General features: G+C 72.0%; 811 protein-coding genes, 1 tRNA gene and 22 pseudogenes (2 of these 834 running past the window's edge). 376 read left to right on the top strand and 458 right to left on the bottom strand.

Annotated features, from left to right (window positions below; all coding sequences use genetic code 11):
* Window positions 1-767 carry the 5' portion of a BTAD domain-containing putative transcriptional regulator gene (locus tag AB5J51_RS37905; protein ID WP_369779842.1) on the bottom strand. 2,668 nt of this gene lie to the left of the window's left edge, so only the first 767 of its 3,435 coding nucleotides appear in the window; the start codon lies at window positions 765-767; its stop codon lies beyond the left edge, outside the window.
* 299 nt (window positions 768-1,066) lie between these two features.
* Complete coding sequence (locus AB5J51_RS37900; RefSeq protein ID WP_369779841.1) at window positions 1,067-2,002, bottom strand: pyridoxamine 5'-phosphate oxidase family protein; 936 nt, start codon at window positions 2,000-2,002, stop codon at window positions 1,067-1,069.
* 796 nt (window positions 2,003-2,798) lie between these two features.
* On the opposite strand from AB5J51_RS37900, the gene AB5J51_RS37895 reads away from it, so the two are divergent.
* The 4 genes from AB5J51_RS37895 to AB5J51_RS37880 all read left to right on the top strand — a co-directional run bounded on the left by AB5J51_RS37895 (window position 2,799) and on the right by AB5J51_RS37880 (window position 6,589).
* Complete coding sequence (locus AB5J51_RS37895; RefSeq protein ID WP_369779840.1) at window positions 2,799-3,581, top strand: hypothetical protein; 783 nt, start codon at window positions 2,799-2,801, stop codon at window positions 3,579-3,581.
* Window positions 3,582-4,469: 888 nt separating this feature from the next.
* Window positions 4,470-4,832 carry a MarR family winged helix-turn-helix transcriptional regulator gene (locus tag AB5J51_RS37890; protein ID WP_014173936.1) on the top strand — a complete coding sequence of 121 codons (363 nt, stop codon included), beginning with the start codon at window positions 4,470-4,472 and terminating at the stop codon, window positions 4,830-4,832.
* Window positions 4,829-6,262, top strand: coding sequence for an MFS transporter (locus AB5J51_RS37885; RefSeq protein ID WP_369779839.1), 1,434 nt, complete (start codon window positions 4,829-4,831; stop codon window positions 6,260-6,262). Before AB5J51_RS37890 ends, AB5J51_RS37885 begins: the two co-directional genes overlap by 4 nt.
* 33 nt (window positions 6,263-6,295) lie before the next feature.
* Window positions 6,296-6,589 carry a DUF1330 domain-containing protein gene (locus tag AB5J51_RS37880; RefSeq protein WP_136224094.1) on the top strand — a complete coding sequence of 98 codons (294 nt, stop codon included), beginning with the start codon at window positions 6,296-6,298 and terminating at the stop codon, window positions 6,587-6,589.
* 134 nt (window positions 6,590-6,723) lie between these two features.
* On the opposite strand, the gene AB5J51_RS37875 is transcribed toward AB5J51_RS37880, so the two are convergent.
* The 3 genes from AB5J51_RS37875 to AB5J51_RS37865 form a co-directional block, all read right to left on the bottom strand.
* A protein-coding gene (locus AB5J51_RS37875; protein ID WP_369779838.1) for an IS5 family transposase occupies window positions 6,724-7,655 on the bottom strand; the annotation gives its coding sequence in 2 pieces (ribosomal slippage) (window positions 6,724-7,308 and window positions 7,311-7,655; 930 coding nt in all).
* Between the two features lie 53 nt (window positions 7,656-7,708).
* Window positions 7,709-7,861 (bottom strand): hypothetical protein, encoded by a 153-nt coding sequence (locus AB5J51_RS37870; RefSeq protein WP_369779837.1) that lies wholly within the window; start codon window positions 7,859-7,861, stop codon window positions 7,709-7,711.
* Between the two features lie 933 nt (window positions 7,862-8,794).
* Complete coding sequence (locus AB5J51_RS37865; protein WP_369779836.1) at window positions 8,795-9,802, bottom strand: helix-turn-helix domain-containing protein; 1,008 nt, start codon at window positions 9,800-9,802, stop codon at window positions 8,795-8,797.
* A gap of 479 nt (window positions 9,803-10,281) precedes the next feature.
* Here AB5J51_RS37865 and AB5J51_RS37860 point away from each other — a divergent pair.
* A pseudogene (locus tag AB5J51_RS37860) lies at window positions 10,282-10,521 on the top strand (hypothetical protein); the annotation flags it as partial.
* Window positions 10,522-10,792: 271 nt separating this feature from the next.
* On the opposite strand, the gene AB5J51_RS37855 reads toward AB5J51_RS37860, so the two are convergent.
* The gene (locus AB5J51_RS37855) at window positions 10,793-11,527 is read right to left on the bottom strand and encodes an SDR family oxidoreductase (RefSeq protein WP_369779835.1); all 735 of its coding nucleotides are present in this window, start codon (window positions 11,525-11,527) and stop codon (window positions 10,793-10,795) included.
* 71 nt (window positions 11,528-11,598) lie between these two features.
* Between AB5J51_RS37855 and AB5J51_RS37850 the strand changes: the two genes are divergently transcribed.
* Window positions 11,599-12,543, top strand: a complete 945-nt coding sequence (locus AB5J51_RS37850) for a LysR family transcriptional regulator (protein ID WP_369779834.1) — start codon at window positions 11,599-11,601, stop codon at window positions 12,541-12,543.
* A gap of 910 nt (window positions 12,544-13,453) precedes the next feature.
* On the opposite strand, the gene AB5J51_RS37845 is transcribed toward AB5J51_RS37850, so the two are convergent.
* Complete coding sequence (locus AB5J51_RS37845; RefSeq protein ID WP_369779833.1) at window positions 13,454-15,250, bottom strand: FG-GAP repeat domain-containing protein; 1,797 nt, start codon at window positions 15,248-15,250, stop codon at window positions 13,454-13,456.
* 483 nt (window positions 15,251-15,733) lie between these two features.
* On the opposite strand from AB5J51_RS37845, the gene AB5J51_RS37840 reads away from it, so the two are divergent.
* Window positions 15,734-16,036 carry a hypothetical protein gene (locus AB5J51_RS37840; protein ID WP_369779832.1) on the top strand — a complete coding sequence of 101 codons (303 nt, stop codon included), beginning with the start codon at window positions 15,734-15,736 and terminating at the stop codon, window positions 16,034-16,036.
* A 38-nt stretch (window positions 16,037-16,074) separates the two neighbouring features.
* Here the strand turns inward: AB5J51_RS37840 and AB5J51_RS37835 are convergent, their stop codons facing one another.
* On the bottom strand, window positions 16,075-17,280 hold the full coding sequence (locus AB5J51_RS37835) for a hypothetical protein (protein WP_369779831.1): 1,206 nt from the start codon (window positions 17,278-17,280) through the stop codon (window positions 16,075-16,077).
* A gap of 757 nt (window positions 17,281-18,037) precedes the next feature.
* Window positions 18,038-18,586 (bottom strand): YciI family protein, encoded by a 549-nt coding sequence (locus AB5J51_RS37830; protein ID WP_136224087.1) that lies wholly within the window; start codon window positions 18,584-18,586, stop codon window positions 18,038-18,040.
* Window positions 18,587-18,930: 344 nt separating this feature from the next.
* Between AB5J51_RS37830 and AB5J51_RS37825 the strand changes: the two genes are divergently transcribed.
* The gene (locus tag AB5J51_RS37825; RefSeq protein WP_369779830.1) at window positions 18,931-19,455 is read left to right on the top strand and encodes an AAA family ATPase; all 525 of its coding nucleotides are present in this window, start codon (window positions 18,931-18,933) and stop codon (window positions 19,453-19,455) included.
* Between the two features lie 320 nt (window positions 19,456-19,775).
* On the opposite strand, the gene AB5J51_RS37820 is transcribed toward AB5J51_RS37825, so the two are convergent.
* Window positions 19,776-20,438, bottom strand: a complete 663-nt coding sequence (locus tag AB5J51_RS37820) for a TetR/AcrR family transcriptional regulator (protein ID WP_136224085.1) — start codon at window positions 20,436-20,438, stop codon at window positions 19,776-19,778.
* Between the two features lie 87 nt (window positions 20,439-20,525).
* On the opposite strand from AB5J51_RS37820, the gene AB5J51_RS37815 reads away from it, so the two are divergent.
* On the top strand, window positions 20,526-21,689 hold the full coding sequence (locus AB5J51_RS37815) for an FAD-dependent monooxygenase (protein WP_369779829.1): 1,164 nt from the start codon (window positions 20,526-20,528) through the stop codon (window positions 21,687-21,689).
* On the opposite strand, the gene AB5J51_RS37810 is transcribed toward AB5J51_RS37815, so the two are convergent.
* From AB5J51_RS37810 to AB5J51_RS37785, 6 genes are all read right to left on the bottom strand, one after another.
* Entirely contained in the window at window positions 21,662-22,003 is a 342-nt protein-coding gene (locus AB5J51_RS37810) for a hypothetical protein (RefSeq protein ID WP_369779828.1), read from the bottom strand. The two genes, AB5J51_RS37815 and AB5J51_RS37810, sit on opposite strands and share 28 nt — an antisense overlap.
* A gap of 428 nt (window positions 22,004-22,431) precedes the next feature.
* Window positions 22,432-22,716 carry a hypothetical protein gene (locus AB5J51_RS37805; protein ID WP_369779827.1) on the bottom strand — a complete coding sequence of 95 codons (285 nt, stop codon included), beginning with the start codon at window positions 22,714-22,716 and terminating at the stop codon, window positions 22,432-22,434.
* 575 nt (window positions 22,717-23,291) lie between these two features.
* Window positions 23,292-23,747 (bottom strand): hypothetical protein, encoded by a 456-nt coding sequence (locus tag AB5J51_RS37800; RefSeq protein WP_369779826.1) that lies wholly within the window; start codon window positions 23,745-23,747, stop codon window positions 23,292-23,294.
* Window positions 23,748-24,278: 531 nt separating this feature from the next.
* Complete coding sequence (locus AB5J51_RS37795; RefSeq protein ID WP_369780379.1) at window positions 24,279-25,472, bottom strand: transposase; 1,194 nt, start codon at window positions 25,470-25,472, stop codon at window positions 24,279-24,281.
* An 83-nt stretch (window positions 25,473-25,555) separates the two neighbouring features.
* Window positions 25,556-26,113: a hypothetical protein gene (locus AB5J51_RS37790; protein WP_136224082.1), complete on the bottom strand. Its 558-nt coding sequence runs from the start codon at window positions 26,111-26,113 to the stop codon at window positions 25,556-25,558.
* 154 nt (window positions 26,114-26,267) lie between these two features.
* Complete coding sequence (locus AB5J51_RS37785) at window positions 26,268-26,441, bottom strand: hypothetical protein (protein WP_369779825.1); 174 nt, start codon at window positions 26,439-26,441, stop codon at window positions 26,268-26,270.
* 234 nt (window positions 26,442-26,675) lie between these two features.
* Here AB5J51_RS37785 and AB5J51_RS37780 point away from each other — a divergent pair, with 234 nt between their 5' ends.
* The 4 genes and pseudogenes from AB5J51_RS37780 (at window position 26,676) to AB5J51_RS37765 (ending at window position 28,870) form a co-directional block, all read left to right on the top strand.
* On the top strand, window positions 26,676-27,059 hold the full coding sequence (locus tag AB5J51_RS37780; protein WP_136224080.1) for a hypothetical protein: 384 nt from the start codon (window positions 26,676-26,678) through the stop codon (window positions 27,057-27,059).
* 128 nt (window positions 27,060-27,187) lie between these two features.
* The gene (locus tag AB5J51_RS37775; protein WP_369779824.1) at window positions 27,188-27,841 is read left to right on the top strand and encodes a hypothetical protein; all 654 of its coding nucleotides are present in this window, start codon (window positions 27,188-27,190) and stop codon (window positions 27,839-27,841) included.
* Between the two features lie 77 nt (window positions 27,842-27,918).
* Window positions 27,919-28,269 (top strand): annotated as a pseudogene (locus tag AB5J51_RS37770) (transposase); the annotation flags it as partial.
* A 64-nt stretch (window positions 28,270-28,333) separates the two neighbouring features.
* A complete protein-coding gene (locus AB5J51_RS37765) occupies window positions 28,334-28,870 on the top strand; it encodes a hypothetical protein (protein WP_369779823.1) in 537 nt (178 codons plus the stop codon).
* Window positions 28,871-29,007: 137 nt separating this feature from the next.
* Here AB5J51_RS37765 and AB5J51_RS37760 read toward each other — a convergent pair.
* The 3 genes and pseudogenes from AB5J51_RS37760 to AB5J51_RS37750 form a co-directional block, all read right to left on the bottom strand.
* Window positions 29,008-29,565: pseudogene (locus AB5J51_RS37760) on the bottom strand (IS701 family transposase); the annotation flags it as partial.
* 22 nt (window positions 29,566-29,587) lie between these two features.
* Window positions 29,588-30,435, bottom strand: a protein-coding gene (locus AB5J51_RS37755) for an IS5 family transposase (protein WP_369777147.1) whose coding sequence is annotated in 2 segments (ribosomal slippage) — window positions 29,588-30,060 and window positions 30,060-30,435 — 849 coding nt in all. Because the reading frame shifts where the segments join, the coding sequence is not laid out codon by codon here.
* Between the two features lie 33 nt (window positions 30,436-30,468).
* Window positions 30,469-31,083: pseudogene (locus AB5J51_RS37750) on the bottom strand (IS701 family transposase); the annotation flags it as partial.
* A gap of 62 nt (window positions 31,084-31,145) precedes the next feature.
* Here AB5J51_RS37750 and AB5J51_RS37745 point away from each other — a divergent pair.
* Window positions 31,146-31,493: a hypothetical protein gene (locus tag AB5J51_RS37745; protein ID WP_369780378.1), complete on the top strand. Its 348-nt coding sequence runs from the start codon at window positions 31,146-31,148 to the stop codon at window positions 31,491-31,493.
* 127 nt (window positions 31,494-31,620) lie between these two features.
* On the opposite strand, the gene AB5J51_RS37740 is transcribed toward AB5J51_RS37745, so the two are convergent.
* Together AB5J51_RS37740 and AB5J51_RS37735 are read right to left on the bottom strand one after the other, a co-directional pair.
* Window positions 31,621-32,040 (bottom strand): hypothetical protein, encoded by a 420-nt coding sequence (locus AB5J51_RS37740; protein ID WP_369779822.1) that lies wholly within the window; start codon window positions 32,038-32,040, stop codon window positions 31,621-31,623.
* Window positions 32,041-33,076: 1,036 nt separating this feature from the next.
* Complete coding sequence (locus AB5J51_RS37735; protein WP_369779821.1) at window positions 33,077-34,024, bottom strand: AraC family transcriptional regulator; 948 nt, start codon at window positions 34,022-34,024, stop codon at window positions 33,077-33,079.
* A 143-nt stretch (window positions 34,025-34,167) separates the two neighbouring features.
* On the opposite strand from AB5J51_RS37735, the gene AB5J51_RS37730 reads away from it, so the two are divergent.
* Window positions 34,168-34,884 carry an SDR family oxidoreductase gene (locus tag AB5J51_RS37730; protein ID WP_369779820.1) on the top strand — a complete coding sequence of 239 codons (717 nt, stop codon included), beginning with the start codon at window positions 34,168-34,170 and terminating at the stop codon, window positions 34,882-34,884.
* Between the two features lie 162 nt (window positions 34,885-35,046).
* On the opposite strand, the gene AB5J51_RS37725 is transcribed toward AB5J51_RS37730, so the two are convergent.
* From AB5J51_RS37725 to AB5J51_RS37715, 3 genes are read right to left on the bottom strand one after another with little or no spacing between them, the layout of a single operon-like run.
* Complete coding sequence (locus AB5J51_RS37725) at window positions 35,047-36,117, bottom strand: tetratricopeptide repeat protein (RefSeq protein WP_369779819.1); 1,071 nt, start codon at window positions 36,115-36,117, stop codon at window positions 35,047-35,049.
* Window positions 36,117-37,178: a tetratricopeptide repeat protein gene (locus AB5J51_RS37720; protein WP_240805257.1), complete on the bottom strand. Its 1,062-nt coding sequence runs from the start codon at window positions 37,176-37,178 to the stop codon at window positions 36,117-36,119. Before AB5J51_RS37720 ends, AB5J51_RS37725 begins: the two co-directional genes overlap by 1 nt.
* A complete protein-coding gene (locus AB5J51_RS37715) occupies window positions 37,175-38,539 on the bottom strand; it encodes an AAA family ATPase (RefSeq protein ID WP_369779818.1) in 1,365 nt (454 codons plus the stop codon). Before AB5J51_RS37715 ends, AB5J51_RS37720 begins: the two co-directional genes overlap by 4 nt.
* Window positions 38,540-38,764: 225 nt before the next feature.
* Here AB5J51_RS37715 and AB5J51_RS37710 point away from each other — a divergent pair, with 225 nt between their 5' ends.
* The 5 genes and pseudogenes from AB5J51_RS37710 to AB5J51_RS37690 all read left to right on the top strand — a co-directional run bounded on the left by AB5J51_RS37710 (window position 38,765) and on the right by AB5J51_RS37690 (window position 43,969).
* Window positions 38,765-39,115, top strand: a complete 351-nt coding sequence (locus AB5J51_RS37710; RefSeq protein ID WP_053790627.1) for a hypothetical protein — start codon at window positions 38,765-38,767, stop codon at window positions 39,113-39,115.
* On the top strand, window positions 39,112-40,656 hold the full coding sequence (locus tag AB5J51_RS37705; protein ID WP_369779817.1) for a caspase domain-containing protein: 1,545 nt from the start codon (window positions 39,112-39,114) through the stop codon (window positions 40,654-40,656). The genes AB5J51_RS37710 and AB5J51_RS37705 overlap by 4 nt, the downstream gene beginning before the upstream one ends.
* A 125-nt stretch (window positions 40,657-40,781) precedes the next feature.
* Window positions 40,782-41,136 (top strand): annotated as a pseudogene (locus tag AB5J51_RS37700) (ISL3 family transposase); the annotation flags it as partial.
* A 353-nt stretch (window positions 41,137-41,489) separates the two neighbouring features.
* Window positions 41,490-42,212: a TetR family transcriptional regulator gene (locus AB5J51_RS37695; RefSeq protein WP_369779816.1), complete on the top strand. Its 723-nt coding sequence runs from the start codon at window positions 41,490-41,492 to the stop codon at window positions 42,210-42,212.
* Window positions 42,213-42,697: 485 nt separating this feature from the next.
* Window positions 42,698-43,969: an IS256 family transposase gene (locus AB5J51_RS37690; RefSeq protein WP_369779815.1), complete on the top strand. Its 1,272-nt coding sequence runs from the start codon at window positions 42,698-42,700 to the stop codon at window positions 43,967-43,969.
* A gap of 1,353 nt (window positions 43,970-45,322) precedes the next feature.
* Here AB5J51_RS37690 and AB5J51_RS37685 read toward each other — a convergent pair.
* From AB5J51_RS37685 to AB5J51_RS37675, 3 genes are all read right to left on the bottom strand, one after another.
* Window positions 45,323-45,826 (bottom strand): N-acetyltransferase, encoded by a 504-nt coding sequence (locus AB5J51_RS37685; RefSeq protein WP_136224069.1) that lies wholly within the window; start codon window positions 45,824-45,826, stop codon window positions 45,323-45,325.
* A gap of 305 nt (window positions 45,827-46,131) precedes the next feature.
* On the bottom strand, window positions 46,132-47,004 hold the full coding sequence (locus AB5J51_RS37680) for a hypothetical protein (protein WP_369779814.1): 873 nt from the start codon (window positions 47,002-47,004) through the stop codon (window positions 46,132-46,134).
* 10 nt (window positions 47,005-47,014) lie between these two features.
* Window positions 47,015-47,578: a papain-like cysteine protease family protein gene (locus AB5J51_RS37675; RefSeq protein WP_136224067.1), complete on the bottom strand. Its 564-nt coding sequence runs from the start codon at window positions 47,576-47,578 to the stop codon at window positions 47,015-47,017.
* Window positions 47,579-48,159: 581 nt separating this feature from the next.
* Between AB5J51_RS37675 and AB5J51_RS37670 the strand changes: the two genes are divergently transcribed.
* Window positions 48,160-49,272: a C40 family peptidase gene (locus tag AB5J51_RS37670; protein ID WP_369779813.1), complete on the top strand. Its 1,113-nt coding sequence runs from the start codon at window positions 48,160-48,162 to the stop codon at window positions 49,270-49,272.
* Between the two features lie 521 nt (window positions 49,273-49,793).
* Here the strand turns inward: AB5J51_RS37670 and AB5J51_RS37665 are convergent.
* The 4 genes from AB5J51_RS37665 to AB5J51_RS37650 all read right to left on the bottom strand — a co-directional run bounded on the left by AB5J51_RS37665 (window position 49,794) and on the right by AB5J51_RS37650 (window position 52,156).
* On the bottom strand, window positions 49,794-50,051 hold the full coding sequence (locus AB5J51_RS37665) for a hypothetical protein (protein WP_053790636.1): 258 nt from the start codon (window positions 50,049-50,051) through the stop codon (window positions 49,794-49,796).
* A complete protein-coding gene (locus AB5J51_RS37660; RefSeq protein WP_369779812.1) occupies window positions 50,041-50,277 on the bottom strand; it encodes a hypothetical protein in 237 nt (78 codons plus the stop codon). The genes AB5J51_RS37665 and AB5J51_RS37660 overlap by 11 nt, the downstream gene beginning before the upstream one ends.
* A gap of 391 nt (window positions 50,278-50,668) precedes the next feature.
* On the bottom strand, window positions 50,669-51,106 hold the full coding sequence (locus AB5J51_RS37655; RefSeq protein WP_166663248.1) for a DUF3592 domain-containing protein: 438 nt from the start codon (window positions 51,104-51,106) through the stop codon (window positions 50,669-50,671).
* A gap of 726 nt (window positions 51,107-51,832) precedes the next feature.
* Window positions 51,833-52,156 carry a hypothetical protein gene (locus AB5J51_RS37650; protein ID WP_369779811.1) on the bottom strand — a complete coding sequence of 108 codons (324 nt, stop codon included), beginning with the start codon at window positions 52,154-52,156 and terminating at the stop codon, window positions 51,833-51,835.
* Window positions 52,157-52,329: 173 nt separating this feature from the next.
* Here AB5J51_RS37650 and AB5J51_RS37645 point away from each other — a divergent pair.
* Window positions 52,330-52,403, top strand: a tRNA-Met gene (locus AB5J51_RS37645).
* A 277-nt stretch (window positions 52,404-52,680) separates the two neighbouring features.
* Here the strand turns inward: AB5J51_RS37645 and AB5J51_RS37640 are convergent.
* Entirely contained in the window at window positions 52,681-53,262 is a 582-nt protein-coding gene (locus tag AB5J51_RS37640; protein WP_369779810.1) for a TetR/AcrR family transcriptional regulator, read from the bottom strand.
* Between the two features lie 57 nt (window positions 53,263-53,319).
* On the opposite strand from AB5J51_RS37640, the gene AB5J51_RS37635 reads away from it, so the two are divergent.
* Complete coding sequence (locus tag AB5J51_RS37635; RefSeq protein ID WP_369779809.1) at window positions 53,320-53,799, top strand: SRPBCC family protein; 480 nt, start codon at window positions 53,320-53,322, stop codon at window positions 53,797-53,799.
* Between the two features lie 512 nt (window positions 53,800-54,311).
* A complete protein-coding gene (locus AB5J51_RS37630) occupies window positions 54,312-54,740 on the top strand; it encodes a hypothetical protein (protein ID WP_369779808.1) in 429 nt (142 codons plus the stop codon).
* A 390-nt stretch (window positions 54,741-55,130) separates the two neighbouring features.
* On the opposite strand, the pseudogene AB5J51_RS37625 reads toward AB5J51_RS37630, so the two are convergent.
* Window positions 55,131-55,502 (bottom strand): annotated as a pseudogene (locus tag AB5J51_RS37625) (ATP-binding protein); the annotation flags it as partial.
* A gap of 402 nt (window positions 55,503-55,904) precedes the next feature.
* On the opposite strand from AB5J51_RS37625, the gene AB5J51_RS37620 reads away from it, so the two are divergent.
* From AB5J51_RS37620 to AB5J51_RS37600, 5 genes are all read left to right on the top strand, one after another.
* Window positions 55,905-56,120, top strand: a complete 216-nt coding sequence (locus AB5J51_RS37620; RefSeq protein WP_199828193.1) for a DUF6243 family protein — start codon at window positions 55,905-55,907, stop codon at window positions 56,118-56,120.
* A 202-nt stretch (window positions 56,121-56,322) separates the two neighbouring features.
* Window positions 56,323-57,138 carry a TIGR01458 family HAD-type hydrolase gene (locus AB5J51_RS37615; RefSeq protein WP_369779807.1) on the top strand — a complete coding sequence of 272 codons (816 nt, stop codon included), beginning with the start codon at window positions 56,323-56,325 and terminating at the stop codon, window positions 57,136-57,138.
* 509 nt (window positions 57,139-57,647) lie between these two features.
* Window positions 57,648-57,911, top strand: coding sequence for a DUF6233 domain-containing protein (locus AB5J51_RS37610; protein ID WP_369779806.1), 264 nt, complete (start codon window positions 57,648-57,650; stop codon window positions 57,909-57,911).
* A gap of 23 nt (window positions 57,912-57,934) precedes the next feature.
* Complete coding sequence (locus AB5J51_RS37605; RefSeq protein WP_369779805.1) at window positions 57,935-58,144, top strand: hypothetical protein; 210 nt, start codon at window positions 57,935-57,937, stop codon at window positions 58,142-58,144.
* A 44-nt stretch (window positions 58,145-58,188) separates the two neighbouring features.
* Complete coding sequence (locus tag AB5J51_RS37600) at window positions 58,189-58,425, top strand: hypothetical protein (protein WP_136224060.1); 237 nt, start codon at window positions 58,189-58,191, stop codon at window positions 58,423-58,425.
* A 399-nt stretch (window positions 58,426-58,824) separates the two neighbouring features.
* Here AB5J51_RS37600 and AB5J51_RS37595 read toward each other — a convergent pair whose 3' ends face one another.
* The 3 genes and pseudogenes from AB5J51_RS37595 to AB5J51_RS37585 form a co-directional block, all read right to left on the bottom strand.
* Window positions 58,825-58,986: a hypothetical protein gene (locus AB5J51_RS37595; protein WP_159047393.1), complete on the bottom strand. Its 162-nt coding sequence runs from the start codon at window positions 58,984-58,986 to the stop codon at window positions 58,825-58,827.
* Window positions 58,987-59,506: 520 nt separating this feature from the next.
* Entirely contained in the window at window positions 59,507-60,742 is a 1,236-nt protein-coding gene (locus tag AB5J51_RS37590) for a cytochrome P450 (protein WP_369779804.1), read from the bottom strand.
* A 161-nt stretch (window positions 60,743-60,903) separates the two neighbouring features.
* Window positions 60,904-61,050 (bottom strand): annotated as a pseudogene (locus AB5J51_RS37585) (XRE family transcriptional regulator); the annotation flags it as partial.
* An 87-nt stretch (window positions 61,051-61,137) separates the two neighbouring features.
* On the opposite strand from AB5J51_RS37585, the gene AB5J51_RS37580 reads away from it, so the two are divergent.
* Entirely contained in the window at window positions 61,138-62,502 is a 1,365-nt protein-coding gene (locus AB5J51_RS37580; RefSeq protein WP_369780377.1) for a glutamate decarboxylase, read from the top strand.
* Between the two features lie 61 nt (window positions 62,503-62,563).
* Here the strand turns inward: AB5J51_RS37580 and AB5J51_RS37575 are convergent, their stop codons facing one another.
* The 3 genes from AB5J51_RS37575 to AB5J51_RS37565 form a co-directional block, all read right to left on the bottom strand.
* Window positions 62,564-62,707: a hypothetical protein gene (locus AB5J51_RS37575; protein ID WP_369779803.1), complete on the bottom strand. Its 144-nt coding sequence runs from the start codon at window positions 62,705-62,707 to the stop codon at window positions 62,564-62,566.
* A gap of 320 nt (window positions 62,708-63,027) precedes the next feature.
* Window positions 63,028-63,432 carry a cupin domain-containing protein gene (locus tag AB5J51_RS37570; protein ID WP_369779802.1) on the bottom strand — a complete coding sequence of 135 codons (405 nt, stop codon included), beginning with the start codon at window positions 63,430-63,432 and terminating at the stop codon, window positions 63,028-63,030.
* Window positions 63,433-63,896: 464 nt separating this feature from the next.
* A complete protein-coding gene (locus AB5J51_RS37565) occupies window positions 63,897-64,748 on the bottom strand; it encodes an SDR family NAD(P)-dependent oxidoreductase (RefSeq protein ID WP_369779801.1) in 852 nt (283 codons plus the stop codon).
* Between the two features lie 104 nt (window positions 64,749-64,852).
* Between AB5J51_RS37565 and AB5J51_RS37560 the strand changes: the two genes are divergently transcribed.
* Together AB5J51_RS37560 and AB5J51_RS37555 are read left to right on the top strand one after the other, a co-directional pair.
* Entirely contained in the window at window positions 64,853-65,464 is a 612-nt protein-coding gene (locus AB5J51_RS37560; RefSeq protein WP_053790649.1) for a CGNR zinc finger domain-containing protein, read from the top strand.
* 1,328 nt (window positions 65,465-66,792) lie between these two features.
* Complete coding sequence (locus AB5J51_RS37555) at window positions 66,793-67,344, top strand: hypothetical protein (protein WP_369779800.1); 552 nt, start codon at window positions 66,793-66,795, stop codon at window positions 67,342-67,344.
* 239 nt (window positions 67,345-67,583) lie between these two features.
* On the opposite strand, the gene AB5J51_RS37550 is transcribed toward AB5J51_RS37555, so the two are convergent.
* Together AB5J51_RS37550 and AB5J51_RS37545 are read right to left on the bottom strand one after the other, a co-directional pair.
* The gene (locus tag AB5J51_RS37550) at window positions 67,584-68,321 is read right to left on the bottom strand and encodes a VOC family protein (protein WP_369779799.1); all 738 of its coding nucleotides are present in this window, start codon (window positions 68,319-68,321) and stop codon (window positions 67,584-67,586) included.
* Window positions 68,322-68,485: 164 nt separating this feature from the next.
* A complete protein-coding gene (locus AB5J51_RS37545) occupies window positions 68,486-69,538 on the bottom strand; it encodes a YncE family protein (protein WP_369779798.1) in 1,053 nt (350 codons plus the stop codon).
* Between the two features lie 142 nt (window positions 69,539-69,680).
* Between AB5J51_RS37545 and AB5J51_RS37540 the strand changes: the two genes are divergently transcribed.
* Window positions 69,681-70,604, top strand: a complete 924-nt coding sequence (locus tag AB5J51_RS37540) for a LysR family transcriptional regulator (protein WP_136224052.1) — start codon at window positions 69,681-69,683, stop codon at window positions 70,602-70,604.
* Window positions 70,605-70,783: 179 nt separating this feature from the next.
* Here the strand turns inward: AB5J51_RS37540 and AB5J51_RS37535 are convergent, their stop codons facing one another.
* Window positions 70,784-72,364 carry an FAD-dependent monooxygenase gene (locus AB5J51_RS37535; RefSeq protein WP_369779797.1) on the bottom strand — a complete coding sequence of 527 codons (1,581 nt, stop codon included), beginning with the start codon at window positions 72,362-72,364 and terminating at the stop codon, window positions 70,784-70,786.
* Between the two features lie 56 nt (window positions 72,365-72,420).
* Between AB5J51_RS37535 and AB5J51_RS37530 the strand changes: the two genes are divergently transcribed.
* Complete coding sequence (locus tag AB5J51_RS37530) at window positions 72,421-73,125, top strand: TetR/AcrR family transcriptional regulator C-terminal domain-containing protein (protein WP_369779796.1); 705 nt, start codon at window positions 72,421-72,423, stop codon at window positions 73,123-73,125.
* A gap of 179 nt (window positions 73,126-73,304) precedes the next feature.
* Window positions 73,305-74,333 (top strand): hypothetical protein, encoded by a 1,029-nt coding sequence (locus tag AB5J51_RS37525; RefSeq protein WP_136224050.1) that lies wholly within the window; start codon window positions 73,305-73,307, stop codon window positions 74,331-74,333.
* Between the two features lie 87 nt (window positions 74,334-74,420).
* Here the strand turns inward: AB5J51_RS37525 and AB5J51_RS37520 are convergent, their stop codons facing one another.
* Together AB5J51_RS37520 and AB5J51_RS37515 are read right to left on the bottom strand one after the other, a co-directional pair.
* Window positions 74,421-75,230 (bottom strand): alpha/beta fold hydrolase, encoded by an 810-nt coding sequence (locus AB5J51_RS37520; RefSeq protein ID WP_369779795.1) that lies wholly within the window; start codon window positions 75,228-75,230, stop codon window positions 74,421-74,423.
* A 72-nt stretch (window positions 75,231-75,302) separates the two neighbouring features.
* On the bottom strand, window positions 75,303-75,974 hold the full coding sequence (locus AB5J51_RS37515; RefSeq protein WP_369779794.1) for a DUF4097 family beta strand repeat-containing protein: 672 nt from the start codon (window positions 75,972-75,974) through the stop codon (window positions 75,303-75,305).
* A 344-nt stretch (window positions 75,975-76,318) separates the two neighbouring features.
* On the opposite strand from AB5J51_RS37515, the gene AB5J51_RS37510 reads away from it, so the two are divergent.
* Window positions 76,319-76,726, top strand: a complete 408-nt coding sequence (locus AB5J51_RS37510; RefSeq protein WP_369779793.1) for a hypothetical protein — start codon at window positions 76,319-76,321, stop codon at window positions 76,724-76,726.
* A gap of 30 nt (window positions 76,727-76,756) precedes the next feature.
* Here the strand turns inward: AB5J51_RS37510 and AB5J51_RS37505 are convergent, their stop codons facing one another.
* From AB5J51_RS37505 to AB5J51_RS37480, 6 genes are all read right to left on the bottom strand, one after another.
* The gene (locus AB5J51_RS37505) at window positions 76,757-77,494 is read right to left on the bottom strand and encodes a hypothetical protein (protein WP_369779792.1); all 738 of its coding nucleotides are present in this window, start codon (window positions 77,492-77,494) and stop codon (window positions 76,757-76,759) included.
* Window positions 77,495-78,379: 885 nt separating this feature from the next.
* Window positions 78,380-78,544, bottom strand: coding sequence for a hypothetical protein (locus AB5J51_RS37500; protein WP_369779791.1), 165 nt, complete (start codon window positions 78,542-78,544; stop codon window positions 78,380-78,382).
* A gap of 122 nt (window positions 78,545-78,666) precedes the next feature.
* The gene (locus AB5J51_RS37495) at window positions 78,667-78,906 is read right to left on the bottom strand and encodes a hypothetical protein (protein ID WP_369779790.1); all 240 of its coding nucleotides are present in this window, start codon (window positions 78,904-78,906) and stop codon (window positions 78,667-78,669) included.
* Window positions 78,907-78,923: 17 nt separating this feature from the next.
* Window positions 78,924-79,121 (bottom strand): DUF6247 family protein, encoded by a 198-nt coding sequence (locus AB5J51_RS37490; protein ID WP_369779789.1) that lies wholly within the window; start codon window positions 79,119-79,121, stop codon window positions 78,924-78,926.
* A gap of 856 nt (window positions 79,122-79,977) precedes the next feature.
* Window positions 79,978-80,214, bottom strand: a complete 237-nt coding sequence (locus AB5J51_RS37485) for a hypothetical protein (RefSeq protein WP_369779788.1) — start codon at window positions 80,212-80,214, stop codon at window positions 79,978-79,980.
* A gap of 326 nt (window positions 80,215-80,540) precedes the next feature.
* Window positions 80,541-80,948, bottom strand: coding sequence for a RidA family protein (locus AB5J51_RS37480; protein ID WP_369779787.1), 408 nt, complete (start codon window positions 80,946-80,948; stop codon window positions 80,541-80,543).
* Window positions 80,949-81,091: 143 nt separating this feature from the next.
* Between AB5J51_RS37480 and AB5J51_RS37475 the strand changes: the two genes are divergently transcribed.
* The gene (locus tag AB5J51_RS37475; protein WP_053786772.1) at window positions 81,092-81,472 is read left to right on the top strand and encodes a helix-turn-helix domain-containing protein; all 381 of its coding nucleotides are present in this window, start codon (window positions 81,092-81,094) and stop codon (window positions 81,470-81,472) included.
* A gap of 552 nt (window positions 81,473-82,024) precedes the next feature.
* Here the strand turns inward: AB5J51_RS37475 and AB5J51_RS37470 are convergent.
* Together AB5J51_RS37470 and AB5J51_RS37465 are read right to left on the bottom strand one after the other, a co-directional pair.
* Complete coding sequence (locus AB5J51_RS37470; protein ID WP_369779786.1) at window positions 82,025-82,606, bottom strand: hypothetical protein; 582 nt, start codon at window positions 82,604-82,606, stop codon at window positions 82,025-82,027.
* Between the two features lie 168 nt (window positions 82,607-82,774).
* Complete coding sequence (locus AB5J51_RS37465; RefSeq protein WP_369779785.1) at window positions 82,775-83,659, bottom strand: MBL fold metallo-hydrolase; 885 nt, start codon at window positions 83,657-83,659, stop codon at window positions 82,775-82,777.
* Window positions 83,660-84,078: 419 nt separating this feature from the next.
* Between AB5J51_RS37465 and AB5J51_RS37460 the strand changes: the two genes are divergently transcribed.
* Window positions 84,079-85,473, top strand: a complete 1,395-nt coding sequence (locus AB5J51_RS37460) for an alpha/beta hydrolase family protein (RefSeq protein WP_369779784.1) — start codon at window positions 84,079-84,081, stop codon at window positions 85,471-85,473.
* Window positions 85,474-85,498: 25 nt separating this feature from the next.
* Here AB5J51_RS37460 and AB5J51_RS37455 read toward each other — a convergent pair whose 3' ends face one another.
* Both AB5J51_RS37455 and AB5J51_RS37450 read right to left on the bottom strand, forming a co-directional pair.
* On the bottom strand, window positions 85,499-85,936 hold the full coding sequence (locus AB5J51_RS37455) for a VOC family protein (protein WP_369779783.1): 438 nt from the start codon (window positions 85,934-85,936) through the stop codon (window positions 85,499-85,501).
* Window positions 85,937-86,087: 151 nt separating this feature from the next.
* Window positions 86,088-86,735, bottom strand: coding sequence for a hypothetical protein (locus tag AB5J51_RS37450; RefSeq protein WP_136224042.1), 648 nt, complete (start codon window positions 86,733-86,735; stop codon window positions 86,088-86,090).
* 351 nt (window positions 86,736-87,086) lie between these two features.
* On the opposite strand from AB5J51_RS37450, the gene AB5J51_RS37445 reads away from it, so the two are divergent.
* Window positions 87,087-88,319, top strand: coding sequence for a GNAT family N-acetyltransferase (locus tag AB5J51_RS37445; RefSeq protein ID WP_369779782.1), 1,233 nt, complete (start codon window positions 87,087-87,089; stop codon window positions 88,317-88,319).
* 138 nt (window positions 88,320-88,457) lie between these two features.
* Window positions 88,458-89,006, top strand: a complete 549-nt coding sequence (locus tag AB5J51_RS37440) for a YcxB family protein (RefSeq protein WP_369779781.1) — start codon at window positions 88,458-88,460, stop codon at window positions 89,004-89,006.
* A 90-nt stretch (window positions 89,007-89,096) separates the two neighbouring features.
* Here AB5J51_RS37440 and AB5J51_RS37435 read toward each other — a convergent pair whose 3' ends face one another.
* The 3 genes from AB5J51_RS37435 to AB5J51_RS37425 all read right to left on the bottom strand — a co-directional run bounded on the left by AB5J51_RS37435 (window position 89,097) and on the right by AB5J51_RS37425 (window position 90,509).
* Window positions 89,097-89,414, bottom strand: a complete 318-nt coding sequence (locus tag AB5J51_RS37435) for a hypothetical protein (protein ID WP_369779780.1) — start codon at window positions 89,412-89,414, stop codon at window positions 89,097-89,099.
* 211 nt (window positions 89,415-89,625) lie between these two features.
* Window positions 89,626-90,054 (bottom strand): hypothetical protein, encoded by a 429-nt coding sequence (locus AB5J51_RS37430; RefSeq protein ID WP_053786763.1) that lies wholly within the window; start codon window positions 90,052-90,054, stop codon window positions 89,626-89,628.
* Between the two features lie 113 nt (window positions 90,055-90,167).
* Complete coding sequence (locus tag AB5J51_RS37425; RefSeq protein WP_346766460.1) at window positions 90,168-90,509, bottom strand: hypothetical protein; 342 nt, start codon at window positions 90,507-90,509, stop codon at window positions 90,168-90,170.
* A 93-nt stretch (window positions 90,510-90,602) separates the two neighbouring features.
* Between AB5J51_RS37425 and AB5J51_RS37420 the strand changes: the two genes are divergently transcribed.
* A complete protein-coding gene (locus AB5J51_RS37420) occupies window positions 90,603-91,577 on the top strand; it encodes a helix-turn-helix transcriptional regulator (RefSeq protein ID WP_369779779.1) in 975 nt (324 codons plus the stop codon).
* A gap of 145 nt (window positions 91,578-91,722) precedes the next feature.
* Here the strand turns inward: AB5J51_RS37420 and AB5J51_RS37415 are convergent, their stop codons facing one another.
* The 15 genes from AB5J51_RS37415 to AB5J51_RS37345 all read right to left on the bottom strand — a co-directional run bounded on the left by AB5J51_RS37415 (window position 91,723) and on the right by AB5J51_RS37345 (window position 102,834).
* On the bottom strand, window positions 91,723-93,555 hold the full coding sequence (locus AB5J51_RS37415) for a glycoside hydrolase family 15 protein (RefSeq protein ID WP_369779778.1): 1,833 nt from the start codon (window positions 93,553-93,555) through the stop codon (window positions 91,723-91,725).
* Between the two features lie 553 nt (window positions 93,556-94,108).
* Window positions 94,109-94,489, bottom strand: a complete 381-nt coding sequence (locus tag AB5J51_RS37410; protein WP_053786760.1) for a hypothetical protein — start codon at window positions 94,487-94,489, stop codon at window positions 94,109-94,111.
* Window positions 94,490-94,525: 36 nt separating this feature from the next.
* Window positions 94,526-94,798, bottom strand: a complete 273-nt coding sequence (locus tag AB5J51_RS37405) for a gas vesicle protein K (RefSeq protein ID WP_053786759.1) — start codon at window positions 94,796-94,798, stop codon at window positions 94,526-94,528.
* The gene (locus tag AB5J51_RS37400) at window positions 94,795-94,980 is read right to left on the bottom strand and encodes a gas vesicle protein (RefSeq protein WP_030294959.1); all 186 of its coding nucleotides are present in this window, start codon (window positions 94,978-94,980) and stop codon (window positions 94,795-94,797) included. The genes AB5J51_RS37405 and AB5J51_RS37400 overlap by 4 nt, the downstream gene beginning before the upstream one ends.
* Complete coding sequence (locus AB5J51_RS37395; protein ID WP_133899277.1) at window positions 94,977-95,834, bottom strand: GvpL/GvpF family gas vesicle protein; 858 nt, start codon at window positions 95,832-95,834, stop codon at window positions 94,977-94,979. Before AB5J51_RS37395 ends, AB5J51_RS37400 begins: the two co-directional genes overlap by 4 nt.
* Window positions 95,831-96,157: a gas vesicle protein gene (locus AB5J51_RS37390; protein WP_053786757.1), complete on the bottom strand. Its 327-nt coding sequence runs from the start codon at window positions 96,155-96,157 to the stop codon at window positions 95,831-95,833. Before AB5J51_RS37390 ends, AB5J51_RS37395 begins: the two co-directional genes overlap by 4 nt.
* Entirely contained in the window at window positions 96,154-97,023 is an 870-nt protein-coding gene (locus tag AB5J51_RS37385; RefSeq protein WP_369779777.1) for a cyclase, read from the bottom strand. Before AB5J51_RS37385 ends, AB5J51_RS37390 begins: the two co-directional genes overlap by 4 nt.
* Window positions 97,016-97,540, bottom strand: a complete 525-nt coding sequence (locus AB5J51_RS37380; protein WP_369779776.1) for a DNA primase — start codon at window positions 97,538-97,540, stop codon at window positions 97,016-97,018. The genes AB5J51_RS37385 and AB5J51_RS37380 overlap by 8 nt, the downstream gene beginning before the upstream one ends.
* Window positions 97,537-97,773, bottom strand: coding sequence for a gas vesicle protein GvpG (locus AB5J51_RS37375; RefSeq protein WP_053786754.1), 237 nt, complete (start codon window positions 97,771-97,773; stop codon window positions 97,537-97,539). The genes AB5J51_RS37380 and AB5J51_RS37375 overlap by 4 nt, the downstream gene beginning before the upstream one ends.
* Before the next feature lie 8 nt (window positions 97,774-97,781).
* A complete protein-coding gene (locus AB5J51_RS37370; protein WP_369779775.1) occupies window positions 97,782-98,501 on the bottom strand; it encodes a GvpL/GvpF family gas vesicle protein in 720 nt (239 codons plus the stop codon).
* Window positions 98,498-98,926 (bottom strand): gas vesicle structural protein GvpA, encoded by a 429-nt coding sequence (locus AB5J51_RS37365; RefSeq protein WP_030294972.1) that lies wholly within the window; start codon window positions 98,924-98,926, stop codon window positions 98,498-98,500. Before AB5J51_RS37365 ends, AB5J51_RS37370 begins: the two co-directional genes overlap by 4 nt.
* A 37-nt stretch (window positions 98,927-98,963) precedes the next feature.
* Window positions 98,964-99,275, bottom strand: coding sequence for a gas vesicle protein GvpO (gene gvpO / locus AB5J51_RS37360; protein WP_133899273.1), 312 nt, complete (start codon window positions 99,273-99,275; stop codon window positions 98,964-98,966).
* Window positions 99,276-99,483: 208 nt separating this feature from the next.
* Window positions 99,484-100,107 (bottom strand): pyridoxamine 5'-phosphate oxidase family protein, encoded by a 624-nt coding sequence (locus AB5J51_RS37355; protein WP_369779774.1) that lies wholly within the window; start codon window positions 100,105-100,107, stop codon window positions 99,484-99,486.
* Window positions 100,108-100,141: 34 nt separating this feature from the next.
* Window positions 100,142-101,365 (bottom strand): globin domain-containing protein, encoded by a 1,224-nt coding sequence (locus AB5J51_RS37350; protein WP_369779773.1) that lies wholly within the window; start codon window positions 101,363-101,365, stop codon window positions 100,142-100,144.
* 410 nt (window positions 101,366-101,775) lie between these two features.
* On the bottom strand, window positions 101,776-102,834 hold the full coding sequence (locus AB5J51_RS37345) for a YihY/virulence factor BrkB family protein (protein WP_136224030.1): 1,059 nt from the start codon (window positions 102,832-102,834) through the stop codon (window positions 101,776-101,778).
* A 249-nt stretch (window positions 102,835-103,083) separates the two neighbouring features.
* On the opposite strand from AB5J51_RS37345, the gene AB5J51_RS37340 reads away from it, so the two are divergent.
* Window positions 103,084-103,215, top strand: coding sequence for a hypothetical protein (locus AB5J51_RS37340; protein ID WP_267887486.1), 132 nt, complete (start codon window positions 103,084-103,086; stop codon window positions 103,213-103,215).
* 135 nt (window positions 103,216-103,350) lie between these two features.
* A complete protein-coding gene (locus tag AB5J51_RS37335; protein ID WP_369779772.1) occupies window positions 103,351-104,115 on the top strand; it encodes a cyclopropane-fatty-acyl-phospholipid synthase family protein in 765 nt (254 codons plus the stop codon).
* 130 nt (window positions 104,116-104,245) lie between these two features.
* Here AB5J51_RS37335 and AB5J51_RS37330 read toward each other — a convergent pair whose 3' ends face one another.
* Window positions 104,246-104,764: a hypothetical protein gene (locus AB5J51_RS37330; protein ID WP_133899268.1), complete on the bottom strand. Its 519-nt coding sequence runs from the start codon at window positions 104,762-104,764 to the stop codon at window positions 104,246-104,248.
* Between the two features lie 149 nt (window positions 104,765-104,913).
* On the bottom strand, window positions 104,914-105,228 hold the full coding sequence (locus AB5J51_RS37325; RefSeq protein WP_136224028.1) for a hypothetical protein: 315 nt from the start codon (window positions 105,226-105,228) through the stop codon (window positions 104,914-104,916).
* A gap of 196 nt (window positions 105,229-105,424) precedes the next feature.
* Between AB5J51_RS37325 and AB5J51_RS37320 the strand changes: the two genes are divergently transcribed.
* Both AB5J51_RS37320 and ppk2 (AB5J51_RS37315) read left to right on the top strand, forming a co-directional pair.
* Window positions 105,425-105,667, top strand: a complete 243-nt coding sequence (locus AB5J51_RS37320) for a hypothetical protein (RefSeq protein ID WP_369779771.1) — start codon at window positions 105,425-105,427, stop codon at window positions 105,665-105,667.
* A 58-nt stretch (window positions 105,668-105,725) separates the two neighbouring features.
* A complete protein-coding gene (gene ppk2, locus AB5J51_RS37315) occupies window positions 105,726-106,766 on the top strand; it encodes a polyphosphate kinase 2 (RefSeq protein ID WP_369779770.1) in 1,041 nt (346 codons plus the stop codon).
* A 137-nt stretch (window positions 106,767-106,903) separates the two neighbouring features.
* Here ppk2 (AB5J51_RS37315) and AB5J51_RS37310 read toward each other — a convergent pair whose 3' ends face one another.
* Complete coding sequence (locus tag AB5J51_RS37310) at window positions 106,904-108,172, bottom strand: cytochrome P450 (protein WP_369779769.1); 1,269 nt, start codon at window positions 108,170-108,172, stop codon at window positions 106,904-106,906.
* A gap of 207 nt (window positions 108,173-108,379) precedes the next feature.
* Window positions 108,380-108,625: a DUF6480 family protein gene (locus AB5J51_RS37305; RefSeq protein ID WP_133899266.1), complete on the bottom strand. Its 246-nt coding sequence runs from the start codon at window positions 108,623-108,625 to the stop codon at window positions 108,380-108,382.
* 369 nt (window positions 108,626-108,994) lie between these two features.
* On the opposite strand from AB5J51_RS37305, the gene AB5J51_RS37300 reads away from it, so the two are divergent.
* The gene (locus AB5J51_RS37300) at window positions 108,995-109,261 is read left to right on the top strand and encodes a protealysin inhibitor emfourin (protein ID WP_053786744.1); all 267 of its coding nucleotides are present in this window, start codon (window positions 108,995-108,997) and stop codon (window positions 109,259-109,261) included.
* Between the two features lie 119 nt (window positions 109,262-109,380).
* Here the strand turns inward: AB5J51_RS37300 and AB5J51_RS37295 are convergent, their stop codons facing one another.
* From AB5J51_RS37295 to AB5J51_RS37265, 7 genes are all read right to left on the bottom strand, one after another.
* A complete protein-coding gene (locus AB5J51_RS37295) occupies window positions 109,381-109,614 on the bottom strand; it encodes a DUF5133 domain-containing protein (protein WP_053786743.1) in 234 nt (77 codons plus the stop codon).
* A gap of 166 nt (window positions 109,615-109,780) precedes the next feature.
* On the bottom strand, window positions 109,781-110,047 hold the full coding sequence (locus AB5J51_RS37290) for a DUF4235 domain-containing protein (protein WP_136224026.1): 267 nt from the start codon (window positions 110,045-110,047) through the stop codon (window positions 109,781-109,783).
* Window positions 110,048-110,143: 96 nt separating this feature from the next.
* Window positions 110,144-110,338, bottom strand: a complete 195-nt coding sequence (locus tag AB5J51_RS37285) for a hypothetical protein (RefSeq protein ID WP_078987337.1) — start codon at window positions 110,336-110,338, stop codon at window positions 110,144-110,146.
* 53 nt (window positions 110,339-110,391) lie between these two features.
* Window positions 110,392-110,760, bottom strand: coding sequence for a PRC-barrel domain-containing protein (locus tag AB5J51_RS37280; RefSeq protein ID WP_053786741.1), 369 nt, complete (start codon window positions 110,758-110,760; stop codon window positions 110,392-110,394).
* 250 nt (window positions 110,761-111,010) lie between these two features.
* Window positions 111,011-112,036 (bottom strand): iron-containing redox enzyme family protein, encoded by a 1,026-nt coding sequence (locus AB5J51_RS37275; RefSeq protein ID WP_053786740.1) that lies wholly within the window; start codon window positions 112,034-112,036, stop codon window positions 111,011-111,013.
* Entirely contained in the window at window positions 112,033-112,311 is a 279-nt protein-coding gene (locus AB5J51_RS37270; protein WP_369779768.1) for a CDGSH iron-sulfur domain-containing protein, read from the bottom strand. The genes AB5J51_RS37275 and AB5J51_RS37270 overlap by 4 nt, the downstream gene beginning before the upstream one ends.
* A complete protein-coding gene (locus tag AB5J51_RS37265) occupies window positions 112,295-112,984 on the bottom strand; it encodes a HemK2/MTQ2 family protein methyltransferase (protein WP_136224025.1) in 690 nt (229 codons plus the stop codon). The genes AB5J51_RS37270 and AB5J51_RS37265 overlap by 17 nt, the downstream gene beginning before the upstream one ends.
* A gap of 361 nt (window positions 112,985-113,345) precedes the next feature.
* Here AB5J51_RS37265 and AB5J51_RS37260 point away from each other — a divergent pair, with 361 nt between their 5' ends.
* The gene (locus tag AB5J51_RS37260) at window positions 113,346-113,753 is read left to right on the top strand and encodes an STAS domain-containing protein (protein WP_369779767.1); all 408 of its coding nucleotides are present in this window, start codon (window positions 113,346-113,348) and stop codon (window positions 113,751-113,753) included.
* 518 nt (window positions 113,754-114,271) lie between these two features.
* Here AB5J51_RS37260 and AB5J51_RS37255 read toward each other — a convergent pair.
* Window positions 114,272-114,700 (bottom strand): RICIN domain-containing protein, encoded by a 429-nt coding sequence (locus AB5J51_RS37255; protein ID WP_369779766.1) that lies wholly within the window; start codon window positions 114,698-114,700, stop codon window positions 114,272-114,274.
* Between the two features lie 234 nt (window positions 114,701-114,934).
* On the opposite strand from AB5J51_RS37255, the gene AB5J51_RS37250 reads away from it, so the two are divergent.
* Window positions 114,935-115,267 carry a hypothetical protein gene (locus tag AB5J51_RS37250; protein WP_053786735.1) on the top strand — a complete coding sequence of 111 codons (333 nt, stop codon included), beginning with the start codon at window positions 114,935-114,937 and terminating at the stop codon, window positions 115,265-115,267.
* 609 nt (window positions 115,268-115,876) lie between these two features.
* Window positions 115,877-116,194 (top strand): isoamylase early set domain-containing protein, encoded by a 318-nt coding sequence (locus AB5J51_RS37245; RefSeq protein WP_240805253.1) that lies wholly within the window; start codon window positions 115,877-115,879, stop codon window positions 116,192-116,194.
* 197 nt (window positions 116,195-116,391) lie between these two features.
* On the opposite strand, the gene AB5J51_RS37240 is transcribed toward AB5J51_RS37245, so the two are convergent.
* The 6 genes from AB5J51_RS37240 to AB5J51_RS37215 all read right to left on the bottom strand — a co-directional run bounded on the left by AB5J51_RS37240 (window position 116,392) and on the right by AB5J51_RS37215 (window position 121,401).
* Window positions 116,392-116,913, bottom strand: a complete 522-nt coding sequence (locus tag AB5J51_RS37240; protein ID WP_369779765.1) for an SMI1/KNR4 family protein — start codon at window positions 116,911-116,913, stop codon at window positions 116,392-116,394.
* An 87-nt stretch (window positions 116,914-117,000) separates the two neighbouring features.
* Window positions 117,001-117,549, bottom strand: a complete 549-nt coding sequence (locus AB5J51_RS37235; RefSeq protein WP_133899257.1) for a putative immunity protein — start codon at window positions 117,547-117,549, stop codon at window positions 117,001-117,003.
* Window positions 117,550-117,682: 133 nt separating this feature from the next.
* Window positions 117,683-118,255, bottom strand: a complete 573-nt coding sequence (locus AB5J51_RS37230; protein WP_369779764.1) for a hypothetical protein — start codon at window positions 118,253-118,255, stop codon at window positions 117,683-117,685.
* 181 nt (window positions 118,256-118,436) lie between these two features.
* A complete protein-coding gene (locus AB5J51_RS37225; RefSeq protein ID WP_136224021.1) occupies window positions 118,437-119,264 on the bottom strand; it encodes an ABC transporter ATP-binding protein in 828 nt (275 codons plus the stop codon).
* Between the two features lie 2 nt (window positions 119,265-119,266).
* Window positions 119,267-120,331 (bottom strand): iron chelate uptake ABC transporter family permease subunit, encoded by a 1,065-nt coding sequence (locus tag AB5J51_RS37220; RefSeq protein WP_136224020.1) that lies wholly within the window; start codon window positions 120,329-120,331, stop codon window positions 119,267-119,269.
* Window positions 120,328-121,401 carry an iron ABC transporter permease gene (locus AB5J51_RS37215; RefSeq protein WP_166663239.1) on the bottom strand — a complete coding sequence of 358 codons (1,074 nt, stop codon included), beginning with the start codon at window positions 121,399-121,401 and terminating at the stop codon, window positions 120,328-120,330. The genes AB5J51_RS37220 and AB5J51_RS37215 overlap by 4 nt, the downstream gene beginning before the upstream one ends.
* A gap of 198 nt (window positions 121,402-121,599) precedes the next feature.
* Between AB5J51_RS37215 and AB5J51_RS37210 the strand changes: the two genes are divergently transcribed.
* Window positions 121,600-122,619: an ABC transporter substrate-binding protein gene (locus AB5J51_RS37210; protein ID WP_136224019.1), complete on the top strand. Its 1,020-nt coding sequence runs from the start codon at window positions 121,600-121,602 to the stop codon at window positions 122,617-122,619.
* A 109-nt stretch (window positions 122,620-122,728) separates the two neighbouring features.
* On the opposite strand, the gene AB5J51_RS37205 is transcribed toward AB5J51_RS37210, so the two are convergent.
* The gene (locus AB5J51_RS37205) at window positions 122,729-123,643 is read right to left on the bottom strand and encodes an iron-sulfur protein (protein WP_369779763.1); all 915 of its coding nucleotides are present in this window, start codon (window positions 123,641-123,643) and stop codon (window positions 122,729-122,731) included.
* Window positions 123,644-123,889: 246 nt separating this feature from the next.
* Here AB5J51_RS37205 and AB5J51_RS37200 point away from each other — a divergent pair, with 246 nt between their 5' ends.
* The 8 genes from AB5J51_RS37200 (at window position 123,890) to AB5J51_RS37165 (ending at window position 135,435) form a co-directional block, all read left to right on the top strand.
* Window positions 123,890-125,074, top strand: a complete 1,185-nt coding sequence (locus AB5J51_RS37200; protein WP_053786729.1) for an acetyl-CoA carboxylase biotin carboxylase subunit family protein — start codon at window positions 123,890-123,892, stop codon at window positions 125,072-125,074.
* On the top strand, window positions 125,071-126,876 hold the full coding sequence (locus AB5J51_RS37195; protein ID WP_369779762.1) for an IucA/IucC family protein: 1,806 nt from the start codon (window positions 125,071-125,073) through the stop codon (window positions 126,874-126,876). Before AB5J51_RS37200 ends, AB5J51_RS37195 begins: the two co-directional genes overlap by 4 nt.
* The gene (locus AB5J51_RS37190) at window positions 126,873-128,219 is read left to right on the top strand and encodes an MFS transporter (protein ID WP_369779761.1); all 1,347 of its coding nucleotides are present in this window, start codon (window positions 126,873-126,875) and stop codon (window positions 128,217-128,219) included. The genes AB5J51_RS37195 and AB5J51_RS37190 overlap by 4 nt, the downstream gene beginning before the upstream one ends.
* Entirely contained in the window at window positions 128,219-130,018 is a 1,800-nt protein-coding gene (locus AB5J51_RS37185) for an IucA/IucC family siderophore biosynthesis protein (RefSeq protein ID WP_136224015.1), read from the top strand. Before AB5J51_RS37190 ends, AB5J51_RS37185 begins: the two co-directional genes overlap by 1 nt.
* Window positions 130,015-131,226 (top strand): type III PLP-dependent enzyme, encoded by a 1,212-nt coding sequence (locus tag AB5J51_RS37180; protein WP_369779760.1) that lies wholly within the window; start codon window positions 130,015-130,017, stop codon window positions 131,224-131,226. Before AB5J51_RS37185 ends, AB5J51_RS37180 begins: the two co-directional genes overlap by 4 nt.
* 279 nt (window positions 131,227-131,505) lie before the next feature.
* Window positions 131,506-131,799 (top strand): trypco2 family protein, encoded by a 294-nt coding sequence (locus AB5J51_RS37175; protein ID WP_369779759.1) that lies wholly within the window; start codon window positions 131,506-131,508, stop codon window positions 131,797-131,799.
* Window positions 131,789-134,761 carry a tetratricopeptide repeat protein gene (locus tag AB5J51_RS37170; protein ID WP_369779758.1) on the top strand — a complete coding sequence of 991 codons (2,973 nt, stop codon included), beginning with the start codon at window positions 131,789-131,791 and terminating at the stop codon, window positions 134,759-134,761. Before AB5J51_RS37175 ends, AB5J51_RS37170 begins: the two co-directional genes overlap by 11 nt.
* A 149-nt stretch (window positions 134,762-134,910) precedes the next feature.
* Window positions 134,911-135,435 carry a VOC family protein gene (locus AB5J51_RS37165; RefSeq protein ID WP_369779757.1) on the top strand — a complete coding sequence of 175 codons (525 nt, stop codon included), beginning with the start codon at window positions 134,911-134,913 and terminating at the stop codon, window positions 135,433-135,435.
* 64 nt (window positions 135,436-135,499) lie between these two features.
* On the opposite strand, the gene AB5J51_RS37160 is transcribed toward AB5J51_RS37165, so the two are convergent.
* The 4 genes from AB5J51_RS37160 to AB5J51_RS37145 all read right to left on the bottom strand — a co-directional run bounded on the left by AB5J51_RS37160 (window position 135,500) and on the right by AB5J51_RS37145 (window position 140,446).
* Entirely contained in the window at window positions 135,500-136,153 is a 654-nt protein-coding gene (locus AB5J51_RS37160; protein ID WP_053786722.1) for a CE1759 family FMN reductase, read from the bottom strand.
* Complete coding sequence (locus tag AB5J51_RS37155; protein WP_136224010.1) at window positions 136,150-137,250, bottom strand: LLM class flavin-dependent oxidoreductase; 1,101 nt, start codon at window positions 137,248-137,250, stop codon at window positions 136,150-136,152. The genes AB5J51_RS37160 and AB5J51_RS37155 overlap by 4 nt, the downstream gene beginning before the upstream one ends.
* A gap of 107 nt (window positions 137,251-137,357) precedes the next feature.
* Window positions 137,358-139,124, bottom strand: coding sequence for a methyltransferase (locus tag AB5J51_RS37150; protein ID WP_369779756.1), 1,767 nt, complete (start codon window positions 139,122-139,124; stop codon window positions 137,358-137,360).
* A gap of 104 nt (window positions 139,125-139,228) precedes the next feature.
* A complete protein-coding gene (locus AB5J51_RS37145) occupies window positions 139,229-140,446 on the bottom strand; it encodes a 4-hydroxybenzoate 3-monooxygenase (RefSeq protein WP_369779755.1) in 1,218 nt (405 codons plus the stop codon).
* A 366-nt stretch (window positions 140,447-140,812) separates the two neighbouring features.
* Between AB5J51_RS37145 and AB5J51_RS37140 the strand changes: the two genes are divergently transcribed.
* From AB5J51_RS37140 to AB5J51_RS37125, 4 genes and pseudogenes are all read left to right on the top strand, one after another.
* A complete protein-coding gene (locus tag AB5J51_RS37140; protein ID WP_369779754.1) occupies window positions 140,813-142,285 on the top strand; it encodes an Rv1355c family protein in 1,473 nt (490 codons plus the stop codon).
* A 111-nt stretch (window positions 142,286-142,396) separates the two neighbouring features.
* The gene (locus AB5J51_RS37135) at window positions 142,397-143,170 is read left to right on the top strand and encodes a hypothetical protein (protein ID WP_369779753.1); all 774 of its coding nucleotides are present in this window, start codon (window positions 142,397-142,399) and stop codon (window positions 143,168-143,170) included.
* 58 nt (window positions 143,171-143,228) lie between these two features.
* The gene (locus AB5J51_RS37130) at window positions 143,229-143,795 is read left to right on the top strand and encodes an ankyrin repeat domain-containing protein (protein WP_369779752.1); all 567 of its coding nucleotides are present in this window, start codon (window positions 143,229-143,231) and stop codon (window positions 143,793-143,795) included.
* Window positions 143,796-144,063: 268 nt separating this feature from the next.
* A pseudogene (locus tag AB5J51_RS37125) lies at window positions 144,064-144,318 on the top strand (hypothetical protein); the annotation flags it as partial.
* Between the two features lie 26 nt (window positions 144,319-144,344).
* Here the strand turns inward: AB5J51_RS37125 and AB5J51_RS37120 are convergent.
* Window positions 144,345-144,911 carry a histidine phosphatase family protein gene (locus tag AB5J51_RS37120; protein WP_369779751.1) on the bottom strand — a complete coding sequence of 189 codons (567 nt, stop codon included), beginning with the start codon at window positions 144,909-144,911 and terminating at the stop codon, window positions 144,345-144,347.
* A 261-nt stretch (window positions 144,912-145,172) separates the two neighbouring features.
* On the opposite strand from AB5J51_RS37120, the gene AB5J51_RS37115 reads away from it, so the two are divergent.
* Window positions 145,173-145,445, top strand: a complete 273-nt coding sequence (locus AB5J51_RS37115; protein ID WP_053786717.1) for a hypothetical protein — start codon at window positions 145,173-145,175, stop codon at window positions 145,443-145,445.
* An 11-nt stretch (window positions 145,446-145,456) separates the two neighbouring features.
* On the opposite strand, the gene AB5J51_RS37110 is transcribed toward AB5J51_RS37115, so the two are convergent.
* Complete coding sequence (locus AB5J51_RS37110; RefSeq protein ID WP_369779750.1) at window positions 145,457-146,929, bottom strand: sialidase family protein; 1,473 nt, start codon at window positions 146,927-146,929, stop codon at window positions 145,457-145,459.
* Between the two features lie 238 nt (window positions 146,930-147,167).
* Here AB5J51_RS37110 and AB5J51_RS37105 point away from each other — a divergent pair, with 238 nt between their 5' ends.
* The 4 genes from AB5J51_RS37105 to AB5J51_RS37090 all read left to right on the top strand — a co-directional run bounded on the left by AB5J51_RS37105 (window position 147,168) and on the right by AB5J51_RS37090 (window position 148,687).
* Entirely contained in the window at window positions 147,168-147,659 is a 492-nt protein-coding gene (locus tag AB5J51_RS37105) for a DUF2975 domain-containing protein (protein WP_053786715.1), read from the top strand.
* Entirely contained in the window at window positions 147,659-147,880 is a 222-nt protein-coding gene (locus tag AB5J51_RS37100; RefSeq protein WP_053786714.1) for a helix-turn-helix transcriptional regulator, read from the top strand. The genes AB5J51_RS37105 and AB5J51_RS37100 overlap by 1 nt, the downstream gene beginning before the upstream one ends.
* Window positions 147,881-148,065: 185 nt before the next feature.
* Window positions 148,066-148,275, top strand: coding sequence for a hypothetical protein (locus tag AB5J51_RS37095; protein WP_136224005.1), 210 nt, complete (start codon window positions 148,066-148,068; stop codon window positions 148,273-148,275).
* A gap of 157 nt (window positions 148,276-148,432) precedes the next feature.
* Window positions 148,433-148,687, top strand: coding sequence for a hypothetical protein (locus AB5J51_RS37090; protein WP_136224004.1), 255 nt, complete (start codon window positions 148,433-148,435; stop codon window positions 148,685-148,687).
* 25 nt (window positions 148,688-148,712) lie between these two features.
* Here AB5J51_RS37090 and AB5J51_RS37085 read toward each other — a convergent pair whose 3' ends face one another.
* The 8 genes from AB5J51_RS37085 to AB5J51_RS37050 form a co-directional block, all read right to left on the bottom strand.
* Window positions 148,713-150,317, bottom strand: coding sequence for an FAD-dependent oxidoreductase (locus tag AB5J51_RS37085; RefSeq protein WP_369779749.1), 1,605 nt, complete (start codon window positions 150,315-150,317; stop codon window positions 148,713-148,715).
* 159 nt (window positions 150,318-150,476) lie between these two features.
* Window positions 150,477-151,016, bottom strand: coding sequence for an EF-hand domain-containing protein (locus AB5J51_RS37080; protein WP_053786710.1), 540 nt, complete (start codon window positions 151,014-151,016; stop codon window positions 150,477-150,479).
* Window positions 151,017-151,150: 134 nt separating this feature from the next.
* Window positions 151,151-151,843: a formyltransferase family protein gene (locus AB5J51_RS37075; protein WP_053786709.1), complete on the bottom strand. Its 693-nt coding sequence runs from the start codon at window positions 151,841-151,843 to the stop codon at window positions 151,151-151,153.
* Window positions 151,840-155,166 (bottom strand): amino acid adenylation domain-containing protein, encoded by a 3,327-nt coding sequence (locus AB5J51_RS37070; protein WP_369779748.1) that lies wholly within the window; start codon window positions 155,164-155,166, stop codon window positions 151,840-151,842. Before AB5J51_RS37070 ends, AB5J51_RS37075 begins: the two co-directional genes overlap by 4 nt.
* The gene (locus AB5J51_RS37065) at window positions 155,163-156,263 is read right to left on the bottom strand and encodes an NAD-dependent epimerase/dehydratase family protein (protein ID WP_369779747.1); all 1,101 of its coding nucleotides are present in this window, start codon (window positions 156,261-156,263) and stop codon (window positions 155,163-155,165) included. The genes AB5J51_RS37070 and AB5J51_RS37065 overlap by 4 nt, the downstream gene beginning before the upstream one ends.
* Window positions 156,260-158,218, bottom strand: coding sequence for a fatty acid CoA ligase family protein (locus AB5J51_RS37060; protein WP_369779746.1), 1,959 nt, complete (start codon window positions 158,216-158,218; stop codon window positions 156,260-156,262). The genes AB5J51_RS37065 and AB5J51_RS37060 overlap by 4 nt, the downstream gene beginning before the upstream one ends.
* Window positions 158,219-158,227: 9 nt before the next feature.
* Complete coding sequence (locus AB5J51_RS37055) at window positions 158,228-159,103, bottom strand: hypothetical protein (protein WP_369779745.1); 876 nt, start codon at window positions 159,101-159,103, stop codon at window positions 158,228-158,230.
* A 3-nt stretch (window positions 159,104-159,106) separates the two neighbouring features.
* Window positions 159,107-160,174, bottom strand: coding sequence for a 3-oxoacyl-ACP synthase III family protein (locus tag AB5J51_RS37050; RefSeq protein WP_136223998.1), 1,068 nt, complete (start codon window positions 160,172-160,174; stop codon window positions 159,107-159,109).
* Between the two features lie 362 nt (window positions 160,175-160,536).
* On the opposite strand from AB5J51_RS37050, the gene AB5J51_RS37045 reads away from it, so the two are divergent.
* Window positions 160,537-161,643, top strand: a complete 1,107-nt coding sequence (locus tag AB5J51_RS37045; protein ID WP_369779744.1) for an alpha/beta hydrolase — start codon at window positions 160,537-160,539, stop codon at window positions 161,641-161,643.
* Window positions 161,644-161,776: 133 nt separating this feature from the next.
* Here the strand turns inward: AB5J51_RS37045 and AB5J51_RS37040 are convergent, their stop codons facing one another.
* A complete protein-coding gene (locus AB5J51_RS37040) occupies window positions 161,777-162,247 on the bottom strand; it encodes a hypothetical protein (RefSeq protein WP_136223996.1) in 471 nt (156 codons plus the stop codon).
* Between the two features lie 299 nt (window positions 162,248-162,546).
* Here AB5J51_RS37040 and AB5J51_RS37035 point away from each other — a divergent pair, with 299 nt between their 5' ends.
* Window positions 162,547-162,954, top strand: a complete 408-nt coding sequence (locus tag AB5J51_RS37035; RefSeq protein WP_136223995.1) for a YciI family protein — start codon at window positions 162,547-162,549, stop codon at window positions 162,952-162,954.
* Between the two features lie 8 nt (window positions 162,955-162,962).
* Entirely contained in the window at window positions 162,963-164,108 is a 1,146-nt protein-coding gene (locus AB5J51_RS37030; protein WP_053786701.1) for an RNA polymerase sigma factor, read from the top strand.
* Between the two features lie 135 nt (window positions 164,109-164,243).
* Here the strand turns inward: AB5J51_RS37030 and AB5J51_RS37025 are convergent, their stop codons facing one another.
* Window positions 164,244-164,717 carry a carboxymuconolactone decarboxylase family protein gene (locus tag AB5J51_RS37025; RefSeq protein WP_053786773.1) on the bottom strand — a complete coding sequence of 158 codons (474 nt, stop codon included), beginning with the start codon at window positions 164,715-164,717 and terminating at the stop codon, window positions 164,244-164,246.
* Window positions 164,718-164,842: 125 nt separating this feature from the next.
* The gene (locus tag AB5J51_RS37020) at window positions 164,843-166,486 is read right to left on the bottom strand and encodes an FAD-binding oxidoreductase (protein ID WP_369779743.1); all 1,644 of its coding nucleotides are present in this window, start codon (window positions 166,484-166,486) and stop codon (window positions 164,843-164,845) included.
* A gap of 61 nt (window positions 166,487-166,547) precedes the next feature.
* Between AB5J51_RS37020 and AB5J51_RS37015 the strand changes: the two genes are divergently transcribed.
* The 4 genes from AB5J51_RS37015 (at window position 166,548) to AB5J51_RS37000 (ending at window position 170,908) form a co-directional block, all read left to right on the top strand.
* Complete coding sequence (locus tag AB5J51_RS37015) at window positions 166,548-167,225, top strand: TetR/AcrR family transcriptional regulator (protein ID WP_369779742.1); 678 nt, start codon at window positions 166,548-166,550, stop codon at window positions 167,223-167,225.
* 142 nt (window positions 167,226-167,367) lie between these two features.
* Complete coding sequence (locus AB5J51_RS37010; RefSeq protein ID WP_369779741.1) at window positions 167,368-169,128, top strand: diacylglycerol kinase family protein; 1,761 nt, start codon at window positions 167,368-167,370, stop codon at window positions 169,126-169,128.
* 44 nt (window positions 169,129-169,172) lie between these two features.
* The gene (locus tag AB5J51_RS37005; protein WP_053786697.1) at window positions 169,173-170,153 is read left to right on the top strand and encodes a YihY/virulence factor BrkB family protein; all 981 of its coding nucleotides are present in this window, start codon (window positions 169,173-169,175) and stop codon (window positions 170,151-170,153) included.
* On the top strand, window positions 170,150-170,908 hold the full coding sequence (locus AB5J51_RS37000; protein ID WP_369779740.1) for a phosphatase PAP2 family protein: 759 nt from the start codon (window positions 170,150-170,152) through the stop codon (window positions 170,906-170,908). Before AB5J51_RS37005 ends, AB5J51_RS37000 begins: the two co-directional genes overlap by 4 nt.
* Window positions 170,909-170,933: 25 nt before the next feature.
* Here the strand turns inward: AB5J51_RS37000 and AB5J51_RS36995 are convergent, their stop codons facing one another.
* Complete coding sequence (locus AB5J51_RS36995; protein ID WP_369779739.1) at window positions 170,934-173,357, bottom strand: SpoIIE family protein phosphatase; 2,424 nt, start codon at window positions 173,355-173,357, stop codon at window positions 170,934-170,936.
* Window positions 173,358-173,445: 88 nt separating this feature from the next.
* Window positions 173,446-176,913, bottom strand: a complete 3,468-nt coding sequence (locus tag AB5J51_RS36990; RefSeq protein ID WP_369779738.1) for a HAMP domain-containing protein — start codon at window positions 176,911-176,913, stop codon at window positions 173,446-173,448.
* A 186-nt stretch (window positions 176,914-177,099) separates the two neighbouring features.
* Here AB5J51_RS36990 and AB5J51_RS36985 point away from each other — a divergent pair, with 186 nt between their 5' ends.
* Entirely contained in the window at window positions 177,100-177,561 is a 462-nt protein-coding gene (locus tag AB5J51_RS36985; RefSeq protein ID WP_053786694.1) for an ATP-binding protein, read from the top strand.
* On the opposite strand, the gene AB5J51_RS36980 is transcribed toward AB5J51_RS36985, so the two are convergent.
* Entirely contained in the window at window positions 177,556-177,903 is a 348-nt protein-coding gene (locus AB5J51_RS36980; RefSeq protein ID WP_369779737.1) for an STAS domain-containing protein, read from the bottom strand. The genes AB5J51_RS36985 and AB5J51_RS36980 overlap by 6 nt on opposite strands.
* Before the next feature lie 221 nt (window positions 177,904-178,124).
* Between AB5J51_RS36980 and AB5J51_RS36975 the strand changes: the two genes are divergently transcribed.
* From AB5J51_RS36975 to AB5J51_RS36940, 8 genes are all read left to right on the top strand, one after another.
* Window positions 178,125-179,060 carry a SigB/SigF/SigG family RNA polymerase sigma factor gene (locus tag AB5J51_RS36975; protein ID WP_369779736.1) on the top strand — a complete coding sequence of 312 codons (936 nt, stop codon included), beginning with the start codon at window positions 178,125-178,127 and terminating at the stop codon, window positions 179,058-179,060.
* A gap of 9 nt (window positions 179,061-179,069) precedes the next feature.
* Window positions 179,070-179,507: an STAS domain-containing protein gene (locus AB5J51_RS36970; protein WP_053785510.1), complete on the top strand. Its 438-nt coding sequence runs from the start codon at window positions 179,070-179,072 to the stop codon at window positions 179,505-179,507.
* Window positions 179,504-180,451 (top strand): anti-sigma factor RsbA family regulatory protein, encoded by a 948-nt coding sequence (locus tag AB5J51_RS36965; RefSeq protein ID WP_369779735.1) that lies wholly within the window; start codon window positions 179,504-179,506, stop codon window positions 180,449-180,451. Before AB5J51_RS36970 ends, AB5J51_RS36965 begins: the two co-directional genes overlap by 4 nt.
* 217 nt (window positions 180,452-180,668) lie before the next feature.
* A complete protein-coding gene (locus AB5J51_RS36960; protein ID WP_243879178.1) occupies window positions 180,669-181,079 on the top strand; it encodes an ATP-binding protein in 411 nt (136 codons plus the stop codon).
* A 69-nt stretch (window positions 181,080-181,148) separates the two neighbouring features.
* Window positions 181,149-181,271, top strand: coding sequence for a hypothetical protein (locus tag AB5J51_RS36955; RefSeq protein ID WP_369779734.1), 123 nt, complete (start codon window positions 181,149-181,151; stop codon window positions 181,269-181,271).
* Between the two features lie 87 nt (window positions 181,272-181,358).
* The gene (locus AB5J51_RS36950) at window positions 181,359-182,729 is read left to right on the top strand and encodes an NAD(P)/FAD-dependent oxidoreductase (RefSeq protein ID WP_136223733.1); all 1,371 of its coding nucleotides are present in this window, start codon (window positions 181,359-181,361) and stop codon (window positions 182,727-182,729) included.
* Window positions 182,730-182,780: 51 nt separating this feature from the next.
* Entirely contained in the window at window positions 182,781-183,443 is a 663-nt protein-coding gene (locus AB5J51_RS36945) for a DUF4230 domain-containing protein (protein WP_136223659.1), read from the top strand.
* Between the two features lie 202 nt (window positions 183,444-183,645).
* Complete coding sequence (locus AB5J51_RS36940) at window positions 183,646-184,254, top strand: response regulator transcription factor (RefSeq protein WP_053787307.1); 609 nt, start codon at window positions 183,646-183,648, stop codon at window positions 184,252-184,254.
* A gap of 34 nt (window positions 184,255-184,288) precedes the next feature.
* Here AB5J51_RS36940 and AB5J51_RS36935 read toward each other — a convergent pair whose 3' ends face one another.
* From AB5J51_RS36935 to lanKC, 4 genes are all read right to left on the bottom strand, one after another.
* Window positions 184,289-186,058 carry an ATP-binding cassette domain-containing protein gene (locus AB5J51_RS36935; RefSeq protein ID WP_369779733.1) on the bottom strand — a complete coding sequence of 590 codons (1,770 nt, stop codon included), beginning with the start codon at window positions 186,056-186,058 and terminating at the stop codon, window positions 184,289-184,291.
* Entirely contained in the window at window positions 186,055-187,851 is a 1,797-nt protein-coding gene (locus AB5J51_RS36930) for an ATP-binding cassette domain-containing protein (RefSeq protein WP_369779732.1), read from the bottom strand. The genes AB5J51_RS36935 and AB5J51_RS36930 overlap by 4 nt, the downstream gene beginning before the upstream one ends.
* Before the next feature lie 75 nt (window positions 187,852-187,926).
* Window positions 187,927-188,067 carry a SapB/AmfS family lanthipeptide gene (locus tag AB5J51_RS36925; RefSeq protein ID WP_053787310.1) on the bottom strand — a complete coding sequence of 47 codons (141 nt, stop codon included), beginning with the start codon at window positions 188,065-188,067 and terminating at the stop codon, window positions 187,927-187,929.
* Window positions 188,064-190,697 (bottom strand): class III lanthionine synthetase LanKC, encoded by a 2,634-nt coding sequence (lanKC, locus tag AB5J51_RS36920; protein WP_369779731.1) that lies wholly within the window; start codon window positions 190,695-190,697, stop codon window positions 188,064-188,066. The genes AB5J51_RS36925 and lanKC overlap by 4 nt, the downstream gene beginning before the upstream one ends.
* A 333-nt stretch (window positions 190,698-191,030) precedes the next feature.
* Between lanKC and AB5J51_RS36915 the strand changes: the two genes are divergently transcribed.
* The 3 genes from AB5J51_RS36915 to AB5J51_RS36905 all read left to right on the top strand — a co-directional run bounded on the left by AB5J51_RS36915 (window position 191,031) and on the right by AB5J51_RS36905 (window position 193,307).
* Entirely contained in the window at window positions 191,031-191,531 is a 501-nt protein-coding gene (locus AB5J51_RS36915; RefSeq protein WP_053787312.1) for a VOC family protein, read from the top strand.
* A gap of 260 nt (window positions 191,532-191,791) precedes the next feature.
* The gene (locus AB5J51_RS36910; protein ID WP_053787313.1) at window positions 191,792-193,006 is read left to right on the top strand and encodes a M4 family metallopeptidase; all 1,215 of its coding nucleotides are present in this window, start codon (window positions 191,792-191,794) and stop codon (window positions 193,004-193,006) included.
* A gap of 16 nt (window positions 193,007-193,022) precedes the next feature.
* A complete protein-coding gene (locus AB5J51_RS36905; protein WP_053787314.1) occupies window positions 193,023-193,307 on the top strand; it encodes a protealysin inhibitor emfourin in 285 nt (94 codons plus the stop codon).
* Here the strand turns inward: AB5J51_RS36905 and AB5J51_RS36900 are convergent.
* From AB5J51_RS36900 to AB5J51_RS36880, 5 genes and pseudogenes are all read right to left on the bottom strand, one after another.
* Window positions 193,294-194,703, bottom strand: coding sequence for a lipase family protein (locus AB5J51_RS36900; RefSeq protein ID WP_369779730.1), 1,410 nt, complete (start codon window positions 194,701-194,703; stop codon window positions 193,294-193,296). The two genes, AB5J51_RS36905 and AB5J51_RS36900, sit on opposite strands and share 14 nt — an antisense overlap.
* Before the next feature lie 341 nt (window positions 194,704-195,044).
* Window positions 195,045-195,437, bottom strand: a complete 393-nt coding sequence (locus tag AB5J51_RS36895; protein WP_369779729.1) for a hypothetical protein — start codon at window positions 195,435-195,437, stop codon at window positions 195,045-195,047.
* 142 nt (window positions 195,438-195,579) lie between these two features.
* Window positions 195,580-196,137, bottom strand: a complete 558-nt coding sequence (locus AB5J51_RS36890) for a hypothetical protein (protein WP_369779728.1) — start codon at window positions 196,135-196,137, stop codon at window positions 195,580-195,582.
* 209 nt (window positions 196,138-196,346) lie between these two features.
* Window positions 196,347-196,907 (bottom strand): annotated as a pseudogene (locus AB5J51_RS36885) (2-phosphosulfolactate phosphatase); the annotation flags it as partial.
* Window positions 196,908-197,001: 94 nt separating this feature from the next.
* Complete coding sequence (locus AB5J51_RS36880) at window positions 197,002-198,219, bottom strand: serine hydrolase domain-containing protein (RefSeq protein ID WP_369779727.1); 1,218 nt, start codon at window positions 198,217-198,219, stop codon at window positions 197,002-197,004.
* Between the two features lie 209 nt (window positions 198,220-198,428).
* Between AB5J51_RS36880 and AB5J51_RS36875 the strand changes: the two genes are divergently transcribed.
* From AB5J51_RS36875 to AB5J51_RS36865, 3 genes are all read left to right on the top strand, one after another.
* Complete coding sequence (locus AB5J51_RS36875; protein ID WP_369779726.1) at window positions 198,429-199,961, top strand: serine/threonine-protein kinase; 1,533 nt, start codon at window positions 198,429-198,431, stop codon at window positions 199,959-199,961.
* 143 nt (window positions 199,962-200,104) lie between these two features.
* Complete coding sequence (locus AB5J51_RS36870) at window positions 200,105-200,551, top strand: SRPBCC domain-containing protein (protein ID WP_369779725.1); 447 nt, start codon at window positions 200,105-200,107, stop codon at window positions 200,549-200,551.
* Window positions 200,548-200,895 carry an ArsR/SmtB family transcription factor gene (locus tag AB5J51_RS36865; RefSeq protein WP_369779724.1) on the top strand — a complete coding sequence of 116 codons (348 nt, stop codon included), beginning with the start codon at window positions 200,548-200,550 and terminating at the stop codon, window positions 200,893-200,895. The genes AB5J51_RS36870 and AB5J51_RS36865 overlap by 4 nt, the downstream gene beginning before the upstream one ends.
* Before the next feature lie 91 nt (window positions 200,896-200,986).
* On the opposite strand, the gene AB5J51_RS36860 is transcribed toward AB5J51_RS36865, so the two are convergent.
* The 3 genes from AB5J51_RS36860 to AB5J51_RS36850 form a co-directional block, all read right to left on the bottom strand.
* On the bottom strand, window positions 200,987-202,498 hold the full coding sequence (locus tag AB5J51_RS36860) for an FAD-dependent monooxygenase (protein ID WP_136223635.1): 1,512 nt from the start codon (window positions 202,496-202,498) through the stop codon (window positions 200,987-200,989).
* Window positions 202,499-202,697: 199 nt separating this feature from the next.
* A complete protein-coding gene (locus tag AB5J51_RS36855; protein ID WP_369779723.1) occupies window positions 202,698-203,366 on the bottom strand; it encodes a methyltransferase domain-containing protein in 669 nt (222 codons plus the stop codon).
* Window positions 203,367-203,544: 178 nt separating this feature from the next.
* The gene (locus AB5J51_RS36850) at window positions 203,545-204,483 is read right to left on the bottom strand and encodes a LysR family transcriptional regulator (protein ID WP_369779722.1); all 939 of its coding nucleotides are present in this window, start codon (window positions 204,481-204,483) and stop codon (window positions 203,545-203,547) included.
* 127 nt (window positions 204,484-204,610) lie between these two features.
* Between AB5J51_RS36850 and AB5J51_RS36845 the strand changes: the two genes are divergently transcribed.
* Window positions 204,611-205,855, top strand: a complete 1,245-nt coding sequence (locus AB5J51_RS36845) for an MFS transporter (RefSeq protein ID WP_136223631.1) — start codon at window positions 204,611-204,613, stop codon at window positions 205,853-205,855.
* A gap of 152 nt (window positions 205,856-206,007) precedes the next feature.
* A complete protein-coding gene (locus AB5J51_RS36840) occupies window positions 206,008-207,231 on the top strand; it encodes a PP2C family protein-serine/threonine phosphatase (protein WP_369779721.1) in 1,224 nt (407 codons plus the stop codon).
* A 31-nt stretch (window positions 207,232-207,262) separates the two neighbouring features.
* Here the strand turns inward: AB5J51_RS36840 and AB5J51_RS36835 are convergent, their stop codons facing one another.
* The 5 genes from AB5J51_RS36835 to AB5J51_RS36815 form a co-directional block, all read right to left on the bottom strand.
* Window positions 207,263-208,957: a DUF885 domain-containing protein gene (locus AB5J51_RS36835; RefSeq protein ID WP_369779720.1), complete on the bottom strand. Its 1,695-nt coding sequence runs from the start codon at window positions 208,955-208,957 to the stop codon at window positions 207,263-207,265.
* 110 nt (window positions 208,958-209,067) lie between these two features.
* Window positions 209,068-209,673, bottom strand: coding sequence for a response regulator transcription factor (locus tag AB5J51_RS36830; protein WP_369779719.1), 606 nt, complete (start codon window positions 209,671-209,673; stop codon window positions 209,068-209,070).
* A 275-nt stretch (window positions 209,674-209,948) separates the two neighbouring features.
* The gene (locus AB5J51_RS36825) at window positions 209,949-210,455 is read right to left on the bottom strand and encodes a GNAT family N-acetyltransferase (RefSeq protein WP_369779718.1); all 507 of its coding nucleotides are present in this window, start codon (window positions 210,453-210,455) and stop codon (window positions 209,949-209,951) included.
* Window positions 210,448-211,710, bottom strand: coding sequence for an MDR family MFS transporter (locus AB5J51_RS36820; RefSeq protein WP_369779717.1), 1,263 nt, complete (start codon window positions 211,708-211,710; stop codon window positions 210,448-210,450). The genes AB5J51_RS36825 and AB5J51_RS36820 overlap by 8 nt, the downstream gene beginning before the upstream one ends.
* Before the next feature lie 13 nt (window positions 211,711-211,723).
* On the bottom strand, window positions 211,724-213,709 hold the full coding sequence (locus AB5J51_RS36815) for a YcaO-like family protein (RefSeq protein ID WP_369779716.1): 1,986 nt from the start codon (window positions 213,707-213,709) through the stop codon (window positions 211,724-211,726).
* Window positions 213,710-214,313: 604 nt separating this feature from the next.
* Here AB5J51_RS36815 and AB5J51_RS36810 point away from each other — a divergent pair.
* From AB5J51_RS36810 to AB5J51_RS36790, 5 genes are all read left to right on the top strand, one after another.
* The gene (locus tag AB5J51_RS36810) at window positions 214,314-215,018 is read left to right on the top strand and encodes a VanZ family protein (protein ID WP_369779715.1); all 705 of its coding nucleotides are present in this window, start codon (window positions 214,314-214,316) and stop codon (window positions 215,016-215,018) included.
* Window positions 215,019-215,098: 80 nt separating this feature from the next.
* Window positions 215,099-215,815, top strand: coding sequence for a response regulator transcription factor (locus AB5J51_RS36805; RefSeq protein WP_133899202.1), 717 nt, complete (start codon window positions 215,099-215,101; stop codon window positions 215,813-215,815).
* On the top strand, window positions 215,808-216,926 hold the full coding sequence (locus AB5J51_RS36800) for a sensor histidine kinase (protein WP_369779714.1): 1,119 nt from the start codon (window positions 215,808-215,810) through the stop codon (window positions 216,924-216,926). The genes AB5J51_RS36805 and AB5J51_RS36800 overlap by 8 nt, the downstream gene beginning before the upstream one ends.
* 44 nt (window positions 216,927-216,970) lie before the next feature.
* Window positions 216,971-217,609, top strand: coding sequence for an RNA polymerase sigma factor (locus AB5J51_RS36795; RefSeq protein WP_053787335.1), 639 nt, complete (start codon window positions 216,971-216,973; stop codon window positions 217,607-217,609).
* The gene (locus AB5J51_RS36790) at window positions 217,606-218,700 is read left to right on the top strand and encodes a CU044_5270 family protein (protein WP_369779713.1); all 1,095 of its coding nucleotides are present in this window, start codon (window positions 217,606-217,608) and stop codon (window positions 218,698-218,700) included. The genes AB5J51_RS36795 and AB5J51_RS36790 overlap by 4 nt, the downstream gene beginning before the upstream one ends.
* A 28-nt stretch (window positions 218,701-218,728) precedes the next feature.
* On the opposite strand, the gene AB5J51_RS36785 is transcribed toward AB5J51_RS36790, so the two are convergent.
* A complete protein-coding gene (locus AB5J51_RS36785; protein ID WP_053787337.1) occupies window positions 218,729-219,100 on the bottom strand; it encodes a helix-turn-helix domain-containing protein in 372 nt (123 codons plus the stop codon).
* 101 nt (window positions 219,101-219,201) lie between these two features.
* On the opposite strand from AB5J51_RS36785, the gene AB5J51_RS36780 reads away from it, so the two are divergent.
* From AB5J51_RS36780 to AB5J51_RS36770, 3 genes are all read left to right on the top strand, one after another.
* The gene (locus AB5J51_RS36780; RefSeq protein WP_136223615.1) at window positions 219,202-220,041 is read left to right on the top strand and encodes an SDR family oxidoreductase; all 840 of its coding nucleotides are present in this window, start codon (window positions 219,202-219,204) and stop codon (window positions 220,039-220,041) included.
* 113 nt (window positions 220,042-220,154) lie between these two features.
* Window positions 220,155-222,626 (top strand): SpoIIE family protein phosphatase, encoded by a 2,472-nt coding sequence (locus tag AB5J51_RS36775; RefSeq protein ID WP_078987432.1) that lies wholly within the window; start codon window positions 220,155-220,157, stop codon window positions 222,624-222,626.
* 33 nt (window positions 222,627-222,659) lie between these two features.
* Complete coding sequence (locus AB5J51_RS36770) at window positions 222,660-223,205, top strand: hypothetical protein (RefSeq protein ID WP_369779712.1); 546 nt, start codon at window positions 222,660-222,662, stop codon at window positions 223,203-223,205.
* A gap of 45 nt (window positions 223,206-223,250) precedes the next feature.
* Here the strand turns inward: AB5J51_RS36770 and AB5J51_RS36765 are convergent, their stop codons facing one another.
* Window positions 223,251-223,853 carry a TIGR03086 family metal-binding protein gene (locus tag AB5J51_RS36765; protein ID WP_369779711.1) on the bottom strand — a complete coding sequence of 201 codons (603 nt, stop codon included), beginning with the start codon at window positions 223,851-223,853 and terminating at the stop codon, window positions 223,251-223,253.
* Between the two features lie 300 nt (window positions 223,854-224,153).
* Between AB5J51_RS36765 and AB5J51_RS36760 the strand changes: the two genes are divergently transcribed.
* The 3 genes from AB5J51_RS36760 to AB5J51_RS36750 all read left to right on the top strand — a co-directional run bounded on the left by AB5J51_RS36760 (window position 224,154) and on the right by AB5J51_RS36750 (window position 226,266).
* Window positions 224,154-224,663 carry a hypothetical protein gene (locus AB5J51_RS36760; protein ID WP_136223611.1) on the top strand — a complete coding sequence of 170 codons (510 nt, stop codon included), beginning with the start codon at window positions 224,154-224,156 and terminating at the stop codon, window positions 224,661-224,663.
* A 307-nt stretch (window positions 224,664-224,970) separates the two neighbouring features.
* Window positions 224,971-225,666: a DUF1062 domain-containing protein gene (locus tag AB5J51_RS36755; RefSeq protein ID WP_136223608.1), complete on the top strand. Its 696-nt coding sequence runs from the start codon at window positions 224,971-224,973 to the stop codon at window positions 225,664-225,666.
* Window positions 225,667-225,909: 243 nt separating this feature from the next.
* On the top strand, window positions 225,910-226,266 hold the full coding sequence (locus AB5J51_RS36750) for an Imm49 family immunity protein (RefSeq protein ID WP_369780376.1): 357 nt from the start codon (window positions 225,910-225,912) through the stop codon (window positions 226,264-226,266).
* A gap of 93 nt (window positions 226,267-226,359) precedes the next feature.
* On the opposite strand, the gene AB5J51_RS36745 is transcribed toward AB5J51_RS36750, so the two are convergent.
* Window positions 226,360-227,481 carry a nucleotide disphospho-sugar-binding domain-containing protein gene (locus AB5J51_RS36745; protein ID WP_053787343.1) on the bottom strand — a complete coding sequence of 374 codons (1,122 nt, stop codon included), beginning with the start codon at window positions 227,479-227,481 and terminating at the stop codon, window positions 226,360-226,362.
* Between the two features lie 224 nt (window positions 227,482-227,705).
* Entirely contained in the window at window positions 227,706-228,755 is a 1,050-nt protein-coding gene (locus AB5J51_RS36740) for a helix-turn-helix domain-containing protein (RefSeq protein WP_369779710.1), read from the bottom strand.
* A 118-nt stretch (window positions 228,756-228,873) separates the two neighbouring features.
* On the opposite strand from AB5J51_RS36740, the gene AB5J51_RS36735 reads away from it, so the two are divergent.
* Window positions 228,874-229,770, top strand: coding sequence for an alpha/beta hydrolase (locus AB5J51_RS36735; RefSeq protein WP_369779709.1), 897 nt, complete (start codon window positions 228,874-228,876; stop codon window positions 229,768-229,770).
* Window positions 229,771-229,950: 180 nt separating this feature from the next.
* A complete protein-coding gene (locus tag AB5J51_RS36730) occupies window positions 229,951-231,048 on the top strand; it encodes a serine hydrolase domain-containing protein (RefSeq protein WP_369780375.1) in 1,098 nt (365 codons plus the stop codon).
* 57 nt (window positions 231,049-231,105) lie between these two features.
* Here AB5J51_RS36730 and AB5J51_RS36725 read toward each other — a convergent pair whose 3' ends face one another.
* Both AB5J51_RS36725 and AB5J51_RS36720 read right to left on the bottom strand, forming a co-directional pair.
* The gene (locus tag AB5J51_RS36725; RefSeq protein ID WP_369779708.1) at window positions 231,106-233,175 is read right to left on the bottom strand and encodes a phosphocholine-specific phospholipase C; all 2,070 of its coding nucleotides are present in this window, start codon (window positions 233,173-233,175) and stop codon (window positions 231,106-231,108) included.
* A gap of 255 nt (window positions 233,176-233,430) precedes the next feature.
* A complete protein-coding gene (locus AB5J51_RS36720) occupies window positions 233,431-233,634 on the bottom strand; it encodes a cold-shock protein (protein ID WP_030299749.1) in 204 nt (67 codons plus the stop codon).
* 441 nt (window positions 233,635-234,075) lie between these two features.
* On the opposite strand from AB5J51_RS36720, the gene AB5J51_RS36715 reads away from it, so the two are divergent.
* Together AB5J51_RS36715 and AB5J51_RS36710 are read left to right on the top strand one after the other, a co-directional pair.
* Window positions 234,076-234,558: a hypothetical protein gene (locus AB5J51_RS36715; protein ID WP_369779707.1), complete on the top strand. Its 483-nt coding sequence runs from the start codon at window positions 234,076-234,078 to the stop codon at window positions 234,556-234,558.
* A gap of 1 nt (window position 234,559) precedes the next feature.
* Complete coding sequence (locus tag AB5J51_RS36710; protein WP_369779706.1) at window positions 234,560-234,961, top strand: Imm50 family immunity protein; 402 nt, start codon at window positions 234,560-234,562, stop codon at window positions 234,959-234,961.
* Window positions 234,962-234,988: 27 nt separating this feature from the next.
* On the opposite strand, the gene AB5J51_RS36705 is transcribed toward AB5J51_RS36710, so the two are convergent.
* A complete protein-coding gene (locus tag AB5J51_RS36705; RefSeq protein ID WP_136223595.1) occupies window positions 234,989-235,828 on the bottom strand; it encodes a class II glutamine amidotransferase in 840 nt (279 codons plus the stop codon).
* A 256-nt stretch (window positions 235,829-236,084) separates the two neighbouring features.
* On the opposite strand from AB5J51_RS36705, the gene AB5J51_RS36700 reads away from it, so the two are divergent.
* The 6 genes from AB5J51_RS36700 (at window position 236,085) to AB5J51_RS36675 (ending at window position 242,141) form a co-directional block, all read left to right on the top strand.
* Complete coding sequence (locus AB5J51_RS36700) at window positions 236,085-237,131, top strand: hypothetical protein (protein WP_369779705.1); 1,047 nt, start codon at window positions 236,085-236,087, stop codon at window positions 237,129-237,131.
* A 16-nt stretch (window positions 237,132-237,147) separates the two neighbouring features.
* Window positions 237,148-237,732, top strand: a complete 585-nt coding sequence (locus AB5J51_RS36695) for a TetR/AcrR family transcriptional regulator (RefSeq protein WP_369779704.1) — start codon at window positions 237,148-237,150, stop codon at window positions 237,730-237,732.
* Window positions 237,733-237,860: 128 nt separating this feature from the next.
* On the top strand, window positions 237,861-239,300 hold the full coding sequence (locus AB5J51_RS36690; RefSeq protein ID WP_369779703.1) for an MFS transporter: 1,440 nt from the start codon (window positions 237,861-237,863) through the stop codon (window positions 239,298-239,300).
* Window positions 239,301-239,709: 409 nt separating this feature from the next.
* Window positions 239,710-240,936: an IS110 family transposase gene (locus tag AB5J51_RS36685; protein ID WP_369779702.1), complete on the top strand. Its 1,227-nt coding sequence runs from the start codon at window positions 239,710-239,712 to the stop codon at window positions 240,934-240,936.
* Window positions 240,937-240,989: 53 nt separating this feature from the next.
* On the top strand, window positions 240,990-241,298 hold the full coding sequence (locus AB5J51_RS36680) for a hypothetical protein (protein ID WP_369779701.1): 309 nt from the start codon (window positions 240,990-240,992) through the stop codon (window positions 241,296-241,298).
* Between the two features lie 84 nt (window positions 241,299-241,382).
* A complete protein-coding gene (locus AB5J51_RS36675; protein ID WP_053787351.1) occupies window positions 241,383-242,141 on the top strand; it encodes an SDR family NAD(P)-dependent oxidoreductase in 759 nt (252 codons plus the stop codon).
* An 80-nt stretch (window positions 242,142-242,221) separates the two neighbouring features.
* Here the strand turns inward: AB5J51_RS36675 and AB5J51_RS36670 are convergent, their stop codons facing one another.
* The 3 genes from AB5J51_RS36670 to AB5J51_RS36660 form a co-directional block, all read right to left on the bottom strand.
* Window positions 242,222-242,764 carry an FABP family protein gene (locus tag AB5J51_RS36670; protein ID WP_053787370.1) on the bottom strand — a complete coding sequence of 181 codons (543 nt, stop codon included), beginning with the start codon at window positions 242,762-242,764 and terminating at the stop codon, window positions 242,222-242,224.
* Window positions 242,765-243,088: 324 nt separating this feature from the next.
* Window positions 243,089-244,273: an IS701 family transposase gene (locus AB5J51_RS36665; protein WP_369779700.1), complete on the bottom strand. Its 1,185-nt coding sequence runs from the start codon at window positions 244,271-244,273 to the stop codon at window positions 243,089-243,091.
* Window positions 244,274-244,553: 280 nt separating this feature from the next.
* Entirely contained in the window at window positions 244,554-245,636 is a 1,083-nt protein-coding gene (locus AB5J51_RS36660) for an IS630 family transposase (RefSeq protein WP_369780221.1), read from the bottom strand.
* Between the two features lie 272 nt (window positions 245,637-245,908).
* On the opposite strand from AB5J51_RS36660, the gene AB5J51_RS36655 reads away from it, so the two are divergent.
* Complete coding sequence (locus AB5J51_RS36655) at window positions 245,909-247,453, top strand: MFS transporter (RefSeq protein ID WP_369780374.1); 1,545 nt, start codon at window positions 245,909-245,911, stop codon at window positions 247,451-247,453.
* Window positions 247,454-247,477: 24 nt separating this feature from the next.
* On the opposite strand, the gene AB5J51_RS36650 is transcribed toward AB5J51_RS36655, so the two are convergent.
* A complete protein-coding gene (locus tag AB5J51_RS36650) occupies window positions 247,478-248,152 on the bottom strand; it encodes a hypothetical protein (RefSeq protein WP_369779699.1) in 675 nt (224 codons plus the stop codon).
* Between the two features lie 514 nt (window positions 248,153-248,666).
* Here AB5J51_RS36650 and AB5J51_RS36645 point away from each other — a divergent pair.
* Window positions 248,667-249,989, top strand: a complete 1,323-nt coding sequence (locus tag AB5J51_RS36645; RefSeq protein ID WP_369779698.1) for an APC family permease — start codon at window positions 248,667-248,669, stop codon at window positions 249,987-249,989.
* 43 nt (window positions 249,990-250,032) lie between these two features.
* Here AB5J51_RS36645 and AB5J51_RS36640 read toward each other — a convergent pair whose 3' ends face one another.
* A complete protein-coding gene (locus AB5J51_RS36640; protein ID WP_369779697.1) occupies window positions 250,033-250,680 on the bottom strand; it encodes a DUF6082 family protein in 648 nt (215 codons plus the stop codon).
* Between the two features lie 237 nt (window positions 250,681-250,917).
* On the opposite strand from AB5J51_RS36640, the gene AB5J51_RS36635 reads away from it, so the two are divergent.
* From AB5J51_RS36635 to AB5J51_RS36620, 4 genes are all read left to right on the top strand, one after another.
* The gene (locus tag AB5J51_RS36635) at window positions 250,918-251,595 is read left to right on the top strand and encodes a macro domain-containing protein (protein ID WP_369779696.1); all 678 of its coding nucleotides are present in this window, start codon (window positions 250,918-250,920) and stop codon (window positions 251,593-251,595) included.
* A 73-nt stretch (window positions 251,596-251,668) separates the two neighbouring features.
* A complete protein-coding gene (locus AB5J51_RS36630; RefSeq protein WP_369779695.1) occupies window positions 251,669-253,291 on the top strand; it encodes an ADP-ribosyltransferase domain-containing protein in 1,623 nt (540 codons plus the stop codon).
* An 88-nt stretch (window positions 253,292-253,379) separates the two neighbouring features.
* On the top strand, window positions 253,380-253,811 hold the full coding sequence (locus AB5J51_RS36625) for a hypothetical protein (RefSeq protein ID WP_369779694.1): 432 nt from the start codon (window positions 253,380-253,382) through the stop codon (window positions 253,809-253,811).
* A 171-nt stretch (window positions 253,812-253,982) separates the two neighbouring features.
* The gene (locus tag AB5J51_RS36620; protein WP_369779693.1) at window positions 253,983-255,098 is read left to right on the top strand and encodes an MBL fold metallo-hydrolase; all 1,116 of its coding nucleotides are present in this window, start codon (window positions 253,983-253,985) and stop codon (window positions 255,096-255,098) included.
* Window positions 255,099-255,147: 49 nt separating this feature from the next.
* Here AB5J51_RS36620 and AB5J51_RS36615 read toward each other — a convergent pair whose 3' ends face one another.
* The 4 genes from AB5J51_RS36615 to AB5J51_RS36600 form a co-directional block, all read right to left on the bottom strand.
* Window positions 255,148-256,194: a serine protease gene (locus tag AB5J51_RS36615; RefSeq protein ID WP_369779692.1), complete on the bottom strand. Its 1,047-nt coding sequence runs from the start codon at window positions 256,192-256,194 to the stop codon at window positions 255,148-255,150.
* Between the two features lie 128 nt (window positions 256,195-256,322).
* Window positions 256,323-257,219 (bottom strand): hypothetical protein, encoded by an 897-nt coding sequence (locus AB5J51_RS36610; RefSeq protein ID WP_369779691.1) that lies wholly within the window; start codon window positions 257,217-257,219, stop codon window positions 256,323-256,325.
* A gap of 430 nt (window positions 257,220-257,649) precedes the next feature.
* Complete coding sequence (locus AB5J51_RS36605; protein ID WP_133899178.1) at window positions 257,650-259,722, bottom strand: dynamin family protein; 2,073 nt, start codon at window positions 259,720-259,722, stop codon at window positions 257,650-257,652.
* Window positions 259,722-261,515: a dynamin family protein gene (locus tag AB5J51_RS36600; RefSeq protein ID WP_369779690.1), complete on the bottom strand. Its 1,794-nt coding sequence runs from the start codon at window positions 261,513-261,515 to the stop codon at window positions 259,722-259,724. Before AB5J51_RS36600 ends, AB5J51_RS36605 begins: the two co-directional genes overlap by 1 nt.
* A gap of 469 nt (window positions 261,516-261,984) precedes the next feature.
* On the opposite strand from AB5J51_RS36600, the gene AB5J51_RS36595 reads away from it, so the two are divergent.
* Window positions 261,985-262,536: a hypothetical protein gene (locus tag AB5J51_RS36595; protein ID WP_369779689.1), complete on the top strand. Its 552-nt coding sequence runs from the start codon at window positions 261,985-261,987 to the stop codon at window positions 262,534-262,536.
* A gap of 45 nt (window positions 262,537-262,581) precedes the next feature.
* Here AB5J51_RS36595 and AB5J51_RS36590 read toward each other — a convergent pair whose 3' ends face one another.
* Window positions 262,582-263,469, bottom strand: a complete 888-nt coding sequence (locus AB5J51_RS36590; RefSeq protein ID WP_053787363.1) for a PIG-L deacetylase family protein — start codon at window positions 263,467-263,469, stop codon at window positions 262,582-262,584.
* 272 nt (window positions 263,470-263,741) lie between these two features.
* On the opposite strand from AB5J51_RS36590, the gene AB5J51_RS36585 reads away from it, so the two are divergent.
* Window positions 263,742-266,183: a helix-turn-helix domain-containing protein gene (locus AB5J51_RS36585; protein ID WP_369779688.1), complete on the top strand. Its 2,442-nt coding sequence runs from the start codon at window positions 263,742-263,744 to the stop codon at window positions 266,181-266,183.
* Window positions 266,184-266,466: 283 nt separating this feature from the next.
* Window positions 266,467-267,408: an alpha/beta hydrolase family protein gene (locus AB5J51_RS36580; protein ID WP_369779687.1), complete on the top strand. Its 942-nt coding sequence runs from the start codon at window positions 266,467-266,469 to the stop codon at window positions 267,406-267,408.
* Between the two features lie 177 nt (window positions 267,409-267,585).
* On the opposite strand, the pseudogene AB5J51_RS36575 reads toward AB5J51_RS36580, so the two are convergent.
* Window positions 267,586-268,773, bottom strand: a pseudogene (locus AB5J51_RS36575) (adenosine deaminase); the annotation flags it as partial.
* 245 nt (window positions 268,774-269,018) lie between these two features.
* Between AB5J51_RS36575 and AB5J51_RS36570 the strand changes: the two are divergent.
* Window positions 269,019-269,573 (top strand): superoxide dismutase family protein, encoded by a 555-nt coding sequence (locus tag AB5J51_RS36570; protein WP_136223564.1) that lies wholly within the window; start codon window positions 269,019-269,021, stop codon window positions 269,571-269,573.
* A 29-nt stretch (window positions 269,574-269,602) separates the two neighbouring features.
* Here AB5J51_RS36570 and AB5J51_RS36565 read toward each other — a convergent pair whose 3' ends face one another.
* The 3 genes from AB5J51_RS36565 to AB5J51_RS36555 form a co-directional block, all read right to left on the bottom strand.
* On the bottom strand, window positions 269,603-270,796 hold the full coding sequence (locus tag AB5J51_RS36565) for a M20 family metallopeptidase (protein WP_369779686.1): 1,194 nt from the start codon (window positions 270,794-270,796) through the stop codon (window positions 269,603-269,605).
* 15 nt (window positions 270,797-270,811) lie between these two features.
* Window positions 270,812-271,012 carry a DUF5988 family protein gene (locus AB5J51_RS36560; RefSeq protein ID WP_053790501.1) on the bottom strand — a complete coding sequence of 67 codons (201 nt, stop codon included), beginning with the start codon at window positions 271,010-271,012 and terminating at the stop codon, window positions 270,812-270,814.
* 81 nt (window positions 271,013-271,093) lie between these two features.
* Entirely contained in the window at window positions 271,094-271,804 is a 711-nt protein-coding gene (locus tag AB5J51_RS36555; protein WP_369779685.1) for a TetR/AcrR family transcriptional regulator, read from the bottom strand.
* Window positions 271,805-271,969: 165 nt separating this feature from the next.
* On the opposite strand from AB5J51_RS36555, the gene AB5J51_RS36550 reads away from it, so the two are divergent.
* Window positions 271,970-273,196 (top strand): saccharopine dehydrogenase family protein, encoded by a 1,227-nt coding sequence (locus AB5J51_RS36550; RefSeq protein WP_369779684.1) that lies wholly within the window; start codon window positions 271,970-271,972, stop codon window positions 273,194-273,196.
* 89 nt (window positions 273,197-273,285) lie between these two features.
* Here the strand turns inward: AB5J51_RS36550 and sigJ are convergent, their stop codons facing one another.
* Window positions 273,286-274,248 (bottom strand): RNA polymerase sigma factor SigJ, encoded by a 963-nt coding sequence (gene sigJ, locus AB5J51_RS36545; RefSeq protein WP_369779683.1) that lies wholly within the window; start codon window positions 274,246-274,248, stop codon window positions 273,286-273,288.
* Between the two features lie 180 nt (window positions 274,249-274,428).
* On the opposite strand from sigJ, the gene AB5J51_RS36540 reads away from it, so the two are divergent.
* The 3 genes and pseudogenes from AB5J51_RS36540 to AB5J51_RS36530 all read left to right on the top strand — a co-directional run bounded on the left by AB5J51_RS36540 (window position 274,429) and on the right by AB5J51_RS36530 (window position 276,685).
* Entirely contained in the window at window positions 274,429-274,824 is a 396-nt protein-coding gene (locus tag AB5J51_RS36540; RefSeq protein ID WP_369780373.1) for a hypothetical protein, read from the top strand.
* Window positions 274,821-275,885 (top strand): annotated as a pseudogene (locus tag AB5J51_RS36535) (phytase). The gene AB5J51_RS36540 and the pseudogene AB5J51_RS36535 overlap by 4 nt, the downstream one beginning before the upstream one ends.
* A gap of 263 nt (window positions 275,886-276,148) precedes the next feature.
* Entirely contained in the window at window positions 276,149-276,685 is a 537-nt protein-coding gene (locus AB5J51_RS36530) for an NUDIX hydrolase family protein (protein ID WP_030299777.1), read from the top strand.
* Window positions 276,686-276,750: 65 nt separating this feature from the next.
* Here AB5J51_RS36530 and AB5J51_RS36525 read toward each other — a convergent pair whose 3' ends face one another.
* From AB5J51_RS36525 to AB5J51_RS36515, 3 genes are all read right to left on the bottom strand, one after another.
* Window positions 276,751-276,987 (bottom strand): hypothetical protein, encoded by a 237-nt coding sequence (locus AB5J51_RS36525; RefSeq protein WP_053790506.1) that lies wholly within the window; start codon window positions 276,985-276,987, stop codon window positions 276,751-276,753.
* 178 nt (window positions 276,988-277,165) lie between these two features.
* Entirely contained in the window at window positions 277,166-277,942 is a 777-nt protein-coding gene (locus AB5J51_RS36520) for a response regulator transcription factor (protein ID WP_240805204.1), read from the bottom strand.
* Window positions 277,930-279,171: a sensor histidine kinase gene (locus AB5J51_RS36515; protein ID WP_369779682.1), complete on the bottom strand. Its 1,242-nt coding sequence runs from the start codon at window positions 279,169-279,171 to the stop codon at window positions 277,930-277,932. Before AB5J51_RS36515 ends, AB5J51_RS36520 begins: the two co-directional genes overlap by 13 nt.
* A 176-nt stretch (window positions 279,172-279,347) precedes the next feature.
* On the opposite strand from AB5J51_RS36515, the gene AB5J51_RS36510 reads away from it, so the two are divergent.
* Window positions 279,348-280,520: a serine hydrolase domain-containing protein gene (locus AB5J51_RS36510; protein WP_369779681.1), complete on the top strand. Its 1,173-nt coding sequence runs from the start codon at window positions 279,348-279,350 to the stop codon at window positions 280,518-280,520.
* A 299-nt stretch (window positions 280,521-280,819) separates the two neighbouring features.
* On the top strand, window positions 280,820-281,251 hold the full coding sequence (locus AB5J51_RS36505; protein WP_234382877.1) for an SSI family serine proteinase inhibitor: 432 nt from the start codon (window positions 280,820-280,822) through the stop codon (window positions 281,249-281,251).
* A gap of 22 nt (window positions 281,252-281,273) precedes the next feature.
* On the opposite strand, the gene AB5J51_RS36500 is transcribed toward AB5J51_RS36505, so the two are convergent.
* Complete coding sequence (locus AB5J51_RS36500; RefSeq protein ID WP_168724194.1) at window positions 281,274-281,741, bottom strand: DUF3887 domain-containing protein; 468 nt, start codon at window positions 281,739-281,741, stop codon at window positions 281,274-281,276.
* Between the two features lie 410 nt (window positions 281,742-282,151).
* Here AB5J51_RS36500 and AB5J51_RS36495 point away from each other — a divergent pair, with 410 nt between their 5' ends.
* Complete coding sequence (locus AB5J51_RS36495) at window positions 282,152-282,490, top strand: hypothetical protein (protein WP_053790511.1); 339 nt, start codon at window positions 282,152-282,154, stop codon at window positions 282,488-282,490.
* 81 nt (window positions 282,491-282,571) lie between these two features.
* Here the strand turns inward: AB5J51_RS36495 and AB5J51_RS36490 are convergent, their stop codons facing one another.
* The 3 genes from AB5J51_RS36490 to AB5J51_RS36480 are packed head-to-tail and all read right to left on the bottom strand — an operon-like array spanning window position 282,572 to window position 283,922.
* Entirely contained in the window at window positions 282,572-283,084 is a 513-nt protein-coding gene (locus AB5J51_RS36490; RefSeq protein ID WP_369779680.1) for an SRPBCC domain-containing protein, read from the bottom strand.
* Entirely contained in the window at window positions 283,081-283,545 is a 465-nt protein-coding gene (locus AB5J51_RS36485; RefSeq protein WP_369779679.1) for an ArsR/SmtB family transcription factor, read from the bottom strand. Before AB5J51_RS36485 ends, AB5J51_RS36490 begins: the two co-directional genes overlap by 4 nt.
* A 2-nt stretch (window positions 283,546-283,547) precedes the next feature.
* Entirely contained in the window at window positions 283,548-283,922 is a 375-nt protein-coding gene (locus AB5J51_RS36480) for a VOC family protein (protein WP_369779678.1), read from the bottom strand.
* Between the two features lie 354 nt (window positions 283,923-284,276).
* Here AB5J51_RS36480 and AB5J51_RS36475 point away from each other — a divergent pair, with 354 nt between their 5' ends.
* Window positions 284,277-285,512: a tryptophan 2,3-dioxygenase family protein gene (locus AB5J51_RS36475; protein WP_369779677.1), complete on the top strand. Its 1,236-nt coding sequence runs from the start codon at window positions 284,277-284,279 to the stop codon at window positions 285,510-285,512.
* Between the two features lie 96 nt (window positions 285,513-285,608).
* A complete protein-coding gene (locus AB5J51_RS36470; protein WP_369779676.1) occupies window positions 285,609-286,775 on the top strand; it encodes a hypothetical protein in 1,167 nt (388 codons plus the stop codon).
* A gap of 47 nt (window positions 286,776-286,822) precedes the next feature.
* Here the strand turns inward: AB5J51_RS36470 and AB5J51_RS36465 are convergent, their stop codons facing one another.
* From AB5J51_RS36465 to AB5J51_RS36455, 3 genes are all read right to left on the bottom strand, one after another.
* Complete coding sequence (locus tag AB5J51_RS36465; RefSeq protein WP_053790517.1) at window positions 286,823-287,092, bottom strand: hypothetical protein; 270 nt, start codon at window positions 287,090-287,092, stop codon at window positions 286,823-286,825.
* A 226-nt stretch (window positions 287,093-287,318) separates the two neighbouring features.
* Window positions 287,319-287,852: a GNAT family N-acetyltransferase gene (locus AB5J51_RS36460; protein WP_136223536.1), complete on the bottom strand. Its 534-nt coding sequence runs from the start codon at window positions 287,850-287,852 to the stop codon at window positions 287,319-287,321.
* Window positions 287,853-287,905: 53 nt separating this feature from the next.
* Entirely contained in the window at window positions 287,906-288,844 is a 939-nt protein-coding gene (locus tag AB5J51_RS36455; RefSeq protein WP_369779675.1) for an amidohydrolase family protein, read from the bottom strand.
* A gap of 417 nt (window positions 288,845-289,261) precedes the next feature.
* Between AB5J51_RS36455 and AB5J51_RS36450 the strand changes: the two genes are divergently transcribed.
* On the top strand, window positions 289,262-289,681 hold the full coding sequence (locus tag AB5J51_RS36450) for a hypothetical protein (RefSeq protein WP_053785229.1): 420 nt from the start codon (window positions 289,262-289,264) through the stop codon (window positions 289,679-289,681).
* Window positions 289,682-289,794: 113 nt separating this feature from the next.
* Here AB5J51_RS36450 and AB5J51_RS36445 read toward each other — a convergent pair whose 3' ends face one another.
* Window positions 289,795-290,610, bottom strand: coding sequence for a class I SAM-dependent methyltransferase (locus AB5J51_RS36445; protein ID WP_136223534.1), 816 nt, complete (start codon window positions 290,608-290,610; stop codon window positions 289,795-289,797).
* 68 nt (window positions 290,611-290,678) lie between these two features.
* Complete coding sequence (locus AB5J51_RS36440) at window positions 290,679-291,287, bottom strand: DJ-1/PfpI family protein (protein ID WP_053785227.1); 609 nt, start codon at window positions 291,285-291,287, stop codon at window positions 290,679-290,681.
* 221 nt (window positions 291,288-291,508) lie between these two features.
* Between AB5J51_RS36440 and AB5J51_RS36435 the strand changes: the two genes are divergently transcribed.
* Window positions 291,509-293,335, top strand: coding sequence for an ABC transporter ATP-binding protein (locus AB5J51_RS36435; RefSeq protein ID WP_136223530.1), 1,827 nt, complete (start codon window positions 291,509-291,511; stop codon window positions 293,333-293,335).
* 90 nt (window positions 293,336-293,425) lie between these two features.
* Here AB5J51_RS36435 and AB5J51_RS36430 read toward each other — a convergent pair whose 3' ends face one another.
* Complete coding sequence (locus AB5J51_RS36430) at window positions 293,426-293,860, bottom strand: VOC family protein (protein WP_369779674.1); 435 nt, start codon at window positions 293,858-293,860, stop codon at window positions 293,426-293,428.
* Between the two features lie 247 nt (window positions 293,861-294,107).
* Here AB5J51_RS36430 and AB5J51_RS36425 point away from each other — a divergent pair, with 247 nt between their 5' ends.
* Window positions 294,108-294,533 (top strand): hypothetical protein, encoded by a 426-nt coding sequence (locus tag AB5J51_RS36425; protein WP_369779673.1) that lies wholly within the window; start codon window positions 294,108-294,110, stop codon window positions 294,531-294,533.
* Between the two features lie 70 nt (window positions 294,534-294,603).
* On the opposite strand, the gene AB5J51_RS36420 is transcribed toward AB5J51_RS36425, so the two are convergent.
* Both AB5J51_RS36420 and AB5J51_RS36415 read right to left on the bottom strand, forming a co-directional pair.
* The gene (locus AB5J51_RS36420; RefSeq protein WP_369779672.1) at window positions 294,604-295,158 is read right to left on the bottom strand and encodes a histidine phosphatase family protein; all 555 of its coding nucleotides are present in this window, start codon (window positions 295,156-295,158) and stop codon (window positions 294,604-294,606) included.
* Window positions 295,159-295,263: 105 nt separating this feature from the next.
* A complete protein-coding gene (locus AB5J51_RS36415) occupies window positions 295,264-295,845 on the bottom strand; it encodes a TetR/AcrR family transcriptional regulator (RefSeq protein ID WP_053784943.1) in 582 nt (193 codons plus the stop codon).
* Window positions 295,846-295,943: 98 nt separating this feature from the next.
* Here AB5J51_RS36415 and AB5J51_RS36410 point away from each other — a divergent pair, with 98 nt between their 5' ends.
* Together AB5J51_RS36410 and AB5J51_RS36405 are read left to right on the top strand one after the other, a co-directional pair.
* Window positions 295,944-296,375 (top strand): nuclear transport factor 2 family protein, encoded by a 432-nt coding sequence (locus AB5J51_RS36410; RefSeq protein WP_369779671.1) that lies wholly within the window; start codon window positions 295,944-295,946, stop codon window positions 296,373-296,375.
* Window positions 296,372-297,274 (top strand): NAD(P)H-binding protein, encoded by a 903-nt coding sequence (locus tag AB5J51_RS36405; protein ID WP_369779670.1) that lies wholly within the window; start codon window positions 296,372-296,374, stop codon window positions 297,272-297,274. The genes AB5J51_RS36410 and AB5J51_RS36405 overlap by 4 nt, the downstream gene beginning before the upstream one ends.
* A gap of 73 nt (window positions 297,275-297,347) precedes the next feature.
* On the opposite strand, the gene AB5J51_RS36400 is transcribed toward AB5J51_RS36405, so the two are convergent.
* Window positions 297,348-298,199: a LysR family transcriptional regulator gene (locus tag AB5J51_RS36400; protein ID WP_136223517.1), complete on the bottom strand. Its 852-nt coding sequence runs from the start codon at window positions 298,197-298,199 to the stop codon at window positions 297,348-297,350.
* 82 nt (window positions 298,200-298,281) lie between these two features.
* Between AB5J51_RS36400 and AB5J51_RS36395 the strand changes: the two genes are divergently transcribed.
* Window positions 298,282-299,097 (top strand): MBL fold metallo-hydrolase, encoded by an 816-nt coding sequence (locus AB5J51_RS36395; protein WP_369779669.1) that lies wholly within the window; start codon window positions 298,282-298,284, stop codon window positions 299,095-299,097.
* A gap of 99 nt (window positions 299,098-299,196) precedes the next feature.
* On the opposite strand, the gene AB5J51_RS36390 is transcribed toward AB5J51_RS36395, so the two are convergent.
* Window positions 299,197-299,994 carry a hypothetical protein gene (locus AB5J51_RS36390; RefSeq protein WP_369779668.1) on the bottom strand — a complete coding sequence of 266 codons (798 nt, stop codon included), beginning with the start codon at window positions 299,992-299,994 and terminating at the stop codon, window positions 299,197-299,199.
* 164 nt (window positions 299,995-300,158) lie between these two features.
* On the opposite strand from AB5J51_RS36390, the gene AB5J51_RS36385 reads away from it, so the two are divergent.
* Complete coding sequence (locus AB5J51_RS36385; protein WP_369779667.1) at window positions 300,159-300,743, top strand: dihydrofolate reductase family protein; 585 nt, start codon at window positions 300,159-300,161, stop codon at window positions 300,741-300,743.
* Between the two features lie 71 nt (window positions 300,744-300,814).
* On the opposite strand, the gene dacB is transcribed toward AB5J51_RS36385, so the two are convergent.
* Both dacB and AB5J51_RS36375 read right to left on the bottom strand, forming a co-directional pair.
* A complete protein-coding gene (gene dacB / locus AB5J51_RS36380) occupies window positions 300,815-302,470 on the bottom strand; it encodes a D-alanyl-D-alanine carboxypeptidase/D-alanyl-D-alanine-endopeptidase (protein WP_276611391.1) in 1,656 nt (551 codons plus the stop codon).
* Window positions 302,471-302,615: 145 nt separating this feature from the next.
* Window positions 302,616-303,350 carry an SDR family oxidoreductase gene (locus AB5J51_RS36375; RefSeq protein ID WP_136223510.1) on the bottom strand — a complete coding sequence of 245 codons (735 nt, stop codon included), beginning with the start codon at window positions 303,348-303,350 and terminating at the stop codon, window positions 302,616-302,618.
* Between the two features lie 132 nt (window positions 303,351-303,482).
* Here AB5J51_RS36375 and AB5J51_RS36370 point away from each other — a divergent pair, with 132 nt between their 5' ends.
* From AB5J51_RS36370 to AB5J51_RS36355, 4 genes are all read left to right on the top strand, one after another.
* A complete protein-coding gene (locus AB5J51_RS36370) occupies window positions 303,483-304,073 on the top strand; it encodes a TetR/AcrR family transcriptional regulator (RefSeq protein WP_369779666.1) in 591 nt (196 codons plus the stop codon).
* A 346-nt stretch (window positions 304,074-304,419) separates the two neighbouring features.
* Window positions 304,420-304,839 (top strand): hypothetical protein, encoded by a 420-nt coding sequence (locus AB5J51_RS36365; protein ID WP_053785229.1) that lies wholly within the window; start codon window positions 304,420-304,422, stop codon window positions 304,837-304,839.
* Between the two features lie 340 nt (window positions 304,840-305,179).
* Window positions 305,180-306,622 (top strand): MFS transporter, encoded by a 1,443-nt coding sequence (locus AB5J51_RS36360; protein ID WP_369779665.1) that lies wholly within the window; start codon window positions 305,180-305,182, stop codon window positions 306,620-306,622.
* A gap of 432 nt (window positions 306,623-307,054) precedes the next feature.
* A complete protein-coding gene (locus AB5J51_RS36355) occupies window positions 307,055-307,540 on the top strand; it encodes a lamin tail domain-containing protein (RefSeq protein ID WP_053787372.1) in 486 nt (161 codons plus the stop codon).
* A gap of 229 nt (window positions 307,541-307,769) precedes the next feature.
* Here the strand turns inward: AB5J51_RS36355 and AB5J51_RS36350 are convergent, their stop codons facing one another.
* Both AB5J51_RS36350 and AB5J51_RS36345 read right to left on the bottom strand, forming a co-directional pair.
* Entirely contained in the window at window positions 307,770-309,533 is a 1,764-nt protein-coding gene (locus tag AB5J51_RS36350) for a DUF6777 domain-containing protein (protein ID WP_369779664.1), read from the bottom strand.
* A gap of 626 nt (window positions 309,534-310,159) precedes the next feature.
* A complete protein-coding gene (locus tag AB5J51_RS36345) occupies window positions 310,160-310,585 on the bottom strand; it encodes a hypothetical protein (protein WP_136223504.1) in 426 nt (141 codons plus the stop codon).
* Between the two features lie 373 nt (window positions 310,586-310,958).
* On the opposite strand from AB5J51_RS36345, the gene AB5J51_RS36340 reads away from it, so the two are divergent.
* Window positions 310,959-311,294 carry a hypothetical protein gene (locus AB5J51_RS36340; protein ID WP_369779663.1) on the top strand — a complete coding sequence of 112 codons (336 nt, stop codon included), beginning with the start codon at window positions 310,959-310,961 and terminating at the stop codon, window positions 311,292-311,294.
* 55 nt (window positions 311,295-311,349) lie between these two features.
* Here AB5J51_RS36340 and AB5J51_RS36335 read toward each other — a convergent pair whose 3' ends face one another.
* Window positions 311,350-312,459: a sugar ABC transporter substrate-binding protein gene (locus AB5J51_RS36335; protein WP_166663232.1), complete on the bottom strand. Its 1,110-nt coding sequence runs from the start codon at window positions 312,457-312,459 to the stop codon at window positions 311,350-311,352.
* A 405-nt stretch (window positions 312,460-312,864) separates the two neighbouring features.
* On the opposite strand from AB5J51_RS36335, the gene AB5J51_RS36330 reads away from it, so the two are divergent.
* Window positions 312,865-313,227, top strand: coding sequence for a hypothetical protein (locus AB5J51_RS36330; RefSeq protein ID WP_234382207.1), 363 nt, complete (start codon window positions 312,865-312,867; stop codon window positions 313,225-313,227).
* 70 nt (window positions 313,228-313,297) lie between these two features.
* Window positions 313,298-313,915 carry a GNAT family N-acetyltransferase gene (locus AB5J51_RS36325; RefSeq protein ID WP_369779662.1) on the top strand — a complete coding sequence of 206 codons (618 nt, stop codon included), beginning with the start codon at window positions 313,298-313,300 and terminating at the stop codon, window positions 313,913-313,915.
* Window positions 313,916-314,003: 88 nt separating this feature from the next.
* On the opposite strand, the gene AB5J51_RS36320 is transcribed toward AB5J51_RS36325, so the two are convergent.
* From AB5J51_RS36320 to cseB, 4 genes are all read right to left on the bottom strand, one after another.
* On the bottom strand, window positions 314,004-316,574 hold the full coding sequence (locus tag AB5J51_RS36320; RefSeq protein WP_369779661.1) for an ABC transporter permease: 2,571 nt from the start codon (window positions 316,572-316,574) through the stop codon (window positions 314,004-314,006).
* Window positions 316,575-316,638: 64 nt separating this feature from the next.
* The gene (locus AB5J51_RS36315; RefSeq protein ID WP_053787379.1) at window positions 316,639-317,424 is read right to left on the bottom strand and encodes an ABC transporter ATP-binding protein; all 786 of its coding nucleotides are present in this window, start codon (window positions 317,422-317,424) and stop codon (window positions 316,639-316,641) included.
* 147 nt (window positions 317,425-317,571) lie between these two features.
* A complete protein-coding gene (locus AB5J51_RS36310; RefSeq protein WP_208301693.1) occupies window positions 317,572-318,849 on the bottom strand; it encodes a HAMP domain-containing sensor histidine kinase in 1,278 nt (425 codons plus the stop codon).
* Window positions 318,850-318,854: 5 nt separating this feature from the next.
* Window positions 318,855-319,595 (bottom strand): two-component system response regulator CseB, encoded by a 741-nt coding sequence (gene cseB, locus AB5J51_RS36305; RefSeq protein WP_053787381.1) that lies wholly within the window; start codon window positions 319,593-319,595, stop codon window positions 318,855-318,857.
* A gap of 407 nt (window positions 319,596-320,002) precedes the next feature.
* Here cseB and AB5J51_RS36300 point away from each other — a divergent pair, with 407 nt between their 5' ends.
* A complete protein-coding gene (locus tag AB5J51_RS36300) occupies window positions 320,003-320,989 on the top strand; it encodes an aldo/keto reductase (RefSeq protein ID WP_053787382.1) in 987 nt (328 codons plus the stop codon).
* A 62-nt stretch (window positions 320,990-321,051) separates the two neighbouring features.
* On the opposite strand, the gene AB5J51_RS36295 is transcribed toward AB5J51_RS36300, so the two are convergent.
* From AB5J51_RS36295 to AB5J51_RS36285, 3 genes are all read right to left on the bottom strand, one after another.
* Window positions 321,052-322,077 carry an alpha/beta hydrolase gene (locus AB5J51_RS36295; protein ID WP_369779660.1) on the bottom strand — a complete coding sequence of 342 codons (1,026 nt, stop codon included), beginning with the start codon at window positions 322,075-322,077 and terminating at the stop codon, window positions 321,052-321,054.
* A gap of 182 nt (window positions 322,078-322,259) precedes the next feature.
* Window positions 322,260-323,846 carry a serine/threonine-protein kinase gene (locus AB5J51_RS36290; RefSeq protein WP_369779659.1) on the bottom strand — a complete coding sequence of 529 codons (1,587 nt, stop codon included), beginning with the start codon at window positions 323,844-323,846 and terminating at the stop codon, window positions 322,260-322,262.
* Between the two features lie 142 nt (window positions 323,847-323,988).
* Entirely contained in the window at window positions 323,989-326,511 is a 2,523-nt protein-coding gene (locus AB5J51_RS36285) for a discoidin domain-containing protein (RefSeq protein ID WP_369779658.1), read from the bottom strand.
* Window positions 326,512-326,819: 308 nt separating this feature from the next.
* On the opposite strand from AB5J51_RS36285, the gene AB5J51_RS36280 reads away from it, so the two are divergent.
* The 4 genes from AB5J51_RS36280 to AB5J51_RS36265 all read left to right on the top strand — a co-directional run bounded on the left by AB5J51_RS36280 (window position 326,820) and on the right by AB5J51_RS36265 (window position 329,974).
* Window positions 326,820-327,656, top strand: a complete 837-nt coding sequence (locus AB5J51_RS36280) for a hypothetical protein (RefSeq protein ID WP_133899137.1) — start codon at window positions 326,820-326,822, stop codon at window positions 327,654-327,656.
* 26 nt (window positions 327,657-327,682) lie between these two features.
* On the top strand, window positions 327,683-328,351 hold the full coding sequence (locus AB5J51_RS36275; RefSeq protein WP_369779657.1) for a class F sortase: 669 nt from the start codon (window positions 327,683-327,685) through the stop codon (window positions 328,349-328,351).
* Between the two features lie 150 nt (window positions 328,352-328,501).
* On the top strand, window positions 328,502-329,086 hold the full coding sequence (thpR, locus tag AB5J51_RS36270) for an RNA 2',3'-cyclic phosphodiesterase (RefSeq protein WP_136223488.1): 585 nt from the start codon (window positions 328,502-328,504) through the stop codon (window positions 329,084-329,086).
* A 105-nt stretch (window positions 329,087-329,191) separates the two neighbouring features.
* Window positions 329,192-329,974, top strand: coding sequence for a crotonase/enoyl-CoA hydratase family protein (locus tag AB5J51_RS36265; RefSeq protein ID WP_369779656.1), 783 nt, complete (start codon window positions 329,192-329,194; stop codon window positions 329,972-329,974).
* 56 nt (window positions 329,975-330,030) lie between these two features.
* Here the strand turns inward: AB5J51_RS36265 and AB5J51_RS36260 are convergent, their stop codons facing one another.
* The 6 genes from AB5J51_RS36260 to AB5J51_RS36235 are packed head-to-tail and all read right to left on the bottom strand — an operon-like array spanning window position 330,031 to window position 338,002.
* Window positions 330,031-330,456 carry a VOC family protein gene (locus AB5J51_RS36260; RefSeq protein WP_369779655.1) on the bottom strand — a complete coding sequence of 142 codons (426 nt, stop codon included), beginning with the start codon at window positions 330,454-330,456 and terminating at the stop codon, window positions 330,031-330,033.
* A gap of 51 nt (window positions 330,457-330,507) precedes the next feature.
* A complete protein-coding gene (locus tag AB5J51_RS36255) occupies window positions 330,508-331,521 on the bottom strand; it encodes an RNA ligase family protein (RefSeq protein WP_369779654.1) in 1,014 nt (337 codons plus the stop codon).
* Between the two features lie 9 nt (window positions 331,522-331,530).
* Window positions 331,531-334,299, bottom strand: coding sequence for a WD40 repeat domain-containing protein (locus AB5J51_RS36250; RefSeq protein WP_369779653.1), 2,769 nt, complete (start codon window positions 334,297-334,299; stop codon window positions 331,531-331,533).
* Window positions 334,300-334,356: 57 nt separating this feature from the next.
* Window positions 334,357-336,693 carry an FtsX-like permease family protein gene (locus tag AB5J51_RS36245; protein ID WP_136223480.1) on the bottom strand — a complete coding sequence of 779 codons (2,337 nt, stop codon included), beginning with the start codon at window positions 336,691-336,693 and terminating at the stop codon, window positions 334,357-334,359.
* A gap of 2 nt (window positions 336,694-336,695) precedes the next feature.
* Window positions 336,696-337,499: an ABC transporter ATP-binding protein gene (locus AB5J51_RS36240; RefSeq protein WP_369779652.1), complete on the bottom strand. Its 804-nt coding sequence runs from the start codon at window positions 337,497-337,499 to the stop codon at window positions 336,696-336,698.
* On the bottom strand, window positions 337,496-338,002 hold the full coding sequence (locus AB5J51_RS36235; RefSeq protein ID WP_369779651.1) for a PadR family transcriptional regulator: 507 nt from the start codon (window positions 338,000-338,002) through the stop codon (window positions 337,496-337,498). The genes AB5J51_RS36240 and AB5J51_RS36235 overlap by 4 nt, the downstream gene beginning before the upstream one ends.
* Window positions 338,003-338,170: 168 nt before the next feature.
* On the opposite strand from AB5J51_RS36235, the gene AB5J51_RS36230 reads away from it, so the two are divergent.
* The 5 genes from AB5J51_RS36230 to AB5J51_RS36210 all read left to right on the top strand — a co-directional run bounded on the left by AB5J51_RS36230 (window position 338,171) and on the right by AB5J51_RS36210 (window position 345,066).
* Complete coding sequence (locus AB5J51_RS36230; protein WP_133899130.1) at window positions 338,171-339,445, top strand: ABC transporter substrate-binding protein; 1,275 nt, start codon at window positions 338,171-338,173, stop codon at window positions 339,443-339,445.
* A 229-nt stretch (window positions 339,446-339,674) separates the two neighbouring features.
* A complete protein-coding gene (locus tag AB5J51_RS36225) occupies window positions 339,675-341,357 on the top strand; it encodes a glycoside hydrolase family 13 protein (protein WP_136223474.1) in 1,683 nt (560 codons plus the stop codon).
* An 81-nt stretch (window positions 341,358-341,438) separates the two neighbouring features.
* Entirely contained in the window at window positions 341,439-342,773 is a 1,335-nt protein-coding gene (locus tag AB5J51_RS36220; protein ID WP_136223472.1) for an ABC transporter substrate-binding protein, read from the top strand.
* Window positions 342,774-342,784: 11 nt separating this feature from the next.
* A complete protein-coding gene (locus AB5J51_RS36215; protein WP_369779650.1) occupies window positions 342,785-344,134 on the top strand; it encodes an ABC transporter permease subunit in 1,350 nt (449 codons plus the stop codon).
* The gene (locus AB5J51_RS36210; protein WP_078987438.1) at window positions 344,131-345,066 is read left to right on the top strand and encodes a carbohydrate ABC transporter permease; all 936 of its coding nucleotides are present in this window, start codon (window positions 344,131-344,133) and stop codon (window positions 345,064-345,066) included. Before AB5J51_RS36215 ends, AB5J51_RS36210 begins: the two co-directional genes overlap by 4 nt.
* Window positions 345,067-345,080: 14 nt before the next feature.
* Here the strand turns inward: AB5J51_RS36210 and AB5J51_RS36205 are convergent, their stop codons facing one another.
* From AB5J51_RS36205 to AB5J51_RS36195, 3 genes are all read right to left on the bottom strand, one after another.
* On the bottom strand, window positions 345,081-345,344 hold the full coding sequence (locus tag AB5J51_RS36205; RefSeq protein ID WP_053787393.1) for a hypothetical protein: 264 nt from the start codon (window positions 345,342-345,344) through the stop codon (window positions 345,081-345,083).
* 321 nt (window positions 345,345-345,665) lie between these two features.
* Window positions 345,666-346,322, bottom strand: a complete 657-nt coding sequence (locus AB5J51_RS36200; RefSeq protein WP_369779649.1) for a maleylpyruvate isomerase N-terminal domain-containing protein — start codon at window positions 346,320-346,322, stop codon at window positions 345,666-345,668.
* A 54-nt stretch (window positions 346,323-346,376) separates the two neighbouring features.
* Complete coding sequence (locus tag AB5J51_RS36195; RefSeq protein ID WP_369779648.1) at window positions 346,377-347,915, bottom strand: carboxylesterase/lipase family protein; 1,539 nt, start codon at window positions 347,913-347,915, stop codon at window positions 346,377-346,379.
* Window positions 347,916-348,388: 473 nt separating this feature from the next.
* On the opposite strand from AB5J51_RS36195, the gene AB5J51_RS36190 reads away from it, so the two are divergent.
* Together AB5J51_RS36190 and AB5J51_RS36185 are read left to right on the top strand one after the other, a co-directional pair.
* Window positions 348,389-348,820, top strand: a complete 432-nt coding sequence (locus tag AB5J51_RS36190) for a C40 family peptidase (protein WP_369780372.1) — start codon at window positions 348,389-348,391, stop codon at window positions 348,818-348,820.
* 15 nt (window positions 348,821-348,835) lie between these two features.
* Complete coding sequence (locus tag AB5J51_RS36185; protein WP_369779647.1) at window positions 348,836-349,384, top strand: DinB family protein; 549 nt, start codon at window positions 348,836-348,838, stop codon at window positions 349,382-349,384.
* 112 nt (window positions 349,385-349,496) lie between these two features.
* On the opposite strand, the gene AB5J51_RS36180 is transcribed toward AB5J51_RS36185, so the two are convergent.
* On the bottom strand, window positions 349,497-351,644 hold the full coding sequence (locus tag AB5J51_RS36180) for a serine protease (RefSeq protein ID WP_369779646.1): 2,148 nt from the start codon (window positions 351,642-351,644) through the stop codon (window positions 349,497-349,499).
* Between the two features lie 213 nt (window positions 351,645-351,857).
* Here AB5J51_RS36180 and AB5J51_RS36175 point away from each other — a divergent pair, with 213 nt between their 5' ends.
* On the top strand, window positions 351,858-352,187 hold the full coding sequence (locus AB5J51_RS36175; RefSeq protein WP_136223462.1) for a CU044_2847 family protein: 330 nt from the start codon (window positions 351,858-351,860) through the stop codon (window positions 352,185-352,187).
* 9 nt (window positions 352,188-352,196) lie between these two features.
* Here AB5J51_RS36175 and AB5J51_RS36170 read toward each other — a convergent pair whose 3' ends face one another.
* On the bottom strand, window positions 352,197-352,814 hold the full coding sequence (locus tag AB5J51_RS36170) for a 2'-5' RNA ligase family protein (protein ID WP_369779645.1): 618 nt from the start codon (window positions 352,812-352,814) through the stop codon (window positions 352,197-352,199).
* Between the two features lie 11 nt (window positions 352,815-352,825).
* The gene (locus tag AB5J51_RS36165) at window positions 352,826-355,690 is read right to left on the bottom strand and encodes a peroxidase family protein (RefSeq protein WP_369779644.1); all 2,865 of its coding nucleotides are present in this window, start codon (window positions 355,688-355,690) and stop codon (window positions 352,826-352,828) included.
* 296 nt (window positions 355,691-355,986) lie between these two features.
* Here AB5J51_RS36165 and AB5J51_RS36160 point away from each other — a divergent pair, with 296 nt between their 5' ends.
* A complete protein-coding gene (locus AB5J51_RS36160) occupies window positions 355,987-357,693 on the top strand; it encodes a thiamine pyrophosphate-binding protein (protein ID WP_369779643.1) in 1,707 nt (568 codons plus the stop codon).
* Window positions 357,694-357,732: 39 nt separating this feature from the next.
* The gene (locus AB5J51_RS36155) at window positions 357,733-359,118 is read left to right on the top strand and encodes a hypothetical protein (protein ID WP_053787400.1); all 1,386 of its coding nucleotides are present in this window, start codon (window positions 357,733-357,735) and stop codon (window positions 359,116-359,118) included.
* Between the two features lie 196 nt (window positions 359,119-359,314).
* On the opposite strand, the gene AB5J51_RS36150 is transcribed toward AB5J51_RS36155, so the two are convergent.
* Window positions 359,315-360,361, bottom strand: a complete 1,047-nt coding sequence (locus tag AB5J51_RS36150) for a trans-acting enoyl reductase family protein (protein ID WP_136223456.1) — start codon at window positions 360,359-360,361, stop codon at window positions 359,315-359,317.
* A 128-nt stretch (window positions 360,362-360,489) separates the two neighbouring features.
* Between AB5J51_RS36150 and AB5J51_RS36145 the strand changes: the two genes are divergently transcribed.
* Window positions 360,490-361,449 (top strand): helix-turn-helix domain-containing protein, encoded by a 960-nt coding sequence (locus AB5J51_RS36145; protein WP_053787402.1) that lies wholly within the window; start codon window positions 360,490-360,492, stop codon window positions 361,447-361,449.
* A 10-nt stretch (window positions 361,450-361,459) separates the two neighbouring features.
* Here AB5J51_RS36145 and AB5J51_RS36140 read toward each other — a convergent pair whose 3' ends face one another.
* The 5 genes from AB5J51_RS36140 to argG all read right to left on the bottom strand — a co-directional run bounded on the left by AB5J51_RS36140 (window position 361,460) and on the right by argG (window position 368,846).
* Window positions 361,460-362,890, bottom strand: a complete 1,431-nt coding sequence (locus tag AB5J51_RS36140; RefSeq protein WP_369779642.1) for an extracellular solute-binding protein — start codon at window positions 362,888-362,890, stop codon at window positions 361,460-361,462.
* Window positions 362,887-365,646, bottom strand: a complete 2,760-nt coding sequence (locus AB5J51_RS36135; protein ID WP_369779641.1) for a substrate-binding domain-containing protein — start codon at window positions 365,644-365,646, stop codon at window positions 362,887-362,889. Before AB5J51_RS36135 ends, AB5J51_RS36140 begins: the two co-directional genes overlap by 4 nt.
* 4 nt (window positions 365,647-365,650) lie before the next feature.
* The gene (locus tag AB5J51_RS36130) at window positions 365,651-365,995 is read right to left on the bottom strand and encodes a hypothetical protein (RefSeq protein ID WP_053787619.1); all 345 of its coding nucleotides are present in this window, start codon (window positions 365,993-365,995) and stop codon (window positions 365,651-365,653) included.
* Window positions 365,996-366,093: 98 nt separating this feature from the next.
* Window positions 366,094-367,269 (bottom strand): epoxide hydrolase family protein, encoded by a 1,176-nt coding sequence (locus tag AB5J51_RS36125; protein WP_369779640.1) that lies wholly within the window; start codon window positions 367,267-367,269, stop codon window positions 366,094-366,096.
* A 128-nt stretch (window positions 367,270-367,397) separates the two neighbouring features.
* Window positions 367,398-368,846 carry an argininosuccinate synthase gene (argG, locus tag AB5J51_RS36120; protein WP_030296155.1) on the bottom strand — a complete coding sequence of 483 codons (1,449 nt, stop codon included), beginning with the start codon at window positions 368,844-368,846 and terminating at the stop codon, window positions 367,398-367,400.
* 476 nt (window positions 368,847-369,322) lie between these two features.
* Between argG and AB5J51_RS36115 the strand changes: the two genes are divergently transcribed.
* Entirely contained in the window at window positions 369,323-370,045 is a 723-nt protein-coding gene (locus tag AB5J51_RS36115; protein WP_369779639.1) for a BBE domain-containing protein, read from the top strand.
* On the opposite strand, the gene AB5J51_RS36110 is transcribed toward AB5J51_RS36115, so the two are convergent.
* Window positions 369,987-370,898, bottom strand: a complete 912-nt coding sequence (locus tag AB5J51_RS36110; RefSeq protein ID WP_369779638.1) for a TauD/TfdA family dioxygenase — start codon at window positions 370,896-370,898, stop codon at window positions 369,987-369,989. The genes AB5J51_RS36115 and AB5J51_RS36110 overlap by 59 nt on opposite strands.
* 124 nt (window positions 370,899-371,022) lie before the next feature.
* On the opposite strand from AB5J51_RS36110, the gene AB5J51_RS36105 reads away from it, so the two are divergent.
* Together AB5J51_RS36105 and AB5J51_RS36100 are read left to right on the top strand one after the other, a co-directional pair.
* Entirely contained in the window at window positions 371,023-371,994 is a 972-nt protein-coding gene (locus AB5J51_RS36105) for an aldo/keto reductase (protein ID WP_369779637.1), read from the top strand.
* 28 nt (window positions 371,995-372,022) lie between these two features.
* Complete coding sequence (locus AB5J51_RS36100) at window positions 372,023-372,754, top strand: TetR-like C-terminal domain-containing protein (RefSeq protein WP_369779636.1); 732 nt, start codon at window positions 372,023-372,025, stop codon at window positions 372,752-372,754.
* Window positions 372,755-372,796: 42 nt separating this feature from the next.
* On the opposite strand, the gene AB5J51_RS36095 is transcribed toward AB5J51_RS36100, so the two are convergent.
* Together AB5J51_RS36095 and AB5J51_RS36090 are read right to left on the bottom strand one after the other, a co-directional pair.
* Window positions 372,797-373,735 (bottom strand): DMT family transporter, encoded by a 939-nt coding sequence (locus AB5J51_RS36095; RefSeq protein WP_369779635.1) that lies wholly within the window; start codon window positions 373,733-373,735, stop codon window positions 372,797-372,799.
* Between the two features lie 63 nt (window positions 373,736-373,798).
* Window positions 373,799-374,533, bottom strand: coding sequence for a helix-turn-helix transcriptional regulator (locus AB5J51_RS36090; RefSeq protein ID WP_133899111.1), 735 nt, complete (start codon window positions 374,531-374,533; stop codon window positions 373,799-373,801).
* 170 nt (window positions 374,534-374,703) lie between these two features.
* On the opposite strand from AB5J51_RS36090, the gene nadE reads away from it, so the two are divergent.
* The 4 genes from nadE (at window position 374,704) to AB5J51_RS36070 (ending at window position 378,433) form a co-directional block, all read left to right on the top strand.
* Window positions 374,704-375,534: an ammonia-dependent NAD(+) synthetase gene (nadE, locus tag AB5J51_RS36085; protein WP_369779634.1), complete on the top strand. Its 831-nt coding sequence runs from the start codon at window positions 374,704-374,706 to the stop codon at window positions 375,532-375,534.
* A gap of 201 nt (window positions 375,535-375,735) precedes the next feature.
* Entirely contained in the window at window positions 375,736-376,911 is a 1,176-nt protein-coding gene (locus AB5J51_RS36080) for a serine hydrolase domain-containing protein (protein ID WP_369779633.1), read from the top strand.
* A 145-nt stretch (window positions 376,912-377,056) separates the two neighbouring features.
* A complete protein-coding gene (locus AB5J51_RS36075; protein WP_369779632.1) occupies window positions 377,057-377,776 on the top strand; it encodes a hypothetical protein in 720 nt (239 codons plus the stop codon).
* 222 nt (window positions 377,777-377,998) lie between these two features.
* Window positions 377,999-378,433 (top strand): hypothetical protein, encoded by a 435-nt coding sequence (locus AB5J51_RS36070; protein ID WP_240805198.1) that lies wholly within the window; start codon window positions 377,999-378,001, stop codon window positions 378,431-378,433.
* A gap of 8 nt (window positions 378,434-378,441) precedes the next feature.
* Here the strand turns inward: AB5J51_RS36070 and AB5J51_RS36065 are convergent, their stop codons facing one another.
* The 3 genes from AB5J51_RS36065 to AB5J51_RS36055 form a co-directional block, all read right to left on the bottom strand.
* Entirely contained in the window at window positions 378,442-378,702 is a 261-nt protein-coding gene (locus tag AB5J51_RS36065) for a hypothetical protein (protein ID WP_136223435.1), read from the bottom strand.
* A 168-nt stretch (window positions 378,703-378,870) separates the two neighbouring features.
* Complete coding sequence (locus tag AB5J51_RS36060) at window positions 378,871-379,404, bottom strand: hypothetical protein (RefSeq protein WP_136223433.1); 534 nt, start codon at window positions 379,402-379,404, stop codon at window positions 378,871-378,873.
* Window positions 379,405-379,504: 100 nt separating this feature from the next.
* Window positions 379,505-380,062, bottom strand: a complete 558-nt coding sequence (locus AB5J51_RS36055) for a DUF4232 domain-containing protein (RefSeq protein WP_168724191.1) — start codon at window positions 380,060-380,062, stop codon at window positions 379,505-379,507.
* 182 nt (window positions 380,063-380,244) lie between these two features.
* On the opposite strand from AB5J51_RS36055, the gene AB5J51_RS36050 reads away from it, so the two are divergent.
* Window positions 380,245-380,574: a hypothetical protein gene (locus AB5J51_RS36050; RefSeq protein WP_159047206.1), complete on the top strand. Its 330-nt coding sequence runs from the start codon at window positions 380,245-380,247 to the stop codon at window positions 380,572-380,574.
* Between the two features lie 4 nt (window positions 380,575-380,578).
* On the opposite strand, the gene AB5J51_RS36045 is transcribed toward AB5J51_RS36050, so the two are convergent.
* The 4 genes from AB5J51_RS36045 to AB5J51_RS36030 form a co-directional block, all read right to left on the bottom strand.
* Window positions 380,579-381,025, bottom strand: coding sequence for a CHAT domain-containing protein (locus AB5J51_RS36045; protein WP_369779631.1), 447 nt, complete (start codon window positions 381,023-381,025; stop codon window positions 380,579-380,581).
* Between the two features lie 120 nt (window positions 381,026-381,145).
* Window positions 381,146-382,162: a zinc-binding alcohol dehydrogenase family protein gene (locus AB5J51_RS36040; RefSeq protein WP_369779630.1), complete on the bottom strand. Its 1,017-nt coding sequence runs from the start codon at window positions 382,160-382,162 to the stop codon at window positions 381,146-381,148.
* Window positions 382,163-382,258: 96 nt separating this feature from the next.
* Window positions 382,259-383,227 carry a hypothetical protein gene (locus AB5J51_RS36035; protein ID WP_369779629.1) on the bottom strand — a complete coding sequence of 323 codons (969 nt, stop codon included), beginning with the start codon at window positions 383,225-383,227 and terminating at the stop codon, window positions 382,259-382,261.
* Window positions 383,224-384,522, bottom strand: a complete 1,299-nt coding sequence (locus tag AB5J51_RS36030; protein WP_053787421.1) for a flavin-dependent oxidoreductase — start codon at window positions 384,520-384,522, stop codon at window positions 383,224-383,226. Before AB5J51_RS36030 ends, AB5J51_RS36035 begins: the two co-directional genes overlap by 4 nt.
* Window positions 384,523-384,895: 373 nt before the next feature.
* Here AB5J51_RS36030 and AB5J51_RS36025 point away from each other — a divergent pair, with 373 nt between their 5' ends.
* The 3 genes from AB5J51_RS36025 (at window position 384,896) to AB5J51_RS36015 (ending at window position 386,871) form a co-directional block, all read left to right on the top strand.
* On the top strand, window positions 384,896-385,486 hold the full coding sequence (locus AB5J51_RS36025) for a hypothetical protein (RefSeq protein ID WP_136223421.1): 591 nt from the start codon (window positions 384,896-384,898) through the stop codon (window positions 385,484-385,486).
* Window positions 385,487-385,612: 126 nt separating this feature from the next.
* On the top strand, window positions 385,613-386,041 hold the full coding sequence (locus AB5J51_RS36020) for a tyrosinase family oxidase copper chaperone (RefSeq protein WP_053787423.1): 429 nt from the start codon (window positions 385,613-385,615) through the stop codon (window positions 386,039-386,041).
* Window positions 386,038-386,871 (top strand): tyrosinase family protein, encoded by an 834-nt coding sequence (locus tag AB5J51_RS36015; protein WP_136223419.1) that lies wholly within the window; start codon window positions 386,038-386,040, stop codon window positions 386,869-386,871. Before AB5J51_RS36020 ends, AB5J51_RS36015 begins: the two co-directional genes overlap by 4 nt.
* Before the next feature lie 69 nt (window positions 386,872-386,940).
* Here AB5J51_RS36015 and AB5J51_RS36010 read toward each other — a convergent pair whose 3' ends face one another.
* Both AB5J51_RS36010 and AB5J51_RS36005 read right to left on the bottom strand, forming a co-directional pair.
* The gene (locus tag AB5J51_RS36010) at window positions 386,941-388,749 is read right to left on the bottom strand and encodes a protein kinase (protein ID WP_369779628.1); all 1,809 of its coding nucleotides are present in this window, start codon (window positions 388,747-388,749) and stop codon (window positions 386,941-386,943) included.
* A gap of 99 nt (window positions 388,750-388,848) precedes the next feature.
* Window positions 388,849-389,505, bottom strand: coding sequence for a TetR family transcriptional regulator (locus AB5J51_RS36005; protein ID WP_133899098.1), 657 nt, complete (start codon window positions 389,503-389,505; stop codon window positions 388,849-388,851).
* Window positions 389,506-389,614: 109 nt separating this feature from the next.
* On the opposite strand from AB5J51_RS36005, the gene AB5J51_RS36000 reads away from it, so the two are divergent.
* Together AB5J51_RS36000 and AB5J51_RS35995 are read left to right on the top strand one after the other, a co-directional pair.
* A complete protein-coding gene (locus AB5J51_RS36000; protein WP_053787427.1) occupies window positions 389,615-389,797 on the top strand; it encodes a hypothetical protein in 183 nt (60 codons plus the stop codon).
* A complete protein-coding gene (locus AB5J51_RS35995; protein WP_053787428.1) occupies window positions 389,794-390,060 on the top strand; it encodes a hypothetical protein in 267 nt (88 codons plus the stop codon). The genes AB5J51_RS36000 and AB5J51_RS35995 overlap by 4 nt, the downstream gene beginning before the upstream one ends.
* Window positions 390,061-390,114: 54 nt before the next feature.
* On the opposite strand, the gene AB5J51_RS35990 is transcribed toward AB5J51_RS35995, so the two are convergent.
* From AB5J51_RS35990 to AB5J51_RS35980, 3 genes are all read right to left on the bottom strand, one after another.
* Window positions 390,115-391,074 (bottom strand): aldo/keto reductase family oxidoreductase, encoded by a 960-nt coding sequence (locus tag AB5J51_RS35990; RefSeq protein WP_369779627.1) that lies wholly within the window; start codon window positions 391,072-391,074, stop codon window positions 390,115-390,117.
* Window positions 391,075-391,382: 308 nt separating this feature from the next.
* On the bottom strand, window positions 391,383-393,104 hold the full coding sequence (locus AB5J51_RS35985; RefSeq protein ID WP_053787429.1) for an acyl-CoA dehydrogenase family protein: 1,722 nt from the start codon (window positions 393,102-393,104) through the stop codon (window positions 391,383-391,385).
* 70 nt (window positions 393,105-393,174) lie between these two features.
* The gene (locus AB5J51_RS35980) at window positions 393,175-393,741 is read right to left on the bottom strand and encodes a PadR family transcriptional regulator (protein ID WP_053787430.1); all 567 of its coding nucleotides are present in this window, start codon (window positions 393,739-393,741) and stop codon (window positions 393,175-393,177) included.
* Between the two features lie 160 nt (window positions 393,742-393,901).
* Between AB5J51_RS35980 and AB5J51_RS35975 the strand changes: the two genes are divergently transcribed.
* Window positions 393,902-396,181 (top strand): immune inhibitor A domain-containing protein, encoded by a 2,280-nt coding sequence (locus AB5J51_RS35975; protein ID WP_369779626.1) that lies wholly within the window; start codon window positions 393,902-393,904, stop codon window positions 396,179-396,181.
* A gap of 208 nt (window positions 396,182-396,389) precedes the next feature.
* On the opposite strand, the gene AB5J51_RS35970 is transcribed toward AB5J51_RS35975, so the two are convergent.
* The 3 genes and pseudogenes from AB5J51_RS35970 to AB5J51_RS35960 all read right to left on the bottom strand — a co-directional run bounded on the left by AB5J51_RS35970 (window position 396,390) and on the right by AB5J51_RS35960 (window position 398,581).
* The gene (locus tag AB5J51_RS35970) at window positions 396,390-397,565 is read right to left on the bottom strand and encodes a GDSL-type esterase/lipase family protein (protein ID WP_369779625.1); all 1,176 of its coding nucleotides are present in this window, start codon (window positions 397,563-397,565) and stop codon (window positions 396,390-396,392) included.
* Between the two features lie 51 nt (window positions 397,566-397,616).
* Window positions 397,617-397,931 (bottom strand): annotated as a pseudogene (locus AB5J51_RS35965) (FTR1 family protein); the annotation flags it as partial.
* A 53-nt stretch (window positions 397,932-397,984) separates the two neighbouring features.
* On the bottom strand, window positions 397,985-398,581 hold the full coding sequence (locus AB5J51_RS35960) for a phosphatase PAP2 family protein (RefSeq protein WP_369780371.1): 597 nt from the start codon (window positions 398,579-398,581) through the stop codon (window positions 397,985-397,987).
* A gap of 560 nt (window positions 398,582-399,141) precedes the next feature.
* Here AB5J51_RS35960 and AB5J51_RS35955 point away from each other — a divergent pair.
* The 10 genes from AB5J51_RS35955 (at window position 399,142) to AB5J51_RS35910 (ending at window position 410,367) form a co-directional block, all read left to right on the top strand.
* Entirely contained in the window at window positions 399,142-400,599 is a 1,458-nt protein-coding gene (locus AB5J51_RS35955; protein WP_369780370.1) for an alpha/beta hydrolase family protein, read from the top strand.
* Window positions 400,600-400,687: 88 nt separating this feature from the next.
* Window positions 400,688-401,287 (top strand): acyltransferase, encoded by a 600-nt coding sequence (locus tag AB5J51_RS35950; RefSeq protein ID WP_053787435.1) that lies wholly within the window; start codon window positions 400,688-400,690, stop codon window positions 401,285-401,287.
* 428 nt (window positions 401,288-401,715) lie between these two features.
* Window positions 401,716-402,903, top strand: a complete 1,188-nt coding sequence (locus AB5J51_RS35945) for a hypothetical protein (protein ID WP_369779624.1) — start codon at window positions 401,716-401,718, stop codon at window positions 402,901-402,903.
* The gene (locus AB5J51_RS35940; protein WP_133899090.1) at window positions 402,900-403,694 is read left to right on the top strand and encodes a WecB/TagA/CpsF family glycosyltransferase; all 795 of its coding nucleotides are present in this window, start codon (window positions 402,900-402,902) and stop codon (window positions 403,692-403,694) included. Before AB5J51_RS35945 ends, AB5J51_RS35940 begins: the two co-directional genes overlap by 4 nt.
* Window positions 403,694-404,950 (top strand): nucleotide sugar dehydrogenase, encoded by a 1,257-nt coding sequence (locus AB5J51_RS35935; protein ID WP_053787438.1) that lies wholly within the window; start codon window positions 403,694-403,696, stop codon window positions 404,948-404,950. The genes AB5J51_RS35940 and AB5J51_RS35935 overlap by 1 nt, the downstream gene beginning before the upstream one ends.
* 4 nt (window positions 404,951-404,954) lie before the next feature.
* Window positions 404,955-406,064, top strand: coding sequence for a non-hydrolyzing UDP-N-acetylglucosamine 2-epimerase (gene wecB, locus AB5J51_RS35930; protein WP_369779623.1), 1,110 nt, complete (start codon window positions 404,955-404,957; stop codon window positions 406,062-406,064).
* A gap of 145 nt (window positions 406,065-406,209) precedes the next feature.
* A complete protein-coding gene (locus AB5J51_RS35925) occupies window positions 406,210-406,950 on the top strand; it encodes a chain length determinant protein (protein WP_369779622.1) in 741 nt (246 codons plus the stop codon).
* On the top strand, window positions 406,947-408,416 hold the full coding sequence (locus AB5J51_RS35920; RefSeq protein WP_243879153.1) for an oligosaccharide flippase family protein: 1,470 nt from the start codon (window positions 406,947-406,949) through the stop codon (window positions 408,414-408,416). Before AB5J51_RS35925 ends, AB5J51_RS35920 begins: the two co-directional genes overlap by 4 nt.
* Window positions 408,417-408,421: 5 nt before the next feature.
* Window positions 408,422-409,528, top strand: a complete 1,107-nt coding sequence (locus tag AB5J51_RS35915; RefSeq protein WP_369779621.1) for a hypothetical protein — start codon at window positions 408,422-408,424, stop codon at window positions 409,526-409,528.
* Window positions 409,529-409,560: 32 nt separating this feature from the next.
* Window positions 409,561-410,367, top strand: coding sequence for a glycosyltransferase family 2 protein (locus tag AB5J51_RS35910; RefSeq protein ID WP_369779620.1), 807 nt, complete (start codon window positions 409,561-409,563; stop codon window positions 410,365-410,367).
* A 14-nt stretch (window positions 410,368-410,381) separates the two neighbouring features.
* On the opposite strand, the gene AB5J51_RS35905 is transcribed toward AB5J51_RS35910, so the two are convergent.
* Window positions 410,382-411,353: a glycosyltransferase gene (locus AB5J51_RS35905; protein WP_053787442.1), complete on the bottom strand. Its 972-nt coding sequence runs from the start codon at window positions 411,351-411,353 to the stop codon at window positions 410,382-410,384.
* On the bottom strand, window positions 411,296-413,320 hold the full coding sequence (locus AB5J51_RS35900; protein WP_369779619.1) for an O-antigen ligase family protein: 2,025 nt from the start codon (window positions 413,318-413,320) through the stop codon (window positions 411,296-411,298). Before AB5J51_RS35900 ends, AB5J51_RS35905 begins: the two co-directional genes overlap by 58 nt.
* 95 nt (window positions 413,321-413,415) lie before the next feature.
* Here AB5J51_RS35900 and AB5J51_RS35895 point away from each other — a divergent pair, with 95 nt between their 5' ends.
* Window positions 413,416-414,108, top strand: coding sequence for a hypothetical protein (locus tag AB5J51_RS35895; protein ID WP_369779618.1), 693 nt, complete (start codon window positions 413,416-413,418; stop codon window positions 414,106-414,108).
* Window positions 414,109-414,185: 77 nt separating this feature from the next.
* On the opposite strand, the gene AB5J51_RS35890 is transcribed toward AB5J51_RS35895, so the two are convergent.
* The 7 genes from AB5J51_RS35890 to AB5J51_RS35860 form a co-directional block, all read right to left on the bottom strand.
* Window positions 414,186-415,232 carry a glycosyltransferase gene (locus AB5J51_RS35890; protein ID WP_136223397.1) on the bottom strand — a complete coding sequence of 349 codons (1,047 nt, stop codon included), beginning with the start codon at window positions 415,230-415,232 and terminating at the stop codon, window positions 414,186-414,188.
* On the bottom strand, window positions 415,229-418,528 hold the full coding sequence (locus AB5J51_RS35885) for a DUF4082 domain-containing protein (RefSeq protein ID WP_136223395.1): 3,300 nt from the start codon (window positions 418,526-418,528) through the stop codon (window positions 415,229-415,231). The genes AB5J51_RS35890 and AB5J51_RS35885 overlap by 4 nt, the downstream gene beginning before the upstream one ends.
* 39 nt (window positions 418,529-418,567) lie before the next feature.
* Window positions 418,568-419,683 carry a DegT/DnrJ/EryC1/StrS family aminotransferase gene (locus AB5J51_RS35880; RefSeq protein WP_369779616.1) on the bottom strand — a complete coding sequence of 372 codons (1,116 nt, stop codon included), beginning with the start codon at window positions 419,681-419,683 and terminating at the stop codon, window positions 418,568-418,570.
* Entirely contained in the window at window positions 419,680-420,498 is an 819-nt protein-coding gene (locus AB5J51_RS35875) for a NeuD/PglB/VioB family sugar acetyltransferase (RefSeq protein ID WP_078987445.1), read from the bottom strand. Before AB5J51_RS35875 ends, AB5J51_RS35880 begins: the two co-directional genes overlap by 4 nt.
* Window positions 420,495-421,649 (bottom strand): DegT/DnrJ/EryC1/StrS aminotransferase family protein, encoded by a 1,155-nt coding sequence (locus AB5J51_RS35870; RefSeq protein ID WP_136223391.1) that lies wholly within the window; start codon window positions 421,647-421,649, stop codon window positions 420,495-420,497. Before AB5J51_RS35870 ends, AB5J51_RS35875 begins: the two co-directional genes overlap by 4 nt.
* Complete coding sequence (locus AB5J51_RS35865) at window positions 421,646-422,668, bottom strand: NAD-dependent epimerase/dehydratase family protein (RefSeq protein ID WP_369779615.1); 1,023 nt, start codon at window positions 422,666-422,668, stop codon at window positions 421,646-421,648. The genes AB5J51_RS35870 and AB5J51_RS35865 overlap by 4 nt, the downstream gene beginning before the upstream one ends.
* Window positions 422,669-422,770: 102 nt before the next feature.
* Window positions 422,771-423,907 (bottom strand): Gfo/Idh/MocA family protein, encoded by a 1,137-nt coding sequence (locus AB5J51_RS35860; RefSeq protein WP_078987446.1) that lies wholly within the window; start codon window positions 423,905-423,907, stop codon window positions 422,771-422,773.
* A 409-nt stretch (window positions 423,908-424,316) separates the two neighbouring features.
* Here AB5J51_RS35860 and AB5J51_RS35855 point away from each other — a divergent pair, with 409 nt between their 5' ends.
* The 3 genes from AB5J51_RS35855 (at window position 424,317) to AB5J51_RS35845 (ending at window position 427,660) form a co-directional block, all read left to right on the top strand.
* Window positions 424,317-425,189, top strand: coding sequence for a glycosyltransferase family 2 protein (locus AB5J51_RS35855; RefSeq protein WP_133899078.1), 873 nt, complete (start codon window positions 424,317-424,319; stop codon window positions 425,187-425,189).
* A 114-nt stretch (window positions 425,190-425,303) separates the two neighbouring features.
* Window positions 425,304-426,650 carry an MFS transporter gene (locus tag AB5J51_RS35850; protein ID WP_369779614.1) on the top strand — a complete coding sequence of 449 codons (1,347 nt, stop codon included), beginning with the start codon at window positions 425,304-425,306 and terminating at the stop codon, window positions 426,648-426,650.
* Window positions 426,647-427,660, top strand: coding sequence for a TolB-like translocation protein (locus AB5J51_RS35845; RefSeq protein ID WP_369779613.1), 1,014 nt, complete (start codon window positions 426,647-426,649; stop codon window positions 427,658-427,660). The genes AB5J51_RS35850 and AB5J51_RS35845 overlap by 4 nt, the downstream gene beginning before the upstream one ends.
* A 112-nt stretch (window positions 427,661-427,772) precedes the next feature.
* Here AB5J51_RS35845 and AB5J51_RS35840 read toward each other — a convergent pair whose 3' ends face one another.
* Window positions 427,773-427,946 (bottom strand): hypothetical protein, encoded by a 174-nt coding sequence (locus tag AB5J51_RS35840; RefSeq protein ID WP_159047208.1) that lies wholly within the window; start codon window positions 427,944-427,946, stop codon window positions 427,773-427,775.
* A gap of 401 nt (window positions 427,947-428,347) precedes the next feature.
* Between AB5J51_RS35840 and AB5J51_RS35835 the strand changes: the two genes are divergently transcribed.
* Complete coding sequence (locus tag AB5J51_RS35835; protein WP_369779611.1) at window positions 428,348-429,484, top strand: lysostaphin resistance A-like protein; 1,137 nt, start codon at window positions 428,348-428,350, stop codon at window positions 429,482-429,484.
* Here the strand turns inward: AB5J51_RS35835 and AB5J51_RS35830 are convergent.
* Entirely contained in the window at window positions 429,438-429,803 is a 366-nt protein-coding gene (locus tag AB5J51_RS35830) for an SHOCT domain-containing protein (RefSeq protein WP_136223693.1), read from the bottom strand. The genes AB5J51_RS35835 and AB5J51_RS35830 overlap by 47 nt on opposite strands.
* A gap of 286 nt (window positions 429,804-430,089) precedes the next feature.
* Between AB5J51_RS35830 and AB5J51_RS35825 the strand changes: the two genes are divergently transcribed.
* Window positions 430,090-431,403, top strand: a complete 1,314-nt coding sequence (locus AB5J51_RS35825; protein WP_053787450.1) for a hypothetical protein — start codon at window positions 430,090-430,092, stop codon at window positions 431,401-431,403.
* Window positions 431,404-431,413: 10 nt separating this feature from the next.
* Here the strand turns inward: AB5J51_RS35825 and AB5J51_RS35820 are convergent, their stop codons facing one another.
* The 3 genes from AB5J51_RS35820 to AB5J51_RS35810 form a co-directional block, all read right to left on the bottom strand.
* Window positions 431,414-433,039, bottom strand: coding sequence for an MFS transporter (locus AB5J51_RS35820; RefSeq protein ID WP_369779610.1), 1,626 nt, complete (start codon window positions 433,037-433,039; stop codon window positions 431,414-431,416).
* 99 nt (window positions 433,040-433,138) lie between these two features.
* Window positions 433,139-434,560, bottom strand: coding sequence for a DUF2252 domain-containing protein (locus tag AB5J51_RS35815; RefSeq protein WP_369779608.1), 1,422 nt, complete (start codon window positions 434,558-434,560; stop codon window positions 433,139-433,141).
* 105 nt (window positions 434,561-434,665) lie between these two features.
* Window positions 434,666-435,637, bottom strand: a complete 972-nt coding sequence (locus tag AB5J51_RS35810) for a YhjD/YihY/BrkB family envelope integrity protein (RefSeq protein ID WP_324616734.1) — start codon at window positions 435,635-435,637, stop codon at window positions 434,666-434,668.
* 182 nt (window positions 435,638-435,819) lie between these two features.
* Here AB5J51_RS35810 and AB5J51_RS35805 point away from each other — a divergent pair, with 182 nt between their 5' ends.
* The 5 genes from AB5J51_RS35805 (at window position 435,820) to budA (ending at window position 440,068) form a co-directional block, all read left to right on the top strand.
* A complete protein-coding gene (locus AB5J51_RS35805; protein ID WP_053787455.1) occupies window positions 435,820-436,551 on the top strand; it encodes a GAP family protein in 732 nt (243 codons plus the stop codon).
* 187 nt (window positions 436,552-436,738) lie between these two features.
* Window positions 436,739-437,212: a DUF6325 family protein gene (locus AB5J51_RS35800; protein ID WP_369779607.1), complete on the top strand. Its 474-nt coding sequence runs from the start codon at window positions 436,739-436,741 to the stop codon at window positions 437,210-437,212.
* Window positions 437,213-437,257: 45 nt separating this feature from the next.
* Window positions 437,258-437,569 (top strand): SHOCT domain-containing protein, encoded by a 312-nt coding sequence (locus tag AB5J51_RS35795; protein ID WP_136223381.1) that lies wholly within the window; start codon window positions 437,258-437,260, stop codon window positions 437,567-437,569.
* Window positions 437,570-437,627: 58 nt separating this feature from the next.
* The gene (locus AB5J51_RS35790; RefSeq protein ID WP_369779606.1) at window positions 437,628-439,004 is read left to right on the top strand and encodes a chloride channel protein; all 1,377 of its coding nucleotides are present in this window, start codon (window positions 437,628-437,630) and stop codon (window positions 439,002-439,004) included.
* Window positions 439,005-439,315: 311 nt separating this feature from the next.
* Window positions 439,316-440,068 (top strand): acetolactate decarboxylase, encoded by a 753-nt coding sequence (budA, locus tag AB5J51_RS35785; protein WP_369779605.1) that lies wholly within the window; start codon window positions 439,316-439,318, stop codon window positions 440,066-440,068.
* 133 nt (window positions 440,069-440,201) lie between these two features.
* Here budA and AB5J51_RS35780 read toward each other — a convergent pair whose 3' ends face one another.
* Window positions 440,202-440,969 (bottom strand): trans-aconitate 2-methyltransferase, encoded by a 768-nt coding sequence (locus AB5J51_RS35780; RefSeq protein WP_369779604.1) that lies wholly within the window; start codon window positions 440,967-440,969, stop codon window positions 440,202-440,204.
* Window positions 440,970-441,161: 192 nt separating this feature from the next.
* Between AB5J51_RS35780 and AB5J51_RS35775 the strand changes: the two genes are divergently transcribed.
* The 6 genes from AB5J51_RS35775 (at window position 441,162) to AB5J51_RS35750 (ending at window position 447,686) form a co-directional block, all read left to right on the top strand.
* A complete protein-coding gene (locus AB5J51_RS35775; protein WP_369779603.1) occupies window positions 441,162-442,016 on the top strand; it encodes an alpha/beta fold hydrolase in 855 nt (284 codons plus the stop codon).
* A gap of 329 nt (window positions 442,017-442,345) precedes the next feature.
* Window positions 442,346-442,435 carry a K(+)-transporting ATPase subunit F gene (kdpF, locus tag AB5J51_RS35770; protein ID WP_063785181.1) on the top strand — a complete coding sequence of 30 codons (90 nt, stop codon included), beginning with the start codon at window positions 442,346-442,348 and terminating at the stop codon, window positions 442,433-442,435.
* 8 nt (window positions 442,436-442,443) lie between these two features.
* Window positions 442,444-444,123 carry a potassium-transporting ATPase subunit KdpA gene (gene kdpA / locus AB5J51_RS35765; protein ID WP_136223371.1) on the top strand — a complete coding sequence of 560 codons (1,680 nt, stop codon included), beginning with the start codon at window positions 442,444-442,446 and terminating at the stop codon, window positions 444,121-444,123.
* Window positions 444,120-446,219, top strand: coding sequence for a potassium-transporting ATPase subunit KdpB (kdpB, locus tag AB5J51_RS35760; protein WP_369779600.1), 2,100 nt, complete (start codon window positions 444,120-444,122; stop codon window positions 446,217-446,219). The genes kdpA and kdpB overlap by 4 nt, the downstream gene beginning before the upstream one ends.
* Before the next feature lie 5 nt (window positions 446,220-446,224).
* Window positions 446,225-446,902 carry a potassium-transporting ATPase subunit C gene (locus AB5J51_RS35755; RefSeq protein WP_369779599.1) on the top strand — a complete coding sequence of 226 codons (678 nt, stop codon included), beginning with the start codon at window positions 446,225-446,227 and terminating at the stop codon, window positions 446,900-446,902.
* A gap of 100 nt (window positions 446,903-447,002) precedes the next feature.
* On the top strand, window positions 447,003-447,686 hold the full coding sequence (locus tag AB5J51_RS35750; RefSeq protein WP_369779597.1) for a response regulator: 684 nt from the start codon (window positions 447,003-447,005) through the stop codon (window positions 447,684-447,686).
* Window positions 447,687-447,713: 27 nt separating this feature from the next.
* Here AB5J51_RS35750 and AB5J51_RS35745 read toward each other — a convergent pair whose 3' ends face one another.
* The gene (locus AB5J51_RS35745; RefSeq protein WP_369779596.1) at window positions 447,714-448,913 is read right to left on the bottom strand and encodes a cytochrome P450; all 1,200 of its coding nucleotides are present in this window, start codon (window positions 448,911-448,913) and stop codon (window positions 447,714-447,716) included.
* A 139-nt stretch (window positions 448,914-449,052) separates the two neighbouring features.
* Here AB5J51_RS35745 and AB5J51_RS35740 point away from each other — a divergent pair, with 139 nt between their 5' ends.
* Window positions 449,053-449,739, top strand: a complete 687-nt coding sequence (locus AB5J51_RS35740) for a TetR/AcrR family transcriptional regulator C-terminal domain-containing protein (RefSeq protein ID WP_053787461.1) — start codon at window positions 449,053-449,055, stop codon at window positions 449,737-449,739.
* Window positions 449,740-449,829: 90 nt separating this feature from the next.
* Here AB5J51_RS35740 and AB5J51_RS35735 read toward each other — a convergent pair whose 3' ends face one another.
* Window positions 449,830-450,189, bottom strand: a complete 360-nt coding sequence (locus AB5J51_RS35735; RefSeq protein ID WP_369779594.1) for a VOC family protein — start codon at window positions 450,187-450,189, stop codon at window positions 449,830-449,832.
* A gap of 9 nt (window positions 450,190-450,198) precedes the next feature.
* Entirely contained in the window at window positions 450,199-451,404 is a 1,206-nt protein-coding gene (locus AB5J51_RS35730; protein WP_369779593.1) for a PP2C family protein-serine/threonine phosphatase, read from the bottom strand.
* A 171-nt stretch (window positions 451,405-451,575) separates the two neighbouring features.
* Between AB5J51_RS35730 and AB5J51_RS35725 the strand changes: the two genes are divergently transcribed.
* The gene (locus AB5J51_RS35725) at window positions 451,576-452,106 is read left to right on the top strand and encodes a hypothetical protein (protein ID WP_369779592.1); all 531 of its coding nucleotides are present in this window, start codon (window positions 451,576-451,578) and stop codon (window positions 452,104-452,106) included.
* A 3-nt stretch (window positions 452,107-452,109) separates the two neighbouring features.
* Here the strand turns inward: AB5J51_RS35725 and AB5J51_RS35720 are convergent, their stop codons facing one another.
* The 6 genes and pseudogenes from AB5J51_RS35720 to AB5J51_RS35695 form a co-directional block, all read right to left on the bottom strand.
* On the bottom strand, window positions 452,110-454,917 hold the full coding sequence (locus tag AB5J51_RS35720) for a DUF5682 family protein (RefSeq protein WP_136223357.1): 2,808 nt from the start codon (window positions 454,915-454,917) through the stop codon (window positions 452,110-452,112).
* Window positions 454,914-456,026, bottom strand: a complete 1,113-nt coding sequence (locus AB5J51_RS35715) for an AAA family ATPase (protein WP_369779591.1) — start codon at window positions 456,024-456,026, stop codon at window positions 454,914-454,916. Before AB5J51_RS35715 ends, AB5J51_RS35720 begins: the two co-directional genes overlap by 4 nt.
* Before the next feature lie 49 nt (window positions 456,027-456,075).
* The gene (locus AB5J51_RS35710; RefSeq protein ID WP_369779590.1) at window positions 456,076-457,422 is read right to left on the bottom strand and encodes a VWA domain-containing protein; all 1,347 of its coding nucleotides are present in this window, start codon (window positions 457,420-457,422) and stop codon (window positions 456,076-456,078) included.
* Window positions 457,419-458,846, bottom strand: a complete 1,428-nt coding sequence (locus AB5J51_RS35705) for a hypothetical protein (RefSeq protein ID WP_369780369.1) — start codon at window positions 458,844-458,846, stop codon at window positions 457,419-457,421. The genes AB5J51_RS35710 and AB5J51_RS35705 overlap by 4 nt, the downstream gene beginning before the upstream one ends.
* A 9-nt stretch (window positions 458,847-458,855) precedes the next feature.
* Window positions 458,856-459,362: pseudogene (locus tag AB5J51_RS35700) on the bottom strand (hypothetical protein); the annotation flags it as partial.
* Window positions 459,363-459,449: 87 nt separating this feature from the next.
* Window positions 459,450-459,728, bottom strand: a complete 279-nt coding sequence (locus AB5J51_RS35695; RefSeq protein ID WP_053787467.1) for a hypothetical protein — start codon at window positions 459,726-459,728, stop codon at window positions 459,450-459,452.
* A gap of 162 nt (window positions 459,729-459,890) precedes the next feature.
* Between AB5J51_RS35695 and AB5J51_RS35690 the strand changes: the two genes are divergently transcribed.
* Both AB5J51_RS35690 and AB5J51_RS35685 read left to right on the top strand, forming a co-directional pair.
* Complete coding sequence (locus AB5J51_RS35690) at window positions 459,891-460,226, top strand: hypothetical protein (protein WP_136223353.1); 336 nt, start codon at window positions 459,891-459,893, stop codon at window positions 460,224-460,226.
* 128 nt (window positions 460,227-460,354) lie between these two features.
* The gene (locus AB5J51_RS35685; RefSeq protein ID WP_369779589.1) at window positions 460,355-461,350 is read left to right on the top strand and encodes an NAD-dependent epimerase/dehydratase family protein; all 996 of its coding nucleotides are present in this window, start codon (window positions 460,355-460,357) and stop codon (window positions 461,348-461,350) included.
* 5 nt (window positions 461,351-461,355) lie between these two features.
* Here AB5J51_RS35685 and AB5J51_RS35680 read toward each other — a convergent pair whose 3' ends face one another.
* From AB5J51_RS35680 to AB5J51_RS35650, 7 genes are all read right to left on the bottom strand, one after another.
* Window positions 461,356-461,721, bottom strand: a complete 366-nt coding sequence (locus AB5J51_RS35680) for a helix-turn-helix transcriptional regulator (protein ID WP_053787631.1) — start codon at window positions 461,719-461,721, stop codon at window positions 461,356-461,358.
* A gap of 153 nt (window positions 461,722-461,874) precedes the next feature.
* Window positions 461,875-462,249 (bottom strand): hypothetical protein, encoded by a 375-nt coding sequence (locus tag AB5J51_RS35675; protein WP_053787470.1) that lies wholly within the window; start codon window positions 462,247-462,249, stop codon window positions 461,875-461,877.
* 196 nt (window positions 462,250-462,445) lie between these two features.
* Window positions 462,446-464,962: an acyl-CoA reductase gene (locus tag AB5J51_RS35670; protein ID WP_369779588.1), complete on the bottom strand. Its 2,517-nt coding sequence runs from the start codon at window positions 464,960-464,962 to the stop codon at window positions 462,446-462,448.
* Entirely contained in the window at window positions 464,959-466,128 is a 1,170-nt protein-coding gene (locus tag AB5J51_RS35665) for an acyl-protein synthase (RefSeq protein WP_369779587.1), read from the bottom strand. The genes AB5J51_RS35670 and AB5J51_RS35665 overlap by 4 nt, the downstream gene beginning before the upstream one ends.
* A complete protein-coding gene (locus AB5J51_RS35660) occupies window positions 466,125-467,261 on the bottom strand; it encodes a GNAT family N-acetyltransferase (RefSeq protein WP_369779586.1) in 1,137 nt (378 codons plus the stop codon). The genes AB5J51_RS35665 and AB5J51_RS35660 overlap by 4 nt, the downstream gene beginning before the upstream one ends.
* Complete coding sequence (locus AB5J51_RS35655) at window positions 467,258-468,550, bottom strand: MFS transporter (RefSeq protein ID WP_369779585.1); 1,293 nt, start codon at window positions 468,548-468,550, stop codon at window positions 467,258-467,260. The genes AB5J51_RS35660 and AB5J51_RS35655 overlap by 4 nt, the downstream gene beginning before the upstream one ends.
* Window positions 468,547-469,821 carry a phenylacetate--CoA ligase family protein gene (locus tag AB5J51_RS35650; protein WP_369779584.1) on the bottom strand — a complete coding sequence of 425 codons (1,275 nt, stop codon included), beginning with the start codon at window positions 469,819-469,821 and terminating at the stop codon, window positions 468,547-468,549. Before AB5J51_RS35650 ends, AB5J51_RS35655 begins: the two co-directional genes overlap by 4 nt.
* Window positions 469,822-470,397: 576 nt before the next feature.
* Between AB5J51_RS35650 and AB5J51_RS35645 the strand changes: the two genes are divergently transcribed.
* The gene (locus AB5J51_RS35645) at window positions 470,398-470,724 is read left to right on the top strand and encodes a hypothetical protein (protein WP_133899050.1); all 327 of its coding nucleotides are present in this window, start codon (window positions 470,398-470,400) and stop codon (window positions 470,722-470,724) included.
* A 117-nt stretch (window positions 470,725-470,841) separates the two neighbouring features.
* Here AB5J51_RS35645 and AB5J51_RS35640 read toward each other — a convergent pair whose 3' ends face one another.
* Complete coding sequence (locus tag AB5J51_RS35640; RefSeq protein ID WP_369779583.1) at window positions 470,842-472,290, bottom strand: MFS transporter; 1,449 nt, start codon at window positions 472,288-472,290, stop codon at window positions 470,842-470,844.
* 140 nt (window positions 472,291-472,430) lie between these two features.
* Here AB5J51_RS35640 and AB5J51_RS35635 point away from each other — a divergent pair, with 140 nt between their 5' ends.
* Window positions 472,431-473,252 (top strand): helix-turn-helix transcriptional regulator, encoded by an 822-nt coding sequence (locus AB5J51_RS35635; RefSeq protein ID WP_078987463.1) that lies wholly within the window; start codon window positions 472,431-472,433, stop codon window positions 473,250-473,252.
* Between the two features lie 85 nt (window positions 473,253-473,337).
* Here the strand turns inward: AB5J51_RS35635 and AB5J51_RS35630 are convergent, their stop codons facing one another.
* Complete coding sequence (locus tag AB5J51_RS35630) at window positions 473,338-473,724, bottom strand: hypothetical protein (protein ID WP_369779581.1); 387 nt, start codon at window positions 473,722-473,724, stop codon at window positions 473,338-473,340.
* Window positions 473,725-474,060: 336 nt separating this feature from the next.
* Here AB5J51_RS35630 and AB5J51_RS35625 point away from each other — a divergent pair, with 336 nt between their 5' ends.
* The 4 genes from AB5J51_RS35625 to AB5J51_RS35610 all read left to right on the top strand — a co-directional run bounded on the left by AB5J51_RS35625 (window position 474,061) and on the right by AB5J51_RS35610 (window position 478,760).
* Window positions 474,061-475,506 carry a glyceraldehyde-3-phosphate dehydrogenase gene (locus tag AB5J51_RS35625; protein WP_053787479.1) on the top strand — a complete coding sequence of 482 codons (1,446 nt, stop codon included), beginning with the start codon at window positions 474,061-474,063 and terminating at the stop codon, window positions 475,504-475,506.
* 152 nt (window positions 475,507-475,658) lie between these two features.
* A complete protein-coding gene (locus AB5J51_RS35620; RefSeq protein ID WP_053787480.1) occupies window positions 475,659-476,390 on the top strand; it encodes a hypothetical protein in 732 nt (243 codons plus the stop codon).
* A gap of 419 nt (window positions 476,391-476,809) precedes the next feature.
* Window positions 476,810-477,337 carry a hypothetical protein gene (locus tag AB5J51_RS35615; RefSeq protein ID WP_369779580.1) on the top strand — a complete coding sequence of 176 codons (528 nt, stop codon included), beginning with the start codon at window positions 476,810-476,812 and terminating at the stop codon, window positions 477,335-477,337.
* Between the two features lie 151 nt (window positions 477,338-477,488).
* A complete protein-coding gene (locus AB5J51_RS35610) occupies window positions 477,489-478,760 on the top strand; it encodes an IS256 family transposase (protein ID WP_369776550.1) in 1,272 nt (423 codons plus the stop codon).
* A 113-nt stretch (window positions 478,761-478,873) separates the two neighbouring features.
* Here the strand turns inward: AB5J51_RS35610 and AB5J51_RS35605 are convergent, their stop codons facing one another.
* Together AB5J51_RS35605 and AB5J51_RS35600 are read right to left on the bottom strand one after the other, a co-directional pair.
* On the bottom strand, window positions 478,874-481,093 hold the full coding sequence (locus AB5J51_RS35605) for a SpoIIE family protein phosphatase (RefSeq protein WP_346766455.1): 2,220 nt from the start codon (window positions 481,091-481,093) through the stop codon (window positions 478,874-478,876).
* A gap of 85 nt (window positions 481,094-481,178) precedes the next feature.
* Window positions 481,179-481,658, bottom strand: a complete 480-nt coding sequence (locus AB5J51_RS35600; RefSeq protein ID WP_053787483.1) for a GNAT family N-acetyltransferase — start codon at window positions 481,656-481,658, stop codon at window positions 481,179-481,181.
* 26 nt (window positions 481,659-481,684) lie between these two features.
* Between AB5J51_RS35600 and AB5J51_RS35595 the strand changes: the two genes are divergently transcribed.
* On the top strand, window positions 481,685-482,218 hold the full coding sequence (locus AB5J51_RS35595; protein WP_136223337.1) for a CGNR zinc finger domain-containing protein: 534 nt from the start codon (window positions 481,685-481,687) through the stop codon (window positions 482,216-482,218).
* Between the two features lie 7 nt (window positions 482,219-482,225).
* Here the strand turns inward: AB5J51_RS35595 and AB5J51_RS35590 are convergent, their stop codons facing one another.
* The 11 genes and pseudogenes from AB5J51_RS35590 to betA form a co-directional block, all read right to left on the bottom strand.
* On the bottom strand, window positions 482,226-482,927 hold the full coding sequence (locus tag AB5J51_RS35590; protein WP_369780368.1) for an NPP1 family protein: 702 nt from the start codon (window positions 482,925-482,927) through the stop codon (window positions 482,226-482,228).
* A gap of 203 nt (window positions 482,928-483,130) precedes the next feature.
* The gene (locus tag AB5J51_RS35585) at window positions 483,131-483,760 is read right to left on the bottom strand and encodes a sarcosine oxidase subunit gamma (protein ID WP_369779579.1); all 630 of its coding nucleotides are present in this window, start codon (window positions 483,758-483,760) and stop codon (window positions 483,131-483,133) included.
* Window positions 483,753-486,853 (bottom strand): annotated as a pseudogene (locus AB5J51_RS35580) (sarcosine oxidase subunit delta family protein). The gene AB5J51_RS35585 and the pseudogene AB5J51_RS35580 overlap by 8 nt, the downstream one beginning before the upstream one ends.
* Before the next feature lie 12 nt (window positions 486,854-486,865).
* Complete coding sequence (locus AB5J51_RS35575; protein WP_053787488.1) at window positions 486,866-488,098, bottom strand: sarcosine oxidase subunit beta family protein; 1,233 nt, start codon at window positions 488,096-488,098, stop codon at window positions 486,866-486,868.
* A complete protein-coding gene (locus AB5J51_RS35570) occupies window positions 488,095-490,569 on the bottom strand; it encodes an FAD-dependent oxidoreductase (RefSeq protein ID WP_369779578.1) in 2,475 nt (824 codons plus the stop codon). The genes AB5J51_RS35575 and AB5J51_RS35570 overlap by 4 nt, the downstream gene beginning before the upstream one ends.
* 208 nt (window positions 490,570-490,777) lie before the next feature.
* Window positions 490,778-491,794, bottom strand: a complete 1,017-nt coding sequence (locus tag AB5J51_RS35565; protein ID WP_053787490.1) for an ABC transporter substrate-binding protein — start codon at window positions 491,792-491,794, stop codon at window positions 490,778-490,780.
* A 22-nt stretch (window positions 491,795-491,816) separates the two neighbouring features.
* On the bottom strand, window positions 491,817-493,841 hold the full coding sequence (locus AB5J51_RS35560; RefSeq protein WP_369779577.1) for an ABC transporter permease: 2,025 nt from the start codon (window positions 493,839-493,841) through the stop codon (window positions 491,817-491,819).
* Window positions 493,841-494,923 carry a glycine betaine/L-proline ABC transporter ATP-binding protein gene (locus AB5J51_RS35555; RefSeq protein WP_369779576.1) on the bottom strand — a complete coding sequence of 361 codons (1,083 nt, stop codon included), beginning with the start codon at window positions 494,921-494,923 and terminating at the stop codon, window positions 493,841-493,843. Before AB5J51_RS35555 ends, AB5J51_RS35560 begins: the two co-directional genes overlap by 1 nt.
* A gap of 28 nt (window positions 494,924-494,951) precedes the next feature.
* On the bottom strand, window positions 494,952-496,421 hold the full coding sequence (locus AB5J51_RS35550; protein WP_136223328.1) for an aldehyde dehydrogenase family protein: 1,470 nt from the start codon (window positions 496,419-496,421) through the stop codon (window positions 494,952-494,954).
* 160 nt (window positions 496,422-496,581) lie between these two features.
* Window positions 496,582-497,466, bottom strand: a complete 885-nt coding sequence (locus AB5J51_RS35545; RefSeq protein ID WP_136223326.1) for a methylenetetrahydrofolate reductase — start codon at window positions 497,464-497,466, stop codon at window positions 496,582-496,584.
* An 11-nt stretch (window positions 497,467-497,477) separates the two neighbouring features.
* On the bottom strand, window positions 497,478-499,172 hold the full coding sequence (gene betA, locus AB5J51_RS35540; RefSeq protein ID WP_369779575.1) for a choline dehydrogenase: 1,695 nt from the start codon (window positions 499,170-499,172) through the stop codon (window positions 497,478-497,480).
* Between the two features lie 166 nt (window positions 499,173-499,338).
* On the opposite strand from betA, the gene AB5J51_RS35535 reads away from it, so the two are divergent.
* On the top strand, window positions 499,339-500,136 hold the full coding sequence (locus AB5J51_RS35535; RefSeq protein WP_053787496.1) for an IclR family transcriptional regulator: 798 nt from the start codon (window positions 499,339-499,341) through the stop codon (window positions 500,134-500,136).
* On the opposite strand, the gene AB5J51_RS35530 is transcribed toward AB5J51_RS35535, so the two are convergent.
* From AB5J51_RS35530 to AB5J51_RS35520, 3 genes are all read right to left on the bottom strand, one after another.
* Window positions 500,108-501,295 carry an aromatic ring-hydroxylating dioxygenase subunit alpha gene (locus AB5J51_RS35530; RefSeq protein WP_369779574.1) on the bottom strand — a complete coding sequence of 396 codons (1,188 nt, stop codon included), beginning with the start codon at window positions 501,293-501,295 and terminating at the stop codon, window positions 500,108-500,110. The two genes, AB5J51_RS35535 and AB5J51_RS35530, sit on opposite strands and share 29 nt — an antisense overlap.
* 98 nt (window positions 501,296-501,393) lie before the next feature.
* The gene (locus tag AB5J51_RS35525; protein ID WP_053787498.1) at window positions 501,394-502,578 is read right to left on the bottom strand and encodes an NAD(P)/FAD-dependent oxidoreductase; all 1,185 of its coding nucleotides are present in this window, start codon (window positions 502,576-502,578) and stop codon (window positions 501,394-501,396) included.
* On the bottom strand, window positions 502,575-502,922 hold the full coding sequence (locus AB5J51_RS35520; protein ID WP_053787499.1) for a bifunctional 3-phenylpropionate/cinnamic acid dioxygenase ferredoxin subunit: 348 nt from the start codon (window positions 502,920-502,922) through the stop codon (window positions 502,575-502,577). The genes AB5J51_RS35525 and AB5J51_RS35520 overlap by 4 nt, the downstream gene beginning before the upstream one ends.
* Window positions 502,923-503,166: 244 nt before the next feature.
* Here AB5J51_RS35520 and AB5J51_RS35515 point away from each other — a divergent pair, with 244 nt between their 5' ends.
* The 4 genes from AB5J51_RS35515 (at window position 503,167) to AB5J51_RS35500 (ending at window position 506,092) form a co-directional block, all read left to right on the top strand.
* Window positions 503,167-503,883 (top strand): response regulator transcription factor, encoded by a 717-nt coding sequence (locus AB5J51_RS35515; RefSeq protein WP_053787500.1) that lies wholly within the window; start codon window positions 503,167-503,169, stop codon window positions 503,881-503,883.
* Window positions 503,880-505,325 carry a sensor histidine kinase gene (locus tag AB5J51_RS35510; protein WP_369779573.1) on the top strand — a complete coding sequence of 482 codons (1,446 nt, stop codon included), beginning with the start codon at window positions 503,880-503,882 and terminating at the stop codon, window positions 505,323-505,325. The genes AB5J51_RS35515 and AB5J51_RS35510 overlap by 4 nt, the downstream gene beginning before the upstream one ends.
* A gap of 138 nt (window positions 505,326-505,463) precedes the next feature.
* Complete coding sequence (locus tag AB5J51_RS35505) at window positions 505,464-505,880, top strand: hypothetical protein (protein WP_133899031.1); 417 nt, start codon at window positions 505,464-505,466, stop codon at window positions 505,878-505,880.
* Window positions 505,877-506,092: a hypothetical protein gene (locus AB5J51_RS35500; protein WP_133899030.1), complete on the top strand. Its 216-nt coding sequence runs from the start codon at window positions 505,877-505,879 to the stop codon at window positions 506,090-506,092. The genes AB5J51_RS35505 and AB5J51_RS35500 overlap by 4 nt, the downstream gene beginning before the upstream one ends.
* Window positions 506,093-506,146: 54 nt before the next feature.
* Here AB5J51_RS35500 and polX read toward each other — a convergent pair whose 3' ends face one another.
* Entirely contained in the window at window positions 506,147-507,871 is a 1,725-nt protein-coding gene (gene polX / locus AB5J51_RS35495; protein ID WP_133899029.1) for a DNA polymerase/3'-5' exonuclease PolX, read from the bottom strand.
* A gap of 60 nt (window positions 507,872-507,931) precedes the next feature.
* Between polX and AB5J51_RS35490 the strand changes: the two genes are divergently transcribed.
* The 3 genes from AB5J51_RS35490 to AB5J51_RS35480 all read left to right on the top strand — a co-directional run bounded on the left by AB5J51_RS35490 (window position 507,932) and on the right by AB5J51_RS35480 (window position 511,758).
* The gene (locus tag AB5J51_RS35490; protein ID WP_369779571.1) at window positions 507,932-509,056 is read left to right on the top strand and encodes a CapA family protein; all 1,125 of its coding nucleotides are present in this window, start codon (window positions 507,932-507,934) and stop codon (window positions 509,054-509,056) included.
* Between the two features lie 93 nt (window positions 509,057-509,149).
* Window positions 509,150-510,523 (top strand): GH1 family beta-glucosidase, encoded by a 1,374-nt coding sequence (locus AB5J51_RS35485; RefSeq protein WP_369779570.1) that lies wholly within the window; start codon window positions 509,150-509,152, stop codon window positions 510,521-510,523.
* Window positions 510,520-511,758 (top strand): MFS transporter, encoded by a 1,239-nt coding sequence (locus tag AB5J51_RS35480; protein WP_369779569.1) that lies wholly within the window; start codon window positions 510,520-510,522, stop codon window positions 511,756-511,758. The genes AB5J51_RS35485 and AB5J51_RS35480 overlap by 4 nt, the downstream gene beginning before the upstream one ends.
* Window positions 511,759-511,810: 52 nt before the next feature.
* Here AB5J51_RS35480 and AB5J51_RS35475 read toward each other — a convergent pair whose 3' ends face one another.
* Window positions 511,811-512,047 carry a chaplin gene (locus AB5J51_RS35475; RefSeq protein ID WP_053787507.1) on the bottom strand — a complete coding sequence of 79 codons (237 nt, stop codon included), beginning with the start codon at window positions 512,045-512,047 and terminating at the stop codon, window positions 511,811-511,813.
* Between the two features lie 182 nt (window positions 512,048-512,229).
* On the opposite strand from AB5J51_RS35475, the gene AB5J51_RS35470 reads away from it, so the two are divergent.
* The 4 genes from AB5J51_RS35470 (at window position 512,230) to AB5J51_RS35455 (ending at window position 516,577) form a co-directional block, all read left to right on the top strand.
* Complete coding sequence (locus AB5J51_RS35470; RefSeq protein WP_168724187.1) at window positions 512,230-512,400, top strand: hypothetical protein; 171 nt, start codon at window positions 512,230-512,232, stop codon at window positions 512,398-512,400.
* 69 nt (window positions 512,401-512,469) lie between these two features.
* Window positions 512,470-514,341: an ABC transporter ATP-binding protein gene (locus AB5J51_RS35465; RefSeq protein WP_369779568.1), complete on the top strand. Its 1,872-nt coding sequence runs from the start codon at window positions 512,470-512,472 to the stop codon at window positions 514,339-514,341.
* Between the two features lie 16 nt (window positions 514,342-514,357).
* Window positions 514,358-515,245 (top strand): serine/threonine-protein kinase, encoded by an 888-nt coding sequence (locus tag AB5J51_RS35460; RefSeq protein ID WP_369779567.1) that lies wholly within the window; start codon window positions 514,358-514,360, stop codon window positions 515,243-515,245.
* Window positions 515,246-515,296: 51 nt separating this feature from the next.
* Window positions 515,297-516,577, top strand: coding sequence for a pyroglutamyl peptidase (locus AB5J51_RS35455; protein WP_369779566.1), 1,281 nt, complete (start codon window positions 515,297-515,299; stop codon window positions 516,575-516,577).
* Between the two features lie 185 nt (window positions 516,578-516,762).
* Here the strand turns inward: AB5J51_RS35455 and AB5J51_RS35450 are convergent, their stop codons facing one another.
* The 6 genes from AB5J51_RS35450 to AB5J51_RS35425 form a co-directional block, all read right to left on the bottom strand.
* Entirely contained in the window at window positions 516,763-518,442 is a 1,680-nt protein-coding gene (locus AB5J51_RS35450) for a DUF885 domain-containing protein (protein ID WP_053787511.1), read from the bottom strand.
* Window positions 518,443-518,574: 132 nt separating this feature from the next.
* Complete coding sequence (locus AB5J51_RS35445; RefSeq protein ID WP_369779565.1) at window positions 518,575-519,495, bottom strand: RNA polymerase sigma-70 factor; 921 nt, start codon at window positions 519,493-519,495, stop codon at window positions 518,575-518,577.
* Window positions 519,492-520,694 carry an NAD(P)/FAD-dependent oxidoreductase gene (locus AB5J51_RS35440; protein ID WP_369779564.1) on the bottom strand — a complete coding sequence of 401 codons (1,203 nt, stop codon included), beginning with the start codon at window positions 520,692-520,694 and terminating at the stop codon, window positions 519,492-519,494. The genes AB5J51_RS35445 and AB5J51_RS35440 overlap by 4 nt, the downstream gene beginning before the upstream one ends.
* 843 nt (window positions 520,695-521,537) lie before the next feature.
* Window positions 521,538-521,903, bottom strand: coding sequence for a CU044_2847 family protein (locus AB5J51_RS35435; protein ID WP_369779563.1), 366 nt, complete (start codon window positions 521,901-521,903; stop codon window positions 521,538-521,540).
* A gap of 270 nt (window positions 521,904-522,173) precedes the next feature.
* A complete protein-coding gene (locus tag AB5J51_RS35430; protein WP_030295901.1) occupies window positions 522,174-522,566 on the bottom strand; it encodes a nuclear transport factor 2 family protein in 393 nt (130 codons plus the stop codon).
* A gap of 57 nt (window positions 522,567-522,623) precedes the next feature.
* Window positions 522,624-523,844 (bottom strand): alpha/beta fold hydrolase, encoded by a 1,221-nt coding sequence (locus tag AB5J51_RS35425; RefSeq protein ID WP_369779561.1) that lies wholly within the window; start codon window positions 523,842-523,844, stop codon window positions 522,624-522,626.
* A 91-nt stretch (window positions 523,845-523,935) separates the two neighbouring features.
* On the opposite strand from AB5J51_RS35425, the gene AB5J51_RS35420 reads away from it, so the two are divergent.
* Window positions 523,936-524,517, top strand: coding sequence for a TetR/AcrR family transcriptional regulator (locus tag AB5J51_RS35420; RefSeq protein ID WP_240805191.1), 582 nt, complete (start codon window positions 523,936-523,938; stop codon window positions 524,515-524,517).
* A gap of 181 nt (window positions 524,518-524,698) precedes the next feature.
* On the opposite strand, the gene AB5J51_RS35415 is transcribed toward AB5J51_RS35420, so the two are convergent.
* The 3 genes from AB5J51_RS35415 to AB5J51_RS35405 all read right to left on the bottom strand — a co-directional run bounded on the left by AB5J51_RS35415 (window position 524,699) and on the right by AB5J51_RS35405 (window position 526,800).
* Window positions 524,699-524,911: a hypothetical protein gene (locus tag AB5J51_RS35415; RefSeq protein WP_369779560.1), complete on the bottom strand. Its 213-nt coding sequence runs from the start codon at window positions 524,909-524,911 to the stop codon at window positions 524,699-524,701.
* 398 nt (window positions 524,912-525,309) lie between these two features.
* The gene (locus AB5J51_RS35410) at window positions 525,310-526,086 is read right to left on the bottom strand and encodes a DUF4241 domain-containing protein (protein ID WP_369779559.1); all 777 of its coding nucleotides are present in this window, start codon (window positions 526,084-526,086) and stop codon (window positions 525,310-525,312) included.
* Window positions 526,087-526,473: 387 nt separating this feature from the next.
* Window positions 526,474-526,800, bottom strand: coding sequence for a GYD domain-containing protein (locus AB5J51_RS35405; protein WP_053787633.1), 327 nt, complete (start codon window positions 526,798-526,800; stop codon window positions 526,474-526,476).
* Between the two features lie 269 nt (window positions 526,801-527,069).
* Here AB5J51_RS35405 and AB5J51_RS35400 point away from each other — a divergent pair, with 269 nt between their 5' ends.
* Window positions 527,070-527,402 carry a MazG-like family protein gene (locus AB5J51_RS35400; RefSeq protein ID WP_053787517.1) on the top strand — a complete coding sequence of 111 codons (333 nt, stop codon included), beginning with the start codon at window positions 527,070-527,072 and terminating at the stop codon, window positions 527,400-527,402.
* 137 nt (window positions 527,403-527,539) lie between these two features.
* Here the strand turns inward: AB5J51_RS35400 and AB5J51_RS35395 are convergent, their stop codons facing one another.
* Together AB5J51_RS35395 and AB5J51_RS35390 are read right to left on the bottom strand one after the other, a co-directional pair.
* On the bottom strand, window positions 527,540-528,361 hold the full coding sequence (locus tag AB5J51_RS35395; RefSeq protein ID WP_234382231.1) for a lipase family protein: 822 nt from the start codon (window positions 528,359-528,361) through the stop codon (window positions 527,540-527,542).
* A 368-nt stretch (window positions 528,362-528,729) separates the two neighbouring features.
* Window positions 528,730-528,897, bottom strand: a complete 168-nt coding sequence (locus AB5J51_RS35390; protein ID WP_369779558.1) for a hypothetical protein — start codon at window positions 528,895-528,897, stop codon at window positions 528,730-528,732.
* A 72-nt stretch (window positions 528,898-528,969) separates the two neighbouring features.
* Between AB5J51_RS35390 and AB5J51_RS35385 the strand changes: the two genes are divergently transcribed.
* The 3 genes from AB5J51_RS35385 to AB5J51_RS35375 all read left to right on the top strand — a co-directional run bounded on the left by AB5J51_RS35385 (window position 528,970) and on the right by AB5J51_RS35375 (window position 530,899).
* Window positions 528,970-529,638, top strand: coding sequence for a GNAT family N-acetyltransferase (locus tag AB5J51_RS35385; RefSeq protein WP_369779557.1), 669 nt, complete (start codon window positions 528,970-528,972; stop codon window positions 529,636-529,638).
* Between the two features lie 359 nt (window positions 529,639-529,997).
* On the top strand, window positions 529,998-530,531 hold the full coding sequence (locus tag AB5J51_RS35380; protein WP_369779556.1) for a hypothetical protein: 534 nt from the start codon (window positions 529,998-530,000) through the stop codon (window positions 530,529-530,531).
* On the top strand, window positions 530,528-530,899 hold the full coding sequence (locus tag AB5J51_RS35375; protein WP_369779555.1) for a peptidase inhibitor family I36 protein: 372 nt from the start codon (window positions 530,528-530,530) through the stop codon (window positions 530,897-530,899). Before AB5J51_RS35380 ends, AB5J51_RS35375 begins: the two co-directional genes overlap by 4 nt.
* 97 nt (window positions 530,900-530,996) lie before the next feature.
* On the opposite strand, the gene AB5J51_RS35370 is transcribed toward AB5J51_RS35375, so the two are convergent.
* The gene (locus AB5J51_RS35370) at window positions 530,997-532,589 is read right to left on the bottom strand and encodes a serine/threonine protein kinase (RefSeq protein WP_369779554.1); all 1,593 of its coding nucleotides are present in this window, start codon (window positions 532,587-532,589) and stop codon (window positions 530,997-530,999) included.
* 435 nt (window positions 532,590-533,024) lie between these two features.
* Here AB5J51_RS35370 and AB5J51_RS35365 point away from each other — a divergent pair, with 435 nt between their 5' ends.
* The 4 genes from AB5J51_RS35365 to AB5J51_RS35350 all read left to right on the top strand — a co-directional run bounded on the left by AB5J51_RS35365 (window position 533,025) and on the right by AB5J51_RS35350 (window position 536,051).
* On the top strand, window positions 533,025-534,716 hold the full coding sequence (locus AB5J51_RS35365) for a protein kinase (protein ID WP_369779552.1): 1,692 nt from the start codon (window positions 533,025-533,027) through the stop codon (window positions 534,714-534,716).
* 191 nt (window positions 534,717-534,907) lie between these two features.
* Window positions 534,908-535,147, top strand: a complete 240-nt coding sequence (locus tag AB5J51_RS35360) for a hypothetical protein (RefSeq protein ID WP_053787521.1) — start codon at window positions 534,908-534,910, stop codon at window positions 535,145-535,147.
* A 56-nt stretch (window positions 535,148-535,203) separates the two neighbouring features.
* The gene (locus tag AB5J51_RS35355) at window positions 535,204-535,410 is read left to right on the top strand and encodes a hypothetical protein (protein WP_240805185.1); all 207 of its coding nucleotides are present in this window, start codon (window positions 535,204-535,206) and stop codon (window positions 535,408-535,410) included.
* 191 nt (window positions 535,411-535,601) lie between these two features.
* A complete protein-coding gene (locus AB5J51_RS35350; RefSeq protein WP_053787523.1) occupies window positions 535,602-536,051 on the top strand; it encodes a hypothetical protein in 450 nt (149 codons plus the stop codon).
* 140 nt (window positions 536,052-536,191) lie between these two features.
* Here the strand turns inward: AB5J51_RS35350 and AB5J51_RS35345 are convergent, their stop codons facing one another.
* Window positions 536,192-536,725 carry a hypothetical protein gene (locus AB5J51_RS35345; protein ID WP_369779551.1) on the bottom strand — a complete coding sequence of 178 codons (534 nt, stop codon included), beginning with the start codon at window positions 536,723-536,725 and terminating at the stop codon, window positions 536,192-536,194.
* A 200-nt stretch (window positions 536,726-536,925) separates the two neighbouring features.
* The gene (locus AB5J51_RS35340; RefSeq protein WP_053787525.1) at window positions 536,926-537,552 is read right to left on the bottom strand and encodes a hypothetical protein; all 627 of its coding nucleotides are present in this window, start codon (window positions 537,550-537,552) and stop codon (window positions 536,926-536,928) included.
* Between the two features lie 172 nt (window positions 537,553-537,724).
* Between AB5J51_RS35340 and AB5J51_RS35335 the strand changes: the two genes are divergently transcribed.
* From AB5J51_RS35335 to AB5J51_RS35325, 3 genes are all read left to right on the top strand, one after another.
* Window positions 537,725-538,144: a hypothetical protein gene (locus AB5J51_RS35335; protein WP_107093533.1), complete on the top strand. Its 420-nt coding sequence runs from the start codon at window positions 537,725-537,727 to the stop codon at window positions 538,142-538,144.
* A gap of 103 nt (window positions 538,145-538,247) precedes the next feature.
* Entirely contained in the window at window positions 538,248-538,901 is a 654-nt protein-coding gene (locus AB5J51_RS35330) for a hypothetical protein (protein WP_133899011.1), read from the top strand.
* A gap of 90 nt (window positions 538,902-538,991) precedes the next feature.
* Window positions 538,992-539,189: a hypothetical protein gene (locus AB5J51_RS35325; RefSeq protein ID WP_133899010.1), complete on the top strand. Its 198-nt coding sequence runs from the start codon at window positions 538,992-538,994 to the stop codon at window positions 539,187-539,189.
* Between the two features lie 7 nt (window positions 539,190-539,196).
* On the opposite strand, the gene AB5J51_RS35320 is transcribed toward AB5J51_RS35325, so the two are convergent.
* The 5 genes from AB5J51_RS35320 to AB5J51_RS35300 form a co-directional block, all read right to left on the bottom strand.
* Window positions 539,197-540,483 carry an MFS transporter gene (locus tag AB5J51_RS35320; RefSeq protein ID WP_053787528.1) on the bottom strand — a complete coding sequence of 429 codons (1,287 nt, stop codon included), beginning with the start codon at window positions 540,481-540,483 and terminating at the stop codon, window positions 539,197-539,199.
* Window positions 540,484-540,561: 78 nt separating this feature from the next.
* Complete coding sequence (locus AB5J51_RS35315; protein ID WP_369779550.1) at window positions 540,562-542,577, bottom strand: prolyl oligopeptidase family protein; 2,016 nt, start codon at window positions 542,575-542,577, stop codon at window positions 540,562-540,564.
* 67 nt (window positions 542,578-542,644) lie between these two features.
* A complete protein-coding gene (gene gltD / locus AB5J51_RS35310) occupies window positions 542,645-544,279 on the bottom strand; it encodes a glutamate synthase small subunit (protein WP_369779549.1) in 1,635 nt (544 codons plus the stop codon).
* Between the two features lie 34 nt (window positions 544,280-544,313).
* Window positions 544,314-544,469 (bottom strand): alpha/beta fold hydrolase, encoded by a 156-nt coding sequence (locus tag AB5J51_RS35305; protein ID WP_369779548.1) that lies wholly within the window; start codon window positions 544,467-544,469, stop codon window positions 544,314-544,316.
* Window positions 544,466-544,954 (bottom strand): MarR family winged helix-turn-helix transcriptional regulator, encoded by a 489-nt coding sequence (locus AB5J51_RS35300; RefSeq protein ID WP_136223286.1) that lies wholly within the window; start codon window positions 544,952-544,954, stop codon window positions 544,466-544,468. The genes AB5J51_RS35305 and AB5J51_RS35300 overlap by 4 nt, the downstream gene beginning before the upstream one ends.
* A gap of 60 nt (window positions 544,955-545,014) precedes the next feature.
* On the opposite strand from AB5J51_RS35300, the gene AB5J51_RS35295 reads away from it, so the two are divergent.
* Window positions 545,015-545,953: an alpha/beta fold hydrolase gene (locus AB5J51_RS35295; RefSeq protein ID WP_136223284.1), complete on the top strand. Its 939-nt coding sequence runs from the start codon at window positions 545,015-545,017 to the stop codon at window positions 545,951-545,953.
* Here AB5J51_RS35295 and AB5J51_RS35290 read toward each other — a convergent pair.
* Both AB5J51_RS35290 and AB5J51_RS35285 read right to left on the bottom strand, forming a co-directional pair.
* Window positions 545,901-546,188: a DUF6225 family protein gene (locus AB5J51_RS35290; protein ID WP_053787532.1), complete on the bottom strand. Its 288-nt coding sequence runs from the start codon at window positions 546,186-546,188 to the stop codon at window positions 545,901-545,903. The two genes, AB5J51_RS35295 and AB5J51_RS35290, sit on opposite strands and share 53 nt — an antisense overlap.
* 74 nt (window positions 546,189-546,262) lie before the next feature.
* Entirely contained in the window at window positions 546,263-546,865 is a 603-nt protein-coding gene (locus AB5J51_RS35285) for a TetR/AcrR family transcriptional regulator (protein ID WP_369779547.1), read from the bottom strand.
* Window positions 546,866-546,989: 124 nt separating this feature from the next.
* Here AB5J51_RS35285 and AB5J51_RS35280 point away from each other — a divergent pair, with 124 nt between their 5' ends.
* Window positions 546,990-548,405: an amidase gene (locus AB5J51_RS35280; RefSeq protein WP_369779546.1), complete on the top strand. Its 1,416-nt coding sequence runs from the start codon at window positions 546,990-546,992 to the stop codon at window positions 548,403-548,405.
* A 19-nt stretch (window positions 548,406-548,424) separates the two neighbouring features.
* Here AB5J51_RS35280 and AB5J51_RS35275 read toward each other — a convergent pair whose 3' ends face one another.
* Both AB5J51_RS35275 and AB5J51_RS35270 read right to left on the bottom strand, forming a co-directional pair.
* Window positions 548,425-549,615 carry a S8 family peptidase gene (locus AB5J51_RS35275; RefSeq protein ID WP_369779545.1) on the bottom strand — a complete coding sequence of 397 codons (1,191 nt, stop codon included), beginning with the start codon at window positions 549,613-549,615 and terminating at the stop codon, window positions 548,425-548,427.
* A 175-nt stretch (window positions 549,616-549,790) separates the two neighbouring features.
* Complete coding sequence (locus AB5J51_RS35270; protein WP_053787535.1) at window positions 549,791-550,774, bottom strand: aldo/keto reductase; 984 nt, start codon at window positions 550,772-550,774, stop codon at window positions 549,791-549,793.
* 102 nt (window positions 550,775-550,876) lie between these two features.
* Here AB5J51_RS35270 and AB5J51_RS35265 point away from each other — a divergent pair, with 102 nt between their 5' ends.
* Window positions 550,877-551,464 carry a TetR family transcriptional regulator gene (locus tag AB5J51_RS35265; RefSeq protein WP_133899001.1) on the top strand — a complete coding sequence of 196 codons (588 nt, stop codon included), beginning with the start codon at window positions 550,877-550,879 and terminating at the stop codon, window positions 551,462-551,464.
* On the opposite strand, the gene AB5J51_RS35260 is transcribed toward AB5J51_RS35265, so the two are convergent.
* Window positions 551,461-552,066: a TetR/AcrR family transcriptional regulator gene (locus AB5J51_RS35260; RefSeq protein WP_136223274.1), complete on the bottom strand. Its 606-nt coding sequence runs from the start codon at window positions 552,064-552,066 to the stop codon at window positions 551,461-551,463. The genes AB5J51_RS35265 and AB5J51_RS35260 overlap by 4 nt on opposite strands.
* A gap of 66 nt (window positions 552,067-552,132) precedes the next feature.
* On the opposite strand from AB5J51_RS35260, the gene AB5J51_RS35255 reads away from it, so the two are divergent.
* Window positions 552,133-552,624 (top strand): DUF3995 domain-containing protein, encoded by a 492-nt coding sequence (locus AB5J51_RS35255; protein WP_369779543.1) that lies wholly within the window; start codon window positions 552,133-552,135, stop codon window positions 552,622-552,624.
* 90 nt (window positions 552,625-552,714) lie between these two features.
* On the opposite strand, the gene AB5J51_RS35250 is transcribed toward AB5J51_RS35255, so the two are convergent.
* The 4 genes from AB5J51_RS35250 to AB5J51_RS35235 form a co-directional block, all read right to left on the bottom strand.
* Window positions 552,715-554,352 carry an isovaleryl-CoA dehydrogenase gene (locus AB5J51_RS35250; RefSeq protein ID WP_369779542.1) on the bottom strand — a complete coding sequence of 546 codons (1,638 nt, stop codon included), beginning with the start codon at window positions 554,350-554,352 and terminating at the stop codon, window positions 552,715-552,717.
* Window positions 554,336-554,950, bottom strand: a complete 615-nt coding sequence (locus tag AB5J51_RS35245) for a TetR/AcrR family transcriptional regulator (protein WP_369779541.1) — start codon at window positions 554,948-554,950, stop codon at window positions 554,336-554,338. Before AB5J51_RS35245 ends, AB5J51_RS35250 begins: the two co-directional genes overlap by 17 nt.
* A 99-nt stretch (window positions 554,951-555,049) precedes the next feature.
* Window positions 555,050-556,366, bottom strand: a complete 1,317-nt coding sequence (locus AB5J51_RS35240) for a cytochrome P450 (protein WP_369779540.1) — start codon at window positions 556,364-556,366, stop codon at window positions 555,050-555,052.
* A gap of 107 nt (window positions 556,367-556,473) precedes the next feature.
* Window positions 556,474-557,943 carry an MFS transporter gene (locus AB5J51_RS35235; protein WP_369779539.1) on the bottom strand — a complete coding sequence of 490 codons (1,470 nt, stop codon included), beginning with the start codon at window positions 557,941-557,943 and terminating at the stop codon, window positions 556,474-556,476.
* Window positions 557,944-558,043: 100 nt separating this feature from the next.
* Here AB5J51_RS35235 and AB5J51_RS35230 point away from each other — a divergent pair, with 100 nt between their 5' ends.
* Complete coding sequence (locus AB5J51_RS35230) at window positions 558,044-558,907, top strand: helix-turn-helix domain-containing protein (RefSeq protein ID WP_369779538.1); 864 nt, start codon at window positions 558,044-558,046, stop codon at window positions 558,905-558,907.
* Between the two features lie 27 nt (window positions 558,908-558,934).
* Here AB5J51_RS35230 and AB5J51_RS35225 read toward each other — a convergent pair whose 3' ends face one another.
* On the bottom strand, window positions 558,935-561,268 hold the full coding sequence (locus AB5J51_RS35225) for an ATP-binding domain-containing protein (RefSeq protein ID WP_369779537.1): 2,334 nt from the start codon (window positions 561,266-561,268) through the stop codon (window positions 558,935-558,937).
* 561 nt (window positions 561,269-561,829) lie between these two features.
* Between AB5J51_RS35225 and AB5J51_RS35220 the strand changes: the two genes are divergently transcribed.
* Entirely contained in the window at window positions 561,830-562,549 is a 720-nt protein-coding gene (locus AB5J51_RS35220) for an aspartate/glutamate racemase family protein (protein WP_369779536.1), read from the top strand.
* A gap of 7 nt (window positions 562,550-562,556) precedes the next feature.
* A complete protein-coding gene (locus tag AB5J51_RS35215) occupies window positions 562,557-563,795 on the top strand; it encodes a low temperature requirement protein A (RefSeq protein WP_369779535.1) in 1,239 nt (412 codons plus the stop codon).
* Window positions 563,796-563,800: 5 nt separating this feature from the next.
* Here AB5J51_RS35215 and AB5J51_RS35210 read toward each other — a convergent pair whose 3' ends face one another.
* Entirely contained in the window at window positions 563,801-564,577 is a 777-nt protein-coding gene (locus tag AB5J51_RS35210; RefSeq protein WP_136223261.1) for an SGNH/GDSL hydrolase family protein, read from the bottom strand.
* Window positions 564,564-565,133, bottom strand: a complete 570-nt coding sequence (locus AB5J51_RS35205) for a PadR family transcriptional regulator (RefSeq protein ID WP_053787547.1) — start codon at window positions 565,131-565,133, stop codon at window positions 564,564-564,566. The genes AB5J51_RS35210 and AB5J51_RS35205 overlap by 14 nt, the downstream gene beginning before the upstream one ends.
* A 132-nt stretch (window positions 565,134-565,265) precedes the next feature.
* Here AB5J51_RS35205 and AB5J51_RS35200 point away from each other — a divergent pair, with 132 nt between their 5' ends.
* Both AB5J51_RS35200 and AB5J51_RS35195 read left to right on the top strand, forming a co-directional pair.
* Window positions 565,266-565,691 (top strand): nuclear transport factor 2 family protein, encoded by a 426-nt coding sequence (locus AB5J51_RS35200; RefSeq protein ID WP_053787548.1) that lies wholly within the window; start codon window positions 565,266-565,268, stop codon window positions 565,689-565,691.
* A 62-nt stretch (window positions 565,692-565,753) separates the two neighbouring features.
* The gene (locus AB5J51_RS35195; protein ID WP_369779534.1) at window positions 565,754-566,092 is read left to right on the top strand and encodes a MazG-like family protein; all 339 of its coding nucleotides are present in this window, start codon (window positions 565,754-565,756) and stop codon (window positions 566,090-566,092) included.
* 39 nt (window positions 566,093-566,131) lie between these two features.
* On the opposite strand, the gene AB5J51_RS35190 is transcribed toward AB5J51_RS35195, so the two are convergent.
* A complete protein-coding gene (locus tag AB5J51_RS35190) occupies window positions 566,132-567,166 on the bottom strand; it encodes an endonuclease/exonuclease/phosphatase family protein (RefSeq protein WP_369779533.1) in 1,035 nt (344 codons plus the stop codon).
* Window positions 567,167-567,282: 116 nt separating this feature from the next.
* Window positions 567,283-569,367 (bottom strand): SpoIIE family protein phosphatase, encoded by a 2,085-nt coding sequence (locus AB5J51_RS35185; protein ID WP_369779532.1) that lies wholly within the window; start codon window positions 569,365-569,367, stop codon window positions 567,283-567,285.
* Between the two features lie 361 nt (window positions 569,368-569,728).
* Between AB5J51_RS35185 and AB5J51_RS35180 the strand changes: the two genes are divergently transcribed.
* From AB5J51_RS35180 to AB5J51_RS35165, 4 genes are all read left to right on the top strand, one after another.
* Window positions 569,729-570,094 carry a hypothetical protein gene (locus tag AB5J51_RS35180; RefSeq protein ID WP_030295809.1) on the top strand — a complete coding sequence of 122 codons (366 nt, stop codon included), beginning with the start codon at window positions 569,729-569,731 and terminating at the stop codon, window positions 570,092-570,094.
* Between the two features lie 176 nt (window positions 570,095-570,270).
* Window positions 570,271-574,152: a helix-turn-helix domain-containing protein gene (locus tag AB5J51_RS35175; RefSeq protein ID WP_369779530.1), complete on the top strand. Its 3,882-nt coding sequence runs from the start codon at window positions 570,271-570,273 to the stop codon at window positions 574,150-574,152.
* 190 nt (window positions 574,153-574,342) lie between these two features.
* Window positions 574,343-575,185: an NlpC/P60 family protein gene (locus AB5J51_RS35170; RefSeq protein ID WP_369779529.1), complete on the top strand. Its 843-nt coding sequence runs from the start codon at window positions 574,343-574,345 to the stop codon at window positions 575,183-575,185.
* Window positions 575,186-575,231: 46 nt separating this feature from the next.
* Window positions 575,232-576,500: a serine hydrolase domain-containing protein gene (locus tag AB5J51_RS35165; protein WP_369779528.1), complete on the top strand. Its 1,269-nt coding sequence runs from the start codon at window positions 575,232-575,234 to the stop codon at window positions 576,498-576,500.
* A 65-nt stretch (window positions 576,501-576,565) separates the two neighbouring features.
* On the opposite strand, the gene AB5J51_RS35160 is transcribed toward AB5J51_RS35165, so the two are convergent.
* The 5 genes from AB5J51_RS35160 to AB5J51_RS35140 form a co-directional block, all read right to left on the bottom strand.
* Entirely contained in the window at window positions 576,566-577,396 is an 831-nt protein-coding gene (locus AB5J51_RS35160) for a hypothetical protein (protein WP_369779527.1), read from the bottom strand.
* A complete protein-coding gene (locus AB5J51_RS35155; protein ID WP_053787556.1) occupies window positions 577,380-578,306 on the bottom strand; it encodes a sigma-70 family RNA polymerase sigma factor in 927 nt (308 codons plus the stop codon). The genes AB5J51_RS35160 and AB5J51_RS35155 overlap by 17 nt, the downstream gene beginning before the upstream one ends.
* Window positions 578,303-578,530, bottom strand: a complete 228-nt coding sequence (locus AB5J51_RS35150; RefSeq protein WP_053787557.1) for a hypothetical protein — start codon at window positions 578,528-578,530, stop codon at window positions 578,303-578,305. Before AB5J51_RS35150 ends, AB5J51_RS35155 begins: the two co-directional genes overlap by 4 nt.
* Before the next feature lie 167 nt (window positions 578,531-578,697).
* The gene (locus tag AB5J51_RS35145) at window positions 578,698-580,137 is read right to left on the bottom strand and encodes an ATP-binding protein (protein ID WP_369779525.1); all 1,440 of its coding nucleotides are present in this window, start codon (window positions 580,135-580,137) and stop codon (window positions 578,698-578,700) included.
* Window positions 580,130-580,807: a response regulator transcription factor gene (locus AB5J51_RS35140; RefSeq protein ID WP_053787558.1), complete on the bottom strand. Its 678-nt coding sequence runs from the start codon at window positions 580,805-580,807 to the stop codon at window positions 580,130-580,132. Before AB5J51_RS35140 ends, AB5J51_RS35145 begins: the two co-directional genes overlap by 8 nt.
* 133 nt (window positions 580,808-580,940) lie before the next feature.
* Between AB5J51_RS35140 and AB5J51_RS35135 the strand changes: the two genes are divergently transcribed.
* Window positions 580,941-581,588 carry a hypothetical protein gene (locus AB5J51_RS35135; RefSeq protein ID WP_369779523.1) on the top strand — a complete coding sequence of 216 codons (648 nt, stop codon included), beginning with the start codon at window positions 580,941-580,943 and terminating at the stop codon, window positions 581,586-581,588.
* Window positions 581,589-581,646: 58 nt separating this feature from the next.
* On the opposite strand, the gene AB5J51_RS35130 is transcribed toward AB5J51_RS35135, so the two are convergent.
* Complete coding sequence (locus tag AB5J51_RS35130; RefSeq protein WP_053787560.1) at window positions 581,647-582,552, bottom strand: aldo/keto reductase; 906 nt, start codon at window positions 582,550-582,552, stop codon at window positions 581,647-581,649.
* Between the two features lie 111 nt (window positions 582,553-582,663).
* Here AB5J51_RS35130 and AB5J51_RS35125 point away from each other — a divergent pair, with 111 nt between their 5' ends.
* Window positions 582,664-583,614, top strand: coding sequence for a DUF5937 family protein (locus AB5J51_RS35125; RefSeq protein ID WP_206310653.1), 951 nt, complete (start codon window positions 582,664-582,666; stop codon window positions 583,612-583,614).
* On the opposite strand, the gene cynS is transcribed toward AB5J51_RS35125, so the two are convergent.
* Window positions 583,611-584,081 (bottom strand): cyanase, encoded by a 471-nt coding sequence (gene cynS, locus AB5J51_RS35120; protein ID WP_369779522.1) that lies wholly within the window; start codon window positions 584,079-584,081, stop codon window positions 583,611-583,613. The genes AB5J51_RS35125 and cynS overlap by 4 nt on opposite strands.
* A 44-nt stretch (window positions 584,082-584,125) precedes the next feature.
* Entirely contained in the window at window positions 584,126-584,728 is a 603-nt protein-coding gene (locus AB5J51_RS35115) for a carbonic anhydrase (RefSeq protein ID WP_136223243.1), read from the bottom strand.
* 124 nt (window positions 584,729-584,852) lie between these two features.
* Between AB5J51_RS35115 and cynR the strand changes: the two genes are divergently transcribed.
* Window positions 584,853-585,740 carry a transcriptional regulator CynR gene (gene cynR / locus AB5J51_RS35110; RefSeq protein WP_369779520.1) on the top strand — a complete coding sequence of 296 codons (888 nt, stop codon included), beginning with the start codon at window positions 584,853-584,855 and terminating at the stop codon, window positions 585,738-585,740.
* Between the two features lie 9 nt (window positions 585,741-585,749).
* Here cynR and AB5J51_RS35105 read toward each other — a convergent pair whose 3' ends face one another.
* Window positions 585,750-586,448, bottom strand: coding sequence for a hemerythrin domain-containing protein (locus AB5J51_RS35105; protein ID WP_369779518.1), 699 nt, complete (start codon window positions 586,446-586,448; stop codon window positions 585,750-585,752).
* Between the two features lie 116 nt (window positions 586,449-586,564).
* Here AB5J51_RS35105 and AB5J51_RS35100 point away from each other — a divergent pair, with 116 nt between their 5' ends.
* On the top strand, window positions 586,565-587,308 hold the full coding sequence (locus AB5J51_RS35100) for an IclR family transcriptional regulator (RefSeq protein ID WP_133898977.1): 744 nt from the start codon (window positions 586,565-586,567) through the stop codon (window positions 587,306-587,308).
* Window positions 587,309-587,396: 88 nt separating this feature from the next.
* Complete coding sequence (locus AB5J51_RS35095) at window positions 587,397-587,723, top strand: putative quinol monooxygenase (RefSeq protein ID WP_053787641.1); 327 nt, start codon at window positions 587,397-587,399, stop codon at window positions 587,721-587,723.
* A gap of 21 nt (window positions 587,724-587,744) precedes the next feature.
* Here the strand turns inward: AB5J51_RS35095 and AB5J51_RS35090 are convergent, their stop codons facing one another.
* Together AB5J51_RS35090 and AB5J51_RS35085 are read right to left on the bottom strand one after the other, a co-directional pair.
* On the bottom strand, window positions 587,745-589,439 hold the full coding sequence (locus tag AB5J51_RS35090; protein ID WP_369779515.1) for an AMP-binding protein: 1,695 nt from the start codon (window positions 589,437-589,439) through the stop codon (window positions 587,745-587,747).
* Between the two features lie 72 nt (window positions 589,440-589,511).
* Window positions 589,512-591,350 carry a hypothetical protein gene (locus AB5J51_RS35085; RefSeq protein WP_136223235.1) on the bottom strand — a complete coding sequence of 613 codons (1,839 nt, stop codon included), beginning with the start codon at window positions 591,348-591,350 and terminating at the stop codon, window positions 589,512-589,514.
* A gap of 324 nt (window positions 591,351-591,674) precedes the next feature.
* On the opposite strand from AB5J51_RS35085, the gene AB5J51_RS35080 reads away from it, so the two are divergent.
* On the top strand, window positions 591,675-593,225 hold the full coding sequence (locus tag AB5J51_RS35080; RefSeq protein ID WP_369779514.1) for an alpha/beta hydrolase: 1,551 nt from the start codon (window positions 591,675-591,677) through the stop codon (window positions 593,223-593,225).
* 28 nt (window positions 593,226-593,253) lie between these two features.
* Here AB5J51_RS35080 and AB5J51_RS35075 read toward each other — a convergent pair whose 3' ends face one another.
* The 4 genes from AB5J51_RS35075 to AB5J51_RS35060 all read right to left on the bottom strand — a co-directional run bounded on the left by AB5J51_RS35075 (window position 593,254) and on the right by AB5J51_RS35060 (window position 596,881).
* Complete coding sequence (locus AB5J51_RS35075; protein ID WP_030295776.1) at window positions 593,254-593,946, bottom strand: RraA family protein; 693 nt, start codon at window positions 593,944-593,946, stop codon at window positions 593,254-593,256.
* 141 nt (window positions 593,947-594,087) lie between these two features.
* Window positions 594,088-594,336, bottom strand: a complete 249-nt coding sequence (locus AB5J51_RS35070) for a hypothetical protein (protein WP_053787568.1) — start codon at window positions 594,334-594,336, stop codon at window positions 594,088-594,090.
* 71 nt (window positions 594,337-594,407) lie between these two features.
* Window positions 594,408-595,643 (bottom strand): cytochrome P450, encoded by a 1,236-nt coding sequence (locus AB5J51_RS35065; protein ID WP_369779512.1) that lies wholly within the window; start codon window positions 595,641-595,643, stop codon window positions 594,408-594,410.
* Between the two features lie 128 nt (window positions 595,644-595,771).
* Window positions 595,772-596,881: an esterase family protein gene (locus AB5J51_RS35060; RefSeq protein WP_133898973.1), complete on the bottom strand. Its 1,110-nt coding sequence runs from the start codon at window positions 596,879-596,881 to the stop codon at window positions 595,772-595,774.
* A 314-nt stretch (window positions 596,882-597,195) separates the two neighbouring features.
* On the opposite strand from AB5J51_RS35060, the gene AB5J51_RS35055 reads away from it, so the two are divergent.
* A complete protein-coding gene (locus AB5J51_RS35055; protein ID WP_369779511.1) occupies window positions 597,196-597,696 on the top strand; it encodes a hypothetical protein in 501 nt (166 codons plus the stop codon).
* Window positions 597,697-597,750: 54 nt separating this feature from the next.
* Here AB5J51_RS35055 and ddaH read toward each other — a convergent pair whose 3' ends face one another.
* Window positions 597,751-598,590 carry a dimethylargininase gene (gene ddaH / locus AB5J51_RS35050; RefSeq protein WP_369779510.1) on the bottom strand — a complete coding sequence of 280 codons (840 nt, stop codon included), beginning with the start codon at window positions 598,588-598,590 and terminating at the stop codon, window positions 597,751-597,753.
* A 269-nt stretch (window positions 598,591-598,859) separates the two neighbouring features.
* On the opposite strand from ddaH, the pseudogene AB5J51_RS35045 reads away from it, so the two are divergent.
* Together AB5J51_RS35045 and AB5J51_RS35040 are read left to right on the top strand one after the other, a co-directional pair.
* Window positions 598,860-598,937: pseudogene (locus tag AB5J51_RS35045) on the top strand (DNA-binding protein); the annotation flags it as partial.
* 63 nt (window positions 598,938-599,000) lie between these two features.
* Window positions 599,001-599,363 carry a hypothetical protein gene (locus AB5J51_RS35040; protein ID WP_369779509.1) on the top strand — a complete coding sequence of 121 codons (363 nt, stop codon included), beginning with the start codon at window positions 599,001-599,003 and terminating at the stop codon, window positions 599,361-599,363.
* Between the two features lie 521 nt (window positions 599,364-599,884).
* Here AB5J51_RS35040 and AB5J51_RS35035 read toward each other — a convergent pair.
* Together AB5J51_RS35035 and AB5J51_RS35030 are read right to left on the bottom strand one after the other, a co-directional pair.
* Window positions 599,885-600,331 (bottom strand): hypothetical protein, encoded by a 447-nt coding sequence (locus tag AB5J51_RS35035; RefSeq protein ID WP_369779508.1) that lies wholly within the window; start codon window positions 600,329-600,331, stop codon window positions 599,885-599,887.
* Between the two features lie 157 nt (window positions 600,332-600,488).
* On the bottom strand, window positions 600,489-607,238 hold the full coding sequence (locus AB5J51_RS35030) for a polymorphic toxin-type HINT domain-containing protein (protein WP_369779507.1): 6,750 nt from the start codon (window positions 607,236-607,238) through the stop codon (window positions 600,489-600,491).
* Window positions 607,239-607,669: 431 nt separating this feature from the next.
* On the opposite strand from AB5J51_RS35030, the gene AB5J51_RS35025 reads away from it, so the two are divergent.
* Window positions 607,670-608,119, top strand: a complete 450-nt coding sequence (locus tag AB5J51_RS35025; RefSeq protein ID WP_369779506.1) for a hypothetical protein — start codon at window positions 607,670-607,672, stop codon at window positions 608,117-608,119.
* On the opposite strand, the gene AB5J51_RS35020 is transcribed toward AB5J51_RS35025, so the two are convergent.
* Window positions 608,096-608,989, bottom strand: a complete 894-nt coding sequence (locus tag AB5J51_RS35020) for an IS982 family transposase (RefSeq protein WP_369777534.1) — start codon at window positions 608,987-608,989, stop codon at window positions 608,096-608,098. The genes AB5J51_RS35025 and AB5J51_RS35020 overlap by 24 nt on opposite strands.
* A gap of 77 nt (window positions 608,990-609,066) precedes the next feature.
* Here AB5J51_RS35020 and AB5J51_RS35015 point away from each other — a divergent pair, with 77 nt between their 5' ends.
* Window positions 609,067-609,543 carry a hypothetical protein gene (locus AB5J51_RS35015; protein WP_369779505.1) on the top strand — a complete coding sequence of 159 codons (477 nt, stop codon included), beginning with the start codon at window positions 609,067-609,069 and terminating at the stop codon, window positions 609,541-609,543.
* Between the two features lie 468 nt (window positions 609,544-610,011).
* On the opposite strand, the gene AB5J51_RS35010 is transcribed toward AB5J51_RS35015, so the two are convergent.
* Window positions 610,012-611,682, bottom strand: a complete 1,671-nt coding sequence (locus AB5J51_RS35010) for a phospholipase (protein WP_369779503.1) — start codon at window positions 611,680-611,682, stop codon at window positions 610,012-610,014.
* A 329-nt stretch (window positions 611,683-612,011) separates the two neighbouring features.
* On the opposite strand from AB5J51_RS35010, the gene AB5J51_RS35005 reads away from it, so the two are divergent.
* The gene (locus AB5J51_RS35005; RefSeq protein ID WP_053787576.1) at window positions 612,012-612,653 is read left to right on the top strand and encodes an RDD family protein; all 642 of its coding nucleotides are present in this window, start codon (window positions 612,012-612,014) and stop codon (window positions 612,651-612,653) included.
* 114 nt (window positions 612,654-612,767) lie between these two features.
* Here AB5J51_RS35005 and AB5J51_RS35000 read toward each other — a convergent pair whose 3' ends face one another.
* The 3 genes from AB5J51_RS35000 to AB5J51_RS34990 all read right to left on the bottom strand — a co-directional run bounded on the left by AB5J51_RS35000 (window position 612,768) and on the right by AB5J51_RS34990 (window position 618,016).
* A complete protein-coding gene (locus AB5J51_RS35000; protein ID WP_369779502.1) occupies window positions 612,768-615,458 on the bottom strand; it encodes a DUF6493 family protein in 2,691 nt (896 codons plus the stop codon).
* A gap of 725 nt (window positions 615,459-616,183) precedes the next feature.
* On the bottom strand, window positions 616,184-617,137 hold the full coding sequence (locus tag AB5J51_RS34995; protein ID WP_168724165.1) for an MASE1 domain-containing protein: 954 nt from the start codon (window positions 617,135-617,137) through the stop codon (window positions 616,184-616,186).
* A 45-nt stretch (window positions 617,138-617,182) separates the two neighbouring features.
* Entirely contained in the window at window positions 617,183-618,016 is an 834-nt protein-coding gene (locus AB5J51_RS34990) for a PP2C family protein-serine/threonine phosphatase (protein WP_369779500.1), read from the bottom strand.
* Between the two features lie 231 nt (window positions 618,017-618,247).
* Between AB5J51_RS34990 and AB5J51_RS34985 the strand changes: the two genes are divergently transcribed.
* Complete coding sequence (locus AB5J51_RS34985) at window positions 618,248-619,168, top strand: MurR/RpiR family transcriptional regulator (protein WP_053787579.1); 921 nt, start codon at window positions 618,248-618,250, stop codon at window positions 619,166-619,168.
* Window positions 619,169-619,482: 314 nt separating this feature from the next.
* Window positions 619,483-619,854, top strand: coding sequence for a hypothetical protein (locus AB5J51_RS34980; RefSeq protein ID WP_030295755.1), 372 nt, complete (start codon window positions 619,483-619,485; stop codon window positions 619,852-619,854).
* Window positions 619,855-619,870: 16 nt separating this feature from the next.
* Here AB5J51_RS34980 and AB5J51_RS34975 read toward each other — a convergent pair whose 3' ends face one another.
* From AB5J51_RS34975 to AB5J51_RS34965, 3 genes are read right to left on the bottom strand one after another with little or no spacing between them, the layout of a single operon-like run.
* On the bottom strand, window positions 619,871-620,941 hold the full coding sequence (locus AB5J51_RS34975) for a serine protease (protein ID WP_053787580.1): 1,071 nt from the start codon (window positions 620,939-620,941) through the stop codon (window positions 619,871-619,873).
* A 1-nt stretch (window position 620,942) separates the two neighbouring features.
* Entirely contained in the window at window positions 620,943-622,097 is a 1,155-nt protein-coding gene (locus AB5J51_RS34970) for a trypsin-like peptidase domain-containing protein (protein WP_369779499.1), read from the bottom strand.
* A 6-nt stretch (window positions 622,098-622,103) separates the two neighbouring features.
* Window positions 622,104-626,189, bottom strand: a complete 4,086-nt coding sequence (locus AB5J51_RS34965) for a hypothetical protein (protein ID WP_369779497.1) — start codon at window positions 626,187-626,189, stop codon at window positions 622,104-622,106.
* A gap of 267 nt (window positions 626,190-626,456) precedes the next feature.
* Between AB5J51_RS34965 and AB5J51_RS34960 the strand changes: the two genes are divergently transcribed.
* The 3 genes from AB5J51_RS34960 to AB5J51_RS34950 are packed head-to-tail and all read left to right on the top strand — an operon-like array spanning window position 626,457 to window position 628,773.
* On the top strand, window positions 626,457-627,257 hold the full coding sequence (locus tag AB5J51_RS34960; RefSeq protein WP_369779496.1) for a caspase domain-containing protein: 801 nt from the start codon (window positions 626,457-626,459) through the stop codon (window positions 627,255-627,257).
* A 41-nt stretch (window positions 627,258-627,298) separates the two neighbouring features.
* Window positions 627,299-627,841 (top strand): helix-turn-helix domain-containing protein, encoded by a 543-nt coding sequence (locus AB5J51_RS34955; protein ID WP_136221936.1) that lies wholly within the window; start codon window positions 627,299-627,301, stop codon window positions 627,839-627,841.
* Complete coding sequence (locus tag AB5J51_RS34950) at window positions 627,838-628,773, top strand: ketopantoate reductase family protein (RefSeq protein WP_369779494.1); 936 nt, start codon at window positions 627,838-627,840, stop codon at window positions 628,771-628,773. Before AB5J51_RS34955 ends, AB5J51_RS34950 begins: the two co-directional genes overlap by 4 nt.
* A gap of 145 nt (window positions 628,774-628,918) precedes the next feature.
* Here AB5J51_RS34950 and AB5J51_RS34945 read toward each other — a convergent pair whose 3' ends face one another.
* The gene (locus tag AB5J51_RS34945; RefSeq protein ID WP_369779493.1) at window positions 628,919-629,845 is read right to left on the bottom strand and encodes a MerR family transcriptional regulator; all 927 of its coding nucleotides are present in this window, start codon (window positions 629,843-629,845) and stop codon (window positions 628,919-628,921) included.
* 177 nt (window positions 629,846-630,022) lie between these two features.
* Between AB5J51_RS34945 and AB5J51_RS34940 the strand changes: the two genes are divergently transcribed.
* Both AB5J51_RS34940 and AB5J51_RS34935 read left to right on the top strand, forming a co-directional pair.
* Complete coding sequence (locus AB5J51_RS34940) at window positions 630,023-630,214, top strand: DUF5302 domain-containing protein (protein ID WP_053787587.1); 192 nt, start codon at window positions 630,023-630,025, stop codon at window positions 630,212-630,214.
* A gap of 227 nt (window positions 630,215-630,441) precedes the next feature.
* Window positions 630,442-631,353 (top strand): glycoside hydrolase family 19 protein, encoded by a 912-nt coding sequence (locus AB5J51_RS34935; RefSeq protein WP_053787588.1) that lies wholly within the window; start codon window positions 630,442-630,444, stop codon window positions 631,351-631,353.
* A gap of 28 nt (window positions 631,354-631,381) precedes the next feature.
* Here the strand turns inward: AB5J51_RS34935 and AB5J51_RS34930 are convergent, their stop codons facing one another.
* The 5 genes from AB5J51_RS34930 to AB5J51_RS34910 form a co-directional block, all read right to left on the bottom strand.
* Window positions 631,382-634,153 (bottom strand): AAA family ATPase, encoded by a 2,772-nt coding sequence (locus AB5J51_RS34930; protein ID WP_369779492.1) that lies wholly within the window; start codon window positions 634,151-634,153, stop codon window positions 631,382-631,384.
* A gap of 189 nt (window positions 634,154-634,342) precedes the next feature.
* Window positions 634,343-636,130, bottom strand: a complete 1,788-nt coding sequence (locus AB5J51_RS34925) for a S8 family serine peptidase (RefSeq protein WP_369780367.1) — start codon at window positions 636,128-636,130, stop codon at window positions 634,343-634,345.
* A gap of 611 nt (window positions 636,131-636,741) precedes the next feature.
* Window positions 636,742-640,794 carry a trypsin-like peptidase domain-containing protein gene (locus tag AB5J51_RS34920; RefSeq protein WP_369779491.1) on the bottom strand — a complete coding sequence of 1,351 codons (4,053 nt, stop codon included), beginning with the start codon at window positions 640,792-640,794 and terminating at the stop codon, window positions 636,742-636,744.
* Between the two features lie 86 nt (window positions 640,795-640,880).
* Window positions 640,881-641,237, bottom strand: coding sequence for a CU044_2847 family protein (locus AB5J51_RS34915; RefSeq protein WP_133898961.1), 357 nt, complete (start codon window positions 641,235-641,237; stop codon window positions 640,881-640,883).
* A gap of 222 nt (window positions 641,238-641,459) precedes the next feature.
* The gene (locus AB5J51_RS34910) at window positions 641,460-642,206 is read right to left on the bottom strand and encodes a DUF1838 family protein (RefSeq protein ID WP_369779489.1); all 747 of its coding nucleotides are present in this window, start codon (window positions 642,204-642,206) and stop codon (window positions 641,460-641,462) included.
* 112 nt (window positions 642,207-642,318) lie between these two features.
* On the opposite strand from AB5J51_RS34910, the gene AB5J51_RS34905 reads away from it, so the two are divergent.
* The 7 genes from AB5J51_RS34905 (at window position 642,319) to AB5J51_RS34875 (ending at window position 651,127) form a co-directional block, all read left to right on the top strand.
* Complete coding sequence (locus AB5J51_RS34905; protein ID WP_133898959.1) at window positions 642,319-643,311, top strand: DUF1996 domain-containing protein; 993 nt, start codon at window positions 642,319-642,321, stop codon at window positions 643,309-643,311.
* A gap of 115 nt (window positions 643,312-643,426) precedes the next feature.
* A complete protein-coding gene (locus AB5J51_RS34900) occupies window positions 643,427-644,023 on the top strand; it encodes a sigma-70 family RNA polymerase sigma factor (protein WP_053787647.1) in 597 nt (198 codons plus the stop codon).
* Window positions 644,020-644,748 (top strand): anti-sigma factor, encoded by a 729-nt coding sequence (locus AB5J51_RS34895; protein ID WP_369779487.1) that lies wholly within the window; start codon window positions 644,020-644,022, stop codon window positions 644,746-644,748. Before AB5J51_RS34900 ends, AB5J51_RS34895 begins: the two co-directional genes overlap by 4 nt.
* Window positions 644,749-644,879: 131 nt before the next feature.
* On the top strand, window positions 644,880-648,251 hold the full coding sequence (locus AB5J51_RS34890; RefSeq protein ID WP_369779486.1) for a hypothetical protein: 3,372 nt from the start codon (window positions 644,880-644,882) through the stop codon (window positions 648,249-648,251).
* A gap of 129 nt (window positions 648,252-648,380) precedes the next feature.
* A complete protein-coding gene (locus tag AB5J51_RS34885) occupies window positions 648,381-649,373 on the top strand; it encodes a RimK family alpha-L-glutamate ligase (RefSeq protein ID WP_369779485.1) in 993 nt (330 codons plus the stop codon).
* Window positions 649,370-650,173: a RimK family alpha-L-glutamate ligase gene (locus AB5J51_RS34880; RefSeq protein WP_369779484.1), complete on the top strand. Its 804-nt coding sequence runs from the start codon at window positions 649,370-649,372 to the stop codon at window positions 650,171-650,173. The genes AB5J51_RS34885 and AB5J51_RS34880 overlap by 4 nt, the downstream gene beginning before the upstream one ends.
* 99 nt (window positions 650,174-650,272) lie before the next feature.
* Window positions 650,273-651,127 (top strand): DMT family transporter, encoded by an 855-nt coding sequence (locus AB5J51_RS34875; RefSeq protein ID WP_053787597.1) that lies wholly within the window; start codon window positions 650,273-650,275, stop codon window positions 651,125-651,127.
* 140 nt (window positions 651,128-651,267) lie between these two features.
* Here AB5J51_RS34875 and AB5J51_RS34870 read toward each other — a convergent pair whose 3' ends face one another.
* The 10 genes and pseudogenes from AB5J51_RS34870 to AB5J51_RS34825 all read right to left on the bottom strand — a co-directional run bounded on the left by AB5J51_RS34870 (window position 651,268) and on the right by AB5J51_RS34825 (window position 661,677).
* Window positions 651,268-651,651: a hypothetical protein gene (locus AB5J51_RS34870; protein WP_369779482.1), complete on the bottom strand. Its 384-nt coding sequence runs from the start codon at window positions 651,649-651,651 to the stop codon at window positions 651,268-651,270.
* 15 nt (window positions 651,652-651,666) lie between these two features.
* Entirely contained in the window at window positions 651,667-652,500 is an 834-nt protein-coding gene (locus tag AB5J51_RS34865) for a PaaX family transcriptional regulator C-terminal domain-containing protein (RefSeq protein WP_369779481.1), read from the bottom strand.
* A gap of 60 nt (window positions 652,501-652,560) precedes the next feature.
* Complete coding sequence (locus AB5J51_RS34860; RefSeq protein ID WP_369780366.1) at window positions 652,561-653,286, bottom strand: Asp/Glu racemase; 726 nt, start codon at window positions 653,284-653,286, stop codon at window positions 652,561-652,563.
* Window positions 653,287-653,371: 85 nt separating this feature from the next.
* Window positions 653,372-654,277: a fumarylacetoacetate hydrolase family protein gene (locus AB5J51_RS34855; RefSeq protein ID WP_369779480.1), complete on the bottom strand. Its 906-nt coding sequence runs from the start codon at window positions 654,275-654,277 to the stop codon at window positions 653,372-653,374.
* Window positions 654,278-654,293: 16 nt separating this feature from the next.
* Window positions 654,294-655,448 carry a cupin domain-containing protein gene (locus AB5J51_RS34850; RefSeq protein WP_053787601.1) on the bottom strand — a complete coding sequence of 385 codons (1,155 nt, stop codon included), beginning with the start codon at window positions 655,446-655,448 and terminating at the stop codon, window positions 654,294-654,296.
* Entirely contained in the window at window positions 655,445-656,479 is a 1,035-nt protein-coding gene (locus tag AB5J51_RS34845) for a carbon-nitrogen hydrolase family protein (RefSeq protein WP_053787602.1), read from the bottom strand. Before AB5J51_RS34845 ends, AB5J51_RS34850 begins: the two co-directional genes overlap by 4 nt.
* Before the next feature lie 10 nt (window positions 656,480-656,489).
* Window positions 656,490-658,793, bottom strand: coding sequence for an FAD-dependent monooxygenase (locus tag AB5J51_RS34840; RefSeq protein WP_369779479.1), 2,304 nt, complete (start codon window positions 658,791-658,793; stop codon window positions 656,490-656,492).
* A 52-nt stretch (window positions 658,794-658,845) separates the two neighbouring features.
* Window positions 658,846-659,409: an acyl-CoA thioesterase gene (locus AB5J51_RS34835; RefSeq protein WP_369780365.1), complete on the bottom strand. Its 564-nt coding sequence runs from the start codon at window positions 659,407-659,409 to the stop codon at window positions 658,846-658,848.
* Window positions 659,395-661,011: pseudogene (locus AB5J51_RS34830) on the bottom strand (AMP-binding protein); the annotation flags it as partial. The pseudogene AB5J51_RS34830 and the gene AB5J51_RS34835, both read right to left, overlap by 15 nt.
* A gap of 129 nt (window positions 661,012-661,140) precedes the next feature.
* Entirely contained in the window at window positions 661,141-661,677 is a 537-nt protein-coding gene (locus tag AB5J51_RS34825) for an ATP-binding protein (protein ID WP_369779478.1), read from the bottom strand.
* 249 nt (window positions 661,678-661,926) lie between these two features.
* Between AB5J51_RS34825 and AB5J51_RS34820 the strand changes: the two genes are divergently transcribed.
* Window positions 661,927-662,889, top strand: a complete 963-nt coding sequence (locus tag AB5J51_RS34820; RefSeq protein ID WP_369779477.1) for an alpha/beta hydrolase fold domain-containing protein — start codon at window positions 661,927-661,929, stop codon at window positions 662,887-662,889.
* A gap of 76 nt (window positions 662,890-662,965) precedes the next feature.
* Window positions 662,966-663,685, top strand: coding sequence for a phosphatase PAP2 family protein (locus AB5J51_RS34815; protein ID WP_369779476.1), 720 nt, complete (start codon window positions 662,966-662,968; stop codon window positions 663,683-663,685).
* A gap of 158 nt (window positions 663,686-663,843) precedes the next feature.
* Here AB5J51_RS34815 and AB5J51_RS34810 read toward each other — a convergent pair whose 3' ends face one another.
* The 4 genes from AB5J51_RS34810 to AB5J51_RS34795 form a co-directional block, all read right to left on the bottom strand.
* Window positions 663,844-664,320: a hypothetical protein gene (locus AB5J51_RS34810; protein ID WP_136221971.1), complete on the bottom strand. Its 477-nt coding sequence runs from the start codon at window positions 664,318-664,320 to the stop codon at window positions 663,844-663,846.
* Window positions 664,321-664,516: 196 nt separating this feature from the next.
* The gene (locus AB5J51_RS34805) at window positions 664,517-665,542 is read right to left on the bottom strand and encodes a LacI family DNA-binding transcriptional regulator (protein ID WP_053787608.1); all 1,026 of its coding nucleotides are present in this window, start codon (window positions 665,540-665,542) and stop codon (window positions 664,517-664,519) included.
* A 58-nt stretch (window positions 665,543-665,600) separates the two neighbouring features.
* Window positions 665,601-667,151, bottom strand: coding sequence for a carboxylesterase/lipase family protein (locus tag AB5J51_RS34800; RefSeq protein ID WP_369779474.1), 1,551 nt, complete (start codon window positions 667,149-667,151; stop codon window positions 665,601-665,603).
* Window positions 667,152-667,276: 125 nt separating this feature from the next.
* Entirely contained in the window at window positions 667,277-668,008 is a 732-nt protein-coding gene (locus tag AB5J51_RS34795) for a phosphatase PAP2 family protein (protein ID WP_369779473.1), read from the bottom strand.
* 631 nt (window positions 668,009-668,639) lie between these two features.
* On the opposite strand from AB5J51_RS34795, the gene AB5J51_RS34790 reads away from it, so the two are divergent.
* The 3 genes from AB5J51_RS34790 to AB5J51_RS34780 all read left to right on the top strand — a co-directional run bounded on the left by AB5J51_RS34790 (window position 668,640) and on the right by AB5J51_RS34780 (window position 672,579).
* A complete protein-coding gene (locus tag AB5J51_RS34790; protein ID WP_053790056.1) occupies window positions 668,640-669,887 on the top strand; it encodes an MFS transporter in 1,248 nt (415 codons plus the stop codon).
* Window positions 669,888-670,045: 158 nt separating this feature from the next.
* Window positions 670,046-670,972, top strand: coding sequence for a 5'/3'-nucleotidase SurE (surE, locus tag AB5J51_RS34785; RefSeq protein ID WP_168724139.1), 927 nt, complete (start codon window positions 670,046-670,048; stop codon window positions 670,970-670,972).
* Entirely contained in the window at window positions 670,969-672,579 is a 1,611-nt protein-coding gene (locus tag AB5J51_RS34780; protein WP_369779472.1) for a carboxylesterase/lipase family protein, read from the top strand. The genes surE and AB5J51_RS34780 overlap by 4 nt, the downstream gene beginning before the upstream one ends.
* Before the next feature lie 73 nt (window positions 672,580-672,652).
* On the opposite strand, the gene AB5J51_RS34775 is transcribed toward AB5J51_RS34780, so the two are convergent.
* Together AB5J51_RS34775 and AB5J51_RS34770 are read right to left on the bottom strand one after the other, a co-directional pair.
* On the bottom strand, window positions 672,653-673,393 hold the full coding sequence (locus AB5J51_RS34775; RefSeq protein ID WP_369779471.1) for a class I SAM-dependent methyltransferase: 741 nt from the start codon (window positions 673,391-673,393) through the stop codon (window positions 672,653-672,655).
* 146 nt (window positions 673,394-673,539) lie between these two features.
* The gene (locus AB5J51_RS34770; protein WP_369779470.1) at window positions 673,540-674,610 is read right to left on the bottom strand and encodes a DUF2330 domain-containing protein; all 1,071 of its coding nucleotides are present in this window, start codon (window positions 674,608-674,610) and stop codon (window positions 673,540-673,542) included.
* A gap of 151 nt (window positions 674,611-674,761) precedes the next feature.
* Here AB5J51_RS34770 and AB5J51_RS34765 point away from each other — a divergent pair, with 151 nt between their 5' ends.
* Window positions 674,762-675,250 carry a hypothetical protein gene (locus AB5J51_RS34765; protein ID WP_369779469.1) on the top strand — a complete coding sequence of 163 codons (489 nt, stop codon included), beginning with the start codon at window positions 674,762-674,764 and terminating at the stop codon, window positions 675,248-675,250.
* On the opposite strand, the gene AB5J51_RS34760 is transcribed toward AB5J51_RS34765, so the two are convergent.
* The 5 genes from AB5J51_RS34760 to AB5J51_RS34740 are packed head-to-tail and all read right to left on the bottom strand — an operon-like array spanning window position 675,199 to window position 680,021.
* Complete coding sequence (locus AB5J51_RS34760; RefSeq protein ID WP_243879121.1) at window positions 675,199-675,921, bottom strand: HAD family phosphatase; 723 nt, start codon at window positions 675,919-675,921, stop codon at window positions 675,199-675,201. The genes AB5J51_RS34765 and AB5J51_RS34760 overlap by 52 nt on opposite strands.
* Entirely contained in the window at window positions 675,918-677,018 is a 1,101-nt protein-coding gene (locus AB5J51_RS34755) for an ABC transporter ATP-binding protein (RefSeq protein ID WP_369779468.1), read from the bottom strand. The genes AB5J51_RS34760 and AB5J51_RS34755 overlap by 4 nt, the downstream gene beginning before the upstream one ends.
* Before the next feature lie 5 nt (window positions 677,019-677,023).
* Window positions 677,024-677,965, bottom strand: a complete 942-nt coding sequence (locus AB5J51_RS34750; RefSeq protein ID WP_078987903.1) for an ABC transporter permease — start codon at window positions 677,963-677,965, stop codon at window positions 677,024-677,026.
* On the bottom strand, window positions 677,953-678,861 hold the full coding sequence (locus AB5J51_RS34745) for an ABC transporter permease subunit (protein ID WP_136221992.1): 909 nt from the start codon (window positions 678,859-678,861) through the stop codon (window positions 677,953-677,955). Before AB5J51_RS34745 ends, AB5J51_RS34750 begins: the two co-directional genes overlap by 13 nt.
* Window positions 678,861-680,021: an ABC transporter substrate-binding protein gene (locus AB5J51_RS34740; protein ID WP_053790063.1), complete on the bottom strand. Its 1,161-nt coding sequence runs from the start codon at window positions 680,019-680,021 to the stop codon at window positions 678,861-678,863. Before AB5J51_RS34740 ends, AB5J51_RS34745 begins: the two co-directional genes overlap by 1 nt.
* Window positions 680,022-680,264: 243 nt before the next feature.
* Between AB5J51_RS34740 and AB5J51_RS34735 the strand changes: the two genes are divergently transcribed.
* Complete coding sequence (locus tag AB5J51_RS34735) at window positions 680,265-681,011, top strand: GntR family transcriptional regulator (RefSeq protein WP_053790064.1); 747 nt, start codon at window positions 680,265-680,267, stop codon at window positions 681,009-681,011.
* A gap of 4 nt (window positions 681,012-681,015) precedes the next feature.
* Here the strand turns inward: AB5J51_RS34735 and AB5J51_RS34730 are convergent, their stop codons facing one another.
* Window positions 681,016-681,873, bottom strand: coding sequence for an NAD-dependent epimerase/dehydratase family protein (locus tag AB5J51_RS34730; RefSeq protein WP_369779466.1), 858 nt, complete (start codon window positions 681,871-681,873; stop codon window positions 681,016-681,018).
* 71 nt (window positions 681,874-681,944) lie between these two features.
* Here AB5J51_RS34730 and AB5J51_RS34725 point away from each other — a divergent pair, with 71 nt between their 5' ends.
* Complete coding sequence (locus AB5J51_RS34725; protein ID WP_053790066.1) at window positions 681,945-682,832, top strand: LysR family transcriptional regulator; 888 nt, start codon at window positions 681,945-681,947, stop codon at window positions 682,830-682,832.
* 72 nt (window positions 682,833-682,904) lie between these two features.
* Here the strand turns inward: AB5J51_RS34725 and AB5J51_RS34720 are convergent, their stop codons facing one another.
* Window positions 682,905-683,615: an ABC transporter ATP-binding protein gene (locus tag AB5J51_RS34720; RefSeq protein WP_136221994.1), complete on the bottom strand. Its 711-nt coding sequence runs from the start codon at window positions 683,613-683,615 to the stop codon at window positions 682,905-682,907.
* A gap of 180 nt (window positions 683,616-683,795) precedes the next feature.
* Here AB5J51_RS34720 and AB5J51_RS34715 point away from each other — a divergent pair, with 180 nt between their 5' ends.
* The 4 genes from AB5J51_RS34715 to AB5J51_RS34700 all read left to right on the top strand — a co-directional run bounded on the left by AB5J51_RS34715 (window position 683,796) and on the right by AB5J51_RS34700 (window position 692,502).
* Window positions 683,796-687,071 carry an FtsX-like permease family protein gene (locus AB5J51_RS34715; RefSeq protein WP_369779465.1) on the top strand — a complete coding sequence of 1,092 codons (3,276 nt, stop codon included), beginning with the start codon at window positions 683,796-683,798 and terminating at the stop codon, window positions 687,069-687,071.
* Complete coding sequence (locus AB5J51_RS34710) at window positions 687,068-689,875, top strand: hypothetical protein (protein WP_369779464.1); 2,808 nt, start codon at window positions 687,068-687,070, stop codon at window positions 689,873-689,875. Before AB5J51_RS34715 ends, AB5J51_RS34710 begins: the two co-directional genes overlap by 4 nt.
* The gene (locus AB5J51_RS34705; protein WP_369779463.1) at window positions 689,872-690,837 is read left to right on the top strand and encodes an ABC transporter ATP-binding protein; all 966 of its coding nucleotides are present in this window, start codon (window positions 689,872-689,874) and stop codon (window positions 690,835-690,837) included. Before AB5J51_RS34710 ends, AB5J51_RS34705 begins: the two co-directional genes overlap by 4 nt.
* A 153-nt stretch (window positions 690,838-690,990) precedes the next feature.
* A complete protein-coding gene (locus AB5J51_RS34700) occupies window positions 690,991-692,502 on the top strand; it encodes a condensation domain-containing protein (RefSeq protein WP_369779462.1) in 1,512 nt (503 codons plus the stop codon).
* 19 nt (window positions 692,503-692,521) lie between these two features.
* Here the strand turns inward: AB5J51_RS34700 and AB5J51_RS34695 are convergent, their stop codons facing one another.
* Window positions 692,522-693,742 carry an RNA polymerase sigma factor gene (locus AB5J51_RS34695; protein ID WP_369779461.1) on the bottom strand — a complete coding sequence of 407 codons (1,221 nt, stop codon included), beginning with the start codon at window positions 693,740-693,742 and terminating at the stop codon, window positions 692,522-692,524.
* Window positions 693,743-693,821: 79 nt separating this feature from the next.
* A complete protein-coding gene (locus AB5J51_RS34690) occupies window positions 693,822-694,181 on the bottom strand; it encodes a YciI family protein (protein WP_053790073.1) in 360 nt (119 codons plus the stop codon).
* 174 nt (window positions 694,182-694,355) lie between these two features.
* On the opposite strand from AB5J51_RS34690, the gene AB5J51_RS34685 reads away from it, so the two are divergent.
* On the top strand, window positions 694,356-694,730 hold the full coding sequence (locus AB5J51_RS34685; RefSeq protein WP_053790074.1) for a hypothetical protein: 375 nt from the start codon (window positions 694,356-694,358) through the stop codon (window positions 694,728-694,730).
* Between the two features lie 29 nt (window positions 694,731-694,759).
* Here the strand turns inward: AB5J51_RS34685 and AB5J51_RS34680 are convergent, their stop codons facing one another.
* Complete coding sequence (locus tag AB5J51_RS34680) at window positions 694,760-695,029, bottom strand: hypothetical protein (protein ID WP_136222007.1); 270 nt, start codon at window positions 695,027-695,029, stop codon at window positions 694,760-694,762.
* Between the two features lie 172 nt (window positions 695,030-695,201).
* On the opposite strand from AB5J51_RS34680, the gene AB5J51_RS34675 reads away from it, so the two are divergent.
* The 3 genes from AB5J51_RS34675 (at window position 695,202) to AB5J51_RS34665 (ending at window position 697,072) form a co-directional block, all read left to right on the top strand.
* The gene (locus AB5J51_RS34675) at window positions 695,202-695,540 is read left to right on the top strand and encodes a co-chaperone YbbN (protein WP_053790075.1); all 339 of its coding nucleotides are present in this window, start codon (window positions 695,202-695,204) and stop codon (window positions 695,538-695,540) included.
* Between the two features lie 136 nt (window positions 695,541-695,676).
* A complete protein-coding gene (locus AB5J51_RS34670) occupies window positions 695,677-696,864 on the top strand; it encodes a cytochrome P450 (protein ID WP_053790076.1) in 1,188 nt (395 codons plus the stop codon).
* A gap of 4 nt (window positions 696,865-696,868) precedes the next feature.
* On the top strand, window positions 696,869-697,072 hold the full coding sequence (locus AB5J51_RS34665; protein ID WP_053790077.1) for a ferredoxin: 204 nt from the start codon (window positions 696,869-696,871) through the stop codon (window positions 697,070-697,072).
* Window positions 697,073-697,118: 46 nt separating this feature from the next.
* Here AB5J51_RS34665 and AB5J51_RS34660 read toward each other — a convergent pair whose 3' ends face one another.
* On the bottom strand, window positions 697,119-698,117 hold the full coding sequence (locus AB5J51_RS34660) for a BtrH N-terminal domain-containing protein (RefSeq protein ID WP_369779459.1): 999 nt from the start codon (window positions 698,115-698,117) through the stop codon (window positions 697,119-697,121).
* A gap of 112 nt (window positions 698,118-698,229) precedes the next feature.
* On the opposite strand from AB5J51_RS34660, the gene AB5J51_RS34655 reads away from it, so the two are divergent.
* Together AB5J51_RS34655 and AB5J51_RS34650 are read left to right on the top strand one after the other, a co-directional pair.
* Window positions 698,230-698,583, top strand: a complete 354-nt coding sequence (locus AB5J51_RS34655) for a DUF1304 domain-containing protein (RefSeq protein WP_136222011.1) — start codon at window positions 698,230-698,232, stop codon at window positions 698,581-698,583.
* Window positions 698,580-699,197 (top strand): TetR/AcrR family transcriptional regulator, encoded by a 618-nt coding sequence (locus tag AB5J51_RS34650; RefSeq protein ID WP_243879119.1) that lies wholly within the window; start codon window positions 698,580-698,582, stop codon window positions 699,195-699,197. Before AB5J51_RS34655 ends, AB5J51_RS34650 begins: the two co-directional genes overlap by 4 nt.
* A gap of 88 nt (window positions 699,198-699,285) precedes the next feature.
* Here AB5J51_RS34650 and AB5J51_RS34645 read toward each other — a convergent pair whose 3' ends face one another.
* Window positions 699,286-699,492 (bottom strand): cold-shock protein, encoded by a 207-nt coding sequence (locus AB5J51_RS34645; protein WP_030295647.1) that lies wholly within the window; start codon window positions 699,490-699,492, stop codon window positions 699,286-699,288.
* A gap of 124 nt (window positions 699,493-699,616) precedes the next feature.
* Window positions 699,617-699,985, bottom strand: coding sequence for an HGxxPAAW family protein (locus tag AB5J51_RS34640; protein ID WP_053790080.1), 369 nt, complete (start codon window positions 699,983-699,985; stop codon window positions 699,617-699,619).
* 108 nt (window positions 699,986-700,093) lie between these two features.
* Here AB5J51_RS34640 and AB5J51_RS34635 point away from each other — a divergent pair, with 108 nt between their 5' ends.
* Window positions 700,094-700,588 (top strand): MarR family winged helix-turn-helix transcriptional regulator, encoded by a 495-nt coding sequence (locus AB5J51_RS34635; protein ID WP_053790081.1) that lies wholly within the window; start codon window positions 700,094-700,096, stop codon window positions 700,586-700,588.
* A 108-nt stretch (window positions 700,589-700,696) separates the two neighbouring features.
* Entirely contained in the window at window positions 700,697-702,196 is a 1,500-nt protein-coding gene (locus AB5J51_RS34630; protein ID WP_369779457.1) for a DEAD/DEAH box helicase, read from the top strand.
* Window positions 702,197-702,276: 80 nt separating this feature from the next.
* On the opposite strand, the gene AB5J51_RS34625 is transcribed toward AB5J51_RS34630, so the two are convergent.
* The 5 genes from AB5J51_RS34625 to AB5J51_RS34605 form a co-directional block, all read right to left on the bottom strand.
* Entirely contained in the window at window positions 702,277-703,266 is a 990-nt protein-coding gene (locus tag AB5J51_RS34625; protein WP_078987907.1) for a class I SAM-dependent methyltransferase, read from the bottom strand.
* 156 nt (window positions 703,267-703,422) lie between these two features.
* Window positions 703,423-703,950 carry a hypothetical protein gene (locus AB5J51_RS34620; RefSeq protein ID WP_107093680.1) on the bottom strand — a complete coding sequence of 176 codons (528 nt, stop codon included), beginning with the start codon at window positions 703,948-703,950 and terminating at the stop codon, window positions 703,423-703,425.
* 143 nt (window positions 703,951-704,093) lie between these two features.
* A complete protein-coding gene (locus tag AB5J51_RS34615) occupies window positions 704,094-704,828 on the bottom strand; it encodes an SDR family oxidoreductase (protein WP_369779456.1) in 735 nt (244 codons plus the stop codon).
* Between the two features lie 166 nt (window positions 704,829-704,994).
* Window positions 704,995-705,525: an SRPBCC family protein gene (locus AB5J51_RS34610; protein WP_053787224.1), complete on the bottom strand. Its 531-nt coding sequence runs from the start codon at window positions 705,523-705,525 to the stop codon at window positions 704,995-704,997.
* Window positions 705,526-706,232: 707 nt separating this feature from the next.
* Complete coding sequence (locus AB5J51_RS34605; protein WP_369779454.1) at window positions 706,233-707,246, bottom strand: NUDIX domain-containing protein; 1,014 nt, start codon at window positions 707,244-707,246, stop codon at window positions 706,233-706,235.
* Between the two features lie 225 nt (window positions 707,247-707,471).
* Here AB5J51_RS34605 and AB5J51_RS34600 point away from each other — a divergent pair, with 225 nt between their 5' ends.
* Both AB5J51_RS34600 and AB5J51_RS34595 read left to right on the top strand, forming a co-directional pair.
* Window positions 707,472-708,734, top strand: coding sequence for an acyltransferase family protein (locus tag AB5J51_RS34600; protein WP_369779452.1), 1,263 nt, complete (start codon window positions 707,472-707,474; stop codon window positions 708,732-708,734).
* A gap of 33 nt (window positions 708,735-708,767) precedes the next feature.
* Entirely contained in the window at window positions 708,768-709,232 is a 465-nt protein-coding gene (locus AB5J51_RS34595; protein WP_369779450.1) for a hypothetical protein, read from the top strand.
* On the opposite strand, the gene AB5J51_RS34590 is transcribed toward AB5J51_RS34595, so the two are convergent.
* On the bottom strand, window positions 709,229-710,311 hold the full coding sequence (locus AB5J51_RS34590) for an IS630 family transposase (protein ID WP_369780364.1): 1,083 nt from the start codon (window positions 710,309-710,311) through the stop codon (window positions 709,229-709,231). The genes AB5J51_RS34595 and AB5J51_RS34590 overlap by 4 nt on opposite strands.
* A gap of 263 nt (window positions 710,312-710,574) precedes the next feature.
* On the opposite strand from AB5J51_RS34590, the gene AB5J51_RS34585 reads away from it, so the two are divergent.
* Window positions 710,575-711,666 carry an IS630 family transposase gene (locus AB5J51_RS34585; RefSeq protein ID WP_369779449.1) on the top strand — a complete coding sequence of 364 codons (1,092 nt, stop codon included), beginning with the start codon at window positions 710,575-710,577 and terminating at the stop codon, window positions 711,664-711,666.
* Between the two features lie 127 nt (window positions 711,667-711,793).
* Entirely contained in the window at window positions 711,794-712,444 is a 651-nt protein-coding gene (locus AB5J51_RS34580) for an NAD(P)-dependent oxidoreductase (protein WP_133898919.1), read from the top strand.
* Here AB5J51_RS34580 and AB5J51_RS34575 read toward each other — a convergent pair.
* Window positions 712,438-712,680, bottom strand: a complete 243-nt coding sequence (locus tag AB5J51_RS34575; RefSeq protein WP_369780363.1) for a WYL domain-containing protein — start codon at window positions 712,678-712,680, stop codon at window positions 712,438-712,440. The two genes, AB5J51_RS34580 and AB5J51_RS34575, sit on opposite strands and share 7 nt — an antisense overlap.
* A 125-nt stretch (window positions 712,681-712,805) precedes the next feature.
* Window positions 712,806-713,408, bottom strand: a pseudogene (locus AB5J51_RS34570) (helix-turn-helix transcriptional regulator); the annotation flags it as partial.
* A gap of 107 nt (window positions 713,409-713,515) precedes the next feature.
* Here AB5J51_RS34570 and AB5J51_RS34565 point away from each other — a divergent pair.
* The 6 genes and pseudogenes from AB5J51_RS34565 (at window position 713,516) to AB5J51_RS34540 (ending at window position 722,906) form a co-directional block, all read left to right on the top strand.
* Window positions 713,516-714,130, top strand: coding sequence for a TIGR03086 family metal-binding protein (locus tag AB5J51_RS34565; RefSeq protein ID WP_369779447.1), 615 nt, complete (start codon window positions 713,516-713,518; stop codon window positions 714,128-714,130).
* A 96-nt stretch (window positions 714,131-714,226) separates the two neighbouring features.
* Window positions 714,227-716,059 carry an RNA ligase family protein gene (locus AB5J51_RS34560; protein WP_369780362.1) on the top strand — a complete coding sequence of 611 codons (1,833 nt, stop codon included), beginning with the start codon at window positions 714,227-714,229 and terminating at the stop codon, window positions 716,057-716,059.
* Window positions 716,059-718,929, top strand: a complete 2,871-nt coding sequence (locus tag AB5J51_RS34555) for a poly(A) polymerase (protein WP_369779446.1) — start codon at window positions 716,059-716,061, stop codon at window positions 718,927-718,929. Before AB5J51_RS34560 ends, AB5J51_RS34555 begins: the two co-directional genes overlap by 1 nt.
* Window positions 718,930-719,259: 330 nt before the next feature.
* Window positions 719,260-721,416, top strand: a complete 2,157-nt coding sequence (locus tag AB5J51_RS34550) for a discoidin domain-containing protein (RefSeq protein ID WP_369779445.1) — start codon at window positions 719,260-719,262, stop codon at window positions 721,414-721,416.
* A gap of 187 nt (window positions 721,417-721,603) precedes the next feature.
* Window positions 721,604-722,069: pseudogene (locus tag AB5J51_RS34545) on the top strand (SPFH domain-containing protein); the annotation flags it as partial.
* 57 nt (window positions 722,070-722,126) lie between these two features.
* Entirely contained in the window at window positions 722,127-722,906 is a 780-nt protein-coding gene (locus tag AB5J51_RS34540) for a serine/threonine-protein kinase (RefSeq protein ID WP_369780361.1), read from the top strand.
* A gap of 7 nt (window positions 722,907-722,913) precedes the next feature.
* On the opposite strand, the gene AB5J51_RS34535 is transcribed toward AB5J51_RS34540, so the two are convergent.
* The 5 genes from AB5J51_RS34535 to AB5J51_RS34515 form a co-directional block, all read right to left on the bottom strand.
* The gene (locus AB5J51_RS34535; RefSeq protein ID WP_107093521.1) at window positions 722,914-723,831 is read right to left on the bottom strand and encodes an NADP-dependent oxidoreductase; all 918 of its coding nucleotides are present in this window, start codon (window positions 723,829-723,831) and stop codon (window positions 722,914-722,916) included.
* 132 nt (window positions 723,832-723,963) lie between these two features.
* Window positions 723,964-725,349 (bottom strand): GH1 family beta-glucosidase, encoded by a 1,386-nt coding sequence (locus AB5J51_RS34530; RefSeq protein WP_369779444.1) that lies wholly within the window; start codon window positions 725,347-725,349, stop codon window positions 723,964-723,966.
* A gap of 22 nt (window positions 725,350-725,371) precedes the next feature.
* Window positions 725,372-726,238: a carbohydrate ABC transporter permease gene (locus AB5J51_RS34525; RefSeq protein ID WP_053787212.1), complete on the bottom strand. Its 867-nt coding sequence runs from the start codon at window positions 726,236-726,238 to the stop codon at window positions 725,372-725,374.
* Window positions 726,231-727,160, bottom strand: coding sequence for a carbohydrate ABC transporter permease (locus tag AB5J51_RS34520; protein ID WP_369780360.1), 930 nt, complete (start codon window positions 727,158-727,160; stop codon window positions 726,231-726,233). Before AB5J51_RS34520 ends, AB5J51_RS34525 begins: the two co-directional genes overlap by 8 nt.
* Window positions 727,161-727,215: 55 nt before the next feature.
* Window positions 727,216-728,541 (bottom strand): sugar ABC transporter substrate-binding protein, encoded by a 1,326-nt coding sequence (locus AB5J51_RS34515; RefSeq protein ID WP_369779443.1) that lies wholly within the window; start codon window positions 728,539-728,541, stop codon window positions 727,216-727,218.
* A gap of 195 nt (window positions 728,542-728,736) precedes the next feature.
* On the opposite strand from AB5J51_RS34515, the gene AB5J51_RS34510 reads away from it, so the two are divergent.
* Window positions 728,737-730,053, top strand: coding sequence for an ROK family protein (locus AB5J51_RS34510; protein WP_369779442.1), 1,317 nt, complete (start codon window positions 728,737-728,739; stop codon window positions 730,051-730,053).
* A 170-nt stretch (window positions 730,054-730,223) separates the two neighbouring features.
* On the opposite strand, the gene AB5J51_RS34505 is transcribed toward AB5J51_RS34510, so the two are convergent.
* The 3 genes from AB5J51_RS34505 to AB5J51_RS34495 all read right to left on the bottom strand — a co-directional run bounded on the left by AB5J51_RS34505 (window position 730,224) and on the right by AB5J51_RS34495 (window position 733,692).
* On the bottom strand, window positions 730,224-731,300 hold the full coding sequence (locus tag AB5J51_RS34505; protein ID WP_369779440.1) for an RNA ligase (ATP): 1,077 nt from the start codon (window positions 731,298-731,300) through the stop codon (window positions 730,224-730,226).
* 119 nt (window positions 731,301-731,419) lie between these two features.
* Window positions 731,420-732,151, bottom strand: a complete 732-nt coding sequence (locus tag AB5J51_RS34500; protein WP_369779439.1) for a peptidoglycan-binding protein — start codon at window positions 732,149-732,151, stop codon at window positions 731,420-731,422.
* A gap of 290 nt (window positions 732,152-732,441) precedes the next feature.
* Window positions 732,442-733,692 (bottom strand): MFS transporter, encoded by a 1,251-nt coding sequence (locus tag AB5J51_RS34495; protein WP_078987407.1) that lies wholly within the window; start codon window positions 733,690-733,692, stop codon window positions 732,442-732,444.
* A gap of 236 nt (window positions 733,693-733,928) precedes the next feature.
* Between AB5J51_RS34495 and AB5J51_RS34490 the strand changes: the two genes are divergently transcribed.
* The 3 genes from AB5J51_RS34490 (at window position 733,929) to AB5J51_RS34480 (ending at window position 736,418) form a co-directional block, all read left to right on the top strand.
* Window positions 733,929-734,381, top strand: coding sequence for a hypothetical protein (locus AB5J51_RS34490; RefSeq protein WP_053787206.1), 453 nt, complete (start codon window positions 733,929-733,931; stop codon window positions 734,379-734,381).
* A gap of 62 nt (window positions 734,382-734,443) precedes the next feature.
* Window positions 734,444-735,283: a MerR family transcriptional regulator gene (locus tag AB5J51_RS34485; protein WP_053787205.1), complete on the top strand. Its 840-nt coding sequence runs from the start codon at window positions 734,444-734,446 to the stop codon at window positions 735,281-735,283.
* A gap of 52 nt (window positions 735,284-735,335) precedes the next feature.
* Complete coding sequence (locus tag AB5J51_RS34480; RefSeq protein WP_369780359.1) at window positions 735,336-736,418, top strand: IS630 family transposase; 1,083 nt, start codon at window positions 735,336-735,338, stop codon at window positions 736,416-736,418.
* 62 nt (window positions 736,419-736,480) lie between these two features.
* Here the strand turns inward: AB5J51_RS34480 and AB5J51_RS34475 are convergent, their stop codons facing one another.
* The gene (locus AB5J51_RS34475) at window positions 736,481-736,813 is read right to left on the bottom strand and encodes a hypothetical protein (RefSeq protein WP_053787204.1); all 333 of its coding nucleotides are present in this window, start codon (window positions 736,811-736,813) and stop codon (window positions 736,481-736,483) included.
* 92 nt (window positions 736,814-736,905) lie between these two features.
* Between AB5J51_RS34475 and AB5J51_RS34470 the strand changes: the two genes are divergently transcribed.
* Window positions 736,906-737,367 carry a hypothetical protein gene (locus tag AB5J51_RS34470; protein ID WP_053787203.1) on the top strand — a complete coding sequence of 154 codons (462 nt, stop codon included), beginning with the start codon at window positions 736,906-736,908 and terminating at the stop codon, window positions 737,365-737,367.
* Window positions 737,368-737,434: 67 nt separating this feature from the next.
* On the opposite strand, the gene AB5J51_RS34465 is transcribed toward AB5J51_RS34470, so the two are convergent.
* Window positions 737,435-738,415 (bottom strand): helix-turn-helix transcriptional regulator, encoded by a 981-nt coding sequence (locus AB5J51_RS34465; RefSeq protein ID WP_369779438.1) that lies wholly within the window; start codon window positions 738,413-738,415, stop codon window positions 737,435-737,437.
* A gap of 117 nt (window positions 738,416-738,532) precedes the next feature.
* Here AB5J51_RS34465 and AB5J51_RS34460 point away from each other — a divergent pair, with 117 nt between their 5' ends.
* On the top strand, window positions 738,533-738,961 hold the full coding sequence (locus AB5J51_RS34460; protein WP_369779437.1) for a DUF3224 domain-containing protein: 429 nt from the start codon (window positions 738,533-738,535) through the stop codon (window positions 738,959-738,961).
* A 101-nt stretch (window positions 738,962-739,062) separates the two neighbouring features.
* Here AB5J51_RS34460 and AB5J51_RS34455 read toward each other — a convergent pair whose 3' ends face one another.
* Together AB5J51_RS34455 and AB5J51_RS34450 are read right to left on the bottom strand one after the other, a co-directional pair.
* Window positions 739,063-740,145 carry an IS630 family transposase gene (locus AB5J51_RS34455; protein ID WP_369780221.1) on the bottom strand — a complete coding sequence of 361 codons (1,083 nt, stop codon included), beginning with the start codon at window positions 740,143-740,145 and terminating at the stop codon, window positions 739,063-739,065.
* A gap of 52 nt (window positions 740,146-740,197) precedes the next feature.
* Entirely contained in the window at window positions 740,198-742,930 is a 2,733-nt protein-coding gene (locus AB5J51_RS34450) for a DNRLRE domain-containing protein (protein ID WP_369779436.1), read from the bottom strand.
* 173 nt (window positions 742,931-743,103) lie between these two features.
* Between AB5J51_RS34450 and AB5J51_RS34445 the strand changes: the two genes are divergently transcribed.
* Window positions 743,104-743,790 carry an HAD family phosphatase gene (locus tag AB5J51_RS34445; protein ID WP_136222060.1) on the top strand — a complete coding sequence of 229 codons (687 nt, stop codon included), beginning with the start codon at window positions 743,104-743,106 and terminating at the stop codon, window positions 743,788-743,790.
* Window positions 743,791-743,829: 39 nt separating this feature from the next.
* On the opposite strand, the gene AB5J51_RS34440 is transcribed toward AB5J51_RS34445, so the two are convergent.
* Window positions 743,830-745,740 carry a glycoside hydrolase family 5 protein gene (locus tag AB5J51_RS34440; protein ID WP_369779435.1) on the bottom strand — a complete coding sequence of 637 codons (1,911 nt, stop codon included), beginning with the start codon at window positions 745,738-745,740 and terminating at the stop codon, window positions 743,830-743,832.
* A gap of 274 nt (window positions 745,741-746,014) precedes the next feature.
* On the opposite strand from AB5J51_RS34440, the gene AB5J51_RS34435 reads away from it, so the two are divergent.
* The 3 genes from AB5J51_RS34435 (at window position 746,015) to AB5J51_RS34425 (ending at window position 747,576) form a co-directional block, all read left to right on the top strand.
* Window positions 746,015-746,317, top strand: coding sequence for a hypothetical protein (locus tag AB5J51_RS34435; RefSeq protein WP_030295576.1), 303 nt, complete (start codon window positions 746,015-746,017; stop codon window positions 746,315-746,317).
* A gap of 119 nt (window positions 746,318-746,436) precedes the next feature.
* On the top strand, window positions 746,437-746,898 hold the full coding sequence (locus tag AB5J51_RS34430; protein ID WP_206310610.1) for a cyclic nucleotide-binding domain-containing protein: 462 nt from the start codon (window positions 746,437-746,439) through the stop codon (window positions 746,896-746,898).
* A gap of 234 nt (window positions 746,899-747,132) precedes the next feature.
* Complete coding sequence (locus AB5J51_RS34425) at window positions 747,133-747,576, top strand: SSI family serine proteinase inhibitor (protein WP_133898899.1); 444 nt, start codon at window positions 747,133-747,135, stop codon at window positions 747,574-747,576.
* 121 nt (window positions 747,577-747,697) lie between these two features.
* Here AB5J51_RS34425 and AB5J51_RS34420 read toward each other — a convergent pair whose 3' ends face one another.
* Together AB5J51_RS34420 and AB5J51_RS34415 are read right to left on the bottom strand one after the other, a co-directional pair.
* Window positions 747,698-748,552 carry a GNAT family N-acetyltransferase gene (locus AB5J51_RS34420; RefSeq protein ID WP_369779433.1) on the bottom strand — a complete coding sequence of 285 codons (855 nt, stop codon included), beginning with the start codon at window positions 748,550-748,552 and terminating at the stop codon, window positions 747,698-747,700.
* A gap of 32 nt (window positions 748,553-748,584) precedes the next feature.
* Window positions 748,585-749,010 (bottom strand): hypothetical protein, encoded by a 426-nt coding sequence (locus AB5J51_RS34415; protein ID WP_240805099.1) that lies wholly within the window; start codon window positions 749,008-749,010, stop codon window positions 748,585-748,587.
* A gap of 149 nt (window positions 749,011-749,159) precedes the next feature.
* On the opposite strand from AB5J51_RS34415, the gene AB5J51_RS34410 reads away from it, so the two are divergent.
* The gene (locus AB5J51_RS34410) at window positions 749,160-749,900 is read left to right on the top strand and encodes an NAD-dependent deacetylase (protein ID WP_369779432.1); all 741 of its coding nucleotides are present in this window, start codon (window positions 749,160-749,162) and stop codon (window positions 749,898-749,900) included.
* Window positions 749,901-749,920: 20 nt separating this feature from the next.
* Here AB5J51_RS34410 and AB5J51_RS34405 read toward each other — a convergent pair whose 3' ends face one another.
* The 8 genes from AB5J51_RS34405 to AB5J51_RS34370 all read right to left on the bottom strand — a co-directional run bounded on the left by AB5J51_RS34405 (window position 749,921) and on the right by AB5J51_RS34370 (window position 757,588).
* Window positions 749,921-750,406, bottom strand: a complete 486-nt coding sequence (locus AB5J51_RS34405) for a VOC family protein (protein WP_136222068.1) — start codon at window positions 750,404-750,406, stop codon at window positions 749,921-749,923.
* 158 nt (window positions 750,407-750,564) lie between these two features.
* Complete coding sequence (locus AB5J51_RS34400) at window positions 750,565-754,146, bottom strand: CDP-glycerol glycerophosphotransferase family protein (protein ID WP_369779431.1); 3,582 nt, start codon at window positions 754,144-754,146, stop codon at window positions 750,565-750,567.
* A 179-nt stretch (window positions 754,147-754,325) separates the two neighbouring features.
* The gene (locus tag AB5J51_RS34395) at window positions 754,326-754,700 is read right to left on the bottom strand and encodes a hypothetical protein (protein ID WP_030295553.1); all 375 of its coding nucleotides are present in this window, start codon (window positions 754,698-754,700) and stop codon (window positions 754,326-754,328) included.
* 97 nt (window positions 754,701-754,797) lie between these two features.
* The gene (locus AB5J51_RS34390; protein WP_030295551.1) at window positions 754,798-755,223 is read right to left on the bottom strand and encodes a roadblock/LC7 domain-containing protein; all 426 of its coding nucleotides are present in this window, start codon (window positions 755,221-755,223) and stop codon (window positions 754,798-754,800) included.
* Window positions 755,224-755,303: 80 nt separating this feature from the next.
* Window positions 755,304-756,089 (bottom strand): transcriptional regulator, encoded by a 786-nt coding sequence (locus AB5J51_RS34385; RefSeq protein ID WP_369779429.1) that lies wholly within the window; start codon window positions 756,087-756,089, stop codon window positions 755,304-755,306.
* Window positions 756,086-756,490, bottom strand: a complete 405-nt coding sequence (locus AB5J51_RS34380; RefSeq protein ID WP_053787189.1) for a hypothetical protein — start codon at window positions 756,488-756,490, stop codon at window positions 756,086-756,088. Before AB5J51_RS34380 ends, AB5J51_RS34385 begins: the two co-directional genes overlap by 4 nt.
* Before the next feature lie 207 nt (window positions 756,491-756,697).
* Window positions 756,698-756,940 (bottom strand): helix-turn-helix domain-containing protein, encoded by a 243-nt coding sequence (locus tag AB5J51_RS34375; protein ID WP_136222074.1) that lies wholly within the window; start codon window positions 756,938-756,940, stop codon window positions 756,698-756,700.
* Between the two features lie 201 nt (window positions 756,941-757,141).
* Window positions 757,142-757,588: a DUF6461 domain-containing protein gene (locus AB5J51_RS34370; RefSeq protein WP_369779427.1), complete on the bottom strand. Its 447-nt coding sequence runs from the start codon at window positions 757,586-757,588 to the stop codon at window positions 757,142-757,144.
* A gap of 366 nt (window positions 757,589-757,954) precedes the next feature.
* Between AB5J51_RS34370 and AB5J51_RS34365 the strand changes: the two genes are divergently transcribed.
* Window positions 757,955-759,229 (top strand): PucR family transcriptional regulator, encoded by a 1,275-nt coding sequence (locus AB5J51_RS34365; protein ID WP_369779426.1) that lies wholly within the window; start codon window positions 757,955-757,957, stop codon window positions 759,227-759,229.
* A gap of 9 nt (window positions 759,230-759,238) precedes the next feature.
* Here AB5J51_RS34365 and AB5J51_RS34360 read toward each other — a convergent pair whose 3' ends face one another.
* The 4 genes from AB5J51_RS34360 to AB5J51_RS34345 all read right to left on the bottom strand — a co-directional run bounded on the left by AB5J51_RS34360 (window position 759,239) and on the right by AB5J51_RS34345 (window position 765,637).
* Window positions 759,239-761,191, bottom strand: coding sequence for an APC family permease (locus AB5J51_RS34360; protein ID WP_369779425.1), 1,953 nt, complete (start codon window positions 761,189-761,191; stop codon window positions 759,239-759,241).
* 51 nt (window positions 761,192-761,242) lie between these two features.
* Window positions 761,243-762,790: a helix-turn-helix domain-containing protein gene (locus AB5J51_RS34355; protein WP_369779423.1), complete on the bottom strand. Its 1,548-nt coding sequence runs from the start codon at window positions 762,788-762,790 to the stop codon at window positions 761,243-761,245.
* 136 nt (window positions 762,791-762,926) lie between these two features.
* Window positions 762,927-763,397, bottom strand: a complete 471-nt coding sequence (locus AB5J51_RS34350; protein WP_053787185.1) for a (2Fe-2S)-binding protein — start codon at window positions 763,395-763,397, stop codon at window positions 762,927-762,929.
* 29 nt (window positions 763,398-763,426) lie between these two features.
* The gene (locus tag AB5J51_RS34345; RefSeq protein WP_133898892.1) at window positions 763,427-765,637 is read right to left on the bottom strand and encodes a xanthine dehydrogenase family protein molybdopterin-binding subunit; all 2,211 of its coding nucleotides are present in this window, start codon (window positions 765,635-765,637) and stop codon (window positions 763,427-763,429) included.
* Window positions 765,638-765,957: 320 nt separating this feature from the next.
* On the opposite strand from AB5J51_RS34345, the gene AB5J51_RS34340 reads away from it, so the two are divergent.
* Together AB5J51_RS34340 and AB5J51_RS34335 are read left to right on the top strand one after the other, a co-directional pair.
* Window positions 765,958-766,206 carry an SCO4226 family nickel-binding protein gene (locus tag AB5J51_RS34340; RefSeq protein ID WP_053787183.1) on the top strand — a complete coding sequence of 83 codons (249 nt, stop codon included), beginning with the start codon at window positions 765,958-765,960 and terminating at the stop codon, window positions 766,204-766,206.
* A 218-nt stretch (window positions 766,207-766,424) separates the two neighbouring features.
* Window positions 766,425-767,849: a PP2C family protein-serine/threonine phosphatase gene (locus AB5J51_RS34335; protein ID WP_136222082.1), complete on the top strand. Its 1,425-nt coding sequence runs from the start codon at window positions 766,425-766,427 to the stop codon at window positions 767,847-767,849.
* Window positions 767,850-767,976: 127 nt separating this feature from the next.
* Here AB5J51_RS34335 and AB5J51_RS34330 read toward each other — a convergent pair whose 3' ends face one another.
* Window positions 767,977-769,458, bottom strand: a complete 1,482-nt coding sequence (locus tag AB5J51_RS34330) for a hypothetical protein (protein WP_053787181.1) — start codon at window positions 769,456-769,458, stop codon at window positions 767,977-767,979.
* A 231-nt stretch (window positions 769,459-769,689) separates the two neighbouring features.
* Here AB5J51_RS34330 and AB5J51_RS34325 point away from each other — a divergent pair, with 231 nt between their 5' ends.
* Both AB5J51_RS34325 and kstD read left to right on the top strand, forming a co-directional pair.
* Window positions 769,690-770,814: an aminoglycoside phosphotransferase family protein gene (locus AB5J51_RS34325; RefSeq protein WP_053787180.1), complete on the top strand. Its 1,125-nt coding sequence runs from the start codon at window positions 769,690-769,692 to the stop codon at window positions 770,812-770,814.
* Window positions 770,815-771,026: 212 nt separating this feature from the next.
* On the top strand, window positions 771,027-772,883 hold the full coding sequence (gene kstD, locus AB5J51_RS34320; RefSeq protein ID WP_369779421.1) for a 3-oxosteroid 1-dehydrogenase: 1,857 nt from the start codon (window positions 771,027-771,029) through the stop codon (window positions 772,881-772,883).
* A gap of 13 nt (window positions 772,884-772,896) precedes the next feature.
* On the opposite strand, the gene AB5J51_RS34315 is transcribed toward kstD, so the two are convergent.
* From AB5J51_RS34315 to AB5J51_RS34300, 4 genes are all read right to left on the bottom strand, one after another.
* Entirely contained in the window at window positions 772,897-773,397 is a 501-nt protein-coding gene (locus tag AB5J51_RS34315) for a hypothetical protein (RefSeq protein WP_053787178.1), read from the bottom strand.
* Window positions 773,398-773,498: 101 nt separating this feature from the next.
* Window positions 773,499-774,350 (bottom strand): maleylpyruvate isomerase family mycothiol-dependent enzyme, encoded by an 852-nt coding sequence (locus AB5J51_RS34310; protein ID WP_136222089.1) that lies wholly within the window; start codon window positions 774,348-774,350, stop codon window positions 773,499-773,501.
* A 33-nt stretch (window positions 774,351-774,383) separates the two neighbouring features.
* Entirely contained in the window at window positions 774,384-777,221 is a 2,838-nt protein-coding gene (locus tag AB5J51_RS34305; RefSeq protein ID WP_369779420.1) for an AAA family ATPase, read from the bottom strand.
* Between the two features lie 145 nt (window positions 777,222-777,366).
* A complete protein-coding gene (locus tag AB5J51_RS34300) occupies window positions 777,367-777,786 on the bottom strand; it encodes an ACT domain-containing protein (RefSeq protein ID WP_133898888.1) in 420 nt (139 codons plus the stop codon).
* A 26-nt stretch (window positions 777,787-777,812) separates the two neighbouring features.
* On the opposite strand from AB5J51_RS34300, the gene AB5J51_RS34295 reads away from it, so the two are divergent.
* Window positions 777,813-779,012 (top strand): low temperature requirement protein A, encoded by a 1,200-nt coding sequence (locus tag AB5J51_RS34295; protein WP_369779419.1) that lies wholly within the window; start codon window positions 777,813-777,815, stop codon window positions 779,010-779,012.
* Window positions 779,013-779,032: 20 nt separating this feature from the next.
* On the opposite strand, the gene AB5J51_RS34290 is transcribed toward AB5J51_RS34295, so the two are convergent.
* From AB5J51_RS34290 to AB5J51_RS34265, 6 genes are all read right to left on the bottom strand, one after another.
* Window positions 779,033-779,542, bottom strand: a complete 510-nt coding sequence (locus tag AB5J51_RS34290; protein WP_136222095.1) for a hypothetical protein — start codon at window positions 779,540-779,542, stop codon at window positions 779,033-779,035.
* 134 nt (window positions 779,543-779,676) lie between these two features.
* Window positions 779,677-779,916: a DUF397 domain-containing protein gene (locus AB5J51_RS34285; protein WP_053787172.1), complete on the bottom strand. Its 240-nt coding sequence runs from the start codon at window positions 779,914-779,916 to the stop codon at window positions 779,677-779,679.
* 130 nt (window positions 779,917-780,046) lie between these two features.
* On the bottom strand, window positions 780,047-781,222 hold the full coding sequence (locus AB5J51_RS34280) for a thiolase domain-containing protein (protein ID WP_136222097.1): 1,176 nt from the start codon (window positions 781,220-781,222) through the stop codon (window positions 780,047-780,049).
* On the bottom strand, window positions 781,219-782,286 hold the full coding sequence (locus AB5J51_RS34275; protein WP_136222099.1) for a thiolase domain-containing protein: 1,068 nt from the start codon (window positions 782,284-782,286) through the stop codon (window positions 781,219-781,221). Before AB5J51_RS34275 ends, AB5J51_RS34280 begins: the two co-directional genes overlap by 4 nt.
* Window positions 782,286-783,248: a Zn-ribbon domain-containing OB-fold protein gene (locus AB5J51_RS34270; RefSeq protein ID WP_369779417.1), complete on the bottom strand. Its 963-nt coding sequence runs from the start codon at window positions 783,246-783,248 to the stop codon at window positions 782,286-782,288. The genes AB5J51_RS34275 and AB5J51_RS34270 overlap by 1 nt, the downstream gene beginning before the upstream one ends.
* Before the next feature lie 476 nt (window positions 783,249-783,724).
* On the bottom strand, window positions 783,725-784,525 hold the full coding sequence (locus AB5J51_RS34265) for a crotonase/enoyl-CoA hydratase family protein (RefSeq protein ID WP_133898883.1): 801 nt from the start codon (window positions 784,523-784,525) through the stop codon (window positions 783,725-783,727).
* Between the two features lie 190 nt (window positions 784,526-784,715).
* Between AB5J51_RS34265 and AB5J51_RS34260 the strand changes: the two genes are divergently transcribed.
* A complete protein-coding gene (locus AB5J51_RS34260) occupies window positions 784,716-786,365 on the top strand; it encodes an acyl-CoA synthetase (RefSeq protein WP_369779416.1) in 1,650 nt (549 codons plus the stop codon).
* 69 nt (window positions 786,366-786,434) lie between these two features.
* Here the strand turns inward: AB5J51_RS34260 and AB5J51_RS34255 are convergent, their stop codons facing one another.
* Both AB5J51_RS34255 and AB5J51_RS34250 read right to left on the bottom strand, forming a co-directional pair.
* Entirely contained in the window at window positions 786,435-786,650 is a 216-nt protein-coding gene (locus AB5J51_RS34255; protein ID WP_053787166.1) for a hypothetical protein, read from the bottom strand.
* Between the two features lie 195 nt (window positions 786,651-786,845).
* The gene (locus tag AB5J51_RS34250; RefSeq protein WP_053787165.1) at window positions 786,846-787,709 is read right to left on the bottom strand and encodes an alpha/beta fold hydrolase; all 864 of its coding nucleotides are present in this window, start codon (window positions 787,707-787,709) and stop codon (window positions 786,846-786,848) included.
* Between the two features lie 110 nt (window positions 787,710-787,819).
* Here AB5J51_RS34250 and paaK point away from each other — a divergent pair, with 110 nt between their 5' ends.
* Window positions 787,820-789,121, top strand: a complete 1,302-nt coding sequence (gene paaK, locus AB5J51_RS34245) for a phenylacetate--CoA ligase PaaK (protein ID WP_053787164.1) — start codon at window positions 787,820-787,822, stop codon at window positions 789,119-789,121.
* A 122-nt stretch (window positions 789,122-789,243) separates the two neighbouring features.
* On the top strand, window positions 789,244-790,065 hold the full coding sequence (locus AB5J51_RS34240; RefSeq protein ID WP_369779415.1) for a YhjD/YihY/BrkB family envelope integrity protein: 822 nt from the start codon (window positions 789,244-789,246) through the stop codon (window positions 790,063-790,065).
* A 13-nt stretch (window positions 790,066-790,078) separates the two neighbouring features.
* Here AB5J51_RS34240 and AB5J51_RS34235 read toward each other — a convergent pair whose 3' ends face one another.
* The gene (locus AB5J51_RS34235) at window positions 790,079-791,629 is read right to left on the bottom strand and encodes a fatty acyl-CoA synthetase (RefSeq protein ID WP_369779414.1); all 1,551 of its coding nucleotides are present in this window, start codon (window positions 791,627-791,629) and stop codon (window positions 790,079-790,081) included.
* 165 nt (window positions 791,630-791,794) lie between these two features.
* On the opposite strand from AB5J51_RS34235, the gene AB5J51_RS34230 reads away from it, so the two are divergent.
* Window positions 791,795-794,263 (top strand): penicillin acylase family protein, encoded by a 2,469-nt coding sequence (locus AB5J51_RS34230; RefSeq protein WP_369779413.1) that lies wholly within the window; start codon window positions 791,795-791,797, stop codon window positions 794,261-794,263.
* A 48-nt stretch (window positions 794,264-794,311) separates the two neighbouring features.
* On the opposite strand, the gene AB5J51_RS34225 is transcribed toward AB5J51_RS34230, so the two are convergent.
* From AB5J51_RS34225 to AB5J51_RS34210, 4 genes are all read right to left on the bottom strand, one after another.
* Window positions 794,312-795,460, bottom strand: a complete 1,149-nt coding sequence (locus tag AB5J51_RS34225) for a calcium:proton antiporter (protein ID WP_136222115.1) — start codon at window positions 795,458-795,460, stop codon at window positions 794,312-794,314.
* 130 nt (window positions 795,461-795,590) lie between these two features.
* On the bottom strand, window positions 795,591-796,637 hold the full coding sequence (locus tag AB5J51_RS34220) for a hypothetical protein (protein WP_369779410.1): 1,047 nt from the start codon (window positions 796,635-796,637) through the stop codon (window positions 795,591-795,593).
* A gap of 179 nt (window positions 796,638-796,816) precedes the next feature.
* A complete protein-coding gene (locus tag AB5J51_RS34215) occupies window positions 796,817-798,379 on the bottom strand; it encodes an acyl-CoA synthetase (RefSeq protein WP_369779409.1) in 1,563 nt (520 codons plus the stop codon).
* Between the two features lie 14 nt (window positions 798,380-798,393).
* The gene (locus AB5J51_RS34210) at window positions 798,394-799,500 is read right to left on the bottom strand and encodes a nitronate monooxygenase family protein (protein ID WP_053787230.1); all 1,107 of its coding nucleotides are present in this window, start codon (window positions 799,498-799,500) and stop codon (window positions 798,394-798,396) included.
* A gap of 145 nt (window positions 799,501-799,645) precedes the next feature.
* On the opposite strand from AB5J51_RS34210, the gene AB5J51_RS34205 reads away from it, so the two are divergent.
* Entirely contained in the window at window positions 799,646-801,505 is a 1,860-nt protein-coding gene (locus tag AB5J51_RS34205; RefSeq protein ID WP_369779408.1) for a serine hydrolase, read from the top strand.
* 15 nt (window positions 801,506-801,520) lie between these two features.
* Here AB5J51_RS34205 and AB5J51_RS34200 read toward each other — a convergent pair whose 3' ends face one another.
* Entirely contained in the window at window positions 801,521-801,907 is a 387-nt protein-coding gene (locus AB5J51_RS34200; RefSeq protein WP_053787159.1) for a VOC family protein, read from the bottom strand.
* Between the two features lie 104 nt (window positions 801,908-802,011).
* On the opposite strand from AB5J51_RS34200, the gene AB5J51_RS34195 reads away from it, so the two are divergent.
* Entirely contained in the window at window positions 802,012-802,473 is a 462-nt protein-coding gene (locus AB5J51_RS34195; RefSeq protein WP_078987404.1) for a nitroreductase family deazaflavin-dependent oxidoreductase, read from the top strand.
* A 6-nt stretch (window positions 802,474-802,479) separates the two neighbouring features.
* On the opposite strand, the gene AB5J51_RS34190 is transcribed toward AB5J51_RS34195, so the two are convergent.
* The 4 genes from AB5J51_RS34190 to AB5J51_RS34175 form a co-directional block, all read right to left on the bottom strand.
* Window positions 802,480-804,048, bottom strand: a complete 1,569-nt coding sequence (locus tag AB5J51_RS34190; protein WP_369779407.1) for a phytoene desaturase family protein — start codon at window positions 804,046-804,048, stop codon at window positions 802,480-802,482.
* Window positions 804,045-806,120 carry a tetratricopeptide repeat protein gene (locus AB5J51_RS34185; RefSeq protein WP_369779406.1) on the bottom strand — a complete coding sequence of 692 codons (2,076 nt, stop codon included), beginning with the start codon at window positions 806,118-806,120 and terminating at the stop codon, window positions 804,045-804,047. Before AB5J51_RS34185 ends, AB5J51_RS34190 begins: the two co-directional genes overlap by 4 nt.
* 33 nt (window positions 806,121-806,153) lie before the next feature.
* A complete protein-coding gene (locus AB5J51_RS34180) occupies window positions 806,154-807,092 on the bottom strand; it encodes an oxygenase MpaB family protein (protein WP_369779405.1) in 939 nt (312 codons plus the stop codon).
* A 167-nt stretch (window positions 807,093-807,259) separates the two neighbouring features.
* Entirely contained in the window at window positions 807,260-807,730 is a 471-nt protein-coding gene (locus AB5J51_RS34175) for a pyridoxamine 5'-phosphate oxidase family protein (RefSeq protein ID WP_369779404.1), read from the bottom strand.
* A 279-nt stretch (window positions 807,731-808,009) separates the two neighbouring features.
* On the opposite strand from AB5J51_RS34175, the gene AB5J51_RS34170 reads away from it, so the two are divergent.
* The 3 genes from AB5J51_RS34170 to AB5J51_RS34160 all read left to right on the top strand — a co-directional run bounded on the left by AB5J51_RS34170 (window position 808,010) and on the right by AB5J51_RS34160 (window position 809,930).
* A complete protein-coding gene (locus AB5J51_RS34170) occupies window positions 808,010-808,474 on the top strand; it encodes a Crp/Fnr family transcriptional regulator (protein WP_053787154.1) in 465 nt (154 codons plus the stop codon).
* Window positions 808,475-808,500: 26 nt separating this feature from the next.
* Window positions 808,501-809,139: a CBS domain-containing protein gene (locus AB5J51_RS34165; protein WP_369779403.1), complete on the top strand. Its 639-nt coding sequence runs from the start codon at window positions 808,501-808,503 to the stop codon at window positions 809,137-809,139.
* Window positions 809,140-809,231: 92 nt separating this feature from the next.
* Window positions 809,232-809,930 (top strand): response regulator transcription factor, encoded by a 699-nt coding sequence (locus AB5J51_RS34160; protein WP_136222129.1) that lies wholly within the window; start codon window positions 809,232-809,234, stop codon window positions 809,928-809,930.
* 15 nt (window positions 809,931-809,945) lie between these two features.
* Here the strand turns inward: AB5J51_RS34160 and AB5J51_RS34155 are convergent, their stop codons facing one another.
* Window positions 809,946-811,673 (bottom strand): GAF domain-containing protein, encoded by a 1,728-nt coding sequence (locus AB5J51_RS34155; protein ID WP_369779401.1) that lies wholly within the window; start codon window positions 811,671-811,673, stop codon window positions 809,946-809,948.
* A 26-nt stretch (window positions 811,674-811,699) separates the two neighbouring features.
* On the opposite strand from AB5J51_RS34155, the pseudogene AB5J51_RS34150 reads away from it, so the two are divergent.
* Window positions 811,700-811,891 (top strand): annotated as a pseudogene (locus tag AB5J51_RS34150) (cation-transporting P-type ATPase); the annotation flags it as partial.
* 68 nt (window positions 811,892-811,959) lie between these two features.
* On the opposite strand, the gene AB5J51_RS34145 reads toward AB5J51_RS34150, so the two are convergent.
* Window positions 811,960-812,823, bottom strand: coding sequence for a universal stress protein (locus tag AB5J51_RS34145; protein ID WP_369779400.1), 864 nt, complete (start codon window positions 812,821-812,823; stop codon window positions 811,960-811,962).
* The gene (locus AB5J51_RS34140; protein WP_369779399.1) at window positions 812,820-813,728 is read right to left on the bottom strand and encodes a universal stress protein; all 909 of its coding nucleotides are present in this window, start codon (window positions 813,726-813,728) and stop codon (window positions 812,820-812,822) included. Before AB5J51_RS34140 ends, AB5J51_RS34145 begins: the two co-directional genes overlap by 4 nt.
* A 250-nt stretch (window positions 813,729-813,978) precedes the next feature.
* On the opposite strand from AB5J51_RS34140, the gene AB5J51_RS34135 reads away from it, so the two are divergent.
* From AB5J51_RS34135 to AB5J51_RS34110, 6 genes and pseudogenes are all read left to right on the top strand, one after another.
* Entirely contained in the window at window positions 813,979-814,647 is a 669-nt protein-coding gene (locus tag AB5J51_RS34135) for a CBS domain-containing protein (RefSeq protein ID WP_369779398.1), read from the top strand.
* 33 nt (window positions 814,648-814,680) lie between these two features.
* Entirely contained in the window at window positions 814,681-815,550 is an 870-nt protein-coding gene (locus tag AB5J51_RS34130; protein WP_369779397.1) for a universal stress protein, read from the top strand.
* Window positions 815,551-815,822: 272 nt separating this feature from the next.
* Entirely contained in the window at window positions 815,823-816,455 is a 633-nt protein-coding gene (locus AB5J51_RS34125; RefSeq protein ID WP_053787146.1) for a CBS domain-containing protein, read from the top strand.
* Window positions 816,456-816,462: 7 nt separating this feature from the next.
* A pseudogene (locus AB5J51_RS34120) lies at window positions 816,463-816,793 on the top strand (CBS domain-containing protein); the annotation flags it as partial.
* 138 nt (window positions 816,794-816,931) lie between these two features.
* Entirely contained in the window at window positions 816,932-817,810 is an 879-nt protein-coding gene (locus AB5J51_RS34115) for a universal stress protein (protein WP_369779395.1), read from the top strand.
* Between the two features lie 93 nt (window positions 817,811-817,903).
* Window positions 817,904-818,623: pseudogene (locus tag AB5J51_RS34110) on the top strand (nitroreductase); the annotation flags it as partial.
* Window positions 818,624-818,671: 48 nt separating this feature from the next.
* On the opposite strand, the gene ppk2 (AB5J51_RS34105) reads toward AB5J51_RS34110, so the two are convergent.
* The gene (gene ppk2, locus AB5J51_RS34105; protein ID WP_369779394.1) at window positions 818,672-819,385 is read right to left on the bottom strand and encodes a polyphosphate kinase 2; all 714 of its coding nucleotides are present in this window, start codon (window positions 819,383-819,385) and stop codon (window positions 818,672-818,674) included.
* Between the two features lie 228 nt (window positions 819,386-819,613).
* Here ppk2 (AB5J51_RS34105) and AB5J51_RS34100 point away from each other — a divergent pair, with 228 nt between their 5' ends.
* Window positions 819,614-821,296, top strand: coding sequence for a GAF domain-containing protein (locus tag AB5J51_RS34100; RefSeq protein ID WP_369780358.1), 1,683 nt, complete (start codon window positions 819,614-819,616; stop codon window positions 821,294-821,296).
* A 14-nt stretch (window positions 821,297-821,310) separates the two neighbouring features.
* Here the strand turns inward: AB5J51_RS34100 and AB5J51_RS34095 are convergent, their stop codons facing one another.
* On the bottom strand, window positions 821,311-821,775 hold the full coding sequence (locus AB5J51_RS34095; protein ID WP_369779392.1) for a pyridoxamine 5'-phosphate oxidase family protein: 465 nt from the start codon (window positions 821,773-821,775) through the stop codon (window positions 821,311-821,313).
* A 157-nt stretch (window positions 821,776-821,932) separates the two neighbouring features.
* Window positions 821,933-822,256 carry an STAS domain-containing protein gene (locus AB5J51_RS34090; RefSeq protein WP_053787140.1) on the bottom strand — a complete coding sequence of 108 codons (324 nt, stop codon included), beginning with the start codon at window positions 822,254-822,256 and terminating at the stop codon, window positions 821,933-821,935.
* A 259-nt stretch (window positions 822,257-822,515) separates the two neighbouring features.
* Between AB5J51_RS34090 and AB5J51_RS34085 the strand changes: the two genes are divergently transcribed.
* Window positions 822,516-823,223, top strand: a complete 708-nt coding sequence (locus AB5J51_RS34085; protein WP_053787139.1) for a response regulator transcription factor — start codon at window positions 822,516-822,518, stop codon at window positions 823,221-823,223.
* A gap of 9 nt (window positions 823,224-823,232) precedes the next feature.
* Here AB5J51_RS34085 and AB5J51_RS34080 read toward each other — a convergent pair whose 3' ends face one another.
* On the bottom strand, window positions 823,233-824,108 hold the full coding sequence (locus AB5J51_RS34080; protein ID WP_369779390.1) for a universal stress protein: 876 nt from the start codon (window positions 824,106-824,108) through the stop codon (window positions 823,233-823,235).
* A 237-nt stretch (window positions 824,109-824,345) separates the two neighbouring features.
* Here AB5J51_RS34080 and AB5J51_RS34075 point away from each other — a divergent pair, with 237 nt between their 5' ends.
* On the top strand, window positions 824,346-826,706 hold the full coding sequence (locus AB5J51_RS34075; protein WP_369779388.1) for a phosphoketolase: 2,361 nt from the start codon (window positions 824,346-824,348) through the stop codon (window positions 826,704-826,706).
* Between the two features lie 126 nt (window positions 826,707-826,832).
* On the opposite strand, the gene AB5J51_RS34070 is transcribed toward AB5J51_RS34075, so the two are convergent.
* The 7 genes and pseudogenes from AB5J51_RS34070 to AB5J51_RS34040 all read right to left on the bottom strand — a co-directional run bounded on the left by AB5J51_RS34070 (window position 826,833) and on the right by AB5J51_RS34040 (window position 831,440).
* Window positions 826,833-827,117 carry a DUF1876 domain-containing protein gene (locus AB5J51_RS34070; protein WP_136222150.1) on the bottom strand — a complete coding sequence of 95 codons (285 nt, stop codon included), beginning with the start codon at window positions 827,115-827,117 and terminating at the stop codon, window positions 826,833-826,835.
* A gap of 18 nt (window positions 827,118-827,135) precedes the next feature.
* Window positions 827,136-828,050, bottom strand: a complete 915-nt coding sequence (locus AB5J51_RS34065) for a cation-transporting P-type ATPase (protein WP_369779387.1) — start codon at window positions 828,048-828,050, stop codon at window positions 827,136-827,138.
* Window positions 828,043-828,570: a hypothetical protein gene (locus AB5J51_RS34060; protein ID WP_053787136.1), complete on the bottom strand. Its 528-nt coding sequence runs from the start codon at window positions 828,568-828,570 to the stop codon at window positions 828,043-828,045. Before AB5J51_RS34060 ends, AB5J51_RS34065 begins: the two co-directional genes overlap by 8 nt.
* Window positions 828,571-828,681: 111 nt before the next feature.
* A complete protein-coding gene (locus AB5J51_RS34055; protein WP_369779386.1) occupies window positions 828,682-829,956 on the bottom strand; it encodes a flavodoxin domain-containing protein in 1,275 nt (424 codons plus the stop codon).
* Complete coding sequence (locus AB5J51_RS34050; protein WP_369779385.1) at window positions 829,940-830,353, bottom strand: hypothetical protein; 414 nt, start codon at window positions 830,351-830,353, stop codon at window positions 829,940-829,942. Before AB5J51_RS34050 ends, AB5J51_RS34055 begins: the two co-directional genes overlap by 17 nt.
* Before the next feature lie 326 nt (window positions 830,354-830,679).
* Window positions 830,680-830,955, bottom strand: a pseudogene (locus AB5J51_RS34045) (DUF1801 domain-containing protein); the annotation flags it as partial.
* Between the two features lie 32 nt (window positions 830,956-830,987).
* Window positions 830,988-831,440: a universal stress protein gene (locus tag AB5J51_RS34040; protein ID WP_053787135.1), complete on the bottom strand. Its 453-nt coding sequence runs from the start codon at window positions 831,438-831,440 to the stop codon at window positions 830,988-830,990.
* Window positions 831,441-831,617: 177 nt separating this feature from the next.
* Between AB5J51_RS34040 and AB5J51_RS34035 the strand changes: the two genes are divergently transcribed.
* Window positions 831,618-832,889: an IS256 family transposase gene (locus AB5J51_RS34035; RefSeq protein ID WP_369776429.1), complete on the top strand. Its 1,272-nt coding sequence runs from the start codon at window positions 831,618-831,620 to the stop codon at window positions 832,887-832,889.
* Between the two features lie 42 nt (window positions 832,890-832,931).
* On the opposite strand, the gene AB5J51_RS34030 is transcribed toward AB5J51_RS34035, so the two are convergent.
* Genes AB5J51_RS34030 through AB5J51_RS34015 form a run of 4 tightly spaced genes read right to left on the bottom strand, consistent with a single transcriptional unit; the run spans window position 832,932 to window position 836,432 of the window.
* Window positions 832,932-834,200, bottom strand: a complete 1,269-nt coding sequence (locus tag AB5J51_RS34030) for a glycosyl hydrolase family 65 protein (protein ID WP_369779384.1) — start codon at window positions 834,198-834,200, stop codon at window positions 832,932-832,934.
* Window positions 834,197-834,670: an HAD family hydrolase gene (locus AB5J51_RS34025; protein ID WP_369779383.1), complete on the bottom strand. Its 474-nt coding sequence runs from the start codon at window positions 834,668-834,670 to the stop codon at window positions 834,197-834,199. The genes AB5J51_RS34030 and AB5J51_RS34025 overlap by 4 nt, the downstream gene beginning before the upstream one ends.
* Window positions 834,667-835,350 carry a helix-turn-helix domain-containing protein gene (locus AB5J51_RS34020; protein ID WP_369779382.1) on the bottom strand — a complete coding sequence of 228 codons (684 nt, stop codon included), beginning with the start codon at window positions 835,348-835,350 and terminating at the stop codon, window positions 834,667-834,669. Before AB5J51_RS34020 ends, AB5J51_RS34025 begins: the two co-directional genes overlap by 4 nt.
* Window positions 835,351-835,355: 5 nt before the next feature.
* Window positions 835,356-836,432, bottom strand: a complete 1,077-nt coding sequence (locus tag AB5J51_RS34015; RefSeq protein WP_369779381.1) for an alcohol dehydrogenase catalytic domain-containing protein — start codon at window positions 836,430-836,432, stop codon at window positions 835,356-835,358.
* Between the two features lie 138 nt (window positions 836,433-836,570).
* On the opposite strand from AB5J51_RS34015, the gene AB5J51_RS34010 reads away from it, so the two are divergent.
* From AB5J51_RS34010 to AB5J51_RS34000, 3 genes are all read left to right on the top strand, one after another.
* Entirely contained in the window at window positions 836,571-836,993 is a 423-nt protein-coding gene (locus AB5J51_RS34010) for an MBL fold metallo-hydrolase (protein ID WP_240805105.1), read from the top strand.
* Window positions 836,994-837,061: 68 nt separating this feature from the next.
* Window positions 837,062-837,223, top strand: a complete 162-nt coding sequence (locus AB5J51_RS34005) for a hypothetical protein (RefSeq protein WP_369779380.1) — start codon at window positions 837,062-837,064, stop codon at window positions 837,221-837,223.
* 10 nt (window positions 837,224-837,233) lie between these two features.
* The gene (locus AB5J51_RS34000; protein WP_369779379.1) at window positions 837,234-837,887 is read left to right on the top strand and encodes a CBS domain-containing protein; all 654 of its coding nucleotides are present in this window, start codon (window positions 837,234-837,236) and stop codon (window positions 837,885-837,887) included.
* Between the two features lie 295 nt (window positions 837,888-838,182).
* Here AB5J51_RS34000 and AB5J51_RS33995 read toward each other — a convergent pair whose 3' ends face one another.
* A complete protein-coding gene (locus AB5J51_RS33995; RefSeq protein WP_369780357.1) occupies window positions 838,183-839,373 on the bottom strand; it encodes an acyl-CoA dehydrogenase family protein in 1,191 nt (396 codons plus the stop codon).
* 181 nt (window positions 839,374-839,554) lie between these two features.
* Between AB5J51_RS33995 and AB5J51_RS33990 the strand changes: the two genes are divergently transcribed.
* Complete coding sequence (locus AB5J51_RS33990) at window positions 839,555-840,385, top strand: hypothetical protein (protein WP_369779378.1); 831 nt, start codon at window positions 839,555-839,557, stop codon at window positions 840,383-840,385.
* 15 nt (window positions 840,386-840,400) lie between these two features.
* On the opposite strand, the gene AB5J51_RS33985 is transcribed toward AB5J51_RS33990, so the two are convergent.
* The 3 genes from AB5J51_RS33985 to AB5J51_RS33975 all read right to left on the bottom strand — a co-directional run bounded on the left by AB5J51_RS33985 (window position 840,401) and on the right by AB5J51_RS33975 (window position 842,637).
* On the bottom strand, window positions 840,401-840,751 hold the full coding sequence (locus tag AB5J51_RS33985; protein WP_369779377.1) for a hypothetical protein: 351 nt from the start codon (window positions 840,749-840,751) through the stop codon (window positions 840,401-840,403).
* 150 nt (window positions 840,752-840,901) lie between these two features.
* Complete coding sequence (locus tag AB5J51_RS33980) at window positions 840,902-841,738, bottom strand: class II fructose-bisphosphate aldolase (RefSeq protein WP_053787128.1); 837 nt, start codon at window positions 841,736-841,738, stop codon at window positions 840,902-840,904.
* Entirely contained in the window at window positions 841,735-842,637 is a 903-nt protein-coding gene (locus tag AB5J51_RS33975) for an SIS domain-containing protein (RefSeq protein WP_369779376.1), read from the bottom strand. The genes AB5J51_RS33980 and AB5J51_RS33975 overlap by 4 nt, the downstream gene beginning before the upstream one ends.
* Before the next feature lie 149 nt (window positions 842,638-842,786).
* Here AB5J51_RS33975 and AB5J51_RS33970 point away from each other — a divergent pair, with 149 nt between their 5' ends.
* Window positions 842,787-843,566 carry a DeoR/GlpR family DNA-binding transcription regulator gene (locus AB5J51_RS33970; protein WP_369779375.1) on the top strand — a complete coding sequence of 260 codons (780 nt, stop codon included), beginning with the start codon at window positions 842,787-842,789 and terminating at the stop codon, window positions 843,564-843,566.
* A gap of 2,071 nt (window positions 843,567-845,637) precedes the next feature.
* On the opposite strand, the gene AB5J51_RS33965 is transcribed toward AB5J51_RS33970, so the two are convergent.
* From AB5J51_RS33965 to tdh, 3 genes are all read right to left on the bottom strand, one after another.
* On the bottom strand, window positions 845,638-846,552 hold the full coding sequence (locus tag AB5J51_RS33965) for a LysR family transcriptional regulator (RefSeq protein ID WP_053788575.1): 915 nt from the start codon (window positions 846,550-846,552) through the stop codon (window positions 845,638-845,640).
* Between the two features lie 197 nt (window positions 846,553-846,749).
* Window positions 846,750-847,970 (bottom strand): glycine C-acetyltransferase, encoded by a 1,221-nt coding sequence (locus AB5J51_RS33960; RefSeq protein ID WP_133898844.1) that lies wholly within the window; start codon window positions 847,968-847,970, stop codon window positions 846,750-846,752.
* A gap of 260 nt (window positions 847,971-848,230) precedes the next feature.
* Window positions 848,231-849,259, bottom strand: a complete 1,029-nt coding sequence (tdh, locus tag AB5J51_RS33955) for an L-threonine 3-dehydrogenase (RefSeq protein WP_030295467.1) — start codon at window positions 849,257-849,259, stop codon at window positions 848,231-848,233.
* A gap of 214 nt (window positions 849,260-849,473) precedes the next feature.
* On the opposite strand from tdh, the gene AB5J51_RS33950 reads away from it, so the two are divergent.
* Entirely contained in the window at window positions 849,474-850,382 is a 909-nt protein-coding gene (locus AB5J51_RS33950) for an alpha/beta hydrolase fold domain-containing protein (protein ID WP_063785228.1), read from the top strand.
* Window positions 850,383-850,469: 87 nt separating this feature from the next.
* Here AB5J51_RS33950 and AB5J51_RS33945 read toward each other — a convergent pair whose 3' ends face one another.
* Window positions 850,470-851,378 (bottom strand): class I SAM-dependent methyltransferase, encoded by a 909-nt coding sequence (locus tag AB5J51_RS33945; RefSeq protein ID WP_369779374.1) that lies wholly within the window; start codon window positions 851,376-851,378, stop codon window positions 850,470-850,472.
* 106 nt (window positions 851,379-851,484) lie between these two features.
* Entirely contained in the window at window positions 851,485-851,616 is a 132-nt protein-coding gene (locus AB5J51_RS33940; protein WP_369779373.1) for a hypothetical protein, read from the bottom strand.
* Between the two features lie 155 nt (window positions 851,617-851,771).
* Here AB5J51_RS33940 and AB5J51_RS33935 point away from each other — a divergent pair, with 155 nt between their 5' ends.
* The 3 genes from AB5J51_RS33935 to AB5J51_RS33925 all read left to right on the top strand — a co-directional run bounded on the left by AB5J51_RS33935 (window position 851,772) and on the right by AB5J51_RS33925 (window position 857,239).
* The gene (locus AB5J51_RS33935; RefSeq protein WP_240805107.1) at window positions 851,772-853,916 is read left to right on the top strand and encodes a SpoIIE family protein phosphatase; all 2,145 of its coding nucleotides are present in this window, start codon (window positions 851,772-851,774) and stop codon (window positions 853,914-853,916) included.
* A 330-nt stretch (window positions 853,917-854,246) separates the two neighbouring features.
* Window positions 854,247-855,653 carry an APC family permease gene (locus AB5J51_RS33930; RefSeq protein ID WP_053788582.1) on the top strand — a complete coding sequence of 469 codons (1,407 nt, stop codon included), beginning with the start codon at window positions 854,247-854,249 and terminating at the stop codon, window positions 855,651-855,653.
* 419 nt (window positions 855,654-856,072) lie between these two features.
* A complete protein-coding gene (locus AB5J51_RS33925) occupies window positions 856,073-857,239 on the top strand; it encodes an acyltransferase family protein (protein ID WP_369779372.1) in 1,167 nt (388 codons plus the stop codon).
* A gap of 22 nt (window positions 857,240-857,261) precedes the next feature.
* Here the strand turns inward: AB5J51_RS33925 and AB5J51_RS33920 are convergent, their stop codons facing one another.
* Both AB5J51_RS33920 and AB5J51_RS33915 read right to left on the bottom strand, forming a co-directional pair.
* Window positions 857,262-859,061, bottom strand: a complete 1,800-nt coding sequence (locus AB5J51_RS33920; protein ID WP_053788570.1) for a glycoside hydrolase family 15 protein — start codon at window positions 859,059-859,061, stop codon at window positions 857,262-857,264.
* 78 nt (window positions 859,062-859,139) lie between these two features.
* A complete protein-coding gene (locus AB5J51_RS33915; RefSeq protein WP_369779371.1) occupies window positions 859,140-859,697 on the bottom strand; it encodes a DoxX family protein in 558 nt (185 codons plus the stop codon).
* Between the two features lie 116 nt (window positions 859,698-859,813).
* Between AB5J51_RS33915 and AB5J51_RS33910 the strand changes: the two genes are divergently transcribed.
* From AB5J51_RS33910 to AB5J51_RS33900, 3 genes are all read left to right on the top strand, one after another.
* The gene (locus AB5J51_RS33910; protein ID WP_053788569.1) at window positions 859,814-860,302 is read left to right on the top strand and encodes a MarR family winged helix-turn-helix transcriptional regulator; all 489 of its coding nucleotides are present in this window, start codon (window positions 859,814-859,816) and stop codon (window positions 860,300-860,302) included.
* 35 nt (window positions 860,303-860,337) lie between these two features.
* Window positions 860,338-860,661 (top strand): YkvA family protein, encoded by a 324-nt coding sequence (locus AB5J51_RS33905; RefSeq protein ID WP_136222177.1) that lies wholly within the window; start codon window positions 860,338-860,340, stop codon window positions 860,659-860,661.
* 63 nt (window positions 860,662-860,724) lie between these two features.
* Window positions 860,725-862,017 carry an SUKH-4 family immunity protein gene (locus AB5J51_RS33900; protein WP_369779370.1) on the top strand — a complete coding sequence of 431 codons (1,293 nt, stop codon included), beginning with the start codon at window positions 860,725-860,727 and terminating at the stop codon, window positions 862,015-862,017.
* A gap of 36 nt (window positions 862,018-862,053) precedes the next feature.
* Here the strand turns inward: AB5J51_RS33900 and AB5J51_RS33895 are convergent, their stop codons facing one another.
* A complete protein-coding gene (locus AB5J51_RS33895; protein ID WP_243879108.1) occupies window positions 862,054-862,689 on the bottom strand; it encodes an alpha-ketoglutarate-dependent dioxygenase AlkB in 636 nt (211 codons plus the stop codon).
* A 143-nt stretch (window positions 862,690-862,832) separates the two neighbouring features.
* On the bottom strand, window positions 862,833-863,747 hold the full coding sequence (locus AB5J51_RS33890; protein WP_369779369.1) for an aldose 1-epimerase family protein: 915 nt from the start codon (window positions 863,745-863,747) through the stop codon (window positions 862,833-862,835).
* Between the two features lie 298 nt (window positions 863,748-864,045).
* Here AB5J51_RS33890 and AB5J51_RS33885 point away from each other — a divergent pair, with 298 nt between their 5' ends.
* The 4 genes from AB5J51_RS33885 to AB5J51_RS33870 are packed head-to-tail and all read left to right on the top strand — an operon-like array spanning window position 864,046 to window position 867,967.
* Complete coding sequence (locus AB5J51_RS33885) at window positions 864,046-864,888, top strand: SDR family oxidoreductase (RefSeq protein WP_053788566.1); 843 nt, start codon at window positions 864,046-864,048, stop codon at window positions 864,886-864,888.
* A gap of 45 nt (window positions 864,889-864,933) precedes the next feature.
* The gene (locus AB5J51_RS33880) at window positions 864,934-866,406 is read left to right on the top strand and encodes a cytochrome ubiquinol oxidase subunit I (protein WP_136222183.1); all 1,473 of its coding nucleotides are present in this window, start codon (window positions 864,934-864,936) and stop codon (window positions 866,404-866,406) included.
* The gene (locus AB5J51_RS33875; RefSeq protein ID WP_369779368.1) at window positions 866,403-867,455 is read left to right on the top strand and encodes a cytochrome d ubiquinol oxidase subunit II; all 1,053 of its coding nucleotides are present in this window, start codon (window positions 866,403-866,405) and stop codon (window positions 867,453-867,455) included. The genes AB5J51_RS33880 and AB5J51_RS33875 overlap by 4 nt, the downstream gene beginning before the upstream one ends.
* Window positions 867,452-867,967: a gluconokinase gene (locus AB5J51_RS33870; protein WP_240805110.1), complete on the top strand. Its 516-nt coding sequence runs from the start codon at window positions 867,452-867,454 to the stop codon at window positions 867,965-867,967. Before AB5J51_RS33875 ends, AB5J51_RS33870 begins: the two co-directional genes overlap by 4 nt.
* A 4-nt stretch (window positions 867,968-867,971) precedes the next feature.
* Here the strand turns inward: AB5J51_RS33870 and AB5J51_RS33865 are convergent, their stop codons facing one another.
* Together AB5J51_RS33865 and AB5J51_RS33860 are read right to left on the bottom strand one after the other, a co-directional pair.
* A complete protein-coding gene (locus AB5J51_RS33865) occupies window positions 867,972-869,717 on the bottom strand; it encodes a sodium:proton antiporter (protein WP_136222654.1) in 1,746 nt (581 codons plus the stop codon).
* 20 nt (window positions 869,718-869,737) lie between these two features.
* Complete coding sequence (locus AB5J51_RS33860) at window positions 869,738-870,691, bottom strand: DUF389 domain-containing protein (protein ID WP_133898833.1); 954 nt, start codon at window positions 870,689-870,691, stop codon at window positions 869,738-869,740.
* Window positions 870,692-870,847: 156 nt separating this feature from the next.
* On the opposite strand from AB5J51_RS33860, the gene AB5J51_RS33855 reads away from it, so the two are divergent.
* The 6 genes from AB5J51_RS33855 (at window position 870,848) to AB5J51_RS33830 (ending at window position 877,558) form a co-directional block, all read left to right on the top strand.
* Window positions 870,848-871,780 carry a cyclase family protein gene (locus tag AB5J51_RS33855; RefSeq protein WP_234382475.1) on the top strand — a complete coding sequence of 311 codons (933 nt, stop codon included), beginning with the start codon at window positions 870,848-870,850 and terminating at the stop codon, window positions 871,778-871,780.
* A gap of 130 nt (window positions 871,781-871,910) precedes the next feature.
* Window positions 871,911-873,491: a GMC oxidoreductase gene (locus AB5J51_RS33850; RefSeq protein ID WP_369779367.1), complete on the top strand. Its 1,581-nt coding sequence runs from the start codon at window positions 871,911-871,913 to the stop codon at window positions 873,489-873,491.
* 48 nt (window positions 873,492-873,539) lie between these two features.
* Window positions 873,540-875,360 carry a glycoside hydrolase family 15 protein gene (locus AB5J51_RS33845; RefSeq protein ID WP_369779366.1) on the top strand — a complete coding sequence of 607 codons (1,821 nt, stop codon included), beginning with the start codon at window positions 873,540-873,542 and terminating at the stop codon, window positions 875,358-875,360.
* 117 nt (window positions 875,361-875,477) lie between these two features.
* Window positions 875,478-876,482: a dihydroxyacetone kinase subunit DhaK gene (gene dhaK / locus AB5J51_RS33840; protein WP_369779365.1), complete on the top strand. Its 1,005-nt coding sequence runs from the start codon at window positions 875,478-875,480 to the stop codon at window positions 876,480-876,482.
* Between the two features lie 42 nt (window positions 876,483-876,524).
* Entirely contained in the window at window positions 876,525-877,154 is a 630-nt protein-coding gene (gene dhaL, locus AB5J51_RS33835; protein ID WP_053788558.1) for a dihydroxyacetone kinase subunit DhaL, read from the top strand.
* Window positions 877,151-877,558: a PTS-dependent dihydroxyacetone kinase phosphotransferase subunit DhaM gene (locus AB5J51_RS33830; protein WP_053788557.1), complete on the top strand. Its 408-nt coding sequence runs from the start codon at window positions 877,151-877,153 to the stop codon at window positions 877,556-877,558. Before dhaL ends, AB5J51_RS33830 begins: the two co-directional genes overlap by 4 nt.
* A 16-nt stretch (window positions 877,559-877,574) precedes the next feature.
* On the opposite strand, the gene AB5J51_RS33825 is transcribed toward AB5J51_RS33830, so the two are convergent.
* On the bottom strand, window positions 877,575-877,976 hold the full coding sequence (locus tag AB5J51_RS33825; protein WP_053788556.1) for an RNA-binding S4 domain-containing protein: 402 nt from the start codon (window positions 877,974-877,976) through the stop codon (window positions 877,575-877,577).
* 134 nt (window positions 877,977-878,110) lie between these two features.
* Between AB5J51_RS33825 and AB5J51_RS33820 the strand changes: the two genes are divergently transcribed.
* From AB5J51_RS33820 to AB5J51_RS33810, 3 genes are all read left to right on the top strand, one after another.
* Window positions 878,111-878,506, top strand: a complete 396-nt coding sequence (locus AB5J51_RS33820; protein ID WP_136222195.1) for a molybdopterin-binding protein — start codon at window positions 878,111-878,113, stop codon at window positions 878,504-878,506.
* 112 nt (window positions 878,507-878,618) lie between these two features.
* On the top strand, window positions 878,619-879,437 hold the full coding sequence (modA, locus tag AB5J51_RS33815; RefSeq protein ID WP_136222197.1) for a molybdate ABC transporter substrate-binding protein: 819 nt from the start codon (window positions 878,619-878,621) through the stop codon (window positions 879,435-879,437).
* A 147-nt stretch (window positions 879,438-879,584) separates the two neighbouring features.
* Window positions 879,585-881,582 (top strand): ABC transporter permease, encoded by a 1,998-nt coding sequence (locus AB5J51_RS33810; RefSeq protein WP_369779362.1) that lies wholly within the window; start codon window positions 879,585-879,587, stop codon window positions 881,580-881,582.
* Here the strand turns inward: AB5J51_RS33810 and AB5J51_RS33805 are convergent.
* On the bottom strand, window positions 881,579-884,647 hold the full coding sequence (locus AB5J51_RS33805) for a phosphodiester glycosidase family protein (RefSeq protein WP_369779361.1): 3,069 nt from the start codon (window positions 884,645-884,647) through the stop codon (window positions 881,579-881,581). The two genes, AB5J51_RS33810 and AB5J51_RS33805, sit on opposite strands and share 4 nt — an antisense overlap.
* A gap of 221 nt (window positions 884,648-884,868) precedes the next feature.
* Between AB5J51_RS33805 and AB5J51_RS33800 the strand changes: the two genes are divergently transcribed.
* Window positions 884,869-885,858, top strand: a complete 990-nt coding sequence (locus AB5J51_RS33800; protein ID WP_369779360.1) for a DUF4328 domain-containing protein — start codon at window positions 884,869-884,871, stop codon at window positions 885,856-885,858.
* Between the two features lie 18 nt (window positions 885,859-885,876).
* Here AB5J51_RS33800 and AB5J51_RS33795 read toward each other — a convergent pair whose 3' ends face one another.
* Window positions 885,877-887,943 carry a SpoIIE family protein phosphatase gene (locus tag AB5J51_RS33795; RefSeq protein ID WP_369779359.1) on the bottom strand — a complete coding sequence of 689 codons (2,067 nt, stop codon included), beginning with the start codon at window positions 887,941-887,943 and terminating at the stop codon, window positions 885,877-885,879.
* A 42-nt stretch (window positions 887,944-887,985) separates the two neighbouring features.
* On the bottom strand, window positions 887,986-889,428 hold the full coding sequence (locus AB5J51_RS33790) for a DUF6777 domain-containing protein (RefSeq protein ID WP_369779358.1): 1,443 nt from the start codon (window positions 889,426-889,428) through the stop codon (window positions 887,986-887,988).
* Window positions 889,429-889,577: 149 nt separating this feature from the next.
* Here AB5J51_RS33790 and AB5J51_RS33785 point away from each other — a divergent pair, with 149 nt between their 5' ends.
* Complete coding sequence (locus AB5J51_RS33785; RefSeq protein WP_136222206.1) at window positions 889,578-890,867, top strand: streptophobe family protein; 1,290 nt, start codon at window positions 889,578-889,580, stop codon at window positions 890,865-890,867.
* A gap of 91 nt (window positions 890,868-890,958) precedes the next feature.
* Here AB5J51_RS33785 and AB5J51_RS33780 read toward each other — a convergent pair whose 3' ends face one another.
* Window positions 890,959-891,642, bottom strand: coding sequence for a hypothetical protein (locus AB5J51_RS33780; RefSeq protein WP_136222208.1), 684 nt, complete (start codon window positions 891,640-891,642; stop codon window positions 890,959-890,961).
* Between the two features lie 6 nt (window positions 891,643-891,648).
* Window positions 891,649-894,009, bottom strand: a complete 2,361-nt coding sequence (locus AB5J51_RS33775; protein WP_369779357.1) for an FHA domain-containing protein — start codon at window positions 894,007-894,009, stop codon at window positions 891,649-891,651.
* Between the two features lie 151 nt (window positions 894,010-894,160).
* Between AB5J51_RS33775 and AB5J51_RS33770 the strand changes: the two genes are divergently transcribed.
* The 5 genes from AB5J51_RS33770 (at window position 894,161) to AB5J51_RS33750 (ending at window position 899,402) form a co-directional block, all read left to right on the top strand.
* Window positions 894,161-895,216, top strand: a complete 1,056-nt coding sequence (locus AB5J51_RS33770) for a cation diffusion facilitator family transporter (protein ID WP_136222212.1) — start codon at window positions 894,161-894,163, stop codon at window positions 895,214-895,216.
* Between the two features lie 30 nt (window positions 895,217-895,246).
* Entirely contained in the window at window positions 895,247-895,726 is a 480-nt protein-coding gene (locus tag AB5J51_RS33765; protein WP_136222214.1) for an NUDIX domain-containing protein, read from the top strand.
* A gap of 48 nt (window positions 895,727-895,774) precedes the next feature.
* Window positions 895,775-897,031: a Tm-1-like ATP-binding domain-containing protein gene (locus AB5J51_RS33760; RefSeq protein WP_369779356.1), complete on the top strand. Its 1,257-nt coding sequence runs from the start codon at window positions 895,775-895,777 to the stop codon at window positions 897,029-897,031.
* 155 nt (window positions 897,032-897,186) lie between these two features.
* Window positions 897,187-898,791: a serine/threonine-protein kinase gene (locus AB5J51_RS33755; RefSeq protein ID WP_369779355.1), complete on the top strand. Its 1,605-nt coding sequence runs from the start codon at window positions 897,187-897,189 to the stop codon at window positions 898,789-898,791.
* Window positions 898,788-899,402: a hypothetical protein gene (locus AB5J51_RS33750; protein WP_369779354.1), complete on the top strand. Its 615-nt coding sequence runs from the start codon at window positions 898,788-898,790 to the stop codon at window positions 899,400-899,402. The genes AB5J51_RS33755 and AB5J51_RS33750 overlap by 4 nt, the downstream gene beginning before the upstream one ends.
* Before the next feature lie 162 nt (window positions 899,403-899,564).
* Here AB5J51_RS33750 and AB5J51_RS33745 read toward each other — a convergent pair whose 3' ends face one another.
* Window positions 899,565-900,854: an ATP-binding protein gene (locus tag AB5J51_RS33745; RefSeq protein WP_053688134.1), complete on the bottom strand. Its 1,290-nt coding sequence runs from the start codon at window positions 900,852-900,854 to the stop codon at window positions 899,565-899,567.
* Between the two features lie 159 nt (window positions 900,855-901,013).
* Between AB5J51_RS33745 and AB5J51_RS33740 the strand changes: the two genes are divergently transcribed.
* Window positions 901,014-901,914 carry the 5' portion of a hypothetical protein gene (locus tag AB5J51_RS33740; RefSeq protein WP_369779353.1) on the top strand. 572 nt of this gene lie beyond the right edge of the window, so 901 of the gene's 1,473 nt are visible here — the first part of the coding sequence; the start codon lies at window positions 901,014-901,016; its stop codon lies beyond the right edge, outside the window.

Raw genomic sequence — 901,914 nt, 5'->3', positions numbered from 1 at the left:
GCCTGGTGGAGAACGTCGAGACGCTGGTGCAGCAGGGCCTGTTCCAGCTCCAGCAGGGCCGGCCCGGGTTCGACGCCGAGTTCCTCCGCGAGGACGTGCCGGGCCTGCCGCAGTGCGGCCAGGGCGTCCCCTTGGCGGTCACGGGCCCACAGTGCCAGCGCCAGCAGCCGCCATCCCTCCTCGTGCAACGGCTGCTCCCGGGTGAGCGCGCCCGCGTCGGCGAGAGCCTGCGCCGCCTGCCCGTGGCTCAGCCGCGCGGCGGCGAGCCGTTCACGGGCAGCACGGTGCAGTTCCTCCAGGCGGGTACGTTCACCGGCCGTCCACGGCTCGTCGCCGAATTCGGCGTACGGCTGTCCGCCCCACGAGGCGAGCGCTTCGGCCAAGCCCTCGGCCGCTGCGTGGGAGGGCAGACCCGCAGCCGAGCAGGCCGTGACCCGGTCCTCGAACATCCAGGCGTCCACCGCGTCCCGCTCCAGGGCGAGGGCGTAGCCGTACGGCGCGCTGAGCAGGAGTCGGGCGGGACTGCGCGGTGCTCGTTCCGGTTCGAGGACGCGCCGCAGGCGTGCGATGTAGGCGTGCAGCGACGCCGGCGCGCTCGAGGGGACACGTGTGGGCCACAGCCTCTCGATGATCCGCTCCGTGGGGACGAACTCTCCACGGGCGAGGACCAGTTGAGCCAGCACCATCCGAGCGAGCCGGCCCGGTGTGTCAACCGAGCGGCCGCCGACCTCTACCCGGAACGGGCCGAGCACCTTCAAAGTGACCATGACAACCACATCGTAAACGGCGCAGCGCCGTGGATGATCTCCGGCGGCGGTGTGGGGAATGGTGAGAACCTCGTCCGTCCCTTTTCCCCGGCTGCGCCATCGGTCCGCGCGACCCGACGATCCGGATCGGTGGTCAATGGTGGGGAGACTTCATGACGGCGAACAAGCGAGCCCGGTTCGAAGGTGCGGGAAGCGCCGGGTGAGCAGAGCGACGCCCGAGGCGGGCCAAAGCGATGGTGAGGTGGCCGATCAGGGCTCGCACGGCGATTCCTTCCGAGCGGAGTGGTGGTTTTGCATGGTCAGCTCCGCCCTGTGTGCGTGGGCGCGGCGAGGGCACGGAACTCATCCCATTGCACCTTCGGGCGGTGCAGGCCGCGCCGCTCGAGGTAGCGGTCGGTGGACCGCTTCGTCTGGCGCAGGACCCGCAGGGCATCACTGACCCGGCCCGACCCCATGGGTTCGATCACGGTGGACGGCGTGAGGAGCCAGCCCGAGTCGGACCGTCGCAGTTCTCCCCGTACGAGCGCGTTGTACATGTGGTTGAGTTGTTCGTCGTGCCGGTGCACCAGCAGACTGGCCGGTCCCGGCTCGACAGGACAGTCCGAAGGCACCTCGACCAGGTAGCCCGGCGGTGTCGGCTGCGGGCGTGTACGGGCGAGCAGCGGAGCACCCGAGGCGTCCCGGCCGGCGAGCACCGCCGTGGGCTGGCCGCCGAGTTGCGCGGCTCCGGGCAGCGCCTGTGTGGTGGTTGCGGGAGCCGGTGCCTCTTCCTGGAGCAGTTCCTCCAGACTCGGCCGTACGCTCACCCGCTCGGGCTCGACGGTGATGAGGAGGCGCAGGTAGTACCAGGACATCATGGGCCTCATGGGGCGCTTGAGGTAGGAGCGGCTGTGCGGCTGGCGTTCGAACAGCCTGCGCCAGTATTCCTCGGCCCCTTCCGGGCTCGCCATGATCGTGTCAGGGCAGTGGGCGCGGCCGCTGACGAACACTTGTGGGGCCCGGTCCATCCCGCTGCCCGTCGGGTCGGAGAAGAGCAGTGCGACCCGGCCGTCGCGGCGTACGTTCAGCGCTTTCTGCGCGAAGGCGAGGGACGTGGTCAGCAGGAGCGTCCCGTCCTCGCGCCGGGCTACGGCCGTCGGCCAGGCCAACGGGGTTCCGTTCTTGCCGAGGGTGACGAACTCGCAGGTGCGGTAGGCGTCCAGGACGTCATGGGGAGCGGAGCCGAGTACCGTCATCGCGTCGCTCCGCGAACGAGCGGGGTGCGGAGGGAGCGGCGGGTGGCGGCGTTCCGACACCGTTCGGTCGTCGGCCCGAGCGGGTGTCCGATCCGTAGCGCCTCCCTCGGGTAGGAGCCCTCCTGCCGCGGCGCCGATGCGGTGGCGGTGCGACAACCTGTGTGTGCGGTCGAACGGTCCGCGACCGCGGCCGCCCGGCCCGTCGCGCCGTGTGGGACGGCTTGAATCAGGGGTGACAGTGGCGTCCGCTCGCGGGAGAAGACGCGGTGAGCCACGATCATCTCGTGGGGGCGGGGCCGCTCGGAGGGACTGCTGGGTGACACGCTCGCTTACTCCAGGATCGAATGCCGACAGCGGATACGACACGGTCTCCCCCGGGCCTTGCCGTTGACTTGGTACTGACTTGCGCCACGGCTCGGCTCGGCTCGGCTCGGCTCGGCTACGACGGGGGTGAGCCCTACTGCCGCTGAAGGATCACGAACCGCCTCGGCTCTGGCTGACGTCGAGTGCGGCCGTGCGCGCTCTCACGGGCCCCGATGAACTCCTCAGCAGGGATCTCCAAACAGTCCCCTTCACTGCCGAGCCTCCAGGATCGAAACCACCGCCTCAGCCGGCGCAGTTGTCCTCTGACACCGAACCTGAAGTGTTTGCCGGGGAAGTTGGACAACCACTGCGTTCCTGCCATTGATGTTGGACCGAGACGGCTGACCTGAAGTGCGCCGCTTGAGACTGTTGGGCCGGTCCGCCCATGTCAGTGAAGTGCGCTTTCCTGTCTGTCATGGAGCTAACGCAATCGATGCTTAATGACTTGCTGGACCGGATCGACACCCCGAGTGGATCTCTGCACCTGTCGCTGGACACCGACCCGCACGTGCTCGTGGACAGGCTGGCCGACCGCTACGGGGCACCACGGACCCTGGTCTTGGACGGATTCACGGACCCGACCGTGGACGAGTCCCGTGGGGCGGCTCTTCTCGCTGTCCTCGAAGGCCGGGGCGAGACGATTCGGGCATGGGCGTACGGAGGTCAGTGGATCGGCGCCGGGACCGCTCGGGACGCGCAGGGGGTCGTCCGGCCAGTGCTGGCAGCCGCGCCGCGGCGCGTGCAGGTGCCTGCTACAGGGGGGACCGGCCGGGACGAGGACTGGGTTGAGCGGCTTATCGCCATCACCGCCTGGACCTCGCCCCCGCAGCGACCGGACATCGACTGGGCACAGATCGAGGCAAGGGCGGGCACGCGCCTTCCCGGCGACTACAAACGCATGGTGGAGACATTCGGGGAAGGCGCCTTCGATGGATTCCTCACCCTGAACCAGGAGCCGTGGACCCACCTCCGCGAGGTCGGCCTGCTCATCTGGGCAAGCACCGAGCACGAGGACCTGTACTGCTGGCAGACCGACGACAGCACCGACCCAGACCGCTGGTCCGTCGCCATCCGGACCTTCGATGACGAGGTCGTCCCCTTCGACTGCTCGGCTGCGGAGTTCATCTGCCGCATCCTCCTCGACCCGCACCACCCGTTCACGATGGCCCGCTACTTCGACACCCACTGGTTCATGAACTACCGCGAGAGCGAGTGATGCACCGCCCGAAACCGAGAGCCGGAGTCCGCCCATGGATATCGCGTGAGCTCCCTACCGTCACCACCGCGCCGGCGGACCTGTCTTCCCTGCGTGGGCAGGTCGACGCGGTCCTCACCGCGTTCGTGGACGCCAGGGCCCGCAGCGCCGCCGCACACGGCTTTCCCGTGGAAATCGCCGAGACGTCGCGCGATTTCCTCTTCTCCGGAGGAAGCGGCTGCGGCCACAGCTGTGCGTCCTGGCAGAGCGCGGGCGCGGGACCGGTGCCGGGGCCGGGGCCGGTGGTGCAGGGCCGCCGGGAGCTCCGCCGCCGCTGCGTCCTGTGCCGTGACGGCCGTGGGCTCGTCGTTGCTTGCGGACGACCCAGAACCGGCGTTGGCACCGCACAGTTCGGCCTGGGCCGCCAGGGGTACATGTTCGCGTCTCATCGATCATGGCGCGACCGGTGGTTCCTGAGCAGATTCGGCCCGAGCTGGGTCTGAGAAACGCCAAAACGGCATGCTGCCTCTGCAGGCAGTTGGGGGTGGTCGCGCCAGTGCGGGGAGGTGAACAGTCCGGTGAGTACTACGACTTCGGGGTAGGTGGCCACTTCGATTCGGGGCTCGGAGGGACGGTGGGGATCACCGAACGTGTCCTCGACCAGCACTTGGAGTCGGCGGTTCCACCTCTACCGAAGAGGCTCCCCGCGGCTATCTCGGGAATCTTGAGATCCGGGGTCACTCTCCTTGGCGCCGCCACAGCGCAGTCGACCATTTCCATAAATTATGAATATAAAAACGCTATGCTTCGAGCATGAGTCGCCAAGACACCGCTCCTGGTGCGTCCGCCGCCATCGGGGCAGCCCTCTACGGCCTGGCCACCAGGGCCGCGAGACGCCTGCCCCGGGACATGAGCCTGACGTCCGCCGCCACCCTGGCCACCCTGGACCGGACCGGCCCGCGGCGCATCACCGATCTGGCCGCGGTCGAGGGCGTCACCCAGCCTGCGATGACCGCCCTGGTCCGGGTGATGGAGGAGTCCGGCCTGGTCGAGCGGCGGGGCGACGCGTCCGACAAGCGGGTCACGCTGGTGTGCCTGACCGAGGCCGGCGCCTCCTATGTCCGGACACGGCGCCAGGCGGGCGTCCACGCGTTCGAGCGGTTGATCGGCGAGCTCACCGGCGACGAGGTCGAGGCGCTGGTGGCGGCCCTTCCGGCGCTGAAGCATCTGGCAGAGCTCGAAAGCCAGGACCGCGAAGGGCCGAAGCAGTGACCGGGCAGCCGGTCGGCGGGGTCGCGGTGAAGGCGTTACCGGTGGCGCGTTCCGAGGCGCGGCTGCTGGTCCCCGCCCTGATGTTCATCGCTCTGGTCGTGGCGGCGGTCGCCAGCCTCGGGACGCCGCTCATCACCAGCGTCGCGACCTCGTTCCACGTCTCGCTCGCCAGCGCGCAGTGGACGCTGACCGTCGCGCTGCTCAGCGGCGCCGTCGCCACGCCGGTCCTGGGCCGACTCGGAGCCGGCCGGCATCGGCGGGCCACGATCCTCGCCACGCTGGCGGTCGTCGTCGCCGGCAGCGCGCTCACCGTGCTGCCGCTGCCGTTCGCGTGGCTGCTGGTCGGCAGGGCGGCCCAGGGCGTCGGGCTCGGGCTGACGGCGCTGATGATGGGCGTGGCCCGGGACCACCTCCCCGAGGAGCGCAGCGCGGGCGTGATCGCCCTGATCTCGGTGGTCTCGATCATCGGGGCCGGCGTCGGCTACCCGCTGGCCGCACTGCTCGCCGAGCTCGGCGGTGTACGGGCCGCCTACGGCTTCGGCCTGGTCGTCACCGCCGCCGCCCTCCTGACCGCGTGGCGCTCCATGCCCGAAGCCCCCGAAGGCCGCTCCGACCACGTGGACGTGGCAGGCGCGGTCGTCCTGGCCGCTGCGCTGCTCCTGGTGCTGTTCCTCGCCGGCGAACGGAATCTGTGGAGCCGGCACCTCGCCGTGGCGGCGGGCCTCGCCGTCGTCGCGGTGGTGCTGCTCTGCGTCTGGGCCGTCATCGAGCTGCGCAGCACGACGCCCCTGGTCGATGTGCGGGCGGTGCGGCACCCGGCGGTCGCCGGGGCGAACCTCGCCATGTTCGTCGGCGGGATCGGCATGTACCTCCTGCTCACGCTCATCACCCGGTACGCGCAGACGCCGCACGGCGCCGGCTACGGCTTCGGGCTGACGACCTTCGTCGCCGGGCTGGTCCTCATCCCGTTCTCGGTGCTGGGGTTCGTCGCCGGCAAGCTCACGCCGCGGGTCCGGAGGCGGATCGCCGATCCCCTGCTCCTGGCCGGCAGCGCCGTCGTGGTCGGCGGCGGGTTCGCCCTGTTCGCGGCGGCCCGGTCGGACCTGGCCGAACTGTTCGCGGCGATGGGCGTGCTCGGCTTCGGCGTCGGCGGCTTCTCGGCCGCGATGCCCGGCGTCATCCTGGCCGTCACCCCCAAGAGCGAGACGTCGAGCGCCATGAGCTTCAACTACGTCGTCCGCAGCGTCGGGTACTCCCTGGGCAGCGCCATCGGCGGCCTGATCCTCGCCGCGGGCACCGGCCCCGGCCACCTCTTCCCCGACGACAGCGCCTACACCACCGCGGCGCTGGTCGGCATCGGCGCCATGGCGATCACGACGCTGACAAGCCTCGCTCTCGCCCGCCGACGCTCGTCCGAGACCAACCCGTAAGTCAGATGCACTCATCCCAACACTGGAGGTTCCATGCCCAAGGGCTACTGGGTCAGCGTCTACCGCACCATTTCAGACCCCGAGAAGCTGGCTGCTTACAACAAGCTGGCCCCTCCGGCCGTCAAGGCCGGGGGCGGCCGGGTCCTCTCCCGTGGCGGTCGGGTCGTGGCGCATGACGCCGGAATCGCCGAGCGCACCGTCCTGATCGAGTTCGACAGCTTCGAGCAGGCCGTCGCGGCGCACGAGAGTGCGGCCTACCAGGAGGCGCTGGTCGCCCTCTCCGACGGCGTCGAGCGCGACTTCCGCATCGTCGAAGGCATCGACTGACCGAGGTCCAGTCGGAACTTCACTGAAGTCAGGGTGCTGAGACGCCCTGCTCCAGGATTCGCAGTGAAGGTGGCAGTTTCCGGACCAGTCCCGGCCCGAGCTGGGTCTGGGCAACGCCTAGGATGTCCGGCCGATCATGTGCGGAGCCAGATCACGAGGGCGGCGGCCGTGGCCGTGCCGAGGTAGACGTAGCCGCGCTTGTCGTAGCGGGTGGCCACCGCCCGGTGCTGTTTGAGCCGGTTGATAGCCCTCTCAACGGTGTTGCGCTTCTTGTAGCGGTCTCCGTCGAATCCGGGTGGCCGCCCGCCGCGTGATCCTTTGCGCAGGCGGGCGGCCTGGCTGTCGGTCTTCTCCGGGATCGTGTGCCGGATGCCCCGTCTCCGCAGGTACTGGCGGCACGGCCCGTTGCTGTAGGCCTTGTCCGCCGCGACGCTGTCGGGCTTCTTGCGGGGCCGGCCCGGCCCGAGTTTGGGGACGCGGATCTTCTCCAGTACGGGTTGGAACTGGGTGCAGTCGGCCCGCTGTCCTGGTGTGACGATCAAGGACAGTGGGCGGCAGCGGCCGTCCGCGCTCAGGTGGAGCTTGGTCGTGAACCCGCCGCGCGAGCGGCCCAGGCCCTCACCTCCAGCACCACCTCCACCAGGCGGGCGACGAGGCTCTGCCACGGTGTCTCGTGCTGGTGTTCTTCTGGCCCGTCCCCCTTTGACGCGGGGGCCGGCGGTGGGTCGGTGCGGGCACCCGCCGCGTGCTGATGCGCCCGCACGATGGAGGAGTCGACTGATACGTCCCAGTCGATCTCACCCGCCGCATCGGCCGCGGCCTGGACCTGCTGGAGCAGGCGCTCCCACGTTCCGTCGGCCGACCACAGCCGGTGCCGTTCGTAGACGGTCTTCCACGGCCCGAACCGTTCGGGCAGGTCACGCCAGTGAACACCGGTCCGAACCCGGTGCAGAATCCCGTCGATCACCTGTCGGCGATCCCGCCACCTGCCACAACGCCTGTTGCTGACCGGAAGGAACGGCCGCAACCGTTCCCACTCGGCATCACTCAGATCACCCCGCCCCATGCCCACATCAACGACCCGAGCATGGAGTAGTCACATGATCGGCCGGACAACTCCTAAACGGCGTGCTGCCTCTGCAGGCAGTTGGGGTGGTCGCGCCAGTGCGGGGAGGTGAACAGGCCGGTGAGCACGATGACTTCGGGGTAGGTGGCCATCGCGCGCTGTGCGCCGCAGCCGGGACCCCAAACCTGGTAACCGGGCGGGTGCATGCTACTCAGGCCCTTGCCCGTGATCCGCTCCACCCCCTGACACGTCGGTCAGGTTGAGCCACGCGGAGCCCTGTCCAGTCCCGTCGTCTCGGGCACAGCGTCCACGGCTCCGTCAGGCCAAGCCAGCGGACAACAGCACGTCGATGGCGACGTGGTAGGCCGGCTACCGGACAGCCAATGCCGCGGCGGATGCGACCGAGTCGCTTGACCCGTCCGGCCTAGTGCGAAGATCGAAACCAACAAGGCAGGCACCGGATTCGGCCAGCCCGTCACCGTGGGCGAAGGCGGCTGGCGCTGGATCCGGTCCATGCGCTGACCCGCCCGCCACCACACCCCAAAAGCGCCCCCGATATGCCCGCACCGGGGGCGCCCCTTTCAGGTACTGCGGTGGTCAATGCCGCGCACGGCCACCGAAGTCCCGCTCTCCGACATCCTCACCGGCCCCGGCGCGGTGGTCTCGGCGACACCCAGCCACGGCACCTGCACCATCACGGCCAGACACCACCGGCACGCTCGGCGCCCTCCAGCCCGGCGCCGGCGCCACCCGACCGTGGTCGTCGGGCCCACAGCCGCGGGGCGGGCCATCTCCGGCGTGGCCGTGGCCACGGCCACGGCCACGGCCACCTCGAACGAACCGGATCTCGCGGCCGGGAACAACAACGCGGCGGCCGACACCACCGTGGATGACGCCCATGGCTCCGCCATCGTCGACAGCCGCACGTTCAACACCCTCACCAGCATGGCGCAGCGAGGAGGTCATCAACGGCGGCAACGGCAGCGACGCCTTGAGTGGCGGGGCCGGCAACGGCGGCTGTCGCGGGACATCGGCTCCGGCCGAGTCCGAACGGCGGAGGCAGCTGGTCTACCGCCCATGGACCCGTTCAGATGGGGACGGTCTCTCCAGTGACGAAGTCAGGGCCGTGCGGGCAGCGCTCATGGCGTGGGTGGAGGGCCAGGGGACTTGTGCTCTGCGTGGCGTGAGGCGGCCAGGGAGAGTTCACGGTGCTCGGTAGGCGTGACGCCGTAGGCTACGCGGAACGCCCGGCTGAACGCGGTGGCGTTGGAGAAGCCCCAGCGGGCCGCGATCGTCTGGACGGGCTGACGGCTCAGCTCCGCGCTCGCAAGGTCGGTGTGGGCGCGCTTCAGACGGTTTTGGCGGATGTGCGCCGCGATGGTCAGGGGCTCGCCCTGGAAGAGCGTATGGAGAGACCGCAGGGATATGTTGTGTCGATCGGCGATCATCTGAAGGGTCAGGCCCGGATCACAGAGATTGTTCTCGATGAAGCGGTACACCCGCTGCAGCATCTCCTGAGCACGAGTCTCGGCAGGCGCCTCACCGGGGTCCCCGAGCCGCTGCGCAAGGAACGCCGTGGCCAAGTCGAGGGTGACGGACCCCATCCTGCGCAACTCTTCCGGGTGAGTACCCGGGCCGCGGGTGAGCAGCGACTTCATGAAGTCGGCGAGGATCGCCCCTGAGCCCGCGTCTGCGGCCAGGCTCTGCCCAAGGAGTCTGTCCACCCGGTTCGAACTCAGCGCCAGGGCCTGGCGTGGAATCCGCATGATGACCGTCTCAACCTGCCCACCTATACAAGCCCCCTCACTCGGTCGCGACGTGTCCGTGAGTACGAGTCCCCCCGCGAGCACCGAGTCGTTGCCGCGCTGAGAGATCCTGAACGTACCTTTGGTGATGAGCGCCAGCTGCAAGTGCTCGGGATCGCCGCGCCGAACATGAGACAAGGTTCGGCGCGAGAGCACTGGTGAGCAAGCCACAGCGCCCAGCCCTGCCACGCCGAGATCAAGGTGGGTCACACTCGCCTGGAAGTCGGCCGCATGGCTGGTGCTGAGCGTCACAGGCATCACATCGTTGGACACTGTCTCGCAAAACCAATCGAACCTGTCCTCACGTGCCTCGACAGCATCCGACGTAACCTGCAGTCCCATAGGATCCCCCCACCTCGACGTCTCGGCGGCCGCACCTACCGGATGCGCCCCCAGCCCCAAGTACGTCCCGAACGATTATCAGCCACACCTGACCGAGATCTCGCCATCAGTGCAGGTCAAACAGCCCGAACCGCCCGCTCGTCGCCTGTTCGGCAGCCGCGGTGCGATCGGCGCGGCCATCAGCCGGCGGCGGACGCCGACTGAGGGCCGTCTTGGTCAAGGCTGCGGCGCGCTCTTGGCCCGCCCTCGCGGTCACCACGGTGCTGGACCGGCCTTGTGACCACGCTGCCCCGATTACGGCAAGATCGTCGAGGCATGCATGAACCGCCACACGACACGGGCGATGCTCGCCCTCATCGCAACCGCCGCAGCCCTCACCATCGCGGCCCCCGGCCACGCCGCAAGCCACACCACCCGACCCGCAGCCCCCACCACAGCCGCCGCCCAGCCACACAACGAGCGGCGGCCAGTACCTAGTCGTGCGGGGTGAGCACGCATCATCCGTCAGAAGTACCGCAGTGGAACTCGTAGATGTACACGCCCCGCGTACCGCCGACGACTACGGCGAGACCGTCGGCAGTCCAGGCACAGGTGTACAAGATCCCGTCGGCACCGGCGAGGAGATCAACCGTCTCGTCGGCCACACCGAACAGGTGGCGGGGGTGGCGATTGCGCCGGACGGCACCTGGCTCGCCACCACTGGGATGGACGGGACGGTTCGGATCTGGGACCGGATCAACAACACGGTACGGATCTGGGACCCGGCCACCAGTCAGCCACGGACACCCGGAACTGGCTACTTCCACCGTTCATGGGCTGAGCCTGCCTCGGGCCACAAGCAGCCACCGCCTCAGACTCCGCTACTCAGTTTCGATCACCACCGAAACGGGGTCCACCAGGAGCGGGCCCCTTTCGTATGCAGCCACGCCCGCCAGGAGCGGGCCGACCGGCTCCACGGCAGGCTTCGGGCCGGAACGGCGAGGCATGGTCTCACCAGAGAATCGGCCCGTCCTCGGCCAACAGGGAGCCCGTCGGGCCGTCCTCGCCCGCCGTCGCCAGGTCAACCGCCACGGCCGCGCCCTCCTGCGCCGTGCGTATCCCGGTGTGGCGGTTGAGGTCGGTCGCGCAGTAGCCGGGACTCACCGCGTTGACCAGGATCCCTTCGGCGCGCAGTTCATTGGCGTAGAGCACGGTGATCGCGTTCAGCGCGCTCTTCGAGGTGCAGTAAGGGAGGAGGATCGAGGAGTAGGCGGACCACGGGCTGCCCGGGTCGGCCAGGTGGGTGAGGGAGCCGAGTTCGCTGGACATGTTGACGATGCGTGCGGCGGCGGAGCGGCGTAGCAGGGGGAGCATGGCGTGGGTCACCGCGATGGCGCCGAACACGTTGGTCTCGTAGACCTGCCGGACGGTAGCTGCTGGGGTTTCACTCGGCTTTTGCGGTCCGGCGGCGATCGCGGCGTTGTTGACGAGGATGTCGAGGCGGCCGAACGTGGCGTCGATGTGCTGGGCGGCGGCCTGGACCGAGGTCTCGTCGGTGACGTCCAGCGGAACGAACCGTACGTCGCCGCCGCCCGCGCGAAGCTCCTCGGCCGCCGCCTCGCCACGCTCGGCGTTGCGGGCGCCGATCAGCACGGTGATGCCGAGGGCTGCGAGCCTGCGCGCCGTTTCCTTGCCGATGCCCTTGTTCGCGCCGGTGATCAGAGCAGTCTTCTGCGAAGTCGTCATGGCACCCAGCCTCCCCTCTCCCATGGGCGGCAGGGAAAGACCAGAAGGCTCTCGATCTATAGTCCACGGATATGAGTGAGCTAGAGGTGCGGGAACTGAGGTACTTCATCGCGGTCGTCGAGGAACTGAACTTCAGCCGGGCCGCGCAACGTCTGGGGATGGCGCAGCCCCCGCTGTCGAAGGCGATCGCTCAGATGGAGTCCCGGCTCGGGGTACGCCTGTTGGAGCGCACCACCCGGCAGGTGAGGCTGACCAACGCCGGTCAGGTGCTGCTCGACCAGGCCCGGATCGCGGTCGACGCGGTGCACGCGGCGGCCCGGCGAGCACGCCGGGCCGGTCAGCCGACACCCCAGCTCGTCGTGGCGGTCAAACCGGGAGGCGATGCCGGGCTGCTGCGGGAGATCCTCGCCGCCTACCGGGGAGCGGGTTCGCATCTGCCGCCGCCTGAAGTCGTCGTCGGCGGCAGCGGAGAGCCGATCGCCATGCTGCGGGACGGCCGTGCCGACGTAGCGCTCCTGCGCAGCCCGTTCGACGGTCAAGGGCTGGATTCCCAGACACTCGTGGTCGAGCCGCGACTGGCCGTCCTGCCCGCCGCGCACCGTCTGGCCGGGCGCCGGCGACTGCGGCTGGCCGACCTCGAGGGCGAACCGATCCCGCGCTGGAAGGGGGCCGCCCCCTCCAACACCGCCTACTACACCGGATATGACGGCGCAGAAGCAGGCGATGGCCGCGCAGGCTTGGCACCGGCTGACACCCCTGAAGGGCCGCTCGTGGCCAGCGTCGAGCAACTCCTGGAGGTGGTCGCGCTGGGCCAGGCCGTGGCGTTCCTCTCACGCTCCACCACCAAGCGGCACCAGCGCCCGGACATCGCATACCGGCCGGTCGCCGGCCTCAGCCCCAGCGCGGTCATGGTCGCCTGGCCGGAGACCTCGCGATCCGCAGCCGTCGCCGCCTTCGTCCAAGCCGCCCACGACGTCGCCACCCACCACCCCGACTACATGACCACACTGGCCTGACCGGCGTACTCAACCCCTGGTCGCGCCGACCACGCGTTTCATTCCTCGCCCCGATCCCCGACAGCAACCGGCGCGAAGAACGGCCAGCCCCACCCCTCACCGCCATGCGCATGCCGCGGGAACACCGCCTACTCCACGTTCGGCGGCTCGGCGGGTACTACGAGCCCCCTACGTTCCTCTGAGAGCCGAGAACTCGTTCGGCCCCTGCACGAGTCGGCATGAGCCGGTGTCCTGATCGACAAGGATGGGCCAGTTTCCGCCCACTCGGATCGGACGTCCTTCCTCGTCTTTCGCGGTGGGGTGCCAAGTGAAGCCGAACATGCCCCTGACGACCGGAGTCGCCCACAGGCCGAGCTCAAAAGCCACGACGGGGCGGTGGGCGCTGCCTCTGCGGTTGGCCAGCCGGATCACCGCCGAACAGACCGCCACCGGCGCCGATCCCACACCACCGCGGCAGACGTCCTGGACCAGCTGCGTGCCCACGGCCCCGCCGCCGTGGACCCTCTGTCCGTGACGTTGGACCTGGACGATCCCAAGCGCCGCGCTCAAGCCGTCCTCGCCACCGTGCAGGCGGCCACGACATTCCTGCCGACGGGCGGCGCCGAACGCTTCGCGGAGCTGGCGGTGTTCGTCGAGGACGAAGCCATGCCCCTCTCTTTGATCATGCAACTGTGGCACGTTGCGGGTGGCCTGACAGAGCCGCAGTCACGTGCCCTGTGCTCGGACCTGGAACGCTTGTCCCTGATCTCGCTCATCGCAGAAGGCGGGGGCTACGTCACCCTCTCCCTTCCGTCCCGGGGTGGCCCCCGGCCGGCTCACGCGCCGGCCCGAGTCGGGCGCGGGCCCGGTCGCCGGCAGGGCCGGCGGGCGGGCCCGCGCCGTCGCTCTCAGCGGCCCGGGGCCACGGAGGTCAGAGCATGTTCTTGTAGATGTTCCACCCGGTGCCGAACTTCACCCGGGGGGCGAAGGTCGCGGTGCCGGTCTTGCCCGTCGAGGTGTACGTGTACACGTCGCCTCCCGGAAGCCGGGCCATCAGGTCGCCCTTGCTGTCGCCGTTGATGTCACCCGGGACGAACAGCGTGTCGTACTGGTTGAAGCCGCTGCCGACCTGCTCCCGGGCGGCGAACGGCGCGCTGGCCGTGCCGGTGCCCTTGTAGAGGAAGAGACCGCCGGCGGTGTCGCGGGCGAGCAGGTCGGGCCGCCCGTCCCCGGAGTAGTCGCCCGCGCCGACGAGGGTGTTGTAGGCGTTCCAGCCGGTGCCGACCTTGATGCGCGTGCCGAACTTCGTGTACGGCAGGCCGTCACCGGGGTGCAGCCACAGGACGCCAGCGGAGTCACGGCTGACCAGGTCGCCCTTCCCGTCGCCGGTGAGGTCGCCGGGGCCGGCCATCATGGTGTAGTTCCACGACGTGCTGACCTTCACGCCGCGGACGTAGAGGTCGGTGCCGATGTTCTGCACGTAGCTGGCGTGGTTGTGGCTGTTGAGGCCCGTGGCGTACGTGTTGCGGGAGCCGGGCGTCTCCTTGCCGACCTCGTACGGCGGGGAGTAGTAGGTGCTGTTGGCCAGGGCGTGGTACTTGACCAAGACGTTGTCGGCCTGGGTCATCACGTTCTGGCCCTTGCCGAAGAGCGATGTGGTGCCCGCGCCGACGATGAACTTGTTGAGTTCGTAGCCGCTGCCGAAGTAGGCGGGTGCGGCGAACTTGCCGCCGCCGATCGACTTGAACCAGTACTCCACGCCGTCGTGGTTGCGGGCGAGCAGGTCGCTGCGGCCGTCGCCGTCGCCGTCGTCCGAGCCGGTGATCACGTTGTACGTGTTCCAGCCGGTGCCGACCTTGACGGCGGGCTTGAGCGGGGCGGTGGCGCTGCCGGCTCCCTTGTGGAACCACAGCTCGCCGGCCAGGGTACGGGTGAGGACGTCGCCGATGCCGTCGCCGTCGACGTCGTTGGCGCCCACGACCTGGTCGTAGATCCCCCAGCCGGAGCCGACCTTGACCCGGGAGTTGAAGGGCTTGCTGACCGTCCCGGTTCCGGTGTACAGCCACAGGTCACCGGCGGGGTCCCGGGCCAGCAGATCGGGGCGGCGGTCGCCGGTCAGATCGCCGGTGGCGATGATGCGGTTGTAGATCTGCCAGCCGCGGCCCGACCACAGAGGCGCCGAGGTGCTCTTCACACCCGCCTCGTAGAGCGTGAGCACGCCGTCGAAGGTGAGTGAGAGGAGTTCGGGCTGGGTGGTGCCGCCGACGTCGCCCACCGGCAGCAGGTCCTTGAACGAGGCCTCGGGATCCGGATCGGTCTTGATGATCGTGTAGTCGCTCCAGGCCTTGATCGACGACAAGTAGACCGCCGTGACCTGGTCGTACTCCATGACGATCATGTCGCTGACGCCGTCGCCGTCGACGTCGTGCCGCGGCTTGGCGGCAGCGGCCGCCTGGGCCGGGACCCGGGCCGGCATGACGACGGTCGGGAGCCCTTGGCCTCCGGTCGTTCCGGTCACGGCCGACGGTCCCGGCGCCGGCACGGCCGGGCTCGGCACGGCATTACTCGGCGCGGCATTACTCGGCGCGGCGACGCTCGGTGCGGCGATACTTGGTGCGGCGATACTCGGTGCGGCGGCCAGGGCGCCGGCGGCCAGGGCGAGAACGCTCCCGGCGGCCAGGACGCGCAGCCGTCTGCGCTGCTGTGACGTGCGGTGCGATGTAGTCAAGATCCCCCCTGAGGATCGAGCCGTGGGGCTCTGCCCTGACACACGTCATATGTGTGTCAAGGATCACGCGTCCGTACGTGAACGGCCCCCCGCTTCCGTCCGTACACGCCAAGCCCCGTCACCGACGTTCACGCCGGCACGATCACTCTGGTTCCCGTTCCCGGCACATCAGTTGGGCTTCCAGCACCGGGCCTGTGAGGACGACGTGCCGACGCGACCCCTTCCCAGGGGCGGGCGGTCAGGTGCGCGTGGACGGTCTTGCCGCCCTCGGAGACCGGGCGGACCTCCACCGCGTCGGCGTCGGTCGGCCAGCGCGTTGCGGCGGCGCGGGCCCCGGGCCCGGCCCGGCGGCCTGGCCGTACATCGCAGCCTCCGCCGCACTGCAGGTCGCGCATCAACTCCTGCTCCTGCGCGCCTACCAACTCGGCGACTTGGGCCGATGTACCCCACCCCCGAGGCACCTCGCCCGTCGTGGTCGCCCCGGTGTCCACCACGCTCCTCGGCCACTCCCTACCCGCCGGGCAGTCCGTCGGCGTCGCGGTGAACTCCTGCGGCCTGGCCGCGGTCGCCCTCGCGGACGGAATCTCCGGCCGGACCCAACTGCCCGCGCTGGCCGCCGCGCTCGGCACCGGCGTGCTGATCGCCTCGTACACCCTCGTCGACGGCAGCGCCGTCTGCGTCTGCGTCTGCGGCTACATCGCCTGGCTCTACTTCCGTCACCGTCAGGTGCGTGCGGTTGCCGCAGGCCTGGAAAGGCGCTCGTCCCATACGAGAACCCGCATCTGAAGGCCGCCGAGGAGGACGCCCCATGTTGCCCTGTCGGCTCAGTCCTGCCAGTAGAACAGCAGGGTGTCGACGTCGAGGGGCTCACGCTTTCCGAAGTAGTACACGCACAGGCCGGCGACGCGGATGCTGCCGGTCGGCCCGTCGATCCAGCGGAAACCAGCCTCCTCCAAGGCCCGCCGGGCGGGATGGCGATCGTCGTGGCCCGTGACGAAGCGCCCGAGGACGCTGACGTGGATGTCCTCGTCGCCGCACGAGATCACGTGGTAAGTGCCGTCGCCCTGCTGGTGGTGGTCCCCGGCGGAGACCGGCGGGTCCGGGGCCAGACCGGCCGCGGTCAACGCGGCGGTTACCCGCGCGAGCTGGACGGCCAGGTCCGGGCGGCCGGGCGGGTCGGTACACAGGGCTTCGAGGCGCCATCGGGGGTCGCTCTGCCGCTCGCACCAGGGGACGTACTCGTGGACGATCGCCCCGCGTAGTTCCTCGTCCAAACCTTCGACCTGAGCCCGCGGGCTGCCGAGCCGCTCGTCGATCCGGCGGGTCTCTGCGGTGTCCTCGGTGAGCTGATGGAGGGCACAGGCAGCCCGCACGGCAGCCTCGGGGGCGGGTGCCTCGTCCAGGAAGGCACGCAGCCGGTCCGGGTCCGCGACGAGCGACTGGGCGAGGTGCGCGATACCCCGGTCGGGGTCGGCCAGGTACGGCGTCACGTCCCGCCCCGCACGGTGCCACGTCCGGAGCGCGAAGCGGCGGGCCTCGGGCCGGTCCTCGCCGAGCTCGGCGAGGACCGCGTCAGCCCCGTGGTGTTCCACCAGACCGTCGAGGCCGGCCTCCCCGATCTCCCGCCACCGCTGCCAGGGCGAGCCCGCAAGCGTGGCCAGGCCGGGGGCGGCGGTTCGGTCGCCGAGCAGGCCACGGGCCTTCAGGGCCGCCTCGGCAACACCGTACGAACCGTCCCCCCGCCCCTCCTCGTCGCGCAGCCAGGTCCACAGCTCCGTCCGACCGGCGAGGAGGTCAAGGAGTGCGATGCGCACCTCGGCCGTCTCGTCCTCGTCCCGGATCCGGTCGAGGAGGCCGGGGACCCGGGACTCCGGGACCCGCCCGGCAAGCGCGTCCACGCAGATCCGGCGGCGCCACCAGGCGTTGCCGGTGTCCAGGACGTAGCCGGCGACGGATTCGGGGTCGTGGGTGTGCAGGGCGGCAGTGTCGGGCTGCCCCCACTCCGGTATCAACGCATCGATCTTCCGCATCGAGCGATGCTACGTCCCGAGGACACCGAAACGCCCCTGGATTCCCGACCGGGTCCACACAGTTGCCACAACACACACGGTCTTCGCCGTGACACCTCCGGGAGTCACATTTCCGAGAAGACCGGGCCGATCCCTGATCTATTTGTGCCCGTCGCGCGGCTGCTGTCCGCTTGAGCCCGGACAGGCCCAACAAGTCGCCCAAGCATCAGGCAAGTTCCTCACGCGCATTGCTCGCCGCATCGCCCTCGGCCATGCCCGTTCCCCCGGTACGTCCCGTCCGGCGCCCGGACCGGAGCCCGACCGGCAAACTTCGCCGGCCCGCTGACCAGGACGGCAGCATGGCGCAGCAGATCCGGACGAGCCGGGCCAGCGGCGAATCTGCCACGACTGGAGCGTCGGTTCTCCTCACTTCCATGGATCGGGCCGCCCGGGCACATCACCAGCTTTCTGGCCGTGATCGGCACTGTGGTCTCGCCATCGGTGCTGCCGCACGGGGCCACGGGCACGGAGCGCGCCCGACGGTCGGGAACCACGCGCGAGTCACGATCGGCACATGCTCCAGAACCCCGGCCGAGCCCTGAACCCGGCCGTGGCCGGCCCGTACAGGAAGAGCTCGAGGAGTCCGCCGGTTCCGAGCGCCATGAGCCACGCCGGAGCGCTCCCCCACCACCACATGCTCGCACCTGTTGACCACGGTCTCCTGGCCGAGCCTGGCCGACTGCCCTCGCAGCCCGCCCGGTTCGTTGGGGGACCTTCGCTAGCGTCGGCCGCCGAACTCCCAGTCGTGCACCTCGACTCCGGCGTACTGGTCCGCGGTGAGGACGGCGCGGGCCCTCTCCGGGTCCGGCGCCTCAAGCAGCGCCGCGGTGCCCAGCCACGCGGTGCCGTCGTCGGACAGCAGCGGCCCGTACGCGATCAGCGCCTCCCGGTCAGCGGGCACCTCAAGGTCGACCGGTTCCCCCGCGCCAAGCCCGAGCACCAGATACCGGTTGCCGCCGCTGCGGCCGCCGGGGAAGTCCCACATCGTGCGCCCCAAGGCATTGCGCCACCGGCGCAGCAGCACGTCCCGATAGGCGCCGGCCTGGTACCCCGGCTCGTCGAAGGCGAAAGCCCGCGCCGCGGCCGGATCGGGCAGATCGACGATGTGCACGCTGCCGGAGGGGGTCTCGCCGTCGCCGGCGAAGGTCGGCCCCCGGGCGATCATCTCCTTGGCGTACTGGTCCATGTACGACCAGTGCTCTTCCAGCAGCTCTTCACGCAGGGGCAGGGAACCGGGCCGGTCGCGGTGGTAGACGAGGAATTCCATGCGCCGAGGATGCGTTCTCGACAGCGATCATGTCCAGCAGCAGGTGACCGGCCGCGCCAGCGCAGCCAACAGGCACCCCACTCATTGACCGCCAGCGGCCACGCTGGTACGGGGTGACCCGTCCATCGGTGGGGTAGGTCAACGGCGACTCCTCGCCGTCGTCGCCCTCGTCGCCGTCGTCGCAATACGGACACCAGGGTCCCAGAATCGGTCACCGCACGCCGACCGGCGCCCGGGTGGGTACGGGACACGGTCGTAGCGGGCACGGCTGCCCTCAGCAGAAGACCGTGGTCGGGCAGATAAAGCGGTGGTCGTCTGATCGGTTTCCCTGCCACGATCTGAGTGTGACCACGTTGTACCTGATGGTCGGCCTGCCAGGGGCCGGAAAGACCACGAGGGCTCGGCAGCTCGCTGCGGAGCACGGCGCGCTGCGCCTGACGCCCGACGACTGGATGATTCCCCTGTTCGGCGAGGCGGAGGCGGACGGGAAGCGCGACGTGCTGGAAGGGCGCATGCTCTGGCTCGCCTTGGAAGCGGTCAAGCTCGGCACCAACGTCGTCGTGGACTACGGCTGCTGGTCACGGGACGAACGGTCGGCGATCCGTTGGCTGGTGGAGGCCGAGGACGCGTGCTTCCGCATGGTCTACCTGCCGGTAGACCATGAGACCCAACGCGTCCGTATCGCCCATCGCTGGGCGGCCACCCCCGAGGAAACGTTGCCTATGTCCGAGGCCGACATCCTGCACGGGCGGGCGCACTTCGAGGAGCCCGATGCGGCGGAGCTGGAAGGCCTCCGGGCCGCCGGCCCGCCGCCCGGCTGGGCGAGCTGGCGGGAGTGGGCCGCCGACCGGTGGCCGTCGTTCGCGTGACTGCTGCGGCCCCGACAACGCGGCCGTAGTGCCCGGGGCCGCCGGCCCGGAATGATCCGCCGGACAGCCCCTATGGCTTCCGCCCGGGTGATCCTGATGGCACCTCAACTCCTCGTTCTTCCCTGGGTGATCAACTGCTCACCGAACGGGGGCTGCGTACTGCTGGTGATACTCGTAGTGCTGGTGATGCTCGCTGCGATACTGCGAACCGCTTGTCCTACTGGTGGTGCGTACCGCTCGTAGCCTCACCACCAGCTCCGCGGTGCCTCTCCAGCCCTGGCGGCCGGGCGACGGTCAACGCCCGGGCGCGCTCCGGCGGGTCAGGGGCGCTCCGGCACCTCCGCGGCCAGCGCCGCGTCCAGCATCCGCCGGACCGTCCCGGTCAGTTCCGGGACGGTCGGCACGGGGCGCGTGGCGGCGAGGGCCCCGGCCAGGTGGTCATAGAGGACGCCCTCGGTCCAGGCGACCAGGAGCTCGGCGGAGCGCTCGGGGCGGGCGGCGCCCAGGGCGGCGAGGATCCCGGCCGCGCGGGCGCGGGCGCCGAGGCCCGCCCGGTGCAGTTCTGTACGCAGCTCCGGGTTGCGGGCGGCCTCCAGCGAGAGTTCGAAGCGGGCCAGCTGGCGTTCGCGGCCCGTCGTCATCCAGCGGTGGAGCACGCTCGCGAGCGCGGCGGCCGCCTCATCCCTGCCCGCCCGCTGCCCGTCGCCGCCGCCTTCCCCATCCTCCTCCGGTGCTCCCCCTCCCGCCTGCGGGAGGGGGAGCACCGGCGCGTCCTGGTCCACGTCGGCCAGATCGCTCTCGGCCAGGCGCCGGTAGCAGGCCTCGATCAGCGCCGTCCGGGTGCGGAAGTAGTACGAGGTGCTGCCCGCCGGCAGGCCGGCGGCGTTGTCGACCGCCCGGTGGGTCAGGCCGCGCAAGCCTGCGGCGGCCACGGTGGCGATGGCGGTGTCGGCGATCAGCGTCCTGCGGTCAGGGGTCGACATGCGCCCACTCTACAGCTGTAGAGTGGGCGCATGAGGTCCTCTACAGATGTAGAGGTGCAGTGTGCGGGACCGAGGAGAGGAACGCCCATGTCCGGACGTCGAGTGGTCGTGGTCGGAGCCGGGATCGGCGGGCTCACGGCGGCCGTGGCCCTGCACCGCCTCGGCTGGGAGGTCACCGTCCACGAGCAGGCGGCCCGGGCGGCCACCGGCACCGGCGCCGGGATCGTGCTCGCACCCAACGCCCTGCGCGCCTTCGAGGCCATCGGCTTCGACGTCGAACGGGCCACCGGCAGCGCCGTGCCCGCCGCCATGGGCGTGCGCCGGCCCGACGGCGTCTGGCTCAACCGGGCCGACACCGCTGCACTGGTCCGGCGCTACGGGCGTCCCCCGCTCGCCGTGCACCGGGCCGCCCTCACCGGCGGCCTGGCGGCGGAACTGCCCGACGGGGCGCTGCGGTACGCCACCACCGTGGAGGGGGTCAAGGGCGCCGAGGAGGAGACCGCCCGGGTGCGGACCGGGGTCGGGGAGGTACAGGCCGACGTCGTGATAGCCGCCGACGGCATCAACAGCCGCCTGCGCCGCCAGTACTTCCCAGGCCACCCCGGCCTGCATCACAGCGGCGAGAGGGCCTGGCGGACGGTCGTCACCGCCGAGGGCCTGCCCGGCCTCACGACCTCCGAGACCTGGGGGCGCGGCGAGCGCTTCGGCATCGTGCCGCTGGCCGACGGGCGCGTGTACGTCTACGCCACCGCCTTCGCGCCGCCGGGCAGCCGGGCGGCCGACGTACGGGCCGAGCTGGCGCGGCGGTTCGGCGGGTGGCACGCACCGGTACCGGCCCTGCTGGAACGCATGGACCCCGCCGCCCTGCTCCAGCACGACCTCTACGACCTCGCCGCCCCGCTGCCCCGCCTGCACCACGGCCGCATCGCCTGGATCGGCGACGCCGCGCACGCCATGACGCCCAACCTGGGCCAGGGCGGCTGCCAGGCTGTCGAGGACGCCGTGGTCTTGGCCCACCTGCTGCACCGGGCCGGTCCCGGCGCGGTACCCGCGGCCCTCGCCGCGTACAGCGCCGCCCGGCGGGAGCGGACCGATGCAATCCGGGTGAGGTCCCGCCGGGCGGGCCGGGTGGCCGGCCTGCGCAACCCGCTCGCCGTCGGCGCCCGGAACCTCGCCGTCCGCGCCGCTCCCGGCCGCCTCGCCCTCCGGGCACTGGACGACCTCTACGACGGGTTCGCGCTCCCCGCGTAGCCTGCCGCCCCCTCCTCCAGCAGGGGGCCGCTCCAGGCACCGTCCCCGGACAGCGGCGCGGGCACTGGCTCGCCCGGACCGGTTCGCAACTCGACCGGAATCCGGACCTCCAGACAGGTCGCCCGGGAGCCGTTCCCCCCATGGGGAGGGTGGCGCAGCGGGGCGAGGGCTGCGCTGCCGCCCTCTGCGATGAACTCCCGCAGCAACGACGGCACGAAGTGCATCACGGTGACCCGGTGCTGGTCGAGGAGATCTGCGAGTCCACGCAGTTCGGCCTCGGCGCCGTCCGGAGCGACGAGCAGGGTCGCGCCCAAGCAGAGGGGCGCGGGTACCGCTCGGCGATGATCCCCGCGACCGCCGTCCGGAAGGGCATCGAAGAGTCCTTGCGCGCCCAAGTGGCAGACGCCGTGGTCGAGTGGATCAAGATCCTTGAAACGCCCCGGTTTCTCACGGGTGGGCGTCAACATGCGGAGGACGAACGGGCTGTGTTGCTCACCCGCGCAGCACTCGACGCGCCGTTTGCGTTGTCCGTGCGCACCACGCAGCCCGGGCGTTCCATCCTCCTGGGAGTGTTCTCCTGGGCAGCGGTGAACCTCGCACCGCCCAAAGTCCGCAAGGATCGGCACTGGTTTGACCTGGGCGTCGGGCTGGACTGGGCCGGAGAACGACTTCACGGACGGATCTACGAGATGGACGGTGAGGACAGTCGCGGTGGCGGCCCGCGCTCCGGTGCCGGACGGTGTCAGCCTTCGTCACCGTCCAGTTGGTGGGCACTCAACTGGATCATGCTGCTGCCCTCGGGGACCCTCGGCATATCCCCGCCGCCGGGCAAGCTGGAGGCCAGCAGGCTCCAGCCGGACTTCCGGTAGGTGAGGACGTTGCCTTCCACCTGTGCGGGCTTCCAGCCCGCACGCTCCAGTTCGGCCCCCATCTTGGGAAGAGCCTGCTCGGCCTCCGCGGTTTTCACGACGGCGATCCAGTCGACCCTGCCCGGGCTCTTCACGCCGTTGCGCTCGGAGGTGGTCATCCCCTTCGCAGGGTCCAGGCCCGCCTTGCTGAGAGCCCTGCGGAGATCCCCGTCCACGGCGTCCCGGCCGAGGACCGAGCCGCCCTTCCCCGCGTCTGCTTTCCCGGAACCCGCGGATCCCGAGGGCGAGCCCGGTCCCGCTCGCTTCGGGCCGGCCTCCCCACCTCCGGCGCTGCATCCCGCCAGCGCCAAGACCGCCGCAACGGCCAGCGCCGTAGCCGCTGCAGCCGAAGGCCTCGTGCGTACATGCATGTGGAACCCCCACCCCAATTGATCAGGGTGCGATTCTCGCAGGCATGCACCAACACGCTGGCTGAATATCGAGGGGCCACTGTCATGGGAAGAACCACCAGCCCCGGCGGCCGGCTGCGCGCAGACCCGGATCGCCCCGGGAGGCGAGGTCACCCGCCTGACCCGCCCCGGCAACCATGAACACGACGCCGCGCCCCTGCTGCGCGGCTTCTACAACGCCAACCACATCATCGACGGCCCCGAAGACGGCTTCATCGTGGAGATCAACTGACGCAGACGTTCAACAGCGGGGCCCGGCACAGGGGTGCGCCGGGCCCCGCTCTTCATCCGGCCTTCGGCCAGAAATCGATCACGTAACGCTCCACGCCGTACGCCGTTCCCTCATCCCGCGTCACACGCTCTACCTGCGCCCTGCCCGTGCAGCGGACCCTCACCCGCCACATCCCGCCGCGGCCAAGCCGGATCAGCTCCTCGGAGCGGCCGCTGCCCCACACAGCCACATCGCCCGTGACCGACTCGTAGTCGATCTCACCCTGCTCTTCCCACTCGCCATCCTCGCCTTCGGGCGGGCTGTCCCAGACACGGGCTGTCACCGCGGCGGTGTGGGTGTGCGCAGCGCTGAAAACATCAAACCGGCGGACACACTCGTGCAGGAACACCCCCCAGTCGAAGTCATCCGGGAACGGCACCGGCACCACGCTGTCGTCCGACTCCTGAAAACCGAACGCCCGGAATTCCACCCACGCATCCAGCTCCTGCTGCCCCAGCATCACGGCCACGCCTCCCCCTTCCTCCCAGATCCGGAAAACCTCCACCAAGACCGTAGAACACGGCACCTCCTCGATGACCAGCCACCGGCAGGGAACGCGGACTGCGTGCCCTCCACACCCGCAGCCAACTCCTGTGCGAGGTTCCGCATGCGGCTTTGTGTCAGCGAGAACCCGGCAACGGCCCGCCCCCGCGCGCTCCCAGTCAGACACCCGCACACGCCCAGTGGCGCAAGGGAGGCCACCCCGGGCGCAGCCAGGCACCAGATCGTCATCCCCACTGGCACATCCCCCAAAGCCGTCAGCGCCTCCGGTTCGTCCACTGCCACCCACCCGGAATGCTGATCCATACCGACCGAATCCGCCGCGATGAGCAGCAGCGGGTCATGGCTAGGAGCGTGTCTCAGTAACGGGCAACTGTCCGGGGGACCGTGCTGGCGAGAGCGCCAGGTTGCCCGGTCAGGGGCGCGCGGGGGCGGCGCGGGGGTCTTCCAGGCCGGGATTGTCGTGTCGAGGCCCGCCGGGGCCGGGGCGAGGGCTCGGTCAGCCGACCGCTGCGGCGAGTCCGGCGGTTCCGGCGTGTCGGAAGGCCTTGCGGAAGTTGTGGCAGGCGGCGAGCAGGCGCCATTCGCCTCGTGCGCCGTCCTCGCCGCGCAGGAGGAGCTGGCGGCCGTTCTGGCAGGTCATGATCTGTCCGAAGACGGGGTCGACGATGGCCTTGCGGCCGGGTTTGGTCCGCAGCTTGCGGGCCATGCGCTCCTTCAAGGTGGCGTCCGTGGGGATGCGGCCTCGGGGTGCGGGCGGGACCTGCTCGTCGTGGCCGAGACGGCCGGTGGCCACGAACGTGTCGGTGCCGCAGGACAGATGGCGGTCCCTGGCGGCTTCGAGGTTCGTGTTCGAGCAGTAGCCGGCGTCCACGAGGGCCTGCTTGGGGTGGGTGCCGGTGTTGCGGGCGGACTGGTCGAGCATGTCGGTGTAGTTCAGGGCGTCCGAGGCGTTGGTCGTCACGTCGGCGGCGGTGATGGCCTGATGCTGCTCGTCGACGACGGCCTGGGCGTTGTAGGACTGGATGTAGGCGCCGTCGCCGTTCTTCATGATCCGCGAGTCGGGATCGGTGAAGTTGGCCTGGGCCTTCGGCTTCGGTCGCGCCTTCGCGGCGGCGGCCTCGCCGGCGTCGGTGACGGCCTGTTCGTCGCTGGTGCCGGTGCGGTCCTGGCGGCGGCGTTCCTTGTCCTGGGCGTGCTTGCGGGCCTTGGCGGCGGCCTCGGCCTCGATCTGCGCGCGGGCGGCCTGCAGGCGCGCGAGGCGCAGGGACTGGAGGAACAGGTCGGCGAGGGCGTCGAGGTGGCGTCGGCGGAACCGGGCGATGGAGCGGAAGTCGGGGGCCTGGTCGGCGGCGAGGAACCGGAATGCGACGTCGTCGACGCATTTGCGTTCGATCGCCCGCGAGGAACGCACCCCGGTGGTGTAGCCGTAGATCAGCAGCCGGAGCATCAGGCGCGGGTCGTAGGGCGGGTAGCCGCGCTTCTCGGTGTAGTCGGCCGGGACCGGTCCCAGGTCGAGCACATCGTCGACCAGGTCGGCGACGAACCGGGCCAGGTGTCCCTCGGGCAGCCAGTCGTCCAGCGACGGTGGCGGCAGCAGGACCTGATGCGGGTCGAACGCCCGGAAGGTCTTGTCCACCGCCGCCGGACGGCGCTGCGGCCGCTTCGCCTCGACCGGCTCGGCCTCGAACAGCCCATCCTCACCACGCATACCGGGATCATCCCGTACGAAAGATCACGAGACACAGGTAGGTTGCCGGTCACAGAGACACGCTCCTAGCGGCGCAGGAAGGTCCCGCCGTCGATGACCCAGAGGCTGGCCGGAACCGCGCCGCACTTGACGACTTCGGAGTGCATCTGGGGGTTGGTCCGGTTCCAGCCGACCCGGCGCTGGTGCTGCTCGTCGGTCGGGTAGAAGGTGAGGCCAGCCTCGGGGTGCTGGCCCTCCTCGAAGAGGTACGGCTCGCCCCCGAGCGGGGTGACCACGGTCTGCGAGATGGGCCCGGTCACGGTGATGGCGCCGTTCCCGTCGACGGTCAGGCAGTCGACGTCGAACTCGGCCCGGATGGTGCCGGTCTTCTCGAACACGTGCTGCACCACGACGTGCCCCCGGGTGTGGCCGTCGACCGTACGGGCGCTGACCCGCGCGGTGAGCCGCTCGCCTGGGTTGGGGCCCGGGCCGTGCTCGTTGAGCAGGGTCCAGCTGTGCAGCGCGAGGTGCTGGGCCGGTAGGGGGGTGGCCGGTGTGGGCGCGGCCGCGGCGGTGCCGGCCGTCCCGGCCGCGAGGGCCACGGCCGCAGTGGTGAGCGCGATGGCGGTGGTGAGCTTTCGCATGGTCAATCCTCAGTGGAGAGAGAGGAGTCGGGCTGTTTTCCGACTGCCTCCAACCTCCCAGCTCACCCCCGGTCGCGGCCTCCGCCGCGGGGAGGGACCAGCTCCCCCCGGCGGGGGAACCGCTCCTCCTCCGCCCGACTTACCGAGTGGCATGTCACCGCGCGGCGTGGCGTATCGCGTCCAGGGCGAGGGCGGCCGCGGCCAGGGCGGCGGCGAGGCCCGCGACCGCTGCCGCTGGCGGGGCCGGGGCCGGGGCCGCGGCACGCTCCCCGGTGGTGCCGAGGAAGTCCAGCCCGGAGATGTGGTTGACCATCCCATACCAGAGCATCGGGTCCCCGGCCACGTCACGAGCCCTGCCGACCGGACACCCGGCGGGCAGGCCCCGCCAGCCCCACATGCCCCGACGAGCCCGCCGCGACCGATTCGCCGATCACGGGAGCGGAGCCGCTTGCTCGTTACTGCCCCACTCTCCTAGGTCTTCGGTCAGCGGGATCATGCATTTCAGTTGCCGATGCCGCTTGTTCTGGCCGATCCTGTCCACTTCGCAAGCGAGGAGGATCACGTGGGCCTGACCCTGTTCCCAGGAGACGGTGACAACAGCAGCCCGGACGTTTCATGGTCCTGCGTCCGCTTCAACAGCTTCCGGGAACGGCTCGCACAAGCCGAGGGGTTCGTCCTCCCTGAGATGTGGGGCTTCGGGGGCGACCGGCTGTGGAGCGACGTCTCCACCACTCTGGAGCCGCTCCTCGATCACCCGGATGTCGGTGGTGACGAGCTCTCGACTGCCGACTGCGCTGCGATGCTGCCCCGCCTGAAGTCGATCATCGGCCAGTGGCAGGAGGAGCCCGACGAACCGATCCTCCAGCAGCACATCCAGGACGCCCAACAGCTGACCGTCGTCCTACGCTTCTGCGTAGACGAGGGCGTCGAACTCATCTTCGGCTGACGTTGAGGAGTGCCCAGACAGCCGAACCCACCGATACGACGGCCGCAGTTACGGGACAGCCCTTAGCGACACGAAACTTGCCGCCAGCACCGTCGGCCAGGAAACACAACAGTGAGGCATCTGAGGGCATGAACCCTTTGGACTCCCTGATTCGGGAGTACGTAGCTCCCGCGGCCAAGTCGGCTGGGTTCAGGAAAAAGGGCCGAGGTTTCTGGACGGTCGGCGGCCGCCGCCTGGATTACGCCTTGCTCACCTTCCAGGTCTACGCCGTGGATCCTGAAGCCACTGTCTTTGACGTGGAGTTCCACGCCGCCCCTGAGCCCTATTGGGATTGGGTCTACCGGGGGCACCAGCCCGTTGGGAAGGTGCCAGACTCCTCCGGTGCGTTGGTGACAGGGCGCGTCGTCCCGCCGCCCTCGGTCGCGCACCGCCCCGATGAGGGGATGCCGTTTCGAACACGCTGGGCCATGCGCCCGGAGGGAGAGGATGCATGCGGGCGCGCACTGGCCGAGACGCTGAGCGCAAAGGTGTTGCCTCGAATCCAGCTCATGACCGATAGGGCCCACTTGCTGGACGTCGTGCGCTCAGGAGATATGTCCCTCATGAAACGCATGACACCTTTGCTTCGCGAAATCGTACTTCGGATCGATGACATCACGGCGATCGACCTCGACGCCCTTGTGGCAGAGGCCGAGGCTTCACGAGTCCCAGTCGGATTTATCGATTGGGTGCATGAAAGGCGCCGGGCTGCCGAGAATGGCTGGCATAAGCCTCGAGAGTGATCTTTGGGTCACGACCACCAGCGGCGCAGCCGTTCGGTACAGGGTGGGCCCAGCAACACCGCGCAAGCAGAGCCCTTGCCCTTCCGGGCGAAAAGCACCATGTGATCGTCGAGGCACGGCATTTCGCTGGCCGCCACGCTGACCGGCGGCAACCACAACGACGGGACCCAGGTGTGCCCACTGATCCGAGCCGTCCCGCCGATAAGAGGCAAACGCGGCCAACCGCTGTGCCGCCCGAGGCGCCTCTACGCTGACCGCGGCTACGACCACGAGAGCTACCGCGACCAGGTCCGACGGTTCGAGATTGCCCCGCACATCGCCCGACGCGGCACCGAACACGGCTCCGGACTCGGCGTACACCGCTGGTCGTGGACGGCGCCATCGCGCTATTGCACTGGTTCCGCCGTCTACGCATCCGCTGGCGACGACTGAGGACTTCGCTCTGATTCCAGTCCAAAGTAGGGTGACATCCGATGTGCGAACTCACGCCAAATGCAAGGAGGCGGAATGCTCGCTAACTCGTCGGCGCTGGCGGCCGGAAGACATCATTCGGTGGGACGGCGCTGGGATGGAACCGTTCTCGCCGTGGGCAATACCGCAGCCGCTGAGTGTCGCGTCGAGCGATGGGACGACGTCGTCGCTGTGGCGGCCGGCAACGTCCATACCGCGGCGAACACCGGCAGGTCTCATACGGTGGGACTCCGATCGGACGGCACGTTGCTGGCAACGGGGTGGAATGGCGATGGCCAATGTGATGTCGCAGGATGGCGAGGCGTCACGGCCGTGGCCGCAGGCTGGCGCCTCACACTTGGGCTGCTCGCGAATGGCCGCGTGCTAGCAGCTGGTCGGAGTTCAGAAGGACAGTGTGACGTGCAGTCCTGGCGCGAGATGGTCGTCCTCTCGTGTGGTGACTGGCACTCGGTTGGCGTCCGGTCGGACGGTTCTGCACTGGCCGCGGGGAACAACCGACGACGGCAGTGTGCCGTTGACGGGTGGCGTGACCTAGTACTGCAACGGTGCTTGTCGTGATGGTTGGGCAGTTTCTGGTGGTGTGTGGCCGCGTCGTTTGTAGTGACTGACGCGGGCTTGGTGTTGACGTCTGCGGCGCCAGTGTGACCAGTGCAGGATGTGGTCGATGGTCGGGCGGGGCCGGGTGAGCCGGCTGATCAGGCGTCGGATTTCGGGCAGGGTGAGGGGTATGAGCGGGGAGGATCCGTTTCTGCTTTCCCGGTGTCGAGTTCGCGGGCCCGCAGGACGGTGAGGCAGGCGTGGGCGGCCATGGCCAGGGTCATGTGGCGGTGCCAGCCGTCGTAGCGGCGGACCTGGTAGTCGTCCAGGCCGCACTCCTGCTTCGCAGTCTGGAAGCATTCCTCGACCGCCCACCGGCTTCCCGCGACGTGGATCAGCTCATCCAGTGTGGTCTCGGCGGGGCAGTAGGCGATGTAGTAGGAGATCTCCTCGGGCCGGCGGACACTGCGGCGGGCGATCACCCAGTGCCGGCGGTCCTCGCGGTGCCAGGGCCTCACCTCGACCCTCGCCCAGTCGTAGACCCGCGGGCCATGGGCCCCCATCCCGCAGGAACGACGCTTCCACTTCTGCCGGGGCAGCCCGGGAAAGAGGTCGTGGACGGGGTGGTCGATCCCCCAGCGGGTGACGACGGTGTCGTGCCGGGTGGTGGCCATGACATGGAAGACATCCGCCCGCTCGAGCTCCGTGCGCCAGCCCTTGGAGAAGCCGTAAGAACTGCTATCGGAATGACTTCAGGCGTCGCCAGCAGATGAGTGAGCAAGCGAGGCTGAGGAAGGCTTCGTGGATGTCGTCGCGGACTTCCCAGCGGATCCGCAATCGGCGGAACCAGTGGAGGTGGGCGAAGGCCCGCTCGACAACCCAGCGTTCGGTGCCGAGGCCGGAGCCGTGTGGGACGCCGCGTCGGGCGATGACCGGTTTCACGCCCAGGGCCCAGGCCAGGCGTCGGTACTTGTCATGGTCGTAGCCGCGGTCCCCGAGCACCGTGTCGGGCCGCCGACGGGGCCGGCCGCGCTTGCCGCGAACCGGTGGGACGGCCTGGAGGAGGGGCATGAACTGGGTGACGTCGTTGCGGTTGCCGCCAGTCAGGATGGCGGCAAGCGGAATGCCGGTGGCATCGGTGATCAGGTGGTGCTTGCTGCCATTCCTGCCCCGGTCAACGGGGCTTCGCCCTGTTTTGGAGCCCCCTTTAACGCGCGTATGTGGGAGCCGTCGACCACGGCCCGCGAGAAGTCCAGAGCGCCGGCCCCGCGGAGCCGGGCCAGAAGGGTCTCGTGCAGCCGCGGCCAGACGTCGGCCTCGGTCCACTCAGCCAGGCGCCGCCAGCAGGTCATGCCCGATCCGAACCCCAGTTCCTGCGGGAGGTGTTCCCACGCGATCCCGGTGTGCAGAACGAACAGGATGCCCTGGAACACCAGCCGGTCCGGATGCCGCTTCCGACCAGGATGACGAGTCCGTCGCTCCACCCTCGGCAGGAGCGATTCGATCACCGCCCAGAGTTCATCGTCCACTTCCCACGGCTTCCGCCGAGCCACCCCACACCCCCAGATCAACGTTCTCAGGGACATCCAACCAGCCCGAAGATCATTTCGTTAGGGGTTGTAAGCGGCATCCGCGGTCACCCACCGGAACGGAATCCGGCCTGTGATCGCCCGGCGGACCATGGCCTTGGCCATCACCACCTTCGTCTCGAAGGCGACCGTGTCCTCAATGCCGGCAGCCCGGCACCGTTCCCGGTCTTCCGTCCATGACGTGGGCAGATACAGACGGCGGTCGATCAACGTGCGGCCCCGGCCGCCGGCATAGGCGAGGAACACCCCGATCTGGGAGTTCTCTGTCCGCCCGGCGGTGCCGGAGTACTGGCGCTGGACCCCGGCCGAGCGGACACCCTTCTTCAGGAACCCCGTGTCGTCCACGATCAGCACCGCATCCGGGTCTCCGAGATGCTCCACGACGTAGTCCCGCACGTCGGCCAGGACCTCATCGGCGTCCCAGTCGATCCGGTTCAGCAACCGATGGATCCGGTCCGGACCCCCATGCCCGGCCTCCTCGGCAAGCGTCCACCCGTTCTTCCGCTCCAACGGAGCTATCAGCCCCCGCATATAGGCAAGAGCCGACTCCCGCGGCTCCGACCTGGAGAAACGATGCACGAACCGCTCATGCAAAGCCTTCAGTTCACCCGCCCACAACCGGGCATCAACAAGTTCCCCACCCATGACCTGAACAACGACCGACCTGCCCAACCGTCACGGCAAACACCGTTGCAGTACTAGCCGCCATTTCGGCTGGGTATCTCCATACCGTCGGTCTCAGAGCCGACGGGCGGGCAGTCGCGACCGGAGACCGGGCAACCGGGGCGTGCGAGGTCGATGACTGGGAAGACGTGGTGGGGCTCAGTGCGGGCAGCTACCACACCGTCGGGGTCACTGCGTCCGGACGGGTCCTCGCAGCGGGAGACAACAGCTACCGACAGTGCGAAGTCGGCGATTGGCACGACATCGTCGCCGTGGCGGCCGGTTCAACGCACACCCTTGGCCTGCGTACCGACGGCACGGTCGTGACCGCAGGGAATAATGCCGACGGACAGTGCGAAGTCGATGCCTGGTCCGGAATCCAGCTTCCATAGCTCTCAGGACCACGCCAACAGGAACCCGGACAGCACGTTTCGGCCCGTGCGGTGTCAGATCTTCGCTCCAGGGAGGTCGGTGTGGTGTTTCAACCCCGATTCCGCCGAGGTTGCCGTCAATCGTGGGTCAGCAGTTCGGGATGGGCACCCAGCGGCTCCCGTTCCAGTAGTCGGCCTGATCGTTACCCTGGCCGGACAGGTAGTAGGCCGACACCCAGCCCTGGCTGCCGGCAGGGGTGTCGAGGTCGGTCCACAGCCACCAACGGTTGAAGTTTCCCTGGCCGTCGTTGACTTCGGCTCCCCAAGCCCGGCAGAAAACGTAATTGCTTCCGGCGTAGAGATAGCCGTTGGGTCCGCACGGATGTCCGTTACTCGTTCCGCAGACCGGGTTCGGGTATCCGCTCGCGGGGGTGAACGTCGTGATCCAATACTTGTTGTAGGCATGTGCCTGCGGCGCGGCAAGCGAGACGTCCGCCGCGAGCGCGAGCAGCAGGGCCATGAGCAGCACGACGGTGTTCCGTACGGTCGTGGCAGCGCGGAAGTGCATGGATTCTCCAGGTGAGGTGAAGGGCGCCGAGGAGGCCGTGCTACGGGAGGGGGTGGCTAGAGGCGGCCGGACCAGTGGTCTTCGCAGGACGGCACCGGATTGATCTCAGAGGAGATGTCGATGTCCCAACTGGGACTGGAGTGCATGTAGCCGACCACGGTGCCTCCGTTCCAGCATCCGCCGGCCGCATGAGCGGGGACGGCAGTGCCGATCATGGCGCCTGCCAGGACCGTGGCCGCGCGACGATCTGGGCTGCCGTCTTACGTAAGTGCATTAAGGCTCCTCGGTGAAGGGGTAGACGGTGACGACGCCTCAATCCTTGCTGTTTTAAGGTCAGTCGACGCAGAGCCTGTCGTGATGGAACGACGCTAACGCCGCTACCCGGAGACATGCGACCTCTGGAAGTGGGGGTTTCGCCGGTCGACGCGATGTGGTAGCAGACCCGGATGACCCCGTCGGACCCAGCCCCAAATTCATGGATGGGCCCGCCGAGGCTCGTTTGTCCTCAACGTGGACGACGTGAAGCTCGGTGCGGTCCCGGTGACGCTGGGAACGTTCAGGCGCCTGAGTCCGGTGCCCTCACGGCCGTCTGGCCCCTTCAGCAAGGGCACGGCGGCGAACGCGGCACGTGGTCGCTCAGTGCGGTCGGAGTCCGTCGAAGAGGCGAACTGGTTCCTGCCCGCGGACTGTTCGACAACCAGGCGGAAGGAGGCGAAGACACGTCAGCGGGCTCCGACTCAGCCTGGCTCGGTTACGGGCTCGTCGAAGAGCACCGCGTCGGCGCGCCAGTTCCGGGCCTCACTGCTGCCTTTCAGGTCCGCCCGCCAGCGCCCACTGCCCGGGCAGCCATGGCCGGCTCCAGCTTCAGTAGGTGGTGCTCCGGCAAGTCGTTCGCCAGACATCGTCGCGATTACTGCAGCGCTGGGTTTCTTGGACACCATCCGCCCGGCTCCACCACATCGGGGCCGCCGCGAGGCCGGGATCGGCAGCGACCACCGCTTCCCCATCCGCTGCGGTGGTGTCCTGGCCCTCACCGTCAGTTGTTTCCGCCTGGTTCGTCGCCTGCCGCCTTGACCCGCTTGCGGTAGGCCCCCGGCGGCGACCCGAAGTGTCGTTTGAAAGCTTTGGCGAAGGCGAACTCCGACGTGTACCCCGTGCGCTGCGCGATGGTGCTCAGCGGGGTCGGCGATTGGTGCAGCAACCGCGCCGCGGTGGCCATCCGCCAGTTGGTCAGGTAGGTCAACGGCGGCTCGCCGACCACCGAGGCGAAGCGGCGGGCGAACGCCGCGCGGGACAGCCCGGCGCGGTTGCCCAGGGACTCCACGGTCCAGGGATGGCCGGGATCGTCGTGGATCGCTTTCAGGGCCGGGGCCACTGCCGGGTCGGTCAGCGCGGCCGCCCAACCCCGGGTCCGCCCCTTCGGCAGTTCGGCGTACCACGACCGGAGGATGTACAGCAGCAGCAGATCGATGAGCGCCGTGACGACCGCGTCCGAGCCCGGCTGTGGCGCGTGGAACTCTGCGCACAGCTGATCGACCGCCGAGCGCAGGACCGGGTGGCGGCCGGGAACCGCGGGGAGGTGGATGACCTCCGGCAGATCGCTGAACAGCGGATGCGGACGGTCAACGTCGATCGCGTACGCGCCGCACACCAGCACCGTGTGCAGCCCCGGTCCGTCCACGGTGACCTGGCCGATCGGCGAGGAACGGTCCACGCGGTCCGGTACGAAGTCCACCGGAACACGGTCCGGCACGTCGCACAGGGTGTGTCCGCTGCCGCGCTGCAGGAACACGATGTCGCCGGGGCCGAGCGCGAGCGGTTGGCCGTGCGGTGGCAGCAGGTGGCAGTGCCCTTCCACGACCACATGGAATCCGGCTCCTGAGATGGGTTGGAACTTCAGGGCCCACGGGGCGTGCGCGTCGGTGCGAGTCACCATCGGGCGCCCCGTACGAAGGACTTCGAGGGTGTCACTCAGGATGTCCATGGCGCCACTCTAGTGCCTGTATGGCGAGACGATATGACAGGGAATCGAGATCTTAAGTCATTCACCGTCTCGATGTGGAGGCGTACGTTCTTGCCATGGCGGTTGCCGAACCCCGGCACTGCATCGACGAAGGAATGGATCCCATGTCTCTGGCCGGCAAGAAGATCGTGATCATCGGTGGAACCTCCGGCATCGGCTTCGCGGTAGCCCAACAGGCCGTGGCGGCTGGCGCGGACGTCGTGGTCGCCTCCAGCAATCAGGACCGCTTGGACGCCGCGACGAAGCGGTTGGGCGAGCCGGCCGAAGGCCGCCGCCTGGACGTCGCCGACGGCAACGCCATCGCCGCGTTCTTCGAGCAGGTCGGGGAGTTCGACCACCTCGTCTACACCGCGGGTGAGTCTCTGCTGATCAAGCCGTTGGTCGACACCACCCCGCAGGAGGCCAGGGCCGTCTTCGAGCGCCGGTTCTGGGGCGCGTTCCTCTCTGCCAAGTACGCTGTACCGCGACTGCGCGACGGCGGCTCGATCACTTTCAGCTCCGGCGTCCTCGCGATCCGCCCCCTGTCCGGAACCGCGCTCACGGCGGGAATCACCGGCGGCATCGAGGCCCTGTCCCGGGCACTCGCCGTGGAACTCGCCCCTCTGCGCGTGAACGTGATCCAGCCCGGTGTGATCCGTACCGAGCTGTGGGACGGCAGTGTCCCGGACCCGGAGGCTTTCCTCCAGGGCGCCGGGTCCGAGTTGCTCACGCGGCGTGTCGGCACTGCCGAGGAAGCCGCGGCGGCCTATCTCTTCGTCTTGGCCAACGCCTACGTCACCGGGACCACCCTCGCGATAGACGGCGGCGCAGCACTGGTGTGACAGACGCATTCCTGCACTGGTTGAACCGGCGCAGAAGCCACCAAGCTTCGGCACGTCGCAGTCACTACCGGCAGCGGCTCTCCGCCCCTCCAGCGCGTGGATCGCGAAGTCACACTGGAGTACTAGGAGTACTAGGAGTACTAGGCGCCGCTTCCCTGGCTCCTACGGCTTCGGCGCTCGCTGCTGGAGGGCGGCGCGGCCGGCCACGGACGTGACGATCACGAAGAAGAACAGCGGAATCGCGAGCGCGGCGAACACGGCGCTGCGCCACAGCACCAGCGCCAAGGCCGAGTGCACGATGAGCAGCGCGATGGGGAACGCCATCCCGAGGACCGGCCGGCAGCCGCGCGACACCAGCAGGAGGGGACGGCGCAGGTGGGGCGGGACCCGCCGGGTCTGCCACAGCAGCCAGCCTCCCCAGCTGCCGACGAGCACGGCTGCGCACACCAGGTAGGTGACGAGGGCGTCGGTGCCGGCGGCGCCCGCACGCAGGTGGGCGGAGCCCAACGACACCGCGACGGTTCCGGCGAGGGCCACCCAGCGGGAGCCCATGAGCGTTCCCCAGGCCATGTTCTCCAGGTTGTAGCGGGCCTGGGGGGCGTTCAGGTCGAGGGCGGCGGATCGGACGAAGCCCTCGGCGGCCCGGGTCCACGAGCCGGGACGGAGCCAGCGGCGGCGCAGATGGAGCAGCGCGAGGTTGTTGTGGGCCGCGCTGCTGTCCGGGTTGAGGCGCAGCGCCGTCTCGTAGGCCTGCTGAGCGACGCGGTGGTTGCCCGTGTTGTGGGCGGTCAGGCCGAGGAGGACGTATGCGTCGCTCTCCTCGGGGGCGAGGGCGACGGCCGTGCGGGCCGACTCGTAAGCGGCCCGCTTGCGCTTCCTGCGGGCGCCGCGGTCCAGGACGATGCCGAGGGTGTAGTGGCTCGCCCAGTGCTGCGGGGCGAGTTCGACGGCGCGCCGGGCAGAGCCCTCGGCCTGCTTGTACTGCTTCAGGGCGAGCAGGACGTGGGTGTGCATCAGCCAGGCGCTGACCGACTCGGGCGCGACGCGCAGGGCGTGTTCGAGGGTGGTGAGCGCCTGCTGTTCGTCGCCGAGGCGGTGGCGGCAGCGGGCGAGCAGCACGAGTGCGGTGGCGTCGTCGGGGTTGTCGGCGAGGTGCTGGGCGGCGAGTGCGGCGGCCTGCTCGTGGCGCCCCAGGTCGAAGAGGGCGTCGGCCTGTTGCAGGGCCCGGCTCATCAGACCTTGTCCCGGTCATGGGTGATGCTGAGCAGGTTCGGTACGAGTGCCAGCCAGAACAGGACCTGAGGCACGGTGCGTTCGCTCCACGGAAGGGCCACGAGCAGCAGCGCGCACAGGGTGGCCCAGGTGGCCTGGCCCAGCACGACCCTGGACCAGAACGAGCGGCGCACGAGCGCGAACACGGCGAGCTGGGCCCCGGTCCGCAGCCGCCGGTAGCGGCGCCAGGCCCCGAAGCCCCACACCACGGCCATGAGGGTCAGCGCCCACAGCCGCGTGCCGAGAGGGACGGGCAGCTCCTTCGCCGCTCCCCCGGTGGGGAAGACGTCGACGGTGACGGCGGCCATGACCAGGCAGAGCAGGGCGAGCCATCGGGTGCCGCGGAGCATCCGGTAGACGGCCCGGTCGAGGTCGGAGCGGAGCGACGCGGAGTCGGGGGCGGCGGCGAGTGCGCCGGCGTAGAGGTCGGCGGCCCGGGCGGCGGACGTGCCGGGCTTGTGGACCTCGCGGTGCGTGACCGTGGTGACGGCGAGCTGGTCGGTCGGGTCGATGCGCAGGAGCTGCCGCACGGACTCGTCCACCAGGTCGGAGCGGCTGTTGAACGCGGCGACCTTGTACATGGTGTGCCAGGTGTCGACGACGTCGGGGCCGAGCCGTACGGCCTCCTGGGCCTCTTCGAGCGCCTCCTCCTTCGTCCCCACGAAGATCAGCATCTCGGCGCGCTGGGCACGCGGGCCCCAGAGTTGCGGAGCGAGGCGGATGGCCTCGCGCTGCGACTGTTCGGCCTCGGGCAGCCGGCTCATCCTGCGCAGGGCGAATCCGCGCATGAAGTGCCCGTCGGCGAAGTCGGGTACGAGCTTCAGCGCCTGGTCGGCGGCGTCGAGCCCCTCCGCCTGGCGGCCGAGGGCGGTGAGGCAGCGGGCGCGCGCGGTCCAGGCCTCGTGGTCGTCGGGTGCCTCGGCGAGACGCCGGTCGAGGAGGGCGAGGGCCTCCTCGCGCCGTTCCATGCCGTAGAGCTCGAGGGCCTGTTCGACCCGCGGGTGCAGGGATGTTCCACTCACAGCTTGCGCTTCTTCTTCAGGTAGGTGACCAGGTCGTCGTACACACCGCCGTCGTTGGCGAACATGGCGACGTTACGGGCGGAGGCGAACCAGGATTCGCTGGACGGCTTGATCTGCTTGGCCGCGGTCAGGAGGTCCTTGGTGCCGATCATGCGGATGGTGCCGGAACGGGCGGAGTCCAGGAGCGCGTACTCGGCCGCGCTCTCGCAGAGATGGGCGAGATCGGCGCCCGAGAAGTCCTCGGTGACCTTGACGATCTTGCCGAGATCAACGGACTCGATGGGGCGCTCGCGCAGGTGGTAGCGGAGGATCGACTCCCGGGCCGGGGCGTCGGGGGGCAGCACGAGCAGGGTGCGGTCCAGGCGGCCGGGGCGGCGCAGGGCGAGGTCCACGTCCCAGGGGACGTTGGTCGCGGCGAGCACGAAGACGCCTTCGTTCTGTGCGGCGTTGATGCCGTCGAGCTCGGTGAGGAGCTGGTTGACGACGTTGCGCAGACCGCTGTGGTGCATGCGCGAGCGCTTGGCGCCGAGCGCGTCCAGCTCGTCGAGGAAGATCACGCAGGGCGCCTGGCGGCGGGCGGCCTCGAAGATGTCGTGGACGTTCTTCTCCGAGGTGCCGATGTACATGTCGAGGATGTCGGAGAGCGAGACCGACATGAAGCCGGCACCGAGTTCGCCGGCGACGGCCCGCGCGATGAACGTCTTGCCGCAGCCGGGCGGGCCGTAGAGGAGCAGGCCGCCGCGGAGCGACTTGCCGTACAGCTTGCGGAGTTCGGGATTGCGCATCGGGGCGAGGAAGGCGGCTTCGAGCCGGTCCTTGACCTGCTGCATGCCGCCGACGTCGGCGAGGCGTACGTCACCGGGGGCGTCGATGTCCCAGGCGGACGCATCGGCCGGGTCGCCGCTGCCGTCGGCGGTCAGGGGGGCCTCGGTGGCATCGCCCGTGTCGGCGGGGTCAGTGGGACCGGTGGGGTCGGCGGCGAAGCGGGGGCCGACGACGTCGGCGACTTCCTGCTCGGCGGCGGCCCAGTCGAAGGCGCGGGGCTGGGTGCCGCCCGTGGCGGGCGAGGGGGCGGCGGACGCGGCGGCCTGGGGCGGGGTAGTGGTGGGCGGGGCCGGCGTTTCAGTGGCCGCGGGCGGGGGCGTGCCGACCGTGGGCAGTTGCATGGTGCGGACCATCAGGTCCCGTACGGCTTCGTCGCCCGGCGCGTGCTGCAGCGCGACCGCGGCTTGCGTGACGGCCTCGTCGTGCCTCCCCTCCGCGAGGAGCAGTTCGGTGAAGTGCAGCCGCAGGGGCACGTCTTCGGGAGCGGCGGCGACGGCGGCCCGCAGGCTACGGATGAGAGGTGACTCGTCGGACATGGGGTCAGCCTAGAAAGCGGCCCGCGGCTCTCGGTCACCGGGTGCGGTCAAGATCGACAGATGCGGGGAGCCCGTTGGTCCGGCGGCGTCCGGTCGGCTACCACCAGTAGGGTCCGGGGATGGGCTCTACGATCGGCACCCCGTCTGCGGCGAAGTACCGGCGGCACCGGGCGGGACCTGACTAGCATGTGCGGCCTGCGAGTTGCGACGTACCGGAGGTACTCCATGATCGTGCAGGTCGGCCTGATCGGCGATGAGGCAGGCGATGAGCTGCGCCGGCTGGAGCAGTGGCTGCGCCAGGACCAGGAGCTCAGGCGGGTCGCAATCACAGCCCAGGCCGCGCCGGTCGAGGACGGTGACATGGGCCCGGTTACAGAGGCCCTCCAGCTGCTGCTCGAACCGCAGGGCGTCCTGACCGCCGTCGCTGCCTCGCTGGGCACCTGGGCCGGCGTCCGGCGCCGACAGGTGCACATCCGCGTGCGCAGCGGGGATAAGGAGGTGGAGATCGACGCCTCCCGGCTCGAGGACCCGGACGAGGTGGCCGTCCGCATCGTGCGCGAGCTGGACGGTCGGTGAGCGGGCCCTCCTTCCCGTCCTTCGGGTCCGCCCGCGCGGTGCTGATCGGCGCCGCGTCCTACACCTCGCGGGACCTCACGCCGATCCCCCACTCCGCGCGCAACATCCGCGGCCTCGAAGCCGCCCTCACCGACGGAGCACTGGGCGGCTTCGCGAGGGACGATGTACGGCTCGTGGACGATCCGGACAAGGCCCAGGACATCATGGAGCCGGTCAGGACCGCCGCCGAGGAGGCGGAGGATGTCCTGCTCGTCTACTACAGCGGCCACGGCCTGATCGCCGGGGCCACCGGCGATCTCCACCTCAGCATGACCGAGAGCGAACCCGGTCAGGACTGGACCAGCCTGCGGTTCTCGTACCTGGCGGGCGTCGTCAAGCAGTCCCGCGCTGGCGTCAAGATCGTGATCCTGGACTCCTGCTTCAGCGGCCTGGCGCACTCCGACCTGATGGGCGCCGAGTCCCGGCTGATCACGGACCAGCTGGCCGCCGTCAGGGGTGTCTACTCCCTGACCTCAGCTCCGGGGGACAGGCGCTCCAAGGCGCCTGCGGGGGCCAGGTACAGCGCCTTCACCGGTTTCCTGCTGGGCGCCATGCAGGAAGGTGTCCAGGGCGCCGGCCCGCTGCTGGGGGCGAACGACCTCTACAACGAGGTGCTGCGGCGCATGCGGGACACGGGCCTCCCGCTCCCGGAGGAGTGCGGCAAGACGGGCGCGGGTGACTTCCCCCTCGTACGCAACCGGGCCTTCCCACCGCCGGCCCCGAAGCCGGAGCCAGTCCCAGAGCCGATTCCGGTACCGGTCCCCCGGGAGCGCGCCGTGCCGGCCGCCGGGGGCGTCCCGGTTCCCCGAGCCATCACTCCTGCCGGAGGGCCCGCCTTCGCCACCGTCCAGAGCGCCGGCTACCGCATCGGAGACGTCAACGCCCGCTTGGCGAAGGTCATCGCCACGGTGGCCAGCCCCGACCAGTGGTCGCAGGCCGCCCCTCCCTACTTCCGGACCGAGTCCGGCCGGAAGTACCACGGGTACGACGTCGCAGAGGTGAACGCCTACATCGAGCGGCACCGCCACGAACCCACCACGTTCGCGGACGCCCTGCGCCTGGTGCTGATGCTCCAGGGCTTCATCCTCGAACGGGGCACCGGACGTCCGGGCTGGATGGCGTCCGTGCGGAGGAAGCGCTTCGGCATGGCCGACGGGGAGCAGCTGGTCGGCCGTGCCACGAACAGCGCGAGGCGGACCATCGCGTTCACCGATACGCATCTGTGCGTATCGGATCCCCCGGACCTTCTGAGGATCCCTTACTCCCGCCTCGAAGACCTCTCCCTGTCCGTCTCATGGCATCAGGAGCGCGTGGTGACCGTCACGGATCAGGCGGGCCTCTGCGAGGACGTGCTCATCGTCGTCACGGCCCTCAGGTTCGGACACCACGAAGTGAGGATCAGCGAGGGATCGAACCACCCGCTCCTGTCGGCCCTGCGCAGGTTCCTCGCGGCCATGGCCGACCTCCGCGAGCGGCATCCCGAGTGGTTCGCCCGGCCCTGATCCCTCGGACACCCTTTGAAGAGCGCTCTGTCCTGTCGGGGTGTTTCCTGAGTTGCCCGGTGTCAAGGGAGTTGGGGCCACGCACGGAAGCCTGTGGGGATCCGCGTGTGGGGGGTGCGATGCGTCTCGAATTCGCCCGCCGTCTGCAACGGCCTTGAACACCGTCAAGCGCTACGCCCGTACCGATCAACCCGAGTGGATGCTACGCGTTCCCAAGCACCGTGCCAGCTTCGCGACCCCTACCTCGAGCAGCTGCGCAAACGCCGGCTCGAGGACCCCACCGCCCCCTTCCTGGACCTCTTCGAGGAGATCGAGGCCCTCGGCTTCACGGGCTACCTAACCTCCTGCACGTACATCAGCCAAGTCCGCGCATGCCGCAGCCGCACCTCTCCGCGCAGGCTCGCCCGGATGATGCTCACCAGCCCCTACAACCTCAAGGCCGAACAGCACGACCTCCTGGGCCGACTCACCGCCCCCTGCGTGAGCCGGAGCCGGTCCCCTTACAGTCCCGGCACAAGGCGCGTCGGGGTCGAAGTAGTGCTCGCGCACGCTGCCGCGGCGGGGGGGGTGGAACGGCACCCGTGAGCTTTTGTGTGGGCCGATGTGTCGTGCGCGAGGGGGATGCGATGCGGAACGCAGCAACGGGGACGCCTCCCGGGGTGAACCGTGGTTTCGGGGTCGTCGGACAGGTCGCCGACCACGGTCACAGGGGTCTCGCCTGAGACGGACGCTCTTCCTGATTTCCTCAACATGTGGAAACTAATTTCAGCGTATGCTGAAACTCTCGGCGAGGGGGAAGTCCCGCCCGCAACCGTTACGGAAGGTGATGCGGTGTGACCGGCCGAGGCCCTCGGGGTGAACGCGGAGAGCAGGCGGACAAGATCGTCGCCGCCGCCCGCAGGTCCTTCGCCACGCGCGGCTACGCCGCGACCTCACTCCGGTCGGTCGCCCGGGAGGCCGGTGTCGACCCCGGCCTCGTGACCTACTACTTCCGCACCAAGACCGGGCTGTTGGAAGAGGTGATGCAACCCCCCGAGGCGTTCGGTGCAACCGTGGCCGCCGCCGCCGAGCAGCCCCTGGAACGCCGGGGGCACGCCCTCGTGCAGGCCGCCCTGAACCTGTGGGAGGACCCCGCCTCTGCCGAGATCCTGCGCTCCATCATCCTCACCGCCGCCCAGGAACCCGCCGCCCTGCATCGCCTGCGGCAGCTGTTCTCCGAACGTGTACTGGCCGTCGTCTCCCACAGCCTGCCCGACACCGAACGCAACCTGCGGGCCAGCCTCATCTCCACCCAGATCGTCGGCATGGTCATGAACCGCTACATCTGGCAGATCGGCACCGTCGCCACCCTCCCCGCCCCGCCGTCACCGACCTCATCGCCCCCACCATCCAGCACTACCTCACGGATCCCCTGCCCCCGAGCCTCAGCGACGACAGCCGGAGCCCGGGCTGATACGAGAGTCCCCCGCCGCGGCCAGTTTCCCCCGCCGTGGACGCCGGCCTCCCGAACACCTGGCCCACTCACAGGCACCGCCGGGGGAGGTGTTCGGAGCTGAATGAGGGGCAGGTGGGTCACATGACCGATGAACGAGAAGCCCACGCGCCCGGAACACCCGAACCGAAGCTGCCCCCCAAGGTTCCCGAGAGCGAAGACGCCCTCACTCCTGACCTCCCCCCGCTGGACCCTCCGGCGCCCGACCTGCGGGCAGTCAAGGACTCGGAGGGTGAGAAGAACGAACCACAGACCGAGAATGATCGCCCTGCCAAGGACCCCGCGCCTCAGGAGCCCACGGACTGAGGTCGCGGGTTGCGGGGCGAGGCCCCATGGCTTCGCAGCCCAGGGCGCCCTACGGCCACGATGAAAGCCACGGGGTCTTCGGGTTCGTCCGGATCGACTCGCCGAGGCGGCACGGCTCAGCCAGGCATCAACGTCCGGGCCCGACTTCAGGGAGCGTGTCTGGAAGTTCGTGTAAGTCCGTGATGTGACAGCCTGGCCCGGGGCTCGGCCTCGGGCCTGGGGGCCGGGCGGATCGGACGAGTCATGGCAGACAAAGAAGAAGCGGCCGCGTCCGTGGCCGGCGACGAGATGGTCGACGAGGTCGTCGAGCGGCTGCTCGACAAGGCTGACGCCTCAGGGGCGGCCCTGCTCGGCGAGGGCGGGCTGCTGACGGAGATCACCAGGGCCGTTCTGGAGCGGGCCCTTGAAGCCGAGATGAGCGAACACCTCGGCTACGAACGTGGAGATCCCGCTGGCCACGGATCGGGAAACTCCCGCAACGGGACCTCACCGAAGACGGTCCTCACAGACGCCGGCGCGGTCACGCTGGCGGTTCCCCGGGACCGCAACGGCGACTTCGAGCCGCGTCTGGTACCGAAGAACGCCCGTCGGCTCGCGGGGTTCAACGACCGGATCCTGTCCCTCTACGCCCGCGGGATGAGCGTGCGCGACATCCGCTCCCACCTTGCGCAGATCTACGGGGTCGAGGTCAGCCCCGGCCTGATCAGCAAGGTCACCGACGCGGTGATCGACGAGCTCGTGAGCTGGCAGAACAGGCCCCTGGACGCGGTTTGGCCAATCATCTACATCGACGCGTTGTGGGTGAAGATCCGGTCCGGGTCCGTGGTCTCCAAGCCGGTCTACCTGGCCGTCGGCGTTGACATGGACGGCCGCAAGGACGTTCTGGGCCTGTGGGTCGGAGCCGAGGGCGAGGGCGCCACCACCTGGATGGCGGTCCTGTCCGAGCTGCGTAATCGGGGCATCCAAGATGTCTGCATCGTCGCCTGCGACGGCCTGAAGGGCCTGCCCGACTCGGTCACCGCGACCTGGCCCAAAGCCACCGTCCAGACCTGCGTGATCCACCTGACCAGAGCCTCACTCAGGCTGTCGTCGGTGCGGGACCACCCCAAACTCGTGCCGGCCCTGAAAGCGATCTATACGGCCCCGACCGAACAAGCCGCCGAACAGGCACTTGACGAGTTCGAAGCCTCTGACCTGGGCCGACGCTACCCGGCCGTGGTCCGGACCTGGCGCTCGGCCTGGCCGGAATTCACGCCCTACTTGGCGTTCCCGCCGGCCATAAGGACGGTGGTCTACTCCACGAACATGGTCGAATCGATCAACTCGCGGCTCCGCAAGGCCACCCGCAACCGCGGCCATTTCCCCTCGGAACAGGCCGCATTGAAGGTGCTCTACCTCGCGGTCCGCGAGCAGATCAACCCCAAAGCGCGCGACGCGAACCACGTCGCCGCACACTGGAAAGAGGCGCTGAACCAGTTCTCACTGTTCTTCGAGGACCGGCTCAGCATCCAATGACACCAACCGACTTACACAAGATCGCTGACACGCCCACTTCAGGATCTTGCCGCTGGTGGCCTCCAGCTCCTCCACCAGGAGCTGGTCGTTGTACGTCTTACGCGGCTGCCGCGGACGCCGGGTGACGAAGGTGGCGGGGTGACTTTGGGCAGCCGGGGAACGGGAAGGGCTGGCGCCGGGGCTTTCGGTGCCGGGTAAGTGCCGTGCGCCAGGATGTGCTCGCGGGCGAACGGGTCCGGACTCGTCGGCTGGCTGCGACAGCCGAGTCCGCTGGCCGCTATCGGCGGTCACCGCGCAGTTGCGGCCGGGCCACCGCCGAATCGGGGCACCTCCTCGACGGCCGCGTCTGGCTCGACGAAGGTGGTGTCGAGGACGTCGCGGTGCCCCATGCCGAGGTGAACCTCACGCCGGTCCAGGGATGGCCGGTGCCGGCCGGGGTGAGGTGCTCGGCGAGCTCGCGGGGCGCGTCAGGGCGCAGTGGGACGGTGCGGCCGACGGGCGGACGCGGCCGGTCGGATCGTGGCGGCCGAGGATGAGGAGTCGGGCACGGGTGAGGGTGCCGATGATGGGATCGCGCGGTGGCCGTCGCGTTGTTGGGCTGCCCACGGAGCTTCGCCACGCCCGAAAACCAGGATGCGCGTCGCGCTATGGGCAGATAGAACGAGGCATGACGATCTTCTGCTGCCTCGGATGCGGAGCAGCTCTGACCCCCGATCTGACACCGATGGAGGCGGTACCGCAACCGCCACCGTATGAGGAGGACAGCGAGTCGCGGCGGTCACGCGCCACAATGCCTGCAGGGCACTACGCCATCGAGCCCGAGCCGTGGGGTGCGCCCTATGTGGCCTTCCCAGACGATGAGGAGTGGGGCCCCGCGCAACCCCGCTCAGGCTGGAAGGCGGACGAGCGAGGGCTCGTCAAGTCGGCCGGCCCACGCAACAACATCGTCCTGCACCCTGAGGACGCCCTCGGGTTGGTCATGTTGGTGGACACGAGTATGGGCTGCTGCTCTGGCCCGCTGGGCGACTCGGGCCTCAACCTCGCCTGCCCCTGCGGACAACCGGTCGCCACACTGGCAGCAGACTGTTCCACGGTCTACGAACTACACCTCGACGCCGACAGCGTACGAGCCAAGGTCAGCGACCACTGACCGTCCTCTGGCGGATGTGGGGTGGGACGCCACGGACAGCGGCACGGAAGACTGAGGCACAGGGCCTCCTGACGCTCGAATGGACTTCAACACTCACGAGCTGTGCGGGAGGCCCTGCTTTCATTCACCGGCCACGAGCCGATCACCCAACCGAGCACCCAAGTTAGACCCGCAACCGAACCTCTCGGTACGACAAAAGCCACTTACGCGTCGGAGTGCTCCGGCAGGGTGAGCCAGTCCGACCAGGAGATCTCTCGGCCGAGGAAGCGCGGCTGCTCGAACGGCCAGTCGGCGGCGATCCACTGCGGCACCAGCTCATCGAGGGCCTGCTCGACCTTGCTGTCCACCAGCTCGTCCACCACCCACCAGGAGATCTCGCCGTCCGCGCCGGCCCTCTCCGGTGGGTCGATGTACACGCAGCCGAGCAGAGCTGTCTCCGCCGCGTCGAACAGCGCGTAGTTGAAAGACTGGTGTGCGGCGATCTCCTTCTCGTGCCGCAACAGGTCGGCCTGGTCGGCCTCGTAGGTCATGGTGGCCGCAGGCCAGCCCCAGGCCGGGCCGAAGATGGTCCACAGCCGCTCGCGCGAACCCATCACAGCCGGATAGTCGAGCGGGGTGTCCGCCTCCCGGATCGGCCGCAGGTGATGACCACTGCCCGGCAGCGGTACCAGGACGGGATGGACGAAGTTATCGGGGAGCCAGCTCATAGCGCCCGACCGTAGCAGCGCGCGGCCCTCCGTTCCTTTGGTTTTTGCCCGTATACCGCCAGGACCGGCTCTCATGCCGGGCAGTGCCCGCGATCATCCGATCGAGACTCCCCTTCGATCCACAGACTCCTGCCGCTGCGCGCCCGTACGGCAGAGGTCCGACTGGCAGCGCTGACGAGGAAGGCTGGCAGTCGCGGTTCACCGCGCCACTCGGCGTCCCGGACGGGCTGTGAACCCACCCGCCAATCCCCCCGAACCGTCCCGACCGGCTGCCGGGACGGAGCGAGAGCGCGTACGGGTCGGGCTCAGCGGGTGCCTGCGCGCCGGCGCCGACGGAGCACAGCTACCCCTCCCACGAGGGCGAGTGCCGCGCTGGAACCGCCGGCAAGGAGCAGGGTGGAGGGCGAGGCGTCGTCCGCCTTGTGCTGGGGGCTGTAACCGCTGCTGTAGCCGTTGGTGTCGTACTCCGAGCCGGGCAGCTTGTCGGCGTAGCGGGCCTTGACCAGTTTCTGGTAGTCGCTGAGCGACACCGACGCCTGGCCGCCAAGGCCTTGCCGGGCCTCGTCGTTGAGTGGCTCGACGGTGGTGAGTTTGAGCTGGTACCAGCCGCGGAGCTGCGGCTCGGTGAAGACCAGCGTGCCCAGGGTGGCCTTGCCGGCGTACGCGGCGTCGCTGTCGCCGTCGCGGATGGCCGCCAGGTGCCAGCCGCCGCCCTGCGTGGGGGCGAGCATGACGGTTGCGTTGCGGCCGTTGACGGTGGCGCTGAGCGAGGAGACCAGCTGCGTCAGCTTGACCGCCTCGGTGGGCAGCGGCTTGGCGGTGCCCGCTACGAACCCGGGAGTGATCTCGTTCCGTGCCACCGGGTCCTTGATCGTGAAGACCGGGAGGTCCTGGCACGGCTCGGCCGTTTCGGGGATCGCCTGCACTGGCCCGCCGGCGCCGCTGGTGGGCACCGGAGTGCGCAGGAAGCGGCAGACCGCGTTGCGCACATCGGTGGACTTGACCGCGTCGAGAGCAGCTTGATAGTCGGGGATGTCGGCCGGGAGGGGGTCCTTGGCCGGGACGGCGTGGGCCGGACCGACGACGGACAGCAGCGCGGATGCACTCAGTGCGATGACGATGGACAGGCGGGAGAAGCGAGAGCCCGTCCGCTTGCCGGACATTTCGGTGTCGCGCATGTCGCCTGCCTTAGCGGGAGATGCCGATGCGGGAGTGCGTCCACTTGGACGAGCTGTTGCTCACGTAGTCGTTGTAGTTCCACCACGTGTACGTGGTGGTGTCGGGCCACGGGTCGGCCACGGCGATCGTGTTGTTCGACGTGTCGAAGCCGTAGACCACGTTCATGTGCCCGCCGCCCGATGTCCACCCGATGCGGGCACCGATCGGCCGGGCCGCCTTGACGTCGGTGTACACCTGGTTGAACGTGGCCGCGCTGTTCAGGCCCGAGCCGGTGTGGGCCATGCCGAGGCTGCTCCAGCCCCTGGCCATGTCATCGAGCGTGGCGGGCTGGTTGTTGCAGCCGTAGTAGGGCTGGGCCCGGTTGCAGAAGTCCGTTTGTGTGGAGCCTAAGCCCTGGAACTTGGCGATGGTCAGCCCGGAGGCGACCCAGCACCACTGGGTCTTCTCCTGCTTGAGCATGCTGATGGTGTCCTGACCCGCTTCCGCGTGAGCCGTGCCGCCCACGGCCGCGAACGATCCCAAGGCGGCCAGCACGATGGCCGACGCCGTGGTTCCATACCTGATTTTGCCCATGTTCCTGCCTTCCCCCTGATGGGTGCAACGAGATGAGCGGGGCGATCTGATGCGAATATGACAGCGCAGCATTCCGAAGGCATAGGGTTTTTACATCAATTCAACCCTTACTGATTATTTGTCATGTAATCATGTGCATAACGGCTGTTTCGTTTGGGGCGGGCGTTATCCCGTGATGCACGGATTGAATCCGGCGCCGCCGAACGCGGATAGACCGACGGCTGAAGAACTGGAAGGTCATGCGGCCTGTTGACCCAAGGACCACGGCGTCGCAGAGCGACTGTCAGGGGTGCTGAGCGCTGCGGCCGTGGCGGGGCCCGGCGCTGCATTTTGAAGCGTGCGATATTCCCGTAGTCGCCGAAACCTCAAGCCCGACCGACTGACCTCCCTGGGGACGCGGCACTCTCGTGAACGGGGATCCGAGGATTCCGGGTGATCTGGGTCATCGGCCGGGACGGCGGTGTCCAGCGGGGGTCCACGACGCCAGGGACCGGTTGACGGCGCCAAGTCGATCCCACGACCGTGTGCGCCGGCCGGGCCGGACGGGTTCGCAGGCGCGCTGCCCTGGACAGGATCGACCTATGTACTCCGTGAAGACCGTCCTGACGGCCACCGCCGCAATGCTCCTCGCCCTCGCCGCTCCGGCCGCCGCAAGCCCCGCGGCTCCCACCACCCCGGCCCACCCCCTCGTGTCCGCCGCACCACGTCCCTGCCACGGCGCCGCGACCTGCTACGTCGACGTGGCGGTCGCTCAGGTCTGGGTGAGCCCCGGACAGGTCCGGCCCGTGGACGCTCCGGCGACCACCAACCCCGCAGATATCCGCGGCTGGTTGACAACCATGTCCCTGGAGGAGCGGCGTGAGGTCGCCGGGGAGACGCAGGCTCTCCACGGCGTCCTGGTGACCGTCGACCGCACCGAGTGGCACGGCGGTCTGCTCTGGGACCACGTATGGGTGCACGGCCAGCCCACCCCCAGGGACCAGGCAGGACGGGGCGCCTACCCCGGCTGGATTCCCGACCGGCAACTGACCTCGGAGCACCGGCGCCCGCCCGGCGGTACGCACGAGGAACGCGTTGCCCGCCCCACAGCTCGGGGCTTCGCCACCGCCCGGGCCGCGCTTGCCCAGCGCCAATCCGGGCAGGCGGGCGAGTACTCGTACAACACCTCCTTCCCGGTGAAGGCCGGTCCGCTGCCTGGAGTCGTCACCGCCTACTCCCCCAGCAGTGGCCGGCTGTTCTTCCGGGCTGACGACCTGGCGAGGGTGCCGGCCGCACCGAGCGGCGCGGACGTGGTCGCCGCCGCACGCGCCTTCCTGGGTCTGCCCTACCTGTGGTCGGGCACCTCCGGATTCGGCTACGACTGCTCCGGCCTCACCGGCCAGGTCTACTCCGCCCTCGGCGTGACGATCCCCCGGGACGCCCAGCCGCAGTTCGAGGCGGGCGGCGGACAGGTACCCGCCGGCTCGGCCGCGGGGGTGCGGATCACCGGTACGGAGGACCTCAGGCCCGGCGACATCGTCGCCTTCCGTCCCGCCACCGGCACCGAGGTCACCCACGTGGGCATCTACTCGGGGACGAGGAACGGCGAACCCATGATGATCAACTCGCCTCGGACCGGTGACCCGGTCAAGGAGGAGCCCATCGGTTCCACCGGCCGCGTCTACGTGGGCGCCACCCGCTTCCTGGCCCGCTGACGCGCGTTCGGCACTCCCGTGCGACGAACCCTGCCCACCACTCCGCCGCCGGGGACGAGGTGCAGCACCTGCCGCAGACCGGCAGGGTGATCGGCGTGGACTGGGAGATCAGGGAGACTGCGACGACCACCTGCGACGCGCACGACCTCCCGCACGCCGGGCACGGGAAGAGTGCCGCGCAGAAACTCGCGCGGGACCAGCGGATGATGGCCCGCCGCAAGACGCCGAAGAACCGTCCCGACACGGCCGGCTACCGCAAGGTCCGGCGGGCGACGGCGCAAGTGCGAGCACGTCTTCGCCCGCATGAAGACCTGGAAGATCCTCCGCGACTGCCGTCTCAGAGGCGACGGAGCGTCCCTTTAGGGCGGGGAGGACGTCAAAACTTGAGAACGCATCAGCCCTGTTCAGCCGTCGGGGTGAATAGCCGCCGGGCGGCGGTCCGCATCACCCAACGCCCGCACCGTGCGACAGACACAGCAGCGCCCCGGACCCGAGCAGGCCCCGGCGCTGCTGTTCGGTGTTCAGGCTTCGACGTACGCCACGATCGTGATGGTCTGCAGGGCGGTGACGTAGTAGATCACCCGGACCGCATCGATCTCGTCCGCGTAGTCGCGCAGCAGAGTGCCGGGGACTTCCGTTCCGAGTTCCGGGTTGACGCTGATGGCGACGATCGCCCGGTCCAGGCGGTGCGTTTCGTTCGCGGTGAGCTTGGCGAGCTGGGTGAGTGCGGGCTCGACCATGACGACGCGTGAGCGGCGGGCGGAGGGGTCAGGCGACACGGGGCTGCTCATCAGCGAGGCGGGCGAGGTGGGCGTCGCGGGCGGTCTCCCACAGCATCCCGGTCTCCGGGGCAGGGTAGCCGTGGGCGGCGATGTCCTCCAGCACCGAGGCGAGGACGTCGACCTTCGCCCGCTGGTCGGCCGCGTACGCAAGGACGGACGCGGCAGCGTGCTCGTCAAGGGGCAGACGTTCGGGCACGGGCGCTGTGGCCGGGTGCTGGCTCATCCGGGACTCCTGGACTGTCATCTGGCGTGGTGTCACCACGGTATCGCCCGGCCCGCGGACGGGGATCCGCTCCGGCGAAACCGAAACCGGCAAGGGGCGAATCAGTCCACGCCCAAGACCCGCGCGGGCCGGATTCCTCGAGGTCCGTGGCCCCGACAGAGCCGAACAACGAGAATGTTCACAGTTCCTGGCCGGACGCGACCAGCGGGCCACCACCGTCTTGGTGAAGACCGCAGCCTTCGTGGTCGCGCGCTGCCCGGCCCTGCTCCTTAGCCGGATGACGGATGCGTGGTGGAAGGCGATGGCGCCGGCGGGTGTTCAGGAACGCAAGGCCGGGCATGGGGCCCTCGCCCGGCGTTTCCCCGAGCCGCCCTGACTGGGCAGAGGGCGCCTACGCGTACAGCGCCCCGACGCCGAACCCGAGCCCGATCACCGTGAAGAGCGCGCCGACTCCGACGAAGACCCACCACAGGCCGTTGCCTCCGGCCGGAAGTATCCACCGGGAGGGATGCGCGGGGTCGTAGCGGACCTCGACCCGGGTCCCGGCGGCGGGAGTCCTGTTGAGCGGGCGTGCCACGCCCGACGTGGTCTCCATGGCACGGCCGTCCGCCGTGGTCCAGGCGACGACCGGCGCATACGCCGTGGTCCCGGTGCTCCGGATGGTGATCGAGCCGTCCGAGCCCCCGCCCTCCATCCGCATCGCCTCGAGGCGGATCACAACCCCCTGGGCCCGCACGCCGTCACGCAGCAGACGCCGGGTCTCCCGGACCTTGCGGTACGACGCCGCACCGAGCACGGCACCCGGCAGGGCAAAGGCGAAGGAAAGCATCCACAGAACAGAAGACGGCGACATGAGACCTGTTTCGGTTCGGAAGCGGGGGCACGAGGCCCGGTGCACGACCGACCCGCGCAATGCGCAAGCCCCCGCACCCTCGGTTCTACTACTACCCGTCAGGACGCCTGTGCACCAGTTTCGGTTTCGCAGCTCCCGTGCGAGAGCAGGGCGCGACCGACCCACCCGGGGCCGTCACGGGTCCGCTTCTGTCCGACGACGGCGCTGCACCGCCGGGTACCGCGGCGCTGATCGAGGCGTCGGTCCTGGAGCAGGCGCGTTCCGTCCATACCGCAAACCGATACGCCGGACCCGACGGCCGTGCGCCCGGCTCGGTCAGCCGGTAGGACCGGGGAGGCCCAGTGCCGCGAGGAAGCCGGCCAGTTCGGCGTTGAAGCCGGCCGAGGCTCCATATTCGGGTGGGGCGGCGTTGCGGGGATGGAGGGCAGCGGGCGGCGTGGGTCCAGCCGCAGACCGGGCAGGGAGGGCGTGTGCGAACAGCTCCAACGTCGGGTGGAGTTGGGCCCGGACCAAGCGTGGTCCCGGGCAACCGTGCGGCCTGCCGATATACCGTCGTCGCACAGGGCGCCAGCGGCGCGCAGTGCGGCCAACGGCGCGTCCGCGGTCGTGGCGGCAGTTGCTCGGCCGTCTCGGCCAGGAGGGCGGCCGGCTGTTCGGGCAGCGGGCCCGGCGGCGTGCCGGGCCCCCGGCGAGGAGTTGTCGTCAGGCCGGACTCTCGTGCGCCTGGCCTTCCCCCGGGGTCTCGCCGAACAGACTGACGCCCTTCTCGGCGGCGAGGGCTTGTAGTTTCTCGACGTCGTCGGCGGGGACGCACACGAACGCCCGCAGGCCCCCGTCGCCGCGGCGCAGGATGTAGCTGGCGAGGCTGTCGGTCATTCGCTTGCCGTCCTGGTCGTAGAAGATCCATCGGACGCGTACGAGGTAGATCGTGGCGCTGAGGTGTTCATGGCTCAGGCGCTCGAATCCGACGGAGGCCAGGCCGAGCCTGCGGTAGAGGGGGTAGGACTGTTCCAGCCCTCTGGCCATGGGCTTCCCGGGATTCCAGGACGCCCGCGCCCTGCTTTCCGAAAGCGTGCACCGCCTCGAAACGCGCGCCGCTCCACGAGACCGCCGTCACCCCGGAGGAACCCGACGGCTGGCACCCTGCGGGAAAACTGGTCGAACAGCACCCGGCGGTGCCGTAGGGTGGGGTTCACCGACGCGGGGTGGAGCAGCTCGGTAGCTCGCTGGGCTCATAACCCAGAGGTCGCAGGTTCAAATCCTGTCCCCGCTACTACACCGGAAGGGCCCGGATCCTGAATTGGATCCGGGCCTTTCTGCCGTGTCGGAGCGCTCTGGGTGGGAGGGCCGTTCAAGCATCCGGTCCGCCACCGCCAGACACCACGGATGGCCACCACCGGGCCTGTTCCCGCCCCGCCCCCACGCCATCCTCAAACAGCCTGGCGAACGCCCCATCGACAGACCCGTGAGGCCTCCACCCACACCGGCTCAGCCCGCAACACCCCACCCGTACGGGCAAATGCCCCGAACCGAGCTTTCTGCAACGCCGTTCAGCCGAGCAGGGCGGCCGCGGACTCCTCGGCGAGGTCCTCGGCGTGCGGGGGCAGCGGGTTCCCCGACCGCAGGGGGCGGCGGACCACGCCGAGCGGCAGGTCGATCAGGGCCAGGGCGATCCGGTCCCGGCCCTCGGGCCCGGTCAGGCCGAAGGCCGCGCCGAGCATGCCGAGTCGGGCGAACACCCGCTCGTTGCCTCGATCTGCGCGTTCCCGGTGCTCCTCGGACCAGCCGGACCGGCCGAACTCCTCGGCGCCGTACAGGAGCAGCGCCGCCTCCCGCGGGTGGGCCCGGCTCCAGGCCACGACGTGTCGGGCGCCGGCGCGGGCGGCCCTGCGGGGGTCGGGATCGCCGTCGAGGGCGGCGAGGTAGCCCTCTTGGAAGTACTCGACGGTACGCAGCCACACCTCGGCGAGGAGCGCAGGGCGCCCCGGGAAACGGTGGTAGACGGATCCGCTGGGCGCTCCGACGGCCTGGGCGACGGCGGACATGGTGACTGCGGCCGGGCCGCCATTGGCTGCGAGGAGGACGGCGGCGTCGAGGAGCTCGTCGGCGTCGAAGCGGGGTGGTCTCGGCATGAATCAGAGAGTACTCTCCAATTCAATTAGAGGTTACTCTCCAATTGAAGGAGCTCCATGCCCGTCCACAACGTCCACGAACGCCTGCTGCCGATGAGCGCGGCCGAGGCCGGCGCCCTCCTGGACTCCCTTTCCGACGGGCCGGCCGACCGGCTCTGGCCGCACCGGACCTGGTCCCCCATGGAGTTCGACCGTCCGCTGTCCGCAGGCGCGAAAGGCGGACACGGCCCGGTCCGCTACACGGTCGCCGCGTACGCCCCGGGGACCTGGGTCCGGTTCACCTTCAGCGGTCCTCGCGGCTTCCACGGCTTTCACGAGTACGCCGTGCTGCCGGTCGACGACGAGCGCACGGTGCTGCGGCACACCTTGTCCATGCGGGTCACCGGAATCGCCCGGCTGAGCTGGCCGCTGGCCTACCGCTGGCTGCACGACGCACTGCTGGAGGACAGCCTCGACCGTGCCGAGCGCCCGGCCCGGCGCGCCCGCTGGTCCCCGTACGTCCGGCTGCTCATGGCCATCGCCCCCAAGGAACAGTGACGGACCAGGACCCCCGCTCCCGGCAAGGCGCGAGAGACACGACCCGTTACTGCGACCGGCAACGCACCGGGGGGGACGTCCGGGCGGTTCCCCGATCGGAGGACACGTGGTTCTGCCACCCGGCCCGGCCGCGCGGCGCGCAGCGCGACGGATGGGCGCCCGGGTCGATCTTGACACTGCGACGAGGCCTTCACTGCCTGGCAGGGAAGGTGGCCGCGGTGATCATCCGACCGCCGAACTGGACGCGGCGCGCACTCCCCAGGGCCGGCGGGCAGCAGCGCTGCGGCCGGCCCTGGCGGCCAGGTCGGCCGCGGGCGTCCGCTGGAGTACGGAGGATCAGGCATGCATACCCCGTTGACCACGACCAAGCCTCCCACCATCCCCAGCGGCCGCGGGCCGGCCCCCACCGCATGGGGACGGGGGTGTACTGTGACGAATGCTTGAACATGTTCATTTTCAAGATCGCCCGGTACTCTCGGAGCGAGCAGGGGGAATGCGCAGTGGTGCGGAAGATGACGGGCAGGCGGACCCTGTGCGTCGCGGGGTACGCGACAACAGCCCAGTACGCGGCCATCGGCATCGTCCTGATCGGACTGTCCCTCGTCACCGAGGGGCCGCCCATCGAGCGCAGCGACTGGCTTTACTCGCTGGTGTGGCTCGCCTTCCTCAGCGCCGTCCTGGGGCTGCTCCAAGCCGTGCTGTTCGCCACTCCGACGGCCTTGATCGGCGAAGCCCTGGCCCGGCGGCTGCCAGGCAGCCGGATTCTGTGGCATCTGGCACCCGTCCCCATCCTGCCTCTCATCCCGGCCGCCGTCGCCTACTCCTTCGACGGCGCGGCCTGGCAGTGGTGGGCCTACCTGACCCTGCTGGGTTGTGTCCCCGCTCTGGCAGCGGGGCGGGTTCGGGTCCCGGCCGCCCTGTTCGCCTCCTGGGAGACCTAGATCGCGTACCGCGCCCGAACGATCCCGGCCGGATCCCCAGGCACCTCTGCGTCGGCCCTGCCGAACTCCGCCTGGACCGAGTCGGGCCAGGCTGGTCAGCTGCGCCAGGAGCGGATGCGGTCGGCGGCGTCGTACGCGTCCCCGCCCGGCGTCGATGTCGCGGGCCAGGTCAATGAGCGCACCGTACGGGGCGTCGGTCGCGGCCAGGGCGCGGGCGACGTCCAGGAGCCGGTACGCCGGCGCGGGGCTGATACCGAACTCCGCGTCGCAGAACGACGCCCAGCCGGTGTAGCCGAGCGGCACCCCGCCCTCGCCCGCTTCTTCACTCTGACACGTGAGGCCCTGGGCCGATCGGCAATCGCCCGGACCGCCCAGAGCGAGCGACACCCCTCACATCTTGACGGCCTCTGCGATCTGCAGGGCGGCCTGGGCGGGCGTGAGGTGCGTGGTGTCGACGACCTCGGCCTCGGCGTGCAGCCACGTGCGGGCCGCCTCGGCGTAGGGATCAAGGTATTGGAGACGGAATGGGGAGTTGGGGCCAAGAACAGTGTCGCCCGCGATACGCGCGCGGAGGGTGTCCTGGTCGGCATGGAGAACGAAGTGCCGGACCGGAATGGCATGTTCGGCAAGGCCCGAGCTGATCTCGCGCCAGTACCCCTCGACCAGGACGGTCATGGGCATTACCAGGGTGCCGCCGGTGTAGTCGAGGGCGCGGCGGGCGGTCTCGACCACGAGCGGCCGCCACGGCGGCCAGTGCCGAAAGTAGCCTTCACTCCCCCTCGCGGAACGGCTTGACATCAGCCTTGGGAAGTCCCGTAACGCCGGGGCGCAAGTGAGATCTCATAACGTCAGTGTGCTCGCAACACTGACGACGCCCACGGGCCCATCCGGACCTGCCCAGGGCGGGTGGCGACGACCACCGGCGGGCGCTGGCGGTGCCGAGATTCCCCGAAGGGAAGGCTGACCCCGGGCACTCGCCGAAGGCCCGGCCGACGCCGGCGCGGCGACAGGTTGGTGTGCGGGGCCTACGGAACCGGGTAACGTCTTCCAGAAGCCGATTTACGAGTGAGAGCGTGATGGGCCCCTGCTGACGTCCTTCGACGTCGCCGCCCGTCCCCCACCGATGAATCCGTAGATCACTTCGCATGATTACCGGGAGAACCCGTGACCGTGAGTAAGAACATAAACAACCCCGTGGGCATGGGCGGCGGCCAGCGCAAGAGGTTGTCCCGCGCCGAACGGCAGAACAACGGTCCGCACCGAAATCTCGACCGCCAAGGTGCGGCCGACCAGAAGGCGGAGCTGGTGCGCAAGATGCGCGAGAAGGCAGGCTCAGCTGAGGGCGCCGGGCAGGCGGGCGACGACTCCGCACAGAGCTGACGCACCGCCGCCCGCAGCACGGCACCGCACGGAGCAGGGCCCGGACCGCGACGCGCGGTCCGGGCCCTGCTGCCGTACCGGGCGCGGCCGCCCCGCTCTCGGCCGACCACCCGGGGCTGCCGCATCTAAAGCAACGGCATTTGCCGCCTCACCGCCCGGGACCGGCCCACCGCGGCGCAGCCCCTGGGCTACCGTCGGTTCCATGGAGCGAATCCGAGCGGTCCTGATCGACATCGACGGCGTCCTCACGGTCTCCTGGAAGGCCCTGCCCGGGACGGTCGGCGCCATGGAGCAGCTGCGTGCGGCCGGCCTGCGCATCGCGCTGGTCACCAACAACACCTCCCGCACCCGGGCCTCCATCGCCACGCGCCTGGCCGACCTCGGCTTCCCCGTCGATGCCGCGGACATCCTGACCGCTCCGGCCGCCACGGCGGCGTACCTGCGCGAAAACTTTCCGCGCGCCCGCTGCCTCCTGCTCAACAGCGGTGACGTACGGGGCGACCTGCCGGGAGTCACCCTCGTCGACGAGGGGGACGTCGACGTGGTCGTGCTCGGCGGCGCCGGCCCAGAGTTCGGCTACGAGGCCCTCAACCGCGCCTTCCGGCAACTGCAGCGCGGAGCACGGCTGGTGTCCATGCACCGCAATCTGTACTGGCGCACCGAAGGCGGCCTCGACCTGGACACGGGGGCCTTCCTCGAGGGGCTCGAGAAGGCATCGCGCACCGAGGCGGAGGTGACGGGCAAACCGGCGCCCGCGTTCTTCGCGAGCGCCCTCGCCCACCTGGACGCCGATGCGTCCGAAGCTCTGATGGTCGGCGACGACATCGAGTCGGACGTGCTGGCCGCCCAGCGGTCCGGCGTCACCGGCGTACTGGTGAGGACGGGCAAGTACCTCCCCGAGACGCACCGGGCCGCCTCCGGGACCCCGGACCACGTCCTCGACTCCTTCGCCGATCTGCCCACCCTGCTCGGCGCCGGTTCCGGTTCCGGTTCCGGCAGAAGCAGACCCGGGATGTAGCCAGTGAGCACGGCGGTTCCGGGACGGTCCGCCGCCCAATCCCGATGCCGGTCTTCGCCCGCTCCTCCCCCGCACCCATATCGGAAGGGGGGACGCCTGGGAGTCGCCTGGCGATGGTGATGAGGAATGAGGCTGTCGTTCCTGGAACCCCTGTGCACGGCGTCCGGGCCCACGAGGTGGTGGTGGCATCCTGGCACCACAGCGCCGTCCGGCTGGGCCACCGGCTGGACGCCTGGGCACGGCGCACCCACTGGAGCGCGAAGGTGGACCGGCTGCGACAGCGCGTACAAGCGGAAGAAGTAGCGGTGCGGCCCGTGCCCGGGCGGCGGCATAGGCCCCCAGCCCGGCCCTCCGAACCCGTTCGGCCAGGACGCCCCGCCGTGCGGTCCTGCCCCCCTCCACGCCGCCGGTCCACGAATCGATGCACGTGACGAGCCAGTGCAGGAAGGTGGGACCCGGCGCGTCCTGGTGCCGCCTCGAGTCTCGAGCGGCTCAGTTTCCTGGAGCGGGTGCCGGACGGCGATCTCGAGCGGACCTGCGGCTGGATTGCCGCGGAGGAGTGGTACCGAGGCCGTACGTCGGCCGCCCGCGTCGCCGCCGGACTGGCTGATCGAGCACGGCATCGGCGTCGGCCGCCGCGCCCCAGTCCGCGTCCACATACCTCGTCACGCTGCCGGCCCGCCGACCGGGACACGGCCCGGCGTGCCCTCGCCGAGGGCGTCGGGGCCTGCACGCAGTGCCGACCGGACACCGCACTTGACGTGCTGGATTGACCAGGTGGCCGCACCCTGGAGGTATGGCCGACAGCGTGTACATCGTCGTCCACCCGCTCGCCGGAGACGGCCGGTCCGTCGTGGCGCACGTGCACGCCGAAGACCGGGCCCTGGGCGTAGCGCACAGCTTCACCGGTGTGCTCGAGCTGCTCCGCGCGGCCGGCTTGGAGACGGCGGACGGCTGGCCCCCGATCCGCTGGCTCGGCGGGGGCCCGGAAGAGTGGAGCGAGTGAATGCTCCGGATGCCGTGCCGGGACGTCGGCAGCAGGCTGGAGCCATGGACCATGCGCCGATCCTCGTGCACCGGATCGCCCCGACCGGCGGTCGGCGGGTCGTGATCCGAATCCGCGGCGTCGACACCGTCCTCGGCGTCGCCTTTTCCGACCAGGACCTGATCGAGTTCCTGCGGCGCCTCGACGTCCCCGGCCCAGAGGACCTCGTACTCGGCGACTCCGAGGTCATCGCCTGGCAAGGCGGGAAGCCGCATGTGTACGAGGAGCGCGACGACGTCTAAGCGCGCAACCCTCCCGGGGGAGGACAGGGAGTGACGCCGGCCCGAGATGGTCCGGTGGATCACCGTAGACCGCACGCGCCGTCGTCGGAGCGATCCGGATACGGCGCGATCCAAGCACCACCTGCGGCTCCGTCCCGGGCGTGCAGTCCTCGGCCGAGGCGGTGATCGCCTCCATCGGCCGAGCGCCGCGAGCAGAACCAACGATGTGGCTCCGCGTTCAGCAGCGTTTCCTGGCGGATCCGCCAGCAGCATAAGGAACGATCAGCCGGCGTCGCTGCTTGGCATCGATGCGTCCGATGCGTTCGCAGTCCCTGTGGTGGCGGATGGCGAGGACGCCGTCTCCCCAACGAGGCGAAGGTGGGTAGGGGCGCTTCTCCGGCGAGGCATCGAGCCTCCCTCCTAGCCCAGGTCCTCACGCTCCCAGCGGGCCAGGATCTCGGCCACGCGCGGGTACCGCTCGAGGAACTCCTCGTCGCTCAGATCCGCGCCGGCTCCTGTCAGCACCGCACCCGCGGCTGAGCCGTTGGGCAGCGTCATCACTTCTGTGTGGAACTCGCTCACGAGACCTCCAGCGATCGTGCGGCCGAGGCGATCACAATCCGCCGGGGAGGCACCGCGCGTCAACCCTTGCGGAGGAATTCATTCCGGAGAGCGCATAACCTCAGGACTTACCAGGCCGTTGCCCGCTCGATGTGCATCGAACTTGTTCTCGAACACGGTGCCTGCGCTCCCTGGACCATGAGTATCCGTACGGCCCGCGCATGCGGGTCGCAGAGGCCGGCGGAACCGGGCAGCACAAGCGGGACCGGGGGATCTGAAGCCGCCGTAGATCAGCAGCGGCCGTCCGCCCTCGGCGGCGGTCTGCGCCGCCGGCTCGCCGAGCTGGGTGGTGCGTGCCGCGCTGGTGTAGGCGTCGAGGTGAACCTGCAGGATGGGGACCCTTCCCTCTCGGTGTTCGTCGGGCATACGAGATCGCATGGCGTCGCGGCCCTGGCGGCCGTTCGTACGGGATCGTGAACCGGGTTGATTCCAGAAGCTGTTGGGGCAGTGGCCAGTAGCTGCCGCGGTTGGAATCAATCGCTCACCAGGTCACGTGCAGGGTCTCGGGCGAACGGTGGATGAGGGTGGGGCGCATGGATGGCAGCGGGCGGCGTGGGTCCAGCCGCAGACCGGGCAGGGCGTGCGAGAACAACTCCAACGTCAGGCGGAGTTGGGCCCGGGCCAGGCGGGATCCCGGGCAACTGTGCGGCCCGTGACCGAAAGCGAGGTGTCGCCGGTCCATGGGACGGCGGATGTCGAACCGGTCGGCCCGCGCGTGTCGGTGCTCGTCGCGGTTGGCGGAGGCGTAGGCCACGAGCACGGTGGCCCCGGCCGGCAGCTTCGTCCCGCCCAGTGTCACGGGCCGCGTCGTGACCCTCCGGAAGCCCTGGATGGCCGTGTCGAAGCGAGCGCATTCCTCCACGGCGGCGGCGATCAGCGTCGGATCGGAACACAGCAGGAGCCACTGCTCCCGGTCGGTGAGCAAGTGCAGGAGGGCGGTGGAGATGAGCGCGCTCGTCGTCAGGAAGCCGGCGATCAGCAGGTTCTGCAGATTGGCCACGAGCTCGTGACGCTGTTCGAGTGTCAACTCCCGTTCTCCGGGGGCCAAAGCGGCCACGAGGTCCGAGCACAGGTCCTCACGGGGGCGTGCCCGGCGGTCGCGGACGTAGCCGTCCAGCAAGTGCTGGAGCGCCACGACGTCCTCCGCGGCGGCCGCCTGCTCGGGTGGCGGCAGCGGGCGGAAGAACAGCTCCTCGGCGCGGTAGCCGCCGTGCACCGCCGAAGGGACATCGGCGGGATCCAGTCCGATGAGCCGCCCGATGACCAGCCCCGGCAGCCGCCGGGCGTACGCCTCCACCAGCTCGGCCGAGCCGTCGTCGGCGAAGGCGTCCACCAGCTCGCGCGCCCGCTCTCGCGCGTACGGCATCAGCGCCGCGATCCGGCCGGAGGACAGGCCCCGGTTCAACGGGGCCCGGTAGCGCAGGTGGGCGGCGCCGTCCGAGGAGACCACGGTCGGCCGCGGCCCGAAACCTCGCGGGAGGACGCCCAGCGCAGCCTCCGACAGCGGGACGTCCGGCAATAACGCGTTCGCGGAGGAGAAGTCCTCGGCGCGCCGCAGGACTTCCCGTACATCACCCTCGCGCGCGACCAACCAGGCGTCGACCTCTGGTATCCAGGTCAGCCCCTCGGCTCGGCGGGCGAGGGCGTAGCGGGAGTAGGGATCGCGGTAGAACGCGTCCCGAAGCGCTTGCTCCGCTTGCTCGTGCCCTGCTGACACACAGTCTCCGTCTCGCGGCCGCGGCCGGGAGTTCCCGGTGCACCGGGAATCCTGCCCGACCCCCGGCCCGATCGATAGAGCGCGTCGGGACGTCCGGCAGTGGTCGCGCCCGTGGTGGGTGTGGCGGAGGGCCCAGTCGTCTCGGGGGGCTGGAGGTGTTTGTCGAACAGACGCTGGGTGTAGGCGGCGGGGAGGCGGACGGTGAGGCGGCGGACGCGGCCGTCGTCGGTGGTGCCGACGGATGCGGTGTGGCCGAACCGGGCCCGCGTCTCGACCGTGCTGCCGGTGCGGGTGGCGGGCGCGCGCCTGGCCCGTTTGTGACGGTGTTGCTGCCCGCGCCGGCCGCGCGGTGTGTCTCTCGACCGCGGCAGGCTCCGGCGCTGTTGAATCGGGGCATGACCAAGCGCGACGACTCGGCTCTGTTCGGCAACCGATTCCTGACGGTCCCTGCCCCCTCGGAGACCTTCCCCGAGGAAGGCATGGCCTCGACGGACGCGATGAGGCTCGTGGATGTGGATCTCGCCATGGAGGGCGACCCGCAGCGCAACCTAGCCACGTTCGTCACCACCTGGATGGAGCCGGAGGCCCAACGGCTGATCGCCGAGAACCTTCACCGCAATTTCATCGACCATGCGGAGTACCCCATTTCCGCGGAGATCGAGCAGCGCTGCGTGCGCATGCTCGCGGACCTCTTCCACGCGCCCGGCAGGACGACCGGATGTCGGACCCAGGGCTCATCCGAGGCAATCATGCTCGGCGCGCTTTCGTTGAAGTGGAAGTGGCGCGAGCGCCGCCAGGCGGCCGGCCTTTCGATCGACCGGCCCAACCTGGTTTTCGGGGGTGACGTCCACGTCGTGTGGGAGAAGTTCTGCCGCTACTTCGACGTCGAGCCGCGGATCGTGCCGCTTGCCGAGGACAAGTACACGATCGGCCCGGAGGACGTGGAGCCCCGCCTCGACGAGAACACGATCGGCGTCGTCGCCGTCCTCGGCACCACGTTCACCGGCCACAAGGACGATGTCGTCGGGATCGACAAGCTCCTGCGGGACGTACGCAAAAAGCGGGACCTCGACATTCCGATCCATGTCGACGGCGCCAGCGGCGCATTCGTCTGGCCCTTCCTCTACCCGGACTCGAAATGGGACTTCCGGCTTGAGCAGGTCCGTTCGATCAACGTCTCGGGACACAAATACGGACTGGTCTATCCCGGCATCGGATGGCTGGTCTTCCGCGAAGAGGCCGACCTCGCCAAGGACCTCGTCTTCTACGAGAACTACCTGGGCAAGACCGACGCGACGTTCACACTGAACTTCTCCACCGGTGCGTCGATGGTGCTCGCGCAGTACTACAACTTCGTGCGGCTCGGTCGCCAGGGCTACACCTACGTCATGAAGACGCTGCAGGAGAACGCCCACGCACTGGCGGACAACCTGCGCAGCACCGGCCGCTTCGAAGTGATCGGGAGCGACCTTGAGCAGCTGCCGCTGGTCGCTTTCCGTCTCGCCGGCAAGCATTCCTACGACGAGTCCGACATCGCCTGGCAGCTCTCGGCCGAACGGGGCTGGATGGTGCCGGCATACACCCTCCCGCCCAACGCGGAACGGGTGAAGATCCTGCGCGCCCTGGTCAAAGAGACCCTGAGCCGCGAACAGATCAACCGCCTGACCGAGGACATCGCCGACGCATGCCGCACGCTGGACGACAAGGGAGCGGCCCACAGCATCGAGCGGACCCAGGTCAAGCGCGGCACCGGCTACTGACGTTCTGTGACGGAGCAGTCTTCCGAACGACCGGCAACAGCGACCCGTGCCGTTACCCGTCCTACGCAGTCAGGAGCAGGACCGGGGCAATACCGTCGTCACGCAGCGCGCCAGCGGCCGTCCGGCCTACCCGGGCAGCGATCCGCTCCAGCACACCGGCGCCGCGCAGCGCGGCCAATGGCGCGTCCGCGGCAGTGGCGGTCAACTGCTCGACCGTGCCGGCATGCGGCAGGCCTCAGTGCTGCAGGGGACGGACACGGTGTGTTCGGCATGGCTGCTGAAACCAGTGCAGTTGGGTACCGGTTCCCCGCGGCCGCGGCCCGCGCCACGGCGCGTCCCGCTGCGTTGCCTACTGCCGAGGGCGTGGTAGCAGCCCGCGTCGATCGCCACGAATCTCGACGGGGGCGGTGCGGTTGGTGCGCGAGACGTGCGGTAACTGCTGTTCGACAAACGCACCAGGTCCGGGAAACGGTCCTGCGCCATCGAACCCAACCGCTCATCTGGAAGGCGGGTCGACGCCGCCGCTCAGCCGGCCCCGACGGGCAGCGGCCCGACACGGGAGGCCAGCCAGACCGGGAGATCCAGCGGCCGGACGCCCTCTTGTTCCTCCGGGTCGGTGCGCGCGACCAAGCACACCATGTCCTCAGCACCGGTGTTGACGGGCATGTGGGGCGTGTCCGCGGGGATGTGGATGTAGTCTCCGGCGCGCAGTACAGCGTGTTCGGTCAGGTCTTGGCCGTGCCAGACCTCGACCTGCCCGGACTGGATGAAAATGGCCGACTCGTGCCCCTCATGCAGGTGAGGACGCCCCCGTGTCCCGGCCGGCATCACCAACCGGTGCAGAGGCAACCGCTCCGCCCCCGCCGACTGAGCACTGATCCCCGCCCCGAACATGCCGCCCTGGATGCCTTCGTACGTGCCGGTCCGCACGACCGTGCACTGCTTTTGAGCGGACGCCCGCCGCGCGAACCGCGCCCCCGCCTGTTGCGGACCCGGTCCGCGGGTATGGGGATGGTGGCTTGATACCGCGTCTGCGCAGGTAGGAGCGGTTGCTGCGGGAGTCGTACGCCTCTCGGCCCGCACCTGGTCCGGGCGCTTGCGCGGCCTGCCGAGCCCGATCCGGGGAACCCGAATCGCTTCCGGCGCGGGCTCGAACTGCTGACGTGCTCGCGCTGGTCGGCGGCGGGCGTCCGTGGTGAAGAAGCCCGCCCCGTCGGCTGAGGCGGGCTCCGGGTTCCGCTGCGCTCCCCGCGGGGCCGCTCCTACGATCCGTGACCGGGCGCTACGCAGTGAGATCGCGGGAGGGGCTTCGCCCAGACCTACCGGTCATGGCCGGGCGGCGAGGAGCGCCGGGCCGCCTCCGCCATGACCGTGTTCGAGGCGAGATTCGCGGCTTACTGCCTGTCGACGGCGTCGGTCACACGCTGCCAACCGTCCAGGTCTGCGATCCGTGCCTCCAAAGCGGGGCGCATGCCCGTCGCGCTGGAGGCGCCAAGGGCCAAGCGCAGCGGAGGGTTGGGGTCGTCGACGGCGGTCCGGATGCCTGCGGCGATCCGCGCCGCGGCGGAGAACGCGGACGCCGGCAGCTCTCCGATGCCCTTCTGAACCTCGCGGACGGTCTGGTCGTAGTCGCCCAGGCCGGCTGCGACATCGAGGTTGGCAAGGAAGGGGGTCGCGGTCAGCCCGGGCTGGATGATCGTGACCTTGATGCCGAGCGGTGCGACCTCGGCCGAGAGTGCGTCCGACAGCCCTTCGACCGCGTGCTTGGTGGCGGCCAGCAGACCCACGCCGGGATGGGCGGACTGACCGTAGACCGACGAGCCCTGGAGGATGTGCCCGGACCGCTGGGCGCGGAGCACCGGCAGCGTTGCGCGGAGCACGTTGAGCACTCCGAAGACATTGGTGTCGAACACGGCACGGACCTGCGCGTCGGAGGCCTCCTCAACGGCTCCGAACAGTCCGTATCCCGCATTGTTGGCCACCACGTCGATACGGCCGAAGCGTGCGAGCGTGCCTTCCACCGCGTCCCGGACGGCTTGCTCGTCACGTACGTCCGCCTGGATGCGGAGCAGGCGCTCACCGTGCGCTTCCGCCAGTTCGTCCAGGGAGGAGGTGTCGCGGGCGAGAGCCGAGACGGCATCGCCGTTCTCCAGTGCCTGGAGCGTCAGTTCGCGGCCGATGCCGGACGTCGCGCCGGTGATCAGCCATGTGCGGAGGTGGGTCTGAGGGTTCGATGTTCGGTTCATGTTGCGACCGTAAGCGGTTAGCTCGCAACGCGTCAACCTAGATCGACTGAAAGGTTGCTCGCTAGCTTGATTAGTACCCGCTCACGCTGATGTAGTGTGGGAGGATGATCACTGCGGGAGCCGGATCCCCCAAACCCAGCCCACGCACCGTCACGCCGACGGTGGAGACCGTTCTCGCGTTCGTGAACACGCGCGCGGACGGATCGGGTCGCCGAGAGTTGTTCGGTGACGGGGACTCGTTCGCGGCGTGGCTGGCGGAGCGCGACGAGTTCGGCGGCGAAACCGTGGCGACCGACGCTGACGCCGCGGTCGCACGCGAGCTGCGTGATGCCCTGGTGACTGTGCTGCTCGCGCACTCGGGCGATGAGGAAAGCCTGGGTGAGCCGCTGCTGCGTGCCGAGCGGCACCTGCGACGCGTGGGTTCGCTCTACCCGCTGGCGACGGTGGTCACGGCCGGCGGCGTGGAGCTGGCCTCCCCACAGGCGGGGGTGCCGCGTGTGTTCGGAACCGTACTGGCTGCGGTGACGACGTTTGCGCAGAGCAGCGACTGGGGGCGCATCAAGGCGTGCCGGAACCCCCCATGCCATTTCGGTTTCTTCGACCGCACCCGCAACGGGGCTGGGCTGTACTGCAGTACAGGCTGCGGCTCTCAGGTGTCCATGCGCAAACACCGCCAGCGGCAGCGCCGTGGCAGTGATGCGCCGCCCGAAGCCTGAGACCGCCCTTCCAACGAGGAGGGTGATCATCCTCACCGGGCAAGGGCAAGGAGCAGACCCCTGACCCGGCCGGCATCTACCGGGTACTCCCCGAGCGTCCTGCTGTGCGCGGGCCGAGACCGGAGGCCTCCGCTGCAGTCGCTTGTCCGCCCCGTCGCCGTCCGAGGCGCCGTCGTCCGTGGCGTCGTCGTCGGTCACCGTGTCCTAGGCAGGACCGAGACCGTCCTCAAGAATCGTCTCCGGACGGATGTCCTCGGCAGGACCGTCCTCGGCAGGACCGAGACCTTCCTCAAGGATCCTCTCCGGACGGATGTCCTCGGCAGGACCGTCCTCGGCAGGGTCGTCGGCGACCGGGGCCATGCTCACCACGGCCGATGGGGCCGCCATCGCCGTCGTGGCAGGGAGGACGGCACCTCCCGCGGCTGCCGCGGCCACCATCGCCACGATACTCAGACGGACGGACCGCTTCCGGGTCATGCGAGACATGGGCTTCCTCCCATTGGCAGTGATTCGGCGCCTTGTGCGCCCGGCGCCTCCGCTCCTCCCGGGGATTCCGGTGAGGCCGCACTTCCAGTAGGCCGGAGTCACCCGCCAAGGTCATGCTCCGACATCTCGGGGCTTGACACCGCCGGCTCACGGGTCCGCGCAGCGGGCCCGGTCGCCCGCCTGTTGGGCAGCAAGCAGCGGCATCAGATCGCGGACCGGAAACGGCGGCGATCGCCATGCCACGTTCGGGCTCCGTTGGGGTCAAGGCAGCGCGGACAGCGCCGCCGGGCTCCATAAGTCCGCTGCCAATGACCGGCCGACCGGCCACTAGCGCCGGGCCCCGTGAGCTGGTTGACGCGGTTGGAGCGGTCTGCCGCCCTTCTGGCGGCCGTGAGGGCAATTGCCGTTGTCGACTTCACCGGGAAATCGATCACACAGGTCAACAGCGAGCAGGCCCTGACCCGCGAAGGACGGACCTCGGCGGCAAGGACTCCGAAGATGTGCGTCCGGGTGGCGTCTACGCCCTCCAACGCATCATGAAGGACTCCCCTGATCAACAACCCAGACCGCCACGAAGACTTGCCGCTCCAGCAACCACTGGATCAGCACCACGAAGCGCGGGCAGGACGCGACGCTGGAGCGTCTCCGCGCCGACCGGCAACTCGAAGAGGCTCTCACCCACGGGCCCCGATCTGCTCCACCTCGCCCAAGCGTTCGGGCTCGACGAGAAGACCGCATTGCGCTACGCCGACTCCGCGCGGGCCTGCTGGAGCAAGCTGCCGAGCAGAAGCACCAGTGAAACCTGTTCGACCGGGGCCCGAGATTGAAGCGAACATAGGCGCATGCCGTCGCCCGAAGCCGAAGCAGCAGCCAGCGAACTACAGGACCGCGCCACTCTCTGGAACGTGGGCGAGATCCCCGCAAGCGATGTCGTCAGCGCTGCCTGTGATGCGCTCGTCGCCGGCCTGGACAGCCCCGGACTTCGGGTGCTGGCAGCCTGCACACGCGCTGAGGCGGACTACGACGTGCACGACTTGCTCCCCGGAGCGCTCGATGAGCTCGGCCTCATCCTCTATCCGGCCGCCGGCGAGGCCGGCCAAGAAGCCGCCGCGCGAGCGCTCGCCCGACGCATGCTGGCCGGCGGGCTGAAGCCTTGGGAGCTCACTTTCCGGATCAACCAGCTCTACGGGCATGAGCTGCCCCTGACGGCACGGCTCGCCGAACTCGATGACGAGTACGGCTTCCTCGAATTCGGCGGCGACCAGGCGGTAGCTCAGATCGATGCTGAGGTCACAGTAGAAGCCCGCCGCCTCGCCGCAGTCCACCCCCGCGTTCCCGCCGAACCCGCGGGCGTCCCCCCGATGCACACGGACCGACCCGCGAGTTCCCACTGAACAAGCGTCGGTTTCCCTGAACCCGCGGGGCTCCACGGGCTTGAGACTGGTAGGCCCGCATGTACAGGAGTCGCGTACTCCCACCTACTGCGGCCCGCACACGATCATGCCGCCGGAGGACCCGCTCCCCCCGGTATGCGACAAGAAGCCCTACCTCCCCGGTGGAGTGACCGGGGAGCGGCAGGGTCTGGCCCCGCACATGATCGATGGATCTAGCCGGCCCGAGCCGTTGCCCAGGGTCAGCGAGGGGTGAGGAGGCAGAACTCGTTGCCTTCCGTGTCGGCCAGGACCGTCCAGTGGATGGCGGACTGGTCGATGCCGGGGTCGGCGGCTCCCAGGGCGCGCAGTCGGGCTGCCTCTGCTTCCAGATCGTCACCGGGGTAGGGGCAGATGTCGAGGTGGACGCGGTTCCACCCGCTCTTGGTGTCGGGATTACGGAGGAATTCCAGGTAGGGGCCGACGCCTTTGGCGGAGCGCATGGTCGCGTGGTCGTCGGTGACCTCGTGCAGCGTCCAGTCCATCGCCCCGCCCCAGAACCGGGCCATCTCTCGTGGGTCGGTGCAGTCGACCACCACCGCGGCGATCGGCCCGGTGTCCCGGTAGACCGGGCGGGGCTCCAGGACGCAGAACTCGTTTCCCTCCGGATCGGCCATGACCGTCCACGGGACGTCGCCCTGACCCACGTCGGCGACGGTCGCGCCGAGATCCTTCAGGCGTGCCACCAACTCCGTCTGATGAGCGGTCGAGGTGGTGGCCAGATCAAGGTGCACCCGGTTCTTGACCGTTTTGGGTTCCGGGCGGGCGATGATGTCGATACAGACGGCCACAGGGTCGGGGGAGGCGAATCCCAAGGGTTCGAGGTTGGTCACGCCGGGTCCCTCGCTGTCGACACCCCAGCCGAGTGCCTCCGCCCAGAACCGGCCGAGCGCGGAGTCGTCCTGGGCCTTCATATTGATCTGCACAAGTCGTGTTGCCATGCTGCAGATCCTAAGAGCTGCGGTTGACCCGGACCGCCGCGATCCGACATGCGCTCGACCCGGTATTGACCGTGGTCGCCCTCGTCGAGACCAGCTGGGCCGTCCCCGAACTCTCACTCCCCGCTTCAGCGCGGCGTTCAGGGCCTGGTGGGTCCGGGCGGCGGTCAGGCGGGGCGCGGGAGGTACGCGAGGCCGTGCGCGCCGGGTTCGCCGAGCTTGGCGATGTTGAGCCGGGCCAGGCGCTCCAGCGTCTCCAGGTCGACGATGTCGACCGTGGACGAGACGACGCAGGCCACGTACGCGAGCCGACCGTCCGGGGACGAGGTGATGGTCAGCGGGAAGAGGCCGACCTCGAGGTCGCCCAGCTGCTTGCGGGTGTCGGCGCAGAACACCGTGAGGCGGCCGGGTGCATGGCGTCCGAGTCGGGAGGCCGCGTCGGGCGCCATGCGCACTTCGCCCGCGAGCAGCCTGCCCGTCGAGGTCAAGTGCACCGGCAGGACGAAGTCCCGTGTGGGCAGGGTGTCGACGACGGACGCCGTCCGGGTGTCGATGACCCGGATTCCGGTGGGCGGCCGTTCCTCGGCGGTGCCGGAGAAGTTGCCGTAGGGCGCGGCGACGAAGGCGCAGGTGCCGTCGGCGGAGACGGCGAGGCCCTCACTGCCCGGTACCTCGACCTTCGCGGTGAGCGTGGCCCGTTCGAGGTCGACGACCGACACGAACGGCGCTTCCTTGTTGGTGGCGTAGCCCGTCCGCCCCGCCGGATCGATGGCGAACCAGTGCGGGCCGGGCGCGTCCGTGTCGATCCTGCCCAGGGGTCGGCGGGTCTCCGTGTCGATCACCACGACACCGCCGGGCCGGTCGTCCGTACTCTCCACACTGACGTAGAGGCGACCGCGCAAAGGGTCCAGCGCCAGTCCGTGCGGCCCGTGTTCCGGGGCGAGATCGACGACCTCGACGATGCGGCGGGTGTCAGGGTCGATGACGGCCAGTTCGGTGCGCCGGCCGCCGTTCGCGTGGTAGTAGCCCGAGTGGTACGTCAGGGTGCACCACAGCAGTCGCTGCGTCGGGTCGAAACACAACTCGTGCGGCTCGGCAGGGACTTGCACATCGCCGAGGTGCCGGTCGCAGACGGCATCGAAGAACGAGACCGTCGGTCCGCTCTGACTGACGACGGCCAGGACGTCGCCTTCCCGACCGGCACGGGGGGACTGCTGCACAGCGGCTCCTTGAAAGGGGTGAAGGGAATGCCGCGCGTCTTCGCGGGCATCTCCACTCTCCGCGCCGGAGGTTGACGTGACAATGCAAAGATTGGCACTCAATCATTGACTCAGCCGTAAAAATGCAGCTCAGGAGGCATCGATGGATCTCAACCTGCTGCGAGCCCTGGACGCTCTGCTCCAGGAGAACAGCGTGACCCGCGCAGCGGAGCGCCTGGGCACCTCGCCCGCAGCGGTCAGCCGTACCCTGGCCCGGCTCCGCCGTGCCGTCGGCGACCCGCTGCTGGTCAGGGCCGGCCAGGGGCTGGTCCCGACCCCGCGCGCCGTCGAACTCCGGGAGGAGGTCAGCATGTTGCTGCGCGGCTGCGACAACGTCCTGCGGCCCGGTCCCGGTTTCGATGCCGTGCATCTCCGGCGCACCTTCACTGTGCAGGCTGCCGACCTGCTGCTGGTGGGACTGGCAGGGAACCTGACCGAGCGGATCCACGCGGAGGCCCCTGAGGTGGATGTCGTCTTCCTTCCGGAGGCGGTGGAGGGTGGCCCTGGGCTGCGGCAGGGCTGGGTGGACGTCGAACTGGGTGTCCTGGGACACCTGGACCCGGAGATCCGGACCCGGCAGCTCACGCGGATGCCGCTGGTCGGTATCGCCCGCAGCGGCCATCCCCTCTTCGACGGGCGGATCGACGCCCGCCGTTTCGCCGCGGCCGACCACATCGGCATCTCCCGGCTCGGCAAGCGCCTCGGGCCCATCGACAGGGCGCTCGCGGAACTCGGGCTGCAACGCCGGACCGCGGTGGTCGTGCCCAGCCACACGAGCGCCATGATGCTCGCCCGGGACACCGACCTCGTCGCGCTCAGCCTGGCCGACTGGCTCCCCGACACCGTCGCCGCGATGGGACTGCGGACGTTTCCCATCCCCCTCGACCTTGACCCCTTGGAGTTCGGGATGGCCTGGCACCCCCGCAATTCGACCGATCCGGGGCACCGCTGGTTCCGCGAGCACCTGGCGGCCGTCGCCCTGGCCCCGGCGGGACCGGCGGCGGCAGCCGCTCGCACCGCCAACTGACGTCGTCCTGGCCCAGACGGGTCGCACCTGCTGCCGAGCCCGTCCGCCGGGGTGCGCCGCGGGGTCTGGTAGAGCATGCAACGGCGCAGCGGCCTCAGACATGCTCGGATCCTCGAAGCCGCGAAGAGGCGGCGAGGGCGACGGCGCCGACGGCGGCGCCTCCATGGAGGCACCCCCGTTCAGGTGCTCGGCACCGGGACCGGCCTGGCCAGCACCTGGTCCAAGACCTCGGTGAGGAACCGAGCCGGATCCGTCGCCGACGCCGTGGCGCGCATCGCGACGATCCCGTCCGGACGGACGAGCAGCGCCCCTTCGTCGGGAAGCCACGGAACCGCGATGCGGTGCGCGGGGAGTCCGACTTCCGCCGCGGCGGTGAGCCATCGGTCGCCGGCGACGCCCACCAGTAGGGTCCACCGGGACGCCACCAGGTCGAGCGTGGACACCCCGTCGATCCACGCATGGGGCACCCGTGAACCCGGGGACCCGTCCAGCACCAGGTCCACCGTGGAGGGGAGTTCCGGCCGCGGGTCGACAACGGCGGCCGAGTCGTACCTCTGGCCGAGGTGCACGACCGGCGCCGCCCACACCCCCGCCGCCGCCCTGGCGGCGTCGGCCTCGGGTCCGCGTCCCCAGTGCAGCTCCGGGTCGGCGAGCCTGCGCATCGCCTGGTCCAGCGTCGCCGCAGCGACCGGTTCACGTTCGTGCGCGTAGGTGTCGAGCAGCCCGGCACCGGCCTCGCCGTGGTGGACGGCGGCCAGCTTCCACGCCAGGTTGTGCGCGTCGGCGACCCCGGTGTTGAGGCCGAACGCGCCCAGGGGCGACACGGTGTGCGCGGCGTCGCCCACGAGGAACACGCGGCCGACGGCGAAGCTTTCGGCCGCTGCGCTCCGTGGCCGCCACGAGAGCACGCTGCGCACCTCGACGTCGAGGTCGGGATCGCCGACCGCCAGCCGGACGACCGCGGCGCAGCGCTCGTGCGTGAAGTCCTCGGGGCGTTCGCCGCCTTCGATGTCGCAGGGGACGTGGAAGACCCAGTTCGTCTCACCGTCCACGGTGGCCAGCAGGCCGGGCGCCTCCGGCGCGGTGATCGTGCAGGTGGCGAAGGACATTCCCCGCAGATGCGGTCGGAGGTCGGCGCGGAACAGGATATTGATCATCGACTTGCCCAGGTCGCCCGGACCGGAGGTGCCCACGCCGAGCGCGGTCCGCACGGTGCTGTGCGTGCCGTCGGCGGCGACTACGCGCGTGCACCGCAGCGAATAGCGGCCGTCGGGTCCCTCCAGTTCGACGTCGACCCCGCCGGTGTCCTGCGCGATGCCGACCAGACGGGTCGACCAGCGCACGTCCGCTCCGCGGCATGCCAAGTCGGCTGCCACGACGGCGTCGAGCCGGTCCTGGGCGCAGACGCCGCGCAGTCTGAACGGCGTCACGTCCAGTTCGTCGGCGGACGGGGTGGGCATGGGCACGGTCACGACGTCGCCCGCGCCCATCTCGACGACGGTTCGCGCCACCGCCTTTCCCGCAGCGCCCCGGAGGTCGACCGCGGCGGCGTCGACGGCGGCATCGAGCCCGAGTTCGCGGAGGATCTCGACGGTACGCGGACCGATGCCGGTGGCCCGTGGGTGCACCGACGGCCCGGACCGGCGTTCGACGAGCACCGCCGGGACGCCGTGGTGGACGAGCAGCGCCGCGGTGAGCAGGCCGACGCTGCCACCTCCGACCACGAGCACCGGCGCTTCTGGATACACTGTCTCCGTCATGGATACACCGTACCCAGAAGGTAGGATGCGGGTCAACGAGGAAAGGAGCCGCCCCGATGACCGAACCCGTTCCCTCGTCGGTGTGGACCCGGCCGCGCCCCGAGCCGCGTCGACGTGCACCTGGGGTGGACCAGTACGTGGCCGCCGCGCTGGCCGTCGCGGACGCGGAGGGACTGGCGGCGGTGTCGATGCGCCGGGTCGCGGGTGATCTCGGTTCCGGGACTGCCTCGCTCTACCGGTACATCACCAACCGCGACGAGCTGGTGGACCTGATGGTCGACGCCGCGCAGGGCGAGGATCCGCTGCCCGAGTCCGCTGGGGACTGGCGTGCCGATCTGGGGGCGGTCGCGCACGCGTTGCGTGCGACGCTGCTGCGGCATCCCTGGTTGGCGGGTGAACTGGCGGGGAGGCCTGCGCTCGGTCCCAACTCGTTGCGGCGGTCCGAGGCCGCGCTGCGCGCCGCCGTCGCGCTCACGCCCGACATCACCCTGGCCTCGCAGGCGCTCAGCGCCGTGCACGCGTACGTGCTGGGTTCGGTCGCCGCCCAGCAGGCCCTTCGGCGCGCGGAGCAGCGCACCGGGCTCAGCGAGGAGGAGTGGCAGCGCAGCGTCGGCCCCTACATCACTGAGGTCCTCGCGGCGGGCGAACACCCGATGCTCGCCCGCCGTGTCCTCGAAGCCGAGGAGCTCGACCCCGATGTCGAGTTCGCGTTCGGTCTGGACTGCGTGCTCGACGGGCTCGCGGCACGACTGGGTCGCTGAGCGGTCAGTACGCGCAGCGGTTCACGGCCTCCGGGTGGAGGACGACCCGGCAGACCGAGCCCATGTCGAGTTTTTGCGATGCACCATTGCAGCCAGTGATGGGATGAACTGCGTGAGTATCCAGCGGGCCGTGCAGGTACGGCGCCGCTGACCGGGAACGACATTCGGAAGGACGCGGTGTGGACTCGACAGGCCGCCGCACGATCAGGCACCCCCGACCGCCTGGTGTGGACACCCTCCACTACACGGCGCGGAGCGGCCTCGAAGCCGTCCCCGATCATCGCCACCGCACGATGGTCGCCGGCGTCCTGGCCTCCGGCCTTGTCGACGAGATGATCGCCCTGACCGAAACCTTCGATCCGCTCGTCAACCTCGCGCAGGCCCGCGCCGACGCCGATGCGCTCACCACCGAGTTCGCGGCGTTCGGCGTCACCGTCCCCGCCGCCACGACCACCAACATCACGCTGATGCGCGCCCTCATGGTGCCCATCGCCGACGACGAGCTCGCCCTCGCCCTTGACCGCATCTGGGTCTTCACCACCAACACCGATGACGTGTGCTGCCACGACCCCGCAGAGGCGGAGGCCATCCTGCGGGCCGGCATGCTGCCCGAGCAACATGCATCCTCGCCGAACGCCCGGTACATCCGGCACATGTTCGACGAGGTCGCACGGTTCTGCGATCCGACGTTCCTCGCCGTCTTCAAGACCTTCTTCTACAACGCGATCACCGGCGTCCTCATGGAGGCGGAGTTCACGCCGGAGGCGTCCGACGAGGTCGACAGCGACTTCGTCCGCGTCTTCAACGGCTTCTCCCAGTTCTGGTTCACCTCGCTTCAGTTCACCGACCCCTGCTTGAGCGCCGTCCACCATCGGGCATTCTGGTCGGCAGCGCTGAGCTCCTGCGTCGCGTTCCTCAACGACATCAACGACGTCCTGTCCTTCTACAAGGAGGCGGTGCACGGCGAGGACTTCCTCGCCAGCCGGATCTACCGCCGCTCGGTGAGCGAGAACATCCCCTACCTCGCCGCCTACCGCCGGAGCCTCGACAGCGGCCTGACTGCCTACCGCCGCGTCCTGGACCTCGCCACTGACGAGCAACGCCCGCACCTCGACCGCTACATGACCGCCTTCGCCCACTGGCACTTCCATTGCCGTCGCTACCGCTGGCGCGACATCTATCCTGGGCTGGCCCCGATCGACATCTGAGCCGGTGGAACATCGGTACAGCCGTTGGACCGCGTCTCGCTGACGCCGGCGGCGGGGCTGCCCTCCCAGGACACCGGCGTGGCCGGCTCAGCCGACGTTGTGGTGTTCGCGAGTGGCGGCGACCTCGCGTACGGCGTCGGCGACGGCTCGGAAGTCCTTGCGCAGGATCTTGGAGTGGTTGCTCGCGACCTTCGCACTGACCCGGATGTTCGGGTTGCGGGCGACCACCGGGTCGAGGTCGGCGCGGATCTTTTCCATCAGCTTCGGGTCGCCGCCGAGGTTGCCGCCGGTGGCGAGCACGTACCGGGTCGGTACGGTCACACGGTCGAAGACCGGGTTGAGGGCGGCGGGCGTGCAGAGCTCGTTGATCTCGATGTTGATCTCGGCGTGCTGCGCGGCGCTCATGCGCGCGGCCAGGCCGAGCGGGCGGGCGATCGGGAACAGCGGGCTCATCCGGCGGAACAGCTTGCGGACCTGCTCCCGGGCCGCATCGTCGAGCCACTCGTGGGGCATGGCGCCGTCCACGGACACCACCCCCGCGATGCGGTCCGGGTTCCGGGCGGCCCAGTGCACGGCCAGCATGGCCCCGTAGGACCAGCCCACCAGAATCGGCCGGTCCACGCCCCGGGCCGTGAGGACGGCGTCGAGGTCACGCAGGCACGCCTCGAACGAATAGTCGCCGGCGCGCTTCGATTTGCCGCGGGCGCGCTCGTCGTAGGTGATGTGCCGGTAGCCGCTGCCGAGGTCGGTGATGACGCGCCGCCAGTGCGACTGGTCGGCGTAGGAGCCGTTGAGGTAGACCACCGGGCGGCCGGAACCGCCGGTGTCGGTCACGGCCAGTGCGGTGTCATCGATCGACACCATGCCGGTCCAGGCGGACTGCTTGATGGAGGTCATGGCTTGCCTTCTTCCAGAGTGCAGGGGGTCTCGTCGGCCTCTTCGGGCCGGATGTTCCTCAGGGGCTGCGGGTCAGATGCTGCGAGCGGTGATGTCGCCGTAGGAGGTGGTCGCATGGATGCTCAGGCCCGCGGCGGCGCCGTCGGTGTTGGTGAGGGCGTTGTGGATGCGGCCGTAGGAGGTGTCGGCGTCCAGGGCAGCGGAGACTCCGGCAGCGGCGCCGACCGAAATGTTGCCGTGCTCGGTGCGCAGGGTGACCGTGCCGCGCACGGCTTCGGTGATGTTGATGTCGCCCTTCTGGGTGCTGATCTCGGCGGGGCCGCTCAGCCGGCCGACCGAGACGTCACCAGCGAGGACGGCGAGGTGGGCGCTTGCGGCCTCCTCGAGCTCGACCGAGGCCTGGGCGCCCTCGAAGGCGACGTCACCGAGGCGTCCGATACCGCGGAACTCGGAACTGGCCGCCTTCGCCTCGATACGGGAGCCGGCCGGCAGCCGGACGGTCACCTCGACCGAGCCGGAGTCGCCCAGGAACCGGTTCTCCGCCGGTGCGGCCCAGATGCGCAGGACGCCGTCGGCATATCCGACCTCGATCTGCTCCACCGCCTTCACGTCACGGCCGCTCGAGGCATTCGCCGGCAGGACCTCGACCGCCGTGTCCGCGCGGTCCGCGGCGATGAACCGGATACGGCCGGCGGGGATGTCCAGGACGGCCGCGATCGGGGCGGGGGTGTCGAACTTCTGCATGATGCTTTCCTTCCGGCTTTTGTTTCCGATGAAGGAAAAGCTACGTTGCGTTTCGAGATTCCTCAACTGCTTCGTTGCACATAGATGACATCTACGCAGGTCATGTGCCACAAATTGTTGCAATGGATCGAAAATTAACGCAACGATAGACCACCTTCACATTGCAATGAACTGAAGGCGAAAGCTACGCCGGCGCAGCGAGAGCTGATCGCACCCGCCACTCGCGTCCGGCCCGCCCGGCCCGCCCGGCCCGCCCGGCCCGCCCGGCCCGGGCCGGCCCGCCGCACGGCACCGGGTTCCGCGGCGTCCTGCCCTACGCGCGGCACGGACGGAGAATGGGGATCGTGATGACAGTCCTGGTGGTCGGCGTACCGGAGGGCGAGGAACTGGAGCGGCTGAGGTCGCGGATCCAGCGCAACCCCCATTTCCAGGTCATCTCCCACGCCCGCACGCCCGACATCGCCCTCGCCCACGCCCGGGTCCTGCTCCCCGACATCACCGTGCTCACCCTGGCCGGAAGCTTCCGAGACGACCCGGCCGCACTCGGCATCTTCCACGGAGTACGCGCCCTGGACCCGCCCAGCGGGGTCGTACTCCGCACCAGAGCCGACGCGGCCCCCGGCGACCTCGACGGCTTCACCCTCGACGGGGCCGTCCACAGCGTGCGCGCAGGCGACGAGGAAGGACTGATGCGCGCCCTGCGCACCATCGGCCTGCGCCGGGCAACCTGCGACCCGGACGAAATGCCCTGACCGCCAAAGTCGCACGGGGAGGGGGTGCTCTCAGTGGCTGTGGCCGTCGTTGTGCTCTGGCGCCTTCGGGCCGGGCTTGGCCGTGGGGGCGGTGCTGCCGGCAGCCGGGGCCGAAGGGCCGGTGGTGGACGTGTGATCGTCTGCCGCAGGCTTTTCGGTGCTGATGGCCTCTTCGGCGGTGCCGTGGCTGTGGCCCTGACCCCCGGGCGCGCTCTCCATGGAGTTTGCGACGTCACGCAGGCCGAGGTAGGCGACAGCCGCCACGGCGAGGACGGTCAGGCCGACGAGGCTGAAGATGCGGTGCCAGGGCGTGTCGGCATCCTTGATCACGTAGGCGATGAAAGAGACGACCAGGCCGACGGGGACGAGGATCGCGCCGCGGGCCGGGAAGTCGTCGAAGTGCTGCAGTCCGCCGCTGAGCATGCCGATGCCGAACGACAACAACAGCGAAGAGCCGATCACCGCCAGCATGCGCGCAAGCCCGGGGCGCTCCCGGGTGAGGAGGAACTCGTTGAGGACGGTGGCGGCGAGGAAGACGAGCGCACCGTAGAGGGCGATCCGCGTGTAGCGGTCGGGGTCCAACGGGTGGTGGACCACGGCGCCGCTGATGAGGCCGGCGCCGACGAAGTACCCGACGTAGCCGAGATAGCGGGCGGTCAGCAGACGCTTGTGGGACGAGCGCTTCTTGCGTCGGGCGGCCCGCCCTGTCGCGGGAGCGACCGTTGCGGGGTCCGCAGGCCAGGCGTCGAGAAGCCGAATGGAGGTCATGTGCGAGTTCCTTGGGTGCTACAGGTGTGGCTCATCACCCGGCGCGCACCAGCAAGGGGCGGGCCGGGGCCGATGATGAGAGTCAGGGCAGGCTGGGGCAGAGCGCCCGGACCTATACCTGTTGCACCACTGAGCTGAGGGAACTTCGCCAGGGCGGAAGACCGGACGGGAGCGTCGGGGCCCAGAGCTGCGGCCGCATCGCGGCCAAGGAAGGGGTCAGGTCTTCCAGGGGAACGAGGTGCGGGCACGGCAGAGCGCAACCCTGCTCCGGATGGCCGGAGGCGCATGTCTCGGCGGGGTGAGAGTGCCGCCCGGTGTCGTCGCCCCTCCCACGGGGTCCCTCACCGTCGGGGTGGTGGGTCCCGTCGATTTCGACGGGCGCCTGGTGGGACACGGCCCCGCCGGTGACGTGCGCGGAGGCACTGTCGGCTCCTGCCGCGTGGGTGTAGAGGAGGGCGAACAGCAGAGCGGCCAGCCACAGCAGCCGCAGCGGCCCCGCCGGGCGGCGGCTCCGCCTCGTGCTCGATGCTGCCTGGGCCGTGACCATGCCAAGACCCTATCCGGCGGCCGGATTCCGCTGCCCGGCAGCCCCTGGTCGATCATGCCGACGCCCCGGTCGATCACTGTGACGTCATACGCTCCAGCTGACTCATCGCCGCTGTCCCGGCCCGCGGTGTCGGCCGGGTCCGCGCCCCTCGGGGTGAGGGCGCCGGGGCTTAATCTGGCTGCCGCGGTGGCGCTCGCCTTCCGGGACGAGGGCCGGCCGCTCGCAGCTGCTCGCCTACCCCGTCACGGATGCGGACCGGCCGCGACTACCCCTCCCGGGCCGAGTGCGCCACCGGCCGTCTGCTGACCACGACCGAGGTCGAGAAACGACATCCGCCTCTACCGCCGGAGCGTGCCGACGCCTTCGGCCAGGGAACGCAGGCGGCTGAGGGTGGCTTCCATGTTGCCGCCGAATGGGACGATCTTGGTCACGCGGCCGGTAAGCACACGGCCGAGGTGAGTGCGAGCGAACTCCTTGAAGGGATCGCGCTGCAACGCCTTCAAGGCTCCGCGCACAACTCGCCGACCACCAGCACATCCCCACCGCACGTGACTTCCCCGACTACGCAGCCTGAACGCCCGGCGGACCCCGCTCAGCCGCCTCGAAGCCGTCTCTGGACCGGCGGTCAGCCGAGCCAGACGATGGCCAGGACGGACAGGTGCCTTGAGAGCTGGTTGATCACGTAAACGACGGACAGTTGTCCGATGGAGGCGGCCCGGATGTCCTCGCCCTCGGGATCACCGGTATCCCACTGCGGCCAGCCCCAGGGGGAGCGGGTCGCGAGGTCGAGGACATCCCGGATCATCTGCGTCGCGGGCTCGGGAAGGTCGGTGAGCGCCTTCGCCGCGTGCGGGGATACTCGCACCCTCCAGGACGTACCGGTCACTGGCGGGTCCCCAGGACGTCCTCGAGGGCGACGAAGCCGCTCTCGTCACGACCGGAGTCGGTGTACGCGTCGACGGCCGGGGCCGAGGCGACGCGCAGCTGCCAGGTACGGACGATGTCGTGCAGCGGGGTGAGTGAGTACGAGTGACGGGAGCCTTCCAGGGCCTTGGCCCAGTCACGCTCGAGGGCGGGCACCTATTGCTCGGCACGGCGGTCGACACGCAGCTGCTCGCGCAACTGGGCTGCGGCGGCCGGGGCCGGCACGGGCGGCGGGGCGGGTGCGTACTCGGGCTGAGCACTCATGGCGTCCTCCAACGGTCCTGTTCGACACCCTAGCGAAGTCAAGGACCCAGCGGCCTCGTTCGTGTGCTGTTCCCAGGAATCGATGTGCGGTTGGAGCGGATGGACTTCACCGCGGAAACCCTGGTCGTGGTTGCGGTGCCGTGCGGTCCCGGACCGCGGTGTCCCGGCTGTTGAGTTCGTGCCCGCCGTGTGCACTCCTCGTATGAACGCGGTCTGGCCGAGCGTTCGCTTGCGGGCAAGAAGTTGCAGGTCAGGCTGCGGGTGCGTCGCTTCTTTTGTGACCGTTCCCACTGCCTCAGGAAGACGTTCGTCGAGCAGGTCCGCGGGCTCAGTGAACGCTACCTTCGCTCCAGAATCGGTTTCGTGCGGTGACTTCACGCGGTCGCGGTCGAACTCGTCGGCCGCCCCGGCGAACGGCTGTGCCGCAAGATGTCTCTCGCCGCACGAAAACCCAGGACGGCGAGCGGTTCAAGGACGGCCAGCGCCCGGCTCCAGCCGGTGTGGGTGAGCGTCCACCACACGCCCGCCAGGGCGGGGGCGCGATGCGGTTGGCTCACTGGATCAGGCCGATGTGGGGATGTTCCGGGGAGACCGGGCAGACGTGCAGTTGCAGGTCGTAGCCTCGGACGAGGTCGAGCCGGGTCGGGTTCCACGGTTCGGAATCGTCGAGGGACGAGGTGGCGAGGGCTTGGTCTTCGGAGGGGATCCAGCTCTCGGTATGGGATCTCCATTCGGATCCAGCCGCCCGTCACCTGCTCCCGTCCGCCAGCTGTTGCGGCACCTCCTTGCCCAGCTCCATGGGGTTGGGGTATTCGGTGATCTGCTCCGGCGCGAACAGGCACGGCTTGGGCACGTAGCCCTCGTCCTCCACGTCGAACGGCTCGGGCGGCGCGACGAGGACGTCGGTGACGTCGGCGGCGGTACGCCAGAACAGGGCGGTGAGCGGCTTGTCGTCCGGCTCGTGGCCGAAGGGACACCACAGCACCTGGAGCAGATCGGCCCGTCCGGGCGTGCGCAGGGGGGGATGTCCCGCACGTACAGCTGGGCCACGGGCAGCATGGCCACCGGGCCCGGTCCCCCGTGCCACTCGTCGCAGTGCGGCCACGGCTCGTCGGCGGGCCACAGCAGTGGCCCGCCGACCGAGCTGTCATGCGGTGTCGCAGACCCGGGGCGGGGTGCAACCGGGTCGCTGTGCGCGCCAGCGGGGCCAGGGTGGCCCCTGACCGGCGAGGCGCGTCACCTGGATACGCGGCCTCGTCACCGCCGCCACGGAAGTCCGGGGCCGTCAGGACCGGGGCGAGGGACGTCTGTTCAGTCGATGACCGCGGTGGCTTCGACCTCGACCAGATGCTCGGGGACATCCAGCGCGGCGACACCGAGCAGCGTGGCCGGCGGGACCGGGGCGGCCCCCAGCCTCGTGGCGGCCCGACCGAGCCCTTCCATCAGCAGGGGCATCTTGTCGGGGGTCCAGTCGACGACGTAGACGGTCAGTTTCGCCACGTCATCAAAGGAAGCGCCGACCTCGGCCAGAGCGGTGGCGATGTTGAGGTAGCACTGCTCGACCTGCGCGGCGAGGTCGCCTTCGCCGACATTGACTCCGTCGGCGTCCCAGGCGACCTGTCCGGCGATGAAGACGAGCTTCGATCCGGTCACGATCGACACCTGCCGGTAGGCGTCGATTTCCGGCAATCCGTTGGGGTTCACCAAGGTGATGGCCATGCTGCCTGCCTCCATTGCCATGAGCGCCCGCGGGCTCGCTGCCCTCGAGCCACCACACGCCTGCTCTCTTGTGGTTACTCAGGAACCGTAGGAGAGTGGTCGATGACATGGAAGAACGCACTTTCCAGTGACTGGGGAACCTGATGGTGACCAAGCAGTTCACGGGCTCGCCCGACGAAGCGGACCTGAGGCGCGCGGACTCCCTGGGGCGGGAGATCTTCTCGGACGTCGCCAACAAGTGGGCGCTCCTGATCATCGAGGCCCTCGGGGACCGCACTCTGCGGTTCAGCGAGCTGCGCGATGAGGTCGAGGGCATCAGCCACAAGATGCTCACCCAGAACCTGCGCATGCTGGAGCGCTACGGTCTGGTCGAGCGGACGGTGCACCCCGTCGTGCCGCCGCGGGTCGAGTACACCCTCACCGAGCCGGGCCAGGCCCTGCGGGTGACGATCGACGGACTGTGCGACTGGACCCACCGCTACCTCGGTCACATCGAGGCCTCCCGCGACCGCTTCGACGCCTGACGGAATGGAGCACCCTCAGGCGAAAGCCTGCGGGCCGCATTCGGGGCGGCTCGATGGACCGGCACGGGTGACGAGGCGGAGCTCAAGCGGGTGCGGACATCGCTGAAGGCCCTCACGCGGGTACCGAGACCCCGTCGGCGCCGACGAGGTCTCGCGAGCCCACTACGCCGGGGCCGTGCGACCTGGCGGTCAACCCCGCGGGGGCGTCGGGCTGTCGATCTGATCCGCTCCATGAGGCGGGACCACCGTTCGCCTCTCCTCCAGCGCCTGCGGCGCCGTCATTCGGCGGGGCCGTCAATCCTTCGAGCAGCGCAGTGAGGTACCAGCGCCCCGCCTCGGTCCGCGGCAGGCTGCCGGTGGACGCCGCAGTGACCGGCGCCGGCGAGGCGCGGTCACCTGGGCCTCCACGGTGCGGAACAGGAAGCCTTCCAGCGCACGCCAAGGATCGGTGCCGGCCGATGCCCCCTTCGAAGCAGCCGACCGACCCGCAGCTCAGGCTGTCGTGACCCGGCCGACGAAGACGGAAGACGGTGTGGGCTCTGCTGTGAGTGGTCAGCGCATGCCGACGGTGACCTCGGGGAGCGGTATGTCGGACAGGTTGAGCTGGAGCCCGATGACGGTCAGGTAGGTCTGAGAGTCGCTCAGGGTGTCGGACGGTGCCTGGGTCTGCCCGCGCGTGCTCACCAGCAGGTACCAGCCCCCGCGCTTGTAGCTGCGGGAGGCGTCGGCACTGTCACCGTTCGGGTTCAGCACCCAGCCCTGGCGCTCCAAGTCCGCACAGATCGCCTTCATTTCGGACGGTGCGGCCGCCTTCTCCCGGACGGCCGTCCAGCCCGTCCTGTTCAGGTTGGATCCGGCCGCGACCCTCGACTTGCCCTGCTCCGGGTCGAGGCCCGCCGCACGGACCGCCGTCCGGATCACTTCGTCCACCTCGTCCCGCATGAGGGGCGGCGACGGGGGTTCAGGCACCGGCGCGGGCGCCGACGCGGATCCGGACGGCTTGGACGAGGGCGCGCCCAGGTGCACACGCCCGTCGTCGTCGATCTGTACCTGGTCCGGCAGTACCACGGCGGCCAGACTCACGATCAAAGTCGCGGCCAGTCCGATCCACACCCTCTTCAAGAACGCGTTCAACGTAAAACTCCCCCCGAATGATCATTCGAGCGAAGTCTCACACATCCCGCTAGACGCCCGGCAGCCAAACCCGCGGGAGCGGTGCAGCACTGTCCCCGAGATCATCCCGGGGCACGACCCCGCCCCCGGCAGTTGTCGCCGGTGAGCTCTCCCGGTGCTTGACATCCCTCACTGGGCAGCGGTCATGGCCGGTGAGTCCTGGTAGACGAGGATGAACTCCCCGTAGGGGTGGGTGCCGTGGCGGTCTGCCGTCTCGTCGAGGGCTCTGCGCAGGGTGTGCAGATGACCTGTGGTGAGTTGGAGCGGCGGCTCGTCGGGCTGGTACGTGGTGCCGCGGGGGTAGTCCTCGCCCGCCGTGGTGGTCATCTCGATGTGGCAGCCGAGGACATGGCGCACGGGCCGGGTGGCGCAGAAGTCCAGCAGCCGGTCCACGGTGGCCGAGTAGGCGGTCCGGTCCTCGATGTAGAGCCGCCCCGGATAGAGGGAGTCGCCGGTCAGCAGGAGGCCGGTATGGCGGTCGTGGAAGACCACTGCGGCCCGCTGGTGGCCGGGGCCGGGGATCACATCGAGGATGCGGCCGCCCAGGTCCAGTTCGCCGGTGCGGTGTGGCCAGTCGGAGAGGTCGAACGCGGCTGTGACCTCGTCCAGTCCGGGTCCCACGAGGGTGGTGAGGGGCCGGTCCGCGAACTGCGGGTCAGCCGCGGTGTGGTCGCCGTGTCCGTGCGTGTGGGCGACCACCAGCGAGTATGCGCGCCTCGGATGGCGTTCCAGCCAGTCCGTGACGAGCCGGTCGACCGTTTCCCGCAGAGGGAAGTGGGCCGGGTCGGCGGACGCGCCCGTGTCGAGGAGCAGTGCCCTGTCATTGCCGAAGAGGAGGAAGAGGAAAGGGGCTTCGTAGTGGACGGATTTGTTCTGGCGCAGGAGCACCGTGTGTTCGGAGTAGGCGTGGACCTGGATCTCCGGGGCCGGGTCGTGTTTCGGAGAGGGCCAGCCCGCGTGCCAGACGACGTCGAGACTGCCTGCGACCGGGGCGCCCCGGAGAAAGTCGATCACGCCTCCAACCTACCCCTTGGCGCCGCGCCCGGGAGCGGGCCGTCGGACAAGTCCGTACAGGTCCCCCGGGCCCGGCTTGCATACGCTGCCCATCGTGGTTTCGCGGCCCGCCCCCGGCCGGCTCTGACACACCGGCCACGGCCACGGCCACACCGGCGTCGGCGCAGCACACGCCACCCGACCGGCCCACCCCCGCAGGCGATACGGGCGCGCCCCAGTCGGCCCAGCGACAGTCGGGCCTCGGGGCGCTCGGGCGCGGGCCGGGGTGGTTCAGGTCGCCCGAACGGCGCAAGGGCGGTAGGTCGGGGCGGCTGGCTGAGACCTCCCTGTTCAGGGGCGGGTGGGGGCGGCGGTCGGCTCGCTCCGCGCTGGGCGGTCGGGGAGGTCGGAGTGCCGGTCCGGCTCTACGCTCCGGTGTCATGAGCCCCGTACACGGCGATCCGCACTCCGGACCCACGCGTCGCACCCTCCTCACAGCCGGAGCGGGAGCCGCGCTCCTGGCAGGCTGCGCCCGCGGCGGTGCCCCCGGCGCCCCGGCAGCGGCCACCAGCAGCTCGGCCGCCGCCGCGGGCGGCAGCATCACCCCGGGCGCGATGACGCTGTTCAAGGACCCCGCGTACAACTTCAACGGACTCCTCGCGCTCGGAGCCTCGGGCGCCGGCTCCGCGGAGGTCGGCGAGGTCCTGACGGCCGTGAACGCGATCAACGGAGCCGGGCTGACGGCGCAGTCGTACGTCAAGACGTTCCGCAGCCTCGGCGACCAGCTCATGGCGCCGCCCCCGGGCGCCCCCGCCGACGGCCAGACCAAGCGGTTCCGGGCCCTGCGCGCGGCCCAGTACTACGGCCAGGCGCTGTTCTTCGTCCTGGGTTCGGACGACCCCGGCAGCGAGGAGCAGCTCTACAAGGCGGGACGCGCCGCGTGGGACACCTTCTGCGACCTGTGCGAGCCCGCCCCGGTGAAGGCGAAGGTGCCCTACGGGACCACACCGCTGCCAGTGTGGTTCTTCCGGCCCGACACGTCCGGCACTCCGCGCCCGACGGTGATCCTGACCAATGGCAGCGACGGCCAGAACGTCGACATGTGGACGTACGGCATCCCCGCCGCGCTGGAACGGGGCTGGAACGCGCTCGTCTACGACGGACCGGGCCAGGGGCAACTGCTCTTCGTGGACCGTGTGGTGTTCACCCCCACCTGGGAGCGGGTCGTCACGCCCCTCGTCGACTGGCTGGCGGCCCGCTCGGACGTGGACTCCGGCAAGATCGCCCTGACGGGCCTGAGCATGGCGGGCGACCTCGCACCTCGGGCCGCGGCGTTCGAGACACGCATCGCCGCCTTGGTCGCGATGCCGGGCTGCGTGGAGCCGTGGCTGGGCTTCCCGCCCGAGATCCGGAAGATCCTCACCCCGGACAAACAGCAGACGAACGACATCTGGAACAAGGAGGTCGTCCCCGAACTGCCCCCGGACGCGGCCGACGTGATGAAGAAACGGTTCGAACCGTTCTCCGTGCCCGCGATGCTCGAAGCGCGCCAGGGCAAGCTGTTCACCGACTTCTACACCCCGGCCAACCGCGTCAAGGCGCTGTCCATCACGGACGTCGTCGGCCGTATCAAGGCGCCGACCCTGGTGCTGGATTACGAGGGCGAGCAGTTCTACCCCGGCCAGCCGCGCCGCATGTACGACGCCCTCACCTCGCCCAAGGACTACCTGAAGCTGACGGCGGCCCAAGGGGCGCAACTGCACTGCTCCCCCATGGCCCCGCAACTGCACTGCGAGGTCGTCTTCGACTGGCTCGGCAAGACGCTGGGCTCGTAGGTGGGCGAACCGGCCCGATCGGCCGTCAGTTCTTCTTCAGCTCTTCGGCGAGCATCACAAGGATGCCGCTGGGACCGCGGAGGTAGGTGAGCTTGTAGACGTCCTCATAGGTCGCCACACCGCGAAGGGGCCTGCATCCGTGCATTGCCGCCGTCTCAAGGGCTTTGTCGATGTCGTCCACCGAGAAGGCGACGCGGTGCATGCCGATCGTGTTGGGACGAGTGGGCTCCGACTCGATCGCTTCGGGGTGGATGTACTCGAATAGCTCAAGGCGACCGTGACCGTCCGGCGTCTGGAGCATCGCGATGTTGGCGTGATTGCCGTCCAGGCCGACAGCGGTATCGGTCCACTCACCACTGACCGTGTCACGGCCGACGACCGTGAGGCCGAGGTCGGTGAAAAAGGAGATCGCTGCTTCGAGATCGCGCACGGCGATCCCGACGTTCTCAAGTTTGATGGCCATGCGTTGCATGCTACCGAGACGGACGGACCGGGTGGTTCCGCCTGCCGGCACCACCACACCGGCCAGCAGCGACAGAACCAGGCCCAAGCATCGGCGGCGCGGCCACCGTCGTAACACGCGGGCCGCGCCGCCCTGCCCGCCTGGGGGAGTGTCAGCCCCCGATGGGCCGGAAGATCCCGCCCGGAATGATCACCGGACGGTCGATCACCTTGAAGCGGTACTCCATGTTCACATCGTCGATCAGGAACGGCATCCGGTTCGCCGCGTCCTCGATCGCCATGAAGCTGATGTTCACCTTCTGCGGAGACGAGCCGTAGAAGGCGTCGGGCAGTGTGACCGTCACCTTCTCGTAAGAACCGTTGGTTCCAGCCTTGTTCATGCGGTCGTGCAGCTCATAGGGCGTGCCGTCCTCCGCCGTGGCCTCCACGATCAGCTGGCGGAAGCCGAAGCCGCTCGCCCCTCCGGAGACCACATCGCTGCGCACCCAGAACGAGAGCACCGGAACCCGGTACGCCGGGACCGTGATCTGCTGCGAGATGCGGCTTATGCCCGTCAGGCCCTTGCCGCCCAGCTCCGCCTTGCCGGTGCCCGAGTGGGCCGGCCACGCGGAGGAGTTGTTGATGAGGTGCCCTGCGAACGGGGTCACTTTCTCGTTCCAGGACGCGTTGCCGCTCTCGAAGCCTGCGTTCGCGATTTCGGACGTGCCCGCGCTGGCGTTCGGTGCGGCCATGAACATGCTCGTGGCCGCGACGGCGGTGGCGGCAGCGAGAATGCTCGCTCTCCGCGCTCTCTTTCTCATGGATCTCCTGGCTGTTTCTCGGTTTGTGAACAAGGACGCGCCGCAACAGCCGACGGCCCGCCCTCGTACACCCCTGACGTCATGTCACGAGGGTGCTGCGGTGGGGCATGCCCTCCCGAGGAGTCGGTGGTCTGCCATCTCAACCGCGGCGCACACTGTAACGCCTCGGTACGACAATCCGACCTCGGGGCTGGCGAGCGCTGCTGCCGCGTGCCGCCATCCGGGGTGCATCAGGCGAGCGGATGGGGATCGCCACCTGCGAAAATTCGATTGCCCCCTGCCACGGGTCAACGCTGCAATGTGGCCTGACACCACGAGTCGTGGTGCCGGTGTCCCGAGGAGGCAGCAGCAATGGAGATCCGTCCCACGGCCGTCAAGGATCTCGACGTCTTCATCGACACGGTCCACGCCGCGTTCGGGCGCTTCCCGGAAACCCCGATCGAGGGCGGCGGGCTCTGGTGGTCGGCGCTCGAAGCGGACCGCTGCATGCTCGCCCTGACGACAGACGGGCGGCCCGTAGGCACCGCCGCCACGTACTCCTTCGAGCTCACCCTGCCCGGTGCGACCCTCGTCCCGGCCCCCGGGGTGACCGCCGTCGGCGTACTGCCCTCACACCGGCGCCAGGGCGTGCTCAGCGGGATGATGCGGCATCAGCTCGCCGAGCTGCGGGCCCGCGGGGAACTCCTTTCCGTGCTGCTGGCCTCTGAGGCTCCGATCTACGGCAGGTTCGGCTACGGACCGGCGACCTACACGGCGCAGCTGAAGGTGGCGCGCCACGAGGCCGCTCTCGCCGTTCCACGGGCGCGCGACGTGGTCGGCGCACCAGCGACCGGCTCGGACAACGGCTCGGTCGAGGTGCTGCCTCGGGCCGAGTGCGGAGAGATTCTGGAAGAGGTCTACGACCGGTATCGCCGCACCCAGCCCGGCGCGCTGTCCCGGCCGCACCGCTGGTGGGCCTTGCGCGCGGGGCAGCCCCCGATCTCGTCGGCGCCGCGCTACGTCGCTGTCCACCGTGACGTGGACGGCGTCCCGGACGGGTATGCCAGCTACTTGACAGGCGAGGGTCAGACCTTGACGGTCGACGAGACCATCGCCACCGACGACGCTGTCTTCACGGCCCTGGCCCGGTTCGTACTCGGTCACGACCTGGTCTCTCAGGTCGTGTTCAAGCACGTCCCGCCCGAGCACCCGCTGCGCTGGCAGTTCGCGGACTTCCGCGCCGGCGAGGTGAGCGGCGACACCGACTGGCTGTGGGTACGGCTGCTGGACGTCCCGCGGGCGCTGACCGCCCGCGGCTGGTTCATGGACGGCGAGCTCGTCCTCGACGTCGACGACCCGTTCCTCGGCGAGCACTGCCGCTACCTGCTGACCGTCCGGGACGGCAGGGCCGACTGCGTGCCGACCGACCGGGAGCCCGACCTGTCCCTGGACATCCGGGACCTGGGCTCGGTCTACCTCGGCGGCACCGCCCCGAGCACGCTCGTGCGTGCCGGACACATCCAGGCCCACCGCCCGGGCGCGGCCCATCTCGCGGACGCCCTCTTCCGCTCAGAGCGCTCCCCGCACTGCCTGCACTGGTTCTGACCGCGCTCGCAGACCCCGGACGAGTCCCGTTCCGTCGGCTACTCGTTCGTCCTGACGAACAGGCCGGTACTCGTCGAAGCCTTGGCATCCCGTACGTGGTTACCGGCTCGCAGGGACGGTGTCGTACTCTCCGCTGTCATGAACACGGAACAAGCCAGACAGGCCGAAAACCCTGCTCCGGTCAGCATTGCGCGGTTCGACTACACCCCCGCCGCCGCGGACTACGACAGGGCTCTGTGGCACTACACCCTCCGCTCCTGGCCCGGGCGCACCAGGCACCTGCTGCCGCTCTACGCGGCAGCGGCCGTCGCGTTCGCCATCCGGGCGTGGAAGTGGCACTTCGACCAGACGGAGATCGTGGTCACGGGCACGATCTGCGCCATCGCGGTGCTCGTCGTACGCCAGTGGTTCCGCCGGCACCGGACGCGGGACCAGTACGCCACCCACGCGGAGCACGGTGTCTGTCTCACCACCCTCGGCGAGGACGGGCTGACCACCACCGGCGCATCCGGACACACCGTCACCGCCGACTGGAACTCCTACCCCTGGTGGTTCGAGACGCCCGACCTGTTCGTCCTCACCGGCAGCATGGAGTTCTTCTTCGTACTGCCCAAGCGCGGTGCGGCATGCCCTGAGGACCTCGAGCAGACCCGCGCTCTGTTCTCCCAGCGCCTGCGACGCATCTGACCGGCGGCGAAACGGCCGGATGAGCCCGGCTTTGCTTCGCCGACCCGGTCGCGGCCCGCTGACCTCGGCTCCACCGGGCCGCGCTGCCGGTCAGTCCACCCGCTTGGGCATCACGATCCGGCTCGCCCGCTCGCCCGGGCCCGAGATCAAGCACCACGTCCCGCGGTCCAGGATGCCGTCCTTCTCGGGACTGGCGTCCACCGCTTCGGGGAAGGTCACCTCGGCTGCCAGCAGTTCGAAGTCCAGCGGCAGTTCCAGCTCGCAGGCCGCGCCCCCGCGAGGGTCCACGATGAAGCCCTCGCGGCCCGGCACGTACCGGTTGCCGTAGGCGAGCAGCAGCTCGACGACGGGCAGCAAGGTCCTGTACGGCGCTGTGCTGCCCGGACCGCCGGGGGCGATCTCAATCATGGTGTGACCCTCTCTTTCTCGGTCACTCTCCGTCGCCGCCCCAGTTCTGCATGGGATGGTCCCGCATGTACTGGCGGTGCATGTCGGTGCGGGCACCCACCTGGACGGCCTGATAGTAGGCCGTGGCGTCACGTCGTATCACCACCGGCGAGCGCGAACCCGTCCGCCCGGGCAAGACCGTCTGGGCCGACCGTCCCCTTGGGCCGCGCGGCTAGAGCTTCGCGATGTCCTTGTGCATCACGTCAACGCTGTCGAAGTGGTAGGCGGCCAGGCGTACCTTGAGCGGGTGGCCCGCCGGGGCCTTGATGATGACCTCGCGCGTCTCGCCCATGCCGATGCCGTAACACGAGGGCTCGGGGGTGAGGGAGGTCCAGCCGTCCCCGCCTGCCTTCGGGTCGTTCCACTGAACCCAGGCGCAGTCACGCTCGCCGGAGGTGATCAGCACGTAGGTGACCTTGACGGAGTTCACCGCGCCGTCGATGCGCTCGTACTTCACCGTCGCCGTGTTGTGGTGGAGGTTGGCACCGGCCTCCAGGTTGACAGTGCTGAGGGTGGTCTCGGCGGCGGCCGGGGTCACGCCTCCCGCGAGTGTCGCGGCGGTCAGGGCAAGGGCGGCGGGCAGGGCAGTGGATATGCGCATGTTCCTTCTCCACAAGGGTAGTTGGGGCGCTCGCGCGCACCTTATCCCGGGGGTCGGTCATTGCCCTTCCATGACCTGTCAGTTCAGGCCGCAGAGGGCGGAGTTGACGCGAATCAGCGCTTGAGCGTGCCGGTGAAGTCACCGGAGAGCCCGGCGCCCCAGTCGGACCGCCGAGGCGACCTTGGTGCGTGGCAGGGCGCGCTGGATCTGCTCGCCGAGGCTGTCGGTGTCGCACGGTCGGAGGCGGCCGCGGCGTCACCGAAGGTGTGCCTTTCGATGCCGGGGTGATCGGCGAGGAAGTGCTTGAAGGGCTCGATGCCCATCATGTCGGGCTCGGTGCGGGCCAGCGTGGCCTGCGGGTCGCGGGTGCCGACGAGTACCTGGTGACCGAGCTCGGCGAGCCGCGCGATATGGGGGCGGGCGCCGCCACCGGTACCGAGAACAGCGATCTTCATGGGGAAATCTCCTGATTTGCTCCGTTGGACGTTTCCACCGTGGGGGATATTTCAGGACAGAACCTGTCCTTTGACACGGGCATCATGGAGCTCATGACGAGCGACACGACCGCACGCGTGCTGCGACTCCTGTCCCTGCTGCAGACCCGGCGGGAATGGTCGGGGGCCGACCTCGCCGAACGCTTGGACGTGACCGTACGCACCGTGCGCCGCGACATCGACCGCCTGCGCGAGCTCGGCTACCCCGTCGACAGTGCCCGCGGACACGCCGGCGGCTACCGCCTCACCTCCGGCTCCGACCTGCCGCCGCTCCTCCTCGACGACGAGGAAGCGATCGCCGTCGCCGTCGCCCTGCGCACCGCCGCCGGCGGCCTGACCGGTATCGAGGAGAGTGCCCTGCGTGCCCTGGCCAAGCTCGAACAGGTCCTGCCGCGACGCCTGCGCGGCCAGGTCACCGCCCTGCAGGACAACCTCGCCGGCATCACCTGGGAGGAACCGGGGCCGCGCGCCGACCCCGCCCTGCTGGCCACCCTCGCCGTCACCTGCCGCGACCACGAGATCATCACCTTCGACTACACCACCCGGCAGAACACCGCCACCCGGCGCCGCGCCGAGCCGTGCCACCTGGTCGCCTCCGGCGGCCTGTGGTATCTACTCGCCCACGACACCGACAAGGACGACTGGCGCCTCTTCCGCCTCGACCGCATCAGCGACGCCCTACCCACCGGCCGGCGCGTTGCGCCCCGACCCGTACCCGGTGACGATCCCGCCGCGTTCGTCGCGAGCCGGCTGTCCGCCGCCCCCACCCGTCACCGCGCCGTCGCGACCGTCCAAGCCCCCGCCGACCACGTCCGTGCCCGCATCCGGGGCCTGGCCACCCGTCTGACCCCCATCGACGAACACACTTGCCGCCTCGACGCCTCTGACGACCACCTGCCCCGCATCGCCCAGACCCTGGCAGGCCTCGACACCGACTACACCCTCGACGCCGACCCGGACGTCATCCGGCACCTCCGCGACACCACCCACCGCACCGTGGACGCCATCGCGGGACTGCCGGAGCGGTAGACGTTCACCCGGCGTGTTGGGAGCCGGTGGAACTCCACGATCACGGCGACCGGATCGGGTTCCTCGCCGGAATCGACCTCATCCTCACCGGAAGCACCGACCGTTCGTCCTGAACCGGACCCGGCGGCCGGGTCGGCCCCGGGACTCAGCCGAGGGCGCGGTCGAGGTTGAAGGCAGCGCTGATCAGCGAGAGGTGGGTGAACGCCTGGGGGAAGTTGCCGAGTTGTTCTCCGCTCCGGCCGATCTCCTCGGCGTAGAGGCCGACGTGGTTGGCGTAGGTGAGCATCTTCTCGAAGGCCAGCCGGGCCTCCTCCAGGCGTCCGGCGCGCGTGAGCGCCTCGACGTACCAGAAGGAGCAGATCGAGAACGTGCCCTCGGAGCCCCGCAGGCCGTCCGGGCTGGCCTCGGGGTCGTAGCGGTAGACCAGCGAGTCGGAGACCAGATCCGCGGTGAGCGCATCCAGGGTCGAGAGCCACTTCGGGTCGGTGGGCGAGATGAACTTCGCCATCGGCATCATCAGCACCGAGGCATCGAGTACGTCGTCCCCCAGCCCTTGGACGAACGCTCCGCGCTCGGCCGACCAGCCCCGTCGCATGATCTGGCGGTAGATCGCGTCCCGGCTCTGCTGCCAGCGCGGAAGATCGGCCGGCAGGCCGCGCCGGTTGGCCATCCGTATGGCCCGTTCGATCGCCACCCAGCACATCAGCCTCGAGTAGACGAAGTTCTTCCGGCCGCCCCGGGTCTCCCAGATGCCCTCGTCGGGCTGGTCCCAGTGGTCGCAGAGCCAGTCCACCACTGCGCCGACCTCGTCCCAGTGATCACTGCTGATGGGCTGGCCCCACTTGTCGTACAGGTAGACCGAATCGATCAGCGCGCCGTAGATGTCCAGCTGGAGCTGCTTGGTGGCGGCGTTCCCCACCCGCACCGGAGCGGACCCCAGGTGTCCTTCGAGGTGAGACAGCTCGGATTCGGGCAGGTCAGTACGCCCGTCGATGCCGTACATGATCTGCAGCGGACCAGTGGGACCGACGCCCCTCATGATGCCGCGGTCGGACAGGAAGCCCATGAATGCCTCGGCCTCCGTCGTGAAGCCCAGGCGGAGCATGGCATAGGTGGCGAAGGCGGCGTCGCGGACCCACACGTACCGGTAGTCCCAGTTGCGCTCACCGCCGACCCGTTCGGGCAGGCTGGTCGTCGGCGCGGCCACGATCGCACCGGTCGGCGCATAGGTGAGCAGCTTGAGCGCCAGAGCGGAGCGGTGCACCATCTCCCGCCACCGGCCGCGGTAGCGCGAGCGGCCCAGCCAGTGGCTCCAGAACCTGACCGTCGCCTCGAACTGCTCCTCCGCCTCGGCATGCGGACAGGCCCGCGGGCGGAGGTCGTCGCTGATCTGATCGAGGGCGAACACCACGGACTCGCCTTCGAGGAGCTTGAAGTGCGACCACACGTCCGTGCCGTCGCTTTCGAGCGGAGCGGTGGAGGTCAGCGCCAGTGAGATCGACGGGGACTCGAAGACAGCCTCGTGGGCCTGCACGCGTACGGTGTGCGCTTCGGTGCCGTAGCCGAAGCGAGGGGCTATCCGTGCCGTGAACGGGAGGGCGCCCCGCACGCATATCACCCGCCGGATCAGCCGGTGCCGGGACGCCTCGCGCGACTCGTCGACGACCGGCATGAAGTCCTGGATCTCCGCCACCCCGTCGGCGGCGTAGAACCGCGTGATCAGGACGTTGGTGTCGGGGAAGTAGAACTGCCGTGTCCGCACGGGCACGTCGGCGGCCAGCTCCCACGATCCGCCCTTGTCGGCGTCGAGGATGGACGCGAAGACGCTCGGTGCGTCGAAGCGCGGGCAGCAGTACCAGTCGATGGTGCCGTTGGTCCCGACGAGCGCGACGGTGCGAAGGTCACCGATCAGGCCGTGCTCGGAAATCGGCAGATAGCGTGCGCCGTCCACTCCCCCGAATCCGTTCCCGAACTCCATGCCGGCCTCCCAACGGTCTCGCCGTGAGCAGGTGCGGAAATCAAGAAGACCTTGCCTTTCATGGTAAGACGCCCCTGGATTCCGGCGCGGCGATCCGGAGGGTAGTGGCGAACGATGCTTGCACCCGGTGTGCCGCTCCGCACGAGTACGAGCGGAACACCGCCAGGGGGTGTCTGCAGCTAGCCGGGAGCCGTGAAGCCGAGCGCGAGATCCGCCTCGCCGAAGCCGACGCCGCCACGCGTGCCCTGTCACACCCACACACCACAATCGGTGACAGAAATAGTGCGAACTGTGACCGCGGTGTCAGCGTGCAGGAGGCCCGGCGCCGGCCGGGAAGGCGCCCGGGGCAAGAGCCCCCGAGGAGCTCACGCCCACGCACGCACGACCCGGCCGGGGGTGATGGGATGTCTCAGCGAGGACGTCGGGCGGCGCCGGAACGGTGGCCGAACACCGCCGTCATGGGGTACGGCCCTCTCGGGCAGGGGAGGCAGGGAAGTGGTGGCGGACCTTGCCCGCCGGGGCCGGGCGGGCCGGGCCGCCCGGCCCGGGCGGGTCAGAGACGACCGCCCGTCAGCCGGGAGAGCGGGCCCCGCTGCCGCCGGCCGGCCCGTCGGCCGACCGCGTACGAGGCGGCCACGAGGGTGGCCGTCCCGGTGGCCGCGCCGGCGGCGACGGCCTTGCGGGCACGCACGACGCTCCACAGCAGACCGACGCGGCCGACGGTGCCCCGCAGTGCCTGGGCCGCGACACGGGTCTTCTCCGCGAGCGGGGCGGGCAGCACCGTCAGCGTGCCCGCCGCTGTGTCCCCGGCGTCGGTGGCGGCCTTCGCTCCGGCCTGCGCGGCCTGGGTGGCACGCTGCCTGGTGGTGGCCCCGTTCGAGCGGGAACTGCCGGAAGGGGCCTTGGAGTTGGTGGACTTCTCGGATGCAGTCATGTTCCGCGTCTGGCCGCATCCGCCCCCGCTAAACCTCTACAGAAGCCTGCCGATCGGCCCGAGATCGAGGTTGAGGTCCTCCGGGGTGAGCCCGAACCGGCTGCGCAGCAGCCCCATGCGGTCCTCCAGGAGCATGAGGGTCAGGCCGAGCCGCTCCTCCTGCTCCTCGCTGAGGTCGCCGCACTCCACGCGCCGCAGGGCCTGCCGTTCCATCAGCTGCCGCAGCAGCTCGATGACGGTCAGGACCAGGCGGGCCAGGTCGCGTTCGACGGTGTCGGGGTCGAGTTCGACCCGCTGGGACCGGCTCATGGCGCCACCTGCTTCCAGGGGGAGGGTACGGCGTCGTTGACGGAACTGATCAGGGCTTTGAGGTCGATGCGTACGAGGTCCACGTCCGCGATGCGCAGGGTGATGTCGCCGGCCAGGACGACGCCCCCCGCCAGCAGCCGATCGAGCAGGTCGACGAGGGCGACCTCCTGCTGCCCCGTCATGAGGCGGGCGTCCCGCACCGGTCGCCCGCCGTGAAGGAGTAGGGCACCCAGGGGCCGGTGACCTCCAGGCGCAGCCCCGGGGGCAGCGCCTGCGCGGAGGCGACGGCGTCGATGAAGTCCTGGCGGGCGTGCACGGGGACGAGGTAGGCGGCATTGAGGACGTTGCGTCCGGCCACCCCGGACACCAGGGGCTGCTGGGGCGGGTGCAGCACCGCTGCGGAGGCGTGACCGCAGAGCGTCCGGTGGACGTCTTCGCAGGTGCGCGCGGCCTGTTCGTCCGCGGTCTCCCGCGTGCGGCGGTCCTTCAGCCGGCGGCGCAGGTAGTCGCGCCCCGCCGAACCGCCCTCCGGTCCTGTGGCCTGCGGGCCTCCGGGGGCGTACGTGGGCGCCGGCGCCGGATCCGGCGGCGGAGCGCCCGAATCGGCATGGACCTTGACCCCCCACTCCTGCGCCCCGGCGATGCGCGCGAGTGTGGCGGTGAGCTGCGGGTGGGCCTCCTCCAACAGGCGGCGTACGCTCTCCTCGCCGCGGCAGAGCGTCGCCAGCTGCAGCGGCACCGTCGTGGTGCGCTCACCGACGGCGGCCACCACGCTGTGGTGTGCGCGGGCCAGCGCGGACAGCCGGTCGATGTCCTCCAGTTGGGCGCGCAGCGGCTCCTCGTCGAAGAGGCGCGCGTCGACCGGCTCGACCACGGCCGCGAGCTGTGCGTGCTCCACCAGTCGCAGGCCGCCGCCCAGGGGCGGTGGGAAGTCGGGAAGGGCGTCGCGCGCCGATGCCTCGACGACCGTGTAGACGTACAGCAGGGTGCCGTCGCGGTGGCCGTCCTGGGGGGTCGTGTCGTCGTCGTGGTTCATGACCGCTCCGTCTGCTCCTGCCTGGTTTCCAGCTCGGCGATGCGGCGGCGCAACTGTTCGTTCTCGCGGCCGATTTCGGTGCGGCGGGCCGTGGAGGAGAGGGCCGGGTCCTGCTCCCACCAGTCGATGCCCATCTCCTTGGCCCGGTCGACCGAGGCCACCACCAGCCGCAGCTTGATCGTCAGCAGCTCGATGTCGAGCAGGTTGATGCGGATGTCACCGGCGATGACCACGCCCTTGTCCAGGACGCGTTCGAGGATGTCGGCGAGGTTGGCGCTGCTGTTGTCCTCGTAGGGGCGTGACAGCCCTGAAGGCATGGTCATGTCCGCCGCCGGCCTTCGTCGTCCTCGTCCTCTTCCTCGTCCGCAGGGAGGTCGTCCAGCGGGAAGTCGTCCACGTCCTCTTCCTCGTAGGCCTCGTCGTACGTGTCGTAGGTGTCGTCGGTGTCAGGCTCACCGAAGCCCTCGGGCTGCCCGGACTCCTCCGCGCCGTCGTCGGCGAGCTCGTCGCGCGGGCCCTCGGGGGCTTCCTCCTCCAGGGCCAGGAAGCGGGCGTAGTCCCGCAGGTCCCGCCGGACGCGGCGGTGCCGGGCCCCGCACGCCGTGCCTACCCGCTCCCGCAGCCCGTGCGGGTGGTACTCGACGGTCACCAGGATGCGGGTGAGGTCGGTGGCGAGTTCGTGGAAGGTCACCGCGCCGCGGACGGCTGCCCCGTCGCCCTCGGAGGTCCAGGCGATCCGTACGTCGGGGACCTCCTCGGTGGCACCCTGCACGAACCGGAGCACACCGCGGTGGTGGGTCCACTCGTCGTAGGCGTCCTTGACGGGCACTCCCACGTCGACGGACGCGAGGACGACCGTGGGAGGGCGCCTGCCGGAGGCACCGGAGCGGACCCGCTCGCGCAGCGCCCGCAGGCCCCGGTCCCTCAGCCGCGAGGCGGCCACCTCGAACGCGGCCCTGACCGGGCTGCGACCGCGCACGATCCTGCGCGCACCGTCGAGGGCGACGGCCTTCAACCCCGGGCTGTTGCCCTCGGCCACGTCCTTCAGCACCACGACGGACCGGCCCAGGGCCCTGCCGGTCCCGTCCAGCATCCGCTGGGCCTGGGCCGCCAGGTAGCCCTCCCACTCTTCTTTGAGCCGGTCCGCAGCGGGGCTTTCGCCGAGCCTGGCCGGCACGCCCTCAGCCATCGCCGCCGGCCTCCGCCTTGCGGCCGCCGGTGCGCTTGGCCGTGCGCGCCCTTCCCGCAGAGCCGCCCGCGGACCGGCTCGTGGACCTGCCGTTGGACCCGCTGGGGGACGAGGACGTGGACGTGGCCTTGGACGTGGCCCTGGACGTGGCCCTGGCCGCGGGCTTGCCGTCCCGCTCCGCGGAGCCGGCCCGCCCGCTCGAGGTCAGCCGCTCCTGCACGCCGAGCGTACGCGCGTGCAGCCGGTCGGCCACCGCCTCGAGCTGCCGGTCCACCAGTGCTCCGAAGGCCGCCGACCCCACCCCGGCCAGGTCCTCGCGCAGTTGCTCGCGGAGGTCCTTGAGCCCGGGGTGGTCGCCCAGCCGGTCGCCGAGGTAGGAACCCACGGCCGCGGCATCGGGCGTGAGCCGTCTGCCCATGACCAGCGCCCCCAGTCCTAGGGCGAGCTTGGCCTTCCTGGTGCGGCCGAGCACGTAGCCCGCGCCCACGGCCAGCCCGATCGCCATCCGGTTGTTCATCGCGGTCGCACCCTGCTTTCCAGTCGGTCCAGGAGCTCGTCCTCCCGGCGGTCGAACTCGGCCTCATCCATCTCGCCCGCCTCGAACGCGGCGACGAGCTGCGCCAGTTCCCGCTGGACGACGGCCGGGTCGTAGTACTGCCGCTCAGCCTCCGCCACGACCTGCCGCAGCACCCATGCGGTTCCGCGGACCGGAGCGGCCGGCAGCAGCAGTATTTCCGTGAGCAGCCCCATCGCCGCGCTCAGTTCGCGTCGGCGAAGCTGTACGCGGGCAGGGGGCCGGTGATCTGCACCTGCAGGTGCTCGTGCTGCTCGGCCAGCGCCCGGACCACCTCGAGGAACTCCTCCCGCCGCTCCCGTTCGACCAGGAACGACAGGTTCGCCAGCCAGCCGCCGCTCTCCGGTCCGCGGCGCAGCGAGGCCGCCAGCGGGGCGAGGGCGGACTCGATCAGCAGTGCGTCCGCCATCTCGCGTTCCTTCACCGCCTTGGCCATCAGCTCGCCGAACTCCAGGCGCTGGTCGTAACTCCCGCCTCCCGCCGCGCGGTTGGCCTGTTGCCGGGCCGCCAGTTCGGGATGCGTGGACAGCACCTCGTACAGGACCGCCTGTTCGTCGTGGGTGGCCTTCACGTTGTACTCGTCCTTGCCCTCGAGGGCTTCGAGCCGCTCGAGGTAGCTGATCTCGTGCTCGCCGAGGATGGCGGCGACCGTCTCGTCGTCGGGAGAGACCCCGCCGAAACGCAGCGGCAGAACGGGCCCGCCGGCCCCCGCCTGGATGACGACGCGCTGGTGCGCCAGCAGGTCGCGCCGCTTGGCCTTCAGTTCGGCCGGTGCATCGCTGACCAGGGCCAGCACGCGTCCGCTGCGTACGGTCCGGACCGGCAGGGCCGGCTCGCCTATGCCCACCAGTTGCTCGGGCAGCGGCTGGGAGGCGCGGGTGATTCCGTAGACGTAGGTGCTCATTCCTTCTCCTCCCGTCGGGTGGTGGTGCGCCGGCGCGGACGGCTCTCGGTCTTCTCCTCGGCCTCGTCGCGGGCCTGGTGGAACGCGTCGGAGACGGCCTGCGCGGCTCCGCTGAGCGCGCCCTTGGACTTGCCGCGGGCTCCGGACTCGGTGATCTCGCCGACCAGATCGGGGAGGCCGGGGCTCTTGCGCGGACCGGCTTCCAGGTCCAGGCGGTTGCAGGCCTCGGCGAACTTCAGGTAGGTGTCCACGCTGGCCACGACGACCCGGATGTCGATCTTCAGGATCTCGATGCCGACCAGGGAGACCCGCACGAACGCGTCGATCACCAGACCGCGGTCGAGGACGAGTTCCAGGACGTCGTACAGACCGCTGGAACCACCCCCGGAGGCGGTCGGCGCGGACTGGGCAGGGACGACAGTCATTGTTCCGGTTCCCTCTCGTGTGGGAGGCGGACGGGGGTCACCCTCGGTCCGCACGCCCCCGTTCGTAGCGGCGGGTACGCCGGTAGCCGAGCAGTTCGCCGGCCGGGTCGAGCTCGACGTCGTACGACGCCAGCAGGCTCGTCGTGTCGGGGATCCGGGAGAGTTCGAGGACCTCGACCGACAGCTGCCAGGCGCCGTCCTCGGCGCGCTCGCAGGAGCTGACGGACTCGACGGGCAGGCGCAGCAGTTCCGACAGTTGGCCGATCGCCGCACCGATGGCGCGGGCGGCCGACAGCGGCCGTTCCTTTTCCGCCTCGTTCGGTGTTCCGTGGTGGGACGTGTCAGTCATGACTTCCTCCTGCTGCGTATGGCCGGACCTCGCATCGTCAAACCCCTTCGGTCGCAACCGAATCGAATACGCGTCTCCGCACGCCTCTTCCGGTACCACTCCGACGTGCCACCCAAAGCCCTTCGGCCGGAGGCCCGCTGGGAGCCCGGAACGCGGCGGGGCCGTGCCCGCTGAGCGCGGCACGGCCCCGACCGGGATCGGGATCCCGTCACGTCACGCTGGGACTGGGGACGGGCTCCGCCGGCCGCCGGGTGAAGTACTCGGTGTCCTTGGGGCGCTCGGCGTCATGGCTGCCAGGCCGCGGGGTCGGCTCCATGTGCGGTATGTACTTGGAGCAGTGGATGTAGGCCTCCTCGACGGAGAGGTGGACCCACAGGTGCGGTGTGCGGCCCGGTGCGATGTCCTGGGGCAGGTCCGGGTGGGTGCGGCGCAGGTCGCCGTCGCGGTAGAGGCGCGCCACGCCATTGACGTGCAGTCCCACGTGGTGGTGCGTGAAGTCGACGAAGAGCATGCCCAGATGGGGGTTCTCGAGCATGTTGCCGGCGCTGGCGAGCACGCCGTTGCCCCGGTACTCGGGGTAGGCGAGGGTCCCCTCGTCGATCACGTGCACGAACCCCGGAGGTCCTGCCCGGAAACTCGCGTCGCATTCCCCGTGGGAGTCGGCGGTGGCCAGGAACACCATGGCCTGGCGGCCGATGAAGTCGCGCATCTCCTGGGTGAGATGGGGGCGTACCTGCTGGTCGTAGAAGCGTGCGGCGCGGTCGGCGGTTCCCAGGTGCTGCTGAAGGCGGTGTTCACCGGCTGATCCGAAGGAGGGCGGCGGCAAGGTCACGGGGGGTCTCCTGGCGGGGCGGACGGGGAGCGGCTCAGCGCGCGGACAGGACGGGCGTCTCGAAGGGGTCGTGGTGGATGTGGTCGGGCAGCGTGCCGTGGAGGGTGAGCGTCTCTCCGGCGGAGGCGACCATGGAAGCGGGGCCGCTGAGGAAGCAGTCGTGCTGGTACCAGGGCCCGTACTCGGCGAGGACCTGGGGCAGGGATCCGCGGATGCCGGGGATGTGTTCGTGGGAGACCGCGCCGCGCAGGGTCAGCCAGTGATGGCGCTGGGCCATCCGGAGCATGTCGTCGACCCCGTACAGCTCCGCTCCGGTGCGGGCGCCGAGGAACAGGTCCACCTGGTGGCGGCCGCCCCGGCGGGCGACCTCCTCGATCAGCGCCCGGATCGGCGCGAGGCCGGTGCCGCCGGCCACGCACAGCAGGTCCCGGTGGGTGGCGGCGTCGAGCACCATGTCACCCATCGGCGGCCCGAGCCGGAGGACGTCACCGACCACGGCCCGGTGGACGAGGGCCTCGCTGACCGTGCCGCCGGGGACGGCACGCACGTGGAAGGTGAGGGTGCCGTCCTCACGCGGTGCGTTGGCGGCGGAGTAGTAGCGCCACTGCTTCGGCCACCACGGGGTCTCCAGGCTGACGTACTGTCCGGCGACGTACTCGTAGGGCAGGTGCGGGCGTACGGTGATTTCGGCGATGCCGTGTCCCCGCGAGAGCCGGTGCACCACCGTGGCGGGCCAGGTGGCGGGCCGCACCGCCGCGTCCTGCTCCGCCGCGCTCATCATGACCTGGGCCACCGCTCCGTACGCCTTCGTCCAGATCGCGGCGATCTCCGCGTTCCAGGCAGGGCCGGCGAAGCGGGCCAGGGAGGCGAGCAGGCATTCGCCCACCGCCGGGAAGTGCGCCGCGAGGGTGCCGAACTTGCGGTGGTCGCGGCCGAGGTGCCCGCAGAACCGCACCAGGCCCTCGGGGTCGTCGACGAGGTCCACGATGCGCAGCAGCGCGCGCAGCAGGCGGCCGCGCTGGGCGTCCATCCCGGGCGGGAACAGGGGGCGGACCTCGGGGTGGCGGGTGAACAGGATGGCGTAGAAGTAGACCGCCATGTCCGCCGCGAGGGGCTCCACCACGGCGACGGAAGCCCTGATGAGGGATATCTCCCTGTCGGACAGGAGTGCTTGGGCGGCGGGCGGCGCGGCCGGGTCCGGTATCGGCTGACTTTCCTCCTCGGGACGGGGCGCGTACGGGCTGCTGGGACGGCTCATCCGGAACCTCAAGGGGTCAGTGCTCCCCCCTCACTGCTGTCGATGGGTTCTGCCGGGTGTGGGGAGGCCTGGCCCGTTCCAGGGGGTGCCACCCCCCGGGTATGTGGAGGGCGGAGGCGAATCCTTCACCGAATCCACGCGTCCCGGGAGGGGAGGGAGAGCCGAACAGTGCAAGCATGGTGCCTCATTTGGGGTCGATGACTGAAAAAGTGGACGGAATGCTTCCGGTTGTCTGGTGATCCTCAAGGAGGAAGCCCGAACGGGGAAGGGTCGTATCCGCCAGATCTCCCGCGGACGGCTTGTTGCTTCCCCAGAACCCCGCAGTCGATATCCCGTCACCGGGCAACGCCCCGTCCCCCTACCGGTCCCCGCCCCTGCCCCGGGAACGGGAGCGCGCGGGCCGGGCGCGGTCACCGGGCACGCCGTTTCTCCTCCTCGCTCCACTCCCGGGTGTCGCGCGGCTCCACGTAGGGCTCGTCCTCCGCGGGAAGTCCGCCGACGATGGCGCGCTCGCGGCTCATCTCGGCGTCGAACTCCAGGCCGAGGAGAATGGCGAGATTGGTGATCCACAGCCAGATCAGGAAGACGATGACGCCGGCCAGGGTGCCGTACGTCTTGTTGTACGAGCCGAAGTTGGCCACGTACAGCGCGAATCCGGCAGAGGCGGCCATCCAGATCACCAGCGCGAGGAAACTGCCCGGCGTGACCCAGCGGAAGCCGCGCCCCTTGGCGTTCGGCGCGGCCCAGTACAGCACCGCGATCATGATGGTGACCAGGAGCACCAGCACGGGCCATTTCGCGATCGACCACACGGTGACCGCGGTTTCGCCGAGCCCCAGAGCGTCCCCCGCGCGGCGGGCGAGGCTGCCGGTGAACACCACGATCAGGGCGCTTGCCGTCGCCATGACCATCAGCCCGACGGTGAGCACCAGCTGCAGGGGCAGCACCTTCCACACGGGCCGTCCCTCCGGCATGTCGTAGACCGCGTTGGAAGACCGGATGAACGCGCCGATGTACCCGGAGGCGGACCACACCGCGGTGATCAGGCCCACGACCGCCAGGATGGACCCGGTCCCCGTACTGCCCTGGAGCTGGCGGACCGCGTCGAAGACGATGTCGCGTGCGGCGCCGGGGGTCAGCCGCTGGAGGTTGTCCAGGACGGAATGGGTGGCCGACTCCCCGGCGACTCCGAGCAGGGAGACCAGGACCAGGAGGGCGGGGAACAGCGACAGCACGCTGTAGTAGGTCAGCGCCGCAGCACGGTCGGCCAGCTCGTCGTCCTGGAACTCCTTGAACGTGCGTTTCAGCACGGCCGACCAGGACTTCTTGGGGAGTTCCGTGGGCTCGTCGGGTGCGTTGCGCTCCACTTCGGGGCCCGGGCCGAGGCGCGGACCGGGGTCCTCCCCGGGTCCGGGCCGGCGGCCGTGCCGTCGCTTGTCCCTGTCGGCGGGAGCCGGGGTGTCCTTCATGTCAGGCGACTGTCCTGTTCCGTCCGGCGCAAACATGCCCGTCCGGGACGGGCGAGGTCCGTACGCCCACAGCCGCTCCGCGATCCCGCTCCCGGCCGCACCCGGTCCCGCCGGATCACGAACGCCCGGTCGGTCTGAAGAGGGACACCAGAGGAGTCCGTTCTTGATGACAATCCGTCGGAATCCGGACCGTTCTGGGGCGACTAGGCTGGCGCGTCAACATGGCTTCGAATGCGAGGAGTTGGCCCTATGAGCAACGTCGTGACGATCGGTTCCAGAGCGAGCAAGCTGGCCAGGACGCAGGTCACGGAGTGGCTGACGCCTCTGGTACTCCTTGCGCAGGGCGCAGCCGGCATTCTCGCCCGGATCAGGAACCCCTGAGCGTCCGGGCGATCTCCCCCCGGACCAAGAACGCCCTCGTCCAGGAGTCGCAGACTCAACCAGCAGCCACGGCACACCCCGTAGTACGCACGATAAGGATTTGCATCCAGCCGGGCCACGGGCTTGAGTTCGGCCGTGACTGCTCTGAATGACCTTGTGCGTCCCGACCGTTACCCGCGTTCATCCCTTTACGACCCGGCCTGGCTCGTCCGCCTCGACATGGGCCCGAACCCGTTGTGGCTGCTGGAGGACCTGGCCCGGGACCTCGATCTGCGCCCCGGGATGCGGGTCCTCGACCTCGGCTCCGGCAAGGGCGCCACGTCCGTCTTCCTCGCCCGGGAGTTCGGCGTGGATGTCGTCGCCGCCGACTGGTGGATACCCGCGGAGGACGCGGCCGCCGTCTTCGCCGAGGCGGGCGTGGCCGGCCGAGTGTCCGCGGTGCGGGCGGAGGCGCACGCCCTGCCGTTCGAGCCGGAGAGCTTCGACGCGATCGTGAGCATCGACGCGTTCGAGTACTTCGGCACCGCCGACGGATACCTGCCCTACCTGACCCGCTTCCTCCACCCCGGCGGCCAGCTGGGTATTGCGACCCCCGCCATGACCCGTGAGGTCCGCGACCTCGGCGCGATCCCGCCCCACATCAAGCGCGTGGTCGGCTGGGAGGCGATCGCCTGGCACACGGCGCAATGGTGGCGCTTCCAGTGGGAGATCACCGAACTGGTGGACGTCACCTCCGCGCGGCTCCAGGAGGACGCCTGGCGGGACTGGCTGCTGTGGGCGCGGGCGTGCGCCGAACTCCAGCCGGACGGCGAGAGGACCAATCGGCTGGTGATCGACATGCTCGTCGAGGACGGCGGGGAACACCTCTCCTTCGCCCTGGTGACCGCCCGCAAGCGGTGAGCGGGCGGCAGCCGCCGGCCGGGCGACGCGCCAAGGATCGGGAGCCCGTTCCAGGGACGCGACGAGCGTGCGCAAGCCAGATGGGGCCCATCACCCCGTAGGCCACCGTCCGCCGGGCCACACGCAGGGTTCACACCGGATTCTCGGAGCGGGAGCATCCGTACCTGTTGGTCATGTCGTACTCGTGGCCGACCAGGATGCGTGCCCCGCAGGCGGCGCAGACCGCGGGCGTCACCGGGTTCACCCGCAGGACGTAGGCGTTCTCCAGGGCCAGGACGGCGTCCACGGACTCCTTGCCGTGCTCCTTGATGCCCTGTCCGATGAACTCGAAGGCGCCGTACTGGGCCCCGCACTCGCAGTCGATGCGGTTGGAGTGGGCGGGCCCGATGTCCCTGACCCCCAGCTCCGAGGTGATCCTCTCCCGCTCCTCGCGCGACACGGGCTCCATGCCCCGGTCCTTGACCCGTCTCGGGCTCCAGTACCACGCCTTGAACGCCTCGGCCTGTCCGTGGGAGAGGTAGAACGTCACCGATCTGCCGGCCTTCAACGCGTCCTGCACGGCCGCCACGACCGCGCTGTCGTCCCCCGACATCACGATCCTTCCGTCGCGGACCAGGGCATCGATCTCGGCGAGCGAACCGCTCTTCATGGGCGTCCTTCCGGTGGTCTCCGTCGGATCCGACCGTTCGATGCTCACCCGTGACCGCGCCCTCGGCCAGCGGGGGCGGGCGACCGGGGCGTCCGCGTCCGCCACCGCATGAGCGGTCGGCCCGGGACCGCTGCGGGCAGCCGGCCGGGTCACTCGGATTCGCTCGCAAGTTGCAGGGCGAGCTCCTGCAGGATCTCCTGCGCAGACGTCCCCGACTCCGTCTGGTCGAATGCATCGGCGACCGCCTCGAAGGCCAGCACGAAACCGCTGATCAGGGCACTGAGGGGCCCGGACAGCTGATCCAGCATGGCGAAACCGATCTCGGCTGCATCAGCTTCGGCAGGCACGAGGAACTCCGCCGGCGTGACCTCGCCGAGCAGCGAGGAGACGTAGTCCGTTCCGATACCGGTGCGCACACCCGTGAGGGCCGCGATGGCCTTGAGTTTGATCTCGTTCCCGGTCATCTCGCGAGCGTACGGCGGAGCTCCCCGGGAGGACGGTTGACGTGCCGCGAACCCCGATCGGGAGGTCCCGGCGCGGCCCCGCGGACGTCTCGAGGGTGCGTGGCGGGGTAGGCGTACGGCAGAACCGCGGTCGGCACGGGGACCGGGCTGCGCGAGCCCCGGAGCTCGACGAGTGGGTAAAGAGGGAGGTGCGCCCATGGGTGGCGCAGGCGAGAACGACTACGGGACGGTACGGCGGCCTCGGATGCAGCACGAAGGGGGCACCGCGGACGAGCACGGGCGAACCCCGGGGGTCCCCTCACGCACGGGCACCGGGGCACAGCCGCCGGCAGATGCGGAGCGGGTGGCCAGGGCCAACGAACCCAGGACCAGGACCGTCCGTGGACTCAAGCGGGACGAGATCGACCAGTCGGACGAGGAACGCGACTGGCCGCAGTAGCGACTCAGCCGCACCACCGCTCGGAGCATCAAAGCCGTGGGCCGGGTACACGCAGGACATGAACGAGGAACAGCGCGGCTCGCAGCCCGAGGAGGTGCTGCTCGCTGGTCTGAGCGTGGACGCGACCCGGCCGGAGCAGCCGGTGTTGCTGGACGGATCCGGAGCGCCGATCCGGACCTGGCTCGAGAACTACCCCTACGACCGGAAAGTCCGGCGGGCGGAGTACGAACGGACGAAGCGGATACTGCAGATCGAACTGCTGAAGCTGCAGCGCTGGGTCAAGGACACCGGGGCCCGCGTGGTGGTGATCTGCGAGGGCAGGGACGCGGCGGGCAAAGGCGGCACCATCCAGCGGTTCACGGAACGGCTCAACCCCCGTGGCGCACGCATCGTGGCCCTGGACAAGCCGACCGAGCGGGAAGCCGGCCAGTGGTACTTCCAGCGCTACATCGCGCACCTGCCCGATCGCGGGGAGATCGTCTTCTTCGACCGTTCCTGGTACAACCGCGCCGGCGTGGAGAAGGTCATGGGGTTCTGCACCGAGGCCGAGTACCAGCGCTTCCTCCGCCAGTGTCCGGCCTTCGAAGCGATGCTCGTCGAGGACGGCATCCTGCTGATCAAGTTCTGGTTCTCGGTCTCCCGCGCCGAACAGCGCACGCGCTTCGCGATCCGCCAGGTCGACCCCGTACGCCAGTGGAAGCTCTCGTCCACCGATGTGGCGTCCCTGGACCGTTGGGACGCCTACACCACCGCCAAGATCGAGATGTTCCGCGCCACCGACACCGTCCATGCACCCTGGACCGTGGTCAAGAGCAACGACAAGCGGCGCGGGCGGCTGGAGGCCATGCGCAGCCTGCTGTGGCGCCTGGACTACGCCAGCAAGGACGAGGCGGCCGTCGGCCGGCCCGACCCCCTGATCGTCGGCGCCGCCGACACCCTCCTCGAAACGGGCGAGGAACCCGCAGACCTCTCCCCCACACCCCTGGGAGGGCCGCCCACCGGCCCCGGGCTCCACCCGGGCACGCGGATGCCCCACGCCGGGATGCGTGCGGCTGATCGCCATGCGGACCGGCAAGGGTGGACTCGGGATTCCGACTGACCGCTGCAGGCACGCTCGAGAAGGCGGTGTGCCGGTGGATCGGACGGCCGCTGCGACCTCGAGCCGACGCGCTGCGGCGTTCGTGGTTTTCCCCCCGGGCGGCCAGTCGGCCCACTCGCGGCCAGTCGGCCCACTCGCTAACCCAATACACCGGAGCGGGCTGCGGTGAGGACGAATCCGCTGCGCGGGCGGGTGGGGACCCGGGACAGTGGAATCGACAGGTCCTGTTCGGGGACGTCGAAGTCGAGTGCGGCGAGTTCCGCTGCGAACGTGGCCAGCACGGCGACGGTGATGTCCTCGCCGGGGCAGCGGTGACCTCGAGCGGGGTCCCCGCCGCCTTGCGGGATGAGCTCGTCGGCACCGGGTTCTCGTCCGGCGAAGCGCTGCGGGTCGAAGCGGTACGGGGCGTCCCACCGTTCGGGGTCGTGGTTGTGCCCGTACAGGTCGAGCAGGACCAGGGTGTCCTTCGCGATGGCCTCGCCCTGCCAGGTCAGGTCGGTCGCGGCCAGGCCGCCGACGAACGGGGCGAAGGGATAGAAGCGCCGCACCTCGTGGGCGAACGCGCGCGCGTACTGCCCTTCGGTGTCCTTGCGGAGCAGCTCCCGGTGAGCCGGCCAGCGGTGCAGGGCGTGCGCGGCGAAGGCGGCGAACCAGGCGATGGCGACGGTGGGCCGGATGATGTTGAGCAGTTCGACGGCTGCCGTGTGCGGGTCGAGCAGCCGGCCGTCGGCGTCACGGTGCCAGGTCACGGTCTCGAACGCGGTGCCGCTGTCGCCCGCCGGCTCCTCGCCCTCGCGGGCGGCGCGGACCAGGGCGGCGAGGGCCTCCTCCTGGCGTGCGCGGGCGGCGCGGGCGCGCCAGTGCCGGGCTCCGAGGGTGGCGAAGCCGTCGACCATGGCCGTGCAGTCCTCGGCCATCTGCCGGGTGTCCCCGTCGGAGAGCCCGAGGCCCGTCCACGTACAGACGGAGCGGGCCAGGATGCGCGCGGTCTCGTCGAACAGCACGACGCGTCGGCCACCGTCCCAGTCGGTGACCGCCTCGGACCAGTGAAGGGCCACGTGCTCGGCCAGCGCGGCCACTCCCGCTCCGTCCTTGAGGAGCGCGAGGAACATCGCCTTGCGGGCGCGGTGGGCATCGCCGTCCAGGGTGTGCACGGCACCTTGCCCGAAGAGTGTGTCGAGCACGGGGTCGGGAAGGGCGGAGGCCCGCCGGATGTGCCGCTCGTCGTAGAAGAAGCCGATGGCCGCCGGCCCGCGCAGCGCGATCGCCGGCCGGCCGAGCAGCCTGGTCCGGACCGGCCCGCCGCGGGCGGCACGCATCCGGTCGGGCAGCCAGGCGTAGCCGCGGGCCAGGAGAGGCAGGGTGCTGTCGGTCCAGGGGGCGAGGGGCGTCTTGAGGGGGGACATATCCGTCGGCTACCCCTCAGGTCCGCCCGTACACCGGGCACCCGGCCGACCAGCCCGTTCGGCGGACACCCGCACGGCGCCGATGAAGCGGGAGCCGAGCGGACTGCCGTCGAGGTCCGCGGCCAGTGGACCAGGGGAGACGGGCCGTCGTGGCCGGGCTGGACCTCACCGAACCACCGGCCGCTGGGGACGTGACCGACTGCCGACTCAGGTCATCAGGGTGATGGCGTACGTGAGGAAGAACAGGGCGACCACCAGGGCCACAAAGCAGATCGCCAGGAGGGGCGCCATGGCCCAGCCGCGTGAGAGGGGCCTGTACGGACCTGCCCCCGAGCCGGTGCTCGACTCCCCGGGCGGGGTCTCGCCCGGCGGGACGCCGGCCCTGCTCCCTCGGGCACCGGGCGGGGTCCACAGACGCGGTTCAGGCCCGGAAGCCGGGTGCGATGCGGACATGGCGTGCACCTCCTCGAAGCCGCTTTGCCTGTTCGAGGGCATCGGGGCCCACCCGGCGCACGGGCACAAGCACGGCTATCCGCCGCCTACCCCCGGCCCGCCCGCTCACTCCTCGCGGGACCCCCGTCCGCCAGTGAGCGCGAGCACGGCGTCCGCGAGCCCGCCGCCGCCCTCCCAGGCAGGGGGCAGGGCGTGCGCCCGGACCCGGCGGGCCGGGCGCAGCGACTTTCGGACATCTCGCTCCGATGCCGTACGCGGAGGCACATGTGGGGCTTTCGGGGGCAGGCGAGAGGGTGCCCATCCCGTGCGCCGCCTGACCCGGCCGGCCCGGCCGGTCGGACGCGGCGCTCGACTCAAGGAGGTTTCACGATGCTGATCACCGTCACCCGTACCGGCGGGTTCGCGGGCAGGGAACGGACCGCTTCCCTCGACACGGAGTACCGGAGCGACGGCGCCGAGCTGGAGCAGCTGGCCGAGCGAGCCCTGAGCGGTGAGTGCCCCGCGGACCGGGAGCCCGTGCCGGACGGGTTCAGCTACGTCGTCCACGTCGACGGCAAGCTGGTGGAGTTACGGGATCCGTACCTCACCGAGGAACAGCGGCAGCTGATCGCCACCGTTCTGGGCGAAGGCGCCTGACCGTCCCTCCCGCCCGGCCGCGCCTCCCCGCGTAACGGCCCGACGGGGTCCCGTACCGGGCCCGGGTGGGCCCGGTACGGGACCGCCGGTGCCGGTGCCGTCCGGGTCGGGGCGGGCCTTCAGGCCACCACCTCCGGGCCGTCCGCGACAGTGAGCCAGGCGGTGCCCATCCGTTTCCGGGCCGAGGCCAGCGCGGCCTCGATGTCGCGTGTCCCGGTCGACACGCACAGCGTGTAGACCACGTCCTCCAACCGCTGCCGCAGCGGTTCCCGACGGCCTCCGGCCTGCTGCTGCGACACCACCTCGTACTCCTCCACCAGACGCGCCAGCACTGCAGGGTGAGCCATCAGCACGATCTCGCTCCTTCACACGTCGCCTTCACCGGGACCGGCCGGAACGCCGCCCGCGCCTCAAGTGCCCCCGGCCGGGCGTCCCATGCGCCCCACGCGTCGTACTGGCCGATAGTGTGCGGTGGTTGTTGCGGTGCGCAGCCGCTGCTGCGGGGCAGGCGCCGGCGGTTCAGGCCGGCCAGGTGCCCGAGACGCGCCGTACGGCAACGGCCCCGGACCTCTGGACGGCTGCCTTGACCAGAGCGAAGATCGCGCCCTGAATTGCGGCGGCGATCAGTATCTCGCGCCACTGCCGATCCTCGTCCGTGGCGTTCGGGGCGTCGTCCTCGTGCCCGGCGAGTTTCCAGACCTCTTTGAAGATCGCCCCGGCCAGCAGGCCGGCGCCGGCTCCGAGAGCCAACCCGACCGGCTTGTAGGCGACTTTCGATGCCTTCATGGCAAGCCTCCTCTTTCCGTCACTCCGCAGCCCGACGCGGCCCCCCGAGGCCTGACCGTCGAGGAGCCGCCCTGCGGGGGCCTGTTGCTGCCGGGGTCAGTCCCCGGAACGGGCCCGCTTGCCCGCCCGGCGTTGGGCATCGGGACTCGGTGTCAGCGCGTCTCCTGCCTCACGGTCGTGACCGCCCGGCATGACTGCCTCTTCGGCCTCCTTGCGGGCTTCGCGGTCACCGCTCTCCCCCGGCGCCTTCGAGGGCGGGGTCGTCGGCCTGTGCTTCTTGTGCTCAGTCACCGTGCATGCTCCTAGCGTCGCGGACGGTGGCGTCGCCACAACGGCGCGCCGGATCAGATGAGGCGGCCACCGAACGGCCCGCCGATGCCGTAGTACGTGCCGACTTCCGCGCGGTAGGCCTCGTCCTGCAGGTGCTTGTCGCGGTGGAACTCGGGCGCGTTCTTGATCTGTTCCTTCGTCCGGTCGACGTAGATCGTCTCGTCGTCCACGTCGATGCGGGATACGGTGCCGGCCGGGAGGAGGACCTCCTTGCCGAAGATCCACGGACCGGTGTCCACCACGATGTACGCGGAGCCGGCCTCGTCGGAGTGCTTGTCCACCTTGCCGATACCGCCGTCGACGGCCTCGACCTTGAATCCCGTCAGGTCGACGCCCTGCAGACGGCCCGAGGTCTCGCGGTAGCCCCACACGTTCTCCGTCATGAAAATGCCCTCCATGGTGGTTGGGTCGGCCTCTCGTCACAGCGCGCCTGCCCCTCGCCTGCGGTCTCACACCCGGTGATCCGGATTCCATGGATCAGCCGGACGCTTGCGGAGATGACGCCTCGGCGTCTGGGGTGGCGGCCCGGGAGGCGAGCAGGCGCAGCCCTTCGCCGAGGCGGACCGCGTGGGGGACCTTTCGCCGCCGCGCTGCGCTGCGGACTTGCCTTGGGTGGAGCTGCTGCCCGGCCCCTCACTCTCGGGGCAGCGGCGTACGCAGTGCGCTGTCCCCCCGGTCCCAGGCCGCACGGATGTGGTGTGCGAGGCGGTCCTCCAGCAAGACCGTCGCCGCGCATCCGAAGGCGATGTCGCACTCCAGGTCCGGCTCGTCGGCGAGGAGCCCGCCGATGACCTCATGGCGTACGACCTGTTCGTGGACGGCGTCGGCTTCGACGTGCTCGGCGTAGAAGTGCTCGGCCGCCGCTCCGGCCCCGCATCGCCGCATGGCCTTGGCCAGGCGCCTCGACCCCGGCGAGGAGGTGACCTCGACGCACGCGAAGTGGCCGACGAGGGCGCCCCGCAGGGCCCGGTGGAGTCCGAACAGGGACATCAGGTTCACGGTCGCGAGCAGGGGCGCCGGGGCGTGGTCCAGGTAGCGGCCGTACGTCGGGTCCAGTCCGAGGTCGGCCATCAGGTCCGCGAAGAGCTGCGCGTGGATCCGGTCGGCGTGGCCTGCGCCGAACTCGTCGTACTCGATGGCGACCATGGCCGCCTTGGCCCTGCCGGTGAGCCGGGGGATCACCCAGGCGTGCGGGTCCGCCTCCTTGAGGTGGTAAAGGGACCGCAGGGCCGCGTACTCGCGCAGCTGCCAGAGTTCGCCGGCTGTTTCGAGGTGGTGGCTGAGGCTGCCGGAGAGGTCGAGGGGCTCGACGAGCAAGGGGGCGAAGGCCTCCTCCACCGATCGGGGAGCGTGGGACAGCTCGGAGCGCAGGGCGTGCAGGAAGCGGGCTTCCAGCGCTTGACGCAGCCGCAGCAGGTCCGGGTCCCATTCGCGTGCGTCGTCCACCCCGTCGAAGCCCCGGTAGTGCGGTTCGTAGAGGAGGTAGAGGGCGAGCTGGAGGTCTTCGCCCCATGGGGCGGCCTTCAGGACGGCCCCGGGGGTGTATTGCGGAGGCACGCCGGACCGCAGGGCCCGCAGCACGGCATCGGACAGCTCGCCCCGTCCCTCGGCCAGGCGGGGGCGGACGGCGGTCGTCGGGCCCGGGCGGGGCGGTGTCATGACGGGTTCCTGTCTTCGGGAGGGGCAGCGGCTCGCTCGCGTCGCCGGTGGCTGGTGTCGCACCAGGGGTAGGCGCGGCTTCGTCGGCAGGTGCAGACGGCGACCATGAACCGGTCGGACCGGACGAGCGTGCCGTCGTCGAGGACGATCTCCACCGGACCTTCGATCAGGACCGGACCCTGCGGCTCCGCGGAAACCCTGCGCGCGGGCGCGGGCGCGGGCGCGGTCGCCGGCACGGCGGCCCGGCCCGGTGTGGTGTCAGGGGTACCAGGCACGGATGATCACCAGCTCCTCCTGTTCGTCGGTGCCGGCCGCCAGGCCCTGCTGCTCCAGCCAGGCCCGCCGCGACCGCAGGACGGGCCCCCAGGGCACGGAGGCCCTGGCGGTGACCTCCGCGGCCAGCCGCGCCGCGGCCAGGCGGTCGATGGTCTCCTGAGCCCCGCACATCCCGGAGTGCACCATGAGCAGGACGCCGCCGGGGCGCAGCAGTGCCGGGGCCCGCGCGCAGATCCGGTCGATGACCCCGCGCCCGTCGGGACCTGCGTCCCAGGCTCTCTCCGGCCCCCGCGAGGGCAGCCGGGCACTCGGGGCGGGGACGTACGGCGGATTGGCCACGACCAGGTCGTAGCGACACCCTGCGGTGCGGGCCGCGAAGTCGCCGTGCAGGACGCGCAGAGGAACCCGTCTGCGCAGCGCGTTCAGGCGAGCCGTCACGATGGCGGGCCAGGCGACGTCGACCGCCGTGACCCTGGCTCCCCTGCCGGCCGCGTGCAGGGCCAGTGCCCCGGTGCCCGTACCGATCTCCAGTACGTCTTTGCGGGGCCCGAGGTCCTCTCGGGTCAGTGCCTCGGCGAGGAGCAGGGTGTCCGCCTGGGGCCGGTAGACACCCGGCAGGGCGATGAGAGCCGTGGAGAGTGCCTCCCCCGGGGTGAAAGCCGTGCTGGTCAACGCGTTCCTCCGGGTCGTATGGGGCCGCGTGGGCGGGAGCGGCCATTGGTCGGCACGGCTCGCCTGCCCGCTGCGGAGCGTCTCATCCGGAATTCGGCGATCTTTGGGGAATCTCTGCTCTCCGGTCGACGCGCCCGTCCTGGAACCTCGGCTTCCCGGGCAGGACGGCCCCCCGTGACCCCCCGGAGCCGCTGCACGACGTCGCTGACAACGCCCGGTCGGCGAACTCGTCGCCTCCTCGGGTGCAACCCCAAAATTCGGACGGGAGCCGGAAACTCAGCGCGCCTTGTACCACCCCCGGGGCTCGCCGGGCCAGGATGGGGCCCCGCAGGCCCGAAGCCTTCGGTGACGGGAGAAAAAGTTGATCAACGTAGACGTCCAGTACTGCGGCAGCTCGGTCTTGGTCAGTGCCGACGGGGAACTCAATGAGGACGCGGGCGAGGTACTCCAGCACACGCTCGACCACGTCACCGCCGACGAGCGCGACCTGCTGCTGGACCTGCACGGAGTCCCGGCCATGGACGCCGACGGCCTCTTCCACCTCTTGAACCTGCACCGGCGCGCCGAGCGCCTGGGCCTGAGGGTCCTGGTCACCGGCTGGCAGCCCCAGCCCCAGCAGCGCATGGCCGAGGTGGCCGGCATCCCGGGGGCCCGCGCGGCCACCGGAGAACGGTACGCGCTCGCCAGCTTCCGCCGGCTCCTCGAGGAGCGGGCGCAGCGCGCACGAGACCAAGCCGACTTCGCCTCCGGCTGGCTGCCCCGGGCCTAGCCGCGGCCGGGCGCGGACGTCTTCCCGTCGTGAGGCTCGTGGCCATCTGCCGTTCCGGCGACGGGCTCGGGGCTGTGTCGGGGTGGTCAGCCTGCGCCGCTGCGCCCGCTCCCTGCGCCTCGCGTCCACCTCTGCGCAACTGCCGGGTCGCCCTTCTTTGCGAGGCTCGGCGCCGTTCGGCCACAGCAGGGTCTGCCGATGCGGCCACGGAGGCGCCCACGCCACGCGGGCCGGAAACGCGTGACGACGTCGCGGACGGGGGCGGAGTGCAAACCGTCGGCGACCGCGTGGGTGTAGATCTCCATGTCGGTGGCCGCCCCGGCCGCGGGCCATGCGCGCTGCCTCGCCGGGGGGAAGGCCCCCAGCGTCCCGTCCACGCCAAGACGGCGCGGCCTGGCCACCCGCTACGCGGCGCGGTCGGGGGGCCACGGGGCCGTCCGGCCATGCCGAACAGGAACAGGGGCTCGCCGCGGTACACGGGTACCCGTCCCGCTGATGGTGGGCGCCGGCCCGGTCCGTCAGCGGGGCGTGAGGCGCCACTGCTGCTCGGGCCGGCCTGCGCACGGCGACTGGACCACCGGCGCCGTCTGCTCCGTGCCCGCGCGGGCGACGCTCAGGCACAGCCCGCTGTTGTCGTTGACGACGAGGTACAGCGCGCGGCCCGAGGCGTCCCGGGCCGCCTCCGGCGCGACGCGCCAAAGGTGATCTGGGTCCTCCCCGCAGGGGAACTGGTTGACGGTGACACCGGCGGCCTTGTTCGCAGCGGGTACGGCCACGCACAGTCCGCTGTTGTCGTTGGCCACGCGGTAGAGCGGCCCGGCGGGGCCCCGGCCCCAGGGCTCGATCCGCCAGTAGTGGTCGGGGTGGTTCCCGCAGCCGAACTGGTTCAGGTCGACGACCTCGGTGCTCGCGCCGGGAAGCCCGGCACCCCTGGGCGGGTCAACCATACGAAGGGCTCACCACATCCCGCAGGACAACGTAGGGACGCCCTTTTCGACGAGCAGACCGCCCTGGTCGACACCGAACTCGCCACCCTCAAGCGCATCCTTGAAACCGATGCCTGAGCCTGGCCCCACATCCCCACTGCACCCCTCGCACCTCACAGCCGTGACGTGTCGGACGACCCGAAATCGACCGTGCCCTATCGGCCGTTCCACATCCCGCAGCACGGGGACTGAGACATGGTGAACCAGGAGGCGTACCGCCGAGAGCTGGACTATCTGAGCCAGTACGCACACGACGACTGGGTCGGCTTCTCTGTCGTCAGCGGAGCCGTGGGGAGTTTGCTCGGACGGGGCGCCACGTTCGAGGAACAGCTGGCGTTGCTCCTGCGGATCGTCGCCGATCTGTACGACGCCGGGGCGCGACCGGGAGACCTGACGGAGTCGGAGCAGGACCCCTTCCTGCCGTGGAATGCGGACAAGGCCGGGGCTTTGGCGCGCATCGCGGCAGAGGTCGACGCGCATTCCCAGTTGCCCGACTCCGGTGACATCTGCTGGTTCGCGGTGCCGTGAGGCCTGTCCCGGTGTCCGCGCTCCCCTGTCGGGCCCGGCGCGGGTGATGGAGCTTCGCCGAGGGGACCCCTGCCGGCTGGCAGGGGTCCCCTCGCTCGGTCAGGTGCTGTCCAGAGCGCCTGGGGCACCTGCCCTCGTCCGCACACTCCTGTCGGCACGGCCTGATCATGAGCGTAGCGAGCCCACCGACGGCAATCGGCCGAATCCGAAATCGTCCCGACCGGCAGCGCGTACCGGCCCCGATGCTGTATGACGCCCTGCATGCCGCGCTCACCCAGCCGGCGGGAACATGGGCAGATCAGTTTCCGCGGCCCCGCGGCCACAGGTTCCGCGCCTGCTGGGCGGCGTGCGGCACGCGTCCCCCGAACGGCCTACGCACCACCGCTCCGCGCGGGCGGTGCGGGCTGGTCCGTGTCACGGTGACAGGGCGACGAGAGGTCCATGCACGCGGGGCCCGGCCGGTCGAGGAAGCCCCGGCCGGGCCCCGCAACGGACCGAGGTCCCACTCCCCGGCCGGCCCGCATGACCCGTCGTCGGCGGGGACCGGACAGATGACCGAGTCCAGACCACCGGCACGTCCCACCGCGGCCGGCCGCCGCAGACGCAAGGATGCCCGCACCCACCCCCGACGACCCACGGCTGGAGACCACCGTGCTGGAACGCAAGCAGCTCAAAGGCCGAACCCAAGTCACCTTCGTCCTGCCGGAAGACAACCCAGAGGGGCCGGTCAGCGTCGTCGGGGACTTCAACCACTGGAATCCCGCCGCCCACCCGCTCGAACCCCGGGGCGACGGCACCCGCACCGCCCGAGTCGCCCTGCCCACCCACAGCACGCACTCCTTCCGCTACCTCGCGGCCGGCGACTACTGGTTCAACGACGAACAAGCCGACAGCGACGACGGCACCAACAGCCACATCCACACCTGACCCACCCCCGGGGCAGTGATCCGGGGCTCCGCCTACCGCGCCCGGCTCGAGGCGGACCAGCACCGCGCCCAGGACGCCTCGCGACCCCACGTGGCGGATGGTTGGTCACCCGGCACCTCGGAACCGCCCTTGCAGTCCTGTCGAGCTGGGGCCCCGAGGCCGGCGGGCAGCGGTGCCCGGAGCAGATCGTGGAGTGCCTACGCTTCGCCGCCGATGGTGATGACCTCGGGGCGTACACGGGGAAGGCCCCAGGGTTCAACGGCTCCGGAGATCAGATCGGCGGTGAACTGGACCGCGCCCGCGGTGTAGTGCCACCAGTCTCCGTTGTGGGAGGCGACGGTGACCTGCCACTCTTCGGAGCCGCTTCCCGCGGTGGTCCACAAGAACGTGTCGCCATCGATCGAGCTACCCCAGATCAGCAGGCCGCCGGGCTCCGGGTAGACAGCGAGCAGGTCGCTGAGCTCGTCCACGTCAAGGAGGTCAGCCGCGTCCTCCCGCTCTTCGGCCAGGGCCCGGGCCCATGCCTCTTCCGTTCCGGGCTGCGGGGTGTGAAACGACATGTAGTCGCCGAATTGCAGGAGCGGATACTGCTCCGCGAGCAACTTGAAGTCCGGCGGCAGCGCCGTTTCGAGGGCGGTCTCGACTACCACCCAGTCGATGCGGGCCGGCTCGACCCGCCGTAGATCCGCCAGCCCCGGCACCGCTGCCTCGAGCGCCAAGAGTGCCGCGTGCGGGTCAGTCAATTCCTCGAGACCCGCTCTGAGACCTTCGCCTGGTGATGAGTCGCGTCATCTGGGAAATGAAAGTCACTCGACGAAGGTGAGTGAGCGAAGATCAGCATCCAGCACGCGAATCAACTCACCGACCCGTCCGCCCCCATCTGGTGCCGCAGGGAAGCGTTTGAGCACGTCGACGACGATCGGAGTCGCGCGATGCACCGCTCGCTCAAGGTGTTCGGCACCAACGCTCCGATCGTCACCAGCGACCAGTTCGGCCGCTCTGGCGGCGTAAGCGGCGGCACCGAGGATGTGCTTGACCTGGGTGGCCTTGGCCAGCGGATGCAGGTACGCAGCGCCTGCCGCGGACATTGCTGCCCACGCTGCCTCGCGCGCAGCTGCTGTGTCCGTACCCTTGGCTGCTTTGAGGGCCGCCGACGCCGTGTCGCGTAGGGACTTGCCGCGCTCGCCACCCCGAGCGAATTCCCACGCGGCATCGACAGCGTCTCGAGGCCGCGAGTCGTCTGGCTGATCGGCCTCGAATATCTCGAGCGCCACCTGCGCGGACGCCGCGGCGAAAGCGGTGATCTCACGAAGGTCCTGCTTGCTCAGAACGATCTCGCTCGCTTCTCCTGTCATGAACCCATCTTCGACCACTGCGCTGAGCAGCAAGGCGGCGCGGGAGCCTCCCATCACCCCTGCCGAACGGCTTCGCTCGGACGGCGCGCGCTGCCCTCGCGCATCGGGCAGGTGCCGGCCCTGCGGGTGTTGGTCAGCGGTTGGTGTTGAGGAAGCCGATCGCGACGGCGCCCCACCAGCAGGCCTGGGAGAAGAGTGCCGTGGCGCCGCCCCAGGCCATCAGCCCGCGGCCGATCGGCTCGGTGGCTTCGGTGAGGCGGCGGCCGAGCAGGCCCGCCTGGAGGCCGTTGAGGGTGAGGAGGCCGACCAGTGCGATCTTCGTCTGGGTCAGTGGGGAGTGGAGGTCGGGGTGGAGCATGAGCCCGCTCGCCACCAGCCCGCCGAGTCCGGCCCAGATCGGCATGTGGAGCCGGGACGTGGCGGACAGGACCTCGGTCAGCGAGCAGCGGCCGGTGGTCCACAGCAGGCCGTAGTAATCGGCGGAGAGCACCGCACCGAAGCCGAGTATCAGCGAGGCGAGGTGCACGAAGAGCGCAGCGGTGTGCAGCGACTGGTCGGTGCGCACGTGGAGGGAGAACCACAGCCCCGCCGTCAGAACCATCATCGCCACCAGGCCGGCTGCCGCCACGGTCCACCACGAGTCGTACAGGCGCACCGGGCGGGCAGGGGTTCTGGCAGGCACCGAGGCGGCGGCGGGGGACAGCATGAAAAGGGCTCCGAGGGCGGTACGGGCGCGGGCACGGCACAAGACCCACGCAGAGGCGAGGTAAGGCTTACCTAAATCTCGCCGTTCGTCAACGCGGGTCCGCAGGCTGGAAGCCGGAGCGTCCGCTGACCGCTTCGGGCCGGCGCCGCGCACGCCGACCGCCCCCGTGGCCGTTGCAGCGTCAAGTCCTGCGCCCTCCTTCGGGAATGACCAGAGGAGTGCCGGCGACCGGGCATTCGATGACGGCCGCGCGCAGGCCGAAGACCTCGTACACCAGTTCCGGGGTGACGATCTCGGAGGGTGTCCCGGCGGCCATGACCCGGCCCTCGCGCATCGCGATCAGGTGGTCGGCGTAGCGGCAGGCGAGGTTCAGCTCGTGCAGCACCATGACGACGGTGCGGCCCTCGGAGCGGTTCAGGTCCGCCACCAGTTCCAGGACGTCGACCTGGTGGGCCAGGTCCAGGTAGGTGGTCGGTTCGTCGAGGAGGAGGACCGAGGTGTCCTGGGCCAGGGCCATGGCGATCCAGACGCGCTGGCGCTGGCCGCCGGAGAGCTCGTCGATGGAGCGCTCCGCCAGGTCGGACGCGCCGGTGGCGGTCAGGGCGGCGTCGACGGCGGCCTCGTCCGCCGAGGACCACTGGCGCCACCAGCGCTGGTGCGGGGTGCGGCCGCGGGCGACCAGGTCCCGCACGGTGATGCCGTCCGGCGCGCTGGGGGTCTGCGGCAGCAGGGCCAGGCGCAGGGCGAAGTCCCGGGAGGACAGGGAGGCGATGTCCTCGCCGTCCAGCAGGACGGTTCCCCCGGCCGGCTTGAGGAGGCGGGCCAGGGCGCGCAGGGCGGTGGACTTCCCGCAGGCGTTCGGGCCGACCAGGGCGGTGACCCGACCCGCCGGGATGGACAGGTCGAGCTCGTCGGCGACGATCCGGTCGCCGTATCCCAGGCGGAGGCCGGCACCGTGGATCGCGGCCGGGCGGGTGCCGGTCGGTGGGGCGGTCAGCGGGGCGGTCATCTTCAGCCTCCCTTTCCGGCCCGGTTGGCCCGGGCGAGGAGCAGCAGCAGGTACGGGGCGCCCACGGCGCCGGTGAGAACGCCGACGGGCAGTTCGGTCGGGGCCAGCACGAGGCGGGCGGCCAGGTCGGCGAGGACCAGCAGCACCGCCCCGGTGAGGGCGCTGATCATCAGCGGGATCCCCGCGGTGCCGGCGAGGCGGCGGGCGATCTGCGGTGCGCCGAGCGCGATGAAGGCGATCGGCCCGGCGGCCGAGGTGGCCAGGGCGGTCAGGCAGGTGGCCAGCACGAGCAGCGCGATGCGCGAGTGCTTCAGCGGGATGCCGAGGCTGCGTGCGGTGTCGTCGTCGTACTGGAGCAGTTGGTACGGGCGCGCGAGCGCCAGGGTCAGCGGCATGAGGACCGCGAGGGCGATCCCGGACCACTGGACGTGTTCGTAGCCGCGGCCGTTGAGGCTGCCGGTGAGCCAGACCATGGCGCGGGAGGCCTGGTCGATGTCGGCGCGGGCGAGCAGCCAGCGGGTCAGGGCGATGAGGGCGCCGTTCGCGGCGAGCCCGACGAGCACGAAGCGGTAGCCGGTGATGGTGCCGTCGCGGTAGGCAAGCAGGTAGATCGCGGCGGAGGTGAGCAGCGCACCCGCGAGGGCGCCGAAGGGCACGGCCCCGAAGGTGCCGGCCCCCGCGGAGGTGACGCCGCCGATCAGGATCGCGGCGACCGCGCCGGCGCCGGAGCCGGCCGCGATGCCGATGAGGTCGGGGCTGGCCAGGGAGTTGCGGGTGACGGCCTGGTAGACGGCTCCGGCCAGGCCGAAGGCGGCGCCGACCAGGAGCGCGGTGAGCGCGCGCGGAAGCCGGAGTTCATGGACGATCAGGTCGGCGGCGCCGTCGCCGAAGCCGAGGACCGCGCCGAGCACGTCGCCGACGGGGATGGCGTACGTGCCGAGGGACACGGACGCGATGAGCCCGGCGAAACCGGTGACGACGAGCGCGAGGACAGCGACGGCGACCCGTGGGCGCACCGACACGCCGATCGGGCCGGCCTCCCACCGGAGCAGGCTGGTCAGGCTCATCGGGTGTGCTCCTTCAGCTTGCCCCGCTTGACGAGGAGGGCGAGGAAGGGAGCGCCGAGCAGGGCGGTGACGACTCCGGCCTCGAGTTCACCGGGGCGGGCGACCATCCGCCCGACGACGTCCGCGGTCAGCATGAGGGAGGCGCCGCCCAGCGCCGAACAGGGCACCAGCCAGCGGGCGTCGGGCCCGGTGAAGGCCCGTACGATGTGCGGCACGACGAGGCCGATGAAGGTGACCGGGCCGGCCGCCGCGACGGCGGTGCCCGCGAGCAGGATGACGGCCACGGCGCCCAGCGCACGTGTCGTGCGGACCTTGGTGCCCAGGCTGCTGGCGAGGTCGTCCCCGAGCGCGAGGGCGTTGAGCCTGCCGCTGAGCCCGATCGCCAGCACGAGCCCTGCGGCGGCGAACGGCAGGAGATTCAGGGCGAGTCCGGAATCGCGCCCGGCGAGGGAGCCCACCGCCCAGAACCTGTACTGGTCGAGCGTGCGGACGTCGAGCAGGACGAGGGTGTTGGTCCCCGCGTCGAGCAGCACGGTGACGGCGGCACCGGCGAGCGCCAGCTTGGCCGGAGTGGCGCCGCCGTACCCGGTCCCGCCGACGGCGTACGCGAGCAGTCCGGCGAGCGCTGCGCCCAGGAAGGCGAACCAGATGTACTGGTAAGGGCTCGTCAGCCCGAGTGCGCCGATGGCGGCGGCAACGGCGAACGAGCCGCCCGCACTGATGCCGATCAGGCCCGGGTCGCCGAGCGGGTTGCGCGTGATGTCCTGGGCCACGGCTCCGGCCGCGCCGAGCGACAGGCCGACGACCAGTCCAAGGAGTGTGCGGGGCATGCGCAGTTCGCGGATGACCACGGCATCGCCGTCGGTACCGCCGGCTATCGCGGTCAGTACGTCGGAGAGCGGAACGGCCTTGGTACCGATGGCGAGTGAGGCACAGACGGCCGCGAAGACGGCGGCGAGGAGTGTCACCGTCAGTGCAGCACGGGTGGAGGTTCGGCGCAGGGCGGGGCGTGGTGGCGGCGCGGGGCGGGCTGTGTCGGCCGCCCCGGCGACGGCGGGCTTCAGGGTCACGCCTCACAAGGTAAGGCACACCTTAACGCACGGTGTGGTCCGCTCGGTCGAATACGACCCGGGGTGGATTCAAGCCTGAACAGCCGCTATTCTCACAGCGCTTCACACAGGTAAGCCTTGCCTAAGTCGCTGGCCAACGGTTTTTCACAACCTGTCACCAGCCGCTCGTCCGCACCGTCAGCTCATGGGAGAGACCCGATGAACACCTTCACTCAGCGTCGCCGGCCCGGCCGGATCGCCGCTGCCGTCCTGACGGCAGCCCTGGCCTTCTCGCTGGCCGCCTGCGGTGGCGGAAGTGGAGATGACAAGGCCTCCGGGGCTTCGGACAAGCCCGCCGCGGCCGATGCCGGCTTCCCGCGCACCATCACCCACGACAAGGGCACCACCGAGGTCAAGACCAAGCCCAAGCGCGTCGTGGCGCTGGACAACAGCCTGGTCGAAGCCGTCGTCGCGCTGGACGCCCCGCTGGTCGGCGGCGTCGGCGCGTACCGTGACCAGAAGGGCTTCCCGGCCTACCTCGGCGACGCCGTCAAGAACACCAAGGACGTCGGTCCGCTCGACAACCCCAACCTCGAGGCGATCGCGGCCCTCAAGCCGGACCTCATCGTCTCGGCGACCGTCCGCCACGCGGACCTGTACGACCGGTTGAGCCAGATCGCCCCGACCGTCTTCGTCAAGACGACGGGTCCGATCTGGAAGGAGAACATCACCTTCCTCGGTACGGCACTCGGCCAGGAGGAGAAGGCCAAGGCCAAGCTCACGGCGTACGAGACCCGCGCCAAGAAGATCGGTGACGCCATCAACGCCCAGGGCGGCGGCAGCGGCGAGGGCGGCAAGCCGACCGTCTCGGTCACCCGCTTCGTGGACGGACCGACCCGCATCTACCTGCCGAAGAGCTTCTCCGGCATCATCCTGACGGACATGGGTCTGCTGCGGCCGGAGAACCAGCGGGACACCGTGAAGTTCAACATCGAGATCAGCGAAGAGCAGATTCAGCAGGTCGACGCCGACCACATCTTCCTGACGGCCTTCTCGGGCGGCGCGGACCGCAAGAAGAAGTTCATGGAGAACCCGCTGTGGCAGCGCCTGAACGCCGTCCAGAAGGGCAACGTCCACGAGGTGGACGACGCCACGTGGATGACCTCGGTCTCGCTCCAGGGCGCCGACCTGGTCCTGGACGACATGGCCAAGATCTTCAAGGTCGACCCGGCCAAGTGACCTGGGGTCCGTCGCGGTCGAGCACCGCCGACGGCAACCGAACGACCGCGGGCCGGTACCGGGAGATCCCGGTACCGGCCCGCGGTCGTTCGCACCGTACGGTGCGCGCTCAGGCCTGCTCCTCCAGCCGCCGGACCCGCTCCGCGTCGCTCGTGCGCGGGCAAGTGCCGCACGGGCGGGCTGCGTCGAGTGCGTAGTACAGGCAGCAGCCGCTCCGGGTGCGGGTCGGGTACTGCCGCCCCTCGCGGCCCGCCAGCCTGCGGAAGTCCGCGCCAGCGGGGAACGGCGCGATCGCCGTGGGGAGCAACCGGGTCGCGGCGCTCACGGCCCGTTCCTCCTGGCCGAGGACCCGTCCGAGGTACCAGATGCCCGAGACCAGGTCGTCGCCCGCCATGCCCCACAAGGCGCGCGGGCCGCGCCGGGTGTACGGGCCGATCGCGGCCAGCAGCGGACGCACGTGGTCGGTGATCGCGGCCCGCAACTCCGCGCGCAGGGCCTCCTCATGACCGACCACGCGCACGCCGTACGCCCGTACGTGCGGCAGGGCGGCGCCGGCCGGCGGGGCGCCGACCGCGGGATCGTCCGGCAGGCAGGCGAATCCGGAGCCCGGCGTCACCTCGTGGACGCCCGTGGTGAGGTTCAGCCGGATCTCGGCCGGGCGGATGCGGGGCACGCGCCGATCCAGGTGCCAGGAACCGCTCATCAGAAGGCTGACGGACCAGAGGTAGCCGTGCAGCGCGCGGGAGGCGGCGACGTCCGGGCGCGGGGCGAGCCCGTGCCGCTCCCGGATGCGCGTGGACTCGGCGGCGATGAAGGCCTCGAGGGCCTCCGGTCGCTCTGCCAGCTCCGCGCCGGTCACCCACGTTCCCGCCGCCGTGTCCCCGGATCCCGCGACCTGTACGTCCAACGCCTCGCACACCGCGGCGAGTCGCCGATAGCCGGAGGCGAGTACGCCGCCTGCCCGTGGGGCGGCGGGGGCGGCCGGGGTGTCCAGGGTGTCCAGGGTGTCCAGGGAGGTCGTCATCGGCGTTCCTTCACGGGCGTGCGGGGGTGCGTCAGAGATCGGAACTTGAATCAAGGTAAGCCTTACCTTATCTTCTGTGGGCGTCCTTGATCAATCCGCTCAAGTCGGCCGACCGAAGGGCGGGTTGATAAGTAAGGGTTGCCTAACCTAAACTGCGGCAGCCGGTTGCTGCCCGGCAACCGGACGATCCGTCCATCCGTGACCACAGCCGCTCGCCGCTCCACGACTCGGAAGGGGTCACCGCTCATGCGGTTGTACCTGCTCGCCCTCCCTCTCACCGACTCGGTCACCGACGGTTTCCTCCCCGCCGCCGCCAGGCTCGGTCTCGACGTCACCGTGCTGACCGACCAGCCCGAAGCCCACCGCGAGCGCTACAGCCCGGACGTAGAAGTCCTGGAGTGTGACGTACGCGACTTCCGCGCGGTCATCACCCGGATAGCGACCCACCACGCGCCCGACGCGGTGTTCTCCAACAGCGACCACCTCCAGGTGCAAGCCGCCCTGGCCGCCGAATACTTCGGCCTGCCGGGCAAGAACTGGCAGACCGCCCTGCGCGTCAAGGACAAGGCGCAGATGCGCCGTCACCTCAACGCCTCCGGCACCGACTCCGTGTGGTCCGTGGAGATCGCCCCCGGGGAACTGCCCGACGCCGCCGAGATCGCCTACCCCTGCGTACTCAAGCCGCGCGAGGGCGTGGCCAGCGAGGACGTGGTCATGGTGCACGGCCCCGAGGACCTGCTGCAGCAGTGCAAGGAGATACAGGTGCGGCGGCCCGGCGTGCCCCTGGTCGTCGAGGAGTACCTCCAGGGCCAGCTGTACACGCTGGAGACGCTCGGCGACGGCGCCACCCGCCACGTCCTGGGCGGATTCCGCACCGAACTGACCCCGCCGCCGCTCTTCATCGAGCAGCAGCTGACCTTCGTCCCCGCCCATCCCGAGCCGGTCGTCGCCCAGATCCTCGCCCAGCTCGACGCCCTCGGCATCGGCTTCGGCATCTGCCACACCGAGTTCGTGGTGCACGACGGCCGCGCCCACATCATCGAGGTCAACTACCGCGCCATCGGCGACCAGTGCGACCTGCTCCTCGCTGACCTGCTCGGCATCCCGCTCTTCGAACTCGTACTGCAGACCCACCTCGGCGAGCCGCTCCCCGCCGACCTGGGCGCCCGCCGCGACGGCGCCGCCCGGATCTCGTGGCCGACTGCCGACCGCGCCGGCACCCTGACGGCCGCGCCCGGCACCACCGATCTGGACGTGGACGGCGTACGGCTGACGTACCGGCCGATGCGCGCCGTGGGCGAGCACCGCGACCTGCACCACACCCACCGCGACTACCTCGGCGCCGTGCGGGCCGTCGGCACCGGCCAGGACGACGTCAACCGCGTCCACGCCGACTTCCTCGCCACCCAGCGCTGGGAGATCACACCGTGACCCGCGCCGCCACGACCGTCGCGGCCGAGACCGCCGAAGACACCCTGCTGCTTCGGGTGCTCAGCGCTTTCCTCCGCGAGGACGTCGTCGGCCTGCGCACCCGCACCACCGGCGTCGACCGCGCGGACGGCCCCTGGCTGCGGCTGCCCCTGCCCGCCGGCGGGGACGCGGCGGCGCTGCTCCTCCCGGTCTGCGAGGACGGATTCCAGGGCGCGTACGCCGCCCGCCTTCCGCTGCTCGTCAGGGAGCCGGACGGCACCGAACTCACCGGCTGCGAGGCAATCCTCGCCGCGCTGACCGGGCTGGCCGACCCCGTAGACCGCCCCGGCTTCGAGGCCTTCGCCGAGGAATGCCGCCAGACCCTGGCGACCATGCGGCTGCACGACCGGACCGCCGCCGAGGTCTTCGAGGACCTGACCGCCCGCTACGGCGCCGACCCCGCCGACTGGACGGGCCTCGCGGCCTCCCTCGCGTACGACACCCTCGCCGCCCGCCTCGACCACCCGGTCTACCCCACCGCCCGCGGCCGCTCCGGCCTGGACGACGGGCAACTGCGCTCGTACGCCCCGGAGTTCCACCCGCACTTCGGCCTGCGCTGGCTCGCCGTACCGCGGGACGCGCTCACCCTCCCCGGCGGCCCCGCAGCGCTGCCCGCGAGCTGGCCCTCCCCCGCCGACCTCGGCCTGCCCGAGCTCTCCGACAGCCACCTGGCGCTCCCGGTCCACCCGCTCAGCCTCGGCGCCCCGCTGCGCGACGCCCTGCGCGAAGCCGGGCTGGAGGGCACGGCCGTCCTCGCCGACGCCCCGTACCTGGAGGCCGTACCGACGCTGTCGATGCGTACGGTCGGCCTCGCCGGCCAGCCGGACCTGCACCTCAAACTGCCGCTGGCCACCGCCACACTGGGCCTGGGCAACCGCCGCACCATCAAGCCCGTCACCCTCGTGCACGGCGCCGCCGGACAGCGGCTGGTGGAGGCGGTGATCGCACGGGAGCCGCGGTTCAAAGACACGATCCTGCACGCCGACGAGACGGTCTACGCCCACGCGGGACACGAGCTGCTCGCGGTCCTCTGCCGCCGCTACCCGGCCGGCCTCGACCGCGCCGCCGTGCTGCCGCTGGCCGCGCTGCTGAGCACCGCCCCCGGCGGGCGGCTGGTCATCGACCACCTCGCCGACCGCTTCTACGGCGGCGACCCGGTCGCCCTGCTCGACGCCTTCCTCGCCCTGCTCCTCGACTGGCAGACCACGCTCTACGGCTACGGCATCGCCCTGGCATCGCACCAGCAGAACATCTCCGTGGTGCTCGACCGCACCCCGCAGGACGGCCGCACCCGAGTGCGGTTGCTGTTCAAGGACGACGACAGCCCCCGCTTCAACGAACCGAGGCTGCGCCGGACGCTGGGCGCGGAGGCCGACGAGTTGCTGGCCCCCTTCCATGACCCGCGGATGTTCGGCGAGGGCTACCGGGCCGTCACCGACATGCTCACCACCATCACCCTCCACCTGTGTGCGGGCTCCTACGCCTTCGGGCTGGCGGAACACGGCCGCACGGCCTCGCCCGAGGCGGTCCTGGGGCTCGTACGCGAACGGCTGGCCGAGGCCGCCGGGCGGCTCGGCACCGGCAGCGGAGAGCCGGGCGCAGCGCTTCGCGAACGGGTGCTGGACGCCGCCGAGCTGCCGGTGAAGGCGATGGTCACCGCCGGAACGCTGCTCACCAAAGAGCGTTCGGGCGCCTCCGACATCAACACGCACTACACGACCGGCCCCAACTACCTGCGACGGCGAGCGAGGGACCTGCGATGAGTGCCACGGCGACTGCGCCGACGGACACCGACCCGAAGGCGGCGGGTTCGGCGGGGGTGACCCGGCCGACTCTGGGGCGCCGTCAGGTGCATGCCGTCGCCGGGTGCTACTTCGTGGCGTCTTTCGCCGCTCTCGGGCTGCCCCCGTACCTCACCGAGATCCTCCCCGGGCTCGGCGACACCACCGCCCACTGGGCGGGTGTGCTGTACGTGGTGCCCACCGTCTTCGCCGGGGTCGGGGCCCCGCTGTGGGGCCGGCTCGCCGACCGGTTCGGCCGCAAGCGGCTGCTGCTGCGCGCCCAGCTCGGGCTCGCCCTGTCCTTCCTGCTGGCCGGCTGGGCCGACTCCCTGGCCACCTTCACTTTCGCCCTGGTGCTCCAGGGCATCCTCGGCGGCACCTACGCCGCGTCCAACGGCTACCTCGGGGCCGCCCTGGAGGGTCCGGAGCTGTCCAAGGCGCTCACCCTGCTGCAAGGCGCGGCGCGGGCGGCCCTGGTCTTCGCACCGCTGGTCGTCGGCGCACTGTCGCCATGGCTGTCACCCCACCGCCAGTACGCCCTGCTCGCCGTCCTGCCGCTGACGGCGGCGGTGCTGATCGCGGCTCTGCCCGAGTCGCGCGGGCCAAGACGGGTGCCGGCCGGTGGAGCGGCAGGGGCCGGGACGGAGACGTCGGGTACCTCGGGTACTGGGGCGTCGGGTACGGAGACGGCGCGTACCGAGGCGTCCGGGGCTGAGGCGGCCGCGGTGACCGCCGAGCCCTCCCCTGCGTCGGAACTGCGCATCCTCTACGCCCTGGAATTCGCCTTCGTCTTCTCCACCGTCATCTCGTACCCCTACCTGATCCAGCTGATCGAAGACCGCATACCCGGCACCTCCCCCTTCCTCTCCGGCGTCCTCTTCGCCCTCCCGCACCTGTGTTACCTGCTGACGGCGATGGTGGTGCATTCCGCCTTCCACCGCCGCCCCCGCCTCGGCATGGCGCTGGGCTTCACCTGCATCGCGCTCGGCCTGGCCGGGCACGGCGTGGCCGACGACCTGGCCGCGCTGACCGCCGTACGGCTGCTTCTCGGCGCGGGGCTGACCCTCGGACTCGTGTGTCTGTCCGTACTGGCCGCCCAATGCGTCAAGGGGCGTGCGCCCGGCCGGCTGTTCGGCGTGCGGGAGTTCTTCTCCAAGGCGGGCGCGGTCGTCGCCGGGGTCGCCGCCGCCGTGGGCACCAGCCACTACGGCCCGGCCGCGCCCGTGCTGACCGGCTGCGCCATGGCCCTGGTGGCCGCCTGCGCCCTCGCCCTGCCCCGCTCTCGTAGCAGTCTCCGTTCCATCCGCACCCGCTGGAGCCGTTGATGCCCCCGCTGAACAAGTCGCTCGCCACCGATCCCCTGCCCGCCGGCCATACCGGCGCCGCCGGTGCCGTCGGCCGTACCGGCCTGCCGAGCGCCGACGACGTCGTCTCGCACACCCTCCTCAACTGCCTGCTGCGCGAGGTGTCCAGCCCCGAGCACCAGAGCGCCGTCACCGACGGCCACTTGCTGCTGCGCCTCCCCCGCCGCGGCGTGCTGCTGCGGGTCGCCCTGCGCCGCACCTCCCTCCTGGGCGCCCACCGGTTCACGGGCCCCGTGCTGGAGCAGCGCGGCGACCTCTGGGTGGGGATCGACTGGCGGCGTCTCGCCGAGTACGCCCAGGACGAACTGTCGCTGCGTACGGGCGTGCAGAACGAGGAGTTCCTGGACCAGGTCGCCTCCGGCCACGAGGCCGTGACCGCGGCGCTGGCCGCCCGTACGGGAGAGCCCTCCCGCCCCTTCACGGACGAGGCAGGCCTCGCCACCTACCTCGCCTCCGAGCAGTCCCTGCTCTTCGGCCACCGCTTCCACCCGACCCCGAAGGCGCGCAGCGGCGATGCCGCGTCCTGGCTGTCGTACGCGCCCGAGGTGGGCGCCGCCTTCCCGCTGCGCCACCTCGCCGTCCGCGCCCACCTGATCGCCGAGGAACGCGTCGAGGAGAGCGCCACCGATCCGCTGGACCGGCTGCACCCCGATCTGCCGGACGGCTACCGGCTGCTGCCCGCGCACCCGTGGCAGTACGAGATGCTGCGCGAGCACCCTGGACTGCGGGCCGCCTTCGACCGCGGCGACATCCTGGACCTCGGCCCGGGCGGTCGGCCCTTCGCGGCCACGGCTTCCGTGCGCACGCTCTACGACGGCGAGACGTTCCTGAAGTTCAGCCTCAACGTCCGCATCACCAACTGCCTGCGCAAGAACTCCAGTTACGAGCTGACCGGCGCCGTCGCGCTGACCCGGCTCCTGGAACCCGCCCTGTCCGACCTGGCGGCCCGCTTCCCCGGCAGCGCGATGCTCCGCGAGCCCGCCTACCGCAGCCTCTCCCTGCCCGGCCCCGACGGGACCCCCGACCGCGCCCTGCTCGAGGGCTTCGGCGTGATCGTCCGCGAGGGCCTGTCCCGACAGCTGCTGCCGGGTACGACCCCGCTGCTCGCGGGCGCCGTCGCCGACGAGTACCCGACGGGCCCCGGCCACATCTCCCGCCTCCTGCGGGGGGCCGGACCACAGACCGCCCTCGACTGGTGGGCGGCGTACCTCAAGCTGCTCGTCCCGCCCGTACTGGCCGCCTACTTCGACCACGGCCTCGTCCTGGAACCCCACCTCCAGAACGTCGTCGTCTGCGTCGACGACGACGGCATGCCGGCCCAGGTCCTCTTCCGCGACCTGGAAGGCACCAAGCTCCTGCCCGAGCAGCACGCCGCCACCCTCGCCTCGCTGCCCGCGGACGTCGCCGACCCCATGACGTACGACGCCGAGCGCGGCTGGGACCGGGTCGTCTACTGCCTCCTGGTCAACCACGTCGCCGAGATGCTCGCCGCGCTGGCCGATCTGCACCCGCAGACCGAAGCCGCGCTGTGGGCCCGGGTCCGCGCCTCCCTGCAGACGCACGCCGACCGCCACGGCTGCCCGCCGCGCCTCGCCGCCCTGCTGGCCGGCGTACCGCTGCCCGCCAAGGCCAACCTGCTCACCCGCTGGGAGCGCAAAGCCGACCGAGAGGCCGGCTACGTACGCCTCGCCTCCCCTTTCGCCGAGGACGTCCTGTCGGAAGCGGCCCATGACGAGAACACCTGGAGCGAAGCCCGATGACCGCACCCACTGCCTCGGTGACCGACCGGATCCTGTCTCTGGACTCTCCCGACCTCCCGGCCTACGTGTACGACCTGGCGGCCCTGCGCGAGCACGCGGCGTCCGTACGGGCAGCCCTCCCGGCGAACGTCGAGCTGTACTACGCCGCCAAGGCCAACCCCGAGGCGGAGGTCCTGTCCGCACTCGGCCCGTACGTCGACGGCTACGAGGTCTCCTCGGGCGGGGAACTCACCCACGTCGGCAAGGCCGTGCCGGGCCGGCCGCTGGCCTTCGGCGGCCCCGGCAAGACCGCGGCCGAACTGACCGCGGCCCTCGAGCAGGGCGTCTCCCGCTTCCACGTGGAGAGCCTCCACGACCTGAACGTGCTGGGAACCCTGTCAGCCGGCCTCACCACCGAAACCCGCCTCTCCGTCCTCCTCCGCTTCAACCTCCCCCTGTCGGACGACTCGCTCGCGGGCAGCTCACTGGCGATGGGCGGCCGCCCGACCCCGTTCGGCCTCGACCCGGCGGACGCGGACGCCGCCGTCCGGCTCCTCACGGACGGCCGGTATCCCCACCTCGAACTGCGCGGCGTCCACGCCCATCTGGCCAGCGGCCTGGAAGCGCCCGAGCTCCTGACCGCAGCGGAATCCGTCATCACCTGGTCCGTCGACCTCGCCGCCCGCCACCGCTTCCACCTCGCCGAGGTCAACGTGGGCGGCGGCATGAACGTCGACTACGCGTCCCCCGGGAGCCGCTTCGACTGGGCGGCGTACGGGGCCGGCCTCGCGCGCCTCACCGCCGCCCACCCCGGCCTGACCGTACGGATCGAACCGGGCCGGGCCCTGACCGCGTACTGCGGCTGGTACGCCACCGAGGTCCTGGACGTCAAAGACAGCCACGGCGAGGCCTTCGCGGTCGTCCGCGGCGGCACCCACCACCTGCGCACCCCGGCCACGAAGGGCCACGACCAGCCCTGCTCCGTCCTCCCGGTGGAGGCCTGGCCCCACCCGTGGCCCCGCCCGTCCACGAGCCGGCCCGCGGTCAACGTCACCGGCCAACTCTGCACCCCCAAGGACCTCCTGGCCCGCCAGGTCCCGGCCCAGGGCCTGCGCGCGGGCGACCGCGTGGTCTTCGCTCTGGCCGGCGCGTACGCCTGGAACATCTCCCACCACGACTTCCTCATGCATCCTCATCCCACGTTCCATTTCCTGGGCGGCCGCGGCTAAGGCTGTCCCGTAATCCCTGGCGGATCAACGGACCGGGGCGCTGCTCCGTCCGCCCCGGTCCGGCGGCATCGCGGACCAGCAGGAAGACTGAAATGCGGGACCCTGACGCCGCCTCGAACCACACACCGGTCCACGGACGCCCAGGGCCTCCTTGTCGTGCGGCAGAGCGAGCGCGACAGAGCCATCGGCGTGCGCTGCTGCGTGATGATGTTGACTACCATCGTGGGTAGTTGACGTGCCGACCGGCCTGGGGGGCTTCTTGTGAATGACGCGGTCGAATTGGCGGACATGATTGCGCAGCTGCGCCGGGAGCTGAGCCGCGCGATGTCCGCCGGTGAGGATTCCGACCTGAAGTTCAAGGCGGAGCGCGTGGAGTTGGAACTGACCGTGGGAGTGGAGCGGACCAGCGAACCGGGCGTGAAGGTGCGGTTCTGGGTCTTCGACGCCGGCGCCTCGGCGAAGCGCTCGGCCACCGTCACCCAGAAGCTGACCCTCACGCTCCAGCCCGTACGGGCGGAGGCGCCCGAGCAGATGGCCCTGATCTCCGGGGACGAGCTGCTCGATGAGCGCTGAGGCGGCCCCGCGGCGCGGCGGACTCGACCCGCACCGCATCGCCGAGGTCATCGTCACCACCGCCGCCGGAGGCGGGCGGCGGGGCTCGGGGTACCAGGTCGGCGACACTACGGTTCTGACCGCCTTCCACGTGGTGGCGGGGGCGGCAGAGGTGCTGGTGCGTTTCGACGCCGACCGGCCGGGCCAGTGGGCCGCGACGGCGGAGCTCGCCTGGTCGGATTCCGGGACGGACGTCGCGGTGCTGACCTTCACGGCCCCGCCGGGCGCGGCGCCCGTCCCGTCCGCGCGGTTCGGCCGTATCGGCGACGACCGGCACGCCGTCATCGACGTCCACGCAGCGGGCTTCCCGCTGTGGAAGCGCCGACGCGGCGCCGACGGCAGGCAGTTCCGGGAACTGCACCAGGCCGACGGAACCGTGGCCGCCCTGTCCAACCTGCGCACCGGAACCCTGGAGATCACGGTCCCGGCGGCGGCCGCCGACCCCGACCCCGCGGTATCGCCCTGGTCGGGGATGTCCGGGGCCGCCGTGTGGGCCGGGCCGTACCTGGTCGGGGTGGTCGCCGAGCACCACCGCGGGGAAGGCCTCGGCCGGCTGACGGCGGTCCGCATCGACCACACCCTGCAGCGGGTCGCCGACGGCCCCCGGGCGGAGCTGGCCGCGCTGCTGACCCTGCCCGATCACGCGGCGCTGCCGGAGGTGGGCGCCGAGCCGGACGGCCCGCACGCCCTGGGTGGGCCGGCCCCGTCGAAGGTCATCGGGCTGCCGGTGGCGCACGGCCTCGAGCTGTTCAAGGACCGGGCCGAGGCCCGGGACCTGATCGGCCGCCACCTCGCGGACCCGGGCATCCGGATGGTCACCGTCACCGGACGCCGGGGCATCGGCAAGAGCGCGGTCGCCGCCAAGGTCATGGAGCTGCTGGAACGCGGCGAGTGGCCGGGCCACGCCCAGGCGCCGCTTCCGGCGGGCCTGGTCAACCTGAGCACCCGTACCTCGGGGGTCTCCCTCGAACGCCTCTACTTCGACTGCGCCCGCGCCCTGGGCCCCGCGCACGAAGCCCGCCTGCTGGAGGTCTGGGCCGCCAACCGCCCCGTGCCGGACAAGATCGATGAACTCTTCGCCGCGATGGGGGACCGGCTCTTCGTCATCCTGGTCGACAACCTGGAGGACCGGCTCCTGGACGACGGCCGGCTCGACGACGAGGAACTCGACACCTTCTTCGACTGCCTCTTCCGGGCCCGGGGCACACCGAGGCTGCTGGTCACCTCGCAACTGCCGCTGCGCCTGCCGCCCGAGCTGCGCCGGTTCGCCGCGGAGGTCGAGCTGTCCGACGGTCTGCCGCCCGCCGAATCCGTCGCGCTGCTGCGCGAACTCGACCAGGACGGGACTCTCGGTGTGGCGCAGCTCTCGGACGAGGAGCTGCTCCACGCGGTGGTCCGCGTCCACGGAGTGCCGCGGGCGCTGGAACTGCTGATGGGCGCCATGGCCGACGACACCCTGATGCTGCCGACGCTGGAGGACGTTCTCGAGGACTTCACCCTGCGCGGTGACGTGGTCGCCGGCCTGGCCCAGGACCGCTACCAGCGGCTGGGTACCGACAGCCGCAGCGTGCTCAACGTCCTCGCGGTGCTGCGCACCCCCGCGCCGCGTGAGGCGGTCGAATGGATCGTCGGCGGCCTCGACCCCGCCCTCGACGTCACTGCTGCCCTGTCCGGCCTGCTGCGGATACGCATGCTGTCGGTGGACCGGCGAACCCGCACCTATGCCCTGCACCCGATGGACGCCGACCTCGCGTACGGTGCCCTGCCGGCCGAAGGCCTGCTGGGGCGATCCGCGTTGGAGCGACGCGCGGCCGAGTGGTACGCGAGGATCGCCCCGCCCCGCCGGGACTGGCGCACGCTGGACGACATACAGGCCCAGCGGCGCGCATTCGACCACCGGGTGCGGGCCGGGGACATGGACGAGGCAGCGCTGATCATGGGCGCCATCGGGCCATGGATGGTGTGGCACGGCTCGGTGCTCTCCGCGATCTCGATGCACCTGACTCTGGAGGAACGAGTGAACGACGACCGGGCACGACTCGCCCACCTCATCAGCTTCGGGCACGCCCGGTTGAGCGGCGGCCCGCTGCCGCACGCGCTCGAACTGTTCACCGAGGCTGCGGAGGTGGCCGAGCGCATCGAGGACCGTCACGCGCTCCAGGAGGCCATGTTCGGCCTGGGCGACGTGCACCGGCAGCTGGGCCGCCTGGAGGACGCGGCGGGGCCGCTGGCCCGGGCCGGCGCGCTGGCCCGGGAAAACGGCGATGCCGAGGCGGAGGCCCACGCCGTCCTCAGCCTCAGTCTCGCCCACAGCACCCTCGGCGACGGCGAGGCAGCCCTGGCGGGCGCCGACCGGCTGGGCGAACTCGCCGCGGCCTCGGGGGACCAGCTCACCGAAGCCCGCTCCTGGAACGCCCGCTTCACGGCCCTGCTGACCCTGGGCCGCTGGGAGGAGACCATCGCGGCGGGCGACCGCGCCGTAGGCGCCTACGCGGCCGCGGGCGTCCAGGAGGCGACGGACTACGCGCTGAACGCCAAGGGCGTGGCCCTGCTCGCCCTGGGCCGCCCCGAGGAGGCCCTGGCCTGCCTGGAGGAGGCGCTGCGCGCGGCGTCCGCCATGGAGAATCCGCGGACCGAGGGCGTCTGCCTCTACAACACCGCCTGGGCGCAGTGGACCCTGGGCCGGTACGGGCAGGCAGCCGAGGCGGCCGAGCGCTCGGCCGCGTCCCTGCACCGCGCCGGGGCCGTCGAGGCCACGGCGGCGCAGGCACTGGGCGAAGCGGCCCGCGCCAGGATGGTGCCCGCTGCGCGTACGGCGGCCGATGCCCTGGACCGGGCGGCGCAGGGCGCCGGCAGCAACGTGGAGATGGTCCGCCCGGCCTGGCTGACCGCGCAGGCCGAGCACTTGCGCGACCATGCCTGACGGCGCTCCGCCGAACCGCCCTGTGCGGGCGGATCGCCCTGCACCTGATCAGCTGATCGGACCACCGTGAAGGAACTAGGACGGAACCTGACCTGGTTCGGTCGTACTGTCGGCCCGTCAGCAGGAATCCAGCTGAGAGGACGGTACCGTTGAAGCGCACCGCACCCGAGGGCTACACCAGCGTCGCACCGTGGGTCGTCACCGACGACACCGGCGCGCTGCTCGACTTCATCACCGCGGCGTTCGACGGCGAAGAGCTCGCCCGGGTGCCCGTCGAAGACGGCACCATCGGCCACGGCGAGATCCGCATCGGCGACACGGTCGTACTGGCCTTCGACCGCCGGCCCGACTGGCCGGTGATGCCCGCGCTGCTGCGCGTCTACGTCCCCGACGCGGACGCCGCCATGGCCGCCGCGGTGGCGAACGGGGCAACGGTGATCACCGAGGCCGCCAACAGTGCGTGGGGCGACCGGGGCGGCAGGGTGCGCGACCCGTTCGGCAACATCTGGTGGGTGTCGAGCCGGGTCGAGGACGTCGCACCGGACCGGGCCTGGCAGCGGATGTCCCAGCCGGAGTACGCGGAGTCGATGCGCATCGCCCAGGAAACCCTGGACGCCGAGCTCAGCGGGCGGGAGTCCGGGGTGTCCAGCGCCCCACGACGTCCGGCCTCCTGACTCCCTCGTCCGGCCGGCACCGGCGAGCGCGGCGCCGGCGGTCGAAGGGAAGGTATCGCTGCGGCTATTCGGCCTGGAGCGCGGCCAGTCGTTGTGCGAACGGCACCACCTCGAAGCCGCCGGCCTGGTGCACCGACGTGATCGCCCCTGTCAGGGACCGGGGTGCGATCGCGGTGGCGGTGTCGACGTCCGGGATGACGTCCCGGGCGGCGGGCGCCATGAAGCGTGCCAGCTCCGCGCCCGCACGGGCGATCCGTTGCGCCAGGCCCTCCTCACCCCAGTCCTGCGAGGCTGCGTACACAGCCGTCGGAAGGACGAGCGCACGCAGGTAGCTGAAGAGCGGGCGCAGAGCGTGTTCGGTGACCAGGGAGTGCCGGGCGGTGCCGCCCGTCGCGCCGAGGAGCACCGGTTTCCCTGTGAGGGCGTCCTTGTCGATGATGTCGAAGAACGATTTGAACAGGCCGCTGTACGACGCCGCGAACACGGGAGTCACGGCGACCAGGCCGTCTGCGGCTGCCACCGCGTCGAGCGCGGCGGCCAGCCGGACGGGCGGGAATCCGGTGACGAAGTGCTCGGCGATCTCCGTCGCCAGGTCCCGCAGTTCGATCACTTCGGCCCGTGCATCCACGTGGCGCAGTGTCGCGGCTGTGAGCCGGTCGGCGAGCAACCGTGTGGAGGAGGGCGAGCTCAGTCCTGCCGATACGACGACCAGCTTCATGCCTGCGTCTCCTCCTTCGAAGTCTCCCGGGCGGCCGCAACACGGGCCGGGTGCGTCGGGGCGTCGGGCACTGCGGCCGGGCGCAGGTTCGCGAACTCCTTGCGCAGCACCGGCACGACTTCCTCGCCGAGCAGGTCGAGCTGCTCCAGGACGGTCTTCAGGGGCAGACCCGCGTGGTCCATCAGGAACAGCTGGCGCTGGTAGTCGCCGGCGTAGTCCCGGAAGGACAGGGTTCGCTCGATCACCTGCTGTGGCGAGCCGACGGTCAGCGGGGTCTGCGAGGTGAACTCTTCCAGGGACGGGCCGTGGCCGTACACCGGTGCGTTGTCGAAGTACGGACGGAATTCGCGCACGGCGTCCTGCGAGTTCTTGCGCATGAACACCTGGCCGCCCAGCCCGACGATGGCCTGCTCGGGGGTTCCGTGCCCGTAGTGGGCATAGCGCTCGCGGTACAGGTTGACCATCTGCCGGGTGTGGGACGCCGGCCAGAAGATGTTGTTGTGGAAGAAGCCGTCGCCGTAGTACGCGGCCTGCTCCGCTATCTCCGGGGAGCGGATGGAGCCGTGCCATACGAAGGGCGCCACGCCGTCGAGCGGGCGGGGGGTGGAGGTGAAGGACTGCAGCGGCGTGCGGAACTTGCCCTTCCAGGTGACGACGTCCTCGTCCCACAGGCGGCGCAGCAACGCGTAGTTCTCGATGGCGAGGTCGATGCCGTCGCGAATGTCCTTGCCGAACCAGGGGTAGACCGGTCCGGTGTTGCCGCGGCCCATCATCACGTCGACGCGGCCGTCCGCGACGTGCTGGAGCATCGCGAAGTCCTCGGCGATCTTCACCGGGTCGTTCGTGGTGATCAGCGTCGTGGACGTGGAGAGGATCAGGTTCTCCGTGCGCCCGGCGATGTAGCCGAGCATCGTCGTCGGCGAGGAGGGGACGAACGGCGGATTGTGGTGTTCGCCGGTCGCGAAGACGTCGAGGCCGACCTCCTCGGCCTTCTGCGCGATCGCGAGCATCGCTTTGATGCGCTCGTGCTCGCCCGGCGCGCGGCCCGTCGTCGGATCGGCCGTGACGTCGCCGACGGTGAAGATCCCGAACTGCATGGCTCCCCTTCCCAAGATTGTTTACAATTCAACCATACCTGGGAACGGGGAGTGCTCCCGAGGTATTCCCGATCGAGGACGGGCCCGCACGCCCACGTCACCCGAGCTCAGCTCCGTCGGACCGTGGGGTCCGGGACGGCCGCCCTGCGGGCGTGCAGCACATGCGCGTCCAGGGGCAGCGGGCTGTGGCCGACGAGCTGGAGGCCGGCGTCGGCGAGCAGGCGCGCGTAGTGGTCGGCACGGCGCTCTCGGCCTCCGACGTTGCAGAGCATGTGCAGGTCCCAGGCGGTGGCCAGGGAGGGGGTACCGTCGGCGGGCAGGAGCCGTTCCACGACGAGCAGGTCCGCGTGGGCGGGCATCGCGCGGGCGCAGTGGCGCAGGATCTCCCGGCAGCGGTCGTCGTCCCAGTCGTGCAGGACGCGGGAGAGGACGTAGACGTCCCCTCCGGGCGGCACGTCGGCGAAGTCGCCCGCGCGGTAGTCGCAGCGCGCGCCGCACCCCGCGGCGCCGAGCAGGCGGCGGGCGGCCTCGACGGCGTGCGGGCGTTCGAGGAGGACACCGCGCAGGCGCGGGTGTGCGGTGAGGATGCGGCCGAGGAGCTCCCCGTTCCCGCCGGCGACGTCGACGACGGTCGCGGGCTGGGGCGCCTGGGCCGCGGCGGTGATGACCGGGTGGTCGGGGAGCGGCTCGAACATCCGTGAGCTCGCGGCCATGGACCGGTCGAAGAGCGCGGCGAGTTCGGGGTCGCGGGCGAAGTGGTCGAAGTGGTTCTCGCCGAAGAGGCGGTCGAAGGCCGGCTGCCCGGTCCGCACCGCGTGGTCGAGGTCGCCGAACGAGCGGTAGAACGGGCCGCCGTACATCAGGGCCAGCGGCCGCATCGACCCGGGCGCGTCCGCGCGCAGCAGGGCGCCGAGTCCGGTCAGGCGGAATCCTTCCTGCTCCTGGTCCGGGTCCTGGGTCACGGCGCCGAGCATGGCGAGGTAGCGCAGGAGCGTGGCGAGGCTCCGGGGGTGGGTTCCGGTCAGCCGGGCGAGGTCCTCGGTGCGGTGCGCGGTCCGGGTGTCCATGGCATCGGGCAGGGACAGCCGGGCGAAGGCGGCGAGGGCCTGTGTGGTCCATGCGCCGGTGAGGAGGCGAAGGAGCGTTTCGGCGGGTTGTCCTGCGGTGCGGTGCGGGTGCTGGTGCTCGTCGGAGTGGTCCAGGTGGGCGGCGAGGGCGGCGCGGTGGTCGCCGTGTGCGTAGAGTTCTAGCCGCCGGTAGCCGCGGACCGGATCCGCTGGGGTGGTGAAGTACAGGACCGTGCCGTCCTCGTGCGGGTTGTACCCGCCGCCGTCGGGGCGCGCGCCGTGGCGGACGAGGATCGCGCACAGGCCGCGCAGCGCCAGCGGGTCCGGGTGCTCGATCTCGAAGGCGAGGTGGGCCTCGTGCCGCCGGGTGCGTTCGTAGGCGGCGATCCGCTCCAGGCCGGAGGACGGGGGCACGGTCAGGGCGAACACCTCGACCGCGCGGTGCTCCCCGGCACTGCCGTGCACCTGCGGGCGCAGGATGCGTACGTCGAGCTCGGCCGGATCGCGCCGGTGGCGCCGGGCGAGGCGTTCCCGGACCACCACGCTGGGGTGGGAGGGGGTGTCCGCGGCCAGCCCGCAGTCGGCGAGCTGGGTCCGCAGGCTGTCCGCGTCCGGCGGGAAGAGCAGCAGCCCTGCGTGGGCGAACCGGCAGTGCCCGGCGAGTGCCTGCAGGTCCGGTCCGCCGAGTCCGGGCAGGAGGAGGGGCAGCAGGGCGGCGCTGTCGTGCTCGCGGACGAACTCGGCCGCCGCGCGCAGGCGGGCCGTGTCGTCCAGGAGCATCGTTTCGCCGGGGATCGTCGTCGTCATCGTGGGGGTTCCTCGGGCCGTTACGGGTCGGGACGGGGCAGGGCGGAGCAGGCGCAGGACGCGGCGCCAGGTCAGCGGGACCGGGGGGCGGGGGGCAGCGGCCGTCACACGCCGACGTAGTTCTCGGCGAACCACTCCTGGTGGATGCGCGAGGTACGCAGCGACGCGAGCCGGGAGCGGCGCAGCGCGGCGTGGAAGAACGATCCGGCATCCTGGTCCCCGCCGGGTGCCGTGTGCAGCAGCCGGGTCATCCACCCGGTGAACTCCTGGGCCCGCCAGATGTGCGCCAGGCACTGGTCCGAGTACCGGTCGAGGCCCGCGGTGTCGCCCCGGGTGAGGGCGTCCGTCAGGGCTCCGGCCAGGAGCTCGGCCTCCAGGACCGCGAGGTTGGTGCCCTTCGCGGCGGCCGGGGCGAGCAGGCTCGCCGCATCGCCCGCCAGGAAGAGCGAGCCGTGGCGCAGCGGTTCGATCACGTCGCAGGTCAGGTCGAAGATCCCGCGTTCCAGGAGCGTGCCCCGGTGCAGCGGGCCGTGGTCCGCGGCGCGCATCCGGTCGTCCAGCTCGTCCCAGATCCGCTGCTCGGGCCACGCATCGGCGGGGATGCCGCGCTGCCACTGGAGGTAGTAGCGGGTGACGTCCGCGGTGCGGGCCATGTGTCCCGCGAAGCCCCGGTCGTGGATGGCGTAGCCCACGGCGTCGAGGCTCGGCGGGGCTTCGGCGAGCAGGCCGAGCCAGGTCACGCCGTGGTCGTGGTGGCGGCGGACGGCGCCCGGTGGCAGGGAGCGGCGGGCGGCCCCGTGCCGGCCGTCGCAGCCGGCGACGTAGCGGGCGGACCACCGGGTGGGACGGCCGTCGGGCTCGCGCGTCGTGACGTACGGCCGGGTGCCGTCGGCCTCGCGCACGGCGAGCGCCTCCGTCTGGAAGCGGATGCGTCCGCCACGGCCGAGGTAGTGCGTCAGAAGGTCCGTGACCAGGTTCTGCTGCGGGTAGACGTGATGCTGCTGCCCGCCCTGGCCGAGGGAACCGTAGTCCAGCCGGAACCGGCCGTCTTCGGTGCGGAATTCGCAGGTGCCGTGGCGCAGGCCGCGCCGGTGCAGTCCGTCGGCGAGGCCGTGACGGTCCAGGATCCGCCCGGTGTTCGGTGCGAGGAACCCGGCGCGGGCCCGGGTCTGGACGTGGGTGCGGGAGGCGCGTTCGAGGAGGACGCAGTCGATCCCTGCTGCGTGCAGCAGGTTTCCGAGAACGAGCCCGGCCGGACCGGCACCGAGGACGATCACGTCGGCTGATTCCCGTAATGCGCGGGAGTTCTGACTTTCCGTCATAGCGCGTGAAGCATAAGCACGCGAAGATCGATGAACCTACGCAAGCCATCCATAGGCAGGAATAGAGTGACAATCACCCTTGACGTTTCCGGCCCGTGACGGCGGGGCCGGGAGCGGTGTCCGCGGCCGGCAGTGGTGTGCGCCCGGGCGTGCGGGCACCGCCACACGCCCGGGCGCACACCCTGCCGCAGGCTTTGCCCGTGCTCCCCGCCGCTCACCGGCCACGGGAGGCCGTACACGCCGACGAAACCACCACGGTACGGGACGGCCCGATCGTAGGCTCCGCCTCGTACCCGTACCCGCCTGGCGGCAGCCGACGGCGGCGCCCGTCGCCCGTGTCCGCACGGGACTTCACGAAAGTGCCCCATGAGCCTGGAAACACTGATCAGTTCTCTCACCGCGGCCACCGCCGACGAGGACGTCCCGCTGCGGCCCACCCTGTACTCGCTCGACGATCCCGCGCAGCGGGGGGCCCTGGGCGCGCTGCTGGAGCGCGGCGAGGTGGCCGCCGTCCGGAACGCTCTGGCCGAGCAGGTGGCCGAGTTGCTGACCGCACGCCGGCCGGACTGGTCCCCGGACGCGGATGAGCTGGCCGCCGCCGTGGAGGCGCACCTGGGCGGGCGGCCGGCGAGCGCGTACGGGTCCTGGGCCTGGTACCCGTGGTCGCGCCAACTCGTCCACGTGCTGCCCCGGGACGAGTACCGCGAGCTGCGGCAGTCCCGCAACCGGTACAAGATCACGGCAGAGGAGCAGGAGCTCCTGACGGGCCGCACGATCGCCGTGATCGGCCTCTCGGTGGGGGCGGCGAGCGCGGTCACGCTCGCCCAGGAGGGCGTGGGCAGCCGGTTCCGTCTCGCCGACTTCGACCGGTTGTCGCTGTCGAACCTCAACCGCCTGCGGGCCTCGGTCGCCGATGTCGGGCTGCCCAAGGTGGTGATCGCCGCACGCCAGATGTACGAGATCGACCCCCATCTCGACATCGAGGCCTGGCCGCAGGGACTCACCGCGGAGAACGTCGATGCGTTCCTGACCGGCGGCGGGCGCGCCGATCTCCTCGTGGAGGAGTGCGACGACCTGTACATCAAGGTGTACGCCCGGGAACGGGCCCGCGCGCACCGCATTCCCGTGCTGATGGAGACCAACGAGCGCGGCATGCTGGACGTCGAACGGTTCGACCGCGAACCGCATCGCCCGCTGCTGCACGGGCTGCTGAGCGGCGTGGCGGCCGCCGACCTGGGGGCGCTGTCCACCCGGGAGAAGGTGCCGTACGTCCTGCGGATCCTCGAACAGGAACGGCCGTCGGAGCGGTTCGTACCGTCGCTGGTCGAGATCGGGCAGACCATCTCCTCGTGGCCGCAGCTCGCCTCGGGGGTGGCGCTCGGCGCCGCGCTGGTCACCGACACGGCACGTCGCCTGCTCCTGGGGACGTTCACGGCGTCGGGGCGCTGGTTCGTCGACCCCGGGGAACTGGTCCGCGACGGCACGGAAACGATGCTGCGGTCCGAAGGGCCTCCCCCGGCCGGAGAGGCGCGGGAGGTCGCGGCGCGGGAGGTCACCGAGCGGGAGGTCACCGAGCGGGAGGTCACCGCGCCCCTCCGCCTCCCCGAGGCCGGACGTCCGCTGGACGAGGAGGCGGTGCGCCGTCTCGTCTCGTACGGGATACAGGCCCCGTCCGGCGGCAACGTCCAGCCGTGGCGGTTCGTCTCGCGGGGACGGGTGCTGGAGTGCCGGCTCGACGACGACCCGGCGCCGACGCTGCTCGACTTCGAGCGGTCGGCCAGCCATCTGGCGATCGGTGCGGCAGCGGAGAACATCGACCTGGCCGCCCGCGCCGCCTGATGGGCCTGCCGGGCCCGCGTCTTCCCGGATCCGGCCGATCCCGGCCTGGTCTGCGAACTGTCCTTCACGGACGAGGGGGTCGACGAGGCAGGCGCGACGGACGGGCCGCGGGTGCCGCTCGCCGAGTGGATCGGTCACCGTACGACCAATCGCGCCCCGGGCACGGCTACTCCCCTCGCGGGCCCGGACGCCGCAGCGCTGACACGGTGCGCGCAGGAGAGCGGAGCACTGCTCGACCTGGTCACCGAACGGGACGGGTTGGAAGAGGTCGGCCGCATCCTGGGCGCCGGTGACCGGCTGCGCATCATGTCGCCGGCGCTGCACCGCGACATGATGGCCGAAATACGCTGGGACGACGAGGAGGTCCGGCGCACCCGGGACGGCATCGACGTCGCCACCCTCCAGCTCGACCGGACGGACCTGGCCGGCATCACCATCGCCCGGCACTGGCCGAACCTCGCCTTCATCCGGCGGATCGGGGGCGGTGCCTCGTTCGAGGAGGGCGCCCGCAAACTCGTCGCCGCGTCCTCGGCGATCGGCGTCCTGAGCGTTCCCGGCACGACGCCCGATGCCTACGCGCGCGGCGGCCGGGCGCTCCAGCGGCTGTGGCTGACCGCCACTTCCCGCGGGCTGGTGGTGCAGCCGCTCACCGCGCTGCTCTACCTCCTCGCGCGCGTCGAACGGGGCGGCGGAGCCGGGCTCGACCCCCAGGAGATCGCGGCGCTTCGGGCCCTGCACACCAGGCTGGCCAAGATCCTGCCGCACCGCCCCGACCACGCCGAGCTGATACTCGTACGGCTGTCGTACGCCCCACCGCCCGCGGTCCGCTCGCTCCGCCGCGACGTCGGCTCGTGCCTGCGCTTCGCGGGGCCGGAGGGCGCCTGACAGTACCGGTCGCGGATGAAAGCGGACAGCGGGCCGTTGCGCATCAGCCGATCGCCGGTTGCTGGACGCCGCGCGGGCCGGGGACGCCGTTGCCGTACGGACGGCCGTCGAAGAGGGAGCGGACGTCGAGGTGCGTGATGAGGAGCCGCGCACGCCGCTGCTCCTCGCCTCCCTCGGGAACCACGTGGAGGTGGCCGGGGTGCTCGTGGCGGCCGGCGCCGACGTCGACGCCCAGGATGCCCGCCAGGACAGCGCCTGGCTGGTCACCGGGGTGACCGGCAGCGTGGCGATGCTGCGCGTGTTGCTCCCGGCCGGGCCGGACCTGCGGCGCACCAACCGCTTCGGCGGCGTGTCGCACATCCCGGCGAGCGAGCGCGGGCACGTCGCGTACGTGCGGGAAGTACTGGCGGTCACGGACATCGACGTCGATCACGTCAACCGGCTCGGCTGGACCGCCCTGCTGGAGGCCGTCATCCTCGGCGACGGGGGCCCGGCCCACCAGGAGATCGTACGGCTGCTCCTCGCCGCCGGCGCGGACCGGGAACTGGCGGACGGCGACGGGATGACGGCGCTCGCGCACGCGGAGCGGCGCGGGTACGCCGAGATCGCGGAGCTGCTGCGGTGAGGGCGCCGCGCGTGCCCCGGGCCGGCAGGCGTTCGCCGGCGCTGGTCCTGGCCGGGGTTGCCGTGCTCGCCGGGTGCGCGGCGGGCGGTGGCGGTGGCGGGCGTACGAGCGGCCCGGACGGTGCCGCGGCCGCGGTGGCACCGCGGGTCGGGTCATCCGCAGCCGACGCGGCCGTGCCCACGGCGCACGGCACGCTCCTGGTCACCGACTTGGGCGGTTCGACCGTGACCTTCGTGGATCCCGCGCGCGGCCCGGTCGGCAAGGTCGACTCGTGGTCGGCGCGGCGCAGGACGGGGCGGCGGCCTCGCTGACGGTCCGCTCCCGCAAGGGGGCGGAGCGCACGGTCCCGCTGAAGGGGCCGCACGAGGACGTCGCGGTCACTGCGGACGGCCGCACCGCGTACGTCACGGGTGGCTTCACGCGGGACGGCCGCTGGAACGGAATCACCGTCGTGGATCTGCCGACCGGTACGACACGCCGCCTCCCGGCGGGCGAACGGCCCCTGGGGATCGCCGTGCTGTAGGACGGCGGTTTGACATCCTTCCCTCCCTACCCCCGCGGGACGGCCACGTCCGTGAGCAGCGCGCCGCCCGGCCCGAGGTCCGACCAGACGCCCTGTCGGCTCAGTACCGCCACCGCCGAGGTCGGGAACTTGGTGCGGACGCGCTCCAAGGCGTCCCCCACGGCCGCCCCGGCGACCAGCAGCACCAGATCCTCCAGGCCCGGGTTGTGCCCGACGAGCAGCAAGGTGCCCACCTCGGGAGAGACTTCGCGGACCACGTCGAGGAGTTCCCGCGCGTCCGCCCCGTACAGGCGCGGATCGTGCCGGAGGGGCGGGATGCGGTCCAGCTCCGCCGACGCCAGGTCCCAGGTCTCCCGGGTGCGGCGTGCCGGGGAGCACAGCACGAGATCCGGTACGCCGAAGGAGCCGGCGAGCAGCCGGCCGGCCGCGGGCGCGTCGCGCAGCCCGCGGGGCCCGAGCGGACGGTCGTGGTCGGGAACACCGTCCGGCCAGGCGCTCTTGGCGTGTCGCAGGACCACGAGTCGGCGCGCCGTGCCTTCCGCTGCCGCGTTCCGTGCGTCCTGAACCTCGGGGGCTTGGTCGCGATGCCTCATACCCCGAGCGTAGGGCGAGCAGAGCCGCCATGAGAGCTGCCGGCTCGTGGCGGGGCGCCGCCGGTCATACGGTGGAAGCAGCAGGATGCGCGCCTCCGCCGCACCCGGCGGCGGTGTCCGTCCCGCCACAGGCCGCGCACGACCCTGTGGCCGGTCCCTGGGCCGAGTGGCGTGGGCGGCTCCCCGACTCCCGCGCCCAGAGCCGCTCGGGCACCGCCGGGGCCTGGCCGTGTGAACCATCCCGGAAAGCAGGTGCGTCCCATGCGCACGTCGACCCGCGTCGCCGGTGTCCTCACCGGCCTGACCCTCACGCTCTGCGGCGCACTCGCCGCCCCCGCCGCCCAGGCGGACATCCCGGCCTGCACACAGATGGCCATCCAGGCGGGTGGCAGCGACAGCGACGCCATCGCAGCGGCCTGCCGCCGTGGTGTGAGCAGCGACCTCCAGGGCTGTGTGACCGGGCTGACCGCGGCCGGAGTGCCGGGCGGCGCTGCGAACGGCGCCTGCCGGGCGGCCGCCTACGAACCCCGGTAGACCGGGGTCGGTCACCGGGTGCGGAAGGTGCCGCTGTACACGTCCGTACGGTTCTGTGGTGCGCCGGTGTGGGTCTCGGTCAGTACCGCCCGTACTCCCTCGCCGTCGGCCACCAGGCCTTGGTAGTCGCCGAGGAAGTAGCCCCCGGCGAACGGCGCCTGCAGCCAGTCGAAGATCCGCGAGATCCGTCGTTCGGTCCGCAGCTTCGGGTCTCCGTGCGGCAGCGTGGCCAGCTGGTAGGCCGCGGGCAGGGTGGTGGTGTTGCCCGGCTTGAGGAAGCGCAGGTCGTAGTAGGTGAGCGCGAGCGTGCCCCGCTCGTCGACCGCTACCGACGGGGAGAAGGCCGGCACGCCCTCCGGGCTGATCAGCTCCGGGCTCCCCCAGGTGCGTCCGCCGTCGGTGGAGCGCACCAGCTGGACGGAGTCGAACCTGCCGCCGGAGAAGTCCGAGCCCTCGTAGGCCATGTACAGCGTGCCTGTCCTCGGGTCGACGGCCGGGCTGGGCAGGGTGGATGCGGCGCGCAACAGCTTGGTGGGGTCGTTCGGGTCGACCTCCGGTACGGAGGTGTCCCGTGCCACGGTGACCGGGGCGCTCCAGGTCTCTCCGGCGTCGGTCGAGGTGACCACCGCGTAGTGGGCTTCGACGACGGTGCTCAGGTCGTCGGAGTAGGTGATCCGGTCGAAGAAGTCGTACAGGGTGCCGGTGTGCCGGTCGACGACGATCAGATGACCGATGGTCTGCGTGTTGGGCACGGTGCTGGTGTCGACGAACTGCCGGGCCTCGCTCCACGTGCGTCCGCCGTCGCGGGTGAGGGAGATGTATCCCGGACCGTCGAGGGAGCTGGGGCCGGGCGGGTCGTTGTCGAGGCGGTTCCAGACCTGGTAGGCGGTGCCCTTGCGGATCGGGTCGGCCGTGAGTGAGGGCTTGTCGTTGAAGAACGGCTGCTCGTCGACGTGCGTGGTGGTGAGGTTCTGCCAGGTGCGGCCGCCGTCGCGGGACGTGGCGGCCAGGAGGCCGGTGCGCGTGCTCTTCGTGAAGTCGACGCCCTCCCCGCCGGCGTAGACGGTGCCGTCCGGTCCGGTGCTCACCCAGGGGTCGGTGGCCCGTTCGAAGTCCGCGCCGCCCTTGGCGCACAGGCTGAACGGCAGCGTGCTCCGGTGGAAGGTGCGGCCGTCCGTGGTCCAGCCGGCCACCAGGCCACGGGCGCCGCCGTCGTTCCAGCGGTCCTGCTGGAACACGGTGACCACGCGCTTCGAGTCGCGCGGATCGACGGACAGGTACGGCTCGACCTCGGTGCCCGGATAGACGACGCTGTCAGGAGATCTCACGCCGATGGTGCAGTCCGCGTACGGGTCGCCGTGGGACACCCTGACCAGCGGTGCGCCGTCGGCGCCCCGGTCTGCCGCGGCGGGAGTCGCGACGGTGACCGTGGTGAGCAGGAGCGCGGCGGTGGCTACGGCGGTCAAGGGCAGGGGGACGCGCATACGGGATCTCCTCCGGGCAGGGCGGCCGGGGTGCGGGACCGCCGTCATCACGGCGGCGTGGGGCGCGGAGGCATACCGGAACGCGGGGGTGGGACGACTCCGCTCGGTCCTTTTCGGCGCCGCGGCAGGTGCCCTTGATGGGCCGGACGGCGGAGCCCTCCCCACCGGCCGTCCCAACCCTTGCCTCATCTATCGAATTTCGATAGATTCCCATCGTGAATCGATGGAAGGATGGGTCATGGGGAAGCTGACCGTGGGGGCGCTGCGCGCCGTGCTCGTGGTGGTGCTCACCGGCACCGTGTTCGTACAGACACTGATGGTGTGGACGCTGGTCAGCGGGAACGACCCCGAGGACGGCTCGATCCCGCTGACCCCGCTGCGCGTGATCACGATCCTGGGCATGCTGTCGGCCCAGGTCGCCCTGGTCTCCGTCTGGCGGCTGGTGACGATGGTGCGCCGCGGAACCGTGTTCTCCCACGCCGCCTTCCGGTACGTGGACGCCGTGATCGGCGCGATCGTGGCGGCTGCCCTCCTGTGGTTCGCGGTCACGGCCGTCAATGCGCCGGGCCAGCGGGAGGACCCGGGCGTCACCGTCATCATGGGCGGCATCGGCCTGGCCATCCTGGGGGTCGCGCTCATCGTGCTCGTGCTGCGGATGCTCCTGGCCCAGGCCGTCGCGCGCGACGTCGAAGCCGCGCAGATGCAGGCCGAGTTGGACGAGGTGATCTGATGCCGATCACCGTCGACATCGACGTGATGCTGGCCAGGCGGAAGATGTCCGTGGGCGAACTCGCGGACCGCGTGGGGATCACTCCCGCCAACCTGGCCGTCCTCAAGAACGGCCGGGCCAAGGCGGTGCGCTTCGCGACGCTCGCCGCGCTCTGCGAAGTGCTCAAGTGCCAGCCGGGCGACCTGCTGCGCTGGGAAGCCGAGGACACGGCGGAGGGATGACCCGCCCCGGCACGGGCGTGCGACGAAGCCCGGAGCGGGCCCGGCGCTCACGGGGCACGAGTTGCGGTGCACAGCTCGCCTGGCGTGCCTCCGGCGCATCGCCCATGCTGAAGAGGAGGGCGCCGTCAGCCCTGAGACTTGTCCTTCCGCAGGCCCGAAGTCGGCGCCTGAGAGGAGAGAAAGTCATGCGCATGCGAAGAATCCTCGGCCTCGCGCTGGCCGCGGCAACCCTTGCCGGCTCGAGTGCCATCGGCGCCGTCAGCGCTCAGGCCGCCTCGTCTCCGAACATCACCAGAGACGAGTGCACCGCCGCGGGCGGACAGATCACGTCGGTCCCCTACGGGGGCGAAAGCTGCACGATGCCTGACGGGACCATCCAGCGGATCACTTCCTGACGGGACCATCCAGCGGCTCACTTGACGCGCCTTGCGGCCTGAACGTGACGTCATCCCGCCGTCGCCCGTGGCAACCTTCGACTGAGCGGTACCGGGCGGGCCTCCTCCGGATGAAGTGTCGGAGCCGGGACGGTGGTGGTCCCGGCTCCTTCGTTTCGTGTCACATGACTACACGGTGAGGCCGGAAATGGACAAGGAAAAGCCGAAGGTCTTCAGCGATCCGGAAGCACTCTCGGACGAAGAGATGATGAAGCTGATCAATGAAATCCTCGACAGCGTCCCACCCGAACAGGCCGAGGCCCACCTCCTCGCCATTGCCGAGGGAAGACCGGCTCCCCGGGACGTTCCGGTGGACCTGACCCCCGCCCAGGCGAGCAGCCTTCTCCTCTTCCTCCACAGAGGCGGCGGCTGATTGCGCCACAGCGACGGGGTGTCCGTCAGAAGCCGCAGGGCGCTCCCGCACCCCGGAAGCGCTCGGGATGACGCCGTCGGTACTCGACCAGGGACTGGGCGACTGCGGCTCCTTCACCCACGGCGGCGCCGACCCTCTTGACGGATCCGGAGCGCACGTCGCCCACGGCGAACACCCCGGGCACGCTGGTCTCCATCGGCAGTGCGTCCGGGCCGGCTCCGCCGCTTCCGGTCAGGACGTATCCGCGGCCGTCGAGCTTCAGACTGCCGCCGAGCCAGTCGGTCGACGGGTGGCCGCCGATCAGCACGTAGAGGCAGTGCGCGGGGACCGTGCGCTCGCCGCCGTCGCGATCGCGCAGACTCAGAGCGGTGAGAGTCGCCCCGCCGTGGCACTCGGCCACCTCGGTCCCCAGGAGGACCTGCAGGCCCGGCGTCCGCTCGATGCGCTGGACGAGGTAGCTCGACATGGAAGCGCCGAGGTCGGCGCCCCTCACCAGCAAGGTGACGGTGCGGGCGTAGCGCGCGAAATAGAGGGCGGCCTGTCCGGCGGAGTTGCCCGCGCCCACCATGTACACGTCCTCCCCTGCGGCCGAGGGGGCGTCGGACAGGCATGCGCCGTAGTACACACCGGAGTTGAGCAGGCGGTCGACGCCGGGAGCCGTCAGGCGGCGCCAGTCCACGCCCGTGGCGACCACCACCGCTGCCGCTGTCACCGAGGCCGTCTCATCGGTACCCGCCTTGACGAACTCGACGGTGTGGTCCCCGGTGTCCGTCGGGGTCACCCGACTGGCCACCCGGGTGGGCTGCCACTCGACGCGGGCGCGACGGGCCTGTTGCAGGGCGCGCTGGGCGAGATCGCCACCTGTGAGCCCTACGGGGAAACCGAGGTAGTTCTCGATCCGCGAGGTCGATCCCGCCTGACCGCCGGGCGCGTCGTCCTCGATCACGACCACGCTCATGCCCTCGGCAGCCGCGTACACGGCCGCGGACAGACCTCCGGGGCCACCGCCGATCACCGCGACGTCGTAGTGGTCCTGTTCGGCCGGCCGGATGAGACCGAGCCGCTCGGCCAGGTCACTGAGCGAAGGATCCACGATCTCGGTGCCGTCCCCGAGGCGGACGGTCACCGGGGCGTCCCGTACGTCCTCCTCAGGGAGCCAGCGGAAGATCACGCCGCTGCGGCCGAGGAAGTCACGCACCGCATAGGCGGCGGGTGAGAAGCGGCTCCCGCGCACCTCGGCGGTCGGCACACCGCCGTCGTGGTCGGCGTTCCACGTGCACAGGGAATCGTCGAGCGCGCCACGAAGGTGCTCGGCCGGGTCGCCATCGTCCCGGGCCGCCCCGACGGGGGTGCCGTCGGACTCCGCACCGCCGCGCTCGGCCAGCGACAGCCAGCGCACACCCGGGTGCTGCGCGGCACCCGGGTCCGGTGCTTCATCGGCGAGCACGGCTGCCACCGGTACCTTCCGGTCGGCCAGCGCGCGCAACGCGCGGACCACCTCCGCCTGCCCTCCGACCTGCAGCACGCGGAAGGACGTCCGGTACCAGCTTTGCACCAGCTCAGCGGTTTCATGGCGGCGGAGCGGGTCGGAGTCGGAGAGAACAATCACCGGCAGTGCGGCATCGGCCATCAGAGGTCCTCCAGCAGGTCGTGAATGATCGGCTTCCTCCCCGGTCAACGAGCGGGGACGCCATTCGAACCGGTCTGGAGAAGCCACTGGAGGAGGGCGGGCAGCAGGGGCGAATACTGCGTACCCTCCCCCGTCTTCCGGACCCGCCTCGGACAGCCCTCAGAGGCGCCCGAAGAACTGGTTCCCGCGGGCCGAGTAGTTGTCGCTCGTGTAGTACTCCTTCATTGCGGAGCTGATCTCGTCACGGCTCAACTGCCCGTCACCGTCCACGTCCAGCTGACTGAACGCCTCGTCGAAGGTCTCGCGGGGCAAGCGGAACATGCCGTGGAGCAGCGAGGTGTACTCCTCCCGGCTCAGCATGCCGTCGCCGTCGCGGTCACCGAGCTCCGTCCAGGCGTTGCTCATGTTCCTGATCCGTTCCCAGATCCTGTTCTGATCCGTGACGATCCGCGCCCGGAACGCCGCCCGGAACTCGTGCCGGTCGACCGCTCCGTCGTCGTTCTTGTCCATCTTCTGGAAGACGGCGTCCCAGAGGTCCGCCAACGAGTCCCGGAGTCCGGCCACTGTCGCCGGAGCGACCCCGAGTGATTCGGCGAGCTTGTCCGAGAGGCCGATGACGTCCGACTTCTCGAGCCGCCCGTCGCGGTCCGAGTCGAAGACATCGAACGACCGGTCCAGCTTGATGTCCAGAACGCTCACGACAACATCCCCTTCACTCCACGTAGTCGACTCGCTACAGGCGAGGCGGGCTCAGGAAACCACAGGTCACGTCCCCTACGCACGGAAAGATCGGGTACCTGACCATTCCGGGTGACGCGGCCCGAAAAGTCATCTCATGTGAAGGGCGCCGCCGTCCCGATCGCCGCGGCCAGTTCGGGGGCGTGCGCGGCGAAGGGGCCGAGGTCCGTGGCGGCGGCGTAGGCCGGGTGATCGCGGTGGTCCGCCAGCCGGGCCAGGGCCCGGGTCCCGTAGTACGCCGACGGCCCCGCGGGGGCGGGTGGGGGCGGGAGGGCCGCGCCCGCGTCGACCGCCGGCAGGGTTTCCTCGAACAGGGCCTGGCAGGCGCGCACGCCGTGGAGCATGACCTGGAAGTGGCGGGCGTCGGGGGCGATCGGGAAGCGGCGTACGGCCAGGACGCGGCCGGTGTCGATGCCCGCGTCGACCTCGTGCAGGGTCGCGCCGTACTCGCGCTCGCCGTGCAGCAGGGCGAAGAGGACGGCCACGGAGGGCAGTCCGCGGTGGCGGGGCAGCAGGCCGTTGTGGATGTTGAGGATGCGCAGGCCCCGGGAGAGGAGCGGGGCGCGGAAGATCCGGCGGTTGTTGAGGGACCAGACGACTCCGTCGGTGCAGGCCTGCGCGAGGGCGTCGGCGTGGGCGTTGACGTCGCCGGAGGCGGGAACGCGCAGGTGCCGGGCGCCTGCAGCGTCCTGCGGATCCTCGCAGCAGACGAGGTCTACGGGGTGGCCCTGCGCGGCGGCGTGAGCGACGGCTCGGCGCAGCAGTGCGCCGTCTCCGACGAAGATCATGCGGGGAGCTCCTCTCGGGCGGCGGCGAGGTGGGCGCAGACCTGTGCGAGCGTCAGGTTCCGGACCAGGCAGTCCAGGCCGGCCATGAAGCGCCGGGCCTCGGCGGGTTCCAGCAGGTCGTCGGAGACGGCGGTCAGCATTTCCACCAGGGCGAGGGAGTCTCCGCCCAGGGTCTGGAAGTCGGATTCCGCGGACAGCCGGGTGGTGTCCACGGCGAGGATCGCGCCCCAGTGGGCGGCCACCCGCGCCTGGAGGGCGGCGGGCTCCGCCGGGTCGTGGGCGACGACGGGCGCGGAGGTGAAGGGGTCGGGGAGGGCGTCGAGGTCGGCCTTGCCGCCGACCGTGCTGGGAATGGCGTCCACGGTGATGACGTGCGCCGGGACCATCGCGGCGGGCAGCAGGGCGGTGAGCGCGGAACGCAGGGTGGCGGGGAGGTCGGAGAGGTCGGAGAGGTCGGGGCCGCCGTGCAGAGCGCCTTGGGCACCCGTACCGCTCGGGCTCCTCTGCGCGTCGCCCGCGCCCCCGTACGAGCCGTCGGCGCGCGGGACGACGTACGCGCACAGGACCGGCGCGGTGCCGTGCGGGCGGCGCCGGACGGCCACGACGGCGCGACTCACCTCGGGCCGGGCTTCGAGCGCGGCGACGATCTCCGCGGGCTCGATGCGGTGCCCGGCGATCTTGAGCTGGCCGTCGATGCGCCCGGCGAACTCGACCGCCCCGCCCGGCAGTCGCCGCCCGAGGTCCCCCGTGCGGTAGCTGCGGGTGCCGCCCTCGTGCTCGGTGAACGGGGAGGAGCGGCCGTCCTGCGGGCCGAGGTAGCCGCGGGCCACCTGGGCGCCGCTGACGACGATCTCCCCCGTGCGGCCGGTGTCCTCGGCCCCGGTGCCGATGCGCTCGCCGTCCTCGGTGACGAGGTCGACCCGGGCGTAGGGGCCGGGGGTGCCGATGGGGAGGGTGGCGGCGGTCGTCGGCCGCGCGTCCTCCACGACGTGGGCGAGGCAGACGACGGTCGCCTCGGTGGGGCCGTAGCCGTTGATGATGCGGCAGTCGGGACCGAAGGCGGTCCGGGCGGTGCGTACGGCGGCCGGGGTCAGCGGTTCGCCGCCGAGCAGCAGGGTGCGGACGTCGCCCCGGTCGGGCAGCAGGGGCAGGTGGGAGGGGGTGAGGGCAAGGGTGTCGGCCCGGTGGTCGGTGACGAGCCGGCGCAGGGTGGCGGGCGAGGGCGCGTCGGGCGCGAGGACCACCGTGCCGCCGGCCAGGAGGGGCAGGAAGAGCGGGAAGCAGGAGATGTCGAAGCCGTAGGAAGACGCGAAGCCGAAGCGGGTCCGCGCGTCCACGCGGCAGACCTGCGTCATCCAGCGGACGAAGCCTGCGAGGGCCCGGTGTTCGATCTGCACGCCCTTGGGGCGGCCGGTGGAGCCGGAGGTGTGGATGACGTACGCGAGGTCCTCGAGCGCGGGGGCCGGGGGGACCGGGCGGGCCGGCGGGCCGGTGACGAGGTCCTCCGCCGCGAGCAGGGGGCAGGACGCGAGCGCGCCGAGGCGTTCGGCGAGGTGACGCTGGGTCAGGCAGAGCCGGGCGCCGCAGGCGCGGAGGATCTCCGCGGTCCGCGCGGCGGGATGGGCGGGGTCCAGCGGCACGTAGGCGGCACCCGCCTTCAGGATCCCCCACAGCGCGCAGACCCCGGCCGGGGTGCGGTCGACGACCAGACCGACGAGGTCTTCGCGCCCGATCCCCCGGCGCAGCAGCTCGGCGGCGACGGCGTCGGAACGGCGGTCCATTTCGGCGTACGTGACCACCCCGCCGGGGCCGTCGAGCGCGGGCGCTCCGGGCGTACGGGCGGCCTGCGTGCGGAACAGCTCCACGACGGTGGCGGGGCGCGGGGGCTCCGGTTCCACGGCGGGGGGCGGTACGGGCCCGGACGCGGGCGGCGTCGCAGGTGTGGAAGCCGGCGGAGCCGCGGGCGCCGCCGCGGACCCGGCCGGCACCGCAGGCGCGGGCTCGGGCCGGGGCCGCGGTGCGGGACCGGGCCGCGCAGCGGATGCGGGCGGCGCCGGCGGTGCCGGTGCGGCGGAGGCCGGCAGGTGGGCCAGGACTTCGTCCAGGAGGCGGGCGGCGCGTTCGGCCAGACCGGGGCCGCCGCGGACGCCCATCGTGAGCTCCGTGGCGGTGTTCGTCTCGGTGGCGGCCATCGAGACGGGTACCAAGGGGGCGTGGACGGGCAGTGCGTACAGGGTCGTCGCGGTGAAGCCCCCGCCGGAGAACTCGGCCGGGTCCAGACGCCCCAGGTGGGAGACGACGGCTGAGGCGAGGTGCCGGTCGGCCCGTACGGCGCCGGCCTGGGCGGCCCGCAGCAGGAGGCGACCGGCCGCCGTCGGCAATGGGAGGAGGGCCGACTCGAAGCCCTCGGCGAGCTCCTGGTTCTCGGCGAGCGCCCGGAGCAGGGTGACCTGTGCCCTGGGCCACTCCTGTCCGGGGCTCAGGTCCAGGAACAGCGGCAGGGTGAGGTTGCCGGTCGAGACGGTGCCGGGGCGGTGGCGCCGCAGATCGACCGGGATCATGACCCGGGTTCCGCCGCGGGCCGCGCCGCCGGAGCGGGCACTGCCGCTGAGGGCACCGCCGGAGCGGGCACGGGCCGTCGCCGCGCTGTCCGTCAGGGCCTGGGCCAGCCTGGCCGTGAGGGCCCGGTGGTGGCCGGGGAGGGTTCGGCGGAGCCACAGGGTCTGCTCGGGGCCCGGGACCGGGCGGCCCAGGGGCGACGGGCGGTCGGGGACGAGTGCCGGCCGCCGGCCTGAAGCGCCGAGCCGGCGCAGCAGTCCGCGGTCGGTGTCGGGGGCGAGGGCGGGGCGGCCGGGCTCCCCGCGCAGGGCGCGGAAGACCTCCCGTACCCAGGTCAGGGCGCCGTGTCCGTCCATCAGGGCGTGCGAGGCGCTGAACACGAGCGTGGCGGTGTCCGTGTCCGCGGAGGTGTCGGGGACGACCAGGATCCCGCACTCCGGCGGGTCGTTCCGGCGTGAGCGGCCGGTGAGGAGCGCCGCCGTGGCCGGGTCCGACACGTCGATGCCACCGGTGGTCGGCGTGGCGTAGCGGATCGTGGGCAGCGGGCCCTCGGCGGTCCAGACGGGCCCGCGTCGTACCAGGCGGGAGCCGGGGCAGGTCTCGGCGGCCCGGGCGACCGCCGCCCGGAGGGCTGCCGGTTCGGGGGCGGTGTGCCCTTCGACGACGATGCGCAGGGCCATGGTCCCGCGCGCGTGGCCCGCGGAAAGGTAGAGGTGCTCGGTGGCCGACACCGGCCGCCGGTACACGGTGTGAGGGGGTGTCATCGCGGGCTGCTTCCTTGGTCGGTACGCGTGGACGCGGGCGGCTTCCGCCCCTGGGGCTTCTCCGGTCGCGCCCAGGCCTCGACGCCGCCGATGCCGTGGATCCAGCGGAGCAGCCCGCTCACGCCGTCCTCCTGGGTGCGCGGCGGGTCGTAGCCGAGGTCGCGGCGGGCGGCGCCCGTGTCGTACGTGGTGGAGCGGGTGAGGAGGGCCGTCGTGTAACGGCTCAGCGGTGGGCCCGTACCGGCCGAAGGGCGCAGGCGCCACACCGCCTCGACGGCCTCGGCGAGGATGCGCGTGGCCGCGACGGGGACGCGGGGGTGCGGCGGCGCGCAGCCGAGGAGGGCGCCGACGCGGGTGAGGAAGGCCCACAGGTCGGTCTCCTCGCGGTCGGCCACGAAGTACGCCTTGCCGCCGATGCGTTCGGCGGGGACGGCGGTCGCGCGCAGGCAGGCCTCGACGGCGTTGTCGACGTGGCAGAGCGAGACCCGTACCCGTTTGCCGCCGGACAGGTCGGGCAGTCGGCCCGCCCGCATCGAGGCGATCATGCGGGGCAGGAAACCCGCGTGGTCGCGCGGGCCCCAGATGCCGCGCGGGCGCAGGGCGCAGGTGGTGAAGTCCGGTGCGTTCGCGGACAGTACGTACTGCTCGGCGACGGCCTTCGTCGCGCAGTAGTGGTTGAAGAACCGGGTGGGGTACGGGGTGCTCTCGTCGATCCCGAGCCGGTCGCCCTCGCGCAGGTGCATCAGCGCGCTCGGGCTGCTGACGAAGACGAAGCGGGTGGCGCCCGCGGCGCGGGCCGCCGTCAGCAGCCGCTGCGTTCCGGTGACGTTGGCCTCCTCGAACTGGGCGCGGCTGCCGTGATCGACGACGCGCGCGGCGCTGTGCAGCACGGTGTCGCAGCCGATGGCCGCGCGGGCCAGCGAGGCGGTGTCGGCGAGGTCGCCGGGTACGAGGTCCAGCCCCGGTCCGAGGGCGCTCAGGCGGGCGGTGTCGCTGCCGGGCCGGACCAGGGCGCGGACCCGGTGGCCGTCGCGCAGGCAGGCGTCGGCGAGGTGGCCGCCGAGGAAGCCGGTGGCCCCGGTGATCAGGATGTTCACAGGGACCGCCACCAGGTCGCGCCGTAGAGCAGGGTCAGTGCGGCGGTGGCCGCGCTGCCGTGCCCCGCGGCCCTGCCCCGTGGCAGCGCGAGGGGGATCTGCGCGGCGTGCACCGGGATGCTGAGGAAGGCGTCGGCCCACCACAGCCAGCGCAGCAGGGGTACGTCGGGGACGTCCGCGACGGCCGCCCAGATCGCGCCGCCGAGGAGGTACGCCCAGCCGGCGAGCGGTACGAGGCGGGCCGCACGGGTCCGCGAGAACGGGGGCGGGGGCGGCGCGAGGCGCCGTTCGGCCCAGCGGGCCAGCTGCTCGCGGCCGATCTTGGCGTTGTGGCGGATGTCCACCGGGAAGGCGGGATGGTGCAGGAACTCCTCCAGCCCCCTGGTCGGGGCGTGGTCGGCGGCGAGGCCGCGCAGTTCGGCGACCAGGTCCCGCCAGGCGGCGCTGCCGGCCGGGACGTCGCTCTCCACGCAGACGGCGGGGCGCTGGGCGCCTGCCGGGCCGATACCGACCAGGGCGCTGCGGCGCACCAGTGGATGGGCGTTGAAGACGCCCTCGCAGCGCACGGTGTACAGGTCCCGGCCGGCGGCGCGCACCCGTTGGGAGGTGCGGCCGCAGAACCAGAGCCGGCCGCGGTCGTCGACGTAGCCGAGATCGCCGGTGCGGTGCCAGGTGAGCGAGGTGCCGTCAGGCTGGGTCTCGTGCACCTTGTGCAGGGCGTCGGAGCGTGGGGCCTCGTGGTAGCGGGGGCTGACGGACTCGCCCTCGACGAGTATCTCGCCGACGCTGCCTGCGGGCAGGGCGGTCCCCGGGTCCAGCCGGGCGCGCGGGCCGTCGGTGACGGGGATGATGCGGACGCGGGTGCCGGGGACGGGGCGGCCGATGCAGGTGCCGGCTCCGCGGGCGCTGCCGGCGGAGGTCTCGCCGAGGATCTCCTCGGATTCGATCGAGGTGATCGGCAGGACCTCGGTGGCCCCGTACGTGACGTGGACGGAGGCCTTCTCGTCGAGCACGGTGCGCAGGCCGGCGACGACCGAGTCGGGGACGGGCGCGCCGCCGGAGACGATGCAGCGCAGGTCGGGCAGCGGGCGGCCCAGGGCCGTGAGGTGGTCGGTGAGGTTCCGCAGCAGGGCGGGCGAGGCGAACATGGTGGTCGCACCGAAACGTTCCAGCGCATCCACGAGCAGGGCGGGGTCGGCCTGGGCGACCTTGGCCGGTGCGAGGGGGGCGAGGACGGTGGTGGAACCGTAGACGAGGTCGAGCATGCCGTAGAAGGGCAGGGTCACCAGTGACGTGTCGTCGCGGGTGCGCCCGTGGGCGGCCTCGATCTGGCGGGCGATGGAGAGCGCCATGCGGTGGGTGTACTCGACTCCCTTGGCGGGGCCGGTGCTTCCGGTGGTGAAGCCGATCATCAGGAGGTCGTCGCCGCCGACGTCGGCGGCGGGGGTCCTTCGTCCACCGGTGGTGCGCAGCGCGTGGAGGGTGTGGCCGCCCCACAGCCGGCGGCGGCCCAGCGTGACGGGGATGCGTACGCGGCCGAAGGTGCGGCGGCCGAGGACCCGTACGAGGTGGGCGAGGGGCGGTCCGATGAACGCCTCGGCGCCGACGGCGCGGTAGCAGTGGAGCATCCGGCGCACGCCCATGCCCGGGTCGACGACGACGGGGACGGCGCCGAGCCGGAAGAGCGCGAAGGCGAGGGCGAAGAGCTCCGGGCCGTGCGGTGCCATCAGTACGGTCTTGGTCCCGCGGGTGATCCCGGCTCGGGCGAGTCCGTGGGCGATTTCCTCGACCGTGTCCTGCAACTCCCTGTACGTGACTTCGCGGTAGCGCAGGCCGCCGCCGGGTTCGCGGCCGTCGGGGTGGATGACGGCCGGCTTGTGCGGGAAGGCGGCGGCGTTGCGCTCCAGGCAGTCGGCCAGGCCGGCGGCGGTTGCGGAATGGGGAACGGTGCTCATGGCGTCCCGTCACCAGCCTTCGGGCCGGTAGCCGACACAGGCGGCGCCGGGGCCTGCGCCGACGGCGACGATCAGGAGCCGGTCGCAGTCCTCGGGGCGCGGGGCGGCCATGGCCTGGAGGTAGCCGAGGACCGGCGCCGCGGTGTGCGGCTCGCCGTCGCCGATCTCCTCGCGGTCTCCGTCGACGACCGTGTCCTGCGCGGCGTGCGGGCCGACCACGACGGTGCGGTCCAGGTCGATGCCGTGCTCGCGGGCGTACCCGGCGGTGCACACGGCGGCGAGTGCGCTGCGCCGCGCACGGTGTCCCTCCGTACGGCGGACCGTGATCCGGGAGCGGCCCTCGCTGCCCATGACCGCGGTGTCGAGGTACCCCTCGGTGTCGCTGGGTCCGTCGCCCAAGTAGGAGGACACGGGGCCGAACCCGGCGTCGGGGTCCGCGCTGCGCTGGAGGAGGAAGGCGCCGGCGAGGTCCGCGTACGGGTAGTCGGGGTCGAGGCGTGCGTCGCCGCCGGGGTGCACGTCGGCGGCCGTGATCAGGACGCGTTCGGCACTGCCGGTGTCGAGGAGGCTCTGGGCGAGCTGTACGGCGTTGAGGACACCGCAGGCACCGTTCATCAGGTCGAAGGAGAAGCCGGCGGCGGGGGCCGGGTCGGCGATGTAGTCCAGGTTGATGCCGACCTCCTTCTGGATCAGGGCCGCGAGGGCGGGTTCGAAGGTGTTGGACTCCCGGTAGACGCCGACGTTGATGAGGACGCCGACGGATGACGGGGAGACCTGCGCCTGCGACAGGCAGGCGCGGGCGGCCCGGCTCGCGAGTTCGACGGCGGAGGCGGGTCCCGTGCCGTGGTGCGCGGCGGTGTGGGCTGCGGCGATGACCATTCCCATGGGTCAGACCCCCATGTTCGTGATCGTGGCCGACAGGGCGCCGGTCACGACGCCGGAGGCGGCGGGGACCATGAGGAACCGGGATCCGGGGCGGGCGGTACCGGCCCGCAGGTGCTCACGCAGCGTCAGGAAGTGGGCGGTGGTCGCGGTGTTGCCGTACTTCTCGACGACCGCGAGGGAACTGGGCATCGGGGTCTTGAACTCGGCTTCGGCCGTCTGGTTCACGTAGTCGATGAAACGGGTGCCGACCTGGTGCTGGATGACGTAGTCGAACGCCTCGTCGGCGAATTCCCGGCCCTGCTTGGCCAGGAGGTCCCGATGGAACCGCGGCCACAGTTTGAGCCGGTCGCGGTTGTGCATCTTCTTGTTGTCCGTGTAGAGGGCCACGCCCTGGCTGCGGTCGCTCGGCATTCCCATGCACAGGTGGGAGTACTCCGAGCAGGTCATCAGTTCCACGTAGTGGATTCGGTCGGCCTCGTCGGTGGAGGCGTCCAGGACGACGGCGGCCGCCGAGTCGCCGACGGAGAGCGAGGCGAACTGCGGGTCGTAGGAGTCGGTGACCTCGCGGGCCGCCGTCTCGGCGACGGCGGTGGCCTGCTCACCGCTGACGACCAGGCCGTTGCGTACCGCGCCGGAGCGGATCATGCGGTCGAGCAGGTAGACGCCGGTCATCATGCCGGCGCAGGCGTTGGACACGTCGAATTGGACGGCGGGTCGGGCGCCCAGCTCCCGGGCGAGCAGCGCGGCGAAGGACGGTTCGAAGGTGAAGCGGCCCCCGTCCGTGAACCGGGTGATCGAGGCCGATATGACGACGTCGAGGTCGGCGGCCTCGTAGCGGGAGGCGGCAAGGCAGTCCCGCGCGGCGGACAGGGCCATCGAGAAGGAGTTCTCGGCGACTGCCGGATCCGGGTCGTACACCCGGCGCTCGGCGATTCCGGTGATCCGCTGGAGGTCCGCGTCACGGACGGCGGATATCCCCTCGGTCAGCTCCCGGGTGGTCACCACGGTCTCGGGTACGTGGGCCCCCAGGGCCTCTAACCGGCTGTGCCGATTCAATGTGCTGGTGTTCATGCTTCGCGTTCTCCATGGGACATCCCCGTTACAGACAGCGAAGTTACCGTAGCGTAGGGATCGGCTCACGCATCCCGCAAAAGGACTTGAAGGGTGCAGATGGGTCGATTCCCAGCCATGCATCCGATGGACCGCATTTCGCCAGCGCCCGGCCCTGGCACCTCCCGTCACTCCGATCGTCGGCCGGAACATCACGCACGGTGCGTAAAACCTGTCCGGAACCACTCGGTCCGTACTCATTTGAAATCTAAACGACATTTATTGCATATTTTTGCAACCTTGAGGTCGAGAAACACATCCAGAGAGGAGGACCCACCCGTTCTGCCCGCTCGAGGGCAGCCGCACCTTTCGGAGCGAAGTTCGTGCACGTGTACCCGCAGCCGCAGCCGCAGTCACAGCCGCCCAGGCGATCCCGCAAGAAGGTGTGGATCGGCTCCGCGGTGGCCGTGGCCCTGGTCGCCGGCGCCGGCGCCGGGTTGATCTCCTGGAAGACGGACTGGTTCGACGGGAACGGGGAGTCCGTCAGCTACGCGAAGCCCTCCACCGGGGCAGAAAAGGACAAGAACAACGAGACCGGCGGTGGGAAGCAGACCTCCGCGCCGAGCGCGGACCCGGACGTGTCCCTCCCCACCGGCCCGTTCACCGACTTCAAGCAGACGGTCAAGCTGGACGACGGCACCCGCATATCCAAGGCCCGGGTGAAGGGCCCCAAGTCCGGCTTCGAGGGAAGCGTCTGGGTGTGGACGCCCAAGGAGTACGACCGCCCGGAGTACGCGAAGAGCGCTTTCCCGGTCATGATCGCGCTGCCCGGAGGCAACGGGAACGCCGACAACTACTGGGCGACCATGCCGCAGCTGGGCCTCCAGAAGGCCGTCGCCGAGGGTGCCGCGGCCGGCAAGAGCCTCCCGTTCATCCTGGTCATGCCGATCCTGAACCCGGACAACAAGTACTACTACGACGGCTCCGACATCCCCGGCCAGGCCAAGATGGGCACCTGGATCGGCGAGGACGTACCCGACCTCGCCCGGGCCAACTTCCGTACCTACAAGTCCCGCGACGGTTGGGCCTTCATGGGCAACTCCTCCGGCGCGTTCGTCGGCCTCAAGCAGCTCCTCCAGAAGCCGGACCGCTTCCGGGCCGTCATAGCCAACGGCGGGGAGATCGTCCCCGACTCCCCGCTCTGGAAGGGCCACCAGGCGGAAATGGACGCGAACAACCCCGAGAAGCTCGCCCCGAAGCTGATCGCCAACAAGGGCCCCGATGTGAACGTCCTCTTCCAGTACGGCACCAAGGAGGGCGGCCGCGACCGGATGGAGAAGTTCCAGCAGCAGTTCGGCAAGGGCCCGCTCAAGGTCACGATCCACGAGATCCAGGGCGGCGACCACAATGGCTGGGACTACGTCCGGGGCATGAAGGAAGGACAGCTGGAGGAGCTCAGCAAGCTGATGAAGGGGCCGAAGCCGCAATAGGGCCAGGCACGGAGGCCTCGGCGGGCCCGTCCTCCGGGACGGCGGGGACGCCGGCTCCGCGGCCCCAGCGGCAAACCGGCCCGGCGCAGCCCGGACATCGCCGGCTGCACGGCGCGCCGGGCCGGTGTCACGGTCACTTCAGGCGGTAGCTGCACATGGGTGTCTTGCCGTCCTGGTTGTCGGCGACCTTCTTGCCGTCGACGGTGATCACGCACGACGCCGGCTTGAGCATGCCGTCGGCGGCCTGCACCGAACCCGGGACCACGGAGACCGTCGTGCCGATGCGCTTCTCGGCTTCGGTGGTGAAGGTGATCGTCTCCGTCTTCTTCCAAGGCAGCGTCACCTGTTCGCCCTTGTTGGACGCCAGGTTGTAGTAGACCTGCGCGGGTCCGGAGCCGAGCACTTCCAGGGTCACCTCGTGGCTGACCTCACCTCCGCCCGAGGCCGGCTTGCCGGATCCCGACGGGCTGCTGCTCGCGGTGGCGGCGGGCTTGTCCGGGGCCGTCGAGCCCTTCGCCTCCTCGGACTTGCTCCCGCCGCTACCGCATCCGGTCAGCAGCCCGGCGGCCAGCACCAGAGCCGTGCCTGTGACGATCTTCCGCATGGTTTCCCCTCGTTGGACGAAACCATGATCTTAACCGGGCCTTTGCGTGCCCTCGCGGGAGCCGAGATGCCAGTGGACGCCGCCAAGAGGGCCGAGTGAGGGCGGAGGCCGTCGCAGGTTGGACGCGCCGTAGTCCGCACGCCCCATGCGGGGGCGGGGAGGGTGCTCCGGGGCCCGCACTTCGGGCTCATGTACGAGAGCCAAAAAAATCGGGCGGCGGTGTCGAGAACCCGTGGCCGGCTCCGTCCCCGGAGTGAAGGCGACCAGAATGGGTCGCACCAGCACCGAGGAGAAGCATCATGGCCAAGTACTTGCTGCTCAAGCACTACCGCGGCGCCCCGGCTGCGGTCAACGACGTGCCCATGGACCAGTGGACGCCCGAGGAGATCTCGGCGCACATGCAGTACATGACCGACTTCGCGGCCCGGCTCGAGGGGACGGGCGAGTTCGTCGACGGTCAGGCGCTCGCCCCCGAGGGAACCTTCGTCCGGTACGACGGTGAGGGGCGCCCGCCGGTCACCGACGGCCCGTTCGCCGAGACCAAGGACCTCATCGCCGGCTGGATGGTGATCGACGTCGACAGCTACGAGCGCGCCGTCGAGCTGGCCGGGGAGCTGTCGGCCGCCCCCGGCGCGGGCGGGAAGCCGATCCACGAGTGGCTCGAGCTGCGCCCGTTCCTGGGCTGTCACACCACCGTCACGGAGTGACGTCGTCGATGGACGAGGCCCTGCTCCGCAACCTCACACCGAGCGTCCTCACCGTCCTCGTCCGCCGCGGAGCCGACTTCGCGGCGGCCGAGGACGCCGTGCAGGAGGCGCTGGTCGAGGCGGTCCGGGTCTGGCCGGTCGACCCGCCACGGGATGCGAAGGGCTGGCTGGTCACGGTGGCCTGGCGCCGGTTCCTCGACGCGAGGCGGGCGGACGCCTCACGCCGCCGGCGGGAGGACCGCGTCGAGGAGGAGCCGGCGCCCGGGCCCACGCCCGCGGTGGACGACACGCTCCAGCTCTACTTCCTCTGCGCCCACCCCTCTCTGACGCCGTCGTCCGCGGTCGCGCTCACCTTGCGCGCCGTCGGCGGGCTGACCACCCGCCAGATCGCCCACGCCTACCTGGTGCCCGAGGCGACCATGGCACAGCGCATCAGCCGCGCCAAGCGCACCGTCTCCGGCGTGCGATTCGACCAGCCCGGCGATGTCGCCACCGTGCTGCGCGTCCTGTACCTCGTCTTCAACGAGGGCTACTCGGGCGACGTCGACCTCGCCTCCGAGGCCATCCGGCTCACCCGGCAGCTCGCGGCCGCGATCGACCATCCCGAGGTGGCGGGACTGCTCGCCCTCATGCTGATCCACCACGCCCGGCGCGCCACCCGGACCGCGCCCGACGGCAGCCTGGTGCCGCTCGCCGAGCAGGACCGCGGCCGGTGGGACACCGCGTTGATCGCCGAGGGCGTCCAGATCCTGCAGACGGCCCTCTCCCGCGACCGGCTGGGCGAGTTCCAGGCCCAGGCCGCGATCGCGGCACTCCACGCCGATGCGCCCACCGCCGAGGAGACCGACTGGGTGCAGATCCTCGAGTGGTACGACGAACTCACGCGCCTGACCGACAGCCCGGTCGTCCGCCTCAACCGAGCGGTCGCCGTCGGCGAGGCGGACGGACCGCGCGCCGGGCTTGCGGCGCTCGCGGCGCTGGACGACTCACTGCCCCGCCACACGGCGGTGGCCGCGTACCTCCACGAGCGCGACGGCGACCTGGCGACGGCGGCACGGCTGTACGCCGAAGCGGCCCGAAAGGCACCCAACCTCGCCGAGCGCGACCATCTGACACGCCAGGCGGCCCGGCTCAACGCCCGGCGGCATCTGTGACGCCACGTCGCTGTCCTGCCCCGCGCCCGGGGCCGCGCGTTCCGGGATTCCGGAGCGCGCGGCACGCTCCCCCGCCCCGGTGCCCCTCCAGCCGGTACTCATCCGGATGGGCACGCGGGTCGGGCTGGCTCCTGGTTATGCGTACTGGCCGGGCCGGTAGTCGCCGGCGGGCGTCTGGAGCAGGACGTTGCCGCGGTTGAAGGCGTTGATGACGGTGATGACGCCCACCAGAGCGCCGAGCTGGTCCTCGTCGTAGTGCTTGGCGGCGTTCGCCCACACCGCATCCGGGACGCCGCCGGCCGCGTCGGCGATCCGGGTGCCCTCCTCCGCCAGCTCCAGCGCGGCACGCTCGGCGTCGGTGAACACCGTGGCCTCGCGCCAGACCGCCACCAGATTGAGGCGCTCCGCGGATTCCCCGGCGTGTACGGCGTCCTTGAAGTGCATGTCGGTGCAGGCGGCGCAGCCGTTGATCTGGCTGGCGCGGAGCTTGACCAGTTCCTGCGTCGAGGCCGGCAGGGTCGAGTCCGAGAGCACCTTGCCCGCAGCGATGATGTGCTTGAAGACCTTGCCCAGGACCGGGTTGGTGAAGGGGTTGAGGCGTGCTTCCATGGTGGGCTCCATTGCCGTTGTCCGACGGTTACACCTCTTGGACACCGCCGCCCGGCGGCTTGTGACAGGCATGCGATGTGACCCCCGTCTCCCTGTTGTCGCGCCCCCGCGGGTGCGCCGTGGGCTCAGCTCCGCTCCCCGTCGAAGAGCACTCCGGGGTTGAGGATGCCTGCCGGGTCGAGCGCGTGTTTCGCGGCCCGCAGCGCCCGGGCGAACGGCTCGGGGCGCTGCCGGTCGTATCCGGGACGGTGGTCGCGGCCGACGGCGTGGTGGTGGGTGACGGTCGCTCCGTGCGCGCCGAGCACGTCCATCGCGGCGGACTTGATCTCGTCCCACATCGCGACTTCCGAGCCGCGCCGCGCCGCGGCGATGACGGTGAAGTAGGGGGCGGGGCCGTCGGGGTAGACGTGCGTGAAACGGCAGTTGATCATCCCTTCGGCGCCGGTCACCTTGCGTACGACGGCGCCCAGGTCCCGGTGCACGGCCTCGTACAGGGCCTCGGCACGGTCCCACGTGCAGGCCGTTTCGAAGGTCTCGCTGATCACGCTCATCCGCGCGAGTCCGTCGCGCAGGTAGGGCATGCGCAGGAACGCGGAGCGCCACGCACCGGCCGCCGAGTCATCCGGGGGTCCGCCGGCGGGACCGCCGGCCGCGGGCGGCGCCCCCGCCGGCGAACCGCCGTGGTCCCGCGCCAGGGCGACGAGTTCGGAGAGCCGGTCGGCGACGGGGAAGTGCGCGGACTCCACCCCGAGGACGAGTACGCTGCGCCCGCCGCCGGCCACGCCCGCGAGGGCCGCCTCGCCCGGATCGAGCAGCCGGCAGTTGGCCGGGTGCAGGCCCGACTGTGCGATGGCGCGGACCGCACCGGCCGCGGCCTTGAAGTCGTCGAACAGGACCGAGGCGGACGCCTTGTGACGGGGCCGGTCCTGGAGCCGCATCCATGCCTCGGTGATCACGCCGAGCGTGCCCTCCGATCCCAGGAACAGCCGGTCGGGGGACGGGCCCGCACCCGAACCGGGCACGCGCAGCGACTCGTTGACGCCGACCGGGGTGACCACGCGCAACGACTCGGTCAGGTCGTCGATGTGGGTGAGGAGCGTGGCGTAGTGGCCGCCGGCCCGGGTGGCCAGCCAGCCGCCGAGGGTGGAGAACTCGAAGCTCTGCGGAAAGTGGCGCAGGGTCAGCCCGTGCGGCCGCAGCTGGGCTTCGAGGTCGGGCCCGAGAACGCCCGCCTGGATCCGTGCCGCCCTGCTGACCGTGTCGATGTCGAGTACGCGGTCCAGGGCGGCGAGGTCGAGTGAGACCACGCCGCGCCGCCGGTCCCCGCGGTACTCCACTCCTCCGACCACCGAACTGCCCGCTCCGTAGGGCACGACGACCACGTCCGCGCCGGCGGCCCAGTCCAGGACGTCCACGACGTCCTGTTCGCAGCGGGGGAAGGCGACCTGGTCCGGAGCCGCCCCGAGTTCGCCGCGCAGCGCCCGTACGACGTCGCGGTAGGCCTTGCCGTAGGTGTGGGAGGCCCGGTCCGGCGGGGTGTCGGACATCAAGTGGGCGAGGGAGGACGGCGGGGTGACCCGGGCCTTCGGCAGATCGACGCTGCGGACGTCGGGCACCGGCAGCGGGGTGTCGGCCGCACCGGGGACGAGCGCGCCGAGGGCGGTGCACTCGCTGTCGGGGAGGGCCTTGTCGTCGGTGCCCCAGCCCCACCAGGACCGACGGCGTCGGGGCGCGGCGAGGGGAGCGGCGGGTACGATCTCGGCAGCCATGGCGATATAACCTTCCGGTAATTTACCGCTTGGTAATTTACTCCACCGTATAGTTCGGCTCATGGACTCCACAAGCGCCGGCACCGCACCGGGCACCCCGTCGACCACCTCGCCGCCGGGCAGGCGCAGGGGCAGACCGGCGGGGACGAAGGGCGTACCGCGCGCCGAGCGCGAGGAGCAGATCCTCGCCGCCGCGACGGAGGAGTTCGGCCGGCACGGACACGCCTCCGCGTCGATGGCCGCGATCGCCCGGCGGGTGGGCGTGACGAAGCCGATGCTCTACGCCTACTTCGACTCGAAGGACGGGCTCTACCTCGCCTGCCTCGAACGCATCGCCGCCCGCGTCATCACGGCGATCGACGAGGCGATGTCCGGCGGCCCGGCCGCCGCTGCCGAGGAGCTGCTCCCCCACACCGTCCTCACCGGCCTCTTCACGGCCCTCGAAGAACGGCGTCACGCCTGGTTCGTCCTCTACGACAGGACCTTGCCGCCGGGATCCGAACTGCGCATCGCCGCCCAGCGGCACCGCGAGGCCATCGACGGGCTCGCCGCGACCGGCACCGCGGCCCTGCTGCGCGGCCACGGCAACGAGGACCCCCTCGACGCCGACGCCCTCAAGCACGTGTGGACGGGCGCCGTCAGCTCCCTCATGGGCTGGTGGATCGCCCACCCCGACCAGTCCGCCCAGGAGATGAGCACCCGCTGCGCCCGCCTGCTCAAGGCCATCCGCACCGCCTGACGCCCGACGCCGTGACCAATGCCGCCGGATCATCTCGGGGTTGAAGCGGGCGAAGGCGGCCGGACGAGGGCCGGTGCGGTGGGCTCAGCGGCTCCGGCGCCGGTGGACGCATGACCGGGCGCTGCCGGGTAACACGCCGTCAATGAGCAACGCACACGACGCGGACACGAGACCGGGCCGTCTTCTCCTGCTGCTGCCCTTGCAAGCGGCGTGCGTCGCGGGCTTGGGCCTGCTGGTGTGCGGGCCCCTCGCGGGCCGGTGGCCACTGTCCGCCGAGGACGGGGTCAACCGCGCCCTGGCGGCCCGGCGCGGTGTGCCCGCCACCGCTCTCTCGGACGTGATGTCCGTGCTGGCCGGGACCGGCAGCGTGATCGGGCTGACGCTCGCGGCTTGCGTCGCATTGGTGTGGGTGCCCCGCGTGCCCCGGTGGCGGGAGGCGGTGTTCCTCGCGGTCTCCGTGGCCGCGCAGTCCGCCGTGTTCGTGCTCGTCACGCTCGTGGTGGAGCGGCCCAGGCCCGATGTCCCCCACCTGGACGGGGCGCCGCCGACGTCCAGTTTCCCCTCCGGGCACGTAGGGGCCTCCGTGGCGCTCTTCGGGGGTCTGGCCGTGCTCGCGGCGGGGCGACTGCGCGGTGCCCGGCGCAACGTCGTGGTGGGCGTGCTGCTCCTGCTCCCCCTGGCCGTAGCCGGCTCCCGGGTCTACCGGGGCATGCATCACCCCTCGGACGTGGTGGCGGGGCTGCTGAACGGCGCCTGCACGCTGCTCGTCGTGGCGTACGCGCTATTGCTGCCGGCCACCGGGGCCGCACCCGGGCCGGCAGCCCGTGGCGGCCCGCCCGCGACCCGGTCGGGCGGGGGCGGTGGGGGTGGTGGGGGCGGAACACCGTCCGGGGCGCGGGGCCGGGTCGTGGTGGTCCGCCATCCGCACGCGTGCGGCCGAGAGACGGCTGCACGGGTGCGGGCCGTGCTGCGCGGCCACGGGTACGCGGACCAGGTGTGGGAGCAGACCTCCGTCGAAGAGCCGTGCGGCGCGCTGGCCGTGCGCACGGCCGAGGCTGACGCCTCCCTGGTGGTGGTCTGCGGAGGGGACGGCACGGTACGGGCCTGCGCCGACGTCATGGCCGGCACCGGGATCCCCCTGGCGATCGTGCCCTGCGGTACCGGCAACCTCCTGGCCCGCAACCTGCGGCTGCCCACCGATCCCACGGCCGCCCTGCACGAGGCCCTGTCCGGAGAGGCCGTCGGGCTCGACGTGGGCCGGGTCGACGGCGACGGCTTCACGCCGACACGGTTCGTGGTCATGGCGGGTGCCGGTTTCGACGCGGCCGTGGTCCGGGACGCCTCGGCACGGCTCAAGGAGCGCCTGGGCTGGGCCGCGTACGTCGTCTCGGCCCTGCGTCATCTGCGCGATCCCCGGATGCGGCTGTCGATCCGGCTCGACGGGGCCGCCCCGCTGGAACGGCGGGCCCGCATGGTCGTCATCGGCAACGTCGGCTCGCTGCAAGGCGGCCTGCCGCTCCTCCCGGACGCGCGGCCCGACAGCGGCCGGCTGGAGGTGGTGCTGCTCGACCCCCGCGGGGCCGGGGGGTGGCTCGCGGCGGTCGGGCACCTCGCCTCCGGCACCAGGGGCGGACGGGCTCGGCCGGCGCCGGGCGGATCCGGGCGGCGAGCGGCACGCGGCGCGCTGGAGTACTTCAGTGCGGCACGGATCGAGCTCGGCTTCGCCCGTGCTCAGCCGCGGGAGCTCGACGGTGACGCGTTCCCGGCCGGTAGGCGGATGACCGTAGAGGTCGAGCCGGGGGCGCTCCGCGTATACCTGCCCGTGCCCGCGCGCAGCGGCACGCCGGACGAGCCGGTGACGGACGGGGCGCAGGGGGCGGCGGCCCTCACCGCCGGGGACTGAACCGGCGCGTTCGCGCGGAATACAGGGGAACGGGAGGAACGGTCATGGGCACCGCCACACGGGTACCGCCACGCAGCGAAGTCGAGGCGGCCGAAGCCGAGTCGCACGGGGAGGGCGAGGGCCTCTCCGGTGAGGAGGCATGGGCCGCGCTGCGCCGCCACGGCGGCTGGAACCTCGTACGGGACTCCTTCATCCGGTTCCGCTACGCCGACGGGTTCAGCCACTCCCGGGCCCTGGCCCTGCAGACGGTCCTGTCGATCCTGCCGCTCGCCATCGCGCTCATCGGTCTGTCCGGAGTGCTGCACACCGAGGACATCGGGCGCATGGCCGAGCTGACGATCAGCCGGATCGTCAGCGGCCCCAGCCAGGACGTCGTGGACGACGCCCTGCGCGAGAGCCGCCGCCAGGCCGGGGACGGCGGCGAGGCGGCCCTGTGGCTCGGCCTGCTGTTCTCCATCGCCAACGTCACGACCGGCATGTGCCAGGTGGAGCGAGGCGCGAACCGCATCTACGGCGTGGAGCGCGACCGCCCCTTCCTCCACAAGTACACCCGCGGCCTGGTCATGGCGCTGGTGGCCGGGCTGCCCCTGGGGCTCGCCTTCTCGGTCACCGTCCTCGGCTCCGACCTCGGCCTCGCGATGACGGAGACGTACCATCTCGGCGCGGGCGCGCACCAGGTGTGGGACGTCCTGCGCTGGCCCGTCGGGATCCTGCTGGCCGTGGTCGCCACCAGCGCCGTTTTCCGCCGCTCGCCCCGGCGTACGCAGCCGGGGTACACCTGGCTGGCCTTCGGCGCCGGCGTCTACCTGGTGCTGTGGCTCGGCGCGACGTGGGGGCTGAGCCTGTACGTCGGGGCGAGCAGTTCCTTCACCACCGTGTACGGGCCGCTCAGCGCGTTCATGGCGCTGTTGCTGTGGTCGTACCTGACCTCGCTCGCCCTCTTCCTCGGCCTGTCCTTCGCCGCTCAGCTCGAGGCCGTACGGGCGGGGGTGGCTGGCCCGGTCACGGAGGATCCCGGGGTATGAACCGCCGCGGCGGGCCCGATGCCCGGTTCGGGGCGCGGCTGACGGTCACGTCGGCCGCCACCGCCCTGGCAGCCGTGCCGTTCTCCCTCGCACTGGTTCTGGTGGAGTCCCGGTGGGCTCCGCTGCACCGGCTCGACCAGGGCGCCGCCGAGCGGCTGCACCGTTCCGTACTCGGCCATCCCGCCTGGGTGCGGGTGCTGGAGTTCCTCACGCAGGTCGTCTGGGGGCCGTTGACCATGCGTCTGCTGGTGGCCGCGGTGGTGGTGTGGCTGCTGTGGCGGCGGGCGCTGCGGCTGGCCGCGTGGGCGGCGTGCACGGCGACGGTCGGGGGGCTCGTCGGCTTGCTGGCGAAGAACGCGGTCGAGCGCGCCCGCCCGCACCTGCCCGATCCCGTCGCCCACGCGCCCGGGTTCTCCTTTCCCTCCGGGCACGCCATGACGGCCACCACGTCCTGCGCCGTGCTGCTGCTGGTGCTGATACCGCTGGTCCCGCGGGCCTGGCGGCCGCTGCCGTGGGTCCTCGCTGCGGCCTCGGTGATCGGCGTCGGCTTCACGCGGGTCGCGCTCGGCGTGCACTGGGTGAGCGACGTGGTCGGAGGCTGGCTGCTCGGCCTCGCGGTGGTCACCGCCACCGCCTTCGCCTTCGAGGCGTGGCGCAGCGACATCGGCCGGCCCCGCACCACGCCCGCCCAGGGCTTGGAGCCCGAGATCGTGACGGCCGATCCCGAGCCCCCGGCAGGCACGACGCAGCGGTGATGCCCGCCGGGGCCGGTCGGCGGTGTCAGCCGACCTGGATTCCGATGACGCAGGTGTCGTCGTCCGTGTCGGAGCGGCTTTCGGCGAGGAGGCGGTCCAACCGGTGGTCCAGGTCTCCGTCCACGGAGGCCGCCGCGCTCACGAGATGGCCCAGGGAGTCCTCCACCGAGGAGTCCCGCCTCTCCACCAGCCCGTCCGTGAACATCAGCAGGGTGTCGTCCGGTTCCAGCTGGACCTCCCTTTCGATGTACGTGACGTCCGGCAGCGCTCCGAGGAGCAGGCCCTCGATGAGCGGGAAGGCCTCGGGCTCGCCGCCTCGGACGAGCACGGGCGGCAGGTGCCCGGCGCGCGCCCAGCGCATCACCCGGGTTCGGGGGTCGAAGAGCCCGCAGACCGCGGTGGCCGTCACGTGCTTCGCCAGGTGGTGGGTGACCGTGTTGAGCCAGGACAGCAGCTGGGCGGGGCCCGCGCCGGTCACGGCCAGGCCGCGCAGGGCGTTGCGCAGGACGACCATGCCGGTGGCGGCCTCGATGCCGTGTCCGGCGACGTCTCCCACGGAGAGCATGATCAGCCCGGAGGGAAGGACCACGGTGTCGTACCAGTCGCCGCCGACGAGCGACTCGGACTCCGCGGGCCGGTAGCGGACGGCCACGCGCAGGCCAGGGGCTTCGATGGCCGGCGGGGTCGGGGGCATGATGGCGTGCTGGAGCTGGAGGGTGAGGCGGTTGCGTTCGGCGGACTCGGCCGCGGTGTGGGCGAGTTGGTCCCGGGTCGCGGCCAGGGCGACTTCGGTCCAGTGCTGGGCGGAGATGTCCTGGTAGGCGCCGCGGACGGCGTGCAGGCGCCGGTGGGCGTCGAGGACGGGCTCGGCGACGACGCGGATGTGGCGGGTGATCCCGTCGGACCTGCGCAGGCGGAGATCGACGGATGCGGGGCGGCGGTAGCGCAGCACGGCCCGCAGGAAGGTCGCCAATGCGGCGGAGTCGTCGGGGTGGGCGTAGCCGGGCAGTTCCCGCAGCGGTACGGGCGGGGCCCCCGCCGGCAGGCCGTGCAGCGCGTACAGCTGGGCGTTCCAGGTGGTCTCACCCGTGACGAGGTTCTCCTCGAAGCCGCCGATCCGGCCCAGGCGCTGGGCGTGCTGGAGGAGGTCGGCCAGTCGTGCCGTCTCGTCCTCGATCCGCCAGATCAGCAGGACGGCCGCGCCGTGCCGGCTGACGCTGATGTCCGCGACCGAGGTCAGCGGGATCTGGTCGACGAGCGCGGTCAGGCTCATGCGTTCGGCCCTGAAGGGTTCGCCGGTGGCGTGCACGCGCTCGATGATGTCGAACAGCCCGTTCTCGCCGGCGGCCATCGGATAGGCCTCCAGCAGCAGGGCGCCGTTCACGTCGGAGCGCTGCCGTCCGGCGGGGTCGACGAAGCGGCTGCTGGCATGGCGGATGCGGAAGTCGGTCAGCCGTCCCTCGGGATCGAGCACGGGGGTGAGGATGACGGCGGGGTCGTGCAGTCCCTCGGCGAGGTCGGTCAGCTCCGAGACGTCCGGGAGCACGGCTTCGGGGAGTTCGGTTTCGCCCGGGGGTGAGGTGTCCATGGTGCGGGCGCAGAGTTCGGCGAGGGCCTCGACCTGGCGCTCGATCTGCGGGGGCTGCGGCGCCAGGGGTTGCGGCCAGCAGATTTCGAGAACGCCGTGGATGCGCCCGCCCGTCCCGGCCGGTACGGCCATCCGTCCGCCGTCGGGCCAGTGCAGGTGCGCGATCGAGGGGAGCCCTTCGCGTTGCAGGCGGGCGAGGGTGACCAGTCGGCGCTCGCGCAGCGCGAGGCGGGCGACGGTGGAGACGCCAGGGGGGACGTGGCGCCAGCGGGCGCCTTCCCCGGGCGGGAACCCGGCGTACCCGGCCAGGGCGAGGGATCCGTCGGGCGCCGCGGTCCACACGGCGACGGCGATCGCCCCCAAGGGCTTGAGCGCGTTCGTCAGGAGGGATTCGGCCACCGCCTGGGTGTCGTCGGCGGCGGCCAGCATGCCGCTCTCGGCGGTGCGCAGCCGGACCGCCACCCTGGTGGACGGCTTGGCCGGGCCGAGCGTGCCGGTGCGCTCGACGAACTCGGCGGCGACCTCGCTGACGTGGTCGCGGGCGGCCTGGTTGACGATGTCCGCGGCGAGGTCGAGCGTGGACAGCCCGGTCTCGCGGGAGAGCTCGTCCAGCTGGCGTGCCGCCGCGGCGGGGGTGCAGCTCAGTTGTCCGATCAGGATGCCCTTGGCCAGTTCGACCAGGGCCCTGCCGTCCGCGGCCGCGTGCGCCGCCTGCACCTCGCCCCGCAGCCGTTCGACGGTGGCGACGAGCCGTCCCAAGGGAGTCGGGGCCTGGTGCGGGACCACCTTGCGGCAAGGCCCCTCGGTGAGCGATTCCGGTGCCCGCGCATCGCCGTGCCACTGTGTGTCGGGGGTGCTCACGGTGCTTCCGGCTCCTTGCTGGGACGGTCCCGGTTCCGGCGGCCGGACCGTGGGGTGGCTGCGCGGGCGGACGGGGTGGGCGGGGCGGTCATCTCGTGAGCCAGTGCCGGACGCGGGCGATGAGGTCGTCGGCGTCGACCGGCTTGGTGACGTAGTCGCTGGCCCCCGCGGCGAGGCTCTTCTCCCGGTCACCGGGCATCGCCTTGGCGGTGACCGCGATGATGGGAAGGCCGGCGTAGGCCGGCATCCGCCGGATCTCGGCGGTCGCCGCGTACCCGTCCAATTCCGGCATCATCACATCCATCAGGATGAGGTCGACGCCCTCGTTGCGGGTGAGCGTTTCAATGCCCTTGCGCCCGTCTTCCGCGTGGAGCACGCGGACACCGTGCAGTTCGAGCACGCCGCTGAGGGCGTACAGGTTGCGCGCGTCGTCGTCGACGACGAGCACGGTGCGTCCGGCCAGGCCGTCGTCGAGCACGTGGGCGGGGCTCTGCGGTCGCTCCGCGCCCGCCTGGACGAAGGGCAGTACGTCCCCCGGCTGGTCCGCCGACAGGTGCAGCACGATGCGTTCGCGGAGCTCGTCCAGACTGGACAGCAGCTCCAGGCGGCGCGAGGCGGCTCCTTCCCGCAACGCCGTCTCCTGGCCCGTGTTCAGACGGGGGTTGTTGTGCGCGAGGACGGGGAGGGACGAGAGCGCCGGGTCTCCGTCGAGGGCGTCGAGGAAGCGCAGGGCCTCGCCGCCGGGCATGTCGAGTTCGAGGACGACGCAGTGGAAGGAATCCGATGCGAGGGCGGCGGCGGCTTCCCGCGAGCTCGTGACGCCGACGACCTGGATGGCCGCGAGGTCCCCGGCCGGCCGGTGGCGGGGGGAGAAGTCCCGGTCGGCGCTCTCGGCGACGAGGGTGAGCAGGCCGCCCTGGCGTTCCTCGATCACCAGCAGGCGGCGGGCCTGCCGCTGCGCGGGAACGGCCGGCGTACCGGCCTGACCCGCTTCGGCGGCTCCGGCCGCGGCGTGTGAGGCGGGCGCCGGCACCTCGGGGAGCGGGTCCTTCTCGTACTCCGGCCCCCTGACCGGCAGGTAGAGGGTGAAGGTGCTGCCCTGTCCCGGTGTGCTCTCCGCGGTGACGGCACCACCGAGGAGCTGGGCGATCTCGCGGCTGATGGAGAGGCCGAGGCCGGTGCCGCCGTACTTGCGGCTGGTGGTGCCGTCGGCCTGCTGGAAGGCACCGAAGACGGACGCCAGCTGCTGCTCGGGGATGCCGATGCCCGTGTCCCGTACCCGGAAGGCCACCACGGGCCCGCGGTTGATCAGCCCGGCGGGGACCTCGGGCGCCGTGGCCGGCTCGATCCGGAGCTCGACGCCCCCGCGCTCGGTGAACTTGACGGCGTTGGACAGCAGGTTGCGCAGGACCTGCCGCAGCCGTGAGTCGTCGGTGTGCAGGGCATCCGGGGCGTCGGGGGCGGTGGTGACGGTGAAGTCGAGGCTCTTTTGCGTGGTCATCGGCCGGAAGGTGGCGTCGACGTACTCCAGCAGCTGCGGCAGGGACACCGCCTCGGGGTTGATGTCCATCTTTCCGGCCTCGACCTTCGACAGGTCGAGGATGTCGTTGATCAGCTGGAGCAGGTCGGACCCCGCCGAGTGGATGACGCCCGCGTACTCGACCTGCTTCGGGCTGAGGTTGCGGGTGGGGTTCTGGGCGAGCAGCTGGGCGAGGATCAGGAGGCTGTTGAGCGGTGTGCGCAGCTCGTGGCTCATGTTGGCGAGGAACTCGGACTTGTACTTCGAGGCCAGCGACAACTGCTGTGCCCTGTCCTCCAGTTCCTGCCGCGCCTGTTCGATCTCCAGGTTCTTGGCTTCGATGTCGCGGTTCTGGCTGGCGAGGAGGGCCGCCTTCTCCTCCAGCTCCGCGTTGGAGCGCTGGAGTTCCTCCTGCTGTACCTGGAGTTCCGCCGAGCGTGCCTGCAGTTCGCCGGTCAGCCGCTGGGACTCGCCGAGGAGCTCGTCGGTGCGGGCGTTGGCGACGATCGTGTTGACGTTGACGCCGATGGTCTCCAGCAACTGGCCGAGGAAGTCCCGGTGTACGGGGGTGAAGGCGGTGAAGGAGGCGAGCTCGATCACACCGAGGACCTGGTCGTCCACCACGATCGGCAGGATGATCAGGCTGCCCGGGGTGGTGCGGCCCAGCCCCGAGGAGATGACGTAGTCGCCGGGGACCTGGTCCGTGGCGATGATGCGGTGACTGCGCGCGGCCTGTCCGACCAAGGACTCGCCGAGGGCGAAGGCGGTGCCCTCACCGGTGCCGGCGGGGCGGCCGTAGGACCCGACCAGGGTGAGCACGGTGCCGTCGGGGCGGTCCTCGGCGAGGTAGAAGGCGCCGTACTGGGCGGCGACCAGCGGTGTCAGCTCGTCCATGACGAGTGCGGCGACGACGGAAAGGTCACGGTGGCCCTGCATCAGGCCGGAGATTCGGGCCAGGTTGGACTTGAGCCAGTCCTGTTCCTGGTTGGCCCGGGTGGTCTCGCGCAGCGAACCGACCATCGAGTTGATGTTGTCCTTGAGTTCGGCGACTTCGCCGGAGGCCTCGACCGTGATCGAGCGGGTCAGGTCGCCCTCGGCGACCGCGCTGGCGACCTCGGCGATGGCCCGGACCTGGCGGGTGAGGTTCCCGGCCAGTTCGTTGACGTTCTGGGTCAGTCGCTTCCAGGTTCCGGAGACGCCTTCCACCTCGGCCTGGCCACCGAGCCGGCCCTCGCTGCCGACCTCGCGGGCCACGCGCGTGACCTCGGCGGCGAAGGCGGAGAGCTGGTCGACCATCGTGTTGATGGTCTCCTTCAGCTCCAGGATCTCCCCGCGCGCGTCCACCCGGATCTTCTGGGTCAGGTCACCCTGGGCCACCGCGGTGGTGACCTGGGCGATCGAACGGACCTGTGCGGTCAGGTTGTCGGCCATGACGTTGACCGATTCCGTGAGGTCCTTCCACGTACCGGAGACGCCCTTGACGTCCGCCTGACCGCCGAGCCGGCCCTCGGTGCCCACCTCGCGGGCCACCCGCGTGACCTCCCCGGCGAAGGCGGAGAGCTGGTCGACCATCGTGTTGATGGTCTCCTTCAGCTCCAGGATCTCCCCGCGCGCGGTGACGGTGATCTTCTGCGAAAGGTCGCCCTCGGCCACGGCCGTCGCGACTTGGGCGATGGAGCGCACCTGATCGGTGAGGTTTCCGGCCATGAAGTTGACCGAATCGGTGAGGTCCAGCCAGGCACCGCCGACTCCGGGTACGTCGGCCTGGCCGCCCAGGGTGCCCTCGGTTCCCACTTCGCGGGCCACGCGCGTCACTTCCGAGGTGACCAGTGACAGCTGGTCGGCCATCCCGTTGAAGACCGTGGCGATCTCACCGAGCAGCCCGTCCGACGTATCGGGCAGCCGGGTACGGAAATCCCCGTCCCGTACGGCCGTCAGGCCGGCCAGCAGCCGGCGCAGCTCCGGTTCGCCGATCCCTGCCCCGCCCGCGGGCGCCGGCGAACTGCTCAGTGACTGCGGGCTCGTCCGCTCAGCCATCCGTCAAACCCTTCGCCAAACGACCGGTCGACGAAGGTTAACGCCGACCGGAAGGACCCTATGGCACGACGGATCACTCTGAAGCAGCGCTTCCGCACACTGACGCGGAAGCCGCGGATGCGGGGGCGGTCAGAGGGTAGACGAATCGGTGACGAAGGACACAAACGACGAAAAGGGGTGAGGGCGTTGTCGGTCAAGGTCGTGGGCTGGGCACGCTCGTTTCCGGTATCGAGGGGCGTATGGGCGGCGCGGCAGTGGACCGCCGGGCACCTGGCGTCGCTGCCCTGGGACGATTCGGCCGCGGACACGGTGCACTCCGTACTCCTCAGCGTCTCCGAACTCGTCACCAACGCCCACCTGCACGCCGCCGGCACCGCCCATCTCGTGCTGACGTGGGACGGCCGGTGCCTCCATGTCAGCGTCGCCGACTCCGATCCGCGGCTGCCCGGCGCGCGGCCGGCCGATGCGGAGGCCGATGCCGGCGCCACCTCCGGCCGGGGGCTGGGGATCGTCACCACCCTGGCGGACTCGTGGGACATTCACGCGTGCCACGGCGGCAAGGCGATCACGGCCTGTTTCCGCCCCCACTGCGGGGCCGACCCCCACACCGGCCCGCCGGCCGACCGGGGCGGGCCACTGCGGTCATGACCCGCCGACCGCGTCTTCGACGCTCGGGTACAGGGACAGGACCGTATCGGCGCCCGTCAGGGCGAAGAGCCGGCGGAGCTGCTCTCCGGGGGCGGCGATCCGCAGGGCGGTCAGATGGTGCACCCGCAGCAGCAGGTTCAGGAACGACGAGTCGCCGAAGGTGACGGAGCCGGCGTCCAGCACCACCACCCGGTGCTCGTCCGCGGCCGAGCGGAGCGCCTCCTCGAGAGGGGCCAGCGTGTCCTGGTCGAGCTCCCCGTGCGCGGCCACCACCCACCCGGCCCCGGCCGGGTAGCCGTCCCCGACCACGCCTTCGTGGTGCGTGTCCCCTGCTCCGGTCATGTCCGCCTCCCCGGATCGTCACCTGTACGGCCTCCGCAAGGGAGTATGCCTTCCCCTCGGCCGTTCGGAAGCGCCGGGACCGAGCACTCCGTACCCGGCAGCCGACACGGCCACCCCGGCGGGCGTCCGATAAAAATGATCTCGCGCGAGCCGTGTGAGAACGAGTATCCGGGGCATGAGCGCCCAGGCAGCCGTCAGTCAATCGGGAGGGAACGGCCACCATGTCTCGCTCGGCCACCGCGGTAAGTCCCATTCGTGCAACAGACGTGCAGATCACGCCCTCTGTACCCGCCGACGGGACCACGGGAGCCCCACCGCAGGGCGTGACACTGCCCGAGGTGAAGAATCCGCGGGAGACGTCACCTGCCGACGCGCGTGAGCTCTCGAAGCTGTTCTTCGCCAGGCTCCGCGACCTCGAAGAGGGCACGCGCGAGTACCAGTACGCCCGCAACACCCTGATCGAGATGAACCTCTCCCTCGTGCAGTTCGCCGCACGGCGCTTCCGCGCCCGCGCCCACGGCGGAGGCCTGGACATCGACGACATCATCCAGGTCGGCATCATCGGTCTCATCAAGGCCATCGACCGCTACGAACCCGAGCGCGAGGTCGAGTTCTCCACGCTCGCCCTCCCCTACATCACCGGTGAGATCAAACGCTACTTCCGCGACACCACCTGGGCCGTGCACGTCCCGCGCCGTCTGCAGGAACTGCGTTCCGAGCTCGCCAAAGCGCAGGAGACCCTGACCGACGTCCTGGGACGGGCCCCGACGGTCAGGGAAGTCGCCCGGCACCTCGAACTGACCGAGGAACAGGTCATCGACGGGCTGGTCGCCGCCAACGGCTACACGAGCGGCTCCCTGGACACCGCCGGCGCCGACAGTGACGAGCCCGCGACCTCCTCGAGCCGGACGACACGGCCGCTGGCGGAGCGGCTCGGCGACCTCGACCCCGCCATGGAACTCTTCGAGGAGTTCCACACCCTGGCCCCCCTGCTGGAGCAGCTGGACGAACGCGACCGGCTGATCCTCCGGCTGCGCTTCGGCCAGGAAAAGACCCAGGCCGAGATCGGCGCCGAACTCGGCATCTCCCAGATGCAGGTCTCGCGCCTGCTGTCGCGGACCCTGACCCGGCTGCGCGCCGGAATGCTCTCGGTCTAGGCAACGGACATGGCACCGGCCCACCGACACGACGGCCCCCTCCCGCCCGTCGGCGCACAGGCGCTCTACGAAGACGCGATGTGGGCGGACGCCGTCGTGCGGTGCGCGGGTGCCGGCAACGACGGGACCGGTGCGCCGCGGCCGCTCACCGCCCAGCCGCTGCGTGATCGTCCCGGCGCCCTGTTGCACGGCAGCTGCGACCTCGGCACCCGGCCGATCCTGGCTGCGGCGCTCGGCGTCGTCACCCGGATCCCCGGCCCGGTCGTCCATCTCGACCTCTCCGGCGTTGCCTTCCTCGACGCCGCCGCCGTCGCCGCCCTGGTACGGGCGAACGCCACCGTAAGGGGACAGGGCCGTCGTCTGCTGCTCCACCACCCGCCGTACTCGCTCCGCAAGGTAGTGGAGATGTTCCCGGACGAATGTGCCGCGCTGGAGGTCGCCGCATGATGAACGTATCTGCGTCCGCCCCCGGGGGCTTCGTCCACCCCGCCTTGTTCTACCGGGGCCAGGCGGAGTACCTGGCGGGAGTGGGCGGGTTCGTACGGGCCGCCCTCGCGGCCGATGAGCCGGTGCTCGTGGCCGTGCCCGCCCCTCGCCTGGAGTCTCTGCGCGACGGCCTCGGCGTCGATGCGGCCGAGGTCACCTGGACGGACATGACGCAGCTGGGCCGCAACCCCGGCCGCATCCTGGCCGCCCTGCAGGAATTCGCCGACCGGCACGCGGGCCGGCCGGCCCGGATCGTCGGCGAGCCGATCTGGCCCGGACGCACGCAGGCGGAGGTACTGGAGGCCACGCGCCACGAGGCCCTCATCAACACCGCCTTCGCAGGACGAGGGGCCACCATCCTGTGCCCGTACGACGTACCGGGCCTGCCGGCCGCAGTGGTGTCCGACGCCCGGCGTACCCACCCCACCGTCATCGTGGAGGACAAGAACCTGCCCAGCGCGGAGTACGCCGACCCCTCGGTGGTCTGGGCCGACTGCGATCGCCCGCTGCCCGAACCGGACGGGGGTGTGCCCCGGTTCGGGTACACCCACGGTGAGTTGGGCGAGGTGCGCGCCTACACGGGGGCATGGGCCCGCGGCACGGCCCTGAGCACGGCCCGGCGCGGCGATCTCATCATCGCGGTCAGCGAGGCCGCCGCGAACTCCCTCGCCCACGGCGGAGGGAGCGGATCGCTGCGGCTGTGGAGCACCGACGGAACCGGGGTGGTGGCCGAGATCCGCGATGGCGGTCATCTGGCCGACCCGCTGGCGGGGCGCCGCCGCCCCTCCCTGGCATCGGCCAACGGGGGCCGCGGCCTGTGGATGATCCATCAGCTGTGCGACCTGGTCGAGATCCGCGCCTCGGACACCGGCCTCACTCTGAGGATGCACATGACATGTGCCTGAGACCGGCGGTTCCCCTAAACTGTCACGGCCATGCTCGAGTGTCCCCCTCCACGGGGACATGAGCGAGGTTCGCGACAGCGGGACCGGGCGGGGGGCCGATCGGAACCACGAGGGTCCCGACGAGCAGAGAGACCAGTGTCAACGGTGGGGGTGAGGTACCGCAGTGGAAACCATCGGACCGGGAACCGGCGATCCACTGCACGCCGGGCCTTCCGCCGTGGCACAGCGCCGTCGGCTCGCCCTCTCGGGCGTCCGCGGCCACGTGGCCAAGGGCCGCGACTTCACACGCCGGGCCCTGCAGGACTGGGGCTGGGACGGCAACGCGACCGCCGAGGACGCCCTGCTCCTCGTCTCCGAGCTGCTCACCAACGCCTCACTGCACGCGGGTGGTTGCATCGAACTCGTGGTCTCGGCCGGCGAGGTCCTGCGCATCGAGGTCTTCGACGGCACGACGACACTGCCCCACCGCCACCCCTCCCCGCAGCGCGGACTCCCCGGCGGCCACGGCCTCCACATAGTGGAGCGCCTCTCCGATCGCTGGGGCACCCACGTCCATGACAACGGCAAGGCCGTCTGGGCCGAGATCGAGGCATCGCGGCTGACCTCGGGCAGGCCCAGCAGCCGGTGACCCGGCGGGCCGCCGGCCCCGTGTTCCCGTACGGAGTGTCATTCCGGGAGACCGGGGCACCCGCGCGGTATGACACCGAATGCGCTCGCTTCCCTGGCCCTGACCCCGGCGCCCGGCCCCGCCTGGTTCCACCTGATCGTCATCGCCTTCGCGCTCCTGGTCCTCGTCCGCACCCTGGCCCGCCACCGGTAGGACTCACGCCTCCGGGGCAGACGCGCAAGGAGTCAGTGGACCCAGCAGGCCCGGGAAGGGAACAACACCATGACATCCGTGGCAGCCGTGGCACGTCCGAGGATCCTGGTGGTGGGTGCCGGCTTCGCCGGTGTGGAGTGCGTACGCCGCCTCGAGCGGCGCCTCTCCCCCGCCGAAGCGGAGATCACCCTCGTCACCCCGTCCTCCTTCCAGCTGTACCTGCCGCTGCTGCCGCAGGTGGCCGCCGGGGTGCTGACACCGCAGTCGATCGCCGTGTCCCTGCGCCGCAGCCGCCGGCACCGTACCCGCATCGTTCCCGGCGGCGCCGTCGGCGTGGACACCCGGGCGAAGGTGTGCGTCGTACGGAAGATCTCCGGCGAGCTGACCCCGCTGGCCTACGACCACCTGGTCCTGGCCCCCGGCAGCGTCACCCGCTCCTTCGACATCCCCGGGCTCGCCGAGCACGCCCGCGGTATGAAGACCCTCGCGGAGGCCGCCCACCTGCGCGATCACGTCATCGCGCAGCTCGATCTCGCCGATGCCTGCGAGGATGAGGCGGAGCGGGCGTCCCGGCTCCGCTTCGTCGTCGTGGGCGGCGGCTACGCCGGCACCGAGACGGCGGCCTGCCTGCAGCGGCTCACCCACCACGCGGTCCGGCGCTACCCGCGCCTGGACCCGCGGCAGATCCGCTGGCACCTCGTGGACATCGCGCCGACGCTGATGCCCGAACTCGGCGAAGCCCTCGGCGCATCGGCGCTCGACGTGCTGAGGAGGCGCGGCATCGAGGTGTCGCTCGGCGTGTCCGTCGCCAAGGCCGGGCCGGACGAGGTGACGCTCACCGACGGGCGTGTCCTGCGCACCCGCACCCTGATCTGGACCGCCGGGGTGGCCGCCAGCCCGCTCATCGCCACCTTGGAGGCCGACACCGATCACGGACGGCTCGTGGTCTCCCCCGACCTGACGGTACCCGGCCGTCCCGGAGTCCTCGCGCTCGGCGACGCGGCCGCGGTCCCCGACCTCGCCGCAGGCCGGGACGGGGCCGTCTGCCCGCCCACTGCCCAGCACGCTCAGCGGCAGGGGCGCAGGGCCGCCGACAACCTCATCGCGACCCTACGCAACCGGCCGCTGCGGCCCTACCGGCACGAGGACCTCGGGCTGGTGGTCGACCTGGGCGGACGCGACGGAGTCTCCAGGCCGCTCGGCATCGAGCTGCGCGGAATGCCCGCGCAGGCGGTGGCCCGCGGGTACCACTGGGCGGCGCTGCGCACCCATGTGGCCAGGACGAGGGTGCTGACGAACTGGCTCCTCAACGCGGTCGCGGGCGACGACTTCGTACGGACGGGCTTCCAGGCGTGGAGGCCACCGGCGCTGCGGGAGTTCGAGCACACCGACGCGTACCTGACGCCCGAACAGGTTCGCGCACACTCGGCTTCCCTTCGTGCGGGGCGCCTGCCTTAGCGGTGGCCGGCTTCGCGGGCTGGCTCGGCGTCCACGGGGTACTCGCGGAGTATGGAAACCTCTTCTGATCGTCCGGGCGGCTCGCGGCGCCCGTGGTGGGGGCGGATCACGGCCGTTCTCGTGGTGGTCGTGGTGCTGATCGTGCTCGTGGCGCGCTTCGGCCCGGTTCCGGGATTCGGCAGCCTCTTCGGCGAGGAGACGCGGGACCGCTCCGGCCCGGCTCTGCTCAAGTCGATCCAGGACATGGACCGTTACGAGGCTGCCGTCGGCAACTTCCAGGTGGTCGTGGACCTGGAGAAGGACGCGGCGTTTCTGCCGGACGCCATCCGCGGAACGCGCACCCTGTACGTGGGGGCCGGCACGGTCAGCGGTTACGTCGACCTGGGCGGGCTGGGCGAGCGGAACGTCACCGTGAACGGCGACCGCACCGAAGCGTCGATCCGGCTGCCGCACGCGGTGCTCGGCACGGCCGCCCTCGACCCGAACCGCTCGTACGCGGTGTCGAAGCAGCGCGGCCTGCTGGACCGGATCGGTGACCTGTTCTCCGACAACCCGGCAGGTGAGCAGGCCGTGCAGAAGCTCGCCGCGCAGCACATCGACGAAGCGGCCCGCGACAGCGGTCTCGCGGAGCGCGCCGAGAAGAACACCACGGCGATGCTGGAGGGGCTCCTCCGCACCCTCGGCTTCCGTGAGGTGACGGTCGCCTACGGGTGAGCGGGGCCTGGGTGGGACCTCCGGTGTGCCGGGGGCCCACAGGGTGACCTCAAGAGGGTTACCCGCCGAAGGGAAGCCGAATCCGTGGGTATCTCGGCCAACTTGCCCGTGCGCCCCTGCACGCCCCCCGCAGTGACGTTCCATCAGCCCGGTATGGGGGCACCCGTGGTGCCGTTGGTACGTCTACCGAGGAGCGCACACGATGACGAAGGTCCTTGTCCTGCACAGCGTCAGCCTGGTCAGGTCGGCACTGGCCGCCCTCCTGAGATCCGAAGGCTCCTTCGAGGTCACGTCGGCGGGCTGGCGGGCCGCGGCACGCCAAGCCGAGTCCTTACGACCAGATGTGACGGTCGTCGACCTCGACTGTCCGGGGACGACGGCCGTCCTCGCCGATGGCGGGCGCGCGTACCACCAGGTCCTCGCCTCCCCGTCCACCGTCCTGGTCCTCGCGTCGACCGACGCACCGGGGCAGCTGCACCGCGCCTTCCGCGCCGAGGCGCGCGGCTACGTCGACAAGGACGGCTCACCGGGGCGGCTCGTACGGGCGGTCCGGAAGGTCGCCGCGGGGGAACGGTTCATCGACGCCTCGCTTGCTTCCGCGTTCATGGAGGCCGACCCCGTGCCGCTGAGCCCGCGGGAGCTGAGCGTGCTGACCCGGGCCGCGGAGGGCGATTCGATCGCCGAGATCGCCCGTACGCTGCACCTGGCGAGCGGGACGGTACGCAACTACATGGCCGCGGCGACCCGCAAGACCGGGGCGCGCAACCTCATCGACGCGATCCGGATATCCCGGCGGGCCGGCTGGGTCTGATCCTCGGGCGCCGCGGACGGGCACGACGGCCGTGTCACTCGTCCGCGGCCTGGTTCCACCTCCCCACCAGATCGCGGTACAGGGGTGACCTGGCGGGGAGGTCTTCATGCGTGCCGCAGACGGCGCGGGTCCCGTCGAGGACGAGGACCCGGTCGGCGCGGGCCGCGGACGAGACGCGGTGGGCCACGACGACGAGGGTCCCGGGACGGTCCGCGAGGGCCCGTTCGGCACGCTCCTCGGCAGCCGGGTCCAGGTGGCAGGTGGCCTCGTCGAGCAGCAGCAGCGGGGCGGGCGAGAGGTAGGCGGCGGCGAGTGCGAGCTGCTGGCTCTCGCCCCGGGACAGCAGCCGGGGGGACACCTCGGCGTCCAGGCCGCCGAGCCGTGCCACGAGCTCGTCCAGCCCGAGGGCACGGACGGCGCGCTGCAGCCGGGCGTCGCCGGGCCCGGGGGTGCCCGGGGCAGCGGCGAGGTGGGTCAGGTTCTCCCGTACGGTGCCGGTGAACACGTAGGCCTGCTGCGGCAGCAGGGTCCGCCGCGGGTCCGGGCCGGTGGCCCCCGGTCCCCGGCGGGCGGCCTCGCCGGCGACGAGGACCGATCCCGCGTCGGGTGACAGCATTCCGGCCAGCAGGGCGGTGAGCGTGGACTTGCCGATACCGCTCGGTCCGACCACCGCGAGGTGCTCCCCCGGGCGCACCGCCAGGTCGAGGCCGTCGAGCACGGGAGCCGCGCCGGGGCCGTAGGCGAAGGTGACGCCCCGGAGCTCGGCCGCGGCGTCGGGCCGCGGGCCGGCCGGCCGGGGCGGCTGCGGCTTCGCGGGGCTGTGGCCGGCCGGGTCGGGCGGCGCCGGAGCGCTGAAGCGTTCGAGGACCACGAGCAGCCGGGTTCCGGCGGAACCCATCGCGGTCATCAGGGAGTTGAGGGCGGGGAGCAGGGCCTGCACCAGGTACGTGAGGCCGCCGGCCAGCGTGCCGGCGGTGATCCCGTGGGCCAGCAGCCAGGGCGTCGCGGCGAGGAGTGCGATCACCGGCAGCCGGCCCGCGGTGCCGAGGGCCAGGGTGCGCAGGGCCGCCCAGCCCGCGAGGGTGCGTGCCAGCCGTTCCTGGGTGGCGATCAGGGGTTCCACCCGGGTTTGCGCAGCCGTCTGTCCGCCGGAGGCGACGATGTCGCGCAGGCCCTCGGCCAGCGTCCCCACCCGGTCGGCCAGCGCCTCGTCGGTGTCCAGGGACCTGCGTTGTACGGAGGCCAGCGGGCGCAGTGTGGCCAGGAAGGCGGCCATGCCCAGCAGCAGGGGCGGCAGCACGACCAGCAGCAGCAGGGGCGCCAGGGCGGCCATGCCGACGATGGCGCCCACGGCGGTGAACACGAACGAACGTGCCGTCAGGACCAGCCCTGCGAAGGAGTCCCGGGCCATCTCCGTCTGCTGGGTCAGCCGGGACACGGCGCCCGTGTCCGCAGCGCCCGCCGGGTCGGCGACCGCACGGTCAAGCGCCTGCCGCACCGCTCGCCGGACCAGGCCGTCCCGCAGCGGCTCCACGAGGTCCGCGAGCCCGGCGAACACTCCGCGCAGCGCGAACCCGCCGAGCAGCGCTCCGGCTCCGGCCGCGGCCAGCCAGCCGAGACCGGTGGCGGTGCGGCCGGCGAGGAAGCCGTCGTCGAGGGCGCGGGCCACCCCGTAGCCGCCGAGGAAGGTGTGCGCGGACTCCAGGAGCGACCATGCGGCCATCCGGCCGGCGGCCCGTTTGTGGCCGCGCAGGAACCGCCGGCCCTCGGGGGCCACCCGGCCCCAGGCCCCGCCCCGGGTCACCGGGCCGCCTCCCGCTCCGCTTCCGCCTCCGTGTCCCGCTCCGTGTCGGCGGCGAACACCGCCCGGTAGGCAGGGTCGAGCCGCCACAGCACGCCGTGGGTACCGGTCGCCCGTACCCGCCCGTCCTCCAGCCATACGACGAGGTCGGCGCGGACGGCGGACGAGAGGCGGTGCGCGACCACGATCCGGGTGCCGGGCCGGATCTCGCGGGCGAGGGCCCGCTCGACCTCGCGGGCCGTGACGGTGTCGAGGCTGGAGGTGGCGTCGTCCAGGACGAGGAGCCGGCCCGCGTGGCAGAACGCCCGTGCCAGCCCCAGGCGTTGGACCTCCCCGCCGGACATCGGGGCGTGGGCGAGGCGCGTGCCGTATGCGTGGGGCAGGCGCCGTACGAACAGGTCGGCTCCCGCGGCACGGGCCGCGGCACGCACCGCTTCCGGGCCGGGGTCCGGACCCGCGCCGAAGGCGATCGCCTCGCCGACCGTGTCCCCGAGCAGCACGGGCCGGTCGAAGGCGTACCCGACTTCGCGGCGCAGTGCTTCGGCGGTCACCTCCCGCAGGGACACCCCGTCCAGCAGAACGCGGCCCGCGTCGGGATCGGTGAGCCGGCCGGCCACGGCTGCGAACAGCGTCTTGCCCGCGCCGGAGCGGCCCACCACGGCCACCGTGGTGCCTCCGGGGATGACCAGGCTGATGTCGTGCAGGACCGTCGCACCGCCGCGCACGACGCGGACGCCCTGCAGTTCCAGGGTGCCGGGGCCGCCCGCCGGCAGTTCCGCCCGGCCGTGGCCGAGTACGGGCAGGGCCAAGAGGGCGGCGGTCCGCCGGGCTGCGGACCGGCCGCGGACCACGGCCGCGAGTCCGCCGGTCACGGCGCCGATGCCGGCCGCGAGGCCTGCGTACCGTACGGCGGCGAGGAGTTCGCCGACCCCGATGGCCCCGGCCGACAGGCGGATGCCGCCGACGGCCAGGACCGCGTACAGGAGCATCGGCATGAGGGCCGCGGACCTGGCGGTGGTGCCGCCGTACACCTGCCACATCCGCCTGCCTTCGGTGCCCAGCTCGGGCAACCGGGCTAGGATCCGGGCGCGTTCGCGCTCCGCGGTGCCGGCGGCGGCGATCGTACGGGCCCCGGCCAGCGCCTCGGTCAGCCGGCCGGCGGTCTCGAGCTGGACCTGCTGGTAGCGGGCGATGCTGGTGCGGGTGTCGCGGGCGAAGGCCCGCAGCAGGAGCACCAGGAACGGAACGCCGAGGAGGAAGGCAAGTGCCGTCCACACGTCGATGAGGAAGAGCGCGCTCACCGCGCCGAGCGGCGGCAGCAGTGCGGCCCCGGCGTGCGCGACGGCGGCCGGGACCTTCCCGGCCTCGGTGGCGTGTGCGGTCAGCCGCGCGGCGGTTTCGCCGGGTGCGTGGCGGGCGGCGTGGTGCGGGGCCGTCCGCAGCAGCCGGGCGAGCGCGAGCCTGCGCAGGCGGGCGGTGGAGCGGCCGTCGACCTCGCCGGTCAGCCGGGCGGCGGCCGCGTCCAGCGCCACTTCGGCCGCGATGACCGCGGCGCACAGCAGTGTCCAGGCGGGGCCCGCCGGGGCCCGGCGCAGCAGCAGGTCGAGGGTGTGGCCGAGGACGGCGGGTTCGGCGAGCGACGCGGCGGCGGCGCCCAGCGTGCATCCGAGGACGGCGCCGGTGCGCCCGGCGCTGTGCCGGGCCGCTGCCACGAGAGCCCGGTCGGCGGTGCGTGCCACGGCCGCCGCCTGCGCCGTTCGGGCCTCCGTGCCGGCCGCCGCGTCGGGGGGGCTCATCGGCGGATGCCTCCAGTCGCGTGGTACGTGGTGCGGGCCCGGGCGGCGAACCGCCCGGGCCCGAAGTGACCTATGTCAGTTACAGGTCGTGATGCTCAGGCTGCTGTCGCCGCAGAGCAGCAGGCTGGCCCGGCTGCCGCCACTGCCGCCGTGCAGCGCACCCTCGGTGACCTCTTCCTTGGGGGTCTCCATCGACTGCAGGTCGAGAAGCGTCATGTCAGATTCCTCTTCTGTCGGGTGGTGCGATGGGTCACGGCCCCGGGCGGGGCCGGCTCTGGGGCCGCCGCGGTGCGTCGCAGCGGCGGGAGGAACGGCAGGTGCGCGCGCCCGCCGGGCGCGGCGCTGCCGAGGGCGAGGAGAGCGCCGGCGGTGCCCGTGGCGAGGTCCATGGACAGGCGCATCATCTGCTCGCCGGGGAAGGCCAGATGTCCCTGGTACGGCACGGCGTGCCGGGCCAGTGCGTCGATCTGGCGGGCGATGTCGTCGGGGCCCGTGCCCGGGCCGGGCGTGGTGGTCCGGGCCAGGTGGAGGATCATCCCGGCGGCGCCGCGCAGCAGCCCGGGCTGGGCGTAGAAGGTCGCCTGCGCCGCCCGTACGATCTCGCGCCGGGCCTGTTCGAACCGCTCGTCGGGAGCGTGCTCCAGCCAGTCGTCGAGGACCATGCCGATACCGACGCTGCCCTCGCCGAGGTACGGCATCGTGCGCCAGCCCTCGTTCACCTGGAGGGTGCCGTACGCGCTGGTGACGCAGCGGTCGAGGTCGCGGTGGAGCGACCGGGCGGACTGGAGCAGCAGTTCCTTGTCGCCGGTGCGTTCGTACAGGCGCAGGAAGAGCAGGGCGGGGCCGGTGTTCCCGTACATCAGGCCGGCGCGGGTGGGCCGCTGCTCGGGCGGGGCGAGCAGTTCCGCGCAGCGCAGGGCCGCGGTGTGCAGCTCGCTCTCGCCGCTCGCGGTGCCGAGCGCGTCCAGGGCCAGGCCGATGCCGGCGAGTCCGCCGTGCAGGTCGGGGCCCGCGCTCTGCCAGGGCTGGTGCAGCAACCGCTCGGCGAGGGCGAGTGCGCGGCCCGGGTGTCCGAGGCGGTGCAGTGTCCAGGCCGTGCCGGCGAGGCCGTCGTAGAAGCCGAGCGGGGTGCCGGAATCCGGTTCCTCGGTCCGCTGCAGCAGCCATTCCTCGGCCTCGGGCCAGGGTCCGGCTCCGGTCTCGGCGAGGGCGTGGAGCACTCCGGCGATGCCGTTGCCGAAGCAGGTGCCTCCGCCGGCGTTCGCGAACTGGGCGATGTCACCCGGCACGAACCGGTCCTCGCGGTCCGGGGTGGCGCTCGCGCGTATCGCCGCGGTCATCGACGTACGGGCGGCCGGCCAGTCCCCCGGCTCGACGGGCAGGTACGGGCCGGGCGGTGCGGGCAGGCGGCCGCCCGGTGCGCCCTGCGGGGCGCCGGACAGGATTTCCTCGACGGCCTCGTCGAGGAACCGCCTCGGTACGGGGAACTGCGCGGCGGCGACGGCGGCCAGATGGGCGGCCTTGGCCCGGTCCAGGACGAGCAGGCTGGTCAGGGGGAGGAACAGGGCGAGTCGCAGACAGGCGAGGGCGTAGCGGTCGACGGAGAACCCGCGCCGCTCGGCGGGGGCGACGAAGGCCGGGTTGGCCACGGTCTGCCGCAGTCCCTCGTCGACGTGCGCGGCGGCTTCGAAGTCCAGGAGGGCGACGGACGGTTCGCCGCTCTCGTCCTCGGCCACCATGATGTTGAAGAGGTGGAGGTCGTTGAAGACCACGCCGCGGGCGTGCACGGCTTCGACGGCTTCGGTCACACGGCGGTGGATCGTCAGGGCCCACTCGGTGTACGAGGCGAGCTCCTCCGGGTCGGGGTCCGCCTCGATCAGCGGGTGGCGGCGGGCGAAGTAGGTGTTGAGGGGTTTCCCGGCGAGGTGTTGCAGTACCAGGAAGTGGTGGTCACCGACCGTGAAGGTGCCCCGCACCGCGGGCACGCAGTCCAGGCCCGACAGCCGTTCCAGTGCGGCCTGTTCACGGTGCAGCCGGGTCACGGCGTCGGCGCCGTCGGCGGCGAGCCCGGCGTACGGACGCGCCTCCTTGAGGACGACGGACTCGCCGGTGCGGCTGTCCTTGCCCAGGTAGACGCCGCCGCCGTTGGAGAAGTGCAGAGCCCGCTCCACCGTGAAGGGGAGGTCGGTCAGGGTGGTCGCGGAGCGCGCCGCGAGGTGCGGCTCGAGGAAGCCGGGCAGTTCGAGCCACTCGGGAGGCTGGAACACCGGCCCGCGCGGGTCCGGTACGAGGCGCCCGTCGGGGGTCTCGATCGCCGGGACCAGTTCGCCGTGCTCGTCGTAGCAGTGCCGCAGGGTGAAACTGCCGTAGCGCAGGTGGACCGGGCCGGCGCCCCAGCGCAGATCGCTGAGGATGTACGGGCCGGCCGCCCCGGCCAGTGCGGCGTCGAGGTCCTCCGCGATGCGGCGGCACTGCTGCTCGTCGGCGGGGTACACGGTGATGAACTTGCCGCTCGCCGCGCGGTCGGCGTACTTGGCGTTGCGCAGGTGCAGCAGGTACCGGCTCGGTATGAACTTGAAGGCGATGCGTCGGGCGGTGCAGTACTCGTACACCGTCGTCAGCAGCGATTCGGCGTTGCCGAGCGTGGCCGAGACATGGATCTTCCAGCCCTGCGCCGGCAGTTCGGCGTCGGCGGGGCGCAGTGCGAGCCAGTCGCCGCTGCGGTGCGAGCGCCATCCCGGCGGGACGGGGGCGAGCGCGGCCGGGTAACTTTCACCGGCGCGCCGGTACGGCGCGTCGTAGAACCAGCGGTCGGCGTCGCAGAAGGCGGCGTACCCCTTGTTCACTCCTGCTCCCTCGGTCGGCGGCAGAACCGACCGTGTCACGCCCGGCGGATGCGGCGAAAGTCACGCCTGTCACCGTTGGGGTGTGCAGTACTCACGAGTCACGAGCCTGCGCAGCCCGCCGGACCACCGGTGGAGGTGCCGCCGTCCAGGTGATCACCGGGGCCTCATGGCAATGATCAAGGTCCGATGACACAGGACAAGGGGCGCGGCCTCTCGATCGCGGCCTTGCCGTCCAGGACGCGACGCCCCGGCGCGCATGTAGTTCGAATTTGAACGTTATGCTGGAGCCACCACATCGAGCCAGACCGTTCGAGCCATCGGGAGCGCTGCCACATGTCCGTCCGCCGTCTGAACCACGCCGTGCTCTGGATCCGCGACGTCGAGCGCTCCGTGGCGTTCTACACCGATGTCTTCGGATTCCAGGTCGACCACCTGACCGCCGGTCGCGCCGCCTTCCTGAGCGCCCCCGACAGCCTCAACGACCACGACCTCGGACTGTTCGCGATCGGCGCCGACGCGCCCGGTCCCGAGCAGGGCCGGGTCGGCCTCTACCACCTGGCCTGGGAGGTCGGCACCCTCGGCGAGCTGGCGGAACTCGGACACAAGCTCACCGAACGCGGTGCGCTGGTCGGCGCGAGCGACCACCTGGTCTCCAAGTCCTTCTACGCCAAGGACCCGGACGGCAACGAGTTCGAGGTGATGTGGCGCGTCCCGCGCGAGGACTGGCCCGCCGAAGGCTCCGACCAGCGCCCGGTCCCGCTCGACCTGCCGGCCGCGATCGCACGATGGGGCGCGGATCTCGCGACGGGTTCGGCGGCAGGCTCCGCCACCTGAGGAACACCGGCATCCGGCCGGGCTGTCGTTGCGTTTGCCCGTCGCCGCGGACGGCAGGAAACTGGTGATATCAGCGTGGCCCCGCCGCTGGAATGCGGGCTGCTTGGCGCCGAACGCTTCTCCCGCCGCTGTCACATCAGCGGGCCCCTCATGTTTCCTCGACCCCCTCCCCGGCCGAGAACTCGATCGGCGATCCGAGAACGTCCAGGCATCAACTGATGAATTGTCAACCGTTGGTCCTCTCGCCCTGGAGGTGTCCCATGAGCGGGACCCGCCCGGTCAACTGCATCATCCCCCCGTACATTCTCGACAAGCTCATGGAGAGCGAAGACCGTGAGGTGCGCCAGGCCGCTTTGGACACCCTGCTGACCACTGCACGCCTGCGGGGCGAGCGAGCGGTCCGGGCGTCCTTCGCCGGCGCGGCCGCCACCGCCGGCAACGGCCGGCGCACCATCTTCGACTGCGAGGAGGGTGTTTCCCTCCCCAACGCCGTCCTGGCCAGGTCCGAAGACGGTCCGGAGGCCGCGGACCCGGCCCTCAACCAGGCCTTCGACGGACTCGGCCTGACGCGCGATTTCTACAAGGAAGTCTTCCAGCGCAACTCGATCGATGACCGGGGAATGCGGCTGGACGGATACGTGCACTTCGACGTGCAATTCAACAACGCGTTCTGGGACGGACGTCAGATGGTCTTCGGAGACGGGGACGGCAAGGAGTTCAGCAACCTCACGGGATCGCTGGACGTGATCGCCCACGAGTTGACGCACGGGGTCACCGAGAACACCTCGGAGTTCGAGTACCACAATCAGTCCGGGGCCCTGAACGAGTCGATGTCGGACGTCTTCGGGTCGCTGGTCAAGCAATGGTCGCTGAAGCAGGCGGCCGAGGACGCGGACTGGCTGATCGGGGCCGACGTGTGGACCCCGGGAGTCGGCGGCGACGCCCTGCGATCGATGAAGGCGCCGGGGCAGGCGTACAACCACCCGCAGTTCGGAAAAGACCCCCAGCCCGACCGCATGAGCAAATTCGTCCACCTGCCCGACACCCCCAGAGGGGACTTCGGCGGGGTGCACTACAACTCCGGCATTCCGAACAAGGCGTTCTTCCTGGCTGCCGTGGGCATCGGCGGATTCGCATGGGAGGCGGCCGGGGCCATCTGGTACGCATCGCTCAAGGCCTCCGGCAGGGACGCCACTTTCCAGGATTTCGCGGACACCACCTTCCGGAAGGCCGGGGAACTGTTCGGCACCGGAAGCCCCGAACAGTCGGCCGTGCTGGCGGCGTGGCAGGGAGTGGAGATCCAGATCAGCGGGGTTCCGGCAGGGCTCGCCCGGGCACGGAGCCAGCCGGTCAACGGGAACGGCGGCCTGGGACGGCAGGACGGCCTGGCGGCCCTGTCCAGGCAGATCGGGGAACTGAACGCCAAGGTGACCGGGCTGGCCAAGGAGATCGCCACGCTGAAGGGGGCCAAGTGACCACCGGCCGCGCGCGATGAAGGTGACCCTGGAGTCGTACGGCGGGCTGGCGGCGGCAACGCGCCGCCGGCCCAAGGTCCTGGACACGGCGACCCTGCCCGAGGACGCCGCAGCGGAGATGACCCGGCTCGTGGCGGCGGCCGTCGCCACGCCCGCGGCGGACCGGGCCGACCGTGCCAGGGACGCGATGACGTACACGATCACGGTGGAGGACGACGACCACGCGACGACCCTCGAACAGTCGGACGCCTCCATGTCCCCGGCGTTCGCCACCTTGCTCGCCTGGCTCAGGAAACAGTGACCTCCACCCGGCCCGTCACCTGCGGCGGGCCGGGCACTGCGGTCCGGAGCGGTGACGGCGTGTTGGTCGGCTCCTCCGGCTCGAGCGAGTTGCCCGCAGGGATCGTGCCGCAGCTGGTGGGGGCGGCCCTGCCCGCGAAGCGGTCGTCCAGCCAGGCCATCGCGCGCGGCGCCCAGTACGGCATGGCGCCGACGTGGCTGAGCAGGTCGTACTGCTCGTACTTGATCGCGCTGTTGCCGGTGGCGCAGTACTGCCGGGCCAGCGTCCGCACGTCCCCGGCGACCATCACGCCGTCACCCGTGCCGATGCCCGGCGGCCTGTTGAACGTCCCCTCGGGCCAGCCGGCGTTCCCCTGCCCGATGAACCCCGGGACGGTCGGGGTGGCGGCCTGACCCAGATTGATCTTGTTGACCGCTGCGACGAAGGCCGGAATGGAGCTCGGGTCCTTGTACTCCGGTTTCACCATGTCCTTCCACGTCATCCCCGGGTGGTGGCCCAGCGCATCGAGGATCGAGCCGTGTTCGAGCTCCTTGACGACCGCGAGGCCCTTCGCACTCAGGTAGGGGGTGAGGTCGATGCCGTACGAGCGTGAGACTCCCATGAGGGCCACCGGGATCACCCCGTTCCAGGCCAGTGCGCCGTCGACGTACCTGAGGTTGTGCGCAGGGGCGACGAGCAGCCCTCCCTCGGCGAAGCCGACCAGCTGCTCGTTCACCTCGGGCGCGTACGCGGGGGCCAGGACCGACGTCCAGTTGGTGGCGACGGCCCCGCCGGAGTAGCCGAACAAGCCGAACTTCGTACCGGCGTGCAGACCCGTCTCCTCGGTGCGGACGGCGGCGCGGATCGAGTCCAGGGTGTTCGTTCCGTACTCCGGGCCGGCCGCGAAGTCGGCGTTCTGGCCCTCGGTGTCCGGGATGACCACGTCATAGCCCTTGAGCAACAGCGGTGCCAGGATGAGGGGTTCGGCGTTGGCGATGGCGCCGCCGAGGGAGACGTTCCCGGCGATGGCCCGGGAGGGGCCGTCCTCCGGGCTGAGGGAGTCGTAGAACGACTGGTAGGACACCGCCTTGCTGCCGTCACCGTACTGGCTGCGGACCACGGTGGTCACGTTGGCCGAGGGCCTGCCCTGGGCGTCGGTCGTGCGGTAGAGCAGCTGGATCGCCTTCAACGGCGTCGGGATGCCGAAGACGTGGTAGTTCAGGGTGCGCTTCTTCAGGACGTCGCCCGGCTGGTACGCGGACAGCGGTTTGGTGCCGTCGTGACGGTAGAACGCGTCGGGCGCCGCGGTCGCCCGCTGGGTAACCGCACCGGGTGCGGCCGTCGCCGTCGGCGCCGTACCGACGACGATGCCCGTCACGATGGCGGTGGACAGCAGAGCAGAGGTTCCCCGGTTCATTACTCCCCCGTACGTCGGGCCAGCAGTGGCGTTACCTGGCGGTAACTTACTGGAGGTAACGCCGTGACACATAGAAGCGCCGCCGGACCTGCGTCAGCAGAGCCGGCCCGGGAGGGGAGTCGGGTGCTCTGCTCAACGCCGGGGATGCCTCCGGACGGATCGCCCCGCCGTGCCGGTACGCGACCGGCGCCCTAGTCTCGGGGCATGCCACGCCGCCCGATGCACTCGAGCGGGCCGACCGCGCATTCCCTGACAGGGAGAGGAAGATCCTCTTCAGCTTGGTGCGGGAGTAGTGCCGCCGCAGCGGGCCACCGCGCCCGCGGCTGCCGGCCGGTCCGCCGTCATTCCCCTCTGCCGCGGCCGTCGCGCGTCATACGGGTGACCAGGACGGAGAGGGCAGAGGTCGCCGCGAGGGTGCCCGCCATGACCAGGACCACGCCGACGGCGAAGAGGCCGCTGGAGTCGTCCGACCAGTCGTAGTACGAGGCGACGGTCAGACCGGCTGTGGTGCCGAAGACGGCGCTCGCCGCGTGGCCCCGGACGGCCGCCCACGCCACCGGGGCCGCCAGGCTCAGCACCAGCCCGATCACCTGCCATGCCTCGTACGGGCCCGTCACCGAACCGTCGGGGTGCACGTCGCGGTGCTGGTCCCAGCCCAGCCAGGCGGCCCATGCGGCGACCGAGGCGAGGAAAAGGAGCAGAACGGGGGCGGGATTCAGTGGCCTTCGATGCATGACCCCATCGTCCCGGCCGGCTCCGGAGACGGGCAGAGCGCAGCTACTCATCCGTGCTTGAGTAGCCACGAGATCTGCCGTCGGAACCCCCGCAGAGGAACGCGCCGGGACGGGGACCTGCCCGGCCGGAGGAAACGGTGTGTCAGGAGGCGGTCTTGGTCGCGCTGGAGACGACGCACTCCTTGTATTCGCTTCCGTTGCCCTTGCCGGTGTACGGCGTCGTGGCCTCGGCCTGCTGGGTTCCGCCGGCCTTGACCGTCAGGTTGGTGACCCTGGCCGTGGCGGCGACGGCGTTCGACCCGGGCGCGCCTTCGAACTTCATGGTGATGTTGTAGGTGTAGCTCAGCGAGCCGCTGTTGGTGACGGTGAGCCGGGCGACGAGGTTCTTGCCCGAGTCGTCCAGGCGGCACTTGTCGATCTTGATGTCCCGCTCGGCCTTGTTGGCGCTGCTCGAACCGCCCGTGACGGAGGGGGTGCCGGACGAGGTGCCGCTGCTGCTGTCGCTGCCGCCACCGCTGGTGGTGGTGGTGCCGGTGGTGCCGCCGGTGGTACCGCTGCTGGAGCCGCCCGAGCTGCTGGAGTGCGAGGAGCTGGAGCCGTGGCCGCCACCGCAGCTGGCGCCGTGGGAACCGCGGGCTCCCGTGAGCGCGACGACGGCGATACCGAAGACGGCTATTGCTCGGACATGACGAAGCTTCACATTCAATCCCGTTTTGCAATGAGTGATGAGCAAGTAGGGCACCTTGGCAGGCGCACGCCACCTTAATACCGTCTTTATGTCGCCCGGGTCGCACCCATCCGGAGGGGCCCACCTGATCGTGACACGATCACGACATACTGATCACAAGCGGGAAACGCGGGCCGCCAACTGCCCTGTACGGCCAGGTGTGTGCGCGGGCCCGCCGGTCGTCAGATCGAAGCCTCGCCGGTCAGTGAAGGCACGGCGCAGGGACGGAGGACCATGAGCGAGTTCTCCAAGGTCGCCACCACGGCAAAGGGGAACCGGTCGAGCTCAAGACAGAGTGCGACGTCGTCAGGATGGGCTCCTTGACGCACACCCTCCGTCAGCTCGGCGGCGGCGCGCGACGCGCCGGCGCGGCGGAGGAACTCAGCTGCATCCGTTCCGGCGTCAGCGGCCCTCCGGGCGATGTACTGAGCGCACGCCAGATCTTCGTCGGCGTGCCCGTCTTCGCCGGTGACGACGAACGTGACGCTGTCGCAGCCGCGTGTCCGCAGGAGCCGAGCCGTTGCCTCCGCCACCACGAAGCCGGCGCACAGCACCAGCGACGCCTCCTTGACCGCAAGGGCGCCGACCGTCCCTGCCGTGGTCTTCTGCACGACGGTCCGTCCGCCGAGGTCGATGGACCGCAGCAGGCCGGGTGAGTTGACGGCGTCGAACCCGGGCGCGGGCGGACCGTCCTTGAGCGCCACCCAATCCGGGTGGCGCGTCTTGAGCGCCAGCGCTTCATCCCCGGGGCCCGCGTGAAGACCCCAGCGGCGTCACCACCTGACACACCGCCCCGGGGGGCCCGTACGGGACCCGCTCGCGGAGCCGCCCGCGGCCTCAGCCGAAGGTGAGCGGGTGGTCGGGAGCGAGGGCCTCGGCGATCCGTTCGGCCACCGTGGAGGCGGAGTTGTCCTCGGGGGACGAGGGGCCCTTGGTCACGGAGACCGCGATGGACAGCTCCTGCGCCGGAAGGTAGGCCGAGACGGCCGCGTATCCGGAGAAGGACGGATTCGTCGCGATCCAATCGCGCAGGACCAGGACGCCGAACCCGAAGTGGAGGGCCTCGGTGTTCTTCCGGCAGTACGGGGCCGGGCACTCCTTGGTCGGGGTGCCCAGGCCGACCGTGCCGGGGTTCATCTGGGTCCGGAAGGCCTCCTTCGACAGCAGGGCTCCGGTGCCGATACCGCGGGCGGAGGTGGCCAGATCGCAGATGTCCCCGGTGAGGACCGCGCCCGGGGCGGTGGTCCACGAGGGGTTCCAGTAGCTCGACTCCTCGTACGTACCGCGTTCCGAGGTGAAGGCGTGCAGGGCCGGGACCGGGATCTCGGGGGTCGCGGAGTTCCTCGTCTCGTGCAGGCCGAGCGGGTCCAGTACGAGTTCCTGGAGCACCTGGTCGAGGGGCTGGCCGGTGATCTTCTCGAGGGCGGCGCCGAGCAGCTGGAAGTTCTCGTGGGAGTAGCTGAAGCTCGTGCCCGGCTTGTACCAGAGCGGGTGCTTGCTGGTGATGGCCAGGGTGTCCGCCGGGGTCCACTGGCGGAAGGGCTTGGCCTCGAGCTCCTTGAGGAACACCGGGTCGGTGACGTAGTCGTGGATGCCGGAGGTGGAACTGCCCAGCATGCGCAGGGTGATCTCGTCGGCGTGGGGGACGTCGGGCAGCCACTTCGAGAGGGGGTCGTCGAGGCCGACCTGGCCCTCGTCGACGAGGGCGAGCAGTGCGGTGGCCATGTAGACGATGCCGACCGAGCCGGTACGGAAGTGCATGGCGGGGTCGGCGGGGACTCCGGTCATCGATGTGCCGAGCGCTCCGGTGACGATGTTCCGCTGCCCGGTGGTGACGCGGAAGACGACCGAGTTGAGCCCGAACTCCCGTTGCGACGCGCGGGCGATGTCGAGGACGCGGGCCGCCTGGCCCGAGGCCGCTCGGGGGTCCGGGGAGCTCACACACTTCCGCGCGGGTTCGGCGCCGGCCGCGGCCGGAGCGGTCCCCACGCCGAGCGGCAGGACCGCGGCGACCAAAGCGGCAGCGCAGACGCACGCCGTCCGAGAACGCCTCACGTTCCCCAGTATGGATCCGCCGCGGGCACCCGGCCCGCCGGACGGCGCTCGAGCCCCGGTGAGCTCGGAGCGCAACGGGGTGTCGCTGGCCCGCCGCTCGCCCGGAGAAAGGCGGCCTGCAGGGATGGCTCCTGTCTACCGATGTCGGGCTGACACCGGGTGCGGGCCGGCCCTAAGTTCTCTCGTAGGCGATTGCACTCGGGGGAAATGTGGAGCAGCTGAAGGCCGGTGACCCGGCGGCCGTCGGCCCGTACCGGATTACGGCGCGGCTCGGCGCAGGCGGCATGGGGCAGGTCTACCTCGGCGAGTCGCGCAGCGGTCGGCGGGTGGCGGTGAAGGTCGTCCGGCCGGAGATCGCCTCGGACCCCGGCTTCCGGACGCGGTTTCGGCGCGAGGTGGAGGCGGCCAAGGCGGTCGGAGGGTTCTGGACGGCGACCGTGGTCGACGCGGATCCGGAGGCGGAGACACCCTGGGTGGCCAGCGACTACATTCCGGCACCCAACCTTGCCGAACGGGTCCGGGAGAACGGGCCGTTGACGGAGGACGAGGTGTGGCGGCTCGGCGCGGGCCTGGCAGAAGCGCTGCACTCCGTACACCGGGCGGGGCTCGTCCACCGGGACCTCAAGCCCGCGAACGTGCTGCTCACGGAGAACGGGCCGCGGCTCATCGACTTCGGGATCGCCAAGGCGCTGAACGGTGCGACCGTGCTCACCCGGACGGGCGTGGCGATCGGCACCGTCGGATTCATGTCGCCCGAGCAGGCCCGGGGCGGCAGTGTCGGCACGGCCAGCGACATCTTCTCGCTCGGGACGGTTCTGTGCTTCGCGGCCACTGGGCGGATGCCGTTCGGGGAGGGCAGTGCGGCCGGGTTGCTCTACCGGGTCGTGCACGAGATGCCGAACCTGGAACACCTGCCGCAGGGGCTCGGGACGGTGGTGGGCGAGTGCCTGGAAAAGCGACCCGAGAGGCGGCCGTCTGCGGAGGAGGTGCTGTCCGCGCTGAGCGGGGGCGGTGCGGAGACCGTGACGCGTCCGGTGGCCGCTGCGGACATGGGTGGGCGCGCGCCTGCGGCTCTGCCAGGCCTGCCGTCCACGTCTCCGCCTCCGCCGCCTCCGCCCGGAGGGTCCGGGCCGCCGGCCTTGCCGGCCGGCGAAACGGTGGTGGATGCGGTTCCGGCCGCGGCAGCCGTTGAGCGGGGATCACGGCCACCCGTCGAGGTGCGGTACTCGATGGGGCACATGCGCGTCGCTGTCGCGGCCACGCTCGCAGGGACCGTTCCGCTCGGCGTGGCCGCGTTCTCCTTCGCGGACCATCCCCTCTCCGCCGCATTGGCGGGCATCGTCGCGGTTGCCCTGCTGAGCCTGGGAGGACTGGCCATGGCGCGCGGGGACGCGGCGTGCGTGCGCGTGGCGGGTGACGGGCTCTACTTCTTGCGTGAAGGTCATGAATGGAGCGCGACCTGGGAAGAGCTGGGACGGGTCACGCTGCGATCGACGCGCTGGGGTGTGCTGCAGGAGTTCGTCGTGGTGGGCGAACTGGCGCCCCGGGCGACGAAGAACGTCGTGTGGGAACGTTTCCAGCCCGTCGGTCCCGGCCCCCGGGCGGCGGTCACCACCATCCGCTTCCGCAACACGACGTTGGCGCGGGCGGAGATCCGAAGGCTGCACGAGGCTCTGCTGCAGCGTGCTGGTGGGCGCTACGCATACGACGGTGGACTTCTCGCCGTCATCCGCAGTCATTGATCGATCGCTCCCGCCAGGTTCCGGTGCCCGACTCCCCGCCAACCGGCGCGAGGACCTCAGACGCAACCTCCGGGTTGCACGTGGGGTCGCCGACGTGCAACCCTGGAGTTGCATCATTGGATCGCGGATGAAGGAGTTCCGTCATGAGCGAAGACCGGATCGAACGCGAGACCCTGATCGACGCACCCCTGGACCGGGTCTGGCCGCTGGTGGCAGAGCCCGGCTTCTGGGTCGCCGACCCCGCGGGCCTGTCCGGCGCCGTGGCCCGGGAGGGAGAGTCCCTCGTGGCGCGGAACGCCGAGTACGGCGATTTCCCGGTGCGCGTGGAGAAGGTCGAGCCCCAGACCTACCTGGCGTACCGCTGGGCCAGCGCGTTCCCGGGAGAGGAACTGCGCGAGGACAACAGCACCCTCGTGGAGTTCACCCTGACCGCGGAAGGCGACAAGACGAGGCTCCGCGTCGTCGAGAGCGGATTCGCGACCCTGTCCGGGCCCGAGGACCTGCGCGCCAAGGCCGTGAAGGACAACACGGGAGGCTGGCCCCAGGTGCTCGACGCCCTCAAGAAGCGCACCGAGCAGTCCTCCGCGTGACCGACGAAGACCGCGCCGGGGCGGGAGCCGTCGACGATGTCCTCGCCGCCCTGGCCGACCCCACGCGACGGCGGCTGCTCGACCTGCTCGCGGCGCAGGGCGAGGCCTCCGCGACGGCACTCGCGGACCGGCTCCCCGTCTCGCGCCAAGCCGTGGTCAAGCACCTCGCCGTGCTCGACGCCGCCGGTCTGGTTGCGGGCAGCCGGGTCGGACGCGAAGTGCGGTACGCAGTACGGCCCGCGGCACTGGACGCGACGGCCCGGTGGATGGCCGCGCTCGCCGCCGACTGGGACAGGCGCCTCGCGCACATCAAGCGCATCGCCGAGTCGGCGGAGGGGCACTGAGAGCGGCGTATTGCCGTGGGCACACCACCCCGACGGAGCACGCCCGGGGCGTCCGGGGGCTCTCCAGCCGAGACCGTCGGTGTTCCGGTGCTCAGGAGATTTCCGGACCACCGAACCAACGGCCGGCGGCCCGTTCGAACGCTTCACGGTCCGGGGTGCGATCCCCTGCCCAGGCGACCGTGCCGTCAGGCCGTACGAGCACGGCACCCAGTCCGAGGTCGTTCCGCGCCGGACCGGCCGCGTACCGTATGCGGCTCTCCCAGCGCATCGCTGAACCGCGCAGGCGTCCGTCGACGGTGAGATCGAGCGCGACGCCCCGTCCGTCCTGCATCAGGTCCCCGAGACGCGTACCGTCCTCGAGACGGAGGTCCGGGGCGCTGCGGCCGACCAGCGGGTGCTCGCTGCCGAGGTCGTAGCGGACCCACGATCCCGACAGCCTCTCGAACACGTAGGTCGTTCCATCACGGGTCCCGATCAGGTGGCGAACCACTCCTTGGATCGCCTGGCCGTGCGGGCCCGGCCGCATGGCCGCCACCTGGGCGCGCGACCAGTCGAGCACCGCTGCACCGATCGGATGGCGCTCGCCGGTGTACGTGTCGAGGAGCCCCTCCGGCGCGTGCCCGTGCACGGTCGCCGCGAGCTTCCAGCCCAGGTTCACGGCGTCGCCGATGCCGGTGTTGAGTCCCTGCCCGCCCAGGGGCGAGTGGATGTGGGCGGCGTCGCCGGCGAGCAGGACGCGTCCCTGCCGGTACGTCGTCGTCTGCATCGCCCGGTCGGTGAAGCTCGAGGCGAGACGGACGTCGCTCACCGTCACGTCGGTGCCGGACACCCGGCGCAGAACCGCCTGGAGATGGTCGCGAGTCGGCTGCTGCGAGCGATCGAACGCGCCGCCGTCGAAGTCCATCATGCCGATGTGCCCTTCCGAGGGCATTCGGATGTACATGCCCGTCGGCGTCAGGTTGAACCCGGGCCGCAGCTGCTCGGGCTCGGCGATGGTCGCCTGCATGGTGTAGCCGGTGAACTGCGGCTCGGTGCCGACGAAGTCGAAGCCCGCGAGCCTGCGCACCGTACTGCGTCCGCCGTCGCAGCCGACGAGCCAGCGCGCCGCGTACGAGTCCGCCCCGGCTTGCGCGACCACCCCCTCGTCGTTCTGGGCGATGGCCGATACCGTGACGCCGCGCAGGACGTCCACGCCCAGCTTGGCAGCCTGCTCGGCCAGTACCGCCTCGACCGCTTCGAGGTACGTCATCAGGACGTCCGGTGCCGGGCTGGGAAGTCGGAACGGCAGGGCAGCGACGTCGACTTTGGCCGGATCGAGCATCATGCCGGCGAAGTGGCCGACGAATCGAGGGGGCGACGCCTCGTCCGCGTCGGGGTTCACGGAGACGCCCGACGCCGTCAGCAGCGGGTGCAGCATCCCGCGGCGGTAGAACGCCTCGATCGAAGCGGCGGACAGGCCGCGCATCCCGAGCGGTTCCGCCTTCAACGGGGAGCCGGGCTCCGGCTCCCGCTCGAGCACCAGGACCGAGCAGCCCGCGAGGCCAAGCTCGCAGGCGAGGAACAAACCGACCGGGCCGGCGCCCACGATCACTACGTCATGCACGAGAAATCCCCTCCCAGACCTACGGCCGGATGGACACCCGGCCGTACCTCTGGAAATGTGCCGGGCCCCACCGACACCGGCCCGACACGCCGCCGACACCGGCCCGACAGCCAGACATGCCACCGACATGCCACCGACAGCACGGTGCGCCGCCGCCGGATCACCCCTGGCCGAAGTCCTCGGTTCCGGAACCCACTCCTCAGACGGGCCGCTTGGCCATCACGACCACACCCGGCCCGGTGTGCTCGTCTGCAGGGAGCCGGAGTTCGGCGACCGGGAGCAATCCCGCCTGCTCTATCAGTTCCACGAGCTGTTCCGGCCGCCACTTGTGCGTCGTCCAACGAACGGACACGCCTCCGTACGCCTCGGTGCGCATCAGGTCTTCGTCGCCGACGTGTGTCGCGGTGATGAAGTGGCCGCCCGGCTTGAGGGCGCGCGCGAACATGGCGAGGACCTGAGGAAGTACCTCGCGCGGGAGGTTGAACAGTGACCACCACCCGAGTACGCCGCCGAGGGAGGCTTCTCCAAGGTCGAGGTCGGTGGCGGAGGCCACGCTGAAGCTGCATTGCGGATGCAGACGGCGGGCGTTCTCGATCATGCGGGGTGAGAGATCGACTCCGGACACGTCGAGTCCGCGTTCGGCGAGGTAGGCGGTCACCGTTCCGGGTCCACAGCCGACATCGAGGACAGGCCCGAGCGCGCTCACGGTGTCGGCGAAGGCGTCGATCGAGGCCTTGAGCCATGGATGGCGACGGATGTCGCCGATTCCAGTCGTCAAGACCATGTCGGCGTAGTTGTCGGCGACCCGGTCATAGGACTCCCGGACCACGTCGAGATCGGCTGGACGGTCAATACCGTGTGCGCTCATCAGCCAACGATACGAGGGCGATCTCGGTTCCGGCAGTACAGCCGGTGGCGCTGGGATCTGCCGGAATCCCGGACGCCGGGCTCTACCGCAGGGCGGCGGCGGCCAGGCCTTCGAGGGCCCCGCGAGGCACTTCGCCGCGTTCACCAGCCTGCGACTGAGTCGCGGTGACCCGGGACGTTCAGCGCGGCATCACCCAGCTCGGGACCCAGGTGCCGGCCGCGGCGTGGTGGCCGGTTGGCGTGGTGGCGAGGTGGGCGCGGAGGGTGGCCAGCGCCGGGTGGGGGTTGTCTCGGTGCCACAGCAGCGAGTGCGGGTAGACCGGTGTCGGATCGGTCACCGGAATGCGGCGCAGGCCGTGGTCGGCGGGCCAGACGAGGCGGGTGTGTTCGCCCATGAACGTGGCCAGGGCCGGCGTGTCGGCGACGGTGTCGAGGAGCGCGTCGGAGCCGAAGTTGGGGCCGGTCGCCTCGATGGTGAGACCGAACTCGGCGACGAGGTCGTCGTAGTAGGCGGCCCACTCGGTACCGGGGACGATGCCGGGCATCCAGATCCGGTGCCCGGCGAGCCGAGCGAGGGGCACCGACCGGGCACCCGCCAGCGCGTGGGAGGGGCCGGTGAGGAGCTGGAGCGGCTCGTCGAGGACCCGGACGGACTCGATGTCCTCGGGAAGGGGCCGGCCGGGCGCGGCGACGGCGCGGAAGGAGGCGTCGATCTCACCGGACCGGATGGCGGCGACGGCCGACTGGATGTCGAACAGCATGAGCACGTCGAGGTCGATCTCGGGGTGCGCTCGGTGGAAGCCGCGCATCAGGCCCGACGGTGCGACGCGCGAGGCGATCACGTCGACGCGCAGTGGACGGTGGCCGGTCCGTACGGACGCGGCGGCGCGCTCGGCGACACGAAGCAGTTCGCGGGCGTGGGGCAGGAACGCCTGCCCGTCGATGGTGAGCTCGGCGCCGCGCGGGGTGCGGGTGAACAGGCGCACGCCGAGGTTGCGCTCCAGCGTGGCGATGCGTTTGGAGACGGCCTGCTGGGTGATCGCCAGCTCGGCGGCTGCCTCCCGGAACTGCCCCGCATCGGCGGCGGCGACGAAGGTCCGGATGGTGTCGAGGTCCATGCCCGTAGCCTATGAGCACAACCACCGGTTGTGGCTGATGGCCTCTGTGGTTGTTTGATCCCCGGGGATGTTTCGCGCTTCGATGCTTCCGGTCGCGTATTGGTTGTGCGGGCGAGGGGCATCGGACATGAGGAGCGGACAGCGGCCGGGACGGTCGTTCGGGTGGCTTTGGGGGGCGTACGGGACCAGCGCGCTCGGTACGTGGCTCGCCTTCGGCGCGTTCCCACTGATCGCCGTCCAGGTGCTGCACGCCGGACCGGCCGAGGTCGCAGCGCTCTCCTCCGCGGGAGCTGCGGTGGGCGCGGCCGTGGCGGTGCCGCTCGGTCCTTGGGTGGAGTTCCGCCGCAAGCGGCCGGTGCTGATCGCGACGGACCTGGTGCGGTGCGCGGCACTGCTGACGCTTCCCCTCGCGTTCGCGCTCGGCGTGCTCACCTTCGTCCAGCTTCTACTGGTGTCGGTCGTCGTCGCGGCGGCCGACATCACCTTCCGCGCCGCCTCCGGCGCGTACCTGAAATCGCTGCTGCCAGCCGAGGACCTGCTCGTCGCCAACGCCCGGTTCGAGTCGACGGCCTGGACGACCACGATCATCGGACCGCCGCTGGGCGGCGCGGCGATCGGACTGCTCGGCCCGATGGCGACCGTGGTGGCAGACGCGGTCAGCTACCTGCTCTCGGCCCTGGGCATCCGTGCGACGGGCGGGCACGAGCCGCATCCCGAGCGCGCGGCGGGCGCGCGCATCCGGGCCCGGGACCTGCTCGACGGCTGGCGGTACGTCCTCGCCGACGCGACGCTGCGCCCGTTGTTCTTCAACACCGTCTTGTTCAACGGCCTGGTCATGGCCGCCCAGCCGCTGCTGGCCGTCCTGATGCTCGGGCGGCTCGGGTTCGCCCCGTGGCAGTACGGCCTCGCCTTCGCCGCGCCCTCGATCGGCGGGCTGCTCGGTTCACGGCTGGCCCGACCACTCGTCACCCGGTTCGGACAGCACCAGGTCCTGGCCGTGGCCGGGACCCTGCGCGCGCTCTGGCCCATCGGCCTGGCCTTCCTGGGGCCGGGCACGGGCGGGCTGCTGCTGGTGATGGGTGTCGAACTCGGGCTCATCTTCTGCTGCGGGGTCTTCAACCCCGTCCACGCCACCTGCCGCCTCGAGCGCACCGCGCCCGACCGGGTCACCCGCACGCTGGCCGCCTGGGCGGTGACGACCAAGGCCACGACCGCGCTCCTGACGGCCGTGTGGGGCGTGCTGGGTGCCCTGCTCGGCCCGCGTACGGCCATCGGCCTGGCCGGCGTACTCCTCCTGGCGACCCCGCTGCTGCTCCCCCGCCGCGCGGCAGCGGTTCCGTCCGGCCCGGTGCCGGCACCGGGGCGCACCTGAAGGGCCGCCACTGCAACCGGCACCACGAGCGAGGGGCGAGCCCGGCGCTCAGGCGGCCCGCCCACGTCCTGCCCAACGGATTGCCCCACTCTCATCACCCGGCTTCTATCGTGGGAATCACAGACGGCATCGAGCGCTGAGGCGGGCCGACCATGGCGGAGGCGGGAATCGACTACGCGGCGGTGTTCCAGGCACTGCCCGGCATGGTCGCGCTGCTGACTCCCGAACTGGTGTACGCGGACGTGAACGAGGAGTTCCTGCGGATGTCGGGCCGGACGCGCGAGCAGCTGGTGGGCCGGTACCTGTTCGACGTCTTCCCCGACAATCCCGGCGACCCCTCCGCCAACGGCGCGCGGAACCTGCGCGCCTCACTCCAGCGGGTGCTCACCACCGGCGAGCGGGACACGATGGCCCTGCAGCGCTACGACGTGGAGTCCGTGGAACGGCCGGGTGAGTGGGAGGAACGGTACTGGAGCCCGGTCAACGTGCCGGTGCTCGGACCGGACGGCCGGGTCGTGGTGCTGGTTCACCGCGTCGAGGAGGTCACCGAGCTCATCAAGGCCCGCGGCGGGCGAGGCAGCCGCACCGGGGTGCTGGAGGCCGAGCTGTACACCCGGGCCCGGGAGCTGCAGGAGCTCAACGAACGGCTCCGCGAGGCCCACGCCCGCGAGCGTGAGGTCGCCCTCGCCCTGCAGGACGCGATGCTGCCCGCCCCCGGCCCCGTCGGCCACCACCGAGCCGCCGTGCGCTACCAGCCCGCCACGGGAACGCTCAACGTCTGCGGCGACTGGTACGACCTCGTCGACCTGCCCGGTGACCGCATCGGGGTCGCCGTCGGCGATGTCGTGGGCCACGGCCTCCACGCCGCCTGCGTCATGGGCCTGCTCCGCAGCGCCCTCAGCGCCGCTTCCCGTGTCGCCGACGGTCCCGCCCAAGCCCTGGAAGTCCTCGGTCTCTACGCGCGCTCCGTCGAAGGCGCCGAGAACACCACCGCCGTCGAGACCTGCATCGACTGGGACACCCACACCATCACGTACAGCAGCGCCGGCCATCCCCCGCCCGCCCTGCTCCGCAGCGACGGCACCGTCGAATTCCTCGACCAGGCCACCGATCCCCCGCTCGGTGCCCGCCCCGACCACGTCGCCCGTCCGCAGGCCACCACAGCCTTCGCCGAAGGCGACACCCTCGTCCTCTACACCGACGGCCTGATCGAACGCCGCCGCGAGGACATCGACACCGGCCTCGCCCGCCTCGCCGACGCCCTCACCCACCACCGCGGGACCGACCCCGAGCCGCTCGCCGACGCGCTTCTCCTCGACCTGCTCCCCGCCATGGGCGCCACCGACGACACCGCCCTCGTCATCGTCCGGCTCTGAGCGGCGGCCGGTGCACGTGACCGCCCAGCCCTCAGAGCGCTGAAATCTCGCTCAGCAGGTCGTCCAAGCCCAGCGAGCCCTGCGACAGCGCGGCCATGTGCCAGGCCTTGAGGTCGAAGTCCGCTCCGTGTCGCACTCGGGCCGCCTCGCGGCCCATGAGCCAGACACGCTCGCCGAGCTTGTAGCCGATGGCCTGGCCCGCCATGCCCAGATAGCGGATGACCTCGCTCTCGACGTAGTCGGCCGGGCGGCTGGTGTGGCGGGCGAGGAACTCCTGAGCCAGCCCCGGCGTCCAGCGCTCGCACGGGTGGAAGGGGGAGTCCTTCGGGATCTCCAGCTCCAGGTGCATCCCGATGTCGACGATCACACGAATGGCCCGCATCATCTGGGCGTCCAGATAGCCCAGCCGACGCTCGGCGTTGGAGAGGAAGCCGAGCTCGTCCATCAGGCGCTCGGCGTACAGCGCCCAGCCCTCGGCGTTCGCGTTGACCAGGCCCACGGTGGTCTGGTAACGGGAGAGGTCGTCGGCGACGTGCGCCCACTGGGCCAGCTGGAGATGATGACCGGGTACGCCCTCGTGGTACCAGGTGGTGACGAGGTCGTAGACCGGGAAGCGGGTCTCCCCCATCGTCGGCAGCCAGGTGCGTCCGGGCCGGGAGAAGTCCAGCGACGGCTCGGTGTAGTAGGGGGCTGCGGCACTGCCTCGCGGGGCTATGCGCGACTCGACCCGGCGTACCCGCGCGGCCAGTTCGAAGTGGGTGCCGTCCAGCGTGTCGATCGTTTCGTCCATCAGCGACTGGAGCCACTGCCGGGTCTCCTCGACCCCCTCGACGGCCTCGCCGTGCCGGTCGCACCAAGCCAGCGCCTCCCAGGGGGTACCGGCGCCCGGCAAGACCCTTTCGGCCTCGGCGCGCATCTCGGAGAGCAGCCGGTGGAACTCGCTCCAGCCGTACGCGTAGGCCTCGTCCAGGTCGAGATCGGCGCCGTTGTGGTGACGGGCGAGACGGACGTAGCGCTCTCGGCCGACGACATCGGGTGCGCCTTCGACGGCCGGGGCGTAGGTGTCACGGAACCAGTCGCGCAGTTCCGCCAGGCCGCCGGTGGCGACGGTGGCGGCCGTGGTGAGTTCGTCGCGCAGCCGCTCGGGGCCGGGGTCGGTGAATTCCGCGAACCAGCTCCGTTCGGTACCGATCCACTCGGTCAACTGGCCGATGACGGCCGATACCTGCCGTGGCCCTGCGGGCAGCCCGCGTGCGAGACCGGTGTTCAGAGAGGCGCGGTAGCCCGCCAGGGCGTCCGGGACGGCGCGCAGCCGTCGCGCGATCGCCGCCCAGTCCTCGTCCGTGTCCGTGGGCGTGAGCGTGAGGACGTCGCGGACCTGGTGCAGTGGTGAGTCGAGGTTGCTGACCGTACGCAGGCCCTCGCCTGCCTCGTGCACGGCGAGTTCGGCGGTGAGCCGCTCACGCAGCAGCCGGGCGCAGCGACGCTCGGCGAGGTCGTCCGCACCGGGAAGGGCCTCTGCGGCAGCGAGCTGGCGCAGGGTCGTACGGGCCAGCTGGGTCACCGCGTCCTGGCCCTCCGGCGAGAAGTCGGGGAGCCGGCCGGAACTCTCGGCGACGCCGAGGAAGGTTCCGGCTATCGGGTCGAGTTCGACGAGGCCCTCGACATGGGTGTCGGCCACCTGACGGGGCAGCCGCCCGCCGCCGGGATGAGTGGAGTTGGGCATTCGAGCCGTCCTTGTGCGATGCGTTGCAGTTTCAGTGCCGTCGTGCGGACATCCACGTTCGGCGTTTGCGTTTGTGCCGCAAGGGCGTTCGGGATCCGACCCTGTTCGGATCAGATCCATTCCAGATTCCGGGCGATGCGCAACGCGTCAATGCGGTTGCGTGCACCCAGTTTCACCACGATGGATGAAATGTAGTTGCGCACCGTCCCTTCGGACAGCGACAGCCGTGCGGCGATCTCCTCCACCGTGTCACCCCCGTCGAGGTGCTCGAGTACGGACAGCTGCCGGGGGGTCAGCGGGCAGTCTCCGTTGGCCACGGCCGCGACAGCGAGCTCGGCGTCGAAGGCTCGCTCGCCCTCGTGCACCAGATGGATCGCCTCGAAAAGGCGCTGAGGCGGGACACTGCGCCGCACCATTCCGCCGATCTCCCCGGCGAAGGCCCTGCGAACGGCCGAGCGGACGCATGCGGTGGCGACCAACAGCGTGCGGACGTTGGGAAGGATGGCGATCTTCTCGGCGATATCGACCGTTTCCTCGTCCCGGCCTTCGAAACTGATGACCACGACCTCGGGTCGATTCAGCTCGGCGAACTCGAGCGCGGCATACCTGTTGTCCACCGATCCCACGACCCTGATCGCCGGATCCTGTTCCAGCAGTGCCGTGAGCGCACATCGGGACAGGGAAAGATCATCGTAGACCATCACATCGACACTCATTCGAATCCCCCGATCAATTGAGACGATGCAGCGATAGCGTGCGCGTACGAAATGTTTGCGTGATGCCGTCCAGGGTGCCGAGCGGGCGAGCCCCGGGATTCATGGGCATACCGAACACCCTTGCACGCAACGCGTTTCGGACGTCGAACGAGCGATTGCCTGTGTCAGGTCGGGGGAGCGCGTCGCGCTCCTGCGGGTCGGGGGCGCCGGCTTGGACGCCGGGACATCGGCTGGTCAACGGCCACCTCACCGGGACACGGTGAGGGGCGCCCCGGTCACGGCAACGGCGTCAGAGGGAGTGCGAGGAGGTCCACGCCGTGCGGTGGCCCCGTGAGTTCGCCGACCTTCGTCCAGCCCCACCGCCGGTACATCTCGCGCGCCGACGCCCTGCTCGACGCGGCGAGCACGGCGAACGGCTCGGCGCGGTCGGCCAGTAGCAGGTCCAGCAGCTCGCGCCCGTGCCCGCGGCCGCGCAACTCCCCTACGACCGCGAGCTCGTAGACGTAGAACAGCGGCCGGCGCAGCCACGACGGGGCGGGCGCGGCGGCGCGCGGATGCCACCATCCCTCCTCGCGGTGCACGCCGTAGGCGAAACCCCCGAGCACACCGCCCTCCATGACGGTGGTCACGGAGAAACCGGGCAGTGCCGCGTGGCCGGCCAGCTCTCGGGCGAAGCCGTCGGCGGCCGCCTCGTCCTCGTGGTAGGGCGGCTGGCGGTAGACCCGGTGGTAGACGTCGCGGAACTCCTCCGGGCGACGGACCTCGGCCGCACGCTCAGCCACGGACGGTCTCCCGCTGGACGCGTGCGGGCAGCACGCGCCGGAGCCGCTGCAGCACCACCACCGCCGCGAGGCAACAGAGGCAGAGCGCGAACCACGGCAGGCCCGCGCCCCGCGCCAGCAGCCAGGTGAACACGGTCGGCGCCAGCACCTTGGCCAGGCTCCACATCAGCTCCTCCAAGCCCAGGTACCGGCCGCGGAGGTGCCCTGCAGCCATCCCCACGATCAGTGCGCTGCTCGTCGGGGCCTGGAGCAGCTCCGCGACCGTGAAGACGACCATGCCCAGTACGAGGCCGCCGAAGGCCAGTCCGACGTGCTCGCGGGGAACCAACGCGATCAGGACGAAGGACACCATCCACAGGACGGCCGCCACCTGGAGCACTCTGGGCCGCCGGTGCCGCTCGACCGCCTTGGCCAGTGCGGTCTGGGCCAGCACCACCATGACGGTGTTGATCGCGAACAGCATCCCCGGCTGCCACGCCGGCAAGCCGCGCCCCTCGATCACGTAGGCGCTCAGCAGCACGGTCAGCGCGAGGTCGCAGAGCGCGAACACCCAGACGGTGGCCAGGACGCCGAGGAACGGCCGGTCGGCGAGTACCTCCCGGTACCCGCCGCGCGGCTCCCCGGCAGCCTTCCCGGCCGGGACCGGGTCGGCGCCGGCGGGTGGCGGCACGGCGGACGGACGCCAGGTCGCGACCAGCCCGGCCGCGGCGAGGAACGACACGGCATTCAGCACGACCACGGCCGTGTAGCCCGAGGTGCCGCCCCAGCCGACGAGCGTGCTGCCCACCAGTCCGCCGACGCCGATCCCGGCGTTGCGGAGGGACCGGTCCATCGCGTACCAGCGCGCCCGGTGCCCGTCGTCGGCCACCTGCGCCACCAGCGCGGAGACAGCGGGCCGGAACAGGCTGTCGCCCCACATGGTGACCATGACCAGCCCGACCAGCTGCAAGGGTGTGTCGATGAACACGTAGGCGGTGAAGGTCAGTACACGGAGCAGGTTGCTCGAGACCAGCACGCGCCGCGGCCCGAGCCGGTCGATGAGCCGACCCCCCAGCGGTCCCGCGGGCAGCGAGAGCAGCGCGCCGGCGGACAGCATCAGACCGACCGTGGTAAGGGGGATGCCCTTGGCCGCGTGGAAGTACACGACGGCGAACGGGAGGAAGAGCCCTGTGCCCAGGGCGTCGACGACCTGGGCGACGATCAGGGGCCTGCGGCCCTTGGTGTTCGGCAGGCCGAGGGTGTCGATGACAGCCATGGGTATCCCTCACTCACGCGTGGGGCAGGGGGAAGACGTTGAACTCGTCCTCGGACAGTGGTTGCGACCGCCAGCCGAGCCGGACGCCCGCGCGGCCGATCCTGCCGTCGCCCCACATGGGCATGCCGGCGGGGAAGTTCGACACGAGGCCGGGCACGATCGTGTGGGCGGCACTGAACCCGGCCGCTTCGGCGTCACAGGTCGTCAGGTCGACGCTGATCACCTCGAAGCCGCGGGCCTCGACCCGTTCGCGGTACGCCTCGAGGCTCCGCTGCCTGAGCGCGGGCAGTCCGTCCCAGGGGCGGGTGGGGAGGTCCCGTACCCAGGGTGCGACCCGCTCCGCCGCCCGCGGATCGAGGTGGACCTGCTGCTGGCACAGCAGGTCCCGGACGTCGCTGAAGTCCGGCCGGTAGGAATCGAGATAGCGCCGGTCGGCGCGGTACGGCTTGAGGTTGCCCAGGTGCGGCAGGTCCGCCCGGCCGTCCGCCAGCATCTTGTCGTCGTCGAGGAAGCGGCAGGTGTGGTGCAGGGTGAACCCCTCGGCGAGCGCCTTCTCCGCCGCCTCCTGCGGGTCGGGCCGGGTGGCGAAGCCGATGCCCAGCCATCCGGCGGCCCGGTCGCGTACGACCGCGGCGAGCACCGGGACGTCGAACTCGTTGTCCAGATGGATCAGGCTGATGTCGTAGGCGTCCAGGCTGTCGGCGACCAGCTCGCGGATCCGGTCGGGAATCGGCAGCCGGGGAAGGCGGGCGGCGTTGGCCCACCACAGCATGGTGGTGTCCCGCTCGATCACCTCTTCGAGCCCCGAGGTGACGGCGTGCTCCTCGCTGACGCCGCAGGCCACGCCGGCCACCAGCGGATCGGAGTAGGCAACCGGGTCGTGCTCTCCGTGGGCGACCAGGAAGGCGGGCACCCACACCGGCTCGCCGGTCGTCCACGAGCGGCCCTCGACCCAGGCGCACTCCGCGTCCACGGTCAGGGGCGCGAAGGGGAAGCCGTCGCTGCGGTACTGCCGTTGCGAGTACAGGTGCAGCCGGCGCGGGTCGAGCACGGGCACGCCGGCCCTGCGCAGGCGGGCGTGGCTGCCGTACCGGAGCCGCTCCTCGGGCAGTCGGCTGCCGCAGTAGCGTTCGACCGCCTCGCCGACGGCGCTGCGGCGGGCGGCGTCGAAATCGGACCAGGACGTGCCGAACGCCTGCCGGTCGTTGGGCCAGTCCGCGACGCGCCGCATGTCGGCGACGTCCACCGCGCACACCCGCAGCTGCGCCGGCATGCCCGGCAAGGGGGCCAGCTCCTGGACACCGGTCACCACACCGACCTGGTCGTCGACGAGCAGGTCCGCCTCGGGGTTGCCGCGCACCACCGGCCGCGGCCGGGTCGGAACCGGCAGGATGGTGCGCTCGATCCGGTCGAGCCGGCGCGGATCGAGCTCGATCTCGTCGACGGTGGCCTCGCCCGTGACCCAGCGCTCCAGGTAGGTGCCGAGCTGTGCGGATGTCCAGCGGACGTCGCCGTCGCGGAGCCGGTGGCCGTCCGGCTGCGGCGCGGTCCGCATGGCCTCCACGACCCGCGGGTCGTGTGCCGCGCTGAGCCTGCGGTCCAGTACGTCCGCGAAGTCCGCCGTGGTACCGGGGGTGATGGCAGGTCCGAGGACGGCCCGGCCGCGTTCATGGCGCAGTGGCAGCCAGCGCAGGCCGGACCGGGCACACAGCTCGTCGATGCGGCTCAGTTCGCGGTGGGCGGGGTGGGAGAAGGCGGCGACGAGCACGGTGTCGCGGACGTCGACGACGGACAGGTCTTCCGGGGCGGGCCCGACGTGTGCGTAGCCGGTGGTGCTCAACGCGTGGACGAGGGGGGCGGTGAGCTCCGGCGCGCCGGTGATGAGGACCGTGGTGCCCGCCACTCGCGCCGCCCGCTCGGAGTCGAGGGCGGCTCCGGCCGGACGCAGGCAGCCGTCGTGCTGCAGGACGTCGACCACCTCGGCGTATTCGGAGGCCATTCCCGCCAGCAGTTCGCTGCGGGACCTGGTTCCGTCGCAGCGTGCCAACCATGCACGAAACTCGGAGGTGGGAGCGGATATGTAGAACTGACCACCGTTCGAGGTGGCGAGAAAGCACAAATCCTGCTCGAGATCGTATATCTCAACGTCCACGATTTCCAAAGCGGTGTCGTCCGCCGACATATCAGCCCCCATAGAAACTGACTCCTGGTGCAAAGTGCCACGGTCCCGGGGGAAACCCGGGACCGTGGTCGAGCGACCTCAGAGGGTCAGCGTCACTTGGCGACCGAACGGTTGTGGACGACCGCACGGTTGTGCACCACCGCGCGGTTGTGGACCACGGCGCGGTTGTGAACGACGGCGCAGATGACGTTGGTCTTGACGGTCGAGATCATGGAAGTTCCTCCCGTTTGGCTGTCAGGTACGAGAAATAAGTTACGGGAATTCGGCACCGCCACCCAGGTGCATTCCTCACGAATCCTCGTGGATGGCTCACGGGTTCGCCCGGCGGTCCCGGTCCGGGAATACGGCACGGGGCCGGGTATCGCCGGCGTATCGGAAATCGGATACACCACCGCAACGGCCCTCCGTCTCCGATGGGGGCATGAACCACAACGCAGCCACGGCGGCCCGGCCCCGCCGTACGCGCAGGATCCTGCTCCTCAGCCTGGCCATCACCGGGATGGCGAGCGCCGTGTTCGTCGTGCGGGGGCCGCTCATGATGTCCGCTCCGCGGTGCATGGCCGGGCGGTGGCACGGCTGCTACGACACGTTCAACGGTGTGGTGCTCATGACGTTGGTCGCGCTGCCGTTGTCCGTGCTCGTGGTGTGGGCGCTGGCGCGCCGGCGGCGGGCCGCCGGCGTCACCTGGGCGTGGCGGATGTCGCTGGCCGAGGTGGGCATGGTCCACGGGACGGTGCCGTTCCTGTGGCTGACCATGATGCCGGGCGCCGCCCCCGGCATCGCCCCCGCCCGGGTGAGCCTGGTGCCGCTGCGGGACCTGGTCACGATGGGATCGCTCGGGATCGTCGGCAACCTGCTGGTCTTCGCGTCGCTGGGGTTCTTCGCCCCGATGCGGCTCGCGGCGCTGGCGTCCCTGCCGCGGATCCTGGCGCTCGGGGCGGGCTGCTCGGTCCTGGTCGAAACCGCACAGTACGTACTGCAGCTGGACCGGGTGTCCTCCGTGGACGACGTCCTGGTCAACGCCGCCGGCGCCGTACTGGCCGCACTGGCGTCGCGCCGCTGGTGGCCTACTGCGGCGCAAGCGCCGGCGGACCGGCCCCACCCCGCCCCGGCGCCTGCAGACTGAGTCGAATATCCGGTGTGCACACGCTTTTGCACATGTCTCTGCATACGTCGGCGATATGTTCCGCTGCTTAGGCTTCAGACATGCGCGTACTGATCGTGGAGGACGAGCCCTACCTGGCCGAAGCCGTCCGTGACGGCCTGCGGCTCGAGGCGATCGCCGCCGACATCGCCGGCGACGGCGACTCCGCCCTGGAACTGCTCAGCGTCCATTCCTACGACCTCGCGGTCCTCGACCGCGACATCCCCGGTCCCTCGGGCGACGAGGTCGCCCGGCGCATCGTCGCCTCCGGCAGCGGCATCCCGATCCTCATGCTCACTGCTGCCGACCGGATCGACGACAAGGCTTCCGGGTTCGGGCTCGGCGCCGACGACTACCTCACCAAACCGTTCGAGCTGCGGGAGCTCGTCCTGCGGCTGAGGGCGCTGGACCGCAGACGCGCGTACGCCCGGCCCCCGGTCCGCGAGATCGCGGGCCTGCGGCTCGACCCCTTCCGCCGGGAGGTCTTCCGCGACGGACGCTACGTCGCGCTCACCCGCAAACAGTTCGCCGTGCTGGAAGTCCTCGTCGCCGCCGAGGGCGGGGTCGTCAGCGCCGAAGAGCTGCTGGAACGAGCCTGGGACGAGAACGCCGACCCCCTCACCAACGCCGTACGCATCACGGTCTCCGCACTGCGCAAACGGCTCGGCGAACCATGGATCATCGCCACGGTGCCCGGCGTCGGCTACCGGATCGACACCGGTACGGACACCACCGCCCCCGGCAAGGACGACTTCGGCCCCGGCAGTACGCATGCATAGACGCCCGGGGCTCAGCGCCCGCCTGAAACTCACCCTCAGCTACGCCGGATTCCTCGCCGTCGCCGGCGCTCTCCTGCTGACCGTGGTGTGGGTGTTCCTGCTGCGCTACGTACCCGACAACTCCCAGGGCCTGCTCGGGATCTCGCCCAACCGCTACCTCCTCGTGCACACCTTCGCCCCCGCCGCGGCCGTGGCGATGGCCTTCCTGCTCGTGTTCGGCCTCGTCGGAGGATGGATCCTCGCCGGCCGGATGCTCGCCCCCCTCACACAGATCACGGACGCGGCCCGGAGGGCGGAGAACGGGTCGCTGTCCCACCGGATCCGCATGAAGGGCCGCCAGGACGAATTCCGGGAACTCTCCGACGCGTTCGACTCGATGCTCCGACAACTCGAGTCCCACGTCGCCGAGCAGCAGAGGTTCGCCGCCAACGCCTCCCACGAGCTGCGCACCCCGCTGGCGATCTCGCGTACGCTCCTCGACGTCGCCCGCAAGGACCCCACGCGGAACCGGGACGAACTCATCGAACGCCTGCACACTGTCAATACGCGGGCGATCGACCTCACCGAGGCCCTCCTGCTGCTCAGCCGAGGCGACAGCGGAAACTTCACCCGCGAGAGCGTCGACCTCTCCCTCCTCGCCGAAGAAGCCGCCGAAACGCTGCTCCCCCTCGCCGAACAGCGGCGGATCACGCTCGAGGTCACCGGTGGGGCGGCGCGGACCAGCGGCTCCGCGGAGCTCCTGCTGCGGATGGTGACGAACCTCGTCCAGAACGCCGTCGTCCACAACCTCCCCGCCGGCGGCACCGTGACCGTCCATACCGAGGCGCAGGGCGACACGAGCGTGCTGCGGGTCGAGAACACGGGCAGTCGGCTCCCGCCGGAACTGGTACCGACCCTCACCGAACCCTTCCAGCGCGGAACGGAACGCGTACGCACCGACGAACACGCCGGCGTCGGCCTGGGCCTGGCCATCGTGCACAGCGTCGTCCGCGCCCACGACGGGACCCTCGACCTCGCCCCCCGCCCCGCCGGCGGTCTCCTCGTCACGGTCCGGCTTCCCGGCACGCCGTGGACATCGCCTCGCCCCCGGCCGGGTGCCACCACCATGTGACATGAGCCACGGGAACCTCCCGGCTCGGGCGGACAACTGCTGACGTGAACTACTCATTGCACTCCCGGATACGCTCCGGGGAACCGGAAGCGTTCCGGGAGATCTTCCGCGATCACGCGCAGCTGGTTCACCGGCATGCCGTACGCGTCACAGGGGACTGGGCCCTCGCCGAGGACGTCGTCTCGCTGACCTTCATGGAGGCCTGGCGGCTGCGCGCGAAGCTGCGCGACGAGGGTGACAGCCCGCGCCCCTGGCTCATGGGCATCGCCGTGAACGTCCTGCGCAACACCACGCGGGCCGCCCGCCGGCACCAGCGTGCCCTCGGGCGGCTGCCCGCCAAGGAGACGGTGCCGGACTTCGCCGACGAGCTCGTCGCCCGCCTCGCCGACGCCGACCAGCTGGCCGCCGCGCAGCGCGCGCTGCGCAAGCTGCGGCGCGGCGAGCGGGAGGTCTTCACGCTCTGCGTCTGGTCCGGGCTCGGCTACGCGGAGGCCGCCGCCGCGCTCGGCGTGCCCGTCGGCACGGTCCGTTCCCGGCTCTCCCGCGCCCGGACGCGGCTGCGCAGGCTCGCGGAGGAGGAACTGGGAAAAATCGGGGAACCCGTACCCCGCTCCGGACAAGTACAGGGCGGCCGCACTCCTGCGGCCCGGTCGCAAGAGTCGCACGAGGAGGAAACCCGATGATCCGCAGGACATGGCGGCGGGACGAGTCGCTGGACCACGCGGAGCTGGGCCGGCTGCTGCCGCCCCCGGGGAGCCCGGAACTGCCGCTCGACCGTCAGCGCCTTCTTGAGGAGCACCTCATGAACGAGTTCCGGAATTCCGCCGCGGACACCACCCCCGGCCCCCTCTCCCGTCGGCCGGTACGCCGGGCCCTGGTGTTCGGCGTACCGGTCACGGCCGCCGCGCTGGCCGCCGTGGTCGTCTTCAACACGGGCGCGGGCTCCGCCGGTCCCGGGCGGGCGGGGCGGGTCGAGGCGCCGGTGGTCGCCGTGGAGGCGGGCAGTGCGGAGCAGGTGGCCACCACCGTGCGGCAGATCGCCGCCACCGCTTCGACGGGCCGGCTGCCGGAGCCGGGGCCCGGCCAGTACGTGTACGTCAAGAGCCAGGTCTCGTACCTGGCCATTTCGCACGACGTCGACAAGAACGAGTCCAAGACCTGGGTGCAGCCGCTGCACACGCGGGAGGTCTGGAAGTCCCCGGACGGCACGAAGGGCTGGCTGGACGAGCCCGGGCAGCAGCCCAAGGGCGGGATCACCCTGGACAAGGACGCCCCGCAGTCCAAGCCGAAGAACGGCCAGGACGTACCGGGCGAGACGGCGAACTTCTCGTACGACTGGCTGAAGGCGCAGAACGCCGACCCGGACGCCCTGCTGAAGGCGGCCTACGCGGCGGTCGGCGAGAGCGGGGACCGCGACCAGCAGGCGTTTCAGGAGATCGGGTCGATCCTGCACGAGCAGCTCGCCCCGGCGCCCATCGCCGCCGCCCTCTACCAGGCGGCCGCCAAGATCCCGGGCGTGGTCGTCGTCCAGCACTCCCAGGACGCGGCGGGGCGCGACGGCATCGCACTGGCCCGGCTCGACGAGCAGCGGGGCGAGCGCACCGAGTGGGTCTTCGACCGTTCGACGTACGCCTACCTCGGCAGCCGGGGCGTGCAGATCAGGGAGAACGACGGGATCAAGGCGGGCACGGTGATCGAGCGCACGGCGGTGTTGGAGCGGGCCGTGGTGGACGGGCAGAAGAAGCGGCCCGGCGCAGGGCAGGGCACCGTCTGACGCGCGGGCGCCGCCAGCTGCCGCCCCGCTATCCCGCGCTGCGGGGCGGCAGCCGCCGCGTGATCCGGTCGAACAGCTCCGTCAGCGGTTCGCTGATGTCCCGGCCGAACTCGGTCAGTCCGTACGTGACCTGGGGCGGTGTCGTCGGTTCGACCTCCCGCCAGACCAGGCCGTCCTGAACCAGCGCGCGCAGGGTCTGGGCGAGCATCTTCTCGCTGATGCCCCGGATGCTCTCGCGCAGCTCGTAGAACCTGAGGTCGTTGCTCCGCAAGGAGATCAACACCCAGATGCCCCACCTGCTGGTCACGTGGTCGACCACGTCGCGCGCGGGGCAGTCGGTGTGAAACACCTCATACCGCTGTACCGCCTCGGGTCGTGTGAGCTGCGCGCCTTCCTCCATGTGATGAGCTTACCTACAGGTATGTCCTTACCAAAAGTTAGCCCCTCTCCTAGCGTCGAGACCACGGAGCACATACGGAGCACACGGGCGAGGAGCTGATCATGATCGTGGTGACCGGGGCCACCGGGAATGTGGGGCGGCCGTTGACGCGGGCACTGGCCGAGGCGGGACGGCAGGTGACGGCGGTGTCGCGGCACGCGGCGGCCATGCCGGACGGCGTCCGCCACGTGGCGGCAGACCTGGCCGAGCCGGCCGGCCTCGAGCCCGCGCTGGCCGGGGCGAAGGCGCTGTTTCTGCTGCTGTCCGGCGGCTTGCACGCCGCCGGAGCCGACCCGGCCGATGTCATCCGCCAAGCCGCGGCCGGCGGGGTCCGCCGGGTCGTCCTGCTCTCCTCGCAGGGCGTGGCCACCAGGCCCTTCGGCCCGACGCGGATCGCGCTGCGCGCGGTGGAGGACGTACTGCGGGAGTCCGGCCTGGACTGGGCCATCCTCCGGCCGGGCGGCTTCGCCTCCAACGCCCTGTGGTGGGCCGAGTCCGTCCGCGCGCAGGGGGTCGTCGCCGCGCCCTTCGGTGACGTCGGGGTACCGGTCATCGACCCGGCGGACATCGCCGAGGTCGCGGCGGCGTGCTTGCTGGATCACCGCCACACCGGCGGCGTGTACGAGCTGACCGGCCCGGAGAGGATCACCCCTCGGCAGCAGGCGGAAGCCATCGCCGCCGCGCTGGGCTCGCCGGTGCGGTTTCACGAGCTCACCCGCGACGAGGCCAAGGCAGCCATGGCCCAGAGCATGCCGGTGGAACTCGCCGAGGACACCCTGGACATTCTCGGCTCCCCGAACCCGGCCGAGCTGCGCGTCAGCCCGGACGTGCAGCGGATCCTCGGCCGCGCCCCGCGCCCCTTCGCGGACTGGGCCGCCCGCAGTGTCTCCGCGTTCCGCTGAGAACGGTCATGCCCCCTCTGCCCGCTCCCGACTCGCCCTGAGCGTGTAGGGCGCGACAGCATGGAGGGAGGGCGGCCGACCGCGGCTGCTCTCGCAGAAAGGCGTTACAGACCGTGACGAGGCAGCGCTTTGCGTTCTGCGGGGCTGAGCTGGCCGCTGTCTACGTGCTCGCCGACGGCCGCGAGGAACTCCATCTGGCCGAGCTGACCGGAAAGCCCTCCATGCTGTACGGCCTGCCGGCGGTCCTCTCCGTGGACGGGCACTCCCCGGCCGCCGAGGCCTACCGCTCGGGCCGCCCACTGTGGCTGAACCCGAAGGAACTCGCAGCGTACGTCGAGGAGGACCCGCACCACTTCCCCGGCCGGGTCCGGGAGGACTCCGTCAAGCCATCTCCGGCCAGGCTCTCACTGGGCGCCCTGCCGCTCGGGCACGGCGCCCAGGAGCTGGGCTGTCTGATCGTCGCCGGTGACGTCCCCGAGGGGTTCAGCAACGACCGCCGGAGCCTGCTGGAGCTGTACGCCGACCAGGTCGCCGCCGGACTCGCATCGGCGGCCGCCCATGCGCCCGGGCGCCCGGCCCCGCGCCCCCTGCGGGGGCACACGTTGGTCCCGCTCCGGGGCGGCGCGTTCATCCTGGAACTCGGCACCGGCCGCATGGAGGCGCACGCGCGCGTGCTGGAGATGCTCGGCATCCCGCCCGACCGGTTCGACGGCAAGGTGGAGACGCTGCTCGAGAGTGCCGTACCGGACGACGTCCCTGCGCTGATGGCCATCGTCGAACCCGACAGGCTGACGTCGGGTCCGCAGCAGCTGGCGTTCCGCATCCGCCGGCCGGGGGGTGAACTGCGCTGGCTGGGCCTGCGGTGCCGGGTGATCACCGACGACGACGGCACCCCCGTACGGGTCCTCGGCGTGGTGGCCGACGCCTCCTACCTGCGCCCCAGCGCCGACGAAGTCTCCATCGTGCAGCGGCTGTCCGCCCAGCTGGCCGGCGCGACGACCATCAGGGACGTCAGCCAAATGGTCGTCAACTCCCTGCGCGGCCCGCTGGACGCGAGCCGGGTGGCGGTCGCGGAACTGGAGGCCGACCGGCTCGTGGTCACCGTCCTCGATCCTCCGGATCCGCAGGCGTGGCCGGACATGTGGCGTTCGGAATGGCGGTCCGAGTGGCCGGACGCCTCGATGCACGACCTGCCCACGCTGCAGAGCGTGCTGCGGGAGGGCCACGTGAGCCTGTGGCCGCCGGGTGCGGACCTCGAACCCGCTCTCGCGGGGATCGGGCCCGGCGGGCTCGCGGTCCTGCCGCTGCCGGCGGACGGCCGGATGGTCGGGGTCTGCCTCGTGGGGTGGGACGGTCAGCACCGGTTCGGACCGGAGGAGCGGTCCCTGCTCACCGCCACGGCGGGGCTGGTGGGGCAGGCGCTCACGCGCGCGCACGCGCTGGACGCCGGCCATGAACTCGCCACCATGCTCCAGCGCAGCCTGCTACCGCGCAAACTCCCGTCGCTGCCCGGCGGGGTGGCCGTCGCCCGGTATCTGCCCGCGACCGTGGGGCTCGAGGTGGGCGGCGACTGGTACGACGTGATCCCGCTCGGCGACGGCCACGTGGCGCTCGTCATCGGCGATGTGCAGGGGCACAGCGCCGGGGCTGCGACCATCATGGGCCAGATGCGGACGGCCGTGAGGGCCTACGCCGTGGAGCGCCACCCGCCCGATGTGGTCATCGCCCGGGCCAACCGGCTGCTCGTCGGCATGGAGACGGACCTGTTCGCCACCTGTCTGTACGTGGACCTGGACATGGAGGAGGGCATCGCCTGGTTCGTCCGCGCCGGTCACCCGCAGCCGATCCTGCGCAACCCGGACGGCACCACCGCGGAGATGACGGTGGAAGGAGGACCGCCGCTGGGAGTGGTCACGGACACCGCATTCCCCATGACGGAGGTCGGCCTGGTCCCGGGGGCCGTGCTCGCCCTGCTGACGGACGGCATGGTCGAGTCGTCCAACGTCCGTCTGGAGGACGGCATGCGCCGGGTGTGCGAGGCGTTGGCCATGGCGGACCCGGCCGACCCGGGGATGATGGCCGACGAACTGCTCGCGGGGGTCAACCGGCGCGACGACGACGTGGCGCTGCTGCTCCTGCGCTACGACGGCACCCGCGCCCGCCCGATGCGGACGAACTGGACCGTCTGGCGGCTCCCCAACGCCGTCCAGCACGCTCGCCGTTTCGCCGCGCGCACGCTGCGCTCGTGGGGCGTGGAGGCGGAACTCGACGTCGCCCTGCTGGTGGTCTCCGAGCTGGTCACCAATGCGATCGCCCATACGCAGGGAGAGGTGCAGCTGGATCTGACGCTGTCCGCGGACCGGCTGCGGATCGCCGTGAACGACGGCTCGCCCCGCAGCCCGGTCAGGCCGGCGAGCGTGGACTGGTCGGCGACGGGCGGCCGCGGAATCCTCATCGTCGAGGCGACGACGGCGTCGTGGGGCTCGGTACCGCTCAGCGGCGGAAAGCAGGTGTGGGCGGAGGTGCCGCTGGCCACCACGCGAACGGCTCACCCGGCGCGCGCGGCGACTCCGCCCGGAGTCTGATGACGCCCGCTGATCGGGGCCACCTGCACCCAATTGGGCGAAAAGGCCGGTGAAACGCTGCTCGTCGCGTCTCGGAACGAGCGATGGTCTCTCCAGACAAGGCGGATCGAGAAGAGGAACGAGACATTGCATCTGACGCGTACCGCAGCGGTCCTGGGCGTAGCCGCGCTGACCGTGCTGACGGTCCCGGTCAACGCTCACGCCGCGGCAATCGCTTGCGGTGGAAGCGCCTCGACCGGCCGAGTGGCGATCAACGGCTGCATCAGTGCCCAGCGGGGATCTGCCGGCCGGTTCCCCACTCGAGACATCACGGCGCACATCAGGGCGCGTAACACTGGAGCAAAGGGACTGAACGTCTCCTATGAGGCGTTCTTCCGCGTCGTCGACGGCGGCCACTGGGAGAAACTGGGCAGCGGTCGTGCCTACGTCCGGGCGGGCGAGGCCATCGGCCCCGTCGAAGTGGGAAGCACGACCCGGGTGTGCGGCCCCGTGAAGGTCGAGATCCGCGTTCATGCTCGCGCCGACGGCGCCGCCTGGAGCGGCTGGTCTCCCGCAGCCACGAAGCAATGCCAGACCTGAGAGCCGGATGTTCCGTGCCCCGGCAGGGCCGGGGCACGGAGAAGGTCACGGGGACGTCGGCGGCGTCCAGCCCGGATCACGCCCGCTGAGCCCGACCGCCCGGTCCAGCAGCGGGGCGTCCTCCGGTACGGGCACGATCGGCCCGAAGATGCCGTCGCCACGGTCCCCGTCTTCGGCGGCCGCCAGCAGGAACGCATGCGCGGCGCGCAGCGCGGCCTGATCGGGTACGTACTCCTGGCCGGTGGCCCGAGCCAGGTCCCATCCGTGCAGCACCAGTTCGTCGACGGCCACCACGCCGGCGATTTCGCCGGGCAGGTCCACTCCGCCCGCGCGGGTCATGCCGCTCCAGGCGGCCGGATCCTGCCAGGCTTCGGCCAGTTCGCCGAGCGCTCTGGGCAGGTCCTCCCGCCAGCCGGCGGGCAGGGAGAGCGCGGCTGAACCGGGGGCCGTGTCCGTCGTGGGGCCCAGGTCCTTGCGGGCGGCGTCGCGGAAAGCGACGGCGAGGCCCGCGAGGTGACCCAGCAGGTCACTGACCGCGTAGTCGGGACAGGGCGTTCGGCCGGCGAGCGCGGCGTCCGGGACGGCCGCGGCGAGACCGGCCACGATCCGGGTTTGTGGTCCGAGGTCGATGGTCCTCGTATCGGTCATCTGCCACTCCTCCCGGGCGATGGATCTGAAGGGTAGACCGGCGCCAGAGCCCGTACTCATCGCAACGCGCGCGCCGATCAGGTACCCGACGGGATCCGGCATAGCGTTCATCATCAAACCATTGCAACAATCAGAGCGGTCACTGTTGCATTGCACTCAAGATGATTGCAACGATTTCCCTCAATCTACCTGCAACAACACCGATTCTGCGCAATAAATCTGTTGCTGGTTTCATGAATGCAACGTAGCGTTTCCCACATGAGAAACAACGGGCCGAAGGCTTCTCAGGGGGGTCGGATCATGGAGACAGCGCAGAGCGAGCAGCAGTCGGCGCCCGGCGCCGTCACCGCCTTCGCCCGCTTCGTACTGTGTGGCGGCGGAGTGGGGCTCGCCTCCAGCTTCGCCGTGGCGGCCCTTGCCGTCTGGATTCCCTGGGGTCTGGCGAACGCCCTGGTCACGGCGGTTTCCACGCTCCTCACCACCGAGCTGCACGCCCGGTTCTCCTTCGGCGCAGGCGGGCGCGCCACCTGGCGCCAGCACGCCCAGTCGGCCGGGTCCGCTGCGGCCGCGTATGCGGTGACCTGCCTGGCGATGCTCGTCCTGCACCAACTGGCGGCGTCACCCGGCGCACTGCTCGAGCAGGTCGTCTATCTGTCCGCCTCGGCGATCGCCGGTGTCGCGCGGTTCGCGGTGCTGCGCCTCGTCGTCTTCGCACGGAACCGCTCGCAGGCCGCGGCCACGGTCCGCACCGCCCGTCCTGTACGGGCGACCGCGCCCCGCGCCGCAGCAGAGCTCTGCCGCGCCGCCTGAGCGGCATGCCGGGCGGCATGCCAAGCTCCGCCGGCGCGCCAGGAGATGGCCGCCGGCTTGGCGAAGCACCGCATCCACGATCCAGCGGAAAATGAGTTGCCTGCGGGCCGTGGGCTCGATCATGCTCGCCCGCATGGACCTGTAACGGCTGCTACACGGCAACAGCCAACCTGTCGCGCGATCGACCCCGGCGCCTGATGGCTCGGCCCCGAGGCGATGACTCGCGCCCTCGTGTGCATCCGTCAGATCCAGGAGCCGCGGCCCCGCCTGCGAGAGCTCCTGCTGAGTCCTGAAAGCAACCACATCCATGAATACCGACCGCAAGGCCCTGTGGGCCGTGCGTCAGTCCGCCCTGCCCAGTGTCGTACGACCCTGCCCGGACTGCTCCAGCACGCGTCACCGGCCCTCGGGCAAGATCCGCGTCAACGCGAACGGCAAGCTCCTCGACGTCTGGCTGCTCCTGAACTGTGCAGCGTGCGACCGGACCTCGAAGGTGCCCGTCCACGAACGCGTCCACGTGTCGTCGCTGGATCCCGCTCGCCGGATGGCGTACGAGACCAACGAACCGGCCGTGGTACGGGAGTTGACGATGAGTGCGTCGCTCGCCGCGAAGAACGGATACCTCCTCGACTGGACCGGTACCTGGGAACTGGAAACCCGCACGCCCCTCTACGCACTCGACGACCCGACACCGCTCAAGGTATTGGTCGGCTTCGAGCTGCCCGTACCGGTCCGCGTCGAACGACTGCTCGTTCGCGGGCTCGGTCTCAGCCGCACTGAGATACGGCGCAGGGTCGGGGACGGGCGCATCCAACTGCCGCTGGCTCTGAATGCCAAGAGGCACCGGGACTTCGAGTTCACCATCCACGGACCCGGTTGCGTCGGCACCGCGGAACACTCGCAGCTCCCCGGCGCTCGGACCGACGTGCGCACCGGCCTGAGCCACATCGGGTTGCACGACACGCCGCAGCGATTGTCGCGTTCGGCGACGGCGCGAGCGTAAGAGGGGAACGGTGGGGCCTCCTGGCCGGCCCGTTGGCGTACACGGCCTTCGAGCTGCCAAGAGGCCCTGCTCCGTGCGTGACCCCGTCCGGGACGTAGCGGGGCGAGCCCGCCCGTCACACCTCGCGCCTAGGCTGACCCTGCGCGCCCTGGCCGCCGAGGGCCGGGGGGCCTTCGACTCCGGACTGGGCGACCTCCTGCTCCCGCACACCGCCCTGCACCCCCCGGTGCGTCGCCGAGCAGTCTGCTCCCGCTCCTGCCGCTCGGTCTGGCCGCGCTCGCGTACCGGATCCTGGGGTGGGCGCCGGCGCTCCAGACCGACTATCTCCCCCACGCCCTGGTCACGGGTTTCGAGACCCGCGGCCCGAGGGTCGGGGGCTTCGGCCGCGACCGGCGTCCCGATGCGGTCGCCGCGCTGGCCGACGCCCTCGAAGCCCACCGCGAGCACTTCCGGGTCGCCGACCGCGCCGACGACCCGGACGCCGCGATCAACCTCAACGTCCTCGCCCTGGCCTGCCACGCCCGCCGCCGGGGCTGGAACATCCGGGTCGAGTCCCCGTACCTGCCCCAGCGGCTCCTCGAGGCTGCCGAACCCTTCTAGGGGGTGTCGTGTACGTGATGCGCAGGTCGCCGGTGGCGGCTGCGGTCAACGCCGGGGCGAGGAGCGCCCGCCACGGGCGGTTGTGGCCGCTGCCTACGAGGCAGCCAGCGCCTCCAGGGCGGGGACGGTCTCGGCCGGGGTCGGCAAGGCGGCGTTCTCCGCCTGGAGGCGGGTGGCGGCCTCGCGCAGGGACGGGTCGGTGATCAGACGGGTGAGGAGCGCGGCGTCGACGTCCTCGGAGGCGGAGCGCAGGGCGGCGCCGGTCGCGGTGAGGGCGTCGGCGTTGATGAAGTGGTCGGCGCCCTGCGGGAGCAGCAGCTGGGGCAGGCCGGCCTGCAGGGCGGTGAGCAGGGTGCCGGAGCCGCCGTGGTGGATCAGCGCGTCGGAGGCGGTCAGCAGCTCGGCCAGCGGAACCCAGGGCAGCGCACGGACGTTGTCCGGGAGGGTGCCGAGCGCGGTGAGGTCGGCGTCGCCGACGGCGAGCAGGAACTCGGCGTCCACCGAGGCGGCGGCCTCGATCAGGCGGACGATGGCGCGGACGCCGTCCATCTCGGTGAGCACGGTGCCCAGGGTGATGGCGACACGCGGGCGGGTGCCGCGGCGGAGCAGCTCGGCAGGGACGGTGCCGCCGCCGTTGTAGGGGATGTAGCGCATCCGCAGGCCGCCCGGGTCGCCGCCGAGCGAGGCGGGGATGATGTCCAGCGCGGTCGGCTCGGCCGGACCGGCCACCTTGTACGTCTCGTACGCCTCGGTGAAGTTGGCGGCGATCCGGCGGACCATGTCGAGGCCTGAGGTGACGCCGAAGTTCTGGATCACCGACGGTATCTTGAGCTTGGCCGCGACCAATGGGGCGGAGGCCTGGAAGGAGTCGTAGACCAGCAAGTCGGCGCCCCAGCTTTCGGCGACCTCCAGCAGGCCCTCCACGGTGGGGCGGGAGATCATCGCGAACCCGCGGGCCGCCCTGTCGAGGATCTCGTCCGAGGACAGTTCGGGAGCGACGTAGCGCACCTCCTCGTCGGCAGACTGCTCGATCATGTCCCGGATGGTGCGTCCGTCACCGATCTCGACGATCGGAAAACCTGCCTCGCGGAGCCGGTTCAGCGGCTGCGAGCTCGCGAACAGCACCTCGTGGCCCGCGGCGCGCAGTGCCTGCGCCGTCGGGATCATCGGGAAGAGGTGGCCGGCCGCGGCCGGTCCGGTGAAGAGTATGCGCACGGTTTCTCCTTGCCAGTGGTCTACCGGTCCAGGACGAGTCGTGCGGGCTCGCCCCGGTTCGCTTCGGTGAACTGACGGGAAGGCGCGCTGTGTTCCCCACCGAGGATCGATAATCGGACATTCTGCAACGCGCCCTCCGGACACGAAGCCGCCGGCACAGTTCAGCCCGTGCGAATCGGTGAAGGTGCGCGACGGTCCTCAACGAGCGGCTGTGACCGGCACCTTCACGGCGACGCCTCGTCATCGAGCAGCCGCCAGGCGGCGAGGGCGAGGCCGGCCCGCGTCAGCCCCGCGGGGCCGCTGAGGTCGATGGCGAGCGCTTTGCCGATCTGTTCGATCCGGCGCGCGACGCTGCTGTGGTGCAGGTGGAGCAGGTCGGCAGCCCGGCGCAGGGACCCGGCGACGCAGTAGGCGTCCAGCGTCTCCAGGTCCTCGGGGTTTGCGGCCACGCGGGCGAGCGCGGCGACATCGGGGTTCTCACGCAAAGCCGCCCGGGGTACCTCGGCCAGGAGTGCCAGCGCGCCCAAGTCGGCGTAGTGGACGACCGGTTCGCGCGGCGTGGCGAAGCGCAGGGCGGTACGGGCCTCCCGCCACGACCGGTCGGGGCTCTCGGCGGCGCCGATCCCCGCGCGCACGCCCGTCGGCAGCCGGTCCCGGTCGACGACGGCGGCCAGCACGACCCCCAGGCCGCCGATCTGCGCCGCCTTCACCGGCCGGCCCGGGCAGACGAGCCCGCCCACCTGGTCGAGCGGCAGCCGCGGTGAACGTACGGCGAGGACACGGACCGGCAGACCGGCGGCGAAACCCAGGAGCCGCAGCGCCCGGGCCCTGGCCGCCTCGTCGCCGTCGGCGCTGATCACCAGTTCGACGAGCGCGGGGTCCGCCATGGTGGTCCGGGCCGGACCGTACCGTTCGACGGCCGCCGCGACGGCGAGGGCGAGCCGGTCCAGCAGCACCTCGTCGAGCGGGTTGGCCGGGCCGGGCCGCTCCAGCCACACCGTGCCGATCTCCTCCTCGTCCAGGAGGACCGCCGCCGTGCCGGACGGACCCGTCGGCGGGGCGGAGGTCCCGGTGCCGTCGGGCGCGACGCGGATCGCCCGCTCCGTGCCGTGGAGCCGTATCCCGGCAACGCACTCGGCCAGGCCCGCAGAGGCCCGGGCCAGCGCCGGCAGGTCCACCCGCCGGCGCATCAGCGTGTCGTAGAACGCAACGATGCGGAGCGCGCCGTCGACGTACGGATCGAGTCCCGAGAGCCGTACGGCCAGTGCCTCCATGACAGAAGCATAGAAGGACGGGCGGCGACGAACGTGCGCCGATCGGCGCGCGAGCGGCGCGCAATGCCCGACGGGCGGCGGGCGACCCGGGCCGGACCGGCCCGTGAGGATGGTCGGCATGGACCCCGAACTCGAAGCATTCGTACCGCTGTTCCCCAAGACCGACCTGACCGACCCGGTCGCCGCCCGCAAGAGCTTCGCCGGACTGGCCGCCGCGATACCGGCGCCGGACGCCGCCGGCATGGAAGTCGAGGACCGCACCGTGCCCGCCGACCCCGGTGTGCCGGTGCGGATCTACCGCCCGCACGGGGCCCACGGCGCCGTCGTCTGGCTGCACGGCGGCGGATTCCTCATGGGCGACCTGGACACCGAGCACCCGTGGGCCTCCAGGATCGCCGCCGGATCCGGCGCGGTGGTGATCTCTGTGGGCTACCGTCTCGCCCCCGAACACCCCTTCCCGGCCGCACTCGACGACGCCTGCGCCGTCCTCGCCTGGGCGGTCGAGCACTCAGCCGACCTCGGTGTCGACCCGGCCCGCATCGCGGTCGGCGGCCACAGCGCCGGCGCGAACATCGCCGCTGCCGTGGCGCTGCGCTCCCGAGACGAGCAGGGGCCGCCGATCCACTTCCAGCTGCTCAACCAGCCGGGGCTCGACGACCGGCAGGAGACGTGGTCGGCGCGGAACTTCACCGACACCCCTTGGTTCTACCGCGACAAGGCCGCCGCGGGGTGGCGGCACTACCTGGCCGGCCGGCCCGCGACCCCGTACTCCGCGCCGGCCCGGGCCACCGACCTGTCCGGCCTGCCGCCGGCCTACATCTCCACCGCGGAGTTCGACCCGAACCGGGACGAGGGCCTCGCCTACGGGGTGCGCCTGCTCCAAGCGGGCGTATCCGTCGAGCTGCACCAGTGGCCCGGCACTTTCCACGGGTCACAGGCGCTCCTTTCCGCCGAGGTCTCGCACCGGCAGAACGCCGAACTCGGAGCCGTCCTGCGCCGCGCCCTGGCCGGATGAGCCATGCCTTCCCCCTCACTCGCATCTCTGACCAACGAAAGGACGGACGCGGTGACGATCCGATCGAAGATCCGACTGGTGCTGTGCGCAAGTGTGGCCACGCTGACGGTCTGCGCCGGGACGGCGACGGCAGCCCCCCACGCGACCGCGCGCCCCGACCCCTCCGGCCTGAAGTCCGCCATGGACGGTGTCCACCGCGCCGGAGTTCCGGGCGTGTACGGCGAGGTGCGCGCCGCCGACCGGACCTGGCGCGGCGCCTCCGGGGTCGCCGACACCACGACCGGACGCCCCGTCAGCGCGGACATGCGGCACCGCGTCGGCAGCATCACCAAGACCTTCACCGCCGCAGCGGTCATGCAGCAGGTCGAGCAGGGCCGGATCCGGCTCGACGCGCCGATCGGCGGCTACCTGCCCCGGCTGGTACCGGGCGAACGCGGCAGGAGCATCACGGTGCGGATGCTCCTCAACCACACCAGCGGCATCCCCGACTACGTCCCCTACGCGTTCCCGTCCCTGCAGGCCGACTCGCCCGCCAGCCTCGACGACAACCGCTTCCGGCAATTCACCCCGGAGGAGCTCATCGAGCTGGGACTCGCGGCGCCTCCCGCGGGTGAGCCCGGCGGCCCCACGGGCGTGTACTCCAACACCAACTACCTGCTCCTCGGCCGACTCCTCGAGCGGGTGTCCGGCACCACGGCCGAGGAGTACATCACCCGGAACGTCATCGACCGCGCCGGGCTGCGGCACACCGCGTTCCCGGCCGGCGCGCGCATCGAAGGACCGCACTCACGCATGTACGAGTCCCTCTACGGGCTGATCGACCCGGCACGCGACTACAGCGTCTACAACATGTCCTGGACGGGTACGGGCGCCGCCGTGGTGTCGACCATGGAGGACGTCAACCGCTTCTACGGCAGGCTCCTCGACGGCGGGATCGTGAGCCGGTCCTCGCTGACGCAGATGCAGCGCACGGTCCCGGTCCGCGCCCTGGACGGAACGACGATCGAGTACGGCCTCGGCCTGCACAAGGTCGTCATCGCGGACTGCGGCACCTTCTGGGGCCACGACGGCACGGTGTGGGGCGCCGCAATGATGTCCCTGACCCGGGCCGACGGCAAACGCCAGATGTCCGTCGCGGTCAACCTCGCCAGGTGGAACGAGCGCGACTCCTCGGGCAGGCCACAGCCCCACCCCATCGACGGAGCCCTCTCGACGCTGTACCGCCAGGCGCTCTGCGACACCGGCAAGGCCCCGCAGGGCCCGGCGGCCGCTCCGTAGCCGGCCCGCCCGGCCGTGGCCCCGCTCCGCGGAGGGATCCGCGGAGCGGGGATCGGGTCAGGAGGACTGGTCCGTCAGGATCGCCGGGTCCGAGAGGCCGGCTGCGCCGGTCTCGACCTTGCCGGCGAAGCGGCGCCGGAAGTCCGGGGCTTCGGATGCGGTGACCGTGACGTCGTACCAGCGTCGCGTGTTCTTCAGGGGCACGGTGTACGTGACGGTGGCGCCCTTGGCGACCGTGAGGCGCTTCGGCCCTCCGCCGTACGCGTTGGTGACCGTGAGCGTCGCGGTCGATGCTCCGGCGTTGGTGAGGGTGAGGTCCAGGTTGCCCGTGGCGGCGTTGTGGCGGGCGGTGACCTCGGGCCCGGGGGTGGTGCCGGGGTTGCGGAAGCCGCGGAGGAAGCCGTTGGGACCGTGGACGGTCAGGTCGGTGACCCCGGCCGAGTAGCGGGTGTTCCAGGCGTCCGCGATCGACTTGCCGGCCTCGGTGGTGTACGTCCAGGGTGCGTCCGTCCGGTTGGCGGAGGTGACGTAGAACTGCGCGCCCAGGTCCGCGCCGCCGCTGAACGTCAGCCGGAACTTGCCCTCATCGGTGAGTGCGGTGCCGTCCACGTACGGGGCGTACTTCAGCGGACGGGTGGGGCACAGGCCCTTCTCCTGGCGCGGCATGGTCGCCACGGCCGGCGGGGTGGCCCGGAAGTCGGGGTGGCGCTCGCGGTCCTGAGGCTCCCAGCGGCCGGTGTCGGGCAGCCGAACCGTACCGGTGTCCGTACGGGCGAAGTCGAAGGCGGAGGTCAGGTCACCGCAGACGGCGCGGCGCCAGGGCGAGATGTTGGGCTCCTGCACACCGAAGCGCTTCTCCATGAAGCGGATGACGGAGGTGTGGTCGAAGGTCTCGGAGCAGGAGTACCCGCCGGTGCTCCACGGCGAGACCACGAGCATCGGCACGCGCGGGCCAAGACCGTACGGGCCGGCGACGTAGCCGGCCTTGCCGGGGAAGACGTCGAGCGCGGTCGGCACGGTCGACAGGCCCTGGTTGGCGTCCGCGGGGGCGTACGGCGGGACGACGTGGTCGAAGAAGCCGTCGTTCTCGTCGTAGGTGATGAACAGCGCGGTACGGGCCCACACGTCGGGGTTGGACGTCAGCGCGTCCAGCACCTGCGCGATGTACCAGGCGCCGAAGTTGGCCGGCCAGTTCGAGTGCTCGCTGAACGCCTCGGGGGCGGCGATCCAGGAGACCTGCGGCAGGGTCCCGGCGGTGACGTCGGCGCGCAGCTTGTCGAAGAAGCCCTCGCCGGTCCTGGCGTCGGTGCCGGTGCGGGCCTTGTCGTACAGCGGGTTGCCGGGCTGCGCGTTGCGGTAGTTGTCGAAGTAGAGCAGCGAGTTGTCGCCGTAGTTGCCGCGGAAGGCGTCGTTGATCCAGCCCCAGGAACCGGCGGCGTCGAGGCCATTGCCGATGTCCTGGTAGACCTTCCAGGAGATGCCGGCCGCCTCGAGGCGCTCGGGGTAGGTGGTCCAGCCGTAGCCGGCCTCGGCGTTGTTGAGGACCGGGCCGCCGCCCTTGCCGTCGTTGCCGGTGTGGCCCGACCAGAGGTAGTAGCGGTTGGGGTCGGTCGAGCCGATGAACGAGCAGTGGTAGGCGTCGCAGATGGTGAACGCGTCGGCGAGGGCGTAGTGGAACGGGATGTCCTCGCGCGTCAGGTGGGCCATGGTGGCCGGGGTCTTGGCCGGCACCCAGTTGTCGTACTTGCCCTTGTTGAAGGCGCTCTGGCCGCCCGCCCAGTCGTGGTTGAGGCCCTGGAGGTACTCCATGCCGAGGTCGTCGGACGACGGCCGGAACGGCAGCGTCTCCTTGCCCGCGTTGTCGGTCTGGTGCCAGACGGACTTGCCGCTCGGCAGAGTCACCGGACGCGGGTCACCGAAGCCACGGACACCGCGCAGCGCACCGAAGTAGTGATCGAAGGAACGATTCTCCTGCATCAGGACCACGATGTGCTCGACATCGGCGATGGTCCCGGTCGTCCCCTGCGCGGGGATCGAGGCGGCGCGCGCGATGCTCTCGTTGAGCAGGGTCAGGGCGGCGGCGCCGCCGGTGAGCTGGAGGAAGCGGCGGCGGTTCAGTTCTGCCATGGCGAGAGGGACCTCTGCTTTGATCGGCGAGTGCGTGAGCGCCCCCAGAACAGCCTGCCCGGGGTACCGGAGAGGGAGCCTGGCGTGACGGCGGCGAATACACCAGGCGAACGGCGGTCGGATTCCGCAGGAGTTCGGCCAATTCTCCGTCGCCGGTGGCTGTGGCGCCTCGCCGGGCGGCACCGCGCCGGCCCCCGAAGCCACCGCGCCCCCGGAGCGCATGCTCCGGGGGCGGGTGGATCCGGGCTTCGCGGATCAGGCGGCGGTGATGTTCTCCGCCTGCGGGCCCTTCTGGCCCTGCGTGATGTCGAAGGTCACGGCCTGACCCTCCTGGAGCTCGCGGTAGCCGCTGGAGTTGATGTTGGAGTAGTGCGCGAAGACGTCGGGGCCGCCGCCGTCCTGCGCGATGAAGCCGAAGCCCTTTTCGGAGTTGAACCACTTCACGGTTCCGCTGGCCATGGTCTTGCCCTCTCAGTCGATGTCGGGTCCGCACCGCGCGGCCCCGGAGGTGATCGCCCTGGTCCGGCACTGCACAGCAAAACGCCCACGCCAGGGCGCGGGCAGGGACTGCGAACCACGACAGCTGCCGCTGACGCTACACGCAGGAGCGTCCCGTCACCAGAGAGCGACGATCACTCGTTGCCGTGAACTGCGCCAACGGCCGTCCATCGGCCGGGGACCGGCGCCCCGAGCGCCGATATATCGGGACAAATCAAATGATCCTCATTCCACACCGCCCCGATGCCCACTCGACCACGTCTCGAGACGGCCGGTTCGGGGGCGGGGCTCCAGGGTGACCGACGGGCGCTTCGGGGCGAAGCTGGCCGGCGATCCGCAGGGTCCGGCCCGGTGACGACCCCCGGAACGGCCAGACACCAGGGGCAGAGGAGCATTGCTCCTATGACCTGGACTGATTTTGTAGTGAATGCGGACTTCACTGCCTATTACGATGCGGTGCCCGACCTGACCGGTGTCCGGCTGCGGTCGGTGCACCTGGACGGCTGGGACCCGACCGTCACCCTGCGCCTCGACCTCCCCCGGTTCCCCGACCGCTGGGAGGGCGCACCGGGGGACACCGTCCAGTGCCAGATCCAGTTCGCCATGGTGCGGGATTTCCTCATGGAGGGGTGGCAGCCGCCGGTCACGGCGGATGTCGTTCTGCGTGCACTGCCGGAACACAGGCTGGCGGTGGAGGTGGTGGCGCCCGGCGTCGCCGTGTCGTTCACGGCGAACGCCTCCGTTCTGGCGGGGAAGATCAGCGTGTTCACGCAGGACGCGGACGGCGGTGACAGCGGCTCGCGGTCCTTCACCCGTCCGCTCGAAACCCGCCTCCATCCGACGCTTCCTCCGGCCTACGTGAACACCTTCTACGAGCGTGTGTGAGATGACTGCTTCGAACGACTGGCCGGAACTGCGGGACCTGTACGGCGCTTCGGCGGCGCCCGACCTGAACACCTGCCACTTCTTCCATGTGCACATCGACGAGCGCGGCACCTCGGTGACCTTCGGCTTCGAGACGTCGCAGCTGCCGGAGCACCCCAAGCCGGAATGGACCGCGTCGGCATACAACACCCTGCGCTTCTGGGTCGAGTTCACCGGGGTGAGCGGCCTGCGGGTGTCGGGCATCCTGGCGGAAGCGAAGCGGGCCGTGCGCATCACCAACGGCGGTGGGCCGGATCCGGATCGCCTCGAGGTGTCCGTGGCCAGTGAGACGCGCTCGATCGCCTTCTCTGCCACAGCATCACGCGTCACGCACACACGTGTCCATCTGAAGGGGCCGATCTGAAGGGGGATCGCCGTAGCGGGCGGCGCTTCACATGGGCAGGGGGGCGAACGGGAGCAGTTCGTCCCCTCCCGCCCGGACCACCCCGTAGCTGTGTTCGGGTACCTCGTTCCAAGCCCCCGGCAGGTCACCCAGTGGCTCGGACACGATGAGGCGGGTCTCGTCCGACAAGTCGCGCAGGATGTGCATGTCGGGGTGCAGCGCACGCAGCGATTCGACCTTGGTGCTGTAGAAGAGCGACCGGGCGATGCCCTCGCTGGCGTACCGGAAGGCCCAGACCGACGAGCCGTCGGTCACGGCGACCGTCATCTGCAGGGGCGCAGCGATGCCGTGTGCGTGGCCGACGCGCTCCACCAGGCCCGCCATCCGGGCCACCGCGCCCGGGGGGTCGGTGTCCAGGCCGAAGGTCAGTGCGAGGAAGAACATGACCTCCGAGTCCGTGGACCCCTCGAGGTCGGCGTACAGCTCGGGGTCCACGGCCATGCAGAGTTCCCTGCGCAGCGTGTGGAACTGGGCGATGGAGCCGTTGTGCATCCACATCCAGCGGCCGTGCCGGAAGGGGTGACAGTTCGTCTGCTGCACCGGCGTGCCCGTCGAGGCCCGTATGTGAGCAAAGAGCAGTCCGGAGCTGACGTGCTGGGCGATCTCACGCAGGTTGCGGTTGCTCCACACCGGGCCGATGTCGCGTACGACCGCAGGGACGGGGTTGTCGGAGTTCTCCGCGTACCAGCCGATGCCGAATCCGTCACCGTTGGTCGTCTCGACACCGAGGCGGGAGTGGAGGCCCTGATCGATCAGGGAGTGTGCGGGCTTGTACAGGATCGTTTCAAGGACAAGCGGGGTTCCCGAATACGCAAGCCACCGACACATGGTTGATCCCCTTCCCGGGTGAGCGCGTGCAGGAAGCCACGATTCCGCCGAGCACGCGGTCTACGGCCCGCCCCCTGACCGGCCCGACGGCATTCAGGGCCGGCCGCCAGGGCCCAGAAGGTCTCCAAGCCCGTCATTTCGATCAATTCGAGCATACGAGCCTCATCGGTTCGCCGCATCACTCACCGACGGCGCCCACTCAGGGACCCATTGGTATCATTCATCCAATATTGCAAGGTTTTCTGAAGGTCGCGTGATGCATGCCTCCGTACACGCCCGGCGACTGTCCGCTACCGCGTTCGCCTGCGGAGCGTGCCTGATCCTGCTGCCGCCCGGTCCGGCACAGGCGTTCTCCGGCGGCAATCACGAGAAGATCACTCGCGCCGCCCTGACATGGGAGCCCAGGTCGCTGACGGCGATGGCCGACTCGCGCGACGGGGCGATCGTGGCCGACGACCAGGGCGACTACTTCAAGCTCGGCATCCTGCACTGCGACAACGCCGATTTCCTCGCCTCGCGCTTCACGTCCGCGTCCGCGTACCCCCGCACCCGCGACGAGGCGAACACCGAGCTGCTCGCCTGCATCCGCGGCTCCGTCGCCCGCCTGCGGGCTGCCGTCCGCTACGCCGACGGACTGGTCGACCCCCAGGGCAGGGTCATCGCGCGCCAGAGCGACCTGGGCTCGCCCTGCACATGGAACGAGAGGGCGGGACGCGCCAAGTGCAACGTCCTGGAACAACTCGGCCGAGGCTGGCACCCGATCGAGGACTTCTACTCGCACAGCAACTGGTCCGACCAAGCCGGCGCCGGCCCGATCGGCACCGACAACCCACCCGGACTGAACCGTACGGGCATCGCGCCGTTCCTCGACATCCGCCGCTACAGCTCCATGAAGGACGCCGACTGGGCCGAGGAAGCCGCCGGCCTGATTCCCGAGGACCTGGCCACCGGCTGCTACCCGGACTTCGAGTCGACCGGCGTCAAGACCGCCGACTGCACCGGACGCGTCGAACACAACCGCGCCCTCAACAAGGACACCGAAGCCGCCCGGCGCTCGGGCCACGGCAACTTCCAGCGGGCCACCGAGCTGGCTGCGCAGGACATCGCCCGCCAGTGGAAGGACTTCACGGCGGAGCTGATCGCGACCTACCCCGACAACGGCCGCGGCGAGCAGATGATCTGCGCGCTCACCCACGACACTCCTGCGCTCAGCTGTCCGAGAGGGCGCCGAGTTCTACGCGAACCCACCAGGGCCTCAGGCGCGTTCACCGGGAAGAAATTATTGACTGATCGTTCCAGATAGCTTTATGATCTTGTCCATGGCCAGGACCAAGGAATTCGATCCGGACGCCGCGCTCCAGTCGGCCCTCGAGCTGTTCTGGCGGCGTGGCTACGAAGCGACGTCGATGGCGGACCTCGTCGAGCACCTCGGCATCGGCCGGGCGAGCATCTACGCAACGTTCGGCAGCAAGCACGAGCTCTACCTCAAGGCGCTGGACCGGTACGCGCAGTCCGCCGACCCGCGGCTCTTCGCCGACCTGTCCGGGCCAGGGCCCGCCCTGCCGGCGGTGCGGGCCGTGGTGCGCCGCTTCGCCGCCGAGGCCGCGTCGCCGCAGGAGCGGCTGAACGGCTGCTTCGTCACCAACACCGCCGCCGAACTGGGCGCTCACGACTCCGCGGCGGCCCGCCGGGTGGAGTCGAGCTGGGACCGGCTGGAGACGCTGCTGCACGCGGCGTTCGTCCGGGGGCAGGCGCAGGGCGAACTGTCGCCGGAGCGCGATCCGCGCGCTCTGGCGCGGATGCTGCTGGTCCTGCTGCAGGGGGTGCGGGTCGTAGGGAAGGCCTCGGCCGACCCGGCCCGCGTACAGGACGCGGCCGAGCAGGCGCTGTCCCTGCTGGACTGAGAGCCGAACCGAACCGCACCGATCCGCACACCGGTCCACACCGACCGCGGTGCCCGCGGAGGAGCCACCCGGCTCCTTTCCGCATGCCCGAATAATGGAACGATCGGTCAAATATCAAAGGGGGGAACATGGGGAGGGGTACGACCTCCACCGGCACCAGCACACGCGGCGCCACCACGACCGCCACACCCGGCATCACGTCCACGACATCCGCCGCAACACCCGCTCCCCCGGGAGCCGCAGGCCGCCGCACCGCCTTCGCGCTGCTCGGCAGCATCCAGATCACGCTGATCTACACCCTCGCCGCCCCCACCGTCCCGCTCCCCCGCATCGCCCGCGACTTCACCCTCCAACGCTCCGACCTGATCCTGCTCAGCGCCGCCTACGGACTGGCCTTCGCCGGGCTGTTGCTCCTGGGCGGACGCCTCGCCGACCGGTACGGCGGGCTGCGCGCCCTCACCGCAGGCCTCGCGCTGTTCGCCGCGGCCTCCCTCGCGGCCCCCCTCGCCCCCGGCGGCCAGGCCCTGCTGGCGGCCCGCTTCGCGCAGGGCGCCGGCGCGGCCCTCGTCGCCCCCGCCGCCATGGCGGTCCTGCGCGCCCTGTTCCCCTCCCCCGCCGCCCACGCCCGGGCCATGGCCACCTGGGGCGCACTCTCGGTCCTCGGCGCGACCGCCGGCAACCTGCTCTCCGGTGCCATCTCCGCCCTGCTGTCCTGGCGTTGGGCCCTTGCCGTGCCCCCGGTGGTCGCCCTGACCGCCCTGTTCCTCGCACCGCGGCTGCTGCCCGGCACCGCGCCGAGCCGGGGCAGGAGCTTGGACCTGCCGGGAGCCGTGCTCGCCACCGCCGGGATCAGCCTGGTCGGTTACGGCCTCGTGGTCACCGACGCCCACCCCTGGACCTCGGCGGCGGTCCTCGGGCCGCTGTCCGCCGGAGCCGCCCTGCTCGCCGCGTTCCTTCTCGTCGAGCGCCGCTCCCGCGACCCGCTCCTGCCGCCCCGCTTCCTCCTCGACCGCCGCCGGGCGGCCGCCCTCACGGCCGTCGCGCTCACCGCCTGCGGGACCGCGAGCGCCTTCGTCCTGCTCTCCCTCCACTTCCAGCAGGCCCGCGACTGGTCACCGCTGCGCACCTCCGCCGCTTTCGTGCCCTTCGCCGCCGCCCTGATCGCCTGCGGCGCTGCGGTCAGGCCCCTGACGGACCGTCACGGTGCCCGCGCCGTCACGGCCTGGGGGCTGGCCACCGGCTCGGCCGGGCTCGGGCTGCTCTCCCTCACCGGCCTCGACCCGGGCACGCCGTACGCAATCGGTCTGCTGCCCGGCCTCGTCCTCCTCGCGGCGGGCGGCGCCGCCTCCTTCGGCGGAGCGGCCGTACTGGCCACCGAGGGGGCGCCCGCGCGGGACGCCGGCCTGGCGGGCGGCGTACTGAACACCGCCATGGAGTTCGGCCCGACCGTGCTGTTCGCCCTCCTGCTCACCCTCGGCGACGACGCCGCCTCGCTTGCCGCGACGGCCGCCGCGTTCGCCGCCGTAGCCCTCATCCACCTCGGACACCGTCGTCACGCCCGGGCGTGACGACACCTCTAATTCGTTAGTAATTAGAGGTTCTGGATCTCTGATGGGCCCGGGGCGGCGTTGTCCAGCCCGGGGCAGGACGTGTGTGGTCCGGTCGGTGCCGTGGTGACCCCTACGACACCTCCGACCGTGCGAGGTCTGTAGAAAGACCGGTGGCGCCGTGGTGCCGGCCGGTCCTCGCACGTTCTGCCCCCACGGGCCCGTCGAGTTCGGGAACCTTGAGGAATGAGCTGCCGCACGGTGACGCGTTACTCCTCACGAGCTTCGAGCTCTGGACACGGCGTGCGCCCGTGCGGTCTGGCGGTGCCGCGCACGGCTGATGAGGTGGCGGACCATGGAGTCCTGGAATTAGTGCGCCGTGCGGCCCGTGTGCTCGCCTTCAAGGACAGCACCGGCGAAGGGGCGGGGAATGGACATGCTCTGCGGGATCGACTGGGCGGAGGGACACCACGACGTCGCGATCATCGACAACACCGGTAAGCAGCTGGCCAAGTGCCGCATCGACGACGACCTGGACGGCTACCAGCTGCTGCTGGACCTCCTGGCCGAGCACGGCGACAGCGCCGAGGCGCCGATCCCGGTCGCGATCGAGACCAGCCGGGGCCTGCTGGTCGCCACCCTGCGGACCGGCAGTCGGCAGGTGTTCGCGGTCAACCCCATGGCCGCCTCCCGCTACCGCGACCGGCACGGCGTGAGCCGCAAGAAGTCTGACCCCGGCGACGCCCTGGTCCTGGCGAACATCATCCGCACCGACATGCACATGCACCGGCCCCTGCCCGCGGACAGCGACCTGGCCCAGGCCATCGGCGTCCTCGCCCGCGCCCACCAGGACGCGATCTGGAACCGGCAGCAGCTCGCCAACCAGCACCGCTCGCTGCTGCGCGAGTACTACCCCGCCGCGATCGAAGCCTGGCGGGACAAGGCCGGCGCACTGACCCGCCCCGATGCCCGCAAGGTCCTCGGGGCGGCTCCCACCCCCACCCAGGCCGCCGAGCTGCCCGCGTGGAAGCTCCGGCTGATGCTGACCAACGCCGGCCGCAAGCGAGGCATCACCGAGGACGCCGAACGGCTCCACACGCTCTTCCGGCAGCCCGCCGCCCGTCAGCCTGCCGCGGTCGAGGAAGCCATGGGCATCCAGGCCAAGGGCCTGCTCACGCAGCTCAATGCCGCCTGCAAGGCCGTCGACGAGCTCGCGAAGGCGGTCGAGCGGACTTTCCGCACCCACCCCGACGCGCCGATCATGCTGAGCTTCCCCGGAGTCGGGCCCGGAGTCGGCGCCCGGCTCCTGGCCGAGATCGGTGACGACCCCACCCGGTTCGCCACCGCTGGCGGCCTGAAGGCATACGCGGGCGCGGCCCCCATCACGCGGGCCTCCGGCAAACGCAAGTACGTCGGCCGCCGGTTCGTGAAGAACAACCGGCTCAACCACGCCGGCTACTTGTGGGCCTTCGCCACCCTCAGCCACTCACCCGGCGCCAACGCCCACTACAGGCGCCGACGCGAGGCCGGAGACTGGCATGCCCAAGCCCTGCGGCACCTGTTCAACCGCATGCTCGGCCAGCTCCACCACTGCCTCCAAAGCAGGGTGCACTTCGACGCGGCCATCGCGTTTCCTCCTCCAGCCTCAGCTGATTGATCACTGTGTTTCGGCTCATGACAGGCTGTCCTCCTGAGCACTGAGGGGGAGCCATGGCAGAGGTCGGGGGATGGATCTGGGAACGCAACCTGCGGTCGTTCCTGGAGTTGCTGTCGCACTACGTGGGCTACGGCTTCGATGCCACCGACTGGGAGACGGTGGCACTGGCGATCGAGGCGACCGACGACGAGCGGACCGACGGCTGGTACTCGTACCCCTTGGTCGGCGAGCATCGACAGGTCGAGATTTGGCTTGCCCGCGCGGTCGGCGGCGATGAGGTCAGGTTGGTCGTGAAGGGGGCTCTGACGCCCGAGCTGGAGGCCCGAGCGGACACCTTGTTGGCCGCCTTCGCAGCTGGCTGACCAAGGTCAACTTGACCCGTTAGCCGCATGAGGTGTCTCCCTCACCGCACTCCCCCACCGACACCCCTACAAGGAGCCACCGCGATGACCCGCTTCACCAACTCGTCCGTCCTCGTCACGGGCGCCGGATCCGGCCTCGGCCGGGCCATCGCCCTCGCCTTCGCCGCCGAAGGCGCACGAGTCGTCGCCGCGGGCCGGACCGCGGCCTCACTCGACGAGACCGTACGCCTCGTCCGGGCGGCCGGCGGTACGGCCGAGGCGGTCACCGCCGACGTCACCGACTCCGCCCAACTGGCCGCGCTCGTCCGGGAGACCGTCGCACTCTTCGGAACGCTCGACGTCGCCGTCAACAACGCGGGGATACTCCGCGGCACGGTGCCCGCCGGCGACATCGCCGAGGAGGACTGGGACGCCGTACTGCGCACCAACGTCACCGGCGTCTTCCTGGCCATGAAGCACGAGATCGCCCACATGCGGGAGAACGGCGGCGGCGCCATCGTCAACATCTCCTCGAACCTGGGCGCCCACTCCCGCATCCCGAACGCCGCCGCGTACATCACCTCCAAGGCCGCGGTCTCCGCGCTGACCCGCGCAGCCGCCCTGGACCACATCCGCGACGGCGTGCGCATCAACGCGGTCAGCCCGGGAGCCTCCGCCGCGCCCATGTCCCTGCGGGCCGGCGAGACGGAGGCCGACCGCGCCGAGCGGGTCAAGGACGAGAACCCGCTCGGCCGCGTCGCGGAGGCGGAGGAAGTCGCGGCCGCGGTCCTCTACCTCGCCTCCTCCGCGGCGGGCTCCGTGGTCGGCCACGACCTGGTCGTCGACAGCGGCTCCTCCGCCTGACCGTCCGGCACCGGCCCGTCGCGCGTCCGTCCCGGCGCTGCCCGGTGGGCGCGGGGCCGGCTCCGGGCGTTCCCGGGCCGTCAGGAAGGGCGGCGGCGCAGCCGCGTGGTCAGGTGGTGCTGGAGCGGCTGGCCCACGGCCGCCATGTCGTGCACCACCGTCAGCAGGTCGCCGTCGAGGCTGTAGCGGCGCCGCGTCCCGGTGACCTCCTTGGCCAGCGGGGTGAGCGCCACGTCCTTCGTCCCGATCTCGATCTCCGTACCGGCCACCGTGCCGACGTACGTCTCGACGATCCCGGTGGCGTGGGCGAGGACGACCTCCAGGTCCGCGTCCGGCGTCACCCGCCACCAGCCGGCCTCCCGTCCGGCAGGCCTCACGGGAGCCCCGGACTCGTCGACGAGCCAGGCGCGTGCCTCGTAGCGCAGGAAGGGGCGCCCGTCGTGGCTGAAGACGACCTCCTGCTCGTAGCGGAAGTCCCGTTCCAGCGTGGGGTACTGGCCCTGACCCCGACCGTGCCAGCGGCCCACCAGCCCCAGCACCGGCTGCAGCAGCGGGTGCGGCTCGGGGCCTTCGCCGAGGATGTGGGTGTCGGGGTACGGATTCTCCTGCACCGGATCGAACATGGTCACCTTGTCTGTGTCGGCGAAACGGAGGCGGCGTACAGCGCGGGCCGTCGATTCCGGATCCTGCTCACCCGGCCACCGCCGGGAGACGCCCCTGGCCATCGCCGCCCGGCACCCTACCTCGCTGCGTACGGACCGCCGTCCCGGTCACGCTCGCCCCCTAGTACTGCAACGGTGCTTGTCGTGATGGTTGGGCAGTTTCTGGTGGTGTGTGGCCGCGTCGTTTGTAGTGACTGACGCGGGCCTGGAACTGTCGTCGCCGGCGCCAGTGTGACCAGTGCAGGACGTGGTCGATGGTCGGGCGGGGCCGGGTGAGCCGGCTGATCAGGCGTCGGAGTTCGGGCAGGGTGAGGGGTATGAGCTGGGAGGATCCGTTTCTGCTTTGCCCGTCTGGAGTTCGCGGGCTCGCAGGACGGTGAGGCAGGCGTGTGCGGCCATGGCCAGGGTCATGTGGCGGTGCCAGCCGTCGTAGCGGCGGACCTGGTAGTCGTCCAGGCCGCACTCCTGTTTCGCGGTCTGGAAGCATTCCTCGACCGCCCACCGGCTTCCCGCGACGTGGATCAGCTCATCCAGTGTGGTCTCGGCGGGGCAGTAGGCGATGTAGTAGGAGATCTCCTCGGGCCGGCGGACACTTCGGCGGGCGATCACCCAGTGCCGGCGGTCCTCGCGGTGCCAGGGCCTCACCTCGACTCTCGCCCAGTCGTAGACCCGCGGGCCATGGGCCCCCATCCCGCAGGAACGACGCTTCCATTTCTGCCGGGGCAGACCGGGGAACAGGTCGTGGACGGGGTGGTCGATCGCCCAGCGGGTGACGACGGTGTCGTGCCGGGTGGTGGCCATGACGTGGAAGACGTCGGCTTGCTCGAGCTCCGTGCGCCAGCCCTTGGAGAAGCCGTAAGCGGCATCCGCGGTCACCCACCGGAACGGAATCCGGCCTGTGATCGCCCGGCGGACCATGGCCTTGGCCATCACCACCTTCGTCTCGAAGGCGACCGTGTCCTCAATGCCGGCAGCCCGGCACCGTTCCCGGTCTTCCGTCCATGACGTGGGCAGATACAGACGGCGGTCGATCAACGTGCGGCCCCGGCCGCCGGCATAGGCGAGGAACACTCCGATCTGGGCGTTCTCTGTCCGCCCGGCGGTGCCGGAGTACTGGCGCTGGACCCCGGCCGAGCGGACACCCTTCTTCAGGAACCCCGTGTCGTCCACGATCAGCACCGCATCCGGGTCTCCGAGATGCTCCATGACGTAGTCCCGCACGTCGGCCAGGACCTCATCGGCGTCCCAGTCGATCCGGTTCAGCAACCGATGGATCCGGTCCGGACCCCCATGCCCGGCCTCCTCGGCAAGCGTCCATCCGTTCTTCCGTTCCAGCGGAGCGATCAGCCCCCGCATATAGGCAAGAGCCGACTCCCGCGGCTCCGACCTGGAGAAACGGTGCACGAACCGCTCATGCAAAGCCTTCAGTTCACCAGCCCACAACCGGGCATCTGCAAGTTCCCCACCCATGACCTGAACAACGACCGAACTGCCCAACCGTCACGGCAAACACCGTTGCAGTACTAGGGGGTGTCGTCAAAGTCCCTCCCCCAGCTACCGCTGGGAGGTGCCCCCAGGCCGGCGGGGTCTGGCACGCGCGCTCGCGGCGTTGTCGTCGGTCGACGACGCGAGCGTCGCCTCCTCCCCCTGCCTTCGGCGGGGGGACCCCCACCTCCGCCTTGCGATCACACGCACCAGACCCCGCCGGCCCCGCCCTCACGGGCGGACGACGCTACTTCGACGACACCCCCTAGTCTTCTGAGTCGGGAATTCTGTTCAGATAGCTGGCGAGGCGTTCGAGGATCTCGTCTGCGGTCTTGGTCCAGACGTAGGGCTTGGGGTCGGTGTTCCAAGCGGCGATCCAGTCACGGATGTCCTTCTCGAGGGCCTGGACGGACTTGTGGACGCCTCGCCGTATCTGCTTGTTGGTGAGTTCGGCGAACCATCGCTCCACCAGGTTCAGCCAGGACGACCCGGTCGGCGTGAAGTGCAGGTGGAACCGGGGGTGGCCGAGCAGCCACTTCTTGATGTCCGGCGTCTTGTGGGTGGCGTAGTTGTCGCAGATCAGGTGGACGTCCAGACCGGCAGGCACTTCCTTGTCGAGCTTGACCAGGAACTTCTTGAACTCCTCGGCGCGATGCCGGCGGTGCAGGGAGCCGATCACCTTGCCGGTGGCCACGTTGAGTGCGGCGAACAGGGTGGTCGTGCCGGCGCGGACGTAGTCGTGCGTTGACCGCTCCGGGACTCCTGGCATCATCGGCAGCACTGGCTGGGACCGGTCCAGGGCCTGGATCTGCGATTTCTCATCCACGCAGAACACCAGCGCCCGCTCGGGAGGGTCCAGGTAGAGGCCGACGACATCGTGGACCTTGTCGACGAAGTAGGGATCGGTCGACAGCTTGAACGTCTCCGACCGGTGCGGCTGCAGGCCGAACGCCCGCCAGATCCGTGAGACCGAGGACTGGGACAGGCCCATTTCCTTCGCCATCGACCGCGTCGACCAGTGCGTTGCGTTCTTCGGCGTGGACTCCAACGTCCTGGTGACCACTGCGGCCACCTGCTCATCCGTCACCGACCTGGGGCCGCCGGAACGCGGCATGTCTCCCAGGCCCGCGATCCGGTACTGCACGAAACGGGCCCGCCAACGGCCGACCGCATGAGGCGTCGATCCGAGACGGACGGCCACATCCTTGTTCGAGACGCCCTCGGCGCAGGCCAGGATGATCCGGCACCTCAAAGCCCACGCCTGCGGCGTGGAACGACGCCGCACCCACCCCTCCAGTGCGGCCCGTTCCTCGTCCGACAGCGTCAACTCGGCCTTCGGCCGCCCCATCCGCGCCATAGGCCAAGCCTACACATCTGAACAGAACTCAAGACTCAGAAGACTAGCGCTGCACCACTGCGTACGAGCGCCTCTCACCGCCCCCGACCGGCGTGCGGACCTGCACTCCGGCAGGGAGGATGAAGACTGTGAAGGACCGAGCGAGCGCCGCCGGGGGCTCCTCCCATGGTGCTCCGAGCGCAAACGCCGGGCAACGCGGAACCACGCCGCGGCCGTCCGGACGGCAGGACACCGGTCCGAACCAGCGGCTCGCCCTCGCGGCCATGGTCTTCGCCGTGGCGATGATCTTCGTGGATCAGACGATCGTCAGCATCGCCGCCCCCAGCATCATCGAGGAACTCGGCCTCTCGTCCTCCGGAATGCAGCGGGTGGTCAACGCGTATCTGCTCGCGCTCGCCGCGTGCTTCGCGCTCGGCGGGCGGCTCGCCGACGTCTTCGGGCACCGCCGGATGGTGATGGTCGGCACGCTCGTGTTCGTCGTCTCATCCGTGCTCTGCGGCTCGGTTCCGACCGGGGACTTCGCCGAGAGCTGGCTCGTCATCTTCCGTGCCACCCAGGGGCTGGGCGCGGCACTGGTGTTCCCCGCCGCCCTGGCCGTCGTCGTCTCCGTCGTCCCCGTGGACAAACGGGGCCGGGCCCTGGCCCTGTTCTTCGTCCTCGCCGGTGCGCTCACCGCTCTCGGGCCGCTGCTCGGCGGTTGGCTGACCGCCTGGACCTGGCGGGCCATCTTCTGGATCAACGTACCCGTAGCCGTCGTGGCGCTCGTCCTGACCGCCCTCGCACGCATCCCCGACGCCCGGCGGCGTGAACGTCTCGACGTGCCGGGCGCCGTGCTCGTCGCCACCGGTATGGGGCTGAGCGTCCTCGGGATCCAGCAGTCATCCGTCTGGGGCTGGACCAGCCCGGCCACTTGGGCGTGCATCATCGGCGGGCTCGTCGTCCTCGTGGTCTTCTGCCGGTACGAACTGCGCACCGACGAACCGCTCATCAAGCTGCGCATCTTCCGGGACCGGGCGTTCGCTGCCGACACCCTGGTGCTCTTCTTCTCGATGCTGGCGTTCGTCCCCGTCTTGTACTTCGCCTCGGTGTACGCACAGATCTCGCTCAGCTCCTCGCCCCACCAGGCCGCGCTCTACGTGCTGTACTTCTTCGTCGGCTTCGGCCTTTCGGCCCAGTGGGGCGGCAGGATCCTCGACAAGCACGGGGCCCGGCCCACGATGATGCTCGGCACGGCGCTCGCCTGTGCGGGATTCGCCCTGTGGGCGGCGCAACTGACGGACCTGTCGGCCCACGACCAGTGGCCCTACGCCTGTCTCGCCGGAGCCGGCATGGGCCTCGTGCTCTCCCCGGCCTCCACCGACGCCGTGAACCGGGCGATCGACGCCTCGTACGGCGAGGTCACCGGTGTCACCCAGAGCGTGCGCAACTACGCGGGGGCCCTGGGCATGGCGGTGTTCGGCACGGTCCTCACCCATGTCACGACCAGCCGGGTCGCGCAGACGCTCAGCGCGAAGGGCCTGCCGGAGACGGAGGTCCAGGGTGCGGCCCGCAGCATCGCGGAAGCGGTCACCGGCCACCCGGACGACCGCAGTCCCACCGGCGGCGGGCCGACCTCCACGCTGCTGCGGAGCGCCTTCGAGGCCGTCCACATGGACTTCGCCGAGGCCAACCAGTGGGTGTTCTACGGCATGTCCGTCTCGCTGGGCGTGGCGTACCTGTGCACACTGCTGCATCCGGGGACGCGGGTGACGGGCGAGGTCGCGCAGACGGGGGCGGAGGAAACCGCGCAGGAGCGCAGTCGCCGCTGACCGTCCCGGACGCCGGCCGCGGGTTCACGGGGCATCGGCCGCTGCGCTTCCGTGGGCTGCCCGGCGCGCGGAGAAGAGGATGAGCCCTCCGGTGCAGATGATCCACACGACGCTGGGCCAGGCGGCGATCCGCTCGAACAGCCCTTGGACCCCGGGGTCCGGTCTCAGCGCCGTGAGCGTGGCCGAGACGATGGACGTCACACCACAAGCGATGCCGGCCGCGCCCCAGTACGGACGCTGCGCCTGCCGGAGCATGCCTCCCAGCAGAAGGACGCCCACGGCCCCGCAGAAGAAGCACGTTCCCGCGGACAGGAGGTGCACGGCCGGACGGAGGTTGTAGGGGTTGAAGCCCGTGGACACGAGACCCAGTCCGCTGACGGCCAGTACGCCGAACGCGAGGTTCCTGAGGCGGTCCGGCGGAAAGACCACCGTATTGAGCACCGCGCCCAGAATGAGGCACCACCCTCCGACGATCCAGGCGAGGTCGGCGGCTTCGTGCCAGGGAGAGCAGAAGCGGAACCCTCCGATGAGACCGCATCGCGTGACGCCGAGCGCCGAGATGATGTGCTCTTCCAGGTTCTGGCTCGAGGCACGGGGAAGGACGATCAGATTGTTCACGACGAAGATCTGGATCAAGGACGCCCAGAGGAATCCCCCCGCCGTGAGTCTCCTCGAAGCCGTGAAGGTGAGTTCGCGCATGCCGGCACGTGGTGCGGACGCTCTGACCCGGCCGGCATTCACCCGTCGAGCAGACCGGCCGGGCGGGGCTTGCCGCGGTCGCTGCCACTGCCACTGACCGGACAGAGGCTCGACCGGGCCACGGCGATGGGGACGACGACCATCCCGGCCGCGTGTCTGCGCCTCGCGGCGCGCTGCTCTGATACCCCTGGTACTGCGATACCCGACACCACGACCTCCTGTAGCGCAGTACGCGGGAATGCAACACCGTGCTCCGGACGAAAGCGGCCACCGATGCCCTGTCAGGGACTTCCGAGATCACCCCCGGCGCTGGTGTCATTCGCCGGCAGACACTAATGCGCTATTCATTCCGTGCCCGTCGGCGCCCACGAACGTGGGCCGTACGAGCGAACGGAATACCCCCGGCCGGCCCCCTTCATCGCGGCGCCGGGGTCAGGCGGAGGGGATCCGACGGTCCCTCTCTCCGGCTCGACACGAACGATCGAATCCTGTTTCCGACATCCCGAGGTGTCCGATGCCTGGAACGGTCAGAGCCGCTCCCCGAGCCGGCCTGACGCCCACCGACGTCACGATCATGGTGGTCGGTATCGTCCTCGGTATCGGCATCTTCAAGACGCCCTCGCTGGTCGCGCAATACTCGAGCGACGAGACCGTGTTCGTGTTGCTTTGGCTGCTCGGCGGACTGATCACGGTGATCGGCTCGGTTTGCTATGCCGAGCTGGGCAGCGCACGCCCCGACTCGGGTGGCGAATACGCGTTTCTGCGTGAAGCCTACGGGCCGAGAGTGGCACTCCTGTTCGCCTGGGCGCGGTGCACGGTGATCCAGCCCGGCGCCATCGCCGGAGCGGCCTTCGTGATGGGCGACTACGCGAATGTGGTGTGGCCGCTCGGGACGTACGGCCCGGGCGTCTACGCCCTGGCTTCGGTCACCGTTTTCACCCTCGTCAACTACGTGGGAACCACGCCGGGAAAGCTGACCCAGAAGGTTGTCGAGGTCATCACCGTGCTCTCCATGCTCGGCATCTTCATTGCCGCGTTCGTCGCGACGGTGCCGGCACCACGCGAGGGAACCCCTCACGACGTGTCCCTGGGCAGCACCGGCCTCGCCATGATGTTCATCCTCCTGACCTACGGCGGCTGGAACGAAGCCGCGTACCTCTCGGGTGAGCTCGAGGATGCCAGGCGCACCATGGCCCGGGCCTTGGTCATGGGCGTTGTGGTGGTCATCGGAGTGTCCCTCGCCATCAATTTCGCCTATCTGCACGTGCTGGGGCTGGACGGCATCCGTGACAGCAACGCCGTCGGCTCCGCCATGATGCGCGTCGTCGCCGGTGACACCGGTGCGACGATCACGGGTGTCGTCGTGGTGCTCTCGACTCTGACGACACTCAACGGTCTGATCATCACCGGTTCGCGCTCGTACTACGCGCTCGGCCGAGACGTGGCCGCACTCCGCTCGATCGGCACCTGGAAGGAGCACGGTTCGACTCCCGCCAACGCGCTCGTGCTGCAAGGCGCGGTGTCAGCCGCACTCGTCGTCTTCGGAGCAGCCACGCGCGTCGGCTTCCAGTCGATGGTCGCCTATACGTCGCCCGTGTTCTGGTTCTTCATGCTGCTGGTCTCCCTCTCGGTCTACATCTTCCGCCGCCGCGAAACCGGCGGCGAGTCCCACTACCGCGTGCCGCTCTATCCGGTGACGCCGGCGCTCTTCGCCCTCAGCTGCCTGTGGGTCCTCTGGTCCAGCCTGTTCTATGCCGGATGGGGAGCGATCATCGGCGTTGCGGTGCTCCTTGCCGGCACGCCGTTGCTGTTCCTCGATCCCGCTCGCTCATCTTGAGGTTTCCGAGGAACGGGGAGTCATCTTCCCTCGTACGAGTGCATCAGCCACCACCAACGAAGAACTCGCGGTCCATGACCGGAGGGCCTGCATCCCTGGCATGCTGATACACCTCATCCATGATCTCCACGAACCTGAGGCGAGGGGCGTCTTCCAGTGCAGCCATGTGGTCACGCCACATGGGACCACTGTTCTCCCAATGCGCTCGTGCCACCTCGCCGCGGAAGTGAGCGCGCAGCACTACGCGCAAGGCGTTGTCGTTCAAGCGCCCGAGGTGATGGTCGCTGGCCCACATGCTGACGATGAGATTCGTGACCATGAGTTGCTTCCACCTCGCCTCAGTCGTCGGAATCCTCGGGGGCTCCCAGCAGCGCAGCAGTGCCGGATCGCTCAAGGTCAGCATCGTCAGCTCTCGATGCGCTGCGCGAAACGTCTGCTCACCGTCCAGTCGAGCCTGCTTCGCTTGGAAGGCGATGGAGGTGACGACCCCGAGAAGGGCTGCAGCGGAGATCACCAGGGACACCGCACCGTACGACTGGCTGACGTCGCTCAGTCGGTTCCAGTCCAGGGCTTTGGGCGCGAGGAGGTTCAGGAGGAACGGTGTCGCCGCAACACCGGATATGAAAACGATCAGTACTGCGCTCCATGTCAGAGCACGCCGAGCCCTGCGTAACCTAGCCGCGTCCGCCATCCAACGTCCCCTCTCGCATCGGAGCACACGGGCCCGGTGCCTTGATTCCCGGACCGGTACCGGACCGGACGATGACCAAAGCTCCTCGACTGCAGCAGGTTTGACAAGGGGGCTTGCCCGCTGAGCCTCTCGGGTCGTCGTTTCGGGCGTCATCGTCCCCTTCCTGCAGGGGCGTTGTCAGTGGTCGCCGATAGCTTCGGGGGTGTTGGAAGGGCCGTTTCCCGACAGGAGTGGACGATGACCGAGAACCGTGTGGAGCCCGTGCTCAGGGTGGTGCTGACCGATGTCAACGAGCGTGTGGTGGAGGCGTGGCGGGCGGCGTTCGCGGACACCCCCGGGATCGAGATCCGCAGGGGTTCGATCCTCGACGAGGACGTCGACGCGTGGGTCACCCCGACCAACTCCCGGGGCCGGATGGACGGCGGGGTCGACGCCGTCATCAAGCGGCACCTCGGAGCCGGCATCCAGCTGCGCGTGCAGCGGGCGATCCGCGACCGGTTCGCCGGGACCCTCCCGGTGGGCAGCGCCGTGTGCGTCCCGTCCGGTGCGACCGTTCCGCGGTACCTGATATCGACGCCCACGATGGTGCAGTCCTCGCAGAACGTGAAGGACACGCTGAACGTGGCCCTGGCGTGCGCCGCAGCGTTCCAGGCCGTCCACCGGCAGAACCGTCAGGTGCCGGGCAGCATCCGCTCGGTGGCGCTGGTCGGGATGGGCGCGCAGACCGGCCGGGTGCCGGCCCGGGTGTGCGCCAATCTGATGTGGACCGGCTACACGCTCTTCCACGACCACTGGTTCGAGGACGACGACCAGCTGCGCACCACGATCACCGCGCAGCTCGACGGCATCGAGGCCGCACCGGTCACGGAGCGGGTGCGCATCGTGCCGCCGAAAGGGCATTCCTTTCGCCGCTGATCCCGCGCACACCGCCGGCCAGCCCGCCGGCCACCTCCATCCGTCAGATACGACCGCCGGGAGCCCTTCCCCCATGACCGACGCCACCACCGCCGCCGCGGCCCAGCCCGATGCCGACGACCCGCTGGGCCTCACCGAACTCTTCAAGGGTGGCGGTGAAGCCTGGCTTCCGTTCCTGAAGCCCGTCATCGAAGCGCAGCCGGATGCCGCACGCTTCATCGGCCAGGGCCGCAGCCCGGAGGTCGTCCCGGTCCGTGAGCTGACCTTCCAGGCGCTCAAGCCGAACCCGCCGCACAAGTGGAAGGTCGTCGTCTTCGGCCAGAACCCGTACCCGCGGCCGGAGAGCGCCACCGGGATAGCCATGTTCGACAACACCTTCAACGACTGGAAGGACAGCCAGTTCGGCAGGGTCGTCAGCATCCGCTGCATCATCAAGGCGGCCGCGATGTGGAAGTACGGCATCGCCAAGAAGACACCCATAGCCGACGTCCGCGCCCTGTTGAAGGAGCGGGACACGGTCCAGCCGCCGGAGTGGTTCCAGGCGATGCTCACGCAGGGCGTGCTGCTGCTGAACGCCTCGCTCACGGCCAGCGGCGACGGAGCGATGGGGGCCGACCAGCACACGGCGTTCTGGCGGCCCGTCGCCGAACGGATCGTCGAGGAGATCCTCAAGGCCAAACAGGACGCCGACGAGGAGGACCGCGGGGTCGTGTTCGCCTGGTGGGGTGCCCACGCCCGCAGCCTGAAGAAGGTCGTCCAGCGACTCCAGAAGAAGTACCCGGACGTAGAGGTCCGGCACATCGATCACCCCAACCCGGCGGCCCAGGGCGACGTCTTCTGCGAGGGCGACCACTTCGCCACGGTGAACGCGGCTCTCGCGTCGCTGGGCGCCGAGGAGATCGACTGGCTGCCCAGCAAGGGGTGGAACGAGGGTGCGGCGGGGGCCGGCGGTGCGGACGGGGACGTCGCGGCACGCATGGGGGCCTTCATCGCGTCGACCATGGAATTGCACCAGCTGTACCTGGATCGGCTCACCGGCGTAAAGGACGAGGGGCTCGTCCTCCCGGCGATCACCGGTGTGTTCGACACCCCGCTGATGGACTTTCAGGAAGCCGTCGCGCCGGTCGCCGAGGTGCTGTCCGGGCTCGGCCGGCAGATCGACCGGTCCCACGAGTTCGGCAAGCGACGGGCGGACGAGACGGCCGGCAGCATGTCCGCCGACGCCATCGCCGCGCTCTACCTCTACACCTGCGAGTCCGCCTTCTACCGCGAAATCAACGCCGTCCTCCGCTCCCCGGACCGGACCAAGGTCGTGCCCTACCTCGCGTACCTGCGGCTGCTGTTCTCGGCGGTCTCGGGGCTGCCGGCCCACACCCGGCCGCTCTGGCGCGGTGTGTCGCTGGACCTGCGGGCGCAGTATCCGGTCGGGGGGACGGTGACCTGGTGGGGCGTGTCCTCGTGCACCTCCGAGCTGAGCGTGGCCCGGTCCTTCCTGGGCAGCCGCGGCAAGCGGACGCTGTTCGAGGTGACGCCCGCCCGGGCGGTGGGGATCCGGAGCTTCTCCGCGTTCACCGGCGAAGAGGAATACATCCTCGCGCCCGGCACCCAGCTCAAGGTGACGGACGTGAAGACCGAGCGCGGCGGCCTGTGCACGATCAGGCTGACCGAAGAGGAAGCCGCCCCCCTCGTCTCCTGACGGCCCCCCATACGGACCGGGGTAGCGGGGTCGTGCCCGCGGCGGCGGGGCGCGCGGGCGGCCCACCCGATCGGACGGGGCCAGCTTCTTGGCCTCGATCCAGCTGGCTGCGGCGCGCCGCCACCGGGGTGGGCCGGGGAGGCTGCGGCGCCTGCTCCTGCTGCGCACGCTGCGCGGCCACCCGGCGAACGTCGTGCGGGCCCTGTACTGGCTGGCCCTCCTCGCGTTCAACGCGTCCCTCGCCTGGTGGGTGAGCATGATCGTCGACGGCCCTCCCGCCTTCTTCGGGACGAACGCGGAATCCCAGTCGGATGGCGTCGACGCGGTCCTGGGCCTGGCGGGCTGCTTCCTGCTGGCGGCGGTCGTCCTGTGGGCGTGGACGGTGCACCTGGACGCGTCGGAACCCGAGGAGGGATATCCCTCGCGGATCGACTCGGCCGCCTGGGCGGCGGGGGAGGAGGAGCGGCGGCGCGCCAGGGCCGGGAAGGCGGACTGGAAGCCCGGCGGAGCCGCGGGGTGAGCAGCCTGTGGCTGCACGCCGCGGTGTGGCGGCCGACGCCGGGTGACACGGCGGCGTCGGCCGGTGCGGCGTACGCTCGTCGACAGGGGGCTCGTGGCCGACATCGCCGGTGGGCGGCAGTGCTCACCGAGGACGAGTCGAGCAGGACCCGACGAGACCGCGGGAGGATCCATGACCGTGACCGCGCTCGGTGACCGGATCGAGATCGACGACAGGACCGTGCTGGTCCTCGGGCAGGAACTGGACCTCGAGCACGACCAGCCGGACGTCGCCAATGCCCTCGTGCACCGGGTCGGCGACACCCTCGTGCTCGTCGACACCGGGGTCACCCCGGCCTTCCGCGCGGCACTGCGGGAGGCGACGGACCGGGTCAGGCCCTGGTCCCGGGCCTTGGTGCTGACCACGCACGGCCATCCTGACCACGTCGCCAACAACGACCTGGCCGACGAGCTGGGTGTGCCGGTCGAACACTACGTCCCCGCGCTCGACCTCGACCAGATGCTGGCCCCGGCGTCGTACTGGGTTCGGGCCCTCGAGCGCATCGCCGGGGCGGCGGCGCTGCCCGCGCCCGCACTGGCCGCTGACGAGCTGGTGTCGCTCTTCCATCCGATGCGGCCCTTCGGCGCCACGACCCGGACCTACGAGGAACGCCCGCTGGAGCGGATCCGGATCGGCTCGCTGCGGTTCACCGGCTGGACGTTCGCCGACGGCGCGGTCCGCGTGCTGCGCAGCCAGGGCCACTGCGCCGGGCATGTGATCGTGCACCTGAGGAACTGCGGCGTCCTTCACCTGTCCGACGAGGGCAACGGACCCTGCGGTGCCATGGCCGACGCCGATCAGCTCAAGATCCAGACCACGCTCGGCGCCGTCGCTCGCCTCTTCGAGGAGGGAGGAGCATCGCTCCTCACCGATGGGCACACCTTCGCCGTGCGCCGTGGGGCCGAGGTGGTGCGCTACCTGGACACGCTGCTGGAGCAGGCCACCGCCCTGCAGGCGGCGGCACTCGGTCTGACCGGGGAGAACAGGCGGGTCCGGCCGAGCTCCTTCACCGCCCGCTACGGGGAAACCGTCGCCGAGCTGGGAGGCGGCGGCGCAAACCCGAACTCGATGTTCAACACGATGGTGGCGGTCAACCAGCTCCGCGAGCTCGGGCTACGGCCGGAGTCCGACGGCTTCGATGCGCCGTGGTCCCGGCCCGTTCTCAAGAACCCCCAGCCGGACCCCCCGCGGCCGGCCGCGGCCGCCCCCGGCAGTCAGCCGACCAGCACGCTCAGGGGAGCACGGTAGGGGCAAAGGAGACCGGAGGGGACGGCGTGCACCACGCCGTCCAGGCCTCTCATGCTGCCGGGCCGTCCTTCGCGATCGAGGCGTACACGGCTCGGGCCTTTCCGCCCAGTCGAGGCCCGGCCAGCCAGGTGGACGAAGCCGGGCCTATGGAGGTGTTGCTCACGAGGGCGAGGGTGCCGTCGGGGCGCTGGGCGAACCAGCCACCGCCGGAGGAACCGCCGGTCATCGTGCAGCCGATGCGGTACAGCGACGGCCGGTCGCGGCGCAGGGACAGCCGTCCGGGGCGGTCCTGGCAGGCGAACATCCGCTGCCCGTCGAAGGGGGCGGCGGCCGGGTAGCCCCAGGCCTTCATCGCCGGGATCGCGGGCGTCGGCGGCGCATCGAACCACACCGGTACGGCCGCCCCGGTCGCCTCCTGGAGCGACGAGCGGGTGTCCTGCCGGGCCACGTGCAGCACCGCGAAGTCGCCGGACGCACCGGCGCCGCCGGTGGCGGCGCCCTCCACGAGCCATTGCTCGGAGGTTCCGGCCCGGTCGGCCCACCACGTGCCCAGGGGAGCAACGTCGGCCGCCCCGGCCGCGCGGCGGGACGCGCCGGTGAGGCCCCGGTCGTTGTAGGAGGGGACGAAGACGATGTTGCGGTGCCAGGTGCCGCCCGCGCCGCCGTGGACGCAGTGACCCGCCGTCCACACCAGGCTGGAGCGGCCCGGCCGCTCCGGGTCCTCGACGGCGGTGCCGGAGCAGACGCTCGGCCCGTCCGGCCCGTCGAAGAAGACCTTCCCCAGCGCGGGGGCACTCGCGCGGTACGGGGTACGTTCGGCGGCGGCCCGAACGGGAGCCGGTTCGGGGTCGGTCTCCCCCAGGTCGGCACCGAGCCCGTCCGCCACGGGCGTGTCGTACCCGGCGGCTTCGGCCATGCGCTGCGGAGTCCAGAGGCCGGGGACGACGGGGTTGGAGAAGCCCGGTACGGCCCGCCTGAGCGTATCGACCGGCCCGGAGCACGCGGTCGTCACGGTGAGGACGCCCAGGGCGATGAGCAGGACGGCCAGGGCGCCCGGGCGTACGGCGCCCCAGGGGCCGGTGGAGTGCACGTTCATGGTGACGTTCCTCGGGGTGTGGGCCGCGGCGCCCGGAACTGCCGGGCTCCGCACGGAAGTCGGAAGAGAGGTTCGGCGGGGGTGGGTGGATCGGCGGTGCGTGGTCCACCCACCCGGATGCGCCCGGCTCAGCCGCCGAAGCGGATGGACTTCACGGCCGGGAATCCGATGGCGGCCAGATCCTTGACGTCGCCCTGCACCTCCTGCGACTTGCCGGTGCAGTTCGGCCCGTCCCAGAGCTTGGCGGTGCCGCTGATCTGCAGGGAGCCGGAGAAGCGGACCGGCTTGCAGCCAGGGCCGGCGATGCCCTCGGCCGGGTCGGCGAAGTTCGCCGAGTTGAAGAAGGTGGCACTGGTTGCGGGCTTCACCGCCCCGGGAGCCGGGGTGCCGCCGCCGTTCTGACCGGCGCTCCCGCTGCCCTGGCCCGCCTTCTTGCCGTCCGGCGTCACTCCGAACCAGGTTCCCCCCACGCCCTGTCCGTTGGTGGCACCGGGCTTGGTGTCCTTGCTGAACAGGTAGACCGGCCAGCCGCCGATCGTCACCTGGAAGGCGCCGTCGCGCGGGATGAAGCCGATCGCCGATTTCGGGATGCCGTCGAGGAAGACCTTGCCGCCCTTGGCGACCAGGTACGGCGGCCAGGTGCTCGCGCAGGCGTCGAGGCAGGTCGACTTCGAGGGCTGCGCCGAGTCCTTGTCGAAGCGGTACAGCGTGAACCCGGCCCCGTTGATCACCACCGGGTCGAGCGTGCCCGCCTTGCCGGCGGACAGCTGCACCCAGGAGCGGGCCACTGGCTTCTTGGGAACCGCGGCAGGAGCGGCGTCCGGCGCGAGGTCGCCCGTGTTCGGCTGGGCGTTGTTCTGCTGGGCGGTGCCGTTCTGGAAGGTCAGTTCGGCCGCGGAGGCGCTCGGGGAGGCAGCGGCATCTGCGGCCCCGTCGTTGCCGTCGCCATTGCAGGCGGAGAGCAGGAGTACGCCGGCGGTCGCGAGAGCGGCGAGGGAAGCGGCACGGGCACGAGTACGGAACATCGGAATCCCCTTGGTGGTTCGGTCGGTTCGGTCACCCCGGCGGGTCCGGGGGCGAGGACACTGGAGACACGGAGCTCCTCCCGGCCGAGTTCTGTCGTACGGCCTCTGAGACACGACGGTGACAATTCGCGAACCCCCCGATGACGGAAGGAGCCGCCCCGCAACCACGGATCCGGCCCCGGCATGGCGCGCTGCGCAGCTCGAGCCGCGGTGCCCTGCATCACCGGAGCCGGTCGCCGCGGCCGTCGATGCGCTGCGGCGCTCTCCGGGGTCGGGTCGCCGCACATGCCGAGGGGGCGCCGTGCGCCTCGGTGGAACCGGTACTGGGGCTGCAGGCCGTAGAGGGCCTGGGCGCCGGCTGACAGCGAAGCGGCCGCCGCCGGTGCGCGCCCGCGCCCAGGCCTGCGAAGTCCCCTGACGGCGCCTGCGGCTACACCTGGTCCCGCTCCGCCTCGGAGACGAACGGCTGCAGGAACGTCGCGATGTGCTGCTCCACATCGGTGATCCGCTGCTCGTACGCGTAGAGCTGATCCCGCATGCCCGCCTTGGCCTGCTCGTCCAGGCGGGACTCCTCGATGTTGCGCTGGACGATGCCGATGAGGTCCTGGAGCTGGATGTGGAGCGTTTCGCTGATCCCGCCCCACACCGCGCGCAGGTCGGCGGCACGGCTGTCCGCGTACTGGCGGGCGGTCAGGCCCGCCGAGTCCTTCACGTGGTCGGAGAATTCCTCCGCCGCCCGCGATTGCAGCTTGCCGTTGGCGAAGATGACCGCCCCCGAGGCCAGCAGCGGTCCCACGGCCGCGCCGATGGCAAGTGCCACGCCGACCGGGGGAAGGGCCAGGCTGACCAGGCCGGCCGCTGCGGCGGCGGCCGTCCCGCCGACCACCGCCGCACCGCTCCCCGCGCCGATCGCCATGAGTGAGCTCGGGCGGAACAGCAGCGGCACGTCGTCGTGGTGGCGGCGCCCGTCGCGCCCGTGGCCCTTCCCCGCCGCAATGGCGAGCGTGTAGAGCAGGTCGTTCTGGTCCCGGATGGACTGCGTGTTGCCGGTGAGTTCCGCGCGGAGCTTGTCGAGGAGGGTGGCGTGCGCCCTGATCAGCGGTTCGAGCTGGCGCACCAGATCGGCCTGCCGCTGCTCGATGAGCTGGTCGAGGTCCTGGGTGCAGAAGACCTGCATGCGTTCCTGGAGCCTGACGGTGTACGCGTCCATCAGCTCGTGCTGGGCTGCGACGCGGCCGCCCTTGGTGAACGACCGGACGGCTCGGCTCAGGCGTCCCGGGCCGCTCGTGACGTGCCAGTCGCCGATCTCGTGGCTGACGTCGATCAGGAACGCGCTGAACTTCAGCTGCAGTTCGTTCTCGATGTCGAGGATCTTGCCGCCGACGATGTCGCGGATCGCGTCGGCGCTGGCGCGCAGCTGGTCCTGGGTGGACTGGCTGCGGTCGAGGAGTTCGCGCAGCTCCGCCGTCGACTTCATCAGGATCGCGCCCTCGTCGTGCAACCGCACCCGCAGGTTGACGGCGTTGTGGCGCAGGAACTCGGCGAGACGTACGAACTTCACCCGGGCCGCGTCGCGCATGCAGAAGACCTCGAGGGCGGACTCCAGCCGCCCGATCCCCGATGCCTTCAGGCCTTCGGCGTCTCCGTCGATCCGCGACCGCAGGGCCTGGAGGGCGCTGATGAAGAAGACGTTGGCGGCGGCTGTGGAACCGGATTCCCCGCTGAGCTCGGCGACCGCGTTGCGGCAGCGGCTCATCACCTCCGCCCGTTCCTCCTCCTCGATCCGGTCGAACTGGTTGACCACGAAGAAGATGTCGCGGTGCCCGAGCTTCCGGACCCGGGTGAGGTAGTTCTCGGTCTCGTGGAGGGTGAACGGCCGTCCCGCGTCGGTGACGAACACGACGGCGTCCACCTCCTCCAGGTACCGGAGGGTCACCAGCTCACGGTCGGAACTCTCGTTGATCCCGGCCGAGTCCACGATCTCGACCGACCTGCGCAGCAGCTCCAGCGGCTGCTCGACGACGGCCAGCGCGAACGAGGGGGTGCGGGGTGCGCCGTACGCGTCGATCTGGAGGGAGACCTCCCGTTTGAACTCCTCCGTCGTGACGGCCGTCTCGACGCCCTGCCGGTCCGCGTCCCGGTAGAGCCAGGCCCGTTCGGTCTCGCCCCAGCGCAGGACGGTGGTGAAGGCCGTGGCCGGATTGGCCTTGGTCGGCAGCAGCCGCTTCCCCAGCAAGGCGTTGATCAGGGTGCTCTTGCCGCTGCTGAACTCCCCGAGCACCATGATGCGGAACGTCTCGCGCTCGAAGACCGCCCCGTTGATGCCCAGGTCCAGGGCCGCGCCCGCGCCGCCGGGCGGGGCGATGACCGCCGCGGCCTCACCGGCCACGTGCTGCAGGCGCTGGTAGTACGACCGCAGTGTTCCGATGTTGTCGCTCCAGCCGCGGAACTGGGCGGCCGGTGATTCCTGGCCGCCCGGTAACTGCCGGTTCTCGTGCGCCATCAGGTCCCTTCCAGGGGAGAGAGGTGGGCGTGCACGGAGCGGCTCAGCGACCGCGCCGTGCTCTGCAGTGAACGCCAGTGGTCGAGGGACTCAGGCTGCGCGGCGACGGCTGTCGTGTGCAGCCGCCACCACTGCTCGTCGCGGTCCCGTGCCTGGCTCAGCAGTCGGTCGTACACCTGCCCGATGCGGGCTTCGGTCCGCGCCACCTGCTCCGTGAAGGCCGCCTCGACGATCCGTTCCAGATCGTCGATGGCGCGTTCACGGCGCTCGGCCTGCCCGTGCTCGAGCGCCTCCGTGACCAGGGCCGTGCCGGCCGCTCCCGCGATCTGCGCGACGACCTCGGTGGAGACGGGAGTCAGCACGCTCTCGATGGCGGTGCCGACGAACTCCGGCAGCCAGGAGGCGTCCCAGCCTGTGGCGTTCTGCGACTCCGCGGCGGCCGCCGCGTCGGCGACACCGGGCAGTGCCGCGGCCGGCACGACCCGCCCGGCGCTGGGAGCGGCCAGTCCCTGGAACAGTTCCTCCCCGGGCCTGTTGCGGAGCAGGATGGTGCGCAGCCGGCGGGTGTCCTCTTCGAGCACCCGGTCGACGGTCCCGGTGATCCACGCCTCGAACTGCTGCAAGGCCTCGGCGGTGTACGGGATCGCGTGGAGGCGGATGAAATGCTGCTCCTCGGGCGTCTCCAGCATCCGGGAGAGGCGCGCCGCGAGTTCACGCGCGGCGGCGGCCCGTCGCCTGCGCGCCTCGGCGGCGATCGTCTGGACGAGCGAGGCGCGCCACTCCCCCGCGTCGGCGCTGAGCACGATCCAGTGGAAGCGGGCGCTCTCGTGGGCCGTGTGCCAGATCTGTGCCGCCCGCGTTCTGACGGGGTCGGTCCGGTGCACGTCCGTGAGCGCCCGCGCGGCGGCCTCCTCGACCAGGCCGCAGGTGGCCGCGAGGAGGTGCAGCCGGCGGATGGTCCGCAGCGCGCGGCGCAGCCGGATGCCGGCCAGCTGGCCCAGGGCCGCACGGAGCGGGGCGATGCCGTCGGGCTCCCCGGGCCCCTGCCCCTGTGCCGTACCGGGCGCGGGGACCGGTCCGGGCAGCACCAGGGCCTCGGGGGCCAGTACTGCGGCGAGGTGGTTGACGCGTCGCAGGATGTCGGCGGCCTCGTCCTCGACCTCGGCGAGCTTGGTGACGACGACGGCGAGCGGAGGGCTGTGCGGAGCGGCGGCGAGTGCCTTGATCCGGGCCTGTTCGGTGGCGAGCATCGCTCGGCGCGCCTCGGTGACGACGACCACCACGTCGCAGTCGCCGACGATCCTGGCGAGGGCTGCGGTGTCGGGCTGCCGCACTCCGGACCAGCCCTCCCAGCCGGGGGTGTCGACGATTTCCACTCCGGCACGGGCCGGCCAGGAAGCGGAGGACACCTCGACGCGTACGGTACGCAGTCCGGCCGGGCCGGGGGCCTCGGGGCCGACCTCCTCCGGGGCCCGGGGAGCCCCGACTCCGGCGGACTCGGCCACCGCGCCGGACTCGGCGGTGAACGGGCGCACGACGACGGGCGGCCCGTCCGTCGGGTGTACGGACACCGGCAGGCAGGCCGTACCGATCAGCTCGTTGACGAGGCGGGACTTGCCGACGTTGCTGCCGCCGATGACGCAGATCCGGGCCCGCGGGGACTGGGCGCGCCGGGCCGTGCGGCGGATCAGCGAGGCCGCGGAGTCCGCTCCGGCCCGGTCCGCGAGCAGGGCCACCTGCTCGGCGAGTTCACCCTGCAGCAGCTCCCGTTCGTACTCCCCCGGACCGACCACAGCGCCGCCACCCCACCCCGTCAGGACCTCCCCGGCGCGACCATGATGCCAACCGATGCCGCCGTGCGCCGCCCGTTCGGCGGGAAGGAGCTGCGCGACCACGGGGTGGAGCCGGTGCACCCGGCGGGCGACCGACCGGCCGGGTCCCGCCCGGCCGACCGGCCTGCAGGACGAACGGCCCGGACCGGCGTCGGCCTCGCGTGTCCCCCGGTTGCATTAGCCTCCGACCATGCCAAGCAATGATCGATCCTTCATTCAACACGGGCGGCGCGCGACGATCGGCCTTGTCCTCGGCCTCGTCGCACTGACCGGGTGCGGTCCGAGGAGTGCCGCTACGCCCCCGGCCGCCGGAGCGGCGCCGTCGGCTTCCGCAGCGGGCAGGGCGAGCCCTGCCGCGAGCCCCGCGGTCAGACCCCTGTCCTTCAGCTACCACGCACACGGCGAGCGGGAGTTCATAGACCAGACACTCTTGATCGACAACGACGGACGCACCGGTGTGGTGCCGACCCTGACGATCACTGCGGTGGACGCCGCGGGCAAGGATCTGCCCGACGTACGGGTCAGGACTGCCTACGGAAGCGACCGGGGCGGCCTCGTCGTGCAACACGGCAGGGCCTACGACATCCTGGCCTTCAGCGGAGCGGAGGCCGACCGGGTCGCCGACGTCCGGGTGACCGTCAAGGAACTCGTCCCGGCAGATCTTCCGGCTGGTTCCTCCGCCATCGAGGCCAAACCGGCAGACGCAGCCGGTCAGCCCATGAGCAAGTTCGATGCCTTCGACCAGGTCATCCTGAAGAACCCGAACGCCACCGCAGTGTCGGTCCGCGTCGTCTATCTGGTCTACGACCAGCCGAAATCCGGAGCGTCCCAGCAGGTGGCCGAGGTCGTCCCGATCGGCGGGCTGACCACGATTCCGGCCGGGGCCACCTCTTCTGTCACTGTGTCGGGGGATGCCAAGGCAGCCGTGCAGAAGTTCTCAGGTGGTCCCGCCGTCAGCGTCAAGGCCTACTTCTCCCGATAGCAGGCCATTCGGCACCGCCGGCCGGGGAACGAACCGGCGGCCCGGTCACATCTTGCCGGGGCGGTAGCCGGACGGGAGGGTGTACACGAACTCGCGGGGGTCGCCGTGCGCCGCCTCCAGCTTCTCGTAGGCGCTGTGGTAGCCGAGGGCGTAGAGGTTCCGGTCCGGGTCCCAGGTGTTGTAGCAGTAGATCGAATTCTTCTTGCGCGTCATGTGCGAGGCGGGGATCTGCAGCACGTGGGAGGCACCGTCGGCGCGCTCCCCGTACGGACGGTCGTACGCATAGATGTGGTTGAAGCGCACGTCGCTGATGGTCCCGTCGTTCATCAGGCGGTAGGCCGCGTCACTGCACGCCTTGTGGGTGGCCGTCACGTCCAGCCAGCCCGCCGAGAACTTGTGCGAGGCGCCGGGGTACTTCTTGGCCAGCGACCTGACCTTCGACGTGACCGCGTCCACGAACTTGCCGTACGTGGCATCGCCGTGGGCACTGTCGGCGAGGTTGAAGTTGATGACCTTGTCCACGCCGAGTGCCTTGGCCGAGGCCGTGAACTCGGCCGTCCGCGCGGGCACGATCATGCTCGCGCCGTCCGTGGGCCACTTCAGGTCGTGCCAGTGGCCGGGGGCCGCGCACTTGCCCTTCAGACCGCAGTCGCCGACGTTCATCAGCCTGGCCAGCTGGTCGTTCTCGCCCCGGCTCACCAGCACGAGGTAGACCGGCCGGCCCGCCGCCTTGTGCTCCAGGATCGATCCGGCCATGCCGATGGCCTCGTCGTCCTGGTGCGGGGAGTAGAAGATGGCCGGCGGGGCGGCCGCAGAAGCCTTGGACGGGGCAAAGGCGTTCTGGGCCACCGCGGCCGCGGTCAGCGCCCCGGCGGCCAGGACCCGGCGCCGGGAGAGGACGGCTGAGGTGATGCGGTGCTCGTGAGCAGGCATGTGTGTTCCCTCGACATGGTTCGACTTGGTCGTATCGCTCGCGGTCTTCGGTGACCGCACCGGTTCGTTGACCCCCGGCCCTCGCCGGCTCCGGACACCCGACGGGCCCGCCCCCGGTCCCCCGTCCGGGGAAACCACCCCGGACCGGAACGAGTCGAACACGAAGAACAGGCCCGTTCCAGGCGGTTTCACCTGCAGGATTACCGATTGGCATACTTCTGCCGGGAAGCAGCTCGTCAGGCTGCGCCACACCGACCGGGGGACCCCGAGCCATGGCCGAGGACACGATGCGCACTCCGGACGGAGGGCCGGGCAGCGGGGACTTCGCGCGGCTGCTGCTGGGGCTGCGCCGACAAGCCGGGCTCAGCCAGGAGGAGTTGGCGCACACCTCGGGCGTGAGCGTCCGCGCCCTCTCGGACCTGGAACGCGGGCGGACCCGAGGGCCGCAGCGGCGCACCGTGCAGGCCTTGGCGGACGGGCTCGGCCTCGACCCCACCGCTGCCTCCGCGCTGGAGGAGGCGGCCCGCCCCGGCCGGCCCCGCCCCCGTACCCGCGCTCCGCGGACCGCATCGCGGTCGGCGTCCGGAGCGGCGGCCCACCATCCCCCGGCCCACGATCCCGAGGCTCACCAGCCCCCGGCTCAACGCCTCCTGGCCCAGCACACTTTGGCCCTCCCCCGCGACCTCGGCGACTTCACCGCCCGCGGCCCCGCCCTGGACGCCCTGCGCGCCCTCGCCCGTGACATCGATCCCGCCCACCCCGCGGTGAGCGTCATCTCGGGGCAACCCGGGCTCGGCAAGACCTCCTTCGCCGTGCACGCCGCCCACCGGTTAGCCCCGTACTTCCCGGACGGGCAGTACGCCCTCGACCTGCGCGGGATGGACCCGGAACCGGTCACACCCCGGGACGCGCTCGCCCGGCTGCTGCGGGCGCTCGGCGTCGCCGAGCAGGCGATTCCGGCCGGTACGGACGACCGGGCCGGGCTGCTGCGGTCCGTGCTCGGCGACAAACACGTGCTGCTTCTGCTGGACAACGCGGCGGACGAGGAACAGGTTGGCCCCCTGCTCCCCGGCACCGGTTCCTCGCTGACCCTGATCACCAGCCGCCACAGCCTGGCCGGTCTCGCAGCAGTGCACCGTACGCACCTGACCCCGCTGCGCCGCGAGGAGGCGGTGGAACTGCTGACGCGGATCCTCGGCCCCGAGCGCGTACGCGAGGAGGCGCAGGCAGCCCGTGACCTCGCGGACCTCTGCGGGCACCTGCCCCTGGCCGTCCGCATCGCCGGTCAGCGCCTGGCCGCCCGCCCGGGCGAACGCCTCGCGAAGCTGACCGCCCAACTCGCCGCCACGGGCCGCCGACTGGACGGGCTTCGGGCCGGGGGCCTGGAGATACGGGCCGCGTTCGCCCTGTCGTACGAGCGGCTGCCCCCGGCCGCCAGGAAGCTGTTCCGGCGTGCCGCCCTGGCCTCCGGCCCGGGATTCGGCCCCGAAGCGGCGGGCCTGCTCGCCGGAATGCCGACGGGCCGGGCGGCGGCATGTGCGGAGGAACTCGTCGACGCCGGGCTCCTCCAACCCGAACCGGCCGCCGAACGCTACCGGTTCCATGACCTGCTCAAGCTGTTCGCCGCCGAGCGGCTGGCCGCGGAGGACGAGCCCAGGGTCTGCGAGGCGGCCCGGGACCGCGCCGCCGCATGGATGCTCCGCCGGGCCACCGCGGCGGCCCACCGCTTCGATGCGGACCACCCCGACGAAGCGCCCTGCGCCGATCCCGATCCCGCGAGCGCCCCCGCCGATCGCGACGCTGCCCGTGCGTGGTTGGAGTCCGAGCGGGACGAGTGGCTCGCCGCACTGCGCCGGGCCGCGGAGACCGGACGGCACCGGGACGTCATCGACGCGGCGCAGGCCATGCACTGGTTCTCCGACCTGACCCAGCACTGGGAGGAATGGGCGCAGGTGTTCCGCCACGGCGTCGACGCGGCCCGCGCCCTGGGCAGCAGGCAGGACGAAGCCGTCCAGCTCAACTACCTCGCCTGGGCCCGCAGCCTCTGCCTGCACGACCACCAAGGCGCCCTCGCCACCGCGGACGCGGCGCTCGAGGCGGCGCGCGAGATCGGAGACGGGCTCCAGACCGGCTGGGCACTGGGCTACGGAGCGGGGGCGCTGCACCGCATCGGCCGCCGGGAGGAGTCCCTCGACCGGCTCCGCGAGGCGGCTTCGCTCCTGCACTCCGAGAGCTCCGACCAGGCACGCCTCGCCGAACTGACCGTACTGAACACGCTGGGCCACAACCTGCGGCACTACGGTCGACCCGAGGAGGCCCTGGCGATCCACCGGCGCATCGAGGCGGTCTGCCTCGCCGGGGTACCGGGCCGGCAGCCCGAGCTCGCCGAGCTCTACCTGGCCAGTGCCCGCCACCAGATCGGCAACGACCTTGCGGCACTTGGCCGGCTCGACGAGGCAGAGGCGCCCCTCCGGCAGGCCCTGGCCCACTTCCAGTCCGCGCACATGCCCGCCTGGAGCGAACCAGTCCGCCTCGACCTCGGGATCCTCCTGCGCGGACTGGCCCGCGGCGGCGAAGCCCGGCGGGTCCTGCTCGCCGCCCACGACGGCCTCGCCGGTCTCAACAGCCCCCGCCGGTCAGAGGCGGCCGCGGAACTGGGCGCACTGGGCGGCGTTGCCGAGGCAGACCCGATGCCGACGGAGCCCACGGTCTAGAGCTGCGCCACCTGCTCGTCCAGGGGAGTTCGCCGATCGCGCCGCGCGTCCTTTCGCCCCGGTCCGACCGCGTCCCCGCACCCGTCGGCCGTCATCCGCCGCGGCATTCCTTCCATGCCCGGACCTTGCAAAGCGGAACAGCGCTCCATATCGTTAACGGAGCAAGGTTCCGGTTCGGTCGGGATGGCAGACCGGAGGGCCTACGCCCACGCCGTCCCCTGCCATCGCGCCCCGCCGGGCCGCCGAACCACCAGTGCGAAGAACCTCAACGGAAGGCACCTCCATGTCCGACGCGAACACCACGTACGCGCAGAAGCCGGCGCACGCGCTGCCCACGGTGGTCTCGGCAAAGCCGATCGTCCTGCCCGCCCCGGACCGCGGCGAGGACCTCCAAGTCCGCGTGTCCGCCCCGGCGTCCGGCGGCGATCTGCCCGTCATCGTCTTCTCGCACGGCTTCGGCTGGTCGCTGAACGGCTACGCGCCGCTCGCGGACTTCTGGGCCGCCCACGGCTTCGTGGTCATCCAGCCCACCCACCTCGACTCCCGGACGCTCGGCATCCCGCACGAGGACCCTCGTACGCCGCGGATCTGGCGCATCCGGATCGAGGACCTCACCCGCGTACTGGACGAGCTCGACGTACTGGAAGCCTCCGTGCCGGGCCTCGGCGGGCGGATCGACCGCAGCCGCATCGCCGTCGCCGGCCACTCCTGGGGAGCCCAGACGGCGAGCGCGCTGCTGGGAGCGCGCGTCCTCGACTCCGACGGAGTTCCGGGCGAGGACATGTCCGACCCCCGGGTCAAGACGGGTGTGCTGCTCGCCCTGACCGGCCTGGGCGACGACCTGACCCCCTTCGCCGTGGAGAACCTCCCCTTCATGAGGCCGTCGTTCGACACCATGACCCCGCCGGCCCTCATCGTCGCCGGGGACAAGGACCAGTCCATGCTGTCGACGCGCGGACCGGACTGGTTCACCGACCCCTACACCTACAGCCCGGGCGACAAGAGCCTGCTCACGGTCTTCGGGGCAGAGCACTCGCTCGGCGGCATCCCCGGGTACGAGGTCGCCGAGACGACGGACGAGAGTCCCGCCCGCGTCGCCCTGGTCCAGCAGCTCACCACGGCGTTCCTCCGCAGTGTCCTCCACGGCGAGGACACCGGCTGGAAGGCGGCGGCCGCCGCCCTGGAGAACGCCCCCGACCCCCTGGGGAAGCTGCAGAGCAAGTAGGCGACATGGCCTTGGACGTCCTGTGCGTGGGCCAAGGCGGCAGGGTCGCGACCGGCCAGGTTCCCCAGCGCCGCCTCCGTCCGGATCCTCTCGTAACCAGTACGGCCGTGAGCACGGCGCCGCTGGTCCGATTGGCCGGTCCTCCACCGCTTGGGGCCGGGGACTCGGCCACCGGGGTCAGGGGGAGCCGGGGCGGGTGTCCCGGGCGTGGGCCGCCTCGAAGCGGTGGAAGGCCGCCTCCTGGCGCCACTCGGCCTGCGCCTTGGGGCTGGCGGCCAGGAAGTTCGCGCACCGCACGCCCGGGCGCTCGGCGCCCTGGTGCTCGCCGGCACACGGCCCGGTGGGCCGGTAGCCGGTGCGGACGTCACGGTTCCACAGGCCGCGGCCGGGCAGGAACGAGTGACGCCCGAGACCCGCAGGATCTGCTCGTTGCTGTGGAAGGGGACCTCGACCGCGATCCGCTGCTCGGCCATGTAGCGCATGAGGGATTCCCAGCGGTCCTCGTGCAGGACGGACACGCCGTGCCCGATCCGCTCGGCGCGGCCGGTCTGGGCGGCGTCCCTGATGTGGAAGGTGAGGTCCTCCGGCTTCACCAGGCCGGGCACCAGCTCGCCCGCGTGCAGGGTGATGTGCGCCTTCGGGTACTGGGTCTTGAGGTAGTTCAGCATCCGCATGTGCAGGCGGTAGTCGCGCAGGGCGACTTCGCCGTCCTCCGGCTGCACCAGGTTGACGGCGACGAAGCGCGGGTCGCGCTCGGCCAGCCGCATGCCGAGCGCCATCTGGGTGAACACCCGCTCCGGAGTGCCGAGGCGGGCGCCTTGGGAGATCCAGCGGTACGGGAGGGAGCACGCCGCATCGGGACGCGGGGTGTCGCAGTGCGCGGCGGTGCGGAACTCGGTGTCGGTGGCGTCGGCTTCGGCGCGGGCCTGCCGGACGACCGCGTCCAGGCCGCCGTCGGCGAGGAGCTTGTCGTGCATCCGGTCGAGGTCGGCGTCGTAGCCGACCCGGTCGGCGAGGTCACGGGCCGGCCCGGAGGCCGGGGAGATCACGGTCTCCAGGTAGAACTGGTTCTGCCGGGCAGCCGTGTGTGGCGACCTCGGCGAGCATCCGGCCGGGGTGCCGCCGGGTCGCCTCGATGAACTTGTCGAAGGTCGCGAAGAAGTGGTCGTGGCCGTTCCCGTCGGCCGGGAAGTCCTGCATGGACCAGGCGCGGATGACCTGCCGGCGGAACGCCGCGTCGGAGACGGCGTCGGCGGCTGGACGCGTTCCCGGCCCGCACGGCGGGGGCACCGCGGTGGTGGTGCCGGTGGTGATGCACAGGCCGTCCCGGGCGGCGAGTTCGATCAGGAACTCGGTGGTGACCGCAACCACCCTCGCCGCGCAGTCGGATCAGGGGGCTGATCAGGCAAAAGCAGGCCGACACCCTGGAGGCGCCCTGCGTAAGGCTGCGAGGTGCGCGAACATGGTTCCAGGAAGCGCTGGCCGACACATCCGGACGGTCTTGAGAGCCGGGCCGTGTAGCGCTTGGTGATCCGGCACGCACATGGCTGGAACGCGGGCGATGGATGGGGGGAGCCCCAGCGAGAACCCGTGGTGAAGAGGAGCGGAAGATGTCCTTGCTCGTTTCAGCGCTCACGGCCTCCCTGGCTGTCGTCCTGCCCCTGGGCATGGTCGCCGGCCAGGACGTGACGGTGGAGGAGTCGTTCCGGGCAGCAGACGGCCGGCCCACGCACCAGGCGGTCACCTTCGACACCAAAGCGGTGCCGGCCGGCAGCAAGGTCACTGTCACCGAGCGGGTCGAGGGCGACGGCACCCACGTGGAGCTGCGGCTCCACGGCGTGGCGGCGAACCGGACGTTCGGCGCCCACGTACACCAGAAGCCCTGCGGCAGCAAGCCCAACGACTCCGGGCCGCACTACCAGAACACCGTGGACCCCAAGCAGCCCTCGACGAACCCCGCGTACGCCAATCCCCGCAACGAGACGTGGCTCGACATCACCACCAACGGCCAGGGCGACGGCTCCTCGGCGTCCACCACAACTTGGCGGTACCGCGGCGGTCAGGCCCGCTCCGTGGTGATCCACGAGCACGCCACCCACACGGACCCCGGTACGGCGGGCACGGCCGGGGCGCGGCTCGCCTGCATCAATGTGCCCTTCGAGTAGGAAGCTTCGAGCAGGAGGCACGGGCACGGTCAGCCCGCGAGGTACCGCAGCGCCACGGCCGTATGGAGGGCCATACCGGTGGCCATGGCGTTCTCGTCGAACACGACGCGGTTGGAATGGCAGTCCGGGGCGCCGTCGGCCGGGATCGCGGGTGGGCGGGCTCCGAGCAGGGCCATGGCCCCCGGGACGCGTTCGAGGACGTAGGAGAAGTCTTCGGAGGCCATGACGGGGTCGGTCAAGTGCCGCACCGGGCCGGTGCCCATGAGGTCGGTCGCGGCCTCGCGGACCGTGCTGGTGAAGGCCGGGTCGTTGTGCACAGGGGGGTAGCCCCGGGCCGGACCGATGTCCGCTGCGGCACCGTGCGCAGCGGCTACGTGACGAGCCACCCGCTCGATCACGGCGCGCATCCGCAGACCTGACCCGGACGTCAACGTGCGGCAGGTGCCGTACAGTTCCGCGGTCTCGGGGATGATGTTGGTGGTCGTGCCGGCCTGGATGCGGGTGATGGTGACCACCGCCGGGTCGAAGACGTTGACCGTGCGCGTCACGGCCGTCTGGAGGGCTTGGACGATTTCGCACGCGACGGGGACCGGGTCGAGGGCGAGGTGCGGTGCCGAGGCGTGTCCGCCGCGGCCTCGTACGGTGATCTGGATCAGGTCGGACGCGGCGAACATCGGGCCCGGCCGCAGGTGCACGGTGCCGGTCTCGAAGCGGGTCATCACGTGGAGCGCGAACGCCGCGTCCACGCCGCGGCCGTCCTGGGTGTCCAGGACGCCTTCCTCGATCATGTACGGGGCGCCGCCACCCCGTTCCTCAGCGGGCTGGAACATGAACACCACGTGCCCGCGGATCTGCCCGCGGCGGGCGCAGAGGAGGCGGGCGGCGCCGATGAGCATGGCGGTGTGCAGGTCGTGGCCGCAGGCGTGCATCGCGCTGGGGATCCGGGAGGCGTAGTCCAGGCCGGTGGACTCCTGTTGGGGCAGGGCGTCCATGTCGGCGCGCAGCAGAATGGTCCGGCCGGGTTGCGCGCCGTCGAGGGTGGCGACCACCGAGCTGAGCCGCTCCCCCGCGGTGATGCGCAGGGGCAGGCTCGTCAGTGCCTCGAGGACGGTCTGTTGGGTGAGCGGCAGGTGCAGGCCGAGTTCCGGTTCCCGGTGGAGGGTGCGGCGCACGTCGATGATGCCGGGCAGCAGCCGGTGCGCCTCTTCGAGCAACGTGTCCATGCCGGTCGCGGGGGGCTACTCGGCGATTTCCGTGCGCTCCCACCACTCGTAGACGGGGAGCCGGCCTTCCGGGCCGTCATGGAACCGCGACGTGGTTTTGAAGTGTTCGTATCCGCCGCGATGCGCGATCTTCAGGTCCTCGCCCGGCGCGCTGACCGGTACGACCCGCTCCGGCAGGTCTTCCGGCCCGCCCTCGAGTACCGCCTTTGTCGTCATGGGTCCAGTCTCGCCAGCGGCCAAACGCCGCGCACCTCGACGCGCCGCCCGGGGGCCGCGGCGCCGAGTCGTGCCGGGTCCTCAGCGGGTTCGCAGCGTCCGGAGCCTGGCCTCTGCGCTTGCGAGGAGCATGTCCAGGGCGACCGGGTAGGCGCTGTGGTTCATCCGGGCGGCGAGCAGCCGCCGGGTGGCCGCGATGTGCGGGTACTGCTCGGCCGGCAGCTGGGCGTACGTGGATTCCCACTGCTGCTCGTCGGAGGTCCGGGAGCTTTCGGTCAGGGCGAGGGCGCCGGCGTCGAGGGCCGCGAACGCCAGGCTCTGGTCGATGAAGGCGTGGTAGATCAGGACCGCCTCCGGATCGGGAAAGCCGGCGGTGCGCAGGATGCCGAGGACGGCCTCGTCGGCGGCGATCTCGCGGGGGCGGCCCGTCACGCGGCCGGCGGTCAGTACGGCGGCCTGCGGGTGGGCGAGGTAGGCGCCGTGGATGCGCAGACCGAGTTCCCGCAGGTCACGGCGCCACTCCCCGGCGGCTTCCCAGCCGTCGAGGGCCCGGCCGATCAGCTCCTCGCCGATGGCGAGCGTGAGGCCGTCCATGCCGTCGAAGTACCGGTAGAGGGTGCTGGGGTCGGCGCCGAGGGCGGCGCCCAGCCGGCGGGCGGACAGCCCGGCGCTGCCGTGTTCGCGCAGCATGCGCAGGGCGGTGTCGACGATCAGCCGTTCGGACAGGACGGTGCCCTGCCGGGTGGGACGTCGCCGCCTGCGGGCGTCCTCGGGGACCACCTGTTTCGCCATCGAGCGCCTTCCTCTGCCGCGGACGTACGGTCGCTGCCGGACCGGCGGCCGTACGGGGGCCTCATGCCCTTATGCCAACACCATTGACCTTATCTTGCCGGCCCGGCTTTCATCCCTCCCATGAGGCGCGGAGCTGCGCGAACCTCACCGAGAGAGGGTTTCGTCATGCGTGTTCTGCTTGTGGGCGCCGGTGGCGTCGGTACCGCGATCACCCGGATCGCGGCCCGCAGGGACTTCTTCGACCACTTCGTGGTGGCCGACTACGACCTCGCCCGCGCCGAGGCGGCCGTGGCGGCGGTCGGCGCAGGCGCCGGCCGGTTCGTCGCGCGCCGCATCGACGCCTCCGACGAGGCGGCGGTGGCCGCGCTCCTCGCCGAGGAGCGGTGCGACGTACTCCTGAACGCCACCGATCCGCGGTTCGTGATGCCGCTGTTCGAGGCGGCCCTCGCGGCGGACAGCCACTACGTGGACATGGCGATGTCGCTGTCCCGGCCGCACCCCGGCCGGCCGTATGCGGAGTGCGGCGTCAAGCTCGGCGACGAGCAGTTCGCGCGGGCCGAGGCGTGGGAGAAGTCGGGCCGTCTGGCGCTGGTCGGCATGGGCGTGGAACCCGGTCTGTCGGACGTCTTCGCCCGGTACGCGGCCGACGAGCTGTTCGACGAGATCGAGGAGATCGGCATCCGCGACGGGGCGAACCTGACCGTCGAGGGCTACGACTTCGCCCCGTCGTTCAACATCTGGACGACGATCGAGGAGTGCCTGAACCCGCCGGTGGTCTACGAGCGGGACCGCGGCTGGTTCACCACCGAACCGTTCAGCGAGCCGGAGGTGTTCGACTTCCCCGAGGGCATCGGCGCGGTCGAATGCGTCAACGTCGAACACGAGGAGGTGCTGCTGGTCCCGCGCCGGGTGGAAGCGCGGCGGGTCACCTTCAAGTACGGACTGGGCGAGGACTTCATCGCCAAGTTGAAGACCCTGCACGCGCTGGGCCTGGACTCGACCGAACCGGTCACGGTGCGCGGCGCGGACGGCGCCCCGGCGCGGGTCTCCCCGCGCGACGTGGTCGCCGCGTGCCTGCCCGACCCGGCCACGCTGGGCGAGCGCATGGCCGGCAAGACCTGCGCGGGCACGTGGGTGAAGGGCACCAAGGACGGCAGGCCGCGCGAGGTGTACCTGTACCACGTGGTGGACAACCAGTGGTCGATGCGCGAGTACGGTTCCCAGGCCGTGGTGTGGCAGACCGCGGTCAACCCGGTCGTGGCGCTCGAACTCATGGCGAGCGGGGTGTGGAAGGGCGCCGGCGTGCTCGGCCCGGAGGCTCTTCCGCCGCGCCCGTTCCTGGACCTGCTGACCGCGTACGGCTCCCCGTGGGGAGTCCGGGAGCAGGGTTGAGCCGGACATTTCGTGACCGTGAGCGCCCGTGAGCGCCCGTGCGGGCTCCGGGCGGCCGTAGGCAAGTGCAAGTTCCCGTGGGACCGGACCTACGCGCCGCGGGGGCCCCGGCTCCCCGTCCACGGCCGGAGTTTTTCCGGGTTGCGGACCGCCCAGATACGAGTGACGCGGCCGTCGGTGAGGTCGAACGCCGCCACGGTGACGGTGACGCCGGTGTGCTGGGCCACGAGGCCGGGCCGGCCGTTGACCGTCCGCTCCAGCAGCGTCAGCCCGGGGGCCTTGGCGGCGATGTGGATCAGGTACTCGGCGATGCGCTCGCTGCCCTCGACCGGGCGCAGGGCGGTGCCGACCAGTCCGCCGCCGTCGGCGATCATCGTGGCATCGGGGTCGAGGAGGTCGACGAGGGCCTCGATGTCCTTCGCCTCCCACGCCTCTTTGAAATTCCGCACGAGAGCGGCCTGTTCACCCGTCGCGGCCGCCGGAGCCCGCTCGGCGCGAATACGTCGCCGGGCCGAGGATGCCAGCTGCCGGCAGGCCGCCGGCGTCCGGCCGACGATCTCGGCGACCTCCGCGAAGGGGTACCGGAAGACGTCGTGCAGGATGAAAGCGACGCGTTCGGCCGGCGTCATCGACTCCAGTACGACGAGGAAGGCCATGCTCACCGACTCGTCCAGGGTGACCCGGTCGGCCGGGTCGGCCGGCTCGGTCCCGCTGCCGCCGACCGGCCTGCCGTGCCACTCCGTACGGTCGGGCAGCGGCTCGGGTATCCACGCGCCGACGTAGCGCTCGCGTCGTGCCCGGGCCGAGCCGAGCTGGTCCAGGCAGATGCGGGTGGCCACCGTCGTCAGCCATGCGCCGGGCGCCTCGATGGCCTCCTGCCGTTCGCGTGACATCGCGTACCAGCGCGTGTAGGTCTCCTGTACGGCGTCCTCGGCCTCGCTCAGCGAACCGAGCAGCCGGTAGGCGAGGTTGATCAGATGCCGCCGCTCGCCGACGAGCGCGCTCAGGTTCGGCTCGGACGGGTCGTGCCCCGATTCGGACGGGTTGCTCATGGCGTGGAACGCTCCCTGGTTCTTCGGTTCTTCTCGTCCGTTTCCGCTGTCGCCACTTCGACGAAACAGCGCACCGGATGGTGAGGTCGGGGGCTCGGCCTCACATTTCGCGGGCCCACGTCGTCGGACCGGCGAGACATTACCGATCCATCGCCGCAAGGCAGAAGAGGGGACCGACTCATGGCCGCAACGACGACGGCGCACCACCGCAGACTCACGTTCGTGCAGGTCGCGATCGCCCTGCAGACCTTGGCCATCTTCTTCCAGGCCGTCACCGCCGGACTGCTGCTGGCCTCGTCCCACGGCGAGGTGCTGCACGGCGTCGGCGCGCGCGTGATGTACGGCGCCTCGATGGTGTACGTACTCGCCACGGTCCTGGCCTGGCGGCCGGGCGGCGGCTCTCCCCGCCCCATCCTGTACTCGTCGGGCTTCCTCGTACTCGCTTCGGTGCAGGTGGTGTTGGGCATCGCGCACATATCGTCGGTCCATGTGCCCCTCGGGGTCCTGATGTTCGGGCTGAGCGTGCTGGCGCTGGGCCGGGGACACGTCGCACGCGGGACGGCGCCGGCGCGCTGACCGCAGCGCTCGCCGTCCTCGCCGGCCTCCCCGCGGCCGCCCCCGCTGCGGCACAGGGCCGCAAGAGCGGCCCGCTGCCCGCCGTCACCCCGGTGGCGGAGACCGCCACGCTGTTCGACGACGAGGAGCGCGGCAACGCGAACGCCGACGACCCCGCCATCTGGCGCAACAGCGCCGACCCCGACCGCAGCCTGGTCGTCGCCACCGCCAAGGAGGGCGGGCTGCGGGTGTACGACCTCGGCGCGCGTGAGGTTCAGGCGCTGCCCGCGCCGAGCGGTCCGGGGCCGAAGGACTCGCCGGGCCGGTTCAACAACGTCGACCTGGTCCACCAGATGCGCCTGTCCGGCAGCCGGGCGGATCTCGCCGTCGTCACCGACCGCGGCAACGACCGGCTCCGGTTCTACCGCATCGACCGCGACCGCCCCGGCGGTCCGCTGACCGACGTCACCGCGCCGACCGTTCCCGCGGTCTTCTCCGCCTCGCAGGAGGAGATCAACGACCAGCGCACCGCGTAAGGTCTGGCGACCTGGACGGACCGGTCCACCGGCCGTTCCTACGCCGGCCAGGAGGACGTCGGCATCGGGCGGATGCGGGCCGATCTGACCTCGGCGCCGGTGCTGGTGGACCAGGTCCGCGAGTACGGTGTCCCGGCCACGTACGACGAGGAGACCGAGGAGTGCACGCCCGGCACCGACCCGGGCTTCGGCGGCCGCCGCCTGTCCGCGGACGTGGAGGGGCTGACCATCGTCGACGAAGGCGACGGTGAGGGCTCCCTCATGGCGTCGAGCCAGGGCGACAACACGTTCGCCTTCTACGACCGCGAGCGCAAGGACGGCCACGAGTACGAGGGCGGCGTACGCATCACCGCGCGCTCGCGGGACCTCGACGGCTCGGAGGAGTGCGACGGGGCCGCGGCCCTGAACCAGCCCCTCGGCCGTGCCTTCCCCCGGGGCCTCCTGGTGGTCCAGGACGGCCACGACGCCCCCGAGGACGGCCCGCGCACCGCCACGGGCTTCAAGTTCGTGGACCTGGGCAAGGTGCTGGACGCCCTGGACGACTGACCGCGGGGCGGGCCCGTCACCGGGCCCGCCCGGCGTTCGTCGACACCATTGCCGACCCGGCGGAGCCGGTCGTCCTTCGCCCTGAGAAGATCCGGACGTGCCAAGTGAAACTGCCGAAGAGCTCCTTGCCGGAGTGCGCGGGCTGACCCCCGAACGCACGCAGCGGACACGCGAGATCGGGGAACTCCACCCGGCCCGAAACTCCCGTATCCGAACCGGCCCGCATTCCTGCGAGCACCCCACCCGGAAAGTATGCTCAAACAATGTCTGACACGACCGAGACCACGCCCGGCTGGCTGACCACCGACGAGCTGGAAACGGCCCGGGCCCGGATGCCGATTCTGTACGTGGAGGCCGTGCCCGTACGCGTGGACGACAGCGGCGAGGTCACCAGCATCGGACTGCTGCTGCGCATCGGTCCGGACGGAACGGTCAGCCGGACCCTGGTGTCCGGCCGGGTCCTGCACCACGAGCGGGTCCGTGACGCGCTGCTGCGCCACCTGGAGAAGGACCTCGGGCCGGTGGCCCTGCCCCGCGTTCCCGCCTCCCTCCAGCCGTTCACGGTCGCGGAGTACTTCCCCACAGCGGGCGTCACCTCGTACCACGACCCGCGCCAGCACGCGGTGTCCTTGGCCTACATCGTGCCGGTGAGCGGTGACTGCCGCCCGCGTCAGGACGCGCTCGACCTGGTCTGGTTCAGTCCTCAGGAGGCTGCCTCCCAAGCCGTGCAGAGCGAAATGCCCGGCGGGCAGGGGGTACTGCTGAAGCAGGCACTCGCGCACGTGGGACATACGTACTGAGCGCGCACGGGTCGCGGGCAAGCCGGACCGGCCGGACCGGCCGGACCGGCCCGCGTTGCGGGCGGCTAGTGCGCGGTCCAGGTGAACTTGCCTCCCCCTACCCACCGCACCACGTCCAGGTCGTCGAGGTCGTGGATCACGATCCCCTCCTCCGCGGCGAGCAACAGCACGTCCGTCATCGACATCGCCCTGCCGATGACCTCTCCGTCGACCTCCACGATGCGAAAGGGCGGGGTGCCGGGTTGAACGCCCAGTACGGTGATCCGCGCCGGCGAGATGTGAGGTGTCGAGCCTTCGGTCATGCGGAGACGGTTCCATGCCGGGAGCGGTGAGGGGCGCGGCGACACGTTCGGAGGGGCCGATCGGTCGCCCTTACGGCGCCGAACGGCGCGCCTCGGCGGTGGGTGGTGGCGGGAGAGCACGAGCCCCCCGGCTGCGGTGGGCAGCAGGTGGACCGGACTCGGTCGAGCTCAGGTCGTGTCAGCCGGTGAACCCCGGCACCACCAGACCCGACTCGTACGCGATCACCACCGCGTGGGTCCGATTCTGTGCGCCCAGCTTGGTGAGTACGTTCCCGACGTGCGTCTTCACCGTCTCCAGGCTCACCGTCAGCGACTCCGCGATCTCCGGGTTGGACAGGCCGGTGGCCATCAACCGCAGCACCCCCTCCTCCCGCCCCGTCAGCGCAGCCTTGGGCAACGCCTTCGAGGAGTGAAGCGGGCGGGCTGCGACCATGCGGCGCAGTGCCGTCGGGAAGAGGATCGCCTCCCCCGCGGCCACTACCCGAACCGCTTCCGTGATCTGACGGACCGGAAGCCGCTTGAGCACAAAGCCGCTGGCTCCGGCGCTGAGTGCGGCGGTGACGTAGTCGTCGTTCTCGAAGGTGGTGATCACCACGACCTTCGGCGGTTCATCCGACTCGGCCAGCAGCCGCCGGGTGGCCTCGATCCCGTTGCAACGCGGCATCCGCACATCCATCAGGACCACGTCCGGCCGCAGCCGCCGCGCCTGTTCGACCGCCTCGACGCCGTCGGCGGCCTCACCGACCACCGCGATCCCCGGCTGTGCCGCGAGCAGCGTGCGCAGACCGCTGCGGGTGACCTCGTCGTCGTCCGCGATCAGGAGCGTGACGGGCGGGCCGGTGGGGCTGAGGGCGCCGGTGTCGGTGCTGGCGGCAGCCCCCGTCACGACGGCGGCGCTCGCGTCCGGGCCGGGCGTGGCGGCTGCACGTGCGTCAGAGCCGATCATGCCGACCACCGTACCGGCAGCCGGACCGCCAACCGCCAGAGCTGCGGACCGTCCGGGCCGGCGTCCATCTCGCCCTGCAGCAGCCGTACGCGCTCGGCCAGCCCGGGCAAACCGTGCCCCGACGTCGGGAAGGCACCCGGGCGCGGGCCCGCGCCGGCCTCCGTCCGGTTGACGACACTGAGTTCCAGTCCGTCCTCGGCGGCCGCCACCCGGACCCCGATCGGCCCGCCCGCTCCGTGCCGCAACGCGTTGGTCAAGCCCTCCTGCAGTATCCGGTACGCCGCCCGGGAGAGGGTCCCCTGCACCTGTGCCAACGCGCCCGAAAGTTCGGGCTCCACCTCCGCGCCCGCGTGCCGCAACCGGTCGAGCAGCTCGGGCAGGTCGGCCAAGGTGCGGGTCGGCGCTGTCTGCGCCTTCTCCTCGCGCAGTACGCCCAGGACGTAGTCCAGGTCCTCCAGCGCGGCCCGGGCCGACTCCTCGATGCTGCGCAGGGCGGCCCGCGCCGCCACCGGGTCGGCGGAGAGCACCTCACCCGCCACCGCGGCCTGGATCGTGGTGGCCGTCAGCGTATGTCCTATGGAGTCGTGCAACTCGTGCGCGAGTCGGTTACGTTCGGCCAGCTGCAGCTCCCTCTCCGCCGCCAGCGCGAGCCGCTCGGCCGATGACGGTCCCAGCAGCCTGGGCGCCAACCACCGGAGGGCGTTCGTCACCACCGCGCACACGGCCGCCGCCAGGAGCAGGCACCCGAGCGCCACCACCCAGCTCTGCCAGCCGCCCTCCACCCGCACCGACCGGCCGAACAGACTCAGCCTCACATCGGCGCCGAGCCAACCCCCCGGGAGGAGCAGGCCCGAAAGCAACAGCACGCCGCTCACCAGGGCCCCGGTCCACCCCAGTACGACGTGCAGCAGCAGCCAGAGAGGAGTCCGCCAGCGGTCAGCGCCGGAGTGTGCGGGCCGACGTGCGGCGACGGGATCCGGCAGCGGCACGCTCAACAGTCGGCGGGCGGAGGCGATCAGCGCCCGCCGTGTGATGCGGGCCAGCCCGACGACGCCGATGAGTGCCGCCCAGACCAGCAGGACCAGAACGGTCTGCAACGCCTCCGGAGCGGATCGCCACGCAAGCAGCGGCAGCAGGGCGAAGGGCAGGAGCGGAAGGCTCGCCACCGCGCCGCAGTAGGCGAACAGCATGCCCGAGTACGTGGAGCCGCGCAGCAGCGGCCGGATGCCCTTGATCATAGTGAGCCAGTATGGGCGGGCAGCTCACCGGCGACCTCCCCCGATCGGGGGAGTACGTTCTCCCGCTTTCCCGTGATGTGCGTCCGACGCCCCGGAAGTCACCATCGTGCCCCGAGCAGTTGACCGGAGGACGCCTCGGCTTCCCAACGGTTTCACGAAGCCACAGGAGTTGAGCCATGTCTGAGCAGGTAAAAGCGCAGATGTTTCGGTCTTCCGCACGCCAGCAGAGCGGGCGGCGCGGAGCCTTGTCGGCAGCGGCCGCGGTGACCGTCGGCGTCATGACCCTGGGCGCCCTGGCGCCGCCCGCCGCGTTCGCCGGCGGCCGCCCGGACACCGTCCAGCAGGGCCTGAGCGCCCTGGTGCGCGCCGACGGCCTGCCCGCCGCATTGGCGAGCGTCACGGACCGTGAGGGCCGTGGCCGTACCTACACCGCAGGGGTGGGGGACCTGGCCACCGGGTCGAAGGTGCCTGACGACGGCCAGGTGAGGATCGGCAGCAGCACCAAGGTGTTCACCGCGGTGGTCGTGCTGCAACTGGTCGGTGAAGGGAAGATCGGCCTGGACGCCACGGTAGACAGCTACCTGCCGGGCCTCGTACGCGGGGAGGGGTTCGACGGGCGCCACATCACCGTCCGTCAGCTCCTGCAGCACACCAGCGGACTTCCCGATTACGAAGCACTCGTCGACGACGACATCCGTCAGCACCGGTACCTCGACCCCCGCGACCTCCTGGACATCGCTTTCCGACGCAAGGCCGACTTCGCCCCCGGGACGAGCTGGGGGTACAGCAACACGAACTACGTGCTGGCCGGCCTGATCGTCCAGAAGGTCACCGGCCGCCCCCTCGCCGAGGAGATGGACAAGCGCGTCATCCAACGCATCGGGCTGCGCCACACCTACTTCCCCGCCCCGGGTGACATGGCCATCCGCGAGCCCCATCCCCGGGGCTACCACCAGGATTCAGCGGGCGCGCCTCTGCGCGACGTGACGGAGATGGACCCTTCCGTGGGCTGGGCGGCGGGCCAGTTGATCTCCACCAACTCCGACGTCAACCGGTTCCTCACCGCACTCCTGGCCGGCCGCCTCCTCCCGGCGGCCCAGCTCGCCGAGATGCGCACCACCGTCCTCATCGGGGACACCGGCGCCGGCTACGGACTGGGGCTCATGAGCAGGCCGTTGTCGTGCGGCGGTGTCTACTGGGGCCACGGCGGCGACATCACGGGATACGAGACCCGGGGCGGCGTCACCGACGACGGCCGCGCCGCCAGCGTCGCGATAACCATCGTCCCGCCGGACTCCGCAACCACGAAGCATGTCGAGAGCCTCGTGGACACGGCCCTGTGCCGCTGAAGCCGCGGAACGACAGTATCCGGTCAGCCTGGATGGCCGTTCGATGAACCGCGAGCGGCCGTCGGCAGGTCAACGGCCTGCCATCGGTACGCGTCGCCCGCTATCACCCTCCGTCCGCACCCGGTTGCGAAGGGCCACGCCCCACCTGAGCAGCCAGAACGACCATTCGGTCGCCTGCGTTCGAACAAGGTGTCCGTAAATCGGTCACCGATGTGCGCAGGGCCTTCACACCGGAGAGACTCGGCAGCGTCAAGTCGACACACCGCAGCCAAATGCTGCATCCATCCTTCGAATTGAAAGTGAGTACTGTCGTGCGCTACCGCACCGCTGCTGTCTCCGCCGCCGCCCTCCTCTCCCTGACCGGCGCCACCGGCATCGCCGAGGCACAGCCCGCGAGCCTGTACGCCCCGTCCGCCGTGGTCCTCGCCGTCGCCAAGGGCGAGGACGCGGCCACCGTCGTACGGGCGTCCGCCCTCAGCTGCGCACCGACCGCTCAGGGCACGCATCCCGACCCCAAGGCCGCCTGTTCCGCCCTCGCCGCCACCGCCGGCAGCCTCGACACGCTCCTGGCTGCCCCGGACTCGAACCGCGCCTGTCCGATGCACTACGACCCCGTCACCGTCAGCGCGGACGGCGTCTGGAAGGGCAGCCGCATCTCGTGGAAGCACACGTTCTCCAACGCGTGCACGATGTCCGCGACCTTCAACGGGAACGCCGTCTTCGCGTTCTGACCGGTGGATCCGAACGGGGGCCTCAAGACTGCCGGATGGTCGGCGAGATCGGCACTCCCGGCTCGAGCAGCCACAGACCTGCGACGCTCCCGTCCTTGTGGAACGACACGCGGAACTCCCCGGGCTCGTGTTCCATCCGCAGCGGCACACCGACCACGGTGTACTCGCCGACTGTGACGTCCTTGGGATCCCCGTGTGATCGGTAGCGCCCGAACGTGTCCTGGTAGGTCTTCCAGGCCCCCGCGAGGGCGTCCGTGGTCAGTACCTTGCGCAGCGCCGGATCGAAGCGGGCCGTGGCCGCGGCGGCATTGCCGCTCACGATGTCGTCGAGCATCTGGGTCGCGGTCCGGTCGTACGGGGTCCGAGCAGCCGGGGATGCTGCCGCGGTCGGGCCCGCGACCGTCGCTGTGGCGGCCCACGTCTGCATCGCGGCCGACGCGGAACCACTGGCCGGCAGCAGCACGCAGGCGGCCAGCGTGGCAGTGGCCACTGCATGAACGAGTGGCCGCTTGCCGCTGCTGAGCGTTGTGACGTTGTGCGGCATCAGCACCACGACCCTCTCCGCTCGGCGGATCCGGACACGTCCATCGTGCGCCCCTCGCTCACCCCGCGCATGCCAGGGCCCGTCATCCGGACGGGCTCAGGCCGCTTGGGGGCGTTCCGACCCCGTTGCGGCATCCGGGCCGGGGCGCGGGCCCGACGGATCCACGGGCCTGCCCGCGGAGCGCCCGCCGCAGGCTGCACCACCCGGCACCACAGCTGCCGACGTGCGTCAAGCCCCGCGTATCAGGGGCATGACCGGTCGCGGGTGTGCGGGGCCCAATGGATACACGGAGCCCGCCGCGGGCTCTGCCCGGGGGCCCCGCCCCCGAGGCCCCCTCGCACCACAAGGAGCACCTCATGATCCGCACGACCCTGACCACACGTCTCGCCCTCCTCGGCGCCTCCACCGCCCTCGCCGCAGGTGGCGCGCTGCTGCCCTCCAGCGCCTTCGCCGCACCGGCGGCACCGCAGGTCGCCGCCGTTCAGACGGCGCCCGCCCATCAGACGCACCATTCCGGCAACACGACGACGGTCAGCGAAACGAAGACCGTCGAGCGCACGCTGCCCGACGGCCGGGTCAGGGTCACCACGACCACGACGGTCACCAAGACGACCAAGCGCCACGGCAAGGTGGTCAAGAAGACCATCACGACGACCGTGTCCAAGAAGTTCCTCCCGGCGCCGCAAGGCAACTGAGGCAGCCACACGGAGAGATGGAATGGCCCGCAATTCCCCTACGGGATTGCGGGCCATTCGTGACTGCGGGGAGCGACGGCGCTATCCGCCGGTGCCGGCGTCCGCGAGACCGCGGGGATCGTCGGGTCCGTCGGGTCCGTCGAGGCGGTCGAGGAACGCGGCCAGGGAGCGCATGATTCCGCCGCGCCAGCCGTTGCCCATGAGGGTACGGGCGCGCTGCTGAAGGGGGTGGTCGGGGTCGAAGCCCTCGTGGTCGAGGAGGAGGCGGGTGCCGCGGCCTTCGGGGTGCAGGGTCCAGGTGATGGTCCAGTCGACGTCGATGCCCTGGTCGGGGTCGGCGTCCTGCCAGCCGATACGGAGCATCCGGCCCGGCTCGAAGGCCAGCACCTCGGCGGCGATGGTCCCGGAGAAGCCGGTGGCCGGCATCGGGATCGCCTGCATGGTGTAGCGGTGGCCGACCTCCAGGCGGAAGTCACCCGGCATGAACCAGCGGGCCAGCAGCTCCGGCTCCGTCAGGGCGCGCCACACCTTCGCGGGCGGGTGCGGCAGGAACTGATCGACGTGGACCGCGGTCAGGTCCTCGCGTCGGGTCATGGGACGTACTCGTTTCCGTCGGGCGTGGCGGGCTGGGCGGACGGGACGGATGGGTCAGGCGGGACGGGTGCGGCGACCGTGCCGGGCGCCGCACCGGGTGCGGCCGGCTCGTCCGGCATCTCGTCCAGGAGGCCGGCCAGGGCGGTGAGTTTCTCGCGCCAGAACCTCTCGTAGGGGTGCAGCCACTCCTGGACCTCCAGCAGCGGCTCCGCCCGGAGACGGTAGATCCGCTGGCGGCCCGCCTTCGTCTCGGCGACCAGCCCGCTCTCGCGGAGGACACGCAGCTGCTCGGAGAAGCTCGGGCGTGCCATGTCGAAGTGCGCGGCCAGCTCGGCGACCGGCTGCGGGCCCTGTTCGCGCAACAGTCTGAGGACCTCGCGGCGTATCGGACTGGCGAGGGCCGCGAACACCCGGCTCTCCGCCCCTTGCGCCGTCTCGGCCGCGGCGCCCCCGCCCGCCACGCTCAGAACCCTGCCGGCACGGGTGCGGCGAGGACCCAGGTGTTGCCGTCCGGGTCGGCGAACTTGGCCTGGCGCCCCCAGGGGTAGTCCACGGGGCCGTCGACCTCGACGCCTGCCTGGGCGAGTTCGGCACAGTCGGCGTCCAGGTCGGTGCTCTCCAGCAGGGTCGCGGCCAGGTTCCCCGGGGTGAAGCCCATCTCGGCGGTCGCGAGGACGAAGCTCGTCTGGGCGTCCTTCGGGGCGACCTGGAGCCATCGGACGGGCCCCACCGCACGGTCGGAAACGACCTCGAACCCGAGGGTGTCGACGTAGAAGGCCTGTGCCCGGTCCTGGTCGGAGACGGGCACGGTCACGAAACGGGTGTGGGAGATGTTCATGCACTCCACTATAGGTAGGAGATATCCTACCTATCAAGTCGATCATCCGGGGAGTCCGTGCCGGCCCGCGCCCTGAGCGGCCGCATCTGTCAAGCCACGAATATTCGAGCGAAGACGTACGGCCCTTCGATCAGGCCTAGTGGGACCAGGGCCCCGCTCGGGATGCGTGAGGCTCACCGCCGGACAGACAACGGTTCGCGCCTCTCACGGCAGCCGTGATCCAAGGAAGGGATGAGTCACATGACTTCTGACTGCCGAACGCGATGCATGAGGGCCATGTCCCAGGGTGCCTGCCCCGGAGCAGATGCCGAGAAGATCCCCGGATTTCCGGGTCGCGGAACCTGTACTTCACGCGTGGCCGGCTTCCGGGAGGTCAGCCGCTGGGCGACCGGTGACGGCCTGACACCTGAACTCGACGGGATCTCCCTGGCGCGGGCCGTCACGGAACAGGCGCGGCGCAGAGGAAAGCATTTCCTGCGGACGAAGACTCTTGTCCAACTGAGCGAGATTCGCAGCCGGAACACTTCGGGCCGTCCGTTCCTCGAGGCGTTTCTCCACTGCATGCTGGACAAGCACGAGGGCCGCTTCTGGAACCGGAGTTATCTCGCGCTGCCCCTCCTCGAGCTCCTGCTGGACGAACGGCACTCCGCACTGGGCCCTGACCGGCTGGCCACGCTCCTCATCTCCGACGTCATTCGGTTCGAGATCGAAGCAGCCGCCACGTCACCCGGGGAGCCGGGCCGGGGCCGGCCGGATCCGGCGACGCTGCGGAAGCGGCTGCACCACGCCCTGCGGTTCGTGGGAGACCAACTCGGCGCGACGGATGCCGAGGACGTGCCGCCCCGGCCGGGCCAGGGGCCCGAGTCCCGGATGGAAGACCTCCTCCCCCACCTGCCGCGGCCCCCGGCGACGGACGCGGGCCGCTGGTTCGACGTATCCGTCCAGCCGGTGTACGTGCTCCACGACGAATACTTCTTCATCCGCGCCCTTCAGACTCATGAAATGGTCTTCACCACGATCTCGGCCGACACGCAGGCAGCCGTCAGGGAATTGCGTGACGGGCACCTCGAAGCCGCTGTCGAGCGAGTGGATCACGCGACTGCGATGTTCGAGCGTGCCGCAGCGCTGTTCCGGATCGTCGCCACGATGCGGGCAGAGCAGTTCTTCGCATTCCGGCAGTTCACCCAAGGTGCCAGCGCCATCCAATCCGAGCAGTACAAGCGGTTCGAGATGGGTTGCGGCGCGCCGACCGCATCACGCCTGCAGTCGGATGCCTTCACGAATGTGCCGGCTGTGCGTGCCGAGGCCGAAGAGGCCGGCCATGACAGTCTCGCTCGGGCCTGTCTCGACATCCGCGGCGAGGGCGGATTCAGCCAGGCGCAATGGACCGTTCTCGACGCGGCACTCGGCCGGCTGGAAAGCAGGCACCAGCGCTGGAAGGCCACCCATCGCAGGCTCGCCATGCGCATGCTCGGAGACGCCCACGGATCGGGTTACACCAGCGGCGTTCCCTACCTCACCGAATGCCTGGACAACCGCCTGTTCTGGCAGCTCGGGGACGTCGGCGCGACAGCCTCCGCCACCGACTGACGGTCGGGCACATGGGGTGGGGAAGCGGCTGCCGGGCCTCTGACGAGGTGGGATACGTTGTGGCTCCATTCGGGGGACGATCTACGGAGCTTGTACATGACGCAGAACACAGGGTGGGGCGGCCACGAAGGCGGCTGGGGCGGCACCCCACAGTGGGGCGGCTGGGCGCCGCCCGCACCGCAGCCGGGCGTGATCCCGCTGCGGCCGTTGGCCCTCGGGGAGATACTCGGCGGATCGTTCTCGACCATCCGCCGCCACTGGAAGCAGCTGGCCGGCGTCATGCTGGCCGTTCAGGCCATCGTCCTGCCGGTCATGGCCCTCGCGACGGGCATCGCCGTCGCCGCGGTGTACCAGCACATCGAGCCCGTCTTCGATCCGCCCTTCGGGACGCAGCCCACGGCCGAGCACGTCGTGCCGGTGCTCGTCGCCGGCGGCACGCTGTTCGTGCTGCTGCTGCTCACGGGCGGGCTGGGCGTGGCGGTCCTCACCGCGGTCTGTCCGGCGGTCCTCAAGGAGGCGGTCATGGGCCGCCCCACCACCTTCCGCGCGATGTGGCGCGCCGCCCTCCGGCGCACGCCCGCGGTGGCCGGCACGATGCTGCTCACCCTCCTGATCGCCGGCTCTCCGCTGCTCGCCGTCATGGCGGTGTGGCTGCCGCTGATGTTCTCCGCGGCCTCCGGGGACGTCTCCCCGGCGATGCTCGCCCTCCTGCCGGTGTTCCTGCTGGTCGCCGTCCCCGTGATGGTGTGGCTCAGCACCCGGTTCGCCCTGGCCCCGGCCGTCGTGGTCCTGGAGGGCGCCCGCCCGGTCACTGCGCTGCGCCGCTCGGCCAAGTTGGTCCGGGGCGAGTGGTGGCGGATCTTCGGCATCACCATGCTCGGCGGGCTGATTGCCGCGGCGGTCTCGTATCTGATCCAGTTGCCCTTCAACATCATCGGCATGTTCGGGGTGATTCCCGCCGTGGCGGACCAGCCCGAGGGGAGCGGCCCGACGTCCGGCATGATCACCGCCTTGGTGGTCGCCTTCGTCGCCATGCTCCTCGGCGGCGCCGTCAGCCAGATGTTCCAGATCGGATTCACCCAGCTGGTGAGCGGCGTGCTGTACGTCGACCAGCGGATCCGCCGCGAGGGCCTGGCCGCCGCGATCCTCGCCGAGCTCGCGGCCAACGCACCGAACCCCGGCCCTGCGCCCACGGCACCGTCACCGGCACCGGCCTCGCCCCCGCCCTCGCCCTCGCAGCCCGAGGAGCCGACCGACACCTGAGGGGGCGCGTCTGCCCGGGGTGAGGGTCCGTCAGGGCCGGCGCCCGCTCAGGGAGCCACGCGGCAGGCCGTCACCGCGGTCCCGTTGGTCACACTGGCCTTGGTCAGGCCGGTCACGCACTGGTCGTGGTAGCCGGTCGACCCGACCGTGCACGCTGCGCGGATGGCGGCCGGGACCTCGCCGCCCTGCAGCTCCCGCTCGACCTGGTTGATGCAGGCCGAGACGTCCGCGTGGGCGGCGGGGGCCGTGAAGGCCGCGCCACCGAGTACCAGGGTCAGGCCGGTGAGGACACCTGCCATACGGGTTGACGTGCGCATGCGACGCACCTGCTCTCCGGGATCGTCGCGCGGCCCGGGATCTGCATGTGCCGGATCCGCGTGGGAACGGCGCCGAGCGCACGCGGCCGACGTGCCGCGAACAGCCCGGGCCCCGCACCGGACCGGCTCGGCAGGGCTTCCCCTCCTCGTTCGACGCTAGAGCAGCCCGCTGCCGTACGCACCCGCTGGGCGGGGCAGCGGAGCGTCGGCCTGCCCTGCCCGTCCATCACCTGAAGACCTCGAGGGTGCCTGCGCCCGGCTGTCGCACCATGTAGACGTCGACCGGGTCCTGGACTTCCACGGTGAAGCCGTGGCGCTCGTACAGCCGTCGGGCGGCGCTGCCCTGCAGGACGTTCAGGCGGACACGCACGTCGTCGGCGTCGGCCCGTTCCAGCAGTGTGCGCAGGACGGCCGATCCGAGGCCCCGGCCGTGCAGGGCCGGAGCCAGATAGAAGTGCTCCAGCCACTGCCCCTCCTCGGCCGGGCGTACGGTGACGCAGCCCGCGAAGGCACCGTCGGCGACGATGACCGACGTGTGCCGCGGGGAGAAGGAATCCCGCAGCCGCTGCCGGACCCGATGCTCGTCGAACCGTCCCAGTCGCTCCAGGTCCGGGCGCATCACCGTGGCCCGCAGCTCCGCGATCGCCTCGACATCCGACGGCTCTGCAGGCCGCAGCGTCCATTCCGTGGGACGGCCCGACTCGGCCTCCGCAGCCGTGTGGGCCGGTCGTATCCCGTCCGCCCTCGCACTCGTGTGCATGGCCGGAGTATCTCAACGGCCGCGGGATCGTTCCCTGCCGGGCCCCGGTGATCTCAGGCCCCGGCGAGTCGGGGGAGGAGGAGTTCGGCGTTGCCGCGGTTGATCGCGTGCAACTGTCCGTCCTCCCAGTGGGGGTACATGTCCAGCCCTGCGTCGAACTCGGTGGCCCATTCCTCCGGGAGCATGGGGAAGTCACTGCCGTACAGAACATGCCCGGGCGCCGCGAAGGCGATCAGTGAGGGCAGGGAGGCAGGGCCGGCCGAGATGGCGGTGTCGAAGTAGAAGCGCCGCAGGTCGTCCAGGAGGCCCTCGGGGGTGGCGTCGGGGTGGAGACGGGCGGCGACCGCGAAGCGGTGGGCGGCATAGGGCAGGAAGCCGCCCGCGTGGGGCAGGATCATCTTGATCCCGGGATACCGGCGCGGAACCCCGTGCACGGCCATGTGCAGGGCGGTGCGGGCGGTGTCGAACGGGAAGTCCACCAGGGGTGCGGGCAGACCCGGGACCATCGCGCCGAGCGGCGCGGTGGGGTGCACGAGGACGACGGCGGCACGCGCGTCCAGCTCCGCCCACAGCGGATCGAACTCCGGGTCGCCGAGGTAACGGCCGTTGGCGTTGGACAGCAACATCACACCGGCGGCGTGCAGTTCGTCCAGGGCATGAGCGACCTCGGCGAGCGCTCCGTCCACGTCGGGCAGGGGCAGGGCGGCGAAGTGACCGAAACGGTCGGGGCGGTCCTTGACCACCTCGGCGGTGTACTCGTTCACGCGCCTGGCCCCGGCGCGGGCTCCGGCGGGGTCGTCGGGGGCGGCGAGCGGTGCCGGGTAAGACAGGACGCCGGTGGCGATGGACCTGCGGTCCATCATGGCGATCGCGCCCGGCTTGTCCCACGCGGGTGCGGGCCAGCCGAGCGCCGCGGCGCGCTCGGCCATCCCGCGACTGCGGTCCGGGGGGATGAGGTGCTGGTGGACGTCGATGCGCGCGGGGTCCGTCATTCCTGCCCGTGCCTCCTCTGATGCGGGTGCCTGCCTCGGCGACAGCCTGTCCGTATGAGAAGGGGCAGCGGGTGCCCGACAGACCGGCCCCGCCCGGAACTCACCGGAACAGCCCAACCGCGGCGCTCAGCGGCTGGGGCGCGGGGGGCGGAATTCCCGCAGGTCAGGCCCCGCTCCCGGACCGAATCCGCCTCGCATGCACGTTCGACAGCAGGCTCTATCAAGATCGATGCGCCTCGTCAAGCCACGTATTCGAGTGGCGTGACGCCCGCTCCCCCACACGGTTTATTGGAAGTACGCCCCCACCGGGGAAACCCCGGAAAACAAAAGGCCGAAAAGAATCCCCGGCCCATTCCACAGGGCGATACACAAAACCCCTTATAAAACCCCTTATCCGTTGCCGAATGGAGCATTCCCATGTTCGAGCGTTTCCCGACCCGCCGCATCGTCCTGGCCGGAGCCTCCCTCGCCCTCCTCGGCGGCGGCATCGCCCTCCCCGCCACCGCCATGGCCGCACCCACCACCGCCCCCCAGACCATCACCCTCCCCCAGGACAGCGCCGACGGCATCGGCACCGGCGGCGACGCCAACGCCGAGAACACCACCGTCGGCGGCACCGCCACCGGCGGCAACGCCAACACCGGAGTCGGCACCTGCAAGGGCAAGTGCATCATCAACACCGGCAACGCCACCGGCGGCAACGCCAGCGCCGACGCCATCAACACCGGCGACGCCACCGCCGTAGGCGGCAACGGCACCGGCAACGGCGGCCAGGTCAACAAGCAGAACATCAAGAACCAGGTCAAGAAGGAACTCAAGGCCAAGCTCGGCAAGTGACAACCACCCACCCCCACACAGCAGACGCCGGAGAGGCCCACCGCCCCTCCGGCATCCGCACGCGCCACGAAAACCCACGGGGCGGCGGTCCGAACCGGCCGTCGCCCCACCGGTCAGGGCGCCGGGTGCGGGAGACCCGATCCGATCCCGCGCCGTACGCGGAGCAGGTCCGGCGGCAGCTCGCCCTCGAGGGCGAGGCCCGCGTCCGCGAGCTCCGCGCCGAGCGCCTGCCGCGGCAGCGGCCAGAGCAGGAACGACTCCTGCGCCCGGCGCAGGACCCGGCCGTGACGGCACACCAGGTAGGCGTAGTCGCAGCGGATCCGGTCGCCCTCGGCGCGGGCGGTGACCTGCCCCCGGTAGGTGTCCATGCCCAGCTGTACCTCGCCCAGGGAGCGCCTGGTCGGACGGACGGGCAGCCGGGCCGGCGGGCGGTCGAGGAAGAGCAGGCCGCCCGGAACCAGCAGATCGGCCAGTGCCCGCCACAGCGCGCGCCGCTCGTCCGGAGGCAGGCAGGAGGCCATCCGCAGGCAGACCGCCAGATCGGCCTGCCCGTTGAGCGACAGCTCGACGGCGGAACAGGAGTGCACGGTCACCCGGTCCCCTACGGAGCCCCCGGCGGGCGGGTGCAGCCGGGACAGCAGCACGGCGCGCATCGCCGCCGCCGGCTCGACGGCGTGGACCGGCACGCACGAAGCGCCGATCAGTACGTCGGTGACCAGCCCGGTCCCCGCTCCGACCTCGACGATCCCCAGGCGCGCCGCGGCCGCGGGCCCGGCGAGCGCCAGCGCGTGCCGGTGGTACGACCGGGCGTGCAGCAGATCGTAGAACTCGGCCGACACGGCGTACGCCTGCCCGCGGGCTCCGCTGTCCGGGCGGGCCTCCGGCAGTTCCGCGTACGCCGCCCGCCGCGTGTCCACCCGTCTGTCCATCGGGCCATCATCGCCGTACGAACGTCGTCCCACGACCCAGGATTCGGCCACCACAGGGGAGTTCGGCGTCAGCGCAGGACGGGCTCACCCGCCCGGACGGCGCTCATCACGCGCTCGACGGTCTCCTGCTGCTCACCCACCGGGGCCGCGTAGCCGATGGAGCCGCGCGCGGCGTCCTCGCCGAGCGTCCGGGTCATCACCCATGCGGCGAGGTACTGCGAAGCCAGGCAGCCGCCGGCCGTTGCGATGTTGCCCTCGGCGTGGAACGGAGCGTCCAGCACGGTGACGCCGAAGTCCTCGACGAACGGGCGGCTGGTCATGTCCGCGCAGACCGGCATGCCGCCCAGCAGCCCGAGCCGTGCGAGCACCAGTGCGCCGGAGCACTGGGAACCGATCAGCTGTCGGGCGGGGTCCAGGGGCAGCATGGCGAGCAGCCGGTCATCGGCGATCACGTCGCGGGTCTTCACCCCGCTCCCGATCAGGACGACGTCGGCCTCGGGGATGAACTCCATAGGGCGCTGCCCGCTCACCTCGACGCCGTTCATCGAGGTGACCACGGGCGTCGGTGTGGTGATGAACGCCTCCAGGCCGTCCTTGCGGCAGCGGTTGATCAGCGCGGAGGCGATGAAGCTGTCCAACTCGTTGAATCCGTCGAAGGTGACCACGGCTACCTGCATCGGAACTCCTTGGTTGCGGCGTCGGAGGTCCAGTGTTCCACCGGCCGCGCGCTCACCCCCGGGCCAATCGGCGCCAGGTGGCCTGCTGCTCCCGGGTCATGGCGCACGGTCCCGTGCCGCGGAGAAAGCCGGGCGTCACCCACACGGAAAAGGCTTGGACGGCGCAGACGCGCCCGCGGGACACTGCGAATTCCGTTCTGACACGAGATCACAGGGTTGCGATGGAATCGTCTGCATCACGAGCGGTACCGCCACGCAAGGGCCCCGTCGTCCTCGCACTTCGCCACTACGGACGGGAGTTGGTACGGCTGCGCCGGCTGACAGCGCCCGCCATGCTGATGCCGGCCCTGGGCAACATCGGCATCAACTACATCGCCCCGCTGGTCGTTGCGAAGCTCGTCGGCCGCATCGCCGATGACTCCACCGCCCCCGCCCTCGGCGCGATGCTCCCGTACGTCCTCGGGTTCGCAGGGGTCCTTCTGCTCTCCGAGGCGGCGTGGCGCGTCGGCCTGCACTGTCTGAACCGCCTCGACGCCCTGGGCATCGAGCGCCTGTACGTGATCGGCATGGACGAGCTGTTCGCGAAGGACGCCGCCTTCTTCCACGACAACTTCGCCGGATCACTGACCAAGCGGGTCCTGAGCTTCGCCTCCCGCTTCGAGGAGTTCGTCGACACACTGACCTTCTCGGTCGTGGGCCGGTTCGTACCGCTGCTGTTCGGGTCGGTGGTGCTCTGGCAGTACGAACCGCTGCTCGTCGTGGCGCTCCTGGTCATGATCACGGTGACGGGGGTGTGCGTACTGCCCCTCGTCCGGCGCCGCCAGGCGCTCGTCAACCGGCGGGAAGAGGCGATGGCCCGGGTGTCGGGGCACGTCTCCGACAGCCTGATGAACATGGACACGGTCCGCGCGTTCGCCGCGGAGGAGCGCGAGGCCGCCGAGCACCGGTCCCGGGTGGCGCACTCCCGGGGGCTCATGCTGCGGTCGTGGGACTACGGCAACCTGCGCATCGACACCCTCGTCGCGCCGATGTCCGTGGTGACGAACGCGCTGGGTCTGCTGCTCGCCGTCCTGATCGCCGGGGACGGGCACGGGGTGGAGGCGGTCGTGGTCGCCTTCACGTACTACTCCAACGCCACGCGGATCATGTTCGAGTTCAACCAGATCTACCGTCGCCTGGAGAGCTCGATGACGGAGGCCGCGCAGTTCACGGCACTGCTCCTGACATCGCCGACCGTACTCGACCCGCAGTCGCCGGAGCCGGCACCATCGCCGACCCGGGCCGCCGACGTGCGGTTCGAGAAGGTGACCTTCGCCCACCCGGGCGCGCGGCCGCTCTTCGAAGGGTTGGACCTGGCCGTGCCCGGCGGGGCCAAGTTCGGCCTCGTGGGCCGGTCCGGCGGCGGCAAGACCACCCTCACCCGGCTGCTGCTGCGGATGACGGACATCGACGGGGGCCGGATCCTGATCGGGGGCCAGGACATCAGCAGGCTGCGCCAACGCGACCTGCGCGGCCTGATGGCGTACGTGCCGCAGGACCCGGCGATGTTCCACCGCACCCTGCGGGAGAACATCGCGTTCGCCAGGCCCGGCGCCACCGAGGCCGAGATCCGCCGCGCGGCCGAGGCGGCGCACGTCACGGAGTTCGCCGATGCGCTGCCGGACGGCCTCGACACCATGGTCGGCGAGCGCGGCGTCAAGCTCTCCGGCGGGCAGCGCCAGCGGGTCGCGCTCGCCCGGGCGATCCTGCGCGACGCGCCGATCCTGCTGCTGGACGAGGCGACCAGCGCCCTGGACTCCGAGAGCGAGATCCTCGTCCAGGAGGCATTGTGGCGCCTCATGGAGGGGCGGACCGCCCTCGTGGTGGCGCACCGGCTGAGCACGGTGGCCCACATGGACCGGCTCGTCGTCCTCGACCACGGACGCATCGTCGAACAGGGCACGCACCAGGAACTGCTCGCCACCGAGGGCGCCTACGCAAGACTGTGGCAGCACCAGTCGGGCGGCTTCCTCGACGACAGCCCCACGCGCTCTTCCGACCTGCACTGATAGCGAATCCGGGGCAGCGGCCTGTGTGGCGAGGTCGCGGGCCGGGCCGCCCGGCTGGGGCGGGGCAGGCGTCGCGGCAGCGGAGGGTCGCTACGCGGAGCCGAAGTCCGGGATGGTCAGCGACCCGTCCTCGGCCAGGGGGAAGCCCGGGTTGTGGGCGATCTCCCACAGATGTCCGTCGGGGTCGGCGAAGCACCCCGCGTAGCCGCCGTAGGCCGTTGCCCCGGCGGGCTTGGTCACGGTGGCTCCGGCCTGCTGTGCAGCCGTGAGGAGCGCGTCCACGTCCTTCGGGGAGCGCAGGTTGTGGGCCAGGACGATGCCGCCGAAGCCCGTTCCGCGAGCACTGTCGAGGCCGGAGTCCAGTGCGAGCTTTTCGCGGCCCCACAGGACGAGCCCGAGGCCGCCCGCCTGGAAGAAGACGGTCTCTTCGGCCTCTTGCCCCCGCCAGCCCAGGCTCTCGTAGAAGGCCCGGGAGCGCCCGAGGTCGGCAACACCCAGGGTGATCAGACTGACGCGTTGTTCCATGATCGGAAGCTAGCACGCGCTCCGGCACGTTCGCAGGGTGCCGGACCCGCGCCGCCAGGCTTTTACCAAGATCGATTCTCGGCGTCAAGCCACGTATTCGAGTGGCGTGACGCACGTTCTCCCGTCGGGTTTATTTGAAGTACGCCCTCACCGGGGAAAACCCCGGAGGACAAAGGGCCGGAATACATCCCCGGTCTTGCTGCGGGGCGGAATACAAAACCCTTTTTACACCGAATGGAGAATTACCATGTTCGAGCTCTTCACGACCCGTCGCATCGTTCTGGCCGGAGCTTCCCTGGCGCTGGTCGGTGGTGGCATCGCCCTCCCCGCGACCGCCATGGCCGCGCCCACCGCCGCCCCGCAGCAGGCCGTCAGCCTCCTCCCCCAGGACAGCGCCGACGGAATCGGCACCGGCGGCGACGCCAACGCCGAGAACACCACCGTCGGCGGCGAGGCCACGGGCGGTAACGCGAGCACCGGCGTCGGCAACTGCAAGGGCAAGTGCGAGATCAAGACCGGCAACGCCACCGGTGGCAACGCCAGCGCCGACGCCATCAACACCGGCGACGCCACCGCCGTAGGCGGCGACGGCACCGGCACGGGCGGCCAGGTGAACAAGCAGGACATCAAGCTGCAGGTCAAGGAGAACCTGAAGCAGAAGCTCGGCAAGTGAGGGGGGACGATCGCCCCCACACCGCGGAAGCCGGAGAGGCCCACAGCCTCTCCGGCTTCCGCATGACCCGCTATCCCTGGCGCCAGCCGGTGGGGAGGGTGTAGTGCCAGCCCTCTCGCCACCCGAAGGGGGCGTCGACCAGGTCTTCGATCGATTTTCCGGTCAGCAGGCAGTCGAGTGCCCATTTGTTGGCCGAGTGGGCGATCACGAGGACGCGCCGGCCGTCCCAGCCGGTGGCCAGGTCGTGCAGGAAGTCACTGGTGGCGTCGATGACCTGTCGGTAGCTCTGGCCGCCGGGGAAGGGATCGTCGATGTGCCGCACACGCCGATCCGCCAGGGCGGTGACGGGGCAGCCATTGAGCTCGCCGTAGTTGCACTCGCGCAGTCGCAGGTCCTGATGGATCGGGACCGCTGTGCCGGTGAAGGCGATCCGTGCGGTCTCGACGGCCCGGTGCAGATCGGAAACGAATACGGCTGCGAGCGCGGCGTTCCGACGGCGGACGCCGAGCTCGGCGGCGAACCGTCGTCCCTGCTCGGAGAGCCTGCCCGGCAGCCAGCCGGTCGCGACGCCCTTCTCGTTGTCCTCGGTCAGCGAATGGGTCTCGTAGACGATGTCGACCGCCATGTCCGCTCCGTTCGGCCTTTGACTGAACACATTCAAGCCCGAGTGGGCGGAGGCGGAGCCCCACAGGCCGTCACGGCCCGGCGCAACCCGCACCATCAAAGACCCCTAGCGGGCCCCGAGGACGGCGGTGGCGAACCTCGCCAGCTGATCCCGCATCTCCTCACGGGGCGCGCCCTTCTCGCCCGCCAGGTACGCGACCAGGTCGGCCCGGGTCGCGGCGAGCAGCGCATGGGCGGTGAAGTCGCCGTCCGCCAAGCCCGGGATGCGCTGCAGCAGGTCGCGGAGCAAGGCGTGCCAGTGCTCGTAGTGCTCCGTCCCGTACGGGCTGCCCGTACCGGCCCCCTCCAGGGCCAGCGCCAGATGGCGGTTGTCGAGCTTGAAGCACAGGACTGCGTCGAGCAGGGCCGGTACGCGCTCCAGCGGCGGGGTCGCGGGCCCCAGTGGCGGCGGGCCCTGCTCCACGGCGCTCCACACCGGCTCGAGCCGCGCCTCGTACAGCGCGTGGATCAGCCCGGTGCGATCACCGAAGGCGCGGAAGAGCGTTGCCTTGCCGACGCCGGCCGCTGTCGCGATGTCGGCCATGGTCACTTCTTCGGGACTCCCACAATGGGCGAACAGGGCGTCGGCGGCAGCGAAGACGGCCGCCCGGTTACGGACCGCATCCTTGCGCGGCTTGCGTTCGGTCATGGGGTTCCGCCCTCCGGTTGCAATACGGACCGGCGGTCCGTATCTTTCGCAGGGAGAAGCGGACCGCTGGTCCGTATCGTACGGGACGGAGAACCCTCATGCCCGCAATCACCTCACCCGCAGCGGATCTGTACCGTCGCAGCCTGCGCCTGCTCCTGGACAAGGACATCGCCTCCTGGGTCGGCCTGTGGGCCGAGGACGGCTTCATGGAGTTCCCCTTCGCTCCCCCGGGCTGGCCCGGGCGGCTGGAGGGGCGGGAGGCCATCGCCGCCTACATGCGCGACTACCCCGACCACATCGACCTGCACGACTTCCCCGATCTGCGGATCCACGAGACCACCGACCCGGGGACCATCGTGGTCGAGATGCGCGGCGTGGGCCGGGTGGTCGCGACCGGAAGCCCCTTCGACATGACCTACATCGCCGTCGTGACCGTGCAGGACGGGCGGTTCACCTCCTACCGCGACTACTGGAACCCGCTCGCCGTCCAGGAACCCGGCATCGGCTTCGCCGCGGGCGGTGTTCGATGACCACCGCCCGCGCCACCCTGGTCATCGGCGCCACCGGCACCACCGGCAGCCGCACCGCCGCGCAGCTGATCGCCGCCGGTCGGCGCGTCAAGGCCGCGAGCCGTCGCGCCACCCCGATCCCGGGCGCCGAGCCCGTGCGCTTCGACTGGTACGACCCCGCCGGCTTCGGCGATGCCCTCCGTGATGCCGACCGCGTCTACCTCGTCCCGCCCGTCGGGGACCCGGACCCTGCCGCGGTCATGCTGCCCTTCCTCGAGCAGGCCCGCGCCTGCGGCGTGCGCCGCGCCGTACTCCTCAGCTCCTCGGCCATCGCCGAGGGCGGCCCGGCGGTGGGACAGGTACACCGGGCCCTGCCCGGCCTGTTCGGCGAATGGGCGGTCCTGCGGCCCTCCTGGTTCATGCAGAACTTCACCGGCACTCACGCCCACGCCGACAGCATCCGCAACGACGGCGAGATCCGGACCGCGGCCGGGACGGGCCGGGTCGGCTTCGTCGACGCCGACGACATCGCCGCCGTCGCCGTACGGGCCCTCACCGACGACCGCGCGCCCAATGCCGACCTGGTCCTCACCGGACCGGAGGCACTCAGCCACGACGACATCGCAGCGCTCCTCACGGACGTCACCGGCCGCCCGGTGGTCCATCGCCGGCTGACCTACGACGCCATGCGTGACCGGCTGGCCGCGGTCATTCCGGCGGAGTTCGCCGCGATGCTGGCCGGGATGGACCGGGCCATCGCCGAGGGAGCCGAGGACCGCACCACCGACACCGTCCAACGCCTCACCGGCCGCCCGCCCCACGGCTTCCGCGCAGTCGCCGAACGCGAGCTGTCCGTAGGGGAGCCGTCCGTACGCAAGCTGCCCGCTCAGGCAGCGCCGGAACCCAGCCCGACCTGCTAGGGGGCCCCACGCCCGGCTCCGGCGTCGCCGCGACGCGGCACGGCACGGCACCGGTCGGTTCACGGAGCGGCACTCAGTCGCGGTACGCGGCCGTCGCGATCCGGACGAACGACCGGATCAACGGGTTCGTGCCGCCCTCGCGCCACGCCACCACGACGCGGCTCGGCGCCATGTCGGTCAGCGGTACGACGGCCAGCTCGCCGGGCGGGTGGTGCCCGAGCGGGGTCATCCCGACCGTGCCGTTCCAGAGCACGGCCTGGAGGCATTCCTGGACGGCCCGCACCACCGGACCTTCGCGGGGCTCGCCGCCGTTCCAGTACGACTGCCAGATCGGGTCGGTACCGTCCGGGAACCGGAACCAGCGCCGGCCGGCCAGGTCGGCCAGCGTCAGCCGGTCGCGGCGGGCCAGCCGGTCGTCGGCGCGCAGCACCGCGCCCACCGGATCGGCGCGCAGCTCGTGCACCGTCAGGCCGGTCTCGTCGAACGGTGCTCGGGTCAGGGCGATGTCGACCAGTCCCGCCCGCAGCCCGCAGGTCGGATCGGTCAGGTCGGTCTCGCGGATGCGGACTTCGACGCCGGGGTGCTGCCGGCGGTACGCGGCGGCCAGCCGCGTGGCGCCCCGGTCGGTGCCATCGCCCAGGAGACCGACGGTGATGGTCGCGGCGCCGGCCGCCGCGGCGACGCGTACGCGGGCCTGGTCGGCCTGCTGGAGCAGGGTGCGGGCCTCGTCGAGGAGCGCCGTCCCGGCCGGGGTGAGCGTGACTCCTGCGGCGGAGCGGTGCAACAGGGCGGCGCCGAGGTCGGCCTCCAGCTGCTTGATCGCCCGGCTCAGCGGTGGCTGGCTCATGTGCAGCCGCGCAGCGGCCCGGCCGAAGTGGAGTTCCTCGGCGACGGCCACGAAGTAGCGCAGCGTGCGTAGCTCCATGACCGGGGACGATACCCGCACGGTATCGGCGCGGCACAGCAGGTCTTGGACGGCGGTCGGGCCGCGGCTGTGGAATCTGAGCATGACGGACGAACTGATGCCCGACCCCGCGGTGCAGGTTGCCGGCGCCCAGGAGATCGCCCACGACCTGCTCGTGATCCCGAACCACGGGGTCGGGCTGGTACCCAACATCGGCATCATCGGCGGCACGCAGGCCGTGCTGGTCGTCGAGACGGGCATCGGCACCGCCAACGCCGAGCAGGTGCTGGCCCTCGCGTCCGAGGTGGCCGGGGGGCGGCGCCTGTACCTGACCACGACGCACTTCCACCCCGAGCACGCATTCGGCGCCCAGGTGTTCACCGACCGGGCCACGTACCTCGTCAACCGGGCCCAGGCGGACGACCTGAAGGCGAAGGGGCCGGGGTACCTCGAGATGTTCCGGGGCTTCGGCGGGCCGGTCGCCCGCCGACTGGAGGGCATCCGGGTGCCCACCCCTGACCTGCTCTACGACGACGGCCACGAACTCGACCTCGGCGGCGGCCGGACCGTACGGCTGCGGCCCACGGGGAGGGGCCACACGAGGGGCGACCAGGTGGTCGAGGTGCCGGACGCCGGTGTGCTGTTCACTGGGGACCTCGCCGAGACCGGGCAGTTCGCCATCTTCCCGTGGTTCCCGCCGTACGACACGGACGTCTCCGGCGTGCGCTGGCTCGGGGTGATGGACCGCCTTGCCGCAACCGCACCGCGGGTGGTGGTTCCCGGTCACGGCGAACTCGGCGGCACGCAGGTGCTCACCGGCGTCCGCGACTACCTGCGCGAGCTGCGCGACGAGACCTGGCTGCGGCGTGACTCCGCGATGGGCGAGGCCGAGATCGTCGCCGAGGTCCGGGCGCTCTGATCGAGCGGCATCCGGAGTGGGCCGGACGGGAGTGGATCGAGCGCGGCGTCGGATGCCTGTGCGCCGAGCACGCCGCATGACCCCGTCCGCGGGGCAGCGTCAGTTGCGGGCCGTCAGGGCCCTCGTGAGCATGCCGCCGCCCACGATCAGGACCACGCCCAGCCACCACACGTTGTCGTCGAAGATCAGGACGGCGATCCCGATGGGGACCAGCAGTCCGGCCAGTGGCAGGAACATCCCGGCCAGGTGCGGCGGCTCCGGCCCGGGCCGGCCCGCCGCGCGGAGGGCCCGGGCGCGGGCCACGTCCGGGTACCAGGCGGTGAAGCGCAGCGCCGCCACGATGGCCAGGATCTGGATGATCCATCCGGTCCAGATGTTGTTCGGATTGTGCAGCACGAGGTCCCCGTACGCCCCCGCCACGGCGGCGACCAGGAACGCCAGCCCCCACACCCCGGTGATGAGGTAGTTGGTCCGCAGGAACGTGGGGGTGTGCCAGTACGCCGGATCGACCTGTTCCCGCGCGTACTGCAGGGTGAAGGGCACGCGCACCGCCATGGACCCGAACGCGATCAGGAAGAGGGCGATGTTGGAGACCTCCCCGGCGTACGTCTCCAGCCAGCGGCGGGTGCCGTCGCTCGCGAAGGCGCCGATGACGGCCATGACGGTGAAGAAGACCAGGTCCGCGATCTCCAGCAGTTTCCAGGTGCTGCCCCTGTTGACGATCCGCCCGGCCGCCACGAGCACGACCGTCGCCGCCAGGGCGAGCACGACGGCGATCTCGAACCTGCCGGGACCGACCAGGAGGGAGAAGATGATCCACGGCGCCATGCCGATGACGGGATTCTCGAGGAATCCGGCGACAGCACCGCGGGCCGTGGCGGGCGTCTCGGTCTTCACCTCTCCAGGGTGCGCGTGGGCGGCCGATCGGGCCATTCGGGTGGACTCGGCCCGGGCCCAGAGCGAAATCCCATGACGGGCCGCCGATGATTTTCGGGGTTCCTGTCCGTCTACCTCATGAGAACGCGGACCGAACCCCCGCTCGGCAACCCAGGGAGCCCCCGATGCGCAAGATCACCGCAGGCCTTTTCATCTCCCTCGACGGCGTCGTCGCCGAGCCCCAGAACTGGCACTTCCCTTACTACAACGACGAGATGGGCGCCGCCGTCATGGGCGACATCCAGGCCAGCGACACGTTCCTGTTCGGCCGCACGACGTACGAGGCCTTCGCCGAGTCATGGCCCGAGCGCGAGCGCGCGGGCGGCGACGACGCCGGCCTGGCCAAGGACTTCGGCGACACGCGCAAGGTCGTCGTCTCCAGCCACGACCTCGAGTTCACGTGGCGCAACTCCGAGCAGCTCCAAGGCGACTTCCTCGACGGCGTGAAGGCGCTGAAGGCCGAGGACAGTGACAGGCCCATCGCCGTCACCGGCTCCGTCTCCCTCGTACGCCGGCTCCTCGCCGCCGGCCTCCTCGACGAGCTGCGGCTGCTGGTGCACCCGATCGTCCTCGGCGAGGGCCTGCGGCTGTTCGCGGACGGCGAGGGGCCGTACCCGCTGAAGCTGCTCAAGTCCGAGACCTTCACGACCGGCGTGATGCACCTGCTCTACGCACCGGCCGACGCCCCTCCGACCCCGGCAGCCGGCTGACTCCGTACGCTCCGTACGGCGCCGGCAGCAGCCCCGGCCGGTGACCCGGCGGGCTGAGTGGGTCCCGCCCGTCAGGGCGACTCCTGGAGGTAGGCGGCGATCAGGGCCAGGTCGTTGGCGATCGTCAGGACACCGGCGGGGTCGGCGGTCGGTGTGGACGCGCCGTTGACGCCCGCGTAGAAGGTGTCGAAGCGGCCGCCGCCCTTGTCGAGGTAGCCGGCGATGGTGATGGCGCCGACGGCGAGCCGGTCGTTGAGGGTGTCCCCTCCGACGGCCGCGCCGGTCTTCCCGAACACCTTCCCGCGCGCCGGGCAGCTGCGGCAGTTCTCGGCCAGCAGACCGTCGACGCCGAGGATGGGCAGGGCCTCCCGGAAGCGCTGCGCGTCCGGTGTGCGCTGCCAGTACGCCAGCATCTGTACGAGCGCCTGCGGCGTGGCCCGGTCGGCGGGGTTGCCGCCGCGGCCGTCCATGAGTTCCGCCTGCCTGCGGTCGACGCCCGCCCGGTCCAGGAAGGCGGCGAGCACCGGGAAGCCGTCCTCGCACTGGTTGCTGCCGGACGTGACGGCCATCAGGCATATCCCGAGGTTCGCGCCCAGGTTGTGGCTGACCTTGAGGATCAGCTTGGCGTACTGCTCGTACGGCGGTGAGGTGTACGCGGCCACCCGCGGGCGGCCGTCGTAGTCGCGCGGCAGCCGGGCGACCGGGTTGGGTGCGGTCGCGGCGGCGGAGACCTCCACCCCGGCCCGGGCCAGCGCCTCGATCAGCGCGGTACGGCCGAACGCGGCCGGGTCCGTGACGGGCGAGCTCCGCAGCAGCGGCTCGGAGTCCGCCGCGATCGTGCCGGACAGCCGGATCCGGGTGCCGCCGTCGGTGGCCGTCACCGTGATGTTCGTCGGCTTCCCGGCCGCGACGGTCTTCACCGTGGAAGTGACCTGGTACGGGGCGACCTTCGGCCGCCAGTCCAGCCGGGCGTCCGCGCCCGCCCGGTCGCCGGGCCTGGTCAGGAGGTCGATCAGGTTGTCGTTGATGATCAGGGGGGTCGGCGTGGGGTCGAGGACCGGGTCGGGGGCGAAGAGCCTGCTGTCGACGATCACGTCGCCGTCGACGCGGGTGATGCCGGAGTCGCGGACCTGCCGGGCGAGTTGGTCGATCCCGGCGAGCGGGTTCTCCGGGGTGAGGGTCGCGCCGGGGAAGTCGTTGGCGTAGGTGTGGTCGAGGTCGGTGTAGGCGACCGTGCCGTCGGGGCGCGTCCTGCCGCCCATGGTGAGATCGCCCTGGGCGACGAGATCCAGGTCGCCCGTCAGCGTGGCCCCGGTCCGCTCGCCGACCGCGTATACGGGGGTCACGAAGCGGTGGTCCGTGCCGAGGGTCCGCCACGTGCCGGAGACGGCGAACAGTTTCGCGGTGGAGCCGGGGATGAAGAACTGCCCGGGGAACAGGCTGTGCAGCACCCGCCCGTCGGCCGGTTCGGTCTGCAGCAGCCCCCACTGGGCATGGCGGTACTCCGGCTTCCGCATGATCTCGGTGATGCGCGGGTCGAGCCGGCCCGGATCCCCCACACCGGAGGACCACGGCGACGGGGACGGGGACGGCGAGGGCGCCGGGGAGGGTGACGGGGCTGCCCGGGCACCCGTGCCCGAGGTGAGTGCCACCAACAACAGGGCGGCGAAACCGGCGGCCGCTCGGCGCCTCAGCGACAGCGCGCTGACACGGATCCGATTTCCCACAGCGCGCTCCGTTCGTCGCGGCTGTCATCTACCCCCGGGGCATGTGAACAGGGTGGCACGGCACGATTCGGCGCGCATGTCACCTCCGGTCAGCGGGGCATGCGATACCCGAGCTCTCGCGCCTCTTCGCGTAGGTCGGCACCCGCTAGTCCTGGGCTGTGGGGCGGACGACGATGTCGCCCACGTCGACACCGGCCGGCTGCTCGACGGCGAAGGCGATGGCGCGGGCGACGGCTTGCGGCGGCATCGCGATCCTGTCCATGCGGTCGCGGACCCGGGCCTGCATCTCCGGCGCCATGGAGTCCGCGAACTCCGTACGCGTGACCCCTGGCGAGACGACGGTGACGCGCACGCTGTCCCCGGCCTCCTGCCGCAGGCCTTCGGAGATGGTGCGTACGGCGTTCTTGGTGCCCGCGTACACCGCCTGGAGCGGCACGATGCGCAGTCCGGCCGTGGAGACGGTGTTGACGAAGTGTCCGTACCCCTGCTCCCGGAAGACGGGCAGCGCCGCGGCGATCCCGTACAGGACGCCCTTGAGGTTGACGTCGATCATCTCCTCCCAGTCCTCGACGCGGAGGTCGTCCAGCGGGGAGATCAGGCCGATTCCGGCGTTGCTGACCAGGACGTCGAGCTTGCCGTAGCGGTCGCGTGCCAGCCCGACCAGAGCGGTCAGGTCCTCGCGGCGTTTGACATCCGTGCGCCCGGGGACGGCCTGGCCGCCGGCCTGCTCGATGCGCGCGACCAGCGCCTCGAGGCGTTCCGGCCGGCGCGCCCCGAGCACCACTTTCGCGCCGCGCTCGGCGAGGAGCAGCGCGGTCGCCTCGCCGATCCCGCTGCTGGCACCTGTGATCGCGATGACCTTGCCTTCGATTTCCGACACGACTGGGCCCTTCCGGAGGCGGGACGAGGGCGGCGTCTGACCTACAGTGGAAGTGGAGGCGCCGCCGGTTATCTCGAACCGTAAGTGGAGGCTCCTCCACTTCGCAACCGGGGACGAGGGAGCGGGCAGGCGATGGCAGCGGATACGGGACGCCCACTGAGGGCCGACGCTCAGCGCAACCGGGACAAGATCCTGGCTGCCGCGGTGCGCGTGTTCACCGAGGAGGGACTGGACGCCCACTACGAGCGCATCGCCAAAGAGGCGGGGGTGGGAACCGGAACCCTGTACCGCAATTTCCCGACCCGGGAGACCTTGATCGAGGCGGCCTACCGCAACGAAGTCGCGCGGCTGTGTGATGCGGTTCCCGGGCTCCTGGCAACGCTGCCCCCGCGCGAGGCCCTGCGCGCGTGGATGGGCCGCTTCATCGACTACGCCACCGCCAAACTCGGCATGGCCGACGCGCTGCGAGCCGTCGTCTCCTCGGGAAGCGACCCCTACGGCCACAGCCGCGAGATGATCCAGACCGCGATCACCACCCTCATGGAAGCCGGCACCGCCGCCGGCGCGCTGCGGTCCGACATCCGCTCGACCGACGTCTTCGCCATCCTGGCCGGCATCGCCCTCACCTCGGCCCAGCCGGAGCAACGCGACCAGGCCGAACGCCTCCTCGACCTCACCCTCGACGGACTGAAGCCCGCACAGCCGCAGCCCCCGGCAGGCTGACGGCCCGCGCCGCACGACCAGGCCGTGCTCGCACTGCACCCGGGGCGCCCGTCCTACCGGGGTCCGCACCGCGGGCGGATCACCGTCGGGGGGCGGTCAGCCGTCGAAGTGGGTCGAGACCGCGGATCGGCCTCGGGGCGTCCGCACCGGCCGGGCTTTTATCAAGATCGATTCGCCTCGTCAAGCCACGTATTCGAGTGGCGTGACGCCCGCTCCCCCACACGGTTTATTGGAAGTACGCCCCCACCGGGGAAACCCCGGAAAACAAAAGGCCGAACAGAATCCCCGGCCCATTCCACAGGGCGATACACAAAACCCCTCACCCGTTGCCGAATGGAGCATTCCCATGTTCGAGCGTTTCCCGACCCGCCGCATCGTCCTGGCCGGAGCCTCCCTCGCCCTCCTCGGCGGCGGCATCGCCCTCCCCGCCACCGCCATGGCCGCACCCACCACCGCCCCCCAGACCATCACCCTCCCCCAGGACAGCGCCGACGGCATCGGCACCGGCGGCGACGCCAACGCCGAGAACACCACCGTCGGCGGCACCGCCACCGGCGGCAACGCCAACACCGGAGTCGGCACCTGCAAGGGCAAGTGCATCATCAACACCGGCAACGCCACCGGCGGCAACGCCAGCGCCGACGCCATCAACACCGGCGACGCCACCGCCGTAGGCGGCAACGGCACCGGCAACGGCGGCCAGGTCAACAAGCAGAACATCAAGAACCAGGTCAAGAAGGAACTCAAGGCCAAGCTCGGCAAGTGACAACCACCCACCCACCCCCACACAGCAGACGCCGGAGAGGCCCACCGCCCCTCCGGCATCCGCACGCGCCACGAAAACGACAGGTCCGTCCCGCCGACACCCGAAGAGGGCCCGACCCAAGCGAGACGAAGCAGCCGGAGTACGCACTCCGAAGGCCAACAGAGGACCCGCACAGCCCCGTTGGCGATGACGAAGTACCCCGGACTCACCCAACCGCCCTCCTTGCTCACGAGCCCGGGAGCGTCCTCACGCCAGTAGTGACGCCGCAGGGTGCCCGACTCCGCGCGTGGGCGCATGCTGGTTGGGGTGGGGTGGTGGGGGCTCCGGACGGGACGTGCCGATGAGCGTGGGCAAAGCGGACACCGGGTCGCCCGGCCGGCGACTGTTCTCCGGCCGCGATCGCGCGGTCATCGCGGCCGCCTCGCTGTCCATGCTCCTGGTCCAGATGGACTGGTTCGCCCTGAACCTGATGCTGCCGGTGATCGCCCGGGACTTCTCCACCCCGACCACGAATCTGCAGTGGCTGGTCAGCGGCTACATGCTGACCCTGGGTGCGCTGATGATCACGGGCGGGAGGGCCGCCGACGTCCACGGGCGGCGCACGGTCATCGTGTGGGGGCTGGCCGGCTTCGGCGTGGTGTCCGTCGTGTGCAGCGCCGCGCAGAACGAGGTCTGGCTGGTCGTGGCGCGGGTGGTGCAGGGTGCCACGGCCGCGTTGATCTTTCCCGTGGCCGTGGCGGTCGTCAGCGCCTACTTCCGCGACGACCGGCAGGGCCGCGCGGTCGGCACGGTGCTGGCCTTCAGCGCGATCGGCGTCGCTCTCGGGCCGTTCGTGGGCGGCGTGTTCGCCGAGCACATCAGCTGGCGGGCGGTGTTCCTGCTGAACGTGCCGGTCTGCGCCGTCGCCGCATTCCTGATGCTGCGGTTCGTCACCGACACCCGCGACGAAGAGGCCGGCAACGGCCTTGACCTGCCAGGTGCCGTGACCGTGGCGGGTGGTCTCACCGCGATCATGATCGCCGTCGACCAGGGTGGCCACTGGGGCTGGGCCTCAGCCGCGACGCTGGCCTGCCTCGCCGCCGGAGCGCTGCTGCTGATCCTGTTCGTGGCGATCGAACGCCGGACCGCCGAACCGCTGCTGGACCTCTCCCTGCTGCACAACGTCCCGTTCGTGACCGTCACCCTGGCCGGTTGCGTGTCCAACATCGGGTACTGCCTCGTGGCGGTCCTCTCCGCGCTCTACCTCCAGCAGGTCCGCGGCCTCTCCCCGCTGGACGCGGGGCTGGTGTTCCTCGCGCTGTCCGTCGGTGCCGGGGCAGCCAGCTACTGGTCCGGCCACCTCGCCCAGCGCAGGCGCCCCGAAGCGCTGATGGCTGCCGGGCTGCTGTTGAGCGGAGCCAGCATCCTGGCACTGACCTGGGCGGGCCCGCTCGCCCTCTACACAGCCGTGTTCGCGGTCGTGGGCATCGGGCTCGGACTCGGCTGGGCGCTGACCAACGTGGCCACCCAGTCGTACGTTCCGTCGAGCCGCCTCGCCGCGGCCTCCGGACTGGTGCTGACCTCGCTCGTCCTGCTGGGCGCGGTCGCCGTGGCGGTGGCGGCGACCGTCCTCGAGGTCCTGAGCGGCTCGGAACAGCAGGCGGCCTCGGACGGATCGGCCATCGAAAGCGTGCTGAGGGTCGCGGCGCTGCTGTCGCTCGCGGGCGCGGCTTCCCTGCTCCCGCTGATCCGCACGCCGCGGAAACCCGCCCCGGCGCCGACGACCCACCTGCCCTCGCTCTGACGCCCCGCCCACGGAGCGGCACGGCGAGGTGCCGCCACTGAAACGCGCTCGCCTTCGCACACCAGAACCGTTCACGTGAGCAGGTGCGAAGAAACGGTGGAAGCGGCTGTTACAAGACCCTGAACCCATTCGGCGCAGGAACGAAGGCCGCCCCGAGGAAAGGGCATTGACCAGGGAGAGCCTCCGGCCCCAGGCGTCCCACGGCCCGATGCGCGCGCTCGCGTCGTCCGCGTCAGCGCAGCCATGACACATGTCCGCTACAAGCAAGAGTCACTGGTATATCCGTATTGCGCAACACGCGCTGACTTAGTGGCTTTTGGTGGTGGTTCCGGGCCAGAGTGTGGCTCCTCGGCAGGACGCCGGGAACTGTTCGGAGCCCACCCGGCTCGTACGAGACGGGACGGGCCGCTGTCTGTTGAAGGGGTCATCTCCATGTCTGCTTCTCTCGCCACCCGCCGCGTAGTCGCCACATTCCTGGCAGCAGGCGCCCTGGTCGGCGCCGCCGCCCTCCCGGCTGCCGCCGCCGACGACCACAGGCGTGACCACCGGGCCCCGCATTCCTCGATCGTCATCGGCGACGTCCAGTACGACAGCCCCGGTCGCAACGACCGCTCCGCCCGTGCCCTGAACGGGGAATGGGTCGAGGTGAAGAACACCGGCCGCCACAGCGTCAACCTGCGCGGCTTCACCCTCACCGACCGGCAGGGCAACCGCTACCGCTTCAACGACTTCCGCCTGGACGGCCGCTCCAGCGTCAAGGTCCACACGGGCAGGGGCCGCGACACCCGCCACGACGTCTACCAGGACCGCCGTGAGCAGGTATGGGACGAGCGCGACAGCGCCACGCTCCGCGACAACCGCGGCAACGTCGTCGACAGCGACTCGTGGAACGGCCGCCGGCAGCACCGCCACGGCTGAGGCGGAACTGCTGCCCTGACGGGCTGACCGGGCCGGCAGCCACGCCGAGGGGACTGTGAGCTGCCGGCCTACCGCGAACGGCGTGTCCTGGCGATCCAGCCGGGGCACGCCGTCTTCGTGTGGGGCGGACCGCCGCCTTCGCACGCCGCTATGCACTTCTGACCACCGGGGTCGCCGTCCCGAGTTGGCGGTGCCGGCCGATGCGTCCCCAGGCGCCTGGACCGCAGGGTCATCCGGACTGCTCGCTGTTGCCCTGGTCGTTGCCGCCTTGCTCGCTGTTGCCCTGCTCGCTGTTGCCTTGGTCGTTGTTGCCCTGCTCCTTGTTGCCCTGCTCCTTGCCAGGGTTCTGGCCCGACTCCTTCTCGGAGTTCTGACCGGTCCCCTTCTCAGGGACCTTGTCGGTCTCGTTCTTCGGGACCTCGTTCGTACCCTTCTCAGGGACCTTGTCGGTCTCCTTCTTCGGGACCTCGTTCGTACCCTTCTCAGGGACCTTGTCGGTCTCCTTCTTCGGGACCTCGTTCGTACCCTTCTCGGGAACCTTGTCGGTCTCCTTCTTCGGGACCTCGTTCGTACCCTTCTCGGGAACCTTGTCCGTCTCGTTCTTCGGGACCTCGTTCGTACCCTTCTCGGGAACCTTGTCCGTCTCCTTCTTCGGGACCTCGTTCGTACCCTTCTCGGGAACCTTGTCCGTCTCCTTCTTCGGGACCTCGTTCGTACCCTTCTCAGGGACCTTGTCCGTCCCCTTCTCGGGAACCTTGTCCGTCTCCTTCTGAGGAACCTTGTCGGTCTCCTTCTCAGGGACCTTGTCGGTCTCCTTCTTCGGGACCTCGTTCGTACCCTTCTCAGGAACCTTGTCCGTGCCCTCCTCAGGGTTCACGCGCGTGCCCTTTTCAGGGACTTGGTCCGGCTTCTTCTCGGGCGCCTTGTCCGTGTCCTTCTCGGGGACCTTGTCCGTCTCCTTGTGAGGCACCTGGTTCGTGCCCTCCTCAGGGTTCACGCGCGTGCCCTTTTCAGGGACCTGGTCCGGCTTCTTCTCAGGTGCCTTGTCCCTGTCCTTCTCGGGGACCTTGTCCCTCTCCTTGTGCGGCACCTGGTTCGTGCCCTTTTCAGGGACCTGGTTCGTGCCCTTCTCGGGGTTCTGGCCCGTCTGGGTCCCCTTGTCCGTTTCCTTTTCGTGCTGCCTGCCCTTGTCCTTCTCGGGGAACCTCTCAGCTGATCCCGAATCGGGCGGGGGCAGGACCGGGTACGCCGAGTCGGGGGTTTGGCCCTTCGGGGGCGGAACGACGTGGTCGTGCTTGCCCTGCACGTCGCCGCTCGACCGCTCGTACCAGCCCTTGCGGTCGTGATCGAACATCGTGACCGTCTTCACCGGCTGCTCGGCGGGCTTGACCGCAACGAGGTCGGAGGACTGGAACGACGACCACTCCTTGCCGCTGTACGTCTGCTTGCCCTTGACGGCGACAGGCGGGGCCAGCGGGTTACCGCAAGCACAGCGGACGCGAGGTACGCCGCGGTCGTCGACCAGCACGGGCGTGCCGGCCTGCAGGACCGCCTGATAGCTGGTCGGCGCGGCGTTCTTGTACCCGTGGTTGGTGACCCGGGTGTCCCAGCCGAGCCGGACCGGAGTCAGCGACCGCAGGTAGGAGGGGATCTCGGGCTGCTTGATGCTCAAGGGGGTGGCGAAGGCCTTGCCCTTGTCCGTGTGCTGGGTCAGGAACTGGATCTGCTTCTCGACGTCGCAGCTCGCGAGGTTCCGCGTGCCCCCGTAGAGCCCCGGGTACGCGCCGTTGACCTCGAGGGTGCGGGTACCGGCCGCGCCGCCCTTCGGCTGGGCAGCAGCCACGGGTACGACGCCGGAGTCCGCGGAGGCCGCGGCCGTCGAGGGGGTGAACGGGTCCGGGCCGGCCGCCGAGGCAGCCTGCAGGAAGACCTCTCCGCCGGCAGCCTTGTTCCCGCCCATGACGGTGAAGGCGAGTACCACCGCCGTGGCCATCGCAACGGCCGTTGCGGCACTCAGAACTGTCCTGCGCGACCGCCACCCGTGAGCCGCCCCGCGGCGGCCCCGACCGGGCTCGCCCGGCTCGCCACTGACGGTCGGCGGCCCTGGGGGCCCAGGAGGCGGCGGAGGCCCCGGAGGCGGAGCCTGCTCGTCTGTCGGCCGGCCGGACAGCGGGCCGGACGGGGGCCCGGTGGGGCGCTCGGACGAAGGAGGTAGGGAACTCACGACACACTCCCCCCGACATGGGACATCGGGAAAACAATGGTCATTCGCATGTGCTTGCTCCTATTCGCCAGTATGACCTCCGAGTCCCGGAGGCGTGAATATTGGAAATTTCGCTCCCGCTAAAAAAGGTGAAGAAGAGGCGGCCGGACGGGCCCGTCTCACGTGTTGACGCGGGTGGGACCACCCGGTGCGCGTGAGCCCATGTCTTGAGTAAGCCCTCCGCTTCGGATCGCGTCACGTTCCGAGTTTTCGTGACTTGACGACCGGCGTTCGTGGCCGCCGCGACAGGCGCAGCGGCCCCATCCCCCTCCCCCCACGCAGGAGTAGCCGGAGAGGCTCAGGGCCTCTCCGGCTACTGCTGTGTGGGGGTGGTTCCCGGTGTGGACGGTCAGACCTCACTGACCGAGCTTCTGCTTCAGGTTCTCCTTGACCTGCAGCTTGATGTTCTGCTTGTTCACCTGGCCACCCTTGCCGGTGCCGTCACCACCCACGGCGGTCGCATCGCCCGTGTTGATGGCATCGGCACTGGCGTCACCGCCGCGGGCGTTACCGGTGCTGATCACGCACTTGCCCTTGCATTCGCCGACGCCGGTGCTCGCGTTACCACCCTTGGCCTCGCCGCCGACGGTGGTGTTCTCGGCGTTGGCGTCGCCGCCGGTACCGATTCCGTCGGCGCTGTCCTGGGGGAGGAGGGTGACGGCCTGCTGCGGGGCGGCGACGGGTGCGGCCATCGCGGTCGCCGGCAGTGCGATGCCACCACCGACCAGCGCAACGGAAGCTCCGGCCAGGACGATACGACGGGTCCAAAAACGCTCAGACATGATGATTCTCCATTCGGTGTCAAAAGGGTTTGTATTCCGCCCCGCAGAAAAGGCCCGGGATTATGTTCCGGCCCCGTGTTCTCCGGGAGTTCCCGGTGAGGGCGTACTCCAAATAAACCCTGCAGGGGGGCGTGCGTCACGCCACTCGAATACGTGGCTTGACCCCTGGAACCGATCTTGGTAGAAGCTGCCGCCGGCCGGTGAGGCCCGGCTCGGCCCGACGCCGTCCTCGCCGCCAGGCGAGATGCCCCAGCCGGTGTTGAACACGTTCAAAGGCTCTGACAGTATGGCTCGCGGGAACCCTCCGGAGCAGGGGATATGGATCCGCCTGCCCGTGTGCACGGTTGCCCTGAGAACCGGAGGTCAGCGCAACGTGATCATCGCCCTCTTCATCTTCTTGCTCTTGGGTCTGATCGCGGCCGTCACACCCGGCGCGGCGCTCGGCTTCGCGTTCGTCGCGGTGAGCGGCAGGCTGTCACGTGGGGCCAGGGTCGTGTGGCTGCTGGTCGTGGCAGCAGCTTCGTCAGCGGTGTGGCTCCACCTGGTGGGAGCATCCAACATCTGGCGGCCCGCCGTGGTGGTGCTGTCGTTCACCGCGACAGTCGCCTCGGGAGTCATCTTCCTCGTGCGCGAGGCAAGCAGGCGGCGCGCACCCCGGTACCCCATCCCGGTGTGGCCCGCCTGGACTCCACCGACCGACTCGAGGTGAGCGCCGCACTCAGACGGGCTCCGGGGTGTGCGCGCTTGCCGTACCCCGGGTCCTGCTACTTCAGGCCGATCTCTTCACACGCGGCCTTGAGCTTGTCGGTGCAGATCTCGTCGACCGTGTAGACGCCGTCGTCGACCACGGTGGACTTCACGTTGTTCCTGGTCAGCGCGACGCCCGGGACGAGGACCGATGGCACGCCCTTCGTGGTCGGGCTGTTGACGATCTGGTTGATGATTCCGTCGATCTTCTCGCCCTTGGCGAGGGCGACGGCCATCTCCGCGGCGGCCGCAGCCTCCGGCGCGTACCGCTTGTAGACGGTCATGTACTGCTCGCCCGCGACGATCCGCTGCACACCGGCCAGTTCGGCGTCCTGACCCGTGACCGGGGGCAGGTTGGAGATTCCGGCCGCCTTGAGGGCGGTGATGATGCCGCCGGCCATTCCGTCGTTGGCGGAGTAGACGCCGATGATCTTCCCCTTGCCCAGCGCCGACAGGGCGGCCGCCATGTTGGTATTGGCGTTCTCCGGCTTCCAGTCGACGGTGTCGTACTCCTTGCCGACATTCACCTTGCCGTCGAGGACGGAGTGCGCACCGGACTTGAAGAGTTTGGCGTTCGGGTCGGTGACCGAGCCGTTCACCATGACGATGTGGCCGTCCTTGGCCTTGTCGCCCAGCGCGTCCAGCAGCGCCTTGCCCTGGACCTTGCCCACGTCTTCATTGTCGAAGGAGGTGTAGGCGTCGATCGGGCCTTCCGCCAGGCGGTCGTAGGCGATGACCGGAATGCCCGCATCCTTGGCCTTCTTGACCGAGCCGGCGATGGCCTTGGCGTCCACCGCGTCGACGATGAGGACGTGCACCTTGTGGGCAATCATCGCTTCGACTTGGGCATTCTGGGCGGCCGCGTCCTGCTTGGCGTTGGCATAGACCACTTTGCCCTTGCCTCGCGTGAACTTGGCGACTTCCTTCTCGATCAGCGGCTTGTCGAACTTCTCGTAGCGCGCCGTCTGATCCTCGGGAAGCAGGAGGCCGACCTTGATCGCGTCATCCACGGCCGACCCTCCGGGTCTCCCGTCGGCGTCTTCGTCCGTGCTGCCGCAGGCAGTGAGCGAGACGGTGATCGCGGAAGCAGCGACTGCAACGGCGACTCGACCCAGATATGTGTTCACGATGTAAACCTCCCTGACGAGGCCCTGTACTTGCGGCCGAGGTAGACGCAGTCAACTCGGCGTCGACACCACCGTCAAGAAGTGAACTATTAACGAGATGGCAACGTTGCCATCACGCTCCGCATCCTCACAATCCCGTCATTAGTGAGTCTTTTCAGCAGGATTGACTCGCTGATACCGGTTCAACTTTTGAAAAGACCGCCCCGGACCCTGACCGGCCGTCGTACTCGAACGTCGGGGCGGATCTGTAGAGGCGGTGTGAAAATCCGCCCCCAGGGGCGGCCGATCCGCGACGCCCCGCGCCATGACGGAACCGAACGTGACACCGTGGACACGTCTTGCAGTCGGCCATCACAGCTTGGAGGGGATCCCGTGATGTACGCACGCCAGAAGAGGGACCGGTCGGTGACACCCACGCGCCGCCGCTTGGCGACGGTCGCAGCGGCCCTCGCCGCAGCCTGCGCTTCGGCATTGGTGACCGCAGCACCGGCGAGCGCCGAGGTCAAGTCCACGTGCGGGACCTACATCTGCGTGGCCACCGCCTACCAGGGGCGCGACTACGTCCAGGACATCACCGTCACCACCAGGGATGGACTGCCGGGGACGCTGCGCGCCTTCGTGGGCGACTACCGGGGGAGCAGGGCAGGCGTGTCGCGGGCCCGGTTCGTCGTCAACCGGGAGTTCAGGGCGTATCCGCGGCTGGCCGTCTGCGGTGGCCTGGACCGCAGCGGCAGGGTGATCGAGAACCATTGCGTGATGATCCCCTGACCATTCCCGGTGCGGCGGCTCCGGCTGGAGCCGGGACCCGCCCGGCCCGTCGAAGATCATCGGGTGCAGAATGGCCGGTATGTCGATAACAAACACTCCCAAGACGGCATCGATCGACGACGCTTCACCGATCGGCCGCACCCTGGCCCTCGCCTTCGACGACGACCCGATGATGCGCTGGTTCTTCCCGGACGGCGCCACGCGCGAGGCGGGGCTGGGCCGCTACTTCAGCACGCTCTTCACCCGGCAGTACGGCCGGCACGGCGTATGCGAACGCACCGAGGCGGCGGCGGCCTTCTGGGTGCCGCCGGGCGCACAGGACAAGGCCGTTCCCGACGCGGAGACCATCCGGGAGCTCGAGGAGATCCTGGGCGACCGGGCTCCGCTGTTCCGCGAAGCCGTGGCGGCGGCCGCCGGGAACGGACCCCAGGAGCCGCACTGGTACCTGGCCGTGGTCGGCGCGGACCCGGCCGCGCAGGGTCAGGGGCACGGCGCCGCCCTCCTCCGCTCCGGCCTCGCCAAGGCGGACGCGGCAGGCCTGCCGACGTACCTGGAGTCCTCCAAGCCGTCCAACCTGCCCCTCTACGAGCACTTCGGCTTCACGGTGCTCGGCGAGTTCAGTCTCCCGGGCGGCGGGCCGACCCTGTGGTCGATGCGCCGCGAGCCGCGCCACGCAGCCGACGCCTGAGGCCACTCCAACGGTCCGCGAGGGGCCGCAGCCCGCCGAGCAGGGCCGGGGGCCGGGCCTGGCGGGCCCGGCCCTCCGCGCGGGTGCGTCACATCTCCGCCACGGCCTCCAGCGGGCTCAGGGCGGCGGCTCGGCGGGCCGGGACGGCTGCCGCGATCGCGCCGATCGTGAGGGACAGGAGGCACACGAGGAGCAGCGTCCCCCAGGGCAGGGCCAAGGAGTACTGCGTCATCGCGCCGTTGGCCAGAGCGCCGACCGTCCAGGCTCCGAACAGCCCGCCCGCCAGGCCCAGGAGCGTGCCGAAGGCGGCGACGGTCACCGACTCCAGGCGGATCATCCGCCGGATACCGCTGCGGTCCATGCCTATGGCGCGCAGTACGCCGATCTCCCGGGTGCGTTCCGAAACCGACATGGCGAGGGTGTTGACGATGCCGAGTGCGGAGATGACGGCGCCGATGGCGAGCAGCCCGTACATCAGGGTCAGCAGGTTGCCCAGGGAGCCGGCGGCCTCCTGGACGAGTTCCTTGCGGTCCTTCACCTGTACCAGCGGGCTGTTGCCCACGGCGGTGCGCAGCCGGGCCTCCGTGGCCGCGGAGACGGCGCCGCTGTCGGTGCGGACGAGGATCCGCTGGATGGTGCCGGTCTTGAAGCCGTGCTGCTGGACCTCGGTGCGGTCACCCAGTACCTCCCCGGCGGTGGGGTTGTCCTCGTAGACGCCGACGACGGTGTACTGCTCGAGCTCCTGGCTGCGGCCGATGCGGGCGACGAGCCGGCTGCCGGTTCTCAGGTGCTGTTCGCGGGCGGTGGTGCCGGAGACGGCGATCCGGCCCGGCCCGAGGTCTTCCAGTGAGCCGCTGAGGAAGTCGAGCTTCATGACGGCGTGCACGGTGCCGGGGTCGACGCCGGCGATCCCCTGGACACCGCCGCCGACGGTGAACACGACGGAGTCCGCGACGGCGGCCGCCGTCTTCACCCCGGGAGTGCCGGCCACCCGCTTCTCGGCGGCCGGGTCGATGGACGTCATCGTCGTCCGGCTGCTGATCACGTAGTCGGCCCCGAGGCCGGCTGCGGCCTGCCGGTCGAGGGCCTGTCCGCTGGAGTTGCCGATGACGGCGAGCCCGGAGACCAGCGCCGTACTGATCATCAGGGCGGAGGCGGTGGCCGCGGTACGCCGCGGGTCACGCAGCGCGTTCTCGCGGGCGAGGTGTCCGGTGATCCCGAAGCGGCCGGTCAGCCGTCCGCTCAGCCGGATCACGGGGGCGGCGAGCAGCGGCGCCAGCACGATCATGGCGACGACGAGAAGGGCGCAGCCGAACATCGCGTTCTGCAGGTTCTCCACCGAGGCGTCCTTCGCCCCCATCAGCGAGACCAGCAGCCCGGCGCCGACGGCGAGCAGGGCCAGCCCCACCGCACCGCGGACCCGGGATGCGGTGGCGGTGGCGGTGGGCGGCTGCTCCGCCGAGCGCAGCGCCTCGAGGGGCGCGACCTTCGCCGCCTTGCGGGACGGCAGCCATGCGGCGAGCACCGTGACGCCCACGCCCACGCCGAGCGCTGCCACGACGGGCAGCGGACCGATCACCAGGGGGCCGCGGGGCAGCGCGTCCTGCGAGGTGCTCAGGATGTCGGGCAGTACGGAGGCGATGCCGAGGCCGAGCAGGAACCCTGCCGCCGACGCGGCGAGGCCGACCAGGAACGCCTCCCAGAGGATGGAGCGGACCACCTGGCGGCGCGAGGAGCCGATCGCCCGCAGCAGGGCGATCTCCCGGGTGCGCCGGGAGACGAGCATGGTGAAGGTGTTGACGATGAGGAACGAGCCGATGAACAGCGAGACCCCGGCGAAGATCATCGGCATCTTCTGGTAGCCCCGGGTCAGCGTGTCGAGGTACGTGGCCTGCTGCGCGGCCTGGGCGGCGCCGCTGACGGCCTCGGCCCGGTCGGCCGGGAGCACGGAGGTGACCCGCTCGGAGAGCGTGAACCGGTCGGTGCCGGGCGCGGCGGACAGGTCGATGGAGGTGTACCGGCCCGGGGACGCGAACAGTTGCTGGGCGGTCGCCTTGTCGAACAGGACGAGGGTGCCGCCCGCGGTCACCCGGGTGTCCTGGGTGGTGACGATGCCCACGAGCCGCTTCTTCATGACCGGGCCGTCGGTGGCCAGCGTGAGGGTGTCGCCGATGCCGAACCCGCCTGCGGCGGCGGTGCCGCTGTCCACGGCGACTTCGTCGCCGTTCCGGGGGGCGTGGCCCTTGACCAGCGGATGGCGGCTGTCCTTGCCGTCCTCGCCCGGTACGTAGGCGCCGGCCAGGTTCGCCCACGCCTTGCCGGCGCGCAGCGGAGCGCCGTCCGCGCCGTTCAGGGTCGCCGAGCCGTCGGCGGCGGGCCGTGCGGCGGCGACACCGGGTATCCCGGCCAGCTTCCGTACGAGCGCGTCGTCGAGTGCTCCGGTCTTGTCGTCCGCGGCCCCTGGCGGGGAGTCCTTCGGGGTCACGGTGACCGCGATGTCCGCGAAGTTCTTCGACGCGGCGGCGCGGTAGGCCGCGGCGGAGGACTCCGCGAAGACGAGGGTGCCGCAGACGAACGCGACACCCAGGCAGACCGCGAGGACGGTCATGGCCAGACGGGCCTTGTACGCGAGGACGTTGCGCAGGGCTGTTCTCAGCATGGCAGCTTTCGGGGACGTGGAGGTACGGGGAACGTGTGGACGCAGATGCCGGCGTGAGGCCGGGTCAGCTGGTGCGGGAGCGCGCGTCGAACGCCTTCATCCGGTCCAGGACCCGGTCCGGGGTGGGGTGGGCCATCTCGTCCTCCAGCCGGCCGTCGGAGAGGAAGACCACGCGGTCGGCGTAGCCGGCGGCGACGGGGTCGTGGGTGACCATGACCACGGTCTGGCCGAGCTCGCGCACCGAGTCGCGCAGGAAGCCGAGGACCTCGGCCCCGGCGCGGGAGTCGAGGTTGCCGGTGGGCTCGTCGCCGAAGATGATCGCGGGGCGGGAGACCAGGGCCCGTGCCACGGCGACGCGCTGCTGCTGCCCGCCCGAGAGCTGTCCGGGCCGGTGGGCCAGGCGCTGGGAGAGGCCGACCATGGAGACGACGCGGTCCAGCCACTGCAGGTCGGGACGGCGTCCGGCGATGGTCAGCGGCAGCGTGATGTTCTCCAGCGCGGTCAGCGTCGGCAGCAGGTTGAACGCCTGGAAGATGAAGCCGACGCGGTCGCGGCGCAGCTCGGTGAGCTGCCGGTCGTTCAGCGTGCTCAGTTCGGTGGTGCCGATGCGGACGGAGCCGGAGCTGACCGAGTCGAGCCCGGCGGCGCAGTGCATCAGGGTGGACTTACCGCAGCCGGACGGGCCCATGATCGCGGTGAACTCGCCCTCCCGGAAGGCGATGCTGACCCGGTCCAGGGCGACGACACGGGTGTCGCCGCTGCCGTAGACCTTCGAAAGGTCGCTGGTGGCGGCCGCGGTCCCGGCGGTCGTCGGATACGGCGCGGGGGCGTCGAACGGTGCGGCGGTCACGGGGGACTCCTCTTCGGGTGCCGATGGGTGCACTTCGAAGGGTGTCCGGGGCGTGTATCGGAGCCGGGGCGGCCGTGTATCGGCGGCCGCGTCGCTTCGTATCGGTTCTGTAGGTGGTGGGCGGGCCCGTCAGGACGGGGGCGCCCCTCAGGACGGGGGCAGGCGCAGGGTGGCGACGGCGCCGCCGTCCGGGGCGTTGGCCAGGCGCAGCTCGGCGCCGAGGACCCGGGCCTGGCCCAGGGCGATGGTCAGGCCCAGTCCGTGGCCGGAGCCGCGCTCCGCCGCACCCGTGTGGAAGCGGCGCGGACCGTCGCGCAGCAGGTCCGCGGGGAAGCCCGGGCCGTGGTCGCGTACGACGACCGTACGGCCCTCGACGGCGACCTCGACGGCGACTCCGGCCGGGGTCGCGCCGTGCCGGTGGGCGTTGACGACGAGGTTGCCGACGATCCGTTCGAGGCGGCGCGGGTCGGTCTCCACGGGCTCGGCGGACCCTGCGCCCTGCGCATCGGCGACGATGACCTCCGCGTCGAGTCCGGTCCGGGCCACGGCTTCGCGGACGACCGCGCCGAGCGGCACCTCGGCGCGGACCGGCTGCTCCGCGCCCGCGTCCAGCCGGGAGATCTCCAGCAGGTCCTCGACCAGCCCGCGCAGGTCCCGTACCCGGCTCCGGAGCAGGTCCTCGGTCTCACCGGGCGGCAGCAGGTCGGTGGCGACCAGCAGGCCGCCGACCGGGGTGCGCAGCTCGTGGGCCACGTCCGCGGTGAACTGGCGCTCGGCACGCAGCCGTCGGCCGAGGCTGTCGGCCATGTGGTCGACCGTGGCGGCGATGTCGGCGACCTCGTCGCCGCCCTTGATCGGCCCGGTACGGGCGTCGAGGTCCCCGGCGGAGATCCGGACCGCCGTCTCCGAGACGCGCCGCAGCCGGCGGCCGAGCAACCCGGCCCCGTAGACCGCCAGCGGTACGGCCGCCGCGAGCGAAACCACGGAGGCGACCGCCATGCTCACGTCGAGCCGGCGCAGCCCGTAGAGGTCCGAGTTCATGTTGGACCGGACGGCCAGCACCGGGCTGCCGGGGCCCCCGACCCGCTGGGCGCCCCAGACGCTCGGCCCCAGATTGCCGTTGACGTATCCGTCGTAGGCCGTGTGCCGGTTGCCGTCGGCCGGGTGGCGCAGTGCGTCGGGCAGGCCCGCGGGGTCGAGTTCGGCGCCCTCCGCCAGCGTTCCGGTACGCCGGTAGGTGTCCATGGCCGAGTAGACGGCGTTGAACGCATCCCGTTCGGCCCGGCTGCGGATGTCGCTCGCGGTCCACAGATGGACCAGCACGCCCACCGCCACCGCGACCAGGCAGGCGGTGGCCGCGGCCAGCGCGGCGATCTTCCGGCGCAGGGACGCGCGGGCCGGCCACAACCGGTGGAACGGGGGCACCGTCCTCAGCGCCTGAACTTGTAACCGAAGCCGCGGACCGTCTCGATCCGGTCGCGGCCCAGTTTCCTGCGCAGCCGCTGCACGCACAGGTCCACGACTCGGCTGTCGCCGTCCCAGCCGTACTCCCAGACGTTGCGCAGCAGGGTGTGCCGCTCGAGCACGACGCCCGGGTGGGCGGCGAACTCCAGCAGCAGCTTCAGCTCGGTCGGGGTGAGCGCCACCGGGCTTCCGGAGACGAACACCTCGAGGCCGCCGGTGTCGATGGCCAGGTCCCCGAAGACGAGCCGGTCTCCGTCGGACGACGGCTCCGCCCCGCTCTCGGGCTGCCCGGTTCCGGCAGCGGGCGCGTAGGTGGCGCGGCGCAGCAGCGAGCGGATGCGTGCCACGAGTACGTAGGTGTCCACGGGCTTGACGACGTAGTCGTCCGCTCCGGCCTCCAGACCCGCGACGACGTCGAGTCCGTCGCCGCGCGCGGACATCATCAAGATCGGCACCAGGCTGGTTTCCCGGACCCTGCGGCACAGACCGATCCCGTCCAGAGCGGGCAGCATCACGTCCAGGATCAGCAGGTCGAAGCCGTCGTCGCGGAAGAGCTCCAGCCCCGCGAGCCCGTCGGCCGCCGCCTTCACCGCGTAGCCGTAGCGCTCGAGGGCGACGGCGAAGGAGCGGCGCATCAGCTCGTCGTCCTCCACCAGCAGCACCCGGACGGGGCGCGGGGAGGCCGGAGCCGGGGTGGGCGAGGACACGGGGACGACTCCTGTTCGGGCAGGCCGGATGAGGCATCGGTCCCGTGTGCGCTCACGCACGGCCGGCGACCTGAAAGGAACGATACGGCAGGCAACGGACGCGGCGACCGCGTCGCACGCCGGACACGCACCGCCCTCCCGGACGCCGCCTCTACCCGAGAACACGCAGGTCAGAAGGGGTGGTCGGGCTCGGGCGGCAGCCGACTCCCGGGCCGTCCGGCGCTCTGGGGGCCTTCATCGCCCCGGCCCTGTCCACCGTTTCGATGGGCAACCAAGCACTGCCTGATACGCCCTGGATACAAATCCCGGACGCGGGCAGCGGGGCGCCAGGGGGTGCCGGTTGACATGGAGCGCACTCCAACACCTAGCGTCCTCGGCAGATGATCCCTAGATCAGGAGGCAGCACCATGACCGATGTCCCCACCCGGCACCTGGGCAACCTGGCGGTCTCCGCGCAAGGCCTGGGGTGCATGGGCATGAGCCACGGCTACGGCGCCTCGGACGACACGCAGTCGATCGCGACGCTGCACCATGCCCTCGACCTCGGGGTGACCTTCCTGGACACCGCCGACTTCTACGGCGCCGGGCACAACGAGGAGCTGATCGGACGGGCCGTGGCCGGGCGCCGCGACGAGGTGGTGCTGGCCACGAAGTTCGGCTTCGCCAGCCGGCTGGGCGAGCCGGTCCGGGTCCGCGGCGACGCCGCCTACGTACGGCAGGCGTGCGAGGCGTCGCTGCGCCGGCTCGGGGTCGACCACATCGACCTCTACTACCAGCACCGGGTCGATCCGCAGGTGCCGATCGAGGAGACCGTCGGCGCCATGGCCGAGCTGGTGCAGGCCGGCAAGGTCCGTCACCTCGGGCTGTCGGAGGCCGGCGCGGCCACCGTCCGGCGGGCGCACGCGGTGCACCCGATCACCGCGCTGCAGAGCGAGTGGTCTCTGTGGACCCGCGACCTGGAGGCGGAGATCGCCCCGGTCTGCCGCGAGCTCGGCATCGGCCTGGTCCCGTTCTCGCCGTTGGGGCGCGGTTTTCTGACCGGCCGGTACAGCTCGGTGGAGGGGCTGGCCGAGAACGACGTACGGCGCACGCAGCCGCGGTTCGCCGACGGCAACCTCGAGCGGAACCTGGCGATCGTCGCGAAGCTGAACGAGCTGGCCGCGGCGAAGGGTGTCACCGCCGGCCAGCTCGCCCTGGCCTGGGTGCAGCACCGGGGCGACGACGTGGTGCCGATCCCCGGCACGCGGCGCCGGCGGTACCTGGAGGAGAACCTCGCGGCCCTGGCCGTCGAGCTGTCCCCCGAGGACCTCGCCGCCATCGAAGCCGCGGCCCCGCCCTCGGAGATCGCGGGCACCCGCTACGACGCGACCAGCCTCACCTTCGTCAACAACTGAACCCGCAGCGGGTTGAGCGCCTGACGGGTCACCGTACGGGCCAGGGCGGGTCCGGCGTGGGGTCAGGCGAGCTGGCGGCCGAAGAAGTCCAGCATCCGGTCCGCCGCGACGGTCCAGTAGGGCCAGCCGTGGCCGCCCGGTGCCAGGACCACCTCGGCGGGCACGCCGCGGGCCGCGAACACGGTGCGCAGGTCTTCGGTCCCCGGCAGGTAGTTGGCGTCCTCGGTCCCGCAGCCGAGGTGGTAGCGGGCGCGCCGGAGCCGGTCGGGCGCAGTGCGCCGGATGATGTCGGCCAGGTCGTACTCCCGGGCCCGGACGGTCAGCCGGGCGGATCCTGCCAGGTCCCGGCCGAAGGCATGGCCGTAGAAGCGGTTCCACTCCCCCATCGGCATCTCGCGGTAGCCCTCGGCGGTGAAGTGCGCCGTGCTCAGCCCGGCGGCGGCGCCGAACAGGCCCGGGTACCGCAGGGCGTACATCAGCGCGCCGTAACCGCCCATGGAGAGCCCGGCTACGGCCCTCTTCTCCGCCCGGCCGCCCAGCCCGTGGGTCTGTTCCACCGCCGGGACGAACTCCTTGACGAACATGTCCTCGTAGCGCAGGGCGCCGCCGCCGGATCCGGCGTCGTTGATGTAGAACGTCTCGTCCTGGCCTCCCCCCGGCGTGCCGGGGTCGCGCCGGGCGTCGGGCATGACGAGGGCGCACGCCGGGATCCGGCCCGCCGCGACGGCCCGTTCCAGGGTCGGCACGATGCCGCCCTTGACGACCCAGTCGGTGTGCTTCCCGCTCGCTCCGTGCAGCAGGAAGAGGGCCGGGATCCCGTCGCCGGACCGGCCGCCCGGGGACGCGGGGCTCACGTCGGCGGGCAGGTAGAGGCTGTACGGGACCTCCCGGCCGAGCAGCCGGCTGCGCAGGGTCAGGTCGGTGCGCAGCGAGGCGCTCGCGGAGGCGGACGGAACGGGCGGGGTGGCGGACGGCTCCCGTGCGGGCACCCCGGGGCCGCCCCGCAGCAGGAAGGCCGCTGATACGGCAGCGAACGTTCCGCCGGCCCCGGCCGCGAGCAGGGAACGGCGCGCAGGAAGTTTCACCATGGTTCCCTCACGTGGCCGGGTCGTTCACGGGACCAGGCACATGACACGGACCCCACACATGACACGCCGGGCATCCGCATCGGGGCAAGCGGCCACGCCGGGGGAGCCACCCGGGTCACCACCGCGCGGGCTACCGGCTCCGGCTGAGCGGGGACCCGTACGACGCCCTCGGGCCCTCCGGGTCAGTGGTTGCGGGTCAGGGCAGCGGGGGCTCCGGCCGACTGCGCGCCTTCCGACTGGAGCGTCAGCCGGTCCGGCTGGTCCAGGGTCAGCACGTAGAGGTTGCCCCGGGGGCATTCGAAGGAGGCGGCGCGGTCGGTCGGATGGCTGGTCGCTGCCGCCAGGACCGCGGTGTTCCCCTTGATCTGCCGCAGCTCGAGGGCCTCCGTGCACCCCAGGTTGCGGCCGCTGGAGACCTCCTTGACCTCGCTGACCTGCCGGCCCACGATCTCGCCCGCGGCTCCCGCCTGCAGGGTGACCGTGACGGCGAACTCACCCGTCCGCGCCCGGGTGAGGCCGTCCGCGTCCGGCGTGCCGGGCCCGACCCCGGACCACGTGCCGACCCACGAAGCCGGCAACGCCGCCGCGGAGGAGCCCGGTACGGACGGGGTGAGCGAGGCGGTGGGGGACGCGGCCTCGCCACTGTCGTCCGTGCCCCCGGGAAGCCGGATGGCGAGCGTGACGACCGCCGCGAGCGCGGCGGCGCCGACGGCAGCGCCGATCACCAGGGGCTGCCGGGACGGGGGCGGAGCCCCGGGAGCCGTGGCCGGCGGCACGGGCGCGGCGGGAGGGAGCAGGGCCGGGGACTGCGGCGTCGCAACCGGCGAAGTCCCGAGACCCGCAGGGGCGTACGCAGGCGGCTGCGGCACGGTCAGGAGTCGCGTGAGCTCGGCCTCCCTGCGGCCGACGTCGGCGACGAGGGCCGCCGGCGCCGCGGTGCTCCAGTCCTCCTCCTCTGCGGCGCCGAGCCGCGCCCGTACGTCCTCGGCGGTCGGGCGCCGGCCGGGGTCCTTGGCCAGGCACTCCCGCACCAGTGGGAGGAGCGCTTCGGGCACGCCGTCGAGCAGGGGCTCGTCGTGGACGATCCGGTACAGGAGGCCCGGGAGTTGCAGCTCCTCGCCGCGCGCCAGGAAGGGACTGCGGCCGGTCGCCGCGTACACGAGGACCGCGGCGAGGGAGAACACGTCGGCCGGCGCACCGGCCACGGCGCCCGTCGCCTGCTCCGGTGCGAGGAAGCCAGGCGTACCGATGACCGCGCCCGTCCGGGTGTGGCGCGGGTCGCGTACGGCGCGGGCGATGCCGAAGTCGATGAGGAAGGGCCGCTCCGGGCCGAGCAGTACGTTCGCCGGTTTGATGTCGCGGTGGACGACCCCTGCCGCTCGTACGGCGACGAGCGCGCAGGACAGCTCCCGGGCCAGGCACCACACGGCCGCCGCCGACAGCGGCCCGTGCCGGTGCACCCAGTCGCCCAGCGACGGCGCGGCGACGTACTCCGTCGCCAGCCACTGCGGCAGTACGCCCGGCGGGCTGAAGTCCACCACCGAGACCGTCCACGCACTGCGCACGCGGTCGTTGGTGCGTATCTCCCGGGCGAACCGTTCGGCGAAGTCCGGCTCCAGACTCAGCTCCCGGTGGACGGTCTTCAGGGCCAGCGGCCGGCCGGACGGCGTCCGGGCCAGGAACACCTCGCCCATTCCTCCCTCACCGAGCCGCGCCAGCAGGCGGTACCCGCCGATCTCCGGCAGGTCATCGGGCCGCAAAGACTCCACCGGTTCCCCCGTCCCCGTGACCGTTCGCCGACCCGCGGTGAACGGACCGTCCGGTGCGCCAATTTATCGGACGATCTCATGGAGCGGAGGGCCGGCGCAGGCGGTGTCCGGCGCGACCGCGGCCGGACACCGCCCCTGCGGTTCAGGAGATGGTGACGAACTTCGCGATGCTCGGTACCCCCTGGGCGTCGAGGGCGAACAGCATGTAGTTCCCCGGCAGGACCACACCGGTGTCAGCAGGGACGGACACCGTGTACGCGCCGGTTCCCGTGGCCGTGGACGCGAGGGGGACCCGCCGCTGGTCGTTGTCGGTGGAGTGGGTGGCGGCCGCGGCCCGCATCAGGACGAAGGACGCCACCGGGGCCTGGGTGCTCACCGTGAGCGAGGTGCCGGGTGCCGCCCTGGAGGGCACGCCTGCGGTGATGACGGGACGCGGCTTCGGCGATCCGTCCGCGTTGAGCAGGTACGGCGGTGTGAAGACGGCTCCGTCGGCGTGGTTTGTCGCGCAGTCACCGCACAGGCCCCCGCCGCCGGAGAAGATCCGCCCGTCCGGCAGCAGGTTGGCCACGCTGTGGTAGTTGCGCGGGACGGCCATGGTGGCGAGCGGGGTGAAGCCGCCGGTCGACGGGTCCCACAGCTCGGGGGCCAGCACCGAGGTCGCGTCGCTGAAGGGCACCGGATAGGCCTGTCCCCCGAAGACGGCCACCTTGCCGTCGGGCAGCACGACGCTGTTGCTGAAGGCGCGGGCGTACTCCATGTCACCCGTACGGGCCGCCCGTACCTCCTGGTTGCCCGAGATGCTCACCGTGTAGGCGCGCCGCGTGGCCGGGATCTTCTCGTAGGCGGGCGAGCCGCCCAGGGTGAGCAGTTTGCCGATGTCGTAGGAGACGGCGTTGCCGGTCATGGCGTCCTGACTGTCGGCCCGGGTGCCGGCGGGCGTGATGCTGCCCTGGCCGCTCGTCGAGATCCAGTTCATCTGCCGGCTCGGGCCCAGTTGCAGTACCTTGCCGCCCGAAGTGGCGTGCAGCCACATGTGGTTGTCGGCCCGGTACGGGCCTGCCGGGTCGGCGGTCAGCGCCGGGACGGCCGAGACCCCGGGGAGCCTGCGCCACGTACGGGTGTCCGGCGACCAGGCCTCACCGGCCTTGTCCCCTGCGCCTCCGCTCCAGGATCCGCCGAGGACGAAGGCCTCTCCGGTGGAGAGCAGCGTCATCGCCTGGTAGCCGCGGGCGATGTTCATGCTGGTGGTGGCGGACCAGGTGTCGGTGGCCGGATCGTAGATGCTGGCCTTCTCCGCGTTGCTTCCGCCGGTGACCAGCACCCGGCCGTCGGCCAGCATGGCGATGCCGGGGCAGAACATGTCGTGGCCGGTGTTGTCGATGCGGCGCTGCGTGACCTTGCCGGTCTTCAGGTCCAGGATCGCGGTCTGGGTGTAGCCGTTGCTGCCGCCGAAGCGGTCGACGGCGTACGCGGACCAGGCGAGCAGCTTGTCGCCGGGCAGGGCGGCGGTGGCCACGGGTACCAGCGGGAAGCCTGTGATCCGGTCCCACACGCCGTGGGCGGCCGGGCTGGCCGGTCCGCTCAGGCGTATTTCACCGGCCGAGGTCCAGGGGCCGCGGCCGCCGGCCTCGGTGGTCACGGTCAGGCGTATGAAGCGGGCGGTCTCGGTGCGGGTGAAGGTGGCGGTCTTGACCGTGTCGTCGTCGCGCCAGGTGCCCGCGGCGACCGGTGCGGCGAAGGCCGTGCCGTCGGTGCTGGTGGTGACGGTGTACGCGCCTGCCCGGCCGTTGGGTCCGTCCACGCGGGGGTGGTAGACGAGGGCGGAGACGGCCGTCGTGCGGTGCATGTCGATGGTGATGCTGTGCGGCAAGGGGGCGGGAGTTCCTGCCCACTTGCTGTGCCAGATGGTGCTGTCGTTGCCGTCGAGCACATTCGCCGCGCGGCCGTTCTCACCGCCGGTCTCCTCGTCGCTCGCCGTGGCCGTCCAGCCGGTCCGGGACAGGTCGACGGTGGCTGCGGGGGTGCCGGGGTCGCCCAGCAGGTTGATCTCGGCGGCGGAGGTCCAGGGGCCTCGGCCGCCGGCCTCGGTCAGCGCCGTCAGCCGTACGAACCGGGCCCCTTGCGGGGCGAACCCGAGCGTCTTGGCGCCGGCGTCGTCGGCCAGCGTGCCCGAGGCGACCGGGCTCGCCCAGGCCTGTCCGTCCGTACTGACACTGATGCTGTACTCGCCGACGCGCCCGTTGGCTCCGTCGGCGCGGGGGCGGTAGAGGAGGGCGGAGACGACGGCCGTGCGGTGCATGTCGATGGTGATGCTGTGCGGCAAGGGGGCGGGCGTACCGGCCCACTTGCTGTGCCAGATGGTGCTGTCGTTGCCGTCGAGCACATTGGCTGCGCGGCCGTTCTCACCGGTGGTCTCCTCGTCGCTCGCCGTGGCCGTCCAGCCGGTCCGGTCGAGGAGGGGAGCCGTGGGTTCCATGGCGTTCGCCGGCGCGATGCCGTGGTGCGGTGACTGCTTCGCCGTCTGCTGGTCGAACGGAACGGGTACGGGCCGGGGCGCCGGGGCACGGCCGGCCGCTGCCGGCCCCTCGACCCCGAGCCACGGCATCAGACCGACCAGCAGCGAGCCGAGGCCGAGGGCGATGAGCAGGTGGGAACGGCGTAACACGCGGAAAGAGGCGAGGAAGCGTCGCCTGTACTGCAATCTGACCTCCTGGGGCGAACCGGTGGACCCCTGGAACATAGGTCCACACAGCCGCAACCTGCCTGAAATGGAAGAGAGTTGGCGCGAAACCGCACTGCCGGATGCTGCCGCGCTCAGGGTGCCGGCCACGGCCGCCGAGAAATTTCTCCAAGAAGCACCAATCCACGGACGCCGGCGCTCCGAAGTAGCGGCGAGACCCTCTCCGGGAGCTCACGTCAAACCCGTACGATCTGCGATTCCCCACCCGGGGAAAGCGCGGAACAGGAGCGAATGTGATAGCCAAGCGCACTGGTCGCCTCGTGGTGGTCGCCGCCGTGCCCGCCGCCGTGTTCCTGACCGTAGGGCTTTCCGGCCCGGCTCTCGCGGAGGGCGGGAAGGCGTACCAGATCGATCTGGCGCAGCTCAACAGCTCCGGTTCCCGGGGTACGGCCATGCTCAGCCTCAAGGGCAATCAGCTGACCGTGCAGATCGAGTCCGAGGGCATGGTGCCCGGGTCGCCGTCGGCCCAGCATCTGCACGGCTCGACCAACGGGCACGACTTCCAGTGCCCCGACGCCAGTGACGACACCAATGGCGACGGGATCCTCAGCAACACCGAGGCCACCGTCGACTACGGCGACATCAACATCTCGCTCACCACGTCCGGGGACACCCAGGCGACCAGCGGCCTCGCCGTGGAACGCATGCCCGTCGCGAACAAGCAGGGCAAGGTCTCGTACAAGCGGACGATCACCGTTTCGCAGGCCGTGGTCGACCACATCAAGGACCTGCACATCGTGCAGCACGGCATCGACCGCAACAAGAACGGCAAGTACGACTTCGAGGGCGCCGGCAAGAGCGAGCTCGACCCGAAGCTGCCCCAGGAGGCCACGGCTCCGACCAACTGCGGCATGGTCATGGGCGCGTCCGTGGGTTCCCTCCCGGTCGGCGGCATCGAGACCGGCGGTGGTGCTCCGCAGAGCGCGGCGACGCCGGATACGGCGATCACCGGGTCCGCACTCGCCCTGTCCGCGGCGGTCGCCGGCGCTGCGTCCGGCGCGTTGTTCGTCGCGCGGAGGCGGGCCGCCTCGGTCCGCGTCCGTACGGAGGGCATGGGGGCCGCCGCGTGAAGGCCGGGCGGACCTCCGCACCGGCCGTGCGCCGTGCACCCGCCGCATCCACCGTGCGGCCCGCCCGCCGCCGGGCCGCAGCCCTGGCCGCCGCAGCCCTCGCCACGTTGTTTCTCGCGGCGTGCGGGGGCCAGGATTCGGCGGCCCCCGCCGCCCCTCGAGGTCAGGCCCCGCAGGGCGGGGCGCAGAGCGGTGCGGGTGCGGGTGCGGGTGCGGGTGCGGGCCAGGTCAAGCCCGCCCTCGCCCGCTCGGAGCCGCAGAGCATCTCGATCCCGTCCCTCGGGCTCTCCAGCTCCTTGGAGACGCTGCGGCAGAACGCGGACGGAACGATGCAGACCCCCAAGGACCCCGGTCGCGCGGGCTGGTACGAGCCGGGGCCGACGCCCGGCTCCCAGGGGCCCGCCGTGATCGCCGGCCATGTCACGTGGAACGGCGCGGCGGCGGTGTTCGAGAAGCTCAAGACGATGAAGGCCGGCGACACGATCAAGGTGACCCGGCGGGACAACAAGACGGCCACGTTCACGGTGGACCGGGTCGCCGAGTACCCGAAGGCCGAGTTCCCGACGCTCGAGGTCTACAAGAACCTCGACCACGCAGGCCTTCGCCTGGTCACGTGCGGCGGCGAGTTCGACCCGAAGAAGCACTACTACAACAGCAACGTGGTCGTGTTCGCCAGCATGACGGGCACCACGTAGCCACTCGCGGCCTATCGGACCGACGTGCCGGCGAGACACCCCGTACGGACAGCGGGAGACCTCGGACTTCCCCCCGAGGTCTCCCGCTGTCACGGATCTCCCGGTTTCCGAAGATGACGGGATCAACCGGGGTGCGGTACGAAGTCCCTCGTGAACGAAGAGATCCAGCCCGCGACCGTCCGTGTGTTCATCGCCCTCGCCCCGCCCGACGAGGCCAAGGAGGAACTGGCCCGGGAGCTGCGGCCCGCCTACCACGCGTACCCGGGCTTGCGCTGGAACCGCATCGAGGACTGGCACATCACCCTGGCCTTCCTCGGTGAACTCCCGGTCACCGCGGTCCCGCTGCTGCAGCCGCCGCTCGCCGCCCTCGCCGCAGCGCACCGGCCCCTGGAGCTGGCGCTGCGCGGCAGCGGACACTTCGACCACCGGGTGCTCTGGAGCGGTATCGACGGGGAGGTCGACGGACTGCACGGGCTCACCGCGCAGGTGCGCAGCGTCGTCAAGGACTGCGGTATCGCCTTCGAAGACCGGCCGCTGCGCCCCCACCTGACGCTGGCCCGCTCCCGCCGCAGCGACACCTCCAGCACGGTGGAAGTCGCCGCCGCACTCACCGGGTTCACCGGCCGCCCGTGGCAGGCCGAACGCCTCCACCTGGTCGGCAGCAACATAGGCCGCGGCCCCGGCCCGATCCACTACCGCGACATCCAGGCCTGGGAATTCACCGGCCGGCGCTGAAGCCCTTCAGCGGCATGCCCTCGGCCGAGACCCTTCAGCACACATCACAGCGCTCGCGGAGCCGCCCTCCCGCACAATGGAGGCCTGCGAGCGGGAGGGTGCGGCATGGTGGACGAGCAGGCCTCGGTACGGGTGGAACGGGACGGCCCGGTGTTCACGGTGATCCTGAGCAGGCCGGAGGTCCGCAACGCCGTGGACGGCCCGACGGCGGCGCAGCTCGCCGATGCCTTCCGCCGGTTCGAGGCCGACGAGGACGCGGCCGTCGCCGTGCTGTGGGGCGAGGGCGGGACCTTCTGCGCGGGCGCGGACCTCAAGGCCATCGGCACCGAGCGCGGCAACCAGGTGCTCGCGTCGGGGGACGGGCCCATGGGCCCGACCCGGATGCGGCTCGGCAAGCCGGTGATCGCGGCCGTCGCGGGGCACGCGGTGGCCGGGGGCCTGGAGCTGGCCCTCTGGTGCGATCTGCGGGTGGTGGAGGAGGACGCGGTTTTCGGGGTGTTCTGCCGCCGCTGGGGCGTGCCGCTGATCGACGGCGGTACGGTACGGCTGCCCCGCCTGATCGGCGAGAGCCGCGCCATGGACCTGATCCTGACGGGTCGTCCGGTCGCCGCCGCCGAGGCGCACGACATCGGCCTCGCCAACCGTGTGGTCCCCACGGGGCACTCCCGGCAGGCCGCGGAGGCGCTGGCCCGCGAGATCGCCGCGTTCCCCCAGCTGTGCCTGCGCCACGATCGGCTGTCCGTCCTGGAACAGCACGGGCTGGACGAAGCCGAGGCACTGGCGGGCGAGTACCGGCACGGTCTGGTGCCGCTGACCGCGGGCGAGACCCGGGCGGGAGCGGGCCGGTTCGCCTCGGGCGAGGGGCGGCACGGCGCGTTCGGGGAGTGAGCGGCCCGCTGCCGGACCCGGCAGCGGGCCGCACCCGGCGGGGCGGGCGGGCGGGCTCAGACGACTGGCTCGCCCATGCCCAGCAGGTTTCCCTCGCTGTCACGGAACCAGGCGCCACGTTCTCCCCGCGCGCCCTTGCTCGGGTAGTTCCCCTCGATCTCGGCGATCCCGTCCTTCGTCCGGAACCCCGGTACGTCGACCTCTTCGAAGACCACTCCGCGCTGCTTGAGTGCCGACACCGCGGCCTCGATGTCGTCCACCTCCAACGCCATCTGGGTGAAGGTGCCGGGCGAGGCGCCCGTCGACTTGAACAGGACGAACTCCGTGCCTGCGCACCGGTACAGCAGCCCGCCGGGCCGTTCGTCCACGGGCTCCAGACCGAGCGTCTCGGCGTAGAAACGCCGCGCCCGGTCCAGGTCCTGGGCCGGAAGCCTGGTCGACACGCGTGCCAGGGCGAGAGGGTTCCTGTCGTCAGCGCTCATGGCTCCACTGTGCCGTGAGTCGTGGCCGAACGGACCGGCCACAGGCGCGTGTCACCGTGCGAATCCCGTACGCCGGTCGGCCGCGTCGAAGCGGACCAGGGACAGCGCTCCGGCGTGCAGGGCGCCCTCCAGAGCGTGTCGCGTGACCCCGTCCAGCCCGCCCAGCGCCTCCTCGGTCTCGTCCGCGGCGTCGCGGGCGATCTCGGCGGCCACCTCCCCCTCCGGGGTACGGGGCCCCAGCTTGCTCACCGCCGACGCGGCCCGGGCCGGTGTGAGGAGTCCGGTCGCGTGGGCCAGCAGCCAGCCGGGGACGCCGGCCGCGCCCTCGGCGGGCGCCCGGAAGGGGCGGGACCCGGCGAAGCGCTCGTCCTCGGCGAAGGCGGGCTGCTTGAGCTTGGCCATCGGCGGGGTGGCCGTCCATGACTCCCCCGCGGGTTTGACGACGATGCCCTCGGCGCGGTTGTCCGGCAGGGCGGGCAGACCCAGCAGCGCGGGCAGCCGGGTAGGGAACACCACCGGCAGCTGCCCGACCCGGGCGAGGGTGCCCCGTGCCAGCAGGGGCGCGCCGTGCAGACCGGCCGCGTCCGCCGCGGCCCGCAGCGCCTGGTCGGAGACCCAGCACAGGCCGTCGCCGGTGGCGACGGTCGCGTCGAACGGCAGCCACAGCAGTTCCGGTGCGTACCAGACGCCGGTCTGCACGGGCTCGGCTCCCGGCACCGGGGGGATGTCGGGGTGCGGATAGCGGCCGCCCGCGAGTTCGCCGTAGACGGTCACGACGGCCGAGGCCGCGGCCCCGTACCGCTCCCGCAGCAGCGCGGCGCACCGGCCCGCGGCGACCGCCAGGGCCGGCCAGATGCGGCCGACGCCGAAGAAGTCGTCGAGGCCGCCGTCCGCGAGGAGTTCGCGGCGTTTGGCCGGGCGCGGGCCGGTGCCGTCGCAGACGACGGCGAAGTTGGCACCGTGGATCTTCTCCTGGGCGACCCAGTCCCGCCCGCCCGTCTCGCCCAGCCTGCGGCCTGCGGGGATCTTCGGATACGGGGACCAGGGGCGGGATTCGGCGTGCACCGGCCGATGCTATGCCGTCTCTTTCGGATCGCGCCTCGCCAGGGGCGGGGGATTTTCCTCCCCGAGCGCCCGGGCGGGGTGTCCGGGGTGCGTCGTCCGCCGGCTGAGCACCGCGGTCTGCGGCCCGTACGCGAGCACCAGCGCTCCGCCCGGCGCGGCGGCGAGCGCTCCGACGGGGAGCGGGAGCACGTACTCGGCCCCCACCTCGCAGCCGGTGGCGAGATCCCAGAACTCCACCGTCCGCTCCTGGCCGACGGCCACCACGGTCCGCCCCGCGACACCGGTGACGGCCATGGCCCGGCCCGGGCCCGTGTGGCGTGCCGGGGCGCTGCCGGTCTGCCGCCCGGTGGCCAGGTCCCACAGGCGCACGGTGTCGTCCCGGCTTCTGGTGACCGCGACGGGCTGCCCGGCCACCATCGAGGTCGCCACCGAGGTCACCCAGTCGGTGTGGCCGGTCAGGGGTTCGCCGAGCTGCGCTCCGGTGGCGAGGTCCCACACCCGGACCGTCCGGTCCCAGCTCCCCGTGACCGCGACGGGCCGGCCCGCCAGTTCGGTGGTCGCCACGGCGAGGATCCGGCTGGAGTGGCCGACGAGGGGTTCGCCGACCTGGCGCCCGGTGGCGAGGTCCCAGATGCACACGGTGCGGTCGGCGCCTGCGGTGACGGCGACGGGCCGGCCGTTCAGCACGGCGGTGGCCAGGGCCAGCACCCTGCCCTGGTGACTGGGAAACGGCTCATGGACGTACTGGCCGCCCACCAGTTCCCGGACGTGCACCCTGGCGTCCGGCGCCGCGGTGACGACGACGACCCGGCCGTCCACCACCGCAGTGGCCAGGGCGGACACCTCGCCCTCGAAGCCGGTGAGGGCCTCGGCGGCCTGCCGCCCCGTGGCCAGGTCCCAGGCCCGCACGGTCTGGTCGGCTCCTGCCGTCACGGCGACGGGCCGTCCTTCGAGCACCGCGGTGGCGACCGCCAGGACCGAACCGGCGTTCCCTGGCAGGGGTTGGCCGCCCTGGGGCGTGCGGGTGAGGTCCCAGGTCTTCACCGTGTGGTCGGCGCCCGCCGTGACGGCCACGGGCCGGCCGTCCAGGACCGCGGTGGCCACGTCCCAGACCTGACCCGTGTGGCCGGTGAGCGGTGCGCCCTCCTGCTGCCGGGTCGTCATGTCCCATACCCGTACCGTCCGGTCGAGGCCGGCGGTGACGGCGAGCGTGCGCCCATCGGCGTTCGCGGCGGTGACGGCCCAGACGCGATCGGTGTGGCCGCTGAGCGGCAGGCCCACGGGCTGCCCGGTGGCCGCGTCCCGTACCCGCACCGGCCCGTCGTCCTCGGCGGTGAGGATGACCGGTCGCCCGTCCAGCACCGCGTTCGCCGCGGCACCGGCCGGGTCGGCTGCGCCGGTGCTGCTGCCCAGGTGCGACCGGGTGTCGCGGTGGCCGGTGATCAGCTCCCAGACGCGTGCCTCCCGGTCGGCCCCGACGGCGAGGGCGAGTTGCCGTCCGCTCGGCACGAGGGTCTCCACGACACGTACGCCGTCCGCTCCTCGATGAGCGGCGGCCAGGTCCCAGATGCGCAGGGTCCCGTCGGCACCGGCCACGAGCGCGACGGGCCGGCCGTCGATCACGGCGGTCTCCACCCCGTGCGCGGCCGCGCCGATCCTGCGACCGGTCGTCACTTCTTCGAGGAGCGTCTCCTCTCCGGTGTCGACCGTGAGGGCGACGACCTGCCCGTTCAGCACCGTCACCGCGGATATGTACGGGATGCCCTCGGCGCCCGGGCCCTCCAGGGCCGCAGGGGCGGTCCCGGGGTCGTCGACGGGGTGGCCGGTGGTCAGGTCCCACAGCCGCGGCGCCCGGTCCGCCCCCGCGGTGAGGGCTAGCGAGCGCCCGTCGAGCGATGCGGCGCTCACCACCTCCAGGGACTCCCCCACCTCGCGGCCGGTGGCCACGTCCCACACATGGATCGCACCGTCCGCTGCGCAGGTGAGCACCACGCGGCGCCCGTCCAGCTCCGCCGTGTCCGTCACGTGCGCGAATGCGCCGACCTGGCGGCCCGTGGCCAGGTCCCACAGGCAGGCGGTCCGGTCCACCCCGATCGTGAGGACGCCGCTGCGGCCATCCACCGTCGTGCTCTCCAGTACCCGGACGAACTCCCCGGCCTGACGGCCGGTCGCCAGGTCGAACAGGAGCACCGAGGTGTCGGTGTTCAGCGTGACGGCCACGGGCTGCCGGCCCGCCACTGCCGTGGTCACGGATATGACCTCTGCCGTCATCGACGACACCGGGTCGGTGCGGCCGGTCACCGGCTCGTGGAGTGGGCGGCCCGCGGCCAGGTCCCACACGCGCACGGTCTTGTCCCGGCTGCCGGTGACGGCGACGGGCCGGCCGTCGACCACCGCCGTCGCCACGGCCAGCACCGGGCCGCCGTGACCGGTCAGGGAGCGCAGGAGCCGATGGTCCGCCGGAGAGCCGCCGGCCCAGTCCACCGCCCACTGCGCAGGGGTTTCCCCGGGCACCTCGGCGGCAGCGAGCCACGCCGCCGCGTCGCGGTCACCCAACCGGGCCGCATCCAGGGCCAGTACCTGCCGGCGGCGGGCGGCGTCGACGTGCCGGTGCACGTCTGCCGAAGCCCGGTACACCTCTGCCAGGAACCGGGCGCGCGCACCACGTGCCCGGTCCAACAGCCCCAGGATCCGGTCGGGTTCGGCGGAGACGAGACGCCCCGGATCCGAGAACAACTCATCCACGTCACAGGGCAAGCCCTCGGAAGACTCGATCATGGCCGGAAGACTAGTCCCGGCCACTGACACCCACCTCCGGGCGCCGTTGCCCGGGCCTCAGAGCGTCTCGCTCAACGAGTCCGCCAGCCTGCGCCGCGCCGTCCGTGTCGCCGGTACCAGCGCCGCCGCCACCGCGCCTAGGACCGCCGCGGCGACCACCGTCAACAGCACGGGCAGCGGCGGCAGTTGGGCGATGCCCGCGCCGATCCCGCTCGACGCGCCCTGGGTGTCCACCAGCCAACCGCCGGACAGCGCCCCCACCGTCGTCCCCACCAGGGCGGAGGCCAGCGCGGTCAGTCCGGCGGCGGTCACGATCATCGCGCCGATCTGCCGGGGCGTCAGCCCGATCGCCTTCAGCGCGAGCAGGTCCCGGCCCCGGTCGCGTACGCCCGTGCTGATCAACGTCAGCAGTTCGATCAGCCCGATCAGCGCCAGCACCGCGATCAGGGCGGCGATCACTCCGCGCGCCGGTTCCAGCCGGTCCACCGGATTGGGCGTCTCCCGGACCTCCAGCGTTCCGCCCGCCGCCACGGCGAGCGCGGCGCTCACCGCCCTCGGGTCCGCGCCCTTGCGCAGTACCAGGGCGTGGTGGTCGGGCCGCAGCCCCGGATCGCGCTCCCGCAGTGCGTCGATGGTCGTGGTGATCACGCGGCCCCCGGATTCGGGTTCGATGGTGCGGCCGACGAGGTGCAGGATCTGCGGCCGTCCCTCGACCGTCATCCGCACCCACGCCCCGACCCGCACCCCGAGGAGGTCGAGCAGCCCCTGCCCGGCCACCGCCTCGTCCGGACCGCCGACCGCACGCCCTTCCACCACCTTGGAGGGGTACGGGTCCCGGGCCGTGCCCAGCCCGCGGAGCGTGATCGTGCCGGTCTGTCCCGGCACGAGCGCCGCCATCTCGGCGCCCGGATGGACCGCGGCGATGCCGGGGATCTCCGCGAGGGTCTGCTCCAGTTCCGCGTCGGACGACGCGGCGGGCTGTTCGGCCCGTACGGTCAGCGCCGCGGGCAGTCCCATCTGGGCGGGCCGGCTGCGGAACTGGTCCAGCGTCGACCAGGCGACGAGGGCGACCGTGATGAGGACCAGCGGCAGGGCGAGCCGGGCCACCGGTACGAGCGTCCGGCCCCGGCGCGGGAACGCCGCCCGCCACCCCAGGACCAGGGCCGCAGGCACCCGCATCCCGAGGGCCCGCCGCCCGAGCGCGGTGATCGGCGCGGCGGACGGCAGCGCGGCGCGGGCCACCGGCACCGGTGGCACCCGTCCGGCCCGCCAGGCCGAGAGCCCGGTGGCGGCCGCGATCAGCAGCACCGCGCCGCAGGGGACACCGATCATGATCGCGGTGTGGCCCGGCAGGTCCTGCCAGACCGCCGCCGCCTCCCCGATCCGGCCGGGTATCCGAGCGCCGAGCAGGGCGATCGCCGCCGTGCCGAGGGCCACGCCGAGGAGCGCGAAGGCCAGGTGCTGCACGAGGAAACCGCGGGTCACCTGACCCGGGGTGAAGCCGACGGCCTTGAGGACGGCGATGTCCCTCAGCTGGCCCCGCACCCGCGCGCCGATCGCACCGGCCGCGGCGAGCGCCGCCGCGAGCAGGGCGCCGAGCCCGAAGACGGCGAACATCTGGCCCAGGAGCCGGTCGTCGCCGCCCGCCTCGGCCCGCGCCTGCTGCCATTTGGTGACCTGGGCCACCCGGTCGGCGCCGAGTACGGTCACCGCGCGCTGGACGATGAAGTCGGTGTCGTCCGGATCCTCCAGGCGCAGGCCCACGCTCTGCCCGGTGTCTCCGCGGGCGATCCCGTCGAGGGTGGCGGAGAGCACCCAGCCGATGCCGGGCCCACCGCCCGGGTGGTAGCGGGGCTCTGCCACCTCGGCGATCCCGCTCACCTGCAGAGCGTGCGGGGCGCCGTCCGGGCCGGTGACCCGTACGGTGTCGCCCGGCTCGGCCCAGAGCGCCCGCGCGACCGAGGCTTCCAGTACGACGGTGCCGGTGCCGCTGTGGCCGCTCACGCGGTCGTCCGGCCGCGGGAACCAGCTGCCGGCGGTGACGAGCGGCCGACCCGTTTCCGGGGGCGCCGCCGGGGTCGCGCGCAGCGTCACCCCGACCCGCGCGCCGCGCGACTCGACCGTCGTCGCCGCGGTGCGGTAGGGCCCGGAGAGGGCTGCGACCCCGTCCACGCCGGACAGGGCGTCCGTGTCGGCCCCGGCGCGGGTCTGCAGCCAGATGTGCGCGCCGTGGGACTGGTTGAAGATCCGCTGCCAGGGGTTGGCGGCGTAGCTGAACAGTGCGCCGGCCAGCAGGAGCGAGGCGATGATCCCGGCGCTGGCCAGCACCACGAAGAGGGCTTCGCCTCGGTGTGCGCGGAAATCGGCGTGCGCCCAGCGCAGAGTGGCCCGCACGGTCACCGCTTCGGTTCCGGGTCCAGGTCCAGTACGCCGGACACGCCGCGGGCGGGCCCGCGCCGGCCGCCCCCGGCGAGCTGTGCGTCGTCGGCAATGCGCCCGTCGAAGAAGCTGATGACGCGGTCGGCGGCACTGGCCATCCGGGCGTCGTGGGTGACCATCATGATCGTCTGGCCGCGCTGGTGGAACCGGGAGAGCAGCCGCAGCACCTCGCGGGTGCCCTTGCTGTCGAGGCTGCCGGCCGGTTCGTCGGCGAGCAGCAGCGTGGGGTGGTTGACCAGGGCGCGGGCGAGTGCGACCCGCTGCTGTTCGCCGCCGGACAGCTCGCCGGGCATCGAGCGCTCGCGGCCTTCGAGGCCGAGTTCGGCCAGCAGTTCGGCGCGGGATGCGCGGGCGGCCTTCGGGGAGGCCCCCGCCAGCAGGGCGGGCAGTTCGACGTTGTCGGCGACGGTGAGGTTCGAGACGAGGTTGAAGAACTGGAAGACGACGCCGATGCTGCGGCGCCTGAGGACCGCCCAGCGGGCCTCGCGGTACTCGTCGACCCGCTCTCCGCCGAGCCACAGCTTCCCGCTGTCGGGCCGCTGGAGGCCGCCGATCAGATGCAGCAGCGTGGACTTGCCGGCTCCCGAAGGCCCGGTGACCGCGACGAACTCGCCGGGCTGCACGGACAGGTCCACCCCGCGCACGGCATGCACCGGTACGCCCTCGCCGTGGTGCGACTTGGTCAGACCCTCGGCGCGCACGATGGGCGGGGCGGGCACGGCAGGAGCGGTGGTGGCGTCGGTGGTGGCGTCGTCGCTCATTCCAGCTCCTCCTGACAGCGTTCCAGCCAGTCGAGGTCGGCCTGCAGGTGCAGCATGGCGCCCTCGATCAGCAGTTGGGAGATCTTGTTGTCGCGGTCCTCGGCCGCCGCCAGCTTGGACAGGTCCCGCATGGTGTTGAGGTACTGCCGCCGCTGCTTGTTGATCAGCGCGATCGGGTCGGCCAGACCCGACTGCGGTGCCAGGGCGAGCTTCATGAAGAACTCGTCCCGTACCCGGGGTTCCTCGGCGGTCTCCTCGAACCAGGCCACCACGGCCTCGCGCCCGGCGTCCGTCAGCCGGTACGTGCGCTTGTTGGGCCGGCCCGACTGCTCGACGTCCTCGCCCTCGATGAGGCCGCTCTTCTCCAGCCTGCCGAGGGTGACGTAGATCTGGCCGACGTTGGGCTGAGGGTACGCGGCGCCCAGGAGCTTCTCAAGGTCCTGCTTCAGCTCGTAACCGTGCGCAGGGCTACGGGTGAGGAGCGCAAGGAGCGCCAGCCGCACTCGCTCCCCCTCCTTCCCGCTCCGTAGTCAACGGTTCACTCGGCAGCGGACCGGATGCTGCCGCCCTACCCCTCGTCTGCCTGGACGTCTAGTATCGCCCATGCCTAACGGGTATATATAGGCCCCGATGGTCGGCAGCGCAGCCGGATCGTGCACTGGGAGGAATCTATGCGGTGGATGCGTGCCGCGGGTAGAGCTCTCCTGGTCGGTGCGGTGGTGCTGGCGGGGTACGCCGGTTTCGGTGTGCGCGCCGACGCGGGCGCCGCCTCCGGGAGCCGCGGTCCCCTGACGCTCGTGACCGCGGGCGATCTGACCGACTACCTCTCCCCGCTCCTGGACGACTGGAACGACGGCCATCCCGGCGAACGCGTCACGCTCGTCGAGCTGCCCGATTCGGCGGACGAGACCCGGGCCCAGATGATCAGCGAACTGCGGTCGGGCCGCGACCGGTTCGACGTACTGAACATCGACGTCGCCTGGACGTCCGAGTTCGCGGCGGCCGGGTGGATCTCGCCGCTCGAGCGCGATCGCTTCCCCCTGGACGCCTTCCTGCGGCCGGTCGTCGACACCGCGACCTTCGACGGCCGGCTGTACGCGGTCCCGTACGTCACGAACGCGGGGCTGCTCTACTACCGCAAGGACGTCCTGGACCGGGAGGGCGAGCAACCGCCGCGCACCTGGGCCGAACTGGTCCGCCAGGCGCGCACGATCGCCCCGAAGTACGGACTGGACGGCTATGCCGGTCAGTTCCTGCCCTACGAGGGGCTCACCGTCAACGTCACCGAGGCCGTGCACTCGGCGGGCGGTTCGATCCTGCGCGACGACGGCGCACGCGTGACGGTGGACTCGGATGCGGCGCGCGCCGGGCTGCGGTTCCTCGCGGACGGGGTGCGGGACGGCTGGATCTCCCGCGAGGCGCTCGGCTACAAGGAGGAGGAGTCGCGGCAGGCGTTCCAGGACGGCCGGCTGCTCTTCCTGCGGAACTGGCCGTACGTGTACGCGGACGCGGGCGCGAGCGGGTCGAAGGTCGCGGGCAGGTTCGGCGCCGTGCCGCTGCCCGGACCCGACGGGCCGGGCACCAGCGTGCTGGGCGGCTCCAACCTCGCCGTGAGCAGCCATGCGCGGCATCCGGCGTCGGCGGCCGATCTGATCTCCTACCTCACCAGTGAACGGGTGCAGCGGAAGGTGCTCACCGAGGGCTCGCTGCCGCCGGTGCGCGCCGCGCTGTACGAGGATCCCGAGCTGATCCGCGCGTATCCGTACCTGCCCACGCTCCGCGAGAGCGTGCTGTCGGCCGTGCCACGCCCGAAGAGCCCGCGCTACGACCAGGTGAGCCTCGCCGTGCAGGCCGTGGCGCAGGACGTGATGGCGCTGCGCCAGACGCCCGAGCAGGCGACGGCGCGGCTTGCGCGCGAGCTCGGACCCCTGTCCCGCAAGGGCTGACCGCACCACTCCGCTTCCTCCACTCCTCCACTCCCCCGAGGGCCTCTACTTACATGTTAAGTAGAGGCCCTTCGTCGTGCATGTAGCTATTTAGGTACAAACCACCCCAGCTTTTCGCTGTTTCTGGACACATCGTTGACACCTTCCCGTCGCTGCTACTTAACATGCATGCATAACAGCGCACCCGATCCGGGACGCTCTCGCATTCAGCAGAACAGGTCGACGCGAGATGCTCAGCACCCTTCCGGCCGACACCGGCCACCCCTCCCGCACCACCACCCCGGCTGCCCCCTGGTGGCGCGACGCGGTGATCTACCAGGTCTACGTCCGCAGCTTCCTCGACAGCACCGGGGACGGCATCGGCGACCTGGCCGGCGTCCGGGCCGGGCTCCCCTACCTGCGGAAGCTCGGTGTCGACGGCATCTGGCTCAGCCCCTTCTACCCGTCCCCGCAGCACGACCACGGCTACGACGTCGCCGACTACTGCGGTGTCGATCCCGTCTACGGCGACCTCGCCGAGTTCGACCGGCTGGTGGCCGACGCTCGCCGGCTCGGGCTCAAGCTGCTGCTCGACATCGTCCCCAACCACTGTTCGAGCGAGCACCCGTGGTTCCTGGAGGCGCTCGCCGCCGCGCCGGGCAGTGCGCCGCGCTCCCGTTTCCACTTCGCGCCCGGCCGCGGCCCGAGCGGGGCCGAGCCGCCCAACAACTGGCGCGCCATGTTCGGCGGTCCCGCCTGGAGCCGGACCACCGGGCCCGACGGCACCCCCGGCGAGTGGTACCTGCACCTCTTCACGCCCGAGCAGCCCGACCTGAACTGGCGCGACCCGGCCGTGGGCGACGAGTTCGAGCAGGTGCTGCGCTTCTGGCTGGACCGTGGTGTCGACGGCTTCCGCATCGACGTCGCGGCCGGACTGTTCAAGCACCCCGAGCTGCCCGATTCGGACGACCCCGGAGCCGACGAGCGCGCCCGCGACGCCGTCAACCAGCTGGCCTGGAACCAGCCCGAGGTGCACGACGTGTGGCGCCGCTGGCGCGCGGTGTGCGAGGAGTACACCGCGCGGGACGGCCACGAGCGGCTGCTGGTCGGGGAGGTGTCCGTGCCCACCGCACGCGAACACGCCGCGTACGTCCGCCCCGACGAACTGCACCAGGCGTTCTTCTTCGACCTGCTCAGCGCGCCCTGGGACGCAGACGCCTTCCGCGCGACGATCACCGAGGCGATACGCGACATCGCCGGCACCGGCTCCACCGTCACCTGGGTGCTCAACAACCACGACCAGGTCCGTACGGTCACCCGGTACGCGGGCGAACCCGGGGTGGGAGGCAGCGGACTGGGAGCCGCCCGGGCCCGCGCCGCCGCCCTTCTGATGCTCGCGCTGCCCGGCGCCGCGTACGTCTACCAGGGCGAGGAGCTCGGCCTGCCCGAGGTGCTCGACCTGCCGGACGAGGTCCTCACCGACCCGATCTTCCACCGCACCGGCAGCCGCAGACACGTCCGGGACGGCTGCCGCGTGCCGCTGCCCTGGTCGGGACACGCCTCCCCGTTCGGCTTCAGCCAGGGCGTGGCCGACGCCAGACCGTGGCTGCCGCAGCCCGAGTGGTTCGCCGAGCACGCCACCGACCGTGCCCTGGCCGACACCCGTTCCTTCTGGCACCTCTACCGTGACGGCCTCCAGCTGCGGCGCAGCCTGCCACAGCTCGGCGAGGGCGCTCTGCGCTGGCTGGACGCACCCCCGCAGGTGCTGGCCATCGCCCGCGGCGACGGCCTGATCTGCGCGGTCAACTTCGGCACGGAGCCGGTGCCCGCGCCGGTCGCCGGGACCCCGCTGCTCGCGAGCGGCCCCTGCCCCGACGGTGTCCTCCCCGCGGCGACCGCCGCCTGGTGGACGGCCGAGTGCCCGAACCCCTGACCCCACCCGCCGGCTTCCCCACCCGCCTGCCTCCCACCTGCCGACCTCCCGACCTCCCGACCTCCAGAAACGGACCTCATCATGCGACGACCCGGCAAGACGACCCGACGGACCGCGGCCACCGCATCGGCGGCCCTCGCCCTCGCCCTCGGCGCCACCGCCTGCGGCGGCGCAACCACCGGACCCGCGAGCGGCGGCGAACTGAGCGGCCAGACCGTGACCGTGGCCGGTGTCTGGACCGGCAGCGAGCAGAAGAACTTCAAGAAGGTCCTGGACGCCTTCACCGAGAAGACCGGCGCCAAGACGGTCTTCGTGCCCTCCGGCGACAACGTCTCCACCTTCGTCGGAAGCAAGATCGAGGGCGGCAACGCGCCCGACGTGGTGATGGTTCCCCAGGTGGGCGTGCTCCGGCAGTTCGCCAAGGAGGGCTGGCTGCTGCCCCTGTCCGACCAGGCCGCCAAGACGGCCGGCTCCTCCCTCGCCCCGGTGTGGAAGGACTACGGCACCGTCGACGGCCAGTACTACGGCCTGTACTTCAAAGCCGCCCACAAGTCGACGGTCTGGTACGCCCCGGACGCCTTCGCCCAGGCCGGCGTCAGCGAGCCCAAGAGCTACACCGACCTGCTGAAGGCCGGCCGCACCCTCGCCGATTCCGGCCGCCCGGCCTTCGCCATAGCCGGCGAGGACGGCTGGACCCTCACCGACTGGTTCGAGAACATCTACCTCTCGCAGGCCGGCCCGGAGAAGTACGACCAGCTCGCCCAGCACAAGCTCAAGTGGACCGACGACAGCGTCGTCAAGGCGCTGACCACCCTCGGTGAACTGTTCAAGGACAAGCAGCTCGTCGCCGGCGGCGCCCAGAGCGCGCTCGGCACCGACTTCCCCTCGTCGGTCGAGCAGGTCTTCGGCCCCGAGCCCAAGGCGGGCATGGTCTACGAGGGTGACTTCGTCGGCGGGGTCGCCAAGGACCAGTTCGGCAAGAAGCTCGGGGAGGACGCCAAGTTCTTCCCGTTCCCCGCGGTCGACGGCGGCACGACGCCGGTGGTCAGCGGCGGTGACGCGGCCGTCGTCCTCAAAGACGCCAAGAACGGCAAGGCCGGCATGAAGCTGCTCGAATTCCTGGCCGGCCCCGAGGCCGCCGAGGTCTGGGCCGGCGCCGGCGGCTTCCTGTCCCCGAACACCCGGGTCGACCTCGCCGCGTACGGCGACGACACCACCCGCAGCACCGCCAAGTCGCTGGTCGCGGCGGGCAACTCGGTCCGCTTCGACATGTCGGACCAGGCGCCGGCCGCGTTCGGCGGCACCAAGGGCGCGGGCGAATGGAAGCTCCTCCAGGACTTCCTGCGCGACCCGTCGAACCCGCAGGGCACGGCCGCGGAGCTCGAGGCCGCTGCCGCCAAGGCGTACGGGAACTGAGGCGGCCCACCATGGCTGACACCCTGACCGCCCCCATCCGGAGCACCCGCGCCGCGGCGAACCCGCGGCGTCTGGCCCAGCGAAGGAAACGCCGCCTCGCGATCGTCTTCGTGCTGCCGGCCCTGCTGCTGCTCGGCGCGCTGGTCGTCTACCCGGTCGTCTTCTCCATCGGCCGCAGTCTCTTCGACGCCAGCGGCGACCGCTTCGTCGGCGCCGGGAACTACGCGGCGATCATCGACGACCCGGCCACCCTCAAGGCGATCCGCAACAGCACCATCTGGGTCGTCGTCGCCCCTCTCCTGCTGACCGGACTCGGGCTGATGCTCGCCGTGCTCACCGAGAAGGTGCGCTGGGCGACCGCGTTCAAGCTGGTCCTCTTCCTGCCGATGGCCGTGTCCTTCCTCGCCGCGGGCATCGTCTTCCGGCTCGCCTACGAGCAGGACCCGAACCGGGGCGTGCTCAACGCCGTCGTCGTCGGCGTCCACGACACCTTCGACGACACCGCCGCCTACCCGACGGCCCGGGCCCGCGAGGGCCAGGGCCTGACGGGCCGGGCTGGCGGCCCGTACAGCACCGAGCAGACCGTACGCCCCGGCAGTTCGGTCAACCTCGGCTTCGTCGGGGTGGCACCCGGCGCGATACCCGCCGACGCGAAGGCCGCGGCCACCGCGACGCCCGGTGCGGACGGGATCGGGGGCGTCGTCTACCTCGACTTCGCCCCCGGCGGCGCCGGTACGCCGGGCAAGGTCGACCCGGGCGAGAAGGGCCTGCCCGGCATGACGGTCGAGGCCGTACGGGACGACGGCCGGGTGGCCGCGACCACGACCGCCGCCGCCGACGGGTCGTTCCGCTTCACCGGGCTGGCCGACGGCGCGTACACCGTACGACTGCCCGCGGCCAACTTCGCGGCGCCCTACCAGGGTGTGAACTGGCTCGGCCCGGCGCTGGTGACGCCGGCCATCATCGGTGCGTACCTGTGGGTGTGGACCGGCTTCGCGATGGTCCTGATCGGCGCCGGGCTTGCGGCGATCCCGCGCGATGCGCTGGAGGCGGCGCGGATGGACGGTGCTACCGAGGGCCAGATCTTCCGCAGGATCACCGTGCCGCTGCTCGCGCCCGTGCTCACCGTGGTGTTCGTGACCCTGGTGATCAACGTGATGAAGGTCTTCGACCTCGTCTACATCATCGCGCCGGGACCGGTCCAGGAGGAGGCGAACGTACTGGCCACACGGATGTGGCTGGTCTCCTTCGGCGGCGGCAACGACCAGGGGCTCGGCAGCGCGCTGAGCGTGGTGCTCCTGCTGCTGGTCGTCCCGGCGATGGTCTTCAACATCCGGCGTTTCCGAAGGAGCGGAGCATGAGCAGCCACAGCACCATCGAGCGCCGCAGGCCCCGGCGGGTCACACCACCGGTGAGGCCCGTCCCGGCCCCGTCCGCGCACGGACCGCGCCGCAGGAGCCGGCTGTCGCGCCTGCTGGGCAGCTCGGTCGTCCAGGGCCTGCTGATCCTGGTCGCCCTGGTGTGGATCACCCCGCTGGCGGGCCTGTTCCTGTCCTCGATGCGCTCCGAGCGGGACAACGCCTCCGACGGCTGGTGGACCGCGCTGACCGATCCGTCGCAGCTGTCCCTGGACAACTACGGCGCCCTGCTGAAGGACTCCGGCATCGCGGAGGCGTTCGGGAACACCGTCCTGATCTCGGTCCCCACCACCGTCCTCGTGGTCGGCATCGCGGCACTCGCCGGATACGCCTTCGCTTGGCTGGACTTCCCCGGCCGGGACGGCATCTTTCTCGTGGTCGTCGGGCTGCTGGTCGTCCCCGTGCAGATCGGGCTGCTGCCCGTGGCCAAACTCTTCGGCGCGGTCGGACTGTTCGGCACGATCGCCGGCGTCGTCCTGTTCCACGTCGCGTACGGGCTGCCCTTCGCGGTCTTCCTGCTGCGCAACTACTTCGCCGAGATACCGCGCGAGATGCTCGAAGCCGCCCGGATGGACGGCGGCTCCGAGTGGCGCATCTTCTCGCGGCTCGTGCTGCCGCTGGGCCGGCCGGCCATCGCGAGCCTGGCCATCTTCCAGTTCCTCTGGGTCTGGAACGACATGCTCGTGGCGCTGCTCTTCGCGGACAGCGGGTCCCAGCCGCTCACGGTCGCACTGCAGTCCCAGATGCGGCAGTTCGGCAGCAACATCGGCGTCCTCGCGCCGGGAGCGTTCCTGTCGCTGGTGGTCCCGCTCGTCGTCTTCTTCGCCTTCCAGCGGCACTTCGTCCAGGGCGTGATGGCCGGCTCGGTGAAGTAACGGACGGGGTGCGGCTACGGAGTGGCCGGGGCGGGGGTGCGGGGCATGATGCGCATGCGGTCCCCGTCGAACGACACCGTCTCGCCCGGCAGGATCAGCAGGCCGGATTCGCCGTCCTGGCAGGCGCGGCCGATGCGGCGGACCTGGACCGCCGGGCCCAGCACCCCGGCCATGAAGACGGTCGGGTCGACCTCCCACCCCCGTGCGTCCAGCCAGCGCTCCAGCGCCTCGCTGTCCGCACTCTCCGCTCCGCGCGGCCAGTCGTACGTGCTCGCCATGCCTACCCCCTGTAGCCGGACTGATCACCGCGCCAGATGGTGCCACCCGCCTCCGACAGCCGCACGGCAATACCAGGGCCCCCGTACGTCGCCGTACCGGCGCAGCCTGCGGGATCCATGGCGGAAGCCGGGGCTCCTCTGGGGATCGAAGGCGGATGCCCGCTACGCCTTGAATCCGTCAACGACCCCTGTGAGCGACACCACTGACGCTCTGAAAGGCATCCCCCTGGTGGCGCTGGTGGTCGCACGGTTCGCGGACCGCATCCCGCTCGGCGGCTCCTCCCCTCCATGGGCCTCGAGGCGGGCCGGCTCCGGGGGCGGTCAGCCGAGGAAGAGCGGCAGTTTCGCCGCCGACTCGCCGAGTTCGGCCCGCTCCGCTTCGGTCGGGGCCCGGCGGCCGGTGCCGATCAGGAGGGCGTCCTTGTCGGTGAACGACGCGGGGAAGGGGGCGCCGGCGATCTCCTCCAGCATCGCGCGGGACCGGGCCGACCCCTCCGGGGGCGGTTCCGCCGCGTCCGGGAGGTGCGCGATCAGGTCGAGGTGGTGCAGCGTCCATTCCAGGACGTACGCGGTGAGGTAGTCGCCCACGGTGAGCACCTCGCCTCGGGTGCTCACCCGTGCGCCCGGGTCGGCCAGTTCCGCGGCGCGTCCGGCGGCGGAGCCGACGTCGTCGAGGTGGAACGTGAGCAGGCGAGGTTCCTCGTACGCGGCGGCCAACCGGACGATCAGCGCGTCGAGCGGGTCCTCGCCGGTCGGCGGCCGGTCCTCGACGTTCCAGTAGGTCACCGCGTCGACGGTCGGTTCCGCTTCGGCGGGGGTGGCGAGGGTGATCAGGACGTCCTGGGCGTCGATGATCAGGTGGCACACCAGGTCCCGTACGAGCCAGCCGGTGCAGCCGGAAGGCTGCTCGAAGGCCTTGTCCGGGAGCGCGGCGACCGTCGCGTGCAACGCCGTCCAAGAGCGTGAGAAGAGGTCCACACCGGCACGGTAGTGCGGAGCCGGAACGCCGGACAAGCCGCACTCCGTCGGACGCTACCCGCCGATCAGCGGCAGCACGGGGATGGTGTGGTCCTGCCAGATGAGCCGGGAGGCGTCCTCCGGGTAGGCGGTGACGGCCGGTCGGGTGTCGAACAGCCGGGCAAGGCGTCGACCGGTGTCGTACACGGGCCACCCGGGGTCGCCGTGGGCGGCGAACGAGGTCCATGCAGCGCGCATGCGGGCGGACAGGGCCTCCGCCTCCGGGGACGGCGCCTGGCCGATCAGCATGGCCGGCTGACCCCGGTCCAGGTTGCCGAAGACGAGCGGTACGTCGAGGCCGTGGCAGGCGCCGAACGCGCCGCCCATGCCGGGGGCGGGCCAGGTCAGTTCGTAGACGTGTGCCCGGCCGCCGGCCGCCGTCTGGGCCTCGGCGAGGTGCAGCGTCGGCATGCGGAACAGCCAGTCCGAATGCACCAGCTCGTACAGCTCGTCCGGGCCCGCGGCCGGGAAGGCCTCGCGGTAGCGGCGCGCGCCGTCCGGGCCCGGGGCGAAGAGGCGGAGGGCGCTCGCCGCCTGCTCCTCGGTCACCTGGCCCAGCAGACCGTCGAGGGCGGTGAACAGGCGCTGCTCCTCGCGGGTATGGCCGACGAGGAGTTCGACATCGCGGCCGGCGCCGTCGGTCAGGGCCTGCCACGGGGTGACGGCCAGGACGTCACCGTCGACGACGGGTGAGAAGGGGATCGACCGGTGCGCGGCCGGTCCCCAGCGATCCGCCCACCGGTCCATCTTGGCGCTGACCGCATCACCGGCGGTGGACAGGCGGTGCGGAGCAACACCGGACAGGTCGGCCACCGTGGGCCGCAGCCCCAGCTCGGCGGCGCAGGCGGCGGTGATGTCCGCGGCGAGCTCGCGCGAGAAGTACGTGCCCTGCGCGCTCTGTGCAACGGCCCGGCGGAAGAGCCCCGTTGCGCGGTCCGTCGCCAGCAGCGCGGCAACCGAACCGCCGCCCGCCGACTGGCCGAAGACCGTGACCCGGTCCGGGTCGCCGCCGAACGCCCGGATGTTGTCGCGCACCCACTCGAGAGCGGCGACCTGGTCGAGCAGCCCCCGGTTTGCCGGAGCCCCCTCGATCTGCGCGAAACCCTCGATGCCCACACGGTAGTTGAAGGTCACCACGACGACGCCGCCGTCCCGCGCGAGCCGGCCGCCGTCGTACTCGGGGAGGCCGGACATGCCGATCACGTAGGCACCGCCGTGGATCCACACCATCGCCGGCAGGCCGGCGTCCGGGCCGGGGTCGGGCGACCAGACGTTGACCGTGAGCCAGTCGTCGCCCGCCGTGTCCTGCGCCAGCGCATCCATGCCGAACACACCGGCCTGCGGGGGTGGTGGACCGTACGAGACCGCCTCCCGCACCCCGCTCCAGCCCTCCGCCTGCCGTGGCGCGGCGAAGCGCAGCGCGCCGACCGGGGGCGTGGCGTACGGGATGCCGCGGAAGACCGCCACGCCCGCTTCCCGGGTCCCGCGCAGCGCGCCGGCGGCCGCGCGGACTTCGGGCCCGGGCTCGGAGGACTCGTACGCGGCAGCGGTCATCACGGTTCCCCTCGGACGGGTCGACGGGGCTCACGGCGGCCCCGGACCCTGCGCATCATCCGCCGTCCCCGGATGCGGCGCCAACCATTTACGGCTGCCTCCCACACCGGCACGGGGTGCTGCCGGCACGGTCGAAAGGATCACTGTGTGAGGGCAACGCCCCTGGTGATCGATGGGTAACGCCTGCCCGGAGCGAGCCGGTGGATCACCCCTCCGGACGTTTGTCTGGAATGTCATCCATTACTACAAATTCGGACAATTTTACCCAACTGAGATACTTGGAGCCGTGTCCGGTGGTCGCAACTTCCGGTTTGTCGGAGAAAACTGGTCCGCCATCGAGAGCCAATACGCATGTCACCGACGCAGAACCTCACCCGGGACTGTTTCAGCAAACCAATGCGGAGGTATCACGATTGAGCTGCACCAGGACGGACAACCGAAAACCTGCAAACGGCCACTTGACGAACCGTCGCATCGCCGCGGCGTTCACGTTCTTCCTCATAATCTCGCTGGCCGTCTTCACCGGACCCGCCGCCCAAGCCGAGGCGGCCTCACCGTACGGCGCCAAGGCCGTCGAAATCGCAGCCTCCAAGCGGGGCGCGCCGTACGTCTACGGGGCCACGGGGCCGAGGGAATTCGATTGCTCGGGCCTCACGCTCTACGCCTTTAAAGAAGCCGGCCGGAAGCTTCCCCGTACGGCCGACGAACAATACGAAGGTACGCGCCACATCCCACGCGTTCAGCGCGTGCCGGGCGATCTCGTCTTCTTCCCCGCAGGCGCGACCATAGGACATGTGGGAATCTACGCCGGTCACGACAAGATCTGGCACGCCCCGCGGCCGGGCACGCGCGTCCGGCTCGAGCGCATCTGGAGCGGCAACGTCCGCTATACCCGTGCCACCTGAGCAGGAGGCAGAGCGATGACCGATGCACCCGCGCCCCAGCACTACTCACCCCGGTGGAACGGGGACACCCGCACGGCTCCGCCTGACGTGGGCGGCGAGCGGGAAACGCTGAGCGCGGTCCTGGACTGGCAGCGGGCCACCTTCGAGCTCAAGTGCGCCGGCCTGTCCCCCGAGCAGCTGTCCGAGAAGGCCGTGGCGGCGTCCGCGCTCTCCCTGCACGGCCTGCTCCGGCACCTGTCCGGCGTCGAGCGCTGGTGGTTCCGTATCCAGTTCGCCCACGAGGACGTCCCGCTGCTCTACTACTCCGACGACGACCCCGACCAGGACTTCGAGAGCCTGGACGGTGACGTCGAGGAGGCCTTCGCCGTGTGGCGGGCGGAATGCGAACGATCCCGGCAGATCACTGCCGCCGCAGCCTCGCTGGACGAAACGGGGATCCGCAAGAGGACCGGCGAGCCGATCTCACTGCGCAGGATCATGGTCGACATGATCGCGGAGTACGCCCGGCACAACGGTCATGCGGACCTCCTCCGCGAAGGGATCGACGGCGCGACGGGGATTTGACCCGGCAGGCTGTCCCGGTCGGGATGCCGCGAGGCATCCCGGCGACGGGAGGGAGGTCACGCTCCTCAGTGCACGGCCCGCCGGGATCGCGGCCCCGCCCCCGCCGGGCGCCTCACGTACGGCTGATGCCGTGCCCGATCTCCGCGGCGACCTCGGCGTGGGCGAGGTACTCCTCGATGCTGTGCGCCCGGCCGTGGGCGTTCTCCACGGCCATGTCGGTGAGCTTGCCCCAGGTCTCCCCCAGCGGACAGCCCAGGGCGACCGTGTCGGTGGGACACCAGGCATTGATCCAACGGCGCACCCGGGCCGACAGGTTGGGTCCGGGAGGCTGCAGCCGGCTGTACACCGTGTCCATACCGAGAGGGCTGCCGGTGCTGACGAGCAGTGAAACCTCCAGCCGCTCCGGGAGCCGGTGGACGAGGTCCATCCCGACGACCGTGCCGAGGCTGTGGGTGACGAGGACGATTTCACCGGAGGGCGGCAGGGTGTCGAGCACACTGGTCAGGACTGCGTCGCGGACGGCGCGGTCGTCCAGGTACGCGTCGACGTCGCGGAACCGCGTGGCGATGGCCAGCGCGTCCATGTCGGTCGTGGCGGCGAGCCAGCTCACCGCTCGGCGCAGTCGTCCGGCCAGTGCGCTCCCGATGCTTTCGTCGGTCGTACCGCCGTCCTGCGGCATTCCCGCTTTCGCCGCCGCTTGCAGGAGGAGCTGCTCGTACAGGCCCGTCGTCGACTCTGCGGCGAAGGCCTCGGCTGCCGAGTGGCCGTTCAGCTCCTCGAACGGGCCGGAGGCCGAGACGGCCTCGCGGCTTCCGTCGCTCTCCCTTCGCCTGATGGCCTCGATGATCCGGTCCGCGTAGAAGGGGAACCACACGTCCGCCGGGTCCACGGTGGGGAGGCCGGCGCGGGTGAGTCCGTGGTTCAGGCCTGCCGTCCAGCCACGGCGGAGCTCCTCGGGTTCGTGCTCGTGCTGGCTGCGGCCGTGGAGGAAGACCAGGTGCCGTCCGCCGACGGCGGGAGTGCCGCGGGCGGGCAGGCCGCTGCGGATCACCGCGGTTCCGGCCGGGCCGGCGGCTTCGTGCAGGGAGCCCGCGGCGGGGAGCGGGGACGGGGCCGCCACCGGGGCCGCCACAGGGGCCGCCACCGGGGGCGGGATCGGGGCGGAGATCGGACCGGGGACCGGAGCGGAGACGGGCGCGGCGACCGCGGGGCCTTGCTGGAGGCCGGACTCCGGGCCCATCTCGGCGAGCAGCGCACGCTGTTCGGGTTCCGGCTGCAACGTGGCGAGATATTTGAGGATCGAGCTGACGCGCGCGCCCTCGTTCGCGATGTAGTCGATGGCGTCGTCGGGGTCGCCGGGGCGTGCGATGCCTCCGTTCTTGAGCAGCCTGTTGCCTTGGGCGTCCTCCCTCGCCACGCCGCTGTGATGGAGGGCCACGACCTCCCACTGGTCGTTGAAGACCGGCGATCCGGAGTTTCCGCGCTCGGTGTCGGTCGTGTAATGGAGGAACTCGGGCAACCGGTCCTGGACCGTGTTGTCCCTGAACGCGACCTCCTTGAACCGGCCTCCCGGGTGGCCGATGACGTTCACCCGCTCGCCCAGAAGCACCTTGCCCTGCTGGATGCTCAGCCGGTTCCAGCCGAAGACCTCACCAGGGTGGCGGCCGTCGGCTGCCGGGGCGACCGCCACCAGCGCGAAGTCGAGGTGCTTGTCCATGACGAAGAAGGCCGCAGGATCGAGTGCGAAGCGGACGGCCGCGTCGGGTGTGTTGTCGACGGTGTTCTGGACGTTGAACTCGACGAAGCAGCGCCGGCTGAACGCCTCGTCTAGCAGGACGTGCTGATTGGTCATCAGCAGTCGGGGGGAGACCATGAAACCGGTGCCGTGCGGCTGCTCGCGGCCCTCCGTGCGGACGGAGATCCGGGCTACGGTGGCGGCGGCGCGGGCGCCCCGCGGCAGGAAGCTCCACGGCTGGGACTCGTTGGCGATGTTGATGATGCGCTCGTTGGCGGCGGCCTCCGTGAGCGCCGTCGAGCGAACGCCGTCCACCAAGGCCGAGGCCGGGACCCCGCCTCTGTCGATGAGCCTGCCGGCCCGGGCGGCCACGTGCTCGGCCGAGTCCGGGAAGCGCGTCCCCTCGGCCTGTCGTTCCTCCACGGTCCGGCGCGTGCCGGTCGCGTCGCGGTAGCGCCGGCTCGCCGCAGTCTGCTGCACTTCGAGCGCCTCGCGTACTTCGTCCAGCTCCGGCAGCTCGGACATGGGATCCACCGTTCCGTCGTCGAAGAGGTCTCCTTCCAGGGAGCAGCCGGAGGACCGCGCCCGCAACAAGTACGGGGCCACTTGAGTCTTCGGACCGGAAGGCGTCTCATGCGTACGGACCACCCCGGATGCGGCACGTGCCCACAGCCCGCCATGCTGGCCGGGACCCCACGGCAGGCAGTCCGCTGCCGCGCAGCAGGCGGAGGAGGAGTCTTGGCACCTCTGGCTCGGATTCCGTTGGACGGCGGTGGCAGCCTTCTGATCGAGGGCCCGGCCGCCTTGGCGGGACCGGTGCAGGCCGGTGCCCTCGGCGATGCCGTTCACGATCTGCCGGGCAGCCTGCAGGAGGCCCTGGAGCCGATCACGGAGGCGGCGCGCGCCACCCTGGAGCAGCTGCGCAAGGTCCGCCCCGATGCGATCACCGTCGAGTTCGGCGTCGACCTCGCGGTCCGGGCCGGGGCCGTGATCACCAGGACCGGAGCCAACTGCCACTTGAAGGTGACGGTCCGGTGGACGGACAAGGGCCCGTCCTCCGCGATGTGACCGGCACGCTCACCGGGACGTTCCGTCACCGGGCCGGGGAGTCCGCCCCGGGGGATCGGGCTGCGCCGAGGGGCCGGACCCGGAGTGCCAGTGGACTGCGCCCGTTCCCAGGGCGATCGTGACGCGGGGCCGCATGGGCTCGTCGCCGCGGCGGGAGAGCAGCACGATCTCCTCGACCCGGGCCGGCGTGCTGCCCAGCCGGGCAGCGCATTCCTCGGCCAGACGCCGAGGCTCGTGGGTGCGGCCCAGTGACAGGTGCGGCGTGAAGGTCGGGAATCGCCCGCCGCACAGCGGGAACGGCTCCGTCAGGGCCTCCTGGAGCGCCGTCCAGGGCGCGAGGCCGGCCGCGGCCGGATCGAGCCACACGGTGGAGTAGGCGCGGTGCCGGAAGGTGCGCACCCCGCTCAGCCGGATCGCGAACGGCTCCGTCTCCGCGACGGCCGCGGCCAGCAGGGGGGCCGCCGCCGGGAAGTCGGCCTCCGGGACGAAGCCGAAGACCAGGTTGACATGGGGCGGCCAGCGGCGGATCTGGGGGTCGTGCACCTCACGGATGCTCTGGATGACGGGCCACGACCCGGCCGGGGGCAGCCACACCACGGCGGACCGTGGTGTGGGGGGCACCTCCATCGATGCGCTGATCAGCCGCGGCCTGCCTCGGAGGGGCCGCGCACCGGGGCCGGGCGCCAGGGTGCGAATGCGCTCGCCGTACGCGGCAGCAGGCCCGCCAGCTCCGGGCAGTGCCGTAGGACGATGCTCGTCATGCCGTTGCGTTCGATCCAGTCCATGCCCAGCGGTGTGTAGACCTCGGGCCGGAAGTCGACCGTGAGGAAGCGGTCGCTCTGCAGCCGCCGGCTGGCCATCAGGATGAAGATGCGGAAGGCCGTGTCGCTGAAGCCGAAGCCCTGGGGCGGATTCTCGGCGAACAGCCCCACCATGGTGTCGATCTGGTCCACGTCACGGTAGACCGCCTTCAGCCGCGCGACCGTGTCCGGATCGGAGGAGAGGTCCTCGAAGCGGCGCAAGCGCGGCTTGTGGAGTCCGGCCCGGAAGTCGTTGTACCGGGGCACACCGCGCCGCCGGGTGCGCACCAGGTCGACCACGGACAGGTCGATCACCTCGCCGTCCCGCTCGAACGCCTGGAGGGCGCGCGGGTAGTTGTGCAGGGTGATCGCGCCGGGATGGGCGATGCCGAGTGAGTACAGCGAGTTGGTCAGACCGGTCTTGCGGATGAGCGGTTCCGCCGCGGTGCCCTGCAGGTCGTTGAACCCGAGGGTGTCGAGCCTCCGGCCGAGCCGGTGGTCCACGATCTCGAAGTCGTCCGGCAGCAGCGGGTGCATGCGGTAGACGGTGACGAAGTCCTCCGTGAGGGAGTACGGCGCGGCGTGGTGGTCCGGCAGGGTCTTCGGGATACCGGTCAGCGAGTGCGCCTCGAACAGCCACAGCCCCAGCTGTGTGAGCCAGTTCTTCGGCGGGCCCTGCCAGTTGGTCTTCAGCCCGATGTCGATCGTCTCGGTGGCGAGGATCGCGGGGGTCCACTCGACCGTGTGGATCTTGGCGATGAGAGCGGACACCACGAGCCGCGCCGTGTGGTAGATGCGGTCCTCGTCCAGCCGTGGGTACTCCTGCCGCAGCGCCTCGCACACCGCGTTGTGCTCCCGGGCGAACAGCGTGTGCATGGCGCTCAGGCCGAGCCACCAGCTCTCCGCAAAGCCGGTGAGGGGGAAGCCGTTCGGGCTGAACGGCAGGTGCCCGTTCTCCAGGCGCAGCCCGGCCCCGCCGTCCGGCTCGCGCAGGGCCGTTCCGGCGTCCTTGGTGCCGCCGTAGACCTCCGAGCCGTCCCACCAGTGCGAGGCCGAGTTGCCGAACAGGATGGGCGGCGTTGCGCCGTCCGCGGCGATCAGGCTCTCGTTCTCGGCGAAGCGCATCACGGTTTCGGGCCGGCCGCCGGGGGTGTTGCTCCAGGTGACACCGGGCGGGAGCGGCACCTCCACGCTCTTCGTACCGGTCGGGTAGCGCTTGTGGTTGACCCAGTCGTGCACCTGGAACTGGATCCAGGCGGCGGCCAGGATGTTCAGCGACCGCGCGGGGATGAACGCGTCGCGCTGCAGCAGCTCCCTGCTGACGGTGACCGGGTTGGGCGTGTCGAACAGGTCGGGCCGGTAGACGGGTGGGAGGTTGCGGCCGAAGGTGGATCCGACGGCCCCCATCTTCGGCGCGGACAGGTCGTTGTAGGTGCCGTCGTAGCTGCGCGCGGTCCGCATCTGCTCGTCGACGGGCGCCGGCACCGGCCGGGCCCTGGGCGGAGCCTCGTGGATCTCGGTGTCGATGAGGTTGTGCCGGCGCAGCGCCTGCCGCAGCGTGACGAGGTTGAGCAAGCCGAGCCGGGTGGGCAGCCGATGCCAGGGGACGAACCGGTTGAGGGCCCGGAAAGCGGCGTCGAGCGGCACCCCCAGCACGGCGTTGCGGTGCGGCTCGGTGGTGACGAAGCGGTGGCCCAGGCGGTGGGCGCTGCTGGCTTCGTAGGCCGCCTTGCGGGCACGGTTGAGGTTGCCCAGGGGCCGGAACTCCTCGGTCGTGTTCCACGGGTTGAAGACCAGCTGGTCGACCCGCACCGCGGCGGCCCGTGCCTGCGCGCTGTCGATGTCCTGGCGCGGGATCGTCAGCGTCGCGACCGGGACGACGGGCGCGTCCTCCTGCGTCCACTCGGCCGCACCGTCCTCGATGGGCGTCCGGCGGGCATCCACGTAGCGCTGGACGCACAGCTCGAAGACGACGTCCGCCTTCTTCAGGCGCTGTGCCAGCTCGTGGTACAGGTGGTCGGGGTCGGTACGGGAGGGGTCCGGGGCCGGTGACGCGTTCGCGGCGGGGCGCAACTGGTAGCGCACGGGTCCCTGTTCGCCCCACAGGATGGCGCCGCGGCTCCAGTACGTCTCCAGCGCGAGGCTGCGTACGGTGCGGCTCGTTCCGGCGCGTACGTTGCGCCGCATGCGCGCGGCCGTGGACCAGCCGACCGCGAGGGGCAGGGTGAGGAACAGTGCGGATGCCTTGCGGAGCGTCGTATCGGCACCTGCCATGGCCTTCGCGAATTCGACGAACTCGCGTGCGTTGCGGGCATGGGAGACCGGGAAGCTCGTCATGAGGAGGTCGTGGGCCTCCTCCGGCCCCACCTCGATGCGCAGTGCCGCTCCCCGCAGGTCGGGGGCGTGGTCGGGCATGCGGGCGCCGTTGGCATTGGACAGCCGGACGGTCACCGGGTATTCGGCGGCAGGTCTCGCGAAGCCGGTCCGCAGGTCCTGCGGCAGGTCCCGGACGAACGCCAGCCGGGCGTTCTCCACGCCGAGGACGGCCTTCGCGTGGAACGCCCGCTCGATGCCCGCCGCGCCGCTGCGCTTCCTGGCCTTGAGCTGGACCCGCATGAGCTCACGGGCGAGCCGCTCGAAGACGAGGCGTTCCGCTTCGGGGTCGCCGCCCACGTAGCGCTCGTACTGCCCGATCTCGTGCATCTGTGCCCCTTCGAACGGCTGCCCATGTCGGTGGCTGCGGGCATCTTCGTCACACGCAGCAACTTTGACCCACGGGCGGGGCCGCGTCGCGCGGAGCAATGCAGACGGGTTCATCGGGGTCGCGGGGCGACCGTCGCGCTGCGTTCCCGCTCACGGGGCCCCTTCACCCGAACGGACCCGTGCGATCAGCCCGAACGGGTCTGCCCGGGGAGACTGACAGGCAGGATGACGGCACAGCACGGCATCGGATCGTCGTCCTCGCCCGATGCGGCAGGGCACGGATTGAGGGAGTGCCGATGAGAGTCTACGAAGCCATCGTCAAGGGGCTGGAGGGCATCGGGGTCCAGGCCGCATTCGGCGGGGCCGGCGAGAACGCCGCCGGCCTGATGCTGGCGCTGAAGCATTCGCAACAGATCCGGCCGGTCATCACGCGGCACGAGCAGGCCGCGTCCTTCATGGCCTGCGGTTACGCGATGTACACGAACCGGCTGGGCTTCTGTTTCGCGACGGCCGGGCCCGGTGCGTTCAACCTGTTCTCCGGACTGGCCGTGGCGATGTCCGACTCCTACCCGGTCCTCGCCGTCTCCGGTTACGCCTCGATGAAATGGCAGGGGTGGGGTTCGCTCAACGAGACCTCGGGCCTGAACCGCACGCCCGACTCCCGGGCCATGTTCGCGGCGACGACGAAGAAGTCCTTCCTGCTCACGGATGCCGCCGACACGTGCGACGTCCTCGAGGAGGCGGTCAACACCGCGTTCGAGGGGCGCCCGGGGCCGGTCCACATCCACGTACCCGAGAACCTCACCGAGCGCGGCATCGAGGTCACGGACTTCCGGCACATCCGGCTCGACGTCAAGCCGGTCGCACCCGATCCGGCCCTCGTGGGGGAGATCGCCTCGGTGCTGGCGGACGCCCTCACCGGGCGCAAACGGATCGTGGCCCTCGTCGGCTTCGGCGCCGTCCGCAGCGGAGCGGGAGCGGAGGTCAAACGGCTGATCGAGCGGTTCCAGATTCCGCTGCTGACCACGCTGGACGGGAAGGGCATCGTGTCCGAGGGGCATCCGCTCTCGGTCGGCGTCTTCGCCGACAGCGGCCACGCGAGCGCGTGGAAGGCCTTCCGCGAGGCGGACGTCGTGCTGTGCATCGGCAACTCCCTCAACCAGCACGCCACGTTCAACTACCGCGAGGACCTCTTCGAGAACAAGGTGCTCATCCATGTGAACATCTCCGAGGCCGAGTTCCACAAGGCCTACCGGCCCGACCACGCTCTGCTGTCCGACGCGCGCCTGGGCGTGGCAGCGCTCCTCGAGGCGCTGGAGAAGAAGGTCGGCGAGGTCCCGAGGGCCGAAGTCGACGGCCGGGACTACGAGGCCCGGCACATCACCCACCTGACGGGGCACATCCACCCCGGGGAGCTCGCCCAGGCGATCGGCCGGATGCTGCCGCCACAAGCCGTCCTGCTCGCCGACGCGGGCGCGCACCTGGCCTGGCTCGGCTACTACGTGGAACTCGAAGAGGGGCAGCACTTCCGCAAGGCCGGTTCGTTCGGACCGATGGCCGGCCATGTCAACGGCGCCATCGGCCTGAAGGTCGCGCACCCGGACCGGACGGTCGTCGTCGGCTGCGGCGACGGATGCTACTCGCTGTCCGGGTTCGAGCTGATGACGGCCGTCGAGAACGAGATCCCCGTCATCTGGGTCATCTTCGACGACCGGGAGTTCAAACTGATCAAACTCTTCCAGCTCACCACCTACGGGGAGACGGGGCTGGTCGAGTTCCAGAACCCGGACTTCGCCGCCTACGCGCAGGCGTGCGGCGCCGACGGCTACCGCGTCAAGACGCTGGAGGAGTTCGAGAAGGCGTTCCGTGCGGCGCTGGCCTCCGGCCGGCCCACCGTCATCGACGCCAGGATCACGCGGTGGGCCGTCCCGCACTACAGCCCCTCACCGGACGGCGTCATCGCCGGTCTCGTCGAGACCGTCGAAGCACGTCTGCGCGACTGACCGCCGGCCGGCCCGGCTGCCACCGGAAGGGGCAGGAGCATGACAGACCTGACGAACACGCACCGCCACACCGGGCTCGACGCCCTCCTGAACCGCCCGCTGATCACGTCGATCTGGCGCCGCCGCACCCACCGCGTCAGCCGCGGAAGCTCCGTCGAAGCCGGCTCGATGAGCTGGTCCTCCACCGAGGCACGCGCACCGCTGACGGAGCTGGAGGAGGCAGTTCTCATCTCCATGACGGGGTGCACCGGCCTCACCATGCCGGACCGCCCCTTCGCCGATCCCCGCGACGGCAAACCGATCATGGCCAAGCCGAACCTCAACATGGCCGGACGGACCGCGGGCAGCCCCGACAACGCCCAGGGCACCCACTTCTTCCTGATCAACGACACCGGCACCTACTTCCTGCGCAAGCTGCCTCCTCCCGCCGACGGCTCACCGGCCACCTTCGACGCGGAGACCCTGTGCTCGCGCGCCGCCCAGGCCAAGGTGCAGCTGCTCGACCACCGCATCGACGTACCGGACGGGAAGCGCGACTTCCCCGCCTACCTGGACTCCAACCGGTTCCTCTCGAACCTCCCGGGCACCACCGTCCTGTTTCCGGTGGTGGACCTGTCGCGGCAGTACATCAACGGCATGATGTACCTGCTCACGCAGCCCGAGGGCGCACGGCCGGCCATCGTCGACGACCGGAACCTCTACCGCTCGGCGGGCGTGGGCAAGTGGGTCAAGTCGGGGTTCCTGAACAAGGACATCAAACTCCCGCTGGGCGCGATCTGGGCGATGCGCACGCAGATCGAGGCCGACCTGCTGCTGCAGAACATCATGCTCACCGCCGACGCCATGGGGCTCGGGGCATGGATCCACGCCTCGCTCGCCCCGCCGATCATGCTGGGCGACCCGAAGTTCCGTCCCACGTACGGTCCGATGCTCGGCTTCGACTGGACCACGCCCCGGTGGCGGCCGGCCGACCTCCTGCGCTGGCAGGTGCCCCTGCCGCGCTATTCCGCGCTGCGGGCGACCACCGTCGGCCTGCGCCACAACGGGGAGCACCTGATCAAGGCGATGTGCCCGCCGAACTACGCCACGATGAACGACGCGGTCGACGCGGTCGTGGCGGACAAGTTCGGGCCGCAGGGCATCTACACCGACGAGGGCTTGTTCCAGCGCATCTACCGGGGTGAGTTCGGCGCCCAGTACCTGCGCGAGGCCAGCAACTACTCGGCCGACGTCATCGCCTGCACGCGCGACATCTGCACGTACATCTACGAGACCCACGGGCGGTTCCCCGCCCACTGTGACACGATCCACGTCCCTGGAGTCTGGCTGCAGGCCCACCACGTCGAGACCGCCTACTACGAGCGGTTCTTCCGCGACGGCCTGACCGAGGCCCACCGGCTGCACGATCGCCAATGGCACGGCTGAGCAGCCGGTAGGACGGCCGCGCAGGCGGCAACTCCCCGCCATATAGCACCCTTGGCGCGGTGTGCCGTCGCGGTCGTCGTGGGCGGACTAGGGCTCGCTGTACGACTGCAACGGGGCGCCGGCCCAGCGGTCCAGCTGTACACGGCCAACACCAACAAGCGGCAGGTCTGGGTGACCCCAAGTAGCCGACCGGCCGTCAGTAGGCCGCACCGCGCTCGTACGAGAGGTGGTGCGGGGCCAGTGAGCGCAGGAACGCGTGCGCGTCGAAGATCTCGCCGGGCGCGACCACCCCGGCCTTCCCGGCCCCTCCCGCGAGGATTCGGCTGACGGCCTCCACAACGAGAGGCGCGCTGACGGCGTAGATGTCCTGTCCGCGGGCGACCGCACGGCGCCGGGTGCCGCCCGCACGGACGACGACCTCGACGAGGAAGGTCTGTGCCGAGCGGCCCCGCTCGTCGACCGGCTTCGGGGGTTCCGCGTCCGCGGCCAGGACGTCCTTGACGGCCTCGAGCGTCATGCAGGTGTGGATGTCCGGGGCGGACAGGTGGTGTGCGATGGTCACGCTGTCGGTGGTGGTGAACTCGCCGATCACGGGCCGGTCCCCGACCGGAGCGGGAAACGTCCACCGGCCCGTGGGCGCCTCGTCGGTACGCAGCTCCAGACGGCCCTTCGCGTAGACGAGCCGCCGGCCCTCGCGCCGGCTCCGGGAGACCTGGCTGGACCCGCGCGTCCCGGCCGTGGGCCGCCAGCTGCTCAGGGCGAACGCGAGGTGCACCTCGTCGGCCTCCGGGGCGGTGTCCAGCGCGGCGGTGGCGAGCAGGTCGCCGAGACCCCCGTAGAACGCCATCGCGGGAACGACCACGATGCCGGCGTCGCGGGCCCGGTCCGCGAAGTGCGCGAACGTATCGGCGACGGCCTCCACCTCCCCCGCGACGTCCAGGTACGCGATCCGAGCGCGCAGCGCCGCCTCGATGACCGGCGCGGCCGTCACGGCGAACGGACCGGCGCAGTTGATCACGGCTGCCGCGCCGGCCAGTGCGCGGTCGAGCGAGCCCGGATCGTCGGCCGCGGCCGGCCGGACGTCGAGTCCGGGAAAGTCGTCGGCCAGCGCCCGCAGCTTGCCGGGGTCGCGGCCGGACAGGATCGGGACCAGCCCCCGCTCCAGCAGTTCGGACACGACGAAGCGTCCGGTGTGCCCGTAGGCGCCGAACACCACTACCGCTGCCGCTCGACTCGTTCCCATGAGGTTCCCCCGTCTCGTGCGCTCGCGCTTCTCGGGCTCGTGCGCGAATGATCAACAGATGCCATGGTGCCGCCGGCGGCCCGGCGGCCGGGAGTGGCAGGAACGCCACGCCCCGTACACTTTCGGACATGAGCCTTGTCGCGCTGGCCGTCACACCCGGGGTACCGCATTTCGAACTCGCCGCCGCCTGCGACGTGTTCGGCGTCGACCGGTCGGATCTCGTCGATCCCTGGTACGAGTTCACCGTGTGCGCCCCGGGCACCGTGCCGGTCGGCGACCGCTTCCGGCTCGAGCCCGACGCGGGACTCGACCGGCTCGTGCATGCGGACACCGTGATCGTCCCGGCGTGCGCCGATCCGGACGCGGACCCGCCCGCCGAACTCGTCGATGCCGTGCGCGCGGCACACGATGCGGGCGCCCGGGTCGCCTCGCTGTGCACGGGCGCGTTCGTACTGGCCGCCGCGGGTCTGCTGGACGGGCGCCGCGCGACCACGCACTGGCTGCACGCGGCCGCGCTGGCCGAGAGGCATCCCGAGGTGGTCGTCGATCCGGACGTGCTCTACGTGGACCACGGCACCGTGCTGACCTCGGCCGGCAAGGCCGCCGCGATGGACCTGTGTCTACATCTGGTCCGCCTCGACCACGGCTCGGCGGTCGCGAACGAGGTCGCGCGCCGCCTCGTCGTACCGCCCCATCGGGCCGGCGGCCAGGCCCAGTTCGTCGCCACCCCGCTGCCCGAGCGCCCCGACCACCCCCTCGGCGCGCTGCTGGTGTGGGCGATGGAGCGCCTCGACCAGCCGCTCACCGTGGAGGACCTGGCGCGCCGGGCGAACATGAGCTCACGCCACCTGGCGCGCGTCTTCACGGACATCGCCGGCACCACTCCCCTGCGCTGGCTGCTGACGCAACGCATCCACCGTGCCCAGGAGCTCCTGGAAACCACCGACGACACCATCGGCTCGATCGCCGCGGCCACCGGCATGGGTACGGACGCCACCTTGCGGCGCCACTTCAACCGCACGGTCGGCGTGCCACCGGACACCTACCGACGCACCTTCCGCAGTGCTCGTCCGGACCGCGTCGGCTGACCGCCCGTGGTCACCCCGGGGGCAGGGCCTTCTTCAGCTGGTCGTGCAGGTGTTTGGCGAGTTCCGCGTCGGAGGGCGGCTTGTCGCCCTGGAGCCGGGCCAGTTGGGCGGCGAACGTCTGGCTGAAGGCGCCGTAGAGCGGGGTGCGCGGCCGCTGGACGGCGTTCTCCAGTGCCGGCAGCAGGGTGCCGCGCGCGTAACCGGGACGGCCGTACGCGTCCCGTGGCATGTGGTCGGTGCGCTCGCTCGTCGGAGCCGCGGTGGGCTGGCCGGGTGGCTTCGCCGCCTCGCACTTCAGTTTGTCGTCCACGTACGCGGAGATCCGGGTGGCCGCGAACCCCGCGTCGAGCAGGCAGCGTTCGTTCTGCCTGCTGGTGAGGAACTCGATGAGCTCACGGGCGGCGTTGCTCCGCGGCGACCCCGTGGCCACGGCCAGGTTCTGGCCGCCCAGCACGGCCCGGCCGGGCAGCGGGGCCACGCCGAGCTTCTCTTCGGACAGGGACTGGTGGAGCGTGCGGTAGGCGTACGGCCAGTGGCGCAGGAAGCCGGTACGGCCGGCCGCGAAGTCGGTGAGCGTGTCCGCCTCGTCGGACTGGGCGGCGGCCGCCAGGGTGTAGGCCGCCTCGGTGCGGTTGCCCAGCTCGTCCAGCCCCGCCTTCAGGTCGTCCACGGAACCGGCGTAGCGGCCCTCCTTGTCCGTGAGGGTGAAGCCGTCGGAGGCCGAAGCGGAGGCGAAGGCCTCGATGCCGTTGACGGTGAGCCCTTCGTACGACGCGTCGAGCTGCGAGGTCCAGCCCTTCTCGTAGGCCTCGGGCAGGCTCTTGCGCGCCGCGTCGAGGGCGCGGATCAGCTGCTGGACGACGGACCAGCCGCCGCCGGTGCCCTTGCTCAGGTCGGTCTCCTTGACGCCCGCGCTCTGCAGGTAGTCGCGGCGGTAGAACAGCAGCCCGACATCGCTGTTGAAGGGGACCGCGTAGAGCTTGTCCCCCCAGCGGGCGGTGGCGGCGACGGACTTGATGACATCGGAGTCGACCAGCTTGCCCGGGAGCGGCTGGACGAGGCCCGCGGCGGCGAACTCCGGCACCCAGGTCACATCGAGGTTGACCACGTCGTACTCCGCGCTGCCGGACTGCAGCGCGCCGAGCAGCTGGCTGCGCTGCTGGTCCGCCGAGCCGGGCAGCTCGACGAGGCGGGCCCGGTGGCCGGAGCCCTTGCCCTCCTGCTGCGCGTTCCACGCATCGATCAGCTGCTGGCGGATGCCGCCCTTGCCGGTCACGTCCCGGCCGCTGGCCAGCACGATGTCGCCCGGCTGGTCGGGGGCGCCCGCAGCGCCGCTCTGTCCGCCGCCGGCCGCCCCGCCACCGCCGGCGTCGCACCCTGCGGTGAGCAGCACGGCGAGGAGCAGTGCGGACGCGGCGCGCCCTGTGGGCCCGAGCCTCATCCCTGATCCCCCGTTCCGGTCCTCGCGACCTCGTCCCGCAGCCGCGCGACGAGATCGCTCTTGGTGTCCAGGCAGCGGCCGCCGCTCGCCTCGGAGACGAGCGCGTCCGGTTTGCCCTTGTCACAGCCCCCGCTGTCCAGGGAGGCCATCACCACCGGGATCCTCTTCCCCGTCCGCACGGACAGGAGCAGGGTGTCGAGCCGGCCGCCCTCGTTCAGCCGGTTGTTGTCCTCGTCGTCCGTCAGGTAGACGATCAGCTGCGGCCCCCGGCCGTCGGTACCGCGCTGCCTCATGAAGTCCAGGGCCGCCATCAGCGCCTTGTCGGGATCGGCTTCGAGGTCCTTGACCTGGGCCTTGGCGGTGATGGTCTGCTTCCCCTCCTCGCGCGAGTGCGTGCCGAACGGCAGCACTTCGCTGTACGGACGGGAGCTGCCCGGCTCCTCCGTGGCCACCGCCCAGACCCCGTACTCGTCCAGCTGGCCGAGCCCGGCGAGGGACTGGGAGATGATGCCGGGGGCGCCGCCGGGGCCCTGCCAGAGGCTGCCCATGGATCCGGACGAGTCGAGCAGGAAGAGCACCCGGCCCGGACCGTTGGCCTCCCGATAGCCCTTCAGCGCCGCGGTCATCGCGGGCGGGAGGGCGGGCGCGCCGAGCGGGCCGGGGTCGTCCAGGGCCCCGAAGTTGCTGAACACGACACCGGTGTCGGCGGACGGTGCGCTGCCGTTGCCGAGGGGCCTGCGAGGACCCGATGCGCTGCGGAAGCCGTCGTTCCCGAATACGGCGAGTCCGCCTCGGACCGCCGGCGCGGTGGTGTTCGCTCCGTTCTTCGCGCCCGCTCCCTTGCCGGTGAGCCACGCGCGGAACCGCTCCGCGGCGCTGTCCCGTAAGGCTTTGTCCCGTTCGGGTCCCAGCCAGCGCACGCGTACGAACGTCGGGTTGAGGCCCGGGACGTCGGTGGGGTACTCGGCCATCCGGCGGACACGGGTCCTGCTGTCGCAGCCCACGCCGGTTCTGAGCAGGAACTCCGGCACCAGCGCGGTGGTGCGCTTGTCCGCGGTGTGGTCGTCGGGCAGGGTGCACAAGAGGTCCCCGCCGGTGCGCGACGGCGGTCCCGGCTGGCTCACGCTGTGTTCGGCGGCGGCCGGATCCTGCGCTCCCGCGCCGTACAGGCCGACGGTGGCGAGCAGGCCGGAGTCGCTGTTCTCCGGGTCCGTACGCCGTATTTCGGACTTCGGCTCGCGCTTCCTGAGCGCCTCCGTCAAGGCTGCGAGACCACCGACCCGGGCGGCGACCGCCTCCTCCGCCAGGTCCTGCGGTACGGCGAGCACGACCGGCGAGTACGCGAAGGGCTCGGGGTCCGCCTCCAGTGCGACATAGGTCCGCTCGCTGGACGCCGTACGGGCCCGGTCGACGCTCGCGGACGAGCCCGGGATCCAGATGTCCGGCTGCGGGCCGATGTCGCGCTGCGGGTTGGTTTCGTCGGTCACCGGCCGCTGCCAGGGGTCGGACTGCCGGCTGAACGCGGCGACGGCCGCGGCGGCGCCGGCGCTGTAGACGGTGATGCCCGTGCGCCTGCACCCGCCTTCCGACGTGTTCTCCGCCGACGTCAGGTACGCCTCCGCGGCCTTGCGGACGGTGGGTTCCAGTTCGGGGTCGGTGAGCAGCCGGAGTTCGAGCGGCGGCTTGCAGGGGCCGCCGTCCCCTCCGTCGAGCGCGGCGATGCCGGTGGCGAGGAGTCCGGCGATCGCCGCGGACACGCCGATGGCGATCGCGAGCCTCCGGCCGGTGAGGGGTCGGAGCCGGCCCGGCCGCACCGCCCGGCCCAGCCGGCCCGCCCGGACCGCCCGGCCCAGCCGGCCCAGGACTCCTGGTCTTCGGTCGGGGCGGGGGCCGGGGCCCGGCGACTGCGGCGTGGCCGGCCGGTTGCCGGACCCGCCCGGGGCGGAGTCGAGTTCCGGCGAGGACGGCGCGTCCTGCGAGCGGGCGGGAGGTGCTGCGAGCAGTACGTCGGCGCCCGAGGTGGCCGCGTGGCTCTGCGGCTCCCACGGCTCGGCGGGCCCGCGCAGCGTCGTGTGGTGCTTGGACATGTGGGCCCACAGCTTCTGGGCCAGTTCGGCGAAACCGACTTCGCCGCCCTGGCCGCCCAGGCCCTCGTGGAGGAGGTATACGAGCTGGGCGGTGTAGGGCGTGGGCGAGTCACCGTCACCCGCGTCGATGCGGTTGTTGGCCTGGACGCTCATCAGCAGCGAGGTCCGCTGACGCTGGGCGGTACCGAGCGCGTTCCATGCCGCCGAGGCGTTACCCGCGTAGCAGCAGTCGAGGATGACGACCACCTGCTCCGCCCGGGCCCGGGACAGCACGGTGAGGACGCTCTTCCAGGGCACGGCGCCGCGGAACACGGACTCGTCGCCCGGGACGATCGTCGCCCGCCGCATCAGCAGCCAGAGCTCGTCCCCCGTACTGGGCACGGCGCCGTGGCCGGAGAAGTAGAGCAGGAGCAGCCCTTCGGCCTCCTCCACCGCGGTGTCCAACTGCCGGTCGAACTCGTCCACGGTGCCCGGCCTGGTGACGGTGATCCCGTCCTCGGCGAACACACCGCCCCCGCGGAGGGCCCGCTCCAGTGCGGCGAGGTTCTGGCCGACCGCGCCGAGGTCGCCCGACACTCCGAAGGGGTGCTCGGGCTGCTTGAAGTCGTATTCGGGGACTCCGACGAGCAGCGCCCGGTTCACCTTCCCACGCGGGTCGAAGCGCGCCACCGGGCTATCTCCCGTCGCTCTCCGGCGCGACCTCGACCTCCGGGGGTTCACCGCGTTCGACGGACCGGCGGTTCTCCCGCCATGCACGGACCCCGCTCTTCACCTGCTCCAGCACTTCGTCGAACAACGTGTTGGCGGCTGCTCCGATCAGCACCAGCACGATCTCCATCCCGGCCCCCATCGGGCTGGTGGACCCGTCCTCCGTCCCCGCGCGCTCGTGGATCTCCAGTTCGCCGCTTTCCCTGCGGGCTTCGAGCTTCCGCTCCCGCTCGAGCCACGCCTTCAGCGCCGCGATGTCGCTCTCGCTCGCGCCCTGCGTCAGGCGCACGCGGATAGCCGTATTCGCCATAGCCTCCCCCTCAGCCACAACTCAGCATCATGACATGCGAGTTGTACAGAGGGGCACCCTTTGGTCACGAACGGGGTCAGGCCCCGGTGCCGACGGCTTCAGCCGGCCGCCGCCGACCGGTAAGGGCGGAAGAACTCGCGCAGTTCCGCCGCGTAGAGCTCGGGCTCCTCGAACGGTGCGAAATGGCCGCCGCGCGGGGGTTCGGTCGCGTACACGACGTTCGCCGTGCGCTCCAGCCACGCCCGGGGCGGGCGGACCACGTCGCCGCCGAAGATCGAGAAGCCGGAGGGCACCTCGACCCGGCGGGCGTGCTGCTCGGGCGCGACCGCGGCGTTCGCGCGGTACATGCGCATCGACGGGCCGATCGTCTCCGTCAGCCAGTAGAGCGTGACGTTCGTGAGGATCTCGTCCTTCGTGAAGCTCCGCTCGACGTCGCCGTCGCAGTCGCTCCACGCCCGGAGCTTCTCGACGATCCATGCGGCGAGCCCGGCCGGCGAGTCCGTGAGCCCGAAGGCGGCGGTGTGGGGCTTCGTGCGCTGCAGGGCGGCGTACGCTCCCTCGGTCGCGCCCCAGGCCGCCGCGTCCCCGAGCCAGGCGCGCTCCTCGGGCGCGAGGTCCGCCGGGTCTCCGGTGAACAGGGGCAGGCCCGCGTCGGTGCGGTGGACGGCCACGACCCGGTCGGGGTGGTCGAGCCCGAGGTAGCGGCTCACGTGGCTGCCCATGTCCCCGCCCGCCGCACCGAATCGCGGGTAGCCGAGGACTGCCATGAGCTCGGCCCACAGGCCGGCGACGGCGATGTAGTCGAGGGGCGGTCCGGTGGGGCGGTCGGAGTACCCGAAGCCCGGCATGTCCGGCACGACCACGTCGAACGCGTCGGCGGGATCGGCGCCGTGGGCGCCGGGGTCGGTGAGGAGCGGGATCACCTTCGCGTAGCGCCAGAACGAGTCCGGCCAGCCGTGACTGAGTACGAGCGGCAGCACGGGCCCGGCCTGAGCGGCGGCCCGGACGTGCACGAAGTGGATCCCGAGGCCGCCGAGGGTGACGCGGAAGCGGGGGAAGCGGGCCAGCTCCGCCTCCTGCGCCGGCCAGTCGAAGCCGTCCGCCCAGTAGGCGACGAGCTCGCGCAGGTAGCCGAGGTCGGTCCCGAGCGACCAGCCGGCATCCTCCGGCAGGTCCGGCCAGCGCGTCGCGCGCAGCCGTGCGCGGAGGTCCTCGAGCGCCGCGGGGGCGGTCTTCGGAGTGAACGGCTCGGGGCGGGGAGAGACGTCCGGCATGGGACGCATCCTAAGCGGTCCCACGCCCGACGAGCCGCCCCCGACGCGGTGTCGGGGGCGGCTCGTCGGGCACGGCCGGTCATTCAGTCATTCGGCAATTCGGTTCGGCCGGTCAGCTGGTCGGCCGGTCAGTCGGTGCCGGACTCCATCGCCGCGCGGTCCAGCAGCTCGTCCTCGGCGGAGACCTCGCCGCGGGAGGCGATGGCCTCGGCGCCGCCCTCGGGCATGGCCCCGATCAGCCCGGTCGCCGCCGCCTGCGCGGCGCCGACCAGTTCGGGGTGGGCGGTGCCGACGATGCCGAGGCCGGCGTACTGCTCGAGCCGGGCGCGCGAGTCGGCGATGTCGAGGTTGCGCATGGTGAGCTGGCCGATCCGGTCCACCGGGCCGAACGCCGAGTCCTCGGTCCGCTCCATGGACAGCTTGTCCGGGTGGTAGCTGAAGGCCGGGCCGGTGGTGTTCAGGATCGAGTAGTCCTCACCGCGCCGCAGCCGCAGCGTCACCTCGCCGGTGACCGCCGAGCCGACCCAGCGCTGCAGCGACTCGCGGACCATCAGGGCCTGCGGGTCCAGCCAGCGGCCCTCGTACATCAGCCGGCCGAGGCGCCGTCCCTCGTTGTGGTAGTGGGCGAGGGTGTCCTCGTTGTGGATCGCGTTGACGAGGCGCTCGTACGCGGCGTGCAGCAGCGCCATGCCGGGCGCCTCGTAGATGCCGCGGCTCTTCGCCTCGATGATCCGGTTCTCGATCTGGTCCGACATGCCCATGCCGTGGCGGCCGCCGATGGCGTTGGCCTCCATCACCAGGTCGACCGGGGAGTGGAACTCCTTGCCGTTGATCGTCACCGGGCGGCCCTGGTCGAAGCCGATCGTCACGTCCTCGGCGGCGATCTCGACCGACGGGTCCCAGAACCGCACGCCCATGATCGGCTGCACGGTCTCCACGCCGGTGTCGAGGTGCTCCAGCGTCTTGGCCTCGTGGGTGGCGCCCCAGATGTTGGCGTCGGTCGAGTACGCCTTCTCGGTGCTGTCGCGGTACGGCAGCCCGTGGGTGACCAGCCACTCCGACATCTCCTTGCGGCCACCGAGCTCGGTGACGAAGTCGGCGTCGAGCCACGGCTTGTAGATGCGCAGGTGCGGGTTGGCGAGCAGGCCGTAGCGGTAGAACCGCTCGATGTCGTTGCCCTTGAACGTCGAGCCGTCGCCCCAGATCTGGACGTCGTCCTCGAGCATCGCCCTGACCAGCAGGGTGCCGGTGACGGCACGGCCGAGCGGCGTGGTGTTGAAGTACGCACGCCCGCCCGAGCGGATGTGGAACGCGCCGCAGGCGAGTGCGGCCAGGCCCTCCTCGACCAGAGCCGCCCGGCAGTCGACCAGGCGCGCGATCTCGGCACCGTAGGTCTTCGCACGGCCGGGCACCGACGCGATGTCGGGCTCGTCGTACTGGCCGATGTCGGCGGTGTAGGTGCACGGGACGGCACCCTTGTCGCGCATCCACGCGACCGCGACGGAGGTGTCGAGGCCGCCCGAGAAGGCGATGCCGACGCGCTCGCCGGTGGGCAGGGAGGTGAGAACCTTAGACATGGGAAGAGTATGCACTTAAACGCATGTCTATGCAAACGCGCCCTGCCCCTCCGCGCCGCCGGAGCGGCGCAGGCCGTGCGGCGGGCGGGCCGGGAGCATGATCGCCGCGATATCGCGAGCACGGCGGAGCCCGGGCAGCGGCCGCGCACTGATCCCGTACGAGGAGAGGACTGCATGATGGCGCGACGCCGGGACGTTCTGCGGTGGGGTGCCGGGGAGGCGGCGGGCGCGGCGAGCGCCCTGGCCGGCGGCCTGACCGGCGGGAACGGTGCCGCAGCGGCTGCCGTCACGCCCCTGCCCCGCCGACCGGGCCGGGTCCCCGGCGGGTCCCCGGCGGAGGCCGGAGCCTGGCAGCAGCTGCGCCGCAGCCTCAGCCCGGCCGCCGGTCTGTACCGGCCGGGCAGTGACGGCTTCGGCCTGCTGGCGGCGCCGGACAACCTGCGCTACGCCCATGTGCTGCCGGCCGGCATCGTGGCGTGCGCGACGGCGGGCGACGTACAGCGGCGGTGCAGGAGATCCTCGCCGACGACGACGCGGGCGACTTCGACGTGCGCATCGGATTCAAGAACGCCGGCGACGGACAGGCCGCCTCCGTCGCGCTGCTGGGCCAGTTGCCGGGCGACGAGACGGCGCTGCGCAGGATCTTCGCTCCGGTACTGGAACTGCGGCCTGCGCGTGAGTTCATCGAGCAGCGGCAGTTCTGGGCGGCGCAGGACCACCAGCTGGAGAAGCCCGGGACGCCGGACGACTACGCGTCCAAGTCACTCGTGCCGGACCGGTGTCTGAGCCCGGGGACGGTCGAATCGGTGGTCGAGTGGGTGCGTGACCGGCAGCCGGGCGCTCCCGGCCACGCCGGCTACGTCACCCTTTTCGCCATGGGCGGCGCCAGCGGCCGCCCTGAGCCGGGCGAAACGGCCTACCCGCACCGTGACGCCACGTTCGTCATCGACATCGGCACCCACTGCATGGCCGACACCCCGCAGGCCGGCGTCCGCCGGCAGCTGGCCCGGACCCGCGCCCTGCACCGTACGCTCTCCCGCGACCTGGAGACGCGCGCCGCATACGTCAACTTCCCCGACCCGGACCTGCACGACTGGCAGTCGGCGTACTACGGCGACAACTACGCCCGCCTGCTCGACGTCAAGCGCCGGTACGACCCCAGCGGGCTGTTCCACTACGCCCAGGCGATCGGTACATGACGCGTACGAGGCACCGCCGGCGGGCGGGGTCGGCGTGGTCCTCGTAGGACGTACGGCCGTGCAGGACGCGCCGGTCGTCGATCACGAGGCAGTCGCCGTCCTCGAGCAGGGCAGTGACCCGGAGCTCCGGGCGGGCCAGCAGCCGACCGAGGGCGTCGAGGGCGGCGCGCCTCTCGGGCGGGAGAGGTTCTGCGGACAGCTCCGCGCCGGTCTCGAGCCGCTTGACGTTGCACCGCACCCGGACCCGGCCGTCCACCTGCTCGAACACCGGCGCCCACACCACGGGCGACTCCCCGGGCGGCGTGACATGACGACGGTCGAAGGCGAACGGGGTGCTGAGCGGGGCCAGTAGGCCGGGGAACTCCGCGCGGACCAGGCGGTACAGCGTCCAGCCGTCCACCAGCACCGACGCGCCGCCCTGCCGCGCCCTGCGGTGGGTGAACAGGGCGATGACGTCGGGTTCCTGACCGAAGGGCCGCACCGCCCGGTCGTTGTGCAGGTGCAGGTAGCCGCGCGACTTCGACGTGTAGGCGTCCTCGTGGAAACGGCGGGAGTCGGTGTGCGCCGAGACGCCCTCGTCCCTGACCAGCCATCCGAGGGCCGTCTCCGCGCCCCGGCCCTGCGGGAGCGGCTCCCCGAGGTGCCGGAGCATCGTGACGCCGAACTCCTGGGCTTCCGCCGTGCTCATGGCGGCAACGGGCGTGCCCGTGACCAGGGCGAAGCCGGGGCCGTCCAGCAGCGCGTCACGCACCCGGCGGGTGAGCACCTCGTGGTCGCGCACGTAGGGGAGACGGAATTCCCGGGAGGAGGCGAAGCTCTCCCGCACCCAGCCGTCCGTGACACCTCCGGGCATGAGCACCATCCTTCTACGGGCGCCAACTCGCACTCGGAGCTTAGGAGTCGGGGACAATCGCCGGGAAGACCGCCTTCCGCGCGCGCAGCACGACCGGAGACGGAGGACCGGGGAAGGGGAAAGGATGCAGAAGCTTCTGGGGCATGACGGCCCGCTCGTATCGGCGATGGGCCTGGGCTGCATGGGCATGTCCGACTTCTACGGGTCCGCCGACGAGGCGGAGTCGGTCGCGACGATCCACGAGGCGCTCGAGCGGGGTGTGACCTTCCTCGACACGGCCGACATGTACGGCCCTTTCACCAACGAGGAGTTGGTGAGCCGGGCCATCGCGGGTCGCCGCGACCGCGTGTTCCTCGCGACCAAGTTCGGCGTGGTGCGAGGTGAGGACCCACGGGCGCGACGGGCCGACTCGAGCCCGGCCTACGCCAAGCGCGCCTGCGAAGCATCACTGCGGCGCCTGAACGTCGACCACATCGATCTGTACTACCTCCACCGCCGCAACCCCGACGTCCCCATCGAAGACACCGTCGGCGCCCTGAGTCGGCTGGTCTGCGAGGGGAAGGTACGCCACATCGGCCTGTCGGAGGTGAGCGCCGACACCTTGCGCAGAGCGCATGCGACCGCCCCGATCGCCGCGCTGCAGAGCGAGTACTCCCTGTGGACGCGCGGCCTGGACCGGGAGATCCTGCCCGCGGCGCGGGCGCTCGGTGTCGCGCTGGTGGCGTACTCGCCGCTGGGCCGCGGCCTGCTCACCGGAGCCCTGAACTCCGTGGGGGCCCTGGCTGCGGATGACATCCGCCGCGACCAGCCCCGCTTCCAGGGGGACAACCTCGCTGCCAACCTGCGTCTCGTGCACCTCCTGCGGGCTCTCGCCACGGGCGTGGGCTGCACACCGGCGCAGCTGGCGATCGCCTGGATGCTGGCTCAGCCGGACACCGTCATCCCCCTGCCCGGCATGCGCCGCCGCGCCCATCTTGCCGAGAACCTCGGGGCGTTGACTCTCCGTCTCTCCCCCGAGCAACTGGAGGCGATCGGCGAGACGATCCCCGAGGCCTCGGGCGCCCGCGCACCCGACCTGTCCCGTCTGGAGCAGTAGCGTGGTGGCCGACAGGTACGGTTTGGCCATGGATCTTTCCCCCAGCGCTACCGATGAGAACTCCCCGCAGTCGGCGGTCGTCAAGGCCACCGCACGCCAACTGCTGGTGAAACTGGGCGCCTCAGGGCTGTCGCCGGATGCCGTTGCCGAGGCCGGCGGTCTTGCCGTCGGCGAAGTGGCGGGCATCTTCCCGCACCGGGACGACCTGCTGACCGCACTGGTCATCGACGCCTACGACGACTCCGCCGCCGCGATGGAGCAGGCCGACCAGGCCGCCGGCGCCGCCGGTGCGACGGCCGGCGCGCGGCTCCTCGCGGTGACCCGCGCACTGCGGCAGTGGTCCTTCGACCACCCCGCCGAGTTCACGCTGATCTACGGCTCCCCCGTCCCGGGCTACCACGCCCCGCAGGACACCGTCCCGGCCGCCTCGCGCACGCCCGCCGTGCTGGCCGGCATCGTACGTTCGGCGCTCGCGGCCGGTGAACTCACCCCGCCCCGGCGGACGGTGCCGGGGCCGCCCCTGCTCCGGCCGGAGGCCGTGGAGCTCTTCGGCGGTGTGCCCGAGGCCCCGTTCTCGGACCTCATCGAGCGCGGCATCGTACTGTGGAGCAACCTGATCGGGCTGCTGGTGTTCCAGGTCTTCAGCCGTACCCACGACAGCGTGCGGGACGAGGCCGCGTACTTCGACTTCGCCATCGCCGTGGCGGCCGAGGGCATCGGCCTGACGGTGCCGCTGGAGGAGAACAAGACCGCCGGCTAGCCCGTCTGCCCGCGCGCGCCCGGACCTTCGCCGTCTCGGACGTCACCGGGTACCGGACGTCTGCATGCCGGCCGCGGCATCCGTCGGGGTACGCGGCCGGTAGCGGGACACCGCCACGCCGGCCAGGCACAGCATCCCGCCGAGCAGGGTCAGCCAGGCGGGGACCTCGCCGAGGAGGGCCCAGCTCAGCAGGACGACGATGGCCGGGACGGCATAGGTCGTCGCGCCCAGCTTCCCGGCCGGCATGCGCGCCAGGGCATAGGTCCACGTGGTGAAAGCGAGGGCGGTCGGCACCACGCCCAGGTAGACCATGTTGAGCGTCGCGGACACCGGCGCCCTCGGCAGCTCCGCGACCAGCTGCCCCGTGAACGGCAGGCAGGCCACGGTTCCGGTCAGGCAGCTGTAGGCGGTGATCTGCAGGGGCGTCCCGAAGGACAGCGCGGGCTTCTGCGCGATGACGCCGCTCGCGTAGGCCACTGCCGCGAGCAGGCACAGGACGACGCCGAGCACCGAGGTCGAGCCGTCGCCGCCGGACGACATGGACAGGCCGACGACCACCGCCCCGACGAACGAGACGGCCATGCCGGCCAGGAGCCGTGGCGGCAGCGCCTCGCCGAGCAGCCGGGCCGCGAGCAGGGCCATGAGGATGGGCCCGGTGTTCACGAGCAGCGCCGCCGTACCCGCGTCGACCAGCCGTTCGCCCCAGTTCAGCGCGACCGTGTAGCCGCCGAACCAGACCACCCCGGATACCAGGATTCCGCGCCAGGCCCCCCGCGGGGGCAGGCCTTGGCGGCGGATCACGAGCAGGGCGGCGAGCACCAGCGAGGCGGCCAGCAACCTGCCGAGGGCCAGGGCACCGGGTGAATAGGCGTCACCCGCGCTGCGGATGGACACGAAGGCCGACGCCCAGGCGAACACGGTGAAGGAGACGGCGCCGACCGTGAGGACGCCGGGCGGAATGGAGTGCAGGCGGAACGTCATGGGCAACACCTTACGAGGACAACACTTCGGCGTCTACCGAAATATTGCGCCGGACGCTCCGGCTCAGCTCCAAGCCTCCGCGCCGATCCCCAGCAGGTCACCGAAGGCCCGTTCCCCGGCCTCGGTCACCTCCAGCCCCCGCCCGCCGGCCGCCGGCCGCACCACCCACTCCTCGTCGAGCGCCCGCGCGCACAGCCGCGCCCCGGCCAGGCCCCCCAGGTGGCGACGCCGCTCGGTCCAGTCCAGGCAGGAGCTGGCGAGCGGCCTGCGTCCCTCGTGGACAAGGCTGACCCCGGCCCCGGCGCACCACTCGCGCCCCGCCTCCGTCAGCTCGAAGACCCCGTCGGTGCGGAGCAGCCCGCGCCGCTCCATGGCGTCGGTCACCGCCATCCCGAGCCGCCCCGCGAAATGGTCGTAGCAGGTCCGGGCCCGGGCCAGCGGGTCGGGCGCAGCCACCACGGGTACCGCATGCGCCGCGTCCCGGTCGGGGACCGCGTACGAGGCCAGCTCGTCGACGAGGCGGGCCGTCGCGGCGTCGGCGATCCGCACGTAGCTGTGGCGGCCCTGCCGCTCGGTGACGCACAGGCCCGCATCGAGCAGGCGCGTCAGATGGCCGCTCACGGTCGACGGCGCGACCCCGGTGATCCTGGCCAGCTCACCCGCCGTCCAGGCACGCCCCTCGAGCAGCGTCATGCAGATGGCGGCCCGGGTCTCATCGGCCAGGGCCGCGGCGAAGGCGGCGAGGCGCGCTGCGGGGGCGACGCCGTCGGCCGGCGTCTCGGGATGCAAGGCGTTCATGCTTCCAGGATGCCTCAAGAGTTCGGTGGGAAGCGAACGATCGGGCCGCGCATCTCGGCCCGCACGGGGTACAGGCCGAGGGCGGCAGCCGACTCACGGCGGGCCGGACGCTTCGACTAGGGTCGGCGGGACAGCGCACGACGATCAACCATCGACCACGAGGAGCAGCCGTGAGCCGGCCGGCGTCCACCGTTCTGCAGCAGGAGATCGCCCGGGAACTCCAGGTGTCGGAAACCTTCGAGGCACCCCGGGAGATCGAGCGCCGGGTGGCCTTCCTGGCGGACCGGCTCACCTCCACCGGCCTGCGCTCCCTCGTACTCGGGATCAGCGGCGGCGTGGACTCCACCACGGCCGGACGGCTCTGCCAGCTCGCCGTGGAGCGGGCCCGGGAGAGCGGCCACGAGGCGACGTTCTACGCGATGCGGCTGCCGTACGGGGTCCAGGCCGACGAGCAGGACGCGCAGCTCGCGCTCGGCTTCATCAAGGCGGACCGGGTGCTGACGGTGGACGTCAAGCCCGCCAGCGACGCCGCGCTGGAGGCCGCCCTCGCCGGCGGCACCGTCTTCCGCGACGCCCACCACCAGGACTTCGTGCAGGGCAACATCAAGGCCCGCCAGCGCATGATCGCCCAGTACGCGGTGGCCGGCGCCCACGACGGCCTGGTCGTCGGCACCGACCACGCTGCGGAGGCCGTCTCCGGCTTCTTCACCAAGTTCGGCGATGGCGCGGCCGACCTGGTCCCGCTGACCGGCCTGACCAAGCGCCGGGTACGCGCCGTGGCAGACGCCCTGGGCGCCCCTGCTGAGCTCGTCTGGAAGACCCCGACGGCAGACCTGGAGACCCTGGACCCGGGCAAGGCCGACGAGGACGCCCTCGGTGTCACGTACGACGACATCGACGACTTCCTCGAGGGCAAGCCCGTCGACGAGCGCGCCTTCGACACGATCGTCCGCCGCTACCGCCAGACCGACCACAAGCGCCGGCTGCCGATCGCGCCGTAATGCCGCGACGGGTCCTGCGTCGGGTCCCGGCGGGCCGGGCCGCCCGCGTACTGGCCGGCGGAGCAGGCTGCCCGCCGCCCACCCGGCGAATCGCGACGGGCGGGCGGCGCTCCTACGCTTGATGGAGCCGCTCGGGGGTTCGGGGAATTCGTCTTCGTCGAACCTGGGCAGAGGTGACCGGTCATGGGCAGGTGTCGTTCGTTGCGTGGGCGCCGGGTCCGGCGGGCGGGTGCGCCCGCCGCCGTGGCGCTGCTGATGGCCGCCCTGTGCGCGGGCACCGGCCCCGACGCGTCCGCCTCCGTCCGCACGGACTTCGATCCCGCCACCGTGCAGAAGCTGGACGCGGCGATCACGAAGATCATGAAGCAGACCGGTATGCCGGGCCTCGACATCGGCATGTGGGTGCCCGGCCGCGGCGTGTACGAGAAGTCCTTCGGTGTCGCGGACAAGCAGACCGGCACGCCCATGAAGTCCGACCTCTACTCGAGGATCGGCAGCGTCACCAAGACCTTCACCGTCACCGGCGTCCTCCAGCTCGTCGATCAGGGCAAGGTCGGACTCGACGACCCCATCTCCCGGTACGTCTCCGGCGTCCCCGGCGGGGACGGCATCACCCTGCGCCAGCTGGCCGAAATGCGCAGCGGCCTCTTCGACTACACCGTGGACGAGAAGTGGATGGCCGGCGTGCGCGCCGACCCGCACCGCGCGTACACCCCGCGCCAGCTCGTGGACGTCGCCTTCCGGCATCCCCCGAACTTCAAGCCCGGTGCCAGGTGGGAGTACTGCAACACGAACACCGTCCTCCTCGGGATGCTGGTCGAGAAGGTCAGCGGGCAGAACCTCGACGTCTACCTCCGGGACCACGTGTTCGCGCCGCTGAAACTGAACGCCACCTCGCTTCCCGGTAACGGCGCCATGCCCGACCCGCATGCCCACGGGTACACCGATTTCACCCCGAAGGGCACCGTCGCCGACGCCACCCATTGGAACCCCAGCTGGGCCTGGGCCGCCGGCGCCATGATCTCCGACCTCGACGACCTGCACACCTGGGCCCCGGCGCTCGCGGACGGCCGGCTGCTGACCAAGAAGACGCAGGCCGAACGGCTCCGGACGCTCCCGATCGGGGTCATCCCCGGCGCCTCGTACGGCCTCGGCATCCTCGACTTCAACGGCTGGCTCGGCCACAACGGGGAGCTGCCCGGCTACGAGACCATCGCCGCCCAGCTCCCCGCCGAGAAGGCCACCCTGGTCGTGCTCGTCAACAGCGACATCGACTACCAGGGCAAGAACCTGTCCGGCCTGATCGGGAACGCGGTCACCTCCATCGTGACGCCCGATCACCTCTGGCCCGCCCCGGTGGGCGCCGCGAAGAAGTAGTCCCCCCCCGGTCCGGCACCGCGACCTGAGCGTGTGACACGACCGGCGGGGCCGTCGTGCGCGCGTTACCGGACCTCGCCCGGGGAGCGGGCGAGTGCCCGTGTGACCATGGCTCCTTGGCACATCTGCACCTCATGGGGGGACCATGCGCACCCGTACCACCACCGTCTCGACCGGCATCGCCGCGGCACTCGCGGCACTGCTCGTCCTGACCGGCTGCACCTCGCCCGGTGGGAGCCCGAAGGAGAAGCCGAGCAGCGCGGTCGCCACCGCTCCTGCTCCCGTCGCGCCGGGCAGCGGCTCCGGGTACGAGGGACCCCGGCCCCAGGACCAGAACCTCCTCGCCTGGACCGGTGACCCCAACGACGCGGGGCACGTCACCGCCCAGTCCGCCGCCGGGGTCGGCGGACGCGTCACCCTGGTGCGGATCGTGCTGCGCGAGCAGATCACCTGGTCCAACGTGTGGCTGGGGCTGGCCGGCATCGACCCCAACGCCCAGCTCTCCCAGTGCTACCTCGGCGTCTACGACGCCACCGGCGCCCTGCGCGCGACCACCGCGGACATCTCGCCGCAGCTGATGACCGACGCGATCGCCAAGCCGCTGCCGCTCGCCAAGCCGTTCACCGCCGCACCCGGTACGTACTTCGTCGCCCTCCTCCTCAACGGCAACTGGGCCACCAACGCCCTCACCCTCAAGGCGACGGGCGCCGGGATCTCGGTCAACGCGGGCCTGACCCCGCCGAACCTCCGCTACAGCACGGTCCTGACCGGCCAGACCTCCCTCCCGGCCAACCTGAACCTCGCCGAGCAGTCCACCAGCACGATCAACACCGGCTGGGCCAGCCAGTGGTACGGAGTTTCCTGAACCGGGTCATGACCTCCGCCCGGCCGACGCGGAGCGGGTCTGCCGGTGATTTCCACCGTCGGTGATCCGCTCGGCCCCCGCCGCAGCGGGTGCGGGCTGCGCCCGGATGGGGGAAGCTGGGACGGGTGCCGCACCGACGGCGGACGGATGACCCGAGGAGGTCCCGTGGACGTTTCAGGAGACGGCGGACTCGCTCGTGCATCCCGAGCCGGGGTGCGGAGCGTGCGGACGGCCACCCTGCTGTGCGCGGCTGCGGCCCTCGTGGTGGGTGTCGTACCCGCCTCTGCGCAGACCCGGGCCGCCACGGAACCGGATCCCGAACCGGTCGTGGTCGTGGACTGTTTCTCCGAGGCCCAGGTGCGCCCCGAGGAGTACCTGCTGGCCTGCGGCGACGGGAACAACCGCCTCGTCCGGCTCAGCTGGGACACCTGGGGGCCGCGGAAGGCGACGGCAACCGGCACCGACATGGTGAACGCCTGCGAGCCCAACTGCGCGGCCGGCCGTTTCCACGCGTACCCGGTCAAGGTGACCCTGAGCAAGCCGGAGCCCTGGCCCGGACACCCCGACGTCCAGCGCTTCACGACCATCCGGCTCTTCTACCCCGACAACGCACCGTCTCCGGTCCCCAAGGACGTCACGTACAAGCTCGTGTACTGAGGGACGCTTCACCCGCCGAGGCGGGCGCTGATCAGGTAGTCGGCCTCCTCTGACAGCCGTGCCCGCCGCTCCTCTTCCTGGGCGCGCTCGAGTTCTCCCCGCAGCGCCAGCTCGGTGCGCAGGACCGTCGCCCGCGGTACGGGAATCCGCTGCCCGGGTTTCTCGGTGAACGGCCGCAGCTCCGCCGCCGAGACCTGGGCGTCCTCCGACGAGCCGCGGCGGAGTGAAAGGAACACCCTGGCCAGCCAGTCGGCCGGGATCTGGACCATGAGATCAGTCATATCCGGGAAACGACAGGCATCCCCCGCCGTGGCTCACTCTCCCCCGACCGGCTCAGTGAACGGCGTCGGACAGCCGTCGGGCCCCCAACAGCCGCAGCCGCCCCGGAACCTGCCGGCTCCGGGGCGGCTGCGTGGAGGCGAGCCGGGGCGGCTCGGTCAGCTCTTCTTGATCTCGTCGATGCAGAGCACGAACTGCTTGCCCGAGCTGCGCCGGGAGCCCCTCATCTGCTCCTGGTAGCCGATGTCCGACTTGCCCTGGCACTGGTTCGTGTCGAGCGTGTCGGGGATCACCTGGACCACCTTGAACTCGGCGTTGGCACCACCGCACTTCACCACCTGCAGGTCAGGGGTCACCGTGTTCCCCTTGTTCGTCAGGCAGTCCCCGACCTTCGCCTTGTCCGCGTCGTCGCGGCTCGCGAAGTAGCCGACCGCGACCATGATGACGACGACCACACCGGCGATGATCTTGAGGATCTTCATGATCCCCATGCCGCCGCGCCGGGCGGGCGGCGCCGGCGGAGCCGCGAACTGCTGCGGGTGCGGGTACTGCTGGGGTGCCGCGCCGTAGGGGGGCTGGGCCTGCTGCTGCGGGTATCCGTATCCCGGCTGGGGCGGGTACCCCTGCGGCTGCTGTCCGTTCGGGACAGGCTGGCCGTACGGGCCGGGGCCCTGCTGAGGCGGATAGGTCATGTGGGAATCCCCCGTGAGCGTGTGCATCGTTCGTGTTTGACGTGCGCACGCTATATCACCCTGCCGTCACCAGCCGCATTGCGTCCACGGCAACGCGGTGTCAGGAACCCGCCGCACGGAAGGCCGTGGCACGGACACCGTTGTCGCACAGCGCGAACTCGCCGCCGTCGTCCGGCGCCAGCTGGTACCGGCCTCCCGCGACACCCACCACCATCGATGGTGCGACGGTGGGATCGGCGCCGGAGTCGCAGAAGCCGTCCGCCTCACCGAGAACCGGTGTGAACGTGAGCCGCGTCGCGGCCTGGCCTCCGGCAGCCAACTGCACGGGCCGCGCCTTCCCCTGACGGGTCACCTGAAGGGGCCTGTTCTTGTCCGGCGAGCCCTGGCCCGCGAGAGCCACGGTCGGGAAGCCGTTCAGTACGCACGACTTCGGACCCTGGTTGGTCACGGTGATCAGCACATGGGTGGAATCGGTCCGCTGCGCGCCGTCCGCAACGATCTGGCTGCTCGTGCACGGGGCCGCCGGTGCCCGTCGCAGGGCGTCCGCGGCTGCCGCCGTGCCGGTACCGGCACCTGCCAAGAGACCTCCGGCCAGGGCGCCCGCCACGAGCAGTACGGACGAGACCTTGATCGCGCCACTTCTCGCTGCGCATTTCATGGGTGGTCCTCCACACTTCCACGGCACGGCCCACGGTTCGGGCCCGGCCCCTCCCAGCGTCCCACCCACCTGCACCATCGGCGCGGCACGCGCCCCGTCGCCCCCGATCGACACGCCGGGCGGGGCGGGGGACGATGGAAGGACGGACACACCGCTTTTCCCTGGCTCCATCGGGAGGAAGCATGTTGAACCGACGCATACGTCTGCTGCTGCTCGCCCCCGTGATGGCCGGCGCATTCATCGCCGCCCCCGCCTCCCTCGCATGGGGTGCTGCGGCGGCCGCCCCCGCTGCCACCTGCTCCATCTCCGGTGTCTTCCCCAACGGCAAGGTGCACCTGTCCGGTGGCGGGTTCACACCGGGGCCCGCGTTCCTGTCCTCGCCGACCGCGGCGGGCGGATCCTTCACGATCGGTGCCGACGGCGGGTTCCAGATGCTGAACGTGGACAACGCCCAGTACACCGTCTCGCAGGGCAACGAGCGCACGGAGTGCAGCGGCTTCAAGGGCGGTTAGGCGGTTAGGCGGTTAGGCGGTTAGGGGTGATCAGGGGCGACCGGATGCGCTCCCCGTCACGCGCCCACAGGAGCGGAGCGCTTCTGCGGTCGTGGCCGGGCGGCAGGTCGTCTCCGTCCCGTAGTCGTCGCACGGCATCGTGCAGTGCACCGGCGGCCCGGTCCGGGTCGACGGCAGTCGCGTCGGTCCGCAGGCCGTCGTAGAAGGCCCGGGCGATGCGGACGGCGGTCTGGCCGTCGATCTCCCACAGGGTGCCGATGACGCGGGGGAATCGGGCGAGTTGGAACGCCGAGGCCAGGTGGATGGCCTCGTCCAGCAGGTCGACGGTGTCGATGGCCGCGATACGGCAGGCGGAGAGGTAGGCCAGCCGGACGTGGTCGAGGTCGGCGGAGGCCAGGCTCCTGACGGTGAGCGGGTCGTCCTCGTGGTCGTGGAGCAACAGCCGGCCCACTTGGCATGGAACCGCCCGGCCCGCTCACGCCGGAGGTCGGCGGCGCGCTGGGCCTCCATTTGGCACCCAGCCCGCCGCCGCCCCCGTACGACGGGGCACCGTGAGAGAGGAGAGCGATCGTCAGACCGATTCCCGGTTCCTGACGGCTTGCGAGGCTCCGGAGGCCCGTACGTCTGCGCCGGCGGGGACGAACACGAGCCGGGTGCCGGACCGCAGCGGGGATTCCCAGGCGGCTTCCACCTCGGCCATCGGCACGGCGACCGCCTCGGTGGTCGGCACCAGGTCGGGCAGCCGGTCGAGCAGTTCGCGCAGGGCGGCATCCCGGCGGGCGCGCGAGATCGAGCCGAGTCCGCTCCCGCAGACGCTCACGTCCCCCTTGCGCAACCACGCGGACGGCAGGGTCATGTCGGCCCCGGCCGCGGAGCCCACCTGCACCCAACGCAGGGGTCGGGTGAGATCGGCGCGGTGGCGGAGGATTCCGTCGAGCGCCAGCTCGGCAGGGCGCTCCCACAGATAGTCGAGCACGATGTCCACGTCGGCGGCCGCCGCGCCGAAAGCGGCCGCGACGTCCTCGTCGGTGCCCTCGAGGGCGACCGTACGGTGAGCGCCCAGCGCTGCCGCGGCCTCCAGGGCCAGCGGGTCTCGCCCGGCCGCCACGACGGAGCCCGCGCCCTGGTCGAGGGCCAGCTGGATCGCGGCGCGCCCGGCGTTGCCCGTGGCACCGAGTACGAGCACCGAATCCCCCCTGCGCAGCCGGCTCCGCTCACGCAGCGCGATCCATGCGGAGGACGCGGGGTTCATGACGGCGGCGACCGCGACCGGATCGAGGCCTTCCGGTACGGGCATGAGTGCGGTGGCCGGTACGGCGACGCGCTCGGCCATCGTCCCGCGCGGGGGCTCCAGCCCCGAGATGTAGACGAGTTCACCGGCCGCGGTCCGGCCCACCCCGTCGAACCCGGGGATCAGCGGAAGCGCATCCCCACCCGTGTAGTGGCCGCCCGAGGCGAACGAGCGCACCAGCGGGTACAGCGCGGCCGCCAGCACCTCGACGACGACCTCGCCGGCCGCGGGAGCGGGCTCGGGCACGGACTCGTACCGGGGAGGCTGCCCCAGGGCGTGGACCACGGCTGCGTACATGAACTGGCCCCCAAATGGGTGACTAAGCGGCATGACGGACAGCCCGATTGTGACGGCTCCCCGCCCCACGCGCCCGCTGCGCCACGCGGCAGGGGTTCACCGGACCGCCGTGGCGAGGCGGTGTGCCCCGGCCGAGTGGACGAAGTCGGTCAGGGAAACGGTGTAGTCGCCCTCGTCGGGGCGGTAGGCGGTGCAGTAGCGCGTCGGGTACCAGCCGGGGATCCGCCAGGCCGCCGGCTGGGGAACGGCCTCGCAGGTGCGGTGGCCGGCCGAGGTGCGGTGCCGTTGGAGGAAGTCCCTGGTGAGCATGGGCTCCATGAAGATCAGGTCGCCCGCATAGGCCCCGTAGATGAAGGTCTGGCCGCTGAGCGTGCCCGTGGACGGGGGGCGGCTGTCCAGGTGCGCGCCCATGGCGCCTTCCGCGGTCTGCGGGCTGCTGGCGGGGTAGCCCGCCGGCAGGTACGCGGCCGGGACGGGTTTTCCGGCCGTGGCCAGTTGGTCGCAGGCGATCAGCAGGGCGCAGCCGCCGGTCTTGATCCCCGACCGGACCTCGCGCGGGACGAGGTAGAAGTGCACGTCGAAGTGGGCGACGTCGTAGCGGCCGTGCGGGTTGTGGCCGTGCGGGTTCCAGTTGAACAGCACCCACTGGAAGGGCAGGCCGGCCGGGGCGGGCGGCAGCGCGAGTTCCAGGCTGTGGCCGCCGACGCATTCGTGGGTGTCGTCGAGGCTCCCGTCGGCGTCCGCGTCGTAGCAGTGCTTGCCGTCGGTGGGGGTGGTGGGCAGGGCGGTGACGGCCGGGGCGGTCAGGGAGACTCCCAGCGTTCTGGGGATCGCGCCCTGGTACTCCCCGTACGTACGGACCGTGCCGCGGCCCAGGCGGGCGGCGGGACCGTACGTGGAGCACACCGCGCCGCCTGCGTTGTCGGCGCAGTCGGGCAGGCGCGCGGCGGAGCCGGAGGGCGGCGGCGGGGCCGCGTGCCGTCCGGTGGCGGACACCAGCGCCACCAGCAGTGCGGCGGAGGCGAGCGCGGCGGCGGAGGTCGAACGCAGACGGAAACCGTTCATACGGCGACGCTCCAGGAGGAACGCGCATTGAGCGCGGTGGCGTCCACGCCGGTGACCTGGCGCGTACAGGACTTGATGCCGTCCAGCCTGTCCTCCGGCAGGACGTGGCGAATGTCGAGGAAGCCGTTCGGGGCAAGGGCCTCCACCTGACGGAGGACCGGGTCGGGTTCCAGCCGGCGGTGTGCGGCGAGGAGGAGGGTGGTCTGCGGGCGGCGGTCCGCCTCGTACCGGGCCAGGGCCTCGTCCACGTCGTGGTGGGCGAGCGCGTACGCGAGGACGCGGGCGTCGACGATGGCCTGTGACGCGCCGTTGGAGCCGGTCGGGTACAAGGGGTGGGCGGCGTCGCCGAGCAGGACGACGCGGCCGTCCGTCCAGGCCGGCAGCGGGTCGCGGTCGATCATCGGGTACCGGCCGATGCGGGGCGCCGTGGCGATGATGCCGTGGAGGTCGAGGAAGTCGCTGCGCCAGCCCGCCAGGTGTACGAGCACCTCCTGCGGCGGTACGGCGCGGTCCCAGTCGGCCCCGCCCCGCGCGTCCTCCTCGCCCAGGCCTTCGTCGGTGCGGCTCTCCACCACCCAGTTGAGCAGGCACCGCCCGTTCCCGTCGGCCCGGGAGACGGGATAGGCCACGGCCTTCACCCGCGCGTTGCAGCCGACGATGACCATCGTGCGCCCGTCGAGGAAGGGCGGGCCTTCGGTCACCCCGCGCCACATGGATATCCCGTTGCCGAGCGGCGGTCCTTCGTCCGGATACATGGTCGCGCGCACGGCGGAGTTGATTCCGTCCGCGCCGACGAGCAGGTCGCAGGAGAACGGGCCGGGCCGTCCCGCCACGTACGCCCGTACGGTGGGCCGGCCGTGCCGGCGGCCCTGCTCGTACCGTACGAGGCGGGTTCCGGTGACCAGCGCCTCGGGGCCGAGCCGGTCCCGGACCGCCGCCAGCAGGATGTCCTGCAGGTCCGCCCGGTGCACCGAGTACTGCGGCCAGTTGTAGCCGGCGGCGCGGCCGCGCGGCTCCGACCAGATCAGGCCGCCGTAGCGGTGGTGGTACTCCAGCCGGGCGGTCGCCACCGCGACGCCGTCGAGGGCCTCTGCCAGACCGAGTTCGGTCAGCTCGCGCACGGCGGCGGGCTGCAGATTGATTCCCGCACCGACGGCGCGCAGATTCGGGCACGCTTCCAGGATGAGCACATCGTCCAGGCCTGCCGCATGAAGGCTCAAGGCCGTTGTCAGTCCGCCAATTCCGGCACCGGCTATCACGATGCGCGGAGAGTTCTTTCGGCCGTACGGAGACATGCCCTCTACCTCCTGGGAAAGACGCCTTCCGTTGAAGTGCGGTACTTCACCGATGAGTACAACCACGGTTGCATGACGTCAAGATGCGCAGGTCAGACACCTACGTTCACCCGATCAGACTATGGCCAAGTGCCGCCTGATGGGTGACATGGCTTTAATCAGGTGTCGGCAACAGAAAGGCTGCGACATGCATCAAGTGACGTTCGAACCGTGCGACGTCCAGCGCCTCCAGCATGCTGTTGACTACGCTCTCCACGCCTCCACGAAATCACTGGACGCTCTCCTGCCACCCTGGATACCGGGCGATCTCAAACGGGAAATCAAAAGCGGATGCGTTGTGTCGCATTGCGCAACGCTACTGTTCCCGGAAACAGTGGAATCCGCTCTCGAGTACTTCGAGGAAAACGGCTGGCCCGCATCGACCACCATACCGAGCGTGCTGGTCAAGCGCCGTCTGGTGGAGCGTCACTGGCTCCCGGACGATGCGGACATACGGGTGACGCGGCTGCGCGTCACGAGCGGCCTGGCACCGGAGGTCGAGGTCTTCCTCTTCCCGCGGTGCAGCCCGGGCTACACGGACGACGTGGGGGCGCAGGAGCGCGTCCACGGTTTCGAGAACCACGTCGGACTGTTCATGGACCGGCCCGACGCGAGCGCGCTCGCCCGCCTGGCGGACCGCCTCGAGACCAGCGGCCGAATGGTGTACGAGGGCTCGGCGCACAACCCCCACGAGAACACCACGATGCTGTATTTCGCCCCCAGCGCCTCCGTGGCCATGTCCCGGCGCCGCTTCCCGCGATGGGAGCTGCAGTGCGCGGGCGACCTGACGGCGTTCGCCGACCGGCGCCCGGTCCGGAAGCAGGCGCTGTCCAGCGCGTACGCAGCGCTCAGGGCGAACCACGTGGAGGGCGCAATGACGCGGACCGCCCGCCGGCCCGTACCGGTGGCGGCGCCGAAAGGCTGACCATCGCCTCTGGGCTCCCCGCCTTCGTGTGACGTTCCGTACGAGGCGGGGAGTCCTGCGCGCTGCCGGGATGGATGCGTAGGGCACTGATCAGGTGTTCCCGGCCATCTGGTACCTCTTCAAGCCATGAAGAAGATCACCCGCCGACAGGCCTTGGGCACTGCTGTCGGCGCAGTCACCGCGGTCGGGCTGACCGCGGCCGTCATCCATGCCTCCGCCACCTCCTCGTCGGACGGCGACCCGAAGGGGGCCGACGCGGCCTCGTCGCCCGGCCCGATACCGACCGGCACCATCGACGAGGTCTACGAGGGCCGCCGCATCCAGATCACGTTCGGCGAAGGCGACCACCAGGGCGGCCACCACTCCCCCGGTCTGCCCACGGTCCGCATAGACGGCAACGAGCTGCACGTGATGCGCAATGCCGACGGCAGCTGGGTCAGCGTCGTCAACCACTACGAGACGTTTCCCGACCCGGTCACGGTCGTCCGCGCCGCCGTGCGGGACCTCCGGGGCGCCGCCCTCGCTGCGTTCGGCCCCACGGGGGGCACGGCATGACCGTCCGCAAGAACCAGGCCAAGCTCACCCCGGAGGAAAAGCGCGCCTTCACCGGTGCGCTGCTCGAGCTCAAGCGGAACGGCACGTACGACCGCTTCGTCAGGGCCCACAACACCTTCCTCATGACCGACAGCGACTTCGGCGACCGGGTCGGACACCGCGCCCCCTCCTTCCTTCCCTGGCACCGCCGCTTCCTGCTGGACTTCGAAGCCGAGTTGCAGAAGGTGGACCCGAAGGTCTCTCTCCCCTACTGGGACTGGACCGTGGACCGCACCCCCGCCTCCTCCCTCTGGGCCGCGGACTTCCTGGGTGGTACCGGCCGGGACCGCGACGGCCAGGTGCTCGACGGCCCGTTCGCGTACGCGGCGGGCAAGTGGGCGGTCACCGTGGGGGTGGACAAGCGCCCTTACCTGGTGCGCGAACTCGGCGCGCGAGGGGTACAGCTGCCGACCAAGGCCGAGGTGAACGCCGTACTCGCCATGCCGGTGTACGACGCAGCCCCCTGGAACAGCTCCTCGGACGGCTTCCGAAACCATCTGGAGGGCTGGCGCGGGGCCGGCCTGCACAACCGGGTCCACGTGTGGATCGGCGGCCAGATGTCCAGCGCGGCCTCTCCCAACGACCCGGTGTTCTGGATGCACCACGCGTTCATCGACATGCTGTGGGCCGAGTGGCAGCGCCGGAACCCGAAGTCCGCCTATCTGCCGGGCGCGGCCACGCCGAACGTCGTGGACCTGCACCGCCCGATGCGGCCGTGGGACAACGTGACCCCGGCCGACCTGCTGGACCACCGGAAGTTCTACACGTTCGACACCGAGTCGGCCCGCTGACCGCAGCAGCGCGCCGGCCCGGCCCCGGGTCGGCGCGCTGAGCCTTTCAGGAGCCCTGCGCAGCGGCCGCTACGGAATCCGCCACTGCTGGGCTTTGCTCCCGGAGCAGTCGACCACCGTCAGCTGGTTGCCGGCGCCGTTGTCCGTGAGGCACCCGCCCTGGAACGAGATGTCCTTGATGAAGTACGCGCCCGCCGCGGGGGCTTTCTCCAGGTTCCACCACACGTCTCCGGCGAACGGGCCGGCGAGCTCGACGCGAACGGTTTCGTTGAACTGCGTGAGCGCCCGCGCCATCGCGATGCCGTTCGAGCCGCACGTCTTGAAGCTGTCGTAGTTGCTCTTTTCGTGGAGCCAGCCGAATGCGGTGGTGCCCCCCATGATGACCTTGGCGTTTCCCTGCGGGGCGGAGCCGCTGAAGCCGATCTTGAGCCCGTCGCCCACGTTGGTGATGGCGCCCCAGCTCGATCCGCCGCAGCCCTGCGGCGGATTGGACCCGCCGTTGGCCGATCCTCCGGGGGTCGAGCCTCCGCCTCCGGGTGTGCCCCCTCCCCCGGCGCCGCCGCCCGGCCCCGAGCCGGCCTGGCTCCCGCCGTTGCCGGATCCGCCTGCGGCCGGCTGGGGGTTCGGGACCGGCGCCGCGCCGCCCACGCCGCCCGCGGCGGCGGCCCCACCACCGCCCTGCGCGCCCGGGTTCTCGCCGGGCGGCGGGGGCGAGGCATCGGGCGTGCCGGCCGCCGCGCTCCCCGAGGGGGACGCGCCGGGGCTCTGGCTCCCGCTGCCGGATGCCGGCGCGGACACGGAGGTGGAGGGGTGCTGCCCGGGCCCGCTCGCATCGCTCTGCCGCGCACCGGGGTCGATGTAGAAGACGGTGACGGCCACCGAGACCGTGATCGTCACACTGAACCCGATCGCGAGCGGCGCGGAGACGGACGCGGGGATGCGCAGCCGGTCCCGCCACGACCGCCGCAGCTCGGCGCCGGCCCCCGCGGCCGGGGCGGTCCCCGCGACGACCGGTCCCGCCGGTGCGTCGAGCTCACCCAGCGGCCGACCGGCCGCCGCGCGCCGCGCCGCCGCAGCCATCACCGAGGCGTCGGCGTAGCGCTCCTCGGGCCGCTTGGCCAGTGCCCTGGCGACGAAGGCGCGTACCGGCTCGGGGAATTCGGCAGGGAGGTCCGGAACCGGCTCCCTGATGTGCTTGAGCGCGATCTCGACGACCGATTCGCCCGTGAACGGCGGTTCCCCGGTGAGCAGTTCGAAGCACACCACGCCCATGGAGTACAGGTCGGACGCGGCGATGGCGCCGAGCCCCTCCGCCTGCTCGGGAGCCATGTACAGCGCCGTCCCGAGCACCGCGTGCGAGTCGGTGATCCCGGTGCTGGCCGCGCTGGAACGGGCGATGCCGAAGTCGGTGACCGTCACCCGGCCGTCCTCGCCGAGCATCAGGTTCGACGGCTTGATGTCGCGGTGCGTGACACCCTGCAGGTGCGCGGCGTGGAGTGCATCGAGGGCCTGCCCTGCGATGTCGAGTGCCTGCTCGACGGGGAGGGGCCCGGACTGCGCGCGGACCTCGTGCAGCGTCCGCCCCTCGACGAGGTCCATGACGATGTACGCGACCTGCTCACCGGATTCGATCCGGCTCTCGCCATAGTCGTGCACGTCGACGATGCCCGGGTGGCTGAGCGAGGCGAGGACCGTGGCCTCGCGGCGGAACCGCGCCGCGAACGAGACGTCGTCGAGCAGCGCGGGAAGCAGGACCTTCACGGCGACCTGCCGTCTGAGCACGTCGTCGTCGGCACGCCAGACCTCCCCCATGCCACCGCCGCCGATCCGCTCGGCCAGTGTGTACCGGTCCCCGAGGACCGTCCCCCGCCCCCACATATCCGCCCCTGTCCCGACTCGCTGGTGGTCAGCCAAAGTCCGTCCGGCTGAGGATACTTGGGCGCCCGCGAGCTTCCACGTCCCCCTCGGGCATCGTGATCAATCGTGATCGGACGACGGCTGCCGGAGCCGTTCGGGGGTCCAGTTCAGCCGCCCCGTGTGGATCAGCCGGAGTTGGCGACGGGCGGTACGCGTGACCGCCGCCCACTCCTCGCCCTCCGGGCCGGCGGCCAGGTAGGCGGAAACCGTCATCACCATGTGGTCGACGTACAGGCGTGCCAGCATGAGCAGGTCGTCCGCGCTCCAGCCCGCACTCAGCGGATCGGCGCCCAGGCGTTCGGCCACCTCGTCGGCGAACGCGTCGAGCTGGCCCGCCACCGCCTCGCGCACCCTGCGCACGCCGCCGTGCCGTTCCCGCACGATGAACCGGATGTGCCCGGGGTACTCCCGTACGAGTTCGGCCATCAGGCCCACGGTGGTGTCGATCCGCTGCTCCGCGTCGCCGGAGGCGGTGAGGGTCGAGCGGACGGTGCCGTGCAGGCTCTGCAACGCCTCGTCCACCAGCGCGATGCCCAGCTCTTCTGTGTCGCGGAAGTGCCGGTAGAAGGCCGTCGGGGTGACTCCCGCGACGCGGGTCACCTCCCGCAGGCCGAGGCTGCCGAGGCCCTGCTCCTCCAGCAGCGACAGGGCTGCGTCCAGCAAGGCCCTGCGGGTTTTGTGCCGTTGGGCCTGCCGTGCCCCGATGGTCTCACTCATGACGAAAAGTCAACCCCCGATTCCCTGATTCCGCGGCTTGCATTTAGACTGAGCAGTCAGTGCACAACTGTCTCCTATTTTTTGGAGTGAGCACGATGGAGGTAGCACGATGCTCTTCCTGATAGCGGCCCTCATGCTGATGGGGGTCGTCCTGGGAACCGTGGCCCATGTGCCCATCGACATATCCCTCGCCGCCACCGCCGCGATCGCCTGCTGGCTGCTGGTCTTCGCGGTGCGCGAGCGGACCACCCGGCGCCACCGACCGGCCGGCCGACAGGAAGGACGATCATGAATACCCGCGGTACCGCGTACCCCGCGCCCGTCGTCCGTCAGGCCGACGGGATGGCGGTGGCCTCGTTCGTGTTCGGCCTGATCGGTCTCCTCGCGATGAACCTGTTCCTCGGGCCGACCGCGATCGTCCTCGCCGCCCTCGCCCTGCACCGCGGTACGAGCCGTCCCGGGCGCGCCCGGCTCGGTCTCGCCCTGGGCGTCGCCGACCTCGTCGTCCTCGCCTGGGTGGTCAGCGCGGACCAGACCTGGTCGTGGAGCATCTGACCGCCGCACCCTGACACCGACACCCTCACACCGCCGACCCGCCGGGCGGCCCCGCTACGGCAGCGGGGCTCCGCGGGCGGCGATCCACAGCTCGTACCACTCCTCGTGCGTGAGGTCCGGTTCGCGCAGCGCGGCGTCGCGGCAGGCCCGGATCCGCTCGGGGCGGCCGCTGCCCACGACGGGGGCCACCCGTGCGGGATGCCGCTGCAGCCACCACAGCAGTACCGTCTCCGGCGTCGTGCCCTTGGAGTCGGCCAGCGACCGCAGGAGGCGGGCCGTTGCATGCTCCTCGGGGCTCTCCTGCCGGCCGGTGAACCGGCCCTGCGCCAGCGCGCCCCAGGCCTGGACGCGGACACCGTTCTCATGGCAGTACTCGAGCGTCCCGGCCGGGAAGCCGTTCCCCGCCGCCGCGGCCGTGTTGACGAGGACCCCGCCCTCGAGCCAGTCCCGCCGGTCCAGGCTCATCTCCAACTGGTTGGCGACCAGCGGGAACTCCAGGTGCCGCTGCAGGGCGGCGATCTGCGCGGCGTTCATGTTCGAGACGCCGAACCGGCGGACCAGTCCTTGGTCCCGCAGCGAGGTGAGGGCCGCCGCGATGTCCTCCGGGGCGGCCAGCGGGTCGGGCCGGTGCAGGAGCAGCACGTCGATGACGTCGGTGCGCAGGCGGCCGAGGCTCTCCTCGACGCGCCGCACGACGGAGGGGCCGCGCAGGTCGTACATGCCCGGGAGGTCGCCGTCCGCCAGCCGGATCCCGCACTTCGTCTGGAGCACGATCCGCTCGCGGAGGCCGGGGGTGCGGGCGATGACCTCTCCGAAGACGGCCTCCGCCTTGCCGCGCCGGTAGATGTCGGCATGGTCGAAGGTGTCGATTCCGCTGTCCAGCGCCGCCGCGATCGCCGCCTCCGCCTCATCGACGTCGGCGGGGCCGTACGTATCGGTGTCCCAGCTGCCGCCGAGCGCCATGCATCCGTACAGCAGCCGGGTGCCGTCCTTCTCCGGTGGTGTGATCGCCATCCGGCCACCCTACGAGGTCCCGGCGCCGCCCCGTGCCCGGGCTCCGCGGGTGGGCGTCCGGGCCGACGGCCTCGTGGCGGGCCGGGGGCGCGGGGCCTCCACGGGCTTCTTCTGCGGCGGAGGCGTCCTGGGCGGGTAGGAGGGCGGCACCTTCGGTCCCCTCGCACGGGTCGGCTTCGTGGTCATGCCACCACGCTACGGGCCGGGCCGCGTTCCCGGGCCGGGGTCGGCCACCCGAGGTGACCGCTCGGCCCACCACCGCGCGGGCGACGCGGTGGTGGGCCGGAGCGGCCGCTGTGTTGCCGTCGTTACGGGGCCATCTCGTACGCCCCGGACAGCGCCTCGACACGGTCCCACACCCGGGCGGAGCGGGCTGCATCGATGACCGGACGCCGGATCGCGCCCATGGCCCAGCTCTGCTGCTCCTCGGTGGCGGAGTCCTTGCCGTGCAGCTCGACGGAGTGCGCGGAGAAGTCGCGTACGAGGACTGCGAACAGCTCGTCCAGCACGTCCTCGTCCAGGCCGGTCAGCTGCGCCTGCTCCAGGATCAGCTGGCCGTGGACGACCAGCGCGAAGAGCTGGCCGACGGCGAGCAGGAGGTCCAGGTCGCGGCTCTGCTCCTCGTCGGGGGCCGCGGTGGTAACGAACGTGCACAGCGCGTCCGCCTGCTCGCGGAAGCGGGCGACGTTGGGCAGGGCCGCGTACGCGTCGAAGGCGGGGCGCCAGTCGTGGAAGCGTACGGAGCCGAGGCCTCGGGCCGGGCCCTGCCGGAAGAGGAAGTCGTCGTCGGCCGCGTCGAGGCGGGTCGGGACGGGCGCGTACTCGGCGGGGTCCAGCAGGTGGTTGCGCATGAACTTGAGGATCAGCGCGAGGTTGACGTGGACCGTGCCCTCCAGCTTGGGCAGCCCGCGGATCTCGACGGCGGCCTGGGCGAAGTAGTTGTCCTTCTCGAAGCCCTTGGCGGCGATGACGTCCCACATCAGGTCGATGACCTTCTCGCCCTCCGTGGTCACCTTCATCTTCGTCATCGGGTTGAAGAGGAGGTAGCGGCGGTCGTCGGGGCCCGCGGTGCGGAAGTAGTCGACGGCGCGGTCGCTGAACAGCTTCATCCCGACGAGACGGACGTACGCGTCGGTCAGCTCGCGGCGCACGTGCGGGAAGGCCGTGACGGGGCGGCCGTACAGGATGCGGTTCTGCGCGTGGGTGACGGCCTCGTACATCGCGTGCTCGCAGATGCCGATCGAGGCGGTGCAGAGGTTGAACTTGCCGACGTTGACGGTGTTGAGGGCGGCGTCGAAGGCGGCGCGGCCGGTGTGCAGGACGTCCTCCGGGCCGACCGGGTAGTCCTCGAGGCGGAACTCGCTGACGTACTTGGAGGAGTCGACGACGTTCTTCACCAGGTGGTAGGCCGGGTGGCGGCTGTCGGCGGCGAAGAAGACGTAACCGTCCGGGCCCTCGACGTCGGTGCGGCGGCCGAAGACGGAGACGAGAGCGGCTGCGTTGCCGTTGCCGATGTAGTACTTGGAGCCGGTGGCCCGGAATCCGCCGTTGCCGTCGGGCTCCAGCAGCATGTCGGTGGAGTAGATGTCGGCGCCGTGCGCCTTCTCCGACAGGCCGAAGGCGGAGACCTCGCCCTGGGAGAGGAGTTCGGCGGCGCGGGCGCGGGCGGCGGCGTTGTCGCTCTGCCAGACGGGGCCGAGGCCGAGGATGGTCACCTGCCACGCGTACCAGTAGTCGAGGCCGTAGAACCCGAAGATCTCGTTGAGGGCGGCGATCCGGGCGGTGTCCCAGCGCTTGTCGGCGTGGCCCTCGGCAGCGGAGGCCGGGGTGAGGAAGGTGGCGAACAGGCCTTCCTTGGCGGAGAAGGCGAGGAAGTCGCCCAGCCAGGCGCGGGTGCGGTAGTCCTCGATCAGCTTGCGCTTGCCGCGCTCCTCGAACCAGTCGACGGTGGCGCGCAGCAGCCTGCGGGTCTCGGGGTCGAAGTGCTGCGGGTCGTAGGTGCGCGGGTTGAACAGCAGGGCGTCGGCCATGGAGGTCCGCCTTCCGAGGGTCGGGTCGAGGGGTGAAGGGTGCTGGTTCCGGGCGCGGGGGGGGGACGGTTCAGCTGCGCGGGCGGGGCGCGGCGAGCCGGTGGACGGTGGCGAGCACGTCGTCGAGCCAGGCGATCGTCATGCGTTCGTACGCGATGCCGCCGCGGAGCACGACGTGCTGGAGTTCCTGGCCGGCGTCGGGTGGTGCGGGGGCCTCGGGCCCGGTGAAGTCGCGCAGTTCCCCGGCGAGGTAGTGGGCGAGCCGGTCCCGGTGGACCTGGCGGTGGCGCTCGACCTCGTGGACGAGTGCGGCCGGGTCGTCGAAGGCCGCTCCGCGGATCTTCACGGCGAGGTCGTGCCGGAGGCTCTCGGGTTCGATCGGCTCGTGCAGCCACCGGGAGAGGGCGGCGCGGCCGGGGCCGGCGACGGAGTACTCCTTCTTGTCCGGCCGGCCCTGCTGCGCCACCTCACGGACGGCGAGCAGGCCGTCGGTCTCCATGCGCTTGAGGACGCGGTAGATCTGCTGATGGGTGGCGGTCCAGAAATAGCCGATGGACCGCTCGAAGCGCCGGGCCAGCTCATAGCCTGAACCCGGCTTCTCCAGCAGCGAGACGAGGATCGCGTGTTCGAGCGCCATACCCCCGATCCTTCTATGCAACTCGTTGCATAGACAAGCCGCAGCGCCCGGGTGAGACGCGGCTCACGGCACCCTAGCCGTCACCTGTGACATGTGAAATATTACCTGCGCTTCGACCGAACTCACCGAAAGGTCAGCCACGTTGCGCAGACTCCCCGCGGTGGTAGCGGCGATATCCCTCGCCCTCCTCGCCACCCCCGCGCTCGCCGCGCCCGCCCCGCCGCCCGCCGCGGCGCGGCCGGCCCCCGAACTCTCTCCCGCCCCGCCGCCCGCACCGCTGGAGCTCCAGCGCCAGAGCCTGCGCCGTCAGGCGCTCGAGGGCGTCGCCTCCGGCGCCACCGCGGCGGAGGCGGACGGCACGCTCCCCCGCCGGGCCGCGGTCGGCAAGCGGTACGTCGAACTCGCCCAGGAGCGCAAGGACAAGGTATTCGTGATCCTCGCCGAGTTCGGCGATCAGGTGGACACGACCACCGAGTTCGAGGGCAAGCCGCGCTTCGGCGGCACGCCCGGTCCCCGCCACAACACCATCGGCAAGCCGGCGAAGAGCGACAACCACACCCTGTGGCGCAAGGACTTCAGCCAGGCGTACTACCAGCAGCAGTTCTTCGGCACCGACCCCGGCGCCGTCACCCTCCGCAACTACTACCGGCTGCAGTCCTCCGGCCGCTACGACATGGACGGCCAGGTCAGCGACTGGGTACGGCTGCCGTGGAACGAAGCCCGGTACGGGACCGACAACTGCTCCGAGCCCGGCCAGTGCCGCACCAACTGGGACCTCGTGCGCGACGCCACCAACGCCTGGTACCACACCGAGCGCGCCAAGGGCCGTACCCCGGAGCAGATCAAGGCCCAGCTGGCCGAGTACGACGTATGGGACCGCTACGACGCCGACCACGACGGCAACTTCGACGAGCCGGACGGCTATCTCGACCACCTCGTCGTCGTCCACGGGGGCAAGGACCAGACCTGGGGCGGCGGTGACCAGGGCAAGGACGCCGTGTGGGCGCACCGCTGGTTCGCGTACTGGGACCAGGCCGGCAGCGCGGGTCCTGCGGACAACAAGGCGGGCGGCACCCCGGTCGGCGACTCCGGCATCTGGGCCGGCGACTACCTGACCGGCGGCGAGAACAGCGGGGTCGGCCTGTTCGCCCACGAGTTCGGGCACGACCTCGGGCTGCCCGACCTGTACAGCTCCGACGGGGACAACAGCGTCAACTTCTGGTCGTTGATGTCCTCGGCCTCCTACCTGGGCAAGGGCCGGAACACCACCGGCGACTACCCCGGCGACCTCGACCCCTGGAGCAAACTGCAACTGGGCTGGCTCGAGTACACCGAGGCCGACGCGGGCCGCAAGACGCGCGCCGTGCTCGGGGTATCCGGGTACAACACCGAGGACCCGCAGGCGTTGTTGGTGCATCTGCCGCCGTCGGTGACCCGCACCGATCTGGCCGACCCGTACGAGGGCGCCAGCCAGTGGTGGAGCGGCACCGGCGACTTCATGGACAACACCCTGACCCGCACGGTCGACCTCTCGGGCGCGGGGCGGCCGGCCCGGCTCGACGCCCGGGTCTGGTACGACATCGAGCAGGACTTCGACTTCCTGACCGTGGAGGCCTCGACGGACGGCGGCACCAGCTGGTCGCCGCTGCCGGGCACCATCGGCGGCGCGGCGATCCCGGCGAAGGGGATCTCCGGCACCTCGGGCGGCTGGGCCGAACTCGCCGTGCCCCTGGACGGGTTGGCCGGGCGCAGCGTCCAGCTGCGCCTCCGGGTGACCTCGGACGGCAACACGCACGGCAAGGGCGTCACGTTCGACGACATCCGGATCACGGCGGGTGAGCGGGAGGTGCTGCGCGACGGCGCCGAGCAGGGCGCGAACGGCTGGAACGCGCTGAAGTGGTCCCGTACGCAGGGCCGTACGGGCACCGCGGAGCACCCGCGCGCGTACCTGGTCGAGAACCGGCGCTACACCGGGTACGGGGCCTACCTCAAGACCGGTCCGTACAACTTCGGCGCCGGGGACGACTCGGTGGAGTTCTACCCGTACCAGCAGGGCGTGCTCATCTGGCTGTGGGACACGGCGTACAGCGACAACACCACGAAGGCGCACCCGGGCGCGGGGATGCTGCTCCCCGTCGACGCGCGACCGGAGCCGCTGCGCCACGCCGACGGAACGCTGCTCAATGCGCGGGCGCAGACCTTCGACGCGACGTTCTCGACGCGCCCGAGCGACGAGATCGTGCTGCACAAGGCGGGCGTACCGGTGCTCGTTCCGGCGCGGCCGGGTGTCCCGGTCTTCGACGACCGGCGGGGCGGCTACTGGAACGCCGACCTGCCGCAGGTGGGCGTGAAGGTACCGGACACCGGGACCCGGATCGCCGTGGTGAAGGAGGCTTCCGGGGGCGCCCTGACCACGGTCCAGGTCAGCCCGTCCCCCTGACGCACGGCCGCAGGACCGGTCCTCTCGGCGTTGGGGCGCCGAGAGGACCGGAGCGGGGCTCCGACTCCGGACTCGGGGCACTCGGTCCGGCGATGCCTCCAGATCGAGTTCGCCTCACGGGTCTGGGCACCGGCCGCAACGGCGGCGCGCATGCGCTCGACCACGGAGTCGGGCGCCGGGCGCAGGAGAGTGCGCGCGATGCGGTGGCTCAGTCGCTGCGGGCGGTGAAAGGGCCGCCGGTGCCGAAGGCCAGTTCGGCGAAGCGGTCGCCCATGCGGCGGTGGGTGGCGGCGTCCGGGTGGAGTTGGTCGGGGAGCGGGAGGTCGGCGAAGTCCGCCTCGCCGTAGAGCTCGCGGCCGTCGGCGTAGTGCAGGTGGGGGTCGTCGGCCGCCCGTTGTTCCACGATGCGGGCCAGCTCCTCGCGGATGACGTTGAGCGTCAGCTTCCCGGTGGCCCGCTCGGCGGGGTCGCCCGCGGCCCGGAACTGGAGCCTCCCGGCGCTGAGGGTGCTGAAGTCCGGGGCGGTGGGGCCGGGGGTGTCCTCGTGGATGGGGCACAGGATGGGCGAGACGACCAGCAGCGGCGTGGTGGGATGCCCCTCGCGGACGGTGTCGAGGAAGCCGTGCACCGCCGGGGTGAACGCGCGCAGACGCATCAGGTCCATGTTGACCAGGTTGAGGCCGATCTTGACGCTGATCAGGTCCGCGGGGGTGTCCCGCATCGCCCGGGCGGTGAACGGATCCAGCAGGGCGCTGCCGCCCAGCCCGAGGTTGACCAGCTCCACACCGCCGAGTGAGGCGGCCAGTGCCGGCCAGGTCGTGGAGGGGCTCGCGGCGTCCGAGCCGTGGCTGATCGAACTGCCGTGGTGCAGCCACACCCTGCGGCTCCCCCGGGGTACGGGCTCGACGGGGGCGTCCGTGCGCAGGGCGACGAGCTCGGTGATCTCGTTGTACGGCAGCCAGATCTCGACGTCCTTCGGCCGGTCGGGCAGACCGGTGAACCGTACGGTGCCGACCGGCCCGGGGCGGGTCTCCGCGGTCCCGGTGGTCATGTCGACCATGAGGACGTTGCCGCCGGTCACACCGGACTGCCCGGCCAGGCGGCCGTCGACCAGGAGGTCGTACACGCCATCGGGGCGGGGCGGTGCGCCCGCGTAGGCCGTCTTCGTGCGGAGCGTGTCCAGCTCGGCGACGGTGGCCCGGGTGCGGAACACCAGCCGTACGCCGGAGGGCTGGGCCTCCGCCATGGCCAGCTGCCCGTCGGTGCACTGCGCGCGGGCCCGGGCCGGCAGCCGGTGCGGGAGCAGACCGTGCTCGGTGCGCTCCAGGTCGTGGGCGCCGCGCAGGAGTTCCGCGCTGATGGGTGTGGTGGTCAGGTCGTCCATGATCTCAGCCTGTCAACCTGACGCCGGATGCGCACATCAGTTTGTGCCGGTTCAGTCGGCCGTGGTGGAGCGGGCCGGGCTGTCGGCCGTGGTGGAACGGCGCCGGGGTGCCAGGAAGAAGACCATCGCGGGGACGAGGTAGAGGCCCCAGACGACCACCTGGAGCACGGTCGGGTCGGGCTGGAAGTTGAACACGCCCTTGAGGAGGGTCCCGTACCAGCTGTCGGCCGGGACGGTGGCGCTGATGTCGAAGGCGCGGGTGTGCAGACCGGGGAGGAAGCCGGCCTCCTGGAGGTCGTGGAGCCCGTACGCGAGGACGCCCGCCGCGACGACGATCAGCATCCCGCCGGTCCAGGTGAAGAACTCTTCAGGTGCCGCGCGGTGCGCCGCATCCAGAAGACCATCCAGACAGCCTGATGTCACATACGGTTCGCCGCGGCCAAGGCCTTTGCGGCGGTCAGCCACATCAGGGCGTAGAGCCAGCCGCCGAGCACGTCCGTGGGCCAGTGCACGCCGAGGTAGATCCGGGACAGGCCGACGGAGACCGCCCAGCAGGCCGCCAGGACCCAGCAGAACCGGGCGGTGGCCGGAGTCGCCGTACGCCATGCGGCCCAGGCCAGCAGCCCGGCCACGATCACCGAGGTGGTGGCGTGGCCCGAGGGGAAGGCGGACCACGCGGCGAGCGCAGCCCAGTCGGCGACGGGCGGACGCGGCCGCGCCACGCCGTACAGGACGGCGTGGCGCACGGCCTGGACGAGCACCAGAAAACCGAGCGCGCCCGCGGCAGTCATCACCCGGCCGCGGGAACCCCGGCCCGCGATGAGCCCGGCGGCGACGGCGCATGCGTACGGGAGGGGACCGCTGCCGGTTGCCGTGATGCCGCGTGCAAGGGCCACCGGGAAGGAGGAGCGGTGCTGCACCGACCACCGGTGCCAGCTCTCGTCGAGGGCGAACGGTGTGCCGTGCCGGGCCACGACCAGGGCGGTGAGCAGTGCGAACAGTGCGGCGCACAGCACTGAGGCCAAGGCCCAACGGGTGGGCGACGGCGCCTGGCCGGTCTTCATCAGGAGGCGATCCGCGGCCGCGGCGGCGGCGTGGCGCCTGAGAGAGCGGCTGCCATGGGGAACAACTCCCGTGCGGTGAAGGGGTGAGAGCCCGTCTACGGAACTGTAGACGATCGGGGTACGCAGTATCCCCCGGCCGACACGAACCCGGACCGGCCCAGGGTGAGGCAGCCCCCGACCGTACGCCAGGTCAGGGCTCCAGGGCCGGAAGACGCGACCACGCGGGCCCACGCGGGCGGCGCGATTCGCGGAGTACATGTGCCTGACGGTCCACAGGGACCGGGCGGGGCCTGGTGACGTGCCGCGCTACGGCCCTCCCGTGGGGAGTGCGGGAGGGCCGTGTGCCCGGGATGGTCCGGAGCCACACCATATGCACGGATACGCGCAACACGACAGGCATATGACAAGAGAAATTCCGGAGAGCACTCGATGCGACTCAGGTCGCAGGACCGACCCGACCCGAGGGTGACGCCACGAAGCCCGAGCGCCTCGACGATGGCGACGTGAAAGCGATGAGTGCATACGTCCAGATGTCCCCCTGGGAGGCCCTCCTGGTGCTGGGAGCAGTCGTGCTGGTCCTGGCGCGGTGGCTGCCGCCCCGGCTCCGGAGACCGGTCACCGTCGCCGCTTCGGCGGTCGTCGTGGCGGCCGGGGCGGTGCTCGGCGTGATCGGGCTGCGCTGGCAGATGGTGCCGGTGCTGGCCGGCGCGGCGGTCGCCCTCCCCTTCGCCCTGTCGCCGCTGCTGCGAGGGCGTACCGGGCGGGCGGCGCGCAGGGCTCCGTGGTGGCTCGCGCTCCCGGGGTCGGTGGTGTGCCTCGCGCTGATCGCCGCGGGCCCGGCAGCGGCCTGGGCCCTGCCCACCCCGGCGTTCCCCGAGCCGTCCGGACCGTTCGCGGTCGGCACCACCGTGCTGGAGCTGACCGACCCCGAGCGCCCCGAGACCGCCACCGCCGCACCCGAGGACCGGCGTACGGTCGTCGCCCAGTTCTGGTACCCGGCCGGGAAGGACACCGCGGGCACCGGCCGCGCCCAGTACCTCGGACGCACCGCACACGAGGCGCGCGTCGTCTCCGACGCCCTCGCGGACTACGCCGGTCTCCCCCGAATCCTGCTGGACGGCCTCCCGCGCGCCCACACGCATGCGACGTTCGACGCACCCGTGGCCGGCGGCGGAGAACGGTTCCCCGTCGTGCTGTTCTCCCCGGGCCTGGGCGGGGTCCGTACGCAGAACACGGCCTGGGCAGAGGAACTGGCCGGCCACGGCTACGTCGTCGTCGGCCTCGACCACCCCTACGACTCCGCAGGCGTCGTACTCACCGAGGGCCGCACGATCCGTACGAAGGTCTCGGCGACCGGCGACGACGCGGAGGACGAGAAGCGGGCGGCCGGCTGGACGGCGGTCCGCGCCGCGGACCTCAGCTTCGTACGCACCCAGCTGGGCCGCATCGACAGCGGCGAGATGGCCGGCCCGCTCACCGGACACCTCGACACCGGCCGCGTCGTCGCAGCCGGCCACTCCCTCGGCGGGGCCGCGGCCCTGCAGGCGGCCCGCCAGGACCCCCGGTTCGCCGCCGTCATCGACCTGGACGGCGCTCCCCACGACCCGGCGCCGCAGCCCTTCCCCCAGCCGGTGCTCGCACTCACCCAGGCCATCGGCCCGGACACCGACCCGGATTACCTCCCACGCCTCACCCGTGTCCTCGACCTCGGCACCGCCACGAGCTACCGCCTCACCGTCCCCGGGGCCGCACACCTCACCTTCACGGACGCGCCCCTCTACCTGCCGCCCCTCCCCTCGCTCGTCGGCTCCCTGGACCGCACAGCGGGCCCACGCATCACCGCCGCCGCGAGCCTCGCCTTCCTCGACAGCACCCTGCGCCACACCGCCGGCGACCCGGCCACAGCCCTGTCCGCGTACGGCACCCTCGTCGTCCACCACCCGGGCGGGAACCCCAAGTCCACTGCGTGAACAGTCCGTTGATCTCCCGGTGGGCCGCACGCACGGCGCATATGCTCCCCCCTTACGTCAGTACCTCCAGCCGTAAGGGGACCGCCGCGTGAGTGTCCGCATTCAACCCTCCTCCCAGGTCGACGAGACGGCCGAACTCGGGGACGGAACCACGATCTGGGACCTGGCCCAGGTACGGGAGGACGCGCGGCTCGGGCGCGCCTGCATCGTGGGGCGGGGGGCGTACGTGGGCCCCGGCGTGCGGATCGGCGACAACGTGAAGCTGCAGAACTACGCGCTCGTCTACGAGCCCGCCGAACTCGGCGACGGGGTGTTCATCGGCCCGGCCGCCGTGCTCACCAACGATTTCTATCCGCGGGCCGTCGACCCCGACGGCCGGCAGAAGCGCGGCGGCGACTGGGAGGCCGCCGGTGTCGTGGTCGCCGAAGGGGCCTCCCTGGGGGCCCGTTCCGTGTGTGTGGCCGGGGTGCGCATCGGTCGCTGGGCGCTGGTCGCGGCCGGCGCCGTGGTGTCCCGGGACGTACCGGACTTCGCACTGGTCGCAGGGGTGCCGGCCCGCCGCATCGGCTGGGTGGGGCGGGCCGGGGTCCGCCTGGTGGAGCGCGCGGGCGAACCGGGCGTGTGGGAGTGCCCGCGCACCGGTGCGCTGCACGAGGAGAAGGACGAAACGCTGGTCGAACGGACCTGACGGTACGTCGGCAATTTAGGTCAGCGGCATTTCCTCAAAACCGCAATCAACGAACACCCTTGGGCATACCTTGTCCCTGTACACGGGATCTGAGCAGGCAACAGGCTTTGTTCAGTGGGGGGTTGTACACGACGAGGGCATCGCGGACCAGGTGACGGACGGCGCATCATCGCGCCCGCCCGACGCTGCCGTTCGCGCGTGCTCCGGTCCGGGGCATCGCTGGGGGGATCCAGTGGGCGGCCCCGGACGGTCCGTGCCAACGGGGGAATCACACCGCCGGCACGTGCGCCGTCATGCGCAGTCCCCTCCGCGGAACGACGACCGCCAGGTCTGTCCGAGGAGCGATCAGAGGGGGTAGGTGTGTTGGAGCCGTACAGCTCGGACATACGAGGTGCGCGCAGCACACAGGGAACCGGGGTGGGGACCCGGTGACCGCGGCACGAGCAGCACGAGCAGCACGATTAGAAGCACTGGCCCACGAGGACCCGTCGCTGCACGCGCTCGCCGAGCGGCTGCTCGCGCTGGCCGAGGCGGGACTGCCCGACATGTACCTGCCGGGCTCCGACACCTTCGTGTTCACCCGGGCGGGGACGGTCACCTCCGACGGCGTCCGCCGGATGGAGGGGCGCGGAACCAGTACCCGGTACGCGGCCATCACCGCGCTGGGGGCACGGTTCCTGCCCGAGGAGCGGCAGCGCGCCCTGTTCGGCGGACACAGCGTCGAGGAGTACGCGGGACTGCTGGTGGAGCGGCTGCCCGTGGTGACGAACCTCGGGGACGCGGCGCTCATCGCCTGGGCCGCCGCCGAGACCGGCCACCCGAAGCTCGCGGACGCCTTGGCGCGGGTGGCCGCGCTGGACATCCCCGGGCGGCCGCAGTACACCGTCGAGGCGGCATGGGTGCTCTCCGCCCTCGCCGCGGCCCGCACCTCGGCGGACGTGGAGCACCGCCTGGCGGTCGCCCGCGACCGGCTGCTGGCGGCCCGGGCGGTGGGCAGTCCGCTGTTCCCGCACGCCACCGGGCCGGGGCTGGTCCCCGGATACCGTTCCCACGTCGCCTGCTTCGCCGATCAGACGTATCCGCTGCAGGCGCTGGCCCGGCTGCACGCGAGCGGCCCGGATCCGGAGGCCCTCGCGGCCGCCGAGGCCTGCGCCGCCCGGATCTGCGCACTCCAGGGGGACGGCGGACAGTGGTGGTGGCACTACGACGCCCGCACGGGCGATGTGGTGGAGGGATACCCCGTCTACAGCGTGCACCAGCACGCCATGGCCCCGACCGCCCTCTTCGACCTCGCCGACGCCGGGGGCACCGATTTCGGCGCCGCCATCCGCCGGGGCCTGCGCTGGATGACGGAGGTGCCCGAGATCAGCGGGCCCGACGGCACCCCGCGCGAGCCCATGATCCTCGAGAAGTACGGGGTCACCTGGCGCAAGGTGTACCGCGGCGACCCGGCCAAGGCCGTCCGCGCCGCCCGCGGAGTCACCACGAAGGTGGCCCCGCACGCGCGGCTGGCTCCGCTCGACCGGATCTTCCGCCCCGTCGTGATCGACCGCGAGTGCAGGCCGTACGAGTTCGGCTGGCTGCTCCACGCCTGGCTCGGGGGGTTGCACAGATGACTGCTCACCGACCGTCCCGACCGACCCTCTTCGGGGTCAGGCTCGACGCCCTGACCATGGACGAGACCGTACGTCGCTGCCTCGACGCGGTGAAGCGCGGCGAGCAGATCGAGATCGGCATGGTCAACGCCGCCAAGCTGGTCAACATGCGCCGAGACCCGCGCCTCGCGGCGGCGGTCTCGGGCTGCGACCTCGTCCTGGCCGACGGCCAGGCGGTGGTGTGGGCCGGCCGCGTCCTCGGCGTCAGGCTGCCCGAACGGGTCGCGGGAATCGACCTGTTCATGCGGCTGCTGGCCGCCGCCGAGACCGCGGACGTCCCCGTCTACCTGCTCGGCGCCCGGCAGGACGTACTGGACCTGATGCTCGGCCGGATCGCCGAGCGCTTCCCGGCGCTGCGCGTGGCCGGGAGCCGCAACGGCTACTTCGACGACGCCGACCAGGCCGAGGTCGCCGACGCCGTCGCGGAGAGCGGCGCCCGGCTGCTGTTCCTCGGCATGACCTCGCCCAAGAAGGAGATCTTCACCGCCGGGTACGGCAAGCGCACCGGCGCCCACGTGGTGCACGGCGTCGGAGGCTCCTTCGACATCCTGGCCGGCATCACCAAGCGGGCTCCCGCGGTCTGGCAGCGCATGGGCCTCGAGTGGTTCTACCGGGCCCTGCAGGAGCCGCGCCGCCTCGGCAAGCGCTACCTCACCACCAACACCGCCTTCCTCCTCATGACGGCCCGGGAACTCATCCGCCGTACACCGTCTGCCATACCGTCTGCCGGTTCCGCGAACAGGAGTCACTGATGCGCGTCGTCGTCGTGGGACAGGGATACGTAGGCCTCCCGCTGGCCATCAGGGCCGCCGAGGTCGGACACCAGGTGGTCGGTTACGACGTGGACGCCCGGCGGGTCAAGAGCCTCGCAGCCGGCGAGTCGTACGTGGAGGACGTCTCCTCCGAACGGCTGACCCGGGCGCTGGAGCGCGGCGCCTACCAGCCCAGTGAACTCGCCCGCGACTGCGGCGGTTTCGACATCGCGGTCGTCACCGTCCCGACCCCGTTACAGGACGGCGCCCCCGACCTGCGCTACATCGAGGAGTCGGCGCACACCCTGGCCCGCTTCCTGCGGCCCGGCGCGACCGTCGTCCTGGAGTCCACCACCTACCCGGGCACCACCGAGGAGCTGTTCGGCCCGATCCTGGAGGACGGATCCGGCCTCACCGCCGGAGCCGACTTCCACCTCGGCTACAGCCCGGAGCGGATCGACCCCGGCAACACCGTCTGGGGCTTCCAGCAGACGCCCAAGGTCGTCTCCGGTGTGGACGCCGCCTCGCTCAAGGCGGTCGAGGCCTTCTACGGAGGTCTCGTCGACAAGACGGTGCCGGTGCGCTCGCCCAAGGAGGCCGAGCTGGCGAAGCTGCTGGAGAACACCTTCCGGCACGTGAACATCGCCCTGGTCAACGAGATAGCCATGTTCGCCCGCCACCTCGACATCGACGTGTGGCAGGCCATCGAGGCGGCGTCCAGCAAGCCGTTCGGCTTCATGAAGTTCACCCCGGGCCCCGGGGTCGGCGGACACTGCCTGCCGATCGACCCGTCGTACCTGTCCTGGCGGGTACAGCGAGAACTCGGCCAGAACTTCCGCTTCGTCGAGCTGGCCAACGACATCAACAGCCACATGCCCGAGTACGTGGCGCGCCGCGTCATCGACGCGCTCAACGCCAAGCGCCGCTCCGTCAACGGCTCCCGGATCCTGCTGCTGGGGCTGGCGTACAAGAAGAACACCGGCGACGCACGGGAGTCGCCGGCGGTACGCATCTCCCAGCTGCTGCTCGACATGGGCGCCAAGGTGCGCGCGGCCGACCCCCACGTGGTGGAGGGCCTCAAGGTCGACGCCCGCCTCGTGCGGGTCGAGCCGACCCGCAAGGAGCTGGCCTCCGCCGACGTGGTCGTCCTGCTCACCGACCACGACTCCTTCGACTACGCGATGATCACCGAGCACGCCTCCTTCGTACTGGACTGCCGCAACCGGGTCTCCGGTCCCGCCGTGGAGGTGCTCTGACACCATGCCCAGGATCATCTGCGTGGCCGGAGCACGGCCCAACTACATGAAGATCAAACCGGTGATGGACGCGCTGGAGCGCCGCGGCGCCGAGGTGATCCTCGTCCACACCGGGCAGCACTACGACGAGTCCATGAACGACGTGTTCTTCCGCGACCTCGGCATCCGTTCCCCCGACCGCTACCTGGGCGCCGGGTCCGGCACCCACGCCCAGCAGACCGGCCGGGTGATGGCGGCCTTCGAGCCGCTGGTCGACGAACTGGCCCCGGACGTCGTCGTGGTGGTCGGCGACATCAACTCCACACTGGCCTGCGCCCTGGTCACCGCGAAGGCCGGCCCGCTGCTGGCCCATGTGGAGGCCGGACTGCGCAGCCGGGACTGGGGCATGCCGGAGGAGGTCAACCGGGTCGCCACCGACCGCGTCAGCGACTACCTGCTGGCTCCTTCCCCCGATGCGGCCGCGAACCTGCGGTCGGAGGGGTACCGGGAGGACCAGATCCACGTCGTCGGCAACGTCATGATCGACACCCTGTTCGCCAACCTGGACCGGGCCAGCGCCTCGGACGTCCTGGACCGGTACGGGCTCACCCGGGGCGGGTACGGCCTGGTCACCCTGCACCGGCCGGCCAACGTGGACGACCCCGGGGCGCTGCGCGGCCTGCTGAAGGCACTGGGCGAGATCGCCGACCGCTGTCCGCTGCTACTGCCCGTGCACCCTCGGGCGGCGCAGCGGCTGGAGGAGATCGGCGTCCCCGGCGGGATCCGGATGGTCCCGGCGGCCGGATACCTCGACTTCATCGCCCTGCAGGACGCCGCCCGGGTGGTGCTCACCGACTCCGGGGGCGTCCAGGAGGAGACCACCGCCCTCGGTGTGCCCTGCGTGACGCTGCGGGAGAACACCGAGCGGCCGATCACCGTCGAGGAGGGCACCAACCTACTGGCGGGCACCGACCCGGGGCGCATCACGGCCACGGTGAACCGGGTGCTCGACGAGCCGCCCGCGGCGCGGTGCCCCGAGCTCTGGGACGGCCGCGCGAGCGAGCGCATCGCCGCGGTCCTGCTGGACGGCGGGACGGCGGGGAACCGGCTGCGGCCCACCGACCTGGCGCCGTAGCGCCCGTCCGGGCCGGCGAAGAGGTCGACTCGGCCACACCGCAGGAACGCAGGACCTCAAGACGCAAGAACGCAAGAACCGTAATCACACAGATGAAAGAGCGGCGGCGCGTGGAGGACACGACGCCGCCGCGAGGGGGAAGACCATGGATCTCGCGGAGATCTGGCGGGTCATGTGCAGGCGGTGGTACGTGCTGCTGCCCGGACTGCTGCTCACGGCCGCGCTCGTCACCGGCGTGTACGTGCTGGTCCCGGTGGAGTACCGGTCACAGAGCACGGTGACCCTCCTGAACTCGAAGAAGGCCACGGTGGCCTTCGACGGCAACCCCTTCCTGAGCACCCAGGCCTCGCTCACCGGCATGGCCGACGGCCTGGCCCGCAACCTCAACTCCGACGACTCCCGGGCCGACCTCAAGTCCCAAGGCGTCACCGGGGAGTACGAGGCGAAGATCGCCGACAACGCCCAGGGGCCCTTCATGTGGCTGAGCGTCACCGGCACCGATCCGAACGCCGTCCTGAAGTCGGACCAGGTCTTCACCGCCTACGCCGAAAAGCGGCTGCAGGAGTTCCAGGCCCAGCAGTCGGTGACGGCGGAGGCCATGATCCGCATGGCGACGATCGTCCCGCCCCAGAACCCGGAGGCGCAGACCAAGACCCGGCTCCAGTACCTGATCATGGCGGGCGCACTGGGCTTCGTCCTCAGCCTGGTGGCCACCTTCTTCGTGGAGGCCCGGCGCCGCAGGTCGGGCAAGCCGGGCCGGCACCGGCCCGGACCGGCCGAGGCCGCCGCGCTCGAGGGCACCGGATCCGAGGCAGTGCCCGACGCCGCGGACTCCGGCGCGAGCGCCTCCCGTACGGCCCGGGCATCCGCCGGATCGTCGCCGTGACGGGGACCGACACCGGTGTCCGGGCCGCCCCGGCCGACACACCGTCACTGGGGCGCAAAGTCGGGTCCGCCGCCCGGTGGAGCCTGGTCAACACCGTGGTCATGCGCCTCGGCAACTTCGTCACCGGCATCATCCTCGCCCGCTTCTTCCTCGGTCCCGAGGCGTGGGGCGTGTACGGGATAGCCCAGACGGTGCTGCTGGTCCTGCTCTCCGCGAACGAGCTCGGCGTCTCCCTCGCCATCGTGCGCTGGGAGGGCGACCCGCGCCGCTTCGCCCCGACCGTGCTCACCCTGAGCGCCACCTCCAGCTGCCTGCTGTACGCCGTGCTGTTCACGGCCGCCCCGGCGGTGGCCCGGGTGCTCGGCTCGCCCGAGGCCTCCGGGATCCTGCGGGTGATGTGCGTGTGCGTGGTCCTCGACGGGCTGTCGCAGGTGCCCGCCGGGTTCCTGACCCGGGAGTTCGCGCAGGGCAAGCGGATGGCCATCGACGCCGTCAACTTCGTCCTCAGCACGGGGGTGACCCTGCTTCTGGCCGTCGAGGGCTGGGGCGCGATGAGCTTCGCCTGGGGCTCCGTGGCCGGCAACGCCGCCGCCCTCGTCGGCTGCTGCCTCGCCGCGCCGGGCACCCTGAAGTTCGGCTGGGACCGGGAGCAGGCGCGGGCGCTGCTCCGCTTCGGGCTGCCGCTCGCCGGGGCCAGCATGCTCGCCCTCGGCGTCGTCAACGTGGACACCATGGTGGTCGGCTCCGCCCTGGACCAGCTGGCCCTCGGCTTCTACGTGCTCGCGTTCAACATCTCCGGCTGGCCCGTGCGGATCATCTCCGAGGCGGCCCGCCGCGTCTCCTTCGCCGGGTTCTCCCGGCTCGCCGACTCACCGGGGGCGCTGGCCGGCGGATTCGGCCGCGCCCTGGGGGTGGTGATGACCGGCACCGTCCCGCTCTGCGTCCTGCTGGCCGCCCTGGCCGGGCCGATCGTCGGGCTCGTCTACGGCGACCGCTGGCTGCCCGCGGCCGCCGCGCTGCCCTGGCTGATGGCGCTCGGCATGGTCCGGATCGGCTGCGAACTGGCCTACGACTGCCTGGTCGCCATCGGCCGGCGCCGCTCGCTCATCGGCGTCCAGGGGCTCTGGCTCGTCATCCTGATCCCGGCCCTCGTGATCGGCGCCGGCGCCGGCGGGATCGTGGGCGTGGCCCAGGGACACGTCCTGGTCGCGGGCGCCGTCGTGGTACCGGTGTTCCTCTTCGCGCTGCACCGCGGCGGCGTGACCTTGCGCACCGTGGCCCGGGCCTGCTCCTGGCCCTTCCTCGGCGGCGCGGTGATGGCCGCCGTGGTCCTCGGCCTGGAGCGGCTCCTCGGTGACGGCGTCCTCGCGCTCCTCGCGACCGCGGCCGCGGGCAGCCTCTGCTACGCCCTGTGCATCCTGCCGAGCCTCGGCTTCCTGCGCGGCGCCCCGCAGGCAGCGGGGTAGCCGCGGTGGCACGCGACCGCAGGCGCCTCGTGGCCTGGCTGCTGGCCGGGCTCGTCCTGGCCGTCGTACTGGCGCTGTACGACGCCGACCGGACCGGGGTGAGCGAACCCCCGGCGGGGCCGTGCCCGGACAGCGCCCTCCGGTGCCACGGCGCCACTCCCCCGCACGAGTCCACTCCGTCGGGCCCGCCCTCCGCAGACCCGTCGGCATCGGGCGGTCCGAGCCCTTCCGCCAGTACGGCGCCGCCCTCGGCCACGCCCTCGCCGGGTACGAGCCCGCGGCCCGGCGGCCCCTGCTCCTCGCCCGGCGCCTGCGGATTCCCCGACGCCCGCACCACCGGCCCGCGGATCGCGCTGGAGCGGCACGACACGGGGAACATGTCCGTCAAGACCGACGGCACGGTCATCAAGGGCTGGGACATCCGCGGTTCCCTGGACGTCTACGCCAACGACGTCACGATCATCGACAGCCGGATCACCTCGGCGAACTGGTGGGGGATCAACCTCCGCCCCGGCTACAGCGGCCTGCGGGTCCTGCACACCACCATCACCGCCGTACCGGGCAAGGGTCCCGACAACGGCGGCGTCGACTACGCGGTCTCCAACATGGGCGGCAGCTCGATCGAGGTCGGATGGTGCGACATCTCCGTGTTCGGCAACGCCCTCTCGATGGGCCAGGGCGAGCTGCACGACAACTACGTGCACGACATCGTGCCCTTCCGCAACCAGGGCGGCGAGTGGCAGCACACCGACGCCGTCATCAGCGGCGGCGGCAACAAGGGCCGCCTCACCATCCGCCACAACACCCTGCTGAACCCCGTCCCCGTGGAGCAGGGCGCCAGCGCGGCCATCGGACTCTTCGCGGACACGGGCAGCGTCTCCTCCGTGGTCGTGGACGGCAACTGGCTGGCCGGCGGGGCGTACGCGCTGTACGGCGGCGGGCCCGGGGCCACCGGCATCCAGGTCACGGACAACGTGTTCTCCGCCCAATACCACCCCAACGGGGGCGCCTACGGGCTGGTCGCCGCCTGGAACGCGGGCGGGGCCGGGAACGTGTGGCACGGCAACCGCACGGCCGACGGCCGGCCCGTGGTCCCCGAACCCACCTCCTGAACACCCTGCTTCCCGACGATCGAGAGGACATCATGCACCGCATCGCCCGGGCTCCCTGGGAGCTGCTGAAACGGGCCTTCGGCTGGCTGGTGCTCTTCGAGGCCAGGAACAAGGTCCTGCTCGCCCCCTCCGCCGTGCGGCTGCGCCGTCTCGAGGACGCCGAGACCACCCGGCTCGCCGCAGTCCTGGGCAGTGCGCCCACCGCGCTCGTGGCCACCGTGATCGCCACCCACCGGCGCCCCGAGGCGCTGCGCGCGGCGGTCCGCTCGGCCCTGGGGCAGACCGTGGCCGACCAGGTGGTCATCGTCGTCGACGACGGTGCGGGACTGCCCGAACTTCCGCCGGATCCGCGGCTGTTCGCGGTGTCGCTGGCCCGCAACACGGCCACCGCCGGAGTCGTGCGCAACGTGGGGATACGGCTGACCCTCTCGCGGTACGTGGCCTTCCTGGACGACGACAACCTGTGGGAGCCCGACCACCTGGAGCAGGCCCTCGCGGTGCTCGAGCCGCCCGGCGGCCCCGACGCCGTGTACACCGCCCTGCGCCGGGTGCTGCCCGACGGCTCCGAACGCGACGTGCTGTCCGTGCCGTTCGACCGGCGCCGCGCCGCCCACGAGGCCTTCCTCGACACCAACGCCTTCGTGGCGCGCCGCACCCGGTCCCTGTACTTCAGCCGGCTGCGGCGCACGCCCGAGGTGCTGCCGCGCGAGGACTGGGAGCTCGTACGCCGCTACGCGCGCCGTCACGAGGTCCGCCACGTGCCGCGGCCCACCGTCCGCTACCTGGTCAACCCGGAGAGCTTCTACACGGCCTGGGACGGGCAGACGCCCACCGGGTGAGGCGGCGGCCTCGTTCAGGGCCCGGGCGTGGCGCGCAGCGCGGACGGGCTGGCCAGCGCCCGCGCCGCCGCCCGGTTGGCCGGCCGGCCGAGCGCGGCCCGCGAGGTCTCGCGCAGCAGTACGGCCCCGCGGAAGGCGGCGGTGGCCGCCGGCCCGTGCCGGCGGCCGTAGAGCCGTACGCGGTTGAGGGTCAGCAGGGTCCACAGGCGGGGCGAGACCTGCGAGTCCCCGCCCAGGTGGACGGCGGAGGCCGCGGGTTCGAGGCGGGTGGCGAAGCCTCGGTCCCCGGCCCGCAGGCAGTACTCGGTCTCCTCCGAGTACAGGAAGAAGGATTCGTCCCAGGCCCCGCAGGCGTCCAGGCAGTCCCGGGAGAGCGCCATGAGGGCGCCGGTCGCCCAGTCGGCGACGGTGGCCCGCTCGTACGCGGCCGGGTCGGTGACCAGCTCGCTCCACCGCGGGAAGCGCCCGGCCCGCCGGTTGCCGATCACCGCCTCCCCCAGGGCGCGCGTCACACGGGACTCCCGGCGCAGCGAGTGCTGGAGGGTGCCGTCCTCCTCGTACAGCAGCGGGACGCTGATCCCGACGCGGCGGCCGCCGGACAGGGGTGCGTCGAGCGCGTCGACGAGGAGTGCGGCGCAGCCCCGCCGCATTCGGATGTCGGGATTGCACACGAGGGCGGCGCTGAAGCCGCCCTCCTGTGCGGCGGCGGCCGCCAGGGCGGCGTTCACGCCCGCCGCGTACCCGGCGTTGCGGCCGGTCTGGACGACGGTCGCGTCCGGGGCCAGCGATCGGACCAGCTCGACGGTGTCGTCGGCCGAGTCGTTGTCGGCGACGACCAGGCGCCAGTCGAGCCCGGCCAGGCCCGCCGGCAGGGAGGCCAGGAACTCGGGGAGCACGCGGGCACTGTTCCAGGTGACGACGAGGACGGCTACGGGACCGGCTGCGTGAGATCGGGCCGGCGGGCCGGGATCGCGGCGGGAGGACATGGGGACTCCACGGTTCGGGGCTTCGGCGCGCTGCGCCGGATGAAGCCGAGGTAACTGCCTCCGGCGGCGATCGTCAGGAAGAACATCCCGGCGAACATCGGGAAGCTGAGGGCGTCGAAGGTGGCGCTGCTGACCAGGGCGACGAGGGCCGAGGCGAAGAACGCCTGGCCGAGCTCCCGGTCGGACTCGTCGGCGGCGAGGCGGCGGATGGCTCCGCCCTGGTGGATGCCGGTGAAGAACAGCGCCAGGAGCGCGAGGAGGCCCAGCAGGCCCATCTCGGCCAGGGTCAGCATGTACTGGTTGTCGGTGAAGAAGTAGAGGTCCGGCGTGAAGGTCCCCAGGCCCCGCCCGAACAGCGGACGTTCCTCCAAGTAGGGGACGATCGCGCTGTACTTGACGGTGCGGGCCTGGGTGCTGCTGTCGGAGTTCGACAGGAAGGACCCGAAGAGCGTGGTGATCGTGCCGATCAGTCCGGGGACGAGGACCTTGAAGCAGGCCACCGAGCCCAGCAGGAGGCCGATCGCGGTCCAGCGCCGCTGCGGCTTCCAGCGCGGCACCATCACCAGCACGACGATGAGCGCGCCGATGATGGACGTCCGCGACACGGTCAGCGGCAGTGCGCCGCCCATCAGGGCCACGGGACCCCAGCGCCGCCAGCGGCTGAGGTGGCTGCGGACGGGGTCGAAGGCCTGCTGTACGGCGAAGGGCAGCAGCAGGGCGAGCATGCCGCCGAACTCCAGCGGCTGCGCGGTGGTGGAGCGCGGCCTGGTGAACGCCCCGCGGTCCAGGGTGGTGATCTGCGCGACGCTCGAGTGGAGGCCCGGGATGCTGATGTGTTCGGCGATGTTCGTCGCGGTGAAGAAGTCGTAGTAGCCGATGGCGGCGACCACCGATCCCATCACCACGGCCCGCCGCAGCAGGACGTCGAGACGGGCCCGGTCCTGGATGCCGGCGGAGACCAGCACCACGATCGACACCCAGACGAGCAGCCCGATCAGGCCGCGGTCCGCCCCCAGCACCTCCTTGTGCGAGCTGCCGCGGCCGGCGTTCGCGAGGTACGAGGCCAGCACCGAGACGGCCAGCAGCCACATCACGACCCGGGGCAGCCGGGTGCCCGCGGCCGGCCGGATCCGGCCGGTCAGCCAGGTCGCGAGGTACCAGAACAGACCCAGGAGCGCGAACACGTTGGCCGGTGTGCCCACACCGCCCAGGCCGGGCAGGGTCAGGTTCGACGGGATGAAGAAGGCCAGCCCCAGGTAGCCGCTGAGCAGCGCGGCGGCGTCCGGGTGCCGGCCCCGAAGCCTCCTGCGGACGCGCGCCCGGGGTGCGCCGGGCGCGGCGGCGGCCTCGCGCCTGCGGCGGCGGGCCACGAGCAGGGTCTCCGTCACGAAGGACAGCGTGAAGCCGGCGGTGACGCAGGCGATGACCACGCCCAGCACCTGCTGGTAGCGGCTCTTGAGCTGGGGTTTGGGGGTCTGCGGCAGCACCACCGGGGCCGTCTGCACGAAGTACGCGGGCTGCACCTTGGCCGCCGCCTGGAGCGCGTTGAGCTGCTCGCCGGCGAAGGTGGTGAGCGTACTGGTCTCCTTGAGCACCTTAGCCCGGTCGGTGCCGGTGACAGTCAGGGTGAGCATCGGGCCCGAGGTGTTCGCGGCGAAGCCGACCGTGTAGGGGTCGGTCACGCCGAGACCGTGCAGGTCGCGCGCCGCGTCTGCCCCTGACAGGGTCCTGATCAGCACGTCCGCGGTCACGACCAGGGAACCGCCCGCGTTCGAGATGGGGTTGCCGAAGGCGGGGGCCAGTTCGGCCACCGCCGTGGAGTCGAGCAGCGCCACCGAACTCTGCGACTGGTACGCCACGGGCACCGACCGGTACAGGTGCAGCCCCGCGAGGAGTCCGATCAGCGTGAGGGGCACCATCACGTACCAGCGGCGCCGCAGCACCGCGGCTATTTCACCGATGCTCACGAACACTCCTTCGCGCCTGCCGGAACCGATGGCGGGCCGACCCGCGTCCTGGAAAGATCGAACGCGACGGAAGGAATCCTGTGTCGCCTGGTGAGTTGTTCCGCACGCTTCGCCGCCGCTGGTACGTCCTGGTCCTGGTGGCGGTGCTCGCGGGCACCGGGGCCCTGCAGGTGCTCCGCCCCACCCGGACCTATGTGAGCTCGGCGATCGTCGTGCTCAAGCCGCCGGTGACCGGCAGCCAGCCGAACCAGCTCGCCAATCTCCAGCCGCCCCTCGCGGCCGTGTCGTACGCGGCGGTCCAGCAGCTGGAATCCCCCGCCGGTGCGGATGAGTTGCGTGCCGCGGGGGTGGCGGGCACGTACCGGCTGATCCCGCGCAACAGCGGCACCAGCGTCACGCCCCGCTATCTGATCCCCTCGCTCCAGGTGCAGGCGGAGCACGCGGAGCCCGCCGCGGCCAACCTGGCCGTCCTGAAGGTCGTCGAGGCCTATACGAAGCGCATCACGGCCATGCAGGCCGAGCAGCAGATCCCGGAGCCGGCGCGGATGAGCGTGACGCTCCTCGTGCCGCCGACGGCGGTCGCGCAGACCGGGACCAAGAGCCGCGGGCTGGCCGGGACGGCGCTGCTGGCCGGGGTCTGCGGCGTGGCCGCCGCCCTGTGGACCGATCAGGTCGTGACGCGCCGGAACCGGCGCCGGCGCGAGAGCGCCGACACCGGTCCGGAGAGCGAGGCGGGGGCCGTCGCCGAGGCGCGGAGCCGGGTGCCCGCGGCCGCGGCGGCCCGCTGAGGAAGCGGGCCGCCGGGCCGTTGGTGCCCCGGGGACGGGGCGGTGGTGCAGTCGGTGCTGTCGGTACTGCTGGTTCATCAAATCCCTCGGCGCTTCCAGGACTGCCACCAGAGCCACTCGCGCCCCCGGTCGGCGACGGCCGAGAGCACCAGCGGCTGGAGGTACGGCATCACCCGCGCCCCGATCCGCCGCCGCCGGCGCAGCGCCCGGTATTCGCCGAGCGAGGTGTACTCCGGCAGGCACTCGGCGGCGAAGGCCTCCAGCTCCTCGACGGGAACCACCCCGGTGCGCCCGCGGTCGTACGCGCGGTAGGCGCGCCGCAGCGCGTACCGGGCGAGCCGGGTCCGCGCCAGGGCCGACAGCCGGCCGGCCTCCGGGAGCATGCCGGAGCACTTCTCCAGGACGGAGTCGAAGGCGACGAGGCGCTGGCGCAGGTCGTCGAGCTGTCCGCCGAAGTCCGTGGTGGACATGTTGTTGCCGTGGACGCGGTAGAAGGCCTGGTCGGCCCCGCGGACGTAGCCCACGTCGGCGTGCGCCGCGAGCCGCATCCACATCTCGATGTCGCCGGCGTGCGGGAGGTCCGGGTCGTAGCCCCCGACCTTGCGCTGGAGGCTGGTGCGGACGACCACCTCGGGCGAGGTGATGCACCCGGTGCCCTCCCGGAAGCGCCGCTCCAGCCACCATCGTCCCGGGTAGACCACCGAACCGGTGCTCCGGGTGCGGGCCGCGGGCAGCGGTCCGCCGTGCCGGAACCGGAGCGGTCTGCCGTAGGCGAAGCCGGCTTCGGGGTGGGCGTCGAGCAGCGCCGCGGCGCGTACCAGGGCCCCGGGGACCAGCCGGTCGTCGGCCGAGAGGAGGGCGACGTAGTCCCCGTCGGCCCACTCCAGCAGGCCCTCGTTGTAGGTGGCGATGTGGCCCTGGTTGCGCTCGTGGACGCGGACCTCGATGCGGGGGTCGGCGGCCGCGAGGGCGCGCGCGACCTCCGCCGAGTCGTCGGGCGAGGCGTCGTCGATGATCAGGACCCGTACGTCGACGCCTTCCTGCTCGTCCAGGACGCTCTTGACGCAGTCGGCCAGGAAGTGGCCGTACTTGTAGCAGGGGATCACCACGCTGACGGTGCTCACTGGCCGGACACCTCCGTGGAGCCGTCCGACGCGAGGCCGGCCGGCGCCGTGGTGGTGAACACCGGGCCGACCCAGTAGTTCACGGAGCCGAAGGTGTTGGTCGGGAAGGCGGTGGAAGCACCGTACTTGTAGAGGCCGTTGGCGCCGCCGCTGCCGTCGGCCGGGGCGACCAGCGGGTAGGAGCGGTGCGCGGCGGTGAAGTAGCCGCCGTCCACGGAGTACTTGCCGTTCGGCGCGTGGTAGGAGGCCACGTAGCCGGTGCCCGCGGTGATGGGCACCGGGGTGGTGAAGTGCAGCTGCTGCCAGCCCGACAGGGTCTCGCTGCCGAAGGTGCCGGTCGCGAGGAGCGTTCCGTCGGCCGACCACAGGCTGCCGGTGTGCGTGCCGGTGTTCCCGGGGCCCTTGTAGAAGGTGATGCCGGTGACGTAGCCGCTGACCGCGGACTGGAAGCGGGTGCCCAGTTCGACGGAGTTGGTGTCGTCGCCGACGTTGGCGGTGCTCGGCTCGGCCGTGGGTCCCCACAGGGTGCAGGGACAGTTCACGGTGGGCGGGCTCGCGCTCGTGGTGAACGTCCAGGTGACGGGCGCCGTCATGGCGTTGCCCCACAGGTCGGCGGCCTGCACCGACGCCGTGTAGGTGGCGTTCAGCACCAGCTCCGTGGACGGGGTGAAGGTGGCGCTGTTGGAGGCGCTGAGGACCTTGCTGCCCGGAACGGCGGCGCCGCCCGGGTCCTTCAGAGTGAAGGCGAGGGTGTCGGCGTCGATGCCCTCGCTGAAGGTGGCCTTCACCGCCGCCGTGATCGCGGTGCCGGTCGCCGCGGACTGCGGCGTGATCGAGGTGACGGTGGGCGGCGTCGTGCTCGCGGTGGAGGTGTCCAGGACCGCGTCGACCCAGTAGTTGCTGCCGGACGAGGCCGTGGAGGGGAACCCGCCCGTGGCGCTGTAGCGGTACACCCCGTTGCCTCCGTCGGTACCGCTGCGCAGCGCGGTCAGCGGGGCCAGACCCGCGTCGGCGCCGGCGAAGGTGTTGTCGAAGGAGTATCCGCCGTTGGGGGCGAAGTAGGAGGCGATGTACGTGGTGTTGGCCTTGACCGGGACCGGCGAGGAGAAGTTCAGCTGCTGCCAGCCGGACGCCGTCTCGTTGGTGAAGGTGCCGGTGGCCAGGCGCTGGCCCGTGCTGCTCCACAGGCTGCCCGTGTGGGTGCCGGTGTTGGCCGGGGACTTGTAGAAGCGGACGCCGGTGATCGAGCCGGGTGCCGAGGAGCGGATCTTCACGCCGAGTTCGACGGCGCTGCCGTCGCCGGCGTTGACGGTGCCCGGTACGGCCGCGGCCGGCCAGACGGTGCAGGGGCACTGCTGGGGTCCCACGGTCAGCGGCACGGTGGTGGTGGCGCCGATGTTGACGCTGTCGTCCACTGCGCGGACCTTGATCTGCACGGGGCCGGGGGTGGTCGGGGTCCACTTGTAGCTCCAGGACCCGATGCCGGTGGTCGCCTTCCACGTGGTCCCGCCGTCGGTGGAGACCTCCACCCGGGCCACGACGCCGCCGCCGCTGTCGGTGGCGGTGCCCGTGACGGTCACCGGCCGCAGCGCGGGCACCGTGGCGTTGGGCGCCGGGCTGGAGACCGTGATGGCCGGGCCCGTGGTGTCCGTGGAGGCGGTCGCGGCGACGAGGTTGCTCTGCAGGGACTTGGGCTGCACGCCCATGTCGGCGAAGACGTTCACCGTCGCCTGCTGCATCCGCTTGTCCTCGGTGACCACCGCGTCGTCGGGGTTGCCCGTCGGCATGTTGGTCAGGCCCCAGGACCACTGCACGGTGCCGGCGCCGAAGACCAGGGCGTGCGAGGTCTGGTCGCGGAAGGCGACCAGGCTGTGCGTGGCGGTGCCGTTCCCGTACGTGTTGCCGTAGTCGAGGCGGAGCTTGCCGTCGTTGATGTCCACCGTGGTGGACGACAGCTGGATCTGCCCGGGCGGACGCGCCGCGTCCTCGACGTCGCTGTCCCATTCGTAGCCGAGCGTGCCGGCCGGGAAGGTGGCGGTCTGGGAGGGGGTCAGGCTCGCGACGGTGGTGTTCCGCCACAGCCGCATCTTGGCGAACGCGCCGGGCACGGTGAGCGCGTCGCTGCGGTAGCCGTTCACGCTGAACAGCGAACCGGTCAGCTGGTTCTGCGGCTGGTAGGGCCGCCCATTCGTGGAGCTGGCCGGGTCCATGAACGTGCCGGTCCAGATCCCGCTCGGGTCGGGAATGCCGTTGGGCTGGGGGAAGGAGAGCTTGGTCTCCTTGTAGCAGACCAGGGTCCGGTTGGCCGTGGCCGCGCCGTCGATGCTGGGCGCGAGGCGGGTCTTCCAGAAGACCTCGTTGCCGCTGAAGTACGTCTGGTGGACCCCGGCGCGGCGGGCGCCGAGCGCGTTGGTGAACTGGTCCTGGGTCCAGTACTCGTCGTGGCCCGAGGACATGAAGACCTTGTGGTTGCGGAGCTGGGTCGCGCCGCGGGTCGACATGTCGATTCCGGACATGTAGCTCACGTCGTACCCGTTGCGCTCCAGCCAGGAGATCATCTGGTACTCGGATCCGTAGATCCCGTTCTCCCCGCCGATGTCCATGGGCCGGTTGTAACTGACCTCGTACGCCCGGCCGTCCGGCGCGGGTCCCCCGCCGTCGTACAGGTCCTGGCCGCCGTAGTTGTTGTACGCCTGCCAGGTCTGGTCGCTGGTCTGCACGACGATGTCGGAGTGGCTGGAGTCGTTGCGGACGACGAACGGATAGGGCATCACCCCGTTGCCGTCCGCCTGGTCGAGGTTGGCGATGTACAGGCCGGAGACGGCATCGGCCGGCACGGTCCACGTCGCGGTGACGGGCCAGTTCCCGCAGTCGACCAGACCGGTGGCGGCCTTGGTGGTGCAGCTGTGCGGGTTGCCGCCCGGCTGGAAGTTCGCCGGGTAGGTCTGGGCCGCCTGCGCCGCTGTGGACATCAGGCGGGCCCCGTCACCCCCGTAGTGGCCCAGCCGGTAGACCGACACCCGGTACGGGGTCGGCGACTGGACCTTGAACTGCACCGTTTCGCCCGCCTGGACGCTCATCTGGGCGCTGAAGCCCTTGATGTCGCCGTAGGCGCTGGGCGCGAACCAGTCGGACATCGGTGTGCCCGGCTTGGAGTTCTCGCACACGATCGCGTTCGTGCCGGGACCGCAGGGGTCCACTGCACCCGCCACCGAGGACGGAGGTAAGACCGTGGCCATCAGGGCCGCGACCACGGTGAAGAGGCCGTACCGGAGCAACCTTGTCCGTCTGTTCATCTGTACCTCTTTTTTGTACGTCTGCGCGGGCGCACGGCGTCAGCGCAGCGCGTCGGTGAGCGCGTCCACGACCCGCTGCTGTTGGGCGGCGGTGATCTGCGGGAAGAGCGGGAGGGAGAGCATCCGGTCCGCGGCCTGCTCGGCGTGGGGGAAGTCCCCGCGGCCGTGTCCGAGGTGTCCGAAGGCCGGGGTGAGGTGGACCGGGGCCGGGTAGTGCACGCCGGCGCCGATGCCCTCCGCGTTGAGCTTGCCGACGACCGCGTCGCGGTCGGCGCCGCTGACCCGGACGACGTACAGGTGCCACACGTGGACGTTGCCGTCCGCGGTGACCGGCAGGGTCAGGCGTCCCGTGGCCGCCAGAGCGCCCAGCAACGCGTCGTAGCGGGCGGCGGCGGCGCGGCGGGCCGCGTTCCCGTCGGCGAGGCGGGCCAGCTTGGCCCGCAGGACCACGGCCTGCAGCCCGTCGAGCCGGCTGTTGAACCCGGCCACGTCGTGCTGGTACTTGGCGATGCCGCCGTGGTTGGCGAGGGCCCGTACGAGGTCGGCCGTCTCCTCGTCGTCGGTGACCACCGCGCCCGCGTCGCCGTAGGCGCCCAGGTTCTTGCCCGGGTAGAAGCTGGTCGCGGCGATCCCGCCGCTGCCCGGGGAGCGGCCCTCCCGCGTGGCGCCCTGGCTCTGCGCGGCGTCCTCGACGACCTTGACGTAGGAGGGCAGCTGCGCGGCCAGCTCGGCGGCGGGGGCGCACTGCCCGTACAGGTGCACCGGGACCACCGCGCGCGTGGCCCTGCCGACCGCGTCCAGCGCGGCCTGCGGGTCCATCAGCAGCGTGTCGGGCAGGCAGTCCACCAGGACCGGCCGCGCGCCGATCCGGGCGACCGCGCCGGCCGTGGCGATGAACGTGTTCGCGGGCAGTACCACCTCGTCGCCGACGCCCACCCCGCTTGCGCGCAGGGCCAGTTCGAGTGCGTCGGTGCCGTTGGCCACGCCGACGCAGTGGCCTACCGCGGTGAAGGCCGCGTACGCGCGCTCGAAGGCCCGGACCTCCTCACCGCCGATGAAGGCGGTGTCGGCCAGCACCCGGTCGAATCCTGCGCGTATTTCCTGCGCGACCTCGGCGTGCGCCGCCTTCAGGTCCACGAGCGGTATCTGGTTCATCCGGCTGTGCTCCCCATCCGTGTCTCCGGCCTCGTGCGTGTCCCGGGCCCTGTCCGTGTCTCCGGCCCCCGGCCGGTCGCCTCGCCGTCGGCCCGCAGCTCGTCGAGCGCCGGGCCCCCCGCCGCGCGCAGCCGGCGGGCCGGGCTTCCGGCCCACACCTCGCCGGGCGGCACATCGGCCAGGACCGTGCTTCCCATCCCGGTCAGCGACCAGGCGCCGACCGTGGTGTTCTCCCGTACGAGGGCGCCCGCGCCCACGTACGCCCCCCGCCCCAGCCGCACCCCGCCGCCGAGGCGGACCCCGGAGGCGAGCGTCGCGAAGTCCCCGACCGTGTCGTCGTGGGTGAGGACCGCGTGCGGCATCACGGCCACGTGGGCGCCGACCCGTACGGCCGCGGTCAGCACGCAGTGCGCGAGCAGCACCGAGCCCGCGCCGAGCACCGAGGACGCCGAGACGGCGGCCGTGGGGTGCACCACGGTCGCGTACCGGCTCTCGGGCAGGGCCAGGCGCCGTACCACGCGGGCCCGTACCGCGTGGTCGCGCGGACTGCCGACGCACACCACGACCCGGGCGTCCGGCCGCCGGTGCACCAGGTCGCCGGCGCCCAGCACCGGCACCCCGTCGACGTCCCGGCCGTGCAGGGCCGGGTCGTCGTCCAGGTGCCCGGCGAGCCGCCACCGCGGGGTGCGGCCGCGCTCCCGGTCGGCGGCGACCGCGTCCCGTACGGCCTGGGCGGTCTCGCGGGCGAATCCGCCCGCGCCGACGATGAGCAGGTCCTGGGTGGTCGGGCCCGTCGGGGCGCTGGGCGCGGTCATCCGCCGGCCTGTTCGCGCAGCACCGCGACCACCCTGTCCTGCTGGTCCTCCGTCATGGTGTGGAACAGCGGCAGGATCAGCGAGTCGCGGCTGATCCGCTCGGTCACCGGCAGCGGCGCCGCCCCGTGTCCGGCGTACGCCGGTTCCAGGTGCGAGGCCATGATCCCGCGCCGGGCCGAGATCCCGGCCCCGGCCAGCACCGAGAGCAGTTCGTCCCGGCCGACCGGGAAGTCCTCGGCCAGCAGCACCCAGTACGACTGGAAGTTGCCCTCGCCGTGACCGGGGTCCCGGACCGGGCGCAGGCCCGGGATGCCCGAGATCAACTGGCCGTACCTCGCGGCCAGTTCGCGGCGGCGGGCCACGATCGCGTCCAGCTTGCCGAGCTGCACCAGGCCGACCGAGGCCTGGATGTCGGTCATCCGGTAGTTGTAGCCGACCTCCAGATAGCTCTCGGCGATCGGCTTGCTGCTGGCGTGCCGCTGCGCCGCGGACACGTTCATGCCGTGTTCGCGCAGCCGGCGCAGTCGCTCCGCCCACTGGGTGTCGTCCGTGGTCACCATGCCGCCCTCGCCGGTGGTGATCACCTTGCGCGGGTGGAAGGACCACGCGGCGAGGAGCGCCCCGTGGCCGACCGACTTGCCGCCCACGGTCGCGCCGATCCCGCAGGCGGCGTCCTCCACCAGCGGGATCCCCCAGTCTGCGCAGGCTGCGCGCAGTGCGTGCACGTCGGCCGGCACTCCGCCCTGGTGGACGGCGAGCACCGCCCTGGTCCGCGGGGTGCGTACGGCGTCCACGGTCTCGGGGGTCAGGTTCCCGGTGGCCTCCTCGACGTCCGCGAACACCGGGTGGGCGCCCACGTAGCGCACCGCGTTGGCGGTGGCGATGAAGGACAGCGAGGGCACGACCACCTCGTCGCCCGGCCCGAGCTCCAGCGCGATCAGCGCCAGGTGCAGGGCGGTGGTGCACGAGCTCACGGCGATGCCGTGCTCGGCGCCCACCCGCTCGGCGAAGGCCCGCTCGAACTCGGCGACCCGGGGGCCCTGGGCGACCCAGCCGGAGAGCACCGCGTCTGCGGCGGCCTGCGCCTCCTCCTCGCCGAGCCACGGGATCATGACGGGGATGCGGGCGGGGGCCGGGACCTGCGCGCTCATCGGCCGGCCTCCCCGGCTGCTGCTGCCGCCGCCGCCGCGGCGGCGGCGGCGTCCGCCGCGCGCTCGGCCCGCCACCAGTCCACCAGGTCCCGCAGCCCGCGGCGCATGTCGATCTCGGCGGTGAAGCCGAGCCGCCCCGAGGCCTGCGAGGTGTCCGCGAGGCGGCGGGTGACCCCGTTCACGGCGCGGGCCGGTCCGTGCTCCGGCACCATCCCCTCCGCGCCCATGGCCTCGAGCAGTCCGAGGGCCAGGTCGCGCAGGCTGGTCTCGGTTCCGCTCGCGACGTTGAACACCTCGTCGGTCAGGTCCGATTCGGCGGCCAGCAGGTTGGCCCGCGCGATGTCCCGTACGTCGGCGAAGTCCATGGTCTGGGTGCCGTCGCCGAGGATCAGCGGCGGCTCGCCCGCGGTGATCCGCTCCATCCAGCGGATCAGGACCTCGGTGTACAGTCCGTGGATGTCCATCCGGGGCCCGTACACGTTGAAGTAGCGCAGCGCGATGTAGTCCAGTCCGTACATGGCGTGGAAGCTGCGCAGCACGCCCTCGTTGAAGGCCTTCGCCGCCCCGTAGAAGGTGTCGTTGTTGTACGGGTGGTGGCGCTCGGTGGTCGGGAAGGTCTCGGCCAGCCCGTAGACCGAGGCCGAGGACGAGGCGATCACCTTGCCCACCCCGGCGGCGACCGCGGCCTCCAGCACGTTGAACGTGCCGTCGACGAGCACCTCGTTCGCCAGCCGCGGCTCCTCCGCGCACTGGGTGATCCGGATGGCGGCCAGGTGGAACACCAGGTCGGCGCCCTCGGTCGCCTTGCGTACGGCGGTCGTGTCGCGGATGTCGCCGTCGACGACCTCCACCACGCCACTCTGCAGGGCGCGGGCCAGGTTGGCGGTGCGCCCCCGCACGAAGTTGTCGAGCACCACGATCTCGCGCGCCCCGTTGTCCACCAGCAGGTCGACCACGTGCGAGCCGATCGTGCCCGCCCCGCCGGTGACCAGAATCCTCTTGCCTCGTACGCTGCTCAACGCCCTGCCCCTACTGAGTCGGTCATGGTGTTTCGTGCTGCGCCCGCCGCAGTGTGCGCGGCCCGCGGGCGCGGGCGGTCCCGTGGCGGGACCCGCCAACGGTCAGCGCCCGGTGCGCAGTCCGACGACCGCGCCGCGGAACTCCAGGCTCCGGGAGGCGGCTTCCAGGATGTCGAGCACTTGCAGGCCCGCCCAGCCGTCGGTCAGCGCCGGCCGCCGCGTCCTGATCGCGGCGGCGAACTCCTCGACCATGCTGCGCAGGGCCTCCTTCTCGCCGATCGCGGGCGCCACCATGTCCCCGGTCCGGTAGGAGACGAGCATGTCGCGGCGCTCGTCCGCGCCGATCTCCTGCGGGGTCGTCATGTCCACGCCGCGGTCGTAGACCGCGATGCGCTGCGTGGGGTTGAGGTCGTCCCACACCAGGGTGCGCTTGGAGCCGCCGACCATCGTCGTGCGGACCTTCACCGGGGAGAGCCAGTTGACGTGCACGTGGGCGATGGCGCCGGTGTTGAGCGTGAGCGTCAGATAGGCCACGCAGGACTGGCCGGCGCCGATCGGGTCCGCGCCGTGCGCGGCGACGGCGACGGGCCGGATGTTCTCCGGGAGGATGAAGTCGAGGACCGAGAGGTCGTGGGGGGCCAGGTCCCACAGGACGTCGATGTCCTTCTGGACGAGCCCCAGATTGATCCTGACCGAGTCGACGAACTGGATCTCACCGAGTTCACCGGAGCGGACCATGTCGCGGATGCGGGCCACCGCCGGTGTATAGCAGTAGGTGTGGTCGCACATGAGGGTGAGGCCGCGCTCCTCGGCCTCGGTCACCAGCTTCAGGCCGTCCTCGTACGTGGCGGCGAGGGGCTTTTCGACGAGGACGTGCTTGCCGGCGCGCAGGGCGGCCAGGGCGACGTCGAGGTGGGTGCCGGCCGGGGTGGCGACGGCGACCGCGTCGACGGCCGGGTCCGCCAGGACGGCCGCGTAGTCGGAGGTCGCCTGGACCGTGGAATAGGCGCCGAGCACCTGCCGCGCACGGTCGACGTTCAGATCGCAGAGCCAGCGGAGCCGGAACCCCGGACTGGACTGGAAGTTGCGGACGAGGTTGGGTCCCCAGTAGCCCGCTCCGATGACGGCGACGCCTAACGGCTTGGCCGGCCACGCACCTGCGACCCCGCCCTCGCGCCCCGCACCCTTCGCGGCGTCCCTCTCGGATTCCTTCTCGGGTGCCTTCTCTGATTCCTTCACAGCGTTCCTTTTCCTTCCGCGCACGCCCGTGGGCGTATCGACAACCCATGGCCGGGACGCGTGCGAAGGAAGGGGGTGCCGCCGACGGCCGGCGCCGGGGCGCATGCGCGCCCCGTGCGTGACCTGCCCAACGGTGATGGCCCCCCACGACCGATGCCCTACGTGTTGCGACGTACTTTCCGCCCCCCGGCCGCCCGGCACCCCTCGCCGGTCCGGCCACGGGCACGCGGCCCGTTCCCCCAGGCCGCCGAACCCGTATTTCCCCAACTGCCTTGCTCCGGTTGGATTTCAGCGTCGCCGAAGCACGCCGAATCCGGTCGGCTGCGTTCAATCTAGACCACCGGGACTACCCCCGGGGAGAGTTGGAGGAAACGGTCGGGTCGGCTGTTCGAGCGTGCATACTTCCGGGGTGACCAGCATCGTGATCCCGGCCCACAACGAGGGCCGGGTCATCGGCCGGCTCCTCGACGCGCTCCTGGCCGACGGCCCGGACTCCGGGCCCGACATCGTCGTGGTGTGCAACGGCTGTACGGACGACACCGCCGCGGTGGCGGGCGCGCGGGGCCCCCGCGTCCGCGTGGTGGAGATACCGACTCCCTCCAAGCACACGGCACTTCGGGTCGGGGACGAGCACGCGCGGGGTTTCCCCCGCCTGTACGTGGACGCCGACGTGGAGTTCGGAGCGGCCGGCGTACGGGCGCTGGCCGGCGCCCTCGCCGCCAGTGCGGACCTCCTCGCCGCGGCCCCCGGCCGCGACATCCCGCTCTCCGGGTGCGCCTGGCCGGTCCGGGCGTACTACCGGGTCTGGCAGCGGCTGCCCGCCGTCCGCGAGGGGCTGTTCGGGCGCGGCGTCATCGCGGTGTCCGAGCCGGGGCACGAGCGGATCGCCGCGCTGCCCCCGCTGATGGCCGACGACCTGGCGGCGTCCCTCGCGTTCGGGCCGCAGGAGCGGCGCGTGGTCGAGGCGGCCCGGGTCGTGGTGCATCCGCCGCGCACCTGGGGCGACTTGATCAGGCGGCGCGTCAGGGCGGCGACCTCGTCCGCCGAGCTGGAGCGTTTCCAGGCGGCGGAGGCGGCCGGGAGCCCGGAGGGGGCGCGTGCGCCGTCCGCGCGCACCGGTACGGGCGACCTGCGCGCCCTACTCAGGGACCGGCCGAGCCTGCTCCCCGGGGTCGTCGTGTTCGTCGTGGCGGCCCTCGCCGCCCGCCGGGGAGCCCGCAAGGCCATCCGGACCGGGGACTTCTCCACCTGGCTGCGCGACGAGAGCAGCAGGCAGGGCTGAGCCGCCCCACCGGGCCGAATCGGGCCGTACGCCGCCCGGTTGGTCCGTACAACCACTAGGGTTTCACTCACACGTACGAGTGACTCAGACCGTCGGCACCGGGAGCTCGAGAGCATGTACCTCGCGGACCGCTCCGCGCCCGCCGGCGCGAAGACCGCACCGGAGACGGCACCGGACGGCAGGTCCGTCCGGGCCCCCGCAGTCGCCTCGGCCGTCCTCGCGCTGGGAACGGTCAGCCTGATCACCGACGTCTCCTCCGAGATGGTCACCGCGGTGCTGCCCCTGTACCTGGTCGCCGGACTGGGGCTGAGCCCGCTCGGCTTCGGCGCGCTCGACGGCGTCTACAACGGGGTGAGTGCGCTGGTGCAGCTGACCGGCGGCCACCTCGCCGACCGGGTCCGCAACCACAAGCTGATCGCGGGCATCGGCTACGGGCTGTCCGCACTGTGCAAACCACTGCTGCTACTCGCGCACACCCTGGGCCCGGTGGGCGTCGTCCTCGCCCTGGAACGGACCGGCAAGGGTCTGCGCACCGCCCCGCGCGACGCACTGATCTCCCTCTCCACACCTGCCGGGTTACAGGGCCGTGCGTTCGGCGTCCACCGCGCCATGGACACCACCGGGGCGCTGCTCGGCCCGCTCGCCGCCTTCTTCATCCTGAACATGGCGGTGGGCGGGTACGACGCCGTCTTCGGCGTCAGCGCGTGCGTCGCCGTGCTCGGCGTCGTGGTGCTCATGCTGTTCGTCCCGTCGGGCGCGGGCCTCGAGCCGACCGGGGGGCCTGCCGCGGAGGATCCCGGCACGGCGAAGCCGGACTCCCCCGAGCCCGCCGCCGTGAACCTGCGGGAGGCGGTGGCCCTGCTGCGGCTGCCCCGGCTGCGCGCCCTCGCGCTCTGCGCCGCCCTGCTGGGCCTGACCACCGTCAGCGACGCCTTCCTCTACCTGCTGCTCCAGGACCGCACGGGCATCCGCGAGCAGTGGTTCCCGCTGCTCCCCCTGGGCACCGCCGCGGTGTTCCTGCTGCTGGCGGTGCCGGCCGGCGCCCTGGCCGACCGGATCGGCCGCCGTACCGTGTTCCTCGCCGGGCACGCCCTCCTGCTGGCCGGGTACGGGCTGCTGTTGTGGGCCCCGCACTGGCCGGCCCTCCCGTACCTGGTCCTCGTACTGCACGGCCTGTTCTACGCCGCGACCGACGGGGTCCTGCCCGCCGCCGTCGGCGCGACCGTCCCCGCGAAGCTGCGGGCCACCGGCCTCGCCGTGGTCGGTACCAGCCAGGCGCTGGCCCGCTTCGGCTGCTCGCTCGCGTTCGGCGCCGCCTGGACCCTCTGGGGCGCCGGCCCCGCGCTCACCGCCGCCGCGGCCGGTCTGTGCTGCTGCGCGGCCGTCGCCGGCTTCGTACTCCGCCCGGCGGCGCCCGAAGCCGCTGCCGAACCGGCCCGACACCCCCGAGGAACCCGATGACCCGCTCACGCCGGCTGCTCGTACTCGCCGTGGCCGTGCTTCTCCTCGGGGGCCTCGGCACCGCGCTGGTGCTGCGCGCCGCCGCCCGGGCCGAGCAGACGCACGAGGGGGATCCGAAGGTCGCCCAGGGCCCGGTCACGCTCGGGCGGCAGGACCGGCTCGCCTTCCTCAACGGCGCGCAGGGCCCGGACCGCGGGGCGCTCGTCTCGGTCCCGGGGCAGTCGCCCCAAGCCGAGCGCACCGCGTCGCAGCTCACTTGCCGGCGCTTCCACGCGGCCGCCGGCACCGGCCTGTGCCTGAACTCCACTCCGGGCGCGCTCGCCCAGGACAACCGGGCCCTCATCGTCGACTCGGCCCTGCGTACGCTGCGCAGCTTCCCGCTCGCGGGCACCCCCTCCCGGGCCCGGGTCTCGCCGACCGGCCACTTCGTCGCCTGGACGGTGTTCGTCTCCGGCGAGTCGTACGGCGCCGCGTTCTTCTCCACGCGCACCGCGATCGTGGACACCCGTACGGGGGCGATCGAACCGGACCTGGAGAAGTTCTCCATCCAGCTGGACGGCCGGCCGTACACCTCGGGCGACGTGAACTTCTGGGGCGTCACCTTCTCCAAGGACGACGACACCTTCTACGCCACCCTCGGCACCGCCGGCCAGACGTACCTGGTGAAGGGCTCGGTCTCGCGGCGCAGCGTCACCACCCTCGCCCAGAACGTCGAGTGTCCGTCCCTGTCCCCGGACGAGACGCGGGTCGCGTACAAGAAGCGCGTCGCGCGCGGCGCTTCGCTGTGGCGCGAGCACGTACTGGACCTGGGGACGCTGCGCGAGACGCCGCTCGCGGAGAAGCGGAGCGTGGACGACCAGGCCGTCTGGCTCGACGACCGCACCCTGGCCTACGCCCTGCCCGCAGAGGGCCGGGCGGACACCACCGATCTGTGGACGGTCCCGGCGGACGGCACGGGCGCCCCCCGCATCCTGACCCCGGCGGCCTCCTCGCCGACGCGCCTCGGCTGACGGCGGTTCGACGCGTACGCACGGCAGGAGCAACTGCTCCCGAGCCCGCTGCCGACCTCATCCGCGATGCCATCGGCAGGGCCTGACAGCAGCCCGTAGGGCCGGCGGCGGGTCAGATGCGTTTGTCGGCGAGGATGCGGTCCGCCGCGTAGTGCGGGCAGGACGCGGTGTGCCAGGTGACCGTCAGTATGCCGGCCTCGGCCGACAGGGTCCGGGCCGTGCCGTCCTTCGGGCCGGCCTGGCAGTACGAGCACACCAGGGCTCGCGGCTTGGGAAACTCCAGCATGATCGTGCCCTTCTCGCTCAGATGTACTGGCGCGCGCCGTTACGCCAACTCCTATCAAACCCGGGCGGAACACGGTCCGATACCGGCCGGTAGGGCCTGAATTCCCGTCACCGGCGCAGCCGTTCCTCGCCTTCTCGTGTACGGCCAGTTCAAGGACCGGCAGGCAGCCGCAGGAAGATGCCGGCGGGGCCGCGAAAGCCGACGGTGTGACCGTGGCGGTCTCCCCGAAAGAGATCACTCCGGCCGGCTCCGACGTCACCCTGAGGTGTCAGGTGCCGACGCCGGTCCGGGGTCGGGGCCACCGTGCCGAAGCACGCCCGGTGGAGGAGGACACGAGGGCGACGCACACGTGATCGAATGGGCGCGCAGACAGTCGAACGGGAAGAAGGCGGGCGGTACCCGTGTCAGAGACTCCCCATCCGGACGGCCGGTTCACTCCGGCCGATGCGAACGCCCAGGTGTGGGCCGACGGCAACCCTTCCGCCGGCGCGGCCCCCTGGGCCCCGCCGCAGGGCCGGCCCGCTCCCCCTGCCGGGTACGTCCAACCGCCCGCCCTCGTGGCCGCGCCGGCCGGTTCGCTGTACCACGAGCAGGCGAGGAACGGGCGGCAGGGTGCACTCGGGCGTCTCGGCGAGGTCCTCCTCGTCACGGTCCTCCTGGCGGTGGGCCTCATAGCCGTGACCGTGGCCGGCATGGCCATCGGCCACGCACTGGGCCTGAAGCTCGCCCCCGACGGGGGTGACCGGGTGCTGTCCGACCCGCTGGCGGACGAGGCCATGGGGCTCGTCGCCCTGGCGGTCGGCATACCCGTCGTCCTGCTGGCGGTCCGTGCGTGCGGCCGCCGCCCCGCCGGAACGGTGGTTTCCGTCCTGGGGCGGCTGCGCTGGCGCTGGCTCGCCCGCTGTGCTGCGGTGGCATTCCCCCTGATGGCCCTTCAGATGGGGGCTCTCGTGCTCTGGGGCTGGGTGGAGGACGGCCCGGAGAGCCTCGCGGGCGAGTTCCCCGGATGGCTGCCGCTGCTGCTCGGCTCGGCGGTGTTCCTGGGGTTGGTTCCCTTCCAGGCCGCGGCCGAGGAGTTCGTCTTCCGGGGCTGGCTCGCCCAGTTCTTCGGCGGCTTCCTCCGTTCGCCCTGGCCGGGGATCGTCGTGGCCTCGCTGCTCTTCGCGCTCGCCCACGGGTTCGGTGCGTGGTCGGGGTTCGCGCTGCTCTTCTACTCCGCGGTGTGGTGGGGCTGGCTCGTCATCCGTACGGGCGGGCTGGAGGCCGTGATCGCGATCCACACGGCGAACAACGTGCTGTCCTACGGCACGGCGCTCGCGCTGGGGCAACTGGCCGATTCCGGAACCGCAGCGGACGCCCCGTGGCAGGCGCTCGTCCTCGAGCTGGTGTGCGCGCCCGCCTACTGCCTGCTGATCTCGAAACTCGGCGCCCGGTACGGCGTCGAGAGCCGCAGCCCGGACCACCAGCTCACGCTGCCGGTCCGGGACGCCGTCAGGTCAGCAGCTTCGTCTTGGCCTGCTGGAACTCCTCCTCGGTGAGCGCACCCTTGGCCTTGAGCTCGGCCAGCTTGGCCAGCTCGTCCGCGCCGCCCGATCCGCCGGCCGGAGCGGTGCCCGCCGTCTCGCGGATGTAGTTCTGCAAGGCGGCCTCGTTCTCCTTGGCCTGCTTGACGTCCCGCTGGGTCATGCCCTTGCCGCGGGCGATGACGTACACCAGAACGCCGAGGAACGGCAGCACGATGACGAAGATCAGCCAGCCCGCCTTGGCCCAGCCGCTCATCTCGTGGTCGCGGAAGATGTCCGTGATGATCTTGAACAGCAGGAACAGCCACATGATCCACAGGAAGAACCAGAGCATGGACCAGAAGATGCTCAGCGCCGGGTAGTCGTCGTCCACGGATGCCTCCTTCGGGCGGGCCCGATGCCCGCGATCAGCAGTATTGGCTCGCCCACTGCGTTCCGCATGTCGAGCGGCCCCGTACGGCTCTCCCCCGTACCTCTCGGATCGGCGCTGCCGCCCTGTCCCGCCGGGCCGCACCGCAGGCCACGGATCGCATCGACAGGTCTCACCCGGTCGGGTCACCACCGCTCGCCGGATCGACGGCGCCGGGATTGCCTGGGATACGACCCCTAGGAGACCTGCCATGCCGGACGACGAAAGCCAGGGCGAGCTCGCCGCACTGCGGGCCCGGGTTGCCACGCTGGAGAGCGAGGCCGCGAAACGCCCGCCGCCGCGGCACAGGCTGCGCGCCTTCCTGTCCGCCCTGCTGATCGTCATCGGCTGTGTCCTGGCCCCCCTGGGCATCGTCGCCGCGTGGACGGCGGACATCGTGGGCGACACCGACCGCTACGTCGCCACCGTGGCCCCGCTCGCCTCCAACCCCGATGTCCAGGCGGCCGCCGCGAACCGGGTCACGGGCGCGGTCATGGAACACCTCGACCTGCCCGCCCTGCTCGAGGGCGTGGCGCCGGACGACCGGCCGCTGCTGCAGAAGGGGCTGGGGAAGCTGGGCGACGGCCTCGAGAGCGCGGTCCGGAGCTTCGTGCACGACAAGGCGCAGGACGTCGTCGCGTCGGATGCCTTCGCCACCATCTGGACCGGCGCGAACCGCACGATCCACACCTCCCTCGTACGTGCGCTGACCGGCAGCGACGAGGGAGCCGTGGAGATCAAGAACGACTCGGTGACCGTGGATCTCGCCCCGGTCATCGAACAGGTGAAGAAGCGGCTCGTGGACTCGGGGCTCACCGTCGCCGACAAGATCCCCGAGATCCACACCGACTTCACCGTTCTCCGGTCGGACGACATCGGCCGGGTCAAGACCGGCTTCCGGCTGCTCGAGATCGTCGGCCTGTGGCTGCCGATCATCGCCGTGATCCTCGCGGCCGTGGGCGTCTGGCTGGCAGCCCACCGGCGCCGTAGCCTGGTCGCGGCAGCCCTCGGCTTCGCCGCTGCGGCGCTCATCCTGGGCATCGCCTTGACGGTCTTCCGTACGGTCTATCTCAACGCGCTCCCCGACACCGTCTCCCAGCCGGCCGCCGGTGCCATCTACGACGCGATGATCCGCCTCCTGCGGACCACTGTCCGCATGGTCGTGGTACTCGGCGTACTGCTCGCACTCGCCGCCTGGCTCTCGGGGCCGGGACGCCGTGCCACGGTGGTCCGCCAGCTGTGGCACTCCGGTATCGCGGCCACCCGGGCCACGGCCGACCATGCCGGCCTGCGTACGGGCCCGGTCGGCCCGTTCGTCGGCCGCCACCGCGCCTGGATCACGTGGATCCTGGTGGCGGCCGCCGTCCTCGCTTTCGTCCTGTGGCCGTACCCGACCGGCTGGGTCGTCCTGGGGCTCGCCCTCGCGCTCCTCTTCGCCCTTGCCGTGGCGGAGTTCATCGCCGAAGACACCGAGGTCGCCGAGAGCACCGCGACGGCCGGGGGAAAACCGCCGGGTTCCGTGTAGGCCGCCGGGCTCAGGGACGCGCCGCCCCGGGCTGGGTCACGGGGATGCGCTGGGTGAAGAAGAGCGCCGTCAGCGCGGCCAGGGCGAGGATCCCCAGGGCGGCCCGCAGGCCGTCGATCCGTGCGGTGGCGTTCGCGTCGAGTGCAGCCTGCGTCACCTCCGATTCCGCACCGGCGTCCTCGAGGGCCGCGGTGAGCTGGGCGTCCGACAGGAAGGGGGCGCCTCCCGCGAGTCGGACGTTCGCCTGGCTCTTGACCTCGTCCGGGATCGCCGGGTTCTGCTCGATGGTCGTGAGGAACGACGCGGTCAGCATGGTGATGAGGATCGACCCGGCGACGGCGGTACCGATCGACGCGCCGAGGTTCGTGACGGTGTTCTGGATTCCGCCGACCTCGGCACTCTGCTCGTCCGGGACGGCCGAAACGGTGACCGCTCCGAGCTGTGAGGCCAGCGCCCCCATCCCCAGTCCGATCAGCAGCAACGGGACGGTGACGACGGCCGCACCGGAATCCACGTCCAGGCCGGCCAGCAGGACGACGGCGCCGGCGAGCATCAGCAGCACTCCGAGCCGCACCACACGCCGCGGTGAGGCGTCCGGACGGAACCGGGGGATCCCGATCGCGGCGGCCAGCAGCGAGATGGAGAGCGGCAGGATCAGCATGCCCGTCTTGATGGCGGACAGGCCCAGGGCGACGGACAGGTAGAGCGGGACGACGAAGAACACGCCCATTTGTACGAGGTACTGGAAGAAGAACATCGTCAGGCCGCCGGTGAGCTGCCGATTGCCCAGGAGCTCCGGATCCACGAGAGGTTCCGTCCCGCGTGCGACCAGACGTCTCTCCCAGCGGAAGAAGAGCCAGAGGAGGAAGAGGCCGGCCATCATCAGCCAGACGACCGGTGAGAGGTGGAACCAGGACGGTGCGCCGGCCTTGGGCTGGAACCAGCCCCATGCGCTCGTGCGCAGCACGCCGAAGACGAACAGCCCGATGCCCAGGGCGGACAGGACCGCGCCCACGACGTCGATGCGCGGCCGGTGACCGGGGGGCGCATCGGCGACCCGGCGGCCGAACAGCAGGATGGCCAGCACGACCAGAACCTCTCCGGCGAACACCCAGCGCCAGGAGAAGAACGTCGTCGCCACGCCGCCGATGAGCGGTCCCAGCGCGATCGCCACCGCTCCGGCGGCGGCGACCAGCCCGTACGCGGCCGGCCGGCGCTCGACGGCGAAGTTCGAGGCGACGAGCGCCACGATCGCCGGCATGATCAGCGCCGCTCCCACGCCCTCCAGGAACGACCAGCCCAGCAGCAGGACGGTGAGGTTCGGGGCGAGTGACGTGGTGAGGGATCCGCAGCCGTAGATGACGCAGCCGATCATGAACGCCCGCCTGCGGCCGACGAGGGCGCCGACCTTGCCACCGCTGATCATCAGCATCGCCATGACCAGCGTGTAGGCGGTGATCGCGCCCTGCAGGCCACTGACCGTGGTGCCGATGTCCTCCGCCACCGTCGCGATCGAGACGTTCATGACCGAGCTGTCCAGGGCCATCAGGAACTGGCCGGCCGCCAGCGTGAGCAGGACGCCCCGTGCGCCCTTCGCCGACCCGGCCGCGGATGTCGGGTGTGCCTTGGCTGTCATGGAACGGAGCCTCCCACGGCTCCCGACGGCCACGTGTCGCCTCGCCGGGCAGGTCAGCCGACTGGCACAGACGCGGGGCGCTCGCAGCGCCCGCCGGTGTCAGGCCGATTCCGCCGCCACCCGGCCCGAGGCCACCGCGTCCACCAGGGCCCGGTGGTCGCGCTCGTTCCGGTCGGCGTAGGCCTCCGCGAACCGCACCAGCGCCTGATCGAACACGTCGGCGCTACCCAGGTAGGCGGCGATGCCGATCCGGTCGCCGGACCGGGCGTGTGCCCGGGCCAGGGTGGTCGCGCACACGTCGCCGAGCGTCTGCATGCCCCGCGGCGCCATGAGCTCCGGTTCGATGCTCCCCTTCCAGTCCCGCAACTGCCGTACGTAGAAGTCCCGCTCGCGGCCGTCGATGCCCTTCGCCCGGTACCAGCCCAGGAAGATGTCGCTGGCTGCCTGCATCAGGCGCTGCCCGGCCACCACCCGTTCGCCCTGCATGGAATGCTCGGCGGCGCCGACGTACGGGGCGAGGACCGACTCGCCGGCCTCCTTGGCCTGGAGGATCAACGGGTCGTCGCCGTCCCTGCCCAGGAGCAGAATGATCCAGCACCGGGTGCCCACACTGCCGACGCCCACCACCTTGCGGGCCATGTCGACGACGGTGAACTGCCGCAGCAGGTGGCGCCGGTCCGAAGGGAGGGTCTGGCCGTACTCTTCGACCATTTCGCGGATCTGCTCCTCCAGCGGGCCGCGCTCATTGTCCGCCAGCAGCTCCGTGAGCGGTATGACCAGGGGCGGTACCGACCTGAACCGGCGCTCGCCGGACACCACCTCGGTGAGTTTCCCGGCGGCCTGCAGGCTGTCCCGCCCGCGTGCTTTGGCCAGCTCCTCGTCCAGCCGCTTGCGGCCGCGCGAGCGCAGTTCGGCCGCCCCCAGCGTCTGGAGCTGCTCCGCGTCGACCCTCGCGTACCAGACGTCGAGGTGGCGCATGACGGCGTAGCGGCGCATCTGCTCACGGTAGGAGCGGCCCGCGGACCGGACGATCGCGGCGCGCTCGCCATCGGTGAAGCCGTTCTCCCGCCCGGCGATGGCCAGGCTCACGGCCAGCCGCTTGACGTCCCACTCCCAGGGTCCGGGCAGTGTCTCGTCGAAATCGTTCACGTCGAACAGCAGGTTCCGCTCGGGGGTGCCGAGGAGGCCGTAGTTCAACATGTGTGCGTCGCCGCACAGTTGGGCCCGGAGGCCGGAGTCCGGGGTGTGGGCCAGGTCGGCGGCCATGACGGCGGCGGCGCCCCGATAGAAGCGGAACGGGGACTCCGACATCCGCCCGTAGCGGATCGGCACCAGCTCCGGCACTCGGCCGGCCGCCTGCCCTTCGAGTACCTCCACCGGATCCCGTCGGTCCGCGGGCGGTTCGAACTCCCCGTGCGCGGAGCGGGGTGTCCGCCGCCGGGCGGCGCGACCGCGCTCGGCCCGCTCCGCGGCGGACAGTCCGCGGGTGCCGTTCTCCGCCCCTGCGGCATGCATTGCCATCGCTGCACCTCCAGGCCACGCGGGCCCCTGCTGCCCAGCATGGCACTCCCGGCCCGGTGGCGCCGTACGGTGCGGTTCGGCTCCGGGGCGCGGCACCCGGCCTGCTCAGCCCTGGTCGTCCCTCAGCCGCTTGGGGGGCGGACTGCCCAGCCGCCCGGCCAGGAAGGGCTCCTGCGCCAGGACGGCGCCCGCAGTGACACCGATGGCGATGGCCACGCACACCACGATCAGCCAGGACAGCAGGACGAAGACCGAACCGGCCGACCCGTAGTCGCTCAGCGCCCGATTGAGGGCGCGCGGCATGTAGAAACGTGCGACGAGCGAGAGGGCGGTGGAGCCCAGGGCGGTGAGCACCGCTCCCGGCAGCAGGGGGAGCCAGCCCACCAGTCCGCCCAGCAGGAGGTGCTGCGACCACCACCAGGCCAGCGCCAGGAAGACGAACGTGAGGGGGATGCCCAGCCACAGTCCGACGCCGAACCCGTTACGGACCGGTCCCTGCACGATCAGCACGAAGACCCAGACACCGATCCAGGCGACCCAGCGCCAGATCGCGATGTGGACCCCCGTCCGCGGAATCTCCCACGCCCGCTTGCACAGGCGTTGCATGGCGCGGCTGACGGCGGTCGAGGACAGCAGCACCATCAGGGCGCCCACCAGGCCCACCGCATTCTGGAATTCGCTGTCGGTGCCGCCGAAGATGTCGTCCACCTGCTCGCTCGCCTCGCCGGTGAGCCCGAAGACCGCGCGCACGGATTCGGCCATTTGCTGCTGCAGGCCTTCGGGCGCGAACGACGCCACGGCGAAGACCAGGGGCACGGCGGTGAGGAAGCACTGCGCGGCGAGCCGCGTCGCGGAGTCGAAGATGTTCACCGCCACCATGCGCTCCGCCACATGGGTGATCACCGGGAAGCGGGCCTCCGCCTCGCGCTGGAGGCGTCGCGCCCTCACCGCCGCCGTGCGCGAACGGGTCCTCCACCAGGCGGGGTGCATGGCATTGTGCGCCCGCTTGCCGGAGGCCATCAGCGCACCGGGGAGCGGGACGGTGGAGAGGGAGGCGGACAACGGCCGGGCAGCCACGACAACACCTGCGGAGCGGTCGTCGCCATGGGTCTCTCCTTCGTGTGCGTCCAGGTTGGAGGATGCTGCCGGGAGCGGCATCTCGAACCGGTGCCCTGCCCGCCGCCGCGCCCGGAAAAGGTGTCGAAGGCAGGTCCGCTGCGTAGGGTCGACGTGGTACGTCGTCACGCGCTGGGGGCGCCATGGTTCTCGACCTGATGCTGATCGCCCTGGTCATCACGCTCTATCCGCTGCCCATGATGGCGTTCGCACTCGTGGTGTCGTCCGATAGGGGCGTCTGGAAGGGCCTCGCCTTCATTCTGGCCTGGCTCGCCTGCCTCGTCGCGGTGATCGCCGTCGTCCTCGCGCTGACCGACGGCCAGCCCCCGCCGCCGCGCTCCCCTCCCGGCGTGGCAGGACTTGCGGCCAAGTTGGCCATCGGGATCGGGCTGGTGCTCTACGGACTGCACCGCCGCCGCCTCATGCAGGCGAGCTCCGCGGCCCCGGCGGGTACTGCGGAGGGTGCTGCGTCCGGTGCCCCGGAGAGTGCTGCGGCATCCCCCGGCGCGGAGGCTCAGGAAGAACGGGCCGACAAGGTGGCCGAAGGCCTTGACCGCAGTTCGGTCTGGGCGGCGGCTGGCCTGGCCGTGCTCGTCCAGCCGTGGGGCATGGTGGCGGCGGGTGCGACGACCGTACTCGAGGCGAACGCCTCCCACGCGGCCACCTACGCGGCCCTGTTCGGCTTCTGCCTGCTCGCGACCTCGAGCCTGCTGGCCGCCGAGCTGTACATCGTGTTCTCCCCCGAGGTGGCGCAGGCACGGCTCCTGCGCATGCGCGAATGGCTGAAGGCCCACTCGCAGCAGGCGATCGTCGTCCTGTGCCTGGCACTCGGCCTGTGGCTGACCGGCAAGAGCATCTACCAGCTGACCAGCTGACGAGCCGGACCGCCGGCCGCTCGGCTCCTGCGACAGGTGACGCTTCCGAATGTGCGAAGGTCCGTGCGCGGTGCTGCAATGAGGTGAGGGACATCCGCTCCGGAACCGCTCGTGCCCGGCCACCCGCCGTCCGCACACCGGCGGCCGGCCCGACGTCCCTCCCTCCCCCAGCCCGACAGGAGCAGCCATGAGCAGCGAGGCCGAGGAATCCCGCGGATTCGGTGACATCGAGGACATGGGCCCCGTGGACTACGCCGTGATCGAGTTCCCGGGCAGTCACATGACGGGCAACGGACTGCCCATGCTCGTGGATCTCGTCGATCGCGGCATCATCCGGATCTTCGACCTGGTCTTCGTCCGCAAGGACCTGGACGGCTCGGTGACGGCGGTGGAACTGACCGACTTCGGCGACGAGGTCGACCTGTCGGTCTTCGAAGGAGCCTCGTCCGGCCTGCTGGACCAGAGCGACATCGACGATGCCGGCACCGCTCTGGAACCCGGGAACTCGGCGGGGATCATCGTTTACGAGAACAGGTGGGCGGCGCCGTTCGCCCGCGAACTGCGGCGCGGAGGCGCCCAGCTCGTGGCGGCCGGCCGGATTCCCGTCCAGGCTCTGCTCGCCTCGCTGGACGCCATGGAGGTCCCGCCCGCCGGCGGGTGAGACCGGCCGCAGCCCTGCTTCACCGCACCCCTGGAGATGAGCATCATGCCCGGACTTCTTCGCGGAGTCGCCCGTACGGCCGTCATCGCCGGCACCGCCACCGCCGTGTCCAACCGGGTGTCGCGGCGGCAGGCCGGCCGGTGGGCCCAGCAGGACGCCGTGCAAGAGCCGGTGGCCGCTGCGCCGCCCCCGGCTGCGGCCCCGGTTGCGGCCCCGGCTGCGGCCCCGGCTGCGGCTCCTGCCGCCGATGACATGACCACGAAGATCGACCAGCTCAAGCAGCTCAGCACCCTCAAGGAGCAGGGAGTGCTGACCGAGGAGGAATTCGCCGAGCAGAAGCGCCGGATCCTCGGCTGACAGAGCACCCTGTACCGGACACACCGGTGAGGGACGGGGGACGGGAAGGAACGGCCCCATGACGCAGCCGACGCAGCCGGGTCGGAGTCCGAGTCCGCAGCCGCCATCACGGCCCGCGGAGCCACAGAAGCTCGGCGAGCTGCTGCGGACTCCCGGATACCTCAAGACGCTGGTGTTCTGCGGGCTCATCGGCATCCCGGTATCGCTGGCCGCATTCTGGTTCCTCGCCGGGCTCCGGAAACTGGAGAGCCTGGTGTGGACGGACCTCCCGCACGCCCTCGGCCACGACACTCCGCCGTGGTGGTGGCCCCTGCCGCTCCTGCTCATATCGGGCATCTGCGTCGGGCAGATCGTCACCCGTTTCCCCGGGGCCGGCGGGCACATCCCCGCGTCCGGCCTGCACGCGGGCGGCCCCGGAGCCGTAGCCCTGCCCGGAGTGGTCCTCGCGGCGGCGTTCAGCCTGCCGCTCGGCGCCACGCTCGGCCCCGAGGCCCCGCTGATCGCGCTGGGCGGCGGACTCGCGATCGCACTGCGGCACCTCACGGGAACGCCGGAGACACCGATGAGCACCGCGCTGCTGGGCGCGGCCGGCGCCGCTGCCGCGATCGCCACCATCTTCGGCAATCCCCTGATCGGTGCGGTGCTGCTGATGGAGGTCGTGGGCGTGGGCGGGCCCCAGCTGTTCGCCGTCATGCTGCCCGCGCTGCTCTCCAGCGGCATCGGCTCGCTCGTGTTCACCGGTTTCGGCCGCTGGACCGGTCTGGGGACCGGCGATCTGAAGCTGAAGGCCGGCCCGCAGTTCCCCCGTCTGGACGTCGGTGACGTGGGCTGGTCGATCCTGATCGCCGTGGCCCTCGCCGCCGGGGTGCACCTGATCCAGCACGGCGGCCGGCTGACCGCCATCCACGTCGCCCGACGGCCCCTGACCCTCACGGTGCTCTGCGCGCTCGCCGCCGGCGTCTGCGCCGCCGCCTATGCCCTGGGTACCGGCCGCTCTCCCGCGGATGTGGCCTCCTCGGGCCAGACCACCCTGGGCGAGCTGGCCGGAGATCCGCACGCCTGGGGCGTGGGCGCGCTGATCGCCGTCCTCCTGTGCAAGGGCGCCGCCTTCTCCCTGTGCCTGGGCAGCCTGCGCGGCGGCCCCATCTTCCCGTCCCTGTTCCTCGGCGCCGCGGCCGGGGTCCTCTGCTCGCCCCTGCCCGGCCTGGGCATCGGCGCCGGGCTGGCGGCCGGCATGGCTGCCGCCACCGTGAGCGCGCTGAGGCTGCCGGTCAGCAGTGTGGTCCTCGTGGTCCTGGTCCTGGGCAGCACCGAGATGATCCCGGTGGCGATCCTCTCCACCGTCGTGGCGTTCGTGACCGCCGAACTCCTGCCGCCGGGCCCGCCGATCCCACCCGTAGGCCGCCCGGCCCAGCCCGCCGCGCCTGCGCCGTAGCGTCAGTCGCTTCGCGCATCAGGGGGGTGACAACATCGACTCTCGTACGTACAGCTGCCGTCGCCCATCAGTGGTCCCCCTGACCACAACCCTGCACTGCCCCTGACAAACCTCCCGGTGGGGGCGCGAGGGGGGTGTCGGCCGGCGGGCGCAGGTCGGGTGCACTGCCGGGGACAACGCGCGACCGCTTGTGCGCCGTTGTGAGGACATGGCCGACTCCCTAACGTGCTGCTGCACGCAGGTCCGGCGGGGGGCGAAGCGTCGTGAAGCCGCCACCGGACCCTCGTCCTCACGGCGACTCAGGGGGGCACATGCCGGGACCGAACCCGACTCCGCGGAACACGCCGGGGCGGATCTTCCAGGCCTCGACCATGACGGCCATGCTGGAAGGCGTCTACGAAGGCACGACGACCATCGCCGAGCTCTGCCGCCACGGCGACTTCGGCATCGGCACCTTCGACCGGCTCGACGGCGAGATGATCGTCCTCGACGGCCGATGCTACCGATTACGCGCCGACGGCACCGCAGGTGAAGCCGACCTTGCCACGCGAACACCGCTCGCGGCAGTGACCTACTTCCACGGCGAGTACGACTGGCGGATGACCGAGCCCGTCGACGCCACAGAGCTGCGCGCGGCGATCGACAAGTGGCTGCCGAGCCCCAACATGTTCTACGCAGTGCGCGTCGACGGGCACTTCGACCACATGGTCACCCGCATGCTCCCGGAGCAGCACCGCCCCTACCCCCGGCTGATCGACGCGGTGGCGGAACAGATCGTCTCCACCCACACCGACCTGGACGGAACCATCGTCGGTTTCCGCAGCCCCACCCACATGCTCGGGGTGGCCGCGGCCGGATACCACCTGCACTTCCTCTCCGGCTGCCGCACGCGTGGCGGCCACGCCTACGACTTCGTACTCCGCTCCGGGCGGGTGCGCGTGGACGTGGGCTACGAGCTGGTCCTCCGTATGCCGCGCACGGCGGACTTCCACACGGCGCAGCTCGGCCGTGGCGACATCGCGGCTGAGATCGAGGCGGTGCTCCAGGGCGGCCGCAGGCCCTGAGCGGTGCATACCGGTCGGCGGACACGATGCCAGGGCGAGCGCGGCGTTCCGCAGCTCGGCCGCCACGGCGCCGTGCCGGCCCCGGATGGGGCAACTCGATTCCGGACTCGGAGGGTGCTTGCCCGCTCGGCACTCACCCCACGCGGGCGAGGAAGAGGTCGCTGAAGTGGTCCATTTCGATGCCGCCACCGTGGGCGTCCAGGACCCGGCCCGTCTCGGCGAGGACCTGCCCGCGCCGGTCGGGGGGCAGGACGCGATAGCGCGAGAGCGAGGCCAGGTATCCCAGGTATCGCCCGGTGTCGTACTGCTGAACCTGGCGGTACCGGACGGCACGCAGCTGCGTGAAGCGCCCGTCGCGCCGGCATTCCTCCTCGGGCCAGCCGGGCAGACCGGCCCAGTCCCCGGGCACGTCGCCGTACGAGGACGCCGGCTCACCATGCGGCGCGTGGTCGATCCCGTGGCGGGCGTCGACCTCGGCCAGGGCGGCGTGCAACCGCGGATCGCGGACCCCCTGCGGGTTCCAGAACAACGCCACGGCCCCGCCCGGCGCGAGTGCGTCCCGGGCCAGACCCCAACGCCGCTCCGGGTCCACCCAGTGCCAGGACGTGGCAGCGAACAGCAGCCCGAAACGGCGGCCACCGGGCTGCCACTCCTCGAAGCCACCGCTGTGCACCCGGACCCCCGGGTAGCGCGAGGTGTTGCGGCGCAACACCTCTGCCATGCGCGGATCGGGCTCGATGCACACCAGCGGCGTACCCGCCGCCGCGAACGGCACCGTGGCCTTGCCGGTGCCCGCGCCGACCTCCACCGCCTCACGCTCCCCCAGGGCCGCGTACGCGAGCACGTCCGCAACCAGAGGGTCCGCATATCCCGGGCGGGCGGCATCGTAGAGTTCGGCCACTTCTCCGAACACCTGACTGCGCGCCATATCGACCTGCCCCCGCACGGTCATACGCCTCACCCGTCTCCTCGATCGGCAAGCGGCCACCCTACCGACGCGGTCGTACCACGAACGCCAGGTCGCGTTTCCCGGCCGGCTGCGCTGCTACAACTGCCACCGGAGCCGGCGTACCGCAGGTGAGGGGAAGCAACGATGGCCGAGCACGTGGTGGAGGCGGACGGCGTTACGCTGTGCACCGAGTCCTTCGGCGAGCCGTCGGATCCTCCCGTCCTGCTCATCATGGGTCTTGGGGCCTCGATGCTCTGGTGGGAGGAGGGCTTTTGCCGGATGCTCGCCGACGGCGGCCGCTTCGTGATCCGCTACGACCACCGCGACACCGGCCGGTCCGTCACCTACGAGCCGGGCCGTCCCGGATACACCGGCGCGGACCTGGTCGGTGACGCCGCCCGCGTGCTCGACGCTCATGGCATCCCGGCCGCGCACGTCGTGGGTGTCTCGGCCGGAGGGGCACTCGCGCAGCTGCTCGCGCTCCACTACGCCGATCGTGTCCTCTCGCTCGTCCTGATCAGCACGTCCTCCGCCGTGCCTGTCGGCCGCGAACTTCCCTCGCCCACGCAGGAGTTCATGCGGTTCGTTTCCGACGCGCACGTCGACTGGTCGGACGGTGACTCGGTGATCGATTACCAGGTCGGCTACGCGCGCGTACTCGCCGGCGGTCGGCGCCCGTTCGACGAGGCCGCCGCCCGCAGCCTCGTCCGTCGCGACGTCGAGCGTGCGCGCGACTTCACCGCGGCCCGCAACCACGACTCGCTTCCGGACGGTGAGCTCCCACCAGCGCCCCTGTCCTCGATCGCCGCGCCCACGCTGGTGATCCACGGGACCGCCGATCCGATGTTCCCCCTCCGCCACGGTGAGGCTCTCGTGGAACAGATCCCCGAGGGCGGGCTCCTGGTGCTGGAGGACGCCGGCCACGGGGTCGATCGGGCCGACTGGGCGACGATCGTCCCCGCCATCCTCGAACACACCGCCGCGGGCCGTGCCCGTTAGGCGGGCCTGAACGAGCCCGGCCGGTCTCGCACACCGCGGCCGAGCGGCCGCACCGCACCGCACCGCCGGGCTCCCGCCGGTCCAGGCCGCCACGGCACCTAACCGTCTCTGCGTCAGGGTGGCGTCAAGAGTTCCGCTGCGCCCGTATGGAGCCCGTCAAGAGGTCTTAACGCCCACCTGAGCTCGCGCTTTGCTCTTACTCGGCCGTCTGGCCGAAATCCATTTCATCAATTCATCCAGGAGCTCACGATGGCCGATCTGGCCTTCGTCGTCACCACGGTCGCGGTCTTCGCGCTGGTGGCTCTCATCGCCCGAGGGGTGGCCAAGCTGTGACCGCCGAGAACATCGTCGGCATGCTCGTGGCCGTCTCCCTGCTGGGATACCTCGTCCTCGCCCTTGTGTACCCGGAGAGGTTCTGAGCGCTGATATGAGCCCCGTAACCGCTGGTGTGCTGCAGCTGCTCGCGCTCGTCGCCGCACTCGCCCTCGCATACCGCCCTCTCGGCGACCACATGGCCCGCGTCTACTCCTCCAAGAAGCACTACCGCCCGGAGAAGTGGATCTATAAGGTCATCGGCGCCAACCCCTGGGCCGAGATGCGCTGGCCCGCGTACCTGCGCGGCGTCCTGGCCTTCTCCGCAGTGAGCGTCCTCTTCCTCTACCTGCTCCAGCGCGTGCAGGGCGTGCTGCCCGGTTCGCTCGGCTTCGTGTCGATCGACCCCGACCAGGCGTTCAACACCGCCGCGTCGTTCGTGGCGAACACCAACTGGCAGTCGTACTCCGGCGAGCAGGCCATGGGCCACGTCGTGCAGACCGGCGGCCTCGCAGTGCAGAACTTCGTCTCGGCCGCGGTCGGCATGGCCGTCGCCGTGGCCCTCGTACGGGGCTTCGCGCGCTCGCGTACCGGCGAACTCGGCAACTTCTGGGCCGACCTGGTCCGCGGCACCGTCCGGATCCTGCTGCCGATCTCCCTGATCGGCGCGATCGTGCTGGTCGCCTGCGGCGCCATCCAGAACTTCGCCGGGATCCACGAGGTCGGCCAGTTCGTCAACGGGCACAGCACGGCCGCCGGCCAGCAGTGGAACGGCGGCGCGGTCGCCTCCCAGGAAGTCATCAAGGAACTCGGCACGAACGGCGGCGGCTACTTCAACGCCAACTCGGCCCACCCCTTCGAGAACCCGACCCCGTTCTCGAACCTCTTCGAGATCTTCCTGATCCTGCTCATCCCGTTCGCACTGACCCGCACCTTCGGCCGTATGGTCGGCAGCCTGCGCCAGGGCTACGCGATCCTCGCCACGATGGCCACGATCTGGCTCGGGTTCACCGCGCTGATGATGTGGACCGAGTTCGCCCACCACGGCCCGGCCTTCGACATCGCGGGCGGGGCGATGGAGGGCAAGGAGACCCGCTTCGGCATCGGCGCCTCGGCGATCTTCTCCGTCGCCACCACGCTCACCTCCACGGGCGCGGTCAACTCCTTCCACTCCTCCTACACCGGGCTCGGCGGCGGCATCCAGCTGCTGGGCATGCAGCTCGGCGAGATCGCGCCCGGCGGCGTCGGCTCGGGCCTCTACGGCATGCTGATCATGGCGATCATCGCCGTGTTCATCGCCGGCCTGATGGTCGGCCGTACGCCTGAATACCTGGGCAAGAAGATCGGCACCCGCGAGATCAAGCTGGCCGCCTGCTACATCCTCATCACCCCGGCGCTGGTGCTCTGCTTCACCGCCGCGGCGATGGCGCTGCCGACGCCCGGCAACTCGATGGCCAACCCGGGCGCGCACGGCTTCTCCGAGATCCTGTACGCCTACACCTCCGGCGCCAACAACAACGGCTCGGCCTTCGCGGGCCTGAACGCCGACACGCAGTGGTTCAACAGCACCATCGGCATCGCGATGCTGCTCGGCCGCTTCCTGCCGATCGTGTTCGTCCTCGCGCTGGCCGGGTCGCTCGCGGAGCAGCAGCCCGTGCCGGAGACGGCAGGCACCCTCCGTACCGACAAGCCGCTCTACGCGGGCCTGCTCGTCGGGACGATCACCATCATCACCGGTCTGACCTACTTCCCCGCCCTCGCGCTGGGTCCGCTCGCTGAAGGGCTCGCCTCATGAGCACCATCACCCCCACCCGTGCTCCGCACGAACACCTGCCCACCGGACACATGCCCCCGGCAGGGCGCGTCGGCGGCGGCCTGTTCGACCCGAAGGCCCTGCTCAAGTCCTTCCCTGACGCGGTGAAGAAGCTCGATCCGCGCGTCATGGTCAAATCGCCGGTCATGTTCGTGGTCCTCGTCGGGTCGGTGGTCACCACGGTCCTCGCGATCAAGGACCCGACTGACTGGTTCGGCTGGGCGATCACCGCCTGGCTGTGGCTGACCACGGTCTTCGCCAACCTGGCGGAGGCCGTGGCCGAGGGCCGCGGCAAGGCCCAGGCCGACACCCTGCGCAAGGCGAAGACCGACACCGTCGCCCGTCGTCTGACGGACTCCGGTGAACAGCAGGTACCCGGTACCGACCTCAAGATCGGCGACCTGGTCGTCTGCGAGGCCGGCGACATCATCCCGGGCGACGGTGACGTGGTCGAAGGCGTCGCCTCGGTCGACGAATCCGCCATCACCGGCGAGTCCGCACCCGTCATCCGGGAATCCGGCGGCGACCGCTCGGCCGTCACCGGCGGTACGAAGGTCCTCTCGGACCGGATCGTCGTCAAGATCACGACGAAGCCCGGCGAGACCTTCATCGACCGGATGATCGCCCTGGTCGAGGGCGCGGCGCGGCAGAAGACGCCCAACGAGATCGCGCTCAACATCCTGCTCGCGTCCCTCACCATCGTCTTCCTGCTGGCCGTGGTCACGCTCCAGCCGTTCGCGATCTACGCGGGGGCCGAGCAGTCGATGATCGTGCTGACCGCCCTGCTGGTCTGCCTGATCCCGACGACCATCGGTGCGCTTCTCTCCGCCATCGGCATCGCCGGCATGGACCGGCTCGTCCAGCGCAACGTCCTCGCGATGTCGGGGCGTGCGGTCGAAGCCGCCGGTGACGTTTCGACGCTGCTGCTCGACAAGACCGGAACCATCACGCTCGGCAACCGCCAGGCCGCCGAGTTCGTCCCGGTCAAGGGCACGACGGAGACCGAGCTGGCCGACGCCGCACAGTTGTCGTCGCTGGCCGACGAGACCCCCGAGGGCCGCTCGATCGTGGTCCTCGCGAAGGAGAAGTACGGGCTGCGCGAGCGCCACCAGGGCGAGCTCGCCCAGGCCGAGTGGATCGCGTTCACGGCCCAGACCCGTATGTCGGGTGTGGACGTCGACGGCACGAAGACCCGTAAGGGGGCAGCCGGTTCGGTCATCACCTGGGTGACTCAGCAGGGCGGCCGGGTCGCCGAGGACGCCGACGTTCTGGCCGACCGGATCTCCGAGGCGGGTGGTACGCCGCTCCTCGTTGCCGTCGAGGACGAGAAGGGCGCCCGGGTCCTCGGTGTCATCCACCTCAAGGACGTCGTCAAGGAGGGCATGCGCGAACGGTTCGGCGAACTGCGCCGCATGGGCATCAAGACCGTGATGATCACGGGCGACAACCCGCTGACCGCGAAGGCCATCGCGGAAGAGGCCGGAGTCGACGACTTCCTCGCCGAGGCCACCCCCGAGGACAAGATGGCCCTCATCAAGCGGGAGCAGGCCGGCGGCAAGCTCGTCGCGATGACCGGCGACGGTACGAACGACGCCCCGGCCCTCGCCCAGGCCGACGTCGGCGTGGCGATGAACACGGGCACCTCGGCCGCCAAGGAGGCCGGGAACATGGTGGACCTGGACTCCAACCCCACCAAACTCATCGAGATCGTCGAGATCGGCAAGCAGCTCCTCATCACCCGGGGCGCGCTGACCACCTTCTCCATCGCCAACGACGTGGCGAAGTACTTCGCGATCATCCCGGCCATGTTCGCCGTGGTCTACCCGGGCCTCGACAAGCTCAACATCATGGGCCTGCACTCGCCGAACTCGGCGATCCTCTCCGCGGTCATCTTCAACGCGCTGATCATCATCGCGCTCGTGCCGCTCGCCCTGAAGGGCGTGCAGTACAAGCCGACCAGCGCCGACAGGATGCTCCGCCGCAACCTGGGGATCTACGGACTCGGCGGCCTCGTCGCCCCGTTCGTCGGCATCAAGATCATCGACATGCTCATCACCCTCATCCCGGGAATCGGCTGACCTCAATGAACAACTCCGTAAGCAACACAGCACGGTTGATCGGGGCGGGTCTGCGGGCCCTGCTGGTCCTCACGGTCATCTGCGGCGTGCTCTACCCGCTCGCCGTCACCGGGATCGCCCAGGCCCTGTTCGACAACAAGGCCAATGGCTCCGAGATCAAGGACGAGAGCGGCCGGGTCGTCGGCTCCTCCCTCATCGGCCAGAGCTACAACCTGCCCAAGCAGAACCCCGACGACCCGGAGGAAGCCGCCGAGCCGGACCTGAAGTGGTTCCAGCCGCGCCCCTCCAACGGCCTCGGCTCCAACAGCGTCAACCAGCAGTACTCCCTGGTCCTGTCCGGCGCCACCAACAAGGCGGGCGACAACCCGGACCTGGTCAAGCTGGTCGAGGACGCCAAGGCCGCCGTGATCGCGGACAACTCCACCGCGACGTACAAGGTCGAGCCCTCGGACGTGCCGGCCGACGCCGTCACCTCTTCCGGCTCCGGCCTCGACCCGAACATCTCCCCGGAGTACGCGAAGATCCAGGTCCACCGGGTCGCGGAGCAGAACGGCCTCGACGTCCAGCAGGTCGAGAAGCTCGTCGCCAAGTACACCACCGGCCGCACCCTCGGCTTCATGGGCGAGCCCCGCGTCAACGTCCTGGAACTCAACACCGCGCTCAAGTCACTGACCAAGAGCTGATGGCCGTCCTGGTCCCCCGGACGGGAACCCGGTGGGGCGCAGAAGCTCCGCTCCCCACCGGTTCCTTATCCGCCCGCAACGAAGAAGGGCTGCAGACCCCATGACCCGGGTGCTCGTGGTGGAGGACGATCCCCAGCTCGTTCGTGCGCTGAAGATCAATCTGCAGGCGCGCAAGTTCGACGTGACGGAGGCCGGTGACGGCCGCGCGGCCATCCGGCTCGCCGCCGACGGCAGACCGGACGTCATCCTCCTGGACCTCGGCCTGCCGGACATGGACGGTGTGGAGGTGATCAGGAGCGTACGGGGCTGGAGCCGGGTGCCGATCCTGGTGCTGTCCGCGCGCCACACCTCCGAGGAGAAGATCCGCGCCCTGGACGCTGGCGCGGACGACTACGTGACGAAGCCGTTCAGCATGGACGAGCTGCTGGCCCGCCTGCAGGCCGCCACCCGGCGGCAAGAGGACCCCGCCTCCCGCGGAGGTCCGTCCGGGATCACGACCGAGGAGTTCACCGTCGATCTCGCGGCCCGGAAGGTGGTGCGCGGCGAGCGCACCGTCCGGCTGACCCCGACCGAATGGCATCTGCTGGAGCTGCTGATCGCCCGTCCCGGTCATCTCGTGTCCCAGCGCAAGCTGTTGCTCGAGGTGTGGGGGCCGACGTACGCCGAGCACACCAACTACCTGCGCGTGTACATGGCCCAGCTGCGGCGCAAGCTGGAAGCGGACCCCTCCCACCCCCGGTACCTGATCACCGAACCGGGCATGGGATACCGCTTCGAACCCTGACGGACAGAGGTCACGTGAGCCCGGTCGTCAGCCGAGGGTGACCGGGAGCCGGTGCACGCCGTAGATGTTCATGCCGGTCCGCAGCGGTACGTCCGCGGCGGGGACGGCGAGGCGCAGCTCCGGGAAGCGGGCGAGGAGCGCGGGGAGGGCCACCCGCATCTCGACGCGGGCGAGTTGGGCGCCGAGGCACTGGTGGATGCCGTGGCCGAAGCCGAGCTGCCCGGTGGCCTTGCGGCGGATGTCGAGGGTGTCGGGGTCGGTGAAGCGCAGCGGGTCGCGGTTGGCGGCCTCGACGGAGAGGGTGACGCTCTCTCCGGCCTTGATGGTCTGGCCGTCCAGTTCGACGTCCTCCAGGGGGACCCGGACCATGGTGTGAGCGACGGTGAGGTAGCGCATCAGCTCTTCGACGGCGCTGTCGGCGAGGCCGGGATCGGTGCGCAGGGCGGCGAGTTGGTCCGGGTGGCTGAGCAGGGCGAAGGTGCCGTGCGCGAGCATGTTGGCAGTGGTGTCGAGGCCGGCGCCGAGCAGGAAGCCGCCGATGCCGGCCAGTTCCTCCTCGGTGAGGTCGCTCTCGGTCAGGTCGCTGAGCAGGTCGTCGGTCGGGGCCGCCCGCTTGGCCCGGACGAGCTCGGTCATGTACTCCTGCAGCCCGGCCATGGCGGCGAACCGTTCCTCCATGCTCGCTTCCATGCTCATCAGGGCCACGGTGTAGTCGTGGAAGGTCTTGCGGTCCCCGTAGGGCACACCGAGCAGTTCGCAGATGACCAGGGCGGGGATGGGCTGCGCGAACGCCTGCACCAGGTCGAGTCCGGCACCCTGCTGCTCCATGGCGTCCAGGTGCTCGGCGGTGATCTGCTCGATCCGCACGGTCAGCAGGCGCATGCGGCGGGCCGTGAACTTGCCGGCGAGCAGCCGCCGGTAGCGCGTGTGGTCCGGGGCGTCCATGCCGGTCATGTCGCCGACGGGGGCCGGGGGCAGCGCGCCTTCGGGGCCGCCGGGGAACGGGAAGTGCATGAGCTCGTAGCGGGAGCTGAATCGGGGGTCCGCCAGTACGGCGCGTACGGGGGCGTAGCCGGTGACCAGCCAGCCGTGGTGCCCGTCGGGGTAGACCATGCGGCGGACGGGCTGCTGCTCACGTACCTCGGTCAGCTCGCCGGGCGGGGCGAAGGGGCAGCCGGCGGGGCGGGCGGTGGGCAGCGAAGCCAGCGGTTCGTGGTTCACGTTCACGGATCGGTTCCTCCGGCGCATCGACTTTTACGGCGTGCAACTGATGGGACCCGCCCACCGTAAGAGATGAGTTGCACGGTGTGCAAGCCTCAATTGAACGGCGTGCAAGTGGGTGGGGGAACTGGGCTACCCTGGCGCCATGCCGCGTGAGACCTTGAACCGTGACCAGATCGTCCGGGCCGCGATCGAGCTGCTCGATGCCGAGGGCATCGAGGGCCTGAGCATGCGCAAACTCGGCCGGCGACTGGGCTCGGCACCCACCGCGATGTACTGGCACGTGGGCAACAAGGAGAACCTCGTCGTCCTCGCGGCGGACCTGGTGTGGGCCGAGATCGAGCCGCTGGACCCCGCCGCGTCCGGCTGGCGCGCCGCCGCGCGGGCCCTGGCGTACGACGCGCACGCGCTGGCCGCACGGCACCCCTGGCTCATCAACGCCATCGGCACGCACTTCGTGTACGGCGACGGGATGGCCCGCTTCCAGGACCACAGCTACGCGGTGTACGAGGCGGCCGGGTTCACGGGGTGGGACCTCGACTGGGCCGTGAACACCGCCTACACGTTCGTGGCGGGCTCGGCCGTGGACGAGGCGACCACGGCGGCGATGGCGAAGGCGCAGATCCGCCCTGGCCGGGGCGCCGAGGGCGGACCGGAGCAGGACATCGTCACCTGGGCGACCGGGATCGCGTCCCGGTACCCCCGGCTGCGCGCCCGCCTGGAGGCACAGGCGGTGGCCGACCCGGCGGAGATGACGCACCGGAAGTTCGAGTTCGGCATCGAGGCGATCCTGGACGGCCTCGAAGCCCGACTGGCACGGCAGGCCACGTAAGGGGTGTCGTCAAAGTCCCGTCTTGACGCCCCCCTCCACCCAACTCCCGGCCCTTGACGCCCTCCTGACGGCCGGTCGAGCGGGCGGCGGCTAGCGCTGCCGACGGGAGGACAGGACGCAGAATTCGTTGCCTTCGGGGTCGGTGAGGACCATCCAGGTGGCATCCTCGCCCTGGCCCACGTCTGCGGGGCGGGCGCCGTGTTCGAGCAGGCGCTGGACTTCCGCCGCCTGGTCGTCCGGGCGGAAGTCAAGGTGGAGGCGGTTCTTCGACAGCTTGGGCTCCGGCACCGGGACGAAGATCAGGCCGGGCAGACGGTCGGGCTCGGGGCGGATCTCGAACTCGTCCGGCGCGTCGTTCACGACGACCCACGCCAGCGCCTGCGCCCACCAACGGCCCAGCGCGGCCGGGTCCCGGGAGTCCACGACGGTCTGTTCCCACTCCAGCGGCATGCCCCGAGCCTACGGCCTGCGGGGGCGGATGCGGGCGGCGAGTACCGCGACGTCGTCCTCGGCGTGGCGGGCGTCCAGGGCGTCCACCACGGCGTCCACCAGCTCCTCCACCGCCGCGCCCACCGGCAGCCGCAGTCCGGCCAGCCGGGCCAACGAGACGTCGATGTCCTCGCCTCGCCGTTCCACCAGCCCGTCGGTGAACATCAGCAGGGTCTCCTCGGTGGTGATCGCCCGGGTGACGCCCTCGTAGCCGCCCACCCCGGTGCCGAGCGGCGGACCCACCGGAACGTCGACCAGAGCGGCCGAGCTGTCCGCTCCGAAGATCGCGGGCGGCAGGTGGCCGGCGCTGGCGAAGTCCGCGACCCCGCGCGTGGGATCCATCCGTACCAGCAGGCAGGTGGCCGGCCGGCGGGCGGGATCCTCGGCGACCAGGGCGTCCAGCTGGCGCAGCACGCGGTGCGGGGCGAGGTCCGTGGAGGCCACGTCGCGCAGCGTGGAGCGGTACGCGTTCATGTCGACCGCGGCGTCGAGCCCGTGACCCATCACGTCCCCGACCACCAGCAGGGTGCGGCCGAAGTGGAGACGGACGGTTTCGAACCAGTCCCCACCCACCAGGGCCCCGGAGCCCACGGGGAGGTAGCGGCTGGCCATCTCCAGGTTGGGGTGCGGCCGCCCCGGCTCCGATACCAGCGCGCGCTGCAGGTTCATCGCGGTGTCCTCGGTGGCGGCCAGCTCCCGGGCATGGCCGAGGTGCACCGCCGCCAGGCGGGCCGCGAAGTGGATCGTCGCCGTCTCGTGATCGCTGAAGCCGCGCCGGGTGCGTACGGCGAGCACCGCGCCGTAGACCCGGTCGCGGGCCAGCAGCGGAACGGAAACGAGGTGCGCGGGGGTGCCGCCGGAGAGCACCACCCACTCGGAGAGGGGGTGTCCGCCGTCCATGGCACGTACGGAGGGCGAGCCGTCGGCGGGGGCCGCCGGCAGTCCGGCGGCTCCGGCCACGGCCACCCGGCTCAGCGAACCGTCGTCGGCCCGCAGCTCCACCGCGACCGCGTCGCACAGGGTGCGGAACAGGAAGCCGGCCAGTTCCTCGCACGTGGTGGTCTCGTCGAGACGCGTCCCGATCTGCTCGGCCGCGGCTTCCATCCTCCGGAGCCGCGCGAGCAGCGCCTCGTACTCCCCCGGGGGCCCGGCGGACCTCCCGTCATGCTCCGACAAGACACCTCCCCGGCCCGGCAGCCGAAGCAGCCATTCCACCAGCCCGAACCGTCACCCGCACGTGCGCCGCGCGCCCGCCGCGCGCGCGGATCACCGCAGACCGGTCTCCGGGGCGCGGTGATCCCCCGTCGCCGAGTAGAGTCAGCCGACTCAATGATCACGGGGGAAGTCATGGCCATGCCCATATCCAAGATACGAGGTGCGGCGGTCGTCGCCGTGGCCCTCGCGGCGCTCAGCGTCTCCTGCGGGACGAGCCCGAAGGGGAGCGCGTCGCCCGGCGGCTCGACCGGCGCACCCGCGGCGACCACGGGCGCGTCGAGCTCCGCGGCGCCCACCGACTCGACGCCGACCGCGCCCCCGGCGTCCCGTACGCCGTCGGCCCAGAGATCCGAGCCGGTGAGCCTGGTCCGGGACGCCTTCGCGGGACTCCAGGCCACCCTGAACGATTCGTGCACCCCGGGGAACTGCGCGTACTTCCTCGGACGGGTCTACGACGAACTGCACCGCATGGATGCGGCGATGAAGGCCGACGCGAAGGGCCCCGGCCACTTCCCCGAGCCGATCGCCCTGATCAAGAAGCTCGACGCGGAGCTCGCCGGGGACCGCTCCTTCGAGAACCTGAAGAAGCACCAGACCCTGCTGATCGGCACCCGGGACAAGATCAACGTCTGGATGCAGGGCCACCCCGACGACTACCGCTGACGCCTACAACCCTTTCAGGAGCGCCTCCAGGGCCAGGGCCGTCCTCGGGTGGCGGGTGGTCAGGGCGGCTCCCTCGGAGGCCTGCGGGGTCCAGGGGTCGTCCCAGCCCAGCAGGGCTGCCAGGGCGTTGCACGGCTCGGGGTGGACGGTGAGCAGTGCGGCGGACCCGGCGCGGCTCGGCAGGGCGGGAGTCGTGTGCGGGCGGTCCTGCCACGGCGGGGTCCAGGTGTCCAGTGCCGCGAGGCGGCCGGGGAAGATGCGGCCGGCCTCGCGGATCAGCAGCGGGGCCAGTTCGGCACCTCCGGAGCGCAGGGTGGTGATCAAGGTCGGCAGCCACGGCAGCAGCACCGGGTCCGGCAGCCGCGCGAACGCGTTCGACACCGTCTCCACCACGAAGTCGGCCAGCTGCGGCACCGGTTCCAGCGCCTGCAGGAATCCGCTCAGGTATTGCGGATAAGCGGGCACCACCAGGGGGTTGCCCAGCAGGTCGTCGCACCGCGCCCGCAGTTCCGTACGGGAGAGCTGCCCGAGGTGCACCTGCGCCGCCCACAGCAGCGCCACCTTCGACGGCTCCTGCGGATGGGACTGCGCGAAGGCCAGCTCCAGCTGCGTCCGGTCGCAGCCCAGCGACAGCGCCAGGCTCTCCATGCTGAACAGGAAGCCCAGCATCGCCGCGACCTGGCGGACCGTCGCCTCGTCGTCGGTGAACGCCGTCGGCAGCAGGGTGCAGTAGTGCGCGTAACCGGTCTTGACGAACGACTCGATCCACCCCGGAAGCACCGGTTCGCTGGTCCGGTAGTGGCCCAGCAGCCGCCGTACCCGCCGCAGCACCTCCGGTGCGCCGTCGACACTGCGCTCGGTCGCCAGGACCTCCAGGGCGCGCGTGCCCAGTTCGTCGGCGAGGCGGCGGCTGCGCAGGTACAGCGTCGCGTCCTCGACGGCCTGGAGGACCGTCGCCGTGGTCGCCTGTGGCCCGTACGCGGTGCGCCGCAGGCGCTGTTCCAGGACCTGCTCGATGCTGACGCCCTCGTAGCCGAGCTCGATCAGCGCCCGCTGGTGGGTGCCCAGGGCGAGGTCCCACGACTCCTGGATCGGCCGCTCGCCGAGCCGGCGCTCGCCCATGATCGGGCGTGCCGCGCCGTGCGGCATCAGGTGGCGCAGCATCCACAGGACGTCGGAGCACTTCTCCAGTCCTGGACGGGAGGCCATGTCCAGCAAGGCGCGCTGCACACCGCGCTGCTGGAGCGCCAGGCCCAGGGGTGCGAGCCGGTCGTGCACGTCGCGCGCGAGCGGCGGCAGTGCCTCGTAGCCGACCTGGCCGATCCGGTCGCCGCCCATCATGATCTCGACGAGGCGGCGTACGTCGCGCCGGCCGGGCACCCTGTCCTTCTCGATGCAGGTGATCGCCGCGTCCTGGAAGTCGTACGGGGTGGGCTTGGCCCGATCGCGCATGCCGGCCAGCAGGATCGACGTCTCGAAGACGGCGATGGCGTCGGCGGTCGAGGCGAGGTAGCCGTTGCGGCGTGCGGCACGCACGATCTCCACCGACCAGCCGAGCAGTTCGGCCTCGTCCAGCCGGTCGAGGACGGGCGGACGCTGCAGGAACCCGGAGAGCATGTCCGCCGGGAGGTCGGAGGGTGACTCCGGCGCCGCCGGAACGGCTGCCGCAGCCGCCGCCTTCCGCGGCTTGGCCGCCTTCTTTGCACCCGCCTGCCCCGCGAGCCGGAACGGCTGCACCCGTGTCCGCTTGAGGTTCTTCGCCCACTGGGTGGCGGCGATCGACACGGAGCCGCCGGCGAGGCCGAACTGTGCCTCGATCGCGGCATGGCTGGACGGGATGAGTCCGTACTGCCACGTGCTGGCGCTCGGCGGGCTGATCTCGAAGGTGTCGGTGCCGTCGACACCGAACTCGGGGACGCGGCTGGCCGCGTGGAACGCGCCGCACACGTACAGGCAGTCCGCGGGATCGGTACCGGTCGCGGCCAGGTGTTCGCGCATCCTGGTCCACATGTGGCGCTCGCGGTCCTCGTCCACGCGGACCCGCCCCGGGTCCCCTGGTGCGAGGCGCCGGAACAGGCTGCCGATCAGCAGCATGACCTGCCGGTACGTGTCGTGGTCGCTGTCGCCGAGCGGCAGTTCGACGTACTGGTGCCACCATTCCGACCAGTGCCGCACCCGGCCGTGGTGCAGCAGGTGCTCCTCCAGCTCGGCGAAGCGGGGGCGCAGGTCGCCGATCTCCACGCCGACCGCGTCGCCGTGCAGTGCGGCTTCCTCGTCGGCCGCCGGGGCGTCCGGGTCGGCCGGCTCGGCCGTGGACTGCGCCCCGGTGGCCTGCCACTGGAACACGTGGTCCGAGGAGCGGTCGACGAGGACCAGCTCGACGCCCGGCGTGTCCAGCGCGTAGGCGATCGCCTGGTACTCGGCCGACGCCTCGGTGATCGGTGCGACGACCGACAGCGGCGCCCATTCGGCGGGGAATCCGTCGACCTCGCTCGCGAACGCCTGCACCGCCACCGGGAGCCGGCAGTTGCGCAGCTCGGTCAGGAGCGGCGCCATGTCCTCGCACAGCTCCAGGTAGACGACCTTCGGCTGCTTCTCCCGCAGCCGCCGCGCCATCGCGACGGCCGAGGCCGGCGAGTGGTGGCAGACCGGGAAGACCTCCAGTGGTTCACGTACCGCGCGGTCGACGTCGTCGACGATGCCGAGAAGGATGCCCTCCAGCGCGTCCGGGCCGTCGGCGAAGGCCGTGGCGGCCTCCTGCAGCTGGGTGCGCAGCGCGTCGAACGTCGTCCCCTCCTGTGCGGGGCTCATGACAGGGTGGCGATCGCGTTGCGGCCGCCCTCCAGGAACTCCGGCCAGGAGCCGCCTTCTTCCTTGCTGCGCGGCTCGACGACGCCGTGCAGGTACTTGTTGAGGATGGCCAGGTCCTCCGGCTCGCGCCGCGCCAGCGATCCGACGAGGGAGGAGGCCAGCGTGTGGGCGTTCAGGGTGCGTTCGCCGAAGAAGTTGCTGTGCAGGATCGCGTCTTCGAGGACGCCGATCTGCTCGGCGGTCGACAGCGCCGACTCGAGCTTCTCGTCGTCGCTGCCCGCCGCGGCTGCCGAGGCTCGCAGATCGGTGAAGCTCTGCAGCAGCACGTCGAGCAGCGTCGGGGGCACGTCCAGCTCGATCTGGTGACGGCGCAGCAGTTCCTCGGTGCGGAAGCGGACGATCTCCTCCTCGCTCTTCTTGTTCGTCACCACGGGGATGCGCACGAAGTTGAAGCGGCGCTTCAGCGCGGAGGACAGGTCGTTGACGCCGCGGTCACGGCTGTTTGCCGTGGCGATGACGGAGAAGCCGGGCTTGGCGAAGACGATGTTCTCGCTGTCCAGTTCGGGGACCGAGATGTACTTCTCCGACAGGATCGAGATCAGTGCGTCCTGGACGTCGCTGGTGGAGCGCGTGAGCTCCTCGAAGCGCCCGATGACGCCGGACTCCATCGCGGTCATGATCGGCGAAGGGATCATCGACTCCCGCGACTGGCCCTTGGCGATCACCATGGACACGTTCCAGGAGTACTTGATGTGGTCCTCGGTGGTGCCGGCCGTGCCCTGCACCACCAGCGTCGAGTTGCGGCAGATCGCGGCGGACAGCAGCTCGGCCAGCCAGCTCTTGCCGGTGCCGGGGTCGCCGATCAGCAGCAGGCCGCGGTCGGAGGCGAGGGTGACGATGGACCGCTCGACGAAGCTGCGGTCGCCGTACCACTTCTGCGAGATCTCCCGGTCGAGGCCGTCGGAGCGCTCGGATCCCAGGATGAACAGGCGCACCATCTTCGGGGAGAGGCGCCAGGAGAAGGGCTTCGGGCCGTCGTCGACGGACTCGAGCCAGGCCAGCTCCTCGGCGTACTTGATCTCGGCGGGTGCACGCAACAGGTCGGACATATCGGCGCCTTTCTCAGCACATCAATGGGGTAAGCGGTATGAGGGGGTATCAAGCGAGGAACGTCTTCAGTTCGTGGACGAGCTTGCGGATGTGGCCGGAGAGCACCGGCGTGCCGAGGTCCTTGAAGCGCTCCCGGAACCACGGATTGACGCTGCCGCGGCCGGAGCTGGTCACCGAGCCGACGGGGATGAACTTGGCGCCCGAGCGGTGGATGGCGGCCATGCTCTCGAACAGCGGCTCGGTCCGCCATTCGTAGAAGTCCGAGATCCACACGACGACGGTGTTGCGGGGCTCGGCGATCTTCGGCTGGGCCAGCGCCATCGCGACGGTGCCGTCGGTGCCGCCGCCGAGTTTGGTCCGCAGCAGGGTCTCGAAGGGGTCGTGCACCCACGGCGTGAGGTCGAGCGCCTGCGTGTCGTACGCGATGAGGTGGACGTCCACCTTCGGAAGCCCGGCGAAGATCGAGGCCAGGATGGTGCAGTTGACCATCGAGTCCACCATCGAGCCGGACTGGTCGACGACCACGATCAGCCGCTGCGGCGTCGTCTTGCGCGCGGTGTGCCGGTAGTAGAGGCGGTCGACGTACAACCGCTCTTCCTCCGGGCTCCAGTTGGTGAGGTTCTTCCAGATCGTCCGGTCGAGGTCCAGGTTGCGGAACACCCGCTTGGGCGGCACCGACCGGTCCAGGGCGCCGACCGTGGACTTCTCCACCTGGGTGCGCAGCACCTCGGCGACCTCGTCGACGAAACGGCGGATCAGGGCCTTGGCGTTGGCCAGGGCCACGCCGGACAGGTTGTTCTTGTCGCGCAGCAGCTGCTCGATCAGGGACATGCTCGGGGTGAGCTGCGCGGCGAGCTTGGGATCGGCGAGCACCTCGCGCAGGTGCATCCGCTTGACCAGGTCGGCCTCGATGGCGCCGAGTTCCGGGCCGATTCCACCGGCCCGGGGGCCGCGCAGCTCGCCGGGCTTGCGGCCGAGCGAGCGCTCCAGCCAGCCCGCGTCGGACTGCCAGCGCGACAGCTGCCCGGCGGTGACCGTACCGGACCCGGAGGAGAAGACGTTGAGCAACACCTTGGAGACGAGCGCCGCGCGCCGTACCTCGGCGGCCCGGTGCCGTCCGTCGTCACCTGCGCCCTCCGGCGCGGACCCCGGCGGCACCATCAGGCCCTCGAACTCGGTGGCCAGCTCCGGGTGGCGCTGCACGATCGAATCGACGGACACCTGCGGGTCCAGCAGGGCGGCCGGCAGGCCGATGTCCTCGACCACGGCCAGGCTCGCCGACTCCAGCGTCGCCTGCTCCTCCTGGTCGAACAGCCGGGCGAGGAGCCGCCAGTACAGGACCTGACGGCGGTTGTCCTCGGGGGCGGGGAGCACCTCGGGTTCCTGTCCGGTCATTTCCGCAACAGCCTTCCCGCTCGCTCGCGCAGCACCGCCGCGGCGTCGGTGGCGGCCTTCTCGGCCTTCACGCCGGCTTTGTCGGCCGTGCCGCCCGCCCATGCCCCTGCGTGCACCGCGACGGCCTTCTTCCGTGCGGTGGTTTCGACGGCGAGCGGCTGGACGCAGAACGTCCCGGCGTCCCAGCGGAGCAGGCCGATGCATGCATTCGACGCCGCAACGGCTTCCGGGGTGAGGGGTCCGGCGGTCGGAATCCGGTCCGTGTCGACGGCGAGGTCACCTCCGGCGGTGGTCCACGTCAGTGCGCCGTCGTCCTCCTTCCGGGTGGCGTAGCCCTCCAGGAAGACGGGTACGGCGATCCGCGCCGGGTGCCGGTCCAGCGGTGCCGCCGCCGCAGCGGCCGCAGCGGGCAGGGCCACACGGGCGGTGGCGAAGGCGTCCGCCGCCTCGCCCGTGCGCGCGCACGCCTCGCTCCAGATGAGGTCGCCCTCGGCGGTGATCGGCATGTCGGTGAGGTCCATCGAGCGGCTTTCGCCGGCGGCCGCCAGCAGCGACATGTGCGGACGGAGCAGCTGCCAGAGGCCGGCTCCCACGACCGTGTCGGGCTTCGGCACCGATACGCCGGCCCGCACCAGGCGGGGCACCGAGCCGTCCGCGGGCTCGAACACCGCATGGACCTGGGCCTGTACGGCGGTCGCGTGCTCGTGCAGGTCGATGCCGAGGGGCAGGAGCCGGCCGGTGGCCGTGCCGGTGGCGGGTGCGCCGGCCGAGCCGGGCAGCGTCAGCAGCAGGGCACGCGACCACAGGTCGGCCCAGCGGCGCGCGGGGATCCGCTCCAGGGACACACCCGGGCAGGAGGCGGCGAGTTCGGCGGCGAACCCGTCGAGGAGCGTCGCCAGGCGGCGCAGCTCCGGGTCGGGAAGCATCGCGGAGACGACGGGCGCCGACGCGGAGACCAGGTCGTGGTCGATGCCCTGCCAGCCGGCGCGGGCGAGATCCGAGAGCCAGGAGCGGGCGGCGGCGAGCAGGTTCGGCGTCTGCTGCCCTCCGGGCGCCGGGAGGGCCTCCTCTTCGCTGTGGGGCCGGCCGGTCATCTCGTCGACGCGGGTCGTCAGGGCGTCGTGGACGGAGCCGAGCAGTGCGGTGCGGGCGGCGGCGAGGGCCACGAAGTGGTCTTCGCCGGCGGCTCCGGCCGCCGCCTTCTCGGCCGCTTCGGCGACCCCGGCGGCCAGCGGCGTCCCCGCGACGGCCCGGGCGAGCTCGGTCAGCCCGGCGGCCTCGGCGGGCCGGGGACGGAGCAGACCGGCGACCAGGGCCCCGTCGAAGGCGTCGACGGCCGCGAGGGCCTCGTCGAGCCCGGCGACGGTTTCGCCCGGCAGGCCGGTACGCTCCCCCGCGCCCGGACCGGGCTCGCGCGGGGGCACCCCCGTCAACACCGCCCTGGTCGGAGGGAACCACTGCATCTCCGGCAACGGCGCGGTGGTCGTCGCGAGTTCCAGGTAGGCCAGGTGGCGCAGGAACCGGCTGAAGACGGGTGCGGCGGCCTTGTTGTCCCCCTGCGGAGGACGGGTGCTGCTCATGACGGCCGCGATGCCCACCGCCGTCGGCTCGCCGTCCGCAGCCTCGACCCGCAGGTAGCGGGCCACGCGCGGAGCTCCGTACTGGAGCACGGCCTCCGCGACCAGGGCCTTGATGTGGTTGCAGAACGAGCCCCGCGCGCCGCCGCAGGGCCGGTTGTTGTTGGTGCTGCAGGCGAACGCGTAGGTACCGGCCGCGACCGACGAGACGTAGACGCGCTCTATGTCCGAACCGCTGGACACCACGCCCTGCAAGCGGCCGTCGGCCAGCTCGACGAACGGGACCTTGGCGAGCTTGCGCGGCCGCGCGGGTGGTACCACCCGGGCCGTGCTCGACCTCTCCCAGTCTGACAACGCACCCATCTCCTATGCAGCAAGGGGAGTTCCGCGCCGATCGGCGGGACACTGCTGAACATAGGCGGGAGCACTGACAATGCCCCGGGCTCGGCCTCAGGCGTCTGCGACCTGGGCCACCCAGCCGTACGGGAGTTCCGCGCCGTCGACCGTCACCGCTTCGACGGTCCGGGTCCTCGGGTCGATGTCGGCCTGTACGCCCTCGCCCGCGTACCGCGGATAGCCGGAGGCCCCGAACTCACCGGTGGCCTGGACCAGCGCGGTGCGCAGCACGCCACGGCGCGGGGAGCCCCCGGGCTCGGCGAGCCCCGGGCGCAGGACGACGGTGTACCGGTCGGGGGCGGCGGCGGGGCCGGGCGCGGCGGAGGAGTTCATGCAGCCCAGGCTAGCCACCGACCGGGCGACGGGCCGGTATCCCGAGGCCCGGAGTTGCGCGGGCCGGCGGGAGCGCCGAGGGTGGAGCGGTGTGGGTGTTGCCGATACGGACCGGCGCCGAACACCGGTCTCGGGGCAGCACCCCGTCCAAGAGGAGCGAACATGGCTGAACAGGCCGGCGGACCTGCGTGCGAGTACAAGACCGAGCACTTCAAGGCGACGGAATACCGGACGAGCGGCGGCAGGCGCTCGGTCAGGGTGAAGGGTGTGGCGGCATGCCCCTCTTCCGGCTTCCGGCTCGCGCTGGAGCTCGCCAGCCCGCCGATCGTGGCCACACCCGAGGTGCTCCACCTCAAACTGGTGGAGCAGAAGCCGACGGGCACGGTCCTCACGGTCGTCACCGACACCGGAGTCGAGGGTGAGTTCCCCATCGCGGACGAGGTCGAGTGGGTGCTGATCCGGAACCTGGGCATCAACATCCCGGTCACCGAGGACTAGCAACCTCACCCGTTCGGGCTAGGGGGTGTCGTCAAAGTCCCATCTGGCCGCAGAGCCGGCTCCGGCGCCGGGTCCGCCGTCAGCGAATCCGTATGGATGTCCGAGGCTGCCGATGCTTGGGTGTCGGTATGGAGATCTTGGTGCTGGGCGGAACTGCATGGGTGGGCCGGGAGCTGTCGCGGCAGGCGGTAGGGCGCGGCCATCGGGTGACGTGCCTCGCGCGCGGGGAGAGCGGCGAGGTCGCCGACGGGGCGAGGCTGGTGGCCGCGGACCGGAGCGACCCTGCGGCGTACGCGCCCCTGCTCGACCGCGTATGGGACGCGGTCGTCGAGGTGTCGTGGCAACCGGGCTTCGTCCGTGGGGCGCTCGACGCACTGGGCGACCGGGCCCGGCACTGGACGTACGTCTCCTCGGTGAGCGCCTACGCCTCCGACGCCACGCCGGGGGCGGACGAGTCCGCGCCGCTCCGGCCTCCGACGGACCGGAGCGAGGTCGACCGCGCGCTGTACGGCGAGGCCAAGTCGGCCTGCGAGCAGGCTTCGGCGGCCGCGCTGGGCGAGCGCCTCCTCATCGCACGTGCCGGACTCATCGGCGGTCCGGGGGACCACACCGGCCGCTCGGGGTACTGGGTGGCCCGCGCCGCGCGCGATCCGCACGGGCCGATGCTTGTTCCCGACGAACCGGCTGCACCGACGCAGACGATCGACGTACGGGACCTCGCCGCCTGGCTGCTCGACGCCGCGGAGAACGGAAGCACGGGGACGTACAACGCCGTCGGCCCGGTCGTGCCGTTCGGGGAGTGGATCGAGCTGTCCCGCGCGACGGGCGGGCACACCGGTCCGGTCGTCACCGCCGACTCGGCGTGGCTGCTGGCGAACGGCGTGGCCGAGTACAGCGGGGCCGAGTCGCTGCCGATGTGGCTGGTCGAAGCGGGCTGGGAAGGGGCGTTGGCCCGGGACGGGTCCGCGGCGCGGGCCGCGGGTCTGCGGCACCGGCCCCGGGCGGAGCTGCTGGCCGACACGCTGGCCTGGGAGCGCGAGCAGGGCCTGGACCGGGAACGGCGCGCCGGCCTGAGCGCGGGGCGCGAGCGCGAGCTGCTCGACGCTCTCGAACAGGGCGAATAGGACGCTCAGCGGCCGGTACCCCGTCCCGCGGTACCGGCCCCGGGTTCCACCTGCCGCAATTCGGCGAGGAGTTCGCTCTTGCCTGCCAGGAGTTCGGTCAGGATCCGGCGGGCCGCGCGCAGGAGTTCGGCGACGTCGCCGCCGGCGAGGGCGTAGTTGACGGTCGCGCCCTCGCGCGTGGAGACGACGATTCCGGAGCGGCGCAGGACCGCCAATTGCTGGGACAGGTTGGACGGCTCGATGTCGATCTCGGCGAGGAGTTCGCGCACGGGCATCGGACCGCTCTGCAGGAGCTCCAGAACGCGGATCCGGACGGGGTGTCCGAGCATGCGGAAGAACTCGGCTTTCGCCTGGTACAGGGGTACCTGCATGCTCACGAACGCTCCCACCGTTGCTCGACCGCCACCACCGCCCATCATTCCGCCCGATGGGCCCACGCGCGCCTCTGCTTGACCAATTTCGGATGTGCCGGATTGAAGAGTTCTTCAATTCGTGGGCATGCGTGGGCCCGGGACAGGAAGGGGCTACAGCTCCAGAGCGGATTCGATGCGCTTGAGCTGGTGCCGGGCCATCGCCAGATTGGAGTTGGCCTTGTCCAGTACGACGTACAGGAACAGGCCGTGGCTCTCCCTCCCCTTGAGCAGCCGGATCAGGTGGTACTGAGTCCCCAGGGTGATCAGCAGGTCCTCGATGTCGTCGTGCATGCCGAGCATTTCCATGGTGCGGACCTTGGCCCGGATCACGTCCGTGTTGCCCGCGGCGGCGACCGCCAGGTCGAGGTCCTTGCCACCGCCGAGAGTTCCCAGTGCCATTCCGCTGGTGTAATCCACCAGCGCGACTCCCAGGGTGCCCTCGATCGAGGTCATCGTCTCCTTCAACGAGACTTCCACATTCGCCATCGGCGACCGCTCCCTCTTCTCTCCGTCCACGCCCCGCGCCCGCTTCCGCCGTGCGCCGGACCTCTTGTGAGACCGACGCTACTGAGCGTGCGCGGCAGCGTGAGGAGAACAGGAGATTTGACCAAAAACGCCCCCTCCCCCGTCTAAGATCCGCCCGGCGCCCACGACACGCACGGCACGCACCGCGGTGCCCGGGCTACCGCCTGCGGTCCACCACGGCGAGGAGCTTCCCGCTCGTCGCCGTACGGGACAGGGCGGCGCCGTCCACCACCTCGACCGCGAAGTCGAGGAGCCTCTCCGCCACCGCCGACCGCACCTCCGGGTACCCGGCCAGGAAGGCCTCGCGCGCCCGGTCCGGGTCCGGGGCGTGGGCGCTCTCCATCCGCAGGGTGAGGCCTTCGCGGACGGCCCCGGCGGTCAGCACGGCCTGCAGCTCACCGCCGTACCCCAGGCTCTCCCCCGCGATGGCCACGAAACGGCGGTAGTTCAGGAAGTACGTCGCCACCCGCATCACCTCGCCGAGCCGGCCGAGCAGTTCGAAGCGCGGGGCGTGGCTTCCGCAGGGGCAGCGTCCGGGCAGGGCGCGCCCGAGGTCGCCGATGACGTACCGGTCGAGCTGCTGGCCCCGGCGGGCGCGGGTGGTGAACACGAGCCGGCCGGTCTCTCCCGGCGCCACGGGACGGTCCTCGTCGACGTCGACGATCTCCAGGGTGTGCAGGTCGTCATGGAGGTGGTGGACGCTGCCGCTGCTCTGCGTGCACTGGTAGCCGAGCGGGCCGAGGTCGGTGCTGCCGTAGGTGATGGAGTGGATGACCTCGATGCCGAACGTCTCGGTCAGCGTCCTGCGCTGTGCGTCGGTGAAGTGCTCTCCGCCGTAGTAGATCTTGCGCAGGCCTCCGTACGAGCGCAGCAGGTCCGCTTCCTCGTGCAGCAGCTGCCAGAGGTACGAGGGCATGCCGAAGAGCGTGTCCACCTCGTACGCGGCGATCATCTCCGCGGTGGCGCGGTGGTCGGGGCCCGCTGCCATCGGCATCTGGACGCCGCCGAGGCGCTCGAGGATGGAGAAGAAGCTGATGAACCCGCCGTACATGCCGCCGCAGTAGAAGAGGTTGGCCGTACGGTCGCGGGCCGGGTCGTAGCCGGCGGCGAGCAGGCCGCGGGCGGCTGCGTGCATCTGCGTGTCGTAGTCCGCGTACGTGAACAGCGACAGGGCGGGCTTACCCGTGCTGCCCCCGCTGCGGAAGTACAGCTCGGCGTCGCTCCGGTCGACCCCGCGGTTGAGGTCCTGGACGGCGGCCTTGTCCAGCAGCGGCCCGGTGGCCGGCGGGAAGACGGCCGGGCGGGCGAGGTCGTCGAGGCAGGCGGTGGCGGCGAAGCGCTCGTCGGCCTGGACGGCGACGCGCCGGCTGTAGCGCTGGAGGGCGTAGACCCCGTCGTGCGGTTCACCGGCGTAGCCCGCGGTCATGGCGCCGACGGGGGTGACCCGGGTGGCTCCGGCGGCCAGGACCAGGGCCGAGAGCTCGGCGGTGTCGGTGCGGCTGCCCGCGATGCCCGCCGTCTGGAGGTAGCGGCGCATGGGACGCAGCGTGGCCATGAGGCTCTTGCGGGGCAGCGGCTTCACCCAGACGCTGCGGTGCAGCGGGGAGGCGGTGAGGGCCGGCCGGTCGTCGGCCATGACCCGCCAGGTGCCGTCGGGGGCGGCGAGGACACGGGTGAGGCCCAGGTGCTCCTCGAGGCGGGCGAGGTGCTCGGTGGTGGTCAGCTCGGCGTACTCGGCCGGGTCGAGGTCCGCCGCGGCGGGCGCCGGCTGGGCGTCCAGGGCCGCCGCGAGGCGCTCGGCGAACGCGTGCAGCACCTCGGTGTTCCCCGTCTCGGTGTCGAGGTAGACGACCTGGGGGCTGGAGCAGGCCTGCTGCTCGAAGAGGCAGACGTCCCGGGCCAGGGCCGTCAGCGTCGCCCCGTCCGCCCAGGCGTCCTGCGTGAGGTAGGCGAAGGAGATCTTGTGCCCCCACTCCACCAGGCGGCAGCCGGCCGGGACGTGGGCGGCGACGCCTTCGACGGCCGACTCGCCGCCCCAGACCGCGACGGCGTCGGCGGGGGCGCACATCAGGCGCAGCCACTCCTGGCGGGAGGAGGGGAAGCGCAGCACGATGATGCGCTCGGCGAGGGCGCCGGTCGGGTCCTGCGCGGCGAGTTCGGCGAGGAGGTGCTGGGCGAGGAAGGTGTCGGAGCTGCTGGTCTTGAGGACGTTGACGTTCCCGGCGAGGAGTCCTTCGATCAGGCTGAGCGGGGCGACGGTGGCGGCGTTGCCCGGGGCTATGTGGGCGACCAGGCCGACGGGCGCCCAGGCCTCGTACACCGTCTCCTTGGCGTCGGGGCGGTTCAGCCGCTGCGGGGCGGCGCTGCCCAGCTCGCGCCGGAGCTTGCGGGTGAGCGAGCTGCGGTCGAGGAAGTCGGCGAGTTCCGCCAGGAGTTCTTCGCACTCCGTGTCGCCGTCCGCGGGCAGGTGCGGGGCCAGCCGCTCCCGTACGCGGTGGCCGGGGTCGCGCAGGGCGCGGGAGAGGGCGTCGCAGGCGGCGAGGACGGTCTCGGTGTCCAGCGGTGTGCCGAGTGCGGCCTCGACTGCGGTGGGGAGGGTGGCCAGGCGGCGGGCGGCCTCGTCGTCCCCGATGAAGGTGCCCTGCCAGTAGTGGTGGTTGATGGTGTCGGTCATGACATTCCCTTCATCAGTTCGGCGGCGGCCACGGCACAGCTGCGGTTGCGGCTGACGCCGGCCCGGCCGTGGATCGTGAACCACGGGGTGGTCAGCTCGCATCCGCAACTCTCGCCCGGGTGGAGCGAGGCGAGGTCGCCCATGACGACGCTCTGCGCCGGTACGGAGGTGATGTACGGGGACACCAGGTGCAGGTAGCCGCGTTCGCCGTACGGGAGGGGCTCGAGGGTGCGGGTGGAGCGGATGAAGACGCGGGACCAGACGGGTGCGTGGAGGTTGTGGTGCGCGCACTCGATGTACGGGATGCAGTGCTCGACCGACCCGAAGGTGTCGCGGATCCGCTCGGAGGGGACCCCCAACTGCTCGGTGACGCGGGCGTACAGCTCGTGCTTGCCGATCTGCCGGTCGGTGTGGCCCTTCCAGCCCCCGCCGAGGATGATCAGGGACCCTTCCGGGAGCTTCAGCGGCTCCAGGCCCATGGCGCGCATCCGCTCCAGCGTGAACCAGAGGAAGGCGGGGAAGCCGAGGATGCGGACGGGTACGTCGTCCTCGGCGAAGCGGCGCAGGGCGGCGACGCAGCCGAAGGGGTCGAACTCGTGGCCGTTGCCGGTGTTGCGCAGCGCGTACTCGACCTGCCGGGCCGGGGCGAAGTCGCACAGGTAGTTGTCGGTGAACGAGGTGCCCAGGTTGAGGTCGCGGGCGGGCTCGTAGCTGTAGAGCAGGTAGTTGACGGGCTGGTCGGGGGTGATCCAGCCGTTGTGGTCGAAGATGCGGGCGACCATGCGCTGGGCGGAGCGGATGGTCCACTCGTCGAAGAACATCTGCGACTTCTGTCCGGTGGTCCCGGAGGAGGTGAGGTGGAGGTGGACCTCGTCCTCGGGTATGGACAGGACCTCGTGGCGCTTGAAGAAGTTCGCGTGCACCAGGGGTGCCTCGTACGGGGTGTCCGGGCGCTCCCCGTCGTACAGGCTGCGGAAGAACGGGGACCGGTCGCGGTGCCAGGTGTTGATCTCCGCCATGGCGGCGGCGAACAGCTCCTCCTCGGCGGGACCGGAGGTGTAGGGCCCGGTCCGGTCGCAGAGTTGCTGGACCCGGCCGAGGGCCGCGGCGTCGGGGACGTCGACGGGGGCGAGATGGGGTTTCGAGGGGGTCGTGGAAGGGGTCATGAAGCAACCTCACGTACGGGCAGATGGGTCGACGCCCAGGCCGACACATAGGAATCGAGGAAGGGCTGGAGGGGCGGGTCGACGACCACGCCGCGGAAGTCGATGTGCTCGGTGGTCCGGGACATCACCACGTAGTCGTGGAAACCGTCGCCGTCCCGGCGCATGGCCGGGTACAGGGCCCCGGCGATGAAGCCCTCGGCGGTGAAGGCCGAGAGCGCGGCGTGGTGTTCCAGGGGTACGAGCGCCTCCACGTAGCCGGCGCCGGCGCGGGTGAGGGTCCGGGTGACCGGCTCCAGCCAGCCGGCGGCGGCCGCCGGGTCCGGGTGGGCGGTGACCAGGGCGCAGTAGCCGCCGGTGCGGTTGAGATAGGCGTACACCTCGAAGCCGCCGTCGTCGGGGGTGAGGAGGATGTTGGGGGTGTGCAGCGGGTAGAACCAGCGGCCGGTGTCGGGGAAGTGCTGGTGGAAGCGGCGGCGGACGAAGGCCGGCGCCTCGATCATCTCCAGCGGCCGCGCCGCCGGCCCGGCGGGCGCGGGCACCGGCGGCGTGGGCCGGGCGTCCGCGTAGCTGATGCCCAGGCTCGCCCCGGCGGTGCGCAGGAGCGGTACCAGGGAGGCGGGCACCTCGGCGACGGGTACCCGGCGGTCCAGCACCCCGGGCGAGTGACGCGCGTAGAGTGCGAGGCTCTCGCGGCTGCTGAGCTCCACGGCGTTGGGCAGGATGCCCAGGGGGCGGAAGCCGTTGCGGGCCACGACGCGCTGGGGTCCGGCGCTGACCGTACGGACGGTGGCGTACACCGAGTCGAGCGTCCCGGCATCGAGCGTGCCGGCGCACACGGCCTCGGTCAGCTGCCCGGCGAGCCCGGTTCCGCGCTGGTCGGGGTGGACGGCGAGCCCTTCGAGGCGGCCGACCCGGCTGCCGGGTTCGCTGTGGACCGCGGCGGATCCGGCGAGGGCGCCGGTACGGGGGCAGCGGGCGACGAGCCAGAGGGTGTGCGGGTCCCGGATGAGCCGGGTCATCTCGGCGGGGTCGGTGCCGAGGGCCGTGGGGTAGTGCGGGCCGTAGACGGCGTAGTAGAGCTGGCGGAGATCGGCGATGTCGGCCGGGGTGGCCTGCTCGATCGCGGCGGTCATCGGGCGCCTCCTGCGGGGGTCGGCTCCGGCGCGGGAACGGGGTCGGGCGCGCCCGCCGGGCGGGAGTGGCCGGGCAGCAGGGCCAGGGCGAGGGCGGCGGGGACGAGTCCGGCGGCCTGGATCAGGCACAGCGTCTGGGCGCAGAGGTGGTCGCCGAGGAACCCGAAGAGCAGCGAGGCGACGGGGAAGGTCGCACCGAGGACGGCCTGCATGACGGCGAAGAACGCGGGCTTGTCGGCGGCCGGGACCAGCCGCTGGAACAGGGCCACGAAGCGGACCCCGATCACCCCGACGCACCATCCGGTCACCAGCAGGGCCCCTGCGATGACGGGCCGGGCGGCGATCAGGCCGGGCAGGGCGAGGGCTGCGGCCATCGCGGCGAGACACGCGGTGCCGACCACGGCGGGCCGGCCGGGTACCCGTGCACCGGTGAAGGAGCCGATGAGCGTGCCCACGCCGAGCGAGGCCTCCAGCAGGGCGACGGTGGCGCCGTCGCCGTGCAGCACCGAGGCGGTGTAGAGCGGCATGACGACGAAGACGGCCGTGGTGAAGAGGTTGGCCGCGGTGAAGCAGAGGAGGATCCCGCGGACGTACGGCATGGCGCCCAGCAGCTGACGCAGTGTCCGTCGGGGCTCCGCCTCCTCGGGATGAGCGGCGGTGCCGGCACCGGCGGTGCGGAACCGTACGGTCGCGATGAGCACGGCGGCCGTGGCGTAGGCGGCGGCGCAGCCCACGGCGAGGCCGGCCACTCCGGCGACGTCCACGACGAGGGCGCCGAGGAGGGCTCCGCCGAGGCTCGCCAGCGACTGGGTGGACAGCTCGAAGCCGGTCGCGGCCTCGATGTCCGCGTCGTCCACGAGCTCGGGCACGGAGGTGGTCAGGCACGGGTCGAAGAAGGCCTGGCAGGTCGCCAGGGCCAGGGCCGCCGCGTAGGCCGCGGCGACGGGCAGGTCGCTCGCGCAGGTCCAGACGGCCAGCGCGGCAGCGGCCGCTCCGGCGCCGCCGGCGGCGGTGCGCAGCAGCGAGCGGTGGGCGAAGCGGGCGATGGCGCGGGCGACGAACGGGGCGAGGACCACGGCGGGCAGCGTGCTGACGGCCATGAACAGCCCGGCCGCGAATCCGCCGTCGCCGGAGGTGGCGTAGCCGATGAGCCACCAGGAGATGCCCACCTGGAACATGCGGATGCCGGCTTGGGTGAACACCTGGCCCAGCCATACGGTCCCGAAGGCGCGGTTGCGCAGGACGAGGGGGAGCCGCCGGCCGGCGGCCCCGGGTGCGGGGGCGGTCATGCGGTCGGCCTCTCGTCGATGACGCGGACGAGCTTGCCGGAACGGGGGTTGACCACCAGGTCGCGGTGGCGGGCCCACTCGACGCGGAGCGGGTGCACGAATCCGGCGGCGACGCTGTCGGGGTAGAGCGGCCGGGCGGTGTTCAGCCCGGTGACGACCTCCTTGGCGAAGACCTCCAGGCCGGCCGGGTCCTGGCCGGGGGCGGTGGCCAGGCGCAGGACGAGGCCGTCGCGGCCGTCCCAGCGGCGGACGACGAGCTGCATGCCCGTGACCCTGCCGTCGGTGTCGGCCTCGGCGACGGCGTCCGTGGCGTCCTGCCAGTACAGCGAGACGGGGCCGACGCGTACGCCTTCCTCGGCCCGGCCGAGGATGCGGAAGGCACCGCCCTCGGTGCCGGTCCACTCGGCGCGGTCGCCGGCGGGATAGCGGATGACGGGCATGAGGCGGCGGAAGAGCTGGGTGACGACGACCCGTCCGGGCCGGCCCGGCTCGCGGATCGGTTCGCCTGTCGTCTCGTCGAGGATCTCGACGAGGGTGTGCGGGGTGAACGGGCGGTGCGTGCGCGGGTCGTCGTCCGTGCCGGGCACCGGGCGGCCGAGGAGGCCGCCGTCGACACTGGCGTAGCCGAGCGAACGGGGCGTGGCGCCCGGGAAGGCGGCTGACAGGAGGCGGCGCTGGTCGGCGAAGAGGGCTTCCCCGCCGAAGAACAGGAACTCGACGCCGGGCAGTTGGCGGCCGGAGGAGGTCAGGTGCTCGGCGAGTCGGCAGAGCGTGGTCGGTGTGCCGGCGACGACGTGGGCGGCGAAGTCCTCGAGCGTGGTGACCGTCGACTCCAGCGGGGCGCCGCCGCCTATGGGCAGCCTGACGTTGGCGACGGGGGCGTGCGCGAGCGAGTCCAGGATGAACAGGAAGCTGGCGTAGAGCTCACCGGCGTAGAACAGGTCGGCGACCCTGTGCCCGGGCCGCAGGCCGGCGTCGACCATTCCGGCGCCGAAGGCGGTGACGAACTCCTGCCATTCCTCACGGGTGTAGCAGGAGAACCGCGGGGTGCCCGTGGTGCCGCCCGTCTTGAACACGACGGCTTCCCCGAGGGGGGCGGTCAGGACGCGGTTGTCGTGCAGGGTGTTGGCCGCCCAGAACCTGTCCTGGTCCACGACGGGAACGTCGGTGATCCGGCTCACGTGCGGTGGCAGGTCCGCGTAGAGGTCGGCGTAGAAAGGAGAGGAGTCACGGGCGAAACGCACGAGGTCTGAAAACTGCTGGACGGGCATGCTGCCTTTACCTCGAAAGATGAAAGTTGAAATAGGCGGGAGACAGGTGACGCGTCGGGGCGGCGTGGTGGAACTCACACCACTCTCACCCGTTGATCAGTCAACAATGCATATGTTGTGCAGAGTTGGCGAGCGCAGCCGCAACCTGATGTCCGTTCACATGATGAGACAAGAGGAACGCACCGCCAAATCGAACGAGGCCCGCCTCGGCCAAGAACGGCAGACTTCTGGCCCGCGGGGCCGAAACCACACCGACACCGGGAAACGTGGAGTCAACCGCGGCGCCACCACCAGCGAAGACGCCCGTCGGGTCCGGTCATCACAATGTCCGGAAACCCGGGGTTCCTTTCGAAGAAAAGCTCGCCATTACCGAAAACACAGTGCGGCGATAAAGAATGACAGGCCGATTCGGCCCGAACTCCCGTACAACACAAGGGAATTGACGCATTCGACGAAGAGAGTACCGGCGTGTCGGCCGCTTGTCCGGATTCCGGGTCGTCAAGCCGGACGGCGGCTCCGACCCCCGGCAATGGGGCCGTCCGTGTCCCCGCCACCCAGCGACTCGTTTGCGCAGGCATGACGACGACGGGCTCCACGCTCACCACCACGGCGCGACACCGGGCGGCTCCGGATGACGGCGGCCGCCCCCTGTACGTCCCCACTCCCCGGCAGCCGGCCCACGCGGCCGCGGCCGCCCCGCTGTTCGAGCAACTCGCCCGGGAGTGGGCGGCGCGCGGGGCCACCGTGCCGGGGCGGCCGGATCCGGCCTGGCGACGGCTGGTCTCCTGGGAGCACTTCGAACGCGAGACGGCGGCCACGGTCCGCAACCTCCACCTGCGCGGCCCGGAACCCACACCGGAGCCCGCCTCCCCGGGCAACCCGCCCCGGTGGACACGGGCCTGAGGCCGGGCCCGGTGGAACGGAGTCCGGGTGCGGAAAACGGACGGGGACCGGTCGGCGGAGGTTGCTCTCCGCTTCCGGTCCCCGGTCCCGGCGGCCGCCGGGCGTCCTCGGTCCCTCTCACGCCTTCTTCGTACGGCCTCCCAGGCCGAGGCCCACCAAGGCCGCCGCCGCGAGCACGATCGCCGCGTCGATCGCCAGGACCGTGCGGACCCCGTCGAAGAGCGAGGCCTGCGTCGTGGCCAGGACACCGAGCAGCGGGATCCCGATGGTGAGGCCGACCTGCTGCGTCGTGGTGACCAGGCCCGTCGCCAGGCCCTGCTCCTCGTCCGGCACGCCGCTCGTCACCGTCAGCCCGTACGAGATGATCGCGCCGAGGTGGAACATGCTGGCCACCGAGACGGCGACGGTCGCCACCAGCGCGCCCGACTCGGCGCCCACCGCCAGCAGCGCCGCGGTCAGGAGCCCCTGGCCGAGCAGCGAGCCGACCAGCGTGCGCCGGGCGCCGAAGCGGCCGATGACCTTCGGGGCGTAGGAGCCGGCGAGGGCCGATGCGACGCCCTGCACTCCGAAGACCAGGCCGGTCCGGAAGGACGACAGCCCGAGCGTCTCCTGGAGGTACAGGGTCAGGACGAAGATGACCGTCGACATCATCGCGAAGGTCACCAGGCCGGCGAAGTTCCCCCAGGCGATGGTGCGCCGCTTCAGCATCGGGAGCGAGACCAGCGGGGCCGGGGTCTTCGACTCCGCCACCGCGAAGGCGACGAGCAGGGCCAGACCGGCGAGCAGCGTGCCCCAGACGTCCACGCCGCCGAAGCCCCGCTGGGCCGCGGTGGACAGGGAGTAGATCAGCGCGAGCAGGCCGCCTGTGACGGTGACGGCACCCGGGACGTCCAGGCGGGGCCGGTCCGGGGTCCGCGACTCGGGCAGCAGACCGGGGGCGAGGGCGAGCACGATGACCGCGGTGACCGCGAGCAGCGCCATCGTGGAGCGCCAGCCGAGGGTGTCGGTCATGACGCCGCCGAGGACCATGCCGATGGTGAAGCCGAGGGACAGCAGGGTGCCGGAGATACCGATCGCCTTGTCGCGCAGCGGGCCCTCGGGGAACGTGGTGGTCAGCAGGGACATGCCGGTCGGCACGATGACCGCCGCGCCGAGGCCCTGCAGGGCGCGCCCCGCCAGGAAGGACGCCGGGTCCCAGGCCAGGGTGGCCAGGAGCGAGGCCGCACCGAAGAGCGTGAGGCCGATCAGGAACAGCTTCTTGCGTCCGTACAGGTCGGCGATCCGGCCGAAGAGGAGGAGGAAGCCTCCGGAGGGCAGCGCGAAGGCGGTGACCGCCCATTGCAGGGCCGACCGGCTCAGACCCAGGTCCTTGCCGAGGGCGGGCAGGGCCACGTTCAGTACGGAGAAGTCGAGGGCCACCATGAACTGGGCGGCGCAGAGCACGAAGAGGACCAGTTTGGCCCGGCCCGTGAGCCGGTCGTTCGCGGGGGCGGGGGATGCCGCCCCCGAGCCGGCGGTGGTGGTTGTCGTCGTCGTTGTCGTCGTCGTATGAGTATCGATCGCCATGGCCACCACCCTCGCGGCCCGGGAATGCCCGTGGAGAGTGGGAACTTATCCTGTTGGTGGCACCACCAGGCAGCTGACAGGGGGAGTTAGTGGCTACACCGATCGACAAGCACCGCCGTTCCGAACTGCGCGAGTTCCTGATGAGCAGACGGGCGAGGATCACTCCCACGCAGGCGGGCCTGCCGGACGGCGGGGCCCGTCGCCGCACCCCGGGACTGCGCCGCGAGGAGGTCGCCGTGCTCGCCGGGGTCGGGGTGTCCTGGTACCAGTGGCTGGAGCAGGGCCGGGACATCACGGTGTCGCCGCAGGTCCTCGACTCGGTCGGCCGGGTCCTGCAGCTGACCAGCGCCGAGCGCCGGCACCTGTACGTACTCGCGGGGCTCAACCCGCCGGCCCTCGAGGTGGCGCCGGCCGACCGGGACATGTGCCAGGGGCTGAAGCGGCTGATCGACGCGTGGATGCCGTTCCCCGCGCACATCATGGACGCCTACTGGAACACGGTGCTCTACAACGACGCGGCCGCGATGGTGCTCGGGATGCGCCCGGAGATCGTGCAGAACTGCCTGATCGCGTTCTTCACCGACCCCATCTACAAGGCCCGTTCGAGGCGCTGGGAGGAGATCGCCTGCACCGTGGTCGCCCAGTACCGGGCGGCGTGCTCGGAGTGGCCCGAGGACGAGGGGTTCCAGGCGGTCGTCGAGGAGGCGCGGGAGGTCAGCCCGGAGTTCGCCGAGCTGTGGGAGCAGCGGGACATCCGGCCCGGCGGTCAGATACAGAAGGAGATCGAGCACCCCGTCGTGGGGACGCTGTTCGTCGAGTCGACCCAGTTGCGCGTACCGGCCCGGCCCGACCTGTCGATCGTGCTGCACACCCCGCTGCCGGCCACCGACACGGCCGAGAAGCTGGAGTGGCTGACCTCGGCGGAGGGCCGCCGGGGGTCCATGTACCCCATCGCCGGCTGACCCCGCCCGGGCCGCCGGGGCGGCGGCTCCGAGCGCGGGCACCCGGACCGGCCACACCGCCGGCCCGGGTGCCCGCGGTGGTCGGCTAGCGCCCGCCGGACCCCATGCGGGTGATCTCTTCCTCCACCCCGCGGGCTTCTTCCCGCCGGTCCATGAGGACCAGCTGCTCCCGGTAGTGGATCAGTGCGGTGACGAGGAGATCGGCCCGTCCCGGCTCCATGGCGTACACGCGGCGCGCGGCGGCGACGGACTCGGCCCGCAGGGCCAGCGCGATGTCCGGCCGGTGCGCGAACTCGTAACGGCTGTACTTCCACAGTACGGCGGACAGCAGGGGCAGATAGGCCAGGGGGCTCACCTGGGCCAGGACGCGGTAGGCCGCGACCCGCTCACGGACCGACGGCTTCGCCGATCCCAGAAGGGCCACCCGGGCTCGGAGGACTGCGTCGTGATTGATGTTCGCCGAGTGATTCATGACGGTGATTCTCAAAGCCGCACAGGGGCCCAAACAAGGGCAATCGACTGTGCCCTTGGTCCTACGAAAACACCGTCTGACCTGTCATGATGGGTACGTCTTCACCCCTGCGCCCCCCCGGACGGCCCGTCGGCCTCCGCGACGGTGGGCCGCCCCTCTCTCCCACCCCTCGCACCTCCCGCTCCCCCGCTTCACCGGCGCGTGGACCATTCAGAGGATCACCCGAGGAACAAATGAGACATAACCCCACATATCACCGCTCAGACGGTACCCCTTGAGTGATCAAAGTGGCGTGGGGTTAGCATGTGAGCGCCGCCTAGCTCGAAAGATAAACCTGTGACTGTCAATGACGACTCGTTCACCAACTGGAAAAACCGCGAGGAGATCGCGGAGTCGATGATCCCGATCATCGGGAAGCTGCACCGTGAGCAGGACGTGACGATCCTGCTGCACAGCCGCTCCTTGGTGAACAAGTCGGTGGTCAGCATCCTGAAGACCCACCGATTCGCCCGGCAGATCGACGGCGAGGAGCTCTCGGTCACCGAGACGCTGCCGTTCCTGCAGGTGCTCACCACGCTCGATCTCGGCCCGTCCCAGATCGACATCGGCATGCTCGCCGCGGAGTACAAGAGCGACGACCGCGGCCTGTCGGTGGAGCAGTTCACCGCCGAGGCCGTCGCCGGTGCCACCGGTGCGAACAAGATCGAGCGCGGCGACGGCCGCGACGTCGTCCTGTACGGCTTCGGCCGCATCGGCCGCCTCGTCGCCCGCCTGCTCATCGAGAAGGCCGGCTCCGGCAACGGTCTGCGCCTGCGCGCGATCGTCGTCCGCCAGGGCGGCGACCAGGACATCGTCAAGCGCGCCTCCCTGCTGCGCCGCGACTCGATCCACGGCCAGTTCCAGGGCACCATCACCGTGGACGAGGCGACGAACACGATCGTCGCCAACGGCAACGCGATCAAGGTGATCTACGCGAACGACCCGTCCGAGGTCGACTACACCGCGTACGGCATCAAGGACGCCATCCTCATCGACAACACGGGCAAGTGGCGTGACCGTGAGGGTCTGTCCAAGCACCTGCGCCCGGGCATCGACAAGGTCGTCCTGACCGCCCCGGGCAAGGGCGACGTCCCGAACATCGTCCACGGTGTCAACCACGACACGATCAAGCCGGACGAGCAGATCCTGTCCTGCGCCTCGTGCACCACCAACGCGATCGTCCCGCCGCTGAAGGCCATGGACGACGAGTACGGCGTGCTGCGCGGCCACGTGGAGACCGTCCACTCGTTCACGAACGACCAGAACCTGCTGGACAACTACCACAAGGCCGACCGCCGCGGCCGCAGCGCGCCGCTCAACATGGTCATCACCGAGACGGGTGCCGCGTCCGCCGTCGCCAAGGCGCTGCCCGACCTCAAGGCGCCGATCACCGGCAGCTCGATCCGCGTCCCCGTCCCGGACGTCTCGATCGCCATCCTGAGCTTGCGCCTGGGCCGCGAGACCACCCGCGAGGAGGTCCTCGACCACCTCCGCGACGTCTCGCTGCACTCGCCGCTCAAGCGCCAGATCGACTTCACCACCGCCCCCGACGCGGTCTCGATGGACTTCGTCGGCTCGCGCCACGCGTCGATCATCGACGCGGGCGCCACCAAGGTCGACGGCGACAACGCGATCCTCTACCTCTGGTACGACAACGAGTTCGGCTACTCGTGCCAGGTCATCCGCGTCGTCCAGCACGTCTCGGGCGTCGAGTACCCCACGTACCCGGCCCCGGCGGTCTGATCCCGTCGCACGCGCGTCGCAGTCCCGTCGTACTCACGGCCCGTTCCACCGCCCACCACGGGCGGCGGAACGGGCCGTGCGCGTGTGCGGCCGGCAGTCGGCGCACGAAAACTCGGGTGTGCGGTGGACTGTTGTGCTGTTAGCTTCCTCGTGTGCCGAAGTTGAATCAGATCATCGCAGTGGAGAAGGGCGTCAAGTCCAAGTCTCTCCAGGAACTGACCCAAGCCCATCAGGACGTCCAGAAGCCGGCGTTGCTCGCCGGTATCTCGCGGACGTACCAGCCCAAGGACGAGGAGGGCGAGCAGCTGCCGCCCGAGTCCACGCGGGTGCAGGTCAAGGCGGAGGACGTACTGCGCGCGACGGCGGGAACGCTGACGCGGCTGTTCGACGTGACGGCGACGAAGGACTGGGCGAACCGCACGGCGGCCGCGGACGTCGTCGTCGACGGAACGGTCCTGCTGCCCCAAGTGCCCGTCCCGTACCTGCTGTTCCTTGAGAAGCAGCTCACCGACCTGCACACGTTCGTACGCAAGCTCCCCGTCCTGGACGCGTCGGAGGCCTGGAACCTCGACCCCTCGACGGACGCGTGGAAGACCGACCCGGTCCGCACGATCCGCACCAAGAAGGTGCCGCGCAACCATGTGAAGGCCGAGGCCACGGAGAAGCACCCGGCCCAGGTCGAGGTGTACTACGAGGACGTCCCGGTCGGTTACTGGACGACGGTGAAGTTCTCCGGTGCGCTGCCGGCCCGCCGGGTCAACGAGCTCCTCGGCCGGGTCGAAAAGCTCCAGCATGCCGTCAAGTTCGCCCGCGAGGAGGCCAACGGCACCGAGGTCACCGACCAGCGCGTCGGGGATGCGGTGTTCGGCTACCTGTTCCGGTAGCCTCCAGATCGCCCCCTGTGCGAGCGGGGGGGTGCGCGCAAAGCGCAAAGCTGAAACTGATGTTGAAGCTGACCGAGGGGTGTCAGTTGGGGGTTCGAAACCCTCCCCCGGCACACGTGCCGGGGTGGCCCAAGCTGGTAGAGGCGGCCCCGTGAAACTCAGATTCTCGCTCCAGTCTCAGCATTCGCCACCGAACGCCGGATCGACCGAGCGCGGACGATCATCGACGGATGGGGGTTCAAGTCCCCTCTGCGCCTCTCTCGTGGCGCGGTAGTTCAAAGGCAGAACACGTCGGTCTCAGAATGATCCGCGGCTCTTAAACGCCGCCGGTGTGCGCAATTGGGTGGCAAGCTGGAGCCCGGGAGCTGGATATGCTCCCGGGCTCCGTCACGTTCCGCGCCCCGCGTTAGGTTGTGGCCATGGGCATCTACATGGTGAGCGTCACCGCGGAGGACTGGCGCGGTGCGTACGAGGGCGGCCGGGCGGAGATCGCGGCCGGGCTGAACCGGGAGCTGGGCCGGCGGGGACTGCCGCCGTACGCGCCCGGGCCGGGCCCGGTGCCCCGCTTCGAGGAGAAGATGGTCCCCCCGATGGACGGCTTCGCCGAGCTGTGCCGGGAACACGGGGTGGACGACCTGCTCTCCTGGTCCGTGCTGGTGCCGGTCTCCCTCGACTCGGAGGTCACTGTGGCCACGCAGGAGGAACCCGACGAGCCCCTCGCCATCGCCGGTGCTCCGCAGGTGCTTCTGATGGCGGAACTCCTGGCGGCGTCCGTCCCGCTCCCGCCCGAGGTCCTCGCCGCCTCCGGCCCCCTCGCCCTGACCTCCTGGTACTTCGACGCCTCCGCGCGCGAAGTCCCGGGCGCGGACACGACGTTCCACACCGCCCTGTACCTCCACGCGGCCCGCCACTGCCTGACCCACGGCTGCCCGGTGGTCTACAGCTGACCTGCAGAATCGATCCCTCCGCGCACCCAACGACCCGCAGAGGGGCTCGGGCCACACCGGAGCGTGTCTGAAAGATCGTGTAAGTCCGTGATGTGGAAGCCTGGCCCGGGGCTCGGCCTCGGGCCTGTGGGCCAGGCGGATCGGACGAGTCATGGCAGACAAAGACGAAGCGGCCGCGTCCGTGGCCGGCGACAAGACGGTCGACGAGGTGGTCGAGCGGCTGCTCGACAAAGCTGACTCCTCGGGAGCGGCCCTGCTCGGCGAGGGCGGGCTCCTGACGGAGATCACCAAGGCTGTTCTGGAGCGGGCTCTGGAAGCCGAGATGAGTGAACACCTCGGCTACGAACGCGGAGATTCCGCAGGTCACGGCTCTGGAAACTCCCGGAACGGGACGTCGCCCAAGAGGGTCCTGACCGATGCCGGCGCCGTCACTTTGGCGGTGCCCAGAGACCGCAACGGTGAGTTCGAGCCGCGTCTGGTCCCGAAGAACGCCCGCCGGCTGGCGGGATTCAACGACCGGATCCTCTCGCTCTACGCGCGCGGGATGAGCGTGCGCGACATCCGCTCCCACCTCGCCCAGATCTACGGAGTCGAGGTCAGCCCAGACCTGATCAGCAAGGTCACCGACGCCGTGATCGACGAGCTCGTGACCTGGCAGAACCGGCCCCTCGACGCGGTCTGGCCGATCATCTACATCGACGCATTGTGGGTGAAGATCCGTTCTGGCTCGGTGACATCGAAGCCGGTTTACCTGGCCGTCGGCGTCGACATGGACGGCCGCAAAGACGTCCTCGGCTTGTGGGTTGGAGCCGAGGGTGAAGGCGCGACCACGTGGATGGCGGTGCTGTCGGAACTGCGGAACCGGGGTATCGAGGACGTGTGCATCGTCGTCTGCGATGGTCTGAAGGGCCTGCCCGACGCCGTCACCGCGACCTGGCCCAAGGCCACGGTCCAGACGTGCGTGATTCACCTGACCAGGGCCTCGCTCAGACTGTCGTCCGTGCGGGACCACCCGAAGCTGGTGCCGGCTCTGAGAGCGATCTACACAGCGCCGACCGAGACGGCCGCCGAACAGGCCCTTGACGCGTTCGAGGCCTCTGACCTGGGCGAACGCTACCCGGCGATCGTGCGGACCTGGCGGTCGGCCTGGCCGGAGTTCACTCCCTACCTGGCGTTCCCACCGGCCATAAGGACGGTGGTCTACTCCACGAACATGGTCGAATCGATCAACTCGCGGCTCCGCAAAGCCACCCGCAACCGCGGCCATTTCCCCTCGGAACAGGCAGCGTTGAAGGTCCTCTACCTCGCAGTCCGCGAGCAGATCAACCCCAAAGCGCGCGATGCCAACCACGTCGCCCCACACTGGAAGGAAGCGCTGAACCAGTTCTCACTCTTCTTCGAGGACCGGCTCAGCATCCAATGACACCAACCGACTTACACAAGATCGCTGACACGCCCCCACACCGGGACAGGCCCGCCCACGACGTACGAGTGGTACGTCGGGCAGGACGGCTACCTCCACCTGAACGGACAGACCTACGTGCCGTTCCCCTGAGCCGGGGGCCGGGTCCGGGAGCGCAGGAGGAGGAGGGCGGTGTCATCGGTGCGGGGGGCGCCGCTGCGGGCGTGGTCGATGAGGTCGTCCGCCAGGTCGTCCAGGGGGGCGTCCACGGCGGTTGCGGTGATGCGGGCGGCGACCGCGGAGATGGCCTCCTCGAGGTCTTCACCGGGGACCTCGACCAGGCCGTCGGTGTAGAGGGTGAGGAGGGTGCCGGGGGTGAAGGGGATCTCGACCGCCGTGTACGAGGCGTCGGGGTCGATGCCCAGGAGCAGGCCCGGCGGCAGGTGGAGCATCCGGGTCGGGCCGTCGGCGTGGCGCAGCAGGGGCGGCGGGTGGCCGGCGGTGGCCAGGTGGGCGGTCCGGGCCGCCAGGTCGATGTGGGCGTACACGCAGCTGGTGAAAAGCCCCGGTTCGAGGTCGGTCAGGAGCCGGTTGGTGCGGGCGAGGACCTCTGCGGGCGGTGCGCCGGCGGTGGCGTGGACGGCCGCGCGGACCTGGCCCATGAGTGCGGCGGCGTTCACGTTGTGGCCCTGGACGTCGCCGATGGCGGCGGCGACCGTGGTGTCGTCGATGCGGATGAGGTCGTAGAAGTCGCCGCCGATGTCGAGACCGTGTGCCGCGGGCAGGTAGCGGGCGGTCACTTCGAGGTGCGGGATGCGGGGCAGGGCGTGGGGCAGCAGGCCGGTCTGCAGGCTGTGGGCGAGCTGGTGGGTGGAGTCGTAGAGGCGGGCGCGGTCCAGGGCCTGGGCGATGAGTCCGGCGATGGAGGTGAGGACGGCCCGTTCGCCGGGGGCGAAGGTGCGGGGGCGGGCGTAGGCGAGGACGAGGGTGCCGATGGGGCGCTTGGAGGCGATCAGGGGCAGAAAGGCCCAGGCGGCCATACCGTCCGCGACCACGATGGCCGGAAAGGCGGCCAGGAGCTCGCTCTCGTCGCCGAAGAACAGCGGGTTGCCCGTACGCAGGCCATGGGTGGTGGCGGTGTCGAGGCTGAGGGGCATGCCGTCGTAGCGGGCCATGAGCTCGGCCGGGTAGCCGCGGTGCCCGACCATGCGCAGGCGCTGTTCCTCCGCCACCAGGAGGGCCATGGCCTGGGCTCCGAGTGCGGGAACGAGCTGGTCGGCGGCCTGGTCGACCACGTCCTGGGCGTGGGCGGCCTCGGTGAGGGTGGCTGCCAGGTGCATGAGCTGGTAGAGGGCGGTGGCCCGGCTGGGGGACGGCTCCGCGGATGCGGCAGTCGGCGGGGCGGGCGGCGGGGCGGGCTGGTCGGCGACCTGCCTGATGCGGACGCTGATCCCGGTGTCGTCGGGGTAGAGGTCGAACCGCAGGTACCGGCCGATCGGGGGCGCGGCGGTGAAGCTGCGGGGCATCCGGCTGATCACGGTGGCCCGGTAGTGGTCCTCGATGGTCGGGTTGTCCATCCAGGGAAGGGCCTCCCAGGGCAGGGCTCCGCGCAGCTGGGAGACGGGTGCGCCGAGCATCTCCGCGGCCTCGGGGGTGATGAAGGTGATCGTGCCGTTCAGGTCGAGTGCGCAGTTGCCGCCGGGCAGCCTGCGGACGAAGGCCAGGGCGGCGGCGGCCTCGACCGGTCCGGGTGTGGGCGGGGGAAGCGGCCGCAGTGTGACGGGCTGCGCCGGGGGCCGGATCGGGCGGCCGTCTTCGGCGGCCTGTCCCATGATGTGCGCGAGCCGGTGGCAGGACGTCTCCACGGACCGGCGTTCCGCGTCGGTCAGGCGGGGTCCGTGGGAGCCGGGCCACAGCAGTACGAGTCCGGCCCCCGTGGGCCCTCCCCGGTCGGCGGCCTGGGCCGGGAGCGGGGCGGCGACCAGGGCGAAGTCGTACGGGAGGACCAGGCCGAGGCGCGGGTAGCGGCGGGCCGTCTCCTCCTGACCGCCGAGCCAGACGAGCCGGCCGTCGCGGACGGCGTCGGCCACGGGGACGGGATCGTCCAGCCCGACGCGCGACCAGGGCAGCGCGAACTCGCGGGACACCCCGGCTGCCATCGCCAGGTGCAGGACGCGCCGGGCGGGATCGGGCAGGTAGAGCATGCCGATGGACGCCCCGGCGTCACTGCAGGCGTCGAGCAGCGCCTCCCCCAGCACCCGCTGGGCGGCCCCTTCGGGCCCCGCGGCCCGCTGGGCCCTTTCGCCACCTTCGCCACCCTCGGCACCCTGGTCACGCCCTGGAAGGTTTCGCACCCGACCATGTTCCCTCCACACGCTCCCGCACGTCGGCACCCGCCCGTCCCGGGCGAGCCCGCAGCCGCGTCCTGCGGTACCGCCGTCACGGACGCCGGCACAGGGCGGGGTCGGGATGGTCGTCGAAGCCGAGCGCGCGGTAGAGCGGTTCGCCCTGGGCGGAGGCGTACAGGTCCACGCGCGCGGCCTCGCGTTCCCGGAACCAGTCGAGCAGGGCCCCCATGATCGCCCGGCTGTGCCCGCGCCGCCGGTGGGCCGGGTCGGTGACCACGCCGATCACCTGCCCGACCCGGCCGTTGCACAGGTGCGGTCCGGGCAGCCGCTGCTCGACGGTGCCGATGCCGCATGCGGCGAGGCCGTGGTCGCCGTCCACGACGAGGATCCGTACGGAGTCCGCCGTCAGCTGTTCCTTCAGCACCACGGCCAGCGCGCTGCGCCAATCCGCCTCGGGCGACGCGGGGTTGAAGAACGCGCCGCCCAGGCTGTCGAACAACAGCGCCCGCAGCCGGACGAGTTCCGTGACATCGGCGTTCGTCGCCTGCCGTACTCCCGTGTGGTCCGTCATGCCGACCAGACTGGTGTAATGGTCTGGTGCACCTCAACCCTTACGGCGAGGACGCCGTCAACCTCGCTGCGGACCTGGCCAACCGGCGCCCGGCGAGCCCCGGGGAACTCGCGGACCGCTGCCGCGCAGCCGGGCTGACCCTCGAAGGACCGGTCACTGCGCAGGACCTGGACCGGGTCGGGGCCGCGCTGGACGCGTGGGAGAAGGTGGTCGACGCCGACGACGGGCCGGAGCGAGCCGAGCTGGTCAACCGGATGCTGGAGGCGGCCGCCGCCCATCCGCGGCTGACCGACCACGCCGGCGACGGCTGGCACCTGCACTACCGTCCCGACCGGCAACCGCTCGGCTCCCTGCTGTTCTCGCTGATCTCCGTCGGGACGGCGCTGCACCTGGCCGGGCGGGGCATGCACAGGCTGGGGCGGTGTGCCGTGGCCGAGTGCGCCACGGTCTTCGCCGACACCTCCCGTACCGGACGCCGGCGCTACTGCACCCAGCGCTGCGCCAACCGCGACGCGGTACGCCGGCACCGCGCCGCCCGGGGCGGCGGGGACCCGGCGTAGCAGGGCGTTACGCGTAGGGGTCGAAGGGGATGGGGGGCTTGGCCGCGTTCAGGGCGTCGTTGAAGCGGCCGTCGGAGATCTTGATCGTGGCGGAGCCGAAATCGGCCGTCATCAGCTTGTCGCGGAGCCCGGCCGGGTAGCCGTTCCAGCCGACGAGGCGCGGGTAGAACCAGTTGCCGGTGTGGTTCTCCGCGGGCTCGTCGTTGCCGTTGGCGAGGCGGTAGAAGTGGGTCGAGGCGCCGTCCTTGTGGTAGACGACCTTGGCGTGCGTCCCGTCGAAGCGGACCTGTGAGCGGGGGTACCACTTCCAGCCGCTGTGCTGCGAAGTCGACACGTACTGGACTTCGTTGTCCTTGATCCAGACCACCACGTGCTCGAAGTCGCGGCGGTGCCCGATGGCCGCGGGACCGAGGGTGGCCTGGTCCTTCTCGCAGTAGCCGGCGTACATGACGGCGCACCAGCCGTTGTTGCACTTCTCGCGGGAGTACGTGTTGGAGTTCTGCAGCTGCGCATGGTCCCGGCAGTGACCGTTCACCGCTCCGCCCGGCTTGAGGCCGGGGTTCAGCGCGCCGCTGCTGCTGATGGCGGCGGTGGCGTAGCAGCCGTCCCCGTCGTAGTCGAAGGCGGGCGAGAAGGTCTGCTCGAGGCCGTCCGCGTTCTGCGGCAGGGGCGGCAGCACGTCGGCGGCGGCGACGGCCGGAAGGATCATCACGAGGGCCGCCGCACCGAGGCCGGCGGTGGCCGCAGCCCGGCGGGCTCTCGCCCACCGTGGAGGGTGAAACGTTTCTGCGTGCTCGTTCGTCGACGCCGACAGCAAGCTGCGCACATCATCTCCTCGGCCTGTACCGCTGGTTCCGGGCACCATCGTGTTTCCCGGTCGCACGACCGGTGCCACGCTGGCGCGGGCAGCCCTCAGGCCGGGGTCGAGTCGGGCGAATTCCAGAGGTACTCCGATGCCGCGTCGAGGAGCCATTCGGCGAGGTAGCGGGCGAACGAGGAACGCACCAGGACCCGGAATCCGGGCCGGTGTTCCTCACGCGGGACCAGCACCACCTGGGCCCGGGCCAGCGTGGTCTGGGCGCAGCGGCCGGCGCCGAAGGCGCGGGGGTGCAGATCGAGGGAGCAGCCGTGCGCGAGGAGTTCGGCGGCCCGGGCTCCGCCGACCAGCAGGGTGGTGCGCTGTGCCGAGACGTCGACGACCGCCGCGTGCCGGTCGCCCACGGCCTCGCGCAGCCGGGCTTCGAGGTGCGTCCCGGTTCCGGCCGGGCCGATGACGAGCCATTCGTCCGGGCCCAGCCACAGCGCCGCGAACTCCCCGCCGTGTGCGACCGTGTTGGGCTCCAGCGGCAGCGGGAGTCCGAGCGCGAGCCCGACGGCGTCCGCCGCCGGCCCCTTGGGGTCGAGCCGCACGTCGACCTGGGCGAGGAAGGGGAGCTCCGCCAGCCGCAGGGCGCCGCCCGAGGCGCGGGTGGCGGTGGCGAAGCGTTCGGCATACGGCGCGAGCGGGCTCAGCCCGGCGCGGCGGGCGGCGGTGTCAGCCATCGCGGCGTGCCCCCTCGGGGTCGTAGAGGACGGGACCGGTGACGGTGACCGGGAAGAGGCCGCCGTCCACGGGTGCGTACAGCCGGTCGCCGATGCGGTCCCGGCCACCCTTGACCAGGGCGAGCGCGAAGCTCCGGCCGAGCGCCGCGCTGCGGTAGCTGGAGGTGACGTGTCCGAGCATCGGCACCGGCGGTTCGGGCAGCAGGGCGGCGGCGACCAGTTGGGTGCCTTCGGGCAGCAGGATGCCGGGGTCGTCCGGCAGCAGTGCGACGAGGTGCTTGCGGTCGGGCCGGGCGGTGTCGGGCCGGGTGTACGAGCGCTTGCCGATGAAGTCGGGCTTCTTGCGGGACACGACCCAGCTCATGCCGAGGTCGTGCGGGGTCACGGTGCCGTCGGTGTCCTGGCCGACGATCGGGTAGCCCTTCTCGGCGCGCAGGACGTGCATCGTCTCGGTGCCGTACGGGGTGATGCCGAGCGGCCGGCCCGCTTCGTACAGCGCCTCCCACAGCTCGGGGGCGTGCCACGGCAGTACGTTGATCTCGTACGCCAGCTCACCGGAGAAGCTGATCCGGCACACGCGGGCCGGGATCCCGGCAACGGCCGCCTCCCGCCAGGCCATGAACGGGAAGTCGGCCGCGTCCACGGCGAGTCGGGGGGCGAGCCCGCGCAGGACGTCCCGGGAGCGCGGTCCGACGAGGGCCACGGTGGCCCACTGTTCGGTGACCGAGGTGCAGTGCACGCGCAGTTCGGGCCACTCCGTCTGGAGCCATTCCTCCATCCAGTCCAGTACGGCCGCGGCGTTGCCGGTCGTGGTGGTGACGAGGTAGCGGTCGTCGGCGAGGCGGATGGCGGTGCCGTCGTCGAAGACCATCCCGTCCGGACGGCACATGACGCCGTAGCGGCTCATGCCGGTCTTCAGGGTGCTCATGATGTTGGTGTAGAGCCGGTCCAGGAAGACACCGGCGTCCGGCCCCTGTACGTCGATCTTGCCGAGCGTGGAGGCGTCCATGAGGGCGACGCCCTCGCGGGCGGCGCGGCATTCGCGCAGTACCGCCGCCGCCTTGTCCTCGCCGGCCTGCGGGTAGTACCAGGGCCGTTTCCACTGGCCGACGTTCTCGAACTCGGCGCCGTGCGCGACGTGCCGGTCGTGCAGGGCGGTCACGCGTACGGGGTCGTGCAGCGGGCCGCGGTCGCGGCCGGCGAGCGCGGCGAAGGAGACCGGGGCGTACGGGGCGCGGAAGGTCGTCGTGCCCAGCTCGCCGACGTCGACGCCCAGCAGGTGTGCGACGACTCCGCTCGCGAGCACGCCCGAGGTCTTGCCCTGGTCGTTCGCGGTACCCGCCGTGGTGTAGCGCTTGAGGTGTTCCGCCGAGCGGAGGCCGGCGCCCGTCGCGCGGGCGAGGTCGTCGACGGTGACATCGCGCTGGAGGTCGACGAAGCTGCGGGCGGTGTCCGTGCCGGGGACCACCCAGAGGTGCCGGGCGGGGGTCCGGGGCCGTGCGGCGACGGACGGCAGCGGGAGCGCGTCGGTGGCGGTGAAGCCCTCGGCTTCGAGGGCCCGGGTTCCCGCGGCCCGGCCCTCGGCCAGGCAGTGGGAGAGGTCGAACGCGCCGCGTGCCCCGCCGGCGGCCTCCACCGCCTGGCGGCAGCCGTCCGGGACGAACGTCCCGAGCAGGGCGTCGTACCGCAGGCGCCCGCCGGCCTGGCTGAACAGGTGGACGACCGGGTTCCAGCCGCCGGACACGAGCAGGAGGTCAGCGGGGATCTCGCGGACGGCGGAGGCTTCCCCAGGACCGGACACCGTCACCGAGGTGACTCCGGGCGCGCCCGCGGTGCCCGTCACCACGTGCCCGGCGAGCACGTCGATGCCGGCCTCGGCGGCACGGCGCGCCCACTCCCCCGGCCGGGGCCGGGCGTCGGCCACCGCGCCGATCGCGACACCCGCCGCGGCCAGGTCGAGTACGGCGGCGTACGCGCTGTCGTTGGTGGTGAACACGACCGCGCGGCGGCCCGGTACGACACCGAACCGGTGCAGGTACGTACGGGCGGCCCCGGCGAGCATGACGCCCGGGCGGTCGTTGTCGGCGAAGGCGAGCGAGCGTTCGTGCGCGCCGGTCGCGAGCACGACCCGGCGCGCACGGATGCGCCACACCCGCTCGCGGGAGACGTGCGCGGGGGCCTGCGCGCCGAGGTGGTGGGTGCGGCGCTCCACGGCGAGCACGTGGTTGTCGTCGTAGTGCCCGAAGACGGTGGTGCGCAGCAGTACGCGGACCTCGGGCGACGCGTCGAGCTCGGCGCCCGCCGCGGCGGCCCACTCGGGCAGCTCGCCCGTGCCGAGCAGGCTGCCGCCGGGCTCGGGCCGGTCGTCGGCGAGGATCACGCGCGCCCCGCTGCGGGCGGCCGCCGTCGCCGCGGCGAGGCCGGCCGGGCCCGCGCCGACGACCAGCAGGTCGCAGTGGGCGTGGACCGCGTCGTAGCGGGCGGGGTCGGGTGCGGTGGCGAGCCGGCCCTGCCCGGGGAGGCTGCTCGCGACGAGCCCGTCGTACAGCTCGACGGTGGTGGCGGGCAGCATCGGCTCGGGGAAGGGTTCCTCGATCTGTACGACGGCGTTCGGCTCCTCGACCCCGGCGGTGAAGATCCCGCGCGGGCGCCCGAGTCGGATGCTGCTCCCGGCCTGGTGGACGCCGTGGGCGAGCAGCGCCGAGGCGAGGGTGTCTCCGAGGTAGCCCTGGTAGTCCACTCCGTCGAAGCGGAAGCGGAGCGGCTGGTCCCGCCGGATGCGGCCGCGGTCGGGCAGCCGGAAGGGGTGCGCGGTCATGAGCTCACCGGCCTCGGCTCGCCGGTCCGGTAGACGGAGCGGATTTCGTTGGTCGCCGTGTCCCGGACGACGTTGAACCAGCGGCGGCAGCCGTCCGCGTGGCTCCACCGCTCGGCGAAGGGCCCTTTGGGGTTGTCGCGGAAGAAGAGGTACCGGGCCCACGCCGCGTCGCTCAGGGACGCGGGGTCCGCCGGGTAGGGCACGTGCGCCTGGCCGCCGTAGTGGAACTCGGCCTCGTCGCGGGGCCCGCACCAGGGGCAGGGGATGAGCAGCATCGTCTCGGCTCCTCAGTGGGCCACCGCGGCCGCGCCGTGCTCGTCGACGAGCGCGCCGGTGGTGAAGCGTTCGAGCGTGAAGGGGGCGCCCAGCGGATGCGGCGCGTCGTGGGCGATGGTGTGCGCGAAGGCCCAGCCGACCCCGGGTGTGGCCTTGAAACCCCCCGTGCCCCAACCGCAGTTGACGTAGAGGTTCTGCACGGGGGTGAGCCCGATGATCGGGGACGCGTCGGGGCTGACGTCGACGATGCCGCCCCAGGTGCGCAGGACGTGCGCGCGGGCGAAGACCGGGAAGAGTTCGAGGGCGGCCGCCATCTGGCGTTCGATGATGTGGAACGCGCCGCGCTGCGTGTACGCGTTGTACGCGTCGATGCCGGCGCCCATGACCAGCTCGCCCTTGTGGGCCTGGCTGACGTACACGTGCACCGCGTTGGACATCACGACGGTGGGGTGCACGGGCTCCAGCAGCTCGGAGACCAGCGCCTGCAGCGGGTGGCTCTGCAGGGGTACCTCGAAGCCGGCCATCGCGGCCAGTACGGAGGAGTGCCCGGCCGCGCAGAGGGCGACGCGGCCGGCGGCGATCGGGCCGAGCGAGGTCTGCACCCCGGTGACCCGGCCGTGCTGTACGTCGATGCCGGTGACCTCGCAGTTCTGGACGAGGTCGATGCCGGCGGCGTCGGCGGCGCGGGCGAGGCCCCAGGCGACGTGGTCGTGTTTGGCGATGCCCGCGCGCGGCTGGTGGGTGGCGCCCATGACGGGATACCGCACGTCCGGGGAGGTGTCGACGATCGGGCAGACCTCCTTGACCTGCGCGGGGTCGAGCCATTCGGCGTCCACGCCGTTCAGCCGGTTGGCCTCGACGCGGCGCACGCCGTCCCGTACGTCCTGGAGGGTGTGGGCCAGGTTCAGCACGCCGCGCTGGGAGAACAGGATGGGATAGTCGAGGTCCTCCTCCAGCCCCTCCCACAGTTTGAGGGCGTGCTCGTAGATCCCGGCGCTCTCGTCCCAGAGGTAGTTGGAGCGGATGATGGTGGTGTTGCGGGCCATGTTGCCGCCGGCGAGCCAGCCGCGTTCGAGGACGGCGACGTCGGTGATGCCGTGGTTCTTCGCCAGGTAGTGGGCGGTGGCCAGGCCGTGTCCGCCGCCGCCCACGATGACCACGTCGTAACTGCGCCTGGGCTGGGGCGTGCGCCACAGCCACGCCGGGTGTTCGGGCAGGTCCGCGCCCGGCGGCCGGGGGCTCATCGGGCGTCTCCCGCCAGGCCGCGCAGGCGTCGCATCCCCGGGTCGAACAGCGGCTCCTCGGCGACGACGGCCGCGATGCGCAGGTCGAAGTAGCCGATGTCCAGGGCGCGGCCGGGCGTGGCGAGCTCCGCGGGCAGCCAGGCGTAGGCGATGCCCTTGCCGATGGTGTAGCCGTACGCGGCGCTGGTGACGTAGCCGACCGGCCGGTCCCCGTCGTACACGGGCTCCTTGCCCATGACCACGGCACCCGGATCGTCGATCGTCAGGCAGGTGAGGCGGCGCCGGACGTCGGCGGCGCGCCGCTCCAGCGCGGCCCGGCCGATGAAATCGCCCTTGCCCGTCTTGACCGCGAAGCCGAGTCCGGCCTCGTACGGGTCGTGTTCGTGGCCCATGTCGGTGCCGAAGGCCCGGTAGCCCTTCTCCAGGCGCAGGCTGTTGAAGGCGCCGCGGCCGGCTGCGATGCCGCCGTACGGCTGCGCGGCCTCCCAGAGCGTGTCCCACAGCTTCAGCCCCATGTCGGCGCCCGTGTACAGCTCCCAGCCGAGCTCGCCGACGTAGCTGAGGCGCAGGGCCGTGACGGGGACGGCCCCGATGTGGGCGCTGCGGGCCCGGAAGTAGCGCAGGCCTTCGTTGGAGAAGTCGGCGTCGGCGAGCGGCTGGAGCACTTCGCGTGCCTTCGGTCCCCACAGGCCGATGCAGCAGGTGCCCGCGGTGATGTCCCGTACGGCGACGGAGCCGTCCGCGGGGAGGTGGCGGGTGAACCAGTCGAGGTCGAGGTTGCCGTTGGCCCCGATCTGGAAGCGGCGCCGGGCGAGCCGGGCCACCGTGATGTCGCTGCGGATGCCGCCGTTCTCGTCGAGCATCAGCGTGTACGTCACCGAGCCGACGGACTTGTCGACGTCGGAGGTGGTCAGGCGCTGGAGGAAGGCTGCGGCTCCGCGGCCGGAGACCTCCAGCCGTTTGAGGGCCGACATGTCGTACAGAGCGACGCCCTCCCGGGTGGCCAGGGCCTCGGCGCCGACGATCGGCGACCACATCCGTGCGGCCCAGTCGCCCGGGACCGGGATGTCCCACCGGTCCAGGAGGGGCTCGTTGGCTTCGTACCACTGCGGCCGTTCCCAGCCGGAGGCCTCCAGGAAGAAGGCGCCGAGTTCGCGTTCGCGGACGTGGAAGGGGCTGGTGCGCAGCGGACGCGGCGCACCGGCGGGCTCGAGCGGGTGGAGGATGTCGTAGACCTCGACGAAGTTCCGGCAGTCGCGGGCGAGTACGTACGCGGGGGCGAGCTGGTGCGGCTCGAAGCGGTTGACGTCGCAAGCGTGCAGGTCGAAGGAGGAGCAGTGGCCGTCCACGAGCCATTCGGCCATGGCGCGGCCGACGCCGGCGGAGTGGGTGACCCAGACGGCCTCGGCGACCCAGAAGCCCTTGACGTCCGGTGACGGCCCGAGCAGGGGCATTCCGTCGGTGGTGAACGAGAAGAGCCCGTTGATGCCCTCTTCGACCTTGGCGTCGCGCGTCGCGGGCAGCAGCGACTGGGTTTCGGTCCACGCCTCGGCGAAGTCGTCGGCCGTGAACCGCAGTACGGACGGCATGTCAGGGGAGGAGTCGACCGGCGCGATGTCGTCGGCGGACACCGGCATCGGGCGGTGTCCGTAGAAGCCGATGCCGAGCCGGTCGTGGCGGTCGCGGTAGTAGAGGTCGGCGTCCTGGTGGCGCAGGATGGGGCGGACCGCTTCCTCGGTCTGTCCGGCGAGTGCGGGGAGGGGGCCGGTCCATGCCAGCTGGTGGGCGAGCGGGGTCAGCGGCAGGCTCATCCCGACCATGCGGGCGACCTTCGGGCCCCAGATGCCGGCGCAGCACACGACGAGGTCGGCGGGGATCTCGCCGCGGTCCGTGACGACGGCGGTGACGCGGTCGCCGTCGGTGGTGTCGTCGGCTTCGGTGCGGATGTCCAGGACCTCGTGACGCTCCAGGAGGCGTACGCCCCGGGCGCGGGCGGCCCGGAGCTGCGCCTCCACGGCGAGCACCGCCTTGGCCAGGCCGTCGGTGGGGACCAGCAGTCCCCCGAGCACGCGGTCGCGGTTGAGCAGGGGGTGCAGCGCCAGGCAGGCGTCCGGGTCCACGAGCCGGCCCTCGACGCCCCAGGAGGTGAGCCAGCCGTGCCGGCGCCGCAGATCGGTGAGGCGCTCCGGGGTGGTGGCCACTTCGAGCCCGCCGACCTGGAGGAAGCAGGGCTGGCCGTCGACGTCGAGGGTGCTGAGCTTCTCGACGGTGTAGCGGGCCAGTTCGGTCATGGTCTTCGACGGGTTCGCCTGGAACACGAGGCCGGGGGCGTGGGACGAGGAGCCGCCGGTGGCGGGGAGCGGCCCCTGGTCGACCACGGTGAGCTCGGTCCAGCCGCGCGAGGAGAGTTCGTCCGCCAGAGCTGCACCCACGACGCCCGCTCCGATGATGACCACGCGCGGTCCCGCCATCTCCGCCCCTCCGATTCGAACGAAATCGAGTTGCCGTCAGCGCAACGTGGTGCAGGTTGCGCAACTCACAGTGCCGGTCCCCCAGGGCGGTGTCAAGAGCGTGGAATGCGACGCAACTCCCCTGCACAGAGGGCGGAAACAGCCGTGCCCGGCGGGCTGTCGAAGCAGCCCGCCGGGCACGGTGCGGTGCGCAGGAACGGGGAGCGGATCAGCTCTTCTTCCCGAGCCAGGCGTCGACCTTCGTGCGGTTGGCCTCCACCCATTTCCTGGCGGCGTCGTCCGGCGACATCTTGTCCTGCGCGATGTACTTCGCCACGAGGTTCTGGTCCTCGTTCGACCAGCTGAAGTTCTTCACGAGCTGGTAGGCCGGGCTGCCCGAATCGGCGAACTTCTTGCTGACGATCTTGTCCAGCGCGTAGACGGGGTAGTCGCAGGCCACCTTCTCCGGGTCGTCGTCGCAGCCCGCCTTGTACTCCGGCAGCTTCACCTTGACGAGCTTCAGCTCGGAGAACAGCCACTGCGGCTCGTAGAAGTAGCCGATGACGGGTGTCTTCTTGGCCTCGGCCTGGCGGAACGCCTGGATCAACGCGGCCTCGCTCCCCGAGTACACGACCTTGAAATCGAGGTTCAGGTTCTTCACCAGGGCGCCGTCATTGGTGACGAACGACGGGTCGCCGTCCAGCAGTTGGCCCTTGCCACCGGACTCCGAGGTCTTGAGCTGGTCCGCGTACTTGTTGAGGTTCTGCCATGTGGTGATGTCCGGGTACTTCTCCGCCAGCCACGGCGGCACGTACCAGCCGATCACCCCCTTGTTGCCCGTCTCCCCGGCGGCGACGGCCGTCTGCTGCTGTTCGATGTACTTCTTCTTCAGGTCCGGGTGGCCCCAGTTCTCGACGATCGCATCGACCTCGCCGGTGCCGAAACCCTGCCAGGCGACCTCTTCCTTGAGGTCCTTCTTGGTCACCTCGCAGCCGAGGTCCTTCTTCGCGACGTACGCGATGACCGCCGCGTTGGCCTCGTACCCGACCCACGGGTTGACGGCGAGGTTGAAGGACCCGCACTTCCCTGCGCTGCCGCCCCCGCCCGTAGGCCCGGCGCCCGCCTCGCCGACCTTCGCGCCGCTGCATCCGGCGAGTGCGAGGGCCAGCGCCGACAGGCCGGCCAGCGCCGCCCGCCGGGCCGGGCGCCGCCGCGGCGCCGGTCCTGTGTTGAGGTTCCCTGCCATGTGTCCTGCCCCTTCTTCCGCCTCAGCGCCCGCCGGGGGCTGTTGCCGCCCGGTGCGCCGCCGCCTGGGTGATCCGGTCGAACATGATCCCGAGCAGCACGATGGCCAGGCCCGCCGCCAGCCCCTTGCCGTACAACTGGCCCTGCGAGAAGCCCGCCACGACGTCGTAGCCGAGGGCGCCCGCCCCGACCAGCCCGCCGACGACGACCATCGACAGGACGTAGATCAGCCCCTGGTTCGTGGCGAGCGCGAGGGCTCCGCGGGCCATCGGGAGCTGGACCTTCGTGATGATCTGCCAGGTGCTGGAGCCGGCCGACACCGCCGCCTCCACCGTGCTCTGCGGTACCCCGCGCACCCCGTCCGCGATGATCTTCACCGTCACCGGGGCCGCGTAGACGACCGCCGCCACGATCGCCGTGAACCGGCTCGCGCCGAACAGGGCCAGGAACGGCACCAGATAGACGAACGCCGGCATCGTCTGTCCCGCGTCGAGCACGGGACGGATCAGCCGGTCGGCCAGGGCGCTGCGCCCCATCCACACGCCCACCACGACGCCGAGGGCCAGGACGACGACCGTGGCGACCATGACGGAGGCCAGCGTCGTCATGCTGTCCCGCCACAGGCCCGTCCCGACGATCAGCGCCACGCACACCGCTGCGGTGGCGGCCGCACGCCGGCCGCCGAGCAGCGCACCGAGGGCCACCACCACCGCGCCGACCAGCCACCACGGGGAGCCGGTCAGCAGCGCCTCGAAGGGGTCGAGCAGCAGGGTGGTGACCACGTCGCGCAGATCGCCCGTCACACCGGAGAAGCCGCCCTGCGCCCAGCCGGTCATGGAGTCCGCCGTACGGGCGATCGCCCCGCCGACACCGGAGCCGGCGGGGAACTGCGCCGCCCATACGTAGGTGTGGGAGAGCCACGTGCACACGGCGGTGAGCACACCCCCGGCGAGGAGCAGCGGGCGGCGCCGGCGCGCCGCACGCCCGCCGCGGCGCCGGGCGTCCTCCACACTCCCGCGGCCTCCGGCCGGGGGGACCCCCGTCTCGCTGCGCGCGCTCGCCGCGGTGGTCACCCGGTCCAGCACGATGGCCAGTACGACGATGGCGAGCCCGGCGTTGAACGCTGTGCCCACGTCCAGCGTCTCCAGCGCCTTGACGACGGTCTTGCCCAGCCCGGGCGCGTCGATGAGGGCGGCGATGGTGACCATGGACAGCGCGGCCATGATGGTCTGGTTCACGCCCAGCACCACGGTCCGCTTCGACATCGGCAGCAGCACGGTGGCGAGCGTCTGGCGCCGCGTCGCCCCGAGTGACTCGGCCGCCTCGACCGTGACGGCGGGGACCGAGCGGATCGCGTGGGCGGTGATGCGTACGGCGGGCGGGGTCGCGAAGATCAGCGTGGCGATCGTGGCGGACGCCGGGCCGATCAGGAAGAACAGCGTCAGCGGGGCCAGGTAGACGAAGGTCGGCATCGTCTGCATGAAGTCGAGCACCGGGGTCGCCAGGCGGTGCACCCGGTCCGACAGCCCGGCCCAGACACCGAGCGGAATGCCGATGAGCAGTGAGACCAGGACGGCCGCCACGGTCAGGGCGAGCGTGTCCATGCTCTCGCGCCACAGCCCCTGGAGGCCCAAGAACACGAACCCGGCGACGGCCAGCGCGGCCACCCGGACGTTTCCGAACGCCCACGACACGTATCCGGCCAGGGCGACGACGCCCAGCCAGCCGATCACCGGGACCGGGCGGCCGTAGGACGGCTGCGCGATCAGCGCCTGGAGGAAGGTGACCAGGTGGTCGATGACCAGCCGGATCTCGTTGAAGACGTAGAGGAAGACCGGATTGCTGTTGCGGCCGGCGCCCACGGCGTCGTTGATCTCGTTGAACCGCCGGTGGAGCGGAGCCAGTTCGGCGGTGCCGAGGGGAAGGGTGTGGATGCCGCGCAGGGCGAGCCAGAGAGCGGCCCACCCGACGAGGACCGCGGCCGCGACCAGTGCGCGCCCGCCGCGTACGGGCGTGCGTCGCGCGCTCGCCGCTGCCAGGGCGGCCATCACGCACCGCCCTCCGGGCCGGCGACGACCGCGAGGATCTCCTCGTCGCCCACGACGCCCAGCAGCCGCCCGTTCTCGACGACCTTCACGGGCCGGGCCGCCGCGAGGACGGCACGCGTCGCGTCGCGGACGACGGTGTCCGGGCCGAGCTCCGGTCCGTCGAGTGCGTCCTCCGGGCGGGCCGGGCGCATGATCCAGCGCAGGGTGAGCACGCGCGAGCGCGGCACGTCCGCCACGAAGTCCCGCACGTAGTCGTCGGCGGGTGCCCCGACGAGCTCATCGCCCGTACCGCACTGGACGGTGCGGCCGTCGCGCATGATGAGGATGCGGTCGCCGAGCTTCAGCGCCTCGGACAGGTCGTGGGTGACGAACACCATCGTCTTGCCGACCTCGCGGTGCAGCCGGACGACCTCGTTCTGCATGTCCCGGCGGATCAGCGGGTCGAGCGCGGAGAACGGCTCGTCGAACAGGAGCACGTCCGGGTCCCCGGCGAGGGCGCGGGCCAGCCCGACCCGCTGCTGCATGCCGCCGGAGAGCTGGTCGGGGTAGGAGTGCTCGTACCCGGCGAGGCCGACCAGTTCGACCACCTCCCTGGCACGCCGGGTGCGCTCGGCCCGGCCGATGCCGCGGATCTCCAGCCCGTACGCGACGTTGTCCAGGACCCGGCGGTGCGGCAGCAGCCCGAAGTGCTGGAAGACCATCGCGAACTTGCGCCGCCGCAGCTCGCGCAGCCTCGCCCGATCGGCAGCTCGGATGTCCTCGCCCTCGAAGACGAGCTCGCCGGCCGTCGGCTCGATCAGCCGGGTCAGACAGCGCACCAGTGTCGACTTCCCCGAGCCGGACAGGCCCATGACCACGAAGACCTCGCCGGGCGACACGTCGAAGGCCACGTCCCGTACGGCCGCGGTGCAGCCGGTGCGCTCCATGAGCTCGCGGCGCGAGAGGGCGCACAGCTCGGGCGAGTCCGGCACCCGCGCCGCCTTGGGCCCGAAGACCTTCCACAGGCCGCGGACGGAGATCACGGGGGTCCCGCCCCCGGACGCGCCGCGCTGCGACGGCAGTTCTGTCTTCGTTGCGGTCACTGTCGGCCTCTCTTCGGATGGCACCGGCTCAGCCGCGGAACCAGCGCTGCGCCCTGGGCTGGATGTTCTGCCAGATGTGCTTGGGTTCGCGGTACTCGTCCAGGCCCGTCGGGCCCAGCTCGCGGCCGACGCCCGAACGCCCGAAGCCGCCCCATTCGGCCTGGGGGAGGTACGGGTGGTAGTCGTTGATCCAGACCGTGCCGTGCCGCAGCCGCCGGGCGACGCGCTGGGCCTTGCCCGCGTCCTGGGTCCACACCGCGCCGGCGAGCCCGTACTCCGTGTCGTTGGCGATCCGTACGGCCTCGTCCTCGCCCGAGAACCGCTCGACGGTGAGCACCGGGCCGAAGGACTCCTCCCGTACGACGCGCATGTCCGGGCGGCACGCGTCGAGCACGGTCGGCGGGTAGTAGAAGCCGTCGGCGAGCGCGGGGTCCTCGGGGCGCCGGCCCCCGCAGCGCAGTACGGCGCCCTCCGCGAGGCCCGCCGCGACGTACTCCTCGATCTTGGCCCGGTGGGCGGCGGAGATCAGCGGTCCGGTCTCGGCGGCGGGGTCGAAGGGACCGCCCATCCGGATGGTGCGGGCCCGGCGTACGAGCTCGTCGACGAAGGCGTCGTGCAGCGGGTCCTCGACGACCAGGCGGGCGCCGGCCGAGCAGACCTGCCCGGAGTGCAGGAAGACGGCGGTCAGGGCGAAGTCCACGGCCGCCTCGAAGTCGGCGTCGGCGAAGACCACGTTGGGGTTCTTGCCGCCCAGTTCCAGCGCGACCTTCTTCACGGTGGCCGCGGCGGCCGCCATGACCCGCCGGCCCGTCTCGAGGCCGCCCGTGAAGGAGACCAGGTCCACGCCCGGGTGCTCGGCGAGCGGCGCACCGGCCTCGGGCCCCGCTCCCAGGACGAGGTTGGCCGCGCCGGCGGGCAGCCCGGCCTCCTCCAGCGCGCGCATGAGCAGGATCGAGGTGGACGGGGTGAGCTCGCTGGGCTTGAGGACGAGGGTGTTTCCGGCGACGAGGGCGGGCGCCACCTTCCACGCGGCCTGGAGCAGCGGGTAGTTCCACGGGGTGATCAGCCCGCACACCCCGACGGGCTCGTACACGACCCGGCTGACGGCGTCCTCACGGCCCGTGTCGACCACCCGGCCCGCGCTGGTGCCCGCGATGCCGCCGAAGTACCGGAGGCACGCCACGACGTCGGCGACGTCGTACTCGCTCTCCACCAGGCGCTTGCCGGTGTCGAGGGATTCGGCGCGGGCGAACTCCTCCGCCTCGCGCTCCAGCACCCCGGCGGCGCGCAGCAGCAGCGCGCCGCGGTCCCGTTCAGGTGTGCGCGGCCACGGCCCCTCGTCGAAGGCGCTGCGCGCGGCGGCGATCGCGGCTTCGGAGTCGGCCCGCGTCGCTTCGGACACGGTCCGCACGAGCGCGCCGTCGGCGGGGCAGTGAATGTCCCGACGGCCGCCCGCCACCGCTTCGCGCCACTTCCCACCGACGTACAGATCTGCCACGCGCGGAGCCTCCATACGGGTAACACCGGTATGTGCGTTGCGTATTGCGCATCGTATTGCTCGGAATGGAACGACACGATCGCCCACGGGGTGCGGTACGTCAAGGGGGACGGGCGCCCGGGCACGGCGGTTCGACGGCGCCCGGGCCGCGCTCGGCCCTTCAGCCGCCGATGCGCTCCAGCATCGCGCGGCGCCAGCGCTCGGTCTCGGCTATCTGGTTGAACGTGAACAGGTGCAGCCCGGCCACCGCGGCTTCGGGCGAGCCCAGCGCGGGGGCGCTGCGGCGCAGCAGCCGCTCCGGGGAGTAGCCACCGGGCGCCGCGAAGCGCAGGAACCACGAGGGATGCCGGGTGAGGAACTTGGCCGACTCCCCCACGCCGATCTTCGTGGCCATGGACAGCAGCTTCGCGCGCTCGACCGGGCCGGCGATCCCGACGTGCACGGGCAGCACGACGTGCCGGCGGCGCACTCGTGCGAGCCACTGGCGCAGGGTCGCCGGGTCGAAGCACAGGTTGCTGACGATGTAGGTCGCGTGCGGCTGCTTGTCCGACATCGCCTGGACCGTGACGTCGTCGGCGATGAGGGGATGGCTCTCCGGGTAGCCGGTGATGCCGACGTGCGCGAACGGGCTGCCCAGCTCGCCGAGCCGGCGCAGCACGGGCAGGGCCGCGTCGTACGCCCCGGCCGGCGGGTCGGCGTCGCCGGCCGGGACGAAGACGTCCTCGATGCCGGCGGCGACGAGCCGGTCCACGATGTCCGCGAGGTGAGCGGCGTCGGAGACCTGCCGGGCCGGGACGTGCGGGACGACCCGGTAGCCGTGCCCGGCCAGGCGGGTGGCGAGGTCCAGCGTCGGGCCGAGGCCCTTGGCCGGGGAGGCCGTGACCGTGACGGGCACGTCCGCCGGTACGTGGGCCAGGACCTTGTCCTCGGTGGCCTTCGCCGGCAGGACCTCGTAACGGACCCTGCGCAGGAGCTCGGCCAGGCCGCCCCCGGTGACCGGGGCGGGTACGGGGCGTTCGGGGTACGGCGTGGGCCGGGCGGACATGCCGCTCCTCCTCAGGTGTGGCCGGGGTGCTGCCCCTGCTCTGCCTCGCTGCCGAGGCGGTGGTGCCGGTAGAACTCGGCCTTGGACGGCGGCAGCGGCTCGTTGCCCAGGATGAGATCGGCGGCCTTCTCGGCCACCATCATGACGGGTGCGTAAATGTTCCCGTTCGTCACGTAGGGCATCACGGAGGCGTCCACGACGCGCAGCCCCTGAAGGCCGTGCACGCGCAGGCTCGCCGGATCGGTGACCGCCCCCTCGCCGGTCCCCATCCTGGCGGTGCAGGACGGGTGCAGGGCGGTCTCGCCCTCCCTGGCGACCCAGTCGAGGATCTGCTCGTCGGTCTCCACGTCCGGCCCGGGCGAGATCTCGCCGTCGTTGTACGGGTCCAGCCCGGGCCGGCCGAGGATGGTGCGGGCGATCCGGATCGCCTCGACCCACTCGCGGCGGTCCTGCTCGGTGGAGAGGTAGTTGAACCGCAGGGCCGGGTGCACCCGGGGGTCCTTGCTCCTGATCTTGACCGAGCCCCTGGCGTCGGAGTACATGGGGCCGACGTGCACCTGGTAGCCGTGGCCACCGGCGGGCGCGGAGCCGTCGTAGCGGACCGCGACGGGCAGGAAGTGGAACATCAGGTTGGGGTAGGCGACGTCCTCGTTGCTCCGCGCGAAACCGCCGGCCTCGAAGTGGTTGGTCGCACCGGGGCCGGTACGGAAGAGCCACTGGAGGCCGATCCAGGGGCGGTGGCGCCACTTCAGGTAGGGCTGCATCGAGACCGGCTGCTTGCACGCGTACTGGACGTACACCTCCAGGTGGTCCTGGAGGTTCTCCCCCACGCCCGGCAGATCGTGTACGACGTCGATGTCCAGGGCCCGCAGCTCGCCGGCGTCGCCGACGCCGGACAGCTGGAGCAGCTGCGGGGAGTTGATCGCGCCGCCGGACAGGATCACCTCGCCGGCCCGCACCTGCCGGGGCGCCCCGCGGCCCTGGCGGTACTCGACGCCGACGGCGCGCTTGCCCTCGAAGAGGATCCGGGTCACGAAGGCCCTGGTCCGCACGTCGAGGTTGGACCGCTTCATGGCCGGGTGGAGGTAGGCCCGGGCGGCGGAGAGCCGACGCCCGCGGTGGATGGTGCGGTCGAAGGCCGCGAAGCCCTCCTGCCGGTAGCCGTTGACGTCGTCGGTCAGCGGGTATCCGGCCTGCCGGACCGCCTCCATGAAGGCCGGGAACAGCGGGCTGGTCGCCGGGCCGCGCTCCAGGACGAGGGGTCCGGAGCGGCCGCGGAACTCGTCCTGCGGGTCCGCGGCGAGGCAGTTCTCCATCCGGTTGAAGTAGGGGAGGCAGTGCGCGTAGTCCCAGTTCTCCATGCCGGGGTCGGCGGCCCAGCGCTCGTAGTCCAGGGGGTTGCCGCGCTGGAAGATCATTCCGTTGATGCTGCTCGACCCGCCCAGCACCTTGCCGCGGGCGTGGTAGATGCGCCGCCCGTTCATGTGCGGCTCGGGCTCGGACTCGTACTTCCAGTCGTAGAAGCGGCTGCCTATGGGGAACGTGAGCGCCGCGGGCATGTGGATGAAGACGTCCCACGGATAGTCCGGGCGACCGGCTTCGAGGACCAGGACGCGGTTGCCGGGGTCCGCGGAGAGCCGGTTCGCCAGGGCGCTGCCGGCCGAGCCGCCGCCGACGATGACGAAGTCGTAATGCTGGGGCACCATCGGAGTCTCGTCCCTCCGTCGTCTCCGGCCGAGGGCTGCCCCCAGCCGTCAAGATGCGGCGCATGCTAGTACGGGTATCGCCAGGCGCACCAGGTTGCGTTCAGCGCAACTTTCCGGCCGCGGCCGGCCCCGGTCGGCTGTTGATGACGGCGCGTATAGTTTCGCCATGAGCAACTACGAGGCAGCCACCGAAACCGCGGGCGCGCCGGCGGGCGGGGTGCAGTCCGTCGACCGCGCCGTCAGCGTGCTGGAGATCCTCGCCCAGCGCGGCGAGGCGGGCGTCAGTGAAGTGGCGGCGGAGATCGACGTCCACAAGTCGACGGCGTTCCGGCTGCTCGGGGCGCTCGAGGCGCGGGGCCTCGTCGAACAGGCCACCGAGCGCGGCAAGTACCGGCTCGGTTTCGGCATCGTGCGGCTGGCGGGCGCGGTCACGGGGCGGATCGACATCACGCAGGTGGGCCGCCCGGTGTGCGAACGGCTGGCCGAGGAGCTCGGCGAGACGGTCAACATCGCGATCCTGGAGGAGCGGTACGCGATCAATCTCTGCCAGGTGCGCGGCCCGGGCGCGGTCACGGCGCACAACTGGGTCGGCCAGCTGACCCCGCTGCACGCCACCTCCAGCGGGAAGGTGCTCCTCGCCCACCTCCCGGCGAAGCAGCGCGTGCAGCTGCTGGCGGAGGCCGGGCTGAAGAAGTACACGCCGGGCACCCTGACCGCCAGGACGAAGCTGGAGAAGAACCTCGTCGCGTCCCTGGACCGCGGGTACGCCATGACGTTCGAGGAGTACGAGATCGGGCTGCACGCCATGGCCGCCCCGATCCGCGACCGGGACGGCGTGGTCATCGCCGCGATCAGCGCATCGGGGCCCAGCTACCGCTTCACCGAGGAGCGCATGCACGAGCTGGCGCCGCTGCTGATCAAGGGCGCACAGGAGATCAGCCACCGCATGGGCCACCTGGGCTGAGCGGCCCCGGCAACGGCTCCTGACGCGGCTGCTCGTGCCCGGTGCCCAGGCGCTCCCGCACCCAGTCGTGGAACGCTCCGATGTGGTGCTCGCTGGGCACGAGCACCCCGCCCTTGGCGTACGTGCGGGAGCTCATCGCGGGCTGGCAGCGCTCGCAGGCGGCGAAGTCCTGCCGGTTGACCCGGTCGAAGAGCTCGACGGAGCGGCTGACGTCCTTGCCGCCCTCCACCACGTCCTTGAGGTAGAGCCAGTCGCATTCGACGATCGTGCGGTCGGCCGCGACCGGGTACATCCGGTGGAAGATCACGTGGTCCGGCACCAGGTTGACGAAGACCTGCGGCCGCACGGTGATCGCGTAGTACCTGCGGTCCTGGTCCGGCGAGACGGTGGGGATCCGGTCGAGGCCCTCCGAGCCGTCGACCGTGAAGCCCTGGATGCCCTCGCCGAAGGCGGCGCCGTGCCCGACGTAGTACTGCGCCGCGTAGCCGTCGGCGAACTCCGGGAGCACCTCGGTGAGTTCGGGGTGGATCGTGGCGCAGTGGTAGCACTCCATGAAGTTCTCGATGATGAGCTTCCAGTTCGCCTTGACGTCGTAGACGATCCGCCGGCCGACCTCCAGGTCCTCGATGCCGTACCGCTCGATGGACTCCGTGTCGCCGAGCCGCTCGACGGCCGCGCCCATGACCTGCTCCTCGAACGAGGGCGGACTGTCCGCGAGGCAGACCCAGACGTAGCCGAGCCATTCGCGTACGGACACGGGCACCAGCCCGAACTCGGTCCGGCCGACGTCGGGCATCTTCGTGAGGTTGGGGGCGGCGATCAGCCTGCCGTCGAGGCCGTACGTCCAGGCGTGGTACGGGCATTGGAAGGCCCGCCTGACCTCGCCGGTCTGCTCCGTGCACAGTTTCGCGCCGCGGTGCCGGCACACGTTGAACCAGGCGCGGATCGCCTGGTCGCGCGCCCGCGTCACCAGGATGCTCTCACGGCCCACGTCCACGGTCCGGAAGGCGCCCGGCTTGGCCAGCTCGGACGAGCGCCCCACGCAGAACCACATCGTCTCGAAGATGCGTTCCTGCTCCAGCCGGAAGATGGCCGGGGCGGTGTAGTACTCGCCGGGAAGGGTGGCGATCAGGCTTTCCGGCAGGCCGGTCGTGGTCACGTGCACTCCTCGCGGAACGTCGTGGTTCGGGGCGTGGTGCATCGGGGGGGGCCGGCAGGGCGGGGCCCAGGGGTGCCGGACCGGGACCCCCGGGTGGGTCAACCGGCCGTCCGGGCCTCGGCGGTGGCCAGCCTGCGCCGCCACCGCGTGAACAGCCGCGTCTGGTTCAGGCCGAGCACCGCGACCGGCCGGCCCGCGCTCCGGTAGACCGCGAGGAAGCTGCGGTCGGCCGCCGCGCCCTCCTCGAGCGTGACGCTGTCGGCCTGCGCGGCGTACCCCGCGAACTGGATCCGGGACCCGTACTGGTCGGACCAGAAGTACGGGGGCCGGGGCGCCTCCGGCACGCCCTGCCCGCCGGAGAGCAGGGCGGCGACCGCCGTGGCAGGGCGCTCCCGCGCGCCGGTCCAGTGCTCGACCCGGCGGTGGGCCCCGACCGCGGGCTCGTACCAGGCCGCGCAGTCCCCGACGGCGACGATGCCGGGGATGCTCGTACGGCCGGCCGCGTCACACCGTACGCCGTCGTCCAAGTCCAGTCCGGAACCCGCCAGCCAGTCCGTGCACGGGCGGGCGCCCACCCCGACGACCACGGTGTCGGCGTCGAGGCGGCGGCCGTCGTCGAGCACGACGGCCTCCACCCTCCCCGTACCGGCGAGTGCGCGTACGCCCGTTCCGCACAGCAGGCGCACGCCGTGGTCGGCGTGCAGCCGGGAGACGAGGGAGCCCATCTCCCTGCCGAGCGGGCCGGCCAGCGGTGTGGGCGCCGCTTCCACGACGGTGACCTCGAGGCCGAGCCGCCGCGCGGTGGAGGCGACCTCCGCTCCGATGAACCCGCCGCCCACGACCACCAGTCGGCCGCCGCGGGCCAGGTCCGCCCGCAGCGCGCGGGCGTCGTCCAGGGTGCGCAGGACGTGCACGCCGTCGAGGCGCTCGCTCCCGGGCAGGGTCCTGGCTGCGGCGCCGGTGGCGATCACGATGCCGTGGGCCCGGACCGACCGGCCGTCGGCGAGCCGTACGTGGTGCTCGGCCCACGACCCGGTGTCGATCCCGATGGCCCGCACGCCGAGCTCCCATACGGCCGCGAGGTCCTCGCCCTCCGCTTCGAGGGCGAGCGCGTCCTCGTCGATCTCGCCGGCGAGGAACTCCTTCGACAACGGGGGCCTGTCGTACGGGCGGTGGGGTTCGCCGCCGATGAGGACGAGCCGCCCGTCGTAGCCCTGCTCGCGCAACGAGCGGGCGGCGGACAGGCCGGCGAGCGAGGCGCCGACGACGGCCACGGTCTTCACGTGCGGCCGTCCACCCGGTGAACGGCCGCACGGGGCGCCGGGGTCGGCAGGACGTACACCGTGCCGTCCTCGACGAGGACCTGATGGGTGCGAACGGGGCGCTTGGCGGGCGGGGAGTCGACGCTGCCGGAGCGCAGGTCGAACTTCGAGGCGTGCAGGGGGCATTCGACCTCGCACCCCTCGAGCCAGCCGTCGGAGAGGGAGGCGTCCTGGTGGGTGCACGTGTCGTCGATGGCGTACACCTCGCCGGCCTCGGTATGGAACACCGCGATCGGAGGATCGGAATCGAGTCTGCAGGCCTCGCCTCGCGGAAGATCGGCGAGTCGGCACACGGGAATCTTCATGACACCTCGGTGCGTATAGCGAAACGGATTGCGGTGAACGCAACGTCAGTGTGAGGGCGCCCCCCTACCCTGTCAAGGAAGGTTTCACGACATCGGAAAGGGCCCTGAGGGTCGTCGCGCGCGATGGCACGGCTGTCCCGCACCTTCGCGCGCCCTCCCCGCTCCACACCCCGGCTTCCCGGCGGTCCGGCGGCCGTGAGAGGGTCGGCCCGGCTCCGACGGGGCCGTGCACGAGGAGGACAGTGTGACCGGCAGCACATCCACCGGACTGGTGCTGGTGGCGGACGACGACGCCGCCATCCGCCGCTCGCTGGAGCGCGGGCTGCGGCTGAGCGGCTTCACCGTGCTCCTCGCCGAGGACGGGCCCGCCGCGCTGCGCCTGCTCGGCGGCCAGGCCCCGCACGTCCTCGTACTCGACGTCTCGATGCCCGGCCTGACCGGCACGGAGGTCTGCCGCAGCCTGCGGGCCCGGGGCGACGAGACTCCCGTTCTGATGCTGTCGGCCCTCGACGAGGTCGCGGACCGGATCGCAGGGCTGCAGGCCGGGGCGGACGACTACCTGGTCAAACCCTTCGCCCTGGAGGAGCTCGTGCTGCGCCTGCACGCCCTGCTGCGGCGGCGGCCGGCCCAGGCCCCCGCGTCCGACGTACTGCGGGCGGGACCGCTGGTGATCGACGGGGCCAGCCGGCAGGTACACCACGAGGGGACCGAACTCCACCTCACCCGGCGCGAGTTCGAGCTGTTGGTCCAGCTGGTGCGCAACGCGGGGATCGTCCTCACGAGGGACCAGCTGCTGGACCGGGTGTGGGGCTACGACTTCGAGGTCCGCAGCGACGCCGTCGACACCTTCGTCAGCTATCTGCGCCGCAAGCTGGAAGAGGGCGGGCGCCCGCGCCTGATCCACACGGTGCGCGGGGTCGGTTTCGTCCTGCGCGTGCCCGAGGACCGGAGCGGCGCGTGAAACTCGCCACCCGCATCGCGCTCTCGGTGACCGTGGTGGTGCCCCTGCTGGTGCTCGCCGCGGGCCTGCTGGTGCTCGGGCTGGTCAGCCGCGACCTGCACCAGCAGCAGGACACCCGCCTGCAGGACCGGGCCTCGGCCGTCCTCCCGGACGTCAAGGCGATGCTCACGGCCGACCTGAACGGGCGGCCGAAGGCGGAGCAGAACCAGCACCGCAAGGTCCTCGGCGACGTGCTCGACGCAGGGATCCGGGTACGGACCACGGACGGAACGGTCGTCCTGGAGGGCGGGCCGCAGCCCGCCGACCCGGTACGACTGCCCGAGCGGACGCCGGACGGGCCGGTCACCGTCCGGGCCAAGGGCCATGCCTGGCGGGTGCTGACCGTCCCGGTCGCCGGGCCGGCCCCGGGCACGTTCTGGCTGTTCACCCCTGCATCGGCCGCCGACCCTCAGGTCGTCGCCGTGCGCCGCCGGGTCCTGCTGGTGGCCCTGCTGTCGGCGCCGGTCTCCGGGCTGCTGGCGTACGCGCTGGCCGGCCGCGCCACCGCCTCCGTACGGAGGCTGAGCCGGCGGGCCGCCGCGCTCGACCCGGGGGCGGGCGCGGCCGCCTTCGCCACCGCACCGGTGAACATCGCCGAGGTGGACGAACTTGCCACCGCCATCGGCCAGTTGCTGGCCCGGTACGAGGAGCAGGCCGCCCGGACGGCGCAGGCGCTCGACACCGCCCGCTCGTTCTCCTCCGCCGCCTCGCACGAGCTGCGCACACCGCTCATGAGCATCCGGACCGACCTGGACGTCCTCGCCGCCCACCCCGACCTCTCCCCCGCCGAACGGGCAGAGATCGTACGGGACTTGCAGAGCGACCACGCCCGGCTGCTGGACCTGCTCACGGCCCTGCGGATGCTCGCCCGGGGCGATCTGGTGGAGGTGTCCGCGTTCGCCTCCCTCGACCTCTCCGAGCTGGTGGACACGGTCTGCGGCGAGACCGGCCGCCGCCATCCCACGGTCCGGATCGAAGCTGAACTCCCGCCGGAGCTGCGGGTGTTCGGATGGGATGCCGGGGTGGCCATCCTGCTCGCCAATCTGCTGGGCAATGCGGTGGTGCACGGCCACCTGCCCGACGAGCCGGCCAGGATCGCGGTACGGCTGCGCGCGGAGGGCGGGCACGCCGTGCTCACCGTGGACGACGCGGGGCCCGGCATCCCGCCCGGCGAGCGGGAAGCCGTCTTCCGCCGGTTCCACCACCGCCCGGGCAGCCCCGGCTCCGGGCTCGGTCTGACCCTCGTCGCCCAGCAGGTCGCGCTGCACCAGGGCACGATCTCGATCGGGACGCCGCCCGACGCCGCGGGCACCCGCGTCGAGGTGCGCCTGCCCCTGTCGGCCGCGGACGCGCCGACGCTGCGCCTGCCGAGGCGCCGCGACTGGATCTCCCGAGGGGACTGAACGGCGACGAACCGGCCAGGGCCGGCCCCCACGGGGGCGTTCCTGTGGACTCACAAAGTTTCCACAAAGACACCTCCTACCGTCCTGACCGGTCGGCCGCCTGTGAGCCGGCCCGTTCGTACCGAAGGGGATACAGCCATGCTCCCGAACCGTAGGACCGCCGCTGCCGCGATCGGCGCCGTGGCGCTGGCCGGCGCTCTGCTCTCCGCCGTCCCCGCCCAGGCCGATGGCGGCAGCCCCGCCCCCGCCGCCCCGAAGTCGGCCAAGTCCGCGCCGAAGGGCGACGGCGCCAAGGCGATCTGCAAGCGTCTGCCGAAGACGCAGACCCGCGTCAGCACCGCGATCGACCGCCTCAACGGCGACGTCACCGTCCTCGGCTCCGTCGCCCGCCTGGAGCAGCGCGTCGCGAACGCGCAGACCGCCGGCCACACCGAGGTCCACACCTACCTGAACGACCGCCTGACCTTCCGCAAGAGCCTGCTGCCCACCCTGCAGAAGCGGCAGGACGACCTGAAGGCCGTCAGCACCTGGTGTTCCGCGCAGGAGTCCAAGTGAACGTGCCCCGCCGCGCCGCCGCGGGTCTCGCCACCCTGCTCACGGCGGCCGCGCTGCTGCTCACCGGCTGCCTCCCGGGCGCGAAGGCCGAGCCCCAGGGCACCCGGTCCGTGAGCTCCGACGACGCCCAGGTCAAGGACATGCAGCAGAAGCTGGACGACGCCGAAAGCGCGGCGGCCCAGGCGGACTCGGACGCCACCCAGAACAACTGACCCGCTGCGCACGCACGCCCGGCCTGCCCCGATCCACGGGGGCGGGCACGGGTGTCAGGCCCGCTTCCCGTGCAGGAACCGGCGCAGGCGGGCCCACGGCCAGGTGTTGATGACATCGTCCTTGGTCAGCCAGCCGCGCTGCGCCGTGCCCACCCCGTAGCGCAGGTACGGCAGGTGCGTGGTCGCGTGCGCATCCGAATTGACCGCGAACTTCACCCCGTGGCCCTTCGCGCGCAGGATGTCCTCGTCGCGCAGATCGAGCCGCTCCGGATGCGCGTTGATCTCCAGGGCGGTGCCCGTCCGCGCGCAGGCCTCGAAGACCGCGTCGAAGTCGGCGTCCACACCGGGGCGCCGCCCGATCCGCCGCGTGGTCGGGTGCCCGATGACGGCGACGTGCGGGTTCTCGCAGGCCCGGATGAAGCGCCGGGTCATGGCGGCCCGGCTCTGGCCGAAGTGGGAGTGCACGGAGGCCACGCACAGGTCGAAGCCCGCGAGGAACTCGTCGGGCCAGTCCAGGCCCCCGTCCGGGCCGATGTTGAGTTCCGTGCCGTGCAGCAGCCGCATCCCGTGCACCGTGCGGTCCATGGCCCGTACCTGCTCGCGCTGCGCCAGGATCTTCTCCTGCGTCATGCGCTGCATGGCGAGGTCCGGCGCGTGGTCGGTGACCGCGTAGTACGCGTACCCGCGCGCCGCAGCGGCGGCCACCATGTCCTCCAGGGAGGCGAGGCCGTCGGTGAGGTCCGTGTGGGTGTGCAGGTCGCCCCGGATGTCGCCCTCGGCCACGAGATCGGGGAGTTCGTCGCGCAGCGCGGCCGCGATCTCCCCGCGGTCCTCCCGCAGCGTCGGCGGGATCCAGGGCAGGCCCAGCCGGGCGTAGATCTCCTCCTCGGTCTCCGAGGCGAGGTTCTTGCCGCTCTCGGCGTCGAAGAGCCCGTACTCGGAGAGCTTGAGGCCCTGGCGCACCGCCAGGGCGCGGGTGCGGATGTTGTGCGCCTTCGATCCGGTGAAGTACTGCAGTCCCGCGCCCCAGGACGCCGGCGGCAGGACGCGCAGATCGACCTGGAGGCCGGCCCCGGTGCGGATGGAGGTCTTCTTCGCCCCGTGCGCGATGACGTCGGCCGTGAAGGGGAGCTCGGCGAGGGCCCTCATGAACGGGGCGGACGTCTCCGCCGCCACCAGGATGTCGACGTCACCGATCGTCTCGCGCATCCGGCGCAGCGAGCCCGCGTACGTGCACCGCACGCACCCGCGGATCCGCTCCATCTCGGCGACGATCTGCTCGGCGATGTCCATCGCCGCGCCGAGCAGGATCCGGTCGTCGGCGCTCCGGAGTACGGAGATGCCGTGCAGGATGTTCTGCTCGGTCTGCTCGCCGAAGCCCTTCAGGTCGCGCAGCCGCTCCTTGCGGATGGCGTCCTCCAGCTGCTTGACGGAGGAGACGCCCAGCTCCTCGTACAGGACGAGGGCCTTGCGGGGCCCGAGCCCGGGGATCGCGGTCAGGGCCCGCACCCCGGCCGGTACGGCGGCCCTGCGTGCCTCGATGTCCGGTACGTGCCCGGTGCTGAGGTACTCGACGACCTTCTCGGCGATCGACTTGCCCACGTTCGGGATCTCCCGCAGGCCCTTGACGTCGAGCGCGGCGACATCGGCCGGGTGGCCGCCGATGGCGCGGGCGGCCTTCTCGTACGCGCGCGCCTTGAAGGCGTCGCCGCCGCTGATCGCGATCAGGTCGGCGTACTCCTGGAGCAGTGCCTCGACCTGTTCGTTGGCCCTGGGCATACCTCCAGAGTGCCCCCTGCACGGGGGCCCGGCTCGACCGGCGCGACCTAGCCTTGAGTCATGGGCGGTGACCTGGTCAGGCTCTTCCTCTGCGGGGACGTGATGCTGGGCCGCGGCATCGACCAGATCCTGCCGCACCCCGGGGATCCGGGGCTGCGGGAGACGTACGTACGGGACGCGCGGACGTACGTGGAGCTGGCCGAGGAGGTCGGCGGCGCGGTGCCGCGCCCGGTCGGCTTCGCGTGGCCGTGGGGCGATGCACTGCGGGTGCTCGACGCCGCGGCGCCGGACGCGCGGATCCTCAACCTGGAGACGTCCGTCACGCAGTGTGACGACCGGGCGCGCGGCAAGGCGGTCCACTACCGGATGCACCCCGGCAACCTGCCGTGCCTGGCCGCGGCCCGCCCGGATGTCTGCGCCCTCGCCAACAACCACGTCCTGGACCACGGCCGGACCGGGCTCGAGGACACCCTCGTGGCGCTGGCCGCCGCGGGGCTGCGGACCGCGGGGGCAGGCCGGGACCTCGCCGGGGCACGGCGTCCCGCGGCCGTCCCGCTCCCGGGCGGCGGGCGGCTGCTGGTGCACTCGCTGGCCATGGCCTCGAGCGGTGTTCCGCACGGCTGGGCCGCGACGGCGGAGCGCAGCGGCGTGGCCTTCGTGGCCGAGCCGACGCATGCCGCCGCGGCGGAGGTGGTGGACCGGATCCGGCGGGCGAAAGGGCCGGGCGACGTGACGGTCGTGTCGATCCACTGGGGTTCCAACTGGGGCTACCGCGTCCCGGGCGAGCAGATCGGCTTCGCGCACGCGCTCGTCGACGGCGGTGCGGATCTGGTCCACGGGCATTCCTCGCACCATCCGCGGCCGATGGAGGTGTACCGGGGGAGGTTCATCGCCTACGGGTGCGGCGACCTCGTCAACGACTACGAGGGCATCGGCGGGTACACGGAGTTCCGGGACGACCTGCGGCTGCTGTACCTGGTGTCGGTGGACCCCGCGGACGGCCGGCTCGTCGACGTCCGCCTCGTACCGCTGCAGTCGCGTCGGCTGCGGCTGCGGCCGGTGACGGACGAGGACTCCCGGTGGCTGTACGAGGTACTCGTCCGCATCTGCCGGGGGTTCGGCGTGCAGCTCGGGCGCGAGCCGGACGGCGCGTTCCGGCTCACCGCCGCCACCACCCCGCCGTAGAAGTTGAGGATTGTTCACTTTCCATTGACAGGGCGGGCTCCGGGGCCCAAAAGTGTGCCGTCAGCGATGCACCTGCGACCGAAGTGAGCCCGCATGACAGCGCCCGTACCCGCGTTCCCCGCCGATTTCCTCTGGGGCGTCTCCGCCTCGGCCTTCCAGATCGAAGGCTCGCCCACTGCCGACGGCCGGGGCCCGTCCTCCTGGGACGCCTTCACCAGGGAACCGGGACGCATCCGGGACGGCTCGCACGCGGACGTGGCCACCGACCACTACCGCCGCTACCGCGAGGACGTGGCCCTGATGGCCGAACTCGGCGTCGGCGCCTACCGGTTCTCGGTGTCCTGGTCGCGGGTCCTGCCGGACGGCCACGGGCAGGTCAACCGCAAGGGGCTCGACTTCTACGACCGGCTGGTCGACGAGCTCTGCGCCGCCGGCATCACCCCGGTGCCGACCCTGTTCCACTGGGACACCCCGCTGGCCCTGGAGGAGAAGGGCGGGTGGCTCAGCCGCGACACCGCCGAACGGTTCGCGGCGTACGCCTCAGTGGTCGCGCAGCGGTTGGCCGACCGCGTCCCGATGTGGATCACCATCAACGAGCCCGCCGAGGTCACCCTCCTCGGATACGGCCTCGGCGAGCACGCCCCCGGCAAGCGTCTCGTCTTCGACGCCCTGCCCGCTGCGCACCACCAGCTCCTGGCCCACGGGCTGGGCGTACAGGCCCTGCGTGCGGCGGGCGCCCGGCAGATCGGCATCGCCGCCTCGCACAGCCCCGTGTGGCCGGCGAGCGACGGCGCGGAGGACCGCGGTGCCGCCGAGCTGTACGACCTGCTCACGAACCGGCTCTTCGCCGATCCCATCCTGACCGGCGCATATCCCGACGAGGGCCTGGCCTCGCTGCTGCCGGGCCCGGTGGCGGAGGACCTGAAGACCATCTCGGCGACGCTGGACTGGTACGGGATCAACTACTACAACCCGATGCGCGTCGGCGCCCCGCAACCGGCCTCTCCGACCGGCGAGTTCGGCGGCATCGAGATACCCGCGGACCTCCCCTTCGGCATCCGGCCGATCGAGGGGTACGAGCACACCGACTTCGGCTGGCCGGTGGTCCCGGACGGGCTGCGCGAACTGCTCGTCTCCCTGCGCGAGCGCTACGGCGACCGGTTGCCGCCGCTGTACATCACCGAGAACGGCTGTTCGTACGGGGACGGGCCGGATCCTGCGACGGGGCGGGTCGCCGATGCGCGCCGGATCGCGTACCACGAGGGCCATGTGGCCGCCCTGCACCGGGCGATGGCGGAGGGGGTCGACGTACGCGGCTACTTCATCTGGTCGATCCTCGACAACTTCGAGTGGGCGGAGGGGTACAGGCAGCGCTTCGGGCTGGTCCACGTCGACTACGAGACGCTGGAGCGGACCCCGAAGGAGTCGTACGCCTGGTACCGCGCCCTGATCAAGGGCGGCAGATGACCGTCGAACGGACGGCCGCGGAGACCGGCAGCCCGGTCGGCGGGCGCTGGGTCGGTGCGCTGTCCCTCGCGAATCTGGGCGTCTGGGTCGGCTGGTTCGGCCCGCTCCAACTGCTCCTGGCCCGCCAGGCGCAGCAGCTCACCCCGGACCACAAGGCGTCCACGCTCGCCCTGGTGACGGGGGTGGGCGCGGCGGTCTCGATGGTCGCCAACCCGGTCTTCGGCGCCCTGTCGGACCGTACGACGTCGCCGGCGGGCCGGCGGATCCCCTGGGTGGTGGCGGGAGTTGCGGGCGGCGCGGCCGGGCTGCTCGTCCTCGCACGGGCTTCGAGCGTCGCCGGGGTGATCGCGGGCTGGTGCCTGGTCCAGCTCGCGCTCAACGCGGCGTTCGCCGCCCTCACCGCCGCCGTGCCCGACCAGGTTCCGCCCCGGCAGCGCGGCCTGGTCGGCGGCTGGCTCGGGGTCGCGCAGGTCGGCGGGATCCTGGTCGGTACGGCGCTCGCCACGGTCGCGGGCGGCGTCACCGCCGGGTATCTCGCGTGCGCGGCCTTTTCGGTGCTCGCGGCCGTCCCGTACGTGGTGATGCGGCGCGACACGCGCCTGTGGCCCGCCGCCCGGCCCGCCTTCCGGTGGCGGACCTTCCTCACCGGCTTCTGGATCGATCCGCGGAGCCATCCCGACTTCGGCTGGGCCTGGTTGACGCGCTTCCTGATGAACCTGTCGTACTCGGTCAGCACGATGTACCTGCTGTACTACCTGACCGACGCCGTGCACTACGAGGACGACGCGGACACGGGCGTACTGATCCTGACGGCGCTCAACGCGCTCACCCTGCTGGCCACGGTGGTGATCAGTGGTGTGCGCTCGGACCGTACGGGCCGCAGGAAGGTCTACGTCATCGGGTCGGGGCTGGTCATCTCGGCGGCCACCCTGCTGCTCGCCGTCTGGCAGACCTGGACGGGGGCGATCGTCGCCTCGCTCGTCCTCGGGGTCGGGTTCGGCGTCTACACGTCGGTGGACTTCGCCCTGCTGACGGACGTGCTGCCGACGGCGGAGGACCGGGGCCGGGACCTCGGCGTCATCAACATCGCCAATGCGCTGCCCCAGGTGCTGGCTCCGGTGATCGCCGCGCCGGTGGTCACCCACTTCGGCGGGTACACGGCGCTGTACGCGTTCGCGGGGGCCCTGGCGCTGGCGGGGTCGGTACTGGTCCGCCGCATCCGCGGGGTCCCGTAACGCCGGGCGGTGTCACCGGACGGGACCGGTGACACCGCATGCGGGGCGTGTGTCAGTGGTTGATGCAGATGTTGCCGGCGGTCGGGTTCAGCACCCCGATGACGTTGATGCTGTTGCCGCAGATGTTGATCGGGATGTGGATCGGCACCTGGACGACGTTGCCCGAGAGGATGCCCGGCGAGCCGATGGCATAGCCCTCGGCCGAGGCATCGGCGGAAGCGCTGCCGATCCCGCCCAGCGTCGCACCAACGACCAGACAGGCCGCAACGGCCAGAGTACGGATCTTCATGTGGGGTCTCCCATCGGATGAGGGTGTGCCGGGCCATCCCATACCAGACGGGCCCGAAGGGGGCCGATTCACCCACTCGTGGGCGCCGTCCGCGGCGGGAGGAAGATTTTTTCCGGAAAGGGCAATCTCCCGGAGCGTCTGGACCGTATGCCCCTGTAGAAGCCTCTCCAGGAGGAAAGCTCATGGCGATCTTCACTCATCTCATCCCAGCAAACCGCCGTCACGGAAAGAGGGACTGGACCTCGGGGCACGACGACACCACCGGCAGGCGCCGGCACCGTCGCCACCGCAACACGGACCACGGCAACAACGGCCACCACGGCAACAACGGCCGCCACGGTCGCGGCTGCTGACCGCCGAGAACGGCTGGGCGGACCCCGCTCCTAGCACCGCCCAGCCGGCAATCCTTGAGGACCGCGTCCATGAGGCGTCTCGCGTGGCATGCGCTGCACCGGCTGCTGTCGGTGGCCGATGATCCCGATGCGGTCGTCGCCGCCGCGCCGCCGGTCGCTCCGCGTGAGGCCTTCCGGCGGTTCTGGCCGTACACGCGCGGCGGCCGGCGCTGGCTCTTCCCGATCCTCCTCTTCAGCATGATCGGCCCCCTCATCGACGCGGCCGAGATCTGGCTCTTCAAGATCGTGGTGGACGAGGTCCTCGTTCCGCGCGATCTGCGCCCCTTCCTCTGGATCGCACTCGCCTACCTGGGACTCGTCGTCCTGTCCGGGGTTCTGGAGTTCGCCGACGACGTGATGTCCACCTGGGTCGGCGAGCGCTTCCTGCTGGCCCTGCGCTCGGACGTCTACCGGCACGTCCAGGGGCTCTCGCTCGGGTTCTTCGAACGGCGGCGGCTGGGGGACGTACTCTCGCGCATCACCGGCGATGTCGACGCGATCGAGACGTTCCTCCTCTCCGGAGTGGCCAACGCCCTCTACTACGTCATCCAGTTGGGCGTCTTCCTCGGCCTGCTCTTCTACCTGAGCTGGGACCTGACCCTCCTCGCGCTGATCATCGTGCCGCTCTTCTGGGCCTCGGCCCGGCGCTTCTCCCGGCTGGTCAGGGCCGCGTCCCGGGAGCGGCGCCGGCGCAGCGGCTCGATCAGCGCGATAGCCGAGGAGTCGCTCGGCAACATCGCGCTGGTGCAGGCGTACAACCGGCAGGGGACGGAGGAAGGCCGGTTCGCCCGCGAGAGCATGGGCCGGTTCCGCGCGGAGATGGTCTCGGCCCGGATCCGTTCCGTCTACGGCCCGGTCGTCGAGGTGATCGAACTGACCGGCGCGCTGGCAGTGATGGGCCTCGGTACGTGGAAGCTGGCGCAGGGGCAGCTCACGCTGGGCGGACTACTGGTCTTCATCGCCCTGTTGAGCAAGCTCTACAGCCCGATCCGCGACCTGTCGCAGCTCACGACCACCTTCTACGCGGCGTCCGCTTCGGCCGAGCGGATCATCGAACTGCTCGACCAGCGCCCACAGGTCGTCGAGGTGGAGGCCGCACGTGCCCGCAGGATCGGGCGCGCCCGGGGTGATGTCGAGTTCCGCGGCGTCTCCTTCCGCTATCCGGGCACGTCGCGGTGGGCCCTGCGCGACGTCTCGTTGCGCGTGGAGCCCGGTACCACGCTGGCGCTGGTCGGTGCGAGCGGCGCGGGCAAGTCCACGATCGGGAAGCTGCAACTGCGCTTCTACGACCCGGACCAGGGGGCGGTCCTCCTCGACGGCACCGATCTGCGGGAGCTGCGGCTGTCCGAACTGCGCGAGAACGTCGCGGTCGTGCTGCAGGAGACGCTCGTCTTCCACGGCACCGTACGGGAGAACATCGCCTACGGCCGGCCCGGCGCAACGGAGGCGGACATCGTGGCCGCGGCCCGCGCGGCCGACGCCGACGGGTTCATCCGGTTGCTCCCCGAGGGCTACGACACCGTGGTGGGCCAGCGGGGCCGGACGCTGTCCGGCGGGCAGGCACAGCGCCTGGCGATCGCCCGCGCCATGGTCAGGGACGCGCCCGTACTGCTCCTGGACGAACCGACCACCGGCCTGGACGCCGAGTCGGGCCGCCGGATCATGGAACCGCTGCGCCGGCTGATGGCCGGGCGGACCACCGTCGTGATCTCGCACAACCTGCTCACCGTGCGCGACGCGACGTCCACGGTGGTCCTGGACCGGGGCCGGGTCGTCGAGTGCGGCACGCACGAGGAGCTGCTCCGCCGGGGCGGTGCCTATGCCCGCCTGCACCGCGCGAACGGCGGTGCGCCCGGGGCCGACGCGCCCACGGCCGCGACCGCCCTGAAGGTCCTGTCGTGAGCCCGAAGGTCCGGTCATGAGCCCTGCCACCGCCACCCGGCCCGTGGCCCCGCCCCTCGCACCCGGCACGTCCCCCGCGCCGGGGTACGAGGTCCTGGCGCACCTGGCCCGGACCGGCTGGCTCGACCTCTACGACGCCTGGAGCGAGGAACGGGACTGCCGGTGCGTGGTGAAGGTCCTGCGCCCCGACTGCCGCGACGATCCGCGGCTGGGAGAGCGGCTCGTCCGTGAGGGCCGCTGGCTCCGGCGCTTCACGCATCCGCATCTGGTCCGCGCGTACGAGAGCTTCGAGTCTCCCGAGCCGCTCGTCGTCCTCGAAACGCTGACGGGGGAGACGCTGTCCCACCTCATCGGCCGTCTGCCCCGGCGGGCAGCCGCCGAGGACGTGGCCGTCCTGGGCGTGCAGCTGTGCTCCGCGATGCACTACCTGCACGGGCAGGGCCTGCTGCACCTGGACCTGAAGCCGTCCAACGTCGTGGTGGAATGCGGTCACGCGAAAGTGCTCGACCTCAGTGTCGCCCGCCCGCCCGGCATCGCCCCGCCGGGCGTGGGCACGTTCGGCTACCTGGCCCCCGAACAGGCGTGCGGGGGACCCCTGTCGGCGGCGGCCGACGTCTGGGGCATCGGCATCACGCTGTACGAACTCGCCACTGGCGACGTGCCGTTCGACATTGGCGACACGGTCGACGGCACGACGGACACCGGGGGCGCGGACTGGTTTCCGCAGCTCGAAGAGGCGGCCCCGCCGGTGACCGCCCGCCGGCGCCTCCCGCGCGCCCTGGCTGCGGCCATCGACGGGTGCCTGCTGCCCGAGCCGGCGGCGAGGCCTTCGATCCCCGAACTGTCTGCCGCCCTCGACGCGACGCTGCATCGGCGGCGGCGCGACACACCTGTGCCGGAGTGACCGGAAAGGCGTCTGTCGGGAGCTGGCCCTATCTGCGTAATGTCACATTGCATGATGCTCTTACGGCGTGCCGCGTCCTTCGCGGTCCTTCTTGCCACCCTCCTCCCCCTGGCCGTCACCGCACCCGCGCACGCACAGGACGCCTCCTCCTGCCGCACCGCGCCCTCCGCGCCCCTCGACGCCGAGCAGGCGCGGCTCGAGGACGCGCGGACCACGGCCCTCGTCGAGCGCGCCGGGTTCGGGGACTTCGTACGGCGTTTTCCGGCCGCGCTGTGCGGGGTCCGGAGCCCCGCGGAGGCCGAGCGGCTGCTCGACAGCTGGGGCGGGGCCCTCTGGCAGTCCGCCGTACGCCGCGCCCAGGGGCAGCGGCCCGGCGGTGACCTCCCGGCCGGGGACGACCGGCCGCTGTACTGGACCCGGCTGGCGATGACCACCGCGCTCGCCCGCTGGGAGCCCGCCTTCGCCGCCGACCGTACCGCGCTGCGCGCCCGCTTCGAGGATGCCTCCCGCGGCCTCACCGACAACGCCTTCCGGACCGCTCCGGGCGTACGGCGCGTGTTCATCAGCGGCTTCGACCCCTTCGGTCTGGACGCCGAGCTCCGCCGCGCCAACCCCTCCGGTTCCGCCGCCCTGCGGCTCAACGGCCGCCGCATCACCCTCGCCGACGGCAGCCCCGCCGAGATCCGGGCCGTCGTCCTGCCCGTGCGGTACGCCGACTTCGACGCCGGCATCGTGGAGCGGGCCTTCGCCCCGCGCCTGGCCGGCGCTCCCGGCGGCCCCGGCGCGGCGGACGTCATCACCACCATCAGCCAGGGCTACCCCGGCCTCTTCACCCTGGAGGCCTGGGCCGGCCGGTCCCGGTCGGCGGATCCGTACCCCGACAACACCGGTTCCCTCTCCGGCGGCACGCGCGAGCACCCCGTGACCGCTCCCGGCCTCGCCCCGGGCGCCGAGTTCATCCGGACCACGCTCCCGACCGCCGCGGCGACCGGCGCCGTCCAGAGCCCGTACCCCGTGCTCCTGAACACCGCCGTCACCGAGATCCCGGCGGGCGCCACCGCACCCGTGGACCGCGAGGACGGCCCGACGCCGGGTTCGCGCGCGGTGGAGGGCGGCGGGGGCGGCTACCTGTCGAACGAGGTGGCCTACCGCTCCAACCGCCTCCGCGGCGACCTCGCCCCGCAGCTGCCCGGCGGTCACCTGCACACCCCGGTCCTCACCGGCCTCCCGGCGGACCCGAACCTGCTGACCGGCCCCGAGTTCGAGCGGAACGAGACCGCGATCACCGCCGAGGTCCGCACCATCCTCGAACACACCGCGGCGCGCCCCTAGGGGGTGTCGTCAAAGTCCCGTCTGGCCGGCGGGGTCTGGCACGCGCGCTCGCGGCGTTGTCGTCGGTCGACGACGCGAGCGTCGCCTCCCTCCTCCGCCTTGCGATCACACGCACCAGACCCCGCCGGCCCCGCCCTCACGGGCGGACGACGCTACTTTGACGACACCCCCTAGTCACGAAGTGCCTACAGGGATCCGAGTTCGTCGCTCAGATCCCTGAGGCCGAGTGAGCCGAGCGAGAGCGCGGCCATGTGCCAGCGTTTGAGGTCGAAGTCCGGGCCCTGCTTGGCCCGGGCCCGCTCCCGTCCCTCCAGCCAGGCCCGTTCGCCGAGTTTGTACGAGATGGCCTGGGCGGGCCTGCCCAGGTAGCGGATGATCTCGCTGTCCAGGTAGGCCGGGGGCCGGCTCGAGTAGCGGCCGAGGAACTCCCGTGCCAGCGCGGGAGTCCACCGCTCTCCGGGCCGGAACGGCGAGTGGGCGGGGATGCGCAGCTGCAGGTGCATGCCGATGTCGATCACGACGCGGACGGCCCGCATCATCTGGGCGTCGAGATGGCCCAGCCGGTGGGCGGGGTCGGTGAGGAACCCCAGTTCGTCCATGAGGCGTTCGGCGTACAGGGCCCAGCCCTCGGTGGTGGCGCTCACCTTGGCGACCTTGGTCTGGTAGCGGGAGAGGTCGGCCGCGACGAACGTCCAGTGTCCCAGCTGGAGATGGTGCCCGGGGAAACCCTCGTGGTACCAGGTGGACACGAGGTTGTGGGTGGGGAAGCGGGTCCGGCCCAGCGTGGGCAGCCAGGTCCGGCCCGGACGCGCGAAGTCGAGGGACGGCTGCGAGTAGTACGGGGCCGCCGCGCCACCGGGCGGCGCGATGCACGACTCCACGCGCCGGACCGGCTCGGCGATGTCGAAGTGCCGCCCGTCCAGGGCCTCCACGGCCTCGTCCATCAGCGATTGGAGCCACAGCCTGGTCTCCTCCACGCCGTGGACGCTCCTGCCGTGCTCCCCGAGCCAGGCCAGCACGACCCACGGATCCTGGCCACCGGGCAAGATGCGCTCCGCCTCGGCCCGCATCTCGGGCAGCAGCCGGTGGAACTCCTCCCAGCCGTACGCGTACGCCTCGTCGAGGTCGAGGTCCGCGCCGGTGTAGTAGCGCGCGAAGCGGCCGTAGCGCTCGCGCCCGACGGCGTCCTCGGCACCCGCGCCGGTGGCCTGCGCACCGTACTCCTGCCGGAACCACTCCCCCAGCTCCGCGAAGGCCCGCGCCGCCACCCGCGCCGCGGCCCCCACCTCGGCCCCCATGTGCGGCGGCGCACCGGAAGCCAGCCGGCCGAATCCGCCGCCCCCGGTACCCAGCCACTCCTCCAGCTGTGCCACGTTGGCCCGTACCTGTCGGGGCGCCGCGGTCGTTCCGCGCCGCGCGCCCTCGGCGAGGGAGGCCCGGTAGCCGCTCAGGCACCCGGGCACGGCACGCAGCCTTTCCGCGACCGCCGCCCAGTCCTCGGGCGTACGGGTCGGCATCAGGGCGAAGACCTTGCGCACCCGGTGCAGGGGCGAGGAGATGTTGTTCACGGCGCGCAGGTGCTCGCCGGCGTCGTACTGGGCGAGTTCCGCCTCGAGCCGTTCCCGCAGCAGCCGCGCGCACCGCCGCTCGACGTCGGCGCCGCCGTCCGTGTGGGCGGCGAGCCGTACGAGGGTCTCGCGCGCGAGCCCGGCCTCGGCCAGGGCCCCGTCGGGCGAGTAGTCGGGCAGTCTCCCGGCGCCGACGGACGTGCCGAGGTACGTCCCGGTGATCGGGTCGAGCGCGACGAGTGCGTCGACATGGGCGTCGGAGATCTGACGGGGCAGCTCACGCTGATGCCTCAACATGCCCCGGCTCCTGCCCGCCCCTCCCCCGGACAAGCCCCCGGCACAACCCTTTGGCCGGTATCCGGCGATCAGCACGTGCACCCCGGCGGCGGCACCAGGACCGCGCGGGACAGCGCGTCCCGAAGTACGGGCCTACCGCGTCCGGAGGTGGTGAGTGGTGCCTTCGGCGATGGCCCGGAGCTTGTCCGGGTTGGCCACGTTGTGGATGGCGGCGATGCGGCCGTCGGCGTCGAAATCGAAGGTGACGGTGGCGATCACCCGGCTCGGTCCGCTGAACAGCACGCCGGGCCCGCCGTTGATTTCGACGAGTTCGGCGTTCATGTCGGCCGGCTCGACGCCCTGGTAGGTGACCGTGCCGATGGCCGCGAACCAGGCGGCGACCGTGGATGCGCCCACGACCGGAAGCAGGGCCTGGCGGACCTTGCCGCCGCCGTCGGTCCACAGGGTGACGTCCGGGGACAGCAGCTCCATCAGGGCGTTGACGTCGCCACCGGTGGAGGCGGCGAAGAACCGCTCGGTGACCTCGCGCTGCCTCGAGCGGTCCGTGGGGAAGCGCGGCCGACGGGCCCGTACGTGCTCCCGAGCGCGGTGCGCGGCCTGCCGCACCGCGACTTCGGAGCGCTCCACCGCCTCCGCTATCTCGGCATGGCTGAAGTCGAAGACCTCCTTCAGCACGAACACCGCACGTTCGAGCGGGCTCAGCGTCTCCAGCACCACCAGCATCGCCATCGACACCGACTCGGCGTCCGTGACGGCCTCGGCGGCGTCCCCGCCGGTGAGAAGGGGCTCGGGAAGCCACGGCCCCACATACGTTTCGCGCTTGTACCGGGTGGAGCGCAGCCGTTCCAGCGCCAGATTCGACACGATCCGCGTCAGGTACGCCTTGGGATCGGCCACCTGCGAGCGGTCGGCGGCCGACCATTTGATCCAGGCGTCCTGGACCGCGTCCTCGGCATCGGCCGCAGTGCCGAGGAAACGGTAGGCCACCGAGAACAGCAGATTGCGGTGCTGGTGGAACATCTGCTGGTCGAAGTCCGCGGACGGCTGGGTCACCGGACCTCCTGGGCCCGGGTGAAGCGGCCGCCGCGCGGCCAGAACGCGCCCGAGGCGGGCATCTTCTTCATACGGCCGTAGGTCGGCCAGGGGGAAGCAGTCACGGTCTCCTTATACCGTGCCGCCGTACGGCCGGTCAGATACGTCCGCCGGGGGCTGTCGTCGGGGCGGGTGAACTGCACGACCGCATCGTGCCGCCCCAGGCTCACCGGGGTGTGGTAGTAGCCGAATCGGAAGGGCTTGGGCTGCTTGCCCTTCAGCATCCGGAAGATCGACACCGCAGCGTGCACACCGGTCGGCATGCCGCCCTGGCAGGTGCCGTGCATGACGCCGTAGCCCTGGCGGACGGCGGCCGCGTCGCCCACGGCGTACACCTCCGGGTGCGATACCGACCGCAGCGCGGCGTCGGTGACGATGCGGCCGCGGTCGTCGACGGTCAGCCCGGCGGCGGCCGCCAGCGGCGACACCCGCGTACCGCTCGTCCACAGGACCACGTCGGCGGGGATGCTCTCCCCGCCCGCCAGCTCGACCGCATCGGGCAGCACCTTCACCACCTCGGCCCCGCCACGCGCCTGGACGCCCAGACGCTCGAGCGCGGCGTGCAGATACGTCCTGGCCTTCGGGTTCATGGCCGCGCCGGGTTCGCTCCGGCCCAGCAGCACGACGTTCAGCTCCGGATACTGCTCGGCGATCTCCGCGGCCGACTCGATGCCGGTGAGCCCGTTGCCCGCGACCACCACCGTGCCGCTGCCGAGCCCGGCCAGCCGGTCGGCCAGCACCCCGGCGTCCTGCACGCCGTTCAGGGTGTACGCGTGGTCCTCGGCCCCCGGCACCGCCGCTGTGTCGGCCACGCCGCCCAGCCCGTACACGAGCGTGTCGTAGTGCAGGATCCGGTCATCGTCGATCCGTACGGTCCTCGCGTCCGCGTCCACCGCCGTCACCCAGCCGCGCACGAACTGCGCACCCGTGCCGGCCAGCAGCTCCGGGATGCTCAGTTCGGCGAGCCGCTGCCCGGTCCCGGTCATGTGCAGCCGCATCCGCTCGGTGAACCGCTCCTGCGCGTTCACCAGGGTCACCTGCACGCCCTCGCGTCCCTTGACCCGGGCCGCGAGCTGGATCGCCGCGGACATGCCCGCGTAACCCGCCCCCAGGACCAGAACACGATGCGTGCTCGCCCCTGCTCCGTGCCGTTCGTCCATCGCTCCGCCTTCCTCCGCCTGCTGCTGACGACCACCAGACGGAAGCGGTCGGCCCGTTCGTGACATGCGGCCGATGTGACGCGCGCCACAGCCGCCATGGCGGCCGTCCACCACACCCCCCCCGGCAGTCAGGAAGCGGTACAGACAGGGTGGTCCGGGGGCTTCACCGGGAGGCTGCCCCTTTCCTCGGCCGTGAACTCGCGGTGGCCGATGATGCTGCACAGCTCGCGCTGCCACAGGTCGGGGTCCAGGACGAGGGGGGCCGCCTTTGCCGTCGGCGTCCGCGTAGATGACCGTACGGCCGTCCTTGGAGACGTCGATGAACGAGAACCTGCCCTGGGACAAGGCACCCCTGCCTGGAAGACCGGCGCATCGGCCTCCTGGAACGGCGACAGGCTGGGGTACGGCGAGGGCGGAAGGACCAGATCCCTCAAGTCCGGCACGGCCGACAGCAGTCCCGGGTGGGGATCAGGTAACTCGCCGCAGGATCCACGGAGTCGACCTGGCCGCCAACGGCTACCGGGTCTCACTGGCTTCAGCGGCGGCCGGTCTGGGACGACGAACTCCCGGGCGTGGTCGGCATGATGGCGGTGGCGGAGCCTGTACCCAGCCGTTGACCTGCCGGTCCGCAGCACGCCGGAATGCCGTACCCCACCGGGGCGGCCGGAGGGAAAGCCGAAGGCAACGTGCGGGATGGCCCCACACGTCCTGGGCCTCGACCGGCCGGAGGGGACGCGCGCCGGACAAGGGGGCGCTCAGCCGGAGCACGGCCGCGGATGCGCAGCACGGCCGCGTCGAGCACCCTCGGACCCGCCGCCCCGACGGCATCGGGGGGCGACGGGATCACTGTGCCGGGCCGGCGGACGCGGCAGGCGCGGCCGAGGGGGTATCGGAGTCGGTGGGCGGCGATTTGTGCCAGGTCAGCGACACACTGAAGTTGGCCTCGGCCGCCGTGCTGGAGATCACCACATCGGCCTCGGCGGAGAGCGACAGCCCGAACTCGACCACGATCTCGTCGGGCGCGTCGGCCATGCCGCGAAAGCTCTCGACGAACCGCTGTGCGACCGGCCGGACCCCGGCCAGCATCTCCCCCAGAGACCGCGTGGCCCGGGCCACGACCTGACCCGGTCGAGCGACCTGGACCAGCCCCTCCCCCGCCTCCGCGATCTCCACCTTCACCACATCGGACGCCGCGCCCGCTGCGCCCACGGGTAACTCCACCAGAAACGACACGCCCGTCCCTTCGCATGGGCCCCGTCCCCACCGCGTGAGCCCCCGCTCTCTCTACCCCAGCAGCCGCGCCCGGTGAACCCCTTTGCACGACCGAATGCCGACAACCGGCCCGAGGGCTCCTGCCGCGCCCGGCCAGGGGCCGCTCGCTCACCTTGCCGGGCGCTGCCTGCGGGACGGGGCAGCAGCGCAGGCGAGCCTGTCGGCCCGGCCGCCCGCACCGCCCGCCCCCGTCGGCATGGTGGGGGTTCAGCGGGCGCTGCCGATGTTGCGGTCGGCGTCGGAACCGCTCAGCATCAGGGTGGTTTCCTCGATGCGGTGGAAGCGGCCGTCGGGGGCGAGGTCGGCGAAGACGTAGACCTCCATGGTGACGGTGGTGCCGTCGTTCTTGGTGATGTGGCAGGTGTGCCGGTCGGCGTACTTGTTGCCGTCGTACAGCTCGTCGTGGACCTCGACCGTGCCGCCGGCGACGATTCCGCGCAGGTGGCTGATGTGGTCGAGGAACTCGGCGCGGTCGGCCCACTCGCCGTCCGTGCGCTGGCGGTACCCGGGGGTGAAGTGGCGCTCGGCGGCCTCCTCCAGGGTGATGTCGTGGTTGAAGAGCAGGTCGTTGAGGGCGGCTTCGATTCCGGTGCGGTTCATGATGACGCGTCCTTCGGGTGAGTACGTGGGTGTGGGTGTGGGTTCGGCGCGGGCCGCTCAGGCCGTGGCTGCGAGGGTGGTGTCCAGCCAGTCGTAGATGCGGGCGAGGGCCAGGCGCATGGCGCCGGGGTGGCAGTGGGCGCCGGCGCCTTCCTCGGCGGTGAACAGCATCAGGGTCTTGGGGCACGTCAGGTGCTCGTAGAGCTGCTCGGGCTGTCCCTTGAAGAACTCGTCCTCGGCGGCGTCGCACACGAGGGTGGGGCACTGGATCAGCTCGGCGATGCCGCCGTCGAGGGTGTAGTCGAGGTACGAGGCGCTGAAGGCCCGTGGAGTGTCGACGCCCATCACGTACATGCCGTGGTTGATCGCCCACCGTGCGGTGGCGTCCTGATCCATGATCTGATCGAGGCGGGCGTCGAGTTCGGGGGCGGAATCCGCGCGCAGGAGCCGTTCCGCCTGGTCGCGGTCGCCGGGGAGGTGGCGGGTGGATATCTGGCCGAGGTCGTAGACGCCGTCGACGGCTATCAGGGCGGCGAGGCGGTGTTCGAAGGCTGCTGCCCTGGGGGCGAGTATGCCGCCCATGCTGCTCCCGAGGAGCGCGATGCGGCTGTTGTCGACCTCGGGGAGCGTTTCGGCGAAGTCGACGACCGGGGTGATGACGTTCTCCCAGTCCGGGCGGAAGACCAGGTCCTGGTGGTGGCGGGGGCCGGGCTGCCCCGGGCCGTCGAAGGTCAGGACGGTGTACCCGCGCTCCACGGCGGCCAGCGCGCCGCTGAAGTGGAGTTCCTCGGCGGTGCCGTCGAAACCGCTGTGCATGATCAGGGTCGGGCGGGGCGTGCCGGTGTCGTCGGCCCGGTAGAGGTAGCCGAGCAGGGTGGTGCCCTCGTAGGGGATGCGGACCGGCTCGATGCGGGGGGTGTAGAGCGCGGCTGCGGCCTGGAAGCAGGTCACGCTGCGGTCGTAGGCGTAGTCGTGGCGGGGGTCGCACGGGTGACCGTGCTGGAAGAACTCCGCCGAGCGGTAGTAGTTCGAGGCGCGCAGGAATCCGTCCCGGGCGCTGATGGTGTGGCCCGCGTCCAGGGCCCGCTGGGCTTCGGCGGCGACCCGGTCGGCGGTCGCCATCCACTCCTCGTGCCAGCTGTCGTAGTCGCCTTCCTTGATGCGCTCGCTGGTGGAGACGACCTCGCCGAAGTCGGCGCCCCCGTAGGCGATGTGGCTCATCGAGCGCAGGGTCTCGTACCAGAACTGGGTGTTGTCGGGGAACAGCAGCGGCTTCATCACACTCTCCTTAAGCACAGATCTGTGCGTACGAGGGGACTGTAGACCCTGCGGACGCCACTAAGCAAATAGTTGTGCTTACGATGTGGGGGTGACTTCGAAACAACCGGCCCCGCGCCTTCGCAAGAGCCCCGAGCAGGTCCGCTCAGCGGTCCACCAGGCCGTCATCGACCTGCTGTCCGACCCCGAGGGGGCGGACCTGACCATCCCCGCGGTCGCGCAACGCGCCGGGGTGAACCACACCAGCGTCTACCGGCGCTGGGGCAGCCGGGAGGCGCTCCTGGCCGACGTGGTCGTCACCCGCCTCGAACGGGACTGGCCGCTGGCCGACACCGGAACCCTGCGGGGCGACCTGACGGCATGGGCCGAAGCGGGCGTCGCGAGCATCCGCACCCCGGAAGGGCGACTGCTCATCCGCGCCGTCGCCCTGTCCATGCCGGGCAGCGCCACAGCCCAAGGGGAACGCGCGCAGCAGTTCGAGCGCCGCATCGGCGCCATCGAACGCATCCGCGACCGCGCCACCGCCCGCGGCGAGGTCCCCCCACCCCTCGACCAGATCCTCGACCAGCTCGTCGCACCGCTCTACCTGCGGGCGATCTTCGGCATCGACCCGCCGGCCTCCGGCTACCCGGAACTCCTCGTGGACCGTCTCCTGGGGGTGTCGTCAAAGTAGCGTCGTCCGCCCTGAGGGCAGGGCAGCCCGAACAGCGCTCCCCGCCAGGTCGATCCCGCGCCGAGTGTCCGACAAGGCCGGCAAGGTCACCCAGGCCGCCTGCCCGGCGCTGTGATCCGCCCGAGCAGACCGGCGTCGGCGAATCCCGCGCCTCTGAGCGGACCGCGCAGCCGGCCGGGGCTCAGAACCGGTGCACCCTCGCCGAGGCCTCGGCCCAGTGCCGGTTCACGGGGGTGAACTGCTTCTTCAGCGCGGCGCGCTGGGCCCCGTACGCCCGCGGGGCATCCTCCAAGGCCGCCGGCAGATCGCCCAGGTCCTCCGGTACCGGCACGCGCAGGAGCAGGTTCTGCTCGCGGTGCACGAGGAGCAGCTCGCCGGCGGGGGCGCACCCCACTCGCAGGGCCGCCTCGTGCAGGACGAGACGAGCTCGGTCAGTGACGGTGACGGCCGGTTCGCGCCGCCGACCGGCCCGTACCGGGTGACCATCCCGTACGTGAAGTCCCGCTCGGCCGGGTCCTGGGAGGCTGCGCCGGAGTCCGGCAACGGCGCGGCGAGCCCCGCCCAGTACGTACGTATCGCCGGACGCGGCCGTCGCAACGTCGAACACCGCGAAGGCCAGCCGTCGGGGGCTTGGAGGCCAGATCGACGCGGTGCGCCTCCACCAGTGAAGCGGGCAGGGTCATGGGGAACGTGTGAACCACGATCAGAATGGTCCGACGCTCCACCGCCGCCTGGTTCCCGCCGCAGGCCGGACCGTTCACGTGGACACGGAACCGCACTCAGCGGACGAGCTCAGGCGTCGAGGTCCAGCTCGAAGGCAGTCTGGACGTCGACGCAGTCGACCTCTCCGGAGGCCGACCGGCCCACCCAAACCGGGTGGACGCCATCGCTGCCCGTGCAGAAGACCGCCAGGTCCGCGCCCAGGCCGCCGCCGTCGAGGTGCATGCCGGCGGCCGAATCGGCGAGCTTGTCGGCCTCGGGTGATCCCTGCCAGTTCGCCCGCTCCAGCAGGTCCCGCAGGTCCTGCCAGACCGCGGCGTCGCCGAAGGCGCCCGTTGCCCCGTCCGTGCCGAAGCCGAAGGCCGCTCCCGCACGGAGCCGGAGCGTATCGTCCCCGGGCCGAGCGCCATCTCCCAGGCCGCCACCGGGGCGTCGCCGATGTGGGTGCCGGGCCGGAAGACCCGGTCGAAGTCGGTGGACCCGCGCAGCCGGGAGGGCTCCCCGCGCCAGCCGGACGCCGCGGACACCAGCTTCGCGGCGACCCGGTCCGGGAGCGCGTCCGCGACCGGGAGCGCCGGCCAGTCGTCGAAATCCGGGCGGGCCGACCAGAGGTCCTCCTCGGCCACCGACACCTCGGCCTCCAGGGAGGCGCCCCGCATGCCCTCGGGCTGGTGCGAGATGCGGGCGGCACCGTCGGCGGAGAGCTCGACCGCCGTCCGGGGGCAGTGCACATCGAACTCCGCCGTCTGCCCGTCCGGGTACCGCCGCACGCCATCTCCGGGCCGGTGTAGTGCCAGCAGCCGCATGTCCAGGTCGTACGTGCGGCGGCCCTGGGCGTCGTAGACCCACAGCCCGACGTAGTGGTCCCGCCAGGAGACGAGCCGGACCTCCAGCGGAGCCTCCCGGCCCGGCTCCCGGTACACCACGGCGTAAGGAAGCCCGGCGGCATCCCGCTCCCGGGCCTCCCCGGCGGATATCGGCCGCCAGGGCGCCCGGGATTCCAGGTCCCACGCCTGCGCTTACCCCACCTCGACGACCATTGCCGCCCCCTGTTCCTGCGTCCTGCCTCGGCTGTGTGCTGAACGTGCAAGGTAGCCGGAGGCGGCGACAACGGCCTTACGGGGCACGCGTCAGCACGTCCACGCCGCCCAGGCCCACGGCATCCGCGCCGAGTCGTGGCGGCCCGCGTGCAGGTCGTCGCAGCGGCGGCTCACGAGGACGCCTCGGCCTGGACCGCTACGCACCCGGCGCCCGGTACTTGACCCGTTCGGCTTTGCGCAGGGCGTCCATGGTTTCGTCGACGGTCAGGAGGACCGTCGTCTCGAACGAGCTCAGCGCGCCGCCTCCGCTGATCGCCAGCGCAACCGCCGCCATGGACACGTTGTCGGGAGCCTCCCACAGGTTGTATCCGTCGTGCGTGCCGAAGGCGTACCAGAAGCCGTGGAGCTTCCCGCCGACGGACTCGATGTACGCCTGAGCGGCCTTTGTGCGGTCCTCGGGTCTGACGGTCAGCCTCGCCCAAGTCTCCGGTGTGTAGCTGAACCTCGATAGATAGAGCGGCATCATGTCTCCCTTGTCTTTCCACCAAGGGATGCCCCGGCAGGGCGGGAGACGCGCCGGATGCAGCCCGCGTATCCCCCGAATGGGCTGGGGACGACGACCGGCAGGGCCACGGCCGACGGGTCCGGGCCCGCAGCCGGGCGGGGGCATGACGGATCGTCCAGGCGGTGAGTTCCGCCCGACCGCCGGCAACGGGCGTTCGAGCATCCGGGGCACCGTCGATTCGTTGACAGGACTGAGAACGGACAACAGCCGGACGAAGGGGAACCACCGTGGAGAAGAACGCCTGGGACATCACCGGGGAGCTTGCCGTCTTCCTCGACGAGGCCGCCGCCCATGTGCCCGCCGAGCAGCGCCGCGTACTGCAGGTACTCAAGATCGGGGAGGAGTTCGGCGAAGCCGCCCAGGCCGTCATCGGTGCCACCGGCACCAATCCCCGCAAGGGCCGGTCCCACACATGGCAGGACGTGGAAGCGGAGGTGTGCGACGTACTCGTGACGGCGATGGTCTCGCTGCACCGGCTCGGCGTCGCGGACCCGGCCGCGCTGTTCACCGCGCACCTGGAGAAGACCGCCGCCCGGACCCTGGCTGCACGGGGGGCCTGAGCATGTGGATTCCCCCGAGAGGAAACCGCGCCTGAGTCCTCCATGGAGCGGCGCTCCGCACACCGAGCTGATGTGCGGAGCGCTGCCGCCGCCTGCATGCGGTGGCCGCCCGCCGGCACCGGCGCCCGGCCGGCGTGTCAGACGAGGTTCTTCTCCATGGCGGTGACGTACTGCTTGATGGGGTGGTCGCGCACGGCATCGCTCGTCGGGGCCAGGAGGTCGGCGGTGGCGCCCTTGACCCGGTCGCCCAAAGCGCCCAGCAGCGGCATGGACGAGCGGATACGCCCGGTGGAGTCGATGTAGTGCAGGGTGTCGACGTGGGTGTAGACGGGTTCGGGCGGCAGCTGCGGGACGATGTCGTTGTTGTTGACGTAACGGTGCAGCCGGTCCTTGAAGCTCTTGTTGCAGGCGGCCGCCAGGGCCCGTTCACAGGTGCGGGGCTGCCCGTAGGTGTAGATGCCGTCGGCCTGCAGGCGCGGCTCCTCCAGGTACATGCGACAGCCGGCCAGCATCGCGAGGGCGCCACCGAGGCTGTGGCCGGTGAACCACACGCTCTGATCGTTGTCGCGGAAGTCGGCCAGCGCCTCCTTCACGGTGGGGAAGACGGAGTCGAGGGCCTGGCCGAAGCCGTAGTGGACGAAGCCGGTCTTGGCCGGACCCGGCCACGGCGGGGTGGTGGCGTCGGAGAGCCAGTCGCGGATCTGGGCCGGTTCGGTCCCCCGGAACCCTGTGATGATCATCTTGTCGCTGGCGATCGTGTACGCCTGGGTGTCCTCGAGCGGGAACGGCGGCGTGAAGCGCGTGTGGTGGTGAGATACGCGGTCGAAGCCCCATTCCCGAGCCTGGGTCTCGACGGCCGCCTCGTCCTTGTAGGCGAGGGCGGCCGCCTGGACCATCCAGTAGGCGAGCGCCGGGCTGTGCTTCTTCGTGGCGTGGTCGATCGTCGTCGGTACGGGCACGAGATGCCTTCCTGCGTAGCGGGCTGCTCCGGACCCGCCGCGCGGCACCGCCAGGCATCCGGACCCGTCCCGGCCGGATCCGGTTGGCCGGCTCCGGAGGCAACCGTGCGCCCCGTGGGTGGGGCGAGGGCCGGCCGGTGTCCGCCGCTCGGCGGGAGAGCGGGGGTCATTCCGCGTGACGCTAACGGCGCAGCGCGGCCGGGCCGGCGGGGACATCACGGACCGCACGCGCAGGAACGATCCCCCGTCACCCGCTCGGCCCCGCGGCCGCAACAGCAGAACGCAGACCTGCGGGCCTCCGGCCCGACGCGGGGCTCGTCCTCGATGACACCGAGGAGCTGTTCGACCTCCGCGACTGCCGGCCTCCGTCACGAACGGAGGGTGAAGCCGCCCTTGATCACCCAGGTGCCGGCCTCCGTGGGCATGCAGTCGCCGGCCTTCGCCGGAGCATCGAAGTCCAGGGCGTTGGCCCCCGCCCAGCCGACCTGGCGCTGGCCGTTTTCGTCGAGGCCGAGGACCAGGCTCGCGAGCGGCACCACCGCCCTCCACCCCACCCTCGATGTAATAATCACCCACGGAGCTCACCTGTTACCTACGAGGGGGAAGTCTTGCCTTTCGCGCACACGGCCGAGGCCGTACGGGCATGGGTTCACGGTTGGTCCGCTTCGCGCGGCGCAGCCGAACCCGTGCCGTCCGCCTGGGGTTTCACCGTCGACGTGGGCCTCCACGGACACGTCATGCGGCACGTACTGCACTCTGCAGACGAAGCAACCGTCCACGAGATCACCCAGCACGCCACCGCACCCGGCGTCTGGCTGAAGGCCTTCGTTCCACCGGAGGCACTCGAACCCTGGCTCGCCCCTGGCTGGCACCTCGCCGGCGGATCCGGCTACCTGATGTCCGCCTCCCTGCCCATCACCCCCACCCGGGCCCCGGGGCCCCTTCCCGAGGGCTACCAGATGAACACCTGGACCCGGGACGGCGTCACCCGCGCTCTGGTGCGCACCGCCGACGGCGCATTCGCCGCGCGCGGCCAAGTCGCCGTCACCGGCCACAGCGCCGTCGTCGACCAGGTGGAGACCGACCCGGCCCACCAGCGCCGAGGCCTGGGACGCCTGGTGATGCACCGGCTTACGGAGGCCGCCGCGGAACAGGGGGCTGCGGCAGGCGTACTGGGCGCGACACCAGAGGGTCGGTCCCTGTACGAGACGACGGGATGGCGCGTACTGGCCCCGCTGACCAGCGCCCTGCGCGGCCCGGACACAGCCGACACCTGAGGGAACCACGAAACTCCTCATCCCGGCGGTCGGGGTCAATGCTCGTCGGCTAGCAGCAGGCGATGGTGCCGCAGCACGCCCTCGGCGGGCTGCATCAGCGTGACCGCCCCCGCCCGGCCGGCCGGCCGCGACGGGCGTGCGCATCGCGCTGATGCAGCCCGTGCATGCCTGATGCGGCCCGAGCGTCTGCGCTTCCGTGGACGCGGGATACCCCCACGGGTGAGGCTGCGGCACAGTGCGTGCCCTGCACAGCGTTCTCCTCGTTCACCGCAGGTGAAGCGCCTGCACGGGTTTCGGGCCGCCCATACGGACCCGCTGACCGGGTGCAGGGCTGCCCTGCCGAGTAGGCCCGGCCCCTGGTGCGCATTCCTCTCCCGTCGCCCCGCTCGGCGGCCGGCCTCCTGCCACTGCTGGGCTGCCTGTTGACCGGCTGCTCGGCCGCCGCGCCCGTCCCGGCTCCGGACGAGACGATCAAGGCGGCCACCCGGGCACTGACCGACGCCTGTCTCATGCGCCAGGGCCTCACCCCTCCCCATCCCGGCGAGAGTCCGCCGCCGACCGACGAGCAGCAGATCACCGCCGCCCTGTTCGGCAAGGGTCCGACGGAACTCTCCCTCACCCTGCCCACCGGGTACGTCGTTCGCGCCCACACCGACGGCTGCCTGGGCGCCGCCCAGCAGCGGCTCTACGGCGATCAGCGCCGCTGGTTCCGCGTGTCGGTCATCGTCAACAACCTCGAAGCCGAGGCCTCCCACACCCACCGGCCCCTGAGCGAGGTCCGCGACCGGCACCGCGCCGACCTCGCCGACTGGCACCGCATGCGCACCCGTGCCCTCTCCGAAGCCACCACCGTGCTCAACCAACCCCCATTCCAAGGAGACATGCCCCGATGAAGCGCCTCACCGTTCTGCTCGCGACTGCTGTCCTCTCCACTGCCGCGGTCCTGGCCACCGCCGCCGCCTCGCAGGCAGCCGAGTGCCGCCGCGGCTACTTCTGCGTCTGGACGCACGCCAACTTCGACGGCATGAAGATCGAACACTCGGGCGACGACCGCTGGTGGGAGGGCAACATGAACAACCAGGACTCCTCGTGGGCGAACCACGGGATCTCCGGACCGGGTGTCAAGGACCACGTCAAGGTCTACGACGGACGCGAACTCACGGGCGGGGTCACCCTCTGTCTGGCCCCCGGCCAGGAGGTCGGCTACAACGGTGGCGCCAACGACCGGGGCGGCTCACACACCTGGACTTCGGGCTGCTGACACCGCTCCCCGCGCAACGGCCGGCCGGCCACCGGGCCGGCCCGGCCGCCGGTATGCGCGGGCCGGTCGAGCGAAGGCGGCATCCTTCGGGCGGCGTTCACATCTGCCAGCCCTGGCCGGTGTGGTTTCCGCAGGGGTTGAGCACCAGGTCGAGGTTGAGTTCCGGGGGTCCGCCCGTGTCCAGGCACAGGCCGCTCGCCGGGTTGGTGAACCGGCCGGCACCGGCGTCGTAGTGCCATTGCTGGCCGCTGTAGTAGCCGCACGGATTGAGCACGGCCGTGACGCCGACGGCGGGCTTCCCGTTCGTGTCGAGGCACAGGCCGCTGGGAGTGTTCGTGAGGTGCAGGCTCGTCTCGTCGTAGCCCCAGATCTGACCGCTGTAGATCCCGCACGCACGGAGCACGACGTTGAGTCCGGGTCGTTGCGGACCGTCGGTGTCGATGCACAATCCACTGTGGGTGTTGGTGATCGGGCCCGTGGACGCAACAGGTGATGACGGCGGTGGAGGCGGTCCGGTCACCGCTGGTGTGGACGGCGCCGTCGTCCCGGACGCAGCCGATGGAGGTCTCGTCCTGGGAGGGGTGGGCGCCGCTGACGTCGTGGGAGACGAGAAGGGGGCCGTGCTCGCCGGTCGACGCGGAGGCTGCGTCGTGTTCGAGGCGGTCGAGTGGCCTCGGCCGGGCAGGACCGTCCACAGGACCCCGGCAGTCAGGAGGAGCACCAGCACTGTCGCAGCAGCGTTCCGCGTGGTGCGCTGCTTCAGCAGCGGGGTCGGCGACGCGGCCGGTTCAGGCATCTGCCAGGCAGTGGCAAGTACGGTGCTGACAGCGTCGGCATCAGCGCCGCCGTCGCCGTCGCCGTCGCCGTCGAGGACCGTCCGAGGATCCTTGCCACCGGTCAGCTCGGAGAGCAGGTTTCCGGGGGCGGGACGCCGCTCGGGCGATCTGGCCAGGGCCGACATCAGCAGTGGCTTGAGGTGAGAGGGAACACCGTCCAAGTCGGGTTCTTCGTGCAGGACCCGGTAGAGCACCGCCTCGGTCGGCCCCGTGCCGAACGGGGGCCGTCCAGTGGTGGCATACGCGACCGTCAGCGCCCAGGCGAACACATCGGCCGGAGGTCCGGCTTGGCCGCGAACCTGTTCCGGTGCCATGTATCCCACGGTCCCCACAGCGATGCCGGTGCGGGTCAGCGCCGTCGCGTCGTCGGCCCGTGCGATGCCGAAATCGATGACCTTCGGGCCCTGGTCCGACAGGAGGACATTGCCGGGCTTGAGGTCGCGATGCACGATGCCGGCCCGGTGGATCGCCACGAGCGCCTCGGCGAGCCCGACGGCGAAGGCGTGCGCCATGTCACCACGCAGGGGCCCGTGCTCGCCCACGTGCTCCGCCAGCGTGGGGCCTTGTACGTACTCCATGACGACGAACGGGCTGCTCGCCTCTGCCTCCACCGCCAACACCTGTGCCGTGCACGTGCCCTGAACGCGCAGCAACGTCGCGGCCTCACGCCGGAACCGCGCCCGGAACTCGGAGTCCGAGGCAAGTTCTTCCCGTAACCGCTTGAGGGCGACCAGCCGGCCGTCAGGACCTTGTGCCAGGTAGACGACACCCATGCCACCTGCACCCAGTCGACCGACCAGCGTCAGCTCGCCGATCCGCTTCGGGTCCCCCGCGCGCAGCCCGCTCAGACTCACCTAGCTCCTCCTGAAACATAGGGTTGTCGCGGACCGCGGACGCCCTGGAGGCTTTCGGCCCGCCAGGCTCCCCCCTCGATCCGGCTCAGGCCCAGAATGCAGCACACCAACACGGTTGGGCACAGGGTTCGTTGATGCCGGAATCGAGATGCAGCACGGGCACTCGCCGCCTCGGACCAGCCGCGCGAACGGGGCGGCCGCCGACGCGGCGTTGCCCGCGCGGGACGCCGCCCGCCTGTTCCGCCTCGCACTCGAACAGGCCCCGGCCACATCGTGCTGATCCCAGATGAGATGTCTTGGTGATCATGGTTGTTGGAAGGGGGGCAACCTGCGCGCCGACGACCCGGGCCCTGCGCACTCGCACATACGCGAACCCCTACCCTGGTGCCCGACACATGGCGGGATTCGAACAGTGCGACGAACGGGAGTTGACAGGTGACGGGGGCGAACGGCGCGGATCTGGCCGGCGAGGTTCTGGGCGGGCGATACCGCGTGACCGCGACGATCGGCCGCGGTGGCATGGGTGTCGTCGCCCGGGCGGTGGACCAGTTGCTGAACCGCGAGGTCGCCGTCAAGGTGCTGCGCGCCTACACCGACGCCTCCCCGGCCGAACTGGCCGATCTGCGGGTCCGGATGCAGAGGGAGGCGCAGGCCGCCGCCCGTATCCGTCACAGCGGTGTGGTCACCGTGCACGACGTGGTCGAGGAGCAGGGGCTGCCGGTCATCGTCATGGAGCTGGTCGACGGGCCCTCCCTCGACAACGTGCTGGAGGAGCGCGGCTCACTGGATCCGCGCGAAGCAGCCGCCATCGGCGCCAAGCTGATGGACGCGCTCGACGCGGCACACCGGGCCGGGGTCCTCCACCGGGACGTCAAGCCCGGCAACGTACTGCTCGAACGCAGCGGCCGGGTCGTGCTCACCGACTTCGGCATCGCCAGCATGGAGACCTCCGGCGACGAGGCCCTGGCCAAGCTGACCCAGAGCGGTCAGATCGTCGGCTCCCTCGACTACCTGCCACCGGAGCGCGCACAGGGCCAGGTCCCGGGTGCCGCGTCGGACATCTGGGCGCTCGGCATGACGCTGTACGCGGCCGTGGAGGGCGCTTCGCCTTTCCGCCGTACGTCGGTGTGGTCCACGCTGGCGGCGATCGTCAGCGAACCGCTGCCCGAGCCCCGGCGCGCCGGACCGCTCACGCCGGTATTGCAGGCGCTGATGGCCAAGGATCCGCTGCAGCGGCCCGACGCCGCGCAGGCGCGCGAGATGCTGGAGGCGGTCGCCGAGGGCAAGGCGGCGGACCTCGCGGTGGCACCGGCGGCGCCCCAGCCCGTCACTCCGCCGGGCTTCGGCCCCGTCGTCGCGGCACCGTTCTCCCAGCCCGCCCCCCAGCCCGTCGCTCCCTACATGCCGGCCGGCCCGTACGCCGCCCCTCCGCAGGCGGGCGCCGCGCAGCGGGGCATGGGGCCCGGCATACCCGCCGGTCACCACAGCGGTTCCGAGACCCGTGCCACGACGGTCCGCGGGCGCCGCCGCACCCGTACCATCGTCGCGGTGACGGCCGCCACCGTCCTCACCTGCGGCGGAGTCGCCTACGCCCTCGTGGACATGCGAGGCGTCGAGGGCGGCGGATCGAGCACCGCGCTTCCCACGGCGAGCACCCCTGCCGGCGGTGACGTGCCCGGCGCGGGCGGCACGTCCCTCGGCCCCGGCGGGACGCCGTCCGGCACCCCGTCGAAGAAGGACGGGGGCCGAGAGACCGGACCCACGGCATCGCCGGGCAGCGGAGGCGGCAAGCCGGCCGGGAACCCGTCAGCCTCTCCGAAGGCGACTCCCGGGTCCACGGTGAAGGAGCCCACCCCGGTGCCGACGGCGTGCACCGGCTGGGCCCATGCGAACAGCAGCAACGGCTACGGCCACGCGGCCCAGGAGACCCACCTCTACTCCGGTCCGTACGCGGCGTGCTCCTATGTGACCTTGGTCAAGTCCGGCACGAAGGTCTTTTACCACTGCTACGTCACCAACGCCGAGGCCAACAAGTGGATCTACGCCCGTATCGCGGGCACGGACACCGAAGGCTGGGTGTTCAGCGACAAATCGACCCTGGACGGCGGAACGCTTGCCCGCTGTTGAGTCCGCGACTCTTCCCGACGCCGCCCCCTGAAGTCACTTGGCGGCGTCACCTCTGTCTCAGGACGAGTCTCCGCAGCGGGCCGCAATCGCGGTTGCGCGGTTGCGCAGGGAGGCGCGCAGCGACTCCGTCCCGTCCTTGGCCTGCATGGCTCCACTCGCGCCATAAATCGAACACATGCTTGAATTAGTGGATGCAGTGCACCTCCTTCCCAGACGACCTGGTCTCCCTCCAGGCCGAGTGGCTCCGTACCTACCGGGAACTGGCCCGGCGGCCCGCGACCGCCGGCACGACCCCGCTCCGCCGCCGGCTGATCGCGCTCTCGCGCGCGATCGCCGCCCATCCGTACTGGTCGCGCCCGGCCCGTACGGCGGGCGGCCCGGTCGAGCTCCGCCGCGCAGCGAGGGCCAGAGGCTGGGTGAGAGCGGCATGACGAGCGCCTGCCCCGGAAACGACCCGGGACCCGACGCGCCGGCCCCGCCTCCCCGCGTGGTGGTACACCCCCCGGACCACCGCGGGTGGCGCCGGGTGCGGTGCGACGGCCAGAGCCTGGGCACGGCGTACCGGATCAGCGACATCGCCGTCTTCCTCGCCTCGAGGGGCATGGAGAACGCCGAGGACTTCGACGTCACGGACCCCGCCCTGGTCGACTGGCGCGGCGGCGGCCCCGAGTGCTGGACACCACCGCCGGTGTAGCGAGCCCAGGCCGGGCGGAGCTGCCGACGAGGTCGGGCTATGGCCCGGGGCCCAGGCCCCAGCGCCGTCGGACAACGCTGGTCAACGGCGGTCCCCTTGTCCCGGACAAGCCCGGACAGCTCACAGCCTGGTGGCAGGTGGGCCCACGCGTCAGCCTGGGCAACCAGCCATCCAGGTAAAGGAGAAAGCGCATGCACGTTCGACACACCCATGCCGCACGCCGGACCCGGGGCACGCTCGCGGTCCTCGGGTTGCTGCTGGCGGCGGCGACCGCCACGGCGGCGCCGTCCGCAGCGGGCGAGACGGCAGGCGCAAGCCCCGCCGGGGTGGAACGGATCAGCCTCGGCAACGGAACAACGCTGCTGCGCGGCGTGGATTCCCCGGCGGAACTGGCAGCGTCCTGCAGGGCCGGGTACTTCTGCGGCTACAGCTCCGAGAAGGGGTTCGGGGCGGAATGGGGGTGCGGGTCCACCGGCATGCCGTGGTACGGCGGCGGCTGGTGGTACAACAACCTGGCCGGCACCAACGACCGGGTTGCGATGTACACCAGCTCGGGCATCTACCGCACGCCCCACTCGCCCTCACAGGACACCACCGCCAACTGGACTCCGGTCACCAGCATGGTGGTGTGCGTGGCCTGAGCCCCTGGACGGGGCGGAGCCGCGTGGCGGGTTTCCGGGCCGAGTCACGAGCGGTCACTGACCGGTCTTCACGCTCGGGCGGTGCGCGAAGGCCCCACCCGTCGAGGTGGGGCCTTCGCCGTTCGATCTGCGGGCGCGTCCTACGGCAGTTTCCCCGCCGCGGTCTTGTACTCCTCGGCTTGGGCGGGGGTGAGGTAGTGGCTGACCCGGATGAGATGGATGCCGTGGACGTAGTCGTACTCGGTGAGGGCGGGAAGGGCCTTGGTGGCGGCCTGGATGTAGGTAGCGCGGGCCTGGGCCTCGGTGTTGCTGGCGAAGGTTTCGATGGCGCCGCCGAGTTGTACGTCGCCGGGCTCGAGGCCCTGGGTGTCGGCCGGTTGGATGCGACTGTCGCCGAACGTGATCTTCGACGTGTACTGGCCGGGCCGGCCCAAGAGGTGGTTGGGGTCGTTGTCCGCGGTGACCGGGGTGCTACCGGTCACGGAGGGCACGGCCGCCGCGATCTTCTTGAACGCGGTCGCAGCATCGGCGGCGGGCTGTGTTGCCGAGGACGAGGACGGGGCGGTGGGCGGCGCCGGCTGGGGCTTGCTGTCGTTGCTGCCGGGGCTCGAGCAGGCGGCGGCCAGCAGGGCGGTACCGACTGCGAGCGCGGCGAGGCGCGTGGTGCGGGTCATGAGTCCCACAGGGTGTCTGCCGCGGGAGGGCCCTGTTCGCGGAGTTGCCGACTCGTGACCTTGGTGCTCGGACTGGGGGCCTTTGGCGTATTGCCCGTTGGCGGGTTGCGACGCGTCGAGGCCCCCGGCTTTCGGCTCGGGCTTCCCCGGCCTCCTCCGCCAGGACCTCGACGCCGTCACGGCGGACTGTCCTGGCGTGGTCAGTCGTGTGGCGATTCGCCGGCAGCCGGCCGACGACCCCCGATGGAAGCGACCAATGCGTCTGCCACGATCACCGCGTCTGCCTCTGCGACATCTGCCGGGTATTCGGGCAGCAGATCGTCCCAGACGGGCATCCATGATCCGTACAGCTGCGTCTGTCCTTCGGGCCGGGCGAAGAACCAGATGTGCAGATGTGCGCCCCCGTCTCCGATGCGGTAGACGTGGGCTCGCGAAACGTGTGGCAGGGCCTGCACGTGGCGGACGATGTGAGTGGACAGGACCCCCAGCTCCGCTGCCAGCTCATCGGGCAGGTCAGCCATGTCATAGTGCTCAAGAGGATGCAGCATGAGCACCAGCGGCACACCGACTCCCGTGATCCGGGTGAGCCGCCAACTGTCGTTGAACCAGATCCCATCGCTTCGGTCACGGCACGCCCCGCAATTCGACGGGTCCTCGCCGTGTCGCGGAGGCTCGGGCAGAACCGGAGGGCGCAGAGGCGCGACGCGCAATCCGTCCGGCTCGAACGGGCTGATGTCCCACCCTGTCATGCGCGCGAGCGGGAGCCGACGCTCCCCATCAGCAGCGGCGATCGCGTGGTCGTAGAACTCGTCAGGTCGCAAGGCCATGATCCGAAGATTAGTTCGGCATCGACACCCGGTGAGGACCGGGGTGACCTGACTTGACCCCCGGTGGTGCGTCACGGCTCGACGTGCGCCGCGCGCGATGGGTGCGCACGATGGGTTACCGGACCGGTTCGGCATGGAGAGCCGGTCCCGCAACCGAGAGAGAGGCTGCGCGATGAGCAGCACGCCGAGTAACACGCCGAGCAGTACCCACAGCGGTTGGGCAGCGGGCGGCACGATGTTCGCGGGTGTCCTGATGGTCGTCAGCGGCGTCTTCGGCATCCTCGAAGGCATCGTCGCCATCGCCAACGACGAGGTGTACCAGCGCTTCGGCGACTACACCTTCAGGTTCGACCTCACGACATGGGGTTGGATCCATCTCGTCGTCGGCGTCCTCGTGCTCGGTGCCGGCGCGGCGATCCTCAAGGGGTCGGAGGCCGGCCGGATCGCCGGTATCGTCCTGACCTGCCTCTACGTGATCCTGCACTTCATGTGGCTGCCGTACCAGCCGCTCTGGTCGATCATCGCCATCGGCATCGGCGTGTTCGTCATCTGGGCGCTGTGCACGGACGTCCCGCACAACACGAGGGCCTGACGGTACGGTGCGGCGGCCGAACTCGGCGCCTGCGACACCGCGGTGACTGCGGCTACGATCCTGCCGGTACGCGTGTGTCACCGGCAAGGGGAGCAGAGACGGCATGACGATTCACCGGCCGGGCCGGCCCGGAGATCTGCCCGCGGCGGAACTGCTATGGGCGCGGTGGGCGTTCGTCGCCGTACTCGAGGCGACCACCGAGGCGGAGGGCCACGGGATCCACCGCACCGGCCACTGGATCGACGGCGCCCGGCTCCGTCTCGACGACGCCGGCTGCACCTGCTGGACCCTGGCCCGGATGGGCCAGGGTCGTTTCGTGCTCTACGGCGAGGACGAGTCGAGCGACGTCAAATGGCACGAGCCGGCCGTCGACATGCTGGCGCAGGCCCCGGACTGGCTCCCGTACGAGACCCTGCGCGACCTGCTCGAAGGCTGGGAGCTGGGCTGTGTCTACTGGTACGAGAACGGCGCCTGGGCCCGCGCGCCGTACCCCGCGGACCTCAAGGACGACGGCCTCGACTGCGGAATGAGCCGTTTCGTGGAACGCGAGGAGCTCCTCAGGCTGCTGGCCGGCCACGGGCCTGCCGCGAAGGAGCTCCTGGAGGCCGCGGAGAACTACCGGCTGACGCCCGGGGCGCTGGATGCGCTGGCCGCCGAGAGCGGGAACGGCGGCCGGGACGCGGACTGGGACCTGCCCGCCGTGCACCGCGCGCTGCAGCTCGCCGGCCTCACGGCCGACGCCGTCCCCGCCCCGTAGGACCGCTCTCGCCGTCACTCCGATGGCCCAGTCCGTGCGGCGTGCAGAAGGACCTGCGATCCCGCACCCTTGACGGGAGAGGTGAGAACAGTGACCAGTCCGACTCCGGCCCAGTTCCGGGCCGTCCACGGAGACATGGGGCGGTGGCAGGCCGTCGACTTCGAGATCTACGAGCACCTCGTCGAGAACCAGTACGTCGTCGGCCCGAAGATCCCGCCGGAGCCCGCCGACCGGCCTGCGCCCCGCCAGGACCCCCGCCCGCCGACCGGCTTCAGGCCTGCGGGCTAGCGTGGGCTCAGGCCGCCAGCCGGTCCGCGCGCTTCGCCTCGCGGCGGCGCAGCGCGTCCTCGTCCGTGTCCGCGTCGTACGTCACCAGCTTCGGCAGCAGTACGGACAGGGCAGCCACCGCCGCCACGCACATGAGGCCGCCGCTCCAGAACGCCGGCCGGGTGCCCGTCCAGCCCGCCACGCTGCCCGCGCGGACCTGGCCCAGCTGGGGACCCACGCTGTACGACAGCACCTCGATGCCCGCCAGCCGCCCGCGCAGCTCCTCGGGGATGGTCTGGTTCCAGATCGTGGCCCGGCCCAGGCCGCTCAGCATGTCGCCGGCCCCGGCCACCGCCAGGCACGCCAGCACCACCCAGATGTCGGTGAACCAGCCGGCCCCCGCGATCGCCGCGCCCCAGACCACGGCTCCGCACACCACGAACAGGCCGTGCCGCCGCACCCGCGAGGTCCAGCCGCTGGTCATCCCGAGTACCAGGGAGCCCACGGCGCCCGCGGAGTACATCAGGCCCAGCGCCCACACCGCGTCGAGCTCGTCCGCGAGGAAGGGGAAGATCGTGTTCGGGAAGGCGAAGAACATCGCCGCGAGGTCCACCGCGTACGTGCCCAGCAGCACCGGCCGGCTCCACGCGTAGCGCGCCCCCTCGGCGATCCCGCGCAGCGAGGGCCGTTCCGCGCCGGGTGACGGCGGCGCCGGGGTCAGCCGGGTGCACAGCGCGACGGACAGGACGAAGCCGCCGACCGTGACGGCGTAGGCCGCCGGGTAACCGGCGTAGGCGACGACCAGTCCGGCGAGCGCCGGTCCGGCGATGGCGCCGATCTGGTAGCGCAGCGCGTTGAGCGCCGCGGCCGCGGTCTGCTGCTCGTGCGGCACGATCCGCGCCATCATCGAGTCCAGGGCCGGCCGCTGCAGCCCGGCCAGCGCCGAGACGCCGGCCGCGACCACGTACAGCGGCCACAACAGCGGGTTCGGCAGCAGGGCGTTCACGAGCAGGACGAGGGCCAGCACCCCGAGCCCGGCCTCGCTCAGCAGGATCATCCGCCGCCGGTCGATCGCGTCCGCGAGGGCCCCGCCGTACAGGCCGAAGACCACCAGCGGGACGAGTTCCACCGCGCCCATCGCGCCGACGGCGAGCGGCGAGTCCGTCAGGTGCTTGATCTGGAGGGGGAGGGCGATCATCGCCATGAAGGACGTGAAGAACGTGACGGCGCCCTGGAAGAAGAGCAGCCGGAAATCGCGGCTGGAACGCCACGGGGAGAGGTCGGGAAGCAAGCCGGACGAACGGGTGGTACTCACAGCGGATCATCGTGCGTGATCCGCCCGCGCCCGGGCAACGGGATTTCCCGCGCCCGGGCCTCGTGGCGTTGCCTCACGTCACGTCGTTTCCGCTCCCAGGTGCTGCCACAGGAAGGTGTACGCGAGCGCATGGTTGGCGGCGGCCTGCTCGTTGTCGCTGGCTCCGCCGTGGCCCCCGCCGGTGTTCTCGTGGAACAGCACCCGGTGGCCCAGTTCCCGCAGCCGGGCGGCCGTCTTGCGGGCGTGGCCGGGGTGGACGCGGTCGTCGCGGGTGGAGGTCATCAGGAGCAGGGGCGGGTACGGCCGGTCCGCGGACAGGTTGTGGTACGGGGAGAGGGCTTCGAGGTGGGGCCGGTCGGCTTCGCTGTCGGGATCCCCGTACTCGGCGACCCAGGACGCCCCGGCGAGCAGGCGGTGGTAGCGGAGCATGTCCAGCAGGGGCACCTCGGCGACGACCGCGCCGAACAGCTCAGGGTGGCGGACGAGCATGGCGCCCATGAGCAGGCCGCCGTTGCTGGCTCCGGTGATGCCGAGGCGGTCGGGGGTGGTGATGCCCCGGGCGATGAGGTCGGCGGCGACGGCTGCGAAGTCCTCGAAGGCCCGGACCCGGTTCGCGCCGAGGGCGGCCCGGTGCCAGGCGGGGCCGTATTCGGAGCCGCCGCGGATGTTGGCGACGGCGTACGTACCGCCACGGGCGAGCCAGCCCCGGCCCGTGAGCGGGCTGTAGTACGGCGTCTGCTGGTCCCGGAAGCCGCCGTACCCGTAGAGGAGCGCGGGCCCCGGGCGGTCCTGGCCGGCCGGGCCGACGACGAAGTACGGGACCTGCGTGCCGTCGGCGGAGGTCGCGAAGAACTGCCGGACCGACAGGCCGCGGGCGTCGAAGCGGGCGGGGGCCTGCTTGAGCGGCTCGGAGTCGGCGCCGATGTGCCCGTACGAGAGGGTGGAGGGCTGCAGGAAGCCGTCGATGTTGAGGAAGTACTCGTCGCTGACGTCCGGGTCGGTGTCGGTGACGGTCGCCGAGGACAGCGCCGGCACGTCCGCCAGCGGCCGGCGGCTCCAGCCGTCCGGGCCGGGGGTGAGGACCTCGATGCGGGTCGCGACGTCGGCGAGCGTCTCGAGGATCAGGTGGTGGCGGGTCCAGCTGTGCCCGGCCAGTGCGGTGCGCTCGTCCGGTGCGAACAGCACGTGCGCGGTGCGGTCCCCGGCGAGGAACGCGTCGAAGTCGAAGGCGAGGAGCGAGCCGGCCGGGTGCCCGAGCCACGGGGTCTTCGGGGTGACGATCAGCCACTGCCGGTGCGCGTACTTCCCGGCGTCGTCCGGCACGTCGATCCTGACGAGCCGGTCGCCGTCGGCGAGGAGGTGGAGCTCGTCGTGGAAGAAGTCGGTGAAGCGGGAGACGAAGTCGCGCTCGTATCCGGGGGTCGCGTCGTGCCACCCGGAGGCGGACACGTCGCCGGCCTCGGCCTCGAAGACGAGCTCGGCGTCCGCCGGGGCGGTGCCCCTGCGCCAGCGCCGGACCGTACGGGGATAGCCGGAGGCGGTCAGCGAGCCGGGTCCGAAGTCGGTGCCGAGGAAGACGGTGTCCTCGTCGATCCACCCGATCCGGGTCTTCGCCTCCGCGACCTCGAAGCCGCCGTCGACGAAGGCCCGGTCCTCGAGGTCGAACTCGCGGACCACGACGGCATCCGAGCCGTTTCGGGAGAGCTGGACCAGGGCCCGCCGGTGGTCGGGGTACCGCACCCGGGCGCCGGCCCACACCCACTCCTCGCCCTCCTGCGCGGCGAGGGCGTCGATGTCGAGGAGCACCTCCCAGGCCGGGTCGTCCTTGCGGTACTGCTCCAGCGTCGTACGCCGCCACACGCCCTTCGGGCGGTCCGCGTCCTGCCAGAAGTTGTAGAGGTGCGCGGCGCGGCGGACGGTGTACGGGATGCGGTCGGCGTCGTCGAGGGCCTCGCGCAGCTCGGCGCGCAGCGGCTCGAAGCGCGGGTCGCCGGTGAGCGCGGCGGCGGTCTCCGCGTTCCGCTCCCCCACCCAGGCCAGCGCGGCCTCGCCCTCGACGTCTTCCAGCCACAAGAAACGATCTTCAGCAGTCACCCCATGATTGTGCCGCCCCGCAGGGCCTGCCGGAGCCGCGGCAGGCGCAGCGGGGCGGCCGGGCCGGTCATGCCGACAGGGGCCGGTCGTGGGCGCCGACGGGGGCGGGCAGGGCGGTCGAGCCGGTGAGGTAGCGGTCCACGGCGGCGGCTGCCGCCCGGCCCTCCGCGATGGCCCACACCACCAGGGACTGGCCGCGCCCGGCGTCGCCCGCCACGAAGACGCCGTCGGGGCGGCCCCGGGAGGGCCGCTCCGCGGGCTTGCCCCACGCAGGCGGCACGCCCGGGGCCGGCGCCTCGGCCCAGGCCGGCGTCCTGACGTGCGGGGCCGCTGCGCGCGACGGGGCTCCGCCCGGCGCGGATCCGCCCGAGGGCGCCGACGCAGGCTCGCCGAGGGCCGCGAAGTCCGCGTCCCGGGCGAAGTTGCCCCGGTCGTCCCGGGTGAGCCCGAGCTGCTCGGCGAGTCCGCAGGCCCGCTTGGGGCCCGAGAAGCCGAGCGCCAGCAGGACCAGTCGGGCCTCCAGCACCCGCTCGGTGCCCGGCATCGGCGTCCTCCCGGTGGGCTCGACGGCGGTCAGGTGCAGGGCCCGTACCCGGCCCTCCGCATCGCCCTCGAAGTGCATGGTCGCGCTGGAGAAGACCCGGGGATCCGTGCCGTGGCGCCCGCGCGCCTCCTCGTGGGCGTGGGAGATCCGGTACACCTGCGGGTGCACCAGCGGCCAGGGCTCGGCGTCGGGCCGCTCCGGGCCGGGCTCGGGGCGGATGTCGAGCTGGACCACCGACAGGGCTCCCTGCCGCAGCGCGGTGCCCAGGCAGTCCGAGCCGGTGTCGCCGCCGCCGACGATCACCACGTGCCTGCCCTCGGCCGTGATCCCGGGCGCCGCCAGGTCGCCCTCGCCGACCCGGTTGGCGCAGATCAGGTAGTCCATGGCCTGGTGGATGCCGTGCAGTCCGCGGCCCGGTGCGGCCAGTTCCCGGCGCTCCGCGGCACCGACGGCGACGACGACCGCGTCATGGCGCCGTCGTATGTCGGCCGCCGACGTCCGCCCGCCGATGTCCGCGTCCGTACGGAAGACCGTGCCCTCGGCCTGCATCTGGGCGATCCGCCGGTCCAGGTGCGCCTTCTCCATCTTGAACGCGGGGATGCCGTAGCGGAGCAGGCCCCCGACGCGGTCGTCCCGTTCGTAGACGACGACGGTGTGCCCGGCCCGGGTCAGCTGCTGGGCGGCGGCGAGCCCGGCCGGGCCGGAGCCGATGACGGCGACGGTCTGCCCGCTGAGCCGGCCGGGCGGCGCCGGCGGGGTGTACCCGAGCTCCCAGGCCTGGTCGGCGATGGTCTGCTCGACGTTCTTGATGGTCACCGGGTCGGCGTTGATCGCCAGCACGCAGGCGTCCTCGCAGGGGGCGGGGCAGAGCCGTCCGGTGAACTCGGGGAAGTTGTTGGTGGCGTGCAGCCGCTCGGACGCGGCCCGCCAGTCGCCGTGCGCGGCGTACGCGTTCCACTCGGGGATGAGGTTGCCCAGCGGGCAGCCGCCGTGGCAGAAGGGGACGCCGCAGTCCATGCAGCGGTTCGCCTGCTCGGACACCAGTGGCAGCAGCGTCTGCCCGGCGTGCACCTCGCGCCAGTCGCCGAGCCGCTGGTCGGCGGGGCGGGAGGGGACGGGGTTCCGGGGGGTCCGGAGGAAGCCGTACGGATCGGTCATGCGCCGCCTCCCTGGTCACAGGCGGATACGGCGGTCAGACCAGGTTACGCCGGTTCCGGACCGGCGTGGTGGCGAGGAATGGCGTGGTGGCCGCCGGGAACCGCTCGGGGTCGTCGAGCCACGGGGCGTGGCCGGCTCCGGGCCGGACGACGAGCCGGGCCTGCGGGAAGAGCCCGGCGTCTTGACTCATCGGCGGCCGGGGTGGCGGCCGCTGTCCTGTTCCGCTCCGGCGGGCGCGGCGGCGTGCAAGGCGGCGGTCAAGTAGCGCTGTACGACGTCCAGTTCGGCGGGAGTGAAGTCCTCGGCCGCATCGACCAAGCCGCCGATGATCGGGCCGAAGAACGACCAGCCGAGCTCGACCGCCTTCGGCTCCACCACCAGCAGCACCCGGCGCCGGTCGCGTTCGTCGCGACTGCGGCGCACCAGGCCCAGCCGTTCGAGCCGGTCGAGCAGGGCCGTGGTGCCCGCCGAGTTGAGCTTCAGGGCTTCGCCGAGCCGCCCCGGGGTGACGGTCTCACCCGCCCGTTCGGCGTCGAGCAGCCGGATCAGGGCCCGCAGGTCGGTCGGGTGGAGGCCGTTGCGCCCGGCGAACTCGCCGCCGCGGAGGTGGAGTTCCACCGTGACCGCGCGCAGGAGGTGGACCAGCCGCATGGCAGGGGTGTCGTCATCGCTCACTCGGCTAGTATCTCGCCGAGCGAGATAATTGGTCAACGAGACGACGCCCAGGGGGCCACCGTGTCCGCATCCCGTCAGTTCTTCGCCGCCTACGATGCGCTGCTCGCCCGCTGGCCGGCCGGCACCGCCGAGATCGACGTTCCCACCCCGTACGGAACGACCCGCGTCCACGCGTACGGCCCCGCCGGGGCCGCTCCGCTCCTCCTCCTGCACGGCGGCGGCTCCACCGGCGCCGTCTGGTTCGCCAACGCCGCAGCGCTCGGAGCGCACCACCGGGTGCTCGCCGTCGACATCCTCGGCGACGCCGGCCGCAGCGTGCGCGCGGGCCGCCCGTTGCGCACCACCGCCGACCTGATGGCCTGGCTGGACGCGCTCCTCGACGGCCTGCGCGGCCCCGACGGCTCCGCCGCCCGGCGCGTCAGCCTGCTGGGCCATTCCTACGGCGCCTGGATCGCCCTGACGTACGCCCTGCACGCGGCGCAGCGGGTCGACCGGCTGGTGCTCCTCGACCCGACCCAGTGCTTCGCCGGCTACCGGCCCGGTTTCCTGCTGCGCTCCCTGCCCGTGCTGGTGCGCCCGACCGCGGCGCGCGCGCTCCGCCATCTCGACCACGAGACGGCCGGCACGGACACGGACCCGGGCTGGAAGCGGCTCTTCGCGCTGGCGGCCTCGGATTTCGCGGACCGCAAGCTGGTCGTCGGCCGCCGCCCGGACGCCACGGCGCTGAGCGCCCCGCTGCTGGTGCTCCTCGCGGGCCGCAGCGGCGCGCACCATCCGGAGAAGGTGGCGGCCCGGGCGCTGGAGGCCGTACCGCACGCCCGGATCGAGACGCTCCCGAACTCCACCCACTACGCACTGCCCACGGCGGCTCCTGCGGATACGAACCGCCTGATCTCCGCGTTCCTCACGGCCGACCCGCACCCGGCCGGCCGCGCCCTCGGGGAGCTCAGTCCAGGTCGAGGTGGTAGGCCCCGGCCGCGGCGTCGGCGAACAGCGTGAACTGGACCCGGGGGCCCGGCTCGCCACGGTGGCCGGCCTCGCCGTCGCCCTCCCCGTCGAGGTCCACCTCCACCGGCTCGGCGTCCACGAGGACGTACTCCCCGTAGCCCTCGAAGTCCCCGGGGCCGTCCGCGACACCGATGTGGATCGGCGTCTCGTCGGGCAGCGCGGCGAGCGCCTCGCGCAGCCGGCCAGCGGTCCACACCTGCGGATTGTGATCGAACATGTCAGCCATGCGGCGACATTAGAGCCCGAAGCGGGGACCACTGCCGCGGCGCGCCGGAGGGTTTCCCGCATCCGGGACGACCGTCACCCGGAGTGCGTCCAGAGGCCGGCCAGGTGCGCGTGGAGGACGTCCTGCGCGTCGTGCGGGGTGAGGTGGCCGATGAGGACGTGCGCGGTGAGGCCGTCCGCGAGGGCGAGGAGGGTACGGGCCTCGCGCTGCGGATCGATCGGCTCGGCGCGGCCGGCATCCTCCGCCGCTTCCGCGATGAGCTGCGCGAACGACTCCTGGAGGGCCGCGTAGTTCGCCTTCAGCGTCCCGGCGAGCGGTTGGCTGACCGCCGCCTGCGCGACGAAGGCCAGCCAGACCCTGGCCTCGGCCCGGTGCTCCTCCCGCAGCAGGGAGATCTCGGTGACCGCGTGGCCCAGGGCGGTGCCGGCCGACTGGGCCGGGCTCCTGACGAGCCGGGCCCGTACGCGCTCGCCGATGCGCTCGCCGACGTAGCCGAGGGCGAAGACGAGCATCTCGTCCTTGGTGCGGAAGCACCGCTGCACGGCGCCCATCGACACCTGTGCCCGCGCGGCGACATCGCGCAGGGTCACGCCTTCGAGCCCGCTCTCGTCGGCGAGGCGGCAGACGGCCTCGGCGATGAGGCGGCGTCGGCCCTCGTGGTCCACCTGCCTGGGCATGCCCGGTCTCCTCCCACCCGCTGCTCCGTCGTACGGGCGACTTTATTCGATGCATTCGCATCGGTTCCCGGGTTAGTGTTCCGATGCAACTGCATCGGAACATGGAGGGGAGGGGGTTCACGCCATGCTGGATCCCTGGTGGAAGATGACGGCCGCCGCGCAGGCGGAGGCGGTGCGCCGCGCGGACGTGTCGGCCGTGGAGCTGGTCGAAAGCCACCTGGCGCGCATCGCCGAGGTCAACCCGCAGGTGAACGCGGTCACTCAGCTCCTGGCGGAACGCGCACGCGCGGCCGCGGCGCACACCGACCGGCTGCGGGCCGAAGGTGCGCAGCTGGGGCCCCTCGCGGGGGTGCCGTTCACGGTGAAGGAGACCACTGCCGTCGAAGGCGTGCCGACCACCTTCGGTTCGGAGCGCTTCCGCGAACTGGTGGCTCCGGCCGACGCTCCCCCGGTGGCACGGCTGCGCGCGGCGGGCGCCATCCCGATCGGGCACGCCAACGTACCGACCCTGATCCTGGCCGGGATGCACACCCGCAGCGAGCTGTTCGGCGACACGGTCAACCCGTGGGACCGCAGCCGGACCCCGGGCGGCACCAGCGGGGGCGACGCGGTGGCCGTCGCCACGGGCATGGCGGCGCTCGGACTGGGCAACGACTCGGGCGGATCGGTGCGCATCCCGGCCCAGTTCTGCGGTGTGGCGGGGCTGAAACCGTCCACGGGCCGGTTCCCCGCGGACCACCGCGTACTCGGCCCGGACGACCCCGGCCCGGCGTCCCAGATGCTCGTCACCGACGGGCCGCTGGCACGGTCGGTGGGCGATCTGCGCCTCGCGTACGAGGTGCTGGCCGGGACCGATCCGCGCGACCCGCGGGCCGTACCGGTGCCCCTCTACGGGGAACCGCTGCCCGGGCCGGTGAAGGTCGCCGTGGTGGCGGATCCCGGCGGGCAGGGCGTCCACCCCGCGGTGCGCGCAGCCGTGGAGGCCGCGGCCGGCGCGCTGCGGGACGCCGGGTACGACGTACGCGAGGTGGCGGACGTACCGCGCCTGGCCGAGGCGCTCGAGGCGTACGGCCGGATCACCGTGACCGAGTTCGCCCCGAGCTGGCCGGTGGTGCGCACGCTGCTCGGCCCGGGCGGGGACCGTTACATCGCGATGGCGATGGAGCAGACCCCGCCCGCGAGCGCGGAGGAGCTGGTGAAGCTGATGGGCCGTTGGCTGGGCATCCGCCGCTCGTGGGCCGAATTCCTGGACGAGTACCCGTTGTTGCTCGGGCCCGTGTTCACCGAGCCGCCGGTCGAGCCGGGGCTGGAATCGCGGGACGGGGCGGGCCGCGACAGGGTGGCGGCGGGCATGCGCCTGTGCAGCGCGACAAGCTTCGTGGGCGTGCCGGCGGTGGCCGTGCCGACGGGGGTGGCCGGCGGGCTGCCGTGCGGGGTCCAGATCATCGGGCGCGCGTTCCGCGAGGACCTGTGCCTGGACGCCGCTCAGGCGGTCGAGGACCGGCTCGGGGTCCTCACACCGGTGGACCCGCGCGGGTGAGGGCGGGCCCGGCCGGGCGTCAGAGGCCGCCCGTGTGGAGCAGCCGGTTCGGGGTCCCGGCCGGGACCCCGGTCAGGACGTCGCGTACGGCCTGCTCGGTGAGCCAGGTGCGGACCTGGGCGGGCGTCGCCGCGGGGTGCGCGGACAGGTAGAGGGCGGCGACGCCGGTGACGTGCGGGGCGGCCCACGAGGTCGCGGTGGCGTCGCTGGTGGCGGTGGAGCCGCCCGCGATCGCGGAGGTGATCTTCTCGGCGGGGGCGTAGAGGTCCACGCAGCGGCCGTACCCGGAGCCGAAGGCGTCCCCGTCGGTCCAGTGGCGCTCGTCGGCGGTGGCGGCGGCCACGACGATCGCGCCGTGCGCACCGGCCGGGGAGTGGCCGCAGGCGTCGTCGTTGAAGTTGCCGGCGGCGACGACCGTGGTGATCCCCGCCTCGATCATGTGCTGGACGGCGGCGTCGACGGCTGCGGAGCGGTTCTTGAGGTTGAGGGACATGTTCACCACGGCCGGACGCCGGGCATGGGCGGTCACCCACTCCACGGCCTTGACGACGGAGACCTCCGGGTCCTGCGGCGCGGCTCCCGCGCCCGTACCCGTGCTCGTGCTCGCGCCCGTACCCGTGCTCGTGCTCGGGGAGACGTCCTTCGCGGGCGGGCCGCTGCCTTCCTCGCAGGCGATGCCCTGGACGCGCACGATGCTCGACTTCGGGGCGACGCCGTACGTGGCGCCGCCGATGATGCCCGCGACGAACGTGCCGTGGCCCAGTCCGTCGCCGTCGAAGCAGTCACCGGCGTCCGGATCCCCGACGAAGTCGGCGCCGAGGGCGGCGCGGCCCCCGAACTCCGCGTGCTTCACGTCGAGCCCGGTGTCGATCACGTAGACGTGCACGCCGCTGCCGTCGGCGCGCGAGGTGAACTTCCCGTCGAGCGGACGGCTGCGCTGGTCGAGGCGGTCGAGGTTCCACGGGGCTCCGGTGCGGACGACGGGCGTCGCCGCTGCCGGGCCGGACGGCGCACCGGACGGCAAGGGGCTGCCCGTCGGTACGCCGGTGGGCAGCGGCGTACCGGACGGCAGGGCGGACGGCGATGCGCCGCCGGCCCCCGCACCGCCGCCGGGCCCGGGCCCCTCCTCCGGCGAGCACGCCGAAACCCCCAGTGCGGCAACCATCGCGACCCCGACGAGCACCGCCCTGCGCCTGCGCCCGCGTCTCATGACCAGCCCCCTGTCGCCGTGCGGCCTCGCGCCGTCGAGGGCGGAGACGTACGGCACGGCCGCGCCGGTTGCCGTGCGGCGCGATTGCGTTCCCGCCGTCCCGGCCCCGCCCGCGCGGACGGGGCCGGGACGGCCGTCATCGCCGCGGCACCGCGCCGTTCCGGGCCCGGCAGGCTCACCCGTTCAGGGTCTTCATCAGCTCCGGGGCGTAGCGGTCGCCCGAGACGACCCCGTGCGGGGCGACCTCGTCGATGGCGGCGAGGTCCTCGTCCGTGATCGTCACCGCGGTGGCGGCGATGTTCTCCTCCAGGTAGCGGCGGCGCTTCGTGCCCGGGATCGGCACTGCGCCCTGGCGCAGGGTCCAGGCCAGGGCCAGCTGCGAGGGGGTGACTCCCTTTTCCGCGGCGAGGCGGCGGACCTGGTCGACGACGGCCAGGTTGCGGCCGAAGTTCTCGCCCAGGAAGCGGGGGTCCGTACGGCGGAAGTCGTCCGCCGCGAAATCGTCCGGGGTGGTGATCGCTCCCGACAGGAAGCCCCGGCCGAGCGGGGAGTAAGCGACGAGCCCGATGCCGAGATCGCGCAGGGTGTCGAGGACCCCGTCGTACTCGATGCCGCGTTCGAAGAGGCTGTACTCGGTCTGCACGGCGGCCAGCGGGTGCACGGCATGGGCGCGGGCAATGGTGGCGGGCGCGGCCTCGCACAGGCCGATGTGGCGGACCTTGCCGGCGGCGACCAGTTCGGCCATGGCCCCGACGCTCTCCTCGATCGGGACGTTCGGGTCGACGCGGTGCAGGTAGTACAGGTCGATGTGGTCCGTACCGAGGTGGCGCAGGGAGCGGTCGGCCGAGCGGCGGATGTACTCGGGGCTCCCGTTCTGGCCGCGCAGCGCACCGTCGTCGGTGAACTCGACCCCCGTCTTCGTGGCGATCACGGCGGCGTCGCGGCGGCCGGCCAGCGCCTTGCCGAGGAGCTGTTCGTTCAGGAAGGGGCCGTAGCCCTCGGCGGTGTCGAGCAGCGTGACGCCCAGCTCCAGCGCGCGGTCGATGGTGGCCAGTGACTCGGTCTCGTCGGTGGCTCCGTAGTGGGCGCTCATGCCCATGAGGCCGAGGCCTTCGGCGCCGACCTCGAGGCCCTGACCGCCCAGTGCGCGAATCTCCATGGTGCTGCGCTCCTCCGTAAGTAACTAACTGGATAGTTTGACTATGCACCCGGCTCGCGCCGCATGTCAATAACCAGATAGTTACTTGCTAGGCTTCGCCCCATGGCACGGGATTCCAGCGCGACCAAGGCACGCCTGCTCGATGCGGCCTTCTCCGAATTCGCCGCGTACGGCATCGCCGGCGCGCGGATCGACCGCATCGCCGAGGCCGCGCAGGCGAACAAGCGGCTCATCTACGTCTACTACGGCAACAAGGAGCAGCTTTTCGACGCCGTGCTCCGACGGGCGCTGGAGACGGGTTCGGAGTCGGTCCCGTTCAACGCCGACGACCTGCCGGGGTACGCAGGTGCCGTCTTCGACCACCTCGTCGCGCAGCCGTCACTGATGCGGCTCGTGGTGTGGAAGCAGCTGGAGCGGCCCGGCACCGCGGACGCGGAGGCGGAGTCCTACCGCGGCAAGATCGCGGTGGTGGAGGAGGCGCAGCAGGCGGGGCGCGTCGACCCCGCGCTGGACCCTTCCGATGTCCTCACGCTGGTGATGGCCCTGTCCCAGGCCTGGTTCGGCGCGGTGGGCGGGCCGGCTGCGGGCGGTTCGGGCACCGGCTGGGCGCCCGAGCGGCTGGCCCGGCACCGAGCGGCGGTGGTCGAGGCCGTACGCCGCATCACGGCGCCGCCGCGGGACCCGGCCTAGAAGTATCGCGGGGCGCCCTGTGGCGCCGGCGGCGGGGTCAGGATCATGCCGATGAGGTGGTCGAGAGCCGCCTGCGCGCCCGGGGATTCCGGCAGCGCCTCGGGGGCCGTGTCCGCTGCGGTCCGGCGCAGTTCCAGCCAGCCCAGGTAGGCCGCGTACCCGGCCAGGGCGCGATGGCGGGACTCCTGCGGCCCGAAGCCCAGCCCGCCGAAGATCTCGGCCAGGAAGTCGAGCCGGGTCCGGGTGACGCGGGCGACGACCTCGGCGACCGCCGGGTGCGCGGTGTGCGCGACGAGGGCCGGTTCCAGCCCGGCGATCTCCTCGGTGCCCAGCGCGACGGCGAACAGCGTCCGCGCCCGGGTCCACGGGTCGCCCTCCTCCCGGACGGTCGTGATGACCTCGGCGGTGGCGTGCCGCTCCCACGCCTCCAGGGCCGCCACGAGCAGGGCCTCCCGGTTCTCGAAGTGCCAGTAGAAACTGCCGCGCGAGACCGCGAGTTCGCGGGCCAGTACGTCCACCGCCACCGCAGACAGTCCGCCCCGGGCCAGCGCGCGCAGCGCCGCCATCGTCCAGTCGTCCTTGGTGACTCTCCCCTTGGCCATGTTCCGTACAGTACTGTACGGAACATCCGTACAGAGGTGTATGGAAATGGCGAGAGGGGCGGCGGCATGAGCACCATGACCAGGCGGGTCGGTACAGAGAACGCGGGCGCTGGGGTCCGCGCCGCGGCGGTGGCCGCGGCCGGGGGGCTGCTCGCGGCGGGGGCCCTGCACGCGGCGTGGGCGTTCTCCCCGTGGCCACTGGACTCCCGGGCCCAATTCGCGGCCGTGGTGGTCGGGGTGGAGGGGGCGCAGCTGCCGTCCGGGCCGCTGACGCTCGCCGTGGCGGGCGCGCTGGGCGCCGCCGCCGGGCTGGTGCTGACCGGCGCCCGGCCGGCGAGCCGGTTCGGCCGGGCGCGTCCGGTACGGGCCGGGCTGTGGGCGGTGTCGGGAGTACTGGCGGCACGCGGACTCGGCGGTCTGGCGGCTTCCGGGCTCGCCCTGGGCTCCGCGCCGCCCGAGTTCCGCCACTGGGACCTGCTGCTGTACTCCCCGCTGTGCGTCGCACTGGGCGGACTCACGGGGTACGTCGCCCTGCGCACCCGGCACCGCCGCACCTGACCGGAGACCGGCCCCGCCGCGAACGGCTGCGGGCAGGGCCTGCCACGATCGGCAGGGCCTGCCCGCAGCCCACGCGTCGGCGCAACCGGCTCACACCGCGGCTGCGGTCCTGGCCCGGGCCAGGATGGTCTCCGTGTCGACGCCCGTCGGGAGGGTGCCGTACGCGCCGCCGTGTTCGCCGCCCAGGCGGGAGGCGCAGAAGGCCTCGGCCACCGCGCCCGGGGCGTGGCGCAGCAGCAGCGACGCCTGGAAGGCCAGGGCCATCGTCTCCGTGAGATGCCGGGCCCGGTACTCGGCTTCGGCGGGGTCGGCCAGCTGCTTCTGGAGACCGGCGACCGCCGCGTCCAGGTGCCGGTCGGCGCCCGCCGCCCGGCCGACCTCCTCGAAGAAGGCCTCGACGGTCTCGGGCTGCCGGGCCATGGCCCGCAGCGAGTCCAGGGCGGCGACGTTCCCGGAGCCCTCCCAGATCGACGACAGCGGGGCCTCCCGGTAGAGCCGCGGCATGCCGGAGTCCTCGATGTAGCCGTTGCCGCCCAGGCATTCGAGGGCTTCGGCGGCATGTCCGGGGGCGCGCTTGCAGACCCAGTACTTGGTGACGGCCAGCCCGAGCCGGCGCAGCAGCGCCTCGTCCTGGCTGCCCTGGGCGACCCGGTCCGTGGCTCCCGCGAGGCGCAGCGCGACCGCCGTCGCCGCCTCGGATTCGAGGGCGAGGTCGGCGAGGACGTTGCGCATCAGGGGCTGGTCGATGAGCGCCTTGCCGAACGCCCGCCGGTGGGTGGCGTGGTGGACCGCGCGGATGACCCCGAGCCGCATGCCCGACGCCCCGCCGAGCACGCAGTCGAGGCGGGTCATGTTGACCATCTCGATGATGGTCGCGACGCCGCGCCCCTCCTCCCCCACCAGCCAGCCGAAGGCCTCGTCGTACTCGATCTCGGCGGAGGCGTTGGACCGGTTGCCGAGCTTGTCCTTGAGGCGCTGCAGCAGCAGCCGGTTGCGGCTGCCGTCCGGCAGCACCCGCGGCAGCAGGAAGCAGGACAGCCCGCCCGGGGCCTGAGCCAGCGTCAGGAAGACGTCCGACATGGGCGCGGAGGTGAACCACTTGTGGCCGGTCAGCCGGTAGGTGCCGTCCGGGGCCGGGACCGCCGTCGTGGTGTTGGCGCGTACGTCGGAGCCGCCCTGCTTCTCGGTCATCGACATGCCCGCGATCAGGCCCTGCTTGGTGTCCGGCCGGCGCAGTCCGAAGTCGTACGTGCGGGAGGCGAGCAGCGGCTCCAGCCACGCGGCGAGCCCCGGCGTCGCGCGCAGCGCGGGTACGGCGGCGTACGTCATGGACACCGGGCAGGAGTGGCCCGCCTCGACCTGGCCCCAGACGAGGAACTTCGCGGCTCGCGCGACGTGCGCTCCGGCCCGTTCGTCCGCCCAGGGCGCGGCGTGCAGGCCGTGGGAGACGGCGGTGCCCATCAGCTCGTGCCAGTACGGGTGGAACTCCACCTCGTCGATGCGGTGGCCGTAGCGGTCGTGGGTGCGCAGCACCGGCGGGTTCTCGTTGACCACGCGTCCCCACTCCGCGGCCCGTTCGGAACCGGCGAGGACACCGAGGCGGTGGATCTCGGGTATCGCCCATGCGGCGCCTTCGCGGGCGACCGCCTCCAGCAGGGCCGGGTCGGCGGCCACATCGTAACCGTGGTGCGGGGGCACCTGGTTGGTGACCTCATGCGTCTGCGGCATCGTGTCCTCCAAGGGCACGCAGGGTGAAGGTGATCAGGCCGGGGATGACGTCCCCCGGGACCGCGTCCCCGTCGGCCAGCGGGCCGACGAGCGCCTCGGCGATCGCACCGACGAGCGCGGCGGCCGTCAACTCTGCTGACTGCGGCGGGAGTTCCCCGGAGGCCACGCCCGCGGCGATCTGTTCGGCGTACACGTCACGGAACGCCCGCCGGAAGACGAGGCGTTCGGTGTCGACGGCCGGGTCGGCGGGCTCCGCGAGCAGGGCGAAGGCCCGGCGCGGTGCCTGTAGCGCGCGGTACGCGAAGGTCTCGACGGCGGCCGCCACCCGCTGCGCCGCGCCGCCCGGGCGGTCCGTCGAGGCGGCCACCGCCTCCAGCTCGCGGGCCACCAGGGTCCGGAAGAGCGCGGCGGCCAGTTCGGACTTGCCGGAGAACGACTGGTACACACTGCCGGTGGAGATTCCGGCTTCGGCCGCGATGGCGGCGACCGAGCAGCCGCCGTAGCCCTCACGGGAGAGCAGGTGCACGGCGGCCTCGAGCACCCGCTCGCGCCGGGCGTCGAGGCGGGCCTGTACGGCTGGGGGGCGACGGTAGGGCATGGAAGGATTGAAGCACTGATTCAGCGCTTCACACCAGACCTGGACGGGAGTCTGGCCGGCGGATCGGGGCCGGGCCCGGCCCTGATCCGCCGGACACCCCTAGACGAGGCTCGCCGGCGTCGGGCCGTCCGGGCGGACGGTGATGCTGTACGCGGCCTTGGTGGGGACGGAGTGGAAGGTCAGGGTGTGGGCCGGCAACAGGTGTTCCAGGAGCACGGTCGACTCGCGGAGGGCGAACTGCAGGCCGAGGCAGGCTCGGGGGCCGATGCCGAAGGGGAGGTAGGAGCCCGGGTGGGTGGGCCGGCCGTCGGGGGACGTGAAGCGGCGGGGGTCGAAGTGCTCGGGGTCCGGCCACAGTTCGGGGTCGCGGTGCGTGAGGTACGGGCAGACCACCACGTCGGAGCCCGCTTCGACGGCGTAGCCGGCCAGGGTGTCGGCCTCGGTGGCGTACCGGGGCAGGATCCAGGCGGACGGGTAGAGCCGGAGCGTCTCGTGGACCAGGGCCTGGACGGCTCGGCGGCGTTCCGCCGAGCCCGGGGCGCCTGCGGCCAGGGCCTGTTCGCGCGCCGCGGGGTGGCGGTCGAGAAGCAGGTAGAGCCAGGTCAGGGTGGTGGCGGTGGTTTCGTGGCCGGCGACGAGCAGCGTGATCAGCTCGTCGCGGATCAGGCGGTCGGTGTACTCGGGGCGCTCGGCCGCCGCGCCGAGCAGGATGTGCAGGAGACCCGGGCCGTCCGGGCCGTGCGCGCCGCGGGCGGCCTCGATGGCGTGGTGCGCGACGGCGTCGATCCTGGCGAGGTCCCCGGCGACGGCGTCCCGGGCGTCGCCGCCGTCGGCCGGCAGCGTGGGGAGGGCGGCCACCACGGTGGCCACGGAGTTCAGTTCGTGCTCCGTGGCGGCGTCGAGGGGGTGTCCGGTGAGGGAGCGCCAGATGGTGTCCAGGGCGAAGCTGCGCATCTCCCGGCCGACGTCGAGCAACTGCCCGCTCCGGGCGTACGTCTCCCAGCGCCCGGCGGTGGCCCGGGCGGCCTGCGCGATCCGCTGCTCGTAGCGGCGCATCCCGGTGCCGGTGAACTGGGACTGCAGCAGGCGGCGTTGGCGCTTCCACGCTTCACCGGTGGCGGCGAGCACGCCGTCGCCGATCAGCAGGCGGGCGCGGTGGGAGCGTTTCACGTACCGGTCCGGCTGCAGCGCCAGCACGTGCTGGACCGCCTGGGGGTCGGTGACCAGGACGGTGGGGCAGGGCCCGAGACGGAACGCGGCGACGCCGCCGAGCCGTACGCGCACCAGGGCCAGCAGGTCGACCAGTTCGGCCCCGTCGGAGCGCCACCGCTCCACGAGGGCGGGCTCCAGCTCGGGAACCGGCCGCCCCGTAGGGGCAGCGGGCGGGCGAGGGTCGAATCCGGCTTCGGTGGCCACGGGTCTTCTCCTGTTCGACCGCTGGTCCTGTGTCCCTGGCGGAGCTCGGGCATCACGGACTGTACGGGAGCGGACTCTTATCGTGACAGCCCGCCTCGGCCCGCGGGTCACCGCACGACCCTCGGCAGGCGCAGGCTCAGCAACACCGTCAGCGCGATCATGCCGAGCTGCACGAGCAGCGTGACGGCGAGGGCGTCCCGCATGCCCATCGACGGGGCGAGTGCCAGGAAGAGGCTGCCGAGGGTCGCGACGCCGAGGGCGAGCGCGGACTGCTGCGTGGTGATCATGACCCCGCCGCCCACACCGGCCCGGTCAGCCGGTACGTCCGAGAGCATCAGCCGCATCAGCACGGGCAGTTGGAGCCCCTGCCCGAGGCCGGCGACGGCCACGCCCGGGGCGAGCGAAGCCGGCCCGAGGTCCGGCCAGCCGCGCAGGACCGCGAGGAGGATCAGGGCGACGCCGACGGCCTGGAGGACGCCGCCCGCGGTGACGACCCGGCTGCCGAACCGGCCGACCAGCCGCGGCCCGGCGAGCGAGGCTCCGAAGAAGGCCACCGCCATCGGGACGAGCGCGAGCCCGGCCGCCACCGGCCCCATGCGCAGGCCCTGTTGCAGCACCACCGCGATGACGAACATGAACCCGCTGAAGCCGATCGAGAACGGCACCACCAGGACCAGCCCCCGCCTCAGCGACTGCAGGCGCAGCAGGCTCGGCGGCACGAGGGGAGTGCGTCCCAGCCGGTCGGCGCGGCGCTCGGTCAGGTAGAACGCCGTGGCGGCGAACGGGAAGACCGCGAGCGACACCCACGTCCACAGCGGCCAGCCGGCGGCCCGGCCCTCGGTCAGCGGCAGCAGCAGCGACACCAGGGACAGGGCGAGCAGCAGCGTCCCCGGCACGTCGACCGAGGCCGGGCGGTCCGAGCGGGTCTCCGGGACGGCCCGGACGGCGAGCACCAGCCCGAGGACCACCACCGGCACGTTGACCAGGAACACCGAGCGCCAGCCGGAGCCTGCGACGTCGGCGGCGACCAGGACGCCGCCCAGGATCTGCCCGGCGACCATGGACAGCCCGGCGGTGGCCCCGTACAGGCTCATCGCCCGCGCCCGGCGCGGGCCCTGCGTGGTGGCCTGGATGGTGGCCAGCACCTGCGGGAGCATCAGTGCGGCCGCCGCGCCCTGTGCCACGCGGGCCGCGACCAGGGCCCAGGCCGTGGGGGCGATGCCGCAGGCGAGCGAGGTGACACCGAAGGCGGCCATGCCGATGAGGAAGAGCCGGCGCCGTCCGGCCATGTCGCCGAGGCGGCCGCCGAGGACGAGGAGGACGGCGTACGCGACGCCGTAGCCGCCGACGATCAGTTCCAGCGTGGCGGGGCCGGCCGCGAGATCGCTGTCGATGGCGGGCAGCGCCACGTTGACGATGAAGAAGTCGATCAGGGGCAGGGCTGCGCCCAGCAGCACGGTGAACAGCCCGAGCGGGCCGATCGCCGCGGGGGCGGGCCCGGGGGCCGGGCCGGAGGCCGGGCGGCCCGGCGGGGCGGACGGGGAGGGGCGGGTGGTGCGTACGGTTGCTTCGCTCACAGGGAAACGATCGCTCTGCGCTCAGCCTGGTACCAGAGTCTCCTTATCCTGGTACCAGGACTACCTGGCAACGGGATGAGCGGTGCGGCACCCTGGTTCCATGACCACTGTGGCCCCCGAGAGCGACGTACGCCGGCACGAACTGGCCGAATTCCTGCGCAGCCGCCGAGAGCGGATCACCCCCGAGCAGGTGGGGCTGCCCCGCGGCCGCCGCCGGCGCACCCCGGGGCTGCGCCGCGAAGAGGTCGCCCAGCTCTCCGCTGTCGGTGTCACCTGGTACACCTGGCTGGAGCAGGCCCGCGAGATCCAGGTCTCCCCGCAGGTCCTGGACGCGCTGGCGCGCGCCCTGCTGCTGGACTCCAGTGAGCGTACGCACCTGTTCGCACTGGCCGGCAGCCTCGATCCGACCCCGCACGCGCCGTGCCCGAGCGTGACCCCGGCGCTGCGGGCGATGCTCGACCGGCTCGGGCCGATCCCGGCCTGCATCCAGAACAGCCGGTACGACATCCTCGCGTACAACGCCACGTACGGACGGTTGCTGTGCGACCTGGACGCGCTGCCGCCCGAGGACCGCAACTGCCTGTGGCTGGCGTTCACCAACGCGGACTGGCGGGCGTCGATGGCCGACGTCGCCGAGGTGAACCGCACCATCGTGGCCAAGTTCCGGGCGGCGATGGCGGAACACCTCGCCGAGCCCGCCTGGAAGGCCCTGCTGGCGCGGCTGGATGCGGAGTCGGCCGAGTTCCGGGAGCTGTGGGCCCGGCACGAGGTGGTGGGCCAGGGCGGCAGGACGAAGTACATCCGCAATGGGCACGTCGGCCTGCTGCACCTGGAGCACACCAACCTGTGGCTCGGGCCGGCGGCGGGCCCGCGCCTGGTGACGATGGTGCCGGTCGACGAGGAGAGCCGCGCCCGCCTGGAGCGGCTGGAGCGGCTGGAGCACCTCGAGCCGGCCACCGTCTGAGGCACCCCGCCCGCCGTCCGTCCGCGGCTACGGCTGCTCGGCCAGCCCCTCCGGCAGCCGGCCCGTGTGGACCACGCCGAGGGTCTGGGTGGCCCGGGTCAGGGCGACGTAGAGGTCGCTCGGCTCATGGTCCGCGGGTTCCACGACGATCACCGAGTCGAACTCGAGCCCCTTGGCCTGGCGCGGGTCCAGCAGGACGACCGTGCGGGTGAGATCCGGCTCCTCCCCCGCCCGTACGCCGGGGAGCCCGGCCGCCAGCGCCTCGTGCAGCGGACGCGGGGCGATCACCGCCAGCCGGCCGCCCCGGCCCTCGGCCGGTGCGCCGCTGCGCACCGCTTCCGCGACCGTGCCGGCGAGGTCGTCCGTCGCCCGCACCCAGGGCCGCTGCCCCGTGGAGCGCACCGAGCTCGGCGGCTCGAATCCGGGATGGCGGGCCCGGTGCACGGCGGCCGCGACGTCCATGATCTCGGCGGGCGTACGGTAGTTGACGCCGAGGCGCACCAGCTCGAAGCGGTCCCCGACGTACGGGTCCAGGATCCGCTTCCACGATCCGCAGCCGGCCTCGTCGCCGGTCTGGGCCGGGTCGCCCACCAGCGTCATCGAACGGGTGGGGCAGCGCCGCATCAGCAACCGCCAGGCCATCTCGGACAGTTCCTGTGCCTCGTCCACGATGACGTGCCCGAAGGCCCAGGTGCGGTCGGCGGCCGCCCGCTCGGCCGCGCTGCGGTGGTCGGCCTCCTCGTGCCGCTCCGCCATCCGTTCGGCGTCGATGATGTCGTGCGCGGCGAGGAACTCGTTCTCCATGTCCTCGAATTCGTACGACTCGGACCCCTGCGACAGGTCCAGGACGCCCTGCGCGTACGCGATGCGCTCCTGCCGTTCCCGTTCCTCGGCGGCGCGCTGCGCGCTGTCGTCGACGCCGAGCAGCTCGGCGGCCTCGTCGAGCAGCGGGATGTCGGCGGGGGTCCAGTCGTCCGTCGTGCGCCGGATCAACTCGGCATCGCCGGAGGGGAGGTGGGTGGGATCGGCGAGGAAGTCGGCGATCAGCTGCCGGGGCGTGAGGGGCGGCCAGAGGCTGTCGATCGCGGCGTGCACCTCGGCGCTGGTCGCGATCTCCTTGCCGAGCTGTGCGATGTCGTCGGGGCCCAGCAGGTTGGGGCCGCCGTAGGGATCCGCGCCGAGCCGGTCGGCGAGCTGCTCCGTGAGGGCGTCGATGACGCGGAACGCGAAGTACGGACGGGCCAGGTTGTGGGGCAGTCCGGTGGCGCGCGCCCGGTCCCGGGCCTCGTGCGCCATGGTCCGGTCCAGCAGCAGGGTGCCGTAGTCGTCGTGGTCGATCTCCACGGCCGGTTCCGGGAGCACCGCGCTGTCCTCGCCGCTGCCGGCGGGTACGGTCTCCGGCAGCGCCTGCCGGTCGCGTACGACGCGGGCGAGGACCTCGGCCATCTCCGCGCGGCCCTTCACGGCGGCGGCGCCGGGCCGCTCGGTGCCGGTCGCCCGGACGCCGGGGAACAGCTCGCCGAGGGTGGAGAGCAGGACCCCGGTCTCTCCGAGGGCGGGGAGCACCTCGCCGATGTAGCCGAGGAACGCCGGGTTGGGTCCGACGATCAGCACGCCGCGCTTGGCGAGCAGTTCCCGGTGCTCGTAGAGGAGGTAGGCGGCCCGGTGCAGGGCGACGGCCGTCTTCCCGGTGCCCGGGCCGCCCTCCACCACGAGTACGCCGCGGTGGGGCGAGCGGATGATGTGGTCCTGCTCGGCCTGGATGGTCTGCACGATGTCGTGCATGCGGCCCGTGCGGGCGGCGTCGAGCGCGGCGAGCAGGACGGCGTCCGCGTCGGCCCCCTCGTGGCCCGTGCGCTCGGTGTCGGCGAGATCGAGGATCTCGTCGTGGAGGGCCGTGACCTCCCGTCCGCGGGTGGTGATGTGGCGGCGCCGGCGCAGGCCCATGGGGAAGCGCCCCGTGGCGAGGTAGAAGGGGCGCGCCACCTCGGCCCGCCAGTCGAGGACGAGAGGGGTGCGGTTCGCGTCGTCCTGCCTGATTCCGATACGGCCGATGTGGTGGTCCTCTCCGTCGGAGAACTCGAGCCGGCCGAAACACAGACCGTTCTCGCCCGCGTTCAGCGCGGAAAGCAGACCGGACTGCTCGGCGACGAGAACATCCCGCTCCAGACGCGCCTGAAGTCCGCTGCCCGTCGCGGCCAGCGCCCGCTGGACGGCGTGTTCGGCCTGGTCACGTAGGTCGTCGAGGCGCGCATAGAGCTCGTCGATGAATTGCTGCTCATTACGGAATTCCACGGTTGACAATTCCACTCCCGACCCGATACGATGTCCTCGTAAAGCTTCTTCACGCGCTGTTTTCATCAGGGCGTGAAACATCAAATATACGCAGACGAATACCCCGGCCGTCAATTGACCCCGGGGTGTTTTTCGTTTTGCGGTACGCCGCCGGTGCCGGGCGGGGCGCCGAGCTGCGACGGGCCGCCGCATGTCACCCGGACGGCTCACCCGTCAGGCTTCCGGCGCCGTGCACTGCTTTGGTGGACACAAGAGCTGTCCACCACATGGAGCACTCTCATGTATGAAATGCAGGTCGGTGAGGCGGCCACAGGGCCTGGCCTCGTATGGCACGTCGTCGCCCGTGACCGCCGGGCCACCCTGTGCGGCCGCCCCCTCCAGCCGGGCGGCAACGCCGAAACGGATCACCACTGCGGGCCGTGCATGACGGCTTTCCAAAACGTCATGCGGGAAGGCTCCGCCGAGTCCTGACAGTGGGGGTGATCGACCGCAGACACCACGCTTCCGCCGCCGGCGCCGGACCGAGGTCCGCACGCCGGCGGCGGAGCCATCCGGCCACCGGCACGCCCACCCTTGAGCAAACCAAAGCAATACTTATGCAAATCGTGCCTGATACCTTCAGCGCTTATGAAGATGATCGGACTGCTCGGGGGAATGAGCTGGGAATCGACGGCCGAGTACTACCGGCTGTTGAACGAACTCACCCGTGACCGGCTGGGGGGGCTGCATTCGGCCCGCTGCGTGCTGTACTCGGTGGACTTCGCGGAGATCGAGCAGCTGCAGGCCGAGGGGCGGTGGACCGAGGCCGGCGAGGTGCTGGCGTCAGCGGCCCAGCGCCTGGAAGCCGCCGGTGCGGACCTCGTGCTCATCTGCACGAACACCATGCACAAGGTCGCCGACCGCGTCCAGGCGGGCATCTCGGTGCCCCTGCTGCAGCTCGCCGACGCCACCGCGGACGCCGTGAAGGCGGCGGGCCTGACCCGGGTCGGCCTCCTGGGGACCGCGTTCACCATGGAGCAGGACTTCTACCGCGGCCGGCTCGCGGCGGGCGGACTCGAGGTGTGCGTCCCGGATGCCGACGGGCGTGCGCTCGTGCACCGGGTGATCTACGAAGAGCTGTGCCTGGGCCTGGTCCGCGAGGAGTCCCGGGCCGCGTACCAGCAGGTCATCCGGGACCTCGTGGCCGCCGGCGCCCAGGGGGTCGTCCTGGGCTGTACCGAGATCGAGCTGCTCATCGGCGCCGAGGACAGCCCCGTACCCGTCTTCCCCACCGCCCGGATCCACGTCGAAGCCGCGGTCGAGGCGGCACTGTCGACCTCCCGGCGCCCGGCACGCGCCCTCGGCTAGTCATACCGTGATCTCGTACGAGGACGCAGGCCGCGACGGCGGCGGCACGGACCCGGGCGGACCCATGGGCACACCTCAGGCGGGCGCGAACGCGGCTGCGGACCGCCACGCGCCCGAAGGGCGTCACGCCGACTGGCTGGAACTCTTCTTCGACCTCGTCTTCGTCGCGCTCGCAGCCCAGCTCTCGCACCGGCTGCACGGGGACCCCGGCCTGCGCGACTTCGCCGTGTTCCTGGCGCTCTACTTCCCGCCCTGGTGGCTGTGGATCAACCTCACGGTCTCGGCGAACATCTTCGTGGACAACAGCCCCCGCCGCCGGCTGCTCATGCTGTCCGCCATGCTCTGCATCGCCGTCATGGCCGCCTCCGTGCCCGAGGCCGACACGGACCGCGGGTCCGTCTACGCCCTCGGCTACGCCGGCACCCGGCTGGTGCTGCTCGGGCTGTGGTGGCCGGCCACCAAGTACCCCGAGCCCCGGCGCGTCCCGCGCTGGCGCCCCCTGAGCTACTGCCTCGCCTCGGGCCTGCTGTGGGCCGCCTCGGCCGCGGTACCCACACCCTGGCAGTACGTGGCGTGGGCGGTACTCATCGCCGCCGAGATGGCGCTGCTCCTGACCGCGGGCGGCCACCGGATGCCCGCCCGCCTGGACACCGGGCACATCGTGGAGCGGGTCGGGCTGTTCGTCATCATCGTGCTCGGCGAATCCGTGATCGCGCTGGTGACCTCCGCCGACCACACCTGGACCCTGCGGGCCGGGATCGTCGGCGCCCTGGGCTTCGTGCTGCTCGCCGCGCTCTGGTGGTCGTACTTCGACTTCGGCTCGACCTCGGCCGAGCTGATGCTCGCCAAGGCCGACGACCAACAGGCCTACCTCCTCGCCCGCGACGTCGGCGGCTTCCTGCACTTCTTCGTGACCGCGGGCGTGTTGTGCATGGCCGCGGGCCTGGCCACCGCCGTCGAGGAGGCCGACCACGCCCGTCTTCCGACCGGCGCGGTGTGGGCCCTGGCCGGCGGCCTGGCGCTCTACCACTCGGCCCACGCCGGCATCGCCCTGCGCTACGGCCGCCCGCCGGCCTCCGTCGCCGTCTGGGCCGTTCCGGGCATCTGCGTTCCGCTGCTCGTCGTCTGGGGCGCCGGCCGCCTCGCTCCGTGGCTGGTCGTCCTGCTCCTGGCCGCCGAGGCGATCGTGCACCTGCTGTACGCGCGCAAGATGCTGCGCCGCCGCCTCGCGACGGCGGCGCCCTGAACCGCTCAGCGCAGCACGGGGAGGAGATCCGGGCGCTTGGCCGTGCGGGCGTCCCCGGAGGAACGGCCGCGCAGGCGCCGGCCCAGCCACGGGCCCAGGAACGCGGCGGCCCAGCGCAGTTCGGCGAGGACCGTGGGCGAAGCCGCCCGGGCCGGGGGCAGCGGGTGCGTCCAGGAGTCGTCGCTGCCCGGCAGGTCGAGGGCGTGGGCGAGCGAGGCGGCGATCCGCTCGTGCCCCAGCGGGCTGGCGTGCAGCCGGTCGGGGCTCCACAGGCGGGGATCGGTGACCACCGGATGGTGTCCCGTCTCGACGACGAGCACACCGTGGCGGCCGGCGGCCGCGCGGATCCGGTCGTTGAGGGCGCTCACCCGCGGGGCGAGCGGACGGGCGAGCGGGGTGATCCGCGCGAGGTCCGGGAAGGTCACCGTGGCCACGCGGGCGCCCTGGGCGGTGAGCGCGCCGAACATCGCCTCGAGGTGGCCGGCGACCTCGTCGGCGTCGAACCGCGGCCGCAGCATGTCGTTGACCCCCGCGACCACGGTGGCCAGGTCCGGGCGCAGGGCGAGGGCCGGTGCGAGCTGCTCGGCGCGGACCTGCCCGGCGAGTCGGCCGCGGACGGCCAGGTTGGCGTACCGCAGGCCGGGACTGTGGAGGGCGAGGCGCTCGGCGAGCCGGTCGGCGAGCCCGCGCAGGCCGGTCGTGTCGTCGCCGTCGCCGACGCCCTCGGTCTGGCTGTCGCCCAGGGCGACGTAGCGCAGGTACTGGTGCTCAGCGCCCGGCACGGGCCACCTCCCGCTCCCGCAGAACCGCGATCGTACGTGCGCACCAGTCGCGGTTGCCCCGCTCGAAGGCGAGACCGCGCAGGCAGGTCAGATAGGGGCCGATGCGGTCGCCGTACCGCAGGAAGTCCTCCTCGGTACGGTCGCCGCGCATGGTGCGCAGCAGACCGGTGAACAGGTCGACCTTGGCCTGGGCGAAGGCGGCGCGCTCGGTGAGCTGCGCGATGAGCGTCGCGGTGTCGACGTGGTCGGCGGCCTGGACCTTGACGACCAGGTCGTCGCGGATGGAGGAGGGCTTGGTCGCGGAGGCGGTGAACTGCTCCAGCTCGGCGAGGCCGGCGTCGGTGACGGTGAACAGGCGCTTGTTGGGCCGGGTGTCCTGGACCACTTCACGGCCGGTGATCAGCCCGTCCTTCTCCAGCCGGGTCAGCTCGGCGTAGAGCTGCTGCGGGAGCGCGTGCCAGAAGTTGGCCACGCCGAGGTCGAAAGCCTTGGCCAGTTGGTACCCGCTCAGCTCCTCGTCCAGCAGCGCCGCCAGTACGGCGTGGCGCAAAGCCATCGGATCGCCTCCTTCACGTCCCTGTTTCCGCTGTGGCCCCTGTCCATGGACACGCTCCGCATGATACTCAAGAAACTGACTAGTCACATTGATGAGTAACCAGACGTAGCCGAGCACCGTCAAGGAGAAGCCGTGACCGCAGCAGACCGCTTCCGCGCCGCCGTCGACAGCCGTGACACCGCCGCCCTGGAGGCCCTGTTCACCGAGGACGTCCGCCTGTACAGCCCCGTGAAGTTCACGCCGTTCGAGGGCCGGCCGATGGTGCTGGGGCTCTTCGGGGTGCTGCTGCGCACCTTCGAGGACTTCCGCTACGTCGGGCAGTACGCCGGCACCGCCGAGACGAGCGCCGACGGCACGGTGTCCCCCTCGGAGGTCCTGCTCTTCCGCGCGACGGTGAACGGCAAGGCGATCCACGGCATCGACCTGCTGCACTACGCCGAGGACGGCCGGATCAAGGAGTTCACCGTGATGGTGAGGCCCCAGTCGGCGGTGCACGCCCTGGGCGAGGCGGTCCTCGCCGGGCTGGTCGCGGACGGCCTGGCCCCGGCCCAGGCCTGATCGGCAGACACTCCGTAGGCTCACCGGGCAGCCAACTCCCGTACGCACGCCCGGAGGAAACGGTGGACATCCGCTCGGCCCAGCAGCTCGCCTGGGACAACAAGCTCGCGAAGGGCTTCAACACCACCGACGTGGCACTGGAGTTCGGGCTGCTGACGGCCGAGGTCGGGGAGGCGTTCACCGCGTGGCTCAAGAGGCTGCCCGACTTCGGGGAGGAGCTCGCGGACGTGGTCCTGTACGTGGCGGCGCTCGCCGAGATGAACGGCATCGACCTGGAGTCCGAGGTGGAGCGGAAGCTGGCCAAGAACCGCGACCGCGTCTACGTCCGGGACGAGCGGGGCGTCCTGCACCGCATCGAGACCCCGGGCGGAGCGGGCGACGGGGCGGGGAGTCCCCGATGACCGCCACGGTGGAGCCGGAGCCCGGGGAGCCCCACCTGTTCACTGACGCGAGTCGGAGTCCCGCCCGGAACCGTGCCACCTGATGTGCGCGGCGACGGGCAGGTGGTCGCTTCCCGTCGCCGGCAGCGCCCGGACCCGGGTGACGGTCGCCGCGCGGGTCATGACCTGGTCGATGCGGGCCATCGGCAGCGCCGCGGGCCAGCTGAACGCGAAGTCCCGGCTCGGCGGGTTCAGCCGCGCCGCGACCGGATCCAGTCCGCGGTCGTCCACCGTGCTGTTGAGGTCCCCGAGCAGGATCAGCGGGTCCGTCCGCTCCGCGGCGATCGCGGCACCGAGCAGTGCGGCGCTCTCGTCCCGCCGTGCGGAGCCGAATCCGTGCGTCGGACCGAGGCGCACCGAGGGCAGGTGTGCCACGTAGACGGCGACTTCGCCGTTCGGCGTACGGGCGGTGGCCCGCAGTCCGCGGTTCCAGTCCTCCCCCACGCCTGCCGGCCGGATGTCCACCGGCCGCACCTGCTCCAGCGGGTGCTTCGACCAGAGTCCGACCGTGCCCTCGACCGCGTGGTACGGATACTCCGGCGCGAGCACCGCCTCGAACGCCGGCGCGGCGGCGGGCGTCAGCTCCTCCAGGGCGATGAGATCGGCCCGGGTCCCGGCCAGGGCGCGCGCGGTGCCCGCCGGATCGGGGTTCTCGTCGCTGACGTTGTGCTGGACCGCGAGGAGGTCGGGGGTCCGGTCGTCTCCGGGGACCAGGAAGGCGCCGAAGAGGCCGAGCCAGGCGGCCGCGGGCAGCAGCACCGCGCAGACGGCCGGGGCCGAGCGGCGCAGTAGCGCCGAGGCCAGCAGGACCGGGACGGCCAGGCCGAGCCAGGGGAGGAACGTCTCCAGCAGGCTGCCGGGACGGCCCGCCGTATCGGGCACTGCCCCGTGGAAGACGAGCAGGCAGGCGACGAGGACCGCCAGCCCGGTGAGCACCCGCCCCCGCCCGCGCCACGACCCCTGCCGACGCCACCGCGACGCCCACCGCCATGACCACTGCTTCGCCACGCGCCCTGCTCCCGGTCGATTCGGCATCCCCCCGCATCGTGGCCATCCGCACGACGTCGCACGGTACGACGACGCCGCGCCGCCACGATCCGGTTCCCGAAGCCCGCCCGGGCCGCCGTGCACCCTCCGCGGCCGGCGGGCCGTCACCCGTTCTGCGGGCGGCCGGGGACCGAGCTGACCCGGGCCAGGACGAGGACCGTGTCGTCGGTCGCCGTGTCGGGCAGGAGGTTCGCGAGGATGCGGTCGGCGGCCTCCTCCAGCGAGCCCAGGGGAGCGCGCAGCTGCGCGCGCAGTGCGTCCATTCCGGTGTCGATGTCCTGGCCCCTGGCCTCGATGAGGCCGTCGGTGTACAGGGCCACGGTGGCGCCCTCGGGAAGGTCGATCTCGATCGCCCGGTACGGTACGCCGCCCACGCCGAGCGGGACCCCCAGCACGTCGCCGATGGTGTGCACCGTCCCGTCCCGGTGGCGTACCAGGGGCGGCGGATGGCCGGCGCTGGCGATGCGGGCGCGGCCGGTGTGCGGGTCGTAGAGCAGGTACAGGCAGGTCGCCCACTCGATGCCGGCCTCCTGGGCGCAGACGTCGAGCTCCTCGAGCAGGGCCGCGGGCTCCGCGGTGTGCCGGGCGAGGGTCTTCGCGGTGATCCGCAGCCGGCCCATGGCCGCGGCGGCCGGCACGCCGTGTCCCATCACGTCGCCGACGACGAGGGCCACCCGGTCGCCGGACAGGGCGATCGCGTCGTACCAGTCGCCGCCGACCTCGGTGACCCTGCTGCCGGGCAGGTAGCGGTGGCTGATGTCCACGTACGGGCCGCCGGCGGGGGCGCTGGGCAGCAGGGCCCGCTGGAGGGTGAGGGCGATGTCCTGGACCCTGCCGTACAGCCGGGCGTTGTCGAGGCACAGCGCGGCCCGGGAGGCCAGTTCGCCGGCGAGGCCGAGATCCTCCTCGGCGAAGGCCGCGCGGGCGGCGGAGCGCCCGAACATCGCGATGCCCTGCACCGTGCCGCGGGCAATGAGCGGTGCCATGAGGATTCCGGCCAGCCCGCTGTCCAGCAGCAGCTGCGCGCGCTGCTGGTGCACGACGGTCCGGGTCGCGAAGTCCTGGTCGACGGTGAAGCAGAGCGGGCGCTCCGTGCTCAGCATCTGGTGGATGTTGGAGCCCGGCGGGTACGTGACCTGCTCCAGGCCGCTCACGAGTTCGACGGCGGGCTCGGGGAGCGTGGTGCCGGAGGCGATCCGGCGGGTGGCCACCGGCAGCGCCGGGTCGAAGGCCTCGGTCTCGTCCATCCACTCCACGAGTTCCACGACGCAGGCGTCGCAGAAGTCCGGGACCACCGCTTCGACCAGCTCGCGCGCGGTGGTGTCCAGGTCCAGGGTGGTGCCGATGCCTGCCGCGGCCCGGTCGAGCAGGGCGAGGCGCTGGCGGGCGGCCGTCGCCTCCAGGATGGCCTGCTCCCGTTCGGTCACGTCCAGCAGCAGTCCGCCCACGCCGCGCCGGGTGTCCCCCGCGCCGCTGAGCGGGAAGAAGCTGACCGAGCGCACCTGGTCGCGGTCCGGATGGCCGGGGGTGCGCAGCCCCACGAGGGTGCCGATCACGGGCCGGCCCCCCTGGGCCACGGCCCGCAGCATGCGCTGGTACTCCCCGCCGTCGGAGGTGATCATGATGTCCGCCATCCGGCGGCCCAGGTGCTCCTCGAGCGGGACCCCGTCCATGTCGGCGAGTGCCTGGTTGAGGTGGACGTAGCGCAGCTCCTCGTCCAGCATGACCAGGCCGATCGGGCAGGTCTCGAAGAGGGCGTCGAGGAAGGACAGGTTGGTCTTCACCCGGTCCAGCTCGTCGCCGCGGCTCGCCAGCCCCAGGACCACGGAGCGGCCCGTGGAGCCGGTCATCGGGAAGACCCGGAAGCCGCAGTCGAACACCGTGCCGTCCCGGTGCAGTGCGGGCAGCCGTACGCGCCAGTAGCCGAGGGTGCGGGCGCGCTCCGCGAGGTGCGCGGCACCGCCGGGACCTTCGCCGGGGGCCGGCTCGGGGAAGAGGACCGCCGCGGGCTGCGACAGCACCGACCGGGCCTCGTGGCCGAAGAGGCTCTGCGCGCCGGGGCCCCAGTAGCAGACCCGGTCCTCGTCGTCGATGCCGAAGACGGCCACCACCACGTGTTCCAGCAAGGACCCCGGTTCGGACCGGATCGGGCCGGGATCCACCGCGCCCCCCAGCCGGTCCGATGGCATCGGCAGGCCCCCTTCTGCGCACGGCGCGCGCGTGGCTGCGGAGCCCGCGTGGCGGACACGGGCTGCCCCCTCAATTCTGCCCGTCATCGCGACGGAGGACATCACGGCGCCGCACGGGAGCCGGGCGGTGACCACCGGTGACACCTCGGGTGAGGGCGGCGACGGGGCGGCATCCTGTCCCCGCGGGCGCTGCTCGCCGCCTCCGCCGAGTTGACCACGGTCTCGCGACCGGGCAGGTCACGGGCGGTTTCCCGGTCGGTCCGCCGATGGGCAACGGGCAACCCGTCGACCCCCGGGGGCAGCCGGGCAAGGCTGATGGCGTCAGCACGTCAGCACCGAGGCAACCCAACAGGGGGACAAGATGCGCAAGATGATCCGCGGCGCCGCCGCGCTCGCCACCGCCGCCGCGGCCGTCGTCGCACTGGGCGGCGCGGCCGACGCCAAGCCTGCCGACGACTGGGCCGGTTGTCCGTACGGGGCGGTCTGCATCTACCCGCAGAACCAGAACCCGGCCGTCAAGCCGAGCCAGATCTTCTACAGCTACGGAGCCCACAACCTGAGCAACCAGTTCGGCAACCACTGGGTCCTCAACAACCAGTACGGCGGCGCCACCGCCAGCCTGTGCACCGGCTACAACGGCGCCGGCTGCGGGTCCCGCATCGCCGAGGGGACCGGCGTCTACGCCGACCTCGGCCCGATCAACTCCATCACCCTCAACCGGCCGTAACCGAGCACCCGTTCACACGGCCTTCCGGATCCGCCGGCCGCGGCGGCCCCGGAAGGCCGCTGTGCTGTGCGTTTTTGCGCCACGCCGGACAGAACGCGTGCTCCGCCGTCCGACCCCCGCGGTAGCCTGGGACCTTCCATCTCACAACCTGGGCGCGCTGTGCCATGGGGGATGCCGTGGGGGATCCGGACCGCGGACGGAACACCGATCACCAGCACGATTCACCTGAAGCGACCGAGGCCGTCGAGCCCACCGACGGCTCCGGCGCGTCCTTTCCCGCCCGGTTGAGGCAGCTGCGGGTGCAGCGCGGTCTGTCGCTGGCCGACCTGGCCCGCCGGACGCACTACAGCAAGGGCTACCTGAGCAAGATCGAGACCGGCGCCAAGCGGGTCACCCGCGACGTCGCGCTGCGCTGCGACCAGGTACTGGAAGCCGGGGGCTCCCTCTTACGGCTGGTCCCGGAGGCGGAAGTCCCCAGGGCCCGGGCGGGATCGGGCCCCGGGGAGCGCCCCGGCGCCGGCCTCGCGGCCGGGCCCCGGTCGGCCGGCGAGTGCCCCTACCGCGGCCTCGCCGCCTTCACCTCGCGGGACGCGGGCCGGTTCTTCGGCCGCGACCGGGTGACCGCCGCACTGGTCGAGCGGGTCTTCGAACGGATCGGCAGCGGGCCGCTGATGCTCGTCGGCCGGTCGGGCGCCGGCAAGTCGTCCCTGCTCAGCGCCGGTCTCGTCCCGGCCCTGCGGCGCACCGGCGGGTTCCCGATGGCGGGCGCCGACGGCTGGCCGGTCGTACGGTTCACACCGACCGCGCATCCGCTCCAGGAGCTGCTGGACTGCACCGCGAAGGTGCTCGGCGGCGATCTCGGCCTCACCGTGGGGGAGCTGCGGGACCGGCCGGAGAGGCTGCTCGAGGCCGTCAGCCATCTGGCGGGTGACACCCCTGCGCCGTCCGGGGAGCACCGGCTGCCCACCGTCCGGCCGGTTCTGCTCGTCGACCAGTTCGAGGAACTTTTCACCCTCTGCTCCGACGAGGACGAGCGGCGCGGCTTCGTCCGCGTCCTGTGCGCCCTGGCCGCATCGGCGCCGGGGCCGACGGCGCCCGACCCGGCCGTCGTGGTGCTCGGCGTCCGGGCCGACTTCTCCGGGAGCTGCCTGGACGTTCCGGAACTGGCCTCGGTCTTCACCGACGGGCTGTTCGTCCTGCCCCCGATGTCCGTGGCCGAGCTGCGCGAGTCGATCACGCGCCCGGCGGAGCTCGCCGGGCTGACGCTCGAGGCGGGCCTGGTCCCCCTGCTGCTGCGTGACGCCGGCCTGCGCGAGGAGCCCGGGACCGCGACCCCGGCGGGCGGGCCGGGTGACACGCCGTCCGGTGCGCTGCCGCTGGTGTCCCACGCACTGATGGCCACCTGGCAGCGGCGCGAGGGGGCGACCCTGACCGTCGCGGGGTACGAGGACACGGGCGGGATCCAGGGCGCGGTCGCGCACACGGCCGAGAGCGTGTTCGCCCGCCTGTACCCGGCCGAGCAGCGGACGATCCGCCGCATCCTGATGGCGCTGGTCCACGTCGCCGACGGCACGGGGGCGACGCGGCGGCGGACGGACCGGACCGCACTGATGGAGCAGCTGGCCGATGCGGACCGGGCGGCGGCTGCCCTCGACGCGTTCGTCCGGGCCCGGCTGATCACGATGGACAGCGACACCGTCGAGATCACCCACGAGGCCCTGCTGCACGCCTGGCCGCGGCTGCGCGGCTGGATCCACGCCGACCGGGACGGGCTGCTGGTCCACCGTCAACTGGCCCATTCCGCCGAGGAGTGGGAGCGCGAGGGCCGCGATCCGTCCGTCCTGTACCGCGGCGCCCGGCTGGAGAGCGCCCGCGTCTGGGCCGACGAGCTCGACGGCAAGAGCCGGCTCAGCCCCCGGGAGGCGGCCTTCCTGCGCGCGAGCCAGGCGGCGGAGCAGGCCCGGCGGATGCAGGCCAGGCGCCAGGTCCGGCTCCAGCAGCGGATGCTGGCCATGCTCGGCGGCCTGCTGGCCCTGGCCCTGACCGCCGGGGCGCTGGCGTACCAGCAGCGGGCGGGCGCGCTCGGCCAGGAGCGCATCGCCCGTTCACAGGCCCTCGCCGTGCAGTCCACCTCCCTCGCGGCGGGTCAGCCCGAGGCCTCGATGCGGCTCGCCGAGGAGGCGTACCGCACCGAGGCGACGCCACAGGCGCGGGGCGCGCTGCTGAGCACCCAGGCCCAGCCGTTCCTCGCCCGCCTCGACGGGCACAGCGGCCCGGTCAACGCGGTGGCGTTCGCCCCGGGGAACCGGCTGCTGGCGACGGGCGGTTCCGACGGGAAGGTGCTGCTGCGGCGGGTCGCGGACCGGCGGACGACGGTGACCCTGACCGTGCCCGGCCGGGTGCGCGCGGTCGCCTTCTCCCCCGACGGCCGAGCCCTCGCGGCGACGTCCACGGACGGTCCGGTACGGCTGTGGGACACGGACGGCCACGAACGCGCGGTGCTGCCCGCGCAGACCGCGGACGCCCGCGCGCTGGCCTTCGCGCCCGACGGGCACACGCTCGCCGTGGCGGGCGCCGACGGGACGGTCGGGCTGTGGGATCCCGCGGGCGGCGGCGCGGCGGCGGCGTTGCCCGGCCACACCGGGAGGGTCAACGCCCTCGCCTACGCGCCGGACGGCAGGACGCTGGTGTCGGCGGGCGCCGACCAGACCGTACGGCTGTGGGACCCGGTGGCGGCCCGTCAGCTCGCCGTCCTCGAAGGACACACCGGCGAGGTGCTCGGAGTGGCGTTCGCGCCGGACGGGCGGACGGTGGCCTCCGGGGGCGTCGACCGGACCGTACGGCTCTGGGACGTGGCCGGAGGCCGTACGGCGGCGACACTGACGGGCCACAACGACGACATCAACGCGGTCGCCTACACCCCGGACGGCGCCACGGTCGTCAGCGCGAGCGGTGACGGCACCACCCGGCTGTGGGACGTGCGCAGCGGCCGGCTGACCTCGACGCTGGCCGGACACACCGACTACGTGCTGGCGGTCGCGGTGGACTCGGGCGGCACGATGCTGGCCACCGCGGCCTTCGACCAGTCGGTGGTGCTCTGGGACCTGCGCGGTCCGGTCCTGACCTCGCGCCCGTTCACGGAGATCTGGCACGCCGCGTACAGCCCGGACGGGAAGCTGCTGGCCACGGCCGATGCCGATCACACGGTGCTGCTGTGGGACGTGGCCGGGCGGCGGGTGGTCGCGACGTTCGCGGGCCACACCGAAACGGTGTTCTCGGTGGCCTTCTCCCCGGACGGGAAGCTGCTGGCCTCGGCCGGTTCCGACGGGACGGTCCGGCTGTGGGACGTGGGTTCCCGAACGGCGCTGGGCACGCTGGCCGGTCACAGCGGGACGGTGTTCGCGGTGGCCTTCTCCCCGGACGGGAAGCTGCTGGCCTCGGCAGGTTCCGACCGTACGGTCCGGCTGTGGGACGTGGCATCCCGTACGGCCCTGGGCACGCTCACGGGCCATACCGATTTCGCGAACGACGTGGTGTTCAGTCCGGACGGCCACACCCTGGCGAGCGCCGGCGACGATCTGACGGTACGTCTGTGGGACGTGCCCGGACGGCGGCCGCTGGCCACGCTCACCGGCCACGGGGGTGCGGTACGGGCCGTCGCGTTCAGCCCGGACGGGCGGACGCTGGCGAGCAGTGGCAACGACGGCACCGTACGGCTCTGGGACGCCCGGCGGTTCGATGCCGAGGCCGTGCTGGCGGGCCACACCGGCTCCGCCCGCGGTATCGCCTTCTCCCCCGACGGCCGGACGCTGGCCAGCAGCGGCAACGACCGTACGGTGCGGCTCTGGGACCTGGCCGGGCGGCGGCTGTGGGCCGCGCTGACGGGCCACACCAGCGCCGTGTGGGGCGTGGTCTTCTCCCCCGACGGACGGACGGTGGCCAGCAGCAGCAACGACGGCACGGTGCGGCTGTGGAACCCGGACGTCCGGACCCGGCTGGCGGAGATCTGCCGGCTGCACGCAGGCGACGGGGCGGCGCGGTGCGCCGAAGAGCCCTGACGGGCGGGGGTTTCCCGGGGGTTTCCCGTTGCCCGTCCGGGTGGGGTGCCGCCGGGACCTCGACTCGGGGAGGCCGCGGCCCGCAGGCTCGTTCCGTCTGGTGCACACGCCAACGGCCGCCCGCACCACGACGCTTCGCCACGGCTTCCCAGCAGTGCATCCGCACGGCAACGAGAAACGAGGATCCCGCATGCTTCGCCGGTCCGGTCCCATCGGCACACTCATCGCCCTCCTGGTCTGCCTCCTGTGGCCCCCCGCGTCGGCGGCGGCCGCCGACGGCTCGTGCCGGGTCCTGGCCCCGGGGGCGTCCGCCACCGCCGAGCGGGCCGTCGGCGCCGCCTGTGCGCAGGTCTCCGCCGACGTCTGGTACACGTGGGGCGGCGGCCATGGTCCGCAGCCCGGGCCCACGTACGGGCAGGTGGACCCCACGGATCCGGCCAGCGAGCACGATCCCGAGCGGCTCGGCTTCGACTGCTCGGGGCTGGTCCGCCACGCCTACGCCGAGGCCACCGGGTCGGACATCCTCAACGGGGTCGCCGGCGCCCAGTACTACACGCACCACGCGGCCGGACGCTTCACCGCGGCCGACGGCCTGGCCCCGCTGCTCCCCGGCGACCTGCTGGTGTGGGGCACCTCCCAGGACCTGCACCACATCGCCATCTACCTGGGCGCCGGCAAGATGGCGGAGGCCCGGCAGTCCGGTACGAAACTGATGGTCAGCGACGTCCGGCTGAACAGCGGTTACCACGGGGCGGTGCGGATCGACCCCGGCCCGGTGACCGGGCACGTGTTCCGGACCTGGGGCGCCGGTGTGTGGACCAAGGAGCGGCCGTCCACCGGGGCCGCGCGCGTCTACGCGTTCCCGGGGCCGACGACGATCCGCGTCGAGTGCCAGAAGCACGCGGAGAAGGTCACCTCCGACGGCTACACCAACGACGCCTGGTCCTATCTGCCCGACTACAAGGCGTGGGTCACGAACATCTACATCCAGGGCGGTGCATGGCTGGACAACGTCCCCACCTGCACGTTCTGAGCGCGAAACCTTTCCCGTCACTCCGTAGTTGAGGATCAACGTGCGCATGCCTCTCGACCGACGCCTGGCCCTCGCCGCCGCCCTGCTCGCCGTGGTCGCCGGTGTGGTGCCCGCGACCGCCGCCCGGGCGGCGGCGGCCCCGCTCCCGGCCCGGGCGGCTCAGACCGCCGTGCCCGCCCCGAAGCCCGACATGGAGGCCGTGACCCAGGCGTTGAGGAACACCACCGCGGCCGGGGCGCCGGGCGCCATGGTCCGCATCACCGGATCCGGTGCGCCGCTGACGCGTGCGGTGGGCGTACAGGACCGGACCACGGGTGCGGCCATGGACCCGAAGAGCCGCTTCCGGATCGGCAGCGTCACCAAGACGTTCTCCGGCGTCGTCCTGCTCCAGCTGGTGGACGAGGGGAAGCTGAGCCTGGACGCCCCGGTGAACCGCTACCTGCCCGGCCTGCTGCCCGACGACCGGATCACGGTGCGTCATCTGCTCACCCACCGCAGCGGGTTGGCGGACTACACGGAGGCCATGTTCGAGCGGACCGTGCCCGGCTTCGAGGCCGTCCGGAACAAGGTCTTCGCCTACCAGGATCTGGTTGCGCTCTCGCTGCGCGAACCGCGCACGACCGAGCCGGGCGTCTCGTACAAGTACTCCAACACCAACTTCGTGGTCGTCGGCATGCTCATCGAGAAGGCCGCCGGACACGGCGTGGCCAAGGAGTACGAGCGCCGCATCATCAAGCCGCTGCGGCTCAGGAACACCTCGTACGTGCACCCCTCGACCGAGATCAAGGGTGCTCACCTGCACGGCTACCTCCACCCGGACGAGGCCGGGGCACCGCTGGTCGACTCCACCGAGCAGACGGCGTCCTGGGCGCAGTCCGCCGGTGCGGTGATTTCGAGCGCGGCCGATCTGAACACCTTCGTGTCCGCGCTGCTCGGCGGGAAGCTGCTGGCGCCCCGCATGCTGGACGCCATGCTCGCCATGACCCCGACGGACACCACGAACAGCCGGTTCTACGGTCTGGGGCTGCGCCGCTACGACCTGTCGTGCGGGACCTCGGTGTACGGGCACACCGGCACGGTCCAGGGTTTCTACACGTACGCCTTCGCCACCCGCGACGGGAAGCGCAGCCTCGCCGCGGTGGCGAACACCTCGAACAAGGGCGAGGCGAACACGGCCCTGGGCGGCACGCTCGAGGGCGCGTTCTGCGGGAAGAGGCCGCCTGCGGCCGCCACCGCCCCGCGCGGCTTCGCGCTGCTCCCGGCCCTGACCTCGGCCCCGGCCGAGCAGGACCTCCCGGAGCACGGCTCGCGCTGACCCCGACGGCCGGTGCCGCTCGGCGGTCCCCTGCCGAGCGGCACCTCTGTTCCAGGCGGTGACGGTCAGGTGGCCCGGAGCCGGGGCGGGAGGCGGGGCGCGCTCCGGTGGCCGGGGCGCGCCGGGCGGGCGGCGGCCGCCGTCAGGGCGCGGATCCGGTCCGTGAAGTCCGGGTCGGGCAGCGCCAGTTCGAGATCGTCGTCGACGTAGCTGACGGCGGCCGAGACGTAGTCCATGACGGCCTTGACGGTGCTCGAGCCGCGCTTCGACGCGCCTCCGCCGGGCCGCAGCGCCCGCAGGACCCGCAGGGTGGTGGGCAGGCTCGCATCGGCCGCGAGGTTCCGCTCCGCCCCGTCGAAGACCACGGTGGCCGCGTCCGGTGCGTCGGGCGCGTCCGCCGTGTCCGGTGCGTCCGCCGTGTCCGGCGCATCCGGTGCATCCGCCGCGTGCCGGGCGGCGGCCGGGGTCGTCTGGCGCCGCCACCAGACGGCTTCGTGGTTCTCCCCGAGCGCGAGGTGGTGGAGGTACAGGCAGTACGAGGCGATCGAGTCTCCGGCGCCGGCGGCGTACTGCCACCAGAAGCGGGCGGCGTCCTCGGCGTCGGTGAGCAGCAGGATGCAGCCCAGGACGCGGGCACCGGAGGGCTGGGGCAGCTTGTGCGTGAGGAAATCGCCCAGTGCGGCGACGGCGGCTGCCGTGACGGCCGTTTCGCACAGGGCCTGGAGGTCGCGGGCGGCTCCCCGCATGCCCCTGTGCGGTTCGCCCGCCGCCGCGTCGGGCGCCCAGGCGCCCGCCTGGCGGTGCGGTGCGCAGCCGATGTCCGTGACGTCGGCGGGTGCGTGCGAGGTGGCGTGGAGCCGGGCGCGGCCCAGCAGCTGGTCAATGGTCGAGGTCACCGCAGACCCCCTCCTCGGTGGTGGTGTCCGGGTACAGGGCGGCTTGCAGATTGCGCTTGGCGTGCCGGGCGGTGGACCGTACCAAGGCGAGGGAGACGCCCAGTTCGTCCGCCACCCGGGCCTCTTCCAGTCCGCACAGGTACAGCAGGACGAGGACGTCGCGCTGCACGGGCGGGAGCTCCCCGACGGCCCGGAACAGGGCCATGGACTCCTCGACCTGGCCTATCGGGTCCCGGGCGAGGTCCAGGGCGACCGTGTCGAAGGCGGCCTCCACGAGCGAGGGGCGGCCGTTCTCCTTCGGGGCGCGTTCGAGCACGGTCTGGCGCAGTATCGGCCATGCGAACCGCTCGGGGTTCTCACTGGCGAGCGCGTCGTGCCACAGCATGAGCAGGAGCGTGAAGACGTCGTCGACCGCCTTCTCGACGAGGCCGCTCCGGCGCAGGAACGCCGAGGCGTAGCGGGTGTAGTGCGGGCGGTGCATCTGCTGGAAGGCCCGGAAGTCCAGCGGGGCCGAGGCGGCCGCGGTGTGGTGGCGGGCGCCGCCCTCGTGGAGGCAGTCCTTGATCCACGAGGTGCGCTTGCCGACGTCCTGGGCCGCGATCACCCAGCGGAGCCGCATCGTGCCGTACGGCAGGCGGGGCCGTTCGAGCGCGAGGAGCACCGTACGGACGAAGACCCAGCGCGGGTAGCGTCCGACGGCCCGCAGCAGTTCGGAGATGTGCCCTTTGTCCCGGCCGGTACGTGCCTGGAGCTCGTCCAGCGTCACTCCCCTGCCGTGTACGGCGTCGCGCAGCGGCTCGAGCCAGGCGCGGTGCGCCGGGCCGGTGCCTTCGACGATGGGTCCCAGCCGGCGGCCCGGCTTGCCGCTCCGGCCCTGGGGAACGTCCTGGGGTGCCGAGTGGAGGTTCATCGCCGCGGCTCCTCGTCCACGTCGGGCACCTGTACGGAGGGCCGCTCGCGGCGGCTCTCCGCAAGTCCCGTGCCCGCCTGCACGATCTGCTGCACGCCCAGCGCGACCGACGGGATCAGGGCGGTGATGGCTGCGACGGGCTGTCCCGCCACCACCATCACCACACTGAAGGCGAAGATCGCTAAGAGCGCCACCACGGTGACGATCATCCGGTTGTTCTTCATCGCGCCGTCCTCTGGCTGCTTGCGCCATGGTTGATGTCTGTTCGGGATGCGGCTCTGGCGTTGCTGGCGCCCCCCTTCGAGAGCCGAGGCAAGCATGGAGTGAACAGAGATGGGCAGGTGCGAAAAAAGCAGAACGGGGAACAATCAGAACCGCAAAACCGCCCGCTTCAGGCGGTGTCCAGAGGAAGGCGGGCCACCAGACGTGCGCCGGCCGGGGCGTCCTCGACCGTGAGGGAGCCGCCCAGCCGGGTGGCGATGTCGCGGGCTATGGCCAGGCCCAGGCCCGTGCCTCCCTCGTCACGGCTGCGGGCGTCGTCGAGGCGGGTGAACCGCTCGAAGACTCGCTCCCGGTCGGCGGCCGCGATGCCCGGCCCGTCGTCGCGCACCTCCAGCACGGCGGTACGCCGGGCCGCGTCGACCCTCAGCAGGAGCCCGACCTGCCGGTCGGCGTGGCGCTGGGCGTTGTCCAGCAGGTTGGTGACGAGCCGGGAGAGCCAGAGCGTGCTGCCGCGCACGACGGCCTCGGGGACGATCTCCATGTCGACGGGGATCCGGTCCCGCCTGCGCGAGCGGGCCGCCTCGCGGGCGACGTCCGCGAGGTCGACGGCCGCGGCCGGCGGCGGTTCCCCGGTGTCCAGCCGGGCCAGCAGGAGCAGGTCGGCCGCGAGGTCCTGGAGCCGCACGGTGTCCTCCAGGGCACCGCTGACCAGTTCGCCCCACAGCGCCGGATCGGGGTGGGCCTGGGCGACCTCCAACTGGGTGCGGAGCACCGTGATCGGGCTGCGCAGTTCGTGCGAGGCGTCGGCGATGAACCGGCGCTGGCGGATCCCGGCGGCTTCCAGCCGGTCCAGTGTGGTGTTCATGGTGGCGGCGAGCCGGGCGATCTCGTCCTGGCTGCGCGGTACCGGCACCCGGCGGTGCAGGTCGCGGTCGCTGATCTCGGCGACCTCGGCGCGGATCGCCTCGACGGGGCGCAGCGCCCAGCCGGTCACCCGCCAGGTGACCAGCGCGACGGTGAGCACGAGCAGCGGTACCCCGACGGCCAGCGCGCCGGTGATGACGTCGTCGGCGGCGTCGGCCTGCCGCAGCGAGGTCCCCGCGTAGACGGTGACCAGTCCCTCCCCGGTGACGGTGGTGACCTGGACGACGCGGTGGCGGCGGTCGCCGCGGGCCGGGCCCTCCTTCCAAGTGCGGCGGACCGTACCGGGTTTGCCCGGGCGGGCCGGGGAGAGGGCGGGGCGGCCGGCGAGGTTGGGGCTCGCCGCCAGGACGCGGCCCTCGGCATCGACGACCTGCAGGAAGTCGGTGTCGCGCCCGGGTGCCAGTACGGTGTCGAGCCGGCCCGCGGCCGCCAGCCCGGCGGTGGACAGGGCCTGCCGTTCGGCGTCGGCCTGGGCGCCCCGCATCAGGTTGCCGTCCAGCATCCCGAGCAGGGCGAAGGAGGCGGCGCCGAGGGCGAGGGCCACCACGGTGGAGGCGCCGAGCGTGGCCCGGGCGCGGACGGACCGGGGGCGCACGCGCCGCGCCGCGTCGCGGATCCGGCGGAGGATGCGCAGGCGGCCACCGCTGAAGGACCGGACGGTGGCGCCGGTCTCCGGTTCAGCCACCGTCGGCCGCCAGCCGGTAGCCGGCGCCGCGGACGGTCTCCACTGCGGCCCGGCCGAACGGCGCGTCGATCTTCCGGCGCAGGGCGCTGACGTGGACCTCGACGACGTTCAGGTCGCCCTCGTAGGCGGCGTCCCAGACGTGCTCCAGTATCTCCCGCTTGGGTACGACCTCCCCGGCCCGTCGGGCCAGGTACACGAGGACCGCGAACTCGCGCGAGGTCAGCCGTGCTTCGGTACCGCCGCGCGTGCACCGCTGGCCGGCCGGGTCGATCACCAGGTCGCCGAACTCCATGACCTGCGGGCTGCGGCGGCCGGTGCGCCGGATGAGGGCGCGCAGCCGGGCGACCAGGACCACGTACGAGAAGGGCTTGGAGAGGAAGTCGTCCGCGCCGGTGTCGAGGGCCTCCGCCTCGTCGTACTCGCCGTCCTTGGCGGTGAGCATCAGGATCCCCGACTCGCAGCCGCTCGCGCGCAGCCGGGCGCAGACCCGGTAGCCGTTGAGCCCGGGCAGCATGATGTCGAGCACGATGGCGTCGTAGTCGTGCTCGGCGGCCAGCCACAGGCCCTGCGGGCCGTCGTGGGCGACGTCCACGGAGAAGCCCTCGGCCTGCAGACCCCGCTGCAGGGCAGCGGCGAGCCGCCGTTCGTCCTCGACCACCAGTACGCGCATGGGGACAAGGTTCTCAGGTCGCGTCGGCGGCTTGCTGAAGAGGTCTTCAGCCTGCTTCAGCGGGGCTTCAGCATCCGCCGCGCAGACTCTGCCGAGCCGGGCAGAGTGCCCGGAGAACGCGAGGAGCATGCCGATGACTCAGTCCAGTCCCCAGCCCCCCGAGCCGCCCGCGGGCCCGGGCGAGGCCAAGGCCGACGCGACCGCGACCGGTACGGCGGCGGGTCGCCGTGGCCGGCTGGTCCGGCTGGCCCGTGAGGGGCGTACGCGATGGGTCGCCCTCGGGCTGGTCGTCCTGATCGGCGGCGGGGCGGTGGCGGTGGCGGCTGCCGAGCACGGCCACCGGGAGCACGTGCGGGGCGGCTTCGCCGCCAAGGTCCGTGAGCACGGCCGTGCGGGGCAGCCGGCGGACGGCCCGATGGGACCGATGGGCCCGAAGCTGCGCAAGGGCGGCGAGCCCGAGGTCGTCGACGGCGACCGCGGTCTGTCGGGCCGGGCACCGGGCGGCCGTGGTCCGGGAGGCCGGGCGGACGGGGCAGCCAAGGGCGCCCCGGTGCCGCTGCCCGCGCTGCCGGCGGCCCAGGCCGTCGAGAAGGCGACGGCCGCCGTGGAAGGCGGCAAGGTCGAGGCGCTGCGCGCCGTCGCGCAGCAGGGCGGCGGCAGCGCCTGGCTGGCCGTGGTCCTCGGTCCCGACGGGGTCCGGCATGCCGTGACCCTGGCCGGCGCCGACGGCACGGTCACCGGCAACACCGTCGTCGGGAAGGGACCGCTCGGTCTCCGCTGACCTGGCACCCCGGCCGTCCGTTCCGCCGCGGCGGGGCGGACGGCCGTACGCCGGTCCGTCAGACGGACGGACCGGCGGAGTCCAGCACGGCGAGGTCCTCGGCGGAGAGGCGCAGGGCGCCGGCGGCCACGTTGGCGGTGAGGTGGTCCGGGTTGCCGGTTCCCGGGATGGCCAGGACGTGCGGTCCGCGGTGCAGGGTCCAGGCCAGCCGGATCTCGGCGGGGCCCACCCCGTGGGCACGGGCCACGGCGAGCACCGCCTCGTGTTCGGCGCCGCTCGCGCCCGCTTCGCGTCCCGTACCGGCGATCGAGTAGAACGGCACGAACGCCACGCCCTGCTCGCCGCAGGTGCGCAGGAACGCCTCCTGCTCGGGCGGGGCGCCGATCCCGTACAGGTTCTGCACGCAGACCACCGGCGCGATGGCCTGGGCTTCGGCGAGGTGTCCGGGCCGCACGTTGGACAGGCCGAGGTGGCGGATGAGTCCCGCCTCGCGCAGCTCGGCCAGTGCGCCGAAGCGTTCGGCGATCGAATCGGTCCCGACGATGCGCAGGTTGACCACGTCGAGGTGGTCGCGGCCGAGCTGGCGCAGGTTCTCCTCGACCTGGCCGCGCAGCTGCCCGGGGGTGGCGTGCGGAAGGAACTCCCCCGACAGGGCCCGGCCGGGGCCGACCTTCGTGGTGATGACGAGATCGTCCGGGTACGGCGCAAGGGCCTGGTTGATCAGTTCGTTGGCGGAGCGCAGCGGGGAGAAGTAGAAGGCGGCGGTGTCGATGTGGTTGACGCCGAGCTCGACGGCGCGGCGCAGCACGCCGATCGCGCGGCCGCGGTCGCTGGGGGCGGCGCCGGGGGCGAACGCCGGGCCGTTCTGGGTCAGTCGCATCGCGCCGAAGCCGATGCGGTTCACTTCGAGGTCGCCGAGTTTCCAGGTGCCCGAGGCGGCCGCGGTGATCGTCCGAGAGGTCATGCCGGAATGATCTCCGCGCAGTAGGCTCGGGGCCATTGATTCGGGCATGTGTGAATCCAAGGGGTGGTCCCGCTGGCGGAGTTGGCGTTCTCGGCGGGCGATCTGGCCCAGATGCGGTTCGCCGTCTCGCCGTTGTGGGAGGTGGTGACCAGCTTCCGGCGGCTGCTGAACGACGGCGCCGCCTCGCCCGTGTACCGGCCGTGGGCGGAGCAGGTGAGGCCCCGGCTGACGGCCGCGGGGCTGGACCGCGGCTGGCTCGCGGAGCTGATCCCGCCCAAGGGGTACGTGCCCCACTTCCTCAACCCTGCGCCCGCCGGACCGGCCCCCGCGCTGGCGGCGGAGCTGGCCGGGGTCCTGGCCGCTCCGGCCGAACCGGTCCGCCGCAACCTCGACCACCTGCGCTACCACCAGGGCGCGCTGGGCCCCCGGGCACGGGCCCTGTACGCGGACCCGCAGGCCCGGCTGCCCCGGCTGGCGGAGGAGATCGAGGCGTACTGGAAGCTGGCGCTCGCCCCGTACTGGGCACGGATCCGCTCGGTGCTCGAGGCCGATGTCTTCCACCGGGCCCGGCAGGCCGCCGAGCAGGGCGCGGGCCAGGTCATCAACGAGCTGCACAGTGCGGTGCAGTGGGACGACAACGCCCTGCGCCTGGTGCGCAGGACCCGGCCCCTGTCCCGGGAGACGGCGGGCCGGGGACTGCTGCTGGTTCCCTCGGCCTTCCTCGGGCCGGGCCTGCTGACCCGGATGACGCCGCCGGATCCCCCGCAGCTCGCGTATCCGGCGCGCGGGGTGGGTGCGCTGTGGGCGTCGCGGCCGCCGGCCGGGAAGGCCGAGGCCCTCGCCGCCGTGCTCGGCCGTTCGCGGACCCTGCTGCTGACGGAGCTCGAGGCGCCCGCTTCCACCACCGAGCTGGCCCGGCGTACGGGGCTCTCGGCGGCCGGGGTGTCCCGGAACCTGACCGCGTTGCGCGACGCGGGCCTGGTCAGCGCGCACAGGGCGGGCCGCTCGGTGCTGTACGCCCGCACCGCGGTCGCCGAGACCCTCCTCGACGCCTCCGCCTAGAACGGCTTGGTGGGGAGGTACTTGCCGTCGAGGGTGATGACGGCGCGCTCGCCGCCTTCCGGGTCCGCGACCTTCCTGACGTCCAGCTTGAAGTTGATCGCACTGATGATGCCGTCGCCGAACTGCTCGTGGACCAGGGCCTTGAGGGTGGTGCCGTAGACCTGGAGCATCTCGTGGAAGCGGTAGATGGTCGGGTCGGTGGGGATGCCGCCGGGGATCGAGCCCCGGCTGGGGATCGTCTGCAGGAGCAGCACGGCCTCGGCGTCGAGGCCGAGCAGCTCGGCGACGGCCTCGGCGGAGGCGGCCGGCAGGGGGTGCTGGCCCAGCACCGCGGCGGTGACGAAGGCGACCGACAGGCCGGCCGCGTCGGCGATCTGCTGCCAGGTGAGGTCCTTGCGGATCTTGGCCTCGACGGCGGCGGCGGCCAGGGCCTGACGGGCGGTGGGGTCGAACTGGGCGTGGATCACGGGAGGTTCCCTTTCAGGGGTGGAGTGGGTGGGGAGGGGGCGGATCAGGCTGCGAGGGCGGCGGGCCGGCCGGTGGCGGGGTCGATCCGCTCGACCGCGCCGGTGGGGATGTCGTAGACCCAGCCGTGCAGGGTGACGGCGTCCCCGGCCAGAGCGCGGGCGACCGCGGGGTGCGTGGCGAGGTTGGCGAGCTGGAGGGCGACGTTGTTCCGGATCAGCACGTCGACCTCGCCGTGCGGGGCCCCGGTGGGCGCCGCGTGACGCAGCCACCGGGAGACGGCGGGCAGCTCCGTCAGGTCCTGGCCCGCGGCGAGTGCGGTCATCGCGCCGCAGGCGGAGTGTCCGCAGATCACGATGTCGCGGACGCCCAGGACGGCGAGCGCGTACTCGATGCCGGCCGTCACGCCGTCGGCGCCGTCGGTCCGGGCACCGTCCGCGTGGGCCGGTACGAGGTTGCCGGCGGTCCGGATGACGAACAGCTCGCCCGGTTCCCGCTGGGTGATCAGCTCCGGGACGACACGGGCGTCGGAGCAGCTGATGAAGAGCGTGTGCGGCCGGTGGGTGGTCGCCAGGCGGGCGAAGAGCTCCGCCTTGGCCGGGAAGACGTCCTGCTGAAAGTGCGCGACGCCCTCGGCGAGGTCTTGCACGGTCACTCCCTTCGGTGGTGCCCGCCCTGGTCGGGCTGACGAGTTCCACCCTGCATGACCTGTACCTATAGTGTCCAAGACGCGTCATTCATGATCGCTATTGGTGACATCTATACTTGCGCTCATGCCCCTGGAACTGCGCCATCTCCGCTATCTGCTGGCCGTGGCCGAGCACGGCAGCTTCACCCGCGCCGCCGAGGAGCTGCACGTCTCGCAGCCCACGCTGTCGCAGCAGATCAGGCAGCTGGAGCGGACCGTGGGGGTCCAGCTGCTGGACCGTACGGGGCGCGCCGTACGCCTGACCGACGCGGGCGCGACCTTCCTCCCGTACGCGCGCCGCGCACTCCAGGACCTTGCCGCCGCCGAGCGGGCCGTCCTGGACGTGGCGGACCTCTCCCGCGGCAGCCTGCGCCTCGCCATGACGCCGACCTTCACCGCGTACCTGCTGGGCCCGCTGGCCGCCGAACTGCATGCCCGGCACCCCGGAATCACCCTGACCGTCGAGGAGATGACGCAGAGTCGGCTGGAGTCAGCGCTGCTGGCCGATGCCGTCGACCTGGGGATCGCCTTCCAGAGCACGTACCTGCCCGGCGTCGGCGCCACCGATCTGTTCACCGAGTCGCTCTGCCTGGTGGTCGGCGCCGCCCACCCGCACGCCGGCCGTACCGAGCCCCTTCAGGTGTCCGAACTCGCCGCGTGCCCGCTCGCGTTGCTCAGCGGCGACTTCGCGACGCGGGCCCACATCGACGCGTACTTCCACCGGCACCGCATCGAACCGCCGATCGCGGTGGAGGCCAACTCCATCAGCGCCCTCACCGAGATCGTCCGGCGCACCGGGCTCGCCACGGTGCTCCCCGACGCCGTCACCCGCGACCACACCCCGCTGCACCCCGTCCCCCTCGTCCCCGCCCTCCCGGCGCGGACCGTGGTCCTCCTGCGCCGGGAGAGCGCGTACGAGAGCGCCGCCGCCCGCGCCTTCGCCTCGCTCGCCCGGCAGTGGGCCGACGGCTGAAACCCGCGGTCAGGCCGCGAACACCAGCGCCACTTCGGCGGCGTACTCCTGCAGCAGGGGTTCCAGGGCGGCCGGGTTCGCGACGGCGCCGGGCAGCAGGCGGCGGGCCTCGTCCTCGGTGGCGTGGCTCAGCAGCCAGGCACGGGCCCACACCGGGTCGGCGGACCGGTCGGCGCTGCGGATGCGCGCCTCCGCGGCGGCGTAGGCGGCGCCGGGCACCCGGGCGGCGATGACCGGGAAGACGTGCCGCTCCTCGGCTTCGATGTGCTCGGCCAGCAGGTCCCGCTGGTCGGCGAGGAGCCCGGCCAACCGCCGGGCGTGCCGGCCCGGTTCCGCGGCGAAGCGGTCCGCGGCCGCGTCGCAGGCGGCCTGGAGCGCATCGAGGGCCTCGTGGTCGTGGAGGAAGCGCACGATGCCGGCCACCGCGTCGGCCGCGTCGGGTACGGCGTCCAGGACCACCGGCCACAGGATCTCGTCCTCGCCGCGGTGGTGACCGCGTACGACGGAGTGGTAGCGGTGCACGTACCGGGCGACGGCCTCCGCCCTCGCGGGTCCGGCCGGTTCCGCGGCCGCGGCGAGAGCGGCGAGCAGCCGGGCGAGGCGCTCGATGTCGGCCAGGATCGCGCGGTGGGCGAGCCGGATACCGGTGAGATCCGCAGCCGCCGCAGGGTCGTACCGCCCCGCGCGGGCGTCGTGTTCGCTGTCCATGCGCACGACTGTGCGCGCTCCCCCTCTGCGTCCGGTCAACGTTCGATGAACGCCGCCCGTCCGCTGCGCCATAGGCTCGGGGGATCCGTGCACGCACCACCTCGGGAGAACCCAGCATGCCGCCCACCGGTCCGCAGTCCGTCGACCGCGCGCTGGCGATCCTCGACGCCGTCGCCGACGCGGCCGGGCCCGTCAGCGCCAAGGCGCTGGCACGCCGGACGGAATGCTCCCTGTCCACCGCCTACCACCTGCTGGCCCCGCTGACCGAACGCGGGTACCTCGTCCGCACCGCGCAGGGGTACGTGCTGGGACCGCACATTCCAGGGCTGCAGCGGAGCCTCCTGCGGCAGCTGGAGCCCGCGCCGCGCATGGCCGATCTGCTGACCCGGCTGCGCCGCGCCACCGGCGCCGAGGCGTACCACACCGCCTACCGGGGCGGCCTGATCACCGTCGTCGACACCACCGCCCCCGTCACGGATGCGGCGAACCCGTTCACGCCCGGGCGGGAGACCCGGGCGCATGCCACCGCGCACGGCAAGGCACTGCTCGCCGAGCTGCCCCGGCCGCTGCGGCGGCGGTACCTGGCCGAGCACGGGATGGCCCGCCTGACCGGGGCCACCATCACCAGTGCCGAGCTGCTGGAGGCGGAGCTGTCGCGGGTCCGGGGACAAGGGTTCGCGCTCTCCGTCGGGGAGGCCGATCCCTCGTACTCCTGCCTGGCCGTCGCCCTGCCGCGCGGGCGCGGGGACGAAGGCGAGGCGGTGCACGCCCTGTCGGTGTCGCTGCCGACCGAGGAGTTCCGGCGGCGCCCGCAGCAGATCCGCACCGCGCTCGCGCAGGCTGCCGCGGACTGCGCCTGAGCCGCCCGGCGCGCAGGTTTTCCGACCCTGCCGGAAACACGGCGCGATGGGGATGCGCGGCCCGCGGGGGCCTGCCAGGCTGGTCGGCATGATCTTCATCGCCGTCAGGTTCGACGTCCGTCCGGAGCACAGCGACAACTGGCTCACCCTCGTCGACGACTTCACCCGGGCCACCCGCAACGAGCCGGGCAACCTCTTCTACGACTGGTCGCGCAGCGTCGACGACCCCAACAAGTACACGCTCCTGGAGGCCTTCACCGACGCCGAGGCGGGCGCCGCCCATGTCGCGTCCGACCACTTCAAGGCCGGTATGGAGACCCTCGCGGGTGCCATCGCCGGCACGCCGGAGATCATCCACGTCGAGGTGCCCGGCCAGGGCTGGAGCGCCATGGCCGAGCTGTCTCCCCGCGACTGAACCGCGCCGGCCGCCCGGCTGCTAGGCCTCCAGCAGCCGGGCGGCCGCCTCGCGCATCTCGACCTTGCGGATCTTCCCGGTCACGGTCATCGGGAACTCGTCCACGACGTGCACGTACCGCGGGATCTTGAAATGGGCCAGCCGTCCCTCGCAGAAGGTGCGGACGGCGGCCGCGGTCAGCGGCTGCGCCCCCTCGCGCATCCGCACCCACGCCATCAGCTCCTCCCCGTACTTGGGGTCGGGGACACCGATGACCTGGACGTCCAGGACGTCCGGATGGGCGTGGAGGAACTCCTCGATCTCCCGCGGGTACACGTTCTCCCCGCCGCGGATCACCATGTCCTTGATGCGGCCGGTGATGCTCAGATAGCCGTCCTCGTCCATCACCGCCAGGTCGCCGGTGTGCATCCAGCGCGCCGCGTCGACGGCCTCGGCGGTGCGCTCCGGCTCGCCCCAGTAGCCGAGCATCACCGAGTAGCCGCGGGTGCAGAGCTCCCCCGGCTCGCCGCGGGGCACGGTCCGCCCCGACTGCGGATCGACCACCTTGACCTCCAGGTGCGGTCCGACGCGGCCGACGGTGGACACCCGGCGCTCGACGGAGTCGTCGGCGCGGGTCTGCGTCGACACCGGCGAGGTCTCCGTCATCCCGTAGCAGATGGACACCTCGCGCATGCCCATCCGGTGGATGACCTCCTTCATCACCTCGACCGGGCAGGGCGAGCCCGCCATGATCCCCGTGCGCAGGCTGGACAGGTCGTACGCGTCGAAGCCGGGTGCGGCCAGCTCGGCGATGAACATCGTGGGGACCCCGTACAGGGAGGTGCAGGACTCCGCCTCGACCGCGGCGAGGGTCGCCTCCGGGTCGAACGACGGCGCCGGGATCACCATCGCCGCGCCGTGGCTGGTGCAGGCGAGGTTTCCCATGACCATGCCGAAGCAGTGGTAGAAGGGCACCGGGATGCAGACCCGGTCCTGCTCGGTGTAGTGGCACAACTCGCCCACGAAGAAGCCGTTGTTGAGGATGTTGTGGTGCGACAGGGTCGCACCCTTGGGGAAGCCTGTGGTCCCCGAGGTGTACTGGATGTTGACCGGATCGTCCGGGCTCAACTCGGCTCCGGCGCGGACGAGGTCGGCCGGATCGCCCCGGCGGCCCTGGTCGAGCAGGGCCGTCCACCGCGGCCCGTCCAGGAGGACCGTGAACTCCAGCTCCGGGCAGTGCGGGCCCACCTCCTCGATCATCCCGGCGTAATCGGAGGTCTTGAAGCGCTCCGCCGCGACGAGCAGCCGGATCCCGGACTGCCTCAGGACGTACTCCAACTCGTGCGAGCGGTATGCCGGGTTGACGGTGACGAGGATGGCGCCGATCTTCGCGGTGGCGTATTGCACCAGCGTCCACTCGGCACGGTTCGGCGCCCAGATGCCGACCCGGTCCCCCTTCGCGATGCCCAGGTCCAGCAGGCCCAGCGCGAGGGCGTCGACGTCGGCGGCGAGCTCCGCGTACGTCCACCTGCGCCCGGCGGCGAGGTCGACGAGGGCGTCGCGGTCGGGGAACCGGCGGACGGTGCGGTCCAGGTTCTCGCCGATCGTGTCGCCCAGCAGCGGCACTTCGAAGACCCCGGATGCGTAACTCGACGACGCGGTGCTCGACGCGGCAGACACACGTACCTCCTGAACTCGGTGGCGGGGCGGGGCCCGGCGGGCCGGCGCCCTCCTCATGATCCTCTCCGCCCGGATCCCCGACCACCCTCGTACCGCCGGTCCCCCCGAAGGGTGTTCCCCGTTCGGCCTTCAGCGCAGGCAGCCCACGATCCTGACGGAGATCTCCGCGCTGCCGGTGAGCCCGGCCGCCGGATCGGTGGCGCTGAACACGAGCTTGTACGTTCCGTCGGGCAGCAGGGGCACGAGGAAGCGCCCCGACGCGCCCGCGCCCAGCGTCATCGGACCGTTGGGCCCGTTGATCCGCCAGCTCGTGTACTGCGGGTCGGTGACGGGCTCGTTGCCCGGGCGGGTCCGGGCCGTCCCGGCGAACGACTCCTCGCAACCGCGCCGCAGTTGGCCTCCGGCACCGGGCTGCTGGATGCTCACCGCCGGGGCCTGCGGCTGCTGCCGGGTCGGCGAACCGCTCTGCGACGGGGTGGCCGGCCGGCTGGGACGGCCCGTCGTCGGGGTTCCCGGGCTGTTGGGGCTGCCGGGCGTGGGAGACGTACCGGGCGGGGCGGTCGGGCTCGTCGTGGGCGAGGCGCCCGGGGTCGGGGCAGAGGCCGAGGGCGACGCGGAGCCCGTGTCACCCGTCGCGCCCGGCAGCGGGTCGAGTGCGTGCGGCAGTTCCGGCCGGGTGACGGCGGGCGGCGCGGGGGCCTTGGCCGGCTCGGTGGGCTTGGCGTCGATCTTCGCGCAGACTGCGCTGGCCACCAGCTCCTGACTGTCCGGCACCGGCGAGACGTGCAGCTCCTGGTCGTCCGGGCCGCGGCGGTGCGTGTCGAAGTAGCCGTTGCCGGTGAGCGTCTCGCGGTCGCTGTGCTCGATCCAGACCGAGTTCTGGTAGACGGCACCGGCCTTCTGCTGGTTCCGGCCGGTGACGTGCCAGGCCTTCACCTTGGCGCCCGTGGGCTCACCGGCCGCCGCGGGCGCATGGGTCGGCGCGTACAGCCAGCCGTCGCCGAAGAAGCGCGTCGGAGCCTCCGAGGCGCCCGACTCGTTGTCGGCGGGGAACTGGAAGCCGCCGCCGACGATCAGCCTCCCCTTAGGACAGGACACGGCCGCGTCCGCGCTGCCGCCGGCGGCCACCGCCACCTTGGCGGTGGCCACGGACACGTTCTTCAGCCGGACACAGATCGGACGGACGGCGACCGCGTAGTTCGCCTCCGGTGGCTGCGGGTCCTCGATCCGGGTCTGGTGCGTGATGAACTCGGACGAGCGGAGCGCAAACACGGCGGTGCTCAGCCGGGTGCCCGGGTTGAGCGCGACCTTCGGCACGGGCTTGGTGACGCCTGCCCCCGCCGACTTCGTGGTCAGGCTGTCGAGCGGGGCCGGCGCGACGGCGCGGCCCGACACGGTGCGGCCCGCCCGGAACTCGATGCCCACCGGGGTGAAGTCGCCGGAGCACGAGGGCCAGGCGGTGGCGTGCTCGGCCGTGTCCGCGAAAGGCCCGTCGGTCGTGAGGTCGTGGATGGTCCCGCCGCCGCTGGCGCTGGTGATCTTGTTGCCCCGGTCGTGGAACGCGTGCGCCTGCTCGGTCCAGCCGATGCCGCCGAGGAACTCGGGTTTCGCATTGACGCACAGCGCGTACGAAGTGAGCGTGGCCGGCGCGGTGTCCGGGTTGTACGCGGCCGCCAGCCAGGCATCGCCCACGAAGAGGCTGCTCGTGGCGAATCCCGTACCGGTGATCGCGTACCCGCCGCCGAGCGCCCTCTCGTGGGCCTGGCAGGCGGCGACCGCGGACTGCTCGCCACCCGCCGCGACCGATACGGAGACGCTGCGCTGGACGACCGCCAGCTGCGGGCCGCCGCCGAGCGCCCATACGCCGGCCCCCACCGCACCGGACACCACCAGGGCGCCCGCGGCCGCCACGGCGGCCGTCTTGGCGGTGACCGCACCGCCCAGCTTCGCGAAGACTCCAGAGCCCATCGTCGATGCCTCTCCCCCGGCCGCACGCGCGGCACCGCCTCGCGGCTGCGGGGCGTGGGAAATGTAGCGCTGCGTGCGATACACGTCACAGAGGCTTGAAGTATCGGTTCTGCTACGGACTCCCCGGGCGGAGGCAAAGCCTCCCCCGGGTGCTGGCATCGAACCCTGCGTCACCTCTGCGACATGGCCCGTTCCGCCGTGGCCCGGGCCGCCTCGTGGGGTGGCACTGCTGCCACCCCGGATGCGGATGCCAGGGATATCGAGTGCGGGGAGCCTGCGCGGGACGATCGAGGGGACCTGCCGGACCCCAGGGGGAGTTCAGACATGCACGTGTTCAAGAAGCCTGCCCGATGGCTCGCGGCCGCCGCCTGCGGGCTGCTCGCCGCCGCCGTCCTGCCCGTCGGCCACGCGGGCGCCGCGGCCGCCGGCGCGGGCGGCGGGGCTCCGGACGGCGGGAGCCCGCGGATACCCGGGCGGTACCTGCACCAGCAGCTCGACTGGCAGCCCTGTACGGGCGGTTCGCTGGAGTGTGCCTCGATGTCGGTGCCGCGGGACTGGTACCACCCGGACTCCGGGCCGAGCCTGACGATCGCCGTCTCCCGGCACCGCGCGGCCGATCCGGCGAGGCGCCGGGGCGTCCTCATGATGGCGGCCGGCGGACCCGGGGCCTCGGGGCTCCCCCGGCCAGCCCGGCTCGCCTCGTACAGCCCGAAGCTGGCGGACGCGTACGACATCGTCGGCTTCGACCAGCGCGGTGTGGGCGCGAGTACGAAGGTGGTCTGCGCGGACCAGGACGCGGTCGACGCCATGTTCGGCGGCGTCGCCGACCTGCGCGACCGGTCGGCGGCCGCCGTCCGGCGGACCTTCGACCGCGCCCGGGACTTCGTACGGGACTGCGAGCGCAACTCGGGCGGACTGCTGCCGTACATCACCACCGATCAGGCCGTGCACGACATGGACCTGTACCGGGCGCTGCTCGGGGAGGAGAAGATCTCGTACTACGGGCCCTCGTACGCCACCTTCCTCGGGGCGTACTACGCGACAGAGTTCCCCCGCCGCGTGGAACGGGCCGTCCTCGACAGCAACATCGACTTCACCGGGGACTGGCAGTCCTTCCTGACGGGGCAGCCGATGAGTTTCCAGCGCCGGTTCGAGCAGGACTTCCTCCCGTGGCTCGCGAAGAACGACGCCACCTACCACCGGGGGCGGACCCCCGGGGAGGCGCAGGCCTCGTACGAGCGGCTGCGGGCCGCGCTGCACGACCGGCCGCTCGACGTCGAGGGGACCGTCATCACGCCCAACCACCTCGACGCAGCGGCCACGAACGCCCTCTACAACGCCGACCAGTTCGCGGACCTCGCCTCGCTCCTCGGCTTCCTGGAGCATCCGGAGCAGGCGCCCGCGGAGACGAGGAAGGCCGTCGCCGGGCGGCTGAAGCACCTCATGAGCGCCGATTTCGTCGCCGACTACTTCGCAGTCACCTGCGGCGACACCCCGTGGAACCGCGACAGCCGGTACTGGGTGCGGGAGAGCGCCCAGGCCACGCGTACCCACCCCCTGGCCGGCGCAAGGGAGTTGACGTACGCGGCGGTCTGCGCGAACTGGCCGCGCTCCAAGGCTCCGCGCATCAAGGTCACCGGCGAGGGCCTGCCGCCGGTGCTGATGCTCAACTCGAAGAACGACCCGGCGACGTACTACGAGGCCGCCGTACGCGCCCACCGGGGCCTGGCGGGATCGCGCCTGGTCACCGTCGAGGGCGGCGACCACGGGCAGTTCCAGAACCGCAACGCGTGCGTCGACGCCCACGTCGAGGGCTACCTGCTGGACGGCACCCTGCCCTCCGACGACACCACGTGCCCGGCGGCGCGGGGATGATCCCGCGCAGCCGGGTACGGCGGCGCCGTCACTCCTCGATGGCGCCGCCGGTCCGGCGCAGGTGCCGGCGGAAGGTGTACGAGGGGTCGGCCTCGCGCAGGACCAGGTAGTCCGCGAACGCCGTCTGGCTGCGCAGGGTGTCGCCCGAGCGGATCCGGCGGGCCTGCTCGCGCTCGGTCTCCCGGATCCGGAGCGCGGTGTCCAGTACCTCCTCCACCCGGTCCGCGGCGACGAACAGCACGCCGTCGGCGTCGCCGAAGACGAAGTCCCAGCCGCCCACCAGATGCGGCCCGAACCGGGCGGTGACCAGCGCCTCGGGCTCGCGTTCGTCCAGCCGTACGGGCCCGGCCGGGTAGCTGCCGTAGCTGAACACGGGCAGACCGATCTCGGCCAGCTCGGGCGTGTCGCGGTGCAGCCCCCACACCACGAGGCCCGCCACGCCCGCCGTCTCGGCCTCGAGCACGGCGAGATCGCCCACGCAGGCCTCGTCCGACCGTCCGCCGTTGTCGATGACCAGGACGTCGCCCGGCTCGGCGGAACCGTACGCCTCCAGGAACACGTCGACACTGCCGTAGTGGCGTACGGGCAGCGCGCGTCCCGCAACCCGGTGCTCCGGCAGCACCGCGCGGATGCCGGGCGGTGCCACGCGCAGCGGCACGCCCGTACGGACGCAGGCATCGGCCACGAGCGGCGTGGACAGGTCGGTGAAGGCCTTCAGCATGCCGTCTCCCCTTCTCTCCCGGATCTCCCGGATCTCCCGGATCCTCCGAACGGACGGCTCGGGTCAGCCACCACCCCCATGGTGCCTTCCCGGCCGCCCAAGGTGCGGCGTCACGGGATGCCGGTGTCAGGGATGTCGGTTTCAGGGGATGTCGGTGTCCGAGGGCTCCGCCTCGTAGGTGTGCGGTTCGTCGCCCTGCCATTCCACGAGCGCCGAGCCGCCGAGGACCGCCTCGTCGGGATCGGGTACGCCGGCCCGGCGCAGGAACTCGATCACCTCGGCGTCGTTGAAGGCCGTGCCGAGGACCGTGTCCTGCCCGTCGGCGCGCAGGGAGACCCGGCGGCCGCCGGCCGGGGCGATCGGGTGGACGAGGATCGGCGCGTGGTGCATGGGCCCAGCCTCCGCCGGGACGGGCGGGGCCGCATCCGGACGACGCGGCCCCGTCCCCGCCCCGACACCCCCTAGAGGTCCGCGGTGACCGGCAGGGCGCGCAGGGCGTGGAAGCGGAACGTGCTCGCCCAGGGGAGCTCCGCCACGGGGCGGGCCGGGCGGAGACCGGGCAGCCGGTCGAGGAGCGCGCCCAGCGCGAGGGTGATCTGCAGGCGGGCCAGCGGCGCGCCGAGGCAGTAGTGCAGCCCGTGGCCGAGCGCGAGGTGGGCCTTGTCCTCCCGGCCGATGTCGAAGCGGTCGGGGTCCGGGTAGCGGGCCGGGTCGCGGTGTGCCGAGGCCAGACAGAACAGGACCGTGTCACCGGCCGGGATGCGCACGCCGCCGATCTCCACCGGCTCGGTCGGGAAGCGGCGGACCGCCGTCTGGCTGGGGCCTGCGTACCGCAGGAGCTCTTCGACGGCTTCGGGGAGCCGGGCGGGTTCGGCGCGCAGGGCGGCGAGCTGGTCCGGGTGGGTGAGCAGGGTGAGGACCCCGCCGGAGATGACGTGCTGGACGGTCTCGCTGCCGGCCATCAGGATCAGGAAGGCGAGCGAGACCAGCTCGTCCTCGGTGAGCCGGTCCTCCTCGTCGCGCGCCGCGATCAGGCTCGACAGCATGTCGTCGCCGGGACGGGCGCGCCGCTGCGCCACCAGGTCGACGAGGAACCGGTGGACGTGGCCGATGGCCGCCACCAGCTCCTCCTTCGAGCGCGGGGCGAGCATGGTGGCGATCCAGCCGGAGAACCGGTCCTGGTCGGGGGCGGGTACGTGCAGCAGCGCGCCGATGGTCCGCAGCGGCAGCGGCTTGGCGAACTCGGCGACCAGGTCCGCCTCGCCGGAGCGGGCGATCCGGTCGGCGAGCCGGGTGGTCAGCTCGTCGACGGAGTCCTGGACGCCGGCCCGGAGCAGCTCGACGTGCCGGGCGGTGAAGCCCTTCGACACGAGGCGGCGCAGCCGCAGGTGGTCCTCCGGGTCGATGTTGAGGAGGTTGCTGTCGAGGGCCTGCGGGAGGGAGAAGCCGCTGAACCCCGTCGTCGAATGGCGCTTGTTGACGGAGAAGCGCGGGTCGGCGAGTCCGGCCCGTACGTCCGACGCGTGGGTGACCAGCCAGACCGGGGAGCCGTCGGGCAGCGCGACGCGGTGCACCGGCCCGGCGGCGCGCAGGCGCGCGTAGACGGCGTGGGGGTCGCGGGCGAACGACCCGTCGAACGGGCACGGGAGGGCTGGCGTGGTGTCGGTTGCTGCGTTCGGGGTCATCTGCGCGGTCATTCCTTGTCCTTGTTCCTTGTCTGCTGCCGGCGGGCGGCGCCGGAACCCTGTGTCGGCGGCCGGTGCCGGCGGCCGGTGCCGGCGGCCGGTGCCGGTGTGGTGCGCGCCGGTGTGGTGCGCGCCGGAGGTCACTCCGCGCCGATGCGGCCGCCGAGCCACTCCATCGCGGGCGGGATCTCCCGCCTCCACGTGTTGAAGCCGTGCCCGCCGTGGTCGAGGGTGATCGACGAGACGCGCGCCGGCGCCTTCACCTTCTCGATGAACTTCTGCGTCGGCTTGTAGTTCCCCTCGCCCTGCTGAGAGGTCGCCACCAGGAAGGAAGACTTGCCCTGCGGCAGGTTGTCCAGGCTCCACAGCAGGTCGGATCGTTTCTCCTCGGCAGTGTTCCCATGGAAGAGATCGCCGGAGTCCTCGTCTATCTCCGGCTTGTAGTCCGCCGACAGACCCACCCCGGCCGCATAGTGCTCCGGGTGCTCCAAGGCGACCTTCAGCGCACAGTAACCCCCGGTGGAATCCCCCATGATGGCCCAGTTCGAGGGCGAGGTGCCGACGCGGTAGGCGCCGGAGATCGCCTCGGGCAGGTCCGTGCCGAAGAAGGTCTCGCTGAGCGGGCCGCCCGGCACGTCGATGCACTGCGTGTTGCGGGTCGGTATGACCGAGGGCTGCATCATGACCATGATCATCGGCGGCATCTTCTTCTGCTTGGCCAGTCTCCACGCCGTCTTCGGGTAGTCCAGCCCCTTGAGCAGGTTCTCCGCCATCCCGGGGAATCCGGTGAGCACGACGGTGGCCGGGAACTTCCTGTTCTCGTTCCCCTTCTGGAAGTACTCCGGCGGCAGGTACACGTACGCCTGGACGGCGGCCTTGGACCGCTCGCCGTGCACCGTGACCTTCTCGATCTCGCCGCCCACGTGCGGTGTTCCGCCGCCCGGCACGTCCGTCGGCTGCCGGCCGAGGACCCGCACACCCGAGCCCGCGGGCGCGTCGCCCATGGAGGGCATCGGCCGCTCCATGCCGGCCAGGGCCGCCCAGGAACCGTAGAGCAGGAAGGTCCGGTTGGCCGTGAGGCCGATCGAGGCGAGCAGCAGCACCTGCAGCGTCAGCACCACGCCGACCCGGCCCCACACCGGCCGCCGGCCCCGGCGGCCGAGGCGTGGCCACAGCCACACGGCGGCTGCGAAGGCCAGCGCCGTGGCGAGCAGGACGACGATCAGGAGCGTGGCGCTTGTCAGACTCACGAAACAGGGGAACTCTCTGCGTGGTGTCGGCACGGACCGGCCGGTCCGGCGGCGCCGCCGGTGCGTGCGCACAGGACTAGAGAGCAACGGGAGCCGATCCGTTCCACACCGTTTTCCGGACCGGAGCCATCCAGCCAATCTGTTGACATGGGCCTGACATTTCAAGGTCCCTGTGGGACCTTCCCCGGCGTGTCTCGAAAGCTCTCTCCCCCGGCCATGACGGAAACCGCCCCCGACGGCCGGCCGCACGCCGGCGAGGCCCCCCAAGGCCCCGCTTCACACCCCACGAGGACGTGGCGAAGAGGAGCGACAGGATGAAGATCTCGACATGGCCGGGCGTTGCCGCCCTGGCAGCAGCAGCGATCGTCGGCGGAGCGACGTCGGCGACGGCTCTCGGCCCCACGGCCGATCAGCGGGTCGACGGCGTCATCGTCGTCGCCGGCAACACCTGCACGTGGACCAACGCCCACACCAGCGCCAACCCCCCGAGCGCATTGAGCGTCGACCGCACCACCATCAACACACCGGGTGGCAACCTCGGCTGCAACGGCAGCATCACGGCGAGCCTCAACAACAACCCGGCGTTCACCTTCGACGACACCGCCGGCACCGCCAAGACCGACGCCATCGACATCACGGGCAGGCAGAGCTTCATATCGTGCCGTTACAAGGCCACGAACATCACGTGGAACCGCGAGGGAACCACCCGCAAGTACGTCAACCAGGCCTTCACCGCGACCAAGACCTCGGGCAGCTTCCTCTGCCCCGGCTCGGTCACGACGGCGGCCGGGGACGCCTCGATGCTCTTCCACTGAGCCGCGTCTGCCGCAGCCCCGCCCGGGGCTGCGGCACACCGGTTCCAACGCGGGTCAGGGCCGGATCTCGAGGGTGCAGCACTTGACGCTGCCGCCGCCCTTGAGGAGTTCGGACAGGTCCATGCCGATGGGGTGGAAGCCGCGCTCGCGCAGCTGCCCGGCGAGCCCCTCGGCCGCCTCGGGGAGCACCACGTTCAGACCGTCGCTGACAGCGTTCAGCCCGAACACGGCGGCATCCTCGGCGGATACGAGCAGGGCGTCGGGGAAGAGCGCCTCCAGGAGGGCGCGGCTGCCGGGGGCGAAGGCCTCCGGGTGGTACATGATCTCGTCCCCGTCGAGCACGGCGAGGGCCGTGTCGAGGTGGTAGTAGCGCGGGTCGACCAGCTCCAGGCCGATGACGGGCCGGCCGAAGAACGCCTCCGCCTCCCGGTGGCCGCGCTCGTCGCTGCGGAAGCCGTGGCCGGCCAGGACGGAGCTGCCGGTGACCAGGAAGTCGCCCTCCCCCTCGTTGACGTACTCGGGGTCGTGCAGCTCGGTGAAGCCGTTCTCTCGGAACCAGTCCAGGTACGCCGGCCCCTCGGGGATGCGCTCGGCGTTGCGGAAACGGGCGCCGAGGACGCGGCCGTCGACGACGGTGGCCCCGTTGGCGGCGTACACCATGTCGGGGAGGCCCGGCACCGGGTCGATCAGCTCGACGGTGTGGCCGAGCTCGCGGTACGTCTCGCGCAGCCGCTCCCACTGGAGGACGGCGAGGCCGGCGTCGACCGGCTTCTGCGGGTCCATCCAGGGGTTGATCGCGTACACCACCTCGAAGTGGGAGGGGCGGCACATCAGGTACCGGCGCAGGCGCTGTTCGCGCGGCCGGGCGGAGGGCGTCGGGGCAGAGGAGGTCATGGTCGCTCCCGGGCGGGGGCCACGGTGGTGGCCGAAACGAGGGGGTTCCTTCCCACCCGATCCTGCGCGCCCGGAACGAACACCGGATGAAGCCGGCGCGGCTGCCGGGGGCGTTCTGAAAGGAGTCCGGGAACCGCGAAGGTCCCACCGGAAATCCGGTGGGACCTCTGCACGACGGACGTCAGCACCCACGAAGCCACCCTTGCCCGGCAGGCATGCGGTTCAGGTGACACAGCCGGATGAGCCACCGGTGCGCCTCCGATGCCCCACTCGGCCGCGCCCGCCGCATCCCCACCCAGGCGCTGACCGACTTCATCCGCACCCGTCTCGAACAGGACGCCGCCTGATGACCACACCCCGCGGCACCCCGCCTCCCGCCGCGTCCGCGCCTACCACTGCAAGGCGGCCACATGGAAGCCACCGACGTCCTCACGCCCGGCAACACCCGCAGGTTCATCCGCATCCACGGCGCCACTCGGAAGGAGGCTCTGGCCAAGCTCACCGAGAAGATCGCCGCCAGCAACCGCGGCCTCCCTGTGCCGTCTGCGCACGGCAGCGTGGCCGCGTACGTGACGTACTGGCTCGACGCTGTCGCCGTCCACCAGCTCCGCACCACCTGCCAGTGCTGCGTGCGCGGCCTTGACACCGCCCGCGATGAGCCCTTGTGCTGCACTACCGGAAACTGCTTCGCAAGGCGGCTCTCACCGCTGACTCGGGCCTACGTGCACTCCGTCCTCAAGTCCGCACCCGGAGCACGCGGTACGCGAGGATGAGACACCGCGCAAGAGGCAGCGAGGACGGGCTGGGAGGACAACGGCTGCGTGTTTACCCGCCCCGTCGCCGCTCCCGTCGTAGGGTCGCCCCCGCCCGGCACTTCAACTCCGTGCTCCGCCAGGGAAAGCTCCGCCGCATTCTCTTCCGAGCCCTCCGTCGCCCGACGACGACGCCCCTCCTGGGGCAGGGAGTGGAACTCGTCGTGATCAAAAGCTGTCGGGCCACAACCACAGCGGCGTCACCGCCACCGTGTACGCCCACGTCGGGCTCCTCCTCCAGCGCGACGCCATCGACCTCCTCGGCCGCGCCCCTGAAACACGCACGGCAACGGCGGCGGACACCACCTGGTGTCCGCCGCCGTTGCCGTGAACTACTGCCGTCGGACGCCACTGATGCCCCACCAGCCACACTGACGGCGCTTCAGGTTTACCATCGCGGCCAAATCGAGTCGCTGCGAGTTGCCTGCCCGCCTCAATGCCCCTTCACAAAAAGACTCGACTGGGTCACATTCAAATTGCATCTATTTCGAATCGGCAGAGAAAGTGACGATAGGACCGTCCTCGGAATCCAGGATTCGCACGTCGAAACTGCGGCCAGGGAATTCTGCACGAAGTGCACTTTTCCAAGATTCCATAATTCGCACCGCAAGGAACTCCATCGCCTCCCTGTCGTCACCCACGTCCTCAGAGTCGACAATCTGCCAAACTCTCAACTGATTGAGTGTCGCCTCGATCTTTCGCGTATCACCGGAGAGGCTGTCGCACCAAAGTTTAAAGTTCGACTCCTCATACACGCGATCCCACAATACACACTTCCCCACCTCGATAAATCGAGGCCACAGGATCCGAGAAAACGCTACAAGAACACCCAAATCTCCATTGCGTTTCACATAATCGACATAATCGACGCGCCCACCCCACTCTCCTACCCAAGCTCTGATTCTCGAGTATTCCATTGGATCGTCCACCCCAACAACTCCCCTCTGGGACGCCTGATAAAAACCTAAGCTCCGCGCGACGCAGAAACACTTGGGTGCCCGCCGCAAATCCGACGGGCACCCAAGAGTACTGCTCCAATTACCCTACAGGATCGATCGACGACCCATTTTACTCAGAACATTTACTCTACCGACATCCACATAGCTCCTCTTCCGGGAGTAGCGGCCTCGGGTTTTTTGCCCAGTTGAGGAAAACCTGCCCCGTTTTTGGGTTTGTATGTTTTTCCATATCGAGAATGTGTGGTGCCGGTATGCCCGCATGCGCCTTCGATGTGGGAAGCAAGTCGGCTCGTTGTGAAATTGCCCCGTCCGCGTCATACCTCGCGTACGCGGTAACTGTCCCATCCTGTTGCTGCCGAAACAGGGTCTCACCAGGACCGGCAGTCTCGGGGAAGCGCCCACTGACCTGCCGGGCACCCGAGAGACTTACTCCTACATGTCCACAGGTGTTGTGAACCAGGACCGGCGTCTGACCAGCGAGCACATAGTACGTGTGCACGTCCGAGACGGTGAAGTTGTAAGTCTTCACGAACTCGGTGTGTTGACGGTTGGCCGTGACACGAACCTCCACGCCCTCATCGGTGAGGAGGGTCATGCCGGGAGCGATGTCCCCGGCGTTCACCCAGCCGCCGACGCTGGAGGACCAGAACGGGTGGTCACGTGTGGCGGTGATTTCCTCGACACCCGTCGGCGTTTCGATCGACAAGGCGCTGAGGTCCCGCTGCCCCTCCGACCGGATCAGCTCGGTGACCGCATGGGGTGCGGACTCACCGCTCCTCGGGTCCGTCGCGAGGACCTGATCGCCGACTTCGACGTCCTCGATCTTCTTCGTCGAACCGTCCCCCATGAGAACGAGGGTCCCGGCCAGGAAGCAATTCGTGCCGCCGCGGATCGCGCCGCCACCGACCGGTTCACGATGGGAGAACATCGCCCCCAGGAACACGGGAACTTGATACCAGTCACTGGAGGTATCGATTCCCTGGTCCTGCAGCCACTCCTCGTAGTCGCCCCCGTAGTCACAACCGGGAGCACCCGCGCCGCCGTTCCAGCAGTCTCCGTCCGCTATCCAGCCGAACATGGAGGAGGCATGTGCGACGTTTCCGATGATTCCGTAGAAGGCTTCGCTGACCGGATTGGACCAGCTGAAATCATGCTTCTTCGGGGGCTTCGGAGGAGTCTGCTTGCTCGTGTGGGAACCCCCGGAGCTTCCGGTGCCCCAGGAACTCCCCTTCTTGCAGGTGAAGTCCGCGCACCCGTAGTGCTTGTAGCGGACGTAGTCGTCCGACACCGTTCCGCCGACCGATTCCACGATGGTCTCGTAGCGATTGCCGTAGGCGTAAGGGTCGTTGCCGTTGTGGCACTTGTACATGCCGCTGGCGCACTCTTCGAGGGCCAGGCCCGTGGGGTCCCAGAAGGTGAAGGGGTTCTGGTTCGCATAGGTGTAGCCGTGGAGCTGCTGCGAGTCCTTGAGGTCCATGATCGGGTCGACCGAGACGAAGCGGCCGATCAGGGGGTCGTACTCGCGGGCGCCTATGTGCGTGAGTCCGCTGTCCGCGTCCTTGGTGCCGCCGACGAATCCCTTCTCGCCCGACCAGCCCGTGGGCTTGGTACCCCGCTCCTCACCGAAGAGACCCGTCTTGCGCCGCGTCACGGCCTGCGTAGCATCGGCGCTGACCTGGGTCGTGCCGGTGCCATGGTGATCGGCGAGAGTGAAGGTGAGCCTCCCGCCGGTGCGCATGGCGACGTCACCGTAGTAGCGGGTTCCCTTGACCGCTCCGGCCTTGTCGAGGCGCAGCTCGTTGCCGTTGGGCAGGTAGAGCGTGGTGCCGGTCGAGTCCTTTCTCATCAGGCGCTGGCCCGACGGGTCGTAGGCGAACGAGCTGCTGGCCGGGCCCTGGTCCAGGGACTTGAGGTGGCCCTCGGCGTCCCAGGCCAGGTACTGCGTCTCGTCGGTACCGCTCTTGCGGGTCTTGGTGTTGCCCGACGCGTCGTAGGTGAAGACCTCGTCATGCGCACCAGTACCCGTCTGGGTGACCTTGGAAAGGTCGTGCTTGCCCGCCGTGGGCGCCGCGTACGTGCGGACGGTGTCGGCCGTCGGACCGGAGGCCGTCTTGTGCTTGGTCTCGGTCTTGCGGTTGCCGACCGCGTCGTAGGTGTACGTCGTCCAGTACGGGTCCTCACCGCCGATGACCGTCGTCGACGGAGCGGCGGCGCAGGTCTCGCCCTTGTTGGTCCAGGCCTCGGTGATGCGGCGCAGCGCGTCCAGGTTGACGCACTGGGTGTCGGTGGTACGGGTCGCGTCCTGGCCGTACGCCGTGGCGATGGACGTGAGGTTGCCCGCGGGGTCGGTCGTGTAGCGGGTGTCCTCGATCCGCTGGGGTGCCACGTCACGGTCGGTGTAGGAGCGGGTGGTGGCGCCGGTGTGTTCGTCGTACTCGGTCGACCGGTAGATCCGCTGGCCGAGCGCACCCAGTTCCTGGCGGGAGGTGCGGCCGTAGTGGTCGTAGGTCATGGCCGAGACGAGGCGGCTGCTGCCCGCGCCCATGCTGTTGAGCAGGCCGGAGACGCTCTTGTACGTGTTGCCGACCGTCTCGGCCGGCAGGTCGCCCATGGCCGGCTGCTTGGTCGTGAGGACCTGGCCTGCGATGTTGTAGGTGTTCGTCCAGCTGTAGGTACCTGCCAGGGCGCCCGTGTCGGGGGTGGCCGGGATCGTCGTCTTGGAGGCGAGCGGCTGGTAGAGGTCGTTGTAGGCGGTGACCTCCGACTCGAACGCCTTGCCGTCCACGTAGCGGACCGACTTCGTCAGCTGGCCCTTGGCGACCGTGTCGTAGACGTTGGCGCTGAGGGTGGTCGCGCCCTGCTTCAGGGCGGCGGGGCGGCCCAGCTCGTCGTATTCGCTGTGCAGCGTGACGCCCCGCGCGTCGGTGACGTCGGTGATCCTGCCGCCGGCGTCATAAGCGGTCTTCGTGATCCCCTTGTCGGGGTCGTTCGACTCCACCTGCTGGCCGCGGACGTCGTAGGTGTACGTCCACTTGGCGTTGCCCGGGTCGGTGACCTGGGCGAGCTTCCCCAGCTTGTCGTAGGTGTACAGCGTGGACTGGGACGCCGTGCGGGCCGCGTCCGTGTACTGCCTGGTTTCGACGGTGCGGCCGAGGGCGTCGACCACCGTGGTCGTCGCGGTGCCGCCCTGGGGCGGGATGACGGTGGTGGTGTCGCCCGTGTAGAGGGTGGTGGCCCGCTTGGTCTCCTGCCCGTACTTCTTCGAGATGACGGCCGTGGTCCGGCCGGCGCCGTCGTAGACCGTGTCCGTGGAGGCCGGGTAGTTGGTCTCCTGTCCGGTCACGAGCTGCGGCTCGGGGGCTCCGTCGGCGTAGTACGTGCCCGAGCTCCGCCAGGCCAGCCCCCTCGTGTCGTAGAACGTCTCGGTGAGGAGACGTCCTGACAGGTCGGGCGACTGGGTCTGGGTCTGCCGCTCGCGCAGCAGGCCGTCCTGGATGGAGTAGCTGACGGAGTACTTGTAGTCGTGGGTCAACGACTTGCTGGTGATGACGCTCGGTCCGTCGTTGCGGATCGTGTAGTCGAAGACGCGGCTCGGCGCGTCGGGGAACGTCGCGGCCGGGCGGTTCGGCAGCCACACCTTCGTGACCCGGCCGAGGGCGTCGTACGCCGTCGTGGTCACCTTGCCGTTGGCGTCGGTGGTCTTCGTCGGCTGCGAACGCACCGGGTCGAGCTCGGACGAGGCGGTGTGCCCCTTCGGGTTGGTCACGAGCGTGGCGGTCGGGACCTCACCGACGGCCGGGGTGTACGCGGTCGTGGTGACCTTGCCGTACGCGTCGGCCGCGACCAACTGGCGACCGTAGATGTCGTAGCAGAGCTGGTTGTTCGCCGGACCGCAGGTGCTGGGGACCGAGGAGTCCGGATCGTACCCGTCGCCCTTCGCGTTGATCTTCTCGCTCTTGGTGACGAGACCGGGGCCGGGAACGGTGTCGATCGCACCGTTGTCGTAGTAGGTACGGGAATCGGCGATGACGTCGGCCGGACGGCTCGCTGCCGTGCCACAGGGCACGGCCACGGTCTCGACGCGGCTCACCTTGCCCAGGATCCAGCTCGCGGTGTTGCGCGCGTAGCTGGTGGTGGTGCACTGCTCGTCACCGGTCTTGGCCGTGTCGCCGAGCTGGGATTCCCAGTCGACCATGCCGTAGTCGTCGTAGTGGCGGACGGTCTCGGTCGTGCGCGTGCCGCCCGTGACGGTGGTGCGCGTGGACTGCTTCTCCGTGCCGGTCTTGTACGAGACCAGGTCGGGCAGGCCGCTACGGGTCCGCTTGGCCACGACCGCCGAGCGCCAGGGGGTGCTGGAGGTGGCGGAAATCAGCTTGCCGGTGTCGTCGCCGTTGTAGGTCGCCGTCTCCCTGGGCATGCCGGCGAACTCCGGGCGGTCGGTAACCGCGGCCCCCGCGGAGTCGTTCACGTCCTTGCCGTCGATGCCGCGGAAGTAGCGGGTTTCGCTCAGCGTCTTCGGGTCGGACGCGGCGCCGGTGCGGGTCTGGACCAGCCCGTAGCCGCGGGCGAGGGAGTGCACGCGGTCGTCGGCCTTGGTGAGCTCGTCCGTGCTCTTCTCCCAGGCCGCTCCTCCCAGGTAGCTGTACGACGTCACCTTGTCGGGCGTCGAGGCCAGGTTGTCGCCCTCGACGATCTGGGTGACCACGTACGAGTTGAACCAGTCGACCTTGGAGGTCTCACCCTCCCAGGCCCACTTGACCGGATAGCAGCGGGTGGTGTTCGTCGCATCCGGCTTGGGCAGCGTCGTGGCGGTGCAGTCGGGCTGCGAGTACGTGACGCCGATGGTGCCGCCGGTCTCCGTGGTCACCTGGTACATGCGCAGGCGGACGAAGGGGGCGAGGCCGTCACCGAGGGCGTCGACGCGGTTGGGGCGCTGCTCGCCCGCGAACGTCACCGGAAGCATGGGGACGTCCGTCGCATCGCCCGACTTGGCGGTGCGGGTGATCGACTTCAGCCACAGCGGAGTGGAGATGCCGTCACCGGCGGGCGGGAAGCTGTGGTCGAGGGTCCAGGAGTCGGCGTCCTTGTACACCCCGCCGGTCAGGACCTTGGTGTTGATCCCGGTCAGGCGCTTGCGCGACCAGAAGGTCGGCGAGAACTGGTCCTTGCACTCCGTCGAGCCGTCCTTGCAGAACAGGTCGTACGGGGCGTCGGGCCAGTTCTTGGCGTTCGTCTCGTCGAAGGTGCCGCAGCCGCTCAGGCAGCGCTCGGACACGTCGAAGGTGACCTGGCCCATCGCCTTGGCCGTGTAGACGCTGTCGGAGCGCAGGCCGTAGTCGATGTGGTCGAGCCAGCCGCCCCGGATGTAAGGGGTGACCGTGCCCTTGCCCGTCGTCGACGACACGTTGCGGCCGTAGTTGTTGGTCTCGGTCTTCCAGTAGTACGCCATCGCGTTGCCGGTCGGCGCGACCACGTAGTCGAGCTGCCAGCGCCAGGCCTGCTGGCACCACGCGCTCGCGAACGAGGCGTTGTAGCAGGGCTCGCCCGACTGGTTGCCGAAGACCGGGACCGTCCAGGTGGAGTTGGTGGTCGGATCGTCGGCCGCGGTGCCGTTGTCCTTCCAGCCCGGCAGGCGGTTCAGCCCGAAGAAGTACTGCGTACCGTCGGTGGCGGTGATCTTCCAGTGCTCACCCACGCCGTCGACACCCGCGGTGCCCTTGTCGCCGTTGCCGGCGCCGGTGAGCTTCTCCACCTTCTCGCCGGTGTCGGCCGCCGGGTGCCAGCCCTTGCCCTGCTCGAAGACGAGCTCGGTGGACTTGCCGTTCAGCGACAGCGTGGCGTTGTCGTTGAACCAACACTGGTCGCCGACCTTGGTGGTGTTCGTCCCACCGGCCTTGTCGTCCTCGCAGGGCTTGTAGCGCCGCTCGATGAACCCCGGCTCCCAGGACCAGCCGTCACCGATCCAGGACGCCTGGTTGTTCGACGCGGCCATGCGGCCGTCGACCGCCTGGGAGCTGTAGCCGAGGGAGATCTTCGGCGCGAAACCGCCGGGCACGGAGGGCGTGCTTATGTCGTAGGACCAGGAGAACCCGCCGGTCGAACCGCCCGCGTTCCAGGACCCGGACGGCTGCAGCGAGGTCGCCTTGTAGTCGCCCGTCGGGCCGGACGCGCCCGCCGTGGCCGCGAGGACCATGGCGGGAGCCCCCGCCGCAGGCGCGGCCGCCGGGGCGGACTTCGGCGTCTGGCCGGACTTCGCCGGCTGCCCGGTGACGCCCGGCGTGGTGACCTGGGCCGTCAGCGTGCCGCCGCGGGTGTCGTTCTCGGTGGCCAGCGGCTTCTGCGTACGGCACTCCGCGCGGTCGGGAGTGGTCAGGGCGCAGGCCGGGAGCTCCACCAGTCGCAGGCGCCCGGCGTAGTCGCCACCGTAGGCGCCGCGGAAGGAGTTGTAGTCCACCTCGACCTTCGCGGAAGCCGCCCGGGTGGCGTTGTCCGAGCGGCCCACCGACAGCAGGACGCCGTCGACGCCGGCCTTGCGTGCGGCGTCGTGCGAGGTGACGGTGACGTTCACCTTGGCCGGAGCCTCGGAGGCCTTGCCGGGGAGGACGTCCAACGCGACCGGGAGCTTGCCGGCCTTCTGCGGGCCGGAGCCGATGGCGGGAGTCCGGGCCGAGCCGGACAGGAACGACTTCGACACGGGGCCGGAGGCGAGGTCGACCTCGGCCGTTCCCGCCGCGGGCCAGACGACCTTCGGCGCCTTCCAGGGACCGGTGTCGGCGTCGTCCTTCTTCTTCTCGCCGCCCGCGCGGACCCGGTCGACCGGTACGGCCTTCGGCTGTTTGAGGCTCGGCAACGGCGGCCTGTCTTTGCTGTCTGCCATGGCGGCGGCGCCGGGCAGCATGCCTGAGAGGACCGCTGCGGCCAATGCCACAGAGAGTCCTCGCATGCGAAATGTTCTCACACTTACCTCGTGTTCCTGTGCAATTTTCCGGCGCAGAATAACAGGCTGAATTACATCAACCGGTACTCCGCACATCTCGCAGAGGATCGCCTCTCGAATCTCCAATCACAGCAAAGTGGATCTTGTTGACGAATCGGGCAGTTAGGGTAAGCGCGACATAAAAAGTGCAGGTCAGAGCGGAGCGCCTCCGCGCATTCAAGTAGAGTCGCTCCGAATATCCGACAACTGGAGCTTGCGTGGCGATGAAAACCAGCCCTCACCAACAGACCCACCGGAGCAGAATTTCACGGCTCATATCCGTGGCCCTGGCGGGCGGAATTATCGCCTCCGTTTTGGGTGTCCTGCATCCCGTGGCGACGGCTTCCGCGGCGGTGTCGGATCCGGTGGCCGAGGGCTCGATGAGTGAGAAGGACTTCGCTCTCGCCAAGGCCAAGGAGACCGGCCAGCCCTACGAGCTGACGTCCGCGCGCACCGAGTCGTCCGACACGTGGGCCCCGCCGACGGGCAAGTGGTCGGTCAACCGGCACGGAACCACCGTCCGGATCCTGCGTGCCAGCGTGTGGCTGCCCACCGACGCGACCTTGCAGTTCGCCCCCGACGGGCGGGTCACCCCCAAGGCCTCCGCGGTCTCGGTCACCTTCTCCGGCGGCGGAACCGGCGCACTCCTGACCGGCGTGCGCGACGGCCGGACCCTGTCCCTGACCTGGCCCGAGGCACTGCCCAAGCCCGCCCTCGCGGGAACGTCGCCACCTAGACGAGTAAGTCCGAAGTGCTGGTCAGTGGTCGTAGGCGATGAGTGACCTGGTTAACGGTGTTCCGTTGGCCCGGTTGTGCCAGATCGCCGCGGTCAGGGCCAGGATCCGTTGCCCGACGCGGGCCAGGACTCCGGCTGGGGTCCTGGCTCCGTGGCGTTCGAGGTCGAGCTGGCCCTTGAGGGTGTCGTTGACCGACTCGATCAGCTGGCGGACCGGCTTGAGCAGGTGCTCGCCGGGCCGCGGTGTGCGGTTGCGGTAGCTGGGCCGGAGCAGGGTCAGGCCGTGGTCGGTCATGAAGGCGTCGAGGTGCTTGGAGACGTAGCCCTTGTCGCCGATGACGGTCTGCCCGGGGTGGGTGGCCAGCAGATCGGCGTCCTGGGTGAGCATGCCGGCCAGGACTTCCCGCTCGTCCGTTTTCGGGTTGGCCAGGGCCCAGGCGACCGGGAGTCCGCCGGGGGTGCAGAGCAGGTGCAGGCGAAGACCCCAGAAGAACCGCGAGTGCGAGGGGCAGTAGGAGTAAGCGGCCCAGCCAGCCAGGTCGGACCGCTTGACGGTGGGCCGGGACCGGGCGCACTCCACCGGGGTGGAGTCCACGATCCACACGTCGTCGTGCCACAGATCGGTGTCCCGGGCCAGGGTTCGGATGAACCGGCCGATCAGTCTGTTCGCGGCCCGCAGGCGCTTGTTGTAGCCGGACTGCCCGGGCAGGTAGGGGAACTCGGCGGCCAGATGGCAGCGAGCGAAACGCAGCCACCTGGCCTCGGAGACGAAGCCGAGCACGGCCTGCATCACCGCAAGCGTCAACAGCTCGGCATCCGTCAGCCTCGGAGGACGGCCCGGCCGCCGCGTGCCTGCCAGAGAGTCATCGATCCTCACGTACAGTGCTGTCGCGAGGGTTTCGAGGTTTGTCGTCACAAGCGAACCAACGAGACCCTCGCTTCATGCGCTCGAAGACTTCAGACTTACTCGTCTAGGCGAACGTCCTGCCCGACGTGGACCTGCAGCTGAAGGCCGAAGTCGAGGGCTTCTCGCAGCTCCTGGTCGTCAAGACCCCCGCCGCGGCCCAGCACCCCGACCTCGCCTCACTGAAGTTCAAGCTCGACACCGTCGGCCTGAATGTCTGCAACGGCGAGCCCGTCCTCGTCGGCAACGGCGACTGGGACAAGTTCACCGTGACCGCCCCGGGCGACCTCAACGGCGACAACGTCCCCGACCTCCGGCTGCGCGACAACGCCACCGGCGACCTGCTGCGCGCCTACGGCAGCAAGGGCGGCGACGGCAACGTGGACCCCACCACGTGGGGCAACGCGGCGGGCCGCGTCAAGATCGCCTCCGGCCTGGAGCAGGCGGCCTTCCCGACCATCGGCACCTCGGGCGACGTCACGGGCGACAAGCTCGCCGACCTGTGGGCCGTCAGCGCCAACAGGCAGCTCGCCACCCTCGCCGGAACCGGCACGCGCAGCCCCTGAACGTCACCGGCATCAGCCAGACGCCGGCGTTCCTCGGCAACCTCTCCGCTCCCGCCGCGCACTGGAAGCTCACCGGGCAGACCGGCGGCATCACGCCGAGCGCCGTTGGCGCCATCGGCGGGCGCAGCACCCCGTACGCGGGGTTCGGCGGCGGCCAGGCCACCCTCACCACCAACAAGTGGGTGGTCGACACCCGCAAGAGCTTCACCATCAGCACCTGGGCGAAGGTTTCGGGCAGCGGCGCCCTCGTCCTCAGCCAGGACAACACCCGCAACAGCGCGTTCACCCTCTACGCCGACCCCGCCACCGGCCAATGGCGCTTCGGCCTGGCCAGGGGCGACGTCGACGGCTGGGCGTACGACTGGTCGGACCAGGGGGTCAACGACTCGGCCAAGTTGCGAGCAGTGCGGGAACCACCCCCGGCATTCGATGCCGGGGGCGGTGTCGTGTGCGCGGCGGGAGGGGTGCTCAGGCCTGGCAGAGGGAGCGTTCGTGGTCGACCGTGGCGGTCGCGCGGGAGTACTGCCACTGCGGGGTCAGGAGCTGTGCGTCGAGCTGCCCGGCCGCCGCGGGGCTCTCGACGACGTAGCCGAAGTCCTGGAGCCACGACGGGTAGAGGTTCTTGGAGCCGATGTAGAAGGCCGAGCCGTCCACGGAGACCACCTTGTGGTGCTGCGCGTACGGGTGGCCGTCCGCCCATGTCGGGCTCGGCGCGCTGCGGAACGTGGCCAGCTGGAGGTTGGCGCACATCGCGGCCCTGGCCGTGCCCTGGTCACCGGTCAGCAGGGCGAGGCGGTCGCGGAGGGTGTCGCTGATCTCCGAGAGGGACTTGATCTGCGAGTAGCCTCCGCTGCCGACGGCTCCGCGGTTGGCGGGGTCGCTGACGACGATGCGGACCTTCACCCCGGCGGCCATCCGCGCGGCGAGGGCGTCGTAGACGCGGATGTCGTAGCGGGGCAGCGGCGGGCAGGTCGCGTTGACGTCCTGTTGGGAGATCTCGACGTGCCGGTTCGCGCTGGAGATCAGCGTCCGCAGGGCGCTCTCCTCCGGGTTGACCGTGTCGTAGTCGCGGTCGGCGTTGGTGTTGTCGTGCAGGCCGACGGTGCACTTGGTGTCGGGGGCGCTCGGCAGGGTGGGCCGGAAGGCCGAGGACGGATCGCTGCGCTTGATTCCGACGCCGAGCCCGCCGACGGCGATGGCCGGTACGTTGCCCGGGCTCGCCGGAGGTACGGCTGGAGGAGCGGCCGGAGGAGCGGCCGGAGCGGTGCCCTCGGCCAGCTTGGGCATGCACCCGGCGCCGTTGGACGAGGCGAACCAGACGCTGGCGAGGTTGCTCTTGTTGCGGCAGGTCCAGGACCACAGCTCGTCCAGGTAGCGGCCGGCGGATGCGGCGGCCGGCCCGCGCAGGGCGAGGTCGACGTCGGCGACCGGATGCGCGGTCTCCAGGTAGTCGCCCTTCCAGCTGTTGATGCCGCCGGTGATCACGGACCGGCCGTCGACCACGAGGAGCTTGGAGTGGTTCCACGAGAACGCCGTCTTCGAGGCCGTCATCGAGGCGACGTTCAGGTCGATGCCGCGGGCGTCCGGGCCGAGCCTGGCGACGAGCTCGTCACGGTACTTCGAGGGCATCACGTTCAGGTGGTAGAGCGGCGCCGCGCCGACCAGCACGCGCACCTTGAGCTTGTTCCCCCGCGCGGCCGAGGACTTGAGGCCTGCGACGATCGCGTCCTGGAACGCTCCGTCGGGTAACGGCGCAAGAGTTGATATGTCGACGGTCTGCGTCGCCTGGGAGATGTTCTCCGTCATCTTCGACAGGAGCCGCTGCGTTCCCGGCCGTGCGGCGCAGGTGTCGTCACCCCAGCAACCGGGGGTCTGCAGCAGCCAGTCGGCACCGCCGGGAGTCGAGGCGTCGAGGACGTTGCCGCCGGTGCGTTCCCATACCTGGCCTTCGAGGCCGGGGGAAACCTGGCGGAGCGTCTGCTCCACCGCATCGAGGTGGGGCGCCGGGGTGGCGGCGGGCCCGGAGCCGGCCGCCGCGGCGGCCGAGGCCGGGACGGCGGTGAACAGGGCCAGCAGGACGGCCGAGACCGCACCGCGGGTGACGGGAGCGGACGGACGGGGAAGGGTATGGCGGTGCAATGTGACTTCCTTGCAGGAGGGATCGCCGTCGCCGCGTGGGGCGACCGGCCAGATCAACTCGCGGAAGTTACCACCGGGTCGGAAGTGCCCGGAATTCCCGCTCATGGGATTCGGCCACCTCGGCACGGCAGGGCGGTACGGCGCACGCGGCAGGTGTGCGGCCGCCTCGAAGCCGGGCCGAACTGGCCGGATTGGACAACCGGTCGATCGAACGACCACGATGATGCGCGCTAGATCGCGGCCGCTCAGGGGGGCAAAACCGCCCACATGGTGATGTTCCTCCGATCGTTGCGCTACGTCCCCGTTTCCAACACCGGAGAGTTTTCGCCATGAGCTTCGGCGACCCGAACAACCCGTACGGCCAGCAGCCCCCGCAGGGTCAGCCCGGCTACCCGCAGCAGGCCCCCCAGGGCGTGCCGCCGCAGTACGGCTACCCGCAGCAGCCTCCGCAGGGCGTCCCCCCGCAGTACGGCTACCCGCAGCAGACCCCGCCGCCGTACGGCGCGTACCCGCCGCCCGGCATGCCCGGCATGCCGGGTTCCGGTATGCCGCCGCTCGCCCACTGGGGCCAGCGCTTCGGTGCGTACCTGCTGGACCTCCTGATCATCGCGGGTCCGATGTACGCGCTGGGGTTCATCGACCTCGCCAGCGCGGACAACCCGGCCACGGCCGAGCCCGGCATCTTCTTCACGATCGGCGTGCTGTACGCGATCGGCATGGCGGTCTTCCAGCTGTACAAGGAGGGCGCCACCGGTCAGACGATCGGCAAGAAGGTCCTCGGCATCAGCGTGCGCCGCGAAGCCGACGGCAGCACGCTCGGCTTCGGCATGGCGTTCGTCCGCAAGCTGGCCCACGCCCTCGACAGCCTCGCCTGCTACGTCGGCTGGCTGTGGCCGCTGTGGGACGAGAAGAAGCAGACCTTCGCCGACAAGGTGTGCAGCACCGTCGTCATCACGGTCCCCAAGGGCTGAGGCCGCCCCTCTCCCCTCCTCCCACCCGGCAGCGGATCTCCTCCGCTGCCGGGTGGGCGCGTTCACGGCCGGAACGCCGGGTGCACGGCGTGTCCCCGGCCCCCCGCCGACCCGCTACGAAGCCGCCAGGGCCGCCCGCAACCGCCGCGCCTGCGTGACGAGTTGTGAGGATCCCGTCCGTGCCGCGGCTTCGGCCAGCCCCGCCGGGGCGGGACCGTGCGCACCGCAGCGCTCCACGCAGTCCGCGGCCACCGCCAGCAGCTCGCCCGTGCCCCGCGCGGCGGCGCCCCCCGCCAGCAGCGGCGGCAGCGCCTCCGCGAGCACCGCCCAGGTCGTGGCGTACGCACCGGTGGCGGCGGCCGCGCGCGCCGCCTCGGCCAGCCGGCTGGGCTTCACCGTGCCCAGACCGAGCAGTTCGGCCAGATCCCGCCCGAGCCTCGGGGCGTCCAGCTCGCCGCGGGCCGCGAGGAGCAGCAGCGCGTCCACGGCCGCGCGGCGGTCCTCGGCATGGCCCGCACCGAGACCGGTGGCCACCGCCAGGTGCAGGGCGGGGCCCGCCGGTCCGCCCAGCTCCGCCAGCCGAGGCAGCGGCGCTCCCGCGCCGCGCTCCCGGGCCGTGGCGCCCGCGGTCACCTCGGGCAGCAGCCAGGCCGCCTGCGTCTCGCGGTCCTCGGGCAGGACGGCCTGCTGGACGGCCCCGCCCTCGCACGCGCCGGAGCAGCTGCGGGCCGGCTCGGCGAGCGCCCGGTCCAGCCTGCGGAACGCCGCCGGGAACTCCTGCCGGACGACGCACCGTTCCCGGGTCTCGAGCACGATCTGCCGGGCTGCCGCCGGGGGCCGGTCCCACCAGAGGTGGCCGGCCTGCAGGTCCGGAGCCGCCGCCGGGACCGTCACCCGGCGCAGCACCGCGGGCGGTTCGCCCGCACCCCTGAGCCAGGCCGCCAGCCGCTCGCCCTCGGGCGTGCCGAGCCCGGCTGCCGCGGGCACCGTCCCGGGGTCGCGCCGTACGCGCAGCAGCGCCTGGGCGAAGTCGGCGGGGGCGGGCTCCGCGCCGAGCCGCCGGTAAGCGGCTAGCCGTACGACGAGCTCCTCGGGCTCCAGGGAGCCCGTCTCCCAGGTGGGGGTCGCGAGCAGGAACGGCAGCGGGTCGGTGAGGACGCGGTATGCGGCCTCCGCCACCCGGGAGGCCGTTACGGCGCTCAGTGCGGCGTGGACGCAGTCGGGCCGGCAGCCGTCGCCGCGCACGGCCCGCTCCGGTCGCAGGTCGTACGCGCGGATCCGGCCGAGGACCGCGGCCGCCATCGGCTCCAGCCCGGACAGCCGTTCCGGATCCACCGGCCGGCCGCCCTCGGGATGCCACCAGCGGCCGCCGAGGACGGGGCGCAGGGCCTCGGCCAGGGCGGCGCGGTCGTGGTGGGCGTGCCGGACGAGCCCGTCGAGGGCGGACTCGAACGCGGCGGCGGTCTGCTCCCCGCACGTGACGGAAGCCGCCACCAGGCCGACGGTCCGGGCGAGCGTCGGGGGTTCGGCGGCGAGGCGCCGGCGTACCGGCGCCGGGGGCAGGACCTCCTCGTACGCCGGCTCCGCGCAGCTGCCGCCCGCAGACCCGAGCAGCTCCGCGGCGGCGCGCCGGTGTGCGGGACTCAATGCAGCGGCGTGGAGGGCGAGTTCGCGGCGCAGCTCCCGGTCGCCGGGGCGCAGGTGCCGGACCAGCAGCCCCAGGGCGCGCTCCTGCAGGGCCGTGTCCTCGTGCCCGAATGCAAGGGTGGCGGTGGGCAGCAGTACGTGCCGGGCGGCCGGGTCGCGTCGTAAGGCCTGGCCCAGGAGCACCAGTTGGGCGCGTACGAGCTTCTTCTCCGGTCGGCGGAGCACGGCGCGCGCCATCTGCGCGAGCTGCTCCGCCGGCAGTTCGCCCGCCTCGGACAGCCGGGCGAGCACCTGCTGGGCGTGTCCGGCGAGCGGCGACGGCCCCTCGGCGGCCATCGCGATCCAGTCGGCCGTGCGCTCCCGCTCCTCGGCCGGGGTGAGTTCAAGGCGTTCCAGCATGGCGAGGAAGAACTTCAGCTGGTTCTGCCGGCCGCCGCGCAGCAGGCGGGCGACGCAGCCGTCGACCAGGACGCGGCGCTCGACGATCCCCTCCTGTGCGAGCGCGGCCAGCTCGGACGGCCAGTGGTTCGGGGCCGTCGGATCGCTGCACCAGTGGAGCGCCTCGGGGGATTCGGCCGTCACGAAGAGCTGGGGCACCAGCTCGCGTGCGTACGGGTCCTGGCGCAGGACGACCGACAGCGGGCTGTGCGTGGAGCGGGCACGGTCCATCGTGAAGATGGACCGGACCCAGCCGTGCACGAACGCGTCGGTGGTGGGGACGGGGCAGCCGGCGAGCCGGACCAGCTCCCGGATCAGCGGATAGTCCGCCTCGGCGGTCGCGGGGCGGTCGGCGAGGCGGTGGGCGAGGTCGCCGAGCCAGCCGGGGTCGCGGTCGGCGAGCAGGCCGAGCAGCAGTCCGGTCGGTAACGGCTCCCCGTCGCGGAGATCGGGCGCACCGATCCAGGAGGCCGCGGCGGCCGCGCCCGTGTGGCAGCCGACGCCCGCGACGAGCAGGCCGGAGCGGATGCGGTCGCGCTCCTGCCAGTGGTTCCAGTCCCAGCCGCGTATCTCGCGGCGCAGATCGGCGAGTCGGGCGAGCAGCTCCCGGCGCTCGGGCGGCGTGAGCGGCTTGAGCAGGCCGGGGATCAGGTCGGTGCGGCCTTCGCGGACCGCCTCGAGTATCGGGTTCATCGGGCTCATCGGGCTCATCGGGCTCATCGGGCTCCTCCGGTGACGGGTCCGGGCTGGTGACGGCCTCTCGCGGTGCACTGCGCGCTGCGCTGCGCCGTGCGGACGACCGTGCGGACGGCCGTGCGGGTGGGCGTGCTCGTGTGGGTCCTCGTGGGGGTGCGTGCCGGTGTGCGTGCGCGGCCCCGGCGGTCACGGTAATCCGGCCCGCGCGCGGCAGGTGTCGGCTCGGGGCCCCGGCTGGCCGATTCCCGGTCCTGGCCACGGTGTTCGCCCGGGGTCGGGGGCGGTGGCGTCCGGGCCCGGGGCGGCCGCGTCCCCCGGGGTCGGGCGGGGCGCAGGCGCCGAGCAGCCGGGGTGGTGGCGGTCGGCGCGCCGGGAAATCGTAGGGCAGTCGCGGGGAACGCGCCCGGCGCCGGCGCCTACCTCGTCATCTGCCGCCCGCTTCCGGGCCGACGCCGAGCCGGGGCCCACGGCCCGTCACCTCCTCGCGCTGGTGGTCCTCGCGGCCGCCCCGGGCGGGGCCGTCGCACCTGGGACGGGTTCACCCGGCCCGACTGGCCGGATCCCGCCGGGCCCGTGTTCGCCGCGCTCGCGGCCGACCACTACGCGGCGCAGCGCCCGGCCGCGACAGCGCGATGTGCCGGATGCGCAAGCTCCCGTCCGACGGAGCCGGGCGGGGATCCGTACGCAGGCGCGCGCCGTCGCGGACGCGCTGCCGCCCGCGCAGGCACGCACCCGAGGCCTCCGGCCGGTCAGTCCCCCGGTCTGCGGGGGGCGAGGCGGTCGACGACCTCGGCCAGGTCCTCGCACACCTGCTCGATCTTCAGCCGGATGTTGTTCTGTTCGGTGACCATCGCGGACAGCAGGAGCGCGGTCAGGGCCGCCGAGCCGTTGAGCGCCTGGAGGTTGACCATGATCTCGAAGAGGGTGTGGTCGGCGAAGGGTCCGGCGCGATCGGTCGCCGCCGAGATCACCACGACGGACATGATCAGGACGCAGGGCGCGCTGCCGGCCAGCTGGAACCGCACGGCCGACCAGATCAGCAGCGGGAAGACGAGGAACAGCAGCGACAACGCGCTCCGGGAAACCATGAACACACCGACCCCGACGGCGACGGCGAGCAACACCGCCTCGGCGACGCGGTAGGCATCGTCCGGCATCCGGACCGTGGGCAGGACGAGCAGCACCGGGGTCACCACGAGCACCCCCATCGCATCGCCGACCCACCACGCCGACCACACCGGCCAGAACCCGCTCAGCGCCAGGTCGCCGGTGGCCACCAGCACCCCGGTGCCGATGGACGCGCTGATCAGCATCGGTACGAGCCCGCCCAGGAAGACCAGGGCCAGGCCGTCCCGCAGCCGGTCGATCTCGGTGCGGAAGCCCACGCGGCGCAGCAGCAGGTACGCGCACACCGGCGCGAGGGTGTTCCCCACGACGATCCCGATGTCCGCGATCTGGAAACTGCTGAGGTGTTCGATGGCGAGGAACGTACCGAGGGCGATCCCCGGCCAGATCCGCAGCCCGAACCACAGCAGGGCGGCGACCGCGATGCCCGTGGGCAGCCACAGGGGCGTGACCTGCGCGCCCTCGACGACCACGCGCAGCAGGAGGCCGATCCGTCCCGTGGCGTAGTAGGCGGCGGCGACGCCGAGGATCCGGAGAAGGGTTCCTGCGGGACGTCGCCATTCCTCGGTGCGCACCACAGCATCAGACAACAGCCGCCGCCTCCGGACGGAGCGTGACACGCCCTACCAGCGCCGGGGGCCTGCCGCGTCGTGGCTGAGGACGAGCACCGCCGCGTCGTCGGCATGGCCGGTGGAGTCGGCCACTTTCATGATCTCGGCGGCGATCTCGTCGGGATCGGCTCCGGCCGCCTCCTGGACCACCCGGACCACGCGGGCCAGTCCGACGTCGATCGGGAACGACGGTCCTTCGACGACGCCGTCGGTGAGCAGGACGATGGAGCCCGCCTGGTCCAGCCGGCGCCGGGTCACCGCGTATCCCGCCCCGGGCTCCACCCCCAGCGGCAGGCCCCCCTCGTCGTCGGTGATGCCGTACCGGCCGTCGACCGTGGCCCAGACGGTGGGCACGTGGCCGGCCCGGGCGGTCTCCAGCTCCCAGGTCTCGGGGTCGAAGCGGAGCAGGGTGCAGGTCGCGAAGAGTTCGCAGTCCAGCGACAGCAGCACGTCGTTGGCCCGGCTCAGCACCTCCCCCGGATCCTCGACGACCGCGGACACCGCGCGCAGGCCGACGCGGACCTGCCCCATGAAGGCGGCGGCCTCGACGTCATGGCCCTGTACGTCGCCGATGGAGAAGGCGAGGGCGCCTTCGGGCAGCGGGAAGCCGTCGTACCAGTCGCCGCCGATGTCCAGGCCGTGCCGGGCGGGTACGTAGCGGGCCGCGCTGCGCAGCCCGGGCAGGGCGGGAAGCGAGGCCGGCAGCATCTCGCGCTGGAGGGCCTCGGCGAGCTCCACCCGGGCCTGCTGCATCTCCGCCCCGGCGCGGGCTCTCGCGGTGAGCCGGCCCAGCGTGGTCAGCAGGTCGTCGGCGCTCACCGATTTCGAGGGACGGCGCGGGGTCATGGACCGCTCCCGGGTGCATCCATACGTGCCGTCCCTGCTCTCGGCTCTCGGCTTTCGCCGCGCGCGGTGCGCACGCTGCGCCGAACACCCGAGCACATCATATTTCCGGCCTCCGGGGGTCGCGACAGATGCGGCCGCGCACCCCGCCTGCGGACCCGGCAGCTGCAGGTCGGCCGACCACAGGGCGTGAGCTATGTTTGAAGACGAGTGACATGAGAGGGAGGCCCATCGGTGTCATCGGGGCAGCAGGCACGCGCGCAGGCGGCTGCGATCACGCCGAGTGGGCAGGCGCCGCCGGTCCATGAGCGCGCCCCCGGCGACCGGGTACGGGCCCTGTTCGACGGCCATCGGCTGTCCCCCGGTCAGCGGCGGATCGCCCAGTACCTGATCGACCACCTCACCGAAGCCGCGTTCCTGTCGATCACGGAGCTCGCGGAGCGAGTGGGTGTCAGCCAGCCGTCGGTGACACGTTTCGCCACCTCCCTCGGGTTCAGCGGCTACCCGGCCCTGCGCGACGCCCTGCAGCCGATGGCGCTGAGCGCGGTCGCGGGCTCCCCTGAGACCCGCGAGCAGTTCCGCCGCAACGAGCTGCAGGCGGCCGTGGACGCCGAGATCCTGAACCTGGAGAACGTACGGCGGTTGCTCGCCGACACCGACCAGGTGCTCGACATCGGCCGCGAGCTGGCCCGCTCGGTGCCGCTGACGGTCCTGGGCCTGCGGATCTCGGTCTCGCTCGCGGAGTACTTCGCCTACGCGGCACGGCGCATCCACCCCGACGTCCGGCTGGTGACACGTGGCGGCAGCGTCGCCTACGACGCGCTGCTCCAGTCCCGGGAGGCCGGCGGGACCTGGGCGCTGGCCTTCGCCATGCCGCGGCACGCCAAGGAGACCCTGGCGGCACTGCGGGCCGCCCGCAGCACCGGGCTGAAGATCGCGCTGATCACCGACACCACCCTGGGTCCGCTGGTGGACGAGGCGGACGTGGCACTGACCGCCGGGACCGGGGCGCGGCTGGTTTTCGACTCGTACGCGGCACCGGGGATGCTGTCCGCGGCCCTGCTGCAGGCGATGGCCGATGCGGATCCGGAACGGACCCAGGCCCGCCTCGAGGGGTACGAGCAGGTCGCCGACCAGCACGGATTCTTCCTGTAAGGCCGATTTTCAACCGGTACGAGGCAGTCCACTTTCATGCCGCGCGAGAGTATGTAATTTTTCATTCTCTTGTTTACTCGACGGTATATATGTTTACTAAGCAGCGCGCCGGATCCACCAGACGCCAAGGAGAGCGACCCCACGCCCTCCCAGAACGGGCACCGCGCGGAACGCTCCTCCTCACGTTCCGCCCCGGTGCCGGTTCCCGGCACTGGGATCCACCAGAGCGCTTGTGGCGGCCTCGGTCAACCCCTGGGCCGAGGCCGCCCGCCAACGTCTCGATCAGAGTTCGACACCACTCGGAAGCGACGAGAATGCGCCAGACGGCCTCTACCACGCTCAGCCCGGACTGGCCTTGTCAGGTCAAGGCCCCCGGTACCCACGACTGGGAACGCACGGCCATGCGCTGGCTGCGGGATCTGCTCCCGGCCCGCTACGGCAGCTACTCGACGCTGACCCGCAGCCCCGTCCTCCTCACCCGGCACGCTCAGCTCCAGCTCCAGCACGAGATGCGGGCGGTCCGGGTCGCACTGGAGACGAGCCGCGCCGAACTGCCCTCGATGGGCGTGGCCGAGTCCGTCATCGAGAACTCGATCCGGATGTACGCCGTCGAGCTCCAGCAGCTGGGCCGGCTGTCCCGCGCGGTGCGCCTCGTCGGTGACGCGCTGCGCGTCACACCGAGTTGACGTACCGCTCGATGCGTTACACCCAGTTGACCTGCGCACGGCTCAGGAGGGGGTCGTCCACCAGCTCCCACAGCGGCACCGCATAGTTCCCGAAGCCGTAGCGGCCGCCGTAGTGCAGGCCGAGGACCCGGTGGTCGACCAGGTCGAAGACCGGGGAGCCACTGTTGCCGCCCAGCGTGGAGCAGTCGTGCTTGACCGTCAGCTCGCCGGGAACCAGCCCCGTCGTCGTACCGGGCTGGAGGCGCTTGACGTTGTAGACGTCCATGAAGATGCGGCGCATGGCCTCGGGTTCGTTGCGGCGGCCGTCTTCTGCCGGATAGCCGATCACGTACACCGGCCGGCCGGGCACGTCGGCGGGCGGATCGGCCGCCACCGCCACCGGGGTCGCCGGAGTCCGGCCGCTCCGGGCGGTGTCGATGCGCAGCAGGGCCATGTCGACGTCGGGGTGGATCCCCACCACTTCGGTGACCGCGAACTCCAGCGAGCCGTCGCCCGGAACGGCGGCCAGCTCCTCGGCCAGGTCCAGCCGTGCGCTCATGCCCGGCCGGAACGTCCAGCCCGCTCCGTCGCCGGTGGCGAACTCGACGGCCACGTGACGGTTCGTCATCACGACGTCGGGGCCGACGAGGAACGCGGTGCCCAGCCACTCCAGACTGGCGTGACCCGTGACCTCCACCCGGCCCACGCGGGCGATGGAATCCCGGATGGCGGCGCGGTGCCCGTCGAGCACCGCCCAGTCACCCTGTTGCGAAGGGAAGTCCTGCCCCTGGATCAGCAGGGCCGGCCGGCCTTCGAGGAGGACGATCGCCTCGATGCCGAAGTACTCGTCGTCGTCGACCTCGTCGGCCCGCCCGGCGGCGAGTTTCTCCAGTCCTCTGGCGCCTGCGGTCAGCACCCTCGCCCGCTCCTGGCGGGCGTACTCGCCGATCTGTCCGGCCGGGGCCCGGTCCGCCGGAAGGCTCTCCGCGGACTCGGGGATCTCCGCGTCCGCTTCCAGTCCTCTGCGTACCCGTTCGGCGACCTCGCGCAGGTCCCCGAAGACCTGCTCGGGGCCGGTCGCCACCGGTGAGCTGCCGCTGCCGCCCATCTCATGCCTCCTCAGGCAGACCCTGCTGCGCCGGCGCCGACTGCGCCGCCGTGATCTCGGCGTGCACCTCGGGGCTGTGCTCCCGCAGGTGCCGCATGACGCTGCTCATCTGGGTGCCGACGTTGACGAATGCGGTGGTCTTGCCCTGGAAGTTGACGTCCTCGACGCGCCGCGTCCCGCGGTGGAGCGCGACCACCTGCCAGTCGTCGGTGAAGACGGGCGATCCGGAGGACCCGCCCCGGGTGTCGGTGAAGTAGCGCACGTCGTTCTCGTTCGCCTCGTACACGAGGTTGTTGCGCAGGGCCACCCGCTTCGGCTGGCCGCCCGGGTGCTGGATGATGTTGACCGCCACCGGCTCCCCGGCGACCGCCAAGGGCTCGGTGGCCACCCGCAGGGCGGCCCGCGGCGGCTGGCCGCTCAGCCGCAGGATCGCGTAGTCGAGGGCCTCGTCCCAGGCGACCAGGCCGCTGGCGGCCACCTCCTCGGTCTCCGTGTCGTCCGCGCCGTAGTCGAAGCGCGCGCGGGAGTTCTGCGCCTGCAGCTGGAGGTCCGCGGGATCCACGACGCCGCGGTCCGTGGCACTGCGGGTCCGCGCGTTCACCACGTGGTGGTTGGTGACGAGCAGGTCCGGGGCGATGAGCCAGCCCGTACCCGAGTGCGGAAAGCCGTTCGGCTGGAGCGGGGCCCCGGCCTGGTACGGGAGGACCTTGATCCGGGCGACCGCGCGGCCCGCCTCCTCGCCGCCGCGCAGGAACTCGAAGGGCACCGTGTCGTCCCGGTGGATGACCTCTTCCTTGGTCTCACCCGCGGGCAGCGCGGCCGGTACGTCGGGCTCACCGGCGGCGTCGCGCGCCACTTCGTCCAGGGCCTTCTGGAACACGGCGAGCGGGCCGGCCTCCACGGTCTGGGCGACGGCGTTGCGCAGCCAGATCTCCAGCGGCACCGAGCCGTCGACCAGCCGCTCCACGCGGTTCATCTCGTTCAGGTCCGAGTGCACCTGCATGCCGGGAGCGGCGATCAGGGGCAGCGTGCCCCGGTACTTGGGCATGATGCCGTCGAGGAGCAGCCGCCGTACCGACGGATCGGCGAGCCCGGCCTCCAGCGAGGCGTCGACCAGCCGGACGATTTCCTCGGAGGGGAGATACGCGTCGCTCATACGGGTTCAGGCCGCTCGCGGGCCGTTCCTTTCGGCTGGTTCGGCTGGTTCGGTTGATTCGGCTGGTTCGGCTGGTTCGGCTGTGCGGGCCGGCGCCGCCGCCGGACCGGGGGTACCCGCACCCATCGCGGCCGCCACGCCGGAGACGAGCGCGCCGCTGTCGTCGTGCAGCACCAGGAGGCGCCGGGCGAGCGCGTCGAGGGTGCCCCGGTCGCGGGCCTCGCGGAGCATGTCGGCCGTGGAGGGCGACGGCGGGGGCGGCGGCGGGGGTTGCTGCTGCGTGGACCGAACCGGCGGTACGGGTCCGGCGGCGTTCTCGAGGAGCTTGGCCACGGCGAGCCGCAGCTCGGGCTGCTCCGCCAGCACGAGGACGATCGTGTCCGCGAGCGCCTCCAAGGCCTCGTCGTCGGTTTCCGGCAGTCCCACGACGTCCAGGGTGTGGCCGAGCGCGGCCGGATCGTGCCGGGAGACCTCGGCCGCGACGGCCCGGACCAGGACCGGCTGCTCGGCCAGCGCCTCATCGGGCAGCTGCCGCAGCCGGCGGGCGAGGCGACGGTCGATGTCGGTGTCGCCTTCACGTGAGGCGGCCAGCCCGGCCCGGGCCAGCGTGACGGCCAGGGCGTCGAAGTCGCGTCCGAGGCCGGTCGCGAGATCCTCCGCCTCGGCGAGGTCGCGTTCGGCGTCCTGTACGTCTCCGTCCTCCTCCGCGAGCCGCGCGGAGAGCCGCAGCAGCTCCAGCTGCGCATCGACGTTGCCCGCCTCCTCCGCACGGTCGACGGCCTCCTGCGCCGTGTTCCTGGCCTCCGTACGCCGGCCGCTGCGGGCCAGGGTCTCGACGAGCAGCGGGTCGAGGGGGCTGCCGGGTGTCCAGGGGCGGCGTTCGGCGAGCCGGGCCGCGGCATCGTCCGTGAAGCCCTGCGCCAGCAGGGCCTCGATCTCACCTGCAGCGTTCCGCTCCCAGTCCTCCTGGTCGGCGTCGTGCAGCACCTCGTCGGGGACGTGCCCGCCGAGCCTCCCGGTCAGGAAGGCGGCCGACCGGGAGGCCATGTCCTGGTCCGCGCGGTCGAGGTGGCGCTCGACGCCGGGCTCCCAGCGCTTCTCCACGGACCGGGGGTCCTCGTTCAGGCGCAGCCGGTGGTAGATCTCCTCGGCGCGGGCCTCGAGCCCCTCGCGGGCCGCGTAGTACTCCACCGCGCGCCGCCCGACCGTACGCATCAGGTCGGTGCTCGCGGTGTCCGACAGGCGCAGCATGATGGCCCGCAGGTCGGAGCGGTGCCGCAGGGCGCTCGGGCCGGCCGGTTCCATCAGGTCGAGCCGGGCCAGCCGTCCGAAGAGTCGGCGTGCCTGCTCCGGGGAGTCCACGTGCAGTCCGCACGCCGGGGCGAGGACGTGCGCGATCAGCTCGGGGGTGATGGTGCGCAGCGCCAGGCCCGCCTGGGCGAGGGCGCGGGCCTCCGCATCTGCGATGTGCTTGAGGATGCGGTCGTACAGGATCCCCTGGACGAGCATCTGGTCGACCTTGCGGTAGAAGTACCGGCGCCGGGCGGGCAGGCTCTCGACCAGCTCACCGAGCGAGCCGGCCTCCTGGCAGGCGAGCAGGGCAGCCTGCGCGGCCAGCTTCAGGCTGAGCGGGTGGCCGCCGACCCGCTCGGCCAGGGCCCGGGCCACGCCCTCGTCCTCGATCCCGCTGGCGATGAGGAGGTCCACGGCGGCGTCCGGTTCGAGGTCGCCGAGCGCGATCGTCTTCGGTTCCGCGGCCTGCGCCGGGTGGTGGACGCCGGCCCGTCCGGCGACGATGAACCGCAGCCGCGGGTAGCCATCGTGGAGGACCGACCAGATGGCCCACATGCGACCGAGTACGGGGTTCGCGCGGTATTGGGCCTCCTCGAACGAGTCGATCACGATCGCCAGCGGCGGGCCGGCGTCCGTGCCGCCGCCCGCGCCCGCCACCGCCTGGACGAGGCGTTCACCCACCCGGCGCACCAGGTCCGTCTCGCGGCCGCGCGCCCGGCTGTGGAACTGTTCGGCGGCCCTTCGCCCGGCTCCCGATCGGGTGGTGGAGAGCCGGTACATCTCGTCGACGTCGTTCTGTTCCTCCCGCTGGATGCGGGCGGTCTCCTCGCACTCGCCGGCCAGTGCGTCGAACGCGGCGCGGTGCCCGGGGTACTGGATGCCGAGCTGCCGGGCGATGTCGGCGACGAGGGTGATCGGCTCGTGGACGGAGAGCGTGGGCCGCTCGAAGTCGACGTAGGCGAAGGGGAAGCCTGCGGGAAGGTCGAGCAGGAACCTGGCGAGCAGGGTGCTCTTGCCGGTGCCGCCGATCCCGTGGATGAGCAAGGGGGGCTCCTTGACGGACCCGCCGCCGAGGGGGCCCTCGGCGGCCGGGGGCAGCCCGACGTACGCCCGCAGCTGTTCCAGCTCGGCTGCGCGCCCGCAGAACCTCCCCCTGACCAGCCGTTCGAGCGGCTGGCGCAGTCTGGCGCGCTCCAGCAGCTGCTGGACGTGCTCGGGGTCCGGTATCCCGGTCGTGTGCGGGATCTGCGCGAGCCACAGCACCGCCTGGAGGATGCCGGCGAGCCCGTCGACATCCTGCTCACCCAGGGCCGGCGGTGTGCCGCAGAGGTAGGCGAGCGCGAACCGTTCCGGTCCGGGGCCCTCGGGGACCTGGCCGAGGTTGGCCTCCAGGCCGAGGCGCGCGGCTTCCGGGCCGGCCAGGCCGCACAGGGTCACGTCGCGGACCTCCTGCTTGAGGACCCAGCCGGGCCGGGGCTGCACGCCGAGGGTCGTGCAGTCGTCGACGAGTGCCAGCGCAGCCCGGCCGCTGCTCTCCCCCTCGCCGGGCAGCCGCAGCTGCGTGGGATCGAACCTGCTGAGCAGGCAGGCGGCCTCCCGGTACGCCCTGCGGCCGTCCGGGACGGCCGGTGCGGATTCGGACGCCGCGGCGAGCAGTTCCCCGCGCAGCCGGGCGGCGAAGTCCTCGCCGGACCGCAGCGAGAGGTAGAGGCGGACGGTCCGCTCGGCCGCCGTGCAGATCTTGCGCATGTAGCTGTCGTCCCCCGGACGCTGCGCCGCGTCGAGGACCGTCTCGACGGCCAACTCGGTCAGCGCCTCCGTCCCGGCGGTGTCCGGCGATGCGGGCGTCTGGGCGAAGAAGGTCCGGAAGAAGCTGTGCAGATCGTCGGGACCGGCGATCCGCGCGGTGTCCCGGCACTCGTTCTTGCGGATGTCGTACGGCAGCTGGCGCATCGACGGCGCGTAGCCCAGCAGTACGAGCCGCGGCACGGTCTCCTCCTGCACGGGCGTGTAGTCGTAGATGGCGAGGGCCAGCTGGCCGATGCAGTCCCACACGTCGGAGTTGGAGTCGAGCTTGTCGCATTCGTCGAGGACGAGCCAGAACCGTTCCTCCGCGGCCGTGGCGCGGCTGACGATCCGGTGGACGGCCTCGTCGACCGACGGCAGTGGATCGTTCAACTGTGTCGTGTTCAACGGTGAGATGCCGGGGTCCCGGTCGCCGACGAACTCGGCCAGCCGCCGGACGAGCTGGGCGGCGGTCGAGGTACGCGAAAGCGTCACCCGCACCGGGCGGAAGTCGTAGTGCTGGCCGAGGTGCCGGATCAGGTTGTACGTGTACGAGCGCCCGCTGTCGGGCTCGCCGTCGACCAGCAGCACGGTCTTCTCGGGGTCGGTGAGGAATTCCTGCAGGCGCACCCGCAGCTCGGCCCGGTCGATGAACACTTCCGTGCCGTTCTTGAGGACGCCGGCGAGGAACTGATCCGGAGCGGAGACGTTCACCTCCGCGTCTTCGCGAAGCCTGTCCCGGAACCCCTCGGCGTCCTTTCCCTCGGGCCGTACTCTGAGCTCGGCGAGGGTGCCGAGCACCTCGAGCAGGCGCAGCTGCTCCTTGATGTACTTCCGCGAGGCGCGGACCAGCGTGACCGCGTTCTCCCCGCTCTTGTTGGTCAGCGCGAGGCTGCCGATGAATTCCGGGGGGAACCCGTGCTGGGCGAGCCTGTCATGCGGGTCCGGGGTGTCGAGGAGATATTCACCCACCCAGGTGGTGACGAGGCCCCATTCCGTTTCGGTGAGCGGCATACCGCACCTACCCGGCCGCCCTTGACGGGCGACAGACGGAGTGATTGCTACTTGCCATGGTTTCACCCGGTCTGTTCAGCGGCAAGGCGACCGGTCTCGGAGTGAGCGCCGGCCGGGCGCGTGCATCGCGCCCGTTGCTCCGGCCGCCGCGCCCGATCGGGGGGCGCTGCGCGCCGCGCGGTTCGGCGGGCCCCCTGCCGCGGAACCCATGCCCGAGGTGCCGCCCCATCCGGTGCCACCGTGCCCACCGCATCCGAGGAGGACCTCATGCCCGCAGGCGTGTCCATCCACGTAGGACTCAACAACGTCGACCCCAGCAAGTACGGCGGCTGGGACGGACAGCTCATGGCGTGCGAGAACGACGCCCGCGACATGGCCGAACTGGCCCGCGGCGCCGGGTTCGACGACACCGTGATCCTGACGAGGGACGCCACCGTCGACACCATCACGGCCGCGCTGCGCAAGGCGGCCGGGAAGCTCGGGGGCGGGGACATCCTGCTCCTCACCTACTCGGGCCACGGCGGCCAGATGCCCGACACCGAGGGCGACGAGCCGGACGAGCTCGACGAGACCCTCGTGTTCTTCGACCGCCAGTTCCTCGACGACGAGCTGCACCGGGAGTTCCAGAAATTCCACAAGGACGTCCGGATCATCACCTTCCTCGACTGCTGCCACAGCGGGACCGCCACCGAACTGATCGACGGCTCCGCCCAGGGGGAGGCGGTCCGCCTCATGCCCGTGCTGAAGCAGCAGCAGATCTTCGAGCGGGACAAGGCGTTCTTCCAGGACCTCCAGCGCGAGCTGAGGAGTACGAACGGCAACGGCGCGGAGCCGGGCGTCGTGCTCATCTCCGCCTGTCAGGACGACCAGGTCGCCCTGGACGGCCGCGTCAACGGCAAGTTCACCGAGACGCTGCTCAAGGTCTGGAACGGCGGGGCGTTCACCGGTGACTACGAGACCTTCCACCGCGACATCAAGAAGCGCATGCCCGCCACCCAGATGCCGAACTTCTTCACGACGGGCAGGCCCGACGCCGGGTTCCTCGGCCAGAAGCCCTTCACGATCTGAAAATCGGTTCGGTCACCGAACTGATTTGCTACGGTGGGCCCGTGACGCTCCCTCGCGACTACCGCGGCCAGTCCTGCTCGCTCTCCCGCGCCATGGAGGTCGTCGGCGAGCGCTGGACCCTGCTCATCGTGCGGGACGCCTTCTTCGGAGTCCGACGGTTCGGGGACTTCGCCGCCCACCTCGGCATCCCGCGCGCGGTCCTCACCGACCGGCTCGCCGGTCTCACCGGGGCCGGGGTGCTGGCCCGCGTACCCGGGGACGGCCGGCGCGAGGTGTACGCCCTCACGGACAAGGGCGTCCGCCTCTGGCCGGCCGTCCGCGCACTGTCCCTGTGGGGCGAGGAGCACCGGCCCGCGCCCGGCGGGCCGCGCCGGGTCTTCCTGCACGCCGTCGACGACGCCCCGGTCGCCGTCGACGGGCGCTGCACCGGCTGCGATGCACCCGTCGGGGTCGCAGATCTCCTGGTGGCGCCCGGGCCCGGGCTGCCGCCGCCGTCCGCCGACGACGATCCCGTCACCGCGGCCCTGCACCGACCGCACCGGCTCCTGCAGCCGCTGCCCCTCACGAAAGGCTCTCCCGCATGAGAATCCTGACAGTCGGCGCCGGAGCCGCAGGCGGCTGGTTCGGTGCCCGCCTCGCCCACGCCGGGCAGGACGTCACCTTCCTGGTCCGACCGGAGCGGGCCAGCGCCCTTCGCGAGCGCGGGCTGCGGGTGACGGGCCTCGGCGAAGTCCTCACCCTGACACCACAGTTGGTGACCGCCGACGCGCTGTCGCACCCGTACGACCTCGTCCTGCTCTCGGTGAAGTCGACGGCGCTCGACCGCGCGGCGAAGGACCTGGCCCCGGCGGTCGGCCCGCGGACCGCGATCGTGCCGCTGCTCAACGGCATGGCCCATCTCGATCACCTCATAGGCCGCTTCGGCGGCGCGCCGGTCCTCGGCGGCGTGGCCAAGGTGGTCACCACCCTGAACGAGCACGGCGACATCGTGCGCATGGCCCCGCCGTCCACCCTGCTCACCGGTGAACTCGACGGCCGCGCCTCCGCGCGCGTGGACGCCGTACGCGCCCTGCTGACCGGGGCGGGCATCGACAGCCCCGAGACCCCGGACGTCGTCGGCGCGATGTGGCACAAGTGGGTCTTCATCACCACCCTGGCGGCCGTCACCTGCCTGGCGCGCGGCTCTGTCGGCGAGGTCGGCGCCGTTCCCGGCGGATCCGGCCTCGGGCCGGCCGTACTCGCGGAGGCGGCGGCCGTCTCGGCCGCCGCGGGCCATCCCGTACCGGATGCAGAACTCGCCTTCACCACCCGGACGGTGACCACGCCCGGCTCCCCGCTCACCCCGTCCATGTACCGGGACCTGGTCGCCGGCCGTCCCACGGAGGTCGAGCACGTCTTCGGCGATCTGGTCGCCCGGGCCCGCGCGCTCGCCGTGCCCACCCCGCTGCTGGACCTCGCCACCCTGCAACTGCGGGTGCACCAGCGGCGCGCGCTGCAGGCCCGACTCGGAGGGTGACCTCCGGAGCGGTCCGTCGTTGAACACGGCGGTCAAGCGAAGTGCACCAGCGAAGTCCCGGGTCTCCCCGCGAGGCCCGGGACTTCGTGTGCCGGCCGCCTGCCGGCCCTTGGGCCCGCTCCCGCCACCCGGCCGTACGCCGCTGTCAGCCGCGCAGTGCGGCCGTGAACCAGGTGAACACGGGCGCCAGACTCGGCGAGGGCGGCCACCCGTTGATCACGGCCAGGAGCTGCCAGTAGCGCTCGGCGCGCGGATCGGCGGCCGTCTCCAGCCGGGCCAGCAGCCAACGGCGCAGATCGCCGTCGTCCGCGCGCCCGAAGGCGTGCCCGTAGAGGGCGGTCAGGGTGTTCGTGAGGGGCAGTGCTTCGACGGACCCCGGGAGGATGCCCGCTTCGAGTGCCTCGCCGACGCGTTCACGCACCGCCTCGGTGAGTTCGTGGTGGAGGCCGATGGTGTCGCCGTCGGCCCGGTCGGCCGCCTGGTGCTCGGCCATCCGGCGTACGGACGCGCGGAAGTCGGCGTCCTGGCAGAGCTCGGCGAGCTCCACCCAGGCCTCGAGCTGCTCGGTGGTGGGGTCGTCGGGGAGCTCGGGCATGGCCGAGCGCATCATGGCCACGAACTCCGGATTGGCGTCGAATCCCCCGAAGGTGTCGTCGATGAAGGCATGGACCAGCCGGTGCCGTTCGGCTTCGGAGAGCTGGGCGAGTCGGTGCATGAGGCGTGTCTCCTGGGATGAGGCGCCGCGCCGGGCCACCGCGCGCAGTACCGCCCGCCGCAGCCGCAGCGTGCGTATCTGCACGTCCAGGGCGTCGGCGTGGGCCGCCGCGACCTCCGGTACGGAGGTCTCCCTGTCCAGCACCCTGCGGATCGTGGCCAGGTCGAGGCCGAGGTCGCGCAGGGTGCGGGCGAGGTCGAGGCGGGCGACTGCGTCGGTGTCGTAGAGCCGGTAGCCGGCGGGGCTGCGGTCCGTGGGCGGCACGATCCCCGAGTCGGAGTAGAAGCGGACGGTCTTCACCGTCAGCCCGGTGCGCCGGGCGATTTCCCCGATCGAATGGAGCGTGTCGCCGTTCATGTCCCTCACCCTGACGTCTCCCCCTACGGGAGTCTCAAGCCCGCCCAGGAGCCGGCCGGTCCTCGGGACAGTCTCCCGGACGGCGGCGGGCGTGGCGCCCGGCGGATGGAACCTGCTGGTCAGGGGGGACTGAGGGTGACAGACTGAAACCGCTTCAGGTCAACCCAGGAGGACAACATGGCAGAAGAGTCGGACACCCCGCAGGACGAATCGGCGGCCGAAGAGGCCAAGCGCAAGTTCCGGGAGGCCCTCGAGCGCAACGCCCGCAGTGCCCATGCACAGCAGGCCCACCAGAGCCGGGCGAAGATCCAGGGCGCCAGCGGTGGCGCGGGCGGCAAGAACAAGAAGACCCGCCGCAAGACCGGCTGACCGGCCTCGGTCTCCACGGCGATGCCCTGAAGATGCCGGACAAGGGGGCCGCCTCCAGCTCACGGAGCCGGAGGCGGCCCCCTTTTGCACACCCGGCCACGACCGGCTCTGCCCGTTTGCCCGAAAGCGACAAAAGTTGGTCTAGACCTTGACAGGTCCAGACCAGCTTCGCTTCAGTGGCGGTACTTGCCCCCCACGGCAACTCCCCCCACTGAAGGAGCAGTTACGTGATACGTGCGCTTCGCCGCCGCACCCTCGCCCTGGCCGCCGCCGCGGCCGCCACCTTCGGCCTCGCGGTCGCCCTCCCCGCCTCCCCCGCCTCAGCGGCCGCGGCCTGCGCCACCCCGTGGGCCTCGTCCGCCGTGTACACCAACGGCATGAGTGCCTCGTACAGCGGGCACAACTGGCAGGCCAAGTGGTGGACCCAGGGCGAGACGCCCGGCACCACCGGGCAGTGGGGCGTCTGGTCCGACCTCGGCACCTGCGGCGGTGGCGGGGGCCAGGACCCCGGCAACCCGTCCGGCTTCGTCGTCTCCGAGGCCCAGTTCAACCAGATGTTCCCGAACCGGAATTCGTTCTACACGTACAACGGCCTGGTCTCGGCCCTGTCTGCGTACCCCGGCTTCGCCAACACCGGTGACGACACCGTCAAGCGGCGCGAGGCGGCCGCCTTCCTGGCGAACGTCTCGCACGAGACGGGCGGGCTCGTGTACATCGTCGAGCAGAACACCGCCAACTACCCCCACTACTGCGACTGGAGCCAGCCGTACGGCTGTCCCGCCGGGCAGGCCGCCTACTACGGCCGCGGCCCGATCCAGCTCAGCTGGAACTTCAACTACAAGGCGGCCGGCGACGCGCTCGGCATCAACCTGCTCGCCAACCCGTACCTCGTGGAACAGGATCCGGCCATCGCCATGAAGACGGCCCTGTGGTACTGGAACACCCAGAACGGCCCGGGCACGATGACCGCCCACGCCGCCATGGTCAACGGAGCCGGCTTCGGCGAGACCATCCGCTCCATCAACGGCTCCCTGGAGTGCAACGGCGGCAACCCCGCCCAGGTCCAGAGCCGGATCAACGCGTACCAGAGCTTCACGCAGATCCTGGGCGTGACACCGGGCGGCAACCTCGGCTGCTGACCCGGCCCGGCCACCGCTCCGCGCTCCCTCAGCGGGTGCGCAGGGTGGTGGCCAGCTGGGCCCGGGAGCGCACGTCGAGCTTCTGGTAGATCCGGGTCAGCCGGGCCTCGACGGTCTTGACGCTGACGAAGAGCTTCGCGGCAGCCTCCTGGTTGCTGGCGCCCTCGGCGACGAGCAGGGCGAGACGGGCCTCCGCCTCCGTCAGGGCGGCCAGGGCCACGGCCGTGCCCCCCTCGGCCGGCGCCGCTTCCCGGTGCTCGGCGGCGAGTTCCACCCAGGGTTTCGCGCCGGCCGCGGCGAACACCTCGGCCGCCGCACGCAGCGCGGCACGGGCCGGTGCGCGCCGGCGGCGGCGCCGCTCCACCCGGGCCAGGGCGAGCAGCGTACGGCCGCGCTCCACCGGGAGCTGGAGCGCGGCGAACCGGTCCGCCGTGGCCTGCAGCAGGTGTACGGCGGCCTCGGCGTCCCCGTGCGCGGACAGGCACAGCCCGCGGGCCCGGTCGAGTGCGGCCACCACCGCGGTGCGCCCCAGTTCGAGGGCGACCGTACGGACGGCGCCGAGCAGTTCCGCGGCCTCGTCGGGCGCGTCCGCGGCCACCAGGGCCTCGGCCAGCTCTCCGTGCCAGCGCAGGATCGAGGGGTCGACGACCTGCTGGGCCTCCTCGAGTTCGGCCACCCGGCGCAGCGTGGCCACGGCTTTCGCGGCCTCCCCCGTCGCCAGCTCGGTCAGGCCGAGTGCGTAGAGGCTGCGCGAGAGGAACACCTGGTCGTGCTCCTCCTCGGAGGCCTGGATGCCGCGCCGGGCGTACCCGGCGGCGCGCGCGAAGCTGCCGCCCATGGCTTCGGCCATCGCGGAGGCGTACCAGGCGGGGCCCGGTGAGAGGCCCGCCTCGATGGTCAGTTCCAGGGCGCGGCGGGCGTGCGCGGAGGCGACCGCGCACCGGCCGCGACGCAGTTCGACCTCGGTGAGGCTGCGCAGCACCTCGAAGACGTCCTCCGCGGATCCGGTGCGCCGGACGGCGGGCAGCAGGACGAGCAGCTGGCGCCGGGCGTCGTCGAGGCGGTCGTCGAAGAGGGCGTGCCGTACGGCGAGGTACTGCGGCGCGTTGCGCATGCCGAGCGGCACCTCGGGGGCGGGCAGGGCCAGGGCCTCGGCCAGGATGTCCTCGGCGTCGAGGTCCCCGAGGATGCGGCCCATCCGGGCCCGTACGGTCAGCGCCATGGCCTCGGCGACCTGGTCGCCGCCCCGGGCGGCGAGCCGGCCGGCCTCGGCCGCGGCGTCGCGGGAGCGGACGGGGTCGCCGTCGCTGAGGTTGTACTTCGTGGCGATCCGCAGCTGCACGGCCGCCTGGAGGGCGGGGTCTGCGGCGGCGTCGTCCATGGCGTGCGCGAACGTCTCGTCGAGGGCGGCGAGGGCCTGTCCCGCGGCGTCGATCACGGCGAGCCGGGCCCGTACCCGGTCGGCGGGCGAGGCGTCGCGGGCCAGTACGGCGCGGGTGGCGCGGCGTGCGAGATCGGCGCGGCCGGCCCAGCCGGCGTCCTCGGCGGCGGCGACGAGGCGGGCCAGTTCGTCCCCGGGCCGGTTGGTCGGCGTACGTTCGGCCGCGAGCAGGCCGAGCTCGGCGGCCAGGGCGCGCTGACCGCGCCTTCTGCAGGCCGCGGCGGCCTCGGTGATCTCGGCGGCGAGCCACTCGTCGGGGGTGTCCACGGCCAGTGCGCGGTGGCGTACGGCCTGGACGGGGTCGTCGACGGCGGCGGCGAGCGCGGCGTGTCCGGCGGCGCGTTCGGGCCAGCCGGCGTCGGCGGCCAGGGCCATGGGCAGGGCGCCGGCGGTGAACGCGACGGCCCCGTCCTCCCCGACGGTGACCAGTGCGGCCCGCTCCGCCTCGGCGAGTTCGGCCTCGGCGTCGGGGCGGCCGGCCCGGCGCAGCAGGGCGGTCGTCGGGCGGGCCGCGAGGGCGGCGAGCAGCAGGGTGCGGCGGGCCCGGGCCGGGGCTTCGGCGAGGAGCCGGCGGGCGACCTCGCGGGCCTGGCCGGACAGGGGCAGGGGGTCGGCGTGGTGGGCGCTGGCGTCGCGGGCCTCGGCGGCTTCGGCGAGGGAGTGGCCCAGGGCGAGGGCGAGGCGGGGGTTTCCGCCGCTGGCCTGGTGGATGCGGCCGGCGAGGCGGGCGGGGAGGCCGTGGCGGGCGAGGAGTTCGGCCACCTCGTCGGCGCCGAGCGGGGGGACCCGTATCTCGGGGGTGCCGGGGCCGCACAGGGGGCCGCCGACGGGGGCGCCGCCCTGGACGCACTCGGCCACGAGGACCCGTACGCGGGGCGGGGTCAGACGCAGGGCGAAACGGAGCAGATCGGTGCTTTCCGCATCCAGCCACTGGGCGTTGTCGAGGACGAGCAGGACGGGGGTTCGGGCGGCGAGGGTACGGAGCACCTCGACGACGGCGAGCCGCAGGGCCACGTGGTCGCGGCCGGCCCGGGGCGCGTCGGCCTCGCGGCGCAGGAGGGCGATGGCGGTCCGCTGGGGTCCGGAGAGGCGTTCCAGTGCGGCGCAGGGCACGGAGGCGAGGAGTGCGGCGGCGGAGGCCTCGGGTATCCACTGGTCCGCGGCCTCGGGGGCGAGGCGGAGCACGGTCTCGTGGCGGGTCGCGGCCGCGGCCGCGACCGCGCCGACCACCTCGGTCTTGCCCGCGCCGGCGGGTCCGGTGAGGAGCGCCCGCCCGTGCGCGTTCAGCGCGCGTTCGACCGCCTTGATCAGTTCACCGTGTCCGACGGTCGTGTCAGCGTTCCCCGTCGCCGCCACCACGCACAGCCACCAGCCTCTCGGTCCCCACTCTGTGCATCTCCTGTGAGACGCGACAATACGAGGTCGGATGCCGGGTGGACACGGATTGTGACGCAGAATTCAGTCAGCTGTCAGGAAACGGCTGCGGACCTGCTGATACGAGGTGTATCAGCAGGTCCGCGGGGCTCAATGGTCCGTACTATCGGGCCCTCAGAAGCCGAGGCTCCAGGTGTCGATGAAGCCGGTGTCGCCGCTCGCGTTGTCGTTGACGCGGAGCTTCCACGTGCCGTTCGCGACCTCCGAGGAGGCGTTCACGGTGTACTGCTGGTTGATGTTGTCGGTGCCGGCGCCGGTCCGGTTGTGCAGCGTGTAGATGCTGCCGTCCGGGGCCACCAGGTCGACCTTCAGGTCACCGATGTAGGTGTGCACGATGTTCACGTCGACCTTGAGGGTGGCCGGGGCGTTGCCCGCCACGCCGGTGACCGTGATCGGGCTCTCCACGGTGGAGTTGTCGCCGATGTTCACGTTCGTGGTGTTCTCGAAGGCCGGGGTGGTCGGCGAGGTCACGGCGTTCACGGTGGCGGCGGCGTCGGCGAGACCGGCGCCGCAGCCGCCGGTGCAGGTGCCGGCGAGCGGACGGGCGTTGGCCTTGATGGCCGACTCGACCTGTGCCGGGGTCAGCGAGGGCTTGGCGGCGACGACGAGCGCGGCGAGGCCCGCGATGTGCGGGGCGGCCATGCTGGTGCCCTGGTAGGGCTTGTAGATCTCCGAGCCCGGGGTGGTGGCGCCGTTGTTCAGGGTGGAGAGGATGCCGTTCTCGGGGGTGGTGACGGTGCCGGGCGTGTCGGTGGCGCGGCGGGTCTCACCGCCCGGCGCGGCGATGTCGACCTTGGCGCCGTAGTTCGAGTAGAACGAGCGGTCGCCGGTGCGGTTGGTGGCGGCCACGGTGACCACGTTGTTGCAGCTGGCGGGCGAGAAGCCGGCCGCGTCCGCGTTGCTGTTGCCGGCGGCGACCACGACCGTGGTGCCGCGGGCGACGGCCGCGTTGATCGCGTTCTGGTACGACGTGGTGCAGGCGCCGGAGCCCCCGAGACTCATGTTGATGACCTTGGCGGGGGTGGCGTTCGCCGGGATGCCCGCGACGGAGCCGCCGGAGGCCCAGGTGATGGCGTCGACGATGTCGGAGGTCGTGCCGCCGCACTTGCCGAGCACGCGGACGGGCTGGATCTTCGCGTTGTACGCGATGCCCGCGACGCCCTTGGCGTTGTTGGTGGCGGCGGCGATGGTGCCCGCCACGTGGGTGCCGTGCCAGGAGGAGCCGCTGGCCGGGGAGCCGGTGCCGCACTCGTTGGCCGCGCTCCAGTCGCCCTGGTCGGCCGGGTTGTTGTCGCGGCCGTTGCCGTCGCGGGCGCCGGCGGAGTCGCTGATGAAGTCGTAGCCGGCGACGATGTTCGGGGCCACGTCGGAGTGGGCCACGTAGCCGGTGTCGATCACGGCGACGGTGACGCCGGAGCCGGTGGACTTGTCCCAGGCTGCCGGAACGTTCATGCCGGCGGTGGGCTCGAAGAGGTCCCACTGCTTGGCGTACTCGGTGTCGTTCGGGGTGGCCATCGCGTAGGCGCGGGAGTCCACCTCGACGTACGCGACGTCCGGGTCGGCACGGAACTGGGCCATCACGTCGGCCGCCTCGGCGGGGGCGACGGCGCCGCCGAGGTTGACGAGGGCGGCACCGGTGCCGAGGCGGCGGTCGAACTTCGCCTTCTTGTTGCCGGCCTTCTTGCCCTTGGCGGTGGCGTCGTCGGCCGCGGCCTTGTTGGAACTGGCCTCGGTGGCCGAGGACTTGTAGCCGACGATCAGGTTCTGCACCGGCGCGGCAGCGGGGGAAGCGGGCGCACCCGCGGCCGGGAGGGTGGAGGCGGCGGCCGGGGCCGGCGCGGGCTCCGCACCGGTCAGGGCCACGGAAGCGGTGGCGGAGCCGGCGAGCAGGGTGACGGACATCGCCACCACGGATATGAGCCTGCGTCTCGTTGCGTGCACGGTGTTCCCTTTCGCGGGCCGTTTCCGGGCAAGCCGGAGCGGGCGGTTGGAGCTGTGTGGGAGGTGAACCGGCGGCTACGGGGCCGGGGACGGGTTGGTCACGCCCGTCCCGGCCACCGCTGCTCGCCGCGTTGCCCCGGCCGCTTCGGCGGGGCAGGGGCAACGGCGGTGCGGGCGATCTTCCCGGCCGCACGGCTTCACACCATGTGGGGTTGGCGCGGGGTCCGTTCGGGGTGGGAAAGATCGCCGGTGGGCAGACAGTAGGCAACGCGAGGATGAACCCGATACCGGGAAAACCCTTGTCCACCCCCCTGACGCCCCCCTACACCTCCCCGGGACCCTACCTCCCGGCCCTGCCGGCCCTCCCGCGGGGGTGGCCCGTACGACGCGGGACGACCGCACCTCGAAGCAGCCTCCGGCAACGACTGCGGAGCGGGCTGCGGGCAAAGCTGGACGTGTACCCCGAACCCGGGCAAGACCCCTCCACACAGCACAGCACGGCCTGTCCCGGGATACGGGTCAGGCCGTGCAGGGCTGCGTTCGCTCGAGGTCCTGCGCGCCTCAGTGCGGCATCAGCGGGTCGGACACACGCGGCCGACCGACTTGAGCTCATCCTCGGTGAGGCCCCGGTTGACGGACCCGCAGATCTCCTTGATCGATGCATCAGGATCGCGGACGACCCACAGCCGCACCGTTCTGTCCTCGCCGCCACTGGCGAGAACACCGGGACCGAACACCACCGAGCCCACCACGTCGGTGTGGCCGGGCAGTTTGCTGCGGACCTTGCGGGCGGCCACGTGCCACAACCACACGTCCAAGTCGTCGCTGCCGGTGGCGAGGGTCTGCCCGTCCCTGCTGAACGCCACCGCATGCACCGGGTACGTGGAGCGCGGGAGGGTACTGCGGTACCCGCCGGTGTCCCCGTCCCACAGCTTCACGGTGCCGTCGAGGCTGCCCGTGGCCAGGGTGCGCCCTTCGGGGCTGAACGCCACCGAGCCCACCGCCTTGGTGTGGCCGCCGGGCAGCGTTCTGAGGAGCTTGCCGGTCTTCGCGTCCCACAGCCGCAGCGAGCCGTCGATGCTGCCGGTGGCCAGGATGCGCCCGCCGGGGTGGAACGCCACCGCAGTCACCGGCTTGCCGCCGTGGGCGGACAGCGTCCTCAGGAACTTGCCGGTCCTCCCGTCCCACAGCCGCACCGTCTTGTCGTCACTGCCGCTGGCGATGACGTCGTCCCTGCTGAACGCCACCGAGCGCACGGCGCCGGTATGACCCGACAGCGCGCGGGCCGTGCCGGTGTCCAGGTCCCACAACCGCACTGCCCTGTCGTCACCGCCACTGGCGAGCGTGCGCCCGTCCGGGCCGAACGCCACCGCCCGCACCGGCCCGCTGAGGGCGGGCAGCGTCCTGAGGAGCTTGCCGGTCCTGCCGTCCCACAACCGCACGGTCTTGTCGTCACTGCCGGTGGCGAGTCTGCCCCCGTCCTGACTGAACGCGACCGACCGCACCGCTCCGGTGTGGCCGGACAGCGGGGGACGGGCCATATCCGTGTCCGTATCCCACAAGCGCACCGTCTTGTCGTCGCCGCCGCTGGCGAGCGTGCCGTCCCGGCCGAACGCCACCGACCACACCCCGTCGCCGTGGCCGAGCAGCGGGGGGCGACTCCTGCCCGAGTGCACGTCCCACAACCGCACCGTCCGGTCGGAGTTGCCCGTGGCGAGAGTGCTCCCGTCCGGACTGAACGCCACCGACCACACCGCGTCGCCGTGGCCGGACAGCGGGGGGCGACTCGTGCCCGTGTCCACGTCCCACAACTGCACCGTGCCGTCGAGGCTGCCCGTGGCGAGAGTGCGCCCGTCCCGACTGAACGCCACCGACTCCACCGGTGCGCGGCGGTCGGACAGCGTACGCGCCGTGCCGGCGTCCACATCCCACAACCGCACCGTCCCGTCGTCACCACCACTGGCCAGCACACCGTCGCGGCCGAACGCCACCGAGACCACCGGCCCCGTGTGGCCGGACAGCGTACGCGCCGTGCCCGCGTCCACATCCCACAACCGCACCGTCCCGTCGTCACCACCACTGGCCAGCACACCGTCCCCGCCGAACGCCACCGACCGCACCGCGCCGGTATGGCCGGGGAGCACGGTGCGGAGCGCGCCGTTCTTCGCGTCCCAGAGCCGCACCGTCCTGTCGTCACTGCCAGTGGCGAGCGTGAGCCCGTCCGCGCTGAACGAGACCGACCGCACCACGCCGCCGTGGCCGGCCAGCGGGGGGCGGCTCGTACCCGTGTCCACGTCCCACAACCGCACCGTCCTGTCGGCACTGCCCGTGGCGAGCGTGCGGCCGTCGGGACTGAACGCCACCGCCCACACCGGTGCCGTGTGGTCGGACAGGCGCCGCCGCAGTGGGAGGGCGGCGGCAACGTCCAGACTCTTGATCGATTCGAGCGTGTGCTTCGTGCGGTACGCCTTGATGGCCAGCAGTGCGGCAAGGTCGGGGTTCGCGCTGATGAGCGCGTCGGACTGGGCGGCGAGCCCGAGGGAGAGGGCCGTACGGCGCTGGACTTCGGCCGTCCGCCACTGCCAGACGGCTCCGCCCACGGCGACGAGCGCCACGACGAGCCCGGCGGCAAGGAGCGCGATGGTGATCTTGTTGCGCCGGATGACGGCCAGCTGGCGCTGCTGGCTCGCCGTGAGGAAGTCCCAGATGTCCCGCGGCAGGCGGCGCTGCTGCTGCCAGTCCAGGCCCTCGGCGAGTGCCGTCCCCCCGAGGAGGTCCCCCGGGTCGCGCCTCTCGTTCCAGCGTTCCTGCCGTTCACGGGTGCCCTCGAGCCAGTCCTGGAAGCGGTGGTCCTGGCTGACCCACTCGCGCAGCGTGCCCCAGTCCTGGATGAGTGCGTCGTGGATCAGTTCCGCGACCGGCGGACCGGCGGGTGTGTCGTCCCCGCCGGGCGTGCGGGGCGTGTGCGTGGTGATGATGCGATAGCGGGTGAGGGTCGCCAGTACCTCGTCGAAGGCCTCGCCGGCGTCGGGCGCGGCATGGGGGTCGGCCGCCAGGTCGCGCAGGTCGTGCAGGGGGACCTGCGCGCGGATCGCGGGAATGTGGTGGGCGGGGTCGGCGGGCCGCACGAGGGAGGTCAGGATCCGTTGCGCGATGAGCCGCTGATCGTCCGGCAGCTGGCGGAGGGCCGTCTCGCACCACGTGGTCATGCTGCCCCTGACTCCGCCGATGCGCCCGTACGCATCGTGCGTGAGGTATCCGTCCTGGCGCCTCTGCCACAGCTGGCTGAGCGTCAGCTCCAGCAGGGGGAGTGCGGTGACGGGTGCCTCGCGGGTCGCGGCGCCCTCGGGCGCGATGTCCAGGACGTCACGGACGATGTGCTCGGGCAGCCCGGGCTGGAAATGGGCTCCCAGATCCTGGGCGGGCTTGGTGATAATGTCGTGCAGGTCTTCCTGGCTCAGCGCACTCGGCACGTTGAGCAGCCCCGGCATCGCCGCCTCCACGATCCGGGCCAGAGCCGCCAGCTGGGGGTAGAAGTCGTCACGCATGACCAGGATCACGCTGAGCTCGGCGTGCGACTTCACCGCTTCGGCGATCTGGTCCGTCGCGGCCTGGCGGTGTGCGTGCTGCAGGCCGTTGCCGGACGGAGCGAGCAGTTCCTCGAACTGGTCGATGATCAGGACGACGCGCTCGTGCACGGGTTCGTCCTCGAGCCTGCGGGTGACGGCTGCGGCGATCCCGTCGGTCGCGGCCCCCGGAAGCCCGGCGCGCTCGATCTCGAGCAGCAGGTTCTGCCGCGGCCGGGCGGTGACCTGCAGCCAACGGTCGCTGCCGGGCAGTGCGCCGTCGGCCAGCGCGGGCAGGACGCCGGCTTCCACGAGCGAGGACTTGCCCGAACCGGAGGGGCCGAGCAGCAGGGTCACCCGCCGCTGCCGGGCGAGGCTCTGGATGACCTGCCGTACGGCGTCCCTACGGCCCTCGAACCAGCGGGCCTGCGCTGCGGTGAACGGCTCCAGACCCTGGTAGGGACACACGTCCTGCTCCACCAGATCGGGCCATACCGCACGCAGGACCCCTACGGGGGTGATGTAGGCGATGCCCTGCCCCTTCCCGAACGCGTCCGGGGCGGTGATCTCGGTGAGCATGCCGATGACCAGGCCGGTCTTGGTGTCGAGGATCGGCCCGCCGCTGAACCCGGTGGTCAGGTCGTTGGCATCGGTCAGCTGGAGGCGCGCGCTCCTGCCCTCGACGGCCGCCAGCCAGTCGCCGGCCACACCGTAGCCCCAGTGCCCGCCCCGCGGGGCCTGGTCCGGGAACCCGAACGAGCGCACCCTGTGGCCCGAGGCGCCTTCGGCAGAGCCCAACGCCAGCGCCTCCACGTCCGGCAGGGCGCCGCCCAGGCGGACGACGGCCACGTCCTCGTCGTCGGGGGCCCGCCACGGCTCCTCCAGGACCTGCCCCTCGACCCGGGGCGCGCCGGCCGCGTGCGGGAAGACCAGCTGGACGCTCCCGCCGGGCCCGGATCCGGCCCCGGTGACGACGTGCGCGCAGGTGACCAGGATGTCCCGGGCCACGAGGAAGCCGGCGCCGGCCACCGCGCCGTCGGCGGCGAGGACCTGAGCCACTGCGGCCGAGATTCCCGCTCCCGGCGGGTGGTCGTCCGCCGGGCCCCTCGCGGGATCCGGCCCGTCGCCGGCGCTGTCCACCCGGATCAGCCCGCGCTGCCGTCCGGGCCCGGTCGGGCGGCGCCGGGCGCCCTCCAGGCGACGGTCACGTTCAAGTGGCAGCCGGCGCCGGTCTTGGTGATCACGGCCCCTGCCTCGAACGCGAGGTCGACACCGAAGGCGACGGCGATGTGGTCGGGCTGCGCCTTGCGCAGTTGCCCGAGGGTGGCGTCGACCGCCTTCGTGATCGGGACCAGAGCCTCTTGCAGCGTCCCCGGCAGGTCGTGGATGGCCTCGCCGAGGCGGCCGGCCTTCACCGGCCCCTCCAAAGCCTCCAGCCCGGCCGGGGCTTCGATCAGAAGACCGCCCCCGCCGTCGAGGCGGATCCGAGCCAGAGGTGCCACAACTCCTCCTCACACGTGCACGGCAGGGCTGAGGCCGTTCATGGCCGCGACCGGGACGGCGATGGCGTCGGGCGTCGGGCGTCGGCGGCGCATGCGGTCGACCGGTGGGCGGGCGTGTGTACGAGCCCGCTGCCGGGTCCTGCCATCATCGTCAGAACCCGGCGCGTGCCGCATCCCGGGCTGCGCCGTACGGGCCGCGGGCCCGGCAGAGCCGTCGGGCCGTCAGGGCCGCGGCTGCGGTGCGTGGTGCCTGCGGAAGGAGGTCCAGCTCGTCTCGTTGGGTTCGGTCCACTTCTCCGGGGCGTGCGCGTACTCGGGGTGGTGCGCCGCGATGTGGGCGCGGGTGCGTTCCGGGACCTCGGCGTAGGAGGCGAGCTTGCGGCCCCGGCAGTGGAAGGTGAGGCCGCCCGGGCGCTGGCCCTGTTCCATCCACGGGAGCCACGGGGACATCCGCATCCACGACATGGTGCAGGGGACGCCCGGCTCCTTGGTGGTGAGCACGGAGCGCGGCGCGAAGAACTGGAAGAGCTCCAGGGCCTTGTACGTGTCGTCGGCGGAGTTCAGCGGGTACTCGGCGACCGGGAGCGGCGAGGGGTAGGCGAGCGGGATCTCCAGACTGAAGCAGACCTGGTCCCCGAGCTCGGTCAGCGGGACCGGGAACGGCCGCAGCCTCAGATTGGCCGGATCGTTCCAGATGTGGATCACCGGCTTGCCCTCCCAGGTGTCCAGGATCTCCCGGGTCTGCGGATCCAGGTAGAACGCGGCTTCCCTGGTGAGCAGTTGGAAGCCTCCCGTCTCCGGGTCATCGACGAGCCGGGCGACGTTGACGCCTTCGAAGCCGAAGAGGCGCCGGTACGGCTGGTCCGGGGCCCAGGAGTGGACGTCCCCGGACCACCAGAAGGTCACCTCGGCGCCGTCGAGCGAGGCGCGGGTGCGGGCGAACGCGTGCAGGAGCTCAGCGGGTGTCATGCCGGGTACTGTGCGCGGCCGGCCGCCGGCTCGGCAAGCTCCCCGGCTGCTGCCCGGCCGAGATGCGGATGCCAGGTTGACGCTGCGGCGCGCAGCGGCAACCGTGACCCGCATGCGGAACGAACGCCGACTGCTCACACTGCTCGTCTGCCTGGTGCTCGGCATCGGGCTGACCGCCGCCGTGCTGGGCGCTGCCCGGGTGGCGAGCCCCGACGGGACGCCGCATTCCGGGATGAACTCCCGTGACTACGTGGACATACAGGACGTACCCCCCGGTCCCCGCGATCCGTCGGCCGGGCCCGACGCCTCGACGGGCACCGTGACGGTGGACTGCGGCCGCAACGAGGAGCGCCACTACAACGAGGACAACCTGGTGGTGTCGCCGGGACTGCGCTCGGGCGCCCACCACACGCACGCGTACGTCGGGAACCTGTCCACGGACGCGATGTCGACCGATGCCTCCCTCGCCGCGGCCGCGACCAGTTGCCGCGGGGGCGACCGCTCCACGTACTACTGGCCCGTCCTGCGCCGGCTCGACCGGGCGGGCAGCCACCCCCACGAGAGCTCCGCGGGGCACGGCAACTCGGGCGAGATCCTGCCCGAGGCGGCGGTCTCCGTGGAGTTCCGCGGCAGCCCGGTGGCCAAGGTCGTGCCGATGCCGCGCTTCCTGCGCGCGATGACAGGTGACGCGGTGGCGTACACCGCGGCGAGCGACGCCGACGTCCGCGCCCGCTGGGGCTGTTCCGGATCCCCCGACCGGTTCACCACCCGCTACCCGCGCTGCCCCGCCGGCGAACGCCTCACCCGTACGCTCGTCTTCCCCAGCTGCTGGAACGGACTGGACACCGAGAGCCCGGGCCACCGCTCGCACCTGGGCTTCCCCGCGGCCAACGGCGTCTGCCCGCAGGGCACCTTCGCCGTGCCCCAGCTGCGCATCTCCCTCGCGTACGACGTGCCGCCGGGCGTGCCGGTCGCCGTCGACTCCTTCCCCGAGCAGCGGCACAGCCCGAAGACGGACCACGCGATGTTCGTGGACGCCATGACGGACGGGCAGATGGCCGCGGTCGTCGCATGCCTCAACGAGGGGCTCGGCTGCCGGACCTGAGGGCCGCCGCGTCGAAGTACCGCCGCATCGGAGTGATGCGGGTCACATGAACCAGGTCCCGTCGGGAGGCGTGTTCTGTCCGCACCAGATGGGCGAGGAAGACGGAGAGGGTGAGATGGCCGGACCACTGTGGCCCCGCACGCGGCGGGGCTCGACCGACGAGGCTTTGATCAGGTCGGTCTACGAGGAGCACGGCCACGCCCTGCTCGCCTACGCCACCCGGCTGACCGGTGACCGGGCCACGGCCGAGGACGTCGTCCAGGAGACCCTCATCCGGGCCTGGCGGCATTCCGAGGTCCTGGTCAACGGAAAGGGTTCGGTGCGCGGCTGGCTGCTGACGGTGGCCCGCAACATCATCACCGACCGCTACCGGGCCAAGGCCGCCCGCCCCGCGGAGGTTTCCGGGGCCGCGGCCGCTCCCCCGGTGGAGCTGGACCACGCCGATTCCGTGGTCGACACGATGACCGTGCTGGGGGCCCTCGACCAGCTGTCCCCGGAGCACCGGGACGTGCTGAAGGAGTTGTACTACCGCCAGCTCAGCGTGGCCGAGGCGGCCGACAGCCTCGGCATCCCGGCGGGCACGGTCAAATCACGCGCGCACTACGCCCTCAAGGCGCTGCGCGAGGTATTCCGACAAGGCAGTACCAGGGAGGGCAATCGAATGGGCAGGCCGCCCCAGCAGCCCGCCGGACTGCGTGAGGTGGTGGCATGAACCGGCAGCGGCACGAGGAGGAACTGCTCGGCCCGTACGTTCTCGGCGTCCTGGAGGCGGAGGACGTCCGCCAGGTCGAAGAGCACATGAGCGGCTGCGTGCAATGCCGTGAGGAGGTGGCCGCGTTGCGCGAGATGGAAGCGGCATTGGGCGAGGTGCCTGCGGAGGCCTTCCTCGACGGACCGCCGCAGGGCGGTGATCTGCTGCTCCAGCGCACGCTGCGGCAGATGCGGGGCGAGGCGTCGGGCGAGCGGCGCCGACGATGGAGCGTCGCGGGACTGGCCGCGGCGGCCTCGCTGGCCGCCGTGTTCTGGGCCGGGGCGCAGCTGGGCTCCGCGGACGGCGGGCCCGTCGCCCAGCCGCTGCCGCCGACGCCGACGGTCACGGCGCAGCCGTCACCCCCGGTGGCCGGTACGAAGGTGGCATCGGCCACCGACCCGGGCACCAATGCGCGGATGACCGTGCAGGTCACACCCGCCGCCAAATGGGTACGGGTGCACGCGGCCGTGGCGGGGATCCCGCCCGGCGAGCGCTGCCTGCTGATCGTCGTCGGGAAGGACGGCAAGCGCACCTCCGCGGGCAGCTGGGTCGTCGGCAGCCAGAACGGCGAGGGCAAGGGTGCCTCGCTGGACGGCTCGGCGGCGGTGGACCCGGCCAACGTCAAGGAGGTCGTGGTCGAGAACGAATCGGGCAAGCGGTTCGTGTCCGTGCCCATGCCGGTGTAATCCGGCGGGGGCCCGTCGACGAGGAGAAGCGGAGCCCGGGCGGCCGAGTGACGGCCGCCCGGGCTCCTCGCTGTGCGCAGCCGCCGGGAAACCGTTTCTCCTCGTCAGCCCCGGTGGGCACACTGAACGCCATGTCACGCTCAGTCGAACGCCTGCTCGCCGACCTCGATCCGCTCCCGTACGCCGAACGGCTGCGGCTGCTCGCCACCACCGCCCGGGACCTCGCCCGCAGCGGCGAACTGCCCGGCGTACTGGCCGAGCTGGCCGGCCGGGGCCGCTACGAGCGGCGGCTGGCGGCGCTGGCGGCATCGGCGGGGCGGCAGACCGAGTACCTGGCGCAGCGGCTGGCCGACCCGGACCCGGTGGTGCGGTCCTTCGCCCGGCGGGCCGTGCGCACGCTGCCCGTGCCGGACGAGGCGATCGAGGCGGCGTACGACGACGCCTCCGCCGAGATCCGCCGGGAGCTGACGCAAGCCGTGTTCCGGGGATCACGCCGGGCGCTCGCGGAACGGCTGACGCCCCTCGTCCGGGCCCAGTGGGGCGACGCCGAGGCCGCCTCCCTGCTCCCGGCCTGCGGGCCGGAGTTCGTCTCCGCCCTGCTGCCGGAGCTGGCCCATGCCGTCACCCACTGGCACCGGCTGGGCCGCTGCCATCCCGGCCCGGTGCTGGACCAGGCGGCGGCCGAACTGGCGGAGCTGCCGGAGGGCCTGCGCACGAGCTGGTGGGAACGTCAGGCCCCGGGTCTGGCCGCGGCCCTGCCCGCCGCCCCGCAGCGCGTGCTCGGCCTGCTGGAGCAGTACGGGCCGGGCCGGCTGCCCCGGCGCCTGGACGACCGGGTCGGCGATCTGATCGCCGCCGACGCGGAACGCTTCGTACGCTGGCTGACCTCCCCCGAACGGGCGGACGGGTACCAGGAGCGCCTCCTTCCGCCGTCCCGGCTGCGGCAGCTCGTCCGGGCCGATCCGCCGTCCCTGCCCGCCCTCGGCCGCCGCTGGGCGGGGCGCCCCGCGTACCTGGCCGCGCTGTTGAAGGCGCTGCCTCCGGGCCGGCGTGCGGCGTTCCACGACGCGGCCACCGCGCACCTCCCCGCCCCCGACGGGATGGTCCCCGACGACGTCCTGGCCGTGCTCCCGCGCGAGCGCCGCCAGGCCGTGGCACGGCGCCGCGCGGACCGCGCCCGCCGGGACGCGGGGGCGGCCGACCGAGTCCTCGAAGCGGTCGCGCACCTGCCGGTCGCCGAGGCGCGGCCGGAACTCCTCGCCGGGACGCGGAGCTCCGACGCCGACACCCGCCGGGTGGCCTGGGTCCGGTTCGTCGAGAACGCGGTCCACGCGAGCGACGCCGAAGCGCTGGGCGAGGTGCTGGAACTGATGACACGGCGGCTGCGCAACGAACGCGACCCCGTGCGCTCGGCCGCCCTGGCGGCCCTGTCCAGGGTGCCGGTGCCGCTGCTGGCCGCCGAGGCGTCGGTGGCCTGCCTGGAGCGGATCGCCGTGGACGCCGTCGAGGCCCGCGACCACTCCGACGACACGCGCCGGGCCCTGGAGCGCCTGGTGTTCGCGGTGCTGGAGGAACCGGCTCCGTCCTGCGTGCTGCTCGACTGGGCGCTGCGCACGCTCCGCGAGCGTGCCGTCCGCACCGGGCGCCTCCTGCACGGCGGGTACGGGGGCGTGCTGCCGCGCGGCCGGGAGCAGCGGATCTTCGAGGTCCTGCGCCCCTGGCTCGACGGCCGGGCGTCCAAGGGCGAGTACGAACCGCTGCTCACGCTCGTGTCCTATCTCGGGGACCGCTGCCGCCTCATGCCGGAGCTCCAGCGGATGCTCGGCGAGTCCCTGGAGCAGTGCGCCGGCGGGGTGTTCCCGCGGCTCGCCGGGGTCTGGCTGTCGGACCCGGCGACGCGCGGCGCGCGGGTGGCCGTACTGCTGGAGCGGGAGCCGTCGGCGGCCGCGCTGGCGCCCGTACTGGACGTGCTGTCGGCTCACCGCACCGATCTGCTGGACTCCGCGCTCGCCGCGCGTCCGCCGTACGGCCGGTTCCTGCGCGAGGGCTCCGTACGGCCGCTCCCCCGGCTCGAGCGGGCGGACCGGTGGGTGCCGCGCCAGCAGGACGAGGCGGCCTGGCTCGCCGAGGTGGCCGTCGGCGACGAATCCAGGACGGTGTACGAGCGGGCGGACGCCCTGCGCTCGGCGGCGCGGATCCCCGACCACGGGCTGGAGTTCGTACGACGGCACGCGCGCTCGGCGGACACACGGCTCGCGGAGACCGCCCTGGCCGCCGCGGCCCGGACGGTGGAGCCCGCCGTGGTCCTGCCCGAACTGCTCGCGCACGCGGGCGACGACCACGCCCGGGTCGCGGTGTACGCAGCCGGGCGGGCCGCGGCGGCGACCGCGCCGACCCGGCTCGCGGAGCTGCTGGACGGGCTGTTGGCCGCGCCTTCGGGGGTCAAGGTGACCAGCCGCAAGGAGGCGCTCCGCCTGAGCGCTCGGTTCCTGCCGCCCCGCCGGGCCGCGGCGCTGCTGGCACGCATCTCCGGCGACGCCGACAGCCACCCCGACGTGGCGACCGCCGCCGTGAGCCTGGCGATCGGGCTCCTGGGGACCGGGGAGGTCTGGGACCTGCTGGAGACGGCCGCGGCGAGCGGTACCCGGGAGGCCGGGGCCGTGATCGCGCACACCCCGGTGCTCTCGGTGGCGGCGCCGCACCGGCCGCGCTACGCCCGGCTGGTGGCGCTCCTCGCCGCCTCTCCCCAGCGGTCCGTGGCCGCTCAGGCGGTCGCGGCGCTGCCGGACTGGGTCGCCTACGCGCCGGACGCCGCGGACCCCGTACGGCGGGCCGTTTGCGACCTGGCGCCGAACCCCGGCTGGCAGGCCGCGGCGACGGCGCTGGAGAAGATCGCCGGTTCGGGGCTCCCGCACCCCGTCGGCGGCGGCGAGCCCGGGAGCCAGTTCCATCGCGCCGTGGACGGGCTGTTGGCCGTCGTACGGTCCGGGGACGACGCGGAGGCCGAGGCCGAGCGCGATCTGCCGGCCCTCCAGCGGGTGCGGTTCCTGAGCCAGATCGTCGCGGCGGAGCACCACGGGCTGCGCGCGGCCCTGGTACGGCAGCTCGCCGGTGAACCCGCCCTGGCCACGGCCCGCGTGGCGCTGCTGAGGCGGTCGGTCGACCTGCGCGCGGACCTGCCAGAGCTGCGGGCGGCCCTGGCCGAGCTCGTGGCGGCCCACGCGGGCCGGCCCGGGCTGGCCGCGACGACGGCGGTCTCGCTGCGCGACGGGAACCGGCACGGCGACCGGGTCGGGGACCCCGCCGTGGTGCTGGAGGCCGTACGGGGTCTCGCGCAGGACGGCGCCCCGGTTCCGGGTTTGTTCGCCGTCGCGCTCACCTCGGCGATGGGCGGGCGTTGCGACTGGCCTGCCGAGTGGCGGGCGCTGCTGCGGGAGCTGAGGCGGCACGCGGAGACGGAGGTACGGGACGCGGCACTGGTGGCCATCACGCACCGCGAGTGACGGCGGCCGCAGGCCGGAACGCCCACGTCCCCATCCGGACCGATCATCACATTGCGGTCCATGACATCCTGTGACGTCACAACTCGCCGGACGGGATCGGCGGACGTCCGGGGAATATGGGGAAGGTCGATGAGGCTCTGCTTCCTGGTGGAGGAGCACTACCGCCACGACGGCATGCCGAACGAGGTGATCCGGCAGCTCACCGCATGGGGCCACCAGGTGGACGTGGTGCGGCCGGGCGGCTCGCTGCTGCGGATGACCGAGGTCGTGGCCTCGGGCGCGCACGACGCGTGGGTGCTCAAGACCGTGTCGGGCGGTCCGGGGCTGACCCTGCTCGAGGCCGCGGCCGCGGCCGGGATGACCACGGTCAACGACGCCCGCTCGATCCGTGGCGTACGGGACAAGGCGCTGGCAGCCGCCATCGGCCGGACCCGGGGGCTCGCGATGCCCCCGACGTACGCCGTGGCGCAGCCGGAACTGCTGCGGGAGATACCGGCCGCGGAGTACCCCCTCGTCGTCAAGCCCGCGGACGGCAGCTCCGGGCGGGCCGTGCACCTGGTGTCCTCGCCCGCGGAACTCGAGGCGGTCCTGCCCGGGCTGGCCGGCGAGCACATGCTCATCGCCCAGCCGTACGTGCCCAATTCGGGCACCGACATCAAGGTGTACGCGGTCGGCGGCGAGCTGTTCGCCACCGAGCGGTGCTCGCCCCTGCACCCGGATCCGGCGGTGCGGGAGCGGCGCGTACCGCTGTCCGCCGAGGTGGCGGCGATGGCCGCGCAGGTGGGGGCGGTCTACGGGCTCGACCTGTACGGGGTCGACGTGCTGCTGGGTCCGGACGGGCCCGTGGTGGTGGACGTGAACGACTTCCCGAGCTTCCGTCAGGTACCGGACGCGGCGGCCCGGGTGGCGCGGGCCGTGCTGGGGCTGGCGCGGACGGGCAGCCCGGCGGCGACGGCGGCCGCCGTGTGCCACCCGCGGGTGCCGCAGGGACTGCCGCTGTCGATCCCGGTGCAGGGGTCGCCGGTGCAGGCGTCTCCCGTACAGGGGTCGCCGGTACAGGGGTCGCCCGTGCAGGGGTCGCCCGTGCAGGCGTCCGCGCGGGCCGGCGAGGCCGCCCTGTGAGGATCTGCCTGGTCACGCCGGAGCCCGGCCATCCGCTGCTGGCCGCCGCGACGGCGCTGCTCGAAGCCGCCGGGCACCGGGTGGATTCGCTGGATCCGGGTGCCGTGGACGAAGCCCCTGACGACCTGGCCGACGTCTACCTGCTGAAGTCGCGCACGCCGGGGGCGCTTGAACTCGCCCGGGAGCTGGAGCGGCGCGGGGCCCCGGTGCTGAACTCGGCGGCGGCGACCGCGCTCTGCCAGGACCGCACCGCAATGGCGGAGGTGGCCCTGCAGGCCGGTCTGCCGTTCGCGGGCACGCGCACGTACGGCTCCCTCGCGGCATGGGCGGCGGGTGAGCCGCTCGGCGCCTCGCCCCTGGTGGTCAAGAGCCGGCACAGCCGCAGGCACGACCTGGTCGCCCGGGTCGACGACCGCGCCCGGCTGCGCGAGCTGGCGGACGCGTGGCCGCAGGAGCCGGTCGTGGTCCAGGAGTTCGCGCCCAACAGCGGCTGGGACCACAAGCTGTGGGCCATCGGGGACCGGGTCTTCGCCGCCCTGCGGCGCTCCGAGCTCGCACCGCAGGGCCGGGGCCCGACCCGGCCGCTGGCGCTGGCCGAACTGCCGCCCGGCTGGGCGGACGTGGTCCGCCGGACCGGCGAGGTGTTCGCCCTCGACGTCTACGGGGTCGACCTCATCGACACCGGCGACGGCATCCCGCTGATCGTGGACGTCAACGCCTTCCCCGGCATCCGGGGCCAGGCCGGCGCACCGCAGGCCCTGGCGGCGCTGGCTCTGGCCCGGGCCGGGGCCGGCCGCTGATCCCTCCGCCCCCGTCGCCGGAGGACCGGACAGGGGGAATCCGCCCGTCGGGGCGTGTCGGCGGGCCGGGGGTGCGGCGGGGGCCGTGAGGATCGGCGGATGGGCGTCGTGCTGCCGGTCTTCTTCGCGCTGTTCGCGGCGCTCAGCAATGCGCTGGCCACCGTGCTCCAGCGGCGGGCCGCGCTGACCGTGCCGCAGAGCAAGGGCTTCCGGTTCGGCCTGGTGCTCGATCTGCTGAAGCGGCCCGTGTGGATCGCCGGGATCCTGGCCGTGATCGCGGCCGGAGTGGGGCAGGCCGCGGCGCTGGCCACCGGTGCGCTGGTCCTCGTACAGCCCCTGTTCGTACTGGAGCTGCCGCTCGCGCTGCTCATCGCCTCGCTGGTAGCCCGGCGGCGGCTGCCGGGGGCGCTGTGGCTGGCCGTGGCGGGGGTGGTGGCCGGGCTGGGGGTGGCGCTGTTCGCGGCCTCCCCCACGGGGAACCGGACGCACGTGCCGGCCGACCGGTGGATCCCCGCCCTCGCCGCGTGCGCGGCCGTCGTCGCGGCCCTGGCGGTGGCCGGGCTGCGCAGGCCGCCGGGGCGTGCGCGGGCCGGCTGCCTCGGCGCGGCCACCGCCGTCTGCTACGCGATCACGGCCGCCCTGATGAAGCATTCCGTGTTCGTGCTGACCGAGCACGGCATCGTCGGCTTCCTGACCGCGTGGCAGACGTACGCCTTCGGCGCGACGGGCATCTGCGCCCTGCTGCTGCTCGAACACGCCATGCAGGGCGGGCCGCTGGTCGCCTCGCAGCCCGCACTGACCTTGGGCGATGCGGGCATCAGCATCGCGCTGGGCGTGGTCCTGTACGAGGAGCACCTGCGGGCGGGGTGGTGGGTGCTCCCCCAACTGCTGGGCGTGGCACTGATCTGTGCCGGCGTCGTCGCCCTCGCACGGGCCGGTACGGGTGCTCCCTGACGCCGGCGGCGGGTGCGGCGCGGTCCGCCTTGCGCCCGAGGCCACCGATCACCTGCCGGAAGCATCCGCGCAGGTCTGGGCTACGATCACCGCGCACTGACCAGATCGTGTTCCAGGAGGTGGCCGGTGGGCGTCAGCCCTCACGGCAGAGTGCCGATGTCCATGACCGCACTGCTGGCGGGCAGCCTGCTGCTCGGCGGTTGTTCCGGCGGCGCGTCACCGGCGCCGGAGAAGTCCGGTTCGCCGACGCCGAGCGCGAGCCCGTCGGCCACGGCCTCGTCCTCTCCGACCACCGCGGGGCCGACGCCGACGCCCGCCGCCTCCGCGGAGCCGGGCGAGACCCCGGACCCGACGGCCACCCCCGGCGCCCGGCCGAAGGCCCCGACCCCGCCGCGCACCTCGTCGGTCCCGCAGAACCCGAACCGCGGCCCCAATCCGCCGCCGGCGCCGCCGCGGCCCACCCTGACGCCCGACTGGACGCCGTGGAAGCCCGCCCCGAACGATCCGTCGATCCCGACGTACACCGTCCCGCCGCTGCCCTAGGAGGTTGCCTCCTCCAGCCCGGTGACCTCCCGGACGTGGCGCAGGCTCGGCTCCAGCAGGACCGCGTGGAGCTGCTGGAAGACCTGGCGGGCGGCCACCGCGTTCCAGTCGGCCGGCAGGAGTTCGCTCGGCAGGCCCGGGTCGAGGTACGGGAGGCGGCGCCACTGCGTGAGCAGCGGCACGTAGTGGCGGAACGCCTCGGCCGGGCCGGGCTCCCCCTCCGCCGCGAGGCGCTCGGCGACGGGGGCGTAGGTGTCGGTGAAGGCCGCGTACTGCGTCTGGATCGCCGGGAAGTCCCACCACTCGCTCACCGTCTGCGCCAGGTCGCTGAAGGCGGCGTAGTCGGCGGCGAACAGGTGCACGTACTCGCTGAGGCCGAGCCGGACGAGCATGCCGCGGGCGTCCTCGAGCAGCCGCCCCGGGGCCAGCCACACACCCGGGGCGATGTTCCCGAAGCCGAGCCAGGTCAGCCGGGTGCGCAGCTGGTAGCGGTGGGAGCGCTCGGACTCCGGTACGGAGAACACCGCCATGGCCCAGCCGTCGGCCAGGTCGGCGGGCTCGAGGCTGGCGAAGATGCGGCGGTCGCCCTCGTCGAAGACGGGGTGCACGGCCGAGCTGAGCCGGTAGCCGGTGGCACCGCGGCGCTCCGGTTCGAGGACGCCGCGCTTCTTGAGCCGCGAGATCGCCGACCGCACGGCCGGGCCGTCGACGTCCAGCTCGCCCATCAGCGTGATCAGGTCGGCGATGGAGATCCAGCCGCCGAGGCGGCGCAGGAACGCTCCGTAGACCGTGTTGATCAACGAGCTGGGCCTGAGGGGGCTGTCCGACATGATCGCCTTCCGTTGTACGCGGTCGCGATCATATCGAGCCCGCCGCGAGCCCGGCGGAGACTACTGCGGCAGCGGTGCCTCCGCATACGCGCCGGAGAGCAGGTGTCCCGCCCCCGGGGCCAGCGCCGGCAGGTCGAGGGCGCGCAGCATCTGGTGGGCGGTGCAGACGGCGGCTGACACCACCGGCTTGCCCAGGAGCTGTTCGGCCTCCTCGATGGCACCCAGGGAGGGCATCTGCACGCAGGCGGAGAGCACGACCGCGTCGGCGTCCGCGTACTCCAGCGCGCTGGCGAGGCCGGGCAGCCTGGCCGGGTCGTGGGCGGCCACGTCGAGGTTGTCCGGGATTTCGAGGGCCTCGTAGTCGAGGACCTCGATGCCCTCGTGGGTGAGGTAGTCCACGACGGTCCGCGTGAGCGGGCGCATGTACGGGGCGAGCAGGGCGATCTTGCGGGCGCCGATGGTGTGCAGTCCGTGGACGAGGGCGCCCGCGCTGGTCACGACGGGTGCGGGGGCGCCGTTCTCGACCGTACGGGTGTGCAGCCGCTGCTCCGAGGCGCGGTGGTAGCCGAGGCCCATGCTCATGATCGCCACGAGGCAGGCGTAGCCGAGCACGTCCACGCGGGCGTCGGACAGTTCCACGGCGCAGCGGTCGGAGTCGGCGTCCATGGCCTTGAGCTGCTGCGGCGTCACATGGGTCATGCGCATCCGGCTGGAGTGGAAGGTGAACCTCTCGTCGGGCAGCACCGCTTGGCGGGCGCGCAGGATGGCGGGGACCTCGGTCTCCATGGTCACGTTCGAGCTCGGCACGATCTGGCCGATGCGGTAGGTGCGGGGCGGCACGGGTACTCCTCGGTGCTTGCTGGGCGTACGGTCAGCGGGCGTCGACGACGGGGTTGGCCAGGGTGCCGATGCGCTCGACGGTCGCCTCGACCGTGTCACCCGGGACGAGGAACTCCGGCGGCACCATGCCGGCGCCGACGCCGGAGGGCGATCCCGTGGCGATGACGTCGCCGGGCTCCAGGGTCACGCCGGAGCTGATGTCGGCGATGAGGCGGGCGATCGGGAACAGCATGTGCCGGGTGTTCGACTTCTGCTTGGTGACGCCGTTGACGCGCAGCGAGAGGTCCAGGGCCATGGGGTCGGGGATCTCGTCCGCCGTGACCACCACCGGGCCGAAGGGTGCGTACGAGTCCTGCCCCTTGGAGAAGAACCACTGGCCGGAGCGGCGCTGGTCGCGGGCGCTGATGTCGTTGACGATGCTGAAGCCGAAGATGTGCTCGTACGCGTCCTCCTCGCTCACCCGGAACGCGGTACGGCCGATGACGACGGCCAGCTCGCACTCCCAGTCGAGCTGCTGGGTGAGGTCGCCGTTGTGCAGGATCGGCGCGCCGGGGCCGGTGACGGCGGTGGCGGGCTTGCTGAACAGGACGGGGCGGGGCGGGAGTTCCTTGTCGGTGTCCAGGCTGCGGCTCGACTCCTCCACGTGCTCGACGTAGTTGAGGCCGACCCCGATGATCTTGCCGGGGCGCAGCGGGGCGCCCAGGGTGACCTCTTCGAGCCGGTGGACGGCCCCGGCCGGGCGGGCGGAGGCATGGGCGGCGAGGAGGCGGGTCGCGGTCTCCTGGGCGGCGGGTCCTGCCTGGACGAACGAGAGCAGATCGCGCGGGAGGTCGACGCCGGCGTGGTCGGCCAGGACGGCGAGGTCGAGGACGAGGCCGTCGACGTCGGCGCCGAGGCGGGCCGCGGAATCGCCGGTGGTGAAGGTCAGCAGACGCATGGTGGGTTCCTCGGGGTCAGGCGGTGGCGGTCGGGGCGGCAGCAGCGGCCGGGGCGGAGGCCGGCATGGGCTGGTGGCCGTCGTTGTCCGGGTACGCCTCTTCGCGGTGGAAGCCGAGCGAGCGCATGACCGGGAAGTCGTTGAAGGAGAAGAGGCAGGCGTCCTCGGACTGGTCGAGGTTGTGGTGCTCGTGCCAGGCCCAGGACGGGACGCAGAAGATGTCGCCCTGGCGCCATTCGAAGCGCTGCCCGGCGATGACCGAGACCCCGTGCCCCTTGGCGGCCGTGTAGATCACCGAGCCGGTGTGCCGGTGGGCGCGGGTGGCCTGTCCGGGGCGCAGCAGCTGCATGTGGGCGCCCATGGTGGGCATCACGGAGCCGCCCGTGACCGGGTTGGTGTACTCGGCGATGATCCCGTCATACGGGGACCCCTCGCTCGCCTTCGCCAGGCCCAGCAGGGCCTCGTACGTCGGCTCCCAGGGGTAGGCGAGCAGCGGCGAGTAGGGCCTGCTCCACCGCTCCGAGCCGTACGGGAGCAGGTTCGCGCTGTACTGGAGCACGGAGGAGTTGACCACCTTCCCGGGTGTCTGGTGGAGCTCGGGGTGGACCTCGTAGAACCCGGCGTCGAGGGCGTTGACGAGCGGGATGTCGAGGCCGTCCTGCCAGATGACGGGGGCGTCCTCGGCGTCGTTGCCGTGCTCGTGCCAGGTGCCGTTCGGGGTGATGGCGAAATCGCGCGGGCCGACCTTCAGCTTCTGGCCGTCGACGATGGTCCAGGCACCCGTACCCTCGTGGACGAAGCGCAGGGCGGCGGCCTGGTGGCGGTGGGCGGTCATGGCCTCGCCGGGGCCCATGATCTGCAGCCCGGTGTAGAGGAGGCCGGCGGCGGCGCTGACGTCCTTGCGGCCGGGGTTGACGAGCATCACGACGCGGCGGCCCGCGTCGTCGGCCTTGACCAGGCCCAGCGCCTTGTGGACGAGGGGGCGCAGCTCCTCGTAGCGCCACAACACGGGAACGGACTTGGGCTGGGGGTACCAGGGCTCGATGTCGTTGGCGACGGTCCACAGGGCGCCGGCGTCCAGGGTCTCGAGTTCGCCGTAGTAGCGCTCGAGTTCGGGGGTGTCGGAGACCCGGGCGCGGCCGAGCATCGTGTCGTCCTGCTCGATGGTCATACGTCCTCCTCAGCGGTGGTGGTCAGGGGGCCCGCGGGCGGCGCGGTGAAGGTCACCGGCAGGCGGGGGCGGTTGTCGACTTCGAGGCGGAAGATGTCGAAGCGGTTGTAGTGGCCGGTGATGTCGTGCATCTGCTTGGGCTGGATGCACCGGCCGAGGTCGATCTCGCCGTAGACGATGCCCTCGTCGTCGACGAGCGGTTCGGTGACGGGGCGGCCGTCGGGGCCGAAGATGCCGGACAGGGCGCTGCGGGGCCGCTGGAACAGGGCGCGCAGCTCCTCGTCGTCCCCGGCGAGCAGGTCGACGATCTCCGGGGAGACGGTGGAGCAGGCGACGACGGAGAAGACCTTGCCCTCGAAGCTGTGGGCGGCGGTACGGACGGCGATGGCATCGGCCATGTCGTAGTCGGCCGGGGCCACGGGCAGGGCGATGTAGCAGGAGGCATGGACCAGTTCGCCCTGTGCGAGGAGGGTGAAGCGGGCCAGCGTGTTGGTGTTCTCGCCGCAGGCGAGGGCGCCGAGCGGACCGACGGGGGTGGGGTGGACGCGCAGGGAGCTGCCGTCGCCGCCGGTCCAGGTGAGCTTCTCGGCCCAGGTGGGCACCAGTTTGCGGTGCACGCCGAGGAGTTCGCCGTCGGGTCCGATCGTGAGCAGGGTGTTGTAGAGGACGCCGAGGCTGTGCGCGGCACGCTCGTTGACGCCGATGACGAGCACGACCCCGTACTGGCGGGCCGCCGCGCGCAGGGTGTCGACGTACGGGCCGGGGATGTCGACCGAGGCGCGCTGGAGGCGCTCGAACCAGGGAGAGCCCTGGACGGGGTTCATCGTCCAGTTCCAGTACGGGTAGCCGGGGACGAACACCTCGGGGAAGACGACGAGTTCGGCGCCGTTGGCCGCCGCCTCGGCGATCAGCGCGACGGCCTTGTCGACGGTGGCGGCGGGGTCCAGGTAGACGGGCGAGGCCTGGACGGCCGCCGCCGTGAAGCGGGGCAGGTGGTGCAGGGGCGGGCGGTTGGGGGGCAGGGTCTCCATAGGGTTCTCCTCAGTTGGCCGGCGCGGCGGCGGCCAGGCGCGGCAGCCAGCGCTGGTGCACCGGCGCGGCGGGCCGGCGCAGCAGCTCCAGGCGCGGCGGGACCCGGTCGGTGCGGGCGGCGGGCGGTCTGCCGCTGCCGGCCTTCCAGGAGGGCGCCCAGGGCGCGGCGGGCCCGTGGTAGCCCTGGGCGGCCGCGGCGTGCAGGGTCCACAGCGGGTCGTGCAGCTGGGCGCGGCCCACCCCGCAGAGGTCGGCCCGGCCGGCCAGGATGATCGAGTTCACGTCGTCGTACGTGGAGATCGCGCCGACGGCGATGGTGGGGACCCCGGTGGCGTTGCGGATCAGGTCCGCGTACGGGGTCTGGTAGCTGCGGCCGTAGCGGGGCCGCTCGTGGGCGACCACCTCGCCGGTGGAGACGTCGATCCCGTCGGCGCCGGCCTCGGCGAGGGCGCGGGCGATGGCCACGGCGTCGGCCTCGGTCAGGCCGCCCTCGGCCCAGTCGGCCGCGGAGATCCGGACGAGCAGGGCCTTGCCGGCGGGCCACACCGCCCGTACGGCGTCGAGCACTTCCAGCGGGAAGCGCAGCCGCCCGGCGAGGTCGCCGCCGTACGCGTCGGTTCGCAGGTTGGTCAGGGGCGAGAGGAAACCGGACAGCAACTGGCCGTGCCCGTACTGGAGTTCCAGTGCGTCGAAGCCCGCCCGGTCGGCGCGCCGGGCCGCCCGGACGAAGTCCCGTACGAGGAGGTCCATATCGGCCCGGGTGGCCTCGCGCGGGACCGGGCTGCGCTCGTCCCAGGCCAGGGAGGACGCGGCGACCGGCGGACCGTCCCCGGTGCCGGCGCGGCGGCCGGCGTGGGTGAGCTGGATGCCGAGGCAGGTGTCGCTCTGGCCGTGGACGAAGTCGGTGATCCGCCGCCAGGCGGCCTCCTGTTCGTCGGTGTAGAGGCCGGGGCAGCCGGCTGCGTCCCGGCCTTCGGCGCTGACGGCGGTCATCCCGGCGAGGACCAGGCCGGATCCGCCGAGGGCCTGGGTGCTCAGGTGGACGAGGTCGAAGTCCCCCGGGATGCCGTCGCGCGCCGTGGCGAGGGCGGTGGGCGGCACGACGACCCGGTTGCGCAGGAGCAGTCCGCCGAGCGGGAAGGGGCGGAACATCGGGGGCACGGGAGCGGAGGAGTTGACGGCGGTGGTGAACTCCGCATCGCGCACGCGCAGGTTGTCGTACGTGACGCGGCGGCTGCGGGTCAGCAGGTTGAAGGCGAACTGCGGCGGTTCCTGGCTCGTGTAGCGGCCGATGTTCTCGAACCACTCGAGGCTGGCCTGGGCGGCGCGCTGGGTCGATTCCACGACCGGGCGGCGCTCGTCCTCGTACGCGGCGAGCGCGCCGGGGACGTCCGGGTGCTCGTGCAGGCAGGCGGCCAGGGCGAGGGCGTCCTCCATGGCCAGTTTGGTGCCGGAGCCGATGGAGAAGTGGGCGGTGTGGGCGGCGTCCCCGAGGAGGACGACGTTCTCGTGCCGCCAGGTGCGGTTGCGCACCGTGGTGAAGCGGAGCCACTTGGAGTTGTTGGGCAGGAGCCGGTGCCCGTCCAGGTGGCCGGCGAGTATCTCCTCGCAGCGGCGGATGCTGTCCGTGTCGCTGGTGCCGGGCGGGTGGTCGCGGTCGGCGAACTCCGCGAAGCCGGCGCGCCGCCACGCGGCCTCGTCCATCTCCACGATGAACGTGGAGCGGGTGGAGTCGTAGGGGTAGGCGTGCACCTGGAGGGTGCCGAAGTCCCGCTCCTCGACGAGGAAGGTGAAGGCCTCGAAGACCTTGTCCGTGCCGAGCCACATGTAGCGGCCGGAGCGTTCGTCCAGGTCGGGCCCGAAGGTGTCCGCGTAGGCGGCGCGGGTGGCCGACCGTACGCCGTCGCAGGCGACGACGAGGTCGTACGTGGCGGCCAGCTCGGCGGCGGGCGGGGCCTGGGTGCGGTAGCGGACGTCCACCGCGAGGGCGGCGCAGCGCTCCTGGAGGATCCGCAGCAGCTGCCGGCGGCCGAGGGCGGCGAAGCCGTGGCCGCCGGAGGTCAGGGTCCGGCGCCGGTAGGTGACGTCGATGTCGCTCCAGCGGGCGAACTCGGCCGACATGGCCGCATAGATCTCGGGGTCGGCCTGCGCGATGCCGTCGAGGGTCTCGTCGGAGAAGACGACCCCGAAGCCGAACGTGTCGTCGGGAGCGTTGCGCTCCCAGACGGTGACGTCCCAGTGGGGGGAGAGCTGCTTGGCCAGGGCTGCGAAGTACAGCCCGCCGGGCCCTCCTCCGATGACTGCTACGCGCACGGCGTACCTCCTCGTGGTTCCGGAACAACATATGGTGCAGATTTAGCGACCGTCAACAATGCTCAATATCTCTCGTGAGGAGTTCCGGTGCCTGCGGGCCCGACTTCGTCAGCACCTCGCGTACGTCGGCGGGCCACGGTGTGGTCCCGGTAGCGCGGGAGGCGGAGTGGGCGATGACCATCCGCCCGGCGGCAGCCTCCACGTCCCCCTCGCCGTGGACCGTGAACACGTAGTGCAGGGAGCTGGCGCCGACCTTGGCGACGTTCAGCTCGATGCGCACGGCCTCGCCGAACCAGAGCCGGGCCCGGTAGTCGGCCTCGAAGTGGACGCGCGGGGTGCTGCCGAACAGGTGCGCCAGGCCCAGGCGGCGCAGCAGCACGGCCTCGGCCGCCTCGACCCAGCGCACGACGGTGGAGTGGTGGTAGTGCCCGGCGGCGTCGGTGTCGGGCCACTCGACGCGGCGCTCGATGACCACGCTCGGCAGGTGCGGGACGAGGGCTTCGGGGCAGCCGGCGGCGCATCCGCCGTCGGCTTCGGCCGGGGCCGGGGTGGGATCCGGGGCCGGGGTGGGATCCGGGGCCGGGGCCCCGGCGGCGGCTCGGGCCCATTCGCGCAGTTCGCCGCGCTGGAGCTTTCCGTTGCCGGTACGCGGAAGCCGTTCGACGAACTCGACGGCACGCGGGTACTTGTACGGGGCGATGGTCCCCTTGACATGGGCCTGGAGCTCACGGGCCGTCGCCTCGTCCGCCGGGACACCGGCCCCGAGTACGACGTACGCCTTGACCAGCATGCCCCGCCGCTCGTCGGGGGCGCCGACGACCCCGCACTCCTCGACGTACGGATGGGCGGCGAGGGCCTTCTCGACCTCCGGGCCCGCGATGTTGTAGCCGGAGGAGACGATCATGTCGTCGCTGCGGGCCACGTACCAGAAATAGCCGTCGGCATCGCGGATGTAGGTGTCCCCGGTGATGTTCCAGCCGTTCCTGACGTACGCCGTCTGGCGCGGATCGGCGAGATAGCGGCAGCCGGTGGGTCCGGTGACCGCCAGCAGGCCGGGCTGCCCGTCGGGGACGGGGTCGCCGTACCGGTCCACCACGGCGGCGCGGTAGCCGGGCACGGGCCGGCCCGTGGCACCGGGCCGGATGTCCCCGTCGGCCGCGGAGATGAAGACGTGCAGCATCTCGGTGGCACCGATGCCGTCGATGATGCGCAGCCCGGTGGCGGCGTGGAACTCCTCCCACACGGCGGCGGGCAGCGCCTCTCCGGCGGACACGCAGCGGCGCAGCCCGGCCAGCCGGCCCACTGCGCCGGCGGCCATGATCGCGCGGTAGGCGGTGGGCGCGGTGAACAGGACGGTCACGCCGTGCTCGGCGACGAGGTCGGCCAGCTGCTCCGGCCCCGCCTGCTCGATGAGCAGGGTCGCGGCCCCGACGTGCAGCGGGAAGACCACGAGCCCGCCGAGGCCGAAGGTGAAGGCGAGCGGCGGCGTGCCCGTGAAGACGTCGTCGGGGCGGGGCTTGAGGACGTGCCGGGAGAAGGTGTCGGCATTCGCGAGCACGTCGCGGTGGAAGTGCAGCGTCGCCTTGGGGCGTCCGGTCGTACCGGAGGTGAAGGCGATCAGCGCCACGTCGTCCGCAGCGGTGGGGACGGTGGCGAACACGCCGCTCTTGGCCGCGCAGCGCGCGGTCAGGTCCATGACCCCCGCGCCCTCGTACGCGAGGACCGGCAGGTCGGCAGGGCCTTGGCCGGCGGCCGCGGCGAGTTCGTCGACGTAGCGGTGGTCGCACACGGCGACGGTGGGGCGGCTGATGTCGCAGAGCTCGGCGAGCTCGGCGGCACGCAGCAGCGGCATCGTCGTGACGGCGACGCCGCCGGCCTTCAGGACGCCGAACCAGGCGGCCACGAGCCAGGGGTTGTTGGGGGCGCGCAGCAGGACGCGATTGCCGGGTACGAGGCCGAAGTCCTCGGTGAGCACCTGGGCGACCTGGTTGGCGCGCTGCTGGAGCTCGCCGTAGGTCCAGCACTCGGTCGGGGTCAGCAGGCAGGGGCGGTCGGGGCCCCAGCGCTCGACGGCATCGTCGAGCAGGCGTCCGGCGCAGTTGAGGCGGTCGGGGTAGGCCAACTCCGGCAGATCGAAGTGGAGTTCGGGCCAGAGGGGGAAGGCCGGCAGCCGGTCCCTGCAGAAGGGGTCGGCGTGGGCGGAAGGGGAGAGCTCCATGGGGCGGCACCTCAATCAGGGAGCAGCGGGGGAGATGCGGAGCAAGTTATCTCGATAATTTTGCGTCCGTCAACATTCCTCGATATTTCGATGAACGCCGGGCGGCCTCCGGACCGCCCGCGAACCGGTTCAGGCGGCCGGGGCGACCGGCAGGCACACGCGCACGAAGGTGCCGAACTCATCGGCCATGACGGAGAGTTCGCCGCCCGCCTCGGCCGCGAGCAGGCGGACGATCAGCAGCCCGCGGCCACTTTCGGCATCCGGGTCGATCTCGATGGCGGGATGGGGCAGCCGGGGCAGCCGGGACCCGCGGTCGGCGACCTCCAGTCGCAGCCATCGCCCGCCGAAGGTCACCCCGACCCGCATCCGCCCGGTGGCAGCGGCCGCGTGCTGGACGACGTTCCCGGCGAGTTCACTGACGGCCAGCAGCAGGACGTCCGCCGGCCCGGCGGCGATGCGCCACCCCTCCAGCACGACCCGGACGCGGGCCCGCAGCAGCGGGACGGCGACCGCGGTGGGCTCGACCGCCCACTGGGCGAAGCCCCCGACCGGGGCGGGAGCCGGGGCCGGGGGCCGGGTCGAGGTCGAGGCCGGGGCGCCGGCGGGCTGCGCGGGGACGGCGGCGGCCGGGGCGGCCCCGGCGGGAAGGGTGGCGGTGGTGAACATGACGTACTCCCGGAGGGGGGATGCGACGCCGTTCCGCTGAGTGTCTCGTGTAACTACCCGGGAACTCGGGTGCCCGATGGGCTTGTGGTCAGCAGAAACGCGTCGCTAGAGTCCGTGATTACACGTGTAACACGCTAAGTCTCCCCGGTGCCCCGCGCAAGCATTTCGGACAAACGTTACGAAGCCTGGGCCGCCCGCACCGGGACCCGCCGGCCTCCGAGGCCGCACACCGAATGGGATGAGCCGTAAATGACGCAGTCTCCCCCGGCCGACTTCGACATCGCCGACATGACCTGGCCGCCCCCGCCGTTCCAGCAGCCCGTACCGCCCGTGACCGGCGCGGACGGCATACGCCGCTTCGACGGGATCACGTACGCCACCACCCCCGGCTACCGCCCCCGCCTCCTCGACGTACAGATCCCCGCGGGCGAGGGCCCCTTCCCGGCGGTGATCTGGATCCACGGCGGCGGCTGGCTGGACGGCGACCGCCGATACCCGCCGCCGACCGTGCCCGCCGCCCTGCTGCACGGTGCCGTCCTCGGCGCCGGGCTCGCGCTCGTCTCCATCGACTACCGGCACAGCCTCGAGGCCCCGTTCCCCGCACAGTTGCACGACGTCAAGGCCGCGATCCGCTACGTGCGGCGGTTCGCCCCGGCGCTCGGCATCGACCCGGACCGGATCGGGGTCTGGGGCGAGTCGGCGGGCGGCCACCTGGCCGCGCTCGCCGGCCTCGTCCGCCCCGGCAGCACGGACGCCGGGACCCTGGCGGCGCTGGAGGGCGCCCACGGCGTCGGCACCGGCGACACCGGCGTCCTGGCCGTCGTCGACTGGTACGGGGTCCACGACCTGCCCGCCCTGGCCGCGCACCCGCTGCCGATGCCGACCGGGGCCGAGTTCCCCAACCCGTACGAGGCCCTGCTGGGCGTTCCCGTAGCCGAGCAGGCGGAGCCGGCCCGGGCCGCGAGCCCGGTCACGTACGCGGTCCCGGGCTCGAACCCGCCGCCGTTCCTGCTGGTGCACGGGACCGCGGACGGGCTCGTCCCGTACAGCCAGAGCGAGGCCCTCGCCGAGGCCCTGACGGGCGCGGGAGGCGAGGTGGCGCTGCAGCCCGTGGAGGGCGCCGACCACATCTTCCTCGGCTCCCCCGACATCCCCGCGATCGTGGCGGAGAGCGTCGCGTTCCTGGCCCGGCACCTGGGCGCGGGGGCCTGAACCCGGTCCGACCACACCTGTCCCATCGTGGGGGCGCGGCTGGGCCGCGCCCCCACGCGTACGTCGAAAGGCAGTCATGTCGCGGCACACACTCACTTCGGCCCGCCCCACCGCGGCCCGGCCCGGGGCGGCGGACCGGCCCCGCAGCCCCGGCACCCTGCTCCTGGCCGTGCTGCTGCTCGGACTGGCCGCAGCACTGGCCCTCACCGTCCGCGCGGACGTCGCGAACCCGCCGTTCCAGGGCGCGGACGAGCGGTGGCTGCGCTGGATGGGCGGCCCGCACGACGGGCTCCCCGCGGCCCTCGCGGCCGTCCTCAACTGGTTCGGCGGCCCGCTGGGCGCCGTCGTCCCGCTCGGGATGCTGGTCTTCCTGCTCGTCCGCAGACGCCGGACCTCGGCGGGCTTCCTGCTCGGGGTCTATCTCGTGGGCAACCTGCTGGTGGTGCAGACGCTCAAGCACCTGGTGGACCGCCCGCGCCCGGCGCACCCGCTGGTCCGCGTCGACCACGGCTCCTTCCCGTCGGGGCATGCGGCGGGGGCGGCGCTGCTCGTCGTGCTGGCCTGCGTCCTGCTGGTCCCGGCGGCCCGGCGGCGGGCCTGGTGGGCCGGCGGCGTGGTGTTCACCCTGGCCATGATGTGGAGCCGCACCTGGCTCCACGCCCACTGGCTCACCGACACGGTGGCCGGCGCAGCGGCCGGCGCGGGGGCCGCACTGCTGGCCTGGTGGGCCGTCTCCCCCGCCCTCGCCCGTGAGCACGACCGACGCCAACGACCGGCCTCGTCTCTTCCGGCCTAGGCCGTGTCTTTCGGATCAGGGTGGATCGGCTCGGGGCGTCTGGTGCCGTGCATCGCAAGGCCGAGGAGGGAGCCGACGTGGTGTGTCGGCGACCGACGAGAACGCCGCGAGGCGCGGTGCCAGACGCCCCGAGCCCGCCCTGATCCGAAAGACACGGCCTAGGCCTCGGCGCGGCCCTCTCCCGCCATGAAGCGCCAGACCAGCGCGTGACCCAGGACGATCAGTCCGATCAGCATCAGGGCTTCGGCCTGGATGGGGCTCAGGCCGATGTGGCCGGCGAGTTCGGGGAAGGCGCCGATGACGGCGATGAGGGCGTAGAGCAGCACCGACCCGGCCTGCTGCCAGATGACGAAGTCGTCGCCCCGGGTGCGGGCCAGCAGCCGCAGGGTGCACGCGCAGCCGACCAGGGAGAGGGCGATGAAGGCCGCCCGCCAGATCTGGGGCTGCTCGACGCCGACCTGCGCGAAGAGGCCCATCAGGGCGGGCAGCAGGAAGGACAGGTAGATCCCGCCGACGACGCGCCGCACGGCGGGGTCACGCATCCAGTCCGCGTGGCTCTGGACGACGTTCCACCACAGGCCGACCAGGGTGAAGCAGGTGGCGGAGAAGAGGGCGTAGAAGGTACTGACATCCATGGACGACCAGGGTGGCAGCGAGTCCGGGCGCGGCGCTCACCCCACGCCCTGATGCCGGCCCACCCCCGCCGGGACGGCGTACACGACCCCGTGCGGTCCCGCCCCGTCCCCGCTGCGCCGCGGGGCGGGGCCGGTCGCGCCGGCCCCGGTGCACGGGCACGCCCGGGAAGCGGCGCGGTGCCGGCAAGCGGGTCCGTCAGGACGTGGCGCGGTGGACGAGGAGGGCCTCGATCGCGGGGACCGGGGGCGTCTTCCCCGTCTCGATCAGCTCGTGCAGGGCGTCGGCGACGCGGGCTGCCGAAGGCAGGTCCAGGCGGACCGTCGTGAGGGGCGGTTGCTGGAGGGAGGCGAGGACCAGGTCGTCGGAGCCGACGATCGCGACCTCGTCCGGTACGGCGATGCCCTCGGCCTGGAGGGCGTGCAGGAGCAGCGCCGCGTACTCGTCGTTGTACGCGAAGACGGCGTCCAGGCCCAGGCTCGGCCAGCGCCGGGCGAGGGCCGTCGCGGACTCCCTGGTGTACGAGAGCTCGACCGGGGTCACGGTGGCCATGTGCCGGGCCGCGACCGACTCGGCCCCGGCGAGGCGCGGTGCGGCGAGGGTGCCGAGGCCGCGCTCCTGTGGCATGACCACGCCGATCCTGCTGCGGCCGCGGGCGATGAGGTGCTCGGCCGCGGTGGCGCCGATGTCGGCGTGGTCGAAGCCGATGGTGTGGACGCCCTCAACCGGGTGGGCGGCGAACGCCAGCAGGCCGCGCACACCGGCGCGGCTCAGCAGCTCGGCCGCCTGGGCGGTGAAGCGGTCGCCGTCCAGTGCGATGACGGCCGCCGGGCGCAGTTCGGCCCAGGCCCGGGCGGCGTCGAGGGGGTCGGCGAAGCGGCCCGCGTGCAGGACGGCCGTGTAGCCGTGCCGGTCGAGCTCGCTGTGCAGGTCGTCGACCCAGTCGCTGACGAGCCGGCCGATCGCGGAGACCGAGGCGGGCATCAGGATGAGGTTGCTGCGCCCGGCCCGCAGGGACCGGGCCGCGGCGTGCGGTACGTAGCCGAGCTGCCGGGCGGCGTCGAGCACCCGCGTACGGGTGCCCTCGCTGACGCGGTGGCCGGGGGTGTCGTTCAGGACGAACGACACGGTGGCGCGTGACACCCCGGCCAGCCGGGCCACGTCGGCGCTGGTGATCGACACGGGCGACGCGGGGGCGCTCGTCTCCCTGGGCTCCCTGGGCATGGTCCTCGGTGCTCCTTGGGTCGACCGACACCTCTCTTCCCAGGTTACACGAGTTAGATCATCGGGCCCCGCGGGCTTCGTGCAGGCGGCGCGAGGGCCCTGCCAGGTCGCCGAAGGCGGTGACGACCGAGTCGAAGCACATCGTGGTCCGCGTCTGCGCACCGTAGGGCTGCCACTGCGGCATGCCGGGGTGGTTCGGGTCGCCGGTGCGGACGAAGGCGATCCAGGCCCGGTGCATGGTGTGTGCGAGGCCGTCGCGGACGGCGGGGGCGAGCCCGGCGAGGAAGGGGGCGTGCGACCACTGCTCGAAGTTGTCGAAGACGAAGGGGAGCTCGAGGCAGTGCGCGGCGCCGAGCCGGCCCTCGTACGCGGGCGTGGGCAGATCGAACTGGTAGGCCCAGACGGGATGCTCCGAACCGGCCCTGGCCTCGGCCAGCCCGACGGAGGGGACCCGGAAGAGCTCGTCCGTGATCAGGTCCATGAGGACGCCGGCCGGACCGGCGCCGGGGCGGGCCGCCTCGTACGCGGCGTAGACCTCGGGGGCGGCCTCGGCCCCGAAGGTCTCGGCGATCCGGTCGGTCACCTGCTCCCGGGTGGCGGCCGCGTACCCCTCGTCGAGGCCGAAGCCGAAGTTGGCCTCCTCGCGGGTCCACCCGATCATGACGTCGATGCCGGCTGCGGCCCCGTGCAGCAGGGCCTGTGCCGGATGGCGCTCGAGGGTGACCCCGTCGACGACGGGCAGGAACGGCGTGGGCCAGTAGCCCCACCGCATCGTGCGGGCGAACAGGCCGCCGGCCGCGCCGATCAGAGCCGGCCAGGGCAGTGCGCGCAGCTCCTGCGCGGTCTTGGCGCCGGCCAGCTCCCGATAGGCCTCGGTGCGCTCCCGGTACGCGTCGGGGTCGGGGAGGTCGAGCCCGAACGGCGGGCTCTGCAGGATCACCCGGCGGATCAGGCCGGCGGCCTGCGGGTGCCCGGCGAGCGCCGCGGTGGAGACGGCGCCGCCGGACTGGCCGGCGACGGTGATCTGGTCGGGGTCGCCGCCGAAGGAGGCGATGTTCTCCTTCACCCAGTGCAGGGCGGCAAGCTGGTCGGAGAGCCACGGATTGGCCACCTCGTCGCCCCCGGCGCCGTCGTCGCCCTCCGGGGAGAGGTAACCGAGAGGCCCGATGCGGTAGTTGATGCCGACGAACACCAGGTCGCCGTCCCGCGCGAAGGTCTCGCCGCCGTATCCGGGCAGCGAGCCCGATCCCGAGACGAAGCCGCCGCCGTGGATCCACAGCAGTACGGGACGGCGGGCGTCGTCGGCCGCGGGCGTCCAGACGTTGAGGGTGAGGCAGTCCTCGTCGAAGGGGGGCGACCCGTGGCCGCCGAGGACCGGATCGCCACCTTCCACGTACATCTGCGGGGCGCTGGGGCCGTCGGCGCTCGCCTCGCGCGTGCCGCTCCAGCCGGGATGCGGCCGGGCGGGCCGCCAGCGCTCCTCGCCGACGGGGGGTGCGGCGTACGGGACCGCCCGGAAGACGGAGAGCCCGTCTTCGATGGCGCCGCGCAGTCGGCCTGCGGGGAGGTCGACCACGGGCGGCGGGGTGCGGTTCTCGGTGTGTGCCATGGGGCCCTTCCTTCGTCGTTCCGGGGGCCGGCGGTGCGATGGGGGCACGCCGGCCCCGATCACGAGGGTATGGCGAGAATTAGACGACCGTCAATCATTCTCGATATGTCGGCGGCCTGCGCCCCTCACAGCCACAGGCTGTCGGACGCGACCCGCTCGGCCTCGATCCGCAGCAGCGGCGCGAACGCCCTCCACAGCAGCATGCAGCTCCCGGCGCCGGCCAGCGCCCCGGCGACGGTGTCGCTGAGCCACTGCGCGTGCAGCCAGGTCCGGCTGGCCATCATGGCGACGACGTACAGCACCGCGAAGAGCCACCACCAGCGGCGCGCCCGCGGGGGAAACACCAGGACGGCGGCCACGAACATCAGCGTCACGGCAGTGAACACCTGGCCGGAGGGGAACGAGCCGTCGTTCACCAGGACCCACGGATGCGGCGGGCGGGGACGGTCGACGAGCTGCTTCAGCGGGAGCACCAGGACGACGTTCGCCACGACTCCGGCGGTGAGGGCGAACAGCCCGGACCGCCAGCGCCCGTAGACGCAGAGGCAGCCGATCAGAGCGAGCGGCAGGACCATGCCCAGCGGGCCGCCGAGGCGGTCGAAGACGGTGGCGAGGCCGGTGAGGGCGTCGTCGCGCGAGCCGTTCATCGACGCGGCCCAGCTGTCGTCGAGCCCTTGGAAGTACGGGCGTTCGCCGACCGAGACCAAGAGGCCGATCAGCAGCGACCCGAGCAGGAGGCCGGCTCCGACGGCGACCGCATGGCGCGGCGGGGGCGCCGGGAGGTGATGCCGGGGAGCGGGGATCAGGGGCGGGGATGCGCGGTGCCCGGACCGGGGCACGGCGGAGGAACGTGGCATGGCGGGCCTTTCACGGTGGTCTCCCCAAGCGGTGGGGGCACGCGGAGAGCAGGCACAGGCGGTGGAGGACTTCACGGGGACGGAAGACCGGGCGGCCGAAGGCCGGTGGGCCGAAGGCCGGTGGGCCGAAGGCCGGTGGGCCGAAGGCCGGTGGGCCGAAGGCCGGTGGGCCGAAGGCCGGTGGCGGGGAGCCGGGACCGGGGGCCCGGGACCGGGGACGCCGGCCGCGGGCTCTTGCGGTGAGCGGCGACGGGGGTCGTCGCGACGCGGCACGGAGTATTGCGGATGCGTGACCGTCGCCACAAGCGCAAGAGGGATTCCGGACACAACAGCCCTGCTCAGTGGCCGTGAGGCGGTGGTTACACGTCCTCGCAACGCCAGCTGTCGCCCGGTCACGATCCGCACATCACCACCACTCAGCCTCTAGCGATGCCCAGAAATGGGTGCTACACAGTGTCCAAGCGCCGAAGGTGACACGTGTAACAACACCATGTGAACCCCAGCCGCTCGCCCAGCCTTCCCCAGGCGGCAGCACCTCGCCGCAGCCCCACGCACGGTGCTCCCCTCTCCGCCACGGGCCCCCGCGCCGAGCCTCCGCACCCCTTCTCGCCCCGTCCCCCGAGGAGTCGTCATGGCCCAGAACGAACTGATCGATTCGCCCGCCCCGGCGGATCCCGAACCTCCCCGCCAGCGCGCGCTCCTGCCCCTGCTGCTGGTCGCGAACTCCGCCCTGCTGGCGGTCTACATGGGCGTCGGATCGATCCTGCTGCCCACTCAGGTCGCGGAGATCGACCCCGCCAACAAGGTCGCCGTACTCGGCGTCATCGGCGGGATCAGCGCGGTCTTCGCGACCGCCTTCAACCCGATCGCCGGCGCCCTCTCCGACCGCAGCGGCCGTCGCAACCCGTGGATCCTCGGAGGCGCCTTCGCCTCGCTCGCCGCCCTGGCCTTCGTCGGGTACGCGACCACCGCGCTGCTCGTCGGCATCGGCTGGTGCCTCGTCCAGGCCACCATGAACGTCTACCAGGCCGCGGTCACCGCGATCGTCCCCGACCGGGTGCCCGTCGCCCGGCGCGGCACCGCCTCCGCGCTGGTCGGGCTGGGCCTGCCGATCGGCGGCACGGTCGGGGTGCTGATCGCCTCCAAGACCGCGGACCACCTGCAGACCGGGTACCTGGTCTTCGGCGCGATCGTCGCCGTTTCGGCGCTGCTGCTCACGCTCCTCTGCCGGGACGTCCCGCGCACCGGTCCCGCCCCGGCCGCCGTCCCCAAGCGGGCACAACTGGCCGCCTTCCTCTCGGCGTTGGCGAACCATGACTTCCGGTGGGCGTTCATCGGCCGGGCCCTGATGGTCCTCGGCTACTTCTCCGTCGTCGGCTACCAGCTGTACATCCTGGACGATCACATCAGCCTGCCCGACGGGCTGACCCCGCCCGCCGCGATGGCAGTGCTGACCCCCGTGTCGATGGTCGCCATGGCCGTCTCGACCGTGGTGGGCGGGATGCTGTCCGACCGGTGGGACCGCCGCAAGGTGTTCGTCGGTGTCTCGGCCGCCCTCGCCGGACTCGTCATGGTCGTCCCCGTCATCAGCCCCACCTGGACCGGCATGCTCGTCTTCAGCGCGCTCAACGGGCTCGCGTTCGGTTGCTTCATGGCCGTCGACACCGCGCTCGTCACCCTGGTCCTGCCCCGGGCCGAGGACGCCGCCCGCGACATGGGCGTCCTGAACATCGCGAACGCCGGACCGCAGATCATCGCCCCCTTCGTCGCCTCGGCCGTGGTGACCGCGCTCGGCGGATACACCCCCCTCTTCCTGGTCGGCGGGGCCCTGTCGCTGATCGGCGCACTCGCCATCCTCCCGATCCGCAGCGTGCGCTGACCCGCTGCGCGCCGGGCCGCCGTTGCCGCATCGCGGCAGCCCGGCACGAACTCCGGCGGGCGCATGCCGAGGGTCGTGCGCCCGCCGGTCCTGCACCACACCACCCTCCTCGAACCGCACCTTCGCCTCCCCTCCCCTCCCCTTCCAAGGAGTTCCCTGTGAGACGCAAGCGAGTTCTGCCGCCGGCCGTGCTCCTCGTGTGCACCGCAACCCTCTCGGGTACGGCGCCCGCGGTCGCCTCGCCGCAGACCGCGCCCGCAGCGAGTACGGCGGCGCCCGCGGTTCCGCTGCGGATCCTGCTCACGAACGACGACGGCTACAACGCGCCCGGCATCCGCAAGGCGTTCGAGCGGCTGACCGCCGCCGGGCACGACGTCACGATCGTCGCCCCGCTCACCAACCAGAGCGGCACCGGCACGAAGATGATGAGCGCCCCCACCATCGCGGTGAAGCACCCCGAGCCGAAGGTGTGGGCCGTGGACGGCACGCCCGGCGACTCCGTCGCCTTCGGCCTCTCCGAGGTCTTCGCGGGACAGGCCCCCGACCTGGTGGTCTCCGGGACCAACTTCGGCCCGAACGTGGCCGGTCTCGCCACCCACTCCGGTACGGTCGGCGGCGCCGTCGCCGCCCTCGAGAGCGGCGTCCCGGCGATCGCGCTGAGCACCGGCGGCATGGCCGCCCCCGACCCCACCGCCACGGTCAACGCGATGGACCCCACGCTGGACTTCGCGGTGAAGCTGATCGACCGGCTGCGCAGCCGGGCACGGTCGGGCCCGCTGCTGCCGAAGGGCGTCGGCCTGAACGTCAACCACCCCGTCGTCGGCGCGGACGGCACGGGCACCGCGACCGGTGTGGCGGCGACCTTCCAGGACCCGCAGGCCCCGCTCCAGCCGGACTTCACCGACTCCGGGGACGGTACCTGGAAGGTGAACGTACAGTTCCGCCCGCAGCCGGCCGCCAAGGGCGGTGACGTGGAGGCGGTGAGCGCCGGCAAGATCGCCGTCAGCCCGATGAACGCCGACTGGAACACCGGGCCGGCCGACTTCGCGGCCACCTCGGCCCTCATCGCCGGACTCCGCCCATGAGACGGCCCCGGAGGCGGTCGCGTACGGCGCGGTCACTGCTCGCCACCGCCTGTGCGCTGGCGGCCCTGCTCACCGCGGCGCTCCCCGCGGCGGCGGCCACGGCGGCTGCGTCGGGCGGGTCCGCGCGCCCGCAGGCCACCGTCGCGCAGGGCGTGCTGCGCGGGCAGAATCACGACGGCGCCCAGGAGTTCCTCGGCGTCCCCTACGCCGCTCCCCCGGTCGGGGACGCCCGGCTGCGCGCGCCGCAGCCGCCGCACCGCTGGACCGGGGTCCGCGAGGCGGTCCGGCAGGCCCCGGCGTGCCTGCAGTTCTCGCCGTTCGGGCTGCAGGATCCGCAGGCCGTCAGCGAGGACTGCCTGTACCTCGACGTGTACCGGCCCCGCACGGCCCGGCCCGGAGCCCGGCTGCCGGTGATCGTGTGGGTGCACGGGGGTGCGTACAGCCAGGGCACGGGTACGCAGTTCGGCGGCCGCACCATGGCCGATCTCACCGCCAGTGTCGTGGTCAGCATCAACTACCGCCTGGGGCAGCTCGGTTATCTCGGGCTGCCCGAGCTCACCGGGGAGAACGCGCAGCGCTCCGGCTCCTTCGGGCTCATGGACCAGATGGCGGCGCTGCGCTGGACCCGGGAGAACATCGCGGCGTTCGGCGGGAACCCCGGGAACGTCACGGTCTCCGGCCAGTCCGCGGGCAGCGGTTCCGTCTGTGCGCTGCTGGCCGCGCCGTCGGCGGCCGGGCTGTTCCACCGGGCGGTGCTGCAGAGCGGGCCGTGCACGCTGCTGCGTCCGCCGGACGGCGCGCGGGCCGAGTCGCAGGCGCGGGCCTTCGCCGCAGCCGCGGGCTGTACGGATCCGGCGGCGTTGGCCGGGTGCCTTCGGGCCGCTTCCGGGCCGGTGCTGGTCGAAGCGGCCCGTACGGTGCCCACCTCGGGGCCGGCGTCCGGCGACGGGTTGCTGCCGGTCGATCCGGCGACGGCCATCGGGAGCGGGAACTGGAACAAGGTGCCGGTGCTGATCGGGAGCACCCGCTCCGAGGCGCGCCTGTTCGTCGCGCTGACGCAGCCGTACCTGACGCAGGAGCAGTACACGGCGCAGGTCCTGGCGGGGTACGGGGCCGCCGGGCCCGAGGTGCTCGCCCGCTATCCGGTGTCGGCGTACGGATCGCCGTACCTGGCGCTGTCAGCTGTGATGACGGACTCGACGTTCGCCTGCCAGACGGCGTGGACGGCGCAGCTGTTCGCCTCACAAGTTCCCACGTATTTTTACGAGTTCGACGACCCGGACTCGCCGACACTGGCCGGGGCGCAGGTACCCGGCATCGACGAGTCCAATGCGCACAGTGCCGAGCTGGCCTATCTGCACGACTTCACCATGGGGGACCGGCCGCTGACCACGGAGCAGGTCGCGCTCGCGACACGGATGAAGCGCTACTGGGGTGCGTTCGCGCGCTACGGCGTCCCGGCGGTGCCGGGGCAGACGGCGTGGCCGCCGACCGGGTCCGGGGCCACGGTCCTGACCCTCACCCCCACGGCGACGCGGACGGGCACCTCGTTCGGGTCGGACCACCAGTGCACGTTCTGGCGGACCCAGCCGCCCCGGCCGGTCTGACCGGCCGAGGGGGGCCGCGGCCCGGGATCCCGACGATCCCGGGCCGCGGCCTCGTCACCCCCGTGGCGCGGGGTCAGGCGCGGCAGCGCAGCATCGCGAGCGGCGGGTACGCGAGGAGGTCCGCCCAGAACTCCTTGCCGAACTCACGGATGCCGGCGTCGGAGACCTCCAGCGGCACCCAGGCGATCTCGCTGAACCCGGCCGCCCTCAGGCACGCTTCGTAGACCTCGCTGCGCGGGGCCGAGGAGACGATGGTGATCGGCTGCGGGTCGAGGAGGGCGGTGACCCGCACGCGCGTACCGGTCTCGATCTCGCCGACCGGCTCGCAGCGGAACCCGTACGCCTCCAGGGAGGGACAGTCGAACCGGTAGTCGGGGTTCTGCGCGAGCACGAAGAACTCCCCGCCCGGCACCAGGCTCCGGTGGATGTTGCGGCACATCCGCTCCATGGTGGCGATGTCCTCGGCGTAGTTGAGGCACTGCACTCCCAGCGCGATGCCGAAGCACGGGTCGAGGGGCGGCAGTTCGGCCACGTCTCCGACCCCGTAGCGCACGCCCAGCGGGTCGCGCTGCTCGATCTCCTGCGCCGCGGCGATCATCTCGACGGAGATGTCGACGCCGTAGACGTCCGCGGCGCCGCGCCGCTTGAACTCCCTGCTGTAGAAACCGGTCCCGCACGCCAGGTCGAGGACCGACTTGCCGCTCACGTCCCCGACCAGGCCCAGGAAGCTCGGCACCTCCCCGTACCGCATCATCGGCAGGGACTTGAACCCCTCGAACGCCTCGCCGATCTCGTCGTACTGCTGTCCGCTCATCGTGCTGTCCTCCCCGTGGTCCGTCATGCCTCCGGCAATGGCCGCCCCCGATCCCGGGACACGCCGCTGCCTCCGGCTGGCAGTCTCACCGAACCGTGACGGACCGTCGTATTGGCAGAACCCACAAAGATCCAGATGTCGTCCCGTCAGGCACTCCGGGTACTGGACCTGCGGCGGCGCAGGGTGAACGTGCCCGCCGCGAGGGCGACCAGGGCGGCCGCCACCGTCAGCAGCCAGGCCGGTACCCCGCCGACGGTGAGCAGTTCGCCGGTGTAGATGACCTTGCGGTAGGGGGTGTCGGCGGCCGTGGCGCGCAGTTCGTGGTCGCCGTCGATGCGGCCCGGATCCGGGAACTCCTGGTCGATCGCCGTCAGGAACGCCGGCTTGCCGCCGGTGAGCGTGGCGAGGCCGTCCTCGGGGGTGACCGTCCCGGCGAAGGTGACCTTCGGCTTGGCGCCGCCGATCGGGGAGGCGGGCTCCATGCGGTGGTCGGCCAGGATGTACAGCCCGAGGGACTGCGGGGTCTTGGCCAGCCGGGACAGCCGCATCGGGTAGACCAGCCGGTTGCTGTCGAAGCGGATCTTCAGCGGGTCGAGGGTGCCCTGCAGGGTCTTGCCCTGCTGCCGGGGGGCGAGGCGTACGGCGACGTACTCCCACTTCTGGTCCACGTACGGCTTCAGCTCGGCGGCGAGTCCGTCGGGCAGCTTGAAGCCGTTCGTTTCCAGCCAGTTGCGCAGTGCGTCGGGGTCGGTCGCGGTGAGGCGTGCGACGTCGAAGTCGCCGAGCTGCTCGCGGCCGACGACGCCGACCGAGGGGGCGCCCGCGCCGGGCAGCGGGGCTCCCGCGGAGTCTCCCGTGGTGGAGGAGAACGGCCAGTCGCGGTCGCGCGGCCAGAAGTAGCTGCGGGTCTTGAACTCGGGCCGGGTCAGCCAGGTCAGCTCCCGGAACACGTCCCCGTCGCCCAGCTCCACCGTGGCCCGCCCGGGTACCGGCATGATCCAGGCCGCCCGCGGGGCGTCCCCGCGGACGACGAACCGCATCACGATCTGTTCCGTACGGCCGTCGAAGCGCACGACGGAGGTCTCCCGTTCGACCCCGATGCGGGCGTAGCCCTCGGGGATCATCGCCCCGCAACCGCAGGCGTAGGCCGGGCTGATCAGGGATCCCAGCTGCGTCGCGAGCAGGGCCAGCAGCAGGGCGGCAATTCTTCGTTTCATCCACACGGGGTCTCAGACGTGGGCCCCCGTGATCCGGTTCCGGCCATGATCCGGGGCTCGGTCCGGGCCCCGCTCCCGGCGCTGGTCACGGGGCCGTTCCGACTGGCGGAACCCCCTGGTCAGGCCGGTTCCCGATCCCCATACTGCTCGCATGAGAGGGACGGACAAGCCGCGCAGCAGCCCCTTGGTGCCCGACGCGGTGGGGGCGGAGATCGCCCGGCACGACTGGGAGGCCGTCGCGTGCGGCTGTGGCCGCAGCGCGGGGCATCTCGTGGACACCTTGTGGGCGGCTGCCGAGGGACACCCGGCCGCCTTCCGCGCGTTGGAGGGCCACGCCTTCCTGTCCGGACAGCTGCACCCGCCCGCGCCGGCGGTGTGCGGGGTGCTGATGGCCGTCTGGTCGGCGGGCCCGCCGCGGCTGGCCACGCGCGAGGCGCTGCTGTGGACGCTGCTGTCCCTGCTCGGCACCGAGGACGACGGTTCCTCGCACGAGGCCGGGCTGTACGGGCAGTGCGCGGCGCATGTCCGCGCCGCTCTGCCCTCGCTGCGCCGCGCGGCGGCCGCGGTTCCGGGCTCCGTGTCGGCCGCCTACGTGGACGGCGTCGTGGAGCTGCTCGGCCTGGGCTCGGGAAGCTCCTGACGGTCCTGCCGCGGAACACCCCCGCCGAGGCAGCCCCGCAGCACCTCCGGAGTGACGTCCTCCAAGGATCGCGCGAAGGTCCGTACGGGTGAAGCCGGCACCTCCAGCAGCGACGGGACCACCAGCACCCCGCACCCGGCGGCCTCCGCGGAGGCCGCGCCGTCGGGCGAGTCCTCCACGGCCACGCAGTCGCGTACCGCGGCGCCGAAACGCCCGGCGGCCGCCCGGTACGGGTCCGGGTGCGGCTTCGTCCGGTCCGTGTCGTCGGCGGACAGGGTGAAAGCGAACGGGACATGGGCCAGCGAACCGCCGACGACCGAGTCGACGACCAGCCGCGGCGAGGCGCTGACCAGGGCGAAGGGCACGCCCTCGGCCTCGAGCGCGGTCAGCAGCCGCTGGGCGCCGGGCCGCATCGGTGCCCCGGCCTCCACCCGGCGGAAGAAGTCCGCGGTCAGGGCCTGCGCCACCTCGGACGGATCTCCCCCTCCGGAGACCCGTACGAGGTGGGCGGCGGTGTCCTCGACGGCCCGGCCGACGACCTCGGGCGCGTCCGCGCCGGTGAGTTCGTGGCCGAGGCCCTCGGCGATCCGCTCGGTGGTCCGCCACCACAGCACCTCGGTGTCCACCAGGGTGCCGTCCATGTCGAAGAGGACCGCGGCGAGGCCGCTCACGCGGACCGGGCCACGACGAGCACCGGCCGCTCGGCCAGGCCGACGGATGCCCGCGCCCCCGGCGCCAGCTCGACCGCGTCCCGCGAGGGCAGGTCCGCCTTGACGGAGGTGCCGCCGGGCAGTTCGAGGTGGAGCCGGGTCACCGCGCCGAAGAAGGACGCGGAGACGACGGTGGCCGTGCCCTCGGGGTCGGCGGTCGCGGTGACGTTCTCGGGCCGGACCAGCACCTCCACCTCCCGCGTCCCCGTCGGGACCGGGCCGTCGACGGGCAGCCGGGAGCCGGCCACCTCCACCAGACCGGAGTCGGTGAGCCGCCCGGGCAGCCGGTTCATGGTGCCGACGAACTCGGCGACGAACGGCGTCGCGGGGCGCTCGTACAGCTCGGCCGGGGCCGCGCACTGCTCGAGACGGCCGGCGTTCAGGACGGCGACCCGGTCGGCCATCGACAGCGCCTCCTCCTGGTCGTGCGTGACGAACACGGTGGTGATGCCGAGGGAGAGCTGGAGGCGGCGGATCTCGTCGCGCAGGTTGGCCCGGACCTTGGCGTCGAGCGCGGAGAGCGGCTCGTCGAGGAGCAGGACGCGCGGGCGCAGCGCCAGGGCGCGGGCGAGGGCCACGCGCTGCTGCTGTCCGCCCGACATCTGGTGCGGGTAGCGGTCGCCGTGGTCCGGCAGGCCGACCAGGTCGAGGAGTTCGGCGGCCCGCTCGCGGCGCTGGGCCGCGCCCACCTTGCGTACGCGAAGGCCGAAGGCCACGTTGTCGCGGGCGCTGAGGTTCGGGAAGAGGCTGTACGACTGGAAGACCATCCCGGCGTCGCGCCGGTTGGCCGGCACGCGGGTGATGTCCTCGCCGTCGACCAGGACGTCACCGGAGTCGGGCTGCTCGAAGCCCGCGACCACGCGCAGGGCGGTGGTTTTTCCGCAGCCCGACGGGCCCAGCAGGGCGACGAGTTCGCCCGGCTCGATGGTCAGGTCGAGCCCGTCGAGGGCGACGGTGGAGCCGAACGCCCGCCGCAGGCCGCGGAATTCGACGCGCGCGCCCGGCGCGGAGCCCGCGGACGGCTCGGGCTTCCTGGCCGCGGGAAGGGTGGTGGACATGGAGGTCAGGACTCCTTGCGGGAGGTGGCGGACGTACTCGGGGCGGAGGACACCGTGGCGGGGTTGGTCCCGGCCCGCGAGAGGACGAGCAGCAGCAGCCAGGTGATGAGCAGGCTGAGGATGGAGACGGCGACCGACATCCGGGCGTGGGCTCCGGAGATCGTGACGATCCACACGGCGAAGGGCCTGAAGCCCAGCAGCGAGGCGATGGTGAACTCGCCGAGGACCAGGGCCAGCGTGAGGAAGGCGGCTCCGGCGAGCGAGGACCGCAGGTTGGGCAGCAGCACGCGCAGGACCACGTACGGCCAGCCCGCGCCGCAGCTGCGGGCGGCCTCGACCAGGGTCGGCACGTCGATGGCGCGCAGTCCCGCGTCGAGCGAGCGGTAGACGAAGGGCAGCGCCAGCACGGTGTACGCGAGGACCAGGACGACCGGGAACTGCTCGTTCTGCACGGCGAGGAAGGTCTGGTAGAAGGGCGTCCGCGACAGGTGCTCGGGGCCCCAGCGCAGCACGGTGGTGATACCGGTGACCAGCGCGATCGGCGGGACCACCAGCGGCAGCATGCACATCACCTCCACGACCGGGCGCAGCCGTGGCGAGCCGAGCCGTACGGCGACCAGCGCGGGCACGGCGAGCAGCAGCGACAGGGCGATGGTGGCGGCGGCCAGGCCGAGGGAGAGCAGCATGCTCTCGGTGAACCCGTCGGCGGAGAGCAGCTGGGTGTACGCCTCGAAGCTGACGCCCTGGCCGGGCACGTGCACGGTGAAGACGAAGGAGGCGATGAGCGGTACGAGGAAGTACGCGCCCGCCAGCAGGAGTACGGCTCCGCGCCAGACCCGGGGACGGGGGCGGCGCCGCCGGGAGGCCGGGGCCTGGGTGGCGGAGCCGGCGGGCGCCGCGCCGGTGTGCGGGGCGGTCGGTGCGGGCGTCGGGGTCATCGCAGCCATCGGGCGCTCCGTCGCTGGAGGGGCAGGTAGACCGCCATGACGAGGCCGGCGATCAGGATCATGTCGAGGCCGAGGGCGAGCGCCACGTTCTCCTGTCCGGTCAGTACGTTGCCGGACAGTGCGTCGGCGATCTTCAGCGTGACCAGCGGTACGGAGCCGCCGACGAGGGCCGCGGCCGTGGCGTGCGCGGCGAACGCGGTGCCGAAGAGCAGCACGAACCCGCCGAGCAGCGAGGGCGCCAGGACCGGCAGTCCGACGTGGCGCCAGAACTGCCATGCGGTGGCCCCGTTGTTCTGGGCCGCTTCGCGCCACTGCGGGCGCAGTCCGTCCAGCGCCGGGGCGATCACGAGCACCATCAGCGGGATCAGGAAGTACAGGTAGACCACGGTCAGGCCGGTGAAGGAGTACAGGCTCCAGCCGAGGCTCGTGAGGTCGGCGAGCTGGGTGACCACTCCGGAGATGCCGACGGTGGCGATGAACGCGAACGCGAGCGGGACGCCGCCGAAGTTGGCGAGGACGCCGGAGGCGGTCAGCGTGGCACTGCGCAGGGCCTGGGACCGGGAGGTGACCACGGCCTGGGCGATCAGGATCCCGAGCACGCCGCCGATCAGGGCGGTGAGGGCGGAGAGCTGCACGCTGCCGATGAGCGAGCCGAGGTAGGGGCCCTGCAGCGAGCGCGCGAGGTGCTCGCCGGTCAGCCGGGTGGCGCCGCTCGGCGCGTCGGTCCGGGTGACCGCGCCGAAGGCGATGGCGCCGAGCGGGACGCCGAAGCAGAGCCCGGTGAAGACGAGGAGTGGGAGGGCGGCGAGCCAGGTGCGCGGGCCGCGCCGCCGGCGGCGGCTGGTGCTGCCGCCGGCGGTGCCCTCCGGGTGGGAGGCGGGGGTGGAGGGGGACATCAGGAGAGGGCCTTGTCCCACTTCTCGGCGAGGGTGGCCTTGGCCTTGTCCAGCTCCGCGGAGGCGGGGAAGGCCGGGGTGCCCTGGATCTGCGGGAGCTTGGCGGCGGCGTCCTTGTCGACGGTGCCGTCCTGGGTCATGACCGGGAGCAGGACCGGGCGGGCGTGGCCCTTCAGCCACAGGTTCTGGCCCTCGGCGCTGTACAGGAACTCCATCCACAGGCGGGCGGCCGCCGGGTTGGGGGCCTCCTTGTTGATGGCCTGCGAGTAGTACTGGGCGTAGACGCCGTCGGTGGGGACGGCGACCTTCCAGTCGACGCCCTTGCCCTTGAACTGCTCGGCGTAGCCGGCGTTCAGGTAGTCCCAGTCGATGGAGATGGGCGTCTCGCCCTTCTCGACGGTGGCCGGGGTGGACTCGACCGGGATGAAGTTCCCGCTCTTGCGCAGCTGGCCGAAGAAGTCGATGCCGGGCTGGATGTCGGCGAAGGAGCCCTTGTTGGCGAGGGCGGCCGCGTAGACGCCGCCGAAGGCCGAACCGGACTTGGTCGGGTTGCCGTTGAGGGCGACCTTGCCCTTGTACTCGGGCTTCAGCAGGTCCGCGAAGGTCGTCGGGCAGTTCGGGATCTTGGCCGCGTCGCAGCCGATGGAGACGTAGCCGCCGTAGTCGTTGTACCAGCGGCCGTCGGCGTCCTTCTGGCCGGCCGGGATCTTGTCCCAGGCGGTGACCTTGTAGGGGGCGAACAGGTTCTCGCCGGCTCCGCTGCGCGCGAAGGCGATGCCGAGGTCCATGACGTCGGGGGCGCGCTTCTGGCCCTTGCGGGACTTCACGGCGGCGATCTCGTCGGAGCTGGAGGCGTCCGGGTTCTCGCTGTTGACCTTGATCTTGTACTTGGCCTCGAACGCCTTGATGATCTCGCCGTAGTTCGCCCAGTCCGGCGGCAGCGCGATGACGTTGAGCTGGCCTTCCTTCTGGGCGGCCGCGACGAGGGCGTCCATGCCGCCGAGGTCGGCGAGCGAGGCGGCGGCGCCCGGGTGGACCTTGGACTTGCCGTCGGCAGCACCGGCGGCCTGGTCCGGAGCGGCGCCACACGCACTGAGCGTGGTGAGGACGGCGGCGCTGAGCAGTACGGCTGCACCACGGCGGGCGGAGGAACTGAGCACGGTCTCTCCCGGAGACGGGTTCCTGACGGGGGTCTACTTGTCTGAACAAGTTGGCTCCAGTTCGCCCGGCCTCGCTGTACGGGCGGTGAACGGAGGCTGGACCGCGGGGCACGGCTCGACGAAGAGACGAGAATGACCGAAAGAAGCCGTGACAGGAGGGGTGTAATGATCTTCGAGGCCTAGTCCGGCGGGCACTTCGGGATACCGTCGTCGGCAGATTCGACAGCAAGGGGGCGGCACGCAATGGGCACGGTCCGGTATCTGGAGATCGCCGAGGCACTGCGCACGGCGATCCTGTCCGGCGAGTACGCGGTGGGCGCCCAGCTGCCCTCGGAGAGCGATCTGGCCGCACGCTGGTCCGCCTCGCGCGGAACCGTCCGGCAGGCGGTGGCCACGCTCGCCGCGGAAGGGCTGATCGGTTCCCGCCAGGGCGCCCGCAGGATCGTCCTGCGCCACGAGCGCCGGCACAGCTTCGGCGAACTGAACAGCTTCGCCCAGTGGGCCGAAGGTCTCGGCCAGGAGGTCACCAGCCGCTTCCTCTCCCGGACCCGCCGGCCGGCCACCGCCGAGGAGGCGGAGCGGCTCGCGCTCGCGCCGCGCACCGAGATCCTGTACGTGGTGCGGCTGCGGCTCCTCGACGGCGAGCCCACCATGGTCGAGCGGACCGCGTACGCCGACTGGGTCGCGGCCGCGGTCGAGGCGATGGCGCAGGACGTCCGCTCGGTGATGGACGGCCTCGCGAACGACTCCGGGATCGTCGCCCATTACGGCGAGCACCTCATCGACGCGCTTCCGGCCGGCAGCGAGGACGCCCGGCTGCTGGAGATCCGGCGCGGGAGCCCGCTGTTGCGCCAGCGACACGTTTCCGCCACCGCCACCGGTCGCCCGATCGAGTGGACGGACGACCGCTACCGCGCGGGAAGCGTCACGTTCAGTGTGAGCAACTCGGCGGTAGCCACCCCGCTGGAGCGCCGTACGGGCGACGGGTGAGGGATCAACGGGCCGCCCGGGCGGGCTCCTCGGCGAGCTCCTCGGCGATCGCCCCGGGCAGCCAGTCCGCGACCCGGCCGAAGCCGAAACCCAGGCCGGCGGCCCGGCCGTTGTCCAGGGCGTAGGCGCGGTCGAAGGAGAACGGCGAGGCGGGGGCGCCCTGTTCGACGATCCGGTGGCGCGCGGGCCGGCCGACCCGGTCCGCGACCAGCTCGCACAGCCCTAGGACGTCGAGCGCCCCGTGGGAGGCGGCGTCGACCGCACCGGTGAAGGACTGCCCAGCAGCCCACTGGAGGAAGCGCGCGATCTCCCGGTGATGGATGAACGAGGTGGGGTACGGGGCTGCGTGGACGTCCACCGGGGTTCCGGCGGCGATCCGCCCGACATAGTGCGCGAGGCGCCCGGTGAACTCCTCCCGGCCACCGCCGAGGACGTGCGCGGTCCGTACGGCGGCGAAGCCGAAGGGGCTGCCGTCTTCCCCCGCACCGCGGAAGACGGCCTCGGCCTGCCGCTTGCCCTCGGCGTAGGCGCGGGCTCCGGGGGTGGGCGGCGCGGGGTCGTACACCTCCATCGTGGAGGTCATCACGTACCGCGCGGTCCGGCCGGCGAAGACCCGGCGGGCGACGGCGGCCTGCAGCGGCGTGTAGCAGACCTGGTCGACGACGGTGTCGAAGGTGCGCCCGCCCAGGGCGGCGATCAGCTGCGCCGCGTCGTCACGGTCGGCGACGAGACGGCCCACACCGGGCGGCGGGGCGGCGGAGCCGCGGTTGAGGACGGTGACCTCGTCGCCCGCCTCGCGCAGGAGGGTGACCAGGTGCTTTCCGAAGTACCGGCTTCCGCCGATCACGAGAATCTTCTGCATGGCTTCGACTGTGCCGCTGTATCGTCCCCAGCAGAACCGATCACCTGCTGAACGGGTATGAAGGAAAACTGATGATCGATGTGCAGCGGCTGCGGATCCTGCGCGCCGTCGCCGAGCACGGCAGCTTCAACAAGGCGGCCGGGGCGTTGCGGCTGACCCCGTCGGCCGTCTCGCAGCACATCGCCTCGCTGGAGCGGAGCCTGGGCCACCCGGTGGCGGTGCGCAGCACCCGCGGGGTCACCCTGACCGAGCCCGGGCGGCTGCTGGTGGAGGCGGCGGAGACCATCGCCGCGGAGCTCGACCAGGTCCGCCACGAGATCGACCGGCTCACGGCGCAGCGGCCCCGGCTGACGGTCGCCACGTTCACCAGCGGCGGCCGGCACCTGCTGCCGGCGGCGCTGGCCCGGTTCGTGGCCGCGCACCCCGAGGTCGAGCTGACCGTACGGGAGGCCGAACCGGAGACCGCGGTGCCGATGGTGCGCAGCGGCGGCGCCGACCTGGCCCTCACCTATCACTTCGACGGTCCGCTGCCCCTGCGGGAAGGGCTCGACTGGACGCCGCTGATGGACGATCCGCTGTGGCTGGTGCTGCCGCGCGAACACCGGCACGCCGGCCGCGCCTCGCTCGGCCTCGCCGAACTGGCCGCCGACCGGTGGGTGCTCGGCTGCCTCAAGACGGAGGCCTTCCTGCACCGGTACGCGGGGCTCGCCGGCTTCGACCTCCGGGTGGCGGCCTCCACCACCGACTACTTCTTCGCGCAGACCCTGGTCGCCGCAGGCGTCGGCGTCGCGCTGATCCCGCACGTGTCGCTGGCCCCCGCGGCCCCGCTCGCGGTCGTACGGGTCGAACCGCCGCGCCCCGCCCGCCACATCGGGGTGGTCACCCCGCGCCGGCGGCGCCCGCACCCGTACGCGGAGGCGCTGACGGCGGCGCTGGCCGAAACGGCGGTGGAGCGGTGAGCGGGCACCTCCTGTCCGGTCTCGCGGCCGATCCGGCGCTGCCGGCCGAGCTGCTCGACCGGCTGACCGGGCTCAGGCGCCCGGGCCCTCGACGATCCGGCCGTCGCGCAACTCCACCACGCGGTCGGCGAGTTCGATCAGGTTCTGGTCGTGGGTGGCGACCAGGACGGTGACGCCCTCGCTGCGCACCACCGCGCGCAGCAGTTGCATGATCGAGCGGCCGGTCTCGGAGTCGAGCTGTCCGGTCGGCTCGTCCGCGATGATCAGCGCGGGCTCGTTGGCCAGGGCGCGGGCGACGGCGACCCGCTGCTGCTGGCCGCCGGAGAGCTCGCCGGGGCGCTGGTCCATGTGGTCGGCCAGGCCCACCAGGGCCAGCAGGGTACGGGCGCGCTCCTCGCGCTGCTGCGCCGGCACCTTGCGCATCCGCATCGGGATGCCGACGTTCTCGAGGGCGGTCAGTACGGGGATCAGCCCGAAGGACTGGAAGACGAAGCCGATCCGGTCGCGGCGCAGGGCGAGCAGGGCCGCCTCGTCCAGCCCGGCGAGATCGGTGCCGTCGAGCGTGACCGTGCCGCCGGTCGGGGTGTCGAGGCCGCCGACCAGATTGAGCACCGTGGTCTTGCCGGAACCGGACCGGCCCTTGAGCGCGGTGAGTTCGCCGTGGCGAATCTCGAACGACACCCCGCGCAGCGCGTGGACGGCCCGGGGTCCGCTGCCGAAGCTCCGGTGGAGGTCCTGCACCACCACCATGGGGGCTGCCGTGCCGGTCTGATGCTGCGTCATGGTGTGGATCCCCCTGGAATCGGCCCGGCGGACACCGTCTGACATCCCGCCCTTTCGAATTTGCTCATCCGTCACATCGTTCGCGCAAGTGCCTTCCGGTCCCTTCCGCTCAGCATTCGAATCTGACAGCATCGTCCGCTATCCGGTACCAACGGTCCGGATGGGGGAGGAAAACGGCACATGCTCGGCTTCGTCGTGCGCCGGCTACGGGGGCGACTGCCGCTCGCCGCCGCCGTACTGCTGACCGTACTGATCACCACCACCGTGCTGACCGCACTGCTCGCGTTCAACCGCAGCGTGGGCGAGGCCGGACTGCGCCGGGCGCTCCAGGCACCGGGCCAGACCCGGACCACCGTCCTGGTCACCGGCGAACATCCGGCGGCCGCGCGCAGCAAGGACGACGAGGCCGTACGTGCCTTCTCCGACGAGGTGTTCGGCCGGCTGCCGGTCACCGTCGAGAGCGTGGCGCGCAGCCGCTCGTACGGGCTGCCCGGCCCCCGCGCCCCCGGCAGGGACGCCGATCTGACGCTGCTCGCGGCCCTCGCCCGGGACCGCGTACGCCTGGTCTCCGGGCAGTGGCCCGAGCCGGCCGCCGCGCCGGGCGGGCGGGTGCAGGCGGCCGTCCCGCAGGCGGCCCTGGCCCGGCTCGGGCTGGCACCGGGCGCGCTCCCCGCCGAGGTACGCCTCGACGACCGGTACGGCGGCGCCCCGCTCACCGTGGTGATCACGGGCGTGTACCGCGCGGTCGACCCCGACGCCGCGTACTGGCGGCTCGACCCGCTCGGCGGCCGGGAGTTCCAGGTCGGCAGCTTCACCACGTACGGACCGCTGCTCGTCGACGACACCGTCTTCGGTGCCGGCGGACTGGTCCAGAACAGCCGTGGCTCCCTCCTCACCCCCGACTTCTCCACCGTCCGCGTCGCCGAGAGCAGAGCCCTCCGGGCCCGGGCCGCCGGTGCGACGGAGGCCCTCACCGGCGCCTCGGGGCTCCACGTCAGGACCGAACTGCCGGAACTGCTCGGCGAACTGGAGTCCGGGCTGCTCGTCGCCCGGTCCACGCTGCTGGTCGGCGCACTGCAGCTCACCGTCCTGGCCGCGGCCGCGCTGCTGCTCGTCTCCCACCTCCTGACGGGCCGGCAGGAGACCGAGCGCCTGCTGCTCGCCGCACGCGGGGCCTCCCGGCGCCGCCTCGGAGCCCTCACCGCGGCGGAAGGCCTGCTCCTCGCGCTGCCGGCCGCCGTCCTCGCACCCCTGCTCACCCCTCCGCTGCTGCGGCTGCTCGCCGGTTTCGGCCCGCTGTCCCGGGTGCCGCTGGACAGCTCCGGGACCTGGCTGCTGTGGCCGGTCGCGGCGGGCTGCGCCCTCGCCTGTGTCCTGCTGACCGCGCTGCCCGCCGTACTGCGCGGCGCGGCGGCCGCGGCCCTGCGCCGCACGCGCGGCCGGCAGCTGCTCACCGCGCGCGCCACCCGTTCCGGGGCGGACCTGGCGCTGGTGGCGCTGGCCGTCCTCGCGTACCGGCAGCTGTCCCGGTACAACGACGCCGGGCACGGGACGGGCGGCGCCGGGGGCTCCGGCGCGTCCGGTGCGCTGGGCATCGACCCGGTGCTGGTCGCCGCACCGAGCCTCGCGCTGTGCGCCGGCACCCTGCTCGTGCTGCGGCTGCTGCCGTTCGCCGCGGCCCGGCTGGGCGGGCGGCTCGCGGCGCGCGGGCGCGGCCTCGGTCCGGCGCTGGTCGGCTGGCAGCTCGCCCGGCGTCCCGGTCGCGCCACCGGGCCGGTGCTGCTCCTCGTCCTCGCCGTCTCCAGCGGGGTGCTGGCCCTCGGCCAGCACAGCGCGTGGTCCGCCTCCCAGCGCGACCAGGCCGAGTTCGCCACCGCGGGCGGGCTGCGGATCTCCGGCGCCGATCTGTCCGCGATGGGCCAGGGCGGCCGGTACTCGGCGCTGCCCGGCGGCGACCGGGTGATCCCGGTGATCCGCGAGCGGCAGGAGCTGGCGGGCGGAAGCCCCGGGGAGTTGCTCGCGCTGGACGCCGAAGCCGTGGCGGAACGGGTACCGCTGCGGGCCGATCTGCGGGACGGGCGCCCGATGGCCGAACTGTTCACCCCGCTCGCCGCCGACGCGGGCGCCCCCGCTCCCGGCGGGATCGCGCTGCCCGGCGCACCCGTGCGGATCGACGTCGACGTGAGCCTGCGCGGGCAGCAGGGCGGCAACCCCGGCATCTCGCTGCTGCTGCGCGACCGGTTCGGCCTCACCTTCCGGACGGCGGTGATGACGGTCCCCTCCGACGGCGAGGCGACGCTCTCCGCGCATCTGGGCGCCCTGACCGATGCCCCCCTCGGGTCGGCCGCCGCACCGCTGAGCCTCGTCGGCATGACGGTCGGATACTCCGACCCGATGCCGCAACCCGGGGGGTTCCGGCCGTCCGCCGGAGAGCTGGCCGTCCGCCGGATCGGCGTCTCCGATACGGCGGGCGGCGCAGCCGTGCCCCTCCCCCCGTCCGCGCCGGCCGGCTGGACACTGTCGGCGCCGGGCGTCAAGGACGGAGCCGCCGTGCAGGTTCCGGCCGCCGCCGACGGCTCGGAGCTGCTGCGGATGAGCTACCGCGGGGGGACCGGCGCCCTGGGCGGCGCCAGCGTCCTGCTGACCCCCGCCGGCACGCCCCCGGCCGCCGGCGAGCTCCCGGGCATCGCCACGCCCGGCTACCTCGCCGCCGTGGGAGCGAAGGTGGGCGATACGATCCCCGTCCGGTTCGGCGACTCGGCCCTGCAGGTCCGGGTGACCGCGGCCGTGAGCTCGCTGCCCGTGGCAGGAGACACCGCGCTGGCCGTCGACCTGGCGGCCCTGGGGCGCAAGTTCGCGGCCGACAACGGGCGCGCGCTCCCACCGCCCACCGAATGGTGGCTCCCCGCGGCCTCCGCCGACGATCCTCGCCCCGCACGGGCGGCCGCCGAACTGCGCTCGGGCGCCGGCCTGCAGAAGGTGCAGCTGCGCGAGGAGGTGGCCGCCGGACTGCTGGACGATCCGCTGAGCGCGGGCCCGCAGAGTGCGCTGGCCGCCCTCGCCCTCGTGTCTGCGGTCCTGGCCGCGATCGGCTTCGCGGCCTCGTCCGCGGCGGCCGCGCGGGAGCGGACCCGGGAGTTCACCGTGCTGTCGGCGCTCGGTGCGCCCCGGCGGAGCCTGGCCCGCACGGCTGCCGCCGAGGGTCTGGTCCTGGTCGGCCTCGGCAGTGCCGTGGGGGTGGGGCTGGGCGCCGCGATCGTGCACCTGGTCGTGCCGCTGATGGTGCTGACACCGGCCGGCCGCCGCCCGCTGCCGCCCGTGGTGGTGGACCTGCCCGACGGCCGGACGCTGCTGCTGGCCGTCGCGATCGCCGTGCTGCCGTTGCTGTCGGCCCTGGCCGGCGGCCGACGTGAGCGAAATGTGGCCGCAGGGCTGCGGTACGTGGAGGAGATATGACCAGCCCGGCCACGCCGGACGCCGGCACCGCGCCCGAGTCCCCGCCCGAGTCCGCGCCCGGCGCCGCGTCCGGCGCCCGGGCCGGTACGCCGCCTCCGTCCGGGATCCGCCCGGCGCCCTGGGTGCGTACCCGGCTGAGTGCGGCGCCGCTGACCTCCGTGCTCGCCGCCGCGCTGGCCTTCGTCGCCGTGCTGCTGTCGGCCGCGCTGCCGCGCGCCATGGACCGCGGCGCCGATCAGGGGCTGCGCTCCTTCCTGCACGACCGCGGCGCGAGCGCTACCAGCGTGCTGGTCACCTCCCCCGCGCAGGACGGGCCGCAGAGCCCCGAGGGCTTGGACACGGCACTGGCCGCCCTGCTCGCCCGGACCGGCCCCGGATACCGCATTGCGCCGAGCGGGCCGGTGTACGGCGCCCGGGGGGTCAAGCCGCGCTCCCTCGACAACCCCGAACTGGCCCGCCCCGAGAAGGTCTCGCCGACCCTCCACCTGATGCACGTGCACGGGGCCGAGGAGCACGTACGCCTGGTGGAGGGGCGCTGGCCGGGCGGCGGGACGCCCGGCGGTCCGGTCCCCGTCGCGCTGCCGCAACAGGCCGCACAGACCCTCGGTGCCAAGGTCGGCACGGTGCTGCAGGGCTCCTCGGGCACATCCGGCGCCATGAGCGCCGAGGTCGTCGGCCTCTTCGCCGCGCACGACGAGGCGGACGTCTTCTGGACCGACCTGCCCTGCCCCACCCATGCCTGTCAGCGGTACACCCGCAAGCCGCTGCCGGAGATGTACTGGGAGGCCGCCGCCCTCGTCGGGCCGGACTCACTCGCCCGGCTCGGCGCGTGGGGCGGGCAGGCCGAGGAGTTCTGGCGGCTCCCGGTGGACACGGACGTGCTCCGCGCCGACCAACTGCCCGCCACCGGACGCCGGATCACGGCGTACATGGCCGGGCAGACCGCCACCGACCTGGCACGGGCCACGGAACGGCCCAGGCTGCGGATCGCTTCCAGGCTGCCGGCGCTGTTCGCCCAGGCCCGGGCCCGCGAGGCGGCCGCCGCACCGCTCGCCGCGATCGGCCCGGCGGGGGTGGCCGGGGTGGCCCTCGTGGTGTTCTGCCTGGCCGGCGCGCTCACCGGCGACCGGCGCGCGGCCGAACTGCGGCTGCTGCACGCCCGCGGCGGGTCCCGCCGCGGCATCCTGCTCCGCCTGCTCGGCGAGGGCGCGGTCACCGTCCTGCCGGCCGCCGCGCTGGCGACCTCGTTGGCCGTACTGCTGCTGCCGACCCCGCGGTGGACGGCCTCCCTGCTCGCCGCGTCGGCCGCCGCGCTGTTCGCGCTGCTCGCCTTCCCCGTACGGGCCGCCGTGGTGCTGTCCGCACGGCGCGGTCCGCGCCCCCGGCGCCGGCTGGCCGGCGAGCTGCTCGTCCTCGTCGCGACCGGCGCCGCCGTGTTCGAGGTCCGGCTGCGCGGGATCGCCCCGGCCGGCGAGGGCGTGGACCCGCTGCTCGTCACCGCCCCGCTGTTGCTGGCCCTGTGCGGCGGCCTGGTCCTGGCACGGCTCGTACCCGCCCTCGTCGGAGCGCTGGCCTGGCTCGCCGGGCGGCGGTCCGGGCTGATCGGCTTCCTCGGGCTGGCCCGGGCCGCACGCGGCACCGGCGGCCGGCGCCGCCCCTCCGTACTGCCGGTGGTCGCCCTGCTGCTCGCGATCACCACGGGAGGCTTCGGGGCCGCCGCCCTCGCCACCGTGGACAGTGCCAGGAACGAGGTGGCGCGGGTGAACGTGGGCGGCGACGCGCAGGTCACCGCGCCCTACGGGGAGATCCTTCCGCAGTCCTTCCTCGAGGCCGCCGCCGCCCTGCCCGGGGTACGGCTGTCCGTACCCGTGTGGACGGACGACGACGCGTTCGTCTTCGGCACCGAGCAGGGTTCCACCAAGGTGCGGGTGGTCGTCGCCGACCCGGTGACGTACGCGCAGCTGGCCAGGGCCGTGGGGTGGGGCGAGTTCGACCCGGCCCGGCTGGCGGGCGGCGGCGCCGGAGCGCCCGTACCCGCCCTGTTCAGCCGCGACTTCGCCCGGCTGGCCGGCCCCGGCCCGCACGAGCTGCGCCTCGACAACACCGGGGCGTTGCCGGTGAAGGGGGCGGGAGTGGTGGAGGGCACGCCCGCCCTGCCGGGCGTCGCAGGCTCCTTCCTCGTCCTCCCGGCCGGCCCGGCCACGGCGGCGGTCGCCCAGACGACGCATCCGACCCGGTGGTTCGCCCTCGGCTCCCCGGACAAGGCCGCGCTGGACGAGCTGGTCCGCGCGGTGCCCCGGAGCCCGACCTTCGAGGGCTGGGCCGTGCACACCAGCGCCGACGAGTACGCCCGGCTGGCGCGCGACCCGCTGGGGCGCTCGGCGGCCCGGCTGTTCTGGGCGTCGGTGGCCGGTGCGGGAGGCCTCGCGCTGCTCGCCGTCCTGCTCACCATGGTCCGGGCCGCGCCCGAACGGGCGGCGCTGCTCGCGCGGCTGCGAACCATGGGCCTGCGTCCCCGGCAGGGCGTGGCGCTGATCCTGACGGAGGCGCTGCCGCAGGCCCTGGCCGCCGCACTGGGCGGCGCGTTGGTCGCCGCGGCCGCCGTGGCCCTGCTGGGGCCGGCGGTGGACTTGTCCGCGCTGGTCGGCACGCGTGCGCACACCGGCGTACGGCCGGCCTTGTGGCCCGTGCTGACGCAGGCCCTGATCCTGGCGGGCCTGGTCGCGGCGGCCGTGCTCGCCGAGGCGGCCGTGACCGGGCGTCGCCAGATCACCACCGAGTTGAGAGCGGGAGACCAGCGTTGAACAGCGACCAGCCGACCTACGAAGAGCTGCGCCGGCAGGCCCTGGCCGCCGCCGAGCCCCGGAGCATCGGGGCGGACACGGCGATCGCCTGCGACCGGCTGGTCCGGATCTTCAGCAGCGACGGCATCGAGGTGCAGGCCCTGCAGGGGCTGGAACTGACCGTCGCCCAGGGGGATCTGGTGGCGCTCGTCGGCGCCTCCGGCAGCGGCAAGTCCACCCTGCTCAACATCCTGGCGGGGCTGGACGTGCCCACCGCGGGCACCGCGACCGTCGGCGGCTACAACCTGCTGGAGATGTCCGCGAAGGACACCCTGCGCTACCGGCGTGAGGCCGTCGGCTTCGTCTGGCAGCAGACGGCCCGCAACCTCCTGCCCTTTCTGACGGCAGCTCAGAACATTGCCGTGCCGCTCCAGTTGACGGGCGGTACGGGTCGTGGTGCGGCGAAACGCCATGCCGCCCGGGTCGCGGACCTCCTCGAAGCCCTCGGGATCGGCCACCTCGCCGACCGCCGCCCCGCGCAGCTGTCCGGCGGCGAGCAGCAGCGCGTGGCCGTCGCCGTGGCCATGGCCAACAACCCGCCGGTCCTCCTCGCGGACGAGCCCACCGGCGAGCTCGACTCCGAGACCGGCGCCGCGATCTTCGACGCGTTCCGCACGGTGAACCGGGAGCTCGGCGCCACGGTCGTCATCGTGACGCACGACCCGCTCGTCGCGGGCGAGGTCCGCCGTACGGTGGCCATCCGCGACGGCCGCACCAGCAGCGAGGTGCTGCGCCGCACGGTCACCGACGAGCACGGCACGGAGTCGGTGAGCGAGCGCGAGTACGTGATGCTGGACCGGACCGGCCGCGTGCAGCTCCCGCACAAGTTCCTGGAGGCCCTGGGCATGGAACACCGCGTGGCGGTCGACCTGGCCCCGGACCACATAGAGATCCGCCCCGACTCCGCGCAGGACCCGGCATGAGGCGGGGTCGGTCGCCTTGACGAGGACCCGGCCCGGCCGACTGGCCCGTACGGCATGCGCGGGCCCATGGGGAACGGCCTGGTGGGCGTCACTTCCGTGGGGCGGGTGTCGTTAGGGCCTCGGGGTTGACTCTGGGGGCGAAGGGATGACGGAATGCGGCAGTTTCCTCTGGAGATGCACCACATGGAACCCGGACGGGTCGTCGAGTGGCGGTTGCGGTCCACGGCCGGGGCGGCGGCGGACGGCGGCGCGGGCGATGCAGCGGGCGATGCGCCGGGCGATGCGGCCGGCAGGAGGGCTTCGTTCAACCAGGACAAGCACTTCACCGTCGCCGAGGAGAGCCGCGGAGCCGACGACCCCGTCGCGTCCTGGGTCGCCGTCACCTTCGAGGTCGCGGGGGCCCTCGACGAGCACGCGTTGACCCGGGCCCTGCTGGCCTTCGTACGCCGGCACGAAGTGCTGCGCTGCGAGTTCCGGCGCCTCGCGGGCGAGTTGGCGTGCGAGCCGATCGACGCCGGCGAACTCGCCCTCGACGCCGCCCCCGTGGCCGCCTTCGACTCTGCCGACGAGCTGCGCGGCTTCCTCTTCGAGCGGTTCACGCGCAGCATCGACACCCTCTCCTGGCCGCTTTTCACGATGGGCGCCGTCCTGCGCGAGGACTCCGCGACCGTCTACCTGGCCTTCGACCACATCGTCTGCGACGGCCTGTCGATGCCGATCGTCGTCCACGAGGTGCAGAACGCGTACGAGGCGCTGCTGCGCGGCGAGGACATCGATCTGCCGCCCGCACCGAGCTACCTCGACTTCGCCGAGGAGCAGCGCCGCCGCTACCTCTCCATCGACGCCGACGACGAACGCCTCGGCTACTGGAAGTCGTTCATGGCCCGCAGCGGCGGCGAGTTCTTCCCCCGGTTCCCGCTCGAGCTCGGGGTGGAGCCGGACCGGATGTACCCGATCGTCAACGAGGCCTCGACGCTGCTGGACGCCGCCGAGGCCGAGGTGTTCGAGAAGGCCTGCCGGGCGGTCGACGGCAAGCCGTTCATGGGGGTCCTGGCCGCGGTCGCGGTCTGTCTGCGCGAGGCCGGCGGCCCGGGCGTGTACCGGGGCTTCATGCCGCTCAGCGAGCGCGGCCGGGGCGGCTGGTCGAACTCCGTGGGCTGGTTCGTCAACACCCTGCCCATCGAGTTCGACGCGTCGCCCGGCCGGGACTTCGCCCAGGTCATCGCGGCGGTCCGGGCCGGGTTCGGCGCGATGATGGAGCACATCGACGTGCCGTTCGTCCGGGCCTGGCAGCTGCTGGCGCCCACCGAGTTCGCGGCCCGCTCCTGGCCGTACCCGGTGAACTTCTTCTCCTACATCGACGTCCGCAAGTGTCCCGGCGCCGACCGGCACGAGGACTGGCGGCCGACCTCGCACGTGTGGTCGGCGCGCGCCAACGGCGCCTGCTCCTGGTTCCAGCGGGACGCGGACGGGCTGCACATGAACTCGCTCTACGTGGACACCGCCGCGGCGCGCCGCACCATGGACGACTTCCAGGAGTCGCTGCGCGGGACGGTCCGGGAGATCGCCCGGCACGGCGCGTTCCGCCGCCCGGTCGCGCTGACCTCGCCGCGCCGCACCGTCGGCACCCCGGTCGAGGCCGCCCCGTACGCCCGCCACCCCTGAGGAAGCCGGCCGCCCGTGTTCACACGCGGGCGGCACGCCCCAGCAGCAGCGCCTGTTCCCGTGCGTTGCGCGTGAGCGAGGCGGCGCGTTCGAACTCCGCCCGGGCCTCCTCCCGGCGGCCCAGCCGCTCCAGCAGGTCGCCCCGTACGCTCGGCAGCAGGTGGTAGGTGCGCAGGGCCGGTTCCCCGGCCAGGGCGTCGACCAGCGGGAGCGCGGCTTCCGGGCCCTCGGCCATCGAGACGGCGACCGCCCGGTTGAGTTCCACGACCGGCGACGGGACCAGCTCGACGAGCCGCCCGTAGAGGGTGGCGATCGTCGCCCAGTCCGTGTCCTCGTAGCGGACGGCCTCCGCGTGGCAGCCGGCGATCGCGGCCTGGAGGGAGTACGGGCCGCTCCCCGCGTGCTGCATCGCCAGGGCGCCGCGGCGGATCAGCATCCGGTTCCACTTGGCCCGGTTCTGGTCGGCGAGCAGCACGGGCTCGCCGTCGGGGCCGGTGCGGGCGGAGATCCGGGAGGCCTGGAACTCCAGCAGGGCCGCCAGCCCGTGCACCTCGGGCTCCTCGGGCATCAGGCCGGCCAGTACCCGGGCCAGCCGGAGGGCGTCCTCGCACAGGGCGGGGCGGACGAGGTCGTCGCCGGCGGTCGCCGAGTAGCCCTCGTTGAAGATCAGGTAGATGACCTCCAGGACCGGGGCGAGCCGCTCCTCGCGGTCGGCTCCGTACGGGACCTCGAAGGGCACGTCCGCCTTGGCGAGCGCCCGCTTCGCCCGGACGATGCGCTGGGCCACGGCCGGCTCCGAGGCGAGGAAGGCTCGGGCGATCTCCTGGGTCGTCAGTCCGCCCATCAGGCGCAGGGTGAGCGCGATCCGGGCCTCGGTGGCCAGGACGGGATGGCAGGCGGTGAAGATCAGCCGCAGCAGGTCGTCGTCGATCTCGTCCGGGGCCGCCGGCTCGGCGGGCGGCGGCACGTCCTCCAGGGTCCGGCCGACCTCGGCGAGCTTGCGCGCGTAGGTCTCCTTGCGGCGGACGAGGTCGATCGCGCGGTGTTTGGCGGTGGCCATGAGCCAGGCGCCCGGCCTGTCCGGGACACCCGACTCCGGCCACTGTTCCAGGGCGGCGACCAGCGCGTCCTGGGCGATCTCCTCGGCGATGCCGAGGTCGCGCACGATGCGCGCGACGCCGGCGATGATCCGCGCCGACTCGATCCGGAACACCGCTTCGACCGCCTGGGTCGCACTCACTGCCGTCACGGCCACCCATCAGAGCAGCCGTGACGGGGCAGGGCAAACGCGGCGCGGCGCGCGGCGCGGCCGGGCGCGGTCAGCCCTCGTCGATCTGGCGCAGCTCGGCGCCGACCGTCCACTCCTCGGGGTGGATCTCGAGGAACCGCTTGGTCCACTCCAGCGCCTCGGCCTTGTCCTTGGCCTGGAGGATGGCGTAGCCGCCGACGACCTCCTTGGTCTCGGTGAAGGGGCCGTCGGTGTAGCTCAGCTTGCCGCCGGACCAGGTCACCCGGGTCCCCTCGGAGGTCGGGAGCAGCCCCGCGGTGTCCAGCATCACCCCGGCCTTGGTGATCTCCTCCATCAGTGCGCCCATCCGCTGCCCGAACTCCGGCGGGAACTCGGTGTCGGCGGGAAGGGCCTGCTCGTCGATACGGATCATGGAAAGGAAGCGCGGCACGGTGACTCCTCGGTCGGGCGGGCGGGGCCTTCCCCCGCCTCTCACTGCTTCGTCGAACGGGAGACGCCCGGATCGACAGCTCCACGGAGAATTCTTCAAAGAGAATCTTCCGGCCCGAAAAGCGCTACCCGCGAGTAGGATCGCGGGCTCCGGCCCCTGCGAGAGGACCTTCCGATGCCGCGCACCCCTTCTTCCCCCGTCCTGCTCGCCGGCCTGCTGGCGACCGCGGGCGTCGCGCACGCGATCGTGCCGAAGCAGTTCGACGCGATCGTCCCGAGCGCCCTGCCCGGCACGGCCCGGCAGTGGACGTACGCGAGCGGCGCGGCCGAGCTGGCGCTCGCCGCCGGTGTCGCCCATCCGCGCACCCGCCGGGTCGCGGCGCTGGCCGCGGCGGCGTTCTTCGTCGGGGTGTTCCCCGCGAACGTGAAGATGGCCGTCGACGCCCGCCGCCGCTCCCCCGCCGTGCAGGCCGTGACGATCGCCCGGCTGCCGCTGCAGCTCCCGCTGGTCCTGTGGGCCCGGAACGTCAGCCGGGGCGCGGCCGGCTGACGCCCCGCCACCGGGATCGCGGGCCGGGGTCACCGGCTGTCGCCCGACCAGTCCCAGTGGTCCGGGTCGGCCGCGCGGCGGCGGTAGTGGGCGCGGCCGCCGGCTCCGTAGCGACCTATCTCGGTGGGGAGCCGGGCCTCCTCGGCGAGTTGGAGCGGGCTCCAGCCGGTGATGTCCAGGAGGAGCCCGTCCAGGGGGCCGCCCACGAGTTCGCCGTAGACATGGCCCGGGCGCGGGCCGGGGTCGGGGTCGTCGTGGTCGGCGCCGTAGACCCGGCGCCGGAGCATCCTGTCGTCCATACCGCCCAGCTTCACAGGCACCACTGACAACGGGCCCGGGGCGGCGGAAGCGACATCCCCTGGCCCCTTGGCCGGAACAACCATCCCGGCTGGAATTCGGCCACGCGGGCCCGGCAGCGATGATGGGGGCCCGCCCATACAGCACTCGGCACACGAAGCAGGAGCACCACCCATGGCACGTCGGGTACACCAGCCGCTGGAGAACCAGGAGTTCGACTTCATCCTCGGCATGACCGGGGGGCCCGTTCTCGCCTACTTCATCGGGACCTGGCCCAAGGCCCTGGAGGCCTGCCGGGCGATGGACGCGCTCGTGACCGAGGCGGCCGAGGAGTACGGCACGCGGCTGACGGCGGTCCGCACCGACATGACCCGCTGCCCCGAGCCGACCAGGCGGTTCGGCGTGACCGGCGCGCCCACCGTCGTCCTCGTCAAGGACGGCGAGGCCGTGGCGAGCCGGGCCGGGGCGATGAGCCGCGCGGAGCTCCGGGAGTTCCTGGACGCCCACCTCTGAGCGGCTCGGCGGTCACCCGGCCGGGCGGGCCGAAGAGGGCTGTCTGGCCGAAACTGGCATAGGTCAGATAGGTGCCTAGGGCATGTAATGGGTTCCGGTGAGACGGACACACGGAACCATGCTTACGAGGTGCTGCATGTCAGAGACCGTTGCCTTCCCTCAGGACCGAACCTGCCCCTACCACCCGCCGGCCGCCTACCAGCCCCTCCGCGAGGGCCGGCCGCTCTCCCGGGTCACCCTCTTCGACGGCCGCTCGGTGTGGGTGGTCACCGGGCACGCCGAGGCGCGCGCCCTGCTCTCCGACGGCAGGCTCTCGGCCGACCGGCAGAACGAGGCCTTCCCCACCCCCACGAAGCGGTTCAAGGGGCTGCAGAACCGCCGCACGGCCCTGCTCGGCGTCGACGACCCCGTGCACAACACCCAGCGCCGGATGCTCATCCCGAGCTTCACCCTGAAGCGGACGGCGGCCCTGCGGCCCGCGATCCGGCAGACCGTGGACCGGCTCATCGACGACATGGTCGCCAGGGGGCCGGAGGCCGAGCTGGTCAGCGCCTTCGCCCTGCCCGTGCCGTCGATGGTCATCTGCGCCCTGCTCGGAGTCCCGTACGAGGACCACGAGTTCTTCGAAGCGCAGTCCCGGCGGCTGCTGCGCGGGCCGGAACTCGCCGACGTGGAGGACGCGCGGTCCCGGATCAACGGGTACCTGGCCGATCTGATCGAGCGCAAGCGGACGCACCGGGGCGACGGCCTGCTGGACGAGCTCGTCGAGCGGCGGCTGGAGACCGGTGAGACCGACATCGACGAGCTGGTCTCACTGGCCGCGATCCTGCTGATCGCGGGGCACGAGACCACGGCGAACATGATCTCGCTCGGTACGTTCACCCTGCTGCGGCATCCCGAGCAGCTGGCCGAGCTGCGCGCCGACCCCTCACTGATCTCGGTGGCCGTGGAGGAGCTGATGCGCTTCCTGTCCATCGCGGACGGGATGCTGCGGGTGGCGACGGAGGACATCGAGATCGGCGGGGTGACGGTCCGCGCGGACGACGGGGTGATCTTCTCCACCTCCGTCATCAACCGGGACGCGGCGGTGTTCGACGAGCCCGACACCCTGGACTGGCACCGGCCCGCCCGGCACCACGTCGGATTCGGCTTCGGCGTCCACCAGTGCCTCGGGCAGAACCTGGCCCGGGCCGAGATGGAGATCGCCCTGGGAACGCTGTTCGCACGGCTGCCGGGGCTCCGGCTGGCGGCCGAGCCGGACCGGATCCCGTTCCGGCCCGGCGACACCATCCAGGGCATGGTCGAACTCCCCGTGGCATGGTGAGGGCATGTCGCCACAGCGCATCGACATCGACACGGCCGTCTGCATCGGCGCCGGGCAGTGCGCCCTGACCGCGCCGGACGTGTTCACCCAGGACGACGACGGCTTCAGCCAGGTGCTCCCGGGCCGGGAGGACGGCAACGGCAGCCCGCTGCTCCGCGAGGCAGCGCGCGCCTGCCCGGTGGCCGCCATCCGGATCCGGGAGGAGTAACCGGCGCGAGCGGAGCAGAGCGACCCCTTCGCGGGGCCCGTACGGCTCAGAGCAGGGCGACGGCCCGGCGCTCCAGGTCCAGCGAGCGGTCCACGCGTTCGGCGCACGCGTCGAACAGGGCCCGCCGCGCGGCGGCATCGGAGTCCGGGTCGGCCGTACGGGCCACGGCCGCCAGCTCCGACCAGTGCCGGGCGGACTCCCGCAGGAGCGAGGCCGCCTCCGGCCGACCGGCGAGGTCGAGGAAGTCGGCGTACAGCGGCCGGGTGGCGCCGGGGGCGGTCCACTCCTCCTCGAGGCAGGCGTACAGCCGCCCGGTGCCCACCCGGAAGGCCTCCGGGGTGCCGAACCGCCGCTCCCAGCCCGTCTTGGTGGTCGTATCCCGCAGCTGCGCCGCGAACTTCGCCATGCCGGAGAAGCCGAAGTTGACGTCGAACTGGTTGCCGAGCACCGGCCCGGTGAGTCGGGCGGCGGTGGTGGCGACGGCCTCGTCGAGATCCGGCTCGCCGGTGGCGGGACCGGTGGGCACCACCATCTGGTGGTGGCCCTTGCGGTGCCCCGTCCAGGCGGCGCCGAACTCCTCGCGGGCGATCCGGTACGGGACATCGGCCCCGTCCTCGACGTACAGCGTCTCGCCCTCCGGGCCCTCGTAGCCCGCGACGAGCACGGTGTACGGATCCGCACCGGCCATCTCCGAAGCCCCCTCGTGCCAGGGCAGCCGGGACCGGTCGACCGTACAGAACACCGGACGCCCGTCGTCGAGGGCGGCGCACATCCGCCCCCAGCGGGGTTTGGCGCTGCGCGTGGCCTCGTACGGGACGTGCAGCCGCCCCAGAGCGGTCTGCACCCAGGGCTGGGGGTGGGCCTGGGCGACGATCGTCGGCATCGGGGGGTGGCCCGCGTACTCGAAGACGAAGTACATGAAGCCGATCCCGCCCGCGAGGCCGGCGACCAGCACCTCGTCGTGCACGCTCCCGAGGGCGTGGCGGATGAGCGAGGCCTCGCGGTGGCGGCCGGTGCCGAAGTCCGAATGGACGAGGGGGGTCATGCGGTCAGCGTAGCCGCGCCCGTTCGGGTGATGGCGCACCCGACTTCCTGTACAGTTGTCCAGGAAGTCGGCCACCCTGCCCGACCCAACCGCCCGCGAAACGGAGGTGGCCGTGCACACGGTCGCTCAGGTCCTCATCGGTGTCGTCGCCGCGCTGCACGTGTACTTCCTGGTCCTGGAGATGTTCCTGTGGCAGCGGCCGCCCGGCCGGGCCCTGTCCGGGTTCGACGAGGACCTGGCCCGCCGCACCGCGCCGCTCGCGGCCAACCAGGGCCTCTACAACGGCTTCCTGGCCGCCGGCCTGGTCTGGTCGCTGGTCATCGACTCGCTCGCCACGCAGGTCTTCTTCCTCGTCTGCGTGATCGTCGCCGGGGTGTACGGGGCCGCGACCGCCAATCGCCGCATCCTGATCGCCCAGGCCCTGCCCGGCGCCCTCGCCCTGGGCGCGGCACTGCTGGCCGCGTGAGCCCCGAGCACCGCGCGAGCCCCGAGCACACCGTGAGCCCCGAGGACCCGCGGACCGCCCGCACCAAGGCCCGGCTGCGCGAGAGCCTGCTCGCCGAGTGCGCGGACCGGCCGCTCGGGGAGGTCAGCGTCTCGGCGGTGGTCCGCCGGGCCGGGGTCGGCCGCGCCACGTTCTACCTGCACTACGAGGACCTCCCGGCGCTGGCCGTCGACGCGTGCGCCGATGTGGTGCACGCGGCCGTCGACGCCCTGCACGCCTGGCAGACGGAGCCCGGGGCGCGGGCCCCGGTCCGGCCCCCGGCCGCGCTGGCAGGTTTCCTCGCCGATGCCGCCGCACACGGGGCCCTGTACCGCACCCTGCTCCTGCCGGGCGGCGGCGGCCCGCTCGGCGAGCGGCTCCACCGGGAGCTGCGTGCCCGCGCCCGCGCCGAGCGCGCGGCGGTCGGCGCCCCGCACGCCGACCTGGTGGCCTCGGCGGTCGCCGCGACCTTCACCGGGGTCCTCGCCGACTGGCTGCACGGCAGCGTGCCGGGCTCCCCGGCGGAGCTGGCGGACCACGTCTGGCCGCTATTGCTGGCCCTGCACCGCGCGACCTCCCGGCCGGCCGGCCCGTGACCGCCTCCGCGCCCGCCCCATGACAGCCATGAGCCCCGCCGGACCGACCGGCGGGGCTCATGTCACGGGCTGGGCTCGTGAAGTGGCGTCACCGAAGCGGGACCACATTTTCCGCCTGCGGGCCCTTGGGGCCCTGAGTGACGTCGTACTCGACCTTCTCGTTCTCCTGCAGCTCCTTGAAGCCGGTGCCCTGAATGGCGGAGAAGTGCACGAACACGTCGGGGCCGCCGTCGTCCTGCTGGATGAAGCCGAACCCCTTCTCCGAGTTGAACCACTTCACGATGCCTGTTGCCATCAGTACGGATCCTTCTCAACGTTCCACGCGGACCACACGTGAGGTGCAGCCGACTCCATCCTGCCCAACCGTCCCGCACGCCACACCCCAGGCGCGGCCAACCGGGGGCAGTTAGAACTTTCGTTCACCCCCCGCCGTCCACTGCGGGTGACAGCTCGGCGGGCCGCAGCCGCGGGCTTGCCGCGGCGGCGCGCCGGGGTCCACCGACCCTGCAGCCCAGGCACTGCGCATGCCCGGTCCGGGCGACGGTGTCCCGGGTGCGCCAGTGCCACTCGGCCCGGGGGCGCGGGCCGCTGGGCTTGCCCCAGCCGGCAAGGTGCAGGGCCCAGGTGACGACACCGGCCGCGGCGACGAGGCCGAGGCCGATCCAGATGCCGGGGGCCCAGGCCGCACACACGGCGACCCCGGCTCCGGTGCAGCCCATCAAGGCCAGGGCGGTGCCGGTCCAGCCGGCGACCGTGTGGCCCATGTCGACGTCTCCGTGCGCGCTCATGATTCTCCCCAGACGGACGGGCGGCAGTAGGCTCGAACGGCGAGATGCCTTAGTGAACAAGATAAGCATCTCACGAGCTAAGTTACTTAGACACTAAGGAGTATCTGCGTGCAGGGCAAGTCCCGCCCCGCGGCCACGCCCGCGGAGGCGCTGTCGCGCATGGACCGGTACGTCGCGCTCGGCCTCATCGGCCAGCAGGAAGTGGCGCAGCTGCTCGGGCTGAACGTCACCGACCTGACCTGTCTGGGCCACGTCCTGGGAGCCGGGGACACCCCGCTGGGCGCCGGCGACCTCGCCGAGCTGACGAACCTCACCACCGGGGCCGTCACCGGGGTGCTCAACCGTCTGGAGCGGGCCGGGTACGCCCGCCGGCAGCCGGATCCCGCGGACCGGCGCCGGGTGCGCGTGGTCGCCGACCCGGCGGCCGCGGCCCGGGTCTTCGCCGTGTACGAGCCGTTCTACGCCCGGCTCGGCGCGGTGTTCGCCGAGTACTCCCCCGACGAGATCGCCGTCATCGCCGACTGGTTCGCGCGGGCGACGGTCGAGATGACCGCCCACCTCGCCGAGGTGCGGTCCGGGCAGCTCGGTCCCGTTGCTCCGTAGTCCTGTGCCGCCGCTGCCCTGCCGCCGCCGTCCGGGGGCCCCGCAGTCCAGGGGCGCAGCGGCCCCGATGGTAAAATTTCTCTTTTCACGTCTCACGGAAGGTTCTGCATGAGGAACCCGTCAGCTCACGGGCGTTTCGGCATCAAGGCCGGAGCCAAGGCAGGCCCCAAGGGCGGTGCGAAGTCCGGCGGCAAGACCCCCCGGACCGCCCCCCTGAAGGGCGAGTTCGCGATGCCGAAGACGGTCGAGCCGGCGCTGCCGCCGGTGGAGGCGTTCTCCGAGCTCGACCTGCCCCGTGAGCTGGTGAAGACGATGACCGACCTGGGGGTGACGGAGCCCTTCCCCATCCAGGCGGCCACGCTCCCCAACTCCCTGGCCGGCCGGGACATCCTCGGCCGCGGGCGGACCGGCTCCGGCAAGACCCTGGCCTTCGGTCTCGCCCTGCTGGCCCGTACCGCGGGCCGCAAGGCCGACCCGAAGCGTCCGCTGGCGCTGGTCCTCGTACCGACGCGCGAGCTGGCGCAGCAGGTGACCGAGGCGCTGACGCCGTACGCGCAGGCCCTGGAGCTGCGGATGGCCACGGTGGTCGGCGGGCTGTCGATCGGCAAGCAGGTGAGCGCGCTGCGCACCGGCGCCGAGGTCGTGGTGGCCACCCCCGGGCGCCTCAGCGACCTGGTCGGGCGCCGTGACGTCCACCTGGAGCGGGTGAGGATCACGGTCCTCGACGAGGCCGACCAGATGTGCGACATGGGCTTCATGCCGCAGGTCACCGAGATCCTGGACCAGGTGCACCACGCCGGGCAGCGGATGCTGTTCTCCGCGACCCTGGACCGCAATGTGGACCAGCTCGTGCGGAGCTACCTGAAGGACCCGGTCTCCCACTCCGTCGACCCGTCGGCGGCCTCGGTGAGCACCATGGACCACCACGTGCTGCACATCCACTCCGCCGACAAGTACTCGACGGCCACCGAGATCGCGGCGCGCGAGGGCCGGGTGCTGATGTTCCTGGACACCAAGCACGGCGTGGACCAGTTCGTGAAGCACCTGCGGGCCATGGGCGTACGGGCGGAAGGGCTGCACAGCGGCAAGTCGCAGCCGCAGCGCACGCGGACGCTCGCCCAGTTCAAGACCGGGGCCGTCACGGTCCTCGTCGCGACGAACGTCGCCGCGCGCGGCATCCACATCGACGACCTCGACCTCGTCGTGAACGTGGACCCGCCGGCCGACCACAAGGACTACCTGCACCGGGGCGGCCGTACCGCCCGCGCGGGCGAATCCGGCAAGGTCGTCACCCTGGTCACCCCGAACCAGCGCCGGGACATGGTCCAGCTGATGGCCGACGCCAAGATCCGGCCGGCCACCACCCAGGTCCGCTCCGGCGAGGCCGCGCTGAGCCGGATCACCGGGGCCAGGCCCCCGTCCGGGGTGCCGCTGGCGGGCGCCGAGCCGACCGACGCGAAGGGCCGGCCCTCGGGCTCGGACCTCGGCTTCCGCGGCATCGGCACGCGTCCGGGCCGGCCGGGGGCGGGCAAGGAGTCCCGCAAGACCTCGGAGGCCCGCAAGCTGGCCGAGGCGCGCCGCGCTGCCCGCGTCCGCAGGGGCGGCTGAGACCCGACGCCGACGGTGCCGGCCCCCGGACACGGGGACCGGCACCGTACGTGCGTACGAACGGGGTGGTGCGACCGGGGTCAGCCGCGGCGGCGGCGCCGCCAGGACACGATCGCGCGGGTGATCACCGGCGGGAGCAGGTCCTTGGCCAGCCTGCGCCACGCGGTGCCCGCACGCGGGCGGGGTCCGGGCTGGTGCACGGGCGGCGGCACGGGCGCCGCGACGGGCTCGGGCGCCGGATGCAGCGGCGCGGGGGGCGCCGGCGGGACGGCCCCTTCGTCACCGATGCGGACCAGGGACTGGCCGGCGACGACGTCCACGCCGTGCCACAGGTCCGTACGGCCCTCCAGCCAGCCGAGCAGCGCCGACCGGTAGGGCGCCGGGTCGTCCCAGGTCGCGTACAGCTTCGAAGCGGACACGGCGATCAGGTGCAGCTCGCCGGTGGCCACCGCGGCCCATACGGCGGCGGCGACGCCGGGGCAGTGCTCGGAGCGGTAGTCGTCGAAGACGACCACGGCGCCCGGAGCCGCCACCACGCGCGAGGACGCGATGTCCTGGACGACGTGCTCGTAGAGGTGCGAGGCGTCGATGTGGATGAAGCGGCAGCTCGCCGCGCGCACCCGGTCGGCGACCACGAAGGTCGGTGCCTGGATGACCGTGGGCAGGGCCTCGTGGAAGGCCAGGTAGTTCGTCTCGAACCCCCGGCGGGTGAGCGTGGGGTACGAGTCCTGCATCTCCGCGAGATTGGAGTCGTCCGGCGCGGGCGAGTCGAAGAGGTCACAGACGGTGAACTCCTCTCCCTCCCGCAGATACCCCCCGAGGAAGATCGCGCTCTTCCCCATGAACGCGCCGAGCTCGAGAAGATCGCCCCGCCGACCTGTCTGACCAGCAGCCTCTTCGCCGTTCTGGCGCGTCAGGAACCAGTCGAAAAGCACCTGGTCATAGTCCGAGAACCAGCCCTTGACCTGGCTGTACTCGGTCGGAGCGGGCGGAGCCGGCTCGCCGTCGGGGGTGGTGACGGGAGCTTGGGAAACGTGCGACACGGAGAGCAGCCTCCAGTGGAACGGCATCGGATCAACGCTGATACCCGGCCAGGTAGGCCGACCATAAACCCCCGAACAGCCGTGTGACGAGCGTTCGGTGCAGAGCGGGTAGAACCGCCGGCGCCGTTTTCCCATCTTGCTCCTGGTTGCCCCTTTCTTCCCAGCGGCCCCGGAGGCGCGGCCTCAGCCCGCGATGTTGCGGCGGTGCAGGCGCTGGGCGGCGGTGTTGCGCACGCGGCGGGTGCGGGCCGTGGCGGCGAGCAGGTCGAGGGCCTCGTACGAGGGCAGCGACTGGGCGGCGGTGCGCTGGCACCAGTCGGAGGCCGCGGTGAGCTCGGCGGGCGACCACGGCTCACCGTCGGTGATCGCCTTGAGCAGGGTCCACTCGCGCAGTCGGCGGGCCGGGAAGGCGCGGGGGCCGATCGCGGTGTCCATGGCCCGGGCCCAGCCGGGGAAACCTGCGTCGGTCAGCAGGTGGGCGGCGCGGCGGTCGAGGTGGGTGACCACCGCGCTCTCGGCCATCACCGGGTCGCGATCGCGCAGCACGGCGGCCACGGCGTCCGCCTCGGACCCGACCGTCGTACGGGCCGCGGCGGCCAGGGCGTCGAGGTGGCGGGCGTAGCGCCAGTGGTCGGGCGCGGTGGTGGTCGTGCTCTCGGCGCGGTGCGCCGGGCCGCCCCCCTCGCGTATCTGGTTCTCGCTTCTCCCCATGCCGCCCATTCCACACGACCGCCGTGGACGACCGGTGCGCAGGGGTGCCTCAGCCGGCGCCGGGGGCCTGCTCCTCCCGCGGCTCGCGTGAAGCCGGGCGGCGCGGCCGGCTCCCGGCCGAGGCGGGGTGCGGCCCGTGCCCGTCAGACCTGCTCGAAGTGGAAGGACTTGATGAAGCAGTCGCGGGGCTGGCCGATGGCGAAGAGGATGCAGTCGACCAGCGACTGGGCGGTGAGCGGGTCCCTCGCCGTGCGCGGGGCGCTCTCCCACGCCGGGGACAGCGGGTCGTGGTTGTCGAAGTCCGGCGGGTAGAGGGAGATGACGCGGACGCCCTGGTCGCGCAGCCGGCGCGAGAGGATCTCGGTGAAACCGGCCTGGGCGGACTTGGCGGCGTAGAACGCGTCGTGCGCGTCGGAGCGGTGGTGTCCGGTTTCCCCGCAGCCGGAGATCATCGTCACGATGTCGGGCTTGTCCGAGTTCAGCAGCAGCGGGAGGAAGGCCCTGGTGGCGAGGACGGTGCCGGTGGCGCCCGAGGCGAGGGTGTCGACCACGTCCGCGTCGGATGCGGACAGCAGGTCCGCGCCGTGCTGGTAGCGGGAGCCGTTGTTCACGAGTACGTCGACGCGGTCGGTACGGGCGGCCACCGCGGCGGCGAACTCCCGTACGGAGGCCGGGTCCGTGAGGTCGCACGCGAAGGCGTGGACGCGGTCGGCGGCGTGGCCCTGGGCGAGGACCTCCTCGCGGACGCGCTCGGCGGCCTCGAGGGTGCGCGCGGAGAGGTGGACCTCGGCGCCGCGGGCGGCGAACCGGAGGGCCAGGGTGCGCCCGAAGTCTCGTCCGGCGGCGGTGATGACGACGCGGTGGTGTTCGAGGGTCATGCCGGCGCTCCTGGTTCCGTGGTCGATACACATGATCTCAGGCGCGGTGTACGGCTGTTCGGGCGGGGCGGGCGGGCTCGGCGGGGCGGGCGGCCCGCGGACACGTCGGGGCAGGGGCGGGGCGGGCGGGCCGGCTCCGGACCCCGCCCCGCCGGTTCGTCCGGGCTCAGCCCTCGTGGGTCTCGTACCCGCCCCGCCCCTGGTCCGTGAGGTGCCCGGGCTCGGGCAGCGGAGCCCCGGTCTCCAGCAGGGTCTTGAGGCTCGAGGCGAGCATCGGCCAGGCGCGGCTGCACATGCCGATCAGGGTGCCGCCGGGTTCGAAGCCCTCGTGGAGGATGGTCAGCCGCGCGAGCGTGTCCCCGACGGGTTCGATCTCGTACGTCACCTTCGTACGCCGCTCCTGCGCCAGCTCGGCCCGCAGCTCCTCGGTGATCCCGGCCGACGCCGCCCACTGCGGGGTGAAGGTGTGCCAGGTGTAGGCGAGCCGGCGGTTCGGGACGCAGTCGAGGACCACCTGCTCGGGATCACTGGTCCGGGCCCCGCGCTCTACCCAGTCCATCCTGGATCCCACCGCCCAGTCGGTCTCGAAGCTCAGCCCCCAGTACCGCCGGGTGAAGGCGGGCTCGGTCAGGGCCTGCCAGACCCGGTCGGGATCGGCCTGGACGTACAGGGTGTAGGTGATCGCGCTGTCGCTCATCCCCCCATGCTGCGGGACCGGAACCCGCGGACCCCGGATTTCCCAGGTCGCGGCGGGGGCGCCCGCCGTGCCGCCGCCGGACCCGGGGACGGGCCGGGCGCGGCACGGCCCGTACGCTGCGCCGTACCGGACTCCCGCGCTGGGGACGGGTTCCGGCCGCCGACCGATGAGGAGTTGACGTGGCACCGGCGAACACCCGGGGCATCGCGATGAACCGCCGCCTCGGATTCACCGGCGCCGCATGGACCTACCCCTGAGCCCGTGACGCCCCGCGGGGCCGGTCAGTGGACGTGCAGCGCGACCGCGCAGAGCCCGCGCCCCGCAGCAGCGGCGGACCGCCACACGCGGAGGGGGCCGTCGGTGACGCGCTCCTCGCGTGCGCCGTAGTCCAGCCAGTCCCGGTCGGCGACGCGGGCCCGTTCCCCGGCGACGGCGTGCTCGCCGGGGCTGGTCAGGTCCCGGAACGAGTCGATGGCCTCAACGTGTGCCCGGTCGGTGTACCAGCTGCGGTGGTCCGGCAGCGGGGCGCGCCGCCAGGCCTCCCAGCGGTGGCGCGCGGCCGGGTTCGTGCGGTCGGCCTCGAGGGCCGGCGCGAGGCGTGGCGCGAGGTCCGCGATGACGGAGTCGGGGTGGCTGCTGATCGGTCAGGCGCTGGTGAATCCCATGCCGGTCACGCTACGGGGCACCACCGGCAGGGCCCCGTGGCGTTACCCGCGGGTGCCCCGTTCGGGGAGTTCCGTGAGGGGGGTGCGGGGTGGGTGCGGCAGGGAGAGGTCGGCGCGGGCCGCGTGGACCGCGGCGAGTTCGGCATGTCCGGCCGGGCCCCAGTCGGCGAGTTCGCGGACCTGCTCGGGGGTGGCCAGCAGGCGCGCGTACGCCGGGTCCGCGGCCGGCGGCAGGGAGCCGAGGCGGCCCACGGTACGGGGATGGGCGGCCTCGTCGGCGTAGCGGTAGCCGAGCGGGGTGGAGCCCGCCGCCGGGGGCGGGAGCCGGACGGCGCCGGTGGTGCGGCAGATCAGGAGCAGGACCCGGCCGTCGGGGGCGAACAGCCAGGCCGAGGGCTCCCGTACGGGCAGCGCCGCCGGCACCGGGCCGGGGTGCCAGGTGCCGTGGTGCGGGGTGCGGCGGGTGCGCAGTACCCCGAGCCGGTCCAGCGCGGTCGGCGCGACGGGGCGGCCGTCCTCCAGCAGGGCCGTGCCGCCGCCGTTGATGCGGGCGCGCAGCGCCGACAGGGCGCGGCGGGCGTCGCCCGGGTCCATCAGCGCGGGCAGGTCGGCCGGTTCGGCGAAGTGGACGCCGGTGATCTCCTGGGCGGGGAGGCGGATCGCATCGATCCGGTCGGGGGTCCAGGTGCCGCCGTCGTACACGTACAGGACCTCTCCCGGGAAGCGCATCTCGGGCGGGAAGCCGGGGGTGTCCGCCGGAATCCAGTCCACGGCGAGGCCGTTCGGGTAGCTGCCGTCCACGCCGAGTTCCTCCCGCATCTCGCGGGCCGCGGCGGCCGACGGGGCCTCGCCCGCGTCCACCGCGCCACCGGGCAGCATGCGGTCGGCGCGGTAGTCGACGCTCTGGACGAGGACCCGGCCGTCGGTGTCGGTGACCAGGACGACGGCGCCGGTCCAGAGCGCGGCCCGCGAAGCCCCGTACTCCTGCGGGGTCATCCACGTGCCCGGCCTGCCGCCGTCCTCGTCGGTCACGGCCTCGTCGGTCAGCTGCGGCATCGGAACTCCGTTCCCCGTGGATGGACCCTCTCCCTGTGCAACAGCCCGCACGGCCTGCGGGTTACGCCGCTCGCGCCACCCCGGCCACTGACCGTCGCTTTGCCGCCCCTATACCTCCTTATTACCTTGTTACGCCCTCGTTGGTACGTTCGCGTCGCGGACTGGCGGCCTGGAAACCGCCGGTCCGACCACGTCAACGGACCGACGCCGAGGGGGGACAGAGCCATGCGACGCCCTTCCCGTACCGACACGGGCACGGGCACCGGCACCGGCCGTCTCGCCGCCGTCGACGCCGTCCGCGGGCTCGCCGTCCTCGGGATGTTCGCCGTGCACGTCGGCCCGGGCCCGCGCCCCGAGGGCGCCGGCCACCTGCTCGTCGCGGCCGACGGGCGGGCGCCCGCGCTGTTCACCCTCCTCGCCGGGTTCTCGCTCGCCCTCGCCCAGCGCGGCCGCACCCCCGCGGAGCTGCCGGACGGCTGGGCGCGGCGCTACCGCCCGCTGCTGATCCGCTGTGCGGTCCTGGCCGGGCTGGACCTGCTGCTGGCCGCGCTGTGGCCGGGGATCCTGGTCATCCTGGCCTTCTTCGCGGTCTACTTCCTCGCCGCCGAACCCTTCACCCGGCTGTCCACCCCGGCGCTCACCGCCGTCGCCGGCGTCTGCGTGGCCGCCGGCCCGCTGCTCTCGTTCCTGCTCGGCCCGGTGTTCGGGTCCGAGGCCTCGGGGCGCGGCGCGGTCCCCGAACTCACCGCCCTCGCCGGCTGGGACGGCCTGGGCAGGATGCTGTGCGAGCTGCTGCTCACGGGCGCCTATCCGCTCGCCACGTACTTCCCGTACGTCCTGGTGGGCCTCGCCCTCGGCCGGCTGTGCGATCTGCGGGAACGCCGCGTCGCCCGGCGGATGGCGCTCTGGGGCACGGCCGCCGCAACCGCGGGCTACGGCACCGCCTGGGTGGCCGCCCATGTGCTCGGCGGCCGGGAGCGGCTGCTCGACACGGTCGCGGCCCGCCATCCGGAAGCCCTCGGCGCGGCCGATCCCGTACGCGAGGTGCTGCGCGGGCAGTTCGGAGCCGTGCCCAGCACCTCCTGGGACTGGCTGCTGGTGGCCGATCCGTACAGCCAGACGCCGCTGGAGACGATCGGCAACGCGGGGGTGGGCTGCGCCCTCATCGGGCTCTTCGTGCTCGCCGCGCGCAGCCGGGCGGGCGCGCGGGGGCTGAGGCCGCTCACCGCGCTCGGGACGATGGCCCTCAGCGCGTACGTCCTGCATGCGCTGGTACTGGCCGGACCGGCCCACGGCGCCGCGTCCTGGGGTGCGCTGGCCGGTTTCGCGGGTGTGGCACTGGCGACAGCCTGGGGCCGGCAGCGGTTCTGGGCGGACGGTCCGCTGCACCGGGGGCCGCTGGAACACCTGCTCCGGCTGGCCGCGCAGGGCCGCCCGGCGGCGTCGGTCGTCCGCAGCGCCCCCACTCGTGTGGGTGACGGCGCGTAAGTTCCACCGTCTGTCGTACGGCAGGGTGGGCGGATGCAGTTACGCCGGGGGGCTCTGCCCCTGCCTTTGATCCTCGCCGCGCTGGCGCTGACCGCCGGGTGCGTGACCGTACGGCCGACCGGGCCTGCGGAACCGGCCCCGCCGGCTCCGGCTGTGGACCGGACCGCGGCCCGGGAAACGGCGGTCGGAGCCCTGCCGTTGGGCCGTCTCCCGGCGCCGGAGCCCCCGCCGGCCCCGCCGGCGGCCGAGGCCGAGGCCGAGCCGGAACCGCCCGCCGCGCAGCCGGAGGAGAACCGGCTGCCGCAGCGCCGGACCGGCGGTCGCGCGCCTGCCCGGCCGGCGCACCCCGTGCACCCCGCCCCGGCGCCCAAGCCCCGCAAGCGGCCGCCCGTACGGCCGAAGCCCCGGCCCGCGCAGCCTCGCGCGTACGACATGGCGCCCCTGTGCGAGGCGGCCAAGGGCACGGTCTCCCCGTCGATCGTCGCCCTGTGCCGCTAGTCTTCTGAGTCGGGAATTCTGTTCAGATAGCTGGCGACGCGTTCGAGGATCTCGTCTGCGGTCTTGGTCCAGACGTAGGGCTTGGGGTCGGTGTTCCAAGCGGCGATCCAGTCACGGATGTCCTTCTCGAGGGCCTGGACGGACTTGTGGACGCCTCGCCGTATCTGCTTGTTGGTGAGTTCGGCGAACCATCGCTCCACCAGGTTCAGCCAGGACGACCCGGTCGGCGTGAAGTGCAGGTGGAACCGGGGGTGGCCGAGCAGCCACTTCTTGATGTCCGGCGTCTTGTGGGTGGCGTAGTTGTCGCAGATCAGGTGGACGTCCAGACCGGCAGGCACTTCCTTGTCGAGCTTGACCAGGAACTTCTTGAACTCCTCGGCGCGATGCCGGCGGTGCAGGGAGCCGATCACCTTGCCGGTGGCCACGTTGAGTGCGGCGAACAGGGTGGTCGTGCCGGCGCGGACGTAGTCGTGCGTTGACCGCTCCGGGACTCCTGGCATCATCGGCAGCACTGGCTGGGACCGGTCCAGGGCCTGGATCTGCGATTTCTCATCCACGCAGAACACCAGCGCCCGCTCGGGAGGGTCCAGGTAGAGGCCGACGACATCGTGGACCTTGTCGACGAAGTAGGGATCGGTCGACAGCTTGAACGTCTCCGACCGGTGCGGCTGCAGGCCGAACGCCCGCCAGATCCGTGAGACCGAGGACTGGGACAGGCCCATTTCCTTCGCCATCGACCGCGTCGACCAGTGCGTTGCGTTCTTCGGCGTGGACTCCAACGTCCTGGTGACCACTGCGGCCACCTGCTCATCCGTCACCGACCTGGGGCCGCCGGAACGCGGCATGTCTCCCAGGCCCGCGATCCGGTACTGCACGAAACGGGCCCGCCAACGGCCGACCGCATGAGGCGTCGATCCGAGACGGACGGCCACATCCTTGTTCGAGACGCCCTCGGCGCAGGCCAGGATGATCCGGCACCTCAAAGCCCACGCCTGCGGCGTGGAACGACGCCGCACCCACCCCTCCAGTGCGGCCCGTTCCTCGTCCGACAGCGTCAACTCGGCCTTCGGCCGCCCCATCCGCGCCATAGGCCAAGCCTACACATCTGAACAGAACTCAAGACTCAGAAGACTAGGGGGTGTCGTCAAAGTCCCGTCTGGCCGGCGGGGTCTGGCACGCGCGCTCGCCGCGTTGTCGTCGGTCGACGACGCGAGCGTCGCCTCCCTCCTCCGCCTTGCGATCACACGCACCAGACCCCGCCGGCCCCGCCCTCACGGGCGGACGACGCTACTTTGACGACACCCCCTAGTGTCCTGAGTCGGAGATTCGTCGTTGGTCTGGTGTGAGTCGTCCTGGACCGAAGATCCCGCCGGTGGTGCTGTCCGATCCCGAGCGGGCGATATTGCAGTCGTGGGTACGTCGTCGTTCGAGTGCCCAGTCGTTGGCGTTGCGGTCACGGATCGTCCTGGAGAGTGCGGACGGTCACGCGATCGCGGAAGTCGCCCGACGGCTGGGCATCACCACGGACACGGTCCGGGCCTGGCGCCGGCGCTTTCTGGAACGCCGTCTGGATGGCCTGTGCGACGAGCCGCGGCCAGGCGTCCCACGGAAGATCACCGACGCGGACGTCGAACGGGTCATCGTGAAGACGTTGGAAGAAACACCGAAGGACGCGACCCACTGGTCAACGCGGTCGATGGCGGCGGCGACCGGGATGTCCCAATCGGCGATCTCACGGATCTGGCGGGCATTCTCCCTCCAGCCGCACCGGGCCGAGACGTTCAAGCTGTCCAAGGACCCGCTGTTCATCGACAAGGTCCGTGACGTGGTCGGCCTGTATCTCGACCCGCCGGAGCGGGCCCTGGTGCTGTGCGTGGACGAGAAGTCGCAGATCCAGGCCCTGGACCGGTCCCAGCCGGTCTTGCCGATGATGCCCGGGGTGCCCGAACGCCGCAGCCACGACTACGTCCGCGCGGGCACCACCACCCTCTTCGCCGCCCTGGACACCGCCACCGGCAAGGTCATCGGCTCACTTCACCGACGCCACCGTGCCGTGGAGTTCAAGAAGTTCCTTGCCAAGCTCGACAAGGAAGTGCCCGTCGGCCTTGAGGTCCACCTGATCCTGGACAACTACGTCACACACAAGGTTCCGGCCGTCAAGAAGTGGCTTGCTGCACATCCGCGCTTCCACCTGCACTTCACCCCGACCGGATCCTCCTGGCTGAATCTGGTCGAGCGGTGGTTCGCCGAACTCACCACGAAGAAGCTCCGCCGCGGCGTCCACCGCTCCGTCCAGGCCCTCGAACGCGACATCCGGACCTGGCTCGCCGACTGGAACGAGCACCCCCGACCCTTCGTCTGGACGAAGACAGCCGACGAGATCCTCGACAAACTCGCCGCTTACTGCCGACGAATCTCCGACTCAGGACACTAGGGGGGCCGCTCCGGATCATCCGAGTAGCCCCGGCCCCGCTGCCGGGTGTCGGCGGGGCCCGTTCGCTTGGATGGGCGGCGCGGGTCCGACCCGGGGCCCGTACCGCCTCCACCCCCAGGGAGTCGTCATGGCGAAGATCGCCCTGTTCGGCGCGACCGGCACCATCGGAGCCCTCGTGCTGCGCGAAGCGCTCCGGCGCGGCCACGAGGTCACGGCGGTCGTACGCGACCCCGCGAAGCTCGCGGATCTTGGCGCCGAGGTGCTGCGCGGCGACGTCCTCGACCCGCACTCCGTCGCCGAGGCGGCTGCCGGCCGGGACGTGGTCGTCAGCGCGATCGGCCCCGGGTCCGGGGATCCGGGCGTGCTCGTCACCGCCGCCAAGTCCCTGATCGGCGGCCTCTGCACGCTCGACCCGCAGACCCCGCGGCCCCGTGTGATCGTCGTGGGCGGGGCGGGCTCGCTGCGCACCCCCGAGGGCCCGCTGGTCTGGCAGGCGCCGGGCGTCCCGGAGCCGGTCCGGGCGCTCATGCACGCCCACGGGGAGGCGCTGGACTTCCTGCGGACCGTGCCCGTGGAGGAGGTGCGCTGGACCTGCCTGAGCCCCGCCGCGCAGATCGGTCCGGGAGAGCGCACGGGCACGTACCGGCTGGCCCTCGACGATCTGATCGTGGACGAGGACGGTCGCAGCCACATCTCGGCCGAGGACTACGCCGTGGCGCTGGTCGACGAGATCGAGCGCGACGCGCATCCGGGCCTGCGGTTCACCATCGGCTACTGAACGGGTGGCAGGCCCTGCACGTCCCCCGCGTACATCGCCGTGAGTTCGGCGCCGATCCGGGCCAGCCACTGCCTCACCTCCGGTGGCTCCAGCACCTCGACTCCCGCCCCCAGCCCGGCCAGGTGGCCGGCCAGCGCCTTGGGGGCCGGGCCGTCGACCCAGACCTCGGTCCAGCCGTCGGGCAGCGGGCCGCCGACGCGTACCCGGCCGCCGAGGAACCGCTGCAGCAGGGCCAGCGTGTCGGGGTGGACGCGGGCCGCGCGGTCACCGCGTACATGCCGTCCTGGAAGGCCCCGGACAGTTCCCGCCAGGCCGTGGCGAGGTCGAAGCCGGGCGGCCGGACGACGGGTTCGCCGGTCGGCTCGACGGAGCGGACCCGGCTGAGCCGGAAGGTGCGCAGGCCGTTCTCCGTACCGGCGACGAGGTAGTCGACCCCCGCCTTGGCGACGAGCCCGAGGGGGTCGACCGTACGCTCGCCGGCCGGCTTGCCGACGCCCGCGTACCCGAGGCGGACGCGGATGCCGTCGACGACGGCGCCCTGGAGCGCGGAGCGGTGGGCGGCATCGGCGGTGACGGCGTTGCGGGACCAGTCCGTGGCGTCGACGACTCCGGCGCGGGTGGCGGCCTCGGCCTCCGCCCGCAGGGTGGACGGCAGGGCCCGGACCAGCTTGCGCAGGGTGGTCCGCAGTTCGGGGGTGGCCGCCATCGGCCCGGTGACGAGGAAGAGCGCCCGGATCTCGTCGGCGGTCAGCCCGGTGAGGTTGGTACGGGCGCCGCCGACGAGGGACCAGCCGCCGCCGCGGCCGCGCTGCGAGTAGACGGGGATGCCGGACGCGGCCAGGGCCTCGAGATCGCGGCGGGCGGTGCGCTGGGACACCTCCAGTTCGGCGGCCACCTCGGGGACGGTGACGCGGCCGCGCTCCTGGAGGAACAGCAGGGTCGCCACCAGCCGGTCGGCTCTCATGTCCCGTACCCCTTCCCTGCCCGCGCCCCGGGCGTTTTCGTCGTTGCCGTTCATTCTCCTCGGGAAACTGGCCAGAAGATGGCCAGTTCAGCTTCCAGGATGAACACATGACCGAGATCACGCAGCTCACCGAGACCCCGTCCGCCACCACCACCTTCGACCCGCGACTCGACCTCGCCGCGGCCGTCGAGCTGGCGGGCCGCACCCTTGCCGCCGTCCGGCCCGACCAGTACGACGCCCCCACCCCGTGCGACGAGTTCGACGTCCGGCGGCTCTCGAGCCACCTCGTCGCCGTCGTCCGCCGGATCGCGGTGATCGGGCGCGGCGAGGACCCGTTCAGCGTCCCGTCCTTCGCCGACGAGCTCGCCGACGGCGCCTGGGCGGCGGCCTGGGAGCCGGGTGCCCGCGCGGTCGCCGAGGTGTGGGCGGACCCGGCCGTCCTCGGCCGGCAGCTGCGCCTGCCGATGGGTGTACTGCCGGGCGCGGCCGCCGCGGCCGTCTACACCCACGAACTCACCGTGCACACCTGGGACCTGGCCAGGGCGACCGGACAGCACCCGGAATGGGACGCGGCCCTGATCGAGCGGGTGATCGCCGTCGTACGCCGCGCACTGCCGGCCGAAACCCGCGGGGGGCGGATCCCGTTCGCCGAGGCCGTGCCGGTGGACGCGGGTGCCCCCGCCATCGACCGGCTGGTGGCCTGGGCGGGGCGGCGGCCCTGACAGCCCGGGCGGCCCCGCGCGGGGGTTATTGATTGGATGCCCCGGCCCCGGATACCTAGAGTGACGACGCACCCCGTCGTCGAGCAGGAGCCGGCCATGCGCACCCACTACCCCCGTACGCCGCATCTGCCCTGGTCCCCCGGGCAGGCGGCGGACGACGTGCGCGCCGCCGGGCTCGCGGGGCTGACCGGGCGCGAGGTCGTCGTCACCGAGAAGCTCGACGGGGAGAACACGACCCTGTACGCGGACGGCCTGCACGCGCGCTCGCTCGACTCGGGCCACCACCCCTCGCGGGCCTGGGTCAAGGGCCTCCAGAGCCGGATCGGCGCGGGCATACCGGGCGGGTGGCGGGTGTGCGGGGAGAACCTGTACGCCCGCCACTCGATCCCCTACGAGGACCTCGACAGCTGGTTCTACGGCTTCTCGGTGTGGGACGGCGAGCACTGCCTGGACTGGGACCGGACCGTGAGCTTCCTGCACGGCCTCGGGGTGCCGACCCCGAAGGTGCTCTGGCGGGGCGTCTTCGACGAGCGCGCACTGCGCAGGCTGCGGCTCGACACCGCACGGCAGGAGGGCTACGTCGTACGGACGGTGGCCGGCTTCACGCGCGACGACTTCGGGCGGTACGTCGCCAAATGGGTGCGCGGTGGCCACGTGCAGACCGACACCCACTGGATGTACGCGCAGGTGGTCCCGAACGGGCTCGGTCCGCAGGCCCCGCTGTGGTCGGTGCGCTCGGGCTCCGAGCCCGATACGGCGGAGCTGAAGGCCGCCCTCGGCCTGGATCCCGCAGCCGGTCCCGTGCCCGATGCCGCACCCGGTGCCGCACCCGATCGGGTGCCCGAAGCCGCAGTCGCGCCGGTCGTCGCCGAAGTGGCGGGCCGGCTCGACGCGTCGGGCCGCACGGGTGAGGACCGGCTGGCCGGCGTACTGGCCGCCGTACTGCACCGCGCTCCGCGGGCCCGGATCGGGGCGCGGCTGGCTGCGGGGCCGCTCGGGATGCCGCTCGCCCGGCGGGTCGCGGACCTGGTCGGGCTGTACCCGTCGCTGCAGCGGCCGTTCCCGGACGAGGGGCGGCGGGCCGGCCTGGTCCGGATGGCCGTCGCCGCCGATCTCGGGGTGCTGCACGCGCTCGCCGGGGCGGCGGCCGCGGGGGACGCCGGGGCGCGGGAGTGCGTGGAGTGGTCCGCGCTGTACGCCGAGGAGGCGGGGCTGCTCGGCCCCGACCCGCTGGGTCCGCTGCGCGCCGGGCTGCGGGAGGCCCTCGGCGGACTCGGCGCGGACGCGGCGGACCGGTGCTGGGCGGAGGCCCGGGAGGCGTTCGCGCGGGGCAGGATCTCCACCGCCGAGGAGGCGGTGGCCGCGACCTGGCAGTGGCGTGACGGCGCCTTCCCCCGGCTGGTGCAGCTGTGCGGGCCGTCGGGCAGCGGGAAGAGCACGTACGCCCGGAACCTGCCGGGCGTGGCCGCGTACATCGGTCTCGACGACCTGCGCACCGCCCGGGGTTCCCGCGCCGACCAGCGGGCCAATGCGGACGTGCTGCGCGAGGGCCTGGACCGGCTGAACGCCGCGCTGGCCGCCGCGGCGCGCACCGGCGGCACGGTGGTGTGGGACGCCACCTCCCTCACCGAGCAGCAGCGGGGCCTGGTGGGCGCGGTCGCGCAGCGCCGCGACGCGCTGGTGACCCAGGCCGTGGTGCTGGTCGAGGAGGCGGAGCTGGTCCGGCGCAACGCCGTGCGGCCCCATCCCGTACCGCCGCAGGTGCTGGCCACCCAGCTGCACCGGTTCAGCCCGCCGTACCCGGGTCACGGGCCCGGGCACCGCACCTGGTACGTCGGGGCGGGCGGGACCGTGCAGGACACGGCCGGAACCATCGGGACGACCGCAGTGACACCGGCGGCTGCTGCGGCAGGGGGCGAGCACGGCTGATGCGTACCAGTGAGGAGCTCTACCACCAGGTCCGCTGGGACCCCCGCTTCGACCCGGCGCGCTTCGTGTTCGGGCTGCACCAGCGCGGCGCGCCGCCGAAGCGGATCCCGCTGCACTCCTTCGTGCCCGGCGGCGACATCCCCTGGCACCGGGTGCTGTTCGTCGAGGCGGACGGCGAGCTCGTCTGGGACCGGGCGAGCGGCGTGGACCGGATCGACTCCACCGAGGCGGGCCGGATCCGCGAACCGCGGCTGCTGCGGGCCCCGTTCTTCACCGCCCGGACCCCGCACGCCTGGGATCCGGCGGGCGGCGGCGCCTGGCGGCCGACCGGCGGGTCTGCGTCGCTCGGCCCCGGGCCGACCCGGTTGCGGCTGCTGACCTGGAACACCCTGTGGGACCGGTACGACGCCCCGCGCATCGACACCGCCCGGCGCAGGCCGATGCTGCTGGCCGACCTGGCGGCCGCCGACGCCGACGTGATCGCCCTGCAGGAGGTCGAACCCGCCCTGCTCGGCATGCTGCTGGCGGAGTCGTGGGTGCGGGCCGGATACACGCTGGGCGCCGATCCGCGCGGCAAGGACGTCGCCGCCACCGGGTTGCTGGTGCTGAGCCGGCTGCCCGTACGGGAGGCGGGGCTGCACCTGCTGGGGCCGCACAAGGCGGTCGCAGCGGTGACGGTGGACACCGCGAGCGGTCCCCTCGTCGTGGCCTGCCTGCATCTGACGAGCGACCACACGGAGAACGGCGCCGGGCGGCGGAGCGTCGAACTGGCCCGGATCGCCGAGGGCTTGAGCGGCATCGAGGCGGATGCCGTGCTGCTCGGCGACTTCAACGACGGCCGCTCCGGGCCGGAGGGACCGGCGGCCGCACTCGGCGTGCAGGACACGTGGAGCGAGGTGCACGGGGCGCTCGACGCCACGCCGACCTTCGACCCGGCGGCCAATCCGCTGGCCGCGGTGGGCTCGCTGTCGGGGCGGGCCGCGCGGCTGGACCGGGTCCTGCTGCGCTCGGCGCGGGCGCGGGTGCGGGAGGCCGTCCTGCGGGGCGACACCCCCGGTCCGGAGGGGCTGTTCATCTCCGACCACTTCGGGGTGGAGGCGGTGGTGGACTTCGCCGGGCGGGAGGCCGGGCGCGCGGTGCTCGACGTACGGGCGACAGCGCGGACGGCGGTGGCGTGGCTGCCGCCGCACGATCCGGCGGTCGAGGCGCTGCGCCGGGAGCACGACCCGGCGGTCCACCGCTGGCCGGCGCACGTGAACCTGCTGTTCGGCTTCGTACCGGAGTCCTCGTTCGAGGAGGCGCTGCCGCTGCTGGCCGAGGTGGCCGCGCAGACAGCGCCGTTCACGGCCCGGCCGGCCGGGGTGCACAGTTTCGGGCACCGCGAGGACGCCACGCTGTGGCTGGACCCGGCGGCGGGCGGCGACGCGCCGTGGCAGCGGCTGCGGCAGGAGCTCGCCGAGCGGTTCCCGGGGTGCCGCGGGCGCGACGGCTTCACCCCGCACCTGACGCTGGGGCGCAGCCGGGATCCGCAGCGGGCCCTGGCCGAGTTCGCCGCGCGGCTCGGCGGATCCGGCCCGGGGGCGTCGGTCCGGGTCGGTGAGCTCGCGGTGCTGTCACGGCGCGGGGACGGGCCGATGCAGGTACGGGCGACGGTGGACCTCGGCACCGGCAGCTGGCGGTGGGCGCAGGAGCCGGAACCGGAACCGGGACCGGCGGCCCTGCACGAAGCGGCATCCGCACGCGATGCGGAAGCCGGGTTCCTCACCGCACGGATCGCGGAGGCGCTCGGTGACGGCGTGGTGCACCTCGCCGGATCCCGCCGGATGGGCTGCGCCCTGCCCGGGGCCGACCTCGACCTGGTCGCGGCCCTGCCGGGCACGGTCGGGATCGCGGAGGTACGGGAGCGCATCGCGGCAGCGGTCCCGGAGGCCGAGGGGCTGCGGGAGGTGAAGGGCGCGCGGGTACCCGGGCTGCGGCTGCGTGCGGCCGGACTGGACGTGGACCTGGTGGTCGTCGCCACGGGCGCGGTGGACCCGGCGCAGGCGGTGGAACGGCGGGCGGAGCTCGGCGAGGCGGCCGCGATCGCGCTCAGCGCGGTGAGCGACGCCGATGCGGTACGGGACTTCGCGGGCCGCGACCGGCAGACGGCGTTCGCCGGGCTGGCCCGGCAGGTGAAGGCGTGGGCCCGGTCCCGGGGGCTGGACTCGGCGCCGTTCGGCGGACTGCCGGGGGTGGCCTGGGCCGTACTGGCGGCGCGTACGGTCCGCGAAGCCGCCGACCTGTCCCCCGCGGCCCTGCTCCGGGAGTTCTTCGGCACCTGGGCGGCCTGGGACTGGCGCGACCCGGTCACCCTGACGCCCCCGGCCTCGTCGGCGACCCCGCCTGCGCACCCGGACCTGGACCCCGTCACCGTCCTCACGCCCTCCGCACCGGCCCGCAGCTGCACGACCCAGGTCGGCCCGGGGCTGCGCGACCTGCTCGGCCGGGAGCTGTACCGGACGTGGGAACTCCTGGAAGCGGAGTCCCGGGCCCTGTCCCTGGGGACCCCGCCGCTGCACCGCCGGCACGCGGCGTGGGCCGTGGTGACCGTACGGGCCGACGCGCCCCGGGAGTTCGAGGAGCAGCTGGGCCGGGCGCGGGGCCGGATGCGTGCGCTGCTCGGTGCGCTTGCGGAGGCCGGTGTCCGGGACGTGCACGCCTGGCCGCGGCCCTTCGCGGCCTCCCCGGTCTCGGCGCGGTACGCGATCGGGCTGGGCGCGAGCCCGCCGGATGCGGCCGGTCTCGCCAGGCTCGCGGACCGCTGGTCCGCCGGCCTCGCGGGCGTCGAGGTCGCCTGGGCGGAGTGCGGAGCGGTCCCTCCCCTCGGGTGACGCTTCCCGCCCGCGCCCTGACGACAACTAACGAACACAAGGCAGCATCCACCCTCCGGACCGGGCCACTCTCCGAAGACGGCCGGGCTCTGTCCCGCCCGGCGGGCGGGGCGGGACAGAGCGGCCTGAAATCTCAGTAGAGTCCTGCCGTCTTTTTTCGTCAACACTTTTCACAAGGATTGAAGAAACTGCGAGTTCACAGGCCCCACGGGCAATTGACACTCCCTCAGACCTTCACTTCATGAACGCGGAAACCCTTGACGGCCCTCGTGGCGGGCAGTTCACTCACGCTTCGGTCCCCCCGGATACACGACGTCAGGAGAGCCCCCCATGCCCCGCCTCTCGGACCATCCACCGCGACTGACGGTCGCGGCTCTCGCCGCCGCGCTGGTCGCGGCCCTCCTCGTACTGCTGCCGGGTACCGCCGCCCAGGCCGCACCCGTCCTCCTCTCCCAGGGCAGACCCGCCACCGCCTCCAGCCAGGAGAACGGCGCCACCCCCGCCTCCGCCGCCGTCGACGGCGACAACGCCACGCGATGGTCGAGTCAGTTCGCCGACCCGCAGTGGATACAGGTCGACCTCGGCACCCCCGCCCGGGTCAGTCAGGTGGTGCTGCGCTGGGAGACCGCGTACGCGACGGCGTACCGGATCGAGCTGTCCGACGACGGCACGCACTGGAGCACCGCCTACTCCACGACCGCCGCCACCGGCGGGGTCCGGACCCACGACATCACGGGCACCGCCCGCCACGTCCGCGTGTACGGCACCCAGCGCGCCACCCAGTGGGGCTATTCCCTCTACGAGTTCCAGGTCTTCGGCACCACCGACACGGGCCCCACCCTCCCCGGCGGCGGCGACCTCGGCCCCAACGTGATCGTCTTCGACCCGTCCACGCCGGACATCCAGGCCAGGCTCGACGAGGTCTTCCGGCAGCAGGAGTCGGCCCAGTTCGGCGCCGGCCGCTACCAGTTCCTGTTCAAGCCGGGCACGTACAACGGCCTCAACGCCCAGATCGGCTTCTACACCTCCGTCTCGGGGCTGGGCCTCAGCCCCGACGACACCACCATCAACGGTGACGTGACCGTCGACGCCGGCTGGTTCGGCGGCAACGCCACCCAGAACTTCTGGCGTTCGGCCGAGAACCTCGCGCTCAACCCGGTGAACGGCACCGACCGCTGGGCCGTCTCCCAGGCCGCACCCTTCCGCCGCATGCACGTCAAGGGCGGCCTCAACCTGGCCCCCGACGGCTTCGGCTGGGCCTCCGGCGGCTACATCGCCGACTCCAAGATCGACGGCCAGGTCGGCAACTACTCGCAGCAGCAGTGGTACACCCGTGACAGCGCGATCGGCAGCTGGGGCAACGGCGTCTGGAACCAGGTCTTCTCCGGTGTCCAGGGCGCGCCCGCCCAGTCCTTCCCGAACCCGCCGTACACCACGCTCGACTCCACCCCCGTATCCCGGGAGAAGCCCTTCCTGTACCTCGACGGGACCGAGTACAAGGTCTTCGTCCCGGCAAAGCGGGTGAACGCCCGCGGGACCTCCTGGGGCAACGGCGCGCCGCAGGGCACCTCGATCCCGCTGAGCCGGTTCTACGTGGTCAGGCCGGGCACGACCGCCGCGACGATGAACCAGGCACTGGCCCAGGGTCTGCACCTGCTGTTCACGCCCGGCGTCTACCACGTCGACCAGACCGTCCGGGTGAACCGCGCGGACACGGTCGTCCTGGGCCTCGGCCTCGCCACGATCGTCCCGGACAACGGGGTCACGGCGATGAAGGTCGCCGACGTCGACGGCGTGAAGCTCGCCGGGTTCCTGATCGACGCCGGGCCGGTCAACTCGCCGAGCCTGCTGGAGGTCGGCCCGGCCGGCACGACCACGGACCACGGCGGCAACCCAACGACCGTGCAGGACGTGTTCATCCGGGTCGGCGGCGCCGGCCCCGGCAAGGCCACCGTCGGCATGGTGATCAACAACCACGACACGATCGTCGACCACACCTGGATCTGGCGCGCCGACCACGGCGACGGGGTGGGCTGGGAGACCAACCGCGCCGACTACGGGTTCCGCGTGCACGGTGACGACGTCCTGGCCACCGGATTGTTCGTGGAGCACTTCAACAAGTACGACGTGGAGTGGAACGGCGAGCGCGGCCGCACGGTCTTCTTCCAGAACGAGAAGGCGTACGACGCCCCGAACCAGGCGGCGATCCAGAACGGTGCGACCAAGGGCTACGCGGCGTACAAGGTGGCCGACTCGGTGACCACCCACGAGGGCTGGGGGCTGGGCAGCTACTGCTTCTACAACGTGGACCCGACGATCCGTCAGGACCACGGCTTCCAGGCGCCGGTGAAGCCGGGCGTGCGGTTCCACGACCTGCTCGTCGTCTCGCTCGGCGGCAAGGGCCAGTACGAGCACGTCATCAACACCACGGGCGCGCCGACCTCGGGCACCTCGACGACCCCGTCCACGGTCGTCTCCTTCCCCTGACCCGCCACCGGCCTCCGAAAACGCGGGGCGGCGCCCAGCCGCCCCGCGTTCCCCGATCACGGGCCCAACCTCGCCCAATCAGTGTGCGCAGCAACGGAGTTCTGTCAGAATTCGCTTCCGGCAAAGCGTGCGCGTGCGAGGACGGAAGCACTTGTCAGCAGATCTTCCCGGAACCAGCTGGTCAGAAGTGATCCCGTGGGTGGCGGCGGCCCTGCTCCTGATCGGCCTGGTGTTCGTTGCGATCAGGACGGTCCAGGTGATCCCGCAGGCCAGCGCCGCCATCGTCGAACGCTCCGGCCGCTACACGCGCACCCTCAACGCGGGCCGCCACGTCGTCGTCCCCTTCATCGACACGATCCGCAACCGCATCGACCTGCGCGAGCAGGTCGTGCCGTTCCCGCCGCAGCAAGCAGATGCGCGCCGACCGCGACAAGCGCGCCGCGATCCTCCAGGCCGAAGGTGTCCGCCAGTCCGAGATCCTGCGCGCCGAGGGCGAGAAGCAGTCCTCCATCCTGCGCGCCGAGGGTGAGGCCAAGGCCGCGGCCCTGCGCGCCGAAGGCGAGGTGGCGGTCGCGGAGCTCCTCCGGCGCGGCGCGCGGGCGGTACCTGCCAGGGTTTCCGTACGGGCCGTGCAGCACGATCCGCTGCTGCCGGACGACCCGCGCCGGGTCGGCCGCTACCGGCTCACCGCCCGGCTCGGCGAGGGCGGGATGGGGACGGTCTACCTGGGGCTGTCGCCCGGTGAGCGGCGCGTTGCGGTGAAGGTCGTACGGGCGGAGCTGGCGGCGGATCCGGGGTTCCGGCGGCGGTTCGCGCGGGAGATCGACTCCGTGCGCCGGGTGGGCGGCTTCCACACGGCACAGGTGGTGGACGCGTCTGCCGAGGAAGAACAGCCCTGGCTGGTGACGGAGTACATTCCCGGCCCGTCCCTGTTCACCGTCCTGCGGGAGCACGGGGCGCTGCCGGACCGGACGCTGCGCACCCTGGCACTGGGGGTGGCCGAGGCGCTGGAGGGGATCCACGCCTGCGGGATCGTCCACCGCGATCTGAAACCCGGCAACATCATCATCTCGGAGTCGGGCGCACGGGTGATCGACTTCGGGATCGCGCGGGCGGTGGACGCCACCGCCCTGACCCGGACGGACTTCCTGGTCGGCACCCGGGGCTTCCTCGCCCCGGAGCAGCTGTCGGGGGCTCCGCTCACACCGGCGGTCGACGCGTACGCCTTCGGGATGGTGCTGGGCCACGCGTGCGGCGCCGCGCCCTTCCCGCCGGGAACGGAACTGGCGACGGCTCTGCGGCCGCTGCCCGCGGACCTGTCGGCGATCGTGACGGCCTGCCTCTCCACCGACCCTGCCGCCCGGCCGACCCCGGCGCAGATCCTGGAGCGCCTGAACGGCGGGGGCGAGAAGCCGGCCGGGGACTGGCTGCCCCCGGCCGTACGGACGATGGTGGACCTGTACAACATGCCGACCGCTGACGCGAACTGAGAAGGCCTCAGACCTCCAGGATGATCTTTCCGGCGGCGCGTCCGGTCTGGCTGAACTCGAAGGCCGCCGCCAGCTCCGAGAGCGGGAACGTCTTGGCGATGGTGACCGTGAGCTGCCCGCTCTCGGTGAGCCGGGCCAGCTCCGCCAAGCCCTCGGCGTCGGGCCGGACCCACATCCACTGGCCGCCCGCACCGAGCACGGTGTGGTCGGCGATGGAGGCGTGCCGGCCGCCGTTCGCCAGGACCGCCTGGGTGACGTCGAGGACGCCGCCGACGAAGTCCGCGGCGACGGTGATGCCGTCGGGGGCGAGGGCGCGCACCCGGTCGACCAGGCCGTCCCCGTACTCGACGGGCTCGCAGCCGAGGTCGCGCAGCCGGTCGTGGTTGCGCGGCGAGGCGGTGCCGATGACCCGGGCGCCGAGTGCGCGGGCGATCTGCACGCCGAAGGACCCGACGCCGCCGGCAGCGCCGTGGATGAGGACGGTGTCGTCCTTGCCGGTGGCGAGCCGGGTGAGCAGCTGGTACGCGGTGAGCCCGGCCAGCGGCAGGCCGGCCGCCTCGTGCCAGCTGAGCGAGGCGGGCTTGGCCGCGGCGGCGCGGACGGGCACGCTGACGTACTCGGCGAACGTCCCTCCGTGCACGTAGTCCTTGCGGGCGTAGGCCATGACCTCGTCGCCGACCGAGAACTCGGGTGTGTCGATGCCGACCCGCTCGACCGTGCCGGCGACGTCCCAGCCGGGGACGACGGGGTACACGACGTCCATCAGGGCGTCGAGCCCGCCCGACATGATCTTCCAGTCGACGGGGTTGACCGAGGCGCACTTGACCCGGACGAGGAGCTCGCCCGGGGCGAGCTTGGGCATCGGCAGCCGGGTCTCGGTGAGCACCTCCGTCCCTCCGTACGTCTCGTACGCCATCGCCCGCATGGTGTCCTCGGACATCTACCCGACCTCTCCGTGAACCGTCAGCCATGAGCCGTCGCTTCCCATCCCATCACGAATGACCGGGCCCGCCCCGAGAAGCGGGGCGGGCCCGGCGCGGCGCGGGGACCTGCGGGCTCACAGGGCCCGGAACGCGGCGATCACCTCGGCGTAGCGGCGGCCGCTGGTCTTGATCGTGCGGCGCTGGGTGGCGTAGTCGACGCGGACGAGGCCGAAGCGCTTGTCGTAGCCGTACGCCCACTCGAAGTTGTCCAGCAGGGACCAGGCGTAGTACCCGGCCACCGGTGCGCCGCGGCGGGCGGCGCGGGCGCAGGCCGCCAGGTGCCCGGTCAGGTACGCGGCCCGTTCGGGGTCGTGGACGCTGCCGTCGGCGGCAACGGTGTCGTGGTACGAGGAGCCGTTCTCGGTGACGTGGATGCGCCGGGCCCCGTACTCCTCGGTCAGCCGCATGAGCAGGGTCTCGAGGCCGTTCGCGTCGACCTCCCAGTCCATGCCGGTGCGCGGGACGCCGGGCCGGTCGGTCTGTCGGGCGTACGGGGCGGGGCCGGCCGGGTCGGCGGTGACGGTCTGCGGGAAGTAGTAGTTCAGGCCGGTCCAGTCGAGCGGGGCGGCGATGGCCGCTGCGTCACCGGGGCGTTCTGGGAGGTCGACGGCGTAGACCTCGCGCATGTCGGCGGGGAAGCCGCGGCCGTGGACGGGGTCGAGCCACCAGCGGTTGACGTGGCCGTCCATGCGCAGGGCCGCCGCCCGGTCGGCTTCGCCGTCGCCGGCGGGTTCGACGGTGGAGAGGTTGTTGACGATGCCGATCTGCGCGCCGGGGGCGGCCGCGCGGACGGCCTGGGCGGCGAGGCCGTGGCCGAGCAGCAGGTGGTAGGAGGCGCGGACGGCGGCGGTGAGGTCGCGCCGGCCGGGGGCCATCCTGCCTTCCAGGTGGCCGATCCACGCCGAGCACAGCGGCTCGTTGAGCGTGGCCCACTGGGTGACCCGGTCGCCGAGGCGGGCGGCGACGAGGCCGGCGTACGCGGCGAAGTGCTCGGCGGTCGCCCGCTCGGGCCAGCCCCCGCGGTCCTGGAGGGCCTGGGGCAGGTCCCAGTGGTAGAGGGTGACGCAGGGGGTGATCCCGGCCGCGAGCAGCCCGTCGACGAGCCGGTCGTAGAAGGCGAGGCCCTTGGGGTTGGCGGGGCCGTCGCCGCCGGGGACCACGCGCGGCCAGGCGACGGACATCCGGTAGGCGTTGGTGCCGAGCTCCCGCATCAGGGCGATGTCCTCGCGCCAGCGGTGGTAGTGGTCGCAGGCGGTGTCGCCGGTGTGGCCGCCGGCGACGGCGCCGGGGGTGTGGGAGAACGTGTCCCAGATGGAGGGGGCGCGGCCGTCCTCGTCGACCGCCCCTTCGATCTGGTAGGCGGAGGTCGCGGTGCCCCAGGCGAAGTCGCGGGGCAGCGCGGCGAGGTCGATGCGGCCGGTCTCTTCGCCGGTGTCGCAGCGGGCTTCGGAAAGGGTCACTTGACGGCTCCTGCCGAACGGGTCATTTGACGGCTCCCGCCGTGAGGCCGGCCACCAGGTACCGCTGCAGCAGCAGGAATCCGGCGACGACGGGGATGCTGACGACGAGCGAGGCGGCCATGATCTGGTTCCAGTAGACGTCGTTCTGCGTGGAGTAGCCCTGCAGGCCGACGGCGAGGGTGCGGGTGGTGTCGTTCGTCATGACGGAGGCGAAGAGCACCTCGCCCCAGGCGGTCATGAAGGCGTACACGGCGACGGCGACGATGCCGGGGACGGCGGCCGGGACCACGACCCGCAAGAGCGCGCCGAGGGGGCCGCAGCCGTCGACGGTGGCCGCCTCGTCGAGGTCTCGGGGCACCGAGTCGAAGTAGCCGATGAGCATCCAGATGGAGAAGGGGAGGGAGAAGGTCAGGTACGTGAGGATCAGGGCGCCACGTGAGCCGTAGAGGGCGATTCCCGTGGCGTTGCCGACGTTCACGAAGATCAGGAACAGCGGGAGGAGGAAGAGGATCCCGGGGAACATCTGGGTGGAGAGCACGGTGACGGTGAACAGGCGCTTGCCGCGGAAGCGGTGGCGGCTGACCGCGTAGGCCGCGAAGACGGCGATGACGACGGAAGCGGCGGTGGCCGCGCCCGCCACGATCAGGGAGTTCACGAAGTACCGGGCGAGCGGGACGGTGTGCCAGATGTCGGTGTAGGGGCGGACGGTGAGCCGGCTGGGGATCCACCGGAAGCGGCCCGCGACGTCCTGGAGCGGTTTGAGCGAGCTGGTGACCATCACGTAGACGGGCAGCAGGACGAAGCCGGTGAGCAGGGTCAGGAAGGCGGCGCGGATCACGCGGAAGGAGGCGGGCGGGGCCAGCGGCGATGGTCGGCGGCGGTCAGGCACGCTCGCTCCTGCGTCCGCGTGTCGTGGCGAGCAGGTAGCCGGCGGTCACCAGCAGCAGGAAGATCAGCAGGAGGACGGACATTGCCGATCCGGTGCCGAAGTTCCAGGTGACGAAGCTGGATTGGTAGATGTGGAGGGAGATCAGGTCGGCGGCTTCGGGGGCCGATCTGCCGAACAGTACGAACGGTGTGTTGAAGTCGTTGAAGGTCCAGAGGAACAGCACCAGGACCAGCACCTGGTTGACCGCGCCGACCGAGGGCAGGGTGATCCGGCGGATCTGCTGCCAGACTCCGGCGCCGTCCAGCGCGGCGGCCTCGTACAGCTCCGCGGGGATGTTCTGCAGGGCGGCCATCACGATGAGGAATGCGAAGGGCCAGCCCTTCCAGACGGAGACGGTCAGCAGGGCCCAGAAGCTGTTGTCGCCCAGCAGCCAGAAGGTGTGCTCGGCGCCGCCGAGCCCGAGCTGGTCGTGGAGGACGTGGTTCACCAGGCCGTTGTCCCGCTGGAACATGAACGCCCAGGTGATGACGGCCGCGTACACGGGCAGGGCGTACGGGACGAGGAACAGGGCGCGCAGGATGCCGCGGCCGCGGAAGTTGTCCTGCATGAACACCGCTGCCGCGGTGCCCAGCAGCCAGCACAGGCCGACGGAGAGCAGGGTGAACAGGCAGGTGGTGAGGAAGGAGCGCAGGAGGGCCTCGCCGACGGGCCGGTTGACGTCGACGGCGAGTTCGTAGTTGGCCAGTCCCGTCCAGGGGGCGCGGGACCAGTCTCGGATGAAGAACTGGGTCAGCTGCCGGAAGCTCATCAGGATGCCCATCACCATGGGGACGAGGTGGACGAGCAGTTCGAGGAGCAGGGCGGGCAGGAGCAGGAGGTAGGGCAGCGCGCTGCGGCGCAGACGGGCGGTCTTGGGGCTCATGCGGCTGTCGCGGCGTACGCGGCTCGTGTGGCTCATAGTGCTCATCGGGCCGGGCTCAGCTCGCCATCTGCTGCTGGGCCTTGGTGAGTTTGGCCTTGACCGACTCGGTGGTGACGGGCCGGCCCGCTGCCGCGTCGGCGAAGAGCTCCTTGACGGCGGTGCCGACGGCGGTCTCGAACTGGGACTCCTGCGGGACCTGCGGGAGCGGGGCGGCGCTGGTGCCGAGGGTGGTGCGGAGCACGGTGAGGTCTTCGGTGGCGAAGGCGGGGTCGCTCTGGGCGGCCTTGACCGGCGGGATGGAGCCGTAGGTCTTGTTGAGGATCTTCTGCTCCTCGTCGCCGGTCATGAACTTCACGAACTTGAGGGAGCCGTCCATGTTGTCGGTGTTCTTGAAGACGGCCAGGTTGATGCCGGCGACCATGGAGTTGGTGCCCCGGCCGGTGCCGGGTGCACCGCCGGCGGGCACCGGGGCCGGGGCCACACCCCAGTCGCCCTCCTTCATGCCGTGGCTCTTGAAGGAGGAGGCGGCGCTCTGCCACAGGACCATGGCGGTCTTGCCGTTGGCGAAGTCCTGGAGGGACTGGTTCTGCGCGTACTCGGCGTTGCCCGGCGCGATGATCCTGTCCTTGGCCATCAGGTCCACGTACTGCTTGACGGCGTCGACGGCGCCCGGGGAGTCGAAGGTGGGCTTCCCGGCCGCGTCGAAGAAGTCCGCGCCGTGCTGCTTGGCGAGGACGAAGACCTGGTGGATGTTGTTGGCGAGGTTGCCCCCTTCGGCGCCGAGCGCCCACTTGCCGTCCTTGGACAGGCTCCGGCCGACCGTGACCATCTCGTCCCAGGTGGCGGGGGGCTTCGCTATGCCCGCCTCCTGGAACATCTTCTTGTTGTAGTAGAGCGCGTACGACATCGAGTAGAGCGGGACGGCGGCCGGGTCCTGGCCGGCGGCGCCCGCCGAGCCGATGGCCGACTCCACGAAGCGGTCCTTGCCGCCGATCGCGTCGAAGTTCTCCGCGTCCCACGGGAGCAGCGCTCCGGTGGCCTGGAGGGAGGCGGACCAGGTGTTGCCGATGTTGAGGACGTCGGGGCCCTGGCCCGAGGCGGTGGCGGTGGCGGCGAGGATCCGGTTGAGCAGGTCGGACCAGGGGACGACTTCGAGCTTGACCTTGATGCCGGTCTGCTCCTCGAACTTCTTCAGCTCCGGGCCGAGGGCCGCCTGGTCCGCTGCGAGGTCGGGGCCCTGGTTGGAGGCCCAGTACGTGAGCTCCCTGGGGGCGGCGTTGGAGCCGCCGCCGTTGTCCGCGGTGCCGCCGCCGCAGGCGGTGGCACCGGCGGCGAGCAGACAGGCGGTGACGGCGGCAGCGGCGGCTCGGGTTCTGCGCATGGCGGATCGGCCCCTTTCGGCAGGGTCGGGGGAAGGCCGGCGGGTGGTCTCGGCTCGGGCGCTTCGAAGGCGCCCACCGCGTCAAGTCCTTAATTCAGGACGTGAGTTAAGCCTCGTGAAAGGGTCGCGTCAAGGGGTCCCGCACGGGTATGTTGCGAGCGACGACAGGGCGGACGGCAGGACGGAAGGAGCCAGATGACCACAGGGCGTGGCGGCCGTACGGTGCGGGACCTGCGGCGCGGCAACCGCAGCGCCGTGCTCCAGCGGCTGTACTTCGGCGGGCCGATGAGCCGGCAGGAACTCGGGCCCGCCACCGGCCTGAGCTCCGGTTCCGTCAGCAACGTGGTCGGCGAACTCGTCGCGGACGGACTCCTGGAGGAGGCGGGCATCGTCGACTCGGACGGCGGCCGGCCCCGCACCCTGCTGCGCGTGGCCCCCGGCAGCGCCCACATGATCGGGGTCGACGTCGGCGAAACCCGGGTACGCGTCGAGCTGTTCGACCTGGCGCTCACCGAACTGGCCCGCGCCGAACTGCCGTTGCAGCCGCGCGGCTGCTACGACGTCGGCCCGGTCGTGGACCACGTCCGGGCCGGGATCGCCGCCGTCCTGGCCGAGACCGCGGTCGGGACCGAGCGGCTGCTGGGCGTCGGCGTCGGCGTCCCCGGCATCGTGGACCGCGAGGCACCGGGCGGAGCGGTCGTGCACGGACAGACCATCGGCTGGGACGCGGTGCCGCTGGAGGCGCTGCTGCGCGCGACCGGGGCCCTGCCGGACGAGGTCCCGTACATCATCGACAACGGCGCCCGCACGCTCGGCCAGGCCGAGATGTGGTTCGGGGCGGGGCGCGGGGCCAGGGAGGCCGTCGTCGTCCTGTTCGGCTCGGGCGTCGGCGCCAGCCTGATCACGGACGGCTCGCCCGACGGGGGCACGACGCAGGGCACCGCGCTGGAGTGGGGGCACCTCACGGTGTCGGTACGGGGACGACGCTGCCGGTGCGGGGCGCTGGGCTGCCTCGAGGCGTACACGGGAGCCGAGTCACTGCTGGCGCGCTGGGCGGAGCGGGGCGGGGGCGCGGGCGCGGGCGAGGCGGTGGACGAGGAGGAGGCCCTGTCGGCCCTGCTGGCGGCGGCGGTCGCGGCGGATCCGGTGGCCCTGGAGGTCCTGGAGGAGACCGCGGAGTACCTGGGCGCGGGCCTGTCGGACGTCATCAACCTGTTCCGGCCGGAGCGCATCCTGATCGGCGGATGGGCGGGCCTGCTGCTGGGCCCGCACATCCTGCCCGCCGTACGGGAGCACGCGACCCGGTACTCCCTGCGCCATCCCGCCGACCGCGTCAGCATCGACCTGGGCTCCCTGGGCCCGGACGCGGTCACGGTCGGGGCGGCGACCCTCCCGCTGTCGGCCTTCTTCGCCACGGGCGGCCGCCGCACGCCCCCGCAGCCGCAGACCGAACCGCCGGGCTGGCGCACGGCCCTGGAGGTCCGCGGCGGGTCGGCGGCCCGCCGGGGCTGAGCCGGACGGCGCGGCCCCGGCGTGAGCGGCAGACAGGTCAGACCGGAAAGCCGCCACGCCGGGCGGCAACGCGCACAGCGGCGGGTCCGCGGGGGTGTCGAGGGCACGGGAGAGCGCATCCGGTGCGGGCATCGGGCCAGGCTGACCGGGCCCTGCTGCACGCGCCGGGGTCACTCGTACTCCGTGCCTCCCTTGCGGGTGAGGTACGCCGGGCTGACCGCCTTGGCGATCGCGCGGCCGCCGACCACCGGGCTGTAGCGTTCGGCCGCCGGGCGGATCACGACGCCCTCGCGCAGGTGCACGGCCCGGCCGGACACCGTCTCCCGGCCGCTGGCCAGGGCCAGTACCGCGTCGAGCTCGTACGGACCCTCGAACAGCCGCGGTACGAGCGGCAGTTCGCCGTCCTGGAGCAGCTCGTGCGGGTCCAGCCAGCGCACCTGGCCGTCGATCTCCGCGGACACGTCGAAGACGGCGTACCCCGGCCCCGTGGCGGCCGTACGCGCATCGGTCCCGTACCCGAGGTCCTGGACGCCCGCCCCGTACACCTCGCCGAAGACGCCGATCCGGGTCGCGCCCAGCCGGGCGGCCAGCTTCGCGGCGACCTCCGGGACGCCGTGGCCGCGTACGGCCCGCCAGTAGAGGTTGCGGTCCTCCTCCTTGAGCGCCAGCCCCTTGGAGCCGAAGCCCTTGGAGGAGACCAGCACGCGCCCGCCGTCCGCGACGTACGTCAGCAGGCAGGCCGTGCCGTGAAGTTTCTCGGTGAGGACGACCGGCTCGCCGGGCTCGAAGAGGTGCGGATAGCGCTGGAGGTTCTCGATGTCCACCCAGGGCAGCAGGTCGGGCGCGGCCCCCACCTCGCCGTTCATGGTCGTCGGGACGGGCGGCGCCCATTTGGTGATCCCGAGCAGCTCGGCGAAGTCCGTACCCTGCTCGGCCGCCTGCACCAGGTCCACGTCGGCCAGCGCGCGCGGCCGGCACACCAGCCCCTGCGAGAGCTCACCGCGCAGCCGGACGGCCTTGACCCGGTCGGCGGAACCGCCCGCCAGGCGGCCGGTCAGGCCGAGCTCCTCGATCAGCTCGGCGGGCAGCACGGCCTGTTCGGGTATGTACACGGCGAACTCGCCGGTGCGGTAGGCGCCCTTGGCGACGACGGCGCGGTAGAGACCCACCTGGGCCAGCTCCAGCGCGTCGGCGTTCGGATGCTCGTGGACGGTCAGCTCTTCGGCGGTGACTCGCAAGGTCGACATGTGCGCAACTCCTCGGATGTGACGGCGTCGTGTGCGACGGCGTCCACTCTGCGGCCCGGCATTTTTGCTGGTCCAGCCGATATCGCGGTGCTAGCCTGACCCGCCCGCCACCCGGCGGGTCAGCCTCCGAAAGCTGCCCGGGTGGCCGGGCCGTAGACGCCCGGCTGGTCGCCCTTGATGTCCCGGTCGCGCTGGAGCTGGGCGACCCCGCGCTTGGTCTGGCCGTCGTAGACCCCGGTGACGTCCACGTACGTGAACCCCTGGCCGCGGAGCCGCTCCTGCAGGGCGCTCACCTCGGGCCCGCGGTCGCCCATCCGCAGCGTCCCGGAGGTCCCCGCCGGCCGCTGCCCGGAGGCGCTCGGCGGGGGCGCCGACTTCGGCGTCCCGCTCGCGGACGGGCCGGCCGACGCCGATGCGGCCGCCGGCGCGGATGCCCGTGCGGACCCCTTGTGCGAGGGTTCGTCGCCTGCGGCAGGACTGCGCGCCGGGAGCATCGGAACGGACAACTCGGGCGGCTTCACGGCCCGCTCGGGCCTCGGATCGGGGCTGCTCAGCAGGAACACCAGCCCGCCGGCCGCACCGAGGGCGAGCAGGGCCAAGGCCGCCAGCGGGAGCGGGCTGCCGCGGTCCCGCCGGGCGGTGCGGGCATCGGCGGCGCCGGTGGCCGCGGCCGCCCGCTCGGGGTCGTCCCCGCGCCGCCCCTCGGGCACGTGGAAGGAGACGGGGACGGGTCCGGTGTGGGGCCAGGCGGGCGTGGTCGCCCGGTACGGCCGCCCGGAGGGTGCGCCGTACGGGCCTACGAGCGGGTGGTCCCCGGGGACGCTTCCGCTCTCATCGGGATGCTGGGACACGGTTGTCTCCCCGGCATGGGTGGGGGCCGGCGCGGCGGTGCGGTGTCGGCCCCCACCCGGCCGGTCAGGCCCTGCGCCGCCGCGCGACCAGGACCACGCCTGCAGCGGTACTCGGCGCGAGGGCGCCTCCGGTCGTCATGGGGTCAAGCGAAGAGCGGACCGATATGAACATGTGAGACATCTCCGAAGTGCAGCTCATGCGGTGGTTCTTGAGTGCTTGATCGGCGCACTCTTGCCTCCCGGGATGGCCCGGGTCAAGCCGGCTGTCCGAACTGCCCCATCCGTCCGGTCTACCCATCGGCAGCGGTAGCCCTCGGCATCCGGACCATCACGGTGAGGCTGACCGTGACCGCGGCCACGAGCATCAGCGCGGCGCCGGTGAGCGGGGCCGCCGCGGCTCCGATCCCGTCGACCGCGAACCCGCCCGCCAGGGCGCCCGCCGCGATGGCCAGGTTGAACATGGCCACCATCAGCGAGGTGGCGGCCTCGGCCGCGCCCGGCGCCGCCTTGATCATCCAGCTCTGCAGGCTCACCGAGACGCCCCCGTACGCGAGCCCCCAGGCGAGCAGCAGCGCGGTCCCGGCGGCCGCTCCCGGCAGGGTGGCGATCAGCCCGAGGACCACGGTCAGCGCGGAGCTGATCACGAGGACCGCACGGTACGCATCGCGCGCCCCGGCCAGGAAGTTGCCGCCGACTCCGGCCGCTCCGTAGCCGAGGAGCAGGGTGCTCACGTACGCGGCGTCGATGCCGGACACGTCCTGCAGGACGGGCCGCACGAAGGTGTAGGCGGCGAACTGTCCGGTCACCACCAGGAAGGTGACGATCACCCCGGCCCGGACCCCGCGGTTCCCGCGCAGCAGGGCGGGCAGTTCGCGGAAGGTGACGTCCCGGGTCGGCGGCAGCGGGGGCAGCAGCAGGAGCAGTGCGGCCAGTGCGAGGAGACCGAGGACGCCGACCGCGCCGAAGGCGGCCCGCCAGCCGCCGAGTTCGCCGAGCAGCGTGCCGGCGGGCACGCCGAGCACCGAGGCGGTGGGGACGCCGCCGAAGACGAGCGCGGTGGCCCGGCCGACGTGGCGCTGCGGTACGAGCCTTACCGCGAGCCCGCCCGCCAGCGCCCAGAAGCCGCCGACGCCGACCCCGACGAGCAGGCGCGCGGCCAGCAGCACGGCGAAACCCGGGGCGACGGCGGCGGCGAGGTTGGCGGCCGCCGTCAGGGCGATCAGCACGCACAGCACGAGCCGCCGGTCGAGCCGCCCGGCGCCGACGGTGACGAGCGGGGCGCAGAGTCCGGCGACGAGCCCGGGCACGGTCACCATCAGCCCGGCGGTGCCGTCGGACACCCCGAGGGCGTCACCGACGGGGGTGAGCAGGCCGACGGGCAGCAGTTCGGAGGTGATCAGGCAGAAGATCGCGAGAGCGACGGCGAGGACGGCCGCCCAGCCCTTCCAGGGCGCGGGGTACGCGGCGGGCGGGGGGTACGCGGCGGGCGGGGGCGGGTCAGGAGTCGGTGCGGTGTCGCCGGGCGCGTCGGCTGCGGTCATGGATCGGTACTCCGTACGGTCCGTCGGGATGCGAGGTCAGGGCAGCGCGGCGTACCGGGGGTCGCGCCTCCCCGGCACTCGCACTGTCGTTCCCGTCGTCCGGCAGCCTACGGAAATTCCCCGTCCGAGCAATCGTTTCGGCAGCCGGGGCCGGCTGCGGGCCGGCTTCCGGGCCGCGTCACCCGGACGCGTGAGCGCGGGGACCGGCCGCCCGTGCGGTACGGCATGGTGGTCGGATGCAGTTACGCCGGGCCCTGCCCCTGTCCCTCGTCGCGCTGCTCGCGAGCAGCGGCTGCGTCTCCGTAGGCGCGGACGCGGACCCGGCCCCGGCGCCCGGCACCTCGGCGCCGCTGGAGGCGCGGGATCCGGCCGGTGCGTCGCCCCCGACCGCCGTCCCCGACCTGCCGCCGCCCCTCCCGGAGTCCCGGCCCCTGCCGCTGGGACAGCTCCCGGGGGCGGACCAGGAGCCGGACCCGGAGCGTCCGCCCGCCAGGGCCGCCCGGCCGCCCGCCGCGCGCAGCGCGAAGCCGCCGGCCGCGCCGCGCCGGGCCCACCCGCCCCAGCCCGCACCGCCGCGCAGCCCGCGGCAGGGGGCCGCGCTGCCCCGGCCGGACGAGCTGTGCGCGGCTGCCGAGGGCGCCGTACCGCCGTCCATCGTGGACCTGTGCATCCGGCAGTATGGCCGCTGACCAGCAGATACCGCTCAGGACTTGACCCTCCCCCCGTGTCAGGGCCTGCACTGGAAGGCGTCATGTTCACCATCGGAGACTTCGCCAAACACGGCCGGGTATCGGTCCGCATGCTGCGCCACTACGACGCCATCGGGCTGCTGCGCCCGGCGCGTGTCGACCCCTCCAGCGGCTACCGCTACTACGAGGCCGAGCAGCTCGCCCGCCTCAACCGTGTCATCGCGCTCAAGGAGCTCGGCTTCAGCCTGGACCAGGTGGGGTCGATCCTCGACGAGCGGGTGGGCGCGGAGGAGCTGCGCGGCATGCTGCGGCTGCGCCGGGCGGAACTCGAGTCGGCCATGGCCGCGGCGGCGGCCCGGCTGACCCAGGTCGAGGCGAGGCTCCGGACCATCGAGAGCGAGGGATCCATGTCCACCGTCGACATCGTCGTGAAGAGCCTTCCGCCCGTCCGGCTCGTCGAAATGACCGGGATCGCGGGGAGCTACCAGCCGCAGGACATCGGGCCGGTCATCGGCCCACTGTACGAGGAGCTCTGCCGCCGGATGGAGGCCGCCGGGGTGGTCCCGACCGGGCCGGGGACCGCGTACTACGAGGACGCGCCGGGCCCGGAGGCCGGAGCCGTCCTCGTCCACGCCGGGCTGCCGGTGGGGGCCTCGGTCCGCGCCGAGGACCTCGGTGGTGCGGTCCGGGTCGTCGAGCTGCCGGGGGTCGAGCGGGCCGCGACCGTGGTGCACCGCGGCCCGATGGACCGCGTCCTGCCCACCGCCCAGGCCCTCGCCCGGTGGATCGACACCAACGGCCACCGCTCGGCGGGCTACGCGCGTGAGCTGACCCTCGCCTGCCCGGAGGACCGGGACCAATGGGTCACGGAACTCCAGGAACCGCTCGCGCCGGCCCTCTAGTCTTCTGAGTCTTGAGTTCTGTTCAGATGTGTAGGCTTGGCCTATGGCGCGGATGAGGCGGCCGAAGGCCGAGTTGACGCTGTCGGACGAGGAACGGGCCGCACTGGAGGGGTGGGTGCGGCGTCGTTCCACGCCGCAGGCGTGGGCTTTGAGGTGCCGGATCATCCTGGCCTGCGCCGAGGGCGTCTCGAACAAGGATGTGGCCGTCCGTCTCGGATCGACGCCTCATGCGGTCGGCCGTTGGCGGGCCCGTTTCGTGCAGTACCGGATCGCGGGCCTGGGAGACATGCCGCGTTCCGGCGGCCCCAGGTCGGTGACGGATGAGCAGGTGGCCGCAGTGGTCACCAGGACGTTGGAGTCCACGCCGAAGAACGCAACGCACTGGTCGACGCGGTCGATGGCGAAGGAAATGGGCCTGTCCCAGTCCTCGGTCTCACGGATCTGGCGGGCGTTCGGCCTGCAGCCGCACCGGTCGGAGACGTTCAAGCTGTCGACCGATCCCTACTTCGTCGACAAGGTCCACGATGTCGTCGGCCTCTACCTGGACCCTCCCGAGCGGGCGCTGGTGTTCTGCGTGGATGAGAAATCGCAGATCCAGGCCCTGGACCGGTCCCAGCCAGTGCTGCCGATGATGCCAGGAGTCCCGGAGCGGTCAACGCACGACTACGTCCGCGCCGGCACGACCACCCTGTTCGCCGCACTCAACGTGGCCACCGGCAAGGTGATCGGCTCCCTGCACCGCCGGCATCGCGCCGAGGAGTTCAAGAAGTTCCTGGTCAAGCTCGACAAGGAAGTGCCTGCCGGTCTGGACGTCCACCTGATCTGCGACAACTACGCCACCCACAAGACGCCGGACATCAAGAAGTGGCTGCTCGGCCACCCCCGGTTCCACCTGCACTTCACGCCGACCGGGTCGTCCTGGCTGAACCTGGTGGAGCGATGGTTCGCCGAACTCACCAACAAGCAGATACGGCGAGGCGTCCACAAGTCCGTCCAGGCCCTCGAGAAGGACATCCGTGACTGGATCGCCGCTTGGAACACCGACCCCAAGCCCTACGTCTGGACCAAGACCGCAGACGAGATCCTCGAACGCCTCGCCAGCTATCTGAACAGAATTCCCGACTCAGAAGACTAGGGGGTGTCGTCAAAGTCCCTCCCCCAGCTACCGCTGGGAGGTGCCCCCAGGCCGGCGGACGATCACGCGGCGCGGTCCCGGGGGACGCCGGCGGGGCGGCGGCGGTTGCGGACCGCGGCGCAGCGGCGGGCCGTGTCCCGGCGGGCGGTGCGCAGTCGGCGCATCGTGGCGTGGCCGCGCCGCCGCCACTCGGCCCGGGGCAGGCCCGCCCGCTGGCCGCCGTTCGTGATGAGGGCGTTGACGGGGGTGTGCGGGTCGGCGGCCATGCCCTTGGCCACCAGGACGCCGACCACGAGCGGGACCAGGGCGACGGCCAGGGCCGAGCCGGCGGTGGTCACGTGCTGCATGCGGCGCGGGCGGGGCGCGGTGCGGGCGGCGGTGGCGTCGAAGGTCATGCCCCTATTCGATCAGCGGTGGGGGCGCGGGGAATCGGGGCGGATACTCAGGTCGTTGGGTGTGGGGTACTCAGACCGAGGGAGGGTGGTGGGTGGTGACGGCACCCGGGCAGGGCTTCGAGCCCGCGACCGGCGACGGACCGGAACGGCCCGCCACGGCGGCGCGGGAGGCCGGGGTCCGCACGGCGTACGAGGGCCTGCTGCAGATCCGCCGTCTGGTGAACGGCCCGGCGGGGACGGCGGTTCCCGCCCCGTGGGAGCTGCGGCAGATGCCGCGCGCGGTGGCCCTCGTACTGGAGGCGGCGGGCATCACGCCGTCGGCGGTGGACGCGGAGGGGCGTCGTACGCGGACGGGATACCGGGTGGAGCCCGGCCCGTCCGGGTCCGGAACCGTGCACGTGACCTGGCTCGGTCCGCCGGGCGGCGGCGCGGCCGAGGCAGAGCAGGAGCGCCTGACGGCCTGCGCGGCCGCGCTGGAGCCCCTGGGCTGGGTCTGCCTGCTCTACCGGGGTCCCCGCCGCCGCCGCTTCCTGGAGGTCGAACCCCCGCGCTGACCGGCCGGCTGCACCGGGGCCGTGCCGGCGGCCGACGGGCCACGACCCGCCCGGGACACCAGCGGATTCAGCCGTAGCGCTCGGCCAGCGCGGCGACCGTGTCGGCGAGGGCCTGCCGGAGCTCGGGCGGGCCGAGTACCTCGGCCTCGGTGCCGAGCCGGAGCAGGTCGCCGACGGCGACGGCCTGGGATTCGACCTCGAGGTCGACGCGGATCCAGCCGTCCGGGTCCGCGGGGTCGGCCGGGACGGCGTCGGCGAGCGCCCGTGCACCGGCGGCGCCGAACTGCATCGGCAGCAGCCTGCGGCCGCGCGGGGACAGCAGCAGCCGGGCGGTCCCCTGCCGGGTCGCCTCCTCCATCCGGCGGGCGGATTCCGCCCAGTACGCGGCGAGTTCGAAGCCGGCCGGGCGCTCGAACTCCCCCTCCGCGGTGTCCACGGCCAGGAACCGCGAGACCCGGTAGCTGCGGACGCGCCCGTCAGCGGCCTGCGCCACCAGGTACCAGATGCCGCCCTTGAGGACGAGGCCGAGGGGGTGCAGCGGGCTCCCGGCCCGCTCCGCGCCGCTCCAGCGGCGGTAGTGGGTGAGCAGGACGCGCTGGTCCCAGACCGCCTGGGCGATCTGCGCGAGGTGCGGGACGGGGTCGGCGTCGCGGAACCAGGCCGGGGCGTCCAGGTGGAAGCGGTCCTGGAGCCGGCGGGCCCGGTCGGCGAGTGCGGCGGGCAGTGCCGCCTGGAGCTTGAGCTGGGCGGCGGCCAGATCGGCGCCGAGGCCCAGCTCCTGCGCGGGACCGGGCGCACCGGCCAGGAAGAGGGACCCTGCCTGGGCGTCGGTGAGGCCGGTGAGCCGGGTGCGGTAGCCGTCCATCAGCCGGTAGCCGCCGGCGGGACCGCGGTCGGCGTGGACCGGGACCCCGGAGGCGCCGAGCGCCTCGACGTCCCGGTAGACGGTCCGGACCGACACCTCGAGCTCGGCGGCCAGTTCGGGTGCGGTCATCCGGCCGCGGTTCTGCAGCAGGAGGAGCAGGGAGAGAAGCCGGTCGGCGCGCATGGGGCCATTGTGTCCGGGATTCCCGGATACCTGACAGAGGGTGTCAGGTATACCGGACAGGCTGTTCTCACGCCGGAGGGACCGAGCCCGCCCGGCCGTGAACCAGGAGGTCCGCCCATGCCCGCCCGTACCCCCGCCCGTACCCCCGCTCGCACCACCGGCCGTTTCACGTTCGCCGACTGGGAGGAGCAGCCGATCGGTTCGGCCGAGTCCACCCCGCGGCTCGCCCGCTCCACGGTCGTCAACTCCTTCGCGGGCGGGATCGAGGCCGGGGCGACCAGCGCCGGCTACACCTTCACGTACATCGAGGAGGGCGCCGGCTCCTACACCGGCATGGAGCTGCTGTCGGGCACCGTCGACGGCCGCAAGGGCACGTTCGTCATGGAGCAGCGCGGCACGTTCGACGCCGCCGGCACCCGGTGCACGTTCGAGGTGGTCCCCGGCTCCGCGACGGGCGAGCTGGCCGGGCTGTCGGGCTCCGGCTCGTTCACGTACCGCAAGGGCGACATGTCCGTGCCGTACGAGTTCGCCTGCACGGTGGCCTAGGCAGGGCACGGCGCCGCCCGGGCCGGGCCGGCCCGGGCGGCGCCGTATGACAGAGGGGGCGCGGACCGCAACGGTCCGCGCCCCCTCTCCAGCGGTCGCCGCTAGTCTTCTGAGTCGGGAATTCTGTTCAGATAGCTGGCGAGGCGTTCGAGGATCTCGTCTGCGGTCTTGGTCCAGACGTAGGGCTTGGGGTCGGTGTTCCAAGCGGCGATCCAGTCACGGATGTCCTTCTCGAGGGCCTGGACGGACTTGTGGACGCCTCGCCGTATCTGCTTGTTGGTGAGTTCGGCGAACCATCGCTCCACCAGGTTCAGCCAGGACGACCCGGTCGGCGTGAAGTGCAGGTGGAACCGGGGGTGGCCGAGCAGCCACTTCTTGATGTCCGGCGTCTTGTGGGTGGCGTAGTTGTCGCAGATCAGGTGGACGTCCAGACCGGCAGGCACTTCCTTGTCGAGCTTGACCAGGAACTTCTTGAACTCCTCGGCGCGATGCCGGCGGTGCAGGGAGCCGATCACCTTGCCGGTGGCCACGTTGAGTGCGGCGAACAGGGTGGTCGTGCCGGCGCGGACGTAGTCGTGCGTTGACCGCTCCGGGACTCCTGGCATCATCGGCAGCACTGGCTGGGACCGGTCCAGGGCCTGGATCTGCGATTTCTCATCCACGCAGAACACCAGCGCCCGCTCGGGAGGGTCCAGGTAGAGGCCGACGACATCGTGGACCTTGTCGACGAAGTAGGGATCGGTCGACAGCTTGAACGTCTCCGACCGGTGCGGCTGCAGGCCGAACGCCCGCCAGATCCGTGAGACCGAGGACTGGGACAGGCCCATTTCCTTCGCCATCGACCGCGTCGACCAGTGCGTTGCGTTCTTCGGCGTGGACTCCAACGTCCTGGTGACCACTGCGGCCACCTGCTCATCCGTCACCGACCTGGGGCCGCCGGAACGCGGCATGTCTCCCAGGCCCGCGATCCGGTACTGCACGAAACGGGCCCGCCAACGGCCGACCGCATGAGGCGTCGATCCGAGACGGACGGCCACATCCTTGTTCGAGACGCCCTCGGCGCAGGCCAGGATGATCCGGCACCTCAAAGCCCACGCCTGCGGCGTGGAACGACGCCGCACCCACCCCTCCAGTGCGGCCCGTTCCTCGTCCGACAGCGTCAACTCGGCCTTCGGCCGCCCCATCCGCGCCATAGGCCAAGCCTACACATCTGAACAGAACTCAAGACTCAGAAGACTAGGGCGCGCCGAAGGTCAGCGTCAGCTGCGGCGTGCCTTCGTTCGCCGTCGCCTCGGAGGACCACAGCCACAGCGCGTCCGTACCGGGGCTGGTCAGCCCCAGGCTGTAGCTCATGCCGAGCGCGCCCGAGAGGGCGGCCGTGGACAGCCCGGTGGTGTGCACCGCCGAGCCGTCCGGGACGCCGGCGAAGCTGCCGAGTGCGGGAGTGCCCGTGGCGGGGCGGTTGCCGTAGGTGGTCCCGCCCTCGGTCCAGCTGCCGGTGACCGGGACGACCGAGACGGTGTCCGCCGTACCGGCACCGCTCATCGTGCTCGTCTTCACGCTCAACGAGGCCGACTTGAGCACCGTGCCCGCGGGTGCGGCGGGCAGGTTGAAGCGCAGGTAGCTCGTGTACAGCGAGGACCCCCGCACGGCGAGCGAGGACGAGGTCCCGTAATTTCCGTCCGGGGCGCCCGCGTTGACGTACGTGTCCTCGGCGGCCGTCACCTGGACGACCGAGTCGGCCGGGGCGGTGGCCAGCGCGTAGTGGTTCTGGACCTGCGCCGCGCTGAGGACGCTCGGGTAGACGGCGGTCTCGTCGAGCTGGCCGGACCAGAACTCGCTGGTCGGACGGTTGGGCCAGCCGCCGAGGCTGTCGCCGCCGGCGTGCCAGTAGCCGGCGTAGTTCTCGTGCGTGGTGACCGCGAGGGTGCCCTTCTGGGCGCCGTCCACATAGAGGACCATGCCGCCCGGCCCCTGGGTGGCGACCACATGGTGCCACTTGTCGTCGTTGTACGCGGCGCCGGTCGTGACGGTGCGGGTGGCACCGGTGTAGACGCCGAAGACGATGCGCCCGTCATTGGTCATGTAGAGGTGCTTGTCGTACTGGTTGCTGCCGCGCACCTGGTTGTTGCCGAAGCCGAGGAGTTTGCCGCCCCGGGTGGTGTTCGTCCTGAACCAGGTCTCGATGGTGTAGCTGCTGCCGATGTTCTGGCGCAGGTCCCCGTACACCCGGGTGTCCGTGCCGTTGAAGCCGATCGCCGTGCTCGCGCCCGAGACCGCGCCGGGCGTCTGGCGCAGGGCGGGGGCGTTCAGGTGCACGCCGTTCTGGTTGCCGCTGCCCGAGGAGTCGGCGACGTTCGGCAGGGCCGACTCGTCGTAGCGCCAGAACAGCTGGGCGCCGTCCGTACGGACCTGGTTCGGGTACGCGTCGACCGAGGTCGGGACGGTCACGCTCGCGGTCGCCGACAGGGCGCTGGTGTTTCCGGCCGCGTCGGTTGCCGTCACCCGGTACGTGTACGACTGGCCCGCGGTGACGGTGGTGTCGCTCCAGGAGGCCTGTGGGCGTTTGAAGAACAGCGAGTCGGCCGTGACGGTGGCGATCGGCGTGGCCGCGCCGTTGCGGTAGACCCGGTACGTCAGTGCGCTGTCGTCCAGGTCGAGGCTGGTGCGCCAGCGCACCTGCACCTCGCCGGGTTTGAAGCTCGCCGCGGTCGCGACGGGGACGGTGGGCGCACCCGTGTCCCCGGTGGACGCGAACCGGGTCAGGCTCTGCTGCGCGGCCCCGTTGACGGTGGTGAACTCGCCGCCGACCCACAGGTACTGGACGCCGCCCTTGGAGCCGACCGCCATCACCCGCGGGCCGATGCCCTCGCCGATGCCGTCGTTGGTGTCGGGGGCCCAGCCCAGCTTGCCGACGCTGGTGGTCGGCTGCGCGAGCAGGTGGTGGCGCTGGCCGTCCGGGTACTCGCCGACGCTGGAGCAGTCGTGCGCGTGCGAGGCGCTGTAGAGCACGTTCTGGTACGGGAGCACGGCCTGGGTCGCGCCGAGGCAGGTGTCGCGCCAGCGCTGGTTGAAATCACTGAGGTCGAGCGCGATCCGGCCGTCGAAGACGCCGCCGCCGGTACCTTCGTTGGCGGTGTAGAAGCCGGTCGCGTCGGTCGCGATGTCCTTCACGACGGAGTTGGTCTCGATGAAGCCGGGGTACGTCTTGGTGAGCGCGCCGCTGGTGGAGTCGACGACGGCCAGCGCGTGCGTGTTCGTACCGTTGACGGTGAAGAAGTCCCCGCCGAGGACGACGTTGTTGCCGTCGGGGGTGACCTCGACCGCGCGGCCCGGCTCGTCGGCGTCGGCCGTGAAGGGCCGCAGCGCACCGTCGGCCGCGTCGACGGCGGCGAAGCGCTCGCGCGGCTGGCCGGCGACGGTGAGGAAGTCGCCGCCCGCGTAGACGGTGTCGTTCGTGACGGCCAGGGCGCGCACGGTGGCCGCGAAGGCCGGCCGGAAGGAGGCCTTGACGGTGCAGGTCGCCACGTCGATGGCGGCGAGGCTGGAGACCGGGGTGCCGTTGACGGCCCCGAAGTAGCCGCCCGCGTACAGGGTCTTCTTGTCCGGCGAGAGGGTGAGGGTGCGGACGGTGGCGGTTCCGCCGCCGACCGTGAAGGAGAGGTTGCAGGAGGTCGGGGCGCCGGTCGCGGCGTCGAGTGCGGCGAAGTTCACCGCCGGCTGCTCGCTGCCGCCGGCGCCGTCGGGAGGTCGTACGGCGGAGAACGTGCCGCCGACGAACACCGTGCCGCCCGCCTCGGCGAGGGCCCAGACGACGCCGTTGGGCTGCCAGGTGGACAGCGCGTCGGCGGTGAAGGCCACGGGCGGGGTGATGGCCGCCGCCTGCGGGACGAGGCCGAGGCCGATCCCTGCGCCGGTGCCGGCCAGGGACAGGGCGAGAGCGGCCGCCAGCCCTCTGGATCTACGCATGAGCCCCCCAGTTCGGTTCACTGTGCAGTGGTGGCCGAAAACAGCCGTACAGCCGTTCGCGACCGTGCGTACGGGCGCACCCTAGGCCCCTTTGCGCACCCGTTCAGCACACTTGACGCATCGGATGCCGAATTTCCGGATCCGCGTCCTGCCCGCCCGCCTATCCTGCCTTCATGATCACTTCCACCGAACCGTTCGAGCTCGTCATATTCGACTGCGACGGGGTCCTCGTCGACACCGAGCGGATCGCGACCCGCGTGAACGTCGCCCTCGGCGCGGAATTCGGCTGGCCGCTCACCGAGGACGAGGCGATCAGCCTGTTCATCGGCCGCTCCAGCGCCTCGAACCGGGAGCTGGTCGCCGAGCGCCTCGGCGCGGAGGCCGCCCGGGAGTGGGAGGAGCGCTTCGCGCAGATGCACACGGAAGCGGTGGACGCCGGGCTCACCCCCGTCGACGGCCTGCCCGAGGCGCTCGCCGCGATCACCCTGCCGACCTGCGTCGCCTCCAGCGGAAGCCACGAGAAGATGCAGCACACCCTCGGCCGCACCGGCCTCTACGAGCGCTTCGCGGGCCGCATCCACAGTGCCACCGAGGTCGCCCGCGGCAAGCCCGCCCCGGACGTCTTCCTGTACGCCGCGCAGCGCATGGGCGTCCACCCCTCGGCCTGCGCGGTGGTCGAGGACAGCCGCCCGGGCGTCGAGGCGGCCCGCGCGGCGGGCATGCGCTCGTTCGGGTACGCGGGCGGTCTGACGCCGGCGTCCCACCTCGCAGGCCCGGGCACGGTCGTCTTCACCGACATGCGCGACCTCCCGGGCTTGCTGGCGGGCGCCGTTGCCGTTGCCGAAAACGGCGGTCGCTGACGGCGCCGGCCTCGCGGACGGACGGGTCAGGCGGACGGGTCAGGCGGACGGCAGAGGGCGGCACAGGAGCGCCGCCGGGCCCGGGCGGGAGGCCGCGCGGGTGGTGAACGCGATGCCCGCCGCATACTCGGTCGGCAGGCACTGGCCCTTGTAGTCGCCGTACGCGAACTCGCCGCCGGGGGCGCCCGGCGGCCGGTTGTCTCCGCGGTCGAACCAGAGCGTGCGGCCGCCGGCGGGCAGGGCCGTCCGGGACGGCGCGCACAGGGCCGCCGACACCCGCTCGCCGCGCAGGCTGTACCCGATCAGGAACTGGCCGGACGGGCACTGGAACTTCGTGTATCCGGTCGCCCAGTCGCCGCCCGCCGGGACGTACGCCTCGTCGCGGACCACGGTGTGCCCGCCGCTCGCGGCCTGCAGATCGGAGGTGGTGCACAGGCCGCGGCCGCCCGTGTGCCCGAGTCCGGCGAGGCGGGCGCCGTCGGGGCAGACCGCCTTGCGGGCCCCGCTGTCCCAGTCGCCGGTGGCCCGCGTGCGCAGCGAGGCGTTGTGGTCGCGGTGGTCGGTGGTCAGCTGGTACCAGGCCGGGGTGGCGGGGACCTGTCCGGTGCGCCCGGCGGTGGTGGAGAGGGCGGTCCACGGCTGCGTACGCCAGTCGCCCGCGTCCGGTACGCCGGACCGGCGGCCGGAGGAGTCGTAGCGGAGCATCGCCCAGGTGTCGCCGCCGGGGGCGCCCTGGGCGTTGGTGCTCCAGCCGACGAGCGGCCAGTACGCGAAGTCGGCGTCGGTGGCGGTCAGATGGCCGGTGAGGTTCTGGAACCAGGCCCGCGGTGCGGCGCCGCTCTCGTCGGCGCCGATGCCGAACTCGCTGATCCAGACGGGCGCCGTGAAGTGGGTGCCGGTCTCGGCGGATACGTAGAAGGCCTGGTCGTAGAGGGTCTGCTCGAGCTGGGTCCGGCTCATGTCCTGGTAGCGGAGGTCATGGGTCTCGCCCATGCCGGTGGCGCCGCTGTGCCGGGGGCCGGTGTACCCGTAGAAGTGGGCCGAGTACACGAGTTTGTTGGAGACCACGAGCGTGTGGGACAGGGTGCGTACGGGGGTGAGGGTGGGACGGCCGTGCGGGAGGCCGTCCAGGGGGATGCCGGTCCAGTTGATGCCCTCGACCACGATGAGCAGGTTCGGATTGGCTTCGGCGAGGATCCGGTCGCCGGCCTCCTGGGCGGCCGCCTGCCAGTCGTGGTGGTCGCCGAGCCCCCAGTTGGGGTCGTCGAGGAAGTCTCGGCGGACCTCGTTGTACAGGTCGGCGCCGACCACGCGCGGGTTGTCGCGGTAGCGGCGGGCCAGGAACACCCAGTCGTCGGCCCACTGGGCGGTGGACCGGCCGCTGTTCCAGCGCTCGTTGCCGTCGAGCCCGCAGCACCAGCGGGTGGTGACGGTGTGGTTGTTGAGGATGACGGCGAAACCGGCGTCGGTGAGCGCCGTGACGACGGCGTCGTAGACCTGGAGCGGGGTGCGGCCGCGCAGCGCCGGGTTGGCGGCGACGGCCGCGTCCGGGACGGGGGCGGTGGTGCGCAGCATCTCGTTGGAGAAGGGCAGCCGGATGCTGTTGAGGCCGAGGGCCCGGAAGTCGGCCAGCAGGGCGGGCAGCGGCACCCGGTCCAGGCCGATCGGTATGCCGTTGGAGTTCTGGCCGCTGTGGTGGGTGGCGGGGTCGTTGCGGTCGCCGGAGCCGCTCCAGGAACCCTGGGCGCCGTCCCAGTTGCCGGAGCGCAGGCGGAACCGGTTGCCGTCCGCGTCGACGATGTAGCGGCCGCGGGTGGACAGCGGCGGGGTCCACGCCTCCCCGGCGGGAGCGGCCGGAGCGGCCGCGGCGGGGACCGGAGCGGCCACCGCCGGCAGGACTCCCGCCAGCAGCAGGACGGCGCCGAACAGCGCGCGGACGAGGCTCTTCATGTCGCTCCTGCCGGGGTCGGGCCGTCCGGGCCGATCGGTGGCAACGGACGGATGCCGCGGTCAAGTTACCGGCCGGTCGTCGAGCAGGGAACCCAAACGGGCGCCGACTTTCCGGCCGGCGCCCCGCCGACCCGGCGCCGGTCGCCAGGACGCGGCGCGCAGCGGTGCGGGCAGGCCCTTACGTGCGGTCACCCTGGCGAAACCGCCCCGCGCGGGGCCCTCAGCGCCTACCGTGCCCCTGAGGGGGACGGGAACGCACGGGAGGGTGGGGCAGATGGACGAAGAAGAGGACCTGCGGCTGGCGAGGATGACGCCGGAGATCTCCCGCCGCACCCTCACCATGCTGCGGGGTCTCGCCGGGCTGGAGCCACCGGAGCAGGTTCCCGAGGACGCGATGATCGTCGCCGACGCGATCCTGGCCGAGCACGGCACGGACGGGCTGCGCGTGCTGGTCATGACCCTGGCGGCCTGGGCGACGGCGCAGATCGAGAACGTGGCGGAGCTGAGCCGGCGCAGCCACGAGGCGGTCCTCGACGCGATGGAGCTGGCCTGCCTGGAGGCCGGCGCCGAGGACTGACCCCGGCGCGCGCAGGACCGCCCCTGGGGTGACGGGACAACCGGGTGATGCGCCGCGCCCGCATTCGCCCGGGTGTCGGCGACACTGGGGGTAGCGGGGGGCCCTGATCGGAGGCCGTCGTGAGCACACCTTCCCCCATCCGAATCGCCGCCGTCCTCTCCGCCGAACACCGGGGACGGCTGATGTCACAGGCCCGCGAGGTCAACTTCCCCGAAGGCGCGACGATCTTCGAGGAGGGCGGCCGCACCGAGGCCTTCTGGATCGTGCGCTCCGGCACCGTGACGCTCCAGGTCCCCCTGCCCGGCCGCCGGCCCGCCCCCGTCGAGAACCTCGGCCCCGGTGAACTGGTGGGCTGGTCCTGGCTCTTCCCGCCGTACGTGTGGCAGCTCAGCGCGGAGGCGATGACCCCGGTGCGCTCGTACGAGTTCGACGCGACCGCCGTACGGATGCTGATGGACGCCGACCCCGCCTTCGGCTCCGCCGTCGGCCACTGGGTCGGACGGGTGCTCGCGCTCCGGCTCCAGCAGACCCGCACCCGGCTCATCGACCTCTACGCCCCGCGCATTTCCACGACCCGCTAGACGCAGAATCCGCCCCGGGAGCCGGTCCGGACCCGCTCCCGGAATGTTTCAGCGCGTGTGTTCGGCCGATTCGGCGGCCTGCTCCCCCACAGGTCAGCACCTTCACACGGCTGCGGTCTGCATACATTCGCTCACGATCGGTGACGAGAAATGGGGGTACGAACGGGCGTTCACGGTCCGTGTCGGCAAGACTCCTGTCCGCTATCCGAAGCAACCACTCAAAGGGAGTTCGAAATGCGGTCCATCGCAAAGGGTCTCGGCCTCGGTTCCGCCGCCATGGCGCTCACCGCTCTCACGGCCCTGGCCTGGCCCGGAGCTGCCGACGCCGCACCGTCCGGTGCGGAGAGCCTGTACGCGCCGTCCGCCCTCGTCCTGAGCATCACGGCCGGGGAGGACACCACGTACGGCACGGTGCTGCGCGCGGTGACGCTCGTCTGTGCGCCGACCCCGGGCGGGACGCACCCGTCCCCGGCCGCCGCATGTGCCGAACTGCGGGCGAACTCGCACGAGTTGGACGCCGTCGCGGCACCGGGCGCCGGCGTCGACTGCACCAGGGAGTGGAACCCGATGACGGTCAGGGCCGACGGGGTGTGGCAGGGCCGCCGGCTGCACTACTCGTACACCTTCGGCAACCCCTGCGGGCTGCGGCACACCAGCGGCGCCCTGTTCGGCTTCTGACCCGGCACGACGCGACCGGCCGGGCGGCGTCGTGCGACCGCCGCCCGGCATCCCGCCTCACCCCCGCGCCCCGTCGGCCCGTCAGTCCGTCAGTCCGTCGCTCCGTCAGTCCATCGGCCTGTCAGCCCAGTTCGAGGCTCGTCACCCCGTACATCCCGGCCACCTCCACCTCCGGGGCGGGCCCGGTGTACATCCGGGCGGCCTCGAAGGAGGGGGCCAGCCCCAGCCCGGCCAGCAGGGCGGTGGCCGCCGGATTGGCGTCGGGCACGTCCACGGCGACCGCCCCGTCGGGGGTCTGCTCCGCGAGCCGGTGCAGCAGGGCCGCCGCGATGCCCGGGGTGGAGGCGTACAGCGGGCCGATCCGGGAGGCCCCGCTGCACGGGCGGATCACCCCGAGCCCCTCGAGCCGCCCCGCGCGGACGGCGGCGAGGGCGGTCCGGCCGGGCAGGCCGGTCCAGGCGGACAGGAAGGCGTCGCGCCGGGCGGGGAAGAACCGGCGGTCGTAGGCGGCCAGCTGCCCGAAGGGGAGCGAGCCGGCGTCGACGACCTCGACCCCGGCCTCGGCCCCGCTCGAGCCGTTCACCCGCGGGACGCCCTCGTACCGGACGTTGTTCCAGGCCGAACGGAACCCGGACTTGCGGTAGTTGTCCTGCTGGTCGACCACCCCGTCCAGGCCGACGAGCCGCCCGTCGAGCCGCTCCATCCCGGCGTGCCACAGCCGGATCCCGTAACCCTGCCCGCGGACGGCCGGGCGGGCGATGTAGAAGCCGATGAAGCCGAAGGCCGACCCGTACCGCACGGCCGAGATGCAGGCCACCGGTTCACCGTCGACCCGGCCGACGAGGAAGCCGGCCGGATCGGCGACCGCGAACGCGAACCGGTCGGAGTCGCCCGGGTTCCAGCCTTCCTCGTCGGCCCAGGTGCGGATCATTTCCATGTCGGCGGCGCTCGCGCCGGTGATCTCGAATCCCGTCATGTCCGGTGTTGTACCAGACGGCGTACGGACGGTCAGCCCGCGCAGATCACGTCGTCGAGCTTGATCGGCCGGGAGTCGAGACGCACGTACGCGGTGAACGTGTCGGTGCTGTCCGCGCTCCAGTGGGTGGTGACGGTGGCCCAGCCGACACCGGCCGACTGGGCGACGGTGACCGCCCCGATGGCGATGTCCCAGGGCTCGTTCTGGGCGCAGAGCAGCACGTCGGAGTGCGGGTGGTGCGCCTGCTTCTCCTTGAGCTGCTGCGAGACGCGGTGCTCGCGGTCGTGCGGGGAAGGGCCGTGGTGGCCGTAGAAGGAGGCGAGGAAGGCACTGATCTCGGCGGCATCGTGCCGGTGGCGGGCGACGACCGGGGCGGGGTCGGCGACGGCGGGGGTCGGGGCCGGCAGCGCGAGCAAGGGCAGCAGCAGGGCACCGAGGCTGTACGGCATGATCTTCATGCGGGATGTGTAACCACCGGGGGTCTCCGCGGGCAGGGGTGGACCACGTATCTCACTCCTGTGGGGGGAGGGAATCACCGCAGAAACGACCCTCTCGGACGAAGTTAATCCGGTCGCGGGCCCGTACCGGACGTACGTAGGGTCGGGGCATGGGGAAGCCGCTTGTCGCAGTGCTCAGTGGGGCGGGGATGTCCACCGACTCCGGGATTCCGGACTACCGGGGGCCGCAGGGGTTGTGGCGCCGGGATCCCGAGGCCGAGAAGCTCGTTACGTACGAGTACTACATGGCGGATCCGGAGATCCGGCGCCGCTCGTGGCAGATGCGCGCCGAGGTCGGCGCCCTCGGGGCGCAGCCGAATGCCGCGCATCTGGCCGTGGCCGCGCTGGAGCGCGGCGGGACGCCGGTCCGGGTGATCACGCAGAACGTGGACGGGCTGCACCAGCTCGCCGGGATGCCGCCGCGCAAGGTGTTCGAACTGCACGGGACCGCGCGGGCGGTGGTCTGCACGGCCTGCCATGCCCGGTCGGGGATGGACGAGACGCTGGCCCGGGTCGCCGCCGGGGTGCCGGATCCGGCCTGTCTGGTCTGCGGCGGGATCCTCAAGTCGGCGACCGTGATGTTCGGCGAACGGCTCGATCCCGAGGTGCTGCGGCAGGCCGTGGCCGTGGCCAAGGGCTGTCATGTCTTCATCGCCGTCGGGACCACGCTCCAGGTGCAGCCCGCCGCCTCGCTGGCCGGAATGGCCGCCGAGGCGGGGGCCCGCCTGATCATCGTGAACGCCGAGGAGACCCCGTACGATCCGCTCGCCGACGAGGTGATCCGCGAGCCGATCGGGACGGCCCTCCCGGCGCTGCTGGCCCGGATCGGCGGCCTCGGCCCGGCCGCCTAGCGGGTTGGGCCGGAGCCCTGTCACCCGGCGTCGGCCGCCCGGCGCATCTCCGCCACGTCCAGCTTCTTCATCTTCATCATGGCCGCGGTGGCGCGGGCGGCCCGGCCCGGGTCCGGGTCGGTGACCAGGTCGATGGCGCCGGCCGGGATGACCTGCCAGGACACCCCGAACTTGTCCTTGACCCAGCCGCAGGCGGACTCCTGGCCGCCGTCCTTCGTCAGCTCGTCGTAGTAGTAGTCCGACTCCGCCTCGTCGGCGCAGTGGATCTGGAACGAGATCGCCTCGGTGAAGGGGAACTGCGGGCCGCCGTTGAGGCCGACGAACTTCTGGCCGTTGATCTCGAACTCGACGACCATCACGTCACCGGCCGTGCCCGGGCCCGCCTCGTTGTAGTAGCCGGTCCGCCCGATCTTCCCGTCCTTGAAGACGGACACGTAGTAGTCGGCGGCGGCCTGCGCATTGCCGTCGAACCACAGACACGTGGTGAATCCGTTGCTGCTGCTCATGACTGCCTCCAGGCGGGTGCGGGGTCGAGTCCGTGCGGTGGGCACCGTCTCGCTCCCATACAGACCGGCCCCGGGCCCGAAATTCATCGGTGGGCCCGGGGCCGGTCTGCAAACGTGTCCTGAATGCACTCCTACGGCTCACACCGTAGGCCTGCGGCTCACACCGCGGGCTTGGCCGCCATGGAGAGCATCCGGTCGACGACGCGCTCGGCGGCGCCGCCGTCGTCCAGGTCGCAGAACTCGGCACGGAACGCGGCCCGCGCCTCCTTGTACTCCGCCCCGATCGCGTCCGCGCCCCGCACGGCCTCGATGAGGCTCGCCGAGTCCGCCAGCAGCGGGCCGGGGGCCTTCTCCGCCAGGTCGAAGTTGAAGCCGCGCAGCGTGGTCCGGTAGTGCTCCAGGTCGTACGTGAAGAGCAGGATCGGCCGGTCGGTGAGCGCGAAGTCGAACAGCGCCGAGGAGTAGTCCGAGATCAGCACGTCCGCGACGAGCAGCAGGTCGGTCGCGTCGGGCCAGCGGGACACGTCGACGACGAAGCCGTCGCGCACGTTGTCCCGGACCTGCTCGGTCACGTGGTGGTGGCCGCGGACCAGCAGGACGTGGTCCTCGCCGAGCTCGCGCCGCGCCGCGTCCAGGTCGATCTGCAGGTCGAGCTTGTAGCCGCCCGACCAGCCCTCGCGGTTCTCGCGCCAGGTCGGCATGTAGAGGACGACCTTCTTGCCCTCGGGCAGGCCGAGCCGGCGGCGGACCTCGGCGATCCGCTGCGCGTCGGGCTTGACGAGCGCGTCCGCACGCGGGCTGCCGGACTCGATGACCTCGCCCTTGTAGCCGAGGGCGCGCTTGAGCAGGGGCGTCGCGTACGAGCTCGGGGAGGCGAGCAGCGACCACTGGGCGCTGTCGTGCTCCAGCCCCTCGAGGATGTCGGGGCTCGTGTAGTAGTCGTGGATGAAGTCGTGGCCGATCTCCTTGATCGGCGTCCCGTGCCAGGTCTGGACGACGATCTGGCCGGCGCGGCGCTGGAAGCGCCGCGGCACGTTGTCGTTCACGACGTAGTAGCGGGCCCGGGCCAGGACCTCCCAGGCCTCGACGCTGTCGTACTGCACGGCGCGGGCGGTCGCGGGGACCTCGGCGCGGCCGTCGCGGACGAGCCAGACGTGGTCCAGCTTCTCGCCGCGGCGCAGCAGCTCCTCGTGGATGGCGCGGGGCGAGTCGCCCGCGCCGTTCCCCTGGAAGGTGTCGTAGACGACGATGTCCTTGACCGGCAGGGCGCGCTGCGCCGGGTAGGTCTCGTACCGGGTCACGCGCTGGGCGTACCGGGAGCGGTCGTGCGGGCTGAGCAGCGGGTCGGCGACGAGCACCATGCGGTCGTAGAAGCGGGCCTCGACCCGCATCCGGCGGCCCTGGACGGTGAGGGCGTGCGGCCCGGCGTGCAGGGCGGTGGGCGCGAACTGCACCGGGGCGCCGCGGTCGACGCCGAGCAGGCCCGCGGTGGTGCCGCCCTGGGCGAGCGGGCGCAGGGTGGGCCACCAGCGGCCCTGGGGCAGCGTGGTGCGGCCGGCGTAGGCCTCGGGGAGCACCGGCTCGAACGAGGACTCGAAGCGGTCGCCGTCGCGGGTGACGGGGTAGCTGAACTCGGTGCCGTGCGCGTCGTGCAGGACCAGCTCGTACGGCTCGTCCGCCGGGGCGACGAAGCGGCCCTTCAGCGTGACGGTGCCGTCCTGGGTGGCGACCGAGTCGACCAGCGGCGGCGAGGGCTGCACCGAGAGGGTCAGGTGTCCGGTGTTGCCGCGCTTGGCGAAGAGGGCGCGGCCGGTTTCCCCGCCGGTCAGGGGCACGACCAGGCCGGCGAAGCCGCCGCGCTCGTCGTGCACGAGACGGTGCTCGGAGCCGTCGGCGCCGACGACGGTCAGGCTCCAGGGCTCGGGGGTCCACTCGCCGGGCTCGCACGAGGCGTCCGGTACGGCGGCCAGTTCGGCCAGCGGTACGCGCACGGTGAACGGGATCCGCCCGGCGCCGCCGGCGGCGGCGGTCTCGAGCGGGAAGGTGACGACGGTGCCGGTGGAGACGTGCTCGGCGCGCAGGGTCGCGCCGGCGCCGATCTCGGCGGCGAGCTCGCCGGCCACCTCGACGGCGTCGTCGCCGGCGGGGCGGACGTCGAGGGCGCGGGCCCGGACGACCTCCACCTGGATGGTGAGGGCGCCGGTGGAGTTCGGGACGATGCGGACGTCCGGGGCCACCCAGTGGGCGGGCGGGTTCTGGCCGGTGTCGGACTCGCCGCCCTTGAGGCGGGCGCGGTGCAGGCCGCCGGCGCCGGTGACGGCGATGGACGTGGTCCATATGCCGTCGTTCCACTTGCCGCCCGACTGGAAGACGGTGGGGTCGACGACGGCGGTGAAGCCGGCCCAGTCGGCGTGCCGCAGGGCGAGGTGCGGGGCGTTCACGGTGGCCATCGGGGAGGCGACCGTACGGGTGCTGACGACGGTGCGGCGGCGCTTGCCCCCCTCGCGGAAGACCAGCACCTTGCGCGAGCCGAGGCGGCTCTCGGCGCCGAGGTGGCCGGGCACCGCGTAGCCGCGCAGCAGCAGCTTGCCGTCGCTCCAGACGGCCTGCTCGAGGCGGCTGACGACGCGGCGCTCGCGCGGGCCGAGGGTGAGGATCTTGGCGGGGACCGGCGGGCGGCCGTGCAGGAAGGGGTAGTCGGCCTGCGGGCGGGCCAGCCCCTTGACGGGGACGCTGTAGGAGTAGTCGCTCTGGTGCTGCGTGAGGGCGATGAAGTCCTCGACGCGGCCTTCGCGGGCCAGGTACGCCTTGAGGCGGTCGGCGACGGTCAGCGCGGACCAGGGGCCGGTGCCGATCTCGCGGACGAGCCCGCCGACCTCCTTGACGAAGGCGGCCCGGAAGTCGGCGCCGCCCTCTCCGACGTACTTGTAGATGAGCGGGAGCTCCTCGCTCAGCACGTTGTAGTCGTAGTCGCGCAGGTATCGGACGTACTTGGCGCCCTCCTTGGCCTTGAGGGCCTCGCGGACCAGGCGGACGGAGGTGACGCGGTCGATCAGGGAGACCGGGTCGGTGGAGCGCTGGGTGATCGAGCGCTCGCCGGTCTCGCGGACGCGCCAGTGGTAGACGCAGTCGCTGATGATGTCGACGCTGGACGCGAAGTAGTGCGCGGGGATGCTGACGGGGGCGTCCTCGTAGAGGATGCCCTCCGGGTACTGGAAGCCGTGCTCGTCCCAGAAGCTGCGCCGGTAGACCTTGTTCCACGCGGTGCGGTCGGTGACCAGCGCCGGGAACTTGGAGATGTGGGTCTTCAGCTGCGTCTTGGCGAAGGCGGCCCGGTGGCCCCAGGACTGCTGCATGCCGACGGAGCGGAAACGCTTCACGTTGCCGCCGGCGAAGTCCGAGCCGGTCTCGTCGAGGGCGGCGATCAGGCGCTCGTAGGCGTAGTCCGGCATGGTGTCGTCACTGTCGACGAACGCCAGGTACTCACTGTCCTTGGAGGCGTGGCGGGCGCCCACGTTGCGGGCGGCACCGAGTCCGGCGTTGTCCTGCATGACGACTCGGAAACGCTTGTCCCGCGCGGCGAAGGCCTTGGCGATGACTGCGCTGGTGTCGGTGGACCCGTCGTCGACGAGTATGCACTCGAAGTCGTCGAACGTCTGGGCGGCAATGGACTCCAGGCACTCGTCGAGGTAGAGCTCGACGTTGTAGACGGGGACGACGATGCTCAGGCGCGGGGGCATGGGTGGCGGGTTCTCCAGCGTTTTAAGCTATTTCGATGATCAGGTGATGACAGCATCCTACTCGGTAACGGGATGATAAAGTCCCCCCATCCTGGACATATGACCCTTGTCCCCCGGGGCGGACGGCAAAGAATTCAGCCGCCCGCCACCTCTGCGTCGGGGTCGGACCGAACGTTTGCTCAGACTTCGAGCTCCGCCTCGATCTTCTTGAGCTGGTGCCGGGCCATCGCGAGGTTGGCCCGGCCGCGGTCGAGCGCGAGGTAGAGGAAGAAGCCCTTGGACCCGCGGCCCTTCAGCAGCCGGATGAGGTGGTACTGGCTGCCGAGGGTGATCAGGATGTCCTCGATCTCCTCCTTGAGGCCGAGCATGTCCATGGTGCGGACCTTGGCGCGGACCACGTCGGTGTTGCCCGCCGCGGCCACCTGGAGGTCGAGCTCCTTGCCGCCGCCGATGGTGCCGAGGGCCATGCCGCTGTCGTAGTCGACCAGGGCGGCGCCGATCGCGCCGTCGATGGTCGCGGTGCATTCCTTGAGTGCGGTCTCCACGTTGGCCATGAGGGGCCCTCCTTCTTCTTCTACCGTTTCTACGGTGTCTGCGGTTTCTGCGGTCTGTCGGTGGTGGGTACGGGGTGTGGTGCGCCGGTGCGGCGGCTCAGGCCGACGGGATCTCGGGGCCGCGGCGCCCGAGGACGTGGTCGATGAGCTCCGCTATCCGGAGGCTGGAGCGGCGGGCCTCCAGATGGAGCCGGCCGACGTTGACGCGGGGCTCCGCGATCAGGGTGAGGACGGCCGCGTCCCCGGCCGCGTAGGTGGCCACGTATCCGTGTTCGCCGCGTATCAGCAGCTCGCGGAATCCGCCCTGGCCCGTGCAGTCGCTGAGCCGCTGGGCCACGCCGAGGGCGGCCGCGGTCAGTGCGGCGACGGACTCCACCTCGGTGGCGGCGCTGTCCTGCGCGAGGACCAGGCCGTCGGCGCTGCCGGCGAGGGCGCCGGTGAGCTGGGGGACCCGGGCACGCAGCCTGCGGAGCTCGGCGAGTATGTCGGCCTCGGCCTCGGGGGGCACCATCGCCGTGCTCATGTCGGCCTTTCTCCTTTCGGGCTGCCTCCGCTCGGAGCGGTCGGCGCGCTCGGAGCGCAGAGCCGGTCGCAGCGGGAGCCTCACAGGCTTGCCTCCAGTGCGTCGCGTAACCGGCGAAGCAGCGCCACGTCCGGGGATTGGGTCTGGGTCATCCAGTCGGGCAGGGGTGTTTCGACCGGTGTCAGGACCGGCGCGTGGGGGGTCTCGACCAGTCCGGCCGCCGCGAGGCGCCGTACGTCGAGCAGTGTGTGGAACGCCGGCCGGCCCAGCACCCACGCGAGGTCCGCGGGGGTTCGTACGCCGTCCGCCTGGGCCAGCAGGATCCGCTGGCGCGCGGTGACGGTCTGGCCGGGGGCGGCGGCCCGCGGCACCACGGGAGAGGTGTCCAGCAGCGGGTACGGCCACACGGCGTCGAGCAGCTCCCGCCGGCGCCGGGTCTCCCGCTCGACGGCGGCGGCCGGGACGGATCGGACGGAGCCGATCCAGTGGGTGGCCCCGCGGCGGAACCGGGAGGGTCCTGTGCCCGGGGACAGGGCGAAGAAGGCGGCGTCGAATATCGCGGCGAGATGGCAGATCTCCAGTTCGCCGCCGGCGAGGCCCCCGCTGTCGACGAGGAAGCGGGCGACCTGGCGGCGGGCACCGGCGCGGTCCAACGCCTCGCGCCAGCGCTCGGGCGCGAGGCCGCCGCCGGTGGTGAGGAGTACGTCGAGGCCGGGGGTGGCCGGGCTCTCGGCGTGGACGATGCAGCCGTCCTCCAGGAAGAGGGTGCCGCGGTCGCGGAGCAGGGCGCCGGTGGCGCGCTCGGCGGCGAGCCGGGTGAGCAGGGGGGAGACGGCGGCGAGGCCGCCCACCTGGGTGCCGGTCATCTCAGGACCAGCCCCTCGGCGAGGGCGCGGAGTCTGTGCCGGGCGAGGGCGAGGTTGCCGTCGGTGCGGTCCAGCCAGAGGTGGAGGAAGACGCTGCTGTCGAAGCTGGTCTCGACGAAGCGGAGGACGTGGTAGCCGGTCCGGGTGGTGACGATCAGGTCCTCCACCGGCTGGCCCGCGGGTTCGCCCCCGGCGGCGTCCGGGGCCGGCTGGGCGAAGGACTCGTACTCGGCGGCAGCCCGGGCCAGCTCGGCGGTCTCCGCGGCGGTGGTCTCGTGGTCGCCGACGGGCGAGTCCCCGGCGGTGCCGAGGGCCAGTCCGCTGCTCCAGTCGACCAGCGCGGCCCCCCGCGCACCAGGCAGGGCCATGGCTTCGAGCAGGCATTCGTCGATCCCGGGCACGCGGGCTCCCCTCCCGGCCAGACGTGCGAAGTGCACGGTCTACGGCGCGACAGGAGGGAACTTACTCACGTTCCACAGCACGGAAGGGGCTTCTGGCATTTTCCGCGGGAACATGCACAGAACCACGCGACAGCTTGGCCGGAACCCGTCGACTTCTGATCACGAATGTTGATCACCGCCAGCGATCGCGCAAGGGCGCACGGGGGCTCACGAGGCGAGCGGAAGATGCTCCGCGAGCCGGAAGGAACCGCCCTCGCGCTCCACGTATCCCTCGTGGGTGAGGGTGCGCAGGAGGTGGTACACGGTGGGCAGCGGAATGCCGGTGACCCGCGCCAGCCGTTTCGCCGTGGCTCCGCCCTCGGCGTACATCGCCTCGACGAGGCGCAGCGCGCGCTGCACGGAACCGATCAGGGTGGGTGCGCTTTCCTTCTGGCTGCCGTCGGTGACCATGAATACTCCCCCTGCTCCGGTACGAGTCCTGGCACCCCCATAAAAGTCTCTTACCGCCCGCAATCCCAGCTGACTCGCGCAGTTCCGGGCATAAGATCACCACGCTTCGGGTCCGCTCCCCCCATACCCATGCAAAACACTGCACTCCATGCCCGGTCCTTGGGAGTCGGCGGCGGCCCCGATGCGGGGCGTCCCGGCCGGCTATTGGGTACACGTCACGAAGGCCGGGAGGGGGGCGTCCTCGATCAGGTGGCGCGGCAGGGACAGGGCGAAGCGGCGTTCGAGGACGGCGAGGGTGCGCCGGTCCCGGTCCGCGCAGTGTTCGTCCTCGGGGCGGGCGTGGGTGCCGTCCGGGGCGAGGATCCCCGCCGCCACCAGTTCCGGGAGCAGGAAGTCCGGCCGGTGTCCGCCGCGCCAGCCCTCCTCGCCGAGGCCGAAGCAGCACACGATCTCGCCGTCCCGGGCGTACGCGAACTGCTTGGGCGGGTGGTCCGGCTGCGGGTCGAGGTGGACGGCCTCGACGCCGGACCGGGAGACTTCTGCCAGCCGCTCCGCCCCGGCCGGCATGCCGTGTTCGACGGCGAAGGACCAGCCGCCCCAGCTGCCGACGCGCGCCACGCCGTCGCCGTCCATCGTCTCGGTCACCATTGCTCCAGGCGTCCGTCGCGCCCAGCGGGCCGGGCCGGATGCCCGGCAGCGCGCCGAGGCGCAGCGCGAGTTCGCCGGGTGCTATGCCGCGGGCGAAGGTGAGGCCGGCATACCAGCCGTCCCAGTCCGCCAGCCACCGGATGCCGCCGCCCGAGCCCCCGGTCATCTCCACGGTCCCCTCCGCGCGTCGTGCCGGTACTCCCCCACCGGCACGATAGCCAGTGCGCGGGGCGCTCCGGGAGGAGGAACTCGGTATGCGGAGCGCGCCCGCCGGCCACTGCGCGTGCAGTGATTCAGACACGCCTGCGGACGCGGTACGGTCCCGGCCCTCCCCTGCGACCCCTCCCACGTGTCACTCTGCCCGTCATGGAGCGGATCATCGAGGAGATACGAGAGGACCTGTCGCGCCGGATAGCGGCGACGGCGGACCGGCTCGCCGACCGGACGCTGGCCGAGGACCCCGCGTACGCCGCCCTGCTCGGCCGGGCCGAGCTGCGCGAGCGGATCCACCACAACCTGCGGCAGTCCGTCGAGGGCCTGGTCCTCGGCGTCCGCGGGCTGCCCGTGGAGCTCGCGGACGCACGGGCCACCGGTACGCTCCGCGCCGAACAGGGCCTGCCGCTCGCCTCGCTGCTGCGCACCTACCGGCGCGGCGGCCGACTGGTGTGGCAGGCCCTCACCGAGGCCGTGGCCGCGCACGACCCGGAGGCGCTGCCCCGGCTGCTCCCGGCCGCGGCCGTGCTGTGGGACGTACTGGACCAGCTGACGGACGCGGTGGCCGACGCCTACCGCCGTACGGAGGCCGCACGCAGCGATCGCGACCGGGAGCGCCGGGCGGCCCTCCTGGACGCGCTGCTCGACGGCGCGGGTCCGCCCGACGGGCCCGCGGTCTCGGAGGCGGCGGCCCAGCTGGGACTGCCCGAGCGCGGCCGGTTCGCGGTCGTCGTACTCGGCTCGGGCAGCTCGGGCAGCTCCGGCAGCTCCGGCGGTTCGCGCGGCTCCGCCGATCCGGGCGGCCCCGGCCGGCCCGGCACCGAGCCCGCCCCGGGCGGCCTGCGCGTGCTGTGGCGGATCCGCGCCGACGGGGAGACCGGCCTGGTGGAGCTGGGCCACCATCCGCTGGACTCCGTACGGGAGCTGCTCGGCCCGCTCGGAGCCCGGGCCGGGGTCAGTCCGGTCGTGGAGACCCCCGGCCACCTGGCCCGGGCGCGCTGGCTGGCCGCGCTGGCGCTGCGCACCGTCCCGGCGTCCGGCGGCCCGTGCACCGCCCTGCTGGACGAGCGGCTGCCGACGGCGCTGGTCGCCTCCCAGGCCGAACTCGCGGGCCGGCTGCGGCAGGTCGTTCTGGGACCGGTGCTGGCGCTGCCCGCGGAGGACCGCCGGGTGCTGCTGAACACGCTGGGCACCTGGCTGACCTGCCAGGGCTCGACGACGTACGCCGCCCAGCGGCTGTACTGCCACCGCAACACGGTCTCGAACCGGCTGCGGCGCCTCGAGCAGCTGACCGGTCGCACGCTCTCCGACCCGGCGCACGTGGTGGAGCTGGCGCTGGCCCATGCGGCGGTGCTCCAGCGGGCCGCGGGCGAGCCGGCCGCAGCGGGCCCGAAGCCGGCCGGCCGCACCCCGCGCCGCGGCAGCTGACCTCATGCCTCAGGCCCTCGTCGACTCCGCGGGCTCGTGCGGTGCGGCCGGCCGGGCCGACTCCAGCAGGTACGGTACGTCGATCACCGCGACGCCCGGGGTGAACAGCAGCCTCGCCTTCAGCCGGAACGCGTTCTGGTTGTGCAGGGGCTGCTCCCACCAGTGCCCGACCACGTACTCGGGGATCACCACCGACAGGATGTCCGTCCCCTCGGCGGCGGCCAGCTCCTGGATGTGCGCGAGCACCGGTCCGACGACCTCGCGGTACGGGGAGTGCAGGATCTTCAGCGGGACGCCCGGGTCGTGCTCCGCCCATGCCTCGCGCAGCCGGCGCGCGTCCTCCTCGTCGGCGGCGACGGTGACGGCCGTCAGGGTGTCCGGCCGCAGCGCCTGTGCGTAGCCGAGCGCCTTCAGCGTCGGGGCGTGCACGTTGGCGACCAGCACCAGCACGTGGTGGCGGGAGGGTTTGCGCGGTTTGACCCCGGGGGCGACGGCGACCTGGGCCGAGACCCGGTCGTAGTGCCGGCGGACCCCCTTCATGCCGAGGAACAGCAGCGGCATCGCGATGACGACCAGCCAGGCGCCGTGCGTGAACTTGGTGATCAGGACGATGACCAGGACGACGGCGGTCAGGGTGGCGCCGACCGCGTTGATCGCCAGCCGGCGGTGGATGTGGATCCGTTCCGCCTTGGGCGTGGCCGGGGAGGCGAGCTCCCGGCGCCAGTGCCGGACCATGCCCGCCTGCGAGAGGGTGAAGGAGACGAAGACGCCGATGATGTAGAGCTGGATGAGTCGGGTCAGCTGGGCGTCGAAGGAGACGATGAGGGCGACGGCGGCGAGCGCGAGCACCACGATGCCGTTGGAGTAGACGAGCCGGTCGCCGCGGTTGAAGAGCTGGCGCGGTGCGTAGCGGTCCCTGGCCAGGATCGAGGCGAGCATCGGGAAGCCGTTGAAGGCGGTGTTGGCGGCGAGGATCAGCACGCCCGCGGTGACGGCCTGGAGCAGGTAGAAGAGGAAGTGCCAGCTCCCGAAGGTGGCACGGCCGATCTGGGCGAGCGCGGTGGACATCGGCGTGCCGGGCGGAAGGCCCAGTTCCGTCGGGTCGGCGGCGACGTGCACCTGGTACACCATGGCCAGGATGGTGATGCCGAGGAACATGGTCACCGACAGGACGCCCATCACGGCAAGGGTGTTGGCGGCGTTGCGGCTCTTGGGCTTCTGGAAGGCGGGTACGCCGTTGCTGATCGCCTCGACACCGGTGAGGGCCGTACAGCCGGAGGCGAAGGCCCGCATCGCGAGGAGCACCAGGCCCAGGCCGGTGAACGTGCCCTCGGCGGTGATCGGGAGGTCGGCGGACTCGGCGTGGATGGTCTCGCCCGTCGCGAGCCGGACCGCCGCCACGGCGAACATGACGTAGATGACGAGGACGAAGCCGTAGGTCGGAATGGCGAAGATGCGTCCCGACTCCCTTACGCCGCGCAGGTTCATCAGCATCAGCAGCACCACGAAGCCCACCGACAGGCCGACTTCGTGGTCGCTGAGGGAGGGAATCGCGGAGGTGATGGCGTCCACGCCGGAGACGACGGAGACGGCGACGGTCATGACGTAGTCGACGAGGAGCGCGCTGGCGGCCGTCAGGGCGGCGGTCTGGCCGAGGTTCTCGGAGCTGACGACGTACGCACCGCCGCCGCCGGGATAGGCGTAACAGGTCTGCCGGTAGGAGGCGACGACCACGATCATGAGGAAGACGATGGCGGCGGCTGCGTACCAGGCGAGGTGGAGCAGCGCGACACCGCCGAGGGCGAGGATCAGCAGGATCTCCTCGGTGGCGTAGGCCACCGAGGAGAGCGGGTCGCTGCAGAAGATCGGCAGCGCGAGCCGTTTGGGCAGCAGGGTCTCGCCCAGTCGCGCGGTGTCGAGCGGTTCACCCACGAGCACGCGCTTCAGATTGATACGCCTCATCCGGGCATGATCGTGCATATTTCATGCACTTCGTCCCTTATTGGGGCTGTGTCATGCCGTGAACCCGGCCAGTTCCTCGGCCCGGTGAGCCAGCCACAGGTCGTAGCGGGCGCTCGGCGAACGCAGCAGCGAGCGCTCCAGCAGGGCCTCGATCCGGGTCAGCCGTTTGCGCGTGCCCGGCACCGAGATGCCGAGCGCGGCCGCCGCCGGGACCAGGTGCGCGTCGTGGCGCAGCCAGGCCCGCAGGGTGTCCCGGGCCCCGGGCGGGGCGTCCCGCCCGGTCAGGGGAGCCAGATGCGCGCGGGCCCAGGCCGCCAGGTCGGGGTGGCGCAGTACGCCGTCCAGATCGGCCGGAGCGCCGGGAGCGCCACCGCGGGAATCCCCGGCGCCGCCGCCCGGGGAGACCCCCGCCCCGCCCGGGGTCAGCCGCAGCGCCAGCGAGAGCGCCGCCTGTTCGGGGAGCCGCGCGAGGTCCAGGCAGAGCACCGACTCGATCAGGCGCAGCCGGGTGGCCAGGGTGTTGCGGTGGATCTTCAGCAGCCGCGTCGCGTGCGAGCAGAAGTTCAGCCAGGCGTGCGCGGTGGCCCGCAGCTCCTGCGCGCCGGGGTCCTGGGGGCGCCGGGGCACGTACGCGTGAAGGGGCGCGAGCAGCGCCTCGGCCCAGCCGGTCCCGGCCGTGTGGGCGGCCAGCTCCAGCTCGGGCCCGGGGCCGAAGCGGGCGTGCCGTCCGTCGCGGCCGCGGGCGACGGCCAGGGCGTGGAAGGCCTGGGTGTAGGCGGCCGGAGCCTCGCGCAGCCGCAGCTCCGCGCTGACCCCGACCGTGCAGTCGCGGGCCACTGCCGCCAACGCCTCGGCCAGCGGATCGTGCTCGGCCGAGGTCGCCGCGAGATCGCCGGGGACCAGGACGATGAGGTGGCGCACGTAGACCGGGCAGCGCACGGTCCAGGCCCGGCCGCCCGTCAGCTCCTCGCAGAGCCGGGCCACCTCGCCGCGTTCCCCGGCCCGGCACTCCACGACGTACATCCGCATCGGCTCGGGCAGCGAGGGGCAGAGCGCCTCGGCGATCTGGTGGGCGGTGGAGAGCCGGCCGTTCATCAGCAGGTGCAGGACGGCCTCGCGGGCCCGTGATTCGGCGAGTTCGGCCCGCTCCTCGCGCCGCTCGGCCTCCTCGGCGCGCAGGGCGAGGGCCAGTACGGCGGTGGCGTCCGCGAGCAGGGCGGAGGCTCCCGGGTGGTGCGGCAGGTCCAGTACGGCGGCCAGCGCGCGGCTCCCGTCCAGCGCGAACAGCAGCGCGGCCGAGCGCTCGCCGTGCAGGACGGCCGAGCGTACGCCCCGGGCGCGCAACTCCGCGGCCCCGCGCACGGCGAGCTCCGAACCGGCGGCTCCGTCGGCGTCCACCACGCCGGTCCAGCCGCCCAGCCGGGCGGTGAGCCACTCCAGCAGGGCGGCCGAGCCGCCGGAGTGGACGAGCCGGTGCAGCTTGAGGATGTCCTCGGACCGGCTGCGGGACCGGTCCGCGGGTGTTTGCGGGACGGGCGGGTGCGAAATGAGGGGTTCCCTTCGGTCCGGGTCGCGCCGTCGCGGTCGACCACCGGCCATCACTGTGCTCAGTGATACCCGTCCCGCCCGGTCACTGTGCAGGGCGGACCCTGCGAACCGGCCACCGGCCGCCTAGGTTTGACCCCGAGCGGTCGGGCCCCGGGATCGACGGGGGAGTCCCCGGGGCCCCACTCGCTCACGTCCGTGTCTCACGCATCCGGGCGGCCGCGCTGCGGATGGCCTCCCGGATGCGGAAGTAGGTGCCGCAGCGGCAGATGTTGGCGATGGCGTCGATGTCCTCGTCCGTGGGCGTGGTGGTGCGCTTCAGCAGCGCGACGGCGGCCATGATCTGGCCGGGCTGGCAGAAACCGCACTGGGCGACGTCCTGTTCGAGCCAGGCTTCCTGTACGGGGTGCAGCTCGTCCCCGTTCGCCAGGCCCTCGATGGTGGTCACCTTCTTTCCGGCGCACGCGGAGACCGGCACCACGCACGGGCGGATGTCCGCCCCGTCGAGATGGCTGGTGCAGGCCTTGCAGACGTCCACGCCGCAGCCGTACTTGGGGCCGCGTACGCCCAGCATGTCGCGGAGCACCCACAGCAGGGGCAGATCGTCGGGCGCGTCCACGGTGACGCTCTGCCCGTTGACGGTGAAGGTGTGCGAGGGCACGGCGGACTCTCCTGAACTGACGGGCTGTTCTAGCGGGGGTACGGGGTGAAGTCGACGTCGAAGTCGAGGGGGAAGCTGCGCGGCTTGCTGCCGGTGGCCCGGGCCCAGGCATTGGCGATGGCACCCACCGCGGCGGGTACGCCGAGCTCGCCCGCGCCGCCCGGCTCCTCGCCGGTGGCCGGCAGCACGAAGACGCGTACGTCCTGCGGGGTGTCACGCTGCCGGGCCCAGTGGAACTGGCTGTAACTGCCCTCCAGCGGCAGCCCCTTGTCCAGGTGCAGCCCGGCCTTCAGGGTGGTGGAGATCGCGTCGGTGAGGCCGCCGATCATCTGGGCCTCCAGTCCGCGCGGGTTGACGGGCAGGCCCACGTCGACCGCGATGACGGCCTTGGTGACGCGGACGTGCTCCGGGTCGCGGGCGTCGATCTCGACCAGACAGGCGGTGCGGGACTTGTACTCGTCGTGGAAGGCGATGCCCTGCGCGCAGCCCGCCGGCATGGGCCGTCCCCACTCCCCCTCCGTCGCCGCCTTGTCGAGCACCGCGCGCTGGGCGGCCGTCTTCAGGAAGGTACGCCGGAACTGGTACGGGTCCTTGCCGGTCCGCGCCGCGAGTTCGTCGACGACGATCTCCTCGGCGCCCCGGGTGTTGGCGGAGTACACCGAGCGCCAGGAGCCGGTCGGGATGCCGGTGGGCACCTCGCTGAGCCCGTGGGTGGTGAGCCCGAAGTGGTACGGGGACTTGATCGTGGTGTGGAACAGGGTCTGGGCGAGGGTCGCGTTGCCGATGCCGAGCGGCAGGCTGGCGGCAGTGGCGGTGATGATCTCGCCGAGCCCGTGCCGGAAGTCGGTCTCGGCGGCGGCCACCCGGTGCTCGAAGCTGAGCACCTCGCCGAGCAGGTGGGTGGCGCGGATCTTGTGGTGGGTGGCGGGGCGCATCCGGCCGTGCCGGGTGTCGTCGACACGGGTCCACATCAGCCGGACGGGACGGCGGCAGGCCTTGGACACCCGGGCGGCCTCCAGCGCGGCGTCGAAGAAGAGCCGCCGCCCGAACGAGCCGCCGGCCTGGACCACGTGCACGGTGACCTTGTCGAGCGGCAGGCCGAGGTCGGCGGCAATCGTCTCGCGGGCCGCGATCGGGGACTTGAGCCCGGACCAGATCTCGGCGCGGTCCTCCCGTACGTCGGCCACGGCGGAGTTGGTCTCCATGGGCGCGTGGCTGACGAAGGCGAAGTCGAACTCGGCGTCCACGTACGGGGTGAGCAGCGGCGGAACCAGCAGCGGGGGGGTGGCGGCGCGCAGCTTGGCGCGGATCTGCTCGTCGGAGAGCTGGTCGGCGGGGCCGGGGCCCCAGGTGACCTGGAGGGCGGCCTTGGCGTCGAGGGCCTGCCCGAAGGTCTCGGCGACGACGGCGACCCCGGTCGGGACGGTGACCACGTGGAGGACGCCGGGCATGGCGCGGACGGCGGCGAGGTTGGCGACGGCCTTGACGCTGCCGCCGAGGCTGGGCGGGCGGCGCACCACGCACGGCTTGGCACCGGGCACGTCGAGGTCGAGGGTGTACTGCTGGGCACCGGTCACCATGGCGCGGGCGTCGATCCGGCCGGTGGGTTTGCCGACGAGGGAGTGCTTCGCGGCCTTCTTCGGGGTGGCGCCGAGGACGACCAGGGCGGGGTCGGCGGCGGCCGCGGAGAGGCTGCCGTAGTCGGCGGTGCGTCCGTCGGGGGCCCGTACGGCGCCGTTCGCGGTGGTCAGCGAGGACGCGGCGAGGCCCCAGCGGCGGGCGGCCGCCGCGACCAGGCGGGCCCGGGCGGTGGCGGCGGCCTGGCGGACCGGCCCGTAGAGGGAGCGGATGGAGTTGGAGCTTCCGGTGAGCTGGTTGAACACCAGCTCGGGACGCGCGTCGTCCAGTTCCACGCGGACGGCGGCCAGCGGCGCGTCGAGCTCCTCCGCGACGAGCATGGCCACGGCGGTGGTGAGCCCCTGGCCGACCTCCTCGCGCGGCAGCCGGAAGCGGATGGTTCCGTCCGCCTCGACGGCGAGCGCCAGCAGGGCGGAGGTGGGTGCGCCGGCCAGGATGAACAGGTCGCCGAGGTCCACCAGATCGGCCGGGGCGGGCAGGCTCGGGACCACGGCGTGGGCGGGCTGCGGGGCGAGGACGTCGGCCCCGGCCCGGGTGACGAGGGCCAGCGTCGGCGCCGCGACGAGGTACGTGAGGAAGGAGCGGCGGCTCTGCCCGGTCATGTTGCTGTGTCCCCAAACCCTGCGCGGGTCCGCGTTCGCGGACCTCCCCCGGCTCGTTACCGACACGTAGGGTAGCGATCACCCAGTGGGGTGGGAAGCGGGACGACGGGATGGGCCGCCCGGGGAGGGGCTCCTTCGTTCGGGGGGTACTCCCGCGGAGGTGTTGATCCGGCCCGGGTACGGGTTCTGCCGCGCCCGGGCCTCGTACATCTCGTCCGTACGATCGATCCGCCTCCTCCGGAGGGCCGGTTTCCGGCCGCGGGGGGACGATGGAAGAGATAGGGCTGCACTCGCAGGAACACGTGAGGAGGTGTGCGGCGGTGGCGATGTACATGGATGTCCACCACGGCATGAAGGGCATCACCGAAGCCGAGCTGATGGCTGCCCACAGGGCGGACCTGGCGATCGAGGGCGACGAGAAGGTGCACTTCGAGCGCGCGTGGGCCGACCCGGAATCCGGCACGGTGTACTGCCTGTCCGAGGCGCCGTCCGCGGAGGCGGTGCAGCGGATCCACGAACGCACCGGGCACCCGGCCAACGAGATCCACCCGGTGCCGATCGTCGTGTGAGACCGGAGGCGGCCGGGAACCGCCGACGGGGTGCCGGCAGGGCTGACCGGAAACGTTCGTACGGGCGAAGGGGGGCCGGGAGGCCCTTGGCATATGCCGGAAGCAACGACGTTACGGATGTTGCCAAACGCCTTACGGGCCGTCGCCGCCTGTGCAACAGTCGTAACCGGTCCTTCCTTCAGACTTGGCCGTGCCGCGCCGCCTGTATCGGAGTTCTCATGCCGTCCCACCTCTTCGCGGACCGTCCCGCGCAGCCGCCCGAGCCCGGTTCGGTGGACGCCCTGATCTCGCAGACCCGGCGGCTGCGCGGCGAAGTCGACGCGGTGCGCCGCGACACCGTCGTCGACGACGACGACGCCCAGGGCCGCTGGCAGCGCGCCCTGTGCGACCTCGCCGTCCACCACCTCGACGACCTGCGCGAGCACCTGGGACAGCTCAAGGAAGGCCTGCCGGCCGCCCCCGAACTCGGCGAGCTCCCCGAGGGGACGCCCGCGACCGGGACCGAGCCCCAGCAGACCCGCGTCGGCAGCGCCGAGTGGAACCTGCTCACCGACGAGGTCAACTGGTCCGAGGAGCTGTTCCAGATCTTCGGCCGCTCGCCCGAGGCGGGCCCGCTCCCGCTCGACGAACTCGGCTCCACCCTCTTCTCCGAGGACCAGCCGCTGCTCACCTCGATGGTGACGGCCTGTCTGGTCGACGGCAAACCGATCGACGGCGAGTTCCGCATCGTCCGGGCCGACGGCCGCGTCCGGACGCTGCACATGCGAGGCGAGCCGGTACTCGACACCGACGGCTGCACGGCCTCCATGTGGGCCGTGCTCCGGGACGTGAGTGAGCTGCGCCGAAGCCAGCGCGCCGAACGCGAGTCCCGTGACTCGCTGCAGCGCCGGCGGGAGATCGCGCAGACCGAGCACCGGCTTGCGGTCGAGCTGCAGGAAGCCGTGCTCCCCCCGTGGCGCGGCTCCCTGCGGTTCCCGCACCACACCACCGGCGCGCTCGACGTCGCCGCGCACTACCTGCCCTCCGCGACGAGCGCCCTGATCGGCGGCGACTGGTACGACGCGCTCGAACTGCCGGACGGCCGCTCTCTGTTGACGGTCGGAGACCTGACCGGGCACGGGGTGACGGCCACCTCCGGCATGGCGATGATGCTGGGCGCCCTGCGCGGCATGGCCATGGCCGGCATCGAGCCGGGCCCGCTGATGGGCTGGCTCAACCAGCTCCTGGAGACCTCCGTACAGCCGGCGCTCGGCTCTGCCGTCTGCTGCCGCTACGATCCGGCGCGCCGGATGCTCTCCTGGGCACAGGCCGGCCATCCCGCCCCGCTGCTGTTCCGGAGCAGCTCGGGCCGCGCCCTGCAGCCGCCGGAGGGCGTACTGCTGGGCGCGACCTCCGGGGCGGCGTACGGGCAGGCCGAGGAACGGCTGCAGACCGGCGACGTACTCGTCCTGCACACGGACGGACTGACGCCGCGCAGCATCGAGTTCAGCCGGGCGGACGGCACCGAGCGGCTGCTGGCCCTCGCGCCGCGGTTCACGGCGGCGCGGTCGGCGCAGGACTGCGTGCGGATGGTGGTCGAGGAGTTCGGCGAGAGCGAACGCGAGGACGACGCCTGCGTCCTGGTGGCCAGGGTCGGGGGCTGAGCAACGAACACGGTCCGACGGGGACCGCTTCTCAGGGCCGCGCCGGAAGGCGCGGCCTTTCTCGTCTCCGTACGGATGCCGTTGGCGGTGCCGGTGCACGAACCGGCAGCGGGTTCCCGCGCAAGGCCTAGACGGTGCGCTGCGTCGGGCTGTTCGGCAGGGCCATCTTGATCTCCGCGCGCAGGTCCTCGATGCGCGCGTACCCGGCGTACTGGCCGGTGAGCCGGTACATCTCGCGCAGCCGGTCCCAAGTCCGGTGCGAGGAGGTCTCGTTCATCGAGACCAGCGCGAGCCGGGCGTAGCGGTCGGCCTGCTCGGGGTCGTCGGCGATGAAGCAGGCCGAGGCCATGGAGATGTAGTCGAAGATCTGCGAGCGCTGGTGGCCGCCGGACCGCAGCCGCAGTGCCTCCCGGGCGTGCCGCTGGGCGATCGGCGCGACCGAGGGGTCGTGTTCGGCGAGGGTGCGGAACGCCAGGGCCTGCATGCCGTGCAGGTCCGCCTCGTCGAAGTTCTGCATCCACGACGGCGGGGGCACGTCACCCTTGTCCGACACGAACAGGTCCTCGGCCTCGCCGAGCGTGCGGCGCATGGCCTGGCCCTTGCCCATCGAGGCCTGGGCCCAGGCCTCGATGGTGTGCAGCATGGCGCGGGTGCGGGGCAGGGTCTGTTCGCCGGAGCCCGACTGCGCCAGCTTCATGAGGTCGAGGGCCTCGTGCGGCTTGCCCAGGTGGACCATCTGGCGCGCCGCCCGGGACAGCGCTTCGCCGGCCCGCGGCCGGTCCCCGCCCTCCCGGGCGGCGTGCGCGGCGATGACGAAGTACTTCTGCGCGGTGGGTTCGAGACCCACGTCGTGGGACATCCAGCCCGCCAGCACGGCGAGGTTGGCCGCCACGCCCCACAGCCGCCGCTGCAGGTGGTCGGGGTGGTGGTACGCGAGCATGCCGCCGACCTCGTTGAGCTGGCCGACCACTGCTTTGCGCTGCAGTCCGCCCCCTCGTGAGGCGTCCCAGGCGCGGAAGACCTCCACGGAGCGCTCCAGGGCCTCGATCTCCTGGGAGCCGATGGGGGCGGCCTCGTAGCGGTCGTAGCCGGCCGGGTCGGCCTGGAAGGAGTCGCCGAAGGTCTGCGGGGCTTTGGCGGGGGTGGGATCGGTGTGCAGCCAGTCGTTCATGGCGTGGGTGAGGGCGGAGCCTGCGGTGAGCGCGACACCCGCGCCCATCAGACCGCGTCGGTTGAGCATGAGGTCCATTCCCGTGAATTCGGTGAGGACCGCGGCTGTGCGTTCGGGCGCCCACGGCATTCCTTCGGGGTTGTCCTTCGCCCCGTCCGGCTGCCGTTTGGAGGTGCGCCGCTGCCGTACGAACCCGAGGTCCTCGATGGTCACGACACGACCGAGCCGCTCGGTGAACAGGGCTGCCAGTACGGTGGGCACCGGTTCGCGCGGGGTCTCCCCCATGTCGATCCAGCGCCGTACCCGCGAGGTGTCGGTGGCCAGTTGGTGGTGGCCCATGGCCGCCGCCTGCCGGTTGACCATCCTCGCCAGCTCACCCTTCGACCAGCCGGCCAGGCCGAACAAGTCGTTCAAGCGGGTGTTTGGTCCTTTGCTCACGTCAAGCCCCCAGGTTCTCGGCTGATTTGACAGTAGCCCGCCGTCAGTTGCCCAGCGACTATTCGCCAGGCTTCGCCAGGGCACGCAAGATGGTCCGCCACCCACGGCCGGGTGTCAGGTAGGAATGCGCCTCCCCGACCCGGTCTCCGGGCGGAACTCCCCAGGGTGAAGTACGGGACCGGCGGGGCGGCGTACGCAACTCGTCGGCGCACGAAGGGATCCGTAAACGCCATGTACGCAGCAACGTCCTCCGTGTCCGCCCCGGTCCGGCCGCACCGCACGCTCCAGGCGGGCGGCGGCCCCTACCTCGACCCCGGCCGCCCGGCGGCCCCGGCGCAGGGCGCCGTACGGGCGCGGCGGATGCCGGGGGCCGGATCGCAGCCGCTCAGCGGAAGAATCGACCTCTCGGGGCCACAGGGTGCGCAACTGCGCACGGCCCTCGCCTCGGTGCAGCGCATCTGCCCGGAGTTCGCTCCGGTTCAGGTGCTGCGGCGCAGCGGCCGGTCGGTCCTCCTGGTCGGGACGACAGGCCGGATGACCGCCGTCGCCAAGGTTTTACTGGACCACTCGCCGGAATGGCGCGAGCGGTACCGGCACGAAATAGCGGCGTACCGGGCGTTCGTCCGGCACCGCCCGCCGGTCCGGGTGCCGCGGCTGATCGCCGCGGACCCCGAGAACTGCACGCTGGTGGTCGAACGGATGGCGGGCCGGGTCGCAGCATTGCAGCGGCACCCCGTGGAGGCCCCGCCGCGGGCCGACGTACGGGCAGCCCTGGGCGCGGTGTGCCGGGTGAACCAGTGGCGCCCGCCGACCGACCTGTTCGGGGACCCGCTGAACTACGCGCAGCGGGTGGCGCGGTACCACGAGCTGGGACTGCTCACCGACCGGGACCTGGGCGATCTGCAGAAGCTGCTGTGCGGGCTGAAACTGGCCGGTGTGCAGCGGCAGTTCAACCACGGTGACGCGCTCCTGTCGAACCTGCTGCTGTCCCCGGCCGGACCCGTGCTGCTCGACTGGGAGCACGCGGGCTGGTACCTGCCGGGGTACGACCTGGCCACGCTGTGGACGGTGCTGGGCGACGCCCCGGCGGCCCGCAGCCAGATCAGCCGGCTCGCCCAGTCGGCCGGTCCGGCCTCGCGGGACGCCTTCCTGGTCAACCTGATGCTGGTGCTGACCAGGGAGATCCGGATGTGCGAGACGGCGGTCCAGCGCTCCATGCTGGCGACCGCCCCGACCCAGCCCCTGCCGGCGGGCGCCCTGTCCTCCGGCGAGGAGCAGCGGCTGCTGCTGCGCCGTCTGCACGACGACTGCGGCATGGCCCGCAGGGCGGTACGCGCGGCGGTCGGGACCCGCTGATCCCGGCGGCCCGCACCCCGTACGAAAATCCCGTGGTGTACGCACTCGATGTGCGTACCACGGGATTTCGTGCGTTCGGGGACGTCTCGGCCCGTCTCGCCACCCCTGCGCATGCCTTGACATCACATGATCCCCCGAACACCTTTTCTGACTCAGCATCAGACATGCTGGAGCCGCCGTCCCCGCCCTCCCCACTCCGCTGGAGCCCGCCCATGTCGGCAAACGCCGGTCCCGTACGCCCCGGTCCCGTACGCCCCGATCCCGTACGTCCTGTTCCCGCGAGCCCCGGTCCCGTGCCGGCCGGTCCCGCGAGCCCTGCGCTCCCCTCCCGCCGGACGGTCCTCGCCGGGGCCGGGGCGGGCGTGGTCGCGGCCGCGGTGCTGCCGTCGGCCGTCGCGCGGGCCGCGGACGGGGTTCCGCTCGGCGAGTACGACGTCGTGGTGGTCGGGTCGGGGGCGGCCGGAATGACCGCCGCGCTCACCGCCGCCAAGCGGGGTCTGAGCGTGGTGGTGGTCGAGAAGGCCCCGACGTTCGGTGGTTCGGCGGCGCGCTCGGGGGCCGGGATCTGGCTGCCGAACAACTCGGTGATCCTGGCCGCTGGGGTGCCGGACACCCCGCAGAAGGCGGCCGCGTACCTCGCGGCGGTCGTCGGCGACGGCTCGTCGGCGGACCGGCAGGCCGCGTTCCTCGCCCACGGTCCGCGGATGCTGGACTTCGTGATGGCCAACAGCCCGCTGCGCTTCCGGTACATGGACGGGTACAGCGACTACTACCCGAACCTTCCGGGCGGGCTGCCGAACGGCCGGTCCATCGAGCCCGACCAGATCGACGGCCATCTCCTGGGCGACGAACTGGCCCGGCTGAACCCGGCGTACATGCCGGTCCCGGCCGGGATGGTGGTGTTCAGCCAGGACTACAAGTGGCTGAACCTGGCGGCCGTGAACGCCAAGGGCCTGGCGGTGTCCACGGAGTGCCTGGCGCGCGGCACCAAGGCCGCGCTGTGCGGGCAGAAGCCGCTCACGATGGGCCAGGCGCTGGCGGCCGGGCTGCGGGCCGGGCTGATGCAGGCGGGGGTGCCTGTCTGGCTGAACAGCCCGCTGGTCGACCTGGTGCAGGAGGCGGGCGCGGTCACCGGTGTGGTGGTGGAGAAGGAGGGCGTACGGGGGGTCGTACGGGCCCGCAAGGGCGTGGTCGTCGGCTCGGGCGGATTCGAGCACAACGCGCAGATGCGGGCGCAGTACCAGCAGCAGCCGATCGGCACCCAGTGGTCGGTGGGCGCCAAGGAGAACACGGGCGACGGGATCCGGGCCGGGCAGCGGGCGGGGGCGGCGCTGGCGCTGATGGAGGACGCGTGGTGGGGTCCGTCGATCCCGCTGCCGGGCGAGCCGTACTTCTGCCTCGCCGAACGGACCCTGCCGGGCGGGCTGATCGTGAACGGGGCGGGCGCGCGGTTCGTCAACGAGGCGGCGCCGTACAGCGATGTGGTGCACGTGATGTACCAGAAGGACCGGGGGTCCGCCGGTTCGCACATCCCGGCGTGGCTGATCGTGGATCAGAACTACCGCAACAAGTACCTGTTCAAGGACATCCTGCCGACGATCGTCTTCCCGGACTCCTGGTACCAGGCGGGCGCGGCGAAGAAGGCGTGGACCTGGGACGCGCTGGCCGGCCAGATCGGGGTCCCGGCGGGAGCGCTCCGGGCGACCCTCAACCGGTTCAACACGCAGGCGTGGAACGGGACCGACCCCGATTTCCACCGGGGCGACACGGCGTACGACCACTACTACACGGACCCGGGGGTGCAGCCGAACTCGTGCCTGGCCCCGATCTGGGCGCCGCCGTTCTACGCCTTCAAGATCGTGCCGGGTGACCTGGGCACGAAGGGCGGCATCGTCACGGACGCACGGGCGCGTGCGCTGCGGCCGGACGGCTCGGTGATCCGGGGCCTGTGGGCTGCGGGCAACGCGAGTGCGGCGGTGATGGGGCACAGCTACGCGGGGGCGGGGTCGACGATCGGCCCCGCGATGACGTTCGGCTACGTGGCGGCGAACGACATCGCGGACGCGTAGGTGCCGGTGACGGCTATCCCTGCTGGAAGAGCTCGGCGGGGAGCGGCTTCAGGAGGGCGTACAGGTCGTCGGTGATGGGCCGGTCCCAGCTCGCGATGGTGACCAGCACGTTGTCGCTGCGGTCGAACTGCACGCAGCTGATCCGGCCCTCGGAGAGCTTGATCTTCCGGACGATGAGGAGGTTGTCGCCCTGCATGACGGGGCAGTCCTCGGTGCCGGTGACCTCGACGTCCTCGTCGTTCTCGAGGGCGTCGAGGAGCTGGGCCACCTCGAAGGGCACCTGGCCCTCGGTGAGCTCCCGGGCCGGGGAGCCCTCGGGGAGGTTGCCGATGATCATTGCGGGGCCGCGTCCGCCGAACAGGTCGTAGCGGAGAAAGACGCCCTGGCAGCTGCCGTCGGGCGCGGGCAGAAGCCCGGCCCCGAGATTGCCCGGCCAGTCCCCCGGGTCCATGGCCAGGACGTCGAAGTCCGGGCCGGCGGGTGTGGCGGCGCGGTTGCGGCGGAGGAAGGACATGCCGCCATGGTACGTGCCCGCCCACGTTTTTCCGGCCCCGGGCCCCGCCCATCCCCCGGAAAGCCCGCCTCCGGACCGTCCCCCCGCCGGGGGGGCAGCGGTCAGACCGGGGGGACCAGGGTGAAGTAGTGCGGCAGCAGGTCCGCGGCCCCGGTGACCGTCAGGGCGGTGGGCGGGATCCGCCGCCAGAGGAACAGCATCAGGTCCGACGCCGTCCCGGCCGCCTCGACGTCCACCGGGTCCGTGGCCCCGTACTCCGCCAGGACCCGCTCCCCCGAGAACGTGACCGTCCAGGACTCCGGCCCGTCCGTCCGCCGGAAGCGGTACCGCTCCCCCGATCCGGCCGGCGCCCCGGCCATGGCCCGCCGGAACGGGGCCATCGCCTCGAAGGTCTGCGGGACCGCGTCCACCGCGATCTCCGCGTCGATCGGCCCCGGCGCCCCGGTGGCGGACTCCGCGTCCCACCGGTGCACCGCCAGCTCGATGGTCTGCATCCGCAGCCAGAAGCCGCTCGTGTGCTCCGCGCAATCCTCGGTGTCCACCGACCACGTCCACACCGGCACGTCCGGCCCCAGCTCCCGGAACAGGCCCTCCAGCTGCCGCGCGCCCTGCGCGAACCACTCCGTCAGCGCCTGCGGCACCGGCCCCCGGTTCGGCTCGGTCTCCGGCTTCGGCCAGGCCGCCCGTACCGCCGGGTCCTCCGGGATCGCGAAGATCGTCAGATCGGTGTGGTCCGGGACCTCTGCGAGGCGGTCGCGCAGGATGCGGCCCACGAACCGGTGCACCCCGCCCAGGTGCCCGACGAGGTCCGCGGCCGACCAGCCGGGGCAGGACGGCACCAGCGGGACCGGTCCGTCGCCGGCTTCGGCGATCGCGCGCCGGATCGCCTTCTCGAAGGCCAACGTCTCGTCGTGGAAGTGGGAGAGCCTCTGACTGTGGTTTATGACGTCCATGACGTCACCCTGCCCGCGCCGCCACCCTGCGCATCACCTTGCGCTCCGGGCGAACGCCTCCAGCGCCTCCGCGAGCCCGGACCGGTCCGTGCCCAGCTTCCGGTAGACCGGGGACAGGTCCCGGCCCCGCGCCGCCGGGTCGTCCCGTACGGACAGTTCCGCCGCCCGGAATTCCTCGTCGGTCAGGCCGTCCTCCCGGACCGCACCACCCGTCGCCGCAGCGCCCGTCTCCGCACCACCCTGCGCCGCCCCGCCCAGGCGCGCCACCAGCCCGTCCGCCCCGCACTCCAGCGCCGTCGCCAGCGCCCGCGCCAGCAGCTCCGCGTCCCCGAGCTCCGTGCCCAGCGCAGCCAGCGCGCACGCCAGCTCGAACCCGGCCGGCGAGGCCGACAGCAGCTCCACCGCCTCCGTCAGCAGCCCCACCCGCTCCCCCGGGGCCGCCACCTCCGCCGCCACCCGCAGGGCCTGCCCCACGCCGGACGGGGCCCCGAAGGCGCGGGCCCGCCGTACCGCGTCGGCGGCCAGGGCGCGCGCCCTGGCCGGGTCCTGCGACGCCACCGCCCGGGCCAGGTGCAGCAGCCACGGGCACCAGGACGGGTTCTGGATCCCGCGCGGGCTCAGCCTGCGGTCCACGGCCTCGAGTTCGGCCGCCGCCGCCTTCGTCTGGCCGCGGGCGAGCAGCAGTTCGGCGTACACGGTCTGCGGGTCGGGGAAGACCACGGCTGCCGGGACGGACTCGCCGAACGCGTGCTCCCGCGCCAGCTCCCAGGCCTCGTCCACCCGTCCCCGCGCGAGCAGGGTCGTGGCGAGGATCGCGATGCTGTACCAGTGCACGGGCGTACCGCGCCCCACGCGCTCGGCGAGCTGCAGCCCGGCCCGGGCCAGTTCCTCGGCCTCCGCGAGGCGCCCTCGCCGGTAGCGGATGTACGCGCGCAGGCTGTACGCGAAGGACAGGTGGGCCCCGCGCCAGCCCTGCCGTTCGAACTCGGCGGTGCCGGCCTCGAACAGTTCCTCCGCCCGGCCGGGCCGGTCGGCGTACATGTGGACCATGGCGGCGAGCACCGGTACCTCGAAGCCGCGGTCCTCGTAGGCCCAGCTGAACTCCGTGCCCAGGGCCCGTACGGCGTGGTGCAGGACCACGTCCACCGGTTCGCCGCGCAGGCAGGCGTCCCAGGCGCGCAGCCCGATGATGTACCGCTCGGTGAGGTCGCGGCCGGTCAGCCGGTCGGCGAGCCGGGCCAGCCGGCGCGAGCGCGCCGGGGAGTCGGGCTCGACGGCGTCGAAGGCGTCCCACATGAACTGCTCGGACTGCAGGCGCAGTCTGGTCCGGGCGTCCGGGGTGTGCGGGATCTCCCGCGCGAGCGAGTCCGAGGCCTCGGCGAGGCGGTCGCTGTGGGCGAGGACCTGGGCGAGCCGGATGACGATGCCCTGGCGCAGGGCGGGGTCGTCGAAGGGTTCGGCGAGCGCGGCGCGCAGGTGGTTCACGGTGTTCGCGGGTTCGGTGAGCAGGGAGGCGCAGCCGAGCTCGTACAGCACGGCCGCGCGCTCGTCGAAGCCCGGGGGCTCGCGCAGGGCGCGGGCGAGCTGGCGGCGGGCGGCCTCGGGGGCGCCGGCCCGCAGGTTCTCGGCGGCGGCCTCGCGCAGGGTCCGTACCACCCAGGGGTCGTTCTCGGGGTGGGTCTCCAGCAGGTGGCGGGCGGCGTTGGAGGCGCCGAGCCCGGCATCGACGACGGCCACGGCGGCCTGTCCGTGGAGGGCGACGCGCAGTGCGTCGGGGATGGCCCGGTAGAGGGCGGTGGCGATGAGCGGGTGGACGAACTCCAGCCCGGCGTCGGGCTCTTCGCCGGGGGCGGACAGGATGCGGGCCTCCCGCAGCCGCCCGGTGGCGTCCGCGGCCTCCTCGGAGCCGAGGCCGGCGACCCGGGCGGCGAGCTCCTGCGGGATGGCGGTGCCCAGGACGGCGCAGGCCCAGGCGAAGCGGACGGTGGAGGGGCCGAGGCGTTCGAGGCGGGCGACGAGGCCGCTGCCGCGCTGGGCGGCGGCGAGGTCGCGCAGCAGCGGGGCGCTGGCCGAGGTGGGGGCGAGGCCCTTGTCGCGGACCTTGGCGGTGAGCTCGACGGCTTCGAAGGGGTTGCCGGTGGTGACGGCCCAGGCCTCGCGGCAGAAGGCATCGTCGGCGTGGTCGCCGACGGCCTCGCGGACCAGGGTGGAGACGGCGGCCTCGGTGAGCGGGGCGAGGGCCAACGGGCGGTGTCCGGCCCGACCGGGCAGCGTACGGAACGCCTCGGCGTGCGCGGGCAGTTCCTCGGGGCGGTACGCGACGACGAGGAGCAGTGGGAGGTGTTCGGCGCGCGGGGCGAAGGCGGCGAGCCAGGAGAGGGATTCGGGGTCGGCCCAGTGGGCGTCGTCGAGGACGAGGGCGACGGGGGCGCGCTGCACGGTGAGGTGGGTGAGGACCCAGTCGAGGCCGTCGCGCAGGCCCTGGGGGTCGGGCGGGGCGCCCTGTTCGGGGGCGCACAGGCCGAGCGCGGGGCCGACGATGGGGTACCAGCTGCCGAGGGCGGCGTGCAGTTCCGCCTCGGAGCGGTCGGCCAGCTGGGGCTGGAGGAGCTGGCGGGCGACGTGGAAGGGCTGGCTCTGCTCCTGTTCGCCGCCGCGGGCGGCCAGCAGGGTGAAGTTGCGGGCGAGGGCGCGGCGGCGCACCTCGGCGAGGAGGGTGGTCTTGCCGAGGCCGGCGGGGCCGGAGAAGGCGAGCAGCGTGCCGCCCGCGGCGGGGCCGGCGCCGGCATCCGTGCGGCCGTCGCCGCCGGAGCCGGTGAGCTGCTCCAGGGCTTCGTCCACGGTGGCGAGTTCCGCCTCGCGTTCGAACATTCTTCGCCGTCTGCGGGTCCGGCGTTCCGTCATGGCTGGTACCCCCCAGGCCTGTTCGGGGCATCAGCGTACGCCCGCGCACGTGTGGGGGAAGGCCCTCTGCCGGGAAAGATCGGAATCTTTGGTATGGGGCCGTTGCAGGCCTCTACGGGTGTCCCTCTTGCGCCGAACGGGTTGCGAGTTGCTCCAGTACGGCCACTGCTTCGGCCGCCCGTTCGGCGGGGACGAAGAGGTGGTCGTGGTGGTACCCGGCGATCACGTTGCAGCTGAGTCCGTGCGCGGCGAGCTCGGCGGCGAAGGCGCCGGTGAGGCCGACGGCGTCGAGGGCGGAGTGGATGCGCAGGGTGATCCACCCGGCGGTGTAGTCGTAGGCGAGCCCGGCGGCGTCGGCGTCCTGCTGGCGCAGGACCACGGTGAGCCCCTCGGCTTCCAGGACGGTGGCGACGGGGGCGGTTCCGGAGGGCGGCGCCGTGGCTCCGGGGACGGTGCAGAAGACGTACCGCCCTTCGTGCAGCTCGGGGCGCATGCCGCTCAGCAGTTTCCTCAGGTCGCTCTCGCCGCTCATGGGGCCACCCTACCTATCATCCCGTTATGACCGATTCCGCGCCGGCAGGGTCGGCGCCTGAGGAGGGCGAACGGCACGCCTCCTGGCTGGAGCTGTTCTTCGACCTGACGGCGGTGGCGGGCGTCGCCCAGCTGGCGCACCTGCTGGCCGGCAGCCCCGGCAGCGGCGATGTGGCGCTGTACGCGGTGATGTTCCTGGCCTTCTGGACGGGCTGGATGCTGTTCACCGTGTACGGGAACGTCAGCGGCGAGGAGGCCCGCACGTGGACGGTCCTGGCGGGGATGTTCGGCATGGCGGTGATGGCGGCCTCGGTGCACGGCGTACGGGAGGACCGGGCGGGGGCGTTCGCGCTGGCCTACATCCTGGTGCGCTCGCTGGCGGGCAAGGCGTGGGAGCGGCGCGGGGAGTACGTGCCGGAGCTGCCGATCACGCAGCTGGGGCTGGGGCTGACCCCGTGGATCGTGTCGATGTGGTTCGACGGGACGGCCCGGTACGCGCTGTGGGCGCTGGGGCTGGCCATCGACCTGGCGGTGATGTTCTCGGTGTCCGGCACGAGGCTGGCCGCCCGGGTGGACGCGCAGTACGCGCAGCAGGCGGCGCGCAGACGGCGGGCCGCGCCCAAGCCGGTGGCGGCGCTGATGGACGCGCCGCATCTCGGGGAGCGGCTGGGCCTGTTCCAGCTGATCGTGCTGGGCGAGGCGGTCGCCCAGGTGGTGGCCGCCGCCTCGCAGGTGGAGTGGGACGCGGCGCTGTACGGGGTCGGCATCGGCGCGTTCCTGCTGCTGCTCCTGCTGTGGTCGCTGTCGCTGCGCCACGGGGCGGACGGGGTGCCGCTGCTGGCGTGGGACGTCCTTCCGGTACGGCTGGTCCTGCCGCTGCACTGCTTCGTCGCGGGCTCGGTGGCGGCGCTGGCGGCGGCGCTCGGCAACGCGGTGGAGTACACGGACCGCCCGGTTCCGGAGGCGGTGCGGTGGCTGCTGTGCGGGAGCCTCGCGGTGTACCTGGCGATCGCGGGGGTGGCGGCGGCCGGCTCGGGCCGCGGGCTGCGGCTGGTCCTGCTGCTGGTGGGTCCGTCGCTGGCCGTCGTACTGGTGGCGGGGGCGGTGGCCCGGGGGGCCGCGGCCGTACAACTCGTGTGGCTGCTGGTGCTGGCGGCGGCGTGGCCCCGGGTGGTGCTGGAACGCTTCCCGCCGAAGCCGACACCGGCTGGACCGACGGCCCCGTAGCCGCCGCGGCACCGCCCGGGTCAGGTGTGCTCGTAGATCCGGCGGTGCCACCAGGCGTACGGGATGCCACGCCACTCGGCCCAGTCGTCGACGTACTCGATCCAGTCGGCCCAGTGGCCGGGTGGCGGATCCGGATCCGGGAGGGTGCGGCGCCGGAACTCCGCGTCCAGGGCGCGCAGTACGCGGCCCAGCGCCGTGCGGGCCTGCGGCGGCAGCCTGCGGTAGACCTCGCCCAGCCTGTCCCGGACCTCGGCCACGTCGTCGAGCGCGCAGCCGGGGCAGGCCGGCACCAGCGAGGCGACCAGCCGCAACCGGCCGCCGGGCCGGTTCAGGAAGCCGCGGTACCGGCCCAAGAGGTACGCGAGATCGGTATCGCTCGTGCTCTGCTCGTACAGGACCCAGTGAACGCCGGCGCTCGCGGCCGGCGACAGCCGGTCCACGGGGGGCAGTTCCCGCGCCCAGGCGGGCGGGCGGCGCCCTTCGAACGGTCCCTGCAGGGCGCGCAGCGCGCCGGGCCGTCTACGCGGCATCGCCCTTTCGGCGGTTGATCGTCATACCGGCCACCCTCGCACGTCCGGGCGGCGGCGTCAGGCGGATTTTCGCGGCGGCGCCACCGGCGCGGGCGGGTCCGCGTCCGGTGGTGCGCCGCGTCCGGCCGTACCGGCTACGTCAGGTCGAACTCCCCGCCCCGTGCGTTCATGACGAACTTGCGCCACTCGTCCGGCGCGAAGATCAGCGAGGGGCTCTCGGGGCGGTCGCTGTTGCGCATCGCGATGAACCCCTCGACGAAGGCGATCTGGACGTCGCCCGCTCCCCGGCTGCTCGACTGCCAGTCCGCCTCGCTGAGGTCGAGGTCCGGCTTGCCCCAGCCGGCCAGAGGCTGCGAAATCATGCTTTCGGCCACGTGCGTGCTCCTCCCGGTACGTCGTCCGGGGGCCAGAGTAACCATCGCAGCGGGTGCCGCACAGGCCACGGTGAGTCACCCGTGGCCGGTCCGGCACCAGCCGCACACCCGCCCGGAGGAGCGATTCCGATCAGGAAGTGGGGGCCTGCGCCCCCACCAGCCACATCGCGAAGAACTGCGCGCCGCCGCCGTACGCGTGGCCCAGGGCCCGGCGGGCGCCCGGAACCTGGTGTTCGCCGGCCTGGCCGCGGACCTGGAGGGCCGCTTCCGCGAAGCGGATCATGCCGGAGGCGCCGATCGGGTTGGTGGACAGCACCCCGCCGGAGGGGTTGACCGGGAGGTCGCCGTCGAGTTCGGTGACCCCGGCCTCGGTGAGCTTCCAGCCCTCGCCCTCCTCGGCGAAGCCGAGGTTCTCCAGCCACATCGGCTCGTACCAGGAGAACGGCACGTACATCTCCACCGCGTCGATCTCCCGGCGCGGGTCGGTGATCCCGGCCTGCCGGTAGACGTCGGCCGCGCAGTCCTTGCCCGCCTGCGGGGAGACGAAGTCCTTGCCCGCGAAGAGCGTCGGCTCGCTGCGCATCGCCCCGCCGTGCACCCAGGCCGGCGGCTTCGGCGAACGGGCCGCGCCCGCCCGGTCGGTGAGGACCATCGCGCAGGCCCCGTCCGAGGAGGGGCAGGTCTCGGAGTACCGGATCGGGTCCCAGAGCATCGGCGAGGCCTGGACCCGCTCCAGGGTGATGTCGTGCTCGTGGAGGTGCGCGTACGGGTTCTTCAGCGCGTTGCGGCGGTCCTTGTAGGCGACCAGCGAGCCGACCGAGTCGGGCGCGCCCGTACGCCGCATGTACGCGCGCACGTGCGGGGCGAAGAACCCGCCGGCGCCCGCCAGCAGCGGCTGCTGGAACGGCACGGGCAGCGACAGGCCCCACATGGCGTTGGACTCGGACTGCTTCTCGAACGCGAGGGTCAGGACGGTCCGGTGGACCCGCGCCGCGACCAGGTTGGAGGCCACGAGCGCGGTGGACCCGCCGACCGAACCGGCGGTGTGGACGCGGAGCATGGGCTTGCCGACCGCGCCGAGGGCGTCGGCCAGGTACAGCTCCGGCATCATCACGCCCTCGAAGAAGTCGGGGGCCTTGCCGATGACGACCGCGTCGATGTCCGCCCAGGTCAGCTCCGCGTCGGCGAGGGCGCGCGCCGCGGCCTCGCGGACGAGCCCCGCGAGGGAGACGTCGTGGCGGGCGGCGACGTGCTTGGTCTGGCCGATGCCGACGACGGCGACCGGCTCCTTTCCCGTACTCGTCATGCGGGTTCCCCTTCCAGGACGGCGACCAGGTTCTGCTGGAGGCAGGGGCCGGAGGTGGCGTGCGCGACGGCCCGGTCGGACGCGCCGCGGTGGATCCGGGCGGCGGCCTCGCCGATCCGGATCAGGCCGGCGGCCATGACCGGGTTGGCGGCGAGCGCCCCGCCGGACGGGTTGACGACGACGTCCTCGCCGAGACGCAGCGCCTTGCGGAGGACCACCTCCTGGGAGGAGAACGGCGCGTGCAGCTCGGCCGTGTCCACCGGGCGCTCGAAGACGCCGGCGTGCTCGGCGGCGATCCGGGTCGACGGGGAGTCGGTGAGGTCGCGCAGGCCCAGGCCGTGGGCCTCGATCCGGTGGTCGATGCCGGTGATCCAGGCGGGCCGCTCGCACAGCCGCCGCGCGGTGTCGCCCGCGGCGAGGATGACGGCGGCCGCACCGTCGCCGATGGGCGGGCAGTCGCCCGTGCGCAGCGGCCGGACCTGGTAGTCGCCCTGCGGGACGGCGCCGCGGAGCTGGGCGTGCGGGTTGTCGGCCGCCGAAGCCCTGCTGCGGGCGCCGACTGCGGCGAGGGCGCCCTCGTCGGTCTCGCCGCCATCGATCAGCGCCTGGGCCTGGAGGGCGGCCAGGGCCACCGAGTCGGGCCAGAGCGGAGCCAGGTAGTACGGGTCGAGCTGCCGGGTCAGGACGTCCCGTACGGAGCCCGGCGAGGACTTCCCGTACGAGTAGACGAGCGCGGTGTCGGCCTCGCCCGTCTGGATCTTGACCCAGGCCTCGTAGAGGGCCCAGGCGCCGTCCATCTCGACGTGCGACTCGGAGATCGGCGGCCAGGCGCCGACCCCGTCGAGGGTCATCGTGAAGGAGAAGGCGCGGCCCGCGAGGTAGTCGCTGGATCCGGAGCAGGTGAAGCCGATCTCGCCGGCCTTCAGACCGGTCCGGGCCAGCACCTGGTGCAGGACCGGCATGACCATCTCGACTTCGCTGAGTTCGTCGGAGCTGCGCCGGTGGTCGCTCTGCGCGAAGGCGACGACGGCGACGTCGCGTGCGTACCTGCTCGTCGCGGGCATCAGATGAGCTCCTTGTAGGCGTCGTAGTCGGCGTCCGGCTCGCCGGTGGGGCGGTAGTGGTCGGGGTGGCGCCCGCCCTCGGTCCAGACGGGTTCCACGCGCAGCCCCATGCGGACCTGGTCGTACGGGATGCCGCCGATCCGGCCGTGCAGGGCGAGGTCGGCGCCGTCGAGGGCGATGTGGGCGTAGACGTAGGGGACTTCGATGTCCAGGTTCTTCGCCTTGATGTTGACGATGCAGTACGTGGTCACGGTCCCGGCCGGGCCGACCTCGACCTGGTCGGTGGTGGCGACCCCGCAGGTGGGGCAGGCGCCGCGCGGCGGCACGTACACCTTGTGGCAGGAGGGGCAGCGCTCGCCGACGGTCCGGTGCTCGGCGAGGGCGTTGATGTACGCGGTCTGGGAGCGGCCCGGGCTGTAGGTGTAGTCGAGGCGGGCCTCGGCGACGATGCCGGTGACGGCGTCGGCGAACTGCCCGTCGTGCGCGGTCGCCTGAGCTGCTTCCGGGCCGTCGTGGGGCTCGAAGCACGCGATGTCGGTGATGGCCCCGGTGCGCTCCTCGGCCCAGCGGATCCGGACCCGCATGCCGGTGTGCACGGCTTCGGGCCCTGCGGCGTCGAGCGCGTGCAGGATTGCGGTGTCCGCGCCGTCGAGGCGGACCAGGACCCAGGCGAAGGGGGTCGCCAGGGGCTGGTTGGGGCGCGGGGCGCCGTTCCAGGCCCAGGTGGTGACCGTGCCGGTGGCGCCGACCTCGACGAGCTCGCGGATCTCCTCGGCGGTGACGGGGTCGTACTCGACGGGAGGGACCATCACCGTGCCCTCGGTGGTCCTGACGCCGAGGACGACGCGCTCGCGCAGCCCGGTGAGGAAGGCGCTCTGGACGGGCCCGAGGGACCGGGTGAAGGGGAACTCGACGACGAGGGGGGCACGAAGCACTTCGGGAGGGGACGCGGCTGCGGTCATGAGCGGCACTCCGATGTTCGAAACGGTCAACAACACGTGCAAGTCCGGGCAGCGGCAGAGTCCAGACCCGCCGGACACCCCCGGCCCCGCCGGCGTCCGGGGCGCCGGCGTCCGGGGTGCGGGGGTCCAAGGTGCGGGGGTCCAAGGTGCGGGGGTCCAAGGTGCGGGGGTCCAAGGTGCGGGGGTCCGAGGTGCGGGGGTCCGGGGGCCGAGCCCCGGCAGCGGCGCCGCACCGGCACTCGATCCGCGAGGGGCCCTAGGGGTATCGTCAAAGTCCCGTCTGGCCGGCGGGGTCTGGCACGCGCGCTCGCGGCGTTGTCGTCGGTCGACGACGCGAGCGTCGCCTCCCTCCTCCGCCTTGCGATCACACGCACCAGACCCCGCCGGCCCCGCCCTCACGGGCGGACGACGCTACTTTGACGACACCCCCTAGGCCGCGGCCAAGCCGGGCACGGCCCCCGCACGGCCAGGACCGGTTACTCCCGCCGGTACACCGCAGGCCGCTTCTCCGCGAATGCCCGAGCCCCCTCCTTGGCGTCCGCGGTGTCGAAGACCGGCCAGCCGCGCAGCAGCTCCGAGGCCAGGCCTTCGGTCTCCGTCAGTTCCGCGGTCTCGTAGACCGAGGCCTTCACGGCCTCGACGGCCAGCGGCCCGCACGCGTTGACCTGCTCCGCGATCTCCAGGGCCTTGGCCAGCGCGGTCCCCTCGGGGACGACCGACCCGACCAGCCCGATCCGCTCGGCCTCGGCGGCGGAGTACGGCCGGCCGGTCAGCAGCATCTCCAGCGCGTGCGTGCGCGCGATCTGCCGGGGCAGGCGTACCGTCGAGCCGCCGATCGGGAACAGGCCCCGCTTGACCTCGAACAGCCCGAAGGTGGCGCCCGCGCCCGCGACCCGGATGTCCGTGCCCTGCAGGATCTCGGTCCCGCCCGCCACGCAGTAGCCCTCCACCGCCGCGATCACCGGCTTGCGCGGCCGGTGGTGGCGGAGCATCGCCTTCCAGTGCAGGTCGGGGTCGGCCTTCAGGCGGTCCCGGTACTGGTCGCCCGCCATCCCCTTCCCGGCCAGGGCCTTGAGGTCCATCCCGGCACAGAAGTCCCCGCCCGCGCCCGTCAGGACCACCGAGCGGATCGTGTCGTCGGCGTCCGCCTCCAGCCAGCCGTCGTACAGCCCCACCAACAGCGGCAGCGAGAGCGCGTTCTTCGCCTCGGGCCTGTTCATGGTGAGCACCAGCGTGGCGCCGTGGCGCTCCACGGTCAGGTGTTCGGTTCCACCCATTGCCGTCCTCCCGTCTCAAGACCTAGAACAGGTTGCAGGAGGGCCGGGTGCAGTTCAATAGTTTTCTGACACACAGTCAGATTTCTTGGGCCGCGCCCTTCCCACTTCGGCCGAGCGGCGCTCTAATGACCGCCGCGGGCAGCACGGCCATGGGCCCGGCAACGGGCAACCTCGGGGGTGAGGAGGAACGGTGGAGTACAACCTTGCCGACCTGTTCGAGTCGGTCGTCGACGTGGTCCCGGACCGCGAGGCCCTTGTGTACGTGGACCACCCCGGGACCGGCGCCGAGCGCCGCCTCACGTACGCGGAGCTGGACGCGGCGGCGAACCGCATCGCGCACCACCTGCTGGACAGCGGCTTGACGGCCGGCGAGCACCTGGGCCTGCACCTCTACAACGGCGTCGAGTACCTGCAGACCGTCCTGGCCTGCCTCAAGGCCCGCCTCGTACCGGTGAACGTCAACTACCGCTACGTGGAGGAGGAGCTGGTCTACCTCTACAACGACGCCGACCTCGCCGCGCTCGTCTTCGAGGGCGAGTTCACCGAGCGGGTGGCCGCCGCCCTCCCGCAGACGACCAGGCTGCGCCACCTGATCCGCGTCGGGCCGGCCCCCGAAGGCGCTCCGCAGCTCCCCGTCGCGCCCGTCGCGTACGAGGACGCCGAGGCGGCCGGCTCGCCCGAGCGCGGGTTCGCACCCCGCTCCCCCGACGACCTGTTCATCATCTACACGGGCGGCACCACCGGCATGCCCAAGGGCGTCATGTGGCGCGCGGAGGACCTGTTCTTCGCGGGGCTCTTCGGCGGCGATCCCTCGGGCGAGCCGGTGAAGCGGCCCGAGGAGCTGGCCGAGCGGGTCGCGTCGAAGGGAGCCGGGCTCACCTTCTTCCCCGCTCCCCCGCTGATGCACGGCACCTCGACGCTGACCTCGTTCATCGCCTTCAACTACGGCCAGCGGGTGGTCATCCACCGCAAGTACGCGCCGGAGGAGGTGCTCCGCACCATCGAGAAGGAGAAGGTGTCGAGCGTCTCGCTGGTGGGCGACGCGATGCTCCGGCCGCTCATCGATGCGCTCAAGGGCCCGCTCAAGGGGACCGACCTGTCCTCGCTGTTCAGCGTCTCCTCGTCCGGGGCGATCATGTCGGAGACGGTACGGGCGGAGTTCCAGCGGCTGGTGCCGAACGTGCTGCTCCTGAACAACTTCGGGTCCTCGGAGTCCGGGTCCAACGGCAGGGCGGCCGACGACTCGAGCCCCGAGAAGGGCTTCCGGCTCGTCGTCAACGACCGTACGCAGGTGGTGGACCCGGTGACGCACGAGCCGGTGCCGGTGGGCGTACCGGGGCGGCTCGCCCAGCGCGGCCACGTCCCGCTCGGCTACTACAACGACGCGGCGAAGACCGCCGAGACCTTCTTCCAGAAGGGCTCCGAGCGGTGGGTGCTGCTCGGGGACATGGCGACGGTGGACGAGGAGGGCATCGTCACGGTCCTCGGGCGCGGCTCGCAGTGCATCAACACGGGCGGCGAGAAGGTCTACCCGGAGGAGGTCGAGCAGGCGCTGAAGTCCCACCCGGACGTGTACGACGCCCTGGTCGCCGGGGTGCCGGACGCGAAGTGGGGCAATCACGTGGCGGCGGTGGTCCAGGTCCGGACGGGTGCCCGGGAGCCCAGCCTGGAGGAGATCCAGAGCCACTGCCGGACCCGGCTCGCGGGATACAAGATCCCGCGCCAGCTGGTCGTCACACCGGCCATCCAGCGCTCGCCGAGCGGCAAGGCGGACTACCGCTGGGCGAAGTCGGTGGCGACGGAGGCGGATGCCGGGGCGGGCGCGGACCGGGCGCACTGATCCGTCGGCCGGCCCGCGCTGCGGCCGGCTCCGCCCACGGGCATCGCAGGTCGCCCGCGCAGGTCCCGTCTACAGCTGGCTGCGCAGTTCTGCCGCCAGGGCGCGGGTCCAGGACGCGAGCTCGTCGCGGTCCGTGCCCTGGCCCAGCACGTCGGCCTGCTCGTCGGAGAGTCCCACCGGGCCGGGGTGTTCCAGCAGGAGGGCCACCTCGGCCAGCAGCCCGACCAGGCGGCGGGCGCCGGCGGCGCCGAGCCGTACCGATACCGCGGGGTCGATGACGGACATGTCACCGCCTCCCTTCACGCCTCCTCCGGCGGGGGCATCTCCTTCGACCGTACGCCGACGGCCGGGCGGCCGCCCGCCACCCGCCCCTCCGCCCGGCCCGGCGCTCCGACCCGGGATCCGGGCTCCGCCCGGGCTCGGGGCTCCGACCCGGGGCTCAGCTCGGACCCGGGGCTCAGCCTCGGACCCGGGCCCGGCTCAGACCCCTTCGTCCAGGAAGCGCTCCACTCGGGCAGCGAACCACTGCGGGTCGTCCAGCCACGGGAAGTGCGCGCCGCCCGCCTGGACGTCGACCGCACCGTGCGGGAAGAGCCCGGCGAGTTCGGCGGCGAGGGCGGCGGTGGGGTTGCTGTCCAGTTCCCCGGCCAGCACCAGCACCTCGCCCGCGACACGGCGGAGCCCGGCCCGGGTGGCGGGCGGGTCGAAGGCACCGGGGCCCGCGTAGGCGGCGCCCGCCGCCGCGTTCTTCTCCCGGTCGCTCGCCTCGACGTGAGCGCGCGCCTCCGCGTCCCAGCGCCCGTAGGCGAGCGGCATCGTCCGGCGCCAGTCCGCCGGGGTGGGGGTGGCGCCGGCCGCCAGGATGCCGAGGATCCGCTCGTATGCGGCGATGGCCGTGTCGTACGGCTCGCCGCCCGCCCGCTTGCGGACCACCTCCAGGCGCTGCGCCGGGGTCGAGTCGAGGCCCACGGCCCAGCAGGTCGGGGTGACCAGGACCAGGCGACGCACCCGGTCGGGGTGCGCGGCCGCATACAGCTGGGCGAGATTGCCGCCGGCCGAGTGGGCCAGCACGTCCATGCGTTCCAGACCGAGGTGGACCCGGAGCGCCTCGACGTCGGCGACCTGGTGGTCGACCCGGTACGTGGACTCGTCCGCCGGTATCGCCGAGTCGCCCGTGCCCCGCAGGTCGAGGCGGACAAGCCGGCGTCCGGCGCTCAGGCCGCCCAGATCGCCGAGATAGGCGGAGGCCCGCATGGCGCCGCCCGGGAGGCAGACGAGCGGCTCGCCCTCGCCCTGGACGTGGTAGGCGAGTGCGGTTCCGTCGTGGGTATTGAAGATCGACATGACCCCATCCCATCATGCGATCACTCGTTCGAGTCATTGCTTTAGTCGGCGGGCTGGGGCAATCTACCGAATGATCGGTCGGTAGGCTCGGCTCTCGATGAGGTGACGGCATGACGGCGTATGCGGGTGTCCACGACGACAGTGAGCGGCTCAGCGGCGACGAGCTCGCCGCGCTCCAGCTGAAGCGGCTGCGCACCACGCTGAGCCGTGCCTACGAGCAGGTGCCCCACTACCGGCAGGCCTTCGACAAGGCCGGCGTGCACCCCGACGACTGCCGTTCCCTCGCCGACCTCTCCCTCTTCCCCTTCACCACCAAGGCCGACCTGCGCGACCAGTACCCCTTCGGCATGTTCGCCGTGCCCCGCTCCGAGGTGCGCCGCATCCACGCCTCCAGCGGTACCACCGGCCGCCCCACCGTCGTCGGGTACACCGACGGGGACCTCTCCACCTGGGCGGACGTCGTGGCCCGGTCCATCCGGGCGGCGGGCGGCAGACCGGGCCAGATCGTGCACATCGCGTACGGGTACGGCCTGTTCACCGGCGGCCTCGGCGCGCACTACGGCGCGGAGCGGCTCGGCTGTACGGTCGTCCCGGCGTCCGGCGGGATGACCGACCGCCAGGTCCGGCTGATCCAGGACTTCCGGCCGGAGGTGATCATGGTGACGCCCTCGTACATGCTCACGCTGCTGGACGAGATGGAGCGCCAGGGCATCGACCCGCGCAGCACCTCGCTCCGTACGGGCATCTTCGGCGCTGAGCCGTGGACCGAGGAGATGCGCCGGGAGATCGAACAGCGGCTCGACATCGACGCGGTGGACATATACGGCCTGTCCGAGGTGATCGGGCCGGGCGTGGCGCAGGAGTGCGTGGAGACCAAGGACGGCCTGCACATCTGGGAGGACCACTTCTATCCGGAGGTCGTCGACCCGTTCACCGGTGCGGTGCTGCCGGAGGGCGAGTCCGGGGAGCTGGTGTTCACCTCCCTCACCAAGGAGGCCATGCCGGTCATCCGCTACCGGACCCGCGACCTGACCCGGCTGCTGCCCGGCACGGCCCGGCCGGCCTTCCGGCGGATGGAGAAGATCACGGGCCGCAGCGACGACATGATCATCCTGCGCGGGGTGAACCTGTACCCGACGCAGATCGAGGAGATCCTGTTGCGCACGCCCGGCCTGGCCCCGCACTTCCAGCTGCGGCTGACCCGGGAGGGCCGGATGGACGCCCTGACCGTACGGGTGGAGGCGCGCCGGGAGGCGGATGCCGGCCGGCGGGAGTCCGCGGCGGCCGCCGTGGTCCGGGCGGTCAAGGAGGGCATCGGGGTCTCCGTGCGCGTCGAGGTGGTCGACCCGGAGACCCTGGAGCGCTCGGTGGGCAAGATCAAGCGGCTGGTGGACCTCCGCGAGGCACTGTAGGCAGCGTGGAGGGCCGGGGCCGGAGACGGGCCGAGCCCGGTTCGCCCGCGAAACCACCCCTTCGGGCCTACTTCGGGGGAGCCTCCGAGAGCCGCCGGGTGCGTCCGGGTAGTCCATGAGGCGTGACCTCGATCTTCCGACAGCTCCACGGCCGGCTCCAGGCCTCCCCGGCCGGGCTGGCGTGGAGCCGGGGGCGGGAGATGGAGCTGATGCACCGGGCCATGGGCTTCGCCGCCCTCGGCTTCCTGACCCTGGTGCCCCTGCTGGTGGTCGTCGCGGCCGCCGCACCCGGCAGCGGCTCCGGCTTCGGCCGCTGGCTCGGCCAGGCCCTCGGGGTCACCGAGTCCTCGCGGGCCCGGGTCGAGATGCTGTTCGGCGCGGCCGACCTGGCGCTCGAGCGGACCACGGCCTTCGGTCTCGCCGCCCTGGCCGTCTTCGGCCTGACGTTCGGCTCGGCCGTGCAGACCGGGTACGAGAAGGTCTGGGACCTGCCCACCGCCCGCTGGCACACCATGTGGCGGCACGTCGTCTGGCTCGCCCTGCTGGTCTGCTACCTCGGGCTGCTGGTCGAGATCCCCGCGCCGTCGAAGGACGCGCCGGGCACGATCCTCGGCACCACCGGCGACCTTCTCGGCACGATCCTCTTCTTCTGGGGCTCCCAGCGGCTGCTGCTCGGCGGCCGCGTCCGCTGGCGGGCCCTGCTCCCGGGGGCGGTGGCGACCAGCCTGGGCCTGCTCGGCCTGCGGGTCTTCTCCCAGCTGGTGTTCTCCCCGCTGATCGCGTCGAACGCCGTCACCTACGGCCCCTTCGGCACCCTGCTGGTCGTCCAGTCCTGGCTGGTCGGCGTCGGCTTCGTCGTCTACGGCGGCGCCCTCGTCGGCCGCCTCGTCCACGAACACCTCACCCTCCGCCGCCTCCAGGACACCGGGCTCCTGCCCGAGTGACACGCCGGCCGGTCTACCGACCCTGCCGGTCCTGCCGCCCGAACCGGTCCCGGAGTTCACGCTTGAGGATCTTGCCGCTGGCGTTGCGCGGGAGGGCGTCCACGAAGAGGACCCGTTTCGGGGCCTTGAAGCCGGCCAGCCTCTCCCGCGCGTACGCCAGCAGCTCCGCCTCCGTCACCCCGCCCCTCGGCACCACGACCGCCGTGACGGCCTCGATCCACCGCTCGTCGGGCAGGCCCACCACCGCCGCCTCGGCCACCCCCGGATGGGTGTACAGCACGTCCTCGACCTGCCGCGAGGCCACCAGCACGCCGCCCGAGTTGATGACGTCCTTCACCCGGTCGACGACCGTGAAGTAGCCCTGCGCATCGCGCACCGCGAGGTCCCCTGAGCGGAACCAACCGTCCCGGAAGGCCTTCTTCGTCGCCTCCGGGTCGTTCCAGTAGCCCAGGCACAGCTGCGGCGACCGGTACACCACCTCGCCCGCCGTGCCGTCCGGCACGTCCGCGCCGTCCTCGTCGACGACCTTCGCCTCGACGTGGCGGACCGGCCGGCCGCAGGAGTCCATCCGCCCCTCGTGCTCGTCCGGTCCGAGGACGGTGGCCAGCGGCCCGATCTCGCTCTGCCCGAAGCAGTTGTAGAAGCCGAGTCCGGGCAGCCGCGCCCGCAGCCGCTCCAGGACCGGCACCGGCATGATCGAGGCCCCGTAGTACGCCTTGCGCAACGCGCCCAGCTCCCGCCGCTCGAACTCCGGGTGGTTGGCGAGACCGATCCACACCGTGGGCGGGGCGAACAGGCTGTCGGCCCGCCCGGCCTCCACCAGGCCGAAGATCTCCTCCGCGACCGGCGCGTCCAGGATCGTGTTCTGCGCGCCCACCGCCAGGTACGGCAGCAGGAACACGTGCATCTGCGCCGAGTGGTAGAGCGGCAGCGAGTGCACCGGCCGGTCCCCCTCGGCCAGGTCCAGCGCCTCGATCGCACTCTCGTACTCGTGGACCAGCGCCTTGTGCGTCATCATCGCGCCCTTGGGCAGCGCCGTGGTCCCCGAGGTGTAGAGCAGCTGCACCACCGCGTCCGGGTCGCGGTCCGCCGCGAAGGGCAGCGGAGCTGCGAGCTGCGCCAGGAAGGAGCCGGGCGCGTCGCGCAGCGGCCGTACGTCACGGCCCCCGGGGATCCGCGCGGCCAGGTCCGGGTCGGCGAGGACCAGCGCGCTCGTGCAGTCGTCCAGGATGTACGCGAGGTCCTCGCCGGTGAGGTTCTGGTTGACCGGGACGTGGGTGAGCCCGGCCCGCGCGCAGGCGAGGAAGGCGAGCAGGTAGGCGTCGGAGTTGTGGGCGAAGGTCGCGACCCGGTCTTTGGCGGCCAGCCCGTACCGCTCCCGCAGGACGGCGGCGCCGGTGGACACGGCCGCGTCGAGCTCCGCGTACGTCCAGGTGCGTTCGCGGTAGCGGACGGCCGTCCGGTCGGGGACCCGCAGCGCGCTGTCGCGCACCAGCCCGTCGACCGTGTTCTGCCGCACCGGCTCCCCGGCCCGTCCTGCCTGCACCGTCCGCGCTGCCGTCATGGCGTGATCCTCGTCTCCGCCGACGGCCACGGTCAAGAACCGGCACAACCGGGATCCGAACGGGATGTTGACAGATCGTCAGGCCGACTGCATGAGTGTGGGGCACGCAAGCACCGCCTGTTCCACGGGCAACCACGCCCATCCGCAGGCTACTTGGGAGGCACGTTGCGCTTTCTTGATGGATACGGCCGCACCCGCCCGCTGCTCCGGCGCGCCGCACTCACCGGCGCCGCCCTGCTCGCCGTCACCGCGGCGCCGCAGGCCTCGGCCGCGGCGGCCGCCGCGGACCGCGGCCCGTCCGGCGGCGGCCTGTCCGCCGTCATCCGGTACACCGAGAACGGCATACCGCACATCCTGGCCCAGGACTACGCGCACCTCGGCTTCGGCACCGGCTGGGCCCAGGCCGCCGACCAGGTCTGCGTGCTCGCCGACGGGTTCGTGACCGTGGCCGGCGAGCGGTCGCGCTGGTTCGGCGCCGACGCGGCGCCCGACGGCTCGCTCTCCTCCGCGGCCGCGAACCTGTCCAGCGACCTGTACTTCAAGGGGGTGCGGGAATCCGGCACCGTCGAGAAGCTCCTCGCCACGCCCGCCCCGGCCGGCCCCACCCCAGACCTCGAGGAGCTGATGCGCGGCTGGGCCGCCGGGTACAACGCCTGGCTCGCCCAGAACAAGATCACCGATCCGGCCTGCAAGGGCGCCGCCTGGGTGCGCCCGGTCACCGTCCTCGACGTGGCCTCCCGCGGCTTCGCCGTCTCCGTGCTCGGCGGCCAGGGGCGCGCCGTCGACGCCATCGCCGCGGCGCAGCCGCCGGGCCGGGCGGCCTCCCCGACGTCCCGTACGGAGCCTGCGGCCGGGGCCGGGGCCGAGCCCGACCCGGCGGCAGCCGCCGAGGCCGCGCGGGCCTTCTTCGACACGGGCCGCTACGACATGGGCTCCAATGCGGTGGCCTTCAGCGGCTCCACCACCGCGAGCGGGGGCGGCCTGCTGCTCGGGAACCCGCACTACCCCTGGCAGGGCGGCCGCCGCTTCTGGCAGTCGCAGCAGACCATACCCGGGGAACTGAACGTCTCCGGCGGCTCCCTGCTGGGCACCGCCGTGATCAACATCGGCTTCAACGAGAAGGTGGCCTGGAGCCACACCGTGGCCACCGGCACCCCCGTCAACCTGCACCAGCTCACCCTGGACCCGGCCGACGCGACCACTTATCTGGTCGACGGCAAGCCCGAGAAGATGACGCAGCGGACGGTCAGCGTCCAGGTGGCGGGCGGCGATCCCGTCACCCGAACCCAATGGTGGACCCGCTACGGTCCCGTGGTCACCGGTCTCGGCCCGGGCCTGCCGCTGCCTTGGACGGCCGGCACGGCGTACGCGCTGAACGACCCGAACGCCGCGAACCTGCGCGGCTCCGACACCGCCCTCGCCATGGGCAAGGCCCGCACGGTCGCCGGGATCCAGGACGCGCTGAAGCGCACGCAGGGCCTGCCGTGGGTCAACACGGTCGCCGCGGACTCGGCCGGCGGCACGCTGTTCACCCAGTCCCAGGTACTCCCCCGGATCACCGACGAGCTCGCAGCCCGCTGCTCCACACCGCTCGGCAGGGCCACGTACCCGGCGTCCGGGCTCGCGGTCCTCGACGGCGCGCGCGGCGACTGCGCGCTCGGCTCGGACCCGGACGCGGTGCAGCCCGGGGTGTTCGGCCCGGGGAGGGCGCCGACGCTGCGCGACGCGCCGTACGCCGAGAACTCCAACGACAGCGCCTGGCTGGCCAATGCCGACCGGCCACTGACCGGGTACGAGCGGGTCTGGGGCAATGCGGGCACCCCGCGTTCGCTGCGCACCCGCGGCGCCGTCGAGGACGTGGCGGCGATGGCCGCGAAGGGCCGGCTGACCGTGGCCGATCTGCAGAAGCAGCAGTTCGCGAACCGGGTGCCCGCCGGTGACCTGGCGGCGGCCGACGCGGCGAAGGCCTGCGCGGCCCTGCCCGGCGGAGCGGCCACCGCGAGCGACGGCCGGCCGGTGGACGTCTCGGCGGCCTGCGCGGTGCTCGCGGGCTGGGACCGGACGGCCGACACCGGCAGCCGCGGCGCGCTGCTCTTCGACCGGTTCTGGCGCAGGCTCACGGCGGGCACGGCGGCCAAGGACCTGTGGCTGGTGCCGTTCTCGGCGGCCGATCCCGTCCGTACGCCCCGTACGCTCAACCGGGCGGCGCCCGGCATCGGCCGGGCCCTCGCGGACACGGTGGCCGAGCTGACGGCGGCGGGCATCGCCCTCGACGCGCCGCTCGGCGCGCACCAGTTCGTGGTGCGCGGCGGGCAGAGGCTGCCGGTGCCGGGCGGCACCGAGGCACTGGGCGTGTGGAACAAGATCGAGGCACCCTGGAACGCGGCCGGCGGCGGCTACCCGGAGGTCGTGCACGGCTCCAGCCACATCCAGGCGGTCGGCTGGGACGGCGGCCGCTGCCCGGTCGCGCGCACGCTGCTGACGTACGGCCAGTCGTCGAACCCGGCCTCGCCGTACTACGCCGACCAGACCCGCCTGTTCTCCCAGGAGCGGTGGGTGACCTCGAGGTTCTGCGAACGGGACATCCTCACCTCGCCGCAGCTGAAGGTGGTCCGGCCGCGCGAGCGCCGCTGACCACAGCCGGACTCGTCGGGGCCGGATCGTCCCGGCCCCGACGTGTCCTCATGGGCTGACGGCGAGGAACAGGTACGCGGCCAGCACCACGATGTGCACGCCGCCCTGGAGCAGCGTGGCGCGGCCGGGCGCGATGGTGAGGGCGCTGACCACGACGGTCAGGGCGAGCAGCACCATGTGGATCGGCCCGAGGCCCAGCAGCAGCGGGCCGGAGAGCCACACGGAAGCCAGGGCGACGGCCGGGATGGTCAGGCCGATGCTCGCGATGGCGGAGCCGTAGCCCAGGTTGAGGCTGGTCTGGACGCGGTCACGGCGGGCCGCGCGGACGGCGGCGAGGGTCTCGGGGGCCAGCACCAGCAGGGCGATGATCACTCCGACGACGGCGTTGGGCAGGCCCGCGCCGGCGACGCCCGCTTCGATCGTGGGCGAGACGGCCTTGGCGTCGCCGACCACGGCGACGAGCGCGACCAGCAGCAGTCCCAGGCTGACCAGCGCGGCGCGGGAGGTGGGCGGCTCGGCGTGCTCCCCGTCGCCGGAGCCGTCACCGGAGCCGTCACCGCCACTGGAGCCGTCGGCCTTCTTCGCACCGGCCTCCGTGGGGACCGGCAGGAAGTAGTCCCGGTGGCGGACCGTCTGGACGGCGATGAACAGCCCGTACAGGGCGAGCGAGGCGACTGCGGCGAACGTCAGCTGCGCGGTGGAGAACTCCGGACCCGGCTTGCTGGTGGTGAACGTCGGCAGGACCAGGCTGAGGACGGCCAGGGTCGCCACGGTGGCCAGCGCCGCGCCGGAACCCTCGGGGTTGAAGACGGCGACCCGGTTGCGCAGGGCGCCGACGAGCAGGGACAGGCCGACGATGCCGTTGCAAGTGATCATGACGGCGGCGAAGACGGTGTCCCGGGCGAGCGAGGCGGTCTTGTCGCCTCCGTCGGCCATCAGGGTGACGATGAGGGCCACTTCGATGACGGTGACGGCGACGGCCAGGACGAGCGAGCCGAAGGGTTCGCCCACCCGGTGGGCGACGACCTCGGCATGGTGGACGGCCGCCAGCACGGCGCCCGCGAGGCACAGGGCGACGAGGGCCACCACGAATCCCGGCAGGTCCCGCCCCCAGCTGAACACCAGCGCGAGGAGCGAGACGAGCGGGACCACGACGGTCCAGTCGGTGAAAGGGGACTTGCGTGCTGCCGTACTCATGCCCCCAACCTGCCACGACCGGCACGTTCGGGGCGAATAGGACTTGCCGCGTCATTTCGGCTGCCGCGGGTGCGTGCGGCGGTCGCGGATCCCGTCCCCGGGACCCGCGGCCGCTGCAACTCCGGGCGGGCTACCAGAAGATGACGGCGTAGCCGTCGCCGCCGTCGGCCCCCGGGGTGCCGATCTGGCCCGAGGCCACACCGCCGGCTCCGCCGGGGCCGCCGTTGCCGCCGATGACGGTCCCGTCCGGCGTGGCGACGATGCCGTCGACGGCGCCGCCGCCGGTCTCGTCCTCGGCATTCAGGCCGGGCCGGGTCAGACCGCCGGTGCGGCAGCTGCTGCCGGTCCCTCCGGCGCCGGGCGTTCCGGGCGCGCCGTCGGTGGCCCCGCCGCCACCGCCGCCACCGCCGCCACCGCCGCCGGTGGCCGTGGCGATGATGTCGCCCTGGGTCGAGGTCAGGGTGGTGGCCGTACCTGCGGCGCCCACCGTCCCCGCGCCGCCGGGTGCGCCGGCCGAGCCGGCCGGGCCTGCGCCGCCGTGGTCGCCCCCGTCGCCGAGCACCACCGTGTAGCTCTTCGACGACTTCACGGGAATGGCGCACCAGACGAAGCCGCCGCCACCGCCACCACCGCCGGCGCCGCCGGCACCGTCGTTCGGTGCGCTGCCGCCGCCACCGCCACCGCCGCCGCCACCGCCGGCCCCCCAGGCCTGGATGAACACGGAGGTGACGCCCTTCGGCGGCACGAAGGTGCCGTCCGCTGTGAACTCCTGCAGCCCGTGCACGGTCTTCACCGTCGGCTTCGACTCGTCGTCCCCGTACTCCGAGCCGTTCTCGTGCCGGCCGTCGTCTTCCCGGCCGTTCTCGTCCCGGCCGTCGTCGCCCCGGCCATTCTCGTCCCGGCCGTCCTCGTCCCGGCCGTCCTCGTGCCGGCCGTCCTCGTGCCGGCCGCCATCGCCCCGGCCGTTCTCGTCCCGGCCGTCGTCGTCCCGGCCTTCGTGGTCCGGCGGCGGCTCCAGCTGGTTCGTGGTGGAGGCGATCGAACGGGCGGCGTGGTCGGCGTCCGCCTGGGCCAGCGGGGACGTGACGAGCAGCTGGCCCGTGACGGCCGCCGCCGTGAGGGCCGCGACGGCCAGGGCCCGGCGCCGGGAGCGGCGGAAGGTGGTACTCGCGTTCATGACGTCCTTATCTCCCCCGGCCGCGTACGGCCGGGAGGAGTGCAGTGAGGTGGCAGTGGATTCGGACCTCCGTGGTCCGCCGCCGTCCATCTCACCCGCGTTCTCGCCAGCCCCCGAACAGGCCCGGCCGCCCGTTACTCCGGCCGGCCCGCAAGGTTGAGCTGGTCAGGCGATCACGGTCACACCGCCCGGTCGCGGCCCTCCCAGTACGGATCGCGCAGCCTCCGCTTGTACAGCTTGCCGTTCGGGTCGCGCGGCATCGTTTCGATGAAGTCGACCGACTTCGGCCGCTTGAAGCCGGCCAGCTGCCGCTCACAGTGGTGCAGGATCTCCGCGGCGAGGGCGTCTCCGGCCACGAAGCCCTCGGCCGGTTCGATGACCGCCTTCACCTCCTCGCCCCAGTCGGCGTGCGGGATCCCGAACGCGGCGGCGTCGGCGACCGCCGGGTGGGTGAGCAGGGCCGACTCGATCTCGGCCGGATAGATGTTCACGCCGCCCGAGATGATCATGTCGATCTTGCGGTCGCGCAGGAAGAGGTACCCCTCCTCGTCCATCAGTCCGAGGTCGCCCACGGTGAAGAAGTCGCCGATGCGGTTCTTCTTCGTCTTGCCCTCGTCCTTGTGGTAGCTGAAGCCGCCGGTGTTCATCTTCAGGTAGACGGTGCCGAGTTCGCCGGGCGGCAGCCGGTTGCCGTCGTCGTCGAAGATGGCGAGCTCGCTGATCGGCCAGGCCTTGCCGACCGTTCCCGGCTTCTTCAGCCAGTCCTCGGCGGTGGCGAACGCGCCGCCGCCCTCGCTGGCCGCGTAGTACTCCTCCACGCACGTGCCCCACCAGTCGATCATCGCCCGCTTGACGTGGTCCGGGCAGGGCGCGGCCCCGTGGATCGCGTGCCGCATCGAGGAGACGTCGTACGCGTCCTTCGTCTCCTGCGGGAGCGCGAGGAGCCGGTGGAACTGCGTCGGGACCATGTGGGTGTGCGTGCACGCGTGGCCGTCGATGAGCCGCAGCATCTCCTGCGGGGTCCAGCGGTCCATCAGGACCAGCGGGTGCCCGATGTGCAGTGCGGCGCCCGCGAATTGGAGGACGGCGGTGTGGTAGAGCGGCGAGCACACCAGGTGGACGTTGCCGTCGAACGGGCGGATGCCGAAGATCCCGAGGAAGCCGCCGAGGTACGTCTCCTCCGGGAGCTTGCCGGGCAGCGGGCGGCGGATGCCGCGCGGGCGCCCGGTGGTGCCGGAGGTGTAGTTCATGACCCAGCCCAGGGTGCGCCCGGCCGGCGGTGTGACGGGCTGTCCGCCGAGGAGCTGTGCGTACGGGCGGAAGCCGGCGACCGCTCCGACGGCGTAGCGGTGGCTCGCGGGCAGGCCCGCCTCGTCGGCCGCGGCGGTGGCGGCGTCGGCGAAGCGCTCGTGGGCGATGAGGACCTTGGCGCCGGAGTCGGAGACGATCCAGGCGATCTCGGGGCCGACGAGGTGGTGGTTGACCGGGACGAGGTAGAACCCGGCCTGGGAAGCGGCGAGGTAGGCGGTGATGAACTCGACGCCGTTGGGGAGGACGACGGCGAACACGTCGCCCTTCTCCAGACCGGCGGCGCGCAGTCCGTGGACGAGGCGGTTCACGTCGGCGTGCAGCCGGCCGGCGCTCCACTCCTCGCCCTCGGGGGTGACGAGGACGGTGCGCTCGGGGTCGGCGGCCGCCTGGGCCCAGAAACCGTTCGGGGGCTGGTCACTCACACCACTCATGCTGATCACACCTCTCAGGCCCGGCCGGCGATGCGGTTGATGCGGTCGATGGCGCGCTCGAAGCCGCCGGTGAGCTCGTCGAAGACGGCCTGGACGCTGCGTTCGGAGTTCATCCGGCCGACGATCTGGCCGACGGGCGTCCCGAGCAGCGGCCGGACCTCGTACTTCTGGATCCGGGAGACGGCCTCGGCGACGAGCAGCCCCTGCAGGGGCATCGGCAGCGCGCCGGGGCCGTCCGGGTCGTCCCAGGCGTCGGTCCACTCGGTGCGCAGCTGACGGGCGGGCTTGCCGGTGAGGGCGCGGGAGCGGACGGTGTCGCCGGATCCGGCGGCCAGGAGCTTCTCGGTGAGCGCGCGGGAGTGCAGGTCCGCCTCGGTGGTGGTGAGCCAGAGGGAGCCGAGCCAGGCACCCTGGGCGCCGAGGGCCAGGCCGGCGGCGATCTGCTCGCCGCTGCCGATGCCGCCGGCGGCGAGGACGGGCAGCGGGGCGACGGCCTCGGCGATCTCGGGGACCAGGACCATGGTGGCGATGTCGCCGGTGTGACCGCCGGCCTCGTAGCCCTGGGCGACGACGATGTCGATCCCGGCTTCGGCGTGGCGGCGGGCGTGTTTGGCGCTGCCGGCGAGGGCGGCGACGAGGACGCCCTGGTCGTGGGCGCGCGCGATGACGTCGGCGGGCGGGGAACCGAGGGCGTTCGCCAGGAGTTTGATGGGGTAGTCGAACGCGACGTCGAGCTGGTTCCGGGCGACCTGCTCCATCCAGCCGGTGATCCGCCAGCCGGAGGCCTCGCCCTCGGCCAGCTCGGGGACGTGGTGCTTGGCGAGGGTGTCGCGCACGAACTCGCGGTGGCCGGCCGGGATCATCGCTTCGATGTCGGCCTCGCTGATGCCGTCGACGGCCTTCTTCGCGGGCATGACGACGTCGAGCCCGTACGGCTTGCCGTCGGTGTGCTCCTGCATCCAGTCGAGGTCGCGTTTGAGGTCGTCGGGGGCGGTGTAGCGGACGGCGCCGAGGACGCCGAATCCGCCCGCGCGGGTGATGGCCGCGGCGACCGCCGGGAAGGGCGTGAAGCCGAAGATGGCGTGCTCGACTCCCAGTTTCTTGCTCAGCTCCGTCTCCATGGGCGGCAGCATGCCGCAGCCAGGCGGCCGAGGGAAGAGGTTTTCTGATGCATCGTCAGATTCTTTACGGGCCGGTCGGTGCGGGGCCCGCCGTACCGGCGGGCAGATACTTCGGGAGGGCGATTCGGCGAACAGGAGGCCGCTGATGGAGGAGCACACGGGGGACGAAGAGACGCGCCGCAGAGGCCCGGGCGGCCCCGAGGCGGCGGGCGCGGGCCCGGCGGGCGGCGGGATCAGCCGGCGGCGGCTCGGGGCACGGTTGTTGGCGCTCGGCGGGATGCTCGCCCTGCATGCCGCGCTGCCCGGGGCTGCGGGGGCCTCCGGCAACCCGGCCGAGCGGCGCGCCCTCCAGGGGCTGCGCCTGCGGTACGGGTCCGCACGCCAGGCGGGACTCGTCGAGAAGCACCTGGAGGCGGCTGCCGACGAGGCCCGGCGGTTCCTCGGCCCCTCCCCCGAACACCCCTACTACGCCGGGGCCGTGGTGCTCGCCGGCCGGGGCCGCACGATCGCCCTGCACCGCGCGATGGGCGAGGCGGTCCGGTACGCGGACTACGACGGCCGCACCGACCGGGTCCGGGAGTTCCCGGCGGCGCAGCGCATCCCGATGGCCGAGGACACGGTCTTCGACCTGGCGTCGCTGACCAAGCTGTTCACGTCGCTCCTGGCCGTGCAGCAGATGGAGCGCGGACAGCTGGAGCTGGAGGCTCCGGTGGACCGGTACCTGCCCGAGTTCACGGGCGGCGGCAAGGAGCTGATCACGGTCCGCCAGTTGCTCACGCACACCTCGGGGCTGCGCTCGTGGGCGCCGTTCTACCAGCAGTCCACGCGCGAGGGGCAGCTGAGGATGCTGTGGGCCGTGCGCCCGCAGGAGACCCCCGGGACGGTGTACCGGTACTCGGACCTGAACCTGATAGCGCTACAGCTGCTCCTGGAACGGATCACCGGCCATACTCTGGATCTCCTGCTCCACGACGAGATCACCGCTCCGCTCGGGATGCACCGCACGCGTTACAACCCACCGCTCTCATGGCGCCGGGTCACCGCCGCCACGGAGGTGCAACGGCCGCCCTGGTCGGGCCTGGACCGCGGGCTGGTCTGGGGCGAGGTCCACGACGAGAACGCCTACGCCCTCGGCGGCGTCGCCGGCCACGCCGGCGTCTTCGGCACGGCCTGGGACCTGGCCGTCCTCGCCCGCACCCTCCTCGACGGCGGCGTCTACGCCGGCAGGCGCATCCTGCGCCCCGCCTCCGTGGAGCTGCTCTTCACCGACTTCAACACCGCCTTCCCCGGCGACGACCACGGCCTCGGCTTCGAGCTCTACCAGCACTGGTACATGGGGGCCATGGCCACCCCGCACTCCGCCGGGCACACCGGCTTCACCGGCACCTCCCTGGTCCTGGACCCCTCCACCGACTCCTTCCTGATCCTGCTCGGCAACTCCGTCCACCCCGTACGCACCTGGCGGGCCGGCAGCGCGCCGCGGGTCGCGGTCGGCAACCGGTTCGCCCGCGCCGTCCCGGTCCGTACGAAGCACGGCGGCCCCGCCTGGTACTCCGGGATGGAGACCGGCGGGTCCGGCACGCTCACCCTGCCCCCGTTGACCCCGGCCACGGCCGCCGCCCGACTGCGCTGCGCCGTGTGGTGGGACACCGTGCCCGGCGAGGGCGCCCTCCACCTGGAGGCCTCGGCCGACGGGGAGACCTGGGAGCCGCTGCCGTTCACCACCCTGCGGTCCACCGGCGGCTCCCCCGAGCAGTGGCCCCGGGGCAGTGTCGGCGGCTGGTCCGGCCGCATCTGGCACCGCCTCGAAGCCCCGCTCGCGGCCTGGTCGGGGCGCCCGGTGCGCCTGCGCTTCCGCCACACCGCGACCGGCCGCTACGTCGGCCGCGGGGTGTACGTGGACGTCGTGCGCGTGGCGGAACCGGCCCGCCTCCTCTTCGCGGAGGACCGCCCCACCGACGGCTCCCGCCTCCAGGCCGTCGGGTGGACCCGCTCGACGGACTAGGAGTCCGGAGGGACGTCAGCCATGACGGACCAGGCAGAAGGGGTGGCCCGCCGGGTCCGCGTAGACGCGCCAGCCGTCGGGGGCGGCGTCGGCGCGGGCGTCCAGCAGTGTCGCGCCGCAGGCCAGCACCTGCTCCTGCGCCCGGTCCAGGTCCGCCACGCCGAAGTCGAGGTGGAACTGCTGGGGGCGGGCGGGGTCCGGCCAGCGCGGCGGCCGGTGGTCGGCCACCCGCTGGAAGGCGAGCACGAGACCCGACGGGGCGTGCAGTGTCGCCCACTCCTCGTCGACCGACCACCGCGGGTCCGGCCGGTTGACGGTGCCGCCCAGCACCGCCCGGTAGAACTCGGCGAGCCGCAGCGGATCGGGACAGTCCAACACCACACACTGGAGTTCGGCGATCATGATCCGATGCTGGCATAAAAGCGTGCCCGGCGGCGTTGCCAGCCGTTGAGATTCGTTGACTGATCAACCCCCGGCAGCTCAGCAGACGAAGGCAGGTACAGGCCATGGCGAACCCCGTGATCGACTGGGACCACCCGAAGGACCCCAAGCCGGGCAGCTGGCAGCTCGACCACGTCAAGCAGTACGTCGCAACGAACGGGTCCGAGGGCCACGACTGGAACGGCACCCAGACCCTGCTGCTCACCACCGTGGGCCGGGTCTCCGGCAGCCCCGTGCGCACCCCGCTCATCTACGGCGAGGCCGACGGCCGCTACCTCATCGTCGCCTCCAAGGGCGGCGACGACGAGCACCCGCTCTGGTACAAGAACCTGACGGCCCACCCCGAGGTCCGCATCCAGGTCGGCCCGAAGGTCCTCCAGGGCGCGGCCCGCACCGCGACCTCCGAGGAGCGCGCCGCGTACTGGCCCGTGATGGTGAAGCACTGGCCCGCGTACGACGAGTACCAGGCCAAGACCGACCGCGAGATCCCGATCGTCGTCATCGAGCCCGCCGGAGGCGCCGCGTAACGGCGGTCAGTGCCCCAGCACCGCCATCGCCGCATTGTGGCCGGGGACCCCGCTGACACCGCCTCCGCGCACGGCGCCCGCGCCGCACAGCAGGACGTTGGCGTACGGGGTCCCCACCCCCCAGCGGCCCGCCGCACCCTGGTCCTCCGCGTACGGCCAGGACAGGTCCCGGTGGAAGATGTGCCCGCCGGGCAGCCGCAGTTCGCGCTCCAGGTCCAGCGGGGTCTTGGCCTCGATGCACGGCCGCCCGTCCGCGTCGAAGGCCAGGCAGTCGGTGATCGGCTCGGCCAGGTGCGCGTCCATCTGCGCGAGCGTTCCGGTCAGCAGCACCTCGCGCGCCCCCTGGTTGTCCTTCTCGAACAGCCGGGCCGGGGTGTGCAGACCGAACAGCGTCAGCGTCTGGTACCCCTGCGCCACGAGCTCCGGCCCGAGGATCGAGGGGTCGGTCAGCGAGTGGCAGTAGATCTCCGAGGGCGGTACGGACGGCAGTTCGCCGGTGGCGGCCTCGGCGTAGGCCCGCGCCAGTTCCGCGTACCCCTCGGCGATGTGGAAGGTGCCGCCGAAGGCCTCGCGCGGGTCCACCGTGGTGTCCCGCAGCCTCGGCAGCCGCCGCAGCAGCATGTTGACCTTGAGCTGAGACCCCTCGACCGGGGGCGCCGGCTCCGTCTCCCCGAGCAGTTCGCCCAGGGCCCGGGGGGAGGCGTTGACCAGCACCGTCCGCCCGACGACCCGTCCCTCGCCGGTCGCCGTACGGAAGGTCACCTCGGCCGGAGCCCGCCCGTCCGTCTCGATCCGGAGCACCTCGTGCCCGGTCGCGATCTCGGCCCCGGCCGCCCGGGCGGCCGCCGCCAGCGCATCGGTGAGCGCGCCCATCCCGCCGACCGGCACGTCCCAGTCCCCCGTCCCGCCGCCGATGACGTGGTACAGGAAGCAGCGGTTCTGCGCGAGCGAGGCGTCGTGCGCGTCCGCAAACGTGCCGATCAGGGCGTCCGTGAGGACCACGCCGCGGACCAGGTCGTCGGCGAAGTGCTCCTCGACGGCCCGCCCGAGCGGCTCCTCGAACAGCATCCGCCAGGCGGTCTCGTCGTCGATCCGGGCCCGCAGCTCCGCCCGCGTGGGCAGCGGCTCGGTCAGTGTCGGGAACACCTTCTGCGCCAGCCGCCCGGTCCGCCCGTAGAAGGCGCGCCAGCTCTCGTACTCGCGCTCCGAGCCGGTCAGCCGCGCGAAGGACTCCCGGGTACGGGCCTCCCCGCCGCCGACGAGGAGACCGCCGGGCCGGCCGTCGCGTTCGACGGGGGTGTACGAGGAGACGGTGCGCTTGCGGACGGCGAAGTTCAGCCCCAGATCACGCACGATCTTCGCCGGGAGCAGGGACACGAGGTACGAGTAGCGCGAGAGCCGGGCGTCGACTCCGGCGAAGGGGCGGGTGGAGATCGCGGCGCCGCCGGTGTTCCCGAGCCGCTCCAGGACCAGTACCGAACGGCCCGCCCGGGCCAGGTACGCGGCGGCGACCAGTCCGTTGTGCCCGCCGCCCACGATCACGTCGTCGTATACATCGTGCCCGAAGCTCGTCATGGCTCTTGGTAACACACCTGGCCGAGCCGCTCCAGACAGTGCGCCTCGTCGGCGTGGGCCGCCACCGTGTCCGGATGGTCGTCGCCGAGGGAGCGTTCGCGGATGCCGGACAGCTCCCGGTAGACGGGCAGGGCCTCGTCCCAGCGGCCCAGCCGGCCCAGCCCGACGGCGAGTTCACGGCGGCTGACGAGGGTGTCCGGGTGCTCGGCGCCGAGCGCCTTGGCCCGGGCCGCGGCGACCTGCCGGGCCTCGGCCACCGCCTCCTCCCAGCGGTCCAGCCGGCCCAGGTTGACGCCGAGGACGTGCCGGGCGCGGAGCGTCTCGGGGTCCGCGGCCCCGTACGCCCGGGTGCGGTCGCGGACCAGGCCCCGGAACAGGTCCAGGGCCTGGGCTGCGTGCCCGGTCCTGCCGAGCGCGATGCCGACCTCGTAGCGGGCGGCGAGGGTGTCGGGATGGTCCCGGCCCAGCACCCGCTCCCGTACGGCGGCGACGTGGCGGAACCCGTCCAGGGCCTCCTGCCAGCGCTCGAGACGGCCCAGTGCGTACGCGACCTCGTACCGGGTCAGCAGCGTGTCCGCGTGCTCGGCGCCCAGCACGGCCGCCCGGTCGGCGGCGACCTCGGCGGCGGTGCGGTGGGCGTCCGCGAACCGGCCCAGCGCCCCGAGGGCGCAGGCGAGGTTGTGGCGGCAGCGCAGCGTGTCGGGATGGAGCGGGCCGGTGCTGCGCTCCCGGGCGACGAGCACCGCACGGTAGACGTCGTGGGCCTCGCGGTGGCGTCCGAGCCGGCCCAGTTCGTACGCCGCCTCCTGGCGCGCCGCGAGGGTGTCGGGATGGTCGGCGCCGAGCAGCCGGGTGCGCCCCTCGGCGACGGCTTCGTACGCGGCCAGAGCCTCCTCGGGCCGACCCGCGCGGCTGAGGGCGAACGCGCGGGTGTGGCCGGCGGCGAGCGCGCCGGGGCCGGCCGCGTCCAGGCCGGTCCCGGCGGAGCCGAAGGCGTACGGGACCCCGTACGGCGCGGTGAGCCGCGGGTCCTCGGCGGCGGCGGGACGCAGGATGCGGTGCTCGCCGCTGGGGCGCCCGGCGGTCCAGGAGCCGGTGAGCACGGCCCATGCGCCGCTCGCGGGGCGGGCGTCGATGCCCGCCTTGCGGCCGGCGGTCATACCGCGGGCCCAGCCGGGCAGCGGGGCCTGGGCGCCGGGCAGGCCGCCGGGGCCGATGCGGTCCTCGACGAGCCGCCGGTGCAGGTGGCGGGCGTCGCCGGGGCGGTCCTCGGGGCGCTTGGCCAGCAGGTCCAGGACCACCTGCTCGAAGTATTCGGGCAGCTCGGGGCGGTGTTCGCGGAGCGGCACGGGCGCGGTGTCGCGGTGGCCGACCAGTACCGACCAGGAGTCGCCGAGGTCGAACGGCGGGGCCCCGGTGGCGATCTCGTACAGGACGCAGCCGAGGGAGTACAGGTCGCTTCGGTGGTCGACCTCGCCGCCGGCGATCTGCTCGGGCGACATGTAGTGCGGGGTGCCCATGGCCATGGCGCCGCCGGTGAGTTTGGCGGTGAAGCCGATGTCGTGGGCGAGGCGGGCTATGCCGAAGTCGCAGATCTTCACCGTGCCGTCGGTGAGCCGCATGATGTTGGCCGGTTTCAGGTCGCGGTGGACCACGCCCTGGTCGTGGGTGTAGCCGAGGGCGGCGGCCAGCTGTTCCGCGATGTCGACGACCACGTCCACGGGGAGCGGGCGCGTCTCGTTGTCCTCCAGGAGCTGGCTCAGGTTGCGGCCGTCGAGGAGTTCCATGACGAGGTAGAGCGGGCCGCCCGCGGCGCTGTCGTCGCCGAAGTCGTGGACGACGGTGACTCCGCGGTGCTGGAGGGAGGCGGCGACGCGCGCCTCGCGGCGGAAGCGTTCGCGCAGGACCTGGGTGAAGTGGTTGTCCTGCTCGGGCCCGAGCGGCTTGAGGCACTTCACGGCAACCTGCCGGCCGAGCGACTCGTCCCGGGCGCGCCACACCTCGCCCATGCCGCCGCGCCCGATCAGATCGAGTGACCGGTACCGGCCCTGGATCAGTCTGGACTCCGCCATGTCTTAAAGCCGCCCCCGTTGTCGTGCTACGTCCTACGCCCTCCCCGGCCGGTCCAGTATGGCCGCTGATGTACGCAGTGTGTACGCCGAGGGGCGGCTGCCGGGGCCCATGCGGCGCATCGCTTTCAAGATGTGACCTGGCGGCAGCTGCCACCGCAGACCTGCGGGAATGCTGCGCAGCAGGGTACCGGTGAGGCGCAGGCGACGAGTGATGACGGGTGCCGGCGCAGCCGCCCGGCCGTACAGACGGTGCGCGTAGCCGGGGAGGGAACCGTAGGCCAGTTCCGCGACCGGGCGCCACAGCAGGTTTCGGCCAGGGATGAGGAGGGCAGGGGTGGGCGGGCTCCGCAGGAAGGCGACCACGGCGCGGGCGTCGGGTCCGGCGGCGAGCTCGGGGCGGACCTTCTCGAAGTACGCGGCGAGGGCTGACGTGTCGGCCGGCACGTGCGCCGGGTCGAGGCCGACCAGGCGGGCGTTGACACGGTTCTCGTCGACGTAGCGGTCGGCCTGGGCGGCGGTGAGGGGGATCCCTGAGCGGCGCAGGATGTGCAGGAAGCTGTCGATCTGCGCGCAGTGCACCCAGAGCAGCAGCTCGGGGTCGTCGACGGGGAACCGCTCGCCGGTGGCGGGGTCGGTGGCGGACAGGCTCCGGTGGATCCGGCGGACGCGGGCGCCGGCGCGCTCGGCGGCCTCGGTGGTGCCGTAGGTGACGGTGCCGACGAAATCGGCGGTGCGCAACAGCCGGCCCCAGGCATCGGAGCGGAAGTCGCTGTTCGCGACGACCCCGCGGACCGCGCGGGGGTGCAGGGCCTGGAGGTAGAGCGCGCGGACTCCGGCGATCCACATGATCGGGTCGCCGTGGCACTGCCAGGTGACGGACGCGGGCCCGTAGAGCCCGGGGTCGGCCCCGAGCGGGGGCGGCCCGCTCCCTCGGTCGGGCGGCGTCGGTGCGCTCCCCCGGGTCGCGGCCATTCCCGTACCTCCCGTACGTCCCGTATCGCCCGTGACTCCCGTACGTCTCGCCTGCCCCGCGTGCCGGGGCGGCGCTCGGCCGCCCTCTGCTCCAGCCTACGGGCGTGTGCCGCACCATCGTGACGTGCGGAGGGCGGCGTGGAGGTGAAGCGCGCGAACGGGCACCGCTACGGGCCGCCCTCGCGCAAGCGGAAGCCGGTGATCAGGTCGGGTCGGATCCGGATCGCTCCCGATGCGCTGCCCACGGCCCAGGGCTCCAGGAGGCGCACGTACCGCTCGATCTCGTCCGGGTCGGTGACAGCGGTGGCGTAGCCGGTGGCGACCACGCTCCAGCCCAGGTGCTCACCCGGATCGATGTCGTCGGCCTCGTAGGCGACGACCACGCCCGTACCCTGCCGGGTCGCGAGCAGCGCCGCCAACGTCGATCCGTCCTGGACGCGGACGATGATGTCGCCGGCATCGAGAACGTGGTTGACCGGGCGCACGGCGGGCAGTGCGTGCCGGGTGAAGACGATCCGGCCCAGTTCGGCGCTGCCGAGCAGCTGCAGCGCCTCGTCGGCGCCGAGCTCGTCCATCTGCCGTCCCGGCACACTGCCGGCAGACGAAGCGGTGGTCGCACCGGCCGGGTGGCTTTTCATCGTGGACGTCCTTCGTCGAGCGAGCAGGCCGCGATCCGGATGGACGGCGTGGTGAGGGAGCCGAACACCCCCGGTCTCCAAGCCGTGCCCATTCCCGAACGTCCCACGCCTGCCAGTCGGACAGGGGCGAGAGCCGTGAACGGGCCGTCTGCAGCCAGGATCTCCGCGTACGCCGATCCCGGACATGGGCCGATCGGCCCCTGGACGGGACCACAGGGCCCATGCCCAGGATCGGCGGGAAGGCCAAGACTGAAGACGGACTCGAACAGGAGGCCGTCCATGAGCACCCCTTCACCCACCCGTATCTCCGAGGCACTGCCCGCCGACTGCCGCTCCCGTCTGATGGCACTGGCCCGAGAGGTCAACTTCGAGGAAGGGACGCGTCTCTTCCGCGAGGGCGGCCACGCCGACCGGTTCTGGATCGTCCGGTCCGGCACCGTGACCTTGGACGTCCATGTGCCCGGGCGGCGCGCCGCGGTCATCGAGAGCCTCGGCGCCGGCCAGCTGGTCGGCTGCTCGTGGCTCTTCAAGCCGTACTCCTGGCGCCTGGGCGCCGAGGCTATGACACCCGTCCGCGCGTACGAGTTCGACGCGGAGCGCGTGCGGGCGCTGATGGACACCGACACCGCTTTCGGCTCTGCCCTGGGCCACTGGGTCGGGCAGGTCCTCGCCAACCGGCTGCAGGCCGCCCGCGTGCGCCTTCTCGATCTGTACGCGCCCTACGGCAGCGGCAGCTTCCTCTGATCGTCCGTACGCCGAAGGAGGCGGCCATGCCCGCATCCCGCTACACCGTCAGTGACGTCATGACGCACACGGCCGTGGCCATAGGCAGGGAGGCGTCCTACAAGGAGATCGTCGAGCTGATGCACGAGTGGAAGGTCAGCGCGGTCCCCGTCCTGGAAGGCGAGGGCCGCGTCGTGGGAGTGGTCTCCGAGGCGGATCTGCTGCCGAAGGAGGAGTTCCGGCGTACGGACCCCGCGCTGCCCGATCAGCTGGAGGAGGCTTCCAAGGCCGGCGGGGTGCTGGCCGAGGAGCTCATGTCGAGCCCGGCGATCACCGTGCACCCGGACGCGCCCGTCGCCGAGGCCGCCCGGATCATGGCGCGCAAGCACGTCAAGCGCCTGCCCGTGGTGAACGCGCTCGGCATGCTGGAAGGTGTGGTCAGCCGCAGCGACCTCCTCAAGGTGTTCCTGCGGCCCGACGAGGAGCTCGAGGAGGAGATCCGCGAGAGCGTGCTCACCGAGCTGACACCCGGTGTGAGCGTGGACCTCGCCGTACAGGACGGGGTTGTCACTCTGCGCGGCCCGCTCCGGGACCGGGCCCTGGTCCCCCTCCTCGCACGGGCGATCCGCGCGGTCGAGGGTGTCGTGGACGTCCGGATGGAGCTGGAAAGCACCATCGCTGCCTAAGCGGCCCTCCTCGTCAGCCACAGGGTGCATGGTGCGCCTTACTGCGACAATTCTGATGGAAACGCGTAGACGGGACCGAGCCAGGGGCGACCATGTCCGACGATCCGAACGCCTCCGCAGAGGCGCCGATCAAGGTGTTCCTCCTCGACGACCACGAGGTGGTCCGACGCGGGCTGCATGACCTTCTGGACGCAGAGCCGGACATCACCGTCGTGGGCGAAGCCGGCACCGCGGAGCAGGCGCTCGCCCGCGGGCCGGCGCTCCGTCCGGACGTCGCCGTACTCGACGTGCGGCTCCCTGACAGCGACGGCATCACCGTCTGCCGCGAGCTGCGCTCGCGCATGCCGGGTCTGGCCTGTCTGATGCTGACCTCGTTCGACGACGAGGACGCCCTGCTGGACGCGATCATGGCAGGGGCTGCCGGCTACGTCCTGAAGCAGATCAAGGGCTCCGATCTGGTCTCGGCCGTACGAACGGTCGCCACCGGCCAGTCCATGCTGGACCCCGCGACCACTGCCCGCCTGATGCACTCCCTGCGCGACCCGGAAACGGCGAAGGCACCGGAAGACGCACGCCTGGCGGCGCTGTCCGAACGGGAGCGGGCCGTCCTGGAGCTCATCGGCGAGGGCCTCACCAACCGGCAGATCGCCAAGCAGCTCTACTTGTCCGAGAAGACGGTCAAGAACCACATCTCCCGGTTGCTGGGCAAGCTCGGCGTGGAGCGACGGGTCCAGGCGGCCGTGATCGCCGCCCAGGTGCGCGAGCACGACACCGGGGCGGCCAACCGGTAGGAACGCCTAAGCCGGTCACTTTGGCGGAACGAGAGGTACCTGCCACTCCAGGCGAGTGCCCCGCTCCCCGTCCCCCCGCGCCGCAACCTCCATCCGGCCGCTGAGCCTTTCGGCACGCTCCGCCAGGTTCCGCAGTCCGCTGCGCCGGCCGCCTGCGGGCAGGCCGACGCCGTTGTCGGTCACGGTGACGATCAGGCTCCCGTCGGCCTCAGCGATCGAGACCTCCGCCCGCGTGGCCTCGGCATGGCGGGCGACGTTGGTGAGGGCTTCCCCCACCACGGCGAGGGCCTCGTCCGCGACGGCCGACGGTACGCCGGTGTCGATCAGCCCCTCCATCCGCAGGGCCGGGGCGAAGCCGAGGGCCGCCGAGGCCTCATCCAGAGCCTGGACCAGACGGGAGCGCATCTTGGGCGCCTTGCCGGGGGCCTCGTGCTCGCGGAGGCCGAAGATGGTCGATCGGATGATCTTGATGGTCGCGTCCAGGTCGTCCACGGCGCGCGCGAGGCGTTCGGCCGCCTGGGGATGGTCGACGAAACGCTGGGCGCTCTGGAGGGTCATGCCGGTGGCGAAGAGGCGCTGGATGGCCAGGTCGTGCAGGTCACGGGCGATGCGGTCGTGGTCCTCCAGCAGGCTCATCTGCTCGGCGTCGCGGCGCCGGTCGGCGAGCTCCAAAGCGAGGGCGGCCTGGCCCGCGAAGCCCGGAAGTGCGGCGATTTCGGCAGACGCGAACACGGGGCGACCGTGCCTCCTGGCCAGGATCAGGACGCCGCTCAGTCTTTCCTTGGTGCCGACGGTGACGGCGACCGCCGGGCCGAAGCCCGTCCACCTCTCCGGTTGCACGGTGACGCGCTCGTCGGTCGCCACGTCGGGGACTGTGATGAGACCGTCGCGGGCCAGTGCGGCCTCGGCGAGAGTTCCCCGAGTACTGGGCAGGACGATCCCGCGGTGCGCCTCGGCTCCCTCCCCGAGAGCGAGCGAGCCCCTCAGTTCACCGCCGGAGCCGAGCAGGTAGAAGGCACCCATGGCCGCGCCCGTGATGTCCTTGGCCCGCTCCAGCATGCCCTCGAGGACCTCGTCCTCGGGCGCTCCGGAGAGCAGGGCGCTGGTGATGTCCGAGCTGGCCTCCAGCCACCGCTCGCGCAGCCGGACCTCCTCGAACAGCCGGGCGTTCTCGATGGCGATGCCGGCCGCAACGGCGAGGGTGGACAGGACCGCCTCGTCCTCGGCGTCGAATTCGGCTCCGCCCCGCTTCTCGGTCAGATAGAGGTTGCCGAAGACCTCCTCGCGAACCCGGATCGGGACACCGAGGAAGGAATGCATCGGCGGGTGATGGGCCGGGAATCCGTACGAGGCGGGATGCCCGGACAACTCCGACAGCCGCAGCGGCTCGGGGTGGCGGATCAGCTCGCCGAGGATGCCGTGGCCGGACGGCAGGTCCCCGATCTGCGCGCGGAGGCCGTCGCTGATGCCGACGGGAAGGAACTCCGCCAGCCTCTTGTCGTCCCCGATGACGCCGAGGGCCCCGTATTCCGCGTCCACGAGCACCACGGCGGCTTCGACGATGCCGCGCAGGACTTGCGGCAGGTCGAGTTCCCGGCCCACCGACATGACGGCCTCGAGCAGACCGTTCAGCCGGTCCCGCGTGCCCCTGACCTCGTCGATCCGTACCTGCAGCTCGTCGAGCAGCTCGTCGAGCCGCAGCCGCGGAACACCGCTCCCGGTGGGCTGCTCGCCTCCGCTCATGCCCACCTCCAGCCGGAAGCGATGGCGTGACGGCCATCGCTTCCACGGTATCTCCGGCCGGAGGGCCCGGCCTTCCCATTCAGCGGGCGATTGCCCCGTACGGCCTCTGCTCGTGCCGAGAGGTACCGGTGCCGTCGTGCAGGTGCCCGGCGGGGCTGACGCAGGCCGAGGCCGCACGCCGACTGGCCCGGTACGGACGCAACGAGGTGGCACCTCCGCGACCCACGCCTCCACGGCCACTGGCTCGGCAGACGGCATCTCGGTCGCGCGAGTGGTCATGGCGGGCTCAGTCGGTGGGGACGGTGATCACGGGGCAGTGCGCACGGTGCAGGAGGCCGTGGACGACGGAGCCGATCCGCATGCCGGTGTACCCGCCGCGGCCGCGCCGGCCCACGACGACGGCCAGGGCGAATTCGGCGGCCCGGGCCAGTTCCTCGACCGGGTGGCCGGTGAGGACCTCGTGGGTGACGTGCACGTCCGGGTACTTCTCGGACAGGCCGGCGGTGGCTTCGGAGAGCAGAGTGCGCTGCGCCCGCAGCGCCACCTCCTCGTCGTCCAGCATGATCAGCGGCCGCTGCCACACGCAGACGACCCGCAGCGCCGCACCCCGGAGGTCGGCCTCGTCGAAGGCGAAGGCCAGCGCGGCCGTGGCGGACGCGCTGCCGTCGATACCCGCCACGATGTAGGGCGGCTGCTGGCTGATGTGCTCGGAGTCGCCCACGACGACGACCGGGCAATGGGCCTGGGCGGTGACGGGTACCACGAGCGAGCCGGCGCTGAAGAACTCGGCGGTTCGGCTCAGGTGCCGGGACCCGAGGACGATCATGCGGGCCTCTCGCGCCGCACCGCCCAGGACGGGGGCGGGGAAGCCGCCGAGCAGATCACCGGTGACGGCCACCTCGGGGTGGCGGTCACGCACCCAGTTGCACGCTTGTTCGAGCCTGTCGGATCCGGTCTGCCGCAGGGCGGTCTCGCCGGGGGTGTCATCGACGTGCTGGGTGTCGTGCTGGGGCGGTACCGCGAGCACCAGGCGCAGCGGGAGCCTGCGCCGTTGTGCTTCGTCGGCGGCCCAGGCCAGGGCGAGGTGCCAGTTCCTGTCCGGGTCGATGCCCACGACGATGTCACGGCTTCCTGCAGGGTGGATGGTCATGACCGGCTCCCGAAGTCGCTGCCTGTCCGGGGAATGAGGACCACGGGGCAGTGGGCGTGGTGCAGCAGGCTGTGCGTCGCCATGCCCAGGTTGGGGGCGAGTCCGAGGGGCCCTGGGACCCGGCGGCCGCCCATGACGAGCAGGTCCGCGTGACGGGACGCCTCGACGAGGACACCGGCCACGGAGATGCTCTTCTCGGCATCGGCCTGTACCTCCAGGTCCGGGAACTCGTCGCGGACCACGTCCGTAACGGCCCGCAGGGCCTCTGCGTGCCCACTCGCGATCTCGTCCACGCCGTCGAGCATGCTGACCACCTCGCCGACGGACTGGAGCACGTTCCACACGTGCAGCAGCCGCAGGGAGGCCTTGTGCAGCTCGGCTTCCTTGGCGGCGTACCGGGCGATCAGGAGGTCGTGTTCGTCGCGGATCGCCGCGAGGACCGTACCGGTCTCCTCGGTCCCGTCGACGCCTCGGACGACGATGAGGGGCGTCATGGCGGCGGCCGCGACATCCAGGCCGACCGATCCGAGCATGAGGGAGTCGAACCCGCCCAGGCCGCGGTTGCCGACCACGACCGTGCCGTGGAGCCCGCCCGCCCGGTGCAGGCTGTCGACGGCACCCGCGCGGCTGAATTCGGTGGTCACGGTCAGCCCGGGGTACTCGGCCGACACGGCCTTCGCCGTGTCGTCCAGGAGCGCCCGACCGTTGACGCGGACCCGTTCGATGGTCTCCGCCGACAGGTACAAGGCCCTGCCGTCGGTGTCGGCGCCGTACACGATGTGCAGCGGACGGTCCCGGCGTTCTGCCTCCTTGGCCGCCCACAGGGCAGCGACGCGGGCCGGCTGCGAGCCGTCCACGCCGACGACGACCGAGCTGGTGTCGGGCGTACGGAAGGTGCTTTCCACGATTCCTCCCAACCGAGAAGCCGATGAGGGACACCTCTCACGCTGGCACCGTCGGTGCTTCGGGAAGAGGGCCTCCCGGGGCCGCCGACGGGGCCAAAGGTCCCCATCGCCACGGCTTGGCACCCCGGGCCCTTACGGGCCCCCGGACGGGACCGTTCGGCCCTCGATCGTCGGCGGTCGAGGACGGATGGTGGGGGCACACCCCACACCGGACACCAGCGTCGCGTGACACGCGGAGCAGGAGGGCCTCATGAAGCACATCAAGGTGGCGGACCTGATGACCGACGAGGTCGTCTCCGCGGCCCCGGGTACCGCCTTCAAGGACGTTGCGAAGCTCCTCGCCCAGTACGACATCTCCGGTGTCCCTGTCCTGGACGACGAGGACCGCGTGATGGGTGTCGTCTCGCAGACGGACCTGCTGGCCCATGCGGGACCTGGCCCCGGTTCCTCCTGGCAGAACGGCACAGCGGGGGAGCCGCCCACCGCGAGCGACGTCATGTCCGCGCCCGCGGTCACCGTCCGCGCCGAAGAGACAGCGGCCGACGCCGCCCGGCTGATGACCCGCCGTGCCATCGAACGCCTCCCCGTCGTGGACGTGGAAGACCGGCTCGTCGGCATCGTCACGCGCCGGGACCTGCTCCGCATGTTCCTGCGCCCGGACTCCGAGATACGACGACGTATCAACGACGAGATCCTCGCGGAGGCACTCGGCGTGCCGACCGAGGACGTCGACGTCCACGTGGTGGACGGCGTCGTCACTCTGGAGGGCCATGTCGAACGCCGGAGCCAGCTCCCCCCACTCCTCGGCCTCGTCGAGCAACTCGAAGGGGTCGTCGCTGTGGCATCGCGTGTCACCGCCCGCACCGATGACACGGCAGCCACGTACGCGGACCAGGCCCGGCACGCAATGCCGTGGTGATGAACACCGGAGCTCACGAAGGGAATCGCAGCCATGAAACACCACGTGACCGTGGGAGTCGACGGCTCCCCGGAAAGCCGGGGAGCAGCCCGCTGGGCAGCGCAGGAGGCCCTCCTACGGCAGGTGCCGCTGCGGCTCGTGCACGCCGTCGACTGGCCCTTGGACCCGGTGCTCCCCGGCCTGGGCCGCCAGGACGTGGACCGCTGGGCGGACCAAGCCCTGACCGAAGCCGCGCAGGAACTGCACGGGCGCCACCAGAACCTGGAGATCACGACCCGCTGCCTGACGGCCCGGCCGGCCGCCGCCCTCGCGGCCGAAGCCGCCGACGCCGGGCTGCTCGTTCTGGGATCGCGCGGTCTGGGCGGCCTGGTCGGTTTCGTCGCGGGCTCGGTGGCGATGTCCACTGTGGTCGCGACGGACACCCCGGTCGTCCTCGTTCGCGCCGCCGACGACCCGGACGGCCCGGGCACCGGCTCCGGCGCCGAGATCGTCGTGGGCGTCGACATCCACGAAGCGTGCGACCGGGTACTCGCCTTCGCCTTCGAAGAGGCGGACCGTCGTCACTGCCCCTTGCGGGCCGTGCACGGCTGGAAGATGCCGGCCGCCTACAGCTACGCCCCCTTCTTCGACCCGGACAACGAACGGGACATCGGCAGGAGCGTCACGCACATGGTGGGCGACATGCTGCTGCCCTGGCAGCACAAGTTCCCCAACGTGAACGTCAGCCACAACGTGTTCATGGGATCGGCGGGCGGGCATCTCGTCCGGGCCTCGCAGGGCGCGGGACTCGTCGTCGTGGGACGCCGTGTGCGCCGCTCCCCGCTCGGCGCGCACCTCGGCTCGGTCGCCCACGCGGTCCTGCACCACGCAGCAGCCCCCGTGGCCGTCATCGCCCACGACTGAAGGAGCGGAAAACCGGTGAACGCCCGTGCGAGGAACGCACCAAGGGCGGAAAGAGTCCGTCCGCTTCTCGCGGATCCCGATTGTGCGGTGCACGGCGCTCGGCCGCTTCTCCGCATCCTCGCAAGGACCCTTTCCGCACTTCCATGGAACCACCCCCGGGCGGGGCCCGCCAGGGTCGGCCGGACCGCCTCGGGCCCCGGACGTCCCTACCCGCAAAACGGTCGCCCTTCGCACCATCGCAAGTGCCGGCCGTTCCATCGAGGAGGAAGACCATGAAGCACCTGCGCAACGTCGAGGACGTCATGACACACACCGTGATCTCTGTCGACCGAGGAACCGCGTTCAAGGACATCGTGGAAGAGCTGCGGATGTGGAACGTCAGCGCGCTCCCCGTCCTTGGCAAGGGCGGACAGGTGGTCGGCGTCGTCTCCGAAGCCGACCTGCTGCTCAAGCCCCAAGGCTCCGACACGGCCCACGATGCCACCGCCGAGCAGCTGATGACCCGCCCGGCCGTGACCGTCACGAAGGACGCCACCATCCCCACCGCGGCACGTCTGATGGCCCGAAGGCACCTCAAGCGCCTTCCCGTGGTCGACGGCGACGGCCGCCTCGTCGGCGTCGTCAGCCGCGGTGACCTGCTCAAGGTCTTCCTGCGCCCGGACGAGGACATCGGCGCCGAGATCCGCGAACTGATCATGTACCAGCTGCTCCCGCAGGTTCCCGCCGAAGCACACGTCCACGCGCACGGCCCCGTCGAGGTGCACGTCCACGTCGCCAACGGCATCGCCTACCTCACCGGGTCGCTGCCGGACCCCGCGATGGAAGACATCGTCGTGCGCGCCGCCGGCACCGTACCGGGCGTCGTCGACGTCAAGGCGGATTTCACCGCCCCCGTCTCCGCCTGAGGGCACGATGCACCGCAGCGTCGCGGACCTGATGACGCACACCGCCGTCACCGTCCGGCGCACGACCGCGTTCAAGGAGATCGCCCGGCTCCTGAAGGAGTACGACACCTGAGTGGAGCGTGGTCCGCGCGGCCCGCATCATGCAGCGGCACCGGGTCAAGCGGCTGCCGGTCGTCGACGAGCAAGGCCGCGTGGTCGGCATCCTCAGTCGCAGCGACCTGATCCGGCTCTTCCTCCGTCGCGACCACGCGATACAGCAAGAGACGCTCGAGGACGTCCTCACCCGGACTCTCCACCTGGCTCCTTCGGCCATCACCGTCGAAGTCGACAACAGACTGACCTGCGCCGAGGCCGAGCCGAGCTGAGTGTGCAAGCAGGGGCCGGTCGGTCCCCGGATGGGCCGCTCGGTCCTTCCCAGGGCACCACAAGCGGAAGAGGCTGAGAGAAGCCGACCATACGGCCCCGGGAGGAACACCATGTCGAACCGGATCACGGTAGGTCTGGACGGATCGGGCGCCGACACCGCCGCTGCCGACTGGGCCGCCCACGAGGCCGAACTGCGTGGCGCGGCCCTGGAACTCGTCCACGCGGAAGACTGGGCGCAGTACGGTCCTTTCGCCGTGCCGCTCCCCGAACCGCGTGATCAGTGGGCGGAGGAGCTCCTTTCGCGCACACGGGACCGGCTGCTGCGCGAGTACGGCGCGCTCGACATCAGCACCCACGGCACCAAAGGACTCACGGCCTCCAAGGTCCTCGCCTCCTGCGCAGCCGATGCGGACCTGCTCGTGCTCGGCTCACGCGGTCTCGGCGCCATGGCCGGGTTCGTCGTGGGCTCGACCGGCTCGGCGACCATCCCCGAGACCGACACGCCCGTCGTCCTCGTGCGCTCCGTCGACGGCCAAGACCGTCCGCCCAGGCCCGCGGGTGATGCCGGACCGGTGGTGCTCGGAGTGGACCTGCGCAGCAACTGCGATCGGCTCCTCGCTTTCGCCTGCGAGGAAGCGGACCGGCGGGCCTGCCCGCTCGTCGTCGTACACGGCTGGTCGCTCCCGCCGGTCTTCTCCTACGCTCCCGTCCTCGATCCCGGCGTCGAGAAGGAGATGGCCGACGGACTCGAGACCACGCTTCGCGAGCTGCTGAGCCCCTGGGAGAAGAAGTACCCGCGGCTCGCCCTCGATGCCCGCATCGTCATCGGCCAGCCCGCCAGCCAGATCCTGGACGCCGCGTCCGGCGCGGCACTCGTCGTGGTCGGCCGGCGAATCCGCCGTCCGGCACTCGGTGCCCGCATCGGCCCCATCACCCACGCGGTGATGCACCACGCCACCTCACCGGTCGCCGTCGTGGCGCACGACTGAGGCCGCATAGACAGGACCAGTCCCGTGACCGCAACACACCTCGACCCCGACACCGTCATCCAGCTCGTCGGCGACGCCGTCACCGCCCCGTCCATGCACAACGCCCAGCCATGGAAGTTCGTGTTCCATGCCGGCAGCGGCGCCCTCGCCCTGTACGGCGATCCGGAACGCGCGATGACGCGGACCGACCCGAACCACCGCAGCCTCCACCTCGGCTGTGCCGCGGCACTGTTCAACCTCCGCGTGTCCGCAGCCCGGATCGGTCTCCCCGTCCGCGTTCAGCTCCTGCCCGACGACGCCGAACCATGGCTGCTCGCCACGGTGACCATCGACGAAACTGCGGGCGCGGACCGCGAGCTCGCCTCCCTGCACGACGCCGTCCGGCGCCGGCACACCAGCCGCTACCCCTTCAGCGAGGAGCCGGTGCCGACCGCACTGCTCGACGGTCTGTGGGCCGCGGCCCACTTGGAAGGCTGCCGCCTCACCGTCCCGGACACCTGGCACATCGACACCGTGCTCGGGCTGGTACGGGACGCAGAACACCGCGAGGAGATCGATCCGCTCGCCCGGGCGGAAACCGCGACCTGGGCCTCCCCCACGCAGGACGCTTCGGGCACGCGTAGTGACGGCATTCCCGCCGCCGCGTTCGGACCGAAGGCTTCTGGCGGCCGCACGCCCGTACGTGACTTCGGCTGGGCCAACCCGATACCGGATCGCGGCTGGGCCGTGTTCGAGAAGCGGCCGCAACTGGCTCTGCTGAGCACCCCGGGGGACACGAGAGCCGACTGGCTGCGCGCCGGCCAGGCAATGGAGCGGGTCCTTCTGCAGGCCACTGCCGACGGACTTGCCACGTCGATGACGTCACACCCCCTGGAGTGGCCGGAGTTGCGCTGGACGGCCCGCGACCCGGTCGCGGCCATGGGACACGTGCAAATGGTCTTCCGCCTCGGCTACGGCCCCGCAGGCCCCGACACGCCCCGCCGCCCGTTGACCGAGGTCCTGGAAATCCGGGAGTAGACACCACCGGCGCCTACCGCGGTTCAGTCGCGTGAGGGACTCCAGATCCATCGGGGAGAGCTTCCACCGGCGCAACGGGTCCTCCGCACGGGCGCGGAACCGCTCCTCCTGCACTGCATCGCTGACGGAGAACCAGTACTTGCGGAGCAGGATCCCGTCCTCCACCAGCATCCGCTCGAAGACCGGACACTGCCGCAGGAAGAGCTGGTGTTCCGCGGGCGTGCAGAAGCCCATGACGTGCTCGACCCCGGCCCGGTTGTACCAGCTGCGGTCGAACAGCACGATCTCGCCGGCGGCGGGCAGGTGCTCGACGTACCGCTGGAAGTACCACTGGGTACGCTCCCGCTCCGTCGGTGTGGGCAGCGCGGCGATGCGTGCGACACGGGGATTGAGGTGTTCTGCGACGCGCTTGATCGTGCCCCCCTTGCCCGCGGCGTCACGCCCCTCGAAGACGACGACCAGGCGGGCGCCTTCCGCGCGCGTCCACTCCTGGAGCTTGACCAGCTCCGTCTGGAGCCGCAGCAGTTCTCTCTCGTAGACCGCCTTCTTAAGGCCCATGGCCGTCTCCGCCCCTCTGCCGTCCGATTCTGCGATCAAGTCAGTCACGGCCAGCGGCCGTACGCAACGACGCCGCTCACGCCTCGGCGCGTCGCGATCCCGTCGTCCTGCCGGCGTTCCCGCTCCCCGCCCCGCAAGGCCGGGCTGTCGATACGCTGGCTCCGCACGGGGCGGGCGGCGAAGGGGAATCACGTGGGTGTGGGGGATCCGTTGACGCAAGTGCCTCGGATGCGGCTGGACGAGCTGCTCGACGAGCTCCAAGTACGAATCGACGCCGTGCGCGGCACCCGGGACCGGGTGCACAGCCTGCTGGAGGCCGTCGTCTCGGTGGGCCGGGAACTGGATCTGGCCCAGGTGTTGCGGCGGATCGTGGAGGCAGCGGCGCTGCTCGTGGACGCCGAGTACGGGGCGCTGGGGGTCATCGGCCCCCACGGCCGCACGCTGTCGCAGTTCCTGACCGTGGGGCTCACCGAGGAAGCCATCGCCGAAATCGGTCCCCTGCCGGCTGGTCACGGTCTGCTCGGAGAAGTCATCCACCACCCGGAGCCCTTGCGCCTCACCGATCTCGGTGCTCACTCCTCGTCGTACGGGTTTCCACCGCACCACCCGCCCATGCGCACGTTCCTCGGCGTGCCGATCCGGGTGCGGGACGAGGTGTTCGGGAACCTCTATCTGACCGACAAGCGGGGCGGGGTCGATTTCGACACCGAGGACGAGACGGTGATCTCCACCCTCTCGGTGGCGGCGGGCGTGGCGATCGACAACGCCCGGCTGTACGAGGCGTCGCAGCGCCAGCAGCGGTGGCTCAAGGCCAATGCGGAGATCACCGAGAGCCTGCTGTCGGGCAGTCCCCGTCCGGCTGTGCTGGAGCTCATCGCCCTCCGGGCACGGGAGATCACGGGCGCCCGCATCTCGGACATCTCCATGCCGGTTCCCGGTGCCGAGGGGCTGTTCGTGGAGTTCGCGGCCGGTGCGGACAGCAAGGCCCGGCAGGGGCTCGTCGTCCCCTTCGCAGGATCTCTCTCGGGAACCGCTCACCAGACCGGGCAACCCGTGGCGGTCGTTCACGCCTCGGACAACGGCCGCTATCCGGCCGATGCGCAGACACAGGGCGGGCTGGGTCCCGCCGTCGCGGTCCCGCTGGGCACCACAGGCGGAGAGAGCAGGGGCGTACTCCTGCTCGCGCGCGCAGCCGGCGAGCCCGTCTTCGGCGAGAACGAGTTGGAGCCGCTCGTCGCCTTCGCGGGGCAGGCGGCCATCGCCCTGGAGCTGGCGGAGCGGCGCCGGGACACCGAGCAGATCGCACTGCTGGAGGAGCGGGACCGGATCGCACGGGACCTGCACGACCTGGCCATCCAGCGGCTCTTCGCCACGGGCATGACCCTCCAGAGCGCCGCGCGGCTCGTCGAGCACGAGGGGGCCGCCGAGCGCATCAGCCGTGCGGTCGACGACCTGGACGAGACCATCAAGATCATCCGATCGACGATCTTCGGTCTGCGTACCAAGGATCGTGAGAGCGGACCGGGTCTGCGGGCCCGCGCTGCCCGGGCGGTCGGCGACGCGGCCATCACCCTCGGCCATCCGCCGCGTCTGAGCATGGAGGGCCTGCTCGACACGGACGTCCCGTCCGAGGTGGCCGACCACGTCATGGCTGCGCTGGGCGAGCTCTTGAGCAACGCCGCGCGCCACGCAGGGGCGACCAGGGTCGCCGTGGCCCTCAAGGCGGAGCCGGGCGAGATCGTGCTGACGGTCTCGGACAACGGCAGGGGCATCCCGGCCCAGGGCCGCAGGAGCGGCCTGCGCAACCTCGACGACCGGGCGCGGGGCGTGGGCGGGTCCTTCACCGTGGACACCCCCGGCGACGGGGGCAGCCGACTCGTCTGGCGGGCACCGCTCCCCACCGGGAGCTGACGGGGCCGACTCGATCATCCCCGGGCAGCCGTCTCCGGCAGCGTCCGCTCCGCTTCCAGCCGGAATCCGGTGACGAGGGCGGGGCGGATCCGCAGGGCCCGGGCCGTGGGGCGTCCCGCCCAAGGACGCAGCATGGAAGCGAACCGGGCCGCCTCGTCGGCGTCGGCCACCGGCCGCGCGTAGCCGGTGACGACGACGCTCCAGCCGAGGTGGGTGACGGGATCGATGGCGTCCGCTTCGTAGGCGACGACCACGCCGGTGACATCGGCCGGGGCCATGAGGGATGTGAGCGCCCCGTCGTCGTGGATCCGCACGATGATGTCCTCGCCCTCGACGAGATGGTTGACCGGGCGCACTGCCGGCAGAGCGTGCTGCGTGAAGACGATTCGTCCCAGGGACACGGTCGCCACCAGTCTCAGCGCCTCCGTCCTGTCGAGCTCTCGCATGTGCCGGGCGGCCGTCACATCGCCATCCTGCATCGGTGCGCTGTATGCCGCCGCCCTCCTTCATCCTGCGCACCTTCATCCGGCATCGGTCGGTCTTGCGGCTTCCGAGCCACCAGCCTCCTTCTCGAGCACCACGAGAACCAGGGACGAACGGTCCCGACCCGGAAACAGACTCCGGCCACCGCCCTGATCAGGCCGCCGCGAGCCCCAGCTCGCGGTCGGCCCCGAGCACCCGCATCGACTTGGCCACCAGAGGGGGCACGCCACACAGCCGGAGCGTGGTTCCGGCCGAGCGGCAGCGGTGGTGCACGCGCATGAAGAGGTCGATGCCCGAGCTGTCGCAGAAGGAGATCCCGGACAGGTCCAGGACGAGGCCGTGTTGAACGGACGCGGCGAGTTCGGTGAGGCGGGGCTCCACCTGCGCCGCCGTGTGGAAGTCGAGTTCTCCTGCCAAGGTGACGCGCAGATCACCGTCGTTCCTCACCACGGCCTTCAGATCGATCAAGGCGGTCATTTCGGAGCCTCCACGCTGCGTGCGGCTCTGAAGCCGAGCCGCGCCTTTCCCCGTGCGGCTCCAGCTCACCGGACTCAGACCGGTCCGGGGAAGGTCCATATGCCCCCTGTGGAGGGCCGAAGGTCCCTTTCCCATGGGGCCTCTTTCCGCGGGGAAACGGGTGGATGAGGGCCTATCGGCCCTGTCCGTTCGGCCCCTTCGGCAGGCAGGATGCTGGAGTTCGTGCGCCCCGGACGGACCCAGCCGAAGGAGTTGCGTCATGACCGACAGCGGTGCTCCCTCCCCCGCCAAGACGCCGATCACGGTCTTCCTCCTCGACGACCATGAAGTCGTGCGCCGCGGGGTGCACGATCTGCTGGACGCGGAGCCGGACCTGAACGTGGTCGGCGAGGCGGGCACGGCGGAACAGGCCCTGGTCCGGATCCCCGCGCTGCGCCCCCAGGTGGCGATCCTGGACGTACGACTCCAGGACGGAGACGGGGTGAGGGTGTGCCGGGAGCTGCGCTCGCGGATGCCCGAGCTGGCCTGCCTGATGCTCACCTCGTTCGATGACGAGGAGGCCCTGCTGGACGCTGTGATGGCGGGCGCCTCCGGCTACGTACTGAAGCAGATCACCGGCACCGACCTGGTCACCGCCGTACGCACGGTCGCGGCCGGCCAGTCCATGCTCGATCCCGGAGCCACGACCCGGCTGATGGCCCGCATGCGCGGTGACGTGCCCAAGGAGGAGCAGGTCCCGGGTCTGCCCGGCTTCACCGACCGGGAGAAGGAGGTCCTCGTCATGGTCAGCGAGGGTCTCACCAACCGGGAGATCGGCAAGCGGCTTTTCCTCGCCGAGAAGACCGTCAAGAACATCATCTCGCGTCTGTTCACCAAGTTGGGTGTGGAGGGCCGCGTCCAAGCAGCCGTGATCGCCAGCCATACGCTGGTCCCGCCGAGCCAGCGCCCCATGCCGGCCGCCGAATAGCCGGAAGGTTCAGGGGTGCGGGACCACCGCCACAGGGCATGCCGAGTGGTGCAGGACCTCATGGGCCACGGACCCGATGTGCGCCCCCACCGCCGACTCGCGGACCCGCCGGCCGACGACGAGCAGTTGCGCGTCGGACGCAGCGGCCAGCAACACGTGGCCGCCACTGCCCTGCTCGACGTGCGCGACGACTTCGACCTCCGGGTACTTCACCCGCCACGGCTCCAGTGCCTGCTCCAGCGCCGCCTTCTCGTACGGCTCCAGGCCACCGGACTGGTCGGCGATCCACATCGACCCGGGGCTGTAACCGTAGACCGGAGGCAGGCTCCAAGCGCGGACAGCACGGAGCGGCACCTTGCGTGCCGCGGCTGCCTCGAAGGCGATGCGCAGTACCTCGGCGGACTCCTGCACGCCGCCCTGCTGCCCGACGACGACCTCGCCCTCCTCCGGCACGGCGACCGGCTTGCCGTGCGCGGAGCGTACGGACACGACGGGGCACTCCGCGGCGGCGATCACCTGCTGACCGTAGGATCCCAGCAGGAAGCCGACCAGCGCTCCGTGCCCGCGAGTGCCGATGACCAGCAGCTTCGCATCTTTGGCGGCGTGCAGCAGGGCCGGCACGGGCGCATCGGAGAGCACTTCCGCGGTGAGGTCCAATCCCGGGTACCGGTGGGTGAGCTCGCCCTCGACCTCCTGCAGGACGTCGTCGGCGCGGCGGGCTTCGGTATCGCGGTCCTGGACGATCGGGGCGGCCAGCGGCGCCCACAGCCAGGCATGGACCACGTGCAGGGGCAGGTCACGTCGTACGGCCTCCTGTGCGGCCCAGTCCGCCGCGGCCCGGCTCTGAGGGGATCCGTCCACTCCGACAACCAGGGTGCGCTTCACGAGTCTGTCCTCCGTACTGATGCCGCAGCATCGGGGGGTCGGTCGGCAGGGAGCGGCGCCGGCCGGGGGGACCGGCACCGCCGACCTCACTCTCCCGGCTGGGCGCCGTGGCACACAGGGGCCAACGGTCCCTCCCCCAGGGCCGGTCCTCCCCTCGCGGCGCCGACTCGGGGAGGGCAGTGTGGAGGCATCGGCTCAGTCGACGAACGTCCCGGACCGTCGCACTCAGGAGCGGGCATGACCTCGTACCCCATTTCGGAGCTCGACGCGCACTGGCGCGCAGCCAACTATCTGGCAGTCGGCCAGATCTACCTCATGGACAACCCCCTGCTCACCGAGCCGCTGAGGCCCGAGCACATCAAGCCGCGACTGCTCGGCCACTGGGGCACCTCTCCCGGCCTGAACCTCGTCCACACCCACCTCAACCGGGTGATCAAGGGCCGGTCGCTGGACGCCCTGTGCGTCTGGGGTCCGGGCCACGGCGGTCCGGCCGTCCTCGCCAACTCCTGGCTGGAGGGCACGTACACCGAGACCTACCCGGACATCACGCGGGACGCGGCCGGCATGGCCAAACTGTTCCGGCAGTTCTCCTTCCCCGGCGGCGTGCCGAGCCACGTGGCCCCCGAGACGCCCGGCTCCATCCATGAAGGCGGCGAGCTCGGATACTCCCTCGCCCACGCCTACGGAGCCGCCCTCGACCACCCCGGCCTGCTGGTCGCCTGCGTCATCGGGGACGGCGAGGCCGAGACGGGGCCACTGGCGGCGTCCTGGCACTCGAACAAGTTCCTCGACCCGGTCCACGACGGCGCGGTCCTGCCGATCCTCCACCTGAACGGCTACAAGATCGCCAATCCGACGGTGCTGTCCCGTATCCCCCAGGCCGAGCTCGACTCGCTGCTGCGCGGATACGGCCACGACCCGCTGTACGTGACCGGCAGCGACCCCGCCCAGGTGCACCACGCCATGGCCCGCGCGATGGACGAGGCCCTGGACCGCATCGCGGTCATCCAGCGCGAGGCCCGGACGGCGGGCACCGGTCCGGGCCGGGAGTACGCGCGCTGGCCGATGATCGTGCTGCGCACCCCCAAGGGCTGGACCGGCCCCGCCACCGTCGACGGCGACCCGGTCGCGGGCACCTGGCGTGCCCACCAGGTGCCGCTCGCAGGAGTGCGCGAGAATCCCGCGCACTTGAAGCAGCTGGAGACCTGGCTGCGCTCATACCGGCCGGAGGAGCTCTTCGACGTCGGCGGGCAACCGTCCGAGCAGGTGCTCGCGTGCGTCCCGCAGGGTGAGCGCCGCCTGGGCGCCGTCCCGTGGGCGAACGGCGGGCGGCTGCTGCGGCCTCTCCCGCTGCCCTCCCCCGGTGCGTACGCCGTCCCCGTCGACAAGCCGGGCAACAGCCTCCACGAACCGACGCGGGTCCTCGGGCGCTTCCTCAGCCAGATCATGCGCGACACCGCCGAGCGGCGGGACTTCAGGGTCGTCGGTCCGGACGAGACCGCCTCCAACCGGCTGGACGACCTCTACGACGCCACCGGCAAAGCCTGGCAGGGGCTGACGGAGGCCACGGACAGGAACCTCTCCCGGGACGGCCGCGTCATGGAGATCCTGTCCGAACACGTCTGCCAGGGCTGGCTGGAGGGGTACCTCCTCACCGGCCGCCACGGGCTCTTCTCCACCTACGAGGCCTTCGCCCACATCGTCGACTCCATGGTCGGCCAGCACATCAAGTGGCTGAAGACCTCGCGCGACCTGCCCTGGCGTGCACCCATCGCCTCCCTCAACTACCTGCTCACCTCGCACGTCTGGCGCCAGGACAACAACGGCTTCTCCCACCAGGACCCCGGGTTCGTCGACCACGTCCTCAACAAGAGCCCCGAGGTCGTACGGGTCTACCTGCCGCCGGACGCCAACACGCTCCTCGCCGTGGCCGATCACGCCCTGCGCAGCCGCGACCAGGTCAATGTGATCGTCGCCGGGAAGCAGCCCTCCTTCGACTGGCTGCCCCTCGACGAGGCCCTCGTCCATGTCACGCGGGGCGCCGGCATCTGGGAGTGGGCGGGAACCGACCACGGCTCCCGCGAACCCGACGTCGTGCTCGCCTGCGCCGGCGACGTACCCACCATGGAGGTCCTCGCCGCCACGGCCCTCCTGCGCGAGCACCTCCCGTCGTTGGCCGTCCGAGTCGTCAACGTCGTGGACATCGCTCGGCTGATGCCCCACGAGGAACACCCGCACGGAATGACGGACACCGACTACAACGCCCTCTTCACCACCGACAAGCCGGTGATCTTCGCCTACCACGGCTATCCGTGGCTGATCCACCGCCTTGCCTACCGCCGCACCGGCCACCCGAACCTGCACGTCCGCGGGTACAAGGAGTCCGGCACGACGACCACCCCCTTCGACATGGTCGTGCGCAACGACCTCGACCGGTACCGGCTCGTCATGGACGTCATCGACCGCGTCCCGGGCCTGGCCGGCCGCGCCGAGGGCCTGCGCCAGGCCATGGCCGACCAGCGCATCCGCCACCACCGCTGGATCCGCGAGCACGGCACCGACCTGCCGGAGGTCGCGGACTGGTCCTGGCCGTACTGAGCCGACCACGGACCGCGGCAGGGGGGAGGCCCTGGCGGTCCCGTACTCTTGGTCAGTCCGGTCAGCTCGATCGCCGGCCCGTCACCCATGGGTCCAGTCTGAGCCCGCTGCCGCACAGCCGCCCGCTCATCCGAGGTCGTAGGCCGTGAGGGGAGCGCTCTGTGGTGCGGCCCCCGCTGCTGCCATGTCGCCGTAGGCGGCGCGCTTGAGCTGTTCCGCCAGGTTCTCCAGGGCCCGGGCGGCCGCGAGTTCGTCGCCGATCTCGGGCACGTCCTTGTCCGTCGGGTTGCAGCGGGCGGTGCCGTGGCCCGTGAGACGCGTGGTGCCGGTGTCGAGTTCGACGCGGACCTTGGTCGTGTGCTCGTCCTCGAAGAGGTAGACGTGGGTCTTCCATTCGCTCGTGTGCAACATGGTGTGCCTCCGGTCGGATCAGGAGTAACGGTGGTGCCGGCGTCGGGCCCAGCGCCGGAGCTCGTCGCTTCCCCAGACCAGCGGCGGGAAGGCCGAGATGAGGAGGACGACGTCCAGCGGGAGGGCGGCGGTGCCGAAGAGGTTCTGGAGCGGCGGCGCGTATACGAGCGCCGCGGTGAAGACGAGTTCGAAGGCGACCTGCCGCTCCAGTGGGCTCGGCTCACGACGGGTGCGCCGGCTCAGGGCCGCGATCCGCCCGAGCTCGGTGTGGTCGCCGGTGGCGAAGACGATCGCCTGCGCCTGGCCTTCGGTGGCGGTGGTGCCGCTGAAGACGAGGTTGGGCTCCTGGAACGGGGAAAGGCCGTCGAGGCCCGGGCCGGCAAGGCGCTCGACCGGGGTGGACTCGCCCGTGAGCATGGAGAGGTCAGCCTCTGCTCCTCCCTCGGTCAGGCGGGCGTCGGCGGGTATCCGGTCGCCTTGGGCGATGAGGTCACCGGGGACCAGGTCCCGGGCCGGCACGTGCTGTGCCTGTCCGTCGCGGATCACCTGGGCCTGCGCGGGAAGGTAGCGGGCCAGGGTTTCGACGGCCTTCTCGGCCTGCCGTTCCTGGACGAGTGCGAATCCGGCGTTGACGAGGATGACCGCGACGATCGCCCAGCCGAGCACCGCGATGGCGGCGATGAAGGCGAGGGCGGCCGCGGCCCACAGCAGCAGGGCCAGCGGGTGGACCAGTTGCCGCAGCAGTTCCCTCAGGGTGCCCGTGCGGGCGGAGCGGCGGACCTCGTCCGGGCCGTAGACGGCCAGCCTGCGTTCCGCCTCCCGGCTCGACAGCCCCCGGCGGCCGGTGTGCAGCTCGCGACGGAGCAGGGGAAGGGGATCCAGGGGATCCGGCGCGGTGTCCGGCGTGAGGTCCGGCGCGGCCGTCTCAGTCATCGCCGGCTCCCTGTCCGGGGCGCAGGCGGCCGGACCACAGGGGCTCGACGCCCGCCCACTCGGACTCCCAGGCCCGTGCGCTGCGCGCGTCCACGATACGCAGGCGCACGGCGACGAGGGCGCCGCCGGCGAGGACGATCCCTGTCAGAGATCCAGTGCCGATGGCCACCGCGTTCAGAACGATGTCGGTCCGGCTGGGCGGCGCGGCGGCCGCAGTGCCGTTTCCGTCGACCCACAGGCGGACCGTGTCGCCCTTCCGGGTTCCTGCCGGAACGAGGACGGTTTCCGTGTGCGGACGCTGCGAGGGGTAATGCCACGTGGCGGTCGCCACGGTGATCGGCCGACTGCTCGGCTGGTCTCCCGCTCGGTAGGTGGTCTCGCTGACCGTGGTGGCCGTCACGGTGTGCCGGTGGCGCGCGACGTTCTCGGCAGCGCGGTGGCCGTCCGTCCAGGCGGCACGCCCGAGGGCGAAGCCTACGACGACTGCCAGCAGGCAGGTCAGCGCGAAGGCGGCACGCATACGGGTCCGGGTGCGGTCGGCATCACGCCTGAGCGGGTTGGCCCCCGTCCCTGTCGTCCGGTGGTGCATGGCACGCCTCCGTGCTGATGCGTGCCGAGCCGGGCCGTCCCTTCAGGCGGCGAGCTCGGCGCTGATGTGGTGGGCCCAGTTCTGGATCCGTTCGGGATTGCGGAAGTCCCCACCCTTGCCCTGACGGGTCAGTGCCTTGGCGAGGAAGCCGGGGGTGTGGGCCGTGACGCTGCCGCCGAAGGTCATGTGCTCGCGCGCTCCGACCAGCTGCATCTCCCGGGCGACGGCGGAGACCGGGGGGATGTCGTGTTCCTCGGCGGAGCGGTCGAGCGGGCCGCTGCTGAACATCCACACCGGGCGGTGCCGCAGGGAGTCGGCATTGCGTTCGGCGCAGTGCTTGGCCTTGCTGCTCCAGTGGCCGGCATAGAGGGAGCCGCCGAGGACGACGGCGTCGTAGGCGCGGACGTCGTGGACCTCGTCGGCGGGCAGCACGACGGCGTCGAGACCGTCCTCGCGGAGGGTCTTGCCGAGCTGTTCGGCAATGCCTGCGGTGGCTCCGTGCTTGGTGCCGTAGGCGACCAGGACGCGCTTGGTGCTCATGGCGGGTACTCCTTGGTTCCATGGTGCGGGGCTGACACCACTGTCACGCGGCCGACGGCAGGTCCGCTTGGGCCGGACGGATCCCTGCGGGGACCATTCGGTCCTCAACGTGGCGGTTCCTCGGCGGCGGCGATGTGCTGCTCGGCGGCGGCGAAGCTGTCCGGGGCGACGGCGACGCGACGTAGGCCGGGTTTCGCCGCTGGGCCGCTGTCCGCACAGGCCCACCGGACGTCCCAGGGTCTGGACCCGCGGGAGGGGGATCCGGATGAGGTCGGTGACGGCCGGGTCGTTCTCGTCGAAGTCCTGGGCGAGGAGGATGTTGGAGGGGATCTCGGCCATCACGCAGACCTTGGGGCCGTTCTCGCCGCGCCGCAGTCCTTCAGCCGCCATTACCTCGATGACCTTGTCGGCCTCTTCGAGGGTGCGGCAGAACGGGATCATGACGATGACGCCGGTCAGGCCCATCTCCTCGCGCACCCGGCGCAGAGCCTGGCATTCGAGGACGAAGCCTTCCCGGTAGCCGTCGCTGTAGTCGCGGCCGGCACCCCGCCATCCGATCATCTCGACCGGTTCGAAGGGGCGGCCGCCGAGGAGGTTGGCGTACTCCTTGGTCTTGAAGTCGCCGGTGCGGACGACGACGGGGTCGGGCCGGCGGGAGGCGGCGATCCGTGCGATGCCGTACGCGGGGCGGTGGGTGAAGTACCGGCCGCGGTCGAGGTAGCCCTCGGTGAGCTGGTCGACGGCGCAGCGGTCGGAGGCATCAAGGCCCTGGTGCACGACGATGAACTCCGGCGGGCGGCCGCCACCGGCGGAAGGCGGCGGACGGACCGGCGAGGTTGAGCATCACCCGGGTGCGGGTGGCGGGCAGGGCACAGGTCCGTCTCGCTCTCCTCGTACGGGAGGCGGCCGCGTACACCTTGCCCCGGCTGCCCTCGGTGCACGAGACGGTGACGTCGGCGCCGTCGCGCAGCGCCTCGGTGGCGTTCCCGGTGCCGAGGTGACGAGCACGGCGCCGGCCGGGAAGCTTGATCGTGGCGAAGTCGGGCGGCCCACGCCAGCCGGCGTCGGTCAGCCGTCCGGTCAGTTCACCCAAGGAGGCGTTCTTGCCGCCTGCGCTGCCGATGTCGCCTCGGCCGAGCGCGGTGAACGGTACGACGCGTCGCATGTGTCCCATGACGTCCTCCGGGGCTGCCTGTCGGCAGGGATCAGTACGGCAGGGGGCGACCGGACGGCGTGCGCAGATCCGGCGGAGCGGGCTTGTGAGGCTGCTTGGGCCGGGTCTGGATCCGAATGCGCTGCATCGTGATCACCTTCTTCGGAAGGCGGCGCCTGAATGGCGTCCCGGTTCCACGATCACGCGGTGGGGCGGGGGGACCGCAGTGCCGAGGGGCCGTCCCCGTGGGGCCGAGGAGGCCGCTGCGGTGCGGGGCCGATCGGCCCGGGTACGCGCGCCACGACGCCGATGACCACCGGGAGGACGTGGAAGCGTCAGCAGATCTTGCAGCCCTTGCCCATGTCCTGCTCGGCCAGCGGTTCCTCGAACGCTTCGCGAACGTCACTGCGCTTGAGGTGGAAGGCGGTGTACTGCCTCGGGCTGGCGAGCGCGATCTCACAGGCGCCGTCGCGCTCGTACGCGGGCATCCCGTAGGCCATGACCTCGTCGAAGCCGACCAGCTCTTCACGGCACAGCTGCCGCACCTCGGCCAGCGCCACCCTGCGTTGCTCGGGAACCTCAGCCAGGTAGTCGTCGACGTTGCTCGCCTTCATCTGCACCATGCCGCGAGGCCATGCCGGATTCAAGGCGCCCATCAACGTTCGACGGGTGCATCCGCCCGGACGATGGTGATCGGACACGGCGCGTGGAGCGCCGTCTGATGGCTCACCGAACCGAGCAGGGTCCGGCTGAAGCCGCCGCGACCACGGCTGCCCACGACCAGCATGTCCGCACCCTCTGCCGCTTCGACCAGGACGTCGACCGGATTGCCGCGTACGAGCCGCTGGTGCACGGAGGAGGCACCGTCCTCACCGAGAACCGTGCGGACCTCCTCGACCAGCCGACGCTCGGCCTCCTCCTCGTCGAACGTGGTGTCCACCGCCGGGGCCGACCACGACGCGGCACCGGGCAGGTCCCACGCTGCGACCGCCTCTACTCGCCCGCTCACCAGCTCTGCGTACCGGACCGCCCAGCGCAGCGCGGCCTGGGACGAGGGCGATCCGTCGACGCCCACCACGATCCGCGGAGCCTCTTGCTGCCTGTCCATGCCGTTCATCCTTCCGACGGCTGATACATCCACAGTGTGCGCATCGCGATCGCCCCGCCACACGAGCAGGGGATGGCTGCCGTGTGAGCGTGTCTGAAAGATCGTGTAAGTCCGTGATGTGACAGCCTGGCCCGGGGCTCGGCCTCGGGCCTGTGGGCCAGGCGGATCGGACGAGTCATGGCAGACAAAGACGAAGCGGCCGCGTCCGTGGCCGGCGACAAGACGGTCGACGAGGTGGTCGAGCGGCTGCTCGACAAAGCTGACTCCTCGGGAGCGGCCCTGCTCGGCGAGGGCGGGCTCCTGACGGAGATCACCAAGGCTGTTCTGGAGCGGGCTCTGGAAGCCGAGATGAGTGAACACCTCGGCTACGAACGCGGAGATTCCGCAGGTCACGGCTCTGGAAACTCCCGGAACGGGACGTCGCCCAAGACGGTCCTGACCGATGCCGGCGCCGTCACTTTGGCGGTGCCCAGAGACCGCAACGGTGAGTTCGAGCCGCGTCTGGTCCCGAAGAACGCCCGCCGGCTGGCGGGATTCAACGACCGGATCCTCTCGCTCTACGCGCGCGGGATGAGCGTGCGCGACATCCGCTCCCACCTCGCCCAGATCTACGGAGTCGAGGTCAGCCCAGACCTGATCAGCAAGGTCACCGACGCCGTGATCGACGAGCTCGTGACCTGGCAGAACCGGCCCCTCGACGCGGTCTGGCCGATCATCTACATCGACGCATTGTGGGTGAAGATCCGTTCTGGCTCGGTGACATCGAAGCCGGTCTACCTGGCCGTCGGCGTCGACATGGACGGCCGCAAAGACGTCCTCGGCTTGTGGGTTGGAGCCGAGGGTGAAGGCGCGACCACGTGGATGGCGGTGCTGTCGGAACTGCGGAACCGGGGTATCGAGGACGTGTGCATCGTCGTCTGCGATGGTCTGAAGGGCCTGCCCGACGCCGTCACCGCGACCTGGCCCAAGGCCACGGTCCAGACGTGCGTGATTCACCTGACCAGGGCCTCGCTCAGACTGTCGTCCGTGCGGGACCACCCGAAGCTGGTGCCGGCTCTGAGAGCGATCTACACAGCGCCGACCGAGACGGCCGCCGAACAGGCCCTTGACGCGTTCGAGGCCTCTGACCTGGGCGAACGCTACCCGGCGATCGTGCGGACCTGGCGGTCGGCCTGGCCGGAGTTCACTCCCTACCTGGCGTTCCCACCGGCCATAAGGACGGTGGTCTACTCCACGAACATGGTCGAATCGATCAACTCGCGGCTCCGCAAAGCCACCCGCAACCGCGGCCATTTCCCCTCGGAACAGGCAGCGTTGAAGGTCCTCTACCTCGCAGTCCGCGAGCAGATCAACCCCAAAGCGCGCGATGCCAACCACGTCGCCCCACACTGGAAGGAAGCGCTGAACCAGTTCTCACTCTTCTTCGAGGACCGGCTCAGCATCCAATGACACCAACCGACTTACACAAGATCGCTGACACGCCCTGCCGTGTCAGCCCTTGGGGAGGCGGAACCACCGTTCCTGGCTTGCGGCAATGCGTTCGCGCCGGTCTCCGGGCAGGACCAGGGGCACCGGCCCCAGGGTGGACGAGGGGACGCTGATGCCGAGCCGTCCGGGCCGGAACCGGATACGGATGTCCCGGTGCCCCAGGTAGGAGATCGAGAATGAGGAACGGGGCACTTCGGAGAGGGGCACCGGGTCGATGTGCAGGCCGTCGCCGTGGGGCTCAAGTCCGACGATGCCGCGCTCGACGAGGTCGAGGGTGCCGCCCATGGCACCGAGGTGGATCCCTTCACCGGTGGTGCCGCCCTGGATGTCCGTGATGTCACTGAGCAGGGCTTCCTGGCAGTAGCGCCAGGCGTTCGGGCCCTGTTCCCGGGCGAGGACCCAGCCGTGGACGAGGCTGCTGAGCGTGGAGCCGTGGCAGGTGCGCCGGACGTAGTAGTCCACCGTCCTGCGCCAGAGGTCGTCGTCGAGACGGCACCCAAGCCGAAGGAACAACCGTTCGAGCACTCCACAGGCGTTGCCAGGACACCTGGTGGGAGGCCAGCAGCGAGGGGAAGTCCGGGGCGTGCGTGGCACGGTCGATGCTCCGCCGCAGCGGATCCGCCGGGGGACGGTCGAGCGAGGTGCACAGGGCGGCTGGGAGATCCAGGCAGTGCCCTCCGCCTCCACTCCGGCCCGGTGCTCGACTAGGTGCCGCCCGGCCAGGGCGCGGTAGCGGTCGACTCCCGCGTTCGTCACCTCGCCCTCTAGCACGGACTCGATCTCGATCCGGCCTCTCCAGCCGTATGCTCTGAACACCATGTTCTGCGCAGCCAGGTTCGGGTCGCCCATGTGGACGAGGCGGGTGTGGGTGACGCCCAGGCGGCGGCCTTCCGCGTCGTGGAAGAGCATGCGGCGGGTGAGCGTTCCGGCGCGCAGGTCCAGCGACACGTGGCTGTGGCGCAGAGCGGGGTGGTCGGGTGTGAGCCAGTCGCCGGGCGGTGCGCCCTCGGGCAGGCAGCGGTACCGCAGGGCGGTCCAGTCCGGCAGCCGGACCATGTCCTCGTTGGAGACCGTTCGTCCGCCGATGGTGGAGGCGAGCCGGTTGTAGCAGCCGGCGAGGTAGGTGCCCGGGTAGTGGATGTCGTCGGCGACGCTTTCGGGGGCTGAACCACGCGTGGCGAAGCGGCCGTTACCCAAGGTGCACAGGGCTTCGACCAGCCGCTCGGTCTTGGGGCCGTAGCGGTGGTACTCCCAGCACCAGGCGGTGGTCACGGGCGGCAGCCGTCCTCGAGTGCGGCAAGTAGCCCGCCAAGGGCTTCGAGAAAGAGGGCGGATACGGCTGCGCACCGGACCGCCTTCTCCCGCCGTTCCTGAAGCGCGGGCCGCACATCGTCGAAAGTACGGACTCCGTCGGTCCGCAGCATCACGGAGAAGGCCTCCTCCTTGCGGGCGGCGACCGCGTGGACGGTTGCGCACCCGGGCAGATCCTCGGGCGTCCCGGGCGGGAGGTCGCTGTGTCGGGCGGCGAGGAAGGCGCGTACGCCGCCGAGCCGGGCGCGGCCGTCGACCAGGTCCCGGTACTCGCGGACGGCGTCGAACGGGCGCGGTCGCGCACCGGCGTACGACGGCTGCCACTCGGGAAGGCAGCAGTCGGAGGTCTCCTTCCAGGCGGCCGCGTCGCGGTCCGCCGTGGCAAGGAGCACTCCGTCGGTGTCGAAGACGACCGCGCGTAGGTCGTTCATGAGTCGTGCACCACGCGACGGCCGGTGATGCGAGTCGGGGTGAGCTTCATCCAGTGGCTGCGCGGGCCGCCGGCCCAGGGCTGGGAGCGGGCTGTGGTGTTGAGGTGGTGGGTCTCGTCCGGGTCTGTGACGGCCGCCAGTTCACCCACGGCCAGCACGCTCCAACCGGTGGCGGTCACGTCGTCGATGTTGTCGATCTCGAAGGCGATCTCGGTTCCGGCCGCTCTGGCTGTGACGGCTTCCGCGGAGGTGCGGAAGGCAATGCCGGGCCCTGCGACCAGGTAGTTGACGGGGAGGACGGCCGGGCCTTCGGGCGTGAAGATGGCGATGCGGCCCACGCCGTGCGTGTTCAGCAGCCGCCGGCATTCGGTCTCGTCCAGGGGTACGAGCGCACTGTCGCGCCGGGCGGTGGACCGGCCGGCGACGCGGTGGGCGCTGGCGCCGGTCAGGTCGTCGACGGTGAGGCCGAGGGCGTCGGCCACCCGGACGAGGGTGCCGATGGCAGGACTGGCGGCGTGCTCCTCCAGGTAGGTGATGTACGTTCCGTCGGCGCCGCACCGCCGGCCCAGTTCGTCGCGGCTCAGGCCGAGGGCTTCGCGGCGGGCCGCCAGGCGGCGGCCCAGGTCGGTGCGTCCGGTCATCGCGTCGGGCTGCTGGGAATGGGTGCTCGGCGTGTTCACGGCGCTCACTGCTCCTCGGGCGGTACGGCGACGGTGTCGTGCTGCGGTCCGCCGAGCACCACCTTGAGGGCGCCGGTCTCGCCGGCGCGGGAGAAGACGTCGTACGCCTCTTCCATCTGGTCCAGCTCGAAGCGATGGGTGACCATCTCGGCCCCGGGGAGGCGGCCGGCGGCCATCATGCGCAGCAGCATGGGGGTGGAGTGGGTGTCGACGAGGCCGGTTGTGATGGTGACGTCCTTGATCCAGAGGTCTTCGAGGTGGAGGACGGCGGGCTTTCCGTGGACGCCGATGTTGGCGACGCGGCCGCCGGGACGGACCATGCGGGTGCACATCTCGAAGGTCTCGGGCACGCCGACGGCCTCGATGACCGCGTCCGCGCCGAGCCCGTCGGTGAGGTCCTCCACCAGCCGCTCGGGCTCTTCGTCCGCTCTGGCGGTGGCATCGGCGCCGAGCTCGCGCGCGGCCGCGAGCCGGGACGCGGCCAGGTCGACGGCGATGATCCGCCCGGGGCTGTAGAGCTGTGCTGTGGCGATGGCGGCCAGGCCGATGGGTCCGACGCCGACCACGACGACGGTGTCGCCGGGGCGCACGTTGCCGTTCAGCACGCCGACCTCGTAGGAGGTCGGGAAGATGTCGGCGAGCAGTACGGCGTCGTGGCCGGCCAGGGCGCTGGGCAGCGGGTGGACGGAGAGGTCGGCGAAGGGGACGCGTACGTACTCGGCCTGGGTGCCGTCGATGGTGTGGCCCAGGACCCAGCCGCCGCCTCCGCGGCACTGTCCGTAGTGGCCCTCGCGGCAGAAGCGGCAGCGGCCGCAGGCGGAGATGCAGGAGATCAGGACGCGGTCGCCGGGGCGGACGCTGCGGACGTCGCCGCCGGTTTCGACGACGGTCCCGACGGCCTCGTGGCCCAGGATCCGTCCGGGAGTGACTTCGGGGACGTCGCCCTTGATGATGTGCAGGTCGGTGCCGCAGATGGTGACGGCATCGACCCGGACGATCGCGTCGGCGGCGTCCTTGACGGAGGGGTCCGGGGCGTCCTGCCATGAGGTCTGTCCGGGCCCGTGGAAGACGAGTGCCTTCATGGCGCGGCCTTCTCTCTGTGCGCTGTGTGGGAGGGGGTCACCGTCAGGCTGTGCCTGCGTCCCTCCCTCCCGCTTGGGCCGGTCGGCCCCTACCCGGGACCGGTCGGTACCCGGCGGAGACAGCGTTCCGGTGCGACGGTGGAGACCGGCATCCGTCCCAAAGGAGGGCTGCTGCCATGTCCCGGTCAGCCTCGTCCCCTACTTCCGCCCGCCCCGGCCCTGCTGAGGTTCCTCGGCGGAGTACGGACGGTCACAGGCATCAAGTTCCTCGTCGAGAGCGACCACGCCCGGATCCTCGTCGACTGCGGACTCTTCCAGGGTGTCGCGGACCTATGGCGCCGCAACTGGGACAAGCTGCCCTGCGACGCCTCCGACATCCACGCCGTCGTCGTCACCCACGCCCACCTCGACCATTGCGGATGCCTGCGCGCCTGGTCCGGCACGGACTGGCGCGGACCGATCCTGACCGGCGCCACCACCGCACGTCTCGCCGAGATCGATGACGAGCTGGGCTGGACGGTCGTCGTACCCAAGTCCGGGGAGGCCGTCCTGGTCCGCTGACCGGGGCCGGACGGTCCCTGCGGTGTGCACCGCGCGGCCCTCCCGGACACGGTGGCCCACCGAGCAGGGTGGACGTACGGGAGCTGTGCAACGAGGACTCGGCCGTCGGCCGGTACGTCTCCACCGCGGTCGCGGCGGTCATCGCCGACCGGCTCGACTCAGCCCGCACCCGGCTCCTCGACCTGTTCGCACCCCATGGCAGCGGCACCCCGCTCGCCTACGCACGCTGAGGACCCCGCCATGACCTCCACCCCGTACACCGTCGCCGACGTCATGACCACCAAGGTCATCGCCGTCACCCCCTCGACCGGCTTCAAGGACATCGCCACCGCGATGGAGCGGTGGAAGGTGACCGCCCTCCCCGTTATCGAGGGCGAGGGCGACGTGGTCGGTGTGGTGTCCGAGGCCGACCTCCTCCCCAAGGAGGAGTTCCACGAGCACCGCCCCGGCTTGATCGAGCAGATGCGCCGCCTGGGCGACACCGCCAAGGCCGGCTCCACCCGGGCCGAGAACATGATGACCACCCCGGCCGTCACCATCCGACCCGACGCCACCCTGCCTCAGGCCGCCCGCCTCATGGCCGACCGGCACATCAAGCGCCTTCCGGTCGTCGACGCCGACGGCACCCTCAAGGGCATCGTCAGCCGCGCCGACCTGCTCAAGGTCTTCCTCCGCACCGACGAGGAACTCGCCACCGAGATCCGCCACACCGTCGTCGACCGCCTCTTTCCCCTGTCCCACGATGCGGTCACGGTCTCCGTGGACCAAGGGATCGCCACGCTGACCGGTCAGGTCCGCGGCGGCGATCTGATCCCCCTTGCCGAACGCCTCACCCACTCCGTCGAAGGCATAGTCGGCGTCCACTGCCGACTGGATGCACCGGCCGAGGCGTGAAGTCCGACCGCGGGGCCGTGCCGGGGCGATGCCGCGCAGAGCCCGTACCACCGAGGTGCGCAGCCGGACTGCTGCGGACATGCTTCTTGTCGAAGACCAAGAAGGCAGCCAGGAGGGGTCCCAGCTGACGCGCGCCCGGTACCGTACGCACGCCGTGGCGCGCAGACGCACGGACCCCCGAACATCGCGCGCTCAGCCTGGTAAACGGGATATCCGGCTCAACGGAGGGTTCGCACGCACGTCCGGTGACAACAACGGTCGTTACGTGCCAACTATCGTTGTGAGTCACAGGCTCTCAACGGCGGACGCGGGGCATGCCCAGGCCGATCCACGAGATGATCTCGCGCTGGATCTCGTTGTTCCCGCCACCGAAGGTGAAGATCACCGCGCTGCGGTAGCCGCGTTCGAGCTCGCCGTGGAGGACCGCGCCCGCGGAGCCGTCCTTCAGGGAGCCGGCCGCACCGACCACCTCCATCAGCCAGGCGTACGCGTCCCTGCGGGCCTCGGAGCCGTACACCTTGACGGCGGAGGCGTCCTGCGGGGTCAGGGTGCCGTCCTGGACGGCGCCCACCATCTGCCAGTTGAGCAGCTTCATCGCGTCGAGCCGGGCGTGGGTGCGGGCCAGGCGGCCGCGGACCCAGGAGAGGTCGATGACGCGGCGGCCGTCGGCGAGCCTGGTCCCGGCGGCCCAGCGCTGGACGTCGTGCAAGGCGCGGATGGCCATGGTGCCGTGGGCGGCGAGGGTGACGCGCTCGTGGTTGAGCTGGTTGGTGATCAGGCGCCAGCCCTTGTTCTCCTGCCCGACGCGCCGGCTCGCCGGGACGCGGATGTTCTCGTAGTAGCTGGCCGTGGTGTCGTGCGAGGCGAGGGTGTTGATCAGGGTGCACGAGTACCCCGGGTCGGAGGTCGGCACCAGGAGCATGGTGATGCCCTTGTGCGCGGGGGCGTCCGGGTCCGTGCGGACGGCGAGCCAGACCCAGTCGGCGGTGTCGCCGTTGGTGGTCCAGATCTTCTGCCCGTTGACCACGTACGTGCCGGTCTCCTCGTCGCCCTCGCGGACGGCCTTGCACTTGAGCGCGGCGAGGTCGGTGCCGGCGTCCGGTTCGCTGTAGCCGATGGCGAAGTCGATCTCGCCGGCCAGGATCTTCGGCAGGAAGTACGCCTTCTGCTCGTCGGTGCCGAACTGCATGATGGTCGGCCCGACGGTGTTGAGCGCCATCAGCGGCAGCGGTACGACGGCCTGCGCGGCCTCGTCGAAGAAGATGAACTGGTCCACCGGGGACATCCCGCGCCCGCCGTACTCCTTGGGCCAGCCGACCCCGAGCCAGCCGTCGGCGCCGAGCTTGCGGATGGTCTCCCGGTAGAAGCGCTTCTGCGCGGCCGGGTCCTCGTAGCGGGCGTAGACGTCCTCCGGCACCAGCTCGGCGAAGTAGGCGCGCAGCTCGGTGCGCAACTGCTGCTGCTCAGGCGTGTATTCGAGGTGCACGGCCCCTCCGGGTGTCTCGCGGTCCAGCCGGTCGCTGTGGTGGCGGCGCACAGAGTAGAACGTGTTCCAAGAAGGGGGAAGGACTCGCGGGCCGCCGATTGCGCGGACCGCCGACGGGGCGCGAAGCCGTACCCGACAATGGGCTTGCGCGGTACGGGAGTTCAGGGAACCAGGGGGACGCATGGACAGGGCCTGGGAGCAGGAGTTCGCCGGCCGGGACCGGATGCCGGAGCACCGGGACCGGATGCCGGAGCACCGGGACCGGATGCCGGAGCACCGGGACCGGATGCCCGGCGACCGACCGCCCGCCGACCCCGTACGCGCGGACCGCCTGCCCGCCACCCGGCCGGAGCACTCCGGGGGCGTGACCCAGATCCACGAGCCGGGGGCCCTGCCCGTCGACCCCGGGGTCCCCGCCCGCGAGGGGTGCTGGGAGCTGCTGCCGGGCGACGTACGCGCCAAGACGCTCGAGAAGGCGGGCCGGTCCCTGGTGTGGTGGGCCCGGGTCTACGACGACGGCGCCCCGTTCGCGGTGGTGTTCGGAGACCGGGGGCTGTGCCGGGTCCAGCCGGTGTACCGGGGCGGCCGCGCGGAGGGGCACCGGGGCGAGCGGAGCCGGGTGGAGCCCGGGTCGCTGCTGACCCGCTCCTTCGACGGGCGGCCCGCGCAGGCGGGCGGCGGCGCGGCCGCACCCGGCCGGCCCGGCGCGCCGGTGGAGCGGCTGGTCCTGGACCCGCCGGATGCACAGGGGGTGCTCGGGCACTTCCCCCTCGACGTACAGGACTTCCTGCAGCGCCCGTTCCTGGCCGACCGGCGGACCGTCACGGCCGAGTGGTACTACGAGGAGACCATCGAGGCCGCGCACACCGGCCTGTTCGTCCTCCTGTGCCTGTCCACCGACCGCCACGTCACCGCGATCGAGGCCCGCCGCACCCTGGACCGGGGCGCGACACCGGACCGGGCCCGGTGGCACTCCCTCACGTGCCACCAGGCCCGGCTCACCCCCCGCTGACCCTCGCGGGCCCGGTCAGGGAAGGAAGACGACCGAGCGCAGCTTGAGCCGTTCCGAGCCGTGGCCGGTGAACGCGCGCAGGTCGAAGTGGTCGCCCGTGCAGTCGGCGTTGGTGAAAACCCGTGCGACGGCGTCGGTCCGGTTGCGCGGGGAGAAGGCCGGCTCGGAGGAGTTCGGGTCGGCGACCTCGGGGATGCCGACGCACTCGTCGCTCTCCGGGTCCAAGAGCCGCTCCTGTCGCGGCTCCCCGTCCAGGCCGACGTACGAGTAGCTGAACTCGCCCGTGGCGGCAGTGGCCGAGCCGGGCACGGCGACGAGGAGGGTGAGGGCGCTGGCGGCGGCGACCACGACGGTACGAAGGCGCATGGGGGCTTCCCTTTCGGATGGCTGTGCGGAAGTCGATGGTGATCACGCTAGAGGGCCGCGAGCATGATCAAACGGTTCTTCCGACGCACCGGAAAGGGTGGTTTACCGCCCTGTTGCCCAGGGCATTCACCACCCTTTGCGCACCTACGGTCAGTTCAGGGCCGTGATCATCGCCGCGGCCGTCGCCGCCATCGCCGTACGGGCCGCCGTCAGGTACGGGCGCGGGTCCGCCGGGGTCAAGTGGGTACGGATGGCCTCGGTCATGGCCAGGTTCAGCGCGGTGCCGATGTTGACCTTGCGGATGCCGCCCGCCACCGCCGCCGCGAGTTCCGCGTCCGGCAGGCCCGAGGAACCGTGCAGCACCAGCGGCACGTCCACGGTCTTCGCCAGCCGGGCGAGCAGCGCGTGGTCCAGCGCGGCCGTGCGGCTGGTCATCGCGTGGCTGCTGCCGACCGCCACGGCCAGCGCATCGACACCGGAGTCGGCCACGAACCGGCGGGCCTCGTCCGGGTCGGTACGGGCACCGGGCGCGTGCGGGTCGAGCGGGGCGGCGCCGTTCTTCCCGCCCACCTCTCCCAGCTCGGCCTCGACCCACAGCCCGTTGGCGTGCGCCCAGTCGGCCGCGGAGCGGGTGGCCTCCAGGTTCTCCGCATAGGGGAGCTGCGCGGCGTCGTACATCACCGAGCTGAACCCGGCGTCCGCGGCCTGCCGGAGCAGGTCGGCGCTCTTGACGTGGTCCAGGTGCAGGCCGACCGGGATCCCGGCGGCCTCCGCGCAGGCGGCGGCGGCGCGCGAGATGGGCAGCAGCTGCCCGCCGCGGAACTTCACGGCGTTCTCGCTCAGTTGCAGGATGACCGGAAGGCCCGCCTGTTCCGCCCCGGCGACGACGGCCTCGGCGTGTTCCAGGGTGATGATGTTGAACGCGGCGACGGCGCGGCCCGCGGCCGCCGCCTCCAGGACGAGCGTCCCGGCGGAGACGAGGCTCATCGGACCGCCTCCTCACCGGCGGTGAGGATCACGGAGCGGGTCAGGTTCCGCGGCCGGTCCGGATCCAGGTCCTGGTGGGCCGCGACGGCGATCGCCAGCCGGTGGACCCGTACCAGCTCGGCGAGCGGGTCGAGCCGCCCGGCCACCCACTGGCCGCCGGCGGCCCGTACCTGCTCTGCGAGCCCCTCGGGGGCCTCGCCGAGCGACCAGGTGAGGGTGCCGGGCCCGGTCACGCTGATCGGCCCGTGCCGGTACTCCATCGCCGGATACGACTCGGACCAGGACAGGGAGGCCTCGCGCATCTTCAGCGCGGCCTCGTTCGCCAGGCCCACGCTCCAGCCGCGGCCGAGGAAGGTGAACTGCCCGCGGCTCGCCGCCTGTTCGGGCAGCGGCTCGGCGAGCGCGGTGCGCGCGTCGGCGACGGCCGCGCAGGTGTGGCGTCCTACGTGGGCACGGAGCAGGGTCAGGGCGGTGGTCGCGAAGCGGGTCTGCACGACGGACTGCTCGTCGGCGAAGTCGAGGACGACGAGCTCGTCGGCGAGGGTCATGACCGGGGTCGCCGGATCCCCGATGACGGCGGTCGTCGGCACACCCGCGTCCCGCAGCCCGGCCAGCAGGTCCAGCACCTCGGTGGTGGTGCCGGACCGGGTCAGCGCGACGACCCGGTCGTAGCGGCGGTGCCGGGGGAACTCGGATGCGGGAAACGCGTCGGTCTCCCCCTGGCCCGCCTCCTCGCGCAGGGCTGCGGCCGCCTGGGCCATGTAGTACGAGGTCCCGCACCCGACGATCGCGGTACGCTCCCCCGGCTGCGGCAGGAACGCCCGCTGGGCCACAGCCAGTTCGGCGGCTCGCTCCCAGCACTCGGGCTGAGTGCCCAACTCGTACGCGACGTGGCTCATGGCGGCTCCCTGGCGTGGTGGGTGCAGTTTCCTGCAAGGTAGCGGCCCATTTCACGCAACTTCAAGCACCCAGGGGGTTGATCTCCTGAGTTAATGTCGACGCGTAGGCCGATGGAGCACACCCGAGGGGGTCGAACGCCGTGGGGTCCATGACCCGCAAGGAGCGCTGGCAGACGCTGCTGGACCTGCTGGTGGAGCGGGGCGAGCTGGAGGTCGAGCCGACGGCGGAGGCCCTCGGCGTGTCCGCCGCGACCATCCGCCGCGACCTCGACCAGCTGGCCGAGCAGCAGCTGCTGGTCCGCACGCGCGGCGGCGCGGTGGTCCACGGCGTCTCGTACGAACTCCCCCTGCGCTACCGGACGTCCCGCCGCGCCGCCGAGAAGCAGCGCATCAGCGAGGCGGTGGCGGAGCTGATCACGCCGGGCGAGGTGATCGGCCTGACCGGCGGCACGACGACCACGGAGGTGGCCCGCGCCCTGGCCGGCCGCCCGGACCTGGCGACGGGCGCGCCGGCGCTGACGGTGGTGACCAACGCGCTCAACATCGCGGGCGAGCTCGTCATCAGACCGCAGTTCAAGATCGTCCTGACGGGCGGGGTGGCCCGCCCCCAGTCGTACGAGCTGACCGGCCCGCTGGCCCAGCAGGTGCTGGGCCAGCTCACGATGGACACGGCTGTCGTCGGCGTGGACGCCTTCGACCCGGCGGACGGCGCGGCGACCCGCCACGAGGACGAGGCCGCGATGAACCGCCTGCTGTGCGAACGGGCCCGCCGGGTGGTCATCGCGGCGGACTCCAGCAAACTCGCGGTCCGCGCCTTCGCCCGTATCTGCCCGACGCGGTCGGTGGACGTCCTGGTGACGGACACGGGCCTGTCGGACGCGGTGACGGCGGAATTCGAAGCGTCGGGGGTGGAGGTACGGAGGGTCTAGGGGCGGGGTTGGGGGCAGGGCGGAGGCGGGCGGCCGGGTCCACGGACGCGGCATGGGCTTGCGCGGCGGGGGCGGGGGCGGGCGGGGCCCTCGGACTCAGGCCGGCCTGTCCGACGGGGGTGGTGCGGGTGGCGGCGGTCTGTCATCTCCGCGCTGGAAGGAGCCACAGGGACATCGGCGGCAGAGTCTCGGCACTCCGCGTCGGAAGCATCGACCGGAAGGCCAAGGGGCCGGAGTCTTGCACCCGGCGCCGGAGGTGTCGGCGGGAAGCACGGGGGCCGGGACCGGTGTGCGCGGTGCCGGAGACACCGGGCGGGAGGTCAGGGGCGGGGTCCGTGCGCTCGGCGACGGAGACACCGGGCGGGACCTCAGGGGCGGGGTCCGTGTACTCCGGGTCAAAGAGGCCAATCGAGACGTGCGGGCCGGGTCCGCGCACGCGGCGACGGCGGGGTTGGTCGGGAGCCAGGGGGCGGGGCTTGTCGACTCGGGGTCGGGAGGGTCCGCCGGGACGCCCTGGTCGGGGTTCCGGCCGACCGGCGTCGGTGTGTGTCCGGGGGTTTCCCGGCAGTCCACTGTCCTTCCGGGGCGTGCCGGTCCCTCAAGGGCGCTCCTTCGTCGCGTCGCTACGCGATGTCGCTGCGCTCCACCCTTGACCGACCGACCCGCCCCGGAATGCCATAAGACTGCCGGGAAGCCCCCGAAGGAACGGTCAGGGGGACAGATACCCACACGGGTTCATCAGAGATGTCCGACCTTGTCCCCCCCGGTCCAGCCCACCAGGACCCGGCCGGGACAGCCGATGGGGCCGCGGGGAGGGCCACGCCTCCCTCAAGGGCCCATAGACACCCCTTCCGAACCCAGGCAGGGTCAACCCGCACCAGACAGCGAAGAGATGACCATGCGGTCCCAGTCGGGCCGTGGACGCCCCGGATCGCTACGCGCTCCGCCTGGTTCGGCGGCTGACGGCCGTCTGGGGCTGGACAGAGGCCGCCCACGACCGGCACAAGCCGGCCCGGAAAGCGCCTGCGGGTCGTTTGTCCCGTTTTGACGCCCAGTTGAGACGTGAAGGGGCGCTTGCCGGAGTGAGAGGTTGAGAAATCCGCCATCAGACTCCGTCTGGCCCGCATTTCGCCCCGAACGGCTCGCAGACGCCCGAAAACCTGGCCACGGAGGCGTCTGGGCGGCCTATGTCCAGCCCCAGACGGCCGTCGGACGCCGAGAGATGAGGAGCGCGTAGCGATCTGGGGCGCCTGCGGGGCCACTCCTACCGGCCTGGTCATCTGGCCGCTGTCTGGTGCAGGTTGACCCTGCCCTGGTCCGGAAAGGGTGTCTGTGGGCCCTTTAGGAGACTGTGGCCTCCCCCGGGCCCCATCCCGCTCCACCTCGGTGGTCCTGGGGAATGGGGTGCGGATGGACAGGGGCTCCCGCTCGGCATCTCTGATCGGGGCCAATCGGAACACGAACCCCCTGGCCATCCTTCGGGGGCTTCCCGGCAGTCTGTTGTCTTTCCGGGGCGGGTCGGTCGGTCAAGGGTGGAGCGCAGCGACATCGCGAAGCGACGCGACCGCAGGGAGCGCCCTTGAGGGACCGGCACGACACGGAAGGACAGTGGACTGCCGGGAAGCCCCCGGACACACACCGACGCCGGTCGGCCGGAACCCCGGCCAGGGCGTCCCGGCGGACCCTCCCGACCCCGAGTCGACAAACCCCGCCAAACCCCGCCCCTGACCGGCTGGTCGACCTCGAATGCGTGGGTCCTGCCAGTGCCTGCCCCGCCCGCTGACCACCCCGCATGTATCGGTCCCACCGACACCTCACCCCCGCCCGGCTAGTCGGCTCCGAGCATGTGAGTCCCGCCGGCGCCCGCCCCGCCCAGCCGATCGAGCGTGGGTCCCCCAACACCCGCGCCGCCCGCCCCGCCCACCCGGCCTGTCGGCCCCGACTGTGCGGGTTCCGCCCGTTCCCGCCCGGCCGTCTGCCCCGAGTGCTGAGTCCCGTCAGTACCCGCCCCCGTGCCCCGCCCAGCGCGTCCACTCCCCGCTCGCGGGACCCGTGCAACGCCCCGATGCCGTCAGTGCGGGGGGAGGCGGCCGGCCTCGTGGCTCAGGGCTGCCAGGACCGGGGCGATCAAGGGGTGGGATTCCGCGCCGCGGCGGGTTGCCGCGAAGACCCTTCGGGTGGGCGCCGAGCCCGCCACCGGGCGAACCTGGACCTCCTTGAGGTCCATGCCCCGCAGCGCCGAGCGGGGGACGAGGGCCACCCCCGCCCCGGCTCCCACCAGTGCCGTCACAGCACGGAAATCATCCGAGGAGTGCACGAACCGGGGCTGGAAGCCCGCCAGTTCACAGGCCAGCAGGGTCACGTCGTGGCACGGGTTCCCGGGATACTGCCCCACCCAGTCCGCGTCGGACAGGTCCGCCAGCGACACCTCGGGGAAGTCGGCCAGGGCATGCCCGGAGGGGAGCACCGCATCGAAGGGCTCCGCGTACAGCGGGAGGACCGAGAGGCGGCCGTCGTCGGCGCCCGGGGCGCCGCGGTACTCGACCGCCAGCGCGAGGTCGGCTTCGCCGTCCAGCAGCAGCGGCAGGCTCTGGTCGCCTTCCGCGTCCCGGACGCGCAGGCGGATGCCCGGGTGCGCGTGGGCCAGGCGGGCGATCGCGGGGGCGAGGACCTCGGCGATGCCGGTGGCGAAGGCGGCCACCGTGACCTCGCCCGCCGCGCCCCCCGCGTACGCCGCGAGCTCGGCTTCGGCTCGCTCCAGCTGGGCGAGGACCTCGTGGGCGTGCCCCAGCAGGATTTCGCCGGCCGCCGTCAGCCGTACCCCCCGGCCGCTGCGGGTCAGCAGCACGTGCCCGGTCTCCTGCTCCAGCGCCGCGAGCTGCTGGGAGACGGCAGAGGGGGTGAGGTACAGGGCTGCGGCCGCGGCGGTCACCGTACGGTGGTCCGCCACGGCCCGCAGAATGCGCAGCCGGCGGGGGTCGATCACCCCACTATTCTCGCAGGCGGCACGGGCCGCCGGGGCCGCCGGCCGGTCGGGCCGCAGGCCACACGATCGATCCACCGGGGCAGCCCCGTCAGGCCACCCAGACAGACGGCCGGTCAGGCCGCAGGCCACACGACCGATCCGGCAGGACAGCCCCGTCAGGCCACCCAGACAGACGGGCGATCAGGCACCCGGGCTCCTCAGGCCCCCGCGCCCGCCCCCGCGCCAGCCAGCGCCGAACGGGCGTCGATGAAGGCCGCGATCGCGCGCTCCACGTCCGCCGTGGAGTGGGCCGCCGAGAGCTGGACGCGGATGCGGGCCGCGCCCATCGGGACCACGGGGTAGGAGAAGCCGATCACGTACACGCCGCGCTCCAGCAGGAGCTCCGCCATCCTGGCCGCCTCCGCCGCGTCGCCGATCATCACCGGGGCGATGGCGTGGTCGCCGGGGAGGATCTCGAAGCCGGCCTCGGTCATCTTCGTCCGGAAGAGCGAGGTGTTGGCGGCGAGGCGCTCGCGCAGGTCGCCGGCCGACTCCAGCAGGTCCAGGACCTTCAGGGAGGCGGCGGCGATGACCGGGGCGAGGGAGTTCGAGAACAGGTACGGGCGCGAGCGCTGGCGCAGCAGCTCGACGATCTCGGCGCGGGCCGCGACGTAGCCGCCGGACGCGCCGCCGAGGGCCTTGCCGAGCGTGCCGGTGATGATGTCGACGCGGTCCATGACCCCGTGCAGCTCCGGCGTGCCGCGGCCGCCGGGGCCGACGAAGCCGACGGCGTGCGAGTCGTCGACCATGACCATGGCGTCGTAGCGCTCGGCCAGGTCGCAGATCTCGGCGAGCGGGGCGACGTAGCCGTCCATGGAGAAGACGCCGTCGGTGACGATCAGCTTGCGCCGCGCGCCGCCCTCCGTCGCCTCCTTCAGGCGGGCCTCGAGTTCGGTCATGTCGCGGTTGGCGTACCGGAAGCGGCGGGCCTTGGACAGCCGGATGCCGTCGATGATCGAGGCGTGGTTGAGGGCGTCGGAGATCACCGCGTCCTCGGCGCCGAGCAGCGTCTCGAAGACACCGCCGTTGGCGTCGAAGCAGGAGGAGTAGAGGATGGTGTCCTCCTGGCCGAGGAACGAGGACAGCCGCGCCTCGAGCTCCTTGTGCACCTCCTGCGTACCGCAGATGAAGCGGACCGAGGCCATGCCGTAGCCCCAGCGGTCCAGCGCGTCCTTGGCGGCGGCGACGACCTCGGGGTGGTCGGCCAGACCGAGGTAGTTGTTGGCGCAGAAGTTGAGGACCTCACCGGGGGCGCCGCCCGCGGTCACCGCGACCGCCGCGCTCTGCGGGGTGCCGATGACGCGCTCGGGCTTGTGCAGGCCCGCGGCGCGGATCTCGTCGAGGGTGGTGCGGAGGTCTTCGCGTACGGACTCGAACATGGGCTTCGGCTTCTCCTTGAGCGGCGGACGAAGGGGGCCGGGCCCCGCGGAGGGGGGAGGGTGGGCGGGGCCCGGCCGGAGGGAGATGGTTCGGTGGGACGGAGGCGAGGAGGCCCGGAGACCGGGAGACCCGGAGACCAGGAGACCAGGGTTCCCGGAGGCCCGGAGACCCGGAGACCCGGAGACCCGGAGACCAGGAGACCAGGGTTCCCGGAAGGCGGGTCACGCCCTCCCCTCCAAGCCCCGGACCCGGAAGGCCGTTACGCCGTCCAGTCCAGGATGATCTTGCCGCTGCGGGCGGTGGCCGCCTCGTCGAACGCGGCCTCGAAGTCGCGGTGCGAGTAGCGGCCGGTGATGACCGGGCTGAGGTCCAGGCCGCCCTCCAGCAGCACCGTCATCGCGTACCAGGTCTCGAACATCTCGCGGCCGTAGATGCCCTTGATCGTGATCATCGAGGTGACGACCTTCGCCCAGTCCACCGGGAACTCCTGCGCGGGCAGGCCCAGCATGGCGATCCGGCCGCCGTGCGTCATGTTGTCGATCATGTCGCGCATGGCCTCGGCGCGGCCGGACATCTCCAGGCCGATGTCGAAGCCCTCGCGCAGGCCGAGGCGCGCCTGCGCGTCGGCGATCGTCGCCTTCGAGACGTCGAGCGCGAGCGTGGCGCCGGCCTTGCGGGCGATCTCGAGGCGCTCGGGGCTGACGTCGGTGATGACGACGTTGCGCGCACCGGCGTGCTTCGCCACGGCCGCCGCCATGATCCCGATCGGGCCCGCGCCGGTGATCAGCACGTCCTCGCCGACCAGCGGGAACGACAGCGCCGTGTGGACGGCGTTGCCGAACGGGTCGAAGATCGCCGCCACGTCCAGGTCCACGGCGGTCCGGTGCACCCACACGTTCTGCGCGGGCAGGACCACGTACTCGGCGAAGGCGCCGTCGCGCCCGACGCCGAGGCCGACCGTGCTGCGGCACAGGTGGCGGCGCCCTGCCAGGCAGTTGCGGCACTTGCCGCACACCAGGTGGCCCTCGCCGCTGACGAGCGCGCCGGTCTCGATGTCCTGGACGTCAGCGCCGACGGCGGCGACCTCGCCCACGAACTCGTGGCCGAGCACGAGCGGGGTCTTGACCGCGCCCTGCGCCCAGCCGTCCCAGGAGCGGATGTGCAGGTCCGTACCGCAGATGCCGGTGCGCAGCACCTTGATCAGCACGTCGCCGGGGCCGTACTCGGGCTCGGGTACGTCCATGAGCCACAGCCCGGGCTCGGCCTTGTGCTTGACGAGTGCCTTCATGGGGGTGGCTCCAGGCATGCGGAGGGGACGTTGCAACCACGGGGTCGGGTGCGACGTATCGACAAGGACCAATCTGCCGAGGCGGAGGTGATCAGTCCATCGAGGATTTCTTAAGCGGGTCGACAGCCCAGCTTCACGCCTATGCTCCTCACGTGAAGGGCTGTGGCCTGGGCAGGGGCATACGGCCGGGGCAGGGAATGGGGAGGTGAGGGGCGTGCCGAGTCTGCGCAGCAGAGCGCTGTCGGTCGCGCTGATCGCGGTGGGTCGGCGAAGACGGTTCGCGAGTGCCGAGGCGGTACGCGCGCGGGTGGCCGAGTCGGCCCGCCGGCCGGCGTCGCACCTGCCGCCGCGCTCGCTGGGCCGGGTCGCCGACGTCTCCCGTACCTTCGTCGGTGCCTGGCCGGTGTACGACGCCTCGCCGCGCGGGGTCGAGCCCGCGGCCCAGGTGCTGTACGTGCACGGCGGCGGGTACATCAACGAGCTGGTCCGGCCGCACTGGTCGATGATCCGGACCCTCGTCACGGAGGCGCAGGCCCGTGTCGTCGTACCGGCGTACATACTTGCCCCGCGCGGGACCGCGGACCGGACGGTTCCGGTGGCCGCGGACCTGCTCAGCGGGCTGATCGCGAGCGGCGGAGCGGGCGGGACCGTGCTGATCGGGGACGCGGCGGGAGCCGGGATGGCGCTGGCCGCCGCCCAGCGGCTGCGCGACCGTACGGGGGCGCAGCCGTCGCGGATCGTGCTGATCTCGCCCTGGCTGGACCTGACCATGAGCCACCCGGACCAGGCGGCCATCGAGGCCGCCGACCCGGTGCAGGCGCGGCCGGGGCTGCTGGAGGCCGGCCGGCTGTACGCGGGCACCCTGGCCACGGACGACCCGCGGGTGAGCCCCCTGCGCGGCTCGTTCGCAGGGCTGGCGCCGCTGACGGTGTTCACCGGTACCCGGGACGTGCTGACCACCGACAGCCGGGAGCTGCTGCGCCGGGCCCGTGCGGACGGGGTCGACGTGGAGTTCCACGAGGAGCCGGGGCTGCCCCACGGGTACCCGCTGCTGCCGGTGCCGGAGGGACGGGCGGCCCGGGACCGGATCGTGGAGCTGATCAGGTCGGCCGCCGAGGAGTGACGGCCGGCCCGGCCGACGGGTGGGCCGAAGGGTGAGCCGGCAGGTGGGCCGGCGTGGGGACCGCCGTGTCGGACGCCGGGTGGGCCGTCACGCCGTGCAGGTCATCAGTGAGCTGATCGGCCAGGCGCGGTAGGCGTTCCAGTACGCCTCGTCGCGGGCGCCGTCGGCGGGCGGGGTCCGGTTGGGCTGCCAGCCGACCGTGGTGAAGCCCGCCTCGACGGCGGCCTCGGCGAAGTCGGCGTGCGCCCATTCGCGGAACTCGAAGTCGGCCGGGGGCTGGGTCAGGAACTGCGCCTTCAGCAACGGCGCGTCGCCTTCGTGGACGCGGTCGACGATCCGGACCCCGTACGGCGACCAGTCGACGTTCGGGAACGCGCCGGCGTTCGGCACGATGGCCAGCAGGCGGCCGCCGTCGCGCAGGTTGGCCCGGATGGACCGGAACATGGCGTGCAGCGCGGAGCGGTCGGTGGCGTAGTTGAACAGGTACACGGCGGTGGCCAGGTCGAACGGGCCCATCTGCGGCAGCTTGGCGGCGTCGGCGACCACGTATTCGATGGATGCGGCTTCACCGGGCGCGGCTTCCCTCGCGGCCGCTTCGCCGGGTCGTCCCTCGGCGGCCCCGCCCTGCGGCGTCCCGGTGCCGGCGGCTGCTCCCGTGGGTGCCGGCGCGCCGGCACCCGCCCCGCGCACCGGAAGTACCGCGCCCACGGCACCCTCCAGCGCGCCCACGCCGTTCCCGCCGATCACCCCGTGCGCCCGGGCCAGCCGGATCATCTCCTCCGAGATGTCCACGCCGACCGCCCGGCGGGCCCCGCCGCGGGCCAGCAGCCGCGTGTTGTAGCCGTATCCGCAGGCCAGGTCGAGCGTGTCGAGCCCGCGCACCCCGCCGAGCGCGTCGAGCGCCCCGAGCAGGGTGTGGGTGTCGGCCGCCGAGAACGCCGCCGTGGTCTTCGACTCCACGAAGCGCTCGCCGATGCTGTCGTACTGGAACCGCATGCTCTGCCTTCCGTGGCGGGGTGGGACGCGTGCGTATCGTGCCCCGGAGCGCGGCCGGCGAGGACGTGTGCGGCGGCCCGTCCCCCGGACGGGGGAGGCGTTCGGGTCAGTGCGTACGGCGTCCGGGGTGTCCGCCGACGGCCGGGAGCAGTTCCCGGGCCCAGTCGCGCAGCCAGGCGCGGGCCGGGTCGGCGTCGTGGCGCGGATGCCAGGCGATGCCGAACGGCAGGGGCGGCACGTCGAGCGGGATCTCGAAGGCTTCCAGCCCCAGCTCGGCGGCCGTGGTGGCCGGCTACCGGGACGGTGCGGGTACCCGCCGGCGCCCCCGGGCACGAGCGCCGGACCGCGGGCGCCGGGATGCAGCGTCCGGCGTCGGGGGCGCATGCTGACTGTGTGACGGCGAGAGCGGACAGCGGCCCCGCCACCGACGCCACGGCCCGCGTGCTCGCACGGGCCTCCGTCGATGCGGTGCGGGCCGTCGGCGGGTTTGCGGGCGGTGTCTACCTGCGCTCCGGGGCCGAGGGACCGCTGCTGCTCGCCGTACTCACGGGCCTGCCCGGAAAGCTGTTCCGCCCGTGGTGGCGGATGCACGTGAACCGCCCGTACCCCGTCGCCGAGGCCTACCGCTCCGGCCAGTCGGTGCACCTGCCCGACGCGGACACGGCCATGCAGCGCTTTCCGCAGATGATGGCCGGGCTGCCGTTCCCCTTCGGCTCGCTGTACGAGCCCGTCATGGCCGGGGCCGAGCGGTTCGGGGTGCTGTTCGTCCTGCGCCCCGCGACCCCCGGCTCCTCGGTCGACGCCGCCGACCGCGAGCGGCTGCGCTCCGCCGCGGACGGGCTGGCCGACGGCCTGGCCGCGCTCACCGCGACCGGGAACCCGGTGCTCTGGAAGGGCGATCCGGTGTGCGTACCGCCCCCGGACACGGCGCAGGGCGCGCGCGAGGCGGTGGAGCGGCTCACCCTCGCCGTGCTCTCCGTGGACCGCGAGGGCAGGATCCGCTACGTCAACCACGCCGCCGCACGTCTGCTGGGCCAGGGTGCGCCGGAGCTGCGCGGGCGGGTGGTGTGGGAGGCGGTGCCCTGGCTCGGGCAGCCCGCGTACGAGGACCACTTCCGCGGGGTGTTCATGTCCGGGGAGCCGGTGCGCTTCCCGGCCCGGCGCGGCCGGCAGCCGGACGGGGACTGGGTGTCGGTGGACCTGTACCCGGCCCCCGACGGGGTGACCGTGACGATCGGCGCGGCCGCTCCGCCCGTCTACGCGCCCGGATCGGTGGTCCGGACGGGCGCGGGGCCGGGTTCGCCGGCCGACCGCGCCTCGGCGTTGTACCGGCCGGTGGCCCTCGCGATCGCACTGACGGAGGCGGTCACCGCCCGCCAGGTGTCTGCAGTGGTCACCCAGGAGCTGCTGCCCGCCTTCGGCGGCCGCCAGCTGGCGATCTACCTGCTCAACGAGCGGCATCTGCACCTGGCGTGGGAGACGGGCTTCCCGCAGGGCTTCCTCGACCGGTTCGACGGCGTGGGCCTCGATGTCCGGCTGCCGGGCGTGGAGACCCTGACCACGGGCCGGCCGATGTTCTTCGAGTCGATGGAGCACCTGGCCGCCGCGTACCCGGGTATCCCGCTGGACGCCCACATAGGGGCCCGCGCGTTCCTGCCGCTGATCGCCTCGGGGCGGCCGGTGGGCTCGTGCATCCTCGGCTTCGACGCGCCGCGCGGGTTCAGCCCGGAGGAGCGTACGGTGCTGACCGCGCTGGCCGGGCTGATCGCGCAGGCCCTGGAGCGGGCGCAGCGCTACGACTCCGAAGCGGCGCTGGCGCGCGGACTGCAGGCGGCGCTGCTGCCGCACCGGCTGCCGGTGCGCGAGAACGTGGAGACGGTGGGCCGGTACCTGCCCGGCACGCAGGGCATGGACGTGGGCGGCGACTGGTACGACGTGATCGAGACGGGCGAGGGCGTCCTCGCCCTGGTGATCGGGGACGTCCAGGGGCACGGGGTGGCGGCGGCCGCGACGATGGGCCAACTGCGCAGCGCCGTACGCGCCTTCACGCTCGCCGGCAGTCCTCCGGAACAGGTGATGGCGGGCACCAACCGGCTGCTGATCGACCTGGACCCCGGCCAGTTCGCCAGCTGCTGCTACGTCCTGCTCGATCCGGCGTCGGGCCGGGCGCGGGCCGTCCGGGCCGGGCATCCGCAGCCGCTGCTGCGCCACGCGGACGGGCGTGCGGAGGTGCTGGACCTGCCGGGCGGGGTGGTGCTCGGGATCGACGTGGACGCCGCCTACCCGGTGACGGAGCTGCGGCTGGCGCGGGGCGCGGTGCTCGCCCTGTACACGGACGGGCTGGTCGAGGAGGCGGGGAAGGACATCGACCTCGGCGTGGAGCGGCTGCGGGCGGCGCTGGCCGCGGCCCGGCCGTCGCCGCTGACGGAGACGGCCGACCGGCTGGTGGGCGAGGCCAGGGACTCCACGGACCGGCCGGACGACATCGCCCTGCTGCTGGCCCTGCGTACGGACGGCGGACCTGCGGCGCGCGCCTGACCCGGAATCCTCGCCGAGGTGCCCACTCCTCGGGCAGGTGGTGTCGCTGCGGGCACATGTCGGCAAAGCGGAAGAAAAGTTGCCCGCACCCCGCTGCGGTTCCCGCACCCGGGCTCTGTGCAGCGTTTACGCGGTCTTAACGCTGCCGTACGACTGCCGCAGCGCAGCGCAACGATGGAATCCGCAGGGGAACGACTATTGACCTGCGGATCCCGCAGGGATTCGATGTCGGCCCGGGAGCCGCTGAACCACTCTGCTCACCACCGCCTCGGAGGCGATACCGCTCCCGCACCTCAGCTCACCGCACCTGCCGATCGGAACCCCGCACCGATGTCTGAAACGATCAGCGCCCCTCAGGCCCTCGCGCCCGCCACCGGGCCCGTCCCCCAGAAGCTCAAGCGTTCCATCGGCGTCGTCGGCGGCACACTGCTGACGCTCTCGTGCGTGACGCCCGCTTCGACCCTGTTCGTCGTCGTGCCCGACCTGTTCGCCAGCCTCGGCACATGGACCGCCCTCACGATCGCCATCGGCTCGCTGCTCTGCATCGGCGTCGCGTTCTGCTACTCGGAACTCGGCACCCTGATCCCCAGCGCCGGCGGCGAGTACGCGATGGTGTCGACCCTTGCGGGACGGCTCGCCGGGTGGCTGGTGTTCGTGCTCTCCCTGCTGGTCGTGATGATCGTGCCGCCCGTGATCGCCATGGGTACGGCCGACTACCTCGCGCCGATCGTGCACATACCGGCCCCGGTCGCGGGCGGCGGCGTGATGCTGCTCGCCACCCTCGCCGGCCTTCTCGACCTGCGGGCCAACGCCTGGATCACCGGCATCTTCCTGGTGCTGGAGGTCGTGGCCGCCGCGCTGGTCGCCGTCCTGGGCTTCGCGCACAGCGAGCGGGGCACCGGTGCGCTGGTGCACGGCACGGTCGCGGCCGAGGGCGGCGGCACCTCCACGGTGACCGCGATGATGGTCGTCTCCGGGCTCGCCATCGCCCTGTTCATCACCCAGGGCTTCTCGACCGCCGTCTACCTCTCCGAGGAGCTCGAGAACCCGCGGCGCAACGTCGCCCGTACGGTGCTCGCCACCCTCGCCATCTCCACGGCCGTCATCCTGATCCCGGTCATCGCCATCACCGTGGGCGCGCCCGACCTCTCCGCGCTGGCCGAGGGCGACCTCGGCGGCATGGTGACCGCCTGGTCCAACTCGGCCGTCGGCACGTTCGTCAGCCTCTGCGTCGCCCTCGCCATCATCAACGCGGGCATCGTCATGGTGATCCAGAACTCCCGCGTGCTGTTCGCCTCCGCCCGCGACAAGGCCTGGCCCGCGCCGGTCAACCACGCGCTGTCCAAGCTCGGCCGCTTCGGCTCCCCGTGGGTGGCCACCCTCGTCGTCGGCGTCCCGGGTGCGGCGCTGTGCTTCGTCAACCTCGACACCCTGTACGGGGTCACCGGCGTCTCGGTGACCGGCATGTACCTGCTGGTCGCGGTGGCCGCGCTGTTCGCCCGGCGCGGGGCGCACCGCGAGGTGGCCGCCTGGCGGATGCCGCTGTGGCCGGCGGTGCCGATCGCGCTGATCGCCGTACTCGCGTACATCCTGACCCAGCAGGAGACCCAGTACCTGCTGTGGACCGGCGGGATCACCGCCGTGGCCACGCTGTACTGGGCGCTGTACCTGCGGCCGCGGCAGGACAGCCGCTGGCTGGTCAGCATCCCGGAGGACGGCGAGTCCGCCGCCGTCTGATCCGCTCCCGCGCGCGATGGGCGGGCCGTACGGGGGTCGGTTCCCGTCGGCCCGTCCATCGTGATGACGACCTTGCCGGAGGGTGCCTCCTCGAACTGCGTACGGCTGCCCGTGGAGGGCGCTCGCCCGCACCGACTCCTCGATGGTGTCGGGGCCCGGCAATGGCGGTCCGGCTGCCCGAGCCCCTCGGCCTGACGCTGCGGGAGCGCAACTCGATGCCGCTGAGCGCCGGTTACGCGCCCTCGTACGCGGATTCACCGGCGGGGTCCGCGGCGATCGGACGGCCATCGAGGCCCTGCTCCAGGCCCCGGCAGCGTGAGCCCCGGCGTCTGTGGGTGCGCACGGCACGGATACGATTCCCGGGTTCCGTAGCCCCCCATCGTATCGGTGTCGCAGACACCCTGACTTACAGAGGTGTCATGTCCGACAGGCTCGTCCTCACTGGGACACGTGTCCCGGAGTCTGCCGAGGCGCCGCAGACAGACTCCGGCCTAAGCGGCCGGCGGGCCTGGTCGAGGAGCGGTGAGGCCGGTGCCGCGCGGCCGCCGCGGCTGGCCGTGCTGGACGGTCTGCGGCTGGTCGCGGCGCTGTCGGTCGTGCTGTTCCACTACCTGGCCGGGTCGGGGACGATCCCGTGGCAGCGGACCGCCGTCGAGCTGTTTCCCACTCTGCACAAGGTCGCCGAGTTCGGCTGGCTGGGCGTGGTCTTCTTCTTCATGATCAGCGGCTTCGTCATCTGCATGTCCGCCTGGGGCAAATCGCTCCAGAAATTCTGGCAGGGCCGGATCCTGCGGCTGTTCCCCCTCTACTGGGTGGCGGTCCTGCTCTCCTCCGCGGCCGCGCGCCTGGGCCCGCACGTTCCGGGCGAACCACGGGTCACCATCGGCCAGATGCTCACCAACCTCACGATGCTGCACGAGCCCCTCGGCGTGAACAGCGTCGACAACGTCTACTGGACGCTCTGGATCGAGCTGCGCTTCTACCTGATCTTCTCGCTCGTCGTCCTGCTGGGCACCGGCTACCGCCGCGTCGCGACCTTCTGCTGGATCTGGGCACTTGGCTCGGTCCTGGCACCCGCGTCGGGCATCCCGCTGCTCGACCAGTTGCTGGTGCCCCGGTGGGCGCCGTTCTTCATCGCCGGGATCGCCTTCTACCTGGTGCGCAGGGCCGGCCGGATCGAGGGCGAGACCCTGGGCATTCTGGCGCTGTCCTGGCTGCTGATGCAGCACCGCCTCCCGGCGATCATGGAAGCCGAGGGGCACGGCATCAACTGGAAGGTCTGCCTGGCTGCCGTCACCGTCATGTACCTGCTGATGGGCCTGATCGCGCTCGGGAAGCTGGACTGGATCCAGTGGCGCTGGCTGCCGGTCGCCGGCGCCATCTCGTACCCCCTCTACCTCGTCCACCAATCACTGGGCGTACGGGTCATTTGGCGCTGGAACGAGCAGTGGGGCCCCTGGCCTACCCTGCTCGGCGTGATCGCCGGCGTCACTCTGATCGCCTGGCTGCTCCAGCGACTGCTGGAGCGCCCTCTGACCCGGCTCCTGCGCCGCCTGACGAACCCGGCCGCCCCGGCGTCCGCGTAGGTCCGCGGCCGGCCCGGGCCGGTCAGGTCGTGGGCGGGGCGTGCGTACGGCCCAGGGTGAGGGCCGTGTTCACCAGGCCGACGTGGCTGAACGCCTGCGGGAAGTTGCCGAGTTGGCAGCCGGAGACCGGGTCGTACTCCTCCGCGAGCAGTCCCACGTCGTTGCGTACGGCCAGCAGCCGCTCGAACAGCTCCCGTGCCTCCTTGTCCCGGCCGGTCATGTGCAGCGCGTCGGCCAGCCAGAACGAGCAGGCCAGGAAGGCCCCTTCGTCGCCGGGCAGCCCGTCCACCGACGGGCCCTCGGTGCTGTAGCGACGGACCAGGCCGCTGCTGCCGAGCTCCGCCCGGACCGCGTCGACCGTGCCGATCACGCGCGGGTCGTCGGGCGGCAGGAACCCGACCCGGGGGATGAGCAGCGTGGCCGCGTCGAGCTCGCGGGAACCGTAGTACTGCGTGAAGGTGCCCCGTACGGGGTCGAAGCCGTTGTCGATCACGTCCCGGTGCACCTGGTCCCGCATGGTCCGCCACCGCTGGACGTCGCCGAGCAGCGACGGGTCGCTCTCCATGGTGCGCACGGCCCGGTCCGCGGCGACCCACGCCATCACCTTGGAGTGCACGAAGTGCCGGCGCGGCCCCCGGACCTCCCACAGGCCCTCGTCCGGCCGGTGCCAGTTGCGCTCCAGGAAGTCGAGGAGCGCGAGCTGGATCCGCCAGGCGTGCCGCTCCGCGGGCAGTCCGTTCGACCGGGCCAGGTAGAGGGAGTCGAGGACCTCCCCGTACACGTCGAGCTGGAGCTGGTCCACGGCCGCGTTGCCGACGCGGACCGGGGAGGAGGCGGCGTAGCCGCCCAGCCACGGCAGGTCGAATTCGGGGATCCGGCGCTCGCCGCCGATCCCGTACATGATCTGGAGGTCTGCGGGGTCGCCGGCGATCGCGCGCAGCAGCCATTCGCGCCAGGCGCGGGCCTCGTCCAGGAAGCCGGTCTCCACGAGGGAGCCGAGGGTCAGGGTGGCGTCGCGCAGCCAGCAGTAGCGGTAGTCCCAGTTGCGGACGCCGCCGAGCTCCTCGGGGAGGGAGGTCGTGGCGGCGGCCGCGATTCCGCCGGTCGGGGCGTACGTGAGGGCCTTGAGGGTGATCAGGGAGCGGGTCACGGCTTCCCGGTAGGGGCCCTCGTAGGTGCACTGCTCGCTCCACTCGCGCCAGTCGTCGAGGCACTGCTCCAGGGCCCCGTACGGGTCGCAGGGCTCGGGGCGCGGCTCGTGCGAGGCGTGCCAGGTGAGGACGAAGGCGACCCGCTCGCCGGCGGCGACGGTGAACTCGGACCGGGTGCTGTTGGCCTCGCCCCAGGTGTGCACGGGCGGCTCGCTGCGGAACCAGACGGAGTCGGGACCGGCGGTGGCGACCCGGTCGCCGTCGGCGCGCCGGACCCAGGGGACGACGTGCCCGTAGTCGAAGCGCAGGCGCAGCACGCTGAGCAGGGCGACCTCGCCGGAGAGACCCTCGACGATCCGGATCACGTCGGGCGCGATGTCGCGCTGCGGCATGAAGTCGATGACCTTGCACGAGCCGCCGTCCGGGGTGTCCCAGTAGGACTCCAGGACCAGCGAGCCGTCGACGTAGGCGCGGCGGGTGCACGGCCCGGCGGCGGCATCGGCCGGGGCGATGCGCCAGTGGCCGTTCTCCTTGTCGCCGAGGAGCGCCGCGAAGCAGGCGGGCGAGTCGAAGCGCGGCAGGCACAGCCAGTCGATGGACCCGTCGCGGCCGACGAGCCCGCTGGTCATGAGGTCGCCGATGAGTGCGTAGTCTTCGATGGGTTGTGTCATTTGTGCGCTGTTCCCCTGAATGCCCGGGTCCAATCAGCCTAGGACCCGGGACACCTTCGCGCGCGCGACCGGTCGCGACTAGTTGCGTACGAGGAGCAGCGCGCTCGCGATGACCACGCCGAGGGCGACGGCGAGGGCGCCGTGGGCCAGGCGGTGGCTGCGCAGGACGGGCAGGAAGCGGTCGGCGGCGTACCGGCCGGGGCCGGTGAGGGCGAGGGCGGCGGCGCCCGCGGTCAGGAGGAGCTCGTACTCGATGCCCTTCGGGGCGAAGAACGACCCGGCGCCGTGGACCGCGATCGCGTTGATCATGGTGCCGACGACCGCGGCCCCGGCGAGCGGGGTGAGCAGCCCGAGGACGAAGCCGAGGCCGCCGAGGGTCTCGGTCAGGCCGGCGAGCACGGCCATCGCGTCGCCCGACGGGTAGCCGCTGGCGGTGAAGAACTGGCCGGTGCCGCTGATGCCCCCGCCGCCGAACCAGCCGAAGAGCTTCTGGGTGCCGTGGCCGGCCATGGTGAGTCCGAGGACGACGCGCAGGAGGAGCAGGCCGGCGTCGTGGGCGGGGGTGGAGAGGGCGAGCGGGACGGCCGGGACGGCAGCGGCCTGCGGCTTCGTCGCGGTGACGGAGGGGCTGGTCATGGGGGGGAATCCTTCCGGTCGGGCGGTCCGGGGCGGGGACGGAGTTGTTCAAATTCGAACCGCCAGCCCCGACCCTAACCACTGATTCAAATTGGAACAACCTGTACCCTGGGCGCATGGCTGAAACGAGATGGCTGGACGAGCGCGAGATGCGCGCCTGGAGCGGCTTCCTGGCCGCATCCGCCCTGGTGAACCGCCGTCTCGACCAGCAGCTCAAGGACGATTCCGGGCTCTCGCACCCGCAGTACGAGATCCTCGTGCGCCTCGCCGCGGCTCCGGACCGCGAGCTGCGGATGACGGAACTGGCCAATGGCCTGATCAATTCGAAGAGCGGGCTGACCTACCAGGTCACCCAGCTGGAGAAGGCGGGCCTGGTCCGCCGCCGCAGCTGCCCCTCCGACGTGCGCGGGGTCTTCGCCGTCCTCACGGACGCCGGCAGCGCCCGCTTGGAGGCGGCCGCGCCCGGTCACGTGGCCACCGTCCGGGAGGCGCTGATCGACGTCCTCACCCCCGAGCAGCTCGAGGTCCTCGCGGAGGGGCTGGGCGAGGTCAGCCGCCGGCTGCGCGAGCCCGGCGGACCGCACGGTGGACAACCCGGCGGATAGGCGGATATCGGTATCCGACGGGGTATAGGGATGACATGGACGGAACGGTCTGGCTGACGGTCGCCGGGGTCGTCGCCCTCGGGCTGGCGATCGCGGCCGGCGTGCTGCTCGTACGGGTCTTCGCGGCGCGGCGCCTGCTGCTCGACGCGGGGATCCCGCTGCGCGACAAGGCGCTCTTCTGGGTCGCGGTGATCTACACCGTCTCGCCCGTGGACCTGGTCCCGGACCCGGTGTACCTCGACGACATCGGCATCCTGCTGCTGGCGCTGCGCTCGCTGCACGCGGCGGCGGGGGCGGTGCGGCCGGGCGCGGTGGAGGCCTCGAAGCGCACTGCGGCGACGGAGCCGGACCCCGCGTAGCAGCCCGGTCCCCAACACCCCCTGCAACGGGGACTGTCAGTGGGCTCCGGCACCATGGTCGGCATGCCTCGCGAAGATCTTGAAGCCCTGTTCTCCTCCCCCGCCGCCCTGTTGGCGGCCGGAGCCGCCCGGGTACGGGAGCTGCTCGGCCCCGGGGCCGGAGGCGGGGTCGGCCGTGAGGTATTCACCCAGGCCGAGGCCGTGTTCGGGTATGCCGAGGTGTCGCGGGCGGAGTTCGGCTCCTGGCTGCATTTCGCCGCGAAGGCGCTGGGGCACGATGCGTACGCGGAGCAGGTCGCCGCGGCCGAGCCCGGCATGCCGTGGCGGACCGTATGGGCCTGGTGGCGGCCCGTCGGGGCCTTCCGGGCCGAGCCGAACCTCAGCGGGGACGCCTCGGCCTCCGTCTTCGACGGGCCGGACTGCCGGAGCCTGCTGAAGGTCTGGTCGCTGTGGACCGAGGAGCGCTGGTTCGACCTGGCCACCGGCGAGCCGCGCCCGGCCCCCGCCGCCGGGGAGTTCACCCGGCGGTCGGAGCAGCCCGGGGAGGAGCCGTCCCTCTTCGCCCCGGACGAGGAGGCCTGGGCCCTGCACTGCCCCGGCACGTGGAAGGACTCCGTACCCCTCGGCGGGGGCCGGTTCCTGCTCACCGAGGCCCGGGGGATCGTGGTGGTGGAGCGCAACGAGGCGGTGGTGGCGGCCGGTTGGCCCACCGGCGGCGCCGACACCTCCTCGTGGGAGGAGGGTGCGGGCCATCCGTGGTTCGCAGGCCCGGAGCCGGGCGGGACTCCGCTGGACGCGGCCCGCGTGGAGGCGGTGTTCGGCGCGGACTGCACGGTCCGCGTACCGCAGGCGCGGCTGCCCGCGGAGCTGACCCACCTCCCGACCCGGGAGCTGATCAGCACGGTGGGCCTGCCGCGCCACTGGGCGGCGGGCGTGACCTCGTTCGAGCTCGCCTGGACCGAGGAGGGACCTGAGGAGGAACCCGGGGAGCCGGAGTCCGAAGTCGACTTCGGAGGGCTCATACACCTGGGGACGTTCGAGCTGGGCTACGCCGACGACGGCTACGTGCTCCTCCACCCGGAGACGGGCGCGGTGTCGCTGGTCCGCGAGGACGAGGGACCGTTTCCCTTCGCCCGGGACACGGAGACGTTCGTACGGCTCCTGGAGGCGGTGCGCCGGTTCATGGGGGCGTGCTGGGACCCGTATCCGGAGGAGAACGGATACGGCTCCTTCCTCTGCGAGGTGGGGAAGCTGGAGCCGGACGTCCTGGAGTCCGACGACCCCGAAGAGCCCGGCGCCGCGGTCTGGGAGCACATCTTCGCGGCCATCACGGAGCTGAGCGTCTACGGCTACTGACCGGGGCGCAGCCGGCGACCCGGACCCGGACCCGGCTCAGCGGACCCCTCGGGGGCGGTACTGGATGCTGATGCGCGGGCCGACGGCGCGGCGGGATTTGGGGATCGCGTGCTCCATGGTCCGCTGGCAGGAACCGCCCATCACGACGAGGTCGCCGTGCCCCAGGGGCAGGCGCAGCAGGGTGGGGCCGCCGTCGCGGGGGCGCAGGACGAGATCGCGGGGGTCGCCGACCGAGAGGATCGCGACCATCGTGTCCTCGGTGGCGGAGCGGCCGATGCGGTCCCCGTGCCAGGCGACGCTGTCCCGGCCGTCGCGGTAGAGGCACAGCCCGGCGGTGGCGAAGGGTTCACCGAGCTCGGCGGCATAGTGCCGGGTCAGCGTGGTGCGGGCCTCGGTGAGCGCCGGGTGCGGCAGGCACTCCCCCTCGTCGTAGAAGGCGAGCAGGCGGGGTACGTCGACCTCGCGCTCGTACATCTGGCGGCGCTCGGCCCGCCACGGCACGTCCTCGGCCAGCCGCTCGAACAGCGTGTCGGCGCCGGAGAGCCAGCCGGGCAGGTGGTCGACCCAGGCGCCGGAGCCGAGCGGGGTACGGCGCAGGTCCGAGAGCGGGCCGAGGCGGATCTCGTCGCCCTGGTCGAAGAGGGAGCCCTGGAGGCCGGGGATCGTACGCACGGGTCCATCCTATCGCGCCAATCGAACATTCGATCGATTCAAGGCCGCCGAACCCGACTCCGTCCACCGGCGCAACGTGTGGCGGCTGCCGCTGGACACGCGCGAACTCGCCGGATGAGAGTTCCGGCCGGTCGGGTCGGCCGCTACCCCAGCCAGGGCGCGAGCCCCCACTGCAGCGTGTGCCGAGCCCCCGGTTCGAGACGTACGCGCGCGGTGTCGCGGCGGAAGGCATCGGGGCCGCAGCTCATGGGCTCCACGGCGACGCTCCGGCGCCGGTGCGGCTCGGGCAGGGTGTCCCCGGTGAACACCTGCACGAAGTCCGCGCCCTCACCGAGCCACAGATCGGTACCGTACGCACCGGACGGCTCGGCAAGGCGCACGACGGCACGCCCGTCCGTCTCCCGCCGCAGATCCGTGAAGGCCGTGTCCAGCCGCTGCGGGCCGATGGGCCGCAGCGCGCCGAAGTCGTTGGGCGTCCCCGAGACCGGCTCGGACGCGACGGGCAGGCCGCGGTCGTCGGTGCGGAGCCAGGTCCGGGCGGGAACGCTCAGCAGCATGGCGTCGACCGTGCCGGGTCCCACCGCAAGATACGGGTGCTGACCGACTCCGTACGGTGCGGGGGTGTCGCCGACGTTCCTCGCGGTGACCGTGACCGTCATGCCATGGCGGTCGAGTGCGTACTCCGCCCGCGCCACCAGGTGGAACGGGTAGCCGGGTTGCGGCCAGAGCGTGGTCGCCAGCACCACGCGGCCGTCCGCCTGCTCCACCGCCTGCCACGACGTCCAGCGCAGCAGACCGTGGATGGCATTGGCGTGTTCGATCTCGTTGACGGGCAGCTGCAGATCCCGCCCCTGCCACCGGTACCGGCCGTCTCCGATCCGGTTGGGCCACGGCAGGAGGAGCTGTCCGCGTCCGCCCTCTATCCGGTCGTCGGCGTCGAAACCGTCGACGACCATGCGCTCGGCGACGGAGTAGTGGCGCAGGGCACCGCCCAACTCCACGACGACGACGGTCTGCGGACCACAGGTCAGCCGGAACTGGGCACCCGTCCGAAGCATGTTCGCCATCCTCGCCGGTGGCGGTCAGGGTTCGGGATCCCGCACACCGGGTGGTTCCATTCCATCACCGTGGGGATCGCATCGCACCCCGGCCGGGCGTCCCTCGCCGCGGGCACGCACGCGTCAGCCTCTCTCCCCTGCCTCCATTGAGCCGTTCGGTCCGGGAGAGCACTCCATTCGGTTCGGGAGAGCACCCCAATGGGTCAGCGGCAGTCGTGCCAGCGGGCCGTGGCAAGGCCGCGGTGCTCTCGTGGTGGCGCGGATTTCGTGTCCCCGTCGGCACCCAGGGAGCGTTTCAGTGGCAGCCAGCAGCAGTGACCGTAGTCGAACGCTCGTTGTTCCCCAGGTCCTCAAGGGGCAGAAGGCCCTGGTGACAGGGGCGAACTCCGGCATCGGCAAAGCCACCGCGATCGGCCTCGGACGAGCGGGTGCCGACGTGGTCGTGAACTACGTCGCCGGGCAGGACGCCGCGGAAGAGGTGGTGCGGGAGATCGAGGGCTTCGGAGTCCGCGCCTATGCGCACGAGGGCGACGTGTCGCAGGAGGACCAGGTCGTCGACATGGTGGCCCGGATGGTCCAGGAGTTCGGGACCATCGACATCATGGTCGCGAACGCCGGTCTGCAGCGGGACGCCGCGGTCACCGACATGACCATGGCCCAGTGGAGCAAGGTACTGGACGTCAACCTCACCGGTCAGTTCCTGTGCGCCCGTGAGGCGACCAAGGAATTCCTGCGCCGCGGCGTCGTGCCGGAGGTGTCCCGCTCCGCGGGGAAGATCATTTGCATGAGCTCGGTGCACCAGATCATCCCCTGGGCCGGGCACGTGAACTACGCCTCCTCCAAGGGCGGCGTACAGATGCTCATGACCACGCTCGCCCAGGAGCTCGCCCCCCACCGGATCCGGGTGAACGCCGTCGCTCCGGGTGCGATCCGCACGCCCATCAACCGCAGCGCCTGGGACACTCCCGAGGCCGAGGCGGACCTGCTGCGGCTCATCCCGTACCGCCGCGTCGGGGACCCCGAGGACATCGCGAACGCCGTGACCGTCCTGGCCTCCGACCTGCTCGACTACGTCGTGGGGACGACGATCTACGTGGACGGGGGCATGACCCTGTTTCCCGGGTTCGCCACCGGTGGCTGAGGCCCTCAGTCCTTCAGCCGTCCGGCACGAACTGCTAAGGCTCACATGAACAGCGCGATCGCGATCATGGCGGACACCCCTCCGCAGCTGCTCCCCGCCCGGGAACTCATGGCCTTCACCCTGGCCTCCCACATCCTGCTCGTGCCCTTCGGTGTGGCCCTGCCCGCCATCACCCTCCTGATGCACTACCGCGGGCTGCGCAAGGGCGACGCGGTCGCCCTGCTGCTCGCGCGGCGCTGGTCGGCGGTCATGGCCGTGCAGTTCGCCATCGGCATCGTCACCGGGACCGTGCTCTCCTTCGAGTTCGGCCTGCTCTGGCCGGGCCTGATGGGCAGGTGGGGCGATGTCTTCGGCCTCGGATTCGGGGTCGAGGCGTGGGCCTTCTTCCTCGAGGCGATCCTCATCGCCATCTACCTCTACGGCTGGCGGAGGCTGAAGCCGTGGAAGCACTTCTGGCTGGGTCTGCCCCTGCCGCTGACGGCGCTGCTGGGGGCGTTCGGCATCATCGCCGCGAACTCCTGGATGAACACGCCGCGCGGCTTCTCGCTCGACGCGGACGGCAGCCCCATCGACGTCAACGTCCGCAAGGCGATCTTCACGCCGATGTTCGGCCCCGAGTACTGGCACTTCGTGGCAGGCGTCGTCCTCACGGCGGGCTATGTCGTGGCCGGGGTGTACGCGGTCGGCTGGCTGCGCGGCCGGCGTGACCACTACCACCGGCTCGGCTTCACCGTGCCGTTCACCGTCGCCGCGATCCTCACCCCCGTGCAGTTCGTGCTCGGGGACTCCATCGCCCGGTCCGTCTTCCACAAGCAGCCGATCAAGTTCGCCGCCACCGAGCTCGTGTGGAAGACCGGCGACGACGTGCCGGAGTACCTGTTCGGGCGCATGCATCCCGACGGATCGATCTCCGGCGGGATCAAGATCCCGCTCCTGGACTCGATCCTCGCCGGCTTCAGGCCGGACACCGTGGTGACGGGCTTGTCCTCGGTGCCCGCGAGCGACCGTCCGACGGCGACCCAGGCCACCATCGCCCACTGGGCGTTCGACATCATGGTGACGATCGGAAGCCTGCTCGTCCTGCTCGCGCTCTGGTACGGCTGGTGCTGGCTGCGCCGCCGCGACCTGCCGCGCTCACCGTGGTTCTTCCGGTGCGCCGCCGTGGCCGGGGCGGCCTGCCTGGTGACGGTCGAATGCGGCTGGATCACCACCGAGGTGGGTCGCCAGCCCTGGATCGTCTACGAGAACATGCGCGTGTCCGAAGCCGTCACGGACACCCGGGCCTCGTCGCTGTGGGCGATGCTCGGAATCGTCATCGTGGTCTACATCCTGATCTTCGGCACCTTCCTGGCCGTCCTGCTCAAGATGCGCACCCGCTGGCGGGCCGCCGATGAACGACAGGGCGATGCCGAGGCCGCCGGCACTCCGGAAGGCGACACCCCCTACGGGCCCCGCCGGGCGACCGCCGCGGCCGCACCGGATCACGGCTCCCCGCGCGGCGACGGAGGACGGCGATGATCCAGGACGTCGTGGCCGGGGTGCTGCTGGCCGCGGTGGCGGCCTACGCCTGTGCCGGCGGGACCGACTACGGAGCCGGGTTCTGGGACCTGTGCGCGGGAGGCAGCGAACGGGGCAAGCGGCCCCGGTGGCTGATCGACCACGCCATGGAGCCCGTCTGGGAGACGAACAACGTCTGGCTCATCTTCGTCCTGGTGATCATGTGGACGGGCTTTCCGGTCCTGTTCCAGACGATCTTCACGGCCATGTGGCTCCCGCTGGCGCTCGCGGCCGTCGGGCTCGTCCTGCGCGGTGCGGGCTTCGCCCTCCGCAAGCCCATGACACGCCTCGCGCGGCGCAGGATCTACGGTGCCGCCTTCGCCGTGTCCTCCCTCCTTGTGCCCTTCTTCCTCGGAGCGGTGGTCGGCGGCCTGGCCACGGGCCGGGTCGCTCCGGGGACGAAGGCCTCCGCCGACGCGTGGTCCAACGGGACCTCCGTACTCGCCGGGCTGCTCACCGTCGCCGCGACCGCCTTCCTGGGCGCGGTGTTCCTCACCGCCGACGCCCGCCGCTTCGACGCGCCCGACCTCGTCCACTACTTCCGGCTGCGCGCCTGGTGCAGCCTCGGGGTCATCGCCGTCCTGGCCGTCGTCGGCCTCGCCGTCACCCACCACGACGCGCGCTACGTCTACGACGGCCTCACCAGCGGCATCGGCCTCGCCCTCGTCCTGGTGGCCGTCGTGAGCGCCATCGCCACCGCCGGGCTGCTGTACCGCACGGCCACGGGCTGGGCGAGGATCACGGCCGTCGGCAGCGTCGCCCTCGTCGTGGTCGCCTGGGGGCTGGCCCAGCGGCCGTACCTCATCCCCACCTCGCTGACCGTGGACCAGGCGGCCGGAGCGTCGACGACACTGCGCTGGCTGCTCCTGGTCACGGTCATCGCGATGGTGCTCGTCGGACCGCCGCTGGTCCTGCTCTACCGACTGGACACCAGCGGCGCCCTGCAGCCTCTCGCCGAGAACGACCTGCGGCGGAGCGCCACGAACAGGGATCCGGGCACGGACCGGTGATCGTGGTGGTGCTGGGCGTGGCGGGCGCCGGGAAGAGCACCGTCGGCAGGGCCTTGGCCGAGGAACTCGGAGGGGCGTTCCTCGACGGTGACGACCTCCATCCCGCCGCGAACATCGCCAAGATGGCCGCCGGCCGCCCCCTGGACGACGCGGACCGTGCCCCGTGGCTGCGTACGCTCTCGGACCGGATACGGCAGTCCTCCCGGTCGGGCCGGCGGCTGGTCGTCGCCTGCTCGGCCCTCAAGCGCGCGTACCGCGACGAACTCCGCGGGGCCGCCCCGGGCCTCTGGTGCCTGTACCTGGCGCTGGACCGCGACACCGCCAGGGCCCGGGTCTCCCGGCGCACGGGCCACTTCATGCCGCTGCGCCTGGTCGACTCCCAGTTCGAGATCCTGGAACCGCTGGAATCCGACGAGCCGGGCGCGACCGTCGACGCCACCGCCGGCACCGAGGTCACCATGGCTCGGGCGCGTCGCGCCGTCGCGGGCTTCGGCAGGGGGCCGGCGCGCTGAGGAATCAACCGCCCAGGAGTACGGCGATGTCCCCGGATCGCGGCACCGGAGCGCCGCTGCGGGTGACGGGCAGCAGCGTGCCGTCCGCCCGCACCAGGAACAGCAGGTGGTGTCCGGCCGGGACCGGCCCGTCGAGGCGACGCGTGACGAGGCGCGCGCCCCGGTCGTAGCGGCGGGACAGCTCGGCTCCGGTGAGCGCGGGATCGAAGAGCACCTGGCCGCCGGTGTACGGGGCGACGACGCCCTGGGTGTCGGTCGCCGGCCCCAGGCGGTACACCGGTCCCTCCACGCTGCCCTGGAGGTTCATGGAAGCCAGGGCGTTGAAGTCGCCCTCGTCGGTCAGGAGCAGGACGCCGGTGAGGCCCTCCAGCTCGGCGCCCGAGCCGGTGGCCGCGGCGAACAGCTCCCCGGGGGCGAGTTCGAGCCCGGCGGCCCTGATCCGGTCCCGCTGTGCATCGTGTCCCGCCCACATGACGACTTCCAGCCCGGCCGACCGCAGGGCCAGTCCCAGATCGACCACCCAGGGATCGCCGCCCACGAGCAGCGGCCGGGAGCGGGACGGGCGCACGACGCCCAGCCGCTTCGCGACCGGCACGGCGGTGAGCCCGTAGAGCGTGACGGTCACCACGATCACCACGAACGTGGCGGGAAGGATCTTCGAGGCGCCGCCCACGCCCTGGGCGGCCAGCGTGGCGGAGAACGTCGAGGCGGTCGCCGCGGCGACGATGCCGCGCGGGGCCATCCATCCCAGGAAGCCCCGCTCCCCGCGCGTCAGATCCGTACCGAGCGACGCGAGGGCCGCCACGAGCGGCCGGGTCACCAGGACGAGCACCGCGACGAGAGCGAGCGTCGGCAGCACCACGTGGCGCAGTGAAGGGGGACTGACGGTGGCCGAGATGGAGATGAACAGGAGGCCGATGACCAGATGCACCAGGGTCTCGAAGAAGGGATTGCGGGCGCCCGTGTCGGAGCCGGGCAGGTTCGCCACCGCCAGCCCCATCAGAACGGCCGCGATCAGGCCCGTGTCGTCCCGGATCACATTGCAGGCAGCCGCCACACCGGTCACCGCCGCCAGCTGGACCGTGGTGCCCAGCACCGCCCCCGGCCGCAGCCTGCGCACCAGCATGAGCACCGAGGTCCCCACGATGCCGCCGGCCAGGCCCACCGCGGCACTGGTGGTGAACTCCAGCACCTCGCTGCCGAAGCCGCTGCTGTTCCCGGCCACCACGGCGTGGAAGACGAGGGCCCCCAGGATGGCTCCCAGCGGATCGATGAGCGTGCCCTCCCAGATGAGGATGTGCTGCAGCCGTTCCGTGGGACGTACGAAGTTCAGGAGCGGTCCGACGACCGTGGGGCCGGAGACGATCAGGATGGCCCCGAGCATCACGGCCGCACCGCCCGACATCCCCAGCAGAACGCGGGCGAGCAGCGCCACCGACCCTGCGGTGAGCAGCACGCCGAGCCAGATCAGCCGCACCGCGACGCGGCGGGTGTGCGCCCTGAACCGCTTCAGGTCCAGGCCGAGCCCGGCGTCGTAGAGGATCACGGCGACGGCCAGCGAGACCAGCGGGGAGAAGGCGGCTCCGAGCAGGTTCTCGGGGTTCACGTCACCGGTCAGCGCGCCGGCGGTGAATCCGGCCGGCAGCAGGACGATCAGCGCGGGGATGCGCAGCCGGCTTGCCAGCAGCTGGGAGCCCACGGCCAGGACGACGATCAGTCCGAGGCCCGTGAACACCTGGTCCTGCGACAGGGCGGCGGCTGCGGCTGCGTTCACGGCGCGGCCCGCCGGTTCCGGTGCGCGGTGACACGCCGCCACATCGCCCGCTGGACCTTGAGCGTCCCGGTTCCGACCAGGATCAGTACGAAGATGTTGAGCAACAGTTGGAACAGGGATCCCAAGGCCTCGCCCCAGCTGGCGAACGCGCACGAGACCCCGATGTCGGCTGCCGCCGGGATGGTGGTCACCGAGATGAAGACGCCGAGCAGTGCGCTGGTGCGGGCTTCGGTCAGCGAGACGATGCCCACGATCCCGGCGAGCACGGCCACCACCGCCGAGAAGAAATTGGGTGTGTCGATCAGGTTCGACACGGGCCTGATCCCGAGCTCGAAGGCTTGCGGCTGGAGGCCGAAGCCGCGGACGAGCAGGCCGAACAGGAAGGTGGCCGCCACGACCAGCAGAAAGCCCACGAGGAGCGCGGAAAGACCCTCCCGGACGGGTGACCGCGAACGGTGGTCGATGCCCAGCGCGACGCTGCTGACGGCTCCGTACTCCGGACCGACCACCATGGCCGCGACGATGAGGATCTGCGAGTTGGTGATGATGCCGACCGCACCGATGACACCGGCGATGACCATGAAGAGGTAGAAGCTCGGTGGATACCGCCCCTCGGCCCGGATCCGGGCCTCCACCTGCTCCCATACCGGCACGCGCAGCCGGGACCCGAGCGCCTGGGCCCCGGCTCTGGCCGCGTGATCAGAGAAGGCCGTGTCGATCGGGTCGAGAACGATGGACCCCCGCCGCTCCAGTCCGAGGTCGCGCAGCCCGCGCAGTACCTCGTTGGCGACTCCGGTGAGGACGTCGCACACGATGGCGTCGCCGTCGGGGTTCCGTACGCTGTCGGGCTGCAGGGAGAGGTTGAGGACACACGGCTGGGCGCTCAACAGGGCCATGACACGTCCCGTGAGGTCCGGCGGGCTCACGGCCCGGACGTGCAGCATGTCCAAGCGAATCTCCTCGATGCGAGAGGGAGGCGCACGGGTACGTCGGGCCCGGACAGGCCGCTCGTCCATTAACGCGGCGGCCGGGGAGCCCGGCAAATCGGATGCGGCCGGGTCGCCGCTCGGCGCGCGCCGGCAGCGGGTGTGCCGGATGGTGGGGACATGGCTACGCCCGCCGGGATGAGCGAGGCCGACTTCCGGTCGCTCTATCGTGAACTGCGCCGTACGGCACCCGGCGGTGCGGCACCCCTGGGAGCTCTGGGCACCCTCACCCCCGCACAGACGCTGGCCGCCGTCAGCGAGGTCCGCTCCGGCCGCACGGTCTCGCTCGCCGCGCCCGTGAACACCCGCAAGGGACCGGACAACGCCGAACCGGCGGAGCACCGGCTCACCGCGCCCGTCGGCGGCGCTCCGGATCCGGGCGGCCTGCAGTTCGCCCGGGACCGCATCGCCATGAACATCCACGGCGATGTCGACAGCCACATCGACGCACTGTGCCACGTCATCTACGAGGGCACCCTGCACGGCGGCGTCCCTGCCGCGGACGTACTCTCCCCTGACGGGGCCGGGGCCCTGTCCATCGACCTGGCGCGCGACGGCATCGTGGGACGGGGAGTGCTGCTGGACATCCCGCGCCTGCACGGCACCCCCTGGCTCGAACCGGGATCGCACGTGACCGCCGAGGATCTTGCCGCCGCCGAAGCGCGGCAGGGGCTGCGGGTCGGCAGGGGCGACATCCTCCTCGTACGCGTCGGGCACCGGCGGCGACGTGAGGAGCTCGGCGCCTGGGACTCGGCCGGTGCGCGGGCCGGACTCCACCCGACCGCCCTGCGTTTTCCGGCCGAACGGCAGGTGGCCGCGCTCGGCAGTGACGGCAACAACGACACGGCTCCCAGTGCCGTGCAGAGCGTCGCGTTCCCGGTGCACGTACTCGCCGTCCATGCGATGGGGCTGCACCTGCTCGACTACCTGCAGTTCGAGGAGCTGGCTCCCCTCTGCGAACGGGAGGGCCGCTGGTCGTTCCTCTGCGTCATCGCGCCACTACGGCTGCCCGCGGCGACGGGTTCTCCCGTCAATCCCCTCGCGATCCTTTGACCAGCCGGGCTTCCCGGCGTCCCGGCCCGCCCGACTCGCTGGGCATTCCCTCCGGAGCTACGTTGTAGATGCTGATTGCACCCCAACTCACCCGACAGGAGCAGATCCGTGCTCCGGGGAGGTGGCCCGCATGCCCGAGGCGCGGGAGTACGACATCATCATCATCGGCACAGGGGCCGGCGGCGGCACCCTCGCCCACCGGCTGGCGCCCACCGGCAAGCGGATCCTGCTTCTCGAGCGCGGCGGCTACCTGCCGCGGGAACGGGACAACTGGGATTCGACCCAGGTCTTCGTCAAGGGGAAGTACCGCGCACCGGAGTTCTGGTACGACAAGCACGGAGACCGGTTCCCGCCCGAGGTGAACTACTACGTCGGCGGGAACACCAAGTTCTACGGCGCCGCGCTCTTCCGCATGCGCCCCGAGGACTTCGGCGAAATCCGCCACCATGACGGCATCTCTCCCGCCTGGCCGCTGAACTACGGCGACCTGGAGCCCTACTACACGCAGGCCGAGCACCTCTACCTCGTCCACGGGCGGCACGGCGAGGACCCCACCGAGGGGCCGACCAGTGCCCAGTACGCCCATCCGCCCGTGCAACACGAGCCGCGCATCCAGCAGTTGAGCGACGATCTGGAGAAGCAGGGCCTGCACCCCTTCCATCTCCCGATCGGGGTGAACCTCGTCCAGGACGACCAGGGGCGGGCGGCGCACGGGAGCCCCTGCATCCGCTGCGACCGCGTCGACGGCTTCCCCTGCCTGGTCGGCGCGAAGTCGGACGCCCAGGTCATCTGCGTGGACCCGGCCCTGGAGCACTCCAACGTCGAACTGGTCACGCATGCCGACGTGCGCCGGCTCGAGACGGACGCCACCGGGCGGAGCGTCACCTCGGTCGTCGCGGAACTGGGCGACGGCTCGACCGTCCGGTTCACCGCCGCCATCGTGGTGGTGGCCTGCGGGGCCGTCAACTCCGCGGTCCTGTTGCTGCGTTCGGCCGACGACAAGCACCCTCAGGGCCTGGCCAACAGCTCGGACGTGGTCGGCCGGCACTACATGCGGCACAACAACCTGGCCCTGATGGCGGTGTCCGAGGAACCGAACGGCACCAGGTTCCAGAAAACGCTGGCCCTGCACGACTGGTACCTGGGCAGCGACGACTGGGACTACCCTCTCGGCGGAATCCAGATGCTCGGCAAGTCCGACGCCGAGCAGATCCACGGCGAGGCGCCCCGCTGGGCCGGTGCCGTCACCCCGGACATGCCCTTCGAGGTGCTCGCCCATCACGCGGTCGACTTCTGGCTGTGCGGTGAGGACCTGCCGGACCCGGACAACCGCGTCACCCTCGACGGGGACGGCGGGATCCACCTCGCCCTCGACGAGAAGAACAACATCGCAGGTCTGAAGCGGCTGCGGCACAAACTGCAGGGCATGCTCGGCCACCTGGGCATGCACGAGCACCATCTGCTGTCGCACAGCATCTACCTGCACAAGGGCATGCCCATAGGCGCAACGGCTCATCAGGCCGGCACCGTCCGCTTCGGCCGCGACCCGCAGAGCTCCGCCCTCGACGTCAACTGCAAGGCCCACGACCTCGACAACCTCTACGTGGTCGACACGAGCTTCTTCCCGAGCATCGGCGCGGTCAATCCCTCGCTGACGGCCATCGCCAACGCCCTGCGCGTCGGGGACCACCTCGCGGAGCGACTGCAATGACCGGCACCCGGGCGGATCACCGCTGAGCCGTCCCGAGGAGGGAGAACCATGGACCGCTACCCGCCCATCGCCGACCACGGACTCGTGGGGGACCTGCAGACCGCGGCTCTGGTGTCATCCAGGGGAGTCATCGACTGGTTCGCGGCTCCGCGATTCGACTCCCCCAGCATCTTCGCGGCGCTGCTCGACCACGACGGGGGCGGGCACTTCCTGCTCGCACCGGAACAGGAAGAGGGCACGTGGAAACAGCTCTACTACCCGGACACCGCGGTCGTGGTGACCCGGTTCATGTCCCCCGACGGGGTCGGCGAGACCGTCGACTACATGCCGGTCCACCGGGGCCTGACGGCGTCCGACCGGCACACCCTGGTACGTGTGATCCGCGCGGTGCGCGGCACGGTGCGTTTCTCCCTCGAATGCCGCCCCCGCTTCGACTACGCGCGCTCACCCCACCGACTCGACCTGACGGAGCGCCGGGCGACCTTCCGCGCACCCGGGGCGACCGCGTTCCTGCAGGCCACCTTCCCGCTCGAACGGGACGGCCAGGACGTCCGCGCCTCGATCACGCTCACCACGGGCCAGGCGGAGGCAGCGATGTTCACCACCGACAGGGAGGGCAGCACGGCGCCGCCGCCACCGCCGGAGCGTGACAGGATCACCGATGAGCTGTGGGAACAGGTCGACTACTGGCAGAAGTGGGTGCGCACATCGCACTACCACGGCCGCTGGGCGGAGATGGTGTACCGCTCGGCCATCACGCTCAAGCTGCTCACCTACGCCCCCTCCGGCGCGCCGGTCGCCGCCGCCACCATGGGTCTTCCCGAGCAGGTCGGCGGCGAGCGCAACTGGGACTACCGCTACACCTGGGTGCGGGACGGATCCCTGTCCGTACGGGCCCTGCTCGACCTCGGCTTCGCGGAGGAGGCGGCCCGCTTCACCCACTGGCTCGGCGACCGTCTGCGGGCCCACGAGGGTCCGGACGGGGAGCCCCTGCAGATCATGTACCGGGTCGACGGTGACCCGCACCTGACCGAGGAGGTCCTCGAGCACTTCGAGGGCTACCGGGGTTCGTACCCCGTGCGGGCCGGAAACGCGGCCATGGACCAGCTGCAGCTCGACATCTACGGCGAGGCCCTGTACGCCCTGTCCGAGGGCCACGCGGTCGCCGTACAGGCCGACTACCACGGCTGGAAGGCCCTCGCCCGGAGCCTGGACTGGCTCGCCGACTCCTGGGACCGGCCCGACGAGGGCATCTGGGAGACCCGCGGCGGCCGGAAGGACTTCACCTACAGCCGCGTGATGTGCTGGGCGGCGTTCGACCGCGGCCTGAAGCTCGCCGCCGAGTTCAGCCGGCCGGCCGACACCGTCCTGTGGACGAAGGCCCGCGACGACATCCTCGACCAGGTCATGGAACGCGGCTGGAGCGACAAGGAGCAGTCCTTGGTCCAGCACTACGGCAGCCACGTCCTGGACGCTTCGCTGCTGCTGATACCCCGGGTCGGATTCCTCGCGCCGAGGAGCGCGAGCTGGTTGTCCACCCTCGATGCCATGGACCGTGTCCTGGTGTCCGACAGCCTCGTCTACCGGTACGACCCCGCGGCCTCTCCCGACGGACTCCGCGGCTCGGAGGGAACGTTCAGCCTCTGCACGTTCCTCTACGTCGACGCCCTCACCCGTGCCGGACGGCTGCCGCAGGCCCGCTACACCTTCGAGAAGATGCACACGTACGCCAACCACGTCGGTCTGTTCGCCGAGGAGATCGGCCCCAGTGGCGAGCAACTGGGCAACTTTCCGCAGGCCTTCACCCACCTGTCGCTCATCATGGCCGCGACCACGCTGAACGAGGCGCTCGACGCCCTCCGGCGCTGAGACTGCGGTCCCACCCCGCCGGACGCGGCGGCCTGGCCCCGGGCGGCGGGCTGCTCTACCGTCGCCACCGGGCCCGCTGCCCGCAGGTCCGCCGCTCGACCCGATCAGGAGACACACATGCGGATGCTGATCAACAGCCCCGAGACCGTCGTCGCCGATGCGCTGCGGGGGATGGCGGCCGCGCATCCCGAACTGGACGTCGACGTGGAGCGGCGGGTCGTCGTACGGCGGGACGCACGGGACGGGGGCAGGGTCGGGGTGGTGTCCGGGGGCGGGTCGGGGCACGAGCCGCTGCATGCCGGGTTCGTGGGGTACGGGATGCTGTCGGCCGCGTGTCCCGGGGAGGTGTTCACCTCACCGGTGCCCGACCAGATGCTGCGGGCGGCCGCGGCCGTGGACTCCGGGCAGGGGGTGCTGTTCGTCGTCAAGAACTACACCGGTGACGTGCTGAACTTCGAGATGGCCGCGGAACTCGCCGAGGAGGACGGCCTGCGGGTGGAGCGGGTCCTCGTGAACGACGACGTCGCCGTGACCGACAGCCTGTACACGGCGGGGCGGCGCGGCACCGGGGCGACCCTGTTCGTCGAGAAGATCGCCGGTGCGGCGGCCGAGGCGGGCGCCCCGCTGGAGCGGGTAGCGGCGCTCGCCCGGCAGGTGAACGCGTCCTCCCGCAGTTTCGGGGTGGCGCTCAGCGCGTGCACGACCCCTGCGAAGGGCAGCCCGACGTTCGAGCTGCCGGACGGGGAGCTGGAGTTGGGGATCGGCATCCACGGCGAGCCGGGCCGCGAGCGGCGGGCCATGATGCCGGCGCGGGAGATCGCGGAGATCGCGGTGGGGGCCGTACTGGAGGACCTGGCGGAGGTGGGCCCGGCGGACGGGCCGGTGCTGGCGCTGGTCAACGGCATGGGGGCGACGCCGCTGCTGGAGCTGTACGGGTTCCACGGGGAGGTGACCCGGGTGCTGACGGAGCGCGGGGTACCGGTGGCGCGGACTCTGGTCGGAAACTACGTCACCTCCCTGGACATGGCGGGGTGTTCGGTGACGCTGTGCCGCGTGGACGAAGAGCTGCTGCGGCTCTGGGACGCGCCGGTCCGGACGGCGGCGCTGCGGTGGGGCTGCTGAGAAGGTGGGCGGACGAGGTGCGGACGAGGCAAGGAGACGACAGTGCGTGACGCGGACTTCTTCCGGCGCTGGATGACGGCCGCCTGGGCCGTGGTGGAGCGCGAGGCGGACCGGCTGACCGAGCTCGACTCCCCCATCGGGGACGCCGACCACGGGAGCAATCTGCTGCGCGGCTTCACTGCGGTACGGGCGGCCCTGGAGGCGGACCCCGCGGTGACGCCGGGGGCGGTGCTGCAACTGGCGGGGCGGACGCTGATCTCGACGGTCGGCGGCGCGTCGGGCCCGCTGTACGGGACGCTGCTGCGGCGCACGGGCAAGGGCCTCGGGGAGGCTGCCGAGGTCTCCGACGAGGAGGTGCGCAAGGCCCTGTACGAGGGGGTGGGCGCGGTGGCGCAGCTGGGCGGGGCGGCTCCGGGCGACAAGACGATGCTGGACGCGCTGGTGGCAGGGGTGGCGGCGCTGAGCACCTCGTACCGGGCGGCGGCGGACGCGGCGGAGGCCGGTGCGCGGGCGACGGTGCCCATGCTGGCCCGCAAGGGGCGGGCCAGTTACCTGGGCGAGCGGAGCATCGGGCACCAGGACCCGGGGGCGACTTCGGCGGCCCTGCTGCTGACGGCACTCGCGGACACGGCCGACACGACGGACAAGGCAGACAAGGCGGACACCGCATGAGCGCGACGGCGGTGGTCGGGATCGTGCTGGTGTCGCACAGTGCGGTGGTCGCGGAGTCCGTGGCGGACCTGGCGCGGGGCCTCGCGGCCGGCGGACCGGTCGTCCCGGTGGCGGCGGCGGGCGGCACCGCGGACGGCGGCCTGGGCACGAGCGCGGAGCGCGTCGTGGCGGCCGCGCACGAGGTGGACCGGGGCGCGGGGGTCGCGCTGCTGGCGGACCTGGGCAGCTCGGTGCTGACGGTGAAGGCGCTGCTGGTGGAGGACGAACTGCCGCCGGGGGCCAGGCTGCTGGACGCCCCGTTCCTGGAGGGCGCGGTGGCGGCGGTGGTCGCCGCCTCGGCGGGCGCCCCCCTGGACGCGGTGGCCGCGGCCGCAGAGGAGGCGTACAGCTACCGCAAGGCCTGACCGGCGGGCGGACCGGTCAGCGGCCGCGGAGGGATTCGATTTCGCGGCGGTCGCGCTTCGTCGGGCGGCCCGTGCCGCGGTCGCGCACGCCGACCACCTCGGCCTCGATGCGCGTCGGCGCCGGCGGGCTGTTGTCGATGAAACATTCCGCGGCCACCGGCGGACCGACCCGCTTCGTCACCGGCCGCTTGACGACGACGATGCGCTCGCGTCCCGCGTGGAACAGCCGTACCTCGTCCCCCGCCCGCACCGCCTGCGCCGGCTTCGCGCGCTCACCGTTGACCTTCACATGCCCCGCCCTGCAGGCGGTCGCCGCGACCGAGCGGGTCTTCGTCAGGCGGACCGACCAGATCCAGGCGTCCACGCGCGCCGTTCCCGCGCCCGCGCCCGTTCCCGTTCCCGTTGCTTCATCAGCCATGCCAGAACTCTAGCGAGCGGGCCCGCCCGAAACGGAAGGGATTTTGGCAGATGCACCAAGAGCCATGGCATCTGCCATGTACATCATCCCAAGGGAATTGCAAATGCGGGACAGGTGCCCCTACCTTGTCGCACATGCAGTCCTACACCATCGGACAGGCGGCGCGCCTGCTGGGCGTCAGCCCGGACACCGCCCGCCGCTGGGCCGACGCCGGCCGGGTCGCGACCCACCGCGACGAGGCCGGCCGGCGACTGATCGACGGCCGCGACCTGGCCGCCTTCTCCGTGGAGGTCGGACAGGGCGCCCACACCGAGGACGACGAGCCGTACACCTCGGCCCGCAACGCCTTCCCCGGCATCGTCACCGCCGTGAAGCTCGGAGACGTGGCCGCCCAGGTCGAGATCCAGGCAGGTCCCCACCGCCTGGTCTCCCTGCTCACCCGTGAGGCCGTCGAGGAGCTCGGACTGGAGGTCGGCATGCGGGCCACCGCCCGCGTGAAGTCCACCAGTGTGCACATCGACCGCACCTGACCGTCCAGCACCAGCACGCGTCCCCACCCGCTCCGCCCGTCACCGGCGCGGGTCACCACCGCGCGGTCCCGGCACCCGGCCGGCCGCCGACCCGACCGAGGAGCACCAGCTCATGTCCCCGATCCTGAACCGCCGCAGCGCCGTCGCCGCAGCGCTGACCGGCGCCCTCCTCGTGCCCGCGCTGTCCGCCTGCGGCAGCAGCGACGACAAGGCCGGCGCCGGGGCTTCGGCTTCCGCACCGGCCGCGGCCTCCGCGGAGCCCAAGGCCGCGAGCCTCACCGTCCTCGCCGCCTCCTCCCTCACCGACGTGTTCAAGACCGCGGGCGCAGCGTACGAGAAGGCGCACCCGGGCACGAAGATCACCTTCTCCTTCGCCGGCTCACAGGAGCTCGCCGCCCAGGTGAAGCAGGGAGCCCCGGCCGATGCGCTGGTCACCGCCGACACCAAGACGATGGACGGCCTGAAGGCCGAGACCGGCGACCCGTCGATCATCGCCAAGAACCGCCTGGTCATCGCGGCCGGCAAGGGCAACCCGTTCAAGGTCGACGAGCTGAAGGACCTGGCCGACAGCAAGATCAAGGTCGTGCTCGCCGCGCCCGAGGTGCCGGTCGGCCGCTACAGCAAGCAGATCCTCGACGCCCAGAAGATCGAGGTGAAGCCGGTCTCCCAGGAGCCCAACGTCCGCGCCGTCCTGAGCAAGGTCGAGCTCGGTGAGGCCGACGCCGGCCTCGTCTACAAGACCGACACGATCAAGGCCGGTGACAAGGTCTCCGTCGTGGACATCCCGGACGCCGAGAACGCCGTGGCCTCCTACCCGGCCGCCTCCCTCAAGGCGTCCAAGAACGCCGGGGCCGCCGCCGCGTTCGTGGCCTGGCTGAGCACTCCCGAGGCGCAGAAGATCCTCCAGGACGCGGGCTTCCAGAAGGCGTAACCGGCACCGCAGCAGCAGAGCAGCCGCAGCCGCAGCCGCAATGATCGAAGGGGACTGCCTGGTCCGGGGGGACGGGCGGTCCCTTTCGGCGTGTCGCCCGCCGGGCCCCCGTACCCGTCCCCCCGTACGCTTCAGCCAGGAATCCACATGAGCAGACACCGCACCCGCACCCGGCCCCCCGTGACCCTGGCGCTCCCCGCGCTGCTCGCCGTCGCCTTCCTGCTGCTGCCCCTCGTCGGCATCCTCACCCGCACCGAGTGGGGCGAACTCGGCGCCCACCTCACCAGCCCCGGTGTGGTCGAGGCCCTGCGCCTCTCGCTGTTCGTGTCCCTGTGGGCGCTGGGCCTCTCGCTGCTCCTCGGCGTGCCGCTCGCGTGGCTGCTGGCCCGCGTCCCGTTCAAGGGCAAGGCCTTCGTCCGCTCGCTGGTGCTGCTCCCGATGGTGCTGCCGCCCACCGTCGGCGGTGTGGCGCTGCTGCTGGGCTTCGGGCGGCGCGGGCTCCTCGGGCCCTGGCTCGAGGGCACGTTCGGCGTCACGCTGCCCTTCCACACGTCAGGCGCCGTCGTCGCGGCCACCTTCGTCGCCATGCCGTTCCTCGTGATCAGCCTGGAGGGTGCGCTCGGCGGGCTCAAGCAGAGCTACGAGGAGACCGCCGCGTCCCTCGGTGCCGCGCCGGCGCGGGTGTTCTTCACCGTGACGCTGCCGATGGTGGCGCCCGGCCTGATCGCGGGCGCCGCGCTCACCTGGGCCCGTGCGCTCGGCGAGTTCGGCGCGACGATCACCTTCGCCGGCAACCTGCCCGGCACCACCCAGACGCTGCCGCTCCAGGTCTACCTGCTGCTCCAGGACCAGCCGGAGGCCGCTACCTCGGTGTCCCTGCTGCTGCTCGCGATCGCCATGGCCGTGCTGATCGCCCTGCGCGGCCGCTGGACCGGCACACCGGTCGCCCGGACGCCCGCCGAAGCTCCGCAGCCGCCGGACGAGACGGCGGCCGCGGCCCTCGAAGCCGAGCGGACGCCGACGGCCCCGCCACCGGCCACCCTGCCCTTCGCGAAGGCTGCCGCCGGCGACCCGGCCTCCGACCTGGCCGGCGCCCCACAAGACGACGGCCGCTGGCCCCTGCACGCCGTGGTCACCGGCTTCAACGAGCTCACCCTCGACGCCGACCCCGGTACCACCATCGCCGTCGTCGGCGAGAACGGCGCAGGCAAGACCACCCTGCTGCGCGCCCTCCTCGGCCTCACCCCGCGCGCCCACGCCGAACTCCGGCTCGGCGACACCGACGTCACCGCTCTCGCCCCGCACGAGCGCCAGGTGGCCTGGGTCCCGCAGGACGGCGCGCTGTTCCCGCACCTGAGCGCACTGGCCAACACCGCCTACGGGCTGCGCGCCCGCCGGGTCCCGCGCGCCGCTGCCCGCCGCGAGGCGCAGCAGTGGCTGGACCGGCTCGGCGTCGGCCACCTCGCCGCCCGCAAGCCCGCCCAGCTGTCCGGTGGCCAGGCCCAACGGGTGGCGCTCGCCCGGGCGCTGGCCGCCCGCCCCCGGCTCCTCCTGCTGGACGAGCCGCTCGCGGCCCTCGACCAGACCACCCGGGCCCGCGTCCGGCACACCCTGCGCACGCACCTGGCCGGCTTCGGCGGGGTCTGCCTCATCGTCACGCACGACCCCGTCGAGGCGGTGTCCCTGGCCGACCGGGTCCTCGTACTCGCCGACGGGCGCACCCTCCAGGACGCCCCGCCCGCCGAGGTCACCCGCCACCCGCGCTCCCCGTGGGTCGCCCGGATGCTCGGCCGCAACGCATGGCCCGGCACGGCGTCGGCGGACGGGCTCGTACTCGCCGCCGGGGGCCGGCTGGTGGTGGCGGAGGCGCTGCCGGAGGGGTCCCCGGCACTGGCGATCATCGGCCCCGAGGCGGTGTCCGTGCACCGCGACCGTCCGGCGGGCAGTCCCCGCAACGTCTGGCCGGGCTCCGTACGGGAGATCACCGCGGTCGGCAGCCGGCTGCGCGTGCTGGTCGGCTCGGCGCAGGCCCCCGACCTGGTCGCGGAGATCACCCCGGAGGCCGCGGCCGAACTGGGCCTGGTCGACGGCTCGGAGGTCTGGACGAGCGTGAAGGCGACCGAGGTCACGCTGGTGGAACTCTAGGGGGTGCCTTCCCGGACGGCGAGCCAGTCCCCCGGGGCGAAGGCGTCCAGGCCCACCACGGTCCGTCCGGTGCGCGCGGCAGCCACGGACAGCACGCCCTCGGAGCGGCCCGCCGCGAAGGCCGGGGCGCCGAGGGTGAGCACGGCGGCGCGTTTGCCGGTGGTACGGCGGAACTCGGCGAGCAGGTGGGCCGTCAGGGCCGTTTCCTTGCGGTCCACGGTGTCCGGCGCATACGCCTGTACGACGGCCACCGCGCCCGTGGCCGGTTCCCGGGCGGCGGCCGCCAGAGCCTTGCGCAGGGCCCGCATCCGGGACAGACCGCCTCCCCCCAAGGTGGGCTTGGTGGTGTCGAGCGGCAGAAACCGTACGCCGCGGTGCACGAACTGCGGGCGGGCGGCGTCGGTGAGCACGAAGTCGGCAGCGGCGTCCTCGCCCCCGACGGCGAACCGCCAGGGCAGCGCCCGCACCGCGGCCTCGGTGGCCACGATCGGATCCCGGACCACGGGCGCCGCGGCGGGCCCCGTGGGCGGGGTCCGGGCGCCGAGCGTGTCGAGGGCCAGCCGTCCGGGGCCCGTCCCCCCGGCCGCCGAAAGCCGGGTCACGCTGAGCGGCGGCTCGGCGGTGGCCGGGAGCGGCAGGGTGAGCTCCCGCCAGCCGGTCCAGTCCACGGCGGGCCCGCGCACCGTGACGGCGGCCCCGTCGGCATCGGCCAGCTCCACCGCGGGCCGGGCCCCGGAGCCGTCGCCGCCGACCCAGAGCGTGAGCGACCGGGCCAGCTCCGGGACGGCAAGGGGCCGCGGCGGGGCCGCGCTCCGCTGAGCCGCCGCCCCGGGCAGATCCAGGGCGAGCCCCGCACCGGAGTGCCCCTCGGTCGCGGAAGCCCCCGGTCCGGTCCAGTCGGCTACATCGGCCAGATCGGTGAGCGGGAGGGTCACCAGCCCGACGCCGAGGGCGAGTTCGGCGGTGAGACCGGAGCCGCCGGTATCGGACGCTCCCGCAAGCCCGAGCGTGCCGGCGGCAGGGGGCGTGCCCGCGATCCCGGGCACGCCTGTCATCCCGGCCGCACCTGCGCCGCCGAGCGTGCCTGCGGTCCAGGGCGTCCCCGCGCCACCGAACGTGCCGGCGGTCCAGGGCCTGCCCGCGTCACCGGGCGCGAAGGAGGCACCGGGCCTGCCCGCGACGCCGAGCCTGCCCGCGACGCCGGGCCTGCCCGCGGCGGCACGCGGGCCCGCGGTCCGGGGCATGCCCGCGCCGCCGGGTGTGCCTGCGGCACCACGGGGACCGGAGGCGCCATCAGAGCCCCCGGGAGATCCGGAAGTGCCGGGAGCCCCGAGGGCGCCCGATGCCCTGGTCGCTCCGCGGCTTCCGGGCGCTGCAGACGCCCCGGCAGCCCCGCCCGCCCGGACCGTGACGCGGAGATGGCCCGTGGCTTGGGGGGTCAGGGCGGTGACCGTGAAGCCGCCGTGGCCGTCATCGGTGACGCGCCATCGCGAGCGGTCGAACTCCAAGGTCACGTCCCGGGGTTCCACGACGGCGGCCCTGCCTTGCGCGTCGTAGCCGGTCAGCCGGAATCCCGCGGTCTCCCCCTGCTCCGCGAGCCCGATCCGGGCCTGCGTGGGGCGGATCCGGGTCAGCGGGCCGAGGACCTCGAGCGGGAGCTCGCCGTGCGCCGTCGTGCGCCGGGCGTGCGCCGTCGCACGGCCGGGGCGCACGGCGTGGAACACCCCGGCGGAGTCGACCGTGCCGGCCCCGTCGGCGGACCACACCGGCGCGCCCGGCGCCGGGCCCAGCAGTGCGTCGTACCCGGTGGCCTCGAGGGTCCGGGTGAGCCGGGGGAAGACCCGGGTGAGGTCCTCCGTGGTGCCGCCGACGGGTTCGACGCGGTAGCCGGCGGTCCGGCCGGAGCCCGCCGGGGCCGTCAGGACGAGCCCGTTGGGCACGGGCCGCAGCCGCCCGTCCGACGGGGAGTTCTCCAGCGCGAGGGCCGACGCCCCGCTCAGCCCCGCGAGCAGGGTCGAGGAGCCGCCGCCGTCGAGGTTCAGGGCCTCGTACGCGCCGAGCCGGTGCATCAGGCGGCCCAGCGCGGTCAGGGTGAGGCCGCCGCTGTCCCGCTGGCGGCCGTCCACGGTGAGGATCCGCAGCTGCCGCCCGTCGCGCGAGAAACCGACGGCCGTGCGCGGGGCGGCGGTGTTGTTCGGTTCGCCGTCGTGGTTCTGGGCGACGCCGGCCACGACGAGGGCCTCGCGCCCGCCGACGGCCGCCACCGGGAGCGGTCCGGCGTCAGGGACGGCCCGGGCGGCGACGCCCACGGCGTCCCCGGGTCGCAGGGCGGCCAGTTCGGCAGCGGCCGCACCGCCGGCGGCGGCCAGCACGGTGGTGCCGGGTGCGGGGCGTTCCCGGCGAGTGGGTCCGCGTACCGGCGGGGCGGCTGCCGTGACCCGGCCGTCCCGGACCGTCACGGCGGTGCCCACGGCGGGCAGTTCCACCCCCGGCCAGTCGGCGGTGTACGCGGCGAGGCCCGCGGCGGGGGGCCGGGCCGCGTTGTACCCGGCGAGCGGCCGCACCACCCCGCCGGGCAGGGTGACGCTCCCGTCGAGTGCGAGGCGCAGGACCCGCCCGATGCCGTCGCCGCCGAACCCGACGGCCGGGGCCGCGCCGGGGCCGGGGGTCGCGGAGTGCAGCAGCCGGCCGCCCGCCAGGCCGGGGCCGAGCGGGGCGCCCGTACCGCGGATGTCGAAGAAGTCGCCGTTCACGGCGGCGACCACGCGCCGCCCGGGCCCTGCGGGGTGGTGCGCGGCAGCCTCGGCGACGGTGGCCGGTCCGTGGCCGCCCAGGTAATCGGCGCGGACGCCGCTGCGGCCACCGAGGTCGACGAGGAGCTCGTCGATCCGCAGCCAGCGGTCGGCCTCCAGCCGGTCGTACGACTCCAGTCGGATCCCGGGGGCGACCTGCCGGCCGGTACGGGCGGTCTCGATGCCGTCGGCCTGCGCGGCGGCGGACGCCCCGGCGGGGCCGGCCAGGGCCACGGTGAGCAGGACGGGCAGCAGCGGACGGAGGCTCAGCACCCAGGCAGGATCGGCCACTCGGCCCGCCCCGGACGGGCACGACCGTTCGTGCCCCGCGGTTTCAGCCATTCGCCCGGCCACACGGGGCACGGGCTCCTTGTCCGGGCCCGGATAAGGATTTGGCGGCCGGATTCCGGGCTGGCATGGTTCGGACGTGCCCCGCCGCAGGTCAGCGGGCGCCCGCTTCTTCGTCACATGTTCCCGTGGGGGGTACACACCGCATGTCCTTCAACGAGCCGCCGGGCCCGCCGGCTCCGCCCCCGTCGCAGCCCCCGGCCCCGGCCGCGGCACCGGCACCGGCACCGGCCGCAGCCCCGTCGCCGGCTCCCTCGCCCGAGCCGCAGCCGCAGCCGCAACCGCAACCGCCCGCCGCGCAGCCGTACCCGCAGCCGGCGCCGCCGCAGCCGTACCCGGCTCAGGCCTACCCCGCCCCGCCCCACCCCGGCCCGCAGCCCTACCCCGCGCAGCCCCAGCCCGGGTACCCCGCCGGTCCGTACCCCGCCGCCCCGTACCCGGGCATGCCGTACCCGGCGCCGCACACCAACACCGACGTGCTCCGCTCCCCCCGCGGCCTGGCGGTCGCGCTCACCGCGCTGCTGTCGGTCGCAGCCGCCGTCAACCTGTTCTCGGCGGGCATCAGCGGGTACGTCTTCTCGCTCATGCACCGCCTGATCGCGGACCCGTCGAGCGTCGGTGACAGCACGCTCGAGCGCGGGGACGTCCTGGCCGGCGTCGTCGGCGTCCTCCAGTTCGTGATGCTGCTGGCGACGGCGGTCGTCTTCGTCATCTGGTTCCACCGCGTGCGCGTGAACGGCGAGATCTTCCGGCCCGACGGCTTCTCGCAGACCCGCGGCTGGGCCATCGGCAGCTGGTTCATCCCGGTCGGCAACCTCTTCCTGCCGTTCCGGATCGCGAAGCAGATCTGGGTCGCCAGCACCCAGTTCGCACCCGACGGCTCCCACCGCCCGGTGTCCACCGCGCCCCTGAACGCCTGGTGGGGCCTGTGGGTGGGCTCGCTGGTGTTCGACCGCGCCTTCAGCCGGATGTACGAGCGGGCCGAGACCCCGGAGGCGCTGCGCGCGGCGTCCGCCATGGGGATCGTCACCGACCTGTTCACGGTCGGCGCCGCCGTCCTCGCCATCGTCTTCGTCCGCAGGCTGACGGCCCTGCAGACCACCAAGGCGGAGCAGGGCCCCTACGCGGCCGTCTGAGCCGGGCCCGCCGGCTGTCTAGGGGGTGTCGTGCCCGGGGACGGTGAACTCGCACCACACGCACTTCCCGCCGCCCCGGGGCTCCACGCCCCATACCTCCGCGAGCTGGTCCACCAGCAGCAGGCCGCGCCCCGACACCGCCCAGTCGCCCGCCTCGCGCCGGTGCGGCAGGGCGCTGCTGGAGTCCTCGACCTCGATCCGGATCCGGCCCTCCGCGGTCAGCCGTACGTTGACGTGGGCGCCGCCGTCGGTGTGCACGAGGGCGTTCGTCATCAGCTCGTCCGCCGCCAGTTCGATCTCGTCGGCCCGCTCCGCGGCGCCCCACGCGGCCACCGCCGCCCGGATCAGGTGGCGGGCCATCGCCGGGCCCTCGGGGTCGCCCGGGGTGAGCCGCAGGCGCAGCGGGCCGCCGCCGCGCGGGGCGGGGGTACCACGGCGGCGCAGCAGGAGCAGGGCCATGTCGTCCCCGACGCCGGCGTCGCCGACGAGGTCGCACAGGACGTCGGCGAGCTCCTCGACGTCGACCGGGCCGCTGTGGACCGCTTCCATGAGCTCCCGGATGCCGGCCTCGGAGTCGCCGTCCGGCCGTTCGAGCAGGCCGTCCGTGCACAGCACCAGGGTGTCGCCCGGGTGCAGTTCGAGGCTGGTGACGGGGTAGCCGGGGCCGGTTGCGGACTGCTCGCGCGGCGGCAGCCCGAGCGGGAGTCCGCCGGCCACCTGGACCCGGTGGCAGGTGCCGTCGCCGCGCCGCACGACCGGGTCGAGGTGGCCGGCGCGGACCATCTGGAGCATGCCGGTGTTCAGGTCCACCTCGGCGTACGTACAGGTGGCGAACCGTTCCGTCTCGAGCTCCCGCAGGAAGCTCGAGGCCCGGGCCATGGCGGTGCCGGGCGTGTGCCCTTCGGCGACGTAGGCCCGCAGGACGATCCGCAGCTGGCCCATGACGGCCGCCGCGTCCGTGTCGTGCCCCTCCACGTCGCCGATCATCACCCCGACCCGGCCCTCGCCGAGCGGGATCACGTCGTACCAGTCGCCGCCGATGTCCCGCCCCATCCTGGCGGCCCGGTACCGTACGGCGATCCGCGCGCCCGGCACCTCCGGGATCCGGCGCGGCAGCATGGCCCGTTGCAGGCCCTCCGCGAGGTCGTGCTCCTGCTCGAACAGGATGGCGCGCTGGAGGCTCTGCGCGATACCGCTGCCGAGCGCGACGAGCAGGTTCCGCTCCTCGGCCGTGAAGTCCCCGTCCCGCTGGTACAGCAACCCGAGCGCGCCGATGGCCCGGCCCTGGGCGATCAGCGGCAGGTAGACGCCGCTGCGCACGGCCAGCGGCTCGATGTACGGCCAGAGGTGCGGGTAGCGCTGCTGGAACTCCTCGCGGGAGCCGAGGAACACCGGCTGCAGGTTCCGTACGGCCTCGCTCATCGGGAACTGCGCGTCGATGCGCGTGTACTCGATCTCCGGGACGTACGAGCCGAGCTGCCCCTCCGCGACGAGGTGGATGCGGCCGCCGTCCACGATGCCGAGCATCACGCTGACCGCGCCGAGGTGGCCGAGGGCCTCCGGGTCCTTGAGGACGTCCGTCACGTCGTTGACGGTGCGGGCGTGGGCCAGGATGGCGCTGGTCCGCTCGACGACGCCGGTCATCCGGCGCCGGTCGTCCGCCTGCTCCCCGCCGGCGCCGGGCTCGCCGGGGTCGTGGGCGGCGTCGCGCAGGATCCCGATGATCCGGTACGGGCGACCGTTGGCGTCGCGCAGGATGTGGCCCTGGATGTGGGACCAGGCCGGGGTGCCGTCGCGGCGCCGGGTGCGGACGTACGCCCCGTAGTGGCTGCGGCCGTCCTTGAGCGCCTGCGCCACCCGGGCGTCGAGCCGGACCTCCTCGCCGGGCGACACCCGCGTCCGCAGCCCCTCCGGGGTGCCGTTGAACTCCTCCGGGCGCAGGTCGAGGACCTCGAGGGCGGTGGGGTCCAGATGCATCTGCCCACTGTCGAGGTCCCAGTCGAAGGTGCCCATGCGATTGAGCGCGAGGCTCATGTCCGGCTGCGCGGGCCAGTCGACGTCGGGGCTCGCTCCCCTTTCGGCCATGCAGCCAGGGTCTCACCGTTCCCGCACGTATGCCCGCCCGCGTCAGTTCCCGGCGTCGCCGTCGGTTCCGTGACGCTCCGTCGTGGGAGGCGGGGTCGGGGTGCCTGCCCGGGGCGTCTCGTCCGGGTCAGGTCCGGGCGGCTTCGACCTCTGCCTCAGCTCCGGCGCCACCGGGGACGGCGGGGCCGGAGAGGGTGGTTCCGACGAGCTCGGCGGGGGCGCCGGCGGCTTCGAGGACGCGGGCGCGGACGCGGGCTTCGAGACGGGCGGCGTGAGGGACGCGGGCGGCGCCTCGGACTCCGGCGTCGGGGGCGGCGTCGGCGTCAGGGGCGGCGTCGGCGGTTCGGGCCTGAGAGGCGCCCTGGACGCGGGCTCGGACGGCGCCGTGGATTCGGGCTTGGACGGGGACTCGGGAGGGCGCCCGGACTTCGTCGGCGACCCCGCCGGGGACGGCGAGGCCTTCGTGACCGACGGGCTCGGCTGCACCGGCGTGATCGGCGGCTTCGGGACCACGGGCGGCGGAACGGGCTTGTCGCGCTTGCCGTGGTGGTCGCCGCGGTCACGCTCGAACCAGTGCCGGTCGTGGCGGTCGTAGATGACGAACTTCCGGACGACGGTCACCGACGGCGCGACGACGACGACGTTCTTGGGCTCGTACGAGCTCCACGGCTGCCCGGACCGCTTCGGGTTGGCCTTCAGCGCCACCGGGGACCCGAGCGGGTTGCCGCACGCGCACCGCACCCGCGGCACGCCGCGGGCGTCGACCAGTACCGCCGTCCCGGCCTGCAGCACCGCCTGGTAGCTGGTGGCCTTGCCGTCGCGGTAACCGTGGTTGGTGACGCGGGTGTCCATGCCCAGCTGCACGGGGGTGAGCGAGCGCAGGTAGCCGGGTACGGTCGCCGGCGGGATGCCGAGCGCCGAGGCGAAGGCGCTGTTCTTGGCGGGCTGGGCGGTCAGCGCCCCGATCTGCTTCTCGACGTCGCAGCTCGCCGTGGCCTTCGTGCCGCCGTACAGGCCCGGCGCCGAGCCGCTGATGCTGCGCGTGACGATGGCGCCGGTGGGCGCCGCGCTCTGCGGCCTGGCCGGCGGCTTGGCGGTCTGCGGCGGAGGGCTGGCGTCCTTCGCCGCGGTGGACTCCGTGAACGGGTCCGGGCCGGTCGCGGCGGCGGGCTGCAGGAACACCTCGCCGCCGGCGGAGGGGGCGCCGCCGGGCCGGGTCAGGACCACGGCGAGGGCCACGGCGGCGGCCAGCGCGACGAGCGCGGTGGCCAGCCGGGGCCGGGAGCGCCACCAGGGGACGCGCGACGGCGGCCCCGACGGCGGCCCCGGTGGGGTGCCTCCGGGCGGAGCCGGCGGCGGGGGTGGCGGCGGCCCCTCCCGCCCGCCCGAGAGGGGGCCGGAGGGGGGACCTGCGGGACGCTCGGCCGACGGATGTATGGACTGCGTCGGCTCCTGCGGCTCCCGGCCGGAGGGTTGCGTGGTCACGTGCCCTACTTCCCGGGCGGAGGAGTTCCGGCCCCTGTGGACGCTCCGCGAGTCGAACAGGGAGATGTCAGGATTTCTTGCACTCCTGCGGACCATTGTCTGCGCCGCTCGGGTGGTGGCCGCAAGCCGAGCGTGCCTACGGTGGCACCGTGAGCAGTCCGTCAGCACCGAGTTCGGTACCCGGGGGCTCCGCGGGGGCATGGCGGGACGCCCTCGTCGCCGTCGTGGCGGGCTTCGCGGTGATGGCCGCGGTCGCCGCGGCGGGACTGGCCTGCGCGGGGGCCACCGACCTGCCCGGCGGAGCGTTCCCCCGGGTGGTCGCGGCGGTCGTCGTACTGGCGGCCGGCGGATCCGTCGAGGTGACCGGCGCGGCCGGCTTCCTGGCCGACGCCCATGCGAGCCTGTCCGTACTCCCGCTCTCGGTGAGCCTCGCCGGGGCGCTCACGGCCGGCTCGCTGTTCCTGCGTCCCCTGCACAACCGGGCGGTGACCCGTCCGGGCGAACTCGCCTCCCGTACCGTCCCGCTGGTGCTGCTGTGGCTGCTCGCCCTCACCGGCACCGCGTTCCTCGCCCGCCAGACCTTCGGCATCTCCACCGGCGACTCCCTGGTCACCGACCTCGGCGAACTCCTCGACTCCTCCCCGACGGTCGGCTTCAGGGCCGCCGTGCCCACGACCCTGTTCTTCGGACTGCTGTGGATCCTGGGCCTGTTGCTGATCGCGCTGCTGATCTCGCGCCGGGCCCCGCTGCCGGCCCGGCTGGTCCGCTTCCACGCGGCGGTGCGTCCCGCCGCCTTCGCCACCGTGGCGCTGCTCCTCGCGTACGTCGTCATCGGCCTCGGTGTCGGCGTGGTCGTGGCGTTCACGCAGGGGCATGCGGACCGGACGTTCGCCGTGATCCTGCTCGGCCTGCCGAACCTCGCCTGGCTCGCTTTCACCCTGGGCCTCGGCGGGGCCTGGGACGGCCGGGTCGAGGGGCTGTTCGGGCTGCCGATGCCCCAGCTGCTGGACCAGGTGCTGCGCGGGCCGAAGCTGTCCCGGGTCGACGTGGGCTCGCTCGCGGAGCAGGACTCCCGGGCCTGGTGGCTGGTGGCCGTGGCCGCCGTGCTGCTGCTCGCCGCGGGCTTCCTGGCGGCCGTACGCTCCCCCGCGCACGTCCGCGCCTGGCAGCACGCGCTCCGCCTCGGCGTGGCCCTCGCCCTCGCCACCCTGACGGTGTGCCTGCTGACCGCCCTCGAGGCCCGGTTCGGCCTCTCGCTGCTGGGCATCGGCGACGTCGGCATGCTGGGCGCGAAGACGGAGCTGCAGCCGGTGCTGTGGCGCAACGTGGGCCTCGCCCTGCTCTGGGGTGCGCTCGCGGGGTTCCTCGGCGCCCTGCTGGCCCGTCCGGTGCACCGCCGCGGTCTCGTCGAGAAGCCGCCGCAGACCACCGCCCGCTGATCCGGCCCTGCGGCTCGCCGGTCCTCGTAGGACTCATGCGGCTTGCCGGTCCTCGTACGACTCGGACGCGCGGTACGACTCGGCCGCCGTCTCACCCGCCGTCCGGCGGGGTCACGACCTGCGTCGGTTCGGCCGCTTCACGCCCCGGTTCCCGGCCGGGTTCGCGCCCGGGTGCACCGGGCGCCCGCCCGCCTGACGTTGCCGTGTCCACCCTTGCGCCGGGGGACGCCCTGCGTTCCGTCTCCGCGGCCGGCGGCTGCGGCTCGGCCGGCTCTCCCGGTCCCGTGCCGACCGCGTACGTCGCGAGGCGGATCCCGTCGCCGTACATCCAGCGCCCGCTGCCCTCTTCGTACAGCCAGACGGCCTCGTCGTCGACCACGATCCCGATCCGCAGCCCCTGGGTCGCCCGCCGGAAGCCCTCGGTGTCCGTGCGCCCGGCGGCGAGTTCCTCGGCGGCCCGCCGGTAGCGCTGCAGGGTCTCGGCGCCGCGTGCGAGCAGCGGCAGCGGGTCCTCCTCGGCGTGCGTGACCGGCCGCCCGCCGGTCGGGGGCGGCTCGGGCACGGCGACCAGGAGCCGTCCGTCCACCCAGGCGGACCACCCGTTGGCGCACAGGACCTCCCCCCATTCCCCGCGCCGGGAGAGCAGTTGCACGGGCAGGAAGGGGTCCAGGGGCACGGTGGGCCGGGAGACGTCGGGCTCTTCCCAGGCGGGCAGCCCTTCGCGGGGGACCACGTGCGTGGGCTGGAAGTCGAAGGGCCCGGTCAGGTTGGCCATCGACGCCTACTTTCGCATGATCGCGGGCTCGTGGCGGCGCAGCAGCCGCAGGACCAGTACTCCGAACAGGACGGACAGGGCCACGAGCATCCCGAGATCGAGCAGCCACACCCCGGCCCTGTGTGCGAAGAGCGGGTCGCCGGTGAGCTTCCCTGGGATGATCGCGCCGAGGTCGATGGTGCCGGCCATGGCGGCGAGCGCCCACCGGGACGGCACCAGCCAGGCCAGCTGCTCGATCACGGGCACGCCGTTCAGCTGCAACAGGGCTCCGCAGAAGACCACCTGGACGATGGCGAGGAGGACCAGCAGCGGCATGGTGACCTCCTCCTTCCGGACCAGGGCGGAGACCAGCAGGCCGAGCATCATCGCGGTGAAGGACAGCAGGGCGACGGCAAGGGTGATTTCGACGAGGGGCGGCAGGAAGACCCCCTTGCCGCCCGGGGCGTTGGTCTTCACCCCGTAGAGGCCGACGAGCGTCATCACCACGGCCTGGGCCACGGTGATGGCGCCGAGCACCACCACCTTGGACATCAGGTACGCGGATCTGGACAGTCCGACGGCCCGTTCCCGCTGGTAGATGACGCGTTCCTTGACCAGTTCCCGTACGCCGTTGGCGGCGCCCGTCAGCACGCCGCCGACGCACAGGATGAGCAGGGCGTTGATCGCCGTCTCCTTGGTGAGGGAGCTGCCGGCCAGGGCGCGGGTCATGGCGCCCATGACGAACGGCAGGGCGATCATGATGGCGAGGAAGGTGCGGTCGGCGCTGAGCGCCGCGGCGTAGCGGCGGACCAGTGTGGAGAGCTGGGAGCCCCAGCTCTGCGCCTTGGGCGGCGGGGCGACGAAGCCGGCCGCTGCGGACCGGTCCTCGTCGAGCCGGGGCTGCCGCGCGGCGTTCCGTACGTACGTGCGGTGCTGCGGGGAGGTGCTGTACTCCCCCGCCCAGTCCCGGCCCTGCTGGTTCTCGAAGGCTTCGAACGCCTCGGGCCATTCGGCGAACCCGAAGAAGCCGAGGGCCTCCTCGGGCGGCCCGAACCAGGCGATGCGCCCGCCCGGGGCGAGGACCAGCAGCCGGTCGCACACGTCGAGGCTGAGCACGCTGTGGGTGACGACGATGACGGTGCGGCCGTCGTCGGCGAGGCCGCGCAGCATGTGCATCACGGAGCGGTCCATGCCGGGGTCGAGGCCGGAGGTGGGCTCGTCCAGGAAGAGCAGGGAGGGCTTGGTCAGCAGTTCCAGGGCGACGGAGACGCGTTTGCGCTGGCCGCCGGAGAGGCTGTGGATGGGCTGGTCGGCGCGCTGCCCGAGGCCGAGTTCGCCGATCACCTCGTCGACCCGGGCCTCGCGTTCGGCCCGGGCGGTGTCCTGCGGGAAGCGCAGTTCTGCGGCGTAGGCGAGGGCGCGGCGGACGGTGAGCTGTGCGTGCAGGATGTCGTCCTGGGGGACGAGGCCGATGCGGCTGCGCAGTTCGGCGTAGTCGCGGTAGAGGTCCCGTCCGTCGTACAGGACGCTGCCGTGGTCGGCGGGGCGCAGTCCGGTGAGGGCGCCGAGGAGGGTGGACTTGCCGGCGCCGCTGGGGCCGACGACGGCGAGCAGGCATTTGGCGCCGACGGGGAAGGAGACGTGGTCGAGCAGGGTCTTGCGGCCGCGGTCGACGGAGACGGCGAGCTCCTGGACGTCGAGGGAGACCTCGCCGGTGTCGAGGTACTCCTGGAGCTGGTCGCCGACCAGGCAGAGGGCGGTGTGGCCGATGCCGACGATGTCGCCTTCGGCGACGGGGGCGCGTTCGACGCGGGTGCCGTTGAGGAAGGTGCCGTTGTGGCTGCCGAGGTCGGTGATCTCGTACGTGCCGTCGGCGAGTGCGTGCAGTTCGGCGTGCCGGCGGGAGACGACGAGGTCGTCGATGACGAGGTCGTTGTCGGGGGCGCGGCCGATGCGCACGGCGGTCCGGGTGGGGAGCGGGCGCACGGTGGTGGGGCGGCGGAAGGTGCCGGTCAGGGACGGGGTGGACACCGAGGACGGCCCGGAGCCGGCGGGCCCGCCGTTCGGGGCCGGGCCGAGGCACCGGGCGAGCGGGCCGTCGGAGGCGTCGCCGAAGCGCAGTTCGCTGCCGACGCCGATGCTCCACTCGTGGACGCGGTGGCCGTCGACCCAGGTTCCGTTGGTGCTGTGCTCGTCCTCGACGGTCCAGTGGTCGCCGTCGGGGCGCAGGATCGCGTGGCGCCAGGAGACGCGGGCGTCGTCGAGGCAGATTTCGCACAAGGGGTCCCGGCCGACGTGGTACGTCCGGCCCGGGCTCATCGCGGTGGAGCCCGTGTCGGTCTGCAGGACGAGCTCGGGCGCGGTCGGCACACCGGGGCGCTGGACCATGAGCAGATTTTCCCACGATCCGACCGGTCCAGCATAACCGCAGGTCAGCGGCCTCTTATGGGTAATGACAACGGTCCCCGTTGCAGCCTTTGCCCATTGCGTCACGGTGCGCTTCACTTCACGCGTCGGAACCGAACACACGGGGGACGCCATGAGTGGGCACGACCACGACCACGCGCACGACGACCACGGCCATGCCGCCGGGCACGACCACGGGGGCCACGGTCACGGCGGTCACGGTCACGGCGGCCACGGCCACGGGGTCTCTGCGGACGCCGACCGGCGCTGGCTGGCCATCGCGCTCGGCCTGATCGGCGCGTTCATGGCGGTCGAGGTGGTCATCGGCATCGTGGCCCAGTCCCTGGCACTGATCTCCGACGCCGCCCACATGCTCACCGACGCCGTCTCGATCGTCCTCGCGCTGATCGCGATGCGGCTCGCGGCCCGCCCGGCGCGCGGCGGATTCACGTACGGCCTCAAGCGCGCGGAGATACTCTCCGCCCAGGCCAACGGGCTCACGCTGCTCCTGCTCGCGATCTGGCTGGCGTACGAGGCGGTGCGGCGGCTGATGGACCCGCCGGAGGTGGCGGGCGGGCTGGTCCTCGTGACGGCGCTCGCGGGCATCGTCGTGAACGTGGCGGCCGCGTGGTGCATCTCCCGGGCGAACCGCTCCTCGCTCGCCGTCGAGGGCGCCTACCAGCACATCCTGAACGACCTGTTCGCCTTCATCGGCACCGCCGTGGCCGGTCTGATCGTGCTCACCACGGGCTTCGTCCAGGCCGACGCGATCGCCACGCTCGTGGTCGTCGTCCTGATGGTCAAGGCGGGCTACGGGCTGGTCCGCGAGTCCGGCCGGATCTTCCTGGAGGCCGCCCCGGCGCACATGGACCCGGACGCGGTGGGCGACCGGCTCGTCGGGCACCCGCCCGTCACCGAGGTGCACGACCTGCACATCTGGACGATCACGTCCGGGCAGGCGGCCCTGTCGGCGCACGTGCTCGTCGAACCGGCCGGAGATTGCCACGCCGTACGCCGCGACCTGGAGCGCCTGCTGGAGAAGGAGTACGGGATCACGCACACCACGCTCCAGGTGGACCACGTACAGGAAGCGCTGCTCAGCGTCGGCCGCCCGGGCGAGGACCCGGCCGACCCGCACTGCGCGGACGCGCACGGCCCGGTGCACCGGCAGGGCCCGCACGACCACTGAGCAGCCCGCGCGCGGGGCATGGATGGACGTATGACACAGAAGCGCAGTGCCGGACTGCTCCTGTTCCGCCCGGCCGCGGACTCGCCCGGTGACGGCATCGAGGTGCTCCTCGGCCATATGGGCGGCCCGTTCTGGGAGCACAAGGACGACGGGTCCTGGGCCATCCCCAAGGGCGAGTACGAAGCGGACGAGACCCCGCTCGCCGCGGCCCGCCGGGAGTTCACCGAGGAGATCGGCCTGCCGCCGCCGGAGGGCCCGTACCTCCCGCTGGGCGAGGTGCGGATCCCGGGCGGCAAGCTCGTGACGATCTGGGCCGTACGGGCCGACCTCGATCCGGCGCTCATGGTGCCCGGGACGTTCACGATGGAGTGGCCCCCGCACTCGGGCCGGAGGCAGGAATTCCCCGAGCTGGACCGGGTGGCCTGGTTCACTCCACCCGTGGCCGAAAGCAAGCTGATTCCCTCTCAAATTCCCTTTCTGGAGCGGCTGTTGGTGCTCCTGAAGGGTTGACCTGACCTTGACTTGCCAACAAACCCCACCTGCATGGACATTGCACATATGACGAACGTCGTGCTGGTGGGAACCCTGGACACCAAGGGTGTCGAGTACGGCTGGCTGCGCGAGAGGCTGCTGCGCACCGGCGTCGAAGTGATCATGGTCGACACGGGCATCATGGGCGAACCCCGGGTGCCCGCGGACATACCGCGCGAAGCGGTGGCCCGGGCGGCGGGAACGGAACTGTCGGAACTACGCGCGGCCGCCGACCGGGGTGCGGCCGTGACCACGATGGCCCGGGGCGCCGAGGCGACGCTGTTACGCCTGCACGCCGAGGGCCGGCTGGACGGGGTGCTCGCCATAGGGGGCAGCGGCGGCACCTCCATCGCCACCCGGGCGATGCGCGGGCTGCCGCTGGGCGTGCCCAAGCTGATGGTCTCGTCCATGGCGTCCGGGGACGTGGCCCCGTACGTCGGATCCTCGGACATCGCGATGATGTACAGCGTGGTGGACATCGCGGGGATCAACAGCATCTCCGCGCCGGTCCTCGCGAACGCGGTCGAGGCGGCCGCGGGGATGGCAAAGGCCTTCCAACGGGCCTCGCTGGACCGGCAGCGTCCGGCCCGGCTCGGCGCCGGCTCCCGCCCGCTGATCGCGGCGAGCATGGCGGGCGTCACCACCATCGGCGTGGACGCCGCCCGCGAGCACCTGACCGAACTCGGCTACGAGGTGCTGGTCTTCCACGTCAGCGGCACCGGCGGCCGCACCCTGGAGACGCTGGCCGGACAGGGCATCTTCGCGGGCGTACTCGACCTGACGCTCAGCGAGCTCGCCGACGACCTGTGCGGCGGCATCCTCACCGCCGGCCCCGACCGCCTCAGCGCGGCCGGGCGGGCCGGGATTCCGCAGGTGGTGAGCCTGGGGGCGCTGGACATGGTGAAGTTCGGCCCGCTGGAGACCCTGCCCGAACGGGCCCGCTACCGGCGGGTCCACGTCCACAACCCGTCCATCACGGTGATCCGTACGACCCCCGCCGAGTGCGCGGAACTCGGCCGCCGGGTCGCCGCCAAACTCCGCGCGGCGACCGGCCCCACGGCCGTCTGCGTCCCACTCCGCGGACTGTCCACGCTCGGCGCGCCGGGCGGCACCTACCATGACCCCGACGCGGACCGGGCCCTGTTCTCGGCGCTGCGCGAGGGGCTGCGCGGCAGCTCCGCCCGGCTCTACGACTACGACACCCACATCAACGACCCGGACTTCGGGAGGGCGGCGGCCGACCGGCTGCACGCCATGATCGGCGCGGCGCGGGCCGCGGCGTGACCGTCGTCTGACCACCGGCTGACCGCCGACCGACCGCCGTGCGAGATGCCCGGCAGGGTTGGGAACCGGCCGTGGCGGAAACCGTGTCCCTGGGGGTGGCCGGTCGGCGTGCGACCGGGCCTGGGGCTCGGTGACGCCACGGACGGGGGCAGACGATGAAGAACGCGTGGACGGTGCCCGGCTATGCGCAGGTCCGGGAGCTCGGCTCGGGTGGCAGCGGCCGCGTGGTCCTCGCCGTGCACGAGGCCACGGGCACGCCGGTCGCGGTGAAGTACCTCAGCGACCGGCTGCGCGAGGACCCGGCGTTCGTCGGGGAGTTCCGGGCCGAGGCCCGGCTCCTCGGCGGCCTGGACACCCCGTACGTGGTCCGGTTGTACGAGTACGTGGAGGCGCCCGGCGGCGCCGCCATCGTGATGGAGCTCGTCGACGGGATCTCCCTGCGCGCACTGCTGAAGCAGGCCGGGCAGGCCGATCCCGAGGCCGCCCTGGTGGTGCTGAAGGGCTCCCTGCTGGGCCTGGCCGCGGCGCACCGGGCGGGCGTCGTCCACCGCGACTACAAGCCCGAGAACGTACTGGTCGCCCCCGACGGCTCCTCGAAGCTGGTGGACTTCGGCATCGCCGCGCGTCACGGTACGACCCCCGGGGTGGCCGGCACCCCGGCGTACATGGCCCCCGAGCAGTGGCAGGGCCGGCCGGCCTCGCCCGCGGCCGACGTGTACGCGGCGACGGCGACGTTCTTCGAGTGCCTGACCGGCCGCAAGCCCTTCGCCGGGGAGAACTTCGCGGAGCTCGCCGTCCAGCACGTAGAGGCGCCGGTCCCCGAGACCGAGGCCCCCGAGCCGGTACGCCCGCTGATCCGGCGGGGTCTGGCCAAGGCCCCGGAACAGCGGCCGGAGAACGCCGAGGCGTTCGTGGCGGAGCTGGAGGGCGTGGCGCTCGCCGCGTACGGGCCGGACTGGGAGGAGCGCGGGCAGCGCAAGCTCGCGGCGCTGGCCGCGCTGCTGCCGCTGCTGTTCCCCTCGGCGGGCGCCCCGGCCTCGGGGACCACGGCGGTGGCGACGACCACGATCGCGAGCCCCTCCCGTTGGGCCCCGGGCCGACGCGGCCTGATCGCGGGCGGCGTGGCGCTGGTCCTGGGCGTGCTGACGGCGCTCACGTACAGCGCGGCCGGCGGGGAGCCCGGCGGGGCCTCGGCGCTGAACGCGTTCGCGACGTCGAGTGCGAGCCCCGGCGCCACGGGCCCCTCGCCCGCACCGGGCCCGAGCGCCTCGGCGAGCCCCTCCCCGTCCGCTTCGCCGTCCCCCTCCCTCTCCCCGTCCGCGTCCGCGTCGCCTTCGACCACCGCGAGCCCGAGCTACCCGCCGGTGGTGACGCCCACGGTCACGGCGCCGAGCACCGCTGCGCCCACCACCGCGCCGCCTTCACCGAAGCCGACGGTGGTCGTCGGCGCGGTGTCCGTCAGCATCCGCCAGACGGGAACCTCCCTCGGCCAGGCGACCGTGAGCGTCGAGGCGAAGGGCACCGCGCCGGTGACGGTGGTGCTCGAATGGTTCACGGGTGACGTGGAGGGGCGGTTGGGCAAGGCGGACGGCGCCCCGGACACCCTCACGTACCAGCCGGGCGCCGCCGCACCGCTCGTCAAGACCCACACCTTCTCCGGCGCGGGCTGCTACTGGGGCGTGCGCGCCACCACGAAGCCCGCCGCCGGCAACGGTTCCTCGACCAGCCAGGTCTTCATCAGGCGGTGCACGATCTCATGAGCGACAACGACAGCGACGACGAATACAGCGCCACCGTTCTCGGCAGCCACTGGTTCAGCGGGCCGCAGCAGACATCGCAGCAGACGCGGGTCCAGCCGCAGGAGGCCGTGCCCGACCGGGTCGAGGGCTCGGTCCTGCGCTTCGGGCCCGGGGTGACGGCCGCCATGCCGGCGCCGTTCCCCGTGGTCGCGGAACCGGTGCCGGCCCGCCGGCGCGGGGAGTGGCGCCGGTACACCCTGGCTGCCGTCGTCCTGCTCGCGGTGCTCGCGTACCTGGCCTGGCAGCGGTACGGCCCGGCCATCGAGGTGCGGGACGTGACGGTCGCCGCCGCCGACCCGCAGGGTCCCGGCTGCGATTCGACCGCCGACGTGGTGGCCGTCGTACGGACCAACGGGCGGCCGGGGACCCTGACGTACCGGTGGATCCGCTCCGACGGCACGCAGTCGGAGCAGCTCACCGAACGGGTGCCGCGCGGGAAGAAGGAGGCCCGGCTGCACCTGCTGTGGACCTTCCAGGGCCGGGGCACGTACACGGCCGAGGCGAAGCTCCAGCTGGTCTCGCCCGGGCAGCGCACCGCGGCGACACGGTTCACGTACCGCTGCGCGGGCTGACGGCGGGACCGGCGGCATCGCCCTTCCGGCCGCGGCGGCCCTCACGGCCGTGGCCGTCCCGCACGGATGCCCGTCCGCGCGGAAGGCCCGCAGCCGCTTTGCGGAGTGGCTGCGGGCCATCCTGCCGACCTGTCCGTGGCAGGCCGTTTCTTTCCCCCCGGGTCAGAACCTGGCGTGGGCGGTGATGTCCGCCTCGAACTCGCCCGTCATCGCAGGGGTCACCGTCGGCCTGCACTGCGCGACCGCCGCCAGGTAGTCCTGCGTGGAGGCGCCGAGCTGGGCCGCCGCCGCGCCACGGGCGCCCACCGCCTCCAGGTCCCGCTCGAAGGACACCTGCGCCGCGATCCTCGCCGCGTGCTCGATGTCGGCCGGGGTGAACAGCTCGCTGGCCGCCACCAGGGCCGCCACGTCCACGTCCGTCCGGCCCGCCGTGTAGCGGGACCAGATCGCGGCGCGTGCCCCGGCGTCAGGGGTGCCGATCGGGATCAGGTAGTCGAAGCGCCCGGGCCTCAGGAACGCCGGGTCCAGGGAGCGGATGGAGTTGGTGGCGCACACCAGCAGCCGCTCGTCACCCTCCCGGAATCCGGGGATCAGCTTGAGCAGCTCGTTGGTGACCCCGTGGATCCCGCCGGGCTGCGCGGGCTCGGTGCGCACGGGCGCGATCTCCTCGACCTCGTCGATGAAGACGAGGACCCGCTCCAGCTCGGCGATCCGGGCGAACGCGTCGCGCAGCGCGGCGGCCAGGTTCCCCTCGTCGGCGAGCCGGGACGGCAGCAGTTCCACGAAGGGCCAGCCGAGCCGGGAGGCGATGGCGCGGGCGAAGGTGGTCTTGCCGGTGCCGGGCGGGCCGAAGAGGGTGATGGCGCGCGGCGGCCGCACCCCGTGCGCGGCGGCCCGCTCGGGCTCGGCGAGCGGGAGGACCACGCGCCGCTCTATGAGGTCCTTCTCGTGCTCCATGCCGGCGACCTTGGTCCACAGGTCGTTGGGCAGGAAGCGGCCGCCGAGGTCGTCGAGGAGGCCGGCCGCCGGTCCGTGCAGCGGCTCGGTCTTCTCGAAGTAGGCGACGGCGGGCTGGCGTGTGTAGCCCGCGTTGAGCAGGCCCTCGCCGAGCAGGTCCTCCTCGGGCAGGACGTACGCGATCCGCCCGACGCGGGCGGCGATGAGCCGCCGCTCCAGCTCGACGAGCAGGGCGCTGGCCAGGCCCCGGCCGCGCCAACCGGCGGCGATCGCGATCCGCATCACCCAGGCCCGCTCGCCGGTGACGCAGGCGAGGGCCGCGCCGATCGGGACGCCCTGGTGGACGGCGACCACGCACGGCTGCCGGTCGGTGAGGGCGCTGATGCACTCGGCGAGCGAGAAGACGGACTCCTGGCCGAGTTCGGCCGTGGTGTCGATCAGATGGACGACAGCGGCGAGATCGCTCTCGCGGTAGTCGTGGATGAGCCAGTTCACCGGGTACCGCCCCTCGTTCGTGCTCCTGCGGCGAGGCTAGGGGCGGGCGGGCCCGGCGATCACGCTCCGCGGTGCACAACAGCCGGTCCGGAAACCGTCCGTGTCGTCCATAGACTGGTGGTTTCCGCCCGAGCCGCGCATCGAGGACCGAACAGTTTCATGACTTCCGACATATCCGCCGACAGGTCCTCGGGACGCCGGACGATCGTGTGGCTGGTTCCGGTCCTGTGGACGGTGGGGCTGGGCCTGTGGGGGCTGTCCCGGCAGGACAGCGTGTGGCGGGACGAGGCGGCGACCTGGCAGGTGGCCGGGCGGTCGGCGGGCGAGATCCTGGACATGCTCGGCAACGTCGACGCCGTGCACGGCCTGTACTACCTCTTCATGCACGGGCTCTTCGAGCTGTTCGGGGCCAGTACGGCCACGCTGCGCCTCCCGTCGGTCCTGGCGGTGGCGGCCGCCGCGGCGTGCGTGGCCCTGATCGGGCGGCGGCTGGCCGGGTTCTGGGCGGGGCTGGCCGGCGGGCTGGCGCTGGGGCTGCTGCCGGCCGTGCAGTTCTACCTCCAGGAGGGCAGGCCGTACGCGCTGGTCGCGGCGGGTGCCGGGCTGTCGACCCTGCTGCTGGTGTCGCTGCTGTCCGCGCCGCCTGCGCCCGGCGCCGGGCGGCGGGCCCGGCCGCGGTGGGCGGCGTACGGGGTCGCGGTGCTGGTGTGCGCGCTGCTGAACTGGCTCTCGCTCCTGGTCCTGCCCGCGCATGCGGCGACGCTGTGGTGGGTGCGGGCCGGGCGCGGCGTGTGGCTGCGCTGGGCGGCGTACGGGGCGTGCGCCGTCGCGGGGGCGCTGCCGCTGGTGGTGTTCAGCCGGAGCCAGTCCGACCAGGTGTCGTGGATACCGCCGCTGACCTGGCACATGATGATCGGCCCGGCGATCCTGCTGGCCGTGGGCGGCCTCGGGGCCTGGCTGGACCGGCCGCGCGCGGGCCGGCTGTCGGCGGCCGCGGTGGGGCTGCCGCTGCTGGCGGTGCCGCAGCTGGGGCTGATCGGGATCTCCCTCGTCCAGCCGC

It is taken from the genome of Streptomyces sp. R33, assembly GCF_041200175.1.
In the GTDB taxonomy this organism is placed as follows: Bacteria; Actinomycetota; Actinomycetes; order Streptomycetales; family Streptomycetaceae; genus Streptomyces; species Streptomyces katrae_B.
This window is presented reverse-complemented; position numbering and strand designations above follow the sequence as displayed.

Bases quoted from the DNA above. Each gene is read 5' to 3' on its own strand.
- AB5J51_RS34825 (WP_369779478.1), bottom strand. From the start codon at position 661,677: ATGTTCACCACCGCCACCCTTCCCGCCGGGGCCGCCCCGGCCGCCGCC.
- AB5J51_RS37895 (WP_369779840.1), top strand. From the start codon at position 2,799: ATGCTTAATGACTTGCTGGACCGGATCGACACCCCGAGTGGATCTCTG.
- AB5J51_RS35575 (WP_053787488.1), bottom strand. From the start codon at position 488,098: ATGAGCCCCCGGCCGCCGGGCGCGGACCTGCCCGAACACCCGGCGTGG.
- AB5J51_RS36510 (WP_369779681.1), top strand. From the start codon at position 279,348: ATGTCTGAGCAGGTAAAAGCGCAGATGTTTCGGTCTTCCGCACGCCAG.
- AB5J51_RS34075 (WP_369779388.1), top strand. From the start codon at position 824,346: ATGACCTCGTACCCCATTTCGGAGCTCGACGCGCACTGGCGCGCAGCC.
- AB5J51_RS33975 (WP_369779376.1), bottom strand. From the start codon at position 842,637: ATGAGCCACGTCGCGTACGAGTTGGGCACTCAGCCCGAGTGCTGGGAG.
- AB5J51_RS35990 (WP_369779627.1), bottom strand. From the start codon at position 391,074: ATGGCGATCACACCACCGGAGAAGGACGGCACCCGGCTGCTGTACGGA.
- AB5J51_RS37050 (WP_136223998.1), bottom strand. From the start codon at position 160,174: ATGAACACCAGCACATTGAATCGGCACAGCCGGTTAGAGGCCCTGGGG.
- AB5J51_RS36355 (WP_053787372.1), top strand. From the start codon at position 307,055: ATGTCTGCTTCTCTCGCCACCCGCCGCGTAGTCGCCACATTCCTGGCA.
- AB5J51_RS35450 (WP_053787511.1), bottom strand. From the start codon at position 518,442: ATGTTGAGGCATCAGCGTGAGCTGCCCCGTCAGATCTCCGACGCCCAT.
- AB5J51_RS34675 (WP_053790075.1), top strand. From the start codon at position 695,202: ATGGCACGTCGGGTACACCAGCCGCTGGAGAACCAGGAGTTCGACTTC.
- AB5J51_RS34400 (WP_369779431.1), bottom strand. From the start codon at position 754,146: ATGCCCCCGCGCCTGAGCATCGTCGTCCCCGTCTACAACGTCGAGCTC.
- AB5J51_RS34850 (WP_053787601.1), bottom strand. From the start codon at position 655,448: ATGACCATCGAGCAGGACGACACGATGCTCGGCCGCGCCCGGGTCTCC.
- AB5J51_RS37225 (WP_136224021.1), bottom strand. From the start codon at position 119,264: ATGACCGCCCCGCTGACCGCCCCACCGACCGGCACCCGCCCGGCCGCG.
- AB5J51_RS35885 (WP_136223395.1), bottom strand. From the start codon at position 418,528: ATGAACAGACGGACAAGGTTGCTCCGGTACGGCCTCTTCACCGTGGTC.
- AB5J51_RS34905 (WP_133898959.1), top strand. From the start codon at position 642,319: ATGCGGAACGAACGCCGACTGCTCACACTGCTCGTCTGCCTGGTGCTC.
- AB5J51_RS35710 (WP_369779590.1), bottom strand. From the start codon at position 457,422: ATGACCGGACAGGAACCCGAGGTGCTCCCCGCCCCCGAGGACAACCGC.
- AB5J51_RS36410 (WP_369779671.1), top strand. From the start codon at position 295,944: ATGCCCGCAATCACCTCACCCGCAGCGGATCTGTACCGTCGCAGCCTG.
- AB5J51_RS35720 (WP_136223357.1), bottom strand. From the start codon at position 454,917: ATGAGCCCCGCACAGGAGGGGACGACGTTCGACGCGCTGCGCACCCAG.
- AB5J51_RS37600 (WP_136224060.1), top strand. From the start codon at position 58,189: ATGGACCATGCGCCGATCCTCGTGCACCGGATCGCCCCGACCGGCGGT.
- AB5J51_RS37030 (WP_053786701.1), top strand. From the start codon at position 162,963: ATGGACGAGGCCCTGCTCCGCAACCTCACACCGAGCGTCCTCACCGTC.
- AB5J51_RS34805 (WP_053787608.1), bottom strand. From the start codon at position 665,542: ATGCCCAGGGAGCCCAGGGAGACGAGCGCCCCCGCGTCGCCCGTGTCG.
- AB5J51_RS37190 (WP_369779761.1), top strand. From the start codon at position 126,873: ATGAGTGCCACGGCGACTGCGCCGACGGACACCGACCCGAAGGCGGCG.
- AB5J51_RS37560 (WP_053790649.1), top strand. From the start codon at position 64,853: ATGATCACTGCGGGAGCCGGATCCCCCAAACCCAGCCCACGCACCGTC.
- AB5J51_RS37870 (WP_369779837.1), bottom strand. From the start codon at position 7,861: ATGCACCCGCCCGGTTACCAGGTTTGGGGTCCCGGCTGCGGCGCACAG.
- AB5J51_RS35230 (WP_369779538.1), top strand. From the start codon at position 558,044: ATGACCACTGTGGCCCCCGAGAGCGACGTACGCCGGCACGAACTGGCC.
- AB5J51_RS34780 (WP_369779472.1), top strand. From the start codon at position 670,969: ATGAGACGGCCCCGGAGGCGGTCGCGTACGGCGCGGTCACTGCTCGCC.
- AB5J51_RS33880 (WP_136222183.1), top strand. From the start codon at position 864,934: ATGAACAGCGCGATCGCGATCATGGCGGACACCCCTCCGCAGCTGCTC.
- AB5J51_RS36295 (WP_369779660.1), bottom strand. From the start codon at position 322,077: ATGGTGAAACTTCCTGCGCGCCGTTCCCTGCTCGCGGCCGGGGCCGGC.
- AB5J51_RS34040 (WP_053787135.1), bottom strand. From the start codon at position 831,440: ATGGACAGGCAGCAAGAGGCTCCGCGGATCGTGGTGGGCGTCGACGGA.
- AB5J51_RS35055 (WP_369779511.1), top strand. From the start codon at position 597,196: ATGAAGATCTCGACATGGCCGGGCGTTGCCGCCCTGGCAGCAGCAGCG.
- AB5J51_RS33910 (WP_053788569.1), top strand. From the start codon at position 859,814: ATGGCTGAAACGAGATGGCTGGACGAGCGCGAGATGCGCGCCTGGAGC.
- AB5J51_RS34535 (WP_107093521.1), bottom strand. From the start codon at position 723,831: ATGCGGGCGATGGCGTACGAGACGTACGGAGGGACGGAGGTGCTCACC.
- AB5J51_RS36895 (WP_369779729.1), bottom strand. From the start codon at position 195,437: ATGCATCGAAGGCCACTGAATCCCGCCCCCGTTCTGCTCCTTTTCCTC.
- AB5J51_RS37340 (WP_267887486.1), top strand. From the start codon at position 103,084: ATGAGCAACGTCGTGACGATCGGTTCCAGAGCGAGCAAGCTGGCCAGG.
- AB5J51_RS37520 (WP_369779795.1), bottom strand. From the start codon at position 75,230: ATGACCTCCATCAAGCAGTCCGCCTGGACCGGCATGGTGTCGATCGAT.
- AB5J51_RS37345 (WP_136224030.1), bottom strand. From the start codon at position 102,834: ATGAAGGACACCCCGGCTCCCGCCGACAGGGACAAGCGACGGCACGGC.
- AB5J51_RS34435 (WP_030295576.1), top strand. From the start codon at position 746,015: ATGGACGAAGAAGAGGACCTGCGGCTGGCGAGGATGACGCCGGAGATC.
- AB5J51_RS35090 (WP_369779515.1), bottom strand. From the start codon at position 589,439: ATGAGGAGGGCGCCGGCCCGCCGGGCCCCGCCCCGCCACCGAGTTCAG.
- kdpB (WP_369779600.1), top strand. From the start codon at position 444,120: ATGAGCACCATCACCCCCACCCGTGCTCCGCACGAACACCTGCCCACC.
- AB5J51_RS37690 (WP_369779815.1), top strand. From the start codon at position 42,698: ATGGCAGACAAAGAAGAAGCGGCCGCGTCCGTGGCCGGCGACGAGATG.
- AB5J51_RS37320 (WP_369779771.1), top strand. From the start codon at position 105,425: ATGGGTGGCGCAGGCGAGAACGACTACGGGACGGTACGGCGGCCTCGG.
- AB5J51_RS37290 (WP_136224026.1), bottom strand. From the start codon at position 110,047: ATGAAGGCATCGAAAGTCGCCTACAAGCCGGTCGGGTTGGCTCTCGGA.
- AB5J51_RS37815 (WP_369779829.1), top strand. From the start codon at position 20,526: ATGTCCGGACGTCGAGTGGTCGTGGTCGGAGCCGGGATCGGCGGGCTC.
- AB5J51_RS37150 (WP_369779756.1), bottom strand. From the start codon at position 139,124: ATGACGACGACGATCCCCGGCGAAACGATGCTCCTGGACGACACGGCC.
- AB5J51_RS34820 (WP_369779477.1), top strand. From the start codon at position 661,927: ATGACGCAGTCTCCCCCGGCCGACTTCGACATCGCCGACATGACCTGG.
- AB5J51_RS36660 (WP_369780221.1), bottom strand. From the start codon at position 245,636: ATGGGGCGGCCGAAGGCCGAGTTGACGCTGTCGGACGAGGAACGGGCC.
- AB5J51_RS36250 (WP_369779653.1), bottom strand. From the start codon at position 334,299: ATGATCGAGTCTTCCGAGGGCTTGCCCTGTGACGTGGATGAGTTGTTC.
- AB5J51_RS35340 (WP_053787525.1), bottom strand. From the start codon at position 537,552: ATGGCCTTGCGACCTGACGAGTTCTACGACCACGCGATCGCCGCTGCT.
- AB5J51_RS36905 (WP_053787314.1), top strand. From the start codon at position 193,023: ATGAAGGTGACCCTGGAGTCGTACGGCGGGCTGGCGGCGGCAACGCGC.
- AB5J51_RS37715 (WP_369779818.1), bottom strand. From the start codon at position 38,539: ATGTCCGACGAGTCACCTCTCATCCGTAGCCTGCGGGCCGCCGTCGCC.
- AB5J51_RS34050 (WP_369779385.1), bottom strand. From the start codon at position 830,353: ATGGGACACATGCGACGCGTCGTACCGTTCACCGCGCTCGGCCGAGGC.
- AB5J51_RS36155 (WP_053787400.1), top strand. From the start codon at position 357,733: ATGACAGACCTGACGAACACGCACCGCCACACCGGGCTCGACGCCCTC.
- AB5J51_RS34265 (WP_133898883.1), bottom strand. From the start codon at position 784,525: ATGGGTGGAACCGAACACCTGACCGTGGAGCGCCACGGCGCCACGCTG.
- AB5J51_RS37785 (WP_369779825.1), bottom strand. From the start codon at position 26,441: ATGCTCTGGTATGGGATGGTCAACCACATCTCCGGGCTGGACTTCCTC.
- AB5J51_RS35800 (WP_369779607.1), top strand. From the start codon at position 436,739: ATGAGCAGCGAGGCCGAGGAATCCCGCGGATTCGGTGACATCGAGGAC.
- AB5J51_RS34495 (WP_078987407.1), bottom strand. From the start codon at position 733,692: ATGACCGCAGCCGACGCGCCCGGCGACACCGCACCGACTCCTGACCCG.
- AB5J51_RS33990 (WP_369779378.1), top strand. From the start codon at position 839,555: ATGGACAGGGCCTGGGAGCAGGAGTTCGCCGGCCGGGACCGGATGCCG.
- AB5J51_RS34730 (WP_369779466.1), bottom strand. From the start codon at position 681,873: ATGCAGAAGATTCTCGTGATCGGCGGAAGCCGGTACTTCGGAAAGCAC.
- AB5J51_RS35095 (WP_053787641.1), top strand. From the start codon at position 587,397: ATGATCTTCATCGCCGTCAGGTTCGACGTCCGTCCGGAGCACAGCGAC.
- AB5J51_RS36100 (WP_369779636.1), top strand. From the start codon at position 372,023: ATGGATCTTTCCCCCAGCGCTACCGATGAGAACTCCCCGCAGTCGGCG.
- AB5J51_RS37245 (WP_240805253.1), top strand. From the start codon at position 115,877: ATGCCCGCACCCACCCCCGACGACCCACGGCTGGAGACCACCGTGCTG.
- AB5J51_RS35465 (WP_369779568.1), top strand. From the start codon at position 512,470: ATGAGGCGTCTCGCGTGGCATGCGCTGCACCGGCTGCTGTCGGTGGCC.
- AB5J51_RS34600 (WP_369779452.1), top strand. From the start codon at position 707,472: ATGCGACGCCCTTCCCGTACCGACACGGGCACGGGCACCGGCACCGGC.
- AB5J51_RS35065 (WP_369779512.1), bottom strand. From the start codon at position 595,643: ATGACCGCGCAGATGACCCCGAACGCAGCAACCGACACCACGCCAGCC.
- AB5J51_RS35130 (WP_053787560.1), bottom strand. From the start codon at position 582,552: ATGACCTCTCGGACGATCACCGCGGCCGCCTCGGGCACCTGGAAACTC.
- AB5J51_RS36460 (WP_136223536.1), bottom strand. From the start codon at position 287,852: ATGCACACGAGTGCGAGGGCGGACGGGATACGACCGGCCCACACGGCT.
- AB5J51_RS36105 (WP_369779637.1), top strand. From the start codon at position 371,023: ATGCAGAAGCTTCTGGGGCATGACGGCCCGCTCGTATCGGCGATGGGC.
- AB5J51_RS36020 (WP_053787423.1), top strand. From the start codon at position 385,613: ATGAAGAAGATCACCCGCCGACAGGCCTTGGGCACTGCTGTCGGCGCA.
- AB5J51_RS34490 (WP_053787206.1), top strand. From the start codon at position 733,929: ATGCAGTTACGCCGGGCCCTGCCCCTGTCCCTCGTCGCGCTGCTCGCG.
- AB5J51_RS35155 (WP_053787556.1), bottom strand. From the start codon at position 578,306: ATGAACCTCCACTCGGCACCCCAGGACGTTCCCCAGGGCCGGAGCGGC.
- AB5J51_RS37230 (WP_369779764.1), bottom strand. From the start codon at position 118,255: ATGCTGTCCCCCGCCGCCGCCTCGGTGCCTGCCAGAACCCCTGCCCGC.
- AB5J51_RS34860 (WP_369780366.1), bottom strand. From the start codon at position 653,286: ATGGAGACCGAGGTCCCCGCCATCCTGCGCGCCCGCCAAGCGGTGCTG.
- AB5J51_RS34555 (WP_369779446.1), top strand. From the start codon at position 716,059: ATGCGTACCAGTGAGGAGCTCTACCACCAGGTCCGCTGGGACCCCCGC.
- AB5J51_RS37400 (WP_030294959.1), bottom strand. From the start codon at position 94,980: ATGACGGGGCAGCAGGAGGTCGCCCTCGTCGACCTGCTCGATCGGCTG.
- AB5J51_RS33760 (WP_369779356.1), top strand. From the start codon at position 895,775: ATGACGAACGTCGTGCTGGTGGGAACCCTGGACACCAAGGGTGTCGAG.
- AB5J51_RS36835 (WP_369779720.1), bottom strand. From the start codon at position 208,957: ATGCCCAACTCCACTCATCCCGGCGGCGGGCGGCTGCCCCGTCAGGTG.
- AB5J51_RS37255 (WP_369779766.1), bottom strand. From the start codon at position 114,700: ATGGTTGACCCGCCCAGGGGTGCCGGGCTTCCCGGCGCGAGCACCGAG.
- AB5J51_RS34550 (WP_369779445.1), top strand. From the start codon at position 719,260: ATGCCCCGCCTCTCGGACCATCCACCGCGACTGACGGTCGCGGCTCTC.
- AB5J51_RS36945 (WP_136223659.1), top strand. From the start codon at position 182,781: ATGGAAACCTCTTCTGATCGTCCGGGCGGCTCGCGGCGCCCGTGGTGG.
- AB5J51_RS34810 (WP_136221971.1), bottom strand. From the start codon at position 664,320: ATGGATGTCAGTACCTTCTACGCCCTCTTCTCCGCCACCTGCTTCACC.
- AB5J51_RS37055 (WP_369779745.1), bottom strand. From the start codon at position 159,103: ATGGGAATGGTCATCGCCGCAGCCCACACCGCCGCGCACCACGGCACG.
- AB5J51_RS34665 (WP_053790077.1), top strand. From the start codon at position 696,869: ATGTCGCCACAGCGCATCGACATCGACACGGCCGTCTGCATCGGCGCC.
- AB5J51_RS34895 (WP_369779487.1), top strand. From the start codon at position 644,020: ATGAACCGGCAGCGGCACGAGGAGGAACTGCTCGGCCCGTACGTTCTC.
- AB5J51_RS34875 (WP_053787597.1), top strand. From the start codon at position 650,273: ATGGGCGTCGTGCTGCCGGTCTTCTTCGCGCTGTTCGCGGCGCTCAGC.
- AB5J51_RS36605 (WP_133899178.1), bottom strand. From the start codon at position 259,722: ATGGCGCACGAGAACCGGCAGTTACCGGGCGGCCAGGAATCACCGGCC.
- AB5J51_RS37325 (WP_136224028.1), bottom strand. From the start codon at position 105,228: ATGACCGGGAACGAGATCAAACTCAAGGCCATCGCGGCCCTCACGGGT.
- AB5J51_RS37660 (WP_369779812.1), bottom strand. From the start codon at position 50,277: ATGAGCCAGCACCCGGCCACAGCGCCCGTGCCCGAACGTCTGCCCCTT.
- AB5J51_RS33800 (WP_369779360.1), top strand. From the start codon at position 884,869: ATGTCCTTCAACGAGCCGCCGGGCCCGCCGGCTCCGCCCCCGTCGCAG.
- AB5J51_RS35740 (WP_053787461.1), top strand. From the start codon at position 449,053: ATGCCGCGTGAGACCTTGAACCGTGACCAGATCGTCCGGGCCGCGATC.
- AB5J51_RS36970 (WP_053785510.1), top strand. From the start codon at position 179,070: ATGGCACCGGCCCACCGACACGACGGCCCCCTCCCGCCCGTCGGCGCA.
- AB5J51_RS37375 (WP_053786754.1), bottom strand. From the start codon at position 97,773: ATGGGGCTGCTCACGGAAATACTGCTGCTGCCGGCCGCTCCGGTCCGC.
- AB5J51_RS34800 (WP_369779474.1), bottom strand. From the start codon at position 667,151: ATGGCACACACCGAGAACCGCACCCCGCCGCCCGTGGTCGACCTCCCC.
- AB5J51_RS36805 (WP_133899202.1), top strand. From the start codon at position 215,099: ATGCGCGTACTGATCGTGGAGGACGAGCCCTACCTGGCCGAAGCCGTC.
- AB5J51_RS37160 (WP_053786722.1), bottom strand. From the start codon at position 136,153: ATGAAGCTGGTCGTCGTATCGGCAGGACTGAGCTCGCCCTCCTCCACA.
- AB5J51_RS37110 (WP_369779750.1), bottom strand. From the start codon at position 146,929: ATGCGCGTCCCCCTGCCCTTGACCGCCGTAGCCACCGCCGCGCTCCTG.
- AB5J51_RS37710 (WP_053790627.1), top strand. From the start codon at position 38,765: ATGATCGTGCAGGTCGGCCTGATCGGCGATGAGGCAGGCGATGAGCTG.
- AB5J51_RS34945 (WP_369779493.1), bottom strand. From the start codon at position 629,845: ATGAACGGCGACACGCTCCATTCGATCGGGGAAATCGCCCGGCGCACC.
- AB5J51_RS36455 (WP_369779675.1), bottom strand. From the start codon at position 288,844: ATGACGGACCCCGCGCGCATCGACGTCCACCAGCACCTCATCCCCCCG.
- AB5J51_RS37450 (WP_136224042.1), bottom strand. From the start codon at position 86,735: ATGAGAAAGAGAGCGCGGAGAGCGAGCATTCTCGCTGCCGCCACCGCC.
- AB5J51_RS37685 (WP_136224069.1), bottom strand. From the start codon at position 45,826: ATGAGCTGGCTCCCCGATAACTTCGTCCATCCCGTCCTGGTACCGCTG.
- AB5J51_RS35030 (WP_369779507.1), bottom strand. From the start codon at position 607,238: ATGGCAGACAGCAAAGACAGGCCGCCGTTGCCGAGCCTCAAACAGCCG.
- AB5J51_RS36150 (WP_136223456.1), bottom strand. From the start codon at position 360,361: ATGGGAACGAGTCGAGCGGCAGCGGTAGTGGTGTTCGGCGCCTACGGG.
- AB5J51_RS34445 (WP_136222060.1), top strand. From the start codon at position 743,104: ATGATCACTTCCACCGAACCGTTCGAGCTCGTCATATTCGACTGCGAC.
- AB5J51_RS36400 (WP_136223517.1), bottom strand. From the start codon at position 298,199: ATGGAGCTACGCACGCTGCGCTACTTCGTGGCCGTCGCCGAGGAACTC.
- AB5J51_RS37765 (WP_369779823.1), top strand. From the start codon at position 28,334: ATGCAAGGAGGCGGAATGCTCGCTAACTCGTCGGCGCTGGCGGCCGGA.
- AB5J51_RS33930 (WP_053788582.1), top strand. From the start codon at position 854,247: ATGTCTGAAACGATCAGCGCCCCTCAGGCCCTCGCGCCCGCCACCGGG.
- AB5J51_RS37650 (WP_369779811.1), bottom strand. From the start codon at position 52,156: ATGGCCAGAGGGCTGGAACAGTCCTACCCCCTCTACCGCAGGCTCGGC.
- AB5J51_RS35645 (WP_133899050.1), top strand. From the start codon at position 470,398: ATGACGACGACGGGCTCCACGCTCACCACCACGGCGCGACACCGGGCG.
- AB5J51_RS36265 (WP_369779656.1), top strand. From the start codon at position 329,192: ATGGTGGACGAGCAGGCCTCGGTACGGGTGGAACGGGACGGCCCGGTG.
- AB5J51_RS36430 (WP_369779674.1), bottom strand. From the start codon at position 293,860: ATGGAACAACGCGTCAGTCTGATCACCCTGGGTGTTGCCGACCTCGGG.
- AB5J51_RS36820 (WP_369779717.1), bottom strand. From the start codon at position 211,710: ATGGCTGTCATCGACACCCTCGGCCTGCCGAACACCAAGGGCCGCAGG.
- AB5J51_RS35905 (WP_053787442.1), bottom strand. From the start codon at position 411,353: ATGTCCTCCCGCCGCGATCCCGGCCCGCCGGCCCGATCTCACGCAGCC.
- AB5J51_RS34440 (WP_369779435.1), bottom strand. From the start codon at position 745,740: ATGAAGAGCCTCGTCCGCGCGCTGTTCGGCGCCGTCCTGCTGCTGGCG.
- AB5J51_RS34375 (WP_136222074.1), bottom strand. From the start codon at position 756,940: ATGGTCACCGACGGCAGCCAGAAGGAAAGCGCACCCACCCTGATCGGT.
- AB5J51_RS36715 (WP_369779707.1), top strand. From the start codon at position 234,076: ATGACCTGGACTGATTTTGTAGTGAATGCGGACTTCACTGCCTATTAC.
- AB5J51_RS34855 (WP_369779480.1), bottom strand. From the start codon at position 654,277: ATGCGTCTGCTGACCTTCACCACCGGCGATTCCGCGGCCCGCCTCGGC.
- AB5J51_RS34910 (WP_369779489.1), bottom strand. From the start codon at position 642,206: ATGACACCCGCTGAGCTCCTGCACGCGTTCGCCCGCACCCGCGCCTCG.
- gvpO (WP_133899273.1), bottom strand. From the start codon at position 99,275: ATGACTGACACGTCCCACCACGGAACACCGAACGAGGCGGAAAAGGAA.
- AB5J51_RS37820 (WP_136224085.1), bottom strand. From the start codon at position 20,438: ATGTCGACCCCTGACCGCAGGACGCTGATCGCCGACACCGCCATCGCC.
- AB5J51_RS35935 (WP_053787438.1), top strand. From the start codon at position 403,694: ATGCGCGTCGTCGTCGTGGGACAGGGATACGTAGGCCTCCCGCTGGCC.
- AB5J51_RS34345 (WP_133898892.1), bottom strand. From the start codon at position 765,637: ATGACCGGGCAGAGCCGCCGCTCCTTCCTCACGTACCTCGTCGCGGCG.
- AB5J51_RS34940 (WP_053787587.1), top strand. From the start codon at position 630,023: ATGGCAGAAGAGTCGGACACCCCGCAGGACGAATCGGCGGCCGAAGAG.
- AB5J51_RS37410 (WP_053786760.1), bottom strand. From the start codon at position 94,489: ATGACTGCATCCGAGAAGTCCACCAACTCCAAGGCCCCTTCCGGCAGT.
- AB5J51_RS36735 (WP_369779709.1), top strand. From the start codon at position 228,874: ATGGACCCCGAACTCGAAGCATTCGTACCGCTGTTCCCCAAGACCGAC.
- AB5J51_RS34215 (WP_369779409.1), bottom strand. From the start codon at position 798,379: ATGAGTGGTGTGAGTGACCAGCCCCCGAACGGTTTCTGGGCCCAGGCG.
- AB5J51_RS35220 (WP_369779536.1), top strand. From the start codon at position 561,830: ATGAAGATGATCGGACTGCTCGGGGGAATGAGCTGGGAATCGACGGCC.
- AB5J51_RS34770 (WP_369779470.1), bottom strand. From the start codon at position 674,610: ATGAAACGAAGAATTGCCGCCCTGCTGCTGGCCCTGCTCGCGACGCAG.
- AB5J51_RS37200 (WP_053786729.1), top strand. From the start codon at position 123,890: ATGCGGTTGTACCTGCTCGCCCTCCCTCTCACCGACTCGGTCACCGAC.
- AB5J51_RS37440 (WP_369779781.1), top strand. From the start codon at position 88,458: ATGAACACGGAACAAGCCAGACAGGCCGAAAACCCTGCTCCGGTCAGC.
- AB5J51_RS33825 (WP_053788556.1), bottom strand. From the start codon at position 877,976: ATGGCTGATGAAGCAACGGGAACGGGAACGGGCGCGGGCGCGGGAACG.
- AB5J51_RS37835 (WP_369779831.1), bottom strand. From the start codon at position 17,280: ATGCGGAAGATCGATGCGTTGATACCGGAGTGGGGGCAGCCCGACACT.
- AB5J51_RS36760 (WP_136223611.1), top strand. From the start codon at position 224,154: ATGGAGACAGCGCAGAGCGAGCAGCAGTCGGCGCCCGGCGCCGTCACC.
- AB5J51_RS36840 (WP_369779721.1), top strand. From the start codon at position 206,008: ATGGCGGAGGCGGGAATCGACTACGCGGCGGTGTTCCAGGCACTGCCC.
- AB5J51_RS35600 (WP_053787483.1), bottom strand. From the start codon at position 481,658: ATGACGGACCACACGGGAGTACGGCAGGCGACGAACGCCGATGTCACG.
- AB5J51_RS36670 (WP_053787370.1), bottom strand. From the start codon at position 242,764: ATGTTCGATCCGGTGCAGGAGAATCCGTACCCCGACACCCACATCCTC.
- AB5J51_RS37185 (WP_136224015.1), top strand. From the start codon at position 128,219: ATGCCCCCGCTGAACAAGTCGCTCGCCACCGATCCCCTGCCCGCCGGC.
- AB5J51_RS34405 (WP_136222068.1), bottom strand. From the start codon at position 750,406: ATGAGCAGCAGCAACGGATTCACCACGTGTCTGTGGTTCGACGGCAAT.
- AB5J51_RS36765 (WP_369779711.1), bottom strand. From the start codon at position 223,853: ATGACCGATACGAGGACCATCGACCTCGGACCACAAACCCGGATCGTG.
- AB5J51_RS35925 (WP_369779622.1), top strand. From the start codon at position 406,210: ATGGATCTCGCGGAGATCTGGCGGGTCATGTGCAGGCGGTGGTACGTG.
- kdpA (WP_136223371.1), top strand. From the start codon at position 442,444: ATGAGCCCCGTAACCGCTGGTGTGCTGCAGCTGCTCGCGCTCGTCGCC.
- AB5J51_RS34210 (WP_053787230.1), bottom strand. From the start codon at position 799,500: ATGGAGACGGAGCTGAGCAAGAAACTGGGAGTCGAGCACGCCATCTTC.
- AB5J51_RS35725 (WP_369779592.1), top strand. From the start codon at position 451,576: ATGGCCATGCCCATATCCAAGATACGAGGTGCGGCGGTCGTCGCCGTG.
- AB5J51_RS37085 (WP_369779749.1), bottom strand. From the start codon at position 150,317: ATGGCCGATGCCGCACTGCCGGTGATTGTTCTCTCCGACTCCGACCCG.
- betA (WP_369779575.1), bottom strand. From the start codon at position 499,172: ATGGTGCCCCAGCATTACGACTTCGTCATCGTCGGCGGCGGCTCGGCC.
- AB5J51_RS37680 (WP_369779814.1), bottom strand. From the start codon at position 47,004: ATGCGCGACACCGAAATGTCCGGCAAGCGGACGGGCTCTCGCTTCTCC.
- AB5J51_RS36800 (WP_369779714.1), top strand. From the start codon at position 215,808: ATGCATAGACGCCCGGGGCTCAGCGCCCGCCTGAAACTCACCCTCAGC.
- AB5J51_RS37900 (WP_369779841.1), bottom strand. From the start codon at position 2,002: ATGACGGTACTCGGCTCCGCTCCCCATGACGTCCTGGACGCCTACCGC.
- AB5J51_RS36300 (WP_053787382.1), top strand. From the start codon at position 320,003: ATGACCGATGTCCCCACCCGGCACCTGGGCAACCTGGCGGTCTCCGCG.
- AB5J51_RS37880 (WP_136224094.1), top strand. From the start codon at position 6,296: ATGCCCAAGGGCTACTGGGTCAGCGTCTACCGCACCATTTCAGACCCC.
- AB5J51_RS33980 (WP_053787128.1), bottom strand. From the start codon at position 841,738: ATGAGCCTCGTCTCCGCCGGGACGCTCGTCCTGGAGGCGGCGGCCGCG.
- AB5J51_RS36405 (WP_369779670.1), top strand. From the start codon at position 296,372: ATGACCACCGCCCGCGCCACCCTGGTCATCGGCGCCACCGGCACCACC.
- AB5J51_RS35350 (WP_053787523.1), top strand. From the start codon at position 535,602: ATGCACGTTCGACACACCCATGCCGCACGCCGGACCCGGGGCACGCTC.
- AB5J51_RS34645 (WP_030295647.1), bottom strand. From the start codon at position 699,492: ATGGCAACAGGCATCGTGAAGTGGTTCAACTCGGAGAAGGGGTTCGGC.
- AB5J51_RS34885 (WP_369779485.1), top strand. From the start codon at position 648,381: ATGAGGCTCTGCTTCCTGGTGGAGGAGCACTACCGCCACGACGGCATG.
- AB5J51_RS35870 (WP_136223391.1), bottom strand. From the start codon at position 421,649: ATGAGCGCGCAGGTCCCGGCCCCCGCCCGCATCCCCGTCATGATCCCG.
- AB5J51_RS34960 (WP_369779496.1), top strand. From the start codon at position 626,457: ATGCCCGCAGGCGTGTCCATCCACGTAGGACTCAACAACGTCGACCCC.
- AB5J51_RS35005 (WP_053787576.1), top strand. From the start codon at position 612,012: ATGAGCTTCGGCGACCCGAACAACCCGTACGGCCAGCAGCCCCCGCAG.
- AB5J51_RS34450 (WP_369779436.1), bottom strand. From the start codon at position 742,930: ATGCGTAGATCCAGAGGGCTGGCGGCCGCTCTCGCCCTGTCCCTGGCC.
- AB5J51_RS34025 (WP_369779383.1), bottom strand. From the start codon at position 834,670: ATGAACGACCTACGCGCGGTCGTCTTCGACACCGACGGAGTGCTCCTT.
- AB5J51_RS34590 (WP_369780364.1), bottom strand. From the start codon at position 710,311: ATGGGGCGGCCGAAGGCCGAGTTGACGCTGTCGGACGAGGAACGGGCC.
- AB5J51_RS34310 (WP_136222089.1), bottom strand. From the start codon at position 774,350: ATGGACGTCATAAACCACAGTCAGAGGCTCTCCCACTTCCACGACGAG.
- AB5J51_RS35850 (WP_369779614.1), top strand. From the start codon at position 425,304: ATGTACCTCGCGGACCGCTCCGCGCCCGCCGGCGCGAAGACCGCACCG.
- AB5J51_RS37540 (WP_136224052.1), top strand. From the start codon at position 69,681: ATGGATCTCAACCTGCTGCGAGCCCTGGACGCTCTGCTCCAGGAGAAC.
- AB5J51_RS37455 (WP_369779783.1), bottom strand. From the start codon at position 85,936: ATGGCCATCAAACTTGAGAACGTCGGGATCGCCGTGCGCGATCTCGAA.
- AB5J51_RS36565 (WP_369779686.1), bottom strand. From the start codon at position 270,796: ATGGACACGTTGCTCGAAGAGGCGCACCGGCTGCTGCCCGGCATCATC.
- AB5J51_RS33900 (WP_369779370.1), top strand. From the start codon at position 860,725: ATGCCTCGCGAAGATCTTGAAGCCCTGTTCTCCTCCCCCGCCGCCCTG.
- AB5J51_RS37060 (WP_369779746.1), bottom strand. From the start codon at position 158,218: ATGAGCACCGTTCCCCATTCCGCAACCGCCGCCGGCCTGGCCGACTGC.
- AB5J51_RS35430 (WP_030295901.1), bottom strand. From the start codon at position 522,566: ATGAACCGCACCGGAATCGAAGCCGCCCTCAACGACCTGCTCTTCAAC.
- AB5J51_RS36655 (WP_369780374.1), top strand. From the start codon at position 245,909: ATGGTCTTCGCCGTGGCGATGATCTTCGTGGATCAGACGATCGTCAGC.
- AB5J51_RS35140 (WP_053787558.1), bottom strand. From the start codon at position 580,807: ATGCGCGTACTGGTGGTCGAGGACGAACGGCGGCTCGCCGCTGCCCTG.
- AB5J51_RS34280 (WP_136222097.1), bottom strand. From the start codon at position 781,222: ATGACGAGTACGGGAAAGGAGCCGGTCGCCGTCGTCGGCATCGGCCAG.
- AB5J51_RS36440 (WP_053785227.1), bottom strand. From the start codon at position 291,287: ATGCAGGTAGCCGTGGTCACCTTCGACGGATTCAACGAGTTGGACAGC.
- AB5J51_RS37480 (WP_369779787.1), bottom strand. From the start codon at position 80,948: ATGGCCATCACCTTGGTGAACCCCAACGGATTGCCGGAAATCGACGCC.
- AB5J51_RS34630 (WP_369779457.1), top strand. From the start codon at position 700,697: ATGAGGAACCCGTCAGCTCACGGGCGTTTCGGCATCAAGGCCGGAGCC.
- AB5J51_RS37805 (WP_369779827.1), bottom strand. From the start codon at position 22,716: ATGACCACCTCCGAGCGCAACGGCGTGAAGAGCCCGGGCAGGGTCGAC.
- AB5J51_RS34065 (WP_369779387.1), bottom strand. From the start codon at position 828,050: ATGACTGAGACGGCCGCGCCGGACCTCACGCCGGACACCGCGCCGGAT.
- AB5J51_RS34290 (WP_136222095.1), bottom strand. From the start codon at position 779,542: ATGCCGCGTAGACGGCCCGGCGCGCTGCGCGCCCTGCAGGGACCGTTC.
- AB5J51_RS34325 (WP_053787180.1), top strand. From the start codon at position 769,690: ATGTACGCAGCAACGTCCTCCGTGTCCGCCCCGGTCCGGCCGCACCGC.
- AB5J51_RS36755 (WP_136223608.1), top strand. From the start codon at position 224,971: ATGAATACCGACCGCAAGGCCCTGTGGGCCGTGCGTCAGTCCGCCCTG.
- AB5J51_RS35000 (WP_369779502.1), bottom strand. From the start codon at position 615,458: ATGAGCCCGATGAGCCCGATGAGCCCGATGAACCCGATACTCGAGGCG.
- AB5J51_RS36645 (WP_369779698.1), top strand. From the start codon at position 248,667: ATGCCTGGAACGGTCAGAGCCGCTCCCCGAGCCGGCCTGACGCCCACC.
- AB5J51_RS34355 (WP_369779423.1), bottom strand. From the start codon at position 762,790: ATGGCCGGTGGTCGACCGCGACGGCGCGACCCGGACCGAAGGGAACCC.
- AB5J51_RS37000 (WP_369779740.1), top strand. From the start codon at position 170,150: ATGAACCGCCGCGGCGGGCCCGATGCCCGGTTCGGGGCGCGGCTGACG.
- AB5J51_RS37015 (WP_369779742.1), top strand. From the start codon at position 166,548: ATGGACTCCACAAGCGCCGGCACCGCACCGGGCACCCCGTCGACCACC.
- AB5J51_RS36160 (WP_369779643.1), top strand. From the start codon at position 355,987: ATGAGAGTCTACGAAGCCATCGTCAAGGGGCTGGAGGGCATCGGGGTC.
- AB5J51_RS34980 (WP_030295755.1), top strand. From the start codon at position 619,483: ATGCGCCAGACGGCCTCTACCACGCTCAGCCCGGACTGGCCTTGTCAG.
- AB5J51_RS34775 (WP_369779471.1), bottom strand. From the start codon at position 673,393: ATGAGCGGACAGCAGTACGACGAGATCGGCGAGGCGTTCGAGGGGTTC.
- AB5J51_RS36215 (WP_369779650.1), top strand. From the start codon at position 342,785: ATGGCTGACACCCTGACCGCCCCCATCCGGAGCACCCGCGCCGCGGCG.
- AB5J51_RS34275 (WP_136222099.1), bottom strand. From the start codon at position 782,286: ATGCCCGCGACGAGCAGGTACGCACGCGACGTCGCCGTCGTCGCCTTC.
- AB5J51_RS35455 (WP_369779566.1), top strand. From the start codon at position 515,297: ATGATGCTCTTACGGCGTGCCGCGTCCTTCGCGGTCCTTCTTGCCACC.
- AB5J51_RS35520 (WP_053787499.1), bottom strand. From the start codon at position 502,922: ATGAAGATTCCCGTGTGCCGACTCGCCGATCTTCCGCGAGGCGAGGCC.
- AB5J51_RS36395 (WP_369779669.1), top strand. From the start codon at position 298,282: ATGACGGACGAACTGATGCCCGACCCCGCGGTGCAGGTTGCCGGCGCC.
- AB5J51_RS35845 (WP_369779613.1), top strand. From the start codon at position 426,647: ATGACCCGCTCACGCCGGCTGCTCGTACTCGCCGTGGCCGTGCTTCTC.
- AB5J51_RS35150 (WP_053787557.1), bottom strand. From the start codon at position 578,530: ATGAAGAACAACCGGATGATCGTCACCGTGGTGGCGCTCTTAGCGATC.
- AB5J51_RS36490 (WP_369779680.1), bottom strand. From the start codon at position 283,084: ATGACCCGACGCGAGGACCTGACCGCGGTCCACGTCGATCAGTTCCTG.
- AB5J51_RS36145 (WP_053787402.1), top strand. From the start codon at position 360,490: ATGAGCCTTGTCGCGCTGGCCGTCACACCCGGGGTACCGCATTTCGAA.
- AB5J51_RS37405 (WP_053786759.1), bottom strand. From the start codon at position 94,798: ATGAGCCGGTCCCAGCGGGTCGAACTCGACCCCGACACCGTCGAACGC.
- AB5J51_RS36095 (WP_369779635.1), bottom strand. From the start codon at position 373,735: ATGACGTTCCGCCTGCACTCCATTCCGCCCGGCGTCCTCACGGTCGGC.
- AB5J51_RS34060 (WP_053787136.1), bottom strand. From the start codon at position 828,570: ATGCGTGCCGCCTTCGCGCTGACCTGCCTGCTGGCAGTCGTCGTAGGC.
- AB5J51_RS35640 (WP_369779583.1), bottom strand. From the start codon at position 472,290: ATGGCGATCGATACTCATACGACGACGACAACGACGACGACAACCACC.
- AB5J51_RS36060 (WP_136223433.1), bottom strand. From the start codon at position 379,404: ATGACCTATCCGCCTCAGCAGGGCCCCGGCCCGTACGGCCAGCCTGTC.
- AB5J51_RS34620 (WP_107093680.1), bottom strand. From the start codon at position 703,950: ATGGGGAGAAGCGAGAACCAGATACGCGAGGGGGGCGGCCCGGCGCAC.
- AB5J51_RS37280 (WP_053786741.1), bottom strand. From the start codon at position 110,760: ATGACGGAGAACGTGTGGGGCTACCGCGAGACCTCGGGCCGTCTGCAG.
- AB5J51_RS35425 (WP_369779561.1), bottom strand. From the start codon at position 523,844: ATGAAGCCGCTGCTGTTCCCCGACAACACCCAGTTCTGGTACGAGACC.
- AB5J51_RS36370 (WP_369779666.1), top strand. From the start codon at position 303,483: ATGGCAGCGGATACGGGACGCCCACTGAGGGCCGACGCTCAGCGCAAC.
- AB5J51_RS35165 (WP_369779528.1), top strand. From the start codon at position 575,232: ATGCCTCTCGACCGACGCCTGGCCCTCGCCGCCGCCCTGCTCGCCGTG.
- AB5J51_RS33960 (WP_133898844.1), bottom strand. From the start codon at position 847,970: ATGTTCGAGTCCGTACGCGAAGACCTCCGCACCACCCTCGACGAGATC.
- AB5J51_RS33875 (WP_369779368.1), top strand. From the start codon at position 866,403: ATGATCCAGGACGTCGTGGCCGGGGTGCTGCTGGCCGCGGTGGCGGCC.
- AB5J51_RS35970 (WP_369779625.1), bottom strand. From the start codon at position 397,565: ATGGACGACCTGACCACCACACCCATCAGCGCGGAACTCCTGCGCGGC.
- AB5J51_RS34485 (WP_053787205.1), top strand. From the start codon at position 734,444: ATGTTCACCATCGGAGACTTCGCCAAACACGGCCGGGTATCGGTCCGC.
- AB5J51_RS37515 (WP_369779794.1), bottom strand. From the start codon at position 75,974: ATGCAGAAGTTCGACACCCCCGCCCCGATCGCGGCCGTCCTGGACATC.
- AB5J51_RS34815 (WP_369779476.1), top strand. From the start codon at position 662,966: ATGTCGCGGCACACACTCACTTCGGCCCGCCCCACCGCGGCCCGGCCC.
- AB5J51_RS37735 (WP_369779821.1), bottom strand. From the start codon at position 34,024: ATGGACATCCTGAGTGACACCCTCGAAGTCCTTCGTACGGGGCGCCCG.
- ddaH (WP_369779510.1), bottom strand. From the start codon at position 598,590: ATGACCTCCTCTGCCCCGACGCCCTCCGCCCGGCCGCGCGAACAGCGC.
- AB5J51_RS37385 (WP_369779777.1), bottom strand. From the start codon at position 97,023: ATGGCTGAGGGCGTGCCGGCCAGGCTCGGCGAAAGCCCCGCTGCGGAC.
- AB5J51_RS35360 (WP_053787521.1), top strand. From the start codon at position 534,908: ATGCAGTGCACCTCCTTCCCAGACGACCTGGTCTCCCTCCAGGCCGAG.
- AB5J51_RS36385 (WP_369779667.1), top strand. From the start codon at position 300,159: ATGCGCAAGATCACCGCAGGCCTTTTCATCTCCCTCGACGGCGTCGTC.
- AB5J51_RS33780 (WP_136222208.1), bottom strand. From the start codon at position 891,642: ATGGCCAACCTGACCGGGCCCTTCGACTTCCAGCCCACGCACGTGGTC.
- AB5J51_RS34605 (WP_369779454.1), bottom strand. From the start codon at position 707,246: ATGCCGCAGCTGACCGACGAGGCCGTGACCGACGAGGACGGCGGCAGG.
- AB5J51_RS37370 (WP_369779775.1), bottom strand. From the start codon at position 98,501: ATGAGCACCTACGTCTACGGAATCACCCGCGCCTCCCAGCCGCTGCCC.
- AB5J51_RS37020 (WP_369779743.1), bottom strand. From the start codon at position 166,486: ATGGCTGCCGAGATCGTACCCGCCGCTCCCCTCGCCGCGCCCCGACGC.
- AB5J51_RS36965 (WP_369779735.1), top strand. From the start codon at position 179,504: ATGATGAACGTATCTGCGTCCGCCCCCGGGGGCTTCGTCCACCCCGCC.
- AB5J51_RS34900 (WP_053787647.1), top strand. From the start codon at position 643,427: ATGGCCGGACCACTGTGGCCCCGCACGCGGCGGGGCTCGACCGACGAG.
- AB5J51_RS36850 (WP_369779722.1), bottom strand. From the start codon at position 204,483: ATGGACCTCGACACCATCCGGACCTTCGTCGCCGCCGCCGATGCGGGG.
- AB5J51_RS33855 (WP_234382475.1), top strand. From the start codon at position 870,848: ATGGCTACGCCCGCCGGGATGAGCGAGGCCGACTTCCGGTCGCTCTAT.
- AB5J51_RS34135 (WP_369779398.1), top strand. From the start codon at position 813,979: ATGAAGCACATCAAGGTGGCGGACCTGATGACCGACGAGGTCGTCTCC.
- AB5J51_RS34560 (WP_369780362.1), top strand. From the start codon at position 714,227: ATGCGCACCCACTACCCCCGTACGCCGCATCTGCCCTGGTCCCCCGGG.
- AB5J51_RS34505 (WP_369779440.1), bottom strand. From the start codon at position 731,300: ATGTCGACCTTGCGAGTCACCGCCGAAGAGCTGACCGTCCACGAGCAT.
- AB5J51_RS34735 (WP_053790064.1), top strand. From the start codon at position 680,265: ATGGGCACGGTCCGGTATCTGGAGATCGCCGAGGCACTGCGCACGGCG.
- AB5J51_RS36055 (WP_168724191.1), bottom strand. From the start codon at position 380,062: ATGAAATGCGCAGCGAGAAGTGGCGCGATCAAGGTCTCGTCCGTACTG.
- AB5J51_RS33850 (WP_369779367.1), top strand. From the start codon at position 871,911: ATGCCCGAGGCGCGGGAGTACGACATCATCATCATCGGCACAGGGGCC.
- AB5J51_RS36615 (WP_369779692.1), bottom strand. From the start codon at position 256,194: ATGAACGTGCACTCCACCGGCCCCTGGGGCGCCGTACGCCCGGGCGCC.
- AB5J51_RS34460 (WP_369779437.1), top strand. From the start codon at position 738,533: ATGCCCGCCCGTACCCCCGCCCGTACCCCCGCTCGCACCACCGGCCGT.
- AB5J51_RS34410 (WP_369779432.1), top strand. From the start codon at position 749,160: ATGGGGAAGCCGCTTGTCGCAGTGCTCAGTGGGGCGGGGATGTCCACC.
- AB5J51_RS36930 (WP_369779732.1), bottom strand. From the start codon at position 187,851: ATGAGCCCCCCCGACGCGGCGGCCGGCACGGAGGCCCGAACGGCGCAG.
- AB5J51_RS36570 (WP_136223564.1), top strand. From the start codon at position 269,019: ATGTCCTTGCTCGTTTCAGCGCTCACGGCCTCCCTGGCTGTCGTCCTG.
- AB5J51_RS34220 (WP_369779410.1), bottom strand. From the start codon at position 796,637: ATGAACGCGAGTACCACCTTCCGCCGCTCCCGGCGCCGGGCCCTGGCC.
- AB5J51_RS34990 (WP_369779500.1), bottom strand. From the start codon at position 618,016: ATGACCCCGCGCCGTCCCTCGAAATCGGTGAGCGCCGACGACCTGCTG.
- AB5J51_RS35735 (WP_369779594.1), bottom strand. From the start codon at position 450,189: ATGCCGCTGGAGTGGGAACAGACCGTCGTGGACTCCCGGGACCCGGCC.
- AB5J51_RS36005 (WP_133899098.1), bottom strand. From the start codon at position 389,505: ATGAGTGAGACCATCGGGGCACGGCAGGCCCAACGGCACAAAACCCGC.
- AB5J51_RS36195 (WP_369779648.1), bottom strand. From the start codon at position 347,915: ATGACCGCTGCCGCGTACGAGTCCTCCGAGCCCGGGCCCGAAGTCCGC.
- AB5J51_RS36090 (WP_133899111.1), bottom strand. From the start codon at position 374,533: ATGAACGCCTTGCATCCCGAGACGCCGGCCGACGGCGTCGCCCCCGCA.
- argG (WP_030296155.1), bottom strand. From the start codon at position 368,846: ATGTCTAAGGTTCTCACCTCCCTGCCCACCGGCGAGCGCGTCGGCATC.
- AB5J51_RS37460 (WP_369779784.1), top strand. From the start codon at position 84,079: ATGAGCCCCGTACACGGCGATCCGCACTCCGGACCCACGCGTCGCACC.
- AB5J51_RS37330 (WP_133899268.1), bottom strand. From the start codon at position 104,764: ATGAAGAGCGGTTCGCTCGCCGAGATCGATGCCCTGGTCCGCGACGGA.
- AB5J51_RS34165 (WP_369779403.1), top strand. From the start codon at position 808,501: ATGCCCGCATCCCGCTACACCGTCAGTGACGTCATGACGCACACGGCC.
- AB5J51_RS34680 (WP_136222007.1), bottom strand. From the start codon at position 695,029: ATGGACGACAGGATGCTCCGGCGCCGGGTCTACGGCGCCGACCACGAC.
- AB5J51_RS37445 (WP_369779782.1), top strand. From the start codon at position 87,087: ATGGAGATCCGTCCCACGGCCGTCAAGGATCTCGACGTCTTCATCGAC.
- AB5J51_RS36225 (WP_136223474.1), top strand. From the start codon at position 339,675: ATGCTCAGCACCCTTCCGGCCGACACCGGCCACCCCTCCCGCACCACC.
- polX (WP_133899029.1), bottom strand. From the start codon at position 507,871: ATGCCCAGGGCCAACGAACAGGTCGAGGCACTGCTCCAGGAGTACGCC.
- AB5J51_RS35790 (WP_369779606.1), top strand. From the start codon at position 437,628: ATGACGCAGCCGACGCAGCCGGGTCGGAGTCCGAGTCCGCAGCCGCCA.
- AB5J51_RS36140 (WP_369779642.1), bottom strand. From the start codon at position 362,890: ATGAGGCTCGGGCCCACAGGGCGCGCCGCGTCCGCACTGCTCCTCGCC.
- AB5J51_RS34795 (WP_369779473.1), bottom strand. From the start codon at position 668,008: ATGCCACGTTCCTCCGCCGTGCCCCGGTCCGGGCACCGCGCATCCCCG.
- AB5J51_RS36815 (WP_369779716.1), bottom strand. From the start codon at position 213,709: ATGGCCTCCGAATACGCCGAGGTGGTCGACGTCCTGCAGCACGACGGC.
- AB5J51_RS33810 (WP_369779362.1), top strand. From the start codon at position 879,585: ATGAGCAGACACCGCACCCGCACCCGGCCCCCCGTGACCCTGGCGCTC.
- AB5J51_RS36540 (WP_369780373.1), top strand. From the start codon at position 274,429: ATGGCCGCAACGACGACGGCGCACCACCGCAGACTCACGTTCGTGCAG.
- AB5J51_RS37205 (WP_369779763.1), bottom strand. From the start codon at position 123,643: ATGACGACCTCCCTGGACACCCTGGACACCCTGGACACCCCGGCCGCC.
- AB5J51_RS36975 (WP_369779736.1), top strand. From the start codon at position 178,125: ATGTCTCGCTCGGCCACCGCGGTAAGTCCCATTCGTGCAACAGACGTG.
- AB5J51_RS35260 (WP_136223274.1), bottom strand. From the start codon at position 552,066: ATGGCCAAGGGGAGAGTCACCAAGGACGACTGGACGATGGCGGCGCTG.
- AB5J51_RS36530 (WP_030299777.1), top strand. From the start codon at position 276,149: ATGTCTGACACGACCGAGACCACGCCCGGCTGGCTGACCACCGACGAG.
- AB5J51_RS34720 (WP_136221994.1), bottom strand. From the start codon at position 683,615: ATGACGCAGCATCAGACCGGCACGGCAGCCCCCATGGTGGTGGTGCAG.
- AB5J51_RS35375 (WP_369779555.1), top strand. From the start codon at position 530,528: ATGAAGCGCCTCACCGTTCTGCTCGCGACTGCTGTCCTCTCCACTGCC.
- AB5J51_RS35615 (WP_369779580.1), top strand. From the start codon at position 476,810: ATGGGCATCTACATGGTGAGCGTCACCGCGGAGGACTGGCGCGGTGCG.
- AB5J51_RS34925 (WP_369780367.1), bottom strand. From the start codon at position 636,130: ATGTCCGTCACCCTGCTCGCCGGCTCCGCCACCGCTTCCGTGGCCCTG.
- gltD (WP_369779549.1), bottom strand. From the start codon at position 544,279: ATGACCGATCCGTACGGCTTCCTCCGGACCCCCCGGAACCCCGTCCCC.
- AB5J51_RS34205 (WP_369779408.1), top strand. From the start codon at position 799,646: ATGGAGGAGCACACGGGGGACGAAGAGACGCGCCGCAGAGGCCCGGGC.
- AB5J51_RS36640 (WP_369779697.1), bottom strand. From the start codon at position 250,680: ATGGCGGACGCGGCTAGGTTACGCAGGGCTCGGCGTGCTCTGACATGG.
- AB5J51_RS36650 (WP_369779699.1), bottom strand. From the start codon at position 248,152: ATGCGCGAACTCACCTTCACGGCTTCGAGGAGACTCACGGCGGGGGGA.
- AB5J51_RS37395 (WP_133899277.1), bottom strand. From the start codon at position 95,834: ATGAACCACGACGACGACACGACCCCCCAGGACGGCCACCGCGACGGC.
- AB5J51_RS36360 (WP_369779665.1), top strand. From the start codon at position 305,180: ATGAGCGTGGGCAAAGCGGACACCGGGTCGCCCGGCCGGCGACTGTTC.
- AB5J51_RS35480 (WP_369779569.1), top strand. From the start codon at position 510,520: ATGACCGTCGAACGGACGGCCGCGGAGACCGGCAGCCCGGTCGGCGGG.
- AB5J51_RS36720 (WP_030299749.1), bottom strand. From the start codon at position 233,634: ATGGCCAGCGGAACCGTGAAGTGGTTCAACTCCGAAAAGGGCTTCGGC.
- AB5J51_RS36420 (WP_369779672.1), bottom strand. From the start codon at position 295,158: ATGGCGGTCGACATCGTCTACGAGACCCATTCGCTGACCGAGGACAAC.
- AB5J51_RS34965 (WP_369779497.1), bottom strand. From the start codon at position 626,189: ATGCCGCTCACCGAAACGGAATGGGGCCTCGTCACCACCTGGGTGGGT.
- AB5J51_RS35190 (WP_369779533.1), bottom strand. From the start codon at position 567,166: ATGCCGAATCGACCGGGAGCAGGGCGCGTGGCGAAGCAGTGGTCATGG.
- AB5J51_RS36590 (WP_053787363.1), bottom strand. From the start codon at position 263,469: ATGCCTGCTCACGAGCACCGCATCACCTCAGCCGTCCTCTCCCGGCGC.
- AB5J51_RS33945 (WP_369779374.1), bottom strand. From the start codon at position 851,378: ATGCGGTTCCAGTACGACAGCATCGGCGAGCGCTTCGTGGAGTCGAAG.
- AB5J51_RS35245 (WP_369779541.1), bottom strand. From the start codon at position 554,950: ATGCCCTACCGTCGCCCCCCAGCCGTACAGGCCCGCCTCGACGCCCGG.
- AB5J51_RS36910 (WP_053787313.1), top strand. From the start codon at position 191,792: ATGAGCGGGACCCGCCCGGTCAACTGCATCATCCCCCCGTACATTCTC.
- AB5J51_RS36470 (WP_369779676.1), top strand. From the start codon at position 285,609: ATGACGCAGAACACAGGGTGGGGCGGCCACGAAGGCGGCTGGGGCGGC.
- AB5J51_RS34395 (WP_030295553.1), bottom strand. From the start codon at position 754,700: ATGGCCAACGTGGAGACCGCACTCAAGGAATGCACCGCGACCATCGAC.
- AB5J51_RS36345 (WP_136223504.1), bottom strand. From the start codon at position 310,585: ATGTCTGAGCGTTTTTGGACCCGTCGTATCGTCCTGGCCGGAGCTTCC.
- AB5J51_RS36780 (WP_136223615.1), top strand. From the start codon at position 219,202: ATGATCGTGGTGACCGGGGCCACCGGGAATGTGGGGCGGCCGTTGACG.
- AB5J51_RS34200 (WP_053787159.1), bottom strand. From the start codon at position 801,907: ATGATCGCCGAACTCCAGTGTGTGGTGTTGGACTGTCCCGATCCGCTG.
- AB5J51_RS37170 (WP_369779758.1), top strand. From the start codon at position 131,789: ATGAGCGCTGAGGCGGCCCCGCGGCGCGGCGGACTCGACCCGCACCGC.
- AB5J51_RS34390 (WP_030295551.1), bottom strand. From the start codon at position 755,223: ATGAGCACGGCGATGGTGCCCCCCGAGGCCGAGGCCGACATACTCGCC.
- AB5J51_RS36000 (WP_053787427.1), top strand. From the start codon at position 389,615: ATGCTCTTCCTGATAGCGGCCCTCATGCTGATGGGGGTCGTCCTGGGA.
- AB5J51_RS34580 (WP_133898919.1), top strand. From the start codon at position 711,794: ATGGCGAAGATCGCCCTGTTCGGCGCGACCGGCACCATCGGAGCCCTC.
- AB5J51_RS34520 (WP_369780360.1), bottom strand. From the start codon at position 727,160: ATGAGCCCCAAGACCGCCCGTCTGCGCCGCAGCGCGCTGCCCTACCTC.
- AB5J51_RS33775 (WP_369779357.1), bottom strand. From the start codon at position 894,009: ATGGTCCAGCGCCCCGGTGTGCCGACCGCGCCCGAGCTCGTCCTGCAG.
- AB5J51_RS33830 (WP_053788557.1), top strand. From the start codon at position 877,151: ATGAGCGCGACGGCGGTGGTCGGGATCGTGCTGGTGTCGCACAGTGCG.
- AB5J51_RS36585 (WP_369779688.1), top strand. From the start codon at position 263,742: ATGGCCGAGGACACGATGCGCACTCCGGACGGAGGGCCGGGCAGCGGG.
- AB5J51_RS37655 (WP_166663248.1), bottom strand. From the start codon at position 51,106: ATGCTTTCCTTCGCCTTTGCCCTGCCGGGTGCCGTGCTCGGTGCGGCG.
- AB5J51_RS35475 (WP_053787507.1), bottom strand. From the start codon at position 512,047: ATGAAGATCCGTACTCTGGCCGTTGCGGCCTGTCTGGTCGTTGGTGCG.
- AB5J51_RS34170 (WP_053787154.1), top strand. From the start codon at position 808,010: ATGAGCACCCCTTCACCCACCCGTATCTCCGAGGCACTGCCCGCCGAC.
- wecB (WP_369779623.1), top strand. From the start codon at position 404,955: ATGCCCAGGATCATCTGCGTGGCCGGAGCACGGCCCAACTACATGAAG.
- AB5J51_RS35285 (WP_369779547.1), bottom strand. From the start codon at position 546,865: ATGCCCAGGCAGGTGGACCACGAGGGCCGACGCCGCCTCATCGCCGAG.
- AB5J51_RS37850 (WP_369779834.1), top strand. From the start codon at position 11,599: ATGAGTGAGCTAGAGGTGCGGGAACTGAGGTACTTCATCGCGGTCGTC.
- AB5J51_RS34625 (WP_078987907.1), bottom strand. From the start codon at position 703,266: ATGCCGTTCCACTGGAGGCTGCTCTCCGTGTCGCACGTTTCCCAAGCT.
- paaK (WP_053787164.1), top strand. From the start codon at position 787,820: ATGACGGCGTATGCGGGTGTCCACGACGACAGTGAGCGGCTCAGCGGC.
- AB5J51_RS36125 (WP_369779640.1), bottom strand. From the start codon at position 367,269: ATGCCGGACGTCTCTCCCCGCCCCGAGCCGTTCACTCCGAAGACCGCC.
- AB5J51_RS37075 (WP_053786709.1), bottom strand. From the start codon at position 151,843: ATGATCTTCGTCGGAGACGGCGCACTGCTGCGCCGAGCCGTCGCTCAC.
- AB5J51_RS35100 (WP_133898977.1), top strand. From the start codon at position 586,565: ATGCCGCCCACCGGTCCGCAGTCCGTCGACCGCGCGCTGGCGATCCTC.
- AB5J51_RS36010 (WP_369779628.1), bottom strand. From the start codon at position 388,749: ATGTGGGGGCGGGGGACGGTCCTCGGGGACCGGTACACACTGGCCGAG.
- AB5J51_RS34160 (WP_136222129.1), top strand. From the start codon at position 809,232: ATGTCCGACGATCCGAACGCCTCCGCAGAGGCGCCGATCAAGGTGTTC.
- AB5J51_RS37430 (WP_053786763.1), bottom strand. From the start codon at position 90,054: ATGCGCATATCCACTGCCCTGCCCGCCGCCCTTGCCCTGACCGCCGCG.
- AB5J51_RS35470 (WP_168724187.1), top strand. From the start codon at position 512,230: ATGGCGATCTTCACTCATCTCATCCCAGCAAACCGCCGTCACGGAAAG.
- AB5J51_RS33925 (WP_369779372.1), top strand. From the start codon at position 856,073: ATGTCCGACAGGCTCGTCCTCACTGGGACACGTGTCCCGGAGTCTGCC.
- AB5J51_RS34125 (WP_053787146.1), top strand. From the start codon at position 815,823: ATGAAGCACCTGCGCAACGTCGAGGACGTCATGACACACACCGTGATC.
- AB5J51_RS34975 (WP_053787580.1), bottom strand. From the start codon at position 620,941: ATGGGCGGCAGCGGCAGCTCACCGGTGGCGACCGGCCCCGAGCAGGTC.
- tdh (WP_030295467.1), bottom strand. From the start codon at position 849,259: ATGAAGGCACTCGTCAAGCACAAGGCCGAGCCCGGGCTGTGGCTCATG.
- AB5J51_RS36555 (WP_369779685.1), bottom strand. From the start codon at position 271,804: ATGGCGAAACAGGTGGTCCCCGAGGACGCCCGCAGGCGGCGACGTCCC.
- AB5J51_RS37120 (WP_369779751.1), bottom strand. From the start codon at position 144,911: ATGAGGCATCGCGACCAAGCCCCCGAGGTTCAGGACGCACGGAACGCG.
- AB5J51_RS34270 (WP_369779417.1), bottom strand. From the start codon at position 783,248: ATGACCGCAGCCGCGTCCCCTCCCGAAGTGCTTCGTGCCCCCCTCGTC.
- AB5J51_RS35205 (WP_053787547.1), bottom strand. From the start codon at position 565,133: ATGGCTTTGCGCCACGCCGTACTGGCGGCGCTGCTGGACGAGGAGCTG.
- AB5J51_RS35995 (WP_053787428.1), top strand. From the start codon at position 389,794: ATGAATACCCGCGGTACCGCGTACCCCGCGCCCGTCGTCCGTCAGGCC.
- AB5J51_RS37580 (WP_369780377.1), top strand. From the start codon at position 61,138: ATGACCAAGCGCGACGACTCGGCTCTGTTCGGCAACCGATTCCTGACG.
- AB5J51_RS37235 (WP_133899257.1), bottom strand. From the start codon at position 117,549: ATGACAGGAGAAGCGAGCGAGATCGTTCTGAGCAAGCAGGACCTTCGT.
- AB5J51_RS37830 (WP_136224087.1), bottom strand. From the start codon at position 18,586: ATGGAATTCCTCGTCTACCACCGCGACCGGCCCGGTTCCCTGCCCCTG.
- AB5J51_RS34615 (WP_369779456.1), bottom strand. From the start codon at position 704,828: ATGACCCTCGAACACCACCGCGTCGTCATCACCGCCGCCGGACGAGAC.
- AB5J51_RS35505 (WP_133899031.1), top strand. From the start codon at position 505,464: ATGCTCCCGAACCGTAGGACCGCCGCTGCCGCGATCGGCGCCGTGGCG.
- AB5J51_RS34190 (WP_369779407.1), bottom strand. From the start codon at position 804,048: ATGACGAGCTTCGGGCACGATGTATACGACGACGTGATCGTGGGCGGC.
- AB5J51_RS34370 (WP_369779427.1), bottom strand. From the start codon at position 757,588: ATGGTGACCGAGACGATGGACGGCGACGGCGTGGCGCGCGTCGGCAGC.
- AB5J51_RS37530 (WP_369779796.1), top strand. From the start codon at position 72,421: ATGACCGAACCCGTTCCCTCGTCGGTGTGGACCCGGCCGCGCCCCGAG.
- AB5J51_RS34465 (WP_369779438.1), bottom strand. From the start codon at position 738,415: ATGCGCGCCGACCGGCTTCTCTCCCTGCTCCTCCTGCTGCAGAACCGC.
- AB5J51_RS34195 (WP_078987404.1), top strand. From the start codon at position 802,012: ATGGCGAACCCCGTGATCGACTGGGACCACCCGAAGGACCCCAAGCCG.
- AB5J51_RS34715 (WP_369779465.1), top strand. From the start codon at position 683,796: ATGCTCGGCTTCGTCGTGCGCCGGCTACGGGGGCGACTGCCGCTCGCC.
- AB5J51_RS35750 (WP_369779597.1), top strand. From the start codon at position 447,003: ATGACCCGGGTGCTCGTGGTGGAGGACGATCCCCAGCTCGTTCGTGCG.
- AB5J51_RS37350 (WP_369779773.1), bottom strand. From the start codon at position 101,365: ATGAGCCGTCCCAGCAGCCCGTACGCGCCCCGTCCCGAGGAGGAAAGT.
- AB5J51_RS34950 (WP_369779494.1), top strand. From the start codon at position 627,838: ATGAGAATCCTGACAGTCGGCGCCGGAGCCGCAGGCGGCTGGTTCGGT.
- AB5J51_RS34235 (WP_369779414.1), bottom strand. From the start codon at position 791,629: ATGACGGCAGCGCGGACGGTGCAGGCAGGACGGGCCGGGGAGCCGGTG.
- kstD (WP_369779421.1), top strand. From the start codon at position 771,027: ATGTCGGCAAACGCCGGTCCCGTACGCCCCGGTCCCGTACGCCCCGAT.
- AB5J51_RS35695 (WP_053787467.1), bottom strand. From the start codon at position 459,728: ATGAACTCCTCCGCCGCGCCCGGCCCCGCCGCCGCCCCCGACCGGTAC.
- AB5J51_RS36980 (WP_369779737.1), bottom strand. From the start codon at position 177,903: ATGACCGGAGCAGGGGACACGCACCACGAAGGCGTGGTCGGGGACGGC.
- AB5J51_RS36925 (WP_053787310.1), bottom strand. From the start codon at position 188,067: ATGACGCTTCTCGACCTGCAGTCGATGGAGACCCCCAAGGAAGAGGTC.
- AB5J51_RS36465 (WP_053790517.1), bottom strand. From the start codon at position 287,092: ATGCGCACGTCAACCCGTATGGCAGGTGTCCTCACCGGCCTGACCCTG.
- AB5J51_RS37275 (WP_053786740.1), bottom strand. From the start codon at position 112,036: ATGACACCGCCCCGCCCGGGCCCGACGACCGCCGTCCGCCCCCGCCTG.
- AB5J51_RS34425 (WP_133898899.1), top strand. From the start codon at position 747,133: ATGCGGTCCATCGCAAAGGGTCTCGGCCTCGGTTCCGCCGCCATGGCG.
- AB5J51_RS35330 (WP_133899011.1), top strand. From the start codon at position 538,248: ATGACGATTCACCGGCCGGGCCGGCCCGGAGATCTGCCCGCGGCGGAA.
- AB5J51_RS34745 (WP_136221992.1), bottom strand. From the start codon at position 678,861: ATGTCCCCCTCCACCCCCGCCTCCCACCCGGAGGGCACCGCCGGCGGC.
- AB5J51_RS34095 (WP_369779392.1), bottom strand. From the start codon at position 821,775: ATGCAGGATGGCGATGTGACGGCCGCCCGGCACATGCGAGAGCTCGAC.
- AB5J51_RS34765 (WP_369779469.1), top strand. From the start codon at position 674,762: ATGAGAGGGACGGACAAGCCGCGCAGCAGCCCCTTGGTGCCCGACGCG.
- AB5J51_RS36365 (WP_053785229.1), top strand. From the start codon at position 304,420: ATGTTCGAGCGTTTCCCGACCCGCCGCATCGTCCTGGCCGGAGCCTCC.
- dhaK (WP_369779365.1), top strand. From the start codon at position 875,478: ATGCGGATGCTGATCAACAGCCCCGAGACCGTCGTCGCCGATGCGCTG.
- AB5J51_RS35290 (WP_053787532.1), bottom strand. From the start codon at position 546,188: ATGGCTGACATGTTCGATCACAATCCGCAGGTGTGGACCGCTGGCCGG.
- AB5J51_RS35820 (WP_369779610.1), bottom strand. From the start codon at position 433,039: ATGACAGCCAAGGCACACCCGACATCCGCGGCCGGGTCGGCGAAGGGC.
- AB5J51_RS37550 (WP_369779799.1), bottom strand. From the start codon at position 68,321: ATGGCAACACGACTTGTGCAGATCAATATGAAGGCCCAGGACGACTCC.
- AB5J51_RS36210 (WP_078987438.1), top strand. From the start codon at position 344,131: ATGAGCAGCCACAGCACCATCGAGCGCCGCAGGCCCCGGCGGGTCACA.
- AB5J51_RS35075 (WP_030295776.1), bottom strand. From the start codon at position 593,946: ATGCTGAAGGCCTTCACCGACCTGTCCACGCCGCTCGTGGCCGATGCC.
- AB5J51_RS35795 (WP_136223381.1), top strand. From the start codon at position 437,258: ATGCCCGGACTTCTTCGCGGAGTCGCCCGTACGGCCGTCATCGCCGGC.
- AB5J51_RS35440 (WP_369779564.1), bottom strand. From the start codon at position 520,694: ATGGACGAACGGCACGGAGCAGGGGCGAGCACGCATCGTGTTCTGGTC.
- AB5J51_RS35255 (WP_369779543.1), top strand. From the start codon at position 552,133: ATGAGCACCATGACCAGGCGGGTCGGTACAGAGAACGCGGGCGCTGGG.
- AB5J51_RS37790 (WP_136224082.1), bottom strand. From the start codon at position 26,113: ATGCGAAAGCTCACCACCGCCATCGCGCTCACCACTGCGGCCGTGGCC.
- AB5J51_RS34090 (WP_053787140.1), bottom strand. From the start codon at position 822,256: ATGACCGCCTTGATCGATCTGAAGGCCGTGGTGAGGAACGACGGTGAT.
- AB5J51_RS36740 (WP_369779710.1), bottom strand. From the start codon at position 228,755: ATGGAGGCACTGGCCGTACGGCTCTCGGGACTCGATCCGTACGTCGAC.
- AB5J51_RS35585 (WP_369779579.1), bottom strand. From the start codon at position 483,760: ATGGCTGACACCGCCGCCCGCCGCGCCGGGCTGAGCCCGCTCGCGCCG.
- AB5J51_RS37420 (WP_369779779.1), top strand. From the start codon at position 90,603: ATGACGAGCGACACGACCGCACGCGTGCTGCGACTCCTGTCCCTGCTG.
- AB5J51_RS37730 (WP_369779820.1), top strand. From the start codon at position 34,168: ATGTCTCTGGCCGGCAAGAAGATCGTGATCATCGGTGGAACCTCCGGC.
- AB5J51_RS36705 (WP_136223595.1), bottom strand. From the start codon at position 235,828: ATGTGTCGGTGGCTTGCGTATTCGGGAACCCCGCTTGTCCTTGAAACG.
- AB5J51_RS34970 (WP_369779499.1), bottom strand. From the start codon at position 622,097: ATGAGCGACGCGTATCTCCCCTCCGAGGAAATCGTCCGGCTGGTCGAC.
- AB5J51_RS35535 (WP_053787496.1), top strand. From the start codon at position 499,339: ATGAGCAACTACGAGGCAGCCACCGAAACCGCGGGCGCGCCGGCGGGC.
- AB5J51_RS36525 (WP_053790506.1), bottom strand. From the start codon at position 276,987: ATGACCGAAGGCTCGACACCTCACATCTCGCCGGCGCGGATCACCGTA.
- AB5J51_RS37040 (WP_136223996.1), bottom strand. From the start codon at position 162,247: ATGCGGAAGATCGTCACAGGCACGGCTCTGGTGCTGGCCGCCGGGCTG.
- AB5J51_RS34300 (WP_133898888.1), bottom strand. From the start codon at position 777,786: ATGAGCGGCGAGAGCGACCTGAGGAAACTGCTGAGCGGCATGCGCCCC.
- AB5J51_RS34175 (WP_369779404.1), bottom strand. From the start codon at position 807,730: ATGAAAAGCCACCCGGCCGGTGCGACCACCGCTTCGTCTGCCGGCAGT.
- AB5J51_RS37250 (WP_053786735.1), top strand. From the start codon at position 114,935: ATGGTGAACCAGGAGGCGTACCGCCGAGAGCTGGACTATCTGAGCCAG.
- AB5J51_RS34565 (WP_369779447.1), top strand. From the start codon at position 713,516: ATGACCGAGATCACGCAGCTCACCGAGACCCCGTCCGCCACCACCACC.
- AB5J51_RS35610 (WP_369776550.1), top strand. From the start codon at position 477,489: ATGGCAGACAAAGACGAAGCGGCCGCGTCCGTGGCCGGCGACAAGACG.
- AB5J51_RS36790 (WP_369779713.1), top strand. From the start codon at position 217,606: ATGATCCGCAGGACATGGCGGCGGGACGAGTCGCTGGACCACGCGGAG.
- AB5J51_RS37535 (WP_369779797.1), bottom strand. From the start codon at position 72,364: ATGACGGAGACAGTGTATCCAGAAGCGCCGGTGCTCGTGGTCGGAGGT.
- AB5J51_RS37155 (WP_136224010.1), bottom strand. From the start codon at position 137,250: ATGCAGTTCGGGATCTTCACCGTCGGCGACGTCACGGCCGATCCGACG.
- AB5J51_RS35755 (WP_369779599.1), top strand. From the start codon at position 446,225: ATGAACAACTCCGTAAGCAACACAGCACGGTTGATCGGGGCGGGTCTG.
- AB5J51_RS36165 (WP_369779644.1), bottom strand. From the start codon at position 355,690: ATGCACGAGATCGGGCAGTACGAGCGCTACGTGGGCGGCGACCCCGAA.
- AB5J51_RS36610 (WP_369779691.1), bottom strand. From the start codon at position 257,219: ATGTTCCGTACTCGTGCCCGTGCCGCTTCCCTCGCCGCTCTCGCGACC.
- AB5J51_RS36445 (WP_136223534.1), bottom strand. From the start codon at position 290,610: ATGGACAGACGGGTGGACACGCGGCGGGCGGCGTACGCGGAACTGCCG.
- AB5J51_RS34790 (WP_053790056.1), top strand. From the start codon at position 668,640: ATGGCCCAGAACGAACTGATCGATTCGCCCGCCCCGGCGGATCCCGAA.
- AB5J51_RS34315 (WP_053787178.1), bottom strand. From the start codon at position 773,397: ATGTCCTTCCTCCGCCGCAACCGCGCCGCCACACCCGCCGGCCCGGAC.
- AB5J51_RS34475 (WP_053787204.1), bottom strand. From the start codon at position 736,813: ATGACCTTCGACGCCACCGCCGCCCGCACCGCGCCCCGCCCGCGCCGC.
- AB5J51_RS36900 (WP_369779730.1), bottom strand. From the start codon at position 194,703: ATGAACCGGGGAACCTCTGCTCTGCTGTCCACCGCCATCGTGACGGGC.
- AB5J51_RS37555 (WP_369779800.1), top strand. From the start codon at position 66,793: ATGCCGTCGCCCGAAGCCGAAGCAGCAGCCAGCGAACTACAGGACCGC.
- AB5J51_RS36480 (WP_369779678.1), bottom strand. From the start codon at position 283,922: ATGAACATCTCCCACACCCGTTTCGTGACCGTGCCCGTCTCCGACCAG.
- AB5J51_RS33985 (WP_369779377.1), bottom strand. From the start codon at position 840,751: ATGCGCCTTCGTACCGTCGTGGTCGCCGCCGCCAGCGCCCTCACCCTC.
- AB5J51_RS37505 (WP_369779792.1), bottom strand. From the start codon at position 77,494: ATGACCTCCATTCGGCTTCTCGACGCCTGGCCTGCGGACCCCGCAACG.
- AB5J51_RS34145 (WP_369779400.1), bottom strand. From the start codon at position 812,823: ATGACCATCCACCCTGCAGGAAGCCGTGACATCGTCGTGGGCATCGAC.
- AB5J51_RS34710 (WP_369779464.1), top strand. From the start codon at position 687,068: ATGACCAGCCCGGCCACGCCGGACGCCGGCACCGCGCCCGAGTCCCCG.
- AB5J51_RS37025 (WP_053786773.1), bottom strand. From the start codon at position 164,717: ATGGAAGCACGCCTCAACCCCTTCACCAACCCGGTCCTGGGCAAGGTC.
- AB5J51_RS34755 (WP_369779468.1), bottom strand. From the start codon at position 677,018: ATGTCCACCACCCTTCCCGCGGCCAGGAAGCCCGAGCCGTCCGCGGGC.
- AB5J51_RS37890 (WP_014173936.1), top strand. From the start codon at position 4,470: ATGAGCCTGACGTCCGCCGCCACCCTGGCCACCCTGGACCGGACCGGC.
- AB5J51_RS35670 (WP_369779588.1), bottom strand. From the start codon at position 464,962: ATGACCGACACCATCAACCACCACTACTGGCAGGGCACCTTCATCGGG.
- AB5J51_RS37725 (WP_369779819.1), bottom strand. From the start codon at position 36,117: ATGAGCCGGGCCCTGCAACAGGCCGACGCCCTCTTCGACCTGGGGCGC.
- AB5J51_RS36940 (WP_053787307.1), top strand. From the start codon at position 183,646: ATGACGAAGGTCCTTGTCCTGCACAGCGTCAGCCTGGTCAGGTCGGCA.
- AB5J51_RS34255 (WP_053787166.1), bottom strand. From the start codon at position 786,650: ATGTCCGTCATCGACCCCGCGGTATCGGTACGGCTCGGCGCCGCCGGC.
- AB5J51_RS35565 (WP_053787490.1), bottom strand. From the start codon at position 491,794: ATGGCAGGGAACCTCAACACAGGACCGGCGCCGCGGCGGCGCCCGGCC.
- AB5J51_RS35560 (WP_369779577.1), bottom strand. From the start codon at position 493,841: ATGGCCGCCCTGGCAGCGGCGAGCGCGCGACGCACGCCCGTACGCGGC.
- budA (WP_369779605.1), top strand. From the start codon at position 439,316: ATGCCGGGACCGAACCCGACTCCGCGGAACACGCCGGGGCGGATCTTC.
- AB5J51_RS34115 (WP_369779395.1), top strand. From the start codon at position 816,932: ATGTCGAACCGGATCACGGTAGGTCTGGACGGATCGGGCGCCGACACC.
- AB5J51_RS35660 (WP_369779586.1), bottom strand. From the start codon at position 467,261: ATGACCGCCGCGATCGAGCAGGCCACCCCGGCCGACATCGCCGATCTC.
- AB5J51_RS35650 (WP_369779584.1), bottom strand. From the start codon at position 469,821: ATGCCCGTCCAGCAGTTTTCAGACCTCGTGCGTTTCGCCCGTGACTCC.
- AB5J51_RS36915 (WP_053787312.1), top strand. From the start codon at position 191,031: ATGTCCGTCCGCCGTCTGAACCACGCCGTGCTCTGGATCCGCGACGTC.
- AB5J51_RS36635 (WP_369779696.1), top strand. From the start codon at position 250,918: ATGACCGAGAACCGTGTGGAGCCCGTGCTCAGGGTGGTGCTGACCGAT.
- AB5J51_RS37310 (WP_369779769.1), bottom strand. From the start codon at position 108,172: ATGTCCCCCCTCAAGACGCCCCTCGCCCCCTGGACCGACAGCACCCTG.
- AB5J51_RS36220 (WP_136223472.1), top strand. From the start codon at position 341,439: ATGCGACGACCCGGCAAGACGACCCGACGGACCGCGGCCACCGCATCG.
- AB5J51_RS35280 (WP_369779546.1), top strand. From the start codon at position 546,990: ATGCTGGATCCCTGGTGGAAGATGACGGCCGCCGCGCAGGCGGAGGCG.
- cynR (WP_369779520.1), top strand. From the start codon at position 584,853: ATGCCCCTGGAACTGCGCCATCTCCGCTATCTGCTGGCCGTGGCCGAG.
- AB5J51_RS35655 (WP_369779585.1), bottom strand. From the start codon at position 468,550: ATGACCGCCCCCGCACCCGGGGCCGCCGGCCGGCGGCTCCCCCTCGTC.
- AB5J51_RS37210 (WP_136224019.1), top strand. From the start codon at position 121,600: ATGAACACCTTCACTCAGCGTCGCCGGCCCGGCCGGATCGCCGCTGCC.
- ppk2 (WP_369779394.1), bottom strand. From the start codon at position 819,385: ATGGGCCTTAAGAAGGCGGTCTACGAGAGAGAACTGCTGCGGCTCCAG.
- AB5J51_RS37855 (WP_369779835.1), bottom strand. From the start codon at position 11,527: ATGACGACTTCGCAGAAGACTGCTCTGATCACCGGCGCGAACAAGGGC.
- AB5J51_RS34865 (WP_369779481.1), bottom strand. From the start codon at position 652,500: ATGTCGGACAGCCCCCTCAGGCCCAGCTCGTTGATCAACACGGTCTAC.
- AB5J51_RS36845 (WP_136223631.1), top strand. From the start codon at position 204,611: ATGAGGAGCGGACAGCGGCCGGGACGGTCGTTCGGGTGGCTTTGGGGG.
- AB5J51_RS36700 (WP_369779705.1), top strand. From the start codon at position 236,085: ATGCATGCCTCCGTACACGCCCGGCGACTGTCCGCTACCGCGTTCGCC.
- AB5J51_RS34685 (WP_053790074.1), top strand. From the start codon at position 694,356: ATGCCGCGCACCCCTTCTTCCCCCGTCCTGCTCGCCGGCCTGCTGGCG.
- AB5J51_RS37100 (WP_053786714.1), top strand. From the start codon at position 147,659: ATGCCGATCACCGTCGACATCGACGTGATGCTGGCCAGGCGGAAGATG.
- AB5J51_RS35690 (WP_136223353.1), top strand. From the start codon at position 459,891: ATGGCTGAACAGGCCGGCGGACCTGCGTGCGAGTACAAGACCGAGCAC.
- AB5J51_RS34640 (WP_053790080.1), bottom strand. From the start codon at position 699,985: ATGAGCGCGCACGGAGACGTCGACATGGGCCACACGGTCGCCGGCTGG.
- AB5J51_RS36810 (WP_369779715.1), top strand. From the start codon at position 214,314: ATGAACCACAACGCAGCCACGGCGGCCCGGCCCCGCCGTACGCGCAGG.
- AB5J51_RS34185 (WP_369779406.1), bottom strand. From the start codon at position 806,120: ATGGCGGAGTCCAGACTGATCCAGGGCCGGTACCGGTCACTCGATCTG.
- AB5J51_RS36030 (WP_053787421.1), bottom strand. From the start codon at position 384,522: ATGTCTCCGTACGGCCGAAAGAACTCTCCGCGCATCGTGATAGCCGGT.
- AB5J51_RS35840 (WP_159047208.1), bottom strand. From the start codon at position 427,946: ATGCTGGAGTTTCCCAAGCCGCGAGCCCTGGTGTGCTCGTACTGCCAG.
- AB5J51_RS35105 (WP_369779518.1), bottom strand. From the start codon at position 586,448: ATGGACAGCGAACACGACGCCCGCGCGGGGCGGTACGACCCTGCGGCG.
- AB5J51_RS35775 (WP_369779603.1), top strand. From the start codon at position 441,162: ATGGCCGAGCACGTGGTGGAGGCGGACGGCGTTACGCTGTGCACCGAG.
- AB5J51_RS37605 (WP_369779805.1), top strand. From the start codon at position 57,935: ATGGCCGACAGCGTGTACATCGTCGTCCACCCGCTCGCCGGAGACGGC.
- AB5J51_RS34670 (WP_053790076.1), top strand. From the start codon at position 695,677: ATGTCAGAGACCGTTGCCTTCCCTCAGGACCGAACCTGCCCCTACCAC.
- AB5J51_RS37070 (WP_369779748.1), bottom strand. From the start codon at position 155,166: ATGACACCCCCTCACACCGTGTACCGGCGGCCGGTGTCGGCCACCGAG.
- AB5J51_RS36630 (WP_369779695.1), top strand. From the start codon at position 251,669: ATGACCGACGCCACCACCGCCGCCGCGGCCCAGCCCGATGCCGACGAC.
- AB5J51_RS34085 (WP_053787139.1), top strand. From the start codon at position 822,516: ATGACCGACAGCGGTGCTCCCTCCCCCGCCAAGACGCCGATCACGGTC.
- AB5J51_RS36320 (WP_369779661.1), bottom strand. From the start codon at position 316,574: ATGCTGAGAACAGCCCTGCGCAACGTCCTCGCGTACAAGGCCCGTCTG.
- AB5J51_RS34295 (WP_369779419.1), top strand. From the start codon at position 777,813: ATGACCGATTCCGCGCCGGCAGGGTCGGCGCCTGAGGAGGGCGAACGG.
- AB5J51_RS35250 (WP_369779542.1), bottom strand. From the start codon at position 554,352: ATGCCGCAGACGCATGAGGTCACCAACCAGGTGCCCCCGCACCACGGT.
- AB5J51_RS34845 (WP_053787602.1), bottom strand. From the start codon at position 656,479: ATGGAGACCCTGCCCCCCAACCGCCCGCCCCTGCACCACCTGCCCCGC.
- AB5J51_RS34100 (WP_369780358.1), top strand. From the start codon at position 819,614: ATGCGGCTGGACGAGCTGCTCGACGAGCTCCAAGTACGAATCGACGCC.
- AB5J51_RS36990 (WP_369779738.1), bottom strand. From the start codon at position 176,913: ATGGCTGAGCGGACGAGCCCGCAGTCACTGAGCAGTTCGCCGGCGCCC.
- AB5J51_RS35080 (WP_369779514.1), top strand. From the start codon at position 591,675: ATGCACGTGTTCAAGAAGCCTGCCCGATGGCTCGCGGCCGCCGCCTGC.
- AB5J51_RS35185 (WP_369779532.1), bottom strand. From the start codon at position 569,367: ATGCCATCGGACCGGCTGGGGGGCGCGGTGGATCCCGGCCCGATCCGG.
- AB5J51_RS37670 (WP_369779813.1), top strand. From the start codon at position 48,160: ATGTACTCCGTGAAGACCGTCCTGACGGCCACCGCCGCAATGCTCCTC.
- AB5J51_RS34750 (WP_078987903.1), bottom strand. From the start codon at position 677,965: ATGGCTGCGATGACCCCGACGCCCGCACCGACCGCCCCGCACACCGGC.
- AB5J51_RS34130 (WP_369779397.1), top strand. From the start codon at position 814,681: ATGAAACACCACGTGACCGTGGGAGTCGACGGCTCCCCGGAAAGCCGG.
- AB5J51_RS37640 (WP_369779810.1), bottom strand. From the start codon at position 53,262: ATGCCGAGACCACCCCGCTTCGACGCCGACGAGCTCCTCGACGCCGCC.
- AB5J51_RS35305 (WP_369779548.1), bottom strand. From the start codon at position 544,469: ATGAGTCAAGACGCCGGGCTCTTCCCGCAGGCCCGGCTCGTCGTCCGG.
- AB5J51_RS35040 (WP_369779509.1), top strand. From the start codon at position 599,001: ATGGAAGCCACCGACGTCCTCACGCCCGGCAACACCCGCAGGTTCATC.
- AB5J51_RS33845 (WP_369779366.1), top strand. From the start codon at position 873,540: ATGGACCGCTACCCGCCCATCGCCGACCACGGACTCGTGGGGGACCTG.
- AB5J51_RS37630 (WP_369779808.1), top strand. From the start codon at position 54,312: ATGACGGGCAGGCGGACCCTGTGCGTCGCGGGGTACGCGACAACAGCC.
- sigJ (WP_369779683.1), bottom strand. From the start codon at position 274,248: ATGAGCAACCCGTCCGAATCGGGGCACGACCCGTCCGAGCCGAACCTG.
- AB5J51_RS34180 (WP_369779405.1), bottom strand. From the start codon at position 807,092: ATGGCCGCGACCCGGGGGAGCGCACCGACGCCGCCCGACCGAGGGAGC.
- AB5J51_RS36050 (WP_159047206.1), top strand. From the start codon at position 380,245: ATGTTGAACCGACGCATACGTCTGCTGCTGCTCGCCCCCGTGATGGCC.
- AB5J51_RS34420 (WP_369779433.1), bottom strand. From the start codon at position 748,552: ATGACGGGATTCGAGATCACCGGCGCGAGCGCCGCCGACATGGAAATG.
- AB5J51_RS37380 (WP_369779776.1), bottom strand. From the start codon at position 97,540: ATGAACAACCGGATGGCGATCGGGCTGGCCGTGGGCGCGGGCTACGTG.
- AB5J51_RS34660 (WP_369779459.1), bottom strand. From the start codon at position 698,117: ATGACCCCCCTCGTCCATTCGGACTTCGGCACCGGCCGCCACCGCGAG.
- AB5J51_RS34415 (WP_240805099.1), bottom strand. From the start codon at position 749,010: ATGAAGATCATGCCGTACAGCCTCGGTGCCCTGCTGCTGCCCTTGCTC.
- AB5J51_RS35225 (WP_369779537.1), bottom strand. From the start codon at position 561,268: ATGAAAACAGCGCGTGAAGAAGCTTTACGAGGACATCGTATCGGGTCG.
- AB5J51_RS34515 (WP_369779443.1), bottom strand. From the start codon at position 728,541: ATGCGCAGAACCCGAGCCGCCGCTGCCGCCGTCACCGCCTGTCTGCTC.
- AB5J51_RS36685 (WP_369779702.1), top strand. From the start codon at position 239,710: ATGGACATGCTCTGCGGGATCGACTGGGCGGAGGGACACCACGACGTC.
- AB5J51_RS35805 (WP_053787455.1), top strand. From the start codon at position 435,820: ATGGTTCTCGACCTGATGCTGATCGCCCTGGTCATCACGCTCTATCCG.
- AB5J51_RS37140 (WP_369779754.1), top strand. From the start codon at position 140,813: ATGAGCCTGGAAACACTGATCAGTTCTCTCACCGCGGCCACCGCCGAC.
- AB5J51_RS36580 (WP_369779687.1), top strand. From the start codon at position 266,467: ATGTCCGACGCGAACACCACGTACGCGCAGAAGCCGGCGCACGCGCTG.
- AB5J51_RS36185 (WP_369779647.1), top strand. From the start codon at position 348,836: ATGACCGATGCACCCGCGCCCCAGCACTACTCACCCCGGTGGAACGGG.
- AB5J51_RS37390 (WP_053786757.1), bottom strand. From the start codon at position 96,157: ATGACCATGCCTTCAGGGCTGTCACGCCCCTACGAGGACAACAGCAGC.
- AB5J51_RS36180 (WP_369779646.1), bottom strand. From the start codon at position 351,644: ATGTCCGAGCTGCCGGAGCTGGACGAAGTACGCGAGGCGCTCGAAGTG.
- AB5J51_RS35685 (WP_369779589.1), top strand. From the start codon at position 460,355: ATGGAGATCTTGGTGCTGGGCGGAACTGCATGGGTGGGCCGGGAGCTG.
- AB5J51_RS34365 (WP_369779426.1), top strand. From the start codon at position 757,955: ATGGAGCGGATCATCGAGGAGATACGAGAGGACCTGTCGCGCCGGATA.
- AB5J51_RS37115 (WP_053786717.1), top strand. From the start codon at position 145,173: ATGCGCACGTCGACCCGCGTCGCCGGTGTCCTCACCGGCCTGACCCTC.
- AB5J51_RS36560 (WP_053790501.1), bottom strand. From the start codon at position 271,012: ATGACGACAAAGGCGGTACTCGAGGGCGGGCCGGAAGACCTGCCGGAG.
- AB5J51_RS37005 (WP_053786697.1), top strand. From the start codon at position 169,173: ATGGGCACCGCCACACGGGTACCGCCACGCAGCGAAGTCGAGGCGGCC.
- AB5J51_RS35825 (WP_053787450.1), top strand. From the start codon at position 430,090: ATGCCGGACGACGAAAGCCAGGGCGAGCTCGCCGCACTGCGGGCCCGG.
- AB5J51_RS36515 (WP_369779682.1), bottom strand. From the start codon at position 279,171: ATGATCAAGGGCATCCGGCCGCTGCTGCGCGGCTCCACGTACTCGGGC.
- AB5J51_RS35875 (WP_078987445.1), bottom strand. From the start codon at position 420,498: ATGACCGCGCCCAGCGCCCCGACGGGCCCGACCACCCAGGACCTGCTC.
- AB5J51_RS34305 (WP_369779420.1), bottom strand. From the start codon at position 777,221: ATGTTCGAACGCGAGGCGGAACTCGCCACCGTGGACGAAGCCCTGGAG.
- AB5J51_RS37435 (WP_369779780.1), bottom strand. From the start codon at position 89,414: ATGATTGAGATCGCCCCCGGCGGTCCGGGCAGCACAGCGCCGTACAGG.
- AB5J51_RS34455 (WP_369780221.1), bottom strand. From the start codon at position 740,145: ATGGGGCGGCCGAAGGCCGAGTTGACGCTGTCGGACGAGGAACGGGCC.
- AB5J51_RS33755 (WP_369779355.1), top strand. From the start codon at position 897,187: ATGAAGAACGCGTGGACGGTGCCCGGCTATGCGCAGGTCCGGGAGCTC.
- AB5J51_RS37740 (WP_369779822.1), bottom strand. From the start codon at position 32,040: ATGCACTTCCGCGCTGCCACGACCGTACGGAACACCGTCGTGCTGCTC.
- AB5J51_RS37305 (WP_133899266.1), bottom strand. From the start codon at position 108,625: ATGTCCGCATCGCACCCGGCTTCCGGGCCTGAACCGCGTCTGTGGACC.
- AB5J51_RS33970 (WP_369779375.1), top strand. From the start codon at position 842,787: ATGACCCGCAAGGAGCGCTGGCAGACGCTGCTGGACCTGCTGGTGGAG.
- AB5J51_RS35275 (WP_369779545.1), bottom strand. From the start codon at position 549,615: ATGAGACGCGGGCGCAGGCGCAGGGCGGTGCTCGTCGGGGTCGCGATG.
- AB5J51_RS36550 (WP_369779684.1), top strand. From the start codon at position 271,970: ATGCGTGTTCTGCTTGTGGGCGCCGGTGGCGTCGGTACCGCGATCACC.
- AB5J51_RS33765 (WP_136222214.1), top strand. From the start codon at position 895,247: ATGACACAGAAGCGCAGTGCCGGACTGCTCCTGTTCCGCCCGGCCGCG.
- AB5J51_RS37365 (WP_030294972.1), bottom strand. From the start codon at position 98,926: ATGACTGTCGTCCCTGCCCAGTCCGCGCCGACCGCCTCCGGGGGTGGT.
- AB5J51_RS33905 (WP_136222177.1), top strand. From the start codon at position 860,338: ATGGACGGAACGGTCTGGCTGACGGTCGCCGGGGTCGTCGCCCTCGGG.
- AB5J51_RS36725 (WP_369779708.1), bottom strand. From the start codon at position 233,175: ATGGCAGAACTGAACCGCCGCCGCTTCCTCCAGCTCACCGGCGGCGCC.
- AB5J51_RS35170 (WP_369779529.1), top strand. From the start codon at position 574,343: ATGCTTCGCCGGTCCGGTCCCATCGGCACACTCATCGCCCTCCTGGTC.
- AB5J51_RS37635 (WP_369779809.1), top strand. From the start codon at position 53,320: ATGCCCGTCCACAACGTCCACGAACGCCTGCTGCCGATGAGCGCGGCC.
- AB5J51_RS34700 (WP_369779462.1), top strand. From the start codon at position 690,991: ATGCGGCAGTTTCCTCTGGAGATGCACCACATGGAACCCGGACGGGTC.
- AB5J51_RS35985 (WP_053787429.1), bottom strand. From the start codon at position 393,104: ATGGCCGACGCCCTGCTGTTCAACCCGCGCACCTACGACCCGCAGCAC.
- AB5J51_RS36260 (WP_369779655.1), bottom strand. From the start codon at position 330,456: ATGAGCGCTGACGACAGGAACCCTCTCGCCCTGGCACGCGTGTCGACC.
- AB5J51_RS36230 (WP_133899130.1), top strand. From the start codon at position 338,171: ATGCGGTGGATGCGTGCCGCGGGTAGAGCTCTCCTGGTCGGTGCGGTG.
- AB5J51_RS33915 (WP_369779371.1), bottom strand. From the start codon at position 859,697: ATGACCAGCCCCTCCGTCACCGCGACGAAGCCGCAGGCCGCTGCCGTC.
- AB5J51_RS34610 (WP_053787224.1), bottom strand. From the start codon at position 705,525: ATGAGCGACAGCGCGATCACCTACACCCTGTACGTCCAGGCCGATCCC.
- AB5J51_RS36870 (WP_369779725.1), top strand. From the start codon at position 200,105: ATGAGCGAAGACCGGATCGAACGCGAGACCCTGATCGACGCACCCCTG.
- AB5J51_RS34070 (WP_136222150.1), bottom strand. From the start codon at position 827,117: ATGTTGCACACGAGCGAATGGAAGACCCACGTCTACCTCTTCGAGGAC.
- AB5J51_RS35545 (WP_136223326.1), bottom strand. From the start codon at position 497,466: ATGTCCGCCCGGCCCACGCCGTACCCCGAACGCCCCGTACCCGCCCCG.
- AB5J51_RS35635 (WP_078987463.1), top strand. From the start codon at position 472,431: ATGAGCAGACGGGCGAGGATCACTCCCACGCAGGCGGGCCTGCCGGAC.
- AB5J51_RS36040 (WP_369779630.1), bottom strand. From the start codon at position 382,162: ATGTACGCAGCCGTGGTCCACGCCCTGGGGCAGCCTCCCCGGTACGAG.
- AB5J51_RS35815 (WP_369779608.1), bottom strand. From the start codon at position 434,560: ATGGCAATGCATGCCGCAGGGGCGGAGAACGGCACCCGCGGACTGTCC.
- AB5J51_RS35675 (WP_053787470.1), bottom strand. From the start codon at position 462,249: ATGGCGAATGTGGAAGTCTCGTTGAAGGAGACGATGACCTCGATCGAG.
- AB5J51_RS37565 (WP_369779801.1), bottom strand. From the start codon at position 64,748: ATGAACCGAACATCGAACCCTCAGACCCACCTCCGCACATGGCTGATC.
- ppk2 (WP_369779770.1), top strand. From the start codon at position 105,726: ATGAACGAGGAACAGCGCGGCTCGCAGCCCGAGGAGGTGCTGCTCGCT.
- AB5J51_RS36110 (WP_369779638.1), bottom strand. From the start codon at position 370,898: ATGCCCGGAGGTGTCACGGACGGCTGGGTGCGGGAGAGCTTCGCCTCC.
- AB5J51_RS35910 (WP_369779620.1), top strand. From the start codon at position 409,561: ATGCACCGCATCGCCCGGGCTCCCTGGGAGCTGCTGAAACGGGCCTTC.
- AB5J51_RS37180 (WP_369779760.1), top strand. From the start codon at position 130,015: ATGACCGCACCCACTGCCTCGGTGACCGACCGGATCCTGTCTCTGGAC.
- AB5J51_RS37675 (WP_136224067.1), bottom strand. From the start codon at position 47,578: ATGGGCAAAATCAGGTATGGAACCACGGCGTCGGCCATCGTGCTGGCC.
- AB5J51_RS35345 (WP_369779551.1), bottom strand. From the start codon at position 536,725: ATGACCCGCACCACGCGCCTCGCCGCGCTCGCAGTCGGTACCGCCCTG.
- AB5J51_RS35630 (WP_369779581.1), bottom strand. From the start codon at position 473,724: ATGAATCACTCGGCGAACATCAATCACGACGCAGTCCTCCGAGCCCGG.
- AB5J51_RS35135 (WP_369779523.1), top strand. From the start codon at position 580,941: ATGACTCAGTCCAGTCCCCAGCCCCCCGAGCCGCCCGCGGGCCCGGGC.
- AB5J51_RS36665 (WP_369779700.1), bottom strand. From the start codon at position 244,273: ATGGGTGGGGAACTTGCAGATGCCCGGTTGTGGGCTGGTGAACTGAAG.
- AB5J51_RS35590 (WP_369780368.1), bottom strand. From the start codon at position 482,927: ATGATCCTTCCGGCCGTCGCCGCCGCCGACGTGCTGCCGCCCCTGCCG.
- AB5J51_RS37105 (WP_053786715.1), top strand. From the start codon at position 147,168: ATGGGGAAGCTGACCGTGGGGGCGCTGCGCGCCGTGCTCGTGGTGGTG.
- AB5J51_RS34335 (WP_136222082.1), top strand. From the start codon at position 766,425: ATGCCGTCCCACCTCTTCGCGGACCGTCCCGCGCAGCCGCCCGAGCCC.
- AB5J51_RS36730 (WP_369780375.1), top strand. From the start codon at position 229,951: ATGGACGGTGTCCACCGCGCCGGAGTTCCGGGCGTGTACGGCGAGGTG.
- AB5J51_RS37865 (WP_369779836.1), bottom strand. From the start codon at position 9,802: ATGGGACTGCAGGTTACGTCGGATGCTGTCGAGGCACGTGAGGACAGG.
- AB5J51_RS35335 (WP_107093533.1), top strand. From the start codon at position 537,725: ATGAGCAGCACGCCGAGTAACACGCCGAGCAGTACCCACAGCGGTTGG.
- AB5J51_RS35830 (WP_136223693.1), bottom strand. From the start codon at position 429,803: ATGCTCTGGTTCTTCCTGTGGATCATGTGGCTGTTCCTGCTGTTCAAG.
- AB5J51_RS36620 (WP_369779693.1), top strand. From the start codon at position 253,983: ATGACCGTGACCGCGCTCGGTGACCGGATCGAGATCGACGACAGGACC.
- AB5J51_RS33795 (WP_369779359.1), bottom strand. From the start codon at position 887,943: ATGGCCGAAAGGGGAGCGAGCCCCGACGTCGACTGGCCCGCGCAGCCG.
- AB5J51_RS37300 (WP_053786744.1), top strand. From the start codon at position 108,995: ATGCTGATCACCGTCACCCGTACCGGCGGGTTCGCGGGCAGGGAACGG.
- AB5J51_RS34155 (WP_369779401.1), bottom strand. From the start codon at position 811,673: ATGAGCGGAGGCGAGCAGCCCACCGGGAGCGGTGTTCCGCGGCTGCGG.
- AB5J51_RS36350 (WP_369779664.1), bottom strand. From the start codon at position 309,533: ATGGCCACGGCGGTGGTACTCGCCTTCACCGTCATGGGCGGGAACAAG.
- AB5J51_RS36170 (WP_369779645.1), bottom strand. From the start codon at position 352,814: ATGGAGGTGCCCCCCACACCACGGTCCGCCGTGGTGTGGCTGCCCCCG.
- AB5J51_RS34000 (WP_369779379.1), top strand. From the start codon at position 837,234: ATGACCTCCACCCCGTACACCGTCGCCGACGTCATGACCACCAAGGTC.
- AB5J51_RS37220 (WP_136224020.1), bottom strand. From the start codon at position 120,331: ATGAGCCTGACCAGCCTGCTCCGGTGGGAGGCCGGCCCGATCGGCGTG.
- AB5J51_RS34225 (WP_136222115.1), bottom strand. From the start codon at position 795,460: ATGAGTACGGCAGCACGCAAGTCCCCTTTCACCGACTGGACCGTCGTG.
- AB5J51_RS36205 (WP_053787393.1), bottom strand. From the start codon at position 345,344: ATGGCGAGCACGTACGACTGGCCGCGCGGAGCGGAGAGTGCGGACAGC.
- AB5J51_RS33920 (WP_053788570.1), bottom strand. From the start codon at position 859,061: ATGACACAACCCATCGAAGACTACGCACTCATCGGCGACCTCATGACC.
- AB5J51_RS35460 (WP_369779567.1), top strand. From the start codon at position 514,358: ATGAGCCCTGCCACCGCCACCCGGCCCGTGGCCCCGCCCCTCGCACCC.
- AB5J51_RS36680 (WP_369779701.1), top strand. From the start codon at position 240,990: ATGGCAGAGGTCGGGGGATGGATCTGGGAACGCAACCTGCGGTCGTTC.
- AB5J51_RS36075 (WP_369779632.1), top strand. From the start codon at position 377,057: ATGCGCACCCGTACCACCACCGTCTCGACCGGCATCGCCGCGGCACTC.
- AB5J51_RS36450 (WP_053785229.1), top strand. From the start codon at position 289,262: ATGTTCGAGCGTTTCCCGACCCGCCGCATCGTCCTGGCCGGAGCCTCC.
- AB5J51_RS36065 (WP_136223435.1), bottom strand. From the start codon at position 378,702: ATGGTCCAGATCCCGGCCGACTGGCTGGCCAGGGTGTTCCTTTCACTC.
- AB5J51_RS36955 (WP_369779734.1), top strand. From the start codon at position 181,149: ATGACACCGAATGCGCTCGCTTCCCTGGCCCTGACCCCGGCGCCCGGC.
- AB5J51_RS37415 (WP_369779778.1), bottom strand. From the start codon at position 93,555: ATGGAGTTCGGGAACGGATTCGGGGGAGTGGACGGCGCACGCTATCTG.
- AB5J51_RS36415 (WP_053784943.1), bottom strand. From the start codon at position 295,845: ATGACCGAACGCAAGCCGCGCAAGGATGCGGTCCGTAACCGGGCGGCC.
- AB5J51_RS37035 (WP_136223995.1), top strand. From the start codon at position 162,547: ATGGCCAAGTACTTGCTGCTCAAGCACTACCGCGGCGCCCCGGCTGCG.
- AB5J51_RS36325 (WP_369779662.1), top strand. From the start codon at position 313,298: ATGGCCGGTATGTCGATAACAAACACTCCCAAGACGGCATCGATCGAC.
- AB5J51_RS37145 (WP_369779755.1), bottom strand. From the start codon at position 140,446: ATGACGGAAAGTCAGAACTCCCGCGCATTACGGGAATCAGCCGACGTG.
- AB5J51_RS36240 (WP_369779652.1), bottom strand. From the start codon at position 337,499: ATGAGCGACGACGCCACCACCGACGCCACCACCGCTCCTGCCGTGCCC.
- AB5J51_RS33820 (WP_136222195.1), top strand. From the start codon at position 878,111: ATGCAGTCCTACACCATCGGACAGGCGGCGCGCCTGCTGGGCGTCAGC.
- AB5J51_RS35270 (WP_053787535.1), bottom strand. From the start codon at position 550,774: ATGGAGATTCGCGCACTGGGCGGTCAGGGCCTCGAGGTCGGCGCCGAA.
- AB5J51_RS36015 (WP_136223419.1), top strand. From the start codon at position 386,038: ATGACCGTCCGCAAGAACCAGGCCAAGCTCACCCCGGAGGAAAAGCGC.
- AB5J51_RS35485 (WP_369779570.1), top strand. From the start codon at position 509,150: ATGACAGCGCCCGTACCCGCGTTCCCCGCCGATTTCCTCTGGGGCGTC.
- AB5J51_RS33750 (WP_369779354.1), top strand. From the start codon at position 898,788: ATGAGCGACAACGACAGCGACGACGAATACAGCGCCACCGTTCTCGGC.
- AB5J51_RS35125 (WP_206310653.1), top strand. From the start codon at position 582,664: ATGCGGTTCGCCGTCTCGCCGTTGTGGGAGGTGGTGACCAGCTTCCGG.
- AB5J51_RS34360 (WP_369779425.1), bottom strand. From the start codon at position 761,191: ATGAGGCGTATCAATCTGAAGCGCGTGCTCGTGGGTGAACCGCTCGAC.
- AB5J51_RS36855 (WP_369779723.1), bottom strand. From the start codon at position 203,366: ATGAGCGCACACGGTATTGACCGTCCAGCCGATCTCGACGTGGTCCGG.
- AB5J51_RS35070 (WP_053787568.1), bottom strand. From the start codon at position 594,336: ATGCACCACGCGCCGATCCTCGTCCACCCGATCGCCCCGGCCGGCGGC.
- AB5J51_RS37615 (WP_369779807.1), top strand. From the start codon at position 56,323: ATGGAGCGAATCCGAGCGGTCCTGATCGACATCGACGGCGTCCTCACG.
- AB5J51_RS35715 (WP_369779591.1), bottom strand. From the start codon at position 456,026: ATGTCCGACCTGTTGCGTGCACCCGCCGAGATCAAGTACGCCGAGGAG.
- AB5J51_RS36130 (WP_053787619.1), bottom strand. From the start codon at position 365,995: ATGGCGAATACGGCTATCCGCGTGCGCCTGACGCAGGGCGCGAGCGAG.
- AB5J51_RS34540 (WP_369780361.1), top strand. From the start codon at position 722,127: ATGGGGACGGTCTACCTGGGGCTGTCGCCCGGTGAGCGGCGCGTTGCG.
- AB5J51_RS36035 (WP_369779629.1), bottom strand. From the start codon at position 383,227: ATGAACGGTTTCCGTCTGCGTTCGACCTCCGCCGCCGCGCTCGCCTCC.
- AB5J51_RS35680 (WP_053787631.1), bottom strand. From the start codon at position 461,721: ATGCAGGTACCCCTGTACCAGGCGAAAGCCGAGTTCTTCCGCATGCTC.
- AB5J51_RS34510 (WP_369779442.1), top strand. From the start codon at position 728,737: ATGACCACAGGGCGTGGCGGCCGTACGGTGCGGGACCTGCGGCGCGGC.
- AB5J51_RS36690 (WP_369779703.1), top strand. From the start codon at position 237,861: ATGGGGAGGGGTACGACCTCCACCGGCACCAGCACACGCGGCGCCACC.
- AB5J51_RS33890 (WP_369779369.1), bottom strand. From the start codon at position 863,747: ATGCTTCGGACGGGTGCCCAGTTCCGGCTGACCTGTGGTCCGCAGACC.
- AB5J51_RS36710 (WP_369779706.1), top strand. From the start codon at position 234,560: ATGACTGCTTCGAACGACTGGCCGGAACTGCGGGACCTGTACGGCGCT.
- AB5J51_RS36425 (WP_369779673.1), top strand. From the start codon at position 294,108: ATGTTCGAGCTCTTCACGACCCGTCGCATCGTTCTGGCCGGAGCTTCC.
- AB5J51_RS35085 (WP_136223235.1), bottom strand. From the start codon at position 591,350: ATGGGCTCTGGAGTCTTCGCGAAGCTGGGCGGTGCGGTCACCGCCAAG.
- AB5J51_RS34480 (WP_369780359.1), top strand. From the start codon at position 735,336: ATGAGGCGGCCGAAGGCCGAGTTGACGCTGTCGGACGAGGAACGGGCC.
- AB5J51_RS35405 (WP_053787633.1), bottom strand. From the start codon at position 526,800: ATGCCGCTCTATCTATCGAGGTTCAGCTACACACCGGAGACTTGGGCG.
- AB5J51_RS35955 (WP_369780370.1), top strand. From the start codon at position 399,142: ATGAGTGCATACGTCCAGATGTCCCCCTGGGAGGCCCTCCTGGTGCTG.
- AB5J51_RS35880 (WP_369779616.1), bottom strand. From the start codon at position 419,683: ATGAACCAGATACCGCTCGTGGACCTGAAGGCGGCGCACGCCGAGGTC.
- AB5J51_RS33770 (WP_136222212.1), top strand. From the start codon at position 894,161: ATGAGTGGGCACGACCACGACCACGCGCACGACGACCACGGCCATGCC.
- AB5J51_RS35665 (WP_369779587.1), bottom strand. From the start codon at position 466,128: ATGACCCCTTCCACGACCCCCTCGAAACCCCATCTCGCCCCCGTCGAC.
- AB5J51_RS34015 (WP_369779381.1), bottom strand. From the start codon at position 836,432: ATGAAGGCACTCGTCTTCCACGGGCCCGGACAGACCTCATGGCAGGAC.
- AB5J51_RS36695 (WP_369779704.1), top strand. From the start codon at position 237,148: ATGGCCAGGACCAAGGAATTCGATCCGGACGCCGCGCTCCAGTCGGCC.
- AB5J51_RS34250 (WP_053787165.1), bottom strand. From the start codon at position 787,709: ATGTCGATCTTCAATACCCACGACGGAACCGCACTCGCCTACCACGTC.
- AB5J51_RS36830 (WP_369779719.1), bottom strand. From the start codon at position 209,673: ATGAGTGTCGATGTGATGGTCTACGATGATCTTTCCCTGTCCCGATGT.
- AB5J51_RS35490 (WP_369779571.1), top strand. From the start codon at position 507,932: ATGGGCGGTGACCTGGTCAGGCTCTTCCTCTGCGGGGACGTGATGCTG.
- AB5J51_RS34035 (WP_369776429.1), top strand. From the start codon at position 831,618: ATGGCAGACAAAGACGAAGCGGCCGCGTCCGTGGCCGGCGACAAGACG.
- AB5J51_RS37425 (WP_346766460.1), bottom strand. From the start codon at position 90,509: ATGAAGATCGCTGTTCTCGGTACCGGTGGCGGCGCCCGCCCCCATATC.
- AB5J51_RS37475 (WP_053786772.1), top strand. From the start codon at position 81,092: ATGGTGACCAAGCAGTTCACGGGCTCGCCCGACGAAGCGGACCTGAGG.
- AB5J51_RS34385 (WP_369779429.1), bottom strand. From the start codon at position 756,089: ATGACCGGCACCCAGGTGGGCGGCCTCGCCGCCGTCTCCCCCCTGCTC.
- AB5J51_RS34725 (WP_053790066.1), top strand. From the start codon at position 681,945: ATGATCGATGTGCAGCGGCTGCGGATCCTGCGCGCCGTCGCCGAGCAC.
- AB5J51_RS35940 (WP_133899090.1), top strand. From the start codon at position 402,900: ATGACTGCTCACCGACCGTCCCGACCGACCCTCTTCGGGGTCAGGCTC.
- AB5J51_RS36495 (WP_053790511.1), top strand. From the start codon at position 282,152: ATGATCCGCACGACCCTGACCACACGTCTCGCCCTCCTCGGCGCCTCC.
- AB5J51_RS36435 (WP_136223530.1), top strand. From the start codon at position 291,509: ATGGAATCGTCTGCATCACGAGCGGTACCGCCACGCAAGGGCCCCGTC.
- AB5J51_RS35980 (WP_053787430.1), bottom strand. From the start codon at position 393,741: ATGGCGCTCGAACACGCGATCCTCGTCTCGCTGCTGGAGAAGCCGGGT.
- AB5J51_RS34595 (WP_369779450.1), top strand. From the start codon at position 708,768: ATGCAGTTACGCCGGGGGGCTCTGCCCCTGCCTTTGATCCTCGCCGCG.
- AB5J51_RS37010 (WP_369779741.1), top strand. From the start codon at position 167,368: ATGAGCAACGCACACGACGCGGACACGAGACCGGGCCGTCTTCTCCTG.
- AB5J51_RS35570 (WP_369779578.1), bottom strand. From the start codon at position 490,569: ATGGCGGGACCGCGCGTGGTCATCATCGGAGCGGGCGTCGTGGGTGCA.
- AB5J51_RS37775 (WP_369779824.1), top strand. From the start codon at position 27,188: ATGAACCCTTTGGACTCCCTGATTCGGGAGTACGTAGCTCCCGCGGCC.
- AB5J51_RS35265 (WP_133899001.1), top strand. From the start codon at position 550,877: ATGGCACGGGATTCCAGCGCGACCAAGGCACGCCTGCTCGATGCGGCC.
- AB5J51_RS34890 (WP_369779486.1), top strand. From the start codon at position 644,880: ATGTCACGCTCAGTCGAACGCCTGCTCGCCGACCTCGATCCGCTCCCG.
- modA (WP_136222197.1), top strand. From the start codon at position 878,619: ATGTCCCCGATCCTGAACCGCCGCAGCGCCGTCGCCGCAGCGCTGACC.
- AB5J51_RS36675 (WP_053787351.1), top strand. From the start codon at position 241,383: ATGACCCGCTTCACCAACTCGTCCGTCCTCGTCACGGGCGCCGGATCC.
- AB5J51_RS37095 (WP_136224005.1), top strand. From the start codon at position 148,066: ATGCGCATGCGAAGAATCCTCGGCCTCGCGCTGGCCGCGGCAACCCTT.
- AB5J51_RS35180 (WP_030295809.1), top strand. From the start codon at position 569,729: ATGCGCAAGATGATCCGCGGCGCCGCCGCGCTCGCCACCGCCGCCGCG.
- AB5J51_RS36785 (WP_053787337.1), bottom strand. From the start codon at position 219,100: ATGGAGGAAGGCGCGCAGCTCACACGACCCGAGGCGGTACAGCGGTAT.